Genomic DNA, 922,746 nt, shown 5'->3' with positions numbered 1-922,746 from the left:
ACGCGCGGACGCCGCTGATCCGGCTCGACCACGTTACTGCCAACCAGCAGTAGTTCGACAGCATCCACTGTTTGTCCACACCCCATATGGAGGGAGTACGCCATGCAACTTCAGAACAAGGTTGCGGTGATCACCGGTGCGGCCCAAGGCCTGGGCAAGTCCATTGCCGTGGCGATGGCGAAGGAAGGCGCGGACATCGTCCTGTGCGACATCCAAGAGGACCCGATGCACGGTGTGGCCGAGCAGATCGAGGCACTGGGCAGACAGTGTCTTCCGGTGCGCTGCGACGTCTCGTCCAGCCGAGACGTCGCGCAGATGTTCTCCCAGGCAGGCGAGCAGTTCGGCACGGTACACATCCTGGTCAACAACGCCGCCCGGGTTCCGGACTCCGCTGAGGAGACCGAGCGGAGAAACAAGCATTACGCCTACCTGACCACACCCGTGCCCCGCAGGTCCCTCGGCATCACCAGCAGCCTCCACGATGACGACTGGCTCAAATGGTGGGACGTCAACGTTCATGGGGTGTTCTATTGCACCCGTGAGGCATTGAAGTTCATGGAGCCGCAGCGGTACGGCAAGATCATCAACATCACCTCCGTCGCGGGTGTCTCAGCGGCCAGTACCCACAGCCCCGGATACTCCGCCAGCAAGGCCGCGGTGGCCAGTCTCACGAAGACGGTCGGCCTGGACGTCGCCGGGGCGAACATCTACGTGAACGCCATCGCCTGCGGCGCTGTCCTGACACCTCCCTTCGAGGAGTATCTCGCCAACGCGACCGATGAGCAGAAAGCCTGTCTCTACCAGATGATTCCGCTCGGCCGTCTCGGCAAACCCGAAGAATACGCATCTCTTGCCGTCTACCTGGCCGGAGATGCCCACTACTTCGTCGGTCAGGTTCTCAGCGCAAACGGCGGCGTCGTGATCTGAGTGCGCCCGACAAGGTGCAGCACAAAATAACGGCGATTTCGCGGGCACCGGTTGTCGTAAATCCGGCCCATCGTCGAGGACGAAGACTCGTTCTGCTGAATATGCGGCGGCCGATTCCGATCGCTTCCGACCTGTCCTCCGAAAGATGAGGAGTCCCATGATATTTCGACGTTGACCCGACACGGGCACGCTGACCGGATTCCACGGCGGAGATTACGCGGAACCTGGTCGGCATCGGCGCACGACCGCCGACCCGCACCACCTATTTCTCCTGCAATCTTTCGTCGAACGTGTTCGGAGAACACGACTGGCGAAGCTGTCCATCAGTCCTGATGAGGATTCACTCCATGAAATTCAAGAAGTTCGCGACGACGACCGCGCTGGTCACGACCGCACTCAGCATCACAACAGGCACCGTCAATGCCACGCCCACCCACGACACGGGCGATATCGACTTCACCACGTCGGTCACCGAGAAATCCACGATTGTCGAGATCGACGCCGGCTCGATGGCCGTCGAGGACGGTGTGTTCAAGATCAAGGCCGGGAACGGCACCGTGCTCGCAGGCACCGAACTGAAGTTCCGCGTCGACGAATTCGAGTTCCCGATCGCGGCGCAGATCCAGGACCACACCGCGACCCTGACCCCGCAATTCGACCTCCAGCACGCCGCATACAAGCCAGTTGCGCTCCCGTACGAGGACAAGGCGCCATGGCGGAACGAGTACGAGCGTGAGCAGGTCGCTTGGGCCCGCTTGACCAGCACCATCCTCACCGGCGCGCAACTCGGCGCGATCATCGGTGGCATCGGTGGCGGCGCCGTCGGCTGTGTCCTCGGCGGTATCGCGGGTGCGACGGTAGCGTCGGCCACCATCGTCGGCCTGTTCGGTGCGTTCATCCCGGCCGCCGCCATCGGCTGCCTCGGCGGCGTCGTCGCCCTGGGCGCCCTCGGCACCCTGGCCGGTCAGCTACTGGTGGCCGCCCCCATTGCGATCATGGCCGTTGTCCAGTACTTCACGACCATCAACTCGCCGATGCCGAACCAGCCACAGCCGCCCAAGTGAGTAGGTGAACAAACACTTCGCCGCCATTCTCGGCCCCGCCCGGTCCCTCTCCGGGCGGGGCCGCTCGGCGCAACACCACATGAGGCACCACGAAGGCTGCCCCAGCAAAACGATTACAACACACCGAAATACAACTGTCGTGCTCGACGTAGGACAGTGGCCTATTGGTAGTGACGCACCGTACTTCGCCAGCTCGATCATCGGTCCGGATGAGGCGGCGATATCGAGGCCGGTCGGTCTACCGGAGACCTTCGTTGCGGTTTGCCTGGCCGGCACCGCGGATGGCGGCGCCGATATAGCCGTTCGCGGCGTCCAGCAGCTTGCGTGCCGTCCGGGCCTCAACACCGGCCAGACGCATGACTATGGCGGTTTTCGCGCGTCCATCGGCCGTGTCGAGCAACGATGCGGCGGCGGCGAGGTCGACGCTGGTGGCCCTGGGCGACGATGCGGCGTACCCGGTCCACGAGTGTGGCGTCGGAGGGGTTCACGTCGACCATGAGGTTGCCGCAGACCTTGTCGGATCGGACCATCGCGGCGGTGGAGAGCATGTTGCACACCATCTTCGGATACCTTCCTTCCGAGCCGGATTCGCCCAAGCCGATACGGAAGCCGCACGCCTCCAACGGATCTGGCCGACCCCGAAGTAGCCTGGGGCCGACTATCGGGGGATGAACGTGACGACCGGCGAACCTGTTCGAGCCCGGTATCCGCTGCTGTCATCCACCGGATTCTTGTGGTTCTGGTCCGCCGACAGCTTGTCGATGGTCGGCACCTACATCACCGCGCTGGCGCTGCAGGTGCTCGCGGTCCAGACCCTGCGGGCATCGCCCATCGAGCTCGGAGTGCTGGGGGCCGCGCGCTGGCTGCCGTATCTGCTGTTCGGGTTGATCGCCGGAGTGCTCGTCGATCGGTATCGGCGGCGGCCGGTCCTGGTGGTCGCCGATCTGGTGCGGGCGGGTTTGCTCGCGCTCATCCCGTTGTCGGCGGCGATGGACGTCCTGAGCATGCCGTTGTTGATCGCGGTCGTGCTGGTGTTCGGCACGGTGTCACTGGCCTATGACGCCGCGCACCAGTCGTTTCTGCCGACTCTGGTGCCACCGGAATTGCTCACTCCCGCCAACGCTCGGCTCGAACAGTCTTCGGCGGTGGCGCAGACCTGCGGCCCGGTCATCGGCGGCTGGCTGATCCGGATCGTCGGTGCACCCCTGGCGATCATGGTGGACGCGGTGTCGTATCTGATCTCCGGGCTGATCGTGGCGCGGCTGCGAGTCGCCGAGCGGTCCGGTCCGCCTGAACACCGGAATCTGCGCAGGGAACTGCGGGAAGGGCTGACGTGGGTGTACGGGCATCGCATGCTCGGCCCGCTCGCCCTCGCCTCGCACGGGTGGTTCTTCGGCAGTGCGATGGTGTCGACGGTGTACGTGCTCTTCGTGATCGACGAACTCGGCTTCGACGCGGCTGCCCTCGGACTGACCTTCGCACTCGGTGGTGTTGGTGCGGTGGCCGGATCATCGGTCGCCGACCGCGCCGGTCGACGGTTCGGGATCGGTCCGACCATCATCGCCGGCCGGTGGCTGACGCCAGCGGGATATGCGCTGATCCCCTTGGCGCACAACGGAGTTACCGGTCTGACGCTGCTGTGCACTGCGCAGTTCCTCTTCGGCGTCTCCATCGGTGTCGACAGTCCGCTCGAAATGGGCTACCGCCAATCCGTCACACCCGACCGTCTGCTCGGCCGGATGAATGCGACCATGCGCTCGTTGAACCGAGCCGCGATCGTGATCGGCGCACCGATCGGCGGCGTGCTCGCCGCCTGGCTGGGCATTCGGTGGACAGTGTGGATCGCGGTCGTCGGGCTGCTGATCCCGGCGCTCGCGCTCATCGCATCCGGATTCCGTCATGCCCGATCAGGAGCGGACCAGTCGCGCTGATCGAGGTCGTGACGGCGGTCGACCAGCGCACCGAGGGCGGCGACGGCGACCGCGAGCAGGGCGAAGACGCCGGTGAGCATGACCAGTCTTCCCACATCAGGACCGCTGCGATCAGTGAACCGAACCGGTCGGCAGCACGGTGTCGCCAGATCGGTTACCGGTGTGCTCATCGGATGCTCACGCCCGCCTCGGATTCGACGCGCCGGTTTCGCTACCCTGGTGAACGCAATGACCAGGACAGCCGACGCGAATCTCCGCGAGCTCCGGACCCGCCTGGCCGCCGTAACGCTCCGCGATGAACACCGGTTGCGCCGAAGCCTGGACCGGGCCCGCGGCGGCGATCTCACCGACATCGCGGCAGAGATAGCGGCGGCCGAGCAGCGCGTCGAGGCTCGCCGCGTCGCAGTACCCGCAATCCGCTATCCCGAGCAGCTACCCGTCTCCGCGCGCCGCGAGGATATCGCCAAGGCGATCATGGAGAACCAGGTCGTAATCGTCGCGGGCGAGACCGGATCGGGTAAGACCACCCAGATTCCGAAGATCTGTCTGGAGCTCGGCCGGGGCATTCGCGGCACGATCGGGCATACCCAGCCACGACGACTGGCTGCACGCACCGTCGCCGAACGCATCGCCGAAGAGTTGGGCACCGAACTGGGCGACGTCGTCGGCTACACCGTGCGTTTCACCGATCAAGCCTCCGATCGCACGCTCATCAAGTTGATGACCGACGGCATCCTGCTCGCTGAAATCCAGCGCGACCGACTGTTGCGCCGCTACGACACGATCATTATCGACGAAGCGCACGAGCGCAGCCTCAATATCGACTTCCTGCTCGGCTATCTGAAGCAATTGCTCCCGCGCAGACCGGATCTCAAGGTGATCATCACCTCGGCGACCATTGATCCGGAGTTGTTCGCGCGGCACTTCGGCAAGCAAACAGAGGACGAATCGGCCACTCCCGCACCAATTGTCGAGGTTTCCGGTCGGTCCTATCCGGTGGAGATCCGGTACCGGCCGCTATCGCTGGAACTACCCGGCGCCAGCGATGACGACGACGAGGACACCCGGATCGTGGATCGCGACCCGGTCGACGCCATCGGTGACGCGGTGCGCGAACTGTTCGCCGAGGGCGACGGCGATGTGCTGGTGTTCCTATCCGGTGAACGCGAGATCCGTGACGCCGCGGACGCATTGCGCGACTTGAAGATTCCGCGCACCGAAATCCTGCCGCTCTACGCCCGCCTCTCGACGGCCGAACAGCATCGGGTATTCGCCCCGCATCCCGGGCGACGAGTCGTATTGGCCACCAACGTCGCCGAGACCTCGCTGACCGTCCCCGGCATCCGGTACGTCGTCGACCCGGGTACCGCGCGCATCTCCCGCTACTCGATGCGCACCAAGGTGCAGCGCCTCCCCATCGAAGAGGTGTCCCAGGCCTCGGCCCGCCAGCGCGCCGGACGCTGCGGCCGTGTCGCCGACGGCATCTGCATTCGGCTGTACTCCGAGGACGATTTCGAATCCCGGCCTGCCTTCACCGAACCGGAGATCCTGCGGACCAATCTGGCCGCCGTCATCCTGCAGATGACCGCACTCGGCCTCGGCGATATCGAGAAGTTCCCGTTCGTGGAGGCGCCCGATCGCAGGGCGATCCGAGACGGTATCGCGCTGCTGGAGGAATTGGGCGCACTCGCGTCGCGCGCCGTCGCGACACCCGCGCGGCGCGGCGCTGGACCGGACGATATCGAGGAGGCGAGCACCAGCACTACTCGAGGACGGCGCGGCGCCGATAGCGTTGCGGACAAACAGATCCGACCTGACGAATCTGCGGACGTACGGTCCGATGCGACGTTGACGCTCACTCCCACCGGTCGCGAGATGGCGCAGCTGCCTGTCGATCCACGGATGGCGCGGATGCTCGTCGAGGCGCACCGGAACGGCTGTCTGGCCGATGCCCTGATCATTGTCGCCGCGCTGTCGATCCAAGATGTGCGCGAGCGGCCCGCCGACCATCAGCAAGCCGCCGATACCAAGCACGCGCGGTTCGTGGTCGAGGGCTCGGATTTCCTTGCCTACCTACGGTTGTGGGAGTACCTGACCGAGCAGCGGAAGTCGCTGTCGTCCAATCAGTTCCGGCGCATGTGCCGCGAGGAGTTCCTGCACTACCTGCGGATCCGGGAGTGGCAGGATCTGCACGGGCAGTTGCGGACCATCACCCGTGGACTCGGGTGGTCGACGTCGGGCGAAGGCTCGGAGGGGGACGAAACCGGCTCGCACCGTGGACGATCCGGCGGCCGAGACAGTTCCGCCCCCGCCCGGGCGAACGGCGGAGATTCGAGCCGTGGACAGCGCGGGAAGCGCGACCCCGACTCGTCCGGCACGGATTCATCCGGCGCTGGCGCGAACCGCCGCGGTGTCGGTCGCACGCGCGGTAGCGCCCCATCGAAACTCCCGGCGACGCGAGGCGGCCGTGGTGCCGATGCCACACCACAGACAGCAGCACTCGAAAACGATGGCACCCCATGGGATTCGACCTCCATTCACCAGGCACTGCTGGCAGGCATGCTCTCCCACATCGGCGTCCGCGAGGCCGAATCGCGCGAATTCCTCGGCGCCCGCAATGCCAAGTTCATGATCTTCCCCGGCTCCTCGCTGGCCAAGAAGCCGCCGCGCTGGGTGATGGCCGCGGAACTCGTCGAAACCTCGCGGCTCTGGGGCCGGATGGCAGCGCGGGTGGAACCCGAATGGGCCGAACGCCTCGCCGGGGATCTGGTGAAACGCACGTACTCCGAACCGCATTGGTCGTCCAAGCGCGGCGCGGCGCGGGCCTATGAGCGGGTCACGCTGTACGGCGTGCCGCTGGTCGTCAGCCGCGCCGTCGATTACGGCCGTATCGATCCGGAGTTGTCGCGCGAGCTGTTCATCCGCCATGCCCTGGTGCAGGGTGAGTGGCAGACCCGGCACGAGTTCTTCCACCGCAATCGCGAACTCCTGGACGACGTAGCCGATTTGGAGCATCGCGCCCGCCGCCGCGACATCTTGGTCGATGACGAGGTGCTCTTCGAGTTCTACGACAAACGTATCCCCGCCGATATCGTCTCGGTGCGCCATTTCGACAGCTGGTGGCGCACCGCCGAGCGCAAAGACCCCGCGCTGCTGGACTTCTCGACCGACACCGTGGTCAATGACACGGCGGCGGTACTGGATCCGACCGACTTCCCCGACGCCTGGCGCCAGGGTGAGCTGAGCTTCCCGCTCACCTACCAGTTCGAGCCCGGCAATGACGATGATGGTGTCACGGTGCGGATCCCGGTCGAACAACTGGCGCACGTGCGCGCCGTCGGCTTCGACTGGCTGGTCCCCGGCATGCGCGAAGAACTTGCCGCCGCACTGATCAAGACACTGCCGAAGGCGTTGCGCCGCACCGTCGTTCCCGCACCGGACTTCGCCGCGGCCGCCCTCTCCGCGCTCACCCCGCGCGCCGAACCCCTGCGCAGCGGCCTGGCGAGGGAACTGTCGCGCCTCGGTTCGGTCACCATCGCGGCAGGTGATCTCGACCCCGCCGCGCTCCCCGACCATCTGCGCATGACCTTCGCCGCGATCGACGCCACCGGCAAGACTCTCGCGCGCGGCAAAAACCTGACGCAGTTGAAAACCCAACTGTCCGAGCAGGTTTCCGCCTCGGTCGCCCGCGCGACCGCGGGCGCCGAGCGTGCGCCCGCCACAGTGTGGACCTCGGAATCGCTCGGGACGGTCGCACCGACAGTGCGCAGCGAGGTCGCCGGACAGACGGTCACCGGTTATCCGGCACTGGTCCCCGAGGGCGAAGGTGTCGCGGTCCGTGTGCTCAGCTCCCCTGCCGAACAGGCCGCCGCCATGCGCGCGGGCACGCGCGCCTTGGTGTTGGCCGCCGTGCCCACCTCGGTCCGCACCGTTACCGCGAGTCTGCCGCCGCAGGATCGTCTGGCGCTGAGTCAGAATCCGTACGGTTCGCTCGACCTGCTCATCGAGGACTGCCGCGCCGCCGCCGCTGACGAACTGATCGCCGCCGCCGGTGGCCCGGTGCGCAGTCCGGACCAATTCGATGCGTTGCTCGCGCGGATCCGCCCCGAATTCGTCTCCGCCGTCGCCCGCATCGTGCGCGTCGTGGTGCCGGTGCTGGCTGGGGCGCACCAGGTTTCGTCCGCCCTCGCCGACACCTCCGAACGCGATATCGCCGACGATGTCCGTCAGCAGCTCGACGACCTGGTCTTCCCCGGATTCATTTCGGAATGGGGCAGCACGCGCCTGCGCGAACTCCCCCGCTACCTCCAGGCCGCCCGGACCCGCCTCGAAGCACTGCCCGGATCCGCCGTCCGTGACCGGCAGGGCATGGTCGACATCGACCGCGCCCTCGCCGCCTACGATCGCCTCCTCAACGCGCTGCCCGAAATCCGCAAGCACGCCCCCGATGTCACCGATATCTGGTGGATGATCGAGGAATTCCGGGTCAGCCTCTTCGCCCAAAAACTCGGCACCCCCTACCCCGTCTCCACCAGGCGCATCGAAAGGGCCATCGCCGCCATCCGCCGCTGACGGCTGTTACTGCGCTCTGCGCGAGTAGAGCGGTACCGGTAGTTCTGGGGGCGCGACGAGGTGACACTACCGGGCTACAGTCGCCGGACATGGTGGCACGCACGGGCATTTCGGCCGCCGGCAAACCCCCGCACTCCGCGTCGATGGTCCCCGTCGGCCCTTGCGCGAATTCTCGAAAAGAGTGTCCGCTATGCGCAAATTTCTCGCACCGATCCTGGCCGTATGCGCCGTCGCGCTCGCGCCGATGGCGACCGCTACAGCGGAGCCGCAGCCAGCGCCGATCCGCGCCGGCACCGATCTGCTGCGGCAGCTGGTTCGCCTACTCGACACCGGCTCGGTCACCATCTGCCCTGGGCAGGCGATGGGCAGCTTCGGCTGCTCATGCCCGCCGGGCATCTGTCTCTGACCGCGATGGTCAGTCCGCGCTCGCCGCGACCGTCGCTTCCTCGCGATGTTTGCGCAGGTCGGCGATTTCTCGTTCGAAATCGGCGGCAGAGGTGAAGGAGCGGTAGACCGAGGCGAAACGCAGGTAGGCCACCTCGTCCAGATCGCGCAGCGGGCCGAGAATGGCCAGGCCGACCTCGTGGCTGGGGACCTCGGGGGAACCCTTGGCACGCACGGCGTCCTCCACCTGCTGGGCGAGCAGGTTCAGGGCGTCCTCGGCGACCTCGCGGCCCTGGCAGGCGCGACGCACACCGCGGATGACCTTTTCGCGGCTGAACGGTTCGGTGACGCCGCTGCGCTTGACCACCGATAGGATCGGGGTCTCGACCGTGGTGAATCGTCTCCCACACTGCGGGCAGGAACGCCGACGGCGGATGGCCGCACCTTCCTCGGCCTCACGCGAGTCGACGACCCGCGAGTCGGGGTGTCGGCAGTAGGGGCAATGCATCCGAGAGATCCTTCGTCGATGCGCGCGCCCGCGTCCGAATCGGCATCCGGTTCGGAGGTCCGATCCGGCGAGCACGTGTACAGGGGTCTAGACCTATACGTCCATATCGGTTCCAGGATACCCGGGAGGGGTCACCAAGCGTCTCACCCGTCCCACCTACCCCGCCCGCGGCGGTTATCCGAGTTGCCACTGCGTGGTGAGATCGGCGATCAGATCCGGGATGCGCGCGATCATCCGGCCGTGTGCGAGCTTGCTCCAGAAGGATTCACCGAGTACGACCTCGGCGAAGGGACGGTTGCTCTCCATGTCGATATGGCGTGGCGCCAGATCGCCCATGATGTAGGTCCAGCGGGTGTCACGGTCGGCCCAGTTGAAGTCCGGCAGCGGGGTGCGCAGCGACACCGTGCGCCCGGCGATATCGGCGCTGACGGACGCGGGCGCGAACACACCGGGTGCGCGGACGCCGGGAACGGCGGGCTTACCCGCCATGGTGCTCACATAGGTCAGCACCCGGCCCAGCCTGCCGCGGCCCGCCGAGGTCACATCCCACTGGTCGGCGATGACGCGGTTCTGCTCGCGGTCGGTCATACGGATCAGCGCATCGACATAGCCGCTGTGGGTATGGGAATCGATCGACTGCCATGCGGTGCGGATATCGGCATCGATCACACCGGCCGCATACATTTCGTCGATTCCAGCCATCCCGAGCGCGGCATAGGCCTCGTGCATCGGGACCAGGTCGGTGAAGATGTGCTTCTGCATGATCATCAGCCGGGTCTGGTACCAGGCGACATCATCGGCGCTGAGCCGCTCACCCTCGGTGGCCAGCAGCCGGATATCGGCGGGCACCTTGGCCGCCAATTCCGGTGGGGTGCCGCGCAATAGGTCGGCGACCGCATTGCCGAGCTGGTGGATGCCCGGAGCGTCGAGCACCATGCCGATATCGCTGAGATCGAAGAAGCCCGAGGCGAAGGAGCCGCCCGCGATCCCGGCCAGCCCCGCCCACCAGTACTCCTGATGCTGATTCGCCAACCGGAAGTAGTTGACGTAGACCTGGCTGAAGGTGCGCTGATTGGCGCGGACGCCGAGCGCCGGATCCCAGGCCGCGAGGTCGATATCGGCATTGCGGGTCGAGACCACCAGCCAATACTGGTGCAGCAGTGTGCCGTAGCGGCTCGGCGCCACCCCGTCGGCCCTGGCCTGGTCGAGTGCATCGCGCAGTGTCGATTCCTCCAGCGGCAGAGCTGGATTCAGACCACCGCCGCCCGCGCCGTCGCCGTTGACCGCGGGCAGATCCAGATATGCCTCGTATGCGGGCGCCGCCTGCGCGGCCGGAATCATGGTGAGGCCGAAGATAAGACAGGCGAGCAGCCCGGCGATCCGGGCGAGAATGCGGACAGCGTGTTCAGCGGTGAGGCGATGCGTCATTGCGTGGTGTCCCGAAATCGTTCGTCGGCATAGTTGCCTAGGTCACGTTTTCAGGCACAGTAACAACATGTTCTAGTTTGCAATCGACAATTTCGGCCACCCTTCGTGACCGGATCGGCCGGTCGTCATCCGCCACACCGCCTTTCGGCGAGCTACCGCGGCACAGCGATTCCAGCGCCGTCCGGAACCGATTGCTGTTCGACCACGACGGGCACCGTTGTCGAGGTCGTACCACCGAAAGTCCCGGCACGCCAATGCGCCAACCCGATCAGCGCCGTCACCACGAGCGCACTGAACAGCGCTGCTACCGCGAGCACCGCGAAGCCGAGTTGCGCCCGTTCGACCCGCTCCATCGGATGCGGACCCTGCACCTGCCGCAGCGCGGGCGTTCGAACCGAACCTCGGTCGTACAGCGCGACCGCACCGCCGGGCCTGGTGCCGCGCGGCCCCCGATCCGCCGCGCCCCGCGTGGCGTCGAGGGCGCGAACGCCGCCGCGATGCGAGCGCTGCACGTGTGGAACGGAATCGAAACCCAGGTCGACGTCGGCCTCGTCCTCGAGGTCGGTGCTCAGGGCGCTGATCGCTGTGCTCATCGGACAAACCTCCGTGAAGGGGTGTTAGTGGGGTGCTCAGGTATGTCACGAGACGATGGGAGTAGCTGTTCGATCAAATGTTCGAAGAACTTGTGTTCGATTTCTACCACGCTCGACCGACAAAGTCAGCAGAAAACGCCGACATGCCTCGAACAGATGTTTGATACATCGGCGCGAGCGGACTAGATTCGATAGACGAAATCCATCACACGAAAGGGCGGTAGCGGTGAGCCACAGAGACGACACGGGCGACGAGAGTGGAGTTGGCACCGACCCGTCCGGAACCGGGGCGGATCTCACCGTGCGTCAGCGCAAGGTCCTGGAGGTCATCCGCACCTCGGTGAGCGAGCGCGGCTACCCGCCCAGCATCCGCGAGATCGGCGACGCGGTCGGACTCACCTCCACCTCCTCGGTCGCCCACCAGTTGCGCTCACTCGAGCGCAAGGGCTATTTACGACGCGACCCGAATCGGCCACGGGCCGTGGATGTCCGCGGCCTCGACGAGGCGGTCCGCGCGGTGACGAGTCTGCCGACCGCCGACGATGTCGAAACCGGTAGGCCCGTTCCCACTTTCGTGCCCGTTCTCGGCCGGATCGCCGCCGGTGGTCCGATCCTGGCCGAGCAGGCGGTGGAGGATGTCTTTCCGCTGCCCCGCGAATTGGTCGGCGACGGATCGCTGTTCCTACTCAAGGTCGTCGGTGAATCGATGGTGGACGCCGCCATCTGCGATGGCGACTGGGTGGTCGTGCGCCAGCAGAATGTCGCCGACAACGGCGATATCGTGGCCGCGATGATCGAGGGCGAGGCGACGGTGAAGACGTTCAAGCGCACCGGCAAGGAGGTCTGGCTGATGCCACACAATCCGCTGTTCGAGCCGATCCCGGGTAATGACGCGCAGATCCTGGGCAAGGTCGTCACGGTCATCCGCAAGATCTGAAAATCGTTGGGATGCGCGGGCCATCGGTCCGCGCATTCCACGGTCAGTGCAGGAACAAGCCCAGCGGCCATGCCCAGTGATCGAGCGTGATCCGCTCGATGAGCAAGATCTGCAGCTCCCCGACGAGCCCGCCGAGTACGGCGCCGACCGCGATCGCCGTCGGCTCATCCTCCTTCACGGCGGGCCGCAGCAGATTCTCGAACTGCGCGGGTGAGAGCTCCCCCATCCGTTCGATAACGGTGTTCTCGATATCCATGGCCTGCATCGTGTAGGCCTGTGCCTGCTGGGTAGTCGCCTCGGCGTAGGCGAAAACCCGTTCGGCCGCAGTCGCTTTCATCTCCCGCCACCGATCGGTGCCGACCGTCAGCGTGACCAGTGGCTTGGCCAGGCTCGGCGCGGCGTCCGCGGCCCGATCGACATATTTGGCGGCCAGTTCGAATACCCGGTCCGCCGCAGGTCCTTTCAGGATGGCATCGACGATCTTGTCCGGCGTGAGCAGCTCCGCGGCGATCAGATGCGCGTACTGCGGGATCAACTCGTGCCGATTCTTCGCGAAAAGTCCTTGCCAGGTGAAGATTCCGAAGTATCGCTTCGGCTCGTGCGGGCGGAACAGCATCTGCAGCCCGATGTAGTCGGTGACCCACCCGTTCACGAATCCGAATACCGGCATCAGCCACGGCTCGCGGAACAGCGCCCATACGATCGCCTGACCGACGCCGATGAGCAGACCGAACCAGAAGCCGATCTTCGGAATCATCGTCATCTGCGCACCGGCGATATCGCGCATCATCCGATTCAGCAGCGCTTTGTCCGCGGTCAGATTCGATACGACCATGGCGCGCAGATCGAACAGCCGCACGATATCGCGCTTGGCGTCCTCGATCGCCGCCACCGCGTATTTCGGTGTCTCGGACTGGATCAGCCCGATCACCGCGCGCCGGGTCACCTCCGGCATCGCCTCCCACAGTCCCGGGTAGTAGTCGATCGCCATGGAGCGCACGACATCGTCGACGGCCCTGCGCATCGGCGCCTCGACCTCCTTGATCAACTGATCCGCGTCCAGTCGATCGAAAAGTTCCTGCGGCTGCAGCAGATTCGTGCTGATCATGTCGTAGGCGATACCCGCCATCTTCTCGGCCTGCCGCGGCAGCATCCCCTGCCAGCCCAACGGGATTCGGCCGAGCCGCACCCCGACGAACTCCAGCGGACGGAACATCATCTCGATAGCGATCAGCTTGGTGAACCACCCGATCCCACCCGCGATGAACGGCATCGACAGATAGATCCACCACCACTGCCGGACATCGGCCACTATCGACGACCACGACTGCACACCACACCCCACTTCTGAATCTGCGGTGTGAAGTTTACGGTGTTGTATAACGACGGTATCCGCCGCTACCGGCCTTCGCATCGCGGAATTCGAATACGACCCGCTCGACCTGCGGCCCGAAAGACGAAGCGGCACTATGGAAGCCGTAGCCACGCTCAGCGAACGCGGCGATCGTCGTCGAGTACGGCGGCGACCGGCCGGAGATCAGCGCGGCAGCAGCGGTATCCAGAAATCGGCTCGATGGTCGGCGGCATAAGAGTCGATGAGGCGGTTTCCGCTGGGGCGGAAGGACATGACCAGCGGTGCGGCCGGGTCGTAGGTCGGAATCGGTTCGAGGCCAGCGGGGTTCGGGCGGGCGTCGATGACGAATCGGGTCCAGTACCTTCGCATTTCGGTGGCGAGGCGCAGTTGGTCTGGAGTGAGTACGACACCGTAGAGCCAGCTCAGGTCGCGCAGGCTCCACAGTGACAACAGTTCGCTGGCATGAAAGGCGCCCAGCGGGAAGATGTTCGGCGGGGCCAAGGGCGCGGGATCGTCGAAGGAGTAGGTGTAGGTGGGGTTGCGGGGGCTCAGCGCGGCATACTGGATGGTCAGCGCGGTCAGGGTGCGGTCGGTCCAGGCCCGCGACAATGCGAGTGCGGGCTGAGGGTAGGCGGAAGCCGGGTAGACCTGCTCGACGCGGTCGAGTTGCTCCGGCGTCAGGTCGGGCATGGCGGCGGCCAGTGCATCCCGATATCCGGCTGCGGTCAGCGGCTTGCCCAGGGGCACACCGTATTTCAGGTACACCCAGAGCGCCATCTCATCGTTGTTCGCACCGACGAGGGTGGGGACCGCCGCCAAGGAGCCGTTGCGCAGTGCCGCCTGCGGGCCGATCGGCAGCAACGATCCCCCGTAGACGGTCGCGGTGATGGGATTGCTCGCCAGCGTATCGACCGGTAGGGAGCGCAGGCAGGCAGCGGTCTCGGGTCCGGTGCAGCCGAGACGTGCGGCATAGGCGTCGCCATCGGCCGCCGCCGTCGCGACCGGCACACCGACCGAGCACGGTCCGCTCTCCATGATCGCGGCACGGAACAGTCCACGCGAACTCGGCGCGGCCATCTGCGTGCATACCGACGCCGCGCCCGCGGATTCACCCGCAAGGGTCACCTGATCCGGATCACCGCCGAAGACCGCGATATTGCGCCGCACCCACCGCAGCGCGGCCTGCTGATCCAGATAGCCGTAGTTCCCGGCCCCGGAGCCGTCGTCGAGTGCGGAGGCAGCGAGGTAGCCGAACGCGCCGAGGCGGTAGTTGATCGTGACCACGATGAGGTCGCCGTCACCGTGGGCGATCAGCGGGCCGGCACCGTAGATGTCGCCGGAGCCGCTGGTGAAACTGCCACCGTGGATCCAGACCAGCACCGGCAGCGGGCGACCGTCGGCCGGCAGGCTGCGCGGTGTCGAAACATTCAGGTACAGACAGTCTTCCGATTTCGTCGGACTCGACCCGATCAGACCGAAGACGCCGCTGTCCTGCGGACAACTCGGCCCGGCCACCGCGGCATCGCGCACATCCGGCCACGATGCGGCCGGGGCCGGTGGCCGCCACCGCAGGTCGCCGACCGGCGGGGCCGCGTACGGAATGCCCGCGAACAGCCGATGATCCGTGGCCTGCACGCCGCGCAGCTGACCGGTCTCGATGGTGACCAGGTCGGCGGCGATCGGCTCGGCGGGAGCCGGTCCCGCCGCACCGCTCAGCACGATCACCGAGGTGAGGACGGCGAACCAGCCCCGAGCAATCAGCCGATCGGGCCGCCCACCCCACCCGCCCGCTGTCATCCACCGACGCCTGCGCACGGGCTCACGCTAGTCACCCGCACCGCCCGAGCGGGCAGCAATCCCGGAAACAAGGCCTCTTCCCGCCAGGGTGAAAGTGACCCTTGCCACAGTCGGTACGTGAGCGTACCGTGCTGATGGTACGCAGATGTACCACGCTGGGAGGTGCCGCATGACCACGGTGAAATTGCCCGACGGGCCGACTACTCCGGCTGTCCTTCAGGCCGTGGAGGTGATCGCGGGCCGGACCCATGCTTGGCGCAGGCTGCACGAACGCTATGGCTCGGCATTCACCGTCTACCTACCCAGGTTCGGCCGGATGGTGGTGCTATCCGATCCGGCCGAGGTGAAGGCGCTGTTCACCGCGAGCTCCGATATCGCCGACAATGTCGATGTCAATCTCGGCCAGTTCCTCGGTCCCGGCTCGCTGTTCTCTCTGCAGGGCGCTGAACATCGTAAGCAGCGCAAACTGCTCACCCCGCCGTTCCACGGCCGCCGTCTCGCGGTATACGAGACGCTGATCGAGGAGGAGACGGTCCGCGAACTGGCGACTTGGCCGCAGGGTCAGGAGTTCGCGACGATGGATTCGATGATGCGGATCACCCTGAATGTGATCCTGCGCGCCGTATTCGGCGCCGAGGGTAGGGAATTCGACGAGCTGCGCGAGTTGCTGCCCAAACTGGTGCTGGTCGGCTCGGCACTGGCGGCGCTGCCGGTGCCGCGAAAGTTCCTGGGGCGCTTCGGACCATGGGCCCGCTTCGCCGCACACCGCCGCCACTACGACGACATCGTGGGCCGACTCATCGACCGCGCCGCTGCCGATGAACAGCTCGCCGACCGCGACGATGTGCTCGCGATGATGCTGCAGGCCCGCTACGACGACGGCACCGCGATGACCCGCAGCGAAATCGCCGACGAACTGCTGACCCTGCTCACCGCCGGGCACGAGACCACCGCCACCACGCTCTCCTGGACCGTCGAGCGGTTACGCCGCCATCCGGAAGTGCTCGCCCGCTTGGTCGCCGAGGTGGATGCGGGCGGTTCGGAGCTGCGCGAGGCCACCCTGCTCGAGGTGCTGCGAGTCCGGCCGGTCATCGATGCGACGGCCCGCAAGATCCGCGCGGAGTCGATGCAGCTGGGTCGGTGGACGTTGCCCAAGGGGCAGAATGTGCTGGTCTCGATCCGGCTCGTCCACGATAACGAGGAGCTGTTCCCCAACGCCCGCGCCTTCGACCCGGACCGCTTCGTCGGCGTGCGGCCCGGCACCTTCAGCTGGATCCCGTTCGGCGGCGGCGCACGGCGTTGCATCGGAGCGGCATTCGCCACCATGGAGATGAATGTCGTATTGCGCACGCTGCTCAGGGATTTCACGCTCGCGCCGACCGACGCACCGGATGAGCGGACACACTTCCGCGGTGTCGCGCTGGTGCCCGCCAAGAAGGGCCGCGCCGTGGTGTATCGCCGCGCGCCCTTGCCCACCGCCGCCGCGGCGCGCACCGAGCAGGTGACGGCATGACAGAAGCATCGCGCCGCGATTCGATGAGTGGTGGCCGGGCGACGGGTGGGCAGGAACACATCGCCGATGTGGGCCGCGGGGTCACACTCGCCTACGAGCGCCTCGGCAACGGCGGTACGCCGCTACTGCTCGTCGCGGGGCTCGGTCAGCAATTGCACGATTGGCCCGACGGCTTGTGCGATCTCCTCGTCGCACGCGGCTACGACGTCATCCGCTTCGACAATCGCGATGTCGGGAAGTCGACCCACTTCGGCTTCCGGCCACCGGGTCCGCTCGATTTCCTCCGAAAGCACTGGCACACAGAGCAATACGATCTCAACGATATGGCCGCCGATACGGTGGGTCTGCTCGATGCACTCGAGCTGAGGTCCGCGCATCTGGTCGGCATGTCACTCGGCGGGATGATCGCGCAGACCGTCGCCGCCCGCTACCCGGACCGAGTCGCCTCGCTGACCTCGATCATGTCGACCACGGGCGCGGCGCGGGTGGGCCGACCGGCCCTGTCGACCTGGCGGTTGATGTTCGGCCGACCGGCGCGCAACCGCACCGAGCACATCGATCGCGCGGTGCGCATGTATCGGCACATTTCCTCGCACGGATACCCGTTCGACGAATCCGCCGTGCGGGCCGCCGCCGCGACGACCTGGGATCGCGATCCCCATCCGGCGCCGGGGGTAGGCCGTCAACTGGCGGGCATCCTCAAATCCGGTGACCGGACAACCGAACTCGGCGCCGTCGCCGCCCCGACGCTGATCCTGCACGGTGACCGTGACCTGATGGTGAACCCGACCGGGGGAACCGTCACCGCCCGTGCCATTACCGGCGCGCGCCTGCACACCCTGCCCGGCATGGGCCACGGCCTGCCCGTCGGCGTCCGGCCGACGCTCACCGACCTCATCGACAGCCATATCCGCACCGCCAGGAGCACCGATGCCCCGCACCGCTAGGCCACTATCCGGCCATCCCGCCATGATCACCGGCGCCGCCTCCGGCATCGGCCGCAGTCTCGCTCAATTGCTTTCCCGCCGTGGGTCACCGGTGGCGATCGCCGATATCGACGCGACCGGATTGAAGCAGACGGCCGCCTCGCTCAGCGGTCCGGTGCTCACTCGGGTTCTCGATGTGCGCGATGCCGACGATCAACTGGCCTTCGCCGCCGAGGTCCGCGATTGGCTGACCGAGCCTTTGGCGGCGGTATTCAACAATGCCGGTGTCGCGGTGTCGTCGTCGGTGCTCGATGCGGTACCCGAAGACGATGAATGGTTGCGGCAGATCAACTTCGACGGCGTCGTCAACGGCACCCGCGCATTTCTGCCCATCCTGGTCGAACAGGATCAGGGCGTCATCGTGAACACCTCCAGCGTGTTCGGACTGGTCGGCATGCCACACCAAAGTGCCTACTGTGCCGCGAAATTCGCGGTGCGAGGCTTCACCGACGCACTGCGCCAGGAACTTCGGGGTACCGGGGTGTCCGCGGTGAACGTGCATCCGGGCGGCATCACCACCAACATCGCGCGCAATGCCAGGGTCCGCAAGGATCCCGAGGGTCGCGGCCGTTCCCGGGAACAGATGGCGGCCGAATTCGAGGCGATCACCCTGACCTCGCCGGATAAGGCGGCCGAAATCATCTGTCGCGGCATAGAACGCGGGAAGTCCCGCATTCTGGTCGGACCGGACGCCTACGTATTCGACGCACTCGCACGCGTGACGCCGACCCATTACTACGACATATTCTCGGTACTGGAGCGGCGCCTGCGCGCCCGTGCCAAGGTGGGTGCGACGGTATGAGGGAAACATCGCGCAGCGATTCGATGAAGGACGGCGGCTCGGAGACGGGTGGGCCCGAGCATTTCGATGTGCTGATCGTCGGCGCTGGCCTGTCGGGCATCGGTGCGGCACACCATCTGCAGACGAAGTTTCCGGGGCGCAGCTACGCAATTCTGGAGGCGCGCACGGCCATCGGCGGCACCTGGGATCTGTTCCGCTATCCCGGCGTGCGCTCGGATTCCGATATGCACACTCTCGGTTACCGATTCCGTCCATGGACGCGCGCCGCGGCCATCGCCGACGGACCATCGATCCTGGACTACATTCGCGACACCGCGGCCGAGGCCGGGATCGATCGGCGAATCCGATTCGGGCACAAGGTTATCGGTGCGTCCTGGTCCAGCGCGGAAGCGCGCTGGACGGTGACCGTCGAACACGACGGCGCAAGCTCGACGCTCACCAGCAGCTTTCTGTACATCTGCAGCGGCTACTACCACTACGACCACGGGTACACCCCCGACTTCCCCGGACTCGAGGATTTCCAAGGGCAACTCGTGCATCCGCAGCAGTGGCCCACCGACCTGGATTACGAGGGCAAGCGCGTCGTCGTGATAGGCAGCGGGGCCACGGCGGTGACGCTCGTTCCGGCGATGGCCGAGAAAGCAGCACAGGTAACCATGCTGCAACGCTCGCCCACCTACATCATGTCGGTGCCCACCGAAGACGCGGTGGCCATCCGGCTGCGCGAACGGCTCGGACCGCGCCGGGCCTACACGATCACCCGCTGGAAGAACGTGCTGATCAGCACCCTCATCTACCAACTCAGCCAGCGGCGTCCCCACATGATCCGCAACCTCATCCGCAAGCAGAATGCCGCGCAACTGCCCACCGGCTACGAGGTGGACCTCCACTTCAAGCCGACCTACAACCCGTGGGATCAACGGCTGTGCCTGGTACCGGACGGGGATCTGTTCCGCGTGATCCGGGCCGGTCGCGCCGCGGTGGTGACCGACCGCATCGATCGGTTCACCGCCGAGGGCGTGCGCTTGAGCTCCGGTGCCGACCTTCCGGCCGATATCGTGGTGACGGCGACCGGACTGCAATTGCTGGCGTTCGGCGGGATCGAGTTGACCGTCGACGGCCGGGCGATCGCGCTGTCCGACACCATGGCCTACAAGGGAATGATGCTGAGCGGTGTCCCGAACTTCGCATTCACCATCGGATACACCAACGCGTCCTGGACGTTGAAGGCGGATCTGGTCGGCGAATTCGTCTGCCGTCTGCTGCGGCATATGGACGCCAACGGCTACGACCAGTGCGTGCCGTGGCCCGACCCGGAGATCGAGACGGCACCCCTGTTGGACTTCCAGTCCGGATACGTCCAACGTTCCATCGACCGGTTCCCGCGGGCGGGTTCGCGACGGCCCTGGCGGTTGGGCATGAACTACGCCCACGACGTCCTCGCGCTGCGCCACGGGCGGATCGAGGACGGCACCATCCGATTCGCGAGCCGATCCGCGCTCGGCGAGCCCGTTCCGGTGCGCGTGAGGTCATGATCGCTATGGCGGCGGGGCGAACTAACCTGATGCTCGTGACCCGTGCCGAGCCCGCCGCCAGCATCACCGCCGAGGCCACGCCGGAATCCGCCTTCCGGCATCGGCTCCTCGACGCGATGGCCGACGCCGTGCGCGAACGCGGCTATCGCGAGACGACCGTCGCCGATGTGGTTCGCAATGCGCGCACCTCCCGCCGCACCTTCTACGAACACTTCGACAGCAAGCAGGACTGTTTCATCGCGCTGCTGGCCGAGCGCAATACCGAGACGATCCAGCAGATCTCCGATGCGGTCGACGCCAGCGCACCCTGGCGCACCCAGGTCCGGCAGGCCATCGAAGCCTGGATCGGCGCGTCACAACAGGATCCGACGATCACCCTGGCCTGGATCCGCGACATCCCCGCACTCGGCGAGGCTGCCCGTCGAGTCCACCACGACGCGGGCGAAGCCTTCATCAACCTCATCCAGCGCATCACCGCCACACCGGGATTCGAAGCCCCCGGACTGCATCCGCCGACCCGTCAGATGGCCACCATCCTCTACGGCGGCTTCCGCGAACTCATCGCCTCGACAGTCGAGCAGGGCAGGGATATCCGCGAGATCATCGACGTCGCGGTCGAAACCGCCATCGCCCTCGTCGGACCACGCTACGAGCAGCCGCGCTAGTCCTTCACCGCCGTGAACTGGGCCAGCGCGCCGTTGCACACCAGCTCCACTTCCCGCAGACCCGCCGCGGCGATCCAGCACGACAGATCGGCGGCGGTGCCGGACGGACCGAATACGCCCAACGCCCGCATCACTCGCATGTGCAGGTCGAAGCGCGGCCGGACGCCGCGCACCACACAACTGCCGACCAGCCGTCCACCCGGCGCGAGCACCCGCGCGAGCGAAGCCACCGCGGCGGCGGGATCAGGCATGCAGTGCAGGCCGGCGAACGTCACCACCAGGTCGAATTCGCCGGTGGCGAAGGGCAGGTCGACAACATCCGCACGCACGTAGTCGATGCTGGACAACCCGGCGCGTTCGGCCGCGCGGCGCGCTGCCGCCAGCTGGTCATCGGAAATGTCGGCCGCCACGTAGCGGATCTTGCGATCGGGTCGCACGCGGCGCAGTGTCACGCCGCCGCCCACCGGGAGGTCCAGCAGCGCTGAGCCCTCCGGCAGCTCGTTGACGATATCCATCGCCGCGTACATCCGGGGGGTGTCACAGCCCCAGAGCACCCGTCCGGCAGGTCGGGCCACCTCCGGATGATCCAGGACGAAGTCGTACACCGGAGCGCCGACGCTCCCCCATGTTCGGCTCTGCCACACTTCACGGACATCGGGCACGGTGGTCTCCTCTTCGCGCGGTGGGAGTCCAGGCTAGGCCGGTGCTCATCGACGCGCCAAGAGCTTCCTGGACCCGATCGCCGCCGATCGCACCCCCCATTCTGCGATACGGTCGATCTGCTGGCGCACCTCGCCATGGAGATCTGACGCGGATCGGGCGAGGGCAGATGACTACCGCCGCACCAGTGAACATCAGCGCGGTGATTCCACCGTGGATCGGTTCACCTATTTCGGACAAACCGATAATCGCAATTCGACCATCGAATGTTACCAACACGGCAGAATTTATATCGTTTTGCGATTTTGACACCGCGTTTCGGTCGTGAATATATGACATACATCATCGAAGGTTAGGGCATTTAGTCGTCGGATCGAGGGCCGAAGGTCCCTGCGTCACACCGCGTTACGTTCAGCTGCCCGACGCGCCGCAACGCGACGGAAGACCGAGATCACCGCCTGCCACCCATAGGAATTCCTATGATAATTTTGCGGCGGGGATTTCGATATGCGGGTAGGCACAGCGAAACATTCAGCTTAGACTGGCCGTGGGTCGGGTTAGAGGAAAGTTCAATGACCGTTCCGCGACCGCAGCTTTATCCCGACCAGGGGTCGAGCGGAGAAGCCGAGCCGGACGCGTCAGCGACAGAGTTGGTGCCGTTGTCTGTTGGGCAGCGGGGGTTGTGGTTGGCGCAGAAGTTGAGTCCGGATGTGCCGATATCGGAGGCACAGTACATCGAGTTGCGTGGTGATCTCGATGTCGATGTACTGCGTGAGGCGTCGGTTCGGGCTGGCCGTGAGTTCCAGTCGGGGTATCTGCGGCTGGTAGAGGTCGATGGTGAGCCGTATCAGTTCTTCGATCCGTCGCTCGTGGACGCGGGGCCGGTGATCGATGTGCGTGGTGAACCGGATCCTGTTGCGGCGGGTTTGGCGTGGATGCACCGGGAGTACACGGCGCCGTTGGAGATGACGCGGGACCGGTTGGTGGGAACGGCGATCGTGTGGGTCGGGGATCAGCATTTTCTGCTGTACACCAGAATCCATCATGTCGCGTTGGACGGTTACGCCGGAATGATGATCGTGAACCGGATCGCGGCGTTGTATACGGCGGCGGTGCGGGGCGCGGCGGCTGAGCCGAACCGTGCGGCGGATGTACGCGCCCTGTACGAGGCCGACCGCGACTATCGGGAGTCGAAGCGGTTCGCCGATGATCGGGAATATTGGGTGAACAGGCTCGCCGGGGTCGGGGATGAGTCCAGTCTGGTCGCCGGGTCCGCGCCCGCGTGTGCGGACAGTAGGGTCGCGAAGGCCGAACTGTCGTCGGTGACGGTGCAGCGGATCGAGCGTTCGGCGAAAGCGTTGAACGCGAGCCCGGCGGCGGTGGTGATGGCGGCTTTCGGCTGTTATTTGGCGCGGATGACCGGCCGCGATGAGGTGATGGTCAATATTCCTGTTTCGGGTCGCACGAACGCGGTGTTGCGGCGCTCGGGTGGGATGTTCGTCAATGTCGCACCGCTTGCGCTAGTGATGGATCCGGGTGATACCGTCGCGCGATTGACGCGACGGGTGCACTCGGATCTGGTGGGGGCGTTGCGGCACCAGCGGTGCGGCCTGACCGATATTCGTGCCGCTGCCGGATATCACGGTGGAGTGCGGCGTTTCGCGGGTCCGGTGGTGAATGTGATGTTCTTCCATCAGGAGATCCGGTTCGGATCGATACCCGGGGAATTCCATATCCTCAGCTCGGGGCCGGTCGATGATGTGCTGGTCGACTTGTATCAGACCGGGGAGCCGGCGCGGACGGTCCTGCATTTTCTGGCCAATCCCAACCTCTATACCGACGCTGAACTGTCGGCTCATTGCGTCAGGTTCGGGGAGTTCCTCGACGCGTTCGCCGCCGCACCGGACTCTGCTGTCGAGCAGGTTCACCCCGACAGCGCCCGTGAAGGCGCTCGGATCCGTCGTCGCCGTGAGAATCTGGCGTTCTGGCGAGCCACGCTCGCGGATCTGCCCGAGAACCTTGCGTTGCCGTTCGACCGGCCGCGGCCGGTGGTGTCGTCGAATCGAACGGCCACGGCGAACTACGCGCTGCATGCCGAGTTGGTTCGGACGGTGGAAGGGTTTGCCCAGCAGCACAGTTCGTCACTGTTCACCGCGATCCATGGCAGTTTGGCGGTCCTGCTCGCCCGGTTGAGCGGCACTACCGACATTCCGATCGGTACACCGGTCACCGCGCGCACTGTGGCCGCGCTCGACGATGTCGCCGACGAGTTCGTCGATATGTTGGTGTTGCGGACCGAGATCGATCCCGCTGAATCGTTCACCGATCTACTCGGCCGGATCGAAGAAGTCGATGTGGACGCCTTCGAGCACGCCGACGTGCCGTTCGAGCAGGTGGTGGACCAGTTGGTGCCGCGGCGGTCCCAGTCCAGGCATCCGCTGTTTCAGGTGCTGTTGGCGTTGCGGAATCTCGAGCCGGTGGAGCCCGATCCCGAACTGTCGGTAGTCGATCTGCCAGCGGCAGCATCCCCCTTCGACCTGCAGTTCCTACTGTCGGCCGACCATGACAGCGGCGATGTGACGATATCGGTCACCTACGCCACGGATCTGTTCGACACCGCGACCATCGATTCTCTTGCGCATCGGTGGATTCGGATACTCGAATCGGTCGCCACCGATCCCACCGTTCCGGTCGGGGCGATCGACGTACTCGAACCCGCCGAGCGAGCCGATCTGCTGACCCGCTCCGGCGCGCCTTCGGCACCGCCCACCACGCTGCCCGATTTGCTGGCGGCAGCGGCCGCGATCGATCCCGACGCCACCGCGATCGTCTGCGACGGACAACAGCTGAGTTATCGAGAGCTGGACGAACGCTCCAACCGATTGGCACGACAGCTGATTCGACGCGGCATCGGACCGGAAGACGTTGTCGCGATCGGCATCCCACGCTCGGCGGACTCCGTGCTCGCGGTCTGGGCAGTCGCCAAAACGGGAGCCGCGTTCCTGCCGATCGACCCCACCCACCCCACCGAACGCATCACCCACATGATGACCGATTCGACAGCGGCCATCGGTCTGACCGTGACATCCGCACGCGCACAACTACCCGACAACGCGGACTGGCTGATATCGAACAGCCTCGACACATCCGACAACCAGCCCAACACAGACGACAGTCGGCCCGTGACCGACAGTGACCGGGTTCGTCCGTTGCGGATCGACGACATCGCCTACGTCATCTACACCTCCGGATCGACCGGAATACCCAAGGGCGTCGCCGTCACCCACCACGGACTCGGCAACTGCGCCACGCAACACCGGGCCGCCATGGGCATCGAACCCAGCTCCCGCACACTACATCTGGCGTCACCCAGCTTCGACGTATCCGTACTCGAAATGCTGCTGCCCCTGCCCGCTGGCGCAACCATGGTCATCGCACCGAACAACGTGTATGGCGGCGACGAACTCGCCGCACTACTCGACCGTGAACATGTCAGCCACGTCCTCATCACACCTTCGACACTGTCCACCATCGACCACACCCGCTGGCCGCTACCGGATCTGAAGTATCTGATGGTCGGCGGCGAGGACTACGGCACCGAACTGGTCGAACGCTGGGGCGTCGATCGCGTCGTGCTCAACGAGTACGGGCCAACCGAAACCACTATCGCCGCAACGCTGATCTCGCCGTTGGCGGCCGGAGAACTCGTCACGATCGGCCGCCCGATCCGCGGGGTCTCCGCATGGATCCTCGACCAACGACTGCAACCGGTACCAGTTGGTGTAGCCGGTGAACTGTACGTCGCGGGTGATCTACTCGCCCGCGGATACCACCACCGAGCAGATGTCACGGCCGACCGCTTCGTGGCATGCCCCTGGATACACGGCCCACGCATGTACCGCACCGGAGACATCGTCCGCTGGACCACCAACCGAACAATCCAACACCTCGGCCGATCCGACTTCCAAGTCAAGATCCGTGGTCTGCGCATCGAACTCGGCGAAATCGATACTGCTTTGGCTACCCATGAAACCGTCGCTTACGCGGTCACGATCGGTCATCGCAACGACGCGGGTACCCAATCATTGGTCTCTTATGTTGTTGCTGCTTCGGGGCAAACGATCGATACCGCGTTGTTGGCTGATTACCTGAGCGACCGGTTGCCGTCTTATATGGTGCCGTCCTCGATCATGGTGTTGGACCGTATCCCACTCACACCGGTGGGCAAACTGGATCGAAAGGCATTGCCGAAGCCAGTTTTCACCGATATCAAACCGTTCCGGGCACCGCACACTCCAACCGAACACGTCATTGCTCGGGCGTTCATCGATGTTTTGGGGATCGACACGATCGGTCTCGATGATTCGTTCTTCGCGCTGGGCGGGGACAGTTTGGTCGCGACTCGGGTCGCGGCGCGACTGGGGTCCGCGTTGGATGCCGAGGTTCCGGTGCGGCTGTTGTTCGAGGCGTCCACGGTCGCCGAACTCGCCAGCCGCATCGATCAGCATGCCGGCACGCGACGACGCCGCCCACCACTGATCGCTAGGCCGCGTCCTGATCTCGTGCCGTTGGCGCCGGCCCAGCAACGGATGTGGTTCTTCAATCAGTACGACACCGCATCAGGGGCATACAACATGCCGATCGCGATTCGGCTGCGCGGGGAGTTGAACATCGAGGCCCTGCACTCGGCGGTCATCGACGTGCTCGCTAGACACGAAGTGTTGCGAACCCGGTACCCCGATCACGATGGCATGTTGATCCAACAGGTCGAGCCTGTCGAGAACGTGGACCGCGAGCTGATCGTGGTACCGGTCGCACCGAACCAGTTGGTGGAGACGGTCACCGAATTCGTGACCGAAGGTTTCGATGTGAGTATCCAAGCGCCCGCGCGTGCCCGATTGTTCCGTGTCGGCGGTGAGGACCCGGAATACGTTCTTGCTGTCGTGGTGCACCATATCGCCGCGGATGGTTTCTCGATGACACCGTTGGCTCGTGATGTGGCGACTGCTTATGCCGCCCGGATCCATGGTGCGGCCCCGGCGTGGACACCGCTACCGGTCCAGTACGCCGACTACGCACTGTGGCAACAAGCTGCTCTCGGCGCACCCGAGGATCCGCAATCGCTGAGCGCCGAACAGATCCGATACTGGACCGACACACTGCACGGTGTTACCGAGGAACTACCTCTACCGTTCGACCGGCCGCGACCGGTGGTGATGTCGAACCAAGGCGCCACAGTCGGCTACTCGATACCCGCCGAACTCGTGCGCACGCTGCAACAGTACGCGCGGCAACATAATTCGTCGTTGTTCATGGCGATCCACGCCGCATTGGCGGTCCTACTCGCCCGGTTGAGCGGCACCACCGACATTGCGATCGGCACACCGATCGCCGGACGCGGTGTGGCCGCGCTCGACGACATGATCGGCATGTTCGTCAACACACTGGTACTGCGCACCGACATCGATCCCGCGCAATCGTTCACCGACCTCCTCGCCCGGACCAAACAAACCGACCTCGACGCCTTCGAACACGCCGACGTCCCATTCGAACAGGTCGTGGACAAACTCGGTGTGCAACGCTCCCAAGCACGACACCCCCTGTTCCAAGTGATGCTGGCGTTCCAAAACCTGGAACCGGTAACACTGCGACTGCCCGACCTCGAACTCTCGGTACTCGATCTACCCACCGAGGTCTCCCGCTTCGACCTGCAATTCATCCTCTCCGAAGACCACGACAGCGGCGAGATGACCATCGCGGTCACCTACGCCACCGACCTATTCGACGCCACAACCATCGAATCGGTTACACATCGATGGATCCGCATACTGGAATCGATCGCCACCAACCCCACTGTTGCGGTCGGGGCGATCGACGTACTCGAACCCACCGAACGAACCGATCTGCTGACCCGCTCCGGCGCCCCCACAGCCACACCCACCACCCTGCCCGCCCTGATGAGCGCGGCGGCCGCGCTCGATCCCGACGCCACCGCGCTCGTGTTCAACGGACAGGTGTTGACCTACCGGGAGTTGGACGAACGCTCCAACCGACTGGCACGACAACTCATCCAGCGCGGCATCGGACCCGAAGACGTTGTCGCGATCGGTATCCCACGCTCGGCGGACTCCGTGCTCGCGGTCTGGGCAGTCGCCAAAACGGGAGCCGCGTTCCTGCCGATCGACCCCACCCACCCCACCGAACGCATCACCCACATGATGACCGATTCGACAGCGGCCATCGGTCTGACCGTGACATCCGCACGCGCACAACTACCCGACAACGCGGACTGGCTGATATCGAACAGCCTCGACACATCCGACAACCAGCCCAACACAGACGACAGTCGGCCCGTGACCGACAGTGACCGGGTTCGTCCACTGCGGATCGACGACATCGCCTACGTCATCTACACCTCCGGATCGACCGGAATACCCAAGGGCGTCGCCGTCACCCACCACGGACTCGGCAACTGCGCCGCGGCCCACCGGGATGCGATGGATATCGAATCTCGCTCCCGCACCTTGCATTTGGCTTCACCCAGCTTCGATGTGTCGGTACTGGAGTTGCTGTGCGCGCTCAGCGCGGGCGCGACCATGGTCATCGCACCCACTGATGTCTACGGCGGCGACGAACTCGCCGCACTACTCGACCGTGAACATGTCAGCCACGTCCTGATCACCCCCTCGGCGTTGTCCACCATCGACCACACGCGTTGGCCGCTACCGGATCTGAAGTATCTGATGGTCGGCGGCGAGGACTACGGCACCGAGTTGGTCCAACGCTGGGGTGTCGACCGGAAGCTGTTCAACGAGTACGGGCCAACCGAAACCACCATTGCCGCGACACTGACCTCCCCGATAGCGGTGGGTGAGTTGGTCACCATCGGAAAGCCATTTCCCGGTGCGTCCGCATGGGTGTTGGATCAACGGCTGCAGCCTGTTCCGGCAGGTGTGGCGGGTGAGTTGTATGTCGCGGGTGATCTACTCGCCCGCGGATACCACCACCGAGCAGATGTCACGGCCGACCGCTTCGTGGCATGCCCCTGGATACACGGCCCACGCATGTACCGCACCGGAGACATCGTCCGCTGGACCACCAACCGAACAATCCAACACCTCGGCCGATCCGACTTCCAAGTCAAAATCCGCGGCCTGCGCATCGAACTCGGCGAAATCGACACCGCACTCACCACCCACGAAAACGTCTCCTACGCCATCACTGTCGGCCACCACAACGACACCGGAACCCAAACACTGGTCTCATACGTCGTCGCCACACCAGACCACACCATCGACACCACAACCCTGACCGAATACCTCACCGACCGGTTGCCGTCCTACATGGTGCCGTCCTCGATCACGGTCCTGGACCACATCCCACTCACACCGGTAGGCAAACTCGACCGAAAGGCATTGCCGAAGCCAGTTTTCGCTGATGTCAAACCCTTCCGGGCACCACGGACGCCGACCGAACACATCATCGCTACGGCCTTCGCCGACATACTCGGCAACGACACGATCGGTCTCGATGATTCGTTCTTCGCCCTGGGCGGCGACAGCATCATGTCGATCCAGTTGGTGACTCGGGCCAGGGCAGCCGGTGTGGCGTTCTCCGCACGCGATGTGTTCGAGCGGAAAACGATCGCCGGACTGGCCCAAGTCGCAGTCCGCGACGGCACCGCGGCCCCCCTGGCGACGGAACTGCCCGGCGCAGCTGTGGGACCGGCACCCCTGACACCGATCATGCGACAGCTGCTCGAACGGTCCGAGTCGAAGTTCGGCCACTTCTCGCAGGCGATGCTGCTGAATCATCTGCCGATAGGGATCGACCGGCAGCGGATGGCGAGCACGGTGCAGGCGGTGCTCGATCGGCATGACATGCTGCGCGCGCGACTGTCTCGAGACGAAGACGGGCGCTGGACGTGGGAAGCGCTGCCGATCGGCATGATTCGCGCCGACGACCTGATCCACCGGGTGCCGATGCAAGCACTGCCAGCAAGCCCCGAGTTCCGGACGTTGGCGGCGGCAGAGTTGACGGCCGCCGCGGACCGGCTCGATCCGGGTGCCGGAATCGTGCTGCAGCTGGTCTGGTTCGATCCGGTGCACACGACCGAACTGGGCAAGGTCCTAGTGCTGGTGCATCATTCGGTGATCGACGGGGTTTCCTGGCGAGTGCTGGTGGCCGACCTCGCGGTCGCGTGGGCCCGGATCGAGTCCGGCGAGCCACCCGAGCTGGCCCCGGTCGGGACGTCGATGCGCCGATGGGCGCATGGGCTGGTCGAGGCGGCCCGACGCCCGGAGCGGGTAGCTGAGTTCGAACTGTGGCGAGCGATGGGCGACGGGCCCGATCCGATGATCGGGTCCCGACCCCTCGACCCCGCGATCGACGTGGCCGCGACCGCCCGCACGGTCGAGGTCGAGCTGTCTCCCGAGGTGACCGAGGCGCTATTGACCAACGTGCCCGCGACATTCCACGGCGAGGTGCGCGACGGGCTACTGGCCGCTCTGGCGGTGGCGGTGACGAAGTGGCGGCGCGAACGGGATCCGGAGTCCGCGGAGCTGACGGATATGTTGATCAGTCTCGAGGGGCACGGCCGGGAGGAAGACGTCGTCCCGGGCGCGGACCTGACCCGGACGGTCGGCCGGTTCGCCACGGGCTTCCCGGTGCGTTTGGATCTGTCGGGCATCGACCTCGACGACGCGTACGCGGGCGGGCCAGCCATCGGCGCAGCGGTCAAGTCCGTCAAGGAACAGCGTCGCGCCATCCCGGACCACGGGATCGGCTACGGCTTGCTGCGGTACCTCAACGAGGACACCGGCTCGACTCTCGGCGCTGCGCCGACGCCGCAGATCGGATTCAACTACGTCGGCCGCATCGCCTCGGGAATTCCCGAAAGGATATCGGCGGTCGGATGGCTGCCGGTGGACGGCGGCAGCGACCTCGTCGGTGCGCAGAATCCGGATATGCCGGTGTCGGCGTTGCTGGACATCAATGTCCGTACCCGCGACCACGGGGCAGGGCCGCAGTTGCGGGCCGTCTGGTCCTATCCCGCCGAGGTGCTCACGGCCGACGAGGTGTCTGCGGCGGCGCAGTCGTGGTGCCGGGCTTTGACCGCGTTGGCGACTCATGCGCGCCATGCCGGGAGCGGGGGCCGGACGCCGTCGGATCTGGATCTGGTCCGGCTCGGGCAGGCCGAAATCGAGCGGCTCGAGGACCGGTACCCGAGGTTGAGCGACGTCTGGCCGTTGACGCCGTTGCAGGAGGGTTTGCTGTTCCACGCCATGGTGTCCGAGGAATCGGTGGACGCCTACCTGACCCAGCTGGTCCTCGAACTGCGTGGACAGGTCGATCCGCAGCGGCTGCGCCGCGCCGGACAGCTGCTTCTCGACCGACACCCGAATCTGCGCACCTCGTTCGACGCCGATGTCGGGCCGGTGCAGGTGGTTCAGGAAGACGTCGAGGCTGCCTGGTCGGAGCTCGACCTGTCCTGGCTCGATGACAGTGATCGCGAGTGGGAGCTGCTGTTGGCCGCGGACCGAGCGACCAGGTTCGATCCGGCTCGCGCCCCGCTGCTGCGCTGGATGCTGGTCACCACCGGGCCGGAGAGCTACCGGCTGGTGCTGACCAATCATCACCTGCTGCTCGATGGCTGGTCGACGCCGCTGCTCCTCAAGGAGCTGCTGGTGCTATACGCCACCGACGGCGATGCCTCGTTGCTGCCCGAAGTCCGCCCCTACCGGGACTTCCTGGCCTGGTTCGTCGGGCAGGACTCGGCCGCGGCGCTCGATGCCTGGGCCGATGCGTTCGACGGCGCCGAGGAGCCGACCCTGGTGGCACAAGCCGATCCAGGCCGCCACTACACCGAATCACGCCATGTGCTCGGCGAGTTGACCGAGGAGCAGACCGCGGCGCTGAACCACCTGGCCAGGGCCCGTGGTGTCACCCTCAACACCGTGATCCAGCTGGCATGGGCAATTGTGTTGGGCTCGTTGACTTCCCGCGACGATGTGACCTTCGGTGCCGTGGTCTCCGGGCGGTCTCCGCAGCTCGTGGGTATCGAATCGATGATCGGACTGTTCATCAACACACTGCCCGTGCGCGTGCGTCTCGATGCCGCTGAGAGCCTGGGACAGCTGCTCGACCGGATCCAGACCGAACAGGCGGCCCTGCTCGACCACCAGTTCGTCGGCCTCACCGAAATCGAGCGGGTCGCCGGGCCAGGGGCGGTGTTCGACACGGTGACGGTGTTCGAGTCGTTCCCGGTCGATCGTTTCGGGCTGACGGCGGATACCGATATCGCGGGCATGCGGGTCGTCGATGTCGCGGGTATGGACGGCGCGCATTATCCGTTGGGTGTGGTCGCGCACGTCGACACGCGACTGCATCTGAAGATCAAGTACCTGCCCGAACTCTTCGACTACGACACGATGAACGCGACCCTGCAGCGTGTACTGCGCGTGCTCGGCATCATCGCAACCGATACGGATCTGTCGCTGGCCCGGCTGAACCTGCTCACCCCCGCGGAATACCGGGAATTGACGCCGGTATCGGGCTCCCCGGCGGTGCCGGGGCGACTGCTGCCGGAGCTGTTGGCGGCGACAGTGCAGCGGGATCCGGGGGCGGTCGCGGTGGTGTACGAGGATCGGCAGTGGACCTACGGCGAGCTCGATGCGGAGTCGAATCGGTTGGCGCGGTTGCTGATCGATCGGGGTGTGGGGCCGGAGGGCAATGTCGCGGTGGGACTCCCGCGATCGGTCGAGTCGGTGCTTGCGGTGTGGGCGGTGGCGAAGTCGGGGGCGGCATTCGTTCCGGTGGACCCGCAGTATCCGACCGGCCGCATCGAGCACATGCTCACCGATTCCGGTGTGGCGGTGGGGATCACGCTGTCACAGTGGCGGGATCGATTGCCCGCATCGGTGGGCTGGTTGGTCCTCGACGATGCGGCGGCCGAAGCCGAGGCGTCGGCAGCATCAGCGGCGCCGGTGACCGACGCGGAACGCAGAGGGCCCGTCCGGCTCGACCATGCGGCGTACCTGATCTACACGTCCGGTTCGACTGGTGTGCCCAAGGGCGTGGTGGTGTCGCACCGAGGGTTAGCGGATCTGGTGGCCGACCAATGTTCACGATTCGATATCGAGCCCGGCGCGCGGGTGCTGCATGTCGCGTCGCCGAGTTTCGATGCGGCGGTGCTGGAACTGTTGTGGGCGTTCGCGTCGGGTGGGCGGCTGGTGATTGCGCCGCCGACTGTTTATGGCGGGAACGAGTTGGCGCGGATCCTGTCGAGCGAGCGGGTGACTCATGCGGCGCTGACGCCGACGGCGTTGGCGACGGTCGATCCGGTCGGGTTGGAGCATCTCGAGACTGTTGTGGTCGGTGGTGAAGCGCCCTCGACCGATCTGGTGTCGCGGTGGGCGCCGGGGCGCAGATTGTTCAACACCTACGGTCCGGCGGAGGCGACGATCCAGACCGATGCCAGTGCGCCACTGGTGGCGGGTGAGCCGGTGACGGTGGGGGAACCGATCCGCGGGGTGGGGCAGGTTGTGCTCGATGCCCGGTTGCGGCCGGTGCCGGTCGGAGTTGTGGGCGAGTTGTATCTGACGGGTCCTGGTCTGGCGCGTGGTTATCGCAACCGGATGGGTTTGACGGCGGCGCGGTTCGTTGCCGATCCGTTCGCCGATCCCGGGCAGCGCATGTATCGCACCGGTGATCTGGTGCGGTGGCTGCGGCTACCGGAGGGGAATCTGGTACTCGACTATGTGGGCCGCGCTGATTTCCAGGTCAAGCTGCGTGGTTTCCGCATCGAGTTGGGCGAGGTCGAATCGGGTCTGCTGGCCTGCACTGGTGTGGCGCGCGCGGTCGCGACGGTGCACCATGGCACCGCCCTCGGTGACCGGTTGGTCGGGTACGTGGTACCCGAACCCGGTGTCGATCTCGATCCGGCCGGGGTCCTCACGTTCGTCGAGCAGCGGTTGGTCGCGCACATGGTGCCCGCGACGGTGCTGGTGCTGGACACGCTGCCGGTGACCGAGAGCGGCAAACTCGACCGCGCCGCGCTACCGGTGCCGGATTTCAGTTCGGCTCGCGCCGAGTTCCGGGCGCCGGTCACCGATGTGGAGCGGATACTGGCTGGGCTGTTCGGTGAGGTGTTGGGTATCGACACGGTCGGTCTCGATGATTCGTTCTTCGCTCTGGGTGGCGACAGCATCATGTCGATCCAGTTGGTTACCCGGGCCAGGGCGGCCGGTGTGGTGTTCTCCACACGGGAGGTGTTCGAACGCAAAACCGTCGCCGGACTGGCCCAGATCGCTGTCCGCGACAGTGCCGCGGCGATCGCCCTACCGACCGAGCTCCCCGGCGGCGGCGTCGGGCGGGTGCCGCTGACGCCGATCATGTGTTGGATGTTCGAACGCGGCGGATACGACCGCTTCAGCCAGTGGGTGACACTCACCCTACCGACCGGCATCGACAAGACCGGAATCGAAGCCACCGTGCAAGCGGTGATCGACCACCACGACATGCTGCGCGCCCAACTCCACCCCGACCCAACACACCCGACCGGATGGGCACTACAGGTCCGGCCGACCGAGATGAGCACCACCGAGGACACCACCACCGGGGTGAGCGCCGCCGAGGTGAGCGCCGCCGAGGTGAGCGCCGCCGAGGTGAGCGCCGCCGGGGGCACCGCCGCCGGGGAGACCGCCGCCGGGCTGATCCGGCGCATGCCGGTAGAGGCGGAGCCAGACAGCGCCGACTCCACCACGATGACCGCCGCTGGGTTGATCCGGCGCGTGCCGGTGGCAGTGGAGCCCGATAGTGCCGACTTCGCGGCGATCGTGGATGCCGAGGCGGCCGCGGCCGCGCAACGCCTCGACCCGGCTGCGGGGGTGATGGTGCAGTTGGTGTGGTTCGACTGGGCCGACCGGCCGGGTCGGCTGCTGGTCCTGGCGCATCATCTGGTCGTTGATGGGGTGTCGTGGCGGATCCTGATCCCCGACCTCGCCACCGCATGGGCCCAACTCAGTGCCGGGCAACCACCACAACTCGCGCCCGTCGGCACCTCGATGCGACGCTGGGCGAACGGCCTGAGCACCGCGGCCGAACACCTCGATGAACTCGACTGGTGGCAATCCACCCTCGATACCGCCGACCCGCCGATCGGTCCCCGCCCCCTCGACCCGGTCCTCGACGTCCAAGCCAGCGTCGCGACCGTGGAGGTGACACTGCCGACCGCGGTGACCCGTGCGGTGCTCACCACCGTGCCCCAAACGTTCCGCGGCAGTGTCGATGACGCCCTCATCGCCGGACTCGCACTGGCATTGACCCGATGGCGGCACCGCCATGGCCAGGACAGCACCGAAACGTTGCTCACTCTCGAAAGCCACGGCCGCCACGACACGGTGCTGCCGGGCGCGGACCTCACCCGCACCGTCGGCTGGTTCACCACCACCTACCCGGTCCGGGTGGACCTGTCCGGTATCGACATCGACGACGCGTTCGCCGCCGGCGCTACCGCGGCAGCGGTCATCAAATCAGTCAAGGAACAACTGCGCCAGGTCCCCGACCGCGGGATCGGCTACGGGCTGCTGCGTTACCTCAACACCGACACCGCCCCCATCCTGGGCGCGCTACCCGAGCCGCAGGTCAGCTTCAACTACCTCGGACGTTTCGACACCATCCCCACGCAATTACGCGATATCGGATGGCTGCCCGCCGGCGGCGACACCGACGGCGGCGGCATCCAGAACCCCGACACCGCCGCCGCAGCCGTGCTCGCCATCAACGCAGCAACCACCGACACCCCCGACGGGCCCACCCTGACCGCCTCCTGGGACTACCCCACCAGCCTGCTCACCAACACCGAAGTCACCGAGATCGCCGAACTATGGCGCGACGCCGTCACAGCGCTGGCCACCCACGCATCCCGACCCGGCGTCGGCGGACTCACCCCCTGCGACCTCGACCTCCTCGACCTCGACCAACCCGCCATCGACCGACTCGAAACCCGACACCCAGCCCTGGACGACATCTGGCCCCTCACACCACTACAAGCAGGACTGCTATTCCACGCCCAACTCGCCACCGACGCCATCGACGCCTACATCGTGCAACTGTGCATCGAACTCGGCGGGGTCGTCGACGCGGACCGGCTGCGCCGCGCCGCACAAACCCTCCTGCAACGACACCCCAACCTACGCACCGCGTTCGTGCGCGACGGCGCCCGCGAACCCGTCCAAGTGGTGCCCCACACCGTCGAGGTTCCGTTCACCGAAATCGACCTGACCCAACACCACGACACCGCCGCCGCACTCGAACAGATCACGACGAGCGACCGCCGATTCGACATGACCACAGCCCCACTGCTGCGACTGACACTGATCGGCATCGCCCCCCAGCAATACCGACTGCTACTGAGCATGCACCACATCCTCATCGACGGCTGGTCCACACCACTACTGATCCGCGAACTACTGATCCTCTACGCCACCGACAGCGACGCGAGCGCCCTGCCCCCGGTACGTCCCTACCGCGACTACCTGAAATGGCTCAACAACCAGGACCAGGCCGCGGCCGAAACCGCATGGACACAAGCACTCGAAGGCACCACCGCACCGACACTGCTGGCCCCCGCCGACCGCGCCCGCCGCAACACCACCACCCCCCGCGAAGTCCAAGTACAACTCAGCGAAAGCCACACCACCGCCCTGGTCACCGCCGCCCAACAACAGGAAACCACCCTCAACACCATCATCCAAGCAGCCTGGGCGCTCGTGCTCGCCAACGCCACCGCCCGCGAAGACGTCGTCTTCGGCACCACCGTCTCCGGGCGACCGCCACATCTTCCCGGTATCGAATCGATGATCGGACTGTTCGTCAACACCGTGCCCGTCCGAGTCCGACTCGACCACCACGAAAACCTCGCCCAACTACTACAACGAATCCAAACCGAACAAACCGCCCTACTCGACCACCACCACCTCGGACTCACCCAAATCCAACAACTCACCGGCCCCGGCGCAATGTTCGACACCGTCACCGTCTTCGAGTCCTACCCCGTCGACCCAGCCGGACTGTCCCAACACACCGACATCGCCGGAATGCACATCCTCGACGTCCAAGGACGAGACGCCGCACACTACCCACTCGGCCTCATCGTCCACCACGACACCCGGCTACACCTGACCTTCAAATACCTACCTGAACTTTTCACTCGACAGCAGGTAGACGCCTTGGCCGACCGAGTGCTGCAGGTGCTCGGGATCGTCGCCACGCATATCGACCTCCCCCTCACCGAACTGCAAGTGCTGTCGGCTGTCGAGCAGGCCACGCTGGTACCCGTCCACGGTCGGCCCGGCATGGCGACGTCGGTGTTGCCGCAGGTGTTGTCGGATGCGGCGACAGCGACGCCCGGCACGGAAGCGCTGGCCTGCAACGGCGCGCGGCTGTCGTACCGCGAACTCGACGAAACCTCCAACCGGTGGGCGCGCGCATTGATCAATATGGGAATCGGACCGGAAGCGATAGTTGCTGTGGCGCTACCACGCTCCATCGACGCCGTCATCGCCCTGTGGGCGGTCACCAAGACCGGCGGCGCGTTCGTTCAGATCGACCCCACCCATCCTCGCGACCGAGTCACGCGCATTCTCACCGATTCCGGTGCCACCGTCGGGCTGACCCACGGAACCTACCGAGACCAGTTATCGGACGCGCTCGGATGGCTCGCCCTCGACGATCCCGCCTTCGCCGCGAAGACGGCGGCAGCGGACCCCACAGCAATCGATGACGCCGAGCGCACCACCCCGCTACGGCCGGAGCATCCGGCCTACCTGATCTACACCTCCGGCTCCACCGGGACCCCCAAGGGAGTCGTGGTCACCCATACCGGGATAGCGAATCTGGCCGCCGAAACGCGGGAGCGGTACGGCCTCACCTCGGCTTCTCGGATGCTGGCCGCCGCCTCGCCGACCTTCGACGTCTCGATCCTCGAATTGCTCAGCGCGACCGCTGTCGGTGCCACCCTGGTCCTCGCGCCCGCATCGGTAGCTGCCGGCACCGAACTGGCGGAATTGATCAATGCCGAACATGTGACCCATGCCGCCGTCACTCCCACCGTGCTCGCATCACTGCCCCCCGACGAACTCGACACCCTCGACACCTTGATCCTCGGCGGCGAGACCTGTCCACCCGATCTGGTGGCACAGTGGATGCCGGGCCGTACAGTGCTCAACAGCTACGGGGCTACCGAAACCACCGTCGTCAGCTGCGGCCATGCTCCTTTGACCACAACCACGGGCGGCCCGATGACAATCGGCGGGCCGGTGCTCGGATTCACCGCCGTCGTCCTCGACCGCAGATTGCGCCCCGTCCCGACCGGAGTCGTCGGCGAACTGTACGTCTCCGGGCCGGGCCTCGCCCGCGGCTACCACCGGCAGTCCGCAACCACCGCGGCCCGATTCATCCCCGACCCGCACGGACCGGCCGGCTCACGCATGTATCGGACCGGCGACCTCGTCGCCTGGACTACCGATCGAACACTGCGATTCTCCGGTCGCAGTGACCTACAGCTCAAGATCAACGGCCACCGCATCGAACCCGGCGACATCGAAGCCGCGCTCCGCGGCCACCCCGACATCGCCCACGCCGCCGTCACGATCCACACCCGACCCAACGGCAGCAATCAACTCGTCGGTTACGTCGTGCCCACTAACGGCACCACACCCGACACCGCCACACTGACCGCTCACCTCGCGACGCGACTGTCCACGCACATGATCCCCACCGCCATCCTCACCGTCGACCGGATACCCCTCACCCCCACCGGCAAAGTCGATTACAAAGCCCTACCCACACCGCACTGGCAACCTGCCCGGTTCCGGCCACCGTCCACCGCACTCGAGGCCACCGTCTGCGACGCCTTCACTCGGACCCTCGGCATCGAACGAGTCGGCCTCGACGACGGCTTCTTCACCCTCGGCGGCAACTCACTCGCCGCGGCCGCGCTGGTGGCGCGCCTGGCGGAGTCGACCGGTGTGAACGTACCGGTCCAGTGGATATTCACCGATCCGACACCGGCATCGCTCGCCGGCCGCATCGACGCCCGCCTGCGTGGCCTCGACGAATCGGACCTCGGCGACGTACTCGCCGTCGTGCTCCCGCTGCGCGCCGATGGAAACGCCGCACCGCTGTTCTGCGTCCACCCGGCGATCGGATTGGCTTGGGGTTTCAGCGGACTCGTGCAGCACCTCGATCCGGACCGCCCGGTGTACGGTCTGCAATCCCCGGCATTCAGCGATGCCACCGCGGAGTTCGAGACGCTCGACGAACTCGCCGCGCGCTACATCCAAGAGATCCGGACTGTCCAGCCGCACGGCCCGTACCACCTGCTCGGCTACTCGCTCGGCGGCACCATCGCACACGCGATCGCGGCCCGGCTCCGGCGCGACGGCGAGTCCGTCGCCACCCTGGCCATGATGGACACCCGCGTCGTCACCGCCAGCACCGTTCGCATGCCCACTCCTACCATCGCGAAGCTGCTCGCCGAGTTCGCCGGCCTCGACGTTCCACCTGGCGAGGCCGATCTCACCGCCGCCGCCGCGACCGAGCTGCTACACCGGCAAGGCGGATTGTTCACCGCTGTCACCCCCGAGCATCTGGTGACCCTGCGCGACGACTACAGCCGGCTCGTCGACCTCACCCGGCATCATCGCCCGACCCCCTTCGACGGTGACCTGATTTATTTCCGCGCCGCCGACGATACGGACGGCGGCCCTGATCCGGCCCTCGCATGGAACGACCTCATCACCGGCCGGATCACCGAACACCCCATTCCGGTCCGGCACGAACGGATGATCGAACCCGAGTCGCTTCGTGCGATCGGATTCGTCCTCACCGAGCACTTCCGCTCATCCCGAACCACCCCACTGGAGCCTCCCACCCCCACAAGGACAAGCCGATCATGAACACGGACCGAATCGTCGGGACACGTTCCGGCGTCGAGCCAGTCAACCTATTCGCTCCCGATACGGCGGCTGGTATCGCCGCGCATCCCCGGGCTGCCGAATTACGTAGGTGGACTCGCGAATACCTGTGTCAGGCGCACCCCGACCTCGGTCGATCCGGCCCGGTCTGTCCTTACACCAGCCGCGCCATCACCAACCAGTCGCTGTGGGCCGTCTTCTTCGAAGGTCGTTCCATCGACGCCGAGTACCTGAGCGCGATCGTCGACTATCTGTACGACCTGTTCCCTGCCCTGCCACCTCAGGATGAACCCGATTCCAAGTTCAAGGCTGTCCTCGCGGTCTTCCCGGACCTCACCGAATACGCTGATATCGACGCGATTCAACAGGACCAGAAGTCCCGGTTCGTCGAAAAGGGTCTGATGCTCGGTCAGTTCTATCCGGGGTGCACCACCCCGGGGCTGCACAACCCGGACTTCCCGGCACTCGACGCGCCACTACCCATACTCGCCGTTCGCCATATGGCCCCCACCGACTTCCCATTCCTCAGCACCCGCCAAGAATGGATCGACTCCTACCTCAAACTCTTCGCCCCTGCGATCCCCAAGTTCATCACCAGCACCATGTCCGACAGACTCGTCCAGACAACCGAAGAGTCGGACGGATCTCACTCGGATCGGGTCCGGGACAAGGTAACCGAGCCATCGGCAGCCGAACCGCTGTCGAACCGCCGAAATGGTCGGGGTACCGGGACGATACCTGAAACAGCGGGAATCGAACTGGCTTCGGAAGGTGATCGCAAACCGGGGCGATAACGGCCCGAACTGGCCCCGAAATCTCAGAGCGCGTCTATGAACTTGTCAGCCCGACGTGGTCCGTGCGGGCTCGGCCGAGGGCGCCCCCTCGTCTGGGCCGCCGCCACCTGGCAGCTCAGCAACCGCCGCACCCGCAGAGCTGTCCAGTAGCAGAAGACCTGCTGGACAGCTCGCGAGATCCCTACCCGACGGTGGCTTGCTGGCGCCGGAGCGCCTCCGGCACACCGTCGGCCGCCGCGGCACCCGCGTGCCGCGCCGCGGTCAGCCGCGCGAGCGCGGCCTCGGTGAAGACCGACAACCCGAGGTCGGGGTTGTATCCGTGAATTTCCTTGACGTCGAGCTCGGCCAGGAAATACAAGATCTCTGTCGAGATCACCTGCCCCGGGACCAGCACCGGGAAGCCGGGCGGGTAGGGGACGACGAAGGTGGTGGACACCAGGGTCATCCCCTTGGCGAGCCGTCGCCCGGCGTCGCCGAGCAGGACGTGTTCGCGGTCGGGCTCCTCATACCCGGCGTAGAAGGCCGATCGCATGTCGCCGAACAAGCTGGCGCCGTCGGGACGGAACGCGCTGTCGAACTCGCTGAAGTCGGGCAGCGCTGGCAGATATTTGGTGATCTCGTCGACCCGACGCTGTTGCAGGGCGCGATCTGCCTTACCGGCCGCGCTCTGGCTGCGCTCGAAGTCGGTAGCCACCCGACGCAGCACGTCGAGCAGGTAGTGCACGCTCGACCAGGTGACGCCGATCGTGAAGATCAACAGCACACTGTTGATCGAGGTCTTGTTGATCTGGATGCCGAAACGGTCCATCAGGATCTTCTCGCGGAACTCGTACCCATTCATGCCGGTCTTGCCGATGAACAGGGTGACCCGTGTCGGGTCGAGCACGAACTGATCGGACCGCCACGCCTCGTTCCACTCTGCCAAACCACCCTGTCTGACCTGCCGGTACGAGCTGACTTCAGAGGCACGGAACTCGTCGGGCACCAGGTCGGCCTCGTCGAGGATGCGGAACCACTTGCCGATCAGCCGGTCTTTGCGGACGCGGTGACGGAAGACCAGCGCCATGTCGTAGACATTGCGGACCAGCTGGAAGCCCTCGATGTCGACCTGCCGACGCGCCAAGTCCAACGACGCCAGGAGTTGCTGGTTCGGCGACGTCGAGGTGTGGGTCAAAAACGCCTCATCGAACGCTTCGCCGACGAGCGCTTTGAAATCCTGGTCGTGGACATGGATCATCGACGCCTGTCGAAGCGCCGACAGCGACTTGTGGGTGGAATGCGTCGCGTACACCCGTACCCGCGCGCGCCCGGGGTCGGGAAGCAGCCGGTGGTTGCTCCACTCGGCACGGTCGACTCCCTGCATCGACGCACGCCACGTGCGGTACTGCGCGGCGTACCCGGGCGATGACAACGTCGATTCGAGTTGCGCGGCGGCAACCATCGCAGTCCGCTGCCGTGCCCACGGCACTGCGGTTGCGAACGCGTACCACGCCTCGTCCCACAGGAAGCAAATGTCCGGCTTGATCGCCAGGACCTCCTCCATCACGCGCCGGGGGTTGTAGACGACGCCGTCGAAGGTGCAGTTGGTGAGCAGCAGCATGCGCACTCGGTCCAGTTGTCCGGCCGCCTCGAGGTCGAGCAGCGCCTTCTTGATGGTGTGCAGGGACACGGCTCCGTAGATCGCGAACGGCTCGAGCGGGTAGGCGTCCAGGTACATCGGGTATGCCCCGGCGAGTACCAGGCCGTAGTGGTGCGACTTGTGGCAATTGCGGTCGATGAGAACGATGTCGCCTGGCCGGGTCAGGGCCTGCACGACAATCTTGTTCGCGGTGGATGTTCCATTGGTGACGAAGTACGTCTGATCGGCACGCCATGTCTTCGCGGCTTTGTCCATCGCCGCCCTGATCGTGCCGTGTGGGTCCAGCAGTGAGTCCAGCCCGCCGGAGGTGGACGACGTCTCGGCCATGAAGATGTTGCGACCGTAGAATTCGCCCATATCCTGCAGCGACTTGGAGTTGAAGATGCTGGCGCCACGCGCGACGGGAAGGGCGTGGAATTGGCCGACCGGCGCGGCCGCATAGGCACGCAGAGCGTCGAAAAACGGCGTGGCGAACCGGCTCCGGAAGCCGGCGAGCACCGTGCTGTACAGGTCGGTGACGTCGTTGAGCCGATAGAACGTGCGGTCGTAGACGTTCGGCTCGTCCTCGGTCTCCGCGGCGATCGACTCGTCGGTGACCAGATACAAGTCGATATGAGGCCGCAGCTGCCTGATCCACTCGCCACATTCAACCCAGTTCTGGGTGCGGTCGGTCACGACCACGTCGTCGTTGGCGCCCAGCAACGTGGTCATCAACGGCACCCGGTCGCGTGAACGAAGCGGCAGGTCATGCCGGATGATCGCCGCCTGAATCTCGCCGTTCAATGCGACGGCGGTGATGGCGTCCTCGATGCTCGACACGACAAGCAACTCGAATTGCACATCGTCGGACGGGTCGCGAAGCGCCCGCAGGCTCTCCGCCAGGCTCTCGGGAGCCTCGGGCGGGGAATCGTCGCCTAGCAGAACGGTGAAGAACTGCTGCTGCTTGGCCCGCGCCACGAGTTCCTGATCGGCCAACGGCGCGGATGTGTCGAACACAGCGGTGCGGTCGCCGTACTCGGAGAGCAGGCGCACGGCCAAGGACACTTCCTCGGTGAGCCGCACCGTTGCAAGATCGGCGACATATCCGCGAAACGCCGCCAGTCTCGCCGCGCCTGGGTACAGCCAGTACCGCTCGTAGGCGCCGAGACGATCGAGGAGTCGCCGCACCCGGGCGACTTCGTGGGTGGTGTCCAGCCCGGCACGGTTGACATCGGCGAGCTGACGGCACGCGTCGTCGAGCAGATTCCACGTGTCGATTCGCGAGTACGACGGGTTCGCAACCGCCGCCAGCGCGGAAACACAAAGCCCTTTCGGGCGCTCTCCGCCTCGATGCATGTCGTCAGTTCCGCCTCCGATCAGTGCAGGCGAGGCGATCAGTCGGATACGACAGATCACCCTGGAACATTCATCCCTCCCAATATTGTGTCCCGCCGTCGAGCAAATTCCTAGCTGCGTTCAGGAAGTCGTGGCAGCGGACCAATGCTGCCGCGCCGATGAGACCGACGTCGCCAGTGCTCCGCCCTCCGCCTCAGGGCAACGAACGACGAGCGCAAGTCGACACCCTGAATGACCGATCCCGACGACCGGCGAGAAGCGTTCATGGGCGCCCGGTTGTTCGCCGGGCCGCGGCGCGGCCGGATCGCTACCGGCGTCCTACGGAAAGCAACGCACTGGGACGAAGTGGTCGCACAGCTGGGCCACGAACGTCTCCGGCGACACGATATGGAGGCGACGCTGCTCGGAAGGGGTTTCCCGGCGGGCGAGGTACAGGATCCGAACTGCGGCTGCGACGATCCACGGATGGCAGCGCCCCGAAATAGACGGTAGCGCAACGACAGTCGGCTAACCGGCGCCGACCAGATGGGTCCGGTCCAGCGCGGATTTGGGCGCAGCCCTGATCGGCGCGACCGTCCGTGCCCGAAACTCCTGTGGCGGACAGCCTTTCCAGCGCCGGAACGCGCGAATGAACGATGCCGCCTCCGCGTAGCCGAGCCGCGCGGCCACCTGTTCGGTGGTCATATCGGTGTGGCTCAGCAGCTCCTCCGACATCATCTCCCGAACCTCGTCGAGCAGAGTGCGGAACGAGGTGCCCTCCTCTCGCAGCCGACGTGACAGTGTTCGCGGGCTCATGAAAAGTTCAGCGGCAACCGCGATTTGATCCGGAATCGCGCCCGGATTGCGGACCAGCCGATCGCGCACCGAACCCGCGACACCGGTGCGGGCGCGGCGCGCGGTGAGCAGATCACGGCAGAGTTGTTCGCATATGCCCCGCGCCCATTCGTTGGCCTGTGGCAGCGCGACATCGAGATAGGCGGTGTCGAAGGCCAATTCGTTGACCGTCGCGCCGAAGACCGGCTCGACGCCGAACACGTTGCGGTAACGCGTCGTATCCGCCGGAGCGGGGTGCCGGAAGCCGACCCGGGTGGCGGGCACCCCCGCGGAGAACAGTTCCCGGCCGATGGTCTGGATGCCGGTGATGACGCGTTCGGTCAGGAACGATCGCACATCTTCCGGAATCTCGGAGTCGTCGAAGATCAGCCGCGATTCGGTCGCACCCTCCTCGAAGGTCAGTCGGCCGAAAACGAAGGCGAGGTCGATGTAGCGCAGCGAAACCTCGATCACCTCGCGCACCGTGCGGCTGCTCAGCAGCGCCAGACCCCAGGGCCCGTACAGCGCAATGTGGTAGCGATCCCCCGCCTCGACTCCCAAACCGGACTCATCGCCGAATCGCGCGAGCAGATTTCGCACGACGCGCACCTCTTGGCGCGCAGTCACCACGGCATTGGGATCGATCACCGCCTCGGGCACCAGTGCCGTGCCCTGCAGGCAGACCTCCGGCGCCATTCCTCGTTCCTGCGCCAATTGCATCAGCACATGCACGCTGGATGTACTGCGCAACAGATCCCAATCGAACACCGAACTGCATCCTCGTCGAAGCCGGTCTTGCTATTGGCGGAACATATCAATCATTCCTTCTGCATGGCAGGAAAATCGTGAATCCGCCGATCGGGTGCCATCCAGGTGCCAGGCTGGAGGTCAGGCACAACACAGGAGGTGAGCCGGATGGACACCGCAGAACCGCAGGTCGACATCGAGGTACACAATCCCGCCGACGGTAGCGTCACCGGCCGGGTGCCCGACGAATCGAGCGCCGCCGTCGCCGCGACGGTGCGCGAATTGCGCCTGTTCCAGCCGGAATGGGAGGCGATCGGCCCGGATAAACGCGCCGAATGGCTATTTCGGCTGCAGGATTGGCTGATCGACAATTCCGACGAGCTCACCGATGTGGTCCAGTCCGAGACCGGTAAAACGCGCTACGACGCGGAAATCGAGGTGCCCGCCGCGGTCAACCTGATCAAATACTGGGCGCGCAATGCCGCGAAATTCCTCCTCGACGAACACCCGGCACCACACAGCCCGCTCGGCCGGACCAAACGTCTGGTCAAGGCCTATCGTCCGCATCCGGTGGTCGGGATCATTACGCCGTGGAACTTCCCGCTGCTCAATGTGTGCTTCGATGCGCTGCCCGCGCTGATGGCCGGTGCCGCGGTGCTGGTGAAGCCGTCGGAGGTGACGCCCCTGAGCGCGGTCGCACTGGCGCGGGGATGGTCGGCGATCGGTGCGCCGCCGGTCTTCGCGGTGTCCACCGGACGTGGGGATACCGGGCGGGCGGTCGTCGAGGCGGTCGACTACGTGCAGTTCACCGGGTCCACCAAGACCGGTAGGGCGATCGCCGCGGCCTGCGGCGCGACCCTGACCCCGTACAGCCTCGAACTCGGCGGCAAGGATCCGGCCATCGTGCTCGCGGACGCCGATATCAACCGGGCGGCCGCGGGCATCGCCTATGGCGGGCTGTTCAATTCCGGACAGGTCTGTGTGTCGATCGAGCGGGTGTATGTCGAGGCGCCGGTCTATGACCGGTTCGTGACCAGCCTGACCGAACAGGTGCGGAAACTGCGGCAGGGGCACGACGGACGCGGGTTCGCCTTCGATATCGGTGCGATGGCAACCGAGGCACAGCGCGATATCGTCACCCGCCATGTCGAGCAGGCCGTGGCCGCTGGTGCGCGAATCACCGTCGGCGGCAAGGCAACTGGCGTCGGCACCTTCTTCGAACCGACGGTGCTGGTGGATGTCGACCACACGATGTCGTGCATCAGCGAGGAGACCTTCGGCCCGACCATCCCGGTCATGAAGGTCGCCGACGAGGACGAGGCGGTGCGCTTGGCCAACGATTCGGTCTACGGGCTCTCGGCCACCGTATGGACCGGCGACCGCAAGCGCGGTGAGCGGGTGGCGCGGCGACTGGAGGCAGGAGCGGTCAATATCAATGACGCTTTCGCGAATCTGTTCAGCTTCGCGCTGCCGATGGGCGGATGGAAGGACTCCGGGATCGGTGCGCGGTGGGGCGGTGCCGCCGGAATCCGGAAATACTGTCGCCAGCAAGCGATTACGGTGCCGCGCTTACCGGCAATGAAGCGCGAGTTGGCATGGTACCCGGCCTCGCGGACACGGTTGCGAGCGTTGACCGGATTGATGCGAGCGTTCGATGGGCGTGGTACGCGCAAGCTGCCGAAGTTCGCGAGCGGCCAGCGATAAGGCGCGGGCTCAGACGAATATCGAACGCGCTATCCGGAATCCGACATCATCGATCCGGTAGGTCGGATGACTACGCCGCCGCACCGAGGCCCGGCAGCTCCACTTCTCGTCGGACCACCCGCCCCCGCGCAGTACCCGATACGAGCCGTACACCTCGGCGTCGTAGATATCCCAGCACCAGTCCCAGACATTGCCGAGCATGTCGTACAGCCCCCACGCGTTGGGCAGCTTGCCGCCCACTTGGTGACTTCGTTCCTCGGAATTGCCTCGGTACCAAGCGATCTCGTCGATCTCGCCATAACGCGGTCCGGTAGTACCTGCACGGCAGGCATACTCCCATTCGGCCTCGGTCGGCAGCCGATACCCGTTCGCCGTGGCGTCCCACTCGACCTCGTCATCGTGCACGCGGTACGCGGGGCCCAAACCCGCACGCGACGACAGCCCATTGCAGAACCCGATCGCGTCGAACCACGAGACGCCCTCGACCGGCAGCCGATCACCGCGAACACTGCTCGGCCACACACCGGTGACCTGTTCATACTGCGACTGCGTAACCGAAAACGCCGCCATCTGATACCCAGAGACCTCGACCGCCCAGCTCCGCTGGGTCCGCCGATCCGACAACGTCACCTGCCCCGCCGGGAGCGCGACCATCTCGATTTCCGCATGCACAGCTAGGCGATCGTAGTCGGTTCCGATCGCAGCCCCCGACCACTGGTGTCGATCCGGGTCGTCGAAGATCGGCATGCGTATCGTGGATTTCCGATATCGCCCAATGATGGGAGAGGTGCTGCGTCATGACTGAATCCGATCTGTCCGAGCTGCGGGAACGAGCCGAGAGCGGGGATGCGGACGCGGTCGATGAGCTGGTCGAACTCGCCGGAGAGCTGGGCGATGCGGATGAACTCCGCCGACTCGCCGACCGGGGGAATGCCGATGCGGCAGACCTACTCATCGAACTCGCCACCGAGCGCGCAGACATCGCCGAACTGCGACGACTCGCCGACGACGGCAATACCACCGCGACCGATCAGCTGATCGAACTCGCGACCGAGCGCGGCGACCTGGACGAATTGCGGCTGCTTGCCGACCGAGGCAATACCGATGCGGCCGAGCTGCTGATAGAGCTCACCGCCGAGTAACGGCGGTGAGCAGGGGGCGTGGACGCTCGCTACAGTTGGCGAGATGAAATCCCCCGGCTTGCGTCCGGGGAGTACGTCGACGATGACGAATTGGGCTGGCTAGTGAGAGTTCATACCGCACTCTACGGTCCCGCGGATGCGGAGCAGCGGACGCGCGCACTACGGGATATGGGGGTCGGTGGTGTCTTCACCTTCGAGGGACCGCACGACCCTTTCACTCCGCTGACGCTCGCCTCGACCGTCGCGGGTATGGATTTGATGACGAATGTCGCCATCGCCTTCCCCCGCAACCCGATTCACCTGGCCCACCAGGCCAACGACCTCCAGTTGCTGGCCGCGGGCCGATTCATTGTGGGCCTCGGCACCCAGATCCGCCCGCAGATCGAGAAGCGTTTCGGCGCGGACTTCCACCACCCGGTCGAGCGGATGGCCGAGTTGGTGCGGGCACTGCGCGCGATCTTCGCGTGCTGGAACGAGGGCACCCGCTTGGACTTTCGTGGCGAGTACTACCGCCACACCCTCATGACCCCCACGTTCAACCCGGGCCCCAATCCCTTCGGTCCGCCGCCGATCTATCTCGGCGCGCTCGGTCCTCGGATGACCACCATGGCCGCCGAAGTCGCCGACGGCCTGCTGGTCATGCCGTTCAATTCCAAGCGATACCTGCACGAACAGATCATGCCCAGGGTCCGCGACAGCCTCGCCAGGGCGAACCGCAATCCGACCGAATTCGCAGTACTTCCGGAAGTCATTGTCGCCGTTGGCAATACCGATGAGGAGCAGGAAGCGGCCGACGCCGCGACCCGCCGCCTGCTCGGTTTCTACGGCTCCACTCCGGCCTACCGCCCGGTCCTCGATCATCACGGCTGGGGCGATCTACAGCCCGAACTGAACCGTCTGTCCAAACAAGGCCGCTGGATCGAGATGGGCGAACTGATCGATGACGATATCCTCGGCACCATAGCGGCCCGTGGCAAACCCGCAGCGGTCGCCGCCGATATCCGTGACCGCGTCGGCGCGATCTCCGACCGCGTCTGTTTCTATCAGCCCTACGCACCGAGCGATGAAACCCTCACCGAACTCGTCCACGCACTGAACGACTGAGCGCGGAATCCATTTCGCCTGGGCAATGTGCGATCACCGCCCCGATTGGGCGGCCGCCGCGCGGCTGTCGAGCTGTGCCAGCGACAGCGGATAGCGCGGCGGGGTATCGAGGACGGTAGTCGAGTGGGTGCGCAGGCCGCCATCGACGTACAGCAGTTCGCCCGGTTCCAGCGCCCGCCAGCCGGGGTCCTCGTCCGTGCGCTCGCTGGCCACCACGACCGCCGGGAATTCGCTCAAGTGTGCGCTGCGCGCTCGAATCCCCGCGCGTCCGGCATGGTCCAAATGCCGACCGCCGTGTGGTCCGCCCGCCGCGCGTTCGAGGACGAAAAGGTCGTGTGTGTCGGGATACCGCAGCGCCCACAGGTTCGTCGCCGTGGTCAGCACCACATTGAGCGCGTAGACCGGCAGCCGGTCCGCGATCCACCGGACCGCGTCGGTGATCCCCGCCGTGACGTCGCCGCCGTGTGAATCGGTGCGCTGGGTGACGAGGGCGAAGAACCGTTCGGAGTCGGTATCACCGTGCACCAGACCGAGGTACGCGCCGAGTTCGGCGTCCAGTTCGTCGAGGCCGTGCAGCACACCGTTGTGCGCGAACAGTCGGCCATGCTGTTCGAACGGGTGGGTATTGCGAGGTTGCATGCCACCGGTGGTGGCATAGCGAACGTGTGCGACGAATGTCGTCGATTCTCGTTCCCGCGCTTCCCGAGCGAATTGGGCATCCTGGTAGGCGGCGATCGGCTGCTTCTCCACCAGCGCAGCCCCGCCGGCGGCGAAGGTGCCAAGACCGACGCCATCGGGTTCACGTCTGCTCTGCTCCGACAGACTGTCCGGCGCATCGAGCAACCAGAACGTGGCCCGCACCCGCTGCGGTGCGGCCGACAACCCGAACAAGCGACACATGGCACTCCAGCCGGGGCGTTGTCCACAGGTGATGATTTGCCTGTGATCTTACCCGGGGCGGGCCGCCTGATGGCGCGCCGCATCGTACTGCTCGAAACATGCCTCGCCCACGACGAATATCCCGCGTTGCGGCAGCCAGAAATCCCCCAATCTCGCTTGGGCGGCCAACGGCTTCGGAGGACCGATATCGATTCCAGCGATTCGTGCACGACTTTCTCGACGGTCCACAGCATCCGTGGATTGGGCCGGAACCACTGACCGCCGCGTGCGTCGGCCGGGCGTACGGGCACTGGGTGAAACGGCCTTCGCGGAGTCAGTCGAGTAGCCGACGCAGCAGGGTCAGCGATGTCGCCACCTGCTCCTGCTCGGCGGCGGTGAGTCGATCGTCGATGAGTTCGGCGAGGTGTTCGTGGCCAGCCAGGCGCCGTTCGGCGAGAAGTGCGCGGCCGGCCTCGGTGAGGATCAAGAGTTTGCGGCGTAGATCGTCGCTGTCGGCGGTGCGGCGCACCAAGCCCCGGTCGACGAGGGCGGCGACCGTAGCGGCGACCGATTGGTGGCGGAGTTTATCGGCGCGGGCCAAGTCGGTGACTGTCACGGGCCCGTCCCAGTCGACGCGTTTGAGAACCGACACCTGCGACAGCGACAGCTCGCGGCCCGGAGAAGCCGAGCGCATGCGCCGGACCAGGGCGCCGACCACCGACTGCAGTTCTTCGGCGATCGTCTCGTGGTCGCTTGTCTCACCGCTCACAATTCACTAAAGTACAGCAAAACTGCGCAGCCTAACTGTATATCTGGCGTCACAGATCGAGCACCGAGGATGACATCGAATGGCCGAGGACCTGGTAGCGAGCGAGCTGACGGTCGGTGGACGCACTCGCACCTTCACTGTGCGACCACCCCAGGACCGCGACGCGCCGCTGGTGATGGCATTGCACGGCAATCTGTCCGGTGCCGACGAGCGGCTCCTGTCCGGCGGCGTCGGACAGCTCATGGACCGGTGGCTCGGCTTCGGCGCGCACGCCGACGAATGGGGTATCGCGGTGGCGTATCCCGATGGCTGGCACCGATGTTGGGCGGACGGTCGCGGGGTGACACCAGCCGACGAGGCCGATATCGATGACATCGCCTTTCTACGGGCAATGATCGACTGGTGTGCCGACCGATTCGGCACCCGGTCGGATCAGACCGTCGTCGCCGGAATCTCCAACGGCGCGTTCATGTCTCATCGGGTGGCGCTGGAACTCAGCGATCGGGTCCCGGTCTTCGCCGCGGTCGCTGGCGCACTGCCGGTCGCGTTGAGTGACATCCAGCCCACCCATGCCGTGTCGGCGATGCTGATCAACGGGACCGCCGATCCGATTCAGCCGATCGAAGGCGGCTATTCCCGACATCGCGGGCGCAACGGTGAACTACGTGGCCGCACACTGGGTTTGACCGAGAGCGCCGAGCGGTGGCGAACGATCGACGGGTGCCACGGCGAGGGCGCGACGGCAACGACCGCACTGTCGAGCCGCCACACGGTCGATGGCGGAGTCGGCGGTAGCCGGGTGACGGCGTGGACTGTATTCGGCGGTGGCCACGCGTGGCCCAACGCTGCGATGTCCGGACAATGGCCCGACAGCCCGTGCTCTGCCACGACACCGGAATTCGACGCAGCCGTGGAGATCTTCCGGTTCGCGCAGCCACTGCTCGTTTCAGCGCACGCGCGCAAGCTCTGAAATCGACTGTCTACCAAGGAGATTGCAATGTCAATCGTCGGCAAGCTGCTCATGAACCGACGTGCTGGTGACCAGGGCCTGGCCTGGCATCGTCCGAATCTGGCCGAGGCCACCATCTTCCAGATGACCAGTCCCGACTTCGACCACGAGTCATCCCTGAACACGATTCATGCCGGAAAACGGGTCGGCGGCCGGGACCGCTCACCCGCGCTGACGTGGTCACCACCACCCGCGGGGACAGCTCAGCTGCTGCTGGTCATCGAGGATCCCGACGCACCGACGAAGGCGCCGTTCGTGCACGCCGTCGCCCTGCTGGACCCCACCGTCAACGACATACCGCAGGGCGCACTCGACGCCGACGATCCCGCGCCGGGTGTGCGGGTGCTGCGTTCGGGGTGGGGCCGCGGCTACCTCGGTCCGGCGCCGATCAAGGGTCACGGCCCGCATCGCTATGTCTTCCAGCTCTTCGCCCTGACCGAGCCGATCACCACCGCGGGCGGAAAACCCCTGGCATCGGCGAAACCTCACGCCATTCTCGAGGCCGGACAGTCCCTCGCACGAGCCCGTATCGACGCCTTCTACCAACGTCCCTGACAGCCCGCGGCCCCGACCGATTCGATGGCCCGCCCGGCTCGCCGAACTCGGGCACGGCAAGTGCGTGCCGAGGCACTCGCGGCGTGACTACCGAAAGTCGCTACGGCTCAACGAAGAACACGTAGTCGAACAGAGCCAGAATCCGATCGATACCGAATCGATCGGGATCGTCGAGCACCAGACGTGCCGCGGTCTGAATGGTCCCCTGCACAACCTGGGTCAGCACATCGGCGTCCACCTCATCGGCATCGGGCTGTTGCGCCAACCACAGGTCGATCGCGTGTCCCAGTGGCGCGCGCAATTCGTCGCGCGATTTGGCGACTCGATCCCGCAATACCGGAGGGACGCCGTCGATCGGGAAGTACACCAGGCGCCACGTGTCGGGCATCGAGCGCACCTCTGCGAGGAACCGCCCGAGCATCGCGGGCAGCTGTTCGGTTGTGGCAGTACCCAAGTCGGGCGTCACAGCACCGTCGACCGAGCGTTCGACCGCGGCGGCCATGCGGGCGGTCTCGCGTTCGATGAGTTCCTCGAGCAGTTCATCGCGACTGCCGAACGAGTCGTACACCACCGGTCTGGTCACCCCGCCACGCTCGGCGACGGCGGCGATGCTGACGCTGGTGAACCCCTCCTCGGCAACGATCCGCAGCGCCGCGTCGAGCAGTTGCTCGCGCCGGTCGGCGGGCTGGAGCCGTTTGGCGTATTTGCGCTTGGTCGGCAGTGGTTCGCCCGGCTTATCGGACACCGCCCGCTTATCGGATGCCCTCTGCTGGGGCGCTTTCTTCTGGAGCGCTGCTTGTTTCGCGTTCGCCATGGCTACGTCTCCCCGGCTCCGACCGACGCGACCGCTCGACGCGCCACCCAGCGCAGTGTCTCCGCCACCGCCTCGCGACGTTCGGAGCCCCCCTCGGCGAGCACGATCCTGGCTCCGGTCTCGCTCGCGCTGATCACCGCGTGGCTCAGCAATTCGCTGTCGATATCTTTTTCGCTCAGTGCGCCGAGCACCGCGATCAGCGCCTGGCTGCGCTCACGGATCGCATTGCGGGTGCGATCGACTCGGCCGTGCACCGCTCGGGGTAGACCATCGCCGGGCATCAGTACGAACCGCCAGGTTTCCGGTGCCGCGACCACGAGGTCGAGATAGATATCGACGACGTCGACCGCGACATGCGATGCCATCGTGGCCAGGTCAACGCCCTGCGGTAACACCGGGGTCGCGGCAGCCGCCATCTCCTGCACCCGCTGGTCCTCGCGATCGAGCAGTGCCTCGAACAACTCGTCCCGATCACCGAATTCGCCGTACAGCGCTGGCCGGGTGAGGCCAGCCGCCCGCGCGATGGCGTGCATACTGGCGCTCGCATACCCGTCGCGCACGATCAGGTCCCGTGCCGCGTCGAGAATGTCGTCACGTCGTGTTGACACTTGCTCCTCCCAACGTCGGCTGACGGACACCTGTTTCAGATAGTTCCGGCTGGGCCAGTGTACGCATTGCCATCGCCCGCGCCGTAGACCTCGTTACCCCGCCGGGCCGCTCGGGTCCCCCGGCCACGCCTCGGATGAGCATTTCGATGACCAAACGTATCTCGGCTCGCCCGATCGGTGCGCGCATCGGGGAGCGGCAGATCCTCGGCGGTGTGCACCAGCAACCCCGAAACGGGACAGCACATTTGACGGCAATCCCGCTGAAACCACAACGGGGACAGTGGCATTTCGGGACGAATTCGGAGCGGATCGTCTTCCCCGGCAGTACCGCGCCGAGATCGACATGGCCGCGCACCATGCCCCGATCGACCAGACCTGCCACGCACCAGGATCGGGGCACCTCCACATTGTTCAGCAACATCGCGTAGCCAGCTGTCAGCTGGTGTCCATGGCCGCCACCATAGTTCGGGTGCGGTTCGTTCCCGGGTCTGCGTCATCGTCATACCCTTCCGACGTCGGGCAACGCCGCCGGAGTCGATGTGAAGATTGCACCGAAGTACTTGCCGTCAAACGAAATTGATCCTGTTGTTTTCCCTACTCGGCAATGTTAGCGTTTGCCCCTGGCAGCCGATGGTGTCGATCACACCGGGGGCAGTTGGTGAGCGCGTTCACAGCCACTCGCGGTCACCACAGCAACGACTGTCGAGATCTGTCAAGACTCTGACGTGTCACGTCGACGGGCAGTGCGGCCTGGCACATAGCGTGGCCTTGCGGGGGAAATGAGGGAGGAACGATCGATGGACTCCGACGCGCCGAGTGCGGCACCGACGGCGACACAGATAGCGCGGAAGAATCTCACCGATACCACGCTGTCGAGCCTGCGCACCTTCGGTCGCGTGGTCGACCTCGGTCTCGAGTCGGCGCGCGGCACCGTCTCCGATATCGTCGCGCGCGAGTTCCAATGGCACGAAATGCTGCGCCAGTCCTGGTATCTGGTGACCGTCACCGCAATTCCCGCGGTACTGATGGCGGTGCCGTTCGGGGTGGTCGTCTCGGTGCAGGTGGGCAATCTGATCCATCAGCTCGGCGCGGATTCGTTGATCGGCGCGGCGGGCGGACTCGGCGTCATCCAGCAGGGCGCGCCGATCGCGACCGGCCTGCTGCTCGGCGGCGCGGGCGCGTCGGCGATCGCCGCCGACCTCGGCGCGCGCACCGTTCGCGAGGAGATCGACGCGCTGCGCACCATGGGCATCAGCCCGGTCCATCGGCTGGTGATTCCGCGGGTGACCGCGATGATGTTGGTCGCGCCGCTGCTCAATGTGCTGATCATCTTCGTCGGCATAGTCGCGGGCTACGCGGTCGCGATCGGCGCGCAGAATGTCACGCCCGGAAGCTATTGGGCCACCTTCGGTTCCTTCACCGTGCTCACCGATGTATGGATTTCGATGATCAAGGCGGTGCTGTTCGGATTCATTGTGGTGATCGTTGCCTGCCAGCGGGGGCTGGAGGCCAGGGGCGGGCCGCGCGGCGTAGCCGACGGCGTGAATGCCGCGGTCGTGCTGTCGGTGGCATCGATCATCGTGGTGAATCTGGTGATCACCCAGGTCGTCGCCATGTTCCTACCGCTGCGGGTGGCGTGATGATCGCTACTCCGTACGTACCCAAGGGATTTCGCTGGGCCAACCGCCTCATCGACCGGGCCCGGGTATCGGCGCCGCTGGAGAACGCGGGTTTCGCGCTCGGCTTCGTCTTCCAGGCCTTGGCCGCTATTCCGTTGACGCTCAATCGCTATCGCGCCGAAACCATGCGCACCATCACGGATATGACCTGGGGCCGTGGCTCGGTCATCGTCGGCGGCGGCACGGTGCCGATGTTGATCGTGCTCGGCATCGCCATGGGCGCTGGTGTCGGCATCCAGGGCTTCACCACCCTCGACTTGCTCGGACTCGGCCCGGTCACCGGTGTGGTGTCCGCCTTCGCCAATACCCGTGAACTCGCACCCATCGCCGCCGCGGTCGGATTCGCCGCGCAGGCGGGCTGCCGGATGACCGCCGAAATCGGCTCCATGCGGATCTCCGAGGAGATCGACGCCATCGAATCCCTTGGCCTGCGCTCGGTTCCGTTCGTGGTGACCACCCGGGTCATCGCCGGTGCGATCGCCATCGTGCCGACCTTCCTCATCGCCCTGATCCTCAGCTACCTCGCCTGCGACACCGTGGTCGTGCTGCTGCACGGACAGGCAGGTGGGGTATACGAGCACTACTTCTTCCAATTCACCAGCGGCTACGACGTGCTCGCCGCGGTGGTCAAGATCCTGGTGTTCGGCGTCGCGGTCATCCTGATCCATTGCTACTACGGATTTTTCGCCTCCGGCGGACCCGAGGGCGTCGGCATCGCATCCGGTCGCGCGGTGCGCGCCAGCTTCGTCGCGATCATCGCGCTGGATATGGTGATGACCCTGCTGCTGTGGGGCGTCAACTCCTCGATCGAATTCCCGGGGTGAGCAGATGCCCAATTACGGATTGCCGGGCGTCACCATGGGCAAGCGCGGTTCGCGCGCCCTCGGTACCGCGGCCTTGGTCGTCGCCGTCGGAGTCACGCTGGTCTGGACCGGATATCAGAACCGTCCCGACGGCGAGCGCATGCGGGTGCAATTGCGCACCGAGCAGATCGGTGAGGGCATTATCGAAGGCACCTCGGTACGTCTCGACGGCGTCGATGTCGGCACGATCACCGATATCGCCAGCGTCGGCGAGGGCCGCCAGCTCATCACCCTCGACCTCGACAAGGCCCAAACCTCCGGACTCACCGATGATCTCGCCGTCGACTATGCACCGGAGAATCTCTTCGGCATCAGCGCCTTAGCCCTGAAGCGGGCCGACGGCGGTACCCCACTGCGCTCCGGTTCGGTCGTCGACCTCGCGGGCGCGAACGCGAATCGGGTCGGCGATGCCACCATGGGGCGGCTGTTGCGTGCCCTCACCGAGACATCGACCGAGGTCTTCACACCCCAATTCGCCACGTTACTCCAGACTTTCAGTGGCGAACTGCAGGCCTTCACCCCGATGCTGGAAGCCGTCATCATGCTGAGCCGGGCGGTCGCCGACACCCAGCGCTTCCCGTCGTCGTACCTGATCGACCAATACGCCTCGTTCTACGACGGATTGGGCGCATTCACCTCCTCGACATTCAAACTGCTCGCGTCGGTGCTCGATATCGAGGTCCTGCAGAACGACCGGCTCAAATACGACACGTCCATCTCCATGCTCACCGACCAGGCCTTTCCTGCCATCGGCACCATCGGTGACATTGCCCGCCAACACTTCTCCGGCTACGCCGAGATGTTCGCCCCCTTGGTCGCCACCCTTGCCGCGACCGTCCCGAACCCGGGACAGTCCCATGCCGAGCTGACCGAACTGATCCAGCGCCTCGATCGCATGTTCGCCGACACCCCGAATGGACCGACGCTCAATGCCGCCATCACATTGCGCGGAGTACCGGGCATCGCCGTGCCGCTGCTCGGGCAGCAGGGGTTCGCCATGTTGGGAGGCGCATCATGAAGCCGACCTCGACCCTCGCGGTGGCCTGCAAGCTCGGACTGTTCACCGCGGCGATGATCACGCTGCTCGCGGTGATCGCGGCGGCCATCATCCGGCCGGTCGACGGCGATACCGCCACCTACCGTGCCGAATTCACCGACGCCAATGGCTTGAAAACCGGTGACGACGTGCGCATGTTCGGTGTCGCGGTCGGCAAGGTCGCCGATATCTCCCTCGAAAACGGCCGCGCCGCGGTCGAATTGACGGTGCAACGGGACCGGCCGGTCTACGACTCCAGCGTGCTCGCCATCCGGTACCAGTCGCTGACCGGTCAGCGCTATATCGATATCCGCCAACCCGAGCATCCAACGCCGAAACAGGCGCAGGGCCTCACCATCGGCCCGGATCGCACCATCCCGTCCTTCGATATCACCCAGCTCTTCAACGGGCTGCAGCCGGTGCTGCAGGAGTTCTCCCCCGGTGCGCTCAACCAGTTCACCGAGAGCGTGCTCGCGGTGATCGAGGGCAACGGTTCCGGGGTCGGGCCCGCGCTCGACGCGATCGGGCGGCTCAGCTCCTATGTATCGGATCGGCAGGCCGTGCTCGCAACGATCGTCGGCAATCTGGAGTCGATTTCCAACCAGATCGGTGGTCGCTCACCGCATTTGGTGACCTTGCTGCGCGGCCTCTCCGATGTGTTCACCGCATTCCAACAGAAACTCGACGGCCTCATCGACTTCGCCAACGTCGCCCCGTCCGCGCTGGGCCCGCTCAACAGCCTGCTGACCACCCTCGGTTTCACCGAAGTCGCGAACCCGAATCTCGACAATGATCTGCACCTGCTGTTTCCGGATCCGGCGACGGCCTTGGATCTGCTCGGCAAACTCCCCGGCCTGCTGCAATCGCTATCCACGCTGGCGCCCTCGGGCCGCACCGGGGTTCAGGTCGACCTCACGTGCTCGAAGGGCCGGGCCCAGGTGCCGTCCATGGTGGCGGTACTGATTGCCGGGCAAAGGATTTCGATATGCAACAGCTGAAGCACGGACATGACCGGCACGAGGCCACCAAACAGCGCCGTGAACTGCGCCTCGGCCTCCTCGGGGCGCTTGCACTCGTCCTCGCGCTCGGCGCGACCGCGGTGATCTACGTACTGCCGATCGGCAAGGCCACCTACACCGCCTATCTACCCGAGGCACAGTCGATTCGCGTCGGCAATCAGGTGCGAGTCGCCGGAATCACCGTCGGCGCGGTGACTTCACTCGAGCTGCAGCCGGATCGGGTGAAGATGGGGTTCACCGTGGACCGCGACGTCTTCGTCGGCGATGCGACCACCCTGGAAATCCGGATGCTCACCATCGTCGGCGGCCACTATGTGGCCATGACCCCGGCGGGGCAGAAACCGTTGGGTAAGACGGCGATTGCGCCCGATCGGGTGAAACTGCCCTACAGCCTGGTGCGCACCCTGCAGGATGCGGCCAAACCGGTCGCCGATGTCGATGCCACGACGCTGCGCGAGAATCTGGCGGCTTTGCAGACTTCCCTGGATCAGAACCCGGATGGCCTGCGCCGCATGGGAAATGCGATGCAAACCTTCGTGACCATCCTCGACCGGCAGAACGCCGAGGTCTCGCGATCGCTGACTGTCACCGACGAATTCCTCACCGTCATCAACGGAAACCGTTCGCTGGTCGGCCAATTCGTCCGCAAGATCGGTCTACTCGAGGTGCAGGGCCTGGACAAGAAGGCCGAGATCACCGAGGCACTGGGGATCGCCGCCGAACTGCTTTCCCGGATCGCGGCGCTCGAACCGTCCTGGCGCGAGCAACTACAGCCGATGGTCGACAAGCTGATGCAAGCACTGCCCGCACTGCGCGAACTGGTCGGGAAACTCGACGATTCGCTCAACACGCTGCGCGGTGTGAAGGAGAAGTTGCAGACGGCGGTGAATCCGCAGGACGGCATTGTCATCGATCAGTCGGCGGATACGATCACCACCTGCGTCCCGGTCCCGGGAAAGGGGTGCTGACCTCGTGAAACGCCTCTTCGGTTCCCAGGGTTTCGTCACCATCATCGGCGGGATCGTCCTCGCTGTCCTCGCGGTCGCGGGCTACCTTGTCGCATTTCGGCCCTTGGACAAGACGCTCGGCTACTGCGCGATCATGCCGGACGCCGTCGGTCTCTACCTCGGCAACCACGTCACCATGCTCGGCATGCCGGTCGGCAGCGTCACCTCGGTCGAGCCACAGGGTGACGGTGTGCGCGTCGCTTTCGAGGTGAACGCCGACCATCCGCTGCAAGGGCAGGTCAGCGCGACCACCGTCTCCGACACCCTCGTCGCCGACCGCGATCTCGCGGTACTCGGCGAGCCCGGCGGCCCCGAGTGGAACCACGACACCTGCATCACCCAGACCTTCACACCCAAGAGCATCACCGAATCCCTCTCCGCCTTCTCGCGGCTGGCCGATGAACTCAACGCCCATGGCGCACCGGGCGAACAGACGCGCATCCGCGATAGCGTCGCGGCCTTCCAAAGGGCCACCGCCGGAACAGGACCCGCCATCAATGGCCTGATCAAGGACCTCGGCACCGCGCTGCGCGCCCCCGATGCCGCCATCGGGCATATCGCCGCACTGATCGACGCGATCGGTCAGCTCTCGACCAGTATCTCGACCAACTGGGACGACATCAAGACCGCACTGGTCAACGCCGGAGCCGGTATCGCCTTCGTCAACGAGATCTGGCAGAAGGTGGTGCAATTGGTCGACTCGCTGCTCGTCGACTTGCCGATGTTCAATGACATCTCGCGCAAGTACGGCCGCGAAATACTGCGCGGACTCGACGATCTCGCGCCGCATCTGCGCCTGCTGAGCGCCAATGTCGCAACGCTGCAACAGATTATCGATATGATCCCCGCGCTCGTCGGCGCCTTCCAGCATGCGATCGACCCGCAGAGCGGACAGGTGAAACTCACCTATGCGCCGCCGAAAGTCGCACTGCCCCAAGAGAACGCCGACCAGATCTGTGCGGCGGTGAACGCCGTGACACCCGGCCGGTGCCGCAGCGGGGCGAACGGTCTCGCCACTGTCGACCTGGCCGCGCTCGTTTTCGGACCGGTAGGTGCCCGATGAAAAACTCCACCCTCATACGACGGGCCGGAACCGGGCTCGTGGCCGTAATGCTGCTCGGCGGATGCGCTTTCGACCCCTCGTCGGTGCCGGTGCCAGGGGCGTCGGTGGCTGGTCCGACCTATCAGGTGCGGATCGAATTCGCGAACGCGCTGAACCTGCCGAAACAGGCCAAAGTGGTGGCCAACGGCGCACAGGTCGGCAGCCTGCGCAGCGTCACCGTCGTCGACCCGTCGGCACAGAATCCGGGCCGTATCGACGCCGTCGTCGACATCTCCGCCTCGGTCGAATTGCCGACGACCACCACCGCGCAACTGCGCCAGAACACCGTCCTCGGCGATATCTACATCGGACTCAGTACTCCCCCAGCCGATTTCGCCAGCACCATCGCACCGGGCGGCACCATTGCGCTGCAACAGACCCGGCCCGCACTGCAGATCGAGGATCTGATGGCGGGCATGTCCACCTTCATCGGCGGCGGCGCATTGCACAGCATGCAGGAGATCATCAACCGCACCAACGCGGTGCTGCCCGCACAGGCGACCGAAACAGCGCGGATCTTCCAGACGCTCGGCCATGACGCCCAGGACGTGGCCGACAATCTGGACTCGGTCGGCCGCCTGCTCGATGCGATCCAATCGGATCTCGGCGCGGTGCTGGACAACAAGGAAGAGCTGGATGTCCTGCTCTCCGAACGTGGTGCGCGTGATATCCCGACGTTCGCGAATTCGCTGGTGCTCACCCTCGGTGTCGTCGGCGCCCTCGGCATCATCGGGCACGCGATCGCCTGGCTCGGACCTCTCCTGCAGGCCGGTGACGCCACCGCGAAGGCCTTCGTGCCAATGCTGTTGGCGGCCAACCCACTCGATCTGTCCGCGCCGTCCAACCTCAACCACTTGGTGACATTGCTGCGCGACAAGGTCATCCCGTTCGTGGAGCGAGGACCGAAAGTGAATCTGACCCACATCGGCATCGAGGGCGCGCCGGTCTCCACCGATGACCAGGTCGATCGCATTATCGCGAGCCTGCGGATGATCGGCGCGGTGCGATGAAATCCCGTCGTATCAAACCCGGTTCGGTCTTCTCGCTGGCCGCCATCGCCGCGATCCTCATCGTCGGCAGCAGCTACCTGAGTTTCGGCGTGGTCAAGGTCGGCTGGCTGAAGAACTACACCGACGCGACCATGGTGCTCACCGACTCCGGTGGCCTACTGCCCCGGTCCAAGGTGCTGCTGTCGGGTATCGAGGTCGGGAAGGTGACTTCGGTGTCGCACACCGGCAACCAGGTCGCCGTGCGGTTCCGTGTCGACGACAAATACCGCATCCCGACCTCGAGCATCGCGCGGATCGAGAGTCTGTCCGGACTCGGCGAAGCATATCTGGACTTCCGCCCGCGCGACGGCGGGGCGGGCCCGTATCTGCGCGACGGGCAGACGGTGGACGCCGACCGGATCGTCATGCCGATCTCCATCCCCGAGGTGGCCCAGACCGCGACGCGCATCCTGAACCAGTTGGATCCGGCGGCGATGGGCGCCATCATCGATACCTTCAGCCAGGGGCTGGCGGGTACCGAGGCGGTCATTCCGCAGTTGTCCCGGTCCACGGATCTGCTGGCGGCAACGCTGCTGGCACGCTCGGATGTCATCCGCGACATGCTGATCGCATTCCAGGCCAAGGCCTCCGATATGTCGTGGTCCGGGCCGGCTCTGCACGATGCCGCCGATCCGTGGGCCGCATTCGGGCCTCGGGTCAGCGAAGTGGCCGCCTCGATCGCCAGGGTGATCCGCAAGGGTGATGTGCCCGCCGACTATCTCACCGATACCACCGAAACCGTCGGCCTCGTCCCGTTCCTGCGCCAACTGGCCGCCGAGATCGACCAGATCGGACCCGACCTGTCGTCGCTGATCCCGCTGTTGCAACCGTTGGCCGCACTCGCGACACATGCCGTGCACCCCTTGGATATCGGCGGTCTCATCACTCAGGCGCTCAGCGCGACCAGCCCCGACGGCACGCTCAACTTCCAGATCACCGTCAAATAGCCATCTTCCGGAGCAGCCATGACAGTCGATACGACCAAAACCGATGCGCCGAGCGATACGGTTGCGGCCCAACACCGTTCGATCTCCATCCCGATCGCGACCGTCGCCTGGGGCGCGGCATCGGCCGCGGTGACCGTCCTCGCCGTCACGCTCGCCGGATTCCTCATTGCCGCCCACGGCGACCTCGCCGACCGGGACGCCGTTGCCGCCGACAACAAGCACGCCGAGCAGGTCGCCACGGAGTACGCCGTCGGCGCATCGACGGTCAACTACGCCGAATTCGCCTCGTGGGTGGGCAGACTCAAGCAGAACACCGCACCGACCCTGGCGAATAAATTCGATGCCACCGCGCCGAAACTCGCGGAACTGCTCACACCGCTGAAGTGGACCTCCACCGGCAACCCGATCACCGCCAAGGTCATCTCCGATAACAGCGGTGTCTACCAGGTCGACGTATTCGTCGATGTCAGCTCCACCAACGCCCAGAATCCCGACGGCGCGCACACCACCGTCACCTATACCGTCACTGTCGACCGCAACTCCGACTGGAAGATCACCGACGTCGGCGGCGGCGGCCTGCCGATGAAGTAGCGCCGATCCCGGCGCGAAGACCACACGGGGCGCCGCGTCGCGAATGCGCTCGCGCCCGACGTCACCGGCAAGGGGTTCCCAAATCTGTCTGAGACAACTTAGGCTGGGCTGAGCCTTTCGGAAGGACCCCCATGTCTGCCACGTACCATGCGCCCGCGCGAGCCCTCAACAGGCTGGTGACGCACGGTTGGAACCGGGCCGCGCAGCTCTACAACTTCCCGATTCTGCAGCGCCTGGCCTACCGCCCGCCGCAGGATGAGATCATCGCCCAGTTGCGGCTTGCCGGGGCGCGTCGGATCGCCGATATCGGTTGCGGCACCGGCATTCTCGCCGCGCGCATCGCACACGAACTCCGGCCGGAGGTGGTGTACGGCTGCGATGCGTCGGCGGGAATGTTGAAGCAGGCGAAGACCCGTTCGGACCGGGTGCAGTGGCGCAATCGACAGGCCGAGGATCTCGGGTTGCCCGACGGCGCGGTGCAGGCGGTGGTATCCACGCACGCGTTCCACTTCTTCGACCACGCGGCGGCGCTCGCGGAGTTCCATCGGATCCTCGTTCCCGGCGGGCTGCTCGCGATCGTGATCAATAACCCGCGCGGCCGCTGGGCCATGGCTTTGCAGCCACCCGCGGTACAGGGACTGGCGTACTTTCCGTCGCCGGACGAGATACGCTCGCTGGTCGAGGCGGCCGGATTCACCATCACCGAGCAGCGGCCGGTACGTCGGCCGCTGCCGAATTCGATGGTGCCGGATGTGCTCACGGTGGCCCGGCGCGCCTGAGACAGCCAGACCGCCTGGCGCGCGACGCGGGTAACCCACCCGTGGCATGCTCGGGTTATAGGCGATCCCGACCAGAAGGTGGGTGCGATGCCCAGATCAGCACCGTGACCGCCACGGTGTGGTACGCGTCCTACGGCTCGAATATGCACATGAGCCGCTTTCGCTGCTACCTCGCCGGCGGCACACCCGACGGTGGCGCAGTGACACTGCCCGGCTGTCGTGACCCGGCCGATCCGCTCCGATCCGTGCCGATCACGCTCCCCGGCCTGCAATACTTCGCCACCGAATCGCTGACCTGGACCGGCGGCCGCGCCTTCTATGATCCGGACGTCCCCGGCGAAACCGCCGCCCGCGCCCACCTCGTCACCATCGCCCAGTTCTCCGATATCGCCGCCCAGGAGATGTACCGAGCACCCGGCACCGATCTGGACCTCACCGACGCGATCACCAACGGCCGCCTCACCTTGGGCCCCGGCCGCTACGAAACTCTTGTCTACACCGGCACTTTCGAAGGCCACCCCATCCTCACCATCACCGCGCCCTGGCGCTACACCGACCTCCCCGGCAACCCGCCATCGGCCGCCTATATCCGCCATCTCGCGGCGGGCCTCACCGAATCCCACGGCTGGACCGTCGAGGAAATCGCCACCTACCTCACCACCCGCCCGGGCGCGGATCTCGGCTGGCCCCCCGGGACCATCGCCACCCTGCTCGGCGGTCAGGCCACTCGGATGGAAGCCGAGACGATCACGCCGTCGCGAACGACGTAGTAGCCCGCGAACATCCGATACGTGCCGTCGGATTGCCCTCGATCTGCGCGTCCAGGATCTGGACATCGGGAGAAGCGTCCTAGCTAGTCGGCGTCGCGGCCCGCGATGCGCAAGATCTCCTCGACGATCAACTCCGGCTCGGTGAACATGATGAGATGACCTGAGCGCTGCGCCTCGACCAGCCGACCGGCGGGAAAGGCGGCCGCGGTGCGGCGATGGGCGGCGGTCAGCGCCGTTCGGGTGAGCTTGTCGAGCCGTGGCAGTTTCGTGCCGGTGATGACGCTGACATCGAGGGCACCGAGTTCATGCGGCTGTTCGCGGAGTTCTCGCAAACCCGCGCTGAATTGGTCCTGTTCGGCGATCATGGTTCGCGCGGCCCGCATCGTGAAATCCTCGGCGCGATGGTCAGCGGCGATATCGGCGGGTTGTTTACCGCCCATCCGGCTGCCGAGTAGCCGGTAGAGGCCGGACCCGGCGAGTGTGGGCATCAGGACCCGGGTCATCGCGTACCGTTTTTCGGCCGAAGGCAGGAAATACAGGTCGCAATTCTCATCGCTCTGATCGACCAGCACGATGCCCTGAATGCCGGCGGGATTCGCCCTCGCGGCGACGCGGACGATGGGACCGCCCCAACTGTGCCCGACGAGAATGAACGGGCCCTGCCCCAGTTCCCGCAGGACGGCGGTCAGATCGTCGGCCATCCGGTCGAGCGTGCGCGGTTGTGGATCGTCATCGCTGCGCCCGGTCCCGGCCCGATCGTAGACAACAGCGCGCACGCGCTCGGCGACTACCGGCTGCACAAGCCCCCAGATCGACCGTGAGAAACCCATGCCGGACTCGAATACGACGGTCGGACTACCCGATCCGCGCACCATATAGTGCAGCCGACGGCCATCGGTTGTCGTCGCGAACGCGCTTGTCCCGAAGGTGTGTACCTCTTGGCGCCCCTGCCCGGCGACCCGCTCGATCACTGTGCCCAACCCGTCTTCCGTCGATGGTCCGCGGAGCCGCTGTGCCTGCCGCTCGAGCCTCGATGGCCCGCTTACAGGACTAGACAACTTCGACCGTCGATGCAAACCGATCCGCGATCGGACGAGTCGACCTCGACGGAAACTCCAGCCGGAGGCAGGACGAACGCCACCGACTGGAGTCGAAACCGACTGCGGTCAGGACAGTTTCAGCGAACGCCCGATGATTTCCTTCATGATCTCGGTGGTGCCGCCGTAGATGGTCTGGACGCGAGCATCCATGTAGGCCTTGGCGATCGGGTATTCCTTCATGTAGCCGTAGCCGCCGTGCAATTGCAGGCAGCGGTCGATGAGGTCGATCTGCTCCTCGGTGCTCCACCACTTGGCCATCGCGGCATCCTCGACCGAGAGCTTGCCCGCGTTGAGGTCTTCGATGAAACGGTCGACCAGGACGCGGACGGCGGTGGTCTTGGTCGCCAGTTCGGCGAGCACGAAGCGAGTGTTCTGCAGTGCGCCGATGGGCTTGCCGAAGGCCTTGCGGTCGCGGACGTACTGGATGGTCATCTCCAGGCAGGCCTCCATGGCCGCGGCCGCCATGACGGCGATCGACAGGCGTTCCTGCGGCAGATTGTGCATCAGGTGGATGAAGCCCATGCCCTCGGTGCCGAGCAGGTTCTTGCCTGGGACGCGGACATCGGTGAAGCTCAACTCGGCGGTGTCCTGCGCCTTGAGGCCGAGCTTGTCGAGATTGCGACCGCGTTCGAAGCCGGGCATGCCGCGTTCCACGACGAGCAGGCTGAAGCCCATCGCACCCTTGGTCGAATCGGTCTGGGCGACGACGATGATGATATCGGAGTTGATGCCGTTGGTGATGAAGGTCTTGGCGCCGTTGAGGATCCAGTCGTCGCCGTCCTTGACCGCGCGGGTCTTGATGCCCTGGAGGTCGGAGCCGGTACCGGGTTCGGTCATGGCGATGGCGGTGATGATCTCGCCGGAACAGAAGCCGGGCAGCCAGCGCTGCTTCTGCTCGTCATTGGCGAGTTCGAGCAGGTAAGGGGCGATCACATCGTTGTGCAGGGCGAAGCCGAGACCCGAGTATTGGCCGCGGACGGATTCCTCGGCCACGATGGCGTTGTAGCGGAAGTCCTTGACCCCGCCGCCGCCGTACTCCTCCGGCATGGCCATGCCGAGGAATCCCTGTTTACCGGCCTCGAGCCAGACCTCGCGATCGACGATGCCCTGCTCTTCCCACTTCGCGTGATTCGGCGCGACGTGCTGATCGAGAAACTTGCGGAACGACTCCCGGAACAGCTCGTGTTCGGGTTCGAACAGTGTGCGCTCCACGCCAACCTCCTAGTGACCACACGGCCGGTCCACACCGACCCGTCGTTGCTACATACGGTACCCGGAACGAGAACCATCGTTTACTTCTGGTCCAGAAATCGTGGTCTCACCTGGACCGGCGGAGGCAATTCTGCGAGCCGATCGGCAAACAGGGCCGATCAGGCAGGCAGCCCGAGCCCCTGCGCGAGCACCGGCCATGAGGCCTTCAGCGCGTCCTCCCAGTAACCCCAGGAGTGGGTTCCGCTGCCCTGGATGTCATAGGTGGCCGGGATGCCGAGTTGGTTGAGCCGGTTCTGCAGATTGTGCGTGCAGTAGTTGCTCGCGGCCTCGATCGGGCCGCCGACGGCGAGCTGGTTGGCGAGGCCAATGACACCGGGCAGAGTGTGCGGGCCGTTGAGCTTATCCCACCGGCCCGGCATACCGCTGCCGTCGGAGATGAACAGGTTCAGGCCGCGCAGCTGGTCGGCGTGCACGTATGGGTCGTTCGCGGCCCACATCGGATCATCTTGCGGCCCATACATATTCGCCGAATCTCCACCGCCCAACGCGACTACGGTATTGGCGAAGTTGTAGCCGACCGGATCGGAGATCTGCGCGCAACCACTGTAGGCGCCCACCGATTTGTAGAGGCCCGGCGCGGCAATCGGCAGCTGCAGCACCGACGTGCCCGACATCGACAGGCCCGCGATCGCATTGGTGCCGTTCGCGCCGAGCCCGCTGTCGATGAGCGGCGGCAACTCCTCGGTGAGGAAGGTCTTCCACTTGTTCACGCCGAGCACCGGATCCCGTGCTCGCCAGTCGGTGTAGTAGCTCCACTTGCCGCCGACTGGTGTGATCACATTCACATTTTTGTCGTCGAAGAACTGCGCGGCATCGGTCTGCTCCTGCCAGGTCGCCTCGTCTTCACCGCCGCCCGCGCCATTGAGCAGGTACAGGGTCGGGCGCGGGACCGAGGTGTCGGCGGGACGCTGCACCTGGATCTCGATGTTCTTGCCCATGGCGGCCGAATACACCTGCAGGGTCAGATTGCGGCCATCCCTGACCGCGACCTCGGCGACATGGGAGCCATCGGATGAGCGTGGCGAGGCCAGCAGTTTGCCGGATGAGGTGATCGGATCCGCCGAGGCAGATGCGAGGAATCCGCCCGATGCGGCGGGGAATCCCACCAGCACCGCGGCTACACCCGCTACTGCCGCCATTCGCCCTCTCGTACCAACCATTCGGTCAGCGTAAAGGAGAGTTACTGACAAATAACTGAGAGCAGACTCAGAACAGACTGCGCAGTCGGCCGAGCAGGGTGCGACCCGGATCACGATCGCGCTCACTGAACAGGAACCGCAGTTCCTCCTCGAGTTCCTTGCGCACCACGTCACGCAATTCCACCGCGGCCGCATGCTTATCGGCTGCGTCCCGCCATGGCGTCGGATCGATCGGCGCACCGGCGGAGAAGTAGAAGCGCTCGGGGCGTGGGATGCCGGTTGGGCCGACGCCTCGGATCAGCGGCGGCGTCAGCTCACGGTTCAGGCCGAGTGCCTCGACGGCCCAGCGCAGCGGACGCATGACCGGATGGTCGCCGTCGAAGACGATGTCGTAGGCATCGTCGACACCGATCATCGCCACCGGCACGATCGGCGCGCCCGCTTCGATCGCCATATGCGCGAAGCCGGAGCGACCCTCCCATTTGAGGACGTACTTTTCGTTCTTGTGGCGCACCGCTTCTCGGCCGCCGCCAGGAAAGACGATGACAGCTTCGCCGCGGGCCAGCAGCGCGAGGCAGTTGCGGCGATTGCCGCGCACCGTGCCGAAATGGTGCAGCAGCTGACGGATGCCGGGCACGTTGATGAGCACGTTCTCGGCGAGCCCGCGGATCAGCCGCCCGCGACGGCGCAGCACCTCGGGCAGCAACAGCGGCGCATCGATACCGCCCATCAGATTGTGGTTGCCGACCAGCAAGACCGGGCCCTCGGCCGGAATATTCTCCAGGCCGTAGAACCGCGGACTCGTCCACGCACGCAGCGGCGCGAGCAGCGTGTCGAGCACCCGCATATCGGTGTCGGTGAGCGAAACCGATAGTGGCGCACCGTCGCTCAGCACGGGCGTGGCGAGCGCCGAATCACCGGAGCGCCGATCACCGGAATCGGCCGCACCGGAGTGGTCATGCGACATTGAACCCTCCTGATGTCGATTCGATGACGATAGCGCAACGAATTCGCCTGTGTCGCACTGGATGTGCCCGGGATACGCTACCGACCGGCCGGTCTGTCAACGACCTGGGCCGACGCCGCTGCGTCCTCCACCGACCAGCGACTGCCATCAGCGATATCACCGGCTGCTCGCCGGTCGCTGGCCGCCAACTCAGTGCGCGGACCCATCGGTCTCGACTGCACCCGATCCATGGGTTTGCGCCGAACCACCGGCGTGCGCGTACTGCGACAGTGCCGCGGCCAGTGCGTGCGGAACTCGCGCATGAACCCTGGTGCCGCCCTCTTCGTGCTCGGAAGTGGTGATGCGCCCATCCGCGTGGATGCGGGCGAGCAGATCGCCGCGGGTGTACGGCAGCAGCACGCTGATCTCGACATCGAGGCCACCCAGCACTTCCGCCAGGCGCTCGCGCAGTTCGTCGATACCGGTGCCCTTGTGCGCGGATACATAGGACGCGTCGGGCAGCATGGCGCGCAACCGGGTGAGCTCGACGGTGTCGACGGCATCGATCTTGTTGACCACCAACAGTTCCGGCGGCGCTGGCGTGCCCGACTGCTTGATCACATCGGTGATCACCTCGCGGACCGCCTTGATCTGTTCGGCGGGCAGCGCGTCGGAGCCGTCGACGACGTGCAACAGCAGATCGGCGCCGGTCACCTCCTCCAGGGTCGATCGGAACGCCTCGACCAACTGGGTCGGCAGATGCCGCACGAAACCGACGGTGTCGGTGAAGACGACCTCGCGGCCGTCGTCCAGTTCGGCACGGCGGGTGGTCGGATCCAGGGTCGCGAACAGTGCGTCCTGGACCAGCAGGCCCGCGCCGGTCAGCGCGTTCATCAAACTGGATTTGCCCGCATTCGTGTAGCCGACGATCGCCACCGACGGGATACCGCTGGAGGTGCGGCGCGCCCGCTTGGTGTCGCGTGCGGTTTTCATCTCGCGAATCTCGCGGCGCAGCTTGGCCATTCGCTCGCGGATGCGACGGCGGTCGGTCTCGATCTTGGTCTCACCGGGACCACGCAGACCCACACCACCACCGTTGCCACCCGCACGACCACCGGCCTGGCGGGACATGGACTCACCCCAGCCGCGCAGTCGCGGCAGCATGTATTCCATCTGGGCCAGCGAGACCTGCGCCTTGCCCTCGCTGGAGGTCGCGTGCTGGGCGAAGATATCGAGGATCAGCGCGGTCCGGTCGATCACCTTGACCTTGACGACCTTCTCCAGCGCGGTCAGCTGCGCGGGTGTCAGTTCACCGTCGCAGATCACCGTGTCGGCACCGGACTCGAGCACCACGGCGCGCAGTTCGTCGGCCTTACCGGAACCGATGTAAGTGGCCGGGTCCGGCTTGTCACGACGTTGGATCAACGCCTCCAGGACCTCCGAACCAGCGGTCTCGGCCAGTGCGGCCAGTTCGGCCATGCTCGCCTCGGCCTGGGTGGCGGTGCCCGCGGTCCAGACCCCGACCAGCACGACCCGTTCCAGGCGCAGCTGCCGGTACTCGACCTCGGTGATATCGGTGAGCTCGGTGGACAGACCCGCGACCCGCCGTAGCGAGGAGCGTTCGTCGAGCTGCATCTCGCCGACCGTCGGATCAGCGGTCCACCCGGACCGCTTCATCCGCGCGGCGTGCTCGGCTACTACGTCACCGGTGTCTTCCGTCGTGTCCTCGACGGCCTCGACGAAGTCATTGTCGTCGGCGGCCGGAGTGAATTCATAAGTCTTTGATTTCGTCATACAACATCCATGCTGCCACGTCAGCCGACGTATGCGCATTCGGTTATCCCCCGACACGGCCGACGCCGGTGGTTCTGCCCCCGATTCGGGCGACCCCTCGACCCCGATACGGTGTCCGCGGTTCGGCTACCAGCGAACGGCGGACCGAATCCGCAGGTCGTGATCCCAGTCCGATATCACCGCTCAGCTCCGGGTATTGGGCGACCACCCCGATCGTGGGAGTGGCCCCGCTGAGGTTGTCCACGGTGGTACCGAAGATTCGGTGTGCGCTGATGGTTGTCGATGCCGATGGCATCGACAGTCGCCGTTCTCGGTACCGGCTGTGATGTCCGAGCACTGCGGAGCGCGTAGGCCGGTGTGGACCGAGGCCACGCGAGTATCGGCTAAGCGGACTTCCACCAGTTTTCGGCGATCCGACCGGTCGCCACCAGTACCGATGGGCCGCGCAACCATGCCGCACCGTCGGCGAGGCGGACGGTGACCGTACCGCCGGGGACCCGGACCCGGACCTCGCCGCTGTCGGTGGCGATGTGGAAACCGTCGGCAGCCAAGGCAGCTGCCGCGGCGGCGACGGTTCCGGTTCCACAGGACCGGGTTTCGCCGACGCCGCGTTCGTAGACGCGCATATCGACCGCACCGTCGACCAGTCCGGTCAGAATCTCGACATTCACACCCTGCGGGAACAGATCCGGGTCGAATCCGGGGGCGACGGTGAGGTCGAGTTTGGCGAGCGCGTCAGCGGACAGGCTCGCGTCGACGCAGGCCAGGTGCGGATTGCCTACATCGATGCCGATGCCGGGAAGCGCCCAGCCACCGATGGTGGCGGTCGACGCGCCCAATTCGCGCACGATACCCATACCGACAGTGACCTCGCCGTTGACCGGCCCGGCACTGTGCACGGTGACCGGACGGGCCCCGGCTCGACTGCCGACGACATAGTCCGACCGCGCCTCGAGCCCGTTGGCCGCGAGATAATGCGCGAATACCCGCACCCCGTTGCCGCACATCTCGGCGATCGAGCCGTCGGCATTGCGGTAATCCATGAACCAGTCGGACTCGGCGACACCCTCCGGGATCTCCGCTAGCACACCCGCATCCCGCAGCGCACCCGCGCGCGCCACCCGCAGTACACCGTCCGCGCCGAGTCCGCGCTGGCGATCGCACAGCGCGGCCACCCGGTCCGCGGTCAGGTCCAGTTGGACCTGCGGATCGGGCAACACCACGAAATCGTTCTGGGTGCCGTGGCCCTTGGTGAACTCGATATCCGACACGTCGCGAATTCTCCCTGCTTATCGTCCTCGAACCAACGTACGGCGCTGCCGCGAAATTTCGTACAGCGCGACCGCGGCGGCCGAAGGCGCGCCGAGCGAGCTGACGGTCCCGCCCATCGGGATGTAGACCATATCGTCGCAGGCCTGCTGCCAGGCCGCGCTCATGCCGCTGGTCTCATTGCCGAGGACCAGGATGGTCGCCTCGGTGAAGTCGTAGTCGAAGACCGCGTCCGCGCCGTTCTCATCGGTGCCGACGATGCGAGTCGGGATACCGCGCCGCACCTGCCGGTCCCGGAATTCGAGTACCTGCGCGGGCCCGGCCGCACGGAATACCGGCATGGCGAATAGCGAACCGGTGGACGCGCGCACCGCCTGCGGGTCGTATTGATCGGCGCCGTGGCCGGCGACGATGATGCCGCTGGCGCCGAACGCGTCGGCGGAGCGGATAAGTGTGCCGAGATTGCCCGGCGAGTTGGGGCGGTCGAAGACCACCATGACCGGTGGTGCGGCATCACCGGGTTCGCCGGGTTCGAAGGTGTCGAGCTCGGCGTGCTTCGATACCGCGACGGCCACCAATTCCGGTATACTGCTGGACTTTTCGCCGAGTTCGGCCATCAGTTCCGGAACCAGGCCGACCTGCGGTACGCCGCTGGTCTCCAATAGTTCGCGCGCCCAATTCGACAGATCGGGCGTGCCGAGCCGGTAGAGCATCGTTTCCAGCGGCCAGTCGTTGGCGATCGCCTGGGTGATCGGACGCACGCCCTGCACCAGGAAACGGCCGTCGCGGTGGCGTTTGGTGCGGTTGTTCAGATACGCCTGCCACACCTGCACCGAGGCATTGCGGGTACTCACACGACGTGTCACTGCGGCGTCCGTTCCTTCTCGAGCAAAGACAGTGCGGTCGCGACCAGATCGGGATCGGCGCCGTCCACCCAACGCACCCTGGGATCGCGGCGGAACCACGACCGCTGCCGCCGCACGTAGCGCCGGGTGCCGATCAGGGTGCGCTCTTGTGCGTGGTTCAGGTCGTATTCGTTGTCCAGATATGACAGGACTTGTGCGTAGCCGATCGCCCGGCGCGCCGTGACACCCTCGCGCAGGCCTCGAGCGATCAGACCGCGGACCTCGTCGACGAGACCGGCCTCGAACATCCGCGCGGTGCGCAGTTCGATCCGCGCGTCGAGTTCGGCCGTCTCGCGGTCGACGCCGATGATCACGGTCTCCCAGCGCGGGTGTCCGATGGCGGGCGCCGAGGCCGCGAACGGACGGCCGGTGAGTTCGACGACCTCGAGCGCGCGCACCATGCGGCGCCCGTCGGTGGGCAGGATGGTCGCCGCGGCGGCCGGATCGGCCGATCGCAATGCTTCGTGCACCGCGCCGACGCCACGCTCGGCCAGCAGGTCCTCCCAGCGCGCGCGGACCGCGGGGTCGGTCGCCGGAAACTCCCACTCATCGAGCAGCGCTTGGACATACATCATCGACCCGCCGACGATGATCGGGGTGCGCCCGCGGGCCATGATCTCGCGCACGTCCACGCTCGCGGCGGCCTGGTAGGCGGCGACGGTCGCGGTTTCGGTTATGTCGAGGACATCGAGTTGGTGATGCGGGATGTCACGGCGTTCGGCCGGAAGGAGTTTCGCGGTGCCGACGTCCATGCCGCGGTAGAGCTGCATCGCGTCGATGTTCACGATTTCGCCGCCGAGTCGTTCGGCAAGATCGAGACCGAGATCGGATTTGCCGGTGGCGGTGGGGCCGACGACGGCGATCGGGACTATCACATTGCCGGACACCGGGTCCACCGGCGCCGAGCCGGTCGGATGCGAGTCCGAGTCGGTCACGAATCACCTCCCGATGCACTCGGCCGCCAGACGCTCACCTGATACCCAACGCCGAACGGGGCATCGCTGTACAGGGTTTCGACGTAAGGGGCTTTCGAATCCGCGGCGAACAATCCAGCGAGCACCTGGTAGGCCGCTCGCCCGGATAGCGCCAGCTCGGCACACAATGCCGGATCCAAGGCGAGCAGTCCGGTCGTATCACCTGCAGCCAGCGCTCGGTCCAACTCGCGCTGCACGTCGGCGGCGCGCTCGTCGAGATAGCCGGGCGCCTTGAGGGTCAAGGTCGCGGCGCCGTCGGCAACCACCAAGACGCCCGTCGGTTCGGGCGAGCCGTCCAGAGCGCTACGCAGGTCCGCGCCGATCCGGGCGCACCGATCGGCGGGGGTATCGGCGGCGACCAGCGTGGTCGGGGCGACCGCCGCGGGTGCGATCCGGCCACGCAACCACCCGGCGATAAGGGCGGGCAGCGGCTGCTGCGGATCCGCTGTGCCAGGAGTGTGCTGGGCTCGCGACAGCGCGGCGTCGGACAGCGCGACCTGGACGTCTGCACCGAAACCGCGGAAGGTGCCGACCGTGTTCTGGCCAACGACCTGCGCGCCTGCACCCACACCGATGACCGTCCAGCGCCGAGTCGTCGCGGCCAACGCGCCGACCGCGGTGAGCGCGGCCGCGCGTAACACGGCTGGCGCATCGTCGGGATCCGCCCCGGCCGCATGCGCCGAACCGCCGCAGAGCTCGGGCACCAGGATCGGCGGCGACGGGACCAGGGCCGCAATGGAGAACACGCCGTAACCGTAGTCGTTGGCCGAATGAGCGATCCACATCGCCGTCGCCGCCCCGCACAACGTCCGGCTTCGAGTGTCTCTGCCGCAAACTTGGCCGAGATTGATAGTGTTCGAGGTGCTACAACCCAGGTCATCACGGGTTGATTTCCCTGGGAATCATCAGTCGGAGGGTATTGATCGATGGTTTACAGGGCTCGGACCGGGTTCAATGGAGTGAGCTAGGGCGTAACCAGGCAGCCGTGACGCGCGGCAGGGACGAGGAGCAATGAGCGACAGCAATGGAACGGCGAAAGCGACCCCAGGCAGCACGCCGCGCCCCTCGGATGCTCCGAAGGCCGCTGCCCCCAAACCTTCCGCCGCCCCGAAACCATCCGCGGTCCCGAAACCATCCGCGGCCCCCAAACCAGGTGGGTCGACAGCACATCCGAAGCCGCATGCGATCAAGCCAGCGCCGGGTCCGGCCGCCCAACATCCGCATCCCGTCGTCGTCCCGACCGTCAGCGATCCCAGCGCCTGGGGCCGTGTCGACGACGACGGCACCGCCTGGGTGAAGACCGCCGACGGCGAGCACGTCGTCGGGTCCTGGCAGGCCGGTGACGCCACCGAGGGGCTGGCGCACTTCGGCCGCCGGTTCGATGATCTGGCCACCGAGGTGGCGCTGCTCGAGGCGCGGCTGGCCGCTGGCGCGGATGCCCGCAAGACCAAGGCCGCCGCGGTCACCATCGCCGAATCGCTGCCGACCGCGGCCGTTATCGGCGATATCGACGGGCTGGCGCGACGGCTGCAGGCCATTGCCGAACACTCCGAAGAGGCGGCGGCGCACGCCAAGGAGGAGAAGGAAAAGGCCAGGCACGAGCACACCGAGCGCAAGGAAGCGCTATGCGCCGAGGCCGAGAAGATCGCCACCGAATCCACCCAGTGGAAGGCCGCGGGCGATCGACTGCGCGAAATCCTCGACGAGTGGAAATCGATTCGCGGGGTGGACCGCAAGGTCGACGACGCGCTGTGGAAGCGCTACTCCAAGGCACGCGAGGCGTTCAATCGGCGCCGTGGCGCACACTTCGCTGAACTCGACCGCGAGCGCGCGGCCGCGAAGACGCGTAAGGAAGAACTCTGCGTGCGCGCCGAGGAGCTCTCCGGCTCCACCGACTGGGTCGGCACGGCCGGTGTGTTCCGCGATCTGCTCGCCGAGTGGAAGGCCGCTGGCCGGGCGCCGCGCGAGGCCGACGAGGCGCTGTGGCGGCGGTTCAAGAGCGCCCAGGATGTTTTCTTCGCGGCGCGCAATGCCGCCGTCTCCGAACGCGACGCCGAGTTCGAGCACAATGCCGCCGCCAAGGAAGAGCTGCTGCGCGCATACGAGCACATCGATCCCGCCAACGGCCTGGACTCGGCGCGCGCCGCACTGCGCGAACTGCAGGACAAGTGGGACGAGGTCGGCAAGGTGCCGCGCGAGCGCATCCAGGAGCTGGAAGGCAAGCTGCGCACGATCGAAAAGCGAGTCCGCGACGCGGTGGACGCCCAGTGGCGGCGCACCGATCCGGAGGCAATGGCGCGAGCCGCACAGTTCCGCGAGCGGGTGGCCCAGTTCGAGGAGCAAGCCGCCAAGGCAACCGCCGCGGGGAACAAGCGTGATGCCGAGAAGGCGCTGGAGCAGGCCAAGCAGTGGCGTGAATGGGCCGACGCCGCGGAAGGCGCCGTCAGCAACCGCTGACGACCGCCGCCCGCCCGCCGAAGGCGTGCGGCACCTCGTCGAGCCGACTGCGCTGAGCATGCCCTTTTAGGTGGCAGAAGTTGCCAGATTCGGCGGAAAGGTGCCCGCTCAACGCCGCTTCGGCGCGGCGGCCCGCTCGAGCGGGCTATCGGGTTCAGGAATCGCCGGTGAGGCGGCGTCGATCGCGCTCCTCGGCGGCGGCCGCGGCATTTCGGCGCTGTTCTTCGGCGGCGAGTTGCAGTGTGGTGCGGCTCCAGACGACGCGGATCCAGTGGAATGTCAGGACGATGATGGCAATCGCGCCGAGGATCAGGCCGACGCCGGGGCCCGCGCCGTGATAGTTGCCGAGGCCGGGAGTCTGGCGGTGCCAGATCGAGAAGACACCGAAGACGCTGCCGATGGCGGAACCGGCGACGGCGATCCACGCGAGCACCCAGCGGCGGGTCATCAGCGCGAGCAGCGAGAAGCCGATGCCGAACAGGACGGCGAACCAGACGAAGATTCGCGATGGCAGACCGATGTGCTCCGCGCGAGCCGCGTCGGTGCCGAGCAACACATCGAATCCCCTGGCGCCCCCGGCGTGCGACAGCACCAACGACAGCAGCAGCAGGAATACCGCCCCCGCGACAACCAGCGCGCGCACGCCAGGATCGATCTCTCCGGCGATGCGCCGCTCGACGGCGTCGAGTTCTTCCTTGAACTGCTCGAAGTCGTTGCTGCTGTCGACCGAGTTCACTGAGCCCTCGTTCCCTTCGGCTGATTCGTGATCCGCTGCCCTATCCGCGTCCACTGTGCCATCAGCACGCTCAGCACCCTCAGCCGCCCCACTACGTCCGGTAGTACTTACTTTTTTGTCACTCGACCCCGACGCCGGAATGCCTGTGGCACTGCCCTCGTCCGGGGTCGACGAGCCGCTGCCGTATTCGCGGCCGGACGCCGGATCGACCCCCTCGACTCCCCGCGCCGCGTTATCCGCTTCGGCACCAGCCGAATTCGATGCGGACGAACTCACCCCAGGCGCACCGTGTTCGCGACCGGACGCGGCGTCCGCTCCCCCAGCACGTCGCGTCGGGTCGTCGCCGTTGTCACCCGGCCGGATGCTCACAGATCCACCTTGCTGCCGGTGACCACCAAGGGAGCGGCCCCTATGGTTCGCATGCTCATACGCCGCAACCGGTGGAGCAGCCCGCGGCTGCCGGTTCCGGCGCGGGGGCACCGATGCGGGGTAGGCCGAGGCCGACGCCGATGGGTTCGGTCTTCGGGGTAATGCCGCGTTCATGGGCGTCGCCCGCGCGGGTGCGGCGGTGCGATTTGATGGCCGAGTCGGCGATCAGGTGGTGCGGGGCCGCGTCGGTGATGTCGACGGTGATGATGTCGCCGGGGCGGATCTTCTCGGCCGCGCTGTCGGGGCGGAAGTGCACGAGCCTGCCGTCGCGGGCGCGGCCGCTCATGCGGGCGGTCGCGGCGTTCTTCTTACCCGCGCCCTCGGCGACGAGCAGTTCGACCTCGGTGCCGATCAGCGCGCGGTTCGCGTCGAGGGAGATCTCCTCCTGCAGCACGATCAGCCGGTCATAGCGTTCCTGGACCACCGCCTTCGGCAGCTGGTCGGCCATATCCGCGGCCGGTGTGCCGGGGCGCTTGGAGTACTGGAAGGTGTAGGCGCTGGTGAACCGCGCCTGACGGACCACATCCAGGGTCTCCTGGAAGTCCTCCTCGGTTTCGCCGGGGAAGCCGACGATGATGTCGGTGGTGATCGCGGCATGCGGCATCGCGGTACGCACCTTCTCGATGATGCCGAGGTAGCGCGCCTTGCGATAGGAGCGGCGCATCGCCTTGAGGACCCGATCCGAACCGGACTGCAGCGGCATGTGCAGCTGCGGGCAGACATTGGAGGTCTCGGCCATCGCCTCGATCACGTCATCGGTGAATTCGGCCGGATGCGGCGAGGTGAAACGAACCCGCTCCAGCCCGTCGATCCGTCCGGCCGCGCGCAACAGTTTGGCGAATGCGCCGCGGTCGCGTGCCTCGTCGGGATCGGCGAAGGAGGCGCCGTAGGAGTTCACATTCTGGCCGAGCAGCGTGACTTCCAGCACGCCCTGGTCGACCAGCGCCTGCACCTCGGCGAGCACATCACCTGGACGGCGGTCGACCTCCTTGCCGCGCAGCGACGGCACGATGCAGAACGTGCAGGTGTTGTTGCAGCCCACCGAGATGGAAACCCAGCCAGCATAGGCGGATTCGCGCTTGGCGGGCAGGCTGGACGGGAATGCCTCCAGCGATTCCAGGATCTCCACCTGCGCCTCGGCATTGTGGCGGGCCCGCTCCAGCAGCACCGGCAACGAGCCGATGTTGTGAGTGCCGAACACCACATCCACCCACGGCGCCTTGCGCACGACGGTGTCGCGGTCCTTCTGCGCCAGGCAGCCGCCGACGGCGATCTGCATACCGGGCCGGTCGGCCTTGATCGGCGCGAGGTGGCCGAGGGTGCCGTAGAGCTTGTTGTCAGCGTTCTCGCGCACCGCGCAGGTATTGAAGACGACGAGGTCGGCCGTCGCGCCGGGCGCGGCCTTCACATAACCCGCATCCTCGAGCAGGCCCGACAAGCGTTCGGAATCGTGCACGTTCATCTGGCAACCGAAGGTGCGGACCTCGTAACTGCGCGTGCCGCCGTCGGCCGAAGGTGCGGGAGACAACACTGCCTGTCCGATCGAATCCACCCATCCAGGGTACGGGGGCGGGCAATGCGGGCTTTCAGCGCATCGGCGCAGGCTCTGGGCCCCGGCCGGGCGGCATCGGAAGGGTTACAGCGCGGTGTCGTATCGGCGCGGCGTGACGGTGTGTCGCCGAAACCCGGGCAAATCGCCGTTTTCCGCTTAAGGTCTTGGACCATGACCGACGACGCCACCGCACCCGACACAATCGGGTTGGCCAACACCGGGGACGCCAGCATCACCGCCACAAGCGCGCCGATGATTTCGATGCGCAATGTGGAAAAGCACTTCGGTGATCTCCACGTGCTGCGCGATATCAACCTCGAAGTCCCCAAGGGGCAGGTCGTCATCGTTCTCGGACCCTCGGGGTCCGGGAAGTCGACGCTGTGCCGCACCATCAACCGACTGGAGCCCATCGACTCCGGCGATATCGCCATCGACGGCGTACCGCTGCCCGCCGAGGGCCGCGCGCTTGCCGCACTGCGCGCCGATGTCGGCATGGTGTTCCAATCGTTCAACCTCTTCGCGCATAAGACGATCGTCGAGAACGTGATGCTCGCGCCGCTGAAGGTTCGCAAGGTGAAAAAGGAGGGCGCCCGCAAGCGCGCGATGGAGCTGCTCGAGCGCGTGGGCATCGCCAACCAGGCCGAGAAGTATCCGGCGCAGCTCTCCGGCGGCCAGCAGCAACGTGTGGCCATCGCCCGCGCGCTGGCGATGAGCCCGAAGGTGATGCTGTTCGACGAGCCGACCTCGGCATTGGACCCGGAGATGGTCAACGAGGTACTCGACGTCATGGTGTCGCTGGCCAAGGAGGGGATGACGATGCTCGTCGTCACCCATGAGATGGGCTTCGCGCGCAAGGCGGGCAATCGCGTGCTGTTCATGGCGGACGGGCTGATCGTCGAGGACGACACACCCGAGGTGTTCTTCACCGCGCCGAAGTCCGACCGCGCCAAGGATTTCCTCGGCAAGATTCTGAGTCACTGAACCGAGTAATTACCGCAACCGTTAATACCTCGGCCACAAACCACCAGAGGGAGAAGGAACTCGATGAGGATCAACCGTTCGCTTCGACTCGGCATCGGGGCGGTAGCCCTGATGCTGGCCGCCACGACCGCCGCCTGTGGCGGTGGTAGCGACAAGACCGCACTCGACAACGCCAAGGACGGAAAGCTCACCGTCGGCATCAAGTTCGACCAGCCGGGCCTCGGCCTGCGCAATAAGGACGGCTCCTACAGCGGCTTCGACGTCGAGGTCGCCAAGTACGTCGCCGGCAAACTCGGTGTGAAGCCGGAGAACATCACGTTCAAGGAATCCCCGTCCGGACAGCGCGAGACGCTGATCGAGAACGGTCAGGTCGACTACATCGTCGCGACCTACTCGATCAACGACGCACGTAAGCAGAAGGTCGACTTCGCCGGACCGTACTACGTTGCGGGCCAGTCGCTTTTGGTGAAGGCCGACAACAACGGCATCAATGGACCCGATGATCTGAAGGGCAAGAAGGTCTGCTCGGTGAAGGGCTCCACCCCGGCCCAGAACATCGAGAAGAACTACCCGGGCACCCAACTGCAGACCAACGACACCTACTCGCTGTGCCTCGAGGGCCTGCAGGCGGGTTCGTACGACGCGGTGACCACCGACGACATCATCCTGGCCGGTTACGCCGCGCAGAGCGCGGGCACGTTCAAGGTCGTCGGCAAGCCGTTCACCACGGAGAACTACGGCATCGGCCTCAAGAAGGGCGATAAGGAACTGCGCAACAAGGTCAATGACGCGATCGAGGCGATGATCGCGGACGGTTCCTGGAAGAAGGCGTTCGACTCCACGGTCGGTGCCTCCGGCTACCAGGCGCCGACGCCGCCGACGGTGAACCGGTACTGAGATGCCTGATCGGGTGGCCCGTACCGGGCCACCCGATCGCTTCGCTACGAGCACCCCTGTACATCGCGCGCGGAAGGACGATCTCCGGCCGCCGCACATCGATCCGATCGGAGGGACGCGCCTACCGTGTTCGACCTGATCTCGAGGTATGACGTCCTCGGCGCCTTCTGGGTGACCATCAAACTCACCGCGTCCTCCGCGGTTCTGGCCCTGCTCCTGGGCACATTCGTGGCCGCGATGCGCGTCTCTCCCGTGCCGGTCGCGCGTGTTCTCGGCGCCGCCTACGTCACCATCTTCCGCAACACCCCGTTGACGCTGATCATCGTGTTCTGCTCGCTCGGCCTCTACTCCACGATGGGCTGGAAACTCGCACCCGAAGGCCCCAACTCGCTGGCGCAGAACAACTTCCGTTACGCCGTACTCGGCCTCAGCATCTACACGGCGGCATTCGTCTGCGAATCGCTGCGCGCGGGCATCAATACGGTGCCGATGGGCCAGTCGGAGGCGGGCCGTTCACTCGGCTTCACCTTTACGCAGAATCTGCGAATCGTGGTGCTGCCCCAGGCATTCCGATCGGTGATCGCCCCGCTGGGCAGCGTGCTGATCGCGCTCACCAAGAACTCGACGATCGCCTCGGCCATCGGCGTCGCCGAGGCCGCGACCCTGATGGCCAAGATGAACGAGAACGAGGCCGCGCTGATCACCATCGGCTTCATCTTCGCCCTCGGCTTCGTGATCCTGACCCTGCCGACCGGCCTGCTGTTCGGCTGGCTGGCCAAGCGATTCGAGGTGGCCCGATGAGTTCCGGAGCTTCGGTTCTTTTCGACGCGCCGGGACCACGCGCGCGCATCCGAAACCAAATCTATTCCGTCATCGCGATTGTCGCGGTACTGGCGATCGGCTGGATCTTCTACCGCGGGTTCGCCGATAAGGGGCAGTTCACCGCCGAGAAGTGGAAGCCGTTCCTGGAGGCGGACGTCTGGAAGACCTACCTGCTGCCCGGTCTGCGTGGCACTCTCGTCGCCGCGCTGCTGTCGATTGTGTTCGCACTGGTCATCGGCATGGTCTTCGGCATCCTGCGGCTCTCGGAACACCGGCTGGTGCGCTGGGTTGCGGGTGCGATCGTCGAAGTGGCCCGGGCCATCCCGGTGCTGATTCTGATGATCTTCCTGTTCTACGTCTTCTCCGATTACAAGGTATTCAAGGTCGACCAGCTCGCGCTGTGGGCCGTGGTAATCGCGCTGACGGTCTATAACGGCTCGGTCATCGCCGAAATCGTGCGTGCTGGTATCAAATCGCTGCCCAAGGGGCAGACCGAGGCCGCGGTGGCCCTGGGGCTGCGCAAGGGTCAGCTGATGCGATTGATCCTGCTGCCGCAGGCGATTACCGCGATGCTGCCCGCATTGATCTCGCAAATGGTTGTCGCGCTGAAGGATTCGGCGCTCGGCTACCAGATCACCTACCTCGAGATCGTGCGTCAGGGCTCGCAACTCGGTGCCGCCGAACGCAATACGGTGCCCGCGCTGATGGTCGTCGCAGTCGTGATGATTCTGTTGAACAGCACGCTGACCGTCGTGGCCAATAGGCTCGAGCGGCGGCTGCGCTCGCGCAAGCGGAAGAAGGGAGCCACGGTCGTCGCGGCGGACTCGATTCTCACCGACGCCGCTCCCGGCATGGATATCACCCAGAAGCCCTGACTCGGCTGACCGCCCGCGACCTGGTTCGAAGGTACCGATCCCCTGGTCGCCGAGTTCGGGACCTCCCGCTCGGCGGCCAGTGCGGTCACCTGCGCATGATCGGGAGACCACGTCAGACCAACGGACCAGCCCCTGACGTGCACGCGACCTGCAGTGGTGACGACGGGCTCGGCGAGCGCGGAACTCACCTCTGCTGTGGCGGATTCGGAAGGTAGCCAGCCGCCGCAACGGAAGGGCGGCGCGGACCACACGAGGCCTGCCCGGTCGCGATTGCGGCTACGACGGGCGAGTAGCTGGTCCGCAACCGCGCACCACGGTCAGGACGAGGTCACGATGCCTTGGAGCCCTTCGGTGTCGCGAAGGCGGCGGGTGTTGCGGGCGAAAGGTTCTTCTGTCGTGGCGGATTCGGGTGGGTAGGTGGCTGCCGCGACGGATGTGGCGGCGCGAACGAAGGCGGCTACGGCCGGTGAGTGGCAGTTCTGTGGCCAGACAACAGCCAGGGTGGTCGGCTGGAGGTCGGTGACGGTGCGGTAGGCGATGGCGGGGCGGGGGTGGCGCCGGGCTACCGACGCGGGTGGGAACAAGATGACGCTGCCCAGTTCGATCAGGTTGAAGATCTGTGCCAGGTCCAGACTTGTTCGTCGGGCATCGGGTATCGGGCCCTGGGATCCGTTGTGGATTTCACTGTCGTTGGGGATCAGGCCTTCTCGGTCGGCGGGTGTTCCGTCGGGAAGCATTCTGCCCGTGAGGTCGGCCAAGCGCAGAGTTGCGCGGGCGGCCAGCGGATCGGAGGCCGCCAATGCGACCAAGCGGGGCTCGGTCAGCAGGGGTTCGATGTCCAGGTCGCGATCGTCGAACGGGGTGGCCAGGAGTGCGACATCGGCTCGGCCCTGGTGCAGGGCCGGGACCTGTTCGCCCCGTCCGCCCATCATCAGTTCGACCGGAATTGCCGCTTTCTCACGGTGGTATGCCTCGAGGATCTGCGGAAGGAGTCCGGCGTCGAAGTCGGCTTTGAGCGCCAGTCGCAACCCGGGCGCGGGCTGCCCGATATGCCGGGCTCGCTGAGCAGCGGCGGCGACCGCGTCGAGCGCGGTCCGGGCGTCGCGGAGCAAAACCGCCCCGGCCGGGGTGAGCACGACATGCCGGGTGGTGCGCTCGAACAATTGAACACCCAGTTGACGTTCCAGTTCCCGAATCGCCCGGGACAGCGGCGGCTGCGCCATACCGAGTCGCCCGGCGGCACGCCCGAAATGTAGTTCCTCCGCGACGGCCACGAAGTATCGGAGTTGCCGAACCTCCAGATCACTCATATCCCCACGGTATCAACGGGTATCGGATCGGTCCTTCAGGTTCGGTGCCGTGCCGAGTTGACTGGCCGATGCCAAGTCACTCGAACAGAGGTCATCATGATCGTTGTCACCACCCCAACCGGCACCATCGGCCACCAGGTCCTGCAGCGTCTCCTCGATCGCGGCGCACCGGTCCGCGTCATCGCGCGTGATCCCGCACGCCTGCCCGCGCAGACCCGCGAACGCGTTGAAATCGTGCAGGGCTCGCACGGGGATATCGATGTGGTCACCAAGGCGTTCGCCGACGCCAAGGCCGTGTTCTGGCTTCTTCCCCCGAACCATCGCGCCGCGAGTCTCGAGGCCGCCTTTCTCGACTTCACCCGGCCCGCGTGCGAGGCATTCACGAGCCAGGGCGTCGAGCGAGTGGTCGGAGTCTCGGCCGTCGGGCGCGGGTCGGCGGTGGTCGGACACGCCGGGCTGGTCACGGCGTCACTGGCCATGGACGATCTGATCGCGAGCACAGGTGTGAACTACCGAGCGCTGACCATGCCTTCGTTCATGGACAATATGCTCGGTCAGATCGAGGCGATCAAAAGCCAGAGCATGTTCTTCTGGCCGCTCTCCCCCGATCACAAACGCCCGACCTGCGCGACCCGCGATATCGCCGCCGTCGCCGCCGAACTGCTGCTCGATGACTCCTGGACCGGGCAGGACAGCGTTCCCGTCCTGGGCCCCGAGGACCTCTCCGCTAACGACATGGCACAGATCATGTCCGAAGTACTCGGCCGACCGATCCGCTTCCAGCAGATCCCCAACACCGCCTTCGAAGCCAGACTCCTCGAATCCGGTATGTCCGAAGCATTTACGCAGGGCATGCTCGACATGTCGGACGCCAAGAACCACGGCCTGGACAACGCCGAACCCCGCACCCCTCAATCCACCACCCCCACCAGCTTCCGTCAATGGTGCGAGGAAGTCCTCGCACCTGCCATCCAAAACTGAGCTGCCAGAGCAGCGAACTGCTTGCCCATCTCACCGTGGTACGCGGTCTCAGCTCTCATCCGATCATGCGCGCAGCCGCCGCTCACCACATCCCCTGTTTCAACGAGGCTGCTGCAGTTGACGATTACCACGAGTGGCATGTTCGAGGCAGGAGCCGTGGAGCGCTACCATGATCGTTGAACAGCCCACCCCCCGAATGCCTTTGGAGATTTCGTCAAAGCTGTGGACGAGGTCGGGCGGGGAGCGTCCGTTTGATCCGCGGTCGGCTGCTGGCAGTGCTGTGACCGTGGCACTGTGGATATGTGAGCAATCTACCCTTCACTGTCGGCTGCGATCTGCATGTGCATCGGTATACGGTCAGTCATAAGGAGTTGTTGTTGCGCAGCAATGACTTCGGGGCGTTCGAGTCTCGGATCGAGATTTGTTTCGAGGCCGTGGAGCGGATGGAACTGGACCCGCGGTTCACTGGCGGGTTCACTCTCACGCCGGTTTCCCGTCACGGTGATCTCGACGACGAAGCCGCTGTGCCGTTGTTGTTACTGCACCTTGCCGGTGGGTCATTCGGATCGGGTTTCGTCGCGTGCGGCAAGGTCACCGCGAGGCGTTTCCGACGTGAGGGCGATGACGTTGTGTTCGACCGAGTGCTGTTCTGGGAGGGTGCCGTCCACTCGGTGCATGGTGTGGGTGGCCGACCCGCCGAGCCCGCTGAGATAGCATTCGGGCTGCCGGTGCTGCGCAGGTATGCGCGTGAAAAGCGCACTTCGGCGCGGTTCCCGCCACCGCGAAACAGTGAGGGATCACAGAGCGGTTAGCGTTGTCGATCGCGAGAACCCGTGGTTCGAGCGACGGTCGGCCGTCGTCTTCATGGCACTCGCCTTCATGCTGCGCGCGGCCCTGCTCGACGGCTCACCCGCCGAGCACGCGGGGCACGGCGGGCGCTCAGTCGAGGGCCGGGGTGCCGAACTGCGCTTGGGCGAGTTCAGCTTTCACTACAGCGAAGGCTGTGGATTGAGAGTAACCGCGGCGGGCGAGCATGCCGACCAGGCGGCGGATTGTTTTGTCGCGGTCCAGGTTCGGGGGCATGGTGCGTAGTTTGCGGCGGACCAGTTCGGTCGCGCGTTGTTCCTCGTCGTCGGCGGTGATGGCTTCGAGGGCGGGGGCGGCGTCGGATTGGGATACGCCCTTGCGGCGGAGCTCTTGGGCGAGTGCTTGTTTACCCTTGCCGGAGAAGGTGTGGCGGGAGTGGACCCATTGTTCGGCGAAGGCGGCGTCGTCGATCAGACCGACCTCGGTGAAGCGGTCGAGGGCTCGTTCGGTGATATCGGGAGTGAAGCCCTTGGCCGCGAGGCGCTGGGCTAATTCGGCACGGCTGCGGGCGCGGACGGCGAGCAGGCGAAGACACGCCTCCTTCGCCTGCTCGACCGTCCCGCCTTGGGGGGTGCGCTCGGACCGAGACCGTTGATCATCCCCACCTACGTGGGGAGTGTCGATGCCCGCCGGTTCACCCTCCTCAGATCCGGCCGCCACCGGATCCGCCCATCGGCCTTCGGAACTCTGAAGGTCAGCCGACTGGGAGTCGTTGCGCCGGAAATCCTTCCGGCGCCCGCGGCCGCGCCGGGACCCGGTCGAACGCGCCCGCTGCGGATCGGGCGCGCTCGACCGAGTTCCCATGATGTCCGAATCGGCCGAACCACCTTCAGCCAACCGGACCCGTCTATCCCCCTGCTCCCTCGACCGGAAACCCGATGCCTCCGAGTCGATCTCGGACCACCGATCCCGACCCGACTCGGGCTCACCCGACCGGAAACCATCGGCCTCCAGATCTGCCTCGGGCCACCGGACTCGCCCTAACTCGGACTCATCGGATCGAGATCCGCCGCGCGCCGAGTCGACCTCGGACCACCGGCCCCGTCCCAATCCGGACGCACCCGAGCGGAACCCGTCGGCCTCCGAGTCGACCGCAGACCACCGGCCTTGCCCCAACTCGGGCTCATCCGAGCGGAAGGCGTCGGCCCCCGAATCCTCGGACCACCGAACTCGACCCGCGGACTCGCCCGAATGGAGCCCAGCCCCTGAGTCACCCTCGGACCGCCGGGCTCGACCCGCCTCACCCGACCGGAAACCGGCGGCCTCCGAACCGCCTCGAGACCACCGCTCCTGGCCTGGTTCGGGCTCACCCGAGTTGGATCTGGTATCCGCCGGAAGGGCTGGTCGTCCCGAAGCGGAGAGCAGTTCGTTCAGTTGGCGCCGAACCTCATCGACCGGGTCGGGCCGCGCCGCATCGGACGCGGGCCGACCGGGGCGTGGTGCTGGGCGCCGAGCATTCATCGAATCAGAAATCGGCGGGGACCTCGGTGGCCGCTCCGTCCGCGGTTACATCGGCGCCGATCCCGAGCTTTTCTTTGATCTTCTTCTCGATCTCGTCGCGGATGTCGGTGTTCTCCAGCAGGAACTTGCGGGCGTTCTCCTTGCCCTGGCCGAGCTGATCGCCCTCGTAGGTGTACCAGGAGCCGGACTTGCGGACGAAGCCATGCTCGACACCCATGTCGATGAGCGAGCCTTCCTTGGAAATGCCATGGCCGTACAGGATGTCGAATTCGGCCTGCTTGAAGGGCGGCGAGACCTTGTTCTTCACGACCTTCACGCGGGTGCGGTTACCGACCGCGTCGCTGCCGTCCTTGAGCGTCTCGATGCGACGCACGTCCAATCGGACCGAGGCGTAGAACTTCAGCGCCTTACCACCGGTCGTGGTTTCGGGCGAGCCGAACATCACGCCGATCTTCTCGCGCAGCTGGTTGATGAAGATGGCGGTGGTGCCGGAGTTGTTCAGTGCACCGGTCATCTTGCGCAGCGCCTGGCTCATCAGACGAGCCTGCAGACCGACGTGGCTATCACCCATCTCACCCTCGATCTCGGCGCGCGGCACCAGCGCGGCCACCGAGTCGATGACGATGATGTCGATCGCACCGGAACGCACCAGCATGTCGGCGATTTCGAGCGCCTGCTCACCGGTATCGGGCTGGGAGACGAGCAGCGCGTCGGTGTCGACGCCGAGCTTGCGGGCGTAGTCGGGATCGAGCGCGTGCTCAGCGTCGATGAATGCGGCGACACCGCCCGCGGCTTGGGCATTGGCCACCGCGTGCAGGGCGACGGTCGTCTTACCCGAGGACTCCGGACCATAGACCTCGACAATGCGGCCGCGCGGCAAACCGCCGATGCCGAGCGCCACGTCCAGCGCGATGGATCCGGTCGGGATCACCGAGATGGGCTGGCGGGCCTCCTCGCCGAGACGCATGACCGCGCCCTTGCCGAAGCTCTTCTCGACCTGCGCCAGCGCCAGCTCGAGCGCCTTATCGCGGTCGTACGCCTGTGGTGCCATATCCTGATCCCCTTTTCGACAGGTAAGTCTCGTTCTTGGTTGGCGCCCACATTAGAGGGCGGCACCGACAAGTTCTGGCGACCAGCCTAGCCGAACAGGTGTTCGAGTCAAGCGACGCGCCCGACAACACGCGAGCCGACTTCGGCGAACCGGGCAACCGCCGCGCTACGGCCGATTCCGCCCCACCGCCCGCTCACCGCGCCAGCGATATCCGATCGCTTTCCAGCAGCGTCTGCGCCTGTTTGAAGACCCGCAGGGCTGGCGTCACCTCGACATCGGTGATCCCATCGAGCGCACCGAGTCGCTGCGTGACATAGCGGTAGAGGTGGGCGGTATCGCGGCACATGATCGATGCCATCAGATTGACCGGTCCCGTGGTCGCGGCGACGAAGACGGTCTCCGGATGTGTCGCTATCGCGGCGCCCACCGCCGCGAGATCGGCCGGGCGGGTGCGCAGCCACAGCGCCGCGCGCACGGCATACCCCATTCGCTCGATCGCGAAATCGAGATCGAAGTAGAGCACCCGGGATTCGACCAGTTCGGCCATGCGGCGCGCCACTCTTGTTGGTGTCCAACCGATTTCGGCGGCGATCTGAGCATAGGGCGCGCGGCCGTCGCGACCGAGGATCGCCAGCATCGCCTCATCTTCGGCCGAAAGCCGCATCGGCGCTTCCGGTCCCATATCAGCCGGTTTCGACCGCGACCCGAGTTCGCGCAACTGCGCCGCGGTGAACAGATGGCTGAAATGCGGCCACTCCTCGTCGAGCGGAAACCGGTGGATCACCTCGTGCGCCGTCAGGCCGATCACCTGGCTGGCCTGCGGCAACGTCTGCAGCAGCAGCTTGTCGCGCCGCTCGGCCGAGCGAGGTCTGCTCACGCAGGTCACCTCGGATCCGGTGGACAGCAAGGTGACCCAGCTCAGATCCGGAAACCGGGCCAGCGATTCGGCCAGCCGCACCGCCTTGTCCGGCGTCGTCCGCAGCCGGATCGCCCAGCGCGCATGCCCGAGCGGCACCGCGTTCACCTGCCCCGACACATGCAAGATGCCGCGCTGACGCAGCGATCGGTAGCGGCGCGCCACCGTCTGCTCGGAAACCCCGAGGATGGCGCCCAGCTTGGCAAACGCGATACGGGCATCGCTGACGAGCGCGTGCACGATCTGCTTGTCGAGCACATCCAGAACAGAGGATTCCGACTCTTCCACGGACTGCATAGGAGGAATATATCGCGAACTGGCTCATGGCTATGTAGATACCGCCGCAAGGCGCACGCTGGGCGTCGAAATCGTTCATTTGCCACGGAGGCTCCAGTGAAGAAATGGCTCCCCCTATTCGCCGCGTGCCTCGGCACGCTGATGCTGCTCATCGACGTCACCATCGTCAATGTCGCGCTGCCCGATATCGCCGCCGATCTCGGCACCGGACTCTCCGGCCTGCAGTGGGTGGTGGACGGATACGCACTGGCACTGGCCGCGCTGCTGCTCGTACTCGGTTCGCTGGCCGACCGGGTGGGCGCGAAGCGCGCCTACCTGGCCGGGCTGGTCGTCTTCGCGCTCGCATCCCTGGCCTGCGGAATCGCCGACACCTCGACGATTCTCATTGCCGCGCGGGCATTTCAGGGCGTCGGCGGCGCCGCGATGTTCGCGACCACCCTGTCGCTGCTGAACTCCACCTATACCGGTCGTGACCGCGGTGTCGCCTTCGGCGTCTGGGGTGCGGTCGCGGGTGCGGCGGCCGGAATCGGTGTGGTGCTGGGCGGCGTACTCACCGAGGCGCTGTCGTGGCGGTGGATCTTCTTCGTCAATCTGCCGATCGCGGTATCGACGATCGTATTGACCGCCATCGTGTTCCAGCCGTCGCCGCGGCAGGCGGATCGGGCCGTGGACGTGCCGGGAATGCTCGCGTTCGCGACCGCCGCGACGGCGGTCACCTACGGTGTCATCCGGGGCGGTGAACACGGCTGGTCCGATGGCGCGACGCTGCTCACCCTGACGCTCGGGGTGGTCGCGTTGCTGGCCTTCGCATTCGTCGAATACCGCAGTGCGGCACCGATGTTCCCGCTGGCACTGCTCGGCAACCGCAACTTCGGTGCCACCCTGATCTCTGCTTCCGGACAGACATTCGCGGCCTTTGCCGCCACTCCCCTGGTATCGCTGTGGCTGCAGCAGCAGTTGCATATGTCGCCGCTGCACGCGGGACTGGCGATGCTGCCGATGGCGGCGACCGCGTTCGTGGTAGCCGGTGCGTTCGGCAAGCTGCTGCACGATGTTTCGCCGAAGTGGACGATCGGGGCCGGCCTGGTACTTGTCGGCATCGGAACCGGGCTGCTCACCATCATTGATGCCGGATCATCTTGGGCCGCACTGGTTCCCGGGTTCGCAGTAATCGGCGCCGGTATCGGTATCAACTCGCCCGCGCTGGTTGCGGTGGGAATGGCGGCGGTGCCGCCGCGGCAAGGTGGGATCGCCGCCGGCGCGGTGAATACCGCACGGCAGCTCGGACTCGCGCTCGGAGTGGCGGTGCTGGGCACGGTGTTCCGCCAGGTCGCCGATGCGGATCGGCCGATGACGTTGTCGCGGTTCGTAGACGGGCTGAATGCCGCGTTCGCGGTGGCGGCCGGGGTGGGGATCGTGTTCGGGGTGATTGCATTCGGACTGTTCCACCGTCAGCATGTGGTGGTCGCGGATGGTCCGGCGGAGCGGGAAGTTGTTGCCGCGTAGGCGAAATCCGCATCGAATACCGTGGGCCGGAATCCTCGCATGGCGGGGATTCCGGCACCACCCGCGAGCGGACCGGCCCGAGCGACGCTTGCCGCCGGGTCCTCGAACCAGCAGTCCCGCACTACTTCTGCGGCAGCACGGTTTCGTCCCCTTCCGGGCGCGGGCCGAAGATGCGGCGTTCGGATTCCTCGATGCGAACATCGTTGATGCTGGCCTCACGCCGCGACATCAGACCTTCCGGGGTGAACTCCCACAGCTCGTTGCCGTAGCTGCGCCACCACTGGCCGGATTCGTCGTGCCATTCGTATTGGAAGCGGACCGCGATACGGTTGCCTTCGAATGCCCAGAGGTCCTTGCGCAGTACGTAACCGTTCTCGATGGACCACTTTCGGGTGAGGAATTCGACAATGGCGTCGCGGCCGGTGAAGAATTCGTCGCGGTTGCGCCATACCGAATCCTCGGTGTACGCGGCGGCGACCCGCTCGGGATCCCGGGTATTCCAGGCATTTTCGGCGGCGAGCACCTTCGCCTTGGCGGATTCCAGGTCGAACGGTGGCAATGGGGGTCGCATCAGAAGCTCCTTACTGTGGTAACGGATTCGGCCATGGGTCAGGGATTGACCGGGGAGAGTTCGGCAGGGCCCCAGCGCAGGGGGCCCGAACCGTGGACTTCCACCACGTCGGTAATGGTGAAGTCGATCGAGCACTGGGCTCCGGCGCTGAAGGTCTCAATGGCCCAGACCAATTCGGCGGTTCCGGTGAGCTGGATGGTTCCGCCGGTGCTCCAGTCCGGGATCAGGATGCCGCAGCGCGGGTTCACCGCGATGTTCCCGAGTGTCATGAACATCGAGTTGCCCTGGTAGTCGGGCCACCTCAGCCGCGTGGCGGAGAGCACCTGTAGGAAGCCGGGATTACCGCCGCGATGGGAAGCATCGGCATTACCTTCGGCATCCGCGGTGGCGACGAAGAACGTGTCGGCCGCGGCGATCAACTCCCGCTGGTGGGCGGCGAGTTGCATACCGTGTTGCGGCGCCGGGATATCGACATCGGGTCGGTAGGACGCGATTCTCCTGCGTGAGATGTACTTCGGGCAGTTCGAATACACCTGGTCGACAGCGATCCGCAGCCCGTCGCGCGCCCCGACAGCCCACCGCGTCGGCATCGCGGAACCATTGACTCGCATCCGCCTGCGCCGCTGCGGCTGCAGCGCGATCATGCCGATGCGCGCGGGGCTGGTCAGTGCCTCGTGCAGCGGATCCCCGGCGGCCGGAAATGCCTCGACCGCGATCGTCTCGGCATCGACAGCGTGCACGAATCCCTGCGGCCCGACCAACTCACTGGCCCACACGCGCCCGGCATCGTCCGCGGCCGCGATCACGACCATGGGCTGTTCGGCCAGGAAGGACGCCGCGACATCCGGAATATCGCCGCGAATCGTCCGGCCGACGCGGTCCGCGATGTGCTGCTGGCCCATTCGCTGCTGTACGGCGACCTCGCCCGGATGGAAGTGGGTCATTGGATCAGAAGAATCCACACGTCGGGGCGGCACCGCTCGGCGCGGGAGCAGATTCGGCACCGGTGGGTGCGTACACCTCGAGGCGGATGCCGTCGGGGTCGGCGAAGAAGATGCCACCGGAGGCGACGCCCTCACCGTGCGCGACGACACCGTCGTGCGCGAAGTCCACCGAGAGTTCGCGCAACAGCGCCTCGATCGCGCGCACCTGTTCGACGGTGTCGACCTGGAACGAAAGGTGGTGCAGGCCGGGAGTTTCGGTGGAGAACCTGCCGTCGGACTGCTGCCAGAGCGTCACCATGAGCTTGCCGTTCGCGCCGAGGAAGGCCCAGCGTTTCCCGTCGTCGGTGCTGGCCGCGAACTGCTCGAAACCGAATGCGCGCCGATAGAAGTCCACCGAGCGGTCCAGGTCGGAGACGTTCAGGCCGATATGTCCGGTGACCAACTGGGGCGCGATCGCTGTCGTCATCGTGAATCCTCCTCGAAATGAATAACCTTCATAGATTGTTTCACTAGTTAGAACATAACGAGCTGCGGCACCAGCGTCAACCTCTAAAATGAAGTTGACTAGTTAGAATGGCGGTGGTTGATCTGGAGACGACAGAGCGATCGTTACCCTCAGGTATGCCCGATCCACGCCCCCACCTCGGCGAACCGCTGGCTCTCGACCTGCTGAACACCCGGTGGATCGAGGACGGACCGCAGGATCTGCTCACCGATGTCACGGGTCTCGGAATCTGGCTGACCTCGGCCGGACTGGCCGACCGGGCGAATGCGGACGAACCGACCCTGCAGGCAGCGCTCGCCGCGCGCACCGCCATCCACGACGTGGTGAAGCACACCGCGCACACCGCGCTCAACGAGGTACTCGACCACGGCCGGATCCGGCGCACCCTGACCGATACCGGACCCGCCGATATCGCCGACGTCCCCGAAACCACCTGGCTCCCCGGCTGGCTCGCCGCCGCCGACCTGTTGCGGCTACTCGCCGAGGCGCCGGACCGGATCCGTCAGTGCGCTCATCCAGATTGTGTGCTGTTCTTCTATGACACCTCGAAAAACGGCACCCGCCGTTGGCATTCGATGGCAACCTGCGGCAACCGCACCAAGGCCGCGCGCCACTACGCGAAAAAGACCTGAACTCAGCAGAGTTCGTCCAGCAGCCGGTAATAGTCCAGCCGACGCCGGTCCGGTTCGGTGAGACCGTACGCGGCGTAGAACGCGCGCAGTTCGTCGGCATCGAAGTCGTCGGGCAGATCGCGCGCGACCAAGGCCAGATCGCGGTACCGATCCGCCACGCCGAGACCCCCGACGTCGATCAGCAGGCCGCCGTCCAGGACATTGGCCGGGGTGAAGTCACCATGCGCAACAACGAGATCCTCGTCCGAAGGGCATTCGGCGAGCAGCCGTTGGAATATCTGTTCGGCCGTCAGCCCTCGATGGTCGTCGTCGAAATCCTCGACGTCGACCAGCCCCTCGAGCACGTTGCGCCGTGCCCGGGCGAGCATGACCTCCAGCCCGCCGTCGAACGGACACTCCGCGACCGGGATGTCGTGCAGGCGACGCAGCAAGGCGCCCATGACCGCACCCACCGACACCGCCGGATCGTCGAGCGCGGCCAGGCTCGGCACGCCCGCTTCCGTCAGCACCAGGACATCGTCTTCGAACACGGCGATATCCGGTAGCCGAATCCCCCTGCCCTGCAGCCAGTTCAAGCGCTCGTATTCGGCGGCGGCCTTGGGCCCCCGCTTCACCCAGTACGTGCCGTTGACGTGCGCGACACCGCCGCTCATCCCTTCGTGATCATCGGACCACGTGGGATTCTCGCCCAGCAGCGCGGCCACCTTCGGCGGCAAGGTCGTCGGCAGCTCGTCGAGGGTGTCCAAGGTGATGCGCGTGGATTCGATCAGTTCCGCGTCCCCCTCGGCGACTCGCAATTTCAGCGCCTCGGTCAGCAGCGCCCTGGCCTCGGGCAGTCGACCCTGTTCGGCGAGCGCCTTGCCCAGGTGCTGCAACGCGAAGGAAAGCGCCTCCGGCGCACAGTCACGGGCATGATCGACAGTCCGGCGATACAGCGTCTCGGCGGTGACCACATCGCCGCGATACCGGTGGACATCGCCGAGGTTGATCCATACCGAAATCCGGCGGCGATCACTGTCCGCGAGTTCGAGGGCACGATCGAGGTGATCGAGGGCTTCGTCGTAGCGGCCGAGCAGTAGCAGGTCGATACCGGTCCCGCGAAATTCGGCAAAGGCGACCGGCTGAGCGGCCGCGACCCGGGCAGCCAGCTGTTCATGATCGGTAGCGATCATGCGAAGCCGCCCGTCGAAGCGGTATCCACCATGTGTCACCAGCGGGATCTCGGCACGTCGAAATCGGCGCAGAGCGCGCGCCACACATCCCGTGGATCGACACCCGCCGCGATGGCGGCGGCACCCGTCCGCCCGCCCAACTCCGGGACGGTGTGATCGTTGAGCAGGGTATCGCCACGGGCCACACCGAACTCGGTGTGCAACAGCTCCTGGAACTCGGTCAACCGCACCATAATCAAGATACTCGCGTTACCGCGCTCGCTTCCACGTACCGGCACGCGGTGAACAGCCATTCTCGAATCCGAATTCGCAGGGCGTTAGCGCTCGGGTCGCTCCTGGTATCTATCGAGCTCGAACGCTGAGAACGTCATGGCAGATACCGATGGCATCGGCGACTTCCGCGATGCCGGCGGCCGCCGCTCGGGCGGCGGCTGTGTAGGAGCGGTCGTCGAGGAGGTCTCGGACCGCCGCGCGAACGGCGTCGACAGTCAGCGGCCGGACCAGGATCGAACTGCCTTGGCGAGCTGCCCGATTGGCCAGTTCCCATTGGTCCCCGCCACCGGGGACGGTGACGATCGGTACACCCGCGAGCAGGGATTTCGCCAGCAGGCCGTGCCCACCGCCGCCAACGACGACCGAGGCGTGGGTGAGCAGTTCGTCTTGGCGGCCGAGTCCGGCGCTGGCCCAGGGCGGGAGGTCGGTGGGCGGAGTGTCGAGCATGGAAATGGCCACCCGTATGCCTGCCCCGTCCAGGGCGGCCAGCACGGTGTCGACCATGCCCACGATGCCGGTGTGCGCTGTCGACGGCGCGACCATGACCAGCGGCTCGTCACCGGGCGGTAGCTCGAGAGTTTCCCGGGTCGGCTCCCACAGCAACGGGCCGATGACGTGAGTGTGCTCGGGCCAGTCGGGCCGCGGCACTTCGAGGGCGGGCAGGGTGGCGATCAAGCGGGCCGCCGGACCCGGATCGGTGGCGGGCAGGCCGACGCTTTCGCGCGCCTGCTCACGCTGACGCAGGCCGTTGCGGATGGCGCGCGCGGTCATGGTGCGCAGCATGCCGTCACGTAGTCGCCCGCGCACCCCCTCCCCCGGCGCGAGACCACTACCTATGGGCGGCAACGCTTTCGACGGAAGATACAAAGGATGCGGCGACAGCTCGACCCACGGCACCCCGAGCCGCTCGGCGGCCAACCCACCGCCCGCGGTCAGCACGTCCGACACCACGAGTTCCGGCAGCATCGCGCTCAGATCGGGCAGGATCTCGGTCGAAATATGCGCCGCGCGCTCATGAATGCGCTGACCGGCGTCCGCGTCATCGTCGACGGCGCGCGGGGCCAGACCTTTGAGTCGACGCACCGCAATGCCCGCCCCCTTGGCGGCGTCGAACCAGCGCGGTCCGGTGAACAGCACCGGTTCGTCACCGGCCGCGACGAACCGCTCGCATAGTGCCAGGGCCGGAAACGCATGGCCGGGATCCGGCCCGGCAACAACGGCAACACGCATGCGGCCAGCCTGCCACATCGGTATCGGAATTCGGTGGGTAGAGATCGGGTCGGGCGAGCATCGACCCCAGCCGCCGCACCTCGGCGCCGAACAGTGCCGTGTCCGGGCCCGCACGCGCCGCCAGCATTCACCGAAACGCCACTCACCCGCAACCCTACCGGCGGCGATCAACGGCAAGCTGGTCCGGACCATTTCGCTCACTAGGTCGGACGCGATCGGCAGTGAGCCCGTCGTATCGAGAGATCGGGGCCGAAATGTCCGTATCCACCGTGGACGAATTGATCAACCTGCTGACCGACTGTGCCGACGTCTGGGATATGCCGGACCGCAGCGGCGACCCCGTCGACATCCTCGATCACGACCTGCAATGCGCCCAACTGCTGCGCCTATCCCATCCCGATGACGAAGAACTACAACTGGCCGGACTGCTGCACGACATCGGCCACAAACTCGTCCCGGGCGATGACGCGCACCACGGCAAACACGGCGCGGACGCGATTCGTCCGCTACTCGGCGACCGCGTCGCCCGACTGATAGAGCTGCACGTCGTCGCCAAACGCTATCTCGCCGCGACCGACACCGCGCACACGCTCTCCCCCGCCAGCCAGCGCACCCTGATCACCCAGGGCGGCCCCATGACCGCATCCGAAATCGCCGAATTCCGAGCCGATCCCGACTTCACCGCCGCCATCGCCCTACGCCGCGCCGACGATGCGGGCAAGCTCGTCGGCCGCCACGTCGCCCCGGTCGAATCGTGGCGCCCGGTCATCGAACGAGTAGCCGCCGCACACTGAACCCACCCGGCATCACAACCGATTTCAACACTGGCCCACCCATCCGTTACCCTTGCTCAGCAACACCGGTCCGGGTGGCGGAATGGCAGACGCGCTAGCTTGAGGTGCTAGTGCCCTTTATCGGGCGTGGGGGTTCAAGTCCCCCTCCGGACACAGACACTACGTCACGTCATCCGTTCTACCTGCGGTTATGCAGAAAGGATGGGCTGACAGCTTCGAGCCGAATCAGTGCATAACCGCAGGTGGGGAACTCTGTGGGGGTTCAATTCGGGTTCAGCTGAGAGAATCCTAAGAAACCGGCACGTCGGCCCGGTGACTCATGGACAGTAATATCACGGAAGTCTTTCCGGCTCTGTGGAAGTCGGTTGCGGCCTTCACAATCTGGGATACGGCGGCCCCGCTCGCCACGCCGATCAGAAGGGGCTTTATGCGGAACGCTCGCCCGGTCGACTCCTCGGTCGGGACCGCCCCTGGTCCACGCTCACCCGCCTGTCGCATGACAGCGCGAGATCAACGGAACTCAGAGTCGTCGTCCCGCACCGATCAGGTCAGCGCGTCCGTCGAGGCATCTGCAATCATATCGACGGACGCACTGCGTGGTATCTGCTCGAACGCCTCAACCGCCGCCTCGAGGAACTCGGTGTATCGGCGTGCCCAATCCCGAGCGCCGACGTTGTACGAGTGTGCTGCGGCAACGCTCGCGCCGTCCATGGCGGCTCTGTTCCGAAGCCGAAGGAGTTCGGTCCACGTACTCTCGAGTGAGTAGGGAGTGCCTGGCCACAACTCTCCCCCACCGATGCTTCCCACTATCCGTTTCAGGTCGTGCGCGATGCGAATCATGGTCTCCGCAGGCTCGGACTCGATCGTCCGCAGGACCGAGGAACCGCTATACGAGAAGTCTTTCAACGCACTCAGACTCGCTTGGAATTCCAGGAACTCAGCCGCCGGAATCCTGCCTACCGCTGCCACCTGGGGCGCAACCTGGATGATGCGCGAGCGTTGTGGGCCGGCTGTTTGGGCGTCAGGGGGCTCCGAATTGGGGATGCCGGAGGTCTGCGAGTCGAGTTCAAGGGACTCCACCAGGGGTGGTGGTGTGTCCGCAGGAACTGCGGAGACGTCGCGGGCGAAGTCCTGGGCTTGGCGCTCCATCTCGGCCTCGGCGCCAAAGGCTGCGACCCTCAGTCTCTGCACCTGCGCAAGCATGGCGCGTGCTGGGGTGCGGAAAAGTGTAATCGCGAGCACCACGACCACCGGCCACTTCAGTGCGTTGATGTACTGCAGAACCATCTCTGGCGCGCTCACCAGGCGATCGTAGGGGGCCCCGACCCAGAAAGATACATACGAGATCCGGCAGGGCTGCAACGAGCCTGGCCCGGCGGTGATGCCCCAGCCGCGCGGTCGGCGACCGAGAGAGACTGCGTCGCAAAACGTCCGATGCTGCCGCATAAGGCGCTGCCCGGCCTGGCGAAATGTCCTGCGGGTCAGGACATCCGCACATGCCGATTGCTGGGTGCTTCTACACCCGCGACGCCCTCTTGCCTCCAATGACAGCTCCGTGCAGGAGGAAGCGTTTGAGTTCTTCTGGCTGTGCGTCCGCCAGCTCCTGCGACCGCCGTTTCGCGTGTGCGCGAGCACCAAACAGCGGCACCTTCGCGGCCGGTCCACCGGCCTGAGGCCGGTCGACGGAACCCTTGGCAGGTACAGGCTTTCGGTCAGCGGTCCAATCGGTCCCATTCCAGTACCTCAGGAAACCCACGTCCGAAGGGTCGGGATACCAATCCGGCGGCACGGTACTCACGATCGATCCCCCTTGTCGCAGTGGCTCTTTCGAGGATGCCAGCACGAATCCGCGCGTGGAGGCCGAATGCCGTACTAGCGCCTACAGATCGGACCTTCAACCCTGTCCACGCCAGAATGCACCGAGGATAGGACGGAAGAACCCGCAGCGACACTATGGGGAGAATGAATATGGGGCAAGCGTTGTCGGCAGCGCTCATAGCGGCGGTGGCCGGAACCTTAGGCCTTGTCATCGGGCGCTTTTGGGATGCGCGATCCGAGGCCACGCGTTGGCGGCGAGACCAGATGACGGCCAGCTATCAGCGCTTCGCCGATGTGTTCCGCAAGACCCAGGAGGGGATTCGGACTGTCGCCCTCGCCGACCCAGCCAGCGAGCTGTTCCCCGAGTTGGTCGAGCGTGTACGAAATGACAGCAGTTGGGATGACGCTTACACCGCGGTATGGCTGCACGGGTCGCCGGCCGTTGTCCAGGCGGCCACCGCTCTCGACCTGGCGATCACAGAGCTCTTCTATGACGCCCAGGATCGAAAGCACCGCGTCGAGGATTGGTATCGAATCCGGGTGACTGGGCCCCGATGGCAGGTCCACCGGCTATGCGAGTTGTAGTTGCTGCTCGAACTCGGTCGGTACCCATTGCTCACGGAATGCTTGCGGGGTAAGGAAACCCAGCGATCCGTGTGGCCGGTAACTGTTGTACTCGATGCGCCAATCCTCGGCAAGGACCCGCACCTCGGTCAGGGAATGAAACACCTCGCAGGACAGGAACTCGTCGCGGAAACGCCCATTGAACGACTCACAGACACCGTTCTGCCACGGCGATCCCGGATCGATGAACGAGGCATCGACCCCGGTGAACCGGCACCAATCCCGCATCGCGTGCGCGGTCATCTCGGTGCCATTGTCCATGCGAATGTGCATCGGCTTCCGCCCGGTGGCCACGATGATCTCGTGGAGCACACCGACCAGCTGATCGGCGGTGCACGACCGGAATGCTCTGGTGGCCAAGGCTTCCCGCGTGAACTCGTCGACAATGTTAAGGAACCGGACTTGTCGACCGTCGACAGTGACATCGACCTGGAAATCCAGGGCCCACATCTGATCCGGGAACGACGCCTTCAGACGCTGATTCCGACCCGGCCCGATGCGGCGTTTCTTACGCACTCGACTCGGTCGCTTCAATCCCTCCTCACGCCAGAGTCGTTGGGTGCGTTTGTGGTTGGTTACCAGACCCTCGCCACGGCACAACGCGTGCGCCTTCCGCCAGCCCCACCGCGGATGACGCCGGGAGATCACGCGCAGCCGCTCCCTCAGCGTCCGTTCGACCTCGGCGACCGCGCGCGGCCGACGTTGCACCGACCGCGACTGCCCCACCACTCGGCAGGCGCGGCGTTGCGACACCCGAAACCGCTGCTGCAGAACCACCACGGCCCTGCGACGGCGGTCCGGGCTCAATAGTTTCCCCGGTTCACTTCCTTGAGCATGTCGATATCGAGGGCCTGCTCGGCGACCATCTTCTTCAACCGCGCGTTCTCGCGCTCCAGCTCTTTGAGCCGTTTCGCGTCGTCGGATTTCATGCCGCCGTACTGGGCTTGCCAGCGATGCCAGGAAGCCTCGGAAATCTCGAGGTGCTTGCACACCTCCTCGATCGAGAATTTCTCCCCGATCAGCTTCTCGCCCTCGCGCAGCTTGCGGATGATCTGCTCGGGGGTGTGTCGTCGTCGCGCCATGTCGTGATCTCGTCCTCCTGCACCCATTCTGGTGCATCAGAACTCTCACAACCGCTGGACCTGCTCAAAGGGCTCCAGTCACGGGTACCCGCGCGCCAAGCATTCGAGAGCTTCATCTTGACCGTGCGCAGCGAGCTCCGCCTTCAACCCCTTGAGATAACCTTCTTTCCAGAGGTTCCGCGCCAGGTTCCCGCACCGGATCCTGACTAGTCCTGTGCCGCAGCCGATCTCGCCCCCAGCCGCGACGCAATGACTGGTTCGGCCCGCGTACCTGCACCGTCTCGCCGGTGTTGAAATCAATCGTCGAAAGCGCCCGACGGATGGCGCGGCCCTCGACTCAGAACCAGGGTGACACCGGATCGGCCGATCGCTTTCGGCGATTCAATCGCGCCGAGTACATTCTCCGGATTATCAGCTCCGAGAACACGATCGGAGTGTTCTGAAAGTCGGAGTCGACACGATCAGCTCGCGTCGATTACCTCAGGCCGCAGCGTACTGGGCCGGGGTCAGGTAGCCCAGCGCCGAATGCCGGTGCCGCCGGTTGTGACCGACCTTGAAATCGCCGATCACCAACCCGCGGCCAGCAAACTCGGACGCGGGGTCGTCAGGATGGCACCCTGCTCGGCCAGCGCCTCCGCCACCTGCCGCACATCCGTTTCGGGCAGCCGCCGCGCGAGTAGGGCGAACAATGGCACATAGGAAGGCGTCTCACGTCAGTGGCCGAAGCGTACCTCTGGATCGGGTGATCGGCAGATCGTGTTGCATATGCCAGTTCTCCATAACCATCGTGTAATCGTTGCCACGAATACGGAGTTGCGCTTGCGATGCAATGGGGCGCTCGTACGAGACCGCCCTCGCCTCCCACAGGCGTCGGAACTCGGGGAATTGCCAGAGTCGTCGATGAGACTCCCGCGCCCACGCTGTCCGGCCGTAACGCCCCATCAGTCCACGGTGCCATGCGACGCCTTGGAGTACCTGGTCGCCCCAGTTGATCATGATCTCCTGGGCGTCGTCCGTGAACGACCACTCGAGCATGTACATGCCGGATCGGTGTGTCGGGAAGGCGTCGAAGTAGGCCCGGTTCGCCGTGATCAAGCGCCGCGGTGGTGCGTAGAAGGAGACGAGATCGGTGACGGCCTCGCTCATTTCTGTGAGCATGATCGGGGTCACCGCTCTTTGGAACACCTCGAGCGGCGGCAGGTCCACGGTATCCCCCATGCCTGCAAGGGCAGGGTAGGGTGCGGCGTAGCCTGCCAGATCGCAGAGGTAGCGCCACTCGTCTTCACTGGCGCAATAGGTGCTCGCCAACAGTCGCAGAATCCCGACATCGACCTGCCCGACCTCATCCCGCTCGACCTTGGTCAGGTAGCTCGCGGTGATGTGCGCTTCGCCGGCGGCCCTTTCCCTGCTGAACTTCCTGTTCGAAGGAAGTGCCCCGATCTCGTGTCGCCGGTACTCCTCACGCTTGCGGAGGAAGGCAAGATGCTGCCCCAGCGTCGTGCTATCGAGGTCGCTCATCGTGCTCGGAATATCTCTCTCGTACTGCATGCAATCGGACTGTACGTACCGGCATTGTATGTAGCGGTGCGGATGGTTTCGGCGGGCCGGTGGCTTTGTCGTGGCTGGTAGCTTTCAGTCCATGGTGCACGAGAACGCGTCTGCGGCAAGCGAATTGGCCGCCGAAATGGTCGAGCTGGCGGACGACTTCTATCACGACCCGCACGCTGTGTACGATCGGTTGCGCAGTCGCGGGCCGGTGCATCACGTCCGACTGCCTGATTCCACCACCGGGTGGCTGATCACCGACTACGAAGTGGCCAAGGCGGCGTTCACCGATCCAGCAATCAGCAAGGCCCTCAAGTCTTCCGGAGGTCGCGCAGCCTTGGCCTCCCATGGTGGTGACCAACATGTCCAGAGCGGCATGTTCAAGGACATGATGGTCTTCTGCGACCCTCCCGAACACACCCGACTGCGCGCCTTGGTCAACCGAGCGTTCGGCAGCCGGGCTGTTCGCGAGCTCGAGCCGCGCATCACAGAGATCGCCGATTCCCTGCTCGCATCCATGGCGGTCAAGGCCGGCGACGTCCATGACCTGCTCGACGACTATGCCAATCCGTTGGGGATGATGGTCATCTGCGAGCTGCTCGGAGTACCACACCAGGATCGGGACAGCTTCCGGGGCTGGTCGACGATTCTGCTGTCCAGCGAGCAAACCAATGAGGCCAGAACGACAGCCGTACAGAAGTTCATCGGCTACATCGACCAGCTGATCCACAGCAAGGGTGCAGCACCGGGGCACGACCTGCTTTCCGCGCTACTCACCGAAGGTGAGCAAGGCGACCGGCTCACCCACCGTGAACTCATCAGTATGGTCTTCCTGCTACTCGTCGCCGGGTTCGAGACGACGGTAAACCTCATCGGCAATGCTGTCTCCATCCTGCTGGCCGACAACGACCTTCGCCGGCAACTCCTGGACGATCCGGGCCGAATCACCCCATTCGTCGAGGAGGTATTGCGCTACGAATCGCCCGCGACCGAGGCAACATTTCGCTATACAGCCGCATCGACCATATTGGGTGGTGTCGAAATCCCGGCAGGCCAACTGATCCTGGTGTCGATGTGCGCCGCCGACCGTGACCCACACCGTTTCCCCGATCCGCATCGTTTCGATATCAACCGACCAAACAGTCACCACCACTTGGCTTTCGGCGGCGGCATCCACCGGTGCGTCGGAGCGCCGCTGGCACGAAGCGAAGCCGTGATCGCACTCAGCAGACTTCTTGGCGAATACCCCGAATTTCACCTGGCGGACAGTCCGGACCTGCAGTGGCGCAAGAGCCTAATCGTTCGAGGACTGGTCAACCTGTCCGTGCAGCTGCGTCCGTAACCGAAGTACACCCCTGATCTCCCCGCCCAATGGAGTGCGGGGTGCCATCGCGAGGGCTGCGCGAAGGGGGTGCAGCCCTCGCGGAAGGTTTATACCCGACGACTAATGGATCCTGCGACGGGGACAAACCGAAACGTGTTATTGGTTTTGCGTGGTGCGCACGAGCGGACATAGGGGGCATCGATGCGGGCGATCGACTACTGCGACACCAACGATCCGTACAACTTGTCGAGGCTCTGACCGAAGGCCTTGCGTTCGGCGCGGGTGAGGCAGCCGAACGTATCGGCCTCCACCGCGTCGAGCGCCTGATCGGCGACGGCCAGAATCTTCGATCCCGCGGGCGTGACCGACACGATCTGCCGACGCCGATCGGCCGGATCGCGTTTGCGCACGATATGACCATCGGCATCCAGGCCGTCCAGGTACGCCACGATATCGCCGGTGTCCAGGCCGATGCGGGCGGCCAACTCCTTCTGATGGCACGGACCCAACTCGTGCAGCGCGCTGAGGATCGCGTGCTGATTGGGCAGCAGCCCGATCGCCGATAGTTCATTGACGTAGCGCTGACGCACCCGCAGCGCAGATCGGACCAGCAGGTAGCCGAGGCGACTACCCAGCGGTGTGTTGACGGGGCGCCCGGAATCCATGCGGGCAATCATACGAGATCGCGCACACCACCAATCACTGGCACTGCCAATCATTGGCATACATGACTATTATCGGAACCCGTGCCGCAAGGGGCGGCGCGACGACCGGCTCGGGGAGATCGCCGATGATTCAAGAACTTTCGTACGTGGGTTTCGCATCGCCGCGCTTCGACGAATGGCGCAGCTACGGCCCCCAACTGCTCGGGACGATGCTCGAGAGCGATGGACCCGACGGCGCCGTCCGCCTCGCGGTGGACGATGTCAACTACCGGATCGCCGTCCACCCCAGCGAGCAAGACGAATTCCGTTACGCCGGATGGGGTTTGGCCAATGAGACCGATCTGCACGCCTACTGCGAGCACCTCGAAGACCACGGCGTCGCGGTCCACTGGGGTGCGGAGGAACTGTGCAAGGAGCGCGGGGTCGCCGAACTGGCCTGGTTTCTCGACCCGTGGGGGTTGCGCCACGAGCTCAGTTGGGGAAAAACCGCTACCCCCAACTCATTTCAGACCGGACGAGTGATGCGCGGCGGATTCGTCACCGGCGACCAGGGCTTGGGCCATGTGGTGTTCCAGGTACCGAACCTGCAGGAGGCGAACCGGTTCTACGCCGATATCCTCGGATTCCGACTGTCCGATCGGATCATCACCGAATACTTCAGCGTCCGCTTCTATCACATCAACGGCCGCCATCATTCACTGGCGCTATCGGAACTGCCCGGCCACGTCGGATTCAACCACCTGATGCTCGAATACCAGAACATGGACGATCTCGGCCGCGCCATAGATCTGTTGAAGCGCAACAACACCGAGATCATGCAGACCCTCGGCAGGCACACCAACGACCTGATGACCTCGATCTACATCAACAGCCCGTCCGGCCTGCAACTCGAACTCGGCCACGGCGGCCTGGTCGTCGACGATCTCAGCTGGGTCGCCCGCACCTACAACAAGCCCAGCTACTGGGGACACCGCTACACCGAAACCGCCATCACGACAAAGCCGGGCATCATCACCCCCATTGTGCCTCCCATGCCATCGACGATCACAGAATATCTGCCGAATCCCGGCAGGTTTGGCGCATGCGCCCGATGCCGTCGATCTCGAGATCGATCACATCGCCGGGGAGCAGGTAGGGGAAACGGCCGGAGAGGGCTACGCCTTCGGGGGTTCCGGTATTGATGAGGTCGCCGGGTTCTAGGACCGCGTACTGGGACAGGTGCCAGACCAGATACGCGACGTCGAAGATGAGGTCGGCCGTCGAAGAGTCTTGGCGCGGTTCACCATTGACCCAGGAGCGCAGGCGCAGGTCCTTCGGGTCGAGGCGATCGGCGGGGATCAGGGCGGGGCCGAGGGGGTTGAAGGTCGCGCAGCACTTGCCCTTCGACCATTGGCCGCCGGATTCCTCGAGCTGGAAGCGGCGTTCGGAGACGTCGTTCGAAATGGTGTAGCCCGCAATGTGTTTCATGGCGGTGTCGGGGGACCCCAGGTAGCTCGCCCGGCGGCTGATCACCACCGCCAGCTCGACCTCCCAGTCGGTCCCGTCGGACCCGCGCGGGATCATCACGTCGTCGTACGGCCCGACCACGGTATTGGGTGTCTTGAAGAAGACCACCGGTGTACGTGGCGGTTCCGCTCCCGATTCGGCGGCGTGCGCGGCATAGTTCATGCCGATGCACCAGAGGGCCTGCGGGTGCGCGATCGGTGCGCCGATACGTTGTCCGGTGAGGTCGATGGGCGACAGCAGGCCCTGTGACAGCGCCGCCGCGGTCTTCGATATGCCGTCCGCGGCGAGGAACGCACCATCGATATCCGGTGTCAGCGTGGACAGATCATAGGTTTGATCGCCGTCGACCACGACCGGTCGCTCCGCGCCGACCGCGCCGATCCGCTGCAATTTCACGCACTAGCTCCTTCATTGGTGGGTTCCGCCTGATCGGCGGACAGCCGGTATACGCGCCGCGCCGTCGTGGACAACACCTTGACGCGATCGTCCGGGGCAAGTCCGCCGAGGACCTGGACAGTGGCCCGCCAGACCTCCGCATAGGATGCGGCGGTCAGGGTGAACGGCCAATCCCCGCCCACCATCAGCCGATCCGGCCCGAACACCGCCAGCGCGTGATCGACGTACGGCTGCCAATCGGCGGCGGTGAATCCGGGCTCGGACACCGTGGCCAGGCCGGAGATCTTCGCCACCACATTGGGTTGCTCGGCCGCGGCGGCCAGCAGATCCGCCCACGGCTGCCAGTCGCCGGACGCGATCGGCGGTTTGCCCAGATGGTCGAGAACCACTGTGAGCGTGGGATGTTCGGCCGCCACCGCCGGCACCTGCGCCAGCAGATCGGAACGCTCGGCCACCGCGTCGAAACTCAGACCGGCCTCGGCGAGCATGGCCAGGCTGTCCGAAACCTCGGCTCGCAGTAGCCAGGTCGGATCCGGGTCACGGTGGATCAGGTGCCGCACTCCGACGTACTCGGGCCGCCGCAGCCGGGCCAGCTCGAAGGCGGCCCGCCTGGGTTCGTGCAGCGGCAGCCAGCCGACCACGACCGCCGGGCGGGGGGCGTGTGCCGCCGCGTCCAATAGCGCGCGATTCTCGGCCAGTGAATCGGAGGCCTGCACCAGCACCAACCCCGCGATATCGTGCTCGGGCAGCTGCGGTTCGAGGTCGTCCAGCGTATAGGTGCGATACAAGACATCGGATGTATTTGTCAGCCAGTCGTATTCGACATGGAATTTTCCACCTCGAACGTCCCAGACATGCACATGTGCGTCTACAGTCATCGGAGGCATGTGTTCACATTCTCGAAAGTGAAGGAACCGGTTTGTCGGTCACCGACGATGCGATTGCGAAGATCAAGGCGATGATCGTCTCGGGCGATCTGACGCCCGGATCGAGGTTGCCGCGTGAGGCCGATCTGGCCGCCGAGCTCGGGGTGTCGCGCAGTTCGCTGAGAGAGGCGGTGCGCGCCCTCTCGCTGGTGCGAATCCTGGACGTGCGCCAGGGCGACGGCACCTTCGTGGCGAGCCTGGAGCCGAATTCGCTGCTGGACGCCATGAGCTTCCTGCTGGAGTTCCATCAGGACGACTCCGTGCTCGACATCCTGGGCGTGCGGCGGATTCTGGAGCCCGCCGCGACCGCGCTTGCGGCGCAGCACATGACCGACGAGGAGATCGCCCACCTGCGCACCCTGGTCGAGCCCGGCAGTGCGTCGGTGACCGATCTGGTCGCGCTCGACCTGAGCTTCCACGCCGCCATCGCCACTGCTTCCGGCAATAAAGTCCTTGCCTCGCTGCTGGATTCGCTGTCCATGCCGACCACGCGCGCACGGATCTGGCGTGGCGTCACCGAGGAGGGCGCGTTCGAGCGCACGATCGCGGAGCATCGCGGCATCTGCGACGCGATCGCCGCGCACGACCCGCAACTGGCGCAGGCGCGGGCGCTGGCGCATGTGGCCGGGGTGATGGAATGGCTGGGCCGGGCGGTGGAGTGAGCGGCTCATCGCGGTGCTCGATTCACCACAGCGCCTGATCCACTAGCTCGGACCAGAGTTCTTCCGGCACAGGCAGATCGAGTATGGCAATGCTGTCATCAATCTCCGCGCGAGTACCGGACCCGAGCACGATCGCCGTCACGGCGGGATGCCGCCGCGGGAACTGCATGGCCGCCGCCCGCAGTGGCACACCGTATTTCGTGCACCGCCGCTCCAGGTCCCGCGCGCGGGTGACGACGGCGGAGTCCGCAGTGCGGTAGTCGAAGGTGGCCTGCCGGAAGGGATCCGCCAGCACCCCGCTGTTGAGCACCCCAGCGACGAGCACCTGGATCCCACGTTCTGCACATTCGGGCAGCAGTTGCTGCTCGGCTCGGCGGTCCAGCAATGAGTACCGCCCGGCAATCATGACGGTGTCGATGGCCGACTCACGCACGAACCGCAATGCGGTCTCGACGTGGTTGACGCCGATACCGATTCCAGCGGTCAGCCCTTCGTCGCGCATCCGTTCCAGCTCCGGCAGTGCCTCGCCCAGGGCTTGGTCCATATGCGCCTCGGGGTCGTGTACGAGCATCCGATCCACCCGATCCAGCCCGAGCCGAATCAGCGATTGCTCCAGCGACAGCCGTACGCCTTTCGCCGAATAGTCCAGCCGCCGTGACCGTTTGGGCGCACCGTGGAAATCATCGGCCCCGTCGGGCGCGTCCGGGTCGTCGTACAGCAACCGCCCCACCTTGGTGGAAACCGTGAACTCCGAACGGTTTCGCTCACGCAGGAACCGGCCGAGGCGCTCCTCGCCGAGCCCGCCGCCGTAGTGCGGTGCCGTATCGAAACTCCGAATCCCGGCCGCCCACGCCGCTTTCAGCGCCTCCTGCGCCGCGTCCTCGTCGACCGAACGGTACAGCCCGGCATACCCCGCACCACCGAGCACCACCTCGGCGCGCGGTCGCGGGTTCAGCTCCCAGATCACCGGCAAACCGGCCTCCGGCGCCGAATAGTCGTGGGGGACATCGGTGAACCCGCTCATGCGAGCCTGCCAGGCGATATTCACCGGCAAACCAGCCAGTTCGGCCAGTAGCTTGTCATAGCTGTCGCAGTCGATGACATGGAACAGATCCAACCCGCTGCGCCAGATGGTCCAGCCGGTCGCACCGGCGGCGCGAATGGCCGCGACGAGGTCGGCTGGTACCGCGCGATGGGCGGCCTCGTACTCGGCCTCCGCACCCGGTTTCAGTCTGGTGTGCAAGGCGATTCGCATGCTCACTCCTGCCGCCGTCCGCTGGCGATGCGAGTGATGACCAGGGCGACGAGGATGAGCGCCCCATTGATGAACTTCAGCGAATCCGCGCTCACCCCGCCGTAGGACAGCAGCTTCTGGATCAGCGTGAGAATCAGGATTCCGAAGAACGCGCCCACCACCGACCCGCGCCCGCCATTGAGTGACACGCCGCCGATAACGCAGGCGGCGAACACGTTGAAGATCATCCCGTCGCCCTGGCTGACCTGGACGCTGGCGAACTGCCCGGAGTAGATGAGCCCGCCGATCGCGGCCAGCACCCCGGCGGTCACCAGCACGGCGATGACCACCCGATCGGTGCGAATACCGGCGGCTCGCGCGGCGGCCTCATTGCCGCCGACCGCGTACAGTGCCCGCCCGGCCGTGGTGTAGTTCAGCACCAGATATCCGATCACGAACAATGCCAGGGCGATGAGCACGTTCGCCGGCAGGCCCAGAACTCGTGCATTGCCGAGCCATTCGACCGAGTCCGGAATCTTGGTCAGGGTGAACCCGGACGTGAGGAAGGTCAGCAGCCCGCGCAGGGCGATGAGCATCGCCAGCGTCACGATGAACCCGTTGAGGCCGAAGCGCACGATCAGCAGGCCGTTGACCACACCGACCGCCGCGCCCGCCAGTAGCGCGATCGGAATGCTCATCCACGGCGACGCCCAGGTGAACGCGCCGACCTCGGTGGTACCCATGGTCACCCAGATCGCCACCCCCGGCGCGAGGCCGAAGGTGGATTCCAGCGAGAGGTCCATCCGGCCGACCACCAGCACCAGCACCTCGGCCAGCACCAGCAGCGAAATACCGCTCATGGTGCTCAGCACATTGGTGAGATTGGCTGTCGAGACGAAGTTGGTATTGATGAAGTATCCGACCACCAGCGCCAGCAGGATCGGCGGCACCAGTAGCAGATCGCGGAATGCGCTCCAGCGCACGTGGATTCGCGCCCGGTGCGGCGGGGCCGCGGTGGGCGCACCGGTTTCGGTCGCGGTCCGGGTCATAGCAGTCCTTCCATGGCGGTGACGAGCTCGCGGTCGTTCCAGCCCTTGTCGAAGCGGGCGGTGAGCCGTCCCTGCACCAGGACCAGCACTCGGTCGGCGTCGCGCAGATCGTCGAGTTCGTCGGAGACGACGAGGACGGCGGTGCCGCGATCGGCGGCGGCGCGCACCACCGCGCGCAGAGTTTCCTTGGAGCGCACGTCGACGCCCGCGGTGGGGGTGATCAGCACCAGCACTCGGGGTTCGGTGGCCAGGGCACGGGCGAACACCACCTTCTGCTGATTGCCGCCGGATAGTTCGGCGACGCTCTGCTGCGGGCTCTCGGTCTTGATATCGAGTTCCGCAATGGCGGTGCCCGCCAGCACATCTCGGCTGCGCCGTGACAGCAGGCCGAACGGGCCGAGCTTGTGCGGCACGGTGAGGGTGGCGTTGTCGGCCACGCTCATGGACAGGATCAGCCCTTCCTCGTGACGATCGCGCGGCACGAATCCGATCCCGGCCTCGCGCGCCGCCCGCACCCCGCCGCCGCGCAGCGGCCTGCCCGCCACCAGTACCGATCCGCCTGCCGCCCTGCGTAATCCGACAATGGTTTCGGCCACCTCGATGCGTCCGCTGCTGCCGCCGCCGGCCAGTCCGACGATCTCACCTGGGCGCACGTCGATGTCGATCTCGTCGAATTCGCCGACGCGCGTGAGCTTATCCACCTTCAATGCCGGTGTGCGGGCGGCGTCGGGGGCCTGTCGTGGCACCGCGGTTTCCAAGTCCGTCGAATCGCCGGTCATGGCGGCGATGAGCGCAGGCTTGGCCAGTTCGGCGACCGGAGCCGTGACGATATGCCGGGCATCGCGGAAAACCGTGACGTCGGAACAGATTTCGTAGGTCTCGTCGAGATGATGGGAGATGAACAGAAAGGTCACGCCCTGTTGCTGGAGGTCCCGAATCCTGGCGAACAGGCGCTTGATGGCGGGACCGTCCAGCTGTGCGGTCGGCTCGTCGAGAATGATGAACCGCGCGCCGTGCGAGAGCGAGCGCGCGATTTCCACCAGTTGCCGATGCTCCACCGACAGCTCGCGGGCGAGCGTATCGACCGAAACCGGCACCGACCAGGTATCCAGCAGCTCCCGCGCCCGCGTCCGCAGCGTGCGCCAATTGACCAGGCGCCCACCGAAACCCTGCCGATTGACGAACAGATTCTCCGCCACCGACAGGTCGGGAATGATCGTGGAGTGCTGGTAGACGCATGCCACGCGGGACCGCCAGGCATCCCGATCGGCGGGCGCCGGCGCCGGGTGACCCTGGAAGCGCACCTCCCCCTCATCAAGAGCTGCGAGTCCGGTCAGAATCGACACCAGGGTCGACTTCCCGGCGCCGTTTCGCCCCACCAGCGCATGCGTGCGGCCGGCGGTGACGCGCAATCCGACGCGATCGAGCGCGATATTGCGGCCGAACCGCTTGGTCACCCCGATCGCCTCGGCCACCAGTAGACCATCCGGTTGTTGCTGTGAAACTGTTTCGGGCACTGCGGTTTCCATCGCTAGGGTGTCGATCCGTTCAGCGCCCGCGGCCCCACAGCGCGGGATCGCTGCTCGCCACCGTGTCCATATCGCCGACCTTGCCGCCGGTGCGGGTCACGACCGGCGCCGGGAGCTGATCCTCGAGCTGGCCGCCGCCGGTGTCGACAATGGTCGAGCCGTGATCGGTCGGACCGGGAGTGAACTTCTTACCGTCCACGGCCGCTTTCGCGTACATCGCGGCGTACTGCGCGTACAGATCGGCGGGTTGCGAGACGGTGGCGTCGATATCGCCCGCGTCGATGGCGTCGAGCTCGGCTTTGATGCCATCATTGGACACGATCGAAATATGACCCGGCTGACCGGCTTTCACGAGTTTGCCGGTACGCTTGAGCAATGCCAGCGTCGACTGCAGGAATGCGCCGCCGGCCTGCATGTAGATGCCGTTGATATCCGGATCGGTGAGCAGCTTGTCCTGCAGGCCCGAGGTGGCCTTGTCGGCCTTCCACTCGGTGGGGATTTCGATCACCTTGATATTCGGGTATTTCGTCCGCATGCAGTCGGCGAACGCCTGGGAGCGGTCGCGGCCGTTGATCGAGGCCAGATCACCCTGGAATTCCACGACTTTCCCGGTGCCGTGCAGGGTTTCGCCGAGGTAGGTGCAGGCGTTCGCACCGTAGGCCCGGTTGTCGGCCCGCACCACCATGTAGGCGCCGCCGCTGTCGGGGCGAGTGTCGACGCTGATCACCGGCACGTTCCTACTGGCGGCGGCGGTGAGCGCCGGTTTCGCGGCGGCGGTGTCCTGCGGCGCCATGATGATCGCCTTGACGTCCTTCGAAAGCAGCGTGTCCACATTGGATTTCAACCGGTTGGAGTCATTGTCGGAGGAGGTGTTCTCCAGCCTCACCCCGGCCGCGGCGGCCTTCGGGCCGAGATACCCGGCGTAGGCGCTCCAGAAGTCGGTGTCCGAGCGCGGCTGGTCCGCGCCGACCAGTACACCGCTATCGGCGCCCTTCCCGACGGCCACGGCGGGACCGCCGCCGGAAGTCTGTTCGCGGGAACAGGCCGCCACGGCGACGACCAGTACGGCGGCTACTGCCGCGCCGATGATCCTGGTGTTCATGAGAGTTCGTGCTCCTTCGCCGAAACCTGGTGTACTGCTGAGAAGGTGGTCGTCTCCAGCCATGCCGCGCCGGTGGGAAAGGCGTAGTCGCGGAGCGAGTCCGGGAGCATCTCGGCGCTGAAACCTGGTGCGCGCGGGGTGAGATAGCGTCCGCCGGCCACCCGGACCGGATCGCAGAAATGCTCGTGCAAATGGTCGACGTATTCGATGGCGCGGCCCTGCATGGTGCCGGAGATGGCGATGTAGTCGATCATCGCCAGGTGCTGTACCAGCTCGCACAGCCCGACCCCGCCGGCGTGCGGGACGACCGGAACCCCGAACTTGGCCGCCAGCAACAGGATTGCGATATTCTCGTTGACACCGGCGACACGGGCGGCATCGATTTGCAGGATGTCGACCGCGCCCGCCTGCAGTAGCTGTTTGAACAGGATGCGGTTCTGGCCGTGTTCGCCGGTGGAGATCGGCACCCCCGCGACGCGGCGGCGAATCTCGGCGTGGCCCAGGATGTCATCGGGACTGGTGGGTTCCTCGACCCAAGACAGCCCGGCGGGAGCCAGCCGCGAAATCCATTCTGCCGCTTCATCGACGCCCCAGCGTTGGTTGGCGTCGACGGCCAGGCCGATATCGGGTCCGATGGCGTGCCGCGCGAGCATGACCCGGCGCACGTCCTCGTCTGGATCGCGGCCGACCTTGATCTTGATGGTGCCGAATCCGTCGGCGACCGCTCGCTGGGCGAGGCGGGTCAGCTTGGCATCCGAGTATCCGAGCCAGCCGGCGGAGGTAGTGTAGGCGGGATATCCGGTGGCCAGCAGGCGTTCGGTGCGTTCGGCCCGGCCCGGTTCGGCCTCGCGCAGGATGGTCAGGGCCTCGTCGGGGGTGAGGGCGTCGGTCAGGTAGCGGAAGTCCACCTGCGCCACCAGGTCTTCCGGACTCATCTCCGACACCAACTGCCACACAGGTTTTCCCGCGCGTTTGGCGGCGAGGTCCCAGGCGGCATTGACGACCGCGCCGATCGCCATGTGCATGACGCCCTTCTCCGGGCCCAGCCAGCGCAGCTGCGAATCATCGGTCAGGCTACGCGCGAAACCGCCCAGATCGCCGGTGATCTCGTCGACCGAGCGGCCCACCACCAGATGATCGAGGGCCTGGATAGCGGCCTGCTGCACCTCATTGCCGCGCCCGATGGTGAACGCGAAGCCGTGGCCGTCCGGGACCGCCGCATCGTCGGTGCGCAGGATCACGTAGGCCGCTGAATAGTCGGGGTCGGGGTTCATGGCATCCGAGCCGTCCAGCTGGGTCGACGTCGGGAACCGAATATCCAGCGTGTCCAGCGCCGTAATGAAAGCCATGCGTGATCCTCGCTGTCAGAAGTGATCTGGGTCACGACTATACATCCGATGTCTAGGAACGCAAAGGTTGTTGATCCGGGCCGATTTCAGGAAAATAGGCCGAATGCGGGGTTCCGTTCGCCGAGTGGTGTTATCTTCCGAAGCTGTAAACATCGGATCAGTGCACGGATGAGGTCGGTATGACTTACGGGGAGTTGGACGGGCTGACTGCCGTGGTGACGGGCGGCGGATCCGGCATCGGCCGGGCGATCGCGACCGCATTCGGCCTCGCTGGTGCGCGGGTGGCCGTGCTGGATCTGCGGCCGGGCCCACCGGTCGGACGCGATGGCCTGGCGTTGGCATGCAATGTGTGCGAGGACGATTCGGTGCGCGCGGCCATCGAGACCGCCGCCAACGCATTCGGCCGCCTGGACATCGTGGTCAACAATGCGGGCATCGGTGCGCAGGGAACCGTCGAGGACAATACCGACGACGAGTGGCAACGCGTCTTGGACGTGAATGTGCTCGGTGCCGTACGGGTTTCCCGCGCCGCTTTACCTCACCTGCGCCGCTCGCCCGCCGCCGCGATCGTGAACACCTGCTCGATCGCCGCCACCACCGGCCTGCCGAACCGCGCGGCCTACAGTGCCAGCAAGGGCGCGATCCTCGCACTGACGCGCGCCATGGCGGCCGATCACCTCTCCGAAGGAATTCGAGTCAACTGCGTGAATCCGGGCACAGTCGACACCCCCTGGGTGCAACGCCTGCTCGCCGCTGCCCCTGATCCTGCCGCGGAACTCGTTGCGCTCCAAGCGCGTCAGCCGCACGGCAGGCTGGTCAGCCCCGAAGAAGTCGCGGCCGCCGTGTTGTATCTCGCCGGACCACACGCGGCTTCGACCGCCGGCGTCATGCTCGAAGTAGACGGCGGCATGCACTCACTCCGGCTGCGTGCGCCCAATGGCCGCCCGAATATCGCCGAGCAACAGGAGAATCCGATCCGGTGACCGACCGCCGCATCCCGAAATACCGCGACCTCGCGCCGTTGGTGAAGTTCGAGCGCCCCTTCGGCGGCCTCGACCACAAACTCGCTCGCGCCCAAACCATCTGGGACCTGCGCGAGTTGGCTCGCAAACGCACACCCAAGGTCGCCTTCGACTACACCGACGGCGCCGCCGACGCCGAAATCAGCCTCCAGCGGGCCCGACAAGCGTTCCAAGACATCGAATTCCGCCCAGCCATCCTCCGCGACGTCGCCGACATCGACACCAGCACGACCATCCTCGGCAAACCCTCCCAGCTACCCTTCGGCATCGCCCCCACCGGCTTCACCCGCATGATGCACACCGCAGGCGAAGTCGCCGGCGCCCGAGCCGCCGCCCGAGCCGGAATCCCCTTCACCCTCTCCACCATGGGCACCACAGCCATCGAAGACCTGGCTGCCGCTACTAATCCCCAGGCCCGCAACTGGTTTCAGCTCTACATGTGGAAAGACCGGGACCGCTCCCTGGCCTTGGTCGACCGCGCCGCCACGGCAGGCTTCGACACCCTGGTAGTCACAGTCGACGTCCCAGTAGCCGGCGCCCGCCTCCGCGACGCGCGCAACGGCATGACCGTCCCACCCTCGATAACCCTCACGGGCGCCCTCGACGCGATCCGAAAACCCCGCTGGTGGTTCGATTTCCTCACCACCGAACCCCTGGCCTTCGCCTCCCTGGACCGCTGGTCCGGCACCGTCGCCGACCTCCTCGACGCCATGTTCGACCCCACCGTCGACTTCGACGACCTAACCTGGATCCGCGACCGCTGGCCGGGGCGAATCCTCGTCAAGGGCGTCCAAACGGTCGACGATGCCAAACGCCTCGCCGCCCTGGGCGTAGACGGCATAGTCCTGTCCAACCACGGTGGCCGCCAACTGGATCGAGCCCCGGTCCCCTTACACCTGCTCCCCTCGGTGGTCCACGAGGTAGGCGACGACCTCGAAATCCACCTGGACACAGGCATAATGCACGGCGCCGATATAGTCACCGCGCTAGCCCTTGGCGCCCATTTCACCCTGATCGGCCGCGCCTATCTCTATGGCCTGATGGCCGGAGGCGAATCAGGCGTAGATCGCGCCATCGACATCCTCCGCACTCAGCTCACGCGCACGATGAAACTCCTGGGAGTCGGCTCCATACAAGAACTCGAACCCGCCCACGTCCGCCTGCTTTACCAGCGCCCGAGGTAATCGGCACCGCTACCCGTCTACTGACTATCGGCTCGATGTAGCCAGGTCATCACCCCACCATGCCCGCGCTACCCCGATGCATTCTCGCGATCTCCATAACCTCGATAGCCTCGCCGACTGTCGCGCCGTACCCCAGCGCGTTCTCCATGTGCATGGGCGCCGAATATGCCAATGGGCCAGCCGCTCCACCACGTCGGCGAGTGCTTCATCGCCAGCATGGATGTCGTAGACCTGCGTCGACGTGAGCGATCACAATGCACGAAACGAGTGAGTTCTTGACACGGGGCAAATGTTCGCGCTAACAATGTTCGCGTTAACATTGTTAGGAGCGTCACAGTGGTGGACGAGTATGTGGTCGGTGTCGACTTCGGCACGCTGTCCGGGCGGGCACTTGTTGTCAGGGTTCGCGACGGGGCCGAGTTCGGGAGTGCGGTAAGCGAATACCGGCATGGAGTCATCGACGACGTTCTGCCTGCGACTGGCGCTGTGCTGCCCCCGGATTGGGCGCTGCAGGATCCCGAGGACTATCTCGACGTGCTGCGCACGGCGATACCGGCGGCGCTGGCGGATTCGGGGGTCGACCCGGCCGATGTCTTCGGGATCGCTACGGATTTCACGGCGTGTACGGTGCTCCCCACGCTTGCCGACGGGACACCGTTGTGCCAGGTGCCGGAGTTCGCTGGGCGGCCACACGCTTACCCGAAGTTGTGGAAACACCATGCGGCACAAGCGCAGGCGGATCGGATCAACTCCCTCGCCCACGAACGGACCGAGCCGTGGATCAACCGGTATGGCGGCAAGATCTCAGCGGAGTGGGAGTTCGCCAAGGCGCTGCAGATGTTGGAAGAGGATCCGGAGATCTACGCCTGCACCGAGCGTTTCATCGAAGCGGCGGACTGGATCGTTTGGCAGCTGTGTGGCGCGGAGACACGCAACGTCTGTACGGCCGGCTACAAGGGAATTCACCAGGACGGTAGCTGGCCGAGCAGCCACTATCTCGCTGCGCTGAATCCGGACTTCGCCGACTTCGCCGTCGGCAAGCTGGTCCACCCGCTGTCCCCGCTCGGTGGCCGTGCCGGCGGCCTCACCGAGCGGGCAGCGGGATGGACGGGGCTGCGGCCCGGGATCGCGGTGGCTGTCGGCAATGTCGACGCGCACGTCACCGCGCCCGCCGCGCAGGCTGTCGAGAATGGGCAGCTGCTCGCGGTGATGGGCACCTCCACCTGCCATGTCATGAACAGTGATCATCTCGCCAAGGTGCCTGGGATGTGCGGGGTGGTGGACGGCGGAATCATCAGTGGCAGTTGGGGATACGAGGCGGGGCAGAGCGGGGTCGGCGATATCTTCGCGTGGTTCGTCGACTCGTCGCTGCCGGGGCGCTATCACGCCGAGGCCGCCGTGCGCGGCATGGGCACGCACGCCTATTTGAGTGAGCTGGCGCAGCGGCAGCGGGTCGGCGAACACGGCCTGGTGGCACTGGACTGGCACAGCGGAAACCGCTCGGTGCTCGTCGACCACAATCTGTCCGGAATCCTGGTCGGCCTCACGCTCGCGACGAAACCCGAGGACATCTATCGCGCATTGCTGGAGGCCACCGCCTTCGGCACCCGCACCATCATCGAAACCTTCAATGCCGCAGGCGTTCCCGTTCGCGAACTCGTGATCGCCGGTGGCCTGCTGAAGAACTCGTTGCTGATGCAGGTCTACGCCGATGTGACGCGGTTGCCGCTGTCGATCATCGGCTCGGATCAGGGCCCGGCGCTCGGCTCGGCCATCCATGCCGCTGTCGCCGGCGGGGCCTACCCGGATGTCCGCGCCGCCGCCAAGGCGATGGGCCGGGTGCACCGCAACGCCTACCTCCCCGATCCCGCCCGCGCCGCCGCCTACGACGCCGTCTACGCCGAATACCGAGCGCTACACGACTATTTCGGCCGCGGCGGCACCGAGGTGTTGCACCGGCTGCGACGCATCCGTAACGACGCACGAAGGGAAGTCGCCACCGCATGAGTGAGCGAACCGCCATTACCGGCCTGCGCGAGCTGCTGGTCGATCTGCATCGAGAACTACTGCGCTGGGGTCTGGTGGTGTGGACCGCGGGCAATGTCTCGGCCCGGGTACCCGGCGAGCAGTTGCTGGTCATCAAACCGAGCGGGGTGTCCTATGACGAACTCACCCCGAATTCGATGGTGGTCTGCGATTTCGACGGCAAGCTGGTCGAAGGCGATCTGGCACCGTCCAGTGATACCGCCGCGCACGCCTATATCTACCGGGCGATGCCCGAGGTCGGCGGGGTGGTGCATACCCATTCGACCTACGCGAGCGCGTGGGCCGCACGCGCGGAACCGATTCCGTGTGCGCTGACCGCGATGGCCGATGAGTTCGGCGGCGAAATTCCGGTCGGCCCCTTCGCGCTCATCGGCAACGACGATATCGGCCGGGGTGTGGTCGCGACGCTGTCCGGTCACCGCTCCCCCGCCGTCCTGATGCGCAATCACGGCGTCTTCGCGGTCGGGCGCGACGCCCGCGCCGCGGTCAAGGCCGCCGTCATGTGCGAGGACGTGGCTCGCACCGTGCATATCGCGCGCCAGCTCGGGGAACCGGTCCCCATCGCCCAGGCCGACGTGGACAGCCTGCACGACCGCTACCAGAACGTGTACGGCCAGCACTGAATTCCGGCCGCCGATAAAGGAGTACGTCCTCGATGAACCCGAAACCACGCATCGGCCTACTCGGCATCATGCAGGCCCTCTACGACGACATGATCCCGGGCATCGCCGAGCGCCAGGACCGCTACGCCCACGATATCGCCGAACAACTCGCCGATCTCGCCGACTGGACCGTCGGACGCCCCGTCAAGGACCGGCGCGACGCCGAGGCGGTAATGCGCGAATTCGTCAATGCCGATCTCGATGGCGTCATGGTGGTGATGCTCACCTACGGCCCGGCGATGCGGGTGGCCCGGTTGTTCAACGAAAACCGACTTCCAGTGCTACTGGCCAATATTCAGCCCGAGCCCGCCGTCACCCCCGCTTGGGATATGGCCGATATGACCTACAACCAGGGCATCCACGGCGCCCAGGACACCGCGAATGCGATGGTCCGCGCCGACCGTCCGTTCACCGTCGTGACCGACGATTGGCGAACGCCGGAATTCGCTGTGCGCGTTGATCGCTGGGCGCGGGCCGCGCGTGCGGTCACCGCATGGCGGTCGCTGAAGGTCGGCGTCTTCGGCTATGCCATGAACGATATGGGTGATATCCGCGTCGACGAGAACGCGCTGTTGCGGACGCTCGGCCCGGAGATCAGCTTCGTCGCGCCCGGCGACCTCTACCGCGGCAGCCAGGCGGTGACCGATGACGAGGTCGCGGCGCTGATGGCTTGGGAGGACAGGGAATTCGCGATCGATCCCGCATTGACCGGCGCGGAACGCGAGGACCACGCCCGGATGCAGATCGCCATCGAACGCATTCTCACCGACCGCGGCTACGGTGCGTACTCGACGCATTTCGATGCGATCGGCGAGGACGGCCGGTTCCAGCGACTGCCACTTGCCGCGGCATCGAGTCTGATGGCCAAGGGGTACGGCTATGGCGCCGAGGGCGATGCCATGGCCGCCGCCATGGTCTATGCGGGACATCAGCTGATCGGCGATGGCCATTTCACCGAGATGTATGCGATGGACTTCCCCTCGGACTCGATCCTGATGAGCCATATGGGCGAGGGGAATTGGCGGATCGCGCGCACCGACGAACCGGTCCGGCTGATTCGGCGCGAACTCGGCATCGGCAAGCTCGACAAGCCGCCGACCTTCCTGTTCCGCTACCGGCCGGGGCCCGCGACGCTGGCCTGTCTGGTTTCGCTCGGCGGCGAAAAGTTCCGGCTGGTCGTGGCCGAGGGCACCGTGCTCGACAGCCAGGAACTGCCCGCGCTGGAGATGCCCTACGGCCAGTTCCGGCCCGCGAGCGGCGTGCGTGCCTGCATGGATGGCTGGCTCACCGCGGGCGGGCCGCACCACCAAGTCATGAATATCGGCCACCACGCGGCCGACTGGCAGGTTTTCTGTCAGCTCGCCGGCATCGAGTTCGTCCAGGTCTAGTCAAGGAGTTGTGCCCATGCCCACTATCAACCGACGCGGACTCTTCGCCGGCGCCGCGGGTGTCGCCGCGCTGTTGGCCGCCGCCGCGTGTTCCGTTGAGGACAGCGGTAATTCGTCCACGGCCGGCGGCATGATCGGCATCGCTATGCCGACGAAGTCCTCCGAACGCTGGGTCGCCGACGGCAACAATATCGTCAAGCAGTTCAAGGACCTCGGCTACGACACCGACCTGCAGTACGCCGAAGACGTCATCGAGACGCAGGTTTCGCAGATCGAGAACATGATCACCCGGGGCGTCAAGGCACTGGTGATCGCGGCGATCGACAATAAATCACTCACCGGCGTACTGCAGCAGGCCAAGACGAACAAGATCGCGGTGATCGCCTACGACCGGCTCATCCGCGACACCACGAACGTGGACTACTACGCGACCTTCGACAATTTCAAAGTAGGTGTGCTGGAAGCGAATTACATCGTAGACCGGCTCGGTCTGCGGGATGGCAAGGGCCCGTTCTCGATCGAACTGTTCGCCGGTTCCCCCGATGACAACAACACCTACTACTTCTTCAACGGCGCCATGTCGGTGATCCGGCCCTATCTCGACTCCGGCAAGCTGGTGGTCCGCTCCGGACAGACCGCCATCGATCAGGTGACCACGCTGCGCTGGGACGGCGCCACCGCCCAGTCCCGGATGGAGAACCTGCTCAGCGCCAACTACTCCACCACGAATATTGATGCCGTGCTGTCCCCTTACGACGGCCTCAGTATCGGCATCGTCTCGGCCCTCAAGGCGGTCGGGTACGGCAGGGGCGATAAGAAGATGCCGGTCGTCACCGGTCAGGATGCCGAGAAGGCGTCGGTGAAGTCGATCATCGCAGGCGAGCAGACCATGACCGTCTTCAAGGACACCCGTGACCTCGCCAAACGCGCCGTGCAGATGGTCAATGCGATCTTGACCAGCGGCACACCGGAAACCAACGACACCACCTCCTACGACAACGGCGCCAAGAAGGTGCCGTCGTATCTGTTGCAGCCGGTCTCGGTCGATAAGGACAACTACCGGAAGGTGCTGATCGACTCCGGGTACTACTCCGAGCGCGACTTCGCCTGACGACCAGGAAAGGCCCCGCATGGCCGAGTCAGGGCCCGGAGGAGGCAGCCTGCGTAACCACGGAGGGCCCCTCGGGCATGCAGAAAAGGACACAGCATGGCCGAGTCAGGGCCCGGAGGAGGCAGCCTGCGTAACCACGGAGGGCCCCTCGGGCATGCAGAAAAGGACACAGCCCATGAGCAAGCACATTCTCGAAATGCGCGGGATCACCATGGAATTCCCGGGTGTGAAAGCGCTGGACGCGGTGGATTTCGCGGTGGCCGACGGCGAAATCCACGCGCTGGTCGGCGAGAACGGCGCGGGCAAATCCACGCTCATGAAGGTGGTCAGCGGCGTCTACCCGCACGGCTCCTACAGCGGACAGATCCGTATGGACGGTACCGATGTGGCGTTCAAGGATATTCGCGGCAGCGAGGCGGCGGGCATCGCGATCATCCACCAGGAATTGGCGCTGGTGCCGCAGCTGTCGATCGCGGAGAACATCTTTCTCGGCAATGAACGGCTGCGCAGCTGGACCGTCGACTGGCAGGAGACCAATCGGCAGGCGATGTTGCTGATGCGGCAGGTCGGTCTCGTCGAGGATCCCGAAACCCTGGTCGCCGCTTTGGGTGTCGGTAAACAGCAGCTCGTGGAGATCGCCAAGGCGCTGGCCAAACAGGTGCGATTGCTCATCCTCGACGAACCGACAGCGGCGCTCAACGAGACCGACAGCGCGAGCCTGCTCGCGCTGCTGCGGCAACTGCGCGAACAGGGCATCACCTCGATCCTGATCTCGCACAAGCTCAATGAGGTTTTGGCAGTTGCCGATTCGATCACCGTGCTGCGCGACGGCCGGACCATCGAGACCCTGGATGCGGCGGCCGCGGAGGTCACCGAGGATCGCATTATCAAGGGGATGGTCGGGCGCGATCTCGACCACCGGTTCCCACCGCGAACGGATCCGCAGATCGGCGAGGTGTTCTTCGAGATCGCCGATTGGAATGTCGACCACCCGACCATTGCCGATCGCCGGATCGTCCGGGATGCGGCACTCAACGTGCGGCGCGGTGAGATCGTCGGTATCGCCGGATTGATGGGTGCCGGGCGCACCGAGCTGGCGATGAGTGTTTTCGGCCGATCCTACGGTCGGAATATTCGCGGCACGATTCGCAAGGATGGTGCGGTACTGCGCATTTCGTCGGTGCGCGATGCGATCGGTGCCGGCATCGCCTATGTCTCGGAGGACCGTAAGCAATACGGATTGATCCCCGACGAGGATATCCGGCGCAATATGACCCTCGCCAATCTCCCCGCGGTCTCCCGGCACACGGTCATCGACACCCATCGCGAGATCGTCGAAGCCGAGGGCCTGCGCACCCGGCTGACGGTGAAGACGCCGACGGTATTCCAGAAGGTGGGCAACCTCTCCGGCGGGAATCAGCAGAAGGTCGTGCTCGGCAAATGGATCTTCACCGAACCCGATCTGCTGATCCTCGACGAGCCGACCCGCGGTATCGATGTCGGTGCCAAATACGAGATCTATCTGATCGTCCAACAGCTCGCCGCCGCCGGAAAAGGCGTGCTGATCATCTCCTCGGAACTGCCGGAACTACTCGGCCTGTGTGACCGCGTCTACGCGATGAGCCAGGGCCGCATCACCGGTGAACTCCCGAAACACGAAGCCACACAGGAGGCTGTCATGAAACTGATGACACGCGGAACCGCCACGGCCGAGGCGGTAGCCGAATGACGTTGCTGGACAAGCTGGAAGACGGCGACGATACCTCCGCCGAGGTTATCGCGAAGGCCGTCGAGCAGAAACAGGTCGGCGCGCTCGCGGCCCTGCGCCGCACCATGCGCGGCAATGTGCGCCAATACGGCATGATCGTGGCGCTCGTAGTGATCACCCTGTTGTTCCAAATCCTCACCACGGCAAAGCTTTCCGACGGTGTCAGCCTGTTGACGCCGCTCAATGTCACGAATGTCATCCTGCAGAACGGCTACATCCTGGTGCTTGCCATCGGGATGATGCTGGTGATCATCAACGGACACATCGACCTATCGGTCGGCTCACTGTGCGCATTGGTCGGTGCGGTGACCGGTATCGCCATCGTGCAGTGGCACTGGCCTTGGCCGGTGGTCGTGTTGGCGGCCGTCGCGATGGGCGCGGTCATCGGTGCGTGGCAAGGGTATTGGATCGCCTACGTCAAAATTCCGGCATTCATCGTCACCCTGGGCGGCATGCTGCTGTTCCGTGGTCTGGCGCAGCTGGTGCTCAAAGGCCAGTCGATCGGCCCGTTCCCGCAGGGCTTCGTGAATATCGCGGCTGGGTATCTCCCGAATTGGTTGCCACTGCATGCCGTTCAGTTCGCCGGATTCAACGGAATCGCGATACGGCTGCGCGTCGGCGATCTGAACGGTTTGACCTTGCTCATCGGCGTGCTCGCGGTGGCGGCGCTGGTGTGGTCGCAATGGCGGGTGCGCCAGCGCCGTCACTCCTATGGTCTGCCTGCCGGACCGCGCTCGCTGTTCATCGCGAAGTTGGCGGCGCTCGGTGCGGTCATCCTGGCATTCAGCTTCGTATTGGCCTCCTACAACGGGATTCCGATCATCGGCGTTATTTTGATCGTGTTGATCGTGCTGTATTCCTTCGTGATGAACCGCTCGGTGATCGGGCGCCGGATCTACGCCGTCGGCGGCAATGAGAAGGCCGCACAGCTGTCCGGGGTGAATACCAAGGCCAATACGTTCTGGGTTTTCGTGAATATGGGCGTGCTAGCGGCACTGGCTGGCGTCATCTTCGCGGCCAGGCTCGGTGCGGCAACTCCGAAGGCGGGACAGAACTTCGAGCTCGACGCCATCGCCGCGGCATTCGTCGGTGGCGCGTCGGCCAGCGGCGGTATCGGAACCGTTGTGGGCGCCATTGTCGGGGCGTTGGTGATGGGCGTGATGAACAACGGCATGTCGATGCTCGGCGTCGGCAGTGACTGGCAGCTGGTCATCAAGGGGCTGGTGCTGCTGGCCGCGGTGGCATTCGACGTCTACAACAAGAAGCGCGCGGCGGCCTGAGGCCTCACCGCTGGGCCGGTGCCGCCGTGCTGTCGCGCGTGACCAGCGTCGGCAGCACCGACGGCGATGCCGGTTCGGCGGTGGTGCCGTCGAATTCCAAGCACCGCAACAACATCTGCATACTGCGGCGGCCCACCTCGTCGAAGTCCTGTCGGATGGTCGTGAGCGGCGGCGAAAGGTAGGCGGCCTCGGGAATGTCGTCGAAACCGACCACCGAGATATCGGCAGGCACCCGGATACCGCGTTCGGTGAAGGCGCGCAGCATGCCGAGCGCCATCTGGTCGTTGGCCGCGAATACCGCCGTGACATCGGGCTGCGCGGCGAGCAGCAGGCCCGCTTCGTAGCCGGAGCGGGCACTCCAATCCCCGCCGATCACCGGGGGGATCGGTGCGCCCGCCGCCTCCAGCGTGCGTCGCCAGCCCTCGATGCGGTCCCGTGCCTCCAGCCAGTCACTGGGACCGGCGACCTGCCATACCGTGCGATGCCCGAGGTCGAGCAGATGCTGCACCGCCAGCCGAGCACCCGCGACCTGATCCACCGAAACCGACGGCAAGCCACTGTCCTGTCCCGCCTCGACCGCGACCGCCAGCAGGCGTTCGGGCAGACTGTGCAGTGCCGCGGCGGCGGCCATCTGCGGGGCGATGACGATGATCCCGTCCACTCCCTGATCGGCCAGACTGTTCGCGGCCGCCAGCACACTGGAGCGGTCGACCGTCTCCAAGGCGAAGATACTGACACCGTAACCCGCTGTGCGAGCCGCACGTTCGATGCCGAGCAGGGTGCACGCCGGTCCGTACAGGATGGTGTCGAAACTGACCACGCCGAGCATATTCGAACGCCTGCTGACCAGGCCCCTGGCCATGGCGTTGGGGCGGTAGCCGAGTTGTTCGACGGCGCGCAATACCCGCTCGCGGGTCTCCGGCCGCACGTTCGCGCTGCCGTTGAGCACCCGCGACACGGTCTGATGGGAGACTCCGGCGAGTTTGGCGACATCGGTCATGACCGCGGGGCGTGTGCCCGTCGGTCGAACCGCCGTTGAGGTGTCCCCGGCGGCAAATCCGTCCCTGTCCCTCACATCCACCTTCCAAAGCGTCGAGTCGTCCCGGTTCCCCCAGGTTAACGCTCACACAGCAAACGGCTGCACCGCGACCCGAACTTCCGCGCCGACCTCGGCAACCGATAGCCGGTCGTCGCCACCAGATTACGGCCGTCAGAGCTCTTGACTAGAAGAATGTGAGCGCTAACACTATCAGGACTACCGCACCTAGGTGCAACACGTTTCACAATTCAAGGGAGAGCCTGATCGTGTTGAAGAGGCTTCTGATCACCGCCAGCGCACTTGTCCTCACCGCAGCAACGGCCGTCGGCTGCGGCAGCTCGGGAAGCGACCAGACCGTACTCGGGTTCTCCCAAGTAGGTGCCGAAAGCGGTTGGCGCACCGCGAATACGAAATCTATCCAGGATGCCGCAGCCGCAGCCGGAATCCAGCTGAAATTCGCTGATGCCCAACAGAAACAGGAAAACCAGATCAAGGCGATCCGCACCTTCATCCAGCAGCGCGTGGACGTCATCGCCTTCTCCCCCGTCGTCGCATCCGGATGGGACACCGTCCTGAAGGAGGCCAAGGACGCCAAGATTCCGGTGATCCTCACCGACCGCGCGGTCGACTCGGCCGACACCTCGCTGTATGTGACCTTCCTCGGCTCGGATTTCGTCGAAGAGGGCCGCAGGGCGGCGAATTGGCTCGTCGACGCGACCAAGAACTCGAACGACACCGTGAATATCGCGGAGTTGCAGGGCACCACCGGATCCGCGCCCGCGACCGATCGGAAGAAGGGTTTCCAGGACGTCATCGGCGCCGACCCGAAGTTCAAGATCATCGCATCGCAGACCGCGGAGTTCACCCGCGCCAAGGGCAAAGAGGTCATGCAGGCATTCCTGGCCGCGCACCGGGATATCAACGTGCTTTACGCGCACAACGACGATATGGCGCTCGGCGCGATCCAGGCGATCGAGGAGGCCGGGCTGAAGCCGGGTAAGGACATCAAGATCATCTCGATCGACGGGACCCGAGATGCCTTCCAGGCCATGGCCGACGGCAAGATCAATGTGGTCGTCGAATGCAATCCACTGCTCGGCCCGAAGCTGATGGAGATCACCAAGGAGGTGGTGGCAGGCCACCCGACGCCCAAGCGGATCGTCACCGACGAAGGCGTCTACACCCAGGACCAGGCCGCCGCCGCGCTGCCCACCCGGACGTACTGAGCCGGAGCAGTGCATGTCGGAACCGACTGTCACACCTGCACTTCGGATGTCGGGCATCCTCAAGCGTTTCTCCGGGGTCACCGCGCTGTCCGAGGTGGACCTGCGGCTGTTCCCCGGTGAAATACACGCACTGGTCGGTGAGAACGGTGCGGGCAAATCCACCCTCATCAAGGTGCTCACCGGAATTCACGACGCCGATGCCGGGACCATCGAACTCGACGGTCACCCAGTGCGATTCACCGGCCCGCAGCAGGCGCTGCGGGCCGGGGTGAGCACCGTCTATCAGGAGGTGAATCTGTGCCCGAATCTGTCGGTCGCGGAGAACATCTACATCGGACGGGAACCGCGGCGGGCCGGGCTGATCCGCTTCGCGGCGATGCGTCGCGATGCCGCCCGGCTGCTGGACAGACTGCGTCTGAACATCGACGTGGCGGCCCAACTCGGCTCGTATTCGCTTGCGGTGCAACAGCTTATTGCCATCGCCCGAGCCGTCGACCTGGATGCCAGGGTACTGATCCTGGACGAGCCGACCTCATCGCTGGACACCGGTGAGGTCGAGCAACTGTTCGCGGTGATGCGCGGGCTCGCCGCCGAGGGCGTGGCGATCGGATTCGTCACCCACTTCCTCGATCAGATCTTCGAGATCTGCGACCGGGCCACGGTACTGCGCAATGGCACCCTGGTCGGCGAATATCCGGTGGCACAGTTGACCCAGAAGGATCTCATCGCGCACATGCTCGGCACAGCGCTGAGCACACTCGACGAGATCGAGCACGAGAAACCGGATCCGGCGGTGGTGGCGCGCCACGATCCGCGGCTGCAGGCCACGGGGATCGGCGGGCGCCGCAATTCCGTCGCGCCGTTCGATCTCACCGTCCGTGATGGCGAAGTCGTCGGGTTGGCCGGGTTGCTCGGCTCCGGCCGCACCGAGGTGGCGCGATTGCTCTTCGGTGCCGACCGCGCGTCCACCGGGAATCTCCGTGTAGCGGGCGCGCCGACAGCACTGCGCTCGCCCCGCGCCGCGATCGACCACCGAATCGCGTTCTGTCCCGAAGATCGCAAATCCCAGGGCCTGATCCTCGACCTGTCGGTGCGCGACAATATCGTGCTCGCGGTCCAAGCCGCGCGCGGCTGGGCCCGGCCGCTGTCGGCGCGCAAGCGTGACGAACTCGTCGCCGGGTACATCACCTCGCTGCGGATCGTGCCGGCCGATCCGGATACACCGGTGAAATTCCTCAGCGGCGGCAACCAGCAGAAGGTGCTGCTGGCCCGCTGGCTGGCCACCAGACCGAAACTGCTGATCCTCGACGAGCCGACCCGCGGTATCGATATCGGTGCCAAGGCGGAAATCCAGCGGCTGGTCATCTCGCTGTCCGAGGAGGGCATGTCGGTGCTGTTCATCTCCGCCGAACTCGAAGAAGTGCTGCGGCTGAGTCACAAGGTGGCGATTCTGCGCGACCGTCGGCTGGTCGCCGAACTCGTCAACGATGCCACCTTGACCATGGATCGGCTCACGGAAACCATTGCGAGCGGGGCAGTTTCATGACAGTCATCCGAAACCACCTGTTCTGGCCCGCTGCCGCGCTCATCGCGCTGTTGATCGTCAACGTCGCGTTCACGCCCGGATTCCTCTCGATCCGCATCCAGGACGGACACCTCTACGGCAGTCTGATCGATATCCTGCGCTACGGCGCGCCACTGGTACTGATCTCGCTCGGCATGACGCTGGTCATCGCGACCCGTGGCATCGATCTTTCGGTCGGCACGGTCGTGGCGATCGCGGGCGCGTTGGCGTGTCTGCACATCAGCAACATGCTGGATCAGGCCGATGCCGGTGGTGTCGTCGTCGCCGTGCTGATCGCGCTCGGCGTAGCGGTTGTGCTCGGGCTGTGGAACGGACTTCTGGTGGCACGCTTCGGGATTCAACCGATCGTGGCGACGTTGATCCTGATGGTGGCCGGACGCGGTGTCGCACAGCTGATTACATCTGGCCAGATCATCACGATCAACAGTCCGCCGTACAAGGTCATCGGTGGCGGCTACCTGCTCGGGCTGCCAGTTCCGGTCTTGGTCGCCGCCGCGGTGTTCGCTGGGCTCGCATTGTTATTGCGGCGCAGTGCGCTCGGGCTGCTGCTGGAATCGGTCGGCGGTAATGCCGAGGCAGCGCGTTTGGTCGGTATCCGGGCCAGTGGTCTGATCGTCGCCGTGTACGCGGTCTGCGCGTGCTGTGCGGCGATCGCGGGACTGATGATCAGCTCTAATGTCTCTGCGGCGGATGGCAATAACGCCGGACTATGGATCGAACTCGATGCGATTCTCGCGGTCGTCATCGGCGGTACCGCGTTGACCGGTGGGCGATTTCAGCTGGGTGGCACGGTCCTCGGGGCGTTGGTGATCCAGACGCTCACCACCACGATCTACACCGTCGGGGTGCCACCGGAGACGACGCTGGTTTCCAAGGCGGTCGTGGTGATCGCGGTATGTCTGATCCAGTCACCGGCGTTCCGCGCCAAGGTTTTCCGCCGCCGCCAATCGGTTGGCACCCGATCGACACCGAGGGAGGCGACCGTATGAACGCGCTGACCGCCGTCGCAGCCAAGGCCCCTGTACTGCGCAGCCCCACGAGTCGCAGTCACCGCCGCCGGTACATACCGGTGCTGGCCACCGCGGCACTGTTCGCCGTCATCTACGGCGTCGGGGTGATCCGCTACCCGGCATTCGGCTACCCGCAGGTTTTCGTGAACCTGTTCATAGACAACGCCTTCCTGCTCGTCCTAGCTGTCGGGACGACATTCGTGATATTCACCGGCGGCATCGACCTGTCCGTCGGTGCGGTGCTGGCCTTGTCCACCGTGGTCTCGGCGTGGCTGGTGACCGTGCACGGGTGGCCGCCGCTGCTGGTCATGCCGCTCATGTTGGTCGGTGGCACGCTCTTCGGAGCCGCGATGGGCGCGGTCATCCACTACTTCGAGATCCAGCCGTTCATCGTGACGCTCGCCGGTATGTTCCTCGCGCGCGGGCTGGCGTATGTGATCAGCACGGATTCGATCACGATCACCGACCCGGTGTACACGGATCTGGCACAGCGTCGGTTCCGGCTCGGCGGGGACGTATTCCTGACGGTGGGCATGATCGTCGCGCTGGTGGTCCTCGCCGCGGCCTTCGTCGTTCTGCACTACACCCGGCTGGGTCGCACCGCCTACGCGATCGGCGGCAACGAACAGTCGGCGCTCATGATGGGCCTGCCGGTGGCCAGGACCAAGGTCGCCGTATACGCGATCAGCGGCTTCTGCTCGGCACTCGCGGGCATCCTGTTCACGCTCTACACCCTGTCCGGCTGGAGCCTGCACGCCGTCGGCATGGAACTCGACGCCATCGCCGCCGTCGTCATCGGCGGCACCCTGCTCACCGGCGGCTCCGGATTCGTCCTCGGCTCGGTACTCGGCGTACTGACCCTCGGCGTAATCCAGACCATCATCAGCTTCGAAGGCACCCTGAGTTCCTGGTGGACCAAGATCTTCATCGGCGTCCTACTACTCGCCTTCATCCTCCTGCAACGCACCATCGGAACCCGCGACGGATAAGCCGGTACCCGAACGCTTCTTGGATTATCAGCGTTCCGCAGGAAAACCGCCGGTCAGAACCGGTCCCATCCTTACAGTGCCCCGCCGGGGCACGAACCTGCGGCAACCGGACCAGAACCGTCACGCCACCGCTATTTGCCGATGACCAGCAGTTTTCGGTGTTGCAGGAGGTTGGCGTACTGGTCGATACCCCCTCCGAACATTCAACTGTGGCAATTCTGCCCCAAATCGGGTCTGGGCAAAGCCTGGACACTCTGTCCTGGTCGTTAACCGCCACCTGCGGTTTGCTTCGTTCGGTGGTGGTCGATGTGACCGATGACACATTGTCTCCGCTGATCCCTTCCTTCTCCTGCATCGGGCTCGTCGGCGGCGATGTTTCCGGAATCGGTGCCGGTCTGCCGATGGCGATCATGGAGAATCACCAGCGCACACTGCGGTGTACAGCGTGCGGCCGGTCGACACCGACGGGCGCGTGGTCGACAAAGCCGTTCTGCGAGCGCTGGATTGGCACCCCGGTGACTTGCTGTCCTGGCAGGGCGTCGTAGCCGATGCGTTGATCGCGGCGAAGCTGCTCATGATGGGCATCGGCGGTCAACTTCAGGTAGTCGATCCCGGTCGAAGGCCGCGGTGTCAACGCGGGGATCTCCGGCCGTGCCTTCGGGTGCACGTGGCGGGTGATGGTGTGGGGCAACGCCTTTCCGTAGCTCTTGTCGCGGTAGCGGACGTCGATGGTTTCCATGTCGAACGGGGAGAACACCAGCTCGACCCGCCGCCGCGCCAACCCCGGGTCAACGGCGTAGGTGTTGGATTGCAGCGAGACCGTGCCGGTCTTGGCGACCGTGCGGTACTCGCTCCACGGCCCGGTGTCGAATGAACCAGGCGGACACCGAGTTTCGCGCAAGTCCGCAACAGCCAAGCGTCGACGAACGCCGACCCGCTGTCGACATGAACGGCCACACTGACCACATCCGAGCCAGCATCCACGAAGTCGCCCGTGCATTGTCGGCTCTCACAAACGAAATCCACCCGCTCGCCGACCAGGCCGTTATGCCGACTGCGCTGTCACCGCTACCGCTTCCAGAATGGCAATCCTGACAAGGAGTTCCCATCGGCGGGTGACCCTCTCGAGAACACCGCTGGGATCAGCGCGCGAGGAAGCCTTTGTCGACGGGGATCTGTGCGCCGGTCATGACTCGGGACTGGTCACTCGCGAGCCACACCACGGCCTCGGAGATGTCTTCGGGCTCGATGAGTCCGTCGGTCTTCAGCAGGTTCGGGGTGTAGCTGTAGACGTAGGCCGGATGGGCTTCGAACAGCTTGTACATCGACGTGTCGTTGCCCAGCGGTGTGTTGGTGCCGTAGGGCAGCAGGGTGTTGACCCGGATGCCGAACTCGCCGAGTTCGACGGCCAGCGATTTCGTCAGGCCGATGACGCCGAACTTGCTCGCCGCGTAATGGCCGCACCCGGGGGGCGCCTTGACACCGGCCGACGAGCTGATGGTCATGATCGAGCCACCGTTGCCCGCCTCGATCATCGCGGGCACAGTCGCCTTGATCGTGTTCCACACACCGACCAGGTTGATGTCGACGGACTCGGCGAACTGCTCCGGCGAGATCTCCCACAGCCGTCCCCAGCTGCACACACCCGCATTGGCGACGACGATGTCGAGCCGCCCGAACTGGGCGATGGTCTCGGCGACCGCGGCCTGCTGACCTTCGAGGTCACGCACGTCGACCTGCACGGTGTGGATATTGCCACCTTCGGCTTTCACCAGGCGCGCGGTTTCGGCGAGGTCCTCCGGTTCCGCCATCGGATATCCACTGTTCGGCGCGATCTGCGCGCAGGCGTCGGTAGCGACGATGTCGGCGCCTGCGCGTGCCAGCGCGATGGCGTGGGACCGGCCCTGGCCGCGGGCGGCTCCGGTCAGGTAGGCGACTTTCCCGCTGAGTGTCTTCATGCGATGTCCTCGATTTTCTGTCGTTCCGATGTGTCGTGCTCGAAGAGGTAGTCACTCAACGGGGAACGTCGGCTGAACCACCAGGCGCCGCTGATCGTCTGCGGCCGGTAATAGAGCGCGTCACCCTGTGAGTTGACGAAATAGGTGCGCAGGCCGGGGTTGCAGTCGACGGTGTAGGTCCGGATGAGCTTCTCGTTGCGCCGCATCCGCGCGACCCAGCGATCGAAGGCCTCGGCCCGTACCCGTACCGCGGTGGCGTCGCGGCGGCCCGCCTCGGTGATGATGCGCACGGCGTGACGAGCGGTCATATCAACGAAGGTGTGCCAGGCAACGCCGACGTAGCCGTGCGGTCCCACCAGCGACCAGCGGTTCGGGAAGCCGGGATGAGCACTGCCGCCATAGCTGCGTAATCCGTTGCGGCGGTAGTCGTCGGCGAGGTCCAGTCCGGCGGCGCCGATCGTGCGGCCGGTGCGGTAGGACTCCGGGTCGGTGAACATCTCGTAGCCGGTGGCCATCACGATCAGGTCGTAGGGCCGTTCGGTGCCGTCGCCGGTGCGCAGACCCGCGGTGGTGATCGTCTCGATAGGGCTGGTGATCAGCGATACTGTCGGCTTCGCGAGCGCCGTGAAGAAGGTGCTGCTGAGAATGGGGCGTTTGGCGAGGATGCCATAGCCGGGCACCAGCGCCGCCCGGTCGACCGGGTTCGCGACCTTGCGGCGCAACAACATCCGATACGCTGACCGCCAGATCTTGTCGTACTGCGGCAGGGCGGAGGTGAGCACAGACCGCGGAAGTTTCGGCAGCACAGTGCAGATGAGCTGCATCGGCAGCTCCATCATGGCCAGCACCATGGTGTTGATCGCCGCGCCGACGCCGGGCAGCGCCAGCACCCGCTGCACTCCGGCCGGGATCGCGACGTCAGGTTTGGGCAGGATCCAGGCCGGGGTCCGCTGATAGATGTCGACCGACGCGGCGTCTTCGGCAATGGCCGAAAGAATCTGCACCGAACTGGATCCCGTACCGATCAGCGCAACTCGCCTTCCAGCACAGGCGTATTCGGGATCCCAGGCATTGGGGCGCAGGATCGTGCCCGTGAACGCCGCGGCCCCGGGGATCTGGTCGGTGGACTTCGCGTTGAGATATCCGCCGCGCGCATTGATCACGAATCGGGCGGAAATCGGTTCCTGCCCAGCGATATCCAGCTCCCAGACCTGCGCGGCGTCGTTCCAGATCTCACGTGTGACATCGTGGTGTCCGCGTAAGTGTGCGTAGAAACCGAGCTCTCGGGCGACTGCGGTGTTGTAGCGCTGGATCTCGGGACCATCGGGAAACAGCCGCGACCAGTCCGCCTTCCTGGCGAACGGGAACTGATAGAACAGCGTCGGCACGTCGACGGCGAGGCCGGGATAGAAGTTGTCGCGCCAGCTCCCGCCGAAATCACCCGCGCGCTCGAGGATGACGAAATCGGTGATGCCCGCGCGTTGCAGATAGTGCGCGGCGGTGATTCCACCGGGCCCGGCACCGATGATCGCTACCTCGACGTGTTTCATCGGTCGCTCACCCTTCGCGACGGCGCGGGGCCAGTCCGTTGATCAGCAGATTGCTGGTGTGCTCGGCCATGGCGTCGGCGTTGTCGAAACCGAGGACGACCAACGGTAGGATCTCCAGACCGAGCAGGACGCGCACGATCCAGTCGCCCGCGTGCATCGGGTTCACGTCGGCGTCGACCTCGCCGCGTTCCTGCGCGGCCAGGACCAGCGGCGCCCAGAATCCGGCCCAGCGGATAGTGAGGTTCTCGCCGTAGTGCTCGAGCAGTGTCGCGATGATGCTGTCGGTGCGCAGCGGCGGACTGAGCACCTGCGGGGTGTGGATGTGCTCGTAAATCCTCGCGACCGCCGCGCCTACCTGTGCATGCAAGGTGGGCTGCGGGTCGACCGTCGCGGCGAGTCCGGCGATGAAGGCGTCACAGATGAACGCCAGGCCCGCGTTGAGCGCCGTTTCCTTGTCGCCGAAGCAGTTGTACACGGTTCCGCGCGACACCCCGGCGGCCTTGGCCACCTCGGTCAGCCGGAAGCCCTGCACGCCGAAACGCTGAACACATTCCGCGGCCCCGACCACCAGTTCATGCGGAAAGTTCTCGACCGTCCGACCCATTGTCGCGTTGTACATGTTGAACATATTGCATCAACATGTTCAATTCAGGGGCCGTTTCAGACGAATCGGGCCGATAACTCAACACAGGATCCTGCCGCGTCACGTTCCCAAGTGCGCCGGGCCGGGGTCGGCGACCAGGCCGGGTAGGAGGTAGCGGCGCATGTAGCGCAGCACGGCCGCGTTGTCGTCGATGTCGATGGTCTCGCCGGGGACGGTCCCGAGGCTGATGAGAACGCGGGCAACCCATTCGGCGACTTCGGCGAGATCGTGGCGGGGGTGGATCTCACCGCGGTCGACGGCGGCCTCCACGTAGGGCAGCCAGAAAGCGGCGAGGTCAGGGACAAGCCCGGAGACCCCTGCGCCCGTGCACAGGGCGAATTCCTCCGGCTCGTCGTTCCGTAGCCGCATCACCAGCGCGCCCGGGTCGTCGTAGGCACCACGGCCGAGACGAACACCAGCCGCGAGTTGTTCGGCGAAGGTGTAGAGCGAGTCGAGTTCAGCCCGCGAACCACTCCACAGCGCGTCGTTGAGCCGGACGATGGCCGCACCGAGCAACGCCGTCTTGTCCGGGAAATGGCGATAGAGCCAGGCGCGCGAAACGCCGGCTTCCTCGGCGATCTCGATCATCGTCGTCGCCCGAATCCCTTTGCGCGCCAGCAATTTCTGAGCCGCGTCGATCAGCCTGTCGCCGACGGTCACTGTTTCCGACTCGGTCACTCGGCTCAATCCTCCCGGACGGCTGATCGGTCTTGTCTCGGACGGACAGTACCAAGGCAGTAGACATTTTCAAGAATGTGTCTACGATCACTAGACAGTTTCAGGAATCTGTCTAGTGGGCAGAGGCACAGCATTCGAGGAGCACCATGACCACCAACCAGCACACGGCCATGGTGATCGGCGGCGCGTCGGGCATCGGCCTGGCGACCGCGCACGCGTTGACTGCCGACGGCTTCCGCGTGATCGTCGCCGACGTCAACGAGGTAGCGGCGGCCGAGGCGGCGATCGCCCTGGGTCCGACGGCGGCGAGCATCCACATGGACGTCACCGATGAGGCCTCGGTCGAGGCCGGTTTCGCCGCCACCGGGAATCCGAGCGCGGTGGTCAGCTGCGCCGGACTGTCGATGACCGGCCCGATCACCGACCTCGAACTCGTTCATTGGCAACTCACCCTCGACGTCTGTCTGACCGGGACCTTCCTCGTCCTCAAGCACGCTGCCCGCCACATCGCCGACGGCGGCAGCATCACCTGTATCGCCTCGCTCAATGGGCGCCAGCCCGGCACCGGCATGGCCGCCTACTGCTCGGCCAAGGCGGGCGTGCTGATGCTGGTCGAGGTTGCGGCGCTGGAACTGGCGCAACGTCAGGTCCGGGTCAACGCCATCTCCCCCGGTCTCGTCGACACCCCACTGGTGGCGGGCATCTCGTTCGTCCCCGGCCTCACCGAGGACTACCTGGCCAACACCCCGCTCGGCCGCAGCGGGCGTCCCGAGGAGATCGCCGACATGGCCGCCTTCCTCGCGTCGGACAAGGCCGCGTGGATGACAGGCACCGCCGTCGACCTCAACGGCGGCGCCCACCTGCGCCGCTACCCCGATGTCCTCGGCCATGTGCGCGCCCTCATGCAGACCCCGCCTGCCTGATCTGATCTGTCGCCCGGTAGGAAGGCGCCCTCAGCGTCGAGGGCATGCCATGAAACCAGTTCCGGTTCGCCACGCCCTGCGCCGCCTGTCCACCACGGCCGCTGCCGCACTGCTCCGGATGGCGAGCAGCGTCGCCGTTCCCGACAACGTGCCGCTATCGTCGGAACGGCAATCGGAGATTCCGAGATTTCGGGATGTGCGGAACGGAAGCAGCGATGACCGAAGCGAGTTCGACAATGCAGTCCGCGGCCGGAACTCGCCTCAATCGGAAGGGGCGGGAGACCAGGCAGCGGCTGCTCGATATCGCCATCGTCTGTCTCGCGCAGGGGTCCGGCGAACCGCTGTCGGCGAATCGGGTCGCCCGGGAGGCCGGGGTCAGTTGGGGCACCTTGAAGCATCAGTTCGGCGATATCGACGGATTGTGGGCCGCCGTGCTCATCGAGTTGACCGATCGCAGTGGGGCGAACAGCCCCGAGATCTGGCCGCAGGTGACCGGATCGATCCGGGAGCGGGTGTGGGAGGTGGTCGATGCCATCTGGACCATCCTGGACACACCTGAGGGGCGGGCGGTCGAGACGCTGCGGGCCGGTCTGCCCAATGGCCAGGACGAGCGGCTCGAGGTCTTCCCCCAGACCACGGCGGCGATGGCCGGGTACGAGGATGCCTGGCTCAGGGCTTTCGAGTACTTTCTGGCGGACCTGCCCCTCGATTCGAACAAGGTGCACCGGGTCCAGGCTCTGATTCCGATGGCCATGCGCGGCATCAATAACGAGCGCCGGCTGTCCTCACCCGCCGAGCTGGCGGACGCGCGCCACTGCCTGGTCGACGCGATAGCGGTCTACCTGGAGTGACTCATATTCTTTGAGACCCCTCGTTGACAATTGCGAAGGGGAGGTCCACTGTTACCTCCAGCCTTCGCAATCCAATCAGGAGTGATCCATGTCTCCGTCTCCCGATGACCAGGGCATGCGCCTGCAACGCAGCAGCCGCGACACCGCCGCCTTGATCCCGCGCCTCACCGAATGGCTGGCAACTCAGCTGCCCGCCGAGGCCGATCCGAAGCTCATGCTGGGGTCCGGCATCGACAGCAACGGCATGTCCGCGGAGACCCTGACTCTCACCCTGAGCTGGCGTGAAGCCGGAGACACGCAGGTCGCCGACCTGATCGCCCGGGTGGTCCCGGCCCCCGGCGACTTCCCCGTCTACGAGCACTACAACCTGCGGGATCAATTCGACGTCATGCGCATCGTGGCCGAGGCGAGCGACGTCCCCGTTCCCCGGGTGCGGTTCCTCGAGCCGACCGGCGACGTGCTGGGCACGCCGTTTCTTCTGATGGACCGCGTCGACGGCCTGGTGCCGCCCGATGTCATGCCCTACACCTTCGGCAACAACTGGCTTTGCGACGCCGGCCCCGAGCAGCAGCGCCGAGTGCAGGAAACCACCATCGAGGCGCTCGCGAAACTGCACGCAATCCCGGATGCAGCAACCACTTTCGCGTTCCTCAACCCGCGGCAGCCCGGCGCCAGCCTGCTCGAGCGAAACCTGAACCGAGCCCGGGCGTGGTACGAGTTCGCGGCTCGCGACATCGGCCCGTCGCCGTTGGTGGAGCGAATCCTGAAGTGGCTCACGGCCAATCTCCCGGGGCCGTCGTCCTACGAGACCGTGCTTTCCTGGGGTGATGCGCGGCTGGGCAACTGTATGTACCGGGACTTCGCACCGGTCGCGGTGCTCGACTGGGAAATGGCGACGATCGGCCCCCGGGAGCTCGACGTGGCCTGGATCGTGTTCGGGCACCGCGTCTTTCATGCGATCGCCAACAACTTCGGCCTGCCGGGCCTGCCGGACTTCATGCGAGTCGAAGACGTGCGGGCGACCTACGCCGAGCATTCGGGCGTAGAGCTCGCCGACCTCACCTGGTACACGATGTTCGCCGCCCTGAACTACGGCGTCGTCTTCATGCGCGCCGGTGGCCGACAGATCCATTTCGGCGAAATGGAACGTCCCGACGACGTCGAGATGCTGCTCCACCACCGATCGATCGTCGAAGAACTGCTCGCCGAACTCGGCGCCTGACACCCGGCGTCAACCTTCACCGTTGCGAACACTATTGGGGAAGTACCACTCTCGTGACCGACCAACTGAACGAACTGGCCTACTACTGCATCACCCGGCACCCTGCCGACGCCCGTGTTCTGCTGCCCGAGGCCCGCGACGCGGAGCAACTCGGCCTCGGCTCGTGCATGATCGGCGAGCGCATGACCGTCAAGGACTCCGCCGTCTTGTCCGGCGGTCTCGCCGGATGCACCACCGACCTCGGAATCGCTGCGGCGGCAACGAATCACCACACCCGGCACCCGATGGTGACGGCAACGATCGGCTCGACCATGCAGGCGATGACCGAAGGCCGATACGCCATGGCATTCGGCCGCGGCATGGCGGCGAACTGGAAGGCGATCGGCCTGCCCGCCGTCACCGAAGCGCAACTGCGGGATTTCGTCGGCATCCTGCGCCGCCTATGGGACGGCGAGACCATCGTGAATCACGATGGGCCCGCAGGCAAATGGCCCGTCCTGTACCACCAGAACGGCCTCGACGACGCGCCCCCGATCGGCTTCGTCGCAGTAGGCCCGAAGACCCTCGAACTCGCCGGCGAGATCGGCGACTTCGTTGTACTGCACACCTTCTTCTCCGACGAGGCCACCGCGAATTCCGTTGCGGCGGTCCGCCGCGGCGCCGAACGAGCGGGCAAAGACCCCGACAGCGTCCGCATCTGGTCCTGCCTCGCGACCGCTAGTGACGCACTCTCCGACGAGGATCAGCTGCGTCGGCGAACCGGCCGGCTGGTGACCTACCTCCAGGCGTACGCCGACATCCTGATCAGCGCCAACGGCTGGGATCCGCAGGTGTGGGAGCGAATTCGCACCACGCAGCTGTACCAGGACGCCGCGGCTGCAGGCCCCATCGACGCATCCGCCTCCGTCGAGGTCCTGGAGCAGTTCGACGCCCTCATCCCCGACGAATGGCTCACCTCGGCCGCATACGGCACGCCGGAGCAGTGCGTGCAGAAGATCTCCCGCGAATACGACCTCGGCTGCCACTCGGTGATCATGCACGGCGCGAGCCCGCGCGAGCTGGCATCGGTGGTGCACGCTTACCGCGCCAACCGACCCACCTTGCATCGTGCCGTGGCGGCGAACCCGGGAAAGTTCGCCTGAGAATTGTCGGACGTGTCAGCCTTCTTGCTCTGCCAGTGCGGCCGTCGTCATGGTGAGGTGTCGAGTCAGTATGTCGGCGGCGGTGTCGGGGTCGCGGGCCAGCGCGGCCTCCTCCAATCGGCGATGCTCGTCAATGGCATCGCGCTCAGGGTTGCGCTGTGTCGACCAGCGGCGGGCCAGCTCGCTCGCGACCCACATCCGGTCGAAGGTTTCCAACAACACCGGGTTACCGCACCCTTCCAAGAGGGTGCGATGGAACACCCGATGAGCCTCGGCCCATACCTCGCTGTAGTACTCGCCGTCCTCCGGGGTGAATGCCGGCGTGCGCGCCAAGCGGTGGTTGGCAGCTCGGACGTCGCCCTCCCAGTTGACGTCACCACGTTCGATCGACATGCGTAGCAGGACCGGCTCGATGGCCCGGCGGGCCTCGCCGATCTGCTGCCAGCGGTGATCGGAAAAAGCTGGGACCGCGAAGCCGCGATTGGTCAGCCGTTCGGCCAGACCCTCACCAACCAGCCGCACCAGCGCCTCACGCACCACAGCCAGGCTCACACCGTGTTGCCTGGATAGATCCTGCGGCTTGAGCGCGTCCCCGGGCGCGAACTCGCCGCGCATGATCGCGTTCCGCAAGTGTGCGTAGACCCGCTCGGAAAGCATCTGCTTCTCCGGGGAGGTCGGGGTGTGGACTGTCCGAGTCATGATCCGATCATAGACGATTTGCAAAATCATCGATTATTTCTGATATCGTCGATCTTGTAAGTCCGGCACGACTCGAAAGGCGCGACACGATGAGCGCAAACAATCCCTTCGCCCGTCTCCCCGAGGCAGCCTCGTTCACGGTCACCAGCACCACGGTGAGCGACGGCGCCGCCTGGCAACCCGCACAGTGGTCCTCCGGCGCCTCCGGCGGCAAAGATGTTTCCCCGCAACTGAGTTGGAGTGGCGCCCCAGCAGGCACCAAGAGCTACGCCGTCACCGTGTACGACCCCGACGCCCCCACCGGCTCCGGCTTCTGGCACTGGGCTGTCGCCAACATCCCGGCCACGACCACCAGCCTTCCCGAGGGCGCCGGAGACGACGCGGGCATCGGTTTGCCGGTCGGCTCCTTCCAGTTGCCGAACGACGCGCGCCTACCTCGATACATCGGTGCGGCACCGCCGGCAGGGCACGGCAGGCACCGCTATTTCGTCACCGTGCACGCTCTGGATGTGGACGACATCGGCATCGCCTCCGACTCCACACCGGCTCTGCTCGGGTTCACCATCGCCGGCCACATCCTGGGCCGGGCGACGCTCGTCGCCACGGCGGAGACAATGCAGTGAATACCGTTCGAGGGGCCGGTCCCGCCACCAACGCGGATTCGTCGTCATGCGCGGCTTCCAGTGGCTGAGTCGATCCCCTGCGAAGTCGAGATCGTTCGCCACTCGCGCAACGACGGCGACGCCATCGTCCGCTGGGTCGAGGTCATCGTGAACGGCATACCGATGCCGGCCACCGGCGAGCCGCGCGTCGTGCACACACCCCTCGGCACGCACGTCGCGCTCGACCTGACCGCCACGTCGGTCAGCATCCGGACCGAGGACGGGAAATGAGACTGCAGGGAAAGGTTATGAGCGACAACGATATTGATCGCATGGTCGATCGCACTGTGCTGATCACGGGCGCGACGGACGGGCTCGGTCGGGAACTCGCGGTGCGGCTCGGCGCCGCGGGTGCCCGGCTGATTCTGCACGGCCGCGACCCCGATCGGGCCGCAGCGCTCGCAGCTGAGGTGACGGCCGCGAGCGGGCCCGTGCCGGAGATCGTCCTGGCCGACCTGTCGCGGCTCGCCGAGGTGGACCGGCTGGCCGACGAGATGATCGCCCGCACTTCGCGATTGGATGTGCTGGTGAACAATGCCGGCACCGGCGGCCAGACGGACGGGAGACGCGAACTCAGCGCCGACGGCAACGAATTGCTGTGGGCGGTCAACCATCTGGCCCCGTATCGGCTGACGCGGCGGCTGCTTCCGCTGCTGAGGGCATCGGCTCCGGCGCGGGTGGTGAACGTGGCCTCGGCCGGGCAGCAGGAGATCGACTTCGACGATCCGAACCTCGAGCACAACTACGACGTGTACACCGCGTACTGCCGCGCCAAGCTGGCGATGATCATGGCGACCATCGAGTACGCCGAGGAACTCGACGGGACCGGCGTCACGGTGAACGCCCTGCACCCGGCCACACTCATGGCGACGACGATGGTGCTGGAATCTGGAGTCACGCCGATCAGCACGGTTGCCGAGGGCGCGGATGCCACTCTCCGGCTGATCTGCGATCCGGGCCTGGCGCAGACGACGGGCCGATATTTCAACGGCACCAGCCTGAGCCGTCCGCACGCGCAGGCCGACGATCCGAAGGCGCGCCGTCGGCTGCTCGAAATCAGTGACACCGCAGTCGTTTCGGCGGTGGGCTGAGGTGGTGGGCCGTGCCGAATGCGCCCTATTGCCGCATGGTGCGCGTCCGAATGGCGACTCCTGATCGCCTGTCCGACAACGTATCTCGCGTCACAGCCGGTGCTCGATAATGCCGCATACGGGATGCTCGGCGGGTGGCTCGACAGCTCGATCAGCGCAGGTGTGGCTCTACCACGGGACGGTTTGGCCGTGCCGATCCAAGAACTGGAGGCCGGGTGCGCCGGCCTGTGTCTCGAGGACGTCGGCGACGGCCGGGATGCTCTCCTGCGGGGTGAGAGGCGCGTCGGGTCCGCCGAGCCGGGTCCGGTTGTGGCCGGGGTCGATGAGCAGTTTGGTGTGTCCGTCGCCGGCATGGCGGGTGGCGTAACTGCGCATCAGCTGGTTGAGCGCGGCCTTGCTGGCCTTGTAGAGCTCATAGCCGTCCTCGGTGTTTCGCGAGATGCTGCCCTGCTCGGAGGACATGACCGCGACGGTTCCGCCGGGCACGACGAGCCCTCGCAGGGCCTCGAGGACGCGCAACGGGCTCAGCGCGTTGGTGATCATCACTTCGGTGAACATGTCGGTGGAGACCTCATCGATCGGCAGATTGCCGCGGTCGACGGCGGCGTTGACGAAGAGTAGGTCGAGTCGGTGCCTGTCCAGTCGCTCGCGCAGCGCGGCCAACTGTTCGGAGCTGGTCATCTCCAGCGTTTCGATGTGCAGCCGTCCATTGGAGGCATCGGAATTCACTTGCAGCTCGCCGCCGCCGCGGCGTGTGGTGGCGATGACTCGCCAGCCGCGTCGAGCGAGCTCGCCGGCCAGGACAAGGCCCAAGCCTCTGGAGGCCCCGATGACGAGCGCTTGACGGTTGGATGTGGTGGACATTATCTGCTCCTACCTGGCGAAATATTCAATAGACGCAACGTTGCGTCTAGACAATATCATTGCGCCGCCAACCGATCGCGGCATCGCCAACCGGTAAGGTGACCCCATGCCCGCCCCGGACTCCCAGCCCAGGACGCGCTCGGGCAACCGTCGCGACGAGGCTGCGCGGCTGGCCGTGCTGCATGCCGCTGACGATCTGCTCGTCGAACACGGCTTCGGCGCTCTGACCATCGAGGCGATTGCGCGTCGTGCCGGCGTCGCCAAGCAGACGATCTACCGCTGGTGGCCCTCGAAGGTCGAGATCCTCCTCGACACGCTCATCGAAGACAGCAACAAGCACCTCCCCGTCCCAACGGACAAGCCCACAGCAGAAAACATCCGCGCGTACATCCGCGGCTTCGCCCGATTCCTCACCCGCGAGCCTGCCGGCAAGGTCCTGCTCGCACTCATCGCCGAGGTGCAGCACAATCCCAGCACGGCCGAGAGCTTCCACACGCGCTATCTCGATCCACGCCGCGCCCGAGAACGCGACATGCTCACGCGCGCAATCGACGCCGGTGAGATCTCACCCAAACTCGGCCTCGACGCCACTCTCGATGCCCTGCTCGGTCCGCTCGTCTATTGCGCTCTGACCGGGGCGAGCATCCCTCGCGCTCTCACCAGCAGCCTGGTCGAGGACCTGCTAGAACCTCGCTCGGGATAAGTGTTCAGTCCGGACCGGAGATCCGCACATACCGCGTTCCGGTCGTTCGGGCCAGTACTGCCGCGGCAAACCACAGCCGCCGCCTGCCTGCTCACACTCCGATGACCGTCACCAGAATCGCATGTTCGGCCAACTCGGGTCCGTCCCGGCTGTGCGGAGAAAGGACCAACTGACGAACCGGTCACCGCAGCTCTGCCGCTGGCCGAGCAGTCCCTCGGCGTACTGAAAGGCCAACGCACCCAGACCAGTTCGGTCACTCTGGCATCAAAGAAGACAGGCTGCGACGCTGCTCGTCGAGCAACGCGACAGCCTCGTCGAAACCGGACCTACACCCACACCCGCACTTCAGGATAGAATTCGAGCAACGCCTGCGCGCGATGCAACAGGCCGGCGACATCCCCGCCCCCGCGACGCGCAGATCTTACGACTCGAAGCCGACAACCGTGCACTCAGCGAACGGCTCGCCCCGGCCAGCGGCACGATCGACGAACTCACCGACTTCCGGATCCGCGCGCTTGCCAGAATCGCCGCCCAGCACGACGAAATCCAGCGACTCCGCACCGCAGCATCCTCAACTCCGACCGCCACCCGCTGCCACCGCCACGGCACAAGGTCATCGACCCCATGCTCGAGGAGGCGCCGAGAAACCGAAACCACCAGTACGACAGTCGAATCCAATCCGAACCAACAGAATCGAGCCGACAATGACATGGTCGATACCACGAATCACCACCGGTACTGAACGCCGCTTGCTCGAGAGCATGCTCGACCGCAACCGGGCCGAATTGGTCAACACAGTGCGCGGGCTGTCCGAACAAGACGCCCGCCGCCGCCTCGTTGCGTCGATGACCACCCCGATCGGACTACTCAAACACGCCGCAGTCGCCGAACGGATCTGGTTCCAGCACGTCCTGGCGGGCCTGCCCAACAGCGAATGCGACGGCGGCACGACGCCGGGCGACGCCAGTTTCGTCGTCGACGACAACGAAACCCTCGCCGACGTGATCGCCGAATTCGAGCGCGCCAGCAACCGTTCCCGAGCGATCGCCGCCGAATTCGACCTCGACGACACCAGAACACACCCCCGCGTCGGCGACGTCAGCCTCCGATTCATCTATCTGCTCGCGATCGAGGACTTCGCACGTCACGCCGGCCACGGCGACATCCTCCGCGAACAGATCGAACATCCCGCCGCGCCGAGCACCCATGCCCCAGAACAGCACTAGCCGAGTCATCTACGCCACATCGTCCATGCGGAAAAGCAACACACTCACGCATTCACTCCGCACGTCTACGAGCGTGTCACCAGGTTCACCCATACCTGGCCCGGCCAGCTATAGCCCGGGCATGTGTTCCTCGCCCACTTCAAGCGATCCACGCATCGGTCATACTGTTGGACGCCTTTGTCTCCCAACATATTTGACAGATACTAAAGCGAGATCGATCAGTGTAGTCGGCCGTGCGGCCGGCCGAGAGAGGGAAATCATGGGATTGCCAAGTGAATTCGGCAAGGCCGCCGGTGCGGGCATCGCGGCGTTCGCACTGCTCGCGCTGCTGCCCGGTACCGCACAGGCGGCCATCGGCCGGGCCTCCTACGTCACCGTAACGGGAAAGATCTTGTCGATCGAACGGCCGGACAGCGGCGCCTGTATCCAACTGCAGGATGCCACAGTGCGTTTCGAGAACGGCACCAGCGACCGGGCCTACCTGTTCGGCGATTCCGCGTGCGGTGTGGGATCCGAGATCGAGGGTGTCGATCTCATCTGGAAGGCTCCAGCCGGGGTGCAGGCCCTGTCCGTACGCTTCGAGCCAACCGGGTAAACCCACGACATCGACGCCGGAAAGACCCGAAAACCACCATCCCCCAATGAGTTGTGCGACGACGGCGCCGTGTTCGCTAGGCGACCGTGAGCACGATCTTGCCTTGTATATGCCCTCGTGTGGCGCGTTCGTGCGCCGCACTGGCGTCTGCGAGCGGGAACGTGCCGTCGCTCGCAACGCGCAGCATGCCCGCGTCGAGCAACCGACCCAATTCAGCGAGCTGCGCACCGCTCGAAAGAATCCGATATAAACCAGAATGCAGACCGTGAGGTTGGACCAAATAGAACAGGTCAGGCTCGGTTAAAAACCGAGCCTGACCTGGTATTTTGTGAGCCTAATGCCAATCAATCCGAACCCTCCCACGGCCGAAGGGCCCCCGCTGCACATCAAGCCGGTAGGCGCGCGGCAGGTGACATCCAAGACAGGACTTGCGGGTTCGGTGGATCGTTGATGATGCCACGCGTCAACTGGTCGGCGGCTGAATACTCGTGCGATGTCCTGCCGTCGTCGCTACCAGCGGAAAACGCGGCGTAAGCGGCTTACTGCGCCGTTCGGCCTGCCTGAGCCGTCTCCGTCGGTGGATGCCATTTGGACGACGATCCCACCGAGACGTACCTCCTGCATGGTCGCTGGGTGTGCGTCGATAAAACACACACCGGTTCGGCTGACCTCGACGCATTCTTCCTGTTGGGAGCCAGAGTTGTCCGCGTGCTCGAGCGTGTCGGTGTAGTAGGCGATCATTCCGCCACTGAAACTGGCGTTGAAACCGGTCACTCGGCGACCGGCGCGGTCGGTAGTGCGGTCCCGGCACTGATCGCAGACCGCCCGGGGGTAGCTTTCCTGGTAGATCGCGGGCCGCTCGCAATGGGGGCAGGGCTGGGTGTATCGACGCCCAGGGGTTGGGCTTTGCAACAGGAAATCGTTGCGGGCGAGGATTTTACGACCGGAGTCTGCCTGGTTGTGGTTGCGCCGCAGGATGAGCAGAACGAACTCGGCGTAGTCGGCTGTCCCGGCGTCGATCGCTGCGCGCCCGGGTATCTCGTCGATGCGTGTGAGGCCGGCATCGTAGGCCTCGAGTGCCACGCGGTGCGCCACCGAGAGTTCACTGTCGGAGATTTGTCTGTTGGCATGGTCGGCTCGAGTCAGGTGTTCGGCGATCACCGTGTCGATGGTGCTTCCGTCCACCGACAGTACCCCGCTGCCGTAACCAGTCGTGGTCACCAGGACATAGCCGTCCATCTCGCCGCGGAGCGTCTGCAAGAAGGCGAAACCTCGCCCGTAGCGGGCATTCTCGAGCCCCTGGTGGGTGTAGGGGATCAGAGTGCTGGGATCCTGGGCCAGATCGCGCGCTTTTCGCAGCGCTTCGTCGTAGGTCAGCGGAGAGTTCGGGTCCGGGCTTTCCATAGCCACCAGCCTATGGCGTTCGACTCGTCCGTCTCACTCGATCGCAAAGTCGATGACGTCATTACGGGCGCTTCTACCGCTCCAGGTTGCTCTACTTCCTTCGGCGGCTCAACCGGCATTTGGTGCGGTGGGCCGACCGGAAATACAAACGGCTACATCGCCGGGAACGGCGCGCGACGTCGACGTCGCCGACGCTTCGATGGACACCACCTCGTCACGGTCGGTCACGTTGGGGAGGCTTCGGCAGGCGGCCCGCACCTGCATCTTTGTCGGGGAATCCGTTGGGTTCGGTCGAGGGGTCGCGCGTCAAGAGCCTTGATCTATTTCACACGAGCGTGTGAAATAGAGCGTATGCCCAAGATCGTCGACCGCGAGGCGCGCCGCGTCGAATTGGCTGAGGCCGTCTGGCGGGTCATCTCCCGCGATGGTGTCGATGCCGTCTCGATCCGCGCGGTCGCCGCCGAGTCCGGCTGGTCGACCGGTGCCCTGCGGTACTACTTCACGACCAAGGCCGAGTTGCTGGCGTTCGCATGCGAACGAGTGATCGACCGAGTGACCCGGCGGATCACCGCCATATCGCCGGCCGGAGACGTGCGCGAAGCCGCGCGCGCGGCTCTGCACGAGACCATGCCCTTGGATGAACAGCGCAGCACCGAGGCATCGATCGCGTTCTCGTTCGTCGCCTTGGGGCTCAGCGAACCGGAGCTGGCGCGGGTCCAACATCACCATTTCACGGCCATGCGGGATCTGTGCCGACGCATTGTCGAACTCCTGGACGCAGACGCGGGAATCCGACGGCCACAACCGGTCCGAGATCGCACGATGGCCCAGCTGCATGCGGTGGTCGACGGCCTCAGCCTGCAACGACTGGCCGGATATCTCACCACCGAGCAGGTGATCGCCGAACTCGACGCCTATCTCGACGCGCTCCACCCCTAGACCCACCCAGTGGATAGACAGAAAAGGATTCGATTCATGCGGCTGGGCCCACGCCCTTCTGGACTTCTCGCATTCGCGGTCCTGCTGGCCATCGTTGTCGGCACCGCCTGGGCTCTACAGCCCCACGGATACCGGACGGAGTCGGCTCCCAGCACCGCATTCAGCGCCGAACGGGCCATGCTGACGGTTGAAGCGATCGGCGCCCACCCACATCCGGTCGGCACGGCCGAACACGACCGGGTCCGCGACCAACTCGTGGGCCAGTTGCGAAAACTCGGCCTCGACACCGAGATTCAGGCGGGCATCGGCAGATATCCGGAATCGATCCACCGCGACGTCCTCGGCGTCGGCCGGGTGGAGAATATTGTTGCCCGGATACCCGGGACACGTCCGACTGGCACCATCTACCTTTCCGCGCACTATGATTCGGTCCCCTCTGCACCGGGCGCGAACGACGACGGTGTCGGTGTCGCGACGGTCCTCGAGACGGTTCGCGCGCTGCATGAAGGCGGTGAACCGTTAAACAACGACGTGGCGGTGCTACTGACCGACGGGGAGGAAACCGGCCTGTTCGGCGCCGAGGCGTTCGTCGCTGCGGGCGGATACGACAAGCGGGCGAGTGTGGTGATCAACCACGAGGCACGGGGCGCGGGCGGTCCGCCGCTGTTGTGGCGGCTCACCCGGCCTGACGGCACCCTGATTCGATCGGTGGCCGAGGCCGCGCCACATCCGAACACCGACTCGCTGTCCACGGCTCTCGCCGGTGACCAGACTTCGAGCAATACCGACTTCGCCGCATTCGAATCGGGTGGGCTGCGCGTGCTCGATTGGGCCTACGCCGGGAAGAGCGCCTACTACCACAACAAGTTCGACGACCCCGCGCATGTGAACCCGGCGATCGTGCAGCAGATGGGCGACAACACGCTGGCACTCACAAAGAAGCTGGGCGACCAGGATCTGACCGCGACACCTGCGCCCGACCGCACGTATTTCCAGCTGCCGTTCGGGTTCCTGATGGTGCTGCCGGTGTGGGTGATCACCGTGCTCGCGGTGCTGGCCCTCGGCGCTCTGGGGTGGGTGATCCGGCAGGTCCGGCGGACCGGCGACGCCACGATCGGCCGCATACTCGGATCGGCGGCAACGGCCTTGGCGGCGGCAGTGATCGCAGTGGTAGCGGGGACCGGTGTGTGGGAGACGGTGCTGGCGGTCCGCCCGGAATACCGCCAGCTGTTCGTCGACCCATATCGGCCCGAGCTGTACGGCCTTACGATCATCACGGCCGCTGTCACAGTTCTCGCGGCCGGGTATCTCCTGGCCCGGCGGTTGTTCGGCGCGACGGCCGCAGCGGTCGGCGTACTCGGCACCGTGACGGTTGCCGCCGCGGTCTTCACCGCGCTCGCACCTACCGCGGCCTACCTGTTGGTTGTTCCCGCTTTCGCCGCCGCGGTGGGGGTTTCGGCCACATTCCTCGTGCCCAGGGCGTGGCGACTGCCCGTGCTCACGGTCTTTGTGATCCCCGCGGCGATCCTTCTGGGCGCCAACATCTGGTCGACCTTGCAGGCCGGAGTCGCCGGAGCCGCTTTCCTAGTGGGTCCCACCGTGGTGCTGCTCGGCGGGTTGTTGCTCCTGCCGCTCACCCACAGCTGGCCGACCCGGCGAACCGCGCTGATCCCCGTGGCCACACTCGTCACCACCGCCGCGCTGGCCGCAGCCGGTCTCGCCGTCGATCGTTTCGACGATCAGCATCCCCGGACCGTCCAGGTCGCTTATACCCTCAATGCCGACACCGGTGGCGCGCAGTGGATCTCGCGGCTATCGCCGGACGAGTGGACCTCGGCCCTGGTCCACGGCGGCGCACCGGATCCCGACTTTGCCGCCTTATGGCCCGACGCCGTCGCAAGCGGGCCCGCTCCGGCACAGGCATTGTCGGCCCCCGTGGCCGAAGTACTCTTCGACACCATAGATTCGGGGCAGCACCGGGTGCACTTGCGACTGCGCTCGACGCGCGGCGCGACCGCCATCGCCCTCCGCTACGACTCCCCGGTCACGTCCCTCCGCGTCGCCGGTCGCGACCTGACGCCTGTGCCGAACACAGGATTCCAGTTCTCGGCTCCGCCGCCGGAAGGCATCGAGGTGGAGCTGACCGCTCCGGCCGGACCGCTGCCGCTGCGCGTGATCGATTACTCCTGGCTTCCCGATTCGGGTTTGGATGCAATACGGAACGTGCCGGATGACATCTTCTTCCGCCAGGACAGCACCTGCATGGTAGTCGCCACGGTGCGGGGGCTGTAGAGGTCGCGCGCTGTCGGATGGGCAAGCCACTGTACGGGACCGCCTCTTCGACACAGTGACGATCGGAGACGGCGCACTAGCTCGAGTTTTAACGCCTGAGGTCGTGTTCGGAGACTCCAGTTGATCATGAACGAAGCCCTTGGCTGATGATTTGTCTTGCGACAGAACAAATCTCAGAACCAAGGGCTTCGGTGAATAGTGTGCACGACACCGGCTGTGCCGGTGTATTGGGAGACCTGTCGGTGTTCCGGCAGGAGTTCTACCGGTGTGTGACCCGGCGGGCGGATGCGGTGTTGTGCCCAGACGGCCCGGTGCTGTCGTTGCCGGAGTTTTCGCTGGTCGGTGAGTATCGCCGGGGCCATGACCGCGTGTATGCGGCGCTGGATCGCGGCCGCATCGACATCGCTCCGCTAGCGGGGGTGCCGCTGCCGCGGGCCGCTGATGGCCGACTGGTGCTGGCGGTGGACATCACATGCTGGTTGCGGCCGAGGTGCATACCTGTCCGAGGCCAACCTTGCTTGCTCAACCGAGGTTGAGTTCAACCGGCCCGGGCTCCTCGGCCGGGAGCAGCAGCAAGTTCAGCAGTCCCGCCGACGCAGCCATGATCAGCGCGCCGTCGAGGTAGTGGCAGGCCATCGCGCCGAGGTAGCTCGGGCCACCCCAGGCATTGACGGTGAAATTCGGGTCGAGGCCGCCGAGGATCTGATCGCCGATGCGCCAGGCGCCGTACACCAGCATGGCTGTGGGCACGATGCCGATCAGCAGTCGCAGCGCGGCCGTCGGGTGTCGCCCGGCCGACAGCAGGGTGCGCCGGAACCGCTGTGCGGCACGCGAGCCGAGTGGCGCGAGCAGCAACAGGTCGTGCGAGCAGGTGCGGCGGCGCAGCACGACTACGGTGAGGACCACGGCGAGCACGAACAGCACGAGGTGCGGCCACCCGGCGGTGGTGCCCGCGACATGCGCCTCCCGATGCGGGGATCGATCAGCATACGAAACGCCACCGGACACGATTCCCACCACGAAGGACACGGCGGCGATCGTGACCAGCGGGCCCGACAACCGCGAACGGATGCCGGACAGGCGAACACTGTGGGGTCCGGACGAGACGCGCTCAGCGCCTGGTGTATTCATGCCACCACCCTTGCGCCCAGGACCCTGCCAGGTCATCAGCTCACGGGCGGGAAGTGTCCGCCCGCCCCGGTCGGACATCTCGGGCGGGTGTCCGACCTCCGGATGACCCGCGGCTGGCCCCGAGGCCGATGTGCGGTCGTGGGCGGGGCAGCTACCGTCGGCCCTATGTCGATCACTGCATCACCGCCGACGCGGACCACGCGGTCGTCGGCGCCACCGTGGCATCAGCGGCTCACCGTCGGCCACCGGGAGAATTTCGTGGGCCCGGACGCGATCGACATCGCGATCGCTCTTGCCTGCTTCGCGGTGTTCACCGGGCCGCTGCTGGTCGGCATGACTAGCGGGATCGGGTCGATGCCGGAGATCGCCGGATTCGGTGTCGCGGCGACCGCGCCGTTGATCGTCCGCCGACGCTGGCCGCTGGCCGTGCTCGTCGCCGTCTCGGCCGTGCTGTGTGCGGCCGCGCTTGCCGATGTGCGTTTCACGCCGTGGGTGAGCAATACCGGTCCGGCCATCGGCGTCGCCGTGCTCACCGTCGCCGACATGCGGCCGCGCCGGGAATCCATCATTGCTACCGTCGTCGCAATGATCGCGATGTGTGTCGCGGGGTCGATCGCGTTCGATCTGTATCCGGATCAGGATCAGGACTTCGTGCAGCCGTTGATCGCCCTGCCGGCCTGGCTGATCGGCGACATGCTCCGGACCCGGCGTGCGTATCAGCGCAGTCTCGCCGACCAGGAACGGCAGCGGGCCGCCGAAGCCGAACGCCGGATCCGGGCCGAGGAACGGCTGCGGGTATCGCGCGACGTGCACGACCTGATCTCACACACCCTGAGCATGGTGGCCGTCCGATCCGGCGTCGCCCGCCTGCTGATCGACGAGAATCCGAGCGAAACACGCCGGGCGCTGAGCACCATCGAGACAGCCAGTCGGTCGGCGCTGACCGAACTGCGGGCCGTGCTGTCGCAGATCAGGGAACCCGGGCAGCGCGACGAACCGGCCGAGCCGGGCCTGGCCGAGGTGGCGGATCTGGTGGACGGACTGCGGCACGATGGGCTGATGGTGGAATATCAGGTGCTCGGGACGCCGATGGACTATCCGGCGCTGCTACAGACCACGGTGTACCGCATCGTGCAGGAGGCGTTGACCAATGTGGTCAAGCACGCGCGCACCGACCGTGCGTACGTCGAAATCCGGCATGTGCCAGGGGAATTGGCTATCTCGATCACCGATGACGGCCCGCGCGCCGCAGCGGCCGCCGGAATCGATTCCAGCGGTTCGGGTCTGGGTCTGGAGGGCATGCGGCAGCGGGTGTCGTTGTTCGGCGGCCGGTTCGAGTCCGGGCCGCGCGCGGCGGGCGGATTCGCCGTCACCGCGAGCTTCCCGATCGACCGGGACCACCGTGCCTGACACCGCGGTCCCGGTCGCGCCGGGCCCGATCCGTGTCGTGATCGCCGACGATGAAGCGTTGGTGCGCGCGGGTTTCCGGGTCCTCGTCGATTCCGCGTCGGATCTCACCGTCGTCGGCGAGGCCGGCACCGGCGGCGAGGCGGTCCGGCTGACGCGGGAGCTGCGACCCGACGTCGTCCTGATGGATATCCGGATGCCGGTCATGGACGGCCTGGAAGCCATGCAGCACATCGCGGCCGACAGCGCGGACGGGCCGCATGTGCTCATCGTGACCACCTTCGATCAGGACGAACACGTCTTCCGAGCGCTGCGCAGTGGGGCGGGCGGCTTCATCCTCAAGGACTCGCCACCCGAGCAACTACTGCACGCGATCCGCGTGGTGGCACGCGGCGACGCCTTGCTGACACCGAGCATCACCCGCAGGATGATCAGCGTGTTCGCCCGCCAGCCGGCCGCGCCCACCCCGCACTCGAACGCTCTCACGGCCCTCACCGACCGCGAACGAGAAGTCCTGGAGCACATCGCCGCCGGGCGCTCCAATGCCGAGATCGGCGCCGCGCTCTACATCAGCGTGGCCACCGTCAAGACGCACGTGGGGCGCCTGCTCACAAAGCTGAGGGCGCGAGACCGTGCCCAGCTCGTTGTCTTTGCCTACGAATCCGGCGTGGTGGTGCCCGGCGGAACCGACGGATCGGCCTAGTGCTGCGTTCCGCAAAGATTCACCTCCGGGTCTGGCCGATCTCCGAGGCGAAATACGCACTTGCATCACGCAATATCGCGTTGACCCGGTCGAGTTCAGCGACCTTCTTGCGGAGTTGCTTGTTCTCCTCGGCCATGTCGGTGTGAGCGATCCTCGATCAGCTGCCGATGGTTCAGCCGATTCCTCTCGAATGCCCGTCGGGCGCGACACGTCAGGCGCGGCCGTGGCGGTGTTCGTAGTCGAGGCGCTCGGCTTCGGCCTCGACGTCGGCGGGTTCGCTCGTTTCCTCGCGCATCGCGCATCGCGCGTTCGAACGCCGACCAGGGCCCGGCACGGGCGGTGTACTCGATGTCCGCAGGGGTGAAGTGAGTCGTTCGCGACCGCACTGCCGAACCACTCCACGTAACACTGAGGGGCGATCCCTGAACGCGATCTGCGCACACTGGGGCGGCCAATCCGGTTCCGCGCCAACAGCGCTATCGGCGTCAAGGAAGTTGCAGGTCAGCGACATGCACCAGGTTGGAGGTATGGGTCAGCTCCCCTCCGGACACAACCGGCCGATTCGGACTGTGATGTCCTGGCTGTCGAGGGACCGCGAACAACCCCACAAAGACGGCAGCGAGAACTCCTACTGCCCACCACAGCGTGAGCCCGAACGTGCGGGAGAAATTCTCCGCGTTGGCCTTTTCGCCTGCTTCGCTGAGGATTTCGGTTACCCGATCAGGCCTTCCAGGCTGGGTGGCCTGGCCCTGGACGCCTCGGCAGCTTATGGGCGTCTCGGCGGGGTTGGTGCTGGCCGATCTATCCTGCACACAAACTCGGAAGCCGGAGATGATCCGCGCCTGCGCCTGCTCGTCCAGGCCCGCCGCGGCGAGTTCGGTGCGAACACGGGGTACGACCGTGTCGACGCCGCGATCGGAACCGCTGTCGAGTTGGGTGAAGAAGATCACGCCGACCAGCGCGACGCCGAGCGCGACGCCGAGTTGCTGAGCGGTGTTCAGCAGGCCGGACGCCGAACCCGCATCGTCCTTGGGGACCGCAGCCAGCACGAAGTCGACGGTCGGCGAGACGATCAGGCCGAAGCCGAGTCCCGAAATGGCAAGCGGTGCAATCAACTGCCACGATGTGATCGCCGGGCCATACCGCCCGGCGGCCCACACGCAGCTGGCGAAGCCCGTCGCGTTGAGTAGCGCTCCAGCCATCAGCACTCGCCGCCCGTACCGGGGTACGAGCACCTCCACGGATATGCCTGCCGCCGCGGCAGCGCCGACGGCGAAGGCGCCAGAGGTCAGACCGGCCCGCAGTGGCGACCAGCCGAGGCCGAGTTGCATGTAGAGCGTCCAGACGAGGAAGAATCCGCCGAGCGCGATCCAGAAGATCAGCCAGAGCACGCTGCCGATCGTGAACGATCGCGCCCGAAACAATTCGAGAACGACCAGCGGTGAACCGATCGTCCGGGCGCGTCGGTGTTCGTAGACCACAAGGACCCCAAGCACTGCGACCGCACCGGCCATCATCGCGAAAGTCCATGCGGGCCAACCGAATCGGCGGCCTTCCGTGAGCGGGTAGACCAGCATCGCGATTGCGGCCATGACCAGCCCGGCGCCGACGAGGTCGAGCTTCGGAGTGGTCGCGGACTTCGATTCGCGCATCACGAACAGGCCCGCGGCGATAGCGACGATACCGACCGGGACATTGACCAGAAAGATCGGCCGCCAGTCGAGGCCGAACACATTCCAGTCGACGAGGACACCACCGATGGTTGGCCCGACGACCGCCGCCGATCCGACGATGGCACCGAACATACCGAACACCCTTCCCCGCTCGTTGAGCGGGAAGATGACGTGGATGATCGCGAGGATCTGCGGCACCATCAGTCCGGCAGTGCCTCCCTGAAGAAACCGCGAGACGATGAGCATGCCTGGGCTGCAGGCGATGCCGCACAGCGCCGAGGCGATGGTGAACCCTGCGACTCCGGTCAGGAACAACCGGCGGCGGCCGTAGATATCGCCGAGCCTGCCACTGGTGATGAGGACTACGGCGAACGCCAGCACATATCCTGCGACGATCCATTCGAGCTGCGCATACTGCGCCTGAAGGTCGCGTTGGATGCTCGGTACCGCGACGTTGACGATGGTGGTGTCGAGCAGGTCCATGAACCCCGCGACGAGGACGACGACGAGCGCGATCCAGCGTCTGCGATCCAGCGGCGCCGAAGGCTGCTGGGATACCGGCGCGCTCACGACGGCCTGGCGGACGTCGCGAGGCTCCGAATCGCGAATCGACGGCTGCACCGTAACGACCTGCCAGCTGGTCGAAGCGGCTGCGGCCCTTTCGGTGACGGTACGACTCCACTGCCACACCATCTATGACCCTCCCATCGTTGAAAGTGCTGTAACCCAGATGGTTTCGGTCAGGGCCGAGCGTCGGCCGACGTCGGCTTCCGCATGGTCGCGAGGCTCATCAGGGACGGGTTGAAGTGCCCCACCGCCGCACCGCCGCCGGGGACGGCACGGCCGGCGGATTGCAGGTAGTCGACCAGACCGGTAGCGCCACCGGTCCAACCCTGCGGCGTGAACCATTGCACCGCTTGGGTTTTGCGATCGTTGTAGATGAGCCCGGCCCAGCGTGCGCCCTCACCACCGCGGTCGTAGCTGTCGGGATCGGTGGACGGCGTGGTCATGGCGGAGTAGACACCAGAATCGATCGTCGCCATTTCCTCGATGCCCAGCCAGCTGCCGGGGGCGGACAGTGCATTCAGGGTGTCGAACAGTTGATCTTGGGCGTCGGGGGTGAGGTAGATGACCAGACCTTCGACCAGCCATGCTGTCGGTAGCGATGGGTCGAAGCCGTTGTCGCGCAGGGCAGTTGCCCAGTCGTCGCGCAGATCGACCGCGACTTCGTGACGTTCGGCGGTAGTCGTCGCGCCGGCATCGTCGAGCACTGCGCGTTTGAATTCGAGTACTGGCTGGCGGTCGAGTTCGTAGATGACCGTGCCGTCCGGCCAGGGCAGGCGGTACGCGCGGGAGTCCAGTCCGGCGGCGAGGACGACGACTTGACGCACACCCGCCTCGGTGGCGGAGCGCAAATAGTCGTCGAAGTACCGGGTGCGTCCAGCTTGGAAAGCTTGAAACAGCGATCCGAAGTCGGCCGAGCGCAGCGGATGTTGCTTCGTCAGTTCCGGGTCGGCGGTGAACAGCTCGGCCCATTCGTCGCCTGCGGCGCGACAGAACACTTCGGCGAACTCGTCGACGGCCAAGGCGTGCGGCTGCCGAGCTGCCAGGCCGCGGGCTGCCGCGACGAACAGCGCCGTGGCGCCGACGCTCGTCTTGATGTCCCAGGAATCGTTGTCGTTGCGCGTGATGCTCACTTTTTCTCCAGTCAGGGTCGGGTCATTGGTGCGATGGGCGGGGGATGTTGTCGTAGTCGGCGAGGAACTCGTCATGGCGTTTCACCGGGACCGTGATCAAAATGACGACGCGATCCGGTGCTGTGGTCGGCGGCCAGGACCTGCTCGAGGCTGTAGCCGTGCAGCGCGAGCCCGTAAATGCAGAAACCTTCGAGTAACCACTGCAGTGTGCGGATGACGGTGAGCGGCACGGTGAAGGTCGATGGGCGGGGGTCGGATACGTCCAGGTCGGCTGACTCGACGGGCGTGTCGGGTCGAGCGTTCGCGGTCACGGGACTTCTCCTTCCGGCGCCGGCGGGGCGGTGTTCGTGGGTGAGGGGGCGTGTGCGGTGCTGTGGTGCGCGACGATGTGGATGTCGCGGCGGACTCGCCCCGCCCAGTACGGACGCATGGGGGTGGTGGTCTGCCGGTGGATAGGGGCGTCTTCCCAGGCGAGGAACGCCGCTTCGTCGGTCCATTCCGACAGCAGGATGTAGTGGTCGTCGTCGGCGCACGGCCGCAGCAACTCGTCACGAATATGGCCTGGCGTACCCGCCACCTGCGCGGTGACCTGCGCATATGCGGCTTCGAACGCTGCTTCCTCCCCGGCCCGTATGCGGGCTCGGACCATCACTCGCGCGGTCATGCGATCACCTGGCCCGGTTCGTTCACCGTGCTCAGTCGCATGTCGTTGCTGGTGCGGACGGCACGCAACACAGCGGTTGCGGCGTCCTGTTTGCGGCTGCGTTCGAAGGCATGGAAGCAGCCCTCGTCGGCCCAGTCGCTGATGACGACGAACGTGCGCATGTCCGGGTCCGCGGATACGGCTCGGGTGATGCGCTGCTGGAGGAAACCCGGGGACTGTGCGGCCAAGGTGAACACCGCCCGCAGGCCCTCGAGCAGGCGGGCAGCGTCGCGTCTGGCGACGGTCATGGTAAGGGTGGCGCGCAAGGCGGTCATGGTCAGATTCCTCCGTCGACGTTGAGGCAGACACCGTTGACGAACTCTGCGAGTTCGCTGGCGAGGAACAGCACGGCGCCGGCGACGTCGCCGGGGCGGCCGAGACGGCCGAGGGCCGCCAGGGCCGCGTAGCGCTGTCTCTGATCTTCGGCCAGACCGATGATCTGGTCGGTTTCGATGATTCCCGGGGCGACGGTGTTGACGCGGATGCCCTGTGGCCCCAATTCCTTGCACAGCGAGCGAGTCAGGCCGTGCACGCCGGCTTTGGACGCGGTGTAGTGCGTCCGGTTGGGCATTCCGACATTCGCGACCGCGGAGGAGATGTTGATGATCGACGCGGACCCACCGAGGCGAGGCAGAAGCGCGCGCACCATCAGGTACATCCCGGTCAAATTGGTGTCGACGACGCGGTGCCATTCCGCCGGATCCATCTTCAGCAGTGGCGTATTCGACACGACCCCTGCGTTATTGACGACGATGTCGACGGTGGCCGGGGCAGTCTCGACGATGGAGGCGACTTCCGCGGGGTCGGCGACGTTCGCGAAGCACACGCGGCCGGGTGCGGTGGCCTTGTCCAGTTCGCGTGCGAGGTCGTCGGCGGCGGCGCTGGGTTTGCTGCCGATCGCTGTCACCTGCGCGCCTTGTGCGGCCAACGCGCGGACGATGCCCAGGCCGATGCCGCGGGTACCGCCGGTGACGATCGCGGTCTTGCCGGTCAGTCGCAGGTCCAGCTGCGCCTGCTGCACGGCGGCGGGATTGTCAGCTGTCGGATGCTCGCGCTGTCGCACAGCAGGGCAGCCGAGCCGGCTGGCGAGGGTGTTCTCGTTGTCGTTCACTGTCGGACTCCTTCGGGTCGGCGCAGAATCAACGCGCTGTTGAAGCCGTCGTATCCGCGTGCGGCGACGGCGGCGACATGGACGGCCGCTCGTTGTGGAGCAGCGATGAAATCGAGTTCGCAGCCCGGGGCCGGGTTGACCAACGCCCCGAACGCGGGCAGGGTTTGCTCCCGCATTGCCAGCACAGCGGTTGCGACGTCGAGCGCGGAACTGCCGTGGGCTGCTCTGCCCAGCAGTCCTTTCTGACCGGTGACGGGTACCCCGTCGGGGAAGACGGTGCGGATCGCGTTGGCTTCGGCCCGGTCGGCAGCTGGCACGCCGGCTGAGTCGGCGAACAGGACATCTGTTTGCGCCGGCGAGGTCTGCGCACGATGCAGTGCTCCTCGTAATGCAGCGGCAAGGTAATTCGATGGCTGCTCGCCGGTCCCGTCGCCGCAGGAGTGGGAGATACGTCCGTCGTGGTTGGCGGCATACCCTGCGACCTCCGCGTACATATACGGTGCGCCGCGACGCAGTGCGTGCTGCTCTTCTTCCACGACGAAGATGGCACCGCCTTCGGCGGGGACATATCCGGCGGCATCGGCATCGAAGGGGAGATATCCGCGTGCGGGGTCCTTCCGCCGGCTCAGCCATCCGCTGCGCTGCAAGCACGCAAGCGCGTAGGGGCCCAGTGGCGCCTCGGTGCCGCCGGCCAGGACGACGTCGCTTCCGCGCCGGATAGCGCGAACTGCGTATCCGAGGCTGTCCAGGCCGCCCGCCGCTTCGGAGACGAGCACGCTCGACGGACCTTTCATCTGATGCAGAATCGAGGTTTGCCCAACGCTCGCCGCATAGAACCAGGCGATCGATTGATAGGTGCCGACGGCGCGTTTCTCTCCTGACCACAGCCGCTGCAGCTCCCGCTGGCCGAAGTGGTTTCCGCCCGAGGAGCTCGCCAACGCGACCGACATCTGGTACGGATCCAGGCTGGACGGATCGAGTTCCGCATCCGCCAAGGCCTCCGTTGTTGCCGCCATCGACATCCACGTCCACCGGTCGGTCTGCACGATCAGACGGCGGTCCATGTGCTGTTCCGGCACGAAGTCGCGGACCTCTCCGGCCAGCGTGGTCGAATACCCGGAGGCGTCGAAGTGGGTGATCGGTGCGATCCGGTTCTCGCCTGCCACGACGGTCTTCCAGTGCTCGCTCGCCGACGTGCCGCTCGGGGCGACAACACCTATCCCGGTGATCACCGCTCGTCGGGTCATCGCATTTCCTCCGGACGGGTGAAGACCATCGCGGACTGGAAACCGCCGAACCCACTGCCGACCGACAACGCCGTATCGACGGTGGCGTTGCGCGCGATATTCGGGACGTAGTCCAGGTCGCACTCAGGGTCTCGGTTATTCCAGTTGGCGGTCGGCGGTATCACGCCGGTGTCGATCGCCAACGCGCAGGCCGCCATTTCGATAGAGCCGATCGCTCCGAGCGAATGCCCGACCATCGACTTGATCGAGCTGATCGGCACCTCGTACGCGGCCGCACCGAGCGCCTTCTTGAAGGCGGCCGTTTCATGGCGGTCATTTTGCTTCGTGCCCGAGCCGTGGGCACTGATGTATCCGATCGCGTCGGGATCGAGCCGGGCTTGGTCCATCGCGGCCCTGATGGCAAGGCTCATCTCGAGCCCGTCCGGGCGGAGTCCGGTCATGTGGTAGCCGTTGCAGCGCGAGGCATACCCGCCGATCTCGCAGTAGATGTGGGCACCCCGATCCAGGGCGTGTTCGAGCTTCTCCAACATCAGCACCGCCGCACCTTCCCCGAGCACGAATCCGGCCCGCGTCAGATCGAAGGGTCGGGACGCGTGCGCGGGATCGTCGTTGTCATCGGTGGTCGCCCGGATCGCGTCGAACGCCGCGACGGAAATCGGTGAGATAGGCGCATCCGATGCGCCGGCAAGAACGAAGTCGGCGTCACCGTCTTCGATCATGTGCAGTCCGTAACCGATCGAGTCGATCCCGGATGTGCAGCCCGTCGAGATGACCGCTGCCGGACCGTGCAACTCGTACAACGCCGAAACCTCGGCGGCCATGCTGCTGGGGATGAGGGCCTGGTACATGTGGGGCAGCGTGGAGCCCTCGTCGACCAGCCATTCCCGGCCACCGTCACTGGCGATGACGTACTCGTTCTCCAGGGTGATGGTCGCTCCGACCGCCGAGCCCAGCGACACCCCGAACACGTCACGCGCGGCGTCGGACAACTCGAGACCGCTGTCCTGCATCGCCTCGCGGGCGGCAACGAGCGCGAACTGAGTCATCCGATCACAGCGGCGCGCCTGCCGGGGCGACAACCCGTATGCCTGGGGATCGAAATCGCATTCCGCCGCCACCTGGGAGCGAAACCCCGTCGGATCAAAGGAACTGATCCGACGGGTCGCTGTTCGCCCGGACGACAAACAGTCCCAGAACGACCTGCGTCCGATTCCGCCTGGAGCGACGACCCCGATCCCCGTGACGGCGACTCGGGTCATCGCGCTCTCTCCGCTGTCACGGGGGCACGCTCCGACGGTTCGGTGTCCACGTGGCCGAGTTCGGGTCGTGGGGCGAGTGGTCCGAGATGGAAGACGACGCTCGCGGTCTCGGTCCCGACATTGCGCAACCGGTGCCGGACGCCGATCGGGATGAACAGTCCCTGCCCCGCTGTCACCGACCACTCCTCACCGTCGAGGTCGACGGCGAGTTCTCCCTGTACGCAGAACAGAAACTCCTCCGAATACGGGTGGTAGTGCTCGGCGATGCGCTCGCCCGCCTCCAACGTGGCAACGCCGGTGAACCCGGACGTGCTGCCGACGGTTTTCGGGCTCAGCACAGTCCTGATCTCACCTCCCCGGCGGCGGTCAGCGGGAAGGTCGGAAGCATCGACGCGGCCGGGTCGAATGTTCGGCACGGTGACGGATTCGCTCGATGAGTGATGCGGCGGTGTGGCTTGGGCGTCGGGTGCCAGGGTGTGGCGCCGTTCGACCTTTTCCTTGATGAGCTGCATCTGGATCACGCTGTTGGTGTTGATTCGGTCGGTCATGCCAGCGTCGTCGAGCGGTGCATTCGGTCGCATGTGAAAGTCCTGGACCCAGGTCATTCGGGTGCCCGCTCCGGACTCGGCATAGTGCCAGCGGATTCGCATGTACTCGAACGGTCCGGTCTCCACACGATGTGCGTTAACGGTTCGGTTGATCGGATCAACGGTTCGCTCGCTGACCCAGCTCCATACTCGACCCGCTTCGTCCGGGTGCATCGTGAGCCGGAATCGGACGGTGTCGCCGTACTGTGCGAGAACGTCGACGGCGGCATATTCGGAGAACAGATCCGGCCAGCTTCGCACGTCGTTGGTCGAGTTCCACACCACGTCGAGGGGGGCATCGATGTGGATCGTGTTTTCTGTGTGCCCGGACATCACGCGACCTCCACTTTCACTGTGCGCTCGACGTACCGGACCAATTCGCCACCGGTCATCTCGATTAGCTCAGCGGGCAACCTGACGTCGAAGTCGCGCTCCACAACACTCTGGATCTCGAAGACGGCAAGCGAATCTACGCCGAGTTCTGACATTGTCGAACTGTCTACCGACTGCAACTCGTGCGGGCTGATATCGACCCCGACGTGCTCGCCCAGGATCGCGCGGAGGGTTTCAATGGTGAACGTTGCGGACACTTACTTCTCCTCATTCCATTTTGTGTCGACATTCGACGCCGATCGGTTCGGAATTTCCAGCGTGGGACCGGTTTGCGGTGTCCAGCTGTAGAACATATGGGCGCGCGCATCCGCCGGGGATTGCCATGTCGCGAGGTAGGGTGAAATGAATTCACCCAGCCGGGAGCTCACCCGTGCGAACTCCGGATGCTGCTGAGCCGTACCGATTGCGGCCGCGCCTGGTTCCGCAGTCTCCAGCAAGTGCACATAGAGATCACCCAGGACGTAGAGCTCTCGCCGGGCGACGCCCGCGATCTCCGGCAGATCTGTCGCGTCGGATTCGGCGAAGATCTCGGCAACGCGGGAAGCAGCGTGCGGAAGTATTCGAGCGACGATCAACGAACGATTCATTTCACGACCCCACACCTGCCGTAAACGACTTGCTCGGGCACACGCGCCATTGCGGCGCAGTTGCTGCAATGTTGAATAGCCACAGAGATTCTCCTATCCAGATTCATGGGGAAATAGGTTAGACGCCGGACTGCATCGGGGCGTGCCATGAACCTTATTGGAGAAGCAGGGCGGTAACCCATACCCCTTGATGTGCTGTATCCAGCACCTCAGGGTTGAGATAAATAACACCAAGGTGGCACCCGGACGGTGGGAGAAATTTCGACTACTTTCGTAGCAACGATCGTGGAACACCGTCGAATGATGTTAACAACGTTGCAGTTGCACGCGATTCGCCGATACGAGGATGGGCACAGAAATAATAAAGCGAATTGCAATAGTCAATAGAAGCGAAACGGCCGTGCGCCTGATCCGGGCCGCCCGGGAGCTCAACGCCGAGCACAACCACAGCATCCGCACCATCGCGCGGCACGCACCATCGCCCGGCACGCCGATGCCGAGCGGCGCGCGGTTCGCGCTCCGATGAGAGCAATACGCAGGAAGGTGAGTCACCGAGACTGCGGGGCGAGCGGGGCTTCTCGCATGAGGCGGCAACGGGTGGCACTGGAAGGGGCTCAGGGTTCGATGACGAGGCGTTCGATGAGGCCGTCGCGGAGTGTGAACTGGTAACGCAGATCGATGGTCCCGCCGGGGAAGTTGCCCTCGAGGCGGTGGGTGGCGATGTAGCGGGTTGTGTCGGTCTGCTGGGCGCCGGTGAGGTAGATGGTGTAGGCGAATTCGGTGGCCGATCGGTCGAGCCACTCCCCGATCGCCTCGACGCCCTCGTAGGTGTTGCCGTCGTCGATAACTGTGGCTTCGCGGGTGAACGCCGCGATTGCGGTGGCGGTGTCGTGGGCGCGGTGCCCTGTCAGGTAGCGGGTGATCACCTCGGGCAGGGTGTCCGGGGTGCTGTTCGGGGGCTGGTTGTCGTGCATGACGCTCCTTTGGGTGGTGGCAGGTTCAGACGGTGGGGGTGGTGCCGCCGTCGATGACGTGTTCGGCGCCGACGATGGCCGAGGCGCGGTCGGAGACGAGGAAGGCGACGAGCTCGGCGACTTCCTCGGGCCGGTTTGGACGGCCCAGCGGGATGCCGCCCAGGGAGTCCATGAGCCGGCCCAGCGCCGCTTCCTGCGTGATAGCTGCGTCGTGGGCGATCCGGGCGACGAGGTTGTCGGCGGCCGCGGTCTGGACGAAGCCGGGCGAGACGGTGTTGACGCGGACGCCGTGCGGGGCGCCCTCGTTGGCCAGGCCCTTGCTGTAGGTGGTCAGGGCGGCCTTGGCGGCGGCGTAGGCCAGGGTTCCGTTCCACAGCGGCATGCGGCGCTGGATCGAGGTGACATGCACGATCACACCCCTGCCCATGGTGATCATGTGCGGCAGGAGTGCGCGGTCCAAGCGGACGGCGGCCAGCAGGTTCGTGTTCAGCTCCCTGGCCCAGTCGTCCTCGCCGAGCGCCGCGAACCCTCCAGCCGGCGCCTCGGACCCACCGAGGGTGTTGACCAGGATGTCGATGCCTCCCACGCGGGCGTCCACCTCGGCGGCCACGTGAGAGGCGCCCTGGGCGCTGGACAGGTCCGCGGTGATGAATGCCTTCTCGTCGACGTCGTCGGGGCGGTTGCGGGCCGTGACCAGCACGGTCGCGCCGGCCTGGGCGAGCCGTCGGGCGATGGCGGCTCCGGTGCCCTTGGTGCCGCCGGTGACCAGAGCGCGTCGGCCTTCGAGGGATTCGCTGATGGATGTGGTCACGCTGTGCTCCGTTCCCGGGTGCGGGCGCAGAAGGCGCCGCTCCCATCAATACTGCTAAAATAGAAGCTACTAACTTCGACTTTAGCAGTAACTGAAGGGATGGTCGCCGTGGCAAGCCGGATCAGGCTGGAGGACCGGGAGTGCCCGCTGTCCACGACGGTGGAACACGTAGGTGAGTGGTGGACGCTGCTGATCCTCCACGACGCCTTCGACGGATATACACGCTTCGACCAGCTCCAGGAGAGCCTGGGCATCTCCTCCAGCATGCTCACCACCCGGCTGAAGACCCTCGTCGCGGACGGACTGCTGGAGCGCCGGCCCTACCAGACGAACCCCGTACGCCACGAGTACGTCCTCACCGAACTGGGGCACTCCCTCCGACCGGTGATCGTCGCCCTGGCCGCGTGGGGCAACGCCCGCCTCACGCCGGCCGAACGCAGCATGATCCTCATCGACGCGCACAGTGGCGAGGAAGTCGAGCCCGTCGTCGTTGACGCCAAAAGCGGCCGCCGACTCGACGACAGCGACACCTACGTCTTCACCGCAGGTCCCGCGGCCAGCGACGCCATGCGCCACCGATACGCGACACGCCCGACCACCCCTGCGGAGGCATAGGGCTGCCCCGGATAAGCACCGAACGACTTCGAGCAGGGCCGGGACGCACCCTCGTACCTGATCGACCAGGCAACACCGGATCACCGCCAGGCATCACACATGCCAATCATTCCGAGCCGTTTAGCGCGATTTATGCGAACGCTTCCGACATCAGGCCAATTGTGCAGCGCTGCTATGCGTTCCAGTCCGCGGTGGATAGATTTCAGGCCGGGTTTTCATCCGCACGGCTTCGAATACTGTGTGGTTCGCAGGCTTTGACCTGAGGGGAATGTCGGCCCGTTCGGGAAGAGAAGCTGATGGTTTGATCTGATCGGCAAGCTCGCCGTAGCACTCATTGGCGTGCTCGAGAGTCTACTCAGCGTGTAATTCCGAATTCCGGATGTGTGCATAATGTGCAGGCGCCCAAACTTATTGCATCGATTGCCTGACCAGGACGGATGGCATGGAACGTTCCGCAAGGACAGCCGGGAGGCCTGCATCGATTACATCGAGAAGATCTGGTCTGATATGCGCCCGAAGAGCCTGAGAGATTTCGATGTCCGTCGACGTCGCAGCAGCCCAGGTCGTCGACGCTCGACCTGAGATCTAATTAGTGGGTACGTACGAGGATTGCTCTGCCACAAGAGGATAGCGTAATCCAAAGACTTATCGAGGATGGGTCCGCCGACATATGTTGGAGATTGACGGTCGAGCGAGACGGGGAGCTCCGGAAGCACCGAATGTGGGTCCGGACCAGATATTGCAGATCCCGGGTGGATTACTGAGTTCGCGGCAGTGGGCGATGCCGACTCCACCGACCGTTGCCGTCGCCAACGCGACCTGATCACCCGGCCTGCACCCCACGCGATCAATTGCCGGGCAAGACGGTTCGACCAACCATCCAACTCCCCGTACGACGCTGTGTGCTCACCCGAAACCACCACTGCCGCACCGGGTCCCGACCGATAACTACTCCGCCGATACAAGCAGCGGGTTCGCCACGCCCCCGACGCGGGTACCGACCTGGCCCGCTCGACCCCCGACAGCACAATCACCACACTCACCCGGTTTTCCGGCCTGGTCGGCCCGAGTCCAGCCCTTCGCTGTCGAACCTGTTGCGCCAGTTACAGATCGACCTCTTCGATGGCTGAATGGAACTCACGCCCTCGACACCTGGCGAAATCGAAAACGAACGAAAGCGGACCGGCAAACATGTTGCCCGGCCACCGGTCTCAGGGCGTTACTGGAAGGAGCGGGCCCACTAACACAGCCGGGCAACCACCGGTGCAGCAGCAGGAATCATCATTACAGCAGCAAGGGGAGGCCAGCACCATGCCTACCATCACGTCCATTTCTCCGACCTCGGGGCCCACGACGGGCGGCACGAGTGTCACGATCACCGGCACGGGGTTCATCGGAACCTTCACGGTGCAGTTCGGTATCATCCCAGCGATATTCATCGTCAATTCCCCCACGCGGATCACGGCTATCGCCCCTCCGGGGTTACCCGGCACGGTGCAGGTCACCGTCATCGGATTCACTGGAATCAGTAACGGCGTTTCTTACACCTATGCCGCGGTTCCCACCTTGACCGCCATCGCTCCCACCGCAGGGCCCGTGACTGGCGGGACGACCGTAATCCTCACTGGGACAGCGCTGACGGGTGCGACGGCGGTGAGTTTCGGTGGCACACCCGCGACCTCGTTCACGGTCAACTCCGCTACCCAGATCACGGCGGTCACCCCAGCGAGGTCGGCGGGGACGGTGCTGGTTACCGTCACCACCGCAGGTGGAACCAGTAACGGTGTCGCGTTCACCTATGCTGCGGTACCCACCTTGACCGCCGTCGCTCCCACCGCAGGGCCGGTGGCAGGCGGGACGACCGTAATCCTCACCGGGACAGCGCTGACGGGTGCGACGGCGGTGAGTTTCGGTGGCACACCCGCGGCCTCGTTCACGGTCAACTCGGCGACTCAGATCACGGCAGTGACACCGGCCGGAGCAGCCGGCACGGTGCTGGTCACCGTCACCACCGCAGGTGGAACCAGCAACGGCGTCTCCTTCACCTACGCTGCCGTTCCCACCTTGACCTCCATCACTCCCACCGCAGGGCCGGTAGCAGGCGGGACGACCGTAATCCTCACCGGGACAGCGCTGACGGGTGCGACGACGGTGAGTTTCGGTGGCACACCCGCGACCTCGTTCACGGTCAACTCCGCCACCCAGATCACAGCGGTCACCCCAGCGAGGTCGGCGGGGACGGTGCTCGTCACCGTCACCACCGCAGGTGGAACCAGTAACGGTGTCGCGTTCACCTATGCTGCGGTACCCACCTTGACCGCCGTCGCTCCCACCGCAGGGCCGGTGGCAGGCGGGACGACCGTAATCCTCACCGGGACAGCGCTGACGGGTGCGACGGCGGTGAGTTTCGGTGGCACACCCGCGGCCTCGTTCACGGTCAACTCGGCGACTCAGATCACGGCAGTGACACCGGCCGGAGCAGCCGGCACGGTGCTGGTTACGGTTACCACCGCGGGTGGGACCAGCAACGGCGTCTCCTTCACCTACGTGGCGGTCCCCACCTTGACCGCCATCGCTCCCAACGCAGGGCCGGTGGCAGGCGGGACGACCGTCGTGCTGACCGGGACGGGCTTGACCGGCGCCACCGCAGTCAGTTTCGGTGGCACACCCGCAGCTTCGTTCATTGTCAACTCGGCGACTCAGATCACGGCGGTCACCCCCGCCGGGACAGCGGGGACGGTGCTGGTCACCGTCACCACCGCAGGTGGAACCAGCAACGGCGTCTCCTTCACCTACGCTGCGGTTCCCACCCTGACTGCAGTGGTGCCGAATGCGGGACCGGTTACCGGTGGGACGACCGTCGTGCTGACCGGAACGGCCCTGACCGGCGCCACCGCAGTCAGTTTCGGTGGCACACCCGCGGCCTCGTTCACGGTCAACTCCGCCACCCAGATCACAGCCGTCACCCCAGCGAGGTCGGCGGGGACGGTGCTCGTCACCGTCACCACCGCAGGTGGAACCAGCAACGGCGTCTCCTTCACCTACGTGGTGGTCCCCACCTTGACCGCCATCGCTCCCAACGCAGGGCCGGTGGCAGGCGGGACGACCGTCGTGCTGACCGGGACGGGCTTGACCGGAGCCACCGCAGTCAGTTTCGGTGGCACACCCGCAGCTTCGTTCATTGTCAACTCGGCGACTCAGATCACGGCGGTCACCCCCGCCGGGACAGCGGGGACGGTGCTCGTCACCGTCACCACCGCAGGTGGAACCAGCAACGGCATCTCCTTCACCTACGCTGCCGTTCCCACCTTGACCTCCATCACTCCCACCGCAGGGCCCGTGGCAGGCGGGACGACCGTAATCCTCACCGGGACAGCGCTGACGGGTGCGACGACGGTGAGTTTCGGTGGCACACCCGCGACCTCGTTCGCTGTCGACTCCGCCACCCAGATCACGGCGGTGACACCCGCCGGGACAGCGGGGACCGTGCTGGTCACCGTCACCACCGCAGGTGGAACCAGCAACGGCATCTCCTTCACCTATGCTGCGGTTCCCACCCTGACTGCAGTGGTGCCGAATGCGGGACCGGTTACCGGTGGGACGACCGTCGTGCTGACCGGGACAGCGCTGACGGGTGCGACGGCGGTGAGTTTCGGTGGCACACCCGCGGCCTCGTTCGCTGTCGACTCCGCCACCCAGATCACGGCGGTGACACCGGCCGGAACAGCCGGCACGGTGCTGGTCACCGTCACCACCGCGGGTGGCACCAGCAACGGTGTCGCGTTCACCTACGTGGCGGTTCCCACTCTGACTGCCATCGCTCCTAGTTCAGGGCCGGTGACCGGCGGGACCACGGTTACCCTGACCGGGACGGGCTTGACCGGAGCCACCGCAGTGAATTTCGGTGGCACACCGGCGACGGCATTCACCGTCGACTCCGCGACGCAGATCACGGCGGTCACCCCCGCTGGGACAGCGGGGACGGTGTTGGTCACCGTCACCACCGCGGGTGGAACTGTCAACGGTGTCGCGTTCACCTACGTGGCGGTTCCCACTCTGACCGCCATCGCTCCTAGTTCAGGGCCGGTGACCGGCGGGACCACGGTTACCCTGACCGGGACGGGCTTGACCGGAGCCACCGCAGTGAATTTCGGTGGCACACCGGCGACGTCGTTCACCGTCGACTCCGACACGCAGATCACGGCAGTCACCCCCGCTGGGACAGCGGGGACGGTGCTGGTCACCGTCACCACCGCGGGTGGAACTGTCAACGGTGTCGCGTTCACCTACGCGGCGGTTCCCACCCTGACCACGGTCAGTCCGACGTCGGGCACGACGGCCGGCGGCACCGTCGTCACCCTCACCGGGACGGCCCTGACGGGCGCGACCGCGGTGAGTTTCGGTGGCACACCAGCGGCCTCGTTCGCCGTCGACTCCGCCACGCAGATCACGTCCGTATCCCCGGCCGAGGCGGCGGGGACGGTGCTGCTCACGGTAACCACCGCAGGCGGAACCAGTAACGGAATCTCCTACACCTACGCCTGACAACGAAGAGCGGCTGGGCCGCCGGTAGGCAATGCCTCCCGGCGGCCCGTTGCGTCGCGATTGAAGGTCACGTCGCTGGGGCGGGGACCAGGGCTGGGGCGGCTGGTACTGACGTACACCGGCAGGGCGCGCCAGTTCGGTACGGGCCGTACGTCTCGCCGACGGCTGACATCCAGTTCGCGCCAACTGGCCACTGCACTCTCCCCTTTGATGAAAGGTAAATGGCCGCAACGGAGTTCGTCTGAGCCGACCAGAAGCTCAACTGGAACTCTTCGGGATAACGCTTGGCCACGAACACATCTCCTTCGACGATGCCGTGACCAGAAGTCAACCAACCGACTCCGGAAAATCCGGGGCGCCGTATGTCCGGCGCGTTTGGACATCGATGGTCGGGGAATCACGCAGGCCCGCAGCCACTTCGAGGCCGAACCGGCGCGCGACTCCTCCGCCCGCGCGAGGTTCGGCTTCCGCGAGGGATGGCCGCGACGCTCTGGCACCCGTAGAGTTAGAGGACTCTTGCCCGGGAGGCGTGCGTTAGGAGACCGAGTGGCTGACAGCACAACCGAGCTAGCGGAGGCCGGCGTGGTCACGACAGTCTTGGAAAAGTTCTCCACCAACCTTGCACGAATCGCACGCGCCAATGAAATACCGGATTCAGCTAGCGGATTTCGGAAAGAGAACGACGCCGAGCACAGCTTCGAATTGGCGTTGGTTGCTATCGCGGTGGCTGACCTCATCGATCCGGGACTGGATCGCGGTCTCATTGCTCGGCTTGCCCTCATCCATGAATTGGAAGAGGTCTACTGTGGCGATGTTTCGGTATTCGATTCCGCCAGTCGGTCGGAAACCCGCGCCTTGGCGAAAGAGGCGGCCGGCGTCCAAGTGCTGCACGATTTCGACACGCTATCCCCCTCGATCTCCGCAGACTTCAGAACATATATGGAGATGGACTGCGACGAGGCCAGATTTGTTTATGCACTCGATAAAATACTTCCATTCTTCCATGTCTCACAGAATGGCCGTCACCATGCTCGGCCAACATTTTCTGAATATCAAGAGAGTTGCGTAGTCGCCCGTAGGAAGGTGTCGAAATTTCCAAAACTGCTACCACTGTTCGATCAAGTATCCAATGACGTCGGATCACGGCTTGCATCACTGAATGGTGACGCAGTTTCCGATGTCTCCTAAATCGATATCCGTTCATCTTTCGCCACATATCGTCCAATATCGCGACGGAAGTGGCTCGAGGTAAGGTCAAGCCGCCCCACCCATCGGTACTTCCCCTCTTTGACGGTGTCCGTAATCGCTTCCGGCAGGCGAGCGAATTTCTTCACCACCGCATACCTTTCAGGAGAAGGGAAGACCGGCGAACATGAGCAACTCGCGCGCGCTGCACGCAGCCGCAAATAAACCGTGGCCCTATAACCCGTTGGTTACACTGATACGTTTGCATAGCACCGAAATAACCGTCGATACCGTTGATCGCTACGAAAGGGAGCACGACTTCAAGGCGAGCTCGTTCGACCTAGCGGTTCAAGTGATGATTGTTGCGTGTAGCTATGAGCCGGATGATATTTGGCTCGCAGGTAATGATAATGTCGTGAAGATTGCGTCCGAGCTTGTAACAACAGGCGCTGCTGATTCAGCTCTTGACGTGCTCGAATACGCGATCGAGCAGGGCCGCGTCCATCTCAATATGGATCTCATAGCGGCGATCGCCACTCAGCAGATAACAAGGCTTCATCGTCTCCACGCGGACCGCAAGGAGGAATTCGAGCTACCCGAGCATGGCGACGAGACGTTATCACCTTTTCCGCCTGGCGCGGAAATCACAGGACCCCTGCTCATGGATGACCGCTTTGAAGGTGCGGCAGGTGGAGCGGTAGCCACGGAAAAGTTTACCGGTAGAAAAGTGATATTCAGACCTATTGATTTGGATCTCACGAGGGCATATATAGAGTCTTTTCATTACCTACACACGGCGAGGGACGACGACTCACTTGCTTTCGGAGCGTTTGTAGACAAAGCTAATTCGCCATTCGCGATAGTTAGCTATTCCCCGGTCAGTCGAACGTATAAGAAGAATATTCTCAACGCGGCGGGGATCGATCATCGACGCGCACTCGAGCTCACTCGCGCCTGGAACAGCGAGGCCTCGCCGAAAAACACCATGAGTATGTTGTACGGTTATGCTCATGCTAGTATTCAGAGGTTGTCGGACGGTGAATCCGTTGAGCAACAGGCTATCATTACGGCAGTGAACCCGAATTTAGGTTTCAAGGGTAGCGCCTTTCGCGCGGTCGGCTTCGGCCTAATTGGCGAAAAGCCAACCTCATACCATTATCTAGTCGATGAGAACGGGCAAAAAGCTTACCTGCCACGGCGGAGCTTAACCGATATTTCGCGAATGCCATCGACCAGTGCTCAGTGTGTGACGGCCGCCCTTCCATTGTTACCCACCAAGGAGTTGGCCGTTATTATGCGGGGCCGAAGAAGGTTGCAGCCGGCTACGAACGTCATCTACCGGGTCAGCGAGGCGGAGTATCGTCACGAAGCGCTCTCTATCTGATTGATATCCCAATTCAGTGCCGGCAGCCCGTGTTGTGGCGGGTATGTTCCACCGCGAGGTGGGGAGTCGTGCTGTGGCTTCTGTGGACAGTTCTGCACTGCCGCCTGCTCCCCCCTCATCATCGGTGACAATCTGGTGTACCGCGCACCTCACCGTCAGCTACACCAGAACAGTCGGACCGGTCATCGCCGCACTCGCTGACCGTGCGTTCGCCAACGGCTGAGCCGGCCAGTCAGGTCCGAATCGTGGCGGTATGCCTCAGTTCTCGTGTCCAGGCGCTGCCTGGACACCCGCCATCTCGGAAGATCGCAGGGCGCGGCTGACACGTCCGAGCCATCTGGCTTCGTCGAGCAGCGTGTCTGCGCCACTGTGTTCGGCAGACAGGGTCATCGTCGTGTTGTGCCGAGGCGGTATACCTGCCTGCTTCGCCTGGATCGCGGCCGCGATGACGGCCGCCTCGATCACCGGGCCGCGCTCATGGTCCGGAAGGCCGAGCGCATCGGACCGTTCGACGGCCAGTCGCCGCACCTGCGGATCGGCATACCCGCGCAGCGCTAGTTGCGCGTCCCGAATGTCGATGACCCGGCGACAGAGCCGGAATTCGGCGTCCCGCAAAGGATTCCATTCGCGGCCGACGGGGAGGGGCACAGCGCACGCCGTGCCGGTGGCGGATGTCAGGTGCCAGCTCAGCCCGCTGAGTTGTCGTTCGGTTCGGTGGCATCGGTAAGCGTGCAGCAGCGACTCGAGAGCCTCACCGCCCGAGGGCAGTGCCATGCCCGCGATGACGATGAGCAATCCGGTGACGGTCAGTACCCCGTCGACGGCGGCATACATCGGCTGGGGTGTGTGGCCGAGATCGACTACGACGAGTGTGTAGCCGAGAAAGGTCAGTCGCGCCATCACGACCATGCCGCCTATCGCGATGACGCGGAATCCGATGCGTAACCATGGCTTCGCAGTGAGGACGGCGTAGCGGAACCCGAACACTACCGCCGCGACGGCGCTGACACCGCCGTAGCAGATGAACAGATACCGATACTGTGCACCGTTCGGAGACGTCGACGGGGACATGACGAACAGCGCGACAGCAGCGGCGACGACGACAACGAACCCCGCGTAGCACAGCCGCGACCTGCGGCGAGCGATCTCGGCTGGTGTCGTGAGGTACACGAACCACATCTGGCTCGCGCATACCGCGAGCATCGCCGTGACATCACTGAGTAGTATGCCGATTTCCGGAACATGGGTGTGGTGGTCGATGGCATCGGACTCGAGCCAGAACGCCATGGTCGCCAGGATCGCGCCAGCAAACAGCGCACTCGCACGGTGCATCCCGTTGTCCGGATCCTGAAGGATGTCGCGAGCCTTGATGGCCAGGACAGTGACGCAAGCGAACGCCGTGAGCAAGATGGGGAGAATCGGTTCGTGGGTCACAGTGAGTTATCCAAGCGGTGGACGATGTCGGCTATCGCCGGATCGGCGGCGACGGTGACCGGCTGGCTCGCGCGGTGTGCGCGCTGAAGGAGCAACGTCGCCGTCATCTCCGCCTCGGCCTCCTGCTCGGTCGATCCGCAGGATCTGGCGAGAATCTGTCCCTCGATCCGATCGGCGATGTGCACGAACAGGCAGTGCCTTCGGTCATCGCCCGCCGGCTGACCCGTGTGACCGAGAAGTAGATGTGCGAGTTCGTGGAAGATGATCTGCTGGCGGTGAATCGGACTGGCGGACTCCTCGTAGATGACGGAATGCCCGCGTTCGTCGGTGATCAGCAAGCCGAGCGGACTCGCCGGCGGCAAGGCCATCGGGATGAGTTCGATCCGTCTGCCCAAATGACTCTCCAGACGCTCGCGCACTTCGCCGATACCGAAACGAGCCGGTAGCCAGAGCGTGTCGATTCGCCGTTCGCAGCGCTTCCGCAAATCAGTGGTCCGCATGGCAGTCCTTGCTCGGTCGAATTCTTCGCGCGCTACTGCTCGCCGGACGGACCCGCGGGCAGACGCTCCAATCGGCGAAAACGGTTGATCACATCGGTAACCGCCGCCAAACTCTCCGCAGACAGACCCGCCGCCCGCAACGCCACATCACGCACCCCCGCATCCCGCATGGCAGCCAACAGACCCAACTCGGCGTCGACCTCACGACTGGTCTCATCATCGAAGAAGTACGCAGCAGGAACCCCGAAAAACCGAGCCAACGCACTCAAGTGCCGAAAAGTCGGATTGTCCCGCTGACCGGTACGCAAGTACCAAACATACGAACCCGACATCTTCACCCCCTGATCACGAGCAACCGCAGTCGCGACCTCCTCGTTGCTGAACTCACGACCATCGGGCCTACGCACGACATCGAACAGATGGGTCAATTTCGACGCCAACGTCGAGGCTGTTTCATCCACCGATCGCCTTCCCGTCAACTGGAATGGTTGCAAACCATTATCGGCTGACGACCGTTGACAGGACACGCCACGCGTGGCAATAATCAGGGTCATCAACTGATGTGAAGAGATTTGGCCTCGCAATCACACATGTTGACATGCTGGCAGGTGCGTTATGTCGTCGCGAGAGGACCGGCAGTGGGCAGGAGCCACACCGGAGGCCGATCGTCGGCGGGTCCTCGGTTCACCGCAGCATTGCTCGACACCGGAGCGAGGAGGCCACGACCCTGGCTGTCCGCGAATACAACACAGTCCCGGCACCGCGACAGGCGGGGACCGACCGCGGTGCGATATCGCCGGTGTCGGTCGCAGTGCATACGGCTGGCATCACGCGCAGGCGGGAGTTCCGAAGGAGATCATGTGGGTCAACCGTTGTGGGTCGATGCCGATGAGTTGCGCGCGTTAGCGCTGGAGCTGCACCGGCTCGCCGCGGACTCATCGAGAACTTCTCCGGTCGCCCTTACCTGTGGTGCTGGGCGATCCCGCCTGCACGGGACCACCGATCCGTGCCGGTCGGTTACGAGCACCGCCGGTCCTATCGGCCCCGATAGTGAATTTGCCCGCAGCAAGAAGACCGGGTACCGAATCGCACGATAATTGGCTCCAATGCAAGAAGGATGAGATGAATTTCAACCCCTTTCGGACGGATGGTGTGAATCCGATCGGATGCAGGATATATCTTCGAGCTGCCCGCACGAGCAGTTCTCGAGTAGAGAGAACCCCCTCGCCCGGGGCCACGCCACGTATGGCTGTTCCAATTTCAGGTGACAACGAGCTGGGCTCGATCGCCTGGAAAATACCCGGCGGAAATCAGCCTTGCCGGCGACACATCGACGCAATGTGTCGCATCGAGGTGTTGCGATGAAGGATTACTCCCAGCAGATATTGGGTGGCGAGGGCGATAACGACTATGCCCGTTACATGCGCACCGATCGACTTCTAGATCTGCAGCGTCGCTCGGACGAGATGGTGCACCGTGACGAGTTACTGTTCCAAATCGTCCATCAGTCGACCGAGTTGTGGCTCAAGCTGGCCAGCGCCGAGTTACGCAAGGCGGCCGACGATATCGACAATGCCGATCCGAACAGCGCAATCGCATTGTTGACCCGAGCATCTCTGGCAATGGGGCTCATCACCGATCAGTTGGAGATGATGCGCCATCTGTCACCATGGGACTTCCAAACGATCCGTACCGTTCTCGGCCACGGTTCTGGATCCGATTCTCCGGGCTGGCTTTCGGTGCGGCGGGATAGTCGGATTATCGGGAAATCGTTCACCACGTTCGTGCAGAAGCGGGGCGTCGACCTTGCCGAAATATATCGGACCGAGCAGCACTCCGAAATACACCGTCTGGCCGAGGCTCTGATCGAATGGGATGAACGGGTATCTTTGTGGCGGGTGCGGCACTTCAAGATCACCGCACGATTGATCGGACATCATGCCACCGGCACACAGGGCACGCCGGTCGCAATGCTGACCAAACTGATCTCGCACAGGTTTTTCCCCGAACTGTGGGAAGTCAGAAGTCTCCTTACGGACACCGGGCCGATGGCGCAGCCGAATGCCGATCCTCCCCAGGAAGTTCGGCGATGAGTAGTCGACCGATATCTCCTGAGGCATTCCGATCTCACTTTCCGATGTTGCAACGCGCAGTACATCTGGCTACGTGCAGCCTTGGGGCGCGTTCGGTGGAGCTCGACCGTGCCATGGCTCGGATGCTTGCGGAGATGACCCGTGCCGGCGCAGCTTGGGAGGCATTCGAGAACCAGATCAGTGTGGCACGCAGTCGGTTTGCGGCACTGATCGGTGCGCGGGTCGACCAAGTGGCGGTAGTTCCCAATGCATCGATCGGCGCCTTCCAGGTCGCCTCTACGCGGAGCTGGCGAACTCGCCCCCGAATCGTCACCACAACAGCCGAATTTCCGTCTATTGCCCATGTCTGGCGTGCCCAGAGGCAGTGCGGCGCCGAGGTTGTAGACGCCGGTCATACCGTGGATAGCTTCACAGCGTTCATCGACCGAACAACCCGCTTGGTTTCGGTGCCTTTGATCAGTTATCAGCACGCCGTGCGGCTGCCGGTCGTCGAAGTGGTCCAGGCTGCGCACGCGGCCGGTGCCGAAGTCTTCGTTGACGCCTATCAGGCGGTTGGTGTGGATCCCGTGGACGTCGGAAGTCTCGGCTGCGATTTCCTCGTTGCGGGTACTTCGAAGTACTTACTCGGCTTGCCCGGCCTCGCTTTCCTCTACGCCCGTGCGCCCGAATATTCCGACCACATGCCGACTTTGACAGGCTGGTTCGGGCGAGTCGATCCGTTTGCTTTCAATTCCTTCCAATTGGATTACCCGGCATCGGCGACTCGATTCGAAACCGGTACACCGGCTGTGCCGGCATGCTATGCCGCCGTAGCGGGGCTGCAGCTTGTCGGTGAGCTGGATCTCGCACTTGTTCGCGATCACGTGTGGCGCCTGGGCGAACTGGCTCGCGAGCAATTGAGCGCCCAAGGTGAGCGTGTGCGCGCCGTCCCGCTCGAGCGCCGTGGCGCACATATCGGAATTATCGACGCCGACCCCGCCGGACTCGGTCGCCAACTGGCCGAAAATGACATCGCGGTCAGCCCACGTCACGACGTGGTGCGGGTGTCATTTCACTACTACAGCAATGTCGAGGACGTCACCGCCCTATGCGCAGCCCTGCGCAATATCCGACGTACGTTCTGAATTCTTCTTTTGCATCGACAGAAAGGCTCTGATGTCCACCGCCGAACTCATGTCGTGGCTATGTGTGCCGGCCGCTGAACGATTCCCCTACGACGCAGTTCTTCGCGGATATCACAGTGTCGGCAAGCACTTCGTGCCCACCGATACATTGGAACTGCTCGACCAGGCCCGCGCGGTACTGCCCCGGCTCGGCGGTCCTTGGCCCCCGGTACGAGTCCTTGCCGCATTTCTGGACTGTGCGCTGGATAAACTGGACAACCGATATGACTACCCGACTTACCTGGCGCTGCGGCTGCTCGAGCTGCCGGTCATCGATGACCCGATTGAGCAGGCGCTTTTCGCGCGGTCTCGGTGTGATCGGCGCACGGTGCAACTTCTCGCGGATGTGCTGGCCTTCGAACTAGCCGCGATACAGGACCGAGCCACCCTGCTGCCGACGATGCGTCCGCCACGCAATGTGGTCGACAAGCGGATTCGGCACGGATTGCGTGCGATCCAGCCAGCGCTGACGCGCCTGGCACTGGACCGCGGGTTGACCGACGACGAGCCGGTCAACCGGGCACAGCAAGTCAGCGCACTCGTACATGCTGATATGTCCTTCGCGGAGCGGCGTGCGCTCGAGCTGAGTATCCTTCCGGTCTACACCATGCACGACGAGTACCTGTTTCTTCGGGTGCTGCAGACCTTCGAAACAACCTTCACACTTCTGGCCATGCACCTGCGCGGTGCCGTGGCAGCACTGGCGGCCAGCGACGTGAGCCGAGCGGTCTACTTCATCAGCAACTCGACGACTGCGCTGCGCGAGGCGGCACCGCTGCTCTCGATGCTTGCCACGATGCAGATCGAGTCCTTCCGGACGTTTCGTCAGTTCACCGAGGGCGCCAGCGCGATCCAGTCGCGAAGCTACAAGCTCGTCGAGTCGCTGTGTCGGCGCCCGGACGCCGAGCGTGTCGACTCGCCCGCATACCACTCGGTGCCCGAGGTACGCGGCCGGATTCTGGCCGGCGGGGAATGCACGCTCGACGATGCCTACACCGGCGCGAGCCGCTCGGGCGACATCGCCGGATCCGAACTGGCGCGGCTGGCGGAAGTGATGGCAAACTTCTCGGCCGCTCTGCTCCGCTGGCGCACCACTCATTATCGACTTGCAGTGCGCATGCTCGGCGGTGCCAGTGGCACGGGATATACCGAGGGCACCCCCTACTTGGCAGCCTCGCGCACGATTCCGGTTTTCACCACCGTCGAGCCCATGGGCAATGTGGCTCCCGGCAACCCGATTGTGGTCTGACACATCGATCCACCCGACACGACTTGGTCGTAGCGGTGTAATGCAATGAAGGGCCGGTCGCCGCGCGCTACTGCTCGCCGGACGGACCCGCGGGCAGACGCTCCAATCGGCGAAAACGGTTGATCACATCGGTAACCGCCGCCAAACTCTCCGCAGACAGACCCGCCGCCCGCAACGCCACATCACGCACCCCCGCATCCCGCATGGCAGCCAACAGACCCAACTCGGCGTCGACCTCACGACTGGTCTCATCATCGAAGAAGTACGCAGCAGGAACCCCGAAAAACCGAGCCAACGCACTCAAGTGCCGAAACGTCGGATTGTCCCGCTGACCGGTACGCAAGTACCAAACATACGAACCCGACATCTTCACCCCCTGATCACGAGCAACCGCAGTCGCGACCTCCTCGTTGCTGAACTCACGACCATCGGGCCTACGCACGACATCGAACAGATGGGTCAATTTCGACGCCAACGTCGAGGCTGTTTCATCCACCGATCGCCTTCCCGTCAACTGGAATGGTTGCAAACCATTATCGCTTGACGACCGTTGACAGACAACGTCGGGCGTGGTGCAATCAGGTTCATCAACTGATGTGAATGATACCTGGATTCATTTCACACATGTTGACATAGACCGGCGTCGTGCGCGGGCGGGGTTCCGAAGGGAGATCATGTGGGTCAACCGTTGTGGGGCGATCCCTCGATGTCTCAGGTCCTGGCGTATACGTGGTTCCGAATATGTCGGAGTGCGCGGTGACCAGTTCCGGCGGTGCGGATCTCGCGGCGTTGGCCGATCGGATCGCGGATGGGCTGCGCCAGCTTGCCCCGCCCGGGTGGCAACGGTTGGCGGCGTGGTTCGCGATGACCGTGGTCGCCGAATCGGCGCAGCTGATGGTCGACGACGGCAGCCGGTCGATTCGGTACCAGGTATCGGATGCGGTGTGGGAGATGGTGCGTCGGCATCGGCAGCTGTCCGCGGGCTCGGAGTATGGGCCGTGGTGGCGGTTGCTGGTGCGCATCGACGCGGACAATGTCGAGGTCGTCCCCGATCACGGTGCGGAGGAGCCGTTCCCCGGTGAGCAGTTGTTCGCACCGGATGCCTATCTGGCTGACGTGGAACGCTATCCGCGCGCTCGGTTGCCGGTGTGGTTGGCGGCTTACATCGGGCACGGTGAACGCCAGTCGAGGCCACCGCAGGCTGCCGTAGACGGGAGCCGTGCGGGTGTGCAAGCGGTGGCCGTGGATGGTGAGCTGCCGGAGCTGGCGGTGTTGTGGGCCCGGTGGGCGGTGCTGGCTGCGGCCTTCGTGGCGGTCGGATCGAGGCGGGGACCGCGGATCGGACCATCGGTGGGCATCTTCGAAAGTGCGGGACGCAGCGGCTCGACGTTGACTCTGCTGCCCGGTGGCCGGGCGGTGCTGTCGGGCGGCGTGTGGGACGCACCGGTCTTGGACGCCGTGTACAACGGGAGTGGCGCGATGCCGAAATTGTTTGCGGGAGCACCGGATTGGGTGGCGGATCCGGTGCTCAATCCGCGTGCGATAACCGGATTGCTGTCGTTTTGTTACTGGTGGGAGGCCGGTCGATGGTATCGGGGCGAATCCGCTCCGATACCGGAGTGCGCGCCGGCACTGCCTGCGGTGTGGACCGTCTCGACGGTTGCGGGAGTTGTCGTCAGCCTGCTGGGTGACCGGTCGGGTGAAAACCCGCAAGCCGCCGAACTGTTGGTGTTGGCGGCGCAGGCGGGCGCGGTGAGTCGCGAGGCGATGGTGCAGGTCGTCGGCGATGGCGACGAAGTCGACATCGCCGGTGGACTATTCCAGTTGATGCTCGCGGATCTGGTTGCCGATCGCGTCGCCGGGATCCGCGAAGCGGATGCGCTCGATCTGGTCCGGGATCACATCCGCCAGCGGAGTTACGACACCACCGGATACTCGCTGTCGAGGTTGCGGGCCGATCGCATCAGCGTGGGCTGGTTGGTGCGCTCGCCGGTGCCGGACGGTGACCTGGCTTTGGACCGTGCGGTTTTCTATGTCGCTGACGATGGCGTCGTGGAGCGCTCCACCTCTTCGGTGCCGCTGTCGGTGTTCGTCACCGATTTCGAGCGACGGTTTCGGATACGTAGCAGCGGCCGAATCTGACCGACGGGATGCGGAGGTGAACGGTGAAGTTCGGTTGGATCCGGACAGTCTGCGAAATCAGGGAGCGCGGCTGGCCGAACTCGGTGACCGGGTGGGGCAGACCTATGCGGACTTGCGGGATTGCCTGGCACAGTCCGAAGGCAGCTGGGGCGACGACGATATCGGCCTCGCATTCGCCAAGGAGTTCGAGCCGCACGCCGATCAGTTGCTGGCCAATGTGCGGGACATGGAGGAGAGCCTGCACGGCACGGCCGCCGGAATCATCGACGCCGCACGCCAATTCGAGGCACAGGACGCCTACCTTGCCGGTCGGGTAGGCACCACAGCCGGGGACGTGGACCCGACCATCGGGGAGCCGGCTCCGCAGCGGCCGGACGACCCCGGTGGCACGCCTGCGCTCGTCGGCGCGCACTCACCTGTGACAGACGATCCCGCGGCGACATCGCCGGCAGCGGGAGGCCAGCCGTATCCCACGGACCGGGCGCAGCCCACCGAACGATCCGCGCCCGGCGGCCCGCGGTCACCGGACGCTTCCACGGGTCGGTCCACGCCGCAGGACGGTCCGCGGCGCCCGGATTCTTCGGATCGGACAGGCCAGGGGTCGGATCGGGCAGGCCGAGCGGACCGTGGTAAATCCGGCAACCCTGCCGGCGGCTCCAGTGGCCGGCCCCCGTCCTCCCCCGTGTTGCCCCCGTCCTCCCCGGTGTTGCCCCCGGCCGCCACGCGGAATACGGCCCGGCTCCCTGGCACGGCGTCCGGACCACGGCCAGCGGTCGATGTGGGGCGGCGAGACACCCCGTGGACCGGGCAACCGCCCCGGACACCCGGCGCGCCTGCGAGTGCACAGCCGAGTCCCCCGAGCTCTCGGAACGGTTCCCCACCGCGATCGAACAAGCCCGCCGACGAACCGCAGCGTGGGCGTGATCGGCGCGGTTCCGACGGGCGACCGGTTTCCGATCCCGTGGTCGGGTGGCTGGCGCGGAGGTTGGCCGAACACCACGGTGTGCGTGTGGCCGGATTCGATACCCCCGGCCTGCAGGTGTCTGCGGTGCGGGAGTTCGTGGCCGCGGTGGACCGGGTGCTCACCGACTACCCGGTGATCGCCCTGGATGTCGTGGCGGTGGCAGAACTCGGCGCCGAATCGGGCACGGTGCGGTGGAGTTCCGAACCGCGCGACTTCCGGCGCGTTCGCTCGATCACTCTCGACCAGCGGACCGCGCAGGAGCCGAGGAAAGTTACCGGAACCGCGGAAACCGACGCAGGGCCGGGTATCTACGCGGCCACGTTAGGTGAATTCGGCCGGGCGCTCGATGGGGCCGGTGGCGGTCTCGCGCGCCGACAGGCACAGCGCGTCCTGCTCGCGGAGTACCTGCGTCGGGAGCCGGGGCGACACCGCACACTCGCCGAGGTGGTGCGCGGTTACCAGCGCTGGCGAGCCGAGTTGACCGGGGATGCCACGGCCCCAGGTGGATTCGACGTGAGTCGGGCTTTCGGCGCCGCGTTCGCCGAGGTAGTGCTGCGCGGTAACGAGGCGGGCATCCAAGCGAAAACACTGCATGCGGTGCTGGTCGCCGCGGCCTCTCGGCCGGGGTAGGCGGTGCCGGTGGACGGTTCGTGGTCGCCGAACCCGGTCGTGGAACTGCGGAACTCGTTCGAGGGTTTGCCTGCTGTGGTGCGGCGTCCGATCGAGATGGTGGTGTTCGGTGGAGAGCTGCCGCGTGCCGATATTTCCGGGATGCGTCGGATGGCTGCTGAGTTCCGGGCGAAGGCAGCTGCGCTGAGCGATCATTCCGAGGACGCGAAAGATATACTGGCACAACAGGATTCGGTGGGCGAACTCGGCGAAAGACTGCGCGAGACGTTGCGTTTGCACGGGGATGGGGCGGCCAGGCTCGGTGACGACGCGCTGGCCCTGGCCGATCAGGTGCAGGCGGCTGCCAACGATTCGGAGAAGACGCTGTGCGTGATGTTCGTCTTCGGGATCGAGTTGGCGTGGCGGATCTTCGGTGTGCTGTCCGGTGCCGCCGCGGCTGGTCCTGCCGGGGAAGTGGCGGCGGTGCCGGTGGTGGAGTCGATGCTGGTCGAGGGGCGGGCCAGTGTCGCGGTGATGCGTGCGGGCCTGGAGCAGGCGTTCAAGGCGGGCGCGACGCGGACGGCCACCCGGCTGTCGGCGCTGGGGGCACTCCGGTTGCCTGTCACGTTGGGTAAGGCAGCCGCGCTGCCGGTGGGTGTCGACGCGGGCGTGCAGGCGCTGCAGGTCGTGTCCAGCGATCGAACCCCGGCCGTGATCGGACCGGACGGTACGAATCCGACGGGTATCGATCTGACATCGATCAAAGTTGCGGCCTTGTCGGGTGCCGGTGGTGCGGTGGGCGGCATGGTCGCGGGCCGAGTCGCACCGAAGGTGTTTTCCGGGATCGAGGGCAGCCGGTTGGCGCTCGGGTTGGTGCATGGCACTGCGGGCGCGGTGGCGGGTTTGGGTGCGGCGGCGTTGGTGACCGGTTGGCCGGAGCATTTCGATCACGTGCTGGCACCGTTGCTCAACGGCGGTTTCGCTGGGGCCGTGCACGCGCATGCCGCCGCTCACCCGGGATCGGGTGCGCCGGCGGGGGCGGTGACCGACGGCGGTGGGGCTTTCACCCGGCCCGACCTGCCCGCCACCACGCGCAGCGAGGACACCGCGGCGCCGACACCGGCTCTCCCACCGGTTGAGGTGTCCGCGGAATCGAAGCAGGCGTGGGCTGCGGCGAAGGCGGCGTGGGCTGCGGCTCCGGATACGGTGGCTGCCGGGGGCGAGCGGGCGGAGGTACCCGCGGCCGGCGCGCACGGGAACACCGCGCCGGTCAAGTCCGGCGAATCGCGGTCGCCCGCGGTATCGAGCTCGATGCCACACCATGAGGCGATCGGCCGTGCTTCGGTCGGACTCGACGCTGCGGCCGGGTCGGCGGCGCGCTCGGAGACGGGTGCGCCGGTGGAGGGGCGGCAGCGGGCCGAATCGGTTGCCCGCACGAATGCGACAGCGCCACGATCGGTCGAGGCCGGTGGGGAAACATCGGCGCCGCCGAAGGTTTCGACGAGCACCCCGGCCCGTCCGGTCGGCACCGGGCCCGAAACACCTACCGCCGGTGAACACCGATCCCCGGGGAATCACGAACACGGCGACACCGGGAAGGTGAGTGCCGCGGCAGCTGAGACCCGCCACGAGACCCCCGTCGACACCCGCCCGGCCCCGGGTACCGGCGACGGGCCCCAAACGCCTGCCGCCGGTGAACACCGGTTGCCGGGGAGTGAGGAGCACACTCCCGCGGCGGAGCGGAGCATCCCGGCGGGTGAAACGGGCGACGAGGTATCGACCGACCCGGCTGCAGATTCGGTCGACAGTGCCGATGCGCCGAGCGCTCGCGATCAGGCGGTCGAGTTCTTGGCCGATTTCGACGCCGGTTCCGGTGATCAGGTTCCGGAGCAGCTACGGCTGTGCAACCTGCCCGACGAGGTGTTGAAGGCCGGATTGTTCGACACCGACGCGCAGAAGTCGATGATCGCGACGACAGAGATCATTCGACGCGGCACGATCAGCGACGCCGTGCCAGGGGGGGATGGTATTGCGGGTCGAGCAGGCGGAGGGGGTGTACGCGCTGGACAAGCGTCCGGTGGAGATGAAGCCGGGCGAGGGCAAGTCGCTGATGTTCATGGCGGCGGCGATGCAGCGGGCAGTTCGTCACGGTGAGTGTCTTCTGGTGACGACGACCGATGGGCTGGCCCACCGGGAATTCACCAGGTATCGACAGCTGCTGAGCGATTTCGGGATCGACGTATTCCGGGCCGACCAGCAGCAGGGTTTCGGGCCGGTCACCGGCGGTCGGCCAGCGGTTGTGGTGGCCACCGGCGAAACGGTCGGGCATCTGTGCAACGCCGGTCACCGGCCGCCGCGCCAAGCGTTGATCGATGAGATGGACGGCATCATCGACCGTGGTGAGAGGCAGTTTCTCCGATCGGAAGGGGTGGAGCAGGCCGCGCCCGAGGCGACAGCACGCGAGGTGTTCGCCGCGCACGATTTCCTCGCCGACGCGCTGGAGAAGGGGGCGTTGTCGCATGAGGATTTCGGTCTCACCCGGATCATCGAAGAAGTCGACGTATACCCCGACGGAACCCCTGAAGTCGACTTTTGGTACGACGGTCGGGCGGAATTGACGCCGGGCGGACGGGAGAAGGTCGAGGCGCTTCCGGGCGGGAAACAGTGGTTGGAAGGGCTGGGGTTGTCGCGGCTCGAGACGGCCGCTGGCGCCGAGTTCACCTGCCGCAAGAGCACCCACTATGTGATGGACGCGGGCAAGATCGTCATCATCGATCAGGGCGAACACGGTCTGCAACGCAACCCGAAGACCTCGAGCGAATCACGGTGGAGCGCCGAGCAGGGCAAGGCGAGCCTCGCTCAAGCCGTCGAGGCCAAGGAGATCCGGGCGGCCGAGGCCATCAGAATGAGCGCCGAGCAGCATCAGATCGTGGTGCGCGCCGACGCCGACTCGGCCAAGAGCATCAACGCGGTAGAAATCTATCGCACGGGGGGACGCCCGGAGGACCGGTTCTTCGATAAGGTCACCGGCGCCTCGGGCACGCTGGCGGACCTCAACCCCGTGCTGGAAAAGATCTACGGTCTGGAGGAAGCGCACCAGGTCGACCGGTCTCGGGAGCAGCGGTTGATGGAGGGCGCCCCCGAGGTGGTGGCGAACACCCGCGCCAAGCTGAGCACTATCGCCGAAGGCGCACACAGAGTGTGGCAGGGGGGCCGGGGCAGGTCCCAGGAAATCTTGTGTCATCGCAACGACCTGGTCGACAGGCAAGTGCAGGCGCTGGTGCGCCAGGGGGTGCCCAGGGAGGCGATCGAGGCGGTCGACGCCGACCGGATCGCCGGGTGGGGCACGGGGTGGGAAGCCGAGTTGCAGAAGGTCTTCGATGCCGCCGGTGAGCAGGGCAAGATCCTGGTGATCAACCGGCAGGGACAGCGTGGTGTCGATATCTCGGTGTCGGAGGCGGTGCAGGCCAAGGGCGGCATGTTCGTGTGGATGACCGAAGTCCCCGAGCAGTCCTACATCCATGAGCAGGCCAAGAACCGCACCGCCCGCAACGGGGACCGTGGGGCCGCGCAGGCGCTGATCTCGCCGCAGGACGCGTTGATCCGCAAGGCCATGCACCTGAGCGGGGTACGCGCGGCGGCGGTCCGCTACGAACAAGTCGCCGAAGCCCACCGCACCGACCCCACCCCCGAAAACCGCAACGATCTGGTCGAGGCCGGCCACAATCTCCGCTCGCTGGTGCCCGAACTGCAAGAGCGTGCGCTCCGCCACGCCACCGCCGACTTCATCCGCCACCACGCGTACATCACCGACAACCCGGCCGCCGTTCTCGCCGCCGCCGAGACGTTCCGCTACCAGGGCAGCACGGACATCGGTCAGATCGGCCAGCCGGACCACTCGCCGGACCAGACCGCGCGCCTGGCCAGGTTGCTGGGGATCCCGGCCTCAGCCGTCGTCGGGACCGCCGCCACGCTCGAACAGGACGGCGCCGGTGACCCACTGCGCAGGCTGCTGGAACAGACGGGCCTGCCGCCCGCCGCGGTGGAGGCGTTGCGGCAGCAGGTCGAGGCGACCGCGCCCGCGACGGTTGAGCGGTACGCGGGGCTCAGCGACGAACAGGCGATGGGTGAGCTGACACCACTGCGGAATCGGCTCGCCGACGAACTCGGCTTGCCGATCGCGGATATCGACGGCGCCGAAGGCATGCGCACCCTCGACCCCGCGGTGACCGAAGCCAGAAACAACCTCGCGAAAGCACTGGGTTATCCCGCCTCCGACATCACCCCCGCCACAGCCCGCGACATCCTGGGCGAAGCGGTCAACCGCCATCTGCCCGCCGAGGGCACCCCCGAGTCACCCGCCAGCGACGAAGCCTCCCGCGAGGATGCCGCCCCTATGTCGGCGAACCCCGTATCGGACCGGGTAGCCGAGAATCCGGTAGCCGAGGACGTTATCGCCGCCGCGTCACACTATCTCGCTACTGCGGCCCTGCTCGACCTGGTCGTGCGGATCCACCACCGCAGCCCCAACAGCTGCGTCAACAACGCCGTGACCGGCCTGCGGGTGTTGAGCGGACGCGACATCACGATGCCGTCCAGCAGACTGGCAGGCCACCGCCGCGACGCTATTAAGAAGGTGTTCGGCGCCCCACTCGAGGATGCCGGATCGCTGGACGAGGTAGCCGAATCGCTGAAAGCTCGGCCGGGAGGCATCGCAGTCCTCGTCTACAAATGGAAAGACACCGAGGACACAGGCAGCACCGACGCCGACAGCCACATGGTGCTGGTGGTCAACGACAGCGCGCCGGGCGAGGCCCCGAAACTGGTCGTAGTCGATCTTGCGGCCTCGCGAGACGGCGACACCGACACCGACTACGGCCCGAAAGACCTCCGCAACCGCCGCACGTTGCTGGACAAGGCCGTCCCGTTCGACACCTGGCGACAAAAGCAGCAAAAGTTCATCGACAGACTGCCCGCAGGCACACGTAGATTCGAGACCATCGACTTCGACGTCGACGGCAACCTCGTCGCCGGGTCGCACCGCAACGCACCCACCGCCGAAACCCTGCCCCATTTCCAGGACGTCGAGGTCAGTGCGGAACTGGTGCAGGAAATCAACTCGATACAGCCGGGCCGGCCGGTAAATGACGACGGCACACCTGATCTGCCGTCGAGGACCGACGCGGACACGCCCGACAAGTCGGATATTTCCGGGTCGGCCGAACTCGCGCGCATCGGCAGCCGCCCGCACGACACCCCGGACCCGACCGAGCCCGCACCCGAAACCGGGCAGGAACAAGCGACGCTCTCGGCCACGCCGGAGGCCCTTCGGATGGCCCTCGCCGTGGTTGCCGGCAGCCAATGCAGTCCGGACATCGCACGGGACGCGCAGCGTTTCGTGATGAGGTGCTACGAGGAATACCGACAGCAACAAACGGCCGCGCTGCAGGAGCAGCACCGGACCGCTCTGGTGCACGGGCACGGGATGACACCCGAGGAGGCCGAGCAGGCCGCCTGGGAACACGTGGGCAGCGCTGAAGCGCTCCCTGCCATCGACAACGCCGCCGCTCAGAGTGTCGGCGAACTCATCCTCGCCATGCATCGCACTGCCGAGCGCGCACAGATCAGCCTGCCCGGCAGCCTCGCCGACCTGTCTCGCGCAGCAGCGAACACGGCGAACGCGCGGGGGCTGCAGCAGGCATTCGCTTTGATCGGCCGTGACGAATCGAGTAGCGCGCAGGATGCGAAACGATTCGTCATGTCGTGCTACGAGGAATACCGACAGCGACAAGAAACGGCCGCTCGACATGAGCGCCGGGCCATTCTGGTGAATCGGCACGGGATGTCACTGGACGAGGCCGAGCAGGCTGCCAGGGAACACGTCGGCAGCGCCGACGTGCGCGCACACATCGATAGTGCCGCCGCCGACAACACCCGCCGGCTCATCCACAACATCCGAGCCGCGCGGACAAAAACAAGCCTCCCCCTCCTCGACACCCTCGCCCACCTCCACCAGGCAGCAGCGACCACAGCCAACGCGCGGACACTCGCGAAAAGCATGAAGGCCGACCCAGGCGACACCCGGGCACCGGGCAATGGGAAACGGGCACCCGGTGATCAGGTCGGCAGCCGCCAGCACGGGGTCACCGCCGACAGCAAGCCTACGGAGGATGCTCCGGGAGATCGTGCGCGCGACCAGCAGCAACACCGCGAGTCCGATGGACGCATCGGCGGCCGGCCATCGGGGAATCCGGAGGGTCGGCCGGACGGGGAGCGAGGTCTGCCGAGGGATATGGCGTCGGCGGACTGGAGCGCCGATGACCTGCTGAGCCCAGCGTCTCGGCCGTTGCCTGCGGAGGTGATCGGTCGGGAGATCGATGAGGTGACCGAAATGCTCGGATCGCGGGTGCCGCCGGAACAGCTCGCTGATCCGGAAGTCCGGCGCGGGGTGCGGTTGGTGGCCGAAGGACTGTTCATCAACCGGAGGCTGTACGGCGGTGCGGGCACCGGTCGCGCTGATGACGTTCACGACGCCGCCCGCCACGACACCGCCGTCGAGCCGCGGGAGGACGGCGCGGCGAACCGGCACGACGATGGGATGCCGGTGGCCGTGGACCTGCGCCGTGTCCTGGACAACGGGGTGCTGCAGGGCGCCGACCTCGGCGAGATCATGGCGGCGATGATCGCGGACGCCTGGGCCGATCTCGCGCACGGCGGCGGGCGGCACGGCGGCAATCCGCGGAGCCAGGACACGGTGAGGTCGGCGGAACTGCTGCACGCCCGTGCCCTGGCGCACGGCTGTGCCGCGAATACCGCCCGGGTGCTCGGATTCGCGGTGAGCGGCATCGGATTCGATGTGCGGACCGGGACACAGATGATCGCGTCGCCGGCGGCCGTGGCGGAGATGCGGCAGCGGTGGGGCGAGCTCACCGGCAGCGAGTTCGAGACGGCGATGCGCGTTGGCCGGTGGGTGGCCGCCGCGGGCCTGCAGACGTTGTCGGAGCCGGACGCGGTCGTTCAGTGGGTCCGGTCCGACCGGGACGGCGCGGGCACCGACATCCCCGAAGACCAGGCCCTCATCGACCGACTGCGTAGCCGCGCCGGCTTCGCAGACCCCGACAGCGGATACCGGCCGCCGGACGGGTGGCTGCTGGCGAACCGGGATATGCGCCGCGACCACGCCGCAAAGGCGCGGGAGATCGCCGACCGGTTGGCGCGCGACCCCGGCTATACACCGCTGGACGCCTATCGTGACTCCCGGCTGCACGCAGCCGAGATGCGGGAGGAGCACAGCGGTTTCCGCTGGCAGTTGGTCATCGGGCCGGGCGCTGACACATCGGACGCCGGCACCCTCGCCGACGCCGTTGCCGCGCGACTGCCCGAATCGGGCGCCGCGTGGGCGCGCGAGGACATCATCGATGCGGTAGCGCGTCTCGCGGAACTCACCTTGCCCCGTGCCGGGGCTGATGCCGTATTCGTCGTGACCTCGTCCAAGGACGCCGACGGTCGGCGCCGATTGCTCGCCGAGTTGGGCTACACCCGACCGGACGCCACCGATCCCGCTCCCGGTGTGACGGCGGAGGAATTGCGCCGCGAGCTGGCCGACATCGACGGCCGCATCGACGTCGACACCGCTGATCCCCCGCCGGAGGGCCAGGTCCGGCATCGGGTTCGCCTCGACCTCACCAGGCAGCGGATTCTGGTGTGCTGCCGTGTTTGGGGCAGCGGCGGAACCGGTATGGCCACGTTGAACGTGGCACTGTGTCGAGCGCTGGCGGCGGCCGGGCACGAGGTGATCGTCTGGGCGGACGAGATCGCGCCGGGTTCCGCGGTCTCGGGTGTGCTGGTGTACAGCGACCGCGACGGTGTCGCTGTACCGGGTCAACGGAACGGGCACGGCGGGGGTCCGGACGATTTGCCGCAGTCGGTGGATCTGGTGATCGTGCACGCCGAGGACGGCGGCCTCAGAGCAGCGCTGGCGGCCCAGACCCGGTATCCCGCCGCGAAACTCGTGAGCGCCCACCACCTGACCCCGATGCTGTGGGAAAACCTCAGGAACAATCCGGAACGTGGTCGCGCAAAGATCGCAGCCCGCATCTACCTGGCGCGCCGTGCCCATCTGGTGACGGGCCTGGGGCCGGTGCTGGCCACGGATGCGCTGTCGGCGGCCGTCATGGCGGGGCACGGCTCGGTGCACGAACTGCAGCCGGGTATGGAGATAGCCGAGCAGCCCCGGGAGCCCGCACCCGGTGCCCCGGCGCGGATTCTGCTGTTCGGCCGTGTGGACGACCAGCTGAAGGGTACTGCGGAGATCGCCGAGGTGGTCAAGCGGCTGCGCGCGCAGGGGCGTGACGTGCGGCTGGTGGTGCGGGGCTACCCGAACCGCGGCGTCGAAGCGGCCCGGGCCAGGTTGGCTTGGCTGGTCGGTGACCTGGATGCGGTTGAGGTGAGGCCATTTACGATGAGCCGTGCGAGGCTGCGCGACGATATCCGCGCGGCGACCATCGTCGTGATGCCGTCGCGTGCCGAGGGATTCGGCGGGGTCGCGATCGAGGCGATCGAGCAAGGTGTGCCGGTCGCGGTGCCGTCGACCAGCGGAGTGGGTCGGTTCCTCGCCGAGCTGGCGGACTACCGCGACTCAGCGGATCGATTCAACCTGGTCGAACAGCCTCTCGGTGCCCAGGTGCCGATCGACAACTGGGTAGCGGGACTCTCCTCCATCCTCGACGATGTGCCCGGCGCGTGGGCGGCGGCCCGCGGGTTGCAGAGCCTGATGCGGCCGTACACCCGCGAAAACAGCGCAAGGATGCTCGTACACGCCGCACGGAACACCGACCCGCACTCTCCTCTGGCGATCCAGCCGTCACGGACCCAGGTATCGCTCGAGGACGGACGTGTGGTGGCGCGCGGCGAAGAGGAAGACTACCTGCGGATACTCGCCGTGGCCGACACGATGGAAACCGATCCGGCGGTGCGGGAGGCCGTGATCAGCGGCACCCGTATCGAGTTCACACCGTCGCGGGACCCGCTGACGGCTGGCACAGCATCCGCCGATGACAGCGATGCGGGTGCACGATCCCACGCCGCAGACGACGAGCGATTCGACAACCGGCCGGCGACCGGCCGGAACGGAGGTCCGGGTGGGCTGATCGGTAGCAGGCCGTTCGAGGACTCACCTGGTGAGCGTGCGTTCGCTGGTCCCGGGTTCGAGGAGTTGGTGCGGGCGGGCCTGCAATCCGGAATTGTGGAACGGTTCGTGGTGGAGGATGCGCCGGGGGTGCGGGTCGAGGAGATGATGTTCGACAATGGCGTGCGGGTGTTCAAGGAAACGCATGCCGATCCGATAAAAGCGCTGGTGCAGGTGTTGCAGACCAAGGTCGCCGCCATCATGGGTGCTCCGGTCGCCCACGCGATGCTGAACCTGGAGGACGACCGCGTCTATCGGGAACTCACCCCTGGGCGGCCCGGGGACAACGTCGAGGTTGTGGATTCGGAGGTTCTGGGCTCGGAATCGGCCTTGCGGCTCGGCTTGTTCGATGCGGTGACCGGGACTCACCGGACGGCACGAGAGTGGAGTGTGGCCGACAACGAGGTGATGGGCGGACGTTGCGGATCCGACGGCGACGTCACGCAGCCGGGTGTGTTCGCGTCGTTGTTGGTGCGGCGTATCGACGGTCGTGCGGTCTGGTTGGACCACGCTATGCCGACATGGGAGGTCGCGGCCATTCGGGAGCAGGTGTCGCACCTCGAAACGTGGATCTCGAATTTTCCGATGCCCGAGGAACATCGAACGGCGCTGCTCGATATCCACGGTGGGTACGTGGCAGCGCTGGCGCAAGTCGAGCGGCACGCCGTACATACCTTCGGCGAGCGAGTGCACCGCGCCGGGCTGGACGTGCAAGCGCAGGCCAAGGCGCGGTTGGTCGAGGTGTTCACCCTGAACTATCCGCACGTCACGGTGGTGGGGTTCGATCATCCGGATGTGCCCGCTCATGTCGTCGCGGAGATCCTGGGTGGGTTGGATGAGATGTTCACCCGGTTCCCGGACCGGACCAATATCCGCGAACTGCGGATCGATTACACCGACTGGGAGGCCACCAGCCCCAGAGCACACAACTATGCCGACCCCGCAGCGGCAGGCCGAACCCTGAGCATGCGGTTCAGCCTGCGCGATGCGGCCAACCCGGCACTGACTGTCACACGCGGAATCCGGTTTCTCGAATTCGGATTGAATCCGGTCGGCGACAGGCCGTTTCACCACAACGCCGTGCACGGGTTCGTTCATGCGATCGATGCGGTGGAGGGGCTGTCGAAGAACCTGCAACGGATGCTGTCGCAGACCTGGGGACAGCTGTCGAATCTCGGCCTGATCGAGGAGTCCTGGTGGACCTGGCTCACTCGACTGCCGAGATACGCCTTCGTCGACGAAGGCGAGACGGTACTCAACGATGCGGAGGCGCTCGCTGTCGGGTTCGCTGAGGCGGATATCCATGGTGTGGCGGCCGGTTCGCCGCAGTGGGCGATTCATGAGTACGTGACCACCGGGCGACTGCCACAGGCCACATCGGATCTCGACGTCGATCTTCCGCCGCATGCGGATCGTCCGGATTCGGGTGGGCTGATCGGTAGCAGGCCGCGTTCGGCGGCCGATTCACAGCTGGACGCTGCGCGGGGCGCGTGGATCGAGGCACTGCGACTCGAGCGCGGAATGACGCGGAAACAGCTCACCGAAGCGGCGGGCCTGGCGAACAGCGCACTGTCCACTATCGAGAGCGGACAGCGCAAGCCGCGGATCGGCACCTTTCAGCGGATCTGTCGAGCACTCGGGCTCGATGACGAGGCGGTGACCGCGGCTGTCCAACGGTTCTATCCAGATGTTGTGCTGGACACCGATGTGGCTGCCCATGAGTTGCTGGGTGACTGGGTGCGCGCTGTTCGTAACAGCAAGGGCATGACCCAGTTGGACCTCGCACATGCGGTCGGTGTGGACCCGGTACGCATCGGGGTCCACGAGAACGGGGAGCGTATGCGGCCTGGTCTGTTCTTGCGGATTGCGCGAGTTCTGGAGGTAGGGCAGCACGCGCTGGCGGAGGCGGTTCGCAAGTTCTATCCGGATATCGACTTCGACCTCGACCCAGCCGTGCACGACCCTGGATCGCCCGGAAGCTGGATTGCGGCGTTGCGCTATGACCGGGATGTGTCCCAGGCCGAGCTGGCCCGGACCGCGGGCATATCGGAAACATCTGCCAGCCGAATCGAGGGCGGACACACTCCGACCTCGATCGTCTTCTGGCGGATCTGCCGGGCACTGGGAGTTGCGCCGGATGTGCTCGCCGCCGCCGCTCGCAACTTCTATCCGGATATCAATCCCGATCCCGACCCCGCCGCGCACGATCCCGCGTCACCCGGCAGCTGGATCGTGGCGCTGCGACACGACCGGGATATGCCCCAGAGCGAGGTCGCGAAGGCGATCGGGTCCGGCTCGGGTCATCTCTACAGGATCGAATCCGGAAGGAACAGGCCGAGGTTCGCGGTATTCCGGCGGATCTGCGACGTGCTGGGGGTCGATGACGAATTACTTCGGGCAGCGGCCCGTCACTTCTATTCGGATATCAATCTCGATATCGAACCCGCCGCGCACGACCCAGGGTTGCCCGGAAGTTGGATTGCGGCTCTGCGCAATCACGTAGGTATGTCGGGGCGCGAGCTTGCGCGCCGAGCGCAGATTCATCAGGACTACATCTCCCAGATCGAAAACCAACGGTTTCGTCCGCAGCTGAGGAAGTTGCGGCAGCTCTGTGGGGCCCTGGGTGTCGGTGGTGATCTGTTACTGGAGGCGGTCGAGCGATTCTATGGGGATCGTTTCGAGCGGTCGGGTGATCGGGATGAAGAAGCTCTGTTCAATCGGTATGTCGTCAGTCAGGTGGGTTCACCGGAAGAACGGGAAGTTCGGGACGAGATCTGCGCCAGGTTTGCGTGGGTTCCGAATGCGTTGGGGCGGCGCGTACTTCCCGATATCCGAGATGAGGCGGTGCAGGCCGCGTGGATGGGGATTCTGAGCGCGATCGACAACCACGCCCCCGCCACCTCGTTCGCCGCCCATGCCTGGGCCAGCGGTAGCAGCGCAATTCTCCGATACCACCTCGCGCGCGCGTTCCCGGATCTCGACAATCCCACCCTCAAGAAGGTCAGCACGGTAAGAGCGCAGATCGGGAGGATGGTTGCCGCGGGTGAGGTTCTCGACGATGCGGAGATCGCGCGCGCGGTGAGTTCGACAGTGGCCGATGTGGCGTTGGCGCGGGAGATTCTGGCTCGGCCTGTGAAACAGTTGGATGCGCCGATCACAGGCGAGGATGGGGCCCCGAATCGCGAATTGGCCGATCCGGCTGCCTCTACGGGGTTTTCCGACGCTGATTTCGCGGTGACGGTTCGTGCCGTGCTGGCCGATATGCCCGACCCCGGCGCGGCGGAGCGGTTGGTAATGCTGCATCTGGTGGAGGGCATGCCTTTGGCCGATGCCGCCGAGCGCGCCGCGTTGCCGGTCGCGACCGTGGGTGAGGTTCTCGCCGATGCTGTTGCGCGGCTGCGTGATGTGTTCGACTCGGGGAGATCGGGCGAGATGACCGCGACCGAACGGGGTCCGGCTGCGCTCACTCCGTGGGCCGAGGTGGTGGCGGAGCAGGATCAGAGGCCGGTACGGAGCAGTGATCCCGAGGCGGGCGACGGAGGTCCGGGTGGGCTGATCGGTAGCAGGCCGTTCGAGGACTCACCTAGTGAGCGTGCGTTCGCTGGTCCCGGGTTCGAGGAGTTGGTGCTGGCGGGCCTGCAATCCGGAATTGCGGAACGGTTCGTGGTGGAGGATGCGCCGGGGGTGCGAGTCGAGGAGATGACGTTCGACAATGGCGTGCGGGTGTTCGCGGAGACGTATGGCGATCCGATAAAAGCGCTTGTCCAGGTGTTGCAGACCGAGGTCGCCGCCATCATTGGTGCTCCGGTCGCCCACGCGATGTTGAACCTGGAGGACGACCGCGTTTATCGGGAACGCACGCCCCACGGGCGGCCCGGGGACAGCTTCGATGTCCTGCCCCCGGAAGTCCTGGCCTCGGCCGTGCGGCTCAGCCTGTTCGACGCGGTGACCAGGCCGAACCGGACCGGGCGGCAGTGGAGTGCGGGCCCGGACGACGCGGTGATGGCCGGACGTTCCCAGCCCGATTTCGACGCCACGTCGGTCAGCGTGTTCGCGGCGGTGCTCGTGCGGCGCATAGACGGTCGTGACGTATGGCAAGACAATGCCCTGCCGAGGAGAGCGGTCGAGGGCATTCGCGAGCAGGTGACCTACCTCGAATCGTGGATCGAAAGTCTTCCGGCTCCCGAAGAACACCGAGATGTGCTCCTCGGCATCCACAGCGGGTACTTGGCAGCGCTGTCGCAGATCGAACGGCACGCCGTGCCGACCCCGAGCGACACGTTGCATCGTGCGGGGCTCGATGTCGAATGGCTCAGTGCGGATGCGGGGGCAAAGGCGCGGTTGGTCGAGGCGTTCAATCTGAAGTATCCGTATCTCACGATGGTGGGGTTCGACCATCCGGATGTAGCCGCCGATGTCGTCGAGGAGATCCTCGGTGGGCTGGATGAGATGTTCACCAGGTTCCCGGACCGGACCAATATCCGGGAGTTGCGGATCGACTACCTCGGCGATACGGATGCCAGTTCCAGAACGTCTTGGTATGTAGATCGCGTAGCGGCGGCGGGTCGAACCCAGAAGATTCATTTCAGCCTGCACCATGCGGCCAGGCCAGCGCAGTTTGTCGAATTCGGTATCCGGTCGCGTGAACTCGGGGTCAATCCGATCGGCGACAGACCATTCCACCACGACGCCGTCCACGAATTCATCCATGCGATCGATGCCAAGGAGGGGCTCTCGGAGAACCTGCGACAGGTCCTGTCGCAGACCCATTCACAGCTGTCGAGTCTCGGCCTGATCGACGAGCACTGGTGGACCTGGTTCGCTCGACTGCCGCGGTACGCCTTCGGTAACGAAGCCAAGACCGTATTCAACGATGAGGAGGCGCTTGCTATCGGGTTCGCCGAGGCGGACATTCATGGCGTGGCGGTCGGTTCGCCACAGTGGGCGATTCACGAGTACGTCACCACCGGACGTCCGCCGCGGGTCACGCCGGATCTCGAAGTTGATCTTCCGCCGCAGGAGGATCCACCGGCCTCGGGTCGTCCGCGTGGCCTGATCGGTAGCAGACCACATGAGGACGATTCGCAGTCGGACGCCCAGCATGGATCCGGGGATGCGATCGCGAGCGAGCAGGACCCGGTACCACTGACACCGTGGACCACGACGAGGGCGGAGCCGGATCAGCCATCGGCGCAGCGCAGCGAGGAGGAGCCAGGCGAGGGCAGCCCGGAGCCGGACGGCTGGATCGGCAGCAGACCACACGAACCGGGCGAGCCCCCACGGCGCCCCACACCGGGCAAGACGACGCCTTGGTCGCGGGAGGTGATTGGGGAACCACACCCCGACCACCAACTCGGCGAACAACCATCGGACATGATCCCGGAGTGGCCCGCCGACAACACGCCGGGCTCGGTCCCGCTCACCGCCTGCGAGACCGAAGTACTCGCTCGGGTGCGGCAAGGCATGACACACAACGAGATAGCGGCAGCAGTCGACCTTTCCGTGCGTGATGTGCGGGCGCATCTGGCGAGTGTTCGCCGCAAGGTCAGAAATGAGCGGGCCCGGCTGGTGGCGGCGAGCCGTCCTGCCGGCCCGCCGTCCACGACATCCGAGTCCGACCGTTTCCGAGCGGCCATGTACGCCGCCTTGACGCGCGCCGACCAGCCGGATCCGCGCGAACTGCTGGGTGCGGCGAGCCCAGAGCAGATGGAACGCGCTGTCCAAGGGCTCAGCTCGGCTCATCGGGGCGCGCTACATCGGCTGCGAGCGGGAGCGAATACCGCGGTGATTCGCAGCATGGCGCTCATCGCCGCGCTCCGATCGGTGACCGCCCTTGCGGCCGAACACGACCGGTCGCAGGCGGTGTTGGCCACCGCGCTGGCCGCGGCGAGTCCCGCTGACCTGCAAACGGCACTCGACCAACTCACAGCCGCCGAACGCCAACTCCTGGTCAACCGGTTCGGACCGGCGACGTCGCCTGCCACCTTCGAACCCGACGATTCCGTGCGCGCCTTGCGTGCGGTCGACATCGTCCGACACGTTGCGGGGCGGATCGCGACCCGTGTGGGAATGCCGGCCGTAGACGAAAACGGTATCGACACGAGCGGATTCCAGCGCGGACAGCATCTCGTGGAGACCGAAACGTATACGGCCGACGAATGTCTGGACGCGGTCTTGGACTGGATGGACCGGCAGGACCCACCGGAGTCGGACAAACCGTCCAGTGGCAGCCGTCGAGATTCCTCGGCGGCAACCGCGGATCGACCCGACGGCCGGTTGTCGCAAGACGCGCCGCCTGCTGACGAGCCGGGTGGAGGCGACCCCATCGCCCAGCCCGGTGCTGATCCAGCGACCTCCGGGCCCGAGGAGCCGAGGCGGTCGGGCGACGACAACGACACCGGCCTCACGCGGGCGGATGTGGGCCCGGCGTACCGCTGGCGCTCGTTGCCTGTGGATCACGGTTTCGATGACGAACAGCAGCGGCTGGCCGACGAGGCGCTACACGCGGGCGGCTTCGACGACGCGGATAGGCTGCAACGTTGGGGAGATCGCCTGCCCGCGGACACCGCACAACGCCGTGCGACCGAGAACCGCGAGTGGTGGACCGCGCTGAGCGACCCCACCGAACCAGGTGAGTTGAGCACTTCGCAACAGGCACTCATCCAGGTCTACCCACACCAGATCGGTAACGCCGACGGCCTTCCCGCCACGATCCGCGACCACGCCAACCGGCTGTCGATCAGCCGCGATCTCGGCGAGTTCATAGCCCGCAAGCCAGCGGACCAGAGACTCCTCAACTGGTTGCGGACCAACCTCACCGACGCCGAGCGGAAACAGTTCGCAAACCTGATCCTTACCCGAAATCATTTGCAAGAGTTGGACCGACAGACCGCGGAGATACCGGGCAGTCCGCCGGTGCACCTCCTGTCCTACGACTCCACCGCCTTCAACGGCAAAGGGAAGGTCGTCGTCGCGCTCGGCAATGTGGACACCGCGCACACGGTGAACTTGCATGTGCCCGGTACGAATACGACGTCCTCCTCGCTGGCCTACCAGTTCAAGCCGCTGCGCAACCTGTATGAGGAGACGCTGCGGGTCGATCCGTCGCTCGAGCTGGCGTCGATCATCTGGATCGGCTACGACGCGCCGGCCGGGCCGGTGAACACCGGTTATGCGAAGGCCGCGTTTCGACGCCGCGCACGCGTCGGCGGCCGTCGGTTGCTGTGCGACATCGCGGCATTCCACGCCACCAGAACTCGCGCCGGAACCGCCGCCCCCGACCAGCTCGTCATCCGGATCTACGGGCACAGCTACGGTTCGGTGACGATGTTCTATGCGGGCAGGTACGGCGGGTTCGCCGGTATGGTCCGCTCGGCAACCGCCTCGGGCTCACCGGGAGCAGCCTCGGTCCGGCATGCCGCAGAACTCGGCATCGGCACGGACAATGTCTATGTCGCCGCATCGTGGCGCGATCTGGTGACCATGTTCGGAGCGGACGAGCCCGGCGCGTGGAGCCGCTTCAACCCGCGGCTCGGCCTCGGCATTGATCCCGCCGCCGAGGCATTCGGCGGCAAACGAATCGGCGCCGAGTTCCCCGACTCGCCGGACTTCGCCGGCGTCGAGGCCGTGCATCAGGGCTATCTGCTCCGCGACCCGGCGACCGGGCTGCCCACCGAAGCGCTGGCCAACGTCGCGCAGATCACCGCCGGACGCGGCGACACCCTCGCTTCGGTGGATCGCCGTCGAGCCGGCCGCGGGGTGGTCGCGCGCCCCATCGACTCCGAGCGCGGGCGATACGCCGGCGGCAATCGAGATTTCGACAGTCGAGAGCGAGCCGAGCGGGTGTTGCGTGAGCATTGGGGGCCGGCGGCGACGCCGGCGGATCTGGTGTACCGGTGGCAGCGGCGATCTGCCGCGAAACACGCGGTCGCCGCCGAGGCATGTGCGGCTCACGCCGCCGAGAACAGCCGGATCGCGCGGACGCTGGGCGTGGACGACCTGGCGGCGCTGGTGCGGGTGTGGCCGGAGTTCGTCGGTAAGGCAGGCGGATTCCCGCGCGATGTGCGCGATCAGGCCAACCGCAGGGCGCTTGCGAAGGCGAGGGCCGCACTCGAGGACGCGGCGGCGACAACTGTGCCCACCCGGCGCGAGCAGCGGTTGCGGGAGTATCTGCTGAATGTCGAGGACCTGTTGATCCGGGCGGGTCACTTGGCCGCGGCGGTGGAGACGCCCGGTGTGCCGGCACCGACCGTACTGCTCGAGTCGTTCGATGCCGACGACCCGAGCGGCGGGTCGATCATCATCTCGTTCGGCAGCGGCGACCCGGTCGCGGAGGCATGGCATGTGGACGGCTCCGATCGCGATCTGCGACGCCTGGATCAGCGAATGCAGTTGGCGTGCAACCACTATGAGGTGGCCGTGCGAGAGGACCCGGAACGGTCGGTCAGGGTGGTGGTGTGGTCCGGGACCGATGGTCACCGCTTGGCCGGGGATATGGCGGCACTGTGCGGCGATGCGGTTGCGGGCGCCCGGCTCCGTCCGGAACGGCAGTTGGTCGTACACGGGGAAGGCGGCCGGTCGGCGAAGAAGGCGCTGGCGCACGAATCGGTTACGCACACCGTCGGCACCGTAGTGGTCTGCGGCGAATCGAATCTCGAGACGATGGGCGACGTGCTGCGGGATGTCGCCGCGTCCGTGGACATCTATTACGGGGTCGCTGCGCAGACGAATAGTCCCGCCAGGTCGATCGAGCTGCCCGGTGTGCAAATCTCGTGCCGGTTTCCTTCCGGGGATGCAGGCCATAGCGTGGCGTTGTTGACGCAGGCACGTGCAGTCGCGCAGCGGGTTGAGCGTGCGCCATTCGCAGCCGGCAAAACCATCGATGACGAATTCCTGCGGTATGTCGATGACCGGGTCAAGGCGTCGACGGATTCGTTGGACAATATGGGCCACATCCTGGCCGGTCGATTGGACCGGTTGGTGACCTTCGATGATTCCGACAACGAGCCGGTTCGCTTTGCCGACTACATACGCCGGGAGCGGACCGAGTCTGCCTACGATGACGTGCTGCCGCGGGATCCGAACTCGGGCAAGCCGATATTGCGCGTAACCGACGCGGATCACGTGCTCGCGAGGACCGCGATCGACAAGCGCGGCGACCGCGGAACCGAGCCCAGCGATTTGTGGCACCGAGGTCTACCGGACGACTTCACGAGAGCCGCTCAACTTGCCGTCGACAATAGGCGGTGGTGGAACGGACTATCGTCCGACGAGCGGCGCGCCGTGGTGGCGGTCCACCCCGAGATCCTGGGCAACGCCCCGGGTATTCCGTCCGAGGTGGCGGACTACGCGAACGACTGGTGGCGATTCGCCACCACTTCCGCTATTCATGCCAGAGGCAGTAGGAATGCCAGCCGGTCCGAACGCCAGGTCTTCCGAAATCTCTACGCCGTCGATGAGTCACTTACTCGGTCGGTGACGGTGCACCGCGACGTTCCCGCACCGATCGTGTCCACGGTGGGGTTGGGCCCGGAGACGTTCGGCGGTAACGGATCCGGCACGTTCGTCATCGGCAACTGCCGACTCGAGGATGCCGAGCATGTGGTCTGGTATGTGGACGGTGTGAACACGCGGCTGCAGTCGGCGCCCAGTCGGGTGGACAATGCGCGGAATCTGTACGAGGAGTTGGTGCGCGCGGACCGCTCCCGCAAGGTGGCCGTGGTGTGCTGGATGGGCTACGAGGCGCCCGCCAACAATACAGAAGCCTGGGCTGCCGGGCCCGAACTGGCGGAGGCCGGTGGGAGACTGTTCGCGCGCGACGTCCTGGCCCTCCGCGCGGTGAGCGAGGCGACGTTTTCGGTGCTCGCCGCCAGATACGGAACCTCGACCGTATGCGACGCGGCCGTGGGCGGGCGACTGGATGGGGTATTCGAGCACCGGGTGTTGGTCGGTTCTCCCGGTCGCGGCAGGCGGTTCGACAGCATCTCGGATGCCAGTTGCCGGCACAGCTGGATAGTGGCACTATCCGGCGACCCGGTTACCGGGTTCGGCGCGGATGCACCCGGCATGCGGGCGCGGTCGCTCGGTGACGGGCCATTCGGTCTCGGGACCGATCAGGCAACCGACACCACTGCGACGCGCGTGCGTGCAGAACGCGGTTTCCCACACATGTCGGCCCCCTACGACGGCGACGGTGGGTACCTGGACTACGCGCTGGGCTTTGCGGCGCAGCCGTCGGAGTCGTTGCAGTCCGCAGCGTGGTGTCTTGCCGGCCGGGGTGGTGAGCTGCCCAGGAAACCGGATCGGCCTTCGGTCGACAACCCGACCGTGCTGCACCGCATTCGGGCGAGGGTGGTCGACACCGTCCGGGATCGCCGCGCGCCGCAATTGGATGCGGCACTCGCGGGCGATCACCGGTCACCCCAGGACCTTTCCGGTCCGGCGGAGCAGGCGGCGACCGATCCGGTTGGTGCAGGGCGGTCGCGTCCTGCTGAGCCGGACGGCGCGGCAGCGCGGCCTTCCCCAGCCGCAGGGCCGCGGATCGCCGTGCAACTCGGGGCAGACGGGCTCGCGGATCCCTCGGCGTACACGGATGCGCTCGCGCTGGGCCTGCACGCGATCGTCGTGCGGGTAGGCCGGGGGGCTGAGGACGTGGCTGCCCTCGATGCCGTGTGCCGGTCGGCAGCGTTCGAGGATGCGACGCTGGCGGTGGAAGTGAATGCCGGTCCGCGCTGGTCCGACGAGGAGGTCCGGACAAAAGTGGCCGAGGTTGTCGCCATGTTCGCGGGTCACGGTATGCGGGGCGAACTGCACTCATTCGATCAGCGGGTACTGACGGCGGCTGCGGAGCTGGCCCCGGACTGCCACCGCGTGATGTTGATCAACTCCCTGACGACGGCCACCTCGGGTGCTCGCGGCGCCCTCGGCTGGATGGCTCGCGCGGTGCGATCCGGGGCAGCGGGTATCGACACCCTCGTCGAGGACGCGCGCCGCACCGGTGCTAACGGTCTGGCCGTCCCTCCCCCGCTGCTGTCCGAGGACTTCGTGCGGTTGGCCCACGAGGCGGGCATGCGCCTCGCAGTGTGGGGCGTCGCCGCTTCCGGTCGGATGCGTACGGTGCTCGGGTCGGGCGTCGACGAGATATGGACGGCGCACGTCGAGAAGCTGGCGCTCCTGCGCGCCGAGGTCGCCGAGGTCGGGTTTCGGATACCCGAGCCATTCGCACGCTCGACGCCATTCTCGGACCGGCCACCCAAGGCCACGCCGTGGTCGCAACATCCGGACCGCCCGTCGCGCGACCGATGAGTTTCGGCGCCACGCCCAGCCCCGGTGTGCACCGGGCGGTGCAGTCGGCCGGCCGGCCCGCACGCCTGACCTTCCGATAGACGACGAACCGCGTGCACCCAGTCGCTGGCTCCGGCCGGGGCGTGCAGCATGTCCCGGTGGGCGGTGTGGCCGCTGTCGGGACGTGTCCACGGACCGCTGGTGTTCACATCCGCTGATGGCTGGGCCGGCGGTTCACTGACTCAGGACGAGGTCAGCGCGCAAAGGACACTTCCGGGGTACGAGCGATGAGAAGGCGCCGCACGTTGCCTGCCGCGTCGAGCTGCGCGGTGGCGTTGAAGGAAGCCTCGAACGCTCCGCCACGGGTGGTCCGGCCGAGCACCAACTCGCAATCACCCACTACCGCGCCGGTGTCGACGTGATGGACCAGCGTGCTCTTCTCGCGCTGCGCCAAGTAGTCGACCAAACCCGCGCGGTCCCCCACGAATTCGGCGGACAGCCCCGCGCCTTTGGAGAACTGCACCGACATCGCGAAGTCGCCCGAGATCATGCTCAGTACGCGGTCGGGGTCGTCGGAATCCATGTATTCGAACCACCGGGCCAGCACCGGCGGCGCCGCATTCGTCATCGTGCCGCTCCCTCGACGGGGAAATCTGTTGGTATCAGCGCGAATTCAGCACTGAACGACACCTGGTACCGATCGATCAGCCCGTCGGCATCGATATGCATCGCGCCGAGGAAGTAGCCGGTTGTCGTCAGGTCGTTCTCGGTGACGGCGCCGTGCGCGAACTCCACACCGTCGGCGGTGGCCACCCGCAACAGCCGATGCTTGCGATTCACCTTCGGTCGCCCCTGCAGGTATTCGAGCATGGCCGCGCGGCCATGTCCCAGGTTCACTCCGGTGGGCAGCAGCATCGCGAACTGGATGTCTTCGGCGAGTAACGCCACCGCGTCGTCCAGTCGCCCGCTGTCCAAGGTTGCGTAATAGCCCTCGATGGCCGAACTCATGAAATGAACTTAGTTCAGTCTATGTCTTCTTGTCCAGACTCCGGCGCGATACTCTCGATTCATCAAACTGAACTCAATTTAGGTAGGTTAGATGTCCGCACCCGCGATTGAAATGCCATGGCCCCGCACGGATCCACCTGCACTGACACCCGGACCGGAGCAGTCGGAGCTGCGCGAGGTCATCCGCGGCCTACTCGCCAAGCACAGCGATATCGAGCAGGTGCGAACGGCCACTTCCACCGACCTCGGCTATTCACCGCAGTTGTGGAAGTCGCTCGTCGACGACATGTCGGTGACCGCGCTGGCCGTCCCCGAAGACCGCGGCGGCCTCGGCTACGGCATGGTCGAGCTGGGGATCGTGCTCGAGGAATGCGGCCGAGCGCTCGCTTGCGCGCCGGTGTACACATCGGCGGTCCTCGGCGTCCATGCACTGCTGTCGGCGGATCCCATCCAGGGCGACGACCTGCTCGCCGGAGTTCTCGACGGCAGCCTGCTGGCGGCGGTCAGCACCTTGTCCCCCGCCGCCGATCAGGTGCATGCGGAGTCGACGCCGGCAGGGTGGCTATTGCGTGGTACGGCGACCCACCTAGTAGGCGGCGGCACTGCCGATGTGGCCGTCGTTTCGGCACAATGCCCGGACGGTCGCCGCCTGTTCGCTACCCAACCGGGCGCACAGCTCGTCCGAACCGAGCGTGGAGTACTCGACCCCACGCGTCGTCGAGCCGATCTCACCTTCGATCGATGTCCGGCGATCGCGCTGACCGAGGTCGATGCCACCGAGGCGACCGCCGCGCGGCTGGGCGAACTGGCAACCCTGGCGCTGGCCTGCGAGAACACCGGCATCGTCGACCGCCTACTCGAGATGACCGTGGCCTACGCACAGACCCGACACCAGTTCGGTCGCCCCATCGGCTCGTTCCAGGCCGTCAAACATCGGCTGGCCGATCTGCTGGTCACTCTCGAACGTGCTCGATCGGCCTCCCGCTATGCGGCGGCGATCTATGCGCAGGACCCAGGATCGGCATCGTTGGCCGTGGCGGTCGCCGGAGCCGTGTGTACCGATGCGGCGGTTCATGCGGCGGCAGAAGCGATCCAGTTGCACGGTGGCATCGGCTTCACCTGGGAACACCCCGCCCAGTCCTACTTCCGCAGGGCAATGGGAAACGAAGCGATACAGGGTGATTCGCGTGCGCACAGAGCGCGAATCGCCACCCTGATCGGTATCTGAACGATCAAACGACGCCAGCACTCCTGTTGACGCGGAGCGGTTCGCTGGGTAAAACTGAATTGAATCCAGTTCAAGTTCAAGGAAGAGGTTCGAGATGGTGGACACCGACCACATCGTGTTGGAGAAGGACGGCGACGTCGCCCGCGTGTGGCTCAATCGCCCGTACAAGAAGAACGCTGTCACCACAGAACTTCTGCACCGACTCGACGAAATCATCGTCGAGGTCGACAGCGACCCGGATCTCAAAGTCCTCGTGCTACGCGGCCGCGGCAATACCTTCTGCTCAGGCTTCGACCTGGACGAACTGCTTGCCAACTATGTCGGCAGCACCAATGCGATGGATGTCGCGGTGCTCTCGGCCAAGGTGTGCGACCGCCTCTATTCGATGAATACGCCGTCCGTGGCGGTTCTCGAGGGGCATGTGACGGCCGGCGGATTCGAGCTGATGATCTCGTGTGACTTCGCTGTCGCATCCGAGGACGCGCTGATCGGTGACTTCCACATTCGCCGTGCGCTCTTCGGTGGCGCGGGTCCGATCTACCGGTTGCCCCGCATGATCGGTATCCGCAAGACCAAGGAGCTGATGTTGACCGGAAAGCTGCTGTCCGGCAAGCAGGCCGTGGACTTCGATCTGATCAACGCTGCGGCGCCGGCGGACGAACTCGACGCCCTGGTCGCCGACTTCATCGCACCGATCGTCGACAAGAGCCCGTTCGCCATGAAGCTCACGAAGATGACCATCGACCGCGGTCTGGATGCGGACATCCAATCGCTCATGGTGATGGAGCATCTCGCGGTGGGCAACGCCCTGCAGTCCGAGGATGCCCGCGAGGGCGTGAACGCATTCCTCGAGAAGCGCGAACCGAAGTGGGTCGGTCGCTGAACAACGCCGCTCCTTAGGACTCGAAGAGGAGATCGACATGGGCGAGTACGACACATCGGTGCTACAAGGTAGCCGGTGCACGGACTGTAATACCGTCGCCTATCCGGCAACCACCATATGCGCACGATGCGTCCAGCCGACGGCCATCGCACTGGAGTTGAGCACTCGGGGAGTGGTGTGGGCCTACACGGTGCAGCGGTTCCCACCGAAGTCACCACCGTATATCCCTCCTGCCGAAGGCTTTTCACCATTCGCGGTGGGCTATGTCGAGCTTCCGGAAGGTATTCGCATTCAAGCAATCCTCGAGTGCGACGACTTCACCGAGTTGTATCGGGCACCGGTGCACCTCGTCGGCACCGCACCGGTGCCCCGGTTCGCGGTCGTTCCACAGCAAAGAGAAGCGCAGTGACACAAACAGTTTCGATCATCGGAGCCGGGCTGTCGAAGTTCGGCAGGCAGCCCGGCATCACCGGCCGTCAGATGGCGGTCAGCGCCATTGCCGCCGCACTCGACGATGCCGGGGTGACCTGGCCCGACATCGAGGTGGCCTTCGGCGGCAGCGACGGTTCGGGACTCGCCGACACCCTCGTCGCCGAACTCGGTTTCACCGGAATACCTTTCAGCAACGTGAAGAATGGCTGCGCGACCGGTGGCAGTGCACTGTTCTCGGCGGTCAATGCGGTCCGTTCCGGAACCGCCGAGATCGCGCTGGCGGTCGGATTCGATAAACACCCACGCGGAGCCTTCGATCCGACCCCCGCCGACTGGGGACTGCCCGAGGGATACGGCGATGCCGGGCTCATGGTCACCACGCAGTTCTTCGGCGCCAAGATCGGCCGATACATGCGCGAATACAGGATTTCCGGCACAACCTTGGCGAAGGTTGCCGAAAAGGCGTACCGAAACGGCAGCCTGAACCCGAATGCCTGGCGACGGGAAGCGATCTCGGCCGAGCAGATCGCCGCCGCCGATATGGTGAACGACCCACTGACGCGATACATGTTCTGCTCCCCTGGCGAAGGCGGGGCCGCCGTCATCGTCGCCACCGAGGCTGTGGTCCGGCGACTCGACGCTCGCCCGGTCCGGTTGCGCGCGATCAGCCACCGCACCCGCCGATTCGGCTCTTTCGAAGTATTCGGTCCGGCCGTCCAAGGCGGGGGCGAACCGACCAGCGTGAGCGCCGACGCCGCCGCGGCGGCCTTCGAACAGGCAGGCATCTCCCCTGCCGATGTCGATGTCGCGCAACTTCAGGACACCGAGAGCGGTGCCGAGATCATGCACATGGCCGAGTGCGGCTTCTGCGAGCACGGCGAGCAGGAGTCGATGATCGCAGCAGGCGACACCGAGATCGGCGGGCGACTGCCGGTCAACACCGATGGTGGGTGCATCGCCAATGGCGAACCCATCGGTGCATCCGGTCTACGTCAGGTGCACGAGATCGTCACCCAACTGCGCGGCGAGGCCGGTGATCGACAGGTACCCGGAGCGCCGAGGGTCGGCTTCACGCACGTGTACGGGGCGCCCGGAATCAGCGCCTGCACCGTGCTTTCGGTGTGACATGACAACACTTTTCGAGGTGAATCAGTGACCACACAGACACTTCCCGACCTCGTCCGCTTCACCGATGAGGCCCTGGCCTGGTTGCGCAGTGTGGCAGCCCCCCGAGCGGAATCGGTCTGGGGTTCGGGTTCGGATTCGGTAGCCGTTTTCGAGAGCTGGAATGCCGAGGAGGAGCGCGCGCACACCGACCGGATCCGCCGGTACGAGCGCGCCAAGTTCGACGCGGGCTGGGGCGCACTGGACTGGCCCGAGACCTACGGCGGCCGCGGTCTACCCCCGTCATACGTCCTGGCTTTCCGCCGCGCCGAAGCGGACTTCGATGTGCCACGGCGCACCGAGATGTTCTCGGTGACACAACAACTGGTCGCTCCCACTATCGAGCGATGGGGCACCGACGAGCAGCGGTCACGCTATGTCCGGGCGATGCTGCGCACGGATATCATTGCCTGCCAACTGTTCTCGGAGACCGAGGCCGGTTCCGATCTGGCAGCGGTGCGGACGCGCGCTGCTCGATCCGCCGATGGCACGTGGACGCTCGACGGTCACAAGGTGTGGACCTCGGGCGCGAGGGTGTCCGATATCGGCGTCGCCGTGTGCCGAACCGCTTCCGCCGCAGCCAAACACGCCGGACTCACCGTCTTCCTGGTGCCGATGACCGCACCGGGGGTGACCGTTCGCCCGATCCGGCAGATGACCGGCGGCAGTTCGTTCAACGAGGTCTTCCTCGACGGTGTTCAACTCGATGACAGCGACCGGCTCGGACCGGTGGGGCAGGGCTGGGCGGTAGCGCTCACCGTCTTGGCCGCCGAACGCCTCGACGGCGGCAACCTCGGTCTGGCGAACGCGGATCAGGCGGTAGCGCTGGCACGGCATCTCGGACGGGAGCTGACCGAGATCGAACGTGATAAGGTCGCTGACCTGGTAATACGCAGCTATCTACAGCGGATCGGCACTATGCGGGTGGCGGGCGCCGTCGTCGCGGGCAAGGACCCGGGACCGGAGGCCTCGATCGGGAAGCTGCTGGCGACCGACACGATGGCTCGCACCTCCGAGGTGGTACGCCTGCTGCTCGGGCCAGACCTCACCGTGGACTCCGGTCGCTGGGGAACCTTCGCGTGGACCGAGCACATTCTCGGCGCGCCCGGCTACCGGATCGCCGGAGGAACCGACGAAATTCAGCACAACATCATCGCCGAGCGAGTTCTCGGACTACCGAGGGAGCCACGCCGATGAGTTCAGCATCGCGTAGCGATTCCGTGGAGGGTGGCGGTCGGGCGCCGGGTGGGCGTTCCACCGTGGAACAACGCGTCCGTACCCGGCTGCAGGCGGACCTCGACGTGACGGTCACCGCATTCGAGCCGCTGCTCGGCGGACATTCCGGCTTGACGTACCGGGTACGAACGACCGGTGGTGACTTCGTGGTCAAGGCCGTACCCGAGGGACAGCAGGCCATCGGCCGTCACGACATGCTGCGGCAGGCGCGGATCATGGCGGCATTGACGCACACGCCGGTGCCCGTGCCGGGCGTGGTTGCCGTCGATGACCTCGAACCCGCCTGGTTCGCTATGGAATTCGTGGCCGGGGAGGCGTTGGAACCGGTACTGGACGATCCGGCCGTCGAAACCGGTTCGGCCGCGGCCCGGATGCGGCGTGCCGCGGAAATTCTGCCGCGGCTGCACGCGATAGATCTGAGCACCGTGCCCGGCGTGCAAGCACCGCTCACGCCGGACGCAGAGCTCGCACGCTGGGCGCGCACTCTCGGCGCCGTCCCTCCCGACTTCGTCGCCGGTGGCGACCGGCTGCTCGAGTTGCTCGGCCGAACCACACCCGAACCGATCACACCGACACTGGTGCACGGTGATTACCGCCTCGGCAACATCATCGCCGACGGCGTCGAACCGGTCGCGCTGATCGATTGGGAGATCTGGAGCGCCGGGGATCCACGGGTCGAATTGGGCTGGTTCCTCGTCTTTGCCGACGGCAGCAACTTTCCCGGCGTCGGCCGAGAGGTGCCCGGGCTGCCTTCGGCGCAAGAGCTGGTGGACCTCTACGTCTGCGACGGGCCTGCGCTCACCGATATGACGTGGTTCGACGCGCTGGGCCGCCTCAAGATGGCGGCGATCATGGGCCACAACCTGCGCCGGCACCGCGAAGGTCGCCACCACGATCCCGACCAGGAAAAGCTGCCCGCCACCATCGACCGCCTGATCGAGACCGGTACCGCACTACTCGTCGGTTGATGTCGACCTCAGAAGTTCAGGAGCCTCACCATGGATTTCTCCTACTCCCCCCGCACGCAGGATCTGCTCGGCAAGCTCGAATCCTTCATGGACGAGTACGTCTATCCCGCGGAGCAGGTGTTCGACGCCCAGATCGCGGCGAACGACAACCCGCACGAACAGCCGCAAGTCATGCGAGATATGCAGGTCAAGGCCCGCGAATCAGGTCTGTGGAATCTGTTCATGACCCACGACGGCCTCGGTGCCGGTCTCACCAATCTCGAGTATGCGCCACTGGCCGAAGTGGTCGGTCGGTCCATCATCGGTAACGAAGCCATCAACTGCTCGGCTCCCGACACCGGCAATATGGAAATTCTGGCCATGTACGGGACCGAGAAGCAGCGGCAGCAGTGGCTGAAACCATTGTTGGACTGCAGTATTCGCTCCGCATTCGCGATGACCGAGCCAGCGGTGGCCAGCTCCGACGCCACCAACATCACCTCCACTATCGTTCGTGACGGCGACGAGTACGTCCTCAACGGCCGCAAGTGGTACACCTCCGGGATTCTCGACCCGGACTGCCAGCTCATCATCTTCATGGGCAAATCGGATCCACAGGCACCGACATATCGCCAGCAGAGCATGATCCTGGTCCCCCGTGACACCCCGGGAATCGAAGTGCTGCGCGATCTTCCGATGTTCGGCTTCCGAGACCGTCTCGGCCACGGCGAAGTCCAATTCACCGATGTCCGAGTTCCGGCCGAGAACATGCTGGGCGCCGAAGGTGACGGTTTCGCCATCGCCCAGGGCCGGCTGGGACCGGGCCGGATGCACTACGCGATGCGCGCCGTCGGCATGGCCGAGCGCGCACTCGACCTGATGTGCCAACGCTCCCTCGAGCGCATCGCATTCGGCGCTCCATTGGCCGATCGCGGTGTCGTACGCGAGTGGATTGCCCGCAGCCGCATCGAGATCGACCAGATTCGCCTGCTCGTCCTGAAGTCGGCCTGGCTCATCGACAACTACGGCAACGCGGCCGCTCGATCGGAAGTCGCCGCCATCAAGGTTGCGGCAATGGAAGTGGCGCACACCGTCGTCGACCGCGCGGTGCAGACCTACGGTGCCGCCGGCGTCAGCGACGACACCGTCCTGGCACGCCTGTACGCCATCACCCGGGCACTGCAGATCGCCGACGGTCCCAACGAAGTACACCTGCGTACCATCGCCCGCCTCGAATTGAAGAAGCACGCATGAGCACAACGGAATTGACCGGAAAGGTCGCCTTGGTCACTGGCGCCAGCCGCGGCCTCGGACTGGCGATCACGCGCGGACTGCGTGACGCAGGCTGCACGGTTATCGTGTCCAGCCGCAAACTCGACGCGTGCGAGCAGGCAGTGGCCGCACTCGGCGACTGCGATGGGCACGGCAGTGCGCATCCGTTCGCGCTGCACGTCGGCAATTGGGACTCGATCGAACCGGCCGTCGATCGAATCATCGCCGGTTTCGGCAGTCTCGATATCGTCGTGAACAACGCGGGTATCGCACCGCTGGCCGACAACCTGCTGTCGGTCTCGGAAGCACTGTGGGACAAGACCATCGAGGTCAACCTGAAGGGGCCGTTTCGCCTGATGGCGGTGGCCGGTGACCGGATGGCCGCAGCCGGTGGCGGGTCGATCATCAATATCTCGAGTATCGGGGCAGTCCGGCCGAGTCCGCCGGAGGCGATGTATGCGGCGGCCAAGAACGGGCTCAACGCATTGACCATGGCGTTCGCTCAGGAGTACGCACCGACGGTCCGCGTCAATTGCGTGATGCCGGGCGGATTCGCGACGGATATGGCCGAGAACTGGGACGACGAGTTCGTCGGGAAGATCATCGATCGCCTGCCCGCCGGCCGGCTGGGGCAGCCGGCGGAAATCGCCGGTCTGGTCACCCATCTGGCGAGCGCCGCCGCCGGTTACACCACCGGTGCGGTCATTCCCGTCGACGGCGGCCGGACCGCGGTGTACTGAGGTGCGAAACATGATGAGTGGCATCGGATCCGACACCGAAACGACGCTGGACGACCTATTCGGGTTGTCCGGCAGGGTCGCCGTCGTCACCGGCGCGTCGTCCGGCCTCGGGATGGGCTTCGCGAACGCGCTCGCCGGTGCCGGTGCCACCGTGTACGCCGCGGCCCGCCGGCTCGACCGATTGGCGGCGCTGGCCGCGGACAACCCCCGGCTCGTTCCGGTCCGTTGTGATGTGACATCCGACGAGGACCGCCGAATGTTGGTCGACCGATGCTACGAGCAGTCCGGACGACTCGATGTACTGGTCAACAACGCCGGCAAGCCCGGTCCCCCGCATGCCGAAGACGAAACGGTAGCCGGGTTCGCATCGATCCTCGAGGTCAACCTGGTGGCCGGATTTCATCTCGCCACCTATGCCGCGACGCAACTGCCCGAGGGCGAACACGCGTCATTTATCAATATTTCGTCGGTGATCGGGCTGGTCTCGACGGCACCGATCGGCGGCGCGAGCTATGCCGCCTCCAAGGCCGGGATACTCGGACTCACCAGGGAACTCGCCGGGCAGTGGGGACGCAGAGGGATCCGAGTGAACGCCGTTGTGCCGGGCTGGTTCGACACCGAGATGACCGGTGGTCTGTTCGACAACGATAAATCGGCGGGGTGGGTGCGCCGCAACACGATGCTCGGGCGTGGTGGCAATGCCGGTGAAATCGACGGCGCGGTCCTGTTTCTCGCCTCCGCCGCGTCGTCCTATATGACCGGGCAGACGCTCATTGTCGACGGCGGCTGGACGGCTCGCTGATGCTGGCCGTCCAACTGACCGAGTGGGGAACCGAACCACTGTTGCGTGAGGTTGCGGTTCCGGAGCCGCGCGGGGAAGAACTCCTGCTACAGGTCACCGCGGCGGGACTGTGTCGCTCCGATCTGCACGTCATGGACGCCGCCGAATCGAGTTTCGACTATCCGCTGCCGCTCACTCTCGGCCATGAAGTCGCGGGCACGGTGATCGACGCCGGTCCCGATGCGGATCGGTCCTGGCTCGGCGAAGCCGTTGTGGTCCATGGCATCTGGAGCTGCGGCCGCTGCCGCAATTGTGCGCGTGGACGGGAGAACTACTGTCTGACACTGCGGCCGCGGGCCGATGGCAGACTGGCTCCGATCGGCAACGGCCTCGGCTATCACGGCGGTCTGGCGCAGGCCATGGTTGTTCCCTCGGCCCGATTCCTTATTCGCACCGGTGATCTGGAACCCGCCATCGCCGCTCCCCTCGCGGACGCTGGGTTGACCGCCTACCACGCCGTGCGCCGGCACGCCGATGTCATCGACGAATCCGCGATCTGTGTGGTGATCGGTGTCGGCGGGCTCGGTCACCTGGCGATTCAGATCCTTCGCCACTTCGGTGCCGGACGTGTCCTCGCCATCGACAACCGGCCGGAAACGCTCCCCGTCGCACTGCGGCTGGGCAGCGATGCGGCGTTCGCCGATCTGGCCTCCGCCATCCCAGCACTCGACGGCGGTGCCGACCTGATCCTCGATTTCGTCGGTACCTCCGACACAATGGAGTCGGCCGCGCACGCGCTCGCGCCAGGAGGCCGACTCGCGGTCGTCGGCAGTGCGGGCGGCCGCTCGGCCGTAGGCAAACGTATCGGCCTCGCCGCCGGATGGCAGGTGGATGCACCGTTCTGGGGTGCCCGATCGGATCTGGAGGCCGTGGTCGCGCTGGCGATCGGCGGGGCACTGCAGATCGAGCGCGTGACGCATCCCCTGACAGACGCGGTCGACATCTACCGACGCCTGCGCGCGGGGACGGTCACCGGGCGCGCGGTACTCGTGCCGCCGCTATTGACGGGCCGCGCACCGCGGCACGTGGAAGCGAGTAGACAGATATCGAGCGTCGCGAGAGAAGTGAGGCGATGAAGACACTTGCGCAGGAAATGATCGAGCGGGCACAGCGCACGCCGGAGCAGATCGCGGTCGTGGACGATTTCGGTCGCCATACCCTCGGAAAGATCGTCGCAGCGGCCCGAGCGCTGGCCGAGCGGATCGAGTCCATCGATCCGGCCCCGCCTACCGTCCTCATCCAGGCCGACAACACCTGGCACACCGTGGCGGCGGCCGTGGCGGTCGGTCTGCGTGGTGGTGTCGTCGCGGTATTCGGCGCGCATGCCACCGAATCCGAGTTCGCACTGGCTGTCGAGGATATTGCCCCGGATCTGGTGGTCGCGGCACCGGATGCGCTGATGCGCTGGGGTGTGCGAGAGGATCGCTTCCCGATTCGCGAGGCCGCCTTCGACGCACGCGTCTTGCGCTCGCGAACGGGCCCGTTCGATTCGGTACATCGATGGCACGGGGGCACAGCCATCGCGATGACCTCCGGCTCGACCGGGCGTCCCAAATGTGTTGTGCAATCAGAAGAAGCCATCCGCTACGCCTGTCAGTGCACCATCGACACCGTTCGTCTGGAGCCGGATGAGGCAGTCGGAGCGTTTGTGCCGCTGTCTTCGGTGGCCGCCTTCTGTTTCGGCATGTACCTGCCTGCCTATCTCGGCGGCACGATGGTGTCGATCGGCAAATGGGAACCTGCCGCCGCCTTGGCGGCCATGGCGGAGCACCGCATTGCCTGGACGATGCTGGTTCCGACCATGGCCTTGCAGCTGTCGGTGGCCGACGGCTCCGAAGGCACCTTGTCCGCCCTGCGAGCGATGACGGTCGGCGGCGGTCCGATGAACGAACGTGCGCTGCGTACTGCTGAGGAAAAGCTCGGTACCACGTTCCTGCGGGTTTTCGGTATGTCCGAATGTCTCGGACATACCACTCCACAACTCGACGACCCGCCCGCGATCAGGCTCGGCCGGGACGGGCGACCGTTCCGGGGCACCGTCGTGCGGGCGGTCGATACCGCAGGGAACGTCGTGGCCGCCGGTGAGATCGGCGATGCGCAGGTACAGGGCCCGTCCCTGTTCGTCGGTTACGCCCGAGGCGGTGTCGCGATTCCTCCGACGCTCACCGCGGACGGCTTCCTCGCCACCGGTGATCTGGTCGAAGTGGCAATCGACGGCTCGATCCGGGTGACAGGGCGCCAGAAGCAGATCATTATCCGCGGCGGGCGCAATATAGATATCAACGAACTCGAATCAGCTATCGCGAATTTGCCTGGCATCGTGCAGGTGTGTGTTGTCCCGGTGCCCGATGCGCTGCTCGGCGAACGAGCGGCAGCGCTGGTTGTCACCGATGGCGGACCGCTGACATTGGCCACTGTCACCGATCAACTCGCGGCGGCGGACTTTCCCAAATCGAAGTGGCCCGAGTACTTGTTCACGGTGCAAGACCTCCCGCAGAACACCGTGGGCAAATTGTCCCGGCCCGACGCGGTGCAGTTGGCGACACAGCTGGTCACCGCAGTTGACCCGAGTTCACCTCAGTTCCGGTAGAGTTGTTTCGAATGCACACCATCGAATGCGGGGGTACACGCGCTGATGACCGTTGACTCGGAGGTCCGCCGCGAAAGCGCGCGCTCGAAGCGAAGTGGAATCCTCACCGCCGCTATCGAACAGTTCGGGAAAGTCGGCTACGAACACACCAAATGGGCGTCGATCGCCGACGAGGTGGGTATCGGTCAGACCGCGCTGTACCACTATTTCGAGTCGAAGGCCCACTGCCTGCTGACGATCATGCGACTCGAACTGGCCGACTCGGCCGAAAGATTCAACGCCGCGGTCGCCGATCAGGCCGACCCGGAGCAAGCCCTGCGCGCCGCCATCGCCGCGGCACTGAAAGCCTCGCCGAAAGATGCCCTACAGCGCCGCATCCTGCAGAACCATATGGATTTGCTTGCCGCCCCGCGTCAGTCGGCCAAGGAAGAGGCCGAACGCTTGCGCTCTCGTGAGCTCGTGCGACAGATCGAGCAGAATTGGACCGGACTGATTGCGGACGGAATCGAGGCCGGCGTCTTCACTCCGGGCGATCCCCGCATGCTGGGTCGAATGGTCCTCGGCCTGGTGATCAGCGTCTGGCGCTGGTACCGGCCGAGGGGCAGCGTCACCCTCGGGCAGATCACCGAGTCGGTCACCGAAGCAGCAGTACGGATCGTGCGCGACTGAGATCCCACTTCCCGAACTGTGGGATCTCCACGCCCGCTATAACTGAACAGAATTCAGTTAGGAGTCGAATGTACAATCTGATCGTCCTCGCATCGCGTCCCAATGATTGGACCCATGAGCAGTTCATCGAATGGTGGCGGGGTGAACACGCGGAGGTGACCTACCCGCTGCCCGGCCTGCTGCGCTGGCAGCACACCGAACTGCTCGAATCCGTCGACGAGAAGTCGTCCGGCTGGGACGGTCTGTCGATTCTGAGTTTCGAATCCCGCGAGGCGCTCGACGCCGCACTGGCGAGCCCGGAATGGAAGGCCGCCGTCGAGAACGTGGGCACCATGCGGGGGCGGCGCATGATCTGGTACGGCGAGGAGCAGACGATGGTGCCGCTCGCCTCCGCGATCGAATGAGCGCCGAATGGGCCGAACCCGGGTGTTATCCGATAGCCCAAGGGATTCACCGCATCCCGCTGCAGATGCCGCAGGACGGGCTTCGCGCGGTCAACGTCTACGTACTGGAAACCGACGACGGCCTCGTACTCATCGACGGCGGCTGGCACCGGCCGGGCACCTACCGGGAACTCTGCGACGCGCTGGCCCAAATCGGCCGCTCGGCAGCCGACATTCACGATATCTTCGTCACCCATATCCACCGCGACCACTACACCTTCGCCATCGAATTGCGTCGTCGGCACGGCTGTCGAGTTCATCTCGGCGCCGATGAAGCCGGCGGACTCGGCGCCATCCACCAACTGGACAGCAGCATCCCCGACAGTTCGCTGCGGGAACTGCGTCGGGCCGGCGCGGACGATATCGCGCGACGAGCTCATGCGGCAGGCATCGCCGAACCGTTCGACCGCGACGACTGGGAACAGCCCGACCACTGGCTGCGCCCCGGCGCGCTGGCCATCGCCGGGCTCGATCTCCACGCCGTAGCCACACCCGGACATACCAAGGGCCACATGATCTTTCAGGATCGCGAGCGGGGCTTCGTGTTCACCGGCGATCACGTGCTGCCCACGATCACCCCATCGATCGGGTTCGAATTGGGCCCGTGGGAACTGCCGTTGGACAACTTCCTCCGGTCATTGGCGTTGCTGCAGCACGATGACGAGCAGAAGATGTTGCCCGCGCACGGTCCCACCGGAGGCAGCGTCGGACAGCGCGCTCGTGAACTTCTCGCACATCATGACCGCCGGTTCGAGCAAATCGTCACTGCTGTCGGCGATCTGGGACCGTGCACCGGCCTGTCGGTTGCCCGAGCGTTGACGTGGACGCGGCGCGACCGCGCGTTCGACACGCTCGACGACTTCAATCAGATGATCGCAACGTGCGAGACGATGGCGCACCTCGACGTCCTGGTAGTCCGAAATGTGTTGTCCACGAAGGATGCAGACGGCGTTGAGCACTTCGAGCGAAGAGATGGACGAGTATCTCGGCGATAAATGAGCCGAAGCGCACATGACGATGCATCGGCACGCGAGTGTCGCGCAAACGCATACCCACGTAAGTCGGCGGCGCGGCAAACGCTGATCGAGGGCGCCGGACGCCTCGCGCGAGTACTGAGCTTCGGGGCGCGGATTCGCAACACATCGGTTTCGGCCGCAGGTGGACCGCGCGGCTCGAAACACCGACCAGCACCCGCACGGCCGCCCGCCCAGCCGATCCCGCACAGAAGTCCCGCACCTCTGATGATCGAGGTACGGGACTTTCTGCTGTTCAGAGACCGCCTCGCTATCGGCGGCGACCTTTTCGGCGCTCAGGCGCAGGTCCAGCCGCCGTCCACATAGAGTTCGGTGCCGGTGATGAAGGTCGAATCGTTGCCCGCCAGGAATGCGACGGCGGCGGCTACCTCTTCGGCGCGGCCGAGTCTGCCCATCGGGGTGTTCGCGACCATCGCCTGGTGTCGCTCGGTGCCCTCGTATCGTTCGAGGAGCTGTGGCGTTTCGATGAACCCCGGGTGGATCGAGTTGACTCGCACTCCCTTTGTCGCCCAATGCAATGCGGCGTTCTTCGTCATGGTGCGCACGGCGCCCTTTGCCGCCGCGTAGGCCAGACTGTTGCCCAGGCCGCCGACGGTGCCGAGGATCGAGCAGATGTTGACGATCGATCCGCCGCCGGTGCGCTCGATCAGCGCGCCCGCATGCTTCATGCCCAGCCAGGTGCCCGTCTGACCGACCTCGATCACTCGGTTGTACCGATTCAGATCCTCGTCGACTACCGACGCCAGGCTGCCGATGGCACCGTTGTTGACGACGGCATCCAGGCTCGGGAAGCGGTCGGACACCGCCGACATCGCCTGCTGCCACTGCGACTCTTGCGTGATGTCCAATCCCAGAACCTGATGCCGCTCACCGTATTGCAGGCCGGTGGTCAGCTTCTCGCACGCCTCGATGTCGACGTCGGTCACCACAACCGACGCCCCCTCATCGGCCAGGCGGCGTACGATTTCGGCGCCGATTCCCCCTGTCGAACCGGTCACCAACACGACCTTGCCGTCGAGCCTCGAAACACCGAGAGTCATTGCTGTGCAGTCCTTTCGTACTCCGAGAGTCAGAGATTGCCGAGTACATTGCGGCCGCCGACCAGCATGGCGAGGGCAACGCCGATCGTGGTCACCACTGTCATGAGCAATGCCATGGCCGCAACCAGCGGGTAGGAACCGTTCTGCCACATATCGAATAGCAGAGTCCCCATCACCTGCGTGGTCGACGCGCGCACCAATAGCGATGCCGCGAATTCGTGTGTCAGCAGGATGAACATCAACGCGACCGCGCTGAGGATGGTGGGGCGCATCAACGGCAGCATGATCCTCGCGTTCGTCACGAATGGTGATGCTCCGCTGGTTGCCGATGCCTCGGTATAGGCGTTACCGAGGGATAGCATCGCGGTCATCTGCATTCGCGTCGCGAAGGGCAACATCAGTACGACGTAGACGAGGATGATCACTGTTCGCGTGCCGTACAGAATCAGTGGCGGCTCGGTATAGGTGAGCAGGAAACCGACGCCGAAGATCACCGCCGGGATGCCGAGCGGCAATGCCGAGATGAAATCACCGATGAGGGCCAGTATTTTGTAGCGTCGGCCGCGGACCAACAGATTGGCCATCACGTAGCCGATGGGTACGCAGATCGCCACCGCGCCGAGCGATGTCAGCACACTGGTGATCACCGATTCGACGATCGCGTCGGTGGCGGCCAGCTCTCGGAAATTGTCGAGCGTGAACAGGTTCCACGACAGTGACCCCGACCAGTACCGCGTCGAGGATACGATGATCAACCCGACCAAGGGGATGACCAGAGCGAACAACGCGTAGCCGACGATCGTCGCCGCGGCCCAGGTGGCGCGGCCGGTGGACGGCGCGAACGCCTTGCCGCCGTGGGTGACGAAGCGAGTCTGGTTGCCCAGCAAGGCCTTCTGGATCAGCACCAGTACGAGCCCGAAGATCACCAGTGGTGAACCGGCCGCGGCGGCGGCGGCGAAGTCGGATGGTGATTCGGACACCCGACGATACATCTCGGTGGTGAGCACCTTGACGCCACTGTTCTGGCCCAGCAGCAGTGGACCGGTGAACTGGCCGAGGCCGAGCAACAACGCAATTCCGCCGCCGTATATCAACGACGGGCGCAGCAATGGGAGCACCACTCGGAAGAACACTCCGAGCGTGGACGACCCGCTCATCTGTGCGGCCTCGAGATGTTCCGAGCTGATGTTCTGCATGCCCGCGCTGACGAAAAGATAGACGAACGATGTCAGCCCGAAGGCGGTGAGAATGATGATCCACGGCACGGTGTACACATCGATCGGTCCGGTGTCCGATCCGCTCCACCACGGCAACTTCCGGAGCAACAGGTTCAAGTAGCCGGGACCTGGCGACAGCAGAAAGGCCCAACCGACGACATTGGCGACCGCGGGCATGACAATCGGCAGGATCGGGATGATCCGCAGGAAGCCGAGTCGGTCGGGCAGTCGGCTCGCGGCGAACGCCAGCACCGTGCCCAGCACCATGGCGACCACGAGCGAGCCGAGGGCCAGTGCGATGGTGGTCCCGATCGTTTCCGCGATATCGAAGCGTCCGTATTGGTTTCGATAGCCCTGCGCGCCGTTTTCGAAGGCCAGCGATTGCAGCCGGATCATCGGCACTACGACCAGATAGGCGAGAACTGCCAGCAAGGCCAGGTATCCGATTCTGGCCCGCCAGTGCGCGGGTACCGCAAGGGACCGGGTAGCGGTGAGCGTGGCCATCACGACTGCCCTCCTGCACCCGCCGTCGCCAGCATCGGCATATCGGCGTCGGCGCCGTCCGGATGTGCGAACACGCGCAAGCTGGCGGGAGAGAAACTGACGATCATGGGATCTCCTGGGCGGCTTCGACGCAACGTGGCGCCATGGATGGCCGCATCGACCCGTACCGCGAGCTGTTCGCCGCCCGTACGGACGGTCACGTCGAAGTGGCGGCCGCCGTATTCGTATGTCACCAACTCGGCACGCAATGCCACATCGCCCTGTGGCACTTCGTCGATCGACGAATGCACGACGATATCGTCGGGGCGTAGCCGCGCGACCGCGGACGTGCCTTCGTCGGCTCGTGCGCGCACCACCGTACGCGTCAGGTCGATATCGTCGCCGGCCGAGGTGATCCAGCCACCGGGACCGCGGCGCAGTTCCAGCCGGTTGGCCATCCCGATGAACGCGGCCACGTACTCCGATACCGGATGCTCGAAGACCTGCTCGGGCGCATCGTACTGTTCGATCTTGCCCGCCTTCATGATGGCGACGCGGTCGCCGAGGGCGAATGCCTCGGCCTGGTCATGGGTGACGAAAACCGCTGTGAATCCGAGACTTCGGTGCAGCTGATGGATTTGCGAACGAACCTGATCGCGCAATCTGGCATCCAGATTGCTCAATGGTTCATCGAAGAGCACCAGATCGGGCCGGGCCACCAGGCCACGCGCCACCGCGACGCGCTGTTGCTGTCCACCACTGAGCTGTGCCGGGTATCGGTCGAGCAGTTCTGTGCAATCGACCATGGCAGCGGCACTTTCGACGGCTCCGCCGGAGATCTCCTTCCGCAATTTGCGGACCTGCAGCGGATATCGAATGTTCTTGCGCACGGTCATATGCGGCCACAGCGCGTACGACTGGAACACCATTCCGATATTCCGTTTGTGGACAGGCACATTCAGCTTCGCCTCGGCATCGAAAACGCGCCGGTCCTTGAAGGTGATCGAGCCATCCTGTGGCGTCTCCAATCCGGCGAGGCAGCGCAAGGTGGTTGTCTTGCCGCAGCCACTCGGGCCGAGGAGTACGAGGAGTTCGCCTTCCTCGATCGCGAGGTCGAGCCGGTCGACGACGACATTCGATCCATAGGTCTTGGTGAGACCGGAAACTGTGAACTGCGAGCTCATCTCATGCCTTCTAGGTCTGCTTCTTGGGGGTGCGGACTCCGGCGGCGATGCCGCCATCGACCAGCAAGTCGATCCCGGTGACATAGCTGCTGTCGTCACCGGCAAGGAACAAGATCGCCTTCGCGACCTCCATGGGGCTGCCACGCCGCTGCAGGGGGATGGATCGGACATAGGCTTCGACATCGTCGGCGGCGAAGTCGGGAACCGCGGTGATCTCCGTGTCGATGCTGCCCGGACACACCGTGTTGACACGGATGCCACGATCGGCCAGCTCCAGTGCCGCGACCTTGCTCAGGGCGCGGACACCGAATTTCGACGCGCCGTAGGCGCCGAGTTCGGCAGTCGCCAGCACACCCCGCAGCGAGGAGACGTTGATGACCGACCCACCGGCGACCATCGCCGCGGCGGCCGCCTGCAGTCCGAGGAATGTGCCGACCAGATTGAGGTCGATCATCCTGCGGAACTGCTGCAGCGTGGTGTGTGTCAGTGGCGCTTTCATCGCGGCTCCGGCGCTGTTGACCAGCACCTGCAGTGGGTGTCCCGCCCGATCCATATCGGAAGTGACTGCCCGCCAATCGGATTCGGCAGTCACATCGAGCCTGCGGTAGTGCGCCGTCGACCCGAGTTCGTGTGCGCGGCGCTCCCCCGCCGCGTCGTCGACGTCGGTGAGGTACACCGTCGCGCCCTTGCTCACGAACAGTTCGGCGGTCGCGCCACCGATTCCGCCGGACGCTCCGGTAACCAATACGTTGACTCCGCGCATCAATGCAGTACTCCCATCCACTGTCAGCTCTGGAAAAGTTGTGACCACTCTTGGGAGTACTTCTCGATCTTCTCGGGCGTCAGGTCACTGGTATCGGGCGAAGCGATGTCCTGAGACCGGGCCACCGCGCCGGGGATATCGGATAACGCCGCCGCATATCCCCCGTTGAGCGCTGTCTGTCCTTCGCGGGTGACCATGAAATTCGCCAGTACCTGAGCGGCATTGGGATGCGGGGCCACACTCGTCACCTGGCTGTACCAGGGGGTGCCCCACGGCGACGGTGGCAGGGTCCAATTGACCGGCGCCCCTGCGGCCACTTCGGTCACCAAGGGCTGAACCGAAGGCGTCACAACAATTTCACCGGAGGTCAGCGCCTGGGCGACGCCCAGAGCGCTCGGGTATAGCCGTGGCTTCAGTGCGGCGAGTTGCTTCCAGTAGTCCTCGCCATAGGTGCGCGCGTAGTACCGGTACAGATCGACGTAGGAGGCGATGCCGGACGGATTGACGATTCCGATCTTGCCCCGATAGGCGGGATTCACGATGTCCTGGGGAGATTTCAGGCCGTTCGGGACCGCACCGGTGTTCCAGCCCAGCGCGAAAACCGCCGCGCTCGTCAGGAAGAACCGGTTGTTGAGCACACTTTTGTCCGGCTGATACTCGGGAGCCTTCAGGTCCGGCCCGACCAGCTCGGTGGAGTACGCCCCCGATTTCGCGGCATTGGTAATCCACGCCGCATCGGTCAGCATGTGCACATCGGCTGTGCCCTTCCCGGTCTTCTTCTCGGTCTCCACCCGCGGGTTGATATCGGCGTCGGTACCGCGCACGAAGTCCAGCTTGATCCGCGGATACTTTGCCTGGAATGCGGTCTTCAGTGCTTCGAGGTTTGCCGGCTTCTGGCTCGAGTAGAGCATGACGGCGCCCTCCTCGTTGGCCGCGGCGACGACGTCCTCCCAGCTCCCATCGACGGGCTTCGAGGCGGACGAATTCCCACCGCAGGCGGCCAGGCCGCAGGTCGAGATGACAATCGCGAGCGCCGCGACCGCCTTGGTCAGAGATTTCATGACGGAATCTATTTCCTTACCTGATCGAGAAGAGCGGCCAGCTCGCCGGGCGTCGAAACCATCGGCATATGGCCCGATTCGAGAAAACGGGTGCTCCCGCCGACGAGGTCGGTGGACCGCGATTGCAGATCCGGCGGATAGCATTTGTCCTCGGTGAGGCGAACATAGGTTCGCGGTAGGTCGGCCGACAGGCCCGCGAGATCAACCGTTTCCTCGAGCAATGCCGCCGAATCATCGATGACCTGGTCTGCTGTCCATTCCGTCTGCTCGGGTGACATGTCGTTGCACAACATGGCAATCGCGGCAGCACGATCCTGGTGATAGATCCCGCCGACGATCGACTGCCGAACAGCAGCCTGGACAGCCGGATCGATCTGGTCGAGCACGCGTGTCCCGTGCGGCGGCACGACGGCGGACAGGAACACAACGTGCTCGATGCGATCCGCCAACTCCGGTAACACCCGCGGAACCGACACTCCGGCGAACGAATGCGCGACCATCACGATGTCGGTGAGATCGGCCGCGTCCTCGACGATCGCCGCAGCACAGTCGTCGAGGGTTACGCCGCGGATGTCACGGTCGGACCGCCTGCCACGGCCGGGCAGATCGACGGCGATCGTCGGCCCGGTGAGCAACGGCAGCAAGCGATCCCAGCAGGAGGCGGCCATACCCGCTCCGTGCACGAGCAAAAAGGACATCGAACCTCCGAAACTGAACTGATCTCAGTTTGAGAATCTATCCGCAGGCCCTTGTGGTGTCAATCACATGGAGACAAACTCATGAAGTGAATCCAGTTCAAGAAGATCTTGTGCCCACTCGCCGGGTATCCCAGCCACTGCGGATCGGTGCGGTACGACTACGCAACCGTTTGGTCGCCACCGCGCACGGATCCGGAGTGGTCGGCGGCGGCCTGGCACAGCCCGGCGACGCGGAGTACTGGCGACGCTGCGCCGCAGGCGGGGCGGCGATGGTGATCGCGGGTGGCACGGTCGTGAGTCCGGAATCGGCGAATCGAATCGGCAATATCACCGAGGCATGGCGGCCCGAGGCCATCAGCGGGCTGCGGGCGCGCGCGACCGCCATCAGTAGTGAAGGTGCGGTTCCGGTATGCCAGCTGGTGCACCTCGGCCGCGAAACACTCGGCGCCGAGATCTGGGAGCACCCGATCGCGCCGTCGAACATCAGATCGCCGCGAGAGCCGGTGCGCGCCAGGACAATGACCGACGCCGACATCGATCGAATGATTGCGAGCTTTGTCGTCAGTTCCCGCCATGCCGTCGAAGCGGGATTCCCCGCGATCGAACTACATGCGGCCCACGGCTATTTGCTGGCTCAGTTCCTGTCGCCTGCTTCCAACGTCCGGGCGGGGTCCGCGATGGTTGCGGGGCGGGTGCAGGTGTTGCACCGGCTGCATGCCGAGATCACGATGTCTTGTCCGGAAGTGCTACTCGGGGTGCGGGTTTCGATCGATGGTGCGGAGGAGGCCGGTCTGGACCCGGACGGGCTGTGCGAGCTGCTGCCGTTGCTCGACATGTTCGACTATGTCAATGTGACCGCCGGGGTGCGGACCACGTATGTGCGCGATATGGCGACGTCGGAGCCGCCGCTGCTCGCGCACGTGCGACGACTGCGCGCGGCAACGGAGCGGCCGTTGCTGGTGTCGCAGGCGTTTCGCTCGCGGCAGGACATCGAATCCGCATTGGCGGCCGGTGCCGATCTGATCGGGATGGCTCGGCCGCTCATCGCCGATCCACAACTGCCGCAAAAGTTACTGCAGGGCAACGACTCTCAGATCCGGCCGTGCGTGTCATGCAATGAGGACTGCCGCGCATTCACTCCAGTCCTGCTCTGCTCGGTGAATCCCACCTTGGCCCCGCCCGGCCACGACGCCCGCCCGGCATCGCCGCTCCGGTTCGGCAGGCCAACGGCATCGTCGCGGCGAGTGGCAGTGGTGGGCGCCGGACCGGCAGGTCTAGAGGCCACACTCCAACTCACCGCGACGCACGACGTCACGCTGTTCGAGGCGCAGGAGCGGATCGGCGGGCAGCTGGCCGTGGCCGCGCAGGCGCCGAACCGGGCGGGCTGGTCGAAGCTACTGCGGTTCTACACGGCCAATCTCGGGAATGCCGATGTGCGACTCGGGCACCGCGTAACACCGCGTGAACTGGGCGATTTCGATGAAGTCATCATCGCGACCGGTGCCACTGAGCTACCGACGCCCGGCGCGCTGTCCTCGACAGGTCTTATCGCCGATCGGCATGCGGTAGCACCGGGAGATCGGGTGGTCGTCGCCGACGACGGCTTCGGCTCCTGGCTTACCATCGGCGCGCTGGAAGCCGCGTTGGCAGCAGCAGCCGCACAGGTGACCGTGGTGGTCCCGGGACCCACATTTGCCGCCGCCATCCCACCGGAGAGCCGGGTCCAACTGATGAAGCGCCTCGCCGGGAGCCCGGTAGAGTTCGTCGTCGGCGCGGCCGTAACGGAGATACGAACGACCAGCGCATGCACCGTAGTGCGCTGCCGACATCTCCTGTCGGGCAGGACATTCGAGATCGCCTGCGAACACGCCGTTGCCGTCGGAGAAAGGATCGCCGCCGACTGGCACGACATCGAGCAGACACTTCCGCAGGCACGAGTGCAGGTGATCGGGGATGCGGTGGTGCCGCGGCGGGTCTCGCACGCGGTTGCGGAGGGATACGCCGCGGCGCAGGCGATCACGGACATGACCGTCCGATCGGGTTAGCATGCGTCGCTCACATCGTGCGGGTGACCGCACGGGTGGCGGTCTACTACTACACACGCCCCGCCCGGCGTGGGATCCGGGCGGGGTGTGAGCTCGAAGTTGTGCCGACTGCCGTCGTACGAGTCCTGGAGTGGCCGGATTGCCGACTCGGACGAGTAGAGAGGCCAACGGCTCTGGGCGTCCGGATAGCAACGCATGGTGGATGATTCGCGCGTCTGCGGACTCACCGGGCCGGATTCGGGTCAGACAGTCGGGAAGTGGGAGCCCCCGGAAGAGAAGAAAAGAAACCGGAAGCCCAAGTAACTGACCGATGCCGATGTCGTCCTTCGGTTCCGCGGCGTCGGCGTTGAATACGATGAGGGCCACCAATTCCTCGGTGGCGCTGGCGTTCTCGAAGTAGTGGTGGTGGCCCCTCGTTCGGCGTTTCAACCACGTGCGGTGCTGCCCGTCGACGACTCGGGTGGTCGGTCACTATGCGGTGGCCGAACCACCCGATCACAACAACGTGGGGCGGTGTCAGCGCAGGACGACCAGCGGCTGATCGCGTTCGGTGTGCAGCCGCCACAGCTGCTGGGCCACCGCGTCCGGTTCGTGCCGGGCGCCGGGCCCGATGGGCCCGACGATTGTGACCTGCGCGGCGTGTACGCCCTGGTCGGCGAGCGCGTCGTGGAGCATGCGCACGTAGGCCGACTCGGCCGCGTAGGCGATCCCTGATACCGCTCGGTCGCGGTGCGGCTCGACAGCGGCGCCACCGGTGGTGAACAGCAGGGTGCCGCATCCCAGGTTGCACATGTCCGGCAGGACCGCGCGCACGGCCGTCGCTGCGGCGACGACGCTCAACGCCAGCGCGCTCGCGACGTCCGACGGCTCGGTGTCGAGCACGGGCTTGATCCACACAAGACTCGGCCGCGGGCTGAACAGCACCGCCTGGATCGGGCCGAGCCGCTCGCGCAGCGCGCCCACCGCGGCCGCGAGCGCCTGCGCGTCGGTGACGTCGGCGGTCTCCGTCGCTGTCGTCATGCCCTCGGCGGCCAGCTCGGCGGCCATGGGCGCCAAACGTTCAGCGCCGCGGGCGATAAGCCCGATCGGATGTCCCTCGCGACCGAACCGGCGGGCCGCCGCGAGGCCGAGACCCGGCCCGGCGCCGATCACGACGAACGCGCCCCTCTCGCTCATGCCCGCACCAGGTCCGTGCTCGTCGTCAACGCCGCGTTGGCGTCGATCTCGCCGCGCACCCGGTCCAGGCGCGCGCGGGCTCCGACGAGTGCGTCGGAGCCCAATAGCAGTCGCAGGGGCGGTGTCTCAGTGTCCACGATTGTGGCGATCGCCGCGGCGGCCCGCGCCGGGTCGCCGGGCTGGCGGCCGGACACGGCGAGCGTCGCGTCGCGTCGTCGGCCAGCGGTCTGCTCGTAGTCGTCCAAGCGCGTCCGGGACTGCCGCATCGACGTCCCCGCCCACTGGGTGCGCAGCCCACCCGGCTCGACGATCGTCACCGCGATGCCCAGCGGCGCGAGCTCCGCGGCCAACGACTCCGAAAGACCCTCCAGCGCGAACTTCGTGGCGTGGTAATAGCCGGTCGCAGCGAAGGCGGCCAGGCCGCCGAAGGACGAGACGTTGACGACCCGCCCCGACCGCCGGGCCCGCATGCCGGGCAACACCGCCTTCAGGACGCTCACCACGCCATGCACGTTGGTCTCGTACATTGCGCGAACCGCGGTGTCTTCACCCTCTTCGATGGCGGCCAGGTAGCCGTATCCGGCGTTGTTCACCAGGACGTCGACGCGTCCGAACGCCTCCTCGCACGCATGAACGGCCACAGCCACCGATGCGGGGTCGGTGACGTCCAACTCCAGGGCCAGCGCGCGGTCACCGTGCTTCTCGGCGAGATCGGTCACGGTCACGCGGTCGCGGGCTGTGACCGCGACCCGGTCGCCGCGGTCGAGGGCGTGCTCGGCAAGAGCGCGACCCAGGCCGCTGGAGCATCCGGTGATCAACCACACCGGCGATTCGTGTGTTTCGTTCGTCATGCCTCCATGGCACCAGCGGGCTCGTGGACGGGCCACTCCCTGTCGAGGCTGGCTCTCGCAGGGTCACCTTCACCGACGGCGCTCGAGTTGTCACGCCTGTGACCGGCGGTAAAGTCGCTCTGGATGGCACGTGACGACAACCAGCTCGGTTCCTTCCTGCGCAGTCGCCGGGAGAAGGTCGACGCCGCCTCCGCCGGTGTCATCGACACCACGCGACGGCGGGTCAGCGGGCTGCGCCGCGAGGAGCTGGCGCTGCTGGCCGGGGTCAGCCCGTCGTACTACACCCGCATCGAGCAGGGCCGCGACCGGCATCCTTCCCGCGAGATCCTCGAAGCTCTGGCCCGCGTGCTGCGGCTGGACGACACTGAACGGACCTACCTGTGGTCCCTCGCGACGCCGCCGCTGGCCCCGGCCGACACCCACACCGCCCCCGACCACACCGTGCGGCCAGGGGTGCTGAGCCTGCTGGAGCGCTGGGCCGACCTGCCCGCGTTCGTCATCGGTCCCAACCGCGACGTACTGGCCGCCACCGCGCTCGCCTCCCAGGTCAACCCGGCGTGGAGCCCGGGGCACAACCTCATCGAGTTCACCTTCCTCGACCCGCGCGCGCCGGAGATCTACCCCGACTGGGAAGACATCACCCGCCAAGCCGTCGCCGGCCTGCGCGCCACCGCCGCCGCGCGCTCCGCGGAACCCGACGCGTTCGTCGCGCGCCTGCGCCAGCGCAGCGAAACCTTCCGGGCGCTGTGGGATTCCCACGATGTCTACGACCGCGTGACGGGCGAGAAACGGCTGTACGTCAACGGCATCGGCGTCCTGCACCTCGCCTTCGAAACCTTCGCCCTCGCCGGACCCGAAGGACATGTGCTCTACGTGTACTTCCCCCAGCCCGGCAGTACTGACGACGCCGCGCTACGCAGCCTCGCCTGACAACGACCGGGGGCAGGTCGGCGTCCGACGCTCCGCGCACGCCACGGCGACCAACGCACCCGCCCCCGCCGCCGGATGACTTCCAGTCGCGGAACGGGTGGGTGCGCCGGCCTCGCAACGGACTGCGCCGACACGTCCACAACGCCGCATGTCGCGCTGATCGAACCGGCCGAACCAGGGGCAGCCGAAGGTGCTGCCACGGCGACACAACGAGATGCCATGTGGTTCAAGGCATCCGAACATGCCGATTGTGTGACGTCGGTCGGGTGCTTCCGTCGCTGAGCGGTACTGTGCGTGAGTGACCGACGTGATCATCCTTCACGGGGCCTGGCACCAGCCCGCCCACTACACCGAACTCGCCGATCTGCTACGCACCCGGGATCTGTCTGTGGAGATGCCCGACCTCTATGAGCTGTCGCTGGCAGAGAGCACCGCGAAGGTCGAGGCCATCGTCACGGAATCGCCGAAACCGCCGGTGGTGGTGGGGCATTCGTTCGGAGGCGTCACCGCCGGGACCGTGCGCGGTGCGGCTGGATTGATCTTCCTCAACAGCTGGATTCTCGACGTCGGTGAATCTCCGGCCGCGCTGCTCGAGCAGACCCCTGGCGAGCCCGGCGAGGGACTGCTCGCGTTTCCGGACGCGGACGGGCGGCTTCGGCTCGACCCGGACGACGCCCGCGCGAAGCTCTACGGCGACGTCGAGGAATCGGTGGCCACGCGTGCGGTGGAGTTGCTGCGTCCGGAACCTCCGTCGATCTTCGCCGCCACGCCCACTCGCGTGAGCTGGCGGGACACGCCGTCGATCTACCTGCGCGGGCAGCAGGACCGGACCATCGCCATGCCACTGCCGGACCGCTTCGCCGCGCGCTGCTCGCGTACGGAGACATGGGACACCAGCCACTCTCCCTACCTCAGCCGCCCAGCCGCCGTGGGTGATCTCATCCAGCGGCAGCGAGCACGCGCGGCCAGCTGAGCGCCGGTCACTGGACCGGCAACGCCGGACGGTATCGGGCCCGGGGCTGCGGCGGTGCGGCGGATCGAACCGGCCAGCGCGGGCAAGCGAAGGTCAACTGGCCCTGCCGATCCGAGGCCGGCGGAACGCACCATACTGCCGCCTATCGGTCGTTCCGGAACCCGGCTTCCGCGAATCAACAGCGCGATAACCAGTTCTACTTCTGTACTGCTGTCTGTGGTCCCACGACTGGCAACGTGGTGGTCCCAGCAGGATGCCAGAGTGCTCGCCCGCCACCGCGGCGTCGACCTCGACGCATAGTCGAAAGCACCTCGCGTTCACCGATTTTCGGATCCGCCAGCGCCCACAGGATCGGCATCCCCGCCGGCGTGCACACCAGATACGGTTTCAGCCCCCAATAGGACCGCGAATGAGAAGCGCAGTAGCCGTAGCCGGCCCACCCAGCCAGCTCAAAACGCTGCACCGTGGGCCGGGACATGCCACACGGCACCGGGGTGGAGTCCACGATCCATCAGTCAGCCGCGAAACCACATCGGCCACAGGGTGGGGCCGCCGTCGGGGAGCGGGAGCGCCGCACCCGTGCGGGCGAAGCCGAGGCGTTCGTAGAGCTGCGACGAGCGAACCGTACTGGCTTCCAGGTAGACCGGAAGACCCTGCGCTGCTGCCTGTTTCAGCCTGTTGCCGATGATGGCCGCGCCCGCGCCGTGCCCGCGCCACTGCGGCACGGTGGCAATGGCGTAGAGGTAGCGGTGCGGGAACTCCCGCGGATGGTGTTCGGCGAGCAGGGCGGTGACCGCCGCCATCCGGTGCAGCGGTCGCAGGTCGCTGCCCTCGGCCCTGGTCCTGGCCTGCGCCGCCTCTTCCTGGTACCGCTCGATCGAATCCACCTGCTGCCACAGCGAAACCGCGCGAATGTCGCTGCCGGTGCCCGCGATCCACACCTCGTCCCGGCCGATGGTCTCCTCGATCAGAATGGGCGCATAGTCCTTTTCCAAGGCCGTCATGATCTCCGGGTGCCCGTCCATCACCCAGGCGGAGACCGCCTCATCCCGGCTGGCTTCGGCGAAAGCGGTCGCTACCGCGGCGACCTCGGACAGCTCTGCTCGGCGCACCCACTGGCCGTCGGTCATGGCGTACCTCCTGAATTCGGAACACTGTGTGTACTGGCCAAAGTAGGTGGAAACCCAGGAATTGCTATTATTTCGTCACACTTCCGGCGTGTGATGAAAAAGGGATCAGAATATGCCCTGTGCGAGTTGTGGCGGCGCGATCGTCCAAGCAGCCAAGGGCCGTAGGCGGCGGTACTGTTCCCGCTCCTGTCAGGCCAGGGCGTACCGGGCTCGCCGGGCCGAACTCCCCGCCGCCCCGCGACGTCGCCCCGTGACCGAGCTCACCACGGTGGGGATTGTCCGGGGGGCGGTGGAGCTGGCCGACCGGGCGGGGATGGACGGGCTCTCCGTCCGGCGCCTCGCCACCGAGATGGGCATTGCCACCACCGGGCTCTATCGCCACTTCTGCGATCGGACCGCGCTGCTCACCGCGATGGTCGACCTGGTGCTCGCCGAAATACCCACCCCGCCTGCGGAATTGACGCACTGGCGGGACCGGATCGGGTACGAGGCGCGCCAGGAATGGCAGCTGTACCGCAGGCATCCATGGATGCTGCCCACGCTGGCGCGCACCCGCCCGCCGGTCGGCCCGGCCCTGCTCGACATCCTGGAACGCACTTTCGCCGCGCTGAATCAGCCCGGCGTGCCACGCGAGGCCGTGCTGTCGATCTACCTCTCGGTGTCCGGCTTGGTGCAGGGACTGGCGATGCTGCCCCTGTCGGAGGAGCGGCGAACCGAGCACACCGTGCTGGAACCTTCGGAGGAAACCTGGCGCGCGATAACGGAATTGGTGACGCCGGACAGCTATCCGGTCCTACACGAGCTCGCCGACTTCACTGGTCAGGGGAACGGGACCGGCATCAGCACTACGTCGCAACGCGCCGCCACAGCAGCGCCCGGCCCCGAATCAGCCGGGCTCGCACTCGAATTCGACGATCTCTTCGAATTCGCCCTGGCCCTGCTCCTCGATGGCATCGCGGCCCGCTTCGGCCTACCCGAACCCGCTGACGCTCCCGACCTACCATCGGCAGCGGCCCCGCCCCCAGTGGCTTTCTATTCGGATGAGCCCCCGGAGTCAGCCGAGTAATGGTCAACTAACTCCGGGGGCGGACCTATGGCACGTATCACATGGCTGGAAGCCGTCGGGTCAGGACGTTGACCTGTCTGTGCTCACTTACCTTGGAATGGCGCATTTACCGTGGTGAAGTACTGGGCCACCGCCATGATCGCCATTGGAGCCGCGATGAACAGCTGACCGGCCAGCGTGCCGATCGCGCCGATCGCCACGATGCCGCCCAGACAGCCGACGGCGGCTGCGGGGATGAAGGCGCCGAACAATCCGATGATGGCGGCCGAGGCGACCGTCGCACCGGCGATACCGCCGAGGACACAGCCGATCGCGCCGCCGCCGATACCGCCCACGATGCCGCCGATGGTGGAGCCCATGGTGATGGTGCTGATCATGCGGGTGAAAGCGGCCTGCTCGCGGTCGTATTGGGTCTTCCAGGGCGCCTGGTCCTCGTACGGCAACGCGACCGGCTTGTAGGTCGCGTGCGCCATATCGAACTGCGGGGTCAGGGTCGCGGTGCGATCCTTGATCTCCGCGGCGATCGGAAATTCGAAATCGTCGACGCGGAACCGCAATTCGGAGCCTGCCAGGGTGACCCCGTTGGCCGCCTTGATCTTGAACACCCCGTCCTCGACAACCATCGAACCGGCCTCGGTGTTGATGATCGTCGACCGCTCCGTCACCGAGGTGGTGAATCTGACGTCATCGCCACTCGGCGCGGGCGTGGCATTGACCGTGCCCGCCGTGACGCCGAGCCCGGTGGTCACCAGCGCGGCAGTGACCGCGAACTTCTTCAATTTCATTGCTTGAATCCTCATCGGTTCTTCATTTGTCGAAACAAGTTGGCATTACTAGTGATTCTGGAATCAGGCGGTAATGCCCGGACTGCGTCCGACGGGTACGCCGGATACAACTGGAGAGGTCGAGGCCGGGATCGATGGAGATCGCAGGCGTCTTTCGCCGAGATCCGCCAATAAAGAATCCAGTGAATTCGCGATCACGCGAAGCTCCTCTCGAAGGCAAGGTCCCTATCGTCGGCGCGGTGTCGCCGAACCAAACTGAGTTGAACTCGGTTCAGGTCGTACCGTACATGCACCGTGATCCACTTCACAAGCAAATCCGACACTTGAACTGACTTCAGTTTTAGAGTTAGGGTGACCACCACGCTGGGCACTACCGCGACGCGGGAGGAGCATCGAATGTCAGAGGGCCACACCGACGTACTCGTCATCGGCGGCGGGATGGCCGGGCTCACCGCGGCGGCCCGATCATTGCATCGAGGCAATTCCGTGATCGTCGTCGAAGCGGCCGACGCAGTAGGCGGATCCGCGCGATTCGCGGGATACGCCTGGACCGCCCCCTCCCACGCGATCATGGACGAGGTCAACCCCCGCGGCGATATCGAGCTGCGCCGCGCACTCGTCGACGGATTCGGCCCCGGTATCGCCTGGATCCGGTCGCTCGGCGTCGAATGCGCGGACGCTGTCACCGTCCTGCGCTACGGTTCCGGTCACCAATTCGACACCAACCGGTATATCGACGAATGCGGCCGACGGATCCGCGCCGAGGGCGAGCTGCTCACCGAGACCGAGACTCGGGCCCTGCTCACCGAGGACGGTTCCGTCGTCGGCGCTCGGGTGCGACTTCCGGACGGCACCGAACGCGAGATTCGCTCTGCGGCAACGATACTCGCGACCGGCGGCTTCCAGGCGAATCCGGAGCTGGTCGACAGGTACATCCATCCCGATGCGAGCGCGATGCCGTTGCGGTCCAACCCGACCAGCATCGGCGACGGACTTCGACTTGCCGAGGACGTCGGGGCCGCGACGGGTACGGAACGCTCCGGTTTCTACGGCCACCTCATTCCCACCGGGGTAGCGTTCCGCGATCCGTCCGACTTCGTCGCGCTGTCGTTGTACTACAGCGAGCACGCCTTGCTGTTCAACCTCCACAACCGGCGGTTCACCGACGAAACCGTCGGCGACCACCTGACCACTATGGAACTGCTGGACCAACCGGAGGCCCGAGGATTGCTGGTCGCCGACGAGCAGGTCTACCGCGACTGGATCACCGGAAGTTACGTCGAAGGTGCGCAGGCGCTCGACAAATTCGATCTGGCACAACGCCGCGGCGGCCGGTGCGGCATTGCCGAAAGCCTCGACGACTTCGCATATCTACCCACCGAGTGGGGCTACGACGGCGTCGACATCGCCGCGCAGATCCGCGCCGCCAATGCCGCGGGTTCGGCCGCGCGGCCCCCGCGCACCTACGACGCGCGACCGCTCGACCACGGACCGTATTACGTCATCGAGGTGTGCCCCGCCTTGACATTTCCCTTCCACGGCATTCGCATCGACCGGCACGGCAGAGTCCTTGCGGCAAGTGGCGCAACCATCGATGGACTCTTCGCGGCGGGCGCCGATATCGGCGGTCTCTACGACCGCGCGTATACCGGTGGCATCGCCGCCGCACTCGTATTCGGACTTGCCGCGGCGGACCGAGCGGCAGCTGACCGTGCCAGCGCGGCTACCTGACCATGCTGTCGTCGAGAGCTCCCAGTCCACCACCGCGTACCTCGCCCCCGCTGTCCACCAGGAACCGGTGCGGCGCTGCGGCATCCGTTACCACACCGGAGGAACAGCGCCGCGTCACGAGATCCGGGCGCCGTCACGGATTCAGGATTGCCTTCTTGTTGCGGCTGGATGCGGGGTCGATGTGGCGTACCGTTTGGGCGAAGGTCTTCCACTCCGCGGACTTTCAGTGCGGAAGCTCGTTGAATCTCTGACAACCGATCGCCGAATCCCAGGATTATCGAAGGGGTTGGATATGGCCGGTCAGCGCGAAGATTTCTCTCCCGACGAAGGCCCGAGCCGGGAGCGCGACAAGAACGCGAAGTCGACGTTTCGTCCGTACCACCATCCCGCTGCGGGTTGGGGGGCCGCCAAAAGCGTCACCAAGTTCCTGGCCAGTGAACGCGAGGCGATCGACGGTCCACAAGCGATTCTGAAGATGAACCATGAGGGCGACGGTTTCGACTGTCCAGGGTGTGCTTGGCCCGACGATGTGAAGGGCCTGCGCCTCGATATCTGCGAAAACGGGATCAAGCACGTCGCTTGGGAGATGACGCATAAGCGGGTCGGCTCCGAGTTCTTCGCCGCGCACACGGTGACGGAGTTGTCGAAGTGGAGCGAATTCGATCTCGAGAACCAAGGCCGGTTGACCGAACCGATGACCTACGACCCGGAGACGGATCGGTACGTCCCGATCAGCTGGCAGGAGGCGTTCGAGCTGGTCGGCCGTACGCTTGCCGAGCTCGACGATCCCAATCAGGCATCGTTCTACACCTCCGGCCGGCTCGGGAACGAGGCGACCTTCCTCTACCAGCTGCTCGCACGTGAACTCGGCACAAACAACCTTCCCGACTGCTCCAACATGTGCCACGAGGCGAGCGGGCGGGCCCTGCAGGCCGCACTCGGCACGGGTAAGGGCACCGTCGACCTGGTGGATTGGGAGGCCGCCGATGCCCTGTTCATCATCGGGGTCAACGTCGCCTCCAACGCGCCACGAATGCTGACCTCGCTGGTGCAGGCCCACAAGCGGGGAGCACAGATCGTGCACATCAACCCCCTCGTCGAGGCAGCAGCGCGGCGCGCGATCATCCCGCACGATTTCCTGGAGATGGCCACCTTCCGCGCCACCCCTACCAGCACCTTGAATCTGCAGCCGCGGATCGGCGGCGATATGGCATTGTTGCGTGGCATTGCGAAAGCTGTTCTCGAGGAAGCGCGTACGGATCCCAAGGCAATCGATGCGGAGTTCATCGCCCGCCACACGGCCGGCTTCGACGAATATCGCGCGATGTGCGAGGCCGCATCGTGGACCGATATCGAGCGACAGTCCGAAATCGCCGTCGCCGATATCCGCAGAGCAGCGCGCATCTACTGTGACGCCGACCGGAGCATTGTCAGCTGGTGCCTGGGAATCACCCAGCACGAGCACGGCGTCGACACCGTCCGCGAGATCGTGAACCTGCTGTTGCTGCGCGGAAACCTGGGCCGCGAAGGCGCCGGCCCCTCCCCCGTGCGCGGGCACAGCAATGTCCAGGGCAACCGGACCTGCGGCATCGACCACCGTCCTGCCGAGGAATTCCTGAACCGGTTGGCACAGGTGTGCGGCATCGAACCGCCCCGGGAACACGGCCTCGATACCGTCCACACGATCCAAGCGATGCAGGCCGGGGACGTGAAGGTGTTCATCGGCATGGGCGGCAACTTCGCCATGGCCGCACCCGACTCCACCTACACCTACGAGGCGCTCCGCAAATGTGAGCTGACCGTGCAGGTCAGCACGAAGCTCAACCGCAGCCACGTCGTCCACGGCCGACGGGCTTTGATCCTGCCTTGTCTGGGCCGTACCGAGAAAGATCACCAGCGCACCGGAATTCAGGCCACCTCGGTCGAGGACTCGATGAGCATGGTCCACCTGTCGGTCGGCATGAAACAGCCCGCCTCATCGCACCTGCTCTCCGAACCGGCGATCATCGCCGGGATCGCGCAGACAGCACTGCCGAACAGCCCGACGCCGTGGCAGGCCTACGTCGAGGACTACGACCGGATCCGCGACACGATGGCCCAGGTGCTCGACGGATTCGAGGACTTCAACCGCCGTGTGCGGCTGCCGCTCGGATTCCGGATCCGCCAGCCGGCACGAGAATTGGTCTTCCTCACCCCGTCGGGCCGCGCGGAGTTCTCGACCGCGGAACTGCCCGACACCACCCCGGCCGCCGGCACCCTGACGCTGGCCACGGTGCGTTCACACGACCAGTGGAACACCACCATCTACTCCGACAACGACCGGTACCGGGGGATCAAGAACCTGCGCACGCTGGTCTTCATGAATCCCGACGATATGCGCGAACGGGGTCTCAGCGAGTTCGACGAAGTCGACATCACCAGCGTCGCCAACGACGGAAGCAAGAGATCGGTACAGAAATACAAGGTGATCCCCTACGGCATACCCCGCGGCAACGCCGCGGGGTATATGCCGGAGATGAACGTGCTGTGCGCGATCGGTGACTTCAGCACACAGAGCGATCAGCCGATCATGAAGAACCTCGAGGTCACTATCGAGCGTTCGGCCTGAGCTGCTTCGAAGTCTCGGATGTCGGGCACCCGCCAGACGACGGCGTCTACCGGGTCAGCTCCGGGACGATACGGCCGAAAGACAGTGCTGCGAGTAGCGGCAACCGCAAGCGAGGTTGCCGACTGAATTCCTTTGGCAGTCAGTAGATCAGCGCACTGTCCGCGCGGATCCGGCGCGAACCCAGCCGTATATCTGTGCGATCGAGCGGGTTGGTCGATGGCGCTGGTCGGTGGCGGCGACCGAACGTGTACTGAGCGAATAACAATGGCACTCATACGTTTACAACCGGCCATACCACCACCCCTGTCACCGAGGACCGCCCGCTGTCTGCACCGGGCGTGAATTTGACTGCCGCGCAGGTCTGTTCGACATCCCGCTGCTCACGACGGTCATCACATCGCGCTGCTCGTCGTGGGTCTCGCGCCGCAGTGCCAGGACGGTGCGAGGGATCTGAATCTGCTGCGCGCCAGCGATATTCACCAGATTCCCATCATCGGGAATGCCGGAAGGACTACCGGAACCACGCTGTCGGGTTTACTTGCAGGACCCAGCCCTCGGTGCGATGGAGCTTCTACGTGGGGTCAGATTCGTCGGCAGCCATCCGACACGGTGGCATCGTCCCGCCGGGTTTCACCGAGCTCAGGCCCGGTGCCAGTGAATTCCTTGTGGTGGCAGTCGATTTCGACATCACCACCCGCGGTGAAGCAGGGTTTCGCGACCTCGCGGCGCTGCTGCCCGAGTCGATGACGGTCTGGCTGACCACCCAGCCGCCCGCGAGCGTCGCTGATACGGCGTCGGGCGAGGCGTACACCGCGTGGTGGTGGGACCGGCTCGCCGCTTCCGGAGCGGAGATCGACGCGGTACTCGGGTATTGCGCGGGCAGCGTATTCGCCTGCGCCCTCGCCGATGAGGTGGCGCGACAGCAGGGCCGCCGACCCGCCACCGTTGTTTTCAATCCCGGTCGGCCCACGAAGGATTCGGTGTTCCGCGATATACGCACCACCCTGACTGCGCTGTCTTCACTATCGGCCGCCGAACGCGACGACTTGATCGGAGAGGCGAGCGCCCTGCTGCGGGAGTGGCCGCGGGATATCCCCGGCATTCTCGATCGGCTCCTGACGCTCTACCGCGACGCGGCGCACGCCGCCTTCGAAAGAGTCGGCGTCGCACCGGATGTCGGCGCCGAGCTGATCGATGTATTCGCCTCCTACACCGCGTATCTGCGGGCGGCGTCGACCATGGCGCCGCGCCCGCAGTGGTTGTCGGCGACCGCCCTGATCTCCATGGAAAACGACGAAGAACCGGATTTCACCGTGCACCGCATCCCCACCACGATCGGCCGCCGCGACCTGTTGCGGACACCCGAGGTCGCACGCCTGGTCATGAATGCGATGCAGCCGACAAGGAGGAGTTGACATGGCGACCGGCACATCCACTGTCGCGGAACTGTTCAGCGGACAGGTGCACCGGATCGGCGATGCCACGGCTGTCGTCCACCCCCACGGCCGACTGAGCTACCGCCAGCTCGACGACGTCTCCACGCGTCAGGCCCGCGCGTTGCACCGCCATGGAGTGCGCCGGGGCGACCTCGTCGCGGTGTACCTCGACAACTCGCTCGATCTCATCGTCGCGCTGCTCGCGATTGTCAAGAGTGGGGCGAGTTATCTGCCACTGGCCGTGACCGATCCGCCGCGACGTACCGAAACGCTGCTGCGGGCAGCCGAACCGAAGCTCGTACTGGTCCACCAGCACGGCCCAGAGTGGATCGCCGAACTCGCTCCCATGGTCCCGATGGGTGTTGAGACCGGCGACAACGAACCTCCCGACGATCCGCGACTCGGCCCAGCGCCACACGATGCCGCGTACATCATCCACACCTCCGGTTCCACCGGCCGACCCAAGGGCGTCGTCATCGAACATGGTGCCCTCGCGACGTATCTGCGTTGGGCCGTAACGTGGTATCCGGGCCTCGCCGGTCTGGTGCGCGTACACGCCGCACCTGCGTTCGACATGGCGGTGACAAGTCTGTTCGGCCCACTGGTCGCGGGCGGAACTCTCGACGTCGCGCCCCTCGACGATCCCGGCGAAACCCATGACACGCCAACCTTTCTCAAGGTGACCCCCGCGCACCTGCCGCTGCTGCGCTCCATGTTTCCGCACTGCGCGCCCACGTCGGACCTGGTCGTGGGCGGCGAAGCGCTCACCGGTGCGATGCTCGCCGACTGGCGGCGCGAGAACCCGGCCGCCACCGTTGTCAACGAGTACGGTCCCACCGAGGCCACGGTGGGCTGTTGCGTCCACCGAGTGGAGCCGGGCGAAGCACTCGCACCCGGGCCCGTCCCCATCGGCTCGGCCACCCCGGGCACCCGGCTGTACGTGCTCGACTCCCGACTCCTTCCGGTCGGCGAGGGTGAGTTGTACATCGCCGGGCCACAACTTGCGCGTGGCTATCTGGGTAGGCCCGGTCTCACGGCCGCCGCCTTCGTGGCCGACCCGCTCGGGCCGCCCGGTGCGCGGATGTACCGCAGCGGCGACCGCGTCCACCGCCGAGACGATGACCTGCTCGAGTTCGCGGGCCGGGTCGATGATCAGCTGGCCGTCAACGGATTCCGGGTCGAGCCGGGCGAAATCGTCGACATGCTCACTCAGGCCGCCGACGTGGATCAAGCCGCGGTGGTAGCCCTCGACGACCGGTCCACCGGCCCGGGGCTCGTCGCGTATGCGACACCGGCACCGGGCGCCACCCCGGACGTTGCCGCATTGCGGGAGTACCTCGCCGACCGGCTTCCGGGGCATCTGGTGCCCACGACCATCGTGCTGCTGGCAGCGTTTCCCCTCACCCCGAACGGCAAGCTCGACTACGCCGCACTACCGGAACCCACTGAAAGTACTGGGAGGCAAGCGGATTCGTCTCCAGAACCGCGGACCCCCACGGAACATCTCGTATGTGAGCTGATGGCGGAGCTGCTCGAACTCGAACAGGTCGGCGTCGACGACGATTTCTTCGCCCTCGGCGGGACCAGTCTGGCCGCCGCGCGCCTGGTGACCCGGGCCCGCCGCAACGGTGTGGATTTCACCCTCACCGACGTCCTCAGCCACCGCACCGTGCGCAGATTGCTCGATCCGCCGTTCCGCCCGGCCGGACGCTGAGGAGACGATATGGCACAGACACTGCCCGCCGAACTCGCCCACCTCGGTCCTGTCGCAGGCCTGCTCGAAAGCAACGGGATCACCTCGGCCGCGGTTTATCAGCTGCCCGACGGTGTCGACATCCCCGCATGGGCACGGCGGCACCGCGCGGAAATGCGAGCCGCGCTGAACCGATTCGGTGTGGTGCTGCTGCGCAATGTAACCGTGGATCTCGACCTCTTCGGCCAGATCGCCGCCGCGGTGGGCGGCGATCCGCTGCCCTACCGCGACCGGTCCACACCCCGGTCGCACGTCGACGGCAACATCTACACCTCCACGGAATACCCTGCAGACCAACGGATCCCACTGCACAACGAGAACTCTTACGCCGACGTCTGGCCCGCAGTACTGTTCTTCCTCTGCGCCGCACCCGCCCCATACGGCGGGGAGACGCCGGTCGCCGACAGTCGCGCGGTGTTCGACCGGATCGACGCCGACATCCGCGCACGGTTCGCCGACGGCATCGTCTACACCCGGACCTACCGTGACGATTTGGGGCTGGGCTGGCAGGAGGCGTTCCAGACCGATTCGCGGTCCGAAGTCGAGGAGTATTGCGCCCGGCACGGCCAGCATTGCGAGTGGGACGGCCCGATACTGCGAACCCGGTTCCACCGGCCGGCTTGGCGTGCCGAGGCGGCTGTCGGACGCCCGGTGTGGTTCAACCAAGCCCATTTGTTCCACGTATCGGCGCTGGACGATGAGATCCGCGAGGCACTGCTGCTGAGCTATCCCGACAGCGATCTCCCCCGCAACGCCTATCACGCAGACGGCAGTCCACTGTCCGCGGGCGATCTCGGGCGCATCGACGAGGTCTACCGGGAATGCGCCCTCACGATCCCATGGCAGCAGGGCGATCTGATGGTGGTCGACAATATGGTGGCCGCGCACGGCCGCATGCCGTATCGCGGTCCGCGTCGCGTACTGGTGGCCATGACATGAGCAGCGATATCACTGAACATGGTGTGACCGTCTACGCAGCGTCCTTCGGCCAGCGTCGGCTGTGGTACGCACAGCGCCTGGAGCCCGCGAGTCCGATCGCCAACGTGCCCTTGGCGATACGCCTGCGCGGGACCTTCGATCCCGCGGCCTGGCAGCAAGCGGTCGATGTGGTGGTGGACCGGCACGATGCGCTGCGTACCTGTTTCGCCGAGCGCGGCGGGACACCGGAACAGGTGGTCTTCGACACCTGTCGGGTGCGAGTCGACGTCGAAGAGATTCCCGAGTCCGCCGCCCCGGACTTCCTGGACCGGATCGCGACCACGCCATTCGATCCGACCGTCGCGCCGCTGCTGCGCATCGCCCTCGCCCGCTTCACCGACGAAGACCACCTGCTGGCGATCAGCATGCACCATGCCATCACCGACGGCAGGTCGTATGACGTACTGCTGCAGGAGCTTTCGGACAGTTACACCGCAATTCGCAAGGGCGCGTTCCCGGATCCGCCCGAATTGGCAGTGCAGTACGGCGATTACGCCGAGTGGCAGCAGGATACCGTCGACGCAGGCCGGTGGGCCGACCAAGGCGAGTTCTGGCGCGCCGAACTCGCCGACGTGCCATTGCTACTGGAGTTGCCGACCGACCGGCCACGGCCATCGGTGCGATCCTCGGCAGGTGAGACGATCCCGTTCGTGGTGGCCGCGCCGACCGCGGCGGGTATTCGGGAGGCGGCACGCCGGCTCGGCGGCACCGTGCACATGGTGCTGATGGCTGCGTTCCAGGCGCTGCTCGCCGATATCGCCGGCCAGGACCGCTTCGTCGTCGGCACGGCCGTATCCGGCCGCGGCCCCGCAGCAGTGGAGAACCTGATCGGGTTTTTCGTCAACACCATTCCCGTCACAGCGGATTGTTCCGGCACGCCGACGTTCCCGGAGCTGTTCGGCCGGGTTCGGGAACGGTTGCTGCGTGCCTACGCCCATCAGGACCTGCCGCTGGATAACATCGTGGACGCGGTACGGCCGCCGCGGCATCCGGCACGCACTCCGCTGTTCCAGGCCATCCTCACCTATGGCCCGCACCCGCTCGCCGAACTCCGCCTGCCCGATGTCGAGCTCGAGTACGTCCCGGTGGCACCCTCCGGCGGCTGCCATTCCGACCTCGACCTCATCGTCTACGACGATGGGAAGCAATTGCAGGGCTATCTGATCCGACCTGCCGGCCTCATCGACGACGAACGCGCTGCCGGATGGGTGGCGGGACTGCTGGGGCTGCTGGCGGACATCGCGGCCGGGTCGGACCGTGCGCTCTGCACGGCCGCCCGTCCAGCGCCGGAGGTCACCGCCCGGGAACCCGCTCCCGCCGAGACGGCCGCCGATGGTCCGCGAACCGACCTGCAGCGCTTCGTCGCCGATATCTGGGCGCAGGTGCTCGGCCTCGACACCGTCGGCGTGCACAACGACCTGTTCACCTGCGGGGGCGACTCACTGCAGGCCCTTCGGCTGCTGAGCCGAGTGGAAACCGGGACCGGACGCAGTATCGCGCTGGCCGATTTCCTCCGCGCGCCCACCGTCGCCGGACTCGCCGCACTGCTGGCTGAGAACACGAATCCTGGTGCGGCCGAACCGGCTTCAGTGCCGCTGGGCCCGTCCGGACGCATTCCGGCACGCGGGTCATACGGTCAGCATCGCCTCTGGTTCATGCAGCGGCTGGAGCCCAACAGCACCACCTACACCGTGCCGGTGTCCGCCAGAGTCCGGGGTGCGTTGGATCTCGCGGTGCTGCAACGAGCCATCGACGTGATCGTGGCACGCCACGATGTCCTCCGGACGCGCTTCGCCGACACCGCAAGCATCCCGGAACAGATCGTGGAAGCCGACTTTCGGGTATCGCTCCAGGTCGAAGACGTTCCGGAAACCGCCGCGGCCGATTTCGTGGACCGGATCACCGGCACCCCCTTCGACCTGACAGCGCTCCCGTTGCTCCGCATCGCCGTCGCACGATTCGGCGCCGCCGATCATCTGATCGTTCTCGCGATACACCATGCCATCGCCGACGGCTGGTCCATCGACCTCCTGTTCCGCGAATTATCGCTCTGTTACAACGCTTTCCAGGCAGGGACGGTACCCGTACTGCCGGAGATTCCGGTGCGCTACGGCGATTACGCGGAATGGCAGCGGGCCATGGTCGAGGCGGGCCACTGGGATGGCCAGTCGTCCTTCTGGCGCACCGAACTCACCGACTGGCCACTGACCCTGGACCTTCCGACCGATCGACAGCGGCCGGGGATCCGGACCTCCCAGGGCCGATCCCTGCATTTCACGGTCCCCGCGGCCGCCACGGCCGGCATACGCGCCGCGGCCCGGCGATATGGCGGCACCGTGCACATGGTGCTGATGGCCGCGTTCCAGGCAGTGCTCGCCGAACTCAGCGGACAGGACCGATTCGTCGTCGGCACCGCGGTATCGGGCCGTGGCCCCGCCGCGGTCGACAATGTCGTCGGATTTTTCGTCAACACCATTCCGGTCAAGGCGGACTGTACCGACGCACCGAGCCGGCCGGAGCTTTTCAACCGGGTCCGACGCAACCTGCTGCGCGCGTATACGAATCAGGATCTTCCCCTGGAGCGCATCGTCGAGGCCGTACGCCCGCCCCGCGACCTCGGCCGCACTCCAATCTTCCAGGCCGTGCTGACCTTCGCGACGGACCCCTGCGCCGAATTGCGCCTGGGCACAACGCAAATCGAATCACGTCCGGTGCTACAGGCCGCCGCCCGCACCGATCTCACCGTGGAAATCCACGACACCACACCAGCTTTGGAAGGCGTGGTGGAGTTCAGCACCGACCTGTTCGATCCGTCTACCGTCGCCTCGTTCACCTACCGCCTGCTCGAGGAGCTCACCCAGTGGAACCGCTGACCGATATGACCCGCTCCGGTATCACCGCATATATCACCCGAATGTGGTGCACGATCCTCGATATCGACGCGGTCGGCAGGTACGACAACTTCTTCGATCTGGGCGGAACTTCCTTCCAGCTGCTCATGGTGAAGGACCGGCTCGACACCGAGTTGGGCGTCACCACCGAGCTCATCAGCTTCTTCCGTCATCCCACGGTGGCGGAGCTGGCCGACTACCTCTACGGGAAGACACGATGACGCCGGACGACGCAATCGCAGTGGTGGGTATGGCCGGACGATTCCCCGGCGCCTCCGACGTGGCCGAGTTCTGGCGGAACCTGGTGGCGGGCAAGGAGTCTCTGGTCCGCCCGCCGAGCAGCGCGCCGGGTACACCACCTTCGGACGCCTATGGCGTGCTGGCCGATATCGACCTGTTCGACGCCGAGTTCTTCGGATTCGCGCCCGCCGAGGCCGAACTCCTCGATCCGCAGCACCGGCTGTTCCTCGAATGCGCATGGCATGCCCTGGAACACGCCGGCTGCCCTCCGGACCGCTACGGCGCGCAGACCGGAGTCTTCGCCTCCGCCAGCCCGAGCACATATCTGCTCCGGACCCTGCTCACCCGATTCCACCACGCGAATCCCACCGAACAGCACCGCATCCTGCTGGCCACCGACAAGGACTACCTCGCTACCCGCACCTCCTACAAGCTCGACCTGCGGGGCCCCAGCATCGGTGTGCAGACGGCATGCTCGTCATCACTTGTCGCGGTGCATCTGGCCGCCCGCGCGCTCGCCGCCGGCGACTGTGGGGTCGCGGTGGTGGGCGGCGCCACCGTATTCCTTCCGCAAGCGACCCTGCAAGAGCACGTGGACGGTGCCATCATCTCCGCCGACGGGCACTGCCGCCCGTTCGACGCCGCCGCCACCGGCGCGGTCGGCGGCAACGGCGTGGCCACGGTGGTGCTGCGCCGCCTCGCCGACGCCGTCCGCGATGGCAATCCGATTCGCGCGGTGATCCTCGGTTCCGCGGTCGAGAACGACGGGCGGCGTAAGGTCGGCTACGCCGCGCCCGGCTGGGACGGCCAGGTGCGGACGGTGTCTCGCGCACTCGAGCGCGCAGGTCTGGCGAGTACCGATATCGGATATGTGGAAGCCCACGGGACCGGCACGCCGATCGGGGATCCGCTGGAGGTATCGGCGCTGGCCGAGGCGTTCGAGCGACGCCGCGACGATGCGACGGCACCCGGCGACTGTCTGCTCGGTTCCGTCAAGTCGAATATCGGGCATCTGGACGCCGCCGCGGGCGTCACCGGCCTCATCAAGGCCGTGCTCGCGCTGGAGAACGGAATTATCCCGGGCACATTGCATTTCCGGGAGCCGAACCCGAACTTCGAGTGGGATCGCTCCCCGTTCGCCGTCAACGCGACGGCGGTGGAGTGGTCACAATCCCGTGCGGACCGCCGCTGCGGCGTGAGCAGTCTCGGTATCGGCGGCACCAACGCCCATGTGGTGCTGGCTGGTTGGGCCGACGTCGCACGCACGACCACTGGACGTTCGTGCCATACGGTGACCTTCTCGGCTCACTCCCCTGCTGCCTTGGCAGCGCAGGCCCGTGACCTGCGCACCCACCTCGGGGCCCACCCCGACGCCGATCCGTCCGACATCGCTCGCGCTACCCAAGTCGGCCGCAGTGCACTGCCGCACCGTCGTTTCGTGGTCGCGCGCGACCGCTCCGAGCTGGTGGCCGCGCTCGCCGACACCGCGACAGCCGGCACGCCCGCGGCCGTCGAGGCAGAGGTAGCGTTCCTGTTCCCCGGCCACGGCGGACAGTACCCCGAGGTCGGTGCCCGGCTGTGGCCCGACTTCGACGTTTTCCGTGACGCGCACCGAGAGTGCCTCGACCTGTTGGACGCCGCCTCCGACCGAGCACTGAAAACACTGCTCGCCGAATCGGATCGCGCAGACGACACGCTGGTCACCCAACCCGCGCTGTTCGCGGTCGAATACGCCCTCGCCCGCACCTGGCTGCATCTCGGGGTGCGACCGGCGAGCATGATCGGCCACAGCCTCGGCGAATATGTGGCCGCGGTGATCGCGGGCGTGATGACCGTCTCGGATGCGGCGCGGCTGGTGGTGGCCCGTGCGGAGCTCATGCAGAACCTGGCGCCGGGAGCCATGCTCGCCGCGGCAATCAGCGAGGAAGACGCCGCTCGGTTCACCGGGATGGCGGATGTGGCGGCCGTCAACGCCGCGAAGTCGTGCGTGCTTTCGGGGCCCGTCGAGGTTGTCGACGCGATCGCCGATGACCTGACCGATGCGGGCATCCCCTTCCGCCGTCTGGCGGTGTCACGGGCCTTCCACAGCCGAATGACCGACACCTGCCTCGACGGCCTGCGCGAGCAGTTCGACCGTATCCCCTTGCACCCGCCGAACATTCCCTTCGCATCCAATGTCACCGGCACCTGGATCACCGACGAACAAGCGACGAGTCCGGACTACTGGGTGGAACAGACGCGGCGCACCGTGCGGTTCGCGGATGGCTTGGCCACCGTATTCGCATCGGGTCCGAATGTGGTGGTCGAGTTGGGGCCCGGCCGCGCGCTGAGCAGGCTGGCACAGCGCGATCCGGCACGGCCGCAAGGCCTTCCGGTTCTCGCGGCCCTGCCCGCTCCCCGCGACGAGGAGTCCGAATCCGAATGCCTGTCACGGGCGTTGGCAGCGGCATGGACCGCAGGCGCTCCGGTCGACTGGTCGGCTCTCTGGGCGCACGAGGACCCGGCGACCACAGCCGACCTGCCCGCCTACCCGTTCCAGCGCACCCGTCATTGGCCGTCCGACGCATCGGCGCAATCCCTCGCCGCACCGGACACTGCGGCTGCGCAACCAGCGACCGGCTCGGACGGTTCCGGCCCGGACGGTTCCGGCTCGGAGACCGGGGAGCTGCTCGCGGCAGTTCGCGCCGCCTACACCGACACGATCGGACGTCCGCTCGACGACAGCGCGAACTTCTTCGACGCGGGCGGCGATTCGTTGGTGGCAGTGCAGGCGGTATTGGCGCTGCGCGCCGGATTGGGCCGGGAGCTGTCGTTGCGCGAATTCGTCGACAACCCCAGTATCGAGCGGCTGACCGCCCTGCTGGCCGGCCGTGAAACCGCCGTCTCCACGTCCCGAGCAGCCATACCGGCACCTTCCCCGGACGCCACCGTCCGGTCGGCCCAGACCTGCCCGGCGACACCGACGGTGTCGGTGTGTGACAGTGCCGGGCCCGGCCCGCGGTCGGGCCCGGGGTTCAGCGTGTTCTTCTTCTCCGCCGACTCGGTCGAGGGCGATCGCTACGGGCTGATCCTCGACTGCGCGCAACGCGCCGACGAACTCGGCTACACCGCGATCTGGACGCCCGAACGCCACTTCCACCAATTCGGCGACCTGTTTCCCAACCCCTCGGTGCTAGCGGCGGGAATCGCCACCCGTACCAGCAGGATTCATCTGCGGGCAGGCAGTGTAGTCGCACCGCTGCATCATCCGGCACGCATCGCCGAGGAGTGGGCGATCGTGGACAACCTCTCGGGCGGCCGGGTCGGACTCGGCTTCGCGCCGGGATTCGTCCCCCTCGACTTCGTCTTCAGCCAGGCGTCCTATCAGCGCAAGCAGCAGGTCATGCTGGACCGTGTCGAGAAGGTGCGCAAGCTGTGGCGCGGCGAATCGATCGAGGACGTCGACGGTTCGGGTGAACGGGTGCGCCTGCGCACCTTCCCTCGGCCGGTACAGCCCGAACTACCGGTATGGCTGACCGCGGCGACCAACCCGGCGACCTTCGCCGCGGCGGGACGGTCGGGCTACAACGTGCTCACCGCGCTGATCAACCTGGATGTGGCCGAACTGGAACAGCGGATCGTCGCCTATCGCGCCGGACGCGCGGAGAGCGGCCTCGATCCGGCCGCGGGCATTGTCACCGTCATGGTGCACGCCTACCTGGGCGCCGGTAACGACGACGAGGTACGGGCGCTGGTGGAGCAGCCGTTCCGCGAATACCTCTGGGCGAACTCGGAAATCATCAAATCCGCGGCCAAGGCCGTACTCGGCGAGCTCGACCTGGACCAGCTCACGACCGCCGACCGGGAGACCCTGATGGACTTCGCTTTCGCGCGGTACTGGGGATCGAGCGCGCTGCTCGGCGGCGCGGACACCTTCCGAGCCCGGGCACAGCGACTGGCGGATATGGGTGTCGACGAGATCGCCTGCCTGGTGGACTTCGGCCTCGAGCGGGAAACCGTAGTATCCAGCTTGGAGCGCATAGCCGAAACGATGGCGCTGCGGGCGGCACCGCGGGTATGACGACGAGCCCACGGGCACGTGCATGGCCGGGCCACGTGCGGATTTTCCTGGGCGGTCAGGCGGTGTCGCTACTGGGCGACGGGCTCGCACTGTTGGTGGTGCCGCTGTTGGCCCTCGAACTGAGCAGCAGCCCGGTGATTTCCGGTATATCGGCGGCCACCGTCACCATCGGCTACCTCTGTGTCGGCGTGCCCGCAGGTGTCGTCGTCGACCGGTTCGGTCCGTGGCGGGTACTCCTCGTCATGGACGCATTGCGTGCCTGCCTGTTCGCCGCGATGTACGCGCTGGCCGTAACCGATCTCCTCACCGTGCCGCTACTGCTCGCGCTGGGTCTGCTGGCCGGCGCGAGTCATGTCTTCTTCGAGACCGCGCTCACCGTGACGGTGAAGGATCTGTGCGCCGATCGCGGTCTGCTCCGGGCCAATTCGGTGCTCGAAATGAGTAATCAACTCGCACTGATACTGGGTCCGGTCACAGTCGGCGCGCTGGCCGCCACGGTCGGTCTGGACGCCGCGTTGCTCGCCAACGCCATCACTTTCCTGGTGTCGTTGGCAAGCGTGCTCGCCGTGTGGTCGCACCGGTCTCCGCCGCCGCTGCCGGCGTCCCCGCTGCGCATGCGCTACATCTGGCGGGAATTCCGGGACGGGTTGCGGTACCTGCTGTCGATCCGGATTCTCGTCGTGCTGACCGCCCTGCAGATGGTGGTGAATTTCGGTCTGGCCGTGGAGAAGCTGCTCTTCTTCTACGCCAAGGACACCCTCGGCCTGGCCACCTCGCTGGTGAGTGTGGTGGTGGCCGCCGGTGGTGTGGGCGGGCTCGCCGGCGCGCTGACGGCGCCACGGCTCGGTTCTCGGCTCGGACATCTCCCGCTGTTCACCGCCGGTGTGGTGCTTTCCGGAATCGCTACGGCCGCTATGAGTCTGGCGCACACGTGGCCGGTCCTGGCGGCGGCGAATGCGGTCTATCTGTGGGCGTTGGTCACCGCGAGCCTGGTGAACCGCACCCAGCGACAACTGATGGTGCGCGACGATATGTTGGGCCGGGTAACCAGTACCGTGAAACTGCTGTTCCTGGCGGTGGATCCGATAGGCGTCCTGGTCGCGGGCAGCGTCGCGCTCGCGCTCGGCGGCGATCCCCGGCTCGTCTTTCTCGGCGCGGGGACGCTGGTGGCGGGCGCGGCGGTCGTGGCGTGGTATTCCGGGCTGCGCGGCTATCGCCGCGCCGCGATGAGCAATCTGCGGTAGTCGCGCAACGTCGGCGTCATGGTCCGTGCCTCCGAAACCAATACGCGCGCGGCCTCGGCACCCAGCTCCGCGACCAAATCCGGTTCGGCATCGATGATCCGGTCATATACCGCGGTCTGCCGCTCATACCAGCCCGCGGGTTCCCGACAGCTGAGCACTTCCCATCCCGCCGCCGTCAGCAGCGTCGCATAGGACAGATAGCTCGGCTCCCACGTCGACAGCACCCAGCGTGCCCCCGGCTCGAGCAGTCGCGCCACTTCCCGTATGGCCGCGGCTTTGTCGAGCACCATCCACAGCGAATCGATGCTCACGGCGCCATGGAAGGAGCCTGCGGGCAGCCCGGTATCGAGGAAATCCCCGACAACGAACGTCGTCGCCCCTCCTGGATACAGCGTCGGCGCCCGCTTCTGCGCCGCCGCAACGGCTTCCGGGAGTAAATCGACGCCGACCAGATCGACCTCGGCGTGCCGGGCGATCCACAGACCCGGCCCGCCGCGCCCACACCCCACGTCGACGATACGATCGCCCGGGCCCACGTCCAGCCAGCGCTGCAGCGAACCCAGTTCCCCGGCGGAACTGAAGCCGAGCGGTTCCAGCCCGTCCGGGAGGTCCGCGCCGTAGCACTCCTGCCAGATCGCCGTGAGCGTCGGACTCCAGTCGCCCGCGGCGTACACCGGACGGTACCGGGCCTCGTCCGCCAGCGGCGCGTTCTCGGTCATCCGGACCGGCTTCGAGGCCGCGGATTCCGTGGTCACAGTGCCGCCTTCAGCAACGGCGCCTCGAGATCGGCGGCCACCCGCACCGGCGTGGTACACGACTTCGACAGCGGCACATAGTCGTCGATGGAGTAGCTGCCCGAGCCGTGCACCACCACCTCCGCACCAGCGGGCACCAAACCGCGCTCGATGGCATTCATTACGCCGGTCAACGCCATCACCAACGACCACTCCCGCAGCGTGGCGGCAGCGGTGGGCAGCGCGATATCCACCGCGGCCAAGCGGGCCCGCACCTCGTCGTACCGGGCCAGGCATTCTCGCCGCGACACCACGATGCCGTCACCGCCGTGCCGCTCGATGATCGCGTTCATCGTCGGCGACGTGGCCGGTTGGCGAGTGTAGAAGGTGCTGTCCACCTCCTCGGTCGGGCTGTCGGTAACCGCCGGGAAGTGCGGATCATCGTGCTGCGCGAACACCTGCGTGGATTCGTCTCGAACATAGCGCGGCGGGATCTCGGCACCCGACCGCGCACGAAGCAGGCTCGTCACCATATCGGGCGTGCACAAGTGCTGCACCAGCAGGAATTGCGGGTGCTGCGGGTCGGCCTCCGGGTGGCGCACCCGCCTGCCGAGGTGGTAGCCGAGCAGCCCGAACGCGCTCGACACGGCATGGGCGTGTACTCGGCCCTGCGGCGGTGCCGCACCCAACACGTCCGCCTCGAAGAAGGCCCGCGCCGTATCGGCGACGATGTAGTTGGCCAAGTCCATCGTGTACCAGAGCCGGACTCCCCGGTCCTGTTCGAAGGAATCTGCGGCGGCGCGCACGAACTCCGCGGCCAACGCCTTGACCCCGTCCGACCGCTCACCGTCGTACAGCAGGATCGGGTTGCGCCGCAACAACTCCGAGTCCTCGGATAACTCCGAGGCCCACAACTTGGGCAACGACCCGGCGGGTACGACCACCGCGATGCTCAACTGCGCGGGCGACACCAGACCCAAGTGGATCGCCCGCAGCACAGCATCGCGCAATGCGGTGCCCTTGTTCGCCGATGTCGGCGTCACGATCATCACCCGGTCGCCGGTCCGCTGGATATGCGCCACCGCCCTGGCCACGATGAGCACCGAGGCAAAAGTCTTCGTGGTCCGCGTGGACCGAGTGCCGCGCAAGTCCAGCAGCCGCAGCTCCCGGCCCACATGCGAGCCCAGTTCGACCATCCGCATTCGAGCGGTCCCGAGCAACTGCGCCAGCGGCTCGGTCAACTCGGGAAGTTCCGGATCCATGGGTAGACCCGGCGTATTCGGAATTCCGTTCTCGGACCGGTAGAGCCGGGCCGCGGTGAGCAGGTCCGCGTAATAGCGGACCAACACACTGTCGCCGTCGATATCCACCGGAAGTGCGGTCCGTGCGTTCACCATCGGTTCTCCAATGCGGGCGACAACGCTGTAATTCGGTCTCCGGCAAGGATATCGGCGCAAGTCGCCACCACACTGCACGAGTTCCCGGCAGTGGAAAACTCAAAAGGCATTGCGCTGCAATCTAGTTGGTCATCGTGCGGGCAATGCCGCCTGCGCAGCCGCGAGCACCGCGTTACGCAGTCCCTGAGCTTCTGCCGCCGCCATGGCTCGTTCGGTCGGCCCGCCCGGCGAGGCCACCGCTCGACGCAGCGCAGGCGCGTCGTGCTCGAAGTCGACCAACAGGGCGGCCGTGCCGCGCAACGTCTCGGTAGCCAGCGACATCGCCAGATCCGCCGGGAGTCCGGCCCGGATAGCCGCATCCGCTTGGGCCTGCGCGAACATCGCGACCAGTGCGGGACCCACACCGACCAGTGGAATCAGTGCGCCCACTTGATGTTCCGGGATTCGCACGACCGTGCCCACCCTGCCGAACAGTTCCGCCACGGCCGACTCCACCTCCGAATCCACGTGCTGACCAGTCGGCAGCGAGACGATTCCGGCGCGGACTCGGACCGGGAGATTGACCGTCACCCGCACCGCCCGCGACCGGCGGTAGACCGCGTTCAGCTGTGCGGAGGTAACGCCGGACAGCACCGAAACCACCACCGCGCGTGTCCCGTCGAGTTCCTCGGCCACCGCGGCCAGCTGTCCCGGCTTGTGGCACAACACGATCACGTCCGCGCGGGCGGCGAGTTCGGCATTGGTCGCCACCGCGACCCCGCCGGTGTCCGAGGCCAGCTCGCCCGCGCGTCCCGAGCCGCTGTCGGTGCACAGAATCGGCATCGCCCAGCCGGTTGCCAAGGCACGCGCCATATTTCCCGCGCCGACAATGCCGATCGTCGCGAAGGTCCGCGCACAGCCGGGCGAGGCGTTCTGGTCGTCGGTCATCGCACCTTCCCGTCCTCGACGAGTTCGGTCAGCAGATCTCGCACCTGCGCCGCAATGCGCTGCGCCGCATCCGGACCGTCGCCGCGCAGATACACCCGGCCGCTCAGTCCACCCGCCTGTTCGGTCACCTCCAATATCCGCATGGCATGACCGCCGAAGAGCGGCAGTTCGATCGGAGTCGCCTCGGCGCCGTCGAGCCGCAGCGGTTCCGCGGCGGCCGGGTGCACGATGACGTGATTGGTCAGCATCGAGGACGACAAACCCAGCTCCCCGCACAGAAACTCGACCGGGATCTCCGCGAATGCGGCGACCTCACTGCGTTGGTCGGTCTCTACTCGCAGCAGCTGCCGCAGCGAACGCCCGGCGCCGGTATCGATAACCGCGGGCTCGGATCGGGTGAACGGTCCTATCACCGGCTCCCACTCCGGTGCGGGGCGACGCAACACCTTGGTACACACCGCAATCCGGTCACGACCGGGTTCATCGGCCGCGAGCGCGGTCGCGAAAGCGGTGCGCAACACCGCCAGCAGGTCCAGGCCCAGCGACCGCGCCTCGGCCCGCAGCGGGCGAACCACGGCGGCGGGCAGCGACAGCCGCGCTGACGACACCGCGCTCGCCGTATCCGGAGGCGCTGCGGGCGGATCGACCTCGCCCAGTCGGGATTGCCAGTACCGCAATGCTTTTCCGGCGTCCGCCATCGGTTCCTGTGCCCGGGCGAACTCGGGATAGTTGGCCGCCGGCTCCGCGCGGCCCGCGGTGCCCGGCACCCCCGAGTACAGCTCGCCGAGCTCACGTACCAGGATGTCGAGGGAAGGCTCGTCGGCGACGAGACGGTGACAGCGCATCAGCAGCGTGCACGCCGCTTCGGATTCGAACGCCGCAAGCACCGGATGTTCGTACAGGGTCACCTCGATAACTTGCCCGCGCGTGACGTCCATGCCGCTGGCACACGCCCGCGCGAGCTCCGAGGCCATGGTGTCGGCAGGCACCGTCGCGGTCCTGACCGCAATGCTCGCCCGGTGCCGCACCGTCTGGCCCGGCGGTTGTCCCGGCGGCGCGTCGAATGTGCACCGCAGCACCGCATGTCTGCGCATCACCGTGGCCAGCGCGCGGGCAAGCCGATCCCGGTCCGGTCGAGCGTTCAGCCGGAATGCGCGCGCCACGACCTCTGGCCGCGCTTCGGGCGACGCCGGATTCCACAGCCCCCGCTGCACCGCGGACAGCGGATACCGGGTTCCGGTCCGCCGTACCAGCTCATCCGCCGGCCGCGAGGCGATGGCCCTTGCCGGCAAGTTCGCGGCGAGCAGGGCGACAGTAGGATTGCCCAGGATGCGCTCCGTGGTGAAGTCACGGCCCAGATCGGAGGCAAGGCGGTTCGCGATCCGGGCCGCCAGCAGCGAATGCCCGCCGAGATCGAAGAAGTTGTCGTCGCGACCGATCCCCGGCACATCCAGTACCTCCGACCACACCTCGGCAATGGCGCGTTGCACCGCGGTGCGCGGGGCGACATCCTCGGCGCCCGCCCGGCGCCCGCCGAACTCGGGCTCCGGCAAGGCGGAACGGTCCACCTTGCCCGTAGCCCCCAAGGGCAGCCGGTCCAGGAAGACGTACGTCGCCGGAATCATATGGGCCGGAAGCAGCCCTGCCAGATGCGCCCGCAACTCGCCGCTGTCGAGAACCTCACCCGCAGTGCCCTTTTCACCGACGACATAGCCGACCAGGACGGTCCCGTGCACCGGGCGCCGATGACCGACGACGACCGCGGCACGGACGGCGGGGTGACGGATCAGCGCCAACTCGACCTCCGCGGGCTCGACGCGGTGGCCCCGTAAGTTGATCTGCCGGTCGCGGCGACCGAGGTACTCCAGCGTCCCGTCCGCTAGCAGGCGTCCCACATCGCCGGTGCGATAGAGTCTCCGCCCGCCCGCACCGGATGCCGACGGGAACGGATCGGCGATGAACCGCGAAGCCGTGCGGCCGGCCTGTCCCAGGTAGCCTCTGCTCACTCCGGTTCCCCCGATGTAGATTTCACCGACCTCGCCCCCGCCGACCGGCCGCAGCGCGCCATCGAGCAGGTGCACCGAGACCCCCGGCAGCGGCGTGCCGATCACATCCGCGGTGCCCGCCGCCTCGGCGGTGATGGCGTGCCGGGTGGCGATGAGCGTTGTCTCGGTGAGCCCGAAATGATTGGTCACACGTCCGAATCGGGTCAGGGCCGCCGCGTGCGCGCGCAGCGGCAGGAAACTCTCGCCGCTGACCAACGTGGTCTCCAGTCGAGGCGGATCGGCGGCGAACATCGGCGAGGTAACCAGGCCGGTGAGCAAAGCCGGTGTGGCGCTCAACAAATGGGTCACGCCGTACGCGCGCGCCGCGGCCAGCAACTGCTCCGGGTTGCGGCGCACGGACTTCGAGGTGACCACCACCGTGGCCCCGGCGGCGAGCGGCATCAGCGCATCCCGAAGCCACGGATCGAAGGTGAACGCCGCCACCTGCAGCACCACGTGGCGTTGCCCGAGCGTGACGTACGACGAGAGCGCAGTGTGGTAGGCCGCGAGGCTGTGATGTTCCACGGCAACACCTTTCGGCCTGCCGGTAGAGCCGGAAGTGAACATCACGTACGCCAGGCTCAGCGGATGAACAGGGCCTTCGAACCGTGCGCCGCTCGGGACGGACTGTTCCGACGCATCGACGATCACCGCCGCGACCCCGCCGAGATCGGACAGTCGTTCCTGCTGCTCGGACTCGGTAAGTACCAGGCGCACACCGGATCCGGCCATCCACCTGCGCAGCGCATCGTCGGGAAAGTCGGCGTCCAGCGGCAGATACGCGCCCCCGACGGCCCACACCGCCAGCACCGACACGATCGCCGCCGCGGGCTGCCCGACACAGATCGCCGTCACCGTCTCCGGTTCGACTCCGTTGCGCCGCAAGCGATCCGCCATGGCGTCGACCCGATAGCCTAGTTCTCGATACGTCAGCGTGCATCCGTCGTCGACAAGAGCCACAGCGTCGGCGAAGTTCTCGATGCCGCGCCGGATCCGGTGGTACAGACTGTCCATCCTCCGAGCGTCGCCCATGACGACGGCGTCGCTATTCCCCTTGTTGGCAAGATGCGCGAAATAGCCGGAGTAATAACATCATTGGACTCGACTCACCGCGGAGAGCAGGCGGATTACATGCACCCTGAAGGCGTGTACGGCGACGATGTGTCCGATACCGTGGTGCACGGCAGGGTGCTTCAATGGTGCACTCGCACACCGGATTCGGTGGCGCTCGAGTTCGGCGACAGCCGCGTCCGCTATGCCGAACTCGCCACCGCCGCACGCCGGATCGCGGCAGGCCTGCGCCGTCACGGTGTCGGGCCCGACGTCCCGGTCGGCGTGCACCTTCCGCGTAGCGAAAAGCTCGTCATCGCGCACTTGGCCGTCCTGGCCGCCGGCGGCGCCTACCTGACCTTGGATCCGGCACAACCTGATAAGGCGCTCGCCGATCAGATCGCGATCGCCTCGGTGCCCGTCGTGATCACCGACCGCGCTACCGGCGACCGGCTGCCCAATTCGGTGCGAACATTGCTGTTCGACGACCTCGTCGACCACCCCGCCGAGCCGCTCTCCGATTCCGTCGGACCGGATCACTTCGCGTGCATCATGTTCACCTCCGGGTCCACCGGAAAGCCCAAGGCCGTGGCGATTCCGCATCGAGCCGTGGTCAATCTCGTCACCACCCAGAACTACATGACGGTCGGATCGCATCAGTGCTATCTGCTGCACACGGCGCCCACATTCGATCCGTCGATATTCGAGACCTGGGGCGCCTTGCTCAACGGCGGCAGGCTCGCGATCGCGCCGCCCGGACCGCCTTCGGTGGGCGAATTGGCCCGTCTGGTTCGCGATCACGGCGCGACCGCGACCTTCCTCACGCCCACCATGTTCCGGCTGATCCTGGAGGAGCAGCCACATGCGTTGCGTCCCCTGCGCGATCTGCTGCTCGGCGGCGAAGCCATCTTCCCCGCCCACCTCGAGCTGGCCGGGCGACATCTTCCCGACACTTCGATAATCGTGGGCTACGGCCCCACCGAATCGACCGTGCTCGTCACCGCGCACGTCCAGAGGAGTGCCGATCCGCTGCCCGCGGCGGTGGTCATCGGCCACGACATCGCCGGCGTCCGCACCTATATCCTCGACGAGGACCTGAACCCGGTACCCGACGGCGACGCGGGCGAATTGTGTATCGCCGGAGCGGGACTCGCCTGTGGATACCTCGGCGCACCCGACCTCACTGCGGAACGGTTCGCCCCCGACCCACATGCGACCCGCCCCGGCGACCGGCTCTATCGAACCGGCGACCGCGTGCGAGCCATCGGCTATGGCGGGATGGAGTTCCTGGGTCGCCTCGACAACCAACTCAAGATCCGGGGTCGCCGAATCGAACCCGGCGAAGTCGAGCAGGCGCTGCTCGACCACCCCGACGTCGTCACCGCCTACGTGACCGCGGAACAGAACGACCGCCGCGGCAAATACCTTGCCGCGTATGTGACTCTGCGCACCGAGTCCACCTCCGACGATTCGGACCTACGCGGTCACATGACATCCACTGTCCCCGACCACCTTCGGCCCGACATCTATGTCCTGCGCACCGAGGCGTCCGTCACCTCCCACGGCAAACTCGACCGACGCCGCCTGCTCGATGGCGCGGCGCCGCCGCCGACATCGAACTACATCCCGACCGTGCGCACCGTCGTGGTCAACGAGGACGACCAATACGCGATCTGGCCCGCGCACCGTCGCGCGCCCACCGGCTGGACGTCGATCGGCCGGCCCGGGACCGTCGACGAGTGCAAGGAACTTGTCCGCCGGCTCTGGTCCGATATCCGCCCGGCCCGCCGACGGCACGCCGCCCAGTCGTCATAGGGGCACCGATCCAGCCGATTTCCGTACGTCGAAGCCCGTGCGTCCGTGGCTGCGCCCACGGTACGTCAGGCGTCGGATAGGTATCGATAACCCATCGCGGGCTCGGTGAGCAGATAGCGGGATCGGCTCGAATCGGGCTCGAGTTCGCGGCGCAGGCGGCCCAGGTATTCGCGCAGGTACCGGGCGGATCTTTCGGACCCGAATCGAAACCCGTGGACAGCCCTGTTGACGCCCTGGCATCGCGGCGGAGGGCAATCCTTTCGGTATTCCGACAACCCTGCCGAACAACCCGAACCTGCGGATTCCGGACAGGTTCGCTGGTCAACACGGGCACGGCAGCGCCTGGCCGGGCGCGCTTTAGCATCGAAGTATGAGCACTGAACCCGATGTTCGAGGTGAACACAGCACTTCCGACAACGGTTCGAGCAATCCGGAGACCACCCACCAGGAGATCCCGGAACGCCGACGACGACTCTCCGGCGAGCTCGGCCGACTATGCGACGCCGTCCACACCGACGGCCACTGACCGCCACCACCCGACGAACCGACCAACCTGCCGGACCAGCATATCGATACCCTCGCGTAGGGATTCACCGTTCCCGAGGCTCAGTACCGCCCCGCCTGCTCGGCAACCCACACAGCGAACCGACTCCCCTGGTGCACCGTCGCCAGCGTGATCGGTCGGCGCGCGCGCCCGAGAGTGCGGACGAAAACGGTTGCAACTCATCGACGATCACGACAACTCAGTCCCGATATCGTCGTATTGTCCGGCGCGCAGGCACAGACCGCGCAGCCAGACGCGGGCCCGGCGGTCCGTCTCCGTCGGGCGGACACACCACCAACCTGCCACCCCAGCACTATCACCACCCGCCCTCTACACTCGCGAAGTAACCTTCGCCGAACTAACAACGCACCCAGCCGCGAAAACCCGGGAGTACACGATGTTTTCTCGATGGAACACCGCCGCCGCCTGCGCAGCCGCACTGATCACCACCGCCCTCCCCCTCAGCGGCGCCCCCACCACACAAGCAGCCCCACCACCCTGCCCCGACATCTACGTCGTCGCAGTCCCCGGCACCTGGGAAACATCGAAATCCGACCCCGGCCAAGGAATGCTCGCCGCCGTCGCCAACGACCTACCCGGCGACGTCCACACCGACTACGTCGCCTACGCCGCCACCGCCTTCCCCTGGGAAGGCGACGTATACGGCCGCTCCAAACGAGAAGCCCTCGACAACGCCCGCGACCTCGTCACCACCATGGCCCAACACTGCAACACAACACGATTCGCACTCCTGGGCTACAGCCAAGGCGCCGACGCCGCCGGCGACCTCGCCGCCGAAATCGGCACCGGACTCGGCGCCATAACACCAGACCGCGTCACACTGGTCGGACTCATCTCCGACCCCCGCCGCTCCCCCACCGACAACCTCATCGGCCCACCCGTCACCGGCGCCGGCGCCGGCGGCCCACGCCTGGGCGGCTTCGGCTGGCTCACCCCCAAAACCTACACATTCTGCGCCGTAGGAGACCTCTACTGCGCAACCCCCGACGGCGACTACGCCGCCCGCATCGCCGGATTCCTCGCCCAGATCTCCAACCCCGACCCCACCCAATTCGGCACCTACCAACAACAAGCAGGCAACCTCATCGCCGACGCCCTCGCCGCCGGCGGACTCGGCCTACTCCACGACCAACTCAACAACTCCGCCTACGAACAACGCAAACAACAAATCGACGACTTCCTCAAATCCGGAATCCACCAAAGCTACCCCCACTACACCATCAACCCCAACGGCGCCACACCCCTGACCTGGCTACACCAACAACTCATCGACATCGCACACAACTAGCGACCTGCGCACCCAAGGGTTTTCCGGACAGGTTCCACGGTTGTGCCGGACACCCGGCGACCCAGGCATGTGACCCGTCGTGTGGAACTCCCGGTAGCGCCACAGCCCACCCAAGCGCCCTGCGGCACACCGTCTGTCGGTGATCTGGCGTCTCTACACTGCTCAGACCGGATGACCATCGACGACTCCCCAACCTCGAGCGAGCCTCACGATGCCGGCACACGGCTGACGACAACGTCCGTTGGCACAGCCAGCATGCCGATCCGCAACGTCGCTGCCGGCTTCGAGATCCGGCATCCGGATTACCCACCGACGACCTCGCCAGTAGGAACGTCGCACTCTCCTGCGCCCGAGCGGCGGGCGCCGCGCGCTACAACCTCGTCATCAACGACCAGTGCAGACTCGTGCCCGATGACCGATTCCGACTGGATCCGGCACCACGTGAACATCCCCCGGAGGCCGGTACCGTAATGGACGGCAATTCCCATTGCCGCGCCGATGTTTCGGCGCGCGAGGTGACATTCCATCCGAACGGCATCAGGTGGACACGTTCCCCGTATTCGTCCAGTCGTTCGGCGAGATCCGAAAGCACGTCGAGTGTGTCGGCAAGGTGGGTGAGGACATCCGATGAATGCACAGCTGGCGTGAATCGACTTCCCGGGGTCGCGCAGTGCGGCGTTCCGGCGATAACGATATTGACCGCCTCGCTGACGAGGCACAGGTACCGGATCGCGCGAACGGCCTCGGCGGTCAAGGGACAATCGCCCGGTTCGACGACGACGCGCACCAGCAGGCAATCGAGGAAAATCTGCGTCACCCCCACCATGGAGCGGTCGACAGCTACGGCGCACGGACCGGCCTGCACCAGCGTGTATTCGAAACTGTGCCAACGACTTCCGATGCCCTTCATATAAGGGACCTCGGCCGTGGGGACTGCCGGAGGTGAGTCATGGCTGCGTCGGCACATTCCGGTCGGCGACGCCGCAGAGGGTGTAACAGAAAACGAACGGCACCGCACCGTCGTTGAACCATGCGTGTGGTGTGCCGTGCTGGATCAAGCAATCCCCCGATCGCAGCGATACATCGACACCGTCCCCGAGGCGCATACGCCCCTGGCCGCTGAGCACGACGACGAAATCGATGCTCGCGGTGCTGTGCATACCGGGTGCGGCGGGGTCGAAGGCCGCCATCATCCCCGGCAGTTTCATCTCCGCTTCCGAGGCGACGGCCGCCATAGCTTCTTCGGACAGGTCGGCGTCGGGCTCATAGGTCAGACCCGGAGGTACGGAGATGAATCCGAACCGCAGCCCGCCCGGGCCGGGGAAATAGCGCGTATCGCTCTGCGGAGGCATCCGGTCTACCGGCAGATCGGGGACCTCGTCGAGTTCCCACATCCGATAGATCTCGGCGCCGGGCAGCAGCGCCAATGTCAGCGGGTCGATACTGTCGTCTGCCAGTACCCGTCCCTGTCCGGTGCCGTCGTCGCCGACCACGATTCTGCGCATGTGAACTCCTGATTATCGTCCGCAACAAGCTGAATCAGGTCGGCACCGACAGCCGCACAGGCCGATCCGGGCATCAGCTATCCGGACGGTAGCCGCCGTCCACGCATCCCCGCTTGTCCAGGAACGCACGAGCATTGTCCGGGTGCGCACGACCCGAAAACCGGCAATGCCGCTCCGGCGGTGATCTGCGCGGTTCTGCCGTAAGCTTCGTCTCGAATTCGGGTCGGCGCCTGGGCCACCGGTGATCGTCGGGTCGGAAGGCGATATTCATGGATCAAGCGGCTATCGCCGACTCCGCAACGACCAGTGCGGTGGATCCACATGAGCGGGCCGACTACTGGGCCCACCTGATCAGTACATACCACTGCCGGCTGGGCTACCGCTTCCCGAGCCGCACCGACTTCCAGGGGCACACCCAACTGCGGCGCACCGACGCCTACCAGCTCGTCGGGTGGAAATCCGATGCCGTCACCTACCTTCGCAATCGGAATCACATCCGTGCCGACCCCGATGACGACTATCGGCTGATCGTTCCTTTCCTCGGGCGACTGTCCTTCCGCTCCGACGACGGATACGGGATCCTCACTCCGGGAACGATGTGCCTGGTGGCCGTCGACCGGCCCTATGCGATGTCCATGTCCGACGGCACGCGAGGGCTGATCATCACCATTCCGCGCAAGGAAATACGGCATCGCCTCAACCGCGTCGCGCTGCCCACCCGCCCGCTGGATCTCACGACCGGGCTGGGGCGGGTGACCGACGGGATCGTCAGCGGCCTGTATTCCGAATGCGCCGCCCTCACCGACCTCCAATTCGACACGGTGTCCGAACGGCTGGTGGATCTGCTCTGCATGCAGATCCTCGGCGACTCCGGGAGTACGCCCACCCACCTCTCCCATGTGGAGGCGACCGCCCGCCGGTATATCCACGATCATGTCGGAGATCCGGACCTCACCGGCACGCGCGTCGCTGGTGCGCTCGGTTGGTCACTACGTCAAATTCAATTGGCGTTCAGCGCTGCCGGCACCACGCCCAGCGAAGTTATCCGGGAAGAACGCCTGCAATTGGCGCGTGACCGCCTGCGCAGCCCCGCCTACCAGCATCGAAGTATCACCGATATCGGATCGGACCTCGGCTTCGGTTCGGCCAGCAGCTTCAGCAAGGCCTTCCGTCGACGCTTCGACACCACGCCCGGCCAACTCCGCGAGGAATTGGCGAGCCGCGTCCGAGCCAGCCGCACTCCCGAGCCTATTTCCGGGGCAACAAGCTAGCGACTGCGCGGCTCGCCGACCGATTCGTCGCGGGCGGTCGACATGTCGACCTCGTTGTCAGCGCGCTCCGCACGTCCCCGTGGGGGTGTACCGACAGGGGTTATCGTTGTTGCGGCCTTGGTACTGATCGTGGTTGTCACTCTTGCTGCGCACTCCGGATCCGTTACCGCTGTTGTGCTGACTGTGGTCGCTGCTATTAGGTCGCGATCCCGATCCGTAGCCACCGCCGCCCCCGGGAGCGTGCGAATCCCGAGGTCCGGCCGAGGCCGCGAAAAGGTGGGGTGAGGCGATCGTCATCGTCACCAGCGCGATGCCGATCAGCATCGTGACCACAACTCGACGCACCGTCCAGAACTTTGTCGTGATCTCCATCAGCCATCCTCCCATCAATTAACGTGCCGTTATATAGCGATACAATACCTGATGGCGCGTCGATGAGGGAAGGGGTTTCGCGGATCATTCGGCAGTCGCCACTCACCACACGCCAGGTTCCAACGAGGCTGCCGAGGCGAGGGCGCCCGCGGAGTAGCATTCATCCCGGGGCTTGTCGAAAGGCGAGGTCGGGATGCATGAAATGGCGATAACCCAGTACCTTGTCGACGCCGTCTGCGAGCACGCGACAGGGCGCGCGGTGCACAACGTGACGGTCGAGGTCGGCGCACTGTGTGCTGTAGTGCCCGAGTCCATGCAATTCTGTTTCGAGCTTGCCACCGAGGGGACGATCGCCCAGGGAGCGCAACTGGACCTGCGCATTGTCGAGGGGGCGGCGCGGTGCCGGAACTGCGGGGCGGAATTCCTCCTGCCCGACCTCATCGCGCTGTGCCGTTGCGGCAGCGCCGATGTCGAGATCACTGCGGGGCGGGAACTTCGAATCCTATCGATGGAGGTGAGTGAGCGATGTGCGCAACCTGCGGATGCGAGGGCGACGGGGTCGCCGTGATCACCGTTGGACATCTGGACCACGATCACCCGCACGATCATGGCCACCATGAGCACGGTCCCGGACATGAACACGAGCACCCCCACGAGCACGGCCTGACCACGCTGACCCTCGAACAGAAGGTGCTCGCCAAGAACGACGAGCTCGCTGCGGCGAATCGTGCGCGATTGCGCGCAAGCGAGATCTTGGCACTGAATATGACCAGTTCGCCGGGCGCGGGGAAAACTACCCTGATCGAGCGAACTATCCGCGAACTCGAATCCGTGCCGGTGGCCGTCATCGAAGGCGATCAGGCCACCGTGCTGGATGCGCGGCGCATCGAGGCAACCGGATGCAAGGTCGTACAGGTGAATACCGGCGCGGGCTGCCATCTCGACGCGGACATGATGCGGCGCGCTCTCGATGCACTGGAACCGGCGCCGGGCAGCCTGCTGTTCGTGGAGAATGTGGGCAATCTGGTCTGTCCGGCATTGTTCGATCTCGGCGAGGCGGGCAAGGTCGTGATCGTCTCGGTCACCGAGGGGACCGACAAACCGTTGAAATACCCGCACATGTTCGCCGCGGCGGAGCTGGTGCTGATCAACAAGACCGATCTGCTGCCGTATGTGGACTTCGATCTCGCCCGCTGCATGGAGTACGGGCAGTCGGTGAACCCCGGCGTGACGATTCTTCCGGTATCGGCGACCACCGGCGATGGACTGGCTCTCTGGTACGACTGGCTCACCGCCCGGCTAACTGCCGGCATACCAAAACCTTGAAAGCCATTGGCTCTCAGACCTAGACTCATGTGATCAGAGTCACGCGCGGACGAGTCGATGGAGTCGACCGAATATTTATCCGCGTGCCCCCGCTGCGGAAGGTGGCAGTCCAATGCCGACTCAGGAAGCAGTAAAAGCCGAAGACACACTGATCCACGTCCTTTGGATCAACGCGGGACTCAGCTGCGACGGCGATTCGGTGGCACTCACCGCCGCCACCCAGCCGAGTATCGAAGAGATCGCACTCGGAGCACTCCCCGGATTGCCGAAGATTGCTGTGCATTGGCCGCTCATCGATTTCGAATGCGGTCCGACCGGCGGCGCCGACGATTTCCTGGAGTGGTTCTTCAAGGGCGATCGCGGTGAACTCGATCCGTTCGTTCTGGTCGTCGAGGGGTCGATCCCCAACGAGCAGTTGCACGACGAGGGATACTGGTGCGGTTTCGGCAACAATCCTGCGACCGGTCAGCCGATGACGACGAGCGAATGGCTCGATCGGCTGGCGCCCAAAGCCATCGCGGTGATCGCCGCCGGCACCTGCGCGACATACGGCGGCATCCACGCCATGGCGGGTAATCCCACCGGCGCCATGGGTGTCCCCGACTATCTCGGCTGGGATTGGAAGAGCAAAGCGGGCATTCCGATCGTTTGCGTACCCGGCTGCCCGATCCAGCCCGACAATCTGTCCGAGACCCTGACCTACCTGCTCTATATGGCCACCGGCCAGGCGCCGATGATCCCGCTCGATGAAGCGCTGCGCCCCAAGTGGTTGTTCGGCGCCACCGTGCACGAAGGCTGCGACCGGGCCGGCTACTACGAACAGGGTGACTTCGCCGAAGAGTACGGATCACCGAAATGCATTGTGAAACTGGGCTGTTGGGGTCCGGTCGTCAAATGCAATGTGCCGAAACGCGGTTGGGTCAATGGCGTCGGCGGGTGTCCGAACGTGGGAGGCATCTGCATCGGCTGCACGATGCCGGGATTCCCGGACAAGTTCATGCCGTTCATGGACGAGCCACCGGGCGGCAAGTTGTCCTCGACCGCATCCGGGCTGTACGGGTCGATGATCCGCAGTCTTCGTCACATCACCGGCCGCACCGTCGACAAGGAACCGCGCTGGCGGCACAAGGGCCAGAAACTCGAATCCGGCGCTACACGTACGTGGTAGGGAGATATTTCGATGACAGCCATCATTCCCGATCCGTCGCATCGCAAGATCGAACCCGACGCCATGGTGGAAATGGCATGGGACCCGATCACCCGTATCGTCGGCAGTTTGGGCATCTACACCAAAATCGACTTCGCAAATCGTGAAGTGGTCGAGTGCCACAGCACATCGTCGATCTTCCGCGGCTATTCGATCTTCATGAAGGGTAAGGACCCGCGCGACGCGCACTTCATCACCAGCCGCATCTGCGGCATCTGCGGTGACAACCATGCGACCTGTTCGTGTTACTGCCAGAACATGGCCTACGGCGTCAAGCCGCCGCCGCTGGGCGAATGGATCGTCAATCTCGGCGAGGCCGCGGAGTACATGTTCGACCACAATATTTTCCAGGAGAACCTGGTCGGGGTGGACTTCTGCGAGAAGATGGTCGCCGAGACCAATCCGGGCGTACTCGCGCTCGCCGAGCGCACCGAGGCGCCGCATGCCGGCGACCACGGCTACCGCACCGTCGCCGACATCATGCGGGCGCTCAATCCCTTCACCGGCGAGTTCTATCGGGAGGCATTGCAGGTCAGCCGGTACACGCGCGAGATGTTCTCGCTCATGGAGGGCAGGCATGTGCACCCGTCGACGCTGTATCCCGGTGGGGTCGGCACGGTCGCGACAATCCAGCTGATGACCGACTACATGTCGCGGCTGATGCGTTATGTGGAGTTCATGAAGAAGGTCGTGCCGATGCACGACGACCTGTTCGACTTCTTCTACGAGGCGCTGCCCGGCTACGACCAAGTGGGTTTGCGCCGCACACTGCTCGGCTGCTGGGGATCGTTCCAGGATCCCGCAGTGTGCAACTTCGACTACAAGGATATGGAGCAGTGGGGTCGGCGCATGTTCGTCAGCCCCGGCGTCGTCGTGGACGGGAAGCTGATCACCACCTCGCTGGTCGATATCAATCTCGGCCTCCGGATCCTGTTGGGCAGTTCGTATTACGAGGACTGGACCGATCAGGAAACGTTCGTCACGGCCGATCCGCTCGGCAATCCGATCGACCGGCGCCATCCGTGGAATCAGCACACCAACCCCAAACCACAGAAGCGCGACCTGGAGGACAAGTACAGCTGGGTGATGTCCCCACGCTGGTTCGATGGCAAGGACCATCTCGCGCTCGACACCGGCGGCGGCCCCCTGGCTCGCCTGTGGACGACGGCGCTGGCCGGGCTGGTGGACATCGGTTACGTCAAATCCACCGGATCCAGCGTGCAGATCAACCTGCCCAAGACCGCGTTGAAGGGCCCGGTCACCTTGGAATGGAAGATCCCCGCCCACGGCAGCAACACGCTCGAACGCAACCGGGCGCGGACCTATTTCCAGGCCTACGCGGCAGCGTGCGCGATTCACTTCGCCGAGCAGGCGCTCGGGGAGATCCGGGCGGGCAACACCAAGACGTGGGAACACTTCGAGGTGCCCGACGAGGGCATCGGCTGTGGTTTCACCGAGGCGGTGCGCGGCGTGCTGTCGCACCACATGGTCATCCGGGACGGCAAGATCGCCAACTACCACCCGTATCCGCCGACGCCGTGGAACGCCAGTCCGCGTGACTCCTTCGGAACGCCGGGGCCCTACGAGGACGCGGTACAGGGGCAGCCGATCTTCGAGGAGAACGACCGGGAGAACTTCAAGGGAATCGACATCATGCGTACGGTGCGCAGCTTCGATCCGTGCCTGCCCTGCGGGGTGCACATGTATCTGGGCAACGGCGTAACGCTGGACAAAGTGCATTCACCTACACAGGCGCTCACCGCGGAATGACAGGTCGGGCCGAGGACGGGAGGCACAGCGTGGATGGTCGCCCGCAGCAGCGAGCCAGACCGACCGACGACAACCAGTGGCGGGGCGCGGGTGATCGCATCGACACCCTGCTGGATGCGTGTTCGGCAGGCGGCCCGGTAGCGCGCGAGCGCGCCGAGCGCCTCGTACGTGAGGTTGTCGACCTCTATGGCGCGGCACTCGGTCACGTCATGGCCGTGCTCGAAGACCAGACCGTCGAGGAGCTGACCCGCGACGATCTCGTCGCGAGCCTGCTGTTGGTGCACGGCCTGCACCCGCACGACGTGCGAACCAGGGTGGCGGCCGCGCTCGACAGCGTGCGCCCCTACCTCGGCTCGCACGGTGGTGACGTGACGCTCATCGATGTCGCCGACGGTGTCGTGCAGCTCGAGCTTTCCGGTAGCTGTCGCACGTGCCCTTCGTCATCGGTGACGCTGGAGCTGGCGGTCGAGGACGCGGTGCGTGCGGCCGCGCCGGAAATCGAGTCGATCGAGGTGGTCGCTGCGGCAGCGGAGCAGTCGGGGGTGATACCGGCCGAGGCACTGTTCGCGCGGGTGCACACCGGCGATCCGCCCGCGGGCAGCTGGATCTCGGTCCCGGAGCTCGCGGACTTGGCGGCGGGTGAGGTCGGCGGGTTCACGGTGGGTGGGGTTCCGGTGCTGGCCTGCAGGGTCGGCGCGGACCTGTTCGTCTATCGCGACCGCTGCGCGGCCTGCGGGCGATCGATGGCCGGGGCCGCGCTGCACCGCAAGATGGGTGCCCCGCCGGGCTCGGCGGTACTGCGCTGTCCCGGATGTCTGGCCCATTTCGACGTGGTGCACGCCGGAGCGCGCCTGGACGGCGACGGACATCTCGAGCCGTTCCCCGTGCTGGTGCGGTCCGGTGAGATCTCGGTGGCCGTGCCCGCGGAGGTCCGCGGATGAACCAGGGCTTGGGCGCACTGCGTCGTATCGCGACCGACCCGACCCCGCCAGCGGCGGCCGGGGAGCGGTGCGAAATGTGCGCCGAACCGATCGGTGCACAGCACCGGCATGTGGTGGATGTCGAAGGCAGGCAACTGATGTGCGTATGCACAGGCTGCTATCTGCTGTTCACCGACCAACATGCCGAGCTGCGCTTCCGGGCGGTGCCCGACCACTACGTCTCGTTCCCCGATTGTGTGATCGGCCAGGGTGAATGGGACGCCCTCGACATCCCGGTCGGGCTGGCGTTCTTCTTCGTCAATTCGTCGCTCGAGCGCACTGTCGCGTTCTATCCGGGACCGGCCGGGGCCACCGAATCCGAACTGCCGCTGCAGGATTGGCGGGCAATCCTGGACCGCCATCCCGAACTCGACCGGCTCGCACCGGACGTCGAGGCGCTGCTCATCCGGATGCCGGAACGCGGCGGTCCCGGCGCGGTACTGCTGCTGCCGATCGATGCCTGTTACGAGTTCGTCGGACGGATGCGGATGCTGTGGCGCGGATTCGACGGCGGTAAGGAAGCCCGGGACTTCATCGCGGACTTCTTCACCACGATGTCGGCTCGGGCCCGGCCGGAGGTGGCGTGATGAGTCCGGCCTATGCGATGACCTTCGCGGTGCTCGAGGTGCGGCCGGAACCGTACGCAGTCGCCCCGAATCTGTCGGCGCGCATCGGCATCGCCGCGCTGGCCGAGGAGCCGGTGCACGCGATCGCCCTGCGCGCTCAGGTGCGGATCGAACCGTTCCGGCGCGGCTACTCGGATGCCGAAGGGGCGGGGTTGGTCGACCTTTTCGGCCCGCGCGAACGCTGGCACGAAACACAGAAGTCGTTCAGCTGGATGCACTGTGCCACCATGGTGCCCGGCTTCTCCGGCGGTGCCGAGGTGGAACTGCCGATGCCGTGTACCTACGATTTCGAGGTCACCGGCTCGAAATACCTGCATGCCCTGCGCGAAGGCACCGTGCCCCTGATCTTCCTGTTCAGCGGCACCGTATTCATCAGAGGAGAAACGGGTTTCGCGGTTCAGCAGGTGCCCTGGGACCGCGAGGACAAATTCGATATGCCGGTCGGCGTATGGCGCGATCTCATGCACTCCCACTATCCGAACTCCGGCTGGGTGCGGTTGCGTCGGGAGAATGTCGAAGCGCTGGCCGCCTACAAGTCTTCGCACGGGTTGCTCGGATTCGACGACGCCGTCGCCAAACTCCTCACCGAGGAGCCCACGCCGTGAACGCCGCCATGACCCGTGCCCGCGCCGTCGCCGATGCCGTCCTGTACGAGGGGTATCTGCTGTACCCGTATCGGTCGGACGCGCGAAAGAACCAGTCCCGCTGGCAGTTCGGTGTGCTCGGCCCGCGCGGCGCGGCCGCCGCCGGATTCGGTGAGGACGACTCGCTCGCTGCCGAATGCCTCGTCCGCGCCTCCCCGGCCGCGCGGATCACGCTCATCGCGCGATTCCTGCAGTTGCAGCGCCGAACGATCGAACTGGACGGGACCGCGCGCGCCGAACTGATCGTCGACGGTCGCCGATGGGTCAGCTGGGACGAGGCCGCCGAATGCGAAATCCCCTGCGGTCCATCGCCGTTGGCGGCAACGACGATGCCGATCGAAGTACCGGGCTGGCAGGCGGTCGAACCGATTCCGGGATCGACGGCGGGCACGGTGGTGCGCACCCGATTACCGATCGAGGGCACACTCGAGCTGACGGTCGCCCCCGAGGGCGAATATCGGCGCATCGGGATCCGGCTGCGCAACAGCGCCAGCGCGGCCACGAACTCGGGCGACGCCACCGCCCGCTCCATGCTGGGCGCCCACGTGATCGCCGAACTCGACGGCGGTGAGTTCGTCTCGCTCCTGGACCCCGAACCCGGCGCCGAGACGGCGGTCGAGCACTGCACCCAGCACCGCTGTTTCCCGGTTTTGGCCGGGCCGCCCGGCCACAAGGGCATCGTCCTGGTGTCGCCGATCATCCTCTACGACCATCCCGAGATCGCCGAGCAGAGCGCGGGCCAGCTGTTCGACTCCACCGAGATCGACGAAATCCTCACCCTGCGTGTGATGACGATGACCGACGACGAGAAGGAACGAGCCCGCGCCACCGACCCGAGAGCGGCCGAGATCATCGACCGCTGCGATCGCATGACGCCCGGCGCCATGCACGATCTGCACGGACTGTGGCGCGAGCCCGCGCCGCGCCTGGTCCCCGAGGTGCCCGAGGGCATGAGCTGGTGGGATCCGGCCGCCGACGGCGCGGTGCGCCCGGCGTCCGACGCGGTCCCGATCGCCGGGGTGCTGGTGCGCAAGGGCAGCCGGGTTCGGCTGCGCCCGACGCGGCGCGCCGACGCGCACGACCTGTTCTACGAGGGCCGGTCGGCGCGAGTCACCTCGGTACACGCCGACGTCGACGGTGAAACGCACGTCGGCGTGGTCATCGACGACGATCCCGCGGCAGATCTGCACGAGTGGTACGGCCGCTACCTGTATTTCGCCCCCGATGAGCTCGAACCAATTGTCAACGGAGACAAGTGAAAGGAATACGGTCATGGAAGCAGTCGGTGTGGTCGCTACCGCAGTGGTGGCAGTTGTCGTCGTGGTCGGCGCGTATGTCGGTATACGGTCGATCCCCGACCTCCGGCGTTATCTGAAGATTCGCCACATGTGAGATGAGCGCCCGCGTGCTCGTTGCCGGAATCGGCAATATCTTCCTCGGCGACGATGGATTCGGCCCCGAGGTGGTGCGTCGGCTACCCACGGTGTCGGAGGAGGACCAGCGGATCGTCGACTACGGCATCCGCGGGTTGCACTTGGCCTACGACCTGCTCGACGAGTGGGATGCCGTGGTGCTGGTGGACGCCCTGCCGAATACCGGTGAACCCGGCCGCGTGCAGATCCTGCGCGCCGAACCCGAGTCGGATGCGACCGCGGCCATGGACGCACACGCGATGAACCCGGAGGCCGTCTTCGCCGCGGTGCGCGCGCTCGGGGGTGTCGTGCCGCCGACCGTCGTCGTCGGTTGTCAGGTCGATTCGGTGGCCGAGGGGATCGGTCTCAGCGCTGCCGTCGCCGCGGCCGTCGAACCCGCAGCGGCCGAGGTCACGCGCATCGCGGCGCAATTGCGCGCTGGACAGGAGGTGTGATCATGTGCCTTGGCATCCCGGGGCGGGTCGTGGAGATCCCGGACGGCTACCACGGGCAGATCGCCGTGGTCGAGGTATCCGGCGAGAAGCGCAAGGTCAATATCGGTCTGCTCGACGAGGATCACCCCGCCGTGCCGGGTGATTGGGTGATCATCCATATGGGATTCGTCGTCGAGAAGACCGACGCCGATGGCGCTGCGCAGGCGATGGCCGGGCTGCGCCTGCTCGGCAGCGGAGAACAGCCGTGAGCGAGCGTCAGCGAGTGAACCAGGGACATTCGCGCACGGCGGAACCGAGCGCAAGCGAGGCGGCGTCGTGAGCGCTGACCGTGTTCGTCGCCGCCTGCTCGTGCGCGGCGTGGTGCAAGGCGTCGGATTCCGGCCGTTCGTCTACACCACGGCCGTCGAGCTCGCGCTCACCGGCAGCGTCGCCAACGACACCGACGGCGTCGTCATCGAGATCGAGGGCGCCGAGGCATCGGTGCGGGAGTTCATCCGCCGGGTGCACGACTCCCCGCCGCCGCTGGCCGCCGTCGCCTCGGTCGAGCAGACCGCGGTCGATATTCGCGGCGGTACCGGATTCCGGATCGGGGATACCGCACGCGGCGGCACCGGACGCACCCTGGTCTCCCCCGACGTGGCGATCTGTACGGACTGCGCGCGCGAACTGCGCGACCCCGCCGACCGCCGCTACCGCCACCCCTTCGTCAACTGCACCAACTGCGGCCCGCGATTCACCATCATCGCCGGACTGCCCTACGACCGCGAGCGCACGTCCATGGCCGATTTCGCCATGTGCGAGCGCTGCGCCCGCGAATACGCGGACCCGGCCGATCGGAGGTTCCACGCCCAGCCCATCGCCTGCCCGGACTGCGGGCCCACCCTGTCCTACATCGGGCCCGGTGATCCGGCGCGCCCGCTCGCCGCGGCGCGCGAATTGCTGTGCGCCGGAGGCATTCTCGCGGTCAAGGGCATCGGCGGCTACCACCTTGCCTGCGATGCCGACAATGACACCGCCGTGGCCGAATTGCGCCGCCGCAAGCGGCGCGGCAACAAGCCGTTCGCCGTCATGGTCGCCGATCTGGACACCGCGGCGCGGATCGTGAGCACCGATCCCACCGGCGCGGCCCTGCTGAGCAGTCCGCAGCGGCCGATCGTCCTGCTGCCGCGCGGTGAACGGCCCATCGCCGACGCGGTCGCCCCCGGCAACCCCGACCTCGGAGTCATGCTCGCCTACACCCCATTGCATCTGCTGCTATTCGGCCTGCCCGGCGACCCACCGGGCCCCGACGTGCTGGTGATGACCTCCGGCAACCTCGGCGGCGAGCCGATCTGTTACGACGACGCCGACGCCTGCACGCGCCTGGCCGGACTCGCCGACGCCTGGCTCGGCCACAACCGGCGAATTCTCGTCCCGTGCGACGACTCGGTGGTACGTGTCGTGGACGGCGCCGAACTGCCGATGCGCCGCTCTCGCGGCTACGCGCCGCTGCCGCTGGCGCTGCCCATCCCGGTTCCCCCGACCCTGGCGGTCGGCGCCGACCTGAAGAACACCTGCGCCGTCGCCGACGGACATTACGCCTGGCTCAGTCAGCACATCGGAGACATGGACGATCTGGCCACCTTGCAGGCGTTCGACACGGCGCGATCCCACCTGGAGGAACTCACCTGTGTGCACCCGACCCAACTCGCCGCCGATGCGCACCCCGGCTACCGTTCGACCGCCTGGGCCCATGCGCACGCGGCCGACCGACCGGTGCACACCGTGCAACACCATCACGCGCATCTGGCCGCGGTGCTGGGCGAGCACGGGATCGATGCGAACGAGACGGTTCTCGGCATCGCCTTCGACGGCACCGGGTACGGCCCCGACGGCGCGATCTGGGGCGGCGAGGTCCTCGTCGCCGGCTACAAGGGCTACCGGCGCATGGCGCACCTGTCCTATGTGCCCTTGGCGGGCGGCGACCTCAGCGTTCGCAAGCCCTACCGGATGGCACTGTCGCATCTGCGTGCCGCGGGCATCGACTGGTCCCCCGGCATCGCCTCGTTCGACGCCTGCCCGGGCGCCGAGCGGGCCGTGCTCGAGCACCAATTCGACACCGGCCTCGGCTGCGCGCCGACCTCGAGCATGGGCAGGCTGTTCGACGCGGTCGCCTCCCTGGCCGGGGTGCGGCACGTCGTCGACTATGAGGCGCAGGCCGCGATCGAACTCGAAGGTCTGGCCCGCGGGGCCGGTGATGCGGCGGGCCGGTACCGATTCGCTTGGCACGACGGCGATCCCGCCCGGATCGATCCCGCCCCGGTAATCGCCGAGGTCGTCCTCGACGCCGGACGCGGCGTACCGCCCGCGGTCATCGGCGCCCGATTCCACGCGGCCGTCGCCGACCTCGTGCTCGATACGGCACGACGTTTTGCCGCGCCGCAGTCGGTGATCGCGCTGTCGGGCGGTGTGTTCCAGAACGCGCTGTTGTTGTCGAGTTGCACCCGTTTGCTGCGGCGCAATGGATTCCGCGTCATCAGTCATCGCAGACTGCCACCGAACGACGGCGGGATCGCGTTCGGTCAGCTCCTGGTAGTCGGCGCGGTGTGAGCGAAGGAGACAAGCAATGTGTCTTGCGGTTCCCGGAAAAGTACTCAGCGTCCATGAACGCGACGGCACGCTGATGTCGGAGGTCGACTTCGGCGGCGTGCACAAAGATGTGTGCCTGCAATACATCCCGGACGTGGCGATCGGCGATTACGTCGTGGTGCACGTCGGATTCGCGATCCAACGCCTGGATGAAGATTCCGCATTGCGGACACTGGCCGAGTTCGAACATCTCGGCGTACTGAAGGAGGAGTTCGGCGACGGTTTCGCGATCGCGGCGAAGCAGGCCGGTGTCGACAACCCCGATGCCCCTCAGCCCGGGGCGAGCAATTCCGACGCTTCCGCGGCGGGAGCGACCGTCGACGACCAGGAGGCAAAGTCATGAAGTACCTGGACGAATTCAGCAATCCCGAGCTGGCACGGCACCTGCTCGACCGCATCCGCGCCACCACCACGAAGCGGTGGTCGATCATGGAAGTGTGTGGCGGACAGACACATTCGATCATCCGCCACGGCATCGACCAACTGCTGCCCGATCAGATCGAGATGATCCACGGGCCCGGTTGCCCCGTATGCGTCACCCCGCTGGAGGTGATCGACAAGGCCCTGGAGATCGCCGCACGGCCGGGGGTGATCTTCTGCTCCTTCGGCGACATGCTGCGGGTACCTGGCAGTCACAAGGATCTGTTCCGGGTCAAGAGCGAAGGTGGCGACGTCCGGGTGGTCTATTCGCCACTGGACGCGCTGGAACTGGCCAAGAACAACCCGGATCGGCAGGTGGTGTTCTTCGGAATCGGATTCGAGACCACCGCGCCCGCCAACGCGATGACGGTGTACCAGGCCCAACGGCTCGGCATCGAGAATTTCTCGCTGCTGGTCTCCCACGTGCTCGTCCCACCGGCCATCGCGGCGATCATGGAGTCGCCCAGTTGCCGGGTCCAGGGATTCCTTGCCGCCGGGCACGTCTGCACGGTGATGGGCACCGGCGAATATCCGCCGCTGGCCGAGAAATACAAGGTTCCGATGGTGGTCACCGGATTCGAACCGCTGGACATCCTCGAAGGCATCCGGCGCACCGTGCTCCAGCTCGAGCAAGGACGTCACGAGGTCGAGAACGCCTATCCCCGCGCGGTAGCCGCTGCCGGAAATCCGGCGGCCAAGGCGATGCTCGAGGACGTCTTCGAGGTCACCGACCGGGCGTGGCGCGGCATCGGTGTGATCCCCCTCAGCGGCTGGCGGCTGTCGCCGCGCTACCGCGACTACGACGCCGAACAGCGTTTCTCCGTCGGCGATCTGCACACCGCCGAGTCTTCGGTGTGTCGCTCCGGTGAAGTGCTGCAAGGCTTGATCAAACCGCACGAGTGCGCCGCGTTCGGCAAGGAGTGCACCCCGCGAAACCCGTTGGGAGCCACCATGGTCTCCTCCGAAGGTGCCTGTGCCGCGTACTACCTGTACCGGCGCCTCGATCTTCCTGCGGAGGCCGCCCATGCCTGAGACCAACGGCAGTGGGGCAGCCGCATCGCCCCCAGTCGACATCGATGGTTGGGTCTGCCCCCTGCCGCTACGCGACGCGCCCAATATCGTGATGGGACACGGCGGCGGCGGCGCGATGTCGGGTGAGCTGATCGAGCACCTCTTTCTGCCCGCGTTCGGCGCGGCCGCCGACACCGAACTCGGCGATTCGGCGGTGCTCCCCCTCGGCGATATGCGGCTGGCGTTCTCCACCGACTCGTTCGTGGTCAAGCCGCTGGTGTTCCCCGGCGGCTCGATCGGTGACCTCGCGGTGAACGGCACCGTGAACGATCTGGCGATGTCGGGCGCCCGGCCGATGGCGCTCTCGACCGCGTTCATCCTCGAAGAGGGCACCGCGCTGGCCGAGATCGCCCACATCGCCGAGGCTCTCGGCACCGCCGCGCTCGCGGCCGGAGTCCGGCTGGTCACCGGCGACACCAAGGTCGTCGACGCTGGGCACGGCGATGGGATCTTCATCAACACCGCGGGCATCGGGCTGGTCCCAGCGGGCGTCGACATCCGGCCCCAGCGGGCGAAGCCCGGCGATATGGTGCTGGTCAGCGGCGAGATCGGACTGCACGGTATCGCGGTACTGAGCTGCCGGGAAGGCCTCGAATTCGGCACGACCCTGTGCAGTGATACCGCGCCACTGCACGGATTGGTCGCGGCCATGCTCGCCACCGGAGCGGATGTGCACGTGCTGCGTGATCCCACACGCGGCGGAGTGGCCGCCACCCTCAACGAGATCGCCCGAGCCGCGCATGTCGGCGTCGAACTCGACGAACGAGCTATCCCGGTGCCCGCAGGGGTCCGCGATGCCTGCGGGTTACTCGGCCTCGACCCACTGTACGTCGCCAACGAGGGCAAACTCGTCGCGTTCGTACCCCCCGATGACGCCGACCGGGTACTCGACGCGATACGCGCGCATCCGCTCGGCGCTCACGCGGAAATCGTCGGTCATTGCGTGGCCGAACATCCCGGGATGGTGGTGGCCCGCACCGCCCTCGGCGGTACCCGCGTCGTCGATCTGCCCGCAGGAGAACAGCTACCGCGAATCTGTTGAACACGGCGGTGGCTCCGCCGACGAGTGGGAAAGACGAGACACCGTGGGGATAGCGACAGTCACCACGAGGGTGCGAAATGCCTGGGCCGGATTCGACGGTGGGCAACGGCGCAGCATCCTCGGCATGGCAGCGACGATCGTGATACTGCACATCCTGGGATGGGGGACGCTGCTGTTGCTGGTTGTGCCCGCTCAGTACGTGATGGACGGCGCGCTATTCGGCGTCGGGCTCGGCATCACCGCTTACACGCTGGGCATGAGACACGCCTTCGACGCCGACCATATCGCAGCGATCGATAACACCACCCGAAAACTCATGGCGGACAAGCAGAAACCGCTCTCGGTCGGCTTCTGGTTCTCCCTGGGGCATTCCACGATAGTCTTCGTCCTCGTCGGACTGCTGGCATTCGGGGTCGAAGCGCTCGCTAGGAACCTGGAAAACGCGGACTCGCCGTTGCAGCAGTGGACGGGGGTATTCGGCACATCGGTCTCGGGCACCTTCCTCATCCTGATCGGTTTGCTCAACCTGATCGCACTCATCGGAATCTGGCAGGTCTTGCGCGGCATGCGGCGCGGCGGCTACAGCGAGGAGCAGCTCGAGTGCGCTCTGGACTCCCGCGGTGCGCTCAACCGCATCTTGGCGCCGGTCATGCACGCGGTGCGCAAGCCGAGGCAGATGTATCCGGTTGGGCTATTGTTCGGCCTCGGATTCGACACTGTCACCGAGGTGGGGCTGCTGGTCATCGCAGGCGGCGCGGCCGCAACGGGACTGCCCTGGTACGCGATTCTCGTTCTGCCCGTTCTGTTCTCGGCGGGCATGTCGCTGTTCGATGCGCTGGACGGTTCGTTCATGAACTACGCCTATGGTTGGGCGTTCGCCCGACCGATCCGCAAGATCTACTACAACCTGGTGGTCACCGGGCTCTCGGTCGCGGTGGCGCTGCTGATCGGTGTCCAGGAGCTCATCTCCATCCTCACCGAGAAACTCGACATCACCAGTGGAGCGTTGGCCTGGATCGGCGGCCTCGATCTCGGCATGATGGGCTTCATCATCGTGGGCGTCTTCGTGCTCACCTGGGTCGCCGCGCTCGCGGTCTGGCATTACGGGGATATCGAAAGCCGCTGGCGCGCACCACTATCCGAGGAACCGATGTGATGGACGGTGTGGAGATGTTCGCGCGTTACGCGTACGCGCCCAACCACCTCGGCTACTGCGGGCCCGAGCACACCACGGCCCTGCGTGAACGCGATGGCGAACGAGTGCGGGCCCTGGCACGCGGCTTCTCCGGTGCATGGCCCTACCTGCGAGCCATGTCGCGCCTGACCGGCGTTGCCGACCCACTCGACGAGCGATTGGTGGCATCGTATTGGCTGGGTGGGGGAATCGGCGCCGACCTCGACGGGCCCGAATTCCTCGCCGAGTTGCTACGACTCATCGCCCCTGTCGCGGGTGTGTACTGGTCCCATCTGGGGCCCGCCCTCGCCCCGGAGGCGGCCGCGAACCACAGCTTCCACGTCTTCGGCGTCTACCCCTGGACCAGGGTGCTGGTCGCCACCGGCGGCGACCAGCCCTTGGAAATCCTCGACAACTGCCGCATCACCGCCGCGACCGTACTGGATCGCCACCGCGACGACCTCACCGTCGGGACCACTCGGTTGCGCTGGAACGGCGCACGCCTATCACTGTCGGAGACGATACGGCGAACCATCCCGGTGTGGACGGACGGCTATGCCGCGCTCGCGGACGCGGCGCCGGGGGACGACATCGCGCTGCACTGGGGACAGCCGTGCGGGCGGTTGACGGCCCAGCAAGTCGACGACCTCACCAACAGCACGGAACAGCAACTGCGCGTGACGAATCGACGTTTGGCGGCACCCGCACACAGTATCGAGTGAATATCGCTGCGCTCATGGGTGTTTCCCCGGTGCTCGCACACCGGATGACAACCATGTCGGGACGCCGGAGGTGCTGAGCTCAGTCGGAGACGACGATGACGGTCTTGCCTGCGCGTCGGTTGGGTTGCCGACCGCTTTCGAAGGCTTCTCGGCCTTTGGCGAGCGGAAAGGTCGCTGCGATTTCGACATGCAGTTGACCCCGATCGACAAGTGCGGCCAGCTCGTCGAGCTGGTCACGGCTGGGCGTCACAATGAAAAACATTGCCGTGATGCCGTATTCGTCGGCTTTCCCTATGGGTGGCGGCGCCGACAATGTAATCAGCCGCCCGCCGGGGCGGAGCACCGAATACGAGCGGTCCAATGTCTGTCCACCGACGGTATCGATAACGACGTCATAGGCAGGTCCATCATCGAACGCCTCATTTCGCACATCGATCACACGTTGGGCACCACAGTCACGAACCAGGTCGCTGGTATCGCTGCGGACGGTGGTGGTGACATTGGCACCGAGGATGCTGGCGAGTTGGATCGCGAGTGTGCCGACTCCGCCAGCCCCGCCATGTACCAGCACATCTTCCCCGGGCCGCACTCCGGCATGGTCCACGAGGGCTTGTAGCGCGGTGAGACCGGCGAGCGGTAGGGCGGCCGAAACGGTATGCGGCACCGTCGAGGGCCTTACTGCCAGATCGGCAGCGGGCACCGTGACATAGTCGGCGGCGGCGCCGTCGCGATCGAATCCGATAAGCCCATACACTTCATCGCCGCGCTCGAAGTCGCTGACACCGGATCCGATATCAGCAATGACACCGGACACTTCATGCGACGGGATAATCGGAGTCCGGCCGACGCCGTCACGGGTCCAAGTCTCGTCCCACGTCAGCTCCGCAAAAGTGATCGCGGCGGCACGCACCGCCACGAGCACCTCTGCGTCGGTCGGCACCGGAACAGGTGCGGGCTCGACGATCAGGACCTCAGGGCCGCCGCGGTGATGTGCACGCAGCGCTGTCATCTCGGTCGTCATCGGGTTCCAATCGGTCAGAAGTGGCAACGGCACGGTCTCACACAAATGCTCGGCCCTAAATGGTGGTGACGAAGCCGCCGTCGATCCGCAGGTCGGATCCGGTGATGTTGGCGGATCGGTCGCTGGCCAGGAACACGACCAGGTCGGCAACCTGCTCCGGCGTGGTGAACCTGCCCATCGAGGTGGCGCCGGCGGTCGCGGACCTGACCTCTTCGGGGGTCCGGCCGCTGGCATCGGCGATCGCGTCGGCTACTCCGCCTTCGTCCAACCACAGCCCGGTCGTCACCGGTCCGGGGCTGATGGAGTTGACGCGAATGTTCTTCGGTCCCAATTCCTTTGACAATGCCTTGCCGAAGTTCGTGATGGCGGCCTTGGTGGCACAGTAGTCGTAGATCCCGGGGTCGGGATAGTACGCGTTGACCGATCCGATGATGACGATCGATCCGCCGCCGCGGCGGTACATCTGTGGCAGCGCGGCCCGGGTCGGGCGCACCGTCCCCATCACATTGAGATCCCAGGATGCCTGCCACTGGTCGTCGGTAACGTGCGCGAATCCGCCCGGTTGCACCGTGACCGCGCCGACGTTGTTCACCAGCACATCGATGCCGCCGCGGTCCGCCGCGGCCGCAATCAGGTCATCGGCGCCGCCGGGCTGCGACAAATCGGCGGATACGAAGGTCACTTTCCCTGCCGCCGCCAACGCCTCGAGCTCGGCACCGCGGCTGCGTGATCCGGCCACGACGTGGGCATCGGCGTCCACCAGCGCCCGGGTGATCGCGAGCCCGATACCTTTGCTGGCGCCGGTCACGACGGCGGTCTTGCCCGACAGATGCAGATCCATGCTGTTGCTCCCGTCACGAGCGCGGTGTGTGACCCCGAACACGCTACGCCCAGCTCAACTCCGCCGGATCCACTCCGCGACCTCGGAGTGTCGGAGCCATAAGCGCTGGTCCACCTACTCTTCGTCGTATACGACCACCTAGCCGATTCCGTCGATTACACCGGCAGAATCAGCATCGTTCGGGCGGTGCGGCCGTTCGGCCGAGCACTGCGATGCCGTGCCCGCATCAGGGCGCTGGTTACATTCCGGTTACAACGGCGGCGCGGTGCGAGGTCGGAATTGTCCTCTGGTGACAATGCCCGCGGCGAATTTCGTTCATGCACGACGGTGTCGAGCGGCGACGCGATTTCTACCGTTGTCGTCATTCCCTGCACCCACTCCTTAGGACCGCTCATGAATCTTTCGACTCTCCCCGACCGTCGAGCCGCCGCCGCACCGGACGCAGCCGCCGTCGCCGACGACAGCACCGACCTGAGCAACGCCGGATTCCTCGACGCTGTGCGGCGCGCCGCGGCTACCCTGCGCGCCGCGGGAGTCTCGAACGGCGACGTGGTTGCGATCATGTTGCCCAACAGTGCCGCGTTCGTCGTATCCATGTTCGCCGCCTGGCGGGTGGGCGCCACGGTCACCCCGATCGACCCGTCGCTGACCGCCGAAGAAGCCGACTGCCAGCTGACCGACACCGGAGCCGAGGTCCTGATCACCGCGCAACGGCCCACCTCCGACGCTCCGGTCCGGGCCGTCATCCCCGCCGACGATCTCACCACCGCGGACCCCGATGTCGCCGAACCCGCACGCCTCGGCAACGACGCGCTGGCGCTGCTCATCTGTACCAACGGCACCACGGGCAAACCCAACAGCGTGATGGTCGACCACGCCAACCTCAACGCCATGTGCGCAATGGTGATCGAGGCATTCGAACTCACTGGAGTCGACCACAGCCTGCTGAACCTGCCGCTGTACCACGTCAACAGCATCGTGGTCGGCACCTTGTCGCCGCTGCTCGCCGGTGGCCGCGCCACCGTGGCCTTCAGCCCGAAGACGTTCTTCGACCGGATCGAGCGCAGCCGGGCCACATATATCTCCGCAGTCCCGACCATGTACGCACTGCTATCGGATCTGCCCGCCCAAATCCGGCCGAACACCTCATCGGTACGATTCGCCATCTGCGGCGCGGCCCCGGCCGACGTCGACCTGCTGACCAAATTCGAACGCCGCTACGGAGTACCGATCATCGACGGCTACGTCTCCGAAGTTCCCGTGCGCGCACGCTCGTACTGGTCACCGACACCCGCAAGATGGACACCGTCGGAATACGCTTGCCGGGCCAGCTGATTCGGACCGATCAACCGACGCTTGCTCCAGCATCATCGGATTCGGGCTGTTCGCCCAGACGCATGGTGTAGACCCGGTCCAGGAAGTCGCGGTGGGCACGCAGGGTGGAATCGAGCAGTTCGCGCCAGGTCCTCCGGTCGATACGGTGATCGCTGACCAGCGACGACAGCGACGCGGGACGCAGCTTGTCGATGTGATCGACGATGAAGGTGAGCCTGCGGCGCGGGAATTGCTCACCGATGCGTTGGTTTTCGTTGAGGAAGGCGTCCAATGAGTACAGGTAGTTGATCGCGCGGTTGTACTCCTCATCGGTGAGGTGATAGTCCATCCGCTTGATTTCCACGATCCACAATTCGCCTGCATCATGGAGCAACACGAAATCGGGTTCACGCTTCTCGCTGCCGATCGCGGTGGTCACCAGGACGGTGCCGAATTTCTGCCGATACCAACGCTCGAAACTCGCGCGCACCCGCTTCAGCGATTCATTCATGCCCAGCGGCGTCCACTCCGGCGCGAGCAGCCATGGAGCCCGCTCGATCAATTCCTGGAAGGGGCGCTCGAGCGAACGGCGGTCATCGATCAGGCTCTGCAACCGGTTGACGACGGCGACCCGCTCCGAGGCGATCTGACCGAGCGAATACACCTCGGCCACCCGCGCCGTTTCGAACAGGGCCACAACGACATCGAGCCGATTGTCACCATCCTCGGCGACTTCCTTCAGGGTTTCCAGCAGGCTGCGCTGCGGCCCGAGCGAAAGTGCAAGGCGGACAATGCTGTCGACATGGGCGGGATCGTCCAATGCGGCACGGTCCTTGTTGTTCACCAGGATTCGCGCGGCATCCATCACCGACTTGCGAAACAGTCGGTCCCGCGGTGCGATTTCCTGCAGGGTGGCCTGGATACCGGACCGCTCGACGAATTCCTCCCACACACGACGCTTGACCGAACTCTCACCGAGCCGGCCCAGATCGCGCACGAGATTGCGCCCCCAAGCCGCAAGCGCCTCACCGCGTTCGGAATTCCACATGATGTCCTGCCGATCGGACCGAACCAGATCCTCCTCATCGTCGAGCCAGTCCGCGTGCACCGCGCCGACCAGATAGGAGCGCAATTTGAATTCGCCGGTGAAACCTGCCGCGATGCCGAAATCCCTGGTCTGGGCGACCAACTTGCCACGCGCGTAGATCCGCACACCAGCCATCGCCTCGTCGCGATAGGGCTGTTTGGAATAGGCCGCCCATCCGGTCACCGGATGGAAGCGATCACCCACCCACACCGGCCGCTTCGCGACGTCGATCCTGGTCTCCTCCATCACATCGACGGGCAGATCGCGCAGCACGAACTGCTGTGGCGCACCACGATCGGCGATGCTGTTGCGTACCTCCACCTGCCAGTCGCTGCGCTCCAGGCCGAAACGGGCGGCCAATTGCCGGCTCAGCTCGGGCCCGGAACCCACTCGCTTGCGTAGGAAGTCACGCAGGATGACCGTAGTGCCGCGCTCGGTACTGAACGTGCCGTCCCGCGGCCCAGGATGCGGATGGTAGTCGCGCTCGGTATCCGAAAGCATCTGGTCCAGGTTCATGACGATATTCGCCACCGGCCAACCCTGTGCCGTGCGCTCGGCGTCTGCACCACCGACCGACACCACCTCGATGGTCCGGCAGATCCCGAATGCGGCGAGCTTGCCGATCCCCTTGCGGCCCATGACCGGTCGTTCCAGACTGCGCGACAGATCCGAACCGATCCGCACCCGACGATCCGAACCGACCATCAGATAGTGGGCGTTGATCTCCTCGGCGGTCATCCCATGTCCGTTGTCCCGCACCATAATTCGGTACGGTTCATGTTCGGCCGCATGGATCGTGCCCGCCAGCGTCACCCCCCACGGCAGCGTGACCTCGACCTTGGTCGCGTCGGCATCGTAGGAATTGGCGATGAGTTCGGCGAGCACGGCCGAAACCCGGTCGTACAACCGGATCCCGAGCTTATCGATCGTCAGTCGACTGATCCGCATCGTGTACTTGTGCCACTGGTCGTCGTTGTCCATTGCCGAGCCCCCGATCGCCCTCGATGCGGTAACTACGCGTCCGCTGGACACTATCCTCGTCCGCTTGGTTGTCGAAGGCCTGAACGTACGACCACCAGTTCATAACAGACGGTACGGTATTGGCGCGCGTCGGTGGCTGCCCGATAACGGAACTCGTCGCTACATGTCCATACCGCCGTTGACGCTCCACACCTGGCCGGTGATGTAAGAGCAGGCGTCGGCGGCGACAAAATGGACCACTCGGGCGATCTCCGCTGGACGACCCGCCCGGCCGACCGGGATCTGAGCGGTCGGTCTGGCCATGACCTTGTCGGGGATGGCCGCGGTCATCTCGGTGCTGATCAACCCTGGCGTCACCGTATCGACGGTGACGCCGACGCTGTCGTCGGAGCGTTTGCCGGATTTCGCGAGTTGGTAGGCGGCTTCCTCGGCGAGGGGCTAGGTCAGTCCGAACACTCCGGACTTCGACGCGGCGTAGTTGGCCTGACCGTCGAAAGTTGTTGAACGTGTGGCTATTCAGGTGAAGGACTAGGTGGTGCGCCGGAGGTGGGCGAGCGCCGCATCGGCGGCATTGGCGCCGCACATGCCGTGCGCGCCGGGACCCGGTGGCGTCGCGGCCGAGCAGATGTACATCCCGGGCACTCCAAGGCTGTACGGCGACAAGGTGATTCGCGGACCGAACACCAGCTGGCGGATATCCTTCGAGCCGGTCATGATGTCGCCGCCGACATAGTTGGGGTTGTACGCGGCCATCTGCGTGGTGTCGCGGACCGTTCGGCCGATGATCCGATCCCGGAAACCGGGTGCGAATCGTTCGATCTGCGCGATGATCGCCGCGGTGGCGTCACCGGTGTAGCCGTTGGGCACATGCGCATAGGTCCACAGCGGATGCACATTGCCGACCGAGCGCTGCGGATCGGCCAGATACTGCTGACCGACCAGCACGAACGGCCGCTGCGGCATCCGCCCGGCGTGGATCTGCCGCTCCGTGGCGGCGAGTTCGCCGAAGCTGCCCGCGAGATGTACCGTACCGGCCCGGCGCGCGTCGGGGTTGGTCCATGGCACCCCGCCCTCGATCGCGAAGTCCACCTTGAACGCACCCGGTCCCTGCCGAAAACGCCGGTAGGCGCGGGCAATTCGGGACGGCAGGCGGTCACCGAGAATACCGGCCACCGCATCCGGGGCCAGATCGAATATGGTCACATCGCTGGTGGGCAACTGTGTGGCCGCCTCGATCCGGGTATCGGTCTCGATCTTGCCGCCGAGATCGGTCAGCAGCGCGGCCAGCGCATCGGTGATGGACTGGGATCCGCCCGCCGCCACCGGCCAGCCGTGCCGATGCCCGGCGGTGAGGATGCCGAGCCCGATAGCCGAGGTCAGCGGGTAGTGCAGTGGCCGAAATGCATGTGCCGCAACACCTCCGAACAATGCCCTGGCCTCGTCGGTGCGGAACAGCCGCGCCAGCGTCGAACCCGGTAGCACGGTCGGCAGGCCGAACCTGGCCAGTGTCAGCGGATGATGCGGGAGCCGCAGCAGCGGGCGCATGATGTCTTCCGATAGTGCGTCGAACCGCGCGGACGGCGTGCCGAACAACAGCCGCCACCGCTCGCCGTCGCGGCCCAGCCCCGCCGCGGTTCGCCCCACCGACCGGTAGAGCGTCGCGCCCCGGCCGCCGTCCAGCGGGTGTACACAGTCGATTTCCGGTGTGCGCCAAGACAATCCGTAGCGTTCCAGGTCGAGACCGTGCAGGAAGGCCGAACCGACGACCATCGGGTGGGTGGCCGAGCACTGGTCGTGCAGCAGGCCGGGCAGCAATGCCTCGCTGGTGCGGGCGCCGCCGCCGATCTCGCTCGCGGCCTCCAGCACGGTGACCGTGAGGCCCGCCTTGGCGAGGGCAACGGCGGCGGCGAGTCCATTGGGCCCGCCGCCTACGACGGTCGCGGTGGTCATGCCAGCGCTCCGTGTCCGTGTTCCTGCTCTTCGCGGGCGGGTGGGGTGGACGACGCCAGTGACCAGATGACCTCCAGCGGGATCGGCCCGTTGGGCAGCCACGGCTGCTCCTCGACCGCCTCCGCGACCTTCCAGGTGCCCCGCTCGATAACACCGAGCGCGGCGTCGATCACCTTGTAGTGCTGCACCTTGCTCCCCCAAGCTTGCGACTCCACCCAGACGACCACCAGTTCGCCGGGTTCGAAGCCGGCCTCCTGCTGCACCGCCCTGATCATATCCTCGTCGTGCAGGTGTCCGTCACCGAAGTTGAAGCCGATCAGCGAGTTGCAGACGAATTCGGCCTCGCGCACCGTCCGGCTGTCGATATCGGGCAGGTTCTTCAGCAGCACCGAGAACAGGCCGCGGCCCTGGCTGTGCATGGTGCGCCAGGCAATGGTCTGCTGCATGGTGATCTCGGCCCACTGCGGTTCGTAACCGAATTCGACGAACTGGTCGATCTGATTCTTCGCGGTGCGGGTCACCCTGTTCAGTTTGCTCTCCGCGCCGGGTGCGAAGGCCCAGACCGCCGAGGCCCAGTTGCCCGCGTACTGGCGCATCGAGGGCAGGAAAGAGACCTTATCCGGCCGGAAGTTGCCCAGGATCGGGAAGAACAGCAATCCCGCGATGAGCGCGACGGCCAGCCACGGCGAGGAGATATCGGTGAGTCCGTAGCCGTCCCAGTTCGGGAAGCCGAGGAACAGGAAGACGGTCGCATAGGCGAACAGCACATTCCATTCGAGCGGCACTGCGAGCGGGAAAGTGGAGACGATGAACAGGTGGAAGATCACCATCACCGTCGCCGCGGCCACGGTCAGCCAGATATTGGTGGAGAAGAACAGCACCAGCGGGGCGATCACTTCGACCGTGGTGCCGCCGACGTGCGCCATCAGATCCGCGATCCGGGAGGGGCGCAGGTCTCGCGGGAAGTCACGGTAGTGCGCCCGCTTGAGCCATTTGAATGGCACCGACGGGCTGTTGCTCACCATCGGCGGCACCACCTGCGAGAAGTGCTTGCCGAGTTTGGAGACACCCGCGCCGACCCACACGACCAGGATCAACAGTTTCAGCGCGATGATCATGTCGACGAACGGCAGCACCGCAAAGAAGAACAGTGCCGGTAAATACTGCTCGCCACGCGCGCCGAGGAAGATCGTCTTGTCGCGCAGGCCGTTGATGATCAACAGCACGATCGGTGCGATCAGCAGCGCCGGACGCACCAGTCCGGAGGTGTTCTCCGGCACTGCCGCCGACAGCGAATCACTGTGCGCGCCAGGGGCGAGCAATGCAATGGCCAGGCTGACCAACAGCGCCACGTACAGCGCGATATCGAACCAGGTGCGCCGGTCGCCCGCGGTGCCGGGGACCCACTTCCACGGCCGTAGCCGGATGGTGCCCGGCCGGGCCCAGAACAGGATGCCGCCGGTCATGGGCTTTACTTTGCCCGCAAGCGGCCCCCATGAACCGGCGATGCCGATGGTCTCCAGCAGCACGGTCCACAACACGAACTTCTGATAGACGATCGGCTGGTCCCACCATTGCGAGACATGCCAGAACGCCGGGAGATCGGAGGTCACTGTGGCGACGACGATGCCGCCGAGCGCGTAGAGGACGATCAATTTGAGAATGTAGATGGTGTGCACCATCCGTGGTGACCCGAAGCCGTGCTCGACCCAGTTGGCCGCGAGGATGCGCATGCGCTCCATCAACGGTTTCCGCAGAAAGGTGTCGGGATCTACCTGTGGCAGATCCGGTTTCGTGAATCCCATTGTCCTGCTCCTATTTCCGACCGATGGTGGATATCAATGATTTTCGACGGCGAGTCGCCGCAGCTTCGGCTTGTCGAGCTTGCCGACATCGTTCTTGGGAAGGTGCTCGAGAATCGTGATAGCCACGGGCAGTTTGTATTTCGACAGTGCGCCGCGAACGTGCTCCTGGATTGTGTCCGTCGCCAATTCGGTGCCCGAGTTCAGCGAGACATAGAGCACCGGCTCCTCGCCGTAGACCTCGTGCGCGCGACCGACGACCGCGGCCTCGGAGATCTCCGGCAGTTGGTAGACCACGGTTTCGATCTCTTTGGGATAGATGTTCTCGCCGCCGCGGATGATCATGTCCTTGGCGCGGTCGACCAGGACCAGGTAGCCGTCCTCGTCCAAGCGGCCGATATCTCCGGTGTGCAACCAGCCGTCGACCAGGGTCTTCGCGGTCTCCGCTGGACGATTCAAGTAGCCGCGCATGACATTCGGGCCGCAGATCAGCACCTCGCCGATCTCGCCGTCGGGCACCGGATTGCCATCCATATCCGCGATCCGAATCGTCTGGCCGGGCAGCGGCAGTCCGACGGTACCGACCTTGCGCTTGCCGACGAGCGGGTTGACGGTGCTCGCACAGGCCCCCTCGGACAAGCCGTATCCCTCGATAATCGGTATGCCGTAACGGTTTTCGAACTTCGCCAGCAGTTCCATACTGGCCGGGGCCGCACCGCAGACGGCAAAGCGCACCGAGGAGGTGTCGGGACGGACCTCGGCGGGCAGATCGCTCAGCATCGTGTAGATCGTTGGCACGGCAGAGAAATACGTCGCACGACTGCGTTCGATCCGGTCGAAAAAGGTGCGCGGGCTGAACTTGCCCGCCACAGTGGTGCGGCCGCCGACGAGCAGCGGCGAGAGCGTGCTCGCCACGATGCCGTTGACGTGGAACAGCGGCAGGATGAGCAGGCTGTGGTCGGCCGCGGTGAGGGTGAAGGTCTCGACCACCATGCGGCACATGGCATTCAGGTTGGCGTGATCGAGCATCACGCCCTTCGGCCGACCGGTGGTGCCACTGGTGTAGATGAGCAGCGCCAGTGCGTCGTCGCCGAGCGCGGCCGGAACGAGGGTGATGTCGGGGTCGACCGCGGTGAGCTCGGCAGCCGGGATGACGGCCCGGACCGGAATGTCGAAGGCGGGCCGCTCGGTCGCGATCAGCACCTTGGCGCCCGAATCCGCCATCTGATAGGCGGCCTCGGCCGCCGTTAGCGCCGGATTGAGCGGGGTGGCCGCCGCGCCGAGACGCCAGGTGGCGAACAGCGAGACGACCAGGGCCGCGGTATTCGGCAGCATGATCGCGACCACGTCGCCCGCCGAAACGCCCGCGGCACGCAGTGCCGTGGCGGCGCGCCGGACTGCGTCGAGGAACCCGGCGTTGCTGAGGTCGATGGCGTCGTCGGCGAGGGCGGGTGCATCCGGATCGGCGGCGGCGCGACGGTCCGGCAATGTCGAGAGGTTCATGAGCGGTCCTGGTGAATGGGTATGCGGAATGGTGATAACGGTAGAAATCGGACGGCCCCGTGACACCGTCGTGCGTCGACGAAGTTCGCCGCCGGTGTTGTCCCCGGAGAACAACCCGGCAATTTCCCGCGCGGCAACCGTCGAGTAACTACCGTTGGGGGGTGACGACTTTTCGTCGCGACGGCGATGTCGATGTGAACCGCTATGTCGCGGAGATCGCCGCCCGCATGAACGAGCGGGTGACGGATATCAGCGCGATCCTCCGGCGCGGGCTCGAAGACGATATCCCCGAATTACGCGGCGACGCGCGCACCGTCGAACTGCTCGGCGCCAGCGTAGAAGGCAATGTCGACACCGTCCTGCACGCGCTGCAGCACGATATTCCAGTTGCTCGGATCATCGCTCCCACGGCGGCCATCGAATACGCCAGACGCCTTGCCCAGCACGGAGTTCCGGTCAATGCCCTGGTGCGCGCCTATCGGGTCGGCCAGCAGCGGATCACCGAGCTGTTCTTCACCGAATTACGGGCGGCAGGTATCGCGCCAGCGGATCGGATCACCGTGCTGGAGGCGATCACCACGACGTTGTTCGAGTACATCGACTGGATCACCCAGCAGGTCGTCACGGTGTACGAGACCGAGCGCGAGCAGTGGCTGGAGAGCCGCAACAGCGCCCGCGCGCTACGCGTACGCGAGGTGCTGGCCGGGAAGAAGCCGGTCGATATCGATGCCGCGACCGAAGCCATCCGCTACCCGCTCCGTTGGCATCACTTGGCGCTGATCCTCTGGTATCCCGACACCAGCGCGAGCGGTGACGAGCTGACCCGGTTGCAACGTTTCATCCGGGAGCTGGCCGAGGCGGTCGGCACTGCGGCCGCGCCGCTGTTCGGGGCAGCCGACCGGACGAGCGCATGGGCCTGGCTGCCGTATCGGTCCGAGCAGTCCGATGCGGTGGCCACGGTCCGTGATTTCGCGAGCAAGCGGCCGGACGCACCGCGGCTGGCGATCGGCATCATGGGCCAGGGGGTATCCGGCTTCCGCCGGTCCCATCGATATGCGCTGCGCGCACGCGCCGTCGCGCTCGCACGCGGGGGCGTCGAACCGAGGATCATCGCGGCGAGCGATCCGGGGCTGGCCGCCGCGGCGCTATTCGGTGTCCGCGCGGAGGTCGGCGAATGGGTGGGCGAGGTGCTCGGCGAATTGGCCGCCGACAACGAGAACGATGCCCGGCTGCGCGAGACGCTGCGGGTGTTCCTGCGCACCGGATCCAGCTACAAGGCAGCTGCCGCGGAGCTCGATCTACATTTCAACTCGGTGAAGTACCGGGTCGGGCGAGCGGTTTCGCGGCGCGGGCGGCCGATCATCGACGACCGGTTGGACGTCGAGTTGGCGCTGCTGATCTGCTACTGGTACGGCGCTGCGGCGCTGCGGCCGAATACGGACTGACCGCGGCGACAAACCCGCGCGCGGACTTCGTTGCTTCGGGACAATGGCGGGCCCGCCGATCGGATCTACCGTTCTCACATCACCAGACGATGCGGCGCATCAGCAACGGAGCAGGCGCTACACCGACGATCCGATGCCGACGGACAGCGGCATCGAAGGCCCGACCGCGCGTCGACGATGCCCACACCTCGGCACATCGGCCCGTTATCGAGGCCAGCCGACCCTCTTTCAAGGAGTGCCACCATGACAACGACCACCGACGCCGCCGACGAACTCGCGGCCCCGCTGGATCTGCTGCTGACCAGTTCGGCCATCGGCGTCGGACGACGCATGCTGCCGAATACATCCTGGACCAGGCTGGCGTTGAGCCTGGCCGAACAGCCGCGTACGGTCGCGGACCGGGTCGGCACCTTGGGCCGGGAGTTGGTGACGATCGCCCGCGGACACTCCGATCGGGTACCGGCGAAGGGTGATCGGCGCTTCGACGATCCGGCATGGCGGGGCAATCCGCTGTTCAAGCGATCCATGCAGGCATATCTGGCCGCCACCGACACGGTCGACGCCCTGTTCACCGACGCGCACCTGGATTGGCGCGATGCCGAATGGATGCGCTTCGTCCTGGACAATGTGATGGATGGCGTCTCGCCGAGCAATAACCCGCTGCTGAGCCCGGACGCATGGAAAGCATTGGTGGACAGCGGCGGTGCGAGCGCGGTGCGCGGATTGCGGCACTTCCTCTCCGATATGGCCACCGCGCCGCGGGTGCCGTCGATGGTCGATGCGGATGCCTTCACCCTCGGCGACACCGTCGCGACCACACCGGGTTCGGTGGTGCTGCGCACCGAGATGTTCGAGCTGATCCAGTACGCGCCGCAGACCGAGCAGGTGCGCACGGTACCGCTGCTGATGGTGCCGCCGGTGATCAACAAGTTCTACATCATGGATATCGCCCCGGACCGCAGCATGATCGAGTACTTCGTGCGCAACGGCCAACAGGTGTTCGCCATATCCTGGCGCAATCCGACTGCCCGCCAACGTGATTGGGGCTTCGACGAGTACGGCCAGGCGATCGTCGACGCGCTCGACGCGGTCGAGCGGATCAGCGGCTCCGATCGCACCCATCTGCAGGCCTCGTGTTCGGGTGGCATCATCGCCGCGATGACCGCGGCCCATCTGAGCGCGATCGACCAGGCCGATCGGCTGGCGAGTCTGACACTCATGGTGACCGTGCTCGATCAGAGCCATGCGGGCTTCGCAGCGGCCGCGATCGATGAGGAGGCCGCGAATATCGCGATCGCACTGTCGGCCAAGAAGGGCTACCTCGACGGTCGCGCGCTGGCAGAGGTGTTCGCCTGGCTGCGGCCGAACGATCTGGTGTGGCGGTACTGGGTCAACAACTATCTGCAGGGCCGCGCGCCCGCACCCTTCGACGTGCTGTTCTGGAATGCCGACACCACTCGGATGACCGCCGCGCTGCACCGCGACATGGTCTTGATGGGCGTGCACAATTCGCTGACCACGCCGGATCAGGTGAGTATGCTCGGCACTCCGGTCGACCTGTCCCAGATCACCGTCGATACCTATGTGGTGGCCGGGATCGCCGACCATATCTCGCCCTGGCAGGCCTGCTACCGCAGCGCCCGGCTGCTCGGCAGCAAGGATCTGCAGTTCGTGCTCTCCACCAGCGGACATATCGCCGCACTGGTCAACCCGCCGGGAAATCCCAAGGCGTCCTATCGGATCGGTGCGGTCGACGAGGCCGATCCGGGGGCATGGCTGGACGCCACCGCCAAGAATTCGGGCTCGTGGTGGCCGAATTTCGTCGAATGGCTGGCCGAACGTAGCGGTCCGGAGCGGGACGCGCCGCAATCACTGGGAACGCCCGATCTGCCACCAGTGGATTCCGCGCCGGGAAGTTACGTGCTCGCGCACTGAAAGGTCGGTCATGACAAAGCATGTCGAACCGCGGGCTGCGACGAGCGAGCCGGAGCCGGTCACCTACGTCGAACAGCGCCTCATCGCCGTGCTCGGCCAGCAGATCCGGGTGCATGTGCGTTGGGGAACCGGGGTACCGCTGGTGCTGTGCAACGGTATCGGCGCGAGTCTCGAGGTACTCGATCCACTTGTCGCACAGCTGAATCCGGCGACCACCGTGGTCCGGTTCGACGCGCCGGGCAGCGGCGCATCGCCGGATTCGCCACTGCCGTACGGATTTCCGTATCTGGCCGCGGTACTCGGGCAGCTACTGCGCAAACTCGGCATCCGCGGGCGCGTCGATATCCTCGGACTGTCCTGGGGCGGTGCGCTGGCTCAGCAGTTCGCCTTCCAACATCCACGGCGTTGCCGCACGCTGATCCTGGTGTCCACCGGCACCGGCGTGATCATGGTGCCGGGACGACCGACCGCACTGCTGAAAATGCTGACACCACGGCGATTTCTGGACCATCACTATGCCGCCTCCATCGCCGGTGAGCTCTACGGCGGCTCCGTCCGCACCGATCCGTCGATGGTGGAGCAACTGTTCGATCGACAGCTGATGGCCGGGTCCCGGGTCGGCTATCTGCACCAACTGCTGGCCGGATCGGTGTGGACGAGCATCTTCGCGCTGCCGCTCATCCGACAGCCCACGCTGATCATCGCGGGCACCGACGATCCGATCATCCCGATCACGAATGCCCGCATCATGCACCGACTGCTCCCCCATTCGACCGTCCATCTGCACGGTGGCGGCCACGTCGACCTCATCACCAATGCCGCCGAATTAGCGCCCGTCATCGAAACCTACCGCCGCAATCGGCTGCCGCTGCCTACCGATCTCCACTAGAGATCCAGGATGAGGTCCGTCTCTGGTTGTGCGCAACAGACGAGCACGGTGCCTGGTGCCGCGGGTTCCAGAGGTCGGGGTTCGTATCGGACCGTACCGGCGAGGATCGGCGTCTGGCAGGTGTGGCAGACGCCGGTGCGGCAGGACCATCGCGTGGGTACTTCGCACGCTTCGGCGAATTCGAGGACGGTGGCGTATTCGTCGCTCCATGGCAGGGTGAGTCCGCTACGGGTAAAAGCGATGCGGGGCCCGGTGCCCGGGGGCCCGGGCGGTGGATGTGGAACTGCGCGGGTGATCCCGGTGAGGCCGGGATTGATCGCCGGCCGTGACCCGAACAACTCGGTGTGGATGCGGGTGGCGTCCAGGCCGAGTTCCGTGAGCGCCTCGCGCATGGCAGTCATGAACGCGTCGGGGCCGCACAGGTAGACGGTCGCGGCGGTGGGCAGGTCGAGGGCAGCCAGGGCGTCGTGGTCGAGGCGGCCCGGTGTGACCGTCGGGGACAGGTTTGCCCCAGAGCTTTCGCGGGTGTAGAAAACGTGCTCGTGGCCGTGGATCAGGGAGCTCAGAAGTTGATGGGCCTCGTCGGCGAAGGTGTGCTCGGCAGCTGAGCGCGCGGTGTGCACCCACCAGATATCGCGCGTGCTGCGGGCAGCAGCGAGTGTGTGCAGCATCGCCAGAACTGGGGTCACGCCGATTCCGGCGGACAGCAGGATCACGGGGCTGGTGTCGTTGCCCTCCGGGAGGACGAAATCGCCGCGCGGAGAAGCGACTTCGAGCAGTGCACCGGCCCGGAGGTGCGTGTGCAGGTAGGTACTGACGACGCCATGCGCCTCGCGTTTGACGCTGATTCGGTACTCGGAGTCCGATGGGGCTGCAGACAGTGAGTAGTTGCGGATCGGTGGTGGGTGGGCTGCGCCGGGCAGGCGGACAGTGAGGTACTGGCCGGATTGCGGCCGGGGCAGCGGGCGATGGTCCTCGGTTTCCAGGTAGATCGACAGCACGGCCGCGTTCTCGGCTACGACGCGGGAGACACGCAGTGGCCGGAAGCCGGGCCAAATGCCGGGTTCGGCACCGGGCAGTGGCGCGCCGACGGGTGACCTGGTCGCCGCGGCGTCGAGCAGGTCGCGAAACGATGCCTGCCAGCCTGGGCTGAGTGCGGGGATATCGACTGCTTTGCGGAGTTGGTCGATATCGCGATCGGGCAGGTAGAGCAGTGCGTCGATCGTGGCGACACTCATCCGGTGCCGACCCGGGCGGGTACGGACGATCTCGTCACCGGCTCGGACGTGGCCTTCGGTGATGACCCGAAAGTAGAAACCGGGCCGGTGATGCGCCACGAGCAGCGCAGGCATCTGGGGCTCGCCCAGACGCATGCCCACCCGGAAACAGGTGACGCGGGGTTGGGTGACCTCGAATTCGGCGTCACCTATGCGATAGCGGTCGCCGATGTGGACTTCGTCGTCGGGTAGGCCGTCGACGGTGAAGTTCTCACCGAACCGGCCGTATTCGAGGTCATCGCGTCCGAGGTAGCGCCGCCAGAAATCGTAGGACTGACGTTGGTAGACGAGTACGGCGCGTATGTCGCCGCCGTGACCTTCGAGATCGCCTTGGCCGTCCCCGTCGATGTTGAGCGTGCGGACCATCAGCGGCCCCGCGACGGGGTATTTGAAGATGCCGGTGTGGACGGTCCGGCCCTGCCACGGCACGTCCTTGGGTAGCCCGATATTGAGCGATAGCAGGTGCGGCATCCCGCTCGCCTCCCTCCTGCCACAGTGTGGCACCGGCGATGTTGTCGACCGTACCCGTCCGGCACTGGTCAGTACCGCACACTGGGGCAATGACAGAACCCGTTGGTGAGCCGACGAGTTCGACAGCGTTCGGCGCCGAGCGCGATCCTGCGCGAGTCGTCGCGTTCAGCGATGCGGTCACTGCCATCGCCGTCACTCTGCTCGTCCTGGAGATCCGCGTACCGGAAGATACCCAGGACCTGCTCCACGGCCTCGGCACCCTCTGGCCGTCCTATCTGGCCTACGTCATCACATTCATGTTGATCAGGCAGATATGGGTCAACCATCACGTCATGTTCGATCACATCCGTCGTGTCGACCGGGTGGTGCTGTTCCTGAACACCGTGCTCCTGATGGACATTGCGTTCTTGCCGTTCGCCGCCTCCGTTTTGGCCAAGGCCTTTCACGATGGGCACGGGCAGCGCACGGCCGTCGTGTTCCACGGCCTCACCTTCGAATTGGCAGCCATTTTGTTCAACATCATTTGGGAGTACGCGCGTCGAAACCACCGGCTGCTCGCCGCCACGATTGATCCCGTCGGCGCGCGAGCCATCGCCTGGCGATTCCGGCTCGCCCTCGCCTGGATCGCCAGCGGAATCCTGCTGGGTGTCCTGTTTCCCTTTCTCGGCCTAGCCGTGATCGCCGCATTCATTGCCTTCTACTGGCTACCCATACCGGGTGAGACTGCCCGAGCGAAGCGTCGGCACGGCCGTGGCGGACAGCCGTGACAAGGTATTCGCCCACTTCAGACTCGTAGGTCAGCGCGTGACGGTCACGCGGCTCATGAAGTCGCGGATCAGTTCGGCGACTTCGTCGCCGGCGCTCTCCAGCAGAAAGTGCCCGCCATCGAGCAGGTGGATTTCCGCGTCCGGTACATCCTCGGCGAACGCGCGGGCGCCTTCCGGTCCGAAGATCTCATCTCCTTTGCCCCATACCGCCAGCAGCGGCGGGTGGCAGCAGCGCAGATATTCGTGCAGCGCCGGGTACATCGGTGGATTGGTCGCGTAGTCGCGGAACAGCGCAAGCTGGATGGCGTCGTTTCCCGGCCGCGACAGCAGCGCGAAGTCGTGATGCCAGGCATCCGGGCTGACCAGGCTCTCGTCGGCGACGCCGGTGAGGTACTGCCACCTCGTCACCTCCAGGGTCAGCGCGTTGCGGATATCGGCCTCGGTCTCGGGCGTCTGCGCACGCTGGTAGTCCCACACGGTGGTCCAGAAGCTGTCCACGAAGCCGGCGTCGTAGCCGTTGCCGCTCTGCGTGATGATCGCGGTGATGGCCTGTGGGTTGGCCAAAGCGAGGCGCCAGCCGATCGGGGCGCCGTAGTCCTGAACGTAGATCGCGTAGCGCGTCACACGCAGCTGTTCGAGCAGCCCGGCGGTCAGGTCGGCCAAAGCATCGAAGGTGTAGTCGAACTCGTCCACGGAGGGAGCGGCGGACAGCCCGAATCCGAGGTGATCCGGCGCGATCACATGATATCGATCAGCCAGCGCGGGAATCAGGTTGCGGAACATGAACGAGCTGGCCGGGAAACCGTGCAGTAGCACGATCGCCGGGGCGGCGGCGGGGCCGGCCTCCCGATAGAACAGCCGCTGGCCCTGCACGGTCGCGGAGCGGTGATGAACAGCAGTCATCTCTAACCCCTTCTACCTTTTATGACGGTTAGAATCCACTGAAGCACCGTGTGGCACAACCGTCAAGTGGCCCGTGGCCGGTCGGACGGCATCGACGAACGACGAACCACGCGCCAAGACGCCGTGCGCGGCGAAGCTCGACCTGACGGTCCGTAAAAGTGGCGCCTGCGAGGCGCGGCCCCGTGGCGGGTCCGGTTATGAGCGTTCCGCCGTTCCCGCGCCGCTGTTGCGAGCTTCGACGGCCTTGACGGTCTTATCGAGCGCTTGTTTCAAGACGCGCTTGCCGAACGTCCCGACCACCACGCCGAGCACCCGGCCCTTGAGGTTCTTACCCTCGCGCACGATGACGACATCCATATCGGTCGTCCCGTCGGGCCGGCGAGCGAAGGTGTACGTGTGGCCCGAGTGGCCACCCCACACGTTGGAGTCGGTGGTCGTCATGACGACGTGGTTGGGGTCCGACCAGTCGTAGTGCAGGCGTTCCCAGATGCCGTGCGAGCCCTCCGTGACGTCGGCCTCGCCGGGTCCCCGGGCATGCACCTCGAGGAATTCGTCGGTGCTGTTGCCGAACACCTGTGAGCGGCCCGGCCCGAAGTCGGTCAGCGCCGCGACGAACTGCTCGGGCGTCGATTTCGTCGTCTCCTTGAAGTGGATGGTGGACATTTGTTGCTCCTTTGCTCTGGCGGGGATGTCCTTCGAGCGTTGAGCGGATGCCCGTCACCGCGGTGACAAGCGATAACGGGATGCCCGCATACGCCGTTCTCATGGGGAGCGCGCATTGTTCTCTGATATCCATGGTCACCTCCTGAGCCTGCTGTCGCTCGAGAACGGCGGTGGGATTTCGGCTGCCGGGAGCACCAGTCGGGTTCGGCCCATGCGGCGAGTTCAGGCCCTTGTGCTCCCAGTTGGCACTGACGGCGTGGCTATCTCGATCGATTGCCTACCCCGCGAGGATGGCGCCACACCTTTCGCTATTCAGCTATTCGGATGCGGGCCACCGTCTGCCAACCGGTACCCGGTGTCGGGCAACGACTGAGCCCGTTATTCCCGATTCTGGGAATGCCCGATACTCGAATCGGATCGGCCCCTGTGAGTAGAGGATTACGGATGTCGCTGTTCGTAAGTCCACAGCCGAACGAGAACCGGGGGCTGCGATGAGCCCGACCGTTGATCACTATCGGATCGTCCCGTCACTGACCGTTCCCGGTTTCGCATCGGAAACGCTCAAAGGCATCGTCAGCGCCACCCATGCGGCGGTCCAGGCCAACGTCGACAACCTCGGCGCGGGCACACCGTCCAGGGCGCCGAAATTCGTGAAACTGCTGCAGGACAAGAAGATCATCGACGACCAGAACCAGTCGATCGCGACCACCGACCACAACAAAACTGTCTCCGCACTGCAGGACATCAAGGCCTCGATGGATGACAACGACGAAGGCGTCGACAACTCGATCTACGGGACCTACTCCGTGGCGGGCGACGCATACGAAGACATCGAGAGAGCGGTCAAAAAACTCCAAGGCACCATCAACGACGCACCCGCACCGAGCATCGACACGACTACGGGCAAACAATACTGGCCGGAATCGGTGGAGGGCCCACTGCGGACCGCGTGCGCCACCACCGCCGCAACGGTAGAGCAGCAGATGCTGGACGCCGCCACCGACATCCAGCGGCACGCCTACCACATCAACAACTCCGCCCCCGACAACCCGACGAGCAGCGGCTACGGTGGGACCACGGCGCCGTTGACGCAACCATGGTCCGGCCACAGCTACGTGGCACCCACCGACGCCAGCACCCTCGACAAGATCAAGGGATTCGCCGAGAACGAACTCGGCGTCGCCGAAGTCGGAACCAACCACGTGAACCGGCCGTACAACATCGATGACGCATGGTGCGCATCGTTCGCCACTTGGGTCTGGAAACAGTCCGGCATCGACGTCCACTGGAACAACAAGAACTACGTGCCGAGCGTCTGGTCCGACGCCGCGAATCAGGGCTTGGCCGATAGCAACATGTCGAGCGCCCGTCCCGGGGATCTCGTCGTGTTCGGCGGCCAAAACCACATCGGCGTAGTGGTGGCCCGCAACGGCAATACCATCACCACCATCGAAGGCAACTCCGGCGACGCCGTACGCCGGCACACCTACACCCTCTCCGGCGGAAATTTCACCGGCGTCATACACCCACCGGCCACCTCCAAAACCGCGGTCCCGGCGTAACCGGCCGACAGGTGCCATTCTTCGCGCTCCCCCGATCCCGGCAGCGATCGTGACCGGCAGACCGGCGTCCGCTCACACGTGGCAGGCCGGCGACGCAACCGATGGAACGACCAGCACGGTCCGAGTCCGGAGCGGCGTCTTCAACAACGCGATCTTGGCCTGTACCCTTGTCACGAATATCATGCTGTTGTGACAGGAGTCACAACTCCCGCCGCCTGATGGAGGGTGTCAGAGCGCGGTATCGCGCACCGGGGCATACCTGCACGATGCGATACATGACGGCAGGCACCTCCTCGGAGCGCTTTGTCACCAGTTCAGGTCGGTCGACCGCCGAATAGCCGGGTGTGCGCCGTATGCAATCACCCTGTCGGGGAACATCGGATCCGTCACTACGGAGACCTCATGAGCTCACCGAACCAATTCGACGATATTCAAAGTCGCGTCGCAGATATCGCTCCAGTGTTCCGCAAGCCGCTGGACTCGCCGTACAAGATCTCGAATGCACTGTTCGCCGCTCTGCGACACGTCCCGCACGACGTCGGCGGACAGCCGGATGTGCCGATCGAGTACAAGGAAAAAGTCGAAGAACCTTGGGAGATGAATACCTACGTCACGTGCGAATGCCTCGGCTGGCGTGGCGTGTGGAATTCCGAGGAACGCCGGCGGGCCGAGAACGACCTCGGCGCGACGCTGTACTTCGGTCTGCCCTACTACGCACGCTGGGCGACTGTCGCCGCGAAGTTCCTGATCAACAAGGGCTTGATCACACCGGACGAACTGTCTGCGAAATTGGACGAAGTACGCGCACGAATGGAGGCGCGGACATGACCAGGAAGTTCCGGATCGGCGATCGCGTCCGGGTGCGAAACGCGACGTCGATGTTCCATACCCGCACCCAGGCCTACACCCGCGGACGCACGGGTGTGGTCGTGGAAAACCGGCCCGAATGGGTGATCCCGGAAGACGAGGCGTGGGGACGCGACAACGGTCGCTTCGAACCGTTCTATGTCGTGCGATTCCGCCAGAAAGACCTGTGGCCCAAATACACCGGCTTCGACGTCGACACCCTGGAGACGGAGGTGTCCGAGCACTGGCTCGAACCCGCAGAGGAGGATTCCAAGTGAGTCATACCCACGATCACGGGGCGCACGCACCGATCCAGACGAGTGCGGAGATCAGCGAATTCGAGGTCCTGGAGACCGCGATTCGTGAACTCGCCATCGAAAAAGGGCTCTTCTCGCAGGAAGACCACCGACGGTTCTCGGAATGGGCCGAATCGGTCGGTCCGCACGGCGGTTCGAAACTGGTCGCGAAGGCGTGGACGGACCCCGATTTCAAGGCGCGCCTGCTCGCCGATGGGACCGAGACGTGCAAGGAGGTCGGCATCGACTGGCGTGACCCGACCGGCTCTGGAACGCCGAGCGACTACACCTACTTCTACGTGCTGGAGAACACGCCCGAGGTGCACAACGTGATCGTGTGCACGCTGTGTTCGTGTTACCCGCGGCCGGTCCTCGGTATGTCTCCGGACTGGTATCGCACGCCCAATTACCGTCGGCGCCTGGTGCGTTGGCCTCGTGAGGTGCTCGCCGAATTCGGCTTGCACTTTCCGCCCGACGTCGAGGTCCGAGTGCACGATTCGAACCAGAAGTCCCGGTTCATGGTGATGCCGATGCGTCCCGCGGGCACCGAGGGCTGGACCGAGGAACAACTCGCCGCCATCGTCACCCGGGACACGATGATCGGCGTGGCACTGCCCCAGGTCGACTGGACCGCGCAGGCGCCGCCGGACCAGATCCGGGCCGCGACGACCAAGGATGGGCAACGGTGAACAGCGGTCCGTACGAAGTGCTCCTGCATACCCTGGACCCCGAGTCCCGGCGCGAGAGCACCCTCCCCGACCTCGACCGCAAGCCCGACCCGTGGGAGTCGAGCATGCAGGCGACATGCGAATGTCTGTCCTGGCGCGGCACGTTGGACAACCTGGAACGCCGCAAGGCCGAGGATGCGCTCGGTGAGACGATCTACCACGACTTTCCGGTACGGACCCGATCAGTCGTCGTCACGGCCCATACGCTGCTGGACCGCGGATTGATCACCCCGGAGGAGTTGCATATGCGAATGGAGATGGTTCGGGCGCGGTTCGACCGCAAGTAGATCCCTCTCCTGATCGGAGGTCGCCCGAGGTCCGCGCGCGGTATGAATAAACCGACCGTATCGAGTACATGCGGTTGCTAACATCTAGCAAAGCATCTGTCCAGGCGTCGTGGTCCCTGCGGTTTGGAGAGGCTGGAATGGCAATGGTTCCGAATCGGTATCGATGGGCCGGGGCGGTGACCATGCTGATTATGGTGACCGCGGCATGCTCGTCGAATAAGAGCGAGACTCCAGCGGCACCGGGGTCGACAAGTGTCGCGGCTACGAGCGCTGTAGCGAACACGGGAAAATTCGTTGCCAAGTACGAGCGCGCGATGGGTTCGCAATCGGCGAAGGACGGCAAGAAGGTCGCTCAAGACAACAAAATAATCGAAGACCTTGCCGATGCCCTGGGTGGGATCTATAAGCTGCCCAAGGATGTGCCCGTCGTCGGAATGGAATGTGGCGAGTTCAACGCCTACTGGGACCCGGCGACGAAATCGATCATCCTCTGTTACGAGATGTTCGCAGTCGCCGACAAATATGCGTCCATGCAGTCCGAGGGACGCTCCGACTACTTCAATCTGTACTTCGACGGCGTAACGCGCATGCTCACCTTCCACGAATCCGGACATATGGCGATCGACCTGTATTCGCTGCCTACAACCGGACGCGAAGAGGACTCCGCAGACCAGCTCGGCACCCTGCTCCAGATGACCACCCCGGGCCCTTCCGGTATCGCTGGCGTGGCCGCCGCAGCGGACTTCTGGTTCGATATCTCCGACGACCCGGCAAGCCTCGATGCGCACACCTTCGCCAATGAGCACTCACTTTCCCAGGTACGCGCCTACAACCTGATCTGCTGGGATTACGGCGCCGCGCCCGACGTGCTCAAGCCTCTGGTGACCCAGCCGGGTGAGCCGGAGCAGAAGGGGCGCCTACCGATGCAGCGCGCCGCCGGGTGTGGCGACGAATACCAGAAAATGCGGAATTCGTGGGAGACGCTTCTGAAGCCCTACATAAAGGTTGACCTCGGCGTTGCCAACGGCAAAGGCACGACCACCGGCACGCCTGCACCGAGCACCACTCCGACGCGGTAGCCACCGCCGATCGCGCAATTCGGTCCAGCTCGACTGAAATGCTTTGTGCGGCAACAACACCTACGCTTCCATAGGGTTCGCTACGATGGAGGAGTGCGGATCGGAGTAGGGCTCTCCACCGCGCCGGGAGCACGGCAGGCAGGCGCGGAGGCCGCAGCGGACGCGCGCGATCAGATCGCGGGCGAGACGCCGTCGCTTGCTGTGCTGCTGGCCTCACGAGCACACACCGACGAGGCCTCGGCCGTACTGGCCGGAGTCCACCAGACGGTCCGGGTACCCGCACTCGTCGGATGTGTGGCGCAGGCGATCGTAGCGGGCCGTCGCGAGATCGAGGACGAGCCAGCGGTAGCGGTATGGCTGGCATCCGGATTGCCCGACGCCGCCGAAACATTCCAGCTCGACTTCATCCGAACAGCGACCGGCGGGCTGCTCGCTGGCTACCGCTTCGACAAGGCCGCACGCGACTTCCATCTGCTGCTACCGGACCCCTTCTCGTTCCCGGCCGACGTACTGCTCGAGCACCTGAACGCCGATCTGCCCGGCACCACCGTGATGGGCGGGCTGGTGAGCGGCGCGCAATGGCCCGGCGGCAGCAAGCTGTTCCACGATCACGATGTGGTGACCTCCGGCGCCGTCGGCGTGCGACTTCCCGGTCTGCACAGTGTCCCCATCGTGTCGCAAGGCTGCCGTCCGATCGGATATCCGTATATCGTCACCGGCGCGCGTGGCGCACTGATCACCGAACTGGGCGGCCGACCGCCGATCGAGCGGTTGCGGGACATCGTCGAGATGCTGCCACCCGACCAGCAGGAACTGGTGACGCACGGGCTGCAGATCGGTGTCGTGGTCGACGAACATCTGGCAGTACCCGGGCAGGGCGATTTCCTGATCCGTGGCCTCCTCGGCGCCGACCCGTCGAGCGGCGCGATCGAAATCGGCGAGATCGTCGAGGTCGGCACGACCGTGCAGTTCCAGGTTCGCGATGCGGTCGGGGCGGACGAAGATCTGCGTGCGGCCCTCGTACATATGGGTTCGGACCTACCGGGACGCCCGGCCGGTGCGTTGCTGTTCACGTGCAACGGACGCGGCCGGCGGATGTTCGGGGTCGCGAACCACGACGCCGCGGCGATCGAGGACCTGCTGGGCGGCATTCCACTTGCGGGCTTCTTCGCCGCGGGTGAGATCGGCCCCATCGCAGGGCGCAATGCGTTGCACGGATTCACGGCATCGATGGCGGTATTCGTCGAATGAGCGTCGACTTGCGGGTCTACGCCGAGCTGAACGACTTCCTACGGCCCGACGAGCGATACCCGGTGCTGCGCCGACCGTTCCGGGCGCACCAGACCGTGAAGGATGTCATCGAGGCGGCTGGCATCCCGCACACCGAGGTCGACCTGGTACTGGTCAACGGGCAACCGGTCGCCTTCGACCAGCATCCGCACGACGGCGATCGGATCACCGCCTATCCCGTGTTCGAAACCCTCGACATCGGCCGGGCCACCAAGGTGCGCCCACGCCCGCTGCGCGAGCCACGCTTCGTCGCCGATGTCAATCTCGGCGGCCTCGCCAAGCTGATGCGGCTGATGGGCCTGGACGTGCACTGTCCGTGGGACGCCGACGATGCGGCACTCGCTGAACTGTCGGCGGCCCAGCACCGGATCCTGCTCACCCGCGACCGCGGACTGCTGAAGCGGCGCAACGTAACTCACGGTGTGTACATCTGGTCGGACCGGCCGGTCGATCAGATCATCGAGGTGATCCGGCGACTCGACCTCGTCGAACGCCTCGCGCCGTTCACCCGCTGCCTGCGCTGCGGTGGCGCCGTCGTCGCGGTCGCCAAAACCGAGGTCGAAGATCGGCTGGAACCGCTCACTCGCCGCCATTACGACACGTTTCGGCAGTGCCGCGACTGCGGTCGGGTCTACTGGCAGGGCTCACACCAGGCCCGGCTCAATGCCACGGTGGAGGCGATCCGCACCGAGCTGAATCAATCCTGACACCGCAGACCGCCCGTACGCCGTCGGAAACATCGACGGCGAATACTTCGCGGTGAGTACCGATCTCACCATGCTGCTCAGGTCACACGGGGTGCTGTCGCTTCGAGTGTTCGACGCTCAGGCACCGATGCGGGCTACCGTCGCGGCCACGCGCTCCAGGTGATCGGTCATCGCGGCACGCGCGGATTCCGGTGAACCGGCCTCGATGGCCCGCACGATGGCCTCGTGCTCGCGGTCGGAATCGGTGCGGCGGTCCTGGGTCAGGTTGAGGAATTCCGATTGCAGGTCCAGCGCGCGGCGGGTGTCGGCGACCATGGCGGCCAGCATCGTATTGCCGCTGGCGGCCGCGATCGCGGTGTGCAATTCGCCGTCGTAGCGCACCCAGTCGTGCGCATCGGTGGTCGCCGCCAGTTTGTCGAGGATCCCGAACAGCTGCCGCACCTGGTCCGATGTGCGACGCTCGGCGGCGAACCCGGCAGCCGGTATCTCGACGAGCCGCCGCGCCTCGATCAGGTCGTCGGCGCCGACACCGGCGAAGGTCGGCTGCGTATCAGCGTTCTTGGAGACGATGAAAGTGCCTCGGCCGGTGTGGGTTTCGGTCAGGCCGAGGATCGCGCAGGCATGCAGTGCCTCACGGACCACCGGTCGGCTCACGCCGAACTGCTTGGCCAGCGCCAGTTCCGCGGGCAGCCGGTCGCCCACCGCATAGTCCTCGCTCTGGATGAGACTCTTCAGTCGACGAAATACCGCCTCAGTCGCGCCGATGCGCTGCACGTATCCCTCTTCGACCGTCACGCGACCAGTATGGAGACTTCCGCGATACGGCGTCAAAACGCTCGGTCCAGCGAGTATCGGCCAGGGGCGAGCCCGGCGTTGACAGCCGCTGTGACCCCCGTTACAGTCAGCCTGTCTTACAGCCTGACAGCCTTACTGCTGAGTGTTGCGCACAACGCCGAGGCGCCCGCCCATCCGCGGAGGCTGGATCCGGTCCATGGAAGGTTTTCGATGCAAGACCACGACCCACAGTCGATCGCCACCGCCACCGCGCCAGCACCGCGCATCGATATCGGCGACCTCGGCTACCAGAAGCGGCTGCGTAAGCGCCACATGCAGATGATCGCGATCGGCGGTTCGATCGGCACCGGATTGTTCCTCGGTGCCAGCGGCCGGATGACTCTCGCCGGCCCCTCCCTCGCCCTCGTCTACATCGTGTGCGGGATCTTCACGTTCATGGTGGTGCGCGCGCTCGGCGAACTGGTGATGTACCGGCCTTCGTCTGGGGCGTTCGTGTCCTATGCCCGCGAATTCCTCGGCGAACGCGGCGCGTACTCGGTGGGCTGGCTGTACTTCCTGAACTGGTCGACCACGCTCGTCGCCGACATCACAGCGGTCGCGCTGTACGCGCACTTCTGGTCGTTCTTCGTACCCGTGCCGCAGTGGCTGCTCGCGTTGATCGCACTGACGGTCGTCGTCGGGCTCAATGTGGTGTCGGTCCGGCTGTTCGGCGAACTGGAATTCTGGTTCGCGCTGGTCAAGGTCGGGACCATTATCGCGTTCATGGTGCTGGCGATCGGATTCATCGTTACCGGCACATCGGTCGGCGGGAACGTCCCCGGTATCTCGACGATCACCGACCACGGCGGGCTGTTCCCCCGCGGGCTGGCACCGATGCTCACCATCGCCCTCGGGGTGGTGTTCGCCTTCGGCGGGACCGAGATGATCGGTGTCGCCGCAGGCGAATCCGATAATCCACGGGCCGTGGTGCCGCGCGCGGTGAACTCCATCATGTGGCGGATCATCCTGTTCTACGCCGGGTCGGTCATCCTGTTCACGCTGCTGCTGCCGTGGACGGCCTACTCCTCCAGTGAAAGCCCGTTCGTCACGGTGATGAGCTCGGTCGGCATCCCGCACGGGGGCGACGTCATGAATCTGGTGGTGCTCACCGCCGCGATGTCGAGTCTGAACGCCGGGCTCTACGCGACCGGGCGCACCTTGCGCTCGATGGCGGTGGCGGGCGCAGCGCCCCGCTTCGCGCAGCGGATGAATCGCAGTGGTGCACCGTACGGCGGGATCCTGATCACCAGCGTGGTCGGCATCGCCGGAGTGGTGCTCAATCTCGCCATGCCGCACAAGGCCTTCGAAATCGTGTTGAACCTGGCCGGACTCGGCATCGTCGGCACCTGGGCGTCGATCATGATCTGCCACTGGATCTTCGTGCGCAGAGCCGGGCAGGGGCACTACGAGCGCCCCGCCTTCCGGCTGCCTTTCGCACCGGTACTCAACATTCTCACGCTCGGTTTTCTGGTCGCGGTGATCGTGCTGATGTTCTTCGACGCCGAGATCGGTCGCATCACGCTGGCGGCGTTCCTGCTCGTCGTCGCCGCCATGGTCGCTGGCTGGTTCCGGGTTCGCGGACGGCTCGATCCGGATGTCCTCGCCCCGATGACGCGGCCCGACAGCGCCGCGAACGGATCGGTAGACGCGTGACCTCTCGCTCGGCTTCCACTGTGCCGCAATCCCTTTCGCCGGTCACCGTCGAGATCATTTACACCGGTGGAACGTTCGGGATGGTCGATCACGGTGCCGGTCTGCGACCGCGCCGCGGCCTGGGCGGCGAGATCGCCGACGCCGTCGCACAATTCGAGCGTACGAACGGCATCGCGGTCCGCTTCGACTACACCGAACTCGAGCAGGTCATCGACAGTTCCGATGCGGGCACCGGCACCGCTCGGCTGATCGCCGAACAGGTACGGTCCGCCATCGCGCATCGACGTCCCGACGGGGTCCTCGTCGTGCACGGCACCGACACCATGGCCTACGTGGGTGCACGGATGGCATTCGAACTGCACGATCTCGACGTGCCGGTCGTGCTCACCGGAGCCCAGATCCCGCTGGGCCAGCCCGGCAGCGACGCGGGAAGCAACCTGGCTCTGGCGTTGAACCACATTGCCGCCCACACCGTTGCGGGAACGTTCATCGCCTTCGGTAGGTCACTGCATCCCGCCGTGCGGGCCAGCAAACGCGCCTGCGACGACTACGACGGTTTCGCCACGGTCCGGGAATTCACACCGCCGCCGACGCCGCCCCGGCTGCCCGAGTCGCGGCCGCGCGCGGACAGCCCGCCGGTAGGGTTGTTCACCGTCTTTCCTGGAATGCATCCGAACCTGCTCGACGCGGCACTGCGCCACTACCGCGGCGGACTCGTGCTCGAATGCTACGGCGCGGGCACACTGCCGATGCACGGTGACGCCACGGCGGCAGCCGTCCGTGCGGCCACCACCCGCGGGACTCCCGTAGTCGTCATCACCCACTGTGATAGCGGCGCAGTCGATCTCGACCGCTATCAGCCCGGCCGTGCCCTGCGCGCTGCCGGTGCCATCGGTGGCTGCGATCTGACCAGAGAGGCCGCGCTCGCGAAATTGGCCTACCTTGTCGACCTCGGCATGTCCGGTAGCGGCCTGCGTCGCTGGATGACAACCAACCTGCTCGGCGAACTATCGAATCACCCTGCGACACAGCCGATTCCGAATCACTCACAGAACTGAACCGGAGCTACCGATGATCGAAAGCACCCGCACCGAACGCGATTCCCTCGGCACCCGGGCGGTACCGCGCGAGGCCTACTGGGGTGTCCACACCGCCCGCGCGCTGGACAATTTCGCCATTACCGGCGACCGCATCGGCAACTACCCGGCCCTGATCAACGCGCTCGCCGCGGTCAAACAGGCCGCCTGCCGCGCCAATCGGGACCTCGGCCTGCTCGACACGCGCCGCGCCGACGTCATCGACACCGCCTGCGCGCAGATCCGCGGCGGCGCACTGCACGATCAATTCCCCATCGATCCCGTCCAAGGCGGGGCCGGGACCTCGACGAATATGAACGCCAACGAAGTCATCGCCAACCGCGCGCTGGAACTGCTCGGCCACGACCGCGGCGCCTACACCGAACTCGACCCGCTCGACCATGTGAACCTCGGCCAGTCCACCAACGACGTCTACCCGACCGCGGTGAAACTCGCCGTCGTGCACCACATCCACGACCTCATCGCGGCGCTGGGCCGATTGGCGGCCGAATTCGACGGCAAGGCAATCGAATTCGCCGACGTCATCAAGATGGGTCGCACCCAGCTCCAGGACGCGGTACCCATGACGCTCGGTCAGGAGTTCGGCACCTACGCGATCATGGTGCGCGAGGACTGCGCTCGCCTCGGCGAAGGCACCGCACTGCTGCGCGAATGCAACCTCGGTGGCACCGCGATCGGCACCGGGATCAACGGCCACCCCGACTATCCCGCGCTGGCCTGCACCCATCTCGGGGAGCTCACCGGTATTCCGGTGACACCGGCCGCCGACCTCATCGAGGCCACCCAGGACTGCGGCGCCTTCGTGCAGATCTCCGGAATCGTGAAACGCGTCGCGGTCAAGCTGTCCAAGATCTGCAACGACCTGCGGCTCATGTCCTCGGGACCGACGACCGGATTCGGAGAAATCACCCTGCCACCGGTACAAGCCGGATCGTCGATCATGCCCGGCAAGGTCAACCCGGTCATCCCGGAGGTCGTCAACCAGGTCGCGTTCGAGGCCGTCGGCAACGATATGACCGTCACCATGGCCGCCGAGGCGGGGCAACTCCAGCTCAACGCCTTCGAACCGATCATCGCCTACAGCATGCTCCGCACCACCGCACATCTGACCGCCGCCGTCGACACCCTGGCGACCAGATGCATCGCGGGCATCACACCACACCGCGAACATCTGGAACAGGGCGTCCGGCACTCGATCGGCATCGTCACCGCCCTCACCCCGCATATCGGTTACGCAGCCAGCGCCCGAATCGCCGAACAGGCATTGCACACCGGCCGCACCGTCGAGGAGATCGCCACCGAACTCGGCCCACTCCCCGCCGACACCGTGAAAGCCCTGCTGGCCCCGCACCGGCTGGCCGGACTCGCCGATCCGACAACCGAAGATGCTGCGGCGCAACAGTTGTCGCGGTAAGGCCGATTTCGCGCGAGGGCGGGGCATCACCGGCACGATCGCCCGACGCAGCGATCAGACCGCCGCACAGACAGTGCCGGTGGTCGCCCACCAGTATTCGATCCGACCGCCTACCGGCGCCGCAATATGGTCGAACGCTGCTTCAACCGGTCTTCTCATCACGAGCGGGCATGCCAGGGACCTAGCAGGTGTGCTTTCCCGCGTGCCACGCGTCCCGACCGGACGAGCGAATACACCCAGGGGTACGGACGGGGCACCCTCGGGTTTGCTGGGTGATACCTGAGGGCCCTATTTCCTGCGGGGCGGAGCGGTGACAGTCATATGTAGTCCCGATGACGTCTCTCCCCCGGAGGAAAACACAGTATGCAGCCGAGTTACGTCCACCACGTCCGGCGGCAAGTATCCGAATACGGGGACACGAGGTCCTACACCTATCTGCGTGAGAGCGGTCGCGAACTCGTCGAGGAGATCGTCAGCTATCGCGAACTCGATCGCGACGCCAGGGCCGTGGCCGCTTGGTTGGCGCACCGTCCGGAATCGACGCAGCCGGTTCTGCTGCTCTACCTCGATGGCATGGAGTTCCTGCGCGCATTTCTCGGCTGCCTGTATGCGGGTGTGGTGGCGGTACCCGCACCGGTGCCGCACGACGAGAGCAGCGCCGAGCGGGTGGCGGCCGTAATCGCAGATTCCGGTGCACGGCTGGTGCTCACCACCACCGGCGTCCAGCCACTGGTCACGGCGGCCACGGATGCGGTCGTCATCGCCACCGACGGTCCACTCGGTGACCCGGATGCGTGGCGGATGCCCGATATCGACTCGGGGACGATTGCCTTCCTGCAGTACACCTCGGGCTCCACCGGTATCCCGAAGGGCGTCGTCGTCACGCACGGCAATCTCATGCACAACGAGGCCGCCATCCTCGCGATCGGGTTCAACGACGCCGCGACCGGTGTCAGCTGGATCCCGCAATTCCACGATATGGGCCTGATCGGCTCGCTGCTCGGATCCATTTACGGCGGAGGAAATTTGGTGTTCATGTCTCCGACGACCTTCCTCAAGCGCCCGGTGCGCTGGCTGCAGGCTATCGACAAGTACCGCGCGACCTTCACCGCGGCACCGAATTTCGCCTACGACCTGATCGCGCGGCGAGTGACCGACGAGCAGCTGGCCGAGCTCGATGTGTCCACTCTCGAAGTCGCATTGTGTGGTGCCGAACCGGTTCGCGAACAGACAATGCTGGCGGTGAACGAGCGGTTCGCACCCGCGGGCTGGCGACCGACGGCGTTCCTGCCCTCCTACGGTCTTGCCGAGGTGACGCTGCTCGCGAGCAGCACAGCGATCGACGCGGCGCCCGCCATCCTGGATGCCGGTCGCGACAGCCGACTCGTCAGCTGCGGACGCGCGGCCCGCGGACTCGACATCCGCATCGTCGACCCGCACACGCGGCAGCAGGTGCCCGACGGCGCCGACGGCGAGATCTGGATTCGCGGCGACAGCGTCGCCGCTGGTTACTGGAATCGGCCCGAGGAGACGCGCGAGACCTTCGACGCCCACCTCGGCACCGAGGGGCCGTTCCTGCGCACCGGTGATCTCGGCCTGCTGCACGACAGCGAATTGTTCGTCGCGGGCCGCCTCAAGGATCTGCTGATCATCAACGGCCGCAACGTCTATCCCCAGGACATCGAGGAACTGGTGCGCGGGCTGCATCCGGCACTCGACAACACCGGCGTCGCGGTATCCGTCGACGCCGGGGGCCGGGAACGACTGGTCGTGCTGCAGGGCGTCAAGAAGGCACTGCAGGGTGCGGCCACGCTCGCCGAGCTGACCTCGGCGATCAAGCTCGCGGTCGCCCGCGGATTCGACATACCCGCGCCGAATGTCGTTCTCGTGGCACCCCGATCGGTGCATCGCACCACCAGCGGCAAGGTCCAGCGCAGCTCGATGCGGACGGCGTTTCTCGAGCACCGCGTCGAGGGTGTCCTGCACGAAGATCTCGAACCGGCACTGAGCCGATCATTGACCGTCTGACCGACCTGTACCCAGCCGAGGAGTCCACTATGTTCAGCACAGCTGCGACCCACCCGACGTCGATCCAGGGTTGGCTCGTGCACCGCGTCGCCGACTACACCGATCGTGGTCCGCACCAAGTGGATCCGACGATGCCGCTCGCGGAGCTCGGCATGGACTCGGTGTCGGCGGTGAACCTGTGCGGTGAGATCGAGGATCGGTGGTCACTCGACGTCGACCCGACCCTGATCTTCGACTACCCCACCATCGCCGCTATCGCCGCCCACCTCGCCGCCGAATTCGCCCCCGCCACATGACCGATATCGCCATTGTCGGCATCGACTGCCGATTTCCCCAGGCACCGGATCCAACCGCACTGTGGCAGTTGCTGCTCGAAGGACGAGACGCGATTTCGGAGGTGCCCGCCAACCGCTGGCACGCCGACGACTTCCACGACCCCGCCGGCGCGCCGGGCACCATCAATACCCGCAGCGGCGGATTCATCGATGACGCGGATGCGTTCGACCACGAATTCTTCGGTATCGCACCTCGGGAGGCCGAGGCGATGGATCCGCAACAGCGCCTCCTGCTGCAGGCCACCTGGCGCGCCTTCGAGGATGCCACCCTCGATCCGCGAGCCCAGTCCGGTTCGCGCACCGGAGTTTTCGTCGGTGTGATGGCCAATGAGTGGGCGAACCTGCAGATGAGCGACTACAGCGCCATCACGCCACAGCACGGTTCGGGCAATGGGTATTTCATGACCGCGAACCGGCTGTCCTATCAGCTCGATCTGCGCGGCCCGAGTATCGCGGTCGATACCGCCTGTTCGTCATCGCTGGTCGCGATCCATCTCGCCTGCGGCGCACTCGCTTCCGGCGAATGCGATCAAGCGGTCGCCGGTGGCGTGAACCTCGTTCTCACCCCGGCCGTCGGCGTGTTCTATACCCAGGCGGGCCTGTCCGCGCCGGATGCCCGGTGTAAACCGTTCAGCGGCAACGCCGATGGGATCGTGCGCGGTGAAGGCGTCGCCGTGCTCGTTCTGCGACGGTTGGCCGATGCAGTGGCCGCGGGACTGCCGGTCTACGCGGTGATCAAGGGCAGTGCGGTCAACTCCGACGGCCGCAGCAATGGCATCACCGCGCCGAACCGGTGGGCGCAGCAGCAAGTGATCACGGAGGCGTATCAGCGGGCCGGGGTGCGGCCCGCGGACGTGGACTTCATCGAAGCGCACGGCACCGGAACGATTCTCGGCGATATGATCGAGGTCAAGGCGCTCGGCGCATTGCATGCGACGAACCGCGCCGAACCCTGCGGCATCGGTTCCATCAAAGGCAATCTCGGCCATACCGAGGGCTCGGCTGGCGTGGCCGGGCTCATCAAGGTCGCACTCGGTCTGCACCACGGTGTCGTCGCACCGACGAGATTCGCCGACCAGGAAAACCCGCAGCTACGTATGCAACAGCATGGGCTGCGCCTGATCGCGGAGCCGATGCCGCTGCGCGGTCCGGCGCTCGGCGGAGTCAGCAGTTTCGGAATCGGCGGCACGAATGCCCATATCGTGCTGGCGAGCGCACCCGCGAGCGCCGCTGCGGCGGCGTCCGGCGGTGGTGGTGTGCTCACGCTATCGTCGAATGACCAGGAAGGGTTGCGGCGCAATGCACTTCGGCTCGCCAGCGCTTTGGAGACGGTACCGGAGGATCGGTTCGCGCAGCTGTGCTGGACCAGCAACCAGATCAAGGCTTCCGGGCGCACTCGACTCGCGATCGTCGCGAACGATCGTGCCGACGCTATCGCACGCCTGCGGGGCGAGCTGGAAGTCGGTGTGGCACAAGCGGTCAGCAGCGGTTGGATGTTCACCGGTCAGGGCTCGCAATTCGCCGGAATGGCCAGGGCATTGGATGCGGCGGACCCATCGTTCGGGCGCGCCCTGTGGGCAGTCGACGACTGCATGATCGAATACCTGGACCGATCGGTGCGCGACCTCCTGCTCGATGAGAGCATCGACATCGACAGCACCGAACTCGCGCAACCCGCCATCTTCGCGATGGAATACGCACTCGCCCGGTCACTCGCCGACGCGGGCGTCCGGCCCGCATGGCTGATCGGGCACAGCATCGGCGAATACGCGGCCGCCGCGGTCGCGGGGGTTTTCGACCTCGACGACGCGTGTCGGCTGGTGGTCGCGCGCGGTCGGCTGATGCGGCAGTTGCCAACGGGCGGTGCGATGCTCGCGGTACACGCGGCCGAGGACCGGGTCGCCGATCTGCTCGCCGAGGAACCCATGGTCGCGGTCGCCGCCGTCAATGGTGCGGCAGACCTCGTGCTGTCCGGTCCGGCCGCGGCGATCGAGCGAATCCGGGTGGCGCTCGATGGGCGCGCGGTGATCACTAAGGCGCTCAACGTCTCCCACGCATTTCACAGCGCGCAGATGGAACCGATGCTGGCCGAGTTCGAGTCCGTCGCCCGCGAATGTGTCTACCGTGCACCGAATATTCCCATCTATTCGACCGTGCGTGGACGCCTGCTCGATGCGTCCGAGCCGATGGACGCCGCCTACTGGACCGAACATATTTGTGCCACCGTCCGATTCGCCGACGCCATGACGGCCGCACTTGACACCGAACCCAGCCATATCATCGAGATCGGCCCGCGGCGGGTACTGGCGGCCCTGGTCGGACGGTTGCGACCCGATATCGCGGCGCGGTGCCTCGTGCCGAGCCCGGGGCCCAGCGCGACCGGCACCGAGCTCGCGCACACCCTTGCCGCGCTGTACCGCGACGGATTCGCTCCCGATTGGGATCGGCTCTACGCACCGGCCCAGCGATTCCGTCGCCGCCTACCAACCTACGAGTTCTCGACCGAACACCGCTTCTGGGTCGAACCACGTACCTGCACAACCACTTCCACAACTCCCGAGGCAACCACCATGGACCAGTTGATCGCACTCTTCCGCGAGCAGGCCGCCATATTGGCAAGTGTCGCAACGGCACCCGCCGAGATCCCGACGGTGACCGCCCAACCGGCGGTCAGCGCGGATAAGGTCGCTGACCTGGTGCGCGCGGAAGTGGCGCGGGTGAGCGGGTTCCCGGCGGCCCTGCTGCGCGACGACCGGACCATCAGTGACGGCCTCGGACTCGACTCCATCATGCTCACCGATCTCTTCGGCGGGCTCGTCCGCAAACTGCCCGGACTGACCATCGATCCGGCCTGGTTCACGGCGACAACGACGCTGGCTGACCTGATCACCTACGTCGCGGGTCAGGTCATCGATCCGCCCGCTCCCGAACCCGCGCGGGCGGCGGTCGCACCCGAGTACCGGATCGGCGACTTCGCCGAGGTGCGCGCGATCGAAGACCGGATCGCGGGGGCCGGAGCGCTCGGCCTGTCCAACCCGTACTTCCTGATCAACGATGGCGTCACCAGGGATACGTCGGTGATCGGCGGTACCGAGGTGCTGAACTTCTCCAGCTACAACTACCTGGGCATGTCCGGTCACCCGGCGGTCGTCGCGGCCGTCCAGGACGCCGTCGCGCGCTACGGCAGCTCATGTTCGGCCAGCCGCGTGCTCTCCGGTGAGAAGCCGGTGCACCGCGAACTGGAAGCCGAACTCGCCGCACTGCTCGGCACCGAGGATGCGATCGCGCTCGTCGGCGGGCACTCCACGAATGTCACGATCATCGGGCATCTCGTCGGGCCGGAGGATCTGGTGATCCACGACAGCCTGGCGCACGACAGCATCCTGCAGGGCTGCAAACTGTCGGGGGCGACCCGTCGTCCGTTCCCGCACAACGACCACGCGGCACTCGACCAGCTGCTCACCGAAATCCGGCACCAGTACCGCCGGGTACTGATCCTCGTCGAAGGCATCTACAGCCAGGACGGCGACATCCCCGACCTGCCCGCCATCATCGAGATCAAGCGGAAACACCAGGCGCTGTTGATGATCGATGAAGCACACAGCATCGGCGTACTCGGCGCGCACGGCGGCGGGATCGGCGAGCACTTCGATGTCGATCGCGGCGACGTCGAATTGTGGTCGGGCACGATGTCCAAGGCGCTGGCCGGATGCGGTGGCTACGTGGCGGGCAGCGCCGAACTGATCCGCTTCCTGAAATACACCACGCCGGGATTCGTCTACAGCGTCGGCATGACGCCGATGAATGCGGCCGCGTCCTTGGCGGCCATGCGTCAGATGCGGGCCGACCGGGAACCGCTCGATCGACTGCGGCGCAACGCGCGGCTGTTCCTGCGGCTGGCCCGCGACGCCGGTATCAACACCGGTGACAGCCAGGACACCCCCATCATCCCGTGCATCGTCGGCGACTCGCTGAAGACGCTGAAACTGTCCAACGCGCTGCTGAACCGCGGTATCAACGTCAACCCGATCCTGTACCCCGCCGTCCCGGATGACCTCGCGCGCCTGCGGTTCTTCGTCACCGCATGCCACACCGAAGACCAGATTCGCGAGACGGTCAAGATCCTCGCCGAGGAGCTGGCCCTGCTCGCGGCACACTGACCTTCTCGACGACGGATCGCCGAACGCGGCGGTTTAGCAGGTCGCTCAGTGGTAACTCGCACAATGACCCTGCTCGGCGAGCGCGCAACCGCCGCGCTCCGATTTCCCGCGGGCAACCCGAGCACAATCGACGGGAGGAAAACGATGCCGAATCCTGGCAGTCACGTGCAACGGACTCCGGTGCGGGCCGAGGTGCGCAGTACCGCATTCAGCGATCACACGACGATTCCGGACCGCTATTCATACGACGGCGGAAATGTATCCCCGCCACTGGAGTGGCACGGCATTCCCGACGGCGCCGTGGAGTTGGTCCTACTGTGCGAGGACCTGGACGCTCCGGGCGGCGCGTTCACGCACTGGGTCCTGACCGGTATCGCACCGACCACGACCGGTGTCGGTGCGGGGGCGTCACCACCCAAGGCTGTCGCAGGTCGCAATGACTTCGGCGAAATCGGCTGGAGCGGTCCGCGACCGCCGGTCGGCGACGGTCCGCACCGGTACTTCTTCCGCCTCTACGCGCTCGACCGATCGCTCGGGTTCACCGAGGAAACCAGCGCCGACGTGGTCCGCTCGGATATCACCGAACACGTTCTCGCCAGCGGCACCGTCGTCGGGCTATTCGCCCGCTGACCCGCCCACGACCCCTGGGCGCCGGGAGCAGCCCGGCACCGGCCATCGACACCTGTGCGTTCGGCACCGCGGTGCTGGCCCATCTGCCAGCGGAGTAGCTGAGTCAAGCGCGCACGTGTAACCCGAAACCCGTGCTGCCCTTGGCTTCCAGACCTGCGCGCAGGCGCAGGGCGGGCAGTTCGTAGTCGCCGCCGTTCTGGGTGCGGAATGCGATCGGATCGGTCTGCTCGATCGACAGCAAGCGCTGCTCCCATGCCTTGGCGACATCGGTGAAGTCCTCGGGCGATACCCGATCCGCGCCGTACGTCGCGAATGGCGGCAGCACGTCCATGCCGGGGTAGTAGAGGATGCCGTGGTGGATCGGGAACAGCAGATCGTCGATGGGGCCGTTGATGCCGCGGTCGGTGTAATGCGGTTCGCGGCCGCCGATCGTCACCGACAGCATGGCCCGTTTGCCCACGAGCGTGCCCTCGCCGTAGCGGTCGCCATAGCGGGTCTCGTTGTGTTCGCCGACGCCGTAGGCGAAGTTGTAGGTGAACACTCGATCGACCCAGCCCTTGAGGATCGCGGGCATCGCGTACCACCACAGCGGGAATTGGAAGATCACCGTATCGGCCCAGCGCAGCTTTTCCTGCTCGGCAGCGATATCGGCGGTGAGCGTGCCGGTGTCGTATGCGCGACCGGAGTCTGCGACGACCTGCAGCGGCCCGCTCGTCTCGCCGAAGTCGTCGGCGTCGACCGTCGGCTTCCATCGCATCGCGTACAGATCGCTGACCTGAACCTCGTGCCCGGCTTCTCGCAGAGTGGTCACCGCGATGTCCTTGAGGGCGCCGTTGAGCGACCGCGGTTCGGGATGGGCGTGGACGATGAGTGTGCGCATTGCTGCTCCTTCGGATCGAATATGTTCGATCGTCGGACTTCGCGCGGCCGCTGTTCAGGGACGCTTCTTCCGTCGGACGGGACTTCCTGGTATCGGCAGGACCACCCTCGCCCAGCGAAGCCGTGGCAATACTGGAGGGATGGACGATCTCTCCGACTTCCTGCGCACCCGGCGGTCCCGGGTGGATCCGGCGTCCGCGGGCATTGCCACCGATTCACGCCATCGAGTGGCGGGATTGCGCCGTGAGGAGGTCGCGCATCTGTCCGGGGTGAGATGTTCGTTACACACTCCTATTTGCCCGCTCGCGGGAGGAAGACGATGATGTGACCTTCTTGCTCTAGCAGCCTCTGATGGCTCGGTTAGGCAGTGGCGGAACCGCTGCCGGTCCGCAGACCCGGGACAGGCGCGGATGGATGTCCCCAGAACGGTCTTCGACCACATCGTGACCAAGTAGGTATGGGCATCCCGAAATGCCGACGAGCGGATGGCTGGTTGCGGTCCTCAACACCCTGCGTGCACCCTCCAAGTGCTCATAGGCGGGGCTCAAACGGTCGTGACCGCACGTCGGATGGCTGCCATGAGAGCGGGCCCAGTTCATCTGCCTAGCATCGGGTTCAATGCAGACCTACATGCTCACGGCCTTCCGGCCGCCGAGGGTTTGCGCGTCGGTCGGCGAGACATATCGCACCCCGCGGCTGGCATCTTCCTTCTGTCCGAAGCTGGCGGCGATTCCCTTCGGCCAGACGCGCATCGCCCCGCCGGCCAGCCGAGAACGCAACCGACTGGCCAATGAATTCGGCCAGTGCAGCTTCCTGGCAGACCGCAGCCATGGAACTAGGCGGGATGTTTTGAGACACTGATTCTACGATGCACTGAAGCGCTGCCGTTTTTAGCCCGGATTACTCAACAACTCAGTCTGGATTCTGACCCGACGGGTGAGAATTTTCACTCTGCCTAGTTCCCTTCGTTCGTCCGCGCACCTTCCTCTGAGGGATTTTCCGCTGAATAGCATCGCCCTTCCAATCTCCATACTTCAAATAGAAGGCAAATAGTGGATCTTCGATATATGCAACCTCCTCGCGATAGCTAAAGATGGGATCCGCGTTTCCCTTATTTCGATCCGCTTCAGCGGACATGCCGGTGAGAGCAGCGACGATGCGCTGCTTTACAATGGTTTCCACAGTTAGCTCATGAACAGACTTTCGAATATCAGCGAACTTAATAACCGAGGGTGGAATTATCCGAGCCATCGCAATCAGGACAATGCCATAAATATCCGTTCGATCTCCCCGGCTGAGCGCAATCGGCTTCCTCGGCTCGCCTTTCGTATTCTTACCGGAGAGGACCGCACGAAACGCAAAAGGCTCCGACTCGGTGGCTGCATCTCGAACGATTGCGTCAAACTTTCTGGGAATCTCTACTTGCTGCGGTGTCGCGGCCGTTTCGCACACCCCCAGACCTCGGGATAGAATTTCATAACAAAGCTCCTGCATTACATGTGGGGACCCGAAGCTACAACGGGCAATCCGCCTTGCAAGCATGTCGCCTGCATCGACGAGATTGAGTTCACGGAACCCGCGTTGAGCAATCGACATAAGCTCACGTTCAGTCCACTCCGGAATTTTGAAATGAACCAGCCGACCGCCAATGTCCCCAACGGTCTTTGCCGGATCGAATGAATGCGATGGTATCGCAACAAGGACGACAAACGTATTTCTGAGAAGCGGCTTTATAGAACGAGCAATTTCAACTCGAACATCGCTCGGAATGTGATGGAAGTCGTCGATTATAATCGGACGACGGGATACAGATAATGCCTTCTCAACCGACTCGGCCGGGACACCCGAGTAAGACCACGTATCCGATCTACCCGTTTTAGATCCGTCGGTGGAATCCATTGAGGCCATGGCAATCGGACGCCAACCGGCCTCAAATTTAACTCCCTCAGATTGCGACTTATCCGATGAAACTTGACTAGTAAACTTGTCGCTAACGAAGAGTTGCTGAGCAAGGGTAAGCCAAAAATCGTCGATCGAGTTAATTCGAGTGCCTTGAAGCCAGCATGAATTCCCCTCCGGCAACACGCGCTCGACAAGGGAGGTTTTTCCGGACTTGCTAACTCCGGACAGCATGACACCGCCACTGCGACGTCGAGCCTTATTTCTCAGCTGGTCGTCGAACGTACCCGCTTCCGGGTCTTGTCCAAATCGTGGAGTGTATGTCGCTTCTGGCGTCTTGCCAGTCGAAAATACATCCTCGAGCAAGCGAACGACCATCATATCGATATCGTCTGACGCATCCGGATTACTCACGTGAGCCATCCTAGTCTCTGCACTGAGTCGTTAGATGCAATACCGTGGTGCGGAATTCTATCCGTAGCGGGCGTGAGCAGCACCCATGATAGGCGCAGCGATCGGGAATTTTGCTCACATCCGCGCGCCTACGCCGGGCTCACAACCACGGAGCGGCCCCATGGCTCGCACGCCATGGCCCTGGTTCTATGCGAGCTCCGATCGAACGAGCCCAAGTTCGAGCCACATCGAACGCGCCATAATGGCTCCCCTATGTCAAGACGTGGTGGGGAGTTCGTCGTTAGGCTGGGTGGTGGTAGGTCCGGGCTGTGGCTTGTCCGAAGGATCGGTGTACGGGGTCGGGCCGGTCGCGCTGGAGTCAGTAGTCGTTCCCGAGTGCCCTCCCGGGCTTGCCGCTTCACGTTTGCGCTGGTCGGCGAGCATCCGGTTGTAGACGACGTTCGACAGGCGCCGTTTGAGGGCCCGCACCGCTTCCATCGAGGTTTTACCAGCGGCTTTCTTGCCGTCGTAGTAGACGCGTCCGGCGGTCGGGTTGCGGAGTTGGACGATGGCCATGGTGTGCAGGACGTGGTTGATTTTGCGGTTCCCGGCGCGCGAGAGCCGGTGCCGCTGTTGTTCACCAGAGGAGGCGTCCAGCGGGGCGGTGCCGTTCCAGGAGGCGAACCGGTCTCGGGTAGTGAACCGGTGGATGTCATCGGTGTCGGCGAGCAATCGTGCAGCGCCGCAAGGGCCGATGCCGTGCAGGTCCATCAGGGTGGACCCGCGGTCCAGGACCAGTTGCCGCAGCTCTTTGTCCGCGGCCCTGGTTTTGCGGTCGATGGTCTCGAGGTCCTCGATCAACTCCACTACCAGGCGCAGCCGGACTTTGGCTGCCGGATCCCTCGGCTCGATTGTCTCGACCAGGGCTCGGGCCTGGCGCGAGGACAGGAATCTCTTGGCCCCGCCGGGCACCAACTCCAGTAGCAGCCGGTGGATCCGGTTGAGGGTCTCGGTGCGAGCACGACCGAGTTCGTCGCGACGATCGACCAGCAAACCCAACGCGACCAGCTCCGGATCGGCCTGCACCCGACGCAGATTCGGTGATCGCAGCGCCGCCAGCGCGACCGAGTGGGCGTCGACGGGGTCTGTTTTGCGGCCGTTGCCGGTAGCGAACACCCGCACCTGCGCCGACAGCTTCGCCGGCACGTCGATCACTGTCTCGCCATCATGGACCAGCCGATGCGCCACGTGCCGGCCGATACCGTTGCAGCCCTCGATTGCCCATACTCGATCTGGGAAACGCTGTGCTGCGGTCAGCATTTCACCGTAACCGACAGCGTCGGTACTGTATCGGCCAGCAGCCAGGATCTTGGTTTGGTGGTCGATGATTTCGATGGTGGCCGAGCGTTTGTGCGGGTCCATTCCGATGATGACCGTCACCAGTGTCCTTCCTCGATTACGAACGAACAGGTGTCCGTGCGGGAAGGCACCGCTACTTCGAGCTTGGGCAAACCCCTTTTCAGCCACGCCCCGCACGGCACCCGGTGGGACGCAAGCCATTAGTGAGCCACACCAAACGAGACCGGGGGCAGCCGCTTAGGGAACCTCCCACCGGGTACCTGGACCCGATCCTGGCCGGGATCGAGCCCTACCGCCAGTATTAAGTAGCCGCTGACCGCGCAAGCTGTTCCGGGCCTTGGGAATGTAGAGCCGTCCCTGCTCGCCGGGGTGAGATTTTAATTACACACTCCCTGAGCTTGACCGGGCTCGGGGTTGGGTGTTGGCGACTCGGCGGGCCAAGCCATGTGGGCTTCCAGTGCGGTCGTGGCGTGGGACAGATGGAAAGCTCACCATAGTGGGGTGCGATCGGCGTAGCTGCTGTCGGACTGCTCCCGAGACGTCTCCACCGTTGCGACCGTATGGTATGAAACGCCCTCGACTATCAATGCGGTCTGTCGTCACACCGGTGGCCTAGCCTCACTGGGTGACGCTCAGTGGTAATCGTCCGACCTCGCCGCTGCGCGGTTCGCCGTCCAGAGTTACTGCACACATGGAGAAATACCAGGAGTCCTGCTTCCGCGCAATCGCTGCAGCGGCCGGATGCAACGTCTCCCCCTGGGCGTTCGACGAGGGGATTGATCTCCACGTAACCCACCGTGCCGAAGAGCATATACAAGCCGACAAAACAGCTCGACTAGATGTTCAGCTCAAGGCAACGTCAACTCCGCTCTCCAGGGGCGGAGAATACGCAACGGCATCGCTGACCCGTCGCAGGTATAACGAGCTAGTCATCGAAAATGTGACATACCCTAAGCTGGTGGTCATTATGCAGTTGCCGGAACTCCAAGAAAGATGGATAGAGCGATTTTCGGAAGGTCTGCTGTTGCGCCATCTCTACTGGGTCAACCTTGCAGGCTTGCCACCAACTACAGCTAAGACCAAGACCGTCAGGGCGCGAACCGCGAATCGTCTCGACGACGTGGCACTCTGCAAGATCATGGAGAAAATCGGCAAAGGAGTTCGCCCATGAGTACACGAGACGACTTGTCATCGGCCGATTTTGATTCGAATATTATCGAGTCTTTGCTTTTAGAATTCAATTGGCATAAGACTGTCGACATGCCAGGATTATACCAAGTATGGAGGAATGAATCGCGGACCACCCAGGAGATAATACTTCCGTTAGATCCGAATAAGGGCGACTACAGGAGCTTACTCCGCCGAGCGTTTCAAATACTTCTGACCGAGCATGGTTCGGATGTCGAGCGTACTGCGAATCTATTTTCTATTCGGCAAAAGTCCGATGGCAACTCATCGCATGAAAGCCTCGGCACTGACCCAACATCGCAGCTTCGAGAATGGGCACATAAGCTCGCTGACTTCCAAGCAGCGGTCGACAGGATCAGCGCACCTAATGTCATAGAATTTTGCGAGAAGGCTCTCGGCGAATTCCAGGCACTAACGCATAATTCGGCCGCCACTCTGCGTGCGCCAGCAAGTCTCCTTATTCTTGGCATCGCGCATACAATAATTGAGTTGGTCGGGAGAACTGCAACCAGAGAAACCCTCACACAGGCGGATGCGCTCACAACAATCACCTCATCGGTGGCGGCAGCCCTGGCTGACGCTGACACTTGGCTCACCGACGGTCCGCCGTCATCTGAAGAGGCTGAACGGCGGAAGCAAGCGGTCATTGATACCGCAGCGGAGGCCCAAAAGGCAGTCGCGATAAGACTCGCTGAGGAGGATACACCTTCTACAACTCACGGCGCGCTGCTTGGATACCAGGATCCTAATGTTGATGCGAAAATAATATTCACTCAGGTATGTTCGTTCACCGAAGACGAACACACACGTTATTCTACGGCCTATGAGCGACTGAAGCGCCGAATAGACCGCGACCTCCTACGTTATATCTTCGAGCAAATAGATCTACTTCTCAACGCCGCAGCTGAGATATTGCACCAGTTAGACAAGCATGGGATACCAGGAGGTGATAGTGCGGTAGACGATCTCGGACGCCGGCTTCGATACGCGGTTATCGCCATGACTAGCGCATTTCAAATCCACCAAGACCAAACCTATTGGCTCGTGAGAGATAAATTCGGCAAAGCCTCTAAAGAAGAAGAAGAATTACGCGCGCTTTTCAATGGACTTTACTCGGGATGCTTTGGCTATAGGTGGCTAATTGAATTGAGACATACGATGTTGCACATCAACATGGAGGCTGCCGCACTTAAGCTGACTATCAAAATGAATGATGAGCCTTCTGTCGAGATTAACATGGATCGTGAATGGATGAAGGAATCATCCGGAGTTATGGGTAAAGCATACAAACGCAACGAACTTTTGGCCCTGAAAGACGATCCCAGCATAATAGCAATGGCTAGGGAAGCTTATGTCGAACTCTCCGCGATCCAGGATGATATCGACAATATTCTCTATCCCGAAACTACCGATGACGCAGCGATCGTTTCTGAACTGGTTGCAAGATTTGATGGCCGCGAAGGCATGTACGCCCTTCAGCTCGGCCCCGGATTTAGTCGTTCAACTAGAATTCCGCCTTACAGACAGTTATCACCAGTGGTGCTCTCTTACGCTGAGCGCTACAGCGCCTAACCTATGAGGCGGTCATGTCTTGTGCGGGCTTAAAGGAGTGTAGAGTGCCCGGAACTCAGCGGGGTGACATGTTGGTTACGCACTCCGTAAGTACTCGCCTTTGGTAGTGAGCGACGGCGGGCGGCGTAGGCGGGAATCTGCGCAGGGGTATGTGCGGGTTTGTCAGGTCGGCAGTGACGTGGCGGGCCTTGTGGGTGTGGTTGGCTCGGGCTGCGGTAGGTCCAGGATCAGGCCGGTTGCAGCATGATCGCGCGCCCGGTCCAACTCGCCCAGAATCGTCGCGCCGGAACCTCCGAATGCTCGGCACCCCATCGCGACGGGTCGGCGAATCCCGCGACGGTGTCACCGTCGCGGTTTGCCTCGCCGGCAAACACGATCAGGTGCCCGCCCTTGCGTCCGTCTTCAGGCAGTCGCCATGTGCACGAGATGATGCTGGGTACGCCATCCGCGGCCATCCCCTGAAGCGTGGAACGGTCGACCGCTTCAGCAGTACCGGCAAGGCCGTGCCGTGCGGCCAGCGCGACCAGTCCGGCGTGTGTCCAGCCCACTCCGGTGGCATATGCGTTGGTGTCCAACCCCTCTCGGAGTAGTTCACGCTGTGGTGGCACCGGCAGGCCATGGAACCGGAGCAGCATTCGCAGGCACGCAATGCCGCAACACCGATCACCCCATATCTGTGGGCCACCATCGGGCCATAGGAAACCGGGGGCATCGGTTTCGTCGTCGGTGAAGTGTTGCGGGAACCGGTGGACATCCAGCGGAAGGCGGTGCAATCTCACTCCGTTCGATCCGGGGTAGCCAGCTCAATGTAGGACAGCACCGCCTTGAGGGAAGCGAGGGGCCGCGTTACTGCTCGACAATCGATCGGACCACCCACGGAGGACGAACCCCGTTCTCGATCGCATCTGCGAGCAGCATCAGGATCAGCTGCCGGTATCCGATTCCGACCGCGCGTGCCGCAACCGGCAGATTGCTGTGCCGCTGCACACCCGGAGTCGTGTTCACCTCTAACGCGTATGCCACACCAGCCGTATCGACCATGTAGTCGATCCGTATCGCGCCTCGGCACTCCAGGAATCCGTATACCGCCAGCGCACCGAAGGACATCGCGTCGAGGGTGGTCAACGCCAGATCATCGGGAACCTGATAGGTAACCGCTGGGCCATCGCCGCCGCCGAGCTTGGTTTCCTCGTCGTAGTAATCGCGTTCGGTGAGGACTTCCAACGGCGGCAACGCTTTCGGCCCGGTCCGGGTGCCGAGCACCGCAACCGTCATCGCACGACCGACTACGAACTCCTCGAGGAAGAACCGGCGAAATCCGCGCTCACGGAATCGGTTCGCCGCGTTGGCGACTTCGGCCAGGGTCTCGACTCGTTGCAACCCGACGCTGGAGCCGCCGTCGACCGCTTTGAGCATTGCGGGCATCGGGAATGCCGGGATCGCGGATTCTGTGATCAGCCCGGAGTCGCGCGGTGTCGGGATGCCGACGTAGTTGAACACCGCCTTCGAGGCCAGCTTGTCCGCACCGATACCGCCCGCGAGAACACCCGACGACGTGTAGGGCACGTGCAGGTAGTCCAACAGACCTTGAAGACGGCCGTCCTCACCCCAGGGGCCGTGGACGTTCACGTATGCGACGTCGAACGTACGGACTCGCTCAACGAAATCGGCGGCGGTCGGGTCGAGGTGTTCGGCGTCGATACCGGACTCGGTGAGGGTTTCCATGATCGCAGTCAGCGACCATTTCTCGTGCGGTGTGTTGCGAATGTAGACGCGGTCCTCTTCTGAGACCGGCCCGTACAGGACTGCGACGCGCACGCCCTTCAGATTCGCGGGGACTTTGATCATGTCCGGCTCCTTCGGGATGACTGAGGGTGATCTCTGGAACACAGGTCCAAGGCGCGCCGGTTAGAGAGCAACTCGCGGCTGATCGTGGACGAGACAGTCGAATACGTTGTGTAGGTGGATGATTCGGCCAAGTGGGTGCCCGCAGTCCTGGGACCACGCTCTTCGGATGCGATCACCGTTCCCCGCCGGATCGCGGCACAACCCCAGCCGGAGTCACCAGATCGCACGCCAATGCGATCGCCTTCGCGTGTCCGCCGAAGTGGGCAAGGTCGGGGGTTAAGATGGCGGAAGCTCCTGCCTTGCATACGGTTTCGACTACCAGTGCCGTCGGCATGTAGGTGTCGGTACAGATGGTGAGCAGTCCGGCTAGCTCGTAGCCTTGGCGCTGCGCCAGATGTCTGATTACCTGCTCGTACCGTTGCCGATCCGATCCGGTGATTTCGAGCAGCAGCAGACCGATTGCCTTGGGTTGCATGGGTTTTCCTTCGCTCGCGGTCCCGGTTCCTACCCGGTCACGGCGTTTCGGTGTCGACGACGCTGATGGGCGTGATCGTGGGGGCGTCGGCTTTGTCCAGGTCCGCGTCCGAGTCGGATATCCACCCGTCCTCGTCAACCCGCATCATCGAGCCGTCCGCGCGCTGAAATATCGGACGGCTATCCACGGGGGCACGGTCGAGTTTCTTGTGCGTGTTCTCATGGAAGGCAGCGAGCAGCGCCCGCACCGATGGAGCGATATCCGTTCGTGTGGAATGCAATTCGGTCATCTGCTAGCCGTCGACGCCCGGCGACGGGAGATCCGCCGTATTGAGTAAGGCGGCCCAGTAGTCCTCGCGTACCGCGTCCCACAGGTCGCCATGCTCGGAAAGCAGCTCGCGGGCGTCGACCAAATCCGGGTATGCGTCGAATACGATCGTGCCGGGCTGCGCGTCGGGCAGCTTGGTCAGCGATGGCAGGCGGTAGGCGGTGAATGCCTCGGTGGTGAGCTGCACGCGCAGTATGCGGGCGGCGCGGTTGACGAGCTGCCACACCGCGACCTTCCCTGGTATCGCGGTGGTGTGCAACATATTTCGGTTCACCGCGCCCCCTCGGGCCGTTCAGCATCCGTCCACTCGTGGGTGTTCAGGGCTTCGAGGTAACGCTTCATCAGTTCGGTCGGAACATCGCAGTAGACCGAGCATTGCGGCCCGACGAATGCGGACCGTCTCGGCAGTTCGCTGACGCTCATCGGACGGCCCTCGCATCGGCCACGATCTGCCCGGAATCAGCCAGTGTCCAGAACGCGGCGTATTTCGCCAGGCAGATGTCGGTGCGGCAATCGCGGTGCCGCCGCATCTCGGCGTGCGCTTGTTCCGGCGTGTACGGCTCGGGCGGTGCGCGATGCGACGGCTCGAGCTCCCATGAATCGGTTCTCAGGGTGCCCTCGGCGGTGACGCGATCGAGGATATCGACGCTCGACACCGCGCCGTCCGGAATGGTGTCGTCGCGGTCGATCAGATAGGGCAGCCAGTATCCGATGCCGCACCAGAGGGCAAGTATCGCGGCGGCCGTGACGATCAGGGCGATTGTTCCTACAGGCATGGGTGGCATCCCTCAGTGCGTGTTCCAATGTTGGTGGGCACCCAACACCGGGTGACACGAACCCCATTCGGTTGTCGAAGGGGGGCGTGTAGCTCGGCATCGGCTGCTACCCAAAAGATTCGGTGGGACCGCGGGTGTTGCACTAGCGTTGCAGCGTTGGCGATATAGCAACGCTGGTAGAGGGCTCATGAGAAGGTGGGTCATGGAGCAATGGCGTCCGTTCGGCGACGAATTGCGCAAACTTCGTGGCCATGAGTCGCTGCGAAGTCTTGCTCGCCGGATCGGCTACAACGCGGGGGACCTGTCGCGGTTCGAACGAGGAATTCGCAAGCCGCCAGCGGATATCGTCCGGCTGCTCGACCGAGAACTGTCCGCATCCGGGCGTCTGATCGAGATCGCCGCAGTGGCGATGTTCGATCTCGACAACGGACGAGTCGACGGGCACGATGAGTCGGGTCGTGACTATCCCTACGAGAACGGAGAAGGCGAGTTCATGCCGATCTCCAGGCGCAGTTTCATCGCGGCGGTCGGCATGGAAGCGGCAATCGGCACGAGTTCCAACTCGCGAATCGCGTTGAACCGCAACTCCTCAGTCGATTACCTTGACCACTTTCGTCAACTCAAACGCGTCCTCGTCGACCAGGACAGCCTGCTCGGGCCGACCACCGTGATCCCGATCGTGCAACAACAGATCCAGGTCATCGGCCAGTTGCGCAGATTGAACGGCACGGACACCACCGGGTTGCTCGAGATGCAAACCAGCTACGCCGAATTCGCGGGCTGGCTTCACCAGGACTCGGGGGACTTCACTGCCGCCGAGTATTGGACAGACCGGGCATTCCAGTGGTCCATGGCATCCGGCGACGAGACTATGTCCTCCTACATCCTCAACCGGAAAGCACACCTGTCCGGCGACGAAGGCGATGGCAGCGAAACGGTCGCGCTCGCAGCCGCCGCGATACGCACAGCCCCCGGCGATACGCCGATCGAGGCCCTCGCCAATATGCGTGCCGCGCATGGTCACGCGCTGCTCGGCGACCATAAGGCGACAGAAAACGCCTACAACATAGCGTTGGAATCTGTCGACAGCCGCGACATGGACCCGGACCTCCCTTGGGCTGGATGGTTCGATCACTCCTACATCAACGTCCACCGGGCGCGAAGCCTGTCGGCATTGGGCGACTACCACACTGCGGCAGAGCAATTCACGCATGTGCTCGACACGCTGCCTCCTCATTACGCTAGAGACAGGTCCGTGTATCTGGTGCGCGCGGCGATAGCACACGTAGGCAATGACGACGTCGAACAAGCCGCGAGCCTGGGTATGGAAGCGATCTCCGCCGGAAGTGGCTCGGGCTCGGGACGACTTGCGAAGGAACTGGAACTGCTGGATCGGGCGTTCACTCCATGGCAGAGCCAGGCCGCCGTTGTCGAGTTTCGGGACGCCCGTCGAGAACTCCTGGTCTAACTCCTAGGCGAGTTGCAGGTCAAGCCGAAAGCCGCTGTCCGTGGACTCTGCCTCCTGTCCGCGAGATGTCTGCACCCGCACCGTTACCTGGTAGGCGTATTTCGGGTTTGCGGGGCTGAAATTGCAGTACAGGCCCTTCACCGACGCGCAACCACCCTCGGTCGTCGCCTCTGCGACCGAGCGGGGTGACACTTCCACGGTCGTGATGAACGCGACGTCATAACTACCTGAGCCGAAGGGCTGAACCCGGATATCAGCCACGTGTTCCTGCGCGTATGTCGTTTCAACGACAGACCCGTCAGCAGCCACTGTGACAGACACATTCACGTACTCATCGGGCATAACTACGAGGATAGGGGTCTGCCTCGGGGTGCTTTGGGGGTCTTTTGGGTGCACTCGACGCGTACCAGTTGAGCCGAGGGTGTGTGTTCCTGGCGTCGGTCCTTCGAGCGTGTGATCCATCGGACGGGACTTCCTGGTATCGGCAGGACCACCCTCGCCCAGCGAAGCCGTCGCAATACTGGAGGGATGGACGATCTCTCCGACTTCCTGCGCACCCGGCGGTCCCGGGTGGATCCGGCGTCCGCGGGCATTGCCACCGATTCACGCCGTCGAGTGGCGGGATTGCGCCGTGAGGAGGTCGCGCATCTGTCCGGGGTGACATCTCGGTTACCCACTCCCAATCCAGGTTAAGGACTTCGTCGGCGCGAAACTGGCTCAACGCACCATGTGGTGCCCACATTCGGGCCGAGCGAAACCGCTCGTCACAGCCGCAGCGCGCCTGGACGAGTCATCACACCGGAGCCATCGTCACCGGTGGGGACACTTTGATCGGCGGACTTCCTATGGCCGACTACGGTCCACGCCGGAACACACGAGTAAGGGGTGGCGGCGTGCAGGTGCTTTTGTCGGCGAGCGGGACGCGCGGCGATATCGAGCCGGCCTTGGGGCTCGCGCTGCGGCTGCAGGAGCTCGGAGCCCAGGTGCGGGTATGCGCGCCACCGACTTTCGAGCGTCGCCTCACCGAGCTGGGCGTGCCGCTGGTGCCTTTGGGGCCGCCGATACCAGGTTTGGATGGGACAAGAGCCTCGATGGCGGCTGCGCTGGACTACGTAGACCAGTGGCCCGCAGTTCAGTTCGACACGATCCCCACAGCAGCGGCAAGATGCGATGCGGTAATAGCAACCGGCATTACGGAGATCGCCGCCCGGTCAGCCGCTGAGAAGCTGGGAATCCACTACCAGTACGCGAGCTACCAGCCGACCAGCCTGCCCTCGCCGCATCATCCGCCGATGCCGCGGATGCCAGGCGAGCGGCCTCCGCCAGCGGCGATTGGCAACCAACTGCTATGGGAGATCGACGCCGAGGGTTGGAACGCGCAGTTCGGCGAGGAGCTGGATATCCGCCGGGCAGCGCTCGGACTGCCACCAGTGGGCAATGTGCGCGACCATGTCTTCACCGACCACCCGTGGTTGGCAGCGGACCCAGTGCTGGGGCCATGGCCAGAATCATCCGGTCTGGATGTCGTACAGACCGGTGCCTGGATCGTTCCCGACGAACGCCCCCTCCCCGCCGAGTTGGAGGCGTTCTTGGACGCGGGTACACCCCCGGTGTATATCGGCTTCGGCAGCATGCGAGTGCGCAACGGCATCGCCCGGATCGCGATCGAAGCAATCCGCGCACACAACCGCCGTGTGCTCCTCTCTCGTGGCTGGGCCGAGTTGGCCTTGATCGACGACCTCTCCGACTGCATGGCCGTTGGCGAGGCCAACCATCAGGCGCTCTTCACCCAGGTCGCTGCCGTCATCCACCACGGCGGCGCGGGCACGACAACGGCCGCAGCCCGAGCTGGCGTGCCTCAAGTGGTGGTACCCCAGCTGACGGACCAGGCGTACTGGGCGCGCCGAGTGGCCGATCTCGGCATCGGCACGGCGTGTGAGGACGCTGATCCCGATCCAGCCTCATTGTCCGCCGCTCTGGACATGGCATTGGCGTCTACCACCCGAGCGCGTGCGAGCGTAGTGGCAGGCATGATCCGCGCTGACGGGGCAACGGTGGCAGCGAAGTTGCTAATCGACGCGATCAGATAGGGATGCTGCCGGAACGAAGCGATCCTCGCCCACGAAACCGCGTGCGCGCTAAGCGATTCGGGTGACATGGCCGGTGCCGCCGAACAATTCCAACTCAGCGTCCGCAAACGCAAAGCCACGCCATTTACCCGGGACCATGCGGTACCCCCCGGCACCGTGCAGGCCCGCAGCCGGGAACTCGAACAGGCCTGCACAATCGACAAAGTAGTCGAAGGACTGCGAGCCAAGGATCTCGAGGCCATAAGGCAGCTGTACACAACCGACGTCGTGTCCTTCGATGCCGAGCCGCCGCTCCAGCATGTCGGGATAGCGGCGAAACTCGAGAACTGGGCGAAAGTGTTGCTGTTCTTCGCGAGTGTGACCTATGAGGTTCGCGACCTGACGTTCATCGTAAGCGATGATGTGGCATTCGGGCACGCCTTTGCTCGTCTCAGCGGCACGCTGAAGAACGGGACGGCAACGAGTGGTATGTGGGTCCGGGTCACGCACGGTATGCGGAAGATCGACGACACCTGGCTCATCGCGCACGACCAGGTCTCGGTGCCGCTCGACATCCCGAGCGGGAAGGGAGTGGTCGCCCTCGAGCCGGTGACGAAAATCTAGGGTCCCCGCGAGCCGCGTCTCAACCAGAGTAGGGATAGCGGCGCATCCACTTGGTCATGATCCATTTTTCGCCGGCGAGGACCGGCGCTCCGGCATGCTTTGTGTCCGGGTCGAGCTGTCCGAGATTATTGAAGTATCGGAAATAGACTGCATGGCCTTTGCGTGGGGAAATCGAAACGTCTGCCTCAGGAAAAACGGTGTCACCGCCGCTTTCGACGTCATTGAGGTATACCACGAGAGTCGCCGTCCGCTGGCCGCCGCGAGCGATGTGAGCAGCGTGCCCGGGTTGGTCCGGCGGAAAGTAATCGAAATGGGAACGATACTCGCCGCCGACCCCGTACCGCAGAATTTGCAGCCCCTCACCGTTTTCCAATGGCCAGTTCATCAGGGCGGAGATCCGCCGATCGAGTCGGTCGATCAATGGGGTCTCGGACAACTTGAAATGTGTGCCCTCACTGGAGCGATTCCTAATTGTCTCCGGACGCCCGGTTTCGGGGTCGATGATCGTGGACCGCTGCAATTTACCTTCGGACAGCTCGATCACCTGATCACATTCTTCGGCGGAGAGCACATTGTCGAACAGAATAAGCTGCGGCCGCTCCACCCGAAACACCGGGTAGATCTCGCGGTCATGCGCGTGAATAATTGGATCCGGCGAAACGGGACACGTGTCGTACTCGTAGGGCGAGGAGACTGGAATCTCTCCCGCCAGCAAAGCGCGAACCGCCGCCGTGGCCACAGCCTTGTCGAAACCACCTCTGATCATCGATTCGACTATCGATTCGACAGAACAACCCCGTGCGAGATTTTCCTGAAGCCAATTGCGCCACGAAGCATCCATTGCCACCGTCATATTCGCAGAGTTTATGCGCCGATACCATCAGGCCGACTTTCCACTGCTGGGAATTATGTTTCCGAAGCTGCCTCCACGGCTGCGACGTGACACCGCTGCGCGTGGTACCGGCCCGAATCCGCGCCAACCACAACTGAAGTCGGTCACGGCAACGGATTCGAGCCGGGTCGGAATCTCAGCATGTCGTCTGCGCGCCGCACAGCGATTCGGTGACTACTCCCCACCCGAGCCGCCGAGGTCGCCGCCACGGTGCCCGGCGCCCGCGTTATCGATGACGCGCTGGCGGCCATCGTGGCCGATGACGTCGACGCAGTGGTCCTCGCCACGCCGGGACCGATCGGATCGGGAAGAGCAGGTCGTCGATGGGGCCGTTGATGCCACGGTCAGCGTAGTGCGGTTCGCGGCCGCCGATTGTCACCGACAGCATGGCCCGCTTGCCCGCGAGCGTGCCCTCGCCGAAGCGGTCGCCATAGCGGGTAGCGCTGTGTTCGCCTACGCCGTAGGCGAAGTGGTAGGCGAAGACCCGGTCGACCCAGCCTTTGAGGATTGCGGGCATCGCGTACCACCACAGCGGGAATTGGAAGATCACGGTATCGGCCCAGCGCAGTTTTTCCTGCTCGGCGGCGATATCGGCGGTGAGTGTGCCGGTGTCGTAGGCGCGACCGGAGTCCGCGGCGACCCGCAGTGGGTCGCTCGCCGTCCCGAAATCGTCGGCGTCGACCATCGGCTTCCATCGCATCGCGTACAGGTCGCTGACCTGCACGTCGTGCCCGGCTTCTCGCAGGGTGGTCACCGCGATGTCCTCGAGCGCGCCGTTGAGTGACCGCGGTTCGGGGTGGGCGTGGACGATGAGTGTCCGCATGTGCTGCTCCTTCGAATCGGATGTATTCGATCCCGGAAGTCGAATGAGCCGCTGTTCAGAGACGCTTCATCCATCGGACGGGACTTCCTGGTATCGGCAGGACCACCCTCGCCCAGCGAAGCCGTGGCAATACTGGAGGGATGGACGATCTCTCCGACTTCCTGCGCACCCGGCGGTCCCGGGTGGATCCGGCGTCCGCGGGCATCGCCACCGATTCACGCCGTCGAGTGGCGGGATTGCGCCGTGAGGAGGTCGCGCATCTGTCCGGGGTGAGCGTCGACTATTACGTGCGCCTCGAGCAGGGGCGGGCCCGGCAGCCGTCCGCGCAGGTCCTCGATGCGCTGGCCCGGGTTCTCGGTTTGGACGAGGTGGAGCGCGAGCACCTGCACCGGCTGGCCCGCCGTCCGCAGCGCCCGACGAAGTCGGCGCCGAACGTGCGTATCCGCCCGGAGTTGCTGCGGGTGCTGGATCTGATCCCCGACGCGCCCGCATTCATCGTCGATCACCGCCTCGACGTGGTGGCGGGCAACCCGCTCGCGGAGTTGCTGTACGGGCACAGCCCGATGAAGGGCCTGAATATTGCCCGGCACATCTTCCTGGACGACGACCGCCGCTCGCTTTACGCCGGATGGGAAGCCTGCACCCGCGACACTGTCGGCCACCTGCGCCTGGCCGCGGGCAAATATCCGGACGATCCGAAACTGTCGGCCCTGATCGGCGAACTGGCCGTGCACAGCGACCGCTTCCGCAAGCTGTGGGCCCGTGCCGACGTCCGCTCCCGTACCCACGGCTGTAAGGGCTTCGTCCATCCGATGGTCGGCACCCTGGACCTACATCAGGAAAACTTCGCCCTCCCAGAGGAAACCGGCACCGAACTCATTGTCCTGTCCGCCGAACCCGGCACCGAATCCCACGACAACTTGCGCCTGCTGGCCAGCCTCGGCGCTACGGATGCCCGGACCCGCGAGCGGTCGCCGGATCGTCATATGACACAACCCTAGCGGGCGTCACGATGATGTAATACGGTGAATATGGGGCACAGAAGAACGGGGCTGCCGATGACTATTCACCGGGACGCGCACGCACTCGAACCGGACATCGTCACCGATTTCAGCTCCCGCATGAGCTACGGCGCCTATCTGGACCTCGACACTCTGCTCAGCGCCCAGCATCCGGTCAGTCGGCCGGAACACCATGATGAGTTGCTGTTCATCATTCAGCATCAGACCACCGAGTTGTGGCTGAAGCTGGTGCTGCACGAATTACGGGCAGCGCGAGCGGCTTTCGACGCCGACGACATCGGTGTAGCGCTGAAATGCATTGCGCGGGTGAAGCACATTCAGAAGACACTGACCGAGCAGTGGTCGGTGCTGGCGACGCTGACGCCCACCGAGTACGCGCAGTTCCGCCACTTCCTGGGGAACTCGTCGGGCTTCCAGTCCCATCAGTACCGGGCGATCGAGTTCATCCTCGGCAATAAGAACGCGGCCGTACTTCGAGTATTCGAATCCGATGCCGCGGCATATGCCGAGCTGGCCACGCTCTTGCGCGAACCGACTCTCTACGACGCATTCTGGCGTCACCTCGCCCGCACCGGGCTCGCGGTCCCGCACTCGACACTGGAGCGCGACGTCACCGAAGCCCATACCCTCGACCCCGAGTTACTCGCGCTGGTGCAGTCCATATACGAAGCCCCAGAAGAACATTGGACCGTGTACGAGACATTCGAGGAGCTGGTCGACCTCGAGGAGAACTTCCAGCTGTGGCGGTTCCGGCATCTGCGCACGGTGCTGCGCGTCATCGGAAGGAAGGCCGGGACAGGCGGATCCAGCGGCGCCGGATTCCTGCAACGCGCACTCGAGCACACCTACTTCCCCGAACTCTTCGCCGTCCGCACCTGGACCGGACGCTGACCCGATGACCATCACGCCCACCGACTTCGCCACGTGCGCACGCGAACTCGACAAGACCGATCCGCTACGCGACTATCCCGCACGGTTTCTCGGCAGTGACGACCCGGAGATCGTCGCCTATCTAGACGGCAATTCCCTCGGACGGCCCACCCGGGCGACCGCGCAGCGACTCGCCGCCTTCGTCACCGAAGGGTGGGGCGGTCGACTGATTCGCGGCTGGGACGAGCACTGGTTCGACCTGCCGCTGACGATCGGCGACCGGATCGGGGCCACGGTCCTCGGCGCTGCCGCCGGACAGACCACGGTCGGCGACTCCACCACCGTACTGCTGTACAAGCTCGCGCGCGGCGCCCTGGCGCTGCGGCCCGACCGCACCGAGATCGTGCTCGACCGGGACAACTTTCCCACCGACCGCTATCTGCTCGAGTCGATCGCGACCGATCTCGAGTTGACACTGCGGTGGATCGAACCCGATGTCGCCGGTGGCGTCACCACACAGGAAGTGGTCGACGCCGTCTCCGAGCGCACCGCACTCGTTGTGCTCAGCCACGTCGCGTACCGCTCCGGATATCTCCTCGACGCTCCCGCGGTGTGCGCCGCCACCCACGATGCCGGGGCGCTGCTACTGCTCGACCTGTGCCATTCGGCCGGGTCGGTCGAACTCGAACTCGATACGTGGGCAATCGATTTCGCCGTCGGCTGCACTTACAAGTACCTCAACGGCGGTCCGGGCGCACCCGCCTTCGCCTATGTCGCGGACGCACACCAGGCCGATTTCACCCAACCGATCTGGGGCTGGATGGGTCGGGAAAATCCGTTCGAGATGGCGCAGGGCTATGTCCCCGCAGCGGGGATCAGACGAGTGATCAGCGGAACGCCCGCCATCGTCGGAATGCTCCCGATCCAGGACACCCTCGACCTGATCGAGGAGGTCGGGATGGCGGCCGTACGGGCGAAATCGATGGCGCTCACCGAATTCGCCATCGAACTCGGCCGCAACTGGCTGCTCCCGCTCGGCGTCCAGGTGTCATCACCACTGGACTCCGCCCGCCGCGGCGGACACGTGACGATCGATCATCCGCGATTTCGGGAGGTCACCCCGCGACTGTGGCAACGTGGCGTGATTCCCGATTTCCGCCCGCCCCAAGGAATCCGACTGGGCCTGAGCCCGCTGAGCACCACCTTCGGCGAGGTCCTGGCCGGACTGAGCGCTATCCGCGATGAACTCCTCGCATACTGATCCAGTGCCCGCCATCGCGGGCGCGGTTCTCGACGACCTCGACTCCCGCGCGGGCAGCGCGACTTCCCTGGCCCGCACCGTGCTCGGCGCCTATGTTCGTGACCTCGGCGGGTGGATCGCGATCGCGGACTTCACCGAACTGCTCGCCCTACTGGGTGTGCCGGTACCGAGCACCCGCACGGCGATTGCCCGACTCAAGAGCAAGGGCGTGCTGCGCGCCGAAAGTCGGTGCGGGCGTACAGGTTATGCGTTGACCGACGCCGCACTCGCGATGTTCGCGCGCGGCGACCCGCGAATCTTCGGATTCCGTCGGATGGCCCCTGGTGACGCGTGGCGGCTACTGTCCTTCGGCATCCCGGAGTCCGAACGCGCCGCACGACACCAGCTTCGGCGTCGACTGACCGCGATCGGCTGCGGCACCGTGTCGGCCGGTCTGTGGATCTACCCGGAGTACCTGGCGACGGAGGCCGCCGCCATCGTCACGGCCTTGGAACTCGATGAATACGTGACCTCGTTTCGCGCTACCGACCCCGCCGTGCCCGGCAATCTGCGCGAGGCCGCCGCGCAATGGTGGGATCTGGATGATCTCGCGTCCAGGCACCGCACCTTCTACGAGCGGCACCGCGACTTTCTCGACGACACCAGCGACCGAAATGCCTTCGCACGCTTCACCTCGATGCTCGACGAATGGCGGATCATCCCCTATATCGACCCCGGTCTGCCCGACGAGATGCTGCCCGCCGACTGGCCGGGCCCCGCCAGCGTGCACTTGTTCGCCGAGGCTCGACGGCGCTATCTGGAACCGAGTCGCCAGTGGGTGCGAGCGTTCGTCGATGAGCGCGCAAGCTTCTAGTAGGACTTTGTCAGGTTGGGAAGGTGTGGTGGCATAGTGGGCAGATGCCGATCCAAATAGCGAGTGCGCGTTGGATTTCGCGGACGATGCCGTAGAGGGTCAGTCCTGCCCACCGGCTTTTGGGTCGGACAGGCGCAGGCTGGTGAGGAACAGGTGGGCGGCGGTGGCGAGGGTGGCGTGGTGGTGCCAGCCGAGCCAGCGCGCTCTGCGGCCCGGCGGTCTGCTGCTGATGCAGGAGCTGTTTCTACCGTCGGATGAGCCCTCCGTCCGCGCGCTGCTCGATGGCCTCTTCTTCCGGCTGCAGGACGTGGCGTTCGGGCGATCCGCGGAATCCCTTGCCGTCGAAGCCGCGACCGAAGGATTCGAGAGGGCCGACATCATCGACAGCCCGCTGGGCAGGCTGGTACTCGTCCACAAGCCCGGCCACGGATTATCCCCTCCGGAATGAGACCCACTCCGTTGCAGTCGATTCCGTTACCACCGGCCCCCGCGCTCTCAACTGCCATCCGCGCGGAGAAGGCGCCCGCCCGGCAGCGGCAAGTAACATAATGCGGTGATGCACTTGATCGCGGCGTGTTGTGGGTTCGTGGGGGCGTGGTTGCTGGTTGCCGGTCCGGTTTATCAGGGCGTTGTCGAGTTGGGCGAATTAGGATTCGATGCGTCGGCGATCAGGGCGCAGGAGGAGGCGATTCCTCGTCGTCGGGTCTCGCCGTGGTGGTGGTTGCTCCCACCGGTTGCGTACGTACTCACCCGCCGCACGCAGAAGGCGTGGCAGCAGCAGATGATGGCGTCGCTGACGCCGCCGCAACGGGCGGAGCTCGTTACCTACTTCGGCAAGGCTGCCGGGTGGTTCGTGGTCGGCGGGGGAGCGTCGCTGATCGGCATCAAGGAAGCCATCGAACTCGTGCACGCGCTGGACTGGCCGGGCCTGATCACGATCCCGCTGGTCGTGCTCGCGGCCGCGATCGCATTGGCGTTCACGGTGTTCCGCGTCCGGCTGACCGAGCGCGCACTACACGTCGAGGACGAGACCGGATAACCCGCATCGACCGCGAGCTCGCCAGGCCGTGGCGGTTGCCCCCGCCCGCCGGCCGGGCACGCCGCCGCCTCTGCTCAGTGGTGGGCGAGGATGTGAATGCCGCTGTTGCTCTCGGACATGTAGATGATGTTGCGGCGGTCGATGACGTCCTGGGCCTGGTGCACGAGGGGGGTCGGGACGGGACCGAGTCGCTGTTTCGGGTTATCGGGGATGTAGTAGCCGACGATATGGGGGTCCTGTGGATCCCGGACGTCGGCAAATCTGCCGCCCGGCGTCGTGGCCACCGAACTCGATCGGCGGCTGCAGTGCGTGTGCCTGGCCGATGGCCGCGAGATCGGCTAGGACCGGCTCGTGATCGCGACCGGTGCCGACGCGCGGCCGTGGCCGGTGCCCGCCGAGGCCGCGTTGCGCGGTGTGCATGTGTTGCGCGGACGCGATGATGCGGATCGGCTGCGGGCCGACCGGAGTGCCGCGCCGCGCCAGGTGCTGGTGATCGGCGGCGGATTCACCGGGTCGGAGGTCGCCTCCAGCTCGAGTTTCGGAGTGATTCTCGAGACCATCGCCGGTGTGGATGCGATGGGGTTGGCGGATGTCGGTGAGCGGCTGGATGCGTTTGTCGGCGAGGTGTTCTCGTCGCTGGGGCGTAAGGATCGGATTGCCACGGCCGGGGTGTATGCGCGCGGGTTGATGCTGGATGGGCAGCGTAAGTCGATGCAGCCGATGGCCGAGCGGCTGGATGTGGATCATCAGCGGTTGCAGCAGTTCGTGACGTCCTCGCCGTGGGATGTCGCGCCCGTTCGGAAGGTGTTGTCGCGCAAGGCGTGTGATTTGATCGCGCCGGAGGCGTGGGCGATCGACGATACCGGGTTCGTCAAGGACGATGATGCGTCGCCGTGTGTGGCGCGGCAGTATTCGGGCACCCTGGGCAAGGTCGGCAACTGCCAGGTCGCGGTCAGCGTGCACACGGTGACCGACACCGCGTCGTGCCCGCTGGACTGGCGGCTGTTCGTGCCCGAGCGCTGGGACGATGCCTGCGCCGAGGATCCCGGGCAGGCTGCGGTCACCGCCACCCGACGCGCCGAGGCCGCGATCCCCGAGGGTGAGCGCCACCGCCGGAAATGGGAGCAGGCGCACGAATGCATCGACGAGCTGCTCGATTGGCGCAGGCCCGCGCCTCCGCTGATCGTCGCCGACGCAGGCTACGGGCAAACCGCCGAATTCCGCCAAGGGCTCACCGACCGCGACCTGCCGTATGCCCTCGGCGTGCCCGCGACGATCACGGTGCGCCCCGCCGGGGCGGTACCCGAGACGACGGACAGCACCCCGATCGGAGTGCTGGCCGCCGCGACAGTCACTACATCAACTCGGTCGGATCGACAGCCTTCGCGCGCTGCGGCAGGAACAGGATCGACGCGATAGCACCAGCCACGGCAATCGCGGTGCACACCCACAGCATCGTCGCAATGCTGTCCACGAACGCGCTGCTGACCGAATCGAGCAGCTGCGGCGAATTCAGTTGGCGCGCAACCGCGATGCCATTGGCCGCACTCTTCTCGACCGCCGCCGCGGCCTGCTCCGGCAGACCATCGGTGTGCACCGCACCCCGGTAGGTGGCATTGAGCACGGTACCGAGCAGGGCGATACCGACGGTGCCACCGACCTGACGCATCGCCTGGATCAGTGACGATCCGGCACCGGCCCGGTCGGGATCCAACTCCCCCAGCGCGGCATTCATCGCCGACGGCATACCGAAGCCCGCACCGGCACCGGCGATCGCGATCCACGTGGCCACGTAGCCGTAACCGGAGTCCACATCGGTCAGCGCGCCCATCGCCAATCCGATAGCGAGAATGACGAATCCGATCGCGACGGTGATCCTGGTGCCCGCGGCGGTATCGACGGGTGTCGCCAGCTTCGCGCCGATCACCATGCCGCCGATGAACGGCAGCAACTTCAACCCGGTGCCCAGCGCATCCGCACCCTGGATCGCCTGGAAGAACTGCGGCATCGTGAACAGCAGACCGAACATCGCGAACACCGCGACGGTGATGAGCAGGGTGCCGCACACGAAGGACCGCGAACGCAACAGGCGGGCGTCGATCAGCGGCGTGCCGGTCCGGCCGAAGCGCCCCTCGACCACCGCGAAGATCGCCAGCAAGACGACCGCGGCAACCATGAACGCGATCGCCGCCCCATTGCCCCAACCCTTTTCACCGGCCAGCGTCACCCCGTAGACCAGCGCCGCCAGCGCCGCCGAGGAGATCACGATGCCGAGGTAGTCGATCGTCGGCCGCACCGAACTGCGCGATTCCGGAATCAGCGCGACGACCGCGGCGACTGCCACCACGGCAACCGGAACGTTGATCCAGAAGATCGACGACCAGGAGTAGTGGTCCAGCAGCAGACCGCCGACAATCGGACCGAGCGGTAGACCGATGCTATTGGCGACGACGAAGAAGTTGATCGCCTTCTTGCGTTCGGCCTCCGTCGGGAACAGCACGGTGATCAGCGACATCACCACCGGAACCAGTAGCGCCGCACCGATTCCCAGGAAGGCGCGCGCGGCGATGAGCTGCCCCGCGGAGCTGGACAGCGCACACACCACCGAACCGGCTCCGAACAGGATCAGCGCCGCGGCCAGCATCTTCTTGCGGCCGAACCGGTCGCCCAGCAGTCCGGCGGGCAGCAGCAGTGCGGCCAGGACGAGGTTGTAGGAGTTGGCGATCCACTGCAGTTGTTCGGTCGATGCGCCGAGGTCGACCGATAGCGTCGGGAGCGCGACATTCAACACTGTGGTGTCGAGACCGACGACCAGCACCGCGAGGCAGAGCGCGGCCAGCACGCCGAAGCGGCGGGTGCCGGAGAGTTCGCCCGGTACGACGGCGTCGAGCAGGGCCGGGTTCGAGTCCGACACGTAGTCGGCGGCTCGTTCATGGGGAGGCATGTCGCGACATTATTACTAATCTCTGATAGTTGCAATAGTTCAAAAACTTAGCAAGGTACGCTCGGCACCATGACGGCACCACAACCGACGACGGCGGAATCGGAGCGGGCACGGGCGTTCGTCGAACGACTCGGCGGAGCAATGGCGGCCAGCGGCGTGCCACAGATGGCCGCCCGGGTTCTCGCGCAGATGCTGATCAGCGAAAAAGGCGTCATGACCTCGGCCGAACTCGCCGACGCGCTGCAGGTCAGCCAGCCGTCCATCTCGGGTGCGGTCCGCTTCCTTGCACAGATCGGATTCGTCTCCCGTGAGCGGGTGCCGCGCACCCGCAAGGACCAGTACCGCATTCGCGACAACGTGTGGGAAACGGTGCTCACACTGCGCAACGACTCACTCGATGCGTGGAAGACCAACCTGAAGTACGGCGTCGATACCTTCGGCGCGGACACCCCGACCGGGCGCAGGCTCACCGAGGCCGTCGACTTCTTCGACTTCGTCCAGCAGGATATGCACGGCCTCATCGCCCGCTGGCGCGAACACCAGCGAAATGCCGAGCGAGACCGGTGAATCGTCGCCGCCCGGGGTGACTAAGCTTCGGACGGTAGGTAACAACACCTGTCGAACGGAGAGAGCTGATTCATGTCGTCCGCAACAGCATCCGCACAGATCGGGGTTACCGGCCTCGCGGTCATGGGTAGCAATATCGCCCGGAACTTCGCCAAGCACGGCTATACGGTGGCACTGCACAACCGCAGCATCGCCAAGACCGACGCGCTGCTGGCCGAACACAGCGGCGACGGCAACTTCGTGCGCACCGAAACGATCGAGGAGTTCGTCGCGGCGCTGGAGAAGCCGCGCCGGGTGCTGATCATGGTCAAGGCGGGCGATCCGACCGATGCGGTCATCGAGGAGCTCGCCACCGCGATGGAGCCCGGCGACATCATCATCGACGGCGGCAACGCGCTCTACACCGACACCATCCGCCGCGAGGCCGCCATGAAGGCGCGCGGACTGAACTTCGTCGGCGCCGGCATCTCCGGTGGCGAGGAGGGTGCGCTCAACGGTCCGTCGATCATGCCCGGCGGACCGAAGGAGTCCTACGAATCCCTCGGTCCGTTGCTGGAATCGATTGCGGCGCAGGTCGACGGCACTCCGTGCTGCACCCATATCGGCCCCGACGGCTCCGGGCACTTCGTCAAGATGGTGCACAACGGCATCGAATACGCCGATATGCAGCTGATCGGCGAGGCCTATCACCTGTTCCGCGACGCGCTCGGCTTCGGGGCGAAGCAGATCGCCGACGTGTTCACGCAGTGGAACTCCGGCGAGCTGGAGAGCTACCTGGTCGAGATCACCGCCGAGGTGCTGAACCAGGTCGACGCGAAAACGGGTAAGCCGCTCGTGGATGTGATCGTCGACGCGGCCGAACAGAAGGGCACCGGCCGCTGGACCGTGAAGTCCGCACTCGATCTGGGTATCCCGGTCACCGGCATCGCCGAGGCGGTCTTCGCACGGGCGTTGTCGGGTTCGCGTGCACAGCGCAAGGCCGCGGTTGGTCTCGCATCCGGCACGCTGGCCGAAAAGCCCACGGACGTCGAACAGTTCACCGAGGATATCCGCCAAGCGCTCTACGCGTCGAAGATCGTCGCGTACGCCCAGGGCTTCGATCAGATCGCAGCTGGCAGTGTGGAATACAACTGGGACCTGCACCCGGGCGACCTCGCCACGATCTGGCGCGGCGGCTGCATCATCCGAGCCCGCTTCCTGAACCGGATCAAAGATGCCTACGACCAGAACCCGGCACTGCCGAGCCTGATCCTCGCGCCGTACTTCCGCGAGGCGATCGAGACGGCCATCGACAGCTGGCGCCGCGTGGTCGCCACCGCCACCCTGCTCGGCATCCCGGTGCCCGCGTTCGCATCCTCACTGTCGTACTACGACGCCCTGCGCGCCGAACGGCTCCCGGCCGCACTCACCCAGGGTCAGCGCGACTTCTTCGGTGCCCACACCTACGAGCGGATCGACGCGCCGGGTAAGTACCACACCCTGTGGAGCGGCGACCGCAGCGAGGTCGCCGCCGACTGACCGCGATTCCCAATCGTGGCAACACTTTACCGTGGTAGATGTGTCGCGGGACGAAGAGAATTTCTGGCTTCGGACGATATTCGATGCCCGACATGATCGGCTCGCGGCCACACCGAAGTTCGCGATGGGCTGGTCGATCGTACTGATCGCGGTGTTCGCGATCTTCAGCGCGGCGGCCTTCGCCACGGGATTCACCGGATTGGACAGGCTCGCGGATTCGACTCGAGACTTTGTCAGGGGCGTCGTGGTCGTGGCCATCGTTGCCACGCTCGCGGCGGCGCTCTCGGCCGGATCCGCGGTCCTTTCCACACCGCGGCGCAGCGGCGACGCTGCACCGGAAACCCTGCGGTCGGACTATCGGGCTTACGCGGACAACACCGTTCGACGGCTGCGCCGGTCGGTAGTGCTGGTGGTGTTCTCCGCACTCGCCTGGCGGGCGGCGCAATTAACGGTGGCCCTCGCCGACTCGGCACCCGCCACGGAACCGCCCCTGATGATGGCCGTATTCGACGGCAAGATGCTGTGCAGCCCGGCCCGGTCTCGATCGCGACGGCACACTGTGGCTGCGCGCCAGACCGTTGAACGAGGCGAGCTTCGTCACCGTGGTATCGGCGTGCCCGACCTACCGCTAGGTCGCTCCGCTCCTCCATAGCGTGAGGATGCCGCCTTACGTGTCGCCGATCCCGATGCCGCCCGCGCCCATCGCTTCTCGTGGCTCGGCCGAAACGGCAACCGGTCCCGCCGACGGAGACGGTCGATCGGCCAGCAGTGCCCGCCCGCCCGACGATCACCAGAGACCACGGCCGGGATGCCCGCAGCGAGTCGACCTCGGGGCGGCATCATTATGGCGCGACCATAGTCCCAGCCCTGGGAAGACTCGACAATGAAAAGCCGCGTACGAGGTATGACGCACTCGAATGAGGAGGACTGCTTGGCGGACGAACCGAGCGAACCAACCGCCGAGCAGCGGCTCGCCGAGGCGCTGGCGGCACTCGGGCCGAAGGGCTGGCAGCGGGCGGACGCGGTATTCGCGGTCACGGTGGTGGGCGAGGTCGGCCAACTCGCATACTCCGTCGGCGAGCAGCTGGTTCCGATATCGCCACCGGAGTCGGTCCTGGCCCTGGTTCGGGAACTGCGGACGCTCGCGGCCCGATCCAACGGCGGACCATGGTGGCGCTTGCTGGTGGTACTGGCCGACTCCGGCGCGATCGACATCGACTACGACTACGGCGAGCAGCCGTTCCCACCCGGGCAGCTGTTCGCCCCGGAGGCATATCGCGCCGACCTCGAGGCGTATCCGCGCGCCGAGGTGCCGGTGTGGTTGGGCGCCTACATCGGCCACGGCGACCGGCAACGGCGCACGCCGCAACAGGCCGCCGCCCAGGCGCGCGGCGATCGATCCGGCCAGGTGTGGGCGACGCTCGCGGAATACGAATTTCCCCCGTTCCCGCAGATGTGGGCGCGCTGGGCGACGATCGCCGCGGCCTTCGTCGCCGCCCGGTCGGATCACGGTCCACGGATGGAGCCGTGGACGGGAGTGTTCGAGGGCGCGGCATTGGACGGGTCGACACTGCATGCGCTCCCGGCCGGACGGGCGGTGCTCTCGGGTGGGGTGTGGAATGCGCCGACCCTGGATGCGGTCTACAACGGCGGCGAACCGATGCCGAAACTCTATGCCGGCGCACCGGCTTGGGTGGCCGACCCGGTGCTCGATCCACGCGCCGCATCGGGTCTGCTGTCGTTCTGCTACTGGTGGGAGTCGGGGCGCTGGTATCGCGGATCGTCGCCGTCGGCGGAGCAGTGCGCCGTGGCGGTGCCCGGGGTGTGGACCAGGGAAACGGTGCTGGGCATCGTCGCCGATCTGCTCGGCGCCGAGCCGAATCCTGGTGCGCGCGAGGCGATTGCCGCACTACTGGCCGCGGCCGAGGTCGGCCGGGTCACGCACCGGGAACTGGTCGAGGTGTTCGGCGCGGACGACCGGTTCGATATCGACGGTGCGCTCTATCAGTACTCGCTGGCCGGACTGGCGCCGCCGACGCCGGAGCCGATGCCCGCCGCGGAGGCGATCTCGCGGGTGCGCGATTACATCACCGGGCGCGTCCTGGACACCACGGGATATCCGCTCGAGCAGTTGGCCGCCGAACGATTGAGCGTCGGGTGGATGGTGCATGTGCCGGTGCCCGCCGGGATGGTCGCCACCGATCGGGCAATCTTCTACGTCGGCGACGACGGTGTGCTGGAGCAGTCGTCGTCGTCCATCGATCCGCCGATCTATATCGCCGACTTCGAACGCCGATACGCCGAACGTCACGGCTGATCCGGGCCGAAGGAAGGTAGTCATGGACCGTTGGGAACGAGAAGGACTGCGCTCGGCCAACTTCGGGATACGCAATCAGGTCGAAAACATTCTCGACGCACTTGCCGAGCAACGCGCCCACCAGGCCGAGGTCCAGCGGAAGTTGGACACCGCACGGTGCACCGCGACCTCGGCGGACGGCCTGGTGGAGGTGACCGTCGACAACTCCGGTGTCCTCATCGACGTGCGGTTCACCGCGGATGCCGCGCGCAGCACCGCCGAACAGCTGGGCCGCTCGGTCACCGAGGCCGGACGCGAGGCAGCCCGTCGGATGCGGGAGCAGACCACACAGACCCTGGCCCCGGTTGCCGCTGCTGTCCACGCAATGCCCGACCTGCCGGATCTGGTGCTCGGCGCACCGAGCCTGCGCGCGCCGGGCGAAGTCGAGAGCCACCACGTACAGCCCCACGACCATTCCCAGCGTTGGGAAGGCGGGGGCCGTCCGCAGTAAGATTCTTCGCCAGGCAAATCGCCTTTTCGGTTTCGCCGGTGCGGGTTGAAGGGTGACCGGGTATGGGCCAGTCGTTGCATATCGATCCGGACCGCATCCATGCCCTCGTCACCGAACTCGCGGCAGTCGCCGCATCCGCGCACCAAGATCTGGCCGATCTGAAGGACACCCTGGCCCGCGCGGGCAAGCCATGGGGCGACGACGAGCCGGGGCGTACGGTCGGCGAGACCTATGAGCCACAGGCGAAGAAGGGGCTGGAGGGAAACCAGAACCTGGTCGACAATCTGCGCGGATTGAGCAAGGGCGTGAGCGAGGTCGCCGACGCGCTGCACGACCAGGACCAGAACAGCGGCCAACAGATCCGCAACACCCGCCCGAATCAGCCGGTATCCGTCGCGCCGGATACGACGTGGCCCGATACCAATGCACCCCGAACCAGTTCGCCCACCATCGATTCCGGGTCGCACGCGGACAACGGGAATGCGACGCGGACACCGCCCAGCGGTTCCAGTCCCACCTCGTCCACCCAACCGAACGCTACCCGGAGTGCCTACCCGCAACCGGCGGGCGCCGGCTACAGCCCGATTGCCGAACCCACACCTTTCGGTCCGCAGTCGGCGTACCCGGATTCGAGCACACCGCAAACCGAACCGGACACCGCGCCCCAGCCTGCTGCGGAGACCTCTACCGAAGACGGCCAGAATGCCGCATCACCGCCGGTCGCGGACGATTCGGTCCCAGCCGTTCCCGGCGCGACGCCAGCCGCCGCCACGGCGTCACCCCGGATCAGTGATCCCGCGGTCGCCGAGAAGCCCACGGGCACACCGTGGTCGCGAACGCCGGGGACGACGTTCCCGCCGATACAGGCAGGCACCCCCTGGTCGGGGGCCCGGGCCGGCATTCGCCCACCGGGCCAGGTCTTCGCACCGCACCCGACCGGCGTTGGCCCGGCGCAGCCCACCGATCCGAAACGAGCCGACAAGCCCCGCAAGAAGAAGCGCGAACCGACCAAGGCGGAGCTCGTACGAGTGCCGACCGATGCGGCGGCACTGGCCGCGGCCCAGGTGCTCGCCGATCGGCACGAACTGCGGATCGTCGGCTTCGATACCTCGGGTATCGGACAGGAGATGGTCGCCCAACTGGCCGCGGCCATCGACGACATTCTCGGCAAATATCCGTTCGTCGACCTCGGCGGGATCGAGATCACCGAACTCGGCGACCGGATCTCCCAGGTGACCCGGGATCGAGGCGATGACGCGTCGGAATCGGCGAGCACCGGATCGTGGATCCTGCTCGACCGCACCCTTGTCGCGAATCCGGCTCAGTTCCGTGAAAAGGTCTATGCCGCAATACAATTCGGTAACTTTGTAGCCGGATCCGAGGAGCGACCGATGTATTCGACGATCGTCGGCGACCTCGGCCGGATCATGGAGGAGCAGGCGGGTCCGCCCGTCCGGCGAATGGCACAGCGGTCCCTGATCACCGAATATCGGCGCATCGACGGCCCATGGGACGCCGGGGACACCCTGGCCCGCATCCTCGGCGGCTACCGGCGGTGGCGAGACCAGCTGGGCGGCAACAGCATCGTCGACGGTCGGTTCCATCCACACGTGGCGTTGGTTACGGCATTCGCCGAGGTGGAGTTGCGTGGCGACGACGCATGCGCTCCGGCGCGGGTGCTGTATCGGTTGCTGGTGGAGGGCGCGAGAGGGCGGTCGACGCCTCGGTGAGTGTCACTATCCCACCCCACTTCCCAGACTGGCTGACGCGCTGGGTAATCGGCCACTTTCCGGTCGGTAGTCCCAAAGATATCCGCGCCGCGGCCGACGCCTGGGCACGCTCGGCCGAACGTCTCAAAGTCACACTGGCGCACCTCGAACGACTCGCACGCGACGTGCCCGCGGCAATCCAGGGCGAGGCCGGCGACGCGATCCAGAAACAGCTGAAGACCGAGATCGCCAACACGCGCAATCAAATCGAATTCGCCGACGGCATGGCCACCATGCTCTACGACTCCGCCAATTCGATCGAACTCGAGCAGTACATCGTCATCGGGATCGGCGCAGTCCTGCTCGCCAACCTGCTCATCGATACCGCCGTACCGATGAAGGCCGCCAGCGACCGCATCGCCGCCGAGGTCGCCGCCACCACCGCCCGTCGCGATACCCTCGCCTTCCTATTCCAACGCGCGGCTGCCTTCATGGAGCGATTCCCCCACATGGCGCTCGCCATTCGCGCGACCATCATGGGCGCGGTCTCCATGGGCGGTGTCGTGGCCGGTGCGCAATACGCCCAAATCGTCCAGGGCCACGGCAAACCCGGACGCCGCACCAGCATGGATTGGGGCCAGGTGTGGGTCGCTGCGGCCGCCGGTGGCGCCGGTGGCCTGGTTGGCTCCCTGGCTACCCGTGCGGTGCTGCCCGCACTCACCCGCATCGGGGCCAACGCCGCGACACAGGCGGGACGCTCGACGGGACGCGCCGTTGCAGTCGTGCTCGCCAGCGCTACCGGCGGAGCAGCGGGCGGGGCCGCCGGTGCGGTGACCATGTCCGCGATCACCCACGCCAAACTCAACCTCGCCCAGATGATACTGATGGGGGCGGGCAGTGGCGCTGTCGGCGGTTTCGGAGCGGCGATGCGTGCCACCCGAGCCATGGGGGCACCGATCCGGCCACGCGAGGAAACCTTTACCGAGACCGGCCGGTCCCGCGCTGATGCGGGGCGGGACGGCCTCCCGGTCCGAGAAGCGCCCGACGGGGCCAGCCCGCGCAATGGTGCCGACGCACCTCATGAGGAAACCATCCCCGAGATCGGCGGGTCCCGCGACGACCTCCCGGGCCGAGAAGCGCCCAACGGGGCCAGCCCGCGCAATGGTGCCGACGCACCTCATGAGGAAACCATCCCCGAGATCGGCGGGTCCCGCGACGACCTCCCGGGCCGAGAAACCACCGGCGACGGACACGCACCGTGGGGCCGGCCGCACGAGGAGACCGTCGCCGAGATCAACGAGATCGGCCGGGACGTCTTCCGCGAACTCGGCCTGCCCGATGACGGCGGGACCCCGCCGCCATCGGATCCCAACCAACCGCCGCCGGGCACGCCGCAGGCCCCGCCCGCGTCGCCGACGTCCCCCGGAACGTCACCCGCACCCAGCCACGGCTGGAGCTCCTGGGATATGGCGCTGCAACAACTCACCGAGGGAACATTCACAGCCGCGCCACCCGATCCCATGGCCACACCGGGAAGCTCGTCATCGACCGGTCTCCCGGGCACCGCCCAATTCCACAGCAGCCGACCCGATTCTCCGCAGATGGGTCTCGCTGGAACCATCGTCGCCGCCGAAGGCCAGCCCGGCGCCACGCCGGGATCGGTGATGACGATGAGTGCCAACACCCATGCCGAGAACAACACCCACGTCGGCACCGCCAAAGATTTGGGCGGCACCGGCAACGGTCCCGGAGTTACGGCGGGGCCGCCTGTCGCACACGGGGGTTCACCGAATGGAGGCGGACCGGGCCCACACTCGAACACACCGGGACACGGGCCCGGCGAACTGCCGCCCAACCCCGACGAAGACAGCATCCTCCACCTCGACTTCGACTACGACCCGGTTGCCGACGAGCCCGCCACACCGTCCGGTACCTCCCCTGCCGCGACGCCGCACGCGGCCAGCGCAACACCGGTCGAACCGGTGCCGGGCAGCGGGTTCGGTTCGACGCCGTCGGCCAGTTCGGCGGAGGCGAAGAGCCCTACCGCACCGGCGGGTGCATCGACTGGCCCCGGCGGCACACCAGCAACACCCGCTGCCAACGCACCTCAGGCCACACCACAAGCCAACCCACCCCAACAACCCCACGCCACACCACAGGCCGCGCAAGCCAATCCACCGCAACCCCACGCCACACCACACGACGCGCAAGCCAATCCACCACAACCCCACGCCACACCACACGACGCGCAAGCCAATCCACCACAACCCCACGCCACACCACACGACGCGCAAGCCAACTCGCCACAACAGCCGCAGGCCGCCACGCCGTCCCCAGGCGCGGCCGCGAACCACTCTGCATCCCAAGCGATCCCATTGGCACCCCTGGCTGGCGCAGCGGCACTGGGCGGGCATGGGCCGTCGAATCCCGATGCCGTCACAGGACTGTTGACACCCCCGCCGGCGATGTCCGGCGGGCAACCCACCGACAACGACCAAACCCCCAGCGACCCAGAAGAATTCCCCGACCGCATCGGCACCATCGTCACACCCCCGATGCCCAGCTACGTCCCCGCCCAACCACAGGTGGACGAGTTTCCCAACAACGCACCCGACGAATACACCAAACCACCAGGCACCACCTACAAAATCCCCGGCCAACCGGACCTACCGGACGGCCCACCCCCCAACGCGATCCCAATCGTCCCGCACCCGACCACCCCGGCTCTCCCCGAGACCGGACCTGCCATACCGCTGACCGACCGACCACAGGTCCCGATCCCGGACCACGCCATCCCCGGCGCACCCGCCGAAAACGACCAGGACGAACAAAAACCCCGCGTCCACGACTCCGAACCACCTCTACCCCGCCACAACAACACCCCCGCACCACACCTGCCCGCCACACCCGCAGACCGCCCCACCGAACTCAACCCACCCTCCCACTACGCCACCACACCCAACCCCGAAACCCCCGGCGCCCCAACCGACCCCACCGCCACCCCCCAACTACACCGCGACAGCACCCAGTACATTCCCGACCCGACCGTCCAACCCACCCGCGGCGGCACCCCCGCCACCACCCTCGCCGGACCGCTGCCGCAACCAGTGGTCCCGGCGCGCCCGGTCCCGATGGCCTCGGCCTCAGTGAACGAGCCCAAGAACCGCAAACGCAAACCGAACACGCCACCACCCGCACCGCCGCAGCCGACGCCGACACCGCCTGCGCCGATACCGGTGCCAACCCCGAAGCCGAAACCGAGCCGACCATCCACACCACCGGCCCGCACGAAGATCACCACGCAGTCGGCACGGACAACCGGACGTGACCTGGCCATCACCTTCGCCAGCGCCTCCGCGAGCGGTGCAATGACCATGCCCGCGCTCACCCACACCGACCAACGCGGCCGCAACCTCGCCGAAACGGTGCTGACGGGCGGCGGCCTCGCTGTCGCCACCCGCCCCACCCGAACCACGGGCACCCAGGTCCGCCCGCTCGCGGTAACCACCACCGAACTCGACGACAGCTGGCTCGACGGACTCCTGCTTCCAGCCGAACCCGAATCGGCCGACCAACACACCACTGGCGACGGACACGTACCGCGCCCCCATGAAGAGACCGTCGCCGAGATCGAAGAGATCGGCCGCGCCATCTTCCACGAACTCGGTCTAACCGATGACGAGGGCGACACGCCACCACCGTCGGGCTCCACCCAACCACCGGCCTCCCCGGGAGACGCGCCCGCATCCGGGCACGGCTGGCGCTCCTGGGACGCCGCCCTGCGACAACTCACCGAAGGCACCTTCGAGTCCGCACCGCACGACCCGGTGGCCACATCGGGCAGCATGCCATCGACCGACCACCCCGGCACCGCCCAAATCCACAGCAACCGAACCGACACCCAGACGAGCCTCGCCGGAACCGTCGTCGCCGACGACGACCAGCCGAGCACCGCACCGGGATCGGTGCTGACGATCAGTGCCAATCCCCGAACCGACACCAACACCCACTTCGGCACCGGCGAGGATTTCGGTGTCACCAGCAGTGGTACTGGTCCCACAGAAACAGCGAAACCACCTGTCTCGCACAGTGGTTCGCTTCCCCGAAGCGGACGCGGCTCACGTTCGACCACACCCGAGAGCGGACCACCCGGTCACGAGCCCAGCCTCCTCGATCTCGACTTCTTCGACTCCGAGACCGCTGCCGACAACCACGTCGCAGCGGTCACCTCGACGGAGACGAAGAACCCGACCCCGCCAGTGGGCCCACCGCCCGGTCCCCCCGCCGGACCGGCAGCATCCACCCCCGGCGCCAACCCACCCCAGCAACCCCGCCCCATCCCAGGCACGGCAACGAACAACCCTGCCGCACAGGCGATTCCACCGGCAGCACTCGCCGGCGCCTTGCCGAGTGGACATGCACCATCGAATACCGCCGCGGGACTCCCGGCACCCCTGCCCGCGATGTCCGGTGGGCAGCCCACCGACAACGACCAAACCCCCAGCGACCCAGAAGAATTCCCCGACCGCATCGGCACCATCGTCACACCCCCGATGCCCAGCTACGTCCCCGCCCAACCACAGGTGGACGAGTTTCCCAACAAAGAAGTCGACGAATACACCAAACCACCAGGCACCACCTACAAAATCCCCGGCCAACCGGACGCACCCGACGGCCCACCCCCCAACGCGATCCCGATCGTCCCGCACCCCACCACCCCGGCTGTGCCGGAACGTAGACCCGCGATACCCCGCACCGACCGACCACAGGTCCCGATCCCGGACACCGCCGTCCCCGGAATGCCCGCCGAAGACGACCGCGACGGGCAAAAACCACGCGTCCACGACTCCGAACCACCTCTACCCCGCCACAACAACATCCCCGCACCACACCTGCCCGCCACACCCGCCGACCGCCCCACCGAACTGACCCCACCCGCCCATTACGCCACCACACCCAACCCCGAAACACCCGGCGCCCCAACCGATCCCACCGCCGCCCCGCAACTCAATCGCGACAGCACCCAATACATCCCCGACCCGACCGTCCAACCCACCCGCGGCGGCACCCCCGCCACCACCCTCGCCGGCCCATTGCCGGAACCCGTGGTAGCGGCGCGCCCCGTCCCCATGGCGTCGGCCTCAGCAGATAATCCCAAGCGCAAGCGCAAGTCCCCACCGGAACCAGCCCAACCGCCACCACCGCAGACCCCGCCGATTCCCGTCCCACCACCGACCGCCGAACCGAAACGCCGCAAGCGCGGCACATCCCAACAGCATCAGCCCGTCAGCGCCGACCCACAGCAGCAGCCCCCCGGTTCACAACAGTCGACGAGCGCGGACAACCGTCGGAGTGACCCGCGCGGCCCCGACGATGCCGATCCCGTCTTCCTCCGCATCAGGAAGGGGATAACCGCCGCCTACATAAAATCCGAGAACGTCTCGGAACTTCACCCGGTGAGCCGGACGCTCGCGCGGATGGCAAGGCAGGATCTGAAGACTGGCCTCGAAAAGCTGAATTCCACCGAACGCGGACTTCTCGTCCGAGCCACGGAGTCAGCGCGCCTTGGCCGAGAGATCACAACACTAGAGAACGGTGCGATCAAGAGACTGGCCCGTTCACTGCCGACAGTCCCCTTCGACAGCACCCGGACCCTGACCGATCTCGAGTACGTGGAGCTCGAACTCGTCGCGGCGGATATGTCGCTCAGGGAGATCGGCACCGCGCTCGGATCGAAGGAAACGACGGTGCGGGCACACTTGGTTCGCATCCAAAAGGCGCTCGGCGTCGAAGACCGTTCGGCGGCAGTCGCAGTCGCCATCATCCGCGGAATCCTGCCGCGCACCGACCCCGGCATCGCAACAAAACGTGATTCCGCCACGGACATCCCCGAGCTGACCAACCGGGAACACGAGGTGCTCGCTCTGCTCGCGGATGGTCTGACGAGCGGTGAAATAGCGACAGCGCTCGGCGGCCTCGCGGTAGACACGATCAATTCGTATGTCGACCACATCGGCGACAAGCTCGGGGTGGACACCCGTGCCGGGATGGTGGCGGCGGGATTTTGGACGGGCATCCTTGCCCGCACACAGCCGGAGACCACCGGAGAACCGGACGCGATCCCGAAGCTGAACGCACGCGAAGTCGAGGTACTGACCCACATCGCGCTCGGCAAGACCAGCGCGCAGATAGCGACCGACACCGGGCTGACCGAGCAGACCGTCGACTCGTATGCTTCTCGGGCCCGGCGCAAGCTCGGCGCGGGTACCCGCGCAGGAGCGGTGGCAACGGGCATACGCACGGGCCTACTCCCCGGCTCCAAACCGGTCGCCGACCCCGGTCCCGGCGCTGGCGCGCCCGAACTGACCGAACGCGAACACGAAGTGCTCACCTTGGTCGTCGCGGGCAAGACGAACGAGGAGATCTCGGCGGCCCTTGAGCTGACCCCGCAGACCGTGAAGACCTATGTGTTCGAGATCAACAAGAAGATGGGCACCCATTATCGAGCGGGACTGGTCGCGGTGGCCCTGCGCACGGGGACCGTACCCATCGCGGAGCCCGATGCGGTCACCGGCGGCGGCGGAGGCCGTACAACCGGCGGACCGCCGCACGGAGCGGTACAGGCCTACTACGATTCCTACCCTATTGCGGCACTTGGTCTTTCTCCAGACCGTCGACGCGGCAAGACCGCATCCCATGTGCCCGGCGATGTGCCGTTGTGGGCCATGGGATTCCATCGAGACCCCGAGACCGGGCAGGAGTCCGGCACTTCCGCGGAACCGTCGGCTGCCGGTGAGCAAGTTACGAGCGAAACCGACCGTGCGCGTGCGGATCTCGCGAGAGCGCTCGGGGTGGACCCGGAGTTATTGGGACTGCGAGGGACGCTGCTGCAGGTCATCGACCAGCTGCAAATGGAGTTGCGTCTGCTCGCCGACGAGGACTGGGCGCGGATCCGGGCCGAGGAACTTCCCGGCTGGCTGGGACGTGCTCTCGACCGTGAGTACCGCGCCCAACGCGCGATGAGCGACGGGGCCACCGCGGAAGAACTCGCCCAGTTGGCTACGGACACAAACCAACTGGAAGCAGACCTGCCCGCGTTTCTCGGGCAGGAGCAACTGGCCCCCGGCTGGCGCGACGCGAACAGTGACGACCCGCTACACGAACTGCGGCAGCTGGCCATGCGTGCGGACGCGCCGCAGGAGATAGTCGACCTCGTCGATGCCGCCGCACGCTTTCTCGGACTGGCCCCGTTGGTTGCTCAGGCGACGCCGACCACGGACTCGCCTGCCACGGACTCGCCTGCCACGGACTCGCCTGCCACGGACTCGCCGACCGTGGCGCGAGCGCGAGCGACTATTCGCGAATCGCTCACTGCCGAAGGAGATATCGCGGCGGCCGAGGCGATGCTCGACGCCCTGGTTCGGACCGCGGAAGGTCCGGTCGTGGTCCGGGTGCGGCCGGACGGACCCGGACACGTGCGGGTCGAGGTGGTCGACGAGAGCCGGGTCCTGCCGGTACGTGATGAGCCGGATAAGAACACCGGGGAAGTAGTACAGACCGAGTCGGGCCAGGTCACCGAACTGTTGGACCAGTCGGGACGGTGGGGCTTCCGATTGAACACCAACGGGTCGCGAACACGGTGGTTCACTGCCGGGCCGGACGATTCGACGGCCGCTGCGTCGGAACCCGCACTGCTGCGAATGACCTTCGAACGCGGACAGGTTCAGCGGGGTGTGTCGCGGGCGCGCAGGGAGGTCGACCGGTTCCTGTCGCACAACACTCGACTGCCCGAGACGACGATCGACTCCGCAGTGCGCGCGCTGTCGGAATTGCTCGGCAACGTGGCGCTATACGCGAAACAAGGCGGTGCGGAGGTCACCGTCGACGTGGACGATTCCCGCGTACGAATCAGCATCACCGACACCTCGCTCGGATTGCCGAAGTGGCGAACCGAGAGCAACGTCGATGCGGCTGACGAGGTCGCACCGTTCGCTGTCAGCCTGGACGACGTGGATGCCTTCCTGGCGGGATTCGATCTGGCGGCACTGGATTCCGACGAGACCGACCCGAATGAACTGGGGGATCGCGCGGATGGCGAACACGGCCGCGGCGCGCGCATCGTGACGGATGCGGCTGCCGCGGTCGGCACCGACGTGACCCGCAACGGCAAGACCGTTTGGGTCGAATACAGAACTCCGCCAAGGAGCTACCCGTCATCCCCCGACGGCGCGCTCGACCTCCCGCAGGGCCGCGCGCGCCGCGCCGATGGCGCTGTGGTGGTCGGGTCACCATGGACAAAGCGAGGTCTGTCGGCCGAAGGCCCCCTGGCCTTCAGCACGCCGCCCGGTGATACTCCGGGTGTCGGTGCGCACCGACCGGGATACGCCTCCGACGCACCGACCGAACGCGCGGACAATGCAGCCGATTCCGCCGCACACGGTTCGGAGGCGGATCCGGCAACTGATCAGCCCACCGCTGTCCCGGGTGCTGGTACGCCGAGCCACGGCGCCGAGACCGAATCGGTTCCCCCTGCGATCCAGGAGTTGTTGAACCGGATCCCCAACACCGTGGACTCCGCGGAATTCGAGATCCGCATCATCGACCAATACCAGAGCTATCTGCGTGCCCGAGAACGCTCGATCTACCAGGAGTTCTTGAACAACAGGAAGACCGACCTGGCGCGCAAGGGCACCTCGGCCGAAGCCGTCGCTTCCCTCGCCGAACAGCAGGCGGACGATTTCATCCAGACCGACCGAGCACGCGATCTGATCACTCGCGCCGCCGTGCAAAACATCCAACAATGGGTGCAGAACGCCAAGATTCCGCTGCTACTCGATGGCGCAACGGCATCGGCCCCGGACGAGGGTACGGCACACCAGGACACAGAACCGACAGTCGAGACCAGCCCCCCGCTGCCCGAAGCGCTCCGGACAATCCTGGCCGAAATCGACAGCGCCGGAGCCGATCCGGCCGTCGCCGAGCAGGCCAAGAACCTGATACTCGAGCAATACCGGAAGTACCAGCAGATACCACAGGCGAGTGTTTACCGCCATTCTGTGGCGAAGCGAGCTGCCGATCTCGCGCGGAATGGCGTTCCAGCCGCAGAGGCCGAAACTCGCGCCCGCCAGGAAGCCGACGCTTTCATGCTCACCGCCAAAGCCCGGCGGATGATCGACGGTGTCGCCGCGAACAACACCAGTCAGTGGGTGGAGAGGATTCGGGCACGCGCCACACAACAGGACTCCAACCTCGTTGACCGACTCGCCGAGATATACCGGGTTGAGCCCCGTCCTTCAGCGGCTCCTCCTGTCGTTGCGCCCCCGGCTGCCGCCAGCCCGCCGCCAACTCCCATATCTGCGGCGAGCGCACCTGTGGCCAGTCCATCTCCGACCAAACGCCCCAAGCTCAACGGTCTCGAAGCGATCCTGGCTCGAATCAACCGCGCCGACGCCGATTCGGTCGCGACCGAGCAAGCCAAGAACCTGGTACGCGAACGCTACGAAGAATATCTGCCGATACCGCAGGCCGTGACTCATCGCCAGTACATGGAACAGCGGACAGCTGCCTTGCTGGGGGAAGGTGTTCCGGCCGCGGATGCCGAGCGACGTGCCCGCCAGGACGCTGATGCCTTCATGCAGTCCAAGAGGGCGCAACGCGCAGTCATCAGCGTCACCGCGAACAACGTGAACCAATGGGTCGACCAGGTTCAGGAACGCGCCGAACAGGCGAACTCCAACTTCGTCGATTGGCTTGCCCGGTTGTACCGCGAAACGCACGGTATTCCATCCGAGCCCGTGGTCGGGCTGACCAGGGCGCAACTTGACGTCCTCGACCTGATCGACAGCGTGCGTGACGAGCTGACAGCGGCTGAAACACGGCTCGCCGCATTGCTGGAGCGACATCCGGACCTCGAGGCCAATGGCGGACATCACTGGCTGGCAGCTTTCCAGGCACACCGCTCGGCACTGATCGAACTGTCCCTTCACTATTCCGAAGGTAAGTCGGCTGACGGACGGCCGGTCACGTCGCGGACGGACACCGGCGATGTGGGGGGACATGGCACTTCGGTTCGGGGGTTGCTCGGTGAGATCCAACTGGCCGAACAGTTCGATCAGGTCGACGCTGTGTGCCTCCGGGCCGAGGTCGCCATGCCGATGGGCCCGCGGATCGACGCGGAAATCGATGTTGTCACCGATGGCAATCGGGTCTGGCGCGAAGCGAAAACCAACAGCGTCGCTGGGCAAGCAGGCAAGAAAGAGGATTTCGGCGCCCAGGCTCGCAGGCAACTCCACATCACCTACATGAATCGCGCCTACTGGGTAGACGGCGCTCCGCCACAGATCAAGTGGCACTTCATAAATGGCGTCCGCCCGAGAACGAAGACCAGATTGGAGGCCATCCGTATAGAAGATGAATCCGGCCGGACCGTCGCCGATCACCATATCGAGGTAATCGACGATTCCGCGGCGGGAAGCTCCGACGAGCTCGAGGATGGCGGTATCGCCGCCGACGAGACCCCTCTCCACGGTCCCGCCACCGAACGCTCCGGCAGGTCTCGGGCCGGTCGCAGATCCCGGCGTAGAAAAGCGGCCAGCGAGCCGTTGTCCGGTCCGACCGATTCTCCCGCCGATACCGCGGCCGAAAGCGTCGACACATCGCCGGTGCACGTCGAGGTGTCCGAAGGCGAGATGTATGTCCTCGCCCTGGTGGCAGGCGGCTCGGAGAGTTCTCTCGGTGCTGTACTCGGGATGACACCCGCGCAGGTGAACCAGCTGCTCGCCCAACTGGCCGACAAAGTCGGATCCGAAGGCAGTGTTCGCGTGGCCTCGCGACACGACGAATCGTCCAGCAACACCGAAGCACCGCAGGGGGATTTCCAGCCGTCGCCCGGACAGCTCGAAACTCTGCGGGCGTTGGTGGAAGATCTACCCGACCAAGCGGCCGATGGCACCATCGACGTACCACTGGAAACCGTGCAGGCCTTCCGATCTCACATCGCGACTCGGTTGCCGGTAGACCTGAGCCAGCGGGAGAGCCAAGTACTCGGCCTGATCGCGCAGGGCTTGTCGGCCGGGCAGATCGCGGCGGAACTGGGTTTGTCGACCAACACCGTGAACGGCTACATCGCCCGCGCGAAGGTCAAACTGCACACCAGCGGCATGCAGTCCACCGTCGCGGCGGCGCAACAGCACGGATACCTGAACCAAACCGATCCGGTCGACACACCGGCGGCTTCACTCAGCCCGGCCCCCAGTGCTCGGCACGACAGCATTCTCACTGCAGCACAACCAGAACCGGCGCCGCAGACACCAGCGCAAACCGCGACGAACACCGCGACCGTATCGACCAACAACCCTCCCGCACGACGACCCTTGCCAGGTCGTGGCCTCCCGTTCGCGATCGGAGGCGGCGACCAACGCTGGGACGGCGAAGAGGAGTGGTTGAAACCGGCACGTAAACGAGTACCCGGTCTCGGCGTGCTTCACAACGACGGCGGCGGCGCGGCTCGGGGCGCGAACCGGCACAACGCGCAACCGGATTCGCCGCCGACCGGACAACCTGACAGCAGCCAAGAGTCCGCAGGCCCTCCGGTATCCGGCGGCGACCCCGCTGTCACGGAGCCGCCCGCTGTCGATATCGAACAGCTGGCCTTGGTGCGCGCCGGGGTTGCGGCGGAACGCGATGCCGCGGTGACGGATTCGGGTAACGCGATACTGCACGCGGATGTCGCGCGCCTGCAGAAGCTGGACGGCATGCTGGATGAGCTGGCGGCCGCCGTGGAGGGAACCGATGCGACTGTCACGCCCGAACGACTCGGGTTGCTGATATCGCACTTCTATTCTGCGGCAGCGTGGTTGGCGGCCTTGATGAACGCGAACAACGCCATCGCCGCCCTGTCCGATGACCTCGCTGACGGCGATCCGATCGGGCAGGTTCAGCCGACCATCCGCCAGCAGGTGCAGCGAGCAGTGGAGGCGGTAGACCACTACCGAAAGGTCGATGACCGGGTCCGCGAACTTCACCAAGCGGCTGATGCGCCACAGACGAGCACACCGCCGAACGCCATCGATATGGGCCTGCTAGCGCAGCTCGATGCCAACGACGTGCGGCGGGTGCGCGCCGACGTCGCGGCCGAATACGATGCAGCGGCGGCCGATCCGGCGGGTCTGGTGGTGCTGCGGACGGATGTGCAGCGGCTGGCGAGAGTGCACCACATGCGCACGCTGCTGGACGAATTGCTGTCCGCGCTCGCCGCACCGGATGCGCTCACCTCGGAACGAATTCGATTGCTGGTCAAGCATTTCAACGCGGTCAGGGAATGGGTGCCCGCGCTGCTGAACGCGAACAATGCCACTGCCGTCGTGCCCGAGGTCGTGGCGGACAACGAGCCGATCGGGCAGGTGCAGCCGACCGTCCGCGAGCAGGTTGTACAGGCAGTGGCGGCAGTCGACCGTTTTCGAGCGGCCGACGAGCGCGTGCATGCGCTCGGCGAAGCATTGGGCGCAGCCCAGCAGCACCACACACCCGATGCCGCGGCAGCGGCCGAACTCGACCCGATGCAGGCGGCGATCGCGGTATTCCCCACGATATTCGATCAGCCACGCGAGCTCGACGAACTGCGGCTCCAACTGCATCCGGGCACATCGTTCGACGACCTGGTCGCGTTGCGCGCGCTGACCTTCCTGAGCAACGGCCTCGAGCCGCCGGACCTGTCTCTGGAAAGCCTCGAGGCATTCCTTCACCGCGTCTGGGAGCACCGGACATCCATCAGAAACCAGGACGATCTCTACCAGGAGTACACAGCACAGCGCGAGACCAGCGTGGTCACCGATCCCGTTGCCTATGTGCGGAAATTGATCGGCATTCTCACACGGCGAGCACCCGAGCAGCAGATTGCCGCCATGCAATCCCCGGCCGGGTCTCTTGACATCCATCCTCGCCATGCCGACCTCGGGATTCCCCCCGACATGATGCACTTCCTCCGCTTTATGCGCGCCCATGCGGGTCCGCGCGGTAAATTCCGCGTATATGTGAATCCGCAAGGGGATGCGGTCCCAGACTTGATGCACGGCATCGTGCACGAGATCGTCGACCAACCCGATAATTTCCCCGGCGTTCGCGGCGCCAAAGCCGCCGGTCCCCTCGAAAACCGGGACGACTGCATTGTCGTCTATGTGCGCGAACTCGATGATGCCCATCGAGTCGTCGAATGGCTGCGGAACTATCGCGAACAGCATCCCGACGCGTTCAAATGGTCGGTGCCGCCTATGTCACTGCAAGTAATGGAGGGCGTCAGCATCGGGGCCGAACCGCTCAGGGGCGGGAGTTTCGGCCAGCATCGGGCATGGATCATATTCGACGCGTTACAGTCCGCAATGCAAGCCGGTGCCGACTTCGCCGCATTCCGCGCCGATGCCCTCGAACGGCTGGCCAAGGCCGGTGTGGGCCCTCAGCAGCCATACCGAAGCTACCCCACCCCGCGTGATACTCCCCAAGAGCGACTTGCGCAGATGGTCCGGGAGCGCGCCGGGTTGCCGCCGGAAGGCGCCCATGCGTCCGAAGATCTGCGGGCCGAGCGTGCCCGGGAAATGCGTCAAATCGACGAGATGAACAAACGCCGTCGCGGCGGCCGTATGCCGCAAGCGGCCGACCGCGCCGTTTCCGGGTCCGAGAACACCCCGAGTCCGCTTCGGACCGAACCGACAACCGATCTTCCCGCCCTCATTGCGGATATCGGCCAGTCCGGGGTCGAAGCACGTCTCGTGGTCGGCTCCGGACACCTCTACCGGGCAGCCGAACCCGGAGAGGTGTTCGTCAATATCGCCGAGCGGGCCCAGCCGGACCTGCTCGCCGATGTCCGCGATCTGTCCGCCCTGCCGGACGCTGTATTCGACGTGGTCTACCTCGAGCGGACACCGATGGTGCTATTCGTGGAATCGCCGAACTCGATGGCCGAACTCCACCGTGTGCTGAAACCAGGCGGCAAACTGCTGATCAGTCCGGGTATCGAGGACGTGATTCCCGCCAATGCCCGCGATGTCACCATCCAACGCCTCGAGCAAGCGGGATTCGACCAGATCGAGTTCCGGATCGGAAAAGAAGACCTGTTCGCCTACGAGCGACTGGACGACTGGTACGAAATCACCGCAGTAAAGCGGACTCGGCCCCAAGGCACAACGTCGGGCGCTCTCCCGCCCGACGGGCAACCCCCCGGCGGGCCAGCGGTTCCCCAGTCCGCCACGAACACAACGGTTTCCGAACCCGCTCCGGCAGCAGAGCGAGCATCGCAGCCGTCAGCACCTGCGTCCGCATCACCCAAGGAGTACCGAGGCTCCCGTGCCGATCTCTCCGACGCCGCGCCGCGGAGCGGGGCCCGAAATGATGGCGGCCCTGTGCAAGCAATGCCCTTCGTGCGAAGGGGGCTGCCGGTCGAGGGCTTCCTCTCATTTCACACGCCGCCCGATGAGGTACCGGGTGCCGGGCGGTCAGCGCCGCGATCGGATCGGGGGCGCACGCCTGCCAACAATCCTGAAAGCGGCAGCGCCGATGGCCCGGAACAGCCTGTTGAACCGTCGCCCACGGCACAGGAGAGTGCAAGACGTACCGCCCCTGTTGCCAGTGGGCTACCGGAGTTCCGCGGGCAGCCGAGTGCTGATGCGATAGAACTGTTCGAGCGCATTCTCGATCTAGAGCAGGCCGGTGATCCGCGCGCAGTAGAACTTCGGGCCGAGGCGGAGCGGCTCATCGCGGACCCCGCGGAGCGCGCCTACGCCGAGCGCTATGTCGGCAATGACCGCCGTACCGCGGCGTTGGCCGCGGAATTGGGGATCCCGCGGGAACAGCTCGATGTGCTGATGACCGAAGAACTCGGGCGGGCATTCAACGGCGAGATCGTGGTACGGGCGACATACGCGACCTGGCGAAAGATTCTCGCGGATGGCAGATTGAAAACCCTCTTCGAAGTTGCCAGCAGAGGACTCCTGGCCCAAGTGCCCGTGGACGCCAGGGCGCAACTCGAGCAGGAACTCTACGGTCACCCGCGCGATCTCCCCGTGCAATCGCGGCCCGTCCACGGACGCATTCGCTCGGGTCACCTCCCTTGGATTCTCGAAGCCGATCTCGCGACCATCCGCGAATACGGCGACGTGGATATCGTCCTCGAAACGGCAGCACGTGGCAGGACGACGGCGTGCATCGGCAGCCCAACCTTCGTAAAGGTCATACCGAGCAGCGTCGACGACCCGCAGCCCGAGTCGTTCGGCGCCACGCCGAGTCAACACGGCGAGTACGGCTACTTCGGTCTCGAAGGCATCGGCCGTGACTATGACGGGGAGAGATTCCGAAGGAACGCCCTTGTTCAAACCCAAACGCACGGCGGTGTCCGGCTCCCCAATATCACCGACGTCGTATTCCACCGTGAACTCCCGGACGAGCAAATGCGGGAAGACATGGCGAACGCTGGAATCCGATGGTTCCACTCCAGCGATGAACCGGCGCCGACCGCTCAGCAGTCCGTAACCGAGGGATCCAACACCGACACAACCGGTACTTCCGGGCCGAATACCTCCGCACCAGCGGAGCCCAGCACCGATGCCCCGCGCGAACGCCCGACCACCCCCACGCCCCGCCCGACCATGGTCCGCCGGGCTCCCGCGCCGGCAGGCCGCCCACCCGATCCGGCGGAGGCACTCGACCTACCTCCGCAGCGCGCCCGGGACGCGGCCGGTGCGCCGTTCCCGGTACAGCGCGGCGTTGCAGCCCCGTGGCTCGGCTTCGCCAATGCCCCAGGGGTCGGCGATGACGCGCGCGCGAATCCCGAAGGCGCGCGGCCGAATCCACCCGATAATCCCGACGAAGCGTCGGCCCCCAGCACCGAGCACAACCCCACACCTGCCGCCAACAACGAAAACTCCACGGGCACAGGCAGTTCCGACCCTGCATCCGCCGAGAACGAGCCCGCCGCGCAAAAGCAACCTAGTGGTAGCGGCCAAGCGAGCGCGAACACTGCCGATGCCGAACCGAGAACCGAAGCCGACACCGCACCAGAACCGGAAAGCCCAGCGCGACAACCACGCACGGTGACCTTGTCCAACCGCGAGACGGACATTCTCCGAATGCTCGTGGCGGGTATGAACTCCACCGAAATCGCGGCCGAGTTGCATTCGGCTCCCGCAACGGTCCGGACGCATGCCCGCCGTATCCACCGCAAGCTCGGCGTCGGTGCACGAACACATCTCGCGGAAGCCGCGCAGACAGCGGGCATCGATCTGAATACGCCCGCACAGCCGGGCACCTCCGTGCAGCATGCCACGCACGACGCACCAACCGAGACCACACAGCAGCCGCAATCCCATGCCGAGTGGCTGACGTCGGCGCAGGTGCCGCGCACGGTCGTGTCGTTGATCCGTGGGCTGTCACGGGAGGGTATGACCGAAGTGCTGGCGGATCCAGCACGGGCGCGGACGATAATCGCCGAGATCGGCCAGCGGTTCGCGGAGGCGGATCTGCCATTGAAGGTCGGCGGCGCCACCCGGCTGTTGACCGAGTTGTTCCCACCGGATCAGCTGGCCTATCTGCGGTATTCACTGGAACGGTCGATCGCGTCGGGATGCTTGCAGTACAAGCTGACCGAGACGGCGCTACAGCAGATGATGAGTCATCCGGAGCGGGTGAGCGCGGCACTGCTGTCGAACTATTCGGAAGTCGAACCCGGTTATTTCGCGTCCTGGCTGGACAGCGACTACGTAATGCATGGCCGGGACGGCTACCCCCGCGACAGCGGGCAGCATGCGTTCATGCAGGCGGCGGTCGAGCATCTGAGCGCGGTCTGGGATCTGGTGGACGGGCCGGTATGGCAGGAACTCGCGAGCATCAAGGATGAGCGTTCCCGTGACCGGGCACCGATCCTGGACGCGATCCCGCCGGACCGGCGGGCCGAGCTCGATCTACCCGCTCACTCGGTCGACGAATTCGATGTGCCGGGCAATAAGACAGTGCTCAGCGCCGCAACCAATATGGGCAGCGTACAGATCGTGCTGCGAGGTTATCTCGAAAGCCTCGCCGAGCACGCGGATGTAATCGAGGGCTGGTCGTGGGCCAGCATCCAGCACGGCATCCTCGAATTCGCCAGCCGCCTCAGCGTAATGGCGGGAGTCACCTTCACCACGCTGGGAGAATTCACCGAGCCCCGCAACCCACCACAATTCAGAATCGAACTCGACACCGCCAACCAAACCATCACATCGGTAGCGATCACCGGAACGACGAAACAAGCACGCGTCGGCGACCGCGGCGGAGTATGCCCAGGATTCGTCACCATCGATCCAACCGGAGAATCCGAAGCACCCACCGAACAACTGCGACTGTCACTACAAGAATTCGACGTCGAAGCGCACCGCCACAGCTCGGGCTCGAACATCGCCATGATGGTCGCCGGTTTCCTACTCCCACTGCTGGGACGCGATTTCCCCCAACTCCGACTCACCAACCCCACACTCACCGACCGATTGGCCGGACACACCGGCATCGAAGCGACAGCGGGCGAAGCCGCCGACGAAGCGCATACCGCAACAAATTCCGGCGACCCCACCGATGTTTCCGACCAACCGGCAGCACCTGTTGAAAACAGCCAGGTCTACCACCGACTCATGGCCGAGCTCGGCAACCCACGTATAGCACGAGACCTCGCCGCCAAAGTCCACGCCCGCGCCGCCCAAGAACAACTCCCCACCGACACCGAAGCCGCCGCACAACGACTGTTCGCTATCGCCGAAAACGTCATCGCCGAACACCGAGCCGCCATGGCACAACTCGAGGCAGCAGTCGGCGACCAACCCAAGCCCAAAAAACAACAACGCCTCACCCCCTTCCAACACGGCGGCATCTTCTTCCACAACCTCCCCGACAACCAACCACCCACCCCCGAAAACCCCGACGAAGCGTCGGCCCCCGACACCCAGCACAACCCCACACCTGCCGCCAACAACGAAAGTCCCACGGCCACGGGCAGTTCCGCCCCTGCCTCCGCCGAGAACCCGCCCGCCGCGCAAAAGCAACCTACCGGTAGCGAATCACTGCTGCGCCTGGTTCGCACCAACCCATATGTCGGCGTACGCCTCGGCGCCGAGGCCCTCAACGATGCCGGCTTCGAGGTCATGGCAACGGTGACGTCCCTGTACTTTCTGGAACACGGTGGACCAGGAGTGGCGGGCGCCGTTGGGTGGGCCACCCAGCTGCCGTACATCGGCGGCGCACTGATCGCGGGACATCTGACCGACCACGCCCCACCCAAGAAATTGCTGATGGGCAGCCAAGCCCTGGCAGCGACAGCAGGAATAGCAGCAACTGGCGCCCTCGCATCCGGAACGTCGTACTCCGTCCCCATACTCGTCGGAACGACACTCGTCGGAGCGTCCGCCGCCGTCCTCTACAGCAGCGCCGCCGGCAAGGTGATCATCGAAATGGTCGGCGATGCGCAAGACGGACTGACCCGTTTCAACAACCTCAAAATGAATATCACCCGCGTGCTGGGAAAGGGGCTCGGGCCCATGGCGCTGCAAGCCGGCGCATGGACAGCCCCCGTAATCGATGTCGTTACGAGCTTGGTGAATCTGGCGACATTGTCTCGGTTGCCGACGACTTCGAGCGCACCGAAGCCGGTTGAATCCGAGGGCACTTGGACCGATCTGCGCAAGTCGATCGCCGAGGGCTGGCATGCCATCCAGGATCTCCCCGTGAGGCGACGTTCCAATATCAACCTGGCCATCACCAATTTCTACTTGGGAATGCAGAGTCTGCAGTTCACGTCGGTGATCACCGACTCCGGCCTTACCGAGTGGCAGCAGGGAACGGCGCTGTTGATCACCCCGCTCGGGGGCGTGATCGGGAACCTGATACCCAAAAGCTGGTTGGAGAAGACCAGCATCGATACGCTGCTCACGGCCAGATTGGCCGGCCTGGCCGGGCCCGCGATACTCCAGGCGACCACCACCAACCCCTGGATAACCTCGGCAGGACTCGCCGCCACATGGGCAGTCCTCGGTGCGGCCGGGATACCTATCACCACCTACTCGAACAAGACAACCCCGTCCGAAGTGCGCGGACGAGTGAGAGCCTTCGCCGTCATGACGACCCGAGGCACGTTCGCGCTGGGTCCGGCGATCGCCGGCGGCGCAATAGCGCTAGTGGGACACCAAACTACCGGCACAGCCATCGCCGCGACATTCGGCACCATGGCCGGCTGGTCCCTTTACCATCGGCTGTTCAAAGCCCGGAGGCTGCTGGACTGCATCAATCAAACGTCCCGAGCAACCTGGGCACTCGGCCTCGACACGGGAATCAAACCAAAGAAATGGCAAAAGAGCCCGGAACACCTCCGGAGGGCCATCGCAACCCAGCTCGTAAAAGTCGAGTTCGATCCCGACACCGAGCACCCCGTCGCCAAGACCATAGACGCCGTCCAGAATCTCGAGGACGGAGTCGACACCGCCGTCCTCCTCCTTGCCGTCGGCGAGAAGTTGCACGCCTTGACCATCACCAACACCGACAACAAACCCGGCGGCAACATCGTCATCTTCGACACCAACATCACCAACCCCGGCGACCCCCACACCGACCCCAACGACCCAGAACGCATCCCCCGCGTCCGCACCCTCGACAAATGGGAAGAGTCCTACCCCGACATCGAAGAGGCATACGTCGCCTTCCTCACCACCGACGACGAAGACAACCTCACCAACCGCTACCCGCACCAGCCAGAGCTGGCACCCCCACCCGACGGCAAAGTCCTCGGCCCACTGCCGAGTCCGTCGGGCAGTGGCGCGTCCCCACGCGGAATCGTGGCGGACACCCCTGAACCCACACAGTCGACATCCGACCACGCGCCAAGCGGCCGAGCGAGCGCGAACACCGCCGATGCCGAACCGAGAACCCCTGCGGACCAACCGGATTCGAAGGCAGTCGCACCTCAGCACGCGCTCACAGCAGGCGCGGAAGACAGCCAGGTCTACCACCGCCTGATGGCCCAAGTCGGCAACCCACGAATCGCACGAGACCTCGCCGCCAAGGTCCACGCCCGCGCCGCCGAAGAACAACTACCCACCGACACCGAAGCCGCCGAACAACGACTGTTCGCCATCGCCGAAAACGTCATCGCCGAACACCGAGCCGCCATGGCACAACTCGAGGCAGCAGTCGGCGACCAACCCAAGCCCAAAAAACGACAACGCCTCACCCCCTTCCAACACGGCGGTGTCTTCTTCCACAACCTCCCCGGCGACCAACCACCCACCCCCGATAACCCCGACGAACCGTCGGCCCCCGACACCCAACACGACCCCAAACCTGCCGCCAACAACGAAAACCCCACGGGCACAGGCAGTCCGGCCACAGGCGAGCAATCGCTCTCCGTCACCGCTGCTGGCGCGGAGCAATCCAACGCGAGCACACCAGGCAGCCATGACAAGCCGAGTCCGACACCTGCGCGCAGAAACGAAAACCTGCCGTCCCTATGGAATCCGGACCATACGCCCGAAACCACGGTCTCCCGCGAAGAATGGGCGACGGGTCAGTGCAATATCGAGGCCCTCCTGCCAGGGCACTGGCCGCGCGCGGCCGGTAAACCGCTCGCGGTTCGGCTGATCTCCGCATTGCTGGATGATGCATTCGGCAACGGTGGCGGCACGCGGGCGACAATAGCGCTGTCGTCGGAACTCGCATCGTTGGTCGGCACCATCACCACCGATGGTCGTGCGTGGCCGGTGCCGGATGTGCCTGGGCCACAGGATACCTGGGTCATGGAACTGAACCGGGCCGCCGTCGAGTGGAGATACACATTCCACCAGAATCCGCTGGGCCGGGAGGTCGGCTTCAAGCTGTGGGATGCCAAAGAGGTGCCGAGGTCCACGCCCGACAAGTGGGTTATCCCGCAGACCGAGGGCTCCGAGGAAAACGAACCGGCGGACCTGGCGACCGGTGTACGCATCAGCCGAGGCCAAACCCGGTTGATCGCGGACACCCGTGCTGCCATCGTCCAGTTGGCGGGCGCTGGGCCGAGTCAGACCTTGTTTCCAGAATTGGCGTTCGCCGCGCTGCTCGACACCATATTCCGCTCCACCGACGCAGACGTACGGGTGCGCGCAACGATCTCGGACCAGGGCATCCTTCGGATCGAAGTCGCCGACTACAGCCGCCACCTCCCGCCGCTCGACGCGACGCGGTCCCCGAGCCGAGGGATCGCCACGATGGACGGCACCGCTGATCGCTGGGGCGTGGAACTACACCAGCGAGGCAAGACGGTGTGGTTCGAATACACCGTCGATCCGGCAGCCGCTACGCCCGAGTCCGATGCGCGCGCCACCAACCTGGCAATCGCTCTGGACGAGTCCCGTGACTGGCCGGCGGAACTATTGCGCGGCGGTACGGTCGAGGAGGTTGTGGCATGGTCGGAGCACACCTGGCACGTCGAGATGTCCGGCTTCACCGACCCGGACTCGGCCTGGTATGTGTCGCGCGGCCTGCACGACATGCTCATCGAACATCGCGCGATCCTCGTACGGAATGGAGCCGCCATCACCGTCGGCAAGGTGGGCGGCGGGAAAGGCATCGCTGTCGCGGCACGTCGCGACAACCATGGGCGAGTTCTGATCGAATCCATCACAGTGGACCGGCGGCTGCTCGGCACAGCGGATGCGCCCACAGGTGAACGCCTCTATGCGGCGACGGTCGGCGCGATCGGAGCCGCCGCCGACGCCGGAGTCGGCATAGTCAAGGAGCGTGGATTCCACTACCTCTTCACGCACTTCCGCGGGTCTCGGCTCGAACCGGTCGCCGATGCCGAGACGGCATTCGAACAGTGGGTCCGCGGTCAGCTCGGCGACGGGGTGATCCGGCCCCGCACGATGCTTCGACGTGCAGGAGTATCGAAGCGTTTCGATGCGGAGCAGGCCGCTCGCGCGGCGGTAGCCGATGTGCAGGTCAACGGATGGGACAACGCCTCGGACGCGGCACGGACGCTGTATCGACTGCTGTTCGCGCAAGTGCGCGTCGACCCGGAATCGCGAGACGTTCTCGACAACAATTCGCCGGAGATACGCCTGAAAGAGCTGTCCTGGCGGGACCGCAAGCCGGATAATTTGCCGGATCTGGTGGCAGCGTTCGATACCCAGCACGGCATTCCAGTGGTGGGGGCCGATATCCCGAATATCGACGAGAACGACGTTGTCGCATTCCTCCGCGGTCTCATGGCGATGTGCAACCTCTTCCCTGATATCCGAATAAGCGTGGCTGGTGTCGGCTGGTTGGGCGAATCAATCAAAGCTACGCCGGATGAAAATGGTGACGGCAGTGCGAACGAGGTAATTCTCAACGCGGAGTATACAGGTCGTGAATATTCCACATATTATGTCAATGACTTCCGGTACGGCGGTAGAAGCCATTACAATGAGGCTCAGTACCGCTTCGCATTGGTCATGGTCGCCGCCATCGGTCACGCGGTTTTGGACGATGTCTTTCCGGCGCTTCTCGCCCGTTGGCTCCACGGCAGAGCCAACAGACACTATGGATACGACACGGAATTCGAAAGATGGCTTGGTAAGCAATTCACCACGTACACTCGCCCGATTTACCCTGGCGGCCCCTTGTCGCCGGGGCAGCGCCTGCACCTCATCGAGAATGCGGCCCTCGCAGAATCAGTTCTCAGGGTTGTCGGCGGGTCCATAACATCAGGCCTGGGGGATACGGGCGACGGTAAACTCACCGACGGGCAGCGAGTGCTCGCTTCGCTGCTGCTGAAACACCTGAATTCGATGTCGGTCGACCGACTCGACGGACGCTCTCAGTCGCAGGCGTCGATTCCGGAATTGCCCGGCCCACCGCCCCCGAAGCCGCCGCATTGCGATTCGGCGGCCCTCGTCGGGGACGCGAACGAACTGCGGACCGAGTACCCGGCGGCCGCCGCCCTCGAATCAGCGCACACAGCAACAGATTCCGGCGATCCCGCAGATGTTTCCGACCAACCCACAGCAGCCGCGGAAGACAGCCGGATCTACCACCGACTGATGGCCGCGCTCGGCAACCCACGAATCGCACGAGACCTCGCCGCCAAAGTCCACGCCCGCGCCGCCCGAGAACAACTACCCACCGACACCGAAGCCGCCGCACAACGACAGTTCGCCATCGCCGACAACGTCCTGGCCGAACACCGAGCCGCCATGGCACAACTCGACGCAGCCGTCGGCGACAAACCCGCACCCCGAAGACAACCCCGCCTCGTCCCCTTCCAACACGGCGGCCTCTTCTTCCACAACCTCCCCGACAACCAACCACCCACCCCCGGCGAACCCGCCCAACCGCACCAGCAACGCAAAACCCAAGGCACACCGGACAACATCGCCCCGACATCCAGCACCACCGAGGCACCGCACGAAACGAGCGGCACCCCAGCGCCACCGGTCGCGGATGTCGTGAATGGCGGCCGTGCGGATACGCCTGCTGATGCGGCCGTCGATTTTCCGAGCGGGCGCAGCGACAAGGATGCGGCACCGTCGGTGGTCAACCGTCTCGGCGGCGCGGAATCAGCGGGCCCCGTCCCGGAAACACCATGGAACAGTCGTCGCAAGCCCAGCAACCCGACGCCCTGGACCGGCAGTAAAGGCAGTAACCACCCGGCCCGTCGTACGAAGGGCGCCCCGCGGAGAGCAGCCGGGTTCACCGAATTTCGGGCTGGGCTCTGCGCGATACTGGCGGCCGGTACCAAAGCACCCGATCCAGCTCAGGCGCTGGCCGAGGCCACCGCCGAGCAGATTCTGGAAGCCATCGACAGGCTTCCACTCAACCAGCGGAATGCCCTGCGGGGTCTGGATACCGAGAGCCCTTCTGCTGCGGAAACACAGTGGAATCCCAACGAAATTGAGAGCGTCGTAGTCGAGGCCGCCGACAACTTGATCAAGGCGATCGTGCGCGCCGAACACACCAAACTTGCTGCACTGCCCCGAGCATTGGCCGAGGCTAATCCATCCCAATTGCAGGCCGCGCTCGCCCTGCTCGGGGGTACTCAGCGGCGTATCGTCCTCGGCCTGTTCCGTGAGCGAATACCTCCAGGCGACCTAGCCGTGGCAATGGGACTCGGGCAGCCGACGATCAAGCTGATGACGGAAGGTGCCATCCGCCGGATGGCCAGACATCTCGCCGACAAACGCCGCGAAAACCTCTGGCCCGCACAAAAGCAATCCCCGGACTCGTTCAGCGGTGAGAGCATCGTCCACGCGGGGAGCGAGTTCCTGGTCGATGTCCTGAGCCGGTTGGAAGAGTTGCACGCCTCCCAGGTGATGTCCCCCCGTGTCGTCGTAGAGCCCAGCATCACCTATAGGTTGACTCCTCGTCAGGTCGAGATTCTTCGTCTGATGGCGAAGGACATGACTTACCCGGAAATCGCGGTGGCCACTGGGACTTCCAAGTTTGCGGTGGAGGCACAGAGGGTCGCCATCGCTCGTGAGTTCGGTATCAGCGATCGGAACGGGATCGTTGAGATGGCGATACTCAAGGGCATCATCGATGACGACTCCGACACACAGAACTCCGACAACGACACCCCGGCAGCCGATGGAGCCGCGGTCGAGGCCGCCCAGTCGCTCGAGCCGTCACCGCCCGAGCCGCCCCGGCCGCCTACCCCGGAGGAGCTGACGGCTTACCCGGGACTGTCGGGCCGTCAGATCCAAGTGCTCGGTTTGGCCGTGCTGGATATGTCGAACCAAGCCATCGGTAAAAGACTTGGAATGACACCACATTCCGTAGAGGACTGCCTGACCCGCGCGGGCCGCTCATTCGGCACCCGCGGTCGCGTCGCCACGGTTGCGAAGGCGAAAGAGCGGATAAATGATGTCCGCAATGCCGATCCTGGCATGCCACCACCGAATTCGCAGCCCACGGCGCGGCCCACGACTACCGTGCACGTCCCCGACAGCCCCGCCGCCACGGTGAGCGAGCCCGCGAAGAAAACGATTCCCGCCATCGGCGGCGCCGGTCACCACTGGGACGGCGACGCCCTGGACGGCCTCGAAAAACCACAACAAATGCGCAAACGGCTGAACCGGCTCGGCATCGTTAACGCACACGGCGGTGGATGGGTCCGCGGAGGCCAGCATCAACCCGATCCCGGAGCCGAGCACGAGGTGGCGGACGCGCCCGCGCGGCGGGCGCGGCTGGTCCGGCAGCGCGAGCAAGCGCGCGAAATGCGCGACGCCGCAGCCGAGATGCGCGACGACGTCGACCCCGCGACGCTGGAGGTGGATCCCGCACGGCCGGATCAGGTCGCGCCACGACTGGAGCAACTGCGGCAAGAGCGCGACACAGTGCTCGACGGGTTGGTCCAGCGTGGGGAACGAGCCGAGGATCTGAACGCGGACCGGTTGGACACCCTGTCAATGGAGGCCGATCCCGAGGTGGCCGCCCTGGCCGGGGACTTGTTGGAGCTCAACACCCTGGTGGACAACGCCGACGAGGTCAACCGGCTCGACGCCGAGATCCGCAGCCTCGACGCCCAGGCCCCGGTTTTGCATGGGCGGATCGTGACCGACGAGGGCGTCGCTACCACCCCGGTGCCCGTGCGGCGCGTGGAAGACGACCTGCCCTTCGTGTATCGCCCGTCGATGTCCGACGAGGAATTCGACGCGCTTCCACTGGAACGCAAACACGAAGTGGCCCTCGCGGAATTGTCCGCAACGGCACTCATGTTCGAAACCCGCGAGCAGGCCATCGACTACGCCCGGCAGTACTGGAACGAGAATTTTGCGGAGCCGGTCCGCGAATCCCTGGCCTGGATCAAAGGCGCGGTATCGGAGAGTCCGCTGGGGTATGTGGCGGCCAATGTCTACCTGACCACTCCCGAAGAGCAACGTTCCGCGAACGACGATGCGGTGCAACATGTTCGCCGTGTTGACGAAACGATGCACCACCGACGTTCCGATCGCGATCTGTTCGTGACGATCCCGTTGGTGTCGGACGGGACCACCGGGGTTTCCTGGAACCCTGGCTACAGCACCGCCGAAATCGGCCACATCCCGTCGAACCGGTTCGATTTCCTGGACGTCGGAATATTCTTGGCCCCCAAGGGAACCCGGCTGTTGTGGGTCGAATCCGTCACCGGGGTCCCCGAAGGCGCCCTCGGACACGGATTCACTCGGGTGACTACCCGCATCGTCACAGACGGGGACCAGACCTTCGAGTACGGCTATCAGTTGCCGCAGACCGGCGAGGCAACTGGGCCCAGGCAGCTGACCGGTGGACCGGATACGCGGCGCCCGGCCGCCTTGGAAGGCGACGACGCCCGCCGAGCGCTGCCGCCGGCCTCCACCGAAGCCACCGCCACGATGGACCCGGCGCCCGGCGACGTGTCCGGTGCGCATACGGACACAGCCGAAGAACGCCGCCCAGCGGATGCGACGGCCGCCGAACCACCAACGGAGACACAGCAGCCCTCCGTCGGTACGACCACCGAAACCCCCGCGCACTCGACCGGCGAGACCCCCCACACCCCGCAAGGCAAACCCGCACAGCCTCCGCACGACTTCCATATCGTCGCCAACCCCGACGACGACCTTTTCGGCGACCTCGGTAACCCCCTCAACCCCGGCCGCAAACCACTACGCGGAAACAGACGGGTAGAAGAACTCGGAAAAGTTTACATCGACGGCGGTGGCTTCGGCCCCGACGCGAACGCCGGTCGGCGGAAGGCACAGGCGGCCGCGCCCGCCGAATCCGCGCAAACACCACCCGCCGAATCCGCACCGGCTCCGCCCGCTGCACCGTCCCAGGAATCCGAGGCGGTCGAAGAGCCGGTATCGCCGGGGAAATTGCTTATCGTCAACAAGCCGTACCGGCAGCTGGCCATCTCCAACACCGTCTCCACCGCGGGCGACAGCATTCAGTTGGCGGCCATGCCGCTGTTGATCATGAGCCTGACGGGTTCGCCGACGGCGGCGGGCGTGGCCACAGCCGCGGTCACTGTACCGAAGATCGTTTTCGGGCTCCCGGCGGGCTGGATCGCCGACTCCCGCGACCGCGTAAAGACGATGCGGAACGCACAGTGGACAGGTCTGACGGCCGCTGCCGCCGCCGGCGCCGCAGTGGCCCTCGGCGTCCCGGATATCGGCCTGATACTCACCGGGACAACCCTGGTGGAGAGCACTGCGGCCACGTTCTACCTGAGCAGTCTCCGGGGCACGATCCGAGATCTGGTCACACCCGCGCAACTGCCGGCGGCGAACCGCCTGACCGCAATCGATGGGTATGTCGCCGGCACGGGTGGGCGAGCGCTCGGGCCCGTACTGCTGAGTGTGGCGAATTGGCTGCCGTTCATGGCGAACGGAGTTTCGTACCTTGGGAACCAGACGGCGCTGACTCGGATACGAGAGTCTGTCCCACCGCATCTCCCGCAGGACCGCCGCGCATTCCGGACCATATTCCTCGATATTCGCGACGGTGTACAGGCGGTCTGGCATGAGCCATTCCTTCGCGAATACTCCTTGGTCACAACGGCCACCAATGCGGCGTTCGTGGCTTTGAACTTGCGCACCGCCGCCCTGGTCAGCGAAACCGACATGCAGACCGCGGCAGCCGCGGCGGTCCTCAGTGCCGGCGCTGTCGGTGGCGTAATCGGCGGGCTGGGGCTGCCGAAGAAATGGATCAGCGAGGCCGACACCAACATCCTGTTCCCGGTAGCGCTGACCGGGTTCGCCGGAGTCGCCGCACTCCAGGCGGCCACCACCAACCCCTTCATCATGGCCGCTGGTGCACTCGGCGTCTCGGTGATCGGCGTCGGCATGAATGTCCTGGTCGCCGGACATTTGCAGCAGACTGTTCCCGAGGAGCTCTACGGCCGAGCGACCAGCGCGAAGGATCTGGTCCTGTATTCCGGAACGGCTGCCGGTGCACTACTGGGCGGCGCCACGCTCTCGGCACAAGGAATCGTCCCCGCCGGCTGGGTGTTCGCCGGAGTCGTCGGCGCGGCCGCCGTCGGTAGGATCGTGCCCCGACTCGTCAAATGGGGTCGCGGCCTGTTCGGGCTGCACTCGCACGGATCCGAAACCCAGCCGACGCCCGAGCGAACACAGGCTCGAGAACCCAACCCATCCGCGGAGGCACCCGAAGCAGCCGGCAGCAAGGCCCGCCCCGATTCCACTCGCGCGGAAGAGTCCTACGACCACGGCGCCAACTTCTCCGACCAGCCCGACGAGCCACGAATGATCGGCCCGCAACAACCCGCGACCGCCGCCGGTTCGCCGGTGCCCGAGGCCGGGGCTGCAGACCTGGCGGCCGAAGGCGGGCACACGGACGCCGAATCCACCACACACCCTCGGCCCGCACGCCCGACCGGCTCGACCACAACGGAAGCCGATGCCGCTCTGCACGCGGCAGGCACGCGCTCGCCGAGCCGCGAACTGGGCACACCCCCCGCCCCGCAAGGCAGGCCCGCGCACCCTGTGATCGGCTGGGGCGTCGCTGTCCCCGACCCCGACGCCCCCTGGGACGGAGGAGAATTCAAATTCCGTCCCGCACGAAAGCTCGCAGCCGACCTCGGCGTGGAGCACATCGACGGCGGCGGCTGGGTACGTGGAGCAGATGAACCCCGGTCCGATCAGAACGCGCGGCCGAGCGTGATCCAGCAGGTGTTACCGCCCGAGGTGCATGTTGCCGAGATCGTCGGGAATGAGCGCAGCACCGTGCTGAACGTACGGTTGTGCGCCGAACAAGCACTCGACGCTCGTGGTCTGGGCGATGCACCGATCCCCGTGGGAGCCGACGGAGAGCCGCAATGGCCCGAAGGACTGATCGGGACAACCGTCCGAACCGAGAACTACACGGCCGTCGCCCTCGCCGGCGCCGACGAATTTCTGGACATCAACGTCGACGCCAAGGATCATGTCGGCGTTCGAACCACCGAGCTGAAGGGTATGACGCAACGCGAGGAGCGCACCCGCTTGCAGGAACTCACCCTGGCCCACACCGGGACCCACTGGGATCAAGTGCTGGCCTCCGCCAAGAACAACATCCTCGACCTGTACGCGCGACTCACCGGGCACCAGCTGAAGCACAACCAGGTGGAGGTGACGATCCATCCCGACACCGCCCACGCCGAGACCGGCACGTTCGAGGCACGGCTCGCGGACGACGCGGTGCGATCCGAGTCTTCGCCACCGGCATTTACCGGCCGCTTCCATGTCGGCGCGGTCGTTGTCACCGCAATCGCGCTACGGCACGACAACCACGCGGTCGAGGAGATCACCGATGCGCCCGAACCCGAGGAGCTCGGTGTTGCGTCCGAACGCACCGAGGCCGGAGAACCGGCCCAATCCGGCCCGTCCGGGCGCCGCAACACCGCCGAACTCGTTGCGGCCGTGCGAGCCGGTGACGTGGATGCTTACGGCGAGTTGTATGAGCGGCACGTCGCCACGGCACGCAGGGCAACAGTACGTCTCGACGCCCCAGCCGACTTGGTCGACGATGTCGTGTCCGAGGCATTCACCAAGGTGTTGGCGACGCTCCGCAACGACCGCGGACCTTGGTGGGACTTCCGTCAATACCTGCTCACCACGATCTACCATTCCGTGAACACCGGACAATTCCGCCCCGACACGCGTCTGGTGCTCCCCGGCGATATGGGCGACTACGACGTGGCCGAGCCATTCACCGACACCGTGGTAGCAGCCCACGAAAGGTCCATGGCAGCACGGGCATTGAACTCCTTGCCAGAAACTATGCAAACCGTGTTGTGGCACACCGAAATTCAGGACCTGACCACAACCGAAACAGCCGAACTACTGGAGTCCAACGCAAACGCCACCGCGGCGGCCGCCTTCCGAGCGCGGGAGCGCCTGCGCCAGATGTATCTGCAGATGCATCTGAAGCAGCCAACCACCGAGGCGTGCCGCGCCACGGTGGAAAACCTTGGTGCGTGGGCGCGCAACGGTCTGCGCAAGCGGGCCGCCACCAAGATCGCGACCCATCTGAACGACTGCGAGAACTGCCGGGAGCTGGCCGCATACGTGTCGGAGGAGAACCGCAACCTGGGTGGCCCACGACGCAGCGCCGCCGACTTCGAGGAACAACCAGTCGAACCGGCGATCGGCGACGGCGAAACAGATGACGACCCTGACGGCGGCACCGCTACGCCACAACCGAGCCCCGAGCCGCCCATCGGCGGACCTCCCAGTGCGGCGCGAACGCCGACGGAGAACGAAGCCGGAAACTCGCCTAACCACCCAGCCCACGCCACCGGGGGCGGCGGGGTGCGCGAAACCGTGGTGCAGCGCCCCGAAGCCCGTCTCTCACAACCGCTTTCGGGCACCATCGCCGTCCGATCGCTCGCTGGGGTATACGACGAAAACCGTTCCGTAGGTGGGGTGGTGACCGCCGGGACTGTGGCAGATGACTCGAATTCCCTTGTGTTGCAGGCGGTTGAGGCTCGCGGACCGAGCCACCTGGACCTGCGGAAGAAGTTCTCGACTCCGGACCTGATCCCGATCACGTACAACTCGATCACGGTGAACGTCCGTATCGACTACAGCGATTATCCCGATACCGGCCCCCACGCGTGGATCCTGTACCTCAACCCCGATCTGGACAACCCCGACTTCAACAACCTGCACGCCATGATCGACGAAGCTCTGAGGAATCGCTTCCACGGCAGAGTGATACAGGTCGAGGAGGAGCACAACTTCGGCAAGAGCCAGGTGGATCCCGACCTCAGATCGACTGGCACACAGCGCAAACTCCGCCCGCGCCCACAGACCGCAGCACGCGCCTCGGGAGCACCGGCCGCCCCTCCCCCAGGGCCACAGGTACAGGTCCACGGCTTCGACGAGCGCGCCGCCCTCGGTCTCACCGAGCCAAAGCAGAACCCGCGACGCGCAGACGGATTTGCCGGGCTCCCCCCTGGCGCGGTGGCGTTCCACCACAACCACGAGAACGGCCAGGAATGGGGCCAGGAGGCACAGCACCCGAATCCCGAATCGCCCACACCACCCGAAGAAAAGGAGCCACCACAGCCCCCTGCAACGCCGACGGCGGCGGCTGGGTTCCGGGGCGCAGGCAAAACCCCGCCGATCAAACCGGATACCGGCCTCAATATTCATGCGTCTCGAGTCCCGCAATCCGGCGATTCCCAGCCTGGCCAGGGAGATTCCGGCTTGGCGCATATTAGACGGCTCGCGGAGACCGAGCTCGCCAGGCTCCGACGCAATCGAGATCTCGCCGCCCAGCTGCTGCGTTTGGATCCCGAGGCAAATGACAGTGCATTGCTGCGTGAAATAGCTTCTACGCATCCTTTCGACGACGCCTACGCATTCCGGACCGGCCCCCGCGGCAGGGAACTCATCGGCGACATCGAGAGACACCTGATCGCCGAGGACCAAGTCCGCCGTCTCGACGGCGCTGCCAGAGACCTTCTGCATGCACAGGTATTCGCGGCGCGCTACGGCGGAAACGCGAATGCGAAGGCTGCCCGGGTGGCGGAGATAGTCCAGGCAAGCCGGGAGGGTACGGGCGTGCTCGGCGACACCGCTTCCCCGTCCGTCCCCTACGACGGCCGCGCAGCGGTGGCCAGCGCCGTCAACGATCTGTATCGAGCGGAGGTGATACCGCATTCCGAACGGCCGAGCGGCTCGAGCAAGCTCACCGAAGCCGACTTGGAAGCCATGTCGCGAGGGACATTCACACAACCGGCCACCCCGCGCCGCATCAACGCCATACTCGCGCTGCTCGGGGACAACGCTTCAGTTGTTGTCGACAGCGGCGGCGAGCAGGCACGACCGTTTGTCCTGCACCGCTATAACGATAAGGTCGTGCGGATCGACCCTGGCGCGGACGCTGTCGTGGATCGGTTCCGTGCAGACGATCATGCACCGCCCGCACGGGCCCTCTTCTTCGACGGCAGCGGAAATCCGGTGCCGACACTCCTATTGGACTGGATCAACACCGCCTTCGACATCGAGCATCCGTTCCAGCTTGCCGCCGATCCCGGGGTATCCGGTGATGAGGAAGTCGCCCGGGGGGTCTGGGGAAAGTTCGGAGCAGCGGGCGTGTTGATCAGGCACGTCGACAGTGCCGGTACCGCCAGGTTCTTGGTTGCGAAATCGGCGCAGGGCTTTTCTCGAGGAAATTGGCAGCTGCCCGGTGGTGCTTTGCATTCGAAGGAATCTCCCGTTCAGGGCGCCGCGCGTGAACTCATCGAAGAACTCGGTGTGCGCGAGGTCGATGTGCAAAAGCTGCGACTGCTCGACACCTGGGTCGGACGCGCACGCAAGCGCGGGTCCAAGAATTGGACCTACACCACCTTGCTCGCCGATGCGCCGCAACGGTTCGACCTCGTTTGCGATGGCATAGAGACCGAGCGTGCCGAATGGCTCACTCGCGAACAGCTGGTGGCAATGGTCGCCAACGGCGAAGTCCATTCCGCACTCGCCGCGGACTTTCCCGCTCTACTCGAGCTCCTGGATTCCCGGCCGCCTGAACAATCTTGGAGTCCACTTGCCGCATTCCGGGCGGTGTACGGATCAATCAGGGACGACTACCACGCCCATGCCGAGCTGGTGCGACAATCCCATCCCGGTTTGGATGAGCGCCTCATTCCCGGGTATGTCGCGATCCGCACTTATACAACCAACGAATACTGCGAGGAGATGAATGCCGCACTGCGCTCCGGCGATCCCGAGCGAATCAGCGCCTACCTCCACCTGATACAAGCCATCACTTCCGCGCTCGAAACACTTCGTCCGTACCTCGGTGTGGTGGAACGGCGAATCCAGGTATCGCCCGGCGAGCTCGTCCGCTTTCTGAAGAAGTACCGGAGAATGGAGGTTGTTACGGAGCCCGCATTCGTCAGCGCCAGCAAGCATGGTAACCGCCGCGGAAACGTACGCTTCATCATCCACTCCGCCACCGGCCGAGATATCTCGAATATCTCCGATAATCCGGGCGAAGGCGAAGTGCTGTTCGCCCCGGGCACTCATTTCCAGATCATGCGGCGCCCGACCCGGAAAAATGGGGAATGGGTTATCGAACTTCTGGAGGTCGCCGGGCTCCCCCCTGGCGCGGTGGCGTTCCACCACGACCACGAGAACGATCAGGAGTGGGTCGCCCAGCCGACGGCACCTCCTCGCGACGACACCCGCCAGACCCCAGGCGGATCCGCGACCGATGGGCCACCCCCAGGTCCGGTCACGTATGTCCACGACGTCAACGTCGATCGCGCGGCGCGTGACCTCCCACCCCTGCGCAAGAACCATCGGCCGCTGAGAACCGGAACAGGACTCCACGGCAACGAAATCGGCGGCACCGTCAACCATCACCACACCGAAGACCTCGACGGGCGGCCGTACCCGAACATCGACGGCGCAACACAACCGAAGACCCCCACCGACAATGCCGAACCCACGCACGACCACAAGAACAGCCAGGATGCCGACGCGGAAACTGCGCGGCTCCTGCAGTCACTCGAGCAGTACGTCGCGACCGGCAGGCGTCAACAGGCGGTCGATCTGCTCCGCAACCGGTTCGGAGACAAGGAGGTTTTCCGGTCGGTTCTGGCACGCGTGGGTGAACCACGGATGGCTCGGGAGATCTTCGACGAGGCGTGCGCGAACGCGGTCGATCACCTCGGTGAGATCGGTACGCGAGACGTCGAGCAGTGGCTCCTCACCCGGGCCCGGAACGTAATGGCGGAACATGGCGTTTTCGCTGTCTTTCGCCGCAGACTCGTAGCCGCGGTCACCGACGTCGAGGGCGTCGGCCCCATCTGCAACGCACTGGCCGGGATGACCAGGAACGACTTCCGGGTCAACGGCCTGCCTGCCCTGGGTCCTGACCAGCAAAGAGCTGTCCTTCGGTTCTGGCCGGTACAGCGACCCGGAGCCCAACATCCGGTTCCGCACGGCGCCCTCGATGCCGAGGATCCCATGGTGTGGGCCGCAATCCGCAAGTTGGCCGGCGCCATCGAATCCGACGCACGGGCCGATGGCGACGCCCGGGTGGCCGATGGGAATGCCCTCGCGGGGACGGAACGGCGGTCTCGTATGGCGCTGCCCGAGTCGCCGGGACATGGCGGGCTTTCAGATATCGAGCTAGGGGTTCTCCGTCTGATGGCCGCCAAAAAGACGACAAAAGAGATCGCTGATCTTCTCAATGTGAAAACGGGCCAAGTGCACTACCGCATCGAACGTATCCGAGGCAAGCTCGGGGTCGGTGGTGACTGGGCGACAATTGTGGCAGTAGCCATAAGCCGACGAATCATCAGCATCGATGATTCTCGTCCCTGACCACAGTGCAGCCGAGCTCGACGATTGGCTGCGACGGCACTGAACCTCACCGACCTTGCTGCAACCTCGCGGACCGACTTGCCGTGCGGCACGCAGGGATCCGGAACGGAAGGTGTGCGAGGCCAGCTCAGTTGAGGGTGCTGGGGTTGATCAGGGCGGCGAAGGCCTGTGCGTCGCAGTCGGTTCCCTCTGCCCCGTTCAGGATCACGTCCAATAATGGTGCGTTGGCCAGCATTCCGGCGCCGTAGTGGCCGGATTCGCGGGCGCTGGCGAAGACGGCGTAGATGACTCGGGCGTACAGCTTCGAGCGGGGGACGCTGACCTTCGCGCCATTGGCCAGCAGTTCGATCGTGTGTGCGTCGACCGCGTCGATTACGTCCTGGAGAGCGCGGATTTCGAGATCGCGAAGTGAGGTTTCGTTGTCAGACATGAGCGGTCGTCCTACGCCTGCCGGGTCCGGCGCATGCGCGGACCGATTCGATCACGATCAGGCCGGATGGGCGGAACATGTCTCGGGGTGGTTCGACCCACTGCCGCAAGGCCTCGGACTTCGATGTGGGTGACGGCAGTGCCACAGTCCCGCCCTCGCGCACCACTGATACGTCGACCCGGTACAACTCGGCGAACAGTTTCGTGTTGTCGGGTATGTCCGGCCTGATCAAGAACGTCCATCTGTTCGAGCGTGGGTGGGCCAGAATCGGGCCGACCCCGGCTCCGCGGTGCTGCAGATCGCGGCGGACGGCCTGCCCCAATGGCGCGGGCATGGTCACGGCCCACACGTGCGATGTTCGCATCGTGATGCGGCCGAGGCCCGGCGGGTCTACCACCGCGGGCAGGTCGCACACCCGTCGATAATACGCACATCGGGACAATGGAGTATCCCCGCCGGGTATCTGAATCTCGCGGGTTTCGTTGGTGTGCAATATATTTCGCTTCACTGCGACTTCCCCCTGTCGGATTGCCACGCGGTGCCGCAGGCATGGCCACCCCGGCATCGCGAGGATTCAGCGGAGTCGGCCGACCCCCATTCGCGGACCGCAGCCGCGACCGCGGATACGAACGCCACCGGCAGGGGTGACCAAGATCCGGGGACTCCGAGGTCCTCCGGGACTCGTTGCGGTAGTTGATGACTCGTCATGGGTCCTCCCGTCCGGGGTGGCCTGGTCCTGGCTGCTGATGAACCAGCCAGGGTCGAGCAAGCCGAAACGGTGGGAAGTTCTCCCGTCCGGGCCGCGATCAGCACATCACGAGCCGCTTACCTGGGGAATCTCCTTCTGAAGATTCAATTTAATTCGCTCAAAACCCCATGGAAATGCTCGTTGAACCGTCAAGATGTACTCAGAATTGTGGTTCTTCAGATTCAGAATCGAGGAGCACGGATGCCCGAGGACGAGTCGCCCACCCTGCTGCGTCGTCAGTTGGGGCGCTTCCTTCGCGAACAGCGAGAGATCAGAGGGCTGACCATCGCCATAGCGGCGCAGGAGGTTCAGTTGAGTCCCGCTGCGCTGCAACGGCTGGAGACCGGCCGTCCACAGAAGCTACGCAAACAAGATGTTCGAGCGCTGTGCGAGCTGTATGAGGTCGAGCCAGAGGAGATGGACAAGGCGATCGACCTTGCCGCTCAAGCGGCGAAGAACCCTGACATCACGGCGCTCGGCGGGCTGTTCTCGAATGCATTCAACATGTACATCGGCATGGAGCAATCGGCACGCAGCCTCATCACCTATCACGAGCAGATACCTGGACTACTCCAAACCGCCGACTATGCGAATGCCTTGATCAGCGCGTTCTATCGCGACGCGAGCCGAGACGAGATTGCTCGGCGGGTGGACATCCGCAAAAAGCGACAGGTGATCGTGACCCGAAAAGCCAGACCTCTCGCCATGGAGGTCCTGCTGCACGAGTCCGCATTGCATCGCGTCATCGGTGGGCCACGCGTGATGGCCACACAGCTTCGCGAGCTGGCGGAGATCAGCAAGTTGCCGAACGTGACATTGCGGGTGCATCCGTACTCAGCTGGCATGACCTGGGGCATTCTGCATGGCCCGTTTGTGATTCTCGACTTCGGGACCGACCGGAAAGGCAAGGAGATCGAGCCGCCCGTTGTGTACGTCGAAGGGCGGGTGAGCAGTGACTTGTACGTGGAGAAGCGCGAAGAGGTGCAGCGCTACCATGAATTGGCTGACGCTGTTCGGGCCGATGCGCTGGACGAGATTAGAACGCGAGACCTGCTTCGTCGGGTAGCTAGGGAGTTTGAGGCGTGAACGTTGACCTGACTGGGGCACGCTGGTTCAAGAGCAGCCACAGCGAGAGCGGGGGTCAGTGCGTGGAGGTCGCGTTCCTCGACGGCGGGCACGTCGGCGTCCGCGACTCCAAGAACCCCACCGGCCCCGCCTTGACCTTCACCCCCGGCGAGTGGGATGCGTTTGTCGGCGGCGCTCGCGATGGCGAGTTCGACCGCAAGTAGCTTCGCCGCAGAGCCCCTGGCAGCCTCAGTGCAGACACTCGGCCAGGGGCTCTTCGTATGCTTGCCCAGCAATCCAGCCAGGGTGCGCAAACCGCGGCATGAGTTCAAGTGCGTAGCAGCGTGATCAGGCGAACGGAAGGCGTCCGGGTCTGCGCGAAGGCGATGCGCTGCGGGATCGACGCGGCGGCCGGGCTGCGATCGCAGATCACCACGGTGCCGTTGTCCAGGCGGAGCCGGTCCAGACAGCCGTCGATTTGGTCGAGTCCCTCGGCCAGCGGATCGGCGTGATGTCCGGCCCAAACCTTCAGCTCTAGTGCCTCGCGCTGCTCGACCTGCCGCCTGTCGGCAAGCGTAGATCTGCAGCGTCCGTGCCAGCGGAACCTCGAAAATAGTTGCGAGCGCCGGGATCTCGTTCGACGAACATGTAGCCCCGCTTAGGGGAAAGCGAACTCGCCGCCACTGACCCGGCGATCTACCGCGCATCGATGCGGATATTCCCACCCGAAATGGCGGATGATCCTGGCGCTCGGCTGCCCTAGGGTCCGAATCGCAACCGTCCGAACCATTCGAAATCGGCCGGACACAGAGCATTCGAATGCAGAGGTGTCGAGTATGCGGGTGATCGTGGTCGATGCCGACGACAACGTTGGCGACGCGCTGGTGCATCGGCTTCGACGCAGGGGCCATCAGGCGGATCGCAAGCGCAGAGGTGCGGACCTGCTGGTCGCGCACCATCGGTATCACGCCGCCATCCTCGACCTCGAGCTGCCGGATATGCCCGGGCTGGAGGCCCTGCGCAAGCTGCGCGAAGTCAGTTCGATGGCGGTAGTCGTGCTCACCGCGGACGCCGATGAGCGCTCGGTTGTGCGTGCGCTGCGCAGCGGGGCCGACGACTACCTGGTGAAGCCGCCCCGCATCGGCGAGCTGGCGGCCCGGCTGGACGCGATCGCCCGCCGTGCTCCGGTGACCGTCCAAAACCGCACGCCGACAATGACGGTCGTCGCAGGAGATGTTCGGGTGGATCTGCGGGGCGAAATGGTCGAAGTCGCCGGTCGACCGGTGCAGCTGACCCCGGTCGAGTTCGAGGTGTTGCGGGCGCTGGTCGAGCACCCCGGTACGGCGGTCAGTCGTCAGCACTTGCTGGACCGCATCTGGGGCGACGCGTTCGTCGGGGTGTCGCACGCGCTGTATGTGCATGTCACCAGGCTCCGGAGCAAGTTGAATCGCCCCGGCCTGATCACGACCATCCACAGCTACGGCTACCGATGGAATCCGGATGCCGCCTTCGGCGATTCCGGTGTTCGCGGCATCAGGGTCGCGGCGAGCACCGCACCGGTGAAAAGTAGGGCACCACAGATCCACAGCGCGTCACGGAAACCGCTTCCGAAGCCGATGGCATCAGTGAGCGGCGCGCCGGAGATGCCGACGAGCCCCGGCAGCGCGGCGACGGCGAGCAGTTGCGCGGTCCTGGCGACCGCATTGTTCACCCCGGACGCGATTCCGGCCTCCGATACCGAGACCGCGGCGAACACCGCACCGGTCAACGGCGCCACGAAGACGGCCAAACCCGCACCCAGCACGACGGTTCCCGGCAGCACATCGCTCAGATAGCTTGCGCGCGAACCGATTCCCGTCAGCAACACGGCACCGACCGCGGCGAGTACCGATCCGAGCGTCATCGGGATCCGCGCGCCGTGTCGTTGTGCCCACCGGCCCGCTGCGGGAGACGAGACCAGCATGATCCCGGTAATCGGCACCATCGCCATGCCCGCAGCCAAGGGCGAATACCCCGCGACCACTTGCAGTTGGAGCGGCAACAGGAACAAGACGCCACCCAGGCCCGCATAGAGGGCAGCGGTCACCACATTGGCCGCGGTGAACATCCGGGAGCGGAACAGTGACGGCGGCAGCAGCGGATGCGCACCGCGCATCTGGATGAGCGTGAACATCGCGAGCAGCGCCGCGCCGAGCAGCGTCATCCACCCCCGTGCACCGATGAACCCATAGGTCAGCGCACCCAAGCCGGCCACGGCGGTCGCCGCACCCGGCACATCGAGCGGCCGCGCCCGCGCATCCCGCGATTCCGGGAGGTACCGCACCGATACAACGGCCACCGCCACGGCGAACGGCACGTTGACGAGAAATACCGAACGCCACCCGGCCAGCTCGGTCAGCCAACCTCCGACGATCGGCCCGACCGCCTCGATGACGCCAATGAGCCCCGCCCATAACCCGATTGCCGCACCCTGATCGCGACGATCGATCGAGGCCGAGATCAGAGCAAGGCTGCCCGGAGTGAGCAGCGCACCCGCGATACCCTGCACAACCCGGCCCGCGACCAACATTTCCATCGAGGATGCGGCACTGCACAGCAGTGACGCCAGCGCGAAACCAACACTGCCCCAAGTGAATATCGTGCGCCTACCCAGCCGATCCCCCAATGCCCCACCCACCAGGATCAGCGACGCCAAGGCCAGGGTGTAACCGCCGACCACCCACTGCAGGTCGGCCACATCGTCGCCGAGACTCGAACCGATCTGTGGCACTGCGATATTGACGACCGAAGCATCCAGCACAACCACCGCCGAGCCGAGCACCGCCGCCGCGACAACCCATCCTCCGGTGACCGAACGTAGGCGCGGCAGTTGGACGAGCGCGGCACTGTTCGGTGCTATGAGATCGCTCATCTCCGGTGATCGAGAATCATGCCGAACCAACTCTGGGCTACCGGTATACGAGGCCACACTGGCTACTCCGATCGATGCTGAATCGCCGACGCAAGATCAGGTGTCGAATACAAACCCTGTGGTCCACTTCTCCGACAACGGAATTGTTGACGTCGCAACCGCACCCGCGCCAACCGGCGAATCGCACATTTACATCGGCTTAAGTTCGGCCACCGGGTCGCTGCGCTTCAGCCGATGGACTGCGGGTCGATACCCAGTTCGGACCGAGGACGCGGCGGTCGGCGACACCAGCCAGAACTCGACGACTGGCGGCGGCACCGAGTCCGCCGGCCCGAGTTCCGAGATTCGCTTCTTCGCTTCGAGCTCCCACCTTCTTACTCGACGAAATGGCTCATCGACATCCGGTGTCCTCACGGGTGGAGTGTCTGTTGGAGCGGATCACCTGTCGGCCAGGTAATCTCATTGCAACTGATCAGGCAGACTCCGGGGGGACGTGTGCAATGACACAACAAGAAAGCGCCCGCTTCAAACGCGGCGCCGCGATCACTGCGGGCGTGCTCGCCTGCCTCGGTGCCGTGCACCGACTGCTCAGCGCGATCGGTGCGGCGGCCACCTACTTGTACCTCGACGCCGGAAGCGATCGGGTGCGGGCCGCGTTCGGCCCCGCTCGCACGATTCTGGCGATCTCGATTCCGATTTGCTCGGTCATCGGGATTCTTTTACTCGCAGGCGGAACTCAACTGTTTCGCAGGAAGCCATCCGCTCGCTGGTTGATCATCACCGGCTGCGCCATCGACATCGCCTACATCGTCATCGAATACATTGCGGTGCGGGTGTGGGCCAGCCAGAACGAAAACCAGATCATGCTCGGCGGCCCGGTCCTGCTCGCGATCGGGCTCATCTTCCCGATCGCCACTGTCGTTGTGACCCTGATCAATTCGACGTCGATGTGGATATCGAACTCGGCATCGGCAACCAACACCCGCTCTGTCCCCGCACCGCAGCCGGGCACGGTGACCAGTCGCAATCCACATACGCCACCGCCGCACAACCACGATCCCCGAACTATCGACCCCACAATGTCACCGCTGCCACCGCCATCGGTGCCGAGGCAGTCGGCGAAGACAATCGCCCCGCCCAGTTCCCGCACGCGCAATCTCGTCGGCCCGGCCGTCGCCTTTATCGCAGGGATCATCGTTACCGCAGCGACCGTGACCGCCGCAGTGATCATCACCCCCTCGGACGAACCCACCTCGACCGCTGCCGTATCGACGGCTGCCGCACCACCGGCGTGGGGCGGGGCGCAGTGGATTGTCGACATGTTTCCGAAGTTGTTCCCCACCAAGCCGACGCCCTACGTATCGGGACAATCTCCTGAGAAGTCAGCGGACGGGTGGCGCGGCCTGAGCTGCCAAGACGACGGCAGCACCCGATTGTATCTCCGGTGCTACAACGACTTTCGCAACAATCCGATGCTCTTCGTCTACTGCATTGCGGGGAAACCGTATGGCGATCCGGTGGACCCCGATTACCGGGTCCACGAAAGATTGCCGCGCCCGTCCGGAATAGTGACTATCTGGAGCCGCGCCTCCGACAGGGTCGGCGTCTCGGTCACATTCGGCGATTCGCAACGCGGCCAATGTCGGATAGATTCCGGCTGGGCGAATCACAGCGCGGAGGAACTCATCGATTGGTGGCGTTCCGCACCACTGTGACGCCGGGCCCATCCCCCGATTCCGGAGCAGACACCGAAGCCATCAAACAACACAACTCTCCAACACCTCGGCACGCAAACCTGAAGTGAGCCAACACCCGAGCCGCGGAAGCGAAAGCCGGGTACGGCACACGACGCGCCCAGCATTGCCCCCGGTAAACCACTGAACGGCAACAATCCTGGGGACAGCGATCCCCGAGGAGGAGTCAGTGCAGGACAACAGGACCCACCGCAGCACGACTTTCCCCCCGGCTTCGACGCGGACGCCCAGCGCGCCGGGATGCCCTGCAACGGCGTCGGCGAGCAGCGTGTCGATCGTCCGCTGCTCCGCCGCGCGTCCGAATAGCATCCCGTTCGCCCCGACTTCCCGACCTCGTCCACCTTCGATCAGAGCGCACCCTAACGCCTTCCGGAAATTTCTTCTCGATGCCGGGTCGTGATCGCCAAGGGCGGACAGCGGGTACGGATGTTCGCAGGCGGGATGGCGGATGATCACGTCGGGCGAATCGCCACCACCGTCAGCCTCCGGACATCGTCGCGGCGATATCGCGGCGCGAGCCGACACCGAGTTTGGCGAAGATGTTGGAGACGTGGGACTGAATTGTCCTGCGGGACAGGAACATCTGGGCGGCGATATCGGCGTTGGAGAAGCCTTCGGCCACCAGCGCGGCTACCTTGCGTTCGGTGTCGGTCAGGGCGGCGCGGCCGGTTTTGGGACGATTGCGCGGGCCGCGCACGCCGCGGCGAATTCCGTACGGGCGCATGCGCGCGACCGCGCGGGCGGTATCCCAGGATGCGCCCAGGCCGGTGTACAGCTCGACCGCGGCATCCAGGGCGCTGCGGGCATCCGAACCACGCCCATCCGCGGCGAACAATACGGCCGCGTTCTCATGTGCCTGCGCCTCGTAAAGCGGTCGCCCCGCCTGTCGGAAGTCGGCGGCGGCCGTGCGCAGAACGGCGGGGTCGCGTTCGGCGACGCCGCGGCACAGCAGGGCGGTGCCGGTGCGAGCGGCCGTCGGCTGGCGTCGAGCCTGCTCCGCGGAGGCAGCCACCACCGAGCGCGCCGCGTCCTCGTCACCGACATCGGCGGCGAGGCGGGCGATGTCGGGGAAGATGTAATACAGCGTGGGCGCGGTCAAGCCGTCGGCGAGGCGCTGGTGCGCGTCGACGAGCAGATCGAGCGCGCCACGCGGTTCGCCGCGGGCCTCGAGCATCAGGGCCTTGACCCACGGATGGAACTGGCCGTAACCACTGCTGCCCAGTTGGTCGTTCGGTGTGGGGACGGTGTCCGGATCCGGCAGGAAGGTGCCCCGGTGGACGCCGATCAGCGCGGACAGGCTGTGCAGGATCGGGGTGTATCCGAAGGCGTCGGGCACCGACTGGCCCGATGTGCATTCGACGATCGCATCGTCCCAGCGTCCGTCCAAGGCATACAGCCGCGCCTTGGCGACCAGATTCGCGCCCAGATAGACACCGTGGATCCGGCGATTGTGCCCGATCGCCTTGTGCAGCACCGCTTCCGCGTCGGCGAGCCGATCGAGCTCGATCAAGCAGTGTGCGTAGAGCACATACGGATCGAACTGGTCGGGACCGAAGCCGTTCTCGAAGACGGCCAGGATTCGACTGCTCAGTTCCAATGCCTCGTCGAGATAGCCGTGGGTGTAGCGCACCGCCCCCACGGTCAATAGTCCGTATCCGGTCGCGAGTGGATCGTCGGTGGCATCCCCGATCGCCAGCGCCTGCGCACCCGCCGCCTCCGCCGCATCGAACCGACCGAGGAAGAAGTTGTTCAAGCCGCTCATCCCGTGGAATCGGCCCGCGTCTTCGACCGAGAGATTCGATGTGGCCAGGGCTTTTTCGGCGACAGCAACCACCTCGCGCAGATCGCCGCGGGCATGGCACGCCCGCATCAGCAACCACCGCAGCTCGATATCGTCTTCCGGTCGGTTCAGCAGCGCCGTGCGCACCAGGGCTTCGGCCTCGGCCGCGCGACCGTTCCAGAGCAGCGCTTGGGCGTGCAGCCGCACCAGTATCGGACGTACGCCGAGGTCCGCGGTATCCGCCGCGCGCCCCAACAACGGCACCGCGATCTCGGGTGCCCGCACGATCAACTTGTCGGCCACCGTGACCAGCCAGTCGAGCGTGGGTTTGTCGAGCTCGTGCTCCCCCGCCAACAGGTAGTACGCGATCCGCTCGATGGGTGCGTCGGTGGCCAGCAGGATCTGTCCGGCCCGACGCAGCAATCCCGCACGCAACGAATCGGGCAGCTGATCGGCGAGCACCTGCCGGATCAGATCGTGCCGGAAGACCAGTTCGGAGTCGGCGCGGGTGAGCAATCCGCCGTCGGTCGCCTCGGTGACCACATTCCAGATTTCCAGAAGCGGACTGTCCAGCACTGCGGCCAGTTCCGCGACATACACCGTCGGCCCCAGTGCGGCGGCCATCGGAAGCACTTGCCGCGCCGACCGTGACAGGAATTCCAGCCGCTGCGCAATCGCCCCCGCCAACGACGCGGAGGGACGTTCATCATCGGCCAGCTCGACCGGATCGGCGGTATCCGCGACCACCGTAATCGCCTTGTCGCGCATCAGGGAGGCCACCAATTCCGTGATGTAGAGCGGATTTCCGCCCGCGCCGACCACCTGCCGCATCAGGCCCGGCCCCGGAATCGCACCGACCATATGCCGAACCAGTTCCGCCGACGCGGGTTCGGACAGTGCACCGAGCCGAAGCATCGGCGCACGACGTTCCACGAGTTCGGCCGTCAACGCGACGAATCCGGTGTCCCTCGGCAACGGACGCGCCGCCAGTATCAGCAGCAGCGGCAGCTCGTTCAGCACGCCGGTGAGCCGGTGCAGCACCGTCAGACTCTGCCGATCCGCCCAATGCGCATCGTCGATGACCAACGCGACCGGACCGGCGGCACACCAGGTATCGACCAGATCGAGAAACGCCTCGGTGATCGCGAACTCGTGCGTCGCCGCACCGTCACCGACTCGATCCCCACTGCGCAGCAGCGCTCGCACCGGATCGGATCCGCGATCACTGCCGAGCCAGGAGCACACGGCCGCGAACGGCACCTGCCGCTGCAATTCCTTCGCTGCTCCCCGGCGCACGCTCAGACCGCCGGCTGCATGGCTGGCAACGGCCGCATCGAGTAGCGCGGTCTTGCCGATACCGGGCTCGCCCTCGACGAGCACCACCGTCCCCTCCCCCACGGCAGCGCGTCGACCCAGCGACGCCACACGCTCGACCTCGGCATCGCGACCGACGAAAACGGAGGTGAGGGAGTCCTGCACGAAGGTGATCCTAAGCGGCCGCGCGACGTTATGCAGAATGCACACCCCCCGCTCAGCGCGTTATCGAACCGCCGGATGCGGATATTCCTGCCCGCTATGACGGATGTTCCCGCCGCGCGGCTGCCATAGGGTCCCCGATTACGGCAGCTCACCACCCGGATCCGGCCGGGTACAGCGCATCCGATCGGCTGCCGTGCAGAGGAGAACCGTTGCAGTCCGAGGCATCCACCCGGCACCCCGCACTCGCGGTGGTGCGCGGAATCACCCGCATCGGTGGTCAGATCGCGAGGGAAGCGGTCACCCGTCCACAGGCCCTGCGTGCGGCCGATGTGCCGGTGACCGGTCGAGAATTGACCACCGATTGGCTGACCGCGGTGCTGTGCTACGACCATCCGGGTGCGGTGGTCGAGGCGTTCGACATCGGGGGTAAGAGCAGCGGCACCTCGACCAGGTGGACATTGACCGTCACCTACAACGAGATCGGTCAGGTCGCGGGCCTACCGGAAAACCTCTTCGCGAAGACGACCGCGGACTTCAAACAGCGGCTCACCCTCGACCTGGCCGGAATACTGCACGGTGAACCCGGCTTCTTCAAACACCTACGCCCCAACCTCGATATCGAGGCCCCACGTGGCTATCACAGCGCGGTCGACAGCCGGTCGGGGCGCTCCATCTCACTGCTCGAGGACATCGTCAGCACCAAGGGCGCCAGCTTCTGCACGCCGGGCACCCCGATCGGACGCACGCAAATCGAGGATCTGCTGCGCACCATGGCAACCTGGCATGCCCGATACTGGGACGACGACGGGCTCCAGCTGCACCGGTGGCTCAAGGCGCCGCGGGCACATTTCGCCAACCTCGACCGGTTGATCGGCATGTCCAAACGGGCTCGGGTCGGGGCCCGACGCGCGGCCTCGGTGCTGCCCGACGTACTTCCCGCCCAACATGATCGGCTGTACCGCGCGCTGGAACGCTCGCTCGAGATCGCCAGCACCGGACCGCAGACCTTCCTGCACGGCGACAGTCATATCGGCAATACCTACGTCACCGCGGCAGGCCGAATGGGCTTCACCGATTGGCAGGTCGTGCTGCGCGGCAGTTGGGCCTACGACTTCGCCTATGTGGTCGGCTCCGGCCTCGCGGTGACCGATCGGCGGGCTTGGGAACGCGACCTGCTCACCGTCTACCTCGAACAGCTCGCGGCCTGCGGTGCTCCGGCACCCGACTACGACACGGCCTGGCTGGCCTATCGCCAGCAGGCGTTGTATCCGTACTTCATCTGGCTGTCGACCATCGGCCACAGCGCCATTCAGCCGAAGTATCAGCCCGATGAGGTCTGTCTCGGCATCATCGACCGCACCGCGACGGCCGTGCTCGACCTCGATGCCGCGGGAGCCGTCGAGGCGGCCGGATGAGCCCGTCCGGAGGTAGCTGATGCGCATTGTCAGTAATCGATGCCGCACCGTCGAATACACGGTGACGACAGCGAGTCCGTGCGCCATCGATCTCGAGCCGTCGGTGATCGGGGCACGGCGGTGCTTCCACGACTGCCTGCTGGTGGAGATCGGGGTGGATCGCGGCGACCGCGCACTGGCGGGCACTGCCGTGCAGCTGGTCCGGCGCATTCTCACCGAATCCGATGCGGGGCCGATCGTCGTCGAGGGCTTCGCGTGCCTACCGCGCCCCAGCGAAAGACACAGCACCCCAGCGGGATTCGATGTGCTCTCGGAACTCGCCGAGGCCCTCGACGTGCTGACCGAAGTCGCCGAGCGGCTCGAGGAACGCGGTGAGCAGGTTCATCTGATGCCGTTCGGCTGGTACAAGAGTTGCAACGTCGACCCGCTCGGCGGGATCGGGACACAGCACGTCATCCACATGTCGGCCGATGACGCCCGACGGTGCGAACCGGGAATGCGCTCGCACGGATCACGCTGTCCCGCCCTGAGCAACTCGACACTCGCCGCACGACCCAGAACCGTATGCGTATCACCTGATCGTGGCCGACGCTGACACCGGAGTCAGAGCATGAGAATCCTCAGTAGCCGTTGCCGCACCTTCGAATACACCGTCACTACGGCCAGCCCGGTCGCCGTCTCGCTCGAACCGACGGCGATCGGGGTGACGAACTCGTTTTCCGACTGCCTGCTCCTGATGGTCGGGGTGGAGCGCGGCGATAGTTCGGCATCGAAGGCCGCCAGCAAGATCGTGCGGCGCATCGCGTCCAAAACCGATGCCTCCCATATCGTCATCAATGGGTTCTCCCATCTGGCCACCCCCGACGAACGATCAGATGTACCAACCGCACTCGCTGTGCTCGCGAGTCTCGCCGAATCCCTGCAAGCCCGCGGCGCCCGCGTCCACCTCATGCCGTTCGGTTGGAACAAGCGTTGGCAGGCCGATGTGCTCGACGGCGAGTGGGAACAGCGGGTCGTCCACCTACCGGCCCTGACGGACAGCGCAGCCTACGTCCGGTGATGGCGGCGGCGAGTGGGCCGCACTGGCGCGATCTACCCTTTAGGTCGTAGCAGGTTGCGCTCGCTCCTGAGCAAGGCTCGCATGTGAATGTTCGCCAGCTACACGAGCTTTGGATGTAGCAGCACGGAAACCCGCCCATCCGAGAGCGGGTCCTGGGCGGCGTCCGATATCCCCACACATGGGAAGCCGCGGCCGGAGCTCATGGCAACGTGGTGTCGCCCAGTGTGCGCCTTGCTCCGAGCGCACAGGCACCTGGGCGCAAGCCCGCCTTCACTCTCATGGTTGGGGGAGGTGCGGAAATTTTCCTAACGGTTCACTATTGATTGCGCCGTCAAATAGCGGCACAATAGAGCTAGGACAACCTGCATCCCCGGCACACACCTATCGACCAAGTCCGGGACCGACAGGACTAAGGAGATATCGGTAACCATGAACCTCAAGTCGAAGAAGGTCGTCATCGCCGGTGCGGTCGCCGGTGCGCTGGTCATTACGCCGGCCGCCATGGCGATTCAGTCGACCATCGCGTCCCCCGGGAGCCACAGCAACGGCAACGGCGGCGGCGCCCGCGGCGGCTACAGCAACAGCACCTCAGGTGGCAATCGCCGCGTCGCCGATCAGGACCACGCCTCCACCGGCAACAACAACACGAGCCGGGGCTCCTACCAAAACAGCACCGACGGCGGACAGTGGGTCTGGGTTCCCAGTGAGAGCAACAGCCGCTGACCTATTCCCCTGCGGCTCTTCATATTCCGAATGCGACCGCCGCCCCGAAAGGGCGGCGGTCGCATTCGTCTGTGCGCCGCCACCAAGGTGGCTCCTCAGCCTTCGCCCCTTCTACCGAGCTCCGCACCCGCGCGAGCAGAAGCCGTATCGGCAGCCAATTGCGCTCCGCTAGTGGCTAATTGACCGCACCGCCAGCGAACAACCAACTCTCGACACAGCTCGATGCCCTTCCGAACGGCGTGCGCAAAATTGCGCCGCCGTCCGAAAGGGCATCGGCAGTATAAAGATTCGCAGTCGGCGACTCAGGTCAACTGGCCATCGACGCACAGGCTCGACGACCGCCACGACGGTCCCGGCCGGTTCGCGCTCATATCGAAGTCCCACTGCGAGACTGGCCCGGCGGCGCGCCAGAACAGTCCGCCGCGGCCATCCGGAATCGCCTCGTAGATGTCCTCGCGGCCCTCGATCAACTGGCTGCCGACGCAGTAGTCCATGTAGTCGGTGCCCGGCTGCTGGGCACCAGGGCTGAACTGGCCCACCGGATTTCCGTGGGTGCCAGGGTTGAAGACGGTGCTGCGCCCGGGGGCAAGCCCCTCACGGGACCAACGCGCGAAGCCGAAGAAGTCCGACTGGCACCGGAACATCCAGCCGCCCGCGGCGATCGCCACGCCCTGCGGATGACCGACGCCGGCCCACAGGCAGCGCACGCCGATATCGGCGTTGGCCGCGGGGGTCGCGGCGCCGAGACCGAATCCGCTGGCCGCCGCGGCAATCGCGGTGAGCAGGGTGAGCGCTCGAATCTTACTGCCACCCTTGGTATTACATTCCGAAAGCCGCGGCGCACGGCGCCATCCGCTGAGGTTGCCCATCGACGTCTCCTTCATCATCGGTCGCCCCGTCGGCCGACGTCGATACGGGCCGAGGGGAAGTGCTGTTCCCGCTGACTAATGTAACGCTATTTAACGGCACGTTAGACCAAGTATCGCCACACATGGGAACGTTGAAGGAGGAGAGGTCCGTGCCGAGCGCGAAAGGGACAGGTCACGGCCTGAATTCAGTACGGCGCACCCGCCCATCAGCGGCGCGCGGCGATGCTCCTAAGCGTCCGGCAGCGCTTCGGTAAGTTCGCTGTCCTGCTCGAGATACCGGCCGATGAAACGGTTGACCAGTTCGGCGGTCGCCTGCCCCGGCCGAACCTTGGTCGCGGCCACCCGCTCCGCGAGTACGGCAAGGTCCGTCGGTGTGCGCTCCGAGCGCTGATACGGCTCCCATGCGGTCCGATGGAAGAGATCGACGAATCGCCGGGCGATCCGATCAGAGTCCGCGCGCAGCCGCTCCAATTCGCCGAGCAGCGCGTCGGCCGGAATACCCGCACCCTCCAACTGATCGAAGATGTGGATCAGGTGCGGATCGGCGATGCGGTAGGTCGCGGCGTCGACCGGTTCGTACAGACCGGCCGACACCACGCGGGCCAGGCCGTTGGGTACCTCGCTGTAGCGCTGTACGAGCTCGGTCGCCGCGATCGTGTCACCGGAAGACGGCGCGGTGGACTGTGTCGCACCCGGCTCCGCGACGCCGAGAATGTCGCCGAGATCATCGCCGCGGTCCCACGCCTCGAGCAGTTCCCGAATCCCGTTCAGCTTGATCCCCCGGTCGAGCAAGCGGCTGATCGTCTGCACCCGATTGAGGTGATCCGGTCCGTAGAAGCCGGTGCGGCCCTTCACCTGCGGTGGCGGCAGGATGCCGCGCTCGGCGTAAACCCGCAGGCTGCGCACGGTCGTACCGGCCTCGCGCGCCAGCTCGTCGATCGTGTACTCCACGTCCCCTGCCATATGTCTAGGAAACCACATCGAAACATTACCCACAGGTAAGCATACGGCAGTGATGTCGGGTACCTATGGCCCGTGAGGCGGGTGTCAACCCCCAATGACACCGCAAACTATTCCCGCCGTTGGCAATTCACCGCCACCAAAATGGTCTCGGCGGGGCATATCCTTCCGACATGACCGAAGCGCAGGCTTCTCGAATTACCGTGACGGAACGGGAGCGGGCGCTGGAACAACTGTCGCACCATCTCGGCACCGGACGACTCAGCCTGACCGAGTTCGACGAACGCAGCGCCAGCGCGGCGGCAGCGACCACCAAAGGACAATTGGCGGAATTATTCGCCGACCTGCCGGGCACCACACCGGCCGCACCGCCGGCAGCGCCCACCGGCAATGCGCTGCAGAGGCTCTCGACCATCGCCGCGCTGATCTCCATCGTCGCGGTCGTGCTCGCGGTCGCCACGGGCAACTGGCTGTGGCTGCTGGCGGGCACCGGAACGATCGTCGCCTTCGTGGTCCAGCGCATGCGCTGAGCCTCGCTGGCCCCCTGGCACCCCTCCCCAGCGAACGCGCGCCCTACCAGCGTGTGCGCGGCCGAACGGAGTTCGCCAAATCGACCAGCCGGTAGCGGTGCCAGCGATCGGGCGCAGTCCTGGCCAGGGCGCGCAGGCTGGTTTCGAGGCCCTGTTGCAGGCCCGCCGGGGTGACCGGGAACCCGAGGATCATCCGGTTCGGATTGCGCGAACGCCCGCCGACCCGCAGCCACTCCAATGCGGCGCCGACCACGATGACCTGCAGTTGCAGCGTTCGAGCATCATCCGGCAGCGCCTCGAGGCGGGCCGCCGCAGCGCAGATATCCGCCTCGGTGATATCGGCGATCGGCCGCGATACCAGCAGCAGACATCCGGTCGTATGCGCGACGCCGTGATGGCGCGACGCCGCGGGCACCTGGTCCAACACGGCGACGGCCTCGAGCAATTCGCCATCGGCGGCCTGCCGACGGGCCAGGCCGAAGGCCGCGCTCACCACGCCGTGGTTGGTGCGCCACACCGCACGGTAGTGCTCGGCCCCGGCGCGGTGCCATCGCTCCGATTCGGCGGGCGTATCCAGATGTTGCAGGATGAGTTCCGCCGTGGCCGCCATGGCCAGTTCCGGGCCTATCTCACCGGGCAGCATCGCGTGTACGGTCTCGAAATGCTGCCAGGCCCGGTCGTAGTGGCCATCGAGCAGCGCGGCGACGCCCACATACCACTCGATACGCCAGTCCGCGCCGTAATCGGGCCGCAGATCGGCGAGCAACTGACAGGCCGGAACCGTTTCCCCGAGGTCGAGATAGGCGCGAACCGCGGTCAGCGGTCCTTCCAGATCGAAGGATTCCGGAGCGACGATCGTGCCAGCACGGATGCGTTCATGCGCCCGGCGCAACGCGTCGAGCGCGTGCCGCGGTTCGCCGTGCAGCAGGGACGACAACAACTCGGCACTGGGATCCTCGCTATCGATCAATGGCGTCGGCAGTGCCGCGACGACATCGCGCGCCTCGAGCACCGGCATGCGGTCCATGCCGTCGACGATCCCATCGGTCTGACCGATCAACGTATCGATGCCGAAATCGTCTCGCATGGAACTGAATTCGACCGACGGCTGCGGATGTTCCAGGCCGGTATCGATCGCGAGAACCATGCGTAGCGCACCCGCGAGCTGACAGTACATCGAATACGCGGACGGGAACCTGCGATCCGGCTCCGGGTCGGTGGCCCGCAGCAGCAAGCGGTACAGGCACGAGTAGCGCGCCAGCAGCGGATCCTCATCGGGCTCTGGAATGCCGCCGAGAAAGTGGCCGTCGCGATCGCGCGGCAGATCCAGCGCCAGTGCGGCCAGCGTCCGGCCGACGGTATAGATATCCGATACCACCGTCGGCCCGGTCTCGGTGATCTCGGGCGCCTGATAGCCGGGTGTGCCGTAGATGCTGCCGTAGGAATCCATGGCCGCGACCGCACCCAGATCGATGAGTTTGACCTCGTGTTCGCTGACCATGATGTTGTCGGGTTTCAGATCGTTGTACGCCAATCCGAACGAATGCAGATAGTCCAGCGCGGGCAGGATTTCCATGATGTAGGCGATGGCCTCGACGACCGGAATGCGCTCCTTACCGCGCAGGTCGAGCATCTTCTTCAGTGATTGCCCGCCCACGTATTCCATGACGATATAGCCGTCGGCAATATCGCGGCCGGACCGGTGCTTGACGAAGTTGTAAATCTTGACAACGCCGGGGTGCGCCACCTCGGAAAGGAATTGGCGCTCGGCGAGCGCGACCACATGCGCTTCGAAGTCGAGCGGGTTCTGCAATCCCTTCAATACGACCCACCGATCGCTGACATTGCGGTCGACGGCCAGATAAATCCAACCGAGCCCGCCGTGCGCCAGCGATCCCTGCACCTCGTATTGGTCGGCGACCAATTCGCCGCGCTGCAGAGCGGGACGGAAGTTGAACGGCGATCCGCACCGGCCGCATTCGCCGACCACGGCACCGGGTCCGCTGGCGCTGCGGCGACCGACCGGTTCCTGACATTTCCAGCAGAACCGCTTGAGTTCGGGCACTTCGGGATCGTCGAGGATGGCGGTGCGCGGATCGACCGGCGCCACCCGCGGCATCGGCACCAGACCGGCGCCGAGCCGCCGCACACTCGGACGGGAACGGCTGCTGCGGCCGGAGCCGGCCTCGTCGAGTTCGAGGGGATCGGCGCCCGTATCCGGATCGGTCACGGGCATCGTCGCGCGGCTGTCATCGAGCCGCAACTCCGGGCCGGGCGGTGCGAACCGTTGTGCCGGAGTACCTTCCACGATGCTCGGTCCGGACCATGGGTGCTGGCGGCGTTGCGAGGGTTCGACCTTCGACATGCCTCGGGTGGCCCAGGGGTGCGGCGTCCGCCGCGGTACCTCGGTACCGCGCATCCGCCGATTCGCCCATGGATGCGGCAGCGGGTTCTCGGAGGCGCTGGGTTGCTCCGGCATGGGAACCTTTCGAGCCTATTGAATCGGGGTCCCATTCTCCGCCGCCGTCCGCCACCGCGCGTATTCCTTATTCCCTGCTATGGGAATAGCTCCGCCCCGGACATGTTGTCCGGGGCGGAGATCGGTTTACTTGTCGTCGGGCTCGTCGAGGATGACGACCGGCTCACCATCGCGCAGGCGCGGCGGGCGCTCGGCCAGCACCGGGAACTGACCGGTGATGCCCTCACGCTCCTGGGCGACTTGCAGCACCCGCTTGCGGGCCACGAACCACCCGCCGATGAACGCCGGAACCACGACGACCACCATGGCGATCACCGCGCCGCGCTGTTCGACGCTGTCGCTGAATGCCATCAGCAGGATCACCGTCACCAGGAACACCAGCGTGGCGTAACTGGTGTAGGGCGCACCGACCAACCGGAACGACGGACGTTCCACCAGCCCCTTCTTCGACCAGCGCCACAGCTGCAGCTGGCAGACCACGATCGCCGCCCAGGCCGCGATCGTGCCGAGGGCCGACATGTTCAGCACGATCTCGAAGGCCTTGTCCGGCACCATCGCATTGAGCCCGACGCCGATCAACGCGATCGCACCGGTGGCGAGGATGCCGACGTAGGGCACACCGCCACTGGACATCCGCGAGGCGATCTTCGGCGCGCTGCCGTTCATCGACATCGACCGCAGGATGCGGCCGGTCGAGTACAGGCCCGCGTTCAGGCTGGAGAAAGCCGCCGTCAACACCACCAGGTTCATGACCGAGCCAGCGCCGCCGATACCGAGCTTGGAGAAGAACGTAACGAACGGGCTCTCACCGGACTTGAAGGCGATGTAGGGCAGCAGCAGCCCGAGCAGTACCAGCGATCCGACGTAGAACAGCGCGATCCGGGCGATGACCGAATTGATGGCCCGCGGCATGATCTTTTCCGGATTCTCGGCCTCACCGGCCGCCGTGCCGATCAATTCCACTGCAGCATAGGCGAATACGACACCAGTCGTAACGGTGACCAGCGGCAGCAGCCCGGTCGGGAACAGGCCACCATGGTCGGAGATCACGCTGAAACCGGTGGTCTCCCCATCCAGCTTGAACCGGCCCCCGAGGAAGATGGTGCCGACGATCAGGAAGGCGACCAGCGCGATGACCTTGATCAGCGCGGCCCAGAACTCCAGCTCACCGAACCATTTCACCGAGATCAGGTTGATGCTGACCACGATGGCCAAGGCCACGAGCGCGATCAACCACTGCGGTATCGCCTCGGTGGCTCCCCAGAAATGGACATAGGTGGCGATCGCGGTGATGTCTACGATGCCGGTCATGCACCAGTGGAAGAAGTACATCCACCCGACCGCGAAAGCCAGCTTCTCGCCATAGAACTCACGCGCATAGGAAACGAACGATCCGGAGGACGGACGATGCAACACCAGCTCGCCCAGCGCCCGCAGGATGAAGAACACGAAGATGCCACAAACCGCGTACACGATGAACAGTCCGGGACCGGCAGTGTGCAACCGACCACCGGCACCCAGGAACAGTCCGGTTCCGATCGCGCCACCGATCGCGATCATCTGCAGCTGGCGCGGGCGCAACGCCTTGTGATAGCCCGCATCCTCAGCATGCAGAGCATCCGCGGGCGCCGGCACTTCCGCGGAGTGTTGAACGGTTGTCATGGTGAAGCCTTTCACGTGACGGCGATCATATCGCTGCTTAATGTAACGCTATTCAACGGCACGTTCAATAGGGAACGGCGAGTCGTAACCCCGCAGAAACGAAGCACCACGGTCCCACCCACTCTGACCTGGCAGTTGGTTGATCGTGCCGCTGAATATCGGTACGCTGGATACGTTCTCGGCTGATGGAGTGCGCACATGGCATGGTTCGAACGGGAGTTCATCGCGGTCCCCGAAGACCGTAAGAACCAACTGGTCTACAAGTGGCCGGATGTCAATATCCGCCGCTACAGCCGGGCCATCGTCAACGCCGACGAGATCGCCCTGTTCGTCAAGTCCGGCCAGGTCCTGGCCGCGATGGGGCCCGGGCGGCATCGGATCGATGCCGATGAACTCCCGGTACTCGGCGCCATGGTGGATACCCTCACCGGCAACAACTTCTACCGGGCCGAGCTGTATTTCGTCTCCACCCGGGAGTTCGCGGGGATCAAGTTCGGTGGGCGGCTGGCCGATATCGCCGATCCGGTCAGCGAACAGGTCGTGACGCTACGGGTCTTCGGCGAATTCGCGCTGTCGGTGCGGGATCCGGCCGAACTGGTCACCTCGCTGGCCGGGACGACCGATCTGGGCGCCCCGGCGACGGTGAAGTCCTGGTGCTCGGACCTGCTGCTGAAGTCCATGAAAGTCGCTGTCACACAGGGTATTTCCCGGGGCGACTGGCCGGTGCTCGGCCTATCCGGGCAGCTGGAGTCGATCGAGGCCGCCGTGGTGCGCCAGACCAACCTGACGCTCTACGAGTACGGCCTGCGCATCGCGCGCTTGGGGAACTTCGATATCACCCTGGCGCCGGAGGATGCGGACCGCATCAAGCGACTCGCCAAGGATGTCACCTACATTCGACTGGCCGGAGACTTCCAACGTTATGCGGCAGGCGAATTGGCGCTCGGTGCCGGCCAGGGCTTCGCCCACGGCAACGGCGGCGGCGACGGATTCCTGGGCGCGGCACTGGGTTTGAACGCCATCCAGCAGCAGGCGCCGACCAACCCGTGGCAGCAGCACTCCCCCGCACCGACCCAACCCACAGCACAGCCGGTGTGCGCCGGATGCCGAACCACCAATTCGGCGGGCGCTCGGTTCTGCACGAACTGCGGTGACTCACTGGCGCCCCGACCGAGACACTGCACCGAATGTGGAGCGGATCTGACCGCGGGAGCGAAGTTCTGCGGCAGCTGCGGCACGGCCGCCGCAAGCTGACCGGCCTCCATACATCTTGCGGCAACACAACCCGCTCCCTCCTGGCGCATACCTATCAACGTCAGGACGAACCGTCTCGGCGGCATACCGAGGCTGCGACCGCTGCGGCGGGGAACTCGCTCGTGTGCCGCTTGTAGGCGGATCAAGCGGCCGGTACGGTCGAAGCAATTGAACAGGGGGCGGGAGCCGGGCCGGGCAGGATCGATGCCGTCGACACCGCCGGCGACCAGGAGGAATGCATGATCAGCAGGGGGAACACACTGCGCGGCACTGTCTTCACGCTCGGTACTGTTGTCCTGCTTTCGGGGTGTGGGTCATCGACTGACGGAGACGCGAAACCGGTCTCCACTTCTACGAGCGGCGGGCCGTCGCTGGCTGCCAATGCACCGAATAGCTACGACCCATGCAAGGACGTTCCGCAAAGCGTGCTGGACTCGGAAAAGCTGCACGGCAAGGACTCCGACAACAGCGAAGCGGGCGGTGGAGTCAAGTGGCGTGGATGCGCATGGGTGCGCTCCAACGGCTATTCGGTAAGCATCCGCACCACGAACCTCACCATCGATGTCATCCGCAGCCGCAACTTTCCCGAAGCCACCGAGTTCACCATCAACAGCAGGCGCGCGATCTCGACCCGCCAGTTCGACGGCCCCTTCATCAAAGAGGCATGCACCTTGGATGTCGAGATGAAGGGCGGCAGTCTGGAGTTCAATCTCAACAATCCGCCGTCGAACCGCGACACCGGCAGCATCGACTCGTGCGTGCTCGCTCGTGGATTGGCCGAGAAGGTTGTGCCCAGCCTGCCTGCCACCGCCTGACTGATCCGCGGAACGACCTGGGAGGGGACATATGGCAAACGACGACAAGACTCCAGAGAGCCCATTGGCGAACCTGATCACCGAGGCGCGCGAAGGTCGGCTCACAGTGCGGATGGATCTCGAGAAGTTCGTCTATATCGACCGCGACTGCGAATATTTCAAGGACCAGATCCGGAAGATTCAGCGCGAAATGACCCAGGTCTCTCAGCAGGAGAAGTGGGGTCTCGGTGATACCTTCACCTTGCAGGACGACCGAGACCTGATCTCCGCCAAGACGATGGTCAAGCGGTGGCGAGAAAAGTCCCAGGGCTCGGAGAACAGCGTCTACGCGGTGATGGAATCGCACTACAAGGTCATCGAAGACTTCCAAACCCTGTTCCACACTGTCCGTGAACGCATCACCGGTGTCGACACCGAGCAGGCTGCGAAATACCAAGACCTGGAAGCGAATCTGCCGCAGCAGGCACCCGCCCAAGCGAAGATCTTCTCCTGGCCGGGACTATAAGGCTACCGGCTCCCACACACCTTCGACGCTGTCGCGCATCGACTCTCCACAAAACGCCGGTCAGAAAACCAGAAGCTATGTGCGAGTGCTGATTTGACCGAGGTAGAGACAGACAGAAAGCCCCATCGCGACAGTTGGCTCGTCACGATGGGGTCGCTGCGGTGCTCGGTATCGTGCCAGGGTCAGGGACGTCGGTCGAACTCTCGGTCGGTGACGCCCGCAGTGAAGGCATCCCATTCGCCGGGCGTGAAGACCAACGCCGGGCCGGTCGGATTCTTGCTGTCGCGCATTCCGACCATCCCGTGGTCAAGGAAGGCGACTTCGACGCATTCACCCTGCTCTTGGCTGTAGCTACTCTTGAACCACTCGGCGTTCAAAACGCTCACCGAGGTAACTCCTTCACGATCTTGGACAGGTAAGCACGAGTCTTGGTCGCGCTCCATGCGGACCGTTCGATGTCGGCCCAAGATCGACGGTACCAGTCCACTCGCTCCGCCCTATCAATGTAAAGAGAGCTCCCGACTCCGGCTTCGAGGAACACGACTGGAGGTTCCGCTTCGAGGTCGGCAGTCCCCGCGAACTCGAGGATGATGAAGTGGGCTGTCTCGGTGCCGCGATAGATGCAGGCGTCGAACGGCACGAGCCGAACACTGACATTGGGCAGCGCGGAGACTGCGATGATGCGGTGCAGCTGACCGGCCGCGAGTTGAGGGTCGCCCAGGAGTCGGTGAATCACACTCTCGTCAAGTATCACGTCCAGTCGCAGCTGAGATTCGGTCAAAACGTCCTGTCGGCGCATCCGGACCTCGATATGCCGTTCGACTTCCTCTGGCGTGAGGACCGGGCTGGTTCGGAGTAGGGTGCGGGCGTACTCCGCGGTTTGCAGCAACCCGGGGATGCGGGCGCTCTGGTATATCGCGAGGCCGCTGGCGGTACCTTCGAGAACGATGTACATCCCCAGCTTGTCGGGCAACGCAGCATCCTCGAAGTCGTGCCACCAGCCCCGAGCCGATTCAGCTTCTGCGGCAAGGGTTTTCAGGTTCGTCCTGGTGCTGGGTGTCGCATGGTAGATCTCGCAGAGTTTGTCGATGTAGATCGGTTTGAGCTTGCACGGCTGCCCTTTGAGCATCTTCGTAACGGTGGCGTGGTGAAGGTTCACCTGTTCGGCCACGTCCTTGATATAGAGACCGGACTCTCGGTGCAGTTTCGTCAGGACACGCGCAACCTGACGACGCGGGACCGACGGGGCGGCAGGTTTTGCGGGCATGAGAATAACCTCCGTGTCTTGATCAGGCGAAACACTTACCTGAAGGTGTAGCACTCCGTTTTTTCATAGTCAATAATTTTGGGCTCGGAGATTGCGTATTCAATTGTATGGGTGTGAGCTGAGTAAGCGCCTAGAGAGTGGCGGTCGCGAGCGCACCAGCCACACAACAACGCTCCGGACGCCCACAAACCAGCACACCGACCAAGTTCCGGGGGAGCCATGACTAACCCGCAAACCATCGAGCCGCCGCAGACGATCACTGCGGGCGACAAGCCGAAAGCCATTGGCTTCGTTCGCAATGACGTATCAGGCCTGCACGCGCCACGCCACGCCCTCGACGTCCAGCGGCACGCGAACACACTCGGCTATCAGTACGTGTACACGGTTCGACCACCGGCCGATATCGACGATCCGATCGCGTACGCGCTCGGCATAGCGGCCGGCGTCGACGTCCAGGTAATCGTTGTCTTCGACCTCGGTCACGTCGACTGCCGGCCCGCGTTGATCTGCGACGCGGGGTTCGACCTGGAAACCGTTTGCCCGCAAGGCACTTGGGTGCGCTCCGCACAGCGCGCATCCGGCGGCGAGATGGGGGCAGCGTGATGAACGCAGATGCTCTGCTCACCCCGCCGAACATCTGCGGCTTCGCCGAGGTCGAATTGGCGCACGCGCAGATGCGCCGACACTGTGCGTGCCGGATCTCGCGGTGCGCGTGGAAGCGGGTCGCGTACTACACGCTCGTGCGGTATGGCCGGATCACGCCAGCGAAGCTGAGCCCGCGCGAACGCGCCCGACTGCGCGGTATCGACTTCCCTATCGACACCACCGACCGCCCCCTCCCCGAGGGCATACCCGAACTCCGGACGTTGCACCAAGTGCTCGACGGGCTCGCCCAACTGGCACTACCGCCGACGTCCCACTGCAACGGCGGCGAGAGGTGAACGGCTATGGGCGCGTGGCAGATTGTGCACAGCATCCTCGCGGTCGTCGTGGGCTGTGCGTTCGCGATGGTCGGGGTGGCGTGTGTGTGGCCGATCAACCGGCCACGCCGCGACCGGCCCGTCGAACGTCGCTGCCGATTACGCCCGGTCGAATGGCCGAAGGCGTGGACGTGCGGCCCGCCTGATCAACCCTTCACCGTCGCCGACGCCCATGTGGCGATGCAACTGCACCGCGAGCACGACTGCGCCCGTAAGCACGCCGCATTCGATGCGCTGGTCGCGGCCGGACGCATCCACCCCGATTCGGCACGACAACACCGACTCTGGGGCAAACCCTGGTGAATCAACACCCATCGCACCCCAACATCGATCGGATCTTACACATGGCCGAATGGACCTGGGAACCAGACGATTTCGCCGCGCTCTGGTTCGGCCCCGCGAACGACCGCTTCCCCAATCCACTCCGCTTCACCAGCCGCTTCGCCTACCGCGACGACTTCGACGCCCACCGCGTCACCATGCGCGAGCGCTACTCCCCCGACGAACTCGAACAGATCCAACTCGCCCTGCACACCCTGACCACCTCGACGATCCGCATCCAAATCTTCGGCGGCACAACCCAACACAAAAACCCCCACGGCGACGTCCACGTCTACCGCATAGTGGGCGCCCGCACCGACCACCACGCAATGTCACTGGCCCAAACCACCTTCGGCGACGCCAACGGGCCCATCGACTGCCGCCTGTTCCCTGTCGACCGCCTCCCCGCACAACTCGTCCGCTGCCTTCCACCCTGCAAACCCGGCACCCACCCGCAGGCCACCTTCCACCCCGACGACCTGAGCGGCCAACCCAACAGCCACCTCGAACCCGACACCTCGCGCGATCGCTACCAGCAATTCCTGCATCGCCCCGCCGACGGCGGCGGCTCCGCTCTGCTATACACCGGCCCCGTCGACAGACTCGACGAACCCATCACGACCATCCAATGGCACGACATCGCGGACGACGGTCGCTATACCGAACTCTGCGGCCGACACCGCACTGTCCGCCCCACCACCCCAACAGATCTCACCGCACACTTCACTGCCTGGATCGACCACGTCACCCAAGGCTTCCGCGATGCCGAAGACCGCTGGCAGTCAACAAGCCCGCGCTTCGAATGACTGGATCCGACCCCTCGCCGTGCGTCCGCGCCACTGCGGCGGCTGCGGCGCCGAACTGACCGCGGGCGCGAAGTTCTGCGGCGACTGCGGCACCCGAGCCGACAGCTGACCAGTGCTATGTCCTTACCAGCTTTGAATCGCAGCTAGGAGTACTGGCTCTGGGTCGTCATCGTGCAGTTTCGTCGCGATGGCGAGGCGTGACAGTCAGCGGGACGCTGAGAGCTGGTGGGTTACCGCGTGCCCAGCTTCGACGCAGCGACGATCAGCGCGATGTTCACCGTAAACAGCGCTGCAATGAGAAGCCACTGGCGGATGGCGGACCATTTCTGCTTCAACGCGACGACGAATAGCACCAGTCCGCAGATTCCGCAGGTGACGCAGGCGGCCACCATGACGGGATATTTGGACATCACGCCGTAAACCAGCAGGATGAACGAGAAGAGAGCCGCGCCTTGGAGCAATTTGTCGCGCAGGATGGCGGTCGACACGGCGAGCGCGCCCCAGCCCACTTTCCGCGCAAACTCACCGCGCGAGACCGGGGCTCGCTCGTCAGTCTCGTAGAACGGGTTGTCCTGGTCGGGTTCCATGGCCATACGTGGCTCCCTCCACTGCTGGGTCACAAGCTAGCTCGTGGACGGCCGTGCGCAGTCCGGGTCGCCTGCCACGGCGGCCCGGATCGCGTCGCGGTTCTCCGTGATCATCTTGTCCAGGTGGCTGGACACCAGGCCCGAGTTCGACGACTTTCCGCTGAAGAGGTTCGACCAGGTGTCCACACCGCTCGACACGAGGCTCGCCGCGGATTGCATTTCGGCGCCCATGTCACCGGACTGGGCCTTGGACTGAAGTTCTACCAGCACCTCGGCCGGTACCTGGTTGTCGGCCTTGAAATCAGCAGATCGTCGGAAGTGAGTGACCGCTGATCGGCTGCGGACTCTGGACTGCTTGTCCGACAAGCAAACCCGGCGGTCATCGTCGATTTCGGAGTTTGCCCGCGGACACCATCGTCCCCGCGAATGCCGGGATCCGCTGCGGAGTTGGATCCCGGCATTCGCGGGGACGATGGGTAACCGTCTGCCGGGACGGCGGTGCAACGATGCCGGGATCCAGCGCTCGGCTGGATCCCGGCATCCGTGGTTCAGCTCGAAACAGCCGCTGTGGCAGCGGATTCCCCACTGCTGACCATGCTGCGCACCTGCCGTGCGGCCACCGACAGGGTGGCCAGGTCGTGGGTGCCCGAGGCGAAGATCTCCCCGAGCGACGCACCGGCGCGGGCCAACCGGGAGCGGTTGACCGACTCCCAGTCGGCGATCTTCGCCGCGGCGCTCTCGTGCGGTTCGGATCCGGTCAGCACGTCCAGGGTCAGCGAACGCAGCGAATCGTAGAGATCGTCGCGGAGCGCGAGCCGGGCCAGCGTGCGCCACCTGTCGTCGCGCGCGAGATTGCTCACCGCGGTCAGCAGTCGCTCGATGTGGAAGTGGTCATCGAGCGCGTAGTAGAGCACCGCGACCTCCTCCGCATCCCGGTCGGCGATATCGGCCACGTCGATAATGTCCAACAGCGGGAACAGGTGGATGAGGCGGAACACCTCCTCGGCCAATTCCGCTGGCGCACCATACTCGACGGCGGCGCGCGCATGCGTCGCCAGATCCTCGGCATGAGCCGCGGGAAGCCGAGCGGGCAGCATCTGCCCCGCCAGCTTGCGCACACCATCGCGGTAGCGGGCGATATCGGCGCCGATGGCGATCGGTTGCGGGCGGCTGGTCAGCAGCCAGCGGGACACCCGATCGAGGGTGCGCCTGGTCTCCCGCTCGAGTGCGTCGCGCGCCGCCGTCGGCATCGGCGTGGTCCGGATGCGCTGCCAGAGCGTGTGCAGATCGAACACCTCGGTCGCGACGGTGAAGGCACGCACCGCGTCCTCGGTGCTCGCGCCCGCCTCCTCGGCCAGCCGGAACGCGTAGGTGATGCCGCCGTGGTCCACCACATCGTTGACCACCATGGTGGCCACGATCTGGCGGCGCAGCGGATGCCGGCCGATCGCGTCGGCGAACCGGGCCCGCAGTGGCTTCGGGAAGTACGACCGAAGCACCGACGCGAAGGCCGCGTTATCCGGCAGATCCCCGGCCAGCAAATCGTCCTTGAGCGAAAGCTTCACGTGCGCAAGCAGATTAGCCAGTTCCGGCGAGGTGAGCCCGCGCGCCTCCGCCGTCCGCTTCTTCAACTCGGCGTCCGCGGGCAGTGCCTCGAGCCGTCGGTCGACGCCGCGCCGCAACTCGAGGTCGGCGATCAGCCTGCGATGCACGCCGGACAGGGGCACCGACTGGGCGCGCGAGAGACCCATCCGGAAGTTCTGCGAGATATTGTCGCGCAGCACGAGTTCAGCGACTTCATCGGTCATCGCCGCCAGCAGTTCGGTGCGATCGGCGGCAGCAAGCTCACCGCTGGAGATGACCGCATCGAGCAGCACCTTGATATTGACCTCGTGGTCGGAGCAGTCGACGCCCGCCGAATTGTCCAGGGCGTCGGTGTTCATCCGGCCGCCGTTCGCGCAGTATTCGATGCGGCCGAGGGCGGTCGCACCGAGGTTGCCGCCCTCGCCGATCACCTTGGCGCGCAACTGGTTCGCATCCACACGCACCGCATCATTGGACTTGTCACCGGCGTCGACATTCGACTCGGTGGACGCCTTGATATAGGTACCGATGCCGCCGTTCCAGAACAGATCCACCGGGGCGAGCAGGATCGCGCGGATCATTTCCGGCGGAGACAGCGTGGTCACGCTCGGATCCAGGCCCAGTGCCGCACGCACCTGGGGACTGACCGGCACCGCCTTGGCGGACCGGTCGTACACGCCGCCGCCCGCGCTGATCAGCGACTTGTCGTAGTCCGCCCACGACGAGCGCGGCAGTGCGAACATCCGCTGCCGTTCCCGGAACGACTTCGCCGCATCGGGATTCGGATCCAGGAAGATGTGCCGATGGTCGAACGCCGCCACCAGGCGGATGTGTTCGGACAGCAGCATGCCGTTGCCGAAGACGTCACCGCTCATATCGCCGACACCGGCCACGGTGAAATCGGTTGTCTGCGTGTCGATATCCATCTCGGCGAAATGCCGCTTGACGCTTTCCCACGCGCCCTTGGCAGTGATGCCCATCGCCTTGTGGTCGTAACCCACCGAACCACCGGAGGCGAAGGCGTCGCCGAGCCAGAAACCGTACTGTCCCGCAACATCATTGGCGATATCAGAGAACGTCGCAGTGCCCTTGTCCGCTGCGACGACCAGGTAGGTGTCGTCACTGTCGCGGCGGACCACTTGCTCGGGCGGCAGCACATCGCCGGAGGCGTGATCGACGTTATCGGTCAGATCGAGCAGGCCGGAGATGAAGGTGCGATAGCAGGCGATCCCCTCGGTCAGCAGTGCCTGCCGATCCGCGGTCGGCTCGCCTGTGACCGCGGGCGGCCGCTTGACCACGAAACCGCCCTTGGCGCCGACCGGAACGATGACCGCGTTCTTCACCGCCTGCGCCTTCACCAGACCCAGGATCTCGGTGCGGAAGTCCTCCAGACGGTCCGACCAGCGCAACCCGCCACGCGCCACCGGACCGAAGCGCAGATGTACGCCCTCGACCCGAGGGGAGTACACGAAGATCTCGAATTGCGGTCGTGGCCTGGGCAATTCGGTGATGGCGTGCGGATCGAATTTGAACGACAAGTACTCAGGGGCATTACCGTCCGCATCGCGGCGGTAGTAGTTGGTGCGCAGGGTCGCGGTGATCAGACCGAGGACCGCCCGCAGGATACGGTCGGCGTCCAGGCTCACGACCGCGTCGATCTCGGCCTGCAGTCGCTCGGAGATTCCGGCCGCCCGCGCCGAGGCCACCGCACCGACACCCTCGGGATCGAAGTAGGCGTCGAACAATTCGGTGAACAACCGGGCCATCGTCGGCTGCGCGAGCAGCACCCGAGCGATATTGCCCAGGGTGTAGGCGAATCCGGCCTGCTGCAGATATTTGGCGTAGGCGCGCAGCATCGCGATCTGGCGCCAGTGCAGTCCGGCCCGCAGCACCAGTTCGTTGAGCGAGTCGACCTCGGCGCTGCCGCTCCACATGGCCGCGAATGCCGCCGGAAAGTGTTGCCGCACACTGCCATCGGCCAACGGCTGGTCGGCGGGGCTACTCAGATCGGCCTCGAGGTCGGCATCGATCGCGGTGCGCAGCAGCGCCGCCGGGACGCGCAGCCCGAAATCGTAGATCCACTTCTGGGCGCCGTCGGGCAGGCTGATGCGGTGCGGCCGTTCGTCGACCACCTCGACACCGAGACTCTGCAGCACCGGCAGCACGCGGCTGAGCGAGACCCCCGCACCGGCCACATAGAGGGTGAATCGCCACTCCCCCGACGGCGATTCGGCGTGCCGATAGAGATTCGTGTCGATCTCGCCGTCGGCGAGCGGTTCGAGCCGCTGCAGATCGACCAGCGCCTGCTCCGGTTCGTATTCCTGCTGATACCCGACGGGAAACGCGCCCGCATAGACATTGGCGACCTTCGACGACACCGCGGGCACGCCGGTCGCCGCCGCCGCCACGCGGTCGGCCCAGCTCCGAGTGGTCGCGAAGAGCAGTTCCTGGACGCGCTCCCGGTTCGATTCGGAGATATCGGCCGATTCCGCATCCGGACCGCGATGCACGGTGAAATAGACCACGGCCAACTCGGATTCGCTCGCCCTGGCCGAGTACGCGACCTGTTCGCCGTCGAACTCCGCGCGCAGGATCTCCTCCATGCGGACCCGGACCTCGGTGGAATAGCGATCGCGCGGGAGATAGACCAGGCAGTAGACCGCACCGCTGCGCCCGTCGCGCCGAATGAACAGCCGAACCTGCCTGCGCAGCCCCAAATTCATGACCGCGGAAACGGTTTCGAAGAGCCGCCTGGCATCGGTGGAGAACAACTCCACCCGGGGGAACGACTGCATCATCTCCAGCATCGCCTGCCCGGAGAACGAATTCAGTTCGAAACCAGCCCATTCGATGACCTGGTGCACGCGGCGGGAGATCACCGGGATATCGAGGATGTTCTCGTGCAGGCCGGTCACCGTGAACGTGCCGACGAACACATGCTCGCCCTGCACCTGGCCGACGCCGTTACCGTAATCAGCGACGCTCACGAAGTAGAGCTCACCCGATCCGGGGATCAGCGAATCCACCGATCCATTGGCCAGCCGCAGCACCGGCCGGGTGGTGCCGAGTACGGGGACGTCGAGATCGACATTCGATCCGTTCCAGAGCACACCGAGACCGGTACCCGGCACCTGCCGTGGTTCAGCGCCATCCTCGGTCCGGCCGCCGCGGTAGTACCCGTAACCCAGGCCGGTGAAATGCCCGTCGGCCAACCAGCGCAACAACTTCGCGCATTCGGGCACCTCCGGATCATCGGAGCGGTGCGCGATATGGTCGAGCCGACCCGCGAGTGCGACCAAGGCGTTGGCGATGCCCGGGGTGTCGTCGACGACCTTGCGCAGCACCCGCAGCAGGGCGGGCAGTTCGCGATCGATCCGATCCAGCAGCGCGGTGCCGACGGACGGACTCAGCTGCACATGGATCCAGGACTCCGCGACACTGTGGTTGCCATCCGCCGCAACCGCGTCGGGCTCCTTGGGCGCGATCGCCCGCAGCCGCCCGCGCCGATCGCGCGCGACTTCGAACACCGGATGGACGACCTCGGTCACCGCCACGCCGAGGCGGCGCAGCGCCGTGGTCACCGAGTCGACCAACAGCGGCATATCGTCGTTGACGATCTGGATGGCCGCGCCGAGTCCGCTGCCATCCTCGGGGCGGTACACCCTGGTGATCGCCACACCCGGCATGCGGATTGCCGCCAGCTCCAGGTGGTTACGGAAGATCTGTTCAGCCCGATCGGTGATCGTCGGCGCGGTAGCGCCCGGCTGGATCCAGCGGAAGTAGGCCGCCTCTAAGTCGGTCGGATCATCGCGGAACCGTTTGAATGAAATCGTCTGCTGGGTGGTTGCCACCATCGACTCGTGCCTTCCCGAGATCTGAGCCCGTAACCGTACGGTTTCCATACCTTACATGGTTTGATGTGCCGTTGTATAGCGGCACGTTAAATGCGTAACATATTCTTGAAAGAGATCAGCACTGGTCAAGCACACTGCCCGACCGGAATCCGGTCGGTCACGGGGTTAGACCGGCACGCGCCATGAAGGTCTGCGCCGCCGCACGCCCGATGAAGGCACTCGTCTCGACCCGAAGTCCGACAAGGGTATTCGCGTACCGAAGGGTTGCCGCCGGCCCGATCGCCACGAAGACGACACCGTCGGCCAGAACGGTTCCACCCGCCGTTCGCCAATTGCGCACGGTATCGACCCGGCGGTCGGGCGGATCCAATGCCACCGACAGCGTCAAATCCTTACCACCGGTGATACCGCCCGTGAGCAGCGGGTCATTCGCCCGGATGACACAGGTCTCGGACGCGGAATCGATCCGCTGACAGGAGGTGGCCACACGCAATTGGCTCGGCAGCGCCTGATCGATACCCACATCGGGCAGCGCGGTCAGCGGCGCCGAACACGAACGGACGACCGCGAAGCCGAGACCGAGGACCGTGGTCACGACGCCGGCGATCGCCGCACCCCACTGCCATCGCGGATACTGTTCGGCGGCAATCTTTTCCGCGCCCGCCACGGCATTCTCCGCGCCCGCCACCGCGCTCCCGGTGGCCGCGGCGGCCCGCTCAGCCCCCGCGACGACCCGCTCCGTCTGCCCGGCCAGGCCCGATAGCCGATGGACAGCGGACAGCGGCGCACCGCAATGCCCGCACTGCGCCGGATTACCGCTATTGCGGTGTGAGCAATACTGGCAGACCAACTCGGCTACTGACATGACAGCGGCCTCAATGTCCGGTGATCACGATGGAGGAAATCGCGGTCGTATTGATAGTCGGATCACCCTTCGATTCCTGAATTGTCAGCACGATCTTGGACGCCTGCACGGGAACCTCGAACTTGGTGACGACCAGGGTGCGCTGATCCAGGGTCTGTTGGGTGTAGCTGGTCCTGTTCGGATCGTCGAACTTATACGAGACCCGGCTGGCGGTCCGGAATTTCGTCCATTGGTCCACGCCATCGCTACCGACGCTGTCCCAGCCGGGGACGATGCCGATCGAATCGATCTGATAGGTCTTGCCGAGATCGATGGTCAGCACCTGCCCGTCGACCTTGTACGCGCGCACACATGACCAGGCCTTGCCCTTCTGCCCACTGAAGGCGTCCATACCCGGCGTACTGCCCGGCGGGCAGTTGGCGGTCGCGGATTTCACGGTGATCGTTCCGGAAGGGGCCGTGGCGGCTTCCGGCTTCGACGTCGGGGCCGCCGCGGTCGCCGACGCAGTGATGACCGCAATACGATCCGGCGCCTGCGAATCGTCCTTCCCACCGGTAGAAACCAGCGCGATGATGAGCAAAAGGGCCAAGACGCCGCAGATCGCCAACGCGACCTTGGGATTCTTGAGCTTCTTCGCCAGCACGGCGATCCGCTCCGCGGCATCGGGCCCACGCGCCTTCGACGACCCGGACGCGGACCGCGCGGATTCTTCGGGCGGCGCCGGCTTTGCCGAGACATCGGAGTAGTCCGCTGAAAAATCCAGTGCCGGTGCGGCATCCGGCTGCTGCCCGTTCAACAGCGCAATGATCCGCTCACTGGCCTTCGGCCCATCAGAGGATCGCCGCGGCGGCGGATCCGCGTCGGGCAGAGCGCCTTGGGCAGCGCCGGCTGCCATCGCCGCACTGGAGAACGGATCGCCGCCGAAACCCGGTTCCCCGAGTCCCGGATCGCCGACCAGGGGTCCGCTCAGCACAGAACCGGTGGCCGGATTGTTATCGCCGAACGCCGGATCCGAGAGCAGCGCCTCCAGGACCGCGCCTCGATGGCGGAGAAACGCATCTCCCGGGTCCTCGGCAGCCATGGTCCGGATCGTATCCAGACCGGCCTGCACCTCGACTCGGCGTTATTCCCGCTGGCGGGAATAACGCAATCAGCGTTTCTTCTGCTCGGTGACGAAATGTTCCGGCGGTACGTCGAATACCCGCGCCAAGGCAATAATCAGATCGAGCCGGGGTACCGCGTCCCCATGAATGAGCCGGTACAGACCCGACTGGGAGACCGGAACATCCGGGTACGCCTGTTCCAGGTGCTGAGCGAGCGAATAGAGCGTCAGCGACCGCGTCGAGCCGTCCTCGGTCGATACCACCGATTCCGCGATCAATTCCGACAGCCGACTCGAGAAGATCGCTACCGCGGCCTGTCTCGGGGTCAGTGCCTCCCCACTATCCTCCTGCACAAATTCGCCGTCATTCGGCTGGGAGTCCACAACCACGCTGATAGACACTACCTGTCTCCGATCAGCTCATGCGCCGAACGTCTGGCCCTGGCGTGGCGCCATTGCCACCCGCGGTGATCGCGGGTTGTTCGGCGGCGGAATCGAAATAGCGGGTCTCACCGCGCGGCTCGATCAAATCGACGCGCACGGTTCGCATCGGAATACTGACATCCACCGCGGTCGCGCTGACCTGGTTGATCGCCAGATCGACCGATCGCCGCCGCGGCCCGCCGGGCTCGCTGATGGTGACGGTGGTGTGCGCGGTCGATACCTGCGGCGGCAGATTATCGAAGACGGTGATCGTCGCCGAGGACGGCGGACCCGAACCAGCTTGTCCCGCAGCGGCATTCGCGCCGGCCTCCGGAGCAAGGCGCAGCGACTCCGGATCACCGACCGCGGCGACCAGCTGCCACCAGCGGTGCGGGCGCACCGAATGGACTTCGACGTCCGCGCCGACCACCATGGCACGCAAGACGATCTGCTGTGCCACCGGCAGGTCTGCATGCACATCGATGGTGCGCCGACGCGGGTTGTAGCGGGCCGGGTCGAACAGCGGCAACGCCAAGGTATGACGCGGCTGACCGCTGATGGAACCGAGAATCTGGCCATTGGGACCGATTGCGATGGTGAGATCCGCAAGGAGCTCATCGGGGGCGATATCGCGGCCCGATTCATCGGCGGGTACCGCACGGATCGATGTCCCGGTCGGCATGGTGGCCAGCAATGCGATGGCCTGCCTACCGGTCAACCGACGCAGATACTCCGGTGGATCGGTCGTGACCGGCGGGCCGATATACCGTGCGAGCGCGCGCGGCCCGGCCATGGCATCGGTGAGGCTGACCACCAACGTGGTCCGGCCGCGGTTCCACGACCAGCAATCATCCAGGCCCGCGCCGTCCATGCGCGTCCAGTCGATCAGGAAGCTGGTCACAGAGCGCCCGGGCACCGAGGACTCCATACAAGTCCAGGTCTCCCGCAGATCGCCCAGTTCGACGCCAGCGTGCAGCACTCTGGTGGCCTCCTGCATCGCCGCCGCGGGCAGTGCGTGCGCGGCGATACCGCGTTCGCGCAATCGGCCCGCGATGCGATGTGCCGCGGTGGCCAACGCCCGCGGCGCGACCATCGCGACCAATCCGCGCCGCTGCAGCAGATCCAGATTCCGCTCCATATCCAGCCGGACCACCAACCACGTGAGGCGATGGCCGACCACCGGATGAGAACCGATCAGCTGGTCGTAGAGCATGCTGTAGTTACCGGTCGGACGAACCCGCTGACCGGTGGTCACGATATCGATATCGACCGCAAGACCGAATTGGTCGAGTAGACCGACCAGGGCATCGACGGGGACAGTGTCCTCGGTGTAGATGGACTTCTCTGCGATGACCGTCGGCAGGTCGAGGTTGGGGGCGAGTTGGATCATCGCCGTGAGCACGGTGCCTTCGGCCCGAATGCCGCAAACCCCCGCGGCGACGTCGATATCCTGCACATCCGCCGGACCGGCCAGCGCCGCGACTCTGGCGGCCCTGCCGAACCGGTAATCGGTCCAGTCGAGCAGCCACCTACTGCTGGTGCGGCCGTTCACCTCGACCGCAACGGTCACCAGCAGCACGGTGATCACCGCCGCGCTCGCCCAGATCGGGGTGTGCGACCACAGCCCGGTAACCACCAGGCTGCCGCCGATCACGGCGACGCCGAACGGACCACGTTCGACACCGCCTACCCGAACACTCGGTAGGCTCACCGCCGCCTCCGGACCGCGGAGCTCGCGTAGGTGGCGCCGAGCCCGAGCAGCAGCGCGGCGACGATGACGACCGCGGCCGCGAACGGCGGACGACGATCCTTGGCACGCGGCGGATCCGGCATCACCAGAACCGACGACCGGTACAGTCCGATCGGCGGCTTGGGCGCGGTGCGGTAGCCGAGCGCGGTGAGCGGATCGATGACACCAGCGCCGATGACGTTATCGATGCCGCGCGCTGGCGCATGCGCGCTGGCGGTCATGCGGGCCATGATCTCGGTCGGAGTTTCATTGGGGAATCGGGAGCGCAGCAGGGCGGCCACTCCGCTGGCATACGCGGCGGCGAACGACGCGCCGCCGACCGGCACCAGTTTGCCGGGTTCACCGACACCATTGATCAGGCCGGTGCCGCCGGGGCCGAGCGATTCGATCGCGGTACCGGGTGCGCCGACCGAAACCCACGGCCCGGTCAGCGATTCGGGCATGGTGGCGCCGCTGGCGGTCGTGAAACCGACCGTCAGCACGTCCGTACCGAACCAGCCCGGCGCGGAGACGGTCTTGACATCGCGCCAGTTCCTCGGGTCGCTCGGGCGGGTCAGATCGATATCCGGATTCTGATCACAGCCGCTGTCGGCATTGCCAGCACCCGCAACGATCAGCGCACCCTTCACGTGTACGGCGTAGCCGATCGCCACCGACAGTATCGACTGATCTACCGCGAGTCCCACCGGAACGCAGACCGGCAGTGCCACCGTGATCACGCCGGCACCCAGATTCGCCGCATGCACGATCGCCCGGGACAGCGTCCGGATATCCACCGAGAGTTGTTGCGCCGCGTCGTTATTCGGCCGCTCGGCACTGAAGGCGCCGGAGCGGTACCGAATGGAGACGATTCTGGCGTCCGGAGCGACTCCGGTGAATCCGTCCGTGGGATCGGATGCGGCGCCGATGATTCCGGCGATCAGGGTGCCGTGCGCATCGCAGTCGGACAGACCGTCACCACCGGTCGTGACGTAGTCACCACCGCCGACCAGACCGGGCAGGCGGCCATTGGGTGTGACGCCGGTGTCGAGTACCGCGACGGTCACCCCGGCACCCCGGCTCAGTGCACGGGCGTTCGGCAGATCCAGCGTCAACTCCGATGGCGGCGTGCGCGCCAGATCGCTGTCCTTCAGTACGCCGGTCGCCAAGCAGCCCTTGTCCTGCTTCATCGGCAGCTCCGGGCCGGGCGGATCATCAGCGGGCGCGCCGATGATCACCTGCGGCGGTTCCACCGCCGAAGCCGGTGCGGCGGAGGCGATCAGCGTGAATCCGGCCAGCACCGCGATCGCGGTTGCGCCGATTCGCATCAGATCGCCCGCATCGCGGTATAGATGCCCATGATCCAGCAGGCGATGATCGGGATCACCAGAATGAGCGCGTACTCCACCAGATCGATGATCCGGCGGGTGACCGGAGAGAGCCGCCGACCCGGCAGCCGCACCGCCGCCACACACGCCGCGACGGCCGCCACACCGACCACGAGGACGACGACCAGCCGCGCCGGCGCCGTTTCGTACGCACTGACCAGCACGAACCCGACGCCGACCACAGTGACCGCCGACGCGACGACGAGCGCGATGGCCTGTACCCGGTCCGGGAACCAGCGCGCGCGCATGGCCAACAGACCCGCTACGGCCACCGCCAGCACGATCTCCCGAATACCACCGGGGCTCACCGCGGCCGACAGCACGACGGCGCCCGCCAAAAGTGCCGAGGTCGCGGCGATGAGCCCGCGCAGACTGGTTACCGCCAGTCGGGCTCGGCCTTCGATGCCGGCCCCGGCCTGTTCCCGCTGCCGTTCGATGTCCTCGGCGGAATCGAGTTCGGCGTCATCGCGTGCCGATTCGGCGTCGAAGATATCGGTCAGCGTGGCCGGGTTGACCTCGTTGCCGGGGTCCGGCAGATCCGGTGGCCGAATCCGGGCGACTACGACGGCAAGGCGCGGTGCTGCGGTGAGCAGCACCAGTCCGACAAGTGCCGCGCCGCCGGCTATCTGGCGCACCGCCAGATCCAGATAGGTCAGCGGAATCGCCGCGGCCGCGACGGTCGCCCCGAGCACGGTGACCGCCATCAATGTCGCGATTCCGAGTTTGGTCACGCGCATCATGGCCGCGGCAGCGACGGCAGCGACAACCGATCCGGCGGCCAGATTGGCCGCCGCGAACGGGCCCGGCTCACCGTAGGCCGGCGGCACCAGCATCGCGCCACCCGCGAACAACAGCGGAATCGAAGACAAGGCCAACCCGAGGCAGATCCGCGGCGAGAAGTTCCGCTGGCGCGCTTGCACCGCGCCGCCCCAGCACACCGCGCCGAGCAGCAGCGCGGGCAGCGCGTACCACCAGATCGACCCGGATTCGGTCCAGGACAACGACAACATCGCCGCGATGGCCGCCGCGCCGACACCCAGGGTGGTCAGGCCGACGACCGCAACCGTCTCCGGGTCGAACTCGGCGAATTCGCGCTCGTTGATCAGTGCGAGCGCATCAGTGATGTCCTCCACGACCGGTGTGAAGACCTCCGCGGATTCGACCGCGGCCAACATCAGCACGGTGCCGTCGACGACATCATGGTCGGCCAGGCTGCGCCAGCGAGGCATCGGCGCTTCGCCCGGTCTAGCCAGGCTCCACTGTCCGGTCGGCGGGGCGAAATCGACGGTCTCGTCGTCGATGGCGTTGGCCAGTACGACGAGCAGATCATCGATGAAGGTCTCGATGGTGAACTTGGTCGGCACCACCACGTCGACCTGGTAACTGGACACCAGGACCGCCATCCGGGCGCGCGCTACCTCGGCGGATGCCGCGGGCGCCGCGCCCGGTGGCGAAGCAACGGCAGTACTCATCGCCACCCTCCGGTGGCCCGGCTGCCGCCGGCGCCACCCAGATAGTTCGGGAATCCATCGGCAAGCCCGGCCGCGAGCTCTTCGAAGGCGAGCAAGGTTTCCTTCTCCACCAGGCGCAGATCGATCTCGCCGCCCTCGGCCAGATGGGCGTCATAGGGCAGGATGCAGGTCGGGCGCTGCCCGGTGGCGAACAGCTTCTCGATCGCCGCGACATCGACGATCGGCTTGGACGGTTGCTGATGCACGATCGATACGACCGATTTGGCGATCAGATGCTGCATACCGTGCGAACTCAGCCAATTCAACGTGGCCACCGCACCTTTCACCCCGCCGACGGTAGGCGGGGTGACCACCACGACGGCGTCGCTGGTCTTCAGCACGCTCAGCGTCACCGAATCCAGCACGCCCGTACCGCAATCGACAAGCAGAAGATTGAAGTGGCGGCGCAAAACCTCGACGGCCGTGCCGTATTCGCGACCCGACAGGGCCTCATTGGCCTCGATGGTCCACGGCGAGGCGATGATGGCGAGATCGGCCGAATTGATCGACATGAACGACTGCACCGTCGAGAAGGCCTCCAGATTCGAGGCCTGCGCCAGATCGCGCAGAGTCAGGCCATAAGGGTGCGGAGCGGTACGGGTCGGCAGATCACCGAAGTCCGGATTCGCGTCGACGGCGACGACCCGGTCCGGGCGCAGCGCCGCGAAGGCCGAACCGAGCGTCGCGGCGGTGGTGGTGCGGCCGACGCCGCCCTTCACACTGATCACCGCGATCTGGTAGGGGGTGTTGAGCTGGGTCCGGATTCGGGCGCGCCGGTCCTCGGCGCGCTGTTCGGCGGGTGAGAGGCCGAGCCGGAATCCGACCTTGTTCAGCGCGCCGCGTACACCGGTACTGGATTGCAGCTTGGCCCGATTGGCCGCCGAGATATCGGCCAACAGATCCATCGAGGTCAGTGCCGCAGGCAGCACCTCGACCTGCGGCGCGGCCGTGCGGTCGATGCGATCGGGCACCCAGCTCGTCGCCTGCGCGGGTTGCCACGCTGTGTCCATGGTTTCGGCGCTGGGTCTTTCGGCGCTGGGTCCGGCATTGCCGCTCGATGTGTTCGCCGAACCGGATGCGGTCTGCGTGATCCGAGCGGTGGCGGGCTCAGCCCCGCCGTGGGCCGCCCACATCTCGGGCGACGAAGCCGCCGCCGCATAGTTCTCGCGTGCTGAATCCGCTATCGGCGCGGCCACATTCGGTGCCGCGGTACGCGGCGCGGCGGTGTCCGGCGCGCTGGTGCCCTGCGGTGGCACCGGACCATCAGCACCCGCCGGGACCTGCGGCATCGACTGACCGGGCGCACCGATCACGGGTTCGCTGTAGCCGGGTTGTGGACGAGCGGGGACGCCGCCGGTCGCCGGGCCGCTGTCCGGCTCCTCGGCTGCCTGCATGAAAAAGGCGTCGTAACCGCCCGTGTGTCGGACGGACTCGGCCGGATGACCATTAGTACTCGGCGCTCGGCTCATATCTGTCGTCCTCTCCAAAAACCCATCGGGACGTTCAACCAATCCGGCTGGTATCGAACCAACTTCGGCCCGGCAACAGGTCGACGAGTCCCACGATCGCGGCGTGCAGCGCCGCGTCGTCACCGGGTGTGTATGTCGATCGGACTTCCCCGTCCATCGCCACACTCGGCGTCACAATAATGCGCCCCGACAGCGTATCCAGCACACTCACACCGTACTTCGGCTTCAGCTCGACTCCGTCCTGGTGTTGCACCACCACTACTTCCGCGCGTCGGACGACCTCATCGAGCGCCCGACCGAGGACACCCGCGGTATGCGGCTGCGCACCCAACTCCAGCAGTGCGTGCCGCCGCCCGTCCTGGTCGTTGGGAACCTCGGCGAGCTCGGCCTGCGCTGCGGTCATCGGCTCGAAACCCAGTGCAGGAGTGGACCCCAGCGCCGCACCGACCGCGGCCGATACCGAATCCAATTGCTGTTCCTGCTGATACACCGCCTGGATCACGATCTCATCGTCACAGCGCACCGCCAGAACATGGGTTTCGCCCCGACGCACCAACGACATGCGCAGCATGCCCTTTTCTTCGCCATCCAAGCCGGTAGCCAACACGAGCGCCATCAGTTCCACATCCGGGCGGTACAGGCATTGCAACCAGTGCTCGACTGTGGGATGCACGCGGTCGTCGTCGATGATGCCCACCTCGGTGAGCTGTTCCGCGACGACAGCGCGCACCCGCTCCAGGTCGTCGATGTCGAAGATATTCGGCATCAACGCCAGGATCGGCGGGTAGGAATCGATGCCGGCCATGTCTCGTAACAGCAGCGCGGCATCGACGTTCAGATCGATCGCGATCGGATCAGTTTCCACACCTTCACCAAATGACCAGTCGCCCGCAGCCTCGTTTCGCCGTGGCCGGGCCGACGAAGCGGACGGGGCTGCGTGACTACTAGACGCCACCGATCGTCAGGAACCTGGCCCCCTGCTGGTGGTCCGTCTCCTTCATGAAGCCCTCCGATCCGGAGGTCTTGGTGATCGCGTTCTTCACATCCTGGAGCTGCCCCTGGTAGCCCGTGTGTTGCGAGGCATCACCGAGCGCTGCCCTGAACCTGTCCATCAACGGTTTGGCGACATCTGCCGCGAAACCCGTGAAGACATGGTCGAGTTCCTTGATCAGTGAACTCAAGTGGGTGGCGTTCGCGTCCATGCCATGAAGAACGCCCTGCACGGTGAGACTCGTCGAATCGACCGCTCCGTAGTTGAATTGCATTGCCTGCCAACCTTATCTATCGTTCTGAATTCCTACTGTGTTGCTTGTGACATTACTGCCACGAGCCGGTGTCGACCTTGCCGTTCGAACCGAGTTCGACCGCCCGCTGCAAATGGGCAGCATTTTGGAGGTCTGTCGCTTCAACTTTGACGCTGGTGTCTTTCAGCGTATCGATGATGTCCTGGAGGGTACGGGCCAGATTCACCCCGGCGGTGTGCGCCGAGTCCATCGTGGTCTGGATTTGCGTACCGGTTTGCGACCCGTGGACCGCACTGGCGAATTCGTCACGCAGGCCCATCCAGCTGCGCAGATAGCCTTCGAGTTCGCCCTGGCACGCCATGGCCTTTACCGCGGTATTCTTCAAGTCCGTCGGATTACCGGTGTAAGTTTGCACTGTTGTTTCCTCTCTGATGTGGATCTAAATTCCGCCGCGGTATCTCACCGGGCAGGCTCTGGCTCGGCGACCGCCGCCGAGTCATCGGAGCTCTCGTGGTCATCGGAGCGCTCGAGGATGCCCACGAGCGAATCACCGTCGGCGACAGCATCTTCCGGACGTTCGTCGGCATATTCGATAACGCCGATCACCGGCGGCTTCTCCAATACCGGAACTTCCAACTCTTCACCCGGCACAAATACCTTGCCCGGTTTCCGTTCCTCGTCCCGCCGACGCCGCATTTGCGCCTTCGGTGCGATGGCACCCCGCCGCGGTGCCCCGCGACCGCCCGGTGCGGTGCCTGCCGGATTCGACGACGCGCCGTACGCCGTGCCCGGTCCGCGCAGCCAATTGGACGGCATCCGGAATCCGGTGGACGCGCCCGGCATCGAGCCGAGTCCGCCCCGGGCCAAATTCAACGCCACCAGGCTTCCCGCACCCCCGCTCATACCCGCCAACGTCGGCGAATTGGGCGAGGTTCCATAGAATCCCGGCTGTTCGGCCGACCCGTCCGAGCCCCCGTATGAACCCGAATCGCTCAGCGGTGAGGTGACTTCGCTCGGATCCGCTGTCGTCGGCTGTGTCTGCGTCGGCGACTGCGTGGTGTCGGTTGGCGTATTGCCGGTGTCAGTGTTGCCGGTATTCGTATCGCCGGTGCTGTTGTTGGTGGTATTCGTATCGCCGGTGCTGTTGTTGGTGGTATTCGTAGTTGTGTTGTTCGTCGTTGTCGATCCGTCGAATTGCTGAGGCGTGCCCGACTTCGGGGTGTACACCGGCACTTCGAATTGCGGCGGTGGCGGCGGCACACCCGGGTCCGTGACGATGGGCGTCGGCAGGGCTGGTGGCGGCAGTGTCGACAAGGTCGGCACCACCGCACCCTCGTAGGCGTCCATCACGCCGGCAGCGGCCCCCCAGATGGCAAAGTACTCGAGTTGGTTGAGTAGCAGCGGAATTGTGTTCTGACCCGTTCCGTTGGTCATGTGCAGAAGGGTGTGCTCCAACCGGTTCGCGGCGAGCCATGTACCGACAGCCGCCATCATGGACTTGGTGGCGCTGAATTCACCTGCCACCGTATGTAATGCGTCCCCCACCGCCTGGGCGACCATGGCCTGCTGCTGTAGCCATTTCGTATGGTTACTGAATGCCGCCTGCGCCAGATCGCCCGAGTCCCCCTTCCAGGTCTCGCCCATATCGAGCATCGCGGAGGCAGTGTTGCTCGCCGCGGTCAGCAACGTCTGCGCCGAGGCCTGATAGGACTCGGCGGCAGCAGTGATGGTCTCCACCCCGAATCCGTCCAGCATATTGCCGACGTTTATCTCCGGAGGCAGCGCGTCCCATATGCCTGGCATGACATCAGCCTTTTTACTCAGACTTGCAGTCGGACTATCCGGGCAATTCGCTGAGAGTTGCACCTGTGGACGCGATACCGGTGCCATTGATGATGTCGCTGCCGGAATAGGCGACGGCCGTTGGCGGTAGCGACGCCGACGCGACTTCGCGATGCACGAATCCATCACCGGTGCAGCTGAAGAACGATTCGCCGTATGCAGCGGTCACTGCGGGCAGGACCATCACGCTCACGGCGTCCCACGCGGGCGGAAATACGACGCAGGTGGCCGCCGAGGTGACGAGCGAAGCGATTGCCGCGTCGGCAATCATGTCGAGTTGGGAACTGACTGCCGGGAGATGCGCCGGGTCGACTGTGAGAGCCATGTGAGTTCTCCTAACGATGAGCGCCGACTCAATAGCGAGCGGTACAGGACAAACGCTAAGGCATTCTCAGTAATGGGAAGACTTGTCGAGCCGGCGACCGGATTCGGCCCCACACCACCACCGACCAGGGGCTACTCCTGTGGTGGCGTCCATGCCGACTGCACCAGATCCCGGCGCGAGTGCAGCGGCTCGACGAAGATACCCCGGCCCACCGGTTGCTTCGTCGGCTTCACATCGCCGATCAGAATTCCGTCCAGTTTCGAGCCGTCCATGATGATGCCCGAGGAGTTCAGATTCTTGATCTGGCCGAGCACACTGTCGTACAGCGCAGTATCGGCCTGGGCGATGTTGCGGGCCGCTATTACGTGCAGACCTGTGTCGCGGCCGTCGACGATGATGTCCTTGAGCGGCTCCAGTGGATTGGCCATACCGCGCTGGGCGACCATGTGGTAGTCGTCGATCACCACGAAGATTTCCGGCCCGGACCACCACGAACGGTCCTTGAGTTGTTGCGAGGTTACGCCGTCCGGAGGGCGGCGGCTCCGCATCTTCTCCGCGAACGGCGGCAACCCCTCGCGCAGATCGCGCTCACTGGTCAGATAGCCGATCAACTGCTCGTCCGGGATAGCATCCATATGCTGGCGGCGGTAGTCGACCAGCAGCACCCTGGCCTGATCCGAATTGAATTGCAGCCGGATCGACTCCAGCAGCGCGGCCAGCAGCGTCGACTTGCCCGAGCCGGACGAGCCGAGCACGACCAGATGCGTCGAAACACCGAAATCGACGGTGGCAGGGTGCAAATCGGATTCGCGAATGCCGAAGGGCACCACGAGGCGCTGCGCCGGATTCGTCGGTTCCGGACGGCCCGCGCGGACCTCGGCCAAGGTGACCTGCGCGGGCAGCAGCTTGACCTCCGGGGCCCGGCGGCTCTGGTACTTCTGGTTCAACTGCTCGATCGCAGCCGCCATCCCCGCACCGGCGGACACCGCATCACCCACCCCATCGACGCGCGGGAGCGCGGTGAGCATGTGCAACGCGTCGTTGGAGATACAGCGACCGGGACGATCCGGTGGAATCGCCGCGACCACATTGCGCTGTCCGAGGAAGATCGTGTCGGTGAGATCACCGAGCCGCATCTCCAACCGAGTCTGCAGCAGGTCCTTGATAGCGGGACGGATCGCCGCCCAGCGCGAACTGCTGACCACCAGGTGGATGCCATAGTTCAGGCCCTGCAGTGCGATCGACTCCATGACCGGGAGATATTCGTCGAAATACGGTCCGGTGACCGCGAATCCGATATCCCAGCCATCGACGACGATGAAGACATCGCCGTGTTCGTCACCACGTGCGGTGAGTTCCGCCGATTCTCGTGGCGAGGAGCGCCTGCGCCGGAATTCACGCATGGTGTCGATGCCGAGATCGCCGAACAGTACCTGTCGACTCGCGATGAGATTGGTGATGAGTGCGAAGGTGCGCCGGACCCGATCGCCCTCGCGGCCCGCGGCGACCGACCCGACATGCGGCACATTCCGCAGTCCGGACAGACCACCGGAGAAATCGAGGCAGTAGAACTGGACCTGTTCGGGCGTGTGCGTCAACGCGGCGGACATGATCAGCGTTTGCAGTGCGGTCGACTTGCCCGACTGCGGGCCGCCGACGATGGCCACGTGGCCGCCCGCGCCGGACAGGTCGATCGACCATATGTCCTGGCGCTGCTGACGCGGCTTATCCACGATCGCCCACGGCAATTGCAGCGAACCTGGCGTCACAGCGGACATGAACTTGTCCAGAGTCGGCGGCACGGTCAGCGGGGGCAACCACATCTGGTGCGCCGGTGTGCCGAATCCGCCCAGCTGTTGCAGCACCGTCTCCATCACCGACACCGGCTCACTGTCCGGCATATCCGGTTGCCGCACAGCAGGTTCGGTCTCGGCAGGCGCGGGGCGCACATCGATGATGTGCGCCGTGGTGAATTGCTGTGGCGGCCGATAGCCACCGCCGGGTCGCCTCGCCCGCTGCGCACTGGACGCCGATGCCTGCGCGGGCGCGACATACGGCGAGCCGACATAGGCCGCCTGGAATCGCTGCAGGTCACCGGAGCCGACGCGCAGATAACCCGAACCCGGCTTCTTCGGCAGGTGATATGCGTCAGCGGTGCCGATGGCGTCGCGGGAATCGGCGGTCTGGTTGGTGCGCAACGCGATTCGGTAGGACAGGTGCGCCTCCAGCTCACCCATCCGGTTGGCGGGCACCTTCTGGGAGGCCAGCAGCAGGTGGATACGCAGCGAACGACCCAGCCGGCCGATCGCGACGAACAGTTTGGAGAAGTTCGGATGCTGCTCGAGCAGTTCGGCGAACTCGTCGAGGATGATCAACAGCGTGGGCAGCGGCGCGAGCTGCGCACCCTGTTCGCGGGCCCGCTCGTAGTCGGCGACGCTGGCGAAGTTGCCCGCATCGCGCAAAACCCTTTGCCGCCTACCCATTTCGCCGTTGATCACGTCTTCCATACGGGTGACGAGATCGGCCTCTTCCTCCATGTTGGTGACCACGGCCGTCACATGGTGCAGGCGGTCGAACCCGAGGAAGGTCGCACCACCCTTGAAGTCGACCAGCAGCAGGTTCAGCACGTCCGGGGTATGCGTCGCTACCGCCGAAAGCACAAGGGTGCGTAGGAATTCCGACTTTCCGGAACCGGTGGCGCCGATGCACATACCGTGCGGGCCCATGCCCTCCTCGGCCGATTCCTTGATATCGAGATGGACGATGCCACCGGCCGGATCGTGGCCGAAGGGAATGTTCAGCCGGGATCGGTCCGCGTCACGGCGGCGCGGCCACTGCTGCTCGACCCGAATCGCCCCCGGATCGGTAACGCCGACCAGTTCCTCCCACGACGTGCCACCGCTGGCCTGGTCCGCGACCACGGCCTCGACCACGGTGGACAGCCGGTACGGGGAGATGTTGCGGGCCAATGCCTTCGCCGTCGCCACCGACATCCCGTCGGCGGCTCCGACCCGCCGCAGACCGCGCGGGGTCACCTCGTGCAGCGCCCGATCGGGCCCCACCGTGAACTTCAGCGCCCGCGGCAAGGTCTGCTCGGCCCGGCCCAGCCGCAGCCAAGTGCAGCCGTCGACACCGGAGATATCCCGATCGGTGGCCGGACTGCTGTCATCGACGATCAACAGATAGTGCTTGCGATCCAGCGTCGGTTCGGAATTCGCGGAGAACGGACCACGATTGAGTCCAGCCAGCGCCTTGGCACGCAACTCCGAAACGCTGCGGTACACCATCCGACTCGACCCGATCGCATCCGTATCACTCGAATGCTGGGTGTGCGGCAGCCATTTCAGCCACGACCACTCCGTTGCGTCCGGATCCGACAGCACCGCCGCGACCGCGACCTGATCCGGGCCGTGCAGCACGACGACCTCGGCAACCATCGCCCGCACCAATGCGGCCACGGCATCGGGATCACCGTCGACACCGATCTGCGGCGCCGAAAGCAGATTGATCGCGACCGGCATACCCCCGACAGTCGAATACGCCTTCGCGAATCGGGTCACCTCCACGACGCCGACCGGATCCAGATCGGAGGTGGGCGCAGCCTCGGGCACGATGACCCGTACTTGGTTGGCGATCCGGCCCCGCCCGACCCGCACCCGCAGGAACTGCGGACTGGCGACCTGGACTTCCCACATGCGCTTGCCGCCGATCAACGCGGCGATTTCGGCCGGACCGGGATGGGTGTAGCGCAGGTAGGTATGGAGTTCGGTCTCCGCGGCATGCACCGTCTTGCGGTTATCGGTAATGCTGCGCAGATAGTCCTTGCGTTCCTCGTTCAGCCCCGCCGCGCCCCCGCTGCCGCCGCCGGAGAACGCACCGCCCATCATCCCGCCCATGGAAACCAGCATCATGACCGGGAACATCAACATCATCGGCGACATCTGCCCGCCGCCGCGGAACATCATCACCATCATCCCGGCCATGGCCGACACCATGATCACCGGCATGATCATCTTCAGCCGCGACGGCGGCACCGGTTTGGGCAGTTCGGTCGGCGGCTGCAGCCGCAATTCGGTTACCGCGGGGGCTTTGGGCCCACGCGAGGTCCGAGCGGGCCGCACGAACCGGCGGGTAGCGGTCACAGCTGCACCTCATTAGCGCTCGGCTCCGCTGCGACCGAGGGTGCTGTGTCAATGGTTCCCTCGCTGCGCTCGGTCACGAGGTACCACCCGGAAGGCCGATGACGGCCTTATTCGTCGGGATGCCGTCATGCTGGAGCCGGGCGTCCTTCTGTGACAGGGTCGGTCCGACCGCGAACAGCGACACGATCGACCACGGTGCGGGCACCGGGGTCCGCAGTCCCAGCGACGTCAACGTCGAATCCGGATTGGTGTTGGACTCCACCACGGCATTGACGCCGTAGCGAACACCGCTGTCGGAGATCCAGAAAAGCGACTCCCGCCGCGGCGATCCCGGATCCGCCCCGGTCACCTGGACGAAGCGGCCGGTGGTGCGTGGCAAATACGCGGCGTCGGCGGTAGTACCGCGCGATCCGGTGGCCGTCACCAGGCCGACCGTTCGGTTCTGTTCGTCCACCTTCAACGGCAGTTGCCGTCCCACCAGCAATTCGGTCGAGGCATTCGGATCGGTGCCCGCGCGCGACCAGTGATAGCAGGTCACCCCCAAGCGCATCGGATCGATGACACGCACAGGTCGAGCCGGGTAGGCGGCGGTCCCCGGCCACGCACCGGGCCGCAGATTCGCCGCGATGACATCCGGCCCGACCGTCCTCGTCGATACCGAACCGTGCGAATCGGCGTTGCGCACGATCGACGCGAGCACCGAATTGATCTGCACCACACCGGATTCCGACACCAGATAATAGAATGCGCCGCGATCCGGCGCCGATACCGTGAGCACCGAACCGACCGGCACGCTCAGACCCGAGGAAAACGTCACGGTACTCCCCGCGCCGGGCACATCGGGCACGCGCAGCGGCGGCACCTCGGGGATGGCGGAGATGAAGCCCTTGGAGACCGAGACCACGGTCGAGGTCGGGTCGATGCCCAAGGCCAGAATCACCGCCGAATTGCTCAGATCGATGGACGCCCGGACAGTGCCCTGTTGCGGATCGGAGTACACCAGCCAGGTGGTGGTGTCATCGCGCAGCAGTCGCGCCTCATCGGCGGCCAGCCCGCGCATCGCATCGCCGTCAACGGTCAGCGGACCGCCGATGGCGGTGGTCACCACCGGCGACAAAGCCACAGTCGGCAATCCGGTCTGCGGATTGACCGGTGCCGCCGCCCCGACCTTCGCGGTATCGCACACCGTCCATGACGAGTTTCGGTCGCCGTTGTCCGCGATCACCCCGGGCGCGCCCGGAATACCGACCCACGGCCCGCGCGGATACTTGGCCAACTCATCACGCGAGACCGGTACCGGATTGTCCGGTGAACCGGCGATGAGTCGCGCCGAGGTCAGATTCAGCGCCGGATGCATCCGACCGCCGACGCGCACGTACAGCGCGCCGGTGTCCTTCTCCGCGACGATCTTCGAGTCCCCCACCTTCTTGGCGGGTTTGAAGAATGCCATTAGAGCCGCACCGGCGATCACCATGCAGGCCAACGCGATACCGATCGACAGTGCGGTGGAGCGACCACGCTGCGGATCATCGATCATCGAGGCGTCCCGACGGACCAGCGCATGCTCGATCCGGCGCAGCAGAAACCGCCAGCCCGATATCTGGTGCTTGGTCACCACCCGGAAGCGCGCCATGCGGATCAGCCGGTCGCGGCCGGCGCCAAGCCCGCTAGTGCGGAGGTGATGTCCGAGGAGTCGATGGTCATCAACTCCTCATTGGTCATCGAAAGCACATCCGCATTGTCCCTGGTGAAGCGGTAGTCCCGCTCGGCCTCGGCGGCCTCGACCACATTGCGGACGAAACGACCATTGCCCGCCAGATCGATGAGCCGCCGACCGTTCTTGGTCTGCCCCGCCAGCTGCTCGCACCGCACCCGCAGCGCGTCTTTGGCCTCGCCGGACAGGATCGAATCCTTCTTGTGCGCAATATGATCGGCAATCCGCACCAGTTCGTCGGCATCATAACTGGAGAAGCGGATGCGCTTGGTGAAGCGCGAGGCCAGACCATCGTTGGAGGCCAGGAACCGGTCGATCTGGTCCTCGTACCCCGCGATGATCACCACCAATTTGTCGCGGTCGTTCTCCATGCGGGCCAGCAGGGTGTCGACGGCTTCCTTGCCGAATGCGTCACCGCCGGACAGTCCCTCCTGGATCAGGGTGTACGCCTCATCGATGAACAGCACGCCACCGAGTGCGGAGTCGATCAGCGCATTCGTCTTCGGCGCGGTGTGGCCGAGGTGGGTGCCGACCATATCGTTGCGCGACACCTCGATGACTTCGGCGTTTTCGACAACGCCGAGTCCGGCGAAGATTTTGGCGATAACGCGGGCGATGGTCGTCTTACCGGTACCGGGTGGGCCGGAGAAGATCAGATGCTGCGATCGGGAATCCACGGCCAGCCCGCGTTTGGCCCGTACCTGATCCATCAGCACACCCGACTTGAGCCGGTCGACCTGCTCCTTGACCGAGTCCATGCCGATCTGGGCCCGCAGCAGCTCGGAGGCCTCCTCCAGCTGCGACTCGCGTGCGAGCCGGGCGGCGGATGCGGCGACTTCGGTCGGGTCGTCACCGGACTTCGGATCCCATTGATTGGTACGCGAAGCGATGACCTCGGCGGTGGTGATCTCGAGTCGATAGGACTTGTCCCGCACCGCACGTTGCCATTCGGGGCGGTCCGGCCACAGCGCGGAACCCTGCAGCCCCTTGAGGATCTTGTCGGCCGCATCGTGATCGCCATCGTGACGCAGCAGCATGCCGAGCAGGTAATGCGCGTCCGCCCAGATGTAGGACAGACTGCCGGACTGACTGTCCTCGACGATGCGCTGCGCGCGCGGTAGGGCCTCGCCCAACCGACCGAGATGCGCCAGCGCCTGTGCCGTCATCAGCTCGGCCGCGATATCCAACAGCCCATCCTCCAGCGCGGGCTTGGCATTGCGAGCGGACAGCACATCGAGCCACTGCCTGGTACGGAAGAACAGCGACATCCGCACGAAATCGGCGACATCGTCGCGCGGCACCTCGGCGAGAATCGCCGTGGCCTCCTGCCATTCGCTGCCGTCGGCATACGAGCACGCCTGGGCGATGGAGATCTGGTCACGATCCGCCATGGCCACGCGCAGTCCGAAGACGCCGATCTCGACCTGACACCACAGCGCACGGTCGACAAGACCGGCACGTTGCTGATCCCGGTACAGATTGTGCACCGATCGGTACGCACCGTAGATCACCTCGGAGGTGACCTCACCGGCCATGGCGCGGCCCAACCAGGCATCGCACATATCCGGATCCAGGTCCGTGGCGGCGCGGAAGGCAGCCGCCGCCTGCTGTTCATTTCGCACGCCCCCGGCGACCAGCGCCAGACTTTGCACACCTGTGTAGAACGCGTCCTCGGCCGCAGACAACTCGGGACTTCCCTTCCGACGATCCTCGTGAACCGAAGATAGCCATTTCAGCCCAGGTTACGACCGCCGAACCATTCCCAATACTGGGAAGGCGGCATCGTTACCTGACGACCGGATCTATGTACACATTATTTATCGGCTCGATGTTGAATGTACCGTTATTTAGCGGTATATTGAAGGTGGGTCGACGGTCCCTCATCCCGAAGACCCAGCCCCCTCCAGTGGTGGTCGGTGGCCGTGATCCGGCAGCTGGCCATCGCCTGGCAAGCGGCGGATCGTCACCCCAAAACCCCGGCGATCTGTCGCGCGGCGGCCGATCGGTACCCCACACACCATCGGCCGCCGCCCCCATGCTTCGCGGCCTGTTCATCGGCCGCCATCTTCGCGGCGCCGGATCGTGGGTACGGTGGCGGCCGCCGCCAACTCTCCCGATGTCGCCTCCGATTGCCGAGCGAGTTTCGACCACGGCGTCTCCCGCGGCTTGCGAGCTGTCGTCGCACGCCGATCCAGCGATTGAAAGGCCTTGGGGGGCACTGCTTTCGAGAAGGCCGCGCGCTGCGCCGAGGCCTGCACCGCATGCGCCCACGGTGTTACGAAGCCGCGCGAACGGCTCGGTCCGACCGGCGGTTGCATGCGGGGGCCGACTCGACCGCCTCGGACAACGTCCGAGCCGGTCGCTGACGTGCCCTCGACTGAGGCCGCGCCAGACGTCCGCGGTTCGGCAGGCGTCACGTCAGGCATCCGCATCACGTCAGACATCCGCATCTCGTCAGGCGACCGCGTCTCGGCAGGTGTCCGCGTCTCGGCAGGCGCCACATCAGACACCGGCGCCTCGTCAGGCGTCCGCGTCTCGGCAGGCGCCACGTCATACGTCCGCGTCTCGTCAGGCGACCGCGTCTCGTCAGGCGACCGCGTCTCAGCAGGCGCCTCGTCAGGCGACCGCGTCTCAGCAGGCGCCACGTCAGGCGTCCGCGGTTCGGCAAGGGGCACGCCAGGAATTCGCGGTCGGTCACCCCGTTCGGCGGACGATTTGCTCACCGACGTCGCACCGGAGAACAACGTGTCGCCACCTCGTCCGAGCGGCTCGACGGCCCTGCCGATCACCTCGATGACGAGATAGCCGATCAGAGCCAGCTCCATCTGCGTGCACAGTCGACGCGCCGCCGAAGCGACGAGCGGTCCGGCGATCCGCGCCCCGGGTGTGGCCGTCATGGCCGCGTAAGTCGTTGCCAGCGCGGCGAGTTCGGTCAGGACCACCGCCTTTGTCACGGTGATCACGTAGGCCACCGCATCCAGTGCCTTCGCGATGATGGCACAGACCCGATCGAATTCGGCCTGACGGTCGCCATCGGAACCGGCCCACGTCGCGACCAGGCGCTCGTACGCGGCGAGCGCATCCGCGCTCTCGTCGACACCGGGCCCGCGAGTATTCGCGGCGAAGGTGCGCACCTTGACCGCGAGCCCACGCACATCGCCCTCGTCGATATCCGGGTATCGAACCCCACAGCAGTCGAGGAAATCCGCGATCTCCGGCGGAATCTCCACCGCCACTACAACACCCGCACCACAACGGCGTCACCGGACATGCGCGACCATTTCACCGTCGAACCGGAATACGGCGCCTCGATGACCATGCCGTTGCCCGCGGCCAGCTGGACATGCTCCGGCCCCCGCGCACTGAACGAGCTCGCGGGAAATACCAGGTCGCCGGGTCGCACATCCGCCGCAGAAACCCGAACTCCGCTGTAGATCTGCTCGTAGGTCGTCCGCGGCAGCACCACATGGCCATCGGAGGCCTGCGCGATCGCGTACTGGGTCAGACCGGAGCAGTCGAAACCACCGCCGCTCGGTCCACCGGCGCCACCGCCGCCCCAGATGTAGGGGGTGCCGAGCCATTCGCTGGCCGCGCCGACGGCCTTGCTGCCCGCGGTTCCATCCGATGGCACCCGAGGTCGGCCGCGCCGGCCGTTCGACAACACCGCCGATCGCGAACGAGCCCGCCGACGACGACGCGGTGTCGAACTGCCGGCCTTCCGCCGGGACAGTTGGGGCATGCCGGGCGGTATGATCTGCGCTGCCCGCTGACGCGCCGCCGCGACATCGGTATCGACCTGTTTGGCCGCTTTGGCGATGGTCGTATGTGCCGCTTCGAGCAGGGCCGGTCCGCTGAACCGGGTATCACCGACCGATGCGATCGCCTGGATGCGCGATTGCAGGTCTGCGATCTGATTGTTCAGCCGATTCCGTCCGACGACAGTCCCGTCTCCGGCCTCGCCGACGGTCTTGTGCACGACACCGTCTTTGCCCGCATGCGATTCCGCGATCGTCGATTGGATGCCGCGCGCATCGGTGTAGTTGACGACACCCGATCCGGCGTGCGCACTCATATCGTTGGTGACCGATCGGACAACGCTCCCCGTGGTGCCCGGCTCGGGTTGCCCGTTGCCGTAGAGCCCGAGCAGGGCGCGCAGGACCTCCTGGAGGTCCCCCGTCAATGCCGGCGACATTCGACCGACTCGCTCTCGCTCATCACCGACCGCCTCTCCGGAACAGCTCGCCAAATGGTTCGCCGGTTGGCACCGGTCGCCCCGGATCTCGGGGGGTGACAACGACTATGAGGCAATCGCGCGAATGATTCATCTTCCCAGCGGCGGGAAGACACGACAATGGGAACAACTTCTGGGAGGCGGTGGCGACGATATGGCGGCAGAACTGGCGGGTACCGCAGCCGATACCTGGCAAACGCTCTTCGGCTCCCCCACCGCTGGCAATTCCGCAGTGCCCGGCACTCCGTTCGGTCCGCCGCCTGGTGCTCCATCCGGTCCACCGCCCGGCGCCCCGGGAAGCCAACCAGCCGTTGACGGGTCCACTCAGCCGGGCGGTCCGCCGCCTGGTGATCCGTCCGGCCAGCCTCCCGGTAACGGTTCGGGCCAACCCCCGGGCGCCCCCGGTGCCGCTCCGGCCACCGCACTGTTCGGCAAACCGCCCGGCGCCACCGATACCACCGCGACCACCACGTCGAGCAAGGCCAAGACCGGCCACTACTGGACGGTAAAACTGACACCGCCCCCAGGCGCGTCGGCGGGTTTGAAGGCATTCATCGCCATGGCCGAAGAGGCCATCCAAACCGCCGTCGATCTGCTGGGCCGGGGTACCCCCGACCTGCCGCCCAAGGTCGATGATCTGCTGCGACCGGTGATCTACGAGAGCATCGGCGACAGCCTGATGAAGAAGCAGTACCAGGAAGCTCTGGCGAAGGTCCAGACCCGGCAGACCGCGCTGCTGACCTATGACACCAAGGTCATGAAAACATCGATCGTGGTCGCCGCGGGCAGTGATGAGACGTTGCGCGCGATCAAAGAGATCGTCGCCGAACTTCAGACGAAGCTCAAGGCCGCCGGAAGCGGAAAGATCAAACCCGCTCAAGAGGTGGCTCTCATGAAACTGGTCGCCGAGGCGATCGACCTCGTCTACGAGAAGGTCGAGGCGGTCTACCAGCTCAATAGCGATATGGCCGGAGATGGTAACAACGGCTCCGGCAGCAGCGGATCCGGCAGCAGCGGCCAGTCCGGATCGGGCAGTTCGGGCGGTGGTTCCGGCGACGGTGGACTCGGACAATTGGTGTCGATGCTAGGAATGCTGCCCATGATGGCAATGCCATTGGTGGCGCAGTTGCCGCAGTTGCTGAAGCCGCAGGACAAAGACAAGGACAAGGACAAAGACGCGGACGGCGCACAGACCGGCGAGGGCCAGCCGCAGGCTGCGGCGCCCGGCGCCGCGCCGGGCAGTCCCGCCCCTGCGGCACCCCCTGCAGGCCAACCCGCCGCAGCGGCACCGGCTGCTACGGCCAGCGCGAGTGCGCCCGCATCGGCCACACCGGTGGCGAATATGTCCCCGGTGTCGGCTCGCGCCAATGTCCGACGTGCGGTGAAACGGACCGGAACGACTCCGACCGATACCGATACCGACGAAACACACGAGAGCGATCCCGACGACGAGGTCACCGTGGATTCGCCTGTGGTGCAGGCATAATCGCTGATTCCTGCACCCGGCGACGATACGATCTCGGCGGCCGAGTCGCTACCCTGGCTTAATCGTTGTGGCGCGAGCGGAAATCGACCGGTGCATAAGTGCCTCGTCCGGATAGGTAGCTGCGACGCAGAACTGCGCCCCGCATTTATTTGTCATGCCGCGCACGCAACCCGCGGGACCTGCGCGGCGCGCGAATCGGCGCGCAGGAATAGCCCGAGGCGAGAGCGGTTCCTGACCGGGCGGCCCGTCTGCGATTACCGACACGACCTTTTGCGTTGCGGCACTACCGCTTCGGCGGCGAGGGGCGCCGGTGCGGCGAAGAGCGCGCCCCACCGGCCCACTTGCATCCTGGGCGACCGTGGTCCTCCTGGAAATCAGGAGGACCACGCTGCCATGTCAGATCGTTGTCGGCGCGGGAACTGCAGGCGGGGCTGTCGGCGCCGTCGGCGCCGCGGTGACCCCGGGCGCGCTCGGCGCTGGCGCCTGCTGCTGCTGTGCGGAGTTGTCCAGATCCGAGCCGCTCGGGTGGAAGAACCCCTGGAAATCGCCGTAACCGCCGGTGCCGCCGTCGGGTGGGTTGTTGGGGTCCAGCGGTACGAGCTGGCCGTTGATGATGACCTCCAGTCCCGAGGGCTCCACCACGACAATGGCACTCCGGTTCGCCCACTGCACCACGTCACCGGTCTGCAAGTGCGCACTGTCGACCGAGGCCCACGGACTGCCCGCCGAAGGCTGTCCGAGCGTGCCCGCGTAGGCCGCCCTGGCATCGCTGCCATTCGGATTGTTGAGCTCCTTGTTCACGGCCTGCGCGACCGACGAGGACACCTTCTGTGTCGTGCCGTCGGGCAGCTTCATATCGACCATCGACCGCCCACCGGCGCCCACCGGCGGCGGTGTCGCGCTGGCATCCGCCTGGACCACATTGGTCGGCGCGTTCGTCGCGACGGCCGGCTGTGCCTGCGCCTGTGCCTGCGCCGCAGCCTGCCGCTCTTCCTCCCTGCGCCGCCGACGCCGCTCCTCGCGACGGTCCTCTTCCTCGCGCTGCTTCTGCTCGTCCTGGCCGTTGTTCCCCATCATCTGCTGCATCATCTGCGACATCATCATCGGCAGCATCATCGAGCTCATATCCATACCGCCGGACCCCGACGAACCCCCGCTGCTGCCCGTGTTGTACCCGGCCTGAGTCGCGTTGGTTCCCGACTTGCTGTTCTCGAGCGCACTGATCGCGGAATTGATCGCGGACATGATGCTGCTGTTCGAGCCGGTGGCATCGGTTGTGGTGGTGCCGTCGGTCGTGGTGCCATCGGTGGTAGTCGACGGGGTGCCGTCGCCGAGCAAATCGCCGAATTGATCCTTGTAGTCGGTTTGGTCGGGAGTGGGGGTCGGGGTAGGAGTCGGTGTGGGGGTAGGAGTCGGTGTGGGGGTGGGAGTCGGCTCGGGCTCGGGCTTGGGCTTGGGCTTGGGGTCGGGATCAGGCGTGGGGTCGTCGACCTTGTCGGCCTGCCACTGGAACCTCTTGGTCGCTTCCGCGTATTTCTTATCCCATTCTTCCTTTACCGTGTGGATTGGCGTGACGTAGTACTGCATTTCCGCTTGCGGGGTCAGGAAAAACTTGCCGAAACCGTCAGACCCTTCTTTCGTGTTCTTTTCGTAGAAGGGGATCGCCATATCGTTGATGGGACCACCACCATAGTGCCCACCGTAGATCGTGTTGCCATCCAGCCTGGTCTTAAAAGTATCGCCCTCAGGGTTATATTTGAGGCGATCGTTGAGTTCTTCCACCAGCCCCGTCAGGGCTTTGAAGATCTTGTCGCCGGTTATTTTGGAGTTGTATGTGAGGTCCGAAACATCTTTATGTTTATCGGTGTAATCTTTCTTCCTCTTATCCAGCTGCCCCTTCAGTTCACCGGCCGCGTCCTGAATCTTCCCCCAGCCGCTCGCGCTCTCGATCTGGTCACCGTCGAGCACCCGGGTGAATCCAGGGTTTTCTTTCGGATTACCGACACCGAGCGTGTCGAGATCCCACTGCATAGCGAACTCGGTGTCGCTGATCAAGCTATCCAGTGACGCACTGCGGCCCTTCGGCCGCCACAGTTTGACGGGATACGCATGTTTCGGAGGTTTCGTCTCGGAGTCGAAGGTCTTATCGTCGAGCTTATCCCCGTACTTCTCGAAATCCGAATCGGTTACCTTTTTACCATCCTTTAATTTCTGGATGTAAGGATCCGGATTACCGTCTTCGAGTGCTTTGATGAGCTCCGGGTACTTCTTCTTCAGGTCATCGTCAGCAGCTCCTGCGAGCTGTTTTTCTAAGGGGTCGGCGGTGTTATACCAGGTATCTTCCTGTGTGTAGTTATTGAGTTGATCGAAGGCCTTCTTGAGGTCGTCTGGATTCGATTTGGCCAGCTTATCCAGCTTCTCCAGGGAGTTTTTTGCTTGGTCGCCCTGGAAACCGACGTCATCCTCCCAGCCCAAGGGCCCAGTCATACTCCCATCGGCGTTATAGTCCTTTTTTATCTGATTGACGACGTCATCTACGCTGTCACCCATTAGCCTCTCCTCCGCTCGCTGGAACCCTCGGAACCCGCCGGACCTTTCAGCGACTCGGCGATGGCCGGGGGAGCCCCGCTGAGGCGGCTGGAACCGACACTGACGCCATGAACACCGGTCCTGACACCATGGGCAAACTCGACGTCCAGAATCGCCGTACCCACACCGGCCGTCTCCGCGGCCGCTATCCGCGCTGCCTCAGGCAACAGTGGGTGCTCAGCTATCTGCCCGTAGGTGTAGAGCACGTCGCGCAGAGTCTGCCGGTCGGGTTCCCCCGCGGCGAGCAAGAGCAGCAGTTCGTCGGCACGGCGTTCGAAAACCATGCCGCGCAAGGCTTCCGTGGATACGCCCGGGCGAACTCCGCCGATCGGAACGAAGGACACGTCCGCCCGCCGCGACCACAGCGCCGACGCTGTCATGTCATCGGCGGCACGCATCTGGTCCCACCAACTCACCGGGACGGGCTGACCGGCGTGCAGTGCATCGAGGATCTGTCGTCGCCTGGCGCGCCGGGTTACGGTCTCCCCGTCGACGCCAGAGACCGCGGCGCGGACCCGCGCATCCGCGGCTCGCGCCATCTCGAGGCACTTGGCCCGAATTTCCGTTTCGGGCACCGTCGCCGCTTGGCGCAGCAACTCGTCCGAGCCGGCCAACGCGAGCCGGTCGACCAAGCCGGGACCGGGCGCGGTGAAGTCGACGGCGGACTCGGCGGGAGAGACCCACTCCTCGATGGCGGCATCGCCGCCGATCGCTGTGCGCACGCCGTCGGGAATTGCTGCGGAGGACACCAGGGCACTGATCCAGACATCTCTGCGGCGGGCCGTCAGGTAGCCGAACTCGGCGAGCATTCGAGCCGGGTCGGTGGTTCCCTCCAATGCCGCGATGGCCTCCCGCCCCGCAGTACCCAAGGTGAAGTTCCACCGCCATGGGAGGGTGACCTCCAACGGCAGGAACAGTCCGGCAGGCAGCCAGCCACGCCCCTCGGTGGAGGTCAGCAAAACGATGGGTCCGGCAGAGGCTCGCCCTACCGCCACCGCCCATTCCGTACCGCGCGCCGAATCGCGTACGGCGGCGAGGGTCGCGGCGAGCAGGGTGCGGGCGAGCACCAGGTCGTCTTCAACGCGCTCACCTACCACGAACGACGGTAACGCTCGCCTGTCCCGCGTCGGGTGGACCGCTGCCGCGAACGGGCCCACCGCCAGTGAGGTGGGTACCCGGGCAGCAGTGCCCGGCCCAACAGGGGCAACCGGAGCGGGGTACGCGTCCGTCGCCAGTGGTGTGGGCATTCCGCCGACCAGGCTCGATCCACCGGCCGTGCCCGCCCCGCCGCTAGCATCACCCACCGCGGGTACCGACATGTCGGTCGCGCTGTACTCCGATGCGCCGACCGAGGGCGCCGTGGCCGCGATCGGTGTGATGGCTCCGGTTGGCAAGGTGGCGTAGGTCTGTGGCGCCGATGCCGCAGGCGACTGGGGTGCCTGCTCGGAGCGTGCCGTCCCGTCCGGCAGGCTAGAGGTGGGAGGTGCGGTTACGGGCGGCTGCGCTGGTTGAGTGCTGTCAGCCATCGGTGCATCCGGCCCGGTGTGCACCGGCGGGGCCGTCGGTGCGCTGTGGTTATGACCGCCCGAAGGGGCTCCGTGGTTATGACTGCCCGAAGGGGCTCCGTGGTCGTGACCGCCCGCCTGAGCGACCTGACGTCCACCGGCCTCATCGTGATCTTCGAGTGCCTTGGCCGCTGCGAGCAATTGGTCCCGAGTCTGCTCGTGGTTGATTGCGAGTCGTTCGGCACGGTCGTGGCGCTTGTTGTAGTAGTCGACTAGCGCCCCATGCATCGGATCAGCAATCGAACCGTACGTATGCGGGAATTCGTCGAGCCAAGAATGTGGGATCACACCCCACTCCCGGAGTTTTGCCGCTGCCACTGCGTGCTGCTCGGCGATTCGGCGCAGCTCGTCCGGCTCGACAACCAATCTTTCGGGCATGCTCGGTTGATTCCTCCCGCCAGCTAACTCGGATTCATTGTTCCGGCTTCCCAAAATTGGGGGGCTGGCCATCCGATCCGGCGCGCCATTCCCGCATGATCTCCGAGAATGGACGAGGCAGGTTTTCAGGGTCGTTCATGGCGATGTGGTACTGCCGCCGCGCGTCCTCGGCACTCTCGGCAATGGCGGCCACGATTTCGGCGGCCAGTTGCTCATTGCCGAACCGGGCGCAAGTTCCCGGCGCCAGATACAGGTCCCGCAGCCGCCCCCTCATGTCGACTTCAGGAATGACCAAGCCGCTTGGAGACGGGCGACGCGCCACGATCACGTCGGCACGTTCACGCATGTCGGCGATGCGGTTGCGCAGCTCACGGGCCAGGCTCAGTCCGGCGCGAACGTCGGGGTGGAGTTCTCTCATAGATCTTCCAGGATGCGCCAGGGTTCGCCGCACAGAGTTCCCAACACTGGGAAGGAACAATACTCGTGTTCGAGCCGGTCTCCCGACGGCGAGACCCTGAGTTCCCCGCGAGGTCCACCATCGACGAGTTCGCCACCGACTTCGGCGGTCTACGGCACGCCGTCCCCCGGACCGTGCACCGAATGCCCTCCGCATTTCCCTCCGCACTGCTCGGCTCCGGTCGTCCGATGACGCTGCGCGGTGCGGGTCATTCCTGTGACGGACAGACCGTCACCGACGGTGAACTGCTCGTCACCTACGCGCCGGACACGACGGCCGCGCAAATACGCGAACTCCACGACGGCCTGATCGAGGTGCCTGCCGGGATTAGCTGGTACGGCTTGGAACGATATCTGAACCGCCACGGCAGGGCCGTCCCTGTGCTCACCGACTACCTGCATGCATCGGTGGGCGGCACCCTGTCGGTCGGCGGCATCGGGATCAACTCGGTGCGGTATGGCATGCAGGTAGACCACGTGGAGCGGATCCAGCTGATCGACGGAACGGGAACCAGCCGCTGGTGCTCGCGTACCGACCATTCGGAGCTGTTCCGGTTCGCACTCGGCGGGCTCGGCACAGTTGGACTGATCGAACGGGTGGTGCTTCGCACCGTGCCGTACTGCCGCGACACACACGTGCACCGCCGATACCATGCCACACCAACCGAACTCGTCGAGCACACCGAACAGATCGCACAGCGTGACGATGCGGACATCTACTGCGCGTCCATGCGCCGCGGCAAGATCTTCTCCACCACAGGCTGGCGCGGCAACGGTTCGCGGCGATGCGGCGATGAGAACTGCGCGATTGTTCCCGATCTGCCGTTCGAGAGCCACCCCGATACCGCACGGCCGGTCGCCCCATCTAATGGTCACGTGCGTCTTTGGACCGATTACATCGTGCCCGCCGGACAGTTCGCACCGATGCTTGCGGCCGTCGAGACGCTACGGCACCGCGCTCCGCTGAACGGTGTTCTCACGATGTTGTACATCCTGATCGTGCGCCGCCCGCCCGACACAACCTCATTCGCATTCACCCCGGTCGGCAATGCCCCCATCTCGATCGGAGTGGGCGTGTATACCTCGGTCCACCGCGATCTGACAGCCACAACCGCCACCCGGCGCGTGTTTCGCGACCTATTGGAACGCTGTTGCGAGCTGGGTGGGCGTCCATATCTGTACGGCGTCAACAACCTGGACCGCGCGCTGGCCGAGCGACTCTACGGAAACAACCTGGATCAGCTTGCACAACTGCGCGCCGCGTACCGACTGGAAAACATCAACGCCCACCTCCCACTCGTGCGGGCCGCTCTGCCTACCTGATCCCTGGTCACGTCGGGGCCGCCGGCGTGCTGAACCGCCACGACGGCGCCGACGCAGACAAACGTCACATTTGCGAAGGATGAGGATCAACCGGAATAGGAGCGATTGTGGATATGGGGGCTGCCGGCGAATTCCTGGTCGACCTCGCTGAGCGGTTGACGCTGCGTTGTGATCCAGCGACCGTCCGCGCCGTGATGGAACGCGCCTGCGGTGGACAGCTGGATGCGCGACGGCCGGATGGACGCCGAGCGAGCCTGCTGACCAGGTCCGGTATTCCGTTCGAAGTCAGTGTGACCGGTGGCCGCGGCAAGCTCACGCCTGTCCTGCGCTATACCACCGAGACCGCGACGCAGAACATGGAAATCGGCTCTCGCGCCGACGCTCAACTCGCCGCGATCCGGGATCTTGTCGGATGGTTGCCGCAGGGAGATGAGACGGTCGTCGACTTGTTTCAGTCATTCGTCGCGACGTTGTATCCCGATCCCACGAAAGTTCCGGCGCACAGCGCCACGTGGATAGGAGTCGCGCATGACACCGCAGCGCCGCATCATGCGGACCGCCTCAAGATGTATTGCGGCCTGAACGTGTCGGGGGCACTGCGCCGGTTGTGTAGTGCATGGCCGGGTTTCGCGGAATTCGCGTCCGTACCCGACGAGGAGAAGCTCATCAGGCCTGCCATTGCCACGATCGAGGTGGACGCGCACGGCGAAGTGATCCACAAGCTCTACCTGAGGGCCCGGTACGACGACGTCGCCGTGCCGATGAAGCTGGTCCGCTACTTCGGCGATCCGGCGTGGGAAGTGCTGAGTGAGCTCGTTCGGTGTGGCGCCGATGCGGCCGAGCTCCACCAATACAACTTCTTCGTCTCCTACGCCCTCGGTTCCGGCGCGCCTGTCTTCGGACTCGACGTGGGTGCAAGGCAAAACGACCTGACCGTGCTTGTACGCGAACTCGCGTCCCGGCACCACGGCACTACCCATGCCGTCGATGCCCTCGCCCAGGCAGCGGAGTCGTGCGGGGCGACACTGCGTTACTCATTCGTCGGAATGGGCTTCTCTGATAAGGGCATAGACAAACTCAAGGTCTACGGCACGCCCACCTGGAGTACCGAGTAGTACTCGAATGGCCGGCCGGCCAGGGCACGACTGCCGCCGTCGAACTTCGGCGGCAGTCACCGTCCTGCCGTCTCAGGGCCGATCCGGCGCCACGACGGGCGGTGGTGATGTCGGCGCGACCACGGCGCCAACCGGCGGCCCAGCCGTGACCGGAGCACTCACTGCAGGAGCGCTGACCGTAGGGCCACTGACCGACGCACCCGCCGGACGGGAGACCCGCTCGTCCTCGCCAACCGAGACCGCCGCGGGAACCTCCACGAACTGCGGATGTTCCACGATCTGCTCGTGGGCGTAGATCGCGTCGCGCAGGTTCTGCCGCTCCGACTCTTCGGCCAGCAACAACACCAACTCGTTGCACCGGCGCTCGAAGATCATGTCGCGCAAACCGGAAGATTCGGTGTCGACCCGCAAGTCGCCGAGTCCGACTCGGCCCACATCGACCCGGCGCGACAGCATCGATGCGGCCAGCAGATCGTCGGCGTCGCGCAGTTCATCCCATATCTGCCGGGATACTGTCTGCCCCGCGGTCAGCGTCGCGAGAATCCGCTCGCGTAGTTGTCGCGCCCCGGCGGCGTCCGCGCTGGCGGCCACCGACCGGCCGACCCGGGTGTGCGCGTCCGTCGCCAATTGGACACAACGCTCGCGGACCTGCTGATCCGACACGGTCGCAACCGATTGCAGCGCGGTCGGGGAACCGACCAGACCGAGCCGGTCCGCCGTATCCGGAGTGAACTCGCGCAAGTCGACATCGTAGGTCGGGCCGACGAGTCCTTCCATCGCCACTTCGCTCAACTGCGTCCGCAGACCGGGATCGATCGGGCCGGAGGAGACCAGCGCCGATATGCTCGCGTTCGCCTTCGGCCCCCAGGCCAGACCGAACTCGACCAGTACCCGGGCCGGGTCCGACACACTTTCCCAGGACGAGGTGGCGCTATCCGGGCCGAGCACTTCATCCCACAGCCAAGGCGTCGAGACTTCGCGTGGCAGGAAGAGCCTGGCGGGTAGCCAGCCGCGGCCCTCGTTCGAGGTGATGAATACCCCGGCGCCGGCCGGACCGCGCATCACCGCGACCGCCCAGGCCATGCCCACCGGCGAGTCGACGGCCGCGAGCACACTACTGAGCAGGGTCTTGGCCAGTACGAGATCGTCGTTGACCGCATTGCCGACCACGTAGGCCGGTTCGGCTTCCTTATCCTTCGCGGCCGCGACGGCGGACGCGAACGGTGTGCCCACCGGCACCGGCATCGGGATGCCATTGGCGGCCGCGGTGGCCCCGGTCGGCGGCTGACCCGAACCGCGATCGTCCGCCGAACCGGTGTACACCGGCCCCGCGCCCGGTCCGGAGCCGAGCGGCCCGCCCGATGCCGGCGATGGTGTGGTCCCGGCTGTCACGCCAGAAGTTCCGGTCGTCGTCGTCTGATCCGGGTGCGAAACCGCGCCCGGCGAACCGGATGGGCCGCCGGGTCCGCCCGGTGCTGCGCTGGTCGGTGTCGAACCGTTCGATGCCGCGGGCGCCATCGGGGTATCGGTCGACGTAGGCCCTCCGCCCGGTCCACCTCCTGGTCCGCCGGGTCCGCCGCCGGGCCCGCCACCGGGGCCGCCGGGCGGCGGGGTGTGCTGAGTATTCGGGTCCATGCCGTTGGACGTCGGCCCGCTGTGCGGGCCCCCGAGATCCTGTCCGATGTTTCGAATGTTCGACGCCATGTCGTGGTCGGCGTTTTCATACGAATCCGCAGAATCCCGAAGTGACTTCGCGGTGTTGAAATGCTCCTGCGCGAGCGCCTTACCGGCGCGCTCGCGGGCACCGTAGTACTTCACGAGCGCTTGGCGAACGGGATCGGCGATGGTGCCGTAGGTGGACTGAAAGCTGTCCAGCCATGCGTGCGGCGGCTCGGACCAGGCAAGAGTATCGCGCCCGACCTGCTCGTGCTGAAGCGCCAGCTGGCGTAGCACCTCGGGATCGATATTCATGCTGGTATCCGGCATTGTTCGATCAGACCCTTTCCCACCGCTGTTCTCAACATTGTCGATCCTTCCCATTGATGGGGATTCTCGAATGCACTCCCACCTGCGGGAAGTCGGACGCGGTCGATCCATAATCAGCGGAGGGTGGCGCGGACGAATCCCGCCGAACAGGTGCCGCGCCCGCGCCTAGGACCGCGACGAACAACTGGGAGCCGGCAATGGATCAATGGGAACTCGATGGCCTGCGGTCGGCGAACAACGGTATGCGCAATCAGATCGACTACATCATGAACGTCTACGAGAAACAGCAGGTCCAGCTCGCCGAGATCCAGCAGCAACTGGACGCGCTGCGCGCACGGGCCAGTTCATCCGATCAGTTGGTCGAAGTGACCGTGGACGGCGCCGGGGTGGTCACCGACGTTCAGTTGACCGCACAGGCGATGCGCGCGAAGCCTGAAAATGTCGGGCGGGCGATTGTCGAGGCCGCGCAGGCGGCGGCGCGGTCGGCGCGCTCGCAGCATGACGCACTGATCGCACCGATCGTCGATACCGCCGCGCTCATGCCCGATCTGCCCGATCTGGTACCCGAGGCACCGAGCTGGCGCGATGCCCGCGAATCCGCCGAGAGCGACGGTCCGCGCGCCGGCTGAATACTCCCACCCCTGGGAAGCTTGGGTGGGGCGCGTGAGAATTGAGCGCAGCAGGCCTGAGGAGTCCGTGTGGCGCAGTCGTTGGAAGTCGATGAGGAGCGACTTCGTGCACTGGTGCCGGAATTCGAGGACATCGGCGCCGACGCGCAGCGCGTGCTCGATCAACTGAAGGCCGCGCTGGAGCGCGAAGGCGAACCCTGGGGCAAGGACACTCCGGGCCAGGCGTTCGCTGAGACCTATGTGCCGGATAGGGACAAAGGAATCGCGGGCCTGGCGAAAACGGTGGCGAGCCTGCGCGAGGAGGGCAAGATCGTCAGCGACCTCGTCGACAGCTTCGACCGCCAGGACCGCGAATCCGCCAACTTGATCAACGACAGCGGGGAGCAGTCACCACCCAACAACCAGAACATCGGTTCGACCGCGCCGACCGAGCAATACGGGCAGGGTTGGCAGACTCCAGCGGCAACGAACACCACACCCGACGCCACGCAATCGCCGACCGAATCGGGCCCCGCAACCGGCGATCGGTCTACGCCGACGTCGACCGCGACACCCGATTCCCCGAGTAGCGCACAGCCGGCCCCCACATCCACCACACCGCCAACCCTTGGCGGCCGAAACGGAATCGGCATGCCAGGGCTGAACAGTCCGTTCGGTGATGGTGCTGGCTCACCGAATTCGCCCGACACATCCGATTCCCGACCGGAATCGGCGAGCACCACCGATGATTCAGCGCCACCAGCCGCTGTCCGACCAGCCGCTGATGCTCCAGCCGCCGATCACAAGCAGCCGAATACACCGTGGTCGCGAGGTACGTCCGGTACAGGTTCCACACCGGATACCCCGGCGCCGAAGGCAGCGGCCGCCGGACCCGCGCAGACATCGGCACCCGGTAATGCCACGCCGCGGGTATCGGCACCGTCGTCCGGTATGCCGCCGCGGATGGCGGCACCGCACCTGCCCGACCAGCACCAGCAGCAGCACGCCCGTCCGGCACCGAAGGCGGCGGGCAAAGCCTTCGGCGCCGAGTCGAAATCCGCCGCGCGCCATCCGTGGGCGGCCGATGGTGCGGCCCTCGGTGAAAACGCATTGCTGGCACGGAAATTGGCCGATCGACATGATCTCGAACTCGTCGGCTTCGACGATCCGACCGTCGACGGATACACGATCCGGGAGATCGCGGCGGCACTGGACGACGTGTTCACCCAGTACCCATATGTCGATCTGCGCCAGATTGCGATCGCCGACTCCGCCGACTCGGCCACCCGTCTGGAATGGGACTGGGTCGCGGGGGCCACCGGGCCGGAGCCGTTCACCCGTCGCATCGTGCTCGACACCGTGGTCGCCCGTAATCCCGGGGTTTTCGCCGAATACATCCGCACCGCAACGCATTCCGGAAAACTCGCGCGCGGGTCGGACCGGCGGCCGGTGTATTCGACAATGGTCCGCGAACTCGGACACGCGCTCGATGTCGCCGGTAGCTTCCGTGCCAGACAGGCGGCTCAGGACGCGCTGCTCGCCGAGTTCACGCGCACCCGAGGCACCGCACCGCGCGAGAACGCCGACATCGCGTCGAGTTCGGATTACGAGCAATGGCGCGCCCAGCTGAGTGGCTACGGATTCCACAACGGCCGCTTCGACCCCGGGATGGCGGTGGCGGACGCGTTCGCCGAGGTCCAGATCAACGGTTCCGAGGCAGCGGCGCCCGCAAAGGTGTTGCACCGCTTGCTGGTCGACACCGCACGGAAGACGGCGACACCGTGAGCTTCGGCGGTGGACACACCGCCGAAGTGCGGCACAGCACCTTCGAGGGCGAACTGTCCGCGGCAGTCGGCGGTCGGCCGATGCGTATGCACGTGGGATTGGGACCGGACACCGACTCGGCACTGATCACCATTGCCTTTGCCCATCCGGACATCACTGACGACATGATCGCGACGGCACGCCGGGCATTCGTCACGGAGTCGGTTGTCGCCGACATCGTTACCGAGGTTCCGGGACCGTCCGAGGAACAGGCCGCCGTACCGGATGCGTCGCTGTGACAATCACGCTGCCGGCGGCATTTCCCAAGTGGCTGGTCGAGGCCGTGGCGGGGTACTGGCCGGATTGCGATGAAGACGCGGTGCGCCGCGAAGGAGACTGCTGGAAGGCAACCGGCGACAGCTGCCACCAGCTCGGCAAACGGCACGATGCGGTGTGCACAACGGAAAAGGCTGCCCTCCACGGCTACAGCGCCGATACGAAGGCGACCAGGAATGTGCAGCTCGGCGACGATCTGCGCAACCAGGCCGAGTACTGCAACTCCATGGCCGAGCAGTGCTACCAGAAGGCCAACGACTGCGAATTCACCAAGCTGCAGGTGATCGGAACCGGAATCGTGCTGCTGACGCAGCTGGCGGTGGATGCGCTGATGTCCGCACCGGGCGTCGTGAAGGCCGCCGAGGACCGGGCGGCGGCCGAGGCGTCCTGGACCGCGAGCGCTCGCCGGTACTACGGCAAGATCAAAAAGGTCGGCCTGGACTGCGCCACCAAACGCAAGGGTTTGCCGCTGGCCAAGGCCACGGCCATCGGGTTCGCGCTCGGTGGAGGTACCGCAGCGGCGGTCAATGCCGGCGCCCAGTACTACCAGAAGGGGGTATTGCATCACCGCGACAAGATGGATTGGAACATGGTCCAAGACGCCGCGATCATCGGTGGTGTCGGCGGCGGCATCGGAGCGCGCTTCGCCTCGCGCTTCGCGCCCGGGATCAACAAGTTCTTCGGCAAGGTCGCCGGGAAATCGGAATCGAATATCGTCCGCTACGGCGCGCACGTCACGGCGGGCGTGCTGATCGGCGGGGCCGGCGGCGTCGCGGGCGCGATCAGCGGTGCGGGCGCGGGGATCGTCGTCACCGGGCATATCCCGAACGCCGAGGAACTGCGAACCAGCGTGATCCAAGGCTTCGTCGGCGGCTTCGTCGGCTCAGCGACCATCTTCACCCGCCCCCTGCCACCCGGGATGCGAGTCAAAGCCAAGACCGACACCTCGAACTCCAACACCTCCACCACGCCAACCAGCGCACTTCGGGATGGCGACGTCCCACGGGATGGCTACGCCCCCCGCACCACGCCCCCAGCGACACCGCCACACCCCCGTCCAGCAACACCACCAGATGGCGACGTCCCACGGGACGGCTACGCCCCCCGCACCACGCCCCCAGCGACACCGCCACACCCCCGTCCAGCAACACCACCAGATGGCGACGTCCCACCGGATGGCTATGTCCCCCGGACCACACCACCAACCGGCGGCACCACACCACCGACCGGCGGCACCACACCACCAACCGGCGGCACCACACCACCAACCGGCGGCACCACACCACCAACCGGCGGCACCACACCACCAACCGGCGGCACCACACCACCAACCGGCGGCACCACACCACCAGGCGGCAGGGTCACACCACCACCGGGCACCTTCGGCCCGCCCCCGGACACCACACCACCCCCAGGCACCACCGGGCCGCACTCCGGCGGCACCGATCCCGGTTCCGGCGGTCCGACCGGCGGTAAGCCCGCCAAACCTGCGACCGATGAGCCCGCAACGCCCACTCGCCCCCCGCACACCGACGGACCGGACGAACCGGCGGTCCCGCGTACAGACAATGACAGGGATCTCCCACCTCGACAGCCTCAGCAGCCGGAAGAAGGCACCCCACCACCCGACCGCCCGCAAGGCGAAAAGGAACCGGCCGCGCCACAGCCGGCGGCGCGACCACACACAGGAGAGACCGCGCCTGCAGGGGGCGACAAACAGGTCTGGCCCCCGCGTACACCCGACGAAGAAGCTGCTCCGCCAGCCGCGCACGCACCACGCGAAGCGGATCCGGCCGAGCCGCCGCCGAATACGCGACCGGACACCGAAGAAACCGCGGCCCCTTTGTACGATCCGGAGAACCATTCCCCGTTTGCTTTGCACCCGGACAGGGCCCAACTCGATTATGCGGTGGAGAGATTCCCCGAAGTATTCGACCGCCCACGCACGCTGGAGGAATTGCATCAGGCCATTCCTCCAGCGGGGACGTTCGCGGAATTGCATCAAGCGTTGCGTCCCGATCTCACGCTCGACGAGTTCGCCCGACTAGCACCATCGGACATGACCCTCGGCGAAGCACATCAGGCTCTACGTCCCGACATGTCGTTCGATGAGTTCTTCGAAGCTGTACAGCCGGACATGTCATTCGACGAGCTGATGAGGGTTCGCGACTTCTCATATCAGCTGCACGGACTGGAACCACCAACGCTGTCACGCGAGAACCTGGAGTCATTCCTTTACCGCGTGCGAGGGAACGAAGAGAACATCCACAACTGGGAAGATATCTATCGCCTTTACCGTTCCACCCCCGAATACAACATTCCGTCCAATCGGCAAGGCTTTATAAAGGATATGGGAGACATTCTCCGCCAGCGGACAGGAGATAACCAGAAAGCGCATATCCAAGGCGGTCGAGAGTACATAGTCCTCACCCCGGAAAACGCCGGACGTGTCGACCCATTGGATGTCGATTTTCTCCGTTACCATCGGCCGGATGCCGATCCGGACGCCGTCAGCTATCGTGTTTATGTAAATGCGCGGGCAGATGAGGCTCCGGCTTTGATGGATGGCATCGTGCGTGAGATAGTCGACCGGCCCGATGACTTCCCTGGCATCTACATGGCGAAGGTCGGCGGCCCATACCGACTGAGCACGGATGGTCTGGTCATCTATGTGAACGAGTTGCCCGACGCTTATCGCGTCGCCGACTGGCTGAAGGATTATCAGGGACGAAACCCCGATGCATTCCTGTGGGATGTACCCGCCATGACACACCAGGTCATGGAGGGCGTCGGAATCGGCGCCTCGACGCCGGACCATAGTGCGAGCTTCGGCGAGCTCAGGTCGAAAGCGATCTTCGAAGCAGTCCAGTCGACCCGCGCCGGTGGCGGCGACTTCGCGGCATTCCGCGAAGCAGTGCTGGCCCGCCTGCGGGAGGCCGGAGTGAACCCCGACAGTCCATACGAGAACTACACCCGCTGATCGACACTGCCGCACAGGGAGGACCAGATGGACCGGCAACAGCGGATCATCGCAGCCCGCAAGATCGTGACCGAATACCTGCACGGTGAAATAGATACGGTGCGAAATCCGGAGATGTTCGACGACGACATCGTGTACTTTGCGGTGGCCCGCCTCGACCGCAACGACACCGACTGGTTATTGGCTCAGCTCGCGGATCCGCAATGGCCGCGCGAAATTCGGGCCGATATCGCGGCGATGATGCCGGGACATTATGCCGAGGGCCAGGCAGCACTCGAGCTTCGATGACGTCGCCGTCGCCCGCCGGTATTTCCGAACTACCGTCGAGTTCGTCTCCTAACAGATCCGGCCGGAGGGCATTGGCTGCTCGAGATACGAACCGATATCGTTGTGACGATGCGCAGAAAGCGCTGAGCGCAAGCCGGCACGCGAGGTAGACAGCAGCTGATGGAGCAGTGGCACTACGAACAGCAACGGGCACAGCTCGCCGATATCCGGGACGAGTTGTCCGCGCTGAGCGCCAAGGCCAGTTCGCGCGATGGTTCGGTCGAGGTGACCGTCGATCAGTCCGGCGTCGTCACCGATGTGCGCCTGGAGCCGCGCGCGCTGCGTGGTGCGGCTGCTGATCTCGGCCGGGCCGTCACCGAGGCAGCCAGGGAGGCCGCGCGACTGGCGCATCAGCGGGTCAGTGAGACCATCGGCCCGATCGAAGATATCGTCGGCCGCATGCCCGATCCGGAGGATCTGCTGCCGGGCGCACCCAGCCTGCGGGAACCGGATGCGGCGGCCGTCGAGCAGCCCGCCCCGGTCCGTTATGAGGACGACGAGTACGACGACTACTACGACTGACGTGGTGGTCCCGCGCTGATCGTCGGTCGCCGAGCGGCCGTGGTGCCCGTCGGGGCGCGTGGCGCGTCCACGAACAACGGATGATCGACGATCTGTCCGTGGGCGTAGACCGCATCGCGCAAGCGCTGCCGATCAGGTTGCTCGGCGAGTAGCAGTACCAGTTCGTCACAGCGGCGCTCGAATACCATCGCGCGCAGCAGCATCGTCTCCGTTGCCGACCGTCCATCGGCGTCGGATCGCAACTCCCCCAACGCCACTCGTGCGACGTCGGCTCGGCGCGACAGCATCGACGCGGCGAGCAGATCGTCTGCGTCACGCAGTTCCTCCCACCACTCGGCGGGTACCTCTCGGCGTTGCCGGATCGCCTCCAGGATCCGCTGGCGCAGGTGCGGCAGCCCCAGCGAGTCGGGGGCGCCCGCCTGTCCGACACGCCGATGAGCATCCCAGGCGAGGTCGATGCAGCGCGATCCGATCCCCTGCACCGGCACTTGTCCGACGCGCTCCAGTAACTGCGGCGCGGCCACCAGACCGAAGCGATCCGCCAAACCCGCTGCCGCCGCGCTCAAATCCATTGCCGACGAGGCGGATACCGGCCCCTCCATCGGTACCTCACGCAGTTGGGCGCGCATAGCCGAATCGATCGACTGCGACGATACGATTGCCGTCACTTTGGCACCCGTCCGGCGTCCCCATGCCGCGCCGAATTCGGCGAGCACCCGCGCCGGATCGGATACGCCTTCCCACGCGGGGTCCGCGACCTCCCACATCCACGGCGTCGAAATCTCGCGCGGAAGATACAAGCCCGCGGGGAGCCAGCTGCGGCCCTCGTTCGAGGTGACGAACGCGTTGATGCCGCCGGAATGCCGCATTATCGACACCGCCCACTCCAGGCCGATCACCGACGAATCCACCACGGTCAGCACACCGCCCAGCAATGTCCGAGCCAGCACGAGATCGCCGTCGACCCGCTCGCCGAGCATGAAGGTCGGGGCCGCGGCGGCGGCCATCGCACCGCCGACCACATCTCGGATCAGTTCGTCGCTGCCGCCGGTATTCGGCCGCCCATCCACGGCCTGCGGATCACGTTGCGGCGAATTCGGTTTCGCGGGCGGGACGGCCGCATTCGGCACGGGCGCGGCAGGGCCGGCGGATACCTTCGGGACCGGGGACCCTGATCCGCGCGAATCGACCTGCGGGGCTTTCGATTCCATCCCCGACCGCGACTGCGCCGCCGGGGACTGCGCCGACGTCTGCGGCGCGGACTGTGCTGACATCGGCGGCGCCGATGATGGCGGCGCGGATATGCCGGTCGAACCGGCCGCGGGCGGCAGGATTGTCGGCAGCATCGGCGTCATCTGCGCTGCCGAGTTGGTCGACGCCGCCTCCCGTGCCATCTCGGCGGGATCGGAGCCGCGACCGGAATCGGTTGCGGCCGTGCCGGGTTCCCCGTGCTGCTGGGAATCGGTCGTCTCGTCTGCCGTCTCGCCATGCGCACCGGAATCGGTATGATCCTGGAATTCACCGGAGCCGGTCGTCGACGGCGCACGCGACGCGACGCCGGTCGTGGAAGCACCTGGATCGCCACCGTCCGGCTGCGCCGTCGGAACATAGCCGGTAGTGGCGCCCGGAGTCGAAGTCGGGGCCGAGACCGCGGGCGGCATCCCCGGACCGGTCGACGTATCCGTGGGCGCGCCCTGGGACGGCGTATCAACGGGAAGTTCCGTCGGCCTGCTCTCCGGCAAGCCCTGGTCGGACGGATCCACCACCGGCACATCGAATTGCGGGCCGAAGCCCAGCGGACCGGGGAACTGGTGGTTCGGTCCTGGCCCCGGTTGCCCGATCTGGTGCTGTGGGCCCGGCAGATGCTGATGCGCGGGCCGGTGTCCCGGCGGTCCGTCCGGCAGATGGGGACCGCCGGGGGTCCCGGGCCCATGCGGCCGCAGCCCATCGTCGAGCCGCTCCAGCGTCGGCAAAATCGTCGGATCGATCAATTTCAGCGCGGTCCGCGCCACATCGTCTACTTCAGCCCGGGCCTCGGCGATGATCCGGGCGACTCGATCGCGCAGTGCGGCCGCCTTGGCCTCGCGTTCGGCCTCGTCATCGGATTCGTCGTTTTCGGCGGCCTGATACGCATGGCGAATCTTGGCGGTGGCCTCCTCGACGATGTCGAGGATCTGGTTGCGGGTGCGATAGACCAGATCGGAGAAATACCCGAAGATATCTGCCGCAGCATCCAGTGCGTCGGCGAAGGCCTGCGGGTTCCCCCGCTGCTTCAGCATATTTTGTTTGATGGGTTCGAGCCCCTCGCTGGCGCGGACCCGATTGTCGAAGTCGCGACGGGCTTGTTCGGCACCGAGCAAGTCCAGCGCCGCGGCGCCGTCACGGGACGTGGTTTCCAGAGCGCTCCAGTCACCGGGCGGGACCTCCGGCCAGTTGTCCTGGACTATCTCGTCCCAGTATGGACTTTCGTGCTCCGGTGGCATCCGGTGATCAGATCGAGTCGTAGTGGCGGACGTACTTCCCGCCCGCCACATCCGCGTCGGTGAGGACATTCGTCGTGCTCACTGTCGCGGTGTGGGTGACCCGCGCCCCGTGCTTACTGATCGGCGCGGCGTGGTCGAATGCCGCCACAACTTTCTTCCGGTGGGTGTCGAGGGTGCGGTCGAGTTCCGATTTCGGCTGGTGGTGCAGGACCAGATCCGCGACGGTCCCGGCAACCTGACCCAACATCGTTTCGATGGCTCCGGCGAATCTGCCTGCCGCAGCGTTCACTTCGTGCGGTTCGTCCATATCCACCATGTCGGCATCCCGTCTGGAGAGGTTCGGTGCGGAAATTTCGGTTCAGCTGGTGGCGCCGAATTCGGCATTCACCATGGCGCGGAAGGAGGCTTCGGTGGGCAGATCGAACGAGTCGATGGTGTAGGAACGAGTGCCCTTGTACTCCATTTCGGCGCGCAGCCCGACCCGGGACTTCATATGTGCCAGGCGCGCGAGCTTCAGGATCTCCGCGGCCAACCAGGCATCGCCGTTGTCGCGAGCATCGTCGGTGATGTGCAGACCGACGATCTCCCCGTCACGATCGCAGGCGACGCCGCAGGTGTGGTCGGGATTGAATACTTCGTAGACCATGCTGCGCCAGTCGGGAGCCGGTGCCGCCTCGTCCACGTCGAGCTCGTCCGGATGTGTCTCAGTCAACGGGATCCCTCCTAAAGTCGTTCGGCATGTTGACGATTCGAGGATGCGCTACGCACGGACGGATCCTCATCGGGTGCGTCCAGCCGCTCGGCCAAGGCGCCCCATGCGGCATCGTCGATGCTCATGATCTGGCGCAGCTGCCAGAATCGAGCGCCGAGGTACATCTCGGCGGTTCCGTCCGGGGCGACATCGAGATGATCGGGCCCCTCGTTGGTCGGGTTGAGCGTAAGTGTTGTGATCGGCGGGCGTGTGTCGTCGACATTCATGATCGTCGCGCCGCCACCGGGGATGAAACTCTGTCGGCAGCGCGGACTATTCGCGATCGCGATATCGGCGCTATTGGTGGTCAACGTGATCTCGGAGTTGAGCAGCAGTTGCACCGCCCAGGCCCGGGCCGCCAATTCGGGTCGATCGGCGTTTATGGCGATGGTCAACGCCGTCGCCAGGTCGACGACCAGCAATGTGTCGGCGGTGGTGACACCCACGATGACCAATCGCTTGGCGGTGCCGACCGGATAGGGCAGATCGTCGGCGCCGAGGGTCACCACATCCGATCCGACGCCGGCACCGGTCGCGGGATGGGCGACGACGGTTCCGGTCGCGACGTCGATGGTGTACGCGGCCACCAGACTCGGCATCCGCTCCGCGACTCCGGCCAATCGGACGAGGCCCTCATCGTGCAGCCACCGCACGGTATCGGCAACGGTGACCGCGCCGGGTTCGGTCATGACGGCACCGCACCGGCTGTCGCCGAGGGCGCCCCGGACGGACCGGAGGGGCCGGAGAAGCCGGACGGACCGGCAGGCTCGAACGGCTCGGGCGGCGGCACCGACTCCATCACGCTCTGGTACTGCCGTGCCGCATCGGCGGTGCTCTCCCGAATGGCCGCCATGATCTCCGTGACCAGTTCCTGATTGGTGAGGCGGTCCACGGTGCCCGGCGCCAGAAACAGATCCGTCAGCCGGCCCATCGCGTCCAACTCGGGGATGATCGCACCGCTCGGCGACGGCCGGCGCGCCCGGATGCTATCGATCCGCTCACGCATATCGGCGATTCGATGCCGCAACTCGCGAGCGGCGTCGAGGGCCGCCTGGACATCGGGGTGGATATCACTCACATGGAACCTCCGGATTGGGTCGGGCTCTGGCCACCTGGCGCCGGCGTCGCCGGTGTCACGGTCGGGGCGATCGTCGGCCGTTCCCCGATGACCTGTTCGGTATGGGGGGTGTCGTCGACGTACATCAACCGATCGGGATGCCAGGCGACCACTCGATTGCGTTCGCTGCCGCTGCCGCCACCGCCACCGCCCATACCAGGGGACATCGGCATATACGGCATCATCCCGCTCCCGGTCCCGGCACCGCGTGCGGCGGCCGCCGCGGCCGACGACGCCGACAGCGGCTCGATGACCGGTGTCCTCGCCATCCCGACCGCGGTGCTCGATGCCGCACCCGCGGTGGCGACAATCGGCATGGCGCCCACCGACATCGAGGTGGTCGCGCCGGTGATGTCCGGCACCCCCGCGCCGGAGATCGGGCTGCCCGATGCCCCCGAGCTCAGCGCCCCGAGGCCGGAGGGGACGCCGAGGTCGTCGTATCCGTAGTCGCTGTACTCGTCATCCAGACCGAGGTCCGAGGTGTCCTGGTTCTGGGTCATACCCGCGGCGGAGGACATGGCGCTCATCATCGCGGGCAGCATCTGGGACAGCATGCTGGTATCGCTGCCACTGCCACTGCTGCTGCCACCGCCCTTGCCGTTGCCACCGGTGTCACCCGTGCCACCCTCGGTGGGAATCTTGGAGTTGACGGTCGTGGTGTAACCGGTGATCGCCTCGGCCGAGCGGGCGTTCTGCTCCTGGAATTCGGCAAGCGCCTCTTCGATCGCCAACTCGTTCTTCGATTTCATCGCGGCCAGCAACCGCTTGCGGGCCGCGATGATCTCCTCGGGTGTCGGATGTTTGGCCTTCGCGATCGTGAACGCACTGCTGTAGGCGTCGACATTGTCGGCCAGCGCACCCAATCCAGTGCCGAGCTGCCCCAGCCAATTCCGATGCTCGGTGAGGTGCTCGGCCACCGTGGTGCCGACCGGCGTCCAGTTCTGCATCAGCGTGGCCGCACCGTCGACGCCTTCGGCGGCGGCGGTGTGGAAGCCACCGGTGTACTTGCGAATATCGGCCGCGAAACTGGTCGCCGGGCCGGGGCCGGGGCCGGTGTGCAACTGCTTGGCGAAGGTGAGTGGGTCGACGGATCCGGTGGCCGCGGGCAGGGCGAAGTTCGGCGGCTGCCGGAGACCGAACTCCTGCACATCGCCTACCGGATTGGCGAGGATCTCCGCGCCGCTGCCATTCACGATGCGCGCATTCTGATCATCGGTGGTGGTGTAATCGGTTGCCGCACCGCCGACGTGGTGTGCGTGGCGCTGGACCTCATTGAGCACGCCGAGCACGCCATTGAACAGCGACGCGGCCTGCGCGTTGAGCCGGGGCACATGGGCTCCGGAGATCGGGTCCGCCCCCGCGGGCTGCACCCAGCCGTTCGGCAATCCGGCTCCGGTCTCACGCGCCAGTGCGGCCAGCTTCGAGGCCACATCGACGAGTTCCGCCGGATCGACATTCAGCGGCATCGCGTCCTCCTCTCACCATCCGGTTCACGATCACGCCGGAGCGGCCACCGCGGGCATCGCCGCACCCGCCGACGGATCGCCGGTTACCGGCATACCCGACATCTTGCCCTGATCGTGGTCCTCCGGTGCGGTTGCTTCGATTCCGTGCGGATGGTTGAACCCGACGAATTGGCCGAATTCCCCAGCGCTATCGGACATTTCCGTTGGAGTGAACTGCTTCAACTGGCCGCTGACCACGACCTCCAGTGTGCCGCCTTCGTCGGAGGGGAAGGCCACCACGATCGCGGTGCGCCCGTCCCAGATCGCGACATCGCCGGTCATCAGCTGGTACGGATCGACCGGGGTCCCGATCTGCTTCTTGTCCGACCACTTCGCGGGAGTCTTCGCGTATGCCGCCTGGGCGTCGGTGCCGCTGGCGTTGCCGAATGCCGCATCCAAAGCCTGTGCGACAGTGACGGATACCTTCTGCGTCCGGCCATCCGGGAAGGTGTACAAGACGGTTCCATCGGAATTCGGCGTGCGGCCGGGCATTCCGGCCGTCGGCTGCGTGGACGACGAATTCGTCGGTGGCGCGGTATTGGTTGCGGGTGCCGGCGTGCTGGTCGCGGGCTGCACCGCCGGTTGGGCCGGTGCGACGGCCGCAGGTACGGCGCGGAGTTCGTCCTGGTACGGGTCGTATTCGCTGCGCCGGTTGTTCAGGTCGGTATCGTTCTGGCCGCGGTTCATCATCTGCGACATCAACATCGGCAGCATCGAACTCATCATGTCCATGCCGGAGTTCGCTGGTGACGCCGCAGCCGTGCTCGGCACGGACGCCGGTGTGGCGTTGTTCGGATTCGTGGCGCTGTTGTTGAGGTTGTCGAGCGCCTGCTGCACCTTGTCGTCGAGCGAGGTACCGGTCGGCGTGGTTCCGGTGTCGACTCCGGGAGTGGTCGGATTGAGGTCGTTCAGCCCCGGGACCAGAGAATTGTCGTCGATGGGGGTGACGTTGTTGGGGTCGATACCCGGTGTGGTCGGAGTCGCCGGCACTTGGGGGACGGTCGCCGGATCGAGCAACTTCTTCTTGAGATCCGCGTTCTCCTGCTGGAGCTTCTTGATCTGATCTTCGAGCTCTTTGAGTTTCGCGGTCTCTTTGTCGAGACCGTCCTTGACATCCTTGGTCGCGTTGGCCGCCTCGTCGAAAGCATTTGCGACAGACTGGATCGCCTCGTTGCAGAACTCGTAGATGTGCTGATCTTCCTTCATCCCCGGTTTAGGCACAGTCGGGGCACTGTTGGTAATGTGGTCGATTCCGGCATTGACGGCCTTCTGCGCGGCAATGGAGATGGCCTCGGTCTTCTTGGCCTGCGGCGCAATCGCCTTGGCCGAGTCATACATCAGATCGGCCGCCTGGCGCAGGCTGGTCGCCGTGCTCCCGTAGTTCGTGAAATTCGCCAGATCCGAACCCTTGACCTCAGGAAGCTTTGGTATCTCCGGTGGGCTGCCCTTATTCTCGTCGCCGTTGCCGCAACTGTCGAAATAACCTTGGAACGTCTTGGGCAGCTGCCCGTACCAACCTATCGTGCTTAACAGCGGCACATACTGCGCATACTTTTGATCCGCCTGCATCTGATCGCGGTCAGGCATCCACATTTGGTGAATTGTCAACAAGGAGCTGCTCCTCGGCCGGATCCGTTACGAGATGGGCTTGATGGGTAGTTCGGCAAGGGCGGTCGGCGATCCTGCGGTGAGCGAACCGTAGGCCGCGTTCGCAATTGCGGCGCTCACGCCGCGGCCCACGGCTCGCGTTGCTGTCATCCCCCATGGTGCGTAGCGCAGCTTTGTGGCCCCGGCCACCAAGCCCTTCGTGGCCAGACGCCCGCCTGCCCCGCGCGCCAAACCCAATACCGCGTTACCAACGAGCTTGCCGCCGAGCCCACTTACGGCGCCGACAACGACGCCTTGTTCGAGAGCATCGCCCCAGTCCTTGCCCTCGAGCTTGGCCTGCAGTGCAGCCGCCGCGCCACCGATGACCATGGAAGCGGCCGTCCCGACCCCAGGAATAAACGAGAGCGCAGTCGTTAACCCACCTATGGCCAGGTCCGCCCCGCTGAGGCCGAATAAACTGAAACCCATGTGATCACCTATCCGATGTCGCGCGCACCTACCGCAATAGATCGTTGACGACCATGCGTGGACGGTCTATCGACCTCCTCATTGTTGAGGATTCCCAACGGTGGGAACCTGATGTGCACACCGAACGCGTCAGGATGATGACGGTAGGACATGAACTGACGTGCACGAATTGCCGTGGCCGCCCCCTTGTTCCGGTCCGCCGGGCGATCGATACAGGAGGAAGTACCGGATGCACCTCCACGGCCTGCCGCTCGGGCGTCCGGCATCGCCGGTCACCCGACCCCGCGTGCGGTGGCCGCTCGGCGGTGCGCTATGACCAGCGCCGAGGCAGAGATCGCCGTCGACCATCAAGCGGATGAGGGCAGTGCCGAGCCGGGACCATCCGCTCCGGTAACGCCGTGGTCGAACAGACGCAGGGGCACGACTCCGGGCGCATCCGGGCAACCGGCGATGCCCGGACAGAACGGGTCGGCACCGGCGAACCAGGGATCGACGAACACTAATGCGGCGCCACCGGGAACGGCTGCCCAAGGCCCGAATTCCGGTGCCCAGCCAGCTGGTTCGGGATCCGGTCCGGGCGTGACCGCCGCGCCGCAGGGCAATATTGTCGTCCCGCCCGGTCCGGGGGCGGGGCAGCCGACGCAGCCGCCGGCTCCGCAAGCTCGGGCTGCGCCTGCTGAGCCTGCGCCGCCGTTGGTGGATCCGGATACGGTGGCGGCGTTGGCGCCGGCGGCGTTGTCGGCGGGGACGATGGCGATGGGTATGTTGCCGATGCTGGCCTCGGCGTTGGCGGGGTTGGGCAGCGGCAGTGGTGGTAGTGGTAGTGGTTCGGGTACGGGTTCTGGTGCCGATAGTGGTGGTGCCGATGGATCCGAGGGTGGGTTGTCGCCGGAGGCGCAGAAGGCGTTGCAGGCGTTGAAGTTGCTGGCCGCTGTTTATGGTGACGGGAAGACCGATGATCCGGAGGTCAAGCAGTTACGGCAGCAAATGGGGATCAACGGGTCGGGTTCGGGGGCGACCGCGATCAAGGCGCGGCAGTTGTTCCAAAAGAATGCGGCGACCGCGTTCAACAACCTCGACAACCAATTGGCTTCCTACATCACGGGTTTGGCCGGTAACCACACGGTCGACAAGAAAGCGGTCACCGCGCTGATCCGTGAGGTCAACGTCGCGCTGGCCGAACTCGGCCCCCAGGCCTATACCAAGGCAGGACGCCAGAAGGTCCACCAAATCCTCACCACCGCACTACAAAAAGCCAGCCAAATCGTCACCGGCAGCAACGCCACCGCGTCAACGACCGCCAATGCCATCAACCGGCTCACCAACCAGTACCTCTACAACATCGCCGGGAAAAAATATACGGGCGGCACCAGCAGCCAGATGCCCGGCGGAACCGTCGGTGACTGGATCAACCAGGCACTGCAGGTGCTGCAGCAGTTGGGCTACAACATCAGCACGATCGATCCGCAGGCCATCGCGATCATCATCCAGCACGAATCGGGCGGCAATCCCAGTGCCACCAACAACTACGACAGCAATGCCGCCGCGGGTACACCCTCGATCGGGCTCATGCAGACCATCGGCCCGACCTTCAATCAGTACGCCGCATCCGGACACACGAACATCTACAACCCGGTCGACAATATCGTCGCCGGCGTCCGTTACGCGATAAGCCGATACGGCTCGGTCAGCAATGTGCCGGGCGTCAAGGCGGTACGCAGCGGCCGAGCGTACGAGCCCTACTGATGCCGCCACCACAGCGGGACACACCGGATCCGAGCCTCGACGACGCGCACGAGACCCGGTCCGGCACAACGACATCCGCACCACGCCGGAACGCGACACGACGCAGTACACCGCGGGCACCGACCGGACCATCGGGCGCTCTCGCACAGCAGTCCGCCGCGACCGCGGCCGCACGCGGCCCGGCGGCGGGACCGGTCGCCGAATCCGGTACCACGGCAACCGGATCGCCCGCTGCCGCCCGCCCCGACGCACTCGCCGGATTCGGCACCAGCGCACCGTACGCGGCAGCGGCGCTCGGTGCGCTGGCATCCATTGCCGCCCAGTACGGCAGTACCAACCCCACCGCCGATACCGGTCAGCCGTACGCACCGCCCGCGCTCGGATCTGGACAACCGAGTTCATGGCCCGGCGAATCGGGATCGCAGTACGCGGCGAACAATCTCGACACCGCACGCCGAGCGCAATCGACGCAGTCGTTGAACACCGAACTCGGCCGCCTGCTCGGCGGCACCGCCGACAGCACCATCCAGGGCCGGGCGGCCGTCGATGGGATTATCGCCGAGGTGAATACGGCAATGACCGCACTAGGCGGCGTCGCCGATACCACCGCCGGGCGTCAGATGCTCATCACCACACTCAGCAATGCCCTACAGCGTGCAGGCACCGTGCTCGGACAGGGACAGGCCGCGGCGGCGATCACCGCGGATAAGGTTGCCGCACTGGCCGACCGGTTCCTGCAGAACGCACGCCCCACCCGGCAGCCGCCGCGCCGGGCCCAGCCGAGCACCAGCGGATCCAGTGCACGTCCGCCCCGCACGCGCCCGTCCGGCCGCCAGGGGCAGTGGATCAACGATGCCTTGCGTATCCTGGCCGCCAACGGCTACGACACGCGGCACATCAATCCCGCCGATATCGCCGCGATTATCCAGCACGAATCCGCTGGCGATCCGAATGCGATCAATCTCTGGGACAGCAACGCCGCCAAAGGAACTCCGTCCAAGGGCCTGATGCAGACCATCGATCCCACCTTCAACGCCTACGCGCTGCCCGGCCATCGCGATATCTGGAATCCGGTCGACAACATCATCGCGGGCGTGCGGTACTCCATCGACCGCTATGGTTCGGTCAGCAATGTGCCGGGCATCCAGGCGATGCACCAGGGCGGGCATTACGTCGGGTACTGAGCGGGCGATGAGGTCGGCGTTCGACTGTCAGGACCAGCGGGTGGCGTGATAACCGCGCGGCAGCGAGATCACTTTCACGACATCACCGGTATGCGGGGCCTCGACGCATTGGCCGTTTCCGATATACATCATGACGTGACCAGGATTCCCATTGTTGAATTCAGAGTCGGGGAAGATCAGATCACCGGGGCGGATATCGGCCGGATTGACCTTCGGCAACTGTTGATACTGGGCGGAGGCGACACGAGGAATGCTGACACCCGCCTGAGCCGCGGCGTATTGCATGAGCCCGGAGCAGTCGAAGGAATTCGGCCCCTCGGCACCCCCCACATACGGATCGCCCTGTTGGGCCATTGCGACCTGGACCGCCTTCTGCGCGGCCGCGGACGTTCCGGCGGCCGAGCCTGCGTACTTTTTGCCGGCGATGTTGTACAGGTACTGGTTGGTGAGCCGGTTGATGGCATTGGCGGTGTCGGTGGAGCTCGCCTGCGTACCGGTGACGATTTGGCTGGCTTTTTGTAGTGCGGTGGTGAGGATTTGGTGGACCTTCTGGCGTCCTGCCTTGGTATAGGCCTGGGGGCCGAGTTCGGCCAGCGCGACGTTGACCTCACGGATCAGCGCGGTGACCGCTTTCTTGTCGACCGTGTGGTTACCGGCCAAACCCGTGATGTAGGAAGCCAATTGGTTGTCGAGGTTGTTGAACGCGGTCGCCGCATTCTTTTGGAACAACTGCCGCGCCTTGATCGCGGTCGCCCCCGAACCCGACCCGTTGATCCCCATTTGCTGCCGTAACTGCTTGACCTCCGGATCATCGGTCTTCCCGTCACCATAAACAGCGGCCAGCAACTTCAACGCCTGCAACGCCTTCTGCGCCTCCGGCGACAACCCACCCTCGGATCCATCGGCACCACCACTATCGGCACCAGAACCCGTACCCGAACCACTACCACTACCACCACTGCCGCTGCCCAACCCCGCCAACGCCGAGGCCAGCATCGGCAACATACCCATCGCCATCGTCCCCGCCGACAACGCCGCCGGCGCCAACGCCGCCACCGTATCCGGATCCACCAACGGCGGCGCAGGCTCAGCAGGCGCAGCCCGAGCTTGCGGAGCCGGCGGCTGCGTCGGCTGCCCCGCCCCCGGACCGGGCGGGACGACAATATTGCCCTGCGGCGCGGCGGTCACGCCCGGAGCGGATCCCCCCTGACCCGCTTGCCCCTGTGGTGTCGCTGGCGCCCCGTTCTGCCCCGGCGACGAACCGGATCCCGGATTCAACGGGGCGGTGCCCGTGCGCGGCGCGGCCTTGTGCCCTTGCCTACCCGACCATGGCGTTACCGGGCCGGATTGCGAATCACCCTCCTCGCCAGCACCTTCGGTCGGCTCGTCGACAACTTCGACCTGGTAGTCAGCAGGCCACACCTCTGCGCTCGTCACGACCCACCCCCTAGCACTCGCTTGATGCGGACGTCACGGCCGGTCGGCATCGACTGCTCGACGAACCGTCCGGAATAGGGATCATAAGTCATGACTTGTGTTGCGCCGAGGGCGATTCCGGTCCGGGCGGGGGCGTTGCTGCGGTAGTCCCAGAAGACCAGATCACCCGCCGACACCGCGGCGGGATCGACCCGCTGTCCGCACGCGGCCTGGCCCGCAACGGTTTTCGGAAGCACGATCACCGCCTTCCCGATACTCGACGATTGCCCGCACGCGACCGCCGCCGATCCCGGCTGCGCCGACGTACTCCTCGCGGGCGGTGCCACGGGTTCGGTGTCGACCGGTGGTTGCGCCGCCGGATCGCAATGCCCGGTGACGGCGGCGGCCGAGGCCTGATAGATCACATCCCGTGTCAGCCCTGCCGCACTCGAGGGGCCACTCGGTGCACCATCGGCACTTCCCGCCGACGCTTTCAGCGCGTGATTGATGGCCAATTCGCGGGCACAGTCACCGAGCAATCCGCTCATGGTCGTCTGCAGCGGCGGCAGTTGATACGGCGCGGTGCGGATCGCACTCACGCAGGCGCGCTGCCAATCCGACGCGGTCGTATCGTCCGGTGCCACAGTCAATTCCGCGTACGGGTTGGCGGTCGGCGCGGCGGAGGTCGCGGCGGCCGTGCCCGAACCGGAGGCCGCGGTCGTGCGGGGTGCGGTGGTCTCGGTCAGCGACGGGTCCGGACCTACCGCACTGTCGCACTGATAGTGCAGGTCGGCGGAGATGGCCGACGTCGTGCCGCCGACTACGAGCACCATGATGACGAGCACCGTGCCCAGTCCGGACACCACCGCCAGCAACAACCACGCCCAAGCGGGAACCATGGCGAGGAACATGAGCCGACCGATCATCGAATACCTCTCCGCACAGGACGAGCGACTTTACCTTCCCAAAGGCGCAGTCCTAATTCCCCAGCAGCCTGTTGACCCCAGGCATTATCTGTACCCATCTCGGATCGGCGTTATTGCGTCCGCGCGGGGTCACGGTATTGGACAAATCTCCGGTACGACCGGAGCCCAGATGTTCTGTTCGGACGGCGTCGAAGACCACATCCCGGAGATCGCGGATTGCGTCCGGATCGGCGACGTTACCAATAAGCCGTTCGGTGGCTTCCTGCGCGTCCTTGGCGTGCTCGTTCATAATCCATTGCTTCATACGCTCCGCCTCCCGCACATCGACATTGGCTCCTTGCAGTCTCGCCCTGGCGATGGACGGTGCGGCCGTCGGGTTGGCGAGGGTAGGTGCCGGCACCGGCACCCTGTTTATCACGTCATTCAACGCCTGCATCTTCTCTATCGCCACATCCGGATTATTGCGAATGTCGTTCATATATTCCTGGACAAAATTCAGCTGCGGAGTGCCGGGAACATATGGGGTGCCGTCGTCCAGCGTGACACCACCCGCTCGGACTCTGCGGAATTCCCGGGCTGCCTGCTGCAGAGTCCCCATATTGGCCGCGACCTCCTCGGCGGTGCCGTCGCCATTGATCAGCAGGCGTGCCGAATTCTGGGTATGTCGCAATGAGGCAGCCAAGAACGCCAGGTCGCGATCCTGGAGCGGTTCATTGGCGGCAGCCTGGCCGATGGTCGCACGCGAGCGTACCGCGAGTCGCGCTCGTTCCTCGTTCCGCGCACCGGCGCCGAGCATGGCCCCGTACGAATCAGCCGCAGTGCCACCCACATCGATAACGCCTTGCACCGCTGCGGCATTGCCCAGGAACGAGTCCAAACCGCCGTACACTCCGGCTTCCGCACCAGCATTAGCCGCAAAGAGTTCGCGGTTCATGTACGACTGCGAATACCAGCCGAACCGCCCACCGAACCGCCCATCCTCGGCCCACACACCTCCCTGAGCTTCCGTAATTGCCCTCTTCAGCCTGGATTGGGGGTGGATCGATCCGGGCAGCCCGCCCATCATCCATTCGGTCAATGGCGAGTTGGCGATCGTGCTCACGCCACCCATCAGAGCCATCATCCCGATGCCGCTCATCTTGTGGCTTGCGCCGAATTGCCCCATGCCGAGAGCGGTCCCACTACCACCGCCCCCACCCGAGCCGACTCGAGCGCCACCATTCTGAATAGCCAACGCGAATCGGTTGGCAATCCAGTCGTTGCCCTTCTCCAGACCTGCATTGAGTCGCTTCAACTGGAAGATGGCGACGATTTCCACGATTGCTACGATGACGAATACGGACATGACCTGGCCGCGCGCCTGCTTGAACAGATCGCCGAGAAACAGCTCATAGACGCCGAGGAATATGACGAATACAGCCATGCGCCCGGCCGAGACGAATCCGTGTACGACACAGCGAATGGTGAACGTCTGCGTCGGCCCGTACACGAATCCGCCCGCGGCGAATCCGAATATCGTCATGAATCCGTAGTAGATCGAATCCAGCGCGGCCCAGATGACCTTGATGGCCAGGTATGCGCCGAAAAGCAACAGCACCGTGCCGGAAAATAGCAGCAGAATACCGGCGCCGATTTGACCGACGCTCGGGTTATCGGCCGCCGAATATGCGACGGTGTCCCCGCACGACTTCATCCCGTTCTTGACCCGGTCCTCGTCACCGGCCGTGACACCGGCCGACCATGCCGCCCGGCAGGACGCCCGGTCGTCGACCACGTGCCCGAAGTTCCACACCTGCAACGGACTGCGTGCGAAATTGTCCGCCATATCGGCCTGCATCGTCTGGATCAACTGATTCGGATTCGGATTGCTATTGCCGTTCAAACCGGCGGCCACCGAAATGCCCAGATTCCGCCCCTGCGCCAGCAGTCCGTCCGGCGCCAGCACCTCCGCCAGCGGCTCGGCGAGGAAGAGCGGCCCGAGTATCGCCACGCCCACCATCATCACGACCTGCATCGAGGCCTTGGAGAAATAGCCGCGCACGATGAACACGCCCACGGGAATCCCGCCGATCGCTACGAAAGTCACCAGCATGATCGGGGTCGCGATCTGCCCCGACAGACTTTCGGCCACGGCCTGCAGCGGCTTGCTGACGAAGGTCAGCCAACCGAAGTCCAGGGTATCGGTGGGCAGCCAGATCGCGGTAACCGTGATAACGAGCCAGATGGCGAACAGCACGATGATCAGGAACGACAATACGAGGTTTCCCGGGTTCAACACACCGCCGCGATTGGTGGCGAACAGGTAACTCGAGAGTTCTACTCCCGACGAATCTTTGATCCGCATCCAACTGAGCGCACTGTTGGGCGCGGATACCGTCCCCGTACCGGTTTGCGCGGTGGCCAGCACCGCCATGATGCCCGGACAGATGAACAGCACGACAAGAGCGATGAGCGTCCACGTGGTCCAGCGCCGACGGCGAGTCGCACCGATCCACCCGCGACATCGCCGGAATACCTCTGACGGTCGCCAGTGCACCGGATCGAACAGCGCCGATTCTTCCGTCATTCCGAAGTCGGGCAGTTCTGATCGGCCACTGCGACCGGTACCGGACTTCACCGGACTGCCTGTCTCTCCGGAGCAGCGGTGCGTGTGGCCCCGCCGGCGTTCGGCGTGCTGGTAATCGCGGTAGCCCGATCGATCCGAGCCGGGCCGAGCACCTTGCCGCGGCCGATCCGGTTCAGCGCGTCACGCATGAACATCTCACCGCGGCGTTCCTCGGGCACCTGACGGCCGGGACCGACCGGTGGGGAGGTCTCCTCCCGCAGGATCTGCAGCAGAAACGGCGCTTCCTCCAAATCGACGCCGAGCCATTCCAAACTGTTGCGCGCCAAGGTCTCATCGCGCTGACGGAAGACGAACCGGTTCGGGATGAGATTGTGCGCCGCGCCCTGGAAGTCGGTCGCCGGATCGTGCGAGGCCAACCCGATCGCCGCCAGATGCTTACGGCCGTCTCGACTGAAGTCCGAAGTGACCGCCGAGCCGACCTGGGTCTGCGTGAAATGGTGGGCCTCATCGCCGACCAGCAGTCCGAATCTCCCGTTATCGGTGAGGAATGCCTCTCGGGCGGCGACACCGACGAGTTCGTAGAGCGCGGTGCCGAGTCGTTTCGTCAGCGGCAATCGGTTGTACAGATGTGGGGTGGTGAGCTCCTCGGCGGTCGGCAGCGCCAACTGGTGGCTGCGGATGACCGTGGCAGCGGCATCGAGCCGCAATGGTTTCAGCGATGGGTCGAACAGCACCGGCACCCGCTCGACAACCGTGCCGAGGCGCGCGGCCAGGTCGGCGTATTCCTCCTGATTGCCGGGCTGATCACGCAGGCGCCGGACGACATGGAACAGATCCAGCAGACTGCGGATGCCGTGTTCGGCAATGCCCCGCGCCGTCAGCAGATTGCTCGCGGCGGCACCCGCACCGGAGGTCGGCGACAGATCCAGCAGCGGCAGAATCGAGTCGAGCGCCCGCTCGCCGGCGATTCTCGGTTCGAACATGCGCAACGGATCCAATGACACCGTTGGATTCGCCAGATCGATGACGACGGCATTGTCGATCGCGGCGGCGAAATGCGCCCATTCACCGACCTGACTGCGGTCGATGGCCAGGAACTGCCCGCCCATATCGTGCACGAGCACCGCCATGAGCTTGAGGAAATACGACTTGCCCGATCCGAGTTCACCGGTGACCGCGAACGAAGCGGACAGATCGTGCAGCGCGGCCTCCATGATGCCGAAATGGATCGGCTCGTATTGGCCGGACAAAAGATTGATCCCGATCACCGGGCCGCTGTCATCGCCGATCTGACTGGTGATGAACGGGACGAAACCCGCCCACATATCGGAGGGCACGATATGCGCGAAATCGTCGAATGCCCGCCGCGACGGACTCCCGGGCACCAGCATCGACCACAGATCGACCTGGGTGCCGAGCGGGGCCGTCATATCGACCTGGAATCGCTTGTAGCGGCGCTTGAGCGTATTGACCGCGTCCATCGTGACATCGCGCGAGGGTCCACCGATGGCGATGACGGTGGTGAAGGAGACCTCCGCCTCACCACCGTTGACCTCGAAATGCTGGTTGTATTCGCCCAGCATCTGCGCCTTCGAGGTGAGCGTATTCTGTGCGAACGACACCTCTTGGTCGCGCTGATCCATCTGCTCACCGAGTCGGCGCAGGCTCAGCTCGTTATTCTTGAGTACTTGGTCCGCGGGCTTGGTCGACACCCGCATCCCCCAGTCGACCGTGACGTCGCCGAGCCCCTCCAGCACATTGAGGAATTCGCTGCCACCGGGAAATCGCATGCCCGCGTAGGGGAACGAATGCGGGGTGAGCATTGCCTGATAGGACGGGCGATACTCGTAATCCGGTTGGACGACCTTGATCACCGGGACGAACGACGGCCGTATCCGCCGATTGCTGTCGGCCTGCGCGCCCTCGTCGAGCGCCGCCGAGGAGAACACGGCCGCTGTCGCGTCATCCAGGGCGCCGACCCGCGTCGGGGCCACCGGATCGCCCGCAGCGCCGCGCGACAGATAGTGCTCCCACAACCACTGGAACAGTGCGGCAGGCACCGGAACCGGATCGAAATCGCCGCCGATCCTGGACAGGATCTCGTTCGCCTTATCGTCGTAGCCATCCAGGTCCGCGCGCGAGATGGCGGTCGCATCGATCGTGGTAGTGCTGCCGCGCCACATACGCGACAGTGCCGAGATACCGGAGTTCGCCGTGCCGACCGGAATTGTCAGCAAGAAGATCCGGGTCTGCGGTGAGATTGCGCGGACTCGCTCATACGAGGCGACCACCTCGTCGGCGTAATCCTCACATTCGTCGAGATCGACGCCCTCCACCATCTTGGTCAGCACATCGATCGTATTCAGCCGCGCCTGGATCCCGAGCAGCAATGAACCGCTCGGCAAGCTGTTGATCAGCGCTTGGTGGGCCAATCTCACGTCGTGCTTGTCACCCGCCTTGCGCAACCCGTAGCCGAGCGGGTTGATGAAGTAGGTCGCGGTGACCAGACCCGAATGGGTGAATTGCAGATTTCCGCGAATCGCGGCAGTGGGCTGCAGATCTCGTCCGAATGCCATCAGCGGCTCCCTTCCGATGCTGGGCCACCGTTGCCGTTGATCCAGTTGCGCAGGTCCGCCCCGCTGCCGCCAACGCCGATCACATCGAGCAACTGGATATCAGGTTTAGCGACCGCCGCTGTTGCGGCCGGGCGATCCGGCAGGACCACGACGACGGACTCTTCGATGAACATGGTGTGGCGCGCCGAATCGGCGTTGACCGGCATACCGGATGCGGACACCGGCTTGCGATCTACGAGGAGCCGCCCCACCCACAGCGCCCGAGAAGTCATCCGGACACCGGTATACGGCACCAGTCCGACAGCGAAGATGACCGCGATCGTCAGCACCAGCCCCACCACGAAGGTGACCGCCGGATTGACCGGAAGTGCCATCGCGGATACCGAGGTGATCACCATCAACACCACCGCGCACGCGACTTGCGGCAGGGTGTACGGCCCGAAGGGCAGCTTCTGCCCGTTCTGGGCCTTGCCGATCATGGTGGGGACCCGCTTGATCGGCGTGAAGACCTTGATCACCTGGGTCATCGATAGCCACCGATGGGGTGATCGGGGACCACGATGTTGGAGTCGGTGCGCGCGTAGTTGACCAGCGTCGGAAGTATCCAGAACAGGACCGCGGCGAGCAGGGCCGATCCGGCGACGGCGAGGATCTTCGCGGGCGAGAGCTTGGATTTGGCCGCCTCGGATATCAGCACACCCATGCTCAGGATGGTGATCAGGATCAGGCCCGCCCAGCGGACGAACATCAGGATGTTGTACAGGATGGCGCTCAAATTACCCACGGCCGTGCCTCTTTCGTATCAGTTCTGGGTAGCCCGCGGAATCTGCACCGTCGTCGACGGCACCGACGTCGTCGAGCTCGGCGCACTTTCGTGCGAGTTCTGCTGGTCGGCGATCACGGCAGGCGGGTTGGTCATCGCGGGTACGGCATCGACCGACTGCACCTGCCACTGGCCACCGTCACGGACCATGGTCAGCGGATAGGCGAGCGTCGCGACCGCCCCGCCGTCGGCCTTGGGATTGACGGTGACGAGCACCTGCGCATGCGAACGCGCTGTGCCACAACTGTTGTCGTCCGAGGTGACCGCGACGGTCTCCACGGCGGTGAACGGGGCCGGGCGCAGTGCGACGATACCGGCGTCGAGGGTGACGTAACGGCCTACATCGCCGTTACCCGTCAGATAGGTGGTCAGAAAGCCCGATGCCACTTGCGCGAGCGGCGTATCCGCGGTGCACGGTGCGGAGTATGCCTGCGCCAGGTCGGCGCCCCGGCTGGGCGGTTCGACCAGGGCGGGCAGCGCAAGCGCCCGCAGTCGACCATTGAGCACCGATACCCCGACCCGATAGAACTGACGGGCGTCGGAACCGGCGTTGTTGTTGCTGGCGGTGGCGGTGGTGCCGGTAGAACTGGTGGCGGCGGTGGTGGTGGACTTGCCCACCCGGACCGATACGGTCACCGACCAGATCTCGAGCGTGTCGAAGCTCCCGACCCGCGACGCGTACACCACGGAGGGATCGGATACCTGCCGGGCCGTCGAGGGCAAGGTGATCTGCTGGGCACTGGATCCGACATATTCGCCGAGCCGATCCTGTTGTCCGGCAACAGAACTCAGATAGGTCACAATGAACTGCTGAGCGAAGGAGCCAGCCAATTGCGCGCGGCCGATGGTTGCGGGCGTCGCACTGTCGGATGGAGGCGGCGGATCCGAGGCGAAGAAATCGAGGATCGCATGCCCGCCACCGAGAACGGCCAGCACCGCGAGCACCGCGACGATCACATTGTCGCGGCGGCGGCGTGCGACCATTCGGCGAAGTAATTCATCGCCCGAATCCGTCGATCTGCCAACCATTGTCCGCACTCCCGAAATGGTAGAGAGCACCATCATTTCCAGCCGCCGTCATCGTTCCCAACATTGGGGACAGCGGGTCAGTACACAGGACTACGTTTCAAGCGATGCGTGAGCCGATACTGCAGCTGATCGTCGTACCCGATCGGCGCCTGTCCCTGCGGGGTTTCCAGCGAGTGGCGCCCGGATTCCAGCATCGGCATGTCATCGGCGAGGCGCACCAGCTGGGCGATCGCGAGCTGCCGACTCGGATAGCCCGGATACGGGTACAGCAGCAGCGATGTCGGGGTGTAACCGCCACCGTAGTTGAGGGCCCGCACCGTAACACCCGCCGTATCACCGGATTGCAGCCGATCACTCAGCGCCATCAAACGGACGCGGTCATCCGGATGGAAGACGTCCACCGGCCGGAACAGATAGTCCCATCGAATCCAGGGAGCCGGATCCGTGAGCCAGTGCGAGATGCTGGCGCGCTCGATCTGGATGATCGCGAGATGAGTTCCGGCCCGCCGATGGGCTTCGCGCAATCCGACCCGTTCCAGCGTCGGCCACTCCGACTGCTCGTTATCCGAGGTGACATCTTCGATCAACAACCACGCGCCCTGCGTGCGCGCGTCGTCGCGGGCTCGGATACTGATCCGCCACCGCCCCGGCCGCTCAGGACCATCGGTCACCGTGACATCGAACTGAAGCTTGTCACCGGGTTTCGGACTGTAGAGCAGATCCAGGACCTCGGCATGTCGATTGAAGGCCGAGATCCGATGGAACAACTCCGCGATCGATATCACCGGCACGTGCTGCTCGGCAGAGTTCCCCGTCAGCCGCGTCGCACCGATCGGTTGCTGAATGGTCTGGGTATTGAGGTCCCAGATCGCACCCACCGCGGGCGGTAATTCCGGGCAGGTCGCCGCGACGGAGCCCATCCACAAGCGGACGGCGTGCACGTCGCCACCCGGTCCGAACACCGGACGTATCCGCAGGGCGTGCGGCCCCGAACCGGTCGCGAGCGTCAGATCCACATCCTCGGCCTCGTCGCGCGCCGCCCGGATCGCATCGATCAGGCTCCGGGTCTTGAGGCTGTCGTACAGTGCCGGGGTCCGCGACAGCAGCCGCTGCAGTACACGCTGCCAGTCGGCGAATCCACGCGGTGCATCTCCCACCGACGCCACCGACATCGCTTCGGGCGTCAACGTCTCGATCGTTATCCATGGATTTACTGCGCCACTTGTCATCGCACTTGCCCGTACCAGCCGTTCGTCGGAAGCCGCCACCTGTGTGACACGGTCAATGTACCGCTATATAACGGCTCATTCAACAGGTTTAGGGATGTCGACATCAGATGCAGTCTGCATGACGGGGCCACCCGAAGTTCACCAAGCGGTCTTTTCTTAACGTGCGCTTAAGAACGCGTGCACAGACGTCAGAATTCCCACAGCTCAGCGCAGTTCGCGCGAGCTGCGGCAAATCACCGGACAGGGCCTGAGACCAGCGACGAAAGCGCTGGTCTCAGGCCCTGATTCCACCCCTGCAACCGCGACGGGCTAGCCCTCTCCCGCCGTCAGCGCCAGCACACCGGCACCCGCCAGTACACCCACCACACCGAGTTCCGATGGCACGACCCGCAATCCGGTGAGATAGCCGAGTCGGGCATGCGTCGCGACAGCAGCGCCGAGCGCCTTCCAGAGCGAGGTGCCCGGCGCCGCCAGCGTGCCGCCCAGGACGACCAAGTCCAGGTCGAGCAGTGCGGCCACCGAGGCGATTGCGCGGCCGAGCGCCGTTCCGGCCCGGGTCAGCGCGGCATCCGCGAGTTCGTCACCCGCCAGCGCCTGACCGACCAGGTCGTCGACCGAGGTGCCCTGCCAGCCTTGCGCGCGTGCCCAATTCACCGCCGAGATTCCGCCTGCTACCGCCTCCAGACAGCCCCGTCCCCCACATTCGCAGGGCTCATCGAAGCCGGGCACCAGCACATGGCCGAGGTTTCCCGCATTTCCGGTCCGACCGACCACCACGAAACCACCGACCATGACCCCGGCACCGATTCGGTCCGAGGCCATCACCGCGAGGGCATCGAGTACGTCGTTGGTCGCACCGAAGTTACGCTCGGCCAAGCCCAGACACACGCCGTCGAGCGCCAACTGGACGATGGCGTTCGGAAACAGCTTCTCCACCGCCGCCACGATCCCGAAACCCGTCCCCCACTCGGCGATTCCGGGCGGTGCCACCACGCCGGCGGCCATATCGAGCGGGCCGGCGGAGCCGATTCCCACCCGGGTGACATCCTCGCCGCCAGCGGCCTCTAGCAGCAGGTCACGGCAGCTGTCCCAGGCCGCACGGGCCGGGATCGGAGCGCGCCGAATCTCGTCCTCGCCGACATTGTCGGCCACCCGACTCGCCGCAAAGCCATCCGGCCCGATCTCCAGAGCCAACATTGTCATGAGTTACACACCGCCAGGATGAAGTACGTCGTCAACAGTGGACGAAAGCATAGGTCAGTGCGCGCCGGTTCCGGTCGGCTCCAGCCGACGACCCAGCACAATGTGGCGCCGCGGCGCCGCCGGAACCGGATCGGCGGGTGCGGGACGCGAGCCGGTTCGGATGATCCGCAGCGGCCGCTTGTGGTCGAGGGGAGTAATGCGATGGCGGTCCAGATCCGCGACGACCTTGCCCGCACTGTCATAGGGCACTCCGGCCCAGATCATCGCGCGGGGGCCGGTACCGCGCTCGATGAGTGTCTGCGCCAACTGTTCACATTTCGCGAACACCGGGCAGCTGTCACAGATTCGCATTGCCGCACGCCACGAGTCCGGAGTGCCGACGTCCAGATCCCAGTCGTCGGGACCGTCCGCGCAGGGCGGTCGATGGGCCGACGAAGTCGGAAGCGTCGAAACCTTTGCCGTCGCAACGGTTTCCATGACGAGGGAAGATTGCGTGATGCTCATAGCCGTCTCCGGGGATGCCGAGGGCGCGCCAACTCCGTTGTGCGAGCCCATTGGTCGGGCGGTCATCAGGGCTGCTCAACAGTCCCCGGAAGGGCCAGCGATGATTGCTGGTCCACGAACGTTAACCCACGATTGGCCGCTCGGCAATCGCTTCTGCCGCCACTTAACGGCACGTTGACCAAGATGTGATGCTGGCGTATCGTTAGTTAACGGCACGTTTGATCACGAGCCATCCTCTGAGGAGCGAATTGTGGTTTCCTATGGATATGGCTGTTGAGTCCGAGTACACGATCGACGAGCTAGCGCGGGCGGCCGATACCACCGTGCGAAGCGTCCGCGTGTACCACGAACGAGGACTCCTCCCATCCCCCGATGTCCGGGGCCGCATCGGCTATTACGGGTCGGATCACCTCAATCGACTGCAGACGATCAGTCGCCTGCTCAGTCGGGGCATGAAGTTGAACGGGATTCGGGAACTGCTCGAGGCATGGGACCGTGGTGACGGATTGGCGGAGGTGCTCGGCGTCAACGACCAGCCCTCCGAGCCGACGACGGTTGCCGCACCCGGCTCTCCCCACGCGCAGCGCAACCATGCGCCCCCGGAACTTCCCGAGTACGTGCAGCAGGCACTCGCCGCGAGCGCCGATCCGCACGAGGCATACCGGGTGACCAATCCGCGCTGCGGCGACCTGACCACCCGACTCGTCGATGCGGGTATCACCGCACGCGACGCCTTCGAACTGATCGAGCGACTCAGAGCCGATTGCAATCAGATCGCCGATCAGTATGCGACCCAACTGTTCTACTTCCTGGCGGGCCAGGCCTACGAACAGTCCGGGCGCACACCGAAGGACCGCGCGAAACTCGAATCGGAGTTGGCCATCGCTCGGCTGATCGCCACCCGCGCGACGTCGGAGCTGATCGATCAGGCCTTCGCCAGACATTCCGAACTGCCGCCGTCCTGATATCGAATTCATGCGCTCCGGAGCGCGGCGAATGTTTCACGCCGCGAACGGCGCATCGGGTTTGCGATTTCAGGTTTCGTCCTGCGATGAGATTTCGCTCGTGCCGACACGATTTGGCGTGCAGCCGGTCACAGCCGCCGAATTCTATACGTGTTCTATACGAATCATCCAGAGTCTAATACGTTTTCGATATTCGACCGACCACTATATTTGCATGCGTGTTCGGACGACTAGATGATCTCGTTGGCACGCGACTCGGCCCGGGCGGTAGGGTCGGCCGAGATACGTTGTCGGACTTGGAGTTCTGGGATACGGCCCGTTGGCGGCCAGGTGTGGTTATCCGTCGGTGCGTGGACTGGGTCGGCGCCACTCGACTGCGCCGAATAACCGCCCGACTGCTGCTCGGCGTATTCGTACTGTTCGTTATTCCGATGACGATCGGTGCGGTGGCGACGGCGCAGACGGGAACCGCTACCGCCGGGTCCTCGACGATCGATGCCGTCGGTTGGATGAATGTCCGGGATTCGCACGGCATACCGCTGGCCAATTACGTCTTCGCCACGGATCACGGCAGCATTCTGCATCCCGGAAATGCGGCATTGTCGACCGCGCTCGATCTGGAATTCGCGGGGTTCATGGCCACCGAGGTCACCGGCATCTGGGTGATCGACTTTGTGGTGAGTTTTCGCTGGCTCGACCTGTTCGCCGAGCCGTTGAGCCGGGTCGCCGACACCCTCGCCGGACAAGTCGGCACGCCCCTGATCCTTGTGCTCGCGGTGACCGTGGGAGGGGTACCCGTCGGCTGGTTCGTCATTCGCGGATACTTTTCCAAGGCCACCCTTCAGGTGGTGACGATGATCGGGGTCGCCCTGTTCAGCGGGCCCTACTTGGCGCATCCGATGGCCGATGTGCTGTCCTCGCACGGGCTGCTCGCGCAGGGGCGCGATGTCGGTGTCGCTGTCGCCGCGGGCCTCAACGGCCAATCGAGTCCGAGCCCGAATGCGGTGATCGACTCGATAGAGGGCACGCTCGCCGACAATTTCGTGCGCTATCCACTGCAGGTATGGAACTTCGGCCATGTCGTGGACGACTCACCGGCGTGCCGAGCCGCGTGGTCGGACGGTGTGTTGGCCGGTAGCGACGACAAGGTCACCAGCGGTATGAAGCGTTGCGGTGATGTTGCGGCGCTCACGAAGAGCCAGAATCCCAATGCGGGCCAGATCTGTACCGGTCTGCTGTTGCTGATTTTTGCGGCCGTTCTGCTGATGTTCGGCGTGTACCTGTCCGGAAAGATTGTGGTGGCTGCGGCGGAGGCGATCTATCACGCCTTCATGGCCATCTTCGGCTTCGCCGCGGGCGGATACGTCTATGGACCGAGCCAGACCTTCCTGCTGCGTAATCTGGTCGATGCCTTCGTATCGGCAGGGAAGATGATCGCGTTCACCGTCTATCTCGGCATCTACGCCTTGGTCCTCGGTGATGTATTCGAACAGGCGCAGGGCCACGGTATCGCGGTGATCTTCATCGGTGGATCGTTCATGCTCGTCGGAATCGTCTTGCTGCGCAGGATGAGCCGAAGCCTTGCCGGCGCACCCGGTCGGATAGCGGGCCAGATCAGTGGTGTGCTCGCCACCGGACATGCCGCCCCAGCCGGGGGTGGCGGCGGCGGACCCATGATGGGAGCAGGCAGCATGTCCGGAACCCAGCGGCTCATTACCGGACTCGCGGCGCTCAACACGGTCAACGCCTCACCGGTGACCGAATACCTCATGGGACGCAAACGATCGCCACTGAGTTCCCGCTCAGCGATGCGGCAGCAGGCGGAGCTGGCGAATATGCGAATGGCGGTGGAGGCAGACCGCTTCGGCTGGATCCGCAACTATTACCGCACCCGCGAGCAGATCATCGACTCCGCCAGATCCGCCGCGGCGACATACGGCCACACACCCATGGGCGCCGCTGTCGCAATCGACCGCGTGGTCGACCGCGGCGCCAGTCTCGGCGATGCCGAAGCCGCCATGTTCAGCGCCGGATTCACCGATAAGGAGATGCGGACCAACGCCATCAAGGCCTACAACTACCGCACGAGTTGGGGTCCGAATATGTGGGACGGCGACAAACATATCGGGCAGGCCATCGCCTCGCTCGGCGTGCTCAAACTGGGCGAGACCCCGGCCAATATCGCGCTGTTCAAGCGGACCGCGCATCGGCTCGCGGAACGTCGCTTCGCCGATCCCGATCTGCAGTTCAGCAGCTTCACCGCGCCGGAGCAGCAGTTCCTGCGCGACTATTTCACCAACCCGACCGAACCGGTCATTCATGCCATTCGGGATGTTGTCTCGGGCACCGGGAACTCGTTGCCCGGCTTGACCGGCACCGTATCCCGGGATCGTGGCGCGCTCATGAACAGATTCATCAACGTGCACCTCAGCCGGGAGTACCTGGCCGCCGCCGAAGCCGCGGACTTTGCGGGCGCATCGAGCATCCTGCAGAAGATGGCGCTGCCGGAGTACTGGACCGGCAGCAGCACCCTCACTCCGTCGAAGGCGATACCGACGTTCTAGTCGGAGCCACTCAACAGAAAAGCCGTGCCGGACAGAATGGTTCACCTGTCCAGCACGGCTGCGACCCGATCGCTGAGAGTATGTCAGCCGACCTCGAACAGCTGTGCCGCCATGCGACGGCTCGGCTTTCCATTGGGCAGTTGCGGCAACTGGGCAACTATGCGGATCTGGCCCGGAATCTGGTGGTCGGCCAGGTGTGCGTGGCAGTGCCGCATGATGTCGTGTTTGGTGGTCTGCGAACCCTTGCGCAAGTGGACGACTGCCGCGATGTCATCGCCCAGGCGGGGATGCGGTACCCGCGTCGCGAGGGATGAGACGACATCGGGGTGTTCGTCCAGCGCGGATTCCACGTCGACCGGCGCCACGGCATGGTCGCCGCGGTGCGCGATTTCACTGAGCCGCCCCAGGATTCGCAGGCGTCCGTCTTGTTCCCGGCGGGCCACGTCGCGGGTGCGCAACCAGCCGTCCGCGGTGAAGGCCGCCGCGGTGGCCGCCGGATTGCCGACATATCTGCTGAACAATGCGGTGCCACGGACCTCGAGCTCGTGCCCGCCCGCTAATTCGGCACCGGCCAAGCGGAATTCGACGCCGGTCGGTGTGCCGACGGTGCCGGGCACCCGTTCCCACGACGGCGGATCGGCCGCGGCCTGATGGCTGGTCTCGGCGAGTTCCAATGCCTCGACGACCGGGCAGCCGAGCAACCGTTCCGCGCGTGCGGCCGCGAGACGCGATAGCGGGGCCGAGGCGGTGCGCAGAAAACGCATGCCGCGCGCCCGCTTTCGCGAGGTCACCAGTCCGGCGGTCAGACCGGCCAGTTGTGCCGGCATCACCGTGAGCCAGGTGGGCGCCGCCGAATCCAGCAACCGGTGCGACTGGCGCATTTCGTCCGCGGACGGCAGCACCACCGTGCACCGGTTGCGCAGGGTCGCCATCAGGTTCGCGAACAGACCGTGGCCCTGCGCCCACGGCAGTAACGCGATGGTGCGATCCTCCGGTGTGAGCGCGAAATGATCTGCGACAGCGGCTATTCCGGCCGCGATATTGGCCTCGGAGAGTGCCACCGCCTTGGGCGCCCCGGTGGAGCCCGAGGTGAACAGGATCATCCGGTCGCCTTCGTGGACCGGCGGATCGGGCACCGTCGGCACCCATCCACGCCCGAGTGCGGCCGGGGACGGGATCCACTCGAGTTCCGCCGGCGGCTCGAACGGGTTGCGCCACAACAGCGTCGGTGACTCGATCGGCGCGAGGGTCGATGCGACCACCACTCTGGGATGGGCCAGCGCCAGGATCTGCTGTTTCTCCCGCGCATTCAGCCGCGGATCCATCGGCGCGAAAACCGCACCGATATTCCAGACCGCCGACATAACGGCCGCGAAGGCCGGAGAATTGGGTAGCTCGGCGACGACCACGTCACCCGAACCGACTCCATTGCGTTTCAAACACCATGCGACGGATTCGGTCCAGGCTTCGAGCTGACCGAATGACAAGAGCGGATCCGCATCGGCGGAAACAAGAAACGGCCGATCGAGGGCATCCATCAATTGTCCTTCCGATGGCGCGGGTGTTATCCCACTCCCGTTGCGGAATTGGCGAATTCCGCAATCGGGAGTGGGGTCACGAAACGGCACCCATCGCTGATCGCAGCAGTTATCCCCGGCACCTCCCGGCAAGGGGGAACAAGAGGTGAGCAATGGAACCCGAAGTCCGCGCGACCAACGCCTTCCGCATCGTGACAGCTCCAGCACCACCATCGAGGTCCAATTCTTAGCGGCGCCAGATGCCGAACATTACCGCCGCAACTCGAGCATGCCCACAATCCCAGTTCCCATTTTTGGGAACCGATCGAATACCCGACGCGCGATCGGCCGAGCCGCACATGTATCCACTTGGTCCTGCGCACCGCGCGACTTACGCTGCTCTGTCGGGGATCAACCGGAGGACACATGTCTGGTGAGAACGTCGGCCGCAAAAGGGATTCGGCCGCGACACGAACCGCGATTCTGACCGCGGCGCAACAGTTGTTCGCCGAACGCGGCTACGAGCGCACAACGGTGCGTGAGATCGCCGCGCGTGCCGGGGTGAATCAGGCGCTGCTGTTCCGATACTTCGGCAACAAGGACGAACTGTTTCGTGCGGCGATCGCCGATCGGGGACGACGCGTACTCGAGGACGGACCGGTCGATGGTCTGCTCGCCCGACTGCTGACCCGAGCGCTAGAGCCGAGCGGCTCTGCGGCACAGGGACATTGGCTGCAAGCCGCGCTGCGTTCCAGTGGACACGACGAAGGAGCGTCGGCGATTCGCCGGGAGTTGGGCGACGAATACGTCCGCGCGCTCTCGGCGCTCACCGACGACCCCGATGCCGAGTTGCGCGCCGACCTGCTGCTGGCCTGGTTGCTCGGCATCGGACTGGTGCGGTCGGTGTACCGCAGAGAACCACTGGCCAGCGCCGATCCGGCGGCGGTTGCCCAGCATGTGCTGCGCGCCGCGCGAGTGCTGCTGGAGCGGATCGATGTGAATTTCCCACCGCCGTAACGGGATTCAACTGTTGACGGGTTGATGCAGTCTTCCTATCATCAGCTGTAAGCACTCGCTTACATCACTCGGGCGCCTACCGTCCGCGTTGCGGAAGGGAGATCAGATGAGGGCAGCATCGCGTAGCGATTCGATGGGAAGTGGCGGCCGGGCGACGGGTGGGCACGTCGACAACGAGGTACGCCACTACCCCTTCGGCACCCCGTTCCGCCTCGATATGGATCCACTCTTCACGCGGCTGCGCCGGGAGGAACCGATCAGCCGCGTCCGTCTGCCCTATGGCGGCGATGGCTGGCTGGTCACCCGCTACGAGGATGTGAGACTGGTACTCGCCGACCCGAGGTTCAGCCGCGCGGCAGCGGTTGACCGCGAGGATATTCCGCGCGCCACGCCCGAGCCCGCACGCCGCAGCTCGTTACTGAGCATGGATCCGCCGGAGCACACCCGACTGCGCAAACTGGTCGTCAAGGCGTTCACCGGCCACCGCGTTCAGCAGCTGCGTCCGCGCGCCCAGCAGATCGTGGACGAGCGGCTCGCCGAAATCGAGCGGTCCGGCCCACCCGCCGATCTGGTGCAACTGCTCGCGCTGCCGCTGCCGGTCACGGTGATCTGCGAAATGCTCGGCGTCCCAGCACAAGACCAGCACCGCTTCCGCGACTTCTCCGATACGGTGCTGTCCACCACCGCGCACACCCGCGACCAGATCAGCGCCGCACGGGCGGGGCTGGAGGCATATCTGACCGAATTGGTGGCGCAGCGCCGCGAGCAGCCGACCGACGATCTGCTCGGCGCATTGGTCGCCGCGCGCGACGACGAGGACCGGCTGAGCGAGGCGGAGCTGGTCAACCTGGGTATCGGCCTGCTCATCGCGGGCCACGAGACCACGGCCAACCAGATCGCCAACTTCACCTATGTGCTGCTCACCGAGCCCGGGCACTGGGAATTGCTGTGCGGCAGACCCGAACTCGTTCCGACCGCGGTGGAGGAGCTGCTGCGCTACGTCCCATTGGGTTCCGGCGGTTCATTTCCCAGAATCGCCACCCAGGAGCTCGAGCTGGGTGGCGTCACCATCCGGGCCGGGGAGTCGGTGTTCGTCAACACTCAGGCCGCCAACCGGGACGAGGCCGTCTTCGATGATCCCGAGGAACTGAACCTCACCCGAGAACGTAACCCGCACATGGCCTTCGGGCACGGCGCACACCACTGTCTCGGTGCGCAACTGGCCAGGGTAGAGCTGCAAGTGGCACTCGCTTCACTTTTGCGGCGGTTCCCGACCTTGCGCCTGGCGGTACCGATCGAGGACGTGCCATGGAAGTCGGGCCTGCTGGTGCGCGGGCCGAAGGCGCTGCCGGTGAGCTGGTAGACGTGTTGGTGTCGCGAGGGGATGCCCCGGTGCCGTGGCGAGGCTATGGCACCGGGGCGCTGACGATCGCTACTGCGCCCCATTGAGAGCGGCGGCTACTTCGCGACACGATTCCAGCAGGATGTCGCAGTAAACGTCCAGATCGGGAACGATCTCCGGATCGCATGCCACGGATACGGTGAACCTATCGCCCACGCCGACGAACGAGTGCGCCAGAGCGATATCCGGGTACACCGGCGGCAGCATGCCAGCGAAGCGAAACGGCTTGCCCAGCAATGACCATTCGGCGGTCGGCTCGCACTTGATGCTGGTCAGGATCGTGTGTCCGTGCGCGGGAGCGTCCGGGTCCGCGGGCGGTAGCGTACCGAACCTCGCCCGATATATACGGCTCGGCAGCAGGTCGACCAGCGCCAGTCGATTCAATTCCCGGCGGCTCGACGGTGAATGGCGGCGCATACGCAACGTGGTCTCGACGGCCCGCGCGCGATCGGCGAGGTCGGGCTCTCCCGCCGCCAGCGCGACCGCGTCGGCACCGACGCGATTGACACCCATCACCGCCGCGTCCGGCACCGCGATGGTCACCAATGCCGCGAGATCGTCCGGGCATGTCCCATCCCGTTTTTCGAGATAGCGCTGCATGGCACGCGATATGACGGCCAAGCCGACGGCCGTCACGGTGATCCCCGGCGCACGCACGTCCCGCAGGTCCAGGGGGATGGTGCGCACGGCGCGTCCCGAACCGATTCGCCGGTTGAGCACGGTCGGGCTGACCGGTGGCGTATTCGGCCCGCCGTCATCGCCCTCTCGGGCGATCCGACGCATCTCGCCCCGCACGCGGAAGTTGAAACCCAGCACCTGCAACGGCCAGCGCAGCACGCCGCCAACTGCGGTGCGGGCAAGGCGCGGACGTCGCGCGGCAGGCGCGAGCCCCTCGATACGCAGGGGTGCCGAAGCGAACAATGCCTCCGACAGCGATGTCATGGCCGGACCTGCCATCAGTGCGTGACCGACATGCATCAGCACCACCGTGCCCGCACCGTTCAGCGTCGCGATACCGGTAACGTTCGCAAACACATGCAGTTGCCAAGCACTGACCCGAGCATCCAGCGGTTGCGCGAGAATGCGCCCCATCTCGTCCAGACACTGCGCCCAATCCAGTTGCGCCGCAGCATGAGTGACGATGTGCGCGTCGATCGGACTGTCGTCGACCACCCAGTACGGATGCCCGAGTCCGCCCGGCACCTCGCGGATCCGGCGGCGCAGGGGTGCGAGCAGTTCGGCCCGTTCGCCGAAGTGGCCGACGATGTCCGCGGCGGTCGGCGGCGCACCGGTCTCGTTATCGAACACCCACCACATCGGCCAGTCGGTGACCCGACCCGAGCGGGCCAGATAGTAGTAGGCGGCGTCATTGGCCACCAGCTGTGATTCATGCATGATGCTGCTCTCATCGATCCGATTTGCTGCACTCTGCCATCGCGTTGAGCGGAATTGAAATCGACTGTCGGCATTGGCGATCCACAGCCGGGTCCCCAGCCATGTTTCGACTGGGGACCGGCGTTCTTCAGCTGCGGGACACCTTCGGCAGCAGGGCACGCCAACCACCGGTGCCTCCCGAGGCGGGAGTACTCACGGCGGACAGTGCCGCGAATTCGTCATCGGTAAGTGTGATGGTGGCGGCGGCGGTGTTCTCCTCCAGATGCGCCACGCTCGAGGTGCCCGGAATGGGCAGGGTGACCGGCGAGCGACGCAGCAGCCAGGCCAGCGCCAGCTGGGACGGGGTGGCGTCGGTGCGCGCGAGGCTGTCCAGCGGACCACCGGGGCGGGCGAGATCGCCGGTGGCCATGGGGAACCAGGGGATGAAGGCGATATTGTTCGCCTCGGCGTAGTCGAGCACGTCCTCCGCGCTCCGGTTGACCAGGTTGTACTGGTTCTGCACCGAGACGATGTCGGCGACCTTGCGCGCCTTCGCGAGCTGGGCGACGCTCACCTCGGACAGGCCGATGTGGCGGATCTTGCCCTCCTGCTGCAGCGACACCAGCTCACCGAGTTGGTCGGCGAGCGGCACCTTCGGGTCGATCCGGTGCAGCTGGTACAGATCGATGCGGTCGAGGCCGAGATGGCGCAGGCTCAGTTCGAGCTGTTGGCGCAGATACTCCGGACGCCCGAGCGGGCGCCAGTCGCCGGGACCGGGCCGGGTCAGCCCGGCTTTGGTCGCGATCACCAGGTCGTCGGGATACGGATGCAGTGCCCGGCGGATGAGCGTTTCGCTGACGAACGGACCGTAGGAATCGGCGGTGTCGATAAAGGTGATACCCAGCTCGACGGCGCGACGAAGGACGCGCACGGCCTCATCCGGATCCTTCGGGTCGCCCCAGACGCCGGGACCGGTGATCTGCATCGCCCCGTAGCCGAGGCGCTTGACCGGAAGGTCACCGCCGAGGGCGAAGGTGCCCGATGTGTCGGCGGAACGGGACTGGGCTTCGGAGGTCATGCTTTCCTTTCGGACAGATGGACATCGCTCGGGGCGGGAAAGAAACCCGAGTCGATGAAGGAGCCGACATAGGCGTCCAGCGCGGCCGCATCGATCGGCGGGCAGTGGATCTGCTGTTTGGCGAGTTCGGTACGGGTGTGGATGTCGTCGACCGGGGCCGAAACCCCGCCGTAGTTACCGCTGACCAGTGCGGCGCGCACGAGCGAGTCATCGCCCGCCGCATCACGCGCCGCGGCTTGTTCGGCCAGCTCGATCGCGATCTCCTCGATCGAGGCGATCGCGATCGGCACCCCGTGCCTGCGCAGGGCGTGGAAAATATCGCTGATCACCACCGGCCGCGAGTTCACCATGTGATACGCCGCGCCGATCGCGGGTCGGTCGGCCAGCGCCACAATGGCCGCGGCCACGTAATTCACCGGTACCAGCGGCATCGCGGCGTCGGCGGTGTCCGGGGCGAGCCCGAGGATGGCGGCCGCCCGGATCATATTCCAGAACGAGTCGTCGACGCTGTTCACACCCACCCGCGGATCACCGCACACGATGCCGGGACGGTAGATGCTCACCGGCACACCGCGTGCGCCCGCCTGCCGGACCAATTGCTCGGCAACCCATTTGCTGGCCACGTATCCGTTCTCGGACACCTCGTCGACGCTCAACTCCGCATTCTCCCGGCCGATGAAATCCGGTGCGGTGACGGCCGGAATCACGGTATTGACCGTGGAGACGAAATGCACGGGCTTGATCCGGGTGGTGGTCGCCAAGCTCAGCACCTCGCGGGTGCCCGAGACGTTCGCCGCGCGCAGCCGCGCGTAGGGCTCGAGGTGATTGACGCGGGCTCCGTTGTGGTAGATCACCTCGATCCGATCGGCCAACCGGGTATAACCGGACTGGTCGAGCCCGAAACGGGGCGCGGCCAGATCGCCTGCGACAGCGATGATTCGGGGCTGGTAGGCGTCGTCCCAGATCCGGTACTTCTCCATGGCGTCCCGAATCCGCTTGTATGCCCGCTCGTCATCGTCGCTACGCACCAGACACCAGATGCGTGCGGACGTGCTGGCCAGCAATTCCCGCAGCAGGTACGCGCCGACGAATCCGGTCGCACCGGTGAGCAGCACATCCTGAGGGGCCGCTGGGCGAACGGGTGCCACACCCGCGGCATCGATCTCCGGTCCGAGCACGGCGTCGGTGGCGATCGTCGCGCCGTCATCGGCCGCGGCCACCGTCGCGGGTTCGTCCGGATTGTCGATACGAGCGGCCAGGCCGCGCACTGTCGGCGCGGTGAACAATGCCGCCATCGGCACGTCGATGCCGAGCCGGGCGGCCAGCGCGCGCTGCAGGGTGAAGGCCAGCAGCGATGTGCCGCCGAGTTCGAAGAAATCGTCCTCGGCGCCGACCCGGGCGACGGTGAGCACCTCGGCGTATGCCGCGGCGATGGCTTCCTCGGTGGTGGTCGCCGGTGCGACATAATCGCGGGCTCGGAAAACCGGCCGCGGCAGCGCGGCACGATTCAGCTTCCCGCTGCCGTTCATCGGGAGGGATTCGAGCACCATGACCGCCGAGGGCACCATATAGGACGGCAGCACCTGCGCCAGCGCATCGCGCAGGGCGTCGGCCGCGAGGTCGGTCGCCGGTACCACGTAGGCGACCAACTGATCTCCGATATCCGAGGCTGCCAGCACGACCACGGCCTGGGCGACAGACGGTTCGGCCAGCAACGCGGCCTCGATCTCACCCAGTTCGATCCGGTGTCCGCGAATCTTCGCCTGGAAGTCGGTGCGCCCCAGGTACTCGAGCACGCCGTCGGCGCGGCGACGCACCAGATCACCGGTCCGGTACATCCGGGCACCCGGCGGCCCGTACGGGTCGGCGATGAACCGATCCGAGGTCAAGTCCGCGCGCCGCAGGTAGCCGCGCGCCAATTGGGTTCCCGCCAAATACAATTCGCCGACCACACCGGCAGGCGCGAGACGCAGCCGGGAATCGAGGACGTAGGTGCGGGTATTCCACAGCGCGACACCGATCGGCACCGTCGACCGGTCGCTGGTGGACGCGGGCCGATATGTCACCGACACCGCCGCTTCGGTGGGGCCGTACAGGTTGTGCAGTCCGGCGTTCGACAGCGCGGCGAAATCGGCGACAGTGCCCGGCGGCAGCGCCTCACCGATGACGAAGACCTCGCGCAGCGACGCCAACTGCTCGGCCCGGGCCGCGGCCAGGAATACCTGCAGCACCGACGGAACGAAGTCGGTGAGCGTCACCCGGTGCATGCTGATCAGGTCGGCGATGTAGCCCGGATCGCGTTGGCCGTCCGGCGCGGCGAGCACCAGTTGCGCGCCCGCCCACAGCGGTACGAAGAAGCCCCACAGCGATACATCGAATGTGGTCGCGGTCTTCTGCAGGTAGACATCGTCGGGCCGGAACGAGTACTGCGCCGCCATCCACTCGATCTGGTTGGTGATCGCGCCGTGGGATACCAGCACACCCTTGGGCCTACCGGTCGACCCGGAGGTGAACAGCACGTACGCCGGGTGGTCCAGACGCAGCGGCGCACGCAGCTCACCGGCGGCGATCGGATCGGCCGAGTATGCCGACAGGTCGATGGCATCGACATCGATGACCCGCGGCCCGGAAGCCGGCACCGGATTGCCACTCGTGGTCAATACGCAGACGGGTTCGGCCGTCCGCAGCACATAGGCGATCCGGTCGGCCGGATGGTCACGGTCCAGCGGCAGATACGCACCGCCCGCGCTCAGCACCGCGTACATCGCGACCACCAACTCCGGTGAACGCGGCATTGCCAGCGCCACAATGGATTCCGGGCCGATCCCCTGCCCGATCAGATATCGGGCCAGGCGGTTGACGCGCTCATCGAATTCCCGATAGGTCCAGGCCGTCGCGTCGTGCACGATGGCAACCGCCTCCGGTGCCGCGGCGACGGCACGGCGGTAGCCGCTCAACAGGAAATCGCCCGACACCGGGTGCGCCGTGGCGACCGCATCCGACAGCAGCTGTGCGCGTTCGGCCGTATCGAGCACATCGATGTCACCGAGGACGGCGCCGGGATCGGCGGCGATCGCCGAGAGCAGGCGGGTGAATCGGTCCACGAAACCCTGCACGGTGGGCTGATCGAACATGTCGTTGGCGTAGGTGACCACACCGCCGATTCCGGTCGGTGTGCCCGCGGCATCGTAGGTGTCGCCGATCATCCAGTGCAGATCGAACTGGGATATCTCGATGCCGATATCCAGGGTCTTGATCGCAAGTCCCGGCAGCTCCAGTGCCACGAGTTCCATATTCTGGAACGACAGCGCCACCTGGAACAGCGGGTGCCGGGTGGTCGAGCGCACCGGATTCAGCACGTTGACCAGCCGTTCGAACGGCACGTCCGCATTCGCGAACGCCTGGATATCGGTTTCGCGCTGACGTGCGAGCAGTTCGGTGAAGCTCGTGCCCGCGTCGTATCGGGTGCGGAACACCACGGTGTTGATGAACATGCCGATCAGGTCGTCCAACACCGCGTCGCCGCGCCCGGCGATCGGCGTACCGATCGCGATATCGTCCGTCGCCGACAATCGCGCCAGCAGTACCGCGAGTGCCGTGTGCACGACCATGAACAATGTCGCACCCTCGGCTCGCGCCAATTCCGCCAGCGCCGTATGGGTTTCGGCATCGATGCGCACCGACACCTGGCCACCGGCGTAGGACCGCGCCAGCGGACGCGGACGATCCGAGGGCAGGTCGAGCTGATCCGGCAGGCCCGCCAACTCCTGGCGCCAGTAGGCGATCTGCTGGGCCGCAGACGATTCCGGATCATCCTCGGCACCGAGCACATCGCGCTGCCAGATGCTGAAGTCGGCATACTGCACCGCCAGCGGCGCCCACGCCGGGGCCGCTGCGGCACTGCGCGCCACATACGCGGTCATCAGATCCCGGACCAGCGGGCCGAGTGACGAGCCGTCGGCGGCGATGTGGTGTACCACCATGGCCAGCACATACTCGCGTCCAGCGCCGGAGTGATCCGAGTTCGCGGCCGCGCCGAGGTCGAACAGGCCGACTCGGACAGGTACCTCGGTGGTGAGATCGAAGATCGTCCTCGCCAAACCGGCGACCGCGTCCGCCACCTCGGCGGGGTCGATGGTCTGGATCCGCACCTGCGGAATCGCCTGCGTCGCGGGCAGGATCACCTGCACCGGAACCTGGTTGGCGTCATCCGAGCCCGCCTCGGTGTATGGGTACACCGTGCGCAGGATCTCGTGGCGGGTGACCAAATCGCCGACCGCCGCCTCGAGCGCCGCGATATCGAGAGCGCCGCTCAAACGCACCGCCAGCGGCACGTTGTAGGCCACCGATGCCGTGTCGAGGCGGTTGAGGAACCACATCCCCTGCTGCGCCAGCGACAACGGGATCCGCTCCGGCCGCGGACCGGCGGTCGGTGCCGGACGGCCGCCACCGGCCGTATTCTCGCGCAGTCGGGCCGCGAGGGCGGCCACCGTCGAGGCCTCGAACAGCAGCCGCACCGGAACCCGGGTATCGGCCGCGGCTCCGAGTCGTGCCACGAACCGGGTGGCGGTCAGCGAGTTGCCGCCCAGCTCGAAGAAGTCGTCATCGGCGCCGACCGGCATTGCGGGATGGAGCAATTCGGTGAATACGCCCGCGACCAATTCCTCGAGCGGCCCGGACGGCGCGCGGTATTCCCGCGCCCGCAGCACCGGCGCTGGCAATGCGGCGCGGTCGAGTTTGCCGACCGGGGTCAGCGGGATCTCGTCGAGCACCATGACGGTAGTGGGCACCATATGCGCAGGCAGACTGCTCGCGGCGAATGCGGTGAGCTCGTCGGCATCGGCGACCGCACCACTGGCGGCATGGACATAGGAAACGAGAATGGTTGCACCACTGGCGATTTCGTGACCGACGGTCACCGCGAAATCGACGGTTTCGTGAGCCGCGAGTACCGCATCGATCTCGCCGAGTTCGATGCGGAAACCGCGGACCTTGACCTGGAAGTCATTGCGGCCCAGATACTCCAGCGCACCGTCGACCGTCCGCCGGACCAGATCGCCGGTCCGGTACAGCCTGGCTCCGCCGAACGGGTTCGCCACGAACCGGGCGGCGGTCAGCGCGGGACGCTGATGATATCCGCGGGCCAGCTGCGCCCCGGTGATGTAGAGCTCGCCCACAGCGCGGTCCGGCACCGGAGACAGGCGCTCATCCAACACGTACTCGGTGATGCCGCGAATCGGCCCGCCGATGGTCACGGTCTCCCCCGGCACCAGCGGCGCGCTGATATTGGTCATGATCGTGGTCTCGGTCGGCCCGTACCCGTTGTAGAACTCGCGGGTGCGCCGTCCGGCGATCGGAATTGTCCAGCGCCGCACCAGATCCGGCGGACATGCCTCGCCACCGGCGATCACCACGCGCAGCTTGTCCAGGCCGGTCGGCTCGACGGACGCCAGCGCGGCAGGGGTGATGAACGCATGTGTCACCCGCTCCCGGCGCAGCAGTGCGGCCAGTTCCTCACCGCCGTAGACGCTCGGCGATACCACCACCATGGTCGCGGCGCCGCCGACGGCCAGCAGCAGCTCCAGCACCGACGCGTCGAACGATGGCGACGCGAAATGCAGTGTGCGCGAACTGCTCGTCACCCGGTAGCGCTCACGCTGTTCATCGCAGAAGCTCGACAGTCCGGCCTGCGTGACGACCACGCCCTTGGGCTTGCCGGTCGATCCGGAGGTGTAGATGACATAGGCCGGGTGCTCGGCGCGCAACGGTCGCGCTCGATCGGCATCGGTAACCGGTTCGGCGGAATAGTCGTCGAGGCGCGCATCGATATCGTCGGTATCGATGGCGAGCCACGCCACCTCGTCGGGCAGCTCGGCGCCGACCTCGACGACCGTAAGTCCCAGCACCGCACGCGAATCCGTGATCATGTGCCGGACCCGCTCGGCCGGATAGTTGGGATCCACCGGCACGAATCCGGCACCGGTCTTGGCGACCGCCCAGATCGCGAGCACCGACTCCGGTGACCGCGGAATGCCGACCGCGACCAGATCCTGCGGACCGATGCCGCGTTCGATCAGCAGCCTGGCCAGCCGGGTCGACCGGTCGTCGAGGTCGACGTACTCCCATTCGGCCAGTCGCTGCGCGGCGTCGGCGAAGATCACTGCGACACCGTCCGGGTTGTTCTCCACGGCTGCGGCCAGCAGTTCCGGCAGCATCGCGACCGGGGGCTGCTCGACCGAGCTCACCCCGGTGGGCCGGACCGGTGCGGCCAGTGCCCGTTCGCGTTCGCTGTCGTCGAGGATGTCGATATCACCGATGATCGCGCGTGGCTCCGCGGCGACCGCGGCGAGGATCCGCTCGAACCGCCGACCGAGGCTTTGGATGGTCGCTTCTTCGAAAAGGTCTGTCGCATAGTTGAATACGATGACCAGCTCATCGGGCGTCGCGTCGTCGCGGTGCCGTGGCTCGACGATCACCTGCAGGTCGAATTTCGCCACGACCTCGCCGGTATCCACGGCCGAGACCGTCAGACCGGGCAATTCGAGTGCCGGTTGCTCGATGTTCTGGAACGACAGCATCACCTGGAACAGCGGACTACCCGCGACGGCCCGGGCGGGCAGCACCTCCTCGACGACCCGTTCGAACGGGATCTCGGCATTGGCGAAGGCGGAAAGGTCGGTCTCGCGGACCAGCTCGACGAGTGCCGCGAACGGGGCGCCGCGATCGACATCGGTGCGCAGGGTCAGCGTATTGACGAACATGCCGACCAGATCGTCCAGGGCGGCCATACCACGACCCGCGATCGGCGTACCGATCGCGATATCCGAGCCGCCGGACAGTCGAGCGAGCAGCGCGGCCAATGCGGCATGGACGACCATGAACAGCGACGAATTGTGCTGGTGTGCAAGGTCGGCCAGACCCGCGTGCACCTGCATCGGCACGGTGATACCGGTCGACGCACCGCGCATCGACGCCTGCACCGGACGCGGGCGGTCCAGCGGCAGTCGCGCCGTCTCGGACACCCCGGCCAGCTGCCGCCGCCAATACGCCAGTTGTTGTGCGGCAATCGAGTTCTCATCGTCATCGGTGCCGATGACCGCGCGCTGCCAGAGCGCGAAATCGGCGTACTGCACCGGCAGCGACGCCCAACCGGGCGCGCTCGCGTCGGTGCGTGCCAGATAGGCGGTGGCCAGATCCCGCGCCAGGGGTGCCAGCGAAACGCCGTCCGCCGAAATGTGATGTACGACGAGGACGAGCAGATGCTCGTCCCCGGTCGGGTCGGAGAACAACCGGATCCGCACGGGCGGATGTTCGGTGACATCGAATCCGGCGGACAGCAGCGCGGCGACCCGATCGTGGTCGGCAGCGGCCGTCTCGACCTCCAGCCCGTTCGGCAGCGTTTCGGTGACCGACAGGATCTCCTGGCGCGGCACACCGTCCGGGCCGTCGACCGGGAACCGCGTGCGCAGCGCTTCGTGCCGCTCGAGCACATCCGTGACGGCCTGCACCAGTGCGGGCACGTCCAGGGCACCGCTCAGCCGGATCACGAATGGCAGGTTGTAGGAAGGAGATTCGGTGTCGACCTGGTTGAGCACCCACATGCGGTACTGCGCGAGCGACAGCGGCACCACCTCCGGTCGCGCGGTCGCGATCAGCGCGGGACGATCCGGCCCGGCACCGGAGCCCGGCGCGATGGCTGCCGCCAGTGCGGCGACCACCGGGGCGTCGAACAGCGCCCGCACCGGCACCCGCGCGTCCAGCAGCGCACTCAGCCGAGCCACCACCTGGGTGGCGACCAGCGAGTTGCCACCGAGGGCGAAGAAGTCGTCATCGGCACCCACCCGGTCCACGCCGAGCACGTCGGCGAACACCCCGGCCACGGCCTCCTCGATCGGGGTGGACGGGGCACGGAAGTCCCTACCGGTGAAGGTCGGTCGCGGCAACGCCCTGCGGTCCAGCTTGCCGCTGGTATTGAGCGGAAATTCGGCCAACTCCACGACCGTGGCCGGCACCATATACGCGGGCAGCGTTTCTGCCAGCGCCGAGAGCAGTTGCGCCGAATCCATCGACGCCCCCGGCGCGGGCACCGCGTAGGCCACCAGCTGATCGCCGGGCTCTGACGGCACCACCAGAACGGCGGACTGACTAACCGAAGGCTGCGCGAGTAGCGCCGATTCGATTTCGCCGAGTTCGATGCGCAGACCACGGAATTTGACCTGGAAGTCGGTGCGGCCGCGGTACTCGAGCACACCGCGTTCCTGGCCGTCGAGCGTACGCCACACCACCAGGTCACCGGTCCGGTACATCTGCTCGCCGGGGCCGAACGGGTTGGCCACGAACCGCTCCGCGGTCAGGTCGGGGCGCGCCACGTAGCCGCGGGCCAGTTGGTCACCGGCCAGATAGAGTTCGCCGACGACACCGGCTGGCACCGGCCGCAATCGCGAATCCAACACGTAGACACGGGTGTTCCACGCTGGCGATCCGACGGGCACACTGGTCCGCTCGTCGCCGGAGGTCGGCCAGTGCGTGACCGAGACCGCGGCCTCGGTCGGACCGTACAGGTTATGGACGGCGGCATCGGAGATCGCCCGCAGCGCGAGTACGGTCTCCGGCGGCAGCGCTTCCCCCGCCACGAACAGGTTCCGTAGCGTCGGGACCGCGCCCGCATTCGTGTGCGCGGCGAACACCACGAGCATCGACGGGACGAAGTCGGTGACGGTAACTCCGTGTGCCGCAATGGTTTCCGCGAGATAGACGGGGTCGCGGTGGCCATCGTGGGTGGCTACCACGAGCTTCGCACCCACCCGCAGCGGCATGTAGTAGCCCCACAGTGATACGTCGAAGGTAGCGGCGGTCTTCTCGAAGTAGACGTCATCGGTACCCAACGGGTACTCGGCGAGCATCCAGGTGATCTGGTTGTGAATCGCGCTGTGCGACACCGCGACACCCTTCGGGCGTCCGGTGGAGCCCGAGGTGAAGATCACGTACGCCGGGTTGTCCGGACGCACCGGTCGCAGCAGTTCCTCGGCGCGCACGGGGGCGCCGTCGAAGCCGTCCAGTTCCTCGGTGTCGAGCTTCAGCACCGCGAGCCCGTCCGGTACCGGCACGGCGTCCGCGGTCGTGGTGATCAAGCACGTCAGGTCGGCGCTGTTGAGGATGTGCCCGATGCGCTCGTCCGGATGATCCGGATCCAGCGGGACGTACGCACCACCGGCGGTACCGATCGCATAGATACCGACGACCGATTCCAGAGACCGCCGGACCGCGAGGCCGACCAGTGATTCCGCACCGACTCCACGCGAGATCAGCAGGCGCGCAAGGCGATTGACTCGCGCATCGAACTCCCGGTACGTCAACTCGCGGCCCTCGTGGACCACCGCGACCCGATCGGGATGCGCCTGGACCGCACGGCGGTAGCCGTCCAAGAGCAGCTCCGGTTCGACCCGATGCCGGGTGTCGTTCCAGTCCAACAGGATTCGATCCCGTTCGGCGCCGGTCAGCATGATGTCGATATCGCCGATCCGTGCGGCGGGATCGCCGAGCAGCGCCTCCAGCACCCGGATCAGTCGTGCGGCAAGGGATTCCACCTCATCGGCGGTGAACCGGTCGCCCCGGAACTTGTAGGTCAGTTCGATCGTCGATGCCGCGGTCACCAACAGCGTCAGCGGGTAGTGCGAGCCGTCGTCGAGGCCGACACCGGTCACCGACATACCGTCGATGGCACTGACCGCGGTGATCGCCTCCCGGTCGATCGGATACGACTCGAATACCAGCAGGGTGTCGAATTGCGCTCCGGCACCGGCGATCCGCTGGATATCGGCGAGACCGAGATGGTGGTGGTCGAGCAGGGCGGCCTGCTCGCGTTGCAGGGCCTGCAAGAACTCGCCGACCGCCAGGCCGCCGTCGACCCGCACGCGCACCGGCAGCGTATTGATGAACAAGCCCACCATCGACTCCACGCCGGGCAGCTCGGCCGGCCGGCCGGACACCGTGGTGCCGAAGACCACATCGTCGCGACCGGTGAGCCGTCCGAGCAGGATGCCGAGCGCCGCCTGCATCACGGTATTCACGGTGACGCCGAGTTCGGCGGCGTGTTCGGCGATGCGGCGGGTGCGGTCGGCGTCGATCTCGGTGACCACCTTGCCGATCTCATGACGTTCGGCCGTTCGCGGTTGCCGCGCGAGCTGGGTCGGCTCGTCCACACCGGACAGCGCCCGTGCCCACGCCCGCAGCGATTCCTCCCGATCCCGGCCGGCCAGCCAGCTCAGGAAGGTGCGGTAGGACGCCACCCGCGGCAGCGCGGACTGGTCGCCGCGAACCGCGTACAGCACCAGGACATCTCGCATCAGCAGCGGCATCGACCAGCCGTCGAGCAGGATGTGGTGGGTGGTGATCACCAGATGCCACTGCTGCTGCTCGGTGCGGTACAGGGTGAACCGCATCAGCGGCGCGACCGACATATCGAAGCGGGTTTCGCGCTCCAGCACCGCCAGCCGCCGCAACTCTGTCAACCGCTCGGACTCGGGCAGATGCATCAGATCCACCGCACGCCATGGCACCTCGACCCGGTCCAGGACCACCTGCACGGTATGGCCGTCGGCACCGGTGACGAATGCGGTCCGCAGATTCGGGTAGCGCTCCACAATGGCCTGCGCCGCAGTCCGCAGTCGCTCGGCGTCCACGGCACCGCCCAGGTCGACGATTGCCTGCGTGGTGTAGACGTCGACGCTCGACTCGGCCAGCAACGCGTGGAACAACAGCCCGGACTGCAGCGGCGAGAGCGGCCACACATCCGACAGCGCCGGGTAATCCCGTTCCCACACTTCGATATCCGATTGGCCGACCGCGACCAGCGGCAGATCCGACGGCGTACGGCCACCGGCATCCGGGTGCCGCACGTGTTCGGCCAGTGCATGCAGTGCGGCGACCCACAGATCGGCGAACTCCTGCACCCGCTCACGCGACAACAGCCCGCGCGGGAAGGCGAACGACGCGCCGAGCTGCGGACCGTCCGCGCCGTCGGTGACGATGGCGTTGATATCGATTACGCCGTTCGCGGGCATATCCGGATCCATCTCGGCATCCAGCTGCCCCAGATCCGCGACCGGCACCCAGCCCAAAGCCGCGAGTTCCGCGGGGATCTCCCCCGTCGATACTCGACCCAAATAGTTGAAGCTGATCTGACCGGCATCGCCGAGTTGGCCAGCGGTCTCCGGATTCAGGTAGCGCAGCAGGCCGTAGCCGATCCCCTTGTCGGGGACCGCGAGCAGCTGCTCCTTCACCGATTTCACGATGTCGCCCAGGGCTTTTCCGCCCGCGAACGCTTCGTCGATATCGGCGCCCGCGAGCGCGAGCCGGACCGGGTAGGCACTGGTGAACCAGCCGACCGTCCTGGAAAGATCCGCCCCGGGGACGACATCCTCTTCGCGGCCATGGCCTTCCAGCTTGATCAGCGCGGTGCCGCCGGCGGTTTCGCCACGCCACCTGCTCACTGCCAGCGCCAACGCCGAGAGCAGGCCGTCGTTGACCCCACCGCGATACCGGCCCGGGATGGCGGTCAGCAGTGCATCGGTCACCGCCGCGGGCAGCGTCACCTGAACCCGGTCCACGGTGGCGAAGGTGTCCACGGCCGGATCGAATGCGCGCGCACCGAGCAACGGTTGTGTGGTAGCCGAAACATGTTGCCAGAAAGGAAGTTCCGCGATCCGCGCCGGATCCTTCGCTGCGTCGAGGAGGGCATGCGCCCACCGCCGCATCGAGGTTCCGTTGGCGGGCAGCGTGACCGGCTGTCCCGCCACCGATTGCGACCAGGCCATCGCCAGATCCGGAATCAGAATCCGCCAGGACACACCGTCGACCACGATATGGTGCGCGACGACCAACAGCACATCACGACGGCGACCCGTCGACTCCGGGAAAGCGAACCAAACACACTGCACCATCACCGCATTCGCAGGATCGAGTCGGCCGAGGGCCCCGTCGTACTCGACACTCGCCCGCCGTGACAACTCGGCATCGTCGATATCGGCGGGCAGTTCGACCCGATGCACCAGAGCGTCGACGTCCACCGCGCCGCGCTCCAACGCCTCGAATATCGGCGAGGTGTCCGATGCGGCCGCGCGCAGCCGCGCGCGCAACATGTCGTGGTGATCGAACACCGCACCGAGGGTCGCGACCAGGGTCCCCCGATCGATGTCCTCGGGCAGCCGCAGCGCAATCGACTGCGAGAACCGCTGATACGACGCGCCACTCGGCAGCATCGCGGCCATGATCGGCGTCAACGGCAGCTCACCCACCCCACCACCGGGCAGTTCCGCCAACCGCTGCCGCTGCGATTCATCGGCGAAGGTGGCGATCTCGGCCAGTGCCGCCACCGTGCGATGCTCGAACACATCCGCGGCGGTGAATACGACACCGCGCGCTTTGGCACGCGAGACCAGTTGGATGGACAGGATCGAATCGCCACCCAATGCGAAGAACGAGTCGTCGCGACCGACGCGCCCGACACCGAGCAGCTCGCCGAACACGTCGGCGATGGTCTCCTCGACCGGCGTCTGCACTGCTCGGAACGCGCGGGGGGTGAAGACCGGCTCGGGCAGCGCCGCGCGGTCGAGCTTGCCGACCGGAGTCAGCGGGATCTCGTCCAGCACCACCACAGCGGTCGGGATCATGTACGCGGGCAACGACTCTGCGAGGAACTCGGTGAGCGCGTCGGTGTCCACGTCGCCCCCTGCCCTCGGCAGCACGTAGGACACCAGCGCGGTCGCCCCCGAGGGCAGCGTCTTACCCAAGGTCGCTGCGAAGTCGATGTCCGGGTGGCCGGTCAGTGCGTTGTCGATCTCGCCGAGTTCGATACGGAAGCCACGAATCTTCACCTGGAAGTCCGAGCGCCCCAGGTACTCGATGACGCCGCCGTCGACGGCACCGGATTCGGTACGCCGCACCAAGTCTCCGGTCCGGTACAGCCGCGCGCCCGGATTGCCGATATCGGCGCCGAACGGGCTCGCCACGAACCGCTCCGCGGTCAGCCCCGGCCGTCCGAGGTAGCCCTGTGCCAGTGCGGGACCCGACAGATACAGCTCGCCGACCACCCCGGCGGGCACCGGGCGCAAGCGCGAATCCAGTACGAACGCACCGACTCCCGCAATGGCCGTGCCGATCGTGATGGGTTCGCCGGGCACCAGCGGCGGGGTGCTGGTAGCGAGAATCGTTGCCTCGGTCGGCCCGTAGCCGTTGTAGAACTCGCGCTCGCCCGCCCAGCGGCCGACCAGCTCCGTTCCGAACTTGTCACCCGCCACCACGACGACCCGAAGGTCGTCCAGCCCTACCGGATCGACCGATTCCAAGGCGGCCGGGGTGATGAGCATGTGCGTGACGCGTTCACGCCGCAGCAGGTCCGACAGTTCGACACCACCGAACACCGAAGGCGGCGCGATCACCACTGTCGCGCCGGACGAAAAGGCCAGCAACAGCTCGAGTACCGAAACGTCGAAGTTCGGCGAGCAGACATGCAGGACCCGCGACTCCCCGGTCACCCCGTAATGCTCGCGCTGCGCGGCCACCAACGCAGCCAAGCCGGTGTGCGAGACAACGACACCCTTGGGCCGTCCGGTCGAGCCCGAGGTATAGATGACGTAGGCAGGGTGCCGCTCATCCAGCCGACGCACCCGGTCGGTGTAGGAGATCGGATGTGCCGGGCGCTCGGCAATTCGCCCGGCGTCCGCCGGATCGTCGAGTTCGACCCAGTCCACACTCGTTCCGAGCACCTGCCGGTGTGCCGTGGTGGTCAACCCGAGAACGGCACCGGAATCGGAGAGGATGTGCGCGATCCGTTCGGGCGGATATGCGGGATCCACCGGCACGTAAGCGGCACCGGTCTTCGCGACGGCCCATACGGCCAGCACCGAGTCGAGACTGCGCGCGATCCCGATCGCCACCACATCGCCTGCGCCCACCCGGTGTGCGATGAGTTCGCGTGCCAACCGCGAGGACAACTCGTCGAGCTCGCGATAGGTCAGCTGCCGCTCATCGGACGGATCGCCCGACGGATTGAACCGGATGGCGACGACGTCGGCCGCGGATTCCACGGCGGACGCGAGCAAATTCCCGAAGAGTAGACCGACCCTGCGACGACTACCCCGTGCGGAACGACGATCCCTTGCCATTTCCGGTACTACACCTCTCACCCTGCCGAACCTGCACGCATAGATACCCCGAACCCCGGAGATTGGAACGCGATGCATGAACGGATGGTTATGCTGCCACGAGTCGAATGCTCGATCATACATTCAGCAAATTCCGCGCATACTCCCGAGATTGGAAGTATGGCATGCCTTACGCCCGGGGCAACGCGGCGGTCTTCGCACCGCAGTCGTCGACGGTCCAGGCGAAGGCCACCGCGGCCTTCGCATCACCGACCGCCATTCACACCGGACTGATCCACTCTCGCCATCGTAGCGTCGATACGCCGACCCCCCGCCGCGCCCCCAAGACCAACGAAATCTCCGCGATGTGATCAGCACACGCGGACAGCGGCATTCTCACGATCCGTGCAGATAACCAGCTGACCACCGGCGCCGCAATTCATCAGGTAGTCCGACCCGCTCACCGCCGCCACATGTGATGCCCGCAATACCGCTCAGCCGAAGTAGTAGAGCTCGAAGCCCACGGCGTGCGCGGCCGGGAAGCCCGGCTTCGGGGCGGTCGCCATCTCGATGACCGCGCGGACCTGGTCGGCGACCGGTTCCGGGCTGAGCACCTCGAGGTAGCGCCGATGTTCGGCCAGTGAGGCGGCGGCCTGTTCGAGGGTACCGGTGACGTCGACGGCATGGGTGGCGCCGGGGCCGACCACGGCGGCCAAGCGCGGCGACCACGGAGTTTCGGTGAGTTCGGGGAAGATCCACTCGTTGCCCGCATCGGAGATCGCATCGAGGGCGGCGCGGCCGACGGCGCGATGGTCGGCACTATTGACGTAGCCCGGCGCCCAGCTGTCACCAAAGTTGAACAGCACCACCAACTCCGGTTGATGGCGGCGGATCGCGGCGGCCAGATCGCGGCGCAGGGCCAGGGTCTGCTCGACGCGACCGTCCGGATAGCCGAGGAATTCCACCTCGTGTACGCCGACCGCCTTGGCGGCGGCGATCTCCTCGGCCTCGCGCAGGGGCCCGGCCTCGGCGGGCGGCATACCTGCGATCCCGGCCTCACCGGAGGTGACCAGAACGTACCGAATGTCCTTGCCCTGTCCCGTCCATCGCGCGACGGCGGCCGCCGCACCGTATTCGATATCGTCGGGATGGGCCACGATCACGAGGCCGCGCTGCCAGTCTTCGGGAACCTGCTCCACGCGAATCATTCAAGCAGATGCCCCGAGCCGCTACCCCATACGCAGATAGGCCGTGCGCCCGCCACGTCGGACGGCGCACGGCCTACCTCTCGATACCGCAGCGCCCGAGAAGTCCCGGCGGGCGCGCGGCGTTGCTCCGGCGGACGCTACAGCTTGCTCACGGTGGAGTTGTCCGAGCCCGAAACCGCCTTGTACAGCAGGTACAGCCCGAACACGACAGCGCTGATCACCAGGATCGGGAACAGCCCCTTGATCAACGCACCGATGATGGCGAGCGCGATCCAGACGACCGCTACGACACCGATGATTTTCCACAACATGCCAGCCTCCAGAAGGTCTCAGGCGAACCGCCATCCGACGATCCGACTCCTCCATGCTGGCAGCCCGAAAACAATAAATCACCAGCTCAGCACCGATATCCGGGTGAAGATCAGGGTTCACCCTGAGGACACTACGGCCATCTTGTCATTGACAAGATGAGTCTGGTGTGAAACCTTGGAGCGCAGTCGCCCGCCTCGGCGCGACCAGCCCGTAGCTTCAGTCGAAAGAGCAGCCCATGCCCACTCTTCCGTGGATGACCGTGAATGCCCCCACCGCACCCGAGGCGCAGTGCATGGCCTCCCGCCTCGAGGTCAAGTCCTGGTGGCACACACCGGGCTTCCTATTGGCTTCACTGGCACTGTGGCGTCAGGCCCGCCGTTCCCCCGGCGCGCTCGGGGTCGCCTTGAAAGCGGAAATGTGGAAGTGCACCTTCTGGACGTATTCCGCCTGGACCGATAAGGCGGCGATCTACGCCTACGCGGGCGCCGAACCGCACAAGTCGACCATCCAGCGCAAGCGCAAGGTCATGCGCGAGGCCACCTTCGTGTTCTTCACCGCACCTGTCGACGAATTGCCGTTGTCGTGGGACGAAATCCGGCGTCGCATCGCCGAGGAGCGCGATCGGGCAACGTCCGAATAGCGCTGCCGCCGAGTGTCATTCGGCCCGCTTGTCATGGCGGTTGACGGTGATCCTGCGCACGACGGTCAGCACCGTGACCACCATGACCGTCACCAGTTCCAGCAGGTTCCAGGCAATGGGATCCATGCCGGATTCGACTACCGCGCTCGGTGGCCGGTGTGGCGAGGCGAGGATCGGCGCTTCCGGCACGATCACGAGTGCTGGTGTGGCGGCGGGGAGTTCCGACGGGACGACCGGCGCCGCGGGTATCGGTGCCGGTATCTGCGGGCTGGGCTCGAGTTGGAGGGGACGGCCGGGTTCGGGCGGTACCGGGGCCGGGAGCATGAGCAGACAGGTCAGCAGTGCGCTGCCGGTGGTCGCGCTGCCGACAACGACGCTGCCGAGCCCGGATCCACTCGAACCGACCGAGCCGGTGCCGACCGAACCGGGACCCAGCACCCCGCTACCGGTCAGCACCCCACTGCCGGTCGCCAGTCCGAGCAGGATTGTCGCGCTACCGATTACGGCACTGCCGGTGCATGCCGATCCGACACTGCCCGGGTCGAGTCCCAGTGCCGCACCGGCGGTGCCCGCCGATTCTTCACTCGGTACCGCATGCCCAACAGCGAATGCGTCGTCTCGACTATCGACGCCGCCGAAACCGCTCGCCGTACCGCCCGGCACAGCACTACCCGATGGCGCACCACCTGGTGTCGCACTGCCGGTGGCGAGCTGTGCGCTGCCCGTCGCGGCACTCCTCGGCTCGAGACCCAAAACGCCCCCGGCGGAACTGCTACCGGTCCCGTCGCTCACGGAATCCGCGGCGGCACTGCCTGTTCCGACCGCATCGAAAGACGCACTGCCGGTGGCGATATCACCGATGCCCGGCCACTCGGGCAGTGTCGAATCGGCACCGGCGGGCCGACCGGCGAGCAGCCCGGCAGCCAGCGGAACCGCTGCTACCACGGCCAATCCTCGTGCGGCCCTTCGTGTTCGCGCCACCAACGCCATCTGCCGATACCCCATCCGTCGCAGCTCCGCGGTCCGAAGTGACACCTCAGGTGATGTGCTGGTAGCGAGACACCGCGTACTCGAAGGCATCCTTCGGGACGCCGTAGCCGCCCGAGAACGGCCGATCGAGGTTGTAGATCGCCAGCACCGCCGAGCCGACGACGACACCGAGCAGTGCGGTCATCAGCAGACTGCGTTTGGTGACCTCGACGCCGGACAGTACCGCGCTGCACAGCAGCAGGATCGTGCCGAACCACAAGGCCGCATAAAGGAATACGGGCATTCGGTAGCTCGCGTCCATCGCGCGGTCCTGGCGCGCCTCGGCGACCGCGTCGAGGCTGGCCATCGCACTCGTGCGCAGATCGGTGACGTCCGGATCCGTCGAATTCACCGATGCGACGGCATCGCGCAGACTGTCCAGTGTGTCCTGCGTCGGCTGGCTCAACCGCCCGTCCGCCTGCATGACCGGCCATTCCTGGTTGAGGACCTGATCGGTGTAATCCCGCACCAGCCCCTGGATCCGACGGTGTTCCGAATCGGGCATCGCGTGCGCGGTCCAATACGTATCCACCAGCGCCTTCGCCTCGGCAATGGTGTGATTGTGCGCATTGTCGTATTCCTGCCAGCAGATCACCACCACGAAGGCGACCACGGCCAGGAACAGCGTATTGATCAGCTCGAGTACCAGCGACCCGGCCGCTTCGTCGTCGGTCTGCACCCACGACTGCGGCCGCAACCGATCCCCGATGACGAAGATGGCCACCGCGACAACCGCCGCTACGACGGGAACGAGGAAGATCAAAACCATATGGCGACACCACCTCCCGGGACGAACCGGCAAACCGGATCTCCGCCACATGGTCGGTTCGCAGAGTTCGGCCTCGGCGAACGTCAACAGCGTCGATCATCAATTATTCGGGGCCGCCGCCCGGATGGATGTCCTCCCAGCACAATTCGAGCGGAGGCGTTCGATGTTGTTCTGGATGGCGGTGCCACTCGAGACATCTCGATGACCTCGATCCCATTGGGATCACGCCCCAGCTCGAGGTGGTCGCGTGGGGTCGACGCGCCCGCGTCATGGTCGATCCCATAGCAGCGCGTTGACCGCGTACTGGAAGACGTAGACGCCCCACAGCGGCCGAGTCGAGAAGACGCGCACGAGCATGCGCCGATCGAGTCGAGTGCGCTGCGGTCCAGTGCCGTTCTTGGTCGAATCGAGGTCGACCAACGCGCCCCCGGAACGATCGTATCGAGTTCGGCCGGGGTGACACGGCGGTGCGCACGTGGGGGATACAGCCAGTGCCACCAGAACACGGCCAGCGTGAACCCGAGCACGCCGAGCAGCACGAATATCCAACGCCAGCCGAACTGGTTGGTGATCCAGGCCATTACCGGGGCGAACATCACGGTCGCGAAGTATTGGGCGGAATTGAAAACTGCTGTGGCCCGGCATCTTTCGGCGGTGGGGAACCACATGGTGGCCACCCGCGCATTACCGGGAAAGGCCGGTGATTCGAATACACCGAGCAGCAATCGCAGTCCGAATACGATCGACAACGCGTCGGTCGGATCTGATGCCTTTCGAGCATCAGTCGATTTCCAAACAGTGTTGGACCGGCATCGGGACCGGGACCTAATCTGCGGATAAGTCGATCTCGTCCATTCATATCCATAGCCAGGAGGACATTCGTGTCACAGCTATCCGCCCAGGAACTGGGACCCGCGCTGAGCCGCGGCCTGCTCTCCTTCCCGGTCACCCATTTCGACAACGAGCTCGAGTTCGACGAGCGGGCCTACCGGGAGCACGTCGGGTGGCTGTCCCAGTTCGACGTCGCGGGCATATTCGCGGCCGGCGGCACGGGTGAAGGCTTTGCCATGACCAGCGCAGAGATCGATCACGTCGTACGCGCGGCGGTGACCGAGACCGCCGGACGGGTTCCGGTGATCGCGCCCGCGACGACGGGCACCAGGGCGGCGATCGAACAGGCGCGGGCGGCCGAAGCGGCGGGTGCGGACGGAATCCTGCTGCTGCCACCGTATCTCGTGGAAGCCTCGCCGGAGGGAATGGTCGAGCACGTGACCCAGGTGTGTGCGGCGACCTCGCTCGGAGTGATCTTCTACAGCCGCGCCAATGCCGCCTGCGACGATGTGACCGTGGCCAGAATGGCCGAGCGCAGTCCGAACCTTGTCGGGTTCAAGGACGGCGTCGGCAATATCGAGACGATGACGCGAATCTTCGCGCGGCTGGGCGATCGGCTGACCTATATCGGTGGCCTACCCACCGCGGAAACCTTCGCACTCCCCTACACCGAAATGGGTGTGACCACTTATTCGTCGGCGATCTTCAATTTCGCCCCCGAATTCGCGCTCGACTTCTATGCCGCGGTGCGCGACCGCGATCGCGCGACCGTCTACGAGCACCTGCGCAATTTCGTCATCCCCTACCTGGATATCCGCGACCGCCGCCCCGGATACGCGGTGTCGATCGTCAAGGCCGGTCTCACCGCGGTCGGCAGACCGTCCAGCCGGGTGCGCCCGCCGCTCACCGATCTCACCGATCTCACCGAGGCCGAACTCGCCGAGCTGACCACGCTCGTCAAGACCATCGCCTGACCCTGAAGGACATTCGATGACCACCACCGATTCACCCGTTCTCGACCGGATCGCCCGCGTCGAGATCTCCTCGGTCACCTTGTCGCTGCCCACCGGGATCAGCGACGCCAAGGTGCTGACCGGCAGGCAGAAACCGATGACCGAAGTCGCGGTGCTGTTCGCAGAGATCACCACCGAAGCCGGACTGGAAGGCATCGGCATCAGCTACTCCAAACGCGCGGGCGGGCCCGGCCAATTCGCACACGCCCGCGAGGTGGCACCCGTATTGCTCGGCGAAGACCCCAGCGATATCGCCAAGATCTGGGACAAACTCATGTGGGCCGGAGCTTCGGTCGGCCGCAGCGGACTGTCCGTCCAGGCGATCGCCGCGTTCGACATCGCGCTGTGGGACCTCAAGGCCAAGCGCGCCGGACTGCCCCTAGCGAAACTACTCGGCGCACACCGTGATTCGGTGCGTTGCTACAACACCTCCGGCGGCTTCCTGCACGCACCGATCGAAGAAGTCCTCAACCGCGCGACCGAATCGCTCGACCGGGGCATCGGCGGCATCAAAATCAAGGTCGGACACCCCGACAACGCGGTCGACCTGGCCCGGGTCACGGCGGTGCGGGAAAAGATCGGTGACCGGGTCCCGCTGATGGTCGACGCCAACCAACAGTGGGACCGCACCACCGCCCGCCGCATGTGCCGCGCCTTCGATCCGCTGCGACTGGTGTGGATCGAAGAACCGCTCGACGCCTACGATTTCGACGGCCACGCCCAACTCGCGGCCACCTTCGACACCTCGATCGCCACCGGCGAAATGCTCACCAGCGCCGCCGAGCACGCCCAACTCATCCGGGCCGGAATCGATATCGTGCAGCCGGACGCACCCCGCGTCGGCGGCATCACCCGATTCCTCGAAATCATGGCAATGGCCGACCGCGAACATCTGCAACTAGCACCACATTTCGTCATGGAGGTACACGTCCACCTCGCCGCCGCCTACCCCCGCGAACCCTGGGTGGAGCATTTCGAATGGTTCGACCCGCTCTTCAACGAACGCCTCGAGATCGCCAACGGGCGCATGCAGCTGTCATCGCGCCCGGGACTCGGCATAACCATCAGCGACCAGGCCCGCGCCTGGACAGTCGCCGAACACACCATCCGATCCTGAAAGTGGCGGTATCCCAGCAGTTCAGGGGCGGATCGTATGCGGGGCCAGCTTCACCGGCTGCCCAGTCTCCATCCGCCAAAGCGTGTGCTTGCCAACCACACCGCGAGCACAAACTAGATCCATTGCGGGGCAAGCAAATTGGGGCCTACCCCACGGCGGTCGCGGCTCAGACTTTCAGTCCGTGCTTGGTGATATAGAAGTTTTGGAAGGCCACCAGGGCGGCGAGGACGACCAGCCATCCCAGGGTGCACACATAGCGTCGGAGTGAGTCAAATGGTCGCCCTGGACGCTGCATCGAACCGCCGTTCGACTTCGCTCGACAATGACCAGTTGCGCGGACGCCCCGGCAGCCGGTGATGGCGTCCCACGCGGCGGGAATGTCCGACCGACGGTCGGCTCACAACTATTGCCAATATTGGAGATTGCGTGTGGGGACATACCCCATTCCGTTCGGCATCTCCGGATGTCGAAGCGCGAAGCGATCGACGTCGATTACCGACCGGGACCAGATGGCGGGAATTGGAGGGGCCATGGCGGTCGCGGATATTCGGACACTGCGTTACTCGGCGTCGAGAGCCGGCTCAAATCTCTTGCGGGGGAAGTGTGGGTGCGTGCTGATCCGCGACCTCGGTGAGCGCCTGCGCCCAGCCGTCCAACCGGTCGGCGGCATCACGCAGATCCGCCACGATGGCATCGAAATTATGCCGCAGGACCGCGCTTTCGGGGACCGCGAGGATGCGTCCGGCGGCGGCGACCACCTGCTCGTATTCGATGATGCCGCTGTCGAGCCGGCCGAGGGCGAATTGCATATTCTCGGTAAGACCAACGGCAGCAACGGATTTCGAATGCCCCATGGCGCCGAGTGCCTGCTCCATCGCGGTAGTGTCGGCGGCCAACGCGTGCAGCGCGGACGCACCCGATGCCGCGGTTTCGAGCATGTCGGCGAGTTCGTCCTCGGGCAGCCGGTTCGAGCGAGCGATCTGTGCGCCGAGGCCGTGCAGCGCCTTCTCCGCGCGGACAAGGCGGGCAATCGGCCCGCGCGCAGATGACCACGGTGGTGGCTGCTTGCGCGGTACGAAGGTCGCCTGCGGCAGCGGGGCGCTGCGCAACTGGAGATAGCGGCGAGCGCTCAGCGCGGTCCCGGTGACCAACGCCACTGCTCCCCCGCCGACCACGACCACGGCCCATACCGGAGCCGAAATCACCATGAGCCCAACAGTTCCCGCTGTCGTGAGACCGCCGACGGCGCCGAGTTGGAAACTGCGCCGACGGGCCCGGCGGCGCTTGCGCAACTCCCGCTCGCGCGGATCCGCCCAGCGCCGAACCGCGACCAGTGCGTGCGCACCCACCTCACGCAGACTGTCGGGTAGGCTCCCGGGCTGCGGGGCCAGCGCCGACTGCGCGCGCACGATGGCCGCACTACGGCGACGACCGGACCGACCGCGGTTGAGCTGTGCGCGAGGCACCTGCGAGCTCATCGGCTTCCTCCCGGGAACGTGAACCCGCTCAGCAAAAACTGCGGGGTCCAGACCGGCAGGGCCCGAGCATGACCGACGGCCGACCCGCCAGGTACCCGTGCCATGTCCTTCACCGAACCAGTCCTCGCCGAGCTGTATCTCTGTGGAACCACCCGCTACTGCTGCGCGGTCTGGCCCTTGTTCATCTGCGGCTGCGGCTGCGCCGGATTGGCCTGCGCCACACCCGGATTGATCGCGGGCGCGGCCCCACCACCGGCGGGCAGCGCATCGCCGCGCATCGAGGCGCGGATCTGCTCCAGCTTGCTGTGCCCGGCCATCTGGATGCTGGCCTGCTGCACCTCGAGCATGCGGCCCTGCACCGAATTGCCAGCGAGTTCGGCGGCACCCAGCGCGTTCGCGTAGCGGCGCTCGATCTTCTCGCGCACCGCGTCCAGGCTCGGCGTGGTGCCGGGCGCGGACAGCGTCGAATCCATCCGCTGCAGCGACGCGGAGACCTGCTCCTGCATCTTGGCCTGCTCCAGCTGGCTGAGCAGTTTGGTGCGCTCGGCGACCTTCTGCTGCAGCAGCATCGCGTTCTGCTCGACCGCCTTCTTCGCCTGCGCGGCCGCCTGCAGCGACTGGTCGTGCAGCACCTTGAGGTCCTCGACGGACTGCTCGGCAGTGACCAGCTGTGCGGCGAACGCCTCGGCCGCGTTGGTGTACTGGATCGCCTTCTCGGTATCGCCTGCCGCGGCGGCTTGGTCGGCCAGCAGAACGGCCTGGCGCGCATTGGCGTTCAGCTTTTCGACATCGTCGAGCTGACGGTTCAGCTTCATCTCCAGCTGGCGCTGGTTGCCGATGACCGATGCGGCCTGCTGCGAGAGGGCCTGATGCTGACGCTGAGCTTCCTCGATAGCCTGCTGAATCTGGACCTTCGGATCCGCATGCTCCTCGATCTTCGAATCGAAGAGGGCCATCATGTACTTCCAGGCCTTGACGAACGGATTAGCCATCGATTGATCCCGCCTCCATAAGATGCGCCGCGCTTTACCGCGACTCTAGTGCGCGACCGTCACGCACCCCATATGTGCCTATCCTCCACCATCTGGCACCTGGGCCGGGCGAACCCGGCCCAACCGACGCCTGATACAGAATCTATCCGCTTTCGGCACCGGTGCGCAGCGCCGGTCACGGACGTCACCTCTCGCAGTCTGCTCAGTTGCTCTTCACCAGAACCAGCATGTCCGCCTTGGGGGCCGGAATGACGATCCGGGTGTCCTCGGCGATCTTGGTTCTGGCACCGGCCACCGACATCGTGGCGGTCGCGGGCTCGGCCGCGGGCTCGGCAGGCTCGGCCGCAGCGGTCCGCTCCGACTCGGATGCGTCGGCGGTCTGCGCGGGTGTGTCGGCGGGCAGCGCATCGGCACCGGCCATGATCGTGCTCACATCCCAGAGCACCCGCGACAGCGGCACATCAAGGGCCGCGCAGATGGCGGCGAGCAGTTCACTGGAGGCCTCTTTGCGGCCCCGCTCGACCTCCGACAGATATCCCAGGCTCACGCGCGCCGAGGTGGAGACCTCACGCAAGGTCCGGCTCTGGGCGAGACGAGCACGCCGCAGACTGTCCCCGATCGCCTCTCGCAGCAGCGTCATGTCGTTCTCCTTCAGCTCCCAGTAACCGGGTCCGCGGGCGCCTGCCAGCGCTGCGCACGCCGTCCTTTCTGGCACAACGTCGAGCACGGGTCAGTTGGTTCCCACGGGGGCAAACTCGATGCGGCGAGCAAGTCGTCGGCGATGTCATCGCGAGCGACCTGCAAGCAGCGGCTGGTCGTATTCTTTCGGGCAACCTGCAAGCAGTCGCTAGCGGTCGTCTCCCACGATACGACGCAACTCCCGTACCGCGCTGTGCGTAGCGCCGATTCTGATCGCCCACCGGTCACCGCCCAGTTTCCACCGCATCACCTCGGTGTGCCCCGGACCGGCCAGACCGAGGAAGACCGTGCCGACGGCATGCCCATCCTGGGAATCGGGTCCGGCGACGCCGGTCAGCCCGATGCCCCAGTCCGCGCCGCAGCGCAGGCGAGCCCCGACCGCCAACTGTTCAGCGGTACTCGCGGCCACCGGCCCCTCCGTCGCCAGCACCTCGTCGTCGACACCCGCGAGACTGTGTTTGAGATCGGTCGCGTAGACGATCAGTCCGCCGCGCAGCACCACGCTCGCCCCCGGCACCCCGGCGATGGTCGCCGCGAGCAGGCCCGCGGTCAGTGATTCCGCGGTCGCTACGGTCTGCCCCGCCGCACTCAACGCATGCACCAACTCGACGACCGGTGCTCCAGTTGTCAGCGGATCGGTCATGCGCCGCGCGTCCGGCCCGGACCTCCCGCGAGCCATACCCGCGCCGCCTGACCCACATAGTCGAGTCCGGTAGCGACCGTCAGTGCGACGGCCACATACATCAGAGTCATTCCCGCGGTGGCGAGTCCACCGTGCAGCGGCAGTAGCAATACCGCGATCGCGACCGACTGCACCAACGTCTTCAACTTGCCGCCGCGACCGGCCGGAATCACCCCGCGCCGCACCACCGCCAGCCGCAATAGCGTGATCCCGATTTCACGACCACAGATGACCAGTGTGATCCACCACGCCAGATCGCCGAGCACCGAGAGTCCGATCACCGCCGAACCGATCAGCGCCTTGTCCGCGATCGGATCGGCGAGCTTGCCGAAATCAGTGACGAGTCCGTATTTGCGGGCCAACTGCCCGTCGAAGCGATCGGTGATCGCCGCGATGCCGAACAGCGCGGCCGCCGCGATCCGCCAGCCGGTCTGATGCCCGCCGCTCGCGAACAGCGCGAGCACGAACAGCGGGACCAGCGCGATCCGCAGCATGGTGAGCACGTTCGCGATATTCATCAGCGGAACGACAGGTTCGGCCGCGGTGGGCACGAATCCGGTGCGCACCCCGGGCTCGCCCCAGCGTCGATCGACATCATCGGGCTGCACGCTCATGCCTCCGCCTCGACCGTGGACGGCTGTGACACGATTCGCTCGCTACGCTCCCGAATGGCCTCCGCCTCGCTGGCGCTCAGCTCCGCCGAGCACAGCCCAACCCTCGCGTCGCCGCTCGAACGCATGCCGAGGCGATGCGGTGAGCGGAGTGGGTGGATGTGCGGCACACGTTCAGAGTATCGGTAACCAGGCGGACTACTGTGCACCCCATGACCTCTCGGGGACCACTTGGTGGTTCGACCAGCGACGCGTATCCGGGCGCGGCACCTGCCGCGAACAAATCTGCCCCTCTCATGCGACGCGCCCGAACCTCCGATGTGCCCCAGATCAAGCACCTCGTCGATGTCTACGCCGGTCGGATCCTGCTGGAAAAGAACCTGGTCACGCTGTACGAGGCGGTGCAGGAATTCTGGGTGGCCGAACTCGACGGTCGGGTGGTCGGCTGCGGCGCGCTGCATGTGCTCTGGGCCGATCTCGGCGAGGTCCGCACCGTCGCGGTGCATCCCGATGTCAAGGGGCACGGAGTCGGGCGGCTCATCGTGGAGCGGCTTGTCGCCGTGGCCAGGGAGCTCGAGCTGGGCCGGCTGTTCGTGCTCACCTTCGAGGTGGAGTTCTTCGGCAGGCATGGGTTCGCCGAGATCGACGGCACACCGGTGACCGCCGAGGTGTACGCGGAGATGTGTCGGACCTTCGATCCCGGTGTCGCGGAGTTCCTCGATCTCAGCTATGTGAAGCCGAACACCCTCGGCAATACTCGAATGTTGCTCAATCTCTGACCAGAACGGATCGATCGTGCCCATTTTCGCCGTGCACTACACCTACTCCGATGCCACCATCGAGGCTCGCGACACCTTCCGGCCCGAACATCGGGCCTGGCTGACCGGCTTGGTCGAGGCGGGTTCGCTGCTCACCAGCGGCCCCTACCCGGACGGATCCGGCGCACTGCTGCTGTTCCAGGTCGCGGACGAGGCGACGATCAAGGAACTGCTGCCGCAGGATCCGTTCGCGCGCGAGAACCTGATCGCCGCGGTACGCGCGGTGGAGTGGCTGCCGGTGATGGGCACATTCGCTTCCTGACGACCGGCTGACCACCGCGTGTCACGGCTCAACACTCGGTTGTCAGCAAATTTTCGGCGACACACCGGGGCGGGTGTGGACGAACTCCGGCCAGGAGACGCAGACTCCCCCGTATGCGCATATCCGCCGCGATTTTCGCGTCGATGTCGGCTGCGGTTCTGACGCTGACCGTGTGTTCCATGACCGGTCGGCACACCGATTCCGACAATCCGGCAAACTCTGCGGTCGTCGGTCGCCTGGTGCTGCACTCCGGCGTGGCCGACGAACTGCAGTACCGCTCCGATGACGGCTACTACTTCCAGACAGCGGACCGCAGCATCGCCTGTGGCTTCCTCGACGAACCATTCGCAGAGCCGAAGCGACCTGTGGGTTGCCAGGGCGCTACCCAGCCCGCTCCGCCGCAGATGCAGGCGTGCTGGAGTAGCGACCCCAGCGCGGCCGCCCTCGCCGTCGGCGACAACGCCGGATATCTCTGCGTGAACCGTGGCTTCTTCGCCGGACCGCCGATGGCGCCCGGCGCGGAAACCAGCGGCGGGCCGGTGCTGCCGGTCGGGTCGAGCCTGAGTGTGCACGGATTCACCTGCCTGGCCCAGCCCGTCGGCGTGACCTGCCGCAACGACGCGACCGGGCGCGGTTTCGAGATCACGCCGGAGTACAACCGGGTGTTCTAGTCGCCGACCCGGCTCTCGGCCGACCGGGGTGCCGCACTACGGGTTTTGAGCAGGCTCGCCACCGTCGCGATAACCAGAATGCCGAGAATGACACCCAGCGAGACCGGTGTCGAAATCTCCGGTACCTTGACGTGCTCACCACCGTTGATGAAAGGCAGGGTGTTCTCGTGCAATGCGTGCAGCACCAGTTTGACGCCGATGAACGCGAGGATCGCCGACAGGCCATAGGACAGGTAGACCAGGCGATCCAGCAGGCCGCCGATGAGGAAGAACAGCTGCCGTAGACCCATGAGCGCGAAGGCGTTCGCGGCGAAGACGATATACGGCTCGTCGGTGAGACCGTAGATCGCCGGGATCGAGTCCAACGCGAACAGCAGATCCGCGAAGCCGATCGCCAAGAGTGCCAACAGCAATGGGGTCACCGCGCGCCGCCCGTCGATCCGGGTGACGAGCTTGTCGCCGTCGTATTCGTCGGTGGTCGGGAGCACTCGTTTGGCGAGCGTCACGATCCGACTGTCGCGCTTTTCCTCCTGCTCGACCTCATGTCCGCTCTCGCGCAGCAGTTTGACGGCCGTGTAGACCAGGAACAGGCCGAACAGATAGAACACCCAGCTGAACGCGCTGATCGCGGCCGCGCCCACGGCGATGAACACCCCGCGCATGACCAGGGCCAGCACGATGCCGATCAGCAGCACCTTCTGCTGGTAGATCCGCGGCACCGCGAACGTCGACATGATGATGACGAAGATGAACAGGTTGTCGACCGAGAGCGCCTTCTCGGTGACGAAGCCCGCGTAGTACTCCCCCGCGAAGGTCGAACCCCATTGCCAGGCGACGAATCCGCCGAACACCAGGGCAAGGCCGATGTAGATCGCCGACCAGCTCCCGGATTCCTTGAAGGTCGGATCGTGCGGCGTGCGGACATGGGCGAAGAAGTCGAAGACGAACAGACCCAGGATCACCGCGATCGTGAGCGTCCACTCGAGTGCGGTCACGTGCATGCGGGCTCCGGGGCGGCAAGGTGTGTCATGACAGCAATCATGCCCGATTTGTCCGTTCTGGGTGGCTAGCGGGAGGGTTGCTGACCATAATTTCACATGCGTGGCTGGCGACCGACATGCCACAGTCACGACTGTGACCCACGACTACCGCATCCTGAACAAGGCGAACTGGGACGAGCGCGCGCCCGCCCATGCCGCATCGCACGACTACGCCGTGGACCGGTTCGTCGCCGATCCGGAATTCCTCAGCGACGTGGTCCGGTTCGATCTGCCGCTACTAGGCGACATTCGCGGGCTGCGCGGCGTACACCTGCAATGCCACATCGGCACCGACACCATCTCCCTTGCGCGCCTCGGGGCGCGGATGACCGGACTGGACTTCTCTCCCGCAGCGCTGACCCAGGCTCGGTTGCTGGCCGAAGCGACCGGTAACCGGGTCGATTTCGTCGAGTCGGACGTGTACGACGCGGTATCCGCACTCGGCGCAGCACAATTCGATCTGGTCTTCACCGGAATCGGCGCACTGTGCTGGATTCCGAGCGTCGATCGCTGGGCGCGGACGGTCGCGGAGTTGCTCCGGCCGGGCGGTCGGTTGTTTCTGCGCGAGGGGCATCCGATGTTGTGGGCTATCGACGAAACCCGAACCGACCGACCGACTGTCGGCTATCCCTACTTCGAAATGCCTGAGCCCACGGTGTTTTCGTCTGGAACGACTTATGTCGAGACCGAGACCGAATTCACCCAGACCGTGACGCACGAGTGGAATCATGGACTCGGCGACGTGGTGACCGCACTACTCGACCACGGCATGACGATCACCGGACTCGTGGAGCACCGCAGCGTTCCCTGGGAGGCATTGCCCGACCAGATGACACGGGATGCGAATGGCGAGTGGCGGCTGACCGAACATCCGGAGCGACTGCCACTGACTTACACCCTACAGGCACGCCGACAACTCGCCGGTAGGGAATAAATGGGTTCCTCATCGCCTCATTCGGTGTTAGCGTTATCCGGAACGTTATCAGCACCCCGTAATCGGGACCACGAAAGGCAAAGGCAATGACCAGCACTCAGGACCAGGGACTACGCTCCCTCGCCGGTGCCTGGCAATTGCGTGCGGGCGCCCGGCTGTCGGCGTCGCAGCTGCGCCCGACCTGGCTGCGGATGTCGCAGCTGCGAGGGATGAACACCCGGAGCCGCCCCTGAGGTCTCGATTCGAGAAGGCCTGAGCAGGGGCCGCTCCCGGCGAAATAATCGCCACGGAGCGGCCCCTTTTCTTATCCAGCGGATGTAGCTCAACTGGAAGAGCAACGATCTCCAAAGTCGTCGGCTGCGGGTTCGAGTCCCTCCATCCGCGCTCATAACTTCATAGTGAATATACGGCAGTAGGCAATTGGCGATACCGGATATGAATAACCCTGCTGCGGACCGGTTTCGACCCGTGTAGCTCAGCGGATCAGAGCTGACCCTTTCGAACGACCTGCAAGCAGTCGCGACGGACGCCCTCCGCCGCCGGGCCGGTGGTTCGACCCCACCCACGGGTACCAAAACCATTCCCTCGTAGCCCAATTGGCAGAGGCACCGGACTTAGGATTCGGTTGGTGCGAGTTCGAATCTCGCCGAGGGAACGATCCGGGTATGCACTCGGACCAGCGCTCGTAGCTCAACGGATGGAGCACCTGTTTACGAAGCAGGCGGATGAAGGTTCGAATCCTTCCGAGCGCGCTGATGGAGTGCGGTGTAACGGCAGCATGTCGGGCGCTGAACTCGTTGATCCAGGTTCGAATCCTGGCACTCCAGCCCATACCGTACCCAGGCTCATGCAGGTTCGCCCCGGGGCTCTCATAAGGCCCTGCCGCGTGGTTCGACTCCACGATGAGCTACCACCGCCCCGCCATCGGGTGCCGGGAGTCGGGGCTGGTTCGATGGGTCGGGTGCGGATACTTGTCACCGGCGCGAATGGGTACCTCGGCAGCGCGGTCGCCGGGGCCTTGGACGACAGCGGACACGATGTCGTCGGGCTGGTGCGTCGGGGGCGAGCCGGTGTCCCGGATGGGATTCCGGTGCGGACCGCCGACCTCGGCGACCGCGGTGCACTCGGCGCGGCATTGGTCGATGTCGATCTGGTCTGCCATCTCGCCGCGCTGACTCGCGTTCGCGAATCGTTTGCCAGCCCGCTCGAATATTTCGAGGTCAATGTGGGCGGCACCGTGACCCTACTGCACGCCATGGCGGCTTCCGGAGTACCCAGACTGGTCTTCGCGTCTACCGCGTCGATCTACGGCGCAGCGGAGCGCCAGCCCATGGCAGAGGAGCTGGCAGACGATCCGCCACATCCCTACGCCGCGAGCAAGCGGGCGGCCGAGACGGTGATCGCCGCACAAGCCGCGACCGGTCGGCTCGATGCAACGGTCTTGCGGCTGTTCAACATTGCCGGTGGACCCGATCCGGACGACACACGGATCGTCTCCCGGATCCTCTCGGTGGCCGCGGGTGACGAGCCGACCCTATTCGTGAACGGTGACGGAACCGCCGTACGCGATTACGTACATCGCGACGACGCCGCCCGCGCCTTCGACGCGGCGGCGGCCGCACGCCCGCAGCCGGGCCGATGCCGGCGCTACAACATCGGCTCCGGTGTGGGGACCAGCGTCGGCGATCTCGTGGCCGCGGCCGCGCGGGTGACCGGACGCCACATCCCGGTCGAATATCGTGCCGCGGCACCGGAACCGAACCGGCTCATCAGCGACAGCAGCCGTGCGCGTACCGAATTGGGCTGGTCGCCGAAGACATCCGATATCGACACCGTCATCAACGACGCCTGGGCGGCTCGGATCGGCGCCGCCACCGATGGGAAGGACCAACTCCGGCGCTCGTCCGATTGTGCATAGTTTCGTGAAATGCGAATTGCCTCTTCACTTCTCACCGCAACGCTGGGTGTCATCGTGAGTGCCTTCGGCGCCACCGCGGCCGCCGCACCGCCCTCGGGTTCGGCGTTGCTGCAACCGACATGGGACCTGCCGAGCGACACCGCTGCCGCCGTGCACGCCGCCGGTCTGCCGCTGCTGGACAAGATGTCGACGACCTATCACTACCACGCCCATCTCGATGTCATCGTGTACGGACAGCCGGTCGTCGTCCCGGCCCTGATCGGCATCGATGACGCCCGCCGGATGGGCTCCCCGATGCATACCCACGATGCGACCGGGATCGTGCACCTCGAGTCGGCCGAGGATATCCCGTTCACGCTCGAGCAGTTCTGCACCGAGTGGGGTCAGCCACTGACCGCCGAGCAGGTCGGCCCGATCCACTTGACCCCCTTCGAGACGGTGCACCTCTACGTCAACGGGGTTCGCTTTCCCGGCGACCCCGCCTCGTATCGTTTTGCCCCCTACGACGAAATCGCATTGGTCGTGGGCAGCCGATCGATGACTCCGGTCGTGCCCACGCACTACGACTTCCCGCCGGACCTCTCGCAGCACTAGGCAAAGATCTTGCGGCGCACCTAGTTTCATGGGCGAAACTCCCAATCATGGGGAGGTGTGATCGTTGACACTGCCTGGGTGACTATCGAAACTCTAAGGCCTCCAGCACTTCTGGAGCCTTGTTGGCCGACATGGTGAGTTCTCAATGAAACGAGGAACCAGGCTATGACGACAACCATCGCGTCGATGTCGACCGAAACCGACGTCCCCCCTGCGGAATTCGATACCACTCACCTGAAAGAGAATTTGCGCTGGGGCCACCTGTTCTGGCCGGGTTCCACCGCGTTGACCGAAGAGCAGATCGATGACCGGGTCACCCGCTACCAGCGGTCGCTGGAGCGCTTCCGCGCCAGCGGTATGCAGGGCAACTACCTGCCCGATGACCTCGAGGTCGATTCGGCCTGGCATGCGCACCAGTGCGACCCCATCGGCTACGCGGAGTTCTGCAAGAGCTACTTCGGCGGCATCCTCGCGCACACCGTGACGCTGTGTGTCTGCAAATTGGTCGATCTCGACAAGAAGTAGGCACCGAACCGAGAGAGGTAGCCCGTGGACGCACTGCTGAACATGATCGCCGCACTATTCGCGACGCAGGGACATCTGGATATTCCGATCCCTTCGAGGAACTGCTGATCCACGCGAGGAGCGGCCCGTCGACGACGACGGAAAGGAGGTAGCTCGTGGACGCACTGTTGAATATGATCTCCGCGATGTTCGCATCGCAAGCACAGATCGACATCCCGCAGGTCCCCGTTAACCGTTGCTGACCCAGGCGGCGACGGCACGGCCCGGCCGGATACTCCGGCCGGGCCGTGCCCGTCAGGCAGTGACGGACTGATCGGTGAACAGATATCCCTCGGACCAGATGTAGCGGGTGCCACCCCACCGTGCCGCGGAGGCCACATCCGGAAAGAACCCTCGGCCTTCGAAATTCGCGCTGGTATTGCACAACACCGGCACGCCGCTGATGGCCTCGTACCCGGCCAGGATCCGTGCGGTGGCGCGGTTTGCCGATTCATCGATGGTCTGCAGCCGCGCCGTACCGTCGACATGCAGCACCGCCGGAATCCGGTCGGTCCACTCGGGGCGGGTGCGGTGTTCGAAGAGCATGTACGGATCGCTACCGCCGGGCTGGAAGACCTCCGCTGCACGCGCGGTCAGGCAGACCGGCGCCACCGGCCGGTAGTGCGCACGGTTCTTGATGTCGTTGAGCCGGTCTTTCATCGCCGCATCCGTCGCGGGAGCCAGAATGCTGCGGTTGCCCAGCGCCCGCGGTCCGAGCTCGGCCCGACCCGACAGCACCACCACCGGCTCGCCCACCCGGTGCAGCAAGCGCGCGACTCCCCGCTCGTCGCAGGGCTGTCTGCGCCAGTTCTCCGGCACCCCACTGACACCGACCCGCGGACCGGAATACACATCCCACCGCAATGCCGGACTCGGCCCGTACCGGAACATTTCGCAGCATGCGGCGCCGATCGCGGCGCCGGAGTCATTGGGAAAGGGCGGAATCCAGATCTCCTCGACGATGCCCTGGGTGCGCAGCAATGAGTTCCATTTGATATTCAAGGCGCAGCCGCCGGTCACCACCAGCTTCGATGGCAACGAAGAGTCCTGACGCACCAGCGAACTCAGCGCCCGCACCAACCGATCCCCCAGATATGCCTGGAAGGTGGCGATGAGGTCGGCATCGGACAATCCGGGAAGCAGCTCGTCCCGATTCGCCGATACCTTCGCACCAACCAAGCGGGCCGCATCCTGCGACGGGTTCGGTTGCGCCGCAAGGATTTCATCGAACACCGGGTATGCGGACTCTGCCACGGTGCCCAGCCCGGCGTAGGCCATGGCCTTCCCCGGAATGGCCAAGTGCTGCCGCAGGATCTGATCCCGGGACAGACCTTCGGCTTTCGGGATGAACGGCCCGAAGTGGGAACTGAAGTAGGTGAAGATATTGCCGACGATCGGCAGCACGGTGGCCACCGCACGGACGGTTCGGGCCGCCGCCGCGACATGGTAGACCCGTGCTGCGGTGCCGCCGTCCCAGACCAGCACCAGCGCATCCTCCCCGCGCGCCGCGAACGGGCTGGTGCAATAGCCACCCAGGATGTGCTGGTCGACATGGTGATAGCTGACGTACTCCTCGGCGGCGGAACCGAATCCGTGCCCGCGGAAGCGGTGACGCGCGATCGGCACCGTGCGCCCGGGGCGATCCTGGTAGGGCGCGACCGCGAGTTCGATCGGGCGGCCACCGGCGAGCGTCGCGATACTCGACGGCTCCGTCGAATCGGTATCCGGCACCGCACCATTCGCGAACCAGCCGTCGACCACGAACCGGTCGATATCGGCGGGCGTGAGCCCCTCCGACCGTAGTATCTCGGCGACCCGGTCGAGATCCCCCAGCGTGCTGTACCGGAGTCCGTTGCCGAGCTTCTCCATCTCGATGCTGAACACCAACCGGTCGTTCTCGACAACCGCGACACCGCCATCGTGCGACACCTTGATTCCGCAGATCACCATGTCGGGCCAGTGTAGCCACGCCACACTGGCCCACCGACGGTGAGAATAGTTGCCGCCGAAGCGTTTTCGGCGCTGCTACGCGTCCGGGCTTTCGGACTCCTCGGCACCGCCGCCGCGGATCGTCCACAGCAGACCCTCGAGCTCGTCGGGCTTGATGAGCACATCGCGCGCCTTGGAACCCTCACTGGGCCCGACGACGCCACGAGTTTCCATCAGGTCCATCAGGCGGCCCGCCTTGGCGAAGCCCACGCGCAGCTTGCGCTGCAGCATCGAGGTCGAGCCGAATTGTGATGTCACGACCAGCTCGACAGCCTGGACGAAGACATCGAGGTCATCGCCGATATCGGGATCGACGTCCTTCTTCTCGCCCGCCTTTGCGGCGGTGACGCCCTCCTGGTACTCGGGTTCGGCCTGGTTCTTGGCGAAGTCGACGATCGCATGGATCTCCTCATCGGAGATGAACGCACCCTGCAGACGGGTGGGCTTATTCGCACCCATGGGCAGGAACAGACCGTCGCCCATACCGATCAACTTCTCGGCGCCCGGCTGGTCCAGGATGACGCGCGAATCCGTCAATGACGAAGTGGCGAAGGCCAATCGGGACGGCACATTGGTCTTGATCAGACCGGTGACCACGTCCACCGAGGGACGCTGCGTCGCGAGCACCAGGTGAATGCCCGCGGCGCGGGCCTTTTGGGTGATACGCACGATAGCGTCCTCGACGTCACGCGGCGCGGTCATCATCAGATCGGCGAGTTCGTCGACGATCGCGAGGATGTACGGGTAGGGCCGGTAAACCCGCTCGCTGCCCAGCGGCGCGGTGATCGCACCCGACTTGACCTTCTTGTTGAAGTCGTCGATATGGCGCACCTTGTTCGCCTGCATGTCCTGGTAGCGCTGCTCCATCTCCTCCACCAGCCAGGTCAGCGCGGCGGCGGCCTTCTTCGGCTGGGTGATGATGGGCGTGATGAGGTGCGGAATGCCTTCGTACGGTGTGAGTTCCACCATCTTCGGGTCGATCAGGATCATCCGGACCTCGTCCGGGGTGGAGCGCGCCAGCAGCGATACCAGCATCGAGTTCACGAAGCTCGACTTACCGGAACCGGTGGAACCGGCGACCAGCAGGTGCGGCATCTTGGCCAGATTCGCCGAGACGAAATCGCCCTCGATATTCTTGCCGAGGCCGATCACCAAGGGGTGGTGGTCGTTTCGGGTCGCGGGCGCCTTCAGCACATCGGCCAAGCGCACCAGTTCGCGATCGGAGTTGGGCACCTCGATGCCGACGGCGGACTTACCCGGAATCGGGGCGAGCAGCCGAACATTCTCGGTGGCAACGGCATAGGCGATATTGCGGGCCAGTGCGGTGATCTTCTCGACCTTCACACCAGGACCGAGTTCCACCTCGTACCGGGTCACCGTCGGGCCGCGCACGAAGCCGGTGACCGCTGCGTCGATCTTGAACTGCACCAGCACCTCGGTGATCGCCTCGATCATCGATTCGTTGGCGGCACTGCGCTTCTTGGGGGGATCACCGTCGGTGAGCAGCGTCAGCGGCGGCAGCGTGTAATCGCCTTCGATCTCCCGGTCGGTAATGAACTCGAGTTGCTTCGGTGGCGGCGGTGTCTGGTCCTCGACCTTGACCGGGGCACGCTTCTTCGGCTTGGGCTTTTGCTTTTCCTCGGGGACCTCGGCCGCAATCGGTTTCGCATCGCGCAGCGGCGGTTCGCCGATGATCTCGGTGACCGCATCCGAGCCGCCGAATTCATCGGGCGGGTAGTTCTCCTCGGGCGTGCGGCCGCGTCGCTTCGACTTGGTGTTCCGATGCAGCGGAAACCCGTCGGCGTCGTAGTTGGCCGGATCGAAACCGGATTCGCCGTCGTAGTCACCGTATTCGTCGCCGCCGCTACCGGTGCCGAAGTACTCGCGCAGCCGGCTCGGCACCTCGCGCACCGTGGTTCCGGTTACCAGCAGCACACCGAAGATGATGGCCAGCAGCAGAATCGGCGCCGACAGCCAAGCGGTGAGCCCGCTGGTGAGCGGGCCACCCACCACGAAGCCGACGAAACCGGCGGCGCGGGAACGCCCGTGCGCATCGCTCGGCGCACCGGCCGCGAGATGCCACAGGCCCAGGATCGGCAACCCGATCAGCAATCCGCCGAGCACGAGCCGCGGCCGGATCTCCGGATGCGCCTCGGTCCGCATCAAGACGATAGCGATACCCGCGGCCACGAAGGGCAACCCCGCTGATGCCGATCCGGAGACCGCGCGAATCGCCTCTTCGACCCAGTGCCCGATCGGCCCGCCCGCGGACAGCCACACCGCGGCCGCGATCACCGCGCTGAGCGCGATGAGGGCCAATGCGGTGCCGTCACGACGATGGCCGTGTTCGATTTCACCCGCCCGGCTCACCGCCCTGGTGGTGGCCCCGAGTCCGCGCGCGAGCATATTCCAGCCGCTGCTGATGCCGCGGCTGATCACCGCGAGGGGTGCGGTATTCGATTTGCGGCGGACGGGGCGGCGCGCCGGGGTGGTGCGGCCGCGCGGCGTGGGTGAGCGGCGTTGCCCGGCAGAGCGAGCCTGGCCCGAACGAGATGCCGCCGTGGTCCTCCCCCGGGCCGATCCCGCCCGCGCACGAGTGGTCGTGGAGCTGCGGGACTTACCTGCCATGGACCAAGGCTAACCGCAAACGCCTCATCCAGACCATTAACCACACGCGTATCGCAGGTCTCAACCGTGACCAACTATGCGGAACCCCAGGTCGGACCCGCCGCCGTCCAGCCCCCTTTTCGAGCAGCGTCAGCGTGTTATACCGAGCGATCGAGGCTCAATACAGTGCGGACGGCCTCGGGGTCACCGGCGGTTTCGATCCTTACCTCGTCGCGACCGAAGGCGTGCAGCAGTAGTTCGGAGGGCTTGCCGGTCAGCGTCACCTTCGCGGTTCCGGATTTCGTGTGCACGACGGCGTTCCTTCCATCCGGTGTGGCCAGCTCGACGGTGACCGGCGACTTCCGATAGGCCATCTTGCCCATGCGGCGCAGCATCGTCCACAGCTTGGCCTCGTCGGCGGCGGGCAGCTCACGCGGCGCCCAACCGGGCGCGCCGCGGCGCACATCCTCGTGATGGACGAACATCTCGGTCATATTGGCGACCGCGTCGACCGGCTTGAGCGGCGACCACCATGGTGGACCGGTCCGCACATCTTCCAACAGTTCGGGGAAGGGCCGGCGTGCCGCCTTGGTCTGCACCGACTCCAGGTATCCGGCGAGCGGCTTCAGCATGATTCCCGGGGATGCGTCCGGGCGGCGTTCACGAACGACCAAGTGCGCGGCCAGATCTCGCACGGTCCAGTCGCCGCAGAGGGTCGGCGCATCCGGTCCGACGGTGGACATCGCGTCGACCAGCGCCCGGCGTTCACGTTGTGCCATGTTCACACTTCCGAACATAGCCGACCAGGTCCGGCAACTCGACGCCGTCAGCACCCGCGCTGCCGCCGCAGCTCCGAATTCTGCGGGCGCCCTACATATCCCCGCCCCAGAAAAAGGATGGTTGGCGTGGTGGCCAACCGAAATGTACGTTGTCACGTGGTCCGTCGGGTCGCGGACCGTTCAAACGAGAAGGGGCGTTCGAGTTCGTGAACAAGTTCATTACCGCTGTCACTGTGGCGGCCACTGGTATCGCACTCGCCGTTTCGGCGGCACCCGCACAAGCCCAGGCCAACGAATACGGCGCCATCGCCGTCTCGTTGTCGACCTCGCACTACGGCTTCTGGTACGGCAGCGGCGGCTTCGCCGCGGCCGAGTCCAATGCCGTTGATGCCTGCATCCGCTTCGGCGGCGGGCCCGACTGCACGGCCAAGATCTCTTGGCGCAACGGCTGCGGTGCGCTGGCCATTTCCCGCAACTACTGGAGCTACGGTTCGGGACCGTCGCTGGGCGCCGCGAAGAACAAGGCACTGGCCAATAACCCCGGGAACGCCTACATCGAACATTGGAACTGCACTTCCGGATACGAGCTGTAGGACCGATATCTTCGTCCCGGCCGATGCCGGATCCATGACACATCGATCAGGGGAAACCGTGCAATACCGTTCATTCCGGGCTGTTGCCGCGATCGCATTCGCCGCCACCGCCCTCCTCTTCACCGCGTGCAGCTCCGACAACAGCTCGTCGAGCTCGGGTTCATCCGCGACGAGCAGCGCCAAATCGGGCGGCGGCTTCGAAAGCGGCACCAGCCAGGACGGCAAGGAGGAGGGTGCGGCGCCGACCTCCACCACGCCGCCCGATCTGCCCAAGCCGACCGTCCAAGACCTCAACGGCAAGATCACTCGTGCCCTCGACGGCACGGTCGCCGAAAAAGAAAAGGTGACCTGGATCGAGGACGCCGACCGCGATCCGGAGTTGGTCGACAAGCTGGTCGCGGCCGCCAAGCAGAACAAGGTCACGGTCGAGATCACCAAGGTCGGCGACCCCAAGGACGGCAAACTGAAGGCCGACGCCAACGTCACCATCGACGGCAAGAAGGTCGAGAACGGCTCCGTCGACTTTGTCGCCGTCGGTGATCAGTGGCAGATCGCGCACCAGTTCGCGTGCAGCATCGTCAAATCCGCCAAGCTGGACTCCGCGGCCTGCCAGCAGTAGCGCCGCAGAACGTGAAAACCGCCGGACGACAACGTCGTCCGGCGGTTTTCGCGTTTGTTGTCAGACGCCGATAACCGTCGGAATGATCATCGGGCGGCGGCGATAGGTTTCGGCGACCCAGCGGCCGACCACGCGCCGCACGCTCTGCGCGATCCGATGAGTATCGGTGACACCCTCACCGGCCAGCCGCAGCAGTTCGGCCTCGACGAGTTCCGCGGCATCGACGAGCGCGGTCGGATCATCGGAGAACCCGCGCCCACTGATCTCGGGTGTGCTGACCGCCTTACCCGTGGTCGAGTCGACCGCGAGGGTGATCGAGATGAACCCGCCCTCGCCGAGGACCAGGCGATCCGACAGCGTCGACTCGCCGACATCGCCGACGGACAGACCGTCGACGTACACGTGCCCGACCGGAACCCGGCCCACGATCGAGGCGATCCCGTCGACCAGGTCCACCACCACGCCGTCCTCGGCAAGCACCACCCGATCCTCCGGCACACCGGTCGCCACCGCCAGCGCGGCATTGGCGCGCAGATGCCGCCATTCGCCGTGCACCGGCATGGCGTTGGTCGGCCGCACCGCGTTGTACAGATACAGCAGCTCACCCGCGGACGCGTGCCCCGAGACGTGCACCTTCGCGTTCTGCTGGGTGATCACCGTGGCGCCGAGCCGCGCCAGACCGTTGACCACCGCGAATACCGAATTCTCGTTGCCGGGGATCAGCGAGGAGGCCAGCACAACGAGATCGTCGGCGCGGATATTGATCTGGCGGTGTTCTCCGCGCGCCATCCGCGACAATGCCGACAGCGGTTCGCCCTGCGATCCGGTGGAGATCAGCACCAGCCGATCGCCCGGCAGGGTCGCGGCGACATCGAGATCGACGACCACGCCGTCGGGCACCGTCAGATAGCCCAGCTCCTGCGCGATCTCCATATTGCGCACCATCGAGCGACCGACGAAACACACACGGCGCCCGTACTTTTGGGCGACATCGACCACCTGCTGGATGCGGTGCACGTGGCTGGCGAACGAGGCAACGATCACCCGGTGGCGGGCCTTGCCGATCACCGTGTCCAGTACGCCGCCGATCTCACGTTCAGGCGTGACGAAGCCGGGCACCTCGGCATTGGTGGAGTCCACCAGGAACAGGTCGACGCCCTCGTCACCGAGGCGGGAGAATCCGGCCAGGTCGGTGAGGCGACCATCCAGGGGCAGCTGATCGAGTTTGATATCGCCGGTGTGCAGCACGACGCCCGCCGGGGTGCGAATGGCCACCGCGATGGCGTCCGGGATCGAGTGGTTGACGGCGAAGTATTCGCAACCGAACGGGCCGTGCGTGGTGTGCTGGCCCTCGATCACCTCGACGAGTTTCGGACGCAGCCGGTGTTCCCGGCATTTCGCGGCCACCAACGCGAGGGTGAATTTCGATCCGACGACCGGGATATCGCCGCGCAGCCGCAGCAGGAACGGCACCGCGCCGATGTGATCCTCGTGGCCGTGGGTGAGCACGATGGCTTCGACATCGTCCATCCGGTCCTCGATGGGCCGGAAGTCGGGCAGGATCAGGTCGACGCCGGGCTGCTGATCCTCCGGGAACAGTACGCCGCAGTCGACGATGAGCAGTTTGCCGCCGTATTCGAAAACGGTCATATTGCGGCCGATTTCGCCGATGCCGCCGAGGGCGAAGACGCGCAGACCGTGTTTGGGCAGCTTCGGCGGTGCACCGAGCCGGTCGGCGGCGGCGCGTTCGGCGGGGGCCGGCGTGGGCTGCTCACCGCGTCCGCGGCCACCCTGCTGACGGCCGCGGCCCTGTCTGCGGGGCTGTTCGGCCCTAGCGGCCGGGGCCTTCGCGGCGGGCGCCTTCTTGGCGGCTTTCTTCGCGGGCGCGGCTTCGGAGGTCCGTGCCTGGTTCTCGGGGGCAGATTCGGGGGATCTCGCTAGGTCACCACCGTCGGATTGCGCTGCCTGATCGGACTTTTCCGAACGGGGCGGACGCTTCGCGGCGGGTTCGGGTGCGCCCGCGGCCCGGGTCGCGGTCCGGCGGGGGCGGCGGCCTTCTGCCTCAGTCATGACTGCACCTCGCTACTGGTCGGTTCGATCATGTCGGACAGTTCGGTGTTCTTGATTCGCTTACTCCTCATGAAAGCACCCCCGCCAGCCGAAGGTCGGCGGCCAGGGCATCGAGTTGTTCGGTGGACGGCATCAGTTGCGGCAGCCGCGGTTCGCCGACTTCCACGCCGAGCAGGCGCAGACCGCCCTTGCACATCGCGACGCCACCCAAGCGCGACATCGCCGCATTCAACGGCAGCAGGCCCGCATTGATCTCACGGGCGCGCGCCACGTCACCGGCGGTGAAGGCGTCGAGCAGGGCGCGCAGCCGCTCGGGCACGAGATGTCCGATGACACTGATGAATCCGGTCGCGCCAACCGAAAGCCAGGGTAGATTCAGCGCGTCGTCACCGGAGTAGAAGGCCAGATCGGTATTCGCGATGAGGTCCGCACCGGCGTTCAGATCACCCTTGGCGTCCTTGACCGCAACGATACGCGGATGTTCGGCGAGCTTGCGAATGGTGTCGCTGGCAATGGGAACCACTGAGCGCGGCGGAATGTCATAGAGGGTGACCGGCAGGTCGGTGGCGTCGGCGACGGCGGTGAAGTGCGCGAGCAGGCCGTCCTGGGTGGGGCGGGAGTAGTACGGGGTCACCACGAGCAGGCCGTGCGCGCCCGCGCGCTGGGCATTGCGGGCGAGTTCGATGGAGTGCGCGGTGTCGTAAGTGCCCGCGCCTGCGATCACGGTGGCGCGGTCGCCGACGGCGTCGACGACCGCGCGGAGCAGATCGGCCTTCTCCGATTCGGTGGTGGTCGGCGATTCGCCAGTGGTCCCGGAAATCGCCAGCAAATCGACGCCACGGTCGACCAAGCGGGCCGCGAGCGCGACCCCGGCATCGACATTGAGCTTGCCGTCGGCACCGAAGGGGGTCACCATCGCGACACCTACCGTGCCGGACGCACGCAGCTCCGTAGGCGTCGATTCACCGTTCGTCATGGTCAGAAAGGCTACCCGCTCCCGGGAACGCCCTCGACACCCTGACCGCCGATCGGCTTGCCCGGGCGAGTGATTCGCCTCCCACTTCATGATCATGATGTCAGACCCGCCCTTGTGTGACATCACAGATGGCGTCACACTGATGTCATGGATTTGAATAAGTACACCACCCGGCTACGCGAGGACCTGATCGCGGCCGCCGCACTAGGTGACGAAAAGACCCAGGCCACCGCTGCCGCACTGGCGGCGGCGACGGAGAGCTCGGCGCGACTGGCGCTGCTGGCGGCGCTGTCGGATCTCGCCGCTGAGGTCAGCACCGAACTCGGCGACCGGACGGTGCACGTATCGGTGGACGGCACCGATGCGACCGTGGACGTCCGCAAGAACCCGACCCCCGACAGCGAGCATCCGACCTTCGAGGAAATGACCGGCGACATCAGCCGAGTCACCCTGCGGTTGGTCGAGCAGATGAAGGCCAAGGCGGAGGAAGCGGCTGCGGCGAGCGGAGTTTCCTTGAACTCGTGGCTCTCGACGGCCGTCAGCGGTGCGCTGCGCGACCAGATGCGCGGATACGGGCCTAAGCGCGATATCTGACCCAACTCGATATCTACCCGCCGACCCAGCAGCTACTTCGAGTACGGCTAACCAGCGAGCTGTCGCGGCGGCTGGATCGCCCGGCCTTCAGCCTTGACCATCGCCGATTGCGTTGAGCGTTCGTGGCACGGGTGGACAGCAAATCCACGCGAAAGCCGAGATCAGCTCGAGAGCGACTGCTCACAACAGCGATGCGAGATCGCCACGCTCGCCGATCACCACCTCATCGAGTTCGAGCCAGTCGGCCATCTCACGCAGTGCGTCGGTAAGTGCTCGCGCCGTCTCCGGCGTGCGATAGCCGGGCTCGGCGAACGCACCGGGCACCAGCAGCCGTCCGGCCGCCCGCTCGGCACGCAGGTCGACGCGGCCGACCAACTCCCCGTTCAATAGGAACGGAAAGACGTAATACCCGTGCACCCGCTTGGGTTCCGGCGTGTAGATCTCGATCCGGTAGTGAAAGTCGAAGATCCGCTCGGTGCGGGCGCGGAAGAAGATGAGCGGATCGAACGGACACAGCAAAGCCGCACCTTCGATGCGGCGCGGTGTCGACGCACCGGCCCGCAGATACGCGGGCTTATCCCAACCCGTCACCTCGACCGGTTCCAACTCCCCCGCATCGACCAGATCCGCGATCGCCGGTTCGGTTTGCGATCGATGCAGCCGGTAATAGTCGCGCAGATCGGTCTCGGTCGCGATGCCCAGTGCGGTGCCAGCGCGCAACACCAACTCGCGCACCGCGTCGGTCTCGGAGACGTCACGCGCCAGGATCTCCGGCGGAATCACCCGCTGGGCCAGGTCGTAGTGCCTGGCGAAACCGACCCGCTTATCGACCGAGAGTTCACCGGCGGCGAAGAGCTGTTCGCAGATCATCTTGGTATCGCTGAGATTCCACCAGGACCCTTTGGGGCGCGGTTTGTCCAGCTCGAGATGACGCTCCACCTCACCCGCGGTGCAGGCGCCGACCTCGGTGATCACATCGAGAATGTCCTTGCCGAGGGTGGGGTTGCGTTCCTTCGCCCGGCGCATGCCATTCCAACGACCGTGCTCGTATCTGCGCATCCGCCACCGCATCAGCGGCCAGTCCTCGACGGGGATCAGCGCAGCCTCGTGCGCCCAGTACTCGACCAGCCGCCGCGGGCGCCGCACACCATTGCTCCAGGCGGCGCCGTCCAGCAGCGTACGGTCGTATCCACCGATCCGGCTGAAGACCGGCGCATAGTGCGCGCGCACCACTGCCGATACCGAATCCAGTTGCAGTAGTTGCGTTCTGCCGAGCACATCGAGGACCGTCCGCCGCGTCGGCGCGACCGGTTTGCGCCGCCCGAAGCCCTGCGCGGCCAACGCCGTCCGACGTGCGGCCACCGCACTCATCTTCCGCATGGGTCGAACAATGCCATGCCGCACCGACAGAATCGGCCGTCGTACCGGCGAACAGGTATCCGGTCGCGGCATGAGGCCGGGCGCACTCCCATCCGCCGCGCTAACGACCTCGCCGGATGGCCCAGCTCACGACGGCTACGTCGAGACCGAGACCGCACCCGCGGTATCGATCTCGGTGCGCCGATCGCGGTCCGGTGCGTTCGCCAGCACCGTGGCGAGCACTCGTCGGCCCATCGGCAGCACCCGCACGGTCACCGAACCGGCGTTGGCCGCGTCCAGTTCGCGGGTCGCTGACTCGATCACCTGCTGGCGGACCCACTTCGGAACCCCGGCGAAACCACCGTCATCCAGCAGCACCACTTCGACCCCGCGGGAGCGCGCGCCGCGGGCGGCACTGCTCAACTCGTCGGTCACCAACTGTGGCGCGCGCAATCCATCGCGCAACTCGGCCTCGAGCAGTCGACACTCCTCCCGCTCGCATGCGGTGAGTTCGGCGCCGTCGGCAATGCGTTCCAGAATCGGGCGGGCCACCTTATCGAGCCGGGCCAGTTGCCGGTCGCGCTCGCCGTTCTGGGCGGCCATGGTCGCCTCCGCGGCCGCACGCATGGTCGCCTCCTCTCGCAGCAGCCGCAGCGAGCGCTGCATCGGCCGCATGACCGCGGCGCCGATCGAGACCCCGGCCACGGTGGCGATCGGCACGATGGATCCGACCACCACCCGCAGCCCGGTCATCGCGCCGACCACCGCGATCACCGCCGCGATCCCGGCGACACCCCACCACGCCGCACCCAAACGACCGCGTAACACCAGCACCGCGAGCACATAGGACGAGGCGAATGCGGTCCAGACCTGTTTGGACATGCCGTGATCGATATCGACGGTGGTCAGTGCGGTCGCGATCGGTCCAGCCGCGGCCACCGCGATCGCCGCGGGCAGCGGCAGCGGATCGACCGGAATCACCAGGACCACCACCCCGGCCCCGACCAGCAGCGCCAGCGCGAGCGAGGCCAGAATCAGCGGCGATTCGGCGAAATTGCGCATCATATAGAGCAAGATCGTCGCCTCGAAGATGACCAGGAACAACCATGCCGACCGGTCCCGCAGCCCGAGCAGGTCGCGCAGGCCGAATTCGTTATCGGTGTCAGCCATCGCCGCCCCAGACCAAGGTCACGGTGGTGCCGTCCCCCGGCTGGGATTCCACGAATCCGGCCCCACCGGCCAGTTGCCGCATCCGGCCGAGGATGCTCACCGAAACGCCCAGCCGATCGGCGGGCACCCGGTCGAGATCGAAACCCGCTCCGTCGTCACGGAATACCACCCGGATGCCACCGGCACTGATCGTCACTGTGACGGCGCGCTGCACGGTACGGCCCGCAACCGTGGCGTGGCGCAGACTATTTCGCGCCGCCTCGGCGAGCGCGGCGGCGATAGTGCCAGCGGCATGGACGGGCAGTCGCAGATCATCGAGTCCGGCCCAGCGGCGCGCGGTGAAGCGGATGCCCGGATTCACCTCGTACACCGCCGAGCGCAGGAAGCCGATCGCCGATTGCGCGTCCAAACGGTCGGGTTCGGTATTGGCGCCGCGGCATTCGTCGAGTTGCTCCAGCGTGCGTTCGGCCTGACGGCGCAGTACCGGCGATTCGGCACCGGCGCGCGAGGCATCGAGCAGCGTCGACAGCACCGCATCGTGGATCAGGGCGGCGAATCGAGCGCGCTCCCGATCCCGCGCCGCTGCACCGGCCACCGCCGCCGCGCGTCGACTGGCGATGACCGACTCACGGTCAACCCGTGCCGCCGCCGCGAGCGCGTAGATACAGCACCAGAGGAAAAGCGCGCACAGGCCAGCAGCCCTGGCGAAGTCGCCGATCAGCGACCATAGCGTCGCTTCGGGCACCACATACCGGTTCGCCAGCGCCGCGGCCGCGGCCGCGACCAGGAGATAGGTGACGGCCAGCGCCGGACGCCAAGCCAGGACGGCGGCGAGCACCCCGAGCGCGAGCACCCGATACATCCAGACCGATGCGGTGTCGGTCAGCGGTGCGGCATAGATGAATGGCATGGTTGCCAGCGCCGCAAGGTAACTCACCGCGGCCGCGCCCGCCACCACGCGAATCGCCCTGGCTCCCATCGCGATCGAGACGACCGCGAGCACCGGGAACCAGCCGAGCGCCACGCCGACCACCACACTCGCCCAGGGACCGGAGATGAATTTGGCCTGTTCGGCGATATCGGGCAGCTCGACGATGGCGACGATCACCCCGGCGATGCCGACGGCCAAACCCAAACGGCGCAGAATGCGATCCGAGGCCGCTTCGACGATCTTCGGTCTGGACACCGCGGCCCGCCCACGACGCCATCGACTGACCCGGAACGGGTCGAGCGAGGCGGAGCTCGCGGTTGGTGTAGATGTGTCCAGCATGCTGGACGCGGTCATCCGCGCTGATGCCGCTCGGGAACCGGTAGCCATCCGTCCTCTACCGCCCGCTTGTAGAGGTCGGTTTTGGTGGGAGCCGGACGACCCGCATCGGCGTACTTCTGCCGGATACGCCCCAGATAGTCGTTGACGGTCTGCTCGGAAAGTCCGGTCAGCCGCGCGACGCGGGAGGCCTTCTCACCGGAGGCGTAGAGAGTGAGCACCTCTTCCTGACGCGGGCTCAGACCCACGTTGGACAGCTGCGGATCGCCATCGATAGCGGCGGCCCAGTCGGTCGTCACCACCTGCTCGCCCGAGGCGGCACGGCGCACGGCCGCGACCACCGTCGGCACATCCTCGGATTTGCGCACCACGCCGAGTACACCGGCCTTCGCGGCGGCACGCACCAGGAACGCGTTATCCGCGCCGGTGAACACCAGGACCTCGACGCCGCGGTTGCGCAGCGTGCGCACATTGTCTTCCGGCGACGACCCATCGGCCAGTCGCAGATCGAGGACGACCAGGTCGAGCGGCGCGCTATTCGCCTGCGCAAGCAGCTCCGGTACGGTCCCCGCAGTCAGCACCAGATCGAGATCGGGTTCCGGCGCCAGCATCGCGGCAAGTCCGATCGCCACCGATTCGTGGTCTTCGACCAGCCCGATCCGGCGCGGTGCTGTTTCGCCCCCTTCGACCCACATCACCTCGACACTCCGTTCCCGAGCAACTCGTCCACATCCCCACCGCTACAACGTCACCTCGTAGTATGCCCGGCCTTCCCGGCCACCGGTCAGACACCAAAAATCGGGGGACGGTCCGCTATGCCATGAGCTGCGCCGCGACGGTCGCCCCGAGCTCCCAGCAACGCTGAATATCGTCCTTCGACGGCGCGCCCATCACGATGACCGGCGCCGCCACCTTCTCCCAGCCGAGCCCGTTGGTCACGCTGACCACCCCACGCTCGGCCCCTTCGGTGCCCTCATTCCCGTGCAGGTAGAAGCCGAACGGCCGACCACGTGTCGAGTCCAGGCATGGGTAGTAGAACGTGTCGAACGCATGCTTGAGCGCACCGGACATGTAGCCCAGGTTCGCCGGGCTACCGAGCAGATAACCATCCGCGGCCAACACATCGCTCGCGGTGACCGCAAGCGCCGCGCGGCGCTCGACATCCACCCCTTCGATCTCCGGATCCGTCGCACCGGACACCACGGCCTCGAACATGGCCTGCATATGCGGTGATGGGGTGTGATGAATGATCAACAGCCGAGACACACCCCGCAGCGTACTGCCGTCCCGGAACTCGCTGGGGGAGGCAACGGTGGCGTCGCGACAGTGTGGGGAAGCGGAGGCCATATTCAGGTGCCCCGGCTATTGACTGGCGACAAACCTGGGAGGAAAATAGGTGGTTACACCGGAATACCGGAAAGTGCCGAACTGTCAGCCGGAGACGTCCGACGACATCGGAGACATTTTCCAGGATCTGGCCAGGCCCCCGGCAAGCCAGTCGAATAACGGAGTAATCAACGACGGTTGAGACTTACGGATTCGACGGACACTACCGGGGACTGCTCTGTTCGGGGGTCTTCGTTCGACAGTCGGACCGGCAAGCGGGTGATCAATCCTCGCGGTGGTCGCTTTCGAATTTCTCCAGCGCGACAGCGCGCCGCATGGTTTCGCGCGCGCGGCTGCGATCACCGGCGTAGTCGTAGGCGCGGGCGAGGCGGTAGCAAACGCGCCAGTTGTCGGGATCGGCCTCCCATTCCTGTTTGACCTGCTCGAACAGTTGGTCGGCGGCTTCGCGTTCGATGCGACCGGAGGGGCGGCGCGGTAGTTCGGAGGTGTCGAGTTCCAGGCCCTCCTCGTGGATGCGGCGGGCCAAATGCTGGTGGGCCAGAGCCGCGCGGACGGTGGCGACGACGATCCAGACGCCGAGCAGCGGCAGGATCAGCACCCCGATGCCGATGATGACGGCGGCCACATCACCGGAACCGATCAGGCTGAACGCGATGCGGCCGAGCAGTAGGAAGTAGAAGCCCAGCACGACAACCAGAGCCGCGATGAACGCGATGAGCTTGCGGACCTCGGTGCCGCGACCCGCCTCGACCGGTTCCGGGGCGTTCATGACTCCACCTCGCTGGCGCTCGGTTCCGCCATGACCGCCCGGGCGGCCGTGTCCGCGGTTCCCTCGCTGCGCTTGCTCACAGATCCAGGAACGGGTCGAGTCCGACGGTCAGGCCGGGGCGGTTCGCTATCGCACGCACACCGAGCAGCACACCGGGAGCGAAAGAGGAGCGGTCGATGGAATCGTGCCGGATGGTGAGGGTTTCGCCCTGGGTGCCGAACAGCACCTCCTGGTGCGCGACCAGTCCGGCCAGGCGCACGGAATGCACCCGCACGCCGTCGACGTCGGCGCCGCGGGCGCCCTCGAGTTCCTGAGTGGTGGCGTCGGGGCTGCGGCCGACTCCGGCCTTGTCCCGAGCCGCGGCGATCAGGCCCGCGGTGCGGTAGGCGGTGCCCGATGGTGCGTCGAGTTTGTTCGGATGGTGCAGTTCGATGACCTCGACCGAATCGAAGAATCGGGCCGCCTGTTCGGCGAACCGCATGGACAGCACCGCGCCGATGGCGAAGTTCGGGGCGATCAGCACACCGGTCTCCGGTCGCCCGGCCAGCCAGCCGCGCACCTCGTCCAGGCGGGGCGCGTCGAATCCGGTGGTGCCGACCACGGCGTGAATTCCGCGTTCCACCAGGAACTTCAGATTCCCCATCACCACATCGGGATTGGTGAAGTCGACGACCACCTGCGTCCCGGACTCGGTGAACGCCTCCAGCGAATCGTCCTTATCGACGGTCGCGACCAACTCCAGATCGCTCGCCGCCTGCACCGCCTCGCAGATGGCCTGCCCGACTTTCCCGCGCGCACCGAGCACTCCGACCCGAATGGTCACCGCACCTCCTCATTCGCCTGCTGTCCCCGCAAGCCTATCGACCCTGCTCACCTCGCCCTCCCCTGACCTCCCACTGGGGCAGCTCAGGCGGCGGCCATATTTTCGGCCATCTTTTCGAGGAGCCGGACGGTCTCGACGTACTGCTCGTCGGTGATGCCGTCGAGCATTGCGCGGCGGCGCTTGCCGATCAGGGCGAAGGCTGCTCGGTGGGTGGTCCGGCCCGCGTCGGTAAGGGCGAGGGTGCCCGAATCGTCGGCGATGTCGCCGCGATCCACCAAGTAGGCGAGCTGAATATCCCACTCCGACAAGTCGTTCCAGAAGGGGGCGAGACCGTCGCGAACATCGACCTCGGGGCGGGGGCCTTCGGCCAGTGAGTTGAGCATCTGCCAGTGCCGACGGGTCAGCCCGGCGGTAGCCAGGTCCTCCTCGAAGCAGGCGTTGATCAGGCGATCGAGTTCCTTGAGCCAGTAACCGATCGGGCGCTGCGCGGCCATCGTTCCTCCAAAACATGTAGACTAACAACTACATGTAATATGACATGGAAATAGGGCGAATGGAAGAGCATGATGCGGTCACCGAGGCCGTCGAGGCGGCAATGGTCCGGATCCGGCGGCGCCAGACCCGCGGCGCATTGGGCAAGGATTCACCGGTGCCGCATGCGGTCTTCGGAGTCCTCGACGCGGTAGCCGGTACCGACGCGGCCACCGTCGGAACCCTCGCCCCCGCACTGGGCGTCGATCAGCCACGCGCGAGTCGCCTTGTTGCCCAGGCTGTTTCATCCGGACACCTCGAACGGGTGGCCGATCAGCACGACGGCAGACGCGCCGTCCTACGACTCACCCCCGCTGGGCTGCGCGTACTCGCAGCAGCCCGCGACGGACGCCGAGCCGCGATGGCAGCGGCGATGGCGAACTGGACCGACCACGAACGCACCGAATTCGCCCACCTACTGGGCCGATTCATCGATGCACTCGACACCCCCCGCAGTATCGACTCCTGAGCACTTCGCGCACACTCAGCAGTCGCAACGGGCATCGAGCGTAGTAAAGGATGGCTGCGGACGGTGTTTCGAGCCACCAATTCACCACGCTCGAACATCAGTCAGTCGAAGACGATGACCTGACGTAGCGCATGCCCGGCGGCGAGTTCGTCCATGGCATGGTTGATTTCGTCGAGGCCGACGTGGGAGGACACCAGCTTCTCGACGGGCAGCCGACCCTCGCGCCACATGCGGACGTATTCGGGAATGTCGCGGGCGGGCACCGCCGAGCCGAGGTAGCTGCCGATGATGGTGCGGCCCTGCGCGACCAATGCGAGCGGGGAAATGCTCGCACGGGCGTCGGGGGCGGGCAGGCCGACGGTGACGGTGGTGCCGCCGGGGCCCGTTGCGGCGACGGCGGTCTCGAAGGCGCGGATATTGCCCGCGGCTTCGACAACGATGTCGGCCTGGATACCCTGCTCGGCGAGTTCGGCCGGTGTGTAGGCGGCGGTCGCGCCGAGTTCCATTGCGAGAGTGAGCTTTTCCGCGACGGTATCGACGGCGATTACCTCGTGTTCGCCCAGCGACACCGCGACGAGCACCGCCGCCATGCCGACACCGCCGAGACCGACCACCATGATCCGGTCGGCCGGACCGGGTTTCGTGGAATTGAGCAGCGCCCCGCCACCGGTCAGTACCGCGCAACCGAGCACCGCCGCCACCTCCGGCGGCACATCGGCATCAACCGGAACCACCGATCGGCGGTCGACGACGGCGTGCGTGGCGAAGGCGGACACCCCGAGGTGATGGTGCACCTCGGCACCCGCACGGTGCAGCCGCCGCCCACCGTTCAATAGCTCACCCGCATTATTGGCGACGCTGCCCGGCCCGCACGGCGTCCGTCCCTCGCTGGCACAGCCCGCGCATTCCCCGCAGCGCGGCAGGAAGGTCATCACCACGCGCTGCCCCACCGCAAGATCACTGCCACCGGGCCCCACCGCCTCGACGATGCCCGCGGCCTCGTGCCCGAGCAGCATCGGCACCGGTCGCACCCGATTTCCGTCCACCACCGACAGGTCCGAATGACACAGTCCGGCGGCCTCGATCCGTACCAGCAGTTCCCCCGGCCCCGGCTCACCGAGGTCCAGTTCACAGACGGTGATCGGCGCCGACTCGGCGAACGGCACGGGCGCTGCGATCCGCTCCAGGACCGCCCCTCGAATCTTCATTCCACCGACGCTACCGCGCGGCGTCACAGACAGCGAAGTGGGTCACAGCGGGAAACGCGGTCGATGAATCATGGTTCCGATCACTCGGGGGTGGCACGGTGGGGACTGATTCGCTAACCTCGACGCCCGTGACGGTGCTCCCGTAGGCCGCCTTGTACCGAGCCCGGGGTCGGGACCGTCACGACACAAGGAGAAATCCCCTGGCAGTACAGCTCAATCACACCATTGTCGGTTGTCGGGACAATCGAGTGTCCGCCGAATTCTGGGCGGACATCCTGGGTTTGGAACTAGGAAAAGAGTGGGGCCCGTTCATCCCGCTTCCCACGGGTAATGACGTCACCTTCGACTTCGCGAACGTGCCACCGCACATCACCGAAATCCAGCCCCAGCACTACGCATTCCTGATCTCCGAGGCCGAGTTCGACGCGGCCTACGCCAAGATCCAGCGCTACAAACTGGATCACTGGGCCGACCCGCGGCAACAGGGCGTCAACGAGATCAACCACAACGATGGCGGTCGCGGCGTCTACTTCCTCGACCCCACTGGTCACTTCTTAGAGCTGATCACCGTCCCGTACGGCGGTTGGCCGATGTAGTGCCCACCGTCGGGGCAGCCGCAAACCCGCTGCCCCGACGGGTTGGTTCGATGTCGTGATTTCAATTGTGCCGGTTGGTCTTTCGCGACAAAGCGTCGTCGACGATCTGCTCGCGAAAGGCACGCTGGGCCGCCTGATCGCGCGATCCCGGCCCGCCTCGAAGCCCTACGCACAGGTCGGCTTAGCGTCACCCCGCGGCGGTCGGCGGCCAGGGATTGGGTTTGACACTTGCCGGTTTGCGGGTGGGCACGTCATCCCAGTCGAAATGCGTGCCCACCCAGGCCTTCGGGCGATCGAAGTGGATTTCCTGGGCGGCGAAACGCGTGCCGAGGAAGGAGATATCGCCGAAGAAGTCGCCCTCGCTGAAGTCGACGATCCGCCCGCCGAGCACCGTCCGCGGGAATCTGATGCCACCGTGGTACTCGGCCTGCGAGAAGTCCGTTTCGCGGGTGCCCCTGTTCCGCAGTCGATTCGGCGCGCCTACTCTGGCCTCGTCGAAGGCCGTGAGCGTCGCGTAGAACTGTGCGCCTTTGAATGTGACACGGGGACTTGCGAATTCGGTGCGATCGAAGGCGATGTGGTCACCATCGAAGGCGGCGCGCTCGAACGAGGTCAGCTCGGCCCGGAACTTCACGTCTTGGAACGATGTTCGAGCACCGAGGAAACGAGCGCCACTGAAGTCGGTGCGTGGACCACGGAAGGTCGCGCTCTCGAACGATGCCGGACCTTCGAAGGTGACCTCGGCGAAGGTGGTGCCGACGCCTGCGGGTTCGCGCTTCTCGATGCGATCGGACCCGAATTCCGCGCGATCGAACAGCGTCGGGCCATCGCGAAAAGTCGCGCCGCGGAAGGTGAGATGCAGCCCGGCGAAGGTCGCGAACTCGAATGTGGTCGGTCCGATGAACGTCGCTCCGGCGAACGACGTATGCCGTCCCTGGAACACCGCATACCGAAAGTCCGCCTTCTCGACGACCGCATTAGTGAAGGTGAGGGTGCACGCCGACCATGAGATCTCCGCCGAGGGCTTCAGATGTTGCGCGATCACTCGCACGATCGCGCGACGCACCTCCCGATCATTGCGCCGGAATTCGTAGACCCGCTCGACCTTGCCCCCGGCTTCCTCCGCCGACTCGGCGCGTGAGACCAGATGATTCGCTCCATCTGCCGGGTCGTAGGGCAGTTGCAGATACCCGCACAACACATCGATGCACTGCTGTCTTCGACTCGGTGCCGAGAACTCATCGGCCACCCCCGCCATCGCATACACCCCAGCGATCCGCACCGCCGGATCCGCATCACCCAACTGCCGCGCCGCCGCCCCGAACAACTCCGCGAACCGCCCCCGCTCCAGATCCCGCTGCCGCCGATACGCCACCACCAGCGCGACCGCCCCGCCAACCCCGGCCGCCACCGATAGCGCAATCTTGGTGAGATCCAACTGATTCGGCGTCTCGGCCTTCGCACCCAACAGCCACCACAACAACCACCAGGTCAGCCCGGCGATCACCAATCCACCGACAACCGCGCCCAACACCGCGAGCAACAATGCCGCGCGGTGTAGTCGGTCGCCCAACCGCCCCCATCGCATCCCCGCATGGTAGCGGGGTTGTCGCTCGCCGACTACCGAACAAGATCGGTTGGGTCTGTCCCCCTTGCGTTTTCAGCCGTCCAGAGTTGTGCCCGCACACCCGGCTTACCCGACGCAACCTATGCGGACGAGGCGGCCGCGGCGTCGAGCGCGACGACCATTTCGACCTCGACCAACGACGCATCCCTCGGCATTACCTGGCGGCGTCCGGTCCGGCGGAATCCGTGCCGACGATAGAGCCGCTCGGCCGGTTCGTTCCCGTCCAGCACCCACAGCCCGACCGCGCGGCACCCTGCACTACTCGCCCACTCCAGTACCGCCCGCACGAGCACATCCCCCGCCCCTTTGCCACGCGCCTGCGGCGCCACCCACATCGAAATCAGCTCAGGACATTCAGGGGACTCCTGCACCCAACCGCCCGCCGTGCCGACCGGGATATCGTCGAGCAGCGCCGCGAACTGCGCCCGCCCCGCGAGGTTGTCGCGCCAGTCCGCTTCCGAGCGCCGCTCGGCCTCGTCATAGGTGAGCCATGCCGCGTCCGGCGCCTCGGTCAACGACGCCAACTGCAGGTCGCGGTAGATCTGCCAATCCGAATCGCCCAGTCGGCGCACACTGATCACGCAGGCATCCTCGGCCAGACGCTGATGCGCCGCAACAGATTTAAACGACCGGCCCGATCGCACGCCGCGCCAGCAGACCGGCGCACCACCGCGGTGCTGGTCGACGACCCCGCATCCGCTCGACCGCAGTGGCTCGCGCTACACGAAACCGCGACCCCCGCAACGCAGTAACGTTCGAGGAGCCGCGGCCGCGACGCGATCCAGTGGCTCATCCAGCCTGTTGGGCCACTTCCCGATTCCTACGCAGACCCAGCCCGGCCGCCACCAGGCAGGCGAAGGCGACCGCACCGACGAACCATGGGAACACCTCGCTCAGCCCCCACTCGGTCGCCGCCCATCCTGCCAGGATGGTCGGCAATGCCATGGCCGTGTAGGCGAGCAGGTAATACGCCGACATCGTCTCGCCCCGCTTGTGCTGCGGCACGACCTCGGACAGATGCCGCAGCGAACCACCGAAACCGAGCCCGAAGGTCGCGCCGAGCAACACCCCGGCCAGCAGCACCACGACCCAGTTGCCGGTATGCAAGGCGGGCACCGTCAGCACCAGTGCCACTGCCATACCGGTATCGCCGCCGATCGCCGCGCGCCGCGCCGGAATTCCGGTCGCGAACAGCTGAGCCATCGCACCGGCCACCGCGGTCGATGCGACGACCGCGCCACCGAAGATCAGGTTGTGAATGCCCGTCTCCGCCGAGGCCAGCGACGGATACAGCGACAGCAGGACGCCGAGCACCGACCAGGCCGCCATCACACCCAGTGCCGAGAACCAGAAGTCACCGCGAATCTCCTGCGGCACCGCCGGTTTCGCGATCCGGATGCGACCGGCGACCCGCGCGGTATGCGGTTCGCGCAGCGCAATGACACCAACCCCGATGGCCAGGCACACCACTGTGATCACGACATAGGGCGTGCGCAGCGGATGCGGCGCGTACTGTGCCAGCACGGCCGATCCCAGAATGGCCACGGCCATACCCACATTGAAGGCGACGCCACTGAGCTGACCGGACCGCGCGCCGTGCTTCGGCCGCAGATCGAGCAGCGCCGCGGCACCGGCCACCACGGTCGAACCGACCGCCAGCCCGTGCAGCGCCCGCGCCACCAACAGCATCACGACGTTATCGGCCAGCAGGAACACCACCAGCCCGACGATCATGGTCGCGAACGCACCGAGCAGCACCGGTTTGCGGCCGACCACATCGGAGATCCGCCCGGAGACCAGCACGGCGGCCAGCGCCGCGAATGCGTAGACGGCGAAGACGAACGTCGTCGTCAGCGGCGAGAAATGCCATTCCTTCTGGTACATGCCGTACAGCGGTGCGGGCACCCCGGAGACGCCGAGCGCCACTCCGCTGGCCGCCAGAATCAGCGCATAGGCCCAGCGCTGAGAGGTCTGCTGGTCGGCCGCCACTGTCATTGTCGCTGCCATTCGGAACCCCGATCAGGTAAGTTTGATGATGATCGAACTTAACGAGACGATACAGCCGGTACGATGGTCATCAAACCACTGTGAGGTAGATCATGACCGAAACCAAGGAATCGGCCACCGCGGCGCCGCCGGTGGCCCCGCTACCCGCCGTGCTCGCAGCGCTCCAGGATCCGGTGCGGCTCGAGATGGTGCGCCGACTCAGCAATGCGGGCACCGCCGTGCGCTGTGGCGCGCTCTACGAGGTGATCAACAAGTCGACCGCCACCCACCACTTCAAGATTCTGCGCGAAGCCGGTGTCATCGAGCGACTGATTATCGACGGCCAGACCTGTCAGCGCCTGCGCTCCGAAGATCTCGACAATGCTCTACCCGGTCTGCTGCCCTCGATCGTCGACGCCGCCAACCGCGCCCGCAGCGACTGAACCGCGATCGTCAGCCGCCAGCCGTCGCTGCGACTCCCCACGGACAACACAGCGCAAGCGCGGAGCCGACCACCATTGCACGAGCGTCGAAACGTGATCGCGAACTATCTCCGAACGTATGCAGCTCAATGGCCGAAGCGAATCACTTCGGCCCCCACCGGATCTACCTCAGCCTTCGACCAATCGCCGCACCGTGGAGGGCAATTCGCGAGTCCGCCGGTACGGCCCGGCCACCGACGCCGCGAACGGCCGAGCCAGCAGCGTGCGGGCGATCGCCGAAACCTCTTCCGTGGTCACCGCATCGATGCGGGCCAGCGTCTCCGAGACGCTGCGGTGATTGCCATAACTCAGTTCGCTGCGACCGATCCGGTTCATCCGCGACGCCGAATCCTCCAGCCCGAGTACCAGTCCGCCACGCAACGAACCCTTGGCACGCGCACATTCCGCGTCGGTGATCCCGTTGGCCGCGATCTCATCCAGCACCCCGCGCGCCAATCCCGCTACCTGGCCGAGGTTTTCCGGCTGGCAGCCGATGTACACCGAGAACGCACCGGTATCGGCGAAGGTGTCCACGCTGGAATACACCGAGTACGCCAACCCACGTTCTTCTCGAATGCGTTGGAACAGACGCGAACTCAGGCCACCGCCGACGACGGTATTGAGCACCGAGAGCGGCCAGCGCCGCTCCCCCTCGTGCCGCCCGAAAGCGCGTACGCCGAAGGCCAGGTGCGCCTGTTCGCTATCGCGGTGGCTCCAGCGCAGATCCGGCACGCTGTGCGGCCGAAACCGGCCCTCGCGCCGTCGTGCGGGTTCGGCGGACGGATCGAGTCGGGCGGCGAAGGCACGATGCACCAGTTCCACGGTGTGGTCGTGCTCCACATTGCCCGCGACCGCGACGACCATCCGGTCCGGCCGGTAGCGACGTAGGTGGAAACCGCGCAATTGCGCGGCATTCATCGCCTCGATGGTTTCGACGGAGCCGATCACCGGACGCCCGATCGGATGATCACCGAAGAGCGCGGACAGGAACGCGTCGCCGACCAGATCCTCCGGATCGTCATCGCGCATGGCGATCTCCTCGAGCACCACCTGCCGCTCGACGTCCACATCCTCGGCCCGACACAGGCCGTTGAGCACGACATCGGAGACCATATCGACGGCCAGCGGCAGATCCTCGTCCAGGACATGGGCGTAGTAGCAGGTCTGCTCCTTCGCGGTGAACGCGTTGAGCTCGCCGCCGACCGCGTCCATCGACTGCGCGATATCCAGCGCCGAGCGCGTCGGCGTCGCCTTGAACAGCAAATGCTCCAGAAAATGCGCCGCGCCCGCCACAGTGGGTCCCTCATCGCGCGAGCCGACCCCAACCCACACCCCGATCGATGCCGAACGCACACCGGGCAGGTGTTCGGTGACCACGCGCAGCCCACCGGGTAGCACGGTGCGCCGTACTCCGGCGTCGCTGCCCCGCATCTGATCCATCCGCAGCTCCAGAGACGAACCCCCCTGCTCGCCGCGGAGCAGAGGGGTTGCCGTCTTCTTCTTCGTCACAGAGACAAGTACTACTCGGTCTCCGCCGGGCCCGCATCAACGGCGTTGTCCGCTGCGGGCTCATCGGCGTTCTCGTCGACCGGAACCAGCGAAATCTTGCCGCGGTTGTCGATATCGGCGATTTCCACGCGCAGCTTGTCGCCGACGTTCACCACGTCCTCGACCTTGGCAACGCGCTTGCCGTTGCCCAGCTTGGAGATGTGCACCAGGCCGTCACGGCCGGGCAGCAGCGAGACGAACGCGCCGAAGGCGGTGGTCTTGACGACCGTGCCCAGGAAGCGCTCGCCGACCTTGGGCAGCTGCGGGTTCGCGATGGCGTTGATCTGGTCGATCGCCGCCTGCGCCGCGGGGCCGTTGGTCGCACCGACGTAGACAGTGCCGTCATCTTCGATCGAGATATTGGCGCCGGTCTCCTCGGTGATCTGGTTGATCACCTTGCCCTTCGGGCCGATGACCTCACCGATCTTGTCGACCGGGATCTTGATCGCGGTGACGCGCGGTGCGTACGGGCTCATCTCGTCCGGGGTGGTGATGGCCTCGGCCATGACCTCCAGGATGGTGGTGCGGGCATCGTGCGCCTGGCTCAGCGCACCGGCCAGCACCTGCGAGGGGATGCCGTCCAGCTTGGTGTCCAACTGCAGCGCGGTGACGAAGTCCGGGGTGCCCGCGACCTTGAAGTCCATATCGCCGAAGGCATCCTCGGCGCCGAGGATGTCGGTCAGCGCGACGTAGCGGACCTCTTCCTCACCCTTGTCGTTGGTGATGGTGTCCGACACCAGGCCCATGGCGATACCAGCGACCGGCGCCTTCAGCGGCACACCGGCGTTCAGCAGCGACAGGGTCGAGGCACAGACCGAACCCATCGAGGTGGAACCGTTGGAGCTCAACGCTTCCGAGACCTGACGGATGGCGTAGGGGAACTCTTCCTGGCTCGGCAGCACCGGGATGAGGGCCCGCTCAGCCAGCGCGCCGTGGCCGATCTCGCGACGCTTCGGCGAACCGACGCGACCGGTCTCACCGGTGGAGAACGGCGGGAAGTTGTAGTGGTGCATGTAGCGCTTGGAGGTCTCCGGGCCGAGCGAGTCGACCTGCTGGGCCATCTTCACCATGTCGAGGGTGGTGACGCCCATGATCTGGGTCTCGCCACGCTCGAACAACGCCGAGCCGTGGGCGCGCGGGATCACGGCGACCTCGGCGGACAGGGCACGGATATCGGCCAGACCGCGACCGTCGATGCGGAAGCCATCGGACAGAATGCGCTGGCGCACCAGCTTCTTGGTGACCGAGCGGAACGCGGCGCCCAGCTCCTTCTCGCGACCGGTGAAGTCATCGGCCAGGCGGGTCAGCACATCCAGCTTGATCTCATCGATCTTCGCTTCGCGCTCCTGCTTATCGGCGATCGACAGCGCCTCGCCCAGCTCGCGCTTGGCGGTGCCCTCAACGGCCTCGTAGACATCGGCCTCGTACGGCGGGAAGAGCGGGAACTCCTCGGTCGGCTTGGACGCCAGCGCGGCCAGATCCTGCTGCGCCTTGCACAGGCGGGCGATGAACGGCTTGGCGGCCTCGAGGCCCTGCGCGACCACGGCCTCGGTCGGCGCCTGCGCACCGTCGGCGACCAGGGCGATGACCTTGTCGGTGGCCTCGGCCTCGACCATCATGATGGCCACGTCGCCGGATTCGACGACCCGGCCCGCGACGACCATGTCGAAGACCGCGCCCTCGAGCTGCTCGACGGTCGGGAACGCGACCCACTGGCCGTCGATCAGCGCGACGCGCACGCCGCCGACCGGACCGGAGAAGGGCAGGCCCGCGATCTGGGTGGATGCGGACGCGGCGTTGATGGCCACGACGTCGTACAGATCGTTCGGATCCAGGCTCAGCACGGTGACCACAACCTGGATCTCGTTGCGCAGGCCGTCGACGAACGACGGACGCAGCGGACGGTCGATCAGGCGGCAGGTCAGGATCGCGTCGGTGGAGGGGCGGCCCTCACGACGGAAGAACGAACCCGGAATGCGGCCCGCAGCGTACATGCGCTCTTCGACATCGACCGTCAGCGGGAAGAAGTCGAACTGGTCTTTGGGGTGCTTGCCCGCGGTGGTCGCGGACAGCAGCATGGTCTCGTCGTCCAGGTAGGCGACGACCGATCCGGCGGCCTGACGAGCCAGGCGGCCGGTCTCGAAGCGGACGGTGCGGGTTCCGTAGGTGCCGTTATCGATCAGCGCGACGGATTCGAACACACCGGGTTCGACCTCGATGGCCGACGATGTCATTGTTTCGGACATTTTTCTGCTCTCAACCTCTCGTCTTCGCTGGATCGAGCGCCATCGGGGCGCGATCCAGCTGTCGTCAGCCGTACCGGATACGGACGCGCGGCAACCCTCCTGGCTGCGACGCGCACACCCGGCCGAATCCCCTTGGAAACGGCGACGCGGAGGCGGTCATCGATCGAAGCCCGCCGACGGCATCGCACCTGTCGGGAGGCCACTACCGAAGACCGACGCCACGCGGGCGGGTGCATACGGCTGTGCAATGTTGTCGTGCAAAACGGGATGGTGCCGTTTCGAGCAACATACAAGTTGTCGCTGCGGCAATTACCCCTTACACACAAATAGCCAACGGGGAGATTGTACGTCTCCCCGTTGGTCACGTGATCGACCGCCTCGGGCAAGCAGCGTGTTGGGCACATCCGACCCAACCCAGCCATCACGCAGCGAGTCTTACGAGCGAGGAGTTCGCGGCCCGTCTCGCGTCCGAGCCGTCGAAGCGCATGCGCCGAGGTCCCGAGTCGCGACGGCTAGACCGGTACACGTCAGGTACTGACGATCCGCACCTCGGTGACTGCCACGGAGCGAGTCTTACGAGCGACGTTCGCGGCCCCTCTCGCGTCCGAACCGTCGAAGCGCATGCGACGAGGTCCCGAGTCGCGACGGCTAGACCGGTACACGCCGGGTACTGACCATCCGCACCTCGGCGACCCCAACGGAGCGAGTCTTACGAGCGACCCGTTCGCGGCCCCTCTCGCGTCCGAACCGTCGAAGCGCATGCGACGAGGTCCCGAGTCGCGACGGCTAGACCGGTACACGCCGGGCACTGACGATCCGCACCTCGGCGACCCCAACGGAGCGAGTCTTACGAGCGACCCGTTCGCGGCCCGTCTCGCGTCCGAGTCGTCGAAGCGCATGCGCCGAAGGCGCGAGTCTCGACGGCTCGGACGCGAGACAAAAGGGGGCCGCGAACCCGCCGCGCCGAAGGCGCGGCAATTAGATACAGCTACCGCCGCAGGCCGAGGCGCTCGATCAGCGAACGGTAGCGGTGGATGTCGGTGTCCGCGAGGTACTTCGACAGCCGCTTGCGACGACCGATCAGCGCCATCAGGCCGTGGCGGGTGTGGTGGTCGTGCTTGTGCTTCTTCAGGTGCTCGGTGATGTCGGCGATCCGCTTGGACAGCAGCGCGATCTGCGCCTCCGGGGAACCGGTGTCCTTCTCGTGCAGGCCGTACTCGGCGAGAATCGTCGACTTCTGCTCGGTGGTCAGCGCCATGGGGCATCCACTCCTATTTCTCAGTTCCGCGCTCGAGGATTCCGGTCAACCGGCCGGGTGCCGCCGCGGACCGCAGCAAACCCGAGGATCCACCTTACCGGACACTCGCGCGCACACCGAATCCGCGGGTCAGGAGTCGGCGGCGGCGGTGAGGACCTTGCGGGCGTTGTCCACATCGCGGGACATGGCCGCGAGGAGTTCGTCGATGGAGTCGAACTTGCGCATCCCGCGTAGGTGTTCGACGAAATCCACCGCGACGTGCTGGCCGTAGAGATCGGCTTCGCCATCGAGGACGTAGGCCTCGACCGTGCGGGCCCGCCCGGAGAAGGTGGGATTGGTGCCGATCGAGATCGCGGCCATGGCCCGCTCCCCCGCAACCACGGTGCCGATGGTCGGGCCGGGACCGAGCACGGTGAACCAGCCCGCGTACACCCCGTCGGCGGGGATGGCGGCGTACATCGGCGGGGCGATATTCGCGGTCGGGAAACCGAGTTCGCGGCCGCGACCGTCACCGTGCACGACCACCCCCTCGACGCGATGCGGACGACCGAGCGCCTCGGCGGCCGCGGCCATATCGCCCGCGTCGACGCAGGCGCGGATGTAGGTGGAGGAGAAGGTGACCGCATGCTCGCCGAGCAGCTTCACGCCATCGACCTCGAAGCCGAAACGCTCACCCAGTTCGCGCATGGTCTCGATGGTGCCCGCGGCCTTCTTGCCGAAGGTGAAATTGTCACCGACCACGACCTCGGCCACATGCAGTCGCTCGACCAGCAGATCGTGCACATAACGCGCCGGGGGCAGCTTCATGAATTCTTGGGTGAACGGCATTACGCAGAACACGTCGACACCGAGTTCCTCGGCCAATTCCGCGCGCCGGGTCAGGGTGGTCAGCTGCGCCGGATGCGAGCCGGGGCGCACCACTTCCATCGGGTGCGGGTCGAAGGTCATCAACACTGCCGGAACACCCCGCGCGGCAGCGGACTTCACCGCCCTGCTGATCAGCTGCGCGTGGCCGCGATGCACACCGTCGAATACGCCGATCGTGAGCACGCACCGCCCCCAGTCCGCGGGTACGTCGTCGAGACTTCGCCATCTCTGCACAGTGCGCAGCCTACGCAAAACCGGTGGCGAACAGTATTCGGAGGTGCCGATTCGCACTCGCGTCGGCGCCGCTCGTGTACGCCCGGTAAATCGCCGGGTGCACTCGGGTGGCGTGATGTGTGAATCGACGGTCATATGCATAAGCTCGAACATGTGCCCGGTAAACGAGACATCGCAACCCGACGCGAGCTGGCCGACACCGCAGCGCAGCCGACCGAGACCATAGGCCCCCACGGCAGCACCGCGACGATTGCGCCGGAGCTCACTTCGGTCGCCCAGGACTATCTGAAAGTGATCTGGACCGCTCAGGAGTGGTCGCAGGAAAAGGTATCGACGAAACTGCTCGCCGAACGGATCGGCGTCTCGGCCTCCACCGTCTCCGAGGCGGTCCGCAAGCTGGCCGATCAAGGTCTCGTCGAACACGCCCGGTACGGGTCCATCACCCTGACCGAGCACGGCCGTCGCGCCGCCGTCGCCATGGTGCGTCGGCATCGGCTGATCGAAACGTTCCTCGTCAACGAACTCGGCTACGGCTGGGACGAGGTGCACGATGAGGCCGAGGTGCTCGAACACGCGGTCTCCGAACTGCTGATGGCGCGCATCGACGCGAAACTCGGCTATCCGGACCGGGATCCGCACGGCGATCCCATTCCGTCGGCCGATGGCGCGGTGCCCACCCCACCGGCCCGGCAGCTCAGCGACTTCCGCGCGGGCGAATCCGGCCATGTCGCACGGATTTCCGATGCTGATCCGGATATGTTGCGCTACTTCGACTCCGTCGGCATCGCGCTGGATACCCCGATCGTGGTGGTGGAACGCCGAGACTTCGCGGGCACCATCGCGATTCGCATCGCGGACCGGACCATCGACCTCGGCAGTCCCGCGGCCGAGGCCATCTGGCTCAGCACTCGGGACTGAACGGGTCGGCAGGTGACGAGGAACAGTCAGCGGGACAGGATATCCAGTAGCGCGCGGAATTCGGACGGCGACAGGTAGCCGTCCGCGTCGGTGTCCGCCGCCGCCAGCAGTGATTCGGCGGGCTCATCGATCAGGCCCGCGCCGACGTGGCGGATCAGGGATTCGAGTTCGTCGACCGAGATCTTGCCGTCGCCGTTGATATCGAAGACCTTGAAGGCCGCGTCGGCGTCGGTGACCTCGATGCGGCCGCCGACCAGTGCGGCGTCGAATTCGGCTCGGGAGACCAGGAAATCGCCATTGGTATCGGCGGCGGCGACCATGCGTGCCACGGCGTCGTCATCGACTTCCAGTCCGAGCGAACGGATTCCGGTGGTGATGTCCTCGACCGACACCAGACCGTCGCCGTCGCGGTCCCAGAGTTCGAATGTGTCGACGGGTTGTTCGCTCATGCCCCACTGCCTTCTTCGCGCTGTCTACCGCGGCCGCCGCATCACAACACTGCGAACGGCCACGGCCCACTGTACGGATTGCCGTGCCAGCGAACGACTCCAGCCGACGATCGAGCTGACGCATCGGAAACGCCCTGTGCGAGGTGGTCGTTCGATAGGCGACAGCTGTCCGGGACGCGTCCCGACTCAGCCCACGGCGGGGATGCGCTCGGCGCCGAGCGCGACGCGCTTTTCGCGCTTTTCATCGGCGCCCGCGAGCCAGAAGAAGATCGGCGGAAGCGCGAATTCGATTGCGGTCAGCACGATTTGGAACCAGTGCGGCCAGCCGTAAACGGCGACCGAGATCAAGCGGGCAACACCGCTCAATAGGAAGATTCCGGCGAGCCAGCGCACTGCCAGCGCCGAAATCGGGACTTGGCGGGCGACCCGGATCCAGGCGAGGCCGTAGCCGACGAAAATGCCGCCGAAGAAGCGAGTTTGACTGTCGGCGGTGACGCCGGAGGAACCCATATCGGGGATGCCGTCGATACCGGCGGCCATATGGAAGATGCCGATACCCACGATGGCGACCCCCATCGCCATGGACAGCCATTTGAGTGCCGCGGTCATGATTCCTCCCTTCACTAGTAGACGTTTGTCTACTAACACAGACCCTACGACGCTTAGTAGACAGACGTCAACTAAGGTGCCAAGGGTGACCCGCCGCCGTCTCGCCCCCGACGAACGCCGCCGCCTCCTCCTGGACGCGGGCGCGAAACTGTTCGCCGAACGCGCCTACGACGCGGTACTGATGGAGGATGTCGCGGCGGCGGCCGGGGTCTCGCGCGCCCTGCTGTACCGCCACTTCCCGACAAAACGCGACCTCTTCGCCGGCGTCTACCAACTAGCCGCGGATCAGCTGCTGGTCACCACGAAACTCGACGCCCAAACACCGCTACCGGAGCAGCTCGCGGCGGGGCTCGACGCACACTTCGACTATTTCGAGGCCAATGCCAACACCGTCGTCGCTGCCAATCGCGTGCTCGCGGGCGATCCGACCATCCAGGCGATCATCTCGGGCGAACTCGGCGAACTGCGCATGCGCCTGCTCGACGTGCTCGGCGTCGAAGGACACATCCGCGAGCTCACTTCATCGATCCTGATGGGCTGGCTGACCTTTGTCCGGGTCCTGACGGTCGACTGGCTGGAAAATCGCACCTGCACCCGCACCGAACTCCGCGACATCTGCGTCGGCGCACTGCTCGGTGCATTGGAACCGCTTGGCGCGGCTACAGATTCGAAGGACGCACGACCATGACCGAGGCCGCACGCCTACCGCTCTCCTGCAGGAGCGCGATCGCGCGCCCAGAAGGATCGATGGCGGCGTAGACGCCGGAGATGCCGGCGGGTTCGAGCCACCGGCCGTTGCGGAGATCGTCGGCCTGCTTATCGTCGATATCGCGGCGCGGGAACGCGGTTCGGATGGCGTCGTCGATATCCAGGCTCAAGAGCGAGTCATCGGATTCGGCCGCCACGGCCAATTCGTCGAGGGTCCTGGCGTGTTCGAGGGTGAACGGCCCGACCCTGGTGCGGCGCAGCGCGGTCAGATGCCCGCCGACGCCCAGTGCGGCACCGAGATCGCGCGCGAGCGCACGGACGTAGGTGCCGGACGAACATTCGACGACCACCTCGAGATCGACGAACTCCGAAATATCTTGGCGGGCAAGGATATCGAAACGCGAAACAGTGACAGGTCGAGCCGCGAGCCGTACCTCCTCACCGGCCCGGTGGCGGGCGTACGCGCGTTCGCCGTCCACCTTGATGGCGCTCACCGTGGCCGGTACCTGCTCGATATCACCGGTCAATTTCGCAGTGTGCGTGGCGATTTCGACATCGGCGAGATGGGTCGCCGACATGGTCGAGAGCACCTCGCCCTCGGCATCGTCGGTGCTGGTGGCCTGTCCGAGCCGGATGGTCGCGGTATAGGCCTTGGTGGTCAGCGTGAGCAAGCCGAGCAGTTTGGTGGCGCGCTCGACGCCGAGCACCAGTACACCGGTGGCCATCGGATCAAGCGTCCCGGCATGCCCGACCTTCTTGGTGCGCAATAGCTTCCGGCATTTCGCGACGACGTCGTGGCTGGTCCAGCCGCCGTCCTTGTCGACGATCAGCAGACCGCCGAGGGCGTCGATCCGTGCGTCGGCCATCAGCTGTGCACGATCGCGGTCAGGATGAGCCCGTCACCGATCATCCAGCGGCCGTCGAATGAGATCAGTGGCGCGCCACCGTCATTGACCTGGCCGGGTACCAGGATCCGGCTGTGGAACGTACCGGAGCCAGCACTGTCGGAGCTCTCAGCGATGGTGAAGGTGATGTGGGCGTCCTCGAAGCCGAGCCAGCGCGCGGTCAACGGCCACCATGCCTTGTAGGTGGCTTCCTTCGCGCAGAAGAGCAGTCGGTCCAGGTGCAGACCGGAGCCGTCGACGGTGGTCAACCAGTCCCGCTCGGGCGGCAGGCTGACCGAATCCAGCACGCCCTCGGGCAGGGTGCCGTGCGGTTCGGCATCGATACCGATCGAGCGGAACCGCAGCTTATGCCCCACCGCCGCCGCCTGGTAGCCGTCACAGTGGGTCAGGCTGCCGACGATCCCGCGCGGCCATACCGGCGCACCCCGCTCGCCCTTGCCGATCGCGACCGCGGGTTCACCCAGCTCCTGCAGTGCCAGCCGGGCACAGTGCCGCGCACCGATGAAGTCGCGGCGACGCTTTTCCACCGACTTCTCGATGAGATGCGCCTCCGCCGGATGCGGCTGCAAATCCTCCGGGTATGCCAACAGTTCCGCCGAGGCGACACCCGCGGGAAGAATTTTCTCGATCATCACCGACGAGCCTAGTCGAGCGGCTCCGCCGACAATCGCCTCGGGAGGTGCGGCGCACCTCGACCGACGACCGCGACGCCGTCGGGCTCACATACCGCGACGGCGCTGAGCCTTTTCTCGCATCTCGGCGGCCGCGGCCTCCATCTCGGGGGTGATCTGAAAGTGGCCGCCCCACTTGTTCAGCGAGCCGGGCGGGTACTCCGGCGTCGGGAGGATCTGGCGCAGCAGGCGGTCCGGCAGTCCGCGCTTCTGCCATTCACGCGGGTAGCCGAGCGACACCTCTTCGAAGCGCACACCGTCGTAGTAGGAGGTGCGGGGGATGTGCAGGTGGCCGTAGACCGAGCAGACCACGTTGTAGCTGGTGTGCCAGTCGGCGGTGAGGTCGGTGCCACACCAGAGCGCGAACTCCGGGTACCACAGCACGTCGGTGGGCTGGCGGATCAGCGGGAAGTGGTTGATCAGCACGATCGGAGTCTCGGGCGCCAGCGCGTCCAGCTTCCGCTTGGTCACCTGCACCCGGGCATGGCACCAGGCGTCACGGGTCAGATACGGGTCCGGCGAGAGCAGGAATTCGTCGGTGGCCACCACATTGCGCTCGCGCGCCACGGCGAGTCCCTCGGCCTTGGTCTTGGTGCCCTTGGGCAGGAACGAGTAGTCGTACAGCAGGAACATCGGGACCAGCGTCACCTGCCCGCCGTAGGGCTCCGAACCCGCGCCCGTCCACACCGGGAACGGATCCTCCGGTGTGATCACGTCGAGGTCGCGGCAGATCGACACCAGGTAGTCGTAGCGCGCGACGCCGTGCATCTGCACCGGATCCTTCGCCGTGGTCCACAACTCGTGGTTGCCCGGTACCCAGATCACCTTGGCGAAGCGGCCGCGCAGCAACTCCAGCGCCCAGCGAATATCGTCGGACTTCTCCCCGACGTCCCCGGCCACAATGAGCCAGTCCTCGGGCGAATCCGCCCGAATCTGCTCGACAACCGGCCGATTCCCCTGGTGCCCGACATGAATGTCGCTCACCGCCATCAACTTGGGTATCACCACACCTACATTGGCACATCCGCGCGGGCTACCGCCGTTCGGCTCGATGATCATCGACAATGCCGATCCGCTACCGGCCGCGTTCGTAGGGCCGATCCGGAGCCGCTATCCGCTGATAGTCGCTGACCACCAAGGTAGGTGTCCGATCCGGATCCCGCTGAGCACTGCCGGTTTCGACAACGCCGCGCACCTCGAGCCACGCATCATCCTCGATCACCTCCCGCATCCCGGCCAGGTGCACGAGCACATATCTGGCGTCGGCAACACAGCAGGTGATGACCACCCGCGCGAGATCGGCATCGGGGGCATCCGGATGCTGTTGTTCGAGGTCCTTGGGCCGGATGACGAAACCTCTGATGGTGACCTCACGACCGTCCAGGGAATGGCTGGAGTCCTGCAGCGCCCGGTTCACCAGATCCACGATCGGAAGGGTCGGTGCGGGCTCCGACGGCAGCGGCGGGAACGCCCACGATTTCGGTTGTGCCGCAGGCACATCGCGCGGGACAACCTGGACCGCAGAACTGGTCACCGCCGCACCCGCGCCCAGTGCGGGTGGCGCGATGAGCAGGAGCGCGGCGACCGGTGCGAGCAACAACCATGGCGCGCGGCCGGAGCCGTGCTCATGGTCGTGATCGTGGTCACCGTGTGCTCGGTCGCGGCCGAGCACATCGCTGCGGCCGCGCAGGTCGCCATGCCCGAGCACATCGCCACCGAAGCCATTGTCCTGCTCGTCAGATGCTCTGTCGCGCCGGATATCTCGCACGATCGCCAGCACCGCGAGCAGTACGAAACCGATGCCGCTGACCAGCAGGAACGGGTACAGGCTCGGTTTCACATAACGCAGGTAGCTGCCGTCCAGCGTGATCCACAGCACCGCGCCGCCGATGAGCAGCAAGAGCAGATTCTGTGTTTCCCGCTTCATCGAGCACCTCCCAGGAAGATGTATCCGGCGACGGTGCCACAGGCCACGGCGACCACGAAGGTCAATGGCGCGAAGCGCAGGGCGAATCGGCGTCCGAAACTGCCCGCCTGCATGGCGAACAGCTTCACATCGACCGCGGGACCGACCACCAGGAAGACCAGCCGCGGCAGCAGGGGCAGAGTCGACATGCTCGCCGCGACGAACGCATCGGCCTCCGAACACAGAGCCAGCACAATCGCCAGCACCGCCATGACCAAGATCGCGATCACCATCTGCCCGGCCAACCGCTCGTACCAGGCGGGCGGGACCAGCACGTGCAGCGCCGCGGCGGCCGCCGCACCGAGTACGAGAAATGCGCTGGCCTGCAACAGATCATGACGCGCAGCCTCGGTGAAAACCTCCCAGCGGGTTCGCCCCGGCGCACAATGGTCGCGTCCGGTAGCGCGCGGCAGCAGCCGAGCCGGACGCCCGATCCTCGACCAGATCAACCCCATCACCACCGAGGTTGCCAGCGAACCGGTGAACCGCGCGCCAACCATCCCGGGCTCGCCCGGAAACGCGACCGCCGTCGCGATCAACACGACCGGGTTGATCGCGGGTGCGGAGAGCATGAACGCCAATGCGACCGAGCCCGGTGCGCCCTGATCGGTCAGCCGCCGCGCCACCGGCACGACGCCGCACTCACACCCGGGCAGCGCCATCCCGGCCAGTCCGGCCACACCGATCGCCGCTGGCTCATTGCGCGGCAATACCTTTCGCAGCACAGCGGGTGAGACGAAGGCCGCGATGCCTGCGCTCACCAACACCCCGAGCGCGAGAAACGGCACCGCCTGCACGAAGACACCCGCGAAGATCGTCACCGCGGTTTGCAGTCGTGGCGACGCCCCTACCGCGCGCACCAGCGGTGCCTGTAGGACCAGTCCGAGGACGATCAGCGCGGCGAGCACATACGTCGAGGACACCCGTGTCCGTACCGACTTCATCGTGTTCTGTGCGAGCACGTCCCCATCCTGCCTGGTGCGGTCGGCAAATCCCGTTTGTCGGCGGTCGCTGCGCGTTGCGCCGCTGGTGAATCGCGCGGCGCAACAGGTGGTTCGTGATTCTCGGCTACCCGAACCAGCGGATTCTCGCGGTCGCCGCGAAACCCGCCGCTACCGTGAGTTTCCCGTTCGGTTCGCGGCGGCAGGATGCGATGGCGATATGGCAGGGTCGCGCGATGTCGGGCGGGATTCGGATGCCGCCGTCGATTTCGTAGCGCATATTCGTGACCTTCCAGGAGCGGGCCTGGGGATCGTCCGGCGTGGTCGGCGGTTGGTCGGGACGCGCGACGGCCATGACCTCGGTGACGCCGACGGGCCAGGTAAAGATCAGCAGACCCGCCTGTTCGGCGAGCCCGCTGACGGCGGGGATGCCACTCGGTGCGGGGTCGTCCTGCGGCGAGTGTTCTTGTCCGCCGCGCGGTTCCGCGGTCCGGCCGGTATCGGATCGGGTGATTTCGGAGTATCTGCCAGCGACGGCCGCGGCCACCGCATACACCGGCTGCCCGACGGCGGGCGCACCACCGTCCTCGAGTTCGGTCGCATGGGTGCGCCCGACGACCCGCCACGAACCGTCCGGCTGCATCCTGGTCACCCGGTAGGTGACATTGTTGGTCGACGACGGCGACCACGCGACGAGTACCGAGCCATTCGCCAGCCGGGTGGCGTCGACCCGCTGCGGGGGCTCGACCGGCGTTTCCGCGAGCGCGGCCGCCGCACCGGCATGATCGGCACACACCGCCACCGCCGCGAGCAGCTCACGCACCCTGGTGTCGGCCGGTCCGGCTTGCGCCGCGGCGACCAACCGGTCCGCTTCGGCGATGGCCTGCCCGGCTTCGGCGAGCAACTGGTCGATACTCGGCACCTCGTTCGACGGCAGCAGATCGGAGGCGGTGCGCCGCAACTGCTCCAGGTGCGGGAGCGCCTCGGCATACCGCTTACCCGCACAAGCGGTCGTCGCACTGCGCCAATAACCTTCCGCCTCGGTCAATACCCGGTCCACCTCATCGGATACCGAACGAATCGGGGTAAGGCCCGCCCCATCGGAGCCGACGAGTCTGCGCGCCTCGTCGACATGGCGCGCGGCCTCCCGTGGACGACCGCCGCGCAGCGCGGCCCGAGCCGCCTTCAACGGTACTTCCCAGAGCCTGGGAGCCGGTGGTATCGGCGACTGCGCGGGTCCCCGTGGTGTCGGCGCGGAGTGCGGCGAATTATCCACTCGCGCACCGAGTTCCGTGGCGATCTCGGTGAGCACCCGGGTCGCGTCGGCCCGATCCAGTCCCAACCGCATCGCCTCGTCGAGTAGATAATGGAAGTCATCGCCGACGAGTTCATCCTCGACCAGCACCGCCGCCCTGACCTTCGGCCGCAGTTCCCTGGCGACATCCTCGGCCACCGCGCGAAGATACTCGTGCAGCGTCGCCTCGCCCGATTCGAGCACATCGTGGATATGAATGAGCAACTCGTCCAACACCACTCGGACCCGCCCCGGCGGCAGCTCACGTGACCGCGCGCGCAACGCCTCGGCGCGCAGCCGAATCTCCTGGGACTGACCGGCTTTCGATGGATCGACCCGCAGCAGCGCGAACAGCGTCGGCGTCGGGTCACCGTCGATCAGCCGCTCCCATTCACTGAGCAACTGCCGAATCTGTTGTCTGCGTTGGTCGGTGAGCGCGCCGGCTGGCACCGGTGTGTCTTCGATGACCCGATGCCTGCGCAGCCTGGTCGCGACCTCGGCGGCGCTGAGTCCGCCCATCGCGCCGATCTCCTCCAGTCCGGGAATCTTCCCGGCCGGTACCCCGCCGTGCCGCTGCACCAATCGTGATATCGCCGCGTCCAGCATCTCGTAGCGATCCGCGTCTCGCCGCGCGCGTACCTCTCTGACCCGCACGGTCTCGGCGCGACGCACCGCCGAATCCAGTAGCAACCGCGACAGCGTTGCATGTGCGTCGACCAGCAGCCCGACGAGCACCCGGTACTTCGGATGGTCACGCTGTCGCTGCCAGAAGCCCCAGACCTCCTCGACCCGCGCGGCGACCTCGGCATCGCTCAGCGACTCCGCCTCCTCCAGCGGAATGTCATAGAGCTCGAACGGATCCGACTCCTCGATTCCGCCGCGGCGCTCGACATCGGCAAGCACCCGCTTGCGGTAGTCGTTCGGGTTGAACGCCTGCATGGCCGCGGCTCAGCTGTCGCGACGGCGCGTGCGCTGGACCTGATCCAGTTCACGCGCCACATCCGCTTGCGACAGAGTCGCGCCGGTCTGCGCGGTCAGGGTCAGCGGCATATCGGCGTCGACGTGATGACAGGTGACCTTCAGGACGCCGTCGAAGCCCATCTCGAAGGTCACCCGCACCTCGCTGCCCTCGGGATAGCCCGCGGGGATGCCGCGAATGCGCCCCTCCACCAGCACCTTCGTATCCTCGGGCCGCAGCGATGCCGCTTGGCCCTGCTGTTCGACAATGGTCAGCGCGATCTCATCCTGATCCGCGCGCACGGTGCCGAACGAACGGCGTACTTTCACCGGCAGGGTCGAGTTGCGCTGGACCAGCCAGGTCGCCGCCAGCCCGTATTGATAGTCGAGCGCGAGTACACCGAAGCCGCGCGAAACGACGGTATCGACCTGGATTTCGAGCATCCGGCGCACCGATCCGACCGGTTGGCCGAAGGATGCGGCGACTCGCGCGATCGACTGGTCCAGATCGAGGGGTGCGGCATCGTGGATATCCGCGCCGTCGCGCAGTCGGCCGCGCGTGGTGAGGTCCGCCATGATCAGGCGTTCCACCTCGAGTTTCTCACCGTAGAGCGCCGCGCCACGCGCCACCGAAAGATCGGGATCGCGCAGTTCGCCACCGAGGCCGAGTTCCCTGCGTAGTTCGCGCTCCACCATCGGCATCCGCGACGAGCCGCCGACCAGCAGCAATCGGTCGACGGATGCGACGCCGCGCTTGCTCGCCGCGGCCAGGCAGTCGCGGGTGAGATCGATGGTGCGGCGCATCAGTGAGAACGTCATCGCGTCGACTTCATCACGCGTCAATGCGATCACGGCTCGGGCGCCGTCGTGCGCGATCACCACATCGGTGCGGTCGGCGTCGGTCAACTCGCGTTTGGCGCGCTCGGCGGCGAGCACCAACATCTGCGAGCCCGCCGAATCATCCAGTGGGTCTTCGGCATCCGGATTCGCTTCGCAGAACTTCTGTGACAGATACAGCGCGATGCGCTCGTCCCAGTCTGCGCCGCCGAGTTGGTGATCACCCTCGACCGCGAGCACCGAAATGCGACGGTCGGCGAGTTCGATGACGGTGGCGTCGAACGTACCGCCGCCCAAGTCGTAGACGAGTACCGTCTCGCGCTGCCCCTCTTTGCCGACCTGCACACTGCCATCGAGCCTGCCGAAGCCATACGAGAGCGCAGCGGCGATCGGCTCGGACAACACACCGGCGACATCGAAGCCCGCATAGGTGCCCACCTGGATGGTCGCGCGCCGCTCCTCGTCACCGAAATAGGCGGGAACCGTGATGACCACGCGCTTCACCGGCTCGCCGCCACTGAATTCCGCATCGGAGGCAAGGCTTTTCAAGATCAGCGCCGAAACCGCGGGCGCGGACCAAGTCTGCCCGTGTGCGACAAAACGCCACTCGGTATCGCCCATCCGCCGCTTCACCAGCGCACACACATGCTCCGGATCGAGGCGGGCCTGCCGCCGCGCACCCTCCCCTACCAGATGGTCGAATGCGGAAGCGAACAGGACAACCGACGGCACAGTTGCCTCGCCGTTCAAACCGATCATCACTTCGGGCCGACCGTCGGCGTCGATCCGCGCGATTGCCGAGTTCGTCGTGCCCAGGTCGATCCCGTAGACCCCCATGGAACGCGATGGTAGCAGCCGAATCCGACACCCGACCATCCGTCGATCCGCGAATCCGGCTGACGCCCAATCCAATAGGCCTGATCTCGGGTTATGGTGCGATCATGACCGAACCAGCGGCCCACCGGACCGACGCTTCCGCGCAGCCCGTAGCACTCTCGGCCGAACCAACCCCGGTGCCCGGCGACTCGGCGCGACACACCTTCGCGCACTTGGTCGAGTCCCAAACGCATCTCGGTGAACGAATCGAAGATCTGGGCCGCGTGATCGCTCGCCAAGCCGCGACCATCGAACGTCTCACCGACCAGGCCAAGGCGCGTGCCGAACGGGACCGCGCCGGTGCCGACCTCCCCCTCATCGTCGAACTCTTCGCCCTGCACGGCGACGCGGCGGCCTGCGCGACGACGGCCGAATCGGTCCGCGAGCGTACGGCTTTCGCGGCCATCACCACCCGCATCGAACGACTCATCATCGGCCGGGGCGGCAGTCTGGTCGCGCCCCACACGGGCGACGCCTTCGACGCACTCACCATGGAAGCCATGGACACCACGAATACCGATGATCCGGAGTTGGACCGCACAGTGGATTCGGTCATCCGGACCGGCCTTATCGTCGCCGGTCGATCCGTCCGACCCGCGGGTGTCGTGGTCCGCCGCTACCGGGCTCCGGCGTCCGGCGCCTAGGGCAGGCCTCGCCCATCGGGTGGATATCGCAGGTACAGGTTTCGATGGTGGGACAGGTGCACCTTCCGAACCGAATCCGGTCCCGAGACTCGTCGATTGGCCGCCAGCCCACGGGTCGAACTGCACCCGTGCGACTACCCTGGCCGGGTGGCCGACGGCGCCCCGGTCGTGACCGGGCGAGCCACGATTCTCGATGGCGAGACCGCTGAAGCCGCGAATCGTGCACTGCACCAGCGGTACGGCTGGCAGTGGAATACCGTCCCGCTCATCGAGGTGCCCGGTGTGGTCGACGTTCATCGCGAGGTCAGCCTGCGTGAACGACTCCGTCGAGCCAGGTCGAAGACCTTGTGGGTGGACAGCGCCATGGTGCGGGTCGGTCGACCTCGACCGGCATCGCGACCGCACCGCGTAGCCGCACCACTGTGTCGTCATCGAGCCGATGCTCGGCCACCCGCGTCAGGCGATTCGGCGCGGAATCTCGGTGCCTACGCTGGCCCAGCGGCCGGATTCGGCGCGCTTTAGCACGGCAACCAGACGCAGCACCATGAAGGCGACCAACCCGGTCCAGATTCCGGCTATGCCCCAGTCGAAGATCAGGGCGAGCCAGATGGCGGGAAGGAAGCCGAGGAGGGCAGCGCCGAGGGTGGTGTTGCGGAGATAGGCGGCATCGCCCGCACCGAGCAGCACACCGTCGAGGGCGAACACGATGCCTGCGATCGGGATGATGGCGACGAAGAACCACCAAACGACGTGGGTGCGGTCCAGGACCGCGGTGTCGTGGGTGAACAGTGTGGGGATCACACTGGCCCCCGCCGCGAAAACCGCGGCGAGGACCAGCGCGAATGCGCCGGACCAGCTGGTGATCCGCCGCGCAAGTACGCGCGCGCCGGATGCGTCGCCCGCGCCGAGTGCCGCACCGACCAGGGTCTGCGCGGCGATCGCGAGCGAATCCAGGGTAAGGGCCAGGAAATTCCATAGCTGCAGGACCAGTTGATGGCCGGCCACCGACGCCGCACCGAATCGGGCGGCAACGGCCGCGGCGGAGACGAAGCTCGCCTGAAAGGCGAGGCTGCGGGCGATCAGGTCACGACCGAGCACGAGTTGCGCCCGCATCACCGACCAGTGCGGCGCCAGCGAAACACGTTCGCGCACCAGCGCACTCAGGAACAGCCCCGCCGTCACGGCTTGGCCCGCGGCGTTCGCGACCGCCGAACCCGCCAGCTCCAGCCGCGGCGCACCCAGCAACCCGTGCACCAGCGCCGGGCACAGCACCCCCGAAACCAGCAGTCCCGCAACAACGAACAGCAGCGGCCTACCCGTCTCCTGCACCCCGCGCAACCATCCGTTGCCCGCCATCGCGATCAAAATCAACGGCACCCCGAACAATGCGATCCGCACCCAGACCAACGCTTCACCGGCGATATCCCCACCACCCGCGATGACATTCGTCAGCGGAACCGCAACCGCCTGTCCCACAATAAGAATCAGCGTCCCGGCAAGAATGGCGACCCAGGTCGCCTGTACCCCTTCCCCGATCGCACCGCGCTCGTCCCCCGCCCCATGCCGCCGCGCCGCCCGCGCCGTGGTCCCATACGACAGAAACGTCAGCTGGGAACTGACCTGCGCCAGAATCAATCCGCCAACCGCGAGACCAGCCAACGCCAACGCCCCGAGCCGCCCCACCACGGCCAAGTCGAACAGCAGATAGATGGGTTCGGCGACCAACACGCCCAAAGTCGGCAGCGCCAGTCCGAGAATCCGTCGCGGGCCCAGCGAATCCGGCGCGACCCCGCTGACCTCCGAGGTGTGCGCAGATTCTCTTATCCGATTCGCCGTCGAATCGAGACCATCCTCCGTTGCTCCAGGCGAGGAATCCGCTCGTATCTCACGGGTCAATGCCCCCTCCCGATACCGCTGGATCTCGGGGGCACAGGGGTTCGCATCCACGCCAGCTCACATGCGCACGACAACGAAACCGGAGAAGTACGCCGTGCTGGGCATGCCACCAACCACCGCGCAGCAAGCATCCGGCCGCGGCCGATCGTCCGGCCGCCGCTGTCCGTGCGCCGTCGCCCGACCAGCCAGCCCGCGACGCTCACCCGAGTTCGGCCAGCAGCGCCGCGACTACCGACTCCGACGTGCCGGTCGTGGTGTACCCGGCGGCGAACCGATGCCCACCACCACCCAAAGACGTTGCGACCGTGGCGACATCGACGCCATCCCGCGCACCGGGCGCGGTGTCGCGTGAACGCAGGGAGACGGTCCACCGATCCGGAACGGTGCGAGATTGTTTGAACACCGCGGCAACCCCGGCTTCGGAAGTGGTGCGGACGATATCGACCACACTCTCCACTTCCTCCGAGCGCACCCCATCGACATCCTCACGGCGTACAAAGGCATACACCAGCCCGGTCCCGCCGCCCGCCTGCGGTTCCAATCGCGCCGTACCGAGCACACGTGACAGCATCGGCAACCAGTCGAACGGATGCGTATCCATCAGTGACCGGGTGATTTCGGCGCCGTCGATACCCGTGGCCAGCAGTCGTTCGGCCAGGTGATGGGTGCCGGGACGCACCCAACGGAACGACCCGGTGTCGGTGACCAGCCCGGCGTAAAGACAATGTGCCACTTCGGAATCGATCGGCACCTGCCAGGCATCGAACACCCGGGCGATCAGACTCGTCGTCGACTCCGCACCCGCATCGATCACATTGATCGCCCCGAACCGGGTATTGGAGCGGTGATGATCGAGCACCAAAGTCGTTCGGGCTCCGGCCAATCGATCGGCGAGCGCACCGAGCCGACCGGCGCTACCGCAATCCACGGCGATGAGCAGATCCACCTCGACCGGTACGTCGGCGGGCGGCACCAGATGGCGCACGCCCGGCAATGTCCGCATCGTCGCAGGCAACTCGGCGGGTTCGGCGAACGACACCCACACCGGGATGCCGCGACGATGCAGCGCCAACGCCAACGCCAGCCCGCTGCCGATGGTGTCGGCATCGGGCTGTACATGACACAGGATGGTGACCGAACGTGCCGCGTTCAGCACGGCGATGGCCGGTCCGAGCTCGACCGCCGCATCGAGATCGGCCCCCCTGGTACCCGGATCGGCGGGCATCGTCGTCATCGCCTACCGCACGTCACTCGTCGGATTCGCGTTCGACCTTGTACGGGTCGGCAGCACCGGCGTGGGTGGCGGTGGCCGCCACCTTCGCGACCGCGTCATCGGCGGCCCGCGCCCTGGCCAACAGCTCTTCCATATCCCGCGCGGCATCGGGCACCTTATCGAGCACGAACGCCAGCGTCGGGGTGAATTTCACGCCGGTGCCAGCGCCCACCTTGGAGCGCAGCACCCCCTTCGCCTTCTCCAGACCCGCGGCCGCGGCCGCGTAATCCGGTTCCACGTCAAGGGTTTCGCCCATCACCGTGTAGTACACCGTCGCCTCGCGCAGATCGCCGGTGACCTTCGCATCGGTGACGGTCACGAAATTCAGACGCGGATCCTTCACCTCGTATTCGATCGCGGTCGCCACGATCGCGGAAATCCGCTTGGCGAGTCGGCGTGCCCTGGCTTGATCCACCATGGCTGAACCCTCCTCACTACTACTGTGTTCAATTTGCGGCGGGAGCGGGGCCTTCGTGGTTACGCAAGCTACCGCCTCCGTGCCCGTCGCACCCGCCGCGGGTCAGTCCTCGGGTCCGAAGATCCTGCGGCGCACTGCCAGCAACTCTAACTCCGGACGTGCCGCGACGTGTCGTTCACATTTGTCGAGCACCTCGGTCAGGTGGTCCATACCGGAACTGACCATGGCAACTCCCAGCAATGAGCGACGGTGGCGGTCGTGTTCCCCACCCTCAGCGGCACTCACGCCGAAGCGCTGCAATTCGGCCAGCACGGGCCGGATCACCGAGCGCTTCTGCTTCAGCGAGTGCACATCTCCCAGCAGGATGTCGAACTCCAGTGCACCCAGGTACACCCAAGCCTCCTGTATCGGTGCCTACGAAAGACTGTCTCGGTGGCCCGGCCCGGCGTCGATGCCGTGCCGGACCACCGGCACACAATCAGTCGCGCGGCTTCTCGCGCAGCTCGTAGGCCTCGATCACGTCGCCTTCCTTGATGTCGTTGTAGGTCAACGTCATACCGCATTCGAAGCCCTCGCGGACCTCGGTGACGTCGTCCTTCTCGCGCTTCAAGGTGGAGATCGTGACCGTCTCGGCGACCACCACGTTGTCGCGGAGCAAGCGCGCCTTGGCGTTGCGCTTGACCGAACCCGAGGTGACCATGCAGCCAGCGATATTGCCAACCTTCGACGAACGGAAGATCGCGCGGATCTCCGCCCGGCCCAGCTCGACCTCTTCGTAGATCGGCTTGAGCATGCCCTTGAGGGCCTTCTCGATCTCGTCGATGGCCTGGTAGATCACCGAGTAGTACCGGATGTCCACGCCTTCGCGGTTGGCCAGCTCGGTGGCCTTGCCCTCGGCCCGGACATTGAACCCGATGATGATCGCGTTCGACGCCGACGCCAGGTTGACGTTGGTCTCGGTGACACCACCGACACCGCGGTCGATGACCCGCAGGCGCACCTCGTCGTCGATCTCGATACCGAGCAGCGCCTCCTCGAGGGCCTCGACGGTACCGGAGTTGTCGCCCTTGAGGATCAGGTTGAGCTCCGAAGTCTCCTTCAGCGCGGCATCCAGATCTTCCAGGCTGATCCGCTTGCGGGTGCGTGCGGCCAGTGCGTTGCGCTTGCGCGCATTGCGCCGGTCGGCGATCTGGCGAGCGATCCGGTCCTCATCGACGACGAGCAGGTTGTCACCGGCGCCGGGCACCGACGTGAAGCCGATGACCTGAACGGGCCGCGACGGCAGCGCCGCGGCGACATCGTCGCCGTGCTCGTCGACCATGCGGCGGACACGACCGTAGGCATCGCCAGCGACGATCGAATCGCCGACCCGCAGCGTGCCGCGCTGGATCAGCACGGTCGCCACCGGGCCACGGCCGCGGTCGAGGTGCGCCTCGATGGCAACACCCTGCGCGTCCATATCCGGGTTGGCCCGCAGGTCCAGCGCCGCGTCCGCGGTCAGCAGGACGGCCTCTAGCAGCTGCTCGATATTGGTGCCCTGCTTGGCGGAGATGTCGACGAACATGGTGTCGCCACCGTATTCCTCGGCAACCAGGTTGTATTCGGTCAGCTGCTGCCGGATCTTGTCCGGGTTCGCGCCTTCCTTGTCGATCTTGTTGACCGCCACCACGATCGGCACATCGGCCGCCTGCGCGTGGTTGATCGCCTCCACCGTCTGCGGCATGACGCCGTCGTCGGCGGCGACCACCAGGATCGCGATATCGGTGGCCTTCGCACCACGGGCACGCATGGCGGTGAACGCCTCGTGACCCGGGGTGTCGATGAAGGTGATGAGCCGGTCGTTATCGCCCAGGTGGGTGAGCACCTGGTAGGCGCCGATGTGCTGGGTGATGCCACCGGCCTCGCCCTCGCGGACGTTGGCCTTACGGATCGTGTCGAGCAGTCGAGTTTTACCGTGGTCGACGTGACCCATAACGGTCACCACCGGCGGACGCTGCTCGAGATCCTCTTCGCCGCCCTCGTCCTCACCGTAGGTCAGGTCGAACGATTCCAGCAGCTCGCGGTCCTCGTCCTCGGGGCTGACCACGTGGACGACGTAGTTCATCTCGCTGCCGAGCAGCTCGAGGGTCTCGTCGTTCACCGACTGGGTCGCGGTGACCATCTCACCGAGGTTGAACAGGGCCTGCACCAAGGCAGCCGGGTTCGCATCGATCTTCTCCGCGAAGTCCGACAGCGAGGCGCCGCGAGCGAGTCGGATGATCTCGCCGTTGCCGCGCGGCAACCGCACGCCGCCGATGGCGGGCGCTTGCATGCTTTCGTACTCGGCGCGCTTGGCCCGCTTCGACTTACGGCCACGACGCGGGGCACCACCGGGACGACCGAACGCACCGGCCGCACCGCCACGGCCACCGGGACCACCCGGACGGCCACCGCCGCCACCGGGACGACCACGGAAACCACCGGCCGCGGGAGCACCGGCACCGGCACCGGGCGCACCCGTGCCGCCGCCACCCTGGCCGCCGCGGTAGCCACCGCCACCGCCGCCGCCACCGGGACGACCGCCACCACCGGGAGCGCCGCCGGGACGACCCGGACGGCCTGCACCAGCGCCGCCGCCCGGACCCGGACGGGCCGAACGCGCGGGCATGGCACCCGGATTCGGGCGCGGCGGCATGGAGCCGGGACTCGGCCGCGGACCACCCGGACGCGGACCACCCTGGCCCGGAGACGGACGCCGCTCGCCCTGGGTACCACCCGGACGCGGACCGCCCTGGGCCGGACCCGGACGCGGACCCTGGCCGGGGCCCGGACGGGGTCCACCCTGGCTGGGGGCCGGACGCGGCGCGGGACGCTCACGATCGGGCGCGGAAGAGAAGGGATTGTTGCCGACGCGCGGGGTCTTCGGACCCGGCTTCGGACCGGCACCCGGACCACCGGGGCGTGGACCGCCCTGCGCCGGAGCGCCGGGCCGCTGCTGCTGACCGGGACGTGCGCCACCCGGCGTCGGGCGGGGTCCGCCTTGAGCCGGAGCGCTCGGCGCCGGAGCGGCCTTCGCGGCCGGAGCCGCCGGGGTCTCCTGTACCGGGGTGATGTCCCGCGGGGCGGGCTTGGCCGCCGGACCGGGACGTACGGCCGGGCCGGGCCGGGCCCCATCGGAGGGACGGGCAGCCGGAGCCGCCGTCTCACGGGCGACCGGAGCCGCCGGGGTCGCCGCCTGTGCGGGCGCGGGGGTACGTGGCCCCGGACGCGGACCGCCACTTGCGGCGGGCTTCGCGGCCGGAGTGCTCGACGGTGCGGAACCGGGGCGCGCCCCGGACTTCGCAGCGCCGTTCGCCGGGGCGGACTTGCCAGCCACCGACTCGCGCAGCCGACGTGCGACGGGTGCTTCCACCGTCGAGGACGCCGACTTCACGAACTCGCCCTGCTCCTTGAGCCTTGCGAGTAGTTCCTTGCTCGTGACACCGAGTTCTTTGGCCAACTCGTGCACGCGGGCCTTGCCTGCCACTGCTCTCCTCACTGAGAGGTCGAGCAGTGCCTCCGCCTAGGGAAGGCGGGCCCGCACGACCTCGGGTTATCTCCGATGGACGTTCATCGTTGGTGCTTCACGGTGTGCTCATGAGTGCTCGTGCCTGTTCTCGAGGTACTTCTCCAGGGCTGAGATATCCAGATGTCCGGACACTCGTAGTGCTCTGCCGAATGCTCGGCGTCGTTCTGCGGTGCGCAAACAAACCGAAACGGGGTGCAGCCAGGCACCCCGTCCGGGAAGTCTGCGCCGCGGATCGGGAACTATCGCAACAACCTCGGAACCGTCACCGGTCTCACAGTCCTGCGCCACGATCCGCAACAGATCGACGGCCAACTCGTGCTTGCGGCATCCGATACACGTCCGCACCGGAGCTTCTCGACGTCGGTGCGCCGGGACTTGCTCGGTGGTGCGTTCGAACAAAGGAACCGAAGGCTCGGGCTGAACCTGACACCACTGTACCGCTGTCCCGCTCGGAACACCGAACCCCGCCCCCGTCGAAGTTACGAACCTGTCATCCGGCGGACCCGATTGGCGGGAATCGGTCAACTCCGATGCGCCTCCGTCCGCACGCTGCCGCTGCCCGCATCGGGTGCGGCATCGCTGCGGATATCGATCCGCCAGCCCGTCAGTCGAGCTGCCAACCTGGCGTTCTGCCCTTCCTTGCCGATAGCGAGCGACAGCTGGAAGTCGGGCACGACCACCCGGGCGGCGCGCGCCTCCGGATCGACGATGGTGACCGAGACCACCTTCGAGGGCGAGAGCGCATTGCCGACGAAGGTCGCCGGATCATCCGCGTAATCGATGATGTCGATCTTCTCCCCGGCCAGTTCGCTCATCACATTGCGCACACGCTGTCCCATCGGGCCGATGCACGCGCCCTTGGCGTTGACACCGGGCACGGTGGTGCGCACCGCGATCTTGGAGCGATGTCCGGCCTCCCGGGCGACGGCGACGATCTCCACTGAGCCATCGGCGATCTCGGGCACCTCGAGCGCGAACAGTCGGCGCACCAGATTCGGGTGAGTGCGCGAGAGGGTGATCTGCGGGCCGCGCGGACCGCGAGATACGCCGACGACGTAGCACTTGATCCGGTCGCCGTGTTCATAGCTCTCACCCGGCACCTGCTCGGCGGGCGGGATCAGGCCCTCAGTGCCGTGCAGCTCGCTGCCGATGCGCACTACGACGGTGCCGCGGGCGTTGGCGCGGGCATCGCGCTGCACCACACCGCCGACGATGTCGCCCTCATGGGTGGAGAACTCGCCGAAGGACTTCTCGTTCTCGGCATCACGCAGCCGCTGCAGCACCACTTGGCGCGCGGTGGTCGCCGCGATTCGGCCGAAACCCTCTGGGGTGTCATCCCATTCGGAGATCACGTTGCCGTCGGCGTCGAGTTCGCGGGCCATCACCCTGACCACGCCGGTCTTCTGATTGATATCGATGCGCGCGTTGGGCTGATGGCCCTCGGTGTGGCGATAGGCCGTAAGCAGTGCCGACTCGATCGCGGAGATCACGGTCTCGATCGAGATCCCTTTGTCGGCGACAATCGCGCGCAGGGCTTCGATTTCGATGTTCATTCCACGATCCCTTCGGTCGGCGAATCGGACGCTGTGCTGTTTCGAGCGATCCGCGAGCTGTCGCTGGCGGCTGCTGATGCTCTTGGTTCATCTGATGTATCGGTTGTTCCCTGGACATCGGCGGTGGGATCCACCGCTTCGTCTCGGCCTGGCCGCGGACGGCCGGGCGCGACTCCGCCCGCGAGTTCCAATTCCCGCACACCGGGCGGGTTGAACTCCACTTGGACGACGGCCTCGGCGATATCGGCCACCGGGATGCGCACCCGGTGCGGCTTGGTCTTGCCGCCGAGCACCAGCGCCAACGTATCGTCGGCGAGCACGCCGACCCTGGCCTCGAACTTGTCCGATGACTTGGGATCCGGCGATTGCGCGCCAGCACGTAGCTTGATCCGCACCTTGCGCCCCTGGGCGCGGCGCCAGTGTCGGTCGGCGGTCAGCGGACGATCGATGCCCGGGCTGGTCACCTCGAGCAGATAGGGGGTTTCGCCGAAATCGCCCGCCTCATCGAGGACCTCGGACAGATCGGTGCTCAGTTTCGCAATGGAATCGAGATCGGAGGCCTCATCGCTGTCCACGATCACCTTCACACGAGCCTGCGCATCCACATGCTTGCCCCCCGTCGAGATCTCGACACCCTCGAGGTCGAATCCTCGGCGCTCGACGAGTCCAGCAACAAGCTGGCTCACCCTTTCCTCGGTCGGCATGGGCATGTGGGCGGCTCCTGGTTCAGTTGTCAGACGGCTGATCTTTCGAACGACCTGCGTGCAGTCGCTGGCGGAAAAATTTCTCTACCGGAGATCTAGCGTAACGCGCCCCGAGAGTGTAATGGACCAGAGGCCTCGAGCAAGTTTCCTGGCCACGCGGCTGCGACATGGCGCCGCGGGTGTCGCGCCGACCACGCGGTAGCCGCCTGGTCGGCGGTGCCTCGCGAATCTGGCACGATGGTGCCGTGCCCATCCGCCTCCCCGCCCCGCCGAGCGCCGGGTGCACTTCCGGCATTCCCGTCGACCGGCACCAATCCCAGCACAGCAACGCTGGCGCCGGTCGCCCGCGCATCGTCGACCGCCGCACCGCATTGCGGCTGGCAGGCGGCACAACGGTGGGTGCGTTAGCCATCGGCGCGGTGGCCGGATGTACGGACAAGAAGGTGTACGAGCCCGATCCACTTGCCGCACAAGAGGTTCTGGCGCGGGCCGACGCCGCGGCCGCGACCGCGGCGATCGCGGTGACGCCGCAGCAACACGCCGCGCTGACCGCGATCGCCAACGAACGCACCGAACACGCCGACGCACTGCGCGCCGAAATCAACCGCGTCATCGGCGTTTACGGCGACGGCACCACCCCGGCACACCGCACCCGCGAACTCACCCCGCCCGCCTCGGGCGCCTCCGCCGGGGCGTCCGGCACCGCGGCACCACCCACCCAGCCACCGAGCATCGACGAGCTGCGCACGCGGCTCACCAAGTCGCAGCAGTCCGCGGGCGACCTCGCCCGCACCCAATCCGGTTACCGCGCAGGTCTATTGGCCTCCATCAGTGCGGCCTGCGCAGCCCAAGCGGGAGTCCTGCTCGCATGAGCCGTGCCGAACGCCACCATTTGTCCGACACCTGGAACGCGACCTTCGACCACCGAGCTACGCTGCGATCCGCCCAGAGTTCACCGCAGCCGGGCACGGATGACGCACGATACCGAGCCCCGCTCGACCGCGCGGGTGCCAACACGACCAACCGCCCACGCCGAGCTGCGCCGACCAGCATGCACGGTTCACCTCGCCGAGCCATCAATGCGCGCATGACCGACGCACAACACCGTGCCCCGCTCGACCCGGGCACGAACACGGCCAACTCCGCACGCCGAACTGCGCCGACCACCATGCACCGCTCCCCCCGCCCAGGCACAGATGCGCGCATGACTGCCGCACATCACCAAGGCCTGCCGAGCACGAACACGACCGAGCCCGCACGCCGAGCTGCGCCGCCTTCTCTGTGCACGGCTCACCTCACCCAGGCAGAGATGAGCGCATGACCGAAGCCGAACGCCACGCACTGCTCGACGCTTTGCGCGCCGAATACGCGGCGGTATACGCCTATGGGGTGATCGCGGCCTACGCGTCCGGCGAACGAACCCGGTTGGTCGCCCAGGACACCGCCGCCCATCGCGCCCGCCGCGACACCACCATCGATGCGCTGACGGCGGCCGGAGTCGTGGCGCCGCCACCCGACGCCGCCTACACCACGCCGTTCCCGGTGAACGACCCGATCCCAGCCGCGAACCTGGCTGTCACGGTGGAAACCGACACCGCCGTCGCCTGGCGCTCGGTCGTCGAAAACGGCGCCTCCGAACCCATCCGCAGGATGGGCGTAGACGCCCTCACCGAATGCGCCCTCCGCCTCGCCACCTGGCAATCAATCCTCGGCGCCAACCCGCCCACCGTCGCCTTCCCCGGCAAGGCCTGACCCGCTCTGCCGCGCACTTGTCAGCGCGCCGCGCACCGTTTCGTCCGCGAATTCCTGCGCGGCGAGCCAATCCATGCGCATCGAGTGAACCCGTGCTCGGCGACCCGAGCCGGGTACGGCGAGGCAAAGGCGGGGTACGGCGGGCCGAACCGAGCGCGATAGGCCGAACAGGCGCAGCGAGCCAAGGCGGACGCGACAGGCCGAACTGGACACGGCAGCCCGACCCGGCACGGCAAATCAAACCGGACACGACAGCCCGAACCCGGCACGGCAAGCCATGCCGGACGCGGGGAATTGTCGGTTAGGGGCGCATTTCGTAGGTGCCGTCGTAGGCGGCGACCTGGGTCCAGATGCGGTTGAAGCGGGGGTGGTCGGCGACCGGGGGGCGCAGGGCGGAGGCGGCCCAGGCTTGTTGGTCGGGGGTGGCGGAGGGCTTGCCGTAGAGGGTGGTGGCGTGGCCATTGAAATCGCGGATCTGGAAGTCGAAGATCTGGTCGAGCACGTCGCGGTCCAGGCCGGTGATGGCGGCCTGCTCCAGGATCAGCTGACCGTAGACCACCAGGGAGAACAGGTGGCCGATGGTCAGCATGAAGTCCAGGTCCTTCTGCTGGTCGGCATCGGGCGCGGCTGCGGTCAGCAGGGTGCGTAGGGACTGCGCCTGCTCGTAGAAGCGGGCGACGTTCGCGACGTCGGTGTGCTTGTCGTAGACCGGGGTCCAGTCGGCGAACTGCACCTTGCCCGCACCACGAGCCGGGCCCTGCCGGAAGAAGAACTCGTCGTCGGCCGCGTCGACACGGGTACCGATCTCCGGGTAGTCCTTCGGGTTGAACAGGTAGTTCGGCATGAACTTCAGGATCTGGCCGACATTGACGTGGACCGTGCCCTCCAGCCGGGGCAGCGTGCCGATATAACGGGCGACCTGGGCGAAGTAGGTGTTCTTCTCGAATCCCTTGGCGGCCAGCACATCCAGCAGCAGTGTCATGACGGTCTCACCCTCGGAAGTCACCTTGGACTTCGTCATCGGGTTGAACAGCAGATAGCGGCGGTCCTCGAGACTGGCGCTGCGGAAGTAGTCGACGGCGCGGTCGCTGAACAGCTTCATCGCGACGATGCGCGCATAGGCATCCACGAAATTCGTTCGCACATGCGGGAATTCGGTGACGGCTCGGCCGTAGAGAATGCGGTTGTTCGAGTGCGTGATGGCCTCGTGGAACGAGTGCTCGACCATGCCGATACTGCCGTGGCACAGGTTGAACTTGCCGACGTTCACGGTGTTCAGCGCGGCGGAGAAGGCCTCGGGACCGGTGGACAGGATATCGGCGGCGGTCACCGGGTAGTCGTGCAGTGCGAAGGTGCTCACATACAACTGGCCGTGGATGACATTGTCGATGAGTTCGTAGTTGTCGTGGCGGCTGTCGGCGGCGAACCAGATATAGCCGTCCGCGCCCTCGATATCGGCTCGGCGGGAGAACACCGACACCATCGACGCGACATTACCGTTGCCGATGTAGTACTTGACGCCGTTGGCGCGGAACAGAATTCCGGCTTCGGCATCCGCGCTGCCCGGTTCGGTCGGCGTCAGGATCAGGTCGGTGTTATAGATATCGGCGCCGTGGTCACGCTCGGACAGACCGAATGCCATCACCTGACCGTCAGCGAGATCGGCGGCGGCACGCTTCTTGGCGGCCTCGTTATCGCTCTGCCAGATCGGGCCGAGGCCCAGGATGGTGACCTGTTCGGCGTACCAGTACGCCAACCCGTAGAACCCGAAGATCTCCGACAGCGCCGCATTGCGCGCCGCGTCCCAGCGCCGGTTCTCATCGCCGTCGGCGTAGGCGGCCGGCGTCAGGAAGGTCGCGAACAGCTTCTCCTTCTTGACGAACTCGAGGAACTCCGACACCCACACCGCGTCGGCATCATCGGCAAGCAACTGCCGCTTACCCCGCGATTCGAACCACTCGATGGTCGCCTTGAGCAGCCGTCGCGTCTCGGCGTCGAACTGCTTCGGGTCATAGGTGGCGGGGTTGAACAACAACGCGTCGGTGCTCGTCATGCCGCTAACTTACCAGCGAGTAACAGCAGCCTGGAGCGGGTCCGCGAATACCGCCGGCCACGAATCGTGCCTACGGAACCGTAGGTCAGGGCAAACGTGGGAAGCCCGGTCGACTCGGCTGCTGTCATCAGCATTGCCACAGTCGACCGGGCTGCTGCCGGTTGTCGGGGCTACCGCTCGCCGCGCACCTGCGCGAGCACCGATTCGACCACCGAATCGGCGGGGACCTCGATGGACTCACCGGTGAAGCGATCGCGGATCTCGACCTTGCCCTCGACCCAGCCACGTCCGACGACCACGATCAACGGGACACCGATCAGCTCGGAATCCTTGAACTTCACGCCGGGGGAGGCCTTGCGGTCGTCGAGCACGACCTCGAGTCCGGCCGCATCCAGCAGCGCCGCGACCTGTTCACCGCCTTCGCGCGAGGAGTCGTCCTTGTTGGCGATGACCACGTGCACATCGAACGGCGCGACCTCGCGCGGCCAGCGCAGGCCCTTGTCATCGTGCTGCTGTTCGGCGATGACCGCCACCATGCGCGAGACACCGACGCCGTAGGAGCCCATGGTGAGCCGCACCGGCTTGCCGTTCTCGCCGAGCACATCCACCTCGAAGGCGTCGGTGTACTTGTTGCCGAGCTGGAAGATGTGGCCGATCTCGATGCCACGCGCGGCTACCAGAACGCCACGACCGTCGGGCGAGGGATCACCGTCGCGCACCTCGGCGGCCTCGATGGTGCCGTCGGGGGTGAAGTCGCGGCCGGCGACCAAGCCGACGACATGTTTGCCCGGCTCATCGGCACCGGTGATCCAGCTGGTGCCGGTGCCGATGCGCGGGTCGACCAGGTAGCGAACACCGTTGGCCTGCAGCGACTTCGGGCCGATATAGCCCTTCACCAGGAACGGGTTGGCGGCGAAATCGGCCTCGGTGAGCAGTTCCACCTCGGCGGGTTCGACCGACGCGCTGAGGCGCTTGTCGTCGACCTCGCGGTCACCGGGAATGCCGATACCGAGCAGTTCCGTCTTACCGTCCGGATGGCGCAGCTTCACCATGATGTTCTTCAGGGTGTCGGCGGCGGTGATGGGCCGGTCGGAGATGCCCGCACCGTTGGCCCAATCCACCAGCGTCGCGATGGTCGGGGTGTTCGGAGTGTCGTGTACGACCGCCGCGGGCAGACCCTCGATCGGCCGCGACTCGGCAGCGGGGGTGACCACCGCTTCCACATTCGCCGCGTACCCGGACTCCCGGCACACGACGTAGGTGTCCTCGCCGACCGGACTGTCGGCGAGGAATTCCTCCGAGGCACTGCCGCCCATCGCACCCGAGGTGGCCGCGACGATGACGTACTCGACATCGAGCCGGTTGAAGATGCGCTGGTATGCCTCGCGGTGCGCGTTGTAGCTGGCCTTGAGCCCGTCTCCGTCGAGATCGAAGGAATAGGAGTCCTTCATGATGAATTCGCGCCCGCGCAGGATGCCCGCGCGGGGACGCTCCTCATCGCGGTATTTGGTCTGGATCTGGTACAGCGTGACCGGAAGATCCTTGTACGAGCTGTATTCACCCTTCACGGTGAGCGCGAAAAGCTCCTCGTGGGTGGGGCCGAGCAGATAGTCCGCGCCCTTGCGGTCCTGCAGCCGGAACAGGCCGTCGCCGTATTCGGTCCACCGATTGGTGGTCTCGTACGGATCGCGCGGCAGCAGCGCGGGCAACGAGATCTCCTGCGCGCCGATGGCGTTCATCTCCTCCCGCACGACATCCTCGACCCGCCGCAGCACCCGCAGGCCCAGCGGCAGCCACGAGTACACGCCAGGGGCGATGCGCCGCACATATCCGGCGCGGACGAGGAGTTTGTGACTGGGCACCTCGGCGTCGGCGGGATCGTCGCGCAGGGTACGCAGGAACAGGTGGGAGAGGCGGGTGATCACGGAACGACAGGGTAGTCGCTGGCCGAGCGATGCCTGCAACGCATTACCGTATCCGCTCGTGCTGGTCCTGCTGCCTCCTTCCGAAACCAAGTCCGACGGTGGAACCGCCGCGCCACTAGAGCTGGAGTCGCTGGCGATGCCGCAGCTCACGGCGGTGCGCGACCGTCTGATCGACGAGGTCGTCACACTGGCCGCCGACCCGGACGCCGCGCGTGCGGTACTCGGCCTCGGCAAGGGGGCAGATGCCGAGATCGCCCGCAATGCGACGTTGCGCACCTCCGCGACCCGGGCCGCGCTGGAGCGCTACACCGGTGTCCTCTACGACGCGCTCGATGCCCGCTCCTTCACGAAGGTGCAACGCGCCAAGGCCTATGCGCGCCTCGGCATCGGCTCGGCACTGTTCGGCGCGGTCCGCGCCGACGACCTCATCCCCGCCTACCGGCTCTCCGGCGGATCCAAACTCCCTGGCCTGCCGACCCTTTCCGCCATCTGGCGCGATGTCCTTCCCGACGCCTTGCACGCCGAAGCCAGGGGCGAACTCGTCATCGACCTCCGATCGGGCACCTACCAGCAGCTCGGCCGCATCCCCGATGCGATCACCGCCAACGTCCTCACCGAACACCCCGACGGCTCGCGAACCGTGGTCAGCCACTTCAACAAACACCACAAGGGTCTGCTCGCCCGTGCCCTCGTTCTCACCCGCGCCGACCCCACCGATATCCGCGCCGTCGCCCGCATCGCGACCAAATCCGGCCTTCGCACCGAAATCGCCTCCCCCACCGAACTCCTCGTCATCACCTGAGCATCCGCCCGCCGCGTCTCGCCAAGGCTGACGCGTATCCAGCGCGCTCCGCACATACGTTGCGCCTGTGCGAGGTGCCCACTGGATGTGCGTCAGCTCGAATCCCTCCGTCGGCAGCCCGGCTCTCGGCAGGGGTTGTGCGGCCGCTCAGATCGGTTCGGTCGGTAGCCAGGTGCCGGCTCGGTGGGTGTGGTGGGCAATGTCGGCGGCGCGGGTGAGGCGGGTAAGCCAGCGCTCCGGGTTGTCGAGGTCCGACCAGATCCAGCGGACGACCATCCAGCCGAGGGCGCGCAAGGCGTCTTCGCGGATCTGGTCGGCGATGACGACCGACTCGGCTGATCGGTGGGCTCCGTCGCGATACTCGACCATCCCGTCGAACTCGCCGATGACGCCCAGGGCCGGAAACAGGAAGTCGACACGGGCGACGAATTCTCCCGCTGCGCCCACGATGGTGGGCTGCAACTCCGGTGCCGGGAAGCCTGCGGTGTGCAATACGACGCGGCTTCGCGATTCGCCGGGGCTCTCGGATCGACCGTCGAGGAACTCGATGACACGCCGCGCGGCGGGGCAACCGGGACGACCCGTCGCGCGCATCAGCTGATCGGCTAGTTCGGCACGGGAAGTCCGGCCGAGACGCAACGCGGCATCGCCGACTACCACCGCTTGTTCGAACGGAACGGTTCTGGCGAGGTCGATGATCGTGCGGGCGACCGTCGTTACCCGCAGCTCGCCGATCGGTACGACCTCGTCGGGTTCGGTCAGCGCGGCATGCACCACGATTCGAGGACCGATGCGCGCACCGGTTCTTCGGTTGCGGGTCAGATGCACCCGAGTCAGCGGGATGAACCACTCCGGCAACCCGTGCACGATCGCCGCGGAGACGTGACTGACGACCGCAGCGGAACTTGCGCCTGCGGCGACAGCCCGGGTGAGTATCAAATGCCTTTGCGCGGCATTCAATTCACCGACATCACACGCGTTGACGTACTGTCCGCGACACACTCGCTGCCAAGCTCGTCCACCCAGTTCACGACCGGCGAAGCCCGCCCGCAGCGCGGCCTGTCGGGAGATCGTCTTCGGTAAGTCCACGTTTCGATGTTCCACAGCGGGCGTGCGCAGCCGTAAGCCCCAACCTAGGAATGTGGATAACTCGGGGGCTGTGGACAAAACCGGTGTCGAGTCCGGCGGTGCGGCCGCGCTGGTTCAGCCCGTCCGATGGTAAGAGACACATAGGGGATGTCCTCGCACACCCATTGCCTCCCTCACACAACTTGCGTGCAACCAATGCGAGAAGCCCGATGACTATGCGGCCGCCAACCCTGAGCAGCCGCTCAGCGCTGGGCCGCTGCGAGCGCGTCGCGGACCTTTTCGGCGTCGGCGGGCGCGGCCTCGTGCTCCCAGAATGGGAGGGCTTCGGCGTAGGGGTCACCGTAGACGGGGGTGTTGGGTTGGGAGCGCCAGCCCTCGCTCAACGAGCCCGCGTCGACGATGTCGTAGCCGATGGCGTCGAGGAATTGGGCGGCAGCGGTTTTCGCGTCGGCGTCATCGCCCGCGATCGGGAGTGTGGTGCGGTCGGGAGAACCGGCGGGGCGGGCGAGGGCGGCGAGGTGCGGGTAGTAGATGTTGTTGAACGCCTTGACGACCTTCGAGGTCGGCAGATGCTGCTGCAGCAGTTCGCTGCTGGTGGCGGTACCTGCCTCGATCTCGGCGAAGGTGCCGTCGCGGTCGGGATAGTAGTTATTGGTGTCGATCACGACCTTGCCCGCGAGCGGGGCAACCGGTACTTGACGGTAGTTCTTCAGCGGCACGGTGACCACGACGATATCGCCCGCCGCGGCGGCCTCCTCGGCAGTGGCGGCCCGGGCGCGCGGGCCGAGTTCGGCCACCAGATCGGCCAGCGTCTCGGGGCCGCGCGAGTTGCTGAGCACCACGTCGAGACCGGCATCCACGGCCAATCGAGCCAAAGTGCTACCGATATTGCCGCTACCGATCAATCCGACTGTTGTCATGCCCCGAGCCAACCCACCCGCGCCCACGAATGTTCCCGAGGATGCTCACGCGGCGACGCGGTGCGGGCGGCCAATTCGATGGCGAGGTTCGCGCGAGCCGCGGTCTCATCACGCGCCCGGGCCGCTTCCCGGCTGAGGCCATCCAACGATCGACCAGCTCCCGCGTGAGCGAAGTCGCTGATGGCTACCACGCGACCAGCCGCGGACTTGCCTGCAGCACAGGCGAATCCGCTGCGGTTCGGCACTAGAGCCTGTCGGAGTCGGCGGACAGGTCGCGAATGAGCAGGGCGGTGTGTAGCGAGGTGCGGGATTCGCCGTCCTCGAGGTCGACGTCGAGGATCCGCTCGATGCGGGCGAGTCGGTCGTAGAGGGTTGGTCGGCTGATATTGAGTCGCTTCGCGAGTTCGGTCTTATTGCCCGCCACGTCGAGGAATTGCCGCAGCGTGCGCGTGAGATCGGCGGCATGCCGAATGTCGTAGCGCAGCAACGCACTCAGCTCCGTTTCGGCGAAGCTCTGCACACCGGGTTCGTTGCGGATCAACGAGAGCAAGCCGCGCAACCGGATATCGCCGCTGCGATAGAACGGCCGCGCACGAGCGGCGGGCCCGGAGGCGGTAGCCGAGCGTGACGCGGGGCCCCGGGAGCGCGGCGAATCGGACACCGACGATTCCAGCGATAGCGCGACCTCGCCGACGTGCGCCGCATGCGCCAACTCACGCGCGGTATCCAGCAGCGAATCCGCTTCGGCACCAACGCCGATGACCACGCGATGTACCCCGTCCACCCGCCGCACCTCGGCGCTGATCGCCGTGCAGACGGTACGGAGCGTTTCGTCGAGATCGGCGCTGCGCCCGACCGCGAGCACCATACTGACCCGATCGCCGTGCTCGGCGGCGGTCAATGCGGTCGCCTTCGCCAGACCGAGACCGTGGGTCACCGCGTCCAGCACGCCCGCACTGCGACGCTGCCTGGCGACCTGATCGGTTTCGGCAAGGGCGGCAACGGCTATCCCGAGCGGAACGTAGTTCACCCGGCGGGTCAGCAGACCGAGCGCAGCCGCCCTGGCCTGCGCATCGCGCTCGTCGAGCACGCGGCCGTTGACCATATCGTCGATGAGTCCGGTCTGTGCCTGCCGATGCAGGCCGAAGCGGTCCTTGTCGATCATCCGATGCAGGGTCAGGGTCTGCGCCGCGCGCTCGAGCACCATCCGGGCCCGCGGCGTCGGGACCCGGCTCGACCGCAGGATCAGCCGACCCCACCGCTGGGTATGCGGGCCCACCGCAACCACATCCCATCCGTCGGGCAGCAGTCGCGAGGTGGTCTCCCAGTTCTCCAGGATCGCCGAGGTGGTGATGTGTCGGGCGGTGAGCGCCAGTACCCGGTGCGCCAGATCCTCCAGCACCACCGAGGAATCGAGCATGCCTGCGGCGGTCTTGACGATCTCGGCCAGCGAGGCCCGGCGCACACTCAACTCGGTGAACGTCTCGTGCACGGTGCGCGCGAATTCCAGTTCGGCGTATTGGTCGGCCACGATCACCCGGTGCACCGCCTCGGTGATCTCCACGAATCGGGTGACACGATGCAGTGCGATCACCGGCAGCTCGAGCACATCGGCCATCTCCGAAACCACTCGCGGCAATTCCGGCACGGCCTCGCCGAGCTCAACGGCCAGCCCGGCCACGCCCGCGGCGGCCAGCGAACGCAGATAGGCGATCGTCGATTCGTCACCACCGGTCAACGCCAACCCCGTGGTCAGCATCAACTCCCCGCCGACCAGCAGTTCGGCGACATCCGGCAGGTCACTGACGTGCACCCACCGCACCGGCCGATCCAGCGATCCCCCGCCGACGACCTGCGGCTCCCCCGCGCGCACCACGGGCATGGCCAGCACATCGGCAACGGAGAGCAACACTCGACAAATCGTAATACGAAATTCGAAATCGCATACAGATCGTCGGCGTGATATGTCCGGCCCATGGTGCAGAGTTGGGGTCACAACAGCATCCCGACAAATCGTCACCACCAGTGCACCGCCCAACTGCCGAATCAGGCGTCACCGCCAGCCCGACACCCGGCAGCCCGGCCGACACAACCAGGTGACACCCCCGCCCCGGCGAACTCCGGGATCCGATGAAGTCGTGCGCGCGGTACCGCTCCCCGGCGCACTCTGGATCCCGGTGCTCGCCGGGACAACGGGGATCGGCACCGAATAGTTCAGCGGTAGACAACACCCACCCGCATGCACGCTCATAGATCGAATCGAGGAGATATGCAGACAATCGCGCACTGGCTGGACGGCAAACCCTTCGCTGGCGCGAGTTCGGCATCCGCGCCGGTGACGAACCCGGCGACCGGGGTGGTGACCGGGCAGGTCGCGCTGGCCAGTGTCGAAGATGCCAGGGCGGTGATCGAATCGGCCAAGGCGGCGTTCCCGGATTGGCGCGACACCTCGCTGGCGCGACGCAGCCAGATCCTGTTCCGGTTCCGCGAACTGCTCAACGAGCGCAAGGAAGAGCTGGCCGAGCTGATCACCGCCGAGCACGGCAAGGTACGCTCCGATGCGCTCGGCGAGGTGGCCCGCGGCCTCGAGGTGGTCGAATTCGCCTGTGGTGTCCCGCATCTGATCAAGGGCGGGTTCACCGAGAACGCGTCGACGAAGGTGGATATCTTCTCGATCCGCCAGCCGCTGGGCCCGGTCGCGGTGATATCGCCGTTCAATTTCCCGGCGATGGTGCCGATGTGGTTCTTCCCGATCGCGATCGCCGCCGGAAATACCGTGGTGCTCAAGCCGAGTGAGAAGGATCCGTCCTCGTCGCTGTGGCTGGCCGAACTGTGGCACGAGGCCGGTTTGCCCGCAGGGGTTTTCAATGTGCTGCAGGGCGATAAGGTCGCGGTCGACGAACTACTCGACAATCCGAATATCAAGGCCGTCTCGTTCGTCGGCTCGACGCCCATCGCGAAATATGTCTACCAGCGCGGTACTGCCAACGGTAAGCGCGTACAGGCGCTCGGTGGCGCCAAGAACCATATGGTCGTGTTGCCCGATGCCGATCTGAATCTGGCCGCCGACGCCGCGGTGAATGCCGGATTCGGCTCCGCGGGTGAGCGTTGTATGGCGATCAGCGTGGTGCTCGCGGTCGGTGCGGTCGGCGACGAACTGGTCGCCAAGATCACCGAGCGCGCCGAAACCATCAAGACCGGCGACGGCACGCGTAATACCGATATGGGCCCGCTGGTGACCCGTGAGCACCGTGATCGCGTCGCTTCCTATATCGATGCGGGCGCATCCGCCGGTGCCACTGTCGTTCTCGACGGACGCGGTATCCGGGCCGACGGTGCGGCGGACGGATTCTGGCTCGGACCAACGATTCTCGATCACGTCGGCACCGAAATGAGTGTCTACACCGACGAAATCTTCGGCCCGGTCCTGTCGGTCGTGCGCGTCGACAGCTATGACGAGGCGCTGGCCCTCATCAACGCCAACCCCTACGGCAACGGCACCGCGATCTTCACCAATGACGGCGGCGCGGCCCGGCGCTTCCACAATGAGGTGGAGGTCGGCATGGTCGGCATCAATGTGCCGATCCCGGTGCCCATGGCCTACTACAGCTTCGGCGGCTGGAAGAACTCGCTGTTCGGCGATTCGCATGCACACGGCACCGAGGGCGTGCACTTCTTCACCCGCGGCAAGGCGGTCACGACGCGCTGGCTCGATCCGAGCCACGGCGGGCTCGAACTCGGGTTCCCCCAGAACAAGTAGCCAGTCATCAAGTCACGCAGGAGAATTGCCGATGACGCTCCCGAACGATTTGACACCGGACGCCGCAGCGCGGGCCTACGAGCTCGACCGCCGCCACGTCTTCCACTCCTGGTCCGCACAGGCGCACCGCACGCCGATGACCATCGCTGCGACCCAGGGCTGCTACGTGTGGGACGGTGACGGCCGCCGCCTGCTCGACTTCTCCTCGCAACTGGTGAACACCAATATCGGTCACCAGCATCCGAAAGTCGTTGCCGCGATACAGGAGCAGGCCGCCAAACTGTGCACCGTGGCACCGCAGCACGTCAACGACGCCCGTTCCGAGGCCGCTCGGCTCATCGCCGAGCGGACCCCGGGCGAGCTGAACAAGATCTTCTTCACCAACGGCGGCGCCGACGCCGTGGAGCACGCGGTCCGAATGGCGCGCCTACATACCGGTCGCTACAAGGTGCTCTCCCGCTACCGGTCCTACCACGGCGGCACCGAGACCGCGATCAACCTCACCGGCGACCCGCGACGCTGGCCCAACGACCACGGCAACAGCGGCGTCGTCCACTTCTTCGGCCCGTTCCTGTACCGCTCGCAATTCCACGCCAGCACCGAATCCGAGGAAGCCGAACGCGCTTTGGCGCACCTCGAGCAGACCATCGTCTTCGAGGGGCCGGGCACGATCGCCGCGATCGTGCTCGAATCCATCCCCGGCACAGCGGGAATCATGGTGCCCCCGCCGGGATACCTGGCAGGTGTCCGGGCGCTGTGCGACAAGTACGGCATCATCTTCATCGCCGACGAAGTGATGTCGGGTTTCGGCCGCACCGGAAAGTGGTTCGCCATCGAGCATTTCGACGGTGTCATCCCCGACCTGATCACCTTCGCCAAGGGCGTGAACTCCGGTTACGTGCCACTCGGCGGCGTCGCCATCAGCCCGGCCATCGCGGCGACCTTCGATGATCGCCCGTACCCGGGTGGGCTGACCTATTCGGGTCATCCGCTCGCGACGGCCGCCGCCGTCGCCACCATCAACGCAATGCGGGACGAGCACATCGTCGAGAACGCCGCCGACATCGGCGCGCAGGTACTCGGTCCCGGTCTGCACGAACTCGCCGAACGCCATCCCAGCATCGGCGATGTGCGCGGCACCGGCGTGTTCTGGGCGCTGGAACTGGTGCGGAACAGGGAAACCCGCGAACCGCTCGCCCCCTACGGCGGCACCAGCGCCGCGATGTCCGAAACGGTCGCCGCGGCGACGGCGGCAGGGCTGCTGCTGTTCGTCAATTTCAATCGGCTGCATGTGGTTCCGCCGTGCATCATCGGCGAGGCGGAGGCGAAGGAGGGCCTCGCGATCCTCGACCAGGTGCTGACGATTGCCGACGGGTACGTGGACTGAGCAGTCGATTGATCGGGAATGTTCTTGATCGGCCGGACGTTTCACTTTCGCATGACGAGTGCTGTGCTTTCCGATGAGTTGAAGAAGTATCTGGACGAGGCGAAGGTGTACGCGACCGCGGCCACCATCGGGCCGAACGGACAACCGCATCTGACCGTCATATGGCTCAAGCGCGACGGCGACGACCTGCTGTTCTCCACCACCGTCGATCGGCAGCAGGGCAAGAACCTCGCCCGCGACCCGCGGATCACCGTCATGATCAATCCGCCGGAGAATCCGTATGTGTACGCGGAGATTCGCGGTACCGCCACGCTGACGCCCGATCCGGATAAGGCGCTCCCGAACGAGCTGTCGGCCCACTACCACGGACTCCCGTACGTCGAATTCAACCCCGCCTCCGTCAACGACGGACCCCGCGTGATCGTCCGCGTCACCCCGCGCAAGGTCGCAGGCCGCCTGTGAACTGACGGCCGAGCAGGTTCACCCCTGCTTGGCAGCTTCCTTCGCATGCTGCGCACGTCCCACCTCGGCGGCGGTGTAACGCAAGGTCAGCGCCACCAGACCGACGAGCAGCGCGCCGATCGCGGCGATGAAAAGCACCAGCGTATAACCGCTGCCGAGGGCATCGAGCTGCGCCGGAGTCATACCGGTGGGCTTGCCGGTGTTGCCACCGAGTGCCACGGTGCGTGAGGCGGCGACCGGTGCGAGCAGCCCGATCGCGACCGGCGTGCCCAAATTCATGAACATCTGGCCGATTGCCGTCAATGGGCCGATATTGTTCGGCGGCACATCCACCAGCACACACAGCGGGACAACCACCACGGCCACACCGATACCGAAACCGATCACGATGAACAGCACGAGCAGCGTCGGCAGATACTGCACACCCCGATCCAGAGTCGAGCCGAACAGCAATCCGGCGACCATAGTCGCCGCGGCACCGCTCAACAACCAGCGCGGTGCGACGGTCATCGCCAGTTTCGATGCGAGGGCGGTGCCGATACCCGCGCCGATCGTGAACGGGATGAAAGCGAGCCCGGCGACCAACGGGCTGTATCCGACGACATTCTGCACGAACAGACCCGCGAAATAGGTTGTCGCGCCGAGCACTCCGCTGGCCAGCAGGATCGCGCAGAAGGTCGCGTTGCGGTCGCGACTATCGAATAGCGACCAGGGTAATAAGGGATTGCCGACCCATCGTTCGGCGAAGACGAAGCAGATCAGCAATACCACACCGGCCACCAGCGAGCCGATGATCACTGGACTGTCCCAACCGAATTCGGGTCCTTCGGTCGCGCCGAATACCAAGGACGCGCACGCCGCCGTGCCGAGCACCGCACCGCGCACGTCCAGGGGTAGTCGGTGGTGGGCGGTATCGCGCAGTTGGTAGCACGCACCCCACAGGATCAACGCACCGATCGGCACATTGATCAGGAATATCCACCGCCAGCTCACCTCGGTGAGCGCACCGCCGATCACCAACCCGCCGACCGAGCCGACCGCCATCATGGAGCCGAAGATCGCGATCGCCTGATTGCGCACCCGGCCGGGTGCGAAGGTGGTCGCCACCAAGGCCAGTGCCGTTGGGGCCGCGAGCGCCGCGCCGGTGCCCTGGATAGCGCGGGCCCCGATCAGCATCCCCTCGTTCTGCGCGAGCCCGCACAACAGTGAGGCCAGTGTGAACAGCGCGACGCCCGCGATGAACATGGGCTTGCGGCCGAAGGAGTCGCCGATCCGGCCGCCGAGCAACATCAGCCCCGCGAACGGCAGGCCGTAGGCGGTGACCATCCAGGCGCTACCCGAACTCGATAGTCCCAGTTCGTCCTGTAGTCGGGGCAGCGCGAGAATCACCACGGTTCCGTCGAGCACGACCATCAGCTGTAACCCGCTCAGCACGAGGATCGCGAGTCCGAAGGCCCGCCGCGTCACCGGGTAGCGCGTCGCGGTGGGATTGTCTGGCACAGTCAGCCACTGTAGTCAGACCGACGGATGATCGGAATCGGCCCGGTCCGCGGCACGACCGGCATGGACCCGGTCCGCTGGGATTCTTCCTGTGCGTGCTGTGCCTCAGCCAGTTGATGCGGTGTAAAGCGCAGCGTCAGCGCGATGAAGCCCGCCGCAACCGCCACCAGCGAGCAGACCGCGAGAACCAACGTGTACCCGCTGCCGAGCGCGAAGATCTCGGCCTCGTTCATATCCGCGGCATTTCCGGCGCGGCCGCCCATCGACATCGTGCGCGAGGCAGCGATCGGGGTGAGCAGACCGATGAATACCGGCGTCGCCAAACTCATGAACATCTGCCCCACCGCCGACAGCGGGCCGATATCGGACGGCGGCACACCGACGAGCACGCACAGCGGCGCGAGCACCATCGCGACGCCGACCCCGAAACCGATCACGATCAACAGCGGCAGCAGGGTGGTCAGGTAGTTCACGCCGCCATTGAGCTGCGAACCGACCAGCAGCCCGGTGGCCAGCACGAACGCCGCGCCACACAGCAGCCAGCGCGGTGCGATCAACAATGCCGCCTTGGAGGCCAGCGCGCCGCCCACGCCGATCCCGATCGTGAACGGAATGGATGCGACACCGGCCACCAGCGGACCGTAGCCGAGCACGTTCTGCAGGAACTGCGCGACGAAGAATGTCATCGCGCCGAGCACACCACCGGCCAGGAAGATCAACATGAACGTGGTGACCCGATCGCGGCTGTCGAACAGCGACCACGGCAGCAGCGGATCCTCGACGGCGCGCTCCACGACCACGAAGACGATGAGCAGCACCGCGCCCGCCACCAGCGCACCGATGATCGCCGGACTGCCCCAGCCCATTTCCGGCCCCTCGGTCGCGCCGAACACGATCGAGGCGCAGGCCACGGTGCCGAGCACCGCGCCACGGATATCGAGTGCGGACCGATGGTGTTCGGTGTCCGCGAGCTGCGAGAGCGCACCGAGGATGATCAATGTGCCGATCGGCACATTGATCAGGAAGATCCAGCGCCAGGACAGCTGGGTCAGCGCACCGCCGACCACCAGACCGCCGACGGATCCGATACCGACCATCGAGCCGACGAACGCGATCGCCTGATTGCGCGCCTTTCCGGGTGCGAAAGTCGTTGCCACCAGCGCGAATGCCGTCGGCGCCGCGATCGCGGCACCCGCACCCTGCACCGCGCGTGCTGCGATCAGCATGGCCTCACCCTGCGCGAGCCCACAAAGCAGCGACGCGACCGTGAACAATCCGACGCCGACAATCAGCATCCGCTTACGTCCGAACGCATCGCCGAGTCGCCCGCCGAGCAGCATGAGACCGGCGAAGGTCAGTCCGTACGAGGTCACCGTCCACGCGGCCCCCGCGCTGGTCATCCCCATCTCCTGCTGCAGCCGGGGCAGCGCGAAGATCACTACCGTGCCGTCGAGCACAACCATCAGCTGCAGCCCGCTCAGCACGAGAATCGCGAGCCCGAAGGCCCGCTGCGTCACCGGGTACTGCATCGTCGCAGCGGGTTTATCGAGCACGATGAGCCACTGTAATTGATACGGAATCCGCGCCTGCGTCCGCGCGGGCGCGATTCGCACAGTCATAGCGAAACCCACTGAGCGTTGTTACGTACCCCAATGGTCTGCTATTCGGCCGACGACTCGGCTCGCGGATCGACCGAATCGGCCGAGAAGCCTGCGGTGGGGCCGATGACGACGATCGCGGGTGGGCGGATGCCTTCGTCGCGAACGCGGGCGGCGACGGTGCCGAGGTCGGCGCGCAGGACGCGCTGGGTGCGCAGGGTCCCCTCCTGGATCACGGTGGCCGGGGTGTCGGCGGGACGGCCGCCCTCGATCAGGACGGTCGCGAATTGTTCGATGCGCTCGACCGCCATCATCAACACGATGGTGCCGCGCAGCCGCGCTAGGGCCGGCCAGTCGACCAGCGAATCCGGATGGTCGGGTGCGACGTGGCCGCTCACCACCACGAATTCGTGGGTGACGCCGCGATGGGTCACCGGGATGCCCGCGGCGGCGGGGACGGAGATGGGGCTGGTGATGCCGGGCACTACGGTCACCGGGACGCCCGCCTCGACGCAGGCCTCGAGTTCCTCATAGCCACGGCCGAAGACGTACGGGTCGCCGCCTTTGAGCCGCACCACGAACTTGCCGGCCTTCGCGCCCTCGATCAACGCGGAATTGATCGCCTCCTGCGCCATCGCCCGCCCGTACGGGATCTTCGCCGCATCGATCACCTCGACATCGGGCCCGAGTTCGGCCAGCAGTTCCGGCGGTGCGAGCCGGTCCGCGACAACGAGATTCGCGCGCCCGAGCAGGCGGCGGCCGCGCACCGTGATCAGGTCCGGATCGCCCGGACCGCCGCCGACCAGCGCGACCCCCGGGGCGATCGGTGTCGAATCATCGGTCACCACACCCGATTGCAGCGCGTCGAGCAGCGCATTGCGCACCGCCGCGGAGCGCCGATGCTGACCACCGGCCAGCACACCGAGGGTGAGGCCGTCGTGACGAGCGGTCGCGGGAGTTACCGCGGTGCCGAGCCGAGCCACGTCGGCGCGCACACAGAAGATCCGCCGCCGCGTGGCCTCCTCGACCACGGCCGCATTGGTCTCCGGTTCGTCGGTGCATGCGATCGCATACCAGGCGCCATCCAGATCGCCGTCGGCATAGGCGCGCAACGCCACCGTGAGCTGCCCGGACGTGGCCATCCCCTCCACCGCCGGGGTGACTTCACGACTGACCACATGCACGTCCGCCCCGGACGCGATCAACAACCCGAGCCTGCGCTGCGCCACCGTCCCGCCGCCGACCACGACGACACGCCGCCCATTGAGATCGAGCCCGACCAAGTAGTTCGGGTCGCTCGCTCGACGGACATCGGAGTCGCGTTCCGACTGGTCATCGGTGGGTACAGACGTGTTCGGCACAATGTTCGAGCCTACGTCCTGCACGCGCGCTCCCGGCAATCACCCGCCGCCGCGAAGAGTGCGCAGCAAGCCACCGCCCGTGAGTCGGCGCTCCACGACCAGCAGATGGGCGCGCATCGGGGGCGTACCGACGGACCAGTTCGTCGCGATGGTCGGCAACCCGACAGGGTTTCGGGTCGAGCGGTCCTTATACTCCGGCATATGAATCGCTGGGGTGGGTTGGTCCGTATGGCGGTATCGGTGGGGTTGATCGGCTGGTTTGTGGCGGGTGGTGCTGCGCAGGCGGATCCGGCGGCCTATGTGCCCGCCGACGGAGTCGAGTCGACCTACTTCCAGACCGGGCCGTGGGCGGTCGCCGAAGAGATCGGGTTCGGTTGTTGTGATTCGACCGGGGCGAAGTACGACATCTGGTACCCGAGCGATCTCGGCGCTACTCGGCATCCGATCGTGGTGTGGGGTGACGGTACCGACGCGGTGCCGAGCCAATATGGCTATCTGCTACGGCATTTGGCGTCGTGGGGATTTGTCGTGATCGCGACGGAGAATAAGCAGACCGGGTCCGGGGTCGACATTCTGTCGTCGCTGACCTATCTGCTGGACCGGGCGCGGGATCCGTCGAGCGAATTCTTCGGCAAGCTGGACACGGCGGCGGTCGGTGCGTTGGGGCATTCGCAGGGCGCGAACGGCGTTCTCAACGCGATGATCAAATCGGCCGGGGCGATCGAGACCGCGATTCCGTTCGACCTACCCGCCCAGATCTGGTGCTCGGGCACCTGTGCCGACACCCGGACCCTGAGCACGGGTTCGGTGTTCTTCGTCAACGGCTCGTCGGATGTGTTCATTTCGCCGTCGCATCAGCTACTGCCGTGGAAGTCGAGCGGGTTGCAGTCGAATCGGGCGTATTACGAGGCAACGAGCGTACCGAAGGCGTGGGGCACGCTGAACGGGCCGAACCACAACGATATTCAAGGTCAACCGGACTGCGCACAAGCCGCCTTCCCGTGCACCACGGGGGTTTATGGCTTTCTCGGCTACCCGACGGCGTGGTTGCTTGCCGAACTCACCGGCGACACCGCCGCCCGCAGCGCATTCGTCGCGGGCACCGGCGCATTCCTGGCGCCGTCACCCCACTGGGACAACCAAACCAGCACCGTGCACTGACTCGGCGACGAACTGTCCGTAGCGGACCTCGCACTGACGTACGGTTCGTCGGTTGTCCGGAACCCGGTCAGCGACCAGTGTTCAGGGATGGAATCGACCGATGACACGCCGCTGGCATCCGAATACGCCGATCGCGTCATCGCGGTGGAACCGGGAGGCAACGAATACATTCCCGACGACGCGCGGCACGGCACGCCGCGCCAACTCTTCTGGACCTGGACCTCACCGAACCTGGAGTTCGCCACCATCTTCATCGGCGTGCTGTCGGTGACCGCCTTCGGCATGAACTTCTGGCAAGCCGGACTCGGCCTAGCGGTCGGCGTCGGACTCGGCGCGGCCGCGCATTACGTACTGTCCGCGCGCGGCCCACTGTTCGGCGTGCCGCAAATGGTGTTGGGCCGCACGGCATTCGGCTATCGTGGTAACGCGCTGCCCGCGGCGTTCATGTCGATCATGTGCGGCGTCGGCTGGTTCGCCACCAATAGCGTCAGCGGTGCGTTCGCGCTGAGCACCCTGACCGGGATGCCCAAACTCGCCGCACTGGTGCTGATCGTGGTGGCGCAGACCGGATTTGCCGTCTTCGGCCACAATCTGGTGCACGCGTTCGAGCGGATCGTCTTCCCGGTGCTGGCCGTGGTGTTCCTGATCGGGACGGTCGTGATCTTCACCAAGGCCGACCTCGGTGCCACGGCGCCGTCCGGTGGCGTGGGCGGTATCGGCGGGTTCCTGCTCACGGTCGGCACCGCATTCGGGTACTCGGGTGGCTGGAATCCGTACGCGGCGGACTACTCTCGCTATCTGCCCGCCACGGTGTCGAAGGTCGCGACCGGTGGTTACGCGGCTGCCGGATTGTTCGTTTCCTGCCTGTGGCTGTCGGTGCTCGGCGCCGCATCGGCGACCATCGCCAGTACGGTTGTCGGCAGTCCGACCGATATCTTCACAGCGAATCTGCCTACGGCGCTTGCCGATCTGACATTGTTGGCAATCGCCATCGGGGCCGTAGCCGCCAATGCGCTCAATGTGTATTCGGGTGCAATGGCTTTCGTGACGATTGGTGTCAAGTTGCCGCTGCGCACCCAGCGGGCCGTTGTATCGATCGGGTTCGGCGCTATCGGATTTCTGGTCGCGTGGTGGGCGTTGCCCGACGCGGCCGCCAGCTATGAGGCGTTCCTGCTGGTCGTCGCCTATTGGATCGGGCCGTGGCTCGGTGTCATGTTCGCCGACCAGTATCTGCGCCGGGGACGCAAGCTCGAGGGTTTGCTGTACAACCGCTCCTACACCAATTGGGGTGGTGTGGGGGCATTCCTGATCGGTTTGGTGGTGTCGGTGCTGTTGTTCTCCAACCAAGCCAAGTTCACCGGCTACGCGGTTCGCGAGCTACCCGATCTCGGCGATATCACCTTCTTCGTCGGCTTCCTGATCTCTGGAGCCGGGTATTTGCTGCTCGCGCGCCCGCGTAACTCCGCCGACGATACGGTCGCCGCGTCCACCGAGTGACCGCGGCGGGGCGGGTACGCAGGGCGACGATCCCCGATTCAGTGGACCTGATCAGGCACAGGCCGTACAGTTGAGCTGTCACGCACAGTGATGCTGGACGGTGGGACGCCGTTGGCGCGACGCCCCACCTGGCGGGTTAGCTAGCCCACGACCAGCGGACCAGCACGAGCGTCCCGGCGATCACGGCGGCACCTACCAAGACGATGCCGTAGTCGACCGGGCCTTGCTCTTTTTCCGGCGATGTTTCGCCATCCCCACCACCTCCCTTCTGGGCGCGGAGTAGGACCGAGTCCTCCGCCCCTCGAAGAGAGGTGGCACCACAGTACGTGAGCCAACCGACGAAAACTGATGGATTGCTGGGATTTTCGGATGCCTCCGGCGCGTCAGCTCGCGGCGGCGAGTCGGTGTGCGCACAGAGCCAGCAGTAAGGTTCCGGCTAATGCCGGACTGCCGGGGTCGTAGCCGAGTAGCTCGCGGATCCGGTCGAGTCGTTGATAGAGCGATTGGCGCCCGATGTGCAGGGCGGCGGCGCAACGGGTCGGGCTGCCGCCGTGACGCAAATAGACCTCGAGAGTGCGGGACAAATTGCTGTGATGAGTTGTGTCCCAGGCGATCAGGGGTGCGACTGTGGTGGCGATCAAGCGGGTGCGTTCGGATTCCGGGAGCGATTCGACCACCAACTCCGTGGCCAGCTCGCGGCAGGTCGAGATCGGACTGCCCGCCAGCCAATCCCGGCGATGCCGAGTCGCAAGCCGGAGCGCGGAACGTGTGGCAGCCAGCGAGCCGGTGAGCGCGGGCGCGGTGAACTCACAGGAATCGCCGACAACGACCGTGACCCCTTCGACAGTGTTGGTGGCAAACGACTTTCGCAGCACGCGCACTGTCGCGCCCACCGGATCCGCACCACTTCGCTCGACCGCGAGCACCCCATACGTCGTGGCATGAACCTCTCCGACGAGCCCCGGCCTACCGAGTTCCTTTGCCGCGGTATCCAATAGACGCGCGGCAATACGTGCATCAGGTGCGTCGATCGCGACCGGGACCAGTATTCGTCCCGACAGCGCCGGAACTCCGGCTGCCGTGCCGCGCACCTTCAGATCCGCCTGCCGAATCGGCTTGCCGTCCAATAGATCCGCCAGCAGCGTCAGCGCCGCGAGTTGCGGACGTCCGGTCGGCGCACCCGAATTCATCAGGGCCACACCGAGACTCGGCGCGGACTGTTCCAGCACCTGCACCAGCGTGGTCTCGTCGAGCACGGATCCCGGGCCCGCCGTGAGCGTTCCCCAGTTGTGCTCCCGCGACCGGATCGGTGCGGAGGCGACCGCCGCTTCGACGGCGGCCCAGGCCGATCGATCATCGTCCACGCCGTGCGCCGCGATCAACGCGCCGTTGCCGCTGGTCACGATCAACGCACACCCGGCAACCGCACCGATCCTGGCCAGCAGATGCGCCAACCCGTTACCCGCTGCGAGCTCCTTGGTGACATCACGCGCGAGCTCGTTGAGCAACCGCAGCGCCGACACCTCCCGCGACACGATCTCGGTATTGGTCGCACGGCACAGGTCGATGAACGGCACCACGGCGCGCAGCGCGATCAGCGGCAGCCCATTGCGCGAGGCCTCCGCCACCATATCCGGCGGCATCACATCGAAGGTGCGCCCCAATTCGAACGCCACCCCGGCGACCCCGCGGCCCGCGATCTCGCGCAGATAGTGCCGCCGCGTCCCCGCATCGACACCGGCCAGGCCCAGGCCGGTGGTGAGTAGCAGTTCACCACCGGACAGCAGCGGGCTGATCTCGTAGATCTCACTGGAGTGCACCCAGCGCACCGATCGCCCCAACCTACTGTGACCAGCGAGAACCAGCGGATCCGCGGCACTGAACTGATTGGCGAGTAGGTCGCGGACGGTGGGCAACATACGGTCATCTTGTCACTCCCGCCGCGGTGCCGAGCGGACGAACTGTACGTTGCGGCAACCGCCCGGTTCCTGGAGGTTGGAGCCATGACGCAGGCGATATCGGCACAGCAACTACTAGAGGTGGCTTACGACGAGGCGCTGTACGGCCTGGACGAGGGCGGGATACCGATCGGCGCGGCCCTGTTCGCGGCCGACGGCACCCTGCTCGGGCGCGGGCACAATCGCCGGGTGCAGTCCGGTGATCCCAGCATCCACGCCGAGACGGACGCGTTTCGCAATGCGGGCCGCCGCCGCGACTACGGCTCGACCATCATGGTGACCACCCTCTCGCCGTGCTGGTACTGCAGCGGGCTGGTACGCCAGTTCGGGATCGGTGCGGTCATCATCGGGGAATCGCACACCTTCCACGGCGGACACGACTGGCTGGCCGACCATGGCGTCGCGGTCACGGTGCTCGAGGACCAGCGCTGCATCGACCTGATGACCACATTCATCGCCGACCAGCCGCTGCTCTGGCACGAGGACATCGGCGTGCCGGACGAGAGCGAGGCGCAGTGACCGAACTTCCCAGCAGGGGCCGAAGCATGAACACGATTACCTCGATCGACCTCGCCCAGTGGCGTGCGGGCGGACCGAGCGCCGCCGAAGTCGAACATGACGTGGACGAGGGGTTGCGTCGCGCCGGATTCCTGCTCGTCTACGGGCACGGCATCCCCGAGGGTCTGCCCGCCGCGGTACGCGCGGCGGCTCGCCACTTCTTCGCACTACCGGAGGAGGTCAAGCAGCGCTATGCCGTCACCGTCGGCGGCCGCGGGTGGATCGGCCCGGGCAAGGAGGCCAACGGCTATGCCGAGGGCACCGAGACACCACCCGACCTCAAGGAGACCTACGCCGTCGGCGCCGACACCCGCACCGGCGATCCCGAGGTCGACGACGTCTGGTTCCTGCCCAATGTCTGGCCCGAGGAGGTGGTCGAATTGCGCGAGTTGATGACCACCTACACCGCCGCGATGCGCACGCTCTCCGACGAACTACTCGCCCTGTTCGCCGCCGCACTTCGCTTGCCCGCCAACCCTTTCCATGGTCTCGCCGCACGTCCGACCTGGACCTGCAATATCAACCACTACCCGCCGCTGACCGCGGTCGGCGCGCCCGAACCCGGCCAGTTCCGCATCGGCCCGCACACCGATTTCGGCACTGTCACCGTGCTCGATCGCGAGCCCGGTGCAGGCGGATTGCAGGTCTACACCGAGGCCGGAGGCTGGGCCGACGCACCCTACGATCCGGCCGCGCTGACCGTGAATATCGGTGACCTGCTCGCCTATTGGAGCGGTGACCGCTGGCCGTCCGGCAGGCATCGGGTGCTGCCACCGCAACCGGAGGCGCCCGAAGAGGATCTGGTCTCGCTGATCTATTTCTACGAACTCGATCACGATGCCGAGGTCACCCCGCTCGAGCCGCCGATCGGCCGGGTCGGCGGGCTGAAACCGGTGGTGTCGGCGGCATTCCTGCGCACCAGACTGGATGCGATCACCATCGGCTGATCAGCCACTCCGGCACAAGATTTCAGTGGAAGTACGGGTAGTCCTGCACCCAATTGAACCCACGACCGCGCAGCGGGAAGCTGTCGAGATCGACCTGCTGCAGGGAGATGGTCACCGGCCGACCGTTCAACTGCCCGGTCAGTGTCAGACGGTCGGGCGTGGGCTGTTCGAAGGTGAAGGCGGCGATCGGCGTCGGCTGCGCGTCCGGCTGCTCCGGCGGTGCGGATACGGCGATCGTATGCGCGGCGGGATCGACAGCGGGAACGGCCGGTACGAGCGTGCCGTCCATCTTCTGGTAGGTCATCCCCGGCACATCGAATACGACACGCTGCCAGCGTGTCCCGTCGGTGGTCAGCGGCGGCACCGGAATACCGTCCTGAGTGAACTCCGATACCGTCCAGATCCCGTACAGCGGCGGCTTCGGGCTGCCGCCACCGCCCTCGTTCCAGTACTTCAGCCCCGTGTGCACGAAGCCCACCGCCGTCCACACACCGAGCGCGACCTGCAGCGCTATCGCGATCCATCGAGTTCGATTGCTGCGGAACGGATCCGGCTGCGTGGCAGGTTCGGACGGTCGGTTCAGTACCAGCACGTTCGCCAGCCGCCGCGCCTGCGGCGCCAGCAGGACCATGCTCAGCAGCATGAGGTGGAATGCCAGGATCTTCACCGGGACGTCGAAGGTCATATTGAGCACGAACACCTGTGCCAAGCTGACCAGGCTCAGCATCGCACCGAGCGTCGCGGTCCGCGGCACGAAGAGCAACAGCCCGCCGAGCACTTCGGCGCAGCCGAGCAAGATCTCGTAGGTGGGTGAGCTCCCGACCTGATTCCACAGCACCGAGGCGGGACTGAACGCACCGTATGGTTGCAGCAGTTCGGCGAGCGAAGGCTCGGGCATCTGCGTCGGAATCGCCTTGGCGAATCCGTACAACAGCATCTGTCCGCCCAGACACATCCGAATGAAGAGCAGGAACCACGCCTGTAGCCGCTGATAGTTCGGCCGGCGCCGGTCCAGCACCGTCCAGATGAGCGTCGCCACCACCGCGACGATCAGCAGGCAGTAGACGAACGACCAGATGAACCGCTGATCGCCGCTGCCCGAATCCTCGTGCAGCACGATGTCGGTGTCGAAGAACAGTCGACCTGTCCACTCGACGACCGGGCTCATCACGCGAAATTCCCAGAGCACCGCACTGTCCGGCAGCGATTCGACGAGGAGCCCGACGAATGCGAAGGGAATCTGGGTGAACAGTAGGCAGAACAGGCCGACATAGAGGAAGGAGAATCGAAACGCGATCCTGGTCAAGGGATTCCACCGGGAGTGCTGCTCGAGCGGTATGACGCTGCCTTCCCGATCGAGAACCTCCGTACCGACCGCACTCACACCGATCCCCTCACTCTCACCCGACGACTCCACGTCAGCCGACGGTATCCACGCGATCGCCCACCCGCTTCCAGGAAAACCCCGATTTCCACCCCCACCCATCGGGGTATGCGGCTCCGCCGGAAGTATGACCTCCTTCCGGCGCACCTTTCGGTGATTGCCCAGCACAACGGAATGTCAAGACCGAATATCACCCAGTGAGGGTCAGCCGTTTTCTTCGAATTTTTGCGGTAAGCACCGACTAGAACGCGTTACAGTCGCCGCAGGCATATGTGTCAGGAGGACAAAGAATGGCCGATGATCCCGATCCCACCGCACGACGGCAGCTGACCGTCAGCGCGCGGGACCTCGACACCCTCGCCGAGGACCTGTCCCGGTGGCTGGACGGAAAGGTCCACGCGGATCACCCGCCCAAGATCTCGGCCCTGTCGCGGCCGCAGGGCGCCGGGATGTCGAGTCCGACGGTGCTGTTCGACGCCGAATGGAGTGTGGACGGGCAGGCGGAGCGCGGCTCGTTCGTGGCCAGGATGACACCGGAAGCCGATTCCTTCCCGGTCTTCGAAAACTACGACCTGGAACTGCAATACCGGATCATGGCCGGGGTCGCGGCCGCCTCCGCGGTGCCGGTACCCGAACTGTGCTGGCTGGAGACCGACGAGAAGCCGCTCGGCACAAAGTTTTTCGTGATGCGCCGGATCGAGGGGCGGGTGCCCGCGGACAATCCGCCGTATGTGTTCATCGGCTGGCTCTTCGACGCCAGTCCCGAGCAGCGCGCCGAACTGACCGCGAAGACCGTCGAGGTCATCGCGAAGGTGCACGAAATCCCGGACCCGGCAACGCGATTCCCGATGTTGAACGGTCCGGGGCAGGCGCTGCGCCGCCATCTCGAATGGCACCGGGACTGGTATCGCTGGGCGTTGGCCGATGACGGCTACCCGATTCCGTTGATCGAGCGGACCTTCGACTGGCTCGATGCGCACTGGCCCGCCGATCCCGGCCCCGACGTGCTGAGCTGGGGCGACTCCCGACCCGGCAATGTGCTGTACGACGAGTTCACCCCGGTCGGCGTACTCGACTGGGAGATGGCCGGACTCGGTCCGCGTGAGCTGGATATCGCCTGGCTCATCTTTATTCACCGTTTCTTCCAGGACCTCGCCACCCGCTTCGACCAGCCGGGGCTGCCGGACTTCCTGCGGCGCGCGGATATTGTCGCGAAATACGAAGAGATCACCGGATATACCGTTCGCGATCTCGACTTCTACATCGTCTACGCCGCGCTGCGGCACGCGATCGTCATGGCCAGGGTCAAACGCCGGATGATCCATTTCGGCGAGGACACCGACACTCCCGATCGCGACGACTACGTGATGCACCGGGCAAGCCTGGAGGCGCTGCTCGACGGAACCTACGAATGGGATTGACCATGCCTGCGCCACTTGATGAATACCCCATCCACCAGACCCACCTGTCGATGGCCCGAGTCGCAAGCAGCGACCGTAACTTCTACGACAGAAGCTATTTCAACGGTCACGACCGTGATGGCGGCACCTTTTTCGTCACCGGCGGTGGTGTCTATCCGAACCTCGGGGTGATCGACGCATACGCCTGCGTCCGGCGTGGCGATATTCAGCGCGCCGTCCGCTTCTCCGACGCGCTCGGCGATCGCGGCGTCGATCTGCGCGTCGGCGGCTACCGCATCGAGGTCCAGGAGCCGCTGCAGCGAATCCGGGTGGTCTGCGAGCACGACGACCTCGGCTTCGACCTCACCTGGCACGGCTCGTTCCCCACCGTCGAGGAACAACCGCATCTGATCCTCAACGGCAACCGCCCGATCATCCAGGCGACCCGCTTCGCGCAGGTCGGCTCGTGGGAGGGGACGCTGCACGTCGACGGCACGGACCTCACCGTCGACCCGGCCGTCTGGATGGGCACCCGGGACCGCTCCTGGGGCATCCGCCCGGTCGGCGAGCCCGAGCCGCCGGGGCGCGCCGCCGCCGAACCCTCCGGCGGATTCTGGTGGATGTATGTGCCGATTCGCTTCGACGATTTTGCCATCGTGGTGATTCTGCAAGAGGAGCCCGACGGCAAGCGCACCCTCAACGACGCCGTCCGCATTTTCCCCGACGGCCGCACCGAACAGTTGGGGTGGCCGCGCTATCACATCGAATACCGTTCCGGCACAAGGCATCCCGTTGGCGCTCGCTTAGAACTCACTACTCCGGACGGTAAGCCGCTCGACGTCGAGATCCGGACCGTCACCAATGTCGCCCTGCACGTCGGCTGCGGCTACGGCGGCGACCCGGACTGGCTGCACGGCCGGTGGATGGGCCGCGACTGGACCTCGAGCGGCAGCTACGACCTCACCGATCCGGCCATCGCGGGCCGCGTCCCGTTCGGCGTCATCGATCACGTCGCACACGCCCGCTGCGGCGAGTCCGAGGGCTGGGGTCTGTTCGAGCACGCGAGTCTGGGTCGTCACGATCCGACCGGCTTCGCCGATTGGGGTTCGGTGGCGCCATAGGTACTCGCGCCGTAGGTATTCCGGGGCGGCCCATGCTGGCACATGCCCGCCACTCGGTAATGATGACCAGCTTCGGGTTCACGCCCATTCCGTACTCGCCGTCATTCTTCACCATCGGCCCGATGTCGTTGCCGGTCGAACTCGGTTCCTGACTTGCGCTGTGCCGAGGACGATTCGGTGAACGGATGAGCGCGGCAGCGACCACTATTCCATCGACCGTCCGCTTGGGGATTACGAGCGGCCCACCCGCGGCGAGTAGCGCGGCGGCCTCGGCGACGCTGCCGGTGCCGAGTGCGTCATCGGTGCGCGCCGAGGGATTCGGGACGTCGACCCGGGCAAGTTCGGCCGCTGTGTAGGTACGGACCGGCACCCCCGAGCAGCTGGCGGCACCACGCAGACCCCGTTCTCCAGCGCGCCGGTCGATGGTCGCGAGACAGGCAATGCGCATGTCGCCCAGCACTTCTCGTAGCGCGGCCAGGATGCGTTCGCTCGAGGTGCCCGGCCGAAACCCGAGACCGACGGCCAACTCGACCGGTCGCGGTTGCCCCTCGGGCGGAGCCACCGCATCGGACGGCGCTACCACCGGATCAGATTGCGCGACTATCGAATCGAGCAGCACCACAGCCGGATCGAACTGTGTCACAGAGGTATCGGGAAGTACCGCTGATGCGCTGCGGCGAGCAGCCGCCGCATCAGGACGCAATCTCCTCACGCGGCCCCGTGACGCGAGGGCCGCCGCTAACTGGTCGGGCCGGATCGCCGATGTGCAGGGCCGCGCCTCTTGGGTGTCAGGTGGCGGCACGGGTGTGGGCGTAGTTGCCAGCCGCGGCGACGAAACGGCTTGTAGCTCGGGGGTTTCCGGCGGGGTGGGTATGCAGATAGGAGGCGTGTACACGGTGGATGACGGCGCCCTCGCGGATGCGCTCTCCTGCGGTGTGCCAGCCCCATGCCGGGGTGTCGGCGCCGCCGGTTACCAGTCGGGTGCGGTGGAATTCGTGGCCGCGTACGCGCTCGCCCGCTCGCCAGAGCACGGAATCGGTGAGCGCAACGGCATCTCGATAGCCGAGGGTCAGGCGGGGGCCGAATTCCGCCGTCGCGTCGACCACACCCGCCATCGGATGGCCGTCGAGTGAACGGGTGAGATACAGCAGCCCAGCGCATTCGGCATGTACCGGGAGTCCGGTTCGCGCCTGCTCGGCCACCTGCGCCAGCAGCCGGGTATTGGCCGCCAAGGCCGCCGCATGCTCCTCCGGGAATCCGCCGGGCAACACCAAGCCCGCTGTCCCAGTGGGCAGTTCATCGTGCATCGGATCGAAAACCACAACCCGCGCCCCCGCCGCCGCCAGCAATTCCCGATGCTCGGCATACCCGAACGTGAACGCGGGCCCACCGGCCATCGCGATCACCGGCCCGAGCCCCACCCCCGCAGCCACATCACCCGCCCCCGACGCAGTAACACTACCCACCGCAGCCCCACGACTCACGGCCACCGCAACCGCATCACTTGCGCGCGCCGCAACCCCATCACCCGCGCGTACCACAGCCGCATCACTTGCACCTACCGCAACCGCGTCCCCCGAGCTCGCCGCGGCCGCATACTTTGCAGGCGTATCGGACCGCTGTTGACCTCTCTCTCCGAGCGCGTCTCGCCTGGACACCGAGTCCGCACCTGCACCGATCGCGGTCGTGGGATCCCATGCGGGCGCTTGCGCGGTCGAGTGGGCGAGGCGGGCGATGGCGGGCAGATCGACGTGGGCGGCAACGAGATTCGTCATTGCTTCGACGGCGGCGGTGGCAGCGGTGCCGTGTTCGACGGCGGGGATGAGGCCGAGGTGGCGCGACGGGACCTCCAGTTCGACCATGCGCGGCAGTGATCCGAGGACGGGTAGGCCGACTCGGTCGCAGGCCGCGCGGAGCACTTGGTCGTGACGCTCGCTGCCGACCCGGTTGAGGATGACACCGCCGAGGCGAATCGCGCTGTCGAAGGTCGCGAAGCCGTGCAGCAGGGCGGCGAGGCTTTGGCTGTGGCCGCGCGCGTCGACGACCAAAATTACTGGGGCGCCGAGCAATCCGGCGACCTGGGCAGTGGAGCCCTCGGCGATCGGGGCGGATTGATTTTCGTCGATGCGGCCGTCGAACAGACCCATCACGCCCTCGACCACCGCGAGGTCGCACCCGTCGGCACCGTGACGGTAAAGCGGCACAACACGTTCCGCACCGACCAGCACCGGATCGAGGTTGCGTCCCGGCCGACCTGCCGCCAGCCCGTGATAGCCCGGATCGATGTAGTCGGGCCCCACCTTGAACGGCGCCACCCGATGCCCGGCGCGCCGTAACGCCCCGATCAATCCCGTCGCCAGTGTCGTCTTCCCACTCCCCGAAGCCGGAGCCGCGATCACTACCGCCGGAACCCGCCCCCCGCTCACGGCCCCGGCACCAGTGCGCGGTCGAGCGGCCACGCTCCGTGGCCGGCGCGTGCTACCGGGCCGAGAGCGCCTCCCGGCGTGGGCCATGCGCAACTCGCCGCTGGGAAGCTCACCATTCGATGCCTCGCTGACCCTTGCGGCCCGCATCCATGGGGTGTTTGACCTTGGTCATTTCGGTGACCAGGTCGGCGGCGTCGAGCAGAGCCGGTGGGGCGTCGCGGCCGGTGATGACCACGTGTTGGTTGCCGGGACGGTCGCGCAGGGTCTCGACGACCTCGTCGAGGTCGACCCAGCCCCATTTGAGCGGGTAGGTGAATTCGTCGAGGACGTAGAACCGATGCTGTTCGGCCTGGAGCCTGCGCGCGATTTCGCGCCAGCCCGCCAGTGCCGCGGCGGCATGGTCCTCATCACTGCCCTGTTTGCGGGTCCACGACCAGCCCTCGCCCATCTTGTGCCATTCGACCGGTCCGCCGGTACCGGTCTCCTCGTGCAGTCGGCCGAGGGCGCGAAAGGCCGCCTCCTCCCCCACCTTCCACTTGGCGCTCTTCACGAACTGGAATACCGCGATATCGAATCCCTGATTCCACGCCCGCAACGCCATCCCGAACGCGGCCGTCGACTTCCCCTTACCCGGGCCGGTATGCACCGCGAGAACCGGTTGATTACGTCGCTGCCGCGTCGTCAGCCCATCATCCGGAACCGTCTCCGGCACACCCTTAGGCATCGAAACTCCTTGGTATTCCACTGTTCAGTGCGCCCACGCCACTCGCGGCCACAGCGCGATCGAGATTGATTCGGCGTTCAGCAGTCAGACCGAGCCGCAGTGCCGTCACCCCGCCGAGCGTCGGTCGAAGCCCGGAACGACCACTGATTGCGCTGGTTCGACGAACGGCGGTCCCGTCACCACGACCACCCGGTACCGGCGCCGCGACCAGCGTGCACCGATTCCCCGAATAGCGTTGGCCCGCTATAGGTTCGACGCGAGACAACAGCGGCACCACGATCACGCGGCCCGGGTCTCGTCGACCCGATCGGACCGGCATCGCGACCGACGTGCACCGATTCCCCAAATGCCGCTGGCCCGCTGCGGATTCAACGCCCGACGGTTGCGCCACCACGATCAGGCGGCCCGCATCGCGTTGGTACGACCGGACCCGGCGCGAACGACGTCGGCGACCGAATCGCCGGTCAGTTCGGCGAGTTGGAGATATCCGGCGCGCAGGGTCCGGGCCAGATCCGCGGCGAGACCCAAGCGGACCATACCGCGTTCGCAATCGACAACGATCGAGGTGACCGCCTCGTTGGCAAGCAGACTCGCGGCCGCGCGGGCGCGGGGCACCGGATCGGCGCCGCCGGTGGCGCGGCCGTCGGTGAGCAGCACCAGCATCGGGCGGCGGCGGGGGTCGCGGACACGCTCGCGGTGTACGACTTCGCGGGCCTTCAAAAGTCCTGCGGCGAGGGGCGTTTTGCCGCCGGTGCGCATGCCGGACAGGCGGCGCACGGCGATATCCACCGAGGACGTCGGCGGCAGTACCAGTTCGGCTTCCTGGCCGCGCACGGTGATCACGGCGACCTTGTCGCGCCGCTGATAGGCGTCGCGCAGCAATGCGACGACCGCGCCGGTGACCGCCGAAAGCCGGTCCCTGGCCGCCATGGATCCGGAGGCGTCGACCACGAAGACCACCAGATTGCCTTCGCGCCCTTCGCGATACGCACCGCGCAGATCGTCGGCATCCAGCTTCAGTGGTCCAGCGGAGCGGCCGCGGGAGCGCTGGTGCGGTGCGGCCGCGAATACGGTGCCGAGCAGGTGCAGGCCCGCGGAGGTGTCGGTGCTCGAACGGACGGTGCGCCCTTGTCGGGTCTGCGCGCGTGAACGGCGACCCGCCGCACCCTCGCCGACGCCGGGGACCTCCCAACGGGGCGGTGTCACAACGGATGTCGCGGGCGCAGCGGTGCGTCCTTCAGCAGCAGTCCCTCCGCCACCGTTCGGCGAATCGGGGCCGTTGTCATCGGGGCCACGGTCATCCGGACCACCATTGCCGGAACCGTCACTGCCCAGGTCGTCGTTGTCGGACAGGCCACTGTTCGCGCGGCCCTCGTCGCGCCCGCGATCATCCGGCCCACCGTTGTCCTGCCCGCCTTTCGGCGAACCACCATCGGGCCCGTCACCGTCCGGATCGTTCTCGGGCCACTGGTCGGCATCCGTTCCCTCGGCACGAGTTCGGCCCGACGTCCCCGCATCCATACCGAATTCACCACTGTCGCCGGAACTTTCGGACTCGCGAGCCGCCTCCTCTCCGGCCTCGCGCATCGCTTCGTCCAACTGCTCCTCGCTGATCCCCGGCTCGTCGAACGGATCCCGGCGCCGCCGATGCGGCAGTGCCAGTTCAGCGGCAACGCGCACATCCTCTTCGGCCACCGCTGACGCACCCCGCCAGGCCGCATGCGCGGTGGCTGTCCGCGCCACGACCAGATCCGCACGCATCCCGTCCACATCGAAGGACGCACACAGCGCGGCAATCCGCCGCAGCTCAACATTGTCGAGCGCGACCTGACCGACCCGATCGCGGGCCGTCAGAATCCGTTCGGCCACCTCCCGATCGGCGGCGGCATAGCGTCCCGCGAATCCGCCCGGGTCCGCCTCGTAATCCAGCCGACGGCGCACGACCGCCATCCGCACGTCCACATTGCGCGAGGCCGCGACGTCGACGGTGAGCCCGAACCGGTCCAACAGCTGCGGCCGCAGCTCACCTTCCTCCGGATTCATGGTGCCGACCAGCACGAACCGCGCCGGATGCGAATGCGAGACCCCATCGCGCTCGATATGCACCCGCCCCATCGCCGCGGCATCGAGCAAGACGTCGACCAGATGGTCGTGCAGCAGATTCACCTCGTCGACGTAGAGCACGCCGTGATGTGCGGCCGCCAGCAGGCCGGGCCGGAACGCCTGCTCGCCATCGCGCAGCACCCGCTCCAGATCCAGCGAGCCGACCACCCTGTCCTCGGTGGCGCCCACGGGCAGCTCGACCAGCCGAGCGGGCCGCGCACCGGTCTCATCGACAACGGGCGGCAGCAACTGCGCAAGTGCCCGCACCACAGTCGATTTCGCGGTCCCCTTCTCCCCGCGCACCAGCACGCCGCCGATCCCGGGATGCACGGCGCACAGGATCAGCGCCAGCTGCAGCCGCTCCTGCCCCACCACCGCGGAGAACGGGAAGCCCGCATCACCGTCCGCGCCGAGACGCGAACCAGTCAGTGCAGGGGTATGCGGCGCGGTTTCCGTATGGGACAGGGACACGCCCCAACTCTATTCGCGGCGGAACCGCCGCCCAGCAGCACCCTCTGTGTTGTTGGGCGTGCGGTCGCGGCGTGTTCGCGGCCCGGCTGCCCTTACCCCCTGCGCATGGGCAGGTGCATGATGCCGTCCTCTTCGAACTCCTCGCCGTCGGGCTTGAACCCGAACTTGGCGTACATGTCGACCAGGTACGTCTGCGCGCTCAGCCGCACCGTCGCCGATCCCGCCTCGGCGAGTGCCGCCTGCACCAGCCGGGTGGTGTATCCATGCCCCCGCGCCGGGACGGCGGTGCACAACCGCCCGATGCGGAACGATTTCACGCCGTTCTCGTGCTCCTCGAGCAACCGCAGCGTCGAGATGACCTCACCCTCGTCATCGAGCCAGAAATGGCGCGTCTCCGGCAGCAGGTCGAGACCGTCCAGCTCCGGATACGCGCATTTCTGTTCGACGACAAAGACTTCGACGCGAAGCTTCAACAGCTGGTACAGGGTGGCGGTGTCGAGATCGAGCGCCCAGGACCGTTTGAGTGCAACCGTTGACATCATCGCGTCTTGCTATCACAACTAGGCGATCGGCGCGACCCCTGCGTGCTTGGGCGTGTTGTCCGACACACCGTTCAAGTTGAGGGTTTTGGTCGACCAATCCCAGACTTCCTGGAACAGCGCCTGGTTCTCCGAGAGCTTCACGCCCAGCGAAGGCACCATTTCCTTCAGCTTCGGCGTCCAGTCGGCGTACTCACTCGGGAAGCACCGCTGCAGCACGTCGACCATGGCGCTCACACAGGTCGACGCGCCGGGCGACGCGCCGAGCAGACCCGCGATGGTGCCGTCCTCGGCGGTGATAACCGCGGTGCCGAATTCGAGCACACCGCCCGCACCCTTGCGCCGGATCACCTGCACGCGCTGCCCCGCGGTGATCAGCTCCCAGTCGTGTCCGTCCGCGCGCGGCATGAACTCCTCCAGCGTGGCCACCTTGCCCGCCTCGGACTTGAGCAACTCACTGATCAGGTACTTGGTCAGGCCGAGTTCGGTGACACCGACGCCGAGCAGCGAGAAGATGTTGTTCGGCTTGACCGACTTGAACAGGTCGGTGTTCTTGCCGTCTTTGAGGAACTTCGGCGTCCACCCGGCATACGGGCCGAACAGCAGTCCGGGCTTGCCCTTGATAATGCGAGTGTCCAAGTGCGGCACCGACATCGGCGGCGCACCGACTGCGGCCTTGCCGTAGACCTTGGCCTCGTGCTTGTAGACCAGCTCCGGGTTGGTGCAGCGGATGAACTGTCCGCTGATCGGGAAGCCACCAAAACCCTTGGCCTCCTTGATACCCGACTTCTGCAACAGCGGCAGCGCACCGCCACCGGCGCCGACGAAGACGAATTTGCTGATGAGCGTGCGGGTTCGGCGGGTACGCAGGTTGCGCACCGTGACCAGCCAGGAGCCGTCGGCCTGCTTGGTGAGGTCGCGGACCTCGTGGCCGAAGGCCAGGTCCACCCCGGTGCGGCCGAGGTAGGCGAGCAATTCGCTGGTGAGCGAACCGAAGTCGATATCGGTGCCCTCGTTGGTCCAGTTGAGCGCGATCGGATCGGAGAAGTCGCGGCCCCTGGCCATCAGCGGCAGCCGCTTCGCGAATTCGTCCGGGCTGTCGATGTACTCCATCGTCGAGAACAGCGGATGCCGAGACAGGGCCTCGTAGCGCTTGCGTAGGTAGTCCACGTTGTCCGCGCCGTGCACGAAACTGACGTGCGGGATGGGGTTGATGAAGGCGGAGGGATCGCCGAGGATGCCGTTCTCCACGCCGTAGGACCAGAACTGGCGCGAGACCTGGAAGCGCTCGTTGATGTCGATGGCCTTGCTGATATCGACCGAGCCGTCCGGATTCTGCGGACTGTAGTTGAGTTCACACAGTGCGGAGTGCCCGGTGCCCGCGTTGTTCCACGGATCGCTGCTCTCGGCGGCGGCGGCGTCGAGCCGCTCGAACAGGGAGATCGACCATTCCGGCTGCAACTGCCGAAGCAGTGCGCCGAGGGTGGCACTCATGATCCCGGCACCGATGAGTACAACATCGGTCTTTTCAGTCATGGCAGCGTTCGGCACTGGTAGATCGACTTCCTTGTCCTTCTGCGCACGCCCACCCCCACGGTGGGCCTGCTGGGCACGGGCGCTATGTGGTTGTTGCGAGTCCTGCGTGACTCGGCGGGTGTAGGTTACCCGCCGTTCACCTAAGCCCAATTGTGCACCTCAGCTGTTCGAAGACCGACAACGAACTTGCCGAATGTGACATAGATTCCTTCCGGCGTTCGACCTTCGATCCGGCGCTGACGTCGCCTAAATTGGTCCCTGTGACGAACGAAGCCTCGCTGAGCGTGTCCGATATCACCGCCCTCGCGGCCGAGCGCTGGAAGCCGGATGTGCTCGGTGCGGGCTATGAGCAGCGGACCCTGCCACTCGGTCCGGACCCCGACGGCGAGGGCGATGCCGTAGCGACCCTCGTTCGCTACACCCCCGATACCGCTGCCGCCGCCACCGAGCCCGCGGTGCTGTACGTGCACGGGTTCACCGACTACTTCTTCCAGCAGCATCTCGCCGAACATTTCGCCGAGCGCGGGCATCGCTTCTACGCGCTCGATCTGCGCAAGTGCGGTCGCTCGCTGCGCGACGGCCAGACGCCGCACTATGTGACCGATCTCGCGCTCTACGACGCCGAACTGAACGAATCGCTGCGGATCGTCCAGGAAGAGGCGGGCGAGCACGTGCTGCTGGTCGCGCATTCGACCGGCGGACTGATCGTGTCGCTCTGGCTGGACCGGCTCAACACAGCGAAGGGCACGGCCGAATCGGGCATCGTCGGCCTGGTCCTCAACAGCCCCTGGTTCGACCTGCAGGGCCCGTCGTACTACCGGACCATCGGCACGCCGGTGATCAAGGCGCTCGGCCGGTTCCGCTCGATGTTCGAACTGCCCGGCGCCAAGATCAGTTCGTACGGCGACAGCCTGCACAACAGTGTGGCGGGCGAATGGGATTACAACCTGGATTGGAAACCCCTGGAGGGGTTCCCGGTCCGGCTCGGCTGGCTGCGCGCCATCCGCAACGGGCACGCCAAGCTACAGGCGGGTCTATCGGTCGGCGTGCCCGCGTTGATTCTGCGTTCGCGCATCACCAAATTCGCGCGCCAGTACGGTCCGGCCGTCGATGTGGCGGATGCGGTGCTCGACGTCAGGCAGATTCAGCGCTGGTCGGGCTGCCTCGGTGATCGGACCAATATCGTCCCCATCGACGGCGCGCGCCACGATGTGTTCCTGTCCTCGGCAGAACCGCGGCACAAAGCCTTCGCCGAACTCGACAGCTGGCTGGACTGGTTGGTGGTCTTCCGCAAGAAGGCCGCCGATTCACCAGAGGCTGGTGCGTAGCACGATCTCGGTGGCCAGTTCGTGGTCGGCCTCGGTCGCCACATTGTCGACGTCGATCTCCACGACCCGGAATTCGCCGTAGACGTAGCGCCCCGAGGCGTCCGCGACCGAACGCGGCAGACTCTTGGTGACCAACACCGTTGCGGCCACCTCCACCGGCCGACAGTTCGCGTCCACGACCGTGCCGTCGGCGGCGGGTACAGCGGGATGGCCGCGATCGGCCACCACGAGGCTGATGAACCGGCCGAAACCACCCGCGCAGACCTGCCAGGCCAACTCCGCGCCCGCCCCGCGCCCGGCGACGTTCAACCACGGGACGCCGAGTTCGTCGAGGATGGCGTGCACGCCCGCCGGATCCAGGTCCGCTACCGATTCCACCGCTATCGTGCGCAGGTCCGAAGTGTGCAATCGCGCACATACCTGGTCGTAGACGTCGACCGGATCACCGGCATCGGGCAACAGCAGCACGCTGTGCCGAGAGTCCGGGCCGTCGACCCGTACGGTCCATGCCCGGTCACCGACCGTGATCCGCCGAGATTTCATGCCGGAGTACGGTACACGCCTCAATTGAACGGGACCGCGTGTCACTTACCTGCAAGTCAGGAACGTAAACATTTCAACGATTTTGCGCGGTGCGAAGTCGCGCGATCACCGTGGTGTGCTGCCGATTCCCGAGCCCGAGACGATGGTCGGCAGATCCGCCGGTGCACCGTCGGTGATCAGGCGCTCGATATCGCCGATATCGAGGTGATCTTCGATCAGGTCGGCGAGCAGGTCGAGTTGGGCCGAGCGGATCGCCGCTACCGAAGTGTCATCGGCGACGAGGAAATCGTGGCGTCCGGCGTGTGCGGCGACCTCGCGCAGCCAGGAGCGACGGAACTCATCCGATTCCAGCAGGCCATGCAGGTGCGTGCCCCAGATCGCGCCGCGAGCACTGCCCTCTGCTGCCGCGGGCGAAGCCGGGGCTGTCGAAGATGGGTCGAGCTCCAGCCATGCCGGATCACCGTTGCGCCCGACGCGGCCATGGTGGATCTCGTAGCCGTGCACCGCAATGCCATTGCCGATGCCGCGCCCGGTGCTGCGCCGCAGCATCTTGGGATCGGCGAAGTCGATGTCGAGATCGAGCAGACCCAGTCCCGCGACCGTCCCCGCACCGGATTCGACGCGGTCGACGATGCGGCCGCCGAGCATCTGATAGCCACCGCAGATGCCGAGGATCGGGCGACCCGCGGCGGCCCTGGCACGCAGGACATCGGCAATTCCGGTGCGCCGCAACCATTCCAGATCCGAGACGGTGGCCTTGCTGCCCGGCAGCACCACCAGGTCGGCATCGGCCAGTCGGGAGGGCTCGTCGACCCAGCGCACAGCGACACCCGGCTCACAGGCCAGGGCCTCGATATCGGTGGAGTTGGAGATGCGCGGCAGGCGGATGGCCGCGACGGTGAGCCATTCGGCGCCGATCGGCGGGCGGGGGCGGCCGACCGGTGCGTCGGCGACCGTGCCGAGCGAGTCTTCCGCGTCGATCCACAGCTCATCCGCGAAGGGGATGACGCCGAGTGTGGGGCGTCCGGTCAGCTCGGTCAGCCGGTCGAGTCCGGGGCGCAGCAGTTCGACATCGCCGCGAAACTTATTGACGATGAATCCGGAGATCAATTGCTGGTCTTCGGGTTCCAACACAGCCACGGTGCCGAACAGGTGGGCGAGCACGCCGCCGCGGTCTATATCGCCGACCACGAGCACCGGCAGTCGCGCCGCCCGCGCCAGCCCCATATTCGCCAGATCGGTGGCGCGCAGATTGATCTCGGCGGGCGATCCAGCACCCTCACAGATCACCACGTCGAATTCGGCGCGTAGCGAATTCAGTTCAGCGGCAACGACTTCGCGCAGGTTCCGTCGATACTGGAAGTAGTCGCGGGCGCCGACGGTGCCGACGGCCCTGCCGCGCACCACCAGTTGTGAGCGCCGGTCGCTACCGGGTTTGAGCAGCACAGGATTGAACCGCACACTCGGTTCCAACCCGCACGCGGCCGCCTGCAGCGCCTGTGCGCGACCGATCTCGCCACCGTCGAGCGTGACCACCGAATTGTTGGACATGTTCTGCGCCTTGAACGGCGCGACCCGGATGCCGCGCCGGGCCAGCATCCGGCAAAGTCCGGCCACCACAACGCTTTTCCCGGCGTCGGAGGTCGTCCCAGCGACCAGCAGCGCGCCTTTCAGCTCGCCACGGGCTCGGGGCACGGCAAGGTCGGACTCTCGGCGCCCGTCTCCGTCACCACCCAACGCGAGCTTCGAACTGCGCGGTCCACCCGTCACGGCAAGGTCAGAATTTCGGCGCCCGTCTCCGTCACAACCAGCGTGTGTTCGAACTGCGCGGTCCACTTGCGGTCCTTGGTGACCACGGTCCAGTCGTCGTCCCAGATCTCGTAGTCGATGCCGCCGAGATTGATCATCGGCTCGATGGTGAAGGTCATACCGGGCTCGATGACCGATTCGACGGCGGGCTGGTCGTAGTGCAGGATGACCAGGCCGCTGTGGAAGGTGGGGCCGACGCCGTGCCCGGTGAAGTCGCGCACCACGCCGTAGCCGAATCGATTGGCGTAGGACTCGATCACCCGCCCGATCACATTGAGCGCACGACCCGGCCGGACCGCTTTGATCGCCCGCATGGTGGCCTCGTGCGTCCGCTCGACCAGCAGCCGCACCTCCTCGTCGACATCACCGGCCAGGAAGGTCTTATTGGTGTCGCCGTGCACGCCATCGATATAGGCGGTCACATCGATATTGACGATGTCACCGTCCTCGATCACCGTCGAGTCCGGAATCCCGTGGCAGATCACCTCGTTCAGCGAGGTGCAGCACGATTTCGGAAAACCCTTGTACCCCAACGTCGATGGGTAGGCGCCGTGATCGCACATGTACTCGTGCGCGATCCGGTCCAGCTCATCGGTCGTGACGCCGGGCGCGACCGCCCTACCCGCCTCCTCGAGCGCCTGTGCCGCGATCTTGCCCGCGATCCGCATCTTCTCGATGGTCTCGGCGGTCTGCACCCAGGGCTCACGCCCCTCGTTCACGGTCTTCTTCCACGCATACTCCGGACGCTCGATCGAGCGCGGAACTTCACGAGTGGGCGATAGCGTGCCGGGAACAAGCGGCTGACGGGTACGCACTGACATGGAACAAGACTATCGGTACCGACCATGGACCACGCCCGATGCCCACTGCCCGACCTGCCGATCTCCTCGCCCCGACGCCGCGCCGAGCGGCCCGCCTCCGGCCATGACCACTCATGATCGCCGTGCGGAATAGTCACGGACCGCGGTCCGTTTAGTTAGTAGTTGACGTAGACACCACTCACGAACAGGACTCGAGCTGTGGAACTTGGCCTCACAACTTTCGCGGAGCTGTACCCGGTCGGCGACCGACCGGCACCAACCGCTGCCGAGCGTCTGCGCGAAGTCGTGGACGAGGCGGTCGCCACCGAGCGCGCCGGACTCGACGTGTACGGCGTCGGTGAGCATCACCGCAAGGATTTCGCCGCCTCGTCGCCCGCGGTCGTACTGGCGGCGATCGCCTCGCGCACCGAGCGAATTCAGCTGACCAGCGCGGTCAGCGTGCTGAGCTCCGATGATCCGGTACGGGTGTACCAGGATTTCGCGACGCTGGACGGACTCTCGAACGGTCGCGCCGAGCTGATGGCCGGGCGCGGTTCCTTCACCGAGAGCTTTCCTTTGTTCGGTTACGACCTGAGCGACTACGACGAACTCTTCGAAGAGAAGCTGGCACTGCTGCTGCACATCCGCGCGGACGAGCCGGTGACCTGGAACGGGAAGTTCCGCGCCCCCTTGCGCGATGCGGTGATCTACCCGCGCACGGACAACCGTCCACTGCCGGTATGGATCGCGGTGGGTGGCAGCCCGGAATCCGTGGTCCGCGCCGGACTGCTCGGACTGCCGCTGGCGATCGCGATCATCGGCGGCCAACCGGCACGCTTCAAGCCGCTGGTTGATCTGTACCACCGCGCACTCGAAGAGGGTGGGCATGAGAAGCAGCCGGTGGCGGTGCACGCGCACGGCTATATCGCCGATACCGACGAGCAGGCCGTCGCGGATTTCTACGAGCCGTACGGTGTGGCGATGAGCACCATTGGGCGCGAACGCGGTTGGGGCCCGATGACCCGCCAGCAGTTCGACGCCCTACGCTCCCAAAGCGGTTCGCTGTTCGTCGGTACAGCGGACTACGTCGCCGAGAAGATCGCCGACATCCGCGACACCCTCGGCCTGGACCGCTTCATGCTGCACACCAGCGTCGGCACCCTGCCGCACGAAAAGGTCCTGCACAACATCGACCTGCTCGGCACCAAGGTCGCCCCGCAGATCCGCTGACGTCCTATTTCACGAGGTCGACACTCGGGTCTCCGGAGCATGCTGCTCGGGCAGGGATTGCGGTGCGGGGCCGGCCGACCACCAACGCGCGCAACAGATCTCGGGCAGGATGCTCGGTCAGCGGATGCCGGACATCTTGTCCGGGTTGGTTATCGAATAGATCGCGGTGATCAGATTCGACTCGGGAGCCAGCTCGATAACGACAAGCGCGAAAGGCCGACTGCCGGAGAAGATCAGCGCGCAGGGGTCGCCCGCGACATAGCGGTAGTCGATGGTCAGGTCGGTCGGCCGTGGGTCGGCGGAAATGGCCATGAACAGTGCGGCGACGCGGTCGCGGCCGTGGACCGGTTCGAGGCTCTTCGCCACGCCGCGACCACCGCTGTCGGTCCACAGGGTTACCCCGGGTGCGAGGGCCTCGAGTAGGGCGGCGAGATCACCGCCGAGCGTCACGGCCATCAGTCGTTGGGCGACCTCGGCGCCGGCATCCGGGCGAGATGTGGCGCGCGGGCGCCGGGCGTGGATGTGGCGGCGCGCCCGGACGGCGAGCTGGCGCACCGCTGCCGGTGAGCGATCGAGTATCTCGGCGATCTCGCCGTGCGCGAAGCCGAAGACGTCGTGCAGCACGAAAACGACCCGTTCCAGCGGTGACAGCGTTTCCAGCACCACCAGCACAGCCATCGTCAGCGATTCCTTTCGCTCCAGCGTGGCGGCGGCATCGTCCTCGATGGCCACCAGTGGTTCGGGCAGCCATGGGCCGATGTAGGTTTCGCGATTTCTCCGCATGGCGGCGCGGCGCGCTATCGCGAGATGGGTGCAGACGCGCACCAGATAGGCGCGGGGGTTCTCCACCGGTGTCGCCGCTACACCGCGATGGCGAGTCGACCAGGCCAGCCAGGCCTCCTGCAGGACATCCTCGGTGTCGGCGACTGTGCCGAGCATGTTGTAGACGATCGAGAACAGCAGTTCCCGCTGGTCCAGGAAGCTGTCGATCTCGCCGTCTGCGGTCTCGGGTGTCATAGCGCTCCTCCTCGTCCGTCATAACCCAAGGAGGTGATGTGCGCACGAAATGTGACATGCGGCCAGGGTGTGTGCTCCACGTCACGCCATGTCACATCGAGCGGCCGGAACAGCTCTATGGCTGTACCCGGAGTGGTTCCGGGCATATGTCAGGAGAAGCGATGACCATCTCGAACAGCCATCACAAAGCCTTGCTCGTCCGGCACGACGAAGCCGAGACGCTGGATACCTTGGGGGTGCGGCTCTACGCCGACCACGATATGACCGGGGGAAAGCTCAGCGCGAACCGCGCATATCTGCCAGCGGGCACGGACGGCCCCCCGCCGCACTACCATTCGACTTCCGCCGAACTGTTCTACCTGCTCGGCGGCACACTGCGGGTGCTGGCCGGTGACGAGATCCATGTCATCGGTGCGGGCGACTTCCTGCTGATACCGCCGAATATGACGCATGCGTGGGCGGCTCCCGCAACCGCATCGGCGGACGTCCTGGTGATCTTCACACCCGGGATCGAACGATTCGACTACTTCCGGCTGGGCGACCGCATCCGCAAAGGCGAAGCAAGCCCACTCGAAATCCTCGATACCCAGGAAAGGTTCGACAACCACTTCGTCGACAGCCCCATCTGGCGACAGGCCCAGAAAGGCGATGATCGTGGTCGGCTCGATCAGGACGGCCACCGCACCGAATTCCTCGCCAGTGGCGCACTGCCGATCCAGCCCGGCGGAGCCGACCGGCCGACGACCTGCCCGAGCTGACCGGTCCGCTCGGGCAGGTTCGAGACCTACTTGCCGAGCTGGGCTTCGAAGGCAATGCGGTCACCGCGGTAGAGCGAGCGCACGCGCTCGATCGGTACATCGTCCAGGTCGACGCTGCGCCGATGCAGCAGCAGTAGCGGTAGCGACGTGGTGCATTCGAGCAGGGCGGCCTCGCGGGGGGACGCCAGCACCGTCTCGATTCGCTCGGTGGCCCTGCCGAGTTCCACGCCGGACGCGCGCACGGCCGCGTACAGCGAGGTGGTCGGGTCGTAGGTGCCGCGCAGGTGGCCGAAACGATCGAGCGACATAAAAGTGCTCTCCAACCCGATGCGTTCGCCGTCCGCGAGCAGCACCCGCTCCAGGTGCATGACCGGAGTACCGATGGTGAGTCCGAGGTCGCGGGCGGTGTCGGCGTCGGCGGGCACATCGTCCCAGCCGACCAGCAGACGACCCGGCACCCGGCCGTAACTGATGGCGCCCTCGGTATAGGAGCGCAGCTGCAATGGCTGCACCATCTTCGGCCGGGACACCACGGTCCCCCGACCCTGGCGGCGGATTCGGCCCTCGACCAGCAGATCTCGCAGTGCCTGCCGAACGGTCTCGCGGGCAACCTCGAATCGAACGGCCAGATCTCGCTCCGAGGGGACGGGATCGCCCTCCTCCAGATCGGTCAACAGCTGCTCGAGTTCGGTGCGCACCAGGTATGACTTCGGCAGCCGCGGCGCCAAATCGATACGCCCACCGCGCATTTCATCGCCCTCGGCGCCCGTCGCACCCGATGTGTCCATGCCGACAGCCTACCCGGCATTGGTCTATACCAATTGTTAACCTAGCGTTCGCGCACGAAACACTCGTTGGTCTAGACCATTGCCCACTATGTATCCATGCGATTGGTCATCATCGGCGGAGGAATCCTCGGCACCGCACATGCCATGGCCGCAATCGGCCGCGGTCACGAGGTCGTCCAGCTGGAGCGGGAGCCCGAGGCCCGTGGCGCGACGGTGCGCAACTTCGGCCTGGTGTGGGTATCCGGGCGCTCGGCCACCGAACTGGACTTCACGCTGCGTTCCCGGCAACTGTGGGAGGAGATCGGCGGCAAGATTCCGAGCGTCGGATTCCGCCCCGCTGGATCGATGACGCTGGTACGCACCCCCGCCGAACTCGCGGTCGCCGAGGCCGCGGCGGCCGGACCGCACGCCGAGGCGCGCGGGTTCGAACTGCTCGAGCCCGAACAGGTGCGCGCGATCAATCCGGCCCTGCGCGGCAAATTCCTCGCCGGACTGCACTGTTCGACCGATGCCGCCGTCGAATCCCGCCAAGCGCTGCCCGCGCTGCGCGCCTATATGACCGCATCGGACCGCTACACCTTCCATGCGAGCACCGAGGCCCGCAGGGTCACCGATACCGGTTCCGGCGCAACGGTTCTCGACGATCATGGCCGCACCTTCGAGGCCGATCTGGTGCTGGTCTGCCCCGGCGCCGCGCACACCGGCCTGACTCGCGAACTCGTCGGCACCATCCCGGTGCGCCGGGTCCGGCTGCAGATGATGCAGACCGCGCCCCTCGGCGAACCGCTCACCACCGCGATCGCCGATGGCGACAGCTTCCGCTACTACCCCGGCTTCGCGGGGCCGGAGTTGGACGTGTTGAACGGCGAGCAATCGCAGACCGCCGTTGCCGCCGAGCACAGGATGCAGCTGCTGTGCGTGCAGCGCCTGCACGGCGGTCTCACCATCGGCGACACCCACGAATACGAAGAGCCCTTCGCCTTCGACGTGGACGACGCCCCGTACGAACACCTCACCGCCGTGACCGAGGAACTGCTCGGACGCAAACTCCCGCAGGTGGTTCGACGCTGGGCGGGCGTCTACAGCCAGAGCGTCGACCCGGCCACCATCGTGACCCGCGCCAAGGCCGATGCGCACATCTGGGTCATCACCGGGCCGGGTGGCCGCGGTATGACCCTCGGCCCTGCGATCGGCGCGGAAACCGCCGAACTGCTGAATCTCTAAGGAGCACTGTGTCGGACAAGAACATTGCCCTCGCCGTCCTCGATATGGCGGGCACCACGGTCGCCGACGGTGGACTGGTCCTTCGCGCCTTCGATATCGCCGCGACCAGCGCCGGTATCGAAGCCGAAGGGCCGCAACGTGATAACGCCCGCCAGTATGTGCTCGACACCATGGGGCAGTCGAAGATCGTGGTCTTTCGCGCCCTGCTCGGCGACGAGGAGCGCGCACAGCAGGCCAACAGCGCCTTCGAAGCCGCCTATGACGCGTTGATCGACGGGGTCGATATCACCCCGATTCCCGGTGCGGCCGAGGCGATTTCCGTGCTGCGGGCAGCGGGGGTCAAGGTCGCGCTCACCACCGGTTTCAGCCGCACCACTCAGGATCGGCTGCTGAATGCGTTGGGCTGGAACGAGATAGCCGATCTGACGCTGGCGCCCTCGGATGCCGGACGCGGGCGCCCCTATCCGGACATGGTCCTGACCGCGCTACTGCGCCTCGATGTCGATGCCGTGGATCAGATTGCGGTACTCGGCGATACGACCAGCGATATCGCCAGTGGCCTGGCCGCCGGTGCCCGCATCGTCGCCGGAACGCTGACCGGCGCGCACGACGCGGCGCAGTTGCGTGCCGCCGGAGCCACCCATGTGGTGGCCTCGGTCACCGAATTCGCGGAACTGATCCTCGCCAGCCGAACCTGACCACCCCGAAAACCCCCGTCCCTTCGATTCCACACGTCACACGAACCGAAAGTTGCAGTAATCGTGCGTACTTCGAACACGCAGAGCCGTCTGGCACGCACCATCTCCCGGGCCGCGCTGGTCGTCACCTCCGTCACCGCTGTCGCGCTCACCGCGGCCTGCGGCGGCACGGGCACCGACAGCGGCGACGGCAAGACCATCACCGTCTACTCCGCCGACGGCGTCGGCAGCTGGTACACCACCCAATTCGCCGAATTCAAGAAGCGGACCGGCATCTCGGTCAACCTGGTCGAGGCCGGTTCGGGTGAGGTCGTCAACCGGGTGGACAAGGAGCAGTCCAATCCGCAGGCCGATGTGCTCGTCACACTGCCGCCGTTCATTCAGAAGGCGAAGAGCTCGGGTCTGTTGCAGGACAGCGGCATCGACACCGGCTTCGTCGCGGCGACGGATAGGGATGCCGACGGCAAATACGTCACGCTGGCGGGCAACTACCTGTCCTTCATCGCCAACCCGTCGGTCGACACCACCAAGCTCACCTGGGACGACCTGTTGAAGTCGGAATTCAAGGGCAAACTGCAGTACTCGACGCCGGGCCAGGCCGGTGACGGCACCGCCGTGCTGATCCTGCTGCAGAACCTGCTCGGCAAACAGGGCGCACTGGACTACCTCGCCAAGCTGCAGGCCAATAATGTCGGCCCGTCCTCGTCCACCGGCAAGCTGCAGGCCAAGGTCGACAAGGGTGAGCTGGTCGTCGCCAACGGCGATGTCCAGATGAATCTGACCACGGTCAAGGACAAGGGTTCCAAGTTCACCGTCTTCTTCCCGGCCGCCGCCGACGGCAAGCGCTCCACCGTGGCCGTGCCCTACGTGATGGGCCTGGCCAAGGGCGCACCGCATCGGGGTGAGGCGAAGCAGCTCATGGAGTTCCTGCTCTCGGCCGACGCGCAGAAGTCGCTGCCCGATAGCTTCGCGGTGCCCGCACGCAAGGAGCTGCGCGATGCTCCCGCGACCGCTACCGGCCCCTCGGCGAGCGCGGTGCTCGCAGGTGTGGAAATCGTGAATATCGACTGGACCAAGGTGCTTTCGGATCTGGACGCCGATGTATCCGCCTATCAGAAGGCGACCGGTCAGTAGCCCGAAGCCACGACAAGTGAGGAGCCGCAATCATGTCCGACGGTGACGCGCATCCGAGCTCGGCCTTCGCGACCGCTGTAGGCGCCGCATCTGGAAAGACCGCGGCCACAACGGAACCCGCGATCGTCTTCGATCGGGTCGGGGTCAGCTACGGCCGCGGCCGCAAGACCACGGTCGCCCTGACCGATTTCACTCTGCGCGTCGCCGCCGGTGAGACGGTGGCGCTCCTCGGACCGAGCGGCTCGGGCAAGTCGACCGCACTCAAGGCGCTGGCGGGTTTCGTCCGTCCCACCTCGGGTGCGGTTCGGCTGGCCGGGCGCGATGTCACCGACCTGTCCCCCGCCAAGCGTGGCATCGGCGTCGTCGTGCAGTCATACGCACTGTTCCCGCATATGCGGGTGCACGACAATGTGGCATTCGGATTGAAGGCACATCGGGTACCGCGCAAGGACATCGCCGGACGTGTGGCCGAGGCGCTGGAGATGGTCGGCATGGCGGCCTACGCCAAGCGGCTGCCGCGCGAACTGTCCGGTGGCCAGCAGCAGCGAGTCGCGATCGCCCGGGCGCTGGCGATCCGGCCGAAGGTGCTGCTACTCGACGAACCGCTGGCCGCGCTCGACGCACAGTTACGGCAGTCGATGCTCGGTGAGTTACAGGAGTTGCGAAAGGCGTTGCCGGACACGGCGATGCTGTATGTCACCCACGATCAGGCCGAGGCGCTGGCCCTGGCGGATCGGATCGCGGTGATGCGCAACGCTCGGCTGGTCGATATCGACACCGCCGAGAATTTGTGGCGACGGCCGCCCAGTGACTTCACGGCGGCGTTCCTCGGTGGCGCGAACCTGGTGCCCTGCACCGTGAATCGGGTATCCGGCACCTCGGCGCTGGTGACTGCTGGCAGCTTTACGCTGCGGGCCGAGGCACCGGATGTCGGGCCCGGCGGTTGGCACGTGGACGCACCCGGATTGCTGTGTGTGCGTCCACATACCGTGCGGATCGGTGCCACCTCGGAGCGCGATGCGGTGCGTGGCACCGTCGTATCGAGCGTGTGGCGTGGGGCTTCCACGCGGTTGCAGCTGGCGGTAACCGGGTTGACCGACGTGATCACCGCCGATGTGCCAGGCCATCTCGATACCGAGGTCGGCGCGATTGTCGGCGTACGGTTGCCGGATCCGGCGGGAGTGTTGATTCCGCCGACGCCTGGTGCCGAAACCATCGGCGCAGCTGAGACTTCGGCCACACACGAGCCGGGCGTGCCGCAATGAGGGGTGGCGCGAATCCGGCTCAGTGTGTCGGCGGGACAAGGGCCCGACTCACCCCGACCGGCACAACCGATTCGGAAGTCCGGCGATGAACCCTTCCGCACTGCTCGAACCAGAGATCACCGACGAGGTCGCGCCCGTGGACACCGGGTGGCGGCATTGGCGGCCGGTGCTCTGGACGCTGCCGCCAGTGCTCGTGGTGCTGCTCATCGCGGTGTATCCGATCGTGCGGGTGCTCGCCGAATCGACCGAGACCGAGGACGGCAGAGGTACGGCGGTCTGGGCCCAGGTGCTCGGCTCCGAATCATTCCGCAATGCGTTGTGGCGCACCATATCCATTGCGGTCTGCGCCACCGCGGGATGTCTCGTGCTCGGCGCCTTCCTCGCTATCGTGCTGGCATTCGTGCCGTTTCTCGGTTCAGCACTGATCGGCAGATTGATCGACACCGTACTCACACTGCCGTCGTTCCTGATCACGCTCGCCTTCACCTTCCTCTACGGCACCGCCGGTGCGGTGAACGCCCTCATCACCAGGATCACCGGAGATAGAACGCCGATGCTCGACTTCCTGAGTACCCCGCTCGGGGTGATCCTCGCCGAGACCACCTTCTTCACCCCGTTCGTGGTGCGCCCGCTGCTGGCCGGGTTCGCCCAACTGCCGCGCGAACAATTGGATGTGGCTGCCAGCCTCGGCGCTTCGCCGTGGCGGGTGCTGCGTCAGGTGGTCATGCCGGAGGCGTGGCCCGCGTTGGCAGCAGGCGGCAGTCTCGTCCTGCTATTGACGCTCAACGAATTCGGCATCGTGCTGTTCACCGGCGCGAAGGGCGTGACAACCCTGCCCGCGCTGATCTACACCCGCGGCATCGTCACCTTCGACCTGCCCGGCGCGGCCGTTCTCGCCACGGTGCAGGTGCTGCTGTCACTGGGCCTGTACATCGGCTACCGGCTGATCTTCGCCCGCCTCGACCGCGCCGGAAAGGAGAACTGACCGTGCTGGTCTGGACACGGCGCGGCCGTGCGGCGGTGCTCGCGGTCTTCGCCATCGTCGTATGCGTGGTGTTCGTCGCCCCGATCGCGACCGTGGTCGCGGCCGCACTGGCGGGCAGCTGGACCGGTCCGCTCCCCTCGAATCTCGGCCTGGCCAACTTCCGTGCGGCGCTGTCCGGTCAAGAGGCCGCGAGTCTTTCGGTCAGCCTGCAGACCGCATTGCTCTCCGGCGGTGTCGCCCTGATCCTCGGCACCTGGGCCGCACTCGCCGCCCGCGAGGCGCCCGGCTGGTGGCGCAAGATCACCGACGCGGTCTTCCATCTGCCGGTCGCGGTGCCGTCGGTGGCCATCGGCCTCGGCGTACTGATCGCCTTCAACGAGCGTCCGCTGTTGCTCGGCGGCACCAAATGGATTGTCATCGTGGCACATTCGGTGCTGGTGCTGGCCTATGCCTACAGCGCCGTCTCGGCCGCCCTGGATCGGCTCGATCCCGCCTACCGCCAGGCCGCGGAATCCCTTGGGGCGGGACCGGTTCGGGTCCTGCTCCTGGTTACGCTGCCGCTGCTGCTGCCAGCCCTGGGGGCGGCCGCCGGATTGGCCATCGCGCTGTCCATGGGTGAACTCGGCGCGACCGTCATGGTGTACCCGGCCACCTGGAAAACGTTGCCGGTCACCATTTTCGGTCTCACCGATCGCGGTGAGGTCTTCAACGCGGCCGCGAGTACCTGCCTGCTGCTCGCGGTGACGCTGGTCGCCTTGGTCGTGCTCGGTCGGCTGCGGGGCCGCGCCGCGCTGCGCTGAGCCGGGGCGGCGACCGACACCATACGATGACGCAATGTCAGCACTGCCCTTGATCTTCACCGCGGGCTGGGCGAGCGGGGTCAACGCCTATGCGGTCGTCCTGCTGCTCGGCATCTTCGGCGCGACCGGCCTATCCGAGGATGTGCCCGAGGCATTGCAACGCACCGATGTGCTGATCGCGGCCGGAGTGCTGTTCCTCATCGAGGCCGTCGCCGACAAGATCCCCTACCTGGACACCTTCTGGGATGCGGTGCACACCATCGTGCGTCCCGCTTCCGGTGCCGTCGTCGCCGCACTACTCGCCGGGCAGGACGGTTCACTCCCCCAACTCGCCGCCGGTGCCGTGGGCGGCACCACCGCCCTGGCCAGCCATCTCGTCAAAGCCGGAACGCGTATGGCGATCAACACCTCACCGGAGCCCGCCAGCAATATCGTCATGAGCCTCGTCGAGGATTTGGCCGTCGGCGCCATCATCACCATCGCGATCTTCCACCCGATCATCGCGGCCTTCTGCGCTGGCACACTGCTGGTGATCGGGGTGATCCTGGTGTATCTGCTCGCAAGCCGGATCCGCCGCTACTTGATCCGGCGCCGACAGCGCCGTGCCGCCAGACGCGCGGCCGCCGTCTGATCGCACACCGTCAACTGGTCCACAATGTTTGCGGCGCTGGCATTTTCAGCCGGGTTGAGCCGGCTTGCGCCACACCAGCGAGTAACGCCAGAAGACCTGCCGCCGCACCCGCGCACCCGGCAGTATCGACGCCGCCTGCGCCCGCACCTGCCGTGTCGTCAGCGGCGGATCGAGCACAACCGGCATGACATCATGCGTCGCCTCGACCGCATACCAACTGCCCCACCCACGCGCGCGGAAAATTCGAAACGCGATGCCGAGCACCCGATGCCCGATCGCCGCGATCACCTCAACGGGCGCTTCCCGCACCAGATCATGGCGCGGCAACGCCACGGCAGCGATCACACCGCCCGGTCGCAATGCCCGCGCCAAAATCGGCAACACCTCATCGAGCGGCATATGGTGCAGCGTGCTGACCGACACAATCGCGTCGTAGGCTCCCTCGGGCAGCGGCTCGGTCCGCACATCCCCGAGGATGCAGCCGACATTGTCCGGCGTCGCCCGCTTCGCGGCATCGATCATCACCGGTGAGCGATCGATAGCGTCGACCTGCTCGACATGTCGGGCGAGTTCGGCCGCGAACGCCCCAGCCCCACAACCGACATCCAGCACGCGAGTACACGGTTCGGGCAACTGCCGCATGAGAAGCCGGTGGTAGTACGCGTTGTGACTCCAGTTGTACCTACTCATCGGGCGCACTCCCGATCGCCGGATTCGCCGGGCACAGCCGCTGTCTCGGAGATCGAATACCTTGCCACCGGTGGCGCCACCTCGGGAAACGCTCGCCGAAATCCCCGAACAACCGAATACGCAGTCTGCCGATGCACCGCCACCCTGCCATCGTAGGTCGGTTGGCACGGACACCTTGCCACGGCAATCTGAAAATGGTTCCAGTCAGCTGGTCGGCACCACCGATTGATCTTCTCGCCGCATTGCGCGCACACGACATGGTCGATATTCGCGCCGCGGCGGCATCGGTCTGGATGGTTGCCGAATGAATTCTGGCAGGGGGGAATTCGGCTGCGGGCGTGCCGCGCCAGTCGACCACGCGGCACGCCGGGCGGGGCGCCCCGTTGCGCCCGCCGTCACTGTTTCGGCGACGTTAGCGTCCGGGAAGGGTCATGGTCGGATGACGCGGCCCCGGGGCGTCGCCGATCGGTCAGTGACGCTGTCGGGGCAGTGTCACTATTGCGGACGAGAGTCGCCGTCGGAGCTTCACCGCTCGGGCAAACGGCGGCGGCCACCGGCCACGTCGGTTACCAGATCAGTGTAGCCGTCAACGAGTTCTGCCAGGTGGTACCAATGTTTATGGGTATTGTCGCTGCGCGCGCCGTCGACATCGATGGCGGTGTTCGCTTCCACCCAACTGCGCGCCATCCGATCCACCACTGCACCGAGGCTCTCGGTATGTAGCGAAGCACCGTTGCGATGCTGCGGGATCTCCTGCGCTATCCACTCATTGATATCGTCGACGAGTTCGCTACGACGGCAATCAATTTCGGCTACCAGGCCCATATCGTGGACCTCGGCACGGCGTGCGTGCAACTCGGCCAGCGCGTGCGCCGAACGCAACAATTCAAGATCTTGGAAACGACGCCCCTGAAATGCACACAAAATTTGCGGAGCGGTCGGCAACACCCCCACCGTCGGCGCGCTCATCGCCGTACCCCGAATACACTCGACACCAACGCGCTTTGTACCAACATGATTGGCTCTCGATTCGGTTATCCCGGTCATCGGATCGGTTCTTCACAACTAGCGTAGCTGGATCATGCTCTTACAAATGCAAGAACGCAATAGTGCGACCGCATTGCTGCGGTTACGTGTTCCGTCGTCGTTCGGGTACCCACTCCTCCAGCGTCACAACGACTTCGGCTTTCCCCCGGTCGGAGGTGGCATTGATGGATGCCAGCCGGTTGCTACCCCCGTTTCTGCGCCCTGCCATTGGGTCGCGGGGATGTAGCCGACCACGCCCGACTGCCGCTGCCATCGCTGGAACCACCCCCGACGCGTGATGCTCCGAGGTTCCGCTACGCAGTGGACAACGCGAACACCGGTGCCGGACGGACGGCGAACACGAGATGCTCAACGCGCTCGGCTGGTGGCCGGTGCTCCGATGCTGTCCGCCGCGGGCATTCGTCGGGTTGTTCTGATCAGCGATCCATGTCGGACACAACCTGGTCCGCACCGACGGGTCTGTCGACCTAAGGACTCCATGCCGTGGTCCACTGTTCGGCTCTGAGTAGAAGTAGCGGGAACCGGCATTCACTTGTAGCCACAAAGCTGATCCCGTCGACCCGCATCAATAGTGCGGTCGGCCTGGCCCCACACCAACGGCACCACGGCCCGATTGCTCCGCAAATCGGTTGGCGCACAACGGAAACAGACAGTGGGTATGATGAGCCGACGTGGAGCCTGTTATGTGCGAACGCCTCGGTGTGAAGTCTGGGTGGGAGTTGACGATCGCGTTACCCTGCTGGCGCATCAGCACGAAAGTTCAGCACGCCCCGAGGGCCGCACCGGTCGTCGTCGCATGACCGCCAGCAGATCTTCGCTCTGGCACAGGCACCCGCCGCTGTACGAAACGTCGTGCGGTTGTGTGGCTTTCGTCAACACTGTTCGTCGGCTATAACGCTGCACTCCGGGCCAGCGCAGACACTTGCCCAAGATCACTCAGCACGTCGTCGTATTCCTGTTCCATACCTGGAGTCATGTCATTGACAACACCATATGATCCCCAGCCCCAATCCACCGCTGGTGGGCCCGAGGCACCGGCCTCGACCATCACCGACCACTACCGGGCACCGGTTCCGCTATACACAGCGGAGTTCGCCACCGACCCGCATCGGGTCTACGCCGAAATGCGCGACAAGTTCGGTTCGCTGGCGCCGGTGGAGCTGTCGCCCGGAATTCCTGCCACGCTGGTGATCGGCTACAGGACTGCGGTGCGGATCAACAACGATCCCGCGCATTTTCCGGCCGACCCGCGCACCTGGCAGAAGGATGTGCCCCTCGAGTGTCCGGTACGGCCGATGATGGAGTACCGCCCGAACGCTCTGCGTAGTGCGGGATCCGAGCATTCGCGCTATCGGAAGGCCAGCGTCAACAGCATCGACGAGATCAATCTGTTGACCCTCCACACCGATATCGAGCGGATCGCTATCCCACTGGTCAACACCTTCTGTGGTGACGGGCAGGCCGATCTGATCAGCCAGTACGCGTTCCCGGTCACCTTTGCGTTTCTCAACGCGATGGTCGGTTGCCCGGCGCATATCGGGCAGCATGTCGCCAATGGTATGGCCATGATGTTCGAGGGCAACGATGCCGAAAGGGGCAGTGCGCTGTTCGCCAGTGCGCTGGCCGATCTGGTGGCCCTCAAGCGGGAGCACCCCGACGACGACGTGACCACGCGGTTGGTGCACCATGTGGCCGCACTGAGCGACGAGGAGCTGGTCCATCAGCTGGTCACTATCTACGGCGCAGGGATCGAGCCGCTGACAAACCTGATCGCGAATACTCTGCTGCTGATGCTGAGCGACGACCGGTTCTCCGGGGTGGCAGCGCTGACTACGCGTGATGCGCTCAACGAGATGTTGTTCAAGGACCCACCGCTGGCGAACTTCGGTATCACGTATCCCCCGCAGCCGATCCAGATCGATAATGTCTGGCTGCCCGCCAACCAACCGGTGGTCACCAGCATGGCGGCCTGCAACAACGACCCCGCGATCGTCGGGGAATACTCCGCCAACAACTCGCATCTGGCGTGGGGCACCGGGCCGCACGCCTGCCCCGCACAGGACGTTGCGTACCACGTCGCGCAAAACGCCATCGATCAGCTGTTCGACGCGCTGCCCGAAATGGTGCTCGCCCGGCCGGCCGACCAACTGATCTGGCGCCCAGGGCCTTTCCATCGGTCCCTGGAATCGCTACCTGTTGTCTTTCCGAAATCCCGCCCGCTGAACATTTTTTGACGAGAACCGCCGACCTCGGGATGTTGATCCAGCACCCCGAGGTCGATCACCGCCCGAGGACACCCGCCTTCCCGGTGGCGAGTTCGTCGTCGACGATCCCGCCACCGGAGCGAGCGTGGTCCAGCTCCACGGTGCTCGCCTATCCAGTTCCCGAATCAGCCACCCGAGCTCAAAGCGTTCGCGCACTGCGTGATGTACGTATCAGAGTCGAACGCCGTGCGCAGGGATCCGGTCCCGAGTTCGAACGCGCCGACGAGCTCGCTCAGCTGCGGAGCCAGCAACTCATGCAGCTGGCGGCGCATATCTGTCAAAGGTTTTGGCGTCTTGGGGAATGGTCCATCGGGGAGCATATCCGCGCCGTAGGCCAGGCATTGACGGATGGCGAACAGTGTGAGCAGATTCTCCGCCACCTTTCGGGGGCCGTCGGGTAGTCGGCTGGCGCGCTCAGCAAGAGTCCGCGCTGCCTGGTGCGCGATATGTGCTTCGGCCGCGGCCAGGGCCACGTCGTAGACGCTGTCCCAGCGCGCTTGCCGGTCCCCGGTGGCTTGTGCATATTTCTCGGCCGTTCGGTGCTGGAGGTAGAGCTCACGGGCGGCCATCCAACTCAGCCAGTTGTCAGGGGTATCAATATCGCAGAGCTCGAGATTGTCCCAGCATCCTGGCGTCCACTGGTCCGGGAGAGACAGACGTCTGTAGGCCGCGAGCAGGGCGATCACATAGCTATCGCCTTCAGCGGTGGCCGCAGCGTCGCGCAGTGCGCGGAACTCCACAATCTTGTTGTGGGCGAACACCCCTTGGGCGCCAAGCCTGTCGCGCACCTCGCTACATACCTGCAAGGCCGTGGAGGTGCAGAAATGCTTCGTCAACGACACCAGGTCGGTGAGCTGTGGCCCCTGCTCGTCGGCCCGACCGTCGGCGGCTTCGACGAAAGCGTCCAAGGCGACTTCCACCGCCGTGGTGGCGACGTAGGTGTCGGCCACAGCATCCAACAGCGGTCCGTGGTGCGCCGGGACCTGCGCGAGCGGGATGCGGCCGACGCCCATGCTCGCGACATCCCGCTGAGTGGCGTGGCGTACGGCGATGGACAGGGCGGCCCGGGAAACGGCCGCCGCCATGGCCGAAATGCATAGTCGTCCCACCCGCACTCGGCTGATGGCGCGCCATGCTTGGTTGTCGGCGGGGATAGGCGAGACCAGTTGGCCGTTCTCGTCGATATGGGTTCCGGTATGAGACAACAGGCACTCGCGTGGCAGAAGCACGTGATCGAAGCGCGTCAGCGAGTTGTCCATCCCCAGGCCTGGCTTCTCGGGCATAGGGCGGATGGTGATACCCGGCCGAACCGTTCCGTCCGCATCGACCAGCCGTACGAGGAATGGATAGTTACCGCGGTTGGCTCCGTCCATTATCAGCCGGGCGAAGACGATACCGAACCGTGCTACACCGTCCACCGGCGGCGGAGCGGTGGTCGGCATGAACTTGATCGCCGCATCCGTCGGCGTGTGCAGGAGGAACCTGCCACCATCGGACGGATCGTAGGTGGCAGTTGTCTCCAGATTGTTCAGATCACTGCCATGACCGACCTCGGTGAGCACGTACGCGCCCACGGCGCGGCCCTCCAATAGCTCTGTCAGAGCCGCGGCAACCTCGCCGGTGCGTGAGTGCTGTTCGAGCAGCGTCCCCAGAACGAGATTCACTTGCACCGTGAGCAGAGCCCCGAGATGTGGATCCACGACAGTGGACTGCTCGTGCAGCGTCACGGTTTCCCGCAGATCGGACACGGTCTCGATGGCCGACAGGTGTGGGAGAAGCCCCAAGTACCGTTCGTATGCCCGCTTTCCCGGGTTCTGAGTGGCAGTCCACCAATCCTGATCGAATACTGCCTCGCCGAATATCTGGTTGTACCGCTGGGCCGCGACCCGGCGATCGCCGAACAACATATCCGCGAGATTCTCGTGCGAAACCATAACTCCGCCTTCCACTCATTACCGATTCCAAGCGACTTGACATGCGCCACTTGGCATAATGCGGCCCTTGATACCGAAACCCCGGTGCCAATGGGCTAGCAGATCCAACCGCCCTTCACCGCATGCAGAAGCCGGGGGCGCAGGGGCCGAAGAATCGACCCGTCGAGAGTTCGATGCACCACACGCTTTCGGGTGAGGCGATGCCGGCCATGCGGGATGCCATGGCCAGTCCTCGGTGAGCGTGGCAAGGGGTTTCGAAGGCGTCTCCGCCATGTTTGCTGAGGATGGACATTCGGACGTCGCATCCGCTGATGTTGTTGTCCGGGCTGCGCACATCGGTGCGCGGGGGCGCCGCGGGGTGTCGCGCCGTAGCCAGCACGCCGAATGCCTGTGTGGCGCAGCGCCGTCGGGAAATATCGCGCATGCTGGTAAAACCCGGCGAATTCACCCCATCCGAGTGCTGCGGCTCGACAACCTCGGCCCGCAACTTCGCGATCTGCGCGTCCCGCTCGGCCGACCATGCGGTCACGCCAAACTGCGACACCACCGGTGCCGAAGAGTTGCCGTGGGCCGATTTGGACACGAAATGCATTGTGCCACAAATACCCCCACGCTCATGGTTCAGCGCCGATCCACCCCACGTCCCTGACGTACTCACGAACCTCTATCGGGATGCCGCCGTCGTGGGCATCGATAGGATCGACGCGTACATAAGCCTCGACACGGTCTCGTCCGACCGAGATCGGCAGCGAGTCGCGACCGGTCTTGCTGCGCCGTCGACAGCTGTCCAGGGCACGCAAATGCTCAAAGTCGCTCTGATGGAGCTGATTCGGCAGATCGAAGGCACCGGTGTTGCGCGCCACGCCTTGTTGATCTCGGCGACTTGGTTGCGCTGAAGTTGTGCAGCCGTGGCGTCGTCGAAAGCCGGTGTGATGGGCCAACTCCGACCGACGTACTCGCGGATCATCTCGATGACCACCGCGACATCCGCACCGAGTCTCGGAACGCCGATCACCCCTGACAGTTTGCGCGGCTGTCGCAGATCGGAGTCGACCGACTCGCGAGCACTGGGAAGCGCCTCGCCTATGCTCAGCGCCGAACAACTGAACATACCGATCAGTCTCTTTCGGGAAACCTTCCTCCTAGCCCGCCGCAACATGGGAATATCGCGAAGTCCGCATCGGCGAGGGTGGCAGGACCGCGCAACCCGAATCGTCACGTTCTTGCACCGAGAACTCCGAACCTCGTTGCTACCGTAGGCGGTAGTCTCGGACCACACTGCGATGGCATAGTGCGGTGTATAGCGGGCACTCAACGAGGCAAGAACGCAATTTGTGCCAAGCGGTGCGCAGGGCGAAAGGGTTGTCATGGCAGGCAAGCGCACAGTCCTCACGGCGGGTTTGCGGCGGCTCTCGGTGCTGCTGACGGAGATGCGCGAACACGCGGGACTCAGCAAAGAGGAGGTCAGCGGCAAGACCGGAATCAATATCACCACGCTGTACCGCATCGAGACGGCGCAGGCACGGCCGCAGCGGCGCACGCTGATGGCGATGCTCGACCTCTACGGCGTCACCGAGCAGCAGCGCGCGGATGCGCTGGAGTTGCTATCGGACGCGCTCAAGCCCGGTATGTCGCGGCCCTACGAGGCGACGCTGACCGAGGTGCACGCGGCCTACATCAACTTCGAATCGGAGGCGCTCTCGGCCCGGCACTACCAAACCTCCTATATCCCAGGACTATTACAGACCTCGGAGTACGCCGAGGCGGTCATCGACACCAATATGCCGAAGCTGGACGCGGCCACGGTGCAGCACAACGTGCGTGCCCGGATGGATCGGGCCATGCACCTGACCAAGACCGACCCGCTTGAGCTCTGGGTGGTGCTCGATGAGGCGGCGATCCGGCGCGTGGTCGGCGGGGCCGATGTCATGAAGGGGCAGCTCAAGCGGCTCCTGGACGATTCTCAGATGAAAAACGTTATCCTGCAGATACTTCCGTTCTCCGCAGGTGTGCATCCCGGTATGGCCGGCGCGTTCACGCTGCTGGACTTCAAGGATCCGGCCGATCCGGAACTGGTCTACGTGGAGGGCATCGCGGGCGATCAGCTGATCGAGGGGCATCCGCAGATCCGCCGCTTCGGCATCATTTTCGACCAGCTGCGGGCCATGGCATTGAGCCCGCGCGACTCCATGATGCTGATCGCCAAAGCGTCCGACGAGATGCGCTGATCAGCTGCGGCTGGCCCGCCGGTAACCCACCGCAGCGGGAATCGCGAACACTACGAGCGCGCCGAGACACCAGGCGATGGTGGCCAGCAGCGGATCCCGCACCGGACCGCCGAGGGACAGACCACGCATGGCATCGATCGCATAGGACATCGGCTGATGACGCACGATCGGCTGGGCCCACTTCGGATAGGCGACCAGTGGCACGAACCCGGAACTGAAGAACATCAGCAGCGACGAGCCGAGCGAAACCGCCTCCACCAGTGCGGCTTTCGCGCTGAACACGGCCACCGCGGTGACCATGGTGGCGAAGGCGATGCCGAACAGCAGCGGCACCCCGAACAGCGCGATACCCGCGAGCAGCCCCTGCTGGAATCGGAAGCCGAGCACCACCCCCACCGCGAACAGGACTCCGGTGCACAGCAGGATCCGGACCCCCTCCGCGACGATGCGCGCGACCAGCCCCGACGCGCGGTGCACCGGCAGCACCCAGAAGCGGGCCAGCAAACCCTCGTCGCGCTCACGTCCGAGAGTGATGGCACCGGCCACCGAACCGGACATCACGCCGACCAGCGCCACCATCGGCACCGAACCGTAGAGCGCATTCACACCGGAGAAGGACGAAATCTGGTTTCCGAGAATGGTATTCAGCACGATCAGCAGGAGTGCGGGAAAGACCAGCGACTGCACGACGGTCAGCGGGTCACGCCACCAGCGCACCAAAAGCCGCTTGGTCTGGATCATCGTCTGCGGGATCAGCAAACGCCAGATCTCGGTCCGACCGGTGACCGTGGGCAACCGGGCGGCATCCAGTACCTGAGTCATGACGACCTCCGCATCGAAACGAATACCGCCCCAGCGCCGAACACCACGGCGGGGCCGACTGTCCAGGCCAGCGCGGGCCCGAAGATCGACCAGCCGACCACGCCCGCATGGCCCGATGGGTCACCAGCCAGCGCCCGCAGCCCGTACACGAAGTGCGAGATCGGCTGGTTGCGCGCGAAACCCTGAATCCAGTGTGGGAATTGGTTGGCCGGTGCGAATCCGGTGGAGACCATGCCGAAGATCAGCTGAGGCAGGATGAGCGCCTGGGTGGTCGCCTCCGGGCTCTTGGTCGCGGTGCCGAGCAGATCCGCGCCCAGGCACAGCCCCAATCCTATCTGCATCGCGAACGCGATGAAACCGATTGTGTCCCACCAGCTTCCATAGAAGCGGAAGCCGATCACATGGGCGCTCACCAGGGCCGCGGCCAGCGCGACCGCCGCCCGGTACATTGCGGCCGTGACCCGGGCCGCGAGCGGCACCGCCGAAATCATCGGCATCGATCCGAACCGCATATTGAGCCCGTCCCTGGCATCGGTGGCCGACCGGAATGCGGCCGTGATGGCGCAGAAGGCGACCGCCTGCATGACGATCATGGGCGTGAGGTACTGGGCGTAGCTGCTCAGCCCGTGCCCGCGCACGGTCATCACCAGATTCAGCGGCACGTAGAACCCGAGGGTGAAGACCGTTGGCGCGAGCAACGCGGTGATCAGCTCGCCATTGCGCCAGGACGGCCGGACCAGGCGCCAGGTCAGCGCCCACCACTGCGCCACGGTCGCCATACGCGGCGGCGGCGCGTCCACCAGCCGCTCGCTGCTGAGGCGGCGGTATTCCCCGTCGCCGTGTTCCTGCTGGACGGTGCTCGATCCCGCGTCGTTGTCGATGCTCATCTGCACGCTCCCATCCTGCGCGTCACCCGTGCCCGTTGGCGGAGAACTGGCTGATCTCAGCATGTCGCACCCAACCGTTGCCGGTCTACCTTTCCGTGCCGCGGCGGTACCGCGGAGATCTCCGGGAGCGCCCCCGGGGCCGTCGAACCGTCGCGGGTGGTCCCGAGCGCACGGGTGTAAATCCCGCCGCTGACGTGCGGTCCCCAGGCCCGCGCCGTACCTCCCGGATCGCGCCCGGCCGAGCCGTCGCGTCTTCGCGCCGCGGTGGAAAACATCAGATCGCCGTCGCACCCGGTCGGCCGGTAGCCGGTCACCATCCGCGTCGAGACGTCGCAGTGGGCGGTCTGGACGCCGTCGACGGCGATAGCGCCCACGACGCTGCCGCGGACCACCACCGCCGCTGCCTCGGTACTCAGGTCGGGTGAGTCGACCTGCCGCCCGAATATCGGCGTTGCGGCGATGTCGGAGCCGGTCGGCCCCTCGAGGTGGCCGCCGTCGACGGCCATGGCGCCCACGACGCTGCCGGGGACCACCGCCGCATCGGCACTCAACTCGGGTGAGTCGACCTGCCGCCCGAATATCGGACCGAACCTGGACAGCTCGGCCTCGGTGTACGAATTCGGGTCGGCCCGGAAACGGCTATACGGCCGCTCCCCCGCCAGACGGTATGCCGAGATGGCCGTCGCGATCTGCGTCGGGCACTGGGGCGCGATCTCGATCAGGCGCAGGTAGCCGGTGCCGAACTCGCGATCGGCCCGCAAGCCGACTTCGGCCGGTACATCGAGATTCAGATCGCCGACTATCTCGATGTATCGGTCCACGGCGATCGGCGCCGACCCGACTACCTGCTCGACGAACCACGTACCACGCTGGGCGGCCGAGAGGGAAAACGGTCCCGCCGCCATACCGCGCCGAGACGTGTCGTCGGTACTTGATTCCACCGGTCCATACCGCATAGTCCGCTCGTCCGCTTTCGTCATGCCGTCCGAAACCGGCGCGCCGCCACGGTGCTCCGATCACTTCGTTCGTCAAATCTCGTCGCCGCGAGCAGCTTTCGATACCGCCCCGAGTGTCGGAACGACGACTCCGAGGGGTCGCGAAATCACACCAAGGTGTATGCCTGTGCCATGCCGTCATCTCCCGCCTGCGCGGCGCACGCTACGAATTATGTTGTGTCGCTATCACTCTCGTCGGAATGTCCGAATCATGAGGTGACGACCGCGCACGGGGTGAGTAAGGTATGCCCCGATGACCAGCATGGAAGCCCGTTTCCGTGACGCAGCCCGGACCGTGCCCCTCCCCAGTCCATGGAATCTGTCCGCCTACCTCGCCAGTGTCGCCGCGCACCGCGGCCGTTCGATCTCGCTGCAGGCGGTGCCCGCGGCCGCGCTAGCGGATATCGGCTGTCGCGGCAGCGGACTCTGGGTGGCACGCGTCCGCGACGACATCATCGTCTACGACGCCTCCGCCACCGACCGCAATGTGGACCACATCATCCTGCATGAAATCGGACACATGCTGTTCGGACACGGCAGGAGCGAGACGGATGCCGCCGCGCCGATCGCGCCGACGCTGGCCGCACTGCTGCCATCCATTTCACCGGCCTCCATCGAACATGTGCTCGGCCGCAACGAATTCGGCGCCGACCGCGAAGGGGACGCGGAGGTCTTCGCCGATATGACCATGGTCTACGCGACGCTGCCGCGCCGCCGAGAACGTTCGTTTCGCCTGTTCGGGCGCGGCCGCTAGCGACCGTCGGGTAACCGACGAGTCCCGGCACGTAGCTCGTCGACGAGATCCTGATAGGCGTCGGCCAGTTCGTTGAGCTGCACCCACGCGTCATAGAAGACGGCCTCGGGCGCATGCGCGAGCGGGACGAAGGCCTGTGTGGTCATCCTGGCGAGCCGATCCACGATCTCGCCGACGGTCTCGGTGTGCAGCTGTGCGGCGGTGCAGGGCACCGGCATCGCCAGCGTCACCCAGATGTCGATCGCCCGGACCAGATGAGTGCGCCGCCGATCCAGCTTGGCCATCTCACATACCGGCGTCCGCTCGCGAATCTCGTGCAGTTGCGCCAGCTCCCCTGCCGCTTCCAACATCGGATGATCGTCGTGCGGCAGCCCGCGAAACGCGGCCAGCAATACATCCCGCCCCGGAATCATCCGATTGCTTCCGACATACCTCATCTCGGCCTCCCGCCGACGCCGGAACCCGCTACCGTCGGCGAACCTCCCGACCAGCAACGTCGTTGCCGCACCGCACGACCGCACCCCACTCTCCGATTATCGACCCGAATCCCCGTTCGCGACCAGAAACCGCCGATATCAATTTGTTATGGAACTGCCGCAGCGGCGCTACCTGCCGCGATAGGCGCGAGCAGTCGACCAGGGGGCTTGCGTCCTGACCGCGGACCACACCGCCTGCGGCGGCCCGGGCCACTTCGAGCGCGGCCCGTTCAGCGGATCCGTGTGCCGATGGTCGACGTCGAGTAGATCTCGAAGCAAGGCCCACCAGAGCGCTGGATCCATCGGCGCCGACATCGTCCAGCGCGGGCCTCGGGTAGCCGGAGAAGACACAGCCGCCTTCACTTGCGGCAGCGATGCCGAACCAGTTCGACACCGAGGCCGTCGTCGCAAGCCATTCGGCTATGCCGGTATGCCCTCCGCACCATCGGCCAAGTAGTCCGGACCACCGACATAGAAGGTGCGGCCGGATTCGGTTGTCGCACTTGCGGCCTCGGCGACGACGGCGGCGAACTCCGCAATGGTCGGGAGCGCGCCGTGATCGCGGCGGGTCGAAACCGCATCGGGATTGCGACGTTCGAGCAGCCGCACGATGATCGTGCCGTCGATCATGTCGCCGGACACCACATTCAGTCCGATCCCTCGCTCGGTCAGCTCGGGAACCATTGCGCGCAAGGCGTCTTCGCCAGCCCGCTTACTCGCGGCGATCGGCTCATAGTCCGCCGGAACGGGTTTGCGGCCGTGGAAGTGCGCTTGATGGCTGGTCACGAAGACGATCCGGCCGCCGGACGGCAGCTGCGGCGCGGCCTGTCGGACCAATCGAACCTGTGCGTCGCGGTTGAGCGCCATCGCATAGTCGGGCCCGGCATTGCGCTCGAGTCCGCCGGATGCGTTGAGCACCAGCACATCCAGACGCCCGAATTCCGCCACGACAGCGGCGATCAGCGCGGCGGTCGAGTCGGCATCCGCGATATCCGCGCCCGCGATCGATGCGCTGCCACCGGCCGCGATGATCTCCTCGGCGATCGTCTGGGCACGCTTGCGCTTCTCCCGATAGTTGACGATCACGTGATCACCGCCGGCCGCGAGCACCTTTGCGGTCTCGGCCCCGATCCCTCGCGAAGCACCGGTGATCAGCACAATTCGTCGTCCCGTCGAGTCGCCCACCGTCTCCCTCTCACTCATCAGCCCACAGCAATGCTTCTAATTTAGAATCACTATGGTAGTTCGAAATGAGAAGTGCAAGCGGAGCGAAACCGTCCAGGGGCCGAGCCGACCCGGCGCACGCGCCGATGCTGGCGACCATGGACCTCATCGGCCAGCGCTGGATCCTGCGCGTCCTATGGGAACTAGAACCCGGCCGTCTAGGCTTCCTCGAACTGCGCCGCCGGATGGGCAACTGCTCATCGAGCATGCTGTCCACCCGCCTGCAACACCTCCAGACCGCGGGCGTCATAGTCAAGAATCCGGACAAAACCTACGAACTGACCCCCGCCGGACACGAACTCGGCCAAGCCCTGCAACCACTCTGGGACTGGTCCAAACGCTGGCCCCCACCACCCTCCACCCCCAGCTAGCGGCAAATCCGCACCACTGAGGGTGGATACGCCAAAGGCGGTCCCCGGCGTACATCCGGGAACCGCCTTCTAGGACAGCAGCGTTACTTCAGCCGAAGCTTGCCGAACAGACCTTCCTTCTCATCCTCCGGCCCCGCGGTGAAGTACAGCGAGTCGGCATCGCCGAGGCTTTCGCCATTGCCGAACATCAAGGCCCACAAACCCGCGATCTCGACCGGCTTACCCTGCTCATCACGCAAGTAGTCGACGAACTTGCCGGTGGCGTCGTCGTAGGCGAGCACGTGGCCGAGGCCGCCGAAATTGCCGACGAGCAGCTTGCCGCTGAGCGGACCGAAGTTCGCCGGGGCCATCGCGACACCCCACGGCGCGTTCAGGCGACCGCCGTCGTCGAGGATGCGGACCAGCTTGCCATTGGCGTCGAACTCCGCGACCTTGCCCTTGGCGGGCTTACCGTTGGCGTCCTTCTCCTGGTCCTTGTCGAGCGAATCCTCTTCGGCCTTGTCGAACTTCGTCGCATCCTGCTCATCGGGTTTGGTATCGGCGTAGGAGACGAAGATGCGGTTACCGATGGTGGTCACATTGAACGGGGCCGGATCGCCGGGCTTGGCCTTCTTCCCCTTTTCCGGTGCGGCCGCGTCGATCTGGTCGCCGGTGGCGAACGGGTTGGCGAAGCCGACAGTCGGGATCAGCTGCCAGTCCTTGTCGAACGTGCGGATCTGCGGGTTCTCGCCGAAGTCGGCGGCGAGCAGCTTATCGGTGGACGGGGTCAGCGCGATACCGAAGAACGCCATGCCCTGCGACTCGCCGTCGAAGACCAGATTCGCGGGACCGTCGTGCCGGATGATCGCGCCCTCCGGGCCGAGTTCGGTCCACGCCGAGATCTTGCCGGAGTCGGTAGCGAAGATGAATCGCGACGAACCGGTCAGCAGCAGTGGGCCACCGTCCGCGTCCACCGGCTGATCACGCACGACGAACAAGTCCGAGGTAATCGGTGCGCCGTTGAAGACGACACCGGTGGTCTTGCCGATGCTCTTATCCGAGGTGTCGGCGTCCGCGCCCGGAATCGTGACGATCTTCAGCGGATCCTGGAACAGCTTCTGCACCTTGGGGTCCGCGGACGCACTGACGTCACCCACGAACTGGAAGGACTTACCGCCCGCGCCGACCCAGAAGTGCCCGCCTGCACCCTTGGGGCGATCGGCCAGGCCCCAGGCATTCACCATGTCGGGGAAGGTGTACTGCGCCTTGTATTCGGCCTTGTTGGCGGCGAGGTTGGTCTGCGCGTAGTGATTGCCGTCCAGCGCAGGCACTTCGTCGCTCGATGACTTCGAATCCGAGCATGCCGCGGCGACGACCAGGGCCGCACCCAGCACCGATGCGCGCAGCAGACCATTGCGGGCCCGCGACCGCCACGCACCGTCCCGGCGCAATTCACTCCATCGTCCGTTCAACATCTTCGTCCTTTCCAGCCTTCGCAACCCTCATTTGGCGATTAGGCGATGCTAACCTTAGCTTGGTGGATTTTAGAGAGTATGGGAACACCCTCGAATCGACAGGTTTATGCTGTCGGCCGTGGTCGCCCCTCAATCCCCCGTCGCCCCCCATCCCGATATCGCTCCGCTCGCACCGCTGCTCGGCACGTGGCGCGGACCCGGGCACGGTGAGTACCCGACCATCGAATCCTTCGACTATGTCGAGGAAATCAAGTTCGGCCATCTCGGCCGACCGTTCCTCACCTACCGGCAGCGCACCCGCGCCGCCGATGGCAGCCGACCCATGCACGCCGAAACCGGCTATCTGCGCTGCCCGCGCCCGGATCACGTCGAATTGATCCTGGCGCACCCGACCGGCATCACCGAGATCTGTGAGGGCAGCCTCACCATCATCGATGGTGAGCTGCGTATGGAGTTCGAATCGACCAGCATCGGCCGCAGCAGCACCGCGAAAATGGTGACCGCCCTCGGCCGTTCGATCAAACTGGCCGGCGACACCATCGACTACACGCTGCGCATGGCCGCGGTAGGCGAACCACTCACCCACCACCTCACCGCAACCCTGCACCGCGCCTGACCGGGCGCGACATAACAGCAGTTGCCTACCCCACACCGGGTTTCGTCATCACACACGCTCAACCACACGTGTGTGATGACGAATTCGGGTGTGTACTGAAGCCAGTTGGGGTCAGTTGCGCGTCGGGTCCGGGCGCCAGGGTAGGTAGACCCGCCCTTCGGTCTGGGCGGCGGTCTCGGCCGAGTGGAGTTGGTATGGCGTGATACCGCCCGCTTCCCAGGCGCCGACAGAACCTGCCGCGACGGCCGCGGGCGCCTTCGGGGTCAACCCGATCTCATTGCGCACCACCGTGATCGGACGGTCCGCCAGTCCGAACCAATCCAGGTCCAGGAAGTCGTGACTCCCGTGGGTGAGCGCGCCACGCCGCATGGCATCGCCGAGGCGGGTGGCCATACCCGCGGTGCTCAGATGTCCCTCGTTGGCCTCGAACAACCCGGCGCCCGCATGCAGATAGCCGGTCTCGAACAGCGAAATCACCATGGCCAGCAGGCTGAACGCGCGCGGATCGTCGTTGGCGCGCGCCATGAATGCGAACACCTCGATCTCGTTCTCCAGCGTGGTGCCGTATCCGGCGAGCACGTGCACCCAATCGTGCTGGGCCAGCAGCGGCGGAGCCGAACCCGGCCGACCCGGCGTGACGAACCCGCGGTCGGCATAGAAATCGGAGACGCCGCGCCCGAGCGTGCCGACCGGTAGGTCGCGCAGGGTGGCCCAGCGCGCGGCCAAGGCCGGATCATCGCTGACCTGTCCCCACGACGAATCCAGGCTCTCGGTGTGCAGCGCGGTCAACCGGCTCGGATCCAGTCCGCCGAGGTAGCCGTTGCGATCGAAGTCGACCGCGGCCAGCTCGATCGCACCATCGGCGTACTTCTGCGCCACCGCGATCATGTCGTCGTCGACCTCGAGCGCATCGGCGAACTCCCGCAGTTTGGTCGCGACCGCGGCCGGCAGCGGTCGCACCACCAGCGCCGAAAGCAACATGGTCTGCACGATCCGCTCGCGGAAGATCCGATTGCGCCGAGCCAGCCCGACCGCGAAGGTCTCGGCATCGACGGGCCGCAGCGTCTCCAGATCGACCCGATGCCCGGTCATCGACAGAAACAGCGACGGGATCAGCAACTGCTGCAGCGGGGTCAGCCCGTCCTCACCGCCTGCCGCGGCCACCACACCGCTCGCGAGCAGCGCGACTTCGGCCGCGTCCGGCGGGGCCAGCAGTACATCATCCATCCGGTCAACACTCCAGCAAGATCGCAGACAACGTCCACCGCCGCGGTGGACGGTTCACATTATCGAATCGAATTCCGCACGGCGACTACCTGTTTCGCCGAGGGCGTAGTCGCGCCGGATCGACACGGGCAAGGCATGGCTTCGGTGCGTATGCTGAATTCATCGCGTGACGCTTCCGTCGGCGAACAGCCGTGGGCAGAGGCGATCCGGAAGCAGCATGCATTCGGAGGGAATCAGGTGGGCTCTGCGGGCTCGAATCGACCGGCGCTCGATCTTCGAGTGCTCGGACCGGTGCGCCTGCTGATCAACGATCAGGCAATACCATTACCCGGCGCCAAACTCCGCGCCCTGCTCGCCATGCTCGTCATCAACCGCCGCAGCGCCGTCGCGAAAACCACACTGGCGAACAGTATTTGGGATGAGGAGATGCCGAATCGCTCCGTCGACGGCCTCTACTCCTATGTCTCGAATCTGCGCACCGTTCTGCGTTCGGCCGGGGTCGACGACCGGGCCATCCTGCGCACCGTGCACGCCGGCTACCTCCTCGATATCACCGACGACCAGTGCGATGTCGGTCGCTTCGAGCAGGCGCGGACCCAGGGCTCGCTGGCCTTCACCACCGGTGATCTGGGCACCGCGGCCGACTGCTTCGCCGCCGCGCTCGCCGAGTGGAGCGGTGAGGCGGTCGCGGGGCTGCGTGGCCTGCGCTTCGCCGACAATTTCGCCACCGATGTGGACGAACGCCGGTTGAATGCCATCGCCGACCGCCTGGACGCGGATATCGCGTGCGGTCGTGAGGGTGCCGTCCTCGGCGAACTGACCGCGCTGACCGCCGAACACGCCGTCAACGAGCGGCTCTGGCGACTGTTGATCTCCGCGCTGTACCGCGCTGGCCGACAAGCCGACGCGCTGGCCGCCTGTCTGCGCATCCGCCGCAACCTCGCCGACCAGCAGGGCATCGATCCGGATCCGCGCACGCTTGCGCTCGAGGAGGCGATCCGCAGCCAGCAGGCGCTGCCGACGGTCTCCTCCTCACCTGGGGCGACAAAGCGGGATCTACCCGATGTGCTGCGCCAGGCCTGGCTGCGGGTCGGTGACGGTGAGGCCATCGCCATACCGGCGACCGGATTGCGGATCGGCCGCGAATGGGATAACGACATCGTGCTCGACGACGCCAGGGTCAGCCGCAAACACGCGCGCATCCTGCCGCGCGACAATCGGATCTTCATCCGGGATCGGGATTCGGCGAACGGTGTATACGTCAATGGCGTCCCGATCGGTGCCGACACCGCGCTCTCGGATGGGGATGTCATCCGAATCGGTTCCACCACACTGCGTTACGAGATGCCGGAACGACCAGCGGCACCAGATAACGGCAACCACACCATCGGATCGATGTGATCTGGGGACCTGGTCAGTAACCTGCGGGCAAGGCCGCGAGCATGTCACGCGTGACCGCGACGGCATGATCCGAACTGCCGCCCTTGACGAGCAATGTCGCGAAGGCCAGATCGCCGCGATAGCCGACGAACCACGAATGCGATCCACCGTCGACCTCGGCCTCCCCCGTCTTCCCGTACACCTCGCCCTGGTCGGCAATGCGTACGGCGGTACCCCCGGTGACCACCTTGCGCATCATCATGCGTAACCCGTCGAGCACCTCCGCTCCGATGGCCGGACGATCGCCCTTGATCTCGGTGGTGCGTCCGGCGATCAAATACGGCACCGGTGCGGATCCGCGCGCGACGGTCGCGGCGAGCACCGCCATCCCGAACGGGCTCACCACCACCTTGCCCTGGCCGATGCCGTCCTCGGTGCGCTGGATCTTATCGTCGTCCGGTGGCACCGAACCCGATTCGGTCGGCAGGCCGGGGACCGTATATCCCGGTCCGACACCGAATTTCGCGGCCATATCGTGCAGGGCGGCACCCGGCAGCTCACTGGCCAACTTCGCGAACGCGGTATTGCACGACCGCTCGTAGGCGGTAGCCATCGGCACATCACCGAGCTGGAAGAGGTTGTAGTTAGGAATTGTCCGCTCCCCGATGACAATTCGGCTCGGGCACGGCAAAACCGTTTCGGGCGTTGCCTTTCCGATCGACATCGCGGCGGCCGCGGTCACCGTCTTGAACACCGAGCCCGGCGGATACTGGCCGATGGTCGCTACCGGACCATCGCGGTCGGCCGCCTTGTTCTGTGCGACAGCGAGAATCGCGCCGGTCGAGGGCCGCAGCACCACCATCATGGTCTGCTCCTCGCGGGCGTTGACGGCGCGCTGCGCGGAGTTCTGCACGTTGCGGTCGACGCTGAGCGAGAACGACGGTGCGGGTTGGGAGGGCACCTCGGTGAGCACATCGGTGTCGGCACCGTTGGCGTTCATGGTGACAACGCTCCAGCCCGCCTTGCCGTCCACCTCGGCGATCACCGTCTTGCGCACCTGCGCGAGCAGATCGGGCGCGAAATCGCGGTCGGTGGCGACCAGATCCCACTGCTGGGTCAGCGTTACCCCGGGCAGACCGATGAGATCGGCACTCACCTGGTTGAATTCGTTCTCGCTCAAGAGTGCGACGGTGTACGCGCCCTTGGCCGCGTGTGCCGAACCGAGGATCTCCTCGGGGGTGAGCCGCTCGTCGAAGCGGTTCAGCGCCGCCGCCAATGCCGTCGCCGTGTACCCCGGATCCGGCGCGGACGCCACGGTGAACGCGATCCGAGACACCTTGCCCGGCACCAGCACATCGCTGCCGGACTGTTCGTTCACTCTGGCGCGCGGGGCCGGATTGGCGCGCAATGCCATGGTCTGGGTGTTGCCGAGCTTGGGGTGGATATCCGAGGAGGTCCAGCGCACCATCCAGCGGCCATCGCTGCGGCCCATCTGCAACTGGCCGGTGTAGTTCCAGATCCGGGCCTTGGGCAGACGCCACTGGTAGGTGTAGTCGACGGTCGCGGTATCGCCGGTGACCCTGGCCGCGCCGGTATGCGCGGTCAACTCTTCGGCCTGCAGTTCATCCCATGCGGAACGCAGTGCAGCGGTTGCCTTCTCGGGCTGACTGGTCAGCTCGGCGGCGGCCTCGACCTTATGGTTCGCGAAGGCGGCCAGAAAGGCGTCGGCCGCGGGCACCGGTCCCTGCGGGCTGGCCGAGCAACCGGTTCCCGCCGCCGCGAACGCCGCAACGGCCAGCGTGAGAAACATGCGTGTCGACATCGGCACCGATCGTATAGCCAACTGCGAGCAACCGGCTGTGGCACACCGATGTTCGCCACGCGGTGTTCAGTCGAGCAGCACGGTGGCGAAGGTGGCGATTTGCCGGAATCCGACGCGGCTGTAGGCCCGGCGCGCGATCTTGTTGTAGTCGTTCACGTACAGGCTGGCGGTGCGTCCGGAGGCCACCACCGCATTGGCAACGGCGGCCGTGCCGCGGGTGCCCAGTCCGGCGCCGCGACGTTCGGGATGCACCCAGACGCCCTGGATCTGCCCGGTGCGCCGCGACAGCGATCCGACCTCGGCTTTGTACACCACTTCGCCATCCTCGAAACGCGCCCAAGCGCGGCCGGATTCGATCAGGCTCTTGATCCGGCGGCGATAGCCACGGCCGCCGTCGCCCGCGCGCGGGTCGACGCCGACCTCTTCGATGAACATGGCGATCGCCGCGCTGAGATAGCGCTCCAATTCGTCCGGCCGGACCCGGCGAACCTGTGCATCTGCGGTGGCCAAGGCGGGTTGGCCGAGGGCGAGCAGCGGCTGCGCACCGCGCAGCTCCCGTGGCGGTCCCCAATGCGCGGACAACATGTCCCACAGCGGCAGCGCCAGCTCCTGGCGTCCGACCACCGACGAGCACACCCGCGGCCAGCGGATCGCCCGCGTCGCGAACGCGCGTAGCGCATCCTCATTGCCGCGCAACGGCACCAGATTCGCGCCGGCGAAGCACAGCGATTCGGCCGGACCACCCCGACTCCACAGTTCGCCGTGTCCGGTGCCGGTATCCAACCCGAATTCCTGCAACCGTGCCGCCACCATGCACGAGGCGATCGGATCGCTATCGAGGACCCGCAGCACCTGCGCCAGATCCCGGTTGGCGAGCTGACGCGCGGGGACATCCTTGGCCCGTCGCGTCGGCTCTAACAGACTCCGCACATCGACAGCCTGCCACGAATCAACTCGAAGTGGTACGTCGATCCGCAAAAGGCAACCGCAGCGCCAGCCCCCGGAGCGATATCGCTGCCAACGTAACCCACGGAGAAAGTCTTACGAGCGAGGAGTTCCCAGCCCGCCTCACGTCCAACCCGCCGAAGCGCATCCAACCAAGTCGCAAGTCTCGAAACGAAGCGCGCGGTGTACACCCAACGCCGAACTACCACCGTCAGGTAACCACCACGGAGCAAGTCTTACGAGCGACGTTCGCGGCCCGCCTCACATCCAACCCGCCGAAGCGCATCCAACCAAGTCACGAGTCTCGAAACGAAGCGCGCGGTGTACACCCAACGCCGAACTACCACTGTTAGGCAACCACCACGGAGCGAGTCTTACGAGCGAGGAGTTCCCGGCCCGCCTCACGTCCGACCCGTCGAAGCGCATCCAACCAAGTCGCAAGTCTCGAAACGAAGCGCGCGGTGTACACCCAACGCCGAACTACCACTGTTAGGCAACCACCACGGAGCGAGTCTTACGAGCGACGTTCGCGGCCCGTCTCGCGTCCGAGTCGTCGAAGCGATGCGACGCAGTCGCGAGTCTCGACGGCTCGGACGCGAGACCAAGGGGGCCGCGAACCCGCCGCGCCGCAGGCGCGGCTAATTAGACACAGTGACGACGGGTTCGCCCGCGCCCACTTCCTCGCCCATCTCCTCGGCGATGCGCATCGCCTCTTCGATCAGCGTCTCCACGATCTGCGCCTCCGGCACGGTCTTGATGACCTGACCCTTGACGAAGATCTGGCCCTTGCCATTGCCCGAGGCGACGCCGAGGTCCGCCTCCCGCGCCTCGCCCGGCCCGTTCACCACACAGCCCATCACGGCCACTCGCAGCGGGATCTCCATACCCTCCAGCCCCGCGGACACCTCGTTGGCCAGGGTGTACACATCGACCTGGGCGCGGCCGCAGGACGGACAGGAAACGATCTCGAGCTTGCGCGGCCGCAGGTTCAGCGACTGCAGGATCTGCCCGCCGACCTTGACCTCCTCGGCGGGCGGCGCGGACAGCGACACCCGGATCGTGTCGCCGATGCCCTCGGACAGCAGCGCGCCGAACGCGACGGCGGATTTGATCGTGCCCTGGAACGCCGGACCGGCCTCGGTCACCCCGAGGTGCAGCGGGTAGTCGGACTGGGCCGCCAGCTGACGGTAGGCCTCGACCATGACCACCGGGTCGTTGTGCTTGACCGAGATCTTGATATCGCCGAAGCCGTGCTCCTCGAACAGGCCCGCCTCCCACAGCGCCGACTCGACCAGCGCCTCGGGGGTCGCCTTGCCGTACTTCTCCAACATCCGCTTATCCAGCGAACCGGCGTTCACGCCGATGCGAATCGGGATACCGGCCGCGCCAGCGGCCTTGGCCACCTCGCCGACCCGGCCGTCGAATTCCTTGATATTGCCGGGGTTCACGCGCACCGCGGCGCAGCCCGCGTCGATGGCGGCGAAGATATAGCGCGGCTGAAAATGGATATCCGCGATGACCGGGATCTGGCTCTTGCGCGCGATGGTCGCCAGTGCGTCGGCGTCCTCCTGGCGCGGGCAGGCGACGCGCACGATATCGCAGCCCGACGCCGTCAGCTCGGCGATTTGCTGCAGGGTGGCGTTGATGTCGTGGGTTTTGGTTGTGGTCATCGACTGCACGGAAATCGGGTGATCGCTGCCGACGCCGACATTGCCGACCATCAACTGGCGGGTCTTGCGTCGAGGCGCGAGAACGGCCGCGGGTGCGGTCGGCATCCCCAATCCGATTGTGCTGGTCACTTTCGGCTGCCTACTTTCGTGCGTGCTGTTTGGGCCGTTCGCCTACCGAGCTTAGCTGCGTCGCGCGACCGCTCACCCTGTGACGGCCATGACACAGGCCATGACAGACGGCTGTCCCGCGATGCCAGCAATCCGGCGTTCGCGGGTTATCGCGGGCGGACCGCGACAGGTTAGCGCGTCAGCGGAACAACTGAATCGGATTCACGATGTCGGCGACCAGCGTCAGCACCATATACGCACCACCGATCACCACTGCGACGTAGGTCACCGGAAGCAGTTTCAGATAGTCGACCGGCCCGGCGGGTGCCAGCCCCTTCCAGCCGCGGATGGTATTGCGGATCTTCTCGTAGAGCACCACCGCGATATGCCCGCCGTCCAGCGGCAGCAGCGGCACCAGGTTGAACGCACCGAGGAAGAAGTTCAGGCTGGCCAAGACCAGGATGAACACGCCCCACAGGCCGCGCTCCGCGGTCTCGCCGCCGATCTTGCTCGCGCCGTAGACACTGACCGGCGTCTCCGGATCGCGCTCGCCGCCGGTCACTGCGGTCCACAGCGAAGAGACCTTCTGCGGCAGCTGGGCCAGCGATTGCACAGTGCGCACGAACATCTGCCCGGTGTAGGCGCCCGCCGCGGGAATCGCGGCCAGCACGTTGTACTGCAGGGGTTCGTAGTACTCGGAGCCGACGCCGACCGCACTGACTTCGCGGCCGGGACCGCCGCCCTTGGGATAGCGTATGACGCGTTCCGGAGCGACCTCGATGGTCTTGGTCTGCCCGTCCCGCTCGACGGTGTAGGTGAACGGACCGGTCTGCTTCTGGGTTTCGGCGGTGAACTGCTGCCAGGTCGTCACCTTCACGCCGTTGACGGCCTTGACCACGTCACCGCGCTGCATACCCGCCCGCTGCGCCGGGCCGGTACCCGTGCAATCGTCCAGCTTCTCATTCGGTTTCTGCTGGGCGACACAATTCATCTCGCCGATGGTGGTGGCGGGCGGCTGATCGAAGCGCGGCAGCCCCCAACCGACCGCGAGCACGACCAGCAGGATGAAGCCGAGCAGGAAGTTCATCGCGATCCCGCCGAACATCACCACCAGCCGCTTCCAGGTGGCCTGCCGGTACATGGCGCGGTCGAGATCCTCGGGCTCCAGTTCGTCCAATGCGGTCATGCCCGCGATATCGCAGAAGCCGCCGAGCGGGAGCGCCTTGAGGCCGTATTCGGTTTCACCGCGCCGGAAGGAGAACACCCTGGGGCCGAAGCCGATGAAGTAGCGTCGCACCTTCATGCCGGTGGCCTGCGCGGCCCACATATGCCCGCATTCGTGCAGCGCGATCGATATCGTGATGCCGAGGGCGAACAGTACGAACCCCAACGCGAACACCATTGCTGTACAGCCCTCCTGCGTTGCGCAGCTCGCCTCAAATGAAGTGCGGCCGCCCGCAGCGGCCGCGACTACCCGCATACGCACGTACATCCCGCGCCGCGAGCACCCTGACCACAGTAGCCGGACACCGACCAAACCTGTCCGGTGAGTCTGCCAGGCCGCCGTCCTGCGGCGCGCCCGATCGGGCGCGAGTAGGGACTACCCGCTGACGAGGGCGCGTGCGTAGTCCCGTGCCCACCTATCCGCCGCGAGCACGTCCTGCAGGGTTTCGGGTTCGGCGCGCCACTGGTCGGCCGCCTCGACGGCGCGCGCGACGGTGCGCACGATATCCGGGAAACGGATAACGCCGTCCAGAAAGGCTTGCACCGCAATCTCATTCGCCGCGTTGTAGACCGCGGTGACGCTGCCGCCCGCGGTTCCGGCCTGCCTGGCCAGCTCGACGGCCGGGAACACCGCAGTGTCGAGCGGCTCGAATTCCCAGGTCGACGCGGTGCTGAAGTCGCAGGCGGCGGCCGCGCCGGGCACCCGATCGGGCCAGCCGAGTGCCAGTGCGATCGGCAACTTCATATCGGGCGGGCTGGCCTGAGCCAGGGTGGAGCCGTCTGTGAAGGTGACCATGGAGTGCACGATCGACTGCGGGTGCACCGTGACGTCGATGCGGTCGTAGGGCACTGCGAACAGCAGATGCGTCTCGATCAGTTCCAGGCCCTTGTTCACCAGCGATGCCGAGTTCAGCGTATTCATCAGCCCCATCGACCAGGTCGGATGCGCCTTCGCCTCGGACGGATTCACCGATTCCAGCATTTCGGTGGTCCAGCCGCGGAACGGGCCGCCCGACGCGGTCAGCACCAGCCGATCCACCTCCTCGGCTCGGCCGCCGCGCAGGCACTGTGCGAGCGCGGAATGTTCGGAGTCGACCGGCACGATCTGGCCGGGTGCGGCGGCCCGGGTCACCAGGGAGCCGCCCGCGACGAGGGATTCCTTATTCGCCAGCGCAAGCCGGGTGCCCGATTGCAGGGTCGCCAGGGTCGGCTCCAATCCCAGCGAACCGACCAATGCGTTGAGTACGACATCCGCCTCGGTGCGACGCACCAGTTCGGTGACCGCACCGGGGCCGCTCAGTGCCAGGTCGAGTCGAGCTCCGGCGGCCGGATCGGCGACCGCGACATTGCGGGTGCCGGTGGCGGCCATCTGTGCCGCGAGCAGCTCACTGTTGCCGCCGCGCGCGGCCAGGCCGACCACCTCGAACTTGTCGGGATTGGCGGCAATCACCTCGAGCGCCTGGGTACCGATGGAACCGGTGCTGCCGAGCAGAAGAACTCTCACAATGTCGGACACGGCCCCATTGTGGCAGCGGGGCCAGCGACGCGCCCGAAGGCGGTAGCCTGCGTAACCACTAGGGTGCCGCTGCCACCGCCGATCAAACACAGCCCTGCTGGCTACGACGAGCGGTCGTATGCCACGATATCGGCAGCAACACCCATACCGAGCTAAGGAGCGATCGTGGCCGCCACGGAACTCGAACCCACCAGTGACCGGGCAATCGTCACCCACGTGGACACCGCCGAGGTTCCGTCCGCCGAATGGGGCTGGAGCGGGGAATCGCGCCGCACCTTCCGCGCCGCGGGCTGGGTCGTCTGCCTGATCCTGGTGGCGATGACGATCGGCAACCACAAGGGCAAGATCGAAGACATCTTCCTCGTCGGCTTCGCCGCCCTGATTGCGGGCATCATGATCCGCGACTCGATCCTGCGCCGCAAGCCTCGCTAGTACACACCGAAAGGTGTTGACCCGGTTAGGGATTCGCCCGCCTAACGCCCTCGTCGCTTGGCGGGCTTCTTCTTGGCTCCCGGGTTCTTGACGAAACTCTTCGCGGCGGCACCGCGACCGCTCGCCGAGCGTTTCGCGCTGGTCTTCTTCGACGGCTCGGTCTTCTTGCGCTGAGCCGGAGCGCGCGAGCTGCGTTCGGACCGGCCGCGCACGATTCCGACGAATTCTTCGATCAGTTCGGTGGTCTGCGTGGTCGGCCAGGCCAGTGCGATCTCCGTATCCGGAACACCCATCATCGTCCGGTAGACGACGTCGCGGCGGGCGTGCAGGCGAGCGATGGAATGCGGGACGATGGCAACGCCGACACCGGCCGCCACCAACTCGATGGTGCCCGCGATCGCATCTAGATCGCTGGCGTCCTGGATCCGTTCGCCCTCCAGATCACCCATACCTACCTGCTCGAACAGCGACAGGGTGTGATCTTTGGGCACCACGACGACGGGGAGCTCGCGATACAGCGCAATCGCGCTCAGACCCTCGCGATCGATCGGCAGCCGGACGAAGCAGGCGTCGACCCGCCCCTCGCGCAGCGCGGCGAGCTGCTCGGCCATCGGGATCGGAACGACCTCCAACGGAGTATCGGGAAACCGCTCACCCCAGATCCGCGTCCACTTGGAGACCGTGACGCCCGGCACGAAGCCGACCCGCAGGGCGAGATCCTCCGTACCGACGGGCTCGGGCGCTTCGCCTCGCGCGATGATGTCCCTGGCATCGCGCAGAAATTGTTGACCGGCCTCGGTCAGTTGCGTCGGCTGTGCCCCGGGTACAAAGAGTTTGGTCCCGAGTTCGCGCTCCAAGTCGATTACCGCATGACTCAACTTCTGCCGCGAAATGTGCAGCGATTTCGCCGCGCGCGCGAAATGCAGTTCCTCGGCAACCGCGACAAACCAGCGCAGGCGGGTCACATCGATGGACTCGGGGTTCATTCGTATGAGGGTATTGCCCTTGGGGCCGGGCACTTGCGAGGCGGGTGGTCCGGACCGGCGACCGCGCGGGATGGGCGATGGCTTCGCCTGCGCTCGCCCGAGGGCAAACCGCGTGCGGTCGGACAGTGTCCGCCCATTAGGCTGTACCGGTGAGCCCGGATAAGAAACCGCAGACCATGAAGCCGCTGACCGCGGCGAACAAGCTCGGCATCTACCTTCCGGCGACGCCCGAGGAATTCCGCAATTCCCCGATCTCCCGCGCCGAACTCGAAGAACTGCGCACCGATCCTCCGGCCTGGCTGACCGAACTGCGCAAAACCGGCCCCTTCCCCCGCGATATCGTCGCGCGCAAACTCGGAGTTTCCAATACCGGCCTGGCCCGCGCCGACGTCTCCGACGCGATGAACGCCGAGGAGATCGCCGCCCTTCTCGCCGATCCGCCGGAGTGGCTGATCCGCGAACGCGAAAACTACGCCGCGGTGCTGAAGGAAAACGAGCGCATCAAAACCCAGCAGGACGAACGCCGCGCCGCCTCCAATCGCCCCGCCAAGAACCGCACCTGACCTCGGCCGGTTCCACATCGGCCACCACCATGTCGCGACAGGGGGGCGGCTGCGTCGTAGCCGCACCCAGGTCCGCTGTCTGAAGGCGGAAGTGCTTATGTCGCACCAGGTTTCGTGGTGACCAGTTGACAGGCCCCGTCGGTGCACGCGCGCTGCAACCGGCCCCGCGAGAGGGTCTGGAGCAGTCCGATCGCCCAACAGGTCGGGCAGCCGCGCAGTGCGACGAGGCCGACCGGGAGCAGCAGCAGGCTGACCGGCCCGAATGCCGGTATCAGTGTGACCGAACCGATGACGGCGCCGAATCCGATTGCGCCACGGGCCAAGTGGCGCGGCACCGACGCACTGGCGAACTGATCGCGCCCGTCCGTCGCCCGACCACCACCCCGCGCGGAATCGCTGCGCGATACTTCCCTGATCACTCGACCACCAAACTCTGCTGCACCGCCGAACGTGCCCGATGCAGCCGCGACTTCATCGCCGCGACGCTCAACCCGAGCCGATCCGCGACCGTTCGACCGCTGTATCCCTGCACATCTCGCATGATGAGCACCCGCCGCTGATCCGCGGGCAACGCCGCGATCGCTGCGGCCACCCGCTCGGCCTCCCAACGATTGATCGCCTCCTGCTCCGCCGATGCAATGGCCGAATCCGGAATCGGTTCCGTCGGTCGCACGCGCAACCGCAATTGACGCAGACATTCGTTGCGCACGATCCGAAACATCCACGATGCCAATGCCCCCGACGCCCGCAGTGTCCCGATCTTGCGATACAGAATGATCAACGCTTCCTGCGCCGCATCCTCGGCATCCTCCGGCGACGCACACAGTGAATAGGCGAATCGCCGTACATGCGGATGCGATCCGGACACCAGCGTGGTGATCGACTCGATATCGCCTTCCCGCGCCGCGGCGACGAGATGTTCGTCGGGCCAGCACACCTCAGCCACGGGACCGACTCCACCGACGCAGCACGGTAATGCTGCACGCACCGATGAGCAGCACCCCGACAACAACCGCGGCAATGATCACGACAAACCTCCCGATCTCGTGCCGACCGTGTTGCCGACACAAGTATGAGAGACGCGGACCGGAAGAAAGGATTCAACACCGGCGAATGGCGAGGACCTCCCCCGTGACGCGTCGCCGCTGCCGACGGCATTCGACCACACCATCGACGCCTACCGAGCGCTGGAAACACTGCTCGCCGACGGACGCGTCCGTGCGATCGGAATCAGCAATTTCAAACCCGACCACCTCGACGCGCTACTGAAACGCACCGAGGTCGTGCCAGCCGTCCATCAGATCGAACTACACGATCGATGCCCCTTAGGAGTACACCCCTGAGATGGCGCCTGGATCCTCTCAGCAGTCGGTGCGGAAGTGACCGCCGAGGGCGGAGACCTGCGCGAATCGGCCACACACCACGAGCCGGATTGCCCTAACCTTCCGCGGCCAGCTGCCCGCAGGCAGCGGCGATCTCCTGACCGCGAGTGTCGCGTACCGTGCAGGGGACGCCCTGGGCGTTGACGCGCCGAACGAATTCGGCCTCAACGGGTTTCGGGCTGGCATCCCACTTGCTGCCGGGGGTCGGGTTGAGCGGGATCACGTTGACGTGCACGCGCGAGCCGAGGGCCTTGTGCAGCTTCTGCCCGAGCAGATCGGCCCGCCACGGCTGATCGTTGATATCGCGAATCAAGGCGTACTCGATCGAGACCCGGCGGCCGCTCTTATCGGCGTAGTAGCGCGCCGCGTCGAGAACCTCGGCGACCGGCCAGCGGTTGTTCACCGGGACGAGCGTGTCGCGCAATTCGTCATCAGGCGTATGCAGCGATACCGCCAGGGTGACCGAGAGGTCTTCATCGGCCAGTTTGCGGATGGCAGGGGCCAGGCCGACCGTCGATACGACCACACTGCGCTGGGAGATGCCGAAACCGTCGGGAGCGGGCGAGGTGATGCGACGCACTGCAGCGACTACCCGCTTGTAGTTTGCCAGCGGCTCGCCCATACCCATGAAGACAATGTTGGACAGGCGGCCCGGACCGCCCGCAACCTCGCCGTCACGCATAGCGGCGGCCGCGGCGCGGACCTGGTCGACGATCTCGGCGGTGGACAGGTTGCGATTGAGGCCGCCCTGACCGGTGGCGCAGAACGGGCAGGCCATGCCGCAGCCCGCTTGGCTGGAAATGCAGAGAGTGGCGCGATCCGGATAACGCATCAGCACCGACTCGAGCAGGGTGCCATCGCCCGCGCGCCACAGGGTCTTTCGCGTCTCACCGCCGTCACAGGCGACGTGCTTGACCACCGACATCAGGGGCGGGAACAGCGACTCGCCGATCTTGTCGCGCACGGCGGCGGGCAGGTCGGTCATCTGCTCCGGGTCGGCCTGCAGGCGTCCGTAGTACTGGCGCGCGATCTGGTCAGCGCGGAACTTCGGCAGCCCGAGCTCCTCGACCGCGGCCTTACGCCCGTCGGCATCGAGGTCGGCGAGATGCCGCGGCGGCATACCACGGCGCGGAGCATCGAAGACGAGGGGCAGGGAGAGGGTCATAGTTTCTCCAGTGTCCCATCCCGGACGTCGACCGCCGACCGAAGGTGACCATCACGACGTCCAACGCGACGAAAGTCACCGTCGATCGGACCGACATCAGCACTGGCGAGCCACCCTCGCCCCGGCGTCACGACCTGCCGATCCCCCGCACCGAAATGCGTGCATCGACCATAGCGATCAGCAATGATCGGACTATGACCAGCCACGCCGAGTCGCCGGAGCCGGAGCGCACCGACGATATCGCACCCCCGTCACCGACCGACCACAAGACCGTCGAGCCGACCGGCCGCAAAACAGTGGCGAAGACTCGGACCGGCAACACCTGGGTCGCGTTGATCGTCGCGGCGCTGATCGGGATCGTGGTGCTGATCTTCATCCTGCAGAACCTGGATCAGCAGCGAGTGGATCTGTTCTTCTGGAACTTCTCCCTGCCGGTCGGAATCACGGTCCTGCTATCGGCGATCGCGGGCGCCCTGGTGATGGCGCTGGTGGGCGGCATGCGCATCTTCCAGCTACGCCGCGCCGTGAAGCGCTAGTACCGGCTGTCTGTGGAGTGGTGGGCCGAGCGGTCGACTCAGATCAGGGTGGACAGCACCAACCAGGACACGAACGCCGAGGGCAGCATCGAATCGAGGCGATCCATAATGCCGCCATGGCCGGGCAGCAATGTGCCCATATCCTTGATGCCCAGTTCCCGCTTGACCTGCGATTCGATCAGATCGCCGACGGTCGCCACCAGCACCAGACCGACGCCGAGCACCACGCCGATCATCGAATTGGCCTCCAGCAGCAGGGTGACCGTCAGCAGACCGCCGATGACGCTGAACACCAGCGAACCGCAGAAACCCTCCCAGGACTTCTTCGGGCTGATCGCGGGCACCATCGGATGCCGCCCGAACAGCACACCGGCGACGTAACCGCCGACATCGGAACAGACCACCAGAATCATGAAGGTCAGTACCCGCAGATTGCCGTCGGGTTCCAGCAGCAGCAGGGTCGCGAACGATGCGAGCAGCGGGATCCAGGCCAGCGTGAAGACGGCGATCGCGGTGTCGCGCAGGAAATTCCGCGGCGCGGTCTGCAAGCCGTGATCGAACAGCCGCCACACCATGCAGATCAGCGTGGTCGCCGCGAACGCGCCCGCCACACCGCTGGCGCCCCACGGCCAGCCGAGCCAGAACACCGCCTGACCGCCAACGATGAGCGGAATCCGCGGCACAAGGACATCCGCCTCCCGCAGCCGTTTGGCGACCTCCCAGGTGGCCACGCCGACCCCGGCGGCAGCCACCCCGATGAACACCTTCGGCACGAACAGCAGAATCGCGATGAGCGACAGACCGAGACCGAAGCCGACTGCCAGCGCGGCCGGCAGATTGCGACCGGCGCGCGAGGCGGGGGGCGCAGGTTCCGCCGAGTTGTCGTGCGAGGCCGCGGCGCTCACCGGCGCACCGATCGATGATTCGGGCATCGCGGATTCATTACTCACCTGCCCGGAGATCGCGGGTTCACCGAGCGCCGGTTCAGGATGTGCGGTGCCCGACATCGCGGCATCGACCGCGCGCCCGTTCATCGCATCAGGTGTGCCGTTGCTCGGCCTCGGCTCCTCGGCCGCACCGGTCGCGGCGGCTTTCTCGGCCACGATTGTCCCGTCGCTCAACTCGTCGTTCCGTTCGTCCCCCGCCCGGGCGGGCCCTCGGATCTGGCCTCAGACCTCGAGCAGTTCGGCTTCCTTGTGCTTGACCAGTTCATCGACCTGGCCGACATATCTGGCGGTGGTCTTGTCGAGTTCCTTTTCGGCGCGCCCGACCTCGTCCTCACCCGCCTCGCCATCCTTCTGGATCCGTGACAGTTCGTCCATGGCCTTGCGGCGGACATTGCGAATCGAGACCTTGGCGTCCTCGCCCTTGCCCTTGGCCTGCTTCGCCAGTTCGCGACGGCGCTCCTCGGTGAGCTGTGGGACCGAGATCCGAATGATGTCACCGTTATTGGTGGGGTTGACACCGAGATCGGAGTTGCGGATCGCGGTTTCGATCGCGCCGAGCGTCGACTGCTCGTACGGCTTGATCACCACCATCCGCGGTTCCGGCACGGTAATGCTCGACACCTGGGTAATCGGGGTCGGCGAGCCGTAGTAGTCGATGACGATCCGTTGGAACATGCCCGGATTCGCGCGACCGGTGCGGATGGACCCGAGATCGTCCTTCGCCACCGAGACGGCCTTCTCCATCTTCTCCTCGGCGTCGAAGAGCGCTTCTTCAATCACGACCGTTTCCTCCACAGCGTCGTCATCGTCATGATCCGCGGGCGCGGGGTCAGGACCGAACCAATGTGCCGATCTTCTCACCGGCGACCGCACGGGCGATATTGCCCTTCGTCAACAAATTGAACACCAGAATTGGCATCTGGTTGTCCATGCACAGGCTGAAGGCCGTCGCGTCGGCGACTTTCAGGTCGCGCTCGATGACCTCTTTATGCGTGATTTCGGTGTACATCGTGGCGCTCTCGTCGACCCTGGGGTCCGCGGTGAACACCCCGTCGACGGCCTTGGCCATCAGTACCACATCCGCGCCGATCTCCAGCGCGCGCTGGGCGGCCGTGGTGTCGGTGGAGAAGTACGGCATGCCCATGCCCGCGCCGAAGATGACCACACGGCCCTTCTCCAGATGACGCTTGGCGCGCAGCGGCAGATACGGCTCTGCCACCTGCCCCATGGTGATCGCGGTCTGCACCCGGGTGTCGATGCCCTGCTGTTGCAGAAAGTCTTGCAGCGCAAGGCTGTTCATCACGGTGCCGAGCATGCCCATATAGTCCGAGCGGGCGCGTTCCATACCGCGCTCCTCGAGTTCGGCGCCGCGGAAGAAGTTGCCGCCGCCGATCACCACGGCCACCTGAACTCCGCTGGAGACCACCTCGGCGATCTGCTCGGCGACCGTCTGCACCACGTCGGGATCGAGCCCGACCTTGCCACCGCCGAACATCTCCCCGCCCAGTTTGAGGAGCACCCGGCGATATCCTGGGCGATCGATCCCGGGGTCCGTCATGGGTGTTCGTCTCCTTCGGCGGTGGGTTTCGGTCTGTCGGCAGGCACAGGGGCCGGATGGCAACGCGGAGGCTCAACACGGAGCGCCCTTATCCTGCCCTACTCGGATTCGGAGTGGGTAGAAGACCCCCTCGGACGCAACGAACTCGCCCGGTCAGGCTCGGGAATTGCGGATGAACGCGCGGCGTCCGAACAGCCGAAACCCCTCGTACACCGTATCCGGGTACGAGGGGTTCGCGGACGTTATCAGGCCTGGCCGACCTCGAAGCGGGCGAAGCGGGTCACGGTGACACCGGCCTCGTCCAGCAGGGCCTTGACGGTCTTCTTCGAGTCGGTGACCGACGCCTGCTCCAGCAGGACGACGTCCTTGAAGAAGCCGTTGACGCGGCCCTCGGTGATCTTGGGCAGCGCGGCCTCGGGCTTGCCCTCTTCCTTGGCGGTCTGCTCGGCGATGCGGCGCTCGTTCTCCACCACGTCGGCCGGAACCTCGTCGCGGGTCAGGTACTTGGCCTTGAGCGCGGCGACCTGCATGCCGACGGCACGCGCGGCCTCGGCGGCGGCGTCACCCTCGCCCTGGTACTCGACCAGCACGCCGACGGCGGGCGGCAGGTCGGTGGCCCGCTTGTGCAGGTAGACGGCGACCGGGCCGTCGAAGGCGACGACGCGACGCAGCTCGAGCTTCTCGCCGATCTTGGCGGCCAGCGCCTGCAGCGCCTCCTCGACGGTCTGACCGTCCAGCTTCAGCGCCTTCAGCGTGTCCAGGTCGGCCGGCTCGGCGGCCGCGGCGGCGGTCACGATCTTGTCGGCGAGACCCTGGAACTCGTCGTTCTTGGCGACGAAGTCGGTCTCGGAGTTGATCTCGATCAGCACGCCGCCTTTGGCGACGACCAAGCCCTCGGCCGTAGCGCGCTCGGCGCGCTTGCCGACATCCTTGGCGCCCTTGATGCGCAGCACCTCGACGGCCTTGTCGAAATCGCCTTCGGTCTCGACGAGCGCGTTCTTGCAGTCCATCATCCCGGAGCCGGTGAGCTCCCGCAGCCGCTTCACGTCAGCGGCGGTGTAAGTCGCCATGGGTGGCGATCCTCCTGTGTGTTGTCTCGGGTGGTAACACCACCTTGCCGACCACTCCTACCTAGGAGGGGTCGGCAAGGTGAACAAACGCCATTGCGTCGGCAGCCTCAGAGCCGGAGGCGGCAGCCTGCGTAACCGTGTAGGCCCCGCTGCCGCCGCCATCCAACACTGCGTCGATCAGGCGTCGGCCGGGGTGGCGGGCGCCTCGGCGGCAGCCGCCTCGGCGGGCGCCTCGGCCTCGGTCGCGGCGGGGGCGGCCTGCGCGAGCAGTTCCTGCTCCCACTCGGCGAGCGGCTCGCCCGCACCGGCTTCCGGCTTGTCGTCACCGGCGGAAACACCGGCCCGCGCCTGCACGCCCTCGGCCACCGCGGAAGCGACGACCTTGGTCAGCAGTGCGGCGGAACGGATCGCGTCGTCGTTACCCGGGATCGGGTAGTCGACCAGGTCGGGATCGCAGTTGGTGTCCAGGATCGCGATGACCGGAATGTTCAGCTTGCGCGCCTCGCCGACGGCGATGTGCTCCTTGTTGGTGTCGACGACCCAGATGGCCGAGGGCACCTTGGCCATGTCACGGATACCGCCGAGGGTGCGCTCGAGCTTGTTCATCTCACGCGTGAGCATGAGGATTTCCTTCTTGGTGCGACCCTCGAAACCACCGGTCTGCTCCATCGCCTCGAGCTCCTTGAGGCGCTGCAGGCGCTTGTGCACGGTGGAGAAGTTGGTGAGCATGCCACCCAGCCAACGCTGGTTGACGTAGGGCATCCCGACACGAGTCGCCTCGGCCGCGATCGACTCCTGGGCCTGCTTCTTGGTGCCGACGAAGAGGACGGTGCCACCGTGGGCGACGGTCTCCTTGACGAACTCGTAGGCCTTGTCGATGTAGGTCAGCGTCTGCTGCAGGTCGATGATGTAGATGCCGTTGCGGTCGGTGAAGATGAACCGCTTCATCTTCGGGTTCCAGCGCCGGGTCTGGTGTCCGAAGTGTGCGCCGCTGTCGAGCAGCTGCTTCATTGTTACGACAGCCATGGTGGGCATATCTCGCTTTCGTTGCCGGTTGACGCGGTGAATCGGTGATCCACCGCCCTGGCGCCTCCGAATCATCGGACCCGATCACGAGGATCAGGACCAGCCGATGATTCCCTGCTCCGCATACGCACTGCCGATCACGAAGTCGAGCTCCGGTTCGAACAGCGCCGTTGCGAACAAGCACGGGGTGGCGCGCGAAGTCGGTCCGTGCACGCACAGACCGCTCGACCAGTCTACGGGCTGAGCGGGTGAGTTCCTAAATCGCCCTGTCATGGACGTAAACGGGGGATGTCCACAACCGAGCGAGTTGTCCACACACGCCGGATCGGGGCTACTGCAGGTGCCTCGCCCGACCGAGGCTGGAGGCATGAATCGCATAGCTATCTCGATAACCATGATCCTCCCGCCGCTGTTCCTGTTGTCGCTGGTTGTGGCGCAGCCGGTTTCGGCCGCACCGCCGAATCGCGCGGCTGCCGTGACCGTGCCGTTGGGACCTGCGGCAATCGCTCGGCCTGATGGCATTCGGTCTTATGCATCGGAAGTCGTGTTCGGGGAGTGCACGGGTTCGGCTTGTTCCGCGCCGCGACCGGGTAACGGGCTGGCGGATGTGCCGGATCCGCTGCGGTTGGCGCCGGTCATCAGGAACGTGGCGCCCCATGTGCTCCGCGTGCACGTCGCGCCTGCCGCACTCCGTGTGAATGGAGTGCCCGATGCACTCGACGCAGAACTCGCGCTCGACGCACTCGATGTGAACGTCGCACTCGATTCGCCTCACGTGGACGTCGCACTCGACGCACTCCACGTGGACGTGACGCCCAATATGCTGCGCGTGGTCAGTGCGTGGACGCCGTTTTCTGGGGAGCCCGCAGCTTCGCTCCCAACTGATATCGCCCGTGGGGAGGGCACCGGATCGGCGAGGTTCTTGCCGCGGATTGTCGATGATCTGCTGGCGCGGCTGCTGGATCTGGTTCATCGAGTTCCGCTCCCGCTGCCTCGCTGATCTCGAATGAACGCGGTCAGCAGGGTCGGATGGCCGCGTTGGCGGCAGTTGGTTTCGATCGTCGTCGCGGTCATCGCTCTGCTGGGACTCGTTGCGGAGCAGTCGGTTTCAGCTGCTCCGCGCGGGGAGTTCAGTTGGCCTTTGCAGCCACGGCCCGCGGTCGAGCGACGGTTCGACAAACCGGCGCACGACTGGCTGCCCGGACATCGCGGGGTCGATCTGGCGGGAGCGGCCGGGCAGGCGGTGCTTGCGGCCGGGGACGGCATCGTGGTGTTCGCGGGGACGGTCGCAGGCAAACCGGTGGTGTCGATCGACCATCCCGGCGGCCTTCGGACCACCTATGAGCCGGTGCGAGCCGCGGTTTCGGTCGGGTTGCGAGTCCGTCGCGGGACGCGGATCGGCACCTTGGAGGCGGGTCACGAGGGCTGCCCGACGGCCGCCTGCCTACATTGGGGTGCACGGCGCGAAGCGGCCGGACACACCCCACGCGAGTACATCGATCCGCTCGGCCTACTCCACCCGACTCCGCTGCGTTTGAAACCGGTCACCTGAGTCCGCCCCGGTCAGCGGTAGCACACCGATCGTCGAACTCGCGCAGAGTCGGTGACTGCCTCGCACAAGCCGCACAACCTGCGCGAGGTGCTCACTGGATTTGCGCGAGCCCTATACGTCCGATTGTGTCGGACGCTCTTCCCTTCGGAGCAGTACTGGGGCGAGGATCGGACTATGGGACATGCGCTCGGGGATCCGCCGTTCACCTACGCCGAGGTCGGCGCGACGAAGGATGGGCTTCCCGAGGGCTACCACGGGTTTCGGCTGCGGCGCCGTATCGGGCACGGACGGGCGCTGTTCGAGCAGGCGGGTGCGGAGATCGTGGCGTATCGAATGCAGAAGGGTGCCGGCATATTTCAGGAAGCCGACACTCCGACCGCTCAGCCGGGGACCCGGCTGACGGTCCGACTCGGCGTCGGCCCGGTCGGAATCACCGCACCGTGCCGGGTCGTCTATGTTCTCGACGAACCCGACCGTCGCGGCTTCGCCTACGGCACCCTGCCCGGCCACCCGGAGATCGGCGAGGAACTGTTCGCCGCCGAATTCGACCCCACCGACGACGCCGTCTACGGCGTGGTCACTGCGTTCTCCCGGCCCGGAGCCTGGTACGTCCGCCTCGGTGGGCCAGCAGTCCGCGCCATCCAGCACTACATCGCCGGAAAATACATCGGCACACTCCCGACCTCGGCCTAGAGCGGGGTCGACGCAGACCGTCTCGCCCATACACGTAGGTGTTCATCGCTGCACACGCGCAATCCGACGTGTGCAGTGACAAACAACGTGTGTCGTCCTAAAGCGCATGTGCGCAAAGCGTTCCGCATCACACCAACGACAGTGGCTGGCGCCCCTGAGGGGGGTGGTTACAGCAATGCGTCCAGTGCTGCGGCCTCGGCGCGCAGCAAGTCGCCATGGTCGGAGCGGCCGAGGGTGTCGTATTCGTCGGCGGACTGGTGGCGGTCGGTGATCTCGGCGCGGACGATCTGTGCGATATCGGCCTCGGTGAGGTCACGGCGGCGGGCTTCGGCGGCGCCGAGTCCGACCGCGCTGTACTCGATGGCACCGGCCTTGATGTCCACGGTGTCAATGGCCTCGGCATTGTCGATGGCGCCGAGTGCGGAGCGCAGACCGGCGATGGCGCTGCGGTCGCGGGTCTTCATGGCCGCGGACAGGGCGGTGCGGAGGCGATCGCGCAGGGGCACGGACTTGTCGATGGGTTCGGTGGACATGGTCGCCGACCGTACGCGCCGGGACCTCGCGGGTCGAGGGATTTGTTCGAGCGACACCCGAGGTCACGGCGAGTTCCGCCGGGATTCACTGTCACGGAGTGACGATGGCGAAGTCCGGATCCGGTTCATCCAGGGCGCCGACGATCTCCGCGAGTTTGGTGGGGTCGCCACCGAGCGTGATGGCGCCGCTGGCGACCAGCGCACCGAAGTCGTCACCTGCCAGCAGGACTCGGATCAGTGTCGGCCTGGTCAGGGTGAAGGAGGCGTCGGGGTCGGGAAGGGTGACGCCGTCGGGCCGGTCGTAGTGCGTCAGGCGACCGTTGCGCAGTTCGAGACGGTGGATGCGGTTTTCGTCGCTGATATGCCAGTCGGTCACCACCCGCAAATTCCACGCCTTGGGGCCGTCGACACGCAAGGCCATGGCGTCGAAAATCTGCTCGACGGACAGGGCGGCGAGCAGGGTGGGAGCATTCGTCGTCGTCGGAGTGCCGAACGAGCCGTTGCGCAGTTCGTAGGCGCCGCTGAGGTAGAAGTTGCGCCAGGTGGCATTCTCCGCGCCGTAGCCGAGTTGTTCGAAGGTGTTGGCCTGCAACGTTTTCGCGGCCTCGTTGGTCGGATCGGCGAAGATGACGTAATTGACCACTTGGGCGACCCATCGATAGTCACCGGCATCGAAGGAGGCCCGCGCCTTGCGCAGCACTTCGTCGGCACCACCCATGAATTCCACATGCCGCCTGGCGGATTCGACCGGCGGATGCTCCCACAGATGCGCCGGATTGCCGTCGAACCAGCCCATATACCGCTGGTAGATGGCCTTCACATTATGGCTGACCGATCCGTAGTAACCATGTGTGTGCCAAGCGCTTTCGATGGCGGGTGGCAGCGCGATCAGCTCCGCGATCTCACTGCCGACATGGCCCTGATTCAGCAGCCGCAACGTCTGATCGTGCAGGTAGCCGTACAGATCTCGTTGCAGGGCAAGGAATTCCACCAGCCGCTCGGTGCCCCAGGTGGGCCAGTGGTGCGAGGCGAACACCACATCGGAATCGCGGCCGTACAGATTGATCGCCTCGGTCAGGTATTCGGCCCACACATGCGGGTCACGCACCAACGCACCGCGCAAGGTGAGCAGGTTGTGCAATGTGTGCGTCGCGTTTTCGGCCATACACAGCGCGCGGTGATCCGGAAAGCAGAAGTTCATCTCGGCCGGAGCCTCGGTGCCCGGGGTGATCTGGAAGATGATGCGAACCCCGTCCACCGTTTCCTGCTGACCGGTGGCGGTGATATCCACAGTCGGAGCGATCATGGTCACGGTGCCCAACGAGGTGGTCTGGCCCAGGCCCGCTCCCACTTGGCCGAACGGGCCGCGCGGCAGCACCGCGCCGTACATGTAGGCGGCACGGCGCGCCATCGCGGTGCCTGCGTATACGTTCTCGGCCACCGCGTTTTCCAGGAATCCGGCCGGAGCCAGCACCGGGCAGCGGCCCGCCGCAACGTCTTCGGTGCTCGTCACGCCCATCGCACCGCCGAAGTGGTCCACATGTGAGTGGGTGTAGATGAGTCCGGTGACGGGTCGGTCGCCGCGGTGCGCGCGATAGAGGGCGAGTCCAGCGGCGGCGGTTTCCGCGCAGATCAGCGGATCGATGACGATCACGCCGTCCGTGCCCTCGACCAGCGTCATATTCGACAGGTCGAGGCCGCGTATCTGATAGATCCCTTCGACGACCTCGTACAGACCCTGTTTGACCACCACGCCGGACTGGCGCCACAGGCTCGGGTGCACCGACGCCGGGCACGGCTCTCGCAGGAAGTCGTAGGAGTCGTTGTCCCACACCACGGTTCCGTCGGCGGCGGTCACAACGCCCGGTTCGAGCGCGGCGATGAATCCGCGATCCGCGTCCGCCAGATCGGCGGTGTCCGCGAACGGCAGGGTCGAGACCGCCTGCCGCTGGTGCTCGACGATCAACTCGCTGGGCGCGGTCGATGTAGTCATATCCACCCTCCTTGTCAGCTGAACTCTCCTGGGCCTGCCGTTGATACGTCGAACTGCGGTGCTTCAGAGCAGTGGATCCGTCAACGCGATTACCACCCCGACGACACCGACGGCCAGTACCGCCACCGTCGTTGCGGCAATGGCACCCCGGCCGTGTCCGAAGCGACCTTCGTGCAAGGTGCGATTGCGCGAAAAACACAGTCCCGCAAGCGCCGCCATCGCGATGGCGGCACCGATCGGCGCGATGGCCGCTGGTCGCCACCCGCTGGTCGCCGCATGATCGAGCAGCAGTGCGGCAATCGCCATCGCGCTGATGGCAGTGCGCCGCCAAGCGAGCGCGGTGCGCTCAGCGGCCAGACCCTCGCTCATCGCAGCAACACCGCGATAGCGGCCAGCGCCGACACGATGGCGATGCCCATCGACAGGATCGGCACCATGATGGTGCTGGGCAGCGGTTCGCCGCTGCGCATTGCCGCGCCGACGCGTCGCCAATGTCCGTACGCACCAACCGCGATGATCACCGCGAGCACGATGCAGCTCATTGCGAGCGCCCGTCGAAGTCCCGCCATCCGCAACGGTTGCACCAGCGTATGCACCGCGACACCACCGGCGAGCAGCCCGAGCGACGTGCGGATCCAGGCCAGGAAGGTCCGCTCGTTGGCGAGGGTGAACCGGTAGTCGATCTCCTCCTCGCCCTCTCCGGATTCCTCGGCTGGATTGGGCAGAGTCATATCGCCTCGGATTCGAGTACCGAACCGCCGGTTCCGGAAGGGCGGGGCGCCTGTGCGCACCCCCAGAGCCAAGTCACCGCGAGCATGACCACCAGTGCGGGCTTGCCGAGAATCAACGCCACGGTGCCGAGGATAACCAGCTTGTTCGCGAGATACAGCGGCACCATGACGGCGGCAAGGACGGCCCAGAACACGAACCGGGCCAAGGTGATTCGACGATGTCGGCGCAACCGGATGGCGGAATCGGCGGGTTCGAGGATGCCCGATACCGACGCCGCGACGACCCGGACCGAATCGCCCCTCATCACCCGGACCGCCGCCGATGCGACGGCGATCAGGATAGCGATGAAGATGCCCACTTCAGCGCTCGCAACGGAGTAGCCGAGCAGAAACCCAATGGCCGGTGTGGCCCCGTCGAGGATGTGCCGCGAACCGCGTATCGCCCGGAACCCACCCCAGGCCTCGCCGACCAAGGTTTGATGTTGCTCCAGTTCAGTGGCCAAAATGCGCTGGCCTTCGGAATTCACGGATACCTCCATCGCTGGTCGGTTTCCTGCCGTAAGCAAACGATCCGCTACGTCAGATTAACCGCCGTCGACGTGGTCGTCCACGAGGTTCGCCGCTTGCGGATGCGACCGAACTGCGGATACACCGTCAGAGCGATGTGGCGTCCTGGAAGGTCATCGCGAGTCGATCTACGACGGACGCCATGAGCGCGCGTTTGGGTAAACCGAGGGATCGCAGCTCATCGGCCCAAGCATGGTCGCCGAGGGACAACTCGGCGCCGCCGGGGCGGGCACGCATACCGGACGGTTCCATCTGCCACTGTGTGCACCGGGTGACCCCGTCGATATGGGAGTAGGCGTCGAACGACGAGCCGCCGTTGCGGCGTCCCGGGATCGACAGGCCGGGGCGGATGGTGAGATCGACGATCAGCTGTCCGTTCTGGTGCAGTACGCCACGACGTACACGGCCTTCGTGGTGCGCATCGAAATCCGCGATTTCCTTCGGGAATCCCCAGATCCCGCGGCCCGCCGCGAGGGTGAATTCGCCATCGACCGGAAGACGATGAATGAAGACGCCAGCTCCGCCGGTAGAGAGGGCTCGGAGATCGCCGAGCGCGGTAGCGGGTCCAGAGGCGTGGTGACGAACCATGAACGACACGCCGAATTCGTTGTACGGCCCCAGGTCCCCGTCGACATAGTCGACGAACACAAGCGTGCACATGGCACGACCGCCGGGCAGCCGGAGTATCTCCAGACCGGAGTAGTCGATCGCTCGCTGGGCGGCAGTCGCGGATACCGCATAGGTCGCCATAAAGGCATGCGCGAGCCGAATCCGCACCGGCATCCGCACTTCCTTGCCCAACACGGTATGCGTACTCATCGAGCCACCTGCCCTGCGACGCAGCGCGAGCCGACCACGGGCCGGTCAACGAATCGTGCGGCGTTCACGAATCCTCCGAACTAGAACTCGTGCCAGAATAGCGACAATTTCACCCTCTCCGCATCGCTTCTCGTGACAAGAACACGTTTCATAATCGCGATCGGATCCAACGAGCAGCTCGACGTTCCCCCGGTTAGTTCGGGCTTATGCGGCGGACAGCGCCTCGACAAGGTCCGAGACAGCATCGAATGCGATCGCACCGTCGAGCGGATTGGAGTACGTGCAACCACGTGATCAATCCATCGCGCACGGGCGATCGTCACGATGTTGAAGCCGAACGCCGACCGGTCGGAATAACGGTGCCGCGCACGCAGACGATGGGCGGCTCGCGGACCTGATCATGGGTTGCCTGCGGCCATAGCCGACCGGCCCGGGCTCAGGCGCGGGGATGTGCCTGGTCGTGGACTTTCTTCAGACGCTCGATGGAGACGTGGGTATACAGCTGGGTGGTGGCCATGCTGGCGTGGCCCAGGAGTTCCTGCACTACGCGTAGATCGGCGCCGCCCTCGAGGAGATGGGTGGCCGCCGAATGCCGCAGGCCGTGCGGACCCATATCCGGTGCGCCCGGAATCGCCGAGACGACCTCGTGGACAACAGTTCTGGCCTGACGCTGGTCGAGGCGTCTGCCGCGGCGGCCGAGCAGCAGTGCACGGCCGGAGTCGGCGGCGGCGAGTGCGGGGCGGCCGTACCGCAGCCAGTTCGCGATCGCCTCGTCGGCGGGAATACCGAACGGCACCGACCGCTCCTTGTTGCCCTTGCCGAGCACGCGGACCAGCCGTCGCTCACGATCGATGTCGTCGAGGTCGAGCCCACACAGCTCGCTCACCCGGATCCCCGTCGAATACAACAGCTCCACGATCAGCCGGTCGCGCAATGCCATCGGATCACGCTGTACCGCACCGGATTCCGCCGCATCCATGGCGGCGACGGCCTGCTGTGTGCCGAGCACCGCAGGTAACACCCGATGTGCCTTCGGCGAACCGAGCCGGAGTCCCGGATCGATCGCGAGCCGCCCGGTACTGGTCAACCACGCCGTAAATGTCCTGGCCGAGGAGGCCCGCCGCGCCATCGTCGTCCGCGCGGCCCCACCGGCCGACTGCGCGGCCAGCCATGACCGCAACAACGCCAAATCCATCTCCCGCACTGCCGAATCCGCCGACCGCGCGACCAAATGTCCCAACAACGACCGCGCATCCCCCACATACGCCCGCGCTGTGTGCGCCGACCGATTCCGCCCCAGCCGCAGATGCCGCTCGTACTCCATCAGCAACGCCTCGAGATCCTCCGGCAACTCCATCCCCCCACGGTCACCGTCCCGCGCCCCATTAGCAAGCCAGCACGCCGAACCAGCATTGCTCTACCCACCTTGCACGAGCCAGTATCCCGCCACGGCCGCATCCGATCTGGCCCACCGGATCTGGTCCGCAATCGGCCGCAACCGACACCCCCGCACCCGAGCTCAGTCGATACGAGGGCGGGTCCCTCATTGTTTCGAACTTTTCGCGGTTCGATACCAGCCGTTTTCGTCCATGCCGACCAGTCCGGCCAGTTCGAGGGCTGGTAGGACGGCGCGGACGGTGGACAGTTCCAGACCGGTGTCTTCGGCGATGGCGCGTGGCTGGCGGGAGCCGACTTTCGGCAGGACCGCGAAGACCGATGCTTCGTCGCCGAGCAATTGGTCGCCCGGGTCGGATGACTGCCGAGTCGGGAGCGAAAGGCGCAGTGGTCCTGCTTCATCGATGACCTCCTCGGCGCGGGTAACGAGTAGGGCCTCGCCTTCGCGGATCATGCGGTGACAACCCACCGAGGATGCGGAGGTGACCGGGCCGGGGATGGCGAGAGCGGGGCGGCCGAGGCGGCGGGCCCATTTGACGGTGTTGCGAGCACCGCTGCGTAGCCCTGCCTCCACCACGAGAACACCGTCCGCCAGGGCAGCGATCAGTCTGTTGCGTGCCAGGAATTGGTTCTTGTGGGCAACCGTGCCGGGCGGGTATTCGCTGATCACCAAACCGGTTTCGGCGATCTCGGCCAGGAGCCGCTCATGCTGGGCGGGATAGGGGCGGTCGACGCCGCAGGCGAGCACGGCAATGGTCGGGGCGCCAACGGCCAGAGCGGCACGGTGGGCCATGCCGTCGATGCCGAAGGCGGCACCGGACACGATCGTCCAGCCTTGTACGGCCAGATCACCGACGATCTCACCGGTTACGTGATCACCATATCCAGTACTGCACCGCGCCCCGACCACGGCAATGGCGCGCTCACTCGACTCGAGCAGCGATCGCGGCCCAAGCACCCACAACACCAATGGCACTGCCCCATCCCGATCGCGTCCTGGCTCGAGCTGGCTGAGGCCCAACATCCGCCACGCAGGCCATTCCGGATCGTCCGGGGTAACCACACGCCCGCCGAGCCGCTCCATCATCTCGAGATCCCGTGCCGCACAGTCGATCTCTCGCCGCTTCGACGTCGGCCCGAGCAGCGACTCCGGCAACGCGCATTCCCACACCGCCCGCGCGGCCTCCACCACCCCAACCGACTCGATCAACGACGACAGCGCCGCACACGGCCCCTGCACCACTCGCGACAGATACGTCCACGCCAATCGCCGCTCATCAGCGGCGCCACCGGTAACGACCGCCGCCTTTTTATCCGCCGAGGCCCAATCATCAAGGTCCACAACCCCGTACCTCGAGCGACGCGATCCGCCAGCCATAACCACGTCGCCACACCCCGCTGTACCGGCCCCGAAAGACTCCGACGCACCTGGATACGAACCACTCCCAGCCCCCACACCCGCGGACCTCGACGGGCGGGATCCGCCACCCATCACTCCATCGCCACACCTCGCCGCCCCCTCCCCCAAAACCTCCAATGCACCTGGATACGGACCACGCCCAGCCCCCACGCCCGCGGACCTCGCGGCCGCACAACCATCGGCGAGCGTCATCTCAGCCCGCGCCGAAACAGTCGGGCGATCACGCATCGTCGCCTCCTCGTGCCCCGAGGCAACGACCTCATCTCCCGCCACGCGAGGAGCATCCTTCACCGATGCTTCCGGATCCCCAGCTGCAACGGAACCACCCGCCGCAACGCAACCAGAGACAACACCCGTGATCACTGGCGCGTATGCGGAATCGGGGGCCTCGGTGCCCACCGCCCATTCACAGCCCGACCCCGGAGTGCCGTCTCCCGCACCCCGCCCGTCATCCACTACCGACGCCCCACCTGTCCGGTCCTCATTCATGGCGCACTCCGCTGCGGAAGTTCGCCGCCGCCAAGTACTTCCGGCGCGCCAGGACGACGCCGCAGCAGGACGTACACGCAGCGACCGACACAGGATCGGCTCTGCCGCCAGCAGCGATCGCAGAGCGCTGCGCCGCACCCGACCCATCGACCGTTGCTACGCCAGCGCACCCTCGAGCGTTCACTCCGCCGCCCACGCGGCAGCAATTCCCGCCACCCAACGGCCGCGCCTCTTGCGATATTCCCGCGCTCACTGCGCCCCCCGCTGCCGGAAGTTCAACGCCGCCGATACATCTTGGGCGCTGGGTAGGTTTGCGCCGCGGAGGTCGCAGATTGTCCAGGCGACGCGGATGGCGCGGTCTGCACCGCGGGCGGAGAGGCGGCCGAGCCGGAGGGCGGCCTCGACCGGGGCGGTTGCCTCGTGGGGCAGTCGGAATCGTTGGCGGAGAATGTGGCCCGGGACTTCAGCGTTGCTGGTCCAGCCATATTCCTTCCAACGGTGCACTGCCGCTTGCCGTGCCGCCGCTACTCGCCCGCGCACGACCTCGCTGCTCTCGGCCTCCTCGGCAGCGAACGACGCACCCGCGTGGCCGTGCATTTGGACCCAGATATCTATGCGGTCCATCAATGGTCCGGACAGTTTGCCGAGGTATCGGCGGCGGGCAAGCGGCGGGCAGATGCAGTCGACGTCGCGGGCGGGGGCGCACGGGCAGGGATTCGCGGCGAGCACCAGTTGGAATCGTGCCGGGTAGCGCGCTACCCCGTCGCGGCGCGCGATGCGAACTTCGCCCTCTTCCAAGGGGGTTCGCATCGCTTCCAACACCTTGGCACCGATCTCCGCACATTCGTCGAGGAACAGCACACCCCGGTGCGCGCGGCTGACCGCACCCGGGCGTGCGGTCCCCGATCCGCCGCCGACCATCGCGGTGACCGAGGTCGAATGATGCGGCGCGACGAAGGGCGGCATGGTGATCAAGGGGTGGTCACCGGAGAGCGCGCCGGCGACCGAATGGATGGCCGTCACCTCGAGAGCTTCGGCTTCGGTAAGGGGTGGCAGTAGGCCCGGAAGGCGTTGCGCCAACATGGTTTTGCCGATCCCCGGCGGCCCGGTGAGCAGCAGGTGATGACCGCCCGCCGCAGCCACCTCCAAAGCCCACCTCGCCTCTTCCTGACCGACCACCTCGCTCAGATCGCCGCCGCCGCGAACGGTGTCGGGCAGGATGCCATCGGGTTCGACAAGGACGCCCTCGCCACGCAGCCACGCGACGACGGCACGCAGGCTGGCGGCGCCGAAGACCTCGATGCCGTCCACCAGACCGGCTTCGGCGAGCGTGGATTCCGGCACGATCACCCGTGACCAGCCCGCATTGCGCGCCGCGATCACCGCGGGCAGGATGCCGCGCACGCGGCGGACCCGACCGTCCAGCGCCAATTCCCCCAGCAGTACGGTCTTTCCGAGCCGATCGGAGGGAATCACACCCGCCGCGTCGAGTACTGCGATCGCAAGTGCCAGGTCGTAGACGCTGCCGATCTTGGGCAAGGTCGCCGGGGACAGCGCCAGAATCACCCGGCCGTCCGGCCACTTCTCGCCGGTGTTCGAGACCGCCGACCGAACCCGGTCACGGGATTCGGACAGCGCGGTATCGGGCAGTCCGACCAGATGCACCGAGGGCAGGCCCTGTCCGATATCCGCCTCGATCTCGACCAGTTGACCGTCCACCCCGGTCACCGCGACCGAACACGCCACCCCCAGCGCCATCAGAACACCGCTTTCAGGTGGTCGATGATCGGGCGGTGGCCGCGGTGCACCAGCACCGAAATGACATCGAACCGGATGTTGCGCCACGGACCGTCTTGTTCGGCCAGCCACACCAAGGCGAGCCGCCGTATCCGCTGCTGCTTCTCGAAGGTGACCGCCTCGGCGGGCGTGCCGAACTTGGCCCCGGTTCGGGTTTTGACCTCGACGAAGGCGGTGACCTCCACGTCCCGGGCGATCAGATCCAGTTCGCCGTATTTGCACCGCCAATTCCTGCTGATGATCTCCATCCCGGCGGCCTGCAGGAATCGTGCCGCCAGCTCTTCCCCGTGTGCGCCGAGCGCCTGGTTATCTGCCACCGCCTCAGCGTGCCCGGACCTCGCCTTCGGTCGGCGACAGCGACCTGGACGAACAGAAAACCTGTGGATACCCGCTCAGCTGTGGACAACTCCAGCGTCCGGTCCTCGCACGCCACATATTTGTCGGTGCCCTGTGCTATGGAGCCAGATCAACCGCTCTGCACCGATCGGAGGCGGGTGGCAATCGGCAGCGCCTTACTCAGGAAGCCGCAGATCGGGCTTTTCCAACTCCTCGATATTCACGTCCTTGAACGTGATCACTCGAACATGCTTCACGAAGCGCGCGGGCCGGTACATATCCCACACCCAGGCATCGCTCATGCGCACCTCGAAGTAAACCTCGCCGTCGGCGTTCTGCGGCCGCAATTCGACGGAGTTGGCCAGATAGAAGCGGCGCTCGGTCTCCACCACGTACGAGAACTGACCGACGATGTCTTTGTACTCCCGGTATAGCGAGAGCTCCATCTCGGTTTCGTATTTCTCCAGGTCCTCGGCACTCATCGGGTGGGACGTCCTCCTTCTCGCCGCACTGCGTATGTTGACATCATCGCGCATGCGCCGCGTCGGTAGCCACTCGGCTATCCGGTTCGGCGCCGTCGACCAAAACCGCACCGGCCAAAACCTCACCGGCCAAAACTCCATCGGCCAGCGCCGCCTCGGCATACTCGGCCGAGGCGACCGGCCGTAGCCCCGCGGCCTCCCGCACATTGCGCCAGGATCGGCGATGCTCACTGCTCGGTCCGAGACGTTCGAGTGCGGCGGTATGTTCGGGCGTGTTGTAGCCCTTGTGCGCGGCGAAACCGTAGCCGGGAAAGCGCTCGTCGAGTTCGACCATGATCCGATCCCTGGTCACCTTGGCCAGGATGCTCGCCGCCGCGATGCAGGCCGCGGCCGCATCACCGCCGATGACCGGCAGCGACGGCACCGGAATACCGGGCACTCGGAATCCGTCGGTGAGCACATACCCGGGCGTCTGCCCGAGCCCGGCGACCGCGCGGCGCATGCCTTCGATATTGGCGACATGGATACCGATCGAGTCGATCTCCCAGGCCGGAATGACCACGACCTTCCAGGCCAGCGCCAGCCGGGTGATGACCGGGTACAACTCCTCGCGCACCGATTCGGTGAGCTTCTTGGAATCGTCGAGCCCGGCCAGCTTGTCGTAGACCTTGGGAGCGAGCAGACACGCGGCGACCACCAGCGGTCCGGCGCAGGGGCCGCGTCCGGCCTCGTCGACGCCTGCGACGGGTCCTAGTCCGCTGCGGATCAGCGCTGCTTCGAGGGTGCGCAATCCGCCTGCCCGGCGCATGACAACGCGCGGCGGCCACCCGTTGCCCGGAGTCGCGCCATTAGCCTGTGCCACTCGACCCTGCCCCACCGTCTAATTATCCTGCGGCCCGCAACAATCAGTTCGTCTGGGGATCCTGTGCTTTCACCGGGCCGATCCGGCTGGGCGGCCAGATCTTGAAGACGGTCTTACCGCGCACATTGTCGATCGGGACGGTGCCCTGCAGATTGTCGCTGACATGGGCGCGCGAGTCGGCGGACTGGTTGCGATTATCGCCCATCACCCACAGGTTGCCCTCGGGCACCTTCACCGGACCGAACACCCGGCCCGCGGGGTAGGTTGCGTTCTGCTGTCCGGGATACCACGGGTAGTCGTTCTTGACATACGGCTCGTCCAAGGGCTTGCCGTCCACCAGGATCCGGCCCTGTGCGTCACAGCACTGCACGGTCTGGCCGCCGACGGCGATCACCCGCTTCACCAGATCGTTCTCATCCGGCGGCACGAGCCCGAAGAACGAGAAGAAGTTCTGCACGCCGCGCACGACGACATTGCGCGACCGGATCGACTGGTAGCGGGTATTCCAGGACGGCGGACCCACGAACACCACGACGTCACCGGGCTCGGGATCGCCCCAGTAGTAGCTCGGCTTCTCCACATAGATGCGGTCGCCGATGAGCAGGGTCTCTTCCATCGACTGGGACGGAATGACATACGGACGCCCGACGAAACTGACCATCAGGGCCGCGATGACCGCAGCGATGACAATGAGGACCGGCAGTTCCTGCCAGAAGGGGCGTTGCTTGCGCTTCGCGCGCCGCGAGCGTCGGCCCGCACCCTCGCCGTCCGAATCGGACACAGTCATCGACCCACTTTCGTCTGCCACGCCGAACAGATTAGCCCGGCACCAGAACTCACGTCCGGTGCCGGGCTACTGAAGAACCTTCGTGCCGAGCGGGTTGCGCTACAAGATCAGCGCTTTTCCTTGATCTTGGCGGCCTTGCCGCGCAGATCGCGCAGGTAGTACAGCTTGGCCCGGCGGACATCACCGCGGGTCACGACATCGATGTGGTCGATGTTCGGGCTGTGCACCGGGAAGGTGCGCTCCACGCCGACACCGAACGACACCTTGCGAACGGTGAAGGTCTCGCGGATGCCACCGCCCTGACGCCGGATCACGACGCCCTTGAAGACCTGGATGCGCTCCTTCGAGCCTTCGATGACCTTCACGTGCACGTTGAGCGTGTCGCCCGGCCGGAAGTCGGGGACGTCGCTGCGCAGCGACTTTTCGTCGACGAAGTCAAGGGTGTTCATTTCATCCTTCTGATGTTTGCGCGAGCAGAGGACCCTGGCGGCACTCGCGTGCTCGACCGGTTCATGCTCCGAATATGGGGTGCTCCATGGGTCGAATGCACCCAGGGCAACCTGTGCATTGTGCCAGATCGGCGGGTCGCGGGGAAAATCGCCCTGCCCGGCTCGAGGAAACGGCCCGCTCAGCGGCTGGCTGCGCGATGCACGGCAGCCGCGAGACGATCGTTTTCCGGGGCGCTGAACCCGAAGGCCGCGCGCCGCCGAGTGTAGCCGTAGGCCAGTCCGCTGCGCGGATCCGCGAAGCCGTCGCAGCCCACCGCTCCGGTGTGACCGAATGCGTTCGCGCCCAGGAACGGGTAGTACAACCCCTTGGCCTCGAAGCCGAGTGCGTACGGCGCGCGTTCGCCGCGAACCAGGTCGGGACCGGCACTGTGGACGGCGGTCACCATGGCGAGGGTGTCGGACTTCAACAGCTGGGCGCGTCCGTCCAACCCGGAGATCGCGGCGGCGTACATGGCGGCCAATCCGCGGGCACTGCCGACACCTCCGGCCGAGCCTTGTCCCAGCGCACGTACTTCGGGATTGTTCGGCAAGGTCAGGACGTCGGCCGGGGTGAAGTCGGCGGCGTTCAGGTTGTAGGCGATACCCGGAATACTGTGCGACTCAGGCGAATTCGCCTCGAACGCGGCTTGCATCTCCAATGTTGCCAACCAGGGCAGTATCGGCAGATAGCGATCGTCCGATACGGGCAAGCCGAGGTAGACATCGAGCCCATAGGGCGCTCGGACGCGTTCCTCGAACAGTTCCTGAATCGAACCCCCCGCGGCCCGGCGCACCACCTCGCCGACGATCGCGAAGCTGACGAACCCGCCGTAGGCCTGGGCCGAGTCCGGCCGGATGTAGGGCCACTGCGGCGCGACCCGCTCGGCGATGCGTCGGTCGTCGGCGAGTTCGGCAATGGTGAGCCCACCCTCGACGCCGATGACACCCGCGCGGTTGGTCAGCACCTGCCGCAGGGTGATGCCGGACTTTCCGGCGGCACCGAATTCCGGCCAGTAGTCGGCGACGGCGCAATCGAGGTCGAGCCAGCCCTCCTGCACCAACAGCGCGACGACCAGCGATGACGCGCCCTTCGTCGCGGATAGCAGCCCGGTCAGGGTGTCGCCGGTGACCTGTGGTCCGGCCCACAGGTCGACCACCTGTCGGCCGTGCACGAAGGCGGCGAGTTGGGCGCCGGATTCACCGTTCTCTTCAGCGACCACGGCGGCGAACACCTCGCGCACCGTATCGAATCCGGGTGCGACGGTGCCGTTTATCTCGATGATGTTGTCCACGATCGGTTCCTCGCTCATTCGTCAGGCAACCGACGGGCGCAGCAGTGCCGACCGCCGCGGCGCGGCTGGGCGCAGGGCCCACGACGCGAGCGTGATTCCGGCGAAACCCAGTGGTCCGAGCCATGCCTTCGGCTCGTCACCGACTGCGAGATGGGAGGCGGCCGCGCCGCCGTAGACGAAGGTCAGCCCCGCGTACGCCCACTCCTCGGCACGCGGAAAGCCCGGCGCCACGATCGCGGCGACCGCGGCGGCCTTGGCGACACCCATGATGGTCGCGAAGTACATCGGATACTCGAGTCGCTGGAAGACCTCGCGGACATAGGAGATTCGCGCGAGATCCCAGTAGGAGCCGACCACCGTTTCGGTCAGCAGGATGCCGGTGGCGCCCAGATAGGCCAGCCGGGCAGGAAGGGATGTCATTCGAAGGTTCATATCTGCGTGACGAATGGCGGCCCGTGAAGGTAACGACCGCACCGTGATCCACGCCACGACCACGGCCCGGGATGTCACACTCGCGGCATTCGCCGCGTCATCTCTTCGAGCGACATCGAGGAGACCGTTGTGCACGAAAACGATTCTTTGGCAGACCGATTCGTGGCGCACCGCGCGCACCTGAACGCGGTGGCATGTCGCATGCTCGGTTCGCTGAGCGAGGCCGAGGATGCGGTCCAGGAGGCCTGGTTGCGGTTGTCCCGGGTCGACACCGGCGAGATCGACAATCTCGGCGGGTGGTTGACCACGACCGTCGGGCGGGTCTGCTTGGATATGTTGCGCTCGCGCAAGATCCGGCGCGAGGAGGTCTTCGAGACCCACCTGCCCGATCCGATCGTCACGACCGATGACAGCACCCAGCCGGAACAGCAAGCGGTGCTTACGGATTCGGTCGGTCTGGCGTTGCTGGTCGTGCTGGACTCGCTGAATCCCGCGGAGCGCGTCACTTTCGTACTACACGACATGTTCGCGGTGCCCTTCGATCAGATCGGTCCGATCATCGGCAGGTCCGGGGCAGCGGCGAAGATGATGGCCAGTCGCGCCCGACGCCGGGTCCAAGGCCGAGCGCCACGCCCCGACCGGGATCTGCCGCGCCAACGCCTGGTCGTCGACGCCTTCCTCGCGGCCGCTCGCGGCGGCGAATTCGAGGCGCTACTGACCATTCTCGACCCCGACGTGGTGCTGCGTGCCGACGCCGGAGCCCTACTGCCCGGCGGAATGCGCGTGCTCCGTGGTGTTGCGGCCGTGGCCGGTCAGCTCGACACCTTCCACCGCGCTGCCAATGCCACTGTCTCGCACCCGGTTCTGATCAACGGCCTACCCGGACTGCTCAACACCATCGAGAGCCGAACAGTTTCACTACTGGCCTTCACCATCGTCGACAACAAGATCACCGCCATCGACCTCCTCTCCGACCCTGCCCGCCTCCCCCAGCACACCCCGACCCCGCAGGCGCAGTGATCAATCGCGGAGGGAGTGGTCGGACACCGAGGGCAGATGCCAATGGGCGGGTGCGGGTGGGGCCGGGACGACAGTGCGCGCCAATTCGGCCTCGGCCGCCTCACGCACGTGCACCACATCGGGTTTCCCGGCGACGAGATCTTGTACGAAGATCTTCGCTCGGATCACCGGACGCCGATATCGGCGTTCACGGACGATCGCCCGGTACATCAGTCGCCGCCTGCCGGGATAACGCCAGCGCGCCCACGGTGCGCCCGGCCGGCTCAGGCGCAGTGCGCCGACCACGAGCAGGGGCAGGAAGAACATGCCGAACAGCCCGGTCCAGATCTTGCCCTTGGCGATGACGATCGCCGCCAACCCCAGGTTCACCACGGCGAAGAAGACGACGAAGATCCGGACCCCGGTGCTGGGGTCGCGGCGGAAGTCGTTGATATCCAATAACCACAGCGGATGGAAACCGAGCAGTAGCAGTCCGGTCACGGCCAGCGCGACGAAGACCGCGTCGACCGAGGTGCGGCCCTGTTCCTCCCAGTACACGTCGCGCAGATAGAAGATCAGCGCGAATTCGTCGAGGGTCAGGGCCGCGCCGACACCGAAGGCGGCGGCGAGCAGGCTCGTGGTGAGCGTATCTGCGCTCTGGTACGTCGTGACCATCCCGATGCCGGACAGCAGCACCAGGATGACCCCGAAGACCATGTGATGGATGTGCACGCCACCGGAGCGCAGATTTCCCGGCCACCATCGGACCTGCTTGCGGATCAGCCGGACGCTGAGCCGGATCAGCAGGAACCCGACGATGAACCCGAGGAGAAAGCACAGCAGCGGCAGCCGACCGTGCGCGATCACATCGTCTTCGAGCCACCGTCGCATGGCCGCCTACAAACCTCCGCCCGTATCGCCCTACTGTCCGAAACCGGCCCGCCGCAGCGCATCCGCCATCGAACCGCTCGGCGGGGGTGCGTTGCGCCGCTGGTTGCCCTGGTTGCCCTGGTTGCGGCCCTGATTCTGCTGTCGACCCTGGCCCTGCTGCTTCCCCTGACCATTCTGCCGTTGTCCGCCGCGGTCGGATCCACCCCGACCACCCTGCCCACGGCCACGACCACCGTCGCCCTTGGCCGCGGCACCCGGCTCATCGTCGAGCCGCAGCGACAGCCCGATGCGCTGACGCGCGACGTCGACCTCGAGCACCTTCACCTTGACAACATCGCCGGATTTCACGACCTCGCGCGGATCCTTGACGAAGTTGTGCGACATGGCCGAGACGTGGACGAGTCCGTCCTGGTGCACGCCGATATCGACGAAGGCACCGAAGGCGGCCACATTGGTGACAACGCCCTCGAGCACCATGCCCGGTTCGAGGTCGGCGACTTTCTCCACGCCCGCCGCGAATTCGGCGGTCTTGAACTCCGGACGGGGGTCGCGACCGGGCTTCTCGAGTTCGGTGATGATGTCGGTGATGGTGGGGATACCGAACTTCTCATCGGTGAAATCGGCGGGCCGCAGTGCGCGCAGTGACGTGGTGTTGCCGATCAGTTCCGAAACGCCGCGTCCGGTCGATTCCAGGATGCGCCGCACCACCGGATATGCCTCGGGGTGCACAGCCGAGGTGTCGAGCGGGTCATCACCGCCACGGATGCGCAGGAAGCCCGCGCACTGTTCGAAGGCCTTGGGGCCCAGGCGCGGCACGTCCAGCAGCGCGGTGCGGCTGCGGAACGGGCCGTGCTGATCACGGTGCGCCACAATGCTTTCGGCGATGGAGTTGGCAACGCCCGACACCCGCGACAGCAGCGGCACCGACGCGGTATTGACATCGACGCCAACTGCGTTCACCGCATCCTCGACGACCGCGCCGAGCGAGCGGGCCAGCAGTGTTTCGGAGACATCGTGCTGATACTGACCGACACCGATGGACTTCGGGTCGATCTTCACCAACTCGGCCAGCGGGTCCTGCAAGCGGCGGGCGATCGACACCGCGCCGCGCAGCGAGACATCCATATCCGGTAGTTCCTGCGAGGCGTAGGCCGAGGCCGAGTACACCGACGCGCCCGCCTCGGATACGACGATCTTCGTCGGCTTGTTCTCCGGAATGCGCGAGATCAGTTCAGCGGCAAGGGCATCGGTCTCACGCGAGGCGGTGCCGTTGCCGATCGCGATGAGCTCGACGCCGAAACGGGCGACCAGCGCACCGAGCACGGCAAGCGATTTCTCGGTCTGTCCCTGCGGCTTGTGCGGATAGATGACCTCGGTGGCCACGGCCTTGCCGGTCGCGTCGACGACCGCGACCTTCACGCCGGTGCGGTAGCCCGGATCCAGGCCCATGGTGGTGCGAGTGCCCGCCGGTGCGGCGAGCAGCAGGTCGCGCAGGTTCGCGGCGAAGACATCGACGGCGTCCTTCTCGGCTGCCTGACGCAGCCGCATACGGGTGTCGATGCCAAGGCTCACCTGAAGTTTCGTGCGCCACGCCCAGCGCACGGTGTCCAGCAGCCAGCTATCGGCGGCCCGGCCGCGTTCGGCGATATCGAACTTCAGGGCGATACGGCCCTCGTAGACCGAGCGCTCGCCCGGCTCGAGTTCGTCGGTATCCGGTTCGAGCTGCAGTTGCAGGACTTCTTCCTTCTCACCGCGCAGCAGCGCGAGGATCCGGTGCGAGGGCAGCTTGCTGAACGGCTCGCTGAACTCGAAGTAGTCGGAGAACTTCGCGCCCGCCTCCTCCTTGCCCGCGCGCACGCTCGAGCTGACTCGGCCACGGTTCCACATCAGCTCGCGCAACTCGCCGACCAGATCGGCGTCCTCGGCGAAACGCTCCACCAGAATGGCGCGGGCGCCGTCGAGTTGTTCGGCGGTGAACTGCGCCGGATCGGTGGACGGATCGCTGATCAGCGCGTCGGCGACCGGCTCGTGACCGGCCTCGCGGGCGATCTGCGCCTTGGTGCGCCGCTTCGGCTTGTACGGCAGGTAGATGTCCTCGAGGCGGGCCTTGGTCTCGGCCGTCATCAGCTGCCCGAGCAGTGCGTTATCGAGTTTGCCCTGGCCCTTGATGGATTCGATGATCGCGCCGCGACGCTCGTCGAGTTCGCGCAGGTAGCTCAGGCGCTCGTCGAGCTGGCGGAGCTGAGCGTCGTCGAGGCCGCCGGTGACCTCTTTTCGATATCGCGCGATGAAGGGCACGGTCGAGCCCGCATCCAGCAGCTCGACGGCGGCGCGAACCTGACTCTCGCGCACGCCGAGCTCATCGGCGATGCGCTGGCCGACGCTGGCCAGCGCTCTGGTCGCGGCCGGTGCGGCGGCGGTCGTGTCGGTGTTCGTCGCTGAACTGGCGATCTCGGGCGCTGTCGTCACGCCCGAGACACTACCGTTGTCGACTGACAAACGGCCCACGCCCAGGTAAACCGGTATGGGCGTGCCCGAATTGCGCGGTGTCAGCGTCGGTCGGCCAGGTCGAGTATGTCCTTGGACATCTCACGCATCTCGGCCTTGCGGATCTTGCCGGTGACCGTCATCGGGAACTCCTCGACGATGTGGACGTAGCGCGGGATCTTGAAGTGCGCGAGCTTGCCGGTGCAGAACGCGCGGACCGCGTCGGCATCCAAAGGTGCTGTGCCGTCTTTCATTCGGATCCAGACCATCAGCTCTTCGCCGTATTTCGAGTCGGGAACTCCGATCACCTGAGCGTCGAGGATGTCCGGGTGGGTGTAGAGGAATTCCTCGATCTCGCGCGGGTAGATATTCTCGCCGCCGCGGATCACCATATCCTTGATTCGGCCGGTGATGGCGAGGTACCCATCGTCATCCATGATGCCGATATCGCCGGTATGCATCCAGCGGGCGGTGTCGATGGCCTCGGCCGTCTTTTCCGGTTCGGACCAGTAGCCGAGCATTACCGAATAGCCGCGGGTGCACAGTTCGCCCGGTTCGCCGCGCGGCTTCGTCAAACCGGTTGCGGGGTCGACGATTTTGACCTCCAGATGCGGTCCTACCCGGCCGACTGTCGCGGTGCGGCGGTCGATGCTGTCGTCGCGGCGGGTCTGCGTCGATACCGGAGAGGTTTCGGTCATGCCGTAGCAGATGCACACCTCGCTCATCCCCATGCGATCGATCACTCGCTTCATCACCTCGACCGGGCACGGTGATCCGGCCATGATGCCGGTGCGCAGGCTGGACAGGTCGATATCCTTACCCGAATCCAGCTCCGCGAGTATTGCGATGAACATCGTCGGCACGCCGTAGAGCGAGGAGCACCGCTCGGCGGCGACCGCGTCCAGGGTTGCGACCGGATCGAACGAAGGGGCCGGAATCACCACGGCCGCACCATGACTGGTGCTGGCCAGGTTGCCCATGACCATCCCGAAGCAATGATAGAACGGCACCGGCACGCAGATCCGGTCCTGTTCGGTGTAGCCGCAGAGTTCGCCGACGAAGTAGCCGTTATTGAGGATGTTGTGGTGGCTCAGCGTGGCCCCCTTGGGAAAACCCGTTGTGCCGGAGGTGTATTGGATGTTGATGGGGTCGTCCATGCACAGCGTCGCCGCGATCGCGAAAAGTCGCTCCGCGTCGATATCGGTCCGCGCCACCGCATCCCATTCCGCGGTGCCGAGCACCAGCACCTGATCCAGACCCGGACATGCCGGGCGGACCTGCTCGATCATGGCGACATAGTTCGAGGTCTTGAACTCCGGCGCGGCGATCAGCAGGCGCACTCCGGCCTGGCGCAGTACATATTCCAGTTCGCTGGTGCGGTAGGCCGGGTTGATATTGACCAGGATCGCACCGAGTTTCGCAGTGGCGTACTGGGTGAGGAACCATTCCGCGCAGTTGGGCGCCCAGATGCCGACTCGGTCGCCCTTGCCGATGCCGCGCGCCGACAGCCCGGTGGCGAGTGCGTCGATCGCGGCCGCGAGTTCGCGATAGGTCCAGCGACGACCGGTTGGACAGTCCACCAACGCTTCTCGGTCGGCGTAGGCGGCGGCCATACGATCGAAGTCATCACCGATCGTATCGCCGAGCAGCGGGGCTTCCGCCGTGCCGGAGGCGTAGCTCGGGAGTGTGGACATCATCGAACTCCCTGCTGCCGCAGAATGAATCGCTGCACTTTGCCACTGGGTGTCTTGGGCAGTGCGTCCACGAAGTGCACTGTGCGTGGATAGGCATGCGCGGCGAACTTTCGTTTCACCAGGGTCTGCAATTCGGCCTCCAATTCAGCGGTCCCCTCGAACCCATTGCGCAGCACCACGAAGGCCTCGAGTACCTCACCGCGCAGTTCGTCGGGCATACCGACGACCGCAGCCTCGACCACCTGCTCGTGCATGACGAGCACACTCTCGACCTCGAACGGGCCGATGCGGTATCCGGCCATGATGATGACATCGTCGTCGCGGGCCGAGAAGTGGAAGAACCCGTCCGCATCCTGCGATCCCGCGTCGCCGGTCAGATACCAGCGGCCGTCCGGGGTGTAACGCTGGGCGGTGCGTTCGGGAGCATCGAGGTAGCCGAGGAACCACCGCAGCGGACTGCGCTCGGTGTCGATGGCGACCCGGCCCAACTGCCCGGCGGGCGCTTCGATATCGGCATTGTCCTCGAGCACCGCACAGGTCCACCCCGGCAGCGCCCGGCCCATCGAGCCCGCGGGCGCGTCCACTCGCAGCGCGTCGTGCCAGGAATTGCAGATGAGCATGCCGTGTTCGGTCTGCCCGTAGTGGTCGCGGACCGCGACGCCGAGCGTTTCGACCGACCACGAGACCACGTCCGGGGTCAGCGGTTCGCCGGCCGAGGAGGCCCGCCGCAGCCGGAGATTCGTTGGGACAGCAGCGCTATCGGCGCGCAACGCGCGGTACACCGTCGGCGCGGCGGTGAAGTTGGTGACGCCGAACCGTTCGAGCACCTGCCAGGTCAGCGGCGCGGAGAACGGTGCGTGCAGCAGCAGGCTGCGGATACCGGAGGCGAGCGGGCTCAGGATCGCCCAGTACAGACCGTACGCCCAGCCCGGATCCGCGGCGTTCCAGTAGACGTCGTCCTCGCGCACGTCCAACGAGAACTCTTGGTACGCATGGAATGCCGCGAGCGCACGCACCGGAATCGGAACCCCCTTCGGGGTTCCGGTGGTGCCGCTGGTGAACAGCTGCACGAGCAGGCCATCGCCGCCGACCGTCGCGGACGCCGCCCTGGGGTCGTCAGCGGAATGCTCGGCAAGCAGATCCGCGAACCGCAGCGGTGTCATCGACTGCTCCTGGGCAGACTGCCCCGCGGCGCTCGCGTCATCGGCGACCGAGCCGGTGCTGGTCGCGCCGCCTGCCACCTGCCCCTCAGCGGCTGCAGTGTCGACGGCCCCCCGCATTTCGACGGCGGTCGACGCACTGTCCCCGGCGATGATCACGCGCCACCGCGGATCGGTTGGGATGTCGGCACCCGGTGCGAGCTTGTTCGCCTGATCGACATCCACGATGACCAGCGATGCTCGGCTCGTTTCCAGCCGGAAGGCGATGGCGGGCGGGGCGAAGGCGGTGAAGAGCGGGACGTGGACCGCGCCACGCCGCCAGATGCCGAGTAGCGCGACCACCAGGTCGGTGGACTTGGACATCAGCGTGGCAACGCGGTCGCCCGGTTCCACGCCGAGGTCGGCGAGTGCGGCAGCACAGCGCTGGGAGCGTTCGCGCAGCTCACCGTAGGTGAGGTCGGTCGAGGTCAGGTCGGGGTCGACGATGGTGAACGCGACCCGGTCGGCGGGGTGCCGGTCGCACAGCAGATCTGCCGCGCTGACGTCGGGTCCGTCGTAGGTCTGCAGTAGTTCGCGCACGCGCGCGTTCAGGTCCGCGGTCATCTCGCCTCTCCTCATCGGTGATCCAGGCCACCTCGGTCTCCAATAGGATGTGGGTCACATCACGTCCGGCACTACCCCCGAAAAGGGGTGAGTCTTTTGACCCACACCAGCGGCCTGCTGCGGCCTCGCGACGGCGACGCGCTGCGCGCCGAGATCCGCTGGGTGGCGACCAAGGCGAGTGTGCCGCTGGTGTTCGGCGGCGAGGTGCACGACGACACGTTGCTGCTCACCGAATTCGTCGGCACCGTCACCAACGGTCTGCGCGGGCTCACCGTGCTGCGCACCTCCGGCCTCGGCGGCCGGGTCATGGATATGCGGCGCCCGGCCTCGGTCGCCGACTACCGCAGCGCCTCCTCGATCACCCACCACTACGACGGCCCGGTCTCCGGCGAACGCATCCGATCGGTCGTCGCGGTGCCCGTCGTGGTCGGCAATCGCTCCCGCGCGGTGCTTTACGCCGCCAACCGCGGCGGCACGCCGCTCGGCGACCGCACCGCTGATCTCGTCGTCGAGGCCAGCCGCCGCCTGGCCACGGAGATCACCATCCGTGACGAGGTCGACCGCCGCCTGCGCCTGCTGGAAATGACGACTCCCGCGCCCGACACCGCGCCCGCGGTCGCCGAAGAACTCCGCGAGATCAATGCCGAACTTCGCGGCGTCGCCCGCTCGGCCGAGGAAGAACGACTCCGCGAGCGCCTGCATGCCGTCTGTGAACGCCTCGCTCGAGTCCTGGTGGGCGACCCGGCGCCGGACGCCCCTCGGCTGTCTCGCCGCGAACTCGACGTACTGTCCCAGATCGCGCTCGGCTGCACCAATCAAGAAGCCGCCCAACGCCTTTCCGTCGGACCGGAGACGGTCAAGAGCTACCTGCGCAACGCGATGACCAAACTCGACGCCCACTCGCGCCACGAGGCCGTGGTCACCGCTCGCCGCCACGGTCTACTGCCCTGACCGGCGCTGCCCCGTGGGTCGCCGCAGCCGCCGTGCAATGATCACGGCGTGAAGTTCTCGGGGTGGAAATCGGTCGAAAATGGCACGCGCACATCGCTTACCGCATTGTTGCGTGCCGGGGTCGTGGTCTGGTTGGTCGCGGGAATTGCCGCGTGCGGCTCTGATTCACCGGAACACCATGGGCCGACCTCGTCCGACACTCCGGCGCTGAACCTGTCGAGTATCAAACCACTGGATATCGGACCGCATGACGCGGTCGGATTTACGGCGACGGGCCTGTACACGGTCACCGATGACCGGTTGACCGGTATCGATCCGCGCTCCGGGAAACCGCAGTGGGTGATGCAGCGGCCCGGCCTGCGGCCCGACAGCAAGCGCATCTCGCTGCTGGACAAGGGCGGTGTGCTGCTGGTCGGTTGGCAGGGCGAGACCGGCTCGATCGCCTATGCGGCCGATACCGGTCGGCAGCTGTGGACCACCCCGGACGCGGAGTGGTACGAGTACGACGACGGCGGCACCCAGCTCGTCCGCAACGATCCGCGCACCGGGACGCGACGCTGGTCGGTGGATCCCGCGACGCTCGGCTGCGCGATACCCCTGCCACCGGACACCTCGCTGATGTTCCCGGTCCAGGACCTGAGCCTGTTCCGCTGCCCTCTCGACACCGACCTCGAGGGCGAGCAATTGGTCGGCGCGCTGGCCGACGACACCGGGGCGCTGCTGTGGAAGCGACAGGTTCCCGATCGACGCAGCTTCACCCGAGGCCCGGCCAATGTGGCGACCGTGCGACAGGGCACCGAGATCGAGACCATCGATGCCGTCAGCGGCCAGGTCATCGGACGGCGGAGCGGGCCGGACAGCGAATGGCGGTTCCCGCTGCACGACGGGTCCGCCCTCGCGATGGACAGCAGCACACTGAAGGAAGACAAGGAACTTCGGCTGGAGGAAACCGATCGGCATATTCGCTGGACGGTCCCGTTACGCCCCACCGAGGAGGAGGTCATTCCGTGGGCAGCCGCGGATAACGTCATCCTCGGTGTGCTGCGTGAAGTGAGCGGAAACGACTACTGGGTGGTCGCCTTCGACACCCGGACCGGCGAGCGCACCGTCGTCGCGGGCCCCCACGACACCCGGAGCGGCGCGAAACCCCTGCTCCAGATGTCCGTCGATTTCCAGGGCACGCTGCTGAAGTCGGCACCTTGGGGCGCACTGATCCCGGGCAAGAACGGCACCTTCGCCATCATCCCGACGGCATAGCCCGCGAACAGCGCCCCTCCGCGAGGGCGCCGCGCACAAATTCACAGGCCGCGCATCAGATCGCCTCACATTCGATGCGCAGCAGTCGAATTCGTGCCCGGCGGGCCGACGGCGTGGCCCGGGAAGAACGCTCGGACGCGATTACGTGGCCGGGTTCTTGGATGGCGACAACCAGCAATGTGGTCACCGCCCGCCGGTGCAAACCCCTTCGGGGGTGTACTGGCAGGGACGTTCGGTGCGCCCCTTGTACTGGCCATGGTTGCTACTGCGGCCGCGCTGGCCGACACGGCCGGAGTCCGGGTCATGCGTGTCGCGATCCGCGGCGGCTCTGATCTCGACGAGTTCTGGCGCGACTAGATCCGATACGACCATCATCGCGCCACCGATGATGGTCGAAGCCACCACTCGACGTACGGTCCCGAGCCTCGCTACTGTCCTCACAGCCACCTACCCGTCATTTAATGTACCGTTGGTTAACGATACATTCATCAAGGGTCGATATCTGTAGTTTCGGGTGGGACACCCAAATGGGCTGCGCCCCAGCGAGGCTCAGGCGTCGTCGTGGTGGCCGAGCAGATCTGGACGCCGTTCACGGGTCCGAGCCAACGACTGTTCGCGTCGCCACGCGGCGACCTTGGCGTGATCTCCGGACAGCAAGATCGGCGGGACTTCCAGACCGCGCCAGGAGACCGGGCGGGTATAACTCGGCCCCTCCAGCAGTCCGTCGGAGAACGAATCCTCTTGGTGGGATTGCTGATTGCCGAGTACGCCGGGGAGCAGGCGGACTACGGCTTCGGTCATGACGAGGACCGCGGCCTCGCCGCCGATGAGGACGTAGTCGCCGATGCTGACCTCTTCGACGCGAACCCGTCGGGCGGCGTCGTCGAAGACGCGTTGATCGATGCCTTCGTAACGGCCGCAAGCGAATACGAGATGTTTCTCGCTCGCCCAGCGTTGGGCCGCGGCCTGGGTGAAGGGCACACCGGCGGGCGTCGGCACCACGAGCAGGGCGTCATCGGGGCATACGTCGTCGAGGGCGTCACCCCAGACGGTCGGCTTCATGACCATGCCGGGCCCGCCGCCATAGGGCGAGTCATCGACGGACTTGTGCACATCGTGGGTCCAGTGACGCAGATCGTGCACCTCGAGCGAGATCAGGCCCTTGTCGATGGCCTTGCCGAGCAACGCTGTGCGCAACGGCTCCAGATACTCGGGAAAGATGGTGACGACATCGAGTTTCATGCTGTCTCCTGCGTTATGCCGGGCACGGCACGCTCACCTCTACTCCGGATCGAGGAGACCTTCCGGCGGGTCGATGACGACGAGCCCGTCGGCCAGCGAGACGGTCGGCACGATGGCCGTGACGAACGGGATCAGAATCTCGCGGCCGTCGTCCGCGGCACGCACCGATAGCAGCTCGCCCGCGGCCGAATGCAGCACCTCGGTGACCTTACCGACAACGGTGCCGTCGGTGAGCTGGACGGTCAGGTCCTCCAGCTCGTGGTCGTAGTACTCGTCCGGGTCCTCCGAGGGCGGCAGATCGGCGCTGTCGACGACGAATAGGGTGCCGCGCAGCGCATCGGCGGCGGTGCGATCGGACACCCCGACGAGTTGCACGAGAAGTCGGCCCGAATGCTCTCGGGCCGACTCCACGGTGAACTCACGGACTTCCTTCGCACGCGCTGCCCGCCCGCGCAGCCGCACACCAGGTGCGAAGCGCGCGTCGGGATCATCGGTGCGTACCTCGACGACCAGCTCGCCGCGCACACCGTGCGATTTGGCGACCCGGCCTACGACGAGTTCCATCTAGGCGTCGGTATCGACCACGTCGACCCGGATGCCCCGGCCACCGATACCGGCGACGAGGGTGCGCAGCGCGGTCGCGGTACGACCGCCGCGCCCGATCACCTTGCCCAGATCCTCGGGGTTGACGTGCACCTCGACGGTGCGTCCGCGGCGGCCGGTGATCAGCTCGACCCGGACGTCATCCGGATTGGCGACAATGCCGCGAACCAGGTGTTCGACAGCATCGGCGACGACGGCGCTCACGACTGCACCTCGCTAGCGCTCGGCTCCGTCGTGAGCGCTGCGTATTCGGTTCGCTCGCTACGCTCGCTCACGGTTACTCGGCAGCCTCGGTCTCGGCGGCTTCGTCCTTCTTGGCGGCCTTCTTCTTGGGGGTGACGGCCTCGGCGACCGGCGCGTTATCGGCGGCGGCCAGCGCGGCGTTGAACAGGTCCAGCTTGGACGGCTTCGGAGCCTTCACCTTCAGGGTGCCCTCGGCACCCGGCAGGCCCTTGAACTTCTGCCAGTCGCCGGTGATCTCCAGCAGGCGCTGCACGGCCTCGGTCGGCTGCGCGCCGACACTCAGCCAGTGCTGTACACGCTCGGAGTTGATCTCGATCAGCGACGGCTCTTCCTTCGGGTGGTACTTGCCGACGTTCTCGATGGCGCGGCCGTCACGACGGGTGCGGGCGTCGGCGATGACCACGCGGTACTGCGGGTTACGGATCTTGCCGAGGCGGGTGAGCTTGATGCGAACAGCCATGTGCTGATCTGCCTTTCAGTGGTTGGTCACGGCACAATTCAGCGACCCGCACGGTCTGCGAGCCCGGTTTTGCGCTTGGAGTGTGTGACCGCCGCGCGGTACGTAACCGGAGACGGGCTGACACTTGTCCAGGAAGGACGATGGTCCATTGTGCCAGACCGGCCACTCTCCCCTGAAATCGCGTCATCGGTCGCGTCGGCAAGCGGCCATGCCCAACCCCGCGCGGACCAGCGCCGACCAGCGCCGTTCCCATCCGCGAGAACAATAGTCGGTCCAATGACCAGTTGCACTGACACGATGATGCGGTTCCATTTCGGTCGAACATATGTGCGGTATAGCTGCGCACAAGGCTCGACCACCGTCAGCACAAGGAGAGATATGGCACACACCGCGACCCCGCCGGACAGTCCTGATCCGACGATCACCGTCGCGATCAGGCATCCACCCGTGAGCGCGCCGAGCATGAGGAGCACGGGTGGCGCGTCGACACCAAAGGACGCGCGTCCTCGGACAGCCGTCATGAGCCGATTTTAGCGATCCCCAAAGCCATTGGCGGCGAAAACATCTCGCCGCTGAGCCGAAAACGGGCGCTCGAGCCGATGCCGTCCTATCGAACCAGTGGCGCGAGCGTGTGTCCCGCGAGTTCGACCGCGCCCGGTTCATGTCCGGTGGTGACCATGTTGACGATCAGCCCCTGGACACCCTGGTCGAGCACCCGTGTCTGCAGCTGCTCGGCGACTTCGGCCGGGGTGCCGACGAATTGGCGGTCGGCGATGGTCTGCTTGCGTTCGTCTTCGGAGAGAGTGGACAGGTCGACGCCGATACCGCGCAGCAGATCCTGTTGTTGTTTGCGCGCGCGGTCGCCGTCTTCGTCGATCATCAGGAAGCAGAGGAAGCTGACTTCCAAAGTCGCTGGGTCGCGCCCGATTTCGGCGCAACGCTGGTGCAGTGCCTCGATCTTGCGCGGGAGTTCGGAAGCGTTGGCGACGATGTTGAGGTGATCGGCGAAGCGGGCGGCCAGCGCGAAGGTCTTCTTCTCGCCGCCGCCACCGAGCAGGATCGGCAGATCGTTGCGCAGCCGGGGCTCGTTCATCGCGTTATCGGTGTGGTACCACTTGCCGTCGAAGGTCGAATGTTCACCGCGCAGCATCGGTGTGATGATCTGCAGCGACTCGTCGAGGCGCTGGAATCGTTCGGTGAAGGTGCCGAATTCGAAGCCGTAGGACTGATGCTCGAGTTCGAACCAGCCAGCGCCGATGCCGAGTACTGCCCGGCCGCCGCTCACCAGATCGAGAGTGGTGACAGTCTTGGCGAGCAGCGCGGGATTGCGGTAGGTATTGCCGGTTACCAACGCCGACAGCTGGATTCGTTCGGTCGACGCGGCGATCCCGGACAATGCGGTGTAGGCCTCCAGCATCGGATCGCTCGGTACACCGAGACCGGGCAACTGGTAGAAGTGGTCCATTACGAAGACGGTGTCGAAGCCAGCGGCTTCGGCCTCCCTGGCCTGCGCGACCACAGTCGGAAAGAGTTCGCTGACAGGCTGGCCATAGCTGAAGTTGGGCATCTGATAACCGAGGCGAATGGTCACGGAACCGACCATACGCGCCCGCCGCCGCGACTTTCCGTTCTTGCTCACATCAACCCGTTGACCTGGGCGGCGATATCTCCGGACCGGCCGCCGATCTCCGCAACGTCATAGCGAGAGCTATATCCGAGCTGCCCATTTGGTAAGCGCCCAGGTCAGCGGTGGCCGGTGACCGGATTGCGGGTTTTGACGACTCGGCCGCGCAGGATGACGTACTGGGGGTTCGCGAGGGCGGCCGGGCTGATGCGTGGATCTTCCTGGTAGACAACGAAATCCGCGGGTGCGCCAGCTTCGATGCTCGGTCGACCCAACCAGCTGCGAGCATTCCAGGAGGCGGCGCCGAGTGCGTTGTGTCTCGAGAGTCCGGCCCCGGACAGCGCGGCGATCTCGTCGGCGATGCGGCCGTGCCGGATGGAGCCGCCGGCATCGGTGCCCGCGAAAATCGGAACGCCGGCATCGTGTGCGTTGGCGACGGTGCTGCGGACGCGCGCGTGCAGATCGCGCATATGTGCGGCGTAGGTGGGGAATTTGCCCGCGCTGGTGGCGATTTCGGGGAAGGTGTCGATATTGATGAGTGTCGGCACCAGCGCGGTACCGTGTTCGACCATCATCTCGATGGTGTCGTCGGTGAGGCCGGTGCCGTGCTCGAGGCAATCGATGCCCGCGTTGATCAGCCCTGGCAGCGCGTCCTCGCCGAAAACGTGCGCCGTCACCCGCGCGCCGTTGGCGTGCGCTGCGTCGATCGCCTCCTTCAGGATCGTATCGCTCCACAGCGGCCGCAGATCGCCCACCGACCGGTCGATCCAGTCCCCGACGATCTTCACCCAGCCATCGCCGAACCGAGCCTGCTCAGCGACGATGTCCGGCAGATCGCGCTCATCGTCGAGTTCGATACCGAGCTCACGGATATAGCGCCGCGGTCGGGCGATATGGCGGCCCGCGCGGATGATCCGTGGCAGTTCCTCGTGCTCGTCGATAAATCGCGTGTCGATCGGCGACCCCGCGTCACGCAGCAGTAGTGCGCCCGCGTCCCGCTCGATTTCGGCCTGCGCGATCGCCCCGTCCCGATCTTCATCTCCCCCGCCATACCGAATCCCGACATGGCAGTGCGCATCGACCAGCCCCGGCACGATCCACCCCACACCGCACAGTGTTTCGGCCCCCGCGACCGGCTCGAACGACACCACCCCACCCCGCACCCACAAATCCCGCACCTCGCCACCAGGAAGCACCACCCCGCACAGATGCACACCAACCTCCTCAACGCCCTCCCCCGCCAACCTACTGCCCCCTCAACAGCGACCGGGCACCCCGTCTTCGAACCGGACACCTCGCGTAGAGGGTGCCGGGTTCAGAGACGGGGTGCCCGGTGCGAGTAGACAGCGGGAGGGAGCGGCTACTTTTTGGGGAAGTTCAGTTTTGAGATGTCGAGGCCCTCGAGGCCGGGGGGGAGTTGGTCGAGGCCGGCGGGCATGCCGGATAGGTCGGGCATGCCGGCGGGCATTGCCGGCATCCCCGGGAAGCCACCGCGCACCTTGGGCGGCGTTGGGCCGCGGCCACCCTTCTTGCCCTTCTTGCCCTTCTTCGCATTGGCCCGCCGCGAGCCGGGCAGGCCCATCTGGCGGCCCATCATGGTCATCATCTTCTTGGCCTCGAAGAACCGGTCGACGAGCTGGTTGACCTCGGAGACCTGGACACCGGAGCCGTTGGCAATGCGCAGACGGCGAGACGCGTTGATGATCTTCGGGTTCGCACGTTCGGCCGGGGTCATGCCGCGGATGATCGCCTGGACCCGGTCGAGCTGCTTGTCGTCGACCTGGGCGAGCACATCCTTCATCTGGCCCGCACCGGGCAGCATGCCGAGCAGGTTGCCGATGGGTCCCATCTTGCGGATGGCGAGCATCTGATCGAGGAAATCCTCGAGCGTCATCTCGCCGCTGCCGATCTTGCGGGCGGCTTCCTCGGCCTGCTGCTGGTCGTAGACCTGTTCGGCCTGTTCGATCAGACTGAGCACATCACCCATGCCGAGGATGCGCGAGGCCATCCGGTCCGGATGGAAGACGTCGAAGTCCTCGAGCTTCTCACCGGTGGAGGCGAACATGATCGGCGCGCCGGTCACATTCCGGACCGAGAGCGCCGCGCCACCGCGGGCATCGCCGTCGAGCTTGGTGAGTACGACACCGGTGAAGCCGACGCCGTCGCGGAAGGCCTCGGCGGTGTTCACCGCGTCCTGACCGATCATGGCGTCGAGTACGAACAGCGTCTCGTCGGGTTGCACGGCGTCGCGGATGCCCGCGGCCTGCGCCATCAGCTCGGTATCGATGCCGAGGCGACCGGCGGTATCGACGATGACCACGTCGTATTGCTTATTGCGCGCCTCTTCGACACCGGACTTCGCGACGGCCACGGGATCGGCCGCCGAGATGCCGAGCGGGTTGTCGCCGCCGCCGATGGAGGTGCCGGGATGCGGCGCGAATACGGGCGCACCCGCGCGCTCACCGACTACCTGCAGCTGAGTGACGGCACCGGGGCGCTGGAGGTCGCAGGCCACCAACAAGGGCTGATGCCCTTGTCCCTTCAGCCATTTCGCGAGCTTGCCCGCCAGGGTCGTCTTACCGGAACCCTGCAGACCGGCGAGCATGATCACCGTTGGGGGGTTCTTGGCGAGGGTCAGCCTGCGGGTCTCGCCGCCGAGGATATTGACGAGCTCCTCGTTGACGATCTTGACGACCTGCTGGGCCGGATTGAGGGCAGCCGAGACCTCCGCACCCTTGGCCCGCTCCTTGATCTTCGCGATGAAACCGCGCACCACGGGCAGTGCGACGTCGGCCTCGAGCAGGGCAAGACGGATCTCGCGACAGGTGGCGTCGATGTCGGCCGGTGACAGACGCCCCTTACCGCGAAGATCCTTGAGGGCACCGGTAAGCCGGTCGGACAGGGATTCGAACACCGATCGCGCTCCTGATCTCGTGGGACGTCACTTGGTATCCCAGGGTAATGGGACAGCCCACTTGTTCGCGCAAGCGGTGCACCTTCGAGGTGCTAGTCGAGCGATCGGCGGCGCGGTTTGGCCGTTTTGCGATAGTCGTGGTTCTCCAGCGCAACCATGAATACCGCCTCGCGGGCGGTCAGACCCAGTTCGAGGGCCAGATCGTCGAGCATGGCCCATTCGGTGTCGGTCGGCACATCATGCGTCGCGACGGTGGTGGCAATCGTCATAGCGGTCACAGCCTGTTGTCCGGACAGGGTCCGGCCAGGTAGCCAGGAGACCACCCATCGGTCGCCGCCGACGCAGCGCGCCATATGCGTGGTCTCGTCACTCGTCATCATCGATGCCGAAACGACTTCAATTGCCACCGACCTGCTCCCCTCATGCTCGCGATAGCCAGACGCTCTGATAGTAGGGCGCGAGGGGCCTGCTGCCTACGCTTTCAGCAAATCATGCGCAAATATCAATTAGGCCGGGTCAGGACGTCGTGGCGGACCCGGGCGGACCCGCACCCTCCGGCGGCTTCGGTGCGGGCCGAGGGACCACCCCCAAGATAGCCTTCTCGATGGTCTCGCGGCGCTGCGAAGTGTCCTCGACCAGGTCGAGACCGAAGGCGTCGACCACCGCGGAACCCATGGTCACCACCTTCGCCCAGCGCACATCGGCACCACATTCGGCAAAGGCCGCCGCCAACCTGCTGAGCAGCCCGATCCGGTCCTCGGCACGCAACTCGAGGACCACGTGGCCGGTCGGGGTGGCCGACCAGATCACGCGCGGTTGCGCCTGCGCGTACGGGCTCGGCCCGGCGCCGGTGGCCTCGCGCTCGCGCTTCGCCAGCAGCGCGTGCAGATCCAGATCGCCGGCGGTCGCCCGGATCAGCTCCTGCCGCAATAGCCCGACATCCGGCGGGTCACCGAATTTGGGCGAGACCACGAACGTATTGATGGCCGAGGCGCCTTCGCTGCCGACGGTGGCCGAGAGCACCCGCAGCGAATGCAGGGCCAGCACCCCGGCAGCATCCGAGAGCAGACCGGGCGTATCCGGTGCGATCACGGTGACGGTGTAGATGTACTTGCCCTCGCCGGGCCGCAGATCGACGTGCACGCCGCCCGCCGCAGCCTTGGCCAACAGCTCCGGCGCGATCGGCTCCGGCTTCGACAGCTGATCCCCCGCCATCACCAGGCGGCAACGCCGCACCAGTTCACCGATCAGCGAAGCCTTCCAATCACCCCAGACCCCGGGTCCGGTGGCCAGCGAATCGGCCTCGGCCAACGTGTGCAGCAGTTCCAGCAGTTGCACGTCACCGTCGAGGGCATCCACGACGAACTGCACGGTGGCGGGATCGGCGAGGTCACGTCGGGTCGCAGTGTCCGGCAACAACAGATGGTGGCGCACGATCGCACTGAGGGTCCGCACATCCGAGGGCCACAGCCCGAGACGCCGCCCGATATGGGTGGCCAGTTCGGCCCCGACCACACTGTGGTCACCCGCCCGGCCCTTGCCGATATCGTGCAGCAGAGCGCCCAACATCAGCAGGTCCGGACGGGCGACACGGGTGCTGAGCCCGCTCGAGTAGGCGACCGTCTCCATCAGATGCCGGTCCACGGTCCAGGTGTGCAGCGCATCGCGCGGCGGCAGGTCACGCACCGCGCCCCATTCCGGAAGTAGCCGGCCCCATAAGCCGGTTCGGTCCAGCGCCTCGACCGCGTCGATAGCGCCACGGCCCGCGCCGAGCAGGATCAGCAGGTCGTTGAGCGCGTCCTTGGGCCAGGGCTCGCGTAGCTCCGGCGCGTCCTCGGAGAGCCGATTCAGTGTGGTCGCCGACATCGGCAGCCCCGTCTGCGCCGACGCCGCGGCCACCCGCAGGATCAGTCCTGGATCGCGCTGCGGCCGCGCGTCCCGCGCCAGCACGACCTCACCCGCGTGTTCGACCACCCCCTCATCGAGCGGTCGACGCACCGGCATCCGGCGCAGTCGCGCGAGGCCACGACGTGGTAGCGCATTGGCGGCGGTGCGCAGACCGACATCGACGGAGTAACTCACCGTCCGCGCCGAATCGCTCAGGGTGCGAGCGAGATCGAAGCGGTCACCGATGCGCAATGCCGCGCCGATCTCGTCTGCATCCTGGGCGCGCAGCTGATCACGCGCCCGGCCAGCCACTCGATGCAGCTCCGTGCGAACATCCAGCAACCGCCGATGCGCCTGCTTCAGACCGCCTCCCGGCACGTCCGGACCGAGCCCCGGCATGGCGTCGGTCAGCTGGGCGATGGCCAGCGCGTCGAGCAGTTGGATATCGCGCAGTCCGCCGCGCCCGTTCTTCAGATCGGGCTCGGCGCGATGGGCGATCGCGCCGCTGCGCTGCCATCTGGTCTCGGCCTGTTCGATCAATTCGTCGAAGCGGGAGCGGATTCCGGTCCGCCACTCCCGGCGCACCCCGCCGATCAGCAGATTGCTCAACTCCATATCGCCGACGATGTGCCTGGTCTCGAGCATGCCGAGGGCCGCGATGAGATCGCCGGAGGCCACGCGCAGCGCCTGCGGGACGGTGCGCACACTGTGATCGAGTTTGATGTGGGCGTCCCACAGCGGATACCAGAGCTGGTCGGCCACCTCGGCCACCCGCGCCGGATCGACATCGTCGTGCAGCAACACCAGATCCAGGTCGGAGTACGGCAGCATCTCCTTGCGGCCGAGGCCACCGACAGCGACCACGGCCAGACCGCTGTCATGGGTGATGCCGAGTTCGGTGCCCTTGGTGGTCAGCCACAATTCGAAGAGATCGACCAGCGCCGAGCGCAGGGATTCGGCGTCGAGCCGTGGATTTCTGGGCAGTCCGCCCTCGAGCAATTGATTGCGTGCCCGGACCAGGTCGGCCGCGCCGTTGGAGACGTTCGTGCCGACATCCTCGGTTACCTGTCTGCCGTCTTGCTCGTGACTACCCACAAACCCACCGCCCATCAAGATGCGTACGGCCCCGCCCCGACCGGGCAATCCGGTGGGAGCGGGGCCGCCGCTCGGTTCGATATTCGCTTACAGAGCGTCGGTACCGCGTTCCCCGGTCCGGACCCTGATGATCGACTCCACCGGGGTGACCCAGACCTTGCCGTCACCGATCTTGCCGGTGCGGGAGGCTTCGACGATCACCTCGACGACCTTGTCGACCGAGGCATCGTCGACGACGACCTCGACCCGAACCTTCGGAACGAAGTCCACGGAGTATTCCGCGCCGCGGTAAACCTCGGTGTGGCCCTTCTGGCGACCGTAGCCCTGTACCTCGCTGACGGTCATGCCCAACACACCCGCCTGCTCGAGACCGGTCTTGACGTCCTCGAGAGTAAACGGTTTGACGATTGCGGTGATCAGTTTCATGTCGTCATGCCTCCTTGACGGCGGAACGTGCCGTGCCACCCACAGCAGCGAAATCGTATGCCGTTTCAGCGTGCTCGGACTCGTCCATGCCCACCGACTCGGCTTCCTCGCTGGCGCGCAGCCCAATGGTGAACTTCACGATATAGGCAATGATCAGGGTCGCGATGAAGGAGAACGCAAGTACCGCACCGGCACCGACCCCCTGTCGCCACAGCTGGTCGAAACCGCCGCCGTAGAACAGGCCGGTCTTGCCCGCGCCCGCCTCCGGAGCGGCGACGAGGCCGACCATCAGGGTGCCGATGATGCCGCCGACGAGGTGCACGCCGACCACGTCGAGCGAGTCGTCGAAGCCGAACTTGAACTTCAGGCCGACCGCCAGCGCACAGACCGCACCGGCCACGAAGCCGATCGCGAGCGCGCCGACCACGTTCACCGAGGAACAGGACGGGGTGATCGCGACCAGACCGGCCACCACACCCGAGGCCGCACCCAGCGAGGTGGGCTTGCCGTCGCGGAACTTCTCCACCAGCAGCCAGGCCAGCATCGCCGCGCAGGTCGCGAGGGTGGTGGTGATGAAGGTCGAACCGGCCAGACCACCCGAGGTGACCGCGGAACCGGCGTTGAACCCGAACCAGCCGAACCACAGCAGACCGGCGCCGAGCATCACGAACGGCAGGTTGTGCGGGCGGAACGGTGTGGTCGGCCAGCCCTTGCGCTTACCGAGGACGAGCACCAGGGCCAGGCCCGCCGCACCGGCATTGATATGGACCGCGGTACCACCGGCGAAGTCGACCGCGAGCAGTTTGTTCGCGATCCAGCCACCTTCGTGCACGACGTTGCCGTCGGCATCCTTGACGTCGAAGTCGAAGACCCAGTGCGCGACCGGGAAGTAGACGACCGTCGCCCAGATGCCCGCGAACAGCAGCCAGGAGCCGAACTTCAGGCGGTCGGCGACCGCACCCGAGATGAGGGCAACCGTAATGATCGCGAACATCAACTGGAACGCGACGAATACGGTCGCGGGAATGGTGCCCGCGAGCGGGATATTCACGGCGGCGGTGGTGACGGCGCCGCTGGCGTCCTTCACCTCGGCAACCGAATTGCCGCCGATCAGACCCTTGAGGCCGAAGAACTGCGCCGGATCACCGACCACGCCGAACTTGTTGTCGCCGAATGCGGCCGAGTATCCGTACAGCGACCACAGCACGCCGACGAGGCCCATGGCGCTGATGCTCATCATGATCATGTTGAGCACATTCTTCGAACGGACCATGCCGCCGTAGAAAAAGGCCAGGCCGGGCGTCATCAACAACACGAGCGCTGAACTTGCCAGCATCCAGGCGGTGTCACCGGTATCCGGTGCACCGGTAAGGGGAAAAGCCACCTTAATGTCCTCCTCATCTCGGGCCCAGCCGACTCCGGCAATTGGACCTGAACAGAAGGGTCCTCATTCGGTGTTTCATCCGTGATGATGTGACGTTTCGCCTAAGTGAACGCGTGGCCCAGTTGTGTTGCGACCACGTTTCCTGGCCTACACCGACGTTTCGCCCCTGGTGTGCGCCCCCTATCCGAGCAAACCACCAGCCCCTACCGCCGAGTAGGACTCAGCGAAATGGCGACGGTTGTCGAATGGCGGCCCGTGCCACCCTCGAGGACCGCCATATGACAGTCGGCGATCGGTCGCCTAGCCGAGGAGGGCGTCGACGAACGCGGCGGGTTCGAAGGGGGCGAGGTCGTCGGCGCCCTCGCCCAGGCCGACCAGTTTGACCGGAACGCCGAGTTCGTGTTGGACCTGGAAGACGATGCCACCCTTGGCTGTTCCGTCGAGTTTGGTGAGCACGACGCCGGTGATATCGACCACTTCCGCGAAGACCCGGGCCTGCATGAGGCCGTTCTGTCCGACGGTGGAGTCCAGGACCAGCAGGACTTCGTCGACCTCGGCCTTCTTCTGCACGACGCGCTTGACCTTGCCGAGTTCGTCCATCAGACCGGTCTTGGTGTGTAAACGGCCCGCGGTATCGATCATGACGACATCGACGCCGCGCTCGATGCCCGCGCTGACCGCGTCGAACGCGACGGCCGCAGGATCCGCGCCCTCCCTACCGCGCACGGTATCCGCGCCGACCCGCTCACCCCAGGTCTGCAGCTGATCGGCGGCCGCCGCGCGGAAGGTATCGGCCGCGCCGAGCAGCACCCGGCGACCGTCGGCGACCAGGACCCGGGCGAGTTTGCCGGTCGTTGTGGTCTTTCCGGTGCCGTTCACGCCGACGACCAGCAGGATCGACGGGTGATCGTTGTGCGGCAGCGCGCGCACCGAGCGATCGAGTTCGGGGCGCAGTGCCTCGATCAGCACGTCGCGCAGTACGGCGCGGGCTTCTTCGGTATTGCGGACGCTGCGGACCGCCATCTCCTCGCGCAGACGTTGCACGACTGCCGCGGTGCTCGCGGTGCCGAGATCGGCGAGGACGAGGGTGTCCTCGACCTCTTCCCAGGAGTCGTCGTCCAGATCACCGCCGCCGAGCAGGCCGAGCAGGCTCTTGCCGACGGCATTCTGCGAGCGGGACAGGCGGCCACGCAGACGGACCAGGCGGCCCGCGGTCGGCTCGATTTCCTCGAGGGCCGGGGTAGTCGCGGCATCGGCGGCGGTGGGCTCGGGGGCGGCTTCGACCGAAGGTTGTTCCGGGCTCGGCGCGGGAGTCGACGGTGCGGCAGTGTCGGTAGGTGCGGCAGTGTCGGTAGGTGCGGCAGTGTCGGTAGGTGCGGCAGCGTCGGTAGGTGCGGCAGTGTCGGTATCCGACGCAGCGGCGGCTTCGGGTTCGGCGGTTACCGTGCCCGGTTCGACCGCGGTATCCGAGTCGACCGTGGTGTCGGAATCAACCGTGGCCGTTGCGGATTCGTCCGCAGTCGCGACCTCGCCATCGGTTTCGGCCGGAGCGGACGCCACGGTGTCGACATCGGGCAGCGGCACATTGGTGATGCCGCGCTTCGGCGCGTCGCGCGGAATCGCCGCGTCATCGCCGACATGCGGCTGCCCCTCGGTGTCGGTTCGCTCGATCGGTGCGGGTTCCGGGCGTGTCGCGGTGGCCGTGCCGCCCTGACTGAAGTTGAAGCCGCCCGAGGCCGCGTATCCGCCCGACCGGTCGGTCAGTTCTTTCTCCGCGGTGGGTGGCGTCAGCGTGACGCGACGGCGTTTGTACAGGACGAATCCGGCGACAAACGCCACCACCAGCACGGCGGCGACAGCGGCAATCAGGATCCAGGCTTCGGAGCTCACGCCGACCATCCTTGCAGAACCAGGTTCTTTGCATTACCACGCCGTCCTGGCCCCGACACACAGCCCCCGAGATTTCTTGTCCTGCGGAACTTCTCGCGAAGGGACAATAGGATCGGCGACGTGACCGATCGAAACGTGCTTGGGGGGCCGCTGGAAGAGTGCGGCGCCGATCCTCTCACCGGGTTCTACCGGGACGGCTGCTGCAGCACCGGGCCGGAGGATCTCGGTAGCCACACCGTGTGCACCGTCGTCACGGCTGAGTTTCTCGAACACCAGGCGTCCATCGGCAACGATTTGAGTACGCCGCGCCCGGAGAACAACTTCCCCGGTCTGCAACCGGGAGACCGGTGGTGTGTGGTGGCCGTGCGCTGGTTGCACGCCCATGAGGACGGCGTCGCCGCACCCGTGGTGCTGGCGGCCACTCATGAAAACGCCCTGGAAGTGATCTCGATGGACATTTTGCGCAAATACGCCGTCGACGTACCGGACGATGTGAGCGACCTGCTCTAGCGCTACCCCGAGGACCCCTGTGGACCTCTCGCGACTGCCCCGGTGAGGGCGGCGCGGGTGGTTCGCCGGCGGTGTGCTTTTTGGCGGCAGGCGGCACTGCAGTAGTGGGCCGGGCGGCCGGTGCCCGTGGGACGGATCGCGGCACCGCAGATCGGGCAGTGTGCGCCCTGCGTTTCGTTACGTGAGGCTGTTTCGTTACTGAGGTTGGTCGCGGCGCCGGGTTTCGTTACGGTACGGGTTCCTGGGTTCGCGCGCATCGCATCGAGCATGAGGGCGGCGGCCCTGACCATCGGGCCATTGACGCGCTGACGTCGTTGGATCGCAACGCATCCGGTGAAGATGTCCAGTACGTCGACGATCTCGATATCGGGGCGAACCGCGCCCTGGCGCTGCGCGGCCGTCAACAGCGCGCCGAGCGCGTGGTGAAAGCGGTCGCCCGCGCTGCGCAGCAACGCCTTCGGCCAGCCGTCGTCGGACCGGACGATATCGCAGAGCGCCTGGTTGCGCGGGGTCGAGACGACCACCTCGGTGCAGATCGCAAAGAACGCGGCACCCGGGTCCGGCGCGTCGAGGTGACCGGTCGCCAGGGTGGCGAGCCGGTCGATGCGTTGCTGCATAACCGCTTCCAGCAGATCGGTTTTCGTAGGGAAATGCCGGTAGACCGTGCCCGCGCCCACACCGGCGCGGCGCGCGACCTCGGCCAGTGAGACCGAGGTGCCGTGTTCGGCGAAGGCGCGTTGCGCGGCGGCCAGTACCAGTGTCCGGTTGCGGCGGGCATCGGCCCGTGCGGCGGCACCAGGCTGCGCGGGCGGGGACAGTGGGGCAGACATTTCGTTACGGCCTTCCGTTCCTTGACCTGGCCAAGCGGGTGATCGCACCCATATCGTCCAAATACGGGTTATCCGACCCGATTGTATCGAGCAGAGTCCGATCGAACAGAGAAGGCGAGCATGTCCCCTCAGCAGAATCCCATCCTGGTCACCGGCGCCACCGGCAAGCAGGGCGGCGCCACCGCGCGCCGACTGCTGGCCGATGGCATCGCGGTGCGCGCGCTGGTGCGCGATCCCGAGACTCCCGCGGCGCGCGCACTCGCCGACGCGGGTGCCGAATTGGTGACCGGCGACTTCGACGCACCGGCAACGCTGGACGCCGCGGCGGCCGGGGCGCGCGCAGTATTCCTTGTTCCGCCAGCCGCTTTCGGACCGAACGGTTGGGGTGCGGAGTTGGAGGCCACCCGTGGCCTCGCGGTGATCGACGCGGCCGTGCGCACCGGTGTCGAGCAGATCGTCTTCACCGGCGTCGCCACGATGACCGATGACCGCTCCTGGGGCATGGCCGGAAAGGGCCGCATCGAGGATGCCATCGCGGTCAGCGGTCTGCGCTACACCCTCTTGCGCCCGGTACGTTTCATGGAGAACTACGTCCTGCGTGGCAGCCCGGTGGACGGCATCATCGACGGCGTGCACAAGCATCTGTTCCAAGCGGACCGGCCGCTGCAGATGATCGCCGTCGCCGATATCGCGGCCTTCGCCGCACTGGCCTTCGCCGATCCGGAGCGGTTCCACGGCCGAACCCTGGAATTGGCCGGTGACGCAATCACCCCCGTCGCGGCCGCGGCCACGATCAGCCGGATCACCGGCCGCCCGGTTCGGTACGTCGAGGCGACCGAGGCCGAGGCGGACGCACGCGGCGAACAGATCGGCAATACGTGGCGGCTTATCCGGCAAAACGGCGGCTGGCATGCCGACATCCCGGCGCTGCGCGAGATATACCCCGCCCTCACCACTCTCGAATCCTGGCTCGCCACAACCGGAGCCGCCCTGATCAAGGCCCAATTCGACGACGACCGCGCCGCCGCCGTGCATTGACCAACAGCCGCAATCGGCCGCCGCTTACGGGGTACGCTCGATGTGGTGAATCTGCTCGAAAAGTGGACCAACCGCAAGCGCCGTGATCCGGCCGGCGCCGAGGTCGACGAGATATTCGGGCCGTCGCGCAAGCACATTCACGAACGCAAGGAATGGGTGGCGGTGGCCAAGTTGGACGACCGCGAATCCGGCGATGATCCGCTCGTCGACCTCGACTCCGGCGTCGCCAGACTGAGCCCGCGGGTAGGCCGATCGGCTCAGTAGTGCGGTGGGGGCGAATCGGGATCGCCGTTGGGGCGGCCCAGCACGCGGCGGATTCGGGTGAGTACGCCGAATCTGCTCGTGCTGCGGGCAATTCCGTTGTGGCAGGCGGCTCGGGTGCGGCGGGTGTCGGGGTGGTCGGGGCCGAGTACGCGTAGTTGCACTTCGAGAAGTTCTTCGTATTCGACTGCGGCGGTGGTGGTATCGCCCGCGCGGCCGCGGGCCTGCGCCAGGTGGTAGCGCGTGGCCAGGGTGCGCGGGTGCTCGACGCCGAATATCCGATGTTCGTCGGCGAGCAACCGCTCGAGATCATCGATAGCGGCGCGCGGATCGCCGGATTCACAACGCCAGCGGGCCAATTCGTTGCGGTTCAGCAGAGTGTCGGGGTGATCGTCGCCGAGGATCCGGCGGCGATCGATCAGCAGTAGCTCCAACTCCGCGACCGCGGTGGTCGGATCACCGTGTGCGCCGCGCCAACACGCGAGATCGTGGCGGGTGCGAAAGGTGTTCGGATGCTCCGGTCCGTGCACTCGGATGCGGTCGGCCAGCACACGCTCGAATTCCGGTAGGGCCGCGGCGATATCGCCGCTCTCGGCGCGGTAGTGCGCGAGATTGGCGCGGGTGCGCAGGGTATCGGGATGGTCGGGCCCGAGGACGCGCTCGCGTGCCACGTGCAGTTGCTCGAATTCGACAACGGCCGCGGCCGGATCTCCGCTCTCGCCGCGCCAATATGCGAGGTTGTGCAGAGACGTCAGCGTGTCGTGGTGGTCGGCTCCGAGGATCCGACGGCGGTCTGCCAGCAGTTCCTCGTATTCGACGATGGCAGTGCCATATTGGCCCGCTTCCCCGCGCCACCTGGCCAGATTGTGCCGGGTGCGCAGGGTGTCGGGATGATCGGGTCCGAGCACGCGTAGCCGGACCGGCAGTAGCTCCTCGAGCGCGGCGAGCGCGGCCGTGATATCGCCGCTCTCCCCGCGCCAGAGCGCGAGGCGATGCCAGGTGTGCAGGGTTTCGGGGTGGTCCGGCCCGAGGATCGTGCGTTCGTCGTCGAGTAGCTGCTCGTATTCGGTGACGGCCGCACCGATCCGGCCGCTCTGACCTCGGAAGAACGCGAGACTGTGCCGGGTGCTGAAGGTTTCGGGATGGTCCGGGCCCAGAACCGCCAGCTCATCGCGGAGCAGGTGCTCGTATTCCAGGACCGCGCTGACGGGGTCGCCGCTTTCGCCGCGCCAGTACGCCACGGCGTGCCGGGTGCGCAGGGTATCGGGATGGTCGATCGGCAGGACCCGCTGCCGATCGGCGAGCAACTGCTGATACTCGAGCACCGCGGTCACCGGATTACCACTCTCTCCGCGCCAGCGGGCGAGTTCGTAACGGGTGCGCAGTGTATGTGGATTGTCGGGCCCGAGGCGGCGGATCCGGGCCGGGAGTATCTGTTCGAATTCGGCTACGGCCGTGAGGTAGTGGCCGATTTCGCCGTACAGGTGCGCCAGATTGTGGCGCGACAGCAGGGTGATCGGATGATCGTTGCCGAGGATGCGCCGCTCGTCCTCGATCAAACGCAGGAACTCCTGGATGGCCCTGCGGTGGTCGCCGCTTTCTCCACGCCAGTAGGCAATGTTGTTGCGAGTGCGCAAAGTCCGTGGGTGCTCGGGTCCGAGGATGCGCGTCCGATCGGTGAGCAGCAGCTGGAACTCCGCGATGGCGGTGGCGTGGTCACCGCTGACGCCGCGCCAGCGGGCGATATCGTTCCGGGTGATCAGGGTGTGCGGATGGTCGGGTCCGAGCACGCGCTCCTGCTCGACGAGCAGCTGCCTGAACTCGGCGATGGCCCGCACGTGATCGCCGCTCTCGGCGTGCAACTGGGTGACGTAGTGGCGGGTCCTGAAGAAGGCCGGATCGGCGGTGCCGGAGATGCGTTGCTGGTCGACGAGCAGTTGGTGCAACTCGATAATGGCGGCGTCGATATCACCGCTTTCGGCGCGCCAGTACGCGAGTTCGTAACGGGCGGTGAGCGTATCGGGGTGATCCGGACCGAGCACACGGGTTCGGTCGGCGAACAGTCGCTGGAATCCGGCGATGGCCTCGGCCGTGTCGCCCTGCTCTCCGCGAAAATGCGCGAGATCGCCGCGAGTGCGCAGCGTGGCCGGATCGTCGGCACCGAGCAGCCGGGTGCGGTCGGCGACCAATTGCTCGAATTCGGCCACGGCCGTGCGGAAGTCACCGCTTTCACCGTGCCAGCGGGCGAGATTGGTGCGGATCGTGAGGGTGCCTGGTGCGTCCGCCCCGAGCACTCGGATGCTCTCGGCGAGCAGGTTCTGATGTTCGACGGTGGCGGTGGCCAGGTCACCGCTCTCACCGCGCCAGAACGCGAGATTATTTCGGGCGGTGAGCGTGTCGGGGTGCTCCGGACCGACCGAATGCTCGAAGGTGGGGATCCAGGCGGCCCATAGATCGCGATTGTCCGCCGCACGTGGGGTGTTCAGCCGGTCGAGGAATGTCACCGCGGCGGCCGAATCGCCGTATCCGAGGTAGTGCCGTACGGCCGATCGGCGCGCGTAAGCGGTGATCTGCGGTGCCGGTTCGGCCGAGCGCGCATTCTGCTCGAGTGCCTTCCCCAGCGCCCGATGCGCCTCCCGGCGCGCCGCAGTGCCCTGCTCGATCGAGAGTGAACGCCGAAACACATTGTGCGCCATACCCAGGGTCTCCCCGGGGGTGCCGGGGCGGCCGCGGCTGACGAGTACGCCGAGGCGGACGACGAGGTCTCGAATTCGGTTGGTGCTCAACCCGATACCGAGAAAATCGAGCGCGCGCTCGAGTAGCTCCAGCGGCAGCACCGGCCCGGCACCCGCCGCGACCAGGATGGCGAGCAACGCGGAAACCGCGTGCGCCGTCCCGGGATCCGCGCCGTCGACCGCGTCCCGAACCCGCCGCCGGACCAGCGTATCGAGGCCGATCCCCCGGTCCAGATCCGCAGAGCTGATATCGGAATGGATTTCGATCAGCAGTCGAGCCAAGAGCCAACCACCCGTCGGAGTCTGCTGCAGCAGACCGTCGATCCATTCGCGCCAATTCGTCTGTTCGGTACGGCCGCGGGCCGCCGCGACGGTGTTGGCGATATCCGACGTTGTCGGCGCTGGCAGTTCGATTCGGCGCATATGGGCCAGCAGCGACGAGTCCTCCACGCCGGTTCCTTCGCGGATGCCGACGATGAGATGGACCTGCGCGAGTTCCGGGCGTCGGGTCAGTTCGGCGACGGCATAGGAAAGCAACGCGCGACTGCCGCGCTTCGGGTGATCGAGTCCGTCGACCAGGATATGCACCGGTTTCGACGAGTCGAGCCTGGCCAGCGGCCGCAGTATCTTGATGTCGAACTGGTCGAGCCTGCTGCTGTCCTGTTCGGCGAGGTCGAATTCGACCATGCGCGTCGCGGTCTTGAAGCCATCGAGCCGCTTGCCCAATTGCTCCGCCAACTCGGCGGTGAAGGATTCCAGGGAGCTGGTCACGTCGAGAATCACCGCGGCCGTGATGTAATCCGCCTTGATCGACAGAGCGTCCATGGGGTGCATGGTCACGTCGGGTGCGTACGTCACCCAGCCGGGCCGGATCAACGTGGCCAGCAGGGTGGATTTACCGCAACCAGCGGGGCCGACCACACCACGCAACCGATCCCCGCCCCCGTCGACCACCTGCACGAGCCGCTGGCGCAGCGGCTCCGATATCACCAGGCCGTGGATCAGCTGATCGATGAAGCCCGCCGCCGCACTGCCGCTCACTGCGTCCTCCCGGCGTGCGACATTGGGCACCAGCCAGAGTCCGGGATCGCCACTGGCCGTGCGGATTCCGGAGGTGAAGGAGAATGATTGCGGTTCCAGCGCTGGGCACTGGCGCAGGGGCCGCACCAGATCCGAGGGCAGCAGGCTTTCGCCGCCGTGCGGCACGCCCTTGCCGAATGTGGTGATGATCGTTCGGGTGAAGCATCCGAAATAGGCGGGTCCGTTGCCGGTGGCCACCAGCAGTTCGACACGACCGTTGGGACCGGACGCCTCCGGCCAGCGCCGGGCGGCGCCGCGTACACCCTCCCCGGTTTCGCAGGCGTCGATCAGCACGATCAGACCGTCGAGTGCGGGGGCGTCGTTCAGTCGTTCCTGGATTTCCTGCGTCAGATGAAATGCGTTGTGCAGCTTGGGCATCTGTGGTGAATCGTGGGCGAGCAGATAGAAGTTCTCCGCTGCGGTGGTCATGCCGTGGCCGACGAAGCTGATCAGCAGTGTCGCTTGCCGATTCGATGCGGTCTCGAAGGCTTCGGCTACGGCGCGGACCAATTCGCCGATGGTCGGATCGAGCAGCGGCCCGTCGGTGCCGGTGGCCGGTTGCCAGCCGCCGAGTGCGCGCAATTCGGTGTAGAGACCGGTGGCGAGCTCGCCGGTGAAACCCAATCTGGGCAGCGCTGCGCACTCCGAGCCGACAACCAGCGCCACCCTCCCGCTCATATTTCGCAACGTACCCCGCACCCGTCGGCCCCGGGCAACAACGCGAAATCGAAAAGGCCACGATCACAAGGGAATTGTGAAGGGCCTTGATTTCAGCTGGCCGCGCCGACCGGTGCCAGGTTCTCGCCGCGCAGCCGCTGCGAGATCACCTGAGTGATGCCGTCACCGCGCATGCTGACGCCGTAGAGGGCGTCGGCGATCTCCATGGTCGGCTTCTGGTGGGTGATGACGATCAGCTGACTCTTCTCGCGCAACTGCTCGAACAGGCCGATGAGGCGGCGCAGGTTGGTGTCGTCCAACGCGGCCTCGACCTCGTCCATCACATAGAACGGCGAGGGGCGGGCGCGGAAGATGGCCACCAGCAATGCGACCGCGGTCAGCGACTTCTCCCCACCCGACAGCAGCGACAGCCGCTTGACCTTCTTGCCGGGTGGGCGCGCCTCCACCTCGATACCGGTGGTCAGCATGTCCGACGGGTCGGTGAGCACCAGTCTGCCCTCACCGCCCGGAAACAGCTTCGCGAAAACGCCGACGAATTCGCGCTCGACATCCTCGTAGGCCTCGGTGAACACCTGCAGAATGCGCGCGTCCACCTCGGCGACCACCTCCAGCAGATCCTTGCGCGCGCTCTTGACGTCCTCGAGCTGGGTGGCGAGAAAGTTGTAGCGCTCCTCGAGCGCCGCGAACTCTTCCAGCGCAAGCGGATTCACCTTGCCCAGGGTGGTCAGATCCTTCTCGGCGCGTTTGGCGCGGCGCTCCTGGGTCTTGCGGTCGTAGGGCATCGGCGCCGGCGCGCTGACCTGCTCGCCGCGCTCCTTGGCCTGCTCGTACTCCTGCCACTCCAGATCCGATGGCGGCATCGGCACATCCGGACCGTACTCGGCGATCAGATCGGACAGCGCGATGCCGAACTGTTCGGAAATGGTCGCCTCGATCTGTTCGATACGCAGTGCCGCTTGTGCTTTGGCGACCTCGTCGCGGTGCACCGCGTCGGTGAGCTGGGCCAGTTGGGTGGTCAGCGCCCGGACCCGTTCTTTGATCTGCTCGACCTGGCCGGCGCATTCGGTGCGACGGCGCACCAGCTCATCGCGGCGCGCACCCGCTTGGGCCACAACGGATTCCAGTTCGGCGGCGACCTTCGCACCGGATTCGGCAACGGCGGCCGCGACCGCGGCGGCCTGTTTGCGTGCGGCCTGGGCGTGTTCGGCGCGGGCCCTGGTCTCGCGTTCCGCGCGGGCCGCCCGGCGCAGCGAATCCGCTTTACCGCGAACCGATTCCGCGCGTTCCTCGGCAGTGCGCACGGCCAGCCGGGCCTCGACCTCCATGGATCGGGCCTCGGCCAGCGCGGCGGCGGCCTCCTCCCGGTCACGCCCGGCCGATTCGGTACCCGCCGCGCCCATGCCGTCGTCGACATCGGATTCGAGTTCGGTGCGGCGCAGCCGTTCTTCGAGATCGGCCAGCGCCGCCAGCGCCTCTTCCCGACCCGACTCGGTTTCCGCGCGCTGACCGGTGAGCCGGTCGACATCGGCCTGGGCGGTGCGCGCCACCTCACCGAGCCTGCCGAGCCGGTCGTAGATCACCACCAGTGCCTGATCGGATTCGTGCAGCGCGAGCAACGCCTGGTCGACGGCGTCCTTGCGGTCGGCCTGTTCGGCCAGCGCACCGGAGAGGGCGGCCTCGAGTTCTTCGGCGCGGCGCTGGGCGCCGATCAGATCGGCCTTGGCGGCATCGATATCGGCCTGGATCTCCAGCAGACTCGGCGCGCGATCGGATCCGCCGAGCACCCAACCGGTTCCGGTGAGATCGCCGTCGCGGGTGACCACGCGCAGTTCCGGCCGGACCAGGACGAGTTCGGCGGCGGCAGCGAGATCGTCGACCACGGCGACACCGGCGGTCAGTGCGGCAATGGCGCCGCGAACGTTGTCCGGGCCGTCCACCACGTCGGCGAGCCAGCGAGCGGTAGCGGGCAACGCACCGTTGGACCTCGGCGAACCACCCGCGGCACCGAACACCAGCGCGGCCCGACCACCGTCGGCCTCCTTCAGCGCCCGCACCGCGGCGTGCGCGGAGTCTCCGGTGTCGGCGGCCACCGCATCGGCGAGCGGGCCGAGGGTCGCGGCGACCGCGACTTCGAAACCACCGTGCACCCGGATCAGCCCGGAAAGAGGACCGAGCAGTCCCTCTGCGCGATTCTCGACCAGCCAGGCCGCGCCGTCCTTGCGCGCCAGGCCCATGCTCAACGCTTCGATGCGGGCGCCCAGCGACGCGACCCGCTTGCTGGCGTCGCGATCCTGTTCACGCAGTTCGGTGACGCGCTGATCGACCAGTGCAAGGGCCTGCACCGCATGCTCGTGCTGGGCGTCCAGGCCAGCCTCACCGGCCTCGAGTTCACTCAGCTCACCTTGGACGGAATGGAATTCGGCCTCGGCCGCCTCGCCGCGCTGCCGGGCCTCGCCGATCCCGACGGTCAGCCGGGTGATTTCCGCGTCGAACGACTGCGACCTGGTGCGCAGGGTCTCGACCTGACCCGAAAGCCGGGCCAATCCCTCGCGTCGGTCGGCGATGGCCCGCACCGCGGCCAGATGCGCCTGTTCGGCAGCCTTGGCGGCCTGCTCGCGTTCGGCGAGTGCGTCGCGCGCGGCCTCCAGGGTTTCGGTCGCGATCTCGACGGTCTCGCGCAGTTCGGCCTCCTCGGCCTCCACACGTTCGGCCTCGGCCTCGAGCTGTTCGGGATCGCGGCCGCTGCCGACGGGCAGATCGGTGTGCAGGTTGCGGGCCCGATCGCCCGCGATGCGGATGGTGGCATTGACGCGCTCGGCCAGCGCGGACAGCTGGAACCAGATCTGCGCGGCGGCCTCGGCGCTCGGCGTGAGTCGGGACAGCTGGAATTCCTGCTGCGCCAGTGCGGCATTGGCGGCGTCGAGTTCGGTCTGCACGGTGATCTGCTGTTCGCGGGCGTATGCCTCTTTGCTCTGCTGGCTCTCCAGCTCGTTGCGCCGGGTGACCAGATCGTCCGCGGCCAGGCGCAGGCGCGCGTCGCGCAGGTCGGCCTGCACAGTCTGCGCGCGGCGGGCCACCTCGGCCTGTCTGCCGAGCGGTTTGAGCTGACGGCGCAGTTCGGTGGTGAGGTCGGTGAGGCGGGCGAGGTTGGCCTGCATCGCCTCCAGTTTGCGGACCGCCTTCTCCTTGCGCTTGCGGTGCTTGAGCACACCCGCGGCCTCCTCGACGAAGGCGCGGCGATCCTCGGGGCGCGATTCCAGGATGGCGGAGAGTTGGCCCTGTCCGACGATGACGTGCATTTCCCGGCCGATGCCGGAGTCGCTGAGCAGTTCCTGCACGTCCATCAGACGGCAGGAGCTGCCATTGATCTCGTATTCACCCGCGCCGTCGCGGAACATGCGCCGAGTGATGGAGACCTCGGCGTAGTCGATCGGCAGGGCACCGTCGGAGTTGTCGATGGTCAGCGTGACCTCGGCGCGCCCGAGCGGCGCCCGGCCGGTAGTACCGGCGAAGATGACGTCCTGCATCTTGCCGCCGCGCAACGCCTTCGCACCCTGTTCGCCCATCACCCAGGTGAGCGCGTCGACGACATTGGATTTGCCCGAGCCGTTCGGGCCGACCACACAGGTGATACCCGGTTCGAAGCGCAAGGTCGTCGCGGACGCGAAGGATTTGAATCCCTTCAACGTCAGACTCTTCAGGTGCAAATTCGACGACCCTTCCGTGCGCGGTGGTCGGACATTCGTCGTCCTATGGGCTGACCGATTCGAGCGACTGCAAGCAGCCGCCAGCGACCAGCCATCGTATCCGTGCCCCACCTGGGACACTCGTAGGGTATCGACTCCCCCGCATTATCCAGTATTTCAGTGTGCTCTGAGTTTGCCCGGTCGGGGCGGCGGTCAGGTCGCATCTCCCGGGGGTGCGTTGCCCGCACAGACCATCCGGTATCCGGCCGCCCCGAATACGGCTTTTTCTCGTATACCTGCCGGGCAGGACGACCGTCACCCACGTGGAGGACTTCGAGCGCAATCAGCAATGTCACCAGTTCGGACAGCCAGTTCCACAACCTCGACGGCACCCTTACCCGGCTGGATCAATCGGATCCCGCTTGCGCTACCGCCGAACTCCCTCGACGCTTACGATCCAGTCTGATTCGCCAGGGAACATTCGTCCGGGAGTGCAGAGCATGCCATCGGCCAAGACCAGCACCGTGCTCGGTCTGGTCCGTCATGCGACGACGCTGCGGCTGACCCGCATCGCCACGCTGGTCGTGGGCAGCCTGGTTTTTCTCTACGCGTGCGAGGCCAGCCGCAAGAGCGACCTGTCCGATGTCTGGATCCAGGTCGCCATCGCCGCCGGACTCGCCATGACCGGCCTGACCACCGCCTGGTTCGAGGTGCGAGCCGCCGGGCACGCGGCAACCCGCGCCCGCACCGAAATCCGTGGCTTCCTCATCGAATCCGAAGACCTGTCGGTGCGGGCCCGCATCACCCGCTCCGGCGACCTGGTCTTCCACGGCCACGACTCCGGCGGCACCGACGCCGCCTACGAATGGGACTGGGCCTTCCGCGCCACCACCTTCCCCGCCATCCGCGCCGCCCTCGGGGGCAAGGGCGACCTGCTGGACCTGCTGGAACGCACGGTCCCGCACTTGGACCGCCAGGATCGCTACGATCCCGGAGCCTGGCTGCACGACCAGGGCATCCCCGCCGCCTTCCGCGAACGCGGCGACTCGTCGACCCGCATCACCCGTGTGCTCCCCGTCATCAAGCCCGAAGCCGAACTCGCCCACCATGATCCGGACGCGCCGCCGTCCCGCGAATCCACCGGGGCACAAGAGCACGTGAGCGCGCGTCACAACGCAGCACCGCACCGGCGAACCCCCGCGGCCGCGGACGAGAATCGGCCCGAACGATCGCGTCGCCGCCACGAGCCGTCACCCGAACAAGGCGGCCGAGCGCGTGGCCGCCGCAGAGCGCCCGCCGATCCACACCGCCCCGAACCGTCGGCCGATAGCCGCGATGAACGACAGGCTGCACGCCACGGCGAACCCCCGACACGAAGACGCAACCAGCCCCAGGAAACCCACCGAGCCACACCACCGAGCGAACACCGAAGCGCGCGACCGGGCGAACGCTGGGACGAACCGATCAACGATGACTGGGACGAACCATCGAACACCGGCTGGAACGAGCCACCTAACGACCGCCGGAGCGCACCGCCAAGTGACACGTGGAACGCACCACCGAGCGACAGCTGGGACGCACCACCGAACGAGCGCGGAAACGAACCACCAGCCGCTACCCGGCCCACCCCACCGGCCCGACGCCGCGACGACTCATCCCGGCACCGCAGCACCGAAACCCCCAGCGGTCATTGGCCCGAAGCAACGGACCAGCGCTACCGCAACCCCGCGCCACGCCCCTACGACGAAGGTTCCGGCGCACACCGACCCGCGCTTTCCGGTGCCCACCACACCGAAAACCCCTGGCCGCACCAGTCCGCACCGCAGAACCAGCGCTGGAATGACCCACCCGAAACCGGTCGCCGCTGGTAAACGCGCGGGCCACGGCACAATGCCACACCCACGATCTCCGCTGGATCACCAACGGGCTCAGCGCCGTTCACGAGATTCGCGACGGTCCCACCGGCAACGTCGTCACCACGTCGGCGTATCGGTCCTCTCGCGCGCTGCACCAAGCCGTTCCGGCCATCGCTGTGTTCGACTCGAGCCATGCGGTACCGGATTCGTGGCAGACCTTCGACGCCATAGCACCGGAGATCGGCGGCTTGTTCCAGCAGTGGCTGACCTCATCGACATCGGCCGGGCCTGGGCACACGGCCTGAAAACCCACCTGGGCCGCCCCTGGGCCGAGCGGCTGTCGATCGCGTTCCGGCTTCCCGCCGACCGCGGTGACTCCAGCGTCGAGGGTCGAGCTTCGCCGAGGGTTGACATTCCACATTGGAGGGTGCATTCTGATGACACCTTCCAATGTGGAATATAGAACTAGTCGTTAGGACCTGAACATGGAAATCTCGCCTGGTACTCGGGCCTCCGATGCGGAGCGCGAGAAGGTTGTGCGTCTGCTCGGGCGGCATATGGCCGATGGCCGGATCGACCTCGCCGAATACGATCAGCGCGTCGCCCGCGTCTACGAGACCGGGGTGCGCGACGATCTGCAGCTGGTGCTGTCGGATCTACCGAAACTGCCGAAAGAGTCTGCTGTACAGAAGAATTCGACCGCCCGCTTCCCGATCTGGCAGCAGATCGAAGGCACCTCGTGGCTCGGAGTCAGCCTGCTGGTCCTTGCCATCTGGGCCGCGATCTCGGTCAGCGTCGGTGAATTCACCTACCCGTGGCCGATCTGGGTCATCGGCCCGTGGGGTGCGGTACTCGCCTTCCGGATGCTGGCCGGTTTCGAATCCGGCCGGTTCGGACGCCACACCGGCTGACGTGTCGTCACGGTCGGCGCTCCAGCACTGCTCGCATCGTCAGCAGTGCTGGATTCCCCTGTACCGCAGGGATATCCGGCACTGCTGAGGGTTCACCTCATGTCCGGCACGTTCGGGCCGGGCTCGTCGGCATGCGGCTCGACAGCAGGTCCAACCACAGCCGCACGCTCGGCCTCGCCCATGGATGAACCGTCCTGGCGATCTGCGTCACCGCCACCATCATGGTCCTGGTCCGCACGGACCCATGGTTGCCGATACCGATCTCCGCGCTCGACATTCCCCTCCTTGCCCACCATTTCGCGTCGCGATGGCCACTGAAGTCATGCCTACGGGCATGGCCAGGGCACACATATGGCCGCCCCAACGGCGAGAGGTCTCCGCCACGACCGGCCGCCCTACGACAACCGCCTGATGTCACCGGCGATGCGCCCCGCCCGAAAGGTCATCGCTTGGTACGCACCGACGGTGCGGATAATGTTGTTGCACACCAGGTTTGCCTACTGATCTTCGGTGGTATTCATGGAATCGTGAGGGCTTCAAGGTATTTGGCCTCGCTCATGAGCGTGCTGGTGGCCTGTTTCGCGTTTTCTGTCCTGACCGTTCGCCCTGCCATGGCGGCCCCGCGTGTGGTCGACGAGGCTCCGCTGGATGGGTCGGTATCGCGGGTGGATGTCTATTCGCCCGCGATGGATCGGGTGGTGAGCAACAGGGTGATTCGGGCCTCGGGTGGTCCGGCGCCGACGCTGTATCTGCTCACCGGTATCGGTGGTGGCACCGACGGCATCTCCTGGTGGGACGATACCGATGTCCGGCAGTTCTTCGCGGATAAGCATGTCAACGTGGTGATGCCGATCGGTGGCGCGTACAGCATGTACACCGACTGGCTCACCGACGACCCGGTGGTCGGTCGCAACCGGTGGCAGACCTATCTCTCCCGGGAACTCCCCGCGGTCCTCGACTCCCAGCTCGGCAGCACCGGACGCAATGCGATCGCTGGCGTATCCATGAGTGCGGCATCCGCGGTCGACCTCGCGATTCAGGCGCCCGATGTGTACAGCGCCGTGGCGGCCTACAGCGGCTGCCCGTGGGCCTCGGACGCGCTCGGGGTGGCGATGGTCAGTGCGCAGGTGATCCGGGGTGGGGCCAATCCGGTCAATATGTGGGGCGAGCTGGGCCAGGGGACTTGGCCGGTGCACGACGCATTCACCAATGCCGGTGCGCTGGCGGGCAAGACGATCTACCTCTCGGCCGCCACCGGCACACCGGGCGCGATCGATGAGGGCGGGCTCGGCTTCCCGCCGATCGAGGCGATCGCCAGCTCGTGCACGGACGCTTTCGCCGACCGGCTGCACGAGCTCGGGCTACCGGTCGTCCACGTCAACCGCCCCGAGGGTTCGCACACCTGGGGACAGTTCGAGACCGACCTACACGATTCCTGGCCGCATCTGGCCCACGCACTCGGCGTTTGATCGAGATTCGCTAGCCGCGACGCTACGGTGGGATGCCATGGACACCGTCGCCCTACCGGAGTGCGTCGACGTCCCGCCTGCGCGGACCTCGCGAACGATCGCGACGGCCCGGCCGGTTGTCGTCGCGGCCGGATGCCTCATCCTGCTGCAGTTGGCAGTTCGCTACTGGGTGGCCAATAGCGGCTACTTCTACTGGGACGATCTCATTCTGGTCGGCCGGGCGGGGACCTATCCGCTGTGGTCAACGGATCTGCTGCTGTACAACCACGACGGACATTTCATGCCGCTGGCCTTCGCCACGGCCTGGGTGTTGACCGCGGTGGCGCCGCTGACGTGGGCCGGACCGGTGCTATCGCTGCTCGTCCTGCAGCTCGGGGCGTCGGTGGCGGTGTTGCGGATGCTGATCGTGCTGGTCGGCACGCGATGGACGATCCTGATCCCGCTGGTGTTCTACCTGTTCTGCCCGTTGACGCTTCCGGCGTACGCGTGGTGGGCCGCCGCCCTCAATGCGCTGCCGCTGCAATTCGCGCTCGCATGGGTAATCGGCGATGCGGTGCGGCTGGTCGACAGCGGTCGGCGGCGGTACGCGGTGTCGGGGATCGTGGTGCTCGCGGTGGCACTGCTGTTCTTCGAGAAGGCGGTGATCGCCGCGTTCGCCGCGTTCGCCATTGCCGCACTGACACGCCACGTCGATGGTCTCGGATCCGCGATCCGTGTGGTGGCGCGTCGAGGCGCGACACTCTGGGCCGGATCCGGTGTCGTGATCCTCTGCTGGCTGGCCGGATACCTCACGGTCGTGGATGTTTCGGCGCTGCACAGCAGTCCGGCCGAACTGCGCGAGTTGCTACCCGGCGCAACGTCATTGGGCATCGTGCCGACGCTGTTCGGCGGACCGTGGAGCTGGGAGCGCTGGTTGCCTTCGACGCCGTGGGCGGATCCGCCGGGCTGGGCGGCGGTGTCGGCGTGGGTGTGTTTGTGCGTGCTGGTGGTGCTGTCGATGCGTGCCCGGCTTCGTATCGGGCCGGTATGGGTGACGGCGGCGGCGTATGTACTGGTAGCCCAGCTGCCGGTGGCATTGGCCCGCAGTGGACCGAATACCACGGGCGAACTGATGCAGTCCCTGCGCTACTTCGCCGATATTGCGGTGGTGCTGACCGCGGCGGGTGGGCTGATATTGCGTGCCCGCCCGCGTGAGGACGCATCCGTATTGCTTCCCGGATCCGTTGGCGTCGCGGATAGGTTGCGTCGCGCCCGTATGTTGCTCTCGCGCTTGCCCGGCCGTGCCCTTACATCGTGGCTCGTCCCTCGTAGCGACGCATCCATGCTGCGTCGCGCCGGTATGGGGTTCTCGCGCTTGTCCGGCCGTGTCCTGTCATTGCGTCCCGGCCCTGGCGGCGACGCGTCCGCGTCGGGTCGCGCCCGTTTGTGGCTGTCCAACTCGGGTGGCCGTGCCCTTACTCTGCGGCCCGGCCCACGCGCCACAGCCGCACTGACGGTGGTGTTCCTCGTGAGCAGCCTCTGGTCCACCGCTACCTTCGTGCGCTCATGGCGCATAAACCCGACCAAAACCTACGTCACCACCGTGAAGTCGGCGCTGGCCGACTCCGATGGCGCACCCCTGCTCGAGCAGGAAGTGCCGTGGGACATCCTGAACCCAACGGCATACCCCCAAAATCTGACCAGTCGCGTACTCGCACCCCTCGCGTCCGCCACCACCTTCGCCGACTCGACAACACACCTGCGCATGATCACCGACACGGGCGCGATCGTCGAGGCCGCCGTCTGGTGGAACCGCAGCATCCTCCCCGGCCCAGACCCCAACTGCGGCTACCGAATCCGCGGCCCCCAACCGACCGACGTCCCCCTCGACGGCCCGATGCTCGAACACGAATGGACCGTCCAACTCAACTATCTCGCCAGCCGAGACGGCCGCATCACCATCTCCTTCGAACACGGCGCCCCCGTCCCCGCCCCGGTACGCCGAGGCCTGAACACCGTCTACATCCGCGTAATAGGCAGCGGCTCCACCCTCCGAATCAGCCCCCGCACCCCAGGACTCGACCTCTGCGTGGGCGTGGGCCCCGTAGGCGTCGCCTCCTACGACAACTGAATGCCTGGCCCGGTAGCGGTACGTGCGGATACACCAGTGGCATTCCGAGGGAACTGAATTACAGAATGGCGAAGGCGACAACCAGACCGAGTGCGAAGTGCGCCGCGGCCACCACCAGAACTTCGGTGGTGTAGACATCGGCTTCCAGCGCCGCGCCGATATCGATGCCGAGCGCGCGCTCGATGACCCGAACCGAGATCACCTGCGCGATAATGCCGACCAAACCGTAGACACTGGCGGCTATGAGCCCCTCGGAGAGTTTGCCCGCCGAGGCGTACGTCGCGAGCACCACGATCAACGCCATGCTGACCATGCCCGCGGCGGTGACAATGATGGCATTGGGCTTACCCGCGGCGACCAGTGAGCGCAGCTTGCCGGGTGTGGTCAGATCGATGGCGTAGAAGCCGACGAGCATGAGGGCCAAGCCGATGATGGCGTAGAGGACGATGGCTCCAACGCCGGTGCCGAGCGAGTTCCAGTAACCCGATTCGAGGGCAACTGCGGTCATCGTGATCCTTCCGAGGTGGGGTCGCGTAGCGGCTTACTGCGTAATGCGGTGCGGGACAAAGGCGGAGCCGTCGTCGGTGATCAATCCGGCGGTTTCGCGGATGCCGAGTCCGGCCGCATTGTCACCGACGATCCAGCCACCGAGAACGGGGCGCATATCGTCGAATTCCGGTAGCGGGTCCAGCAATTGGTAGACGAAACCCTCTTCGCCGTAGACCCCGCCCGTTGCGGTCTCCAGACCAGCGCCGACAATCGTCATATTCGCGCCCTCGCGCCCGAGCTTCGGCTTGCGAATGTATTCGGTGAGCTCATTGGGCTGATCGAGGTAGGCGGGCAACAGATTCGGATGTCCGGGATACATCTCCCACAGCACCGCGAGAATCGCCTTGTTACTCAGCAATGTCTTCCACAGCGGTTCGACCCACATGGTCTGCGGCAGACTCGTGACCACGCGTTTGCCGAAATCGTCGTCGAGTACCCACTCCCATGGATAGAGCTTGAAGATCGCATCGATCGAACCCTCCGCCAGGTCGACGAAACGCTCCAGCTCACCATCGAATCCGACCTCCTCGATCGGCAGCGCGATGGTGTCGAATCCGGCCTCGGCCGCGGTCTCCTGCATATACGCGGTGGTGACATTGTCCTCACCGGTGGCGTCGGCACCGGACCAGGTGAAGTGCAGTTGCGAAGAAGGCAGGATGTCGCGCAGCTCGGTCCAACGCTCGACCAGCTTCTCGTGCAACGAATTCCACTGGTCGCCGTTGGGATAGAGCGCAGTGAGCCAGTGCCACTGCACAATTGCGGCCTCGAGCAGCGAGGTCGGCGTATCGGCGTTGTACTCCAACAGTTTCGCCGGACGGCGCGCGTCGTAGCGCAGGTCGAAGCGACCGTAGACGTGGGGGTCACTGCGCTTCCATGATTCGGCGATCGGTCCCCAACTCCATTCGGGCAGACCGAAATCCTTGTACCGCTCGGTGAGCACGACATGCTCGACCGCGTTCAGGCACATCGAATGCAGCAGTTCGACATCGGCCTCCAGCGCGAGAATCTCCGACATCTCGAACTCGTAGTGCACCGATTCGTCCCAGTACGGCCGGGGCAGACCACTCGCGTCACGGCCCGGCGCGCCGTAGACCAGCCCCTGCCCTTCGATGATCTGCTGCCACCCCGGGCGCGGCGCACTGCGAACTCGTCGCATTACGAACCACTTCCGCTCTTGCTGCTGGTACCGAGGCCACCACGGGTCACCGTACCGCCGCTCTTCGTCGAAATCTGAGCACCCTTGGGCTGCACCGTCGTTCCGCCGGTTGGCGGTCGCCCGACAGTGTTGTTGCCGCCGTAGTAGTAGCGGTACTGGCTGCCGTTGTAGATGAAGATCCCGTTGCTGAGGGTATGCGCGCCGCCTGTCCCGGAGCCGACGGCATTGGACGCCGTCTCACACCGATCGTCGTCGACGACGACTTCCTGACCGTTCTGGTCGATCACGGTGCAGTAGGCGGTCACGTTGTCGGGCTTGGTCAACGCCTTGTAGGCGAGGTAGCCGCCGCCGACGAGCCCGGCGACACCCACGATGGCGACACCGCCGATGAGCACGCGTTTGCGGGTGCGCTTCTTGTTCTCTGCGGCGGCAGCGGCAGCCCGCTGCGCTTCCTCGGCACGCTTGCGTGCCTTGTCCCGCGCCCGCGCCTCGGCCACCGTCGGCGGCCGCGGCTGGGTGACACCGGGCTCTTGGCGCTGCATGCTGCCCGCGCGCGGCGGAATGCCGAACCGACGCGGTTCCTCGCCCGGCGAAATCGGTTGGGGCGCTACGGATTCACCCTCAGCAGATCGGTTCCCGGCAGATTCGTCACCAGCGGACTCGCCCCCGGGGGATCCGAATCCCGGATACCCGGGATGACCCGGTTCGGGCGGCGCGGCGCCCGCCCCTTGCTCCGGCCGACCAGGCGACGACGCGGCGGGGTGCTCATTCGATGCGGCGGGCTCCCCGCCGGGCGCTGATTCCGGTGCGGGCGAAGACGACCCGTCATCACCAGAAGCACCGGCCCCGGGATCGGTCCCGCCCGACTCGCGCTGACCCGCATCGCCCCCGGCGTCCGGATCCCGCGTACTCACCGATCACACCTCTCGGTCGTCGTACCTACCACTAGCGCTCCTCGAATCCGGACAAATCACCCCGCGCGGGCTCCCAGCTTTCCACAACAACGTCAACCCGACCAGGTGTATCACCCGAACGCAAGAGATCCAGCAACATTTCGCATCCGGGTCGCGGACCCTCGGCCACCACGTGTACCCGTCCGTCGCGCGCATTGGTGGCGTGGCCGACCAGACCGAGGGCCAGCGCACGCGAGCGAGCCCACCAGCGGAAGCCGACGCCCTGCACGTACCCGTGCACCCATGCACTCAGGCGGACCGATTCGACGTGCGCATCTCCCATCACGCGTCGATAGCGTCGATATCGAATGTCAGCGTGACCTTGCTGCCCGCCTTGAGCGTCCGACCAACGGTGCAGACCTTGTCGATGGCGCGCTGCACGGTGACCAGCAGCCGCTCGCGGGCCTCCTCGTCGAGTTCGCTGAGATCGAGTTCGAACACCTCGTCGAGCTGCGGATACACCTCGTTCTCGCGATCGGCGTCACCGGAGACCCGGATGGTCGCGTCGAAGCTGTCCCCCAGCTTGCGTGAGAGCGGAAAGTCCGCGCTCAGTCCGGAGCAGCCAGCCAACGCGATCTTCAGCAACTCACCCGGGGTGAACGCGCCCGGCACGCCCTGGGATGCGATCAATACCTCGGCACCGCGCGAGCTGCGGCCGGTGTACGCCCTGGTCCCGGTGCGCTCGACCCACAGTTGGGTCGGCTCGGCGGCGGGCGCGGTAGTCGTGGTCGCGGATACGGTGGTCTGCTCAGCCATGGTTTCGATCCTGCCATCTAGTCGGAGAACGGCTCACCCCCGGCAACGCCACCCACCACGGGCCCATTCCGGGAACGGCCTTCACCCCACCGTGACATCCGAGACAACGCAGCCGCCGAACATCCGGGCTCGCGGCCGCTCACACCAGTCCGTTCGTCACCGCGCCCCGCGCAATCGGACATGTGTGATGACCAAAGGACCTGTGTCGTGAGCCGGCATGCGTTCGCAGCAACGTCGGGCCGCATCCGGTGCTATTCCTGGAAGCGGTAGCCCATTCCGGCCTCGGTCAGCAGATGCTTCGGATTCGACGGGTCGACCTCGAGCTTGCGCCGCAATTGCGCGAGATAGACACGCAGGTAATGGGTTTCGGTGGCATAGGACGGGCCCCACACCTCGCGCAGCAGCTCACGCCGTCCGACGAGCTTGCCCCGATTACGGACCAGCATCTCGAGCATCCCCCACTCGGTCGGGGTCAGATGCACGGGCTCACCGTTCTTGGTGACCTTCTTGGCGGACAGGTCGACCGTGAACGAGGACGTCACCACCACCGGATCGGCCGCATCGGTATCGGTCGCCCCACGCCGCACGGCGGCACGCAGCCGCGCCAATAGCTCGTCCATCCCGAACGGTTTGGTGACGTAGTCGTCCGCGCCCGCGTCCAGCGCCTCCACCTTGTCGGTCGAATCGGTCCGCGCCGAGAGCACGATCACCGGCGCAGCGGTCCAGCCGCGCAGCCCGGCCAATACCTCGATACCGTCCATATCGGGCAGACCCAGATCCAGGATGACCACGTCGGGATGCTTATCGGCCGCCGCACGCAGCGCCGCCGCGCCGGTGCCCGCGGTGATCACCTCATATCCGCGCACCGACAGGTTGATGCGGAGCGCGCGCACGATCTGCGGCTCGTCGTCGACCACCAGTACCTTGGTCGTCGGCACTTCCTGCTTCTTGTCGGTCATCGCGACTTCCTGTGTCGGGCGGGCTGCCCCGCCACTCTCCATCACCGTAGTTGTCATCATCTGCTCCCGGCCTCGGTCTCGTCGGCGGGTACATCGACCAACATCGCCGATCCTGCACCCGAAGGCTGTTCAGATCCGGCATCACCACGCCGCGCGGCGATGTCGTCGACACTCGTCTCGGCCACTTCGGCAACGGCCTCGGCGACGCCGCTCGGCTCGGCCCCACCGCCGTTCACCTCGGCCGGTTCGGGCCCCACACCGTCCGGTTCGTACGCACTCGCACCGGCCGATAAATCGACCACGATCGTCAACCCACCACCCGGCGTCGGCTCGGCGTGTACCGCACCGCCCATCGCCTCTACGAACCCACGCACCACCGAAAGCCCGAGCCCGACACCGGTGGTGTTATCGCGATCCCCGAGCCGCTGGAACGGTTCGAACAACTGCTCCTCGGTTCCGGCGGGTACGCCGGGCCCCACATCGACCACGGCGATCGATACCCGATCGCCGTCCCGCTCGGCAGTGACCCGGACCGGCGTATCGCGCCCGGAATGCCGCAGCGCGTTATCGATGAGATTGGCCAGCACTCGCTCGAGCAGACCACCGTCGGCCAGCACCGATACCTCGCCGACCTCCACCTTGACCCGATCCATCGCCGCACGCCGCAACCCGCGCGCACCCATCCCGACACTCACCAGCGCCCGGTGCACGACCTCATCCATGTACACCCGCCGCAACTGCGGCTTCACCACCCCGACCGCGAGCCGCGAGGAGTCCAGCAGGTTGCCGACCAGCGCGGTCAGTTGGTCCACCGATTCCTCGATGGCTTCCAGCAATTCGGCGGTGTCCTCGGCGGAGAACTCCACATCGTCGCTGCGCAGGCTGGAGACCGCGGCCTTTGCCCCTGCCAACGGCGTCCGCAGATCGTGGCTGACCGCGGAGAGCAACGCGCGACGCAACCGATCGGCCTCGAGCAATGCGGCCGCCGCACTCGCCTCCTCGGCGAGCCGTGCCTGGCGCACCAGTCCTGCCGCCTGGTTCGCGACGGCATGCAGCACCGGCCGGTCAGCGGAATCGAGTGGACGCCCGGCGAGCAGCAGCCAACTGGTGGTATCGCCCGCTTCGATCGCGCTTTCGGCCTCGGACACTCGCTGCGGCGCATCGTCACCGACCGAGGCGACGACGGACTCACCACTGACCATGCTCACCGCACGCAGACCGTAGGTCTCGCGTACCTGCTCCAGCAGTTTGGGCAGATCGGCGCCGTGCAGGATGGCACCCGCGAACATGGTCAACAGTTGGGCCTGCCGAGAAGCCTTGCGCGCCTGCCTGGTTCGCTTCGCGGCCACATCCACCAGGGCCGCCACCGCGACCGCGACGATCAGCAACACCACCACCGTGACGAAGCTGTCCGGCTCGGCGATGGTGAGGCTGTAGCGGGGCTCGACGAAGAACCAGTTCAGCAGGCAGCCGGAGAACAGCGCCGAAAACGCCGCGGGCACAACACCACCCAGCAATGCCACGGCAACGACACCGATGAAGAACAGCGCGCTGAGACCGCCCAGTTGCAGCACGCCGTCGAAGAATGCGGCACAGATCGCGCAGACGACAATGGGTACCAGCACCGCGGCCAGCCAGGCGCGCACGGGTTGGCGCGGCCAGAACGAGCGCCAGCGCAGCCCGTGATTGGCCTCCTCGTGTGTGACCATGTGCACATCGATGCGGCCCGACTGCTGCACCACCGTCGACCCGATGCCCTGATCGAAGATGCGCGCCCAGCGCGAGCGCCGGGAGGTGCCGAGCACCAACTGGGTGGCGTTGACCTCGCGCGCGAATTCCAGGAGCGCCGTCGGCACATTGTCACCGGTCACGGTGTGCAGGCTCGCGTCCAGACTGGCCGCGAGGTCGCGTAACCGCGCCATCCGCTCGGTCGACACGCCCGCCAGACCGTCACCGCGCACGACGTGCAGCAGCACCAGATCGGCGCTGGATTTGGTGGCGATGCGGCTGGCCCGGCGCACCACGGTCTCGGACTCCGGACCGCCGGTCACCGCGACCACGACGCGCTCGCGGGCCTCCCACAACTCGGTGATCTTGTGATCGGCCCGGTACTTCGCCAACGCCGCGTCGACCTGATCGGCCAACCACAGCAGCGCGAGTTCGCGCAGCGCGGTCAGGTTGCCGGGACGGAAGTAGTTGCGCAATGCCGCGTCGACCTTTTCGGCCGCATAGACATTGCCGTGAGACAGCCTGCGCCGCAACGCCTCAGGGGTGATGTCCACCAGCTCCACCTGATCCGCGCTGCGCACCACCGCGTCCGGTACCGTCTCGCGCTGCTGGATGCCGGTGATCTGTTCGACGACATCGTTGAGGCTCTCCAAGTGCTGGACATTGACCGTCGAGATGACGTCGATGCCCGCAGCGAGCAACTCCTCGATGTCCTGCCAGCGCTTTTCGTGCGTGCTGCCAGGGGCGTTGGTGTGCGCGAGTTCGTCGACCAGCACGACCGCTGGCTGCCGGCGCAGCACCGCCTCCACATCCAACTCGGGGAAGGTGGCGCCGCGGTACTCGATCAGCTTCGGTGGTATCCGTTCGATCCCCTCCAGCAGTTCGGCGGTCTTGGCCCGCCCATGGGTTTCGACTACCGCGGCCACCACGTCGCGGCCACGTTCGAGCCGTCGGTGCGCCTCGCCGAGCATGGCGAAGGTTTTGCCGACTCCCGGTGCCGCGCCGAGGTAGATGCGTAGTTGGCCGCGCTTCACTTATCCATCATCGCGCGCCGGGGCATCCCGGTGGTTACCCGTACCTGCCGCGCCGCGGCATCGGTCTCCCAGGAGCGGACCGCACGCCCGCTCTCCATCATCGACAGCGCGCGGATCAGCAGCGCGCACAGCACAAATCCGACGATCACCGCAACCGTGACGGTCGACATTTTCGATCCTCTCCATTACCGATACCGAAGACCGGTTGCGCTGGAGTCCTCCGCCTGGCCGGTGCTGTCGTTTCTACCTGTCGATACCGCGATGAACTGGATCTTTACGGTGTGTTGACGGGTTGTCCGGACAACTTGACGGCATCCTTTCACCCAGCGCCGGACCGCCTGTAAACGAAGCGTCAATGCTCATCTACGCGGCGCTAAAGACCCGTAAGGAAGCTCGGCGCCAGCTCGAATGCCCGCTTGACTCACCCTGTCGCGCTCCATACACGGAGCGCCAATGGAGGTTGTAAAAATGTCTGTCGTGGTGTTCACGGTGCTCACCGTGGCGATCTTCGCGCTGCTGGGCCTGATCCAGCGGGGGGTGGAAAAACTGTGATCGCGAACCTGATCGGCTTGATTCTGGCCGTCCTCGTCGCGATCTACTTGGTCGCGGCTCTGCTTTTCCCCGAGAGGTTCTAGGTGAACACGACAACAGCGGGGATCGCCTTCCTGGCGGCCCTGATCATCGCGCTTGCCCTCGTCCATGTGCCGCTCGGCGACTACATGTTCCGGGTGTACAGCAGCAAGAAGAACTCGCGCGCGGAGCGGGTGATCTACAAGGCCATCGGCGTGCAGCCGGAGGTCGAACAGACCTGGGCCGTGTATGCCCGCAGTGTGCTGGCCTTTTCCGCGGTCAGCGTGCTGTTCCTGTTCTTCTTCCAGCTGATCCAGGGCAAACTGCCAGTGCATCTGAACGATCCCGGCACCGAAATGACGCCCGCGCTGGCGTGGAACACCGCGATCAGCTTCGTGACGAATACGAACTGGCAGAACTACTCCGGTGAGTCGACCCAGGGGCATCTGGTGCAGATGGCCGGTCTGGCGGTGCAGAACTTCGTCTCCGCCGCCGTCGGTATGGCCGTCGCGGTCGCGCTGGTGCGCGGCTTCGCGCGCCGCCACACCGGCGATCTCGGCAACTTCTGGGTGGACCTGGTGCGTGGCACCATCCGCATCCTGCTGCCGATCGCCTTCATCTTCGCGATCGTGCTGGTCGCGGGTGGCGCGATCCAGAACTTCCACCTGCACGACCAGGTCGCGCAGACCCTGGGCGGCTCCGAGCAGACCATTACCGGCGGCCCCGTGGCCAGCCAGGAGGTCATCAAGGAACTCGGCACCAACGGCGGCGGCTTCTACAACGCGAACTCCGCGCACCCGTTCGAGAACCCCAACGCGTGGACCAACTGGTTGGAGATCTTCCTGCTGGTGGTGGTCAGTTTCTCGCTGCCGCGCACCTTCGGTCGCATGGTCGGCAGCAAGAAGCAGGGCTACGCGATCGTGGCAGTGATGGGCACGATCGCGCTGATCAGCGTGACATTGCAGAACTTCTTCCAACTGCAGCACCACGGCACCGTGCCCACCGCGATCGGCGCGTCCATGGAGGGTATCGAAACGCGTTTCGGCGTCGCCGATTCCGCCACGTTCGCCACCGCGACGACCTTGACTTCGACCGGCGCGGTCGACTCGTTCCACGACTCCTACACCAGCCTCGGCGGCATGATGACGATGTTCAACATGCAACTGGGTGAGGTCGCGCCCGGTGGTACCGGTTCGGGCCTGTACGGCATGCTCATCCTGGCGGTGATCACCGTCTTCGTCGCTGGTCTCATGGTCGGCCGCACGCCGGAGTACCTGGGCAAGAAGATCACCCCGAAGGAGATCAAGCTCGCCGCGTCCTACTTCCTGATCAGCCCGCTGATCGTGCTGGTCGGCACGGCGGTCGCGATGGCGCTGCCCGGCGAACGCGCCAGCATGGCCAATTCCGGGCCGCACGGGTTGTCGGAAGTGCTCTACGCCTTCACTTCCGCGGCGAACAACAATGGTTCGGCGTTCGCCGGCCTGAGCGGCAATACCGAGTGGTACAACACCGCACTCGGTCTGGCCATGGTCTTCGGCCGATTCCTGCCCATCATCTTCGTGCTCGCCTTGGCCGGTTCGCTGGCCCAGCAGGGCACCACTCCCGAGTCGATCGGCACGCTGCCGACACACCGGCCGCAGTTCGTCGGCATGGTCGTCGGCGTGACCGTGATCCTGGTCGCGCTCACCTTCCTGCCCGCACTCGCACTCGGGCCGCTCGCTGAAGGAATCCACTGAAATGACCAGTCCCACAACTGATGTAGTCGAAACAACCGCTGAGTCGGCCGAGCCCGCCGAGCACAAGGGCGGTCGCGTGCCCCGCGGCGCGCTCGATCCGAAAATGCTGCTCACGTCGCTGCCGGACGCGGCGCGCAAGCTCGATCCACGCACTATGTGGAAGAACCCGGTGATGTTCATCGTCGAGATCGGCGCCGTCTGGTCGACGATTCTCGCGATCGCCTCACCCACCTTCTTCGCCTGGGCGATCGTGGTGTGGCTGTGGCTCACCGTGATCTTCGCCAACCTCGCCGAGGCCGTCGCCGAGGGCCGGGGTAAGGCGCAGGCCGATACGCTGCGCAAGGCGAAGACCGACACCATCGCTCGTCGCCTGGTCGATTGGACGCCCGGCGGCCGGGTGGTCGAGGAGAAGGTCGCGGCTCCGGAACTACAGCGCGGTGACTATGTAGTCGTCGAAGCGGGCCAGATCATCCCCGGTGACGGCGATGTCGTGGAAGGCATTGCCTCCGTGGACGAATCGGCCATCACCGGCGAATCGGCCCCGGTCATCCGGGAATCCGGCGGTGACCGCTCGGCAGTGACCGGCGGTACCACGGTGCTCTCGGACCGGATCGTCGTCAAGATCACCCAGGAGCCCGGCGCGAGCTTTATCGACAAGATGATCGCCCTGGTCGAGGGCGCGAGTCGGCAGAAGACGCCGAACGAGATCGCGCTGAACATCCTGCTCGCCTCGCTCACGATCATCTTCGTGTTCGCGGTGGTCACCCTGCAGCCGCTGGCGATCTTCTCGAAGTCGAACAACCCTGGCGTGGGCGATACTTCGGCACTGGACATGCACGGCATTACCGGCATCGTCATGGTCTCGCTGCTGGTCTGCCTGATCCCGACCACGATCGGCGCGCTGCTGTCGGCCATCGGCATCGCGGGGATGGACCGTCTGGTCCAGCGCAATGTGCTGGCCATGTCGGGCCGCGCCGTCGAGGCCGCGGGCGACGTCAACACCCTGCTGCTGGACAAGACCGGCACCATCACCCTCGGCAACCGGCAGGCCTCGGGATTCGTTCCGGCGCCGGGCATACCGGACGACGAATTGGCGGACGCGGCACAGCTTTCCAGCCTCGCCGACGAGACCCCCGAAGGTCGCTCCATCGTCGTCTACGCCAAGCAGGCGTTCAACAAGCGCGAGCGCACCCCGGGCGAGCTGACCGGCGCGACCTGGGTGGAATTCACCGCGCAGACCCGCATGTCGGGTGTCGACCTGCAGGACGGTCACCAACTGCGCAAGGGTGCGGCCAGCGCCGTCATGGAATGGGTTCGCGCACAAGGAGGGCACGTACCCAGCGAGATCGGCGTGATCGTCGACGGCGTCTCGGCCTCCGGTGGCACACCACTGGTCGTCGGTGAGGTCAACGACGGCAAGGCCCGACTGCTCGGCGTCATCCACCTCAAGGACGTTGTCAAGCAGGGCATGCGGGAGCGCTTCGACGAGATGCGCCGCATGGGCATCCGTACCGTCATGATCACCGGCGACAACCCGTTGACCGCCAAGGCGATCGCCGATGAGGCGGGCGTGGACGACTTCCTCGCGGAGGCCACGCCGGAGGACAAGCTGGCCCTGATCAAGAAGGAGCAGGACGGTGGACGACTGGTCGCGATGACCGGTGACGGCACCAACGACGCTCCGGCGCTGGCCCAGGCCGACGTGGGTGTCGCGATGAACACCGGCACCTCGGCGGCCAAGGAAGCCGGGAATATGGTCGACCTGGATTCGGATCCAACCAAACTCATCGAGATCGTGGAGATCGGCAAGCAGCTGCTGATCACCCGCGGTGCGCTGACCACCTTCTCGATCGCCAATGACATCGCCAAGTACTTCGCGATCCTGCCCGCGTTGTTCATCGCGCTGTTCCCCGGCCTCGACGCGCTCAACATCATGCGTCTGTCGAGCCCGCAGTCGGCGATCCTGTCGGCGGTCATCTTCAACGCGCTGGTCATCATCGCGCTGATCCCGTTGGCGCTGCGCGGTGTGAACTACACGCCGACCAACGCGTCGAAACTGTTGAGCCGCAACCTGACGATCTACGGCCTCGGCGGCATCGTCGCGCCGTTCATCGGCATCAAGCTCATCGACCTGCTCGTCCAACTCCTCCCCGGGATGTCCTGATATGCGTATGTCAACTTGGATCCGGCAGCATCTGGCCGCGCTGCGAGCGCTGCTGGTGCTCACCGCGATCACCGGAATCGTCTATCCGCTGGCGGTTTTCGCGGTTGCTCAGCTGCCCGGCCTGCACGATAAGGCGGAGGGCTCGCTGATCGAGTCCGATGGCAAGGTCGTGGGCAGCAGGATCATCGGACAGTCGTTCACCGATAAGGACGGCAACGCACTGGTGCAGTACTTCCAGAGCCGTCCGTCCGCGGCCGGTGACGGCTACGATCCGCTGTCCACCGCGGCGAGCAACCTCGGCCCGGAGAGCATCGTGGATACTCTCGACGCCGATCCGGCCAACGTGAAATTGAGCCTGCTCTCCACCGTGTGCTCGCGCAGCAAGGCAGTCGGCGACCGTGAGGGGGTCGACGGCAGCCGTCCGTTCTGCACCAAAGACGGTATCGGTGCGGTGCTCTCGGTGATCGGCCCGCGCGACGCCGACGGCGAGGTATCGCAGCCGGTGCAGGTCGTCAGCGTCAACGAGGCGTGCCCGACGACGCCGTTCCTGTCCACCTATAAGGGTGTTCAGGTCGAATGCGCCAAGCCGGGTGAGGACTACTCGGTCGGCAGGATCGTCCCCGTCTACGGCGACGCCTCGACCGACACCCCGGTGCCCACCGATGCGGTCACCGCCAGTGGCAGTGGCCTGGACCCGCATATCTCGCCGGAGTACGCGGCCATCCAGGTGGCGCGAATCGCCAAGGCACGCAATATCCCCGAGGATCAGGTGCGCGAGCTGGTCGAGACGCACACCGACGGCCGGACCCTCGGCTTCCTCGGTGAACCGCGCGTCAACGTAGTCGAGCTGAATCTGGACCTGGACGGTCAACACCCGTTCCGCGGGTAACTCCAACCCGGGCACGAGCGCCCACTCCCGACGGAATCCACTGGATCACAGCGAGAGTGGGCGCTCGGCCTATCCGGTCAGTTGTCCTCGAGGTAGCCGAAGCAAAACGCCGCCGCGGCGAGATACTGACGGCATTCCGGACCGTGCCCCGCGTGGGTACTGCAGATGAATCGCGCCCGGTCGAGATCGAGATCCATGATGGGCTCCGCGCTGCAATCACGGTGCTGTGTGATCCACAGATCCCTGATATCCAGTGATGTCTGCATCGTGCACCTCCAGCCTGCGAGTATCAGTGGAGAACCATGCCAACTACATGGCGGGACTACCCGATTCCGCGCGATTCATCCTCATCGGGTGATCAACTGCCAGTCATCGGGCACCCGCGCGGCAGTGATCTGATCGCCCTCCGCGACCAGATCGACGGTCGCCGAATCCAACTTCAGATCGCTCAATGCGACCTTGCCCCACGCCGGTGGCAGCTGCGGACGCACGGTGAGCGTCCGCCCGGGTACGTCGGGGTCCAATCCGAAGAAGGAGCGCACCAGCAGCAGCGGCGCCGCGCTCGCCCAGGCCTGCGGTGAGCAGGAGGTCGGATACGGGACAGGAGCCGCGAACTGGTCGCGCGGAAATCCGCAGTACAGCTCGGGCAGCCGACCGCCGAAAGACGCTGCCGCATCGAGTAGTCCGCCCGCGAGCCGGGTCGCGAGCTCGACCGCGCCCGGCACCTGCCGGTAGCGCAGCAGACCCGCGACGGCGATCGCCGTGTCATGCGGCCAGACCGAGCCGCAGTGATAGCTCATCGGATTGTAGGCACCCATCGACGAGGCGAGCGTGCGCAGTCCGAAGCCGGTATCCATCTCGGGTCCCGACAGCCGCTCGACCAGTTCGGCGGCGTGGTCGTCATTGGCGATGCCGGTCCAAAGACAGTGCGCCGCATTGCTGGTCAGCGCGTCGACGTGCCGTTTGCGACCGTCCAGCGCGACCGCATACCACCCTTTGCCGGGCAGCCAGAACTGTTCGGCGAACTTGCCGCGCAGTTCGGCGGCCCGCTCACGCAACCGAGTCGCCTCACGCAGGTCGTCGAAGGCCTCGGCCAACTCCGCGCGCGCCAGCAACGCGGCGTACGTATAACCCTGCACCTCGCACAGCGCGATCGGCGCCTCCGCGAGATGCCCCGCGGCGTCATTGATTCCGTCGAAACTATCCTTCCAACCCTGATTGATCAGGCCGCGGTCGGTGGCGCGACGGTATTCGACGAAGCCGTCGCCGTCGTGATCGCCGTAGTCGGTGATCCACTGCACCGCGGCGTCGGCGGCGGGCAGCAGTGCCTTGATCACCTCCGGATCCGCGCCCCACCGATGGCATTCCGCCAGCAGCATCACGAAAAGTGGGGTGGCGTCGGCGCTTCCGTAATAGGTGCTGCCGCCCAGTACATGCCTGCTTGCCGGGCCACGGCGCATCTCGTGCATGATCCGCCCCGGCTCCTCCTCGGTGATCGGATCGACACGCTGCCCTTGCAATTCGGCCAACTGCTGCAGTGTGCCCAGCGCCAGATCCACTTCCAAGGGCAGCGCCATCCATGCGGTGAGCAAGCTGTCACGGCCGAACAGGGTCATGAACCACGGCGCACCCGCCGCTACGAACGGACGACTCTCGCCGGTTTCGTCGTGAATCTGCAAGGCGCCCAGGTCGCTTTCCGAACGCCGCAAGACCTGGGCGAGCATCGGATCCGCCGCGGCGATCTTCGTCGCGGTGTGCCGCCACGCCGCCATCTTCCGGCTCGGCGCGCTGAGCCCCTCCCCCGGCTCCAGCGGCGCCTGGACCCGCTGATTGCCGACCGTCGGCTGGGCCACGATCTCGGTCTGCCAGGTCTCGCCTGGCAGCACGACAATCCGCCAGACCAGCGTGCCGGGCAAGAACACGGGCTCGACGGTCGCCGAAACCGAGAGCCCGCGCATCCGATCGGCGTGGTCGTGCAGCAGCAATTCCCCTTCGGCCACCGTGACGTCAGCGCGACCGTGTCCGGCCCGCCCTTCCTTGACCGCGAACAGGTCCACGAAATCGGCGTCGACATGCAGTTCCAAGGCGACCGCGGTGGGCTCCCGGCCCATATTCTCCAGGGTCAGGATTTCGTGCATGCCGTCGGCGACGAGACGTTCGCGCACCACCAGCAGTGTGCTGTCGGCCAGCCCCGCGTGCGGTGGTCGGCGCAGCACGAATCTGGCGGCGAACGCCTCCGGGCTGAGCACCGACAGCGATTCGGCGGGTCTGCCGTCCACCAGCAACTCCCAGCGGGAGATGACGCGGGTATCCCGGAAGAACAGCCCGTGCGGTCGCCCCGGTTCGACATCGCCGAGCCGGTTCGACAGGCAGAAGGTACCGCCCTCGACCAAGGTCACCGAGCCGCCGCAGCCGCCGAGTCCCGATGGCTCACCGGAATTCAGCGGCGCGGGGCTCGGCGTACTGCCGACCTCTGCTGTCATACGCGTTCGCTCGCGGGGATTCGAACCGGCATCGTCTCCCCGAGCAATCGGGCAGCACGAGCCTGTCGCCGCGAACGCAGCAGCCGGTGATAGACCTGCTCGTAACCCCGGCCGAGCGGACCCGCGCCGAAGTACGCCTCGACATGCGCCCGGCACGCGGCCGGATCCAGATCGCGCACCTCGGCGATCGCGGCGGGCAATTCCGAGGGGTCATCGCAGATCCGGCCTGTGACACCGTCGACGACGACCTCCGCTACGGCACCGCCGCGCAACGCGACCACCGGCGTGCCGCAGACCATCGCTTCGATCATCACCATGCCGAACGGTTCCTCCCAATCGATGGGGAACAACAGGCAGCGCGCGCCCGCGAGCAGCTTGCGCTTGGCCACCGCGTCGGCCATTCCGAAGAGATGATCTCGCTCGGTCAGCAGCGGGCGCACCTCTTTCTCGAAATACGCCTGCTCGAGCGGTTCACTGCACTTGCCAGCGAGCACCAGCGGAATACCGGCCGCGTGCGCGGCTTGTAGTGCAAGATGTGGCCCTTTGGCCGCGGTGAAGCGACCGAGGAATAGCGCGTAGTCGCCTTTGTCCACTTGGAACGGCCACTGATCGACATGCAGCGCATTGTGTACGCGACCGACCCAGTTCAGATCGGGAGCCAATTCGCGCTGTCGGTCGCTGATGGCCACCAGCGACACTTCCCTGCCCAATTCGCGGTAGTACCGGCGGGAATCGCCCTCGTCGACCGGCCCGTGCACCGTCACCACCGTCGGCAGGCCCAAGTCCAGGTATGCGGGGGCATTCAGCGGTCCGGCGAAGGTGTGGTCGTGTACCAGATCCACGCCGGAGGTGGTCGCGATCTGCTCGATCGCCCTTCGCACCTTCAACGCGTGCACAACCTCGGGAAACGGGTCGCCGAGCCGTTCGGGCAGCGCGCGATCCCAGACCGGGACGAACTTGGCCTTGGTGCCTGGTTCACCGGCACCGAACAAAGTCACGTCGTGGCCGCGGGCAACCAATGCGTCGACCAAATCGGCGACAACGGCTTCGACGCCGCCATAGGCCTTCGGTGGCACGTCGAAGTAGGGCGGAACAACCATGGCAATGCGGAATCGTTCACCGACATGATCGGCGGACAGCAAATCCGAACAGGCAATGGGCGCCGAAATCGGCGCGGATAACCCTGCGCTCATGACCATCCTTCCAACCTTGTGCAGATCCACCCAGCACTCGGTGCGCTGGGCGCCGAACGAGGTGGCCGCCGCGGCGGAGGTGGAGACAGAGCCTGCACCGCCGTCCATCAGGGCTTGGTTGGCCTGGTCACGCCGCTTCGCGCGAACAGGGGGGCCGCACCAAGACGTACCTCATAGTGGGTCGTTCAAACCAGGCAGTTGGTCCGAAATCTTACATAGTGAGATTTCAGAACCCGTCGCCCGCCCTGTATGTCAATGGGGCTTGCACGGTCTTGGCATATATCGAAATGGTAAGGCGGCTAGCGGGTATCGGTCAGCGGGAGACCGTCTCCGTGATGCCGCGCCGGATCTCGCCGGGGCTGTGCTCGGCGCGCGGCACGGCTCGGGCAGCCGATGAACGAAGTTGCCAGGGCACACTGGTCACCATCACGCCCGGCTCGAAGAGCAGGCGGGCCTTCAGCCGCAGTGAGCTCTGGTTGTGCAGCAGGTTCTCCCACCAGTGGCCGACTACGTACTCGGGGATGAAGATGCTGATCACATCGCGCGGCTGGGATTTGCGCACCCGCTTGATGTAATCGATGACCGGGCGGGTGATTTCGCGATACGGAGATTCGATCACCTTGAGCGGGATGGCGACATCGTGACGTTCCCAATCCTGGTGCAGCTGACGGGTATCGGCGTCATCGACATCGACCGTGATCGCCGTGATGGTATCCGGCCTGGTAGCACGGGCGAACTGGACCGCGCGCCGAGTTGCCTTGTGCCAGCCCGATACCAGCACCAGGGCGTGCACCCGAGCGGGTAGGGTCTCCGACTCGTCATCGACATCGAGTTCGGCTCGCACGGCGGTGTAGTGGCGGTGGATCAGATACATCAGCACCACCAGGATCGGCATGGCGAATACGACCAGATACGCACCGTGGGAGAACTTGGTGATCATGACCACGACCAGGACGACACCGGTGAAGCAGGCGCCGAACGCGTTGATCAGGCGCGCACGGTGGATGCGGAGTTTCTCCGATGATGTTGTCGCGGTGGCCAGTTCGCGGTTCCAATGCCGGACCATACCGACCTGACACAGCGTGAACGAGGTGAAGACGCCGACGATGTAGAGCTGGATCAATCGCGTGGCCGAGCCGTCGAAGGCGTAGATCAGCACGCCCGCGATGACCGCCAACAGGATGATGCCGTTGGAGAAGGCCAACCGGTCGCCGCGGGTGTGCAACTGCCGTGGCATGTACCGATGTTGGGCCAGAATCGAATTCAGCAATGGGAAGCCGTTGTAGGCGGTATTCGCCGCGAGGATCAGGATCAGCGCGGTCGTCACCATGAGGAAGTAGAACGGAATACTGTTACCGCCGAAGACCGCAGCGGCGATCTGCGCGATCACGGTGCGTTGCGGATCGGTGTTGCAGTCGCCAGGAAATCCGGCCAGATCGCAGGTGTTCTCGGTAACCCTGGTGTGCGTGATCATCGCAAGCACGGTGACACCGGCGAACATCGCGATCGAGATGGCGCCCATCGCGGTCATCGTACGGGCGGCGTTGAGCGCCTTGGGCTTGCGGAACGCTGGCACACCGTTGGAGATCGCTTCGGCTCCGGTCAGCGCCGTACATCCCGACGAAAAGGCACGCAGCACAAGGAAAGCCAATCCGGCCGCGCCGAGTCCGACTTGTTCGGAGTGGATTTCGTAATGCGCGCTCTCGGCGACCGGCGCGTGCCCGAGCGCGGCCTGACCGAGGCCGACGACGACCATGACCAGCACCCCGACCACGAACGCATAGGTCGGGATCGCGAACGCCCGCCCCGATTCCCGCACCCCGCGCAGATTCATCGCGGTGAGAAAGGCGATGAACCCGATATTGATCGCGACCCGGTGCGCATTCAGGTCGGGTACCGCGGAAATGATGTTGTCCACGCCCGCGGCGACCGACACCGCGACCGTCATCACATAGTCGACGAGCAGTGCCGCGGCGACGATCAGCCCCGGAATCGGACCCAGATTCTTGGCGACCACCTCATAGGAGCCACCCCCGGACGGATAGGCCTGCACCACCTGCCGGTAGGACAGCACGACGACGGCCAGGAGCACGATCACCGCACCGGCGACCCACGGCGCCAAATGTAGATACGCGAGCCCGCCGAGGGTGAGAATGAGCAGGATTTCCTGTGTCGCATACGCGACCGAGGACAGCGGGTCACTGGCGAAGATCGGCAGTGCGAGCCGCTTCGGCAAGAGCGTTTCACCGAGCCTGTCACTCCGGAATGGTCGCCCCACAACGAGACGTTTGACGAGGTCGATCGGTGAAGCCACGGTGGGCCAGCCTAAGCCCGCCGGATAGGTACGACCGTGCCAGCAACCGTATTGATTTCGTAAAGAATCGATGGGCGCGCCACAAAGATCTTGTCAGCAGCGGCCGAGTCGACCGGATCGAGAATTAGCGTCGACGTCCGATGTATGCCACCAAGGCGCCACAGCCGCATATGCCCGTTCGTCACCGCACCCACTCGATTGCGCATGTGGAGTAAGGAATAGACGTGTGGTGCGGCCGCGTGGTCAAGCGGCGATGGTGACGTTGCCGTTGGTTCCGGGCGCGATGAAGTCCAGTAGGTGCCGCGCCTCGGCGCGCACCGCGTACTCGTCCGCAGCCGACAGCGGATGCCATGGCTGGATGCGCACCGTATCGCCGTCGAGTGACCAGCGGCCGTGTACGAATCCGTCGACCAGATACATCGGCACACCGGCCGAGGCCACCTTGGCGATCCGGGCGCGGTCCTCGTCGCTGATCACCCGGCGGCGGTCCTTGTGACCGAGTAGCGCGTTGTCGAAGGCGGGCAGAAAACGAACCGGCACTTCGAGTTTCGCATCGACGAGCGGTGCGTCGGGCAGATCGAAGAGTTCCTTGCCCAGATCGTCGCGGAAGATACGCAGGCGCGGTCGCAGACCATCCATCACCCCAGCCAGTTTGGTGACACCGGCCCATGCCTGCACATCCGCCACACTCGCCGGACCGAACGCCGCCAGATAGCGCAGGATCAGCGTTTCGGGCTGCGATTGCGCCATGGGTGCGCCGATCCACTCTTCGGCCATATTGATCGTGACCGACCTATTGCGCCACGCCCCCCACGCCCCGGTGTCCGGACCGTGCACCACCGGAACCATTACCTCGACCGACTCCGCCAGCCTGCGCGTATGCCGGTCCGGAAAACGTTCGGCGAGCAGCTTTCCCAGCTCCGCGCGCGACATTTCCCGACCCGACAACAGTTCCCGGCCCGCCGCGGCGAGCTCGTCGAGATCGATGCCCTCGATCTCGTCGCGGTAATACGGCGTCTGCAGCGCCGCATGCACGATCGGCCGCACGGTCGGGCGCAGCCAGCGGAAGTCCTGGGCGTCGGCAAGATGTACGGTGCGACGGATCATGGTGGAGCGCACCAGCTTTCGGTCCCGCAACAGTGCCGCGAGATGGTCGTGCCGGAAGCCGTCCAGCCGCGCCCACAGCCCGACATAGGGCCAGTTCGGCTCCTGCCCCTGCACGGCGACCAGATGCCGGACGAGTTCGAACGGGGTCAACTCGACCCGTTCCACCAGCATCTGGCGCACCAGCAGTGTGCGGTTGAGCTGCCGCAGCGAAAGATCCGTCATGGCCGCCATTCTGGCCTAGTCGTAGCGATCGCTTGCGGGTCGCTCGATAAGGTCAGCCACCGAGAGGTCCGTCAGACCGCGGTCGGCTGCAGGCGCAGTGGCACTCCGATCCGGTTCCACAGGTTGATCATCGCGGTGACCGCGACCAAACCGGCCCGCGCGCCCTCGTCGAAGTTCTTCTCGACCTCGGCCCAGATCTCATCGCCGACACCGTGCTCGCCGAGCCTGGTGACCGCCTCCGCGTAGGCGAGCGCGGCCCGTTCGGCCTCGGTGAATTTCACCGACTCGCGCCAGGCATTGAGGTAGTAGATCCGCTGTTCGGTCTCCCCTGCCATCCGCGCGTCGGTGGTGTGCATATCGATGCAGAACAGGCAGCCGTTGATCTGGGAGACACGAATCTTGACCAGTTCCCGCACGACCGGGTCCAGCGGACCGCGTCGGATGGCTTGTTCGGCGGCGAACCAGGCCTGGTAGATCTCCGGCGCCACTTCGGCGAGTTGCATGCGTGACATAGGTCGTCCTCTCTCGATATCGCTTACCCGAGTTAGACGAGATGGCCGCCGAATCTGTGACAACGTCACGAAGACGGCAGGCAGCGACCGCGATCCGGCAGCTCACCGCACGGCTCGTTGCCGTGCGCGCGCAGCACATCCTTACCCGTCAAATCGGTCAGGAAGTGCAGGAAGCTCGCGCCGAGCGAATCGCCGGGGAGTTCGCCGTAGCTGTAGGCGTATTCGACGCCCCAGAACGGGTAGGTGCGGTTGACGGCGGCGTCACGGTCGGCTGTGACACCGCCGATGGCCAGGGTCGTGGCGCCGGTCTTCACCGCCTCGGAGAACTCGCTGTAGCCGATGGCGCCCGGAATGTCGCTCACCGCCTTCTGCATATCCTTGGTGACCTGCACATCGCAGTATTTGGCCACCGAGGGCGCGGAATCCTTGATCGCGATACAGCTCACATGCGGCCGATCGGGCTGCGGACCGCCGAGTAGCCTGCGTTCCAACGTATTTCGGGTGCCCGACCCCGGTATTCGATTGACCACGACGACCGGCAGGTCGGGGCCGCCGACTTCGCGCCAGTTGGTGATCCGGCCCTGATACAGATCCTGGATCTGCGCTACGGTCAGGTTGGTGATGCCGACGTCCTTGTGCACGATCATGGTGAACAGCGACAGCGCCAGCGGCCGGTCCAGCAATGGTTGGTAACCATCACCTTTCGGGCCGTCGCTGATCGCCAGCAGATCGCGATCGTCCTTGCCCGCCTCGGCGAGCCGGTCCAGACCGCGCTCGGTGCCCTCGAAGCCGAATTCGAATTCCGCTCCGGTGCAGCGCTTCCCGTACTGTGCCGCCGCATCGCGAATGACGGGTTCGAAGGCCGACGAGCCGACCAGCGTGAGTTTGCCAGCGGCACAATCCAATGGCGTCGGCTCAGGTGCGAGTACGGATACGACGAGTTGGATGACGATCACCACGACCAGAAAGGCGATGAGCGCCAACATCACTCGTGAAATACCGGAGCGACTCTGGGTTTCGATGATCCGCCCACCCTTGATGCCACCGCGCAGCACCGGTGCCGGATACTCCCCCGCACCCTCCGAGCGCTGCAGGATCGCCAGGATCTTGTAGTGATCGGCGCGATTCAGCGGCACTCTGGGCAGATCGATGGCACCGATATGCCCGACCGTATCCTCGCGAACCGCGATGCCCGAATCACGGTCCAGCGAATCGGCCAGACCCGGATCGCTGAGTTCGGTCACCGCCATACCGATGACCCGCCGCTGCGGAAAGTTCAGATGCAGACCCACCCGGCCCGCCTCGGGCGCCTGGTAGTCGTGCGTGTCGATCGGTGTCGCACCGCTGTTCTCGATGCGGACCAATACCACCGATAGATCCTTCAGCGGCGGGCTCACCCCGTCGTGTTCTGGGCGCAACTGGGGCAACACCCCCGGAAAGACCGATTCGATCTCACCGGTGACCGGCGTATCCATCTGCACGCGATAGCCGAGTTCCTTGCGTCCGACGAACACGAACTCCCACAGGAACGCGACGATCGGCACCGCGATGCCGATGAGCGCGAGCACGATTTCGATCGGAAATCCGCCCACCAGTGCAGCCACCCCCAAGAGATCTGTGTGCCAACCATTTTCGGGCGTCATTCGGCAGAGTCCCGAATACCGCACGAATGTTCGACAACAGTTAACCCGGCGGACAACCCGGCCGCACGATCAGGAGTGTGTTGCTTCGATGCGATGGCTCAGCAGCCTCCGCCGAAGCAGCCGTGATGACTCCCTCCGCCCGATGCGACTACCTACCCACTGCGACGGTCACAGCCGCGATCAAACCACATCCCGGGTCGCCGACTTCGTCCATGCCAGCAGCTCAGCCACCGGCCAAGTATTGATAACCCGTTGCGCCACAACACCATTCGCAACAGCGCGTTCGCAGCCGTAGCCCTGCCAATCCAGTTGACCGGGGGCATGCGCATCGGTGTCGATCGAGAAATGGCACCCCATCTCGACGGCCAGCCGCAGCAGCCGCGACGGCGGGTCGAGACGTTCGGGACGGCTGTTGATCTCCACGGCCGTGCCGTACCTTCGGCACGCCTCGAACACCAGCTCGGCGTCGAACGTCGACTCCGGCCGCGTACCCCGCTCGCCGGTGATCAGACGTCCGGTGCAGTGCCCGAGCACATCCACATTCGGATTCGCCACCGCATACACCATCCGTTTGGTCATCGTGTCGCTGTCGGCACGCAGATGCGAATGCACGCTGGCGACAACGATATCCAGCTCGGCGAGCAGATCATATTGCTGATCCAGGGTTCCGTCATCGAGGATGTCCACTTCGATCCCGGTGAGGATCCGCAACGGCGCCATCCGCTCGTTGAGCTCTGCGACCACATCCAGTTGGCGCCGCAATCGGTCGGCCGAGAGTCCGTTCGCGACGGTCAGCCGCGGCGAATGATCGGTCAGCGCACAGTATTCGTGACCGAGCGCGGCCGCGACGCCCATCATCTCCGCGATCGGGCTGCCGCCGTCGGACCAATCGGAATGCGTATGCAGATCACCGCGTAGCTGAGCCCGCAGCGGCTTGCCCGGTGCACCGATCGGCTGCGCGGCCTTGCGCAATTCGCTCAAATATTCCGGTACCACACCGGAATACGCCTGTTCGATGACGGCGGCGGTCTTCGGCCCGATCCCCGCGAGTTCGCGCCAGCTGTGCGCCGCGCGATGGGTCGCCAGCTCGTCCTCGGGCATCCGCGCCACGATATCGGCGGCCCGCCGGTAGGCCTTCACCCGATGTGATTGCGCTCGTGCACGTTCCAGCCAGAAACCGATCTCGCGCAGCGCCTCCACCGGACCCGGACCAGTGCCGGGATCCGGCATGACGACCGAATCCTCTTGCGCCACAGCGATTATCGAATTCTGCTGTACTTGACGAAGGCCACCCCGTCCTCGAACACTCGGCTGGTGATCACCCGGAACCTGGCCGCCTCCGGCAGTCGAGGGCCGGAACCGAACAGCGAACGGCCACGGCCGAGTACGACCGGATACAGCTTCAGGAAGATCTGATCGATCTCCGGCAGCAACACCTGCGCCAGTTCCCCGCCACCGCACAGCCAGATCCCGAGTCCGTTGTCCCGTTTCAACTCTTGGACCCGCGCCAGCGGATCGCCCGTAATCAGCTCCACCGAAGGATCCGGGCTCTCGGGCAGCGTCGTCGACACCACGAACTGCCGCAGATGCGAATACGGGCTCGAGGTCCCGGTGCGGACGCCGAAATCGTGGGTCTTGCGACCCATCAGCACGGTGTCGAAGTAACGGTTGCGCTTATCGATGCCGAGGGCCTCGCGCACCTTCGTCGGCAGGGTCTCGGGGTACTGCGCGGTGATCGCCGGGCCGTGATCACCACCGACCGGGAAGAAGTCGACCGACCCTTCCTCGGTGGCGATGAACCCATCGATAGTCGAAGCGACGTAGTAGGTGAGTTTGCGCATTTGTCCTTCCTCCACGGTCGGTCTGCTCCGTACCGCCTAGAAGAACGGTAGCTCGCTAACGCTGATCATTTCGACCGATCTGCAAGCAATCGCTACGCGCGGTGGCGGGCCTTCGGCTGGCAGCGCGGGCAGGAGTAGGAAGAACGATTCATGAACTTCTCCCGCAGGATGGGCGCACCGCAGCGACGGCAGGGTTCGTCTTCACGGCCGTATACCGCGAGCGCGCGTTCGAAGTAACCCGATTGGCCGTTGACGTTGACATAAAGCGCGTCGAACGAGGTGCCACCGGCGGCGAGCGCCTCCCCCATCACGGCGCCGACCTCGGCGAGCAGAGTGCGCACGGCAGGCCTGGTCAAGCCGGATGCCAGCCGATTGCCGTGGATTTTCGCCCGCCACAGCGATTCGTCGGCGTAGATATTGCCGATCCCGGAAATCACCGTCTGGTCCAGCAGAACCCGCTTGATCTCGGTCTGTTTGGCGCGCAGCGCGGCCACCACGACGTCGGGGTCATAGCGCGGGTCGAGCGGATCCCGCGCGATATGCGCGACGGGCTCGGGCACCAATGTGCCGTCTACCTCGACCAGAGGTGCGAGCGCCCACCCGCCGAAGGTGCGCTGGTCGACGAAGCGCAATTGGCTGTCGTCGTCGAGGGTCGCGAGAATGTGTGCGTGCTTCTCCACGGGAGTGTCGGCAGGCTGCACCAACATCTGCCCGCTCATTCCGAGATGTACCACGAGCGAGGTGTCCGGCTCGTCGAAGGTGAGCCACAGGTATTTACCGCGACGCTCGGCGGCGTCGATCCGCAGACCCTTCATTCGGGCCGTGAGATCGTCCGCGCCTTCGAGGTGGCGGCGCACCGACCTGGGGTGGGTCACCGTGACGGATTCGATGACCCGCCCGACGACATGTTCGGCGAGTCCACGCCGGACAACCTCGACCTCGGGAAGTTCGGGCACGTCAGACTTCGTCGGTCAGCGCCTGATAGGCGGCGCCCGCGGCCTTCTGCTCGGCTTCCTTCTTGGAGCGGCCGACGCCCTGACCGTACGGACGACCGCCGATCACGGTGGTCGCGGTGAATTCCTTATCGTGGTCGGGACCTGTCGAGGTGATCTCGTAGCTGGGCACGCCGAGACCGCGCTCGGCGGTGAGCTCCTGCAGACTGGTCTTCCAGTCGAGCCCAGCGCCCATCCTCGGGCCGCGCTCGAGCAGGTCGGCGAACAGCCGCAGCACCACCTCGCGCGCAACGTCGATACCGTGCTCGAGATGCACCGCGCCGAGCAGCGACTCCATGCCATCGGCGAGAATGCTCGGCTTGTCCCGGCCGCCGGTGAGCTCTTCGCCCTTACCGAGCAGCAGGTGCACGCCGAGCCCGCCTTCGCCGAGCCCGCGCGCCACCTCGGCGAGCGCGTGCATATTCACCACGCTCGCCCGCAGCTTGGCCAGTTCGCCTTCGGACTTGTCCGGATGCTCGCGGTACAGCCGCTCGGTAATGCTCAGACCGAGGACCGAGTCGCCGAGGAATTCCAGACGCTCGTTGGTCGGCAGCCCGCCGTTCTCGTACGCGTACGACCGGTGCGTCAGCGCCAGCCGTAGCAGATCGGCCCGCACGTCGACGCCGAGCGCCGCGAGTAGGCTCGCATGTTCATCGGACGGGCCGGTTTCGACCTTGCTGACGGTCACGTCGATACGACAGGTCGAACGATCAGACAGCAGCGGTGACCTGGCGGCCCTTGTAGGTGCCGCAGGAGGGGCACGCGATGTGCGGCAGGGTCTTCTCGCCGCAGGCGCGGTTCGGGCACGTGATCAGGGTCGGCGCGGTGGCCTTCCACTGACTGCGCCGCGACCTGGTGTTGGAACGGGACATCCGGCGCTTGGGAACGGCCACGACTACTTCTCCTCTTGTCCTATTGCTCGCCTGTTAGGCAGCACGGTCTTACTGGTCTGGTCTAAACGTCTGGGTCGGCACCCGCATCGGGGCTGCCGTTGCCGGGCGACTCGGTGGCGAACTTCGCCAACCCGGCCCAGCGAGGGTCAAGTATCTCATGCCCGTGGTCGGAACCCGCAATCGCCATCCGGACACCGCATTCCGGACACAGGCCCGCGCAGTCCGGAGTGCACAACGGCTGCAGTGGCAGCTCGAGGCCGATCTGGTCGGTGATCACCGGTTCCAGGTCGATCGTGTCGTCCACGATGCGGTAGATCTCGTCGTCCTCGGTGGTCTGCTCGGTGGCGCTGTCCGGATAGGCGAACAGTTCCGTGAGTCGAATCTCCACAGTGCCGGTGAACGGTTCGAGGCAGCGCGAGCACTCCCCCGCCGTCGGCGCGGCGACCGTCCCGGTGACGAGCACACCTTCGGACACCGCCTGCAACTGCAGATCGAGGTCCACCTCGGCACCCACCGGAATGGCGATCAGATCCAGCCCGATCCGCCCGTCGGCGGTGACCACGCGATGCAGCTCCTTCATCGTGCCGGGGCGACGCCCCAGGCTGATGACATCCAGCACAAAACCCGCGTCCGGCGTGCGGCGCGAGGCCGTACGAGGACGCGAAGCGGGACCGGAACCGGCGGACATCACGAACTCACTTCACATTCGAGGGGAAATGGGCAACCAGTCCACAATACGCGAGGGCACGGCGAACACCCAAACCGCCTGGGGCGTTCCGGCCGTGCCGCACAGCGGCTGTCAGCGGTGCCGGCCCCCTGCTGAACGGACCGGTCGGGAGTCAGCGACGGTAGTCGGCCGCGTAGTCCGGGGCGCCTGCGCCGGAACGCAACTGGTGACGGCCGCCGCGGACGGTCCGCAGGGTGCCGTTGAGCGTCTCCTCGAATTCGGCGAGCCTGCTGTCGACGTAGTGATCGCATTCGTCGCGCATCCGATCGACCTCTTCATGCGCACCGTCGATGAGCCGGGCCGATTCGGCATGCGCGGCGCGCACCACCTCGGTCTGTGTGACCAGGCGATCACGCTCGGCCTCGCCCTCGGCCACCGAGCGGCTATACGACGCCTTGCCCGCCTCGATCATCCGCTCGGATTCGACACCCGCCCGGCCGGTGACCGCCTCGAATTCGGCATTGCCATCGGCGACGACGCGGTCGGCCTCGGCCTGGGCGGTATTGACGAGATGATCGGCGTGCGCGCTGGCCTCGGCAACCATCCGGTCGGCGTGCGCCTTGGCGTCGGCGAGGATCCGGTCGGCCTCCTCACGGGCCGATCCGATGGTCTGGCTTGCCTGCTCGTTCGCGGTGGTCACCGTCGTGTCGGCGGCCGAACGGGCATCGGAGACGATCTTGTCGCGATGATCGAGCACATCCTGGGCGTCGTCGAGTTCGCCCGGCAACGCATCGCGCACGTCATCGAGCAGTTCGAGCACATCACCGCGCGGCACGATGCAGCTGCGGGTCGGCGGGATGCCACGCGCTTCCTCGACGATGGCGACCAGCTCGTCGAGTGCTTCGAATACGCGGTACATGCTCTTACCCCACTCTCCTGCAGACCTACGGCGAAATTTCCACCGACGCCCAGTGTGCCCCCCGTCACGGCTCGTGCCGAGTCTCCCACCGGTGTGTCGTGCAGGTGTCTCGTACGCCACAAAAACAAGTGGAGGATATGCCTCCACTTGGTGTTACATTTATCCAGGAGGTCGAAACAAGATCTTCTTAAGTGGATCGCAGGCCCTGACCGGGACTGTGGAGATAGAGGAGGCCAACCGGGCGGATCCTTCGCTCCGACGATTGACATGTTCCGATTGTTCAGTACATACTGAACAAGCAATACATGAGGAACAGCTCGAGAGTCGGCGGGAAGAATGCGATGACCATCGCGGTTATCCGTACCGAAGGCTCGTGTGGGATCGGAAAGACAATGACCGTACTGGAACTACCGCGGACGACGGTGCTGCCGACCAGCAGCCTGTACACACCGTGGGCAGGCCCCTACCCCGTGCTACGCACGGCGACGGCCGCTCGGTTCGGGCAGTTGATGCAGTACCTGCGTGGCGATCGGGCGCTGGCTCAGCTGATCCGCTTCGCCCTGGTCGGTGGTTCCAGCAACGTTGCCTATGTGCTGCTGTTCTTCGCGATGCACGGCGTCGGCCCCCTGGTCGCCAATATCGCGGGCTCGATCGTGAGCACCGTGATCGCCAATGAACTGCACCGTCAGCTCACCTTCCACGCTGCGGGCCGGGTCGGCTGGTTCACCGCACAGTGGGAGGGCGGCGGGCTGGCGCTGGTCGGGCTCGGCATCACCACCGCCGCGCTGGCCGCGCTCGAGGTGTGGACCCCCGGCATGGGTGATGCGTTCCAGGCGTCGGCCATCCTCGCCATTACCGCCGCGGTCGGCGGCATGCGCTTCCTCGCCTTGCGCGGCCTGGTCTTCTGATCCTCCGCCGCCTCCCCGGAACTTTGCCGGTCGTCAGTGACGCCGGATTCACGTTCCGGGCCGGCGGTTGACCGCCACTCATCATGTGGGTGTACCCGACGAGCTACCCATGTGCTTACGAAATCCGTTGTAAAGTCGTCGGCCCAACCAATTCGCCTCGGTTCCAAACCCTTTGGGACCGAGGCGAATTGATGTCGAGGGCGCGATTTACGCCTTACGTTCGGCGAGGCGATCGAGCAGGCGCTTGTGGACGGCGGGCGGGAGCATATCGGTGACGTCGCCGCCGTAGGCCGCCACCTCTTTGACCAGTGAGCTGGACAGGTAGCTGAAGGCCGGGTTGGTGGCGATGAAGAAGGTGTCCACACCGGAGAGCTTCTTGTTCATCTGAGCCATCTGCAGTTCATAGCCGAAATCGGAGGCATCGCGCAGACCCTTGACGATCGCGCTGAGGCCCTCCTGCATCGCGAAGTCGACCAGCAGGCCCTGCCAGGACTCCACGCGCACATTGGGCAGGTGCGCGGTGGCCTCGCGCAGCATCTCCATGCGTTCCTCGACGCTGAACATGCCCTGCTTCTTGGGATTGATGCTGACGGTCACCACGACCTCGTCGAACTGAGCCGCAGCCCGAGCGAAAACGTCGATATGTCCATTGGTCACCGGGTCGAACGAGCCCGGGCACAACGCTCCTGCCATGGACAGACGGTATCAGGAGGCCGGATCGCCACCTCGGACGCCGCGACGACGGAGTTACTCCGGGGCGAATTCAGCTAGTTCGAGGCGGGTTTCGCCGTATTTGCGCGCCTTCGCCGGGATATAGCCTGTGGGCCAGGCTATCTCGGGTGAGCGGATCGAGCGCTCCACGACGACGAGTGCGCCGGGCGCGAGCCAGCCGTGTCCGATCAGCGCGCGCAGGTCGGCGGTGACCGCCGCGGTGTCGACGTCGTAGGGCGGATCGGAGAAGACCACGTCGTACACCCCCGCACCGCCCCCGCCCAGGACGCTGGCGACGGACCCGATGCGCAGTTCGGCGCCGGGCAGCCCGAGATCGGCGATATTGCCGCGCACGATCGCGGCGGCTTTGCGATCGGATTCGATGAGCAGCGCGTTGGTGGCGCCGCGCGAGAGCGCCTCCAGTCCGAGCGCACCGGATCCGGCATATAGGTCCAGCACCCGGACGCCGTCGAAGTCGATGCGGGCCTCGAGCGCGCTGAACAGCGCCTCACGCACCCGATCGGAGGTGGGCCGGGTACCGGCGGGCGGGACGCGTAGTCGTCGCCCGCCCGCGGTGCCCGCGACGATCCGGGTCATTCGGCCGGGGACTCGCGCACGGTCAGTTCGACCAGCAGGTCACCACCCTCGACCTGCTGTACCTTGCCGATCGCGACCCGGCCGACGATGCCAGCGCGCGGTGCGGTGATCGCGGCCTCCATCTTCATCGCCTCGATAGTGCCGACGATATCGCCCGCCGCGATCGAATCACCTTCGGACACAGCCAGTGTCACCACACCCGCGAACGGCGCCGCGATATGGCCCTGGTTGGTCTTATCGGCCTTCTCCGCGGCCGGGATATCACTGGCGATCGAGCGGTCGCGCACCGCGACCGGGCGCAGCTGGCCGTTCATGATGCACATGACGGTGCGCATACCGCGCTCATCGGGTTCGGAGATGGCTTCCAGCCCGATGAGCAGGGTGACGCCCTTCTCCAGCTGCACACGGTGTTCCTCGCCGCGGCGCAGACCGTAGAAGAACTGGTTGGCCGACAGACCCATGGTGTCGCCGTACTTTTCTCGGTGCGCGAGGAATTCGGCGGCGGGACCGGGGAAGAGCAGGCGGTTGAGCGTGGCGCGGCGCAGCTCGGAGGAACCGGCGAGTCCGGCCTCGTCCGCGGGGGTCAGCGGGGTCTCCGGCTTGGCCGGACCACGCCCTGCCAGTGCCCGGCTGCGGAACGGCTCGGGCCAGCCGCCTGCCGGATTGCCGAGTTCGCCACGGAGAAAACCGATGACCGAATCCGGAATGTCGTAGCGGCCCGGATCGGTGGCGAAGCTCTCGATGTCGACACCGGTGCCGACCAGTGCGAGTGCGAGGTCGCCGACCACCTTCGACGACGGGGTGACCTTCACCAAACGGCCCAGAAGTCGGTCCGCCGCAGCGTATTTCGCCTCGACCTCTTCGAAACGGTCACCGAGGCCCAGTGCGATGGCCTGCTGACGCAGATTCGACAGCTGACCACCGGGGATTTCGTGGGTGTACACCCGTCCGGTCGGCGCGGGCAGCCCGGATTCGAAGGGCGCGTACACCTTTCGCAGCGCCTCCCAGTACGGCTCCAGATCGCAGACGTTCTGCAAGTTGAGGCCGGTGTCGAATTCGCTGTGCGCCGCCGCCGCGACGATCGCGGAAAGTGCTGGCTGACTGGTGGTTCCGGCCATCGCGGCGCTCGCACCGTCGACCGCGTCGGCACCCGCCTGCCAGGCGGCCAGATAGGTGGCCAGCTGACCGCCCGGGGTGTCGTGGGTGTGCACATGCACCGGCAGGTCGAAGTTGCTGCGCAACGCGGCGACCAGGGTCGCGGCGGCCGGGGCGCGCAGCAGGCCCGCCATATCCTTGATGGCGAGCACATGCGCGCCCGCGTCGACGATCTGCTCGGCCAGCTTGAGGTAGTAGTCGAGGGTGTAGAGGTTTTCGTCTGGATTCGACAGATCGCCGGTGTAGCTCATTGCGACTTCCGCGATGGCCGTACCGGTTTCGCGCACCGCATCGATGGCCGGACGCATCTGGTCGACATTGTTGAGCGCGTCGAAGATGCGGAAGATGTCGATACCGGTGTCGGTCGCCTCCTGCACGAACGCGCGCGTCACCTGCTCCGGGTAGGGCGTGTAGCCGACCGTATTGCGTCCGCGCAACAGCATCTGCAGGCAGATATTCGGCACCGCCTCACGCAGCGCGGCCAGCCGCTCCCACGGATCCTCGAACAGGAAGCGCAGCGCCACATCGTAAGTCGCGCCGCCCCAAGCCTCGATGGAGAGCAGTTCGGGTGTCAGGCGTGCGACATGTCCGGCCACACCGAGCAGACCGTTGGTGCGTACCCGCGTGGCCAGCAGCGACTGGTGCGCGTCGCGGAAAGTGGTGTCGGTGACGCCGACGGCCTTCTGCGCACGCAGCGCCTGGGCGAAGCCCTCGGGACCTAGCCGGAGCAGACGTTGGCGGGAACCGTCCGGCGGGGGCACGCTCAGATCGATGGCGGGCAACTTGTCGTGCGGGTACACCGTGGTCGGGCGTTCGCCGTGCGGCTTGTTCACGGTGATATCGGCCAGGTAGTTCAGAATCTTGGTGCCGCGGTCGGCCGACCCGCGCAGGGTCAGCAACTGCGGGCGCTCATCGATGAACGAGGTGGTGACCCGGCCCGCCTTGAAGTCCGGATCGTCGAGCACCGCGAGCAGGAACGGGATATTCGTGGTGACGCCGCGGATGCGGAACTCCGCGAGCGCGCGGCTGGCCCTGGTCACCGCCGCGGGCAGATCGCGACCGCGGCAGGTGAGCTTCACCAGCATCGAGTCGAAGTAGGCGCCGATCTCCGCGCCCAGGTTCGCGCCGCCGTCGAGGCGGATACCCGCGCCGCCGGGGGTGCGATAGGCGGTGATGCGGCCGGTATCGGGGCGGAAGCCATTGGCCGGATCCTCGGTGGTGATCCGGCACTGCAGGGCCGCACCGCGGATGCTGACCTTGTCCTGGCTCAGGCCGAGCTGTTCCAGGGTCTCCCCCGCGGCGATGCGCAGCTGGGATTGCACCAGGTCGACATCGGTGATCTCCTCGGTCACCGTGTGCTCGACCTGGATGCGCGGGTTCATCTCGATGAAGACGTGGTTACCGCGCTCGTCGAGCAGGAATTCGACGGTGCCAGCGCAGCTGTAGCCGATCTGGCGGGCGAAAGCGACCGCGTCATCGCAAATACGTTCGCGCAGTGCGGGATCCAGGTTCGGCGCGGGCGCGAGTTCGATCACCTTCTGGTGGCGGCGCTGCACCGAACAGTCGCGCTCGAACAGGTGCATGACATTGCCGTGCTGGTCGGCCAGGATCTGCACCTCGATATGGCGCGGGTTCACCACGGCCTGCTCCAGGAAGACCGTCGGATCCCCGAACGCCGACTCCGCCTCGCGGGACGCGGCCTCGATCGATTCGCGCAGCTGTGCCGGATCGGCGACCCGCCGCATACCGCGGCCGCCGCCGCCAGCGACGGCCTTGACGAAGATCGGGTAGTCCAGCTCCTGCGCGGCCGCGAGCAATTCCTCGACATCGGCCGATGGCGCGCTCGAACGCAGCACCGGCAGTCCCGCCGCCCTGGCCGCCTCGATCGCGCGGGCCTTGTTACCCGCGAGTTCGAGGACCGCGGCGGAGGGGCCGATGAAGGTGATGCCCTCACGCGCACAGGCCGCCGCGAGGTCCGGGTTCTCGGACAGGAAGCCGTAGCCGGGGTAGATGGCGTCGGCACCGGCGGACTTTGCTGCCGCGATAATCGCCTCGATCGACAGGTACGCCCGGACCGGGTGTCCCTGTTCTCCGATCTGGTAGGACTCTGCGGCCTTCAACCGGTGGACCGAGTTGCGATCCTCGTACGGGAAAACGGCGACCGTCCCGATGCCGAGTTCGTAGGCCGCGCGGAAGGCCCGGATAGCGATCTCGCCACGATTGGCAACCAAGACTTTCGAGAACATTGAACCAAGGTACCCGGCCCGGAATCGTGCCCTCACAGGGAAGTCCCATTCGCGGAATCTTCACAACAAGTCCTAGCAGAGTTGCGAAGTTTTGTTCATCCCACCGACACATCCCACCGTCCGTCGCGGTCACAAGTGCGGGCAGGTGCCACCGTCGACTCGAGTGCGTCTGGCGACAACTTCGCAAACGCGCGATGCATCGAACGCGGTGACAATCCGATTGCGCGGCCGCCTATGCTGGTTGACGCAGCTGGTTCGCCGTGCGCAGACGAGATGGAGCCCCGACGTCGCGTTAACGGAGTCGAGTTCGCCCGCCGGAACTCCGGTGTGCGGACGAGAGGGAACCCGGTGAGAATCCGGGACTGTCCCGCAGCGGTATGCAGGAACGACCGCCGTCATCAGCACTGGGCAACCCCCGGGAAGCGACGGCCAGTAGGTGAGCCCCGTATGGGGTCGGCCAGAAGGCCCGTGCCCGCAAGTCCGAAGACCTGCCAGCCGTGTCGGATACGCCGTATCCGACGGCCACCGCCTCGTGGATTGGGCGCGCGGACCACCTGTGCGACCTGTCGGGCTCTATCGTTTGGTTTTCCAGTCGTTGGATATCCGGCACGTCACTTGGTCTCCGCGAGCTCGTATGGCGATGGTCTTCGATCTCAGCACTGGAGAAATTCGTGACTGTTTCGCATAACCCGTTCACCGCAACGGTTCTCGGTCTCCCGCGGGTGGGGCCGCACCGTGAGCTCAAACGCGCCACCGAGTCCTACTGGGCCGGGCGCATCGACGCCGAGCAACTGCACGCGATCGCCCGCGATCTGCGGCGCAACCAGCTGACCGAATTACGATCAGCCGGACTGGATGCCATTCCGGTCGGCACCTTCTCCTATTACGACCAGGTGCTCGATACCGCCGTCCTGCTCGGAGCGCTGCCGCCCCGGGTGGCCGGAATCGCCGATCCGCTGGATCGCTACTTCGCGGCGGCGCGCGGTACCGATACGGTCGAGCCCCTGGAAATGACCAAGTGGTTCGATACCAACTACCACTATCTGGTGCCGGAAATCGGCCCGGAAACGGTGTTCTCGCTGCACCCGTCGAAGGTGCTGGATGAGCTACAGGAGGCGCTTGCCCTCGGGCTGCCCGCGCGGCCGGTGGTGGTCGGTCCGATCACCTTCCTGAAGCTGGCGAAGGCGACCGACGGTGCCGCACTGGATCGACTCGACGAGTTGGTACCGCTCTACCGTGAGCTGTTGCGGCTGCTGGCCGTGGCCGGTGCGGAGTGGGTGCAGTTCGACGAACCGGTCGTGGTCACCGATCTGACCGCCGACGAGATCGAGCTGGTACAGCGCACTTACGCCGAACTGTCGGCCGCGACGGATCGTCCGGCGCTGCTGGTGGCCACTTACTTCGGCAAGCCGGGCCCGGCGCTGGCCGCGCTGGCCGCGACGGAAATCGAAGGCATCGCACTGGATTTCACCGGTGCCGCCGATCTCACCGAAGTCGCAGGCGTACCAGCGCTGGCGAACAAGCTGCTGGTCGCGGGTGTGGTCGATGGCCGAAATGTCTGGCGCGCCGACCTGGATCAGGTCCTGGCGACACTCGGCGCACTGCTGGGCTGCGCGAAAGCCGTTGCGGTGTCCAGTTCCTGCTCGCTGCTGCACGTGCCCTACACGCTGGCGCCCGAAACCGGCCTCGACGAGCGGCTGCGTTCGTGGCTGGCATTCGGTGCGGAGAAGGTCGCCGAGGTGCGTTCGCTCGCGACCGCGCTGAGCGCAGGACCCGACGCGATCACCGCTGAATTGGCTGCGGCCCGTTCAGCCCTTGCCACCAGGCGCACCGATCCCAGGCTGGACAATCCACAGGTCCGGGCGCGGTTGGCGGCGCTCGGTCCGGATGCCACCCGACGGGCACCCGCGCAGCAGCGCCGGACGCTGCAGGCCGAACGGCTGCGGCTGCCGTCGTTGCCGACCACGACGATCGGTTCGTATCCGCAGACCTCGGCGATCCGGCTGGCGCGGGCGGCACTGCGCAAGGGCGAGATCGACAGGTCCGAATACGTCCGCAGGATGCGCTCCGAGATCGCGGATGTCATCGCGCTGCAGGAGAAACTGGGCCTCGACGTGCTGGTGCACGGTGAGCCGGAGCGCAATGACATGGTGCAGTACTTCGCCGAACAACTCGACGGATTCGCCGCCACCGAAGCGGGCTGGGTGCAGTCCTACGGCACCCGCTGCGTGCGGCCGCCGATCCTGTTCGGCGATGTGGCCCGACCCGCGCCGATGACCGTCGACTGGATCAGCTACGCGCAATCACTGACCGATAAGCCGGTCAAGGGCATGCTCACCGGCCCGGTGACGATTTTGGCCTGGTCGTTCGTGCGCGATGACCAGCCGTTGGCGGATTCGGCGCACCAAGTGGCGCTGGCGATCCGGGACGAGACGGTCGATCTGCAGGCCGCGGGCATTCGGATCATCCAGGTCGACGAGCCCGCACTGCGGGAGCTGCTGCCGCTGCGAGCGGCCGACCAGGGCGAGTACCTGGAGTGGTCGGTCGGAGCGTTCCGGCTGGCGACCTCAGGGGTATCGGATGCCACCCAGATCCACACCCATCTCTGCTATTCGGAGTTCGGTGAGGTCATCGATGCGATCGCCGGGCTCGATGCCGATGTGACGTCGATCGAGGCGGCGCGTTCGCATATGGAAGTGCTGGACGACCTCAACGCTCGTGGCTTCGACCTCGGCGTCGGACCCGGTGTGTACGACATTCACTCACCTCGGGTGCCGAGTGTGGAGGAGATCACCGCTTCGCTACGCGCGGCGTTGAAAGCCGTTCCCGCCGAACGACTCTGGGTCAATCCGGACTGCGGGCTGAAGACGCGAGGGCCGGTTGAGGTCGAGGCGTCGTTGCGCAATCTGGTCGCTGCCGCGGCCGCGGTGCGCTGAGGCTTCTCGGAATCATTGCGTACGCCCGCCCTCCCCGTTCGCGGGGGGCGGGCGTATCGGCGCAGGATGGGTGGTCGACCGCATCCCGCGCCATCAACGAAACAAACTACGCATCAATGAGATTCGGCCCCAGGAAACGGCCGCAACCGGCGGCGGGGCGGGTTTCTGTCACAAACCTCGCCATTGCGCACAATCGGCCGCATCCGCGACCGGGCACCCAATCCCCGTCGCCAAGCCGTATGACATCCCGAGCAACGATCCATGCGTAACCCCTCCTCATACGTCGCCATCAGATATCACCCCCGATGCCCTATTCGACGCATACCCGACCGATTCGGTTCCCGATTCCCCGAAGATCTTTCCCGGGCAGCAGTCGACGACGACATCGTCGATGATCTATTCGGCGGCGTCGGTACCGAAGGCTCGGTTTATGGCGGCCATGTCGAAGTAGTCCCGCCAAGCGGTGATGGCGCCATCGGCGACTTCGAAGACACCCACTACCGGGAGCGGGGTGTCTTTGCCGAGGCCACGGAGGGTGTCGGTGCGCTCGTTCATGACGATATCGCCGGTGGCGACCTGATGGTGGATATCGAAGTCGATGGATTCGAAGGTGCTGAGGAAACCGGCGATGAAGTCGCGGATGGCGGCGCGGCCGCGGATGGGCTCCATCGGAATGTTGTGGTAGACAGCGTCTTCGGCGAAGAACGCGCTGATCTGGTCCGGGTCGGGATCGGCCCAGCTGCGGCACATGGCGGTGACGATCTCGTCGGGGCTCGGCATTCGGTTCGCTCGCTTCCTTGTGCCCATGCGATGGGCGCATCGGTCGATTCGATCTCACCGATTACACCAAACAATCGCTTGGTTGAAGCGTGCTTCGACGGGATCACGTGCGGAGTCAGCGCGCCGACCCGGAGACCAGCAGTTCCCGCTGCGGCACCCCGACGTATTCCGATAGCGGACGAATGAGGGCGTTGGCGGCGGACTGCTCGATGATGTGGGCGGTCCACCCGGTGATGCGACTCATCACGAAGATGGGTGTGAAGATGTCGATATCGAAGCCCATCAGGTAGTAGGCGGGACCGGCGGGGAAGTCGAGATTGGGCTCGATGCCGGTGGCCTCGGCCATGGCCTGCTCCAGCGCGGTATACATGCGCAACCAGCGCTGGCCACCGGTTACCTCGGCAATTCGGCCGAGGGCTTCGCGCATCGTCGGCACCCGCGAGTCGCCGTTCTTATAGACGCGATGCCCGAACCCCATCACCATCTGCTTGCCGGATAGCTTGGCGCGCACCCACTCCGCAGCCAGTTCGGGCTCACCGATCTCCAGCATCATGTGCATGACTGCCTCATTGGCGCCACCGTGCAGGGGACCCTTGAGCGCGCCGATCGCCGCGGTGATCGCGCTGTACATATCCGACCGAGTCGAGGTGACCACCCGCGCGGCGAAGGTTGATGCGTTGAAACTGTGCTCCGCGTACAGGATCAGCGAAATCTCGAAGGCGCGCACGATGTGCGAATCCGGAACCTTCCCGAAGCACATATTCAGGAAGTTCTCCGCGAAGCCCAGATGTGAATGCGGCGCAATGGGATCAAGCCCACGACGGCGGCGCATATCGGCGGCGACCACCGTGGGCAGCACCGCAGTCAATCGCAGCGCCTTCGCCAACAGCTCCCGATCATCGTGCACGGCATCGAGATCCGGATCTTCCGCGCCGAGGTAACTGACCACCGTCCGGACCACATCCATCGGATGACAGTTGTCCGGCATCTTCTCGATCAGTGACAGGATCGACCGATCGACGCGCCGCTGTGCGCGTTCACGTTGACACAGCAGTTGGAGCTGGGCGGCATCGGGCAGCTCGCCGTACCACAGCAGATACGCGACCTCCTCGAAACCACAGTGCTGTGCCAGATCCTGCACCGCATAGCCGCGATAGGTCAGCGAATTGGTCTCGGGCACAACCTTGGAGATGCTGGTGGTGTCGACCACCACCCCGGCCAGGCCCTTCTTGATTTCAGTCATCGTCTACTCGCTCACGGTGAAATTGAAGATTCCGGAATCGAAGTCGTTGTACCGTTGGTAATCCAGCAATTCGTAGAGCCGCGCCCGGTGCTGCATCTCCCCCAGCAGACCGGATTGCGTTCCGGTGTCGGCGATTTCACGCAAACCCCGCTCGACCGCATACATCGCCAGGCGCAGCGTGGTCACCGGATAGATGACGGCGTTGTAGCCGAGGTCCGCCAGCGTCCTAGCCGACAACAACTCCGACTTGCCGAACTCGGTCATATTCGCCAGCAACGGAATATCCACCGCCGCACGGAACTCGGCGAATTCGGTGACATCGGCCAGCGCCTCGGTGAAGATGAGATCCGCGCCCGCGTCGGCGTACGCCTTGGCTCGGTCGATCGCCGCGTCCAGCCCTTCGGTCCCCCGCGCATCGGTCCGCGCGCAGATGACGAAGTTCGCATCTCGTCGGGCCGAGACCGCGGCACGCAAGCGGCGAACCATCTCGGCGACCGGAACCACCGCCTTGCCGTCGAGATGACCGCAGCGCTTGGGATTCACCTGATCCTCGATATGGCAACCCGCCAACCCGGCATCTTCGAGCAGGGTCACCGTGCGCGCCGCATTCATCGGCTCACCGAAACCGGTATCGGCATCGATGAGCACCGGTAGATCGGTCACCCGCGCGATCTGCTGTCCCCGCGCGGTCACCTCGGTGAGCGTGGTCAGCCCGATATCCGGTAGCGCAAGTTCGGCCGAAACCACCGCTCCGGAGACATAGACACCCTCGAAGCCGAGCTCCTGAATCAACGTGGCCACCAACGGATTGAATGCCCCTGGCCAGCGCTGGATCTGCCCGGAGGCCAATCCGGCCCGCATCGCCGCACGCTTATCGGCCGCGCTCGTCGCAGCGGCCAGCAGTCCCGTCACCGCGGCCACCGCCCTACGCTGGGCACATGAGCAGCGATTCGATGAGCGGTGGTGGCCGAGTGACGGGTGGGCCCGAGGATCGTCCCCTGCGCTACCGACTGATCACCGGCGTCGACGACGCCACCTTCTGCGAACGGATCAGTGGACTGCTCGATCAGGGCTACCGGCTGCACGGATCGCCCGCCGTCACCTTCAACGGCACCGACGTGATCGCAGCGCAGGCGCTGGTCTGGGGCGAGGAGTAGGGCGCGCATCAGAAGATCCCGTCCCGCGCTACCGGCGCTCGGCCGAGGACCTCGGGCGATACCGTGAACGTCAGCTGATCCAGCTCACCGGGGGCCAACGCTGGCGTGCGCTGCACCGCGTCGAGAAAACGTTCCTGCTCCGCGGGATCGATGACCCCTTCGGCGAGCATTCGGAACTTCGCGAGGTACTGATCGCGGGCGAACGGTCGCGCGCCGAGCGGATGCGCATCGGCGACCGCGAGTTCGTCGACGATCGTCTCACCGCTCTTCAGAGTCACGACAGCCCGTGCCCCGAACGCCTTTTCATTCGGATCACTGGCGTGATAGCGGCGGGTCCACACCGGATCCTCGACGGTCGAGATCTTGCGCCACAGCGCGACGGTATCCGCCCGACGTGCGCGCTCGGGCGCATACGACCGCTCGTGGTGCCAGCCGCCGTCTTGCAGCGCGACCGCGAAGATATAGGGCACGGAATGGTCGAGCGTCTCCCGACTGGCCCGCGGATCGAACTTCTGCGGATCGCCGGATCCGGTGCCGATCACCACATGGGTGTGATGACTGGTGTGCAGCACGATCGTGGCGATCTGATCGAGATCGCCGATGCGTGAACGCATTCGACGTGCGAGATCGATCGGTGCCTGGCTTTGGTATTCGGCCGAATGTTCTTTGGTGTAGCTGTCCAGGATGGCGCGCTTCGCTTCGCCCGGACCCGGCAGCGGCACTCGGTATTCCGTGTCCGGCCCGCCGAGCAGCCAGGCGATGACGCCGTCCGCGCCCTCCCAGATCGGCGCGGGCGCACCCTCACCGCGCATGGCACGATCCACCGCCTCCACCGCCATCTTCCCGGCGAACGCGGGCGCGTACGCCTTCCAACTGGAGATTTCGCCTTTGCGGGATTGCCGGGTCGCGCTGGTGGTGTGCAGCGCCTGCCCGATCGCCTGATAGATCGTCTCGGTATCGAGCCCGAGTAGCGTCCCGATGCCGGCGGCGACGGACGGACCGAGGTGCGCGACGTGATCGATCTTGTGCTCGTGCAGGCAGATTCCGCGTACCAGGTCGATCTGGATCTCATAACCCGTGGCCAGACCACGGATCAGCTCGGCGCCGCTGCGCCCGGTGTGCTGGGCGACGGCGAGGATCGGCGGAATGTTGTCGCCCGGATGCGAGTACTCGGCCGCGAGGAAGGTGTCGTGAAAGTCGAGTTCGCGCACCGCGACTCCATTGGCCCACGCGGCCCACTCCGGCGACACCCGGTCCGGAGCGGATATACCGAAGACGGTGGCACCCGCCCGACCCGGCCTTGGCGCGTACGGCTGCGCCAGCGCCTGCGCCCGCGCGCTCGCCACCGGGCGGCGGACCAGCGCGGCCGCGGCGACGCCGGCGTTGTCGATGATCCGATTCACGATCATCTCGGTCACTTCGGCGCTCACCTCGACCGGATCCGCGGCGACCTCGGCAATCTTGGTGGCCAGATGTTCCGAGCGCGGAAAGTCCTCGGCGGCGGCGCGAGCGCGTACGATGTGTGTCTTCATCCATCCTCCGGTTCCAGACGAGGGCCAGCTGCCCCGCTTCGCACGCTACGCAGGATTGATCAATGGCAAAATCCCTTGCAAAAGCAGATTTCTGCGGGCGAGAAATACGCATTTTGCGATGATTGCGAATTCTGGGGGCTACCATCTTGCGGTGCGCAAGATGTACGCGGGCGCCCGACTGAGACGGTTGCGCGAGGAACGGCGGATGACCCAGGCGGCACTGGCGAAATCTCTCGATCTATCGCCCAGCTACCTCAACCAGCTCGAGCGCGACCAGCGACCGCTCACCATTCCGGTGTTGCTGAAGCTCAACTCCACCTTCGACCTCGACGTGCAATTTTTCGCCGCCGACTCCGATGCCCGCTTGGTGTCGGATCTACACGAGGTGCTGGTGGACGCGGCGGGCGGCGACAGCGCGCCACTGACCGAGGTGGAGGAACTCGCGACGCGCCTACCGGAGGTCGCCCGGATCGTCGTCGCGATGCATCGGCGACTGCGCGCCGCGAGCGATCAACTCGATCTGCTCTCCGCTCGGGTCGCCGCACCGACCGGTGCTCCCGGTGTGCCCATGCCCTACGAGGATGTGCGGGACTTCTTCTACGACCACCACAATCACATCGCCCAACTCGATCACGCGGCCGAACAGCTCTTCGAGGAGTGCGGCCTGAGCATCGGCTCGCTCGATCGGCAACTCGCCAGGGTGGCCGAGGAGCGCGCGGGAGTGACCGTGCTGGTGCGCGGTGATGGCGCGGATCCGTCCATCCCGAAACGGCATTACGATCCCGATAGCCGCACGCTGACCCTGGCACGGCGGCTTCGCCCGGGGCAGCGCGCCTTCCAGATCGCCACCACACTCGGATTTCTGTTGTACGGCAAGGACCTGGATGCCGTGCTGGCCGAAACACCGTCGCTCACCGGCGAATCTCGGACGTTGGCGCGGATCGGTTTGGCCAACTATTTCGGGGGCGCACTGGTGCTGCCCTACGGCCGCTTTCTGCGGTCGGCCGAAGAGCTGCGCTACGACATCGATCTGCTCAGTTTGCGTTTCGAGGTCGGCTTCGAGACGATCTGCCACCGGTTGAGCACCTTACAGCGGCAGGGGCAGCGCGGCGTCCCGTTCTTCCTCGTCCGCACCGACCGCGCGGGCAATATCTCGAAACGCCAGTCCGCCACCGCATTCCACTTCTCCCGAGTCGGGGGCAGTTGCCCGCTCTGGGTGGTGCACAAGGCCTTCGCCGATCCCGGCCGAGTCCTGACCCAGATCGCCGCGATGCCCGACGGCCGCCGCTACCTGTGGATCGCTCGAACCGCATTGGCGGCGCCACACGGATTCGGCACGGCCACAAAGGATTTCGCGATCGGCCTGGGTTGCGATATCGAATACGCCGACCGGCTGGTGTATTCCACCGGCCTGCAACTGGACAATCCGGCCGCCGCGGTGCCGATCGGCGCGGGCTGCAAGGTCTGCGAGCGCCCCTCCTGCCTCCAGCGCGCGTTCCCGCAGATCGGCAGTCCACTCGCGGTCACCGAACATATGAGTACGGATCTGCCCTACCCGCGGATCGGACGTTGACCGACGAGCTCTGGATCAGGACTTGGCCAGATATTCGATGCGTTCGGAGTCGACGGCGGCGCGCATCATGCTCGCCAATCCCGGATGCTGCTGTAGCCCGGGGTCGGCTTTCACGACCTCGCGCGCGAGTTCCTGTGCGGTGGTGATGACTTCGAGGTCGTCGAGCAGGGAGAGCAGCCGTAGTGAGCGCGCGGTGCCGGATTGGGCGGCACCGAGGACATCACCTTCACGGCGTTGGCGCAGGTCGAGGACCGCGAGTTCGAAGCCGTCGGTGGTGGCGGCGACCGCGTCGAGGCGGGCCATCGCGGTGCCGGTGGGACCGGCATCGGTGATGAGCAGACACAGGCCGGGATGTTTGCCGCGGCCGATCCGTCCGCGCAGCTGATGCAACTGGCTGACGCCGAAGCGGTCCGCGTCCACGATGACCATTACGGTCGCGTTCGGGACGTCGACGCCGACCTCGACGACGGTGGTGCAGACCAGCACATCGATATCGCCGTCATTGAACGCCCGCATCACCTGGTCTTTTTCATCGGTCGGCAGCCTGCCGTGCAGCAGACCCACCCGGACGTTCGCGAGCGGGCCGGTGCGCAGCATGTCGAAGACCTCGACGGCCGCGGCTGTGGTCGGTCCTTCCTTCTCCGCGCCGTCGTTCGACTTGCCGGACTTCTTGCCGTTTCGGCTCTTGCCGCTCTCCTCGTCATCGCCGATGCGCGAGCACACCACATAGGCCTGCCGTCCGGCCCCGACCTCCTCCAGTATGCGTTCCCAGGCACGGTCCACCCAGTTCGGATGCTGTTTGCGCGGTACAACCTTGGACACGATCGGCGAGCGGCCGCGGGGCAGCTGGGTGAGCGTCGAGGTCTCCAGATCGCCGAGGGTGGTCATGGCGATAGTGCGGGGTATCGGGGTCGCGGTCATGACGAGCAGGTGTGGGCTGGCGCCGGTTTTCGCCTTGGCACGCAACGCATCCCGCTGCTCGACACCGAACCGGTGCTGTTCGTCGACGACCACCATGCCCAGGTCGAAGAACTCCACCGCGTCCTGGATCAGCGCATGCGTGCCGATTACGATGCCCGCCTCGCCGGTGACCGCGTCGAGCAGTGCCGCCTTCTTCGCCGACGCCGACATCGAGCCGGTCACCAGCACCACCTTGGTCGCCCGATCGGCGGCGCCGAGCTCACCGGCGGTACCGAGATCACCGAGCATCGCGCGCAGCGACCGATAGTGTTGGGCGGCAAGAACTTCCGTCGGTGCGAGCAGCGCACATTGCTGTCCGGCGTCGACCACCTGCAACATCGCATGCAGCGCGACGATCGTCTTGCCCGAACCCACCTCACCCTGCAGCAGCCGATGCATCGGATGGCTGCGCGAGAGATCGTCGGAGATCTCCGAGATCACCTGCTGTTGCCCCTCGGTCAGTTCGAAGGGCAGGCGGGTGTCGAAAGCCGCTGCGATACCGTCTGATCGCGGCGCACACGGCCGCGCCATCCGCGCCTGCGCATCGTGTCGCCGCTCGGCGAGCACGAGTTGCAGGGCCAGCGCCTCATCGAAACGCAAACGCTCCCTGGCCTGTTCGATATCGGACTTGCGCTCGGGCAGGTGGATCAGGCGCAGTGCGTCGGAGACCAGTACCAGGCCACGGTCCTCGCGCAGCTCGCTCGGCAGCGGGTCGTCGATCGGGTCGAGCTGATCGAGCACCTGCCGCACGCAGGCCAGCAGATCCCAGCTCTGCACCTTGGCGGTCGCCGGATACACCGGGATGAATTCCCGTTCGAAGAACGAGACATCCACTCCCTCTTTACCTTTCGCACTCTGCGCCAGTCCGCGCAGTGCACCGCCGCCGCGCACCGAGGTGAGATTCTCGATCGAGCCCTCTTCCTTCTCGGGCAGGATCAGGTAGTCGGGATGCGAGAGATTCCAGCGGTCCGGCCGCCACCAGTGCACGGTACCCGACATCATCGCCCGGACACCCTCGCGGACAAGGTAACTCACCTTGTCGCCGTTGAAGAAGGTGATGTCGATCGGGGCGACCGAGCCGGTGTCGAGGGCGACCTTGAGCAGTCTGCCCCTGCGGTTCTTCATCGGCCGCAGCTCGGTTTTCGTCACCCGGCCGATGACGGTGATGTGCGCGCCCTCTTCCGGCTGCTCCTGGGTGAGCGGCTGTCCCTGCGTGGCATACCGTAATGGGTAGTGCCGCAACAGATCCTCGACGGTGTGCATGTCGAAGGCGTCGGCCAACGGCTCGGCTGCCTTCACGCCGAGCAGGTGGTCCAGCCGATCATTGAGTGTCGCCATATCCCTATTCCACCCCTATCTGCACCAGATCCGCGTGCTGCCCACCGGAATACACGCTCACCTCGACGCCGGGAAAGCCGTCGGCGATATGCGCGGCCAGGTCGGCCGCGAGTTCGGCGGGGGCCGCCGCGCCCATCAATAAGGTGACCAGCTCGCCACCGAAGGCGAGCATCCGGTCGAGCAGAGTCCGGCCCGCGCTGCGCACGTCCTGGCCGATCACCACCACATCGTGGCCGACCAGGCCGAGTCCGTCGCCCGTCTCGCAGGTGCCGACCATGGTGAGCGCCCGCTCGGTGGCGGCGCGCACCGATCCCCACCGGGTAGCGGCCGCCGCTTCCGACATCGCGAAGGCGTCGTCCACCGCGATCCGCCCACAATCGTGCACGGCCAGCGCCGCCAACCCCTGCACCATGGATCCGCTCGGCAACAGCAGCACGTCGCGGTACGCGTCACGCGCCGCGACACCAACGGCGACCAGCTCGTGCGCGGGCAGCGCACCATTCGGCAGTACCAGCACCTCCCGATTCGGCAGCTGCCGGATCGCGGCCAGCAGCGCGGCACTGGTGACTGTGCCGTCGCCGCTGAGCACCACGGCTCCTCCGGCTTCGAAGAGCGCCGCCGCGCCGTCACCCGCCACCACGGCCAGCACCCCGCGATCCGCGGGACCATCGCGATCAGACCTGGCATCTCCAGCTGCGCTCGGTCCAGCCGCGGCGGGGCGGGCGGTGATGGCGAAGCTTTCGATGCGGATATCGCTCAGAGTGCCCGTGGCTATGCCCGCTTCGACGGCGGCTCCGGCGTCGGCGCAATGCACGTGTGCGGACCAGGAGCCCGCACCGTCGCCGACGACCACGACGGAGTCGCCCAGTTCAGCGAGACGATCTCGGAGGTCGGCGATGCGCTGGTCGTCGGTGTCGGCGAGGAGGTACATCACCTCGAAGTGCGGTTCAGCGCTGTCCGGGGCGGCGGAGTCGTTGTGCGGTCCGGCGCTGCCCTGTCTTGCGGCAGTGCCTTGCAGTCCGGCACTCCGGTGCCGTGCGGAGTCGCCATACGCTCCATTTGCGAGGGGATTCGGGTCGTCGCGTTCGAGGTCGGACTCGGATATGAACTCACCCCGCACGTACTGCGGGCGAGTGGGCGTCGCCCCAAGGGTGACCACGACGAGACTGTCGAGCAGCACGACGAGCCCACGCGCACCCGCATCGACCACGCCGGCCGCGCGCAGCACCCCGAGCTGGGAGGGCGTGTCAGCGAGCGCCTTTGCCGCACCGTCGGCCGCCGCCACCGCGACCTCGGCCACCATGGACTCCGGACAGGCCGCGGCACAGTCCGCCGCGCGATCCAGGACGGTGAGAATCGTGCCCTCGACCGGCACACTCAACGATTCACGCACCAGCGCCGAGGCCGTGGCCAGCGCTTCACGCAGCGTTTGCGCCGTCAGCGGCCCACCGCGCGCCGCCTCGGCGATCCCCCGCAGCACCTGCGAAAGAATGATTCCGGAATTGCCCCGCGCACCGAGCGTCGCCCCGCGTGACATCGCGGCGGCCACATCGTGCGTGGACAGTGCGGTCCCCGCAGCACCGTCACCATCCGGCTTCCAGGACCCGTGCGCGGAGATCACCACGGCATCGACGGCCTGCATTGCCGCTCGCATCGTCGCGAGCATGTTCGTGCCGGTATCGGCATCGGCAATGGGAAAGACATTGAGCGCGTTGATCTCCTCGCGCCGCTGCTCGAGACCCGCGAGGCAGATCCGGCCCCAGCGCAGCAACGCCGCGCCGTCCAGAGCATTGGGCCCGGCAGCGGGCGGAAGATCTGTGTCACCGCGGCCATCGCTCATCATGTCCCGCACTCCGGGCACCGCCACCTCTCTCCGCGATCGTCCACGCCGCCGTGCCACCTGCACGCCCACTTGCGATTGCTTACGGGTCGCTCGAAAGGACCCGCCACCGTTCGCCAGGTTAGCTGGCGATACCGACAGTCGATCGGCGACACCGATCGACTACGATCGGAGGTGCAAGGGGCCGTGGCTCCATGACCCGGTTTGGCGGATACGGGCCCCGCCAGCTACCCTTGCAGGGTTGCCTAGCGCGGCCGAGGCCGGTTAGCGCTGGCCGACGTCAGTCGGCAGGGCATTAAGACATCGTTTCCGGACATGCTGCCAACGTGCAGCGGTCCCCACATGACATGAAGGAGTTCGCGACTATGGCTGCCGTCTGCGACGTCTGCGCCAAGGGCCCCGGCTTCGGGAAGTCGGTCTCGCACTCGCACCGGCGTACCAACCGTCGTTGGAACCCGAACATCCAGACCGTGCGTGCCCAGGTCGCCCCGGGCAATACCCGCCGCATGAACGTGTGCACCTCCTGCCTGAAGGCAGGAAAGGTCGTTCGCGGCTGATCTGCCGCGAGGCCGATCCAACTACAGACCGACTACGCCCCGACACCATCCGGTGCTCGGGGCGTAGTCTTGTCCGCCGCATCCTCGGTCCCTGGCCATCGACGATGCCCTTCGACAACGATGGTGACCATGACCCAGCCCGTCTGGCGCATAGCCCCACTCGCCGCCGAACACGTCCACAGCCTCGCCGAATGCCATATCACCTGCTGGCGTGAGGCCTACCGGAACCTGGTCCCGGACCACGTACTGAACGCCTTCGACGTCGACCGCCGGGCCGAGCAATGGGAACGCATTCGAGTCCGCAATCCGAGCAGCACCCATGTCGCGCTGGTCGACAATGCCGTCATCGGCTTCGCATGCGTCAGCGCCTCCCGCGACGAATCCCCGGTAACACCAACCGAACTCAACGCCCTCTACGTCCGCGCCGCCTGGTACGGCACCGGCGTTGCCCACGACCTCATCCGCGCCGCCCTAACGCCCGACACCCCCTGCTCCCTCTGGGTCTTCGAGAAAAACCCACGCGCCCAAGCCTTCTACCGCAAACATGGCTTCGAACTCGACGGCACCACCCGAGTAGAAGCCTTCACCCCATCCATCGAAGTCCGCATGGTGCGCGGACTCGACGGCTAGCTAAGGTGCTTGGCATGACCTCCACTGCGCAAACCGAGTACGTCACCATTGCGGATGGCGTTCTGCAGATCACGATTGCTACTGCCGCCAATGGCACTTCCATGGACTTCGGGGGGATCACCGCGGGGACGGAGGCGTTGCGGGCGGCGGGGCGTGAGGTGGGGGCCGTGGTGTTGACGGGGAGCGGGGCGAACTTCTGTGCGGGTGGGAATGTGCGGGGGTTTGCCGAGGCGGAGGACCGGGCGGGGCATATTCACGGGCTGGCGACGGTGCTGCACGAATTTATGCGGGCGCTCGACGAGACGACCGTGCCGGTGGTGGTCGGAGTGCAGGGCTGGGCGGCGGGAGCCGGGATGAGCCTGGTGTGTGCGGCCGATATCGCTATCGGCGGGCCGAGCACCACATTGCGTCCGGCCTATCCGGGCATCGGTCTGAGCCCGGACGGCGGGATGTCGTGGACGTTGCCACGCATCGTCGGTGCGGGGCGGGCGCGCGAAATCCTGCTCACCGACGCGATTCTCACCGCTGACGAGGCCGTGCGACTCGGCATCCTCAGCCGCTTGGTCGACGACGAGCAGGTGCGCGACGAGGCCATGAACCTGGCCCGAAGCTTCACCGTAGGACCACGATCCACCTACGCGAGCATCAAATCGCTACTGACGCGATCGAATTCGGCGACGCTCAGCGAACAGCTCGACTATGAACGCGATGCGATCGCCGCCGCGGCGAACAGCCCGGCGGGCATCGAGGGCGTCAACGCATTCGTCGAGAAGCGCAAGCCGAAGTACATCTAGTCACAGCGGATTCGGACCTTATCGCCGAGTCTCCAACACGAATTTGGCGACCGCGTCGGTGAAGGCGTCATTGTCGTCACCGGCCGCGGTATGCGCCGCACCACCGATCTCGACCAACTGCGCGTGCGGCACCAGCTCCCGAAATGCCGCGGCTCCTTCGGGAGTCACCACGTCAGACTGCACACCGCGTACCAGCAGGACCGGCATCGTCAGGGCACGCGCCGCGACCTCCATCTGCTGGGTCATCTCGCTCGCATCCTCCACGCGGTCCTTCAGCATGTCCGGATCCCAGTGCCAGTACCAGCGGCCGTCGCGCTTCCGCAAATTCCGCAGCAGGCCGTCGGTGTTCTTGGGCCGCGGGCGGTGCGGCATATATTCGGCGACCGCGTCGGCGGCCTGCTCGAGACTGTCGAATCCGCCGCGATGTTTGCCGAGGAAGTCGATCACCCGCGCGACACCGGTCGGTTCGGGACGGGTGACGATATCGACGAGCACCAACGCACTGATCGCTGCGCCACCCGGCACGGCCGTGGTGAGCAAGCCGGTGATCCCGCCCATACTCGCCCCGACCACGACCGCGGGCGCACCCAACTGCTCGAGCACATTGACGAGATCCGCGACCATCGTGTCGCGTCGGTAATTTGCATCCGGCGCCCATTGGCTGTCGCCGTGGCCGCGGGCGTCCAGGGTGACGACCCGCATCCCGGCGGCGGCCAGCTTCGCCCCCGTCTGCTTCCACGAGTGTCGGGTCTGACCGCCACCGTGGAGGAACAGCACGAGCGGGCCGTCCGCCGGGCCGAACTGGTCGGCCGCCAGCTCGATCCCATCCGAACCACGCAATTGCAGCCGAGTCGGATCGAGCAGATTGTTCGCATTACTCACGATCCGAGGATCGCACAGCAGCCTCGGGGCCTATTGTTGGCCCCCGGTCAATGGGACGTCAGCAGTCCCACTTGCCTTGCGCGCTGATGGTGTTCTGCAGCAGGCAGGCGACCTTCGCATTCACCGAAGAGGAGATGGTGGAGGAGCCGTTGGAGGTGAATTCCTCACCGACCGGGGCGGCGGTACTGGTCGAGGTGGTATCCGCAGCGGGCTCCAGCGGCAACGGGGCCGCGCTCGCGGCGGCTGCGCCTCCGGCCATGGCTGCGCAGAACGCCAGCGCGACGGTGGCGCCGCGGACGGTCTTGGTGTGCATGTGAATGTGCTCCTCTACTTTGTTTTACCTCAGCGCCCGAGATCAGGGCAGGCGCCAGTCAACAGGTTCGGCACCCAGTTCGTCGAGTAGTTCATTCACTCGTGAGAAGGGTCGCGAACCGAAAAACCCGCGCGATGCCGACAACGGTGACGGATGCACGGATTCGATATAGGGCACCTCGGCCTCGGCCAGCTGCGGCTTCAGCGTCTGCGCGTCACGACCCCACAGGATCGCGACCAGCGGTTCGTCCCTGGCCACCAGGGCACGGATCGCCTGGTCGGTCACCGCTTCCCAGCCCTTGCCGCGATGGGACGCCGGCTGTCCCGGCGATACCGTGAGAACTCGGTTCAGCAGCAGCACGCCCTGATCCGACCACGGACTCAGGTCGCCGTTGGACGGTGTGGAGTAGCCGAGGTCCTTGCTGTATTCGGCGAAGATATTGGCGAGGCTGCGCGGAACCGGCGAAACATCCGGGGCGACAGAGAAGCTCAGCCCCATCGGATGGCCGGGCGTCGGGTACGGATCCTGGCCGACGATCAGCACGCGCACCGCGTCGAACGGGCGCTGGAAAGCGCGCAGGACATTCTCACCGGCCGGTAGATAACCGCGGCCCTCGGTGTTCTCCGCGCGCAGGAATTCGCCCATGGCCGAGATCTGTTCCGCAACCGGTTCGAGAGCCTTCGCCCAACCCGGATCCATAATTTCCGTCAATGGTTTCGCGCCCATGACCGCACAACTTATCGTGGCTCGGGCTCGGACGCCGAGTCCACCCCGCTGAACGATTCCCAGCCCCCATTGCCCGGCCGCCGCACACCATCGACGGTGACGCCGTGACCTGCCAGCACACGTCCGATCGGCGTCCAGCCCGGCGGCAATTCCCGGTCTGCCGGCCAGGTGCCGACAAAGGCGTGATCCTCACCGCCGGTGAGAATCCATTGCGCCGCATCGGCATCCAGATGCCGCGCGATCGCCTCCAATTCCGGATCGCGCAATGCGGTCGAACGGATATCGACGGCCACTCGGGACGCCTCGGCGATATGCCCCAGATCCGCGAGCAGTCCGTCCGAGATATCGGTGAGCGCAGTGGGTATCGCGGCTGCGGACCGCGCGGCGGGCGACCCGATGATGCCCTCCGACCCGAACGCCGCCAGGCTCGACGGCTCCGACACGCGTCGCGCCTCGAGCACCCCTTGCTGCGGTGACGCATCCGAATCGTCCGCTCCGGCAGCGGCATCGGCGATCGCCGCCAGCACGGCCGAGTAGGGCGGCCGCGGGACCCGATGGGCCGCAAGCGCTTCGGCGAGGAGTTCGTCGGCCGGATCGACCCCGGTGGACAGGACCGCCAACCCTGCTGCGGACCAGCCGAGCCGACCCGCCACCGCGACCGTATCCCCCACACGCGCACCGGCTCTGGTGATCGGCGCGCGGCCGTCGAGATCGCCGAAGGCGGTGACCGAGATGACCAGCTGCGGGCTGCGCACCACATCGCCACCGGCGATCGAACCACCCGCCCGGCTGGCCTCGGCCCACATACCGTCGGTGAGACCGTCGATAACTTCGACCGGCGTATCGGCCGGACAACCCAGCGCCACCACGAATGCGGTCGGCACCGCCCCCATCGCGACCACATCGGCCGCATTCTGCGCGATCGCCTTACTCCCGATATCGCGGGGACCGGACCAATCGAGTCGGAAGTGCCGACCCTCGACCAGCATGTCGGTTGTCACCACGAACCGGCCGTCGGGTGCGGCCACCATGGCAGCGTCGTCACCCGGACCGAGCAGCACGCCGGGCGCCTGCACCCGACCTGCGTTGATCCGCTCGATCAGCGCGAACTCCCCCAACTCACGCACTGTCCGCGGTGGCGTGCTGTCGCTGATGACCGGTCCCTTCCCGACGTCGTGCTGGCTGGAATCCGACCGAGGGTACCCTTTCCAGGGCAATCGAGTACTACCAGGCCGGTGCGCGGCATCCACCCGGAGGTGGCCGGGCCGACCAGCGCGAACAGGAAGGACCGGTGAGCATGGCGGCGGAGTCGTCGGAGCGCGATTCGTCGAAGGCGGATGCGCAGCAGGCCGAGCAGTCCAAGGACGCCGAGCTGTCGACAGATACGGCCGAGTCGGCTGCCGACAGCGCCGTCGCGCCGGGCACCGCCGCGCAGACCGTGCCCCCTTCCGCCACCGCGGCCTCCGAAGATGACGACGCCGAGTCCGAAACGGCCGGTGGCGATGCGGAGGACACTGACGGCGAGTCCGATAGCGCCGCATCAGCCCCCGAGACCCGCGGCTACTCACCCGCGCTGATCGCGACTGCCGTCGCACTCCCCGTCGTGCTGGTCGTCGCCGTCCTCGTCGCCGCGGTGCTGGCCCGCCGCGCACCGACCGAACGCGAACCCCTGGTGCTAGGCCCGGTCCCCGCACCTGCTGCGGCCGGACCCGCCTGCACCGCCTTGCTGCCCGCGCTGCCGGTCGACCTCGGCGACTACACCAAATCCACGCTCGTGGAACCCGCTCCGCCCGCGACCCGCGCTTGGCAGCGCACGGACGGCGGCGATCCCATCGTGTTGCGGTGCGGCCTGGAGCGCCCGCTGGAGTTCAACCGCGCCTCGGCACTGCAGATCGTCAACGGTGTGCAGTGGTTCGAGGTTCGCGATGCCGCGGCCAAGGCGAGCACCTGGTTCGCCGTCGACCGCGAAACCTATATCGCATTGACCGTTCCCGACGGCTCGGGACCGACTCCGCTGCAAGGAGTTTCGGACACCATCACCGCGAATCTGCCCGCACGGCCGATCGATCCCGGCCCACTACCGAACTGATCGGCGCCAAACGCGAACGCGGCCGAAAGGTTACTCGGACAGCGCATCCCATCGACTACCGCAGGCCGGTACCCCGTGCCAACGCTGTCTCGATCAGGGTGGAAACCAGTGTCCGGTAGTCGATTCCGGTCGCCTCCCACATGCGCGGGTACATCGAGATCGAGGTGAAGCCCGGCATAGTATTGATCTCGTTGATCACCGGCCCTTCGGCGGTGACGAAGAAGTCGACGCGGGCGAGTCCTTGGCAGTCCAGCGCTTTGAATGCGCGCACCGCGAGTTCCCTTATGCTGTCGGACACTTCGTCGTCCAGCTTCGCCGGCACGTCGAATTCGCAGACGTCATCGAGGTATTTGGTCTCGAAGTCGTAGAACTCCGGCGCCGCGGCATCGGCATCCGGCATCCGGATCTCGGCGACCACGCTGGCCTCGACCCGGCCGTCCGGGAATTCCAGTACACCGCATTCGACTTCGCGTCCGAGGATGCCCGCCTCCACGATCACCTTCGGATCGTGTTCGCGCGCTGCGGCGATGGCCGCATCCAACTCGCTCCAGTCGGTGACCTTGGTGATGCCGATCGAGGAGCCGCCGCGCGCGGGTTTGACGAACACCGGCAGACCGAGCCGCGCCCGATCCTCTTGACCGAGCGTGTCGGTACCGCGCCGCAGCACCACCTGCTGCCCGATCGGCAGCCCCTCGGCGGCGAGCAGCTTCTTGGTGAATTCCTTATCCATACCCGCCGCGCTGGCCAGCACGCCCGGCCCGACATAGGGCACCCCGGCCAACTCGAGCATGCCCTGCAGCGTGCCGTCCTCGCCGAACGGGCCGTGCAGGATCGGGAACACCACATCCACCGAGCCCAGCGCCGCGCTCGGATCGTCGAGTGCGACCAACGCTCCGGACCGGCTCGGGTCGGCGGGCAGCGTCAGCGCGGTGCCGGTGCTGTCCACTGCGGGCAGCGCGTTGGCTTTGACGCGGTCCGTACCGACTGCTTGCAGGTCGCTGGAAAAGGTCAGCGAGGCGATATCGGAATCGCCGAGCACCCAGGCGCCGGCGCGGGTGATGCCGATGGGCACGGCCTCGTATCGTTCCGGATCCAGGTTGCGCAGCACGCTGCCAGCGGATACACAGGACACGGCGTGCTCGTTACTGCGCCCGCCGAACACCACGGCCACCCTGATCCGGTTCGTCATGCTCGGAACCGTACCCGTTATGGGGGTCGAACCAACCTAGTGCCCGTGCAGGGCCCTATTCCGGTTTGATCCGCCGACCCAGCAGATTGTCGACCGCCTCGCGCACCGAAAGCCCCTCATGGCAGACCTGGTGCACCGACGTGGTCAGCGGCATCTCCACATTGTGCGCGGCAGCCAGCGCGCGAATGGATGTGCACGACTTCACACCCTCGGCGACCTGGCCATGGGTTGCCTCCTGGGCCGCCTCCATGGACCCGCCCGCCCCGAGCACATGCCCGAACGACCGGTTCCGCGATAGCGGCGAGGTGCAGGTGGCGACCAGATCGCCGACTCCGGCCAAGCCCGCCAGCGTGACCGGCTCCGCACCCAGCGCGACCCCGAGCCGGATGATCTCGGCCAGACCGCGGGTGATCAGACTGGCGATCGAATTGTCGCCCAACCCCATTCCCGAGGCGATACCGCAGGCCAGCGCGATGACGTTCTTACAGGCACCGCCGATCTCACAGCCGATCACGTCGGTGTTGGTATAGGGCCGGAAGTACCCGTTGGCGCAGGCCTGCTGCAGTGCGATCGCCCGCGCGGCATCGGCGCAGGCGATGACGGTGGCCGCGGGCTGCTCGGCGGCGATCTCCTTGGCCAGATTCGGACCCGACAGCACCGCGATGCGGCTCTGCTCGGCACCGGTGACCTCACCGATGACCTGACTCATCCGCAGCAGCGTGCCGGTCTCGATGCCCTTGGCCAGGCTCAGCAGCCCGGCGTCCGGCCCGATCGAGTCCTTCCACGTTTCGAGATTCGCGCGCAAGGATTGAGACGGAACCGCGAGTACGACAATGTCGGCCCCATCGAGCGCTTCGGCATGATCGTGAGTGGCCGCGACCGCGGGTAACCGCACGTCGGGCAGATAGAACGGATTGCGATGTTCGGTGGCGAGTGCCTTGGCCACCTCGGGCCGCCGGGCCCAGATCGTGACGTCGGTTCCCGCGTCCGCCAACACCTTCGCGAACGCGGTCCCCCATGATCCCGCGCCCAGCACTGCCGCCCTCGTCATCTGCCCAATATGCCACGGAACCACTCGTGGAAGGATTAGGACCATGCGTCCGCATGCCGTGCACGCCGTGATCGCGGTCAAGAGCCTCGATCGGGCCAAGAGCCGCCTGGCCGACCGGCTGCGCCCGGAGCACCGGGCACAGTTGGTGCTCGCCATGCTCGCCGATACCGTCGCCGCCGCCGTCGCGGTGCCACAGATCGCGTCGGTCACCGTGGTGACCCCGGATCCGGTGGTCGCCGAGTTGGCGAGCACGCTCGGCGCGGCGGTCCATCCCGAACCCCGCCGCGCGGTGGTCGACTCCGCTGATCCGGACGGTCTGAACACCGCGCTCACCGATGCGGCGACCGCGCTGCGACACCGGCACGGCCCGGTCGAACTGCTGGCCCTACAGGCGGACCTGCCCGCCCTGCGCCCGGACGAACTCTCGGACATGCTGAGCACCGCACCGGTCGGCGTTCGCTCGGTCGTCGTCGATCACGCGGGCAGTGGTACCGCCGCGCTATTCGTCCGCGACACCGTCGCGGCACTGGACCCACGTTTCGGACCCGGTTCCGCGGGCAGGCATATCGCCGCGGGTGCTGTCGATCTACGCGGTGACTGGCCGGGATTGCGGCTGGACGTGGACACCGCCGACGATCTCGATCGCGCCGTCGACCTCGGCACCGGGGATGCGACGTGCGCTGCCCTACAGGACATCGGCTGGCCGATTCGGGTTCACGAGCGGGTTCGCCGGGTGTGCTAGCCGGTCGCCACGCCCGGCGTGATACTCACATCAATGATGGTGTGGGGCTGCACACCGCCCGGTTCGTAGGGGATGATCGTTGACGTGAGTGAGCGAAGCGAGCGATTGCCGTACCAGCGCGCATCGCGTATGTCGGAGCCGCGTGCCAGCGAGGCATGGGCATGAGCGAGACCGAGACCGTCAATCAGCAACTGTTGCCGACCCCCCTGCCCGCCGCGACACCGCCGACCGAGGACTCGATAGCGCAGCGGTTGCCACGTGATCGCTACCTGAACCGGGAGCTCAGCTGGTTGGACTTCAACTCGCGGGTGCTCGCGCTCGCCGAGGACGCGTCGTTGCCGTTGCTGGAGCGCGCGAAATTCCTGGCGATCTTCGCTTCCAACCTGGACGAGTTCTATATGGTCCGCGTCGCCGGTCTCAAACGCCGCGCGGAGACCGGACTTTCGGTGCGCTCGGCCGACGGCCGTTCGCCCACCGAGCAATTGGAGCTGATCGCGGCGCGCGCCCAAGAGATCGCCGACCGGCATGCCCGCACCTTCCTCGACTCGGTACTGCCCGCGCTGACCGCCGAGGGCATCGCCATTATCGACTGGTCCGATCTGGACGACGATGAGAGTCAGCGCCTGTCGGGCTATTTCCAGGATCAGGTCTTCCCGGTCCTCACCCCGCTGGCGGTGGATCCGGCGCACCCGTTCCCCTACATCAGCGGACTGAGTCTCAACCTCGCGGTGACGGTGAGGGATTTCTCCACCGGCGGTGAGCACTTCGCCCGAGTCAAGGTGCCCGATAACGTCGATCGCTTCGTCCGGGTACGACGCACCGACTCCGGATCCCCCGTCGCGGCCTTCCTGCCGATGGAAGCGCTGATCGCCGCGCACCTCGATCTGCTCTTCCCCGGGATGAAGGTGGTCGAGCACCACTCGTTCCGCATCACCCGCAATGCCGATTTCGAGGTCGACGAGGACCGCGATGAGGATCTGCTGCAGGCACTGGAGCGCGAACTGGCCCGCCGCCGCTTCGGTTCACCGGTCCGACTAGAGGTCTCCGACGATATGACCGAGCACATGCTCGATCTGCTGTTGCGCGAACTCGAGGTCGATCCCGGCGATGTGATCCAGGTACCCGGTCTGCTCGACCTGTCGTGCCTCTGGCAGGTCTACGGCGTCGATCGGCCCAATCTCAAGGACGCACCATATGTGCCCGCGACGCCACCGGCGTTCGGCGAGCGCGAAACCCCGCGCAATGTCTTCCAGGCGCTGCGTGAGGGCGACGTCCTGGTGCACCACCCCTACGACTCGTTCTCCACCAGCGTGCAGCGCTTCATCGAACAAGCCGCCGCCGACCCCCAGGTACTCGCGATCAAGCAGACCCTGTACCGGACCTCCGGTGACTCCCCGATCGTGAACGCGCTCATCGACGCGGCCGAGGCGGGCAAACAGGTCGTCGCACTGGTCGAGATCAAGGCACGCTTCGACGAACAGGCCAACATCAAATGGGCCCGCGCGCTGGAACAGGCGGGCGTACACGTGGTCTACGGTCTCATCGGCCTCAAGACGCACTGCAAGACCTGTCTGGTGGTGCGCCGCGAGGGCGCGACCATCCGCCGCTACTGCCATATCGGCACCGGAAACTACAACCCGAAGACCGCCCGGCTCTACGAGGACGTCGGGTTGCTCACGGCCGCACCGGAAATCGGCGCCGACCTGACCGATCTGTTCAATTCGCTGACCGGTTACTCGCGAAAGGCCAACTACCGCAACCTGCTTGTCGCACCGCAGGGTGTGCGCGCCGGGATCATCGAGCGCATCCAGCGCGAGACCGAACTGGCCCAGGAGGGCGTACCGGCGCGAATCCGGATGAAGGCCAACGCAATTGTCGACGAGCAAGTCATCGACGCGCTCTACCGAGCTTCTCAGGCCGGTGTACCGGTGCAGATCGTGGTGCGCGGCATCTGCGGCCTGCGACCCGGTGTCGAGGGGATGAGCGAGAACATCGAGGTGCGCTCGATTCTCGGTCGCTTCCTGGAACATTCGCGGATCATGCACTTCCAGGCGCAGGACCAATACTGGATCGGCAGCGCCGACATGATGCACCGGAATCTGGACCGGCGCGTGGAAGTCATGGCGCAGGTGAAGGATCCGAAGCTGTGCGAGCAGTTGGGGTCGGTCTTCGACTCCGCCCTGTATCCCACGACCCGGTGCTGGGTACTCCAGGCCGACGGCAGCTGGTATGCCTCGCCCGATGGCGCCGACCGAGACGGCGTGGAAGTGCGCGACCACCAGGAATTCCTGATGCGGCTACGGAGACCAGATCAGCCGTGAACGGTACGACGGGATACGAAATGGACGGGGGACCGTTCTGGGATCCCCGGATAACAGCCAACATTCACGCCGCCGGTGCGGTGCTGTGGCGCAGAATGGCCGGCGGTTCCGGCGCCATCGAGATCGCCGTGGTCCATCGCCCCAAGTATCAGGATTGGTCGCTGCCCAAGGGCAAACTCGATCCGGGCGAGACCCCGGTGCTCGCGGCGGTGCGTGAGGTCGGCGAAGAGACCGGCCTGGACTGCCGACTGGGTCGCTACCTCGGACACGTCACGTATCCGATTCCGGGGCACCGGAAATTGAAGCGAGTGGACTACTGGGCGGCCGAGGTGGCGGGCGGGGCATTCACCGCCAATTCCGAGGTCGATGTGCTGTCCTGGTACCCGTTGGACCGGGTGATGAACCAGTTGTCCTATCCGATGGACCGACAGGTGCTGCGCGCCTTCACCCGCCTGCCCGCGGCCACCAGCACGCTGCTTTTGGTGCGACATGCCAAGGCGGGCAGCAGGGGCCGGTTCGACGGTCCGGACGAGCAGCGCCCACTGGAGCTGGCAGGGCAGGCCCAGGCACAGGCGCTGGCCCCGAATCTGCTGGCGTTCGGTGCATCCGAGATCTATTCGGCCGATCCGGTGCGTTGCGTGCAGACGGTGACGCCGCTGGCGGACAAACTCGGCACCGCCATCGCCATCGAGCCGTTGTTTTCCGAAACCGGTTATGCCGCAGCGCCGGACAAGGCCCGACAACGCGCGGTTTCACTCGTATCGGATCGCGCGGTGCGCGTTCTGTGCAGTCAGGGCAAAGTAATTCCCGATCTGCTGGCGTGGTGGGCCGATCGGGACGGCATCACGATACAGTCCGCGCGCAACCGCAAGGGCAGCGTGTGGGTGCTGTCTTTTGCCTCGGGTCGGCTGGTCGCCGCCGATCACCTCGACCGGTCGCTGTCGGACGCCATCGTCAAGTCCTGACCCCCTAATGGGGACCGCAACCGTCAAACGGTCGCTATTGGACCCGAAATTCGGACACAGATGACCCAAAACGGCCCCGGGGCGAACCCCGGGGCCGTTTTGAGCCGGTACAGCAGGTGATTCCGCCTAGCGGAGTCGAATCACCCGGTGACGCTGGATCGTCAACGTCAGCGAGCGCGGCGGGCCGGAGCCTTCTTCGCCGCGGTCTTCTTGGCGGGAGCCTTCTTCGCGACGGTCTTCTTGGCGGCGGTGGCCTTCTTGGCCGCCGTGGTCTTGGTCGCCTTGACCGGAGCCTTCTTGGCGACAGTCTTCTTAACGGCAGCCTTCTTCGCGACCGTCTTCTTGACGGCAGTTGCCTTGCGAGCGGTCGTCTTTGCCGGAGCCTTCTTCGCCGCAGTCTTCTTGGCGGGCGCCTTCGTGGCGGTCGCCTTCTTGGCGGCGGCCTTCTTTACCGCCGCCTTCTTGGCAGCCTTCTTCGCTGCCACCGGTGCATTCGCGCCGCGCTTGACGGCGGGGCCGCTCGCGGTCAGCTTCTGCTTGCCCGCAATGACGGCCTTGAACTGAGCACCCGGACGGAACGCCGGCACCGAAGTGGGCTTCACCTTGACGGTTTCGCCGGTGCGCGGGTTCCTGGCAACTCGAGCCGCACGCTTGCGCTGTTCGAACACACCGAATCCGGTGATTGTGACGCTCTGACCCTTGTGCACCGCACGCACGATGGTGTCGACCACATGCTCGACTGCCGCGGTGGCCGTGCGCCTGTCCGTACCCAACTTTTCGGTCAGAACGTCGATCAGTTCCGCCTTGTTCATTGAATCCTCCGCAGACTAATGGCCCGTCGTCGGACCGACTAGGTACCACGGTAAACCCACTTTGAGCAAGAGTCTATGTGCCACGCCAAAATTCATGTGGTTTAGCACACGTCCAGCTACCGCCCCTAGGGCAGTACAGCTATCACCACCCGGTGATTACGCCTGCGAAATATGTGCCGGGAGGGTTGTGGGTTTCCAAGTTGGCCTTGCCTTTTCGAACTCGTCGATGACGTCACTACGCCGCAGGGTGAGTCCGATGTCGTCCAATCCTTCGAGCAGACGCCACCGCGTGTAGTCATCAATATCGAACGGCAACACGACGGTTCCGGCCGTCACTGTGCGTGCCCCGAGGTCTACAACCAATTCGAGTCCGGGCTGTTCCTCGAGCAACTTCCAGAGCATTTCGACATCGTTCTGTGACATCTGAGCGGCCAACAGACCGCCCTTGCCCGCATTGCCGCGGAAGATGTCGGCGAAGCGCGACGAGATGACGACGCGAAAGCCGTAGTCCGACAGCGCCCATACGGCGTGCTCTCGTGAGGATCCGGTGCCGAAGTCCGGACCGGCCACCAGCACACTGCCACGGTTATATGGATCGGTGTTCAGAATGAAGTCCGGATCCGATCGCCATGCTGCGAACAGTCCGTCCTCGAATCCCGTTCGCGTCACCCGCTTCAGGTACACGGCCGGAATGATCTGATCGGTGTCGACATTGGATCGGCGCAGTGGCACTCCGATCCCCTTGTGGACGGTGAAGGCTTCCATTTGCTGATTCTCCTGGGTCGTTAGGCGATTTGAGCCGATCGTTTCGAGCGACCTGCAAGCAGTCGCTACGGCTGTCGTTTCGAGCGACCTGCAAGCAGTCGCTACGCCTGTCGTTTCGAGCGACCTGCAAGCAGTCCCTACAGCTGCCGTTTCGAGCGATACACGCAGGCACGATGGCCGGAAGTGCGAATCGGCGCGGGCGCAACGGCGTCCGCGCGCCGATCAGTCCAGATCCGCCGGTGCGGACAGGGTGCCGCGGACCGCCGTCGCGGCCGCTACGAGCGGGGAAACCAGGTGTGTACGGCCACCTTTGCCCTGCCGACCCTCGAAGTTACGGTTCGATGTCGACGCGCAACGCTGACCGGGCTCGAGCTGATCGGGATTCATTCCCAAGCACATCGAGCAGCCCGCCTGACGCCATTCGGCGCCCGCTGCGGTGAAAATCTCGCCCAGTCCTTCTTTTTCCGCCTGTGCGCGCACCCGCATAGATCCCGGTACAACCAACATTCGCACGCCCTCGGCGACGCGGCGTCCCTTCAAAATCCCGGCCACTGCACGCAAATCCTCGATACGCCCGTTGGTGCACGAACCGACGAATACCGTATCGACCGACACATCTCGAAGCGGAGTTCCCGGCTCCAAATCCATGTATCGCAGCGCTTTCTCCGCCGACTCGCGCGCCGTGTGGTCGCCAATCTGCGCGGGATCGGGCACCGTCTCGCCCAGTGGCGCACCCTGTCCCGGGTTGGTGCCCCAGGTGACGAACGGGGTCAGCGTTTCGGCGTCGATGTGTACCTCGGCGTCGAAACTCGCGCCCTCGTCGGTCTTCAGCGCCTCCCAGGCGGCCACTGCGGCATCCCAGTCGGCTCCCTGCGGCGCGTGGGGGCGTCCTTCGAGGAATTCATAGGTGGTTTCGTCAGGGGCGATCATTCCGGCCCGCGCACCCGCCTCGATCGACATGTTGCAGATGGTCATTCGCGCCTCCATGGACATGGCGCGAATGGCCTCGCCGCGGTACTCGAGCACATAGCCCTGACCGCCGCCGGTGCCGATCTTGGCGATGACGGCCAGAATCAGGTCCTTACTCGTGACACCGGGCGGCAATTGGCCGTCGACGGTGACCGCCATGGTCTTGAACGGACGCAGCGAGAGCGTCTGCGTGGCAAGGACATGTTCGACCTCACTGGTGCCGATACCCATAGCCAACGCGCCGAACGCACCATGGGTCGAGGTGTGGCTATCGCCGCACACCACCGTCATACCCGGCTGCGTCAAACCCAGCTGCGGGCCGACGACGTGCACGATGCCCTGATCCAGATCGCCCATCGAATGCAGTCGCACACCGAATTCCGCGCAATTGTGGCGCAGGGTCTCGACCTGGGTGCGCGAAATCGGGTCGGCGATCGGCTTATCGATATCTATGGTCGGGACGTTGTGGTCCTCGGTCGCGATGGTGAGATCGGGACGGTGCACGGGGCGCCCGGCGGCGCGGAGCCCGTCGAAGGCCTGCGGACTCGTCACCTCGTGCACGAGATGCAAATCGATGTAGATCAGATCTGGCTCACGGGAGGCGCCTTCGCCCTCACCGCGGGCGACGACGTGCTGCTCCCACACCTTCTCGGCCAGTGTGCGGCGCTCGGCCATTCTCGATCACCTTTCCGACGAGCAACCCGGTTCGCGCGATCTGGGCTGAGGCGCGGCTCCCGGCTGCACAATTTTGACTATCCGGCACGTACGGAGCGAAGAGAGCGTTAAGTGGCTTTCTCAACATCCGAGACGCTAATATCGTTCTATGAGACAGCATAGCGGTATCGGCGTCCTCGACAAAGCGGTGTCAGTGTTGTATGCCGTCGCGGAGCACCCATGCGGTCTCAATGAACTGTGCACCCGCACCGGACTACCCCGTGCCACCGCCCATCGCCTGGCCGTGGGGCTCGAGGTACACCGACTGCTCGCTCGCGACAACAACGGCCTGTGGCGGCCGGGACCGGCGCTCGCCGAACTCGCCGCCGGCGCCTCCGACCCACTGCACGAGGCCGCCTCGGCCATTCTCCCGCGCCTGCGCGAAATCACCGGCGAGAGCGTGCAGATCTACTGCCGCGACGGCAATGCGCGGGTGTGCATCGCCGCGCTGGAGCCACCGGTCGGACTGCGCGATACCGTCCCGATCGGGGCGCGACTGCCGCTCACCGCCGGATCGGCGGCCAAGGTGCTGCTCGCTTGGGCGGATCCGGAATTTCAGCGCACCATCCTGGCCGACGCGGTATTCGGCGAGCGCGCGTTGACGGAGGTCCGCAAGCGCGGCTGGGCGCAGAGCGCCGGCGAACGGGCCAGCGGTGTGGCCAGCGTCTCCGCACCCGTCCGCGATGCGGCGGGCCATGTCATCGCGGCCGTTTCGGTATCGGGCCCGATCGATCGCATGGGCCGCAGGCCGGGCGCGCGCTGGGCGGCCGACCTGGTCGCCGCCGCGGACGCATTGCACAAGAGGCTGTAACACGTTCTAGTTCGCGCAATCTAAGGTTGGTGCGCATGGGAGTAAACCAACGGGCGCAGATCGTCATGTCCGACGCCGAGATCACCGATTTCCTGCAGCGCAGCCGCATCACGACGCTGGCGACCATCGGACCGAACGGCAGACCACATCTGATCGCGATGTGGTACGCCCTGATCGATGGCGAGCTGTGGTTCGAGACAAAGGCGAAATCGCAGAAGGCGGTCAACCTGCGCCGCGACCCGCGCATCACCTGCATGATCGAGGCCGGCCAGACCTACGACCAGCTGCGCGGCGTCTCCATCGAAGGCCGCGCCGAGATCGTCGATGATCCGGACAAGCTGTACGCCGTCGGCGTGAGCGTCTGGGAGCGCTACACCGGCCCCTACAGCGAGGAGGTCCGCCCGTTCGTCGAACAGATGCTGAACAAGCGCATCGCCATCCGGGTGGTCCCGGAACGCCTGCGCAGCTGGGACCACCGCAAACTCGGCTTACCCCAACTGCCACTCGGCGGCACAACCGCGCAACCACTGGACTGATCGCGGCACGCGGGCGATATCCGACTGACACACCCCATCCCCGCACAGTAGCGTCAACCGTGTTCGACCCGAATCGGCAGCGTGGCGACGCCCTGAGGCGCGCTACGCGGTCGCCACGACGAGGAGCAGACGATGGCGGAAGCGGATAGTTCCAACGGCAGTGCGGGATCCAGCGCCGACGAGGTCAAGCGCAAGTTCAAGGAAGCATTGGAGCGCAAGAACCAGCACCACGCCAAGTCGAACGAACATCTGGATGGACGATCCAAGGCAACCTCAGCGCACGGCAACGCCAGCCACAAGCGGGAGTTCCGCCGTAAGAGCGGCTAAGTCCGCCGACATACGAGAAAGGCCCTCCAGGGAATTCCCTGGAGGGCCTTTTTGCGACGCCATTCCCGCCCCCACGCGGCCGCAGCGAGCGCCTACCGCCCTCACACGACGCCACATCGGGCGAACATGGATCCCACCCCGGGAGCGTCCCACCGGGCCGACCCCGGCCACACCGCCTGGAATCAAGTCTGGAAAGACCGAGAACCACCAGCCCACCCATGCGACCGAGAACCGCCGATCCGGGGCCCAGGTGACCGGAGATCACCAGTGCGAGCCCTAGGTGACCGGAGAACCACCAGTACGGGACCCGCGCCATCGAAAACCACGAGTCGGGATCCACGCGTTCGAAAACCACGAGTCCAGGACCCGCATGATCAATAACCGCGAGTCGGGATCGCATGATCGAGGACTAGGAGCCCGGCACTCACACGACCGAGAACCACCGATCCGGGGCGCACCAGTCCGACGCCCACGGGCCCGAAGACCATCAGTCCGGAACACACGCGACCGGAGACCCACTGGTCCGGCAACCGGGAAACCACCAGTCCGAGACCCACGCCCCCGAGCCCCTTGGCCCGGGGGCGAAGCCCTCCGGCCCGACTCGGGGGTCCGGGGGCGAAGTCCTCCGGGTGGGGTGTGGGGGTTTCACCCCCACAAAACAATGCGAAAACGAGAAAGGCCCATGCTCTCCATGAGCATGAGCCTTGCACTCGTTGTAGCCCCGACGGGATTCGAACCCGCGCTACCGCCTTGAGAGGGCGGCGTCCTAGGCCGCTAGACGACGGGGCCAGGACTCGATCGCCCACATTTCTGCGGGTGACCATTCCGGTTGATCTTTCGATCGGTGGAAGCTCGGTTAGCTTAGCGGACCGAAGCTCGGCGACCAAATCGCCGGATGCTGAACAACTTTCGGTCACGAACCGAGAGACGAACAACATTCTCCGCTGGGGTACCAGGACTCGAACCTAGAATGGCTGAACCAGAATCAGCTGTGTTGCCAATTACACCATACCCCAATGACCGAGACGTCAGACCTCGTGTCCGGCTGACCCGAGGCCCTGTTCCGAGCCGAGAAGAAGAGTACCAAACCGCATACGGTTAACTACAAATCGGCTGGTCAACGCCCTGTTTTTCGGTCTATCCGGTGGTGACTCCGCGTCGGTCGCTCGAACGGGCCTGCCCGGCTTTCACGCAGACGCGGTCCACGCCAGCGCCGAGCGCAACCGATCCAGGCTCGTCTCGCGCCCCAGCAACTCCAGCGACTCGTACAGCGGCGGGCTGATGTGCGAACCCGTCACCGCCACTCGCACAGGTGCGAACGCCTTACGCGGCTTGAGCCCCAAATCATCGATGAGCGAAGTTTTCAGCGCATCCTCGATCGCAGGGGTGGTCCAAACCGTCAGCGGCTCCAGCGCGGCAATGGCGGCGTCCAATACCACCGTGGCATCGGGGCCGAGGTTCTTCGATCCCGCCGCCGGATCAATCGAGAACTCTTCCGCCGGCGTGAACAAGAAACGCAGCAGATCCCACGCGTCGGACAACACCACGATCCGGGTCTGCACGAGATCGGCGGCCGCGGCGAACATCTTGTCCTCGATATCGGCGCCGATGTGACCGTGTTCGGTCAGGAACTCACGCAAGCGGTGTGCGAAATCACCCGGTTCCAGCAATCGGATGTGTTCGGCGTTGAGAGCGTCCGCCTTCTTCTGATCGAAACGGGCGGGATTCGAATTTACTTTCGAGATATCGAAGGCCGCCACCATCTCCGCCATCGAGAAAACATCGCGATCGTCCGCGATGCCCCAGCCGAGTAGCGCCAGGTAATTCAGCAAACCCTCCGGGATGAATCCCCTGTCCCGATGGACGAACAGATTCGACTCCGGATCGCGCTTGGACAACTTCTTGTTGCCCTGGCCCATCACGAACGGTAGATGACCGAACTCCGGAGTGAACTCCGCAACACCGATCCGGCGCATCGCCGCATAGAGCGCGATTTGGCGCGGCGTTGACGAGAGAATATCCTCGCCGCGTAACACATGGGTGATCTTCATCAATGCATCGTCGACCGGGTTTACCAGCGTATAGAGCGGATCGCCATTACCGCGAGTGAGTGCGAAATCGGGCACAGTACCCGCTTTGAAGGTGGTCTCGCCGCGCACCAGATCGTGCCAGGTGATGTCCTCGTCGGGCATCCGGAGCCGGATAACCGCCGGGCGTCCGGTGGCACGATAGGCCTCGATCGCCTCGGGGGTGAGATCGCGGTCATAGTTGTCGTAGCCGAGTTTCGGATCGCGACCCGCACCACGATGGCGCGCCTCGACTTCCTCGGGCGTAGTGAAGGATTCGTACGCTTCACCGGCCGCCAGCAACTTCCGCACGACCTCCATATGCAGTTCGCGTCGCTGCGACTGCCGGTACGGCGCATAGGGTCCGCCGACCTCCGGACCCTCGTCCCAGGTGAGGCCGAGCCAGCGCAGCGCGTCCAGGATCGCCCCATAGGACTCCTCGGAATCGCGTGCGGCATCGGTATCTTCGATGCGGAAGACGAACTTACCGCCGGTATGGCGGGCGTACGCCCAGTTGAACAGTGCCGTCCGGATCAGGCCGACGTGTGGCGTCCCGGTCGGTGACGGGCAGAAGCGGACCCGTACTTCAGTCATGGCTCTCTTTCGACTAGCGCTTGGCGGCAACAGGATTGGTGAGGGTTCCGATGCCCTCGACGGTCACGGACACGTTCTGCCCGGACTGCAGCGAGCCGACCCCCTCCGGGGTGCCGGTGAGGATCACATCACCGGGCAGCAGCGTCATCACCGTGGTCACCCACTCGATGAGCTTCGGAATATCGTGCAGCAGAAGCGAAGTGCGGCTGCGCTGGCGGACCTCGCCGTCGAGTTCGGTGACGATCTCCAGATCCGAAGGGTCCAGCGAGGTTTCGATCCACGGGCCGAGCGGGCAAAAGGTGTCGTAACCCTTGGCCCGGGTCCACTGGCCGTCGTGCTTCTGCTGATCGCGCGCGGTCACATCGTTGGCGACGGTGTAGCCGAGCACCACATCGAATGCACGGGCGGCGGGCACATCCTTGCAGGGACGGCCGATGACGATCGCCAGCTCACCCTCGTAGTCCACCTGGGAAGAGCTGGGCGGCAATACGATCGACGCGTTCGGGCCGACGATCGATGTGCTCGGCTTCATGAAGATCACCGGATCGGCGGGTGCGACACCGCCCATTTCGGCCGCATGCGCGGCGTAGTTCTTGCCGATGCAGACCACCTTGCTGGCCAGAATCGGCGCGAGCAGGCGTACATCGGCCAGCGGCCAACTCCGCCCGGTGAATGTCGGAGTACCGAACGGATGTTCCGCGATCTCCTTGGCGACGCTCTCGCTCCCCTCCCCTTCGATGCTGACGAAAGCGACTCCATCGGGACTGGCGATTCGACCTAGGCGCATGCCAGGCAGTCTATCGACCCCCATCGACCTGCTCGAACGCTGTGTCTGATTTGCTCCGTCTCTGGCAGCGCCTTCGGCGCTGCGTGTTCGCGGCCCCCTGTTGTCTCGCGTCCGAGCCGTCGAGACTCGCGCTTGCGGCGCATCGCTTCGACGACTCGGACGCGAGACGGGCCGCGAACGGGTCGCTCGTAAGAGTCGCTCCGTGGGAGTTACGGATGGGCGGATCGTTCGGCGCCTGACGTACGCCGGGCGATACCTAGGACGAATGTGCTTCGACGACTCAGCCGAGTTCGATCGCCGCGCCTTCGCTCGGATGCGAGACGGCCGCGAACAGTTGCTCGTAAGACTGGCTCTGCGGGGTCCGACACCCGCGCACCGCTGGCGTCGAAATGTGAGGCGATCGACAAACCGTACCGGCGAATCCACTTGCTGACCGGGTGTACGGTGAGACGCAATGTTCACACATTGAGAATGCGGTCCCATATTTTGAGATTTCGAGGTGAGGTCCATGGCTACGACCGTGACGCAGATGCGCGACGTCCGACGGTGGTCCATGCTCGGACTCGGCGTCTTCGCACAGGCCTCCAGTGCCGTGTTCGTCCACGGGGTGCCATTTCTGCTGCCAGCGCTGACCGCGGACGGCATGCCGCTGGCGACCGCCGGACTGCTGGTGGCGATGCCGACGGTCGGGCTGGTGTGCACGCTCATCGCGTGGGGGTATGTCGTCGACCGGATCGGTGAGCACAAGGTGCTGGTCGGCGGGCCATTACTCATGTTCGTCGCGGGCGCGGCGGCGGCAATGGCGTCGAATTACCTCGTGCTCGGCGCGCTGCTGTTCTTCGGCGGCGTCGGCGCGGCGAGCACCAATGGCGCCAGCGGGCGGGTGATCGTCGGCTGGTTCCCGCCGCACCGACGCGGGCTGGCCATGGGAATCCGGCAGACCGCACAGCCTTTGGGCGTCGGCGTCGGCGCGCTGGCCATTCCGGCGGTGGCGGCCGCACACGGCGTCTCAGCGGCCATCTTGGTGCCCGCCCTGATGGCGGGAGCAGCCGCGCTGGGCTGCCTGGGCGGGATCGTCGATCCGCCACGCCCCGCGGGTGCGGCCGCGGACCGGGCCAACCCCTATCGCGGCGATTCGACGCTGTGGCGCATCCACGCGGTCTCGATGCTCCTGTGCGTTCCACAAGGCACCGTATGGACTTTCGCATTGTTGTGGTTGCATCTTGACGTGGGTTGGTCGCTGCCCGTGGCGGGCGCCCTGGTTACCGTCACCCAAATCCTCGGCGCCCTAGGGCGAATCGGCGCGGGCGCATGGTCGGATCGCGTCGGCAGCCGATTGGGTCCGCTGCGCACCGTCGCCATCGCCGCCGTAATCGCCATGGCCGCCTTGGCTTCGGCCGCATGGACACATGCCTGGTGGGCCGCGATCCCGCTGCTGATCGCCGCATCTGTCATCACGGTGTCCGACAACGGCTTGGCCTTCACCGCGGTCGCCGAAATCGCCGGACCCTACTGGAGCGGACGCGGACTCGGCATCCAGAACACCGGCCAGAACCTCGCAATAGCCGCCATCCCACCGGCTTTCGGCGCACTGATCACCACGAGCGGCTTCCCCGCCGCGTACCTACTGGCTGCGGCACTGGCGATGGCCGCCGTCCCGCTGGTCCCCACCGACCAACGATCCGAATAACGGCCCCTTACGATTTCGCGCCCGTCCCGGCATTTCGGGCGGGCGCGAGCCGTTCGATCCCGATGAAGGCCGCGGCCGTCGATCGGCCTCGAATGCTCCAGCGGCACGGTACCGATTCGTGTGGTCTGCGCAAAAGCCACATACCGATGTCGACAGCGGCTCCGACGGCCGGCGGTACGGCACCCCGGCTTCGACAGAGAAGCAGCGGGGCGCCGCTCCTGACGGATGTAAATCCAGCCTTGACAAGGCTGCGGCGTCAAGTCAGGCTTTACATATGTCCGATGAACAGCAACATGTAGACCCGCAGGACGAGCGGGCGATGCTCGGAAAGCTGTTGTCCGCCAATGCGGAACTGGTCGTGGATGTGCTGCGCCCAGAAGAGGGGCGGCCCAGCGTGCCGGTGCTCGCCGCGCTCACCGCAACCCGAAACCTCAGCCGCCTCGTCGACGACATCCTGCACACCTTGGCCCGGCAGGCCCGCGACGAAGACCACACCTGGGCCGAAATCGGCGATCTCCTCGGCACCTCACGCCAAGCGGCCTTCCAACGTTTCAGCGGACCGATGCCCCCAACGGGCCCGTTTCCCCCACCCCCGACACCTCCCACACCGCCGAATCCGCCCGCACCACCCGCATTTCCACCCCCACGGGGCCTCCGCACACCACCCACCATGCCGATGCCACCCAGCATGCCGATGCCGCCCGAGATGCCGATGCCGCCCAACCCGCCGACTCCACCCACCCTCTAGTCCCGGATCCACGAATCCCCCACCACCGCACGAATTCCCGCCAGTACCCCCGGTTCCACCACTGGGTCGGCCGGTCGACACATCGAGACGACCGGTTGTGACACATCGACGCGAATGCCAGGTCGCCCGGAGACGAGCGTGACCAGTGCGCCCGCTATCGAGTGGTCGCGCCGGCGAGAATCCCGATCTCGTCGGCGTGATCCCGATGACCGCCCCGACGGCCGTCGCCCGGCTGGCCCACTCCTGCGCCGCCCAACTGGGCGACAGCTTCGATCCCACCGGGTTTCGCTGCCGCACAGCAGGTTCCGGGCGGGTTCCGCTGGCTGATCGTTCCCACGTCACCTGGTTGGCCGAGGTCACCGTCGGGGCCGCTGACTCCATCGCACCGGCAGGCTCCGACCTGGTCGAATCCGGTTGCTATGCCAAAGGTTCCGGCTGTTCCGCAGGCACCAGGAGCGCCCCCGCGACACCGTCGCGTGCCCGTCATGACCGAGCAATGCCCGCCCACCGCCGAACAGCTGGCCGAACCGGCTGGGCGCGGATCGGCTATCGCCGAATCAGTCAGTGCGGCAGTCACTCACGTCGAATGGCAGCATCAGTGCAGATCCACGTCGTTATACGGACCGAATCCGCGCCTGCGCAGCACGGGACGCTCATTCATCGCACTCCCCCGCATCGTCGATGACACGCCACGATCATTGCGTCGCATCGATGCCGAAGCTTCGCCATGCATCGGTGGTTCGCGCCTGCGGAGCCGAATTCAAGTGTGTGCCAAGACCCCTCGCATGCAGAAGGTCCGCGCTCGAACCCTTCGAGCGCGGACCTTCTGGCGAAAATCAGACCGCTGCGGCGATGCGATCCCCGACCTCGACGGTCGAGGCCGCGCCGGTGCGCGATGCGAGATCCTTGGCAACCGCGGCTTCGATCCGAGCCGCCGCCTCGGTATTGCCGAGATGGTTGAGCAGCAGCGAGACCGACAGGATCGCGGCGGTCGGATCGGCCTTGGACTGACCCGCGATATCGGGAGCACTACCGTGCACCGGCTCGAACATACTCGGGTTCGCTCCGGACGCGTCGATATTGCCGCTGGCCGCCAGGCCGATACCACCGCTGACCGCCGCCGCGAGGTCGGTGATGATGTCGCCGAAGAGGTTGTCGGTGACGATCACGTCGAAGCGGCCCGGATCGTTGACCATGTGGATGGTGGCGGCGTCGATGTGCTGGTAGGCGGTCTGTACCTCCGGGAATTCGACCGCGACCTCGTTCACCGTGCGCTGCCACAACGAACCGGCGAAGGTCAGCACGTTGTTCTTGTGCACCAGCGTCAGGTGCTTGCGGCGAGCCTGCGCCTTGGCGAAGGCATAGCGCACCACGCGCTCGATGCCGAAGCGAGTGTTGGTGCTGACCTCGGTGGCGACCTCGTGCGGAGTCTCGACCCGGATGGCGCCGCCGGTGCCGGTGTACGGCCCCTCGGTGCCCTCACGCACGACCACGAAGTCGATATCCGGATTGCCGGCCAGCGGACTGGTCACGCCGGGGTACAGCTTCGACGGACGCAGGTTCACGTGATGGTCCAGCGCGAAGCGGGTGCGCAGCAGCAGTCCGCGCTCGAGCACACCGCTCGGCACCGACGGATCGCCGATCGCGCCGAGCAGGATCGCATCGTGCTGCTTCAGCTCGGGCAGCACCGAATCCGGCAGGATCTCCCCTGTCGCATGGTAACGACGGGCCCCCAGGTCGTATTCGGTCTTCTCCACCCCCGGCTGTACCACGTCGAGCACCTTGAGTGCCTCTGCGATGACCTCGGGACCGATCCCATCACCGGCGATAACAGCAAGCTTCATAACAACCATGCTCCGTTCAGTATTGCCGACCGCCACCGTACGTCGTCCCGCACCGCACGCCACTGCCGGGCATCGCAGCGCATGTTCTCCGTCGACGCACACGGTTCCGCCCGGCGGTCATGTGCGCACCGTGACAATTCGTGCGCGGTGTGTCAGGTGGGACGGCGCCGCGCACGGGTAGATGTGCGCGGCGCCGGAGGTGCGATCAGAACAGGTCGACCAGGACGATCTTCGCGGCGCCGACGGATTCCGCGATCGCGGTCTGGACCTCGGCCGAGACTTCGCGGTTCACACGCAGAACAACGGTCGCGCCTTCCTTATCGACATCCTGGCTCAGCTGTGCGGCGAGGATGTCGATCTCGGCCTCGCCGAGCTTGGTGCCGATCTTGCCCAGCGCGCCCGGCCTGTCGTCGTAGTTCAGTACGGCCAGGTTCAGGCCCTCGGCGCGCATGTCGTAGTTGCGGCCGTTGATGTTGACGATCTTCTGCACCTGCTGCGGCTCGGTCAGCGTGCCGGCCACATTCAGGGTGCGGCCGTCGCCGAAGACCGCGCGCAGGTCGACGACGCTGCGGTGGCTCGGGCTCTCGGAGATCTTGGTGACCTCAGCGGTGATACCGCGGTCCTTGGCCAGCGCGGGGGCATTGACGAAGGTGACCTGGTCCTCGACGAGTGCGGAGAAGATGCCGCGCAGCGCCGAAAGCTCCAGCACCGCGACATCTTGCGCGGCCAGCTCGCCGCGCACCTGCACCTCGACGCTGACCGGCAGCTCGTCGGACACCGCACCGAGCAGATGACCCTGCTTGCGCACGATCTCCAGCCACGGCGCGACCTCGTCGCCGACGGTGCCACCGGTGACGTTCACCGCGCCCGGCACGAATTCACCCGCGAGCGCGAGCAGCACGGATTTGGCGACATCGGTACCGGCCCGGTCCTGCGCCTCCGAGGTGGACGCGCCGAGGTGCGGGGTCACGACGACCTGCGGCAGCTCGAACAGCGGGCTGTCGGTGCACGGCTCGGTGTCGAATACGTCCAGGCCCGCGGCGCGTACGTGACCCGACTTGATGGCGCTGGCGAGCGCCTGCTCGTCGACCAGCCCGCCGCGCGCGGCGTTGACGATGATGACGCCCGGCTTGGTCCTGGCGATGGCTTCCTTGCCGATAATGCCCTTGGTCTCGGGGGTCTTCGGCAGGTGCACCGAGATCAGGTCGGCGCGCTCGAGCAGTTCGTCCAGGCTGAGCAGTTCGATGCCGAGCTGGGCGGCGCGAGCCGGGGAGACGTAGGGGTCGTACGCGATCACCTTGGTCTCGAACGCGGCGAGGCGCGCGGCGAACAGCTGGCCGATGCGGCCGAGGCCGACAACACCGACGGTCTTGTCGAAGATCTCGACACCGTTGAACTTGCTGCGCGCCCAGGTGCGCTCGCGCAGGGTGGCGTCGGCGGCCGGGATCTGGCGGGCGGCGGCGAGCAGCAGGGTGACGGCATGCTCGGCGGCGGTGTGGATGTTCGAGGTGGGCGCGTTGACGACCATGACGCCGCGCTCGGTGGCCGCGGGCACATCGACATTGTCGAGGCCGACACCGGCGCGGGCGACGATCTTCAGGTTCTTCCCGGCCTCGAGCACCTCGGCGTCGACGGTGGTCGCAGAGCGGACGAGGAGCGCGTCCGCCTCGGGTACCGCGGCGAGCAGCGCCGGGCGGTCGGGGCCATCGACCCAGCGAACCTCGACACCGTCACCGAGCGCGTCGACGGTCGACTGGGCGAGCTTGTCGGCAATCAGAACAACAGGACGGCCTGCTTGGCTCACGGTGGGTTACTCCTGGGAGGAAGGGGTCGGCATTTACCGCCGACCAGCTTAGTGGGCGCGAAATCGCAGCGCCCTACCCCCTGGTAGGCAGCCGCCGTCAGTGCCATCGTCGTGTCCGGAAACGGGGAAGGCCCCGCACCATCGGGTGCGGGGCCTTCCCTACGTCCCACGCCGAATCGAGCGGCGCGGATACAGCCGAAATCATTCGACCGAGACAGCGCTATCAGCCGCCGAACGAACCCGTCCAGAGGGTGTTGAGAATACCGTGCAGAGCAGCGCTACCGGTAGAGAACAGGCCGTTGAGGGCAGCGGAACCGGTGTCGATGATAACGGGGATCATGAAATTTCCTCTTCGTCGAAAACGAATCCAGTCGAACTGGCTGACACACGGCACATCGGCGCCCGAACAAATCCGGTTACAGATTTGGGCCGGATAGTGACGCAGACTACAGAACGCTTTTCATTGTGACCTGGACAACCGTCCATGATGGTCCTGAGCAGGTCGAATCTAGCTACTTGCAGGTCAGGGATGCTTTTTCGAACCATAATTAGCTCCGCAAAAGATGCCCCCTAAGAGCTCTCTAAGAGAATGTTTCAAACCCGTCCGAGACCTATCCGAGATAGGCCAGATGAACCAGAGCAACCTGCGGCAACCTCCGGACATATCCGACGGTTCCGCAACCGATTTGCGCGGCAGCGGTATTAGTCGGCGCGATACATCAGATACGGCCGCCCCAGCATCAACGCGACAGCAAGCGCGGCGCTACCGAAATAGACCGGCAGCAGATGGATGAAGGCGGTGTAGTGGATGAAGAAGTGGATAACCAGCGCACTGGCCGATCCGGCGACGGTCGCACCGAGCAACGTCCACCACACCCACGCCTCGCCCTGCCGCCAGCCCCACAGGCCCAGCAGCACGATCGCCACCGCCGTGGCCATCAGCGCGCCGCCGAATCCCGCACGGTCGTGGGCGACGAACGGCAGTAGGTGCGAGTTCGCGGCCCTCAGCGTGGCGGCGTCGGTGTCCAGGAACCGCAGATCGGTCGGCACGAAGACGAAGGTGAGTCCAACGGTCGAGATGACGACACCGCCGATGAATACCCCCACCCCCGTGGCGATCATCACCAACTGACCGACCAGCGCGCGGCGACGCACCCGCTCCGGGCACTGCGGCGGCACCGTCCAATGCCGCGTTGTCGGCTTGTGCCACACGGCGAGCAGGAACATCGGGAACAGCACCACTGCCGCCAACACGTGCAGCGGCTCGACGAAACCGATCACCAGGAAGTAGAACAGGGTCGGAAATCCGATCAGCCCGGACAGGAGATACGCGTTGCGCGCCCATACCCGGCCCAGCCGGATGCCACCCCAGGCCAGGCCCGTGTAGAGCACGCCGATGGCGATCATATTGCCCGCCATGGTGATCCGGTCGTGCTGCAGAAAGTGCACCAGGTGGTGGTTGATCCGGTGCAGCCCTTCGACATCGGTGCCGAGGTAGTCGCGGTCGTACCAGAGCAATACCGGGCCCAAGGTGATGGCCGCCGCGCCGATTCCGGCGACGATCATCCCGATGCCGACCAGCACACCCCACAACCAGGCGGGCCAGCGCCGCGGATCGAGCGGGACGTCGCGCAGGGTCGGTGGCGGTGGAGTGGCCGGTTGCGCGGCCTCGATGACGCGGTTGAACCAATTCGGGCCCGCGGCGATCAGTACCTCCGGTGTGGCCAACACGGTGCGGGTGGGATCGGCCAGTGCCGTCACCGCAGCGGCAATATCGGGCTCGGTCAGATAGTGCCGATCAGCAGGCGCATCGATGATCACTTGGTCCACATGGGGTTCCAGCTCAGCGCCCACCTCGGGATCGGTGACCAGCGCGACCACGCGACACCGGCGATCAAGGGCCGCAGCGCACACCGCCGCGATATCCGCACGACCCACCGGCCCGACCTCGACGACTCCGGCGCCCTGCACCGGCAGCACCCGGATGGCGTCCCGCACGACTTCGACCGGAACCGTCGCACCGAACCGCTCGACCCACTCGGCGGGCAGCGCAGGATGATCGAACACCCGTGAAATCACCCGCCCACCTTGGGGCAGCGCGACCAGACCCGCCAGCAACCGCAATGCCATTCGTTGCGCGCGATGCTCCCCGACCAGGGCATTCGCGATTGGACGCAACGGGTGATAGGTCCAGTCCGGCACGGCACACATCGTCACACACCCGATGCGCCGACCGCACGACCTCAGTTATCCGGCGCTGAGAAGACCGATGGTCCGCCGTATCCGAGCCGAACTACTATCACCGACCATGTCCCTGGGCGCGATTCCCGCATCGATGGACCCGACGGTGGTCGGGTCCATCGATGCCGAGCTCGATCGGGTCGAGCACACGCATCGGGTGTCGGTGCGCCTGGCCATCGAAAGCGGCAGCCGGGCTTGGGATTTCCCTCACCCGACTCGGATTACGACTGCCGGTTCGTCTATGTCGCGCTATGGATACCTACCTGTCGCCAGGAAGTCCTGGCCGTCGGAGATGAGCTGTAGCGCAATAGGACTCGTCAGCGCCGTCGGCAGGCGGCGCGGCCGGAGCCAAGGCGCGAGGAGCAGGTCCGCATCACGCTTCAGCGACCGCGGCGGCATAGGCGCGTGCCAACCGCTCGGTCGCGGTCGGGGCGTCGGGATCGGGGCGGGAAATCCCGAGGTGCGACTCGCGCAGCTCGTCCATGAACTCGGCCCAGAGCTGCGGCCCGCCTTCCTCCAGCAGTTCTGCGCGTACGCGCAGGCGCTTGGTCGTCGGCCGATGCCGCAACCCCCACGCGCCCAGCTGCGCCATGATCGGCACCAATTGGATCGCGGGCTCGGTCAGCCGGTACTCGGCCTTCCGCCCGGGACGGGTGTCCTCACGGCTGAGCAGTCCGGCCGCGACCAGGCGCTTGAGCCGGTCGGACAGGATGTTGGACGCGATGCCCTCCTCCGATCCGGCCAGCAGCTCGCGGAAGTGGCGACGGTTTCCGAACATCACGTCGCGCAGTACCAGCAGCGTCCACCGATCGCCGATCACCTCGATGGTCGCGTTGATCGGGCAGCCCGAACGTCCCTCGTCGCGCATCTGATGCTCCCTCTATCGAACTACCGCTTGCATTCTACAACCAGTCGCGGCTACGCCGTCCGACAAGCGATTGCAAAATACAAGCAGATCAGGAAACTGAGAGACTCGGTGCTGCACTCCCCCGTGGTCACACATGTGACGTTCACCAAGACCGTATGAATTATCCCCCGAAACGACGAGAGGCCCGCACCCCCTGCCGGGTGCGAGCCTCCTAAGTCACGCTTGATCAGATAGCGCGGACGTCCTGGGCCTGCGGACCCTTCTGGCCCTGGCCGATCTCGAACTCCACGCGCTGGCCCTCTTCGAGGGACCGGAAACCCGAGCCGGAAACGGCCGAGTAATGCACGAAGACGTCAGGGCCGCCTCCGTCTTGAGCGATAAAGCCGAAGCCCTTCTCGCTGTTGAACCACTTCACACTGCCTTGAGCCATGTTCTTTACTTCTTACTTCCTGTTGATGAGTCGAGCAGATCACTTCGATGAGCCCGATCTCTCGATCAACAATGCCATCATCCGACGAATTCGGCCACATCCAGCAGTGGTGACTGTGAGCAAGCCGACGTCGATGCAGGGCTGCGGCTGCGGCCGCAACACCTGTTGTGCAGCGCTGGCTACCCCGGCTACAGTGTTGCCTCGGAGCGCAGATCAGCCGGTCAGCGCACACTTTTGGCTATCGACACGGTCACGTCCGCGATCCCAGCAACCATAGTCGGCAGACGCCTCGGATCGATCCTAAGAAGTTGTAAAGAAAATACGCGACACCGCGCTTTCTCGTGCACTAACTGGTCGGTTTTCAGTTTTGCGTGCGCGTCCGGTCGATCGCGGCGGCGACGCCGTCGAGGACGAGTTCGAGGCCGAAGGTGAAATCCGCGTCGGGATCCTCGGGCGGCCTCTCCCAGATATCCGCAGCGAATAGCCCCGCGGCATCGGGAAATCGCACCGGATCGACCAACTCGACGAGGTCGCGGCCGTAGTCCCGCTCGACCTGTATTTGTTCGAGTCCCGCCGCGCGGCTGCCCGCTTCGAGTTCACTGGCCACTACGAATGCCCGCCGGACGTGGCCGCTGACCACCGTGATGACACCGACCTTGGCCGCCCAGTCCAGATCCGTAGCGCGCAGGCAGCGCAGGCCCGCGTCCATCCATCCGATGGCGTTCGGGCCGCGCGGCGGACCGGCGACGGGCACCGCGGCCAGCCAGGGGCGTCGCTGGAAGATCGCTCGCTGCGCCAGAGCCCAGCGGCGCAGCCGCGTCCGCCAATCCCCGTCCGGCCCTGTCGGTTCGGTTGCTGGGCCGAAGCCGAGATCGGCCATCAGCACGATCAACTCGTCCTTGGAGCCGATATAGCGGTACAGCGACATGGGCGTGACGTGCAATGCCGCCGCGATCTTCGGCAGGGTCGCGCCCGACAGTCCGTCCCGATCGGCCAGCGCCACGGCGGTGCCGACGACGCGGTCGACATCGAGCTCGGCGGGGCGACCGAGGCGTGGTCCGGTCGGCAGCCGCCACAGCCGCATCAGTTCGTCGGGCATCTTCGGTTCGGCCACCGGCCTCCGATCTCGCTGGTCACAGAGTCGGCGAACTTTAACATAGACCTTATAGTATAAGTCGTATACTATCTCCGAGCGGGTGTTGAACCGGCGAGCGCCGCACTCCCGCACCCATCCCCTCGGAAAGCGAAAAATATATGGACGCCAACGTTATTCGCCGCGTCGCCGGTGTCTCCGGACTCATTGCCGCGCTGCTGATGCTGGTCGAGCTGCCGCTGTACTTCGTCTACGACGGTGCCCCGCCGGACTCGAATGTGTTGACCCGCAGCCTGTTCGGGCTCACCGCCCTGACCCTGCTCGTCGTATTCATTTCCGGATTCGGCTATCTGCTGAAGCACACCGCGTACGAATGGGTGGGCACGGTGGCCGCGACCGCCGGGCTGATGTGGTTGGCGGTCGCATTCGTCGGGACCGGACTCGAGGTCGGCGCGGTGATCCAGGCACCGGAGCCGATCGATCCGACCATCACAGTCAGCGGGACCTACATCCTGTACGGCACGATTTCGCGGCTGTTGGAGGGATTGTTCTTGGCGGCCTCGGGTCTTGCGGTCTTGCGCACCTCGGTGCTGTCGCATTGGATCGGCTGGTCGGCCTGGATGCTCGCACTGATCAACGTCGTATTCGTGCCGTCACTGTTCTTCGGGAATACACCGGCGAATTTCTATGCGGCCAATGGGTGGGGCACGACGGCGACGGTGGGCGGGTTCACGATGCTGTGGCTTCTGGCGGTCGGCATCACCATGGCCGTGCGGCGACCCACGGCTGCTGCGGGCACCCCGGTGGCCACGGTCCAGCGGGTGTCCTAGGCGGTCGTATCGACCGCGAATTCGGTGAGCGAGAAGACGTTGCCGTCGGGATCGGGAAACCATGCGATCTTGTCGCCGCCCTGCGTGGTCCACACGCCGCCGTCGTCCTGGTCCATGCCTTCGTAGCGGTGGAATTTCACCCCACGCGCGGTCAGTTCGGCGATGATCGCGGCGATATCGGGGACCACCCAGCCGAGGATGGTGAACGGTTGTGGGACAAGGTCGTTCACCCGCGCGATGCGGATGGTGGTGCCGCCGCCACGCGCGACGCAGGCGAACGACGTCATCTCGACGATCTCGAGATCCAGCACATCGGCGTAGAACCGGCGCGATCGTTCCAGATCCAGCGACGGGGCGAAGGCGACGACCTCGGCATCGGCAAGGGCAGCCATGGACGCAGGCTACCCCGCCGATATCCTCGATCCGGTCGATTCGGGCTCAGCCCTTCAGATAGCGCACCTGTCCCGACTTCGACTCGTCGTAGGCCGCGCGACCGGACATGTGTTCCGGTACTCCGACCTCCCACCAAGCTCCCGCTTCGGTCCAGGCGGACGGCTGCGTGCGCACGACAACGACTGCCGGTCGGGACTCGCCGAGGGCAGCGGCGCGGGCCCGCGCATACGCGCCGCGGAACTCGGCCAGGTCGGTTGCGGTGAAGACGGCGCAGCCCAGGGAACGAGCGTGGCCGACGAAATCGACCCGGGGCGGTCTGGGATGGTTGGTGCGACAGTCGGCATAGAAGTTGTTGAACGGTTCGCCGCCCTGGCCCTCCTGGAGCCGGGCGATCACCGCATACCCGTCGTTATCGCAGACCACCGCGACGAACCGGTGGCCAGCGAAGGCGGCCGAGAACAGTTCGGAGTTCAGCATCAGATAGGAGCCGTCGCCGAGCATCGTTGTGACCAGGCCGTGCACGTGCGCCATGGCCGCGCCCCAGGCACCGGCGAGTTCGTAACCCATGCAGGAGAATCCGTACTCGACATCCATGGTGGGGACGGTGCCGGTGGCGCGCCAGCCGCCGATCAGCTCGCCGGGCATGCCGCCCGAGGCAGTCATGACGTAGTCATCCGGTGCGCTCAATTCGTTGACGACGCCGACGATTTGGGCGTAGCTCGGGGCGCCCGGTGTCGGGGCACGCAATGTGTCGATATGCGCATCCCAGGTGGTGCGGAGTCCTGCCGCGCGGGCCGACCATTCGGCGTCGACTCGCCAATTCGCCAGGTGCGCCGCCAGTTCCCGCACCGTCGCATCGGCGTCGCCGACAACCGCGAGCGCGCCGTGCTTCACCGCGTCGAATCGAGCCGCGTTGATCGTGACCAGCCGGACGTCGGAAGCGAAGACGGTCCAGGACGCCGTGGTGAAGTCCTGTAGTCGAGTGCCGACGGCCAGCACCAGATCCGCTTGTGCGGCCGCGGTATTGGCCGACGCCGAGCCCGTCACACCGAGCGGGCCGGTGTACAAGGGGTGGTCATGTGGCACGAGTGTTCGGCCCGCCGTCGTCTCCGTCATCGGAATGCCGTGCCGCTCAGCGAATTCGATTACCAGGCGGCCCGCACCCGAGTAGCGGACACCGCCGCCGAGGATCAACAGCGGACGATGCGCCGACCGCAACGCGTCGGCGGCTTCGGCCAGTATCCGGGAGTCGGGGCGAGAACGTGTGATTCGGTGCACGACCGGCTCGAATAGGGCCTCGGGGAAGTCATAGATCTCGGCTTGAACGTCCTGCGGCAGCGCGAGCGTCACGGGTCCCGCATCGGCCGCATCGGTCAGTACCCGGGCCGCTTGGGGCAGGGTGGCGATCAATTGTTCGGGGCGCGTTATGCGGTCGAAGTACCGGCTGACCGCACGGAACGCGTCGTTGACGGTAACCGTGGGGTCGCCGAAGTGCTCGACCTGTTGCAGCACCGGATCGGGTGCTCGACTGGTGAAGGTGTCGCCCGGAAGCAACAGCAGCGGTAGACGATTCGCGTGGGCGACACCGGCCGCGGTCACCATATTCAGCGCGCCGGGGCCGATCGAGGAGGTCGCTATCCCGACCTGACGACGGTGTGTGGCCTTCGCCAGCCCAACCGCCGCCAACGCCATCCCCTGCTCGGTATGCCCGCGCCAGACCGGTATCTCGGCACTGCGCTCCTGCAAAGCGGTGCCGAGGCCGAGCACATTGCCGTGACCGAAGATCGCGAAAACAGCCGGGAACAGGGGCACTTCACGACCATCGAGGGTCTCCGAGTGCTGGGCGACCAACCAGCCGACCAATGCCTGCGCCATCGTCAACTTCATCCGAACCGTCCTAGAGGTCGTGGGTCCGACGTCGCGGCGAGACCGACGGCGCTCTGCTGTGGACGCAGAGCGACGCCGACCCGCCCGATCGTCAGGACCTCGCGTGCGTTCACGGCAGGACCACGCGCTGCAATTCGTGCTGCAGTGCGTCCAATTCGGCGCCACCGGCCATCTGCCTGGTCAGCTCCGGCAGGTCGATTTCCGATTTCTCGTAGGAGCCGAGCATTGCACCGCGTTTGAGCAGAAGGAAGCGATCACCGACCGGGAAGGCGTGATGCGGGTTGTGGGTGATCAGGATGACGCCGAGCCCGCGATCTCGCGCCTGCACAACGTATTTCAGCACCACACCGGCCTGCTTCACGCCGAGGGCGGCGGTCGGCTCGTCCAGGATGAGCACCTTGGCCCCGTAGTGCACCGCCCTGGCGATCGCGATGCACTGACGTTGGCCGCCGGAGAGCGTGCCGACCGGCTGCTCCATATCGCGGATCTCGATCCCCATATCCACCAGCGCCTGTCGTGCGATATCGCGGCCTTTGCGACGGTCGAGCAGTCGCAGCGGACCGTATCCGAGGGTCGGCTCGGAGCCGAGCACGAAGTTGCGCCATACGCTCATCAGCGGTACCACCGCGAGATCCTGGTACACGGTCGCGATCCCGTGATCCAAAGCGGCTCGCGGCGAGGACAATCGGATCGTCTGCCCGTCGATCTTCAGCTCACCGTGGTCGTGCTGGTGCACACCGGCGAGAATTTTGATCAGCGTCGACTTGCCCGCGCCATTGTCACCGAGGATGCAGGTGACCTGTCCCGCGTTCACCACAGTCGAAACATCACGCAAGGCGACAACACCGCCGTAGCTCTTGCCGATATCGATTGCTTCGATCAGTGGTCCGTGCCCACCCGTCTCCCGGCCACCGTCCCCCATGGAATCGCTGCGCGATACTGCATTCATCGGCGTACCCTTTCGGCTCGCTTCTTGAAAATGTTGTTGACCAACACCGCCGCCAGCAACAGCACGCCGAGGAACAGCATGAACCAGTCACTGTCCCAGCCGGCGAAGACGATGCCCTGACGCGCCATGCCGAAGATCAGCGCGCCGATCGCAGCACCGATCGCCGAACCGAACCCACCCGTCAGCAGGCAGCCGCCGACCACCGCCGCGATGATGTAGTGCAGTTCCAGCCCGACACCCTGATTCGCCTGCACGCTGGAGAACCGCAGGATGCTGCAGGAGCCGACGACCCACCCCGCGAAGGCGGTGGTCATGAAGAGCACGATCTTCGTCCGGTCCGCCGGGACGCCGACGGCCCGCGCGCTGGGCAGCGCACCGCCCACCGCGAAGATCCAGTTGCCGAACTTGGTGCGTACCAGCACAAGTGCGGCGATCGCGGTCAGCACCACCCACCAGACGACCGAAGCCTGCAAGTGAGTGTCACCGATGTTCAGCGTCGATGCGAAGACCCATCCGGCCGAGTTGTATCCGTCGGCACTCCGAATACCGGACACCTGAACGGTTCCGGTGACCAACCGGGTCACGCCGAGGTTGAGGCCCTGCAGCGCGAGGAACGTTCCCAGGGTGACGATAAAACTCGGTAGTCCGGTACGCATCACCAGCCACCCGTTGAACGCGCCGACCGTCAGTGCGAACAGCAGCGAAACCAGCAGCGCCAGCCAGACATTCCAGCCCGCGTGCACCGCGAGCAGTGCAGTGACCAGCGCGGTGGAGGCGGTCATCACTCCGGCCGACAGATCGAATTCACCGCCGATCATCAACAGCGCCACCGCGACCGCCATGATGCCCAGCGTGGACGAATCGTCCAGCCAGGTCGCGACGCCGAGCGAGCTGAGGAACCGGTCGGTAATGATCGAGAAGAATACGAAAACCAGTGCGGCGCCGAGTAATGCGCCGATCTCAGGTCGTACGACCAATCGCTGGAACAGCGAGGGGCCCTCCGACCGGCTGCTGGGTGTGACCTCGGAAGTTTTTGTGGCAATAGTCATTTCATCCACTCCTTCAGCGCATGCCCAGTGCCACACGGGCGGCCACGGCTTCGACATTGTTCTTGTCGACGAAGGCGGGACCCGTCTGCACCGGTGCGCCACCACCGACCGAGTTCAGGTTCGTCCGATACAGCTGTAGCAGCACCACCGGCAGATAGCCCTGCTCGTATTGCTGCTGGTCCACCGCGAACAGCAGCTTGCCCGCCCGAATCGCCTCGACCACATCGGTGTTCAGGTCGAAGGTCGCGACCGTCGCGGCCGACTGCGATTCCTTCACCCCGTCGACCGCGCGGGCCGCGACCTGTGAATTCAGCGTCAGCACTGCGTCGATGGACCGATCCGCCTCGAGTGCGCCCTTGATGCGGGACTGCGCGTCGGTGGGATTGTTGATATCCACCTGCAGTGTGGTGCCGTTGCCGAAGGCCTTGGTCGCACCATCACAGCGCTGATTGGCGCCGATATTGCCCGCCTCGTGGATCACACACAGCAACTTCTTGCGGCCCGCGTCGGCGAGGCGTTTGCCCGCAGCCTGCCCGGCCAGCGTCTCACTTTGTCCCACATGGCCGATGGCGCCGAATTTGGCGCTCTCGCTCTCGCCCGAGTTGATGGTCACCACCGGAATGCCTGCGGCGATGGCCTTTTCGATCGAGGTCCGCAATGCTTCCGGATTCGCCATCGATACGACCAGACCGTCCACACCCTGCGCGACCGCGTTATCGATGAGTTTGGCCTGCTGGCCCGGATCGCCGGAGGAGTTGTACTCGACGCGGACGCCGAGATCCTTGCCCGCCGCCTCCGCACCGTTCTTGACGACATTCCAGAAGGCGTCGCCGGGGCTGCCGTGCGTCACCATCGCGACCGAGCCCAATTTGCCTTGGGCGACGGGGGATCGAGTCGGCGCGGGAACATCTGCGCCCGGTCCGCTACACGCGGCGAGGATGGTGGCCGCGGCCAGCCACGGCGCCAGGCGGCGCGCTCGCCGCCACCGTGGCGTGCGTATTTCGAGTGACATCGTTGTCATCACTTCCCATCTAGATTCGGGCGGAGGCGAGAGCGGAACCGATGCCCGCGAGGTGGGTCAGACTGCGGGCGGCATCCCGGCTCGGCAGCTCCGCCGAATCGTCGGGGCGCAACGCCGTGTCCTGTTCGATGACATACCAGCCGCGGTATCCGGCGGCGTACACGCTGCGGACCAGCGCCTCGATGTCGATATCGCCCTCGCCGAGCGGCACGTAGATGCCCTGGCGGACCGCGTCGCTGTATTCCATTGCGCCGCTGCGTACTCGGTCGGCGATCGCATCGCGCACATCTTTGAGGTGGATATGTCCGATGCGATCCGGGTAGCGCTGCGCGAGGCGCACCGGATCGGTGCCGCCGATGAGCAGGTGGCCGGTATCCAGGCACAGGTCGAGGTCGGAATCGGCGAGAAAGCGGTCGACTTCGTCTTCGCTCTCGACATAGGTGCCGACATGTGGATGCAGGGTGGTGCGCAGTCCGAATTCGGCGGCGACATCCCGTATCGCGGAGGCAGTTTCGGTCAGAGTCCGCCACTCTTCATCGGAAAGTGCTGGGCGCGTGTCATATCCGTCGAGTCCGGTCGCCGCCGCGAGGACGATCACCTCGGCGCCCGTCGCGGCGAACAGCGCCGCATTCTCGCGGGCGGCCCGGATCGCCTGCTCCGGGTCGCGGTGCAGTGCGAGGGCGAGAAATCCTCCGACGGCGCTGACACCGAATTCTTGGAGCAGCGAACGCAATTCCAGGGGGTCGCGCGGTAGATAGCCGGGTGGGCCGAGCTCTGTGGCCGAAATACCGAGGGCGACCATCTCGGTCAGTACAGTCCGTGCGTCGAGCACATGACCCCAACCGGGGACTTCGCAGACCCCCCAGGAGATCGGCGCGGCCGCGATGCGCAGCGGGTAGAGAGGTTCGGGCCCACTCGCCACCTGGCGACCGCCCCTCATCGAATCGCTATGCGATGCAGTACTCATCGGGACTCTCCGACCTTCAGTATCGATCGACTTGTGCGCTCCGCAGTGTTGGAGCGCTCCAACTATGTAACGTGGGTCATAGTGTGTCAAGTACTGCATCGATGGCTCTAATATCGCCATTACCAGCGAAAATCTCTTCTTCCAGCACAAATGTGGCGTACCGACGATGGGATAAATGTCCAATTAGAGCGCTCTATTGATAACGACGCGCCAACCTTGTAACGTCCGACACTGCACGAGCACGGCGAACACGGAACGGAGGCGAAATGGCGCGACCAACCATGGAGGACGTCGCCGCCCGCGCCGGTGTCTCACGCGCGCTGGTGTCCCTGGTCATGCGCAACTCCCCCAAGGTCAGCGACCATCGCCGCCGCGCGGTGCTCGAGGCCGCGAAAGACCTCGGCTACCAGCCGCACATCATGGCGCGATCGTTGGCCAGCCGGACCTCGAACATCGTCGGCGTCATGGTCTCCGACCTGCGCAATGCGTTCTTCGCCGATGTGGTGGAGGGTATGGACGCGGCCGCGCAGGATGCGGGCCTGGAACTGATCCTCAATACCGGGCGCCGCAGCGCCGCCCGTGAACGCACCGCGCTGGAGAGCCTGCTGTCCTTCCGGCCCGGCGGCATCATCCTGCTCTCCCCCGTACTGCCCATCGCGGCCATCCGCGACGCCGCCGAGAAGTGTCCGGTCGTCCTCGTCTCGCGCAGCTCTACCATTGCCGAGGTCGACACCGTCACCGACGATGGCGAGATCGGTGCCACACTGGCCGTAGACCATCTGGTCTCGCTCGGCCACCGCCGGATCGTGCATCTCGACGGCGGCGGTGCCTTCACCTCGGCCTCGCGTCGTCGCGGCTACCGCGACGCGATGGCGCGACATGGGTTGGAACCCATGATCATCGCGAGCGAGCACACCGACTCGGCGGGCATTGCCGCGATTCAGAAGCTGCTGAACCTGTTCTCTCACGACAGCTTTCCCACCGCACTGGTGTGCAGCAACGACTTCAACGCTGTCGGCGCGATGTCGGCGCTGGAAGAAGCCGGATTGTCGGTGCCGCACGATGTTTCGATCGTCGGCTACGACAACACGTCACTGGCCGCGCTGCGCCACGTCTCCTTGACCACCATCGACCAGCCCCGAATTCAGATGGGCCGCTTGGCAATCGAAGCGCTCACCGAACGCTTGCGCAATGGTCGCACCGAACCGGTGCGCCGCCGTCTCGAACCGTCGCTCGTCGTTCGAGCGACGACCGCAGCACCGCGCGACTGAACCGGGACCATGCGTCCCGGTATTGCACTCGAATACCCCACCGCTAGTCCGAATTTCACCAGGAGGAAAGCCGATGACATCCGCACACACCGTCACCGTCGGCCTGGCAGGCACCGGACGTATCGGCACCTCCCATGCCGAGACGCTGAAACACCTTCCAGGCGTCGACACCGTCATCGTCGCGGACGCCGACGCCGAACGCGCCCGCGCCGCCGCCGGGAAGCTCGGCGTGGAAGCCGTCACCGATATCGACGCCCTACTCGCGTCGCCCTTGGACGGCCTCGTCATCGCGACCGCCACCGATTCCCACCCCGAACTCATCACCCGAGCCGTGGACGCGGGCATCCCCGTCTTCTGCGAGAAGCCGGTAGCTGCCGATATCCAAGGCACCCTCGACGTCATCACTCACATCGAAAACTCCTCCGTCCCAGTCCAAATCGGCTTCCAACGGCGCTTCGACGCGGGCTACCGCGCCGCCCGCGCCGCCATCGCCTCCGGTGCACTCGGCTGGCTGCACTCCTTGCGCGCCACCACCCTCGACCCCGCACCCCCGCCCGCCGAATACATCCCCCGCTCCGGAGGTCTGTTCCGCGACTGCGGTGTCCACGATTTCGACATCATCCGCTGGGTAACCGGCCGCGAAGTCGTCGAGGTCTACGCCACCGGCGCCAACCGAGGCGAAGAGTTCTTCGCCGACGCAGGCGATGTCGACACCGCCGCCGTAATGCTGCGGCTCGATGACGGAACCCTGGCCACCGTCTCCCTCAGCCGCTACAACGGCGCAGGCTACGACGTCCGCCTCGAAGCCCTCGGCTCCCGCGGCAACGCCATCGTCGGCCTCGACGACCGCGCCCCCTTGACCTCCGTCGAACCCGACTACATCCCTTCCTCGTTGCCCGCCTACCCCGGCTTCATGGACCGCTTCCGCCGCGCCTACACCGACGAACTCGCGGCCTTCCTCTCCGTGGTAACCGGCGACCTCCCCAACCCTTGCACCCCCACCGACGCTCTCGAAGCCTTCTATATCGCTGAGGCATGCGAACTTTCGCGCCGCGACCGCCGCCCGGTCACAGTGGACGAAGTCCGCCGCTGACCTCCTCTCGCCGGCCACAGCGCGTACCCGCGCCACGGCCGATTTGCCGCCGTCTCACTGTCCAACGGCACCATCCGCATTCGACCGCGCTCGCACAACAACGATCTGATGCGGATCGTCATAGACGATCTCCCCCGGCGCATGGGACACCAACCGTTCCCACCTCACCCCATGCGCATCGAGAATTGCCAAATATCCACCAATCCGCCCGATCATCGCCACCGCCGAAGACTTGAACCACGCCGCAGCCCCGGGATGGACGGCCCGGTCATAGACCGCCGAGTCGACAGCACCGGGATCAATGAGATTCGCGTTATACCAATCATTCCCAGCCCGCCGAAACCGCTCCTGCTCGGCACTGAGCCGCCCTGTCCGCGCCAAACCGTTTACCAGCCCGAACACTCCCGGGTACCGGCCGTGCCGGTTCGCTTCGGCAGCCTGGAATCGCACAAACCGACAATCGGTCACTGTGTCGGTGGGGCGGTTTCGGCCGGCGGCAACCACGCTCGGTCCCCAGACGGCAACGTACCGCTGATTACTCCGAGATCCGCCCTGGCACAGGCATAGAAGTGGTCGCGCTTGCGCCCCATGTCCTCGTACCGTTCAACAAATACCGTGTCGTCGATCTGTCGCTTGCGGACCGCCCAACTGAAGCCCCAAGCCGCTTGGTGCCAGCTTCTCCCAGCCTCCACCGCCGCTGGAGAGCCCAGGAGCAGGACCGCCTCCCATCGGACACTCCGATCAGCATTGGCTTCCGTGAGCGCTTGGACACCTACATCCATGTCGATGGGCTCCGAGGCGATGGGATACCCCTGAGTCGCCGCCATCCGGAAAGAAACCTGCACATACCCCTTCAACGCGTTCGCATAGTCCATGTATGCGTTCAGACGACGATCGTCCCACCGCGTGTCTTGGCTCCGCCGCCACTTGGCCCGCTCGGTCATCGTCGTCGCTGCGAACGTCCCACTTGCACCGAGGACAACCCCAACGAGGGTCACCAACTGCTGAACAACTTGGCTCACCGCTCGATTCTGCCTGTGCGGCAGCACAATCGGGTCTGAGTTCATCGTGTCGAATGACATCTCGGACCCGCCCGCTGGCCACAGGACCATGCAGGGTGCGGGCGTAGCATCGCCCGCAGCTCGTCGGGACTGAGCCACCGTGGGCGGCGGTGGCTCATCCGGTGACAGTTCGAGCGCAGCTGGATGAAGTCGGCGAACTTCGTCTTCGTCTCACCTGAAACATGAAGTGGGACAACGTGGTGGCACTCGATGAGTCCGAAGCCCTGCTCGCCGTACAGCAGACCAGCGTCAACCGGTGGCACATCCGGCCGGCGAAGAAGGTCGGGCGGGTTCAGCGACCTGCCCCGGCCGACCGGGTCCAGGCGCTGCTCCCTGGGCTGGGGCAGCCGGTTGCGCGGCCAGGTCGTTACGGCTGTCACGGCGGCGGTGGAGGTGGAGGTGGATCAGTTGGCCGAGTAGTTGTGGGGCGACGGCGAAGATCATGGGTGGGCTACCGGGGGCGGAGGCGGACTATGGCGGTGCCGTGGGATAGGGCGGTGCGGAGGGCGGGCAGGTTTACGGTGCCGTCGGGGTTCAGGTGGATTTTGGCGAAGCGGCCGTGGGTGGGGTTTTGGGTGAGGATTTCGCGGTAGAGGGTGGCGGCGCGGGGTTCGTCGGTGATGACCTCGTGGTCGGCTTGGATGTCGGTGCCGCGGAGGCGGATTCGGACGGGAAAGCCCGGGATGAGGTTGTGCCGCCAAGTGGCGGCGGTGCCGATCAGGAGGTGGCCCTCGTGTTCGGCGTAGCCGACGGGGTTGGCGTATTCACGGCCGGTTTTGCGGCCGGAGACGGTGACGATCACGAGCCTCTTGCTCAGTAGGGAGTGCAGGCGTGATCGGAGGATGGTGCGGACGATGGCGTCGCCGATGCGTTGGGTGCGGGATTGGATGGTGGGGGCTTTGGTCGAGGTGGACATGATGCCTCCGCTGGTCGGATAATTACTGAGTTGACACTCAGAAAATACGACTGTGTGGGGCATACTGCAAGTGTTGATTCGGTGTGCAGAGGAGGTTGCGGTGGCGGCATCCGCGGATGGTGCGCGGTCGACTCGTGCACGACGGGGGCGGCCCTCCACGGGGGTGCGGGAATCGGTTGTGGTCGCGGCGCAGGAGATATTGGTGGAGGCGGGGGTAGCGCGGTTGTCCACGAAGGAGGTGGCGAAGCGGGCGGGGGTGGCCGAGTCGAGCATCTTCTATCACTTCGGGGATCGAATGGGGTTGCTGCAGGCGGTGATTCAACGGCATCTGCGGCCGGTGAAGGATGTACTCGGGGAGGTCGAGGAACAGCCCGGTTTGCGGGCGGGGCTGGTGGCGCTCGTCGAGGCGTTGGAGGGGTTCTTTCTAGATGCCATTCCGGTGATGGCCGCGGTGCAATCGGATGCGGAGCTGCGCGCGAAGTACGTGGAGCGCAGTCGGGAGTTGGATATCGGACCGCACCGTGCGGTCGACGCTGTCGTCGCGCACCTATCGATGCCGCGTACCGACCAGCGCGTGCCCGCATCGGTGGATCTGCGAGCTGTCGCTGTGCTCTTGGTAGGCGCGGCCCATCAACGAGCGCTGCAGCGTCATCTGAGCCCGGCCAACGTGGTCGCGGCACTGCCCACAACCGAATCCATTGTCGACACGGTTTTGCCGATCCTCAGCTGAGATCGCCGAGTTGCCGTCGCGCCAGCGACGGTTCAGTCAGTTCGCGGACCTGCCCATCTCACCCACGCCCACCCGGCCGGCTCGTAACGCTGCCCAAAACAAAATCTGTCGTCGAGACCTTCCAGCGGCACACCGCGGAGCTTCGCACCGGCAGCCGAGTGCCGCTCGCAAAGGTTGTCAGGCGGGCAATAGCCGGCCGACTACCTCGGCGAGCTGCTTCACGTTGCGACATTCGTGCATCGTGATGCGCTCGGCGTATACCTGTGCGGCAGAGTCACCGGTGGACCAGGAGCGGGCGGGTTCGGGGTTGAGCCAGTAAGCATGCTTGGCGCGATCCGACATTGCTTGTAGGGCAGTGAGATTCGGGTCGGTGCGGTTGGTGCGGGCGTCACCGAGGATCAGCAGGGAGGTGCGTGGGCCGAGGGCGTCGAGATAGTTGTCGACGAAGCCTTGGAGGGCCTCGCCGTAGTTGCTGCTACCGAAGCGGGCGACGTTGGTATCGCGGATGATTCGTGCGGCCATACCGGGGGTTGGGGGTTCGCCGGGGGTGAAGTGCGAGGTGATTTCGTCGCAGGTATCGATGAAGCCGAAGCTGCGAACCTTGCTGAATTGGTCTTGTAGCGCCTGCACGAGTTGCAGGGTGAATTCGGCGAAACCTGTTACGGAGCCGGATAGATCGGCGAGGACGACCAGATCGGGGCGGCCGTGTTTGCGGGCGCGCAGCACCGGATCGATCGGTACTCCGCCGGTTGCCATGGAGCGACGCAGCGTTCGGCGCATATCGATCTGGCCGCGCACCGCCTTGCGACGGCGAGCGGCGAGTCGGGTGGCCAGTTTGCGGGCCAAAGGGTTTACCAGGCGGCGCATTTCGGCGAGGTCTTGTTCGCGGGCGCCGAGGAAGTCGACCTGGTCGGTGCTGGATTCGACGCCGCGGCGGGCGATGTATTCGGTGCCGCGGAGTTGGGCGGAGCGCAGGCGCGCCTCGGTTTGGACGGCGGTCCGGAATTCACGTAGGCGGCGGTCGGCCTCGATGGTGCGCACAGTGGTGTCGAGGTCACCGCCGATGCCCGCGACGATCCGTTCGATAAGTTCTTCTGGCCGTAGGGATTTCATGGTCAGATAGGAAGACCAGCCCGCACCCGATGCGGTGGTGACCGGGCGCGACGGCTCACCGGTGCCGACTCCCCCGTAGCCGCCCAGTGCGGTGAGGGCCTGCCGGGCGAGTTCGGTGACGGCGGCGCGGTCGTCTTGGGCGAGTGCGTCCACCAAGCGGTCACGCAGATCGTCGATGGATTCGGAAGCCGACGGCATTGTCGGTTGCTCGGCGGTCAGGAAATAGAGATCGAAGAGCTGGTCGAAGACGGCGCGCTGGCCGTTGCGGCGCAGCAGACAGGCGGCCATACCGGAGCGCAGGCGGTTGCGGTCGACTAGGCCGAGCGCGAGCATTGCCTGGGCGGCGTCGATGGTTTCGCTCGGGCCCGCGGAGATTCCGTGGTCGCGCAATAATCCGACGAACTCGACCAAGCGATCGGTCATCGTGTCGGCACGCTGCTCGGAGCTGCGTCGTGCGAGTGACGTCACGACTCGTCCCTCTCCCCCACCAGCCACACCCCTTGCCACGATCCGCACTCGTCGTCGCTGTCCCGAGAGAGTGCGGATCCCGAGAAGCGACGCGGCGGTTGATGGGCGACCCATGCCTGTTCAGTGCATCGCATGCGCCTCCGATATCCGTCCATGGGGCGCGGCGGTGCGGGCCGAATCAGGGCAGCGGCGGTCATGATGGTCTGCGTTCGTGGAGATCGGCTGCGGGGAGTTCGAGACGATCGATGGCTGTGCGGTGGTCGGTTTGGTATTTGAGTAGTACGCCGAGAGTGGATCGGACGATGGTGCCGGTGAGGTTTCGGGCACCGAGAGCTACGAGAGTTTTGGCCCAGTCAACGGTTTCGGCGATCGATGGAGGTTTGCGGAGGGAAAGTTCGCGGAGTGCGGCAACGGTTCGGACCACCGGCTCCCCCAGCGCATCGTCCAACTCGGGCACCTTCAAGCGGACGATCGCGCGTTCCAATTCGGCTGTCGGGTAGTCGATGTGGAGGTAGAGGCAGCGACGCTTCAGCGCTTCGGACAGGTCGCGGTTGGCGTTGGAGGTGACGATGACGAAGGGCTTGCGCACGGCGGTGACGGTACCGAGTTCAGGGATGCTGACCTGGTAGTCGCCGAGGACCTCCAGGAGCAGTCCTTCGAGTTCGATATCGGCCTTGTCGAGTTCGTCGATGAGCAGCACGGTCGGATGCGGGTTCCGAATCGCCGCCAGCAGCGGGCGTTGCAGCAGGAATTCCTCGGTGAAGACGTGGTCGCGGGTGCTGTCCCAGTCTTCGTTGTCGGTGGCGGTAATGCGCAACAACTGCTTGGCGTGGTTCCACTCGTAGAGCGCGCGGGCCTCGTCGATGCCCTCATAGCACTGCAGGCGCACCAGGTCGGAGGTGGTGGCAGTGGCAATCGCCTTGGCCAGCTCGGTCTTGCCGACGCCCGCCGGTCCCTCGATCAGCAGGGGCTTGCCCAGGTGACCGGCGAGGAACACCGCGGTGGCGATGTCGGTGGAGGGCAGGTATCCGGCGTCGGTGAGCCGTCGCGTCACCTCGTCGACCGAACCAAAGAACTTACTCATCAGTAACCAGTCTAGAGCGTGCGTGCGCGGCCGCTCGGTCAGGGGCGGCGGTGTCAGTGGGGCTGGACAGACCCTGAGTCCAAATGTGTACCTGCTAGGGGAATCGTCATACCAAAGGCTGATTCTTCCCTCGAATCCCGCTTCACCTCTGGCCTTTCGGGCGAAAGCGGCACAGGGTGGACGTGCGGTCGCTGCGCAGATGTGAGCAGACCCTCGGCGGGGGGATGGCGAACCAGCCGTTCGCCACAGATAGAAAGGATTCACGGTGTTTTCGAGAACGACGTCCGTGCCAACCCGGGCCATGGTGGCCAGGGTGGCCATCGCCGGTGCACTCGCCGCAGTTCCGTTGACCGCGCTGGCGATTCCCGCCTCGGCGGACCCGGCCACCACCGAACCCGGCGTGACCGAGGTTCGGCACCCGCACAACGATTGGGATTGCGACCGCCCCGGCTTCTTCGACGACTGGGATCACCATCCCGGCCGGTGGGATGACTGCGATTTTCCCGGTCGCTGGAACGATCCCTGGCGATTCCCCCGCCACCTCTTCCCGCGCGGCGCATTCGGCAGCAGCTGATCCGGACCGGTCGCGGCCCGGCACCGAACAGTGCAGGGCCGCATTGCGTTCGGCCCGAGCGGTCTCGAACGTTCCTGATGTAACCGCACCGAGAACTCACCCCAGAGAATCCCTGTCGCCAACCGACTCCATGGCGAACCCCGGGTAAACCCCTACCCCGGTCGTATCCCCGGCTCATACTTTCGACTGAGATTTCCCTGAATTCGCCTGCGGCAGAGGATTTTTCGGCGACAACAGGCAAGAGTGGAGGAATGACAACGACGCCTCGCCGGATGCTGGCCCAGGTGGCCGTGGCCGCCGCCATCGCCGCAGTTCCCTTGACCGCTTCGGCAATTCCGGCTTGGGCCGCGCCAGCGACGGGCTCCGCTGGAGCACAGCCGGACTGCGAGACCTCCGAACACCGGGACGAGTGCGAACAAGCGTGGCGCGACGAGCGGGCGCGGCGCAACCGGGAAGACGAAGAGTGGGCCCACAACCTGAACAATCCGGCCAATCCGATGAGCCCGCTCAACCCCAATAACCCGGCCAACCCCAACAGCCCGAACAACCCGCAATATCAGTGGGAGCACAGCCTCAACAATCCGGCCAATCCCATGAGCCCGCTCAACCCCAATAACCCGGCCAACCCCAACAGCCCGAACAACCCCAAGAATCAGCACCGCCCCGATAACTGATCGCCGCGACTGCGGTCCGCCCCAGTCGGTGCGGACCGCCGTACCGCCTCACGGCATCGGCGCCCGAAAGTGGCTGGGCTCGGCATCAGCTGGCACATCGCTCGCCGACGTGAACCGCTCGACCTCCGCGCGCAACTCGATGAGATGCCGAGCATGCGCATCGAGCGACCGGTCTTCCGCGGATACCGGATCCCATTGGCGAACCGGACGTGCCTTGCCACTGTCGTCGACCGCGACGACAACCGCCAACCCGTGTGCGGCGAGCGCCGGTTCATCGGAATGCGTATCCGTCGATGTCACATGCACACTGACGTGCATACTGCGCGGCCCGGTATGAATCAGCCGCGCACTCACCTCGACAATGTGCCCGATGACAATCGGGCGGTAGAACCGGATCCCGCCGAAGTACGACGTGATCACGTGCTGCCCAACCCAATCGGCGCCACAGATATACGCCGCCTCATCGATCCACTGCATAGTGCGCCCGCCGTGCACCTTGCCACCCCAGTTGATATCCGACGGAGCGGCCAGGAAGCGCAGTGTCGCGGTCGGCGCGGTGCCCGCCGCGGTGTACTGCTGCGCCGCCATCGCCTCCTCGATTCGCTTGCGAACCGAAACCCGTGCCCGCGCTTGCCGATGCCGCTCCAGTTCCAGAATCGTCGTCGGATTCCACTGCGGCACTTCCACAGTCCGCCGGTTGTCGTCGACCGCGACGAAGATCGTCAGACATTGCGCCGTCTGCACCGGCTTGCGTCGGGTGGGATCGGTCGAATAGACGCTGATGAGAATATGCATGCTGGTGCGTCCGGTATGCACGAGATTCGCATGCAACTCGACCAACTCACCGACCGCGATCGGCCGGTCGAGATGAATGTTTCCGACGTAGGCAGTGACGCAGTAGCAACCGCTCCACTGGGCCGCCGCCGCATAGGCGACCTTGTCGATCCATTCGAGTAGCTTGCCGCCGTCGACCGAACCAGCGATGCCCGCGTCGGCTGGTTTGACGAGAAAGCGGTGGATAGCCTCGGCGCGTCGACCGGCCGATGCCGGACTCGGTACGGAAGTGGGGACTCCGGTGGTGGATGAGATGCTCACGACTCGCGATCTGTTCGGCAGACAATGGCTGCGACTCCGATGTCCCCGAAGACGATAGGCAACCGCGCCGCTACGGGCGAGTAGCCAGCCCCGCCGAGACAACAGTGGCCCACCCCGACGAATCGGGATGGGCCACCGTGGTGTTCGTGCGTATTACGCGGTTTCGGTGATCGGCCGGTCGACCCAGCTCATCAGGCCGCGCAGCTTGGCGCCGGTGACCTCGATCGGGTGCTCGGCATTGGCCTTGCGCAGCGCCTCGAGCTCCTTGTTACCGCCCTCGACGTTCGCGACGAGACGCTTGACGAAGGTGCCGTCCTGGATGTCACGCAGGATGTCCTGCATGCGCTTCTTGGTGTCGGCGTCGATGACCCGCGGGCCGGACAGGTAGCCACCGAATTCAGCGGTATCGGAGACCGAGTAGTTCATGCGGGCGATGCCACCCTCGTACATCAGGTCGACGATGAGCTTGAGCTCGTGCAGCACCTCGAAGTACGCCATCTCCGGCGCGTAGCCAGCCTCGACCATGACCTCGAAACCGGTCTTGACCAGCTCTTCGGTACCACCGCAGAGGACGGCCTGCTCACCGAACAGGTCGGTCTCGGTCTCTTCCTTGAAGGTGGTCTTGATGACGCCGGCGCGGGTGCCGCCGATGCCCTTGGCGTAGGACAGCGCCAGCGCCTGGCCCTCGCCCTTCGGGTCCTGCTCGACGGCGATCAGGGCCGGAACGCCCTTGCCGTCGACGAACTGGCGACGCACCAGGTGGCCGGGGCCTTTCGGCGCGACCATGCCGATGGTCACGTTGGCCGGGGGCTTGATCAGGCCGAAGTGGATGTTGAGGCCGTGGCCGAAGAACAGCGCGTCGCCGTCCTTCAGGTTGGGCTCGATGTCGTTGGTGAAGATCGACGCCTGGGCGGTGTCGGGGGCCAGCACCATGATCACGTCGGCCCACGCGGAAACCTCCGCCGGGGTGCCGACGGTCAGGCCCGCCTCTTCGGCCTTCGGCCGCGACTTCGAACCCTCAGCGAGGCCGACGCGGACCTCGACGCCGGAGTCGCGCAGGCTCAGCGAGTGCGCGTGGCCCTGGCTGCCGTAGCCGATGACAGCGACCTTGCGGCCCTGGATGATCGACAGGTCGGCGTCGTCGTCGTAGAACATCTCGACTGCCACTGTAGGTTCCCTTCGGATCATCCCCGCCTTGGCGGGGCACACCTGTCAGACAGGTGATGAGTTTGCAAATTTCGGATCAAATCGGATCCCCCGCGTGCGCGGGGAGCGCCGCACGCCGACCGTAGATCGCAGCAAGACTAGCTCGTCGCCACGATCGACGGATCACGCACTCGCCGCCGCGTCAGCGAGCCAGCCCGCTTTTTTGGGCTGGCTCGAAGACACAGCGCCGCTGCGGCGGCGAGCGTCAGCGAGTCGCAGTGATGGATTTCGGCCCACGGCCCACGGCCACCACACCGGACTGCACGATCTCCCGGATGCCATACGGCTCGAGCATCCGCAGCAACGCGTCGAGCTTGGACCGGGTCCCGGTCGCCTCGACGGTGAGCGCGTCCGGTGAGACGTCGATCACCTTCGCCCGGAAGAGCGTAACCGCCTCGATGACCTGGGTCCGCACACTGGCGTCCGCACGCACCTTCACCAGGATCAGTTCGCGGGCGACCGAGGTGTCGGCGTCCTGCTCCACGATCTTGATGACATTGACCAGCTTGTTGAGCTGTTTGGTGACCTGCTCGAGCGGCAGGTCCTCGACCGTGACGACGATGGTCATGCGCGAGATCTCCGGGATCTCGGTGCCGCCGACCGCCAGCGATTCGATATTGAAGCCACGGCGGGAGAACAGCGCCGCGACCCGTGCCAGCACGCCCGGCTTGTCCTCGACCAGCACGCTGAGGGTGTGAGTCGTACTCACTGTTCGGTCCCCTTGCTCTTGTCGTGCGACATCGCCTCGTGGATGACGGCGGGCTCCGCGGCCTGCTCGTCCTCGTCGAAGAGTGGGCGGATGCCGCGCGCGGCCATGATCTGGTCGTTGCCGGTGCCCGCAGCGACCATCGGCCACACCTGGGCGTCCTTGCCGACGATGAAATCGATCACCACGGGACGGTCGTTGATGGATTGCGCCTCGCGGATAGCGGCCTCGACGTCCTCCTCGCGCTCGACCCGGATGCCGTGGCAGCCGAGGGCATCCGCGAGCTTCACGAAATCGGGGATGCGCAGGGTGTGCGTGCCGAGATCGGTGTTGGAGTACCGCTCCTCGTAGAACAGGGTCTGCCACTGGCGGACCATGCCGAGGTTGCCGTTGTTGATCAGTGCGACCTTGATCGGCACGCCCTCGACGGCACAGGTGGCCAACTCCTGGTTGGTCATCTGGAAGCAGCCGTCACCGTCGACCGCCCACACCTCTTTATCCGGTGCGCCCATCTTGGCGCCCATGGCCGCCGGAACGGCGTAGCCCATGGTGCCGAGACCACCGGAATTCAGCCAGGTGCGCGGCTTTTCGTACTTGATGAACTGCGCGGCCCACATCTGGTGCTGGCCGACGCCGGCACAGTAGATGGCGTCGGGTCCGGCCAGGCGACCCAGCGCCTCGATGACGAATTCCGGCGACAGCGAGCCGTCGCTCGGCGTCGACCAGCCGAGCGGGTAGCTCTTGCGGATGCCGTCGAGGTACTGCCACCAATCGGTGAGGTCCAGCTTCGCCGCGCCGGTGGGGTCGGCCTTCAGCGTCTCGATCAATTCGACGATCACCTCGCGGCAGTCGCCGACGATCGGCACGTCCGCGTGCCGGTTCTTGCCGATCTCGGCCGGGTCGATATCGGCGTGGATCACCTTGGCGTCGGGCGCGAAGGAATCCAGCTGACCGGTGACGCGGTCGTCGAAGCGCGCGCCGAGGGTGATCAGCAGATCGGACTTCTGCAGTGCGGCGACCGCGCCGACGGTGCCGTGCATACCGGGCATACCCATGTTCAGCGGGTGGCTGTCCGGGAATGCGCCGCGCGCCATCAGGGTGGTGACCACCGGGATACCGGTCAGCTCGGCCAGTTCCAGCAGTTGCGGCGAGGCGTCGGCCTTGATCACGCCGCCACCGACGTAGAGCACCGGTTGCTTGGCCTCCATGATCATCCTGGCGGCCTCGCGCACCTGCTTACCGTGCGGCTTGGTCACCGGACGGTAGCCGGGCAGCCGCATCTCCGGCGGCCAGCTGAAGGTGGTCGGCGCCTGCAGCACGTCCTTGGGGATGTCGACGAGCACAGCGCCCGGGCGACCGGAAGCGGCCAGGTAGAAGGCCTCCGCGAGGATGCGCGGGATATCGATGCCCTCGGTGATGAGGAAGTTGTGCTTGGTGATCGGCATGGTGATGCCGGAGATATCGGCTTCCTGGAACGCGTCGGTGCCGATCAGCCCGCGCCCGACCTGACCGGTGATGGCGACGATCGGCACCGAGTCCATCTGCGCGTCGGCGATCGGGGTGACCAGATTCGTCGCACCCGGGCCCGAGGTGGCCATGCAGACGCCGACCTTGCCGGTGGCCTGCGCATAACCGGTTGCCGCGTGACCAGCGCCCTGCTCGTGCCGGACGAGGACGTGGCGGACCTTGGTGGAATCGAAGAGCGGGTCGTAGACCGGAAGAATCGCGCCACCGGGAATGCCGAATACCGTGTCGACGCCGAGCTCCTCGAGGGTGCGGATGACGGACTGCGCGCCGGTGACCCGCTCGGGCGGGACCTGGCGACGGTTCGCCGCGGTCGTCTGACTACCAGCGGGCGCGGCCTGCTGATTCGCCGAAGGCGCTGGCCTGCGGGCTGAAGGCCCGGGCCGTGCGGTTGGTGCACTCACCGTCTTCGTTCCTCACTGTTCGTACTAGACCCCGGACAATTGTGCTTGCACGTGGTGCCTTGCGAAGCGGCCACGTGCCAGGACTTTGTCCCGAACACAAAAAAGCCCCCGACAGCGCAAGGCTGTTCGAGGGTGGCGCGTCGCAACGCGAGCTGACGTATTCGACTCAGGTAGTCAGGCTCAACGCTGGACGCGCCGGCCGATTACGAGCAACTCGTTTCGATTCACGCGCATGACGGTATGTGTGCGCGAGCCGATCAGTCAAACAGGTCTCATTATGTGAGACCGAGCGGGTGCTCGAGTCCGTTCACCATGATGCGAGGATGGTGGTGTGTCATCACCGCATCAGTCCGTGCCACCGGCTAAATCGTCCCATACCCCCGCTGCGGGATCGGAGACGGGTAGCTCGCCGGATCCAGCAGCGCCCAACTCGCCGGAACCGGCGGCGCCGAAGCAGACGGTGCAGGTCATCCGCATTACGCAGATGGCCTACCTCGGTGTGGTCGTGCTGCTGTTCTGCGTATTCTTCGCCTTTGTCGGCTGGCCGATCGGGCTGTGGTGGCTACTGCTACTGCCGGTCGCGGCGGCGGTGTGGATCGCGCGCACGCGCACCACGGTGTCGGAAACCGGGTTGGATCTGCGCACGGTTATCGGTTCGCGGCACCTCGACTGGGCACAGGTCGCGGGTGTCAGCATTCCCAAGCGCGGGTTCGTGCGAGCACATCTGACCGATGACACCGATGTGAAGCTCCCCGCGGTCAGCTACGACCGGCTGCGCGATCTGATCCGCGCGTCGAACGGACGGATCCCGGATCTGTTCGCGGCCGAGGCCGCAGCTCGGGAGGCCGAGTACGAGGCGCGCGAGGCCGAGGCGACGAAGACCGAGACCGACGCGCCTGCCACCGAGACCGAGGCGCGCGACTCCGATTCGTAGCGATTTACCGACGGCGGGGATAGCGACCGCCGCCGGTAAGCTCGCTGACGGATGCGCGATCTGGTGACCGCGTCGGACGGACAATCCCCGCCCGCACTCACCAGACCTGTGGATACCGACGGTGCCGGAACCGACACGACCGATGACACCGTCTGCGCCGACGACCACCCTCGCGGCGACACCATCCAAAACCACAGACCGACAGCGATAACGCAGCGTCGACCGCCAGCGGCCGCACGTCGCCCCGCGCGCACGCGGGAGTAACGTGGGTGGCCGTCGATTTCGCCCGGTGCCGCCGGGCGAAATCTGCGCAGTCGCACATCAACCCCCGCGACCTCCCGAGGATCTACATGCCACCGCTTCGTTCACGCACAACCACCATCGGCCGCAATGCCGCGGGCGCTCGCGCGCTGTGGCGCGCCACCGGTATGACCGACTCCGACTTCGGCAAGCCGATCGTCGCTATTGCGAACTCCTACACCCAGTTCGTGCCGGGCCACGTGCATTTGAAGAACGTCGGCGAGATCGTCGCCGACGCCGTGCGCGCCGCAGGCGGTGTACCGCGGGAGTTCCATACCATCGCGGTCGACGACGGCATCGCGATGGGCCACGGCGGCATGCTCTACTCGCTGCCCTCGCGCGAGATCATCGCCGATTCGGTCGAGTACATGGCGAATGCGCATACGGCCGACGCGCTGGTCTGCATCTCCAACTGCGACAAGATCACGCCCGGGATGCTCAATGCCGCTATGCGCCTGAATATTCCGGCCGTGTTCGTCTCCGGTGGGCCGATGGAGGCCGGTAAGGCCGTTGTCGTCGGCGGTGTCGCGCAGGCGCCGACCGATCTGATCACCGCGATCGCGGCCAGCGCAAATATGAATGTCAGCGAGGACGGCCTGTCCGAGGTCGAGCGCAGCGCCTGCCCGACCTGCGGCTCCTGCTCCGGCATGTTCACCGCGAATTCGATGAACTGCCTCACCGAGGCGCTCGGACTCGCGCTGCCGGGCAACGGGTCGACGCTGGCCACCCACGCCGCCCGCCATGCGCTGTTCGAGCGGGCCGGCACGGTGATCGTCGATATCGCGAATCGCTGGTACCGCGAGGACGACGCGTCGGTACTGCCCCGGAATGTGGCCGATGCCAAGGCCTTCCGCAATGCGATGGCCCTGGACGTGGCGATGGGCGGTTCCACCAATACGGTGCTGCACACCCTGGCCGCGGCGCAGGAGGGTGAGATCGACTTCGATCTGCAGACCATCGATGAGATCAGCCGCCGGGTGCCGTGTCTGTCCAAGGTGTCGCCCAACTCCGACTACCACATGGAGGACGTGCACCGCGCCGGTGGCATCCCGGCCATCCTCGGCGAGCTGCGCCGCGCCGGTCTGCTGGAGACCGATGTGACCACCGTGCACACCAAGAGCTTCGACGAATGGCTCGACACCTGGGATATCCGCTCCGGCCAGGCATCCGAGGAAGCGCTCGAGCTGTTCCACGCCGCGCCGGGTGGGGTCCGCACCACCGAGCCGTTCTCGACGAACAACCGCTGGTCCTCATTGGACACCGACGCCGAGGGCGGATGCATCCGCGACAAGGCCCACGCCTACACCGTCGAGGGTGGTCTGGTCGTGCTGCGCGGCAATATCGCGCCCGATGGCGCGATCCTCAAAACCGCGGGCATCGAGGAGGAGCTGTTCTCCTTCCAGGGCCCCGCCGTGGTGGTCGAATCCCAGGAGGCGGCGGTTTCGGCGATCCTCGGTAAGAAGATCAAGCCCGGCGATGTGATCGTGGTCCGCTACGAGGGACCCAAGGGTGGGCCCGGCATGCAGGAGATGCTGCACCCCACCGCATTCCTGAAGGGCGCGGGCCTGGGCAAGGAATGCGCGCTGATCACCGACGGCCGATTCTCCGGCGGCACCTCCGGCCTGTCGATCGGTCACATGTCCCCCGAAGCCGCTGCTGGCGGCGCTGTCGGCCTGATCGAAGACGGCGATCAGATCCGCATCGACGTCAAGACTCGCACCCTCGAGGTACTGGTGGAGGACGCGACCCTGGCCGAGCGGCGCGCGAAGATGGATGCCGCCGAACGCCCTTGGCAGCCGGTCGACCGCATCCGCCCGGTCACCACCGCCCTGCGCGCGTATGCCGCCCTGGCCACCTCGGCCGATAAGGGCGCTGTGCGCGAGGTGCCGTAAACCCGCGCAGCTCAACCGAATACGAACGGCGTTCCTCGTGTGCACGAGGAACGCCGTTCGTATATCAGCGACAACTGATTTCGTCAGGACATGGGCAACTCATCCGGGCACCCCCAAAACTCAGCCGGGCACACGACGCAGGACCTGAACGCGGGCCGCGTGGCACCCAACTGGTATGGCCTGAATATTCGGGGAGGCGGATCAGAAGGGACCGATGCCGACGAGCGGGTTGCCGCCGTGCAGCCAGTACCAGGTGCCGATGGCGGCGGCGACGGCGAGGATCAGGACGGCGAAGGAGCCGAAGGCGGGGCGGGTGGCCCAGCCGCGGTTGCGGTCGAAGGACAGGCGGCCCGGGCCGGTCAGGAGCAGGACGACGGCGGTGCCCGCGAGGATGGACTCCAGTTCGACGCCGCTCTTGACCGAGGACTTGTACTGGAAGCCCGGGACCATGCCTTGCTTCCACATCCACGCGTCGAGAATCACCGCGAGCACCGCGCCCGCGGCGAACGGAGTGGCCAGACCGAGCACCAGCAGTGCGCCGCCGCCGAGTTCGCCCGCGATGACCAGGATCGTCGACAGCGTCGCGTGATCCCAGCCGCCCCCGCCCATCATGTCGCGGGTGCCGTCCAGGCCGGGTCCGTTGAACCAGCCGGTGAGCTTCTGCAGGCCGTGGTAGATGAATGTGCCGCCGACCACCAGGCGCAGCACGAACAGGCCGAGATCGAGTGTGCCGCGGCGGTTATCGCCGTTGCGGCGGCGCAGGGGACGGCTCGGCTCGCCCGGGCCGTTCGATGCGGGCGGGATGCTGGCGTAGGAGTAGGCGGCGGTCGCGGTGTCATTGGCCCTGGCTTGCTCGCCGACCGAGGGGATCTCGGGGTCGAGGCCGAGTTCCTCTTCCGTGCGCGGCACGTCCTTGGTCAGATCGGGACCTCGGCCGAGCGGCGAGGTATCGGAGGGCAGGTTCAGTCTGGGCATCTCGCCGGTGGGTGAATCATAAGGACTGGTCACGCCACGACCGGTGGACGACACCGCCGACTGCCCATCCGTCGACGCGCCCTCGATGCCGGGCGCGGATGTATCTTTCGGCTTCTCGGTCACGGTCGATACCCTATGCCGCCGCACGCGCCGGTGGGCGGTGACCACGCGACGGCGTGTCCGTTTCTCGACCCGGAGCAGCACATCGGCCGCGGTTTCCGTAACGTCTGAACCATGAGTTTGGTTGTCGCGGGGCGCATCGCCCTGAGCCTGGCGCTCGGCTCCGTCCTGCTGGTCGGCTGCGCTCGGTTCGACGATTCCGCCTCCAGCCCGTTCACACCCGAACCGACCTTCAACCCCGCCGAACCCAAATCGCCGCAGCAGAACCCCTCGCAGCGGCCGCGCCCGACCGGCCCGTGTATCGACCCGGACCCGAATGTGATCACCACCTGCCTGGATTCCACCGGCGGCATCATCACGTTCGGCGACGATGCGATGGTCGCGGAACGGCGCACCGGTCGTATCTACAAGACCGTCCCGGTGGATCCGAGTGACCCGCAGTCACCTCCGGTATTGGTCAACCAGGTGGATGTGGACGGCTCCGGTGACGGCGGCATCACCGATATCGCCCTCTCGCCGACCTACCGCGAGGACGGACTCATCTACGCCTACATCACCACCGCGTCCGATAACCGGGTGGTGCGCATCGCCGAGAACGGCCCGCCCAAGGACATTCTGACCGGCATTCCTAAGGGGTCCGTCGGCAATCACGGTGCCCTGGAATTCGTCTCGCCGACCGAACTGCTGGTGCTGACCGGCGATGCGGGCAATCCCGGTCTGGCCAGCGCGCCATCGTCGCTGGCTGGCAAGGTGCTGCGGATCAACTCGCCGTCACCCGGTGCCAACGCCGAGGTCGTTGTCTCCGGCCTCGGCACGGCGGGCGATCTCTGCGATGACGGCAAGGACAGCGTCTGGATCACCGACCGCACCGCGACCGAGGACCGACTGCAGCGCCTGGCCAAGGACGGATCCGTCACCACCGCCTGGACCTGGCCGGATCGCCCCGGTGTCGCGGGCTGTGCGGCGGGGCCGGATACGGTGGCGATCGCGATGTCGGGGGCGAAGGCACTGGCGATCGCGAATCCCGATGCGAACACCCACGCGGTGACGGCCGCGCCGACCTTCATCGTGCAGGACAAATACGGCAGGCTCGGCGGGGCCGCGGCCGGTGGTGACGGCACCATTTGGGCGACCACGGTCAACAATGACGACAATCACGGCCCCTTCGACGATCGCGTGATCAAGATCCCGCCGCCGTCGGCGGGCGCCGGCCCGGACTAACGAGCCCACATGCGACTGGACCGGTCCCGAGGGACCGGTCCAGTCGCATTGATGGCAGTCAGAACTCAGGCGCACTCCGCGAGCACGAGCTCGCGTACTCGCGCCGCGTCCGCCTGGCCGCGAGTGGCCTTCATGACGTCACCGACGATCTTGCCAGCGGCCTGCACTTTGCCCGAGCGGATCTTCTCGGCGATATCCGGATTGGCCTCCAGCGCCTTGCGCACCTCCGCCTGCAATGCGGTCTCATCGCTGACCATGCCGAGGCCCTTGGTCTCGACGATCGTCGCCGGATCGCCCTCGCCCGCCAGTACGAAGTCGACGACCTGCTTGGCGACCTTGTTGTTCACCGTCTTCGATTCGACGAGTCCGATCACCTCGGCCACCTGGGCGGGCGTGATCGGCAGGTCCTCCAGGGAAACCTCACGCTCCTTGGCCTTTTCGGTAAGGTAGGCGACCCACCAGGACCTGGCGTCGTTGACCGGTGCGCCCGCGTCGACGGTGGCGATGATGAGATCCAGCGCGCCCGCGTTCACCAGGTCGCGCATGACCTCGTCGGACAGCTCCCAGTCGGACTGGATGCGCGCGCGGCGCAGCCACGGGTACTCCGGAATGGTGCCGCGCAGCCGGTCCACCCAATCCTCGGCGGGCGCAACGGGTTCCAGGTCCGGCTCGGGGAAGTACCGGTAGTCCTCCGAAGTTTCCTTGACCCGGCCGGGCGAGGTGGTGCCATCGGCCTCGTGAAAGTGCCTGGTCTCCTGCAGGATCGAGCCGCCGTCGGCGAGAATGGCAGCCTGGCGGCGCATTTCGAAGCGGACCGCGACCTCGACGCTCTTGAGCGAGTTGACGTTCTTGGTCTCGGTGCGGGTGCCGAATTCCGTTGCGCCGATGGGCATCAGCGAGACATTGGCATCGCAGCGCAGCGAGCCCTGCTCCATCTTGACGTCGGATACCTGCAGCGACTTCAGGACTTCACGCAGCGCGGTCACGTACGCGCGCGCCACCTCCGGCGCCCGCTCCCCCGCACCGGTGACCGGCTTGGTGACGATCTCGATGAGCGGCACTCCGGCCCGGTTGTAGTCCAGCAGCGAATGGCTCGCGCCGTGGATGCGGCCGGTCGCGCCACCGATATGGGTGGACTTGCCGGTGTCCTCCTCCATATGGGCGCGCTCGATCTCGACGCGGAAGGTGCTGCCGTCATCGAGCACCACATCGAGGTGCCCATTGGTGGCGATCGGCTCGTCGTACTGGCTGATCTGGTAGTTCTTCGGCTGGTCCGGGTAGAAGTAGTTCTTGCGCGCGAAGCGGCCCCACGGCGTGATCGAACAATTCAGCGCCAACCCGATCCGAATCGCCGACTCCACGGCCTGCTGGTTCACCACCGGCAGCGACCCCGGCAGACCGAGGCACACCGGGCACACCTGAGTATTGGGAGCCGCGCCGAACTCGGTCGGGCAACCGCAGAACATCTTGGTCGCGGTGTTCAGCTCGACGTGAACCTCCATGCCGAGCACCGGCTCGAACCGGTCGATAACATCGACATAGTCCATCAAGTCGACGGTGGGTGCACTCATGACCGCGCCTCGCTGGCACTCGGCTCCGTCATGACCACACCCAGGGCGGCTGTGCCGATTGTTCGCTCGCTGCGCTCGCTCATAGCGATCAGTCTATTAACCCGCTCGCCACGCCCGCCACGCGGTTGGTCAGCGGGTCGGGGCGTGCTGGGTGAGCCACCCGGTGACGTAGGTGAGGACGTCGGGCGAGATGGTGGTTTCGATGCCGGTGTACTCACTGGGCAGGCCCGAGTTCGCGGGCTGCATGAGGTGGTTGAGGTCGGGGAAGACGTGGACGGTGGCGTCGGGATCGGCGGCGAGGCGATCGCGCATCGGCTGTTCGTTCTGGGTGGCGAGCACCTGCATATCCTTGGTGCCGAAGAAGGCGAGAACCGGAATGCGCAGGGCGGAGAGTGCGGGGGCCGGGTCGTAGGTGATGAAGGCTGCCATATAGGCCGTGTTGTAGGCGTCGAGCGTCTCGGCGGACGCGCGCTGACCCGGAGGCAGTGATTCGTTGTGGCGTTGGTTGAGGTCTCTGGCGACAGCCAGATCGCCGGAGCGCATCAGGTTGGTCCAGTCGGTGATGAAGGCGACCTGGTCGTCGACCCGCGACTGCGGTGCGCCGGCCGCGGTGAGCAGCGCGCGGTTCTGTTCGATCAGCACCGCCCAGCCCGGTACCGACGGACCGGCCATCAGGATCGCGAAGGCGACGCCGCTGTCGGGGCGCGCGGCCACCAGCGGTGCGAGGTAGCCGCCCTCACTGTGGCCGAACAGGCCGACGCGGGCCGGGTCGATCTCCTGGCGGGCGCGTAGGAAGCTCACCCCGGCCGCCGCGTCACCGGCGAGGTCGGTGTAGCTGGCGTCGTCGAGTTTGCCGCTGGTGCCGCCGACGCCTCGGTCATCGGTGCGCAGCACGGCGTAGCCCGCGCGGGTGAACGTATCGGCCAGCAGTAGAAAAGGCTTGTGGCCCATGAGATCTTCGTTGCGGTCCTGTGCGCCGCTGCCAGAGATCAGCAAGATTGCCGGGAAGGGACCGTTGCCCTCGGGTCTGGTCAGTGTGCCCGCGATGGTGATATCGCCGTTGCGGTAGCTGACATCCTCGGATCGATACGGGTACGGCGGTTTCGGCTCCTGCGGGCGCGCGGGCGCCTCGATCTTGCCCGGCTGCAACGTCAGCGGCAGGCTCTGACCTGCTTGACGGAACTCACCGATGATGCGGTTGGCGTTCTTATCGAATTTGCCTTGGAATACCGGGTCGCCTGGAATGTTCGGAATCGCGAATGCCACCCGATCCGGTTCGGCGGAAACGTCTTTCAGCTCCGCACCGTTCATACCCTGCACGGGGATATCAATGGTGGCGCCGCCGTTGTCGGCGAAGCTCACCCCGACCGCCAGCGGCGCGCCGGGCACCTCGATGGCGCCGTGCCAGTCCCCGGTCAGCGACCGGGGCTCATCCTTATCCGATGACGAGCACCCCGCCACCCCCGCGACGATCAGGAACACAATCGAGACGAGCCATCGCCCTGTGCGCATGCCGCAACACTACCGACCCGCGCTGGGAGTTCCGGCGAAACCGGCTGCCCGCAGCACCGCGATCCTCACGCCCCGCGCGCGTATCGAACCGCCGCGGCGATCGCTTCCATATCCAGTTCCAGCGTGGGGTCGTCGTCCTGCGCCTCTTGGATTTCCAGGATCGCGTCCGAAACCCCGCCGCGCCGCGCGACTGCCAGCAGTTCCCGGCGGACGAATGCTCCGAGCGGCAATTCGGCGGCCCGAGCCCGGCGGCCGAACATGCCGAGTACGTCGGCGGGCAGGTCGTAGACCTGGATGAGCGTCAGTGCGTCGGAGTCGAATGCCGGGGTCAGATCACGGCCCTGGGACTCCAGGAATTCCACGATCGCGTCCACCGAAGTTCGCCTGCGCGCCATCGCGATCAGTTCCTGACGGACGACATCCTCGATCGCTATACCCGCCGCGCGGGCACGGCGGCGGAACACCGCGACAGCATCGGTGGGCAGATCGGATACCCGGAGTTGAGCCACGAGAACCAGACTAGCTGTGCGACAACGAATTCCGCAGGTCTCGATTGTGCAACAACTAGCCGAAAAACGCCTCGGCTTCGCGATATCGATCATCGGGTACCCGCTTGAGCTGTTTGGTGGCCTCCGACAGCGGCACCAGATCGATGGCAGTCCCGTGCAGGGCGACCATTTGCCCGAAATGCCCGGCGTGTACGGCCTCGGCGGCGTGCAGTCCGAAGCGGGTGGCCAGCACCCGGTCGTACGGGGTCGGGCTGCCACCGCGCTGGACGTGGCCGAGCACGGTGGTACGCACCTCCTTGCCGATACGGCGTTCGATCTCGGCGCCGAGTTGCTGGGCGACACCGGTGAATCGCTCGTGGCCGAATTCGTCGATACCCCCTTCGCGCAACGCGAATCCGGAATCGGGGGCGGGATGCGCGCCCTCGGCGACCACGCAGATGAAGTGCTTATCGCCGCGCTGGAAGCGGCGCTTGATCATCGAGCACACCTCGTCCACGTCGAAGGGCACCTCGGGTACCAGCGTGAGGTGTGCACCCGCCGCCATGCCCGAGTTGATCGCGATCCAGCCCGCATGGCGGCCCATCACCTCGACCAGCATGACGCGCTGATGCGATTCCGCGGTGGTGTGCAGCCGGTCGATCGCCTCGGAGGCGATGGACAGCGCAGTGTCGTGGCCGAAAGTGACATCGGTGCAGTCGATGTCGTTATCGATGGTCTTCGGGACGCCGACCACCGGGACGCCCTCGTCGGACAGCCAACTGGCCGCGGTGAGGGTGCCTTCGCCGCCGATCGGGATCAGCGCCTCGATGCCATTGTCGTCGAGGGTGCGTTTGATCTGGTCCAGTCCGGCGCGCAATTTATCGGGATTGGTGCGGGCGGTGCCGAGCATGGTGCCGCCCTTGGTGAGCAGGCGGTCGGTGCGATCGTCGTTCTGGATGGTGATCTTCCGGTCTTCCAATAGACCGCGCCAGCCGTCCTGAAAGCCGATTATCGCGTCGCCGTAACGTCCGTTCGCGGTGCGGACGACGGCACGGATGACCGCGTTCAGTCCTGGACAGTCGCCGCCTCCGGTCAACACTCCGATGCGCATGGCGCATATCTTGCACCGCTTTGCGCAATCATGTAGCCGCACCCCCATGAACCTTCGGTAACGGCTACACCTCAATACACGTAGACGATCGCGTTCTCTCCGCCACTGCAGGTGACGAATTGATCACCGGCGGTGCAATTCATCGTGTAGTCGCGGTTGTTGATCGGACTGTGTGCCACGACCGATCGGTCGGTGATGGTGGAGTCGCCGCCGGCGGCGTACGCCTTGCGCACCTCCTCGGCGAAGGCGCAGCTGGTGACGGTGGTGCCGATCGCGGATGAGGTGAAGCGGCCCAGCGCCGGGTACAGCTGCGCGCACGACTTGGCGCCGGCGGGCAAATGTGCGGGCATTGTCGTCGTGGTCGGCTGCCCGGAGTGCCCCCCGAAACCATTGCGCGCATACCAGCCGACAATGCCCGCGATCGCGAGCACGACCAATACCGCGCCGATCCACACCGGGCGCGAAGATCGGCGCGCGGACGTCGGTGACCGATCGGGTGGATACGGTGCGTCGGATTGGGGCATCGGCATGCCGGAAGTTCTCGACAGCGCCTCCGTGGTCGCATCGAGCGGCGCGATCTCTCGTCGCATCGGGTCCGATGGGTGCCGGGGCACGATCGTCGGCTCTTGTCCGGTGATCTGCTGCGGCCCCCGCGCCGACTGGGACCCGCTGACAGACTGCGACCCGCTGACAGACTGCTGTCCCCTCGCCGACTGCGACCCGCTGACGGACTGCGGTCCCCTGGTCGGCTGCGACCCGCGATTCAGCTGTGGCCCGCTGGGGAATTGCGGTCCCACCGGCGATTGCGGCCCGCCCGCCGACTGGCGCCCCACCGTCGATTCGGGTCCGAACGCCGGAAAGATGACGGTGGCCGCGGCACGTGACGGACGCTGCGACATCTGCGCGGTCGGCAAGTCCGAGTTCGGCACGGACGATCCGCCCGAGACCGCCGCGCGCGCCGCTGCCGCCAGCGCACCGGCGGTCGGGTAACGATCGCCTGGCTCCTTGGCCATGCCGCGCGAGATCACCTCGTCCAGTGCCGCGGGCAGTCCGGCGCGCTTGGTGGTCGGCCGTGGTGGCGGTGTCGATAGGTGTGCCCGGATCAGCGAACTCATCCCGTCCGACGGGAAAGGTTGTGCGCCGGTGAGGCATTCGAACAGCACGCAGGCCAGCGAATAGACGTCGGCGGTGCCGCCGATCGGGGTGATATCGAACCTTTCCGGCGCGATATAGCTATAGGAACCGATGGCCTGGCCGGTCGCGGTTACGCTCGGATCGCTTTCGGACCGGGCGATGCCGAAGTCGGCGAGGTACGCGAAATCCGACAGGGTGACCAGGATATTGGCGGGTTTGACGTCGCGATGCACCAAACCCTCGGCGTGTGCGGCATCGAGCGCGGCCGCGACCTGTTCGATGATGCCGACCGCGCGGGCGGGGCTCAGCGGCCCCTTGTCCCGCAGCACTGAACGCAGATCACTGCCGCGGACCAGGCGCATATCGATATAGAGCACACCCTCGATCTCGCCCCAGTCGTGGATCGGAATGACGTGCGGTTCGGCCAGCCGCGCGGCGACCCGGGATTCGTGCCGGAACCGCTGCTCGAATCGCGGATCACCCGCCAACCCGATGGGCAGCAGTTTGACCGCGACCACCCGGTCCTTGACCCTGTCGTACGCCTCGTAGACCTCCCCCATCCCGCCGCGACCCAGTAGCGCGCGCAAGTCGTAGGGACCGAATCGCGTACCGGCCCGCGACCCCGTGTCGTCCACCCCGTTTACCTCCACCTCGCGGCCATGACCCCACAGCCGTGGTCGGGCGACCTCACCCAATGAGTCGGGATTCTCGGGTGGGGTCGTTACCCGGTCAAGTGTGCGCGCTCACGTCGCCGCCTGCTCAGCCATCAGGGCCTCGGCAGCGCCGCTGCGAGGTCGCCGCAGCCGATCAGGAGCAGCTGCCGCCGGCCAATTCATCCAGATGCTGCGAGATCACCGTGGCCAGCCGGCCCAGGATGTTCATCCCCTCGGCAAATGAGCCCGAATCGGGTTGCACGGCAATAGCGACCGCGATCTGACCGCCCGGCCCCTGGATCAGACCGAACTGGCGGACCAGATAGGAGCCGGAGGTATCGGGACCCCAGCCGCCCTTGAATTCGGCGCCGGTGAGTTCGCCCAGGCCCCAGCGCTGACTCGTCGTGATCTGCTCCATCAGGTCGATGACACTCGCACTCTGTGGCACGCACGGTAGTCGGGAGGCGAATCGAACCTGTTCGGTCAGCGCCCAATCGGCCTGTCCGAATGCCGAGGCATCCGACCGGGTCTTGGTGGCGGGCACCGTGGTCTTGGTGTCGCCGCCTTCGCGCAATATGGCCTCGACCGCCGTGGCCGCCTCCTGGCCGGTGCCGAGAGACTGCCAGAGCGTATCCGCCGCCGCATTGTCGGACTGCGTGATCGCCGCGGTCGCCGCATAGCTCGAACTCGTCGAACTCTTGCGGAATGCGGCGATCGTCAACGGAACCTTCATCGTCGACCAGGCGGGTCCGGTGGTCCAGTCGCCGAAGGTCACCATCTTCTCGCCGCCGACCGGCATGATCGCCATGCCCAGCTTGCCGCGCACACTCACCTGTAGTTCCTGAAATCCGGCCGCCAGCGTGCCCGGCACGGTGACAGACAGATGCTGCTGGTCGGTATGCGCAGCTGCAGCGGTGATGCTGGTCTGCGCTACCGAATTCCTATCGGTGTCCGCACCGCATCCGACCAGCACGAGCAGTCCGGTCAGCGCGGCACCACCGACCGCCCTCCGCAGGCGCCGGGATCGATCAAAATACATACTTCGACACATTCTCGTTTCGAACTGCCCCGGGTTTCGATTTCATAACGGCATCCCGACACCGTACTTGGCATTCTCGCCGACCGCCCACCCCAACCGCGCCGAGGCCGCCGAACCGCGCACAGCGACAACGGCTTACGACCCGGTCAACCTGCATGAACACCTCCAACCGCCCACTCGGTCGGCGTCGGTCGGCCGGAATCGGCAGCGACGCTCGCGTGCCGCTGGCGGCCGAGGCGCACCCGCGCACGATCCCGACTGCCGCGCGGGCAAGGGCGTGTCACCGTAGCGCATCCGCGCGCGGACGGCGCAGGATAGGGCGATGGAGCTGACTTCGGTACCCATCGATAAGCCGGACGATCTCAATGTCATCATCGGGCAGGCTCACTTCATCAAGACTGTTGAGGATCTGCACGAGGCACTGGTCGGGATCAGTCCGCACCTGCGGTTCGGGCTGGCATTTTGTGAGGCGTCGGGGCCGCGGTTGGTCCGGACCTCCGGTAATGACGATGATCTGACCGAACTCGCCACCAAGAACGCGGTCGCGGTGGGCGCGGGACATTCGTTCATCGTCTTTCTGCGTGAAGGGTATCCGGTCAATGTGCTCAATGCGGTACGGCAAGTTCCCGAGGTCTGCGGAATCTACTGTGCGACAGCCAATCCGGTTGAGGTTCTGATTGCCGAGACCGAGCTGGGCCGAGGGATCCTCGGCGTTGTCGACGGTGGCGCACCGCTGGGCGTCGAAGGTCCCGACGATCAGCAAAACCGCAAACAGCTGCTGCGTCAGATCGGCTACAAGCTGTAGATTGCTCACCGTTTATCGAGATGATCCGGCACGAACAACCAACCGCCACCGCCGGTGAGTTCGAGCCGGGCGGTGTGGTGCTGGTCGACAGTTGTGCGGTGCGCGGTGCTGAACAGGATGATGTCGGGGAGTTCGGTGCGGATGAGGGTATAGAGGGCGAATTCCAAACCTTCGTCCACGGCCGAGGTCGCCTCGTCCAGGAATGCCGCCTCGGGGCGGATCAGAATAATCCGAGCGAATGCCAATCGCTGCTGTTCACCGGGCGACAGGATATTCGCCCAATCGGCCTCCTCGTCCAATCTGGTTGCCAGATGACCGAGTTGCACCTTGGTGAGAGCCGCACTCAACACCGCATCGGAGGCACTGTCGGGTGCCGCGGGATAGGTGACGGCCGCGCGCAGATTGCCCAGCGGGAGGTATGGCAGTTGTGAGACGAACAAGGTGCCGCTGGCCTCCGGTCGACCGACGACACCATCGGTGTAAGGCCACATCTCCGCGATGGCGCGCAACAGCGTCGTCTTGCCGGTCCCGGAAAGCCCCTTGACGACCACCGCATCCCCGCTGCGCAGTCGCAGATTCAGCGCCTCGATCAGGAGCACGCCGTCGGGCCTCGACACGTCGACCGCGGTCAACTCCACTGAATCGTCCAACGCGCGCACGCCGATGGTGGGCAGTTCGCGCGATTGCTCGCTCGCCTCGACGAGCCCGAACAGGCGCAGCAAGGTCGCTCGAAAGGCCGCGAATTGGCTGTAGCTGTTGCGGAAGAACGACAGTGATTCCTGGATCTGCCCGAATGCGGAACCGGTCTGCGTGACATCGCCGAGTGTGAGCGTCCCGACGAAGAAGTGCGGCGCCTGGATGAGCCAAGGAAATACCTTGGCCGCCTCGGTCGCCGCTTGATTCCAGCCGATGAAACGGGTGGTGAACAGGACCAGGCGATAGTAGACGCGCAGCACTTCCGCGAATAGCGCACGCAATCCCACACTTTCCGCGCCCCCGCCGCGGTAGAAGGCGATGCGCTCCGCGTTCTCGCGCAATCGGACCAGTGCATAGCGAAAGTCGGCCATGACGGCCTGATATCGGAAACCGAGCCCGATCAGTGGACGGCCGAGCCAGAAAGCAACGGCCGTGGCCGCCAGCACATAGCTGAACACCAGGAACACCATGGCCCGTGGAATTTCGACGCCGACAACCTTCAGCGGCTCCGAAAGGTGCCACAGGATCTCGCTGAAAGACACCACCGACACCACAGCCGCGACCGCCCCGAGCGACAGCGACCGTGCACTCGCGATCATGTCGCCGACATCCTGCTGGATGCGCTGGTCCGGGTTATCGATGGGATGGTCGATGAATCGGGTCCGGTAGAAGGCCCGATCGTCGATCCACGTTTCGGTGAGATTGTCGGTAAGCCAACGGCGCCAACCGATTTCGAAGAACTGACCGAGATAGAAATCCAGCTGAGTGCGCACCACTTCGACGATGGCGAGGATGGCGAAAATGGCCAACGAATGCCAGAACGCGTTCTCGGCGGCGTCGAGCCCGTGGCCGTCACGGCGCCCCATCGCCTGGGCGGCACTCTGCAGCGCCGAGTACATGTCATTGCCCTGATAGGACAGCAACACCTGCACCCGGACCGATAACACGGCACTCAATAGCAGCACCCCGACCATCGGGATGCTGTGCAATGCCGCTCTGCCGGTGAAAAACCCGCCGGTGACAGTCCGGAAATGTCGACCCCATTTGGTGATCCGCAGCAACAGCAGCACGGCCAGCAGAAAGGCAACGGCGGTGATCGGGAATGCAGTGAGCAGCCATCGCGACGAGCCGACGAATTCGTCGCTCCAGTCTCGTGACGCAGGCACCGCAGCCTCCGATCGTTTCCGGGCAGCATCGAAACAGCAGTGAAGAATTCGCCCGGTGTCGGGGCGCGAATACCAACGTTACTTGCTACCTGCGCAAACTCGGTGGATCCTGATCGACTCGCAGCACACAGCGGGTGCGGGTGTAGATCGTCGGCATGCACTCATTGCAGTGGATACACGCCGATCGCGTGCGCTGATCGGCTTGAATGCGGCGCAGCAGATCTGGTTCGCGTAGCAGCGCCCGCCCCATGGCGACAAAGTCGAAACCCTCCCCCATCGCCTGTTGCATCGTATCGAAATCGGTGATGCCGCCCAACAGGATCAGCGGCATCGACAGCTCTCTGCGGAACCGACGGGCGCGCTCGAGCAAATACGCATCGTGATACGGGTACTCGCGCAGGAATGCCCGGCCGATAAGCCGAAACCCCCACCGTGCCGGTGCGGGTAGCACTTTCGCGAATTCCTTGCGCGGTGCGGTGCCGTGGAACAGAAGCATCGGATTGAGCAGTGAACTACCGGCCGTCAACTCCAAGGCATCCAACGTACCGTCCGCCTCCAGCCAAGTCGCCACCTGCAGCGACTCCGGAATCGAAAGTCCACCGCGCACACCGTCTTCCATATTCAGTTTGGCGGTCACGGCCAAGCGGTCGCCCACCGCCTCGCGCACGGCGAGTGCGACCTCACGGGCGAGTCGTGCCCGGTTGACCGGGGATCCGCCGTATCGATCCTTGCGCCGATTCAGCAGTGGACTCAGAAACGAACTCACCAAATAGTTATGGCCGAAATGGATTTCGACCGCATCGAAACCCGCCTGCTCGGCCATACGGGCCGCATTCGCGAAATCCGCGATGACTCCGGCGATTTCGGCCGAATCCGGAACATGCATGGGGCGCATGCCGAGTGGACTGAACATTCGACTCGGCGCCAATGCGGGTGCGCGATTGGATGCGGCATTTGCCACCGGGCCGGCGTGTCCGAGTTGGGCGCTGGCCGCCGCACCTTCGGCGTGCACCGCCTCGGTGAGTCTGCGCAAACCCGGTACGGCCTCGGGGCGCATCCAGATCTGATGCCGGTCGGTACGCCCGCCCGGTGACGTCGCGCAATAGGCGACCGTCGTCATCCCGACGCCACCGGCCGCGACTTCCCGATGAAAATCGATCAATTCGTCGGTGACCAGTGCATCCGGTGTCCGTCCCTCGAAGGTCGCGGCCTTGATCACCCTGTTGCGCAACGTAATCGGACCCAGCTCGGCCGGCGCGAATACCTCGTTCATCACTTCTCTCCCGTCACCGCGGTCAGCCCGGCGACTACGAAGTCGCGCAGTGTGTGCACCGCCGCATCCGACATCTCACGCTCCCCGGTGCCGATACCGCCGAACTGCACGATGATCAATTCGAATGCCAATGCCCACCGGCGCCGACTCTCGAGTTCACTCACCTCCGGCAGCAAGCCGACCCAGTCGTCCATCCGGAACCAAGGCCGACGCCACATCGTCGGATGCTGTCCGAGGACGACCTGGGCCAGCAGGCGCAGGTGCAGCCGCCCCACTGGATCGGCCGCCAACCCGATGAACGGCTCGATCACTGCGTCCACGACCGCCGCCACCGATCCGTGCGCGGCGGTCACCTCGGTCAGCCGTTCGGCCCACAACGACCCGAGCCGATCCTCCAGCAACGCCGCGACCAGCGCATCCTTCGACCCGAAGTGATAGTGCACCGCGGCCGAATTCGCCCCCGCCGCCGCACATACCGCCCGCACCGAGACATCGTCATACCGCTCGGTCAGCAATAGTCGCTCAGCCGAGAGCAATAGCCGCTCCCGAGTCCCTGCCGCCGATATCCGCTCCGCCATGTGTGCAGTCAACCACACTTCCAATCATTGATTCAAGCAATGATTGAATCAATGATTGACGGGTGCGGGGCTACCATTGGACCACCTCGAGCGCTCGATGCGGGCGCGGATCCGGATGACGAAATAGGCGGCGATAGACGACCTGATCAGGGCGGAGCATGATGAGTCAGCACGTCGGCTACCGGAGAATCTATGAAGCACCCATTTCCTCCGATGGGACCCGGGTGCTTGTCGATCGGGTGTGGCCGCGCGGGATGCGGAAAGCGGATGCGCACCTGGACGAGTGGATGCGCGATATCGCCCCGTCGACCGAACTGCGCCAGTGGTACGGGCATCGGCCGGAGCGATTCGCCGAATTCCGTCGCCGATACCTGGCCGAATTGCGCGACGCGCGGCATCGGGACGCGGTCGCGCAGCTACGGGAGATCGCCAGCCGACATCCGGTGACCCTGTTGACCGCCAGCCGCGACGTCGATCACAGCCAGGCCGCAGTCCTCGCGAACTGGATTGCGGCGCAGTCGAATTCGCCGGACTAGGCGCTAATGGACAGATAGGTCCGGGCCCGGAGCGCATCGCGCCGTGCCAGAGTCGCTGCGATACCGGCCGCGGCAGCCCGTACCGACGCCGCGTGCTGCTGCGGACGGAAACGAGTCACCGGACCCGTGACACTGACGGCCGCGAGCACGTGTTGGCCGGCGGCGAGCACCGGTGCGGCGCCGCAGACAATTCCAGCAGCGGACTCCTCGAACTCGTAGGCGATCCCGTTCTCTACTACGTCGTCGAGCTGTTTACGGAGCGTCCCCTGTGCGGTTATCGTCCGCGGCGCCAATCGCGGCAGCGGTTCCGCAAGGACCGCGCGCCGCACCTCCGCGGGAGCATGGGCCAGCAGCGCCTTGCCGATAGCGGTGGCATGCAGGGGCATCCGGCCGCCCAGCCGGGAAGGCGAACGCACCTGCCGGTGACCACCTATCTTCGCGACGTACACCACCTCATGGCCCTCCAAGAGGCCGAGGTGCACCAACTCATGGGTGCGTTCACAGAGGTCCTCGAGGAAGGGCGTGGCCACTTCGATCAGGCCTCGCTCGACCGAGGCCCGCATACCGAGTTCGAAGAGGTGACCGCCCAGATGATAGGCGCCATCGACCCGATCCAGCAGGCGCGTCGACTCGAGATCGCCCAGTACGCGGTGCAGCGTGGACTTCGGCAGCCGCGTACGCCGTTGCAACTCGGCGAAACCGACTCCGTGGTCCTCGACCGTGAACGCGCGCAACACCGACATCACCTTGCCCAGCACGGTGTCCAGATCCAGCCCGGCGGCCGTCGGAGAATCAGGCATCGCATGCCCCTCGATCAGAAGACCACCGGTATCTTCGCGGGAAGACGGTCACGCCCGCCGCCCTTCCAGGTTGATGCAATCCCCCGTCGACGGCGAAGCCCACGAACTGGAGTTGCTTTCGGGAATCCTCGGTCAGCAATGCCTGTTCCGTCTCCCGGCCGTCACATCGGATGGCAAACGCGTCGCCGCGCTCCGCGACATGCAGCCCGAAACCACGGTAGAAATCGTGGCCGATCTCCAGCGAGGGCACTTGAAGCCCGCAGTGCGGCAACCCCTTCACGCGCATGAGTTCTCACTCCCTTTCCGGCCACCACCCGTCGACGACAGGCGTTGGGTAAACACACTGCGTCTCGAACGTCGAGGAAAAAAGGGTCCGCACGGCAAATTTCGGCCTCCGGAATAACGAGCCGCTTCGAGGGGGCAGGCTTGACAACCACCGCGAAAGTGTGTGCACTTTAGGGAGCTTATTGATTCCTAAGGGGTTCTATGTCGTCGCAGCAGTGGTGTCTAGTCCAGTTCGTCGGGAGCGACCGAGCGCAGCCGCGTGTCGGCGTACTCGCCGACGGCAAAGTCGGTCGGGCGCCGGAGCCACTGTCAGGTCGCACTCTCTTGGAGGTTCTCGATCGGTGGACGGAGTTCACGCCGCTGCTCCGGAACCTCCAACTTTCGGCGCTCGAGGTCGTACCGGACGTCGAGCTCGTCGCACCCCTCACCTACCCCCGCAAGGTCATCTGCGCCGGGGCGAACTATTACGGACACGCGGAGGAGATGGGCACGCAGCGTCCGGATCCGGACAGTGAGCCCTTCTTCTTCCTCAAGCCTCCGACCACGACGGTGGTGGGCGCGCACGACGACGTACGCCTGCCGGACGGCGGCGACGTGGACTGGGAGGTCGAGCTGGCCGTCGTCATCGGCGTCGGCGGGCACAATATCGACGAACGCGCGGCACTCGATCACGTGGCGGGCTACACCGTCGCCAACGACCTGTCCGCCCGGGGACTGTTCCCGAGGAAAGACGCGGTCCTCGCACCATTCGGCTGGGACTGGTTCCAGCACAAGGCATTCGACGGATCGTGCCCATTGGGCCCCGGACTCGTCCCCAGCTGGCAGATCGACGATCCGCAAGACCTCACGCTTCGGCTGACAGTCAATGGGGAGATCAAGCAGGAAGCGTCCACCGCCGACATGGTGATCACAGTGCCGCGGCTGATCGCCGCCGCAAGCCGCGTGCTGACCCTCGAACCGGGTGACGTCATCCTGACCGGTACGCCGGCTGGGGTCGGCATGCCGCGCAAGACTTTCCTGAACGCCGGTGACCTGGTCGTCACCGAGATCGACGGTCTCGGTCGTCTGGAGAACAGAATGGTCGCGGCATGACCAGGGTCGTCGATCGTCGATGAAGGCGGGGACCATGCCATCCCACGAGTCGGTCTCTTCGGCCGAGAACGTGCTCACGCTGCTCGTCGCTCTGCGCGAGAACGGCAAGTTGCGGGTGGCCGACGCCGCGGAATTGCTCGCGGTGACACCCCCGACCGCACACCGACTGTTGTCCACCCTCAAGCGACACCAGTTCGCCGAACAGGACCGCAAACGCGCCTACCTGCCGGGACCACGGCTGACGCAACTTCCGTCGGGCGCCGAGCCACCGCGCGACCTCGGCGTCCTCGCCCACCCCTATCTGGCGGACCTTTCGCACAGGTCGGGCCATACAACTTTTCTGGTGACCTTGCAGGGCAACGGCTGTCGCTTCATCGACGGCGTCGAGAGCAGCCGTGCCCACCGAGTCGGGAGTCGCGTCGGACTCTTGCTGCCCGCACACACCACATCGGGCGGCAAGGTGCTCCTGGCCCAGCTCCCCGACAGCGAACTGGTCGCGCTCTACCCTGACCGCCACGTCCGAATGCGTGATGGCTCGATGCGTGAGCTTGTCGCGCTTCGTCGTGAACTCGGTGTCGTCCGCTGGCAGGGCTACGCCCTCTGCCTGGAGGCAAGCGAGCAGTGCGTGAACGCCGTCGGCGTCCCGGTCACCACCCGGTCGGGCCTGGTCATCGCCGCGGTTGTGTTGGCGTGCCCGTCGGCGGGCTCGAGCCGCAAACACCTCGTCGATCTCGTGCCCGAGGTCCAGGCGAGCGCGTCTGCGATCGCCGAGAACTTCGCCTGACGGGCGGCGCTCCGCCGATCACGTCGATGGCCTCGCTCAGCGCATCGACCGCCTGCTTCGGCGCCCCCGGCCGCCTGCCTTCTCGATCAGGCGCAGTGTCTCGTCCGCGGAGCCGACGTCGGTGCCGGCAACCGCGTGACCATCGCTTGCCGGCGCTCGGCGAAGGCCTGCCCGATGCCGGCGGCGCCTCCGCTGACGACCGCGACACGCCCTGCCGCGTTGCGCGTGGTCATGCGAAGACCGGGGCCACGTCGAAGAAGACCCGGTAGGTGTCGATCAGGCCGCTGCCACCGACAGTCCAGATGGACACCACCGGGATGGAGACCTTGTGACCATCTTTACGCGTGTATGTGACAGCCAGTTCGACGATGGTGTCGTTGCCCACGACCCACTCGTCGACTATGTCGTGCTGCATCCCGCCGATCGTGTCGAAGAAGCCGACAGCGCCCGCCTCGACCATCGCGCGTCCCTCGAGGGTGGGGCCGTTGCCGTAGGTGGCATTGCCGTCGTGGGCAAAAAGCTCCGCGAATGCCTTGGCGTCGAGAGTGTCGAGCGCGTGGAATACGGCGGCGGTCGAAGCGCTGGTCATGATGGATCCTTTCAATACTGATGTGCATACACCTTGACTCAGCGGAGTGACGGCCGTCACGTCCCTGGGTGCAAATTTCGCCTAGCGGAATCAGCTCCCGGTAGCGTGCCCGATTCCGCCCCGGACATGGCGTCGCGACCCGTGAGTGCATACAGTTATCTGTCGTGCACTCCTCCACCGCTCGGTCCCTCGATGTCCAAGTTGCCGACGCAGCGCGCGCCATGGCTGCCCTGGGGCTGGTCGACGCGTTCGGGCATGTGTCCGCCAGGGACTTCGATCACATGGTCATCACCCCTGCCGCAGACCTCGAGACCGTCGAGGCGTCGAACTGCATCCGCATCCCGTTGAACGCGACGTCGTTGCCAGCCGGGTGCCCGGCCGAGGCGTGGGCCCACCTGGCCCTCTATGACCGATTCCCGGCGACCGGAGCGATCGCGCGGGCCCAGCCGGCAGCATCGCTGGCCGTCGGCATGCTCGCCGACCGGATTGCCCCGACCCACGGCCAAGCCTGCTGGCTGGGCGATTCCGTGCCGGTGTACCCCTCCGCGCTACTGGTCCGCGACGCTGGCCGCGGCCGTCGACTCGCCGAGGCGATCGGGTCGTCGGACGCGATGATTCTGCGCGGCAACGGCGCGATCGCGATGGCCAGCGACCCCGCCACCGCAGTGGCCACCATGTCGGTGCTCGCCGCCGCGTGCACCGTCTGGCTCCAGACGAGGGGCGAGCCCGTCGCCGCCATGTCGGCGGAAGAGATCCGCTCATGGCAGGCCGTCAAACATGAGCTGCTGCCCCGACTGGGGGCACACTTGCTGCGCAAAGCGGCGACGACGCGCCCCACTCGCTGATCCCCACGCGCATGTGCTGCACAAGGCTGGACTGCTGTCGGAGTCCGATCTCGCCGCCGTGTCGGCCGAACTGGATCAACTTGCGGCGGAGATGGATTCGGGCGCGTTCGCGCGGCCGAGGCCGATGAGCAGGTGCGCGGCCCCACGCTGGAGCGCGGGGCCGCGGGCGACGGTTCGGTCGCCGGACGTCAGCTCGCGGGCAGCGCGACCGGCGCTTCTCCGCGCGCGACCCGACGCATGGCGTCGAGCGTTGCGCCGACGGCCGCTACGTACTGGGTCGCGGTTTCGTCGGCGTACGCCGACTCCTCGGCAGAACTGCTCTGGGCGCCTTCGAGCACCAGCGCGAAACTGAACCGGAGGAACAGCGCCCCCTCGTCTTCCTCGATGTCATTGGCGATCGTGCCGAGGACCGGCCCCGAAAGGCGCGTGAACACTACCCGCCGTTGGGGCTGCAGGCTGATCCGCTCGGAGTAGCGGTCGCCGAACAGCTCGATCTCGCGCTCGAAAGTCTCGTCGTCGAGGCGAGCGGTGACGTGGCAGTGGGTCATGGCCGGCACGAAGGGCAGTGCGTTGTTGGCCTTCATGACCAGTCCCTGCCACACGGCAGTCCGATCGAGAGTGGGCTCGCCGGTCTCGTTGATCGGGAGACGATGGGTAACGTAGATCATTTGGTGACTCCTTGTGCGAGAGCGTCTTGGGCGGAAATCTGGTCGTGCACGCTGGCTATATCGAGCTCTCCCCAGCCGTCGGCCAAGGCCTGGTCGAACACCGCTTTGGCCGCCTCGAACACCGGCCGACGCTCACCGAGATCGTGCAGGTGCACCTCGATCTGATCGAGGATCTCGTGCAGCGTCGCGATGGGCCCGGGGGCGGGCAGCCATGAACGGTGCGCCATGAGGGGACCTCGCTGCGCGAGCAGCGCCGAGCCCGCGATGGACGTCTCCAGGGTGTGCTGGACCATATCCAGGTCCAAGTTGTTGCGGCGGGCCAGCACGATCGCTTCCGCGGCCGCAACCGTGTGGGTCGCCACCAGCATGGAGGAGATGTACTTCAGGTGGGTGCCGGTCCCGAAGTCACCGGTTCTGACCCAGGGCCCCGAGATGGCGTCCAGGACGTCGGCCACCCGATCGATCGCCTCCGCCGCTCCGGAGGCGAAGACGGTGGCCAGTCGTGCGCCGACCATTCCCGGGCTTCCGCTGATCGGGCAGTCGAGCATGGCGGCCCCGACGTGCTCGAGCTGACGCATCAGTCCGAGCTTGCTCGTTACCGGGATCGTGCTCATCTCGAGGTGGATCGCTCCGGGACGCATCGTCGACAGCGTGCCCTCGGGCCCACGGACCACGTGCTCGATGTCATCCGCGCTCGGCAGGATCGACACGATGACCTCGCACGAGTCGGCCAGGTCCGCCGGCGACGACGCAAGGGTGCCACCCGCGGCCTCGAGCTCGGGACACTCGACGCTGCGCCGGTACCCGACGACGCCGAAACCGCGGCTCAACAAGTTCTCAGCGATCGGCAGGCCCATTTTGCCCAGGCCGATGACCCCGATAGTTCTCACATTCGTCACGTCCTCACAGGTTTTCGTGCAGGAAGGGGACGACTTCGCAGACGTCACGCCCTCTCAATACTGTATGCACTTTACTGGACCGTCATGCGAAAGAGAAGGAATATGTATACACATCGCTTACGCTAGGGCCATGAGTCGCAAAGTGCTCGTCCCGCACATCACCAGAGTGGAACTGCCCGAGGCACGCCAAGCAATCCCGCACGTACACGCCTACCTGCGCGAGAGGATTCTCGACGGCACGCTGCAACCTGGGACGAAGCTCTCGCAAGTGTCGCTGGCCGAGCAACTCGGCGTCAGCCGCACGCCATTGCGCGAGGTGCTGCGGATGCTGCAGGAGGAGGGCCTGGTCCAGATCGAACCGAACCAGCGCACCCGCGTCTCCATGCTGGACCCTCGTGAGCTCGACGAAATCTATGCAAGCCGAATCGTGCTCGAATCGCTGGCCGTGGCCATGACAGTGGACAGCTTCGAGGCCGCGGCCCGCGAGCAGGCCGCTGAGCAGCTGGCGGCCATGCGCGCGGCCGCGGAGGCAGGCGAGACCGAGCGCTGGTTCGCCATCCACTCGGAGTTCCATCGCACGATCACCTGTGGCGCCAGCGACACCATGCAGAAGCAGTTGCGTCAGCTGGCCGACCGGTGTGTCCGGTACATCCGGATCTACCAGGGTGGTGAGCCGAACAGCTGGCACAAGGCCGGTGATCGCGAACACGCGCAGATTCTGTCCGCGCTGACCGAGGGCGCCAAGGCCACCGCCCAAGTCCGCATGGCCAGCCACCTGGCCCACACCGCGCTCAAAGTATTGAGCGACACCTCACCCGACTACGAGCCGATCGCCGTGCCGGAGGCATTGGCGATGGTCGGCGTCCCGGACTGACGGTGAGCGGCCGCCATGAGCAGCCGCGCGGCGGCGGACCAACCCCGGTCACCACCGCCCATGGTGAAGTGGTGACGCGGGGTCGGTCACCGAGTGGAAGCGCTCAGCCGAGCGTGGTGACGTCCAAGTCGCCGTCGGCGTACCGGCTGCGCAACCGCTTCTTGTCGAACTTGCCCACGCTGGTCTTGGGGACCTCGGCGATGAACGTCCAGCGTTCCGGCAACTGCCATTTCGCGAACTTGTCGGCCAGGAAGTCGCGCAGCTCTTCGGGCTTCGCCTCGGCGCTCTCGGCGAGCACGACCGCCACCAGCGGGCGCTCATCCCACTTCTCGTCCGGCACGCCGATCACAGCGGCCTCGGCGACCGCGGGGTGGCCGATCACGGCATTCTCCAGATCCACCGACGAAATCCATTCACCGCCGGACTTGATCACGTCCTTGGAGCGGTCGACCAGGGTGAGAAAGCCGTCCGGGCTGATCTTGCCGACATCGCCGGTCCGCAGCCAGCCGTCATGGAACTTCTCCGGGTCCACCGGCGTGCCGTCCGGCGAGTAGTAGGAGCCGGTGATCCACGGGCCGCGCACTTCCACTTCGCCCAGCGCTGCCCCGTCGTTCGGGACCACGCCGTCGTCGCCGACCAGGCGGGCCCGCACGCCGGCCGGGAACCGGCCCTGGGTCACCCGGTACGCCCACTTCTCTTCCTCGGTGACCGCGGTGGCGGGCGGATGCGCGACGCTGCCCAGCGGCGAGGTCTCGGTCATGCCCCACGCGTGCAGCACCCGCACGCCGTACTTGTCCTCGAAGGTGCGCATCATCGACGGCGGAACGGCCGAACCGCCCACCACGACCGCGCGCAGATGCGTGATGTCCTGCGGATTCGCCGCCAGCCCCGCCAGCACGCCACCCCAGATGGTGGGCACCGCGGCGGCGAAGGACGGCTTCTGCGCGGCCATGCAGGCCAGCAGCGGACCCGGCTGCAGGAACCGGTCCGGCATGAGCAGATTCGAGCCGGACATCATCGCCGCGTACGGCAGGCCCCACGCGTTCGCGTGGAACAGCGGCACAATGGCCAGGATGGTGTCGGTTTCGAACAGGCCCATCCCGTTGTTCGCGCTGACCTGCATGGCGTGCAGCCAGTTGGAGCGGTGCGAATACACCACGCCCTTCGGGTCGCCCGTGGTGCCGGAGGTGTAGCACATCGCGGCAGCGGACCGTTCGTCGATCACCGGGAAGTCGTAGGTGTCCGGCTGCGCGGCCAGCAGTTCTGAGTAGAAGTGCACCTGCACGCCCTGAGGGGCGTTCAGCGTGGCCGCGTCGCCGTTGACCACGATGACGTGGCGGACCGTCTTCAGGTGCGGCAAGATCTGACCGAACAGCGGCACCAGTGTGCCGTCTACCAGCACCACCTGGTCTTCGGCGTGGTCGGCCACGTAGACGACCTGTTCGGGGAACAACCGGATGTTCAGCGCATGCAGCACCGCGCCCATTGCGGGCACCGCGATATAGGCGACCAAGTGCTCGTTGTTGTTCCACATGAACGTGCCGACCCGGTCACCGACCCCGATCCCCAACCCGCGCAGCGCGTTCGCCAACCGCGCCGACTCGGCGCCGACCTCGCGGTAGGTCATGGTGCGCACGCCGGTGCCGGTCCAAGTGGACACGGTCGAATCGCCGACGAACGTCGATGCGTAGCGCAGCAACGTAGCCAGCGACAACGGCTCGTCCTGCATGGTGCTGAACATCGGAACTCCTCTTTTCTCAGTGACTTCCCCTCGGAAAGCCAAGTCCGTTTCGGCCACCTTCGGGGTCTCCGACGTGACCCGTAGCGCAATCCGAGCCAGCGGATCACTTCGGTACAGAATCGGTTTGCCGCTGGTGAGCACGGCCACACGCGCTCGAGGTCGGCCCAGACCACGCTGCTGGTGAAGCCGAGATGCCGAAGGCGCGCGTGGTATCGGGGCCGAACCGGCTGAACACCAGGCCGCCGAGCATCGGCCCGTACCCGAAGCCGAAGTTCATGCCGAGCATGAGGTCGGGCTCGATACGGGACTGTGGAACGAGTACCGCGGCGATGCTGTCCGGCCACATCACGCGCACGCCGTCGAGTTCGCCGCCACGGCGGAAGATCTCGTAGCGCAAGTGATTTCTTGCAGGCCCCCGCGAGCGCGGGCTCGGCCGGGTCAGGCCTCGGACAGGAACGGTTCCACGACGCCGAGGAACTCGGCGGTCTTCTCGATCATGGTCCAGTGGCCGCAGTTGCCCAGCACGTGCAGCCGGACGTCGGGCAGCAGTTCCAACAACGCTGCGGAGGATTCCTTCCACGGCACCACCCGGTCGTCCCGCCCGTGGATCATCAGGGTCGGCTGCGCCACTTGCGCCAGCTCGGCCCCCGAGAGTGCCAGGTCATCGACCCAGCGTTGGCGCGGTTCGGGGAACATCGCTGCCCAGGATTCGGCGATGGCCGGCTCGGCACTGGCCTGGTAACGCATCTGGACCAGCTGATCGGTGATCAGTCGGCGGTCGTAGGCGAACAGCCCGATGATTTCGCGCATGTTCTCCATCCCCGGCCGGTAGCTCCAGACCGTGTCGAGCCCCTGGGGCAGCGCCATCGCGACACCCATCGAGCCCATGAGGACGAGTCGACGAACGGCCCTGGGGCGTCCGGCCGCCAGCGAAAGGGCGATTGCCCCGCCCATCGAGTTGCCAATGATGTCGTAGGTCTCGATACCCAGTTCGGCCATGAGCGCGAGCGCATGCCGGGTCCACGCTTCCCGACCCCACGTGCGCTGCTCGCCGGTGGCTGTGCCACCGAAGCCCAACTGGTCGGGGGCGATGACGCGCCGGGTCGCCGACAGCGACGGCAGCACGGGACGCCAGTTGGCCGCGGCACTGACACCCGGACCGGATCCGTGCAGTAGCAGCAGCGGCGGCTGCGTGCTCGAGCCGCTGGGTTCTCCGGTGTCGATGACGGCGGTGCGCACCCCATCGACCTCGCGGATCGTTGCAGTCAGATGATCGCTGGTGACAGTCACTTGTCAGCTCCTCGTTGGGGTGGGTCGAGTTCCGGCCACCGGGGCCGGACGCTGCGTCGAGACCCGCTTGACCGGGCCCAGCCACATGTCGATCGAGCCGGGTTCGTCCGGATCGAACGTGCGCGGTCGCCAGGCCGCCTCATCTTCGATGCGACGCACCCCGAACGAGTACTCGTAGGTGAAACCCTCGGGACCGAGAAAGTAGAGAAACACCGCTGTCGACTGGGGGTGGCGGCCCGGACCCATTTCGATCTCAATGTCGTTGTCTTGCAGGAAGTGCCAGGAACGGAAGACGTCGTCGAGGGACTCGACCTGAAAGTTCATATGGCACAGACCAGCGCTTTCGCCCTGGAATACGGCGAGCTTGTGGTGCACGGGATCGATGCGCATCAGACACGCGGCATTGCCGATCCAATCCGATACGCGGGCGTTGAAGTGCCCGTTCCAGAACCGGTAGGCCTCGTGCACGTCCGGGGCGTCGAGGCACAGGTGCCCGAACTCCGTGATGCCGGCCGGTCGCGCGAATGCGACCGGGCGGGTGATCGTCTCCTGTTGGCTGACCAGCTCGATGCGATTACCGAAGGGATCGTCGAAGCCGATGAACTCGGCTACGCGCCGCGAGCGAGCTTCTTGTTTCGATCCACGCCGCACCGCGAAACCAGCCCGCTCGAGATCGCTCTCGGCAGCCTGCAGCGCATCCGTGTCGGCGACGGTGAACCCGGAGGCCAGGACCCCCGACGCTCCCTCGACCAGAGCAAGACAGTGGTGGCGGGAGTCGGCGCGCAGGTGCGCGACGCCCGGTTCGGTCTCGCTGGCGAGTTCGAGACCGACGATGCGAGTCGCGAAGTCGACAGCGGTCCTGAAATCGGCGACTCCTGACCGCACGTAGGCGATGTCGGTCAGCGTGATCATGGGTTTCCTCTCCTGTGGAACCTTGTCGAACGCGCGCTGTCAGGAGTCGATCGCGTCCGGGATGAGGTTCTTCACCAGCCCCGGCTGCAGATAGCCGGTCTCCCCGTACCGAGCTACCAGCGCCGCGTTGTCGGCCAGCAGCTTCTCGACCGGTTCGGTGAGGTCGATCGCTGCCAGGAATGGCTGGCGGGCCGGCAGCCCGGTCTGCCAGTACACCTCGCACCGGTTGCCCTCGGGATCGAAGAAGTAGATGCCGAACGCGTTGCCGTGCGTCACGATCATGTCGAAGTCGACATCGTGCTCGATGAATCTGCGGTGGAATTCGAGCAGCTCGGTCAGATGATTGACCCGGAACGAGACCTGCTGGATGAGCTTGGTGTCCTCGTCGGCTCGCGCCACGGTCCGGCCTTCGACGAGTTGGAACTCGTGGTGTTCGAAGTTCGGTCGGGCACTGAAGAACCGCATGCCCAGATTCAGATCCTCGTCGGTGACGGTCAGTCCGAGGACATCGCGGTAGAACGCCGTACAGATCTCCAGGTCATTGCAGAAAACTCCGAAATGACCGAGTTCAGCGATCGGCATGGTGAACCTTCCTTCCCATGGGTGGCTACCGGGTCATGTGGTGGTCGATGAACTGCGCCTCGAACGGCCCGGCCGGGGAGTCCGCATGTGGCGTCACTCCTGTTCGCTATTTCGACGGTAATGTGTATGCACTTTTACTGTCAAGGCTCCGCTGGATGTTGACGCTGGGCTCAGATTGCATACAGTTCCGGGATGAATTCATTGCCACCCGCTACCGATCACGACGCTCCGGATCTCGCACGACTCCTGGGCCGGGACTACTGGATGGTGACCTCGACCCCGGTAGACGGGACGACTGCCGAGGACATCGCCGCCCTCGTTCCGGCGCACATCGCCTGGCTGCTGGACCTCGAGGAACGCCACCTCGTCTTCCTGTCGGGCCCCCTCGTCAGCGGCCCCGGCACTGGCCCGGGATCGGGCATCACGGTCTTACGCGCCTCCGACGAGGCCGAGGCAACCGCCATTGCGTCAGCGGATCCCTTCGTCACGGCGGGCCTGCGGACCTTCGTTGTTCATCAGTGGCGCCTCAACGAGGGCAGCGTCTCGATGCGCCTGTCACTCGGTCGCGGCACCTACGAATGGCATTGAGCGAGAACCCGTTTCAGAGTCGGCATGCACGTCGCGCGAATCTTTCTCACGAGGTCCGGGCGGCCGCCGGGTTCAGGGCGATGTCGACGATCATGTCTTCCTGTCCGCCGACAAGCCGTCGGCTGCCGACCTCGAGGAGGATGTCCAGCACGTCGATGCCGTGCCGCGCGAAGGCGGCTTCCGCATGACACTGCACCCGCTCCGTGGCCACTGCCTTTTGCGGTGCTCGGATAGCTGCGCGCAGCCACGGTGCGGGACGGGGGACGCAATTTCACGGTAGGCTGAAACGGATTTCAGTGTATGCGGAAACTTCGTCGCAGGCAGTCGGGCGAGTGCGGAACCAGCAGAGGAGATGGCGGAACTTGGCGGCTCGAGCGGGGAGAGGGCCTCGGGGGGAACGTGGCGCGCAGGCGGACCGCATCCTGGCGGCGGCGCGCAAGTCCTTCGCTGAGCAGGGTTACAGCGGGACCTCGTTGCGAACCGTCGCGAAGGCCGCCGACGTGGACCCCACCCTGGTGAACTACTACTTCTCCAACAAGATGGGACTGCTGAAGGCCGCGCTGGAGCCGCCGGAAGCCTTCGGTGAGGCAATTGCCGAGGCCGCCCAGGTGCCGTTGGAGCAGCGCGGACGAGCCTTTGTCGAGGCGGCGCTGCGCATGTGGGACGATCCGGCCACGTCGGAGATCCTGCGCTCGATCGTCCTCGCCGCAAGCCATGAGCCCTTCGCCATGGAGCGCCTCCGCGCCGTCTTCTCCACCGTCGTCTTGCAGGTCGTGTCGGCGAGCCTTCCCGACGACGAGGCCGGCCTGCGCGCGGATCTGGTGGCCACACAGATCGTGGGCCTGGCCATGACGCGCTACGTCTGGGCCATCGACCGCATCGCCGACATGCTCACGGAGCAGATCGTCAGCCTGATCGGGCCGACCGTGCAGCACTACCTCACCGGACCCCTGGGTGGCGATATCCCGGAGGGTACCTGAGCGGCGGATGACCGCGAGGGCGAACGCCGTCCACACCGCTTCTCCAGGTATCGACCCGCGAGGACGACGAGTCCATCCCGGTCCGCGTCGGCAATCGGCGCCCTGTCGGCGTTTACCGCCTCGACGTAGTGGCCCGCAGCCGCACCCGTGGCGGCCTCTCTACTGAGAGGTCAGCGCAGTCTCGACAGCAAAACAGGACGGTGGCCGAGCGGGTGGGCATCATGCGGTGTGAGCCGCGGCCCTGGCCCGAGACCTGGCCGCCCGTGGTCTCAGCCACCTCGCCGACGTCGCCGGTTGCTGGTGTCCGAGCTGGTCAGCAATGCGATCGAGTACGCCGGCGGCCGCACCCTGCTCATCGCCGTTCATCCCGCCGCGCGTCGCGCGCGGATCGCCGTCACCGACAGGTATTTCACGCTGCATGGAAATTTTTCTTGCCTGCAGCGGGGTGGTGAACGTACCGTGAACTCGTTAATTTCCGTACACGTGGAAATGGGAGTGCTATGGCCCGGTTCAAGGCAAGTGGGGTCGAGCCCGGTCAGCGTCAGCTGAACGGACCGCAGACCACCGGTCGTCAGTACCGCAACCTGTCCCCCGCTCTCCACGGGACGACCCGCGAGGACAATGTGCCTGTCCCGGTCCGCGACGGCACCCGGCTCCTGGCCGACATTCACCGCCCCGACGCGGACGGCAGATTCCCCGCGCTCATCGCTGCGGCCCCCTATCCCCGCCAACTCCAGGACCTGGGCGCCCCCGCGGCCATCATCGAGGCCGGCACCAGTGATTTCTGGGTGCCGCGCGGTTACGCCCACGTCATCGCAAACCTGCGCGGCACGGTGGGCTCGGGCGGCACCTACACCTTCTTCGACGAGCAGGAGCGCAAGGACCTGTTCGACCTGATCGAGTGGGTCGCCGGGCAGCCGTGGTGCGACGGGAACGTAGGCATGATCGGCATCAGCTACTACGCCATGACCCAGCTGGAGGCGGCCACCCAGCGACCGCCTCACCTCAAGGCCCTCTTTCCCTTCAACGTCACTGTCCAGGCATGGGAAGCCAGCTACCACAACGGCCTGTTGAGCGAGACTTTCATCACCCCCTGGTTCCGCGCGATGGGCGTCCTGTCCGCCCACGGCGACCGTCTCTACCGCAAGGGTCTGTCCCGTCTCCTGCGCAGAGTTCTCGCCATTCCCGCAGTCCACCACCGGTTCAGCCACGCCGACGCCGTCCAGGTGCACCGCGGCCTGCAGCTGGTCAGCCGCTTCCGCCACGATGCCCACCCATGGGATGCCCTGCTGAACGCAGTGGCCACCGAGCACCCCGTCCGGGATGCGTGGTGGGACGAGCGCGACCTGATCCAATTGCTCGCCCGTATCGACATTCCGGTCTACCTCGGCGGTGAGTGGTCCAACGTCCCGCTCCATCTGCCAGGCCTCTTCAAAGCCTGGGAGGCCCTCGCCCGCAACCCGCACGTGCGCATGACCATGCTCGGAGAGCACAGCTTGCCCTGGCCATGGGAGAGCATGCATATCGAGGCCCTCGCCTGGTTCGACCACTGGCTCAAGGGGCAGGACACGGGCATTCTCGAAGACCCTGCCGTCCGCTACTGGCTGCCCGGGGCCGAACAGTGGCGCACCGCCGACTCCTGGCCCCCGCCGGCCACACACCTGGCCCTGTCCCTCAACCCCGACGGCTCCCTCACGGCCGACGAGCGGCCGGGCGCGCGCAGCTATGCCACGGACGGCGCGAACGCCATGCCCGCACAGCTGAGTTGGACCAGCGACCCCCTTCCCGGCGACCTCGACATGGTCGGTCACCCCGAGCTACAGCTCACCGCCACCAGCAGTGCGGCCGACACGGGATGGATCCTGCTCCTGCAAGACGTCGAACCGGACGGCAAGTCCATCGACGTCACCCAGGGCTGGCTGCGCGCCAGCATGCGCCACGTCGACGAGGACGCGAGTGAGACCGGCAGGCCCGTCCTCCCGATGAAGACGCGGGATCCCGTCCCTGCGGAGGAGCCGGTCGACTACCGCATCCCGCTAGTGGCCAACGCCCGCCGGTTCCGCCGCGGGCACCGCATCCGGCTGATCCTCACCAGTGACGACACCCGCGCGGACTTCCGCCCCATGCTGCTGTTCAGTCACGCCCCCGTCGGCATCGCGGGTGTCAACACGGTGCACTCCAGCTCACGGCTGCTCCTACCGATCCTGGAAGGAGAATGAACGGACGCCCGACGACTCACCCGGCGGTCCCTCACCTACGACCGGACACGGCACGAGCACATCGATATCGGGTGGCACCTCGGCCACGACGATCGCGTGCAACTGGTGGTCCCGGACCTGAAGCAGGCCCGCGCCGAACTGCTCGACCGCGGCATCGACGTCGACGAGATCCAGGTCGTAGGCGCGACCCTCCGAGCTGAGGGGACTGCGTTCAAGCCGCACAACAGGCAAACAGCGATCAGCTACGCCCACCACCCTGGGCAGCCAGGGCACCAACCCCAAACACCGACAACTAAGGAAATCGCCATGACCGCAACTACCATCCTCGCAGCATTGCTTGCGATCGTTCTCCTACCGGCAGGTGCAACCATGACCCTGGCCGTCGGCTTCCAACGCGACACCGCAGCGCACCTCGGATTCAGCGTCAACGCCTTCCGCCGTATCGGCGTCCTGGAGTTGCTCGGCGCGATCGGAGTGCTCCTGGGGCTGACGATTCCTACCATCGGCGTCCTCGCAGCGGCCGGCGTGGTGGCACTGATGGTCGGCGCCGCCATCAGCCACCTCCGCAGTCGCGACCGGATCCCGCAGCTGATCCCACCGATCGCGATCACAGCCGTCGCCGTCGCATATCTGATTCTTATTGGGCAACAAGCAGTTTCGTGAGCGCAACAGGCAACCACCGAAGACGAACCGACTTTCGAAACGCATTCGACCGCGGCCGGGCCGGTCGGGCCACGCGGTGACTCCAGCCACAACCTCGAACGGAGCATCCGGCCCCCAGAGAGACGCCATGCGAACCTCGCGCAGGTTGGAACCCGTTGTGCGAGACGAGCACGCCCACCCGGAACTCGGGAACGAGCGGCCGTCTCGCACCCCGAGACCCGCAGACTACGTCCGAACTCCCGCTCTGCGCCAAGCTGGCATCCGGAATGTCCGACATCCAATCGCAGCAATGGGTTTCGAGGGATTACCCGCAGCAGCGCGAGTGCCCACAACCCTCGAATCCTCGCTGAAGCAGCCTAGCTCGCCTTCGTCATGGCTGATGATCGCTGAGGCGAGACTGGTCCTGAGCAACGACACCACCTCCGCCCTCGCTACCGCCAGCGGAACCACGGCACTCTGCTATCGGACCTGGCGCGGGCACACGACCGGAAACGGCAATAACCAAACCTACAGGCGCAGAACACGATCCGACTGGGATGCGTCTAAAACAACATCCGAGCAACGATATTCGTCATCGCAGGACATCGCAATCGCCATGGGACATGGCTACCCAGTCACGATGACAGCTTCTCCAGTGCGCGCTGGGCCTGTTTGCGCACGGCGGGCGCTCGGTCATCGACGAGCGGTTCGATCAGATGCCGCACGCCAGTGGCTTTCATCTGGACCAACGCCTTGATCGCTTTTCCGCGGGCGGGGCTGTCAAGGTATCTCAACGCGATATCGCGGGCTTCGGGCGACTTGACCTTTCCGAGGTACTCGACCAGCGGGATCATGGCAGTCCCCTCCGGCAATTCCTCGAGCAGTTCCGCAATCTGTACGAAGTTTTTCGGCCCCGCGATCAGGTGCAAGGCATCACAGGCCCAGGTCTGCATGCGCTCCGGAATGGGTGGCTGGCGACGGACCTGAGCGATCAGCAGATCGATGGCCTCCTGGTTGCCACGGGCGGCGGGGTCGATCAGATTGCGGATGAGCCCGGACCGTATCGCGGAGCGGTGCTCGGTTTCCGGCCCTGGGATCCGAGTCTCGAGGTTGGCCAGCCAGTCGATGAAGATCGGGATGCCCTGAGGGATCGTCCGGGGCCCGTTGGACAAATCACCCAGCGTGTAGCAGGGAACACCGACTGCGGCGAGATCCTGCATGATCCGCCGGTCGAAGCCCCGCTCCCCGTCCTTGTAGCGGGCCGGAAGGTCGTTCATCCACTCGGTGCCGCCGTTCTCACTCCCGTACGGCATGCGGGCGTACTTGATGATCATGAGGGTGGTCCGTTGTCTAGTTCCATACGAATCAGTTCGATCTGTCCGGTATCGATCATGCCCTGGATGTCGGGATCGTTGATCTGCGTCCGGTGATCCACGATCAGCGTCATGGTGTAGCCGTTGTCCCTGGCCCACTGCTCCTGAATAAGGATCTGCTGCTTCGCACCCGCGATCTCATTGGTGTTCTTGACCTCGGTGACCTGGCGATTCTCATCGTCGATGCGGTCCGGAAACGACGTATGCTCGTTGCCGTCGCGGTCGATGATCGTGATCTGGCGTTTTTTCACCGTAGGGTCGATGCCCGCGCGCCGCTCCCCTTCTTCTCCCGCCGCGTCATTTTGACGTATGTCACGGTTACCGATGTATTTGGTGCTACGCGGAGTTCGGCCCAAGATCGCCTTCAGGTCGGCGGTCTCCGTGGTCGCCATCGAATAAATTCCGGTGTTCGACCGCACGGCGTCGGCGACCTTGGTCTCGATATCCCCGAGCCGATCGGAGATGGCCTTGGCGTACTCGGTCTTGTTCGAGGTGATCAAGGCATCGATTGCTGCTTGCGCTCCGTCGCTGGCCGGCAGCCGCTCGGCGGCGAGTTTGTCTGCTTCGTAGGAGGCGATGATGACAGCCAGCAATCCGAGTGAGGTGCGGCAATCATCCTTGGCCGATTTGGCGGTCGCGGCGACTTGTGTACACGCAATGCCCAAGTAGCTAGCGGCATCCGAGTGAGCCTGGATTGCTCGGCTCACCGCAGCGGTGTCCTGGACGTACTCGGTCAGAATCGGGTCCTCGCGCTGCGCGTCCTCAGGGAAGAGCGCTTTGACACTGAGATATAGCTGAGTAGCGAACTCCGATGTCCTGGTGCCGTACCAAGACAAAAGCGTTCCCGTAGCTCCGATCCGCGTGTCATCGCAGTCGGCCCATTTCCTGGTGACCTGAGACTCGACCAGCCCCCAGTAGTCGGGGTTCCCCTCGGTTCCGCCGACCGACAGCTGTGTCGGGTGCAGGTTCATGGTCAGGGTGGTCCCCTTCGGCGTTTCCGGGACGGGGTCGGGCGTACCCGGGTGCGACGCGTTCTCGCCCCGCGCGAGGTTCTGTCCCGCCGTATGGATCTGGATGCCGAGCGCGTTGCATGCCATCGCAGCGGTCGACCCAGCCTCGAACAGGTCCGCCGCCGACTGGTCGAAACTGCGCCCCCAACTCGGTCCGCCGTACGGATACAACCCCGCCGACCTCGAGACGTCCAGACCTTTGTCGAGCGCGCGAAGGTGGCCTTCCAGGACCGTACTCACCTTGGTCAACGCCTCGCCGACGCGATAGTAGGTGTCGGTGTCAACCGTCGTCATCGAGAGCCCTGGTGCTCACGAGCGCATATCCCGATTCGCCTGTTCGGCCTGAAGGTAGTTGCTGTGCGCGAGTGCGATCTTGTCCCGCACCGCGCGCAGCTCCTCGGCGAGTGTCGTTGTGCTGGAAAGCCATTCGCTATGGCTGTCGGAGAATGCCTGGGCGGCAGCGCCACTGAACTGAGCCAGGACACCGTCGGCGATGTTCTTCGTCTTCTCACCGTGATCGCCGACGGCGGCGATCGCCTGATCGACCAAATCGATGAAGGTCTGCATGGCATCCAGGTCGTAGCGACGAGCAGTCAAGGAAGGTCCAGACTCGACGTCCTCGCCGTGACCTGGCTCGAGAACCGCTCATCCTGAGCGACAAGGGCATCGGCGGCGGTGGTCAAGCTTGCGGCCTGTCGATTCAGCTCGTCGATATGGGTACCGATCCGCGGGACCAAGCCATCCCACAGCGCGGTCACGTAGTCCGCCGACCGACCCGACCACACCTCTTGTAGGCGGGAGTACTCGAAACGGATGCCGGCCAAGACATCGTCGAGAAGTCCTCGCTGGACCCGCAATTCGGATGCGCCTTGACGGAGAACCGCTGGATCGACTTGTAAACTCATGGCCACCCCCGTACAACGGGAAAAGTTTATCGATCCGTCGTTCGCTCGAGCAAGGTGTATCCGCATGGACTGGCGAACCCAAGCCCCGCCGCACGTGCAGGACGACTATGACACTCTCCTGCGCGACGGGGTCGACGCCGCAGCCCATATCCTCGCAGAATCCGAATCCTTCGCGCCGTTCATGCTGGTCATCGACCGCACGGGACGGAAAAGCATGCGCAGGTACACCCAGCAACGTGGGAACGGCGAGCAAATAACCACCAGCGCAATGGAAGTCGGAGCTGACCGAACCACCCTGCGCGCCCGTGCGACTGTGTTCGATGTCACTGTGTCCGCACCGTTCACCGGCAGCGCCATCAAGGCTGTCCTCGAACATCGGGACGGGCCCGCCGTAAACGTGCTGGTGCCCTACACGGCAACACCCGACCAACTACTGATCGACTTCAACGCCGCCGATGGCGCGGTCGGCACCGCCAGATTGTGGACCTGACAGGGCCCTCACTCCGTTCCTGCGAGTTCACGCGGGCCCTGGATGTCACGCCACGATCTGGACGCCGTTGAGGATGGTGGTGAGGTCGGCACCGAGTCCGTCCAGGTCCGCCACCGTTGTGCGGCCGACCAATAAGACCGGGTGGATTGTGCCGTTGCATGCGCAGACGACGAGGCGGTAGTCCTGCCACCATTCGACCTGGGCGATCGGGAAGGCGCCGGTGACTTTTCTGCCGTCCTGGCCACACGCTGTGATCTTTTGATCGTCCCGTGTCCGCCAACCCGGTGTCGTCTGCGCCATCCGGCGCATCGCTTCCACGGCCTCCGCCACCGTCGGTGTCGGGCCGAGCGGGTTGACGGTGATCGTGGCGGTCGGACTATGGAACTGCTCCGGACGCTGATCTCTGCGTTGAATGCTCAGTCCCCTGGTGTCGACTCCCGGGACCTCGGTGCGCTTCCATCCCGGAAGCTCGGGAATCATCACGCTGAACGGCTGCTCGGGCGCACGGTCGCTTGTGAAGACTCGGCCCGTAGCGGCATTGGCGTCACACGAATAGGTCACTGCTGGTGTGGGTATCGCTGCGGTCGATGTCGACGGTGTGTCGGATCCGGGTGCGCTACACGCGGCAACCACCGACAGTGCTGCCAGGACCATAGGCCCTGACCGGAACTGGTCGCCTCGAACAAGATCCACAACGGAATTCAAACACGACCAGATGGTCATGCAGAACAAGCCCGTTCGGCGATACCGGTTGGTTCTCGAATCCGGTTGCAAAACAACATTTTCGAGATGTCACACGCATTCCGCGTGTTCACCAACGGCAGTTTCGTAAGCGGCGGGCCGAAGGTCGATCTGTGCCCGACAACGCCATCCCACACCTATCGGAACACCCGCCGCAAGCCGAATCCCAACGCCCCCACATGAACTCGCAACTCGTCACGCTCGATCCGTGCGCGGCACTCCGACATCATCGGCCAGCTCCAACTTGCCATACGGCAGAGACGGCCAGGGGTCGTGCGCGACAGCACCGCCAAGTAAGCAAATCCGAGGCGTAAGTGGTCAGGTCGCCGGTCACGTCGATCAAGTCGTCGTCACCGGCACGGAGGGGATGCGCTCCGACTCGGTCGGCAGCGATTCGACGTGATACCGCTCAGAATCAGTGCGCCGCTCCGTCTACATTCACATGAAGCTCACCGTTCAGACGTTCCTGACCCTCGACGGCGTTATGCAGGCCCCCGGCGGGCCTGAGGAAGATCCCAGCGACGCCTTCACCCACGGCGGCTGGCAGGCCCCGTTCCCGGACCGAGCCGTAGGCGAGTTCGTCACCGAGCTCAACAGCCACGCCAGCGCGTTCCTGTTCGGTCGCAGAACATTCGACATCTTCCGCGGCTACTGGCCTGATCAGACCGACCCCGGCAACCCCATTGCCACGACGATCAACTCGCTGCCCAAGTACGTCGTGTCCAACTCGCTCAGCCAGGCCGATGCCACGTGGCGCGGCGAGCACCCCGACACCGCTCACCTCCTGACCGGCGACGTCGTCGCGGCGGTGCAGGCGCTCAAGGACGAACCCGGCGACGAGCTGCAGATCTGGGGAAGCGGCAAACTGCTCCAGTCCCTGTTGCAGCACGAGCTCGTCGACCGCTTCCGCCTGATGACGTTTCCGCTGATGCTCGGCTCCGGTCGCCGCTTATTCAACGACGGCATCCTCCCGGCGACGATGCGCCCTGTCGACCTCACCGTGACCGATCTCGGCATCGTCCTCGGCACCTACGAACCAGCCGGGCCGGTTCGCCACGGCCAGATGTAACCTATCGCGGGATCACGGATCGGTGGGCTCGGTGAGCCTGCCGGGCTCGGGCCGGTGAGCTGGGCTTGGGCGTACTTGGGGTCAGGGTTGCCGAAAATTGGGCGGATATGGCGTAGAGCCTGGCTACCGGTCCGGGGGCAGCCCACGCACGGTCGGCTACCACCTGTACGAGGTTCCCGAAACTCGGCGTTACCTCGCGCACGAACTGGCGACCTTCAGCGGCGCGCTGAGCTAGATCCGTCCGCCGACGATCCTGCGAGACAGCGACCCCTCAGTTGTCGAAGAGCCGCCGCGGACCCGAACCCTCTTCGCCCAGTTCGTCGTTCGGGTTGACGAGTGCGCATTGCTGGAACGACAGGCAGCCACAGCCGATGCATTCGGTGAACCGATCGCGCATCCGCTCCAACCGCGCGATTCTGGAGTTGATGTCCTCGGTCCAGCAATCCGACGCCCTGACCCAGAACTCCTGGCCCGGTATTTCACCGGGTGGCAGCAGTGCCAGGACATTGCCGATCACCGATAGGGGAATGCCCAGATGGTGCGAGGCGCGGATGAAGGCAACCTGCCGCAACGTCGCACGGGAATAGCGACGCTGATTCCCAGTGGTGCGACGACTGTGGATGAGCCCCTGCCGCTCGTAGAAGCGCAGCGCCGAGGCCGGAACACCACTGCGTTGGGCCAGTTCGCCGATCGTCACTTCGGCGACTTCAGGATGCGGCGGTGTCACGCGGCCCACACTACCTTGACTTGAACTCGTGTTTAAGTTTGAGGCTTTCCCTATGACCGCCTCCGAAAGTCCACTGACCCTCGCCGTGATCGTCGGCAGCACCCGCACGGGCCGGTTCGGCCCGACAGTCGCCAACTGGTTCGTCGAACACGCCAAGCAGCGTGCGGGAGTCATCGTCGATGTCATCGACCTCGCGGAATCACCTCTGCCCGAACGGCTGTCGACCGACCTCGGGGCACAGGAGGTCGCGGCACTGGCGGCTGTCAGCCCGCGCCTCGCGGCGGCCGACGCGTTCGTCGTGGTGACACCCGAGTACAACCACAGCTATCCCGCGCCGCTGAAGAACGCCATCGACTGGCATTACACCCAGTGGCAAGCCAAGCCGATCGGATTCGTCTCCTACGGAGGCATGGCAGGCGGACTTCGCGCAGTCGAGCACCTTCGGCAGGTCTTCACCGAACTGCACGCGGTGACCGTTCGCGAAACCGTGAGCTTCCACAACGCCATGACCGCATCGGGCGAGCTGACATCCACGACGGCCAGTGACGCCGCCGCCGCGAAGTTGATCGATCAACTCCTCTGGTTCGGCCGAGCCCTCGAAGTCGCTCGATCCGAGCACCCCTACGCCGCCTGAACCGCCCCCAACCGACGATAAACGGAGAGCGAACCATGATCGCCCGTAATGCATTGCCCGACATCGCACATCCCGACGTCGACACCGTCCTGATCATGAGGTCGTCGGCGGCGGAGGTATACGCCGATCTGGAACGCGGCCCGTGGCCGAAGGAACTCATCTCGTGCACCGTATTCGTGAGCACCGACGGCGAGAAGAACGTCACTTACACCCAGTGGCGAAATGGCGAAGCGGGCCGCGAATACCTGACCGGATTCGCCGACATCGAAGCGGTCGAATATCGGCTGTATCGCAGCAACGCTGGGGTGAATCGGCCGGTTCCAGGATGCATCGTCATCCTCGACGTCGAGTTCGACGGACCGGACCACGATCGGCAACGCCGCTGGGTCGATACGGTTTTCGACGCGATGGCCGGTGAGACCGACCCACATCCCGGCGGCATCTCCGGCCATTTCCACGTCAGCACCGACGGCACCCGAGTGCTCCCCTACGCCGAGTGGACGAACGCGGACGCCCACCGCGACGCGATCGAACGGTCCGGCCAAGGCATGATCGGATCAGGCAGCGGCTGGCAGCGAGTGAAAGAATTCCCTGGGGTCACCGACAGCGGATTCACGCGATACCACCTGCTACACAGCCTGTCCGAGAGTTCGGCGCCCGAACCTGATGTCCTCGACAGCCCGACAGACTGGGTGGCGGAACATATCCGAGACTACGTCGAGACCGACGGGCAGAGTGGCCATCTCTACCAAGGCTGGCCCTCGCTGCTGCTCACCACGCGCGGAAGGAAATCGGGAAAGCTCCGGCGCACCGCGTTGATCTACGGACAGGACGACGACCGCTACGTCCTGGTGGCCTCGAACGCCGGATCCCCCACCCACCCCGCGTGGTACCTCAACCTGATCGCGGACCCCGACGTCACAATCCAAGTCGGCGCGGAGAAATTCGCCGGGCGTGCGCGACCCGCGACCGCTGACGAGAAACCACCGCTGTGGCACCTCGTGACCGCGATCTTTCCGCTCTACGACACCTACCAGGCGAAATCCCACCGCGAAATCCCGCTCGTGATCATCGAACGCCGCACGGATGAGACTTGATTCAGCCAGAACCCGCACCGCCCAGGTTCGAGACTTCGCAGCGGTGATCGGGCCGGCGCAATGATTGTGGTCGCCGGTCCGGCCGCCGGTGAGTTCGCCACCGTGTGGCTGTCCGCTCCGGCGACAATAATGCCGTACCAGCCTTGGAAATACGCCGATTACGCGAGCGCCCCCACGATGGCCAGGACACCGCGTTCCTGCACCACCGGATCATCGGCCGACACCCGACTCAGTCAGTCCTGCCGTGCTCGAACCGATTTCGGCGAATGCTACGGCGACCACGGGTCGGACTGACGTAGTGGTCCAACCGCGCCCGCTCGCAGACCAGGTCGTCGGCTCCAAGCGGTTGTGATTCAGGATCCTTCGACCTCGTAGCCCATCCTCCTCGAAGGCCATATCGATGGCACCATCGAGGCCGCCGTTTTCCGGCTGCATGAGCTTGCCGAGCAATGCCGAAACACGAAACTCGAATTCAGCATCGACTATGAGGAAGTCGATGCGGCCGGCAACCCGTTGAGCGAGGAACACACCATCAGCTGATCCCATGGCACGAGATAGATCCAGATGATCAACCAGGCCTTTGCTGCCGAACCCCACCTCTGCGCCAGCGCTAACACGCCTCCCAAGCCCCGGTCCCCCGGAAAGACACTGACCAGATTCCACGTAACTCTCAAAAATTGATCAAGCGCGTACAACCGCGCCGAGTTCGACGTGGTTCCGCAATCGTAGAGACTCGTCATGCACGCGGTCCTCGCGGTAATAAAGCGTGAGCGTGACGAGCCGGTTGATTTCAGCGGACATTACCGTGACATCGATTGGGTTGGCGATCATCGGATCCCCGGTCTTCACGTAGTACCGGCCGTCCGATCCGGTGATATGAATAAGGTGAATCCATGACGGGATGGCGTGCGCTGACCGATGGCGAGATAGTCGAATCGGCTATCGGCTTGCGGTCGTTGGACTGGTCGTGGCAGCTGCAGGATGTACCCGCGATAGCGGCAAGGTTCGATTGGAAGGTATTGATGGCCCGAACGGATTGGGTCATGCTCGACTGCGGTTTCGGGCTGAGCAGCGGTGCGGTAACAGGCCGCGACGGGGTAGCCGAGTCCATCAAGTTGAAGGTGACCGACTCCGCAAGCGAGGATGCGACCGGCCGAGCAATGGTGCGTGACGCGTTCGTCAGGATGACCGAGGCCATAACCGGCGCCCTCGGCGAACCAACCGCCCGCATATCGGGGGAAACCGCAGAAATCCGTTGGGCTTTCCCGGAAACAACATTGCTCCTGAAGAATCTGAGTCTCGCACATTTCGTCCAGCTGACGTATCAGACGAACGCCTCGCTGGCGGCTTTCGATAGATCCATCGAATTCGAACGGCAGGGCCTGATATGACGGAATGGGCGGAATTCAGCGAGCGACTGGCCGAGCAGTTAGCTGTACTGCCCGCAGGCGCGATTGTCAAGATCGTAGAAGCGGGGGTCCCTTCAGGCCACCAGCGGTTCGCGCAGTTCGCGCAGACCGACAGCGAGCTACTGGCCGAATTGGTGGGCGATGAGTTCCTCGATCTCACCGCGCGGCCGGACGAAACGGGGCACCGCCTGATCGCCGAGACAGGCTGGCAGGAACCCGATGCCGACCACGGCCCCTACTGGTGGATCGAACTGCCATGGCCGGTCAATTCAGTCATATACCGCCAGTTGGCGGCGATGGTGGTGACCGGACTCCGTGACGCATTCCGAATCAGCGACCCGGGGTCCTTGACCTACACCGCATGGAACAAGAACGAGGACGAACGCGACCTTCACCTGCCACTGCTCGGGCTGGCACGTCAGGACTAATCGGTTGTCGTCCGAGCTTTCGGGACAAGGAGGGCATGACATTGGCACTATACGCAGAAATCGAGAAAATTGAGGAAGACGAGGAACGAGTTCGCTACCGGTACACGGATATACAGGGCAGTCAGTACACTTTGGTCCTGAACAAGGCCACCGAGGTAATCGCGTCGGAAAACAGCCCCGACGATATGCTCTATCGATCCGTTGCGAGAAAGATCACAGTTGCGTGGCTGGACAGCGGCGCAATACCCGACCGCCTCGTAGTTCAGTCGTTAAGGCAACATCGGGAGGCCTTGAATGAAACTGATGCGGCGGTTTCGCCTGGTCACAACTGGTCGGCTCGATCAAGGCCAACTCGAGGAACTTCGAGCGGTCATCGGGTTTGCCCCCTCGGGTGCTGCCGACGATGCAGTAGGCAGAGAATTGGGGTGCCGAATCCGAAACCACCCGCGATACCCGTCAATTCGCGCTTCCACTATCACGCTGCTGCGCACCGGCGCCGATGAATGGTCCATCACCATTGATGCCCTCCCCTTTTTCGACATCGCGACATCGATCGGACTCGTCGAAGTCGGCTGCCGCGCAGCAGGACTGACTGTCATCGGTCGGCATCTGTCACCGGACGCAGCGGCCAGCGACGCAGCGCCCAGCGCTGCCTCACTGGAGCGCGCACGCAAAATTCTGGAAGGATCCAGAACAGGAATGTGGGCTGCGACCTTCACATACGGCACACCGCCCCCCGAAGCACCGCGAGCCCGCATAACTTCCGAAGACGACTTGACATTCGACTATGCGGCGGCCACCGAATTGCTGTCGGCGGGCCGCGCAGTCGAACTTGCGTCGAAACCCCTCTTCGTCGCCGACCATATATCCGTCGCGCAGCCCACGCCGCGACCAATCGGATGGCAGGCATTGTCCGACAACGAGATCGACGATCTCGCCGAGAAACTGCGCACGCTGGTCTGGTCATGGCGGATGGACGATCTGCTGCGCTTGGTGATCGTATTCGGTTGGCAAGAACCCACGATCCACTCGACAGACCGGGTCCAGTTCGCCGCCGGTCTCGGCCCGGACACCGTCGACATCATCGGCTTCGACTTCGACGCGGTACGCGTCGAAGTCACCGTCACCACCCAGGCAGCTGATACACCGGACGGCCGGGACAATACATTGGCAGCTTATGCCCGTATTGCGGACGTACTGACCAGATCCCTCGGCGAACCAACCGATCGCCTCGACGACAGGATTTCCGAAATCCGCTGGGCCGGTCCTGAAACAACCCTGCGGCTGATCGACTTCCACCACACTGTCCGGTTACAGCTGGTAACCAACGACTGGCTCAGCGCCCTCGATGAGGAGAATTGACAACGCCCGCCGACCAGCGAGCTGGAATTGGTGCATCAGGCTAGGGCACGTGAACGTGAAGAGCGTGGGCGGGATGGTTGTGTTCGAGAGTGACGATAGGTGAGGTCATGACGGTTTGGCGGACGCTGGACGACACCGAGATTGTTGAGCTGGCGCTTCGATTGCGGTCGCTGGATTGGTCGTGGCGATTGGGTGACGTGCCGGAACTGGGCGCGGAATTCGGTTGGCGCATCGAGCGGATCGGTCAACATTCGGCAAGCGTTGACGTCGGATTCGGGCTGAGTAGCGGCCGTGTCGACGGCTGGGACGGGCAAGCCCACCACATCGTGCAGTCGGTGACCGACAGCGACTCCGATAAGGCCGACAGCGTGTGGGACGCGTTCGTGCGTATGACGCGTGCGCTCACGGGTGCGCTGGGTGAGCCGACCACGCGGATACCGGGTGAGTATCCCGCGGTGCGTTGGGCGGGACCGGAGCAGACCCTCATGCTGAAAGCGCTTCCGAACGTGGTGAAACTGAAGCTAGTGCCCAACGAGCAGTTGGCTCTCGACGACGAGGGAGACGCGCTCGCCGAGGAAGAACGGTCATGATCGGCTGGGACGAGTTCGCGGAACGATTGGCCGATCAGTTGGCGTCGCTGCCTGCTGGTGCGGTGGTGTCCATCAGGGAGCGTGTACCGAACCCGGATCGGCGCCGGTATGCGCAGTTCTTTCAGACCGATACCGAACTGTGTGCCGAACTACCCGGCCCCGACATGCTCGACCCCGAGGTGCGCGCGAACGCGGCCGGGCTCCGGCACATCGCCGACCTGGGCTGGCGGGCGCCTGCCGGGCGCGACGACTACAACTGGTCATACCACCTGGCGTGGCCCGCGCTACGGGCCGACTACCACACGCTGGCGACGATGATCACCTCCGGTTTGCGGGATGCGTTCGGGATCGCTACCCCGGAGCAGTTGACCTATACGGCGTGGAACGAGAACAAGGGCAACGCCGACCTCGCCCTCCCCCTGCTGGGACTGACACCAACCCCGGACGAGACACCGGCGATAGATCGGGAACTCCCGGTCAGACCGAAACGTCGGTTGCTGCTGATCCTTTCGGGGGAACTCGACCGGGAGCGACTGGAACAGTTACGTGACACGCTCGGCCTGAGCCGCCGCGGCCGTCTCGATGACCCCGAGGCCATGCAGTTCGGTTCCCGTGAGCTCGGCGCGGGCGGGGACGCCTCGGAGCTGGCCGAGCTTTGGCGCGACGGCGAAAACCAGTGGTCCATCAGCGTCGAGGTCATGCCCAATGCCCTGATAGACAGCACCGACGTAGACCAATGGCAAGAAATGTTCGACACCGCCGCCCGGTCCGTCGGCCTCGACGTTGTCGAAGTCCGTGAATTTCCATGACCTTGCGCCTGCTGATGGTCCTACTGTCGCACGGCCAGGGCTGTCCCGGGATTCGGATGAGTTCGTGCCGACCAGGTGCGCAATGATGTTGTCCCGTGGGTGATTACACGTTGGTCTTCGACCGGGTACGGGGTTCGCTGCTGGGTGGGGCGATTGGTGACGCGCTCGGGTGGCCTATCGAATTCTTGCAACTGGCCCAGATTCGCCGACGGTATGGAGCCGAGGGGGTGCAAGGTTTTCTGCCTCAGCACGACGCGGGTGCGCCGCAACAGATTACCGATGACACCCAGATGACGTTGTTCACTGCTGAGGGTCTGTTGCGGTCGGTTCCGGGTGTCGACCCGGTGCCAGCGCTGCGGAGGGCGTATCTGCGCTGGTTGCAGACCCAGACACCGGATGCTCCCGTACTGGACGGTAATGGCTGGCTGGCGAGTCTGCCGTTTTTGTATGCGGCGCGGGCACCAGGGAATGCCTGTATGTCCGGGCTGAACAAGCAGGCACTGGGTTATCTCGCCCCAGGCATGCTCGACCAACCCGGTCCGGTGAATCCGGGCTCGAAAGGTTGCGGCACGGTGATGCGGTCGGCACCGTTCGGACTGGCCGGGGCGGGCCCGGACCTCGCATTCACCACGGCCGCTCGCAGCGCGCAGCTGACCCACGGGCATCCCACTGGATATCTGGCCGCGGGTGCGTTCGCGGCACTGATCGATCGTGTTGTGAGCGGTATCGAACTGCCGATTGCTGTGCAGCAGACCATCACTCAGCTCGTCGCGTTCCCCGCAGGTGCGGAAACCGTGGCGGCACTGACCCGCGCTGTCGAGTTGTCCGAGGGCGTGGCGAGCGCTGAAAAGGTGGAGCAGGTCGGCGCGGGGTGGATCGCAGAAGAGTGCCTGGCCATCGCGGTGTACTGCGCTCTGTACGCGGTCCGGACCGGCGATGTGCGCGCAGCGCTGCTGTTGTCGGTGAACCATTCCGGTGACTCCGATTCCACCGGTGCGGTCGCCGGCAACCTGATCGGCGCCACCCACGGTGTGTCCGGGCTGCCGATGGAGTGGGCATCCGCAGTCGAGGGTCGCGATGTGCTGGTCCAGGTCGCCGATGACCTCGTCCTGAACTACTTTGTCGGCGACCGGTCCGCGTTGGACAACCGGTACCCGTTCGACGAGGGACTGTAAGGGTCGTTCGTTGGTTCGCGTGAATGGTCTGCTGGCTCTCGGAGATCGGACGGCGTCGGTCCAAAACGCGATCGGCCGCTGACCGTGGAAGACTGCTCACCTCAGATAGCCCACGCGTTCCGATCGAATCTCGTGCTCGTGGGTCGTGGCGAGCCGGTCTGGTCGCTGATGGCGGCCAGCCTGATCGACGAGTACGGCTAATGGTCCGTCCCCCGGACGCCTCCCCGCGCCCGAGTCAGGGACTGCGTGTGACGACCATCACATATGTGATGGTGTCGAGAACATTGCGCCAGCTCCGTCCCAGGGGCACGAGCGGCCACGACGGGCCGCGTAACACGGGAGGAACGATGATCTACCGGATGGATCACGTCGGCGTTGTGGTCGAGGATCTCGCGGCCGCTATCGCTTTCTTCGTCGAATTGGGCCTGGAACTGGAGGGCGAGGCAGTAGTCGAGGGTGAATGGGTGGATCAGCTCGTCGGGCTGGACGGCGTTCGAGCGGATATCGCCGTCGTGCGGACCCCGGACGGCCACGGCCGGGTCGAGCTGTCGACATTCCGTACGCCGGTGGCCACCGGCAGTGCGCCGAGGGCGCCGATGAACACCCCGGGCATCCCGCGCCTCACCTTCGTCGTCGACGCCGTCGACGATGTCCTCGACCGCCTGCGCGCCCACGGCGCCGAACTCGTGGGCGAGGTGGCACGGTACGGGGACGTCTGCCGGTATTGCTACGTCCGCGGCCCCGACGGCATCATCATCGGGCTGGTCGAGGAGCTCAACTGAAGTAGATCGCCAGTCAGCACGTTCCGTACCAAACTTCCGTTCCAGAAGGGACCATCCGTCATGGCTGTCGCCGATGACCTTGACCACGCCACCGACTCGCAGTGGGACTGGGTCGCTGAGCAGACTCGTACGTATCTTGCCTCGGGTGGCACCGAGGGACACGAGTCGAACGGCGTCTACACGCTCGTGCTCGCCACGACCGGACGCCGGACCGCGATTCCGCGCCGCACGTGCCTGATCTACGGCACCGCAGGCGAGGACTTCGTCGTCGTCGCGTCCAAAGCTGGTGCCGACGAGGATCCGGCGTGGTTCAAGAACCTGCAAGCGGACCCGAGCGTCGGGGTGCAGGTCGGCGGCCGTCGGTTCACCGCTCGCGCCCGGGTCGCGTCCCCGGCCGAACGTGAACCCCTCTGGCTCCAGATGGCGCGCATCTTCCCGCTGTACGACGAGTACGCACAGAAGACCGATCGCGAAATCCCGATCGTCCTGCTCACTGCGCAGGACTGACCTGGCAACCGCCGCGTTGTGGAGCCGTTTGAGGTCCTCGCGCAGTTCACGCGGGGCGGCCGCGACGGTGGGCGGTAGAACACGGTGCGTGAGTGCGCGCGGCGTCTTTGTCGGACTCCTCGCGGGGTCCCAGGTGGTCCGCAGAGATTCGGCCTTGTCCCACCGCGCATATCGCGACGCGGACAGGGTTTGCTCGATACCGGATCAAAGGCGGCTGCCTACGCTCCGATCGGCGGTGGCACAGTGGACCGGAGGCGGGCCCAAGTGAGGAGTAACAGACGATGAGCGGACGTACCCGCAGCCAGTGGGAGGAGATCACTGCTGCTGACCCTGCGCATTCGACGTGGTATGTGGAGCGGTTCCGGGCGTTGGCGGCGCAAGGCACGGACATCGTCGGGGAGGCGCGGCTGGTCGACGCAATGCTCGAGCGCGGTGCCCGGGTCCTGGATGCGGGGTGCGGTCCGGGACGTGTGGGTGGCTACTTGCACCGGGCTGGTCACGTCGTGGTCGGCGTCGACGTCGATCCGGCGTTGATCGCTGCGGCGGAGCAGGACTATCCCGGTCCAACCTGGATTGTCGGTGATCTCGCCGAACTGGACTTGCCGGGCCGTGGGATCGCCGCCGACTTCGATGTCATCGTGTGCGCGGGAAACGTGATGACATTTCTGGCGCCGTCCACCCGGGAGGCCGTGCTGGCCGGGTTCACCCGCAACCTCGCCCCGGCCGGTCGTGTGGTTGTTGGGTTCGGTGCCGGTCGTGGTTACGAATTCCCGCAATTCCTGGCCGACGCCGAGGACGCCGGACTTACGGTGGATTTGCGGCTTTCGACGTGGGATCTACGGCCGTTCACCGACGAGTCCGACTTTCTAGTGGCGGTGTTCTCGCGCGCAGGGTGAAAGCCTGCGCAGGCAAGTGGGCATCCCGATCCCAGACCCGATTACATTGCCGCACGATCACTTCGACTCGAGCAGACGACCACTATTTGCTGCACTGCCACCTACAGCGACGATCGAACCGGCCAGGCCGCGACCGGCCGAACGAACGTCATTGCTGCGACCCGCGCGGTTCGAATCGGCCAGGCGCCGAACCCGAAGATCAACGGCCCGAGATCATCTCGGGCCGTCGGCGTCTGTGAAACGTCCGGTAGTGCCGAATTCCGGATATTCGTCGTCCGCTTCCGGCGGACCGAGTGGGTATTGCGATTGGTGTGGGCCTGCCATGCCAGTGGAATGTGAGGGCGGTGCAAGAGCGCGGTGTCAGGGTTGCTGGCATGACGTGGCATAGCGGCAATCGGGCCGAGGGAAAGACAATTCTGGTTACCGGTGCCAGCGCGGGCATCGGGTATTTCGTCGCAGAGCAACTCGCGGCCAACGGTGCCACCGTGGTGCTGGGCTGTCGCGACACCGCCAAGGCCGACCGCGCGATACACGCGATCCGAGCACGGGTTGCGGGCGCTCGACTGCGGCCGGTGCGTTTGGACCTGGCGGATCTGTCCTCGCTGCCTGCGACAGTGGACGCACTCGGCGTCGATCGCCTGGATGCGGTCGTGCTCAATGCCGGGGTGCTGCTGTCGGGCCCCGAACGCCGCGTGAACGCTCGGGGGCACGAATTGATGTTCGCGACAAACCATCTCGGGCACTTCGCGCTGGTCGCTCACCTGTCGCCGATGCTGACGGCGGCCGCGAACAGCCGGGTGGTCACGGTGGGTAGCTTCGCCGCGCGGTCGGAACGGCTGGAGCTTGCCGATCTGCAGTCAGAGCGCGACTATCGGCCCAAGCGCAGCTACGGGCGATCGAAATTGGCCCAGATGCTGTTCGGTTTCGAACTGGATCGCCGCCTGCAGGCAAGCGGCGCCGATACCGCCAGCATCGTCGTCCATCCCGGCGGCGCCCTGGACGCACTGACCCCGTCGCGGCCGCCGTTATTCGTCCGCACCACTGCCCAGCGCCTGCGCGCGCTGCCCGCAGGTGTGGTGCTGCACGGCAAACACGAGGGGGCCGAAAGCATCGTCCGAGCTGTCCTGGACACCGAGATCACCAGCGGGCAACTGTGGGGGCCAAGAGTTTTCGGCCTCCGCGGACAACCACGCCGGGAAACACCCCGCGCGCACATGACCGACCTCGACACCGCCGGTGGACTCTGGGCCGCCAGTGCCGCCCTCACCGGCATGGATCCGCTGGAGCGTCCGGCTACGCCGATCCGGCCATGACAACCGCTCCTGCTTCGCCCGAATCATCATGACCGACGACCCCGAAATGCCGCGCAGCCCACGATCCGAAAACCGGCGACCGGGCAGGTTCGAACGACTGCATCATTATGCCGCTGAGCGCTCGCAAACGGAACGTCCGCTGCTGCTGAGAAGCGCGCATCGAGTGGACGCGTGCTTCTGTCGAGGGGGTGCTATGTCTCGCTCCTGCTGTCGGCCACAGGGTCGCGTCTGCGGGACCTGACGACCCGTGTGTCCGGATCAAGCAGGCGTGACTTCAAGCACCAATTTGCCTGTGGTGGAGCCGGACTCGATGCGACGGTGCGCTTCGATCGCTTGCTGCAGGGGCAGAGTCTCGACCTGGATCCGGAGGTCTCCGTTGGTGGCGGCGGCGACCGCGCGACGCAGTGCGGTTCCCGCATCGGCGGGATAGGCGGCGGAGAAGGCAGCCAGGTTGAACCCGGAGACCGTCTTGTTGCTGAACCATAGTTCGTTGGCTGACATCCCGACGTCCTCGGCGCCGGAAGCGTTGCCCATCACCACCATGCGCCCCATCGGAGCGAGCCGGTCCAGGCTGGCGCGGCGCGTTGGGCCGCCGACCATGTCGACCACGATGTCGAACTCGCCCGCGTCGGCGAGCTGGTCGCGCAGGATCACCTCGTCGTAGCCGAACGCGGTGGCGGTCGCGATCTTCTCAGGGGTGCCCACGGTGCCGACCACGCGACCCGCGCCCAACAGTCGGGCCGCTTGGCCGAGCTGGCTGCCGACACCACCGGCGGCGGCGTGCACCAGTACACTCTCGCCGGGTTCGATCCGGGCGACGCGGTCGAGGACCAGGAACGCGGTGGTGCTGTTGGACGGCAACGCCGCGGCCGTGGCCAGGCTCAGGGACTGCTCATCGAGCGGAGCGACCAGGTCCGCGGCGGTGACCGCCACCTCGGCGTACCCGCCGCTGTCGACGATGGTCAACGCGGCCACCGGCTGACCGACAGTCAGTCCCATCACCTCGGCTCCCACAGCGCGGACGTGGCCGGAGATCTCGATGCCAGGCACGAACGGCAGCGGAACGTCGACCACGCCTTGCCGGTAGAGGATCTCGGCGAAGTTTGCACCGGCGAAGGCCACATCGATCGCGACCTGCCCCGGCCCGGGCTGGGGGATGTTCACGGCGGCCTCCCGCAGCACCTCGGCGGGGCCGAACTCGGGGATGGTGACTGCCTTCATCTGCATGGTGTTGCTCATGGCACCAATCCTGCGGTCCCTGCACACCGATAGGCAGTGTCAGTTGATCGGGGGTGTGCCACCACCAGGCTGGGAGCGCAGCAATCGCTCCAACCGTTCACTGGTCTCGGTGCCGGGGACCGGGTTGTGCAGGATGAGGTGATGTCCGGGATGGTCGGGCAACGGGAACAGGGTCGCTTCGAACACCATCACCCCGACGTCGGGGTGGTCGACGGCCTTGACCGCGGTTGAATGCTCGGCCGCGTCGTGACGCGCCCACAGCTCGGCGAATTCCGGGCTGACCTGTGCCAGATCCCCTGCGATGCGGTCGAACTCGGGATCGTCGGGATAGCGGGCGGCGTCGGCGCGGAACCCGGCGGCCACCGCCGGGGCGATCTCGTCCCACTGCTGGTGCGACACCCGCAACCGCGTGTTGGTGAAAAACGACGTCAGGCAGTTGTGGTCGGTATCGCCGTAGCCGAACACCGCCCGTGCCGCGTCGTTGACCGCGGTGAAGTTCCAGTGCCGGTCCCGGATGTAGCCCGGCCGCGGAGCCCAGGTGTCGAGCAGACGCTGCATCTGCGGTGATGCCGGAATCGACGGCGCTGCCTGCTGTTGCGGCGGATTCAGGCCCGCCAACCGGTACAGGTGAGCGCGTTCGATGTCGTCCAGTAGCAATGCACGCGCGACCGCGTCGAGCACGTCGTCGGACACCTTGATATCGCGGCCTTGCTCGAGCCACGTGTACCAAGACACGCCCACCCCCGCCAATACCGCGACTTCCTCGCGCCGCAACCCCGGTGTGCGTCGTCGCCCGGCTTCGGGCAGCCCCACTGCCGAGGGAGCCAACCGCTCGCGTCGACTACGCAGAAACTCCCGCAATTCCTCCCGACGTCGGTCCCGGGCCATGCCACGGTGGGGTTCCTGGTTCAGAGAGGTAGTGCTCACGGATCCACGATAGATCGACGCTATTCAGTCTCGGCACCTACCTCGAATCGGGCGGGAATCGCAGGCCCCATCAGTCTCTGGGGCGGCCAATGCTGGCGTTGACGAAGGGATCGCTCGAATACTGGTGGAAAACCGGGTCTTTGCGGCCGTGAGCGGGTTGCTGGGCGACGGAGGACCATACGGATTTGGAGCTGGTTCCGTGGCACGATGGGTGTTCGAGGTTGCTTGCGACCGAAGTGGAGGAGCGGCGATGCGCTGGGTGTGGTTGATCATCGGGGTACTGCTCGTGTTGATGGGTGGTCTGTGGACGCTGCAGGGGCTGAACCTGCTGGGGCAGACCGGTGGCATGAACGGGCAGGGGATTTGGGTCGTCATCGGCCTGATTGTCGTCGTCGTAGGCGTTTTCGTGGCGGGTGTGGGTCTGCGGAGGCGGTAGTGGGGCGGGGCGGGCGTCGGGCGCTACCCGACCTGCACGGAGACCGACGGATAGCCGGACGCACCGTCCGGGACTACGTCCGTTCTCTCGGCGGTCTGTACGGCACCGGTACCGTCGGTCGCGCGGGCGCGCACAGTATGTTGTCCCGGCGTCGCGTTCCACTGATAGACCCATTGCCGCCACGTGTCGATCGAGTACTCCTCGGACAGTTGCGCGGGCTGCCAATCCTCGTTGTCCACTTGGACCTCGACGGCCCTCACACCGCGATGCTGAGCCCAGGCGATACCCCCGATCGCGACCGGGCCAGTCGATAGTTTCGTCGATGATTTCGGCGTATCGATTCTGGCTTCGGTCTTGATCGGCCCTTGGGTAGACCAGCCGCGCCGAGCCCAATAACCGCGCGCCCGATCGAATCTGGTCACCTCGAGATCGATCACCCATTTGGTTGCCGAGAGGTACCCGTAGAGCCCGGGGACGACGAGGCGGACCGGATAGCCGTGGGGTACGGGCAACGGTTCGCCGTTCATGCCGATCGCCAGCAGCGCATCACGGTCGTCGGTCAGCGCCGTGATCGGGGTTCCGGCGGTGAAGTCGTCGATGCTGGTGGACAGGACCATATCGGCGCCCGAGCGCACGCCGGCCTCCGCCAGCAGATCGGCGACCCGATAGCCGAGCCACCGCGCGTTACCGGTCAGGTCGCCGCCGACTGGATTCGATACGCAGGTCAAGGTGAATATCCGCTCGATCGGCGTGCGTTCGGCCAGATCGGCGTAGGAGAGGGTGAGCTCGCGGTCGACCATGCCGTGGATGTGCAAGTTCCAGTCGTCGGTCGAGAGTTGCGGCACGGTCAACGCGGTATCGATCCGGTAGAAGCTGGAATTCGAGGTGATGAATGGTGTCAGCCCGGAAACCGGCAGTTCGGCGGCGGCCGGAACGGGCGCCGCCGGCTCGGCCGGGGTGGGCAGGCGGACCGCCGCTCGATTTGCGGACACGTCGTTGGCGCGCGCGGCGAGTTGTCGTCCGGTCAACCCGGTCATCAGCGCGAGCACTCCGACACCGACCACACCGCCGAGGAGCCGACGCCGTGCCAGCTGCTCCGACGGGGGCGCAGCGTTGGCCGATTCGATAGCGGCGACGCCCTTTTCGTGCGATGCCTGCCGGGGTTTCGCGGGCGGGGCGGCGTCGATACGTCGGATCAGGATCCGTAGCGCGAATAAACCGGCAACGCTGCCGAGAAGCGTCGGCAGGGCATAGGTCCACGACGCGTTCGCCCGGGTGCATGCGGCCAGCATGCCTGCGATTCCGAAGGCGACGAACAGCGCCGACCCGTGTGGCCGGGTGGTCCGCTCGAGCAACCCGGCGAGTGCGGCGATACCGATCGCCACCAGGAACATCGCCGCGTAGAGCAAGAGCTTGTCGTTGGTGCCGAAGGTGCCGATGACCCATTCGCGAAGATGCTGCGGCGTGAAATCGATGACAACGGAGCCGAAAGCGTTGAACGGCGCGCTATTCGGTCCGATCGGGGCCGAAATCAGCTCGGCGATACCGACGGTCACCCCGGCGGATACGATCCCGCTCGATGCGCGCAGATTTGCCATCGGCAATGAGCCTACCCGGCGTCGTGACACCGTTGCCGGACTCGGCGCGGTTCCTCGCCTCGGTGGTCGGCGTGCCGCCGTCGCTGATAAGCAACTCCGATCCTGCGATCGGCACCTACACGGGCAGCATCGTCACCATCCATACCCGAACAGGACGAGACGCACTCTTACTCGCAGGCCCGCCGAACACAGCAAGAACTCGACCAGCTGCAAACCGAACAACACCGACGCACCCAACTCACCCCCACCGAAGCCGCCGCCGAACACCAACTGCGCCAACAACACAGCGCCGCCGAAGACGACACCTCCAACTACTTCGATAACAAGCGGGCGTTTCGGTTGCGATCACCCCGCGACAAGCCACGACCGTTACCCACGAACGTCCTCCTCCTGCGATGGGACACCAAGCCCGACAAGCGCATCAGGACGACGTTCCCATCCCACGCACCGACACACAGAACGTCTTTCTATGCCGCATATCTCGCTGACCGAACCGGCCAGCGAGAATGATCGGCGGGTGCGGCACACCGGCGCTCAGCGGCAGATCTTGTCTGCGACATCGGCAGGCACGCCGGTCTCGGTGCAGTGCAGCGCACTGCCGAGGTCCACAGGCTTCCAGCCTCCGTCGGCCGCTACGTAGTGGAACAAGACTTGGGCTCGGTTGACAGTATTATTGTGGGTTCCCGTATGGGCCATCGCCCACTCACCCGCACAGTCGATTCGATCCTCGAGTTCGATCGGCCTCGCCAACCGCGACTCGATGTCAGTGCCTCGCAACGCTTCGAGCAAAACGGCCTTGGTAACCGGGCACACCGACGGCGAGCTCGCCGAACTCGGATCGATCACCTCCGTCGGGAAGTCACGGTCCGGGGTCACGGTGCGATCGTCGGCGCCCAAGGTGAGAGTGACAATGACCGGCCCACCCGAGGGACAGCAGCTGGCGTCTTTACCCGTCAGCCAACGGTATTGGACCCCGACACTGCGATCTGACGAGCCGACCACCTGTGTATAAGCAGTCGACTTCTTGGTCGCGGTGCCCAGATAACCTGCGTGGTTGAACAGCATCACGTGCCAGGGTGAGCTAGCCGTGCCATGCGGAGTCCCAGCGAGCACCCAAAGTATGGCGGGACAAGCGCCGACGGAGGCGTCAGTGCCGCTGTCTGCATAGAATCCGTCGCCGCCGACACCGGTGCCGAGTGTGCCGAGTGCGGCTGTGACCACCGCCGACTTCAGATCGACGCATCTGCCGTTTCCGGCAGTGGCAGGAACATTGTCACCAGCAGGCTGCGTGGCACCTGGTGACTGCTGAGTGACCGGAGGCTGAGCGGATCCCGGCACGGCAGCGGTAGCGGAGCTCGAAACCGACGACCCCCCGGACGCCTGCGTCGTCACACCGTCCTGACATGCCGTCGCCAGGGTCACCGCCGCGACCGCCACGATGATGCCGATGATCCTTTTCATCGAGTGCCCTTTCCTTATCTGTACTACAGAGCACTTCGCATCCCGAATGAAGATCGTTGCGCCCCTGCTTTCTTGGGCACGCTGGCCTGCGTCCCAACATTCGTCAACTGGCCGTCGGCATCGCCGAGGACGCCGAACCCGGGCCGTACAGGATCGGATTCGAGCAAACCGCGTTGACCGAAGAGGACACGGTGGGCAATCGCGACGCGAGAGCTGTTGTAGCTCAGTGCATCCTGCAATGCCGCTCAGGGGCAAAGCCCGGCTGGCAACTACATGGCGCGAAATGCACCGAACGATTCGGACCCGACTGAGGGTCGCCGTGGGTACGCGAAAGCGCCAGAGGTGGGCGATGCCGTGTGGGCTAATGAGATCGAACGACCGACACGTCCGCCGCCAGGGTGATCGGTATTTTGGCTGCTGTAACCGCTACCGCCCCGCAGTCGATGGCGTCCGCCACCGAATTACGGAACCATTGGTCTGATCTAGTGCACGACCCTTCAGGTATGGCCCGTCCGCAATCAAAGGAGGAGTCATGGACAAGGAACCGAACCACAATGGTCAGCCAGACTTCGAAGCGCTGTACCGTGACGCGTCGCCGGAGCAGGATGCTGCTGCGTTGATCCCCTGGGACATCGGCGGCCCACAGCCGGTAGTGCAGCAGTTGGTGGCCTACGGCGCTGTGCGGGGCGAGGTGCTCGACCCCGGAACCGGCCCGGGACATCACGCGATCCACTACGCGTCCAAGGGCTACTCGGCCACCGGGATCGACTCGTCGCCGACGGCGATCGAGCGGGCCAAGCGCAACGCGGAGCGCGCCGGGGTGAGGGTGGACTTCGAAGTGGCCGATGCAACCAGACTCGACGGCCTGGAGAATCGGTTCGACACCGTCGTCGACAGCGCGTTCTACCACGTATTCCTCGACGACGAACAAACACAGACCCAGTACGCGCAGGCCCTGCACCGTGCCACGAAACCGGGAGCGCGACTGTTCATGTTCGAAATCGGACGCCACAACGTCAACGGTCTTCAGCCCGAAGGTTTGCCAGCGGAGAATTTCGAGCGGGTGCTTCCCGCGGCCGGATGGCGCATCGACTACCTGGGAACCACCACTTACCAAGCCACCTTCAGCGCGGAAACGTTCACCCACCTCACCAAGCAAATGGGCGACGACTCAGGATGGGCTGAGCGGATGAAGCCGATGCTAGAACAACTCCAGACCATTGCGCCGTTGCTGAAAAACAACCGGGTGCACCTGCCGGTGTGGGCCGTGACCGCCACCCGCCTCGACTAGCTGTGCCTTCCGAGCTGCCGCCACCACCGCCGTGACCATCACTGCGGTCGCTGCGGTCAGTTCTTCCTCGTCAGGGATCCCGAGGTCATCATGAACGGGATGCTGTGATCCTGTCCTGTCAGGATGGCGGTTTGATGTCGCATGTCGTCGGCGATCGACCAGAACGCCAGCGTGGTTGCGCCGCAGGTCTGCGTGGCCGGGGACAGCTCGGCGGTATTCCCATGGGCCTCGAAGGTCCAGCTGCAGCCGTCGGCGGTATGCGCGGTGACGGTGCTGCCCGCCGACGGGGTGAAGGTGACCGGCCCGGACATGGGAGCGGGCGTGAACGGCAGGGGAATGAAGTAGGAGTTGGTGGCGGCGTTGGTGGGGAAGGGCGCGCGGTCGAAGGTCCAGGTACCGCTGAAACGCCGCGCGGTGTCGGCCTGGGTGCCCGCGGCGGCGTTGCTGCGGCGGCCGTCGACCAGATCGAATCCGAAGGTCCCCGGGCCGAGATAACTATTGGCGTGCAGGGTTTCTCGCTCGACACCGTCATCGACGGTGACGCGCCAGCGGTCTATGTTGTAGCCGGACCCGATCACCTGGTTGAAGCAGTATTGGGTGGTGGAGGTCATTTCCAGAGCGTCCCCAACGGGCCGGAAATGCCAGGTGCAGCCCTGATCGGTGTGGCCCAGGATCTCGCTGTCGGCACCGCGAGTGAAGGTAATGGTGCCGATCTGCGGAATGTCGGGCCGGTATCCGAACAGGTCCATGGTGGCGATGTTGGTTCTGGTGACGTCGTCCGGCTGGTCGTAATTCCATGTGCCCAGGTACTTTTCGACGGATCCGGTCGTTTCGGCGGACGCGGTCGAATCCGCTCCGGCCGGTGCCGGGGCGGTCGCGAGGCCGGCCAGCGCCAGGGCTGCGATCGCGGTCAGTCGCCTCGAACTGCGGGACATGAGGTCTCCTCGAATGGTGCTTCGTGTTTTTGCGGGTCGGCACTATGACGAGGCGGGCGGCGGGAAAGTTACCGCGCCGGATCGGTAACTTTTCGCCCCGCCGTCTCGTCGTAATCGGTATGGAGACTCATCGCGACCAGTTCACCGCGCTGTGGGATGCGCATCGCGCCTACCTGGTGGACCTGGCGTTCCGAATGCTCGGTGACATCGCGGACGCGGAAGACGTTGCGCAGGAAGCGTTCCTGCGCCTCTCACGCACCCGCGCGGACGAACTGAACAACGTCCGCGGCTGGCTGACCGTGGTGACCGGCCGCCTGTGCCTGGACCTGCTGGGCAGTGCCCGGGCCCGGCGCGAGCAACCCGGCGCCCCGGAGCTGCTGAACTCGGTGGTCTCGCCGGGCGTCGACCCGGCGGACCGGGTCACGCTCGACGATCACGTCCAGTCGGCACTGGTGATGGTGCTGCAGCGACTGAATCCGGCCGAACGGGTGGCGTTCATCATGCACGATGTGTTCGCGCTGCCCTTCGAGGAGATCGCCGCGATCGTTGGCCGTCCAGCGGGTGCGTGCAGACAGCTGGCGCGGCGGGCGCGTACGAAGATCACCGGGGCGGCGGCAGGTCCCACGATCGCAGCCGCTGATCGCGCGGTCGTCGGGGCCGACCCCGCAATCGACGCGGTCGATCATGCCACGGCATCGACACACCGAGCCGTCCTGGACCGGTTCATCGCCGCCTGCTCCGGCGGTGACCTCAACGCCCTGCTGACCGTGCTGGCCCCGGACGCCTGGGGATCGGCGACCTTCGTCGCGGGCTCGCTGCCGACACCGGAGGACACCCACGGCGCGACGGCCGTGGCGTCGAACCTGCTCAGCTACTTCGGATCCGGCGCGACGCTGGTGTCGCACCAAACGCCCGCAACCGTGGGCGTCCTGGCATACCACAACCGCGTCCTGTACGGCATGCTCGTGCTCACGATGCGCGGCGACCGCGTGGCGGGCATCGAGGCGATCGTCGACCCGACGATCCCCATGGCATGAGGACGGCCTACCGGCGCGCGCCCTGTTCGTGCGCCGGTAGGTCGACCTCTCCATGGCCTTTCGGTGTACACGCGGCACCCGAAATCGGCTTGTAGCTGTGGATTTCGGGTGTATCACGGAACGCCGGATGGAAGCCGCCGAAATCTGGAAGCGGCACAGAGTGTTCGGTCAGCCGGTGCACCGCTTGCTCGAAGTGCTCGCGCTCGCCCAGGCTCATCTCGGAGATGTTCTGCTCCAGCTCGCGGGCTGATGTTCACCGCACCTCCACCAGGAAGACGACCGAGCTACGCGTGGTGCCGATGTTGGTCATGAACCCCACGATGTTGCGGGAGGTCTTGTTGATCTGGATCCGGTAGCGGTCCATCAGCTGCTGCCGTTCGAAGGTGTCGCCGTCGCAGCCGGTGCGCACGATGGACAGCGTGATCCGCGACGGGTCCAGCACAAATTCGTCTTGTTCCCAGGCCGCCATCATGTTCGGCAGCCTGACCGCAGCGGCTGCGCGATGGCCGAGGGCCGCAAGCGTTTCGGGATCAGATCCGAGGTCCCTCACCGACACCACCCGAGCAGGCACCGACTGCCTGCAATTTACGCAAGACGGCGGCGACCGAAGCCTGCTGTTGGCAGCAACGCACGAAACAGTTGAAGCCTCGAACGCCCTCGCTATGCTGAACCAGCGACTCATGTCCGACCTCAGCAGCAGATGACAACATGGCCGGCACCGTCGACCGTCGCCACCCGAATCCTATGGCATCCCCTGTGGCCCAAGGCCCCGAACTGCCCGCCGCCCTGGACAACCTCGCCCGAGAGGCTCACGCTGATGGACGCCCACTCCGCCGTTCTGCCTCGCCATCCTGAAATTCGTGAAATGTGAGTAGTGTCGCTGGCGTGAAGGACGCCGGACTAGTCGGAGTGCAGAAGACCGTCAGCCCCGTCCTCAGGGCCAAAGCACTGGACAACCGGCTACCGGACCCGATCCTCGGCGACAAATACGCCGAGCAGACGATGCGCCGCCTCGACCCCGACTACGACAACCGCAGATTCGGCACCAGCCAGATGGGCCTCGCCGCCGTGGTACGCGCCAAGGCCCACGACGACTGGGCCCGAAGCTTCCTCGCCGATCACCCCGACGCAGTGGTGCTGCACCTGGGCTGCGGCCTCGACGCCCGCGCATACCGGATCGACCCGCCCGCCACCGTCGACTGGTACGACCTGGACTACCCCTCCATCATCGAACTGCGGCAACAATTCCTGCCGCCGCGAGAGCACTACACGCTGATCGGCTCCAGCGTCACCGACCTGACCTGGCTGGACCGTATCCCCCGCGGCCGGCCGGTGCTGATGATCGCCGAGGGACTGGTGCCCTACCTGACCGAGACCGACCTCCGGCGGCTGCTGACCAGCATCGTCGACGCCTTTCCCACCGGCCAGATACAGTTCGACACGGTACCGGTCTGGGCGTGGCGCACCTCGAAATGGGACCCCACCCTGCGCAAATACGACACCCAGTTCCACTGCGGTTTCAACGATCCGGCCGCGCTGGCCGATTGGCACCCGCGCCTCGAATATGTCGACGAGGCGCCGATGAACGACTCACCGGTGCTGATGGCCAAGGCACCCGCGAACATACGCCGCATGTACCGCCTCTTGAACCTGCTGCCGGGCATGAAACGGTCCACCCGCATCGTGCGGTTCCGGTTCTAATGCGCCGCCTGTCAGTACAGGCTGGACAGCAGGGGTGAACGCGGGGATCTCGTTGCTTCTGGCGGCGATCTGACGCGGGGCGATATGCCCGAGCACCGCGAGGGCCTCCATGACATGGTGGTATGTGTTTTCGACATCGGCTCGGGTCTTCCCGTCCGCCTTGCTCAGAACATGGCGGCTATGGCGTAATGCCGTCGAATTGCTGACCCAGTAAGGGCTGTTCGTGGTGGTGTTTCATTGTGAGACATACAGGGTCATGTCGGTGGACGAGGTGGAGTGGGGGTGGATGTAGCCGCCGGAGAGCTGGGGGAAGGAGCGGACCCATCCGCGGCGCCGTCCCGTGGTGGCCGCCCGAGACCGCTGTGGCTCAGCACGTCCTATGCCCCGACCCACGCGTTCGATCACGCACAAACGTTGGCCAGCAGTCGATCTGGCGAACATCTGCATCTGCCGCGATGGTCGGCAACATCCAGATCCAGAACCTCGGGTGCTCGGTCACCGCCGTCGGGGAGCGTTCTCCCTCTCGTCGCGCAATGAAACTTGGTGCAGGTCTGTGCCGTACCCGTACCGCTGCCACTGCAATCGGTAGAGACGCTCCCAGCGGTCTTCTATCCAGTCCCAGATCAACTCGGCGACCATCGGCGGATCGTCGATTTCGGTGGTGTAGAGGCGGTCCCGCGAACCGTCCTTGACCTCCAAGTTGCTGTGTCAGTAGACGTAGACCACCGCATTCTCACCGCCGCTGCAGGTGACCAGCGGACCGTCGGCGACACAGTTCATCGTGTAGGTGCGGCCGGTGACCGGGCTGGTCGCCACCACCGAGCGCGATGAACGCGAGACGTTCGCGGCGGCGGAGTCGGCGTAGGCCTGGCGGACCGCTTCGGCGAAACCGCAACTGGTGACCGAGGATCCGGTGGCCGCCTGGGAGAAGGTGCCTGCCGCCGGTTGTCCGGTCGTGCACTGCGTCGCACCCACGGGCAGGGTGACCGAGGTGGGTGCGGCCTTGCTGGTCGAGGCCGTCGGCGGTGTCGTCGGACCGCCGGTGGCGCGGGCGGCCGTGGTCGTCACCTGTGCGCCCGCCTGGGTGTCCTTGGAATTCCCGGAGTCGTGGGAACCCATGACCTGCCAACCGATGGCGCCGCCGACGGCGAGTACGACGATGACGAAGACGGCGACCATGATGGGCAGCACGACCGAGCGGTCGCGCCGTTGATAGGGGTCCTGGCCGTAGTAGTCGTCCTCATACTCGGGTTCGGCATAGCCGCCTTGCGGCGGGTATTCCGGCGCGGGCGGGTATTCCGGCGCGCGGTAGGGGTTGGCCGCGTGCGCGGGGCGGGGCGGGGGCTCGAACGGCGGTGCGCTCGAGAAGGGTTGCGGGACGATGCGAGTTTCCGGAGCGGGCGAATGCTGTTGCGCGCCGAATTGTTCCGGGTATTGCCGCTCGGGGTACTGCTGTTCGGGGTACCTGGCCTCGGGGTAATGCGACTCCGGATACCGTTGCGTCTGCTCGGCCTGCGACGCCCCCGAATACCGCGATTGCTGCGGATACTGCTCAGTCGGCGGGGTCTGCGAGCCGCCCGAGTAGTCCGGCGACTGCGGATACCGCGGCTCCGAATACTCCGGCTGCGGCGCCGACTCCGAATACAGATGCGCATCCGGAAACGGCCGCGCCGGCCGTGCGGCCCCGGGCGACCCTAGTGGCGCTCGCGCAGGCTGCTGCCGCGGCAACGGCGTGAACTGCAGATCGGCGGCCGACACCTCCGTCGCCCCCGTCGGATGGATCACCGCGGGAATCGATCCCGTCACCTCCGCGGGCGTCGCCGGATTGCGGTGCACCACAGCCTGGTCCGACGGACCGCGCGCCGGATCGGGCGGACGTACGATCAGCGTCGGCATGCTCGCGGTCGGCGCGGTGGCCAGCGCCGCCCTGGCCGCGCGGGCCAGATCGGTCGCGGTCGGGAACCGATCGGCGGGCTCCTTGGCCATACCGCGGGCGATCACTGCGTCCATCGCCGCGGGAATGCCCGGTCGCTGCACACTCGGTCGCGGCGGCGGATCGGAAAGATGTGACCGGATCAGCGCACTCATGCTCCCGGCCGGGAACGGCGATGCCCCGGTGAGGCATTCGTGCAGCACACAGGCAAGGGAGTAGATATCGACGCGACCGGTCACCGGGCCGGCATCGAAGCGCTCCGGTGCCATATAGGTATAGGAGCCGATCGCCATGCCCGCCTGCGTCATCGCGCTGTCGCCCTCGATGTGGGCGATGCCGAAGTCGACCAGGTACGCGAAGTCCGCGTCGGTCACCAGGATATTGGCCGGTTTGACATCGCGGTGCACCAGACCGTCGGCATGCGCGGCATCCAGGCCCGCGGCGATCTGCTCGATAATCCCGATCGCGCGCTCGGCGCTCATCGCCCCCTGGTCACGCAGAATGCCGCGCAGGTCGACGCCGGGCACCAGCCGCATATCGATGAACAGCACACCGTCGATCACGCCCCAGTCGTGGATCGGGATGATGTGCGGCTCGGCCAGCCGGGCGGCGGCCTGTGATTCGCGACGGAAACGCACCTGGTAGATGGGATCGGTAGCGAGTTCCTCGGACAGCAGCTTGACCGCGACCACGCGGTCCTTCACCGTGTCGTACGCCTCGTAGACCTCGCCCATCCCCCCCTTGCCGAGCAGCGATCTGAGCTCGTACGGCCCGAACCGACTGCCGACTCTCCATCCAGGTCCATCCACCCCGTCAATCCTCCACATCCCGGGCAAGATCGCCCACCACCATCGGCGGTCATGCGCGATCGGGGCTGCCCGTCAACCTGTGGATTGTCCTGGTGCGACCACCCCGTGGTCAAACGCAAACACGATCGCGGCTGCGCGATCGCGCAGCTCCAGTTTGCCGAATATGTGTCCGACATGGCTCTTCACGGTGACTTCGGAGATGCCGAGCTCACGCGCGATCTCCGCGTTGACGCGGCCACGGCCGATCAATTCGAGCACCTCGTACTCGCGCGCGGTGAGCTCGGCGAGTCTGCTGTCGTCGCGGGTAGCGGCGGGTCGCACTGTCCGGTACGCCGAGAGCACCCGCCCGGTGACCGAGGGATCGAGCCAGGCCCCGCCGACAGCGACCGTGCGCACCGCGCGGATCAGATCCTCGGCGGGCGAATCCTTGAGGATGAATCCGGCCGCCCCGGCTCGGAGTGCACCGGAAAGCAACTGGTCATCGTCGAAGGTGGTGAGCACGAGCACCGGTGGCGCGCCGTCGCGCGCGCGCAGCGTGCGGGTCGCGTCGATACCGCCGACACGCTTCATGCGCAGATCCATCAGCACCACGTCGGGGCGACTGGCCGCGATGGCGGCGGGCACCTCGTCGCCATCGGCACATTCGTTGACGACGAACCCGTCGCGCCGGCGCAGGATCCGGCGCAGTCCACCACGCACCAGCTCCTGATCATCGACAACGAGAACGGTGACGGCATCCTCACCACCGGCCGACACCGAGGTCACGCACCCTCCCCCAGCGCACCGTCACGCCGAATGGATTCGGCCCTGTCACGCATCGCATTCGCCGCGCCGTGGACCATGTCCGGCAGCGGACACGACGCCGGCACCCAGGACCGTGCACCGCTCAGCGGGAATTCGGCCCGCACCGTCCAGCCGTCGTCATAGGGTCCGGCCTCGAGCCGACCGCCGAGCAGTTCGGCACGCTGCCGCATACCGGACAGCCCCATCCCGCCACCCAGATCCGGCGGCACCCCCTTGGGCAGCGTGTTGTTCACGATGAGCCGGGCCATCGTCGAGTCCACCTCCAAGAACACGGTCGCGGTCGCGCCGGGCGCATGTTTGATCACATTGGCCAGGGATTCCTGGCCGATTCGATAGAGCGCGAGCCCGACCGCGGCCGACACCGCGCTCAGATCCTCGGCGCGGGAGTAACGGACGTCGAGTCCTGCCCCCGCGAAGTCACCGACCAGGTCATCGAAATCGCGGATACCGGGCTCCGGCACGAGTTTCGACGGCCGCGTGTCGAGCAGCCCGATAGTGCGGCGGATATCGGCCATGGCCTGTCTGCCGAGTCGTTCGGCGTCGACCAGCGCGTCCACCGCTTCGTCCACATCGCGATCGGTCTGCAGTGCGTGCCGGGCCGCGGTCAGGTGCAACAGGGTGATGCTCAGCGAATGCGCGATGACATCGTGCACCTCGCGCGCGATCCGGCGGCGCTCCTCGTCGGCGGCGCGGGCGGCCCGGATCTGCTGGCTCTGGCGTTCCTGATACAGGAATTTGCGCTGGTACTGCAGCATCACGCCGACCAGCCAGCCGAGCGCGATCCCGATGGTGTACATCTGGATGCCCTGCAACCGCTCACCTGTCACACTCCACATCAGATGCCCGGCCGCGTCGAAGACAGCCAACTCGAATACCGCGACCAGCGCGAAGAGCGCACTGAAACGTTTTCGCACGATGGCCGCGACCTCGCCGACCATCACCACCAAGATGAACGGCGAGAAATCGGCCGATACCGGTTGGGTGAGCAGGATCGCCGTCGCGGCCAGTCCGGAGCCCGCGAGCAGGATCGGGCTCGGGGTCACCCCGAAGAAGCAGAACAGCGGCACCGAAACGAAGACCAGAATCACCGCCAGAATCGGCAGCGCCGTCGGAAAGTATTCGTGCCGCTGGATGATCGCGCCGATGCTGACGACGAGCAGGGCCGCGTCGGCGCTGATCATCACCGAGGGCGGGTAGTCGAACGGCAGCTCTTCGAGGTTGCGGCGGATCACCGCCACGGGATTGCGCAGGAAGACCGCGAATCGATCCCGGATGCGCCCAGTCTCCCGGAACGGTATCGCCGGTTGGGCGTCCGCCGACGAGGTAATGGCGTGGATCACATCCATCCTGTAAGGCTAACCGCCAGGTCGGGCCCACTGCATCGTTCCCGGAACGGTCCGTGGCTCCTACCGCGGTAGGAGATCGATTCGCGTCCCTGGCACGAAGACACCGTATTTTCCCGTCCGTAGCGTGAGATTCACCAATCACGGAAGGCCGAACGCCATGTCCGATTATTTCGAGCGACAAAGCAGTCGCAATGGCTGGGAGGACCAGCACCGCCGGACCGAGATCGTGCGCACCGTGCTCACCCGCGCGGCCGTCGATCCGGCCAGCCCCGACCTGTTCGCGGACATTCCGGACCTGGACCGGCTGTTCGGCGGACCGGAAGGGCTCTTGCTCGCGCTGCGATATCGGTGGAATATCCATCTCGACGCGAAATTGGATCAGGCGCTACTGCAGGGCCAATCCGCGGTCGAGGCCTATCTCGAACTCGCCGCGGAACAACCGGCACTGCGCGCTGTTCTCGACGCGCAATACCGACGCCATGACCAGGCATCCGAGGCGATGGCGCGATAACGCGTTGGTGCGGCACCACACTGCGCGACAATCGACCAAGATCGAATACTGCACGAAAGAGGGTGGGGGACCGCCATGCCGGACCAGGCCATGCTGGAACTGACCGACATCACCAAGGAGTACCGCGTCGGCAAACAGACGGTGCGCGCGCTCGACGGCATCAGCCTGCGCATCGAATCCGGTGAATTCACCTCGATCATCGGCCCATCCGGCTCGGGCAAGAGCACGCTGCTGCATCTGCTCGGCGCACTCGACACCCCCGACACGGGGTCGATCCGATTCCAGGGCGAGGAGATCGGTGGCCTGGACGACGAGCGGCAGTCCGAATTCCGGCGCCACCGCGTCGGTTTCATCTTCCAATTCTTCAACTTGCTGCCCACCCTCACCGCCTGGGAGAACGTCGCAATTCCGAAGCTGCTGGACGGCACCGGGTTACGCAAGGCCAAGCCGCGCGCACTGGAGCTGCTCGACCTGGTCGGGCTCGGTGAACGCGCCGCCCATCGGCCGGCCGAGTTGTCCGGCGGGCAAATGCAGCGGGTCGCGGTGGCACGGGCACTGATCATGGATCCGCCGCTGATCCTGGCCGACGAGCCGACCGGCAATCTGGATTCCAAGACCGGCGCGGCCATCCTGAAATTGCTCGGCGATATCGCTGAAAACGGTAATTCGGTGGTGATGGTGACCCACGATATGGGCGCCATCGAATACTGCGACCGGGTGATCACGTTGCGCGACGGACAGATCGGCTCCAATGACAAGGTCGATATCGCGAAGCGAGCGGTGCGCGCGTGATCGGCGCGGCGTGGGATCGGCTGCGACTGTTCAATATCGGTGAACTGCTCGCCCACCGTGGCCGCACCTTCATGTCACTGACGGTGATGGCCGTCTCGGCCTCGCTACTTGTCGCGGTGTTCAGCATCTCCGGCTCGGTCACCGGATCGGTGGACCGGCTGACCCGCAGTCTCGGCGGCAAGGCCGCGCTCGAGGTCACCGGGATCACCGACGCGGGCTTCGATCAGCAGGAACTACAACGGATCGCGACCACACCCGGTGTCGACAAGGCAGTGCCGATGTTGCGCGCGCAGGTCGGGTCCGGCGCGGATAAGGCGCTGCTGATCGGCGCCGACGCCAGCATCGCCGCACTCGGCAGTGAATTGGGCGGGCCGATGGCCGCGCAGGCGAGCAAACTACTCACCGTGCCGAACGGTGTCCTGGTCGGATCCGGGATGGGACGCGCCGAGGGTGCACAGTTCCCGCTCGGCTCCGCAACCGTCACCGTCGCAGCGGTTCTCGACAAGAAGACCTCCGAGCAACTCAACGGGGGCCATATCATCGCCGCCCCGCTCGGTCTGGCGCAGAAACTCACCGACCGCGTCGGGCGCCTGGACTCGATTCAGGTCATTGCGGCCGATGGCACCGATGTCGACCGATTGCGGGCAACGCTGACCACAGTGGTCGAGGGCCACGCCGTGGTCGCCGATCCCGGGCTGCGCACGGCACAGGCCGGCGGCGCCATCCAGATCGTGCGGTACTCGACACTCATGGCCTCGGCGGCGGCCCTGATCGTCTCGGCGTTCCTGATCTACAACGCGATGAGTATGGCCGTCGCCCAGCGCCGACCGGTGTTATCGATGCTGCGGGCCATCGGCGGCAAGCGCGGGCCGATGGTGCGTGATCTGCTGGTCGAGGCGGCGCTGCTCGGCGTGCTCGGCGGTGTGGGTGGCGCGGTTGTCGGTGCCGCCATGGGCGGCGTCGCGATCGACAAACTTCCCACCGCCATCATGCAGTCGGTGGAAGCGCGCACCGAATATATGGTGCCCGGGTATGCGATTCCGGTGGCGATCGGCGCCTGTGTGCTGGCCAGCGTCATGGCGGCCGCCATCGCGGCGCGCCAGGTGTACAAGGTCGAACCGATCGAGGCGCTGGCACCGGTGGGGGTGGCGCGCGCCGATGCGACGAGCGCGGCACTGCGCTGGACCTCGATCGCGCTCGGTGTCGGCCTCGTTATCGGCTCGATCGCCATCGCCGAGGCCGATCTCGGCCGCCTATCGCTGGCGGCGATCTCGATGTCGTATGCGGGGGCAGTGGCACTGTGCTTCGCCGCCACCGGACCGATCGTGCGTGGTGCCGCGGCAATCGCCGGACGCTTCGGCGCACCGGGCACACTCGGGGCCACCACCCTCGAACGCGCACCGCGGCGAGTGTGGGCCACCGCGATGACGGTGATGATCGGCGTATCCGCCACCGTCGCGATGGGCGGGGGTTCACGCAATATGGTCGATTCGGCCACCGCTTCCTTCGCCGGCTTCGGCGACACCGATCTATTCGTCAGCACCAGCTCGATGGAGCAGTTCCCGACGGGGCCGTTGCTGCCCAATGGATTACGCGAGAAGATCGCCCAGGTGCCCGGCGTCGAGGCGGTCGGCCCCGCGCAGATGGCCTTCGCCACCCTCGGCACCGGGCGGGTGATGTTGCAGGGCTATCCGAGCGAGGCGAACGAATCCGAGACCGGCTCGGTGAGTCGAGAAGTCATGGCCCACTTGGCCGCTGGGGACGGGGTGGCGATCTCGCGCGATGTCGCGCGATCACTCGGCGTCGGCGTCGGGGCCGAATTGACCCTGCCGACCCCGACCGGCAACCACACCGTGCGGGTGCTGGATGTGATTCCGTACATCTCGGCCATCTCGGGCGTTGTCGTGATGAATCTCGACCAGCTGCGCGCGTGGTATCAGCGACCGGGTGAAACCGTGCTCGCGATACATTTCCAACCGGGCGTGGACAAGTCGGCGGTGCAAGCCGCCGTGCGGCGCGTGGTACCAGCGGATATCCATGTCGACACCGGCGCGCGGGCGGTCGTCGCCATCTCCTCCAGCCTGCGGCAGGGCACGGCGATCAGTTACGCCATTCTGTGGATCGTGGTGCTGGTGGCCACCGTGGCACTGCTGAACACGCTGATGCTCTCGGTCCTGGAACGCCGTCGTGAACTGGGCGTACTGCGAGCCATGGGAACCAGCCGCAAATTCCTGCTGCGCTCGGTGCTCGCCGAAGCCGTCGGCATCGGATTCATCGGCGCGGCAATAGGTCTCGCGGTCGGCGCGGCGATCCAGTATCTGGCGACCGTCGCTACCGGCCACGCCATGACCATCGACATCGTGTACCAGCCGAGCCCGATGCTGCTGGTCTACGGCACCGCCGCGCTGGCACTGGCGCTACTCGGGTCGATTCCCCCCGCACTGCGCGCCGCCCGAATGCCGATCGTGGACGCATTGGCGGTCGACTGAGTTCGATCAGGGCTGCCCGCGTGCCGGATGGGCGTGCGAGCAGCCCTATTCGGCTGTCCGACAGGCGATTACAGCGGTGCCGCATCCCACCATGCGGTGAGGGCGTCCTGGGCCGAGGGGGTCGGCGGGATGGTCTGTGCGGCGCCGGAGGTGCCGTAATTGCTCACGTACACCAGGAAATTCGAGCGGGCGGCATCGGATTCGAAGCTCACCACCAGCTTGGCTGTGTGGTAGTACGGCTGAAGTGGGCCCGGCGGATCCTCCACTACCCACCGGTGAGTGTTGACCGGGACTCCGCTCTTCTTCTCCGCGGTCGCGACATTTGCGGGTAAGGCCTGGACCACGGCCCGTGCGTCGGCGGCGGAGGTGTATTCGAGGATCGTGTAGCTCATCTGGGTGCTGGTCCGCGTCTCGCGATCGCATTGCCACGCGCCGACCCATGGACTGGATTTCAACGGACCGTCCTCGACCCGCAACTGCTCTCCGGCCTTCGCCGCGAAGCAGCGGGCGTCTTGATAGGCCTCGCCGTGGCTGTCCTTGCCCTGCGGCACCAGATTGGGGAACAACCTGCGGCTCTTCGCCAGGGCATCGGATGTGGCGGCCGCCGCGGTGGAGGTGGCGGCGGGTGGCGGCACCGCGGCATTGTCCGGCTCTTCGGACTGCCAGCCGACCGTGACGAGGGTGCCGATGACGGCGATCACCGCGACCACAATGCCGCAGGCCATCCAGCCGAGCAGCATCGCCGTACTCCGGCTGCGGTCCGGAGTCGGATGCGGGCCACCGCCATTCGGCCCGAACGGCGCCCCATGCGGCGGCACGGCACCGGGCGGCATCGGACCCGCGGCAGGCGGCGGCCCCTGAGTCGGCACACCTTGCGCAGGTGCGCCCGGCATCGGCGGCACCTGAGCTGGCTGGCCCTGCGCCGGTAGGGCCTGCATGGGCGGCACTTGCGACGGCTGCCCCGGTGCGGGTGCGCCCAGCATCGAGGGCCCCGGCGCCGCGGGTACCCCGGACGGTGGCGGTGCCGCCTGCTGCGCCGGTGCCGCCGAATAGCCTCCAGCCTGCGGCGACGCCCCCGGCGGTATCGGCGACCCCGGAAAACCCGCGGCCGGTGGTGGCGCACCATATCCGGCGGGCGCGACGGCCTGCGTGGACTGGACGAAGGCGGTCGCGTCCACGGGCGCACCGAATGCCGGTGCAGGCGGCACGGATCCGACAGGATTCGGCATGCTCGCCGGATATCCGGGGACAGGGAAGCCGGGATTCACCTGGACGGTCGCGACCGGCGGCGCAGTCAAGGCCTGGCGTGCCGCGGCGGCGAATTCGACACAGGTCGCGTACCGGTGTTCGGGACGTTTGGCCATCGCCTTGGCCAGCACGCCGTCCAGCGCGGGATTCAAACCCGGTCGCCGGGTCGCCAGCGGTGCCGCGAGATGTTGCAGGTGCCCGCGAATGATGTCGTTCGGGTCGGGCGCGTCGAACGGGGCCATACCGGTGAACAACCAGTACAGCGCGCACGCCAGGGAGTATTGGTCGGTGCGGTTGTCCAGTTTGGCGCCGGTCATCTGTTCCGGCGAGGCGTAGGACAGGGTCGCGCTGAACATCCCGGTCTGGGTCAGGTGCGTGGAGTCCTCGCGCAGCCGGGCGATGCCGAAGTCGGTGAGGAAGACCCGCTCGCCCTGTCCGCCGCTGGAGCGGGCCAGCAGGAAGTTGGCGGGTTTCACATCCCGATGCAGCACGCCTATGCCGTGCGCGTAATCCAATGCGGCCGCGACACCCTCGATGATCTGCACCGCCCGCTCCGGCGGCAGCGTCATCGGGTCGACGGTCGCGGCGTCGACGCCGTCGATGTACTGCATGGAGATCCAGAGCTGGTTGTCCTCGGAGCCGCGGTCGTAGACGGCGACGATATTCGGATGGTCCAGATGCGCCGCCAGATCGGCCTCCCGGTCGAAGCGCGCACGCACCTCGGCGTCGGTGAACAGCTCCCGATTCAGCAGTTTCAGCGCAGTCTGCTTACCGAGCCGGGGGTGTCGGGCCAGGTACACCGAGCCCATACCACCCTGTCCGAGCAGCCGCTCCACGGTGAACCCGGCGAACACCTCACCGCTGTTCAGCAACGCGACCCCCTTCAGGTGACTGCGGCCCCCGGACATCGGTCGTCCGAGTGCGTAAACAGAGTTGTGAGCCTACCGGGTAGCCCGTTGGCCACGCTGTTTCGAATTCTCCGGGAAAATCGGCGAAACTATCAACAGGGCGTCAGTGCCGTGTCAGTTGTGTGATGGACCGATGCTGATCGCCCGACGTCCGGTCACCGACCGGACGGGAGTGACGAGGATGTTTTTTGCACCGCCGATGGAACAACGGGTGTCATGTTGTGGTGGTGGGGAGGACACGGCGGTGAGGTCTACGAAAACGATGGCGAATTACCGGGTGGTGCTGCGCGGTGCGGCACTCACCGCATTGCTCACACTGACCTCCTGTTCGCTTCTGCCCGACACACACAGTTCCCCGAACGAGCCGACGCTACCCGTCGAACGCCCCGGATCTTGGCATCCGGGCTGGTCGATCTCGCGGCCCGATTCGCTGGCCGCCGATTTCACCCAACTGCAGCCGAATCTGACGGGCCAGGTCGGGATGGCGATCATGCCGGTCGGCGGCGGCCGGATGACCATCTTCGGCGACTGGACCACCGGCATCGCCTGGTCCACCATCAAGGTCCCGCTGGCCATCGCGGCGCTGCGGCACGACCCGAACGACGGCGTCTTCGAATACGCACACGAGGCGATCACCGTCTCGGATAACGATGCGGCCGAGGCGCTGTGGCAGTCCCTCGGTGACGGCGAAGATGCCGCCCATGCCGTCCAGGAGGTCTTGGACGAGGCCGGTGACGCACTCACCAACGTGTCCGGACCGAAGACCAGTCTCGACTACACCGCATTCGGGGCGACCGAATGGACACTGGCCAATCAGGCCCGCTTCGCCTCGCAGTTGCCGTGCCTGCCCGAGACCGACACCGTGGTCAGCCTGATGGAACAGATCACCCCGGAACAGCGGTGGGGCCTCGGCACGATCGAGGGCACCGAATTCAAGGGCGGTTGGGGGCCCGACGACGATACCGGCGTCTACACCGTCCGCCAGTTCGGCTTGGTGCCGACCCGATCCGGCGGTGTCGCGGTAGCCCTTGCCGCACAAGCGGATTCGGGCAGCTTCGAGGATGCGACCGCCCTGCTCGACCGGCTGGCCCGGCTGCTCTCGCGGCACCTCGACGATCTCAACGGCGGTAAGTGCCAGAAGCTGCGCTAGCCCGGGGTGACCAGACCGGATTCGTAGGCGAGCACAACAGCTTGCGCTCGGTCGCGCAGATTCAGCTTCGAGAACACCTTGGAGACATGGGTTTTCACGGTCTGCTCGGCGACGTACAGGGATTCGGCGATCTCGGTATTGGACATCCCCTTGGCGATCAGCTCCAGCACCTCGCGTTCGCGCGGCGTCAGCGCGGCCAGCGCGGGTGCGGGTTTGACGCGGCTGGCGGTGCGGCGCCGGGTGACATCGGCGATGAGCCGCCGGGTGACCGTCGGGGCGAGCAGCGCCTGACCGTCGGCGACCACGCGCACGGCCCGCACCAACTCCTCGGCAGGCGCGTCCTTGAGCAGGAATCCGCTGGCACCGATGCTCAACGCCTCGTAGACGTAATCGTCGATATCGAAGGTGGTCAGCATGAGCACCCGCACCGGCGGGTCGAATCCGGCGGCCAGAATGGCGCGCGCGGCGTCGAGTCCGTTCATCTCCGGCATGCGCACATCCATCAGCACCACATCCGGACGCAGCCGCTTGGCCTCGGCTACGGCGACCTTCCCGTCGGGCGCGTCACCGACCACGCTGATATCGGATTGGGCGGCGAGCAGGGCGCCGAAACCCTGGCGCACCATGGCCTGGTCGTCGGCGATCAGAACGGTAATTGCCACCACCACACCTTATCCGCCTCCCCGCCTACCCCGGCCGGACAAGTCGGATGCCACCTACGTCACACACAAGTCCCGCGTCGAGCATCCGGCAAGTTCTGGGGTGTACCCGACGAGCTTGCCGTATTCGTCCGAAATCAGTTGCCCTGGAGGTGCGTTCGAAGACTCGCTCACACGTCCTCGGCCGGGCCGATCGCGGCGGTGATCACCGAATCGAACTCGGCCGGTACCGGCTCCGCGCCGATCGGCAGGCGGACCCGGACCTCGAAGCCGCCGTCGGCGCGTGGACCCGCGGAAACCTCGCCGCCGACAGCGAGTGCCCTGGCCCGCATTCCGGCCAGACCGTGACCGCCGTTGCCGACCGGGCGGGCCATGGTGGCGCTGAGGTCGTTGCCGACGCTCAGGTGCAGTGCGGCGGTCCCGATCACGATCGATACCCGGACCGGAGCGCCCGGTGCGTGCCGGGAGGCATTGGACAGCGATTCCTGGACGATTCGGTACAGCGCGAGGCCGACCGCATCCGGAACCGGATCCAGCAGTCCGTCGACCGTCCAGTCGATGCGCACACCGGCACGACGGGCGGCCTCGAACAGGCCGAGCACATCGGCGGCCTTGGGTTGCGGCGCGTGGTCGGGCAGTTGACCGTCGCTGCGCAGCACGCCGAGCATGCCGCGGATCTCGTTCAACGCCTCGCGGGCGGTCGCGCCGATGGATTCGAACTCCGCCCGGGCCGCCGGGGTCACGCCCTCGACCCGGTACGGCGCGGTCTGGGCCTGCACCACGACGAGAGACATGTGGTGGGCGACCACATCGTGCAGGTCGCGGGCGATCCGGGCCTTCTCCTCGAGGATGGCGCGGCGGGCCCGCTCCAGCTCGTTCTCCTCCTCCTGGGCCAGCAACTGTTTGCGCGACTGCACCAGCCAGCGCACCAGCATGGCGAAGAGCACGACCGCAGCGAAGGCGATCGGCCAGGCCCAGGCACCGCCCGAGAGTTGGCCGCCGTCACCGGACATCGTCGTGGCAAGCAAGAGCGAGGTCGCGCCCCAGGCGACGGCGACGATCGGCACCGGCGCACGCAGGGCCACCGCGAACAGCAGCGCGAACAGGCACAGGATGTGCACGACCTGAATCGGGAGCTCATTGCCCGGCTGATGCGGAATGGCCAGTGCGATGATCAGGGCGGAGCCCGCCGAAATCGCCCAGCCGAGCGCCGGGTTGAGCCGGATCAGCAGGACCGGGAAAGCGGCCAGCGCGGCGATGAACGGCTGCACCGCCACCGGTACGACGTGGGTGACGTGCAGCGTCGGCCACGCGACGGCGTAGAAGACCACCGCCACGAGCACGGTGAACGCATCGAACCACATTCGCGCGTTCATCCCCTTGGTCCGGCCACGCTGATTTTCCATGTCTACGACAGTAGGAACTCCGGGCGGTCCACGTCCTCATACCCACGGGTGAAATCCGCTCCAGTACCGCAGCGGGAGGAAGCGCGGGTACTCACCCGTCGGCACGGCCCGGGAAACCCCACCGCGGCGTGAGGTGACATGGCGGGCTGGATTCATAGCGTCGAGCACCATGAGCACACCGAACACCGCGCGGCGGGCCGACGCCGGGGCACACGATGCCCGAGCCCAACCCACGGCACGGCGCTGCGCCGCGTTGACCGCGGCCGCACTGACCACCATGGCGGCCACCATTGTGCTGGCGCCCGCGACGCATGCCGCCTCCGTGCACCAGCCGGTGGAGAACGCCTCGGCCGGTGCGGCGGTCGTCGATCTGACCTCGGGTGGGCCGGGATCGGCTGCCGCGATTCCCGCCGATTTCGCGGATCGGTTCGGTTATCAGCCGACTGTCGTCGACGGGCTGCTGGTGAATCCCGGTGGGGACTGCTCGTCGCCGGTGACATTGCCCGCTGAATTCGAAACCGCGTGCAAGGCACACGATCTGGGGTACGACCTGTTGCGCTACGCGGGCGAGCACGAACAGCCGCTGACCGGTTGGGCCAGGCAGGCCCTCGACGCGACCCTCGCCACGCATATGCACGAGGCGTGCGCGAGCCGCGACGACGCGTTCTCCCGCGCTCGCTGCAATGCGATGGCGCGTATCGCGTACACCTTCGTCGATCTGAATTCGCGGCGGCAGGACTACGGGGTGCCGGTGATCGAATCCGCGCTCGGCGCGGAGAGTTCCGGGAGCCGCAACAGGTGGCCGGCCTGGATTGCCGCTGGCGGTGTGGTCGGTCTCGCAGCGGTGCTGGCCGGTGTGCTGCCGTCGGTCCGGCGGCGCGAACGCAAGGTCGATGTTCCGGCACCCGGCAGGATTTCGAATCACATCGGCGCACCGGGGGTTCACGCATGAGCACGTTGACAACGACCAGACCGGCTGCCGTCGCGGGTGATGCCGCCGAGGACACACCGGCCGTGACCGGTCCGAATGGCCCGTCACCTCGTTGGAAGACGCTGGCGACCGCCGTGTTTCGCCGAGCGCTGCGACCGCGTATCGGCACGACGCTCGGAATCGGGCTCGGCACAATGGTATCGCTGGCACCCGGCCTGCTGCCGCGCACCCCGAGTGCCCAGGCCGTGCTGACCGGCCTGTTGGCCGCCATTGCGCTCGGCATCGCGGGTGTTCTGCGTTTTGCGTTGCGGCGCTGGGATTTCGACATCAACTATCGGCTGACTCGGTTCCGCACGTCACTGCTGGGTCTGACCACCCTTGCGGCCCTCGGCACGGCCGCGAACGCGAATCATTGGCAGAACCAGCTGCGCACGGCGATGGGCACGGCGCTCATCGGTCCGGACTACTGGCTGCACTGGGTCCTGATGTCGGGATTGATCGTCGGGATATTCGCCGGAACAGCACACGCCACCGGGTGGATCGCGCGGAAACTGGGCTGGGCGCGCAGTATCGCGGTGACCGCGGTCGCGACGGCGGTGCTCTATCTCATCGGCGTGCCCGCGGCGGTCGACTGGCGGCGCAGCGCCTATGCCGCCGCCAATGCGACGGTCGATCCCGAACTGGTACAACCGGTTTCCTACGCCCGCTCCGGCAGCTCCGAATCGGCCATCAGCTGGCCTTCCCTCGGTGCGGAAGGGCGCAAGTTCGTCACCGGATCCCCGGCCGGACCCGTCCGGGTGTACGTCGGGCTCGACTCCGCGCCGGATCTCGATTCCCGTGTGGCGCTTGCGATTCGGGAGCTGGAACGCTCCGGCGGACTGGAGCGCTCGAATATCGTGCTCGCGGTACCGACCGGGTCGGGGTGGATCGATGCGAACGCGGTCCGCGGCTTCTACGAACGCTTCGGCGGCGACGTCGCACTCCTCGGCATGCAGTACTCGTACGCCCCCAGCTGGGTGAGCTTCCTCTTCGGCCGCGATGATGCGATCGCGGCCGCGCGTGCGCTGTTCACCGCCGTGGAGCGACGCATCGGCACACTCGACCACAAGCCCGAGTTCTACGTCTACGGGCAGAGCCTCGGCGCTCTCGGCGGCAGCTCGATCTTCGCCGACGACGCCGACCAGGACCGCCGCACCTGTGCCACGCTCTGGGCGGGTCCACCCGCCGGTCAGGTGCATCGTGCGGGCGCGACGGTGCTGGCCAATAGCTCCGACCCGGTGGTGCACTGGTCGCCGTCGCTACTGTGGCGGGCACCCGCACTTCGCGATGTCCGGGTGGATGCCCCTGTCCCGCAATGGCTTCCGGTGGTCAGCTTCCTGCAGACCAGCACCGACCTGCTCGCCGCGTTGAACGCGCCGCCGGGCCACGGCCACCGCTACGGCACCGACCAGGGCACCGCGATGGGCACCTGCTGAACCGCGATGGCGCAGTTCGAAGGCTTGATCAGCCCTAGAACTTGTTCTAGTTTGCTAACCATGTCCTTTGTCATCGATGCCACCGTCGAGATCGACGCCCCCGCCGAACTGGTGTGGCAGGTGATCACCGACCTCCCCCGCTACGGCGAGTGGAACCCCTTCTGCATCGAATGCCGCAGCACGCTCGTCCCCGGCGAACCGATCGACATGCTGGTCGCGCTTTCCGGTTCCAGTCCGCGACGCCAACGCGAATGGATGGTCTCACATACCCCGGGCACCGAACTCAGCTACTCGATGAAACCGGTCCCGCTCGGAACCCTGCACAGCCTGCGCTCGCACAAGGTGACACCGCTCGGCCCGGACCGCACCCGCTACGAATCCCACTTCGAACTCGCAGGCTGGCTGCACCCCCTCGTCGTCGCCCTCCTCGGCAAGAACCTGCAACGCGGCTTCGCCAGCATGACCGCAGGCATCCAGAAACAAGCCGAAACCCTGCGCGCCCACTGATCTCCCGCACGCGTCGCTCCCGCACACCCTCCGCGCTCCCGCACAACAACTCACCGCACAACACGCCGGGTCGCATACGGGAAGGTCTGCGGGAGCCGCAGCGACCGCACGCGCCTCGCCGCGGCCTTCGGCAGCGGAGATCACCTGCACCCCAACGACTCCGGCTATCGCGCCATGGCCGCGACCGTCGACCTCGCCGACATCCGCTAACCCGACCCACACTGCCCGCCATGGCAACGGCGGAGGGCTGTCTCGTATCACCCCCGCCCGAGCGCTCGACACCGCGAGCCGAACCACCTTGATCAGCACTCCTTCTCGGATCCACACCCCATGCGGGCGCCACCCTGAGAAAAGGTGCGGCGGGCGGTCGGTCAGGGCGCGAGGTGGGCCAGGGCGGCTTCGAGGGTGGCCTCGGCGTAGGAGTCGGTCAGGCCCGGGAGGCCCAGGGACCAGCGGGATTGGATGGGGCCGAGGAGCAGGTCGACGGCGAAGTCCGGATCGAGGTCGGGACGCAGCTGCCCGGCTCGGACGGCGGCGGACAGGCGTTCGGCGATGGCGGCTCGCTGTGGCAGCAGGAGTCGCTCACGATAGGCGGTAGCGAGTTCCTGGTCCTGTTGGATCTCGATGTACATCGCCCGCAGGAAGGCCTCGAAACTCGGATCCGTCAGCTCGGCGATCGCGCCGCGGAGCAGTTCGCGCAGGTCCGCGCGGATGTCGCCGGTATCGGGGAGGACCAGACCATCCGGGCCCGAATAGAGTTCGAGCATCGCGTCGAAGACGACCGCGCCCTTCGATGGCCACCAGCGGTAGATCGTCTGCTTGCCGACACCGGCGCGCGATGCGATTGCCTCCACGCTCAGCTTCACGTAGGGCAGCTCGCGGATCAGTTCGGCAGCGGCGGTGAGGATTGCCGCACGGGCGCGTTCGCTGCGCCGGGCGGCGCTCGGCAGTCCAGCGTTGGACGTTGTTCCGACGTCGGGCGACTTGCCGCCGGGTGTTTTGGCCATGCCGAGACTCTAGCCGCAACGAGACGAAACGTCTCGTCTTGACAAAACCTCATCGGCTTGGCACATTCGTCCAACGAGACGGAGCGTCTCGCGATGAAAGGAACGATATGACCAGAACATGGTTCATCACCGGCGCCAACCGCGGACTCGGGCGCGCGTTCACCCTCGCCGCGCTCGCCGATGGCGACCGCGTTGTCGCGACCGCTCGCGACCCACGGTCCATGGCCGATATCGACAATGACCGATTGACGGTGCTGCCCTTGGATGTTCGCGACCGCGGCCGCGCGATCGCCGCCGTGGACAAGGCATTCGAGATCGCGGGCAGCATCGAGGTGATCGTGAACAATGCCGGATACGGTCTGGTCGGTGCGGTCGAGGAACTGACCGAGGCCGAGATCCGCGCCCAGCTGGATACCAATTTCTATGGCGCGCTATGGGTTTCGCAAGCGGCGGTACCGCATCTGCGCAAGCAGGGATCGGGGCACATCGTGCAGATCTCGACTGTCGGCGCGGTGGGCAGCCTGCCGCTGTTCAGCATGTACAACGCGAGCAAATGGGCGCTGGAGGGCTTCGGCGCGTCACTCGCGGATGAGCTGCGGCCCTTCGGAATTCACGTCACGCTGGCACAGCTGGGCGGCTTCGACACCGATTGGGCGAAGTCGAGCATGAAATTCGCGACGGCACTCCCGGCCTATGCCGAACTGCGCACCGGCATCCTCGGCATGCCGGATTACCCGGAGCCGACCACCCCACCGCCGGTGACCGATGTCGAGTCCGAATGGGTCGAGGCCGCACCGGAAGTCGCCGCGGCAGAACTGATCGCGCTGGTGAACATGCCGAATCCTCCGGTGCGCAAGGTGATCGGACCTGGTGCGCACCAAATGGTGGCGATGGCGCTGGATCAGCGGCGTCAGGACTATCTGACGGATCCGGAATTCAGCTGGCCCGCATAGTGAGCGGTACAGCCATGCACTGAGCGCCCAGTCCCGTCGAAATCCCGCGGATTCGAGACGAGAATGGGCGCTCGGGCCACTGCCACGCCACTACACGCCGTCAGGCGACCGGCCCACGCGCGGCCTCGTACGCCGCACCGACGCGGTACAACCGATCATCGGCGAGAGCGGGCGCCATGATCTGCAGACCAACCGGCATTCCGTCGTCCTTGCTCAACCCCGACGGCACCGACATCGCCGGATGTCCGGCCAGGTTCGTCGGCAGGGTGCACAGGTCCGAGAGGTACATCGCCAGCGGATCGTCGACCTTCTCCCCCAGCTTCCACGGGGTGAACGGACTGGTCGGGGAGATCAGAACATCGACCTGCTCGTAGGCCTTGTCGAAGTCGCGGGCGATCAGCGTGCGCACCTTGAGCGCCTGACCGTAGTAGGCGTCGTAGTAACCGGCCGACAACGCGTAGGTGCCGATCATGATGCGGCGCTTGACTTCCGGGCCGAATCCGGCCGCACGGGTGGCGGCCATGACCTGCTCGGCGCTGTGGTTGCCGTCGTCGTCGACGCGCAGTCCGTAGCGCATGGCGTCGAAGCGCGCCAGGTTCGAGGACACCTCGCTCGGCAGGATCAGGTAGTAGGAGGCCAGCGCGTATTCGAAGTGCGGACAGGACACCTCGACCACCTCGGCGCCCAACTCCTTCAGCACAGCGACCGCCGCATCGAAGGATGCGATGACACCCGGCTGGTAGCTGTCGGAGTGAAGTTCCTTCACCACACCGACTTTCACACCGCGCAGATCACCATTGGCGCCCTGACGTGCCGCGGCCACCACCGGCGGCACCGGCACATCGCGGGAGGTGGAGTCGCGCGGATCGTATCCGGCGACCACCTCGTGCAGCAGTGCGGTGTCGAGTACGGTGCGACCGCATGGGCCGCCCTGGTCCAGCGATGACGCGCACGCGACCAAACCGAACCGCGAGACGGTGCCGTAGGTCGGCTTGGTGCCGACGGTCGCGGTCACCGCGGCGGGCTGCCGAATCGACCCGCCGGTATCGGTGCCGATCGCCAGCGGCGCCTGGTGCGAGGCCAGCGCGGCCGCCGAGCCACCGCCCGAACCACCCGGAATCCTGGTGGTATCCCACGGATTACGGGTCGGGCCGAAGGCCGAGTTCTCGGTGGAGGAGCCCATGGCGAACTCGTCCATATTGGTCTTGCCGAGGATCGGGATGCCCGCGGCGCGCAACCGGGTGGTCAGCGTCGCGTCATAGGGCGCGACCCAGCCCTCGAGAATTTTCGAGGCACAGGTGGTCGGCATATCGGTGGTGGTGAAAACGTCCTTGAGCGCCAACGGAACTCCGGCCAGCGGCGAGGCGGGCGCATTGCCAGCGGCCAACGCGGCGTCCACCGCGGCGGCAGCGCTCAGCGCCTCGTTCCCGGCCACGTGCAGGAACGCGTGGTACTCGCCGTCGACGGCGGCGATCCGATCCAGATGTGCCTGGGTGACCTCCACCGAGGTCACTTCACGACCGTGGATCTTCTCCGCCAGCTCGGCAGCCGACAGTGCGGTCAGGTCCGGCCCACCCGTCGACCGACCGCCACCACTCGTGGAATCGCTGCGCGATGCTGTACTCATTCGCCTTCTCCCAGAATCTGCGGAACCAGGAACCGCTGGTCCTCGACCGCGGGAGCGCCGGACAGCGCCGCCTCCGGGGTGAGGCACGGAACGACCTGATCCGGACGCGTCACATTCGTCGCCGGATTCGGCGCCGCGGTCGCGGGCACATCGGCGGCGGCGACCTCGGAGACGGTCCGCACGTGACTCAGGATCGAATCCAACTGACCGGCGAACTGATCGAGTTCGGCTTCGGACAGGGCGAGCCTGGACAGCCGGGCGAGGTGTGCGACCTCGTCGCGGGAGATGGCGGGCACCGCGGACCCCTTTCGGCATGGTTGAGCTTGGTGAACGGCCACCGAATAGCCTAGCGACCATCGACCGTAGCGACTGCTTCCAGGTCGCTCGAAAGGGTCGGCGCGACTTTCAGAGGAGCCGGGCGTGCGGCGACACACCCCACCCACTAGCGTGACACGCCGGATCCGCGCGAATTCACGCTATGGCATCCGTCACTAGCAGAACTTCGAGTCGATAACCGGGACTCGGGGGTGTAAGTATTGCGTGACCCGGGTATTCGTTTGAGAGCCTCGGCCGCCAAGGAAAGGAACGCGCGTGTCATACCTGCTCCGCGTGCAACTTCCGGATCGACCGGGAAGCCTCGGTGCGCTCGCGCTCGCGCTGGGCTCCGTCGGCGCCGACATCCTCTCCCTCGACGTGGTCGAGCGGGGCGCGGGTTTCGCAGTCGACGATCTCGTCGTCGAGGTACCGCAGGGTGCGCTACCGGATACGTTGATCACCGCCGCCGAATCGATCGGCGATGTGCACGTGGACTCCATCCGGCCGTATTCCGGCGTACTGGACACCCATCGCGAACTCGAACTGATCGACCAGGTCGCCAGCGCCCGCGACGACCGGCTGCAGGTGCTAGTCGACGGCGTGCCGCGCGTACTTCGGGTCGGCTGGAGCACCATTATCGATATGGGCCCGCAGGGCGCCTACCGCGTCGTCGGCAGCCAATCCGCGCCGCAGACGCAGGCGGGTTCGGCCCCGTGGATGCCGCTGGAGAAGCCCGCCGTCCTCGACCCCGAAGCCGATTGGGTCCCGCAGATCTGGCGCGATATGGACACCAAATTGGCGGCCGCGCCGCTCGGCAATTCCGGCAAGGTGCTACTGCTCGGGCGACCTGGTGGACCCGACTTCCGCCCGTCCGAGGTGGCGCGGCTCGGTTACCTGGCCGGGATCGTCGCAACCACATTGGGCTGAGCACGCTCGAATGGATCAGGCCGGGAGATCCAATCGCAGCACGGTCAACCACTCACCCGCCTCGGTCGTCCAATCCCGTTGCGGTGCGGGGACGAAACCGAAGCGGTCGTAGATCCGCCGCGCGTCGACCATGGCGGGCATGGTGGTAAGTACCACGGCATCAAAGGATTCGGCGCTGGCCATCTCGATGACGGTACGTATCAATGCCGATCCCGCGCCCAGACCGCGCGCCGACTTCGCGACGGCGAGCATACGGAACTCCAGCTCACCCGGCCGGGCGATCTCGGCATAGGGTGTCCCGGGTCGGGCGACCGCGAGCGAGCCGACCACCCGGTCGCCGTGCACCGCGACCAGCACCTGCGCCACGCCCGCGCGATGGGTGATATCGGCGAGGTCGGTGACATACGGACTACCGCCGCGCACGTAGCCCTCACCGACATACACCTCGACCGTCAGGTCACCGACCGCACCGTACTCGTCCGGACGAGCGGTTCGGACGACGAGTTCGCAATCCTTCGCATCCATACCGGCATCCTCCGTCGCCCAGCAGCCGCTCCGCAACAACCTGGTCGATCAATCGACCGACTTACTCGCCGCGCGGAGCCGCCAACTCGGCGCCCGCCACCCGCCGAGGCACCGGTCGGGCCGGGTCAGGAGCCGAGACCCGGACGCGCGCCCGGGTGCGAGATCTGCCAGCGTTCGGGCTTGCCGGCCGGATACACGACCGGGATCAGATCGCCGATCGCGGGCCAATCGTTCACATCCCAGGCCATACGGCCGTAGACCACGGTGCCGGGCACCGACGGGCCGGTCAGGTTGCCGGTGATGGTCACGTACTGCTCACCGGTCGCGTCCGGCCGCGGACTCACCCCGGTGACATAGAGCGTTCCCGACTCCGGATTCGCCACTCGGAACACGTTGCGTCCACGCAGATAGAGCATGACCATCGCCACCAGCGCGCCGACCATGATCACCAGCATCGCGAACTGCACCATGTCACCCATGCTATTGGTCCGGGCACGCGCACCGAACCGAGCATCCTCGGCGGACTACAGTGCGGCGAGTTCGCTGGTGCCGTGCTCGGTGCGACGGATCTGCCAGACCGCGGTGCGGGTGCGCTGTGAGCGCCCATTCGCCCGATCGATGAGCGCGCGGTTGTTCGTTGTGAAGATCAGTTGCGCACCACGGGAGTTCGTCTCCGGATTCTGGAAGAGCTGGATCAGCCGGTCGGTCTCCTCGACCGGCAGCTGCGCGCCGATATCGTCGATCGCGAGTACCCGGCCGGAGTCGAGTGCGTCGAGCATGGTCGGCAGCAGACGCAGCATCGAGAGCGTGGCGGCGGATTCGTCGGTGATATCGAAGGCGGAATCGATCCCGGCGTGCACCAGCCCGAGCCCGACGCCGCGGCGCTCGACCATCCGGGTGTAGAGGGCATCGCGCGCGGCCTTCAGATTGCTGAGCTCGCGCTCGAGCATGACCTCGGTGACGCCATTGTCCCGCAGCAACTGGTCAGCATGTCCCGGCGAGGTGGCACACAGCTCCACCTGTTTCGCCGTGCCCGCGATATCGGCGTCCAGTTCGCGCAGATAGTCCGCGTACATCGGATCGGGTTCGGCGATCAGCAGATCGGTGATGCCGAGTTCGGCGGTGCGCAGCAGCATGAGCAGCCGCACCGCGTGATCCGGGGCCGCCGAGAGATGACTGCCGAGTCGATGCGCCACCGCCGCGGCATCGACGGCACCGTGCTGCATCTCGAGCATCGCGGAGAACCATCGATACGCGGGCACCAATGCCTCGGCATACATCTGCCCGGCGAGACTGAGCAGTAACGCATTCGGGCGCACCAGCGGTAGCAGCGCCGCGATGCCGTAGCGCGCGGCCTCGAACATAGGGCCGATCTTGATCTGTTCGCCGTTGCGCTCGAAGACGATTCGCTTACGCGAGCGCGGATGGGTGTAGAGCCATTCGGCCATCACATCCGCATTGTCCAACCGGAACCCGTAGGTATACGGCACGCCCTCCGCGACGAAGCTCGCCACGAATTCCGAAGGGCGATCCGGGAATCCGCGATGTGGCGCGCGCACCGGCCCGGCATACGGATCCCAGCCGGTCACCGAATTCAGCACTGCATCGCGCATCTGCCCCAGCGCATCGATCAGACTCGTCTTGCCCGTCGCGCTCGCCCCGTGCACCGCGGTCACCGGCACCGCGACCGGTCCACTCCCCCGGCTCAATCGCAAGTCCTGCCGTTCGGCCAGCGATTTGTGATTCGTCACCTGAAAACTGCGCAGCATCCCGCCATCCTGTCGGTTCGCCCATCCGACCGCGACACCGCCACCCACGTCACGGGCCGGGACACACTGCGCTCGCCGGGCTTCCGGCGGACAAATGCGCACGTCGCGCGTTATCATGCTGGCGCCGCGGCTACCCGCTGGCATCTGCCGGACATGTTTTCGATGAGGGATGGTTAACGATGGAACTGACGGTTCGTCGTCTTGTGGCCCGCGGCTCCGTCGCTGCCGCACTCGCACTCGGCCCGCTGGTCGTGCTCGGCCCACCGCAGGCCGCCGCCGAGGCGCCCTGCCCGGACGGTACCGCGCGGATCTTCTTCCACGACGAGACCAACACCTGTCAGGGCGGCGGCACCTCCAGCTTCACCGGATCACCCGCGCTGGTGAAGGTGTGCTCGACGAGCGGGATCCAGGTCGTCGTCGACACCACCATCCAGAAGAGCCGCACCAAGACAAGGACCGCCCATCTCGATCTGAGCAACGGTCAGTGCGGGCGGATCGAGGTCGGTGGTCAGCTCGACTCCACAGTGAGCATTACGGCCTCCTAGCATCGGCCCGTCCGGTACTGCTCGACCTAACGTCGACCAGCGCCGAGCAGCAGCGCGCTATCGCCGAACTCGTGCCAGAGATAGCCGCTGTCGAGCGCGGTGGCATAGGCCGCATGGACCGCGGTCTCGCCCACGACCGCGACGAGTAGATCCAGATGCGACGCGCCGGGCGCATGCCAACCGGTAATGATGCCGTCGACCACCCGCGCGGGGCGTTGTGGGCCGAGCACCAGTTCGGTCCATCCCCGAGCCGGATGCGCCGTGCCGCGGTGGTCGACAGTGGTTTCCAGGGCTCGCGTGACCGTGGTGCCGACCGCGATGATGCGGCCGCCCGCCGCCCTGGTCTCGTTCACCAGACGTGCCGTTGTCGCCGGTACCACGAAACGCTCCGGACTCGGCGGTTCGCCCGCCTCGGGCGAGGAGACACCGGTGTGCAGGGTGATCGGCGCGATCGCGATACCCGAGGTCACCAGATCGAGCACCAGCCGTTGCGTGAACGGGCGTGCCGCGCTCGGCATTTCAGCGCTGCCCGGAATGCGACCGAAGACGGTCGTGTAGTACGACGGCGACCAACGTTGTGGCACATACGAATAAGTGATCGGGTGGCCGTGGGTCGCCAGCAGCCAGGTCGGATCCGCGGTGAGTTCGGCGATCCACAGTCGGCGCGCACCCGGCAGCCAGGGTTCGCGAAGGGTGGCCGTGGCACCGTCCGGCAGCTGGATCTCGTTGCCCGCGTACAGGCCACCTGTGTAGGGCGTGCGTTCGCGGGTGCGCACCTCCACCACCCAGAGTCCGTCGCAGCCGCCGAAGGTATCGGGTGGACCGCTGGCCGCCGTCTCCCCGTCGACGGGCGCGTTGAGCCAGGTGGACAGGTGCAGCGTGACCGGGATGTCGTCGAGTACGGCGTCGACCGCGGCGGCCAGGGTCGACGAATTGTTCACCACCACAAGGTCACCCGCATTCAGCTGCTGTGGCAGCTCGTGGAATCTGGTGTGGGTGAGGCGATCCGCGGATACCAGCATTCTGACCTCGTCGCGGGCCAGACCGCGCGCCTCCGGCGGGGCGGCGGCATTGCGTTCGGGCGGTAGCACATCGGCCCATTCGGTCAGCGTCGTCAGCTCAGCCGAATCGCTTCCCGATACTGCGTGCCCACCCGTCGCCCGACCGGCACTCCTCATCGAATCGCTTCGCGATACCGCACCACCCGTCTCCCGGCCACCACCGTTCATCGAATCGCTTCGCGATGCGGCACTCATTTGGCGACTCCCGCGGTGAAATCGGCTGCGGTGTATCGGCCGCTCTTCGGCCGCTGCTCGATCAGCCGCAGCAGCGCGGGCACCACGGTCTCGGGCTCGGGGCGATCGGAGATATCGTCACTGGGAAATGCGGCCTGGTGCATTTCGGTGCGCATATCGCCGGGATCGAAGGTATAGATCGACTGGTCCGGATGTTCGGCGGCCAGAATGGCGGTGAGCTGATCCAGCGCCGCCTTCGAGGAGCCGTAACCGCCCCAATTCGGGTACGGTTCGACGCCCGCGTCGGAGCTGATGTTCACCGCGATACCGTCCGCGCCGAGCAGTGGCAGCGCGAACTGCAGAACTGCGAGCGGGGCAATGGCATTGGTGCGGTACACCAACTCGAGCTCATTGAGCGGATAGTCGGACAGCCGCGGCATCGGAGTCGGCCCGAGCCTGCTCGCATTGTTCACGAGCAGGTCGAGATGTCCGAACCCACCGGCGATCTCGGCCAGTTCGGCGCGATGCGCCGGATCGGTGATATCGCCCGGCACTGCGAGAAATGTTTCGCCCAGTTCGGACTCCGCCCGATCGAGCCGGTCGGCGCGGCGGGCGGTGCCGATCACCCGCCAACCGCGTCCGATGAGCGCACGCGTCAGAGCCAGACCGAATCCCGCCGAAGCACCGGTGATCAGAGCGGTAGAGCGGTGAGTCATATCGAATCTCCTGATAGTTACCTACCAGTCGATCGTCATACCTCGAGTCAGGTTCAGGTCAAGGACTGTTCGCCGACGGCATACATCGCCCGCCTTATCCTTCTGCTTCGGCGTCTGCTTCGGCGTCCGGGGTCACCGCCGCCGGGCCCTCTTCGAGCAGCTTGCGGAATCCGTCCTCGTCGAGGATCGGCACGCCGAGTTCCTCCGCCTTCGCGGCCTTGGACCCCGGCGAATCACCGATCACCACGAACGCGGTCTTCTTGGACACCGAGCCCGCGGCCTTGCCGCCGCGCACCAGGATCGCCTCCTTGGCACCGTCGCGCGAAAATCCTTCCAGCGAACCGGTCACCACGATCGATAGGCCCTCCAGCGTCCGCTCGATGGACGCGTCGCGCTCATCGGCCATCCGCACACCCGCCGCCCGCCACTTGTCGACGATCGCGCGACGCCAGTCGACGGTGAACCAGTCCACCACCGCATTCGCGATGGTCGGACCGACCCCGTCGGCGGCGGCGAATTCCTCGGCCGATGCTTGCTCGATGCGGTCCATGCTGGCGAATTCCGTGGCGAGCGCGCGCGCGGCGGTCGGACCGACGTGTCGGATGGACAGCCCGACCAGAGCTCGCCACAGCGGGCGGTCCTTGGCGGCCTGCAGATTCTCCAGCAGGCGCTTGCCGTTCGCGGACAATGTGCCGTCCATATTCGCGTATAGCGAGGTGGTCAGCAGCCGTGCCTCATCGAGGTCGAACAGATCACCCTCATCGGTGATCGCGCCCGATCGCAGCAGGTCCACGGCGCCCTCATAGCCGAGCGCCTCGATATCGAAGACCCGACGGCTCGCGATGTAGAACAGCCGCTCCCGCCGCTGTCCCGGGCAGAATTGCCCGTTGGGGCAGCGAATATCGGCGTCGCTCTCCTTCTCCGGCGCCAACTCCGTACCGCATTCGGGGCACTGTGTCGGCATGACGAACTCGCGCTCGTCGCCGGTGCGGGCGTCCACCACCGGGCCGAGCACCTCGGGGATGACGTCCCCCGCCTTGCGGATGGTGACGGTGTCACCGATCAGCACGCCCTTGCGCTTCACCTCGGAGGCATTGTGCAAGGTGGCCCGCGCGACCGTGGAACCCGCGATGGAAACCGGCTCCATCACCGCGAACGGGGTGACCCGGCCGGTGCGGCCGACGTTCACCTCGATTCCGAGCAGCTTGGTCGTCGCCTCCTCCGGCGGATATTTATAGGCGATCGCCCAGCGTGGGGCACGCGAGGTGGACCCGAGACGCCGTTGCAGCGACATCTCGTCGACCTTGATCACCTGACCGTCGATCTCATGCTCGATATCGTGGCGGTGCTCGCCCCAGTAGTCGACGCGCTCGATCACCGCGTCGATGCCCTGTACCAGCTTCGTGTGCTCGGAGACCGGCAGTCCCCAGGCGGCCAGGGCTCGATATGCCTCGTGCTGTGAGGTCGGGGCATATCCCTCGATGCGCCCGAAGCCGTGGCAGATCATCCGCAGCCGACGCCGCGCGGTGACCGCCGGATCCTTCTGCCGCAGCGAGCCCGCCGCGGTATTGCGCGGATTCGCGTACGGCGGTTTGCCCTCGGCCACGATCGCGGCGTTGAGCGTTTCGAAATCCTCCAGCCGGAAGTACACCTCACCGCGCACTTCGAGCAGCTCCGGGACCGGAAACTCGTCGGTCGGCGTGAGTTCGCCGGGGATGTCCTCGATGGTGCGCGCGTTGAGCGTGACGTCCTCGCCGGTACGCCCATCGCCGCGGGTCGCGCCGCGGACCAGCCGCCCGTTCTCATAGACCAGGTTCAGTGCGACACCGTCGATCTTCACCTCGCACAGATAGTGCAGATTCGACCCGGTCTCGGCCTCCACCCGGCCCGCCCAGGTGCGCAGTTCGTCGAAGTCGAAGACATTGTCCAGCGACAGCATCCGCTCCAGATGGTCGACGGCGGTGAAATCCGTCGCGAATCCACCACCGACCAGCTGGGTCGGTGAATCGGGCGTCCGCAGATCCGGATGCGCATCCTCGAGCGCCTGCAATTGCCGCAGCAGCTTGTCGAACTCGCCATCGGAGATGATCGGCGCGTCCCGTACGTAGTACCGGAACTGGTGCTCCCGAACCTCGTCCGCAAGCCGCCGCCACTCCACCCGCTGCTCCGCCGTCGCCGGGTCCGCCGCAATGTCGCTGTCACTCACCCAACGCACAGTAGTCGAGCCCACCGACATAAAACCGCCACATTCCCGCACGTCGCGGACAACTATTCCGGGAGCGGATGCAGTCGGAGAGAGCGCCCGCCGCCGGACTCATCGCATGGATCGCGTCGCTGTGCGCGTCAGGTGAAGTCGAGCGATTCGGGTTCTTCGGCGTAGGCGCGGGCTACCTCTGTGGACAGGCGAAGGGCTCGGCGGGCCCATTCGAGCGGGGCACCGGCTAAGCCGCAGGCGGGCGCGACCAGGATTTGGTTGGCGAGGGTCGAGCGGCGCAGGCCGAGGCGGTCGACCAAGCGGACGCCGGGCTCGGCGATATCGCGCCAGGTCGCGGGTCCGACCGGGGCCGTGGTCGGCACCAGGCCGAGCGCCACTTGCTTTCCCGCGTCGAGGATTTCACCGATATCGTCCAGGTTGCGGGTGGCGATGGTAGCCAGATCGAAGCCGATCGCGGCGGCCGCACTTGCACGCAAGAAGGACAACGCGGGCGAATCGGCGCAGCTGTGCACCAGAACGGGCGCCGATTGCGCGCTGATCACCGCATCGAGGACCGCGAGAGCCTCCGGTTCGGGTACGGCACCCACCGTTTCGAGGATGCTCACCCCGCGCAGCGAGCCGTTCAGAACGTCGGTCAGCGACGGTTCATCCAGTTGCAGAACGACTTGCGCGCCGAGGCGTTTACGCACCTCACTCGCGTGTAGCGCGAGCCCCTCGGCGAGGGATTCCGAAATATCGCGCACCGCACCGGAATCGGTGAGTACGCGGTGTCCGCCGGGGAGTTCGAGTTGGGCGGCCAGGGTCAGCGGGCCGGTGGCCTGCAGCTTGACCGTGCGGCCAGCACCTGCCGAACCCGCTGTCTCCCAGGCCTCTTCGAGCGCATCGAGATCCGACCTGAGCAGATCGCGAGCACGCCGGGAGACCGCACCCGGCCGGGGCGCCAGCCGATAACCCCGGGTCGTGGTGTCGAATCGCATGTCGACCAACAGCGCGCAGACGCGGCCGATCATGTCCGAACCCGCACCACGCCCGGGCAGTTCGACCAGATGCGGCAGCTCGGGTAACTCACCGATGATCGTGGCCGCGGCCTCGCGCGGATCGGTACCCGGCCAGGACCCGACGGCCGTCGCGATTCCGCCGGGAATCCGCACGGGTTCCTTCGCGTCGACTTCGCCCGATTCCCTGGCGATTTCGCTCACTGCGCTGCCCCTATGCGGGGTTTGCACCCCATTGTGTGGTGGATCCCGGTCTGCGTCGGGATGACGAAGAGGGTGAACCGATCTCGCTGTTCGCGCCGCCCGAAGTCGGCGTCGCTCACTGGACGGTGCTCGCGCCCGCGCTGCTCACGGCATCGGACGCATCGCGCGAAGTGCCGTTGATGGTGCCGCTGCCGATTACCTCGTCACCCGAGGCATCCGGGCGGTACAGCACCACGGCCTGGCCGCGGGCCACACCGGTCAACGGCTCGCGCAGCCGCACGATCAATCCGTCGCCGACCGCCTCGGCCACCGCCGATGCGGTACCGCCGTGTGCGCGCACCTGCGCCACACACTCGATCGGTCCCGCGGGCGCGGAGCCGGAGGTCCAGATGGCGCGGTCGGCCTGCACGGTCCAGACCTGCAGATCCTCGGCCGAGCCGACGCGCACGGTGCCGGAGTCGGGATCGATACCGGTGACGTAGCGCGGCTTACCATCGGCGGCCGGACCGGGCAGCCCGAGTCCCTTGCGCTGGCCGATGGTGAATCCGTGCACGCCTTCGTGATTCGCGAGCACCTCGCCGTCGGCGTCGACGACCGCACCCGGACGAATGCCGATCTTCGCACCGAGGAAGGCGCGGGTATCCCCGGAGGGGATGAAGCAGATGTCATGGCTGTCGGGCTTATTCGCCACCGCGAGCCCGCGCTCGGCGGCCTCGGCGCGAATCTGCGGCTTCGGGGTGTCACCCACCGGGAACATCGCCCGCGACAGCTGCTGCGCGGTCAGCACCGCGAGTACGTAGGACTGGTCCTTATCGGCGTCGACAGCCCGGCGCAGCACGCCGTCCTCGAGCCGCGCGTAATGTCCGGTGACCACGGCGTCGAAGCCGAGTGCCGCCGCGCGGTCGGCGAGGGCGGAGAACTTGATCTTCTCGTTGCAGCGCAGACACGGATTCGGCGTTTCACCGGCCGCGTACGCGGCGACGAAATCGTCGATCACGTCTTCTTTGAAGCGGTCCGCGAAATCCCAGACATAGAAGGGGATTCCGAGCACATCGGCGGCACGCCGGGCATCACCGGCGTCCTCCTTCGAGCAGCAACCGCGCGAACCGGTGCGCAGTGTGCCCGGTGTCGCCGACAGCGCCAGATGCACGCCGACCACCTCATGACCCGCGTCGACGGCACGTGCCGCCGCCACTGCCGAATCCACACCACCACTCATCGCGGCGAGTACCCGCATCAGACACCTCCCTTCGCACCGGCCAGACCCGCGGCCCTGGCCCTTTCCACTATCTGGGGCAATACGGTCAGCACCGCGTCCACATCGGCACGCGTCGAGGTGTGCCCCAGCGAGAACCGCAGCGAACCGCGTGCCTGCCACGGCTCGACGCCCATGGCGATCAGCACATGACTCGGTGCGGCCACGCCCGCGTTGCAGGCCGACCCGGTCGAGCATTCGATTCCGGCCGCGTCCAGCAGCATCAGCAGCGAATCACCTTCGCAGCCCGGAAAGGTGAAGTGCACATTGCCCGGCAGCCGATGCTCCCCGACCGGACCGCTCAGCACCGCATCCGGCACGGCCGCGCGGATACCCGCGATCAAGTCGTCCCGCAGCGCGGTCAATTCCGGTGTGCGCGTAGGCAACTCGACCACGGTGCGGTGCAGTGCGGTGGCCAGTCCGACGGCCGCGGCGGTATCGGAGGTCCCCGAGCGCAGATCACGCTCATGCCCGCCGCCGTGCAGCAGCGGCACACACGGCACCTGCCGGCCGAGCAACAGGACACCGATACCGTGCGGCCCACCGACCTTGTGTCCGGCGAAGCTCGCCGCCGAGAGCGCGCTCGCCGCGAAGTCGATCCGCAGTTGCGCGGCGGCCTGGATCGCGTCGCTGTGCATCGGCACGCCGAATTCCTGTGCCACCGCAGCCAATTCGACGATCGGTGCGATCGTGCCCACCTCGTTATTGGCCCACATGATGCTCACCAGTGCGACCTCGTCGACATCGTCGGCCAGCGCCGCCCGCAATACCCGAGGCGATACGACACCGTCGGCGTCCACCGGCAGCCAGGTCACCTGGGCGCCCTCATGCTGTTCCAGCCATTCGACCGCGTCGATGACCGCATGGTGTTCGGTCGAACCCGCGATGATCCTGGTCCGGCGCGGGTCGGCAGCACGACGCGCCCAGTAGATGCCCTTGATCGCCAGATTGTCGCTCTCGGTCCCGCCCGAGGTGAAGATCACCTCGGAGGGCCGGGCGCCCAGATCGGCGGCGATCGATTCGCGCGCCTCCTCCAGCATCCGCCGCGCCGCGCGCCCCGAACCGTGCAGTGACGAGGCGTTGCCCGCCATCCCAAGGGCAGCCGTCATCGCCTCGATCGCGGCAGGCACCATCGGAGTGGTCGCCGCATGATCGAGGTAGACCGTCTTGGGCGCACCGTGGACCGGACCCGAAAAAGCCGACTTCATGACCAGTAAAGGATAGCCGTCGGGCTTTCGCCGTTATTCCCGCCCGATCAGTGCGACCGTGCGGCCGACGGCTCGCCGGGTGTAACAGACTGCGCCGTCGGCGTGTTCGAGGCGGGTGCGACGGTTGTGTCGCCACCTCGGTGACCGGCGTCTCGGCGGCCGGGACGGCGGAACGGGCGCAGCCGCCGTGACGGTCGCCGCACCGACTGCGGCGTCTGTGCCTCGGCCGACTCGGGATCCTGCACGCGGGTGGCTGTCGCCGCAATCCACTGCGATGCCTCGATGGCGCCGTGGCGCGACCGGTCCGCACCGCGTACGGCCTGTTCACAGCGGCGAGCCAGGTCACGTCGGTCGAACCCCGGGCGTTCCACCGGCTCGAGCACGACCTCGGCGACCATCCCGCGTGAGCGCAGCACTCGCTTCGCGGAGGTGCCGAAGGTGTCGTCGCCGACGAATCCCGGAATCGTCGACTGGGTGCCGTGTGTGTCCAGGTAGCGCAGCCGCACCGGCTGTACGGCGGTTTCGGTGTCCACGGCCGCTTGGAAGAGTGCGGGGCGCATGGTGCCGTAGGCGCGGCCGCACCAGGTGGTGCCCTCGGGGAAGACCGCGATCCGATCCCCCGCCGCCAGGCGGTCACCGAGGCGCGCCACCACGCCGGGTAGTTCGCGTAGGCGTTCGCGTTCGATCGGAATGACCCGCATCAGCTTGGCCAGGCCGCCGAGCAGCGGCCAGTCCAGCATGTCCGCTCGTGCCACGAAGCCGAGCGGCTGCACAGCGGCCATGACGACGATATCGGTCCAACCGATATGACCCGCGACGATCAGCAGCCCCTCGCCTGGTGTGGCGAATCGCGCCTCGGCCGCCTCGGTGTCGGCGGCAGGGTCGACAGCATCGTCGACCCCAGCAGCCCGCTCCACCCGGTTATCGACAATGCGCAGCCGAATCCCGAGACAGCTCAAGACCGTTCGCGCGTAACGCCGCTGCAGGTGTTCGCGCTGTCCGCGCGGTGTGACGATATTGACGACGGGAAAGCTGATCAATAGCCCGGCCACGCCGAGCAGGCGACCGATGACCCGTGCGGTGCCGATCTCATCGACCGGATCGATGCAGCCGGGTCCACACGGACTCGACGGCATCCAGGCGTGCGCGGTGCTCTGTGCGGGCGGCGCGTCGAACACCATCTGGCTCACCGTCCCCCATCGAGTGCATTGGCGGCGTCTTGTAATCGGTTGAGGTAGCGGGTGTTGATGGTGTCCAGACCGAGCAGTGCGACGAAGTCGGCGACCGCGAAATCCGGATCATGCGCCGGTTCGCCGCAGATCTCCGCGCCGAGGCGCAGGTAGCCGCGCATCAGCGGCGGCAGCTTCGGGCGCGCGGGCGGGGTCATCTCGTCCAGCGTCAGTCCGTCGACGACCACCGGGCGGTAGGGATGCACCCGCCGCTCGGGATCGGATCCGTGGCGGCCGAGCAGCATGTCCCGCACGCCGCGCACGTTCACCCCGGCCGGGTCGGCGGGGGTGTCCTGCATCGGCACCGACACGCATCCCATCACCCACTCGTATCCGGTGAGCTGGATGTAGTGCAGGATGCCCGCCCACATGAGAGTAAGCACCGAGCCGTTGCGGTGGTCGGGCACCACGCATGCGCGGCCCATCTCCACGATTCGGTTGCCCGCCGGATCCAGTTGGGCCAGATCGAATTCGGTGGCCGTGTAATAGCCGCCCGCCGCATTCACCTTGTCCGGCGGCAGCATTCGGTAGCAGCCGACGAATTCTTCGGTCCGATCGTCGCGGACCAGCAGGTGATCGCAGTGCTCGTCGAACCGGTCCGCGTCCAGACCGGTTCCGTTGTCGGGGATCTGGAAGCCGGGCTCACTGGCGAAGACGCCGTAGCGCAGCCGCTGGGCGGCCAGCCGGTGTTCCACATCGGAGGAAACGACCAGGGAGTACCGAGACCGTTCCGCCCCGGAGTCCGTCGGTCGAGCCGGGGCTGTCAACACGGACGAAATAGTCATATCCGTGATGAAGCCAGCCCGAAACAGCGCCGGAGCGACCTCGAAGTGTCGCGTCGATGCCGGTTCGGTGAACGAGATGATGATCACACCGAGCGTTCACCGAACCGTCGCGATTCGTTCCCACCTCCGCCGCACTATCGCCGCCTTTCGCCTGATCGGCGACCCTTTCGAGATAGCTCAAGCGGCGTTGCGTTCCGGCAGCCGCACGGGTTCGCGCGCCGAATCCACCTCGTCGAAACCGGGACGACCCGTGCCGATGAAGGCGATCAACCACGAGGCGACGGCGGCGAAGCGATTGCGGAATCCGACCAGGTACAGCAGATGCACCGCGAGCCACATGGTCCAGGCGATCACACCGCGGAAGGTGATGTGCTCGTTGAGCTTCACCACCGCGCTGAAGCGGCTGATCACCGCCATGCTGCCCTTGTCCCAGTACGTGAACGGCGTGCCGGGGAGCTTCTTGCGGCGGATGATATCGGCGGCGTGCCTGCCCTCCTGCATGGCGACCGGCGACTGTCCCGGGTAACCGTTGAGCGAGGTCATATCGCCGATGGCGTAGATATCGGCGTGCCCGCCGACGGTCAGGTCCGGGTTGATCAAAAGCCTTCCGGCCCGATCGGTTTCGCAGCCGGTGGCCTCGGCCAGGAGTTGCGCGAACCCGCCCGCCTGCACACCCGCCGACCATACGACGGTCTCGGCGGCGATCCGGCGCTCGACGCCGTCCTTACCCTTGACGGTCACCTTGCCGAGCTCGATATCGGTCACGAAGGTGCCGAGCAGCACCTCGACACCGCTCTTGGTCAGCGATCCCTTCGCATACTCCGACAGCCCGCCACCGAAGGGCGGCAGCACCTCGCCAGCGCCCTCGACCAGCGTCACCGAAACCTCTTGGTGGTAATACCGTTTCGCGAGTTCCTTCAGCTGACCGGCCACCTCGACGCCGGTCGCGCCCGCGCCGACCACCACGAAGCTCAGCAGCCGCTTGCGAGTCTCCTCGTCGGCGCCGGCGGCCTCGGTGAAGACGCGTTCGATCTGTGCGCGCAGCATCTTGGCGTCGTCGATGGTCTTGAGCGAGAACGTCTTATCGGCGAAATCGTCGCGGCCGAAGTACGACTGCGATGCGCCGGTGGCAGCGATCAGCGAGCCGTAGCGGATCTGTGTGTGCTCGCCCTGGTTTTCATAGGTGATCACGGCATTGTCGGCATCGATGGCGACCACCTTGCCGAGCCGGACGTCGGCCTCCCGGTGCCTGCGCAGCACCGAGGCGATCGGCGGCGCGATTTCCTCGGAGGCCAGCACACCTGTCGCGACCTGATAGAGCAATGGCTGGAACAGATGCTCCGGAGTGCTCGAGATGAGAACGTACCTGATACCCGATTTGGCCAATTGCTTAGCGGCGGCAAGCCCCCCGAATCCCGATCCAACGATGACAACATCTGCGTGTTCCATGACAGCCTCCTTCTCTCATTACCAACCGTAATTCGAACCGCAGATATTTCAGGTGTTCAGGCGCATAATAGAGATGACTCTTATCTGGATTGCTCATGAATCGAGGATGACGTGGAGCTTCGCCAGCTCACCTACTTCGTCGCGGTGTGCGAGGAGCTGAGTTTCAGCAGAGCCGCGGCCCGCTGTTACATCTCCCAATCGGCGATCAGCCATCAGATCGCCCGACTGGAACGCGACCTCGGCGTAGCCCTCTTCGAGCGTTCGACCAGGGCCGTTGTCCCGACCGACGCGACCATGCGGCTACTTCCACTGGCTAAGCAGATGCTGAGCCTGGAATCGGCCATCCGCGCGACCGTGCGCACCTCCGGTCACCGCATCCGGCTCGCCGCCAACATGTCCTTCGCGACCCGATCCCTGTCCGCGATCGCCGGGGCGCGCGCCGCGCATCCGAATGCCGAGATCGAATTCGTCATCAAACCGTTCCGGCAGCGGATCACCGCGGTGGCCGACGGCGACTGTGATCTCGCGCTCATCCGCGGCAGCGTCGACGAGCCCGGCCTCGCCGTCGAGAAGTTGTGGGTCGAGGACCTCGTCATCGCCACCTCGGCCGCCCATCCGCTGGCCATCCGCGAACAGGTGACACTGGCGGATCTGAGTCCCTACCCTCTGCTGCTTCCGCCGGAGCAGGAACAGGTCCTGCTGCACACCGTGATTCGTGCCGCCTTCGCCGATCTGGCGGCAGGCCCCACTTTCGGTCCGCCGATTCCGCCGGACCACACCGCGACCATGGAACTGATCAACCGACCCGATGCCTGGACCGTGCTCTACGCCGACAGCCCGACCGAGGGCCTGGTGGTGCTGCGGCTCGCCGAACACCGACTACGCATTCCGGTCTCGGCGGTCTTGCGCAGCGACGCCCGCCGCTCCCCGATCCTGACCACCCTGCTCTCCGGCCTGCACCGCCGCTGAGATCCGCTGCCGGCCATCGCGGCAACAGATCTCGTGCGCCCGCGGGTCGATCCGACTACCGGTCAGGCATTTTCGCGGGTGAACCCGCGCGCGCCGATCACCATCGCCACCGCCGCGACCGCCAGCGTGAGTCCGGTCCCGAGGTACACCTCGGATGCACCGAAGTCACCGCGGAACAATGCCCTGGCCGCATCGACGGTGTGCGAGAACGGATTCACCTTCCCGATGGTGCGCAACCAGCTCGGCCCGACGCTCAACGGCAGCAGGATGCCGGACAGCAGCATCAGCGGCACCGCGAGGCTGTTGAGCACCGAGGCGAGCACATCCTCGGACTTGGCCCACAGCCCGAGCGCATAGGACGCCGCAGCCAAACCTGCGGCCATCACCGCGATCAGCAGCACCGACAGCACCATCCCCAGTGGATCCGGCCGAACTCCGAAGGCCGCCATGGCAACTCCCACGAGCACCAGCGCCTGCACGACCAGCACGACCATATCCTTGAGCACACGCCCGGTCAGCAACGCTCCTCGGCTCGCCGGAGTGACCCGCTGTCGTTCGACCACCCCCGCGCGCAACTCCGCCACAATGCTGAATCCGACATAGATCGCGCCGAACAGCCCGGTCTGGATGACCAGCGCCGGTGTGAGCAACTCCCACGGGTCCGAATCCGGCCCCAACGCCGGCGCGATCCCCTTGACCAGCGGTCCGAACAGCACCAGATACAGCACCGGCTGTGACAGACCGATCAAGACCCACACCGGATTTCGCAGATTCGCCCGCAGCTGGGACCAGAAGATCAGTCCGGTCTCGCGCATGAACCTCATGAGTGACTCGCCTCCCGCAGCGAACGCCCCGTAATGGTGAGAAAGACATCGTCGAGGCTGGGACGTTTGACAGTGAGCGCACCGGGCACGAGACCGCGCTCGTCCATGGCACGCAATAGGGGGACCACCGCGGTTTCGCCGCGATCCACGGTGAGATGCACCAGGGTCGCGCCGATGCGATCGGCACCCACATCCTCCGAGCGCACCAGCGAGCGCACTTGCAGCACCGACTCGGCGATCTGGAGCGCGAGATCGGCATGGCCGTCCTCGATTTCGAAGCTCACCACATCACCCGAGATGCGCCGCTTGAGTTCATCGGGCGAGCCCTCGGCGACGATGCCGCCGTGGTCCATGATCAGCAGGCGGTCGCACAGCGCGTCGGCCTCGTCCAGGTAGTGGGTGGTGAGCACGACCGTGGTGCCTCGTGCACGCAGGCGCTCGATGTGCTCCCACAGATTGGCCCGGCTCTGCGGATCGAGGCCGCTGGTCGGCTCATCGAGGTAGATCAGATTCGGTCCGTGCACCAGACCGAGTGCGATATCCACGCGCCGGCGCTGGCCACCGGAGAGCTGATTACATTTGCGCTGCCCCAGTCCGTCCAGGTCCAGCGCCACCAGTAGTTCTTCCGCATTGCGCGTGGCCTGCGCCTTGCTCAACCCGAAAAGCCTTGCCTGCAGTACCAGTTCGTCGATGACCAGGGCATCGTCATTGGTCATGCCGCCTTGGGCGACGTAGCCGATGCGCGAACGCACGGTCCGCTGCTCGGCCCGGAGATCCGCGCCGGCGATGACGGCCTCGCCCGCGGTCGGGGCGATGAGGGTGCTGAGCATCCGCAGTGCCGTGGTCTTACCCGCGCCGTTGGGGCCGAGCAGACCGAGGATCTCGCCCTCGTAGACATCGAAGTCGACGCCCGTAACCGCTTGTACGGGGCCGGTTTTGGTTGCAAAGGTTCGCGACAGCCCGCGCACCCGGATCACCGAGGTGCTGGTGCGTGCGCGAACGGAGTCGATCGTTTCCACCTGAACAACGGTAGAAACGATCGACTAAATAGTCAAGCTTTACTATTCAGACTTGATCAATAGAGATGGCATCACTTGACCGTCATCGGCCCGCCGTCCACCCTCGACCAGTTCGTCCACACATCCAGCTCACCATTCTCGATGCGCTCCAAGGTCTTGCGCGTCCAGGTCAGATCCGCCCGGACGTGGTCGGCGGCCAGCCGCATGGCATCGGCGACATGATGCGGTTCGGTCTCCGCCGGATTGCCGCTGCCCGCGAGGATCCGCTGCTCCTCGCGCTCCAGGAAGACCAGATCCGATTCGAACTTCAGAACGCGCCCGCGCATCGCCGCCACGACCTCCTCGCGCGGCAGGTGCGGCAGCAAAGCCACCGCCGCGAAATACGGATTCTTCGGCTGTTCGGAGGACCATATCGCCTCGCGCACCATCTCCCCGAATACCTTCTCCCCCTCGATGGTCAGGCGATAGGTGGTCCGCTCCGGGCGCGCCCCCGCCTGCCCGACGCCCTCCACCTCGATGAGCTTCTCGCGCTGTAGCGTATTCAGCGCCCCGTAGACCGATCCGGGCTTCACATTCGCCCAATCGTCGGCATGCCAGGACAACAACTCGCGCCGAACGTCATAACCGTGCACCGGCTGCAGCAGCCGCACCACCGCGAGCACCAGCATCCGAGTCGTAGGAACAGCCATACTCGCAGGTTAGCGCACCCTGGAAATGCGAAAGCTCGCCAAACCTGGAGCTGCTTACGCAACAACAGATTTGGCGAGCCACGGGTAACTCACCGGTACGAGCCAACTCGGCTACCGACTCCGCAAGCCGGGCGACAGCGTCCGCTCGCACACGACCCGCCCCCCGAATACTCGCGGAGGCGGACCAGCACTAGCCCTTGTGCGCCTTGACGGCTTCGGTCAGCTGCGGGGCGACGTTGAACAGGTCGCCGACGATGCCGTAGTCCGCGATCTCGAAGATCGGGGCCTCTTCGTCCTTGTTGACCGCGACGATGGTCTTCGAGGTCTGCATACCCGCGCGGTGCTGGATGGCGCCGGAGATGCCGAGGGCGATGTAGAGCTGCGGGGAGACCGTCTTACCGGTCTGACCGACCTGGAACTGGCCCGGGTAGTAGCCCGAGTCGACGGCGGCACGCGAGGCGCCGACGGCGGCACCGAGCGAGTCGGCCAGCGCCTCGACGACCGCGAACTTGTCGGCGGAACCGACACCGCGACCACCGGAGACGACAATGCTCGCCTCGGTGAGCTCCGGACGGTCGCCACCGACGATCGGCTCGCGGGAGACGACCTTGACGACGCCCTCTTCCTGCGCGGGCACCTCGACGGTGACCTTCTCACCCGCACCGGCGGCGGCCGTGGCCTCGACGGCACCCGGACGCACCGAGATCACCGGCACATCGCCGGTGGCCTTGGCGTCGACGGTGAACGCGCCACCGAAGATGGAGTGCACGACCGAGCCGTCGGACTTGACGTCGATGACGTCGACGAGCAGGCCGGAGCCGATGCGCGCGGCGAGGCGGCCCGACACCTCCTTACCCTCGGCGGTGGCGGCGACGATCACGGCGGCCGGGGAGACCGACTCGACCAGACCGGCGAGCACGTCGACCTTCGGGGTCACCAGGAAGTTCTCGACATCGTCGGATTCGGCGATGTAGATCTTCGCGGCACCGGCGGCGGCGAGCGCGTCGGCCAGCTTCTCACCGGTACCGGCCGGGCCGGTCACGACGGCGGCGGGCTCACCGAGCGCGGCCGCGGCGGTGAGCAGTTCGGTGCTGACCTTCTTGATCGCACCGTCGGCGTGCTCGACGAGCACAAGTACTTCTGCCATTTGTGTTCTCTCCTAAGCAGTCTCGGGCGGGATCAGATGATCTTCTGACCGACCAGGTACGTGGCGATCTTGGTACCGCCGTCGCCCTCGTCCGCGATCTTCTCGCCCGCGGTGCGCGGGGGCTTCGGGGTAGCCGCGGTGACGGCGGTGCCCGCGTTGGCGACACCGACGGTCGACGGGTCGACGCCCAGGTCGGCCAGCGTGAAGGTCTGCACTTCCTTCTTCTTCGCGGCCATGATGCCCTTGAAGGAGGGGAAGCGCGGCTCGTTGATCTTCTCGGTGACACTGACGATGGCCGGGAGGGTGGCCTCCAGCTTGAACACGCCCTCGTCGGTCTCCCGCTCACCGGTGATCTTGGTGCCGTCGACGGTCAGCTTGCGCAGGTGCGTCAGCTGCGGCAGGCCGAGGTACTCGGCGATGATCGCGGGAACGGCACCGGCGCGGCCGTCGGTGGCCTCGTTGCCCGCGATGACCAGCTCGACACCCTCGACCTGGCCCAGCGCGCTGGCCAGCACCCAGGCGGTCTGCACGGCGTCGGAGCCGTGGATCGCCGGATCGTTGATGTGGATGGCCTTGTCGGCGCCCATGGACAGCGCCTTGCGGATGGCCTCGCTGGCACGGTCCGGACCGGCGGCCAGCACGGTGACCTCGCCGCCCTGAGCCTCCTTGATCAGCAGCGCTTCTTCGACGGCGCGCTCGTTGATCTCGTCGAGGACGGCGTCGGCGGCCTCGCGGTCGAGGGTGAAGTCACCGTCGGTCAGCTTGCGCTCGGACCAGGTGTCGGGAACCTGCTTGATGAGTACGACGATGTTCGGCATCGGTCTTCGTCGACCTCCTGTTCTGGTTACACGTGTGTGGTGGTCGCACGAACTGGGCCGTACGTCCTTGTTTGTAGCTCAGGGCGTGACACTACCCTACGTTAAGTTACTCATGGGTAACTTAGACGCTTCTCTCTCACAACACCATGGCAGACGATATGGTGCGCGATGCCGGAGGACCGGACGTAGCCGCTGATCGACGCCTACCGGGTGCGGGTGTCCGGCTAAAACCCGTACCAGTAACGTCGGAGCGATGAGCGAGGCTGTGATCCCTGCCGCAGTGGGCAACACCCCGGGCATTACTCCCGAGTCGGCCGTCGAGCCGTTGCCGCTGACCGGCGAGCGGACCGTACCCGGCATCGCCGAGGAGAACTACTGGTTCCGTCGGCACGAGATCGTCTATGCGCGACTGCTCCAGCATTGTGTGGGAAAGACGGTGCTCGAGGCCGGATCCGGCGAGGGTTACGGCGCGAACATGATCGCCGACGTGGCCACCACGGTGATCGGCTTGGATTACGACACCAGCGCGGTCGCACATGTGCGTGCGCGCTACCCGCGCGTCGAGATGATCCAGGGCAACCTCGCCGAGCTGCCGCTCGATGCCGAATCGGTCGATGTCGTGGTGAATTTCCAAGTGATCGAACACCTTTGGGACCAGGGCCAGTTCGTTCGGGAATGCCTGCGGGTGCTGCGGCCCGGCGGCGAACTGCTGATCAGCACGCCGAACCGGATCACCTTCTCCCCCGGCCGCGATACCCCGCTCAACCCGTTCCACACCCGGGAACTCAATGCCGACGAACTCACCGAACTGCTCGTCGACTCCGGTTTCCGGGTCACACTGATGACCGGTGTGCACCACGGCCCGACCCTGAAAGCGTTGGACGCCAAGCACGGCGGCTCGTTCATCGATGCCCAGATCGAGCGCGCGCTGGCCGGTGAGCCGTGGCCCGCCGAGCTCACCGCCGACGTCGCCGCGGTCGCCATCGACGATTTCGCGCTGATCACCGATGATATCGATGCGAGCCTCGACCTGGTCGCCATCGCGGTGAAATCTTGAGCAGACACGATGTTCCCGGCCAGTTCACCCTGGTCCTGCATTCCCATCTGCCCTGGCTGGCCAACCACGGCCGCTGGCCGGTCGGCGAGGAATGGCTCTACCAATCCTGGGCCGCCTCTTACCTTCCCGTCGTCGAGGCGCTGAGAACCCTTGCCGCGGAAGGCCGTTCGCATCTGCTCAGCCTCGGCATCACGCCGGTGCTCGCCGCCCAGCTCGACGACCTGCATTGCCTCGCCGGTATGCACCATTGGCTCGGCAACTGGCAGCTGCGCGCCGACGAAGCCGCGCTCGCCGGCAATATCGCGCTCGGCAGTCACGAACATCGGCTGGCCGGTGCGGCACTCGCGGAATTCGAACGGCACTGGCGCCATGGCGCGGCTCCGGTGTGGCGTCAGCTCATCGACGCCGAAGCCATCGAACTGCTCGGCGGCCCGCTCGCGCACCCGTTCCAGCCGCTGCTCGATCCGCGACTGCGCGCATTCCAGCTGAGCGAGGGCCTGTCCGACGCCCGGCATCGCTGGGGCCATACCCCCACCGGAATCTGGGCGCCCGAATGCGGCTACACCCCCGGTATGGAGACCGGATACGCCGCCGCCGGTGTGACACATTTCATGGTCGATGGACCCGCATTGCACGGTGACACCACCCTCGGCCGCCCGGTCCGCGAGTCGGATGTGGTGGCCTTCGGGCGGGATCTGCATGTGAGCTACCGGGTTTGGTCGCCCAAATCCGGCTATCCGGGCCAGAGCGCCTACCGTGACTTTCATCACTATGACCACGCGACGGGTCTCAAACCGTCCCGGGTCACCGGCAAAACGGTGGCCGGTCCGGACAAGGCGCCCTACGATCCGGAGCTGGCGGCCGCGGCGGTGGTCCGCGATGTCGACGATTTCGTTCGGACCGTGCGCGAGCGTCTGATCAGCGAATCCGCGCGGATCGGCCGCCCGGCCCTGGTCGTCGCCGCCTTCGACACCGAACTGTTCGGGCACTGGTGGCACGAGGGGCCGCAGTGGCTCGCCCAGGTGTTGCGGGCGCTGCCCGAGGCGGGCGTCACGGTCGGGACCTTGGCCGATGCTCGCGCGCGCGGGTTCGTCGGCGCGCCGGTGCCGCTGGCCGATTCCTCCTGGGGTTCGGGTAAGGACTGGCGGGTCTGGGCCGGAGACCAGGTCAAAGACCTGGTGGAACTCAACGACGAGATCGTGCGCCTCACCCTCGATACGGTCGACAAGATGCGGGCCGCGGACGGCGGTGTCGCACTGCGCGATCCGGTTGCCGATCAGCTGCTGCGCGAGGCCATCCTCACCGTCTCCAGTGACTGGGCCTTCATGGTCAGCAAGGACTCCGCGGCAGGCTACGCACGCGACCGAGCGCACCGGCACGCACACGCCGTGCGGGAGATCGCGGCCGCCGTCGGCGCGGGTCAGGTCGCCAAAGCACACCAGTTGGCGGCAGGATGGGGGGCGGCCGACGGGTTCTTTCCGAGTTTGGACGCACGGCGGCTGGCGATCGCGGACCGAGACTCCGCTCGAGAAGGACATTCATGAAGATCTTGATGGTGTCGTGGGAGTACCCACCGGTAGTGGTCGGTGGGTTGGGCCGCCATGTGCATCACTTGGCGGTCGAATTGGCTGCGGCGGGCCACGAAGTGGTCGTACTCGCCCGCCGACCCTCCGGCACCGACTCCACGACCCACCCCACCCAGTCCTTCATCGCCGAGGGCGTGCTGGTGGTCGCGGTCGCCGAGGATCCGCCGTGCTTCGACTTCGGCGAGGACATGCTCGCCTGGACACTGGCCATGGGCCACGCGATGGTGCGCGCCGGTGTCGCGCTCGGTAAGCCCGGCATCGGCGACGGCTGGATTCCGGATGTCGTGCACGCGCACGATTGGCTGGTCGCGCATCCGTCGATCGCACTGGCCGAGTACTACGACGTGCCACTGGTGTCGACCATCCACGCCACCGAGGCCGGGCGGCACAGCGGTTGGGTCTCGGGCCGCGTCAACAAGCAGGTGCATTCGGTCGAGTGGTGGCTGGCCAACGAATCCGACGCGCTGATCACCTGCTCGACCTCGATGCAGGACGAGGTGGAACGCCTCTACGGACCCGAGCGCATTCCGATGACGGTGATCCGCAACGGAATCGACGTCGGCGCGTGGACCTTTCGGCCGCGCGCCCCGCGTACCGGTCCGCCGCGCCTGCTCTATGTGGGGCGGCTCGAGTACGAGAAGGGTGTGCAGGACGCGATCGCCGCGCTACCGCGCATTCGCCGCGCCCACCCCGGCACCACACTGACCATCGCGGGCATCGGCACCCAGTTCGAATGGCTGCGCGAGCGCGCCCGCGTGCACCGGGTCGCGCGCGGGGTCACCTTCGCGGGACAGCTCGGTCACGAGGAACTGCTCGGCTGGCTGCACGGCGCCGACGCCATCGTGCTGCCGAGCCGCTATGAACCCTTCGGCATCGTTGCCCTCGAGGCCGCCGCCGCGGGCACCCCACTGGTCACCTCGACCGCGGGCGGACTCGGCGAGGCCGTCATCGACGGCGTCACCGGTGCATCCTTCGAACCCGCGGATGTCGACGGCATCGTCGAGGCCGTCCGCGCCACCCTCGACGATCCGGCCGCCACACAAGACCGCGCCTACGCGGCCCGCGAACGCCTCACCGCCGATTTCGCGTGGGACGTGGTCGCCGCCGAAACCGCCCTGGTCTACTCCTCGGCCAAACGCCGCGTCCGCAACCCCCTCGGCCGCCCCACCATCATCGAACGCCCGCTCCCGGAGCGCGATCCGCAGTAGGGACCGCTGGGCGCACGAATTCGCCCGCCGCGCACTCGATTCCAAGCAATTTCGTGCGCGGCGCGACATTTGTGGGCGCCGCGGTGCACTCGAGTCCTGCGCGGTTACTGCTCCGGCTCGAAGGTGAAGATCTCGCCGATCCGGGTGGCGAGAACTACCTCGCCCTTGGGGCCGATGGCGGTGCCGGTGGTGGTGCCCTTGGCGTCGGGCAGCGCATCGGAGTCGACAGTGGCGCCGGTTTCGGTGTCGAAGGTGATGAGGTTGATGCCGTCGCCGATGGCGGCGGCGGTGTAGCCGGTGTCGCCCGCGGTCTGGACTGGGGTACCGCGCAGGGTGAGATCCTTACGCTCCCAGACGATCTCGGCGGCATCGCCCTTATCGCGCAGGGCGAGCAGGTAGCCGTCGTCACCGGACGGGATGATCAGGCCGTCGCTGGAGACCGAAATACCGCCGCGCGGAGTGAATTGCAGGGGCTGCACCCACTTGGTGCGACCGTCGGCGGCGTCGACCGCGATGAGGCGACCGGTGTTATCGCCGACGTAGACGGTGTCGCCGTCGGCGGACAGCGTCGGGCTGGTCGCGCTGCCCTGGCCGAGCATATCGGCGCTCCACTCCTGCTGAATCTTGTTGTCGGCATAGCGCAAAGCGACCAGCGCGGCAGTCGGCTTACCCGGCTTCCACAGCGTGACGAAGAACCGACCGCTCGTCGGATCGATCGGCGAGATATTGGAGACCGGGCACTGTGGTCCGCCGGTGGTGCAGTCGTCGAGGCCCTGACCCGATGCGGGGCGGGTCAGATCCGGATACCCGAGGTAATCGGGCTCGCCGAGCAGCTGGGCGGTGGCGACGACGCGTTCGCCGGTCTGGCGGCTCAACACGTCCACCTGACCGGACTGGGTGACCGTCAGAATGTTCCCGTCGCTGGTGAACTGCGCCGAAACCGGCACGCCCGCAACGGGAGTCCGCCAACGCGGCTGCCCGATGGAGTTGAACGCACTGAACCCGCTGTCGTCACCGACGTAGACGTTATTGCCGCTGTCGACCACCGGGGGCGCCGAAATCGCGCTCGGTCCGAGCGGATTGCAGAAACGCTTACGGCCGGTCGGCATCTGCAGCGAGAGAATGGCGCAGTTGTTCGGGGTCAGGGTAGTGACGAACATCTGCCCGTCCGGACCGACCGTCACGCCCTGCTCGATCGGCCCGCCGACCGGTCGCGACCAGCTCAACGACAGTTTGCGCGAGCCGGTGACCGGGCTGGAGCCACTGTTGCGGCCGTCGTGATGTGCGGCGGTCCAGCCCGCGCCCGACCCGACGGTGATGTCGTCGACATCGGTGCCGCAGCCCGTCAGGGCCAGCGCGCCGACCGCGGCCAGCGCCGCCGCGGCCCGCAGTCGGAACAAGGTCAGCCCGCGCGCCGGGTTCGCCAGTACGCCGCCGCTTCGCACCTGCTGCACTCCTGTCGTCGTTGACCGCTCGGGACGAGACCAAAAGCGTGTCGACCCCCGCGCACGCACCACCTAGACCGGGTTGCCCGCGTGGAGGTTCGCCGCCGCCGCCGTCGGCGGCGCAGCAGTCACTGTACGGGAGGGGCGGCCGAGGTTGTACGGGTCCCGGCGGTGTTTTACGAGGGGATAAGCTCTAGTCGGTCGCGACCGGGTCGGGTCACGACCGAACAACCACGACAGGAGATGAGTTCGTGACGAGCATGTGGGGCGCACCGTTGCGCTCGCGGTGGCGCGGCTCGCGCCGCCGGGATCCGCAGCAAGCGCGATTTCTGACGCTGGCGTCGCTGCGCTGGGTGCTCACGAACAAGGCGTACACGCCTTGGTATCTGGTGCGGTATTACCGACTGTTCAAATTCAAGGCGGCCAACCCGCATATCGTGCTGCGCGGCATGGTCTTCCTCGGCAAGCGCGTCGAGATCCACGCGACCCCCGAGTTGAGCCGGATGGAGATCGGCCGCTGGGTGCATATCGGCGACGGCAATGCCATTCGCTGCCACGAGGGATCGCTGCGCATCGGCGACAAGGTCGTCTTCGGCAAGGACAACGTGGTCAACACCTACCTCGATATCGAGATCGGCGAGTCCACCCTGGTCGCGGACTGGTGCTATATCTGCGATTTCGACCATCGCATGGATGACATCACCATGCCGATCAAGGATCAGGGCATCGTCAAGAGTCCGGTCCGCATCGGCCCGGACACCTGGATCGCCGCCAAGGTGACCGTACTGCGCGAGACCCGCGTCGGCCGAGGCTGTGTCCTCGGCGCGCACGCGGTGGTCAAGGGCGAGATTCCGGATTACAGCATCGCCGTCGGCGCGCCGGCCAAGGTCGTCAAGAACCGCAAGGCGACGTGGGAGGCGGGCGCCGAGGAGCGCGCCAAATACATTGCCGCGCTGGAAGATATCGAACGCAAGAAGAACGGCGCCGCCCAGTCGGTGTAGTCGCCGCAGCGCCGCCGTAACGGCCGAGCCCCGGATTCCCCCATGGAACCGGGGCTCGTGCGATTTCGGAGGGGCAGCACGCCGATGCGTGTCGGTGTGGGTCGGTACGGTCAGCGCTATGAACAGGTACGCGGCGCTGTTGCGCGGGATCATGCCGACCAACCCCAATATGAAGGGCGAGAAGCTGCGTGGGGTTTTCGAGGGACTGGGCTTCGAGAAGGTCGCGACGATATTGGCCAGCGGCAATGTGGTGTTCCGCACCGCGGAAGCCGATATCGCGAAGTTGGAAGCCCGCATCCAGGGCGCGCTGAGCAGCGAACTCGGGATCCCGGGCGGCACCATCGTCCGCACCTACGATGAGCTGCGCGACCTGCTCGATACCGATCCGTTCCCGGGCCTGACCCACGGCCGCGAAACCTATCTCATCACGACTTTCCTCAAGCACGCCCCGCCGAATGTCGCCGAGGAACTGCGTAAGCACACCGAACCCGGCGTCCAAATCGTCGGCTATGACTCCCTCGCCCGCGCCGTTCTCGCGGTCATCGACAACACCGAACCCCGCACCCCGGACTTCATGGCGTGGCTCGAGAAGACCTACAGCAAGGACATCACCACCCGCACCTGGCTCACCGTCCAGAAGATCGTCAAGAAGATGGAGTCTTGATCGGGTGAATTCGGGTGGTCAGGCGGGGGTGCAGAGAAAAGCGGCGGCGGTGCGGGCTATGCGGGTGAGGACCAGGGTGTAGGGGGCGGTGCCGCGGAGTTTGAGGCGTTTGCGGAGGGTATCGGGGTCGATGTCGACACCGCGGACGAGGATTTCGAGGGTGCCGCAGTCGCGGCGGGTCAGTTCCTGGCGCAGAGTCTTCTCGCGCAGTTCCAGACGCTCGACGATACGGAAGCCGCGAACGCCCTCGGGGACGCTGTCACCGGTGAGGTAGGCGATGCGGGGATCCAGTTGCCAGAGGCCGTGTTCGGCGGCGTAGTGGCGGACCAGGCCCGCGCGCACGATGGCGCCGTCGGGGTCGATGATCCACTCGCCGGGGTCCCGTTGGGGGATATCGTCGGGGGCAGCGTCGGTATAGGTGGCGGGTTCGGCGCGGGTGGACAGGACCGTGGCGCGGCGGGTGACGCCGGGCGCGGACAGCCCCGCCGACCACAGACAGGCCTCGCGGACCGCGCCGTCGAGAGAGACGACCTCGATTTCGCCGGACCAGCCGAGGCGGTCGAAATCCAATCCCGGAGCACACTTTACGGCCAGGTCACGACCGGGATAGGCGGCCAAGAGGTCCGGCAGCGGGGGTTGCAGTTTGGCCGGATCGTGGGTGCGGCGGCCGTCCGCGCGGCGGGCCGGATCGGCGATGACGACGGTGCCGGTGCTGCACGGGGTGAGGGCATCGGCCTTGGCCAGCAGGATATTTCGGGAGTCGGCGAGGTTGTGCGCGGCCATCGACAGGCGCACGTCGTCGAGGTCGCTGCCGAGTACCGAGGGGCAGGTGCGGGTCAGCGCGGCGAGTTCCGCACCGATCGAGCAGGTGACGTCGTGTACGGCGCGCCCGGAAAGCCGGTCGGCGCGGTGGCGCGCCACCAGCGTCGGGGTCGCCTGCTGCAGCGCGTCGTCGGTGAACAGCCACTGTCCGCTGTCGTCCAGCTTGGCCGCGGCGCG

The 922,746-nt window shown here is 65.8% G+C and carries 772 protein-coding genes, 7 tRNA genes, 17 pseudogenes and 1 riboswitch (2 of these 797 only partly in view); of the genes and pseudogenes, 355 read left to right on the top strand and 441 right to left on the bottom strand.

Annotation, left to right across the window (positions count from 1 at the left end; genetic code table 11):
- From ACQP1G_RS14265 to ACQP1G_RS14250, 4 genes are all read left to right on the top strand, one after another.
- A protein-coding gene (locus tag ACQP1G_RS14265; RefSeq protein WP_433203516.1) for a long-chain-fatty-acid--CoA ligase crosses the window boundary here: on the top strand, positions 1–18 show its final stretch. The gene continues 1,551 nt to the left of window position 1, outside the view; 18 of the gene's 1,569 nt are visible here — the last part of the coding sequence; the start codon falls outside the window, past its left edge; the stop codon is at positions 16–18.
- An 84-nt stretch (positions 19–102) separates the two neighbouring features.
- Positions 103–927, top strand: coding sequence for an SDR family NAD(P)-dependent oxidoreductase (locus ACQP1G_RS14260; RefSeq protein ID WP_433203513.1), 825 nt, complete (start codon positions 103–105; stop codon positions 925–927).
- 347 nt (positions 928–1,274) lie between these two features.
- Positions 1,275–1,991 carry a hypothetical protein gene (locus ACQP1G_RS14255; protein ID WP_433203510.1) on the top strand — a complete coding sequence of 239 codons (717 nt, stop codon included), beginning with the start codon at positions 1,275–1,277 and terminating at the stop codon, positions 1,989–1,991.
- A 668-nt stretch (positions 1,992–2,659) separates the two neighbouring features.
- Positions 2,660–3,922: an MFS transporter gene (locus ACQP1G_RS14250; RefSeq protein WP_433203507.1), complete on the top strand. Its 1,263-nt coding sequence runs from the start codon at positions 2,660–2,662 to the stop codon at positions 3,920–3,922.
- Here the strand turns inward: ACQP1G_RS14250 and ACQP1G_RS14245 are convergent.
- Positions 3,889–4,017 (bottom strand): hypothetical protein, encoded by a 129-nt coding sequence (locus ACQP1G_RS14245; protein ID WP_433203504.1) that lies wholly within the window; start codon positions 4,015–4,017, stop codon positions 3,889–3,891. The two genes, ACQP1G_RS14250 and ACQP1G_RS14245, sit on opposite strands and share 34 nt — an antisense overlap.
- A 133-nt stretch (positions 4,018–4,150) precedes the next feature.
- Between ACQP1G_RS14245 and hrpA the strand changes: the two genes are divergently transcribed.
- The gene (hrpA, locus tag ACQP1G_RS14240) at positions 4,151–8,494 is read left to right on the top strand and encodes an ATP-dependent RNA helicase HrpA (protein WP_433203501.1); all 4,344 of its coding nucleotides are present in this window, start codon (positions 4,151–4,153) and stop codon (positions 8,492–8,494) included.
- A gap of 190 nt (positions 8,495–8,684) precedes the next feature.
- The gene (locus ACQP1G_RS14235; protein WP_433203498.1) at positions 8,685–8,900 is read left to right on the top strand and encodes a hypothetical protein; all 216 of its coding nucleotides are present in this window, start codon (positions 8,685–8,687) and stop codon (positions 8,898–8,900) included.
- A 9-nt stretch (positions 8,901–8,909) separates the two neighbouring features.
- Here ACQP1G_RS14235 and nrdR read toward each other — a convergent pair whose 3' ends face one another.
- The 3 genes from nrdR to ACQP1G_RS14220 all read right to left on the bottom strand — a co-directional run bounded on the left by nrdR (position 8,910) and on the right by ACQP1G_RS14220 (position 11,407).
- Positions 8,910–9,386, bottom strand: a complete 477-nt coding sequence (nrdR, locus tag ACQP1G_RS14230) for a transcriptional regulator NrdR (RefSeq protein ID WP_433203495.1) — start codon at positions 9,384–9,386, stop codon at positions 8,910–8,912.
- Positions 9,387–9,560: 174 nt separating this feature from the next.
- On the bottom strand, positions 9,561–10,814 hold the full coding sequence (locus ACQP1G_RS14225) for a hypothetical protein (RefSeq protein ID WP_433203492.1): 1,254 nt from the start codon (positions 10,812–10,814) through the stop codon (positions 9,561–9,563).
- 152 nt (positions 10,815–10,966) lie between these two features.
- Positions 10,967–11,407 carry a hypothetical protein gene (locus ACQP1G_RS14220; RefSeq protein ID WP_433203489.1) on the bottom strand — a complete coding sequence of 147 codons (441 nt, stop codon included), beginning with the start codon at positions 11,405–11,407 and terminating at the stop codon, positions 10,967–10,969.
- A 226-nt stretch (positions 11,408–11,633) separates the two neighbouring features.
- Between ACQP1G_RS14220 and lexA the strand changes: the two genes are divergently transcribed.
- On the top strand, positions 11,634–12,344 hold the full coding sequence (gene lexA, locus ACQP1G_RS14215; protein WP_433203486.1) for a transcriptional repressor LexA: 711 nt from the start codon (positions 11,634–11,636) through the stop codon (positions 12,342–12,344).
- Between the two features lie 43 nt (positions 12,345–12,387).
- Here the strand turns inward: lexA and ACQP1G_RS14210 are convergent, their stop codons facing one another.
- Both ACQP1G_RS14210 and ACQP1G_RS14205 read right to left on the bottom strand, forming a co-directional pair.
- A complete protein-coding gene (locus tag ACQP1G_RS14210; protein ID WP_433203483.1) occupies positions 12,388–13,656 on the bottom strand; it encodes a DUF445 domain-containing protein in 1,269 nt (422 codons plus the stop codon).
- Positions 13,657–13,881: 225 nt separating this feature from the next.
- Positions 13,882–15,495 carry a carboxylesterase/lipase family protein gene (locus ACQP1G_RS14205; RefSeq protein ID WP_433203480.1) on the bottom strand — a complete coding sequence of 538 codons (1,614 nt, stop codon included), beginning with the start codon at positions 15,493–15,495 and terminating at the stop codon, positions 13,882–13,884.
- A 169-nt stretch (positions 15,496–15,664) separates the two neighbouring features.
- On the opposite strand from ACQP1G_RS14205, the gene ACQP1G_RS14200 reads away from it, so the two are divergent.
- Genes ACQP1G_RS14200 through ACQP1G_RS14180 form a run of 5 tightly spaced genes read left to right on the top strand, consistent with a single transcriptional unit; the run spans position 15,665 to position 20,996 of the window.
- The gene (locus tag ACQP1G_RS14200) at positions 15,665–17,008 is read left to right on the top strand and encodes a cytochrome P450 (protein WP_433203478.1); all 1,344 of its coding nucleotides are present in this window, start codon (positions 15,665–15,667) and stop codon (positions 17,006–17,008) included.
- The gene (locus tag ACQP1G_RS14195) at positions 17,005–17,955 is read left to right on the top strand and encodes an alpha/beta fold hydrolase (protein ID WP_433203475.1); all 951 of its coding nucleotides are present in this window, start codon (positions 17,005–17,007) and stop codon (positions 17,953–17,955) included. Before ACQP1G_RS14200 ends, ACQP1G_RS14195 begins: the two co-directional genes overlap by 4 nt.
- Complete coding sequence (locus tag ACQP1G_RS14190) at positions 17,939–18,796, top strand: SDR family NAD(P)-dependent oxidoreductase (RefSeq protein ID WP_433203472.1); 858 nt, start codon at positions 17,939–17,941, stop codon at positions 18,794–18,796. The genes ACQP1G_RS14195 and ACQP1G_RS14190 overlap by 17 nt, the downstream gene beginning before the upstream one ends.
- Positions 18,793–20,331 (top strand): flavin-containing monooxygenase, encoded by a 1,539-nt coding sequence (locus ACQP1G_RS14185; RefSeq protein ID WP_433203469.1) that lies wholly within the window; start codon positions 18,793–18,795, stop codon positions 20,329–20,331. The genes ACQP1G_RS14190 and ACQP1G_RS14185 overlap by 4 nt, the downstream gene beginning before the upstream one ends.
- Positions 20,332–20,366: 35 nt before the next feature.
- Positions 20,367–20,996, top strand: a complete 630-nt coding sequence (locus ACQP1G_RS14180; RefSeq protein WP_433203466.1) for a TetR/AcrR family transcriptional regulator — start codon at positions 20,367–20,369, stop codon at positions 20,994–20,996.
- Here the strand turns inward: ACQP1G_RS14180 and ACQP1G_RS14175 are convergent.
- On the bottom strand, positions 20,993–21,658 hold the full coding sequence (locus ACQP1G_RS14175) for a class I SAM-dependent methyltransferase (protein ID WP_433203464.1): 666 nt from the start codon (positions 21,656–21,658) through the stop codon (positions 20,993–20,995). The genes ACQP1G_RS14180 and ACQP1G_RS14175 overlap by 4 nt on opposite strands.
- A gap of 570 nt (positions 21,659–22,228) precedes the next feature.
- Between ACQP1G_RS14175 and ACQP1G_RS14170 the strand changes: the two genes are divergently transcribed.
- Both ACQP1G_RS14170 and ACQP1G_RS14165 read left to right on the top strand, forming a co-directional pair.
- Positions 22,229–39,616, top strand: coding sequence for an amino acid adenylation domain-containing protein (locus tag ACQP1G_RS14170; protein ID WP_433203461.1), 17,388 nt, complete (start codon positions 22,229–22,231; stop codon positions 39,614–39,616).
- Positions 39,613–40,428 (top strand): DUF6875 domain-containing protein, encoded by an 816-nt coding sequence (locus ACQP1G_RS14165; RefSeq protein WP_433203458.1) that lies wholly within the window; start codon positions 39,613–39,615, stop codon positions 40,426–40,428. The genes ACQP1G_RS14170 and ACQP1G_RS14165 overlap by 4 nt, the downstream gene beginning before the upstream one ends.
- A 217-nt stretch (positions 40,429–40,645) precedes the next feature.
- Here the strand turns inward: ACQP1G_RS14165 and ACQP1G_RS14160 are convergent.
- Positions 40,646–43,402, bottom strand: a pseudogene (locus ACQP1G_RS14160) (aminotransferase class I/II-fold pyridoxal phosphate-dependent enzyme); the annotation flags it as partial.
- Between the two features lie 231 nt (positions 43,403–43,633).
- Here ACQP1G_RS14160 and ACQP1G_RS14155 point away from each other — a divergent pair.
- Entirely contained in the window at positions 43,634–43,894 is a 261-nt protein-coding gene (locus ACQP1G_RS14155) for a hypothetical protein (RefSeq protein WP_433203455.1), read from the top strand.
- Between the two features lie 15 nt (positions 43,895–43,909).
- On the opposite strand, the gene ACQP1G_RS14150 is transcribed toward ACQP1G_RS14155, so the two are convergent.
- Positions 43,910–44,983 (bottom strand): AraC family transcriptional regulator, encoded by a 1,074-nt coding sequence (locus tag ACQP1G_RS14150; RefSeq protein ID WP_433203452.1) that lies wholly within the window; start codon positions 44,981–44,983, stop codon positions 43,910–43,912.
- Positions 44,984–45,130: 147 nt separating this feature from the next.
- On the opposite strand from ACQP1G_RS14150, the gene ACQP1G_RS14145 reads away from it, so the two are divergent.
- A complete protein-coding gene (locus ACQP1G_RS14145; protein ID WP_433203449.1) occupies positions 45,131–46,666 on the top strand; it encodes an aldehyde dehydrogenase family protein in 1,536 nt (511 codons plus the stop codon).
- 9 nt (positions 46,667–46,675) lie between these two features.
- On the opposite strand, the gene ACQP1G_RS14140 is transcribed toward ACQP1G_RS14145, so the two are convergent.
- Positions 46,676–47,320, bottom strand: a complete 645-nt coding sequence (locus ACQP1G_RS14140) for a formylglycine-generating enzyme family protein (protein ID WP_433208501.1) — start codon at positions 47,318–47,320, stop codon at positions 46,676–46,678.
- Positions 47,321–47,463: 143 nt separating this feature from the next.
- On the opposite strand from ACQP1G_RS14140, the gene ACQP1G_RS14135 reads away from it, so the two are divergent.
- Both ACQP1G_RS14135 and ACQP1G_RS14130 read left to right on the top strand, forming a co-directional pair.
- On the top strand, positions 47,464–47,808 hold the full coding sequence (locus tag ACQP1G_RS14135) for a hypothetical protein (RefSeq protein WP_433203446.1): 345 nt from the start codon (positions 47,464–47,466) through the stop codon (positions 47,806–47,808).
- A gap of 102 nt (positions 47,809–47,910) precedes the next feature.
- The gene (locus ACQP1G_RS14130; RefSeq protein ID WP_433208498.1) at positions 47,911–48,912 is read left to right on the top strand and encodes a TIGR03617 family F420-dependent LLM class oxidoreductase; all 1,002 of its coding nucleotides are present in this window, start codon (positions 47,911–47,913) and stop codon (positions 48,910–48,912) included.
- 33 nt (positions 48,913–48,945) lie between these two features.
- Here ACQP1G_RS14130 and ACQP1G_RS14125 read toward each other — a convergent pair whose 3' ends face one another.
- The gene (locus ACQP1G_RS14125) at positions 48,946–49,812 is read right to left on the bottom strand and encodes a class II glutamine amidotransferase (protein WP_433203443.1); all 867 of its coding nucleotides are present in this window, start codon (positions 49,810–49,812) and stop codon (positions 48,946–48,948) included.
- 313 nt (positions 49,813–50,125) lie between these two features.
- Positions 50,126–50,560 carry a MarR family winged helix-turn-helix transcriptional regulator gene (locus ACQP1G_RS14120; protein ID WP_433203440.1) on the bottom strand — a complete coding sequence of 145 codons (435 nt, stop codon included), beginning with the start codon at positions 50,558–50,560 and terminating at the stop codon, positions 50,126–50,128.
- A gap of 79 nt (positions 50,561–50,639) precedes the next feature.
- On the opposite strand from ACQP1G_RS14120, the gene ACQP1G_RS14115 reads away from it, so the two are divergent.
- Together ACQP1G_RS14115 and ACQP1G_RS14110 are read left to right on the top strand one after the other, a co-directional pair.
- Positions 50,640–51,530 carry an alpha/beta hydrolase family esterase gene (locus ACQP1G_RS14115; protein ID WP_433203437.1) on the top strand — a complete coding sequence of 297 codons (891 nt, stop codon included), beginning with the start codon at positions 50,640–50,642 and terminating at the stop codon, positions 51,528–51,530.
- 27 nt (positions 51,531–51,557) lie between these two features.
- The gene (locus ACQP1G_RS14110; RefSeq protein ID WP_433203434.1) at positions 51,558–52,124 is read left to right on the top strand and encodes a YbhB/YbcL family Raf kinase inhibitor-like protein; all 567 of its coding nucleotides are present in this window, start codon (positions 51,558–51,560) and stop codon (positions 52,122–52,124) included.
- A gap of 100 nt (positions 52,125–52,224) precedes the next feature.
- Here the strand turns inward: ACQP1G_RS14110 and ACQP1G_RS14105 are convergent, their stop codons facing one another.
- Positions 52,225–52,938, bottom strand: coding sequence for a TetR/AcrR family transcriptional regulator (locus ACQP1G_RS14105; protein WP_433203431.1), 714 nt, complete (start codon positions 52,936–52,938; stop codon positions 52,225–52,227).
- A gap of 2 nt (positions 52,939–52,940) precedes the next feature.
- Positions 52,941–53,546 carry a TetR/AcrR family transcriptional regulator gene (locus ACQP1G_RS14100; protein ID WP_433203428.1) on the bottom strand — a complete coding sequence of 202 codons (606 nt, stop codon included), beginning with the start codon at positions 53,544–53,546 and terminating at the stop codon, positions 52,941–52,943.
- 146 nt (positions 53,547–53,692) lie between these two features.
- On the opposite strand from ACQP1G_RS14100, the gene ACQP1G_RS14095 reads away from it, so the two are divergent.
- The 12 genes from ACQP1G_RS14095 (at position 53,693) to ACQP1G_RS14040 (ending at position 64,388) form a co-directional block, all read left to right on the top strand.
- A complete protein-coding gene (locus tag ACQP1G_RS14095; RefSeq protein ID WP_433203425.1) occupies positions 53,693–53,974 on the top strand; it encodes a hypothetical protein in 282 nt (93 codons plus the stop codon).
- A 369-nt stretch (positions 53,975–54,343) separates the two neighbouring features.
- Positions 54,344–55,186: an MlaE family ABC transporter permease gene (locus tag ACQP1G_RS14090; protein ID WP_433203422.1), complete on the top strand. Its 843-nt coding sequence runs from the start codon at positions 54,344–54,346 to the stop codon at positions 55,184–55,186.
- Positions 55,186–56,049: an ABC transporter permease gene (locus ACQP1G_RS14085; RefSeq protein WP_433203419.1), complete on the top strand. Its 864-nt coding sequence runs from the start codon at positions 55,186–55,188 to the stop codon at positions 56,047–56,049. Before ACQP1G_RS14090 ends, ACQP1G_RS14085 begins: the two co-directional genes overlap by 1 nt.
- A gap of 4 nt (positions 56,050–56,053) precedes the next feature.
- On the top strand, positions 56,054–57,106 hold the full coding sequence (locus ACQP1G_RS14080; protein WP_433203416.1) for an MlaD family protein: 1,053 nt from the start codon (positions 56,054–56,056) through the stop codon (positions 57,104–57,106).
- Positions 57,103–58,122: an MlaD family protein gene (locus ACQP1G_RS14075; RefSeq protein WP_433203413.1), complete on the top strand. Its 1,020-nt coding sequence runs from the start codon at positions 57,103–57,105 to the stop codon at positions 58,120–58,122. The genes ACQP1G_RS14080 and ACQP1G_RS14075 overlap by 4 nt, the downstream gene beginning before the upstream one ends.
- A complete protein-coding gene (locus ACQP1G_RS14070; protein WP_433203410.1) occupies positions 58,110–59,111 on the top strand; it encodes an MlaD family protein in 1,002 nt (333 codons plus the stop codon). The genes ACQP1G_RS14075 and ACQP1G_RS14070 overlap by 13 nt, the downstream gene beginning before the upstream one ends.
- A 4-nt stretch (positions 59,112–59,115) precedes the next feature.
- Positions 59,116–60,213 carry an MlaD family protein gene (locus ACQP1G_RS14065; protein WP_433203407.1) on the top strand — a complete coding sequence of 366 codons (1,098 nt, stop codon included), beginning with the start codon at positions 59,116–59,118 and terminating at the stop codon, positions 60,211–60,213.
- On the top strand, positions 60,210–61,262 hold the full coding sequence (locus ACQP1G_RS14060; protein WP_433203404.1) for an MlaD family protein: 1,053 nt from the start codon (positions 60,210–60,212) through the stop codon (positions 61,260–61,262). Before ACQP1G_RS14065 ends, ACQP1G_RS14060 begins: the two co-directional genes overlap by 4 nt.
- Complete coding sequence (locus tag ACQP1G_RS14055; protein WP_433203401.1) at positions 61,259–62,248, top strand: MlaD family protein; 990 nt, start codon at positions 61,259–61,261, stop codon at positions 62,246–62,248. Before ACQP1G_RS14060 ends, ACQP1G_RS14055 begins: the two co-directional genes overlap by 4 nt.
- An 18-nt stretch (positions 62,249–62,266) precedes the next feature.
- Positions 62,267–62,839, top strand: coding sequence for a hypothetical protein (locus ACQP1G_RS14050; protein ID WP_433203398.1), 573 nt, complete (start codon positions 62,267–62,269; stop codon positions 62,837–62,839).
- A 131-nt stretch (positions 62,840–62,970) separates the two neighbouring features.
- On the top strand, positions 62,971–63,618 hold the full coding sequence (locus ACQP1G_RS14045; protein ID WP_433203395.1) for a class I SAM-dependent methyltransferase: 648 nt from the start codon (positions 62,971–62,973) through the stop codon (positions 63,616–63,618).
- A gap of 104 nt (positions 63,619–63,722) precedes the next feature.
- The gene (locus tag ACQP1G_RS14040) at positions 63,723–64,388 is read left to right on the top strand and encodes a histone deacetylase (protein WP_433203392.1); all 666 of its coding nucleotides are present in this window, start codon (positions 63,723–63,725) and stop codon (positions 64,386–64,388) included.
- 83 nt (positions 64,389–64,471) lie between these two features.
- On the opposite strand, the gene ACQP1G_RS14035 is transcribed toward ACQP1G_RS14040, so the two are convergent.
- The 9 genes from ACQP1G_RS14035 to ACQP1G_RS13995 all read right to left on the bottom strand — a co-directional run bounded on the left by ACQP1G_RS14035 (position 64,472) and on the right by ACQP1G_RS13995 (position 74,533).
- A complete protein-coding gene (locus ACQP1G_RS14035) occupies positions 64,472–65,359 on the bottom strand; it encodes an alpha/beta fold hydrolase (RefSeq protein WP_433208495.1) in 888 nt (295 codons plus the stop codon).
- Between the two features lie 195 nt (positions 65,360–65,554).
- Positions 65,555–66,700 carry an acyl-CoA dehydrogenase family protein gene (locus ACQP1G_RS14030; RefSeq protein WP_433203389.1) on the bottom strand — a complete coding sequence of 382 codons (1,146 nt, stop codon included), beginning with the start codon at positions 66,698–66,700 and terminating at the stop codon, positions 65,555–65,557.
- Positions 66,701–66,858: 158 nt separating this feature from the next.
- Positions 66,859–67,899 (bottom strand): alpha/beta hydrolase, encoded by a 1,041-nt coding sequence (locus ACQP1G_RS14025; RefSeq protein WP_433203386.1) that lies wholly within the window; start codon positions 67,897–67,899, stop codon positions 66,859–66,861.
- A 67-nt stretch (positions 67,900–67,966) separates the two neighbouring features.
- Complete coding sequence (locus ACQP1G_RS14020) at positions 67,967–68,866, bottom strand: lysophospholipid acyltransferase family protein (RefSeq protein ID WP_433203383.1); 900 nt, start codon at positions 68,864–68,866, stop codon at positions 67,967–67,969.
- A 189-nt stretch (positions 68,867–69,055) separates the two neighbouring features.
- The gene (gene hflX, locus ACQP1G_RS14015) at positions 69,056–70,522 is read right to left on the bottom strand and encodes a GTPase HflX (protein WP_433208492.1); all 1,467 of its coding nucleotides are present in this window, start codon (positions 70,520–70,522) and stop codon (positions 69,056–69,058) included.
- Between the two features lie 500 nt (positions 70,523–71,022).
- Entirely contained in the window at positions 71,023–71,901 is an 879-nt protein-coding gene (gene dapF, locus ACQP1G_RS14010; protein WP_433208489.1) for a diaminopimelate epimerase, read from the bottom strand.
- Between the two features lie 27 nt (positions 71,902–71,928).
- A complete protein-coding gene (locus tag ACQP1G_RS14005) occupies positions 71,929–72,774 on the bottom strand; it encodes a TrmH family RNA methyltransferase (RefSeq protein WP_433203380.1) in 846 nt (281 codons plus the stop codon).
- Positions 72,771–73,688, bottom strand: coding sequence for a tRNA (adenosine(37)-N6)-dimethylallyltransferase MiaA (miaA, locus tag ACQP1G_RS14000; RefSeq protein ID WP_433208486.1), 918 nt, complete (start codon positions 73,686–73,688; stop codon positions 72,771–72,773). The genes ACQP1G_RS14005 and miaA overlap by 4 nt, the downstream gene beginning before the upstream one ends.
- Before the next feature lie 56 nt (positions 73,689–73,744).
- Positions 73,745–74,533: a hypothetical protein gene (locus ACQP1G_RS13995; RefSeq protein ID WP_433208483.1), complete on the bottom strand. Its 789-nt coding sequence runs from the start codon at positions 74,531–74,533 to the stop codon at positions 73,745–73,747.
- A 265-nt stretch (positions 74,534–74,798) separates the two neighbouring features.
- Between ACQP1G_RS13995 and ACQP1G_RS13990 the strand changes: the two genes are divergently transcribed.
- Positions 74,799–76,244 carry a DUF349 domain-containing protein gene (locus ACQP1G_RS13990; RefSeq protein ID WP_433203377.1) on the top strand — a complete coding sequence of 482 codons (1,446 nt, stop codon included), beginning with the start codon at positions 74,799–74,801 and terminating at the stop codon, positions 76,242–76,244.
- A 154-nt stretch (positions 76,245–76,398) separates the two neighbouring features.
- Here the strand turns inward: ACQP1G_RS13990 and ACQP1G_RS13985 are convergent, their stop codons facing one another.
- Entirely contained in the window at positions 76,399–76,980 is a 582-nt protein-coding gene (locus ACQP1G_RS13985) for an Rv2732c family membrane protein (RefSeq protein WP_433203374.1), read from the bottom strand.
- A gap of 424 nt (positions 76,981–77,404) precedes the next feature.
- Complete coding sequence (miaB, locus tag ACQP1G_RS13980; protein WP_433203371.1) at positions 77,405–78,961, bottom strand: tRNA (N6-isopentenyl adenosine(37)-C2)-methylthiotransferase MiaB; 1,557 nt, start codon at positions 78,959–78,961, stop codon at positions 77,405–77,407.
- 252 nt (positions 78,962–79,213) lie between these two features.
- Here miaB and ACQP1G_RS13975 point away from each other — a divergent pair, with 252 nt between their 5' ends.
- From ACQP1G_RS13975 to ACQP1G_RS13960, 4 genes are all read left to right on the top strand, one after another.
- The gene (locus tag ACQP1G_RS13975) at positions 79,214–79,942 is read left to right on the top strand and encodes an amino acid ABC transporter ATP-binding protein (RefSeq protein ID WP_433208480.1); all 729 of its coding nucleotides are present in this window, start codon (positions 79,214–79,216) and stop codon (positions 79,940–79,942) included.
- Positions 79,943–80,005: 63 nt separating this feature from the next.
- Positions 80,006–80,839, top strand: coding sequence for a glutamate ABC transporter substrate-binding protein (locus ACQP1G_RS13970; RefSeq protein ID WP_433203368.1), 834 nt, complete (start codon positions 80,006–80,008; stop codon positions 80,837–80,839).
- A 126-nt stretch (positions 80,840–80,965) separates the two neighbouring features.
- Positions 80,966–81,640 (top strand): amino acid ABC transporter permease, encoded by a 675-nt coding sequence (locus tag ACQP1G_RS13965; protein WP_433203365.1) that lies wholly within the window; start codon positions 80,966–80,968, stop codon positions 81,638–81,640.
- Entirely contained in the window at positions 81,637–82,536 is a 900-nt protein-coding gene (locus ACQP1G_RS13960) for an amino acid ABC transporter permease (RefSeq protein ID WP_433203362.1), read from the top strand. Before ACQP1G_RS13965 ends, ACQP1G_RS13960 begins: the two co-directional genes overlap by 4 nt.
- Positions 82,537–82,853: 317 nt before the next feature.
- Here ACQP1G_RS13960 and ACQP1G_RS13955 read toward each other — a convergent pair whose 3' ends face one another.
- Positions 82,854–83,846 carry a LysR family transcriptional regulator gene (locus ACQP1G_RS13955; RefSeq protein WP_433203359.1) on the bottom strand — a complete coding sequence of 331 codons (993 nt, stop codon included), beginning with the start codon at positions 83,844–83,846 and terminating at the stop codon, positions 82,854–82,856.
- Positions 83,847–83,942: 96 nt separating this feature from the next.
- Here ACQP1G_RS13955 and ACQP1G_RS13950 point away from each other — a divergent pair, with 96 nt between their 5' ends.
- Positions 83,943–84,827, top strand: coding sequence for an NAD(P)H-binding protein (locus ACQP1G_RS13950; protein WP_433203356.1), 885 nt, complete (start codon positions 83,943–83,945; stop codon positions 84,825–84,827).
- Positions 84,828–85,129: 302 nt separating this feature from the next.
- Complete coding sequence (locus tag ACQP1G_RS13945; protein ID WP_433203353.1) at positions 85,130–85,639, top strand: hypothetical protein; 510 nt, start codon at positions 85,130–85,132, stop codon at positions 85,637–85,639.
- Between the two features lie 127 nt (positions 85,640–85,766).
- On the opposite strand, the gene recX is transcribed toward ACQP1G_RS13945, so the two are convergent.
- From recX to ACQP1G_RS13930, 3 genes are all read right to left on the bottom strand, one after another.
- Complete coding sequence (gene recX / locus ACQP1G_RS13940; RefSeq protein WP_433208477.1) at positions 85,767–86,318, bottom strand: recombination regulator RecX; 552 nt, start codon at positions 86,316–86,318, stop codon at positions 85,767–85,769.
- Positions 86,319–87,159: 841 nt separating this feature from the next.
- Positions 87,160–88,206 (bottom strand): recombinase RecA, encoded by a 1,047-nt coding sequence (recA, locus tag ACQP1G_RS13935; RefSeq protein WP_433203350.1) that lies wholly within the window; start codon positions 88,204–88,206, stop codon positions 87,160–87,162.
- A 193-nt stretch (positions 88,207–88,399) separates the two neighbouring features.
- Positions 88,400–89,419, bottom strand: coding sequence for an Lrp/AsnC family transcriptional regulator (locus tag ACQP1G_RS13930; protein WP_433203347.1), 1,020 nt, complete (start codon positions 89,417–89,419; stop codon positions 88,400–88,402).
- A 96-nt stretch (positions 89,420–89,515) separates the two neighbouring features.
- Here ACQP1G_RS13930 and ACQP1G_RS13925 point away from each other — a divergent pair, with 96 nt between their 5' ends.
- Positions 89,516–90,925 (top strand): MFS transporter, encoded by a 1,410-nt coding sequence (locus ACQP1G_RS13925; RefSeq protein WP_433203344.1) that lies wholly within the window; start codon positions 89,516–89,518, stop codon positions 90,923–90,925.
- Between the two features lie 121 nt (positions 90,926–91,046).
- Here ACQP1G_RS13925 and ACQP1G_RS13920 read toward each other — a convergent pair whose 3' ends face one another.
- From ACQP1G_RS13920 to ACQP1G_RS13910, 3 genes are read right to left on the bottom strand one after another with little or no spacing between them, the layout of a single operon-like run.
- Positions 91,047–91,499 carry a nuclear transport factor 2 family protein gene (locus ACQP1G_RS13920; RefSeq protein WP_433208474.1) on the bottom strand — a complete coding sequence of 151 codons (453 nt, stop codon included), beginning with the start codon at positions 91,497–91,499 and terminating at the stop codon, positions 91,047–91,049.
- Between the two features lie 35 nt (positions 91,500–91,534).
- Positions 91,535–92,440, bottom strand: coding sequence for a pyridoxamine 5'-phosphate oxidase family protein (locus ACQP1G_RS13915; protein WP_433203341.1), 906 nt, complete (start codon positions 92,438–92,440; stop codon positions 91,535–91,537).
- A 4-nt stretch (positions 92,441–92,444) separates the two neighbouring features.
- Positions 92,445–92,906: a VOC family protein gene (locus tag ACQP1G_RS13910; protein ID WP_433203338.1), complete on the bottom strand. Its 462-nt coding sequence runs from the start codon at positions 92,904–92,906 to the stop codon at positions 92,445–92,447.
- Between the two features lie 155 nt (positions 92,907–93,061).
- On the opposite strand from ACQP1G_RS13910, the gene ACQP1G_RS13905 reads away from it, so the two are divergent.
- Positions 93,062–93,577 carry a CGNR zinc finger domain-containing protein gene (locus ACQP1G_RS13905; protein ID WP_433203335.1) on the top strand — a complete coding sequence of 172 codons (516 nt, stop codon included), beginning with the start codon at positions 93,062–93,064 and terminating at the stop codon, positions 93,575–93,577.
- A gap of 2 nt (positions 93,578–93,579) precedes the next feature.
- On the opposite strand, the gene ACQP1G_RS13900 is transcribed toward ACQP1G_RS13905, so the two are convergent.
- The 3 genes from ACQP1G_RS13900 to ACQP1G_RS13890 form a co-directional block, all read right to left on the bottom strand.
- The gene (locus ACQP1G_RS13900; protein WP_433203332.1) at positions 93,580–94,749 is read right to left on the bottom strand and encodes a phosphotransferase; all 1,170 of its coding nucleotides are present in this window, start codon (positions 94,747–94,749) and stop codon (positions 93,580–93,582) included.
- A gap of 35 nt (positions 94,750–94,784) precedes the next feature.
- Complete coding sequence (locus tag ACQP1G_RS13895) at positions 94,785–94,979, bottom strand: DUF3046 domain-containing protein (protein WP_433208471.1); 195 nt, start codon at positions 94,977–94,979, stop codon at positions 94,785–94,787.
- A gap of 112 nt (positions 94,980–95,091) precedes the next feature.
- Complete coding sequence (locus ACQP1G_RS13890; RefSeq protein WP_433203329.1) at positions 95,092–96,252, bottom strand: glycosyltransferase; 1,161 nt, start codon at positions 96,250–96,252, stop codon at positions 95,092–95,094.
- A 254-nt stretch (positions 96,253–96,506) separates the two neighbouring features.
- On the opposite strand from ACQP1G_RS13890, the gene ACQP1G_RS13885 reads away from it, so the two are divergent.
- Positions 96,507–97,046, top strand: a complete 540-nt coding sequence (locus ACQP1G_RS13885; protein ID WP_433203326.1) for an HD domain-containing protein — start codon at positions 96,507–96,509, stop codon at positions 97,044–97,046.
- A gap of 68 nt (positions 97,047–97,114) precedes the next feature.
- Positions 97,115–97,199 (top strand) — tRNA-Leu (locus ACQP1G_RS13880).
- A 390-nt stretch (positions 97,200–97,589) separates the two neighbouring features.
- Here the strand turns inward: ACQP1G_RS13880 and ACQP1G_RS13875 are convergent.
- Positions 97,590–98,348, bottom strand: a complete 759-nt coding sequence (locus ACQP1G_RS13875) for a hypothetical protein (protein WP_433203323.1) — start codon at positions 98,346–98,348, stop codon at positions 97,590–97,592.
- A gap of 214 nt (positions 98,349–98,562) precedes the next feature.
- Positions 98,563–98,835 carry a DUF2510 domain-containing protein gene (locus tag ACQP1G_RS13870; RefSeq protein ID WP_433208468.1) on the bottom strand — a complete coding sequence of 91 codons (273 nt, stop codon included), beginning with the start codon at positions 98,833–98,835 and terminating at the stop codon, positions 98,563–98,565.
- A 293-nt stretch (positions 98,836–99,128) separates the two neighbouring features.
- On the opposite strand from ACQP1G_RS13870, the gene ACQP1G_RS13865 reads away from it, so the two are divergent.
- Positions 99,129–99,449 (top strand): hypothetical protein, encoded by a 321-nt coding sequence (locus ACQP1G_RS13865; RefSeq protein WP_433203320.1) that lies wholly within the window; start codon positions 99,129–99,131, stop codon positions 99,447–99,449.
- Here the strand turns inward: ACQP1G_RS13865 and ACQP1G_RS13860 are convergent.
- From ACQP1G_RS13860 to ACQP1G_RS13850, 3 genes are all read right to left on the bottom strand, one after another.
- A protein-coding gene (locus tag ACQP1G_RS13860; RefSeq protein ID WP_433191779.1) for an IS3 family transposase occupies positions 99,435–100,570 on the bottom strand; the annotation gives its coding sequence in 2 pieces (ribosomal slippage) (positions 99,435–100,309 and positions 100,309–100,570; 1,137 coding nt in all). The genes ACQP1G_RS13865 and ACQP1G_RS13860 overlap by 15 nt on opposite strands.
- Positions 100,571–101,136: 566 nt before the next feature.
- On the bottom strand, positions 101,137–101,265 hold the full coding sequence (locus ACQP1G_RS13855; protein ID WP_433203317.1) for a hypothetical protein: 129 nt from the start codon (positions 101,263–101,265) through the stop codon (positions 101,137–101,139).
- A 13-nt stretch (positions 101,266–101,278) separates the two neighbouring features.
- Positions 101,279–102,118, bottom strand: coding sequence for a helix-turn-helix domain-containing protein (locus ACQP1G_RS13850; RefSeq protein ID WP_433203314.1), 840 nt, complete (start codon positions 102,116–102,118; stop codon positions 101,279–101,281).
- A 91-nt stretch (positions 102,119–102,209) separates the two neighbouring features.
- Here ACQP1G_RS13850 and ACQP1G_RS13845 point away from each other — a divergent pair, with 91 nt between their 5' ends.
- Positions 102,210–103,457 carry a cytochrome P450 family protein gene (locus tag ACQP1G_RS13845; RefSeq protein ID WP_433203311.1) on the top strand — a complete coding sequence of 416 codons (1,248 nt, stop codon included), beginning with the start codon at positions 102,210–102,212 and terminating at the stop codon, positions 103,455–103,457.
- Positions 103,458–103,654: 197 nt separating this feature from the next.
- On the opposite strand, the gene ACQP1G_RS13840 is transcribed toward ACQP1G_RS13845, so the two are convergent.
- Positions 103,655–104,104, bottom strand: a complete 450-nt coding sequence (locus tag ACQP1G_RS13840; RefSeq protein WP_433203308.1) for a MarR family winged helix-turn-helix transcriptional regulator — start codon at positions 104,102–104,104, stop codon at positions 103,655–103,657.
- A gap of 62 nt (positions 104,105–104,166) precedes the next feature.
- Here ACQP1G_RS13840 and ACQP1G_RS13835 point away from each other — a divergent pair.
- A pseudogene (locus tag ACQP1G_RS13835) lies at positions 104,167–104,988 on the top strand (VOC family protein); the annotation flags it as partial.
- Between the two features lie 160 nt (positions 104,989–105,148).
- Here the strand turns inward: ACQP1G_RS13835 and ACQP1G_RS13830 are convergent.
- Positions 105,149–106,006 carry a fumarylacetoacetate hydrolase family protein gene (locus ACQP1G_RS13830; protein ID WP_433203305.1) on the bottom strand — a complete coding sequence of 286 codons (858 nt, stop codon included), beginning with the start codon at positions 106,004–106,006 and terminating at the stop codon, positions 105,149–105,151.
- Positions 106,003–106,884: an amidohydrolase family protein gene (locus ACQP1G_RS13825; protein ID WP_433203302.1), complete on the bottom strand. Its 882-nt coding sequence runs from the start codon at positions 106,882–106,884 to the stop codon at positions 106,003–106,005. The genes ACQP1G_RS13830 and ACQP1G_RS13825 overlap by 4 nt, the downstream gene beginning before the upstream one ends.
- Positions 106,885–106,925: 41 nt before the next feature.
- On the opposite strand from ACQP1G_RS13825, the gene ACQP1G_RS13820 reads away from it, so the two are divergent.
- Positions 106,926–107,594, top strand: coding sequence for a FadR/GntR family transcriptional regulator (locus ACQP1G_RS13820; RefSeq protein ID WP_433203299.1), 669 nt, complete (start codon positions 106,926–106,928; stop codon positions 107,592–107,594).
- A gap of 22 nt (positions 107,595–107,616) precedes the next feature.
- Here the strand turns inward: ACQP1G_RS13820 and ACQP1G_RS13815 are convergent, their stop codons facing one another.
- The 5 genes from ACQP1G_RS13815 to ACQP1G_RS13795 are packed head-to-tail and all read right to left on the bottom strand — an operon-like array spanning position 107,617 to position 113,857.
- Complete coding sequence (locus ACQP1G_RS13815) at positions 107,617–108,849, bottom strand: aldo/keto reductase (protein WP_433203296.1); 1,233 nt, start codon at positions 108,847–108,849, stop codon at positions 107,617–107,619.
- A gap of 2 nt (positions 108,850–108,851) precedes the next feature.
- On the bottom strand, positions 108,852–109,877 hold the full coding sequence (locus ACQP1G_RS13810) for an ABC transporter permease (protein ID WP_433203293.1): 1,026 nt from the start codon (positions 109,875–109,877) through the stop codon (positions 108,852–108,854).
- Entirely contained in the window at positions 109,874–111,394 is a 1,521-nt protein-coding gene (locus ACQP1G_RS13805; RefSeq protein WP_433203290.1) for a sugar ABC transporter ATP-binding protein, read from the bottom strand. The genes ACQP1G_RS13810 and ACQP1G_RS13805 overlap by 4 nt, the downstream gene beginning before the upstream one ends.
- A 31-nt stretch (positions 111,395–111,425) precedes the next feature.
- Positions 111,426–112,508: a sugar ABC transporter substrate-binding protein gene (locus tag ACQP1G_RS13800; protein ID WP_433203287.1), complete on the bottom strand. Its 1,083-nt coding sequence runs from the start codon at positions 112,506–112,508 to the stop codon at positions 111,426–111,428.
- A complete protein-coding gene (locus tag ACQP1G_RS13795; protein WP_433203284.1) occupies positions 112,505–113,857 on the bottom strand; it encodes an enolase C-terminal domain-like protein in 1,353 nt (450 codons plus the stop codon). Before ACQP1G_RS13795 ends, ACQP1G_RS13800 begins: the two co-directional genes overlap by 4 nt.
- A 179-nt stretch (positions 113,858–114,036) precedes the next feature.
- On the opposite strand from ACQP1G_RS13795, the gene ACQP1G_RS13790 reads away from it, so the two are divergent.
- The 8 genes from ACQP1G_RS13790 (at position 114,037) to mmsB (ending at position 124,318) form a co-directional block, all read left to right on the top strand.
- Positions 114,037–114,840, top strand: a complete 804-nt coding sequence (locus ACQP1G_RS13790) for an SDR family NAD(P)-dependent oxidoreductase (protein WP_433203281.1) — start codon at positions 114,037–114,039, stop codon at positions 114,838–114,840.
- A complete protein-coding gene (locus ACQP1G_RS13785; RefSeq protein ID WP_433203278.1) occupies positions 114,837–116,063 on the top strand; it encodes an alpha-hydroxy acid oxidase in 1,227 nt (408 codons plus the stop codon). Before ACQP1G_RS13790 ends, ACQP1G_RS13785 begins: the two co-directional genes overlap by 4 nt.
- A 336-nt stretch (positions 116,064–116,399) precedes the next feature.
- Positions 116,400–118,070, top strand: coding sequence for a ribulokinase (gene araB / locus ACQP1G_RS13780; RefSeq protein ID WP_433203275.1), 1,671 nt, complete (start codon positions 116,400–116,402; stop codon positions 118,068–118,070).
- On the top strand, positions 118,067–118,732 hold the full coding sequence (locus ACQP1G_RS13775) for an L-ribulose-5-phosphate 4-epimerase (protein WP_433203272.1): 666 nt from the start codon (positions 118,067–118,069) through the stop codon (positions 118,730–118,732). The genes araB and ACQP1G_RS13775 overlap by 4 nt, the downstream gene beginning before the upstream one ends.
- A 32-nt stretch (positions 118,733–118,764) precedes the next feature.
- Positions 118,765–120,159, top strand: coding sequence for an L-fucose/L-arabinose isomerase family protein (locus ACQP1G_RS13770; protein WP_433203269.1), 1,395 nt, complete (start codon positions 118,765–118,767; stop codon positions 120,157–120,159).
- 16 nt (positions 120,160–120,175) lie between these two features.
- Entirely contained in the window at positions 120,176–121,270 is a 1,095-nt protein-coding gene (gene chvE, locus ACQP1G_RS13765; protein ID WP_433203266.1) for a multiple monosaccharide ABC transporter substrate-binding protein, read from the top strand.
- A gap of 175 nt (positions 121,271–121,445) precedes the next feature.
- Positions 121,446–122,999 carry a multiple monosaccharide ABC transporter ATP-binding protein gene (mmsA, locus tag ACQP1G_RS13760; RefSeq protein WP_433203263.1) on the top strand — a complete coding sequence of 518 codons (1,554 nt, stop codon included), beginning with the start codon at positions 121,446–121,448 and terminating at the stop codon, positions 122,997–122,999.
- On the top strand, positions 122,996–124,318 hold the full coding sequence (mmsB, locus tag ACQP1G_RS13755) for a multiple monosaccharide ABC transporter permease (protein WP_433203260.1): 1,323 nt from the start codon (positions 122,996–122,998) through the stop codon (positions 124,316–124,318). The genes mmsA and mmsB overlap by 4 nt, the downstream gene beginning before the upstream one ends.
- Positions 124,319–124,322: 4 nt before the next feature.
- On the opposite strand, the gene ACQP1G_RS13750 is transcribed toward mmsB, so the two are convergent.
- Positions 124,323–125,318: a LacI family DNA-binding transcriptional regulator gene (locus ACQP1G_RS13750; protein ID WP_433203257.1), complete on the bottom strand. Its 996-nt coding sequence runs from the start codon at positions 125,316–125,318 to the stop codon at positions 124,323–124,325.
- 305 nt (positions 125,319–125,623) lie between these two features.
- Here ACQP1G_RS13750 and ACQP1G_RS13745 point away from each other — a divergent pair, with 305 nt between their 5' ends.
- Genes ACQP1G_RS13745 through yjfF form a run of 4 tightly spaced genes read left to right on the top strand, consistent with a single transcriptional unit; the run spans position 125,624 to position 130,167 of the window.
- Positions 125,624–126,583 carry an ABC transporter substrate-binding protein gene (locus tag ACQP1G_RS13745; protein ID WP_433203254.1) on the top strand — a complete coding sequence of 320 codons (960 nt, stop codon included), beginning with the start codon at positions 125,624–125,626 and terminating at the stop codon, positions 126,581–126,583.
- A 13-nt stretch (positions 126,584–126,596) separates the two neighbouring features.
- Complete coding sequence (locus tag ACQP1G_RS13740; protein ID WP_433203251.1) at positions 126,597–128,129, top strand: sugar ABC transporter ATP-binding protein; 1,533 nt, start codon at positions 126,597–126,599, stop codon at positions 128,127–128,129.
- Positions 128,126–129,157: an ABC transporter permease gene (locus ACQP1G_RS13735; RefSeq protein WP_433203248.1), complete on the top strand. Its 1,032-nt coding sequence runs from the start codon at positions 128,126–128,128 to the stop codon at positions 129,155–129,157. The genes ACQP1G_RS13740 and ACQP1G_RS13735 overlap by 4 nt, the downstream gene beginning before the upstream one ends.
- Entirely contained in the window at positions 129,154–130,167 is a 1,014-nt protein-coding gene (yjfF, locus tag ACQP1G_RS13730) for a galactofuranose ABC transporter, permease protein YjfF (RefSeq protein WP_433203245.1), read from the top strand. Before ACQP1G_RS13735 ends, yjfF begins: the two co-directional genes overlap by 4 nt.
- A gap of 526 nt (positions 130,168–130,693) precedes the next feature.
- On the opposite strand, the pseudogene ACQP1G_RS13725 reads toward yjfF, so the two are convergent.
- The 5 genes and pseudogenes from ACQP1G_RS13725 to ACQP1G_RS13705 form a co-directional block, all read right to left on the bottom strand.
- Positions 130,694–131,130 (bottom strand): annotated as a pseudogene (locus tag ACQP1G_RS13725) (Mu transposase C-terminal domain-containing protein); the annotation flags it as partial.
- Between the two features lie 179 nt (positions 131,131–131,309).
- On the bottom strand, positions 131,310–132,125 hold the full coding sequence (locus ACQP1G_RS13720; protein ID WP_433203242.1) for a mycofactocin-coupled SDR family oxidoreductase: 816 nt from the start codon (positions 132,123–132,125) through the stop codon (positions 131,310–131,312).
- Positions 132,122–133,675, bottom strand: coding sequence for a flavin-containing monooxygenase (locus tag ACQP1G_RS13715; protein WP_433203239.1), 1,554 nt, complete (start codon positions 133,673–133,675; stop codon positions 132,122–132,124). Before ACQP1G_RS13715 ends, ACQP1G_RS13720 begins: the two co-directional genes overlap by 4 nt.
- 7 nt (positions 133,676–133,682) lie before the next feature.
- Positions 133,683–134,294, bottom strand: coding sequence for a TetR/AcrR family transcriptional regulator (locus ACQP1G_RS13710; RefSeq protein ID WP_433203236.1), 612 nt, complete (start codon positions 134,292–134,294; stop codon positions 133,683–133,685).
- 84 nt (positions 134,295–134,378) lie between these two features.
- A complete protein-coding gene (locus tag ACQP1G_RS13705) occupies positions 134,379–134,996 on the bottom strand; it encodes a TetR/AcrR family transcriptional regulator (protein ID WP_433203233.1) in 618 nt (205 codons plus the stop codon).
- A 146-nt stretch (positions 134,997–135,142) separates the two neighbouring features.
- Between ACQP1G_RS13705 and ACQP1G_RS13700 the strand changes: the two genes are divergently transcribed.
- The 4 genes from ACQP1G_RS13700 (at position 135,143) to ACQP1G_RS13685 (ending at position 139,134) form a co-directional block, all read left to right on the top strand.
- Complete coding sequence (locus tag ACQP1G_RS13700; protein WP_433203230.1) at positions 135,143–135,919, top strand: SDR family NAD(P)-dependent oxidoreductase; 777 nt, start codon at positions 135,143–135,145, stop codon at positions 135,917–135,919.
- Between the two features lie 215 nt (positions 135,920–136,134).
- Positions 136,135–136,770 (top strand): TetR/AcrR family transcriptional regulator, encoded by a 636-nt coding sequence (locus ACQP1G_RS13695; RefSeq protein WP_433203227.1) that lies wholly within the window; start codon positions 136,135–136,137, stop codon positions 136,768–136,770.
- A gap of 115 nt (positions 136,771–136,885) precedes the next feature.
- The gene (locus ACQP1G_RS13690; RefSeq protein WP_433203224.1) at positions 136,886–137,992 is read left to right on the top strand and encodes a phosphotransferase family protein; all 1,107 of its coding nucleotides are present in this window, start codon (positions 136,886–136,888) and stop codon (positions 137,990–137,992) included.
- Positions 137,993–138,045: 53 nt separating this feature from the next.
- On the top strand, positions 138,046–139,134 hold the full coding sequence (locus tag ACQP1G_RS13685; RefSeq protein WP_433203221.1) for a TIGR03857 family LLM class F420-dependent oxidoreductase: 1,089 nt from the start codon (positions 138,046–138,048) through the stop codon (positions 139,132–139,134).
- 15 nt (positions 139,135–139,149) lie between these two features.
- Here the strand turns inward: ACQP1G_RS13685 and ACQP1G_RS13680 are convergent, their stop codons facing one another.
- Positions 139,150–139,833 carry a GntR family transcriptional regulator gene (locus tag ACQP1G_RS13680; protein WP_433203218.1) on the bottom strand — a complete coding sequence of 228 codons (684 nt, stop codon included), beginning with the start codon at positions 139,831–139,833 and terminating at the stop codon, positions 139,150–139,152.
- A gap of 89 nt (positions 139,834–139,922) precedes the next feature.
- Here ACQP1G_RS13680 and ACQP1G_RS13675 point away from each other — a divergent pair, with 89 nt between their 5' ends.
- Genes ACQP1G_RS13675 through ACQP1G_RS13665 form a run of 3 tightly spaced genes read left to right on the top strand, consistent with a single transcriptional unit; the run spans position 139,923 to position 141,586 of the window.
- Entirely contained in the window at positions 139,923–140,456 is a 534-nt protein-coding gene (locus tag ACQP1G_RS13675; protein WP_433203215.1) for a YbhB/YbcL family Raf kinase inhibitor-like protein, read from the top strand.
- A gap of 60 nt (positions 140,457–140,516) precedes the next feature.
- A complete protein-coding gene (locus ACQP1G_RS13670) occupies positions 140,517–140,726 on the top strand; it encodes a hypothetical protein (protein ID WP_433203212.1) in 210 nt (69 codons plus the stop codon).
- Between the two features lie 17 nt (positions 140,727–140,743).
- A complete protein-coding gene (locus ACQP1G_RS13665) occupies positions 140,744–141,586 on the top strand; it encodes an SDR family NAD(P)-dependent oxidoreductase (protein WP_433203209.1) in 843 nt (280 codons plus the stop codon).
- A gap of 168 nt (positions 141,587–141,754) precedes the next feature.
- On the opposite strand, the gene ACQP1G_RS13660 is transcribed toward ACQP1G_RS13665, so the two are convergent.
- Positions 141,755–142,450 carry an SDR family NAD(P)-dependent oxidoreductase gene (locus ACQP1G_RS13660; protein ID WP_433203206.1) on the bottom strand — a complete coding sequence of 232 codons (696 nt, stop codon included), beginning with the start codon at positions 142,448–142,450 and terminating at the stop codon, positions 141,755–141,757.
- A gap of 106 nt (positions 142,451–142,556) precedes the next feature.
- On the opposite strand from ACQP1G_RS13660, the gene ACQP1G_RS13655 reads away from it, so the two are divergent.
- From ACQP1G_RS13655 to ACQP1G_RS13645, 3 genes are all read left to right on the top strand, one after another.
- Complete coding sequence (locus tag ACQP1G_RS13655; RefSeq protein WP_433203203.1) at positions 142,557–143,153, top strand: TetR/AcrR family transcriptional regulator; 597 nt, start codon at positions 142,557–142,559, stop codon at positions 143,151–143,153.
- A 704-nt stretch (positions 143,154–143,857) separates the two neighbouring features.
- A complete protein-coding gene (locus ACQP1G_RS13650; RefSeq protein WP_433203200.1) occupies positions 143,858–144,379 on the top strand; it encodes a DinB family protein in 522 nt (173 codons plus the stop codon).
- A 259-nt stretch (positions 144,380–144,638) separates the two neighbouring features.
- On the top strand, positions 144,639–144,974 hold the full coding sequence (locus tag ACQP1G_RS13645) for a hypothetical protein (protein WP_433203197.1): 336 nt from the start codon (positions 144,639–144,641) through the stop codon (positions 144,972–144,974).
- A 76-nt stretch (positions 144,975–145,050) separates the two neighbouring features.
- Here ACQP1G_RS13645 and ACQP1G_RS13640 read toward each other — a convergent pair whose 3' ends face one another.
- On the bottom strand, positions 145,051–145,254 hold the full coding sequence (locus ACQP1G_RS13640; RefSeq protein ID WP_433203194.1) for a zinc-binding dehydrogenase: 204 nt from the start codon (positions 145,252–145,254) through the stop codon (positions 145,051–145,053).
- 230 nt (positions 145,255–145,484) lie between these two features.
- On the bottom strand, positions 145,485–146,378 hold the full coding sequence (locus ACQP1G_RS13635) for a hypothetical protein (RefSeq protein WP_433203191.1): 894 nt from the start codon (positions 146,376–146,378) through the stop codon (positions 145,485–145,487).
- Positions 146,379–146,729: 351 nt separating this feature from the next.
- On the opposite strand from ACQP1G_RS13635, the gene ACQP1G_RS13630 reads away from it, so the two are divergent.
- Together ACQP1G_RS13630 and ACQP1G_RS13625 are read left to right on the top strand one after the other, a co-directional pair.
- Complete coding sequence (locus ACQP1G_RS13630) at positions 146,730–147,317, top strand: TetR/AcrR family transcriptional regulator (RefSeq protein ID WP_433203188.1); 588 nt, start codon at positions 146,730–146,732, stop codon at positions 147,315–147,317.
- 36 nt (positions 147,318–147,353) lie between these two features.
- Positions 147,354–149,609 carry a M20/M25/M40 family metallo-hydrolase gene (locus ACQP1G_RS13625; RefSeq protein ID WP_433203185.1) on the top strand — a complete coding sequence of 752 codons (2,256 nt, stop codon included), beginning with the start codon at positions 147,354–147,356 and terminating at the stop codon, positions 149,607–149,609.
- A gap of 522 nt (positions 149,610–150,131) precedes the next feature.
- Here the strand turns inward: ACQP1G_RS13625 and ACQP1G_RS13620 are convergent.
- Positions 150,132–150,740, bottom strand: a complete 609-nt coding sequence (locus tag ACQP1G_RS13620) for a hypothetical protein (RefSeq protein WP_433203182.1) — start codon at positions 150,738–150,740, stop codon at positions 150,132–150,134.
- Between the two features lie 165 nt (positions 150,741–150,905).
- Between ACQP1G_RS13620 and ACQP1G_RS13615 the strand changes: the two genes are divergently transcribed.
- Together ACQP1G_RS13615 and ACQP1G_RS13610 are read left to right on the top strand one after the other, a co-directional pair.
- On the top strand, positions 150,906–152,150 hold the full coding sequence (locus tag ACQP1G_RS13615) for a sensor histidine kinase (protein WP_433203179.1): 1,245 nt from the start codon (positions 150,906–150,908) through the stop codon (positions 152,148–152,150).
- A complete protein-coding gene (locus ACQP1G_RS13610; RefSeq protein WP_433203176.1) occupies positions 152,143–152,850 on the top strand; it encodes a response regulator in 708 nt (235 codons plus the stop codon). Before ACQP1G_RS13615 ends, ACQP1G_RS13610 begins: the two co-directional genes overlap by 8 nt.
- A gap of 485 nt (positions 152,851–153,335) precedes the next feature.
- On the opposite strand, the gene ACQP1G_RS13605 is transcribed toward ACQP1G_RS13610, so the two are convergent.
- From ACQP1G_RS13605 to ACQP1G_RS13555, 11 genes are all read right to left on the bottom strand, one after another.
- Positions 153,336–155,216, bottom strand: coding sequence for an MFS transporter (locus tag ACQP1G_RS13605; RefSeq protein ID WP_433203173.1), 1,881 nt, complete (start codon positions 155,214–155,216; stop codon positions 153,336–153,338).
- Positions 155,217–155,263: 47 nt separating this feature from the next.
- Positions 155,264–156,214, bottom strand: a complete 951-nt coding sequence (locus tag ACQP1G_RS13600) for an SAM-dependent methyltransferase (RefSeq protein WP_433208465.1) — start codon at positions 156,212–156,214, stop codon at positions 155,264–155,266.
- A 77-nt stretch (positions 156,215–156,291) separates the two neighbouring features.
- A complete protein-coding gene (locus tag ACQP1G_RS13595; protein ID WP_433203170.1) occupies positions 156,292–156,531 on the bottom strand; it encodes a hypothetical protein in 240 nt (79 codons plus the stop codon).
- A complete protein-coding gene (locus tag ACQP1G_RS13590) occupies positions 156,528–156,884 on the bottom strand; it encodes an antibiotic biosynthesis monooxygenase family protein (RefSeq protein ID WP_433203167.1) in 357 nt (118 codons plus the stop codon). Before ACQP1G_RS13590 ends, ACQP1G_RS13595 begins: the two co-directional genes overlap by 4 nt.
- The gene (locus tag ACQP1G_RS13585) at positions 156,881–157,198 is read right to left on the bottom strand and encodes an antibiotic biosynthesis monooxygenase (RefSeq protein WP_433203164.1); all 318 of its coding nucleotides are present in this window, start codon (positions 157,196–157,198) and stop codon (positions 156,881–156,883) included. The genes ACQP1G_RS13590 and ACQP1G_RS13585 overlap by 4 nt, the downstream gene beginning before the upstream one ends.
- Before the next feature lie 2 nt (positions 157,199–157,200).
- Positions 157,201–158,034, bottom strand: a complete 834-nt coding sequence (locus ACQP1G_RS13580; protein ID WP_433203161.1) for an SDR family NAD(P)-dependent oxidoreductase — start codon at positions 158,032–158,034, stop codon at positions 157,201–157,203.
- On the bottom strand, positions 158,031–159,281 hold the full coding sequence (locus ACQP1G_RS13575; RefSeq protein ID WP_433203158.1) for a beta-ketoacyl synthase N-terminal-like domain-containing protein: 1,251 nt from the start codon (positions 159,279–159,281) through the stop codon (positions 158,031–158,033). Before ACQP1G_RS13575 ends, ACQP1G_RS13580 begins: the two co-directional genes overlap by 4 nt.
- Entirely contained in the window at positions 159,278–160,540 is a 1,263-nt protein-coding gene (locus ACQP1G_RS13570; protein WP_433203155.1) for a beta-ketoacyl-[acyl-carrier-protein] synthase family protein, read from the bottom strand. Before ACQP1G_RS13570 ends, ACQP1G_RS13575 begins: the two co-directional genes overlap by 4 nt.
- A complete protein-coding gene (locus ACQP1G_RS13565) occupies positions 160,537–161,460 on the bottom strand; it encodes a cupin domain-containing protein (RefSeq protein WP_433203152.1) in 924 nt (307 codons plus the stop codon). Before ACQP1G_RS13565 ends, ACQP1G_RS13570 begins: the two co-directional genes overlap by 4 nt.
- Positions 161,460–161,717, bottom strand: a complete 258-nt coding sequence (locus ACQP1G_RS13560) for an acyl carrier protein (RefSeq protein WP_433203149.1) — start codon at positions 161,715–161,717, stop codon at positions 161,460–161,462. The genes ACQP1G_RS13565 and ACQP1G_RS13560 overlap by 1 nt, the downstream gene beginning before the upstream one ends.
- Complete coding sequence (locus ACQP1G_RS13555) at positions 161,718–162,107, bottom strand: TcmI family type II polyketide cyclase (protein WP_433203146.1); 390 nt, start codon at positions 162,105–162,107, stop codon at positions 161,718–161,720. It lies immediately after the preceding gene.
- Between the two features lie 358 nt (positions 162,108–162,465).
- Here ACQP1G_RS13555 and ACQP1G_RS13550 point away from each other — a divergent pair.
- A pseudogene (locus tag ACQP1G_RS13550) lies at positions 162,466–162,579 on the top strand (biotin carboxylase N-terminal domain-containing protein); the annotation flags it as partial.
- 142 nt (positions 162,580–162,721) lie between these two features.
- Here ACQP1G_RS13550 and ACQP1G_RS13545 read toward each other — a convergent pair.
- Complete coding sequence (locus ACQP1G_RS13545) at positions 162,722–163,081, bottom strand: nuclear transport factor 2 family protein (protein WP_433203143.1); 360 nt, start codon at positions 163,079–163,081, stop codon at positions 162,722–162,724.
- A gap of 25 nt (positions 163,082–163,106) precedes the next feature.
- Entirely contained in the window at positions 163,107–163,892 is a 786-nt protein-coding gene (locus tag ACQP1G_RS13540; protein WP_433203140.1) for an SDR family oxidoreductase, read from the bottom strand.
- A gap of 99 nt (positions 163,893–163,991) precedes the next feature.
- On the opposite strand from ACQP1G_RS13540, the gene ACQP1G_RS13535 reads away from it, so the two are divergent.
- The 4 genes from ACQP1G_RS13535 to ACQP1G_RS13520 all read left to right on the top strand — a co-directional run bounded on the left by ACQP1G_RS13535 (position 163,992) and on the right by ACQP1G_RS13520 (position 171,621).
- On the top strand, positions 163,992–164,507 hold the full coding sequence (locus tag ACQP1G_RS13535; protein ID WP_433203137.1) for a winged helix-turn-helix transcriptional regulator: 516 nt from the start codon (positions 163,992–163,994) through the stop codon (positions 164,505–164,507).
- A gap of 1,311 nt (positions 164,508–165,818) precedes the next feature.
- Positions 165,819–169,052 carry a beta strand repeat-containing protein gene (locus tag ACQP1G_RS13530; protein WP_433203133.1) on the top strand — a complete coding sequence of 1,078 codons (3,234 nt, stop codon included), beginning with the start codon at positions 165,819–165,821 and terminating at the stop codon, positions 169,050–169,052.
- A 546-nt stretch (positions 169,053–169,598) separates the two neighbouring features.
- Positions 169,599–170,240, top strand: a complete 642-nt coding sequence (locus ACQP1G_RS13525) for an HD domain-containing protein (RefSeq protein ID WP_433203130.1) — start codon at positions 169,599–169,601, stop codon at positions 170,238–170,240.
- Between the two features lie 259 nt (positions 170,241–170,499).
- Entirely contained in the window at positions 170,500–171,621 is a 1,122-nt protein-coding gene (locus ACQP1G_RS13520) for a hypothetical protein (protein ID WP_433203127.1), read from the top strand.
- Positions 171,622–171,879: 258 nt separating this feature from the next.
- Here the strand turns inward: ACQP1G_RS13520 and ACQP1G_RS13515 are convergent, their stop codons facing one another.
- From ACQP1G_RS13515 to ACQP1G_RS13505, 3 genes are read right to left on the bottom strand one after another with little or no spacing between them, the layout of a single operon-like run.
- Positions 171,880–173,055 carry an MAB_1171c family putative transporter gene (locus ACQP1G_RS13515; protein ID WP_433203124.1) on the bottom strand — a complete coding sequence of 392 codons (1,176 nt, stop codon included), beginning with the start codon at positions 173,053–173,055 and terminating at the stop codon, positions 171,880–171,882.
- Positions 173,052–173,555 carry a hypothetical protein gene (locus ACQP1G_RS13510; protein WP_433203121.1) on the bottom strand — a complete coding sequence of 168 codons (504 nt, stop codon included), beginning with the start codon at positions 173,553–173,555 and terminating at the stop codon, positions 173,052–173,054. Before ACQP1G_RS13510 ends, ACQP1G_RS13515 begins: the two co-directional genes overlap by 4 nt.
- A 32-nt stretch (positions 173,556–173,587) precedes the next feature.
- Positions 173,588–174,016 carry a helix-turn-helix domain-containing protein gene (locus ACQP1G_RS13505; RefSeq protein ID WP_433203109.1) on the bottom strand — a complete coding sequence of 143 codons (429 nt, stop codon included), beginning with the start codon at positions 174,014–174,016 and terminating at the stop codon, positions 173,588–173,590.
- Between the two features lie 900 nt (positions 174,017–174,916).
- Between ACQP1G_RS13505 and ACQP1G_RS13500 the strand changes: the two genes are divergently transcribed.
- From ACQP1G_RS13500 to ACQP1G_RS13490, 3 genes are read left to right on the top strand one after another with little or no spacing between them, the layout of a single operon-like run.
- Positions 174,917–175,648, top strand: coding sequence for a tryptophan 2,3-dioxygenase family protein (locus ACQP1G_RS13500; protein ID WP_433203118.1), 732 nt, complete (start codon positions 174,917–174,919; stop codon positions 175,646–175,648).
- Complete coding sequence (locus ACQP1G_RS13495) at positions 175,645–176,772, top strand: aminotransferase class V-fold PLP-dependent enzyme (RefSeq protein ID WP_433203115.1); 1,128 nt, start codon at positions 175,645–175,647, stop codon at positions 176,770–176,772. Before ACQP1G_RS13500 ends, ACQP1G_RS13495 begins: the two co-directional genes overlap by 4 nt.
- A 31-nt stretch (positions 176,773–176,803) precedes the next feature.
- Entirely contained in the window at positions 176,804–178,060 is a 1,257-nt protein-coding gene (locus ACQP1G_RS13490; RefSeq protein WP_433203112.1) for a tryptophan 2,3-dioxygenase, read from the top strand.
- A 67-nt stretch (positions 178,061–178,127) separates the two neighbouring features.
- On the opposite strand, the gene ACQP1G_RS13485 is transcribed toward ACQP1G_RS13490, so the two are convergent.
- Positions 178,128–178,556, bottom strand: a complete 429-nt coding sequence (locus ACQP1G_RS13485; RefSeq protein WP_433203109.1) for a helix-turn-helix domain-containing protein — start codon at positions 178,554–178,556, stop codon at positions 178,128–178,130.
- Between the two features lie 260 nt (positions 178,557–178,816).
- Here ACQP1G_RS13485 and ACQP1G_RS13480 point away from each other — a divergent pair, with 260 nt between their 5' ends.
- From ACQP1G_RS13480 to ACQP1G_RS13465, 4 genes are read left to right on the top strand one after another with little or no spacing between them, the layout of a single operon-like run.
- Positions 178,817–180,202: a hypothetical protein gene (locus tag ACQP1G_RS13480; protein WP_433203106.1), complete on the top strand. Its 1,386-nt coding sequence runs from the start codon at positions 178,817–178,819 to the stop codon at positions 180,200–180,202.
- 16 nt (positions 180,203–180,218) lie between these two features.
- The gene (locus ACQP1G_RS13475; RefSeq protein ID WP_433203103.1) at positions 180,219–181,796 is read left to right on the top strand and encodes a hypothetical protein; all 1,578 of its coding nucleotides are present in this window, start codon (positions 180,219–180,221) and stop codon (positions 181,794–181,796) included.
- A 9-nt stretch (positions 181,797–181,805) separates the two neighbouring features.
- Complete coding sequence (locus tag ACQP1G_RS13470) at positions 181,806–183,929, top strand: hypothetical protein (protein ID WP_433203100.1); 2,124 nt, start codon at positions 181,806–181,808, stop codon at positions 183,927–183,929.
- Entirely contained in the window at positions 183,829–202,266 is an 18,438-nt protein-coding gene (locus tag ACQP1G_RS13465; RefSeq protein ID WP_433208462.1) for a helix-turn-helix domain-containing protein, read from the top strand. The genes ACQP1G_RS13470 and ACQP1G_RS13465 overlap by 101 nt, the downstream gene beginning before the upstream one ends.
- Before the next feature lie 232 nt (positions 202,267–202,498).
- Here the strand turns inward: ACQP1G_RS13465 and ACQP1G_RS13460 are convergent, their stop codons facing one another.
- A complete protein-coding gene (locus ACQP1G_RS13460) occupies positions 202,499–202,873 on the bottom strand; it encodes a hypothetical protein (protein WP_433203097.1) in 375 nt (124 codons plus the stop codon).
- Entirely contained in the window at positions 202,870–203,253 is a 384-nt protein-coding gene (locus ACQP1G_RS13455; protein WP_433203094.1) for a nuclear transport factor 2 family protein, read from the bottom strand. The genes ACQP1G_RS13460 and ACQP1G_RS13455 overlap by 4 nt, the downstream gene beginning before the upstream one ends.
- Positions 203,254–203,344: 91 nt before the next feature.
- On the opposite strand from ACQP1G_RS13455, the gene ACQP1G_RS13450 reads away from it, so the two are divergent.
- The 14 genes from ACQP1G_RS13450 (at position 203,345) to ACQP1G_RS13385 (ending at position 216,693) form a co-directional block, all read left to right on the top strand.
- Entirely contained in the window at positions 203,345–204,481 is a 1,137-nt protein-coding gene (locus tag ACQP1G_RS13450) for an acyl-CoA dehydrogenase family protein (protein ID WP_433203091.1), read from the top strand.
- 94 nt (positions 204,482–204,575) lie between these two features.
- The gene (locus tag ACQP1G_RS13445) at positions 204,576–205,364 is read left to right on the top strand and encodes an enoyl-CoA hydratase/isomerase family protein (RefSeq protein ID WP_433203088.1); all 789 of its coding nucleotides are present in this window, start codon (positions 204,576–204,578) and stop codon (positions 205,362–205,364) included.
- A 37-nt stretch (positions 205,365–205,401) separates the two neighbouring features.
- Positions 205,402–205,773 (top strand): Zn-ribbon domain-containing OB-fold protein, encoded by a 372-nt coding sequence (locus tag ACQP1G_RS13440; RefSeq protein WP_433203085.1) that lies wholly within the window; start codon positions 205,402–205,404, stop codon positions 205,771–205,773.
- Entirely contained in the window at positions 205,770–206,921 is a 1,152-nt protein-coding gene (locus ACQP1G_RS13435) for a thiolase family protein (protein WP_433203082.1), read from the top strand. The genes ACQP1G_RS13440 and ACQP1G_RS13435 overlap by 4 nt, the downstream gene beginning before the upstream one ends.
- A gap of 27 nt (positions 206,922–206,948) precedes the next feature.
- Positions 206,949–208,157, top strand: a complete 1,209-nt coding sequence (locus ACQP1G_RS13430) for an acyl-CoA dehydrogenase family protein (RefSeq protein ID WP_433203079.1) — start codon at positions 206,949–206,951, stop codon at positions 208,155–208,157.
- The gene (locus tag ACQP1G_RS13425) at positions 208,154–209,164 is read left to right on the top strand and encodes a phosphotransferase family protein (RefSeq protein ID WP_433203076.1); all 1,011 of its coding nucleotides are present in this window, start codon (positions 208,154–208,156) and stop codon (positions 209,162–209,164) included. Before ACQP1G_RS13430 ends, ACQP1G_RS13425 begins: the two co-directional genes overlap by 4 nt.
- Before the next feature lie 30 nt (positions 209,165–209,194).
- Complete coding sequence (locus ACQP1G_RS13420) at positions 209,195–210,397, top strand: acyl-CoA dehydrogenase family protein (RefSeq protein WP_433203073.1); 1,203 nt, start codon at positions 209,195–209,197, stop codon at positions 210,395–210,397.
- The gene (locus ACQP1G_RS13415; RefSeq protein WP_433203070.1) at positions 210,394–211,155 is read left to right on the top strand and encodes an SDR family NAD(P)-dependent oxidoreductase; all 762 of its coding nucleotides are present in this window, start codon (positions 210,394–210,396) and stop codon (positions 211,153–211,155) included. Before ACQP1G_RS13420 ends, ACQP1G_RS13415 begins: the two co-directional genes overlap by 4 nt.
- A 10-nt stretch (positions 211,156–211,165) precedes the next feature.
- Positions 211,166–211,957: an SDR family NAD(P)-dependent oxidoreductase gene (locus ACQP1G_RS13410; RefSeq protein ID WP_433203067.1), complete on the top strand. Its 792-nt coding sequence runs from the start codon at positions 211,166–211,168 to the stop codon at positions 211,955–211,957.
- Positions 211,957–213,072 (top strand): NAD(P)-dependent alcohol dehydrogenase, encoded by a 1,116-nt coding sequence (locus tag ACQP1G_RS13405; RefSeq protein ID WP_433203064.1) that lies wholly within the window; start codon positions 211,957–211,959, stop codon positions 213,070–213,072. The genes ACQP1G_RS13410 and ACQP1G_RS13405 overlap by 1 nt, the downstream gene beginning before the upstream one ends.
- Positions 213,069–214,586, top strand: a complete 1,518-nt coding sequence (locus tag ACQP1G_RS13400; RefSeq protein WP_433203061.1) for a class I adenylate-forming enzyme family protein — start codon at positions 213,069–213,071, stop codon at positions 214,584–214,586. Before ACQP1G_RS13405 ends, ACQP1G_RS13400 begins: the two co-directional genes overlap by 4 nt.
- 45 nt (positions 214,587–214,631) lie before the next feature.
- Complete coding sequence (locus ACQP1G_RS13395; protein ID WP_433203058.1) at positions 214,632–215,255, top strand: TetR/AcrR family transcriptional regulator; 624 nt, start codon at positions 214,632–214,634, stop codon at positions 215,253–215,255.
- A 68-nt stretch (positions 215,256–215,323) separates the two neighbouring features.
- Positions 215,324–215,659, top strand: a complete 336-nt coding sequence (locus ACQP1G_RS13390) for an EthD domain-containing protein (RefSeq protein WP_433203055.1) — start codon at positions 215,324–215,326, stop codon at positions 215,657–215,659.
- Positions 215,656–216,693 (top strand): MBL fold metallo-hydrolase, encoded by a 1,038-nt coding sequence (locus tag ACQP1G_RS13385; RefSeq protein WP_433203052.1) that lies wholly within the window; start codon positions 215,656–215,658, stop codon positions 216,691–216,693. The genes ACQP1G_RS13390 and ACQP1G_RS13385 overlap by 4 nt, the downstream gene beginning before the upstream one ends.
- Before the next feature lie 314 nt (positions 216,694–217,007).
- Here the strand turns inward: ACQP1G_RS13385 and ACQP1G_RS13380 are convergent, their stop codons facing one another.
- Genes ACQP1G_RS13380 through ACQP1G_RS13355 form a run of 6 tightly spaced genes read right to left on the bottom strand, consistent with a single transcriptional unit; the run spans position 217,008 to position 223,178 of the window.
- Positions 217,008–217,772, bottom strand: coding sequence for an SDR family NAD(P)-dependent oxidoreductase (locus tag ACQP1G_RS13380; protein ID WP_433203049.1), 765 nt, complete (start codon positions 217,770–217,772; stop codon positions 217,008–217,010).
- A gap of 29 nt (positions 217,773–217,801) precedes the next feature.
- Positions 217,802–219,493 (bottom strand): ABC transporter permease, encoded by a 1,692-nt coding sequence (locus tag ACQP1G_RS13375; RefSeq protein WP_433208459.1) that lies wholly within the window; start codon positions 219,491–219,493, stop codon positions 217,802–217,804.
- Positions 219,493–220,656 (bottom strand): ABC transporter ATP-binding protein, encoded by a 1,164-nt coding sequence (locus tag ACQP1G_RS13370; protein WP_433203046.1) that lies wholly within the window; start codon positions 220,654–220,656, stop codon positions 219,493–219,495. The genes ACQP1G_RS13375 and ACQP1G_RS13370 overlap by 1 nt, the downstream gene beginning before the upstream one ends.
- 10 nt (positions 220,657–220,666) lie before the next feature.
- Positions 220,667–221,419 (bottom strand): SDR family NAD(P)-dependent oxidoreductase, encoded by a 753-nt coding sequence (locus tag ACQP1G_RS13365; protein WP_433203043.1) that lies wholly within the window; start codon positions 221,417–221,419, stop codon positions 220,667–220,669.
- A 23-nt stretch (positions 221,420–221,442) separates the two neighbouring features.
- Complete coding sequence (locus ACQP1G_RS13360; protein WP_433203040.1) at positions 221,443–222,480, bottom strand: extracellular solute-binding protein; 1,038 nt, start codon at positions 222,478–222,480, stop codon at positions 221,443–221,445.
- 8 nt (positions 222,481–222,488) lie between these two features.
- Entirely contained in the window at positions 222,489–223,178 is a 690-nt protein-coding gene (locus tag ACQP1G_RS13355) for an alpha/beta fold hydrolase (RefSeq protein WP_433203037.1), read from the bottom strand.
- 110 nt (positions 223,179–223,288) lie between these two features.
- Here ACQP1G_RS13355 and ACQP1G_RS13350 point away from each other — a divergent pair, with 110 nt between their 5' ends.
- On the top strand, positions 223,289–225,223 hold the full coding sequence (locus tag ACQP1G_RS13350; protein WP_433208456.1) for an FAD-dependent oxidoreductase: 1,935 nt from the start codon (positions 223,289–223,291) through the stop codon (positions 225,221–225,223).
- A 516-nt stretch (positions 225,224–225,739) separates the two neighbouring features.
- On the opposite strand, the gene ACQP1G_RS13345 is transcribed toward ACQP1G_RS13350, so the two are convergent.
- Entirely contained in the window at positions 225,740–226,399 is a 660-nt protein-coding gene (locus ACQP1G_RS13345; protein ID WP_433203034.1) for an SDR family NAD(P)-dependent oxidoreductase, read from the bottom strand.
- Positions 226,396–227,250, bottom strand: a complete 855-nt coding sequence (locus ACQP1G_RS13340) for an oxidoreductase (RefSeq protein WP_433203031.1) — start codon at positions 227,248–227,250, stop codon at positions 226,396–226,398. Before ACQP1G_RS13340 ends, ACQP1G_RS13345 begins: the two co-directional genes overlap by 4 nt.
- A gap of 123 nt (positions 227,251–227,373) precedes the next feature.
- Between ACQP1G_RS13340 and ACQP1G_RS13335 the strand changes: the two genes are divergently transcribed.
- Both ACQP1G_RS13335 and ACQP1G_RS13330 read left to right on the top strand, forming a co-directional pair.
- Entirely contained in the window at positions 227,374–228,180 is an 807-nt protein-coding gene (locus ACQP1G_RS13335) for a helix-turn-helix domain-containing protein (RefSeq protein WP_433203028.1), read from the top strand.
- A gap of 298 nt (positions 228,181–228,478) precedes the next feature.
- Positions 228,479–229,153 (top strand): alpha/beta fold hydrolase, encoded by a 675-nt coding sequence (locus ACQP1G_RS13330; protein ID WP_433203025.1) that lies wholly within the window; start codon positions 228,479–228,481, stop codon positions 229,151–229,153.
- Positions 229,154–229,448: 295 nt separating this feature from the next.
- Here the strand turns inward: ACQP1G_RS13330 and ACQP1G_RS13325 are convergent.
- Positions 229,449–229,661 (bottom strand): annotated as a pseudogene (locus ACQP1G_RS13325) (IS982 family transposase); the annotation flags it as partial.
- A 7-nt stretch (positions 229,662–229,668) separates the two neighbouring features.
- Positions 229,669–230,283: a GNAT family N-acetyltransferase gene (locus ACQP1G_RS13320; protein ID WP_433203022.1), complete on the bottom strand. Its 615-nt coding sequence runs from the start codon at positions 230,281–230,283 to the stop codon at positions 229,669–229,671.
- A 250-nt stretch (positions 230,284–230,533) separates the two neighbouring features.
- Here ACQP1G_RS13320 and ACQP1G_RS13315 point away from each other — a divergent pair, with 250 nt between their 5' ends.
- Entirely contained in the window at positions 230,534–231,349 is an 816-nt protein-coding gene (locus ACQP1G_RS13315) for a TetR/AcrR family transcriptional regulator (RefSeq protein WP_433203019.1), read from the top strand.
- An 83-nt stretch (positions 231,350–231,432) separates the two neighbouring features.
- Here the strand turns inward: ACQP1G_RS13315 and ACQP1G_RS13310 are convergent, their stop codons facing one another.
- Positions 231,433–232,134: a hypothetical protein gene (locus tag ACQP1G_RS13310; RefSeq protein ID WP_433203016.1), complete on the bottom strand. Its 702-nt coding sequence runs from the start codon at positions 232,132–232,134 to the stop codon at positions 231,433–231,435.
- 396 nt (positions 232,135–232,530) lie between these two features.
- Between ACQP1G_RS13310 and ACQP1G_RS13305 the strand changes: the two genes are divergently transcribed.
- The 10 genes and pseudogenes from ACQP1G_RS13305 (at position 232,531) to ACQP1G_RS13260 (ending at position 249,075) form a co-directional block, all read left to right on the top strand.
- Entirely contained in the window at positions 232,531–233,865 is a 1,335-nt protein-coding gene (locus ACQP1G_RS13305) for an FAD-dependent oxidoreductase (RefSeq protein ID WP_433203013.1), read from the top strand.
- A gap of 292 nt (positions 233,866–234,157) precedes the next feature.
- Complete coding sequence (locus ACQP1G_RS13300) at positions 234,158–236,473, top strand: FdhF/YdeP family oxidoreductase (protein ID WP_433203010.1); 2,316 nt, start codon at positions 234,158–234,160, stop codon at positions 236,471–236,473.
- Positions 236,474–237,048: 575 nt separating this feature from the next.
- Entirely contained in the window at positions 237,049–237,888 is an 840-nt protein-coding gene (locus ACQP1G_RS13295) for a hypothetical protein (RefSeq protein WP_433203007.1), read from the top strand.
- Between the two features lies 1 nt (position 237,889).
- The gene (locus ACQP1G_RS13290; protein WP_433203004.1) at positions 237,890–239,623 is read left to right on the top strand and encodes a non-ribosomal peptide synthetase; all 1,734 of its coding nucleotides are present in this window, start codon (positions 237,890–237,892) and stop codon (positions 239,621–239,623) included.
- 9 nt (positions 239,624–239,632) lie between these two features.
- Positions 239,633–240,601, top strand: coding sequence for a TauD/TfdA family dioxygenase (locus tag ACQP1G_RS13285; protein WP_433203001.1), 969 nt, complete (start codon positions 239,633–239,635; stop codon positions 240,599–240,601).
- Positions 240,598–243,513, top strand: a complete 2,916-nt coding sequence (locus tag ACQP1G_RS13280; RefSeq protein ID WP_433202998.1) for a condensation domain-containing protein — start codon at positions 240,598–240,600, stop codon at positions 243,511–243,513. The genes ACQP1G_RS13285 and ACQP1G_RS13280 overlap by 4 nt, the downstream gene beginning before the upstream one ends.
- Positions 243,501–243,752: an acyl carrier protein gene (locus ACQP1G_RS13275; protein ID WP_433202995.1), complete on the top strand. Its 252-nt coding sequence runs from the start codon at positions 243,501–243,503 to the stop codon at positions 243,750–243,752. Before ACQP1G_RS13280 ends, ACQP1G_RS13275 begins: the two co-directional genes overlap by 13 nt.
- Positions 243,749–244,420 (top strand): annotated as a pseudogene (locus ACQP1G_RS13270) (beta-ketoacyl synthase N-terminal-like domain-containing protein); the annotation flags it as partial. The gene ACQP1G_RS13275 and the pseudogene ACQP1G_RS13270, both read left to right, overlap by 4 nt.
- Before the next feature lie 24 nt (positions 244,421–244,444).
- Complete coding sequence (locus ACQP1G_RS13265; RefSeq protein ID WP_433208453.1) at positions 244,445–247,831, top strand: type I polyketide synthase; 3,387 nt, start codon at positions 244,445–244,447, stop codon at positions 247,829–247,831.
- 35 nt (positions 247,832–247,866) lie between these two features.
- Complete coding sequence (locus ACQP1G_RS13260) at positions 247,867–249,075, top strand: MFS transporter (RefSeq protein WP_433202992.1); 1,209 nt, start codon at positions 247,867–247,869, stop codon at positions 249,073–249,075.
- Here ACQP1G_RS13260 and ACQP1G_RS13255 read toward each other — a convergent pair.
- The 4 genes from ACQP1G_RS13255 to ACQP1G_RS13240 all read right to left on the bottom strand — a co-directional run bounded on the left by ACQP1G_RS13255 (position 249,042) and on the right by ACQP1G_RS13240 (position 255,192).
- Positions 249,042–249,830 carry a class I SAM-dependent methyltransferase gene (locus ACQP1G_RS13255; RefSeq protein WP_433202989.1) on the bottom strand — a complete coding sequence of 263 codons (789 nt, stop codon included), beginning with the start codon at positions 249,828–249,830 and terminating at the stop codon, positions 249,042–249,044. The genes ACQP1G_RS13260 and ACQP1G_RS13255 overlap by 34 nt on opposite strands.
- Entirely contained in the window at positions 249,827–251,206 is a 1,380-nt protein-coding gene (locus tag ACQP1G_RS13250; RefSeq protein WP_433202986.1) for a DUF6002 family protein, read from the bottom strand. The genes ACQP1G_RS13255 and ACQP1G_RS13250 overlap by 4 nt, the downstream gene beginning before the upstream one ends.
- Before the next feature lie 129 nt (positions 251,207–251,335).
- Entirely contained in the window at positions 251,336–252,133 is a 798-nt protein-coding gene (locus ACQP1G_RS13245; protein WP_433202983.1) for a pyrroline-5-carboxylate reductase family protein, read from the bottom strand.
- Positions 252,130–255,192 carry an amino acid adenylation domain-containing protein gene (locus ACQP1G_RS13240; RefSeq protein WP_433202980.1) on the bottom strand — a complete coding sequence of 1,021 codons (3,063 nt, stop codon included), beginning with the start codon at positions 255,190–255,192 and terminating at the stop codon, positions 252,130–252,132. The genes ACQP1G_RS13245 and ACQP1G_RS13240 overlap by 4 nt, the downstream gene beginning before the upstream one ends.
- A gap of 51 nt (positions 255,193–255,243) precedes the next feature.
- Between ACQP1G_RS13240 and ACQP1G_RS13235 the strand changes: the two genes are divergently transcribed.
- The 3 genes from ACQP1G_RS13235 (at position 255,244) to ACQP1G_RS13225 (ending at position 258,896) form a co-directional block, all read left to right on the top strand.
- Positions 255,244–257,043 carry an amino acid adenylation domain-containing protein gene (locus tag ACQP1G_RS13235; RefSeq protein WP_433202977.1) on the top strand — a complete coding sequence of 600 codons (1,800 nt, stop codon included), beginning with the start codon at positions 255,244–255,246 and terminating at the stop codon, positions 257,041–257,043.
- A gap of 370 nt (positions 257,044–257,413) precedes the next feature.
- Entirely contained in the window at positions 257,414–257,569 is a 156-nt protein-coding gene (locus tag ACQP1G_RS13230; protein ID WP_433202974.1) for a hypothetical protein, read from the top strand.
- Between the two features lie 415 nt (positions 257,570–257,984).
- Positions 257,985–258,896, top strand: a complete 912-nt coding sequence (locus tag ACQP1G_RS13225; RefSeq protein WP_433202971.1) for a cutinase family protein — start codon at positions 257,985–257,987, stop codon at positions 258,894–258,896.
- A gap of 370 nt (positions 258,897–259,266) precedes the next feature.
- Here ACQP1G_RS13225 and ACQP1G_RS13220 read toward each other — a convergent pair whose 3' ends face one another.
- Together ACQP1G_RS13220 and ACQP1G_RS13215 are read right to left on the bottom strand one after the other, a co-directional pair.
- Positions 259,267–259,806, bottom strand: coding sequence for a hypothetical protein (locus ACQP1G_RS13220; RefSeq protein WP_433202968.1), 540 nt, complete (start codon positions 259,804–259,806; stop codon positions 259,267–259,269).
- A 37-nt stretch (positions 259,807–259,843) separates the two neighbouring features.
- Complete coding sequence (locus ACQP1G_RS13215; RefSeq protein WP_433202965.1) at positions 259,844–260,401, bottom strand: cupin domain-containing protein; 558 nt, start codon at positions 260,399–260,401, stop codon at positions 259,844–259,846.
- 269 nt (positions 260,402–260,670) lie between these two features.
- Here ACQP1G_RS13215 and ACQP1G_RS13210 point away from each other — a divergent pair, with 269 nt between their 5' ends.
- Positions 260,671–261,672, top strand: coding sequence for an AraC family transcriptional regulator (locus ACQP1G_RS13210; protein WP_433202962.1), 1,002 nt, complete (start codon positions 260,671–260,673; stop codon positions 261,670–261,672).
- Positions 261,673–261,729: 57 nt separating this feature from the next.
- On the opposite strand, the gene ACQP1G_RS13205 is transcribed toward ACQP1G_RS13210, so the two are convergent.
- The gene (locus tag ACQP1G_RS13205; RefSeq protein WP_433202959.1) at positions 261,730–262,044 is read right to left on the bottom strand and encodes a hypothetical protein; all 315 of its coding nucleotides are present in this window, start codon (positions 262,042–262,044) and stop codon (positions 261,730–261,732) included.
- A 193-nt stretch (positions 262,045–262,237) separates the two neighbouring features.
- Here ACQP1G_RS13205 and ACQP1G_RS13200 point away from each other — a divergent pair, with 193 nt between their 5' ends.
- The 17 genes from ACQP1G_RS13200 to ACQP1G_RS13120 all read left to right on the top strand — a co-directional run bounded on the left by ACQP1G_RS13200 (position 262,238) and on the right by ACQP1G_RS13120 (position 277,521).
- Entirely contained in the window at positions 262,238–262,612 is a 375-nt protein-coding gene (locus ACQP1G_RS13200) for a hydrogenase maturation nickel metallochaperone HypA (protein ID WP_433202956.1), read from the top strand.
- A complete protein-coding gene (hypB, locus tag ACQP1G_RS13195; protein ID WP_433202953.1) occupies positions 262,570–263,370 on the top strand; it encodes a hydrogenase nickel incorporation protein HypB in 801 nt (266 codons plus the stop codon). The genes ACQP1G_RS13200 and hypB overlap by 43 nt, the downstream gene beginning before the upstream one ends.
- A gap of 112 nt (positions 263,371–263,482) precedes the next feature.
- The gene (locus tag ACQP1G_RS13190) at positions 263,483–264,538 is read left to right on the top strand and encodes a hydrogenase expression protein HypE (RefSeq protein ID WP_433202950.1); all 1,056 of its coding nucleotides are present in this window, start codon (positions 263,483–263,485) and stop codon (positions 264,536–264,538) included.
- 12 nt (positions 264,539–264,550) lie between these two features.
- The gene (locus ACQP1G_RS13185) at positions 264,551–266,347 is read left to right on the top strand and encodes a nickel-dependent hydrogenase large subunit (protein WP_433202947.1); all 1,797 of its coding nucleotides are present in this window, start codon (positions 264,551–264,553) and stop codon (positions 266,345–266,347) included.
- Positions 266,348–266,376: 29 nt separating this feature from the next.
- A complete protein-coding gene (locus tag ACQP1G_RS13180) occupies positions 266,377–267,288 on the top strand; it encodes a NifU family protein (RefSeq protein ID WP_433202944.1) in 912 nt (303 codons plus the stop codon).
- Positions 267,285–267,914, top strand: a complete 630-nt coding sequence (locus ACQP1G_RS13175; protein WP_433202941.1) for a DUF5947 family protein — start codon at positions 267,285–267,287, stop codon at positions 267,912–267,914. The genes ACQP1G_RS13180 and ACQP1G_RS13175 overlap by 4 nt, the downstream gene beginning before the upstream one ends.
- Complete coding sequence (locus tag ACQP1G_RS13170; protein WP_433202938.1) at positions 267,914–268,558, top strand: DUF6084 family protein; 645 nt, start codon at positions 267,914–267,916, stop codon at positions 268,556–268,558. The genes ACQP1G_RS13175 and ACQP1G_RS13170 overlap by 1 nt, the downstream gene beginning before the upstream one ends.
- The gene (locus ACQP1G_RS13165) at positions 268,555–269,856 is read left to right on the top strand and encodes a hypothetical protein (protein ID WP_433202935.1); all 1,302 of its coding nucleotides are present in this window, start codon (positions 268,555–268,557) and stop codon (positions 269,854–269,856) included. The genes ACQP1G_RS13170 and ACQP1G_RS13165 overlap by 4 nt, the downstream gene beginning before the upstream one ends.
- Positions 269,857–269,869: 13 nt before the next feature.
- Positions 269,870–269,989, top strand: coding sequence for a DUF6893 family small protein (locus tag ACQP1G_RS13160; RefSeq protein WP_433202932.1), 120 nt, complete (start codon positions 269,870–269,872; stop codon positions 269,987–269,989).
- A 1-nt stretch (position 269,990) separates the two neighbouring features.
- Positions 269,991–270,464 (top strand): hydrogenase maturation protease, encoded by a 474-nt coding sequence (locus ACQP1G_RS13155; protein ID WP_433202929.1) that lies wholly within the window; start codon positions 269,991–269,993, stop codon positions 270,462–270,464.
- A gap of 2 nt (positions 270,465–270,466) precedes the next feature.
- Positions 270,467–270,712 (top strand): HypC/HybG/HupF family hydrogenase formation chaperone, encoded by a 246-nt coding sequence (locus ACQP1G_RS13150; RefSeq protein WP_433202926.1) that lies wholly within the window; start codon positions 270,467–270,469, stop codon positions 270,710–270,712.
- A gap of 67 nt (positions 270,713–270,779) precedes the next feature.
- Positions 270,780–273,053: a carbamoyltransferase HypF gene (gene hypF / locus ACQP1G_RS13145; RefSeq protein ID WP_433202923.1), complete on the top strand. Its 2,274-nt coding sequence runs from the start codon at positions 270,780–270,782 to the stop codon at positions 273,051–273,053.
- Between the two features lie 16 nt (positions 273,054–273,069).
- Positions 273,070–273,435 (top strand): HypC/HybG/HupF family hydrogenase formation chaperone, encoded by a 366-nt coding sequence (locus ACQP1G_RS13140; protein WP_433202920.1) that lies wholly within the window; start codon positions 273,070–273,072, stop codon positions 273,433–273,435.
- The gene (hypD, locus tag ACQP1G_RS13135; protein WP_433202917.1) at positions 273,432–274,544 is read left to right on the top strand and encodes a hydrogenase formation protein HypD; all 1,113 of its coding nucleotides are present in this window, start codon (positions 273,432–273,434) and stop codon (positions 274,542–274,544) included. Before ACQP1G_RS13140 ends, hypD begins: the two co-directional genes overlap by 4 nt.
- Positions 274,537–275,625, top strand: a complete 1,089-nt coding sequence (gene hypE, locus ACQP1G_RS13130) for a hydrogenase expression/formation protein HypE (protein WP_433202914.1) — start codon at positions 274,537–274,539, stop codon at positions 275,623–275,625. Before hypD ends, hypE begins: the two co-directional genes overlap by 8 nt.
- Before the next feature lie 124 nt (positions 275,626–275,749).
- Positions 275,750–276,781: a HoxN/HupN/NixA family nickel/cobalt transporter gene (locus ACQP1G_RS13125; protein WP_433208450.1), complete on the top strand. Its 1,032-nt coding sequence runs from the start codon at positions 275,750–275,752 to the stop codon at positions 276,779–276,781.
- Positions 276,781–277,521 (top strand): DUF6390 family protein, encoded by a 741-nt coding sequence (locus ACQP1G_RS13120; RefSeq protein ID WP_433202911.1) that lies wholly within the window; start codon positions 276,781–276,783, stop codon positions 277,519–277,521. The genes ACQP1G_RS13125 and ACQP1G_RS13120 overlap by 1 nt, the downstream gene beginning before the upstream one ends.
- Before the next feature lie 79 nt (positions 277,522–277,600).
- On the opposite strand, the gene ACQP1G_RS13115 is transcribed toward ACQP1G_RS13120, so the two are convergent.
- Together ACQP1G_RS13115 and ACQP1G_RS13110 are read right to left on the bottom strand one after the other, a co-directional pair.
- Positions 277,601–278,530: an NADP-dependent oxidoreductase gene (locus tag ACQP1G_RS13115; protein WP_433208447.1), complete on the bottom strand. Its 930-nt coding sequence runs from the start codon at positions 278,528–278,530 to the stop codon at positions 277,601–277,603.
- Between the two features lie 67 nt (positions 278,531–278,597).
- Positions 278,598–279,383 (bottom strand): SDR family NAD(P)-dependent oxidoreductase, encoded by a 786-nt coding sequence (locus ACQP1G_RS13110; RefSeq protein WP_433202908.1) that lies wholly within the window; start codon positions 279,381–279,383, stop codon positions 278,598–278,600.
- A 393-nt stretch (positions 279,384–279,776) separates the two neighbouring features.
- Here ACQP1G_RS13110 and ACQP1G_RS13105 point away from each other — a divergent pair, with 393 nt between their 5' ends.
- The gene (locus tag ACQP1G_RS13105) at positions 279,777–280,718 is read left to right on the top strand and encodes a class I adenylate-forming enzyme family protein (RefSeq protein WP_433202905.1); all 942 of its coding nucleotides are present in this window, start codon (positions 279,777–279,779) and stop codon (positions 280,716–280,718) included.
- Positions 280,719–280,728: 10 nt separating this feature from the next.
- Here ACQP1G_RS13105 and ACQP1G_RS13100 read toward each other — a convergent pair whose 3' ends face one another.
- The 5 genes and pseudogenes from ACQP1G_RS13100 to ACQP1G_RS13080 form a co-directional block, all read right to left on the bottom strand.
- Positions 280,729–282,765 carry an ATP-binding protein gene (locus tag ACQP1G_RS13100; RefSeq protein ID WP_433202902.1) on the bottom strand — a complete coding sequence of 679 codons (2,037 nt, stop codon included), beginning with the start codon at positions 282,763–282,765 and terminating at the stop codon, positions 280,729–280,731.
- Between the two features lie 159 nt (positions 282,766–282,924).
- Positions 282,925–283,128, bottom strand: a pseudogene (locus ACQP1G_RS13095) (SDR family oxidoreductase); the annotation flags it as partial.
- A 165-nt stretch (positions 283,129–283,293) separates the two neighbouring features.
- A complete protein-coding gene (locus ACQP1G_RS13090; RefSeq protein ID WP_433202899.1) occupies positions 283,294–284,715 on the bottom strand; it encodes a phytoene desaturase family protein in 1,422 nt (473 codons plus the stop codon).
- Positions 284,712–286,520: a DUF3556 domain-containing protein gene (locus ACQP1G_RS13085; protein WP_433202896.1), complete on the bottom strand. Its 1,809-nt coding sequence runs from the start codon at positions 286,518–286,520 to the stop codon at positions 284,712–284,714. The genes ACQP1G_RS13090 and ACQP1G_RS13085 overlap by 4 nt, the downstream gene beginning before the upstream one ends.
- A gap of 33 nt (positions 286,521–286,553) precedes the next feature.
- Positions 286,554–288,020, bottom strand: coding sequence for a class I adenylate-forming enzyme family protein (locus ACQP1G_RS13080; RefSeq protein WP_433202893.1), 1,467 nt, complete (start codon positions 288,018–288,020; stop codon positions 286,554–286,556).
- Between the two features lie 227 nt (positions 288,021–288,247).
- Between ACQP1G_RS13080 and ACQP1G_RS13075 the strand changes: the two genes are divergently transcribed.
- From ACQP1G_RS13075 to ACQP1G_RS13065, 3 genes are all read left to right on the top strand, one after another.
- Positions 288,248–289,465 carry a PucR family transcriptional regulator gene (locus tag ACQP1G_RS13075; protein WP_433208444.1) on the top strand — a complete coding sequence of 406 codons (1,218 nt, stop codon included), beginning with the start codon at positions 288,248–288,250 and terminating at the stop codon, positions 289,463–289,465.
- A 243-nt stretch (positions 289,466–289,708) separates the two neighbouring features.
- Complete coding sequence (locus ACQP1G_RS13070) at positions 289,709–291,400, top strand: PHA/PHB synthase family protein (RefSeq protein ID WP_433202890.1); 1,692 nt, start codon at positions 289,709–289,711, stop codon at positions 291,398–291,400.
- A 10-nt stretch (positions 291,401–291,410) separates the two neighbouring features.
- Positions 291,411–292,289, top strand: a complete 879-nt coding sequence (locus ACQP1G_RS13065) for an alpha/beta fold hydrolase (RefSeq protein ID WP_433202887.1) — start codon at positions 291,411–291,413, stop codon at positions 292,287–292,289.
- Here ACQP1G_RS13065 and ACQP1G_RS13060 read toward each other — a convergent pair.
- Positions 292,286–294,037: an MOSC domain-containing protein gene (locus ACQP1G_RS13060; protein ID WP_433202884.1), complete on the bottom strand. Its 1,752-nt coding sequence runs from the start codon at positions 294,035–294,037 to the stop codon at positions 292,286–292,288. The genes ACQP1G_RS13065 and ACQP1G_RS13060 overlap by 4 nt on opposite strands.
- Before the next feature lie 89 nt (positions 294,038–294,126).
- Between ACQP1G_RS13060 and ACQP1G_RS13055 the strand changes: the two genes are divergently transcribed.
- A complete protein-coding gene (locus ACQP1G_RS13055; protein WP_433202881.1) occupies positions 294,127–294,804 on the top strand; it encodes a TMEM175 family protein in 678 nt (225 codons plus the stop codon).
- 30 nt (positions 294,805–294,834) lie between these two features.
- Here the strand turns inward: ACQP1G_RS13055 and ACQP1G_RS13050 are convergent, their stop codons facing one another.
- Positions 294,835–295,707: an alpha/beta fold hydrolase gene (locus tag ACQP1G_RS13050; RefSeq protein ID WP_433202878.1), complete on the bottom strand. Its 873-nt coding sequence runs from the start codon at positions 295,705–295,707 to the stop codon at positions 294,835–294,837.
- Between the two features lie 195 nt (positions 295,708–295,902).
- Complete coding sequence (locus ACQP1G_RS13045) at positions 295,903–296,370, bottom strand: hypothetical protein (RefSeq protein ID WP_433202875.1); 468 nt, start codon at positions 296,368–296,370, stop codon at positions 295,903–295,905.
- Positions 296,371–296,861: 491 nt separating this feature from the next.
- Between ACQP1G_RS13045 and ACQP1G_RS13040 the strand changes: the two genes are divergently transcribed.
- From ACQP1G_RS13040 to ACQP1G_RS13005, 8 genes are all read left to right on the top strand, one after another.
- On the top strand, positions 296,862–297,932 hold the full coding sequence (locus ACQP1G_RS13040) for a CHAP domain-containing protein (protein WP_433202872.1): 1,071 nt from the start codon (positions 296,862–296,864) through the stop codon (positions 297,930–297,932).
- Between the two features lie 402 nt (positions 297,933–298,334).
- A complete protein-coding gene (locus tag ACQP1G_RS13035) occupies positions 298,335–298,760 on the top strand; it encodes a hypothetical protein (protein WP_433202869.1) in 426 nt (141 codons plus the stop codon).
- Positions 298,757–299,056: an SH3-like domain-containing protein gene (locus ACQP1G_RS13030; RefSeq protein ID WP_433202866.1), complete on the top strand. Its 300-nt coding sequence runs from the start codon at positions 298,757–298,759 to the stop codon at positions 299,054–299,056. Before ACQP1G_RS13035 ends, ACQP1G_RS13030 begins: the two co-directional genes overlap by 4 nt.
- A complete protein-coding gene (gene scnC / locus ACQP1G_RS13025) occupies positions 299,053–299,763 on the top strand; it encodes a thiocyanate hydrolase subunit gamma (protein ID WP_433202863.1) in 711 nt (236 codons plus the stop codon). Before ACQP1G_RS13030 ends, scnC begins: the two co-directional genes overlap by 4 nt.
- A complete protein-coding gene (locus ACQP1G_RS13020) occupies positions 299,760–300,089 on the top strand; it encodes a ScnB (RefSeq protein WP_433202860.1) in 330 nt (109 codons plus the stop codon). Before scnC ends, ACQP1G_RS13020 begins: the two co-directional genes overlap by 4 nt.
- A gap of 314 nt (positions 300,090–300,403) precedes the next feature.
- On the top strand, positions 300,404–301,168 hold the full coding sequence (locus ACQP1G_RS13015) for a DUF4344 domain-containing metallopeptidase (protein ID WP_433202857.1): 765 nt from the start codon (positions 300,404–300,406) through the stop codon (positions 301,166–301,168).
- Positions 301,169–301,261: 93 nt separating this feature from the next.
- Positions 301,262–302,419 (top strand): FIST signal transduction protein, encoded by a 1,158-nt coding sequence (locus tag ACQP1G_RS13010; protein ID WP_433202854.1) that lies wholly within the window; start codon positions 301,262–301,264, stop codon positions 302,417–302,419.
- Positions 302,416–303,165 (top strand): Mut7-C RNAse domain-containing protein, encoded by a 750-nt coding sequence (locus ACQP1G_RS13005; protein ID WP_433202851.1) that lies wholly within the window; start codon positions 302,416–302,418, stop codon positions 303,163–303,165. Before ACQP1G_RS13010 ends, ACQP1G_RS13005 begins: the two co-directional genes overlap by 4 nt.
- A 117-nt stretch (positions 303,166–303,282) precedes the next feature.
- On the opposite strand, the gene ACQP1G_RS13000 is transcribed toward ACQP1G_RS13005, so the two are convergent.
- Positions 303,283–303,960, bottom strand: a complete 678-nt coding sequence (locus ACQP1G_RS13000; protein ID WP_433202848.1) for a FadR/GntR family transcriptional regulator — start codon at positions 303,958–303,960, stop codon at positions 303,283–303,285.
- Positions 303,961–304,170: 210 nt separating this feature from the next.
- Between ACQP1G_RS13000 and ACQP1G_RS12995 the strand changes: the two genes are divergently transcribed.
- The 7 genes from ACQP1G_RS12995 to ACQP1G_RS12965 all read left to right on the top strand — a co-directional run bounded on the left by ACQP1G_RS12995 (position 304,171) and on the right by ACQP1G_RS12965 (position 315,316).
- The gene (locus ACQP1G_RS12995; protein WP_433202845.1) at positions 304,171–305,652 is read left to right on the top strand and encodes an amino acid permease; all 1,482 of its coding nucleotides are present in this window, start codon (positions 304,171–304,173) and stop codon (positions 305,650–305,652) included.
- Positions 305,649–306,710 carry an asparaginase domain-containing protein gene (locus tag ACQP1G_RS12990; protein ID WP_433202842.1) on the top strand — a complete coding sequence of 354 codons (1,062 nt, stop codon included), beginning with the start codon at positions 305,649–305,651 and terminating at the stop codon, positions 306,708–306,710. Before ACQP1G_RS12995 ends, ACQP1G_RS12990 begins: the two co-directional genes overlap by 4 nt.
- Before the next feature lie 13 nt (positions 306,711–306,723).
- Positions 306,724–308,163: an aspartate ammonia-lyase gene (locus tag ACQP1G_RS12985; protein WP_433202839.1), complete on the top strand. Its 1,440-nt coding sequence runs from the start codon at positions 306,724–306,726 to the stop codon at positions 308,161–308,163.
- A gap of 363 nt (positions 308,164–308,526) precedes the next feature.
- Positions 308,527–310,191 (top strand): fatty acyl-AMP ligase, encoded by a 1,665-nt coding sequence (locus ACQP1G_RS12980; protein WP_433202836.1) that lies wholly within the window; start codon positions 308,527–308,529, stop codon positions 310,189–310,191.
- A gap of 29 nt (positions 310,192–310,220) precedes the next feature.
- Positions 310,221–310,487 carry an acyl carrier protein gene (locus ACQP1G_RS12975; protein ID WP_433202833.1) on the top strand — a complete coding sequence of 89 codons (267 nt, stop codon included), beginning with the start codon at positions 310,221–310,223 and terminating at the stop codon, positions 310,485–310,487.
- Complete coding sequence (locus ACQP1G_RS12970) at positions 310,484–314,686, top strand: type I polyketide synthase (protein ID WP_433202830.1); 4,203 nt, start codon at positions 310,484–310,486, stop codon at positions 314,684–314,686. The genes ACQP1G_RS12975 and ACQP1G_RS12970 overlap by 4 nt, the downstream gene beginning before the upstream one ends.
- A 144-nt stretch (positions 314,687–314,830) precedes the next feature.
- On the top strand, positions 314,831–315,316 hold the full coding sequence (locus ACQP1G_RS12965) for a YbhB/YbcL family Raf kinase inhibitor-like protein (protein ID WP_433202827.1): 486 nt from the start codon (positions 314,831–314,833) through the stop codon (positions 315,314–315,316).
- A 103-nt stretch (positions 315,317–315,419) separates the two neighbouring features.
- Here ACQP1G_RS12965 and ACQP1G_RS12960 read toward each other — a convergent pair whose 3' ends face one another.
- On the bottom strand, positions 315,420–316,196 hold the full coding sequence (locus ACQP1G_RS12960; RefSeq protein WP_433202824.1) for an NAD(P)H-dependent oxidoreductase: 777 nt from the start codon (positions 316,194–316,196) through the stop codon (positions 315,420–315,422).
- Positions 316,197–316,813: 617 nt separating this feature from the next.
- Between ACQP1G_RS12960 and ACQP1G_RS12955 the strand changes: the two genes are divergently transcribed.
- Positions 316,814–317,056, top strand: a complete 243-nt coding sequence (locus ACQP1G_RS12955; RefSeq protein ID WP_433202821.1) for a hypothetical protein — start codon at positions 316,814–316,816, stop codon at positions 317,054–317,056.
- 51 nt (positions 317,057–317,107) lie between these two features.
- Here ACQP1G_RS12955 and ACQP1G_RS12950 read toward each other — a convergent pair whose 3' ends face one another.
- Both ACQP1G_RS12950 and ACQP1G_RS12945 read right to left on the bottom strand, forming a co-directional pair.
- The gene (locus ACQP1G_RS12950) at positions 317,108–318,508 is read right to left on the bottom strand and encodes a hypothetical protein (protein ID WP_433202818.1); all 1,401 of its coding nucleotides are present in this window, start codon (positions 318,506–318,508) and stop codon (positions 317,108–317,110) included.
- A 255-nt stretch (positions 318,509–318,763) separates the two neighbouring features.
- Positions 318,764–319,927 (bottom strand): IS110 family transposase, encoded by a 1,164-nt coding sequence (locus tag ACQP1G_RS12945; protein ID WP_433202815.1) that lies wholly within the window; start codon positions 319,925–319,927, stop codon positions 318,764–318,766.
- Positions 319,928–320,471: 544 nt separating this feature from the next.
- Between ACQP1G_RS12945 and ACQP1G_RS12940 the strand changes: the two genes are divergently transcribed.
- Together ACQP1G_RS12940 and ACQP1G_RS12935 are read left to right on the top strand one after the other, a co-directional pair.
- Complete coding sequence (locus tag ACQP1G_RS12940) at positions 320,472–321,017, top strand: DUF4365 domain-containing protein (protein ID WP_433202812.1); 546 nt, start codon at positions 320,472–320,474, stop codon at positions 321,015–321,017.
- Positions 321,014–322,606, top strand: coding sequence for a hypothetical protein (locus ACQP1G_RS12935; protein WP_433202809.1), 1,593 nt, complete (start codon positions 321,014–321,016; stop codon positions 322,604–322,606). Before ACQP1G_RS12940 ends, ACQP1G_RS12935 begins: the two co-directional genes overlap by 4 nt.
- Before the next feature lie 227 nt (positions 322,607–322,833).
- Here ACQP1G_RS12935 and ACQP1G_RS12930 read toward each other — a convergent pair whose 3' ends face one another.
- From ACQP1G_RS12930 to ACQP1G_RS12905, 6 genes are all read right to left on the bottom strand, one after another.
- The gene (locus ACQP1G_RS12930; RefSeq protein WP_433202802.1) at positions 322,834–323,385 is read right to left on the bottom strand and encodes a C39 family peptidase; all 552 of its coding nucleotides are present in this window, start codon (positions 323,383–323,385) and stop codon (positions 322,834–322,836) included.
- A 67-nt stretch (positions 323,386–323,452) separates the two neighbouring features.
- A complete protein-coding gene (locus ACQP1G_RS12925; RefSeq protein ID WP_433202799.1) occupies positions 323,453–324,454 on the bottom strand; it encodes a D-alanine--D-alanine ligase family protein in 1,002 nt (333 codons plus the stop codon).
- A gap of 172 nt (positions 324,455–324,626) precedes the next feature.
- Positions 324,627–324,929 carry a hypothetical protein gene (locus ACQP1G_RS12920; RefSeq protein ID WP_433202796.1) on the bottom strand — a complete coding sequence of 101 codons (303 nt, stop codon included), beginning with the start codon at positions 324,927–324,929 and terminating at the stop codon, positions 324,627–324,629.
- Between the two features lie 37 nt (positions 324,930–324,966).
- Complete coding sequence (locus tag ACQP1G_RS12915) at positions 324,967–325,218, bottom strand: hypothetical protein (protein WP_433202793.1); 252 nt, start codon at positions 325,216–325,218, stop codon at positions 324,967–324,969.
- A gap of 3 nt (positions 325,219–325,221) precedes the next feature.
- Positions 325,222–325,530 carry a hypothetical protein gene (locus ACQP1G_RS12910; RefSeq protein WP_433202790.1) on the bottom strand — a complete coding sequence of 103 codons (309 nt, stop codon included), beginning with the start codon at positions 325,528–325,530 and terminating at the stop codon, positions 325,222–325,224.
- 145 nt (positions 325,531–325,675) lie between these two features.
- Positions 325,676–326,032 (bottom strand): hypothetical protein, encoded by a 357-nt coding sequence (locus tag ACQP1G_RS12905; protein WP_433202787.1) that lies wholly within the window; start codon positions 326,030–326,032, stop codon positions 325,676–325,678.
- Positions 326,033–326,234: 202 nt separating this feature from the next.
- Here ACQP1G_RS12905 and ACQP1G_RS12900 point away from each other — a divergent pair, with 202 nt between their 5' ends.
- Complete coding sequence (locus ACQP1G_RS12900; protein WP_433202783.1) at positions 326,235–327,500, top strand: helix-turn-helix domain-containing protein; 1,266 nt, start codon at positions 326,235–326,237, stop codon at positions 327,498–327,500.
- 3 nt (positions 327,501–327,503) lie between these two features.
- Here ACQP1G_RS12900 and ACQP1G_RS12895 read toward each other — a convergent pair whose 3' ends face one another.
- Positions 327,504–327,842: a hypothetical protein gene (locus ACQP1G_RS12895; RefSeq protein ID WP_433202780.1), complete on the bottom strand. Its 339-nt coding sequence runs from the start codon at positions 327,840–327,842 to the stop codon at positions 327,504–327,506.
- Positions 327,843–328,028: 186 nt separating this feature from the next.
- Here ACQP1G_RS12895 and ACQP1G_RS12890 point away from each other — a divergent pair, with 186 nt between their 5' ends.
- From ACQP1G_RS12890 to ACQP1G_RS12880, 3 genes are all read left to right on the top strand, one after another.
- Positions 328,029–328,193 carry a hypothetical protein gene (locus tag ACQP1G_RS12890; RefSeq protein WP_433202777.1) on the top strand — a complete coding sequence of 55 codons (165 nt, stop codon included), beginning with the start codon at positions 328,029–328,031 and terminating at the stop codon, positions 328,191–328,193.
- Between the two features lie 200 nt (positions 328,194–328,393).
- The gene (locus ACQP1G_RS12885; RefSeq protein WP_433202774.1) at positions 328,394–329,590 is read left to right on the top strand and encodes a glycosyltransferase; all 1,197 of its coding nucleotides are present in this window, start codon (positions 328,394–328,396) and stop codon (positions 329,588–329,590) included.
- A 66-nt stretch (positions 329,591–329,656) separates the two neighbouring features.
- Positions 329,657–330,193 carry a YybH family protein gene (locus ACQP1G_RS12880; RefSeq protein WP_433202771.1) on the top strand — a complete coding sequence of 179 codons (537 nt, stop codon included), beginning with the start codon at positions 329,657–329,659 and terminating at the stop codon, positions 330,191–330,193.
- Positions 330,194–330,212: 19 nt separating this feature from the next.
- On the opposite strand, the gene ACQP1G_RS12875 is transcribed toward ACQP1G_RS12880, so the two are convergent.
- A complete protein-coding gene (locus tag ACQP1G_RS12875) occupies positions 330,213–331,046 on the bottom strand; it encodes a 2OG-Fe(II) oxygenase (protein ID WP_433202768.1) in 834 nt (277 codons plus the stop codon).
- Between the two features lie 216 nt (positions 331,047–331,262).
- Here ACQP1G_RS12875 and ACQP1G_RS12870 point away from each other — a divergent pair.
- A pseudogene (locus ACQP1G_RS12870) lies at positions 331,263–331,382 on the top strand (inositol 2-dehydrogenase); the annotation flags it as partial.
- A gap of 4 nt (positions 331,383–331,386) precedes the next feature.
- Here ACQP1G_RS12870 and ACQP1G_RS12865 read toward each other — a convergent pair.
- A pseudogene (locus ACQP1G_RS12865) lies at positions 331,387–331,908 on the bottom strand (NAD(P)H-dependent oxidoreductase); the annotation flags it as partial.
- A gap of 140 nt (positions 331,909–332,048) precedes the next feature.
- On the opposite strand from ACQP1G_RS12865, the gene ACQP1G_RS12860 reads away from it, so the two are divergent.
- The 6 genes from ACQP1G_RS12860 to ACQP1G_RS12835 all read left to right on the top strand — a co-directional run bounded on the left by ACQP1G_RS12860 (position 332,049) and on the right by ACQP1G_RS12835 (position 336,953).
- On the top strand, positions 332,049–332,909 hold the full coding sequence (locus ACQP1G_RS12860; RefSeq protein ID WP_433202765.1) for a helix-turn-helix transcriptional regulator: 861 nt from the start codon (positions 332,049–332,051) through the stop codon (positions 332,907–332,909).
- Positions 332,910–332,966: 57 nt separating this feature from the next.
- Positions 332,967–333,821 (top strand): tryptophan 2,3-dioxygenase, encoded by an 855-nt coding sequence (locus tag ACQP1G_RS12855; protein ID WP_433202762.1) that lies wholly within the window; start codon positions 332,967–332,969, stop codon positions 333,819–333,821.
- 4 nt (positions 333,822–333,825) lie between these two features.
- Positions 333,826–335,061 (top strand): kynureninase, encoded by a 1,236-nt coding sequence (locus tag ACQP1G_RS12850; protein WP_433202759.1) that lies wholly within the window; start codon positions 333,826–333,828, stop codon positions 335,059–335,061.
- Between the two features lie 4 nt (positions 335,062–335,065).
- Positions 335,066–335,914: a PaaX family transcriptional regulator gene (locus tag ACQP1G_RS12845; protein WP_433202756.1), complete on the top strand. Its 849-nt coding sequence runs from the start codon at positions 335,066–335,068 to the stop codon at positions 335,912–335,914.
- A 163-nt stretch (positions 335,915–336,077) separates the two neighbouring features.
- Positions 336,078–336,362 (top strand): hypothetical protein, encoded by a 285-nt coding sequence (locus tag ACQP1G_RS12840; RefSeq protein WP_433209578.1) that lies wholly within the window; start codon positions 336,078–336,080, stop codon positions 336,360–336,362.
- Between the two features lie 105 nt (positions 336,363–336,467).
- Entirely contained in the window at positions 336,468–336,953 is a 486-nt protein-coding gene (locus ACQP1G_RS12835) for a hypothetical protein (RefSeq protein WP_433202754.1), read from the top strand.
- A gap of 74 nt (positions 336,954–337,027) precedes the next feature.
- Here ACQP1G_RS12835 and ACQP1G_RS12830 read toward each other — a convergent pair whose 3' ends face one another.
- Positions 337,028–337,237, bottom strand: coding sequence for a hypothetical protein (locus tag ACQP1G_RS12830; RefSeq protein WP_433202751.1), 210 nt, complete (start codon positions 337,235–337,237; stop codon positions 337,028–337,030).
- A gap of 67 nt (positions 337,238–337,304) precedes the next feature.
- Here ACQP1G_RS12830 and ACQP1G_RS12825 point away from each other — a divergent pair.
- Positions 337,305–338,285 (top strand): annotated as a pseudogene (locus ACQP1G_RS12825) (IS701 family transposase); the annotation flags it as partial.
- Positions 338,286–338,307: 22 nt separating this feature from the next.
- Here the strand turns inward: ACQP1G_RS12825 and ACQP1G_RS12820 are convergent.
- Positions 338,308–339,897 carry a DHA2 family efflux MFS transporter permease subunit gene (locus ACQP1G_RS12820; protein ID WP_433202748.1) on the bottom strand — a complete coding sequence of 530 codons (1,590 nt, stop codon included), beginning with the start codon at positions 339,895–339,897 and terminating at the stop codon, positions 338,308–338,310.
- A 69-nt stretch (positions 339,898–339,966) separates the two neighbouring features.
- Between ACQP1G_RS12820 and ACQP1G_RS12815 the strand changes: the two genes are divergently transcribed.
- From ACQP1G_RS12815 to ACQP1G_RS12785, 7 genes are all read left to right on the top strand, one after another.
- Positions 339,967–340,464 (top strand): GbsR/MarR family transcriptional regulator, encoded by a 498-nt coding sequence (locus ACQP1G_RS12815; protein ID WP_433202745.1) that lies wholly within the window; start codon positions 339,967–339,969, stop codon positions 340,462–340,464.
- A 72-nt stretch (positions 340,465–340,536) separates the two neighbouring features.
- Positions 340,537–341,982, top strand: a complete 1,446-nt coding sequence (gndA, locus tag ACQP1G_RS12810) for an NADP-dependent phosphogluconate dehydrogenase (RefSeq protein WP_433202742.1) — start codon at positions 340,537–340,539, stop codon at positions 341,980–341,982.
- A 40-nt stretch (positions 341,983–342,022) separates the two neighbouring features.
- Positions 342,023–342,634: a hypothetical protein gene (locus ACQP1G_RS12805; RefSeq protein WP_433202739.1), complete on the top strand. Its 612-nt coding sequence runs from the start codon at positions 342,023–342,025 to the stop codon at positions 342,632–342,634.
- 279 nt (positions 342,635–342,913) lie between these two features.
- Complete coding sequence (locus tag ACQP1G_RS12800) at positions 342,914–344,299, top strand: hypothetical protein (protein ID WP_433202736.1); 1,386 nt, start codon at positions 342,914–342,916, stop codon at positions 344,297–344,299.
- Positions 344,300–344,321: 22 nt separating this feature from the next.
- On the top strand, positions 344,322–344,789 hold the full coding sequence (locus ACQP1G_RS12795) for a YbaB/EbfC family nucleoid-associated protein (RefSeq protein WP_433202733.1): 468 nt from the start codon (positions 344,322–344,324) through the stop codon (positions 344,787–344,789).
- A 62-nt stretch (positions 344,790–344,851) separates the two neighbouring features.
- On the top strand, positions 344,852–346,519 hold the full coding sequence (locus tag ACQP1G_RS12790; RefSeq protein ID WP_433202730.1) for a hypothetical protein: 1,668 nt from the start codon (positions 344,852–344,854) through the stop codon (positions 346,517–346,519).
- A complete protein-coding gene (locus ACQP1G_RS12785; RefSeq protein WP_433202727.1) occupies positions 346,516–380,808 on the top strand; it encodes an MFS transporter in 34,293 nt (11,430 codons plus the stop codon). Before ACQP1G_RS12790 ends, ACQP1G_RS12785 begins: the two co-directional genes overlap by 4 nt.
- 127 nt (positions 380,809–380,935) lie before the next feature.
- On the opposite strand, the gene ACQP1G_RS12780 is transcribed toward ACQP1G_RS12785, so the two are convergent.
- Both ACQP1G_RS12780 and ACQP1G_RS12775 read right to left on the bottom strand, forming a co-directional pair.
- On the bottom strand, positions 380,936–381,238 hold the full coding sequence (locus tag ACQP1G_RS12780) for a hypothetical protein (RefSeq protein WP_433202724.1): 303 nt from the start codon (positions 381,236–381,238) through the stop codon (positions 380,936–380,938).
- Positions 381,231–381,653 carry a DNA-directed RNA polymerase subunit beta gene (locus tag ACQP1G_RS12775; protein WP_433202721.1) on the bottom strand — a complete coding sequence of 141 codons (423 nt, stop codon included), beginning with the start codon at positions 381,651–381,653 and terminating at the stop codon, positions 381,231–381,233. Before ACQP1G_RS12775 ends, ACQP1G_RS12780 begins: the two co-directional genes overlap by 8 nt.
- A 534-nt stretch (positions 381,654–382,187) precedes the next feature.
- Between ACQP1G_RS12775 and ACQP1G_RS12770 the strand changes: the two genes are divergently transcribed.
- The 3 genes and pseudogenes from ACQP1G_RS12770 to ACQP1G_RS12760 all read left to right on the top strand — a co-directional run.
- Positions 382,188–383,072: a helix-turn-helix domain-containing protein gene (locus ACQP1G_RS12770; protein WP_433202718.1), complete on the top strand. Its 885-nt coding sequence runs from the start codon at positions 382,188–382,190 to the stop codon at positions 383,070–383,072.
- A complete protein-coding gene (locus ACQP1G_RS12765; protein WP_433202715.1) occupies positions 383,069–383,275 on the top strand; it encodes a DUF397 domain-containing protein in 207 nt (68 codons plus the stop codon). Before ACQP1G_RS12770 ends, ACQP1G_RS12765 begins: the two co-directional genes overlap by 4 nt.
- A gap of 612 nt (positions 383,276–383,887) precedes the next feature.
- Positions 383,888–384,544 (top strand): annotated as a pseudogene (locus ACQP1G_RS12760) (response regulator transcription factor); the annotation flags it as partial.
- On the opposite strand, the gene ACQP1G_RS12755 reads toward ACQP1G_RS12760, so the two are convergent.
- Complete coding sequence (locus tag ACQP1G_RS12755) at positions 384,535–385,962, bottom strand: DHA2 family efflux MFS transporter permease subunit (protein ID WP_433202712.1); 1,428 nt, start codon at positions 385,960–385,962, stop codon at positions 384,535–384,537. The pseudogene ACQP1G_RS12760 and the gene ACQP1G_RS12755 overlap by 10 nt on opposite strands.
- Before the next feature lie 500 nt (positions 385,963–386,462).
- On the opposite strand from ACQP1G_RS12755, the gene ACQP1G_RS12750 reads away from it, so the two are divergent.
- A complete protein-coding gene (locus tag ACQP1G_RS12750; protein ID WP_433202709.1) occupies positions 386,463–387,677 on the top strand; it encodes a hypothetical protein in 1,215 nt (404 codons plus the stop codon).
- A 517-nt stretch (positions 387,678–388,194) separates the two neighbouring features.
- Here ACQP1G_RS12750 and ACQP1G_RS12745 read toward each other — a convergent pair.
- Entirely contained in the window at positions 388,195–390,975 is a 2,781-nt protein-coding gene (locus ACQP1G_RS12745; protein ID WP_433202706.1) for a helix-turn-helix transcriptional regulator, read from the bottom strand.
- 209 nt (positions 390,976–391,184) lie between these two features.
- Between ACQP1G_RS12745 and ACQP1G_RS12740 the strand changes: the two genes are divergently transcribed.
- The 4 genes from ACQP1G_RS12740 to ACQP1G_RS12725 all read left to right on the top strand — a co-directional run bounded on the left by ACQP1G_RS12740 (position 391,185) and on the right by ACQP1G_RS12725 (position 394,173).
- The gene (locus ACQP1G_RS12740) at positions 391,185–392,390 is read left to right on the top strand and encodes a phosphotransferase (RefSeq protein ID WP_433202703.1); all 1,206 of its coding nucleotides are present in this window, start codon (positions 391,185–391,187) and stop codon (positions 392,388–392,390) included.
- Positions 392,391–392,409: 19 nt separating this feature from the next.
- Positions 392,410–392,985 carry a threonyl-tRNA synthetase editing domain-containing protein gene (locus tag ACQP1G_RS12735; RefSeq protein WP_433202700.1) on the top strand — a complete coding sequence of 192 codons (576 nt, stop codon included), beginning with the start codon at positions 392,410–392,412 and terminating at the stop codon, positions 392,983–392,985.
- A 15-nt stretch (positions 392,986–393,000) separates the two neighbouring features.
- Positions 393,001–393,450, top strand: coding sequence for a threonyl-tRNA synthetase editing domain-containing protein (locus ACQP1G_RS12730; protein ID WP_433202697.1), 450 nt, complete (start codon positions 393,001–393,003; stop codon positions 393,448–393,450).
- A gap of 429 nt (positions 393,451–393,879) precedes the next feature.
- Positions 393,880–394,173: a hypothetical protein gene (locus tag ACQP1G_RS12725; protein WP_433202694.1), complete on the top strand. Its 294-nt coding sequence runs from the start codon at positions 393,880–393,882 to the stop codon at positions 394,171–394,173.
- A gap of 302 nt (positions 394,174–394,475) precedes the next feature.
- Here ACQP1G_RS12725 and ACQP1G_RS12720 read toward each other — a convergent pair whose 3' ends face one another.
- Together ACQP1G_RS12720 and ACQP1G_RS12715 are read right to left on the bottom strand one after the other, a co-directional pair.
- The gene (locus ACQP1G_RS12720; protein ID WP_433202691.1) at positions 394,476–395,042 is read right to left on the bottom strand and encodes a hypothetical protein; all 567 of its coding nucleotides are present in this window, start codon (positions 395,040–395,042) and stop codon (positions 394,476–394,478) included.
- 228 nt (positions 395,043–395,270) lie between these two features.
- A complete protein-coding gene (locus tag ACQP1G_RS12715) occupies positions 395,271–396,005 on the bottom strand; it encodes a MerR family transcriptional regulator (protein ID WP_433202688.1) in 735 nt (244 codons plus the stop codon).
- A 170-nt stretch (positions 396,006–396,175) separates the two neighbouring features.
- Here ACQP1G_RS12715 and ACQP1G_RS12710 point away from each other — a divergent pair, with 170 nt between their 5' ends.
- Positions 396,176–396,532: a DUF1707 SHOCT-like domain-containing protein gene (locus tag ACQP1G_RS12710; protein WP_433202685.1), complete on the top strand. Its 357-nt coding sequence runs from the start codon at positions 396,176–396,178 to the stop codon at positions 396,530–396,532.
- A 43-nt stretch (positions 396,533–396,575) separates the two neighbouring features.
- Here the strand turns inward: ACQP1G_RS12710 and ACQP1G_RS12705 are convergent, their stop codons facing one another.
- Both ACQP1G_RS12705 and ACQP1G_RS12700 read right to left on the bottom strand, forming a co-directional pair.
- Complete coding sequence (locus ACQP1G_RS12705; RefSeq protein WP_433202682.1) at positions 396,576–399,011, bottom strand: tetratricopeptide repeat protein; 2,436 nt, start codon at positions 399,009–399,011, stop codon at positions 396,576–396,578.
- 126 nt (positions 399,012–399,137) lie between these two features.
- Positions 399,138–400,673, bottom strand: coding sequence for an amino acid permease (locus tag ACQP1G_RS12700; protein WP_433202679.1), 1,536 nt, complete (start codon positions 400,671–400,673; stop codon positions 399,138–399,140).
- Positions 400,674–400,871: 198 nt separating this feature from the next.
- Between ACQP1G_RS12700 and ACQP1G_RS12695 the strand changes: the two genes are divergently transcribed.
- From ACQP1G_RS12695 to ACQP1G_RS12685, 3 genes are all read left to right on the top strand, one after another.
- The gene (locus ACQP1G_RS12695) at positions 400,872–401,927 is read left to right on the top strand and encodes an SPFH domain-containing protein (protein WP_433202676.1); all 1,056 of its coding nucleotides are present in this window, start codon (positions 400,872–400,874) and stop codon (positions 401,925–401,927) included.
- A gap of 239 nt (positions 401,928–402,166) precedes the next feature.
- Positions 402,167–402,742: a DUF3558 domain-containing protein gene (locus ACQP1G_RS12690; protein WP_433202673.1), complete on the top strand. Its 576-nt coding sequence runs from the start codon at positions 402,167–402,169 to the stop codon at positions 402,740–402,742.
- A gap of 31 nt (positions 402,743–402,773) precedes the next feature.
- Positions 402,774–403,247 carry a hypothetical protein gene (locus ACQP1G_RS12685; RefSeq protein ID WP_433202670.1) on the top strand — a complete coding sequence of 158 codons (474 nt, stop codon included), beginning with the start codon at positions 402,774–402,776 and terminating at the stop codon, positions 403,245–403,247.
- Positions 403,248–403,429: 182 nt separating this feature from the next.
- Here ACQP1G_RS12685 and ACQP1G_RS12680 read toward each other — a convergent pair whose 3' ends face one another.
- Positions 403,430–403,633 (bottom strand): DUF397 domain-containing protein, encoded by a 204-nt coding sequence (locus ACQP1G_RS12680; RefSeq protein ID WP_433202667.1) that lies wholly within the window; start codon positions 403,631–403,633, stop codon positions 403,430–403,432.
- The gene (locus tag ACQP1G_RS12675; protein ID WP_433202664.1) at positions 403,630–404,418 is read right to left on the bottom strand and encodes a DUF5753 domain-containing protein; all 789 of its coding nucleotides are present in this window, start codon (positions 404,416–404,418) and stop codon (positions 403,630–403,632) included. Before ACQP1G_RS12675 ends, ACQP1G_RS12680 begins: the two co-directional genes overlap by 4 nt.
- Positions 404,419–404,733: 315 nt before the next feature.
- Between ACQP1G_RS12675 and ACQP1G_RS12670 the strand changes: the two genes are divergently transcribed.
- The 4 genes from ACQP1G_RS12670 to ACQP1G_RS12655 are packed head-to-tail and all read left to right on the top strand — an operon-like array spanning position 404,734 to position 406,621.
- Positions 404,734–405,117, top strand: coding sequence for a hypothetical protein (locus ACQP1G_RS12670; protein ID WP_433202661.1), 384 nt, complete (start codon positions 404,734–404,736; stop codon positions 405,115–405,117).
- The gene (locus ACQP1G_RS12665) at positions 405,117–405,455 is read left to right on the top strand and encodes a hypothetical protein (protein ID WP_433202658.1); all 339 of its coding nucleotides are present in this window, start codon (positions 405,117–405,119) and stop codon (positions 405,453–405,455) included. The genes ACQP1G_RS12670 and ACQP1G_RS12665 overlap by 1 nt, the downstream gene beginning before the upstream one ends.
- A 6-nt stretch (positions 405,456–405,461) precedes the next feature.
- Positions 405,462–405,797: a hypothetical protein gene (locus ACQP1G_RS12660; protein WP_433202655.1), complete on the top strand. Its 336-nt coding sequence runs from the start codon at positions 405,462–405,464 to the stop codon at positions 405,795–405,797.
- Between the two features lie 41 nt (positions 405,798–405,838).
- Positions 405,839–406,621 (top strand): ESX secretion-associated protein EspG, encoded by a 783-nt coding sequence (locus tag ACQP1G_RS12655; protein WP_433202652.1) that lies wholly within the window; start codon positions 405,839–405,841, stop codon positions 406,619–406,621.
- A gap of 230 nt (positions 406,622–406,851) precedes the next feature.
- Here the strand turns inward: ACQP1G_RS12655 and ACQP1G_RS12650 are convergent, their stop codons facing one another.
- From ACQP1G_RS12650 to ACQP1G_RS12555, 20 genes are all read right to left on the bottom strand, one after another.
- Positions 406,852–407,214 carry a hypothetical protein gene (locus tag ACQP1G_RS12650; RefSeq protein ID WP_433202649.1) on the bottom strand — a complete coding sequence of 121 codons (363 nt, stop codon included), beginning with the start codon at positions 407,212–407,214 and terminating at the stop codon, positions 406,852–406,854.
- Positions 407,215–407,244: 30 nt separating this feature from the next.
- Complete coding sequence (locus ACQP1G_RS12645) at positions 407,245–407,478, bottom strand: hypothetical protein (protein WP_433202646.1); 234 nt, start codon at positions 407,476–407,478, stop codon at positions 407,245–407,247.
- Positions 407,479–407,756: 278 nt separating this feature from the next.
- Positions 407,757–412,646 (bottom strand): NAD-glutamate dehydrogenase, encoded by a 4,890-nt coding sequence (locus ACQP1G_RS12640; RefSeq protein WP_433202644.1) that lies wholly within the window; start codon positions 412,644–412,646, stop codon positions 407,757–407,759.
- Positions 412,647–412,803: 157 nt separating this feature from the next.
- Positions 412,804–413,511 (bottom strand): hypothetical protein, encoded by a 708-nt coding sequence (locus ACQP1G_RS12635; protein ID WP_433202641.1) that lies wholly within the window; start codon positions 413,509–413,511, stop codon positions 412,804–412,806.
- A 10-nt stretch (positions 413,512–413,521) separates the two neighbouring features.
- The gene (locus ACQP1G_RS12630; protein WP_433202638.1) at positions 413,522–414,592 is read right to left on the bottom strand and encodes a discoidin domain-containing protein; all 1,071 of its coding nucleotides are present in this window, start codon (positions 414,590–414,592) and stop codon (positions 413,522–413,524) included.
- Positions 414,593–414,661: 69 nt separating this feature from the next.
- On the bottom strand, positions 414,662–415,015 hold the full coding sequence (locus ACQP1G_RS12625) for a helix-turn-helix domain-containing protein (protein WP_364396905.1): 354 nt from the start codon (positions 415,013–415,015) through the stop codon (positions 414,662–414,664).
- Between the two features lie 13 nt (positions 415,016–415,028).
- Positions 415,029–416,747, bottom strand: coding sequence for a type VII secretion protein EccE (gene eccE / locus ACQP1G_RS12620; RefSeq protein ID WP_433202635.1), 1,719 nt, complete (start codon positions 416,745–416,747; stop codon positions 415,029–415,031).
- Complete coding sequence (mycP, locus tag ACQP1G_RS12615) at positions 416,744–418,093, bottom strand: type VII secretion-associated serine protease mycosin (RefSeq protein ID WP_433202632.1); 1,350 nt, start codon at positions 418,091–418,093, stop codon at positions 416,744–416,746. Before mycP ends, eccE begins: the two co-directional genes overlap by 4 nt.
- A complete protein-coding gene (gene eccD, locus ACQP1G_RS12610) occupies positions 418,093–419,625 on the bottom strand; it encodes a type VII secretion integral membrane protein EccD (protein WP_433202629.1) in 1,533 nt (510 codons plus the stop codon). Before eccD ends, mycP begins: the two co-directional genes overlap by 1 nt.
- The gene (locus ACQP1G_RS12605) at positions 419,622–421,133 is read right to left on the bottom strand and encodes an AAA family ATPase (RefSeq protein WP_433202626.1); all 1,512 of its coding nucleotides are present in this window, start codon (positions 421,131–421,133) and stop codon (positions 419,622–419,624) included. The genes eccD and ACQP1G_RS12605 overlap by 4 nt, the downstream gene beginning before the upstream one ends.
- Positions 421,134–421,167: 34 nt before the next feature.
- Positions 421,168–421,998 carry an ESX secretion-associated protein EspG gene (locus ACQP1G_RS12600; protein WP_433202623.1) on the bottom strand — a complete coding sequence of 277 codons (831 nt, stop codon included), beginning with the start codon at positions 421,996–421,998 and terminating at the stop codon, positions 421,168–421,170.
- 79 nt (positions 421,999–422,077) lie between these two features.
- Positions 422,078–422,398, bottom strand: a complete 321-nt coding sequence (locus ACQP1G_RS12595; protein ID WP_433202620.1) for a hypothetical protein — start codon at positions 422,396–422,398, stop codon at positions 422,078–422,080.
- A gap of 52 nt (positions 422,399–422,450) precedes the next feature.
- A complete protein-coding gene (locus ACQP1G_RS12590) occupies positions 422,451–422,762 on the bottom strand; it encodes a hypothetical protein (RefSeq protein WP_433202618.1) in 312 nt (103 codons plus the stop codon).
- Positions 422,763–422,836: 74 nt separating this feature from the next.
- On the bottom strand, positions 422,837–424,180 hold the full coding sequence (locus ACQP1G_RS12585; RefSeq protein WP_433202615.1) for a PPE family protein: 1,344 nt from the start codon (positions 424,178–424,180) through the stop codon (positions 422,837–422,839).
- Positions 424,181–424,214: 34 nt separating this feature from the next.
- Complete coding sequence (locus tag ACQP1G_RS12580) at positions 424,215–424,544, bottom strand: PE domain-containing protein (RefSeq protein WP_433202612.1); 330 nt, start codon at positions 424,542–424,544, stop codon at positions 424,215–424,217.
- Positions 424,545–424,675: 131 nt separating this feature from the next.
- Positions 424,676–428,686 (bottom strand): type VII secretion protein EccCa, encoded by a 4,011-nt coding sequence (gene eccCa, locus ACQP1G_RS12575; protein WP_433202609.1) that lies wholly within the window; start codon positions 428,684–428,686, stop codon positions 424,676–424,678.
- 73 nt (positions 428,687–428,759) lie between these two features.
- A complete protein-coding gene (eccB, locus tag ACQP1G_RS12570; protein WP_433202606.1) occupies positions 428,760–430,319 on the bottom strand; it encodes a type VII secretion protein EccB in 1,560 nt (519 codons plus the stop codon).
- A gap of 5 nt (positions 430,320–430,324) precedes the next feature.
- On the bottom strand, positions 430,325–432,085 hold the full coding sequence (gene eccA, locus ACQP1G_RS12565; protein ID WP_433202603.1) for a type VII secretion AAA-ATPase EccA: 1,761 nt from the start codon (positions 432,083–432,085) through the stop codon (positions 430,325–430,327).
- Between the two features lie 366 nt (positions 432,086–432,451).
- Entirely contained in the window at positions 432,452–433,636 is a 1,185-nt protein-coding gene (locus ACQP1G_RS12560) for a hypothetical protein (protein ID WP_433202600.1), read from the bottom strand.
- A complete protein-coding gene (locus ACQP1G_RS12555) occupies positions 433,636–434,592 on the bottom strand; it encodes a C40 family peptidase (protein WP_433202597.1) in 957 nt (318 codons plus the stop codon). Before ACQP1G_RS12555 ends, ACQP1G_RS12560 begins: the two co-directional genes overlap by 1 nt.
- 193 nt (positions 434,593–434,785) lie before the next feature.
- On the opposite strand from ACQP1G_RS12555, the gene ACQP1G_RS12550 reads away from it, so the two are divergent.
- A complete protein-coding gene (locus tag ACQP1G_RS12550) occupies positions 434,786–436,117 on the top strand; it encodes a hypothetical protein (RefSeq protein WP_433202594.1) in 1,332 nt (443 codons plus the stop codon).
- 396 nt (positions 436,118–436,513) lie between these two features.
- On the opposite strand, the gene ACQP1G_RS12545 is transcribed toward ACQP1G_RS12550, so the two are convergent.
- The 3 genes from ACQP1G_RS12545 to ACQP1G_RS12535 are packed head-to-tail and all read right to left on the bottom strand — an operon-like array spanning position 436,514 to position 441,067.
- The gene (locus ACQP1G_RS12545) at positions 436,514–438,667 is read right to left on the bottom strand and encodes a hypothetical protein (protein ID WP_433202591.1); all 2,154 of its coding nucleotides are present in this window, start codon (positions 438,665–438,667) and stop codon (positions 436,514–436,516) included.
- Complete coding sequence (locus ACQP1G_RS12540; RefSeq protein ID WP_433202588.1) at positions 438,667–440,649, bottom strand: type VII secretion target; 1,983 nt, start codon at positions 440,647–440,649, stop codon at positions 438,667–438,669. The genes ACQP1G_RS12545 and ACQP1G_RS12540 overlap by 1 nt, the downstream gene beginning before the upstream one ends.
- Before the next feature lie 34 nt (positions 440,650–440,683).
- Positions 440,684–441,067: a hypothetical protein gene (locus ACQP1G_RS12535; protein ID WP_433202585.1), complete on the bottom strand. Its 384-nt coding sequence runs from the start codon at positions 441,065–441,067 to the stop codon at positions 440,684–440,686.
- Between the two features lie 65 nt (positions 441,068–441,132).
- Here ACQP1G_RS12535 and ACQP1G_RS12530 point away from each other — a divergent pair, with 65 nt between their 5' ends.
- Together ACQP1G_RS12530 and ACQP1G_RS12525 are read left to right on the top strand one after the other, a co-directional pair.
- Positions 441,133–442,428 carry an FAD-binding protein gene (locus tag ACQP1G_RS12530; RefSeq protein WP_433202582.1) on the top strand — a complete coding sequence of 432 codons (1,296 nt, stop codon included), beginning with the start codon at positions 441,133–441,135 and terminating at the stop codon, positions 442,426–442,428.
- Between the two features lie 113 nt (positions 442,429–442,541).
- Positions 442,542–443,543: a hypothetical protein gene (locus ACQP1G_RS12525; protein ID WP_433202579.1), complete on the top strand. Its 1,002-nt coding sequence runs from the start codon at positions 442,542–442,544 to the stop codon at positions 443,541–443,543.
- A gap of 72 nt (positions 443,544–443,615) precedes the next feature.
- Here ACQP1G_RS12525 and ACQP1G_RS12520 read toward each other — a convergent pair whose 3' ends face one another.
- Complete coding sequence (locus ACQP1G_RS12520) at positions 443,616–445,529, bottom strand: type VII secretion target (RefSeq protein ID WP_433202576.1); 1,914 nt, start codon at positions 445,527–445,529, stop codon at positions 443,616–443,618.
- Positions 445,530–445,726: 197 nt separating this feature from the next.
- Here ACQP1G_RS12520 and ACQP1G_RS12515 point away from each other — a divergent pair, with 197 nt between their 5' ends.
- The 6 genes from ACQP1G_RS12515 (at position 445,727) to ACQP1G_RS12490 (ending at position 452,066) form a co-directional block, all read left to right on the top strand.
- The gene (locus tag ACQP1G_RS12515; protein WP_433202573.1) at positions 445,727–446,158 is read left to right on the top strand and encodes a YbaB/EbfC family nucleoid-associated protein; all 432 of its coding nucleotides are present in this window, start codon (positions 445,727–445,729) and stop codon (positions 446,156–446,158) included.
- A gap of 69 nt (positions 446,159–446,227) precedes the next feature.
- Complete coding sequence (locus ACQP1G_RS12510; protein ID WP_433202570.1) at positions 446,228–447,922, top strand: hypothetical protein; 1,695 nt, start codon at positions 446,228–446,230, stop codon at positions 447,920–447,922.
- Positions 447,919–448,200 (top strand): hypothetical protein, encoded by a 282-nt coding sequence (locus tag ACQP1G_RS12505; protein ID WP_433202567.1) that lies wholly within the window; start codon positions 447,919–447,921, stop codon positions 448,198–448,200. The genes ACQP1G_RS12510 and ACQP1G_RS12505 overlap by 4 nt, the downstream gene beginning before the upstream one ends.
- The gene (locus tag ACQP1G_RS12500; RefSeq protein ID WP_433202564.1) at positions 448,197–451,217 is read left to right on the top strand and encodes a T3SS effector HopA1 family protein; all 3,021 of its coding nucleotides are present in this window, start codon (positions 448,197–448,199) and stop codon (positions 451,215–451,217) included. The genes ACQP1G_RS12505 and ACQP1G_RS12500 overlap by 4 nt, the downstream gene beginning before the upstream one ends.
- Positions 451,218–451,244: 27 nt before the next feature.
- Positions 451,245–451,505, top strand: a complete 261-nt coding sequence (locus ACQP1G_RS12495; RefSeq protein WP_433202561.1) for a hypothetical protein — start codon at positions 451,245–451,247, stop codon at positions 451,503–451,505.
- 159 nt (positions 451,506–451,664) lie between these two features.
- On the top strand, positions 451,665–452,066 hold the full coding sequence (locus ACQP1G_RS12490) for a YbaB/EbfC family nucleoid-associated protein (protein WP_433202558.1): 402 nt from the start codon (positions 451,665–451,667) through the stop codon (positions 452,064–452,066).
- On the opposite strand, the gene ACQP1G_RS12485 is transcribed toward ACQP1G_RS12490, so the two are convergent.
- From ACQP1G_RS12485 to ACQP1G_RS12450, 8 genes are read right to left on the bottom strand one after another with little or no spacing between them, the layout of a single operon-like run.
- The gene (locus ACQP1G_RS12485; RefSeq protein ID WP_433202555.1) at positions 452,057–454,549 is read right to left on the bottom strand and encodes a hypothetical protein; all 2,493 of its coding nucleotides are present in this window, start codon (positions 454,547–454,549) and stop codon (positions 452,057–452,059) included. The genes ACQP1G_RS12490 and ACQP1G_RS12485 overlap by 10 nt on opposite strands.
- Positions 454,550–454,556: 7 nt before the next feature.
- Positions 454,557–454,865 carry a hypothetical protein gene (locus ACQP1G_RS12480; protein WP_433202552.1) on the bottom strand — a complete coding sequence of 103 codons (309 nt, stop codon included), beginning with the start codon at positions 454,863–454,865 and terminating at the stop codon, positions 454,557–454,559.
- 42 nt (positions 454,866–454,907) lie between these two features.
- Complete coding sequence (locus ACQP1G_RS12475) at positions 454,908–455,261, bottom strand: hypothetical protein (protein ID WP_433202549.1); 354 nt, start codon at positions 455,259–455,261, stop codon at positions 454,908–454,910.
- A gap of 11 nt (positions 455,262–455,272) precedes the next feature.
- Positions 455,273–455,989, bottom strand: coding sequence for a hypothetical protein (locus ACQP1G_RS12470; protein WP_433202546.1), 717 nt, complete (start codon positions 455,987–455,989; stop codon positions 455,273–455,275).
- A complete protein-coding gene (locus ACQP1G_RS12465; protein ID WP_433202543.1) occupies positions 455,986–456,378 on the bottom strand; it encodes a YbaB/EbfC family nucleoid-associated protein in 393 nt (130 codons plus the stop codon). Before ACQP1G_RS12465 ends, ACQP1G_RS12470 begins: the two co-directional genes overlap by 4 nt.
- Positions 456,375–457,883: a PPE domain-containing protein gene (locus ACQP1G_RS12460; protein ID WP_433202540.1), complete on the bottom strand. Its 1,509-nt coding sequence runs from the start codon at positions 457,881–457,883 to the stop codon at positions 456,375–456,377. The genes ACQP1G_RS12465 and ACQP1G_RS12460 overlap by 4 nt, the downstream gene beginning before the upstream one ends.
- A 30-nt stretch (positions 457,884–457,913) precedes the next feature.
- The gene (locus ACQP1G_RS12455; RefSeq protein WP_433202537.1) at positions 457,914–459,515 is read right to left on the bottom strand and encodes a bZIP transcription factor; all 1,602 of its coding nucleotides are present in this window, start codon (positions 459,513–459,515) and stop codon (positions 457,914–457,916) included.
- Between the two features lie 42 nt (positions 459,516–459,557).
- Positions 459,558–459,899 carry a hypothetical protein gene (locus tag ACQP1G_RS12450; RefSeq protein ID WP_433202534.1) on the bottom strand — a complete coding sequence of 114 codons (342 nt, stop codon included), beginning with the start codon at positions 459,897–459,899 and terminating at the stop codon, positions 459,558–459,560.
- Between the two features lie 678 nt (positions 459,900–460,577).
- Between ACQP1G_RS12450 and ACQP1G_RS12445 the strand changes: the two genes are divergently transcribed.
- A complete protein-coding gene (locus tag ACQP1G_RS12445) occupies positions 460,578–461,744 on the top strand; it encodes a transglycosylase SLT domain-containing protein (RefSeq protein WP_433202532.1) in 1,167 nt (388 codons plus the stop codon).
- Entirely contained in the window at positions 461,744–462,928 is a 1,185-nt protein-coding gene (locus tag ACQP1G_RS12440; RefSeq protein WP_433202529.1) for a transglycosylase SLT domain-containing protein, read from the top strand. The genes ACQP1G_RS12445 and ACQP1G_RS12440 overlap by 1 nt, the downstream gene beginning before the upstream one ends.
- 27 nt (positions 462,929–462,955) lie before the next feature.
- Here the strand turns inward: ACQP1G_RS12440 and ACQP1G_RS12435 are convergent, their stop codons facing one another.
- From ACQP1G_RS12435 to ACQP1G_RS12390, 10 genes are all read right to left on the bottom strand, one after another.
- Positions 462,956–464,365 (bottom strand): DUF4226 domain-containing protein, encoded by a 1,410-nt coding sequence (locus tag ACQP1G_RS12435; RefSeq protein WP_433202526.1) that lies wholly within the window; start codon positions 464,363–464,365, stop codon positions 462,956–462,958.
- Positions 464,362–465,270: a hypothetical protein gene (locus tag ACQP1G_RS12430; protein ID WP_433202523.1), complete on the bottom strand. Its 909-nt coding sequence runs from the start codon at positions 465,268–465,270 to the stop codon at positions 464,362–464,364. Before ACQP1G_RS12430 ends, ACQP1G_RS12435 begins: the two co-directional genes overlap by 4 nt.
- 52 nt (positions 465,271–465,322) lie before the next feature.
- Positions 465,323–467,836 carry a hypothetical protein gene (locus ACQP1G_RS12425; protein ID WP_433202520.1) on the bottom strand — a complete coding sequence of 838 codons (2,514 nt, stop codon included), beginning with the start codon at positions 467,834–467,836 and terminating at the stop codon, positions 465,323–465,325.
- A 47-nt stretch (positions 467,837–467,883) separates the two neighbouring features.
- The gene (locus ACQP1G_RS12420) at positions 467,884–470,412 is read right to left on the bottom strand and encodes an ATP-binding protein (RefSeq protein ID WP_433202517.1); all 2,529 of its coding nucleotides are present in this window, start codon (positions 470,410–470,412) and stop codon (positions 467,884–467,886) included.
- A complete protein-coding gene (locus ACQP1G_RS12415) occupies positions 470,412–470,939 on the bottom strand; it encodes a hypothetical protein (RefSeq protein WP_433202514.1) in 528 nt (175 codons plus the stop codon). The genes ACQP1G_RS12420 and ACQP1G_RS12415 overlap by 1 nt, the downstream gene beginning before the upstream one ends.
- Positions 470,936–471,196 (bottom strand): hypothetical protein, encoded by a 261-nt coding sequence (locus tag ACQP1G_RS12410; protein WP_433202511.1) that lies wholly within the window; start codon positions 471,194–471,196, stop codon positions 470,936–470,938. The genes ACQP1G_RS12415 and ACQP1G_RS12410 overlap by 4 nt, the downstream gene beginning before the upstream one ends.
- 18 nt (positions 471,197–471,214) lie before the next feature.
- Positions 471,215–472,219, bottom strand: coding sequence for a conjugal transfer protein (locus ACQP1G_RS12405; protein ID WP_433202508.1), 1,005 nt, complete (start codon positions 472,217–472,219; stop codon positions 471,215–471,217).
- 122 nt (positions 472,220–472,341) lie between these two features.
- On the bottom strand, positions 472,342–473,493 hold the full coding sequence (locus ACQP1G_RS12400; protein ID WP_433202505.1) for a GAF domain-containing protein: 1,152 nt from the start codon (positions 473,491–473,493) through the stop codon (positions 472,342–472,344).
- Positions 473,494–473,802: 309 nt separating this feature from the next.
- The gene (locus ACQP1G_RS12395; protein WP_433202502.1) at positions 473,803–474,696 is read right to left on the bottom strand and encodes an ROK family protein; all 894 of its coding nucleotides are present in this window, start codon (positions 474,694–474,696) and stop codon (positions 473,803–473,805) included.
- Between the two features lie 54 nt (positions 474,697–474,750).
- Complete coding sequence (locus ACQP1G_RS12390; protein WP_433202499.1) at positions 474,751–475,200, bottom strand: hypothetical protein; 450 nt, start codon at positions 475,198–475,200, stop codon at positions 474,751–474,753.
- A 266-nt stretch (positions 475,201–475,466) separates the two neighbouring features.
- Between ACQP1G_RS12390 and ACQP1G_RS12385 the strand changes: the two genes are divergently transcribed.
- Together ACQP1G_RS12385 and ACQP1G_RS12380 are read left to right on the top strand one after the other, a co-directional pair.
- A complete protein-coding gene (locus tag ACQP1G_RS12385) occupies positions 475,467–476,165 on the top strand; it encodes a MerR family transcriptional regulator (protein WP_433202497.1) in 699 nt (232 codons plus the stop codon).
- A gap of 218 nt (positions 476,166–476,383) precedes the next feature.
- Positions 476,384–478,729: a hypothetical protein gene (locus ACQP1G_RS12380; RefSeq protein ID WP_433202495.1), complete on the top strand. Its 2,346-nt coding sequence runs from the start codon at positions 476,384–476,386 to the stop codon at positions 478,727–478,729.
- A gap of 83 nt (positions 478,730–478,812) precedes the next feature.
- Here the strand turns inward: ACQP1G_RS12380 and ACQP1G_RS12375 are convergent, their stop codons facing one another.
- Positions 478,813–480,267, bottom strand: coding sequence for a class I adenylate-forming enzyme family protein (locus ACQP1G_RS12375; protein ID WP_433202492.1), 1,455 nt, complete (start codon positions 480,265–480,267; stop codon positions 478,813–478,815).
- A 405-nt stretch (positions 480,268–480,672) separates the two neighbouring features.
- Between ACQP1G_RS12375 and ACQP1G_RS12370 the strand changes: the two genes are divergently transcribed.
- Complete coding sequence (locus ACQP1G_RS12370; RefSeq protein WP_433202489.1) at positions 480,673–481,263, top strand: TetR family transcriptional regulator; 591 nt, start codon at positions 480,673–480,675, stop codon at positions 481,261–481,263.
- Positions 481,264–481,369: 106 nt separating this feature from the next.
- Complete coding sequence (locus ACQP1G_RS12365) at positions 481,370–482,626, top strand: cytochrome P450 (RefSeq protein ID WP_433202486.1); 1,257 nt, start codon at positions 481,370–481,372, stop codon at positions 482,624–482,626.
- 69 nt (positions 482,627–482,695) lie between these two features.
- Here the strand turns inward: ACQP1G_RS12365 and ACQP1G_RS12360 are convergent, their stop codons facing one another.
- The 3 genes from ACQP1G_RS12360 to ACQP1G_RS12350 all read right to left on the bottom strand — a co-directional run bounded on the left by ACQP1G_RS12360 (position 482,696) and on the right by ACQP1G_RS12350 (position 499,219).
- Complete coding sequence (locus tag ACQP1G_RS12360) at positions 482,696–484,060, bottom strand: wax ester/triacylglycerol synthase domain-containing protein (RefSeq protein ID WP_433202483.1); 1,365 nt, start codon at positions 484,058–484,060, stop codon at positions 482,696–482,698.
- 127 nt (positions 484,061–484,187) lie between these two features.
- The gene (locus tag ACQP1G_RS12355) at positions 484,188–485,117 is read right to left on the bottom strand and encodes an aldo/keto reductase (protein ID WP_433202480.1); all 930 of its coding nucleotides are present in this window, start codon (positions 485,115–485,117) and stop codon (positions 484,188–484,190) included.
- Complete coding sequence (locus ACQP1G_RS12350; RefSeq protein ID WP_433202477.1) at positions 485,114–499,219, bottom strand: amino acid adenylation domain-containing protein; 14,106 nt, start codon at positions 499,217–499,219, stop codon at positions 485,114–485,116. The genes ACQP1G_RS12355 and ACQP1G_RS12350 overlap by 4 nt, the downstream gene beginning before the upstream one ends.
- A gap of 227 nt (positions 499,220–499,446) precedes the next feature.
- Here ACQP1G_RS12350 and ACQP1G_RS12345 point away from each other — a divergent pair, with 227 nt between their 5' ends.
- A complete protein-coding gene (locus ACQP1G_RS12345; RefSeq protein ID WP_433202474.1) occupies positions 499,447–499,632 on the top strand; it encodes a hypothetical protein in 186 nt (61 codons plus the stop codon).
- A 123-nt stretch (positions 499,633–499,755) separates the two neighbouring features.
- Here the strand turns inward: ACQP1G_RS12345 and ACQP1G_RS12340 are convergent, their stop codons facing one another.
- On the bottom strand, positions 499,756–500,460 hold the full coding sequence (locus tag ACQP1G_RS12340) for a PIG-L deacetylase family protein (RefSeq protein WP_433202471.1): 705 nt from the start codon (positions 500,458–500,460) through the stop codon (positions 499,756–499,758).
- Positions 500,461–500,606: 146 nt separating this feature from the next.
- Positions 500,607–500,780, bottom strand: coding sequence for a hypothetical protein (locus tag ACQP1G_RS12335; RefSeq protein ID WP_169810825.1), 174 nt, complete (start codon positions 500,778–500,780; stop codon positions 500,607–500,609).
- Positions 500,781–501,016: 236 nt separating this feature from the next.
- Between ACQP1G_RS12335 and ACQP1G_RS12330 the strand changes: the two genes are divergently transcribed.
- The gene (locus tag ACQP1G_RS12330; RefSeq protein ID WP_433202468.1) at positions 501,017–501,421 is read left to right on the top strand and encodes a hypothetical protein; all 405 of its coding nucleotides are present in this window, start codon (positions 501,017–501,019) and stop codon (positions 501,419–501,421) included.
- Between the two features lie 15 nt (positions 501,422–501,436).
- Here the strand turns inward: ACQP1G_RS12330 and ACQP1G_RS12325 are convergent, their stop codons facing one another.
- The 4 genes and pseudogenes from ACQP1G_RS12325 to ACQP1G_RS12310 all read right to left on the bottom strand — a co-directional run.
- Positions 501,437–502,366, bottom strand: coding sequence for a hypothetical protein (locus ACQP1G_RS12325; RefSeq protein ID WP_433202465.1), 930 nt, complete (start codon positions 502,364–502,366; stop codon positions 501,437–501,439).
- Positions 502,367–502,457: 91 nt separating this feature from the next.
- Positions 502,458–503,219, bottom strand: a complete 762-nt coding sequence (locus tag ACQP1G_RS12320; RefSeq protein WP_433202462.1) for a DUF4239 domain-containing protein — start codon at positions 503,217–503,219, stop codon at positions 502,458–502,460.
- Positions 503,220–503,486: 267 nt separating this feature from the next.
- On the bottom strand, positions 503,487–503,639 hold the full coding sequence (locus ACQP1G_RS12315; protein ID WP_433209575.1) for a hypothetical protein: 153 nt from the start codon (positions 503,637–503,639) through the stop codon (positions 503,487–503,489).
- 38 nt (positions 503,640–503,677) lie between these two features.
- A pseudogene (locus ACQP1G_RS12310) lies at positions 503,678–503,968 on the bottom strand (MFS transporter); the annotation flags it as partial.
- A gap of 132 nt (positions 503,969–504,100) precedes the next feature.
- Between ACQP1G_RS12310 and kdgD the strand changes: the two are divergent.
- Complete coding sequence (gene kdgD, locus ACQP1G_RS12305; protein ID WP_433202459.1) at positions 504,101–505,024, top strand: 5-dehydro-4-deoxyglucarate dehydratase; 924 nt, start codon at positions 504,101–504,103, stop codon at positions 505,022–505,024.
- Positions 505,025–505,040: 16 nt separating this feature from the next.
- Positions 505,041–506,180: an L-talarate/galactarate dehydratase gene (locus ACQP1G_RS12300; protein ID WP_433202456.1), complete on the top strand. Its 1,140-nt coding sequence runs from the start codon at positions 505,041–505,043 to the stop codon at positions 506,178–506,180.
- Positions 506,181–506,761: 581 nt separating this feature from the next.
- On the opposite strand, the gene pspM is transcribed toward ACQP1G_RS12300, so the two are convergent.
- The 5 genes from pspM to pgsA form a co-directional block, all read right to left on the bottom strand.
- Positions 506,762–507,658, bottom strand: coding sequence for a phage shock envelope stress response protein PspM (gene pspM / locus ACQP1G_RS12295; protein WP_433202453.1), 897 nt, complete (start codon positions 507,656–507,658; stop codon positions 506,762–506,764).
- Between the two features lie 155 nt (positions 507,659–507,813).
- A complete protein-coding gene (gene pspA / locus ACQP1G_RS12290) occupies positions 507,814–508,650 on the bottom strand; it encodes a phage shock protein PspA (RefSeq protein WP_433202450.1) in 837 nt (278 codons plus the stop codon).
- A gap of 202 nt (positions 508,651–508,852) precedes the next feature.
- A complete protein-coding gene (locus ACQP1G_RS12285) occupies positions 508,853–509,290 on the bottom strand; it encodes a helix-turn-helix domain-containing protein (protein WP_433202447.1) in 438 nt (145 codons plus the stop codon).
- Between the two features lie 207 nt (positions 509,291–509,497).
- Positions 509,498–509,992, bottom strand: a complete 495-nt coding sequence (locus ACQP1G_RS12280; RefSeq protein WP_433202444.1) for a CinA family protein — start codon at positions 509,990–509,992, stop codon at positions 509,498–509,500.
- Positions 509,989–510,645: a CDP-diacylglycerol--glycerol-3-phosphate 3-phosphatidyltransferase gene (pgsA, locus tag ACQP1G_RS12275; protein ID WP_433202441.1), complete on the bottom strand. Its 657-nt coding sequence runs from the start codon at positions 510,643–510,645 to the stop codon at positions 509,989–509,991. Before pgsA ends, ACQP1G_RS12280 begins: the two co-directional genes overlap by 4 nt.
- Before the next feature lie 209 nt (positions 510,646–510,854).
- Between pgsA and ACQP1G_RS12270 the strand changes: the two genes are divergently transcribed.
- The 3 genes from ACQP1G_RS12270 (at position 510,855) to ACQP1G_RS12260 (ending at position 512,393) form a co-directional block, all read left to right on the top strand.
- Positions 510,855–511,421, top strand: coding sequence for an amino-acid N-acetyltransferase (locus ACQP1G_RS12270; RefSeq protein WP_433202438.1), 567 nt, complete (start codon positions 510,855–510,857; stop codon positions 511,419–511,421).
- A 16-nt stretch (positions 511,422–511,437) separates the two neighbouring features.
- On the top strand, positions 511,438–511,722 hold the full coding sequence (locus ACQP1G_RS12265; protein WP_433202435.1) for a YciI family protein: 285 nt from the start codon (positions 511,438–511,440) through the stop codon (positions 511,720–511,722).
- A gap of 179 nt (positions 511,723–511,901) precedes the next feature.
- Positions 511,902–512,393 (top strand): hypothetical protein, encoded by a 492-nt coding sequence (locus tag ACQP1G_RS12260; protein ID WP_433202432.1) that lies wholly within the window; start codon positions 511,902–511,904, stop codon positions 512,391–512,393.
- Here the strand turns inward: ACQP1G_RS12260 and ACQP1G_RS12255 are convergent.
- A complete protein-coding gene (locus ACQP1G_RS12255; protein ID WP_433202429.1) occupies positions 512,390–513,394 on the bottom strand; it encodes a TerC family protein in 1,005 nt (334 codons plus the stop codon). The genes ACQP1G_RS12260 and ACQP1G_RS12255 overlap by 4 nt on opposite strands.
- Positions 513,395–513,527: 133 nt before the next feature.
- Between ACQP1G_RS12255 and ACQP1G_RS12250 the strand changes: the two genes are divergently transcribed.
- From ACQP1G_RS12250 to ACQP1G_RS12205, 10 genes and pseudogenes are all read left to right on the top strand, one after another.
- Positions 513,528–514,367, top strand: coding sequence for a class I SAM-dependent methyltransferase (locus ACQP1G_RS12250; RefSeq protein WP_433202426.1), 840 nt, complete (start codon positions 513,528–513,530; stop codon positions 514,365–514,367).
- Positions 514,368–514,453: 86 nt separating this feature from the next.
- Positions 514,454–514,600, top strand: coding sequence for a hypothetical protein (locus ACQP1G_RS12245; protein WP_433202423.1), 147 nt, complete (start codon positions 514,454–514,456; stop codon positions 514,598–514,600).
- A gap of 78 nt (positions 514,601–514,678) precedes the next feature.
- Positions 514,679–514,751 (top strand) — tRNA-Trp (locus ACQP1G_RS12240).
- 80 nt (positions 514,752–514,831) lie between these two features.
- A pseudogene (locus ACQP1G_RS12235) lies at positions 514,832–514,941 on the top strand.
- Positions 514,942–514,948: 7 nt separating this feature from the next.
- A tRNA-Leu gene (locus ACQP1G_RS12230) sits at positions 514,949–515,022 on the top strand.
- Positions 515,023–515,046: 24 nt separating this feature from the next.
- A tRNA-Arg gene (locus tag ACQP1G_RS12225) sits at positions 515,047–515,119 on the top strand.
- Positions 515,120–515,123: 4 nt separating this feature from the next.
- Positions 515,124–515,194: transfer RNA gene (locus tag ACQP1G_RS12220), tRNA-Gln, on the top strand.
- A gap of 134 nt (positions 515,195–515,328) precedes the next feature.
- Complete coding sequence (locus ACQP1G_RS12215; protein ID WP_433202420.1) at positions 515,329–516,285, top strand: NAD-dependent epimerase/dehydratase family protein; 957 nt, start codon at positions 515,329–515,331, stop codon at positions 516,283–516,285.
- A gap of 9 nt (positions 516,286–516,294) precedes the next feature.
- Entirely contained in the window at positions 516,295–516,879 is a 585-nt protein-coding gene (locus ACQP1G_RS12210; RefSeq protein ID WP_433202417.1) for a hypothetical protein, read from the top strand.
- Between the two features lie 165 nt (positions 516,880–517,044).
- Positions 517,045–517,404: a hypothetical protein gene (locus ACQP1G_RS12205; RefSeq protein WP_433202414.1), complete on the top strand. Its 360-nt coding sequence runs from the start codon at positions 517,045–517,047 to the stop codon at positions 517,402–517,404.
- 294 nt (positions 517,405–517,698) lie between these two features.
- On the opposite strand, the gene ACQP1G_RS12200 is transcribed toward ACQP1G_RS12205, so the two are convergent.
- The 3 genes from ACQP1G_RS12200 to ACQP1G_RS12190 all read right to left on the bottom strand — a co-directional run bounded on the left by ACQP1G_RS12200 (position 517,699) and on the right by ACQP1G_RS12190 (position 522,824).
- The gene (locus ACQP1G_RS12200; RefSeq protein ID WP_433202411.1) at positions 517,699–519,393 is read right to left on the bottom strand and encodes a carbamoyltransferase N-terminal domain-containing protein; all 1,695 of its coding nucleotides are present in this window, start codon (positions 519,391–519,393) and stop codon (positions 517,699–517,701) included.
- Between the two features lie 75 nt (positions 519,394–519,468).
- Positions 519,469–522,060, bottom strand: a complete 2,592-nt coding sequence (locus ACQP1G_RS12195; RefSeq protein WP_433202408.1) for a DNA translocase FtsK — start codon at positions 522,058–522,060, stop codon at positions 519,469–519,471.
- Positions 522,061–522,197: 137 nt separating this feature from the next.
- Positions 522,198–522,824, bottom strand: coding sequence for a TIGR03085 family metal-binding protein (locus tag ACQP1G_RS12190; protein ID WP_433202405.1), 627 nt, complete (start codon positions 522,822–522,824; stop codon positions 522,198–522,200).
- Positions 522,825–523,024: 200 nt separating this feature from the next.
- On the opposite strand from ACQP1G_RS12190, the gene ACQP1G_RS12185 reads away from it, so the two are divergent.
- Positions 523,025–523,411, top strand: coding sequence for a DUF4189 domain-containing protein (locus ACQP1G_RS12185; protein WP_433202403.1), 387 nt, complete (start codon positions 523,025–523,027; stop codon positions 523,409–523,411).
- 58 nt (positions 523,412–523,469) lie between these two features.
- Positions 523,470–524,030, top strand: coding sequence for a hypothetical protein (locus ACQP1G_RS12180; protein ID WP_433202400.1), 561 nt, complete (start codon positions 523,470–523,472; stop codon positions 524,028–524,030).
- 60 nt (positions 524,031–524,090) lie between these two features.
- On the opposite strand, the gene ACQP1G_RS12175 is transcribed toward ACQP1G_RS12180, so the two are convergent.
- Both ACQP1G_RS12175 and dapA read right to left on the bottom strand, forming a co-directional pair.
- Complete coding sequence (locus tag ACQP1G_RS12175; RefSeq protein ID WP_433202397.1) at positions 524,091–526,100, bottom strand: ribonuclease J; 2,010 nt, start codon at positions 526,098–526,100, stop codon at positions 524,091–524,093.
- A 67-nt stretch (positions 526,101–526,167) separates the two neighbouring features.
- Positions 526,168–527,076 carry a 4-hydroxy-tetrahydrodipicolinate synthase gene (gene dapA / locus ACQP1G_RS12170; RefSeq protein WP_433202394.1) on the bottom strand — a complete coding sequence of 303 codons (909 nt, stop codon included), beginning with the start codon at positions 527,074–527,076 and terminating at the stop codon, positions 526,168–526,170.
- A gap of 147 nt (positions 527,077–527,223) precedes the next feature.
- Between dapA and ACQP1G_RS12165 the strand changes: the two genes are divergently transcribed.
- Entirely contained in the window at positions 527,224–527,670 is a 447-nt protein-coding gene (locus ACQP1G_RS12165) for a toxin-antitoxin system HicB family antitoxin (RefSeq protein ID WP_433202391.1), read from the top strand.
- Between the two features lie 180 nt (positions 527,671–527,850).
- Here the strand turns inward: ACQP1G_RS12165 and ACQP1G_RS12160 are convergent, their stop codons facing one another.
- The 8 genes from ACQP1G_RS12160 to ACQP1G_RS12125 all read right to left on the bottom strand — a co-directional run bounded on the left by ACQP1G_RS12160 (position 527,851) and on the right by ACQP1G_RS12125 (position 534,899).
- Complete coding sequence (locus tag ACQP1G_RS12160; protein ID WP_433202388.1) at positions 527,851–529,050, bottom strand: winged helix-turn-helix domain-containing protein; 1,200 nt, start codon at positions 529,048–529,050, stop codon at positions 527,851–527,853.
- A gap of 135 nt (positions 529,051–529,185) precedes the next feature.
- Complete coding sequence (locus tag ACQP1G_RS12155; RefSeq protein ID WP_433202385.1) at positions 529,186–530,199, bottom strand: hypothetical protein; 1,014 nt, start codon at positions 530,197–530,199, stop codon at positions 529,186–529,188.
- Complete coding sequence (locus ACQP1G_RS12150; RefSeq protein WP_433202382.1) at positions 530,192–531,385, bottom strand: ATP-binding protein; 1,194 nt, start codon at positions 531,383–531,385, stop codon at positions 530,192–530,194. Before ACQP1G_RS12150 ends, ACQP1G_RS12155 begins: the two co-directional genes overlap by 8 nt.
- A 95-nt stretch (positions 531,386–531,480) precedes the next feature.
- Positions 531,481–532,161 carry a response regulator transcription factor gene (locus ACQP1G_RS12145; protein WP_433208441.1) on the bottom strand — a complete coding sequence of 227 codons (681 nt, stop codon included), beginning with the start codon at positions 532,159–532,161 and terminating at the stop codon, positions 531,481–531,483.
- A gap of 118 nt (positions 532,162–532,279) precedes the next feature.
- Positions 532,280–532,732 (bottom strand): flavodoxin family protein, encoded by a 453-nt coding sequence (locus tag ACQP1G_RS12140; RefSeq protein ID WP_433202379.1) that lies wholly within the window; start codon positions 532,730–532,732, stop codon positions 532,280–532,282.
- A 343-nt stretch (positions 532,733–533,075) separates the two neighbouring features.
- The gene (locus tag ACQP1G_RS12135; RefSeq protein WP_433202376.1) at positions 533,076–533,582 is read right to left on the bottom strand and encodes a hypothetical protein; all 507 of its coding nucleotides are present in this window, start codon (positions 533,580–533,582) and stop codon (positions 533,076–533,078) included.
- Positions 533,583–533,658: 76 nt separating this feature from the next.
- Positions 533,659–534,405, bottom strand: coding sequence for a 4-hydroxy-tetrahydrodipicolinate reductase (gene dapB / locus ACQP1G_RS12130; RefSeq protein WP_433202373.1), 747 nt, complete (start codon positions 534,403–534,405; stop codon positions 533,659–533,661).
- Positions 534,406–534,488: 83 nt separating this feature from the next.
- Entirely contained in the window at positions 534,489–534,899 is a 411-nt protein-coding gene (locus tag ACQP1G_RS12125) for a hypothetical protein (RefSeq protein ID WP_433202370.1), read from the bottom strand.
- A 59-nt stretch (positions 534,900–534,958) separates the two neighbouring features.
- Here ACQP1G_RS12125 and ACQP1G_RS12120 point away from each other — a divergent pair, with 59 nt between their 5' ends.
- A complete protein-coding gene (locus ACQP1G_RS12120; protein ID WP_433202367.1) occupies positions 534,959–535,405 on the top strand; it encodes a MarR family winged helix-turn-helix transcriptional regulator in 447 nt (148 codons plus the stop codon).
- 101 nt (positions 535,406–535,506) lie between these two features.
- On the opposite strand, the gene ACQP1G_RS12115 is transcribed toward ACQP1G_RS12120, so the two are convergent.
- Positions 535,507–536,613, bottom strand: a complete 1,107-nt coding sequence (locus ACQP1G_RS12115; protein WP_433202364.1) for an alcohol dehydrogenase catalytic domain-containing protein — start codon at positions 536,611–536,613, stop codon at positions 535,507–535,509.
- Between the two features lie 200 nt (positions 536,614–536,813).
- Between ACQP1G_RS12115 and ACQP1G_RS12110 the strand changes: the two genes are divergently transcribed.
- Positions 536,814–537,209 carry a VOC family protein gene (locus ACQP1G_RS12110; protein WP_433208438.1) on the top strand — a complete coding sequence of 132 codons (396 nt, stop codon included), beginning with the start codon at positions 536,814–536,816 and terminating at the stop codon, positions 537,207–537,209.
- Positions 537,210–537,396: 187 nt separating this feature from the next.
- Here ACQP1G_RS12110 and ACQP1G_RS12105 read toward each other — a convergent pair whose 3' ends face one another.
- From ACQP1G_RS12105 to ACQP1G_RS12095, 3 genes are all read right to left on the bottom strand, one after another.
- The gene (locus ACQP1G_RS12105; RefSeq protein WP_433202361.1) at positions 537,397–538,797 is read right to left on the bottom strand and encodes a pentapeptide repeat-containing protein; all 1,401 of its coding nucleotides are present in this window, start codon (positions 538,795–538,797) and stop codon (positions 537,397–537,399) included.
- Positions 538,798–538,916: 119 nt separating this feature from the next.
- Positions 538,917–539,417: a GNAT family N-acetyltransferase gene (locus tag ACQP1G_RS12100; protein WP_433202358.1), complete on the bottom strand. Its 501-nt coding sequence runs from the start codon at positions 539,415–539,417 to the stop codon at positions 538,917–538,919.
- Positions 539,418–539,625: 208 nt separating this feature from the next.
- Positions 539,626–540,843, bottom strand: coding sequence for an MFS transporter (locus ACQP1G_RS12095; RefSeq protein ID WP_433202355.1), 1,218 nt, complete (start codon positions 540,841–540,843; stop codon positions 539,626–539,628).
- 92 nt (positions 540,844–540,935) lie between these two features.
- Here ACQP1G_RS12095 and ACQP1G_RS12090 point away from each other — a divergent pair, with 92 nt between their 5' ends.
- Positions 540,936–541,265, top strand: a complete 330-nt coding sequence (locus ACQP1G_RS12090) for an ArsR/SmtB family transcription factor (protein ID WP_433202352.1) — start codon at positions 540,936–540,938, stop codon at positions 541,263–541,265.
- A 168-nt stretch (positions 541,266–541,433) separates the two neighbouring features.
- Here the strand turns inward: ACQP1G_RS12090 and ACQP1G_RS12085 are convergent, their stop codons facing one another.
- From ACQP1G_RS12085 to ACQP1G_RS12070, 4 genes are all read right to left on the bottom strand, one after another.
- Positions 541,434–542,744, bottom strand: coding sequence for a M16 family metallopeptidase (locus ACQP1G_RS12085; RefSeq protein WP_433202349.1), 1,311 nt, complete (start codon positions 542,742–542,744; stop codon positions 541,434–541,436).
- An 80-nt stretch (positions 542,745–542,824) separates the two neighbouring features.
- Complete coding sequence (locus ACQP1G_RS12080; RefSeq protein WP_433202346.1) at positions 542,825–545,098, bottom strand: polyribonucleotide nucleotidyltransferase; 2,274 nt, start codon at positions 545,096–545,098, stop codon at positions 542,825–542,827.
- A 988-nt stretch (positions 545,099–546,086) separates the two neighbouring features.
- Positions 546,087–546,356: a 30S ribosomal protein S15 gene (rpsO, locus tag ACQP1G_RS12075; protein WP_433202343.1), complete on the bottom strand. Its 270-nt coding sequence runs from the start codon at positions 546,354–546,356 to the stop codon at positions 546,087–546,089.
- 129 nt (positions 546,357–546,485) lie between these two features.
- Positions 546,486–547,457, bottom strand: a complete 972-nt coding sequence (locus tag ACQP1G_RS12070) for a bifunctional riboflavin kinase/FAD synthetase (RefSeq protein WP_433202340.1) — start codon at positions 547,455–547,457, stop codon at positions 546,486–546,488.
- A gap of 135 nt (positions 547,458–547,592) precedes the next feature.
- Between ACQP1G_RS12070 and mntR the strand changes: the two genes are divergently transcribed.
- Complete coding sequence (gene mntR, locus ACQP1G_RS12065; RefSeq protein ID WP_433202337.1) at positions 547,593–548,375, top strand: manganese-binding transcriptional regulator MntR; 783 nt, start codon at positions 547,593–547,595, stop codon at positions 548,373–548,375.
- Between the two features lie 26 nt (positions 548,376–548,401).
- Here the strand turns inward: mntR and ACQP1G_RS12060 are convergent, their stop codons facing one another.
- Positions 548,402–548,824 carry an EF-hand domain-containing protein gene (locus tag ACQP1G_RS12060; RefSeq protein WP_433202334.1) on the bottom strand — a complete coding sequence of 141 codons (423 nt, stop codon included), beginning with the start codon at positions 548,822–548,824 and terminating at the stop codon, positions 548,402–548,404.
- A 186-nt stretch (positions 548,825–549,010) separates the two neighbouring features.
- The gene (locus ACQP1G_RS12055; RefSeq protein ID WP_433202331.1) at positions 549,011–549,433 is read right to left on the bottom strand and encodes a DUF4345 domain-containing protein; all 423 of its coding nucleotides are present in this window, start codon (positions 549,431–549,433) and stop codon (positions 549,011–549,013) included.
- A gap of 85 nt (positions 549,434–549,518) precedes the next feature.
- Between ACQP1G_RS12055 and ACQP1G_RS12050 the strand changes: the two genes are divergently transcribed.
- Positions 549,519–550,121 (top strand): TetR/AcrR family transcriptional regulator, encoded by a 603-nt coding sequence (locus tag ACQP1G_RS12050; protein ID WP_433202329.1) that lies wholly within the window; start codon positions 549,519–549,521, stop codon positions 550,119–550,121.
- Here the strand turns inward: ACQP1G_RS12050 and truB are convergent.
- The 7 genes from truB to ACQP1G_RS12015 form a co-directional block, all read right to left on the bottom strand.
- On the bottom strand, positions 550,093–551,007 hold the full coding sequence (truB, locus tag ACQP1G_RS12045) for a tRNA pseudouridine(55) synthase TruB (RefSeq protein ID WP_433202326.1): 915 nt from the start codon (positions 551,005–551,007) through the stop codon (positions 550,093–550,095). The two genes, ACQP1G_RS12050 and truB, sit on opposite strands and share 29 nt — an antisense overlap.
- Positions 551,007–551,678: a 4'-phosphopantetheinyl transferase Npt gene (gene npt, locus ACQP1G_RS12040; RefSeq protein WP_433202323.1), complete on the bottom strand. Its 672-nt coding sequence runs from the start codon at positions 551,676–551,678 to the stop codon at positions 551,007–551,009. Before npt ends, truB begins: the two co-directional genes overlap by 1 nt.
- Before the next feature lie 87 nt (positions 551,679–551,765).
- Positions 551,766–552,722 carry a metallophosphoesterase family protein gene (locus tag ACQP1G_RS12035; protein ID WP_433208435.1) on the bottom strand — a complete coding sequence of 319 codons (957 nt, stop codon included), beginning with the start codon at positions 552,720–552,722 and terminating at the stop codon, positions 551,766–551,768.
- A 70-nt stretch (positions 552,723–552,792) separates the two neighbouring features.
- Entirely contained in the window at positions 552,793–553,644 is an 852-nt protein-coding gene (locus ACQP1G_RS12030; protein ID WP_433202320.1) for a TIGR03943 family putative permease subunit, read from the bottom strand.
- Positions 553,641–554,645 (bottom strand): permease, encoded by a 1,005-nt coding sequence (locus tag ACQP1G_RS12025; protein WP_433202317.1) that lies wholly within the window; start codon positions 554,643–554,645, stop codon positions 553,641–553,643. The genes ACQP1G_RS12030 and ACQP1G_RS12025 overlap by 4 nt, the downstream gene beginning before the upstream one ends.
- Positions 554,646–554,751: 106 nt before the next feature.
- The gene (locus ACQP1G_RS12020; RefSeq protein WP_433202314.1) at positions 554,752–556,857 is read right to left on the bottom strand and encodes an Ig-like domain repeat protein; all 2,106 of its coding nucleotides are present in this window, start codon (positions 556,855–556,857) and stop codon (positions 554,752–554,754) included.
- Positions 556,858–556,866: 9 nt separating this feature from the next.
- A complete protein-coding gene (locus ACQP1G_RS12015; RefSeq protein WP_433202311.1) occupies positions 556,867–558,549 on the bottom strand; it encodes an Hsp70 family protein in 1,683 nt (560 codons plus the stop codon).
- A gap of 104 nt (positions 558,550–558,653) precedes the next feature.
- Between ACQP1G_RS12015 and ACQP1G_RS12010 the strand changes: the two genes are divergently transcribed.
- Complete coding sequence (locus ACQP1G_RS12010; protein ID WP_433202308.1) at positions 558,654–559,232, top strand: nucleotide exchange factor GrpE; 579 nt, start codon at positions 558,654–558,656, stop codon at positions 559,230–559,232.
- 63 nt (positions 559,233–559,295) lie between these two features.
- Positions 559,296–559,754: pseudogene (locus tag ACQP1G_RS12005) on the top strand (PPOX class F420-dependent oxidoreductase); the annotation flags it as partial.
- Here the strand turns inward: ACQP1G_RS12005 and ACQP1G_RS12000 are convergent.
- From ACQP1G_RS12000 to rimP, 8 genes are all read right to left on the bottom strand, one after another.
- A complete protein-coding gene (locus ACQP1G_RS12000) occupies positions 559,689–561,056 on the bottom strand; it encodes an MATE family efflux transporter (RefSeq protein ID WP_433208433.1) in 1,368 nt (455 codons plus the stop codon). The pseudogene ACQP1G_RS12005 and the gene ACQP1G_RS12000 overlap by 66 nt on opposite strands.
- A 271-nt stretch (positions 561,057–561,327) precedes the next feature.
- The gene (locus ACQP1G_RS11995; protein ID WP_433208430.1) at positions 561,328–562,353 is read right to left on the bottom strand and encodes a DHH family phosphoesterase; all 1,026 of its coding nucleotides are present in this window, start codon (positions 562,351–562,353) and stop codon (positions 561,328–561,330) included.
- Positions 562,354–562,375: 22 nt separating this feature from the next.
- Positions 562,376–562,819 (bottom strand): 30S ribosome-binding factor RbfA, encoded by a 444-nt coding sequence (rbfA, locus tag ACQP1G_RS11990; protein WP_354957838.1) that lies wholly within the window; start codon positions 562,817–562,819, stop codon positions 562,376–562,378.
- Positions 562,820–562,921: 102 nt separating this feature from the next.
- Complete coding sequence (locus ACQP1G_RS11985; RefSeq protein ID WP_433202305.1) at positions 562,922–563,212, bottom strand: DUF503 domain-containing protein; 291 nt, start codon at positions 563,210–563,212, stop codon at positions 562,922–562,924.
- A gap of 85 nt (positions 563,213–563,297) precedes the next feature.
- On the bottom strand, positions 563,298–566,324 hold the full coding sequence (gene infB / locus ACQP1G_RS11980; RefSeq protein WP_433202303.1) for a translation initiation factor IF-2: 3,027 nt from the start codon (positions 566,322–566,324) through the stop codon (positions 563,298–563,300).
- A gap of 108 nt (positions 566,325–566,432) precedes the next feature.
- On the bottom strand, positions 566,433–566,765 hold the full coding sequence (locus ACQP1G_RS11975) for a YlxR family protein (RefSeq protein ID WP_433202300.1): 333 nt from the start codon (positions 566,763–566,765) through the stop codon (positions 566,433–566,435).
- Positions 566,766–566,887: 122 nt separating this feature from the next.
- Complete coding sequence (gene nusA, locus ACQP1G_RS11970) at positions 566,888–567,919, bottom strand: transcription termination factor NusA (protein WP_420773168.1); 1,032 nt, start codon at positions 567,917–567,919, stop codon at positions 566,888–566,890.
- Positions 567,916–568,629 (bottom strand): ribosome maturation factor RimP, encoded by a 714-nt coding sequence (gene rimP / locus ACQP1G_RS11965; protein ID WP_433202297.1) that lies wholly within the window; start codon positions 568,627–568,629, stop codon positions 567,916–567,918. The genes nusA and rimP overlap by 4 nt, the downstream gene beginning before the upstream one ends.
- A gap of 239 nt (positions 568,630–568,868) precedes the next feature.
- On the opposite strand from rimP, the gene ACQP1G_RS11960 reads away from it, so the two are divergent.
- Positions 568,869–569,495 carry a hypothetical protein gene (locus ACQP1G_RS11960; protein WP_433202295.1) on the top strand — a complete coding sequence of 209 codons (627 nt, stop codon included), beginning with the start codon at positions 568,869–568,871 and terminating at the stop codon, positions 569,493–569,495.
- Positions 569,496–569,940: 445 nt separating this feature from the next.
- Positions 569,941–570,375 carry a ferritin-like domain-containing protein gene (locus ACQP1G_RS11955; protein WP_433202292.1) on the top strand — a complete coding sequence of 145 codons (435 nt, stop codon included), beginning with the start codon at positions 569,941–569,943 and terminating at the stop codon, positions 570,373–570,375.
- 301 nt (positions 570,376–570,676) lie between these two features.
- Here ACQP1G_RS11955 and ACQP1G_RS11950 read toward each other — a convergent pair whose 3' ends face one another.
- A complete protein-coding gene (locus ACQP1G_RS11950) occupies positions 570,677–572,428 on the bottom strand; it encodes an acyl-CoA dehydrogenase family protein (protein ID WP_433202289.1) in 1,752 nt (583 codons plus the stop codon).
- A gap of 170 nt (positions 572,429–572,598) precedes the next feature.
- Positions 572,599–574,353, bottom strand: a complete 1,755-nt coding sequence (locus tag ACQP1G_RS11945) for a proline--tRNA ligase (protein WP_433202286.1) — start codon at positions 574,351–574,353, stop codon at positions 572,599–572,601.
- A 58-nt stretch (positions 574,354–574,411) separates the two neighbouring features.
- Here ACQP1G_RS11945 and yaaA point away from each other — a divergent pair, with 58 nt between their 5' ends.
- Positions 574,412–575,155, top strand: coding sequence for a peroxide stress protein YaaA (gene yaaA, locus ACQP1G_RS11940; RefSeq protein ID WP_433208428.1), 744 nt, complete (start codon positions 574,412–574,414; stop codon positions 575,153–575,155).
- Between the two features lie 147 nt (positions 575,156–575,302).
- On the opposite strand, the gene ACQP1G_RS11935 is transcribed toward yaaA, so the two are convergent.
- The 3 genes from ACQP1G_RS11935 to ACQP1G_RS11925 all read right to left on the bottom strand — a co-directional run bounded on the left by ACQP1G_RS11935 (position 575,303) and on the right by ACQP1G_RS11925 (position 579,076).
- A complete protein-coding gene (locus ACQP1G_RS11935; protein WP_433202283.1) occupies positions 575,303–576,244 on the bottom strand; it encodes a hypothetical protein in 942 nt (313 codons plus the stop codon).
- A gap of 242 nt (positions 576,245–576,486) precedes the next feature.
- Positions 576,487–577,164, bottom strand: coding sequence for an NADPH-dependent F420 reductase (locus ACQP1G_RS11930; protein ID WP_433202280.1), 678 nt, complete (start codon positions 577,162–577,164; stop codon positions 576,487–576,489).
- Between the two features lie 244 nt (positions 577,165–577,408).
- A complete protein-coding gene (locus ACQP1G_RS11925; RefSeq protein WP_433202277.1) occupies positions 577,409–579,076 on the bottom strand; it encodes a PucR family transcriptional regulator in 1,668 nt (555 codons plus the stop codon).
- 357 nt (positions 579,077–579,433) lie between these two features.
- Between ACQP1G_RS11925 and ACQP1G_RS11920 the strand changes: the two genes are divergently transcribed.
- The 3 genes from ACQP1G_RS11920 to ACQP1G_RS11910 are packed head-to-tail and all read left to right on the top strand — an operon-like array spanning position 579,434 to position 582,773.
- A complete protein-coding gene (locus ACQP1G_RS11920; RefSeq protein WP_433202274.1) occupies positions 579,434–580,924 on the top strand; it encodes a CoA-acylating methylmalonate-semialdehyde dehydrogenase in 1,491 nt (496 codons plus the stop codon).
- A gap of 31 nt (positions 580,925–580,955) precedes the next feature.
- Positions 580,956–582,311, top strand: coding sequence for an aspartate aminotransferase family protein (locus ACQP1G_RS11915; RefSeq protein WP_433202271.1), 1,356 nt, complete (start codon positions 580,956–580,958; stop codon positions 582,309–582,311).
- A gap of 51 nt (positions 582,312–582,362) precedes the next feature.
- The gene (locus ACQP1G_RS11910; RefSeq protein ID WP_433202268.1) at positions 582,363–582,773 is read left to right on the top strand and encodes a PPOX class F420-dependent oxidoreductase; all 411 of its coding nucleotides are present in this window, start codon (positions 582,363–582,365) and stop codon (positions 582,771–582,773) included.
- An 18-nt stretch (positions 582,774–582,791) separates the two neighbouring features.
- Here the strand turns inward: ACQP1G_RS11910 and ACQP1G_RS11905 are convergent, their stop codons facing one another.
- From ACQP1G_RS11905 to cobA, 3 genes are all read right to left on the bottom strand, one after another.
- Positions 582,792–584,273, bottom strand: a complete 1,482-nt coding sequence (locus tag ACQP1G_RS11905; protein ID WP_433202264.1) for an MFS transporter — start codon at positions 584,271–584,273, stop codon at positions 582,792–582,794.
- A 2-nt stretch (positions 584,274–584,275) separates the two neighbouring features.
- On the bottom strand, positions 584,276–585,802 hold the full coding sequence (locus ACQP1G_RS11900) for an MFS transporter (protein WP_433208425.1): 1,527 nt from the start codon (positions 585,800–585,802) through the stop codon (positions 584,276–584,278).
- Positions 585,803–585,933: 131 nt separating this feature from the next.
- The gene (gene cobA / locus ACQP1G_RS11895) at positions 585,934–587,154 is read right to left on the bottom strand and encodes a uroporphyrinogen-III C-methyltransferase (RefSeq protein ID WP_433208422.1); all 1,221 of its coding nucleotides are present in this window, start codon (positions 587,152–587,154) and stop codon (positions 585,934–585,936) included.
- A 279-nt stretch (positions 587,155–587,433) separates the two neighbouring features.
- Between cobA and ACQP1G_RS11890 the strand changes: the two genes are divergently transcribed.
- Positions 587,434–588,393 (top strand): hypothetical protein, encoded by a 960-nt coding sequence (locus ACQP1G_RS11890; RefSeq protein WP_433202261.1) that lies wholly within the window; start codon positions 587,434–587,436, stop codon positions 588,391–588,393.
- 87 nt (positions 588,394–588,480) lie between these two features.
- Positions 588,481–589,890 carry a purine-cytosine permease family protein gene (locus ACQP1G_RS11885; protein WP_433202259.1) on the top strand — a complete coding sequence of 470 codons (1,410 nt, stop codon included), beginning with the start codon at positions 588,481–588,483 and terminating at the stop codon, positions 589,888–589,890.
- Between the two features lie 383 nt (positions 589,891–590,273).
- On the opposite strand, the gene ACQP1G_RS11880 is transcribed toward ACQP1G_RS11885, so the two are convergent.
- Positions 590,274–591,809 carry a PucR family transcriptional regulator gene (locus tag ACQP1G_RS11880; RefSeq protein ID WP_433202256.1) on the bottom strand — a complete coding sequence of 512 codons (1,536 nt, stop codon included), beginning with the start codon at positions 591,807–591,809 and terminating at the stop codon, positions 590,274–590,276.
- An 84-nt stretch (positions 591,810–591,893) separates the two neighbouring features.
- On the opposite strand from ACQP1G_RS11880, the gene ACQP1G_RS11875 reads away from it, so the two are divergent.
- Positions 591,894–592,367 (top strand): nucleoside deaminase, encoded by a 474-nt coding sequence (locus ACQP1G_RS11875; protein WP_433202253.1) that lies wholly within the window; start codon positions 591,894–591,896, stop codon positions 592,365–592,367.
- A 26-nt stretch (positions 592,368–592,393) separates the two neighbouring features.
- Complete coding sequence (locus ACQP1G_RS11870; RefSeq protein WP_433202250.1) at positions 592,394–593,353, top strand: isopenicillin N synthase family dioxygenase; 960 nt, start codon at positions 592,394–592,396, stop codon at positions 593,351–593,353.
- 22 nt (positions 593,354–593,375) lie between these two features.
- Here ACQP1G_RS11870 and ACQP1G_RS11865 read toward each other — a convergent pair whose 3' ends face one another.
- A complete protein-coding gene (locus ACQP1G_RS11865; RefSeq protein ID WP_433202247.1) occupies positions 593,376–594,737 on the bottom strand; it encodes a DoxX family protein in 1,362 nt (453 codons plus the stop codon).
- A 290-nt stretch (positions 594,738–595,027) separates the two neighbouring features.
- Between ACQP1G_RS11865 and ACQP1G_RS11860 the strand changes: the two genes are divergently transcribed.
- Both ACQP1G_RS11860 and ACQP1G_RS11855 read left to right on the top strand, forming a co-directional pair.
- Positions 595,028–596,158 carry a phosphotransferase family protein gene (locus ACQP1G_RS11860; protein WP_433202244.1) on the top strand — a complete coding sequence of 377 codons (1,131 nt, stop codon included), beginning with the start codon at positions 595,028–595,030 and terminating at the stop codon, positions 596,156–596,158.
- Between the two features lie 2 nt (positions 596,159–596,160).
- Entirely contained in the window at positions 596,161–597,258 is a 1,098-nt protein-coding gene (locus ACQP1G_RS11855) for a hypothetical protein (RefSeq protein ID WP_433202241.1), read from the top strand.
- A 202-nt stretch (positions 597,259–597,460) separates the two neighbouring features.
- Here ACQP1G_RS11855 and ACQP1G_RS11850 read toward each other — a convergent pair.
- The 6 genes and pseudogenes from ACQP1G_RS11850 to mqo form a co-directional block, all read right to left on the bottom strand.
- A pseudogene (locus tag ACQP1G_RS11850) lies at positions 597,461–597,820 on the bottom strand (cobalamin biosynthesis protein); the annotation flags it as partial.
- A gap of 226 nt (positions 597,821–598,046) precedes the next feature.
- Positions 598,047–599,684, bottom strand: coding sequence for a cobyrinate a,c-diamide synthase (locus ACQP1G_RS11845; RefSeq protein WP_433202238.1), 1,638 nt, complete (start codon positions 599,682–599,684; stop codon positions 598,047–598,049).
- Between the two features lie 109 nt (positions 599,685–599,793).
- A complete protein-coding gene (gene cobO / locus ACQP1G_RS11840; RefSeq protein WP_433202235.1) occupies positions 599,794–600,408 on the bottom strand; it encodes a cob(I)yrinic acid a,c-diamide adenosyltransferase in 615 nt (204 codons plus the stop codon).
- A 396-nt stretch (positions 600,409–600,804) separates the two neighbouring features.
- Entirely contained in the window at positions 600,805–602,940 is a 2,136-nt protein-coding gene (locus tag ACQP1G_RS11835) for a magnesium chelatase subunit D family protein (protein ID WP_433208419.1), read from the bottom strand.
- Between the two features lie 134 nt (positions 602,941–603,074).
- Positions 603,075–603,524 carry a GNAT family N-acetyltransferase gene (locus tag ACQP1G_RS11830; RefSeq protein ID WP_433202232.1) on the bottom strand — a complete coding sequence of 150 codons (450 nt, stop codon included), beginning with the start codon at positions 603,522–603,524 and terminating at the stop codon, positions 603,075–603,077.
- 18 nt (positions 603,525–603,542) lie between these two features.
- Entirely contained in the window at positions 603,543–605,057 is a 1,515-nt protein-coding gene (mqo, locus tag ACQP1G_RS11825) for a malate dehydrogenase (quinone) (RefSeq protein WP_433202229.1), read from the bottom strand.
- Positions 605,058–605,317: 260 nt separating this feature from the next.
- Between mqo and ACQP1G_RS11820 the strand changes: the two genes are divergently transcribed.
- A complete protein-coding gene (locus ACQP1G_RS11820; protein WP_433202226.1) occupies positions 605,318–606,385 on the top strand; it encodes an alpha/beta hydrolase in 1,068 nt (355 codons plus the stop codon).
- On the opposite strand, the gene ACQP1G_RS11815 is transcribed toward ACQP1G_RS11820, so the two are convergent.
- From ACQP1G_RS11815 to map, 3 genes are all read right to left on the bottom strand, one after another.
- A complete protein-coding gene (locus ACQP1G_RS11815) occupies positions 606,365–606,928 on the bottom strand; it encodes an alpha/beta hydrolase (protein ID WP_433202223.1) in 564 nt (187 codons plus the stop codon). The two genes, ACQP1G_RS11820 and ACQP1G_RS11815, sit on opposite strands and share 21 nt — an antisense overlap.
- 105 nt (positions 606,929–607,033) lie before the next feature.
- Positions 607,034–608,602, bottom strand: coding sequence for a cobyric acid synthase (locus ACQP1G_RS11810; protein WP_433208416.1), 1,569 nt, complete (start codon positions 608,600–608,602; stop codon positions 607,034–607,036).
- Positions 608,603–608,694: 92 nt separating this feature from the next.
- Positions 608,695–609,558, bottom strand: coding sequence for a type I methionyl aminopeptidase (gene map / locus ACQP1G_RS11805; protein WP_433202220.1), 864 nt, complete (start codon positions 609,556–609,558; stop codon positions 608,695–608,697).
- 198 nt (positions 609,559–609,756) lie between these two features.
- Between map and ACQP1G_RS11800 the strand changes: the two genes are divergently transcribed.
- The gene (locus ACQP1G_RS11800) at positions 609,757–610,767 is read left to right on the top strand and encodes an LLM class flavin-dependent oxidoreductase (RefSeq protein ID WP_433202217.1); all 1,011 of its coding nucleotides are present in this window, start codon (positions 609,757–609,759) and stop codon (positions 610,765–610,767) included.
- Between the two features lie 117 nt (positions 610,768–610,884).
- Here the strand turns inward: ACQP1G_RS11800 and sigJ are convergent, their stop codons facing one another.
- On the bottom strand, positions 610,885–611,784 hold the full coding sequence (gene sigJ / locus ACQP1G_RS11795) for an RNA polymerase sigma factor SigJ (RefSeq protein WP_433202214.1): 900 nt from the start codon (positions 611,782–611,784) through the stop codon (positions 610,885–610,887).
- A 161-nt stretch (positions 611,785–611,945) separates the two neighbouring features.
- On the opposite strand from sigJ, the gene ACQP1G_RS11790 reads away from it, so the two are divergent.
- The gene (locus tag ACQP1G_RS11790; RefSeq protein WP_433202211.1) at positions 611,946–612,542 is read left to right on the top strand and encodes a cupin domain-containing protein; all 597 of its coding nucleotides are present in this window, start codon (positions 611,946–611,948) and stop codon (positions 612,540–612,542) included.
- Positions 612,543–612,568: 26 nt separating this feature from the next.
- Here ACQP1G_RS11790 and ACQP1G_RS11785 read toward each other — a convergent pair whose 3' ends face one another.
- Positions 612,569–613,291 carry a GntR family transcriptional regulator gene (locus ACQP1G_RS11785; RefSeq protein WP_433208413.1) on the bottom strand — a complete coding sequence of 241 codons (723 nt, stop codon included), beginning with the start codon at positions 613,289–613,291 and terminating at the stop codon, positions 612,569–612,571.
- Positions 613,292–613,426: 135 nt separating this feature from the next.
- On the opposite strand from ACQP1G_RS11785, the gene ACQP1G_RS11780 reads away from it, so the two are divergent.
- The 7 genes from ACQP1G_RS11780 (at position 613,427) to ACQP1G_RS11750 (ending at position 620,067) form a co-directional block, all read left to right on the top strand.
- Positions 613,427–614,554, top strand: coding sequence for a TIGR03364 family FAD-dependent oxidoreductase (locus tag ACQP1G_RS11780; RefSeq protein WP_433202208.1), 1,128 nt, complete (start codon positions 613,427–613,429; stop codon positions 614,552–614,554).
- Between the two features lie 8 nt (positions 614,555–614,562).
- A complete protein-coding gene (locus ACQP1G_RS11775; RefSeq protein ID WP_433202205.1) occupies positions 614,563–615,252 on the top strand; it encodes a phosphonatase-like hydrolase in 690 nt (229 codons plus the stop codon).
- A 63-nt stretch (positions 615,253–615,315) separates the two neighbouring features.
- Entirely contained in the window at positions 615,316–616,386 is a 1,071-nt protein-coding gene (locus ACQP1G_RS11770; RefSeq protein WP_433202202.1) for a 2-aminoethylphosphonate ABC transporter substrate-binding protein, read from the top strand.
- Between the two features lie 32 nt (positions 616,387–616,418).
- Positions 616,419–617,651 carry an ABC transporter ATP-binding protein gene (locus ACQP1G_RS11765; protein ID WP_433202199.1) on the top strand — a complete coding sequence of 411 codons (1,233 nt, stop codon included), beginning with the start codon at positions 616,419–616,421 and terminating at the stop codon, positions 617,649–617,651.
- Between the two features lie 85 nt (positions 617,652–617,736).
- A complete protein-coding gene (locus tag ACQP1G_RS11760) occupies positions 617,737–618,636 on the top strand; it encodes a 2-aminoethylphosphonate ABC transporter permease subunit (RefSeq protein ID WP_433202196.1) in 900 nt (299 codons plus the stop codon).
- A 2-nt stretch (positions 618,637–618,638) separates the two neighbouring features.
- The gene (locus ACQP1G_RS11755) at positions 618,639–619,436 is read left to right on the top strand and encodes an ABC transporter permease (protein WP_433202193.1); all 798 of its coding nucleotides are present in this window, start codon (positions 618,639–618,641) and stop codon (positions 619,434–619,436) included.
- A 34-nt stretch (positions 619,437–619,470) separates the two neighbouring features.
- The gene (locus ACQP1G_RS11750) at positions 619,471–620,067 is read left to right on the top strand and encodes a DUF4126 domain-containing protein (protein ID WP_433202190.1); all 597 of its coding nucleotides are present in this window, start codon (positions 619,471–619,473) and stop codon (positions 620,065–620,067) included.
- 45 nt (positions 620,068–620,112) lie between these two features.
- On the opposite strand, the gene ACQP1G_RS11745 is transcribed toward ACQP1G_RS11750, so the two are convergent.
- Positions 620,113–620,757: a class I SAM-dependent methyltransferase gene (locus ACQP1G_RS11745; protein ID WP_433202187.1), complete on the bottom strand. Its 645-nt coding sequence runs from the start codon at positions 620,755–620,757 to the stop codon at positions 620,113–620,115.
- 525 nt (positions 620,758–621,282) lie between these two features.
- The gene (locus tag ACQP1G_RS11740) at positions 621,283–621,642 is read right to left on the bottom strand and encodes a DUF4254 domain-containing protein (RefSeq protein ID WP_433208410.1); all 360 of its coding nucleotides are present in this window, start codon (positions 621,640–621,642) and stop codon (positions 621,283–621,285) included.
- A 1,136-nt stretch (positions 621,643–622,778) separates the two neighbouring features.
- On the opposite strand from ACQP1G_RS11740, the gene ACQP1G_RS11735 reads away from it, so the two are divergent.
- Positions 622,779–624,038: a cytochrome P450 gene (locus tag ACQP1G_RS11735; protein WP_433202184.1), complete on the top strand. Its 1,260-nt coding sequence runs from the start codon at positions 622,779–622,781 to the stop codon at positions 624,036–624,038.
- A gap of 155 nt (positions 624,039–624,193) precedes the next feature.
- On the opposite strand, the gene ACQP1G_RS11730 is transcribed toward ACQP1G_RS11735, so the two are convergent.
- The 3 genes from ACQP1G_RS11730 to ACQP1G_RS11720 form a co-directional block, all read right to left on the bottom strand.
- Positions 624,194–626,002, bottom strand: coding sequence for an acyl-CoA dehydrogenase family protein (locus tag ACQP1G_RS11730; protein WP_433202181.1), 1,809 nt, complete (start codon positions 626,000–626,002; stop codon positions 624,194–624,196).
- A gap of 115 nt (positions 626,003–626,117) precedes the next feature.
- The gene (locus ACQP1G_RS11725) at positions 626,118–626,585 is read right to left on the bottom strand and encodes a hypothetical protein (RefSeq protein ID WP_433202178.1); all 468 of its coding nucleotides are present in this window, start codon (positions 626,583–626,585) and stop codon (positions 626,118–626,120) included.
- A gap of 31 nt (positions 626,586–626,616) precedes the next feature.
- Complete coding sequence (locus ACQP1G_RS11720) at positions 626,617–626,865, bottom strand: hypothetical protein (RefSeq protein ID WP_433202175.1); 249 nt, start codon at positions 626,863–626,865, stop codon at positions 626,617–626,619.
- 504 nt (positions 626,866–627,369) lie between these two features.
- Here ACQP1G_RS11720 and ACQP1G_RS11715 point away from each other — a divergent pair.
- Positions 627,370–628,230, top strand: a complete 861-nt coding sequence (locus tag ACQP1G_RS11715) for a helix-turn-helix domain-containing protein (RefSeq protein ID WP_433202172.1) — start codon at positions 627,370–627,372, stop codon at positions 628,228–628,230.
- Here ACQP1G_RS11715 and ACQP1G_RS11710 read toward each other — a convergent pair whose 3' ends face one another.
- From ACQP1G_RS11710 to ACQP1G_RS11700, 3 genes are read right to left on the bottom strand one after another with little or no spacing between them, the layout of a single operon-like run.
- Complete coding sequence (locus tag ACQP1G_RS11710; RefSeq protein WP_433202169.1) at positions 628,231–629,052, bottom strand: ABC transporter permease; 822 nt, start codon at positions 629,050–629,052, stop codon at positions 628,231–628,233.
- Entirely contained in the window at positions 629,049–629,939 is an 891-nt protein-coding gene (locus ACQP1G_RS11705; protein WP_433202166.1) for an ABC transporter permease, read from the bottom strand. Before ACQP1G_RS11705 ends, ACQP1G_RS11710 begins: the two co-directional genes overlap by 4 nt.
- A gap of 56 nt (positions 629,940–629,995) precedes the next feature.
- Positions 629,996–630,880, bottom strand: coding sequence for a hypothetical protein (locus tag ACQP1G_RS11700; RefSeq protein WP_433202163.1), 885 nt, complete (start codon positions 630,878–630,880; stop codon positions 629,996–629,998).
- A 307-nt stretch (positions 630,881–631,187) separates the two neighbouring features.
- Here ACQP1G_RS11700 and ACQP1G_RS11695 point away from each other — a divergent pair, with 307 nt between their 5' ends.
- Positions 631,188–631,688 carry a hypothetical protein gene (locus ACQP1G_RS11695; protein WP_433202160.1) on the top strand — a complete coding sequence of 167 codons (501 nt, stop codon included), beginning with the start codon at positions 631,188–631,190 and terminating at the stop codon, positions 631,686–631,688.
- On the opposite strand, the gene ACQP1G_RS11690 is transcribed toward ACQP1G_RS11695, so the two are convergent.
- Positions 631,685–632,125 carry a DUF4254 domain-containing protein gene (locus ACQP1G_RS11690; protein WP_433202157.1) on the bottom strand — a complete coding sequence of 147 codons (441 nt, stop codon included), beginning with the start codon at positions 632,123–632,125 and terminating at the stop codon, positions 631,685–631,687. The genes ACQP1G_RS11695 and ACQP1G_RS11690 overlap by 4 nt on opposite strands.
- Before the next feature lie 459 nt (positions 632,126–632,584).
- The gene (locus ACQP1G_RS11685; protein ID WP_433202154.1) at positions 632,585–633,367 is read right to left on the bottom strand and encodes an SDR family oxidoreductase; all 783 of its coding nucleotides are present in this window, start codon (positions 633,365–633,367) and stop codon (positions 632,585–632,587) included.
- Between the two features lie 47 nt (positions 633,368–633,414).
- On the opposite strand from ACQP1G_RS11685, the gene ACQP1G_RS11680 reads away from it, so the two are divergent.
- Positions 633,415–633,759 carry a winged helix-turn-helix transcriptional regulator gene (locus ACQP1G_RS11680; RefSeq protein ID WP_433202151.1) on the top strand — a complete coding sequence of 115 codons (345 nt, stop codon included), beginning with the start codon at positions 633,415–633,417 and terminating at the stop codon, positions 633,757–633,759.
- Between the two features lie 83 nt (positions 633,760–633,842).
- Here ACQP1G_RS11680 and ACQP1G_RS11675 read toward each other — a convergent pair whose 3' ends face one another.
- Positions 633,843–635,213 carry a TIGR03118 family protein gene (locus ACQP1G_RS11675; protein ID WP_433202148.1) on the bottom strand — a complete coding sequence of 457 codons (1,371 nt, stop codon included), beginning with the start codon at positions 635,211–635,213 and terminating at the stop codon, positions 633,843–633,845.
- A 106-nt stretch (positions 635,214–635,319) separates the two neighbouring features.
- Between ACQP1G_RS11675 and ACQP1G_RS11670 the strand changes: the two genes are divergently transcribed.
- Positions 635,320–635,829 (top strand): peroxynitrite isomerase, encoded by a 510-nt coding sequence (locus ACQP1G_RS11670; protein WP_433202145.1) that lies wholly within the window; start codon positions 635,320–635,322, stop codon positions 635,827–635,829.
- Between the two features lie 111 nt (positions 635,830–635,940).
- Here the strand turns inward: ACQP1G_RS11670 and ACQP1G_RS11665 are convergent, their stop codons facing one another.
- Positions 635,941–637,056: a hypothetical protein gene (locus tag ACQP1G_RS11665; protein ID WP_433202142.1), complete on the bottom strand. Its 1,116-nt coding sequence runs from the start codon at positions 637,054–637,056 to the stop codon at positions 635,941–635,943.
- Between the two features lie 279 nt (positions 637,057–637,335).
- Between ACQP1G_RS11665 and ACQP1G_RS11660 the strand changes: the two genes are divergently transcribed.
- Entirely contained in the window at positions 637,336–638,457 is a 1,122-nt protein-coding gene (locus ACQP1G_RS11660; protein WP_433202139.1) for a BTAD domain-containing putative transcriptional regulator, read from the top strand.
- 13 nt (positions 638,458–638,470) lie between these two features.
- Here the strand turns inward: ACQP1G_RS11660 and ACQP1G_RS11655 are convergent, their stop codons facing one another.
- The 5 genes from ACQP1G_RS11655 to dxr form a co-directional block, all read right to left on the bottom strand.
- On the bottom strand, positions 638,471–640,258 hold the full coding sequence (locus ACQP1G_RS11655; RefSeq protein ID WP_433202136.1) for a penicillin-binding transpeptidase domain-containing protein: 1,788 nt from the start codon (positions 640,256–640,258) through the stop codon (positions 638,471–638,473).
- A 66-nt stretch (positions 640,259–640,324) separates the two neighbouring features.
- A complete protein-coding gene (locus ACQP1G_RS11650) occupies positions 640,325–641,188 on the bottom strand; it encodes a GNAT family N-acetyltransferase (RefSeq protein WP_433202133.1) in 864 nt (287 codons plus the stop codon).
- 653 nt (positions 641,189–641,841) lie between these two features.
- The gene (ispG, locus tag ACQP1G_RS11645) at positions 641,842–643,002 is read right to left on the bottom strand and encodes a flavodoxin-dependent (E)-4-hydroxy-3-methylbut-2-enyl-diphosphate synthase (protein ID WP_433202129.1); all 1,161 of its coding nucleotides are present in this window, start codon (positions 643,000–643,002) and stop codon (positions 641,842–641,844) included.
- A gap of 178 nt (positions 643,003–643,180) precedes the next feature.
- Positions 643,181–644,383: a M50 family metallopeptidase gene (locus ACQP1G_RS11640; RefSeq protein WP_433202126.1), complete on the bottom strand. Its 1,203-nt coding sequence runs from the start codon at positions 644,381–644,383 to the stop codon at positions 643,181–643,183.
- Positions 644,384–644,581: 198 nt separating this feature from the next.
- A complete protein-coding gene (gene dxr, locus ACQP1G_RS11635; protein WP_433202123.1) occupies positions 644,582–645,721 on the bottom strand; it encodes a 1-deoxy-D-xylulose-5-phosphate reductoisomerase in 1,140 nt (379 codons plus the stop codon).
- 165 nt (positions 645,722–645,886) lie between these two features.
- On the opposite strand from dxr, the gene ACQP1G_RS11630 reads away from it, so the two are divergent.
- Positions 645,887–646,153, top strand: coding sequence for a DUF2631 domain-containing protein (locus tag ACQP1G_RS11630; protein ID WP_433202120.1), 267 nt, complete (start codon positions 645,887–645,889; stop codon positions 646,151–646,153).
- A gap of 41 nt (positions 646,154–646,194) precedes the next feature.
- Here ACQP1G_RS11630 and ACQP1G_RS11625 read toward each other — a convergent pair whose 3' ends face one another.
- Positions 646,195–647,139 carry a LysR substrate-binding domain-containing protein gene (locus ACQP1G_RS11625; RefSeq protein WP_433202117.1) on the bottom strand — a complete coding sequence of 315 codons (945 nt, stop codon included), beginning with the start codon at positions 647,137–647,139 and terminating at the stop codon, positions 646,195–646,197.
- 149 nt (positions 647,140–647,288) lie between these two features.
- Here ACQP1G_RS11625 and ACQP1G_RS11620 point away from each other — a divergent pair, with 149 nt between their 5' ends.
- Complete coding sequence (locus ACQP1G_RS11620) at positions 647,289–647,702, top strand: DUF5997 family protein (RefSeq protein ID WP_433202114.1); 414 nt, start codon at positions 647,289–647,291, stop codon at positions 647,700–647,702.
- A gap of 95 nt (positions 647,703–647,797) precedes the next feature.
- Here the strand turns inward: ACQP1G_RS11620 and ACQP1G_RS11615 are convergent, their stop codons facing one another.
- Positions 647,798–648,121 carry a hypothetical protein gene (locus ACQP1G_RS11615; RefSeq protein WP_433202111.1) on the bottom strand — a complete coding sequence of 108 codons (324 nt, stop codon included), beginning with the start codon at positions 648,119–648,121 and terminating at the stop codon, positions 647,798–647,800.
- Positions 648,118–648,648: an RNA polymerase sigma factor gene (locus ACQP1G_RS11610; protein ID WP_433202108.1), complete on the bottom strand. Its 531-nt coding sequence runs from the start codon at positions 648,646–648,648 to the stop codon at positions 648,118–648,120. The genes ACQP1G_RS11615 and ACQP1G_RS11610 overlap by 4 nt, the downstream gene beginning before the upstream one ends.
- Positions 648,649–648,847: 199 nt before the next feature.
- Between ACQP1G_RS11610 and ACQP1G_RS11605 the strand changes: the two are divergent.
- Positions 648,848–649,015 (top strand): annotated as a pseudogene (locus tag ACQP1G_RS11605) (aldo/keto reductase); the annotation flags it as partial.
- 124 nt (positions 649,016–649,139) lie between these two features.
- On the opposite strand, the gene rlmN reads toward ACQP1G_RS11605, so the two are convergent.
- Positions 649,140–650,249 carry a 23S rRNA (adenine(2503)-C(2))-methyltransferase RlmN gene (gene rlmN, locus ACQP1G_RS11600; RefSeq protein ID WP_433202105.1) on the bottom strand — a complete coding sequence of 370 codons (1,110 nt, stop codon included), beginning with the start codon at positions 650,247–650,249 and terminating at the stop codon, positions 649,140–649,142.
- 194 nt (positions 650,250–650,443) lie between these two features.
- Between rlmN and ACQP1G_RS11595 the strand changes: the two genes are divergently transcribed.
- Positions 650,444–650,785 carry a LapA family protein gene (locus tag ACQP1G_RS11595; RefSeq protein WP_433202102.1) on the top strand — a complete coding sequence of 114 codons (342 nt, stop codon included), beginning with the start codon at positions 650,444–650,446 and terminating at the stop codon, positions 650,783–650,785.
- Positions 650,786–650,823: 38 nt separating this feature from the next.
- Here ACQP1G_RS11595 and ACQP1G_RS11590 read toward each other — a convergent pair whose 3' ends face one another.
- The 5 genes from ACQP1G_RS11590 to rpsB all read right to left on the bottom strand — a co-directional run bounded on the left by ACQP1G_RS11590 (position 650,824) and on the right by rpsB (position 655,386).
- Positions 650,824–651,888 (bottom strand): phosphatidate cytidylyltransferase, encoded by a 1,065-nt coding sequence (locus ACQP1G_RS11590; protein WP_433208407.1) that lies wholly within the window; start codon positions 651,886–651,888, stop codon positions 650,824–650,826.
- 66 nt (positions 651,889–651,954) lie between these two features.
- Entirely contained in the window at positions 651,955–652,512 is a 558-nt protein-coding gene (gene frr, locus ACQP1G_RS11585) for a ribosome recycling factor (protein ID WP_433202099.1), read from the bottom strand.
- A gap of 49 nt (positions 652,513–652,561) precedes the next feature.
- The gene (gene pyrH, locus ACQP1G_RS11580; RefSeq protein WP_433202096.1) at positions 652,562–653,290 is read right to left on the bottom strand and encodes a UMP kinase; all 729 of its coding nucleotides are present in this window, start codon (positions 653,288–653,290) and stop codon (positions 652,562–652,564) included.
- Between the two features lie 245 nt (positions 653,291–653,535).
- Positions 653,536–654,360 carry a translation elongation factor Ts gene (gene tsf, locus ACQP1G_RS11575; protein WP_433202093.1) on the bottom strand — a complete coding sequence of 275 codons (825 nt, stop codon included), beginning with the start codon at positions 654,358–654,360 and terminating at the stop codon, positions 653,536–653,538.
- A gap of 177 nt (positions 654,361–654,537) precedes the next feature.
- Positions 654,538–655,386, bottom strand: coding sequence for a 30S ribosomal protein S2 (gene rpsB, locus ACQP1G_RS11570; RefSeq protein ID WP_433202090.1), 849 nt, complete (start codon positions 655,384–655,386; stop codon positions 654,538–654,540).
- A gap of 367 nt (positions 655,387–655,753) precedes the next feature.
- On the opposite strand from rpsB, the gene ACQP1G_RS11565 reads away from it, so the two are divergent.
- From ACQP1G_RS11565 to ACQP1G_RS11555, 3 genes are all read left to right on the top strand, one after another.
- A complete protein-coding gene (locus ACQP1G_RS11565; RefSeq protein ID WP_433202087.1) occupies positions 655,754–656,386 on the top strand; it encodes a hypothetical protein in 633 nt (210 codons plus the stop codon).
- A 6-nt stretch (positions 656,387–656,392) separates the two neighbouring features.
- Positions 656,393–656,938: a M23 family metallopeptidase gene (locus tag ACQP1G_RS11560; protein ID WP_433202084.1), complete on the top strand. Its 546-nt coding sequence runs from the start codon at positions 656,393–656,395 to the stop codon at positions 656,936–656,938.
- A 174-nt stretch (positions 656,939–657,112) separates the two neighbouring features.
- Entirely contained in the window at positions 657,113–657,631 is a 519-nt protein-coding gene (locus tag ACQP1G_RS11555) for a DUF1990 family protein (RefSeq protein WP_433202081.1), read from the top strand.
- Between the two features lie 167 nt (positions 657,632–657,798).
- Here ACQP1G_RS11555 and ACQP1G_RS11550 read toward each other — a convergent pair whose 3' ends face one another.
- The 16 genes from ACQP1G_RS11550 to ACQP1G_RS11475 all read right to left on the bottom strand — a co-directional run bounded on the left by ACQP1G_RS11550 (position 657,799) and on the right by ACQP1G_RS11475 (position 672,042).
- Positions 657,799–658,164, bottom strand: a complete 366-nt coding sequence (locus tag ACQP1G_RS11550) for a hypothetical protein (protein WP_433202079.1) — start codon at positions 658,162–658,164, stop codon at positions 657,799–657,801.
- Positions 658,165–658,255: 91 nt separating this feature from the next.
- Complete coding sequence (locus tag ACQP1G_RS11545) at positions 658,256–660,157, bottom strand: alkyl/aryl-sulfatase (protein WP_433202076.1); 1,902 nt, start codon at positions 660,155–660,157, stop codon at positions 658,256–658,258.
- Positions 660,158–660,220: 63 nt separating this feature from the next.
- Positions 660,221–660,526, bottom strand: a complete 306-nt coding sequence (locus ACQP1G_RS11540; RefSeq protein WP_433202073.1) for a DUF202 domain-containing protein — start codon at positions 660,524–660,526, stop codon at positions 660,221–660,223.
- Positions 660,523–660,888 (bottom strand): YidH family protein, encoded by a 366-nt coding sequence (locus ACQP1G_RS11535; protein WP_433202070.1) that lies wholly within the window; start codon positions 660,886–660,888, stop codon positions 660,523–660,525. The genes ACQP1G_RS11540 and ACQP1G_RS11535 overlap by 4 nt, the downstream gene beginning before the upstream one ends.
- Positions 660,885–661,415: a hypothetical protein gene (locus ACQP1G_RS11530; protein WP_433202067.1), complete on the bottom strand. Its 531-nt coding sequence runs from the start codon at positions 661,413–661,415 to the stop codon at positions 660,885–660,887. Before ACQP1G_RS11530 ends, ACQP1G_RS11535 begins: the two co-directional genes overlap by 4 nt.
- Before the next feature lie 127 nt (positions 661,416–661,542).
- Positions 661,543–662,274, bottom strand: a complete 732-nt coding sequence (locus tag ACQP1G_RS11525; RefSeq protein WP_433202064.1) for an acetoacetate decarboxylase family protein — start codon at positions 662,272–662,274, stop codon at positions 661,543–661,545.
- A 436-nt stretch (positions 662,275–662,710) separates the two neighbouring features.
- Positions 662,711–663,631, bottom strand: coding sequence for a tyrosine recombinase XerC (locus ACQP1G_RS11520; protein WP_433202061.1), 921 nt, complete (start codon positions 663,629–663,631; stop codon positions 662,711–662,713).
- 186 nt (positions 663,632–663,817) lie between these two features.
- Positions 663,818–664,936 carry a DNA-processing protein DprA gene (gene dprA, locus ACQP1G_RS11515; protein ID WP_433208404.1) on the bottom strand — a complete coding sequence of 373 codons (1,119 nt, stop codon included), beginning with the start codon at positions 664,934–664,936 and terminating at the stop codon, positions 663,818–663,820.
- 891 nt (positions 664,937–665,827) lie between these two features.
- Positions 665,828–667,336, bottom strand: coding sequence for a YifB family Mg chelatase-like AAA ATPase (locus tag ACQP1G_RS11510; RefSeq protein WP_433202058.1), 1,509 nt, complete (start codon positions 667,334–667,336; stop codon positions 665,828–665,830).
- Entirely contained in the window at positions 667,336–667,692 is a 357-nt protein-coding gene (locus tag ACQP1G_RS11505; RefSeq protein WP_433202055.1) for a YraN family protein, read from the bottom strand. The genes ACQP1G_RS11510 and ACQP1G_RS11505 overlap by 1 nt, the downstream gene beginning before the upstream one ends.
- Before the next feature lie 195 nt (positions 667,693–667,887).
- Positions 667,888–668,193: a DUF2469 domain-containing protein gene (locus tag ACQP1G_RS11500; RefSeq protein ID WP_011210678.1), complete on the bottom strand. Its 306-nt coding sequence runs from the start codon at positions 668,191–668,193 to the stop codon at positions 667,888–667,890.
- Between the two features lie 43 nt (positions 668,194–668,236).
- Positions 668,237–669,070 carry a ribonuclease HII gene (locus ACQP1G_RS11495; RefSeq protein WP_433202052.1) on the bottom strand — a complete coding sequence of 278 codons (834 nt, stop codon included), beginning with the start codon at positions 669,068–669,070 and terminating at the stop codon, positions 668,237–668,239.
- A 28-nt stretch (positions 669,071–669,098) separates the two neighbouring features.
- The gene (gene lepB, locus ACQP1G_RS11490) at positions 669,099–669,842 is read right to left on the bottom strand and encodes a signal peptidase I (protein ID WP_433202049.1); all 744 of its coding nucleotides are present in this window, start codon (positions 669,840–669,842) and stop codon (positions 669,099–669,101) included.
- Between the two features lie 107 nt (positions 669,843–669,949).
- Positions 669,950–670,291 carry a 50S ribosomal protein L19 gene (gene rplS, locus ACQP1G_RS11485; protein WP_011210681.1) on the bottom strand — a complete coding sequence of 114 codons (342 nt, stop codon included), beginning with the start codon at positions 670,289–670,291 and terminating at the stop codon, positions 669,950–669,952.
- A gap of 179 nt (positions 670,292–670,470) precedes the next feature.
- Positions 670,471–671,640: a serine hydrolase domain-containing protein gene (locus ACQP1G_RS11480; protein WP_433202046.1), complete on the bottom strand. Its 1,170-nt coding sequence runs from the start codon at positions 671,638–671,640 to the stop codon at positions 670,471–670,473.
- A 3-nt stretch (positions 671,641–671,643) separates the two neighbouring features.
- The gene (locus tag ACQP1G_RS11475; protein ID WP_433202043.1) at positions 671,644–672,042 is read right to left on the bottom strand and encodes a DoxX family protein; all 399 of its coding nucleotides are present in this window, start codon (positions 672,040–672,042) and stop codon (positions 671,644–671,646) included.
- Positions 672,043–672,183: 141 nt separating this feature from the next.
- Here ACQP1G_RS11475 and ACQP1G_RS11470 point away from each other — a divergent pair, with 141 nt between their 5' ends.
- The gene (locus ACQP1G_RS11470; RefSeq protein ID WP_433202040.1) at positions 672,184–673,074 is read left to right on the top strand and encodes a sigma-70 family RNA polymerase sigma factor; all 891 of its coding nucleotides are present in this window, start codon (positions 672,184–672,186) and stop codon (positions 673,072–673,074) included.
- Here ACQP1G_RS11470 and ACQP1G_RS11465 read toward each other — a convergent pair whose 3' ends face one another.
- The 4 genes from ACQP1G_RS11465 to ACQP1G_RS11450 all read right to left on the bottom strand — a co-directional run bounded on the left by ACQP1G_RS11465 (position 673,075) and on the right by ACQP1G_RS11450 (position 679,888).
- Entirely contained in the window at positions 673,075–673,944 is an 870-nt protein-coding gene (locus ACQP1G_RS11465) for a hypothetical protein (protein WP_433202037.1), read from the bottom strand.
- 30 nt (positions 673,945–673,974) lie between these two features.
- Positions 673,975–676,395 (bottom strand): Tex family protein, encoded by a 2,421-nt coding sequence (locus ACQP1G_RS11460; protein ID WP_433208401.1) that lies wholly within the window; start codon positions 676,393–676,395, stop codon positions 673,975–673,977.
- 98 nt (positions 676,396–676,493) lie between these two features.
- Complete coding sequence (locus ACQP1G_RS11455; RefSeq protein WP_433202034.1) at positions 676,494–678,128, bottom strand: AMP-binding protein; 1,635 nt, start codon at positions 678,126–678,128, stop codon at positions 676,494–676,496.
- Entirely contained in the window at positions 678,125–679,888 is a 1,764-nt protein-coding gene (locus tag ACQP1G_RS11450; RefSeq protein WP_433202031.1) for an AMP-binding protein, read from the bottom strand. The genes ACQP1G_RS11455 and ACQP1G_RS11450 overlap by 4 nt, the downstream gene beginning before the upstream one ends.
- A gap of 96 nt (positions 679,889–679,984) precedes the next feature.
- On the opposite strand from ACQP1G_RS11450, the gene ACQP1G_RS11445 reads away from it, so the two are divergent.
- Positions 679,985–680,839 carry a response regulator transcription factor gene (locus tag ACQP1G_RS11445; protein ID WP_433202028.1) on the top strand — a complete coding sequence of 285 codons (855 nt, stop codon included), beginning with the start codon at positions 679,985–679,987 and terminating at the stop codon, positions 680,837–680,839.
- A gap of 48 nt (positions 680,840–680,887) precedes the next feature.
- A complete protein-coding gene (locus tag ACQP1G_RS11440) occupies positions 680,888–682,096 on the top strand; it encodes a PQQ-binding-like beta-propeller repeat protein (protein ID WP_433202025.1) in 1,209 nt (402 codons plus the stop codon).
- A gap of 183 nt (positions 682,097–682,279) precedes the next feature.
- Here ACQP1G_RS11440 and ACQP1G_RS11435 read toward each other — a convergent pair whose 3' ends face one another.
- The 13 genes from ACQP1G_RS11435 to ftsY all read right to left on the bottom strand — a co-directional run bounded on the left by ACQP1G_RS11435 (position 682,280) and on the right by ftsY (position 695,873).
- Complete coding sequence (locus tag ACQP1G_RS11435) at positions 682,280–682,501, bottom strand: hypothetical protein (RefSeq protein WP_433202022.1); 222 nt, start codon at positions 682,499–682,501, stop codon at positions 682,280–682,282.
- Between the two features lie 144 nt (positions 682,502–682,645).
- Positions 682,646–683,338 carry a tRNA (guanosine(37)-N1)-methyltransferase TrmD gene (trmD, locus tag ACQP1G_RS11430; protein ID WP_433202019.1) on the bottom strand — a complete coding sequence of 231 codons (693 nt, stop codon included), beginning with the start codon at positions 683,336–683,338 and terminating at the stop codon, positions 682,646–682,648.
- Between the two features lie 39 nt (positions 683,339–683,377).
- Entirely contained in the window at positions 683,378–683,902 is a 525-nt protein-coding gene (gene rimM / locus ACQP1G_RS11425; RefSeq protein ID WP_433202016.1) for a ribosome maturation factor RimM, read from the bottom strand.
- Positions 683,903–684,145, bottom strand: coding sequence for an RNA-binding protein (locus ACQP1G_RS11420; RefSeq protein WP_327101130.1), 243 nt, complete (start codon positions 684,143–684,145; stop codon positions 683,903–683,905).
- 73 nt (positions 684,146–684,218) lie between these two features.
- Complete coding sequence (gene rpsP, locus ACQP1G_RS11415; RefSeq protein WP_433202013.1) at positions 684,219–684,644, bottom strand: 30S ribosomal protein S16; 426 nt, start codon at positions 684,642–684,644, stop codon at positions 684,219–684,221.
- Positions 684,645–685,251: 607 nt separating this feature from the next.
- Positions 685,252–686,235 carry an LLM class F420-dependent oxidoreductase gene (locus tag ACQP1G_RS11410; RefSeq protein ID WP_433202010.1) on the bottom strand — a complete coding sequence of 328 codons (984 nt, stop codon included), beginning with the start codon at positions 686,233–686,235 and terminating at the stop codon, positions 685,252–685,254.
- A 152-nt stretch (positions 686,236–686,387) separates the two neighbouring features.
- On the bottom strand, positions 686,388–687,482 hold the full coding sequence (locus tag ACQP1G_RS11405) for an amidohydrolase family protein (RefSeq protein WP_433202007.1): 1,095 nt from the start codon (positions 687,480–687,482) through the stop codon (positions 686,388–686,390).
- Between the two features lie 146 nt (positions 687,483–687,628).
- Positions 687,629–689,182, bottom strand: coding sequence for a signal recognition particle protein (gene ffh / locus ACQP1G_RS11400; protein WP_433202005.1), 1,554 nt, complete (start codon positions 689,180–689,182; stop codon positions 687,629–687,631).
- Between the two features lie 92 nt (positions 689,183–689,274).
- Positions 689,275–689,589 (bottom strand): hypothetical protein, encoded by a 315-nt coding sequence (locus tag ACQP1G_RS11395; protein ID WP_433202002.1) that lies wholly within the window; start codon positions 689,587–689,589, stop codon positions 689,275–689,277.
- 109 nt (positions 689,590–689,698) lie between these two features.
- Positions 689,699–692,179, bottom strand: a complete 2,481-nt coding sequence (locus ACQP1G_RS11390) for a [protein-PII] uridylyltransferase (protein WP_433201999.1) — start codon at positions 692,177–692,179, stop codon at positions 689,699–689,701.
- A gap of 72 nt (positions 692,180–692,251) precedes the next feature.
- Positions 692,252–692,590: a P-II family nitrogen regulator gene (locus tag ACQP1G_RS11385; protein WP_040780799.1), complete on the bottom strand. Its 339-nt coding sequence runs from the start codon at positions 692,588–692,590 to the stop codon at positions 692,252–692,254.
- Between the two features lie 4 nt (positions 692,591–692,594).
- Entirely contained in the window at positions 692,595–693,974 is a 1,380-nt protein-coding gene (locus tag ACQP1G_RS11380) for an ammonium transporter (protein WP_433201996.1), read from the bottom strand.
- A gap of 300 nt (positions 693,975–694,274) precedes the next feature.
- Positions 694,275–695,873 carry a signal recognition particle-docking protein FtsY gene (gene ftsY, locus ACQP1G_RS11375; protein ID WP_433201993.1) on the bottom strand — a complete coding sequence of 533 codons (1,599 nt, stop codon included), beginning with the start codon at positions 695,871–695,873 and terminating at the stop codon, positions 694,275–694,277.
- Positions 695,874–695,984: 111 nt separating this feature from the next.
- Between ftsY and ACQP1G_RS11370 the strand changes: the two genes are divergently transcribed.
- Positions 695,985–696,374, top strand: a complete 390-nt coding sequence (locus tag ACQP1G_RS11370; protein ID WP_014987060.1) for a DUF2237 family protein — start codon at positions 695,985–695,987, stop codon at positions 696,372–696,374.
- 2 nt (positions 696,375–696,376) lie between these two features.
- On the opposite strand, the gene ACQP1G_RS11365 is transcribed toward ACQP1G_RS11370, so the two are convergent.
- The gene (locus tag ACQP1G_RS11365) at positions 696,377–697,204 is read right to left on the bottom strand and encodes a TetR family transcriptional regulator (protein WP_433201990.1); all 828 of its coding nucleotides are present in this window, start codon (positions 697,202–697,204) and stop codon (positions 696,377–696,379) included.
- A gap of 120 nt (positions 697,205–697,324) precedes the next feature.
- Here ACQP1G_RS11365 and ACQP1G_RS11360 point away from each other — a divergent pair, with 120 nt between their 5' ends.
- Both ACQP1G_RS11360 and ACQP1G_RS11355 read left to right on the top strand, forming a co-directional pair.
- Positions 697,325–698,242 carry an NmrA family NAD(P)-binding protein gene (locus tag ACQP1G_RS11360; RefSeq protein ID WP_433201987.1) on the top strand — a complete coding sequence of 306 codons (918 nt, stop codon included), beginning with the start codon at positions 697,325–697,327 and terminating at the stop codon, positions 698,240–698,242.
- Positions 698,243–698,287: 45 nt separating this feature from the next.
- Positions 698,288–698,506, top strand: a complete 219-nt coding sequence (locus ACQP1G_RS11355; RefSeq protein WP_433201984.1) for a hypothetical protein — start codon at positions 698,288–698,290, stop codon at positions 698,504–698,506.
- Here ACQP1G_RS11355 and ACQP1G_RS11350 read toward each other — a convergent pair.
- Together ACQP1G_RS11350 and smc are read right to left on the bottom strand one after the other, a co-directional pair.
- On the bottom strand, positions 698,500–702,996 hold the full coding sequence (locus ACQP1G_RS11350; RefSeq protein WP_433201981.1) for a tetratricopeptide repeat protein: 4,497 nt from the start codon (positions 702,994–702,996) through the stop codon (positions 698,500–698,502). The genes ACQP1G_RS11355 and ACQP1G_RS11350 overlap by 7 nt on opposite strands.
- A gap of 92 nt (positions 702,997–703,088) precedes the next feature.
- Positions 703,089–706,703, bottom strand: a complete 3,615-nt coding sequence (gene smc / locus ACQP1G_RS11345) for a chromosome segregation protein SMC (RefSeq protein ID WP_433201978.1) — start codon at positions 706,701–706,703, stop codon at positions 703,089–703,091.
- A 479-nt stretch (positions 706,704–707,182) separates the two neighbouring features.
- On the opposite strand from smc, the gene ACQP1G_RS11340 reads away from it, so the two are divergent.
- The 4 genes from ACQP1G_RS11340 (at position 707,183) to ACQP1G_RS11325 (ending at position 713,028) form a co-directional block, all read left to right on the top strand.
- Entirely contained in the window at positions 707,183–708,553 is a 1,371-nt protein-coding gene (locus tag ACQP1G_RS11340; RefSeq protein WP_433201975.1) for a hypothetical protein, read from the top strand.
- Positions 708,554–709,023: 470 nt separating this feature from the next.
- Entirely contained in the window at positions 709,024–709,449 is a 426-nt protein-coding gene (locus ACQP1G_RS11335) for a DUF1707 SHOCT-like domain-containing protein (RefSeq protein ID WP_433201971.1), read from the top strand.
- A 611-nt stretch (positions 709,450–710,060) separates the two neighbouring features.
- Positions 710,061–710,918, top strand: a complete 858-nt coding sequence (locus tag ACQP1G_RS11330; RefSeq protein WP_433201968.1) for an alpha/beta hydrolase — start codon at positions 710,061–710,063, stop codon at positions 710,916–710,918.
- 37 nt (positions 710,919–710,955) lie between these two features.
- Positions 710,956–713,028: a hypothetical protein gene (locus ACQP1G_RS11325; RefSeq protein WP_433201965.1), complete on the top strand. Its 2,073-nt coding sequence runs from the start codon at positions 710,956–710,958 to the stop codon at positions 713,026–713,028.
- A 58-nt stretch (positions 713,029–713,086) separates the two neighbouring features.
- Here ACQP1G_RS11325 and ACQP1G_RS11320 read toward each other — a convergent pair whose 3' ends face one another.
- The 8 genes from ACQP1G_RS11320 to ACQP1G_RS11285 form a co-directional block, all read right to left on the bottom strand.
- Positions 713,087–713,536 (bottom strand): DUF350 domain-containing protein, encoded by a 450-nt coding sequence (locus ACQP1G_RS11320; RefSeq protein WP_433201963.1) that lies wholly within the window; start codon positions 713,534–713,536, stop codon positions 713,087–713,089.
- 33 nt (positions 713,537–713,569) lie between these two features.
- Entirely contained in the window at positions 713,570–714,733 is a 1,164-nt protein-coding gene (locus ACQP1G_RS11315; RefSeq protein WP_433201960.1) for a glutathionylspermidine synthase family protein, read from the bottom strand.
- Complete coding sequence (locus ACQP1G_RS11310; protein ID WP_433201958.1) at positions 714,733–715,647, bottom strand: hypothetical protein; 915 nt, start codon at positions 715,645–715,647, stop codon at positions 714,733–714,735. Before ACQP1G_RS11310 ends, ACQP1G_RS11315 begins: the two co-directional genes overlap by 1 nt.
- Before the next feature lie 31 nt (positions 715,648–715,678).
- Positions 715,679–715,969, bottom strand: a complete 291-nt coding sequence (locus ACQP1G_RS11305) for an acylphosphatase (RefSeq protein WP_433201955.1) — start codon at positions 715,967–715,969, stop codon at positions 715,679–715,681.
- On the bottom strand, positions 715,969–716,442 hold the full coding sequence (locus tag ACQP1G_RS11300) for an OsmC family protein (RefSeq protein ID WP_433201952.1): 474 nt from the start codon (positions 716,440–716,442) through the stop codon (positions 715,969–715,971). Before ACQP1G_RS11300 ends, ACQP1G_RS11305 begins: the two co-directional genes overlap by 1 nt.
- 251 nt (positions 716,443–716,693) lie before the next feature.
- The gene (locus ACQP1G_RS11295; RefSeq protein WP_433201949.1) at positions 716,694–717,401 is read right to left on the bottom strand and encodes a response regulator; all 708 of its coding nucleotides are present in this window, start codon (positions 717,399–717,401) and stop codon (positions 716,694–716,696) included.
- 56 nt (positions 717,402–717,457) lie between these two features.
- The gene (locus tag ACQP1G_RS11290; RefSeq protein ID WP_433201946.1) at positions 717,458–720,163 is read right to left on the bottom strand and encodes an ATP-binding protein; all 2,706 of its coding nucleotides are present in this window, start codon (positions 720,161–720,163) and stop codon (positions 717,458–717,460) included.
- Positions 720,160–720,333, bottom strand: coding sequence for a hypothetical protein (locus ACQP1G_RS11285; RefSeq protein ID WP_433201943.1), 174 nt, complete (start codon positions 720,331–720,333; stop codon positions 720,160–720,162). Before ACQP1G_RS11285 ends, ACQP1G_RS11290 begins: the two co-directional genes overlap by 4 nt.
- Before the next feature lie 283 nt (positions 720,334–720,616).
- Here ACQP1G_RS11285 and ACQP1G_RS11280 point away from each other — a divergent pair, with 283 nt between their 5' ends.
- From ACQP1G_RS11280 to ACQP1G_RS11260, 5 genes are read left to right on the top strand one after another with little or no spacing between them, the layout of a single operon-like run.
- On the top strand, positions 720,617–720,715 hold the full coding sequence (locus tag ACQP1G_RS11280; protein ID WP_379067582.1) for a potassium-transporting ATPase: 99 nt from the start codon (positions 720,617–720,619) through the stop codon (positions 720,713–720,715).
- Entirely contained in the window at positions 720,712–720,798 is an 87-nt protein-coding gene (gene kdpF, locus ACQP1G_RS11275) for a K(+)-transporting ATPase subunit F (protein WP_433208398.1), read from the top strand. Before ACQP1G_RS11280 ends, kdpF begins: the two co-directional genes overlap by 4 nt.
- Entirely contained in the window at positions 720,799–722,469 is a 1,671-nt protein-coding gene (gene kdpA / locus ACQP1G_RS11270; RefSeq protein ID WP_433201940.1) for a potassium-transporting ATPase subunit KdpA, read from the top strand.
- Between the two features lies 1 nt (position 722,470).
- Positions 722,471–724,633, top strand: a complete 2,163-nt coding sequence (gene kdpB, locus ACQP1G_RS11265) for a potassium-transporting ATPase subunit KdpB (RefSeq protein WP_433201937.1) — start codon at positions 722,471–722,473, stop codon at positions 724,631–724,633.
- Between the two features lies 1 nt (position 724,634).
- On the top strand, positions 724,635–725,522 hold the full coding sequence (locus tag ACQP1G_RS11260; protein WP_433201934.1) for a potassium-transporting ATPase subunit C: 888 nt from the start codon (positions 724,635–724,637) through the stop codon (positions 725,520–725,522).
- A 77-nt stretch (positions 725,523–725,599) separates the two neighbouring features.
- Here ACQP1G_RS11260 and ACQP1G_RS11255 read toward each other — a convergent pair whose 3' ends face one another.
- From ACQP1G_RS11255 to ACQP1G_RS11190, 14 genes are all read right to left on the bottom strand, one after another.
- The gene (locus tag ACQP1G_RS11255) at positions 725,600–725,788 is read right to left on the bottom strand and encodes a hypothetical protein (protein ID WP_433201931.1); all 189 of its coding nucleotides are present in this window, start codon (positions 725,786–725,788) and stop codon (positions 725,600–725,602) included.
- Positions 725,789–725,869: 81 nt separating this feature from the next.
- Positions 725,870–728,005: an amylo-alpha-1,6-glucosidase gene (locus ACQP1G_RS11250; protein ID WP_433201928.1), complete on the bottom strand. Its 2,136-nt coding sequence runs from the start codon at positions 728,003–728,005 to the stop codon at positions 725,870–725,872.
- Positions 728,002–729,105 (bottom strand): glycosyltransferase family 4 protein, encoded by a 1,104-nt coding sequence (locus ACQP1G_RS11245; protein ID WP_433208395.1) that lies wholly within the window; start codon positions 729,103–729,105, stop codon positions 728,002–728,004. The genes ACQP1G_RS11250 and ACQP1G_RS11245 overlap by 4 nt, the downstream gene beginning before the upstream one ends.
- 406 nt (positions 729,106–729,511) lie before the next feature.
- Positions 729,512–731,512, bottom strand: a complete 2,001-nt coding sequence (locus ACQP1G_RS11240; protein WP_433201925.1) for an APC family permease — start codon at positions 731,510–731,512, stop codon at positions 729,512–729,514.
- Positions 731,513–731,755: 243 nt separating this feature from the next.
- Positions 731,756–732,841, bottom strand: a complete 1,086-nt coding sequence (locus tag ACQP1G_RS11235; RefSeq protein ID WP_433201922.1) for a winged helix DNA-binding domain-containing protein — start codon at positions 732,839–732,841, stop codon at positions 731,756–731,758.
- A 71-nt stretch (positions 732,842–732,912) separates the two neighbouring features.
- Positions 732,913–733,353 (bottom strand): carboxymuconolactone decarboxylase family protein, encoded by a 441-nt coding sequence (locus ACQP1G_RS11230; RefSeq protein WP_433201919.1) that lies wholly within the window; start codon positions 733,351–733,353, stop codon positions 732,913–732,915.
- A 65-nt stretch (positions 733,354–733,418) separates the two neighbouring features.
- A complete protein-coding gene (locus tag ACQP1G_RS11225) occupies positions 733,419–734,957 on the bottom strand; it encodes a PstS family phosphate ABC transporter substrate-binding protein (RefSeq protein WP_433201916.1) in 1,539 nt (512 codons plus the stop codon).
- A gap of 219 nt (positions 734,958–735,176) precedes the next feature.
- Positions 735,177–736,226, bottom strand: coding sequence for a PHP domain-containing protein (locus ACQP1G_RS11220; protein ID WP_433208392.1), 1,050 nt, complete (start codon positions 736,224–736,226; stop codon positions 735,177–735,179).
- Positions 736,227–736,255: 29 nt separating this feature from the next.
- The gene (locus ACQP1G_RS11215; RefSeq protein ID WP_433201913.1) at positions 736,256–736,837 is read right to left on the bottom strand and encodes a dihydrofolate reductase family protein; all 582 of its coding nucleotides are present in this window, start codon (positions 736,835–736,837) and stop codon (positions 736,256–736,258) included.
- A gap of 92 nt (positions 736,838–736,929) precedes the next feature.
- Positions 736,930–737,793 carry a bifunctional DNA-formamidopyrimidine glycosylase/DNA-(apurinic or apyrimidinic site) lyase gene (gene mutM / locus ACQP1G_RS11210; RefSeq protein ID WP_433201910.1) on the bottom strand — a complete coding sequence of 288 codons (864 nt, stop codon included), beginning with the start codon at positions 737,791–737,793 and terminating at the stop codon, positions 736,930–736,932.
- Between the two features lies 1 nt (position 737,794).
- Positions 737,795–738,517, bottom strand: a complete 723-nt coding sequence (gene rnc, locus ACQP1G_RS11205) for a ribonuclease III (RefSeq protein ID WP_433201907.1) — start codon at positions 738,515–738,517, stop codon at positions 737,795–737,797.
- Positions 738,518–738,539: 22 nt separating this feature from the next.
- Positions 738,540–738,722: a 50S ribosomal protein L32 gene (gene rpmF, locus ACQP1G_RS11200; protein WP_014987105.1), complete on the bottom strand. Its 183-nt coding sequence runs from the start codon at positions 738,720–738,722 to the stop codon at positions 738,540–738,542.
- 61 nt (positions 738,723–738,783) lie between these two features.
- Positions 738,784–739,410: a YceD family protein gene (locus tag ACQP1G_RS11195; protein WP_433201904.1), complete on the bottom strand. Its 627-nt coding sequence runs from the start codon at positions 739,408–739,410 to the stop codon at positions 738,784–738,786.
- 151 nt (positions 739,411–739,561) lie between these two features.
- Positions 739,562–740,308 (bottom strand): DivIVA domain-containing protein, encoded by a 747-nt coding sequence (locus ACQP1G_RS11190; protein ID WP_433201902.1) that lies wholly within the window; start codon positions 740,306–740,308, stop codon positions 739,562–739,564.
- Between the two features lie 392 nt (positions 740,309–740,700).
- Here ACQP1G_RS11190 and ACQP1G_RS11185 point away from each other — a divergent pair, with 392 nt between their 5' ends.
- On the top strand, positions 740,701–741,216 hold the full coding sequence (locus ACQP1G_RS11185) for a GtrA family protein (protein WP_433201899.1): 516 nt from the start codon (positions 740,701–740,703) through the stop codon (positions 741,214–741,216).
- Between the two features lie 207 nt (positions 741,217–741,423).
- On the opposite strand, the gene coaD is transcribed toward ACQP1G_RS11185, so the two are convergent.
- Genes coaD through ACQP1G_RS11170 form a run of 3 tightly spaced genes read right to left on the bottom strand, consistent with a single transcriptional unit; the run spans position 741,424 to position 745,925 of the window.
- On the bottom strand, positions 741,424–741,909 hold the full coding sequence (gene coaD, locus ACQP1G_RS11180) for a pantetheine-phosphate adenylyltransferase (protein WP_433201896.1): 486 nt from the start codon (positions 741,907–741,909) through the stop codon (positions 741,424–741,426).
- A gap of 54 nt (positions 741,910–741,963) precedes the next feature.
- Positions 741,964–742,524 carry a 16S rRNA (guanine(966)-N(2))-methyltransferase RsmD gene (gene rsmD, locus ACQP1G_RS11175; RefSeq protein WP_433201894.1) on the bottom strand — a complete coding sequence of 187 codons (561 nt, stop codon included), beginning with the start codon at positions 742,522–742,524 and terminating at the stop codon, positions 741,964–741,966.
- The gene (locus ACQP1G_RS11170; protein WP_433201891.1) at positions 742,521–745,925 is read right to left on the bottom strand and encodes a pyruvate carboxylase; all 3,405 of its coding nucleotides are present in this window, start codon (positions 745,923–745,925) and stop codon (positions 742,521–742,523) included. Before ACQP1G_RS11170 ends, rsmD begins: the two co-directional genes overlap by 4 nt.
- 294 nt (positions 745,926–746,219) lie before the next feature.
- Positions 746,220–746,435, top strand: a riboswitch (cobalamin riboswitch).
- Positions 746,436–746,596: 161 nt separating this feature from the next.
- On the opposite strand from ACQP1G_RS11170, the gene metE reads away from it, so the two are divergent.
- Positions 746,597–748,861 carry a 5-methyltetrahydropteroyltriglutamate--homocysteine S-methyltransferase gene (gene metE / locus ACQP1G_RS11165; RefSeq protein WP_433201888.1) on the top strand — a complete coding sequence of 755 codons (2,265 nt, stop codon included), beginning with the start codon at positions 746,597–746,599 and terminating at the stop codon, positions 748,859–748,861.
- A 396-nt stretch (positions 748,862–749,257) separates the two neighbouring features.
- Here metE and ACQP1G_RS11160 read toward each other — a convergent pair whose 3' ends face one another.
- From ACQP1G_RS11160 to prpB, 3 genes are all read right to left on the bottom strand, one after another.
- Positions 749,258–749,641 carry a nuclear transport factor 2 family protein gene (locus ACQP1G_RS11160; RefSeq protein ID WP_433201885.1) on the bottom strand — a complete coding sequence of 128 codons (384 nt, stop codon included), beginning with the start codon at positions 749,639–749,641 and terminating at the stop codon, positions 749,258–749,260.
- Positions 749,642–749,756: 115 nt separating this feature from the next.
- Positions 749,757–750,884: a bifunctional 2-methylcitrate synthase/citrate synthase gene (locus tag ACQP1G_RS11155; protein ID WP_433201882.1), complete on the bottom strand. Its 1,128-nt coding sequence runs from the start codon at positions 750,882–750,884 to the stop codon at positions 749,757–749,759.
- Between the two features lie 3 nt (positions 750,885–750,887).
- Positions 750,888–751,796: a methylisocitrate lyase gene (prpB, locus tag ACQP1G_RS11150; RefSeq protein ID WP_433208389.1), complete on the bottom strand. Its 909-nt coding sequence runs from the start codon at positions 751,794–751,796 to the stop codon at positions 750,888–750,890.
- A gap of 26 nt (positions 751,797–751,822) precedes the next feature.
- On the opposite strand from prpB, the gene ACQP1G_RS11145 reads away from it, so the two are divergent.
- Positions 751,823–752,041 carry a DUF1737 domain-containing protein gene (locus ACQP1G_RS11145; protein WP_433201879.1) on the top strand — a complete coding sequence of 73 codons (219 nt, stop codon included), beginning with the start codon at positions 751,823–751,825 and terminating at the stop codon, positions 752,039–752,041.
- An 8-nt stretch (positions 752,042–752,049) separates the two neighbouring features.
- On the opposite strand, the gene prpD is transcribed toward ACQP1G_RS11145, so the two are convergent.
- On the bottom strand, positions 752,050–753,573 hold the full coding sequence (gene prpD, locus ACQP1G_RS11140; RefSeq protein WP_433201876.1) for a 2-methylcitrate dehydratase PrpD: 1,524 nt from the start codon (positions 753,571–753,573) through the stop codon (positions 752,050–752,052).
- A 151-nt stretch (positions 753,574–753,724) separates the two neighbouring features.
- Here prpD and ACQP1G_RS11135 point away from each other — a divergent pair, with 151 nt between their 5' ends.
- Entirely contained in the window at positions 753,725–755,146 is a 1,422-nt protein-coding gene (locus tag ACQP1G_RS11135) for a short-chain fatty acyl-CoA regulator family protein (RefSeq protein ID WP_433201873.1), read from the top strand.
- Positions 755,147–755,161: 15 nt separating this feature from the next.
- Here ACQP1G_RS11135 and recG read toward each other — a convergent pair whose 3' ends face one another.
- Positions 755,162–757,444, bottom strand: coding sequence for an ATP-dependent DNA helicase RecG (recG, locus tag ACQP1G_RS11130; protein ID WP_433201870.1), 2,283 nt, complete (start codon positions 757,442–757,444; stop codon positions 755,162–755,164).
- A gap of 4 nt (positions 757,445–757,448) precedes the next feature.
- Positions 757,449–759,284 carry a DAK2 domain-containing protein gene (locus ACQP1G_RS11125; RefSeq protein ID WP_433208386.1) on the bottom strand — a complete coding sequence of 612 codons (1,836 nt, stop codon included), beginning with the start codon at positions 759,282–759,284 and terminating at the stop codon, positions 757,449–757,451.
- Positions 759,285–759,649: 365 nt separating this feature from the next.
- Between ACQP1G_RS11125 and rpmB the strand changes: the two genes are divergently transcribed.
- From rpmB to ACQP1G_RS11110, 3 genes are all read left to right on the top strand, one after another.
- Complete coding sequence (gene rpmB / locus ACQP1G_RS11120) at positions 759,650–759,841, top strand: 50S ribosomal protein L28 (RefSeq protein ID WP_011210730.1); 192 nt, start codon at positions 759,650–759,652, stop codon at positions 759,839–759,841.
- 129 nt (positions 759,842–759,970) lie between these two features.
- A complete protein-coding gene (locus ACQP1G_RS11115) occupies positions 759,971–760,471 on the top strand; it encodes an N-acetyltransferase family protein (RefSeq protein ID WP_433201867.1) in 501 nt (166 codons plus the stop codon).
- A 14-nt stretch (positions 760,472–760,485) separates the two neighbouring features.
- Positions 760,486–761,265: an enoyl-CoA hydratase/isomerase family protein gene (locus ACQP1G_RS11110; RefSeq protein WP_433201865.1), complete on the top strand. Its 780-nt coding sequence runs from the start codon at positions 760,486–760,488 to the stop codon at positions 761,263–761,265.
- An 18-nt stretch (positions 761,266–761,283) separates the two neighbouring features.
- On the opposite strand, the gene ACQP1G_RS11105 is transcribed toward ACQP1G_RS11110, so the two are convergent.
- Genes ACQP1G_RS11105 through thiL form a run of 4 tightly spaced genes read right to left on the bottom strand, consistent with a single transcriptional unit; the run spans position 761,284 to position 764,313 of the window.
- Positions 761,284–762,147 carry an alpha/beta fold hydrolase gene (locus ACQP1G_RS11105; protein WP_433201862.1) on the bottom strand — a complete coding sequence of 288 codons (864 nt, stop codon included), beginning with the start codon at positions 762,145–762,147 and terminating at the stop codon, positions 761,284–761,286.
- Positions 762,148–762,205: 58 nt separating this feature from the next.
- Entirely contained in the window at positions 762,206–762,460 is a 255-nt protein-coding gene (locus ACQP1G_RS11100) for a hypothetical protein (protein ID WP_433201859.1), read from the bottom strand.
- Positions 762,461–762,502: 42 nt separating this feature from the next.
- On the bottom strand, positions 762,503–763,186 hold the full coding sequence (locus ACQP1G_RS11095) for a uracil-DNA glycosylase (protein WP_433201857.1): 684 nt from the start codon (positions 763,184–763,186) through the stop codon (positions 762,503–762,505).
- An 11-nt stretch (positions 763,187–763,197) separates the two neighbouring features.
- A complete protein-coding gene (thiL, locus tag ACQP1G_RS11090; protein WP_433201854.1) occupies positions 763,198–764,313 on the bottom strand; it encodes a thiamine-phosphate kinase in 1,116 nt (371 codons plus the stop codon).
- Positions 764,314–764,483: 170 nt separating this feature from the next.
- Between thiL and ACQP1G_RS11085 the strand changes: the two genes are divergently transcribed.
- Positions 764,484–765,275 (top strand): DUF3515 domain-containing protein, encoded by a 792-nt coding sequence (locus tag ACQP1G_RS11085; RefSeq protein ID WP_433201851.1) that lies wholly within the window; start codon positions 764,484–764,486, stop codon positions 765,273–765,275.
- Positions 765,276–765,330: 55 nt separating this feature from the next.
- Here the strand turns inward: ACQP1G_RS11085 and ACQP1G_RS11080 are convergent, their stop codons facing one another.
- Complete coding sequence (locus ACQP1G_RS11080; protein WP_433201848.1) at positions 765,331–766,464, bottom strand: D-alanine--D-alanine ligase family protein; 1,134 nt, start codon at positions 766,462–766,464, stop codon at positions 765,331–765,333.
- A 55-nt stretch (positions 766,465–766,519) separates the two neighbouring features.
- Positions 766,520–767,515: an NAD(P)H-dependent glycerol-3-phosphate dehydrogenase gene (locus ACQP1G_RS11075; protein WP_433201845.1), complete on the bottom strand. Its 996-nt coding sequence runs from the start codon at positions 767,513–767,515 to the stop codon at positions 766,520–766,522.
- A 43-nt stretch (positions 767,516–767,558) separates the two neighbouring features.
- Between ACQP1G_RS11075 and cofC the strand changes: the two genes are divergently transcribed.
- The 3 genes from cofC to ACQP1G_RS11060 all read left to right on the top strand — a co-directional run bounded on the left by cofC (position 767,559) and on the right by ACQP1G_RS11060 (position 771,543).
- The gene (gene cofC / locus ACQP1G_RS11070) at positions 767,559–768,257 is read left to right on the top strand and encodes a 2-phospho-L-lactate guanylyltransferase (RefSeq protein ID WP_433201842.1); all 699 of its coding nucleotides are present in this window, start codon (positions 767,559–767,561) and stop codon (positions 768,255–768,257) included.
- Positions 768,258–768,418: 161 nt separating this feature from the next.
- On the top strand, positions 768,419–770,578 hold the full coding sequence (locus tag ACQP1G_RS11065) for an RNA degradosome polyphosphate kinase (protein ID WP_433201839.1): 2,160 nt from the start codon (positions 768,419–768,421) through the stop codon (positions 770,576–770,578).
- 20 nt (positions 770,579–770,598) lie between these two features.
- Positions 770,599–771,543 (top strand): NUDIX domain-containing protein, encoded by a 945-nt coding sequence (locus ACQP1G_RS11060; protein WP_433208383.1) that lies wholly within the window; start codon positions 770,599–770,601, stop codon positions 771,541–771,543.
- 167 nt (positions 771,544–771,710) lie between these two features.
- On the opposite strand, the gene ACQP1G_RS11055 is transcribed toward ACQP1G_RS11060, so the two are convergent.
- The 3 genes from ACQP1G_RS11055 to leuC form a co-directional block, all read right to left on the bottom strand.
- A complete protein-coding gene (locus ACQP1G_RS11055) occupies positions 771,711–772,355 on the bottom strand; it encodes an HU family DNA-binding protein (RefSeq protein WP_433201836.1) in 645 nt (214 codons plus the stop codon).
- 156 nt (positions 772,356–772,511) lie between these two features.
- Positions 772,512–773,120 (bottom strand): 3-isopropylmalate dehydratase small subunit, encoded by a 609-nt coding sequence (gene leuD, locus ACQP1G_RS11050; RefSeq protein WP_433201833.1) that lies wholly within the window; start codon positions 773,118–773,120, stop codon positions 772,512–772,514.
- Positions 773,121–773,342: 222 nt separating this feature from the next.
- On the bottom strand, positions 773,343–774,764 hold the full coding sequence (gene leuC / locus ACQP1G_RS11045; protein WP_433201830.1) for a 3-isopropylmalate dehydratase large subunit: 1,422 nt from the start codon (positions 774,762–774,764) through the stop codon (positions 773,343–773,345).
- Positions 774,765–774,912: 148 nt separating this feature from the next.
- Here leuC and ACQP1G_RS11040 point away from each other — a divergent pair, with 148 nt between their 5' ends.
- The 3 genes from ACQP1G_RS11040 (at position 774,913) to ACQP1G_RS11030 (ending at position 776,477) form a co-directional block, all read left to right on the top strand.
- Complete coding sequence (locus ACQP1G_RS11040; RefSeq protein WP_433201827.1) at positions 774,913–775,614, top strand: IclR family transcriptional regulator; 702 nt, start codon at positions 774,913–774,915, stop codon at positions 775,612–775,614.
- A gap of 35 nt (positions 775,615–775,649) precedes the next feature.
- The gene (locus tag ACQP1G_RS11035) at positions 775,650–776,150 is read left to right on the top strand and encodes a PPOX class F420-dependent oxidoreductase (RefSeq protein WP_433201824.1); all 501 of its coding nucleotides are present in this window, start codon (positions 775,650–775,652) and stop codon (positions 776,148–776,150) included.
- Between the two features lie 132 nt (positions 776,151–776,282).
- Positions 776,283–776,477 (top strand): DUF5302 domain-containing protein, encoded by a 195-nt coding sequence (locus ACQP1G_RS11030; protein WP_433201821.1) that lies wholly within the window; start codon positions 776,283–776,285, stop codon positions 776,475–776,477.
- A gap of 716 nt (positions 776,478–777,193) precedes the next feature.
- On the opposite strand, the gene ACQP1G_RS11025 is transcribed toward ACQP1G_RS11030, so the two are convergent.
- The 4 genes from ACQP1G_RS11025 to ACQP1G_RS11010 form a co-directional block, all read right to left on the bottom strand.
- Positions 777,194–777,266: transfer RNA gene (locus ACQP1G_RS11025), tRNA-Glu, on the bottom strand.
- Between the two features lie 155 nt (positions 777,267–777,421).
- A tRNA-Gln gene (locus ACQP1G_RS11020) sits at positions 777,422–777,493 on the bottom strand.
- Between the two features lie 171 nt (positions 777,494–777,664).
- The gene (gltX, locus tag ACQP1G_RS11015; protein ID WP_433201818.1) at positions 777,665–779,137 is read right to left on the bottom strand and encodes a glutamate--tRNA ligase; all 1,473 of its coding nucleotides are present in this window, start codon (positions 779,135–779,137) and stop codon (positions 777,665–777,667) included.
- 13 nt (positions 779,138–779,150) lie between these two features.
- Complete coding sequence (locus tag ACQP1G_RS11010; RefSeq protein ID WP_433201815.1) at positions 779,151–779,924, bottom strand: fumarylacetoacetate hydrolase family protein; 774 nt, start codon at positions 779,922–779,924, stop codon at positions 779,151–779,153.
- 508 nt (positions 779,925–780,432) lie between these two features.
- Between ACQP1G_RS11010 and ACQP1G_RS11005 the strand changes: the two genes are divergently transcribed.
- On the top strand, positions 780,433–781,614 hold the full coding sequence (locus tag ACQP1G_RS11005; RefSeq protein ID WP_433201812.1) for an MFS transporter: 1,182 nt from the start codon (positions 780,433–780,435) through the stop codon (positions 781,612–781,614).
- 274 nt (positions 781,615–781,888) lie between these two features.
- Positions 781,889–782,362, top strand: coding sequence for a hypothetical protein (locus ACQP1G_RS11000; RefSeq protein ID WP_433201809.1), 474 nt, complete (start codon positions 781,889–781,891; stop codon positions 782,360–782,362).
- 836 nt (positions 782,363–783,198) lie between these two features.
- Here the strand turns inward: ACQP1G_RS11000 and ACQP1G_RS10995 are convergent.
- From ACQP1G_RS10995 to ACQP1G_RS10970, 6 genes are all read right to left on the bottom strand, one after another.
- Positions 783,199–784,206 carry a 3-isopropylmalate dehydrogenase gene (locus ACQP1G_RS10995; protein WP_433201806.1) on the bottom strand — a complete coding sequence of 336 codons (1,008 nt, stop codon included), beginning with the start codon at positions 784,204–784,206 and terminating at the stop codon, positions 783,199–783,201.
- A gap of 205 nt (positions 784,207–784,411) precedes the next feature.
- Positions 784,412–786,010, bottom strand: a complete 1,599-nt coding sequence (gene serA / locus ACQP1G_RS10990) for a phosphoglycerate dehydrogenase (protein ID WP_433201803.1) — start codon at positions 786,008–786,010, stop codon at positions 784,412–784,414.
- A gap of 702 nt (positions 786,011–786,712) precedes the next feature.
- Complete coding sequence (locus tag ACQP1G_RS10985; RefSeq protein ID WP_433201800.1) at positions 786,713–788,212, bottom strand: hypothetical protein; 1,500 nt, start codon at positions 788,210–788,212, stop codon at positions 786,713–786,715.
- A gap of 412 nt (positions 788,213–788,624) precedes the next feature.
- Positions 788,625–789,119 (bottom strand): winged helix-turn-helix transcriptional regulator, encoded by a 495-nt coding sequence (locus ACQP1G_RS10980; protein WP_433201797.1) that lies wholly within the window; start codon positions 789,117–789,119, stop codon positions 788,625–788,627.
- A gap of 226 nt (positions 789,120–789,345) precedes the next feature.
- Positions 789,346–789,549 carry a cold-shock protein gene (locus ACQP1G_RS10975; RefSeq protein WP_040693519.1) on the bottom strand — a complete coding sequence of 68 codons (204 nt, stop codon included), beginning with the start codon at positions 789,547–789,549 and terminating at the stop codon, positions 789,346–789,348.
- Positions 789,550–789,910: 361 nt separating this feature from the next.
- A complete protein-coding gene (locus tag ACQP1G_RS10970) occupies positions 789,911–790,663 on the bottom strand; it encodes a TetR/AcrR family transcriptional regulator (RefSeq protein WP_433201795.1) in 753 nt (250 codons plus the stop codon).
- 140 nt (positions 790,664–790,803) lie between these two features.
- Between ACQP1G_RS10970 and ACQP1G_RS10965 the strand changes: the two genes are divergently transcribed.
- The gene (locus ACQP1G_RS10965; RefSeq protein WP_433201792.1) at positions 790,804–791,472 is read left to right on the top strand and encodes a hypothetical protein; all 669 of its coding nucleotides are present in this window, start codon (positions 790,804–790,806) and stop codon (positions 791,470–791,472) included.
- Here the strand turns inward: ACQP1G_RS10965 and ACQP1G_RS10960 are convergent.
- The 6 genes from ACQP1G_RS10960 to ACQP1G_RS10935 form a co-directional block, all read right to left on the bottom strand.
- Entirely contained in the window at positions 791,469–791,864 is a 396-nt protein-coding gene (locus ACQP1G_RS10960; protein ID WP_433201789.1) for a VOC family protein, read from the bottom strand. The two genes, ACQP1G_RS10965 and ACQP1G_RS10960, sit on opposite strands and share 4 nt — an antisense overlap.
- A 46-nt stretch (positions 791,865–791,910) precedes the next feature.
- Complete coding sequence (iolD, locus tag ACQP1G_RS10955) at positions 791,911–793,752, bottom strand: 3D-(3,5/4)-trihydroxycyclohexane-1,2-dione acylhydrolase (decyclizing) (RefSeq protein WP_433201786.1); 1,842 nt, start codon at positions 793,750–793,752, stop codon at positions 791,911–791,913.
- Between the two features lie 109 nt (positions 793,753–793,861).
- Positions 793,862–794,674: an ATP-binding cassette domain-containing protein gene (locus ACQP1G_RS10950; protein ID WP_433208380.1), complete on the bottom strand. Its 813-nt coding sequence runs from the start codon at positions 794,672–794,674 to the stop codon at positions 793,862–793,864.
- A 23-nt stretch (positions 794,675–794,697) separates the two neighbouring features.
- A complete protein-coding gene (locus ACQP1G_RS10945) occupies positions 794,698–795,750 on the bottom strand; it encodes an ABC transporter permease (protein ID WP_433201784.1) in 1,053 nt (350 codons plus the stop codon).
- 13 nt (positions 795,751–795,763) lie between these two features.
- On the bottom strand, positions 795,764–796,771 hold the full coding sequence (locus ACQP1G_RS10940) for a sugar ABC transporter substrate-binding protein (RefSeq protein WP_433201781.1): 1,008 nt from the start codon (positions 796,769–796,771) through the stop codon (positions 795,764–795,766).
- Positions 796,772–796,781: 10 nt separating this feature from the next.
- Complete coding sequence (locus tag ACQP1G_RS10935; protein WP_433208377.1) at positions 796,782–797,711, bottom strand: TIM barrel protein; 930 nt, start codon at positions 797,709–797,711, stop codon at positions 796,782–796,784.
- Positions 797,712–798,004: 293 nt separating this feature from the next.
- Between ACQP1G_RS10935 and ACQP1G_RS10930 the strand changes: the two genes are divergently transcribed.
- Together ACQP1G_RS10930 and ACQP1G_RS10925 are read left to right on the top strand one after the other, a co-directional pair.
- Complete coding sequence (locus ACQP1G_RS10930) at positions 798,005–799,009, top strand: LacI family DNA-binding transcriptional regulator (RefSeq protein WP_433201778.1); 1,005 nt, start codon at positions 798,005–798,007, stop codon at positions 799,007–799,009.
- Between the two features lie 73 nt (positions 799,010–799,082).
- On the top strand, positions 799,083–800,102 hold the full coding sequence (locus tag ACQP1G_RS10925) for a Gfo/Idh/MocA family protein (RefSeq protein ID WP_433201775.1): 1,020 nt from the start codon (positions 799,083–799,085) through the stop codon (positions 800,100–800,102).
- A 54-nt stretch (positions 800,103–800,156) separates the two neighbouring features.
- Here ACQP1G_RS10925 and ACQP1G_RS10920 read toward each other — a convergent pair whose 3' ends face one another.
- From ACQP1G_RS10920 to ACQP1G_RS10910, 3 genes are all read right to left on the bottom strand, one after another.
- Positions 800,157–800,504 (bottom strand): hypothetical protein, encoded by a 348-nt coding sequence (locus tag ACQP1G_RS10920; protein WP_433201772.1) that lies wholly within the window; start codon positions 800,502–800,504, stop codon positions 800,157–800,159.
- Positions 800,505–800,566: 62 nt separating this feature from the next.
- Complete coding sequence (locus ACQP1G_RS10915) at positions 800,567–801,124, bottom strand: hypothetical protein (protein ID WP_433201769.1); 558 nt, start codon at positions 801,122–801,124, stop codon at positions 800,567–800,569.
- A gap of 490 nt (positions 801,125–801,614) precedes the next feature.
- On the bottom strand, positions 801,615–802,079 hold the full coding sequence (locus tag ACQP1G_RS10910) for a nitroreductase/quinone reductase family protein (protein WP_433201766.1): 465 nt from the start codon (positions 802,077–802,079) through the stop codon (positions 801,615–801,617).
- A 100-nt stretch (positions 802,080–802,179) separates the two neighbouring features.
- On the opposite strand from ACQP1G_RS10910, the gene ACQP1G_RS10905 reads away from it, so the two are divergent.
- Entirely contained in the window at positions 802,180–802,809 is a 630-nt protein-coding gene (locus ACQP1G_RS10905; protein ID WP_433201763.1) for a TetR/AcrR family transcriptional regulator, read from the top strand.
- Positions 802,810–802,986: 177 nt separating this feature from the next.
- Here ACQP1G_RS10905 and ACQP1G_RS10900 read toward each other — a convergent pair whose 3' ends face one another.
- Together ACQP1G_RS10900 and ACQP1G_RS10895 are read right to left on the bottom strand one after the other, a co-directional pair.
- Positions 802,987–804,390: a vWA domain-containing protein gene (locus ACQP1G_RS10900; RefSeq protein WP_433201760.1), complete on the bottom strand. Its 1,404-nt coding sequence runs from the start codon at positions 804,388–804,390 to the stop codon at positions 802,987–802,989.
- A gap of 193 nt (positions 804,391–804,583) precedes the next feature.
- A complete protein-coding gene (locus tag ACQP1G_RS10895) occupies positions 804,584–805,474 on the bottom strand; it encodes an AAA family ATPase (RefSeq protein ID WP_433201757.1) in 891 nt (296 codons plus the stop codon).
- A 286-nt stretch (positions 805,475–805,760) separates the two neighbouring features.
- Between ACQP1G_RS10895 and ACQP1G_RS10890 the strand changes: the two genes are divergently transcribed.
- Together ACQP1G_RS10890 and ACQP1G_RS10885 are read left to right on the top strand one after the other, a co-directional pair.
- Entirely contained in the window at positions 805,761–806,048 is a 288-nt protein-coding gene (locus tag ACQP1G_RS10890) for a hypothetical protein (RefSeq protein ID WP_433201754.1), read from the top strand.
- Positions 806,049–806,299: 251 nt separating this feature from the next.
- On the top strand, positions 806,300–806,722 hold the full coding sequence (locus ACQP1G_RS10885) for a hypothetical protein (protein ID WP_433201751.1): 423 nt from the start codon (positions 806,300–806,302) through the stop codon (positions 806,720–806,722).
- 48 nt (positions 806,723–806,770) lie between these two features.
- Here ACQP1G_RS10885 and ACQP1G_RS10880 read toward each other — a convergent pair whose 3' ends face one another.
- The 4 genes from ACQP1G_RS10880 to ACQP1G_RS10865 form a co-directional block, all read right to left on the bottom strand.
- Positions 806,771–807,742, bottom strand: coding sequence for an acyl-CoA thioesterase (locus tag ACQP1G_RS10880; RefSeq protein WP_433208374.1), 972 nt, complete (start codon positions 807,740–807,742; stop codon positions 806,771–806,773).
- 228 nt (positions 807,743–807,970) lie between these two features.
- Positions 807,971–808,972, bottom strand: a complete 1,002-nt coding sequence (gene ilvC / locus ACQP1G_RS10875) for a ketol-acid reductoisomerase (protein WP_174566238.1) — start codon at positions 808,970–808,972, stop codon at positions 807,971–807,973.
- Between the two features lie 256 nt (positions 808,973–809,228).
- Positions 809,229–809,732, bottom strand: a complete 504-nt coding sequence (gene ilvN / locus ACQP1G_RS10870; RefSeq protein WP_040693551.1) for an acetolactate synthase small subunit — start codon at positions 809,730–809,732, stop codon at positions 809,229–809,231.
- Entirely contained in the window at positions 809,729–811,657 is a 1,929-nt protein-coding gene (locus ACQP1G_RS10865) for an acetolactate synthase large subunit (RefSeq protein ID WP_433201748.1), read from the bottom strand. Before ACQP1G_RS10865 ends, ilvN begins: the two co-directional genes overlap by 4 nt.
- Positions 811,658–811,988: 331 nt before the next feature.
- Between ACQP1G_RS10865 and ACQP1G_RS10860 the strand changes: the two genes are divergently transcribed.
- Positions 811,989–812,591: a PH domain-containing protein gene (locus tag ACQP1G_RS10860; RefSeq protein WP_433201745.1), complete on the top strand. Its 603-nt coding sequence runs from the start codon at positions 811,989–811,991 to the stop codon at positions 812,589–812,591.
- 350 nt (positions 812,592–812,941) lie between these two features.
- A complete protein-coding gene (gene ilvD, locus ACQP1G_RS10855; protein ID WP_433201742.1) occupies positions 812,942–814,783 on the top strand; it encodes a dihydroxy-acid dehydratase in 1,842 nt (613 codons plus the stop codon).
- A gap of 201 nt (positions 814,784–814,984) precedes the next feature.
- On the opposite strand, the gene ACQP1G_RS10850 is transcribed toward ilvD, so the two are convergent.
- Positions 814,985–815,881 carry a DoxX family protein gene (locus ACQP1G_RS10850; protein ID WP_433201739.1) on the bottom strand — a complete coding sequence of 299 codons (897 nt, stop codon included), beginning with the start codon at positions 815,879–815,881 and terminating at the stop codon, positions 814,985–814,987.
- Between the two features lie 111 nt (positions 815,882–815,992).
- Here ACQP1G_RS10850 and ACQP1G_RS10845 point away from each other — a divergent pair, with 111 nt between their 5' ends.
- Positions 815,993–817,099 (top strand): PQQ-dependent sugar dehydrogenase, encoded by a 1,107-nt coding sequence (locus ACQP1G_RS10845; protein ID WP_433201736.1) that lies wholly within the window; start codon positions 815,993–815,995, stop codon positions 817,097–817,099.
- 65 nt (positions 817,100–817,164) lie between these two features.
- Here ACQP1G_RS10845 and gatB read toward each other — a convergent pair whose 3' ends face one another.
- The 6 genes from gatB to ACQP1G_RS10815 all read right to left on the bottom strand — a co-directional run bounded on the left by gatB (position 817,165) and on the right by ACQP1G_RS10815 (position 824,607).
- On the bottom strand, positions 817,165–818,670 hold the full coding sequence (gatB, locus tag ACQP1G_RS10840) for an Asp-tRNA(Asn)/Glu-tRNA(Gln) amidotransferase subunit GatB (RefSeq protein ID WP_433201733.1): 1,506 nt from the start codon (positions 818,668–818,670) through the stop codon (positions 817,165–817,167).
- Positions 818,671–818,799: 129 nt separating this feature from the next.
- Positions 818,800–820,182, bottom strand: a complete 1,383-nt coding sequence (locus ACQP1G_RS10835; protein WP_433201730.1) for an alpha/beta hydrolase family protein — start codon at positions 820,180–820,182, stop codon at positions 818,800–818,802.
- A 65-nt stretch (positions 820,183–820,247) separates the two neighbouring features.
- On the bottom strand, positions 820,248–820,691 hold the full coding sequence (locus ACQP1G_RS10830; protein ID WP_433201727.1) for a hypothetical protein: 444 nt from the start codon (positions 820,689–820,691) through the stop codon (positions 820,248–820,250).
- Positions 820,692–820,746: 55 nt separating this feature from the next.
- Positions 820,747–821,781, bottom strand: a complete 1,035-nt coding sequence (locus tag ACQP1G_RS10825; RefSeq protein WP_433201724.1) for an ATP-dependent 6-phosphofructokinase — start codon at positions 821,779–821,781, stop codon at positions 820,747–820,749.
- Between the two features lie 71 nt (positions 821,782–821,852).
- Complete coding sequence (locus ACQP1G_RS10820; protein ID WP_433201721.1) at positions 821,853–823,550, bottom strand: serine/threonine-protein kinase; 1,698 nt, start codon at positions 823,548–823,550, stop codon at positions 821,853–821,855.
- A 172-nt stretch (positions 823,551–823,722) separates the two neighbouring features.
- Positions 823,723–824,607, bottom strand: a complete 885-nt coding sequence (locus ACQP1G_RS10815) for a hypothetical protein (RefSeq protein WP_433201718.1) — start codon at positions 824,605–824,607, stop codon at positions 823,723–823,725.
- Between the two features lie 322 nt (positions 824,608–824,929).
- Here ACQP1G_RS10815 and ACQP1G_RS10810 point away from each other — a divergent pair, with 322 nt between their 5' ends.
- On the top strand, positions 824,930–825,412 hold the full coding sequence (locus ACQP1G_RS10810; RefSeq protein WP_433201715.1) for an adenosine-specific kinase: 483 nt from the start codon (positions 824,930–824,932) through the stop codon (positions 825,410–825,412).
- A gap of 5 nt (positions 825,413–825,417) precedes the next feature.
- On the opposite strand, the gene ACQP1G_RS10805 is transcribed toward ACQP1G_RS10810, so the two are convergent.
- The 3 genes from ACQP1G_RS10805 to ACQP1G_RS10795 form a co-directional block, all read right to left on the bottom strand.
- Positions 825,418–827,274: an ABC transporter ATP-binding protein/permease gene (locus ACQP1G_RS10805; protein ID WP_433201712.1), complete on the bottom strand. Its 1,857-nt coding sequence runs from the start codon at positions 827,272–827,274 to the stop codon at positions 825,418–825,420.
- 85 nt (positions 827,275–827,359) lie between these two features.
- A complete protein-coding gene (locus tag ACQP1G_RS10800; RefSeq protein ID WP_433201709.1) occupies positions 827,360–828,547 on the bottom strand; it encodes an NADH:flavin oxidoreductase in 1,188 nt (395 codons plus the stop codon).
- Complete coding sequence (locus ACQP1G_RS10795) at positions 828,547–829,125, bottom strand: TetR family transcriptional regulator (RefSeq protein ID WP_433208371.1); 579 nt, start codon at positions 829,123–829,125, stop codon at positions 828,547–828,549. The genes ACQP1G_RS10800 and ACQP1G_RS10795 overlap by 1 nt, the downstream gene beginning before the upstream one ends.
- A gap of 158 nt (positions 829,126–829,283) precedes the next feature.
- Here ACQP1G_RS10795 and ACQP1G_RS10790 point away from each other — a divergent pair, with 158 nt between their 5' ends.
- Positions 829,284–829,661 carry a DUF488 domain-containing protein gene (locus ACQP1G_RS10790; protein WP_433201706.1) on the top strand — a complete coding sequence of 126 codons (378 nt, stop codon included), beginning with the start codon at positions 829,284–829,286 and terminating at the stop codon, positions 829,659–829,661.
- On the opposite strand, the gene ACQP1G_RS10785 is transcribed toward ACQP1G_RS10790, so the two are convergent.
- Entirely contained in the window at positions 829,658–830,461 is an 804-nt protein-coding gene (locus ACQP1G_RS10785) for an IclR family transcriptional regulator (protein ID WP_433201704.1), read from the bottom strand. The two genes, ACQP1G_RS10790 and ACQP1G_RS10785, sit on opposite strands and share 4 nt — an antisense overlap.
- Positions 830,454–830,747 carry a hypothetical protein gene (locus ACQP1G_RS10780; protein WP_433201701.1) on the bottom strand — a complete coding sequence of 98 codons (294 nt, stop codon included), beginning with the start codon at positions 830,745–830,747 and terminating at the stop codon, positions 830,454–830,456. Before ACQP1G_RS10780 ends, ACQP1G_RS10785 begins: the two co-directional genes overlap by 8 nt.
- Before the next feature lie 323 nt (positions 830,748–831,070).
- Here ACQP1G_RS10780 and ACQP1G_RS10775 point away from each other — a divergent pair, with 323 nt between their 5' ends.
- Both ACQP1G_RS10775 and ACQP1G_RS10770 read left to right on the top strand, forming a co-directional pair.
- On the top strand, positions 831,071–831,838 hold the full coding sequence (locus ACQP1G_RS10775) for a fumarylacetoacetate hydrolase family protein (RefSeq protein ID WP_433201698.1): 768 nt from the start codon (positions 831,071–831,073) through the stop codon (positions 831,836–831,838).
- 34 nt (positions 831,839–831,872) lie between these two features.
- The gene (locus ACQP1G_RS10770; RefSeq protein ID WP_433201695.1) at positions 831,873–832,622 is read left to right on the top strand and encodes an IclR family transcriptional regulator; all 750 of its coding nucleotides are present in this window, start codon (positions 831,873–831,875) and stop codon (positions 832,620–832,622) included.
- Between the two features lie 229 nt (positions 832,623–832,851).
- Here ACQP1G_RS10770 and ACQP1G_RS10765 read toward each other — a convergent pair whose 3' ends face one another.
- Positions 832,852–833,211 (bottom strand): nuclear transport factor 2 family protein, encoded by a 360-nt coding sequence (locus ACQP1G_RS10765; protein WP_433201692.1) that lies wholly within the window; start codon positions 833,209–833,211, stop codon positions 832,852–832,854.
- 164 nt (positions 833,212–833,375) lie between these two features.
- On the opposite strand from ACQP1G_RS10765, the gene ACQP1G_RS10760 reads away from it, so the two are divergent.
- The gene (locus tag ACQP1G_RS10760) at positions 833,376–834,056 is read left to right on the top strand and encodes a class II aldolase/adducin family protein (protein WP_433201689.1); all 681 of its coding nucleotides are present in this window, start codon (positions 833,376–833,378) and stop codon (positions 834,054–834,056) included.
- Between the two features lie 188 nt (positions 834,057–834,244).
- On the opposite strand, the gene ACQP1G_RS10755 is transcribed toward ACQP1G_RS10760, so the two are convergent.
- Positions 834,245–834,724: an SRPBCC family protein gene (locus tag ACQP1G_RS10755; RefSeq protein WP_433201686.1), complete on the bottom strand. Its 480-nt coding sequence runs from the start codon at positions 834,722–834,724 to the stop codon at positions 834,245–834,247.
- Positions 834,721–835,614, bottom strand: coding sequence for an NAD(P)-dependent oxidoreductase (locus ACQP1G_RS10750; protein ID WP_433201683.1), 894 nt, complete (start codon positions 835,612–835,614; stop codon positions 834,721–834,723). Before ACQP1G_RS10750 ends, ACQP1G_RS10755 begins: the two co-directional genes overlap by 4 nt.
- A gap of 139 nt (positions 835,615–835,753) precedes the next feature.
- Here ACQP1G_RS10750 and ACQP1G_RS10745 point away from each other — a divergent pair, with 139 nt between their 5' ends.
- Positions 835,754–836,497 (top strand): GntR family transcriptional regulator, encoded by a 744-nt coding sequence (locus ACQP1G_RS10745; RefSeq protein WP_433201680.1) that lies wholly within the window; start codon positions 835,754–835,756, stop codon positions 836,495–836,497.
- Between the two features lie 103 nt (positions 836,498–836,600).
- Here ACQP1G_RS10745 and ACQP1G_RS10740 read toward each other — a convergent pair whose 3' ends face one another.
- The 5 genes from ACQP1G_RS10740 to ACQP1G_RS10720 form a co-directional block, all read right to left on the bottom strand.
- Positions 836,601–838,238: a long-chain fatty acid--CoA ligase gene (locus ACQP1G_RS10740; RefSeq protein ID WP_433201677.1), complete on the bottom strand. Its 1,638-nt coding sequence runs from the start codon at positions 838,236–838,238 to the stop codon at positions 836,601–836,603.
- A gap of 103 nt (positions 838,239–838,341) precedes the next feature.
- A complete protein-coding gene (locus ACQP1G_RS10735) occupies positions 838,342–838,635 on the bottom strand; it encodes a hypothetical protein (RefSeq protein ID WP_433201674.1) in 294 nt (97 codons plus the stop codon).
- A 41-nt stretch (positions 838,636–838,676) separates the two neighbouring features.
- Complete coding sequence (locus tag ACQP1G_RS10730; protein ID WP_433201671.1) at positions 838,677–839,528, bottom strand: alpha/beta fold hydrolase; 852 nt, start codon at positions 839,526–839,528, stop codon at positions 838,677–838,679.
- Positions 839,529–839,531: 3 nt separating this feature from the next.
- The gene (locus ACQP1G_RS10725; RefSeq protein WP_433201668.1) at positions 839,532–840,440 is read right to left on the bottom strand and encodes a VOC family protein; all 909 of its coding nucleotides are present in this window, start codon (positions 840,438–840,440) and stop codon (positions 839,532–839,534) included.
- Between the two features lie 39 nt (positions 840,441–840,479).
- On the bottom strand, positions 840,480–841,022 hold the full coding sequence (locus ACQP1G_RS10720; RefSeq protein ID WP_433201665.1) for a VOC family protein: 543 nt from the start codon (positions 841,020–841,022) through the stop codon (positions 840,480–840,482).
- 192 nt (positions 841,023–841,214) lie between these two features.
- Here ACQP1G_RS10720 and ACQP1G_RS10715 point away from each other — a divergent pair, with 192 nt between their 5' ends.
- Positions 841,215–841,610 (top strand): YciI family protein, encoded by a 396-nt coding sequence (locus ACQP1G_RS10715; RefSeq protein WP_433201662.1) that lies wholly within the window; start codon positions 841,215–841,217, stop codon positions 841,608–841,610.
- A gap of 46 nt (positions 841,611–841,656) precedes the next feature.
- Here ACQP1G_RS10715 and ACQP1G_RS10710 read toward each other — a convergent pair.
- Positions 841,657–841,797: pseudogene (locus ACQP1G_RS10710) on the bottom strand (4-hydroxy-2-oxovalerate aldolase); the annotation flags it as partial.
- Between the two features lie 175 nt (positions 841,798–841,972).
- Between ACQP1G_RS10710 and ACQP1G_RS10705 the strand changes: the two are divergent.
- The 3 genes from ACQP1G_RS10705 to ACQP1G_RS10695 all read left to right on the top strand — a co-directional run bounded on the left by ACQP1G_RS10705 (position 841,973) and on the right by ACQP1G_RS10695 (position 844,809).
- Entirely contained in the window at positions 841,973–842,590 is a 618-nt protein-coding gene (locus ACQP1G_RS10705; protein ID WP_433201659.1) for a TetR family transcriptional regulator, read from the top strand.
- Positions 842,591–842,890: 300 nt separating this feature from the next.
- Positions 842,891–843,139: a hypothetical protein gene (locus ACQP1G_RS10700; RefSeq protein ID WP_433201656.1), complete on the top strand. Its 249-nt coding sequence runs from the start codon at positions 842,891–842,893 to the stop codon at positions 843,137–843,139.
- Positions 843,091–844,809, top strand: coding sequence for a CocE/NonD family hydrolase (locus ACQP1G_RS10695; RefSeq protein WP_433201653.1), 1,719 nt, complete (start codon positions 843,091–843,093; stop codon positions 844,807–844,809). Before ACQP1G_RS10700 ends, ACQP1G_RS10695 begins: the two co-directional genes overlap by 49 nt.
- Here ACQP1G_RS10695 and ACQP1G_RS10690 read toward each other — a convergent pair.
- Positions 844,786–845,031 (bottom strand): hypothetical protein, encoded by a 246-nt coding sequence (locus ACQP1G_RS10690; protein WP_433201650.1) that lies wholly within the window; start codon positions 845,029–845,031, stop codon positions 844,786–844,788. The two genes, ACQP1G_RS10695 and ACQP1G_RS10690, sit on opposite strands and share 24 nt — an antisense overlap.
- Before the next feature lie 84 nt (positions 845,032–845,115).
- Here ACQP1G_RS10690 and ACQP1G_RS10685 point away from each other — a divergent pair, with 84 nt between their 5' ends.
- On the top strand, positions 845,116–845,472 hold the full coding sequence (locus tag ACQP1G_RS10685; RefSeq protein ID WP_433201647.1) for a DoxX family protein: 357 nt from the start codon (positions 845,116–845,118) through the stop codon (positions 845,470–845,472).
- 614 nt (positions 845,473–846,086) lie between these two features.
- Here the strand turns inward: ACQP1G_RS10685 and ACQP1G_RS10680 are convergent.
- The 4 genes from ACQP1G_RS10680 to ACQP1G_RS10665 are packed head-to-tail and all read right to left on the bottom strand — an operon-like array spanning position 846,087 to position 848,739.
- Entirely contained in the window at positions 846,087–846,785 is a 699-nt protein-coding gene (locus ACQP1G_RS10680; protein WP_433201644.1) for a HEAT repeat domain-containing protein, read from the bottom strand.
- On the bottom strand, positions 846,782–848,128 hold the full coding sequence (locus ACQP1G_RS10675) for a putative toxin (RefSeq protein WP_433201641.1): 1,347 nt from the start codon (positions 848,126–848,128) through the stop codon (positions 846,782–846,784). The genes ACQP1G_RS10680 and ACQP1G_RS10675 overlap by 4 nt, the downstream gene beginning before the upstream one ends.
- Positions 848,129–848,143: 15 nt before the next feature.
- Entirely contained in the window at positions 848,144–848,431 is a 288-nt protein-coding gene (locus ACQP1G_RS10670) for a WXG100 family type VII secretion target (protein WP_433201638.1), read from the bottom strand.
- Positions 848,428–848,739 carry a WXG100 family type VII secretion target gene (locus ACQP1G_RS10665; protein WP_433201635.1) on the bottom strand — a complete coding sequence of 104 codons (312 nt, stop codon included), beginning with the start codon at positions 848,737–848,739 and terminating at the stop codon, positions 848,428–848,430. The genes ACQP1G_RS10670 and ACQP1G_RS10665 overlap by 4 nt, the downstream gene beginning before the upstream one ends.
- A 64-nt stretch (positions 848,740–848,803) precedes the next feature.
- Here ACQP1G_RS10665 and ACQP1G_RS10660 point away from each other — a divergent pair, with 64 nt between their 5' ends.
- Positions 848,804–849,229 (top strand): hypothetical protein, encoded by a 426-nt coding sequence (locus tag ACQP1G_RS10660; RefSeq protein WP_433201632.1) that lies wholly within the window; start codon positions 848,804–848,806, stop codon positions 849,227–849,229.
- Between the two features lie 45 nt (positions 849,230–849,274).
- On the opposite strand, the gene ACQP1G_RS10655 is transcribed toward ACQP1G_RS10660, so the two are convergent.
- Positions 849,275–849,790 carry a hypothetical protein gene (locus tag ACQP1G_RS10655; RefSeq protein WP_433201629.1) on the bottom strand — a complete coding sequence of 172 codons (516 nt, stop codon included), beginning with the start codon at positions 849,788–849,790 and terminating at the stop codon, positions 849,275–849,277.
- A 228-nt stretch (positions 849,791–850,018) separates the two neighbouring features.
- Between ACQP1G_RS10655 and ACQP1G_RS10650 the strand changes: the two genes are divergently transcribed.
- On the top strand, positions 850,019–850,153 hold the full coding sequence (locus tag ACQP1G_RS10650) for a hypothetical protein (RefSeq protein ID WP_433201626.1): 135 nt from the start codon (positions 850,019–850,021) through the stop codon (positions 850,151–850,153).
- Between the two features lie 259 nt (positions 850,154–850,412).
- Positions 850,413–851,039 carry a dihydrofolate reductase family protein gene (locus tag ACQP1G_RS10645; protein ID WP_433201623.1) on the top strand — a complete coding sequence of 209 codons (627 nt, stop codon included), beginning with the start codon at positions 850,413–850,415 and terminating at the stop codon, positions 851,037–851,039.
- A 271-nt stretch (positions 851,040–851,310) separates the two neighbouring features.
- Here the strand turns inward: ACQP1G_RS10645 and soxR are convergent, their stop codons facing one another.
- Positions 851,311–851,766, bottom strand: a complete 456-nt coding sequence (gene soxR / locus ACQP1G_RS10640; protein WP_433201620.1) for a redox-sensitive transcriptional activator SoxR — start codon at positions 851,764–851,766, stop codon at positions 851,311–851,313.
- A gap of 52 nt (positions 851,767–851,818) precedes the next feature.
- Here soxR and ACQP1G_RS10635 point away from each other — a divergent pair, with 52 nt between their 5' ends.
- Both ACQP1G_RS10635 and ACQP1G_RS10630 read left to right on the top strand, forming a co-directional pair.
- Positions 851,819–852,400, top strand: a complete 582-nt coding sequence (locus ACQP1G_RS10635) for an NADPH-dependent FMN reductase (protein WP_433201617.1) — start codon at positions 851,819–851,821, stop codon at positions 852,398–852,400.
- 35 nt (positions 852,401–852,435) lie between these two features.
- On the top strand, positions 852,436–853,497 hold the full coding sequence (locus ACQP1G_RS10630; RefSeq protein ID WP_433201614.1) for a nitroreductase family deazaflavin-dependent oxidoreductase: 1,062 nt from the start codon (positions 852,436–852,438) through the stop codon (positions 853,495–853,497).
- A 210-nt stretch (positions 853,498–853,707) separates the two neighbouring features.
- Here the strand turns inward: ACQP1G_RS10630 and ACQP1G_RS10625 are convergent, their stop codons facing one another.
- Entirely contained in the window at positions 853,708–854,094 is a 387-nt protein-coding gene (locus ACQP1G_RS10625; RefSeq protein ID WP_433201611.1) for a hypothetical protein, read from the bottom strand.
- A gap of 84 nt (positions 854,095–854,178) precedes the next feature.
- Positions 854,179–854,346 carry a hypothetical protein gene (locus ACQP1G_RS10620; protein ID WP_433201608.1) on the bottom strand — a complete coding sequence of 56 codons (168 nt, stop codon included), beginning with the start codon at positions 854,344–854,346 and terminating at the stop codon, positions 854,179–854,181.
- 44 nt (positions 854,347–854,390) lie between these two features.
- On the opposite strand from ACQP1G_RS10620, the gene ACQP1G_RS10615 reads away from it, so the two are divergent.
- From ACQP1G_RS10615 to ACQP1G_RS10570, 10 genes are all read left to right on the top strand, one after another.
- Positions 854,391–854,888, top strand: a complete 498-nt coding sequence (locus ACQP1G_RS10615; protein WP_433201605.1) for a DUF6301 family protein — start codon at positions 854,391–854,393, stop codon at positions 854,886–854,888.
- Positions 854,885–855,334, top strand: coding sequence for a TY-Chap domain-containing protein (locus ACQP1G_RS10610; protein WP_433201602.1), 450 nt, complete (start codon positions 854,885–854,887; stop codon positions 855,332–855,334). The genes ACQP1G_RS10615 and ACQP1G_RS10610 overlap by 4 nt, the downstream gene beginning before the upstream one ends.
- A gap of 699 nt (positions 855,335–856,033) precedes the next feature.
- Positions 856,034–856,696, top strand: a complete 663-nt coding sequence (locus tag ACQP1G_RS10605) for a DUF6301 family protein (RefSeq protein WP_433201599.1) — start codon at positions 856,034–856,036, stop codon at positions 856,694–856,696.
- Positions 856,697–856,803: 107 nt separating this feature from the next.
- Positions 856,804–857,286, top strand: coding sequence for a DUF6301 family protein (locus ACQP1G_RS10600; RefSeq protein WP_433201596.1), 483 nt, complete (start codon positions 856,804–856,806; stop codon positions 857,284–857,286).
- Positions 857,283–858,095: a TY-Chap domain-containing protein gene (locus tag ACQP1G_RS10595; protein ID WP_433201593.1), complete on the top strand. Its 813-nt coding sequence runs from the start codon at positions 857,283–857,285 to the stop codon at positions 858,093–858,095. Before ACQP1G_RS10600 ends, ACQP1G_RS10595 begins: the two co-directional genes overlap by 4 nt.
- A gap of 95 nt (positions 858,096–858,190) precedes the next feature.
- A complete protein-coding gene (locus tag ACQP1G_RS10590; protein WP_433201590.1) occupies positions 858,191–859,270 on the top strand; it encodes an ADP-ribosylglycohydrolase family protein in 1,080 nt (359 codons plus the stop codon).
- 347 nt (positions 859,271–859,617) lie between these two features.
- Positions 859,618–860,052, top strand: coding sequence for a VOC family protein (locus tag ACQP1G_RS10585; RefSeq protein WP_433201587.1), 435 nt, complete (start codon positions 859,618–859,620; stop codon positions 860,050–860,052).
- 60 nt (positions 860,053–860,112) lie between these two features.
- The gene (locus ACQP1G_RS10580) at positions 860,113–860,559 is read left to right on the top strand and encodes a nitroreductase family deazaflavin-dependent oxidoreductase (RefSeq protein ID WP_433201585.1); all 447 of its coding nucleotides are present in this window, start codon (positions 860,113–860,115) and stop codon (positions 860,557–860,559) included.
- 281 nt (positions 860,560–860,840) lie between these two features.
- Positions 860,841–861,455: a class I SAM-dependent methyltransferase gene (locus ACQP1G_RS10575; RefSeq protein ID WP_433201582.1), complete on the top strand. Its 615-nt coding sequence runs from the start codon at positions 860,841–860,843 to the stop codon at positions 861,453–861,455.
- Positions 861,456–861,829: 374 nt separating this feature from the next.
- Positions 861,830–862,768, top strand: coding sequence for an SDR family NAD(P)-dependent oxidoreductase (locus ACQP1G_RS10570; RefSeq protein WP_433201579.1), 939 nt, complete (start codon positions 861,830–861,832; stop codon positions 862,766–862,768).
- 258 nt (positions 862,769–863,026) lie between these two features.
- Here ACQP1G_RS10570 and ACQP1G_RS10565 read toward each other — a convergent pair whose 3' ends face one another.
- Positions 863,027–864,007: a quinone oxidoreductase family protein gene (locus ACQP1G_RS10565; RefSeq protein WP_433201576.1), complete on the bottom strand. Its 981-nt coding sequence runs from the start codon at positions 864,005–864,007 to the stop codon at positions 863,027–863,029.
- A gap of 39 nt (positions 864,008–864,046) precedes the next feature.
- Positions 864,047–864,934 carry a helix-turn-helix transcriptional regulator gene (locus ACQP1G_RS10560; protein ID WP_433201573.1) on the bottom strand — a complete coding sequence of 296 codons (888 nt, stop codon included), beginning with the start codon at positions 864,932–864,934 and terminating at the stop codon, positions 864,047–864,049.
- A gap of 250 nt (positions 864,935–865,184) precedes the next feature.
- Here ACQP1G_RS10560 and ACQP1G_RS10555 point away from each other — a divergent pair, with 250 nt between their 5' ends.
- The gene (locus tag ACQP1G_RS10555) at positions 865,185–865,370 is read left to right on the top strand and encodes a hypothetical protein (protein ID WP_433201570.1); all 186 of its coding nucleotides are present in this window, start codon (positions 865,185–865,187) and stop codon (positions 865,368–865,370) included.
- Between the two features lie 23 nt (positions 865,371–865,393).
- Here the strand turns inward: ACQP1G_RS10555 and ACQP1G_RS10550 are convergent, their stop codons facing one another.
- Together ACQP1G_RS10550 and ACQP1G_RS10545 are read right to left on the bottom strand one after the other, a co-directional pair.
- Positions 865,394–866,968: a molybdopterin-dependent oxidoreductase gene (locus tag ACQP1G_RS10550; RefSeq protein WP_433201567.1), complete on the bottom strand. Its 1,575-nt coding sequence runs from the start codon at positions 866,966–866,968 to the stop codon at positions 865,394–865,396.
- A 534-nt stretch (positions 866,969–867,502) separates the two neighbouring features.
- A complete protein-coding gene (locus tag ACQP1G_RS10545; RefSeq protein ID WP_433201564.1) occupies positions 867,503–868,429 on the bottom strand; it encodes an LppP/LprE family lipoprotein in 927 nt (308 codons plus the stop codon).
- A gap of 532 nt (positions 868,430–868,961) precedes the next feature.
- On the opposite strand from ACQP1G_RS10545, the gene ACQP1G_RS10540 reads away from it, so the two are divergent.
- Complete coding sequence (locus ACQP1G_RS10540; RefSeq protein WP_433201561.1) at positions 868,962–869,720, top strand: class I SAM-dependent methyltransferase; 759 nt, start codon at positions 868,962–868,964, stop codon at positions 869,718–869,720.
- Positions 869,721–869,776: 56 nt separating this feature from the next.
- Here the strand turns inward: ACQP1G_RS10540 and ACQP1G_RS10535 are convergent, their stop codons facing one another.
- Positions 869,777–870,655 (bottom strand): hypothetical protein, encoded by an 879-nt coding sequence (locus ACQP1G_RS10535; RefSeq protein WP_433201558.1) that lies wholly within the window; start codon positions 870,653–870,655, stop codon positions 869,777–869,779.
- Positions 870,656–870,774: 119 nt separating this feature from the next.
- Here ACQP1G_RS10535 and ACQP1G_RS10530 point away from each other — a divergent pair, with 119 nt between their 5' ends.
- Positions 870,775–871,692 (top strand): sigma-70 family RNA polymerase sigma factor, encoded by a 918-nt coding sequence (locus ACQP1G_RS10530; RefSeq protein WP_433201555.1) that lies wholly within the window; start codon positions 870,775–870,777, stop codon positions 871,690–871,692.
- Between the two features lie 7 nt (positions 871,693–871,699).
- Here the strand turns inward: ACQP1G_RS10530 and ACQP1G_RS10525 are convergent, their stop codons facing one another.
- Together ACQP1G_RS10525 and ACQP1G_RS10520 are read right to left on the bottom strand one after the other, a co-directional pair.
- A complete protein-coding gene (locus tag ACQP1G_RS10525; protein ID WP_433201552.1) occupies positions 871,700–871,909 on the bottom strand; it encodes a hypothetical protein in 210 nt (69 codons plus the stop codon).
- 36 nt (positions 871,910–871,945) lie between these two features.
- Complete coding sequence (locus ACQP1G_RS10520; protein WP_433201549.1) at positions 871,946–872,164, bottom strand: hypothetical protein; 219 nt, start codon at positions 872,162–872,164, stop codon at positions 871,946–871,948.
- Between the two features lie 395 nt (positions 872,165–872,559).
- On the opposite strand from ACQP1G_RS10520, the gene ACQP1G_RS10515 reads away from it, so the two are divergent.
- Positions 872,560–873,393 carry a class I SAM-dependent methyltransferase gene (locus tag ACQP1G_RS10515; protein ID WP_433201546.1) on the top strand — a complete coding sequence of 278 codons (834 nt, stop codon included), beginning with the start codon at positions 872,560–872,562 and terminating at the stop codon, positions 873,391–873,393.
- 495 nt (positions 873,394–873,888) lie between these two features.
- Here the strand turns inward: ACQP1G_RS10515 and ACQP1G_RS10510 are convergent, their stop codons facing one another.
- From ACQP1G_RS10510 to ACQP1G_RS10495, 4 genes are read right to left on the bottom strand one after another with little or no spacing between them, the layout of a single operon-like run.
- Positions 873,889–874,092, bottom strand: a complete 204-nt coding sequence (locus tag ACQP1G_RS10510; RefSeq protein ID WP_433201543.1) for a hypothetical protein — start codon at positions 874,090–874,092, stop codon at positions 873,889–873,891.
- Positions 874,093–874,101: 9 nt separating this feature from the next.
- Positions 874,102–876,153, bottom strand: coding sequence for a protein kinase domain-containing protein (locus ACQP1G_RS10505; protein WP_433201540.1), 2,052 nt, complete (start codon positions 876,151–876,153; stop codon positions 874,102–874,104).
- 54 nt (positions 876,154–876,207) lie between these two features.
- Positions 876,208–876,900: a response regulator gene (locus ACQP1G_RS10500; RefSeq protein ID WP_433201537.1), complete on the bottom strand. Its 693-nt coding sequence runs from the start codon at positions 876,898–876,900 to the stop codon at positions 876,208–876,210.
- Positions 876,897–878,285 (bottom strand): sensor histidine kinase, encoded by a 1,389-nt coding sequence (locus ACQP1G_RS10495; protein ID WP_433201534.1) that lies wholly within the window; start codon positions 878,283–878,285, stop codon positions 876,897–876,899. The genes ACQP1G_RS10500 and ACQP1G_RS10495 overlap by 4 nt, the downstream gene beginning before the upstream one ends.
- A 157-nt stretch (positions 878,286–878,442) precedes the next feature.
- Between ACQP1G_RS10495 and ACQP1G_RS10490 the strand changes: the two genes are divergently transcribed.
- The 3 genes from ACQP1G_RS10490 to ACQP1G_RS10480 all read left to right on the top strand — a co-directional run bounded on the left by ACQP1G_RS10490 (position 878,443) and on the right by ACQP1G_RS10480 (position 882,077).
- Positions 878,443–878,796, top strand: coding sequence for a hypothetical protein (locus ACQP1G_RS10490; RefSeq protein WP_433201531.1), 354 nt, complete (start codon positions 878,443–878,445; stop codon positions 878,794–878,796).
- A gap of 75 nt (positions 878,797–878,871) precedes the next feature.
- Positions 878,872–879,588, top strand: a complete 717-nt coding sequence (locus ACQP1G_RS10485) for an ABC transporter ATP-binding protein (protein WP_433201528.1) — start codon at positions 878,872–878,874, stop codon at positions 879,586–879,588.
- Complete coding sequence (locus tag ACQP1G_RS10480; protein ID WP_433201525.1) at positions 879,585–882,077, top strand: FtsX-like permease family protein; 2,493 nt, start codon at positions 879,585–879,587, stop codon at positions 882,075–882,077. Before ACQP1G_RS10485 ends, ACQP1G_RS10480 begins: the two co-directional genes overlap by 4 nt.
- A gap of 68 nt (positions 882,078–882,145) precedes the next feature.
- On the opposite strand, the gene ACQP1G_RS10475 is transcribed toward ACQP1G_RS10480, so the two are convergent.
- The gene (locus ACQP1G_RS10475; protein ID WP_433201522.1) at positions 882,146–884,233 is read right to left on the bottom strand and encodes a protein kinase domain-containing protein; all 2,088 of its coding nucleotides are present in this window, start codon (positions 884,231–884,233) and stop codon (positions 882,146–882,148) included.
- Between the two features lie 244 nt (positions 884,234–884,477).
- Here ACQP1G_RS10475 and ACQP1G_RS10470 point away from each other — a divergent pair, with 244 nt between their 5' ends.
- Positions 884,478–885,383 (top strand): hypothetical protein, encoded by a 906-nt coding sequence (locus ACQP1G_RS10470; RefSeq protein WP_433201519.1) that lies wholly within the window; start codon positions 884,478–884,480, stop codon positions 885,381–885,383.
- On the opposite strand, the gene ACQP1G_RS10465 is transcribed toward ACQP1G_RS10470, so the two are convergent.
- Together ACQP1G_RS10465 and ACQP1G_RS10460 are read right to left on the bottom strand one after the other, a co-directional pair.
- Positions 885,380–886,045, bottom strand: a complete 666-nt coding sequence (locus ACQP1G_RS10465; RefSeq protein ID WP_433201516.1) for a response regulator — start codon at positions 886,043–886,045, stop codon at positions 885,380–885,382. The genes ACQP1G_RS10470 and ACQP1G_RS10465 overlap by 4 nt on opposite strands.
- A gap of 167 nt (positions 886,046–886,212) precedes the next feature.
- Positions 886,213–887,448: a sensor histidine kinase gene (locus tag ACQP1G_RS10460; protein ID WP_433201513.1), complete on the bottom strand. Its 1,236-nt coding sequence runs from the start codon at positions 887,446–887,448 to the stop codon at positions 886,213–886,215.
- Between the two features lie 169 nt (positions 887,449–887,617).
- Here ACQP1G_RS10460 and ACQP1G_RS10455 point away from each other — a divergent pair, with 169 nt between their 5' ends.
- The 3 genes from ACQP1G_RS10455 to ACQP1G_RS10445 are packed head-to-tail and all read left to right on the top strand — an operon-like array spanning position 887,618 to position 890,361.
- The gene (locus tag ACQP1G_RS10455) at positions 887,618–888,400 is read left to right on the top strand and encodes a hypothetical protein (protein WP_433201510.1); all 783 of its coding nucleotides are present in this window, start codon (positions 887,618–887,620) and stop codon (positions 888,398–888,400) included.
- Positions 888,397–889,854, top strand: coding sequence for an alpha/beta-hydrolase family protein (locus tag ACQP1G_RS10450; protein ID WP_433201507.1), 1,458 nt, complete (start codon positions 888,397–888,399; stop codon positions 889,852–889,854). Before ACQP1G_RS10455 ends, ACQP1G_RS10450 begins: the two co-directional genes overlap by 4 nt.
- A 60-nt stretch (positions 889,855–889,914) precedes the next feature.
- Entirely contained in the window at positions 889,915–890,361 is a 447-nt protein-coding gene (locus tag ACQP1G_RS10445; protein ID WP_433201504.1) for an SRPBCC family protein, read from the top strand.
- 371 nt (positions 890,362–890,732) lie between these two features.
- On the opposite strand, the gene ACQP1G_RS10440 is transcribed toward ACQP1G_RS10445, so the two are convergent.
- A complete protein-coding gene (locus ACQP1G_RS10440; RefSeq protein WP_433201501.1) occupies positions 890,733–891,368 on the bottom strand; it encodes a TetR/AcrR family transcriptional regulator in 636 nt (211 codons plus the stop codon).
- 107 nt (positions 891,369–891,475) lie between these two features.
- Here ACQP1G_RS10440 and ACQP1G_RS10435 point away from each other — a divergent pair, with 107 nt between their 5' ends.
- A complete protein-coding gene (locus ACQP1G_RS10435) occupies positions 891,476–892,321 on the top strand; it encodes an SDR family NAD(P)-dependent oxidoreductase (protein WP_433201498.1) in 846 nt (281 codons plus the stop codon).
- Between the two features lie 100 nt (positions 892,322–892,421).
- Here ACQP1G_RS10435 and gatA read toward each other — a convergent pair whose 3' ends face one another.
- Positions 892,422–893,948, bottom strand: coding sequence for an Asp-tRNA(Asn)/Glu-tRNA(Gln) amidotransferase subunit GatA (gene gatA, locus ACQP1G_RS10430; protein WP_433201495.1), 1,527 nt, complete (start codon positions 893,946–893,948; stop codon positions 892,422–892,424).
- Positions 893,945–894,244: an Asp-tRNA(Asn)/Glu-tRNA(Gln) amidotransferase subunit GatC gene (gene gatC / locus ACQP1G_RS10425; protein WP_433201493.1), complete on the bottom strand. Its 300-nt coding sequence runs from the start codon at positions 894,242–894,244 to the stop codon at positions 893,945–893,947. Before gatC ends, gatA begins: the two co-directional genes overlap by 4 nt.
- A 295-nt stretch (positions 894,245–894,539) precedes the next feature.
- Between gatC and ACQP1G_RS10420 the strand changes: the two genes are divergently transcribed.
- Entirely contained in the window at positions 894,540–895,190 is a 651-nt protein-coding gene (locus tag ACQP1G_RS10420; protein ID WP_433201490.1) for an amino acid-binding protein, read from the top strand.
- Positions 895,191–895,205: 15 nt separating this feature from the next.
- Here the strand turns inward: ACQP1G_RS10420 and ACQP1G_RS10415 are convergent, their stop codons facing one another.
- The 3 genes from ACQP1G_RS10415 to ACQP1G_RS10405 form a co-directional block, all read right to left on the bottom strand.
- Positions 895,206–895,715, bottom strand: coding sequence for a GNAT family N-acetyltransferase (locus ACQP1G_RS10415; RefSeq protein ID WP_433201487.1), 510 nt, complete (start codon positions 895,713–895,715; stop codon positions 895,206–895,208).
- Positions 895,716–895,840: 125 nt separating this feature from the next.
- Positions 895,841–896,185, bottom strand: coding sequence for a hypothetical protein (locus ACQP1G_RS10410; protein ID WP_433201484.1), 345 nt, complete (start codon positions 896,183–896,185; stop codon positions 895,841–895,843).
- 54 nt (positions 896,186–896,239) lie between these two features.
- Entirely contained in the window at positions 896,240–897,484 is a 1,245-nt protein-coding gene (locus tag ACQP1G_RS10405) for an AAA family ATPase (protein WP_433201481.1), read from the bottom strand.
- 179 nt (positions 897,485–897,663) lie between these two features.
- Here ACQP1G_RS10405 and ACQP1G_RS10400 point away from each other — a divergent pair, with 179 nt between their 5' ends.
- Complete coding sequence (locus tag ACQP1G_RS10400) at positions 897,664–898,029, top strand: hypothetical protein (RefSeq protein ID WP_433201478.1); 366 nt, start codon at positions 897,664–897,666, stop codon at positions 898,027–898,029.
- A gap of 26 nt (positions 898,030–898,055) precedes the next feature.
- Here the strand turns inward: ACQP1G_RS10400 and ACQP1G_RS10395 are convergent, their stop codons facing one another.
- The 9 genes from ACQP1G_RS10395 to ACQP1G_RS10355 form a co-directional block, all read right to left on the bottom strand.
- Positions 898,056–899,207, bottom strand: coding sequence for an S-adenosylmethionine:tRNA ribosyltransferase-isomerase (locus tag ACQP1G_RS10395; RefSeq protein WP_433208368.1), 1,152 nt, complete (start codon positions 899,205–899,207; stop codon positions 898,056–898,058).
- 74 nt (positions 899,208–899,281) lie between these two features.
- On the bottom strand, positions 899,282–899,980 hold the full coding sequence (locus ACQP1G_RS10390) for an SDR family NAD(P)-dependent oxidoreductase (RefSeq protein ID WP_433201475.1): 699 nt from the start codon (positions 899,978–899,980) through the stop codon (positions 899,282–899,284).
- 94 nt (positions 899,981–900,074) lie between these two features.
- On the bottom strand, positions 900,075–902,186 hold the full coding sequence (gene ligA, locus ACQP1G_RS10385; protein WP_433201472.1) for an NAD-dependent DNA ligase LigA: 2,112 nt from the start codon (positions 902,184–902,186) through the stop codon (positions 900,075–900,077).
- Between the two features lie 137 nt (positions 902,187–902,323).
- Positions 902,324–903,385 (bottom strand): methionine synthase, encoded by a 1,062-nt coding sequence (locus ACQP1G_RS10380; RefSeq protein WP_433208365.1) that lies wholly within the window; start codon positions 903,383–903,385, stop codon positions 902,324–902,326.
- Between the two features lie 124 nt (positions 903,386–903,509).
- Positions 903,510–904,631, bottom strand: coding sequence for a tRNA 2-thiouridine(34) synthase MnmA (gene mnmA / locus ACQP1G_RS10375; protein WP_433201469.1), 1,122 nt, complete (start codon positions 904,629–904,631; stop codon positions 903,510–903,512).
- Entirely contained in the window at positions 904,631–905,857 is a 1,227-nt protein-coding gene (locus tag ACQP1G_RS10370) for a cysteine desulfurase family protein (RefSeq protein ID WP_433201466.1), read from the bottom strand. The genes mnmA and ACQP1G_RS10370 overlap by 1 nt, the downstream gene beginning before the upstream one ends.
- Positions 905,858–905,904: 47 nt before the next feature.
- Entirely contained in the window at positions 905,905–907,038 is a 1,134-nt protein-coding gene (locus ACQP1G_RS10365) for a lysophospholipid acyltransferase family protein (RefSeq protein ID WP_433201463.1), read from the bottom strand.
- Positions 907,039–907,043: 5 nt separating this feature from the next.
- Positions 907,044–907,871 carry a GNAT family N-acetyltransferase gene (locus tag ACQP1G_RS10360; RefSeq protein ID WP_433201460.1) on the bottom strand — a complete coding sequence of 276 codons (828 nt, stop codon included), beginning with the start codon at positions 907,869–907,871 and terminating at the stop codon, positions 907,044–907,046.
- Between the two features lie 177 nt (positions 907,872–908,048).
- Positions 908,049–909,320: an NAD(P)/FAD-dependent oxidoreductase gene (locus tag ACQP1G_RS10355; protein ID WP_433201457.1), complete on the bottom strand. Its 1,272-nt coding sequence runs from the start codon at positions 909,318–909,320 to the stop codon at positions 908,049–908,051.
- 111 nt (positions 909,321–909,431) lie between these two features.
- On the opposite strand from ACQP1G_RS10355, the gene ACQP1G_RS10350 reads away from it, so the two are divergent.
- A complete protein-coding gene (locus tag ACQP1G_RS10350) occupies positions 909,432–910,289 on the top strand; it encodes a LysR family transcriptional regulator (protein ID WP_433201454.1) in 858 nt (285 codons plus the stop codon).
- A gap of 62 nt (positions 910,290–910,351) precedes the next feature.
- Here the strand turns inward: ACQP1G_RS10350 and ACQP1G_RS10345 are convergent, their stop codons facing one another.
- From ACQP1G_RS10345 to ACQP1G_RS10325, 5 genes are all read right to left on the bottom strand, one after another.
- Positions 910,352–911,113: an ABC transporter permease gene (locus tag ACQP1G_RS10345; RefSeq protein WP_433201451.1), complete on the bottom strand. Its 762-nt coding sequence runs from the start codon at positions 911,111–911,113 to the stop codon at positions 910,352–910,354.
- Entirely contained in the window at positions 911,110–912,132 is a 1,023-nt protein-coding gene (locus ACQP1G_RS10340; RefSeq protein ID WP_433201448.1) for an ATP-binding cassette domain-containing protein, read from the bottom strand. The genes ACQP1G_RS10345 and ACQP1G_RS10340 overlap by 4 nt, the downstream gene beginning before the upstream one ends.
- A gap of 71 nt (positions 912,133–912,203) precedes the next feature.
- The gene (locus ACQP1G_RS10335) at positions 912,204–912,821 is read right to left on the bottom strand and encodes a PadR family transcriptional regulator (protein ID WP_433201445.1); all 618 of its coding nucleotides are present in this window, start codon (positions 912,819–912,821) and stop codon (positions 912,204–912,206) included.
- Between the two features lie 190 nt (positions 912,822–913,011).
- Positions 913,012–913,968 carry an electron transfer flavoprotein subunit alpha/FixB family protein gene (locus tag ACQP1G_RS10330; protein WP_433201442.1) on the bottom strand — a complete coding sequence of 319 codons (957 nt, stop codon included), beginning with the start codon at positions 913,966–913,968 and terminating at the stop codon, positions 913,012–913,014.
- A gap of 32 nt (positions 913,969–914,000) precedes the next feature.
- On the bottom strand, positions 914,001–914,786 hold the full coding sequence (locus tag ACQP1G_RS10325) for an electron transfer flavoprotein subunit beta/FixA family protein (RefSeq protein ID WP_433201440.1): 786 nt from the start codon (positions 914,784–914,786) through the stop codon (positions 914,001–914,003).
- Positions 914,787–915,039: 253 nt separating this feature from the next.
- Here ACQP1G_RS10325 and ACQP1G_RS10320 point away from each other — a divergent pair, with 253 nt between their 5' ends.
- The 3 genes from ACQP1G_RS10320 to ACQP1G_RS10310 are packed head-to-tail and all read left to right on the top strand — an operon-like array spanning position 915,040 to position 918,637.
- Positions 915,040–915,843, top strand: a complete 804-nt coding sequence (locus tag ACQP1G_RS10320; RefSeq protein ID WP_433201438.1) for a class I SAM-dependent methyltransferase — start codon at positions 915,040–915,042, stop codon at positions 915,841–915,843.
- Positions 915,840–917,387, top strand: coding sequence for a 1,4-alpha-glucan branching protein domain-containing protein (locus tag ACQP1G_RS10315; protein ID WP_433201435.1), 1,548 nt, complete (start codon positions 915,840–915,842; stop codon positions 917,385–917,387). The genes ACQP1G_RS10320 and ACQP1G_RS10315 overlap by 4 nt, the downstream gene beginning before the upstream one ends.
- On the top strand, positions 917,384–918,637 hold the full coding sequence (locus tag ACQP1G_RS10310) for a glycosyltransferase family 4 protein (protein WP_433201432.1): 1,254 nt from the start codon (positions 917,384–917,386) through the stop codon (positions 918,635–918,637). Before ACQP1G_RS10315 ends, ACQP1G_RS10310 begins: the two co-directional genes overlap by 4 nt.
- A 104-nt stretch (positions 918,638–918,741) precedes the next feature.
- Here the strand turns inward: ACQP1G_RS10310 and ACQP1G_RS10305 are convergent, their stop codons facing one another.
- Positions 918,742–920,082, bottom strand: coding sequence for a PQQ-binding-like beta-propeller repeat protein (locus ACQP1G_RS10305; protein ID WP_433201429.1), 1,341 nt, complete (start codon positions 920,080–920,082; stop codon positions 918,742–918,744).
- A gap of 251 nt (positions 920,083–920,333) precedes the next feature.
- On the opposite strand from ACQP1G_RS10305, the gene ACQP1G_RS10300 reads away from it, so the two are divergent.
- Together ACQP1G_RS10300 and ACQP1G_RS10295 are read left to right on the top strand one after the other, a co-directional pair.
- Positions 920,334–921,083 carry an acyltransferase gene (locus ACQP1G_RS10300; RefSeq protein ID WP_433201426.1) on the top strand — a complete coding sequence of 250 codons (750 nt, stop codon included), beginning with the start codon at positions 920,334–920,336 and terminating at the stop codon, positions 921,081–921,083.
- A gap of 118 nt (positions 921,084–921,201) precedes the next feature.
- Positions 921,202–921,747, top strand: a complete 546-nt coding sequence (locus tag ACQP1G_RS10295; protein ID WP_433201423.1) for a DUF1697 domain-containing protein — start codon at positions 921,202–921,204, stop codon at positions 921,745–921,747.
- 18 nt (positions 921,748–921,765) lie between these two features.
- Here ACQP1G_RS10295 and ACQP1G_RS10290 read toward each other — a convergent pair whose 3' ends face one another.
- On the bottom strand, positions 921,766–922,746 hold the 3' portion of the coding sequence (locus tag ACQP1G_RS10290; protein ID WP_433201420.1) for a THUMP-like domain-containing protein. 183 nt of this gene lie beyond the right edge of the window; only the last 981 of its 1,164 coding nucleotides appear in the window; the start codon falls outside the window, past its right edge; its stop codon occupies positions 921,766–921,768.

Origin of the sequence: Nocardia sp. CA-107356, from assembly GCF_050946365.1 — a bacterium.
In the GTDB taxonomy this organism is placed as follows: domain Bacteria; phylum Actinomycetota; class Actinomycetes; order Mycobacteriales; family Mycobacteriaceae; genus Nocardia.
The sequence above is the reverse complement of the archived record's forward strand: the minus strand, read 5'-3'. Positions and strand labels throughout refer to the sequence as shown.

Bases quoted from the DNA above. Each gene is read 5' to 3' on its own strand.
- ACQP1G_RS10785 (WP_433201704.1), bottom strand. From the start codon at position 830,461: ATGCCTGATTCTCCGACGGCCGCCGGGCTGGATCTGGACACCGTGCTG.
- ACQP1G_RS12915 (WP_433202793.1), bottom strand. From the start codon at position 325,218: ATGACCGAATTGCATTCCACACGAACGGATATCGCTCCATCGGTGCGG.
- ACQP1G_RS13340 (WP_433203031.1), bottom strand. From the start codon at position 227,250: ATGACGAACGAAACACACGAATCGCCGGTGTGGTTGATCACCGGATGC.
- ACQP1G_RS11880 (WP_433202256.1), bottom strand. From the start codon at position 591,809: ATGTTGCCCACCGTCCGCGACCTACTCGCCAATCAGTTCAGTGCCGCG.
- ACQP1G_RS13970 (WP_433203368.1), top strand. From the start codon at position 80,006: ATGAGGATCAACCGTTCGCTTCGACTCGGCATCGGGGCGGTAGCCCTG.
- ACQP1G_RS13535 (WP_433203137.1), top strand. From the start codon at position 163,992: ATGGTCGCCGTGGCAAGCCGGATCAGGCTGGAGGACCGGGAGTGCCCG.
- ACQP1G_RS12010 (WP_433202308.1), top strand. From the start codon at position 558,654: ATGACCGAACCAGCGGCCCACCGGACCGACGCTTCCGCGCAGCCCGTA.
- ACQP1G_RS12335 (WP_169810825.1), bottom strand. From the start codon at position 500,780: ATGTTGTGGAAAATCATCGGTGTCGTAGCGGTCGTCTGGATCGCGCTC.
- ACQP1G_RS14205 (WP_433203480.1), bottom strand. From the start codon at position 15,495: ATGACAGCGGGCGGGTGGGGTGGGCGGCCCGATCGGCTGATTGCTCGG.
- ACQP1G_RS13055 (WP_433202881.1), top strand. From the start codon at position 294,127: ATGACAGAACCCGTTGGTGAGCCGACGAGTTCGACAGCGTTCGGCGCC.
- ACQP1G_RS12300 (WP_433202456.1), top strand. From the start codon at position 505,041: ATGACCACCACCGATTCACCCGTTCTCGACCGGATCGCCCGCGTCGAG.
- ACQP1G_RS13950 (WP_433203356.1), top strand. From the start codon at position 83,943: ATGATCGTTGTCACCACCCCAACCGGCACCATCGGCCACCAGGTCCTG.
- ACQP1G_RS12270 (WP_433202438.1), top strand. From the start codon at position 510,855: ATGACCTCTCGGGGACCACTTGGTGGTTCGACCAGCGACGCGTATCCG.
- ACQP1G_RS13380 (WP_433203049.1), bottom strand. From the start codon at position 217,772: ATGACTCTCGGTGTTTCGAGGCTCGACGGCAAGGTCGTGTTGGTGACC.
- ACQP1G_RS11860 (WP_433202244.1), top strand. From the start codon at position 595,028: ATGGCCGATGATCCCGATCCCACCGCACGACGGCAGCTGACCGTCAGC.
- ACQP1G_RS12920 (WP_433202796.1), bottom strand. From the start codon at position 324,929: ATGCAACCCAAGGCAATCGGTCTGCTGCTGCTCGAAATCACCGGATCG.
- ACQP1G_RS11715 (WP_433202172.1), top strand. From the start codon at position 627,370: ATGGCAGGCAAGCGCACAGTCCTCACGGCGGGTTTGCGGCGGCTCTCG.
- ACQP1G_RS14195 (WP_433203475.1), top strand. From the start codon at position 17,005: ATGACAGAAGCATCGCGCCGCGATTCGATGAGTGGTGGCCGGGCGACG.
- ACQP1G_RS13530 (WP_433203133.1), top strand. From the start codon at position 165,819: ATGCCTACCATCACGTCCATTTCTCCGACCTCGGGGCCCACGACGGGC.
- ACQP1G_RS13910 (WP_433203338.1), bottom strand. From the start codon at position 92,906: ATGACGACAGCGATCGCGCCCCAGTTGGTCACCGGACATATCGGCCTG.
- ACQP1G_RS11235 (WP_433201922.1), bottom strand. From the start codon at position 732,841: ATGACGGATCTTTCGCTGCGGCAGCTCAACCGCACACTGCTGGTGCGC.
- ACQP1G_RS12480 (WP_433202552.1), bottom strand. From the start codon at position 454,865: ATGGTGGATATGGACGAACCGCACGAAGTGAACGCTGCGGCAGGCAGA.
- ACQP1G_RS11790 (WP_433202211.1), top strand. From the start codon at position 611,946: ATGACCATCTCGAACAGCCATCACAAAGCCTTGCTCGTCCGGCACGAC.
- ACQP1G_RS12125 (WP_433202370.1), bottom strand. From the start codon at position 534,899: ATGGCCGCGCAGCGCCCGATCGGTTACTGGCTCAAGGAACTCGATCGC.
- ACQP1G_RS10695 (WP_433201653.1), top strand. From the start codon at position 843,091: ATGGCCCGGTTCAAGGCAAGTGGGGTCGAGCCCGGTCAGCGTCAGCTG.
- ACQP1G_RS11340 (WP_433201975.1), top strand. From the start codon at position 707,183: ATGCCATCGGCCAAGACCAGCACCGTGCTCGGTCTGGTCCGTCATGCG.
- ACQP1G_RS13955 (WP_433203359.1), bottom strand. From the start codon at position 83,846: ATGAGTGATCTGGAGGTTCGGCAACTCCGATACTTCGTGGCCGTCGCG.
- ACQP1G_RS11035 (WP_433201824.1), top strand. From the start codon at position 775,650: ATGGGAGTAAACCAACGGGCGCAGATCGTCATGTCCGACGCCGAGATC.
- ACQP1G_RS11955 (WP_433202292.1), top strand. From the start codon at position 569,941: ATGACCGAAGCCGAACGCCACGCACTGCTCGACGCTTTGCGCGCCGAA.
- ACQP1G_RS14075 (WP_433203413.1), top strand. From the start codon at position 57,103: ATGAAGCCGACCTCGACCCTCGCGGTGGCCTGCAAGCTCGGACTGTTC.
- ACQP1G_RS10645 (WP_433201623.1), top strand. From the start codon at position 850,413: ATGAAGCTCACCGTTCAGACGTTCCTGACCCTCGACGGCGTTATGCAG.
- ACQP1G_RS11830 (WP_433202232.1), bottom strand. From the start codon at position 603,524: ATGATGTCAACGGTTGCACTCAAACGGTCCTGGGCGCTCGATCTCGAC.
- mmsA (WP_433203263.1), top strand. From the start codon at position 121,446: ATGAGCAAGCACATTCTCGAAATGCGCGGGATCACCATGGAATTCCCG.
- ACQP1G_RS13300 (WP_433203010.1), top strand. From the start codon at position 234,158: ATGGCCGGTCAGCGCGAAGATTTCTCTCCCGACGAAGGCCCGAGCCGG.
- ACQP1G_RS10635 (WP_433201617.1), top strand. From the start codon at position 851,819: ATGACCGCCTCCGAAAGTCCACTGACCCTCGCCGTGATCGTCGGCAGC.
- ACQP1G_RS11010 (WP_433201815.1), bottom strand. From the start codon at position 779,924: ATGCGCCTAGGTCGAATCGCCAGTCCCGATGGAGTCGCTTTCGTCAGC.
- ACQP1G_RS13990 (WP_433203377.1), top strand. From the start codon at position 74,799: ATGAGCGACAGCAATGGAACGGCGAAAGCGACCCCAGGCAGCACGCCG.
- rimM (WP_433202016.1), bottom strand. From the start codon at position 683,902: ATGGAACTCGTCGTAGGCCGGGTCGCCAAATCGCACGGTGTGCGCGGC.
- ACQP1G_RS12455 (WP_433202537.1), bottom strand. From the start codon at position 459,515: ATGTGGATGCCTGACCGCGATCAGATGCAGGCGGATCAAAAGTATGCG.
- ACQP1G_RS13885 (WP_433203326.1), top strand. From the start codon at position 96,507: ATGTCCGTATCCACCGTGGACGAATTGATCAACCTGCTGACCGACTGT.
- ACQP1G_RS10320 (WP_433201438.1), top strand. From the start codon at position 915,040: ATGAGCGAGGCTGTGATCCCTGCCGCAGTGGGCAACACCCCGGGCATT.
- ACQP1G_RS13355 (WP_433203037.1), bottom strand. From the start codon at position 223,178: ATGTCCTTTTTGCTCGTGCACGGAGCGGGTATGGCCGCCTCCTGCTGG.
- ACQP1G_RS13750 (WP_433203257.1), bottom strand. From the start codon at position 125,318: ATGACCGATGTCGCCAAACTCGCCGGAGTCTCCCATCAGACCGTGTCG.
- ACQP1G_RS13035 (WP_433202869.1), top strand. From the start codon at position 298,335: ATGAGCTCACCGAACCAATTCGACGATATTCAAAGTCGCGTCGCAGAT.
- ACQP1G_RS11220 (WP_433208392.1), bottom strand. From the start codon at position 736,226: ATGCCGGATCCCGGCACTGGTCCGGGTCCGGTGGAGGCGCTGCGCGAG.
- ACQP1G_RS10770 (WP_433201695.1), top strand. From the start codon at position 831,873: ATGCCATCCCACGAGTCGGTCTCTTCGGCCGAGAACGTGCTCACGCTG.
- ACQP1G_RS10650 (WP_433201626.1), top strand. From the start codon at position 850,019: ATGTCACACGCATTCCGCGTGTTCACCAACGGCAGTTTCGTAAGCGGC.
- ACQP1G_RS10980 (WP_433201797.1), bottom strand. From the start codon at position 789,119: ATGCGCGACGAGGGACGTTCGGGCTGCCCGATCAACGCGACCATCGAG.
- ACQP1G_RS13205 (WP_433202959.1), bottom strand. From the start codon at position 262,044: ATGGAGATCACGACAAAGTTCTGGACGGTGCGTCGAGTTGTGGTCACG.
- ACQP1G_RS11040 (WP_433201827.1), top strand. From the start codon at position 774,913: ATGAGACAGCATAGCGGTATCGGCGTCCTCGACAAAGCGGTGTCAGTG.
- ACQP1G_RS11075 (WP_433201845.1), bottom strand. From the start codon at position 767,515: ATGACGAGGGCGGCAGTGCTGGGCGCGGGATCATGGGGGACCGCGTTC.
- ACQP1G_RS12115 (WP_433202364.1), bottom strand. From the start codon at position 536,613: ATGAAGATTCGAGGGGCGGTCCTGGAGCGGATCGCAGCGCCCGTGCCG.
- ACQP1G_RS13490 (WP_433203112.1), top strand. From the start codon at position 176,804: ATGTCCACCGCCGAACTCATGTCGTGGCTATGTGTGCCGGCCGCTGAA.
- ACQP1G_RS12195 (WP_433202408.1), bottom strand. From the start codon at position 522,060: ATGGCAGGTAAGTCCCGCAGCTCCACGACCACTCGTGCGCGGGCGGGA.
- ACQP1G_RS14020 (WP_433203383.1), bottom strand. From the start codon at position 68,866: ATGTCGCATGACCACTCCGGTGCGGCCGATTCCGGTGATCGGCGCTCC.
- ACQP1G_RS11465 (WP_433202037.1), bottom strand. From the start codon at position 673,944: ATGCGACGGTGGCTCGAAGACGATGTGATCGCGCACGGTCGGCTGCCG.
- hflX (WP_433208492.1), bottom strand. From the start codon at position 70,522: ATGAAGCGGTCCGGGTGGACCGCTGATCCGACGGTCGGCGAGATGCAG.
- ACQP1G_RS10595 (WP_433201593.1), top strand. From the start codon at position 857,283: ATGATCGGCTGGGACGAGTTCGCGGAACGATTGGCCGATCAGTTGGCG.
- ACQP1G_RS13720 (WP_433203242.1), bottom strand. From the start codon at position 132,125: ATGAAGACACTCAGCGGGAAAGTCGCCTACCTGACCGGAGCCGCCCGC.
- ACQP1G_RS12430 (WP_433202523.1), bottom strand. From the start codon at position 465,270: ATGATCGGTCGGCTCATGTTCCTCGCCATGGTTCCCGCTTGGGCGTGG.
- ACQP1G_RS12970 (WP_433202830.1), top strand. From the start codon at position 310,484: ATGACCGATATCGCCATTGTCGGCATCGACTGCCGATTTCCCCAGGCA.
- ACQP1G_RS13440 (WP_433203085.1), top strand. From the start codon at position 205,402: ATGGGCGAGTACGACACATCGGTGCTACAAGGTAGCCGGTGCACGGAC.
- ACQP1G_RS11160 (WP_433201885.1), bottom strand. From the start codon at position 749,641: ATGCCGAGCCCCGACGAGATCGTCACCGCCATGTGCCGCAGCTGGGCC.
- ACQP1G_RS12090 (WP_433202352.1), top strand. From the start codon at position 540,936: ATGACCGAAACCAAGGAATCGGCCACCGCGGCGCCGCCGGTGGCCCCG.
- yjfF (WP_433203245.1), top strand. From the start codon at position 129,154: ATGAACGCGCTGACCGCCGTCGCAGCCAAGGCCCCTGTACTGCGCAGC.
- recA (WP_433203350.1), bottom strand. From the start codon at position 88,206: ATGGCACCACAGGCGTACGACCGCGATAAGGCGCTCGAGCTGGCGCTG.
- ACQP1G_RS12665 (WP_433202658.1), top strand. From the start codon at position 405,117: ATGAACGCAGATGCTCTGCTCACCCCGCCGAACATCTGCGGCTTCGCC.
- ACQP1G_RS14250 (WP_433203507.1), top strand. From the start codon at position 2,660: ATGAACGTGACGACCGGCGAACCTGTTCGAGCCCGGTATCCGCTGCTG.
- ACQP1G_RS12145 (WP_433208441.1), bottom strand. From the start codon at position 532,161: ATGTGGGTCGAAGGGGGCGAAACAGCACCGCGCCGGATCGGGCTGGTC.
- ACQP1G_RS10585 (WP_433201587.1), top strand. From the start codon at position 859,618: ATGATCTACCGGATGGATCACGTCGGCGTTGTGGTCGAGGATCTCGCG.
- ACQP1G_RS12285 (WP_433202447.1), bottom strand. From the start codon at position 509,290: ATGACGCTGCTGCGAGAGGCGATCGGGGACAGTCTGCGGCGTGCTCGT.
- ACQP1G_RS12975 (WP_433202833.1), top strand. From the start codon at position 310,221: ATGTTCAGCACAGCTGCGACCCACCCGACGTCGATCCAGGGTTGGCTC.
- ACQP1G_RS13615 (WP_433203179.1), top strand. From the start codon at position 150,906: ATGTCGATCACTGCATCACCGCCGACGCGGACCACGCGGTCGTCGGCG.
- ACQP1G_RS11315 (WP_433201960.1), bottom strand. From the start codon at position 714,733: ATGCGACGAGTTCGCAGTGCGCCGCGCCCGGGGTGGCAGCAGATCATC.
- ACQP1G_RS12630 (WP_433202638.1), bottom strand. From the start codon at position 414,592: ATGGCTGCCGAGGACCCGGGAGATGCGTTTCTCCGCCATCGAGGCGCG.
- ACQP1G_RS12345 (WP_433202474.1), top strand. From the start codon at position 499,447: ATGCCTTACGCCCGGGGCAACGCGGCGGTCTTCGCACCGCAGTCGTCG.
- ACQP1G_RS10335 (WP_433201445.1), bottom strand. From the start codon at position 912,821: ATGGCTGTTCCTACGACTCGGATGCTGGTGCTCGCGGTGGTGCGGCTG.
- ACQP1G_RS12375 (WP_433202492.1), bottom strand. From the start codon at position 480,267: ATGGATGCCCTCGATCGGCCGTTTCTTGTTTCCGCCGATGCGGATCCG.
- ACQP1G_RS12390 (WP_433202499.1), bottom strand. From the start codon at position 475,200: ATGAGCATCACGCAATCTTCCCTCGTCATGGAAACCGTTGCGACGGCA.
- pyrH (WP_433202096.1), bottom strand. From the start codon at position 653,290: ATGACGGACCCCGGGATCGATCGCCCAGGATATCGCCGGGTGCTCCTC.
- ACQP1G_RS11525 (WP_433202064.1), bottom strand. From the start codon at position 662,274: ATGAGTACGCATACCGTGTTGGGCAAGGAAGTGCGGATGCCGGTGCGG.
- ACQP1G_RS11195 (WP_433201904.1), bottom strand. From the start codon at position 739,410: ATGTCCGCCGGTTCCGGTCCCGCTTCGCGTCCTCGTACGGCCTCGCGC.
- ACQP1G_RS13250 (WP_433202986.1), bottom strand. From the start codon at position 251,206: ATGGTGAACGCACGGACCGCACTTCCGGTGGATATCGACGGCGACAGT.
- ACQP1G_RS13445 (WP_433203088.1), top strand. From the start codon at position 204,576: ATGGTGGACACCGACCACATCGTGTTGGAGAAGGACGGCGACGTCGCC.
- ACQP1G_RS12900 (WP_433202783.1), top strand. From the start codon at position 326,235: ATGGAGCAATGGCGTCCGTTCGGCGACGAATTGCGCAAACTTCGTGGC.
- ACQP1G_RS12555 (WP_433202597.1), bottom strand. From the start codon at position 434,592: ATGTCGCCGGCATTGACGGGGGACCTCCAGGAGGTCCTGCGCGCCCTG.
- ACQP1G_RS12535 (WP_433202585.1), bottom strand. From the start codon at position 441,067: ATGAGAGAACTCCACCCCGACGTTCGCGCCGGACTGAGCCTGGCCCGT.
- ACQP1G_RS11560 (WP_433202084.1), top strand. From the start codon at position 656,393: ATGAACGCGGTCAGCAGGGTCGGATGGCCGCGTTGGCGGCAGTTGGTT.
- ACQP1G_RS11890 (WP_433202261.1), top strand. From the start codon at position 587,434: ATGAATCGCTGGGGTGGGTTGGTCCGTATGGCGGTATCGGTGGGGTTG.
- ACQP1G_RS13390 (WP_433203055.1), top strand. From the start codon at position 215,324: ATGTACAATCTGATCGTCCTCGCATCGCGTCCCAATGATTGGACCCAT.
- ACQP1G_RS10810 (WP_433201715.1), top strand. From the start codon at position 824,930: ATGGAGCTGACTTCGGTACCCATCGATAAGCCGGACGATCTCAATGTC.
- ACQP1G_RS13460 (WP_433203097.1), bottom strand. From the start codon at position 202,873: ATGACGAATGCGGCGCCGCCGGTGCTGGCCCGGTGGTTCGAATACATG.
- ACQP1G_RS12210 (WP_433202417.1), top strand. From the start codon at position 516,295: ATGCGAATTGCCTCTTCACTTCTCACCGCAACGCTGGGTGTCATCGTG.
- ACQP1G_RS12245 (WP_433202423.1), top strand. From the start codon at position 514,454: ATGACCAGCACTCAGGACCAGGGACTACGCTCCCTCGCCGGTGCCTGG.
- mqo (WP_433202229.1), bottom strand. From the start codon at position 605,057: ATGACTGAAAAGACCGATGTTGTACTCATCGGTGCCGGGATCATGAGT.
- ACQP1G_RS13335 (WP_433203028.1), top strand. From the start codon at position 227,374: ATGGCACGTGACGACAACCAGCTCGGTTCCTTCCTGCGCAGTCGCCGG.
- ACQP1G_RS12725 (WP_433202694.1), top strand. From the start codon at position 393,880: ATGAACCTCAAGTCGAAGAAGGTCGTCATCGCCGGTGCGGTCGCCGGT.
- ACQP1G_RS12855 (WP_433202762.1), top strand. From the start codon at position 332,967: ATGACTATTCACCGGGACGCGCACGCACTCGAACCGGACATCGTCACC.
- ACQP1G_RS10520 (WP_433201549.1), bottom strand. From the start codon at position 872,164: ATGATGGCGGCCTGGGAACAAGACGAATTTGTGCTGGACCCGTCGCGG.
- map (WP_433202220.1), bottom strand. From the start codon at position 609,558: ATGTCAGTGCGTACCCGTCAGCCGCTTGTTCCCGGCACGCTATCGCCC.
- ACQP1G_RS11300 (WP_433201952.1), bottom strand. From the start codon at position 716,442: ATGGCTGAGCAGACCACCGTATCCGCGACCACGACTACCGCGCCCGCC.
- ACQP1G_RS12700 (WP_433202679.1), bottom strand. From the start codon at position 400,673: ATGACAACCGTTCAACACTCCGCGGAAGTGCCGGCGCCCGCGGATGCT.
- ACQP1G_RS11565 (WP_433202087.1), top strand. From the start codon at position 655,754: ATGAATCGCATAGCTATCTCGATAACCATGATCCTCCCGCCGCTGTTC.
- ACQP1G_RS11005 (WP_433201812.1), top strand. From the start codon at position 780,433: ATGGCTACGACCGTGACGCAGATGCGCGACGTCCGACGGTGGTCCATG.
- ACQP1G_RS10475 (WP_433201522.1), bottom strand. From the start codon at position 884,233: ATGTCCGGGGGCCGCAGTCACCTGAAGGGGGTCGCGTTGCTGAACAGC.
- ACQP1G_RS12750 (WP_433202709.1), top strand. From the start codon at position 386,463: ATGACACAACAAGAAAGCGCCCGCTTCAAACGCGGCGCCGCGATCACT.
- ACQP1G_RS10790 (WP_433201706.1), top strand. From the start codon at position 829,284: ATGATGAGTCAGCACGTCGGCTACCGGAGAATCTATGAAGCACCCATT.
- ACQP1G_RS14135 (WP_433203446.1), top strand. From the start codon at position 47,464: ATGACTGAATCCGATCTGTCCGAGCTGCGGGAACGAGCCGAGAGCGGG.
- ACQP1G_RS12485 (WP_433202555.1), bottom strand. From the start codon at position 454,549: ATGCCACCGGAGCACGAAAGTCCATACTGGGACGAGATAGTCCAGGAC.
- ACQP1G_RS11745 (WP_433202187.1), bottom strand. From the start codon at position 620,757: ATGAGTAGGTACAACTGGAGTCACAACGCGTACTACCACCGGCTTCTC.
- ACQP1G_RS11550 (WP_433202079.1), bottom strand. From the start codon at position 658,164: ATGTCCACCGAACCCATCGACAAGTCCGTGCCCCTGCGCGATCGCCTC.
- sigJ (WP_433202214.1), bottom strand. From the start codon at position 611,784: ATGACACCCGAGACCGCAGACGGCGAGATCGACAGCTTCCTGGACCAG.
- ACQP1G_RS13220 (WP_433202968.1), bottom strand. From the start codon at position 259,806: ATGAAGGGCATCGGAAGTCGTTGGCACAGTTTCGAATACACGCTGGTG.
- rplS (WP_011210681.1), bottom strand. From the start codon at position 670,291: ATGAACACCCTTGACTTCGTCGACGAAAAGTCGCTGCGCAGCGACGTC.
- ACQP1G_RS13100 (WP_433202902.1), bottom strand. From the start codon at position 282,765: ATGGACAACGACGACCAGTGGCACAAGTACACGATGCGGATCAGTCGA.
- ACQP1G_RS10505 (WP_433201540.1), bottom strand. From the start codon at position 876,153: ATGTGGAGGATTGACGGGGTGGATGGACCTGGATGGAGAGTCGGCAGT.
- gatB (WP_433201733.1), bottom strand. From the start codon at position 818,670: ATGAGTGCACCCACCGTCGACTTGATGGACTATGTCGATGTTATCGAC.
- ACQP1G_RS10610 (WP_433201602.1), top strand. From the start codon at position 854,885: ATGACGGAATGGGCGGAATTCAGCGAGCGACTGGCCGAGCAGTTAGCT.
- ACQP1G_RS11000 (WP_433201809.1), top strand. From the start codon at position 781,889: ATGTCCGATGAACAGCAACATGTAGACCCGCAGGACGAGCGGGCGATG.
- ACQP1G_RS10535 (WP_433201558.1), bottom strand. From the start codon at position 870,655: ATGTCCCGCAGTTCGAGGCGACTGACCGCGATCGCAGCCCTGGCGCTG.
- ACQP1G_RS13400 (WP_433203061.1), top strand. From the start codon at position 213,069: ATGAAGACACTTGCGCAGGAAATGATCGAGCGGGCACAGCGCACGCCG.
- ACQP1G_RS11085 (WP_433201851.1), top strand. From the start codon at position 764,484: ATGGCGGCGGAGTCGTCGGAGCGCGATTCGTCGAAGGCGGATGCGCAG.
- ACQP1G_RS12850 (WP_433202759.1), top strand. From the start codon at position 333,826: ATGACCATCACGCCCACCGACTTCGCCACGTGCGCACGCGAACTCGAC.
- nusA (WP_420773168.1), bottom strand. From the start codon at position 567,919: ATGAACATCGAAATCGAAGCCCTGCGCGCGATTGTCGCCGACAAAGGG.
- ACQP1G_RS13495 (WP_433203115.1), top strand. From the start codon at position 175,645: ATGAGTAGTCGACCGATATCTCCTGAGGCATTCCGATCTCACTTTCCG.
- ACQP1G_RS13655 (WP_433203203.1), top strand. From the start codon at position 142,557: ATGCCCGCCCCGGACTCCCAGCCCAGGACGCGCTCGGGCAACCGTCGC.
- ACQP1G_RS10795 (WP_433208371.1), bottom strand. From the start codon at position 829,125: ATGGCGGAGCGGATATCGGCGGCAGGGACTCGGGAGCGGCTATTGCTC.
- ACQP1G_RS12030 (WP_433202320.1), bottom strand. From the start codon at position 553,644: ATGAAGCGGGAAACACAGAATCTGCTCTTGCTGCTCATCGGCGGCGCG.
- ACQP1G_RS13050 (WP_433202878.1), bottom strand. From the start codon at position 295,707: ATGACTGCTGTTCATCACCGCTCCGCGACCGTGCAGGGCCAGCGGCTG.
- ACQP1G_RS10580 (WP_433201585.1), top strand. From the start codon at position 860,113: ATGGCTGTCGCCGATGACCTTGACCACGCCACCGACTCGCAGTGGGAC.
- ACQP1G_RS13815 (WP_433203296.1), bottom strand. From the start codon at position 108,849: ATGCGAATCGCCTTGCACACCAGACTGAAACCGGGTGCGGAGGCCGAG.
- ACQP1G_RS12055 (WP_433202331.1), bottom strand. From the start codon at position 549,433: ATGACCGCGGCACTCAAATGGCTGTCCATGGCGATGGGGGTCGCCATC.
- rsmD (WP_433201894.1), bottom strand. From the start codon at position 742,524: ATGACCCGGATCGTCGCGGGCACCGCGGGCGGGCGACGACTACGCGTC.
- ACQP1G_RS13545 (WP_433203143.1), bottom strand. From the start codon at position 163,081: ATGCACGACAACCAGCCCCCGAACAGCACCCCGGACACCCTGCCCGAG.
- ACQP1G_RS11390 (WP_433201999.1), bottom strand. From the start codon at position 692,179: ATGGGCGGTGGGTTTGTGGGTAGTCACGAGCAAGACGGCAGACAGGTA.
- ACQP1G_RS14235 (WP_433203498.1), top strand. From the start codon at position 8,685: ATGCGCAAATTTCTCGCACCGATCCTGGCCGTATGCGCCGTCGCGCTC.
- ACQP1G_RS13045 (WP_433202875.1), bottom strand. From the start codon at position 296,370: ATGTCCACCATCCACTTCAAGGAGACGACGAAATCGACGCCCGAGCAG.
- ACQP1G_RS12980 (WP_433202836.1), top strand. From the start codon at position 308,527: ATGCAGCCGAGTTACGTCCACCACGTCCGGCGGCAAGTATCCGAATAC.
- ACQP1G_RS10405 (WP_433201481.1), bottom strand. From the start codon at position 897,484: ATGCTGCGCAGTTTTCAGGTGACGAATCACAAATCGCTGGCCGAACGG.
- ACQP1G_RS10490 (WP_433201531.1), top strand. From the start codon at position 878,443: ATGTCCGATTATTTCGAGCGACAAAGCAGTCGCAATGGCTGGGAGGAC.
- ACQP1G_RS11335 (WP_433201971.1), top strand. From the start codon at position 709,024: ATGGAAATCTCGCCTGGTACTCGGGCCTCCGATGCGGAGCGCGAGAAG.
- ACQP1G_RS13290 (WP_433203004.1), top strand. From the start codon at position 237,890: ATGGCGACCGGCACATCCACTGTCGCGGAACTGTTCAGCGGACAGGTG.
- ACQP1G_RS11500 (WP_011210678.1), bottom strand. From the start codon at position 668,193: ATGAGTGCCGAGGACCTGGAGAAATACGAAACCGAGATGGAGCTCTCG.
- ACQP1G_RS12755 (WP_433202712.1), bottom strand. From the start codon at position 385,962: ATGAGCGATCTCATAGCACCGAACAGTGCCGCGCTCGTCCAACTGCCG.
- ACQP1G_RS10825 (WP_433201724.1), bottom strand. From the start codon at position 821,781: ATGCGCATCGGAGTGTTGACCGGAGGCGGCGACTGTCCAGGACTGAAC.
- ACQP1G_RS13395 (WP_433203058.1), top strand. From the start codon at position 214,632: ATGACCGTTGACTCGGAGGTCCGCCGCGAAAGCGCGCGCTCGAAGCGA.
- ACQP1G_RS13740 (WP_433203251.1), top strand. From the start codon at position 126,597: ATGTCGGAACCGACTGTCACACCTGCACTTCGGATGTCGGGCATCCTC.
- ACQP1G_RS10310 (WP_433201432.1), top strand. From the start codon at position 917,384: ATGAAGATCTTGATGGTGTCGTGGGAGTACCCACCGGTAGTGGTCGGT.
- trmD (WP_433202019.1), bottom strand. From the start codon at position 683,338: ATGAAACTCGATGTCGTCACCATCTTTCCCGAGTATCTGGAGCCGTTG.
- ACQP1G_RS12330 (WP_433202468.1), top strand. From the start codon at position 501,017: ATGCCCACTCTTCCGTGGATGACCGTGAATGCCCCCACCGCACCCGAG.
- ACQP1G_RS13310 (WP_433203016.1), bottom strand. From the start codon at position 232,134: ATGAAATTGAAGAAGTTCGCGGTCACTGCCGCGCTGGTGACCACCGGG.
- ACQP1G_RS12440 (WP_433202529.1), top strand. From the start codon at position 461,744: ATGCCGCCACCACAGCGGGACACACCGGATCCGAGCCTCGACGACGCG.
- ACQP1G_RS10530 (WP_433201555.1), top strand. From the start codon at position 870,775: ATGGAGACTCATCGCGACCAGTTCACCGCGCTGTGGGATGCGCATCGC.
- ACQP1G_RS11950 (WP_433202289.1), bottom strand. From the start codon at position 572,428: ATGACGAGCACCGACGCGTTGTTGTTCAACCCCGCCACCTATGACCCG.
- ACQP1G_RS13770 (WP_433203269.1), top strand. From the start codon at position 118,765: ATGAACCCGAAACCACGCATCGGCCTACTCGGCATCATGCAGGCCCTC.
- ACQP1G_RS10675 (WP_433201641.1), bottom strand. From the start codon at position 848,128: ATGACGACGGTTGACACCGACACCTACTATCGCGTCGGCGAGGCGTTG.
- hypD (WP_433202917.1), top strand. From the start codon at position 273,432: ATGAAGTACCTGGACGAATTCAGCAATCCCGAGCTGGCACGGCACCTG.
- ACQP1G_RS12280 (WP_433202444.1), bottom strand. From the start codon at position 509,992: ATGACCGATCCGCTGACAACTGGAGCACCGGTCGTCGAGTTGGTGCAT.
- ACQP1G_RS13695 (WP_433203227.1), top strand. From the start codon at position 136,135: ATGACCGAAGCGAGTTCGACAATGCAGTCCGCGGCCGGAACTCGCCTC.
- ACQP1G_RS14045 (WP_433203395.1), top strand. From the start codon at position 62,971: ATGTCTGCCACGTACCATGCGCCCGCGCGAGCCCTCAACAGGCTGGTG.
- ACQP1G_RS12175 (WP_433202397.1), bottom strand. From the start codon at position 526,100: ATGACTGAGGCAGAAGGCCGCCGCCCCCGCCGGACCGCGACCCGGGCC.
- ACQP1G_RS13660 (WP_433203206.1), bottom strand. From the start codon at position 142,450: ATGTCCACCACATCCAACCGTCAAGCGCTCGTCATCGGGGCCTCCAGA.
- ACQP1G_RS13030 (WP_433202866.1), top strand. From the start codon at position 298,757: ATGACCAGGAAGTTCCGGATCGGCGATCGCGTCCGGGTGCGAAACGCG.
- ACQP1G_RS12095 (WP_433202355.1), bottom strand. From the start codon at position 540,843: ATGGCAGCGACAATGACAGTGGCGGCCGACCAGCAGACCTCTCAGCGC.
- ACQP1G_RS10745 (WP_433201680.1), top strand. From the start codon at position 835,754: ATGAGTCGCAAAGTGCTCGTCCCGCACATCACCAGAGTGGAACTGCCC.
- ACQP1G_RS10975 (WP_040693519.1), bottom strand. From the start codon at position 789,549: ATGGCTCAAGGCAGTGTGAAGTGGTTCAACAGCGAGAAGGGCTTCGGC.
- ACQP1G_RS11110 (WP_433201865.1), top strand. From the start codon at position 760,486: ATGACCTCCACTGCGCAAACCGAGTACGTCACCATTGCGGATGGCGTT.
- ACQP1G_RS14220 (WP_433203489.1), bottom strand. From the start codon at position 11,407: ATGAGCACAGCGATCAGCGCCCTGAGCACCGACCTCGAGGACGAGGCC.
- ACQP1G_RS12780 (WP_433202724.1), bottom strand. From the start codon at position 381,238: ATGTCTGACAACGAAACCTCACTTCGCGATCTCGAAATCCGCGCTCTC.
- ACQP1G_RS11360 (WP_433201987.1), top strand. From the start codon at position 697,325: ATGTCCCCTCAGCAGAATCCCATCCTGGTCACCGGCGCCACCGGCAAG.
- ACQP1G_RS14055 (WP_433203401.1), top strand. From the start codon at position 61,259: ATGAAATCCCGTCGTATCAAACCCGGTTCGGTCTTCTCGCTGGCCGCC.
- ACQP1G_RS13040 (WP_433202872.1), top strand. From the start codon at position 296,862: ATGAGCCCGACCGTTGATCACTATCGGATCGTCCCGTCACTGACCGTT.
- ACQP1G_RS12085 (WP_433202349.1), bottom strand. From the start codon at position 542,744: ATGGATCAGATGCGGGGCAGCGACGCCGGAGTACGGCGCACCGTGCTA.
- ACQP1G_RS11330 (WP_433201968.1), top strand. From the start codon at position 710,061: ATGGCGGCCCCGCGTGTGGTCGACGAGGCTCCGCTGGATGGGTCGGTA.
- ACQP1G_RS13305 (WP_433203013.1), top strand. From the start codon at position 232,531: ATGTCAGAGGGCCACACCGACGTACTCGTCATCGGCGGCGGGATGGCC.
- ACQP1G_RS12880 (WP_433202771.1), top strand. From the start codon at position 329,657: ATGGCCGGTGCCGCCGAACAATTCCAACTCAGCGTCCGCAAACGCAAA.
- leuC (WP_433201830.1), bottom strand. From the start codon at position 774,764: ATGGCCGAGCGCCGCACACTGGCCGAGAAGGTGTGGGAGCAGCACGTC.
- ACQP1G_RS12520 (WP_433202576.1), bottom strand. From the start codon at position 445,529: ATGCCGGATACCAGCATGAATATCGATCCCGAGGTGCTACGCCAGCTG.
- ACQP1G_RS13975 (WP_433208480.1), top strand. From the start codon at position 79,214: ATGATTTCGATGCGCAATGTGGAAAAGCACTTCGGTGATCTCCACGTG.
- ACQP1G_RS12160 (WP_433202388.1), bottom strand. From the start codon at position 529,050: ATGCGGAAGATGAGTGCGGTGGCCGCACGTCGGACGGCGTTGGCCGCG.
- ACQP1G_RS11250 (WP_433201928.1), bottom strand. From the start codon at position 728,005: ATGACAGCAGAGGTCGGCAGTACGCCGAGCCCCGCGCCGCTGAATTCC.
- ACQP1G_RS11625 (WP_433202117.1), bottom strand. From the start codon at position 647,139: ATGAACCCCGAGTCCATCGATGTGACCCGCCTGCGCTGGTTTGTCGCG.
- ACQP1G_RS10435 (WP_433201498.1), top strand. From the start codon at position 891,476: ATGACCAGAACATGGTTCATCACCGGCGCCAACCGCGGACTCGGGCGC.
- ACQP1G_RS11785 (WP_433208413.1), bottom strand. From the start codon at position 613,291: ATGCGCGGTGGGCGTATCGATTTGGCGCCGCGGCTGCCGAAGTCATAC.
- ACQP1G_RS10800 (WP_433201709.1), bottom strand. From the start codon at position 828,547: ATGAACGAGGTATTCGCGCCGGCCGAGCTGGGTCCGATTACGTTGCGC.
- ACQP1G_RS10455 (WP_433201510.1), top strand. From the start codon at position 887,618: ATGAGCACACCGAACACCGCGCGGCGGGCCGACGCCGGGGCACACGAT.
- ACQP1G_RS13375 (WP_433208459.1), bottom strand. From the start codon at position 219,493: ATGGCCACGCTCACCGCTACCCGGTCCCTTGCGGTACCCGCGCACTGG.
- ACQP1G_RS13385 (WP_433203052.1), top strand. From the start codon at position 215,656: ATGAGCGCCGAATGGGCCGAACCCGGGTGTTATCCGATAGCCCAAGGG.
- ACQP1G_RS13105 (WP_433202905.1), top strand. From the start codon at position 279,777: ATGAATCTTTCGACTCTCCCCGACCGTCGAGCCGCCGCCGCACCGGAC.
- ACQP1G_RS13115 (WP_433208447.1), bottom strand. From the start codon at position 278,530: ATGACAGCGCTGCGTGCACATCACCGCGGCGGCCCTGAGGTCCTGATC.
- ACQP1G_RS14260 (WP_433203513.1), top strand. From the start codon at position 103: ATGCAACTTCAGAACAAGGTTGCGGTGATCACCGGTGCGGCCCAAGGC.
- pspA (WP_433202450.1), bottom strand. From the start codon at position 508,650: ATGGCTAATCCGTTCGTCAAGGCCTGGAAGTACATGATGGCCCTCTTC.
- ACQP1G_RS11475 (WP_433202043.1), bottom strand. From the start codon at position 672,042: ATGACATCCCTTCCTGCCCGGCTGGCCTATCTGGGCGCCACCGGCATC.
- ACQP1G_RS12370 (WP_433202489.1), top strand. From the start codon at position 480,673: ATGTCTGGTGAGAACGTCGGCCGCAAAAGGGATTCGGCCGCGACACGA.
- ACQP1G_RS13565 (WP_433203152.1), bottom strand. From the start codon at position 161,460: ATGTCCGGGCACACAGAAAACACGATCCACATCGATGCCCCCCTCGAC.
- ACQP1G_RS13370 (WP_433203046.1), bottom strand. From the start codon at position 220,656: ATGAGCTCGCAGTTCACAGTTTCCGGTCTCACCAAGACCTATGGATCG.
- ACQP1G_RS11900 (WP_433208425.1), bottom strand. From the start codon at position 585,802: ATGCAGTACCCGGTGACGCAGCGGGCCTTCGGGCTCGCGATTCTCGTG.
- ACQP1G_RS11520 (WP_433202061.1), bottom strand. From the start codon at position 663,631: ATGGAGTTGCCGGAGGATCTCGAGGCGTTGCTGATGGAGTACGAGCGG.
- ACQP1G_RS11690 (WP_433202157.1), bottom strand. From the start codon at position 632,125: ATGAGGTATGTCGGAAGCAATCGGATGATTCCGGGGCGGGATGTATTG.
- nrdR (WP_433203495.1), bottom strand. From the start codon at position 9,386: ATGCATTGCCCCTACTGCCGACACCCCGACTCGCGGGTCGTCGACTCG.
- ACQP1G_RS13500 (WP_433203118.1), top strand. From the start codon at position 174,917: ATGAAGGATTACTCCCAGCAGATATTGGGTGGCGAGGGCGATAACGAC.
- ACQP1G_RS11705 (WP_433202166.1), bottom strand. From the start codon at position 629,939: ATGAGCATCGACAACGACGCGGGATCGAGCACCGTCCAGCAGGAACAC.
- ACQP1G_RS12655 (WP_433202652.1), top strand. From the start codon at position 405,839: ATGGCCGAATGGACCTGGGAACCAGACGATTTCGCCGCGCTCTGGTTC.
- ACQP1G_RS13635 (WP_433203191.1), bottom strand. From the start codon at position 146,378: ATGGAAAGCCCGGACCCGAACTCTCCGCTGACCTACGACGAAGCGCTG.
- ACQP1G_RS13650 (WP_433203200.1), top strand. From the start codon at position 143,858: ATGACATGGTCGATACCACGAATCACCACCGGTACTGAACGCCGCTTG.
- gatA (WP_433201495.1), bottom strand. From the start codon at position 893,948: ATGAGTACAGCATCGCGCAGCGATTCCACGAGTGGTGGCGGTCGGTCG.
- ACQP1G_RS12685 (WP_433202670.1), top strand. From the start codon at position 402,774: ATGGCAAACGACGACAAGACTCCAGAGAGCCCATTGGCGAACCTGATC.
- ACQP1G_RS10680 (WP_433201644.1), bottom strand. From the start codon at position 846,785: ATGATCATCAAGTACGCCCGCATGCCGTACGGGAGTGAGAACGGCGGC.
- ACQP1G_RS12795 (WP_433202733.1), top strand. From the start codon at position 344,322: ATGGACCGTTGGGAACGAGAAGGACTGCGCTCGGCCAACTTCGGGATA.
- ACQP1G_RS13900 (WP_433203332.1), bottom strand. From the start codon at position 94,749: ATGATCGCTACCGATCATGAACAGCTGGCTGCCCGGGTCGCGGCCGCT.
- ACQP1G_RS12470 (WP_433202546.1), bottom strand. From the start codon at position 455,989: ATGACCGAACCCGGCGCGGTCACCGTTGCCGATACCGTGCGGTGGCTG.
- ACQP1G_RS12660 (WP_433202655.1), top strand. From the start codon at position 405,462: ATGGGCGCGTGGCAGATTGTGCACAGCATCCTCGCGGTCGTCGTGGGC.
- rimP (WP_433202297.1), bottom strand. From the start codon at position 568,629: ATGCCCATGCCGACCGAGGAAAGGGTGAGCCAGCTTGTTGCTGGACTC.
- ilvC (WP_174566238.1), bottom strand. From the start codon at position 808,972: ATGTTCTACGACGACGACGCCGACCTGTCGATCATCCAGGGCCGCAAG.
- ACQP1G_RS14060 (WP_433203404.1), top strand. From the start codon at position 60,210: ATGAAAAACTCCACCCTCATACGACGGGCCGGAACCGGGCTCGTGGCC.
- ACQP1G_RS10545 (WP_433201564.1), bottom strand. From the start codon at position 868,429: ATGAAAAGGATCATCGGCATCATCGTGGCGGTCGCGGCGGTGACCCTG.
- ACQP1G_RS13450 (WP_433203091.1), top strand. From the start codon at position 203,345: ATGTCCGCACCCGCGATTGAAATGCCATGGCCCCGCACGGATCCACCT.
- ACQP1G_RS13345 (WP_433203034.1), bottom strand. From the start codon at position 226,399: ATGAGCGAGAGGGGCGCGTTCGTCGTGATCGGCGCCGGGCCGGGTCTC.
- ACQP1G_RS10665 (WP_433201635.1), bottom strand. From the start codon at position 848,739: ATGAGTTTACAAGTCGATCCAGCGGTTCTCCGTCAAGGCGCATCCGAA.
- kdpB (WP_433201937.1), top strand. From the start codon at position 722,471: ATGACCAGTCCCACAACTGATGTAGTCGAAACAACCGCTGAGTCGGCC.
- ACQP1G_RS13665 (WP_433203209.1), top strand. From the start codon at position 140,744: ATGAGCGACAACGATATTGATCGCATGGTCGATCGCACTGTGCTGATC.
- ACQP1G_RS11065 (WP_433201839.1), top strand. From the start codon at position 768,419: ATGAGCGAGACCGAGACCGTCAATCAGCAACTGTTGCCGACCCCCCTG.
- ACQP1G_RS11255 (WP_433201931.1), bottom strand. From the start codon at position 725,788: ATGCAGACATCACTGGATATCAGGGATCTGTGGATCACACAGCACCGT.
- ACQP1G_RS12985 (WP_433202839.1), top strand. From the start codon at position 306,724: ATGATCGAAAGCACCCGCACCGAACGCGATTCCCTCGGCACCCGGGCG.
- ACQP1G_RS14140 (WP_433208501.1), bottom strand. From the start codon at position 47,320: ATGGTCGCGCTCCCGGCGGGGCAGGTGACGTTGTCGGATCGGCGGACC.
- ACQP1G_RS14125 (WP_433203443.1), bottom strand. From the start codon at position 49,812: ATGTGTCGCTTGTTCGGGTTGTCGGCCGCACCGCAGCGGGTGCGGGCC.
- ACQP1G_RS13285 (WP_433203001.1), top strand. From the start codon at position 239,633: ATGGCACAGACACTGCCCGCCGAACTCGCCCACCTCGGTCCTGTCGCA.
- ACQP1G_RS14085 (WP_433203419.1), top strand. From the start codon at position 55,186: ATGATCGCTACTCCGTACGTACCCAAGGGATTTCGCTGGGCCAACCGC.
- ACQP1G_RS12545 (WP_433202591.1), bottom strand. From the start codon at position 438,667: ATGGGTGACAGCGTAGATGACGTCGTCAATCAGATAAAAAAGGACTAT.
- ACQP1G_RS14170 (WP_433203461.1), top strand. From the start codon at position 22,229: ATGACCGTTCCGCGACCGCAGCTTTATCCCGACCAGGGGTCGAGCGGA.
- ACQP1G_RS14165 (WP_433203458.1), top strand. From the start codon at position 39,613: ATGAACACGGACCGAATCGTCGGGACACGTTCCGGCGTCGAGCCAGTC.
- ACQP1G_RS11780 (WP_433202208.1), top strand. From the start codon at position 613,427: ATGCGATTGGTCATCATCGGCGGAGGAATCCTCGGCACCGCACATGCC.
- ACQP1G_RS11305 (WP_433201955.1), bottom strand. From the start codon at position 715,969: ATGGGAGATGCGCACGTCGAATCGGTCCGCCTGAGTGCATGGGTGCAC.
- ACQP1G_RS12955 (WP_433202821.1), top strand. From the start codon at position 316,814: ATGCAGACCTACATGCTCACGGCCTTCCGGCCGCCGAGGGTTTGCGCG.
- ACQP1G_RS12965 (WP_433202827.1), top strand. From the start codon at position 314,831: ATGCCGAATCCTGGCAGTCACGTGCAACGGACTCCGGTGCGGGCCGAG.
- ACQP1G_RS14105 (WP_433203431.1), bottom strand. From the start codon at position 52,938: ATGGCGAACGCGAAACAAGCAGCGCTCCAGAAGAAAGCGCCCCAGCAG.
- ACQP1G_RS12255 (WP_433202429.1), bottom strand. From the start codon at position 513,394: ATGCACGTGACCGCACTCGAGTGGACGCTCACGATCGCGGTGATCCTG.
- rpsB (WP_433202090.1), bottom strand. From the start codon at position 655,386: ATGGCTGTCGTAACAATGAAGCAGCTGCTCGACAGCGGCGCACACTTC.
- ACQP1G_RS12420 (WP_433202517.1), bottom strand. From the start codon at position 470,412: ATGGCATTCGGACGAGATCTGCAGCCCACTGCCGCGATTCGCGGAAAT.
- leuD (WP_433201833.1), bottom strand. From the start codon at position 773,120: ATGGAAGCCTTCACCGTCCACAAGGGGATCGGAGTGCCACTGCGCCGA.
- ACQP1G_RS12670 (WP_433202661.1), top strand. From the start codon at position 404,734: ATGACTAACCCGCAAACCATCGAGCCGCCGCAGACGATCACTGCGGGC.
- ACQP1G_RS11080 (WP_433201848.1), bottom strand. From the start codon at position 766,464: ATGACGAACCGGATCAGGGTGGCCGTGGTGTTCGGCGGGCGCAGTAAC.
- ACQP1G_RS12200 (WP_433202411.1), bottom strand. From the start codon at position 519,393: ATGGTGATCTGCGGAATCAAGGTGTCGCACGATGGCGGTGTCGCGGTT.
- ACQP1G_RS10765 (WP_433201692.1), bottom strand. From the start codon at position 833,211: ATGACCAGCGCTTCGACCGCCGCCGTATTCCACGCGCTCGACACTCTC.
- ACQP1G_RS10780 (WP_433201701.1), bottom strand. From the start codon at position 830,747: ATGCGCGTGAAGGGGTTGCCGCACTGCGGGCTTCAAGTGCCCTCGCTG.
- ACQP1G_RS13235 (WP_433202977.1), top strand. From the start codon at position 255,244: ATGCGCGAAATAGCCGGAGTAATAACATCATTGGACTCGACTCACCGC.
- ACQP1G_RS11100 (WP_433201859.1), bottom strand. From the start codon at position 762,460: ATGCACACCAAGACCGTCCGCGGCGCCACCGTCGCGCTGGCGTTCTGC.
- ACQP1G_RS13510 (WP_433203121.1), bottom strand. From the start codon at position 173,555: ATGCGGACCACTGATTTGCGGAAGCGCTGCGAACGGCGAATCGACACG.
- ACQP1G_RS10815 (WP_433201718.1), bottom strand. From the start codon at position 824,607: ATGTATTTTGATCGATCCCGGCGCCTGCGGAGGGCGGTCGGTGGTGCC.
- ACQP1G_RS13240 (WP_433202980.1), bottom strand. From the start codon at position 255,192: ATGGACAGTCTGTACCACCGGATCCGGCGCGGCATCGAGAACTTCGCC.
- ACQP1G_RS13850 (WP_433203314.1), bottom strand. From the start codon at position 102,118: ATGCAGTACGAGAGAGATATTCCGAGCACGATGAGCGACCTCGATAGC.
- eccD (WP_433202629.1), bottom strand. From the start codon at position 419,625: ATGAGTACTGCCGTTGCTTCGCCACCGGGCGCGGCGCCCGCGGCATCC.
- ACQP1G_RS10925 (WP_433201775.1), top strand. From the start codon at position 799,083: ATGACATCCGCACACACCGTCACCGTCGGCCTGGCAGGCACCGGACGT.
- ACQP1G_RS11510 (WP_433202058.1), bottom strand. From the start codon at position 667,336: ATGGCGCTGGGGGTGGCGTGTTCGGTCGCGGTGACCGGGGTGGACGGT.
- ACQP1G_RS12495 (WP_433202561.1), top strand. From the start codon at position 451,245: ATGGACCGGCAACAGCGGATCATCGCAGCCCGCAAGATCGTGACCGAA.
- ACQP1G_RS12770 (WP_433202718.1), top strand. From the start codon at position 382,188: ATGCCCGAGGACGAGTCGCCCACCCTGCTGCGTCGTCAGTTGGGGCGC.
- rpmB (WP_011210730.1), top strand. From the start codon at position 759,650: ATGGCTGCCGTCTGCGACGTCTGCGCCAAGGGCCCCGGCTTCGGGAAG.
- ACQP1G_RS11295 (WP_433201949.1), bottom strand. From the start codon at position 717,401: ATGACCGACAAGAAGCAGGAAGTGCCGACGACCAAGGTACTGGTGGTC.
- ACQP1G_RS12820 (WP_433202748.1), bottom strand. From the start codon at position 339,897: ATGCCTCCCCATGAACGAGCCGCCGACTACGTGTCGGACTCGAACCCG.
- ACQP1G_RS14200 (WP_433203478.1), top strand. From the start codon at position 15,665: ATGACCACGGTGAAATTGCCCGACGGGCCGACTACTCCGGCTGTCCTT.
- ACQP1G_RS11680 (WP_433202151.1), top strand. From the start codon at position 633,415: ATGAGAAGTGCAAGCGGAGCGAAACCGTCCAGGGGCCGAGCCGACCCG.
- ACQP1G_RS11875 (WP_433202253.1), top strand. From the start codon at position 591,894: ATGACGCAGGCGATATCGGCACAGCAACTACTAGAGGTGGCTTACGAC.
- ACQP1G_RS13280 (WP_433202998.1), top strand. From the start codon at position 240,598: ATGAGCAGCGATATCACTGAACATGGTGTGACCGTCTACGCAGCGTCC.
- pspM (WP_433202453.1), bottom strand. From the start codon at position 507,658: ATGAGCTCGCAGGTGCCTCGCGCACAGCTCAACCGCGGTCGGTCCGGT.
- ACQP1G_RS11685 (WP_433202154.1), bottom strand. From the start codon at position 633,367: ATGAGTGAGAGGGAGACGGTGGGCGACTCGACGGGACGACGAATTGTG.
- ACQP1G_RS11750 (WP_433202190.1), top strand. From the start codon at position 619,471: ATGTCAGCACTGCCCTTGATCTTCACCGCGGGCTGGGCGAGCGGGGTC.
- ACQP1G_RS13085 (WP_433202896.1), bottom strand. From the start codon at position 286,520: ATGGGATTCACGAAACCGGATCTGCCACAGGTAGATCCCGACACCTTT.
- ACQP1G_RS13225 (WP_433202971.1), top strand. From the start codon at position 257,985: ATGTTTTCTCGATGGAACACCGCCGCCGCCTGCGCAGCCGCACTGATC.
- ACQP1G_RS12165 (WP_433202391.1), top strand. From the start codon at position 527,224: ATGGATTTGAATAAGTACACCACCCGGCTACGCGAGGACCTGATCGCG.
- ACQP1G_RS11930 (WP_433202280.1), bottom strand. From the start codon at position 577,164: ATGACAACAGTCGGATTGATCGGTAGCGGCAATATCGGTAGCACTTTG.
- ACQP1G_RS10845 (WP_433201736.1), top strand. From the start codon at position 815,993: ATGAGTTTGGTTGTCGCGGGGCGCATCGCCCTGAGCCTGGCGCTCGGC.
- ACQP1G_RS13185 (WP_433202947.1), top strand. From the start codon at position 264,551: ATGACAGCCATCATTCCCGATCCGTCGCATCGCAAGATCGAACCCGAC.
- ACQP1G_RS11215 (WP_433201913.1), bottom strand. From the start codon at position 736,837: ATGCGCAAACTCACCTACTACGTCGCTTCGACTATCGATGGGTTCATC.
- ACQP1G_RS11055 (WP_433201836.1), bottom strand. From the start codon at position 772,355: ATGAACAAGGCGGAACTGATCGACGTTCTGACCGAAAAGTTGGGTACG.
- ACQP1G_RS12020 (WP_433202314.1), bottom strand. From the start codon at position 556,857: ATGCAGGCGTTCAACCCGAACGACTACCGCAAGCGGGTGCTTGCCGAT.
- ACQP1G_RS10345 (WP_433201451.1), bottom strand. From the start codon at position 911,113: ATGAGGTTCATGCGCGAGACCGGACTGATCTTCTGGTCCCAGCTGCGG.
- ACQP1G_RS11030 (WP_433201821.1), top strand. From the start codon at position 776,283: ATGGCGGAAGCGGATAGTTCCAACGGCAGTGCGGGATCCAGCGCCGAC.
- ACQP1G_RS13320 (WP_433203022.1), bottom strand. From the start codon at position 230,283: ATGACCGACGGCCAGTGGGTGCGCCGAGCAGAGCTGTCCGAGGTCGCC.
- ACQP1G_RS11230 (WP_433201919.1), bottom strand. From the start codon at position 733,353: ATGTCACGCATGCAACTCGCCGAAGTGGCGCCGGAGATCTACCAGGCC.
- ACQP1G_RS12135 (WP_433202376.1), bottom strand. From the start codon at position 533,582: ATGAACGCCCCGGAACCGGTCGAGGCGGGTCGCGGCACCGAGGTCCGC.
- ACQP1G_RS12395 (WP_433202502.1), bottom strand. From the start codon at position 474,696: ATGACAATGTTGGCTCTGGAGATCGGGCCGGATGGCTTTGCGGCGAGT.
- ACQP1G_RS10555 (WP_433201570.1), top strand. From the start codon at position 865,185: ATGCGCTGGGTGTGGTTGATCATCGGGGTACTGCTCGTGTTGATGGGT.
- ACQP1G_RS11245 (WP_433208395.1), bottom strand. From the start codon at position 729,105: ATGGTTGTTCCGCCCTACTTCGACGTGCCACCGAAGGCCTATGGCGGC.
- ACQP1G_RS13120 (WP_433202911.1), top strand. From the start codon at position 276,781: ATGGACGGTGTGGAGATGTTCGCGCGTTACGCGTACGCGCCCAACCAC.
- ACQP1G_RS12895 (WP_433202780.1), bottom strand. From the start codon at position 327,842: ATGCCCGATGAGTACGTGAATGTGTCTGTCACAGTGGCTGCTGACGGG.
- ACQP1G_RS12905 (WP_433202787.1), bottom strand. From the start codon at position 326,032: ATGCCTGTAGGAACAATCGCCCTGATCGTCACGGCCGCCGCGATACTT.
- ACQP1G_RS11760 (WP_433202196.1), top strand. From the start codon at position 617,737: ATGAACCCTTCCGCACTGCTCGAACCAGAGATCACCGACGAGGTCGCG.
- npt (WP_433202323.1), bottom strand. From the start codon at position 551,678: ATGATCGAGAAAATTCTTCCCGCGGGTGTCGCCTCGGCGGAACTGTTG.
- ACQP1G_RS11710 (WP_433202169.1), bottom strand. From the start codon at position 629,052: ATGACTCAGGTACTGGATGCCGCCCGGTTGCCCACGGTCACCGGTCGG.
- hypE (WP_433202914.1), top strand. From the start codon at position 274,537: ATGCCTGAGACCAACGGCAGTGGGGCAGCCGCATCGCCCCCAGTCGAC.
- ACQP1G_RS12490 (WP_433202558.1), top strand. From the start codon at position 451,665: ATGGAGCAGTGGCACTACGAACAGCAACGGGCACAGCTCGCCGATATC.
- ACQP1G_RS13005 (WP_433202851.1), top strand. From the start codon at position 302,416: ATGAGCGTCGACTTGCGGGTCTACGCCGAGCTGAACGACTTCCTACGG.
- ACQP1G_RS12425 (WP_433202520.1), bottom strand. From the start codon at position 467,836: ATGACGGAAGAATCGGCGCTGTTCGATCCGGTGCACTGGCGACCGTCA.
- ACQP1G_RS13200 (WP_433202956.1), top strand. From the start codon at position 262,238: ATGCATGAAATGGCGATAACCCAGTACCTTGTCGACGCCGTCTGCGAG.
- ACQP1G_RS12960 (WP_433202824.1), bottom strand. From the start codon at position 316,196: ATGCGCACACTCATCGTCCACGCCCATCCCGAACCGCGGTCGCTCAAC.
- ACQP1G_RS12320 (WP_433202462.1), bottom strand. From the start codon at position 503,219: ATGGTTTTGATCTTCCTCGTTCCCGTCGTAGCGGCGGTTGTCGCGGTG.
- ACQP1G_RS13890 (WP_433203329.1), bottom strand. From the start codon at position 96,252: ATGCGTGTTGCCGTTGTTGCCGGGCCGGATCCCGGCCATGCGTTTCCG.
- ACQP1G_RS14115 (WP_433203437.1), top strand. From the start codon at position 50,640: ATGGCCGAGGACCTGGTAGCGAGCGAGCTGACGGTCGGTGGACGCACT.
- ACQP1G_RS10660 (WP_433201632.1), top strand. From the start codon at position 848,804: ATGGACTGGCGAACCCAAGCCCCGCCGCACGTGCAGGACGACTATGAC.
- ACQP1G_RS10835 (WP_433201730.1), bottom strand. From the start codon at position 820,182: ATGCGCACAGGGCGATGGCTCGTCTCGATTGTGTTCCTGATCGTCGCG.
- ACQP1G_RS10395 (WP_433208368.1), bottom strand. From the start codon at position 899,207: ATGAGGAGTGCCGGTCGGGCGACGGGTGGGCACGCAGTATCGGGAAGC.
- ACQP1G_RS12875 (WP_433202768.1), bottom strand. From the start codon at position 331,046: ATGACGGTGGCAATGGATGCTTCGTGGCGCAATTGGCTTCAGGAAAAT.
- ACQP1G_RS11095 (WP_433201857.1), bottom strand. From the start codon at position 763,186: ATGGGCGCGAAACCATTGACGGAAATTATGGATCCGGGTTGGGCGAAG.
- gltX (WP_433201818.1), bottom strand. From the start codon at position 779,137: ATGACTGAAGTACGGGTCCGCTTCTGCCCGTCACCGACCGGGACGCCA.
- mntR (WP_433202337.1), top strand. From the start codon at position 547,593: ATGCATAAGCTCGAACATGTGCCCGGTAAACGAGACATCGCAACCCGA.
- gndA (WP_433202742.1), top strand. From the start codon at position 340,537: ATGTCGTCCGCAACAGCATCCGCACAGATCGGGGTTACCGGCCTCGCG.
- ACQP1G_RS10885 (WP_433201751.1), top strand. From the start codon at position 806,300: ATGACAACGACGCCTCGCCGGATGCTGGCCCAGGTGGCCGTGGCCGCC.
- ACQP1G_RS10715 (WP_433201662.1), top strand. From the start codon at position 841,215: ATGAATTCATTGCCACCCGCTACCGATCACGACGCTCCGGATCTCGCA.
- ACQP1G_RS13410 (WP_433203067.1), top strand. From the start codon at position 211,166: ATGATGAGTGGCATCGGATCCGACACCGAAACGACGCTGGACGACCTA.
- ACQP1G_RS11695 (WP_433202160.1), top strand. From the start codon at position 631,188: ATGACCAGCATGGAAGCCCGTTTCCGTGACGCAGCCCGGACCGTGCCC.
- ACQP1G_RS13570 (WP_433203155.1), bottom strand. From the start codon at position 160,540: ATGACCCGAGTCGCCGTCACGGGGATCGGGGTCGTCGCTCCAGGCGGA.
- ACQP1G_RS13175 (WP_433202941.1), top strand. From the start codon at position 267,285: ATGAACCAGGGCTTGGGCGCACTGCGTCGTATCGCGACCGACCCGACC.
- ACQP1G_RS12635 (WP_433202641.1), bottom strand. From the start codon at position 413,511: ATGTCAGTAGCCGAGTTGGTCTGCCAGTATTGCTCACACCGCAATAGC.
- mnmA (WP_433201469.1), bottom strand. From the start codon at position 904,631: ATGCGGGTACTCGCCGCGATGAGTGGTGGTGTGGATTCGGCAGTGGCG.
- ACQP1G_RS10550 (WP_433201567.1), bottom strand. From the start codon at position 866,968: ATGGCAAATCTGCGCGCATCGAGCGGGATCGTATCCGCCGGGGTGACC.
- rbfA (WP_354957838.1), bottom strand. From the start codon at position 562,819: ATGGTGGATCAAGCCAGGGCACGCCGACTCGCCAAGCGGATTTCCGCG.
- ACQP1G_RS13110 (WP_433202908.1), bottom strand. From the start codon at position 279,383: ATGGATCTGCATCTGTCGGGCAAGACCGCCGTCGTGACCGGCGCCAGC.
- ACQP1G_RS13415 (WP_433203070.1), top strand. From the start codon at position 210,394: ATGAGCACAACGGAATTGACCGGAAAGGTCGCCTTGGTCACTGGCGCC.
- ACQP1G_RS12790 (WP_433202730.1), top strand. From the start codon at position 344,852: ATGGGCCAGTCGTTGCATATCGATCCGGACCGCATCCATGCCCTCGTC.
- ACQP1G_RS10410 (WP_433201484.1), bottom strand. From the start codon at position 896,185: ATGGTGCAGTTCGCGATGCTGGTGATCATGGTCGGCGCGCTGGTGGCG.
- ACQP1G_RS11670 (WP_433202145.1), top strand. From the start codon at position 635,320: ATGCTGTCGGCCGTGGTCGCCCCTCAATCCCCCGTCGCCCCCCATCCC.
- ACQP1G_RS12405 (WP_433202508.1), bottom strand. From the start codon at position 472,219: ATGGTCGCACGCCGCCGCCGCGACAATGTGATCGTCGCGGTGCTCGCG.
- ACQP1G_RS14185 (WP_433203469.1), top strand. From the start codon at position 18,793: ATGAGGGAAACATCGCGCAGCGATTCGATGAAGGACGGCGGCTCGGAG.
- ACQP1G_RS10630 (WP_433201614.1), top strand. From the start codon at position 852,436: ATGATCGCCCGTAATGCATTGCCCGACATCGCACATCCCGACGTCGAC.
- ACQP1G_RS10370 (WP_433201466.1), bottom strand. From the start codon at position 905,857: ATGAAGTCGGCTTTTTCGGGTCCGGTCCACGGTGCGCCCAAGACGGTC.
- ACQP1G_RS13790 (WP_433203281.1), top strand. From the start codon at position 114,037: ATGACTTACGGGGAGTTGGACGGGCTGACTGCCGTGGTGACGGGCGGC.
- mycP (WP_433202632.1), bottom strand. From the start codon at position 418,093: ATGCGAATCGGCGCAACCGCGATCGCGGTGCTGGCCGGATTCACGCTG.
- ACQP1G_RS13150 (WP_433202926.1), top strand. From the start codon at position 270,467: ATGTGCCTTGGCATCCCGGGGCGGGTCGTGGAGATCCCGGACGGCTAC.
- ACQP1G_RS11365 (WP_433201990.1), bottom strand. From the start codon at position 697,204: ATGTCTGCCCCACTGTCCCCGCCCGCGCAGCCTGGTGCCGCCGCACGG.
- ACQP1G_RS13155 (WP_433202929.1), top strand. From the start codon at position 269,991: ATGAGCGCCCGCGTGCTCGTTGCCGGAATCGGCAATATCTTCCTCGGC.
- ACQP1G_RS14225 (WP_433203492.1), bottom strand. From the start codon at position 10,814: ATGACGCATCGCCTCACCGCTGAACACGCTGTCCGCATTCTCGCCCGG.
- ACQP1G_RS12690 (WP_433202673.1), top strand. From the start codon at position 402,167: ATGATCAGCAGGGGGAACACACTGCGCGGCACTGTCTTCACGCTCGGT.
- ACQP1G_RS10740 (WP_433201677.1), bottom strand. From the start codon at position 838,238: ATGTTCAGCACCATGCAGGACGAGCCGTTGTCGCTGGCTACGTTGCTG.
- eccB (WP_433202606.1), bottom strand. From the start codon at position 430,319: ATGGCGCGCTTCCGGGTGGTGACCAAGCACCAGATATCGGGCTGGCGG.
- ACQP1G_RS11735 (WP_433202184.1), top strand. From the start codon at position 622,779: ATGTCATTGACAACACCATATGATCCCCAGCCCCAATCCACCGCTGGT.
- ACQP1G_RS10945 (WP_433201784.1), bottom strand. From the start codon at position 795,750: ATGACTATTGCCACAAAAACTTCCGAGGTCACACCCAGCAGCCGGTCG.
- ACQP1G_RS10575 (WP_433201582.1), top strand. From the start codon at position 860,841: ATGAGCGGACGTACCCGCAGCCAGTGGGAGGAGATCACTGCTGCTGAC.
- ACQP1G_RS11655 (WP_433202136.1), bottom strand. From the start codon at position 640,258: ATGTCGACACGCATGTTTCTCACGCTGGCCGTTGCGGCGTTCGCGGCG.
- ACQP1G_RS12515 (WP_433202573.1), top strand. From the start codon at position 445,727: ATGGATCAATGGGAACTCGATGGCCTGCGGTCGGCGAACAACGGTATG.
- ACQP1G_RS12705 (WP_433202682.1), bottom strand. From the start codon at position 399,011: ATGCCGGAGCAACCCAGCGCCTCCGAGAACCCGCTGCCGCATCCATGG.
- ACQP1G_RS14070 (WP_433203410.1), top strand. From the start codon at position 58,110: ATGCAACAGCTGAAGCACGGACATGACCGGCACGAGGCCACCAAACAG.
- ACQP1G_RS13690 (WP_433203224.1), top strand. From the start codon at position 136,886: ATGCGCCTGCAACGCAGCAGCCGCGACACCGCCGCCTTGATCCCGCGC.
- ACQP1G_RS11885 (WP_433202259.1), top strand. From the start codon at position 588,481: ATGGAATCGACCGATGACACGCCGCTGGCATCCGAATACGCCGATCGC.
- ACQP1G_RS12815 (WP_433202745.1), top strand. From the start codon at position 339,967: ATGACGGCACCACAACCGACGACGGCGGAATCGGAGCGGGCACGGGCG.
- ACQP1G_RS13585 (WP_433203164.1), bottom strand. From the start codon at position 157,198: ATGACCGCCTTGCGCGCCACCCTTACCATGACCGTCGCCAGACGCGAC.
- ACQP1G_RS13710 (WP_433203236.1), bottom strand. From the start codon at position 134,294: ATGTACAACGCGACAATGGGTCGGACGGTCGAGAACTTTCCGCATGAA.
- ACQP1G_RS13420 (WP_433203073.1), top strand. From the start codon at position 209,195: ATGGATTTCTCCTACTCCCCCCGCACGCAGGATCTGCTCGGCAAGCTC.
- ACQP1G_RS13960 (WP_433203362.1), top strand. From the start codon at position 81,637: ATGAGTTCCGGAGCTTCGGTTCTTTTCGACGCGCCGGGACCACGCGCG.
- ACQP1G_RS14255 (WP_433203510.1), top strand. From the start codon at position 1,275: ATGAAATTCAAGAAGTTCGCGACGACGACCGCGCTGGTCACGACCGCA.
- ACQP1G_RS13795 (WP_433203284.1), bottom strand. From the start codon at position 113,857: ATGGCTTTCATTACGGCGCTGGACACGCTGGATATTCGGTTCCCGACG.
- ACQP1G_RS12155 (WP_433202385.1), bottom strand. From the start codon at position 530,199: ATGGCTGACACCGATAACGAATTCGGCCTGCGCGACCTGCTCGGGCTG.
- ACQP1G_RS11765 (WP_433202199.1), top strand. From the start codon at position 616,419: ATGTCCGACGGTGACGCGCATCCGAGCTCGGCCTTCGCGACCGCTGTA.
- ACQP1G_RS10445 (WP_433201504.1), top strand. From the start codon at position 889,915: ATGTCCTTTGTCATCGATGCCACCGTCGAGATCGACGCCCCCGCCGAA.
- ACQP1G_RS12710 (WP_433202685.1), top strand. From the start codon at position 396,176: ATGACCGAAGCGCAGGCTTCTCGAATTACCGTGACGGAACGGGAGCGG.
- ACQP1G_RS13905 (WP_433203335.1), top strand. From the start codon at position 93,062: ATGCCCGATCCACGCCCCCACCTCGGCGAACCGCTGGCTCTCGACCTG.
- ACQP1G_RS12355 (WP_433202480.1), bottom strand. From the start codon at position 485,117: ATGACCTCCGAAGCCCAGTCCCGTTCCGCCGACACATCGGGCACCTTC.
- ACQP1G_RS13075 (WP_433208444.1), top strand. From the start codon at position 288,248: ATGAACGAGCGGGTGACGGATATCAGCGCGATCCTCCGGCGCGGGCTC.
- ACQP1G_RS12550 (WP_433202594.1), top strand. From the start codon at position 434,786: ATGGCGGCAGAACTGGCGGGTACCGCAGCCGATACCTGGCAAACGCTC.
- ACQP1G_RS13865 (WP_433203320.1), top strand. From the start codon at position 99,129: ATGACGGCCAGCTATCAGCGCTTCGCCGATGTGTTCCGCAAGACCCAG.
- ACQP1G_RS10995 (WP_433201806.1), bottom strand. From the start codon at position 784,206: ATGAAGCTTGCTGTTATCGCCGGTGATGGGATCGGTCCCGAGGTCATC.
- ilvD (WP_433201742.1), top strand. From the start codon at position 812,942: ATGCCACCGCTTCGTTCACGCACAACCACCATCGGCCGCAATGCCGCG.
- ACQP1G_RS13605 (WP_433203173.1), bottom strand. From the start codon at position 155,216: ATGGTGTGGCAGTGGAGTCGTACCGTCACCGAAAGGGCCGCAGCCGCT.
- ACQP1G_RS10960 (WP_433201789.1), bottom strand. From the start codon at position 791,864: ATGGCTGCCCTTGCCGATGCCGAGGTCGTCGCCTTCGCCCCGTCGCTG.
- rpsP (WP_433202013.1), bottom strand. From the start codon at position 684,644: ATGGCTGTTCGCATCAAGCTCACCCGCCTCGGCAAGATCCGTAACCCG.
- ACQP1G_RS12890 (WP_433202777.1), top strand. From the start codon at position 328,029: ATGGACGATCTCTCCGACTTCCTGCGCACCCGGCGGTCCCGGGTGGAT.
- tsf (WP_433202093.1), bottom strand. From the start codon at position 654,360: ATGGCGACTTACACCGCCGCTGACGTGAAGCGGCTGCGGGAGCTCACC.
- hrpA (WP_433203501.1), top strand. From the start codon at position 4,151: ATGACCAGGACAGCCGACGCGAATCTCCGCGAGCTCCGGACCCGCCTG.
- ACQP1G_RS10365 (WP_433201463.1), bottom strand. From the start codon at position 907,038: ATGGTGTTCGACGCGCCGCCCGCACAGAGCACCGCGCACGCCTGGATG.
- ACQP1G_RS10940 (WP_433201781.1), bottom strand. From the start codon at position 796,771: ATGACAACGATGTCACTCGAAATACGCACGCCACGGTGGCGGCGAGCG.
- ACQP1G_RS12105 (WP_433202361.1), bottom strand. From the start codon at position 538,797: ATGCGATGGGGGCGGTTGGGCGACCGACTACACCGCGCGGCATTGTTG.
- ACQP1G_RS14145 (WP_433203449.1), top strand. From the start codon at position 45,131: ATGGACACCGCAGAACCGCAGGTCGACATCGAGGTACACAATCCCGCC.
- ACQP1G_RS12595 (WP_433202620.1), bottom strand. From the start codon at position 422,398: ATGCAATTCAACTACGGAGCGGTCGATTCGACGAGTCTCACCGTGCAG.
- ACQP1G_RS10450 (WP_433201507.1), top strand. From the start codon at position 888,397: ATGAGCACGTTGACAACGACCAGACCGGCTGCCGTCGCGGGTGATGCC.
- ACQP1G_RS11815 (WP_433202223.1), bottom strand. From the start codon at position 606,928: ATGAAATCTCGGCGGATCACGGTCGGTGACCGGGCATGGACCGTACGG.
- ACQP1G_RS13555 (WP_433203146.1), bottom strand. From the start codon at position 162,107: ATGAATCGTTCGTTGATCGTCGCTCGAATACTTCCGCACGCTGCTTCC.
- ACQP1G_RS11730 (WP_433202181.1), bottom strand. From the start codon at position 626,002: ATGGTTTCGCACGAGAATCTCGCGGATATGTTGTTCGGCGATCGCCGG.
- ACQP1G_RS13425 (WP_433203076.1), top strand. From the start codon at position 208,154: ATGAGTTCAGCATCGCGTAGCGATTCCGTGGAGGGTGGCGGTCGGGCG.
- ACQP1G_RS11640 (WP_433202126.1), bottom strand. From the start codon at position 644,383: ATGGTGTTCGCGTTGGGGTTCGTACTGTTCGCCCTCGGCATCACGATA.
- ACQP1G_RS11545 (WP_433202076.1), bottom strand. From the start codon at position 660,157: ATGACTACATCGACCGCGCCCAGCGAGTTGATCGTCGAGCACCAGCGG.
- ACQP1G_RS10460 (WP_433201513.1), bottom strand. From the start codon at position 887,448: ATGGAAAATCAGCGTGGCCGGACCAAGGGGATGAACGCGCGAATGTGG.
- ACQP1G_RS13630 (WP_433203188.1), top strand. From the start codon at position 146,730: ATGCCCAAGATCGTCGACCGCGAGGCGCGCCGCGTCGAATTGGCTGAG.
- ftsY (WP_433201993.1), bottom strand. From the start codon at position 695,873: ATGGTCGGCGTGAGCTCCGAAGCCTGGATCCTGATTGCCGCTGTCGCC.
- ACQP1G_RS13825 (WP_433203302.1), bottom strand. From the start codon at position 106,884: ATGACTGTAGACGCACATGTGCATGTCTGGGACGTTCGAGGTGGAAAA.
- ACQP1G_RS13845 (WP_433203311.1), top strand. From the start codon at position 102,210: ATGGTGCACGAGAACGCGTCTGCGGCAAGCGAATTGGCCGCCGAAATG.
- dapA (WP_433202394.1), bottom strand. From the start codon at position 527,076: ATGACGAACGGTGAATCGACGCCTACGGAGCTGCGTGCGTCCGGCACG.
- ACQP1G_RS13675 (WP_433203215.1), top strand. From the start codon at position 139,923: ATGAGCGCAAACAATCCCTTCGCCCGTCTCCCCGAGGCAGCCTCGTTC.
- ACQP1G_RS12460 (WP_433202540.1), bottom strand. From the start codon at position 457,883: ATGCCGCTGAATGTCGATCCGGCGGAACTCGTCGATGTGGCCTCGAAG.
- ACQP1G_RS10415 (WP_433201487.1), bottom strand. From the start codon at position 895,715: ATGGATGCGAAGGATTGCGAACTCGTCGTCCGAACCGCTCGTCCGGAC.
- ACQP1G_RS13680 (WP_433203218.1), bottom strand. From the start codon at position 139,833: ATGACTCGGACAGTCCACACCCCGACCTCCCCGGAGAAGCAGATGCTT.
- ACQP1G_RS14050 (WP_433203398.1), top strand. From the start codon at position 62,267: ATGACAGTCGATACGACCAAAACCGATGCGCCGAGCGATACGGTTGCG.
- ACQP1G_RS14025 (WP_433203386.1), bottom strand. From the start codon at position 67,899: ATGGCGGCAGTAGCGGGTGTAGCCGCGGTGCTGGTGGGATTCCCCGCC.
- ACQP1G_RS12365 (WP_433202486.1), top strand. From the start codon at position 481,370: ATGAGGGCAGCATCGCGTAGCGATTCGATGGGAAGTGGCGGCCGGGCG.
- ACQP1G_RS10935 (WP_433208377.1), bottom strand. From the start codon at position 797,711: ATGAGGGGCGGTCGCCAGGTGGCGAGTGGGCCCGAACCTCTCTACCCG.
- ACQP1G_RS10485 (WP_433201528.1), top strand. From the start codon at position 878,872: ATGCCGGACCAGGCCATGCTGGAACTGACCGACATCACCAAGGAGTAC.
- ACQP1G_RS13405 (WP_433203064.1), top strand. From the start codon at position 211,957: ATGCTGGCCGTCCAACTGACCGAGTGGGGAACCGAACCACTGTTGCGT.
- ACQP1G_RS11350 (WP_433201981.1), bottom strand. From the start codon at position 702,996: ATGAGCGGGAGGGTGGCGCTGGTTGTCGGCTCGGAGTGCGCAGCGCTG.
- ACQP1G_RS11995 (WP_433208430.1), bottom strand. From the start codon at position 562,353: ATGCCCGCCGATCCGGGTACCAGGGGGGCCGATCTCGATGCGGCGGTC.
- ACQP1G_RS10565 (WP_433201576.1), bottom strand. From the start codon at position 864,007: ATGAGCAACACCATGCAGATGAAGGCAGTCACCATCCCCGAGTTCGGC.
- ACQP1G_RS10440 (WP_433201501.1), bottom strand. From the start codon at position 891,368: ATGGCCAAAACACCCGGCGGCAAGTCGCCCGACGTCGGAACAACGTCC.
- ACQP1G_RS11920 (WP_433202274.1), top strand. From the start codon at position 579,434: ATGCAGACAATCGCGCACTGGCTGGACGGCAAACCCTTCGCTGGCGCG.
- ACQP1G_RS13915 (WP_433203341.1), bottom strand. From the start codon at position 92,440: ATGACCCACTTCCATCCGGGCGAGGTCGCCGTACAGCAGCGAATGGGC.
- ACQP1G_RS13620 (WP_433203182.1), bottom strand. From the start codon at position 150,740: ATGAATACACCAGGCGCTGAGCGCGTCTCGTCCGGACCCCACAGTGTT.
- ACQP1G_RS10390 (WP_433201475.1), bottom strand. From the start codon at position 899,980: ATGACTCACCGCTCTACCGCTCTGATCACCGGTGCTTCGGCGGGATTC.
- iolD (WP_433201786.1), bottom strand. From the start codon at position 793,752: ATGAAGTTGACGATGGCGCAGGCATTGGTCGGCTGGTTGGTCGCCCAG.
- ACQP1G_RS12730 (WP_433202697.1), top strand. From the start codon at position 393,001: ATGAGAATCCTCAGTAGCCGTTGCCGCACCTTCGAATACACCGTCACT.
- ACQP1G_RS14095 (WP_433203425.1), top strand. From the start codon at position 53,693: ATGACCAAACGTATCTCGGCTCGCCCGATCGGTGCGCGCATCGGGGAG.
- ACQP1G_RS12450 (WP_433202534.1), bottom strand. From the start codon at position 459,899: ATGGTCATCGGTGGCGCGGCGGCTGCACTGCAGGCCAAGCTCGAGGGC.
- ACQP1G_RS10895 (WP_433201757.1), bottom strand. From the start codon at position 805,474: ATGAGTAAGTTCTTTGGTTCGGTCGACGAGGTGACGCGACGGCTCACC.
- ACQP1G_RS11280 (WP_379067582.1), top strand. From the start codon at position 720,617: ATGGAGGTTGTAAAAATGTCTGTCGTGGTGTTCACGGTGCTCACCGTG.
- ACQP1G_RS11455 (WP_433202034.1), bottom strand. From the start codon at position 678,128: ATGATGTCCACACTCCCGAGCTACGCCTCCGGCACGGCGGAAGCCCCG.
- ACQP1G_RS12205 (WP_433202414.1), top strand. From the start codon at position 517,045: ATGACGACAACCATCGCGTCGATGTCGACCGAAACCGACGTCCCCCCT.
- ACQP1G_RS11125 (WP_433208386.1), bottom strand. From the start codon at position 759,284: ATGAGCGATGGCCGCGGTGACACAGATCTTCCGCCCGCTGCCGGGCCC.
- rpsO (WP_433202343.1), bottom strand. From the start codon at position 546,356: ATGGCGCTGACCACCGAGCAGAAGTCGACGATTCTCGCCGAGTACGGC.
- mmsB (WP_433203260.1), top strand. From the start codon at position 122,996: ATGACGTTGCTGGACAAGCTGGAAGACGGCGACGATACCTCCGCCGAG.
- ACQP1G_RS10910 (WP_433201766.1), bottom strand. From the start codon at position 802,079: ATGTCCACCTCGACCAAAGCCCCCACCATCCAATCCCGCACCCAACGC.
- ACQP1G_RS14190 (WP_433203472.1), top strand. From the start codon at position 17,939: ATGCCCCGCACCGCTAGGCCACTATCCGGCCATCCCGCCATGATCACC.
- ACQP1G_RS12400 (WP_433202505.1), bottom strand. From the start codon at position 473,493: ATGACAAGTGGCGCAGTAAATCCATGGATAACGATCGAGACGTTGACG.
- ACQP1G_RS12360 (WP_433202483.1), bottom strand. From the start codon at position 484,060: ATGCATGAATCACAGCTGGTGGCCAATGACGCCGCCTACTACTATCTG.
- ACQP1G_RS11115 (WP_433201867.1), top strand. From the start codon at position 759,971: ATGACCCAGCCCGTCTGGCGCATAGCCCCACTCGCCGCCGAACACGTC.
- ACQP1G_RS10755 (WP_433201686.1), bottom strand. From the start codon at position 834,724: ATGATCTACGTTACCCATCGTCTCCCGATCAACGAGACCGGCGAGCCC.
- ACQP1G_RS12060 (WP_433202334.1), bottom strand. From the start codon at position 548,824: ATGAGCGAACAACCCGTCGACACATTCGAACTCTGGGACCGCGACGGC.
- ACQP1G_RS10540 (WP_433201561.1), top strand. From the start codon at position 868,962: ATGGACAAGGAACCGAACCACAATGGTCAGCCAGACTTCGAAGCGCTG.
- ACQP1G_RS11190 (WP_433201902.1), bottom strand. From the start codon at position 740,308: ATGTACCGCGTATTCGAAGCACTCGACGAGCTGGTCGCCATCGTCGAG.
- ACQP1G_RS12415 (WP_433202514.1), bottom strand. From the start codon at position 470,939: ATGACCCAGGTGATCAAGGTCTTCACGCCGATCAAGCGGGTCCCCACC.
- ACQP1G_RS12015 (WP_433202311.1), bottom strand. From the start codon at position 558,549: ATGGGGGTCTACGGGATCGACCTGGGCACGACGAACTCGGCAATCGCG.
- ACQP1G_RS13015 (WP_433202857.1), top strand. From the start codon at position 300,404: ATGGGTTCGCAATCGGCGAAGGACGGCAAGAAGGTCGCTCAAGACAAC.
- ACQP1G_RS10725 (WP_433201668.1), bottom strand. From the start codon at position 840,440: ATGATCACGCTGACCGACATCGCCTACGTGCGGTCAGGAGTCGCCGAT.
- ACQP1G_RS11320 (WP_433201963.1), bottom strand. From the start codon at position 713,536: ATGACCGCAGTTGCCCTCGAATCGGGTTACTGGAACTCGCTCGGCACC.
- ACQP1G_RS12260 (WP_433202432.1), top strand. From the start codon at position 511,902: ATGACCGGTCGGCACACCGATTCCGACAATCCGGCAAACTCTGCGGTC.
- ACQP1G_RS10615 (WP_433201605.1), top strand. From the start codon at position 854,391: ATGACGGGATGGCGTGCGCTGACCGATGGCGAGATAGTCGAATCGGCT.
- ACQP1G_RS13210 (WP_433202962.1), top strand. From the start codon at position 260,671: ATGGATCAAGCGGCTATCGCCGACTCCGCAACGACCAGTGCGGTGGAT.
- ACQP1G_RS14110 (WP_433203434.1), top strand. From the start codon at position 51,558: ATGTCAATCGTCGGCAAGCTGCTCATGAACCGACGTGCTGGTGACCAG.
- ACQP1G_RS13930 (WP_433203347.1), bottom strand. From the start codon at position 89,419: ATGCAGTCCGTGGAAGAGTCGGAATCCTCTGTTCTGGATGTGCTCGAC.
- ACQP1G_RS13645 (WP_433203197.1), top strand. From the start codon at position 144,639: ATGGGATTGCCAAGTGAATTCGGCAAGGCCGCCGGTGCGGGCATCGCG.
- ACQP1G_RS13590 (WP_433203167.1), bottom strand. From the start codon at position 156,884: ATGACCGCGCGAGTGATGGTCCGAGCCCGCATACGGGCCGGGGAGGAA.
- ACQP1G_RS10325 (WP_433201440.1), bottom strand. From the start codon at position 914,786: ATGCCGAACATCGTCGTACTCATCAAGCAGGTTCCCGACACCTGGTCC.
- ACQP1G_RS10330 (WP_433201442.1), bottom strand. From the start codon at position 913,968: ATGGCAGAAGTACTTGTGCTCGTCGAGCACGCCGACGGTGCGATCAAG.
- ACQP1G_RS11535 (WP_433202070.1), bottom strand. From the start codon at position 660,888: ATGACTCTGCCCAATCCAGCCGAGGAATCCGGAGAGGGCGAGGAGGAG.
- ACQP1G_RS12650 (WP_433202649.1), bottom strand. From the start codon at position 407,214: ATGGCCATGGAACCCGACCAGGACAACCCGTTCTACGAGACTGACGAG.
- ACQP1G_RS13700 (WP_433203230.1), top strand. From the start codon at position 135,143: ATGACCACCAACCAGCACACGGCCATGGTGATCGGCGGCGCGTCGGGC.
- ACQP1G_RS12925 (WP_433202799.1), bottom strand. From the start codon at position 324,454: ATGATCAAAGTCCCCGCGAATCTGAAGGGCGTGCGCGTCGCAGTCCTG.
- ACQP1G_RS10685 (WP_433201647.1), top strand. From the start codon at position 845,116: ATGACCGCAACTACCATCCTCGCAGCATTGCTTGCGATCGTTCTCCTA.
- ACQP1G_RS12605 (WP_433202626.1), bottom strand. From the start codon at position 421,133: ATGAGCCGAGCGCCGAGTACTAATGGTCATCCGGCCGAGTCCGTCCGA.
- ACQP1G_RS11155 (WP_433201882.1), bottom strand. From the start codon at position 750,884: ATGACTGAAATCAAGAAGGGCCTGGCCGGGGTGGTGGTCGACACCACC.
- ACQP1G_RS11870 (WP_433202250.1), top strand. From the start codon at position 592,394: ATGAACACGATTACCTCGATCGACCTCGCCCAGTGGCGTGCGGGCGGA.
- ACQP1G_RS13125 (WP_433208450.1), top strand. From the start codon at position 275,750: ATGGCAGCGACGATCGTGATACTGCACATCCTGGGATGGGGGACGCTG.
- ACQP1G_RS11540 (WP_433202073.1), bottom strand. From the start codon at position 660,526: ATGAGCGAGGGTCTGGCCGCTGAGCGCACCGCGCTCGCTTGGCGGCGC.
- ACQP1G_RS12860 (WP_433202765.1), top strand. From the start codon at position 332,049: ATGGACGATCTCTCCGACTTCCTGCGCACCCGGCGGTCCCGGGTGGAT.
- ACQP1G_RS11325 (WP_433201965.1), top strand. From the start codon at position 710,956: ATGGACACCGTCGCCCTACCGGAGTGCGTCGACGTCCCGCCTGCGCGG.
- ACQP1G_RS13170 (WP_433202938.1), top strand. From the start codon at position 267,914: ATGAGTCCGGCCTATGCGATGACCTTCGCGGTGCTCGAGGTGCGGCCG.
- ACQP1G_RS10295 (WP_433201423.1), top strand. From the start codon at position 921,202: ATGAACAGGTACGCGGCGCTGTTGCGCGGGATCATGCCGACCAACCCC.
- ACQP1G_RS12525 (WP_433202579.1), top strand. From the start codon at position 442,542: ATGGGGGCTGCCGGCGAATTCCTGGTCGACCTCGCTGAGCGGTTGACG.
- ACQP1G_RS11665 (WP_433202142.1), bottom strand. From the start codon at position 637,056: ATGGATGATGTACTGCTGGCCCCGCCGGACGCGGCCGAAGTCGCGCTG.
- ACQP1G_RS13065 (WP_433202887.1), top strand. From the start codon at position 291,411: ATGACAAAGCATGTCGAACCGCGGGCTGCGACGAGCGAGCCGGAGCCG.
- ACQP1G_RS13215 (WP_433202965.1), bottom strand. From the start codon at position 260,401: ATGCGCAGAATCGTGGTCGGCGACGACGGCACCGGACAGGGACGGGTA.
- ACQP1G_RS11285 (WP_433201943.1), bottom strand. From the start codon at position 720,333: ATGTCGACCGTCACGGTTGCGGTGATCGTCGGATTTGTGCTGTGCGCG.
- pgsA (WP_433202441.1), bottom strand. From the start codon at position 510,645: ATGAGCGTGCAGCCCGATGATGTCGATCGACGCTGGGGCGAGCCCGGG.
- cofC (WP_433201842.1), top strand. From the start codon at position 767,559: ATGCGTCCGCATGCCGTGCACGCCGTGATCGCGGTCAAGAGCCTCGAT.
- ACQP1G_RS12385 (WP_433202497.1), top strand. From the start codon at position 475,467: ATGGCTGTTGAGTCCGAGTACACGATCGACGAGCTAGCGCGGGCGGCC.
- ACQP1G_RS11915 (WP_433202271.1), top strand. From the start codon at position 580,956: ATGACGCTCCCGAACGATTTGACACCGGACGCCGCAGCGCGGGCCTAC.
- ACQP1G_RS13060 (WP_433202884.1), bottom strand. From the start codon at position 294,037: ATGCCGCACCTGCTATCGCTCAATATCGGGCTACCCAAGGACGTGCCG.
- ACQP1G_RS13810 (WP_433203293.1), bottom strand. From the start codon at position 109,877: ATGACCCGGACCGCGACCGAAACCGGTGCGCCCACCGCGGCCCCGCCG.
- ACQP1G_RS11480 (WP_433202046.1), bottom strand. From the start codon at position 671,640: ATGAGCGAGGAACCGATCGTGGACAACATCATCGAGATAAACGGCACC.
- ACQP1G_RS11595 (WP_433202102.1), top strand. From the start codon at position 650,444: ATGACCAGCCACGCCGAGTCGCCGGAGCCGGAGCGCACCGACGATATC.
- ACQP1G_RS13800 (WP_433203287.1), bottom strand. From the start codon at position 112,508: ATGAACACCAGGATCATCGGCGCGGCAGTAGCCGCCGTACTGGTCGTC.
- ACQP1G_RS12935 (WP_433202809.1), top strand. From the start codon at position 321,014: ATGAGTACACGAGACGACTTGTCATCGGCCGATTTTGATTCGAATATT.
- recG (WP_433201870.1), bottom strand. From the start codon at position 757,444: ATGGCGACACTCAATGATCGGCTGGACCACCTGCTCGGCGTGAAGGCA.
- ACQP1G_RS12540 (WP_433202588.1), bottom strand. From the start codon at position 440,649: ATGCCCGAAAGATTGGTTGTCGAGCCGGACGAGCTGCGCCGAATCGCC.
- ACQP1G_RS13245 (WP_433202983.1), bottom strand. From the start codon at position 252,133: ATGACCGACGACCAGAACGCCTCGCCCGGCTGTGCGCGGACCTTCGCG.
- ACQP1G_RS12995 (WP_433202845.1), top strand. From the start codon at position 304,171: ATGCAAGACCACGACCCACAGTCGATCGCCACCGCCACCGCGCCAGCA.
- ACQP1G_RS12715 (WP_433202688.1), bottom strand. From the start codon at position 396,005: ATGGCAGGGGACGTGGAGTACACGATCGACGAGCTGGCGCGCGAGGCC.
- ACQP1G_RS13140 (WP_433202920.1), top strand. From the start codon at position 273,070: ATGTGTCTTGCGGTTCCCGGAAAAGTACTCAGCGTCCATGAACGCGAC.
- ACQP1G_RS12640 (WP_433202644.1), bottom strand. From the start codon at position 412,646: ATGGTGGCAACCACCCAGCAGACGATTTCATTCAAACGGTTCCGCGAT.
- ACQP1G_RS14080 (WP_433203416.1), top strand. From the start codon at position 56,054: ATGCCCAATTACGGATTGCCGGGCGTCACCATGGGCAAGCGCGGTTCG.
- truB (WP_433202326.1), bottom strand. From the start codon at position 551,007: ATGGCCGACGCACGGATCGACGCCCTCGGCGGTCTGCTGATCGTCGAC.
- ACQP1G_RS10965 (WP_433201792.1), top strand. From the start codon at position 790,804: ATGGACGCCAACGTTATTCGCCGCGTCGCCGGTGTCTCCGGACTCATT.
- ACQP1G_RS12585 (WP_433202615.1), bottom strand. From the start codon at position 424,180: ATGCCAGGCATATGGGACGCGCTGCCTCCGGAGATAAACGTCGGCAAT.
- lepB (WP_433202049.1), bottom strand. From the start codon at position 669,842: ATGACTGTGTCCGATTCGGACGGCGAGGGTGCGGGCCGACGCTCGCGG.
- ACQP1G_RS11675 (WP_433202148.1), bottom strand. From the start codon at position 635,213: ATGTTGAACGGACGATGGAGTGAATTGCGCCGGGACGGTGCGTGGCGG.
- hypB (WP_433202953.1), top strand. From the start codon at position 262,570: ATGTGCGCAACCTGCGGATGCGAGGGCGACGGGGTCGCCGTGATCACC.
- ACQP1G_RS12580 (WP_433202612.1), bottom strand. From the start codon at position 424,544: ATGGCTCTCACAGTCGACCCGGCGCATCTCCCGGCAGTCAGTTCCCAA.
- ACQP1G_RS10360 (WP_433201460.1), bottom strand. From the start codon at position 907,871: ATGACTATTTCGTCCGTGTTGACAGCCCCGGCTCGACCGACGGACTCC.
- ACQP1G_RS13840 (WP_433203308.1), bottom strand. From the start codon at position 104,104: ATGGATTCCGGGCGCCCCGTCAACACACCGCTGGGTAGTCGCCTCGGC.
- ACQP1G_RS13715 (WP_433203239.1), bottom strand. From the start codon at position 133,675: ATGAAACACGTCGAGGTAGCGATCATCGGTGCCGGGCCCGGTGGAATC.
- ACQP1G_RS12720 (WP_433202691.1), bottom strand. From the start codon at position 395,042: ATGGGCAACCTCAGCGGATGGCGCCGTGCGCCGCGGCTTTCGGAATGT.
- ACQP1G_RS13230 (WP_433202974.1), top strand. From the start codon at position 257,414: ATGAGCACTGAACCCGATGTTCGAGGTGAACACAGCACTTCCGACAAC.
- ACQP1G_RS13575 (WP_433203158.1), bottom strand. From the start codon at position 159,281: ATGACCCGACGAGCGGTGATCACCGGGATAGGTGTTGTCGCCCCGAGC.
- ACQP1G_RS13070 (WP_433202890.1), top strand. From the start codon at position 289,709: ATGACAACGACCACCGACGCCGCCGACGAACTCGCGGCCCCGCTGGAT.
- ACQP1G_RS10605 (WP_433201599.1), top strand. From the start codon at position 856,034: ATGTGGGCTGCGACCTTCACATACGGCACACCGCCCCCCGAAGCACCG.
- ACQP1G_RS14155 (WP_433203455.1), top strand. From the start codon at position 43,634: ATGACCGATCCCGACGACCGGCGAGAAGCGTTCATGGGCGCCCGGTTG.
- ACQP1G_RS10355 (WP_433201457.1), bottom strand. From the start codon at position 909,320: ATGGAACACGCAGATGTTGTCATCGTTGGATCGGGATTCGGGGGGCTT.
- ACQP1G_RS13160 (WP_433202932.1), top strand. From the start codon at position 269,870: ATGGAAGCAGTCGGTGTGGTCGCTACCGCAGTGGTGGCAGTTGTCGTC.
- ACQP1G_RS13360 (WP_433203040.1), bottom strand. From the start codon at position 222,480: ATGAAATCTCTGACCAAGGCGGTCGCGGCGCTCGCGATTGTCATCTCG.
- ACQP1G_RS13455 (WP_433203094.1), bottom strand. From the start codon at position 203,253: ATGAGTTCGGCCATCGAGGGCTATTACGCAACCTTGGACAGCGGGCGA.
- ACQP1G_RS12080 (WP_433202346.1), bottom strand. From the start codon at position 545,098: ATGTCCGAAACAATGACATCGTCGGCCATCGAGGTCGAACCCGGTGTG.
- ACQP1G_RS11555 (WP_433202081.1), top strand. From the start codon at position 657,113: ATGGGACATGCGCTCGGGGATCCGCCGTTCACCTACGCCGAGGTCGGC.
- ACQP1G_RS14090 (WP_433203422.1), top strand. From the start codon at position 54,344: ATGGACTCCGACGCGCCGAGTGCGGCACCGACGGCGACACAGATAGCG.
- ACQP1G_RS13735 (WP_433203248.1), top strand. From the start codon at position 128,126: ATGACAGTCATCCGAAACCACCTGTTCTGGCCCGCTGCCGCGCTCATC.
- ACQP1G_RS10930 (WP_433201778.1), top strand. From the start codon at position 798,005: ATGGCGCGACCAACCATGGAGGACGTCGCCGCCCGCGCCGGTGTCTCA.
- ACQP1G_RS10400 (WP_433201478.1), top strand. From the start codon at position 897,664: ATGGAACTGACGGTTCGTCGTCTTGTGGCCCGCGGCTCCGTCGCTGCC.
- ACQP1G_RS12735 (WP_433202700.1), top strand. From the start codon at position 392,410: ATGCGCATTGTCAGTAATCGATGCCGCACCGTCGAATACACGGTGACG.
- ACQP1G_RS11855 (WP_433202241.1), top strand. From the start codon at position 596,161: ATGCCTGCGCCACTTGATGAATACCCCATCCACCAGACCCACCTGTCG.
- ACQP1G_RS11910 (WP_433202268.1), top strand. From the start codon at position 582,363: ATGACGAGTGCTGTGCTTTCCGATGAGTTGAAGAAGTATCTGGACGAG.
- ACQP1G_RS13190 (WP_433202950.1), top strand. From the start codon at position 263,483: ATGCCGACTCAGGAAGCAGTAAAAGCCGAAGACACACTGATCCACGTC.
- ACQP1G_RS12695 (WP_433202676.1), top strand. From the start codon at position 400,872: ATGGCATGGTTCGAACGGGAGTTCATCGCGGTCCCCGAAGACCGTAAG.
- chvE (WP_433203266.1), top strand. From the start codon at position 120,176: ATGCCCACTATCAACCGACGCGGACTCTTCGCCGGCGCCGCGGGTGTC.
- ACQP1G_RS10495 (WP_433201534.1), bottom strand. From the start codon at position 878,285: ATGGATGTGATCCACGCCATTACCTCGTCGGCGGACGCCCAACCGGCG.
- ACQP1G_RS13365 (WP_433203043.1), bottom strand. From the start codon at position 221,419: ATGCGCGGAGTCAACGTATTGGTTACCGGAGCGTCCGGCGGAATCGGT.
- ACQP1G_RS10570 (WP_433201579.1), top strand. From the start codon at position 861,830: ATGACGTGGCATAGCGGCAATCGGGCCGAGGGAAAGACAATTCTGGTT.
- rlmN (WP_433202105.1), bottom strand. From the start codon at position 650,249: ATGACCCTCTCCCTGCCCCTCGTCTTCGATGCTCCGCGCCGTGGTATG.
- ACQP1G_RS11385 (WP_040780799.1), bottom strand. From the start codon at position 692,590: ATGAAACTGATCACCGCAATCGTCAAACCGTTTACTCTCGAGGACGTC.
- ACQP1G_RS10600 (WP_433201596.1), top strand. From the start codon at position 856,804: ATGACGGTTTGGCGGACGCTGGACGACACCGAGATTGTTGAGCTGGCG.
- ACQP1G_RS10720 (WP_433201665.1), bottom strand. From the start codon at position 841,022: ATGCCGATCGCTGAACTCGGTCATTTCGGAGTTTTCTGCAATGACCTG.
- coaD (WP_433201896.1), bottom strand. From the start codon at position 741,909: ATGGCAGGAGCGTTGTGCCCGGGCTCGTTCGACCCGGTGACCAATGGA.
- ACQP1G_RS11170 (WP_433201891.1), bottom strand. From the start codon at position 745,925: ATGTTCTCGAAAGTCTTGGTTGCCAATCGTGGCGAGATCGCTATCCGG.
- ACQP1G_RS13080 (WP_433202893.1), bottom strand. From the start codon at position 288,020: ATGAACCTCTCGACATTGCCGGACCGTCGCGCCGCCGCCGATCCGGAT.
- ACQP1G_RS11260 (WP_433201934.1), top strand. From the start codon at position 724,635: ATGCGTATGTCAACTTGGATCCGGCAGCATCTGGCCGCGCTGCGAGCG.
- ACQP1G_RS11145 (WP_433201879.1), top strand. From the start codon at position 751,823: ATGAGCAGCGATTCGATGAGCGGTGGTGGCCGAGTGACGGGTGGGCCC.
- cobO (WP_433202235.1), bottom strand. From the start codon at position 600,408: ATGCCTAAGGGTGTGCCGGAGACGGTTCCGGATGATGGGCTGACGACG.
- ACQP1G_RS13625 (WP_433203185.1), top strand. From the start codon at position 147,354: ATGCGGCTGGGCCCACGCCCTTCTGGACTTCTCGCATTCGCGGTCCTG.
- prpD (WP_433201876.1), bottom strand. From the start codon at position 753,573: ATGAAGACACACATCGTACGCGCTCGCGCCGCCGCCGAGGACTTTCCG.
- ACQP1G_RS13775 (WP_433203272.1), top strand. From the start codon at position 118,067: ATGAGTGAGCGAACCGCCATTACCGGCCTGCGCGAGCTGCTGGTCGAT.
- ACQP1G_RS11060 (WP_433208383.1), top strand. From the start codon at position 770,599: ATGGACGGGGGACCGTTCTGGGATCCCCGGATAACAGCCAACATTCAC.
- ACQP1G_RS10950 (WP_433208380.1), bottom strand. From the start codon at position 794,674: ATGGGGGACGGTGGCCGGGAGACGGGTGGGCACGGACCACTGATCGAA.
- ACQP1G_RS13090 (WP_433202899.1), bottom strand. From the start codon at position 284,715: ATGACCACCGCGACCGTCGTAGGCGGCGGGCCCAATGGACTCGCCGCC.
- ACQP1G_RS11185 (WP_433201899.1), top strand. From the start codon at position 740,701: ATGACCGTACTGGAACTACCGCGGACGACGGTGCTGCCGACCAGCAGC.
- ACQP1G_RS10525 (WP_433201552.1), bottom strand. From the start codon at position 871,909: ATGAGCCTGGGCGAGCGCGAGCACTTCGAGCAAGCGGTGCACCGGCTG.
- ACQP1G_RS11450 (WP_433202031.1), bottom strand. From the start codon at position 679,888: ATGACCGCGGACCTGAACGCGCGCGTGCGCGAACTACTGCAGACCTAC.
- ACQP1G_RS12120 (WP_433202367.1), top strand. From the start codon at position 534,959: ATGGAAGAGCATGATGCGGTCACCGAGGCCGTCGAGGCGGCAATGGTC.